The sequence below is a fragment of the Pseudomonas sp. OVF7 genome (assembly GCF_030644265.1).
GTDB lineage: Bacteria > Pseudomonadota > Gammaproteobacteria > Pseudomonadales > Pseudomonadaceae > Aquipseudomonas > Aquipseudomonas gorinensis.
This window is the reverse complement of record NZ_CP128996.1, coordinates 1550572-2459320: the sequence shown is the minus strand read 5'-3', so window position 1 is coordinate 2459320 and position 908749 is coordinate 1550572. Positions and strand designations below refer to the sequence as shown.

Here is a 908749-nt window from a genome sequence, read left to right as displayed (position 1 = left end):
TTTCCAGACGTGTGGGTTAACCAGGTCCTGCGGGCGTTGGCCCAGCAGGGCGGCGCGCAGGTTGTCCAGCGCGCGGTTGGCCATGGCTTCGCGGGTTTCGTCGGTGGCCGAGCCGATATGCGGCAGGGTCACCGCGTTGCTCAGTTGAAACAGCGGCGATTCGCTCAGCGGTTCTTTCTCGTACACATCCAGGCCGGCACCGCGAATGGTGTGGTTTTGCAGGGCCTGGATCAGTGCCGGTTCATCCACCACCGGGCCACGTGAAATGTTGATCAGGATGGCGCTGGATTTCATCAGCCCCAGTTCGCGGGTGCTGATCAGGTGACGGGTCTTGTCGCTCAACGGCACGACCAGGCAGACGAAATCCGCCTCGGCCAGCAATTGGTCCAGGCTGCGAAACTGTGCGCCCAGTTCCTGTTCCAACGCGGTCTTGCGGCTGTTGCCGCTGTACAGGATCGGCATGTTGAACCCCAGGCGCCCGCGACGGGCCACGGCCGCGCCGATATTGCCCATGCCGACGATGCCGAGGGTCTTGCCATGCACATCGCAGCCAAACAGCGGTGCGCCAACACTGGCTTTCCACTGGCCGGCCTTGGTCCACGCATCCAGTTCGGCCACGCGGCGCGCGCTGCTCATCAGCAGGGCGAAGGCCAGGTCGGCGGTGCTTTCGGTAAGTACGTCAGGGGTGTTGGTGAGCATGATCCCGCGCTCGTTGAAGTACGCCACATCATAGTTGTCGTAGCCCACCGACACGCTGGAGACCACTTCCAGCCTGCTCGCCCCTTCGAGCTGTTCGCGGCCCAGCTTGCGGCCCACGCCGATCAGGCCATGGGCATGGGGCAGGGCTTCGTTGAACTGTGCATTGATGTCACCCAGCTTGGGGTTGGGCGCGATCACCTCGAAATCCTGTTGCAGGCGTTCGATCATGGGCGGGGTGATACGGCTGAAGGCGAGGACAGTCTTTTTCATTGCAGGCGGGCTCATCGACTACGGAAGAATGCCAAGCACGCTAACATTCCTGGTTACGATTGTCAGGACATGCACCGCTGTGGGAGATCCCGCTGAATCTCCGACTCAGCGCTGCCGCACAGCAACGCCTGTGGCGAGCGGGCTGTTGTGGCAAGCCCTAATGCCGTTCAGTTAAGGCTTTTTTGTAGGAGCGAGCTTGCTCGCGAAGAACTCACAGGCGCCGCGTTGATTCAGGAAACACGCGTGATCGTTGACGTTTTTCGCGAGCAAGCTCGCTCCTACAGAAGGCGATGTACGCTTAACTGAACGGCATTATGGCAAGCCCGCTCGCCACACCAACCCGCTCACTACACAAGTGGGGTCGTTTAATATCAGTTCGCCATCCGCACGCTGCCCAGGCTGCCGCTCACCTCATACGCCACCAGCTCCGCCTGGTGCGCCGCCAGAATCTCCGGCAGCGAGCCGCGCAGGTATTCCACCCACGTCTTGATCTTCGCATCCAGGTACTGGCGCGACGGGTAGATGGCGTACAGGTTCAATTCCTGGGACCGGTAGTTGGGCATGACCCGCACCAGCGTGCCGTTGCGCAAGCCTTCGATGGCGGCGTACACCGGCAGCAGGCCGACGCCCATGCCGCTGGTGATCGCGGTTTTCATCGCGTCGGCCGAGTTCACCAGGAACGGCGAGGTGTTGATCGCTACGCTTTCCTGGCCTTCGGGGCCGTTGAAGGTCCATTTGTCCAGTTGGATCACCGGGCTGACCAGGCGCAGGCACGCGTGGTTGAGCAAGTCATGGGGGCGTTGCGCGCAGCCCTTGGCCTTGACGTAATCCGGCGAGGCACAGGCGATGCTGTAGGTAATGCCCAGGCGCTGGGACACGAAACCCGAATCCGGCAGCTCGCTGGCCAGCACGATGGACACGTCGTAGCCCTCGTCGAGCAGGTCTGGCACGCGGTTGGCCAGGGTCAGGTCGAAGGTCACGTCGGGATGAGTACGGCGGTAGCGCGCAATCGCATCGATGACGAAATGCTGGCCGATACCGGTCATGGTATGCACTTTCAACTGCCCGGCCGGGCGTGCATGGGCGTCACTGGCCTCGGCCTCGGCCTCCTCGACATAGGCCAGGATCTGTTCGCAGCGCAGCAAATAACGTTTGCCGGCTTCTGTCAGTGCGATGCGTCGGGTGGTGCGGTTGAGCAAGCGGGTTTGCAGATGGGCCTCCAGGTTGGAGACTGCGCGCGAGACGTTGGCAGTGGTGGTGTCCAGTTGGGCGGCGGCGGCGGTGAAGCTGCCGGCTTCGGCCACGCAACTGAAAGCGCGCATGTTTTGCAAAGTGTCCATGGAGTGTTCTCAGGGGAGATAACAAATTGTGACAGAAAGTTACGCCGTCCAGTGATCCCTACCAACGGATTATCGCCTGAACGGTAACAAAGATTCACAGGAATACCAGCTTATCGCCATTCCCCTGGCCGCCTAGAATTGCGCCACCTTCCCCGCAACACCCACCTCAGGAATTCGTTCGCCGTGCCGCGTCGCATCAGCAGAGAGCTGAAGACTCTCATTTACAGGGAGCTGAAGGCTCTCAGTGTTTGCGCCTTATCGTTAGCAATCAGCGGCTGCATCGGAACCGGAGGAATCGCCCCCCAAGGCCAGGCCCTCGACGCCAATCAATTGGCCACCGACGAGGCGATCCAGAGCGCCGCCCGCGACGCCCACTGGCCCACCGCCCAATGGTGGCAAGCCTACGGCGACCCGCAATTGAACCGCTGGGTCGACCTCGCTACGCGTGACAGCCCAAGCATGGCCATCGCCGCTGCTCGGGTGCGCGAAGCGCGGGCCATGGCCGGGATTGCCGAGTCGGCCGAGTCGTTGCAGATCAACAGTGACACCACCCTCAAACGCCACAACTGGCCGAACGATCAGTTCTACGGCCCGGGTGCATTGAGCGGTTCCAACACCTGGGACAACAATACGTCCCTGGGCTTCAGCTATGCACTCGACCTGTGGGGCCGTGAAAGCAATGCCACCGAACGTGCCGTCGACCTGGCGCACATGAGCGCGGCGGAAGCCCGCCAGGCTCAGCTGGAATTGCAGAACAACGTGGTACGCGCCTATATCCAGCTGTCGTTGCACTACGCCAACCGCGATATCGTCGCGGCGACGTTGGCCCAGCAACAGCAGATTCTCGACCTGGCCAATAAGCGCCTGAACGCCGGGATCGGCACCCATTTCGATGTCAGCCAGGCCGAAACCCCGCTGCCGGAAACCCACCGTCAATTGGATGCGCTGGACGAAGAAATCGCCCTGAGCCGTAACCAGTTGGCCGCGTTGGCGGGCAAGGGGCCGGGGGAGGGCGCGCAGTTGCAACGCCCCACGTTGTCCCTTGCGGCACCCCTGAAGTTGCCATCGAGCCTGCCGGTGCAACTGCTTGGCCAGCGTCCCGACGTGGTCGCCAGCCGTTGGCAGGTCGCGGCGCAAGCCCGTGGCATCGATGTGGCGCATGCCGGTTTCTATCCCAATGTCGACCTGGTCGGCAGCCTCGGCTACATGGCCACCGGCGGTGGCCTGCTGGGCTTTCTCGCCGGCAAGAAATTCAATTACAACGTCGGCCCGGCGATCACCTTGCCCATTTTCGATGGCGGCCGCCTGCGGGCAGAGTTGGGCGAGGCCAGCGCCGGCTATGACATTGCCGTGGCGCGCTACAACCAGACCCTGGTCAATGCGCTCAAGGGCATCAGCGACCAGTTGATCCGCCGCGAATCCATGGACAAGCAGGCGGGTTTTGCCGCGCAGTCGGTGGCCTCGGCGCAGAAAACCTACGACATCGCGATGATCGCCTACCAGCGTGGCCTTACCGACTACCTCAATGTGCTGAACGCCCAGACCCTGTTGTTCCGCCAGCAGCAAGTCGAGCAGCAAGTGCAGGCGGCCCGCTTGAGCGCGCATGCCGAACTGGTGACCGCCCTGGGCGGCGGCGTCAGAGCCGGCGACGACGTTCCGCAGGACACCAGGACCCTCCCGAGCAAAACCCCTGCGGCGCTTGCCGTGTTTGATCACTGAGTAGGCGTTCATGACTCCCTTGCCTGCACCGCTGCGCTGGTTGCACTCCCTTGAGTGGCGCCGTGGCTTTTTCGACTGGGCACGCAGTGATGGCGTGACTTGGGTGTACATCTTCAAGGTACTGATCGCTGCCTTCCTCACGCTGTGGCTGGCCATGCGTCTGGAACTGCCGCAACCGCGCACCGCGATGATCACCGTGTTTATCGTGATGCAACCGCAGAGCGGGCAGGTGTTCGCCAAGAGCTTCTATCGCTTCCTCGGCACCCTCGCGGGGTCGGCGGTGATGGTGTTGTTGATTGCGTTGTTTGCGCAGAACACCGAGTTGTTCCTGGGGGCGCTGGCGATCTGGGTCGGCATTTGCACCGCTGGCGCGACACGCAATCGCAACTTTCGCGCCTACGGGTTTGTGCTCGCGGGCTATACAGCGGCGATGGTCGGCCTGCCGGCCCTGGCCCATCCCGATGGCGCCTTTATGGCGGCGGTATGGCGGGTGTTGGAAATCTCCTTGGGGATTCTCTGTTCCACGCTGGTCAGCGCCGCGATCCTGCCGCAGACCTCCAGCGCCGCGATGCGCAATGCGTTGTACCAACGCTTCGGCGTGTTCGCGCTGTTCGTCACCGACGGCCTGCGCGGGCGCAGCCAGCGTGAAGGGTTCGAGGCCACCAATGTGCGCTTTATCGCCGAAGCCGTGGGCCTGGAAGGGTTGCGCAGCCTCACCGTATTCGAAGACCCGCACATGCGTCGACGCAACGGCCGGCTCAGTCGTCTCAACAGCGAGTTCATGAGCATCACCACGCGCTTCAATGCCTTGCACCAGTTGCTCGAACGCCTGCGCGCCGACGCTGCCGATCACGTTGTCGCGGCGATCAAGCCGGGGTTGCAGGACCTTGCCGAAGTGCTCGACGGTTTCTCCGGGCGTGCCCTGACCAGCCCCGACGCCGCGCGCCTGGTCAACCAGCTGAGCGCCTACAAGGATGGCCTGCCCGCCAAGGTGCGCAGCCTGCGCGCGATCTTCCAGGAGGGGCACCCGAGCGAGGCCGAGCAGCTGGATTTCCACACCGCCTACGAGCTGCTCTACCGCTTTGTCGACGACCTGCACAACTACGCGCAGACCCACGCCTCCCTGGCCGACCACAGCCATGCGCGCGAACAGTGGGACGAAACCTTCAGCCCGAAAACCAACTGGCTGGCCTGCGCCGCCTCGGGCATTCGCGCATCGTTCATCCTGATCGTGCTCGGCAGTTACTGGGTTGCCACCGCCTGGCCCAGCGGCGCCACCATGACCATGATCGCCGCCGCCACCGTCGGCCTGTCCGCCGCCACGCCCAACCCCAAGCGCATGGCGTTCCAGATGGCCTGCGGCACGTTCATCGGCGCGCTGGTCGGCTTTGTCGAAATGTTCTTCGTGTTCCCCTGGATCGATGGCTTCCCGTTGCTGTGCGTGATGCTCGCGCCGGTGATCATCCTCGGCGCCTTCCTCGCTTCACGCCCGCAATACGCCGGGGTGGGGGTGGGCCTGCTGATCTTTTTCAGCACCGGTTCGGTGCCGGATAACCTCACGGTCTACAACCCCTACAGCTTTATCAATGACTACATCGCCATGATCCTCGGCATGCTGGTGTGCGCGGCGGCGGGGGCGATCATCCTGCCGCCCAACAGCCGCTGGCTGTGGCGCCGCCTGGAGCAGGACCTGCGCGAGCAAGTGGTGTATGCGATCAGCGGCAAGCTCAAGGGCCTGGCGTCGAGTTTCGAAAGCCGTACCCGCGACCTGCTTCACCAGGCCTACGGCCTCGCCGTCGGCCAGCCGCAGGTGCAGCGCGATTTGCTGCGCTGGATGTTCGTGGTGCTGGAAGTCGGCCACGCGATCATCGAGTTGCGCAAGGAACAGGCGATCCTGCCGGTGCACCCGGCCTATGCCGAATCCCAGCCGTGGCGCCAGGCGATCCGGGTAATGGGGCGCTCGCTGGTGCGACTGTTCCTGCAACCCAGCGCGAGCAACCTGGAGCGCGGGCTGATTGCCGTCGACCACGCGATCAGCCGTGTACAGGCCACCGACGAACCCTTCGCCCCGCACTTCGACACATCCGCCCTGCGCCGGGTGAAGAGCTACCTGCACTTTATCCGCACCTCGTTGCTGGACCCGCAATCGCCGTTGGCGGCCCTCAAAGGATCCCCGCATGCCTCGTGAAATCGCCTTCCACGGCGTCTATATGCCGACCATGACCCTGATGTTCTTGATCGCGGCGGGCCTGGCCTGGGCGCTTGATCGCTTCCTGGCCGGGTTCGACCTGTACCGTTTTTTCTGGCACCCGGCGTTGCTGCGCCTGAGCCTGTTCGTTTGCCTGTTCGGCGCCCTGGCGCTGACCGTCTACCGTTGAGAATGCCCCGATGAAAAAGTTTTTCAGCCTGCTTGCGACCTTGCTGGTACTGGCTTTGGCAATCTGGATTGGCCGCACGCTGTGGGTGCATTACATGGAGACACCCTGGACCCGCGACGGCCGTGTGCGCGCCGACATCATCAACGTCGCGGCCGACGTCACCGGCGAAGTGGTCGACGTGCCGGTGCGCGACAACCAGTTGGTGAAAAAGGGCGACCTGCTGATGCAGATCGACCCCGAGCACTACCGCATCGCCGTCAAGCAGGCGCAGTCCCTGGTGGCGTCCCGCAAAGCCACCTGGGAAATGCGCAAGGTCAACGCTCACCGCCGTGCCGACCTTGACGCCCTGGTGATCTCCAAGGAAAACCGCGACGACGCCAGCAACATCGCCGACTCGGCCCTGGCCGACTACCAGCATGCGCTGGCGCAACTGGAAGCCGCCGAACTGAACTTGAAGCGCACGCAAGTGGTGGCGGCCGTCGACGGTTACGTCACCAACCTCAATGTGCATCGCGGCGACTACGCGCGCATCGGCGAAGCGAAGATGGCCGTGGTCGATATGAATTCGTTCTGGGTCTACGGCTTCTTCGAAGAAACCAAGCTGCCCCACGTGAAAGTCGGTGACAAAGCCGATATGCAACTGATGAGCGGCGAGACGTTGAAGGGCCACGTAGAAAGCATCTCGCGCGGCATCTACGACCGCGACAACCCGGAGAGTCGCGAGTTGATCGCCGATGTGAACCCGACCTTCAACTGGGTGCGCCTGGCCCAGCGCGTGCCGGTGCGGATTCATATCGATGAAGTGCCCGAAGGCGTGTTGTTGGCGGCGGGGATCACCTGCACGGTGATTGTCGACCCTCTCCAGCACTGAACGTGACCATTACCTACGGCCCAAACCTTACCAGCATGCGTTGTCCCACCCGCAGCGACTGCGGCGCCGGTTGATCGAACGCCAATATGCATTCAACCGTACGTGTATTGGCCCTGACCAAGGCGTCGTCTTCCAGCGTGCTGTTGCCCAGTACCGCGCTGATCCGCACCACATGGGCGGACAGCACAACGGAGCCTGCGGCGCTGTCATCGGTGACTTCGGCCTTCATCCCGGGGAGCACCACGCCGGTGAAGGACTCATTGAGCTCGGCCCTGACGATACGCGCCTGGTTCGGCAACAACACGAAGGCCGGCCCGGACTGTGCGGAGACCGCGGCGCCGGGTTGAATCAGGCGACGAACCACTTCGGCGTCGACCGGCGCACGCAGACTGTGTTTCGCCAGTTCGTAGCGTGCCGCAGTCAGCTTGTTCGCCGCGACTTCAGCGTCTGTCTGGGTCTTTTCAATCTCGTCGCGCAAGCGCTCGGCGGCCTCGTGGGCCTCATCGGCACTCTGGCTGTCGCCGGCGCCTGCCTTGGCGGCGGCGGTCAGGCGGCTGGCCTGCTGCTCGGCAAACTTAAGCTGCCTTGCCAACTGTTTGGCTTGAGTCTGCACCTGTCGTTGCTCGGTCAGCGCGGCGCTGACCGCCAGCTGTGCCAGTTCGCTGTCCAACGTGGCGAGCAATTGGCCTTTCTTGACCTGCTCGCCCTCCGCCACCTTGATCTCGGCGACCACGCCGTCGCGGCTCACGCCGAGCTTGAGCAAACCGCCTTCCACATCGATACGGCCGCGAGCGACGGCCAGGTAGGCGGGGGCCGATGACGTCGGCTGAGGGGGCGCATCTTCACGGGAGCAGGCGCTCAGCAATACAAGTGCGGTATTCAGAAGCAGCCAAGAGCGAAGCGAACGCGCGTTCATACAGAATGTTCCTGGGTACCGACCGTAGCGGCCGGTGGGAAGGGAAGGGATTGATCGTTCAAAATGCGGCCGTCCTCGATGGTCAACACGCGGTCGGAGTTACTGATCAGGCGCGGATCGTGGCTGACGCACAGCACCGTGGTCCCGCGTGTGCGAGCGATGCGGTGCAAAATATCGATCACGATTTGACCGTTGGCCGCATCGAGGGCGCTGGTCGGTTCGTCGGCGAACAACAACTCGGGGGCCTTCGCCACGGCGCGTGCAATGGCTACGCGCTGCTTTTCGCCGCCGGACAATTCGGCCGGGCGCAGTTTCATGCGCGGGCCCAGCCCGACATCCTCCAGCGCCTCGATGGCGCGTGCTCGGACTTCCGTGCTCGGCAGCCCCAGGTAGCTCAAGGGCAGTTCGACCTGTTGCTGCGCAGTCAAGGCTGGAAACAGGTTGAACCCCTGGAATATGAAGCCGGTGTGCCGCAGGCGAAAATACTCCAGGGCCCGCGTGTCGAGGCTTGAAAGGTCGTGCCCCAGGGCCGATGCGCTGCCACGGTCGGGCTGCTGCAAGCCGCTGAGAATCGCCAGTAGCGTGCTTTTGCCACAACCGGACGGACCTGAGATCAGGGTCAGCTCGCCGGGTCGTATCGCCAAGCTAATGTCATGCAGCACTGGGGTTACGACCCGCCCCGAGGTGAATGATTTACTGATATTGCTGGCTTGCAGGGTGAAGGGTGGGGCGGATGTCAGGAGGCTCATGGCAGTGCTATCTCAGAAGGCTGGCCGGGTCGGCATGGCGTAAGGTGCGGATGGCCGCCAGGCCCGACACAAGTGCCAGGAGCATGCTCAGGAACAGGCAGGCTACGGCCGCGACGGGCGAGAGCTGCACCGGCACGTTGTAGTGCGCCGCCAGGGCGAAGAACAGGCCGGCGAGCACCGAACTGCCCAGCAGCCCCAGTGCCCCGACCCAGAAAGCCTGCTCCATGACCACTTTGCGCAGGGCGTTCACGCCGACGCCAAGGGCGTTCAAGGTGGCGTACTCGCGGATGGAACCCACGACGGCGGCGACCAGCGTCTGGCTGGTGATGACCGCGCCCACCAGGAACACAATCGCGGCCAGAAACAGCACGCCGGCCCCGGCACCGGTGTCGAACATCCAATACATCTGCGAGCGTTGGGCGAACTGTTTTGCGGTCCATACCGCGTAGTTGCCGAACGCGCGGCCGTCGCTCAGGCGCGCGGCAACAGCGCCTGCCTGAGCGGGATCGCGCACTTTGGCCACCAGGTAGGTAATGCGGTCCGCTGCCGTGGTGGTGTCGAGCTGTCGGGCAGTGGCCAGCGACGCCAGCACGTTGACCCCGCCCAGCGCGCGCAGGCCGCTGGTGACGCCCACCACGCGCACACGTTGCCCGTTGATGGTCGCGGCGTCCCCCAGGTTCACGCCGAGGGTGCTCAGGTCGGCGCGGTCAACGATCACCGCGCCGGGCTCGGCCAGGCGGGCGCGCAGTGCCGTCGGCAGGGCGCGCGCAAACATCAGGCCGTCTGGCCCGGCGTCGATGCCGCTGACAAACACCGACACGCCACCGGTATCTCGCGCACCGCGCCAATCGGCGTCGACCCAGCGAAACGACTCGACGCGCAGTACGTCGGCATCCATGCGCAGGCGCATTTCCACGCCCGCATCGATCGGTCTCCCGAGGTTGACGCTTTGCGTGCCGGGGTAACCGACCCAGAGGTCAGCCGTAGAGCCGGTGATATAGACGCTGGCACTGCCGAAAATACCCAGCACCAGCGCGGCCTGGAGCAACTGCAGCAACCCCGCGAAGCCCACGGCAATCATCGCGGGCAGGAAGCGCCGCCATTCGTGGACCAGTGTCAGACGGGCAAGCGCCACCATCAGTCAGCATCCTTCAAGGTCGGGTTCGGTAACGGCGCGCCGCCCAGGGCTTTATAAAGCGCGATGTAGGCGATGTCCCGTTCGGTGCTTGCGCTGTCGGCCTGTTGCATGGTTTGGAGCGCCTGCACGTTGGCGGTCGTCAGCTCCAGTGGGCTCATGAGCCCCAGGCGTGCCCGGTGTTGCAAGGCCTCCAGGTGGGTCTGTGTCGCCCTCTGGGCCTGGCGCGAGGCGTGCTCGCGCAGGCGCGTTTGTTCGAGGTCACTCAGGGCGATTTCGGCTTCGGCGACGCCTTGCAACACCGCCTGGCGATAAGCCAGAACCGCGGCCTGCAACAGGTGGCCTTTGGCGCGCGCGGTGGCGACACGTTGGCCCCAGTCGAACAACGGGATACTGATCCCCGGCCCTGCGGAGAAAATGCTGTTGCCGTTGGGCGTGTGCTTGCGGTTGCTGGCAATGTTCAGCGACCACTGCAATGAGGCGCCTAGGCTGAGGTGCGGGTAGATATCGGCACGGCTCATCCCCAACTCCCCGGCGGCCACGAGCACCTCGGCCTCGGCGTTGGTAATTTCCGGGCGTGTGCGCAGCAGGTCCGCCGGCACGCTGTTGAGTTGCCATTGGCCGAGTGTGGGCTGTGGTCCGGGCTGCAGCCAGCGAGGGTCGGGCCCGGGGCGACCGGCCAACACCGCCAACTGCTGCACATGGCGTTGGATCTGTTGTTGGGGCGCGCTCAGCTGCCTCTCGGCCCGCGCCAGTTCAGCCTCGGCGTCCGCCACGTCGGCGTGCGGCGCCAGGCCAAGCTGCTCGCGCACACGCAGCAGCGCCAGTTTTTCCTGCTGCGCGTCACGAATGGCCGTCAGCGCGCGTTCGGCTTGTTGCGCCGAACGCAGCTCAACCCACTGCCGGGTGACCTCGGCGACCAGCGACACCTGGACGCTGCGCAAGTCGGCGGCCACCAGCGCCTGGTTACCCTCGGCGATGCGATCCGCGCTCTGCCTGGCCCCGAACAGTGGCAGTTCCCACTGCGCATCGAAGCCGATCAAGAAGTACGAACTGCTGGTGTCCGGGCTTATCGCGTCGTGGGTCTTGACCCCGAGCGAGGGCAGATAGGGGGCTTGCGCATGTTGGCTCAACACACGCGCAGCCCGCAGGCGCTCGACTGCGGCGGCGACGTCGAGGTTGTTTTGCAGTGCCTGATCCACCAGGGTATCGAGTTCAGGATCATTGAATGCCTGCCACCACCGATTGAGGTCGGGCCTGGCCGGCGCCAGAGGGGACGGTGCGTTGCGCCATGCCTCGGGCGCGGGCGGTTTCAACGCGGGCAGAGGCGCGACCGAACAGCCTGTCACCGCAGTTAACCCCAGTGACAGTGTGAGCAGCGTCCGACAGGCGCGCGATGTGTTTGAAGGCTTGATAGGGGTCACCCAAGAGGTACCGGAACGGCTGTGCTGAATCGATGCGGACAGCGATCAACGACAAGCGGGCATGAGGTCTGAGCGCGTTGCGTCAGAAGTCAGCGCGTGACTCTATCGAGAGTGTCCGTTCAGTTCTGTAGCGAAATTGTATTGACACCCATGAGGGGGGCTCAGGGCGATGGGCTGCGCGCGCAAGCGTGGGGAGCTTGCGCACGTATTGGCGGGGTGTTGCCTGTGGGTTCAGGCCTGGCAGTACGTCTCGTGCAAATGACGCCACAGCAGCGCGCCGCTGGCTTGTTTCTCGAATACCACCGTGGCCCGGCGATCGGTCTGGGTGCCGCTGTCGTCGATCTGATGTTCGCGGTAACTGACGACGGCGCCGCGTGCATGCCGGTCAATGCCGATCAGTTCGCTCAAGGTGATCTTCAACCCTGGCCGCTGCCCGCCCAGGCGGGTAAACAGGTACTTGACCCCTGCCGCGTTCATGCGTGTGCCGGTGGAGGGCGCAATCATGCTGAACTCCGGCGAGAAGCGCGCGAGCAGCCTCGGCAGGGTGTCTTCAGGCGCCACACCGGCAAACCATTGTTCGATCTCGACATGGGTCTGGATCACTTCCTCGAAAAAGTCGCTGTAGTCGATCATTTACAAACTCCTATTCAAACCAAAGCGTTTTTTCAACACGGTTTCCAATAATCCTTTGGGCAACAACGCCGCCATCAACGGCAACGCCCGACTGCCATTGCCCGCGCGCAACAGGCGCGGCGGCTGTGGTTGTTGCACGGCCTTGAGCACATCCGCTGCAAACACGCTGGCCGGGGTGGGCTTGTCCTGGGAGGCCTGGCTGCGTGCCCGGATACCCTCGCGCAACGGCCACCACGGCGATTGTTCGTTGATCAACAGCTCAGCCTGGGCCCCGGCGTTTTTTGCAAAGCTTGTATTAATGGCGCCGGGCTGCACTTCCATCACGCGGATGCCAAACGGCGCCAGTTCCATGCGCAATGCATCGCTCAGCGCATGCACCGCCGCCTTGGAGGCGCAGTAGGCGCCAGCGAACGGCGTGACCAATACGCCGGAAACGCTGCCGATATTCACCACCAGGCCTTTGCTGCGGCGCAGGGCCGGGAACAGCGCCTGGGTCACACCGACGAGGGCAAATACATTGGTCTCGAACTGGCGCTGCATCGCCTCGGTACCGCCGTCGAGCAGCGGGCCCATGGCGCCGTAGCCGGCGTTGTTGACCAGCACATCCAGCTCGCCCAGTTGTTCGGCCAGGCGCTGCAATGCGGCGCTGTCGTTGACGTCGAGTTCGACGGCATTGAAACCCGCGGCGGCGAGGGCGGTGACGTCTTCCGGGCGGCGGGCGCTGGCCCACACGTTGAAGCCGGCGGATTTGAAGGCATCGGCCAGGGCGCGGCCAATACCGCTGGAGCAACCGGTGATCAGTACGTTGGGCATGGATCAGTCCTTTGTCAGTCCGAGAAACTGCCTTGCAGGTGCTCGGCGCGAAATTCCAGGGTTTGCGGGCGATAGCCGGGGCGCAGGGGCGGGGTGGGCAGGCAGTCGTCCCAGGTGGCGCCGGCCTGCAACTCGCCGGGGCCACGATAGCGGGGGGCCGCGTAGACGTTATCGGCCAGGTTGACCGTGTCACCCGGCGCATAGGCGGCGACGCGCCAGCGCAGTTCGGTCAGCGGTACGTCGTTGCCGTTGTTCAGGGTCAGTTTCAGTGGGCGGTCGGCGGGGCATTCCTGCGGGGCGTAGCTGATGCGCAACTCCAGGCGCGCCAGTTGCGAGGCTTCGCGGTTGTCCAGCCAGACCACCCAGACCGCGACAAGGCCCAGGCCGGCAGCGGCGGCAAGCGATACGGGCAGCGCCTTGGCCGGGTAGCGCAGCAGGAGGATCAACCAGGTGATGATCAGGAGAACGCCGAAGAACATGGAGACCACCTCGAATAGGGAACGAGCATCCTAACTTAAGCGTAGGTGGGATTGGCTACCTTGAGTGCTGTGGTGGCCGGGTGGGCCTCATCGGGGGCAAGCCCCCTCCCACACTTGAATGTATTCACAGATCAAAGGTGGGAGGGGGCTTGCCCCCGATGAGGCCCTCACAGCCAGCACAAATCCCCAACAAAAAGCCCCCACCCAACCCACTGCGGATAGGGGACGCAATGGGTTGGGCGAGGGCTTCTTGTACGACTGTTTTACTGCGCGATAGTTTTCACCGACACGCCACGTTCAACCGGCGTCGAGCGACCGTAGATATCTTCAAACCGCTCGATATCGTCTTCGCCCAGATAGCTGCCCGATTGCACTTCGATGATCTCCAGCGGGATCTTGCCCGGGTTGCGCAAGCGGTGCACCGAGGCGATTGGGATGTAGGTGGATTGGTTCTCGGTGAGCAGGAACACGTTCTCGTCACAGGTCACTTCGGCCGTGCCGCTGACCACGATCCAGTGTTCGGCGCGGTGGTGGTGCATCTGCAGCGACAGGCATGCGCCCGGCTTGACCGAGATGTGCTTGACCTGGAAGCGCCCGCCCATGTCCACCGAGTCGTAGGAGCCCCACGGACGGTAGACTTCGCAGTGGTTCTGGGTTTCGCTGCGGCCCTGTTCGTTGAGGGTCGCGACCATCTGCTTGACGCCCTGGACCTTGTCCTTGTGGGCAATCATCATCGCGTCCTTGGTTTCCACTACCACGATGTTGTCCAGGCCGATCACCGATACCAGCTTGCCGTTGCCATGGATCATGCAGTTCTTGCTGTCCTGGATCACGACGTCGCCCTTGGTGACGTTGCCGTTGATGTCTTTATCGTTGACCGCCCACAGCGAGGCCCAGCAACCCACGTCGCTCCAGCCGGCACTCAGCGGTACCACGCAGGCGCGTTGGGTTTTTTCCATCACGGCGTAGTCGATGGAGTTGTCCGGGCAGCAGGCGAAGGTGGCTTCGTCGAAGGTCACGGTATCGGCGGTCTGCTCGCTGCGTTCCAGGGTCAGCACGCAGGTGTCGTAGATGTCCGGATCGTGTTTTTTCAGCTCTTCGAGGAAACGGCTGGCGCGGAACAGGAACATGCCGCTGTTCCAGAAGTAACCGCCGCTTTTGACGAACTCGATGGCGCGTTTTTCATCGGGTTTTTCCACGAACTGTTGCACGCGGCTCACGCCTTCGGGCAGCAGCGAATCGTTGGTGGACTTGATGTAGCCATAGCCGGTTTCCGGGCGGGTCGCCGGCACGCCGAACAGCACCATCTCGCCTCGCTCGGCAGCCACGGTGGCCAGGGCCAGGGCGCGTTGCAGGGCTTTCTGGTCGTCGATCACGTGGTCGGCGGGCAGGACCAGCATCAATTCGTCGCGGCCTTCGTTGACCAGCATCATCGCGGTCAGGGCCACGGCCGGCGCGGTGTTGCGGCCGAAGGGTTCCATCAGGATGCGCTGGCTTTCCAGCTTGCGCGCGCTCAGTTGCTCGTTGACGATGAAACGGTGGTCTTTGTTGCAGACCACGATCGGCGCGTCCATGCCTTCGAATACCAGGCGTTCCAGGGTTTGCTGGAACAGCGTGTGCTCGCCGGTCAGAGCCAGGAATTGTTTCGGGAACTGTTTACGGGAAAGCGGCCAAAGACGTGAGCCGCTACCACCGGAAAGGATTACTGGGATCATGTGTTTCTCCTTGAATCAATTTGGGTCAGAGCTACGAAGGTTTGTCGTTTCACTCTTGTTTTTGTCTCGGTCCGAACTGACGCCTCTGTCCTCTGTAGGAGCGAGCTTGCTCGCGAAGAACTCCCAGACACCGCGTACATCCAGAATTTCCGCGTCATCATTGGCGATTTTCGCGAGCAAGCTCGCTCCTACAGTGGGGGGGCGTCAGTCCGGGAAATAGTTAGCGGGTCGACACGGGGCGTTTCACCCACACTGGCGACAGGCTGCTGCCGGAGCCGGTGACGTACAGCACCGCTGCCTCACCGCGCTCCAACGCAACCGGCTTCACATCGCCGACTTTCTTGTCACCGTCATACAACGCCAGGCTCACCTTCACCGGGTTGATTTCACGCTCGCCACGGCCCTTGGCCGCCACGGACTTGACCACTTCGGTCTTGCCGTCAGCGGTTTTCAGGGTCAGGGCCTTGTCGCTGAGGTTCTGTACGCGCACCAGGGATTTCTGCTTGTTCTTGAACGGCGGTTCTTCGATCAGCTGAGGCTGGCCGCTGCTGTTGTTGACCAGGGTGTAGTAGTGATCGGCGGCGAGCTTGACCGGTACGGTCTGGCTGCCGACCTTGGCGCTGTAGTCGCCGCCGGGCATGAAGCTGAAGTCGCTGCTGGCCAGTGGGGCCACTTCGTTGAGGTTGGTGCTGCCAACTGTCGCGCTGACTTCCTGGTTGGAGGCGTTATAGACGCGCACGAAGCTGGAGCCTTTCGGTGCGACAGGGCCGTACAGGGCGGCGTCACCACCGGCGAAGGCAGACATCGATACAACGCTCATGCCGGCAACCAGTGCCAGGGTCTTGGCGAGACGACGCGGAGTAGTAGTGAAAGTCATGTGAGTTACCTCTCTTTCAGTTTTGCGCCCGGTCGGGCGTCTCGGATTTTTGGTGTTTAACTGGGGTGTTCAGTGCCATGTTTTGTTGGCGCGAACCGGCTTGTTTAAGTTGCGCAACCCACGATGGGTCGGCATCACCGATTTCGTTGTTCACGGGCAGATAACGTTCAGGAAACTCCCAGATCAGCACTTGTGGCGGGCTGTTCTTGAAGTCGTCACTTTTCAGGTAACTGAGCATCGGCAGGATCGGGCCGTGGCCGTCTTCGGCGTAGCTGACCACGTCGCTGCCCAGGGCTTGCTTGAGCGCACCGACGAAGTTCCAGTTGGGGTTGGCGCTGTAGCTGGTGCCCACCAGTGCTACCGGGGTTTCGCTGTCGGTGAACAGCGCGTCGTCGCCCTTGGTTTCGGCCAGGTGCGTCACGCGTTTTTCCAACGGCTCCTTCGGTGGCATCAGGTTTTCGAACAGTGGGTCCAGGGGCAGGAACAGACGCAGGTCGCCTTTATGCGGTTCGGTCTTTTCGGCTTCGGTGACAAAGCGCTGCGGTTCGCCGTTCAGTGGGGTTTTGTCGGCAATGGTTTTAGCCAACTGCTTGGCGGCGATTTCGGCGCCGTCCGGGGTCCAGTGGGTGTCGGTACGCAGGAACACTTGCTTGCCGCCCAGCTTGGCCTGTTGCAGCGGGCCCAGCAGGTCGGGGGCGATGATGTGGTCGGCGGCGACACGGGCGTGGAAGTCCTGGTACAGGTTGGCGTGGATACTCGCCGGTTTCACTTCGCCCAGGTGTTCCGGGTACAGGCGTACCTTGGCCGGAATGATCGCCATCACCAGCTCAATGCCTTGGGCCTTGAGTTTCTGGCGCACGCCTTCGACCAGGGCGTAGTTGCCTTCCAGGTTCTGGTCTTCGTTGACGGCGGGGTTGAACTCCTCGTCGCTGTACAGCCAGTGATCGCGACCCAGCACCACGCCAGGGCGGCCTTCATTGAACAGCTTGTAGTCCAGCGCGGCCCAGAGGTTGGTGCCGATGCGCTTGATCGGGAACTGGTCGTCGTAGTGCGTCTCGACGGCCTTGGTCCAGCGACCGTTGAGCACGGTCGCATCAGCGTTGGTGCTGAAGCCGAAGAAACTGCGCATCGACCAGGCGCCCAGGGCCAGCAGCACCAGCAGGAACAGTGCGATATAGAGGACGCGGAATGAACGGGTCATGGTCGGCTCCCTCAGAATTGGAAGTAAAGGAACGGCGAGAAGCTCTGCGCCGATAGTTTCAGGATCGATGCCACGAACAGCAGCAGCACCGCAGCGCGCATGGCATAGCGTGGCCAGTCAGCGGTCCAGTAGGCCGGTTGCACGGCGGCGTCTTTACCCACGGTGAAACCAGGCTGGTGGATGCTGCCCGGGTCATCGCCAGGCACGGCCTTGATCAGGCTTGGGTCGGCCGGCTTGGTTTTTTCGGCGGGGCGGTTGGTGTAGAAGTCGCGCAGGCCGAAGAACGCCAGGGTTGCGTACGCCACCGCCAGGGTTGCCACTTGCAGGCCCGTGAGGTTGGCGCGGTTGAGTTCCGAGAGCGACCACTCGCCAAAGCTGAACATCGCGCCGTACATACGGCCGGCCACATGCAGGTTTTCGGAACGGAAGATGACCCAGCCCATCACCACCAGCAGGAAGGTGAAGGCCCAACGGACAACGTTGAAACTGCGTGGTGCGGTGTTGAGGCCGATGGCTTTCTCAATCGCCAGCCACATGCCGTGCCAGGCACCCCACACGATGTAGGTGATGTTCGCACCGTGCCACAGGCCACCGAGCAGCATGGTCAGGAACAGGTTGCGGTAAGTGGTCAGCGTGCCTTTGCGGTTGCCGCCCAGGGTGATGTACAGGTAGTCACGCAGCCAGGTCGACAGGCTGATGTGCCAGCGCCGCCAGAACTCGGTGATCGACTGGCTGATGTACGGCTGCTTGAAGTTTTCCATGAAGCGGAAACCCATCATCAAGCCCAGGCCGATGGCCATGTCGCTGTAGCCGGAGAAGTCGAAGTACAGCTGCGCGGTATAGGCCAGCGCGCCAAGCCAGGCGTCGCCGGTGGTGGGGTTTTGCAGGGCAAAGCAATGGTCCGCCACCACCGCCAGAGTGTCGGCGATAAACACCTTCTTGATGAAACCCTGCATAAACCGCGTGCAGCCCTCGGAGAACTTGTCGAGGGTATGGGTGCGGTTATTGAACTGGTCGGCCAGGTCGCGGAAACGCAACACCGGGCCGGCGATCAGGTGCGGGAAGATCGCCACGAACGCCGCAAAGTCGATGAGGTTGCGCGTCGCCGGGGTATCGCCACGGTACACGTCGATGATGTAGCTGATGGACTCGAAGATGTAGAACGAGATCCCGATCGGCAGCAGCACGTGGGTGAGGATGAACGGCTCGAGACCCACCGACTTCATCATCACGTTGATGCTGTCGACACCGAAGTTGGCGTACTTGAAGTAGCCGAGGATGCACAGGTCGACGGCCACGCCAAGCAGCAGCCAACGTTGGGCCGGCTTGGTACGCACGCCGGCTGCACCGACCTTGAGGCCGATCCAGTAGTTCCACAGCGTGACGGCCGCGAACAGCGCCAGGAAGTCCACTCGCCACCAGGCGTAGAACACGTAGCTGGCAATCAGCAGCAGCAGATTGCGATAGCGTTGCCCGCTCAAGTAGTACAAGCCGAGAAAGATCGGCAAGAACAGAAACAGGAACACATTGGACGAGAAAACCATCCCGATCTCTCCATGTTTAACCAACAGTCAAGGGCCAGAGCCCCCCCAAACCCCCCCACGATGTCGGGGGAGGTTGTATTGCATTCGCGCCCCCCTGTAGGAGCGAGCTTGCTCGCGAAGGTCGTTAACGATGACGCGTGGCACCTGAAGAGACGCGGTGCCTGTGAGTCCTTCGCGAGCAAGCTCGCTCCTACAGGTGAGTTGTGTTTCGCTCAGGAACCTTTGTTGCCTTTTTCGTGTGCTGGGTCGTAGACCTTGGTCAGGTCGCCGCCGAGGCGGAAGGTCTTGAACGGTTGCATCCCGTGCTTGCGTTCGAGTACATCCGGCGCGCAGGTGTAGAGGGTGCAGAAGGGTTCGAGCCAGGCGAATTTCATGTCTTCCTTGAGATCCTTCATGTCCTGTTCCTTGCCGTTCTTCTGTTCGAAGATCTCTGGATCCTTGACCCCGGCCAGCACCTTGTCGCCCAGGCGCTTGAGCGCGCCGTTGTTTTCCTGGCGCAGGTCAACCCCGTTGACCAGGGCAAAACTGGCGATCATCGACAGCGGCGGCAGCGCGTAGTTGTGGTACGACAGGGCGCGTTGCTGACGCTTCAACTCGTTGGGCAAAAAGCCCTGGTCATCGACCTGGTTGACGCCGACCTTGTATTCCTTCACGGCCCAATCAAACAGGTCGCGACGGTTGGTGGCGATGGAGGTTGCCATCACCGACCAGGCGGCCCAGTAGGAGTGGTTGTTGGTTTTTTCCAGCGGCAGGTTGTCCCAGTCGCTGACCACCTGGTCCGCCAGCTTGTTGAACCAGGCTTCGATCAGTTGCGATTCCTGCTGGTGGTTGGCCAGCGGATGCGAGTCGGAGAACTTCAGGCGGACATAGGCCGAGGCCATGCTGCCCAGTGCCCATTTGCGCATGGACTTGCCGGTGTGGTTGAAGTCCTTGGACATCAACGCGTCAGCCTTGGCCCAGCTGGTCAACCAGTTGAGCGTGCATTCCAACTGCTCCGGACGACCGTCGCGCATGAACTGCATCACGCGCTTGCTGGTGTCTTTTTCCAGCTTGGTGATGTCGGCGGTGCTGTCGCGAAAGGCTTTTTCCGACTGCACATTCAGCGTGGAGCGGGCCTTGTCGGAGCCTTCGTACTTGCTGCGAAATTGCAGCGGGCCGGTGTACGGCGTGGGCATGGCATCGCAGTCATTCTTGAAATCGCCGGTCTTGAACGCTTCAATCGGTGCGAAGTAGCCCTGGGGTGGACGCAGTGGCGCGGCGGCGCTGGCCGCGCCGGCGAAGATCGCCAGGCCCAGTAACGATGGAATCAGTAACTTCTGCATAGGTAACCTCATTGCCCGAGTGAGGCAGTCTTCTGACCGCCGCTTGGGAATACGTTGCGTGTGCAAATTTTCGCTTCGACCTTCTGCGCGGCAGCGCCCGCTTCGGGGCCCTGCACTTCCACGGCCAGCAAGTTCTGCGAGGCCCAGTCTTCATCGGTGCGCAGTTCAAAGGCGAAACGCCCGTCTGTATCGGATGTTTCGGGTTTCTCGATCTTGATGTCCTCGTGGCGCCCGTTCATGTACCAGAGGGTGGCTTGCAAGGTTTTCACCGAGGGATCGGCGAAGCGGATATCGACCTGATGGTTGGCATTGCGCAGGTCTTTGTTCGAACTGTTAACCAGCAATTCGTTCTTGCCGGGTTTCAAGGTGGTGCTGGCGCTCATCTGCGCGGTCTTGCCTTCGCAGCCGTTGTCCAGCAGCGCCATCATCTGGCGGTAGATGGTTTCCTGGTCGAGGCGATACAGCGGCGAGAATTCCCAGATCAAGATTTTCGGTGGGGTTTTCTGGAATTCGTCGCTGCCCAGGTACTGGATCATCGAACCTTCCAAACCACCGCCGGGGAAGGCGACGTTGAGGATGTCGGCACCGATTTCCTCTTCGAGGAAGCCGGCGAAGTTGTAGTTCTTGCCGCTGTGGCTGGTGCCGACCAGGGTGATCTGCGGGTTGCCCGAATCGCTGAACAGGTCGCCGTCGCCCGCTTCGCCCTTGGGCTCGGTGGTGAACTGGTCCATGTACTGGATCGCGTAGCTGGTGCCGCACAGTTGCCCGGCCATGTTGTGCAGGGTACCGGTCTTGCCCATGCGTCCGGAGCGCTTGGTCTCGAACTCACGCTTGGGGATATCGGCAAACTCCGGCATCGCGCGTACCTTGGCACCGACGATTTTCGCGGTGCGCTGGGCGCCATAGGGGGTCCAGTGCTGGTCGCCACGGAAGTAGAAATCGTGGGCCGGCAATTCGTCCGGCAGTTGCTCGTTGGTCAACGGCGACAAGTCCGGCACCACGTAGCCCATCTTGGCGAAGCGGCCGAGCATGGTCTTGTAGTTGCTCAGGGCCTTGTCGAAATCGAACGAGGCTTTTTCTGCCGGGTTGAGCTTGTTGCGGTTCACCAGGCCACGGGTCGGCTGGTAGACCACCACCAGTTCCACGCCTTTGGCCTTGAACGCATCGTGCAGTTGTTGCATGCGTTTGTAGCCGGCGGGGCTGGTGTCGAATTCGGTGCGCAGGTCTTCCTGGGTACGGAACAGCCAGTCGCCCTGGGCTTGTACCAGGGTGGTGAAGTTCTGCTGGTAGCGCGTGGTGTAGTTCTTCGCGTCATGGGCGGCCGGGCACAGGCTACAGCACGGTTCGGCGGTAAAGGTCGGCGCCTTGATTTCATCGGCGCGTACGCCCTGGCTGGCCGCGAGCAGGCCGAGGGTCAGACCCGAGAGGCTCAGCAGTTTGATCATGTGTGGGTGCATAAGGGTCATCCTCAGTCCTGCATTTCGGTCTGGCGTTCGACAGGGTCGATCAGCACGGCTTTCTGCTGGCGCACCAGCAGGTCGAGAATTTCTTCCTGACGATCGCCCAGCACGCCGGAGAAGCTGATGCCGCTGGATTTGGTCGGCGCCAGCATCGACACGCGATACAGCTCGATACTCAACGGCGAGTCGATCGACAGCGGTCCGCTGCCGTTACCGGCCAGCTCACCGCCGACCACGATCAGCGAGACCTTGGCATCGAACGGGTCGAGGGCGATGTCGCGGTCGGTGTCGGTCAAATCCTTGATGTGGCCGTACACGCCGGTCAGGCCGTTGGCCATCGAGGTGTTTTCGTACAGCTTGATGTTCACGCTGTTACGGACCCGGATGCCGTGACGCCGGTTGCTGATCACCTTGTTGCCCCACAGCAGGTTGTCGCCGCTCTCATAGAGGGTGATGCCGTCGGTGTGGTTGCGGTAGATCTCGTTGTCGGCGATCAGGTTGTTTACGCTGTTACGGTCGATCACCAGCCCCGACAGCTTGTTGTCGTAGCTGCGGTTATTGAAGATGAAGCTGTCGTTCACTTCCCGGGAAATGATGATGCCGTGCTTCTTCTTGGTGCCGTAGACGGTGTTGTCCGCGATGATCAGGCCGTGGGAGCGGTCATGGGGGTCAATGCCGTAGACGATGTTGTCTTTATAGGTGTTGCCTTTGAGCACAAAGCCCGTGGTCTCGTAGCAGTAGAAGCCGTACCACATGTCCGAGAACTCGGAGTCGATGATCCAGCCGGTCGGCTCAGGACGCTTGAGTACCTTGGCCATGTTCGGCGTGTATTGGGAAATACTCACCCCGTACGACTTACTGTTGGCGTAGCCGAAGCTGGCCATCTTGGTGTTGGAGATGTAGGTCTCGGTGCCGCCCCAGGACAGCAGGAACGGGCGGAACGCCTTGGGCGACGTGAACAGCGCCGGGCCATTGGCTTTTTCGCTCCAGCCGGTGACCTTGGTATCGCGCACAAACAGTTGGCCGTCGTTGATCAGGAACGAGCCGGCTTCCTGGGACAGGCGCAGCTCCTGGGTCTTCTTGTCGATTTCCAGGATGCCCTTGCGCCCGACCACGATCGGCAACTTGGCCAGGAACACGCCCGGCGAGGTTTCGCTCAGGTACTGCTTGGGCACTTTACCCAGCAGGTCCTTGAGGTTCATGTAGCCGTCGTCGACAAAAATGGCCTGGGGAATGCCGTGCTGGCGCACCACCCATTCGGCCATCTTGTTGTCGCCGCCGATGAAGTCCTTCAGGGCGTCTTCCTGCATCATGCGGCGGATGCTGATCTTGCCCGGCTTGGTTCTGACGATTTTCTTTTCCATCGCCGCGGCGGTGTAGCCCGACAGGTCCGGCAGGGCAGGCTTGGCCATTTCCAGCGGCGCGGTCGGCGGGCTGGAAATGGTGTAGGTCTTGGCCTGTTGCAGTTCTTTGGCGATGGTCGGCGCCTTGACCGGCTGCGCGGTATCGGCGAACGCTGTGGCACTGGCCATCAGCATCGCGGTCACCAGCAGGCATCTGCCTGTGAAGGGGTGAGCAATCATTGCGCGGGCTCCCATCAGAACTTCCAAATCACGTCGACAAAGGCGCGATGCATGTACGAGTCGACTTGGCTGCCATAGGCGTCGCCCGGTTTGAACACACCTGCACGCAAGCGCACCAGGGCCGACGGTTCGTCGATCGAATGGCTGAGCCCAGCCGGCAGCAGGCCGGTCTTGAAGTACTTGGTGACCACCAGGTCCATCTCCTGGCCCAGGTCTTTCTTGCCGTCTTCCAGGGGCAGGGACGTGCTGGACAGGATCGCGCCGGTCACGTCATCGGTGTTGTTCTGCACGGCGTCGATGCCGTTGCTGCCGACCGGCTTGTTGCCGTCGACGCGCCAGAACTTGTGGTACACCAGGCTGGCGTCATAGTCCTCGCGCAGCTGCCAGGAACCGAACAGGCTCATGGACTGCATGTTGTTCATTTCGCCGCGGAATGCTTCGCCGAAACGGTGGACGCGGGACTGGGTACCGGTCCAGTTCGAACGGTTGCTTTGCAGGCCGTTCTGCTCGTATTCGGCACTGGCACGCGAATAGGCGGCGCCCACTTGCCACTGCGGGTCAAGGCGCAGGCGCACACCCAGGTCGGTGGCCCAGCCATTCAGGTCATCGCTGCGCTTGGCGTTGGTCGGGCGGGTGCCGTCGGCGTTCAAGGCATTGACCGTGTCGCGGTTGCCCTGCATGCCGGTGACGCTGGCCCAGTAGTTGACGGTGTTGGTGTTACGCCAGTTGTAGGCGTCGCTGTTGGCTTCGATGCCAAGCCAGGTCAGGTCGCCGTTTTCGCGCTTGTCCAACGAGTCGGTGGGCACGCCCGGCTCGGGATAGTCGAGCTTGCCGTCGTCATGGGTATGGTGACCGCGCAGGCCGATCCACTGCCCCGGCGTCCACTGGTAGGACGCGTCGGCGTAGAAGTGCTGGCGGTCCTTGTCCTCGGGCGACAGTTCCTTGAGGTCGGTGCGGTATTCGCTGAAGCGTTCGGCTGCGCCGACATTGGCCTTGAGCAAGGTGGTGTCGAAGGTCCAGTTCAGCGCTTCGATATTGGTGTCGCGCCATTGGCCGTCGTCATTGTGCAGGCGTTGGCGACCGAGCTTGAGGATCTCGCCAGGGTAGGGCGTGAAGCCGCTGTAGCCGACCCAGAATTCGCGCATGGCCAAGTAGTTTTTCTTGGTCTTGCGGTCGTCGTTGGTGGTTTGCTGGTTTTCATCATCCGCCGACTGTTGCAGGGTGTCGGTCTCGATAATGTCGCTCGAAGCAACCGCCTGGCCCATGGCATAGGCGCTCCAGTTGCCGCTTTCGCCGTAGATCCACGGGCGCAGGTCGAGGCCGATGCCGTTGACGTCGCCGCCTTTCTGGGTGCCCAGGTCGCGGTCGTCTTCGGACTGGCCGGTGATTTTAACGTCCATGCCGAAATTCTTGGTTTCAGTCAGTGCGGCCAGGGTCGGGCACGACCACAGCAGGGCAAAGGTCAGGCCGATGCCGGCCTGCACGAATGGATTGAGCTTCATAGGGATTCCTCGCCGTCTTCTTCTTGCAGGGCGTGCAGTTGCAGCGTGCTTTGGGCCAGGGTGCCGCGCGCGGCCAGTTCCTGTTGCACCAGGCGTTGGCCTTCGGCGCGTTGTTCCGGCGTCAGCGGGGCTTCGAGCTGCGTCGCCAACTCATTGGCCTCTGGCGTGTCCTGGGCTTTAGCCAACTGGCTGAAGACATAGGCGTTCAGTGGGTCGGGCTTGGTGCCCTTGCCTTGGGAAAACAATTGGGCGATGGCGAAGTCGGCGCTGTTCTGGCCGTTACGCGCGGCGGTGAGCAAATGGTCCAGGGCTTTTTGCGAGTACACCTTGCCCAGGTAGCCACGGCGGTAGATCTGGCCGAGGTAGTAATCGGCGGCCACTTCCTTGCCTACGGCTTTTTCGAAATGCGCTTCGGCCGCCTTGGCGTCCGCCGGCACCCACTTGCCTTCGTAGTAGAGCTTGCCCAGCAACAGCTCGGCGCGCGGCTGGTCGGCGGCGCGGCCGTTGTCCAGGTACTTCATCATCTGGTCGACGTCGCCCAGTTCCGGGAAGTCGTAGAGCAGTTGCGCCAGGCTGACCCAGGAAGCGGGGTAGCCGGGGGCGATTTTTTCCAGCAGGGCCTGGGCGGTCTTCTCGTCGGTCTTGCCCAGGGTTGCATCGCCCAGCACGCGGGCGACGCTGTCGACGCGCTGTGCGGTGACGGTGCCACGGCTGTAGCCGGCTTCCATTTGCTTGAGCAGCTCGGCTTGTTTTTCCGGCTCGGCTTTTTTCTGGTAGACCGTGGCCAGTTCGACGTAGCAGATGTCGGTGGTGTTCAGCGCGGCTTTGCAGATGCGCTCTACGTCATCCAGGTGCTGGTCGTAGGTGTCCTGGGTGCGATACAGCAGCACCTGGGCCAGACCGGCTTCCGGGTAACCGGCCGCCTGCCATTTGTTGATCTGCTGCTGGGCATTCACGTTGGGGAAACTGTGCGGGTATTGCAGGTACAGCATCGCCAGCGGGATCAGGGTGTTGCCTTCGCCATTGGCAAAGGCTTTTTTCAACAGGCCTTCGGCTTCATGGTGTTCGGCTTCGGTAGAGCCTGGCTTGGCCACCAGCAGGCGACCGAGACGGGCCTGGGCACGCGGCGAGGTATCCGCCGCTGCGCGGTAGGTGGCTTCGGCCTGTTTGATTTGCGCCGGATCGCGGGTGCCTACCTGGATGTCGGCCAGGCCCACCTGGGCCTCGCTGTAACCCAGGTCTGCCAGTTGCTGGTAATTCTGCTGCGCGGTGACGGTATCGCCACGCTTGAGCGCTTCATTGGCCAGGCGTTGGTCGGGCAGGCCGGCGCAACCGGCGAGGGCGATGGCCAGCGCCAGGGGCACCGGTAGGGTTCGAAGGGCGCTCATGATTAAAGACCTGCTGCCATGGCTTTATCGATCAGCCAGTTCAGGGAGGGGCCACGGTCGCTGGTCACTTCTACCGGGCGGCCGGCGTAGGTGCTGTCCAGGGGAGCATCCGGCTTGATCTGCACACGAATGTCGGAGGACAGGTCGGCGCTGTTCAGGCTGGTGCTGCTGACGATGGTGCCGGTGCGGACCTGCTCTTCGTCGGCGACCTGGAAGCTCACCGGGGTACCAGGGCGTACGTCGGCGAACTGGCGATAGGTGAAGCGTGCTTCCACATTGGCCAGGCTGCCGCGTGGCACCAGTTGGAAGATCACATCGCCCTTGCTGGCGTACTGACCGTCGGCCACCAGTTGCTGGGCCACGACGCAGTCGCATGGGGAGGTCAGGGTGCCGGTCATTTGCTTGCCGAACAGTTCTTCGACCTTGGCCGGTTGCAGCTGGTCTTCGTCGAGGTGGCCCTTGAGTACGTCGAGCATGCTGGTGCTGAAGGTGGCCAGTGGTGCGCCCTTGGCCGCAACCGCATCACCTTTGAGCAGGCTTTGCACGGTACCGTCGCGCGGCATGGTCACGTTCATGCCGGGTACGCTGACCAGGCCCGCCTGGGCGTGGGTAACGAAGTACATGCCGTACAGCGACTTGAAGACAAACCCGAACGCCGCCAGGCCCACGAGGAAGATCGCCAGGCTGAACGTCACGGCGCGCAGGCGGCCGAAGGCGCTCATGTTGCTGCCGCCATCCTTGACCTTGCGGGCCTTGGTGAAGTTGTCGCGTTGCAGGGTGGCGAGCACATCACCCATGGTCACGATGTCGCCGGACAAGTGCGAGGTGATCAGGTGGCGCAGGGTGGAAATATCCTGGGCGTCGAGGTTCTGGAACTGGCAACCGGTACGGCCGCTCTGGCGGTCGTAGGAGCGAATCTGCAACTCCACATCCATGGCCAGGCCGAGGTTATCGATGACGAATTGCAGGCGGCCCTTGTGCACTTCACCCACGGTCAATGGCTGGGTGGCGGTGAACGCCAGGCCGCCGGCGGACAGGTCGATCACGCGTGCTTCGGTCTGGGTGCGGTCAGTGTTGAAGAAGCGCAGCTTGGCCGGGATTTTGACCCGGGCATGTTGGCGCTGGGCTTCGGATTCGTGGACAACGTTGGCGTTTACTTGGCTGTTCATCAGGGCAATTTCCTAGAGTTAATTCAGGCTTGGCAGGGTCAGACCATCATCAGCAACACGGCGACGAAGATGCTGCCGGCGGAGAAGGTCATGGTCCGAGACGACCAGGTGTTGAACCAACGTTGAAAGCTGGCCAAATCGCGGGTCAGTTTGGTGTCCTGGCGGGTCCAGGACTGTTGATCAAGGCGGAAGAACACATAGATCTTCACCAGCGCGCCCATGATCTGGTTGTAATAGAGAATCACCGGGTAGGCCGGGCCGATCTTGTGGCCGGAGCACGACAGCAGCAGGGTGAGGATCAGGCGGGTGATGCCGATCCACAGCAGGTAGGCGAGGATGAACGCGCCGCCGTACTTGAAGGTGGCGATGATCGCCACGGTCAGGCCGAGCAGGGAGGTCCACATCGACACGCGCTGGTCGAACAGCACCACGCTGGTGAACAGGCCCAACCGACGTACGCCCAGGCCCAGGGCACGGGAGTTCTGGCGCAGGTTGTTGCCGTACCAGCGGAACATCAGCTTGCGGCTGGCCTTGATAAAGCTCTTTTCCGGCGGGTGTTCCACCGTATTGATCGCGGCGTCCGGCACGTAGAACGTGTCGTAGCCCAGGCGCATCAGGCTGAACCAGCTGGACTTGTCATCGCCGGTCAAAAACTTGAAGCGGCCCAGGCGCCAGTGTTGCAGCGAGTCGCTTTCCACATCGGCGATAAAGCCTGGGTCAGTGACGACGCTGGCACGGAACACCGACATGCGCCCGGTCATGGTCAGTACGCGCTTGGACAGGGCCATGGAGCACATGTTGATGTGACGTTGGGCGAAGCGCAGTTTGTGCCACTCGCTCATGATGTAGCCGCCACGGACTTCGCAGAACTCGTTGGTGGTCAGGCCGCCGACATTGTCGAACAGCTGGAACCACGGCACGGTCTTGCGCACGACGCCTTCGGCAAGCACGGTGTCGCCATCGATCACGGCGACCACGGCACGTTCGTCCGGCAGGTGGCGGGAGATCGCGCGAAAGCCGAAGGCCAGGCCGTCGCGCTTGCCGGTACCGGCGATGCGCACGAAGTCGAGCTTGACGTGGTCAGGCGGGTTCATGCGTTCCCACAGGCTCTTTACCAGCAGCTCATCGGACATTTCCACCAGCGAGCAGACCACGGTGGTGGGGAAGCCGCACTCGATGGCCTCGCGAATCACCGAGCTGTACACCTGGGCTGTGGTCAGCGCGTCGATACGGAAGCTGGTGACCATCAGGAACACATGGGACGGGTCTGCGGCTTTGCCCAGCTTGCGCACTTTGCGGCGCAGGTGGGGGTAGACCACGTACAGGAACAGCATGCCGCGAAAGAAATGCGTCGCACCCATCGAGTAGCGCCAGATACCGACGGCGCCAATCAGGAAAATAAAATTCTTCGACTCCGAGTCGAATGTACTCGCCGGCAGCAGCAGGGCGAGTCCCATCAGCAGGCTGAGGAACAGCAGCCAGCCGGCGGATTGCAGTAGTACATGTTTTAACTTGGACATAAGCGTCATCCGGAAGGGAAGGAGGTTCCAGGCTGCAAGCGCTGGGGATGAAGACGCTTGCAGCCCGGAACTTGCCGTCGCTGTTACCAGCAAATACCTTCGGTGCGGCCGCTCACACTGGTGGCTTTGGACATGAAGCCCACCAGGTCGACCACTTGCTTGCCATCCGGCGCGTTATGCGCCAAGGCACGGAACTTCTCGTCACGGTTGCCGAGGATGATCACGTCGGAGTTGTTGATCACGTCGTCGAAGTCCGAATTGAGCAGGGACGACACGTGCGGGATCTTGCCTTCGATGTAATCTTTGTTCGCACCGTGCACACGGGCGTATTCGACGTTGCTGTCGTAGATGCTCAGGTCGTAACCCTTGCCGATCAGCATCTCGGCCAGTTCTACCAGCGGGCTTTCGCGCAGGTCGTCGGTACCGGCCTTGAAGCTCAGGCCCAGCAGGGCGACTTTGCGTTTGTCGTGGCCGGCGACGATGTCGAAGGCGTTCTGTACCTGGGATTCGTTGCTGCGCATCAGCGAGTTGAGCAGTGGCGCGTCGACGTCCAGGGAGCTGGCGCGGTAAGTCAGGGCACGCACGTCTTTGGGCAGGCAGGAGCCGCCGAACGCGAAGCCTGGGCGCATGTAGTACTGGGACAGGTTGAGGGTCTTGTCCTGGCAGACCACTTCCATCACTTCGCGACCATCGACGCCGACGGCCTTGGCGATGTTGCCGATCTCGTTGGCGAAGGTCACCTTGGTGGCGTGCCACACGTTGCAGGTGTACTTGATCATCTCGGCGACGGCGATGTCCTTGCGGATGATCGGAGCGTCGAGTTCTTCGTACAGCGACTGCAGGACGTCGCCGGAAGCTTTGTCGAACTCGCCGATAACGGTCATCGGTGGCAGGTCGTAGTCGGCGATGGCGGTGGATTCACGCAGGAATTCCGGGTTGACCGCGACACCGAAGTCGATGCCGGCTTTCTTGCCGGAGCAGTCTTCGAGGATCGGGATCACCACGTTGGCGACGGTGCCCGGCAATACGGTGCTGCGCACCACGATGGTGTGGCGGGTGGTCTTGTCACGCAGGACAAAACCGATCTCGCGGCATACCGATTCGATGTAGTTGAGTTCCAGGTCGCCGTTTTTCTTGCTGGGCGTGCCGACGCAAATCATCGACAGGTCCGTATCGCGAATCGCTTCGGCGAAGTTGGTCGTACCGCGCAGGCGACCGTTTGCGATGCCTTGGCTCAACAGTTCGCCCAGACCCGGCTCAACGATCGGCGATTTACCGGCATTGATCAGGTCGATCTTTTCCTTGGAGATGTCTACGCCCACCACTTCGTGGCCACGGGCAGACAGGCAACCGGCACAGACTGCGCCGACGTAACCCAAACCAAATATGCTGATGCGCATCGCAATTACCTCTTTGTCATTGAAGACGGTATTTAAAACATGCCATTAGATGGCCGGAGTTCATGTTTGCAAGCGTCACAAATGCCGCGAAAGTTGGGCGAATAGACGCCGACTTGCCGCGTACAGGCATGTTGAATAACGAGTGACTAACTATTGCACTCAAGTTGTGCGCAACTTGGCCTTGTTATTGGGGCCTGCCCTCAAATGCAGCCAGCCTTCCTGGGAGAAGGGCCTGGCGTCAGTGCCGCAGGGCTTTGATAAAGGCTACAAGCCTTTAAATATCAATGCCTTGGGTTATCTCACTGACCCATTAGGGTAAGCACAGCCTTGGCCTATAGTGCGTGGCAATTCATCCTTGTCGCCGCTCTTAACTAATCGGTTGGTAAAGTGACCCCTGAGTCAAAGTTCAATGTGACAACTTCGCTACTTCCGTTGGTCGGCCATGTAAGTCATCTCTTACAGAAACAGAGAATTTCGTTACCGGTGGTATGAGCGGTGCTTTAGGACGAAGTTCCGGGCCACTCATCCTGTTTCCGGAAATTTCTTGAAATATTGGCAAAGATGGCACTGGTACTATATTGATAGCACTTGCTATTTGGGCCAGTAGTTACGGGGAGTTGGCGCGCGGGGATAGTTTTTTGCCACTAGTGATTAAAAAGTGGGGTGCCACTACGAAAAAAAATCGGAAATGTCGAGTGAAAAAAATGTTAGGGATGTATCTGTCTGTTTCTTGGCGCCAAATAAATGGCGAATCATGGTGTGCAATGCTGGCAAAAATTTGGGAGGGGGCTTGCTCCCGATGGCGGTGGATCAGTCAATACATGCATGACTGAAATACCGCCATCGGGAGCAAGCTCCCTCCCACATTTGATCTTTAGCGTCTGTGACGCTCAGGTCAGGCCTTATTCCGGTGCGTGATCGCGCAAAAACACCAGCTTGTCCGGCTTGGACTGCTCTGCATTGAAGCGGTAGCCCTGCACCTCGAACTGCTTGAGCTGGGCCGGGTCATTGATGCGCTCTTGGATCACGAAACGGCTCATCATGCCCCGGGCCTTTTTTGCGTAGAAGCTGATGATCTTGTACTGGCCGTTCTTCAGGTCCTTGAACTCGGTATTGATGATCCGCGCGTTCAGGGCCGTGCGCTTGACCGCCGAAAAATACTCGTTGGATGCCAGGTTGAGCAGCACGTCATCGCCTTGTTCGGCCAGCGCCTGGTTGAGCCACTCGCTGATGCGCGTGCCCCAGAAGGCGTACAGGTCCTTGCCACGGGCGTTGGCGAGCTTGGTGCCCATCTCCAGGCGGTACGGCATCATCAGGTCCAGGGGGCGCAGCAGGCCGTACAGGCCCGAGAGCATGCGCAGGTGGTCCTGGGCGTAGCTGAAGTCGGCATCGCTGAAGGTGTCGGCGTTGAGGCCGGTGTACACGTCGCCCTTGAACGCCAATAAGGCCTGCTTGGCATTCTCTGGGGTGAAGGCCGGGGTCCAGCTGCCGAAGCGGGCGGCGTTGAGGCCGCCGATCTTGTCGGACACGTGCATCAATTCGCTGATCTGCGCCGGGCTCAGCTGACGCAGTTGCTCGATCAGTTCCTGGGAATGGTCCAGGTATTGCGGCTGGGTGAAGCGCGCAGTGACCGGCTTTGACTCGAAGTCGAGGGTTTTGGCGGGGGAAATCACCATCAGCATGAAGTCGTCTCCTGTAATCGTGCGCGGATTCTAGGGGTTGCGGCGTTTTGACTCCACCTATGAAACCCATAGATGCCTCGATTTCTGTAGGAGCAAGCTTGCTCGCGAAAAACGAAAAGACACCGCGTTGATTCAGGATGCCCGCGTCAGCGGTAACGTATTTCGCGAGCAAGCTCGCTCCTGCAATGATCGGCTATAGTGCGCGACGACTCTGGAGAAGGAGACCCTGGTGCGAATTGCGCTTTTATTATCCGCTTGCCTGTTCTGCATGAGCGCCCAAGCGGCGCCGGTGGATGTAGCCAGCCTGGACCGTGGCACCTGGCCCGAAAAGCTCAGCAGCCCGGCGCTGTTCGATGTGGCTTCGCGTGCGGAAATCCTGATGTTTGCCCATAGCCTGATCGCCAGCGAAGCCCAGGATGACGCGGCGCTCAAGCAGCGCCTGGGGCTGAAGATCATCAACCTGCCGGCCATCGATGACCTGCGTCGCCAGCTCTGGCGGCGCTTGCTGGAGAACTACACCTTCGCCCAGCAGAGCTGTGAGGAAGATGCCTCGTTCTGCTACCTGGTGGAAAACATGGACGATCTGCGCGAGCAGGCGGGCAAGTTCGAAGTCGGCGAAAACTCCTTCTATATAGGCTGGGCCGGCCCGAGCCATGTTTTCCATGAGCGTTATCTGGACGAGCTGCTGCGCAAGGCCGCGCTGTTCCCGCAGATCAGCAGCGAAGTCGCGCGTTTCGGCGATCACGAGCGCAATGGCGATGAACTCAACGACCGCCTGTTCCTGCTGACCTTCGACGGCGGGCCGGCACCGGTCAGTGGCAATACCGACTGGCTTACCGAGTACCTGCGCAAGCAGAAGATGAATGCCACCTTCTTCGTGCTCGGCAGCAGCCTGCAAAACCGTGTGGAGCGTAGTTCGGCTGCCGATGTGCAGGCGCTGTACCAGGGCCAGTGCGTCGGCATCCAGGGGTGGCAGTACCGTTCCCACAGCCATTGGGTCGACTGGCAGAGTTCGATCACCCGCAGTGCATCGCTGGCGCAGAATCTGATGCCGGAAAACTACGTACCGCTGTTTCGCCCGCCCTACGCTCAGCGGCGTGCGGACAGCCAGGGCTTCTTCCAGGCCCAGGGCCTGCAGGTGGCGTTGTGGGACATCGACTCTCAGGACGAGCCGGGCAAACTCAAGGCCGATGAGTCGGCGCAACGGGTACTGACGCTGATGCTGTTGTGGCGCAAAGGGGTGATTGTGTTTCACGACACCCAGGACAAGGCGCGGGTGGCATTGCCGCTGTTGCTGCAGGCAACGGCGCAAAGTGGCCTGGGCTGGCAGGACTGTCACGAGGCGTTTCGTTGAAAAGATGAAGTGCCCGGCCCTGTTGGGGATGAGGCGTTTACGGGGAAATTTTGTGCGACATTTCGATGCAGGCGGACTTCCGACTTTAACGGGGTAGCTGGCACTCGGCTAGTGCTATTCGTCATCCTGAAAAATAAACTTCAAAAAACCGTCAAAGTGCTTTTTCCTGTCATGGGTTTTGCGGTATTACGAAGTCAGATCGCCGAAACCTGCAACACAGGTGGCGTCTTCCAAGACTCCTCATGTGGGCACTGCCCTTGATGTCACTCAAGGTGCGGTCGGTGGTCGAATCGAGGCGCAGCACTGTTGTGGTATTGCGTCGACTGGCTCCCACAAAGGTGACCGAGTATGGATGATCATGGACGTAACCCTTCTTCCGACCAGCCAATCCTTTATGTGCTTGATACCAATGTATTGATCCACGATCCAAACGCACTGCTCAACTTCGAAGAACACCACGTCGCCATCCCGATGATCGTGCTTGAGGAGCTCGACAAACTCAAAAGCGGGCACCACAGCGTGGCTGCCGAATGCCGCCAGGCCATCCGCCTGATCGACAAGACCCTGGGCGAAGCGTCACCCGAGGATGTTGAAGTCGGCGTGCCGATCCAGCGCGGCAAAAGCGGACCCAAGGGCTTGCTGTCGATCCTGATGAGCAAGCGCAGCGAGCCCAACAGCCTGCTGCCGGAAAACCTGAACGACAACAAGATCATCAACCAACTGATCGACCTGCACGCACGCGACAAGGACTTGCGCCTGGTGCTGGTGACCAAAGACATCAATATGCGCCTCAAGGCACGAGCGTGTGGGATCGCTGCCGAGGACTACAGTACCGACCAACTGGTCGACGACGTGTCGATGCTGTCCCGTGGTTATCACACCATGACCGGCTCGTTCTGGGACCGTGTCAGCAAGGTCGAAACCCGTCAGGACCATGGCCGTACCTGGCACCAGGTGCAACTGATCGACAACCTGCCGGCCGTGCACATCAATGAATTCATCATCGACGAACAGGGCTTTGTGGGCTGGATCAAAGAGATCCAGGTCGACAAGCTGCTGATCCTCGACCTGCATCAGGAGCCCCTGTTGCACCAGGAAGCCTGGGGCCTGAAACCGCGTGACATCTACCAGAGCCTGGCACTGTATGCGCTGCTCGATCCGGACATCCACCTGGTCAACCTGACCGGCGCCGCGGGCTCGGGCAAAACCATCCTTGCCCTGGCGGCCGCCATCGAACAGACCATGGTGACCAAGCGCTATCGGCGCATCATCGCCACCCGCAGTGTGCAGGGCCTGGACCAGGAAATCGGCTTCCTGCCGGGCACCGAAGCGGAAAAAATGGAGCCATGGCTGGGGGCGATCACCGACAACCTCGAAGCCTTGCACATGGATGACGAAAACACCCATGGCAGCGTCGACTACATCCTCAGCAAAGTGCCATTGCAGTTCAAATCCCTCAACTACATCCGAGGCCGCAGCTTCCAACAAAGCCTGATACTGATCGATGAATGCCAGAACCTTACGCCGCACCAGATGAAAACCATCATCACCCGTGCCGGCGCCGGTTCCAAAGTGGTGTGCCTGGGTAACCTGGCACAGATCGACACCCCCTACCTGTCCGCGACCAGCTCCGGGCTGACTTACCTGACGGAACGCTTCAAAGACTTCCCCAACGGCGTGCATATCGCGCTGCAAGGGGTGCCTCGCTCGATTCTGGCCGAATACGCCGAATCGCATTTGTAAACGTGGTCAGTGTGGGAGGGGGCTTGCTCCCTCCCACATTTGTTATGCATTGGGTTTACAATCGGTGCTCCTGATCAGGAGTATCCCTGTGCTGACTCATCTCGATTCCCAAGGTCGCGCCCATATGGTCGACGTCACTGACAAGTCCGTGACGTTCCGTGAAGCGGTGGCCGAAGCGCGGGTGCGCATGCTGCCCGAGACCCTGCAAATGATTGTCGACGGCGCCCATCCCAAGGGCGACGTGTTCGCCGTGGCCCGCATCGCCGGGATCCAGGCCGCGAAAAAAACCAGTGACTTGATCCCCCTGTGCCACCCGTTGATGTTGACTGGCGTCAAGGTCGAACTGAGCGCCGATGGCGCAGACTCGGTGCATATCGTGGCGCGCTGCAAACTCTCCGGGCAGACCGGCGTGGAGATGGAAGCGCTGACAGCCGCCAGTGTCGCCGCGCTGACGATCTACGACATGTGCAAGGCCGTGGACCGCGGCATGACCATCGAAAACATTCGCCTGCTGGAAAAACTTGGCGGTAAAAGCGGGCATTTCAAGGCGGATCAGGCATGAGCATCAACGTACTGTTTTTTGCGCGCTACAGCGAAGCGGTGGGCCTGGACTCGCTGGAGATGGAGGGCGACTTCGCCACCGTCGACGCTGTGCGCCAGGCGTTGGCCAGTGATCCGGGCTTTGAAGTGCTCAACGAAGCCAGCTTGATGTGTGCCCGTAACCAGGAGCTGTGCAATCTCGACGAACCGCTGCACGCCGGGGATGAAGTCGCGTTCTTCCCGCCCGTGACCGGAGGCTGAGCATGGCCATTCGTGTGCAGCCCGAGCCGTTTGATCCGGGTGCCGAAGTCAACGCGATGCATGCGGCGAATGTCGGCGTGGGCGCAGTGGTGAGTTTTGTCGGCTATGTACGCGACTTCAACGATGGGCGCGAGGTGGCGGGGATGTTCCTGGAGCATTATCCCGGCATGACCGAGAAAGCCCTGGCCAAGATCGCCGTCGAAGCCGAACAACGCTGGCCGCTGCTCAAGCTCGAAGTGCTGCACCGCATCGGCGCGCTGGAGCCGGGCGAACCGATTGTGTTTGTGGCGGCCGCCAGCGCCCACCGCCAGGCCGCGTTCGATGCCTGTGCGTTTGTGATGGATTACCTGAAGACCCGTGCGCCGTTCTGGAAGAAGGAAAGCACCCCTGAAGGCGCGCGCTGGGTGGAAGGGCGCAGCAGTGATCACGCTGCTGCCGATCGCTGGAAATAACCAGCCGAACACCTCTCTCAAAATCAGCTGAAATCAAATGTGGGAGGGGGCAAGCCCCCTCCCACATTTTTTATCGCATTTCAGCTTAAGGGCGTTTGCGCTCTACAGCCCGCAGCAAGTGCGTCGGCGGTGTCTCACAGCTGATCTTGCGACCCAGCAGCGCCTCGATCGAGGGCAACTGATACGAGTCATCTTCGCCGGCAAAGCTGATCGACACACCTGCCGCGCCTGCACGACCGGTACGGCCGATACGGTGCACGTAGTCGTCCGGCACTTCCGGCAGGGTGAAGTTGATCACGTGGCTGATGCCATCGATGTGAATCCCGCGCCCCGCCACGTCGGTGGCCACCAGCACGCGAATCTTGCCTTCGCGAAAGCCTTCCAGGGTCTTGATGCGCTTGTGCTGTGGCACATCGCCCGACAGTTGCGCGGCGTTGACACCATCGCGTACCAGGCGCTCTTCGATGCGGCGCACTTCGTCCTTGCGGTTGGCGAACACCATCACGCGCTCCCAGCCGTTGTCGTTGACCAGGTTATAGAGCAGCTTGTACTTGTCGGCACCGGCCACGGCATAGATGTGCTGTTCGACGTTTTCGCTGGCCACGTTCAGCGCTTCGATCTCGACGATGGACGGGTCGGTGGTCCACTGCTTGGCGAGGTTCATCACGTCTTCGGTGAAGGTCGCGGAGAACAGCAGGGTCTGGCGCTCGTTTTTCGGCGGGGTCTGGCGAATGATCTGGCGTACTTGCGGGATAAAACCCATGTCGAGCATGCGGTCGGCTTCGTCGAGCACCATCACTTCGACCATGTCCAGGTGCACGTCGCCGCGCTGGTTGAAGTCCAGCAGGCGGCCCGGAGTGGCGACCAGGATGTCGCAATGGCGGGCTTCGAGGTGCTTGAGCTGCTTGTCGAAGTCCATGCCACCGACGAACGTCATGACATTGAGGCCGGTGTACTTGGTCAGGTCGGCGGCGTCCTTGGCGATCTGCACCACCAGCTCCCGGGTCGGGGCGATGATCAGCGCGCGCGGTTCACCCATGTAGCGCTCTTTCGGCGGCGGGGTTTGCAGCAGCTGGGTGATGATCGAGATCAGGAACGCGGCGGTCTTGCCGGTACCGGTCTGGGCGCGACCGATGGCGTCTTTGCCCGCCAGGGTGAAGCCCAGCACCTCTGCCTGGATCGGCGTGCAGTACGGGAAACCCAGGTCCTGGATGGCGTGCATCAGTTCCGGGGCGAGTTTGAAATCGTGGAAGCGGGTCTTGCCTTCCTGGGGTTCGACGACGAAGTCTTCGAGTTTCCAAGGGGTGACAGGCGGTTTTGGCGCGCGTTCGCGGCGGGGTGCTTTTGGCTGGGGCACCGGCTCGGGGGCGGCCTCGGCAGGTTTTGCCTGTTCAGGCGGCGTCACCGCTGGCTTTTTTTGCGAGGCGACAGGTGCGGGCCGGCCTGGCTGTTGACCGTCATGGCGGCTGCCGGGCGTGGGGACAGGAGCACTGGGAACAGGCGCGAGCGGCTCAGCCTCGCTTTTGCCGAACATCTTCTTAAGTGCTTTGAGCACGGTCATCTCATTAATTGGTTAAGGAATGTACGCCGGCCAGTGTAATGCAAGAATCGGGCGCGGCGTAGTGCGTCTGTCATACGGCTACATAAACGCTGGCTTTCAGCCCAGGCGGGCGGTCAACCAGGTGCCGATGTCGTGTATCTCCTCAGGTAACACTTCGTGGCCCATTGGGTATTCCTGCCATGTCACGGTGACACCACGGCTTTTCAAATGCTCATAAGCGCTGCGGCCCATGGCGTTCTGTACAACGTCGTCGTACTGACCGTGCAGGCACAGGGTGGGAATGCGCTGCTGGCTGGCGGATAACTCCAGCTCATCCCCAAAGGTTGGAGCATAGGTGGAGAGTGCTATTACGCCGCCCAATGGCCCCTGCCATTGCTTGAACGCCGTGTGGAATACCACCGCACCGCCTTGGGAAAAACCTGCGAGGAAAACCCGCGAAGCGTCTATTCCGCTTCTCTTCTGCGTTTCGATCAAGCCCATGAGCATGTTGGCTGATTCGTCCAGCTCTTCCAGGCTGATCGAACGGGCCGGGCTCATGGCCTTGATGTCGTACCAGCTTGGCATTTCGTAACCACCGTTGATGGTCACCGGGCGAGTGGGCGCCTGGGGCAATACAAAGCGGGTCGACGACAAGGTTTCCTGGAGTGCCTCGGCCACCGGCAAAAAGTCGTAGCGATCGGCACCCAGGCCATGCAACCAGATTACGCAGGCGTCTGCGGGCTTGGCGGGCTGAATAATCAGGGGTTCGGTCATGGTTGCTCCATCTATGTGCGTGCGCTCCGATTGAGTGCATCGGAACGGTGCGCGACAGGTTGATCTGTTAAGAGAATGTCGCAAGGTTGAATGTTTTGCTATTGACCATGGGCTGAAACGACTCAGCCGGTACTCTGGTACGCGCCTTGCTATGTGTAGGTCGATGTCAGAACTTTCCTAGGGCGGTAACACTATCAGTGACTGCCGCCTGTGGGATAGCAACTGGAATTACTGCGACAACTTCATGCTGCTTGGCCCCAAAAAAAGCCAACACGGGTCAATATCGCCTCACAAGGGTGCGCTGAAGTTTTAGCTCCGACACAACAAGAGCAACTGGAGGTTTGAATGAAGGTATTGAAATCCACCCTGGCCATCGTAACCGCGGCCGCTGTACTGGGTGTCAGTGGTTTTGCCCAAGCCGGCGCCACCCTGGACGCCGTACAGAAGAAAGGCTTTGTGCAATGTGGCGTGAGTGACGGCCTGCCGGGTTTCTCGGTACCGGATGCCAGCGGCAAGATCCTCGGGATCGATGCGGACTATTGCCGCGCTGTGGCCGCTGCCGTGTTTGGCGACGCCACCAAGGTCAAATTCAGCCAGTTGAACGCCAAGGAGCGTTTCACCGCGCTTCAGTCCGGCGAAGTCGACATCCTGTCGCGTAACACCACCATGACCAGCTCCCGCGATGCGGGCATGGGCCTGAAATTCCCAGGCTTCATCACCTACTACGATGGCATCGGCTTCTTGGTGAACAACAAGCTGGGCGTTAAAAGTGCCAAGGAACTGGACGGTGCAACCATCTGCATCCAGGCCGGTACCACCACTGAGCTGAACGTTTCCGACTACTTCCGTGGTAACAACCTGAAATACACCCCCATCACCTTCGACACCTCCGACGAAAGCGCCAAGTCGCTGGAATCGGGTCGTTGCGACGTGCTGACCTCCGACAAGTCCCAACTGTTCGCCCAGCGCAGCAAGCTGGCCTCGCCGAAGGACTACGTGGTTCTGCCGGAAACCATCTCCAAGGAACCGCTGGGCCCGGTCGTGCGTAACGGCGACGACGAGTGGCTGGCTATCGTGCGCTGGGTTGGCTACGCCATGCTCAACGCTGAAGAAGCCGGTATCACCTCGAAGAACGTCGAAGCTGAAGCCAAGTCCACCAAGAACCCGGACGTCGCGCGTCTGCTCGGTGCTGACGGCGAATACGGCAAAGACTTGAAAGTGAAGAAAGACTGGGTCGTACAGATCGTCAAGCAAGTCGGTAACTACGGCGAAGTGTTCGAGCGCAACCTGGGCAAGAGCACCCCGTTGGAAATCGACCGTGGCCTGAACGCGCTGTGGAACAACGGCGGCATTCAATACGCACCACCTGTGCGCTGATCGCTGATGGTTCTATCACCCGGTGGGCCAACCGCCGGGTGATGTTCTGTTCCATTATTTCCGGGGCACTCCATGCAAAATCAAATCGGCGCACACAAGCAGAAGCTCAGCTTCAGCGATCCCAAGGTGCGTGCGTGGCTATTCCAGATCGTCACGATTGTGGCGGTGGTCTCGCTGGGCTGGTACCTGTTCAACAATACCCAGACCAACCTTCAACACCGGGGCATTACCTCGGGTTTCGACTTTCTTGAGCGCAGTGCCGGCTTCGGCATCGCTCAGCACCTGATCGACTACACCGAATCGGACAGCTATGCCCGGGTGTTCGTCATCGGCCTGCTCAACACCTTGCTGGTGACCGTGATCGGTGTGGTCCTGGCGACCCTGCTCGGCTTCATCATCGGCGTGGCGCGTTTGTCGCCCAACTGGATGATCAACAAGCTGGCGACCGTGTATGTGGAAGTGTTCCGCAACATCCCGCCGCTGCTGCAGATCCTGTTCTGGTACTTCGCGGTGTTCCTGACCATGCCGGGGCCGCGTAACAGCCACAACTTCGGCGATACCTTCTTTGTCAGCAGCCGTGGCCTGAATATGCCGGCCGCGCTGACCGCTGATGGTTTCTGGCCGTTTGTGGCCAGTGTGGTGCTTGCCATCGTGGCGATCGTGCTGATGGCGCGTTGGGCCAACAAACGCTTTGAAGCCACCGGCGTACCGTTCCACAAGTTCTGGGCGGGCCTGGCGCTGTTCATCCTGATCCCGGCGTTGTGCACCTTGGTCTTCGGCGCGCCGCTGCACTGGGAAATGCCCAAGCTGCAGGGCTTCAACTTCGTCGGCGGCTGGGTACTGATCCCTGAACTGCTGGCGCTGACCCTGGCGTTGACGGTGTACACGGCGGCGTTTATCGCCGAGATCGTGCGCTCGGGCATCAAGTCCGTCAGCCACGGCCAGACCGAAGCCGCGCGCTCCCTGGGCCTGCGCCCAGGGCCGACGCTGCGCAAGGTCATCATCCCGCAAGCCTTGCGGGTGATCATTCCGCCGCTGACCAGCCAATACCTGAACCTGGCGAAAAACTCTTCGCTGGCCGCTGGTATCGGTTATCCGGAAATGGTTTCGCTGTTTGCCGGCACGGTGCTCAACCAGACCGGCCAGGCCATCGAAGTCATTGCCATCACCATGAGCGTGTACCTGGCGATCAGCATCAGCATTTCCCTGCTGATGAACTGGTACAACAAGCGCATTGCGCTGATCGAGCGGTGAGGAAACGCACATGAGTTCGCATACGTTCAAACCTGATATGCCGCCGCCGAGCAAAGTCTTCGGGCCGATGGCATGGATGCGCGCCAACCTGTTCTCCAGCTGGCTCAATACCCTGCTGACGCTGTTGGCGTTTTACCTGATCTACCTGGTCGTCCCGCCGATCCTGCACTGGGCCATCCTTGATGCCAACTGGGTCGGCACCACGCGCGCCGATTGCACGAAAGAGGGCGCGTGCTGGGTGTTTATCCAACAGCGCTTCGGGCAGTTCATGTACGGCTACTACCCCGGCGACCTGCGCTGGCGCGTGGACCTGACCGTGTGGCTGGCCATCGTCGGCGTGGCACCGTTGTTCATCTCGCGTTTCCCGCGCAAGGCGATCTATGGCCTGGGCTTCCTGGTGCTGTACCCGATCATTGCCTACTTCCTGCTGCACGGCGGCATCTTTGGCCTGAGCAACGTGGCGACCAGCCAATGGGGCGGCCTGATGCTGACTCTGGTCATCGCCACCGTCGGTATCGCCGGCGCATTGCCGCTGGGCATTGTGCTGGCCTTGGGGCGGCGCTCGAACATGCCGGCGATCCGGGTGGTCTGCGTGACCTTTATCGAGTTCTGGCGCGGCGTGCCGTTGATCACCGTGCTGTTCATGTCTTCGGTGATGTTGCCGTTGTTCCTGCCCGAAGGCATGGGCATCGACAAGCTGCTGCGGGCGTTGATCGGCGTGATCCTGTTCCAGTCGGCCTATGTGGCTGAAGTGGTGCGCGGTGGTTTGCAGGCGATTCCCAAGGGCCAGTACGAAGCGGCCGCGGCGATGGGCCTGGGTTACTGGCGCAGCATGGGCCTGGTGATTTTGCCGCAGGCCCTGAAGATGGTGATCCCTGGCATCGTCAACACGTTTATTGCGCTGTTCAAGGACACCAGCCTGGTGATCATCATCGGCCTGTTCGACCTGCTCAACAGCGTCAAGCAAGCCGCCGCCGACCCGAAATGGCTGGGCATGGCCACCGAAGGCTACATGTTCGCCGCCCTGGTGTTCTGGATTTTCTGTTTTGGTATGTCGCGCTATTCCATTCATTTGGAACACAAGCTCGACACAGGCCACAAGCGTTAGGAGTTGTTGTTATGAGCGAAGCGATCAAACAGCCTGTGAGCCCTGAAGGCATTATCCAGATGCAGGGCGTCAACAAGTGGTACGGCCAGTTCCACGTGTTGAAAGACATCAACCTCAACGTCAAGCAGGGCGAGCGTATCGTGCTGTGCGGCCCGTCGGGTTCCGGCAAGTCCACCACCATCCGCTGCCTCAACCGCCTGGAAGAACACCAGCAGGGCCGCATCGTGGTCGACGGCGTGGAACTGACCAACGACCTCAAGCAGATCGAAGCGATCCGCCGTGAAGTCGGCATGGTGTTCCAGCATTTCAACCTGTTCCCGCACCTGACCATCCTGCAGAACTGCACGCTGGCGCCGATGTGGGTGCGCAAGATGCCCAAGCGCAAGGCTGAAGAAATTGCCATGCACTACCTGGAACGCGTGCGCATTCCAGAGCAGGCCCACAAGTTTCCGGGCCAGCTCTCGGGCGGCCAGCAACAGCGGGTGGCCATCGCCCGTGCGCTGTGCATGAAGCCGAAAATCATGCTGTTCGACGAACCGACCTCGGCCCTCGACCCGGAAATGGTCAAGGAAGTACTCGACACCATGATCGGCCTGGCCGAAGACGGCATGACCATGTTGTGCGTGACCCACGAAATGGGCTTCGCCCGTACCGTGGCCAACCGCGTGATCTTCATGGACAAGGGCGAGATCGTGGAGCAGGCGGCGCCGAATGACTTCTTCGACAACCCGCAGAATGACCGGACCAAGTTGTTCTTGAGCCAGATCCTGCATTGATCGATGTTTGAAAAAATAAACCCGGCCTGGCCGGGTTTATTTTTGTCTGTTCATGAGGCCTTGAGCGCCTCATCTTCTGTGTTCACGGTATGAGTGAACCCCCGCAGGTCAGCGCCTTCGGCCAATACCTTGGCGTCGGCGAGCAAATGAGGGTAACGGTCCAATAATCGCATCAACAGAACCAGTGGCTTCGGTGGCAGAAGCTCACCGCGTTCATAACGTGAAAAAGCGTTGTGGCCGCCACCCGACAAGAGTTGCACGGTTTCTTTTTGCGTAAGGTGCAGCTTGCGACGGATGCGTTTCATCTCGTTGCCGATCATTGTCCGTGCGGCATGGACGAGTTCATCCCCTGCTTTTGCGTGGCGTTCTGCACTATCCGGGTCATACATGCCGTCGCCGCATGCATGGCATTCCCAGCCAGAAAGGTCATCGACACGACGCTCCATCCCTTTGACGCTGATGGTCTCGCTACGGCCCTCGAACCGAGTCATGCCGTCGGGCGTACCGCATATAAAGCACTGTTGAGTCTTCATGAGTTGCACTCCTTGAAGGAGATTACCGGTGGGTTACCGCCTGAGCGGTAAGTGACCTTTATGTAAATCTCCATGCCGTGTGAACTGATGTGGTACACGTCCTGCCAGACCTTATGGTCTGCATAGGTAGTCATTGATTTGTACAACATCCCGGTTTGCAATTGAAAAACGACTTCTTGCATTTCATGGATCTCAAAGCCGAGTTTCCTTCCTGTGCTCTTCGCCGTTGAGGTAAATGCCTTTTCCTTAAGCCGCCTGACATCCGCCTTGATCACCGCCAGATCGTAATGAGGTGTGTACTTTTCCATAAGACACCTGAGCCGGATAATTACCCTCTAAGGGTAATTTTACTAATCGAAAATACTGCTCCTTTTCCTGCCTAAGAACCCTAGTGCGTTGCCTTTGTAGGTAACTCTGAATAGGCTGTAGGAAAATTCATCCTATGATTGGACGAAAGCCAACATTCCATGACAGACATCGCCCCCCTGATCAAACGCTCCCTGGTGGACCAGGCCCTGGAGCAGTTGCGCTGGCGCATTACCGAAGGCAAGTGGGCCATCGGCGAGCGTCTGCCCACCGAGCCGGAGCTGTCGGCCGAGTTGGGCATCAGCCGCAATACCGTGCGCGAAGCCATGCGCGTGCTGGCGTTCTGCGGGTTGATCGACATCCGCCAGGGCGACGGCAGTTACCTGCGTTCGATGACTGACCCGCTGGGGGCCATGCGGGCGTTATCCCATTGCACCCTGGGACAGGCGCAGGAGACGCGGCAGATTCTCGAAGTGGAGGCCGTCGGCCTCGCTGCCGTGCGCCGTACCGAGGACGATCTCAACGGTCTGCATGAGGCACTCAAGGCCAGCGCCGAGCTGTACCACGGTGACCTGGAGGCCTATATCAGTGCTGACCTGGTGTTCCACGCACGCCTGGTGGACGCCGCGCACAACCCCGCCTTGAGCGAGCTGTACCAGTATTTTTCGGCGGTCATCGGCGCCCAGTTGCGCCAGACCCTGAACATTTCGCCGCGCCGCCAGGCGGTGTTCGACCTGCATATCGCCCTGCTCGACGCCGTGGAACACCAGGACCCGGAACGCGCCAAATCCATCTGCCGGCAGTTGATTAATGAGCCTTGAAGCCAAACGCACGCCCGAACTCGAAGAACTGTTGATCGATGCCGAAGCCGACGACGAGGTGGTGCAACACCGCCACCCGGTGGTGAATCGCCCGTGGCTGTTGCTGTTGGGCCTGATCCTGGTGGCCTTGAATTTGCGCCCGGCGCTGTCGAGCATGGCGCCGTTGCTGGCCGACGTTTCCAGCAGCCTGGGGTTGTCGGCGGCCAGGGCCGGTTTGCTTACCACCTTGCCGGTGCTGTGCCTGGGCCTGTTCGCACCCATGGCGCCGATCCTGGCCCGGCGTTTTGGCGCCGAGCGCGTGGTGCTGGGGATTTTGCTGACCTTGGCCGCCGGCATCCTCCTGCGCAGTGCTTTTGGCGAAGTGGGTCTGTTCGTCGGCAGCCTGGTCGCGGGCGCGAGTATCGGCATCATCGGCGTATTGCTGCCGGGCATCGTCAAGCGTGATTTCGCCAGGCAGGCCGGCGCCATGACCGGGGTCTACACCATGGCCCTGTGCCTGGGGGCAGCGCTGGCGGCAGGTGCAACGGTGCCCCTCAGTCATTATTTCGGCGATCGCTGGACCTTCGGCCTGGGCTTCTGGATTGTGCCGGCGCTGGTGGCGGCGTTGTTCTGGTGGCCCCAGGTCGGCCAGAAGCAGAGTGCCCACCAGGTCGCCTATCAGGTCAAAGGCTTGCTGCGCGACCCGCTGGCCTGGCAGGTGACCTTGTACATGGGCCTGCAATCGTCCCTGGCGTACATCGTGTTTGGCTGGCTGCCGTCGATCCTGATCGGCCGTGGCTTGAGTGCCACCGAAGCCGGGTTGGCGCTGTCCGGCTCCATCATCGTGCAATTGTTCAGTTCACTGGCCGCGCCCTGGCTGGCCACGCGCGGTAAGGATCAGCGCCTGGCCATTGTGGTGGTGATGCTGCTGACCCTCGGCGGCCTGTTCGGCTGCCTGTATGCGCCACTCGACGGGCTGTGGGGCTGGGCCATTCTGTTGGGGCTGGGCCAGGGCGGGACGTTCAGCCTGGCGTTGACCTTGATCGTGCTGCGCTCACGGGATTCCCATGTGGCCGCGAACCTGTCGAGCATGGCCCAGGGCGTCGGCTACACCCTGGCATCCGCCGGCCCGCTCGCGGTGGGGCTGATACACGATTGGACCGGCGGCTGGGCTGCCACCGGCTGGGTGTTCGCGGTCCTCGGCCTGGGCGCCGTCGTCGCCGGTCTCGGTGCGGGGCGGGCGAAATACGTGGGTGTCAGCAGCGAAGCCGTCTAGAGATACACCACCTCCAGGGTCGCGGAACCGTCCAGGGGAATGTCGGTGCTCAGGTCCAGGTTCTGCTTGGCATTGATCACCGCCTCCAGGGTCAGCGTGCTGGTCAGGGTTTGGATGGCGGCCGGGCCGTCGGTGCTGCCCTCGATGTCGGTGAACCCCAGCAGGCTTCGGGCGCCGATATCGATCGGGTTTTGATTGGCCGTGCGCCAGGCCGCGCCGCCGGTGGTGGATTCGGTGCCGAACACCTGTGGCAACGGGCTGGCCACGGTCTGCTTCGGGTCGAACTTGAGGGAGTAGACCCCGACCTTGTTGCCACTGTTGTCGTACCCCAGCCCGTAATAGATCTCGCTGTTGACGTGGGCCGAACCTTCGCGGTTGTCGCGCATGCGCAAGGCGTAGCGGCCGGGTGCGTTGCAACTGACGGTCAGCGTCAGGGACTTGAGCGGCAGCCGGGTGCCTGTGGCCTGGTTGAGGTCTTGTTGGGATATCTTGCCGAATTCGACCAACCCACCGCCGGAAAACACCGGGGTGCAGGCCATGGGGGTGATCAGGCCTGTCACGCGCAAGTCGACGGTGGAGGCGGCCTGGGCCGTCGATACAGGGGCCAGCCACGCAACGGCGGTTAGGGCGAGCAGTAACGTTTTCATGGTTTAACTCCTATAAGTACTTCACGGTCAGGGTCACGGAGCCGTCTATAGGCGCTTCTTTTGTCAGCAACAACGTGTCGGTCGGGGCGATGATCGGCTGGATCGACAAGAGGGCGCTCAGTTGTTGTACCGGCGCCGGGACGGTCACGTTCCTGATGGGGGTGAACGCGCTCAGGGCGTGTGGTGACAGAATTGTCGACGGCGCCCATGTAGTAGGGCCGCTTGAGATGAGCGTGTACATCTCGACGCCGTCGGCCACGGCTGAATCGAGGCTCAAATTCAAGGCGCCCAGCCTTTGGTTGTCGTTGATCAAGCCCAGGCCGAACGAATGGCTTTGATCACCGGAATAACTGGAGCCCTGTCGGTTATCCCGGGGTTCCAGGGCCAGCAGGGTCGACGCCTGGCAGTCGATCGCCAATTTCAGGCTATGAGGCGGCAGCCGGGTGGGTTGATGGGCGTTCAGGTCCTTGGCGGCGATCTTGCCTACGTCATACACGCCACCATTGGACAGGCTGGGTTCACAGGCACTGGGGGTGAGCTGGCCGCTGACGCCCAGGTCAACAGTGGAGGCGGCCTGCGCCAGTGAGTTGAGCAATAGCGTCGTGAGGAGCAAATAGCGATTGAACATGAGGATTCCTGTGGCACTTAGAAGTAGATGATTTCCAGGGTGGCTGAACCGTCGAGTTCGATTTCGCCGCTGAGGTCCAGGTCTACGAGTGGCGCGATCACGGCGTTCAGGGTCAGCAGCGCGCTCAGGTTCTGCAGGGCGTTGGGCCCCTCCGTGCTGCCGGCGGTCGCGGTAAAGCCCAGCAAGCTGCGGGCACCCAAGGCGATGGGGGTGGCGCTGGCGCCGCTCCAGGCGTTGCCGCTGGTGGTGGAGTCGGTACGGTACATTTGGGGCAGGCTGTCGGCGGTGACCAGGGCCGGGTCGACGGTCAGCGCGTAACGGCCGATTTTCTGCCCGCGCGCGTCATGGCCCAGGCCGTAGGCGGTCTCGTCGACGCCGCCGGTGGCTGAGCCGCTGCGGTTGTCGTGCATCACCAAGGCAAAAGGCGTAGGCCCGTCACACGCGACGGTGAGGGTCAGCGGTCGGGAGGGCAGGGGCGTATCCCTGTCGTTGTTCAGGTCGCCGATCGATAACTTGCCAAAATCCACTGTCCCGCTGTTGGACAGGGTTGGCGTGCAGGCGGCCGGGGCGAAGCTGGCTTGCAGATGCAACGCCCGTGAACGGCCCGATGCGGGCGCGTCCACCAGCCCCTCCGTTTCCCAAGTGACGGCGTCGCGCACGTGAGTGGCTGCATCGAGGGCCCAGGCGCTGACGTCCAGTTGCACGGAAAAACTGCTGCCGGTTGCGGGCTGGCCGTTGTACATCGGCACGATGCCGTGGTCAGCCCGCCACGTCAGCGTCGAGGCGACCGCCGCTGGCGCCTGGTCTTGCCCTGGCAGCAGGCCGAGTTCCACGGCCCGGCCATCCAGCACCCCGTCCCGCACCTGCACGCGGTAGCTGCCGCCTTCGGTGAAGCGCAAGCGCTCGGTACCGGCGGCCAGGGCGCGGTAAAACAGGCGCATGTCACTGGGTTGCGGGCAGTTCAAGGTCAGCGACAGACGGCGTTCGCCGAGCAATCGCTCTGGCGCGGATGCGGGGCCGCTGGCGCGTTTCATCAAGCCGAAATCCAGGCGCGACTGGCTGAGGTCCAGGCGGCAGTCGTCCTGTGCGTGGACGGTGCCGGCCAGGAGCGCCAAGGCGGCCAGGGCGTAGTGAAGGTTCATGATGGTGTCCTCAAGGAGTCTGGCAGCGCGCCGGGGCGGTTTCGTAGTACACGTGGGGGTCGGCCTTGGCGGGCAGTTCAAAGCGCAAGTGGCAGCGTGGCTGGCCGGGGGCCTTGATCCACAGCGTGCGGGTGTCGAGCACGTTGGGGATAAATACCTGGTTGTTTTCCTGGACCAGCGTGATGAACTCGCCGTCTTCGGTGGTCACCGCTGCGCCACGGGGCACGGGTCGGTCCAGGGTCAGCAGTGCGCGACGGGTCAGCGATACGCCGAATTCAACCCGGTCTACCGCGCCGCGCCCCGCCGATACCACGGCCAGTCCATTGCTGATGTCGGCATTGCGCGGCAATGAACGGGTTTGGACTTCCACCGGGCTACGGCCATAGGGGCTGAGCTGGGACGCCACGGCGTGGCCTTGCCAGTCGGTCCATACCGGGCCACTGGGGGTACTCACCTGCACGCCGGCCATCTCGCCCACCGACACCACGGCGAAGGTGTCGCGCACCGGATAGGGCGAGAACGTCACCCCGCCGCCATGCATGACCACTGCGCCACGGGCACCGCCCTGGTAGCTTGAGCGCTCGGCATCGGAGCGGGTGTAGTTGAAATCCAGCTGGCTGTAATACGGCAAGGCAGAAAGGCCGAGGGACGACTCCACCTCACGGTCGCGGGTGTCGTGCTCCACGGCGACCCGGTAAGCCAACTGCTCATTGATCTGTTCGTTGAGGCCCAGCCCGGTGCGGTGTTCACCCCCCGAGTTGCGCACCCATGCCCGGCCACGGCGACTGTCCCCAAGCGGCACGCTGAGATTCAGGTACAGGCTGTTGTCATTGTGCTGGCGGCCACTGACTTGCCATTCGGCCGTGGCGGAAACGGACACACCGCGTACCTGGGTGCCCCACGACGCCAGGGCACGGCTGCTGCTGTCGCCCTGGAACGAAGACGACCGGGACATGCCCGCACTGAACGCACCCCACCCTGGGTGGGACCAGGAAACCGTGGCGCTTTGCTGGTCGCGGTAGCGTGAGCGTTGCTGTGGCTCGGTGTCGGTGACGTACGTCGACTCGGTCAGGTCGCGGTACCCCTCAGTGCGCCAGGAGTTGGCGGCGCTGACCGCCCAGCGCTCGTTCAACTTCTGCGACCAGGACAGGTCGGTCTGCACACCGCGCTCGCGGATTCGGCGCGTCGCCTCTGCGCCCACCACGGCCACTTGCACCTGGCTGTCCCGCCAGGGCAACAACCCCAGGCTCAGGCCCGCCGAACGATAATCTTCGGCCGCCAGTACGCCGCTGCCGAAGCTGACTTGCGGATGGAGTGATGCACTCCAGCCGGCGCTCACCACCCACGGCTCGGCGGCCTGGCCATCGCCTATGCTACGTACCCGCCCGGCGGCCACCGAGTAGCCGGGCGCAGGCAGGTCCAGGCCAAGCATGGCCGCGGGTACGGTGAAGCGGCGTTCCTCGCCGGTGGCTTCCTTGACGGTCACTTCAACGTCGGAGCGCCCGTTCAGGCGCGGCACATTGCTCAACGAAAAGGGCCCGGCGGGCACCACGGTGGAGTGGATCAAGGTACCGTTCTGGCGGACTTCGACCTGCGCCGGCCCATTGGCGATGCCGTTGATCGTCGCGCCCTGGTTCTGCTCTTGCAGGGCCTGTTCATTGAGCACTTGTACGCCGGTGATTTGCGCGCCGGCGAGTACCGGGTTGTAGAGGTTGATCTGCCCGGCCTGCAGCACCGCCTGTTGACTGGCGAAGGTGCGTTGGGCGTAGGCGTCCAGGTGGGTGGTGCGCGAGACACGGTCTTGCCAGGTTTGTACCTGGCGACTGCGTACGATCCAGTCGCCCGCATTGAAACCGACCTCGGTATTGGCCGAGGCAAAACGGCTGGTGTCGTCGCTGTATTGGCTGTATAGCCCGGTGATGTCGTAATTGATCAGCGCGGCAAAACCGCCGGTTGAATAACCGGAAATGTCCTGCGTCAGCGGACGCAGCGCCTGGGTCGGCACCACCAGGGCCAGGCTCAGGCTGGCCGGGTCGGCATCGATCACGGTTTGTGGGTAGTCCTGGAGGAAGCCGTAGCAGCTGCTTTCCTCTGCCGGGCCGGTTGACGGCATAACCAACTGGCCGGCGTCGAGCAACGGTGGGTCGAAGCACAGCGCGCCGTGCTGATCGAAGCTCACGTCCACGCGGCCACGGCGCTGGCCGTTGACGCTCAGGCTGAGCGCATGGCGCCCTGGGGCGAACCGCGGTGCCTGCATCAACAGGCTGGCAAGCTCGGGGTCGATTCCCCGCTGACGCAACGTCTGCGGGTCGAAGGCGCTGGCCGTTGATGGGGTGTCCGCCCAGGCGGCGTTCGACAGCAGTATCTGCCCCAGGAACAATGGGATAAATGCCCGGCGTGGTGAAATGCCGGGCACGGCTTTGCCGTCACGGATGTTCATGACTGTGTTCACACAAGTGCACTCATAGGATGGAAAAACCGCCACGATTTCCTATCGCTGCAGGTCGTTTCCTGGTGGCCTTAGGGGTGGCCACTTCGTTTTTATTGGCGCCGTTACGTCCCTGGGCGGCGCTGAGTTACAGGCTGATCGCGGCGTCGTGAGCCGGTACTGCAAAGCCATACACCGTGGCCGGTTGCAGGCGTACGGTGGTGGCTGCCGCGCCATTGGTCGTCACCGTCAGTGTTTCGCCTGGCAACACGTAGGTGCGCGGCAACATGGCCGAGCCGTTGCCAGGCAGCAATTGCAGCTCCTGGGCCAGGCGTACCACGTACGGCGTGGGGTTACGCACGCTCAGTTGGTCATTGTCCAAATGCCAGGTCAGGCCCAGCCAAGGCTCGCGGTTACGCGCCAGGCCTTTGGGGTGAATGATCACCGGCAGGTTCTGGCGCACGGTCACACCCACTTGGGCGCGCCCGGCCCGGTTGGGGTCCTGCTGGGCAGGCATGCCTTCGAAAATCACCCGCTTGAGGCGCTGGGTCTTCAACGGCTCCTGGCTTTGCAGGATGAAACGCACCAGCTGGCTTTTGGACGCTTCGACCCGGCTCAGGGGAGGGGTGACGAACAACAGGGTTTCGGGGTCCTCGGGGATGTTCTCAAGGGTCACGTGCATCAGGGCCACTTTGTTATCGGTGTTGCTCACTGACACAGAGGCTTCGCCATCTGCTTCATAGACGAGCACCACCGACGTGTCCGGCACCATGCCATCGGCCAGGCTGGCGGTGGCCACGCACAAGAGGCCAAGGGTAAGGCCGATCCAATGCCAGGTTGATAAAGAGCTGTACATCGTCATTACTCGCGAGGGTTAGAGGTACTTGAGGTCCAGGGTGATCGAACCGTCGAGGGGGACTTCTTCTTTCAGGGTCAGGGTGTTGGCCGGGCTGATGGACGTGTCCACCCGCAGGCTCGCCACCAGTTGGCGCAAGGGCCCGGGCAACAGCACGCCGGCCGGGGCGAATGCCATGAGTTTGCGTGGGTAGGCGTGGGGCTCGGGTGTCCAGGTGGCGCCATTGTCCGCCGAGGTCAGGGTCTGCAAGGTGGCGTTGTCCCCCACTGGGCCGCGCAGTGACAAACTGACGTGCCCCAGGCGTTCGCTCGGCGCATGGATGTTCATGCCCAAGCCGTAGAACACCTGCGGGTCCGGGGACGAATTGCCCTGGTTGTCGATGCCTGTGAGGGCAAACAGGGTTGGGCCTTCGCAACTGATGCTCAGCCCCATTTGCTGGTTGGGCAGCACGGTGAAGTCAGTCAGGTTCAGCGTGCGTGCCGGGATCTTGCCGTAATCGACCAGGCCGCTGTCAGACAGCGAAACCGAGCAGGCCTGGGGCGTGATGCGACCGGCTATATCCAAGTCCACGGCGGATCTGGCGAAGGAGGGCGTCAGGTGCAAGGCGAGCAAGGTAAGTGCCAAACAGTGGATAGGTCGATTCATCGGGCAAAATCCCTGTGGGGGTTTTAGAGGTAATGGACTTCAACGGTACCGCTGGCCCGGAAGGCGACTTCTTCTGTCAGGGTCAGGCCGTCGGCACGGGCAATCTCCGCATAGATCTTCAAGTCGGTCGCAAAGTGCGTGCTGGGGATAGGCTGTGTCGGGTCGGTCGGATTGCTGGGGGCATGCAGTGAGTCGCCGATGTAAAACCCTTGGCCATTGTTACGGCTCCAGGTTTTGCCACCGTCTTCCGACTCGCTGATGTGTACGGTTTGGTTATCGGTCGTGGAGTTTTCAAAGGTGATACGGACCAGGCCGATCTTCTCTTGGGCCGGTGTCAGGCCCAGCCCCAAATACCAATAATTACTGCTGGTATCCGGCTGATTGTCGATGAGCTTGAACGCCATGGCGGTCGGGCCCTCGCAGTCGATTTTCAGCAGTAACCGGTTCTCTGCCAGCTTTGTTGTTGAGGTCTGGTTCAGGTCTTTCGCCGCCACCTTGCCGTAATCGATCTGCCCACCCGCCGATAGGCTGGGTGTGCAGGAGCTGGGGGTGATCAACCCCTTGACGCTCAGGTCGACAGTGGAGGCGGCGAATGCAGGTGCAAGACTGCCGAGCAAGCAACAGCTGATCAGGCTTTTAAGTGTGGTCTTCATGATGAGGAATATTCTTGGTAGAAGGGATCAGGGTCAGGGAATTACAGGTACTTCACTTGAAGGGTGGCGCTGCCATCGATGGGCACTTCGTCCACCAGGGGCAGGTCCTTGGCCGGTACCAGGGTGGTGAAGGCGCTCAAGCGGGCGTTCAGCACCTTGATGGCGATGGGCGTATAGAGGTCTGCCGGGGCAGCAAAAGCTGTGATACCGGCATGGCCCAGGTATGACGAGATCCGCCAACTGCTGCCGCCGTTGCTGGACATGATGGCGTGCACCGGTTGAGTGTCGGCCACCGCGTCGAACAGGCTGAAGGCGGCGCTGCCCAGCATTTGGTCGTCGTTGATGGTGCCCAGGCCATGGCTGGCGGGGTGAATGGCCGACGTACCGGCGCGGTTGTCGACGGTGGTCAGGGTAAAGAAGGTGGCCGCCTCGCAATTGACTTCCAGTAGCAACTCGCCGGTTGGCAGGCGGGTGGGCTGCTCTGGGTTGAGGTCCTTTACCGTCAGCTTGCCGTGGTCGACGATGCCGCCGCTGGACAACGTCGGTGTGCAGGAACTGGGCGTGATGGTCCCGCCGACACTCAAACTGGTGCTGCTGGCCGCGAAAGTCGCGGGTGCGCAGGCAATCAGCAGGCTGGCCACGAGGCCTGAGGTGAATCTATCCATGGGTAATCGTCCTGATTGAAGACGGGAACCATCTGCAAGCCGGCCGCTGGCAGTGTGGCGCAACCGTCGATAGGGGGGCTCCCATGCAGGGCAGGGAGGAGGGCGGTATGCTTCATGCCTGCGTGCTACAGGTACTTGACTTCAAGCGTGGCGAGGCCGTCGATTTCAACCTCTTCCTGGCCCATGTCCCAACTGTTGGTGGCGTTGATAAAGGTAGTGACCATCAGGTCTGCAGTGACGTTTTTGAGGGGGATAGGGCCCTCTCGACCGGTTGGCCTGTCACGAAACCCCAGCAGCTCCAAAGGACTGGTGATGGCTTCTTCATTGTTCATCCAGGTCAGGCCGCCATCCCTCGAGAGAATCGGGTAGAGGGGGCCGCCGTCGCCGTTGACAGGGTTCCCATACTCCAGATCGTACTGGCCGAGTTTTTGCGTACCGTTGACGAAGCCCAGGCCGAAACTATTCGAGTAGGTGGCCGAGCCTGCCCGGTTATCGGTTGCCTGGACCGCGAACAGGGTATGGGCGTCGCAGCCGATGGTCAGTTTCAAGACGGATGTAGGGAGACGGGTCCAATTGGTCGGGCTGAGGTCCTTGGCCGAAATCTTGCCGTGATCGACGACGCCATTAGCGGACAAGGATGGCGTGCACGCCGTCGGGGTGATCAGGCCAGTGACGGTCAGGTCCACACTGCTGGCGGCAACCGCAGCACCTGAGGTGGCGAGCATGACGAGAGTGGCGAGTGCTGCTAGGGGCTTTTTCATGTTTTGAAGTTCCGGTGCAAGGCTTGCTGACGGCAGGAAAACAGGAGATGCCGTCTGGTTTTCAGCGACCGGCGTGATGGCTGGTCGTCCCTCTCCGTGGGATGCGGCGCAATTTATCGGTCATCGGTGTTGGCGCAAATACAACAATTACGAGAGTGAGTGGATCTTGCGCACGTGCAATAACTGATGTCGGAACGGGCTTGTCTATGTGTAGGTTTTATTAACTTTTCGTAGTTGTTGTATCGCCGGCACGCCTCGCTTCAACTATTTTCCCTTCTGATCAATAAAAGATTCTCAACGGGATGGCTCATGACGAGATCCGCCAACTCAGGGGGGGCATGCAGGGCAGGGAGGAGGGCGGTACGCTTCATGCCTGCGGCTACAGGTACTTGACTTCGAGCGTGGCGAGGCCGTCGATTTCAACCTCTTCCTGGCCCATGTCCCAACTGTTGGTGGGGTTGAAAAAGGTAATGACCATCAGGTCAGCAGTGACGTTTTTCAGGGGGATAGGGCCCAGTTGACCGAATCGAGTGTCACGAAACCCCGCCAGCGCCAAAGGACCGGTGCTGGCATCTTCATTGTTCATCCAGGTCAGGCCGCCATCCCTCGAGAGAATCGGGTAGAGGGGGCCGCCGTCGCCGTTGACAGGGTTCCCATACTCCAGACTGTACTGGCCGAATTTTTGCGTACCGTTGACGAAGCCCAGGCCGAAACTGGTCGGGGCGGTGGCCGAGCCTGCTCGGTTATCGGTTGCCTGGACAGCGAACAGGGTATGGGCGTCGCACGCGATGGCCAATTTCAAGACGGCTGGAGGGAGAGCGGTCCAGTTGGTCGGGCTGAGGTCCTTGGCCGAAATCTTGCCGTGATCGACGACGCCATTAGCGGACAAGGATGGCGTGCAAGCCGTCGGGGTGATCAGGCCGGTGACGGTCAGGTCCACACTGCTGGCGGCAACCGCAGCACCTGAGGTGGCGAGCATGACGAGAGTGGCGAGTGCTGCTAGGGGCTTTTTCATGTTTTGAAGTTCCGGTGCAAGGCTTGCTGACGGCAGGAAAACAGGAGATGCCGTCTGGTTTTCAGCGACCGGCGTGATGGCTGGTCGTCCCTCTCCGTGGGATGCGGCGCAATTTATCGGTCGTCGGTGTTGGCGCAAATACAACAATTACGAGAGTGAGTGGATCTTGCGCACGTGCAATAACTGATGTCGGAACGGGCTTGTCTATGTGTAGGTTTTATTAACTTTTCGTAGTTGTTGTATCGCCGGCACGCCTCGCTTCAAATATTTTCTTCCCTCTGATTAGTAAAAAAGATTCTCAACAGGATGGCTCGCCTTGCCGATATAGGCGTGCGGGCCACTGCCGCCGATCTATGCCTGTTTTGTAGGGGCGTTCCATCCAGGCCCGCGCATTGCGGTAAGTCGAGGTAGTCATGTCATCGGACATTCGCCCAGTCGACGGCGCTGGGGATGATCCGCTGCCGTCAAATGCCTCGCCTGCCCATTGGCAGGATTGCACAGTGCTGGTAGTCGACGACCATCCTGCCTATCGCATGATGATGAGCGCGATGCTGCAGCAGTTGGGGTTGGGCTGCGAGACCTGCGGTGATGGCCAGGCCGCGCTTGCCGCGCTCGATGGGCAACCGTTCGACCTGATCCTCACGGACTGCCAGATGCCGGTCATGAATGGTTATGCCTTGGCCCGTGAAGTGCGCCGTCGAGAGCGTGAGTCGATGGCCGAGCCCGTACCGATCGTTGCCTTGACCTCCAACCTTGGGCCGAATGAAGTCCACCAATGCCTGGACGCGGGCATCAATGCCTGGCTGATCAAGCCCCTGACGTTCGGTCAACTGCGCAATGTCTTGCTGTATTGGTTGGCGGACGGCACCCCACTGGTGACAGACGTGCCGCGCACCCGAGAAGAGGATTGGCCGACGCGCGCCAGGCTGGTGCAACTGTTTGGTAGTGCGCAAGTGCTGGATGGGATGCTGGCCAGCCTGGTGCAGGAGGTACGCCAGGATTTGCAAGCCTTGTCCCATGCCATGGCGCATGTGGATGCGGACCAGACAGCACAGCACTTGCACCGCCTGATCGGAAGCGTGGCGTTCCTGGGGGGCACTCCGCTGGAGGCGCGCGGCATCCAGTTGATCAGCGCCGTGACGCGTGATGGGGTGGCGTTGCATGCCAGGGCGTTGTTTGGGTTACGGCAAGACTTGGTTCGTTATGTGGAATATCTGAAAGCTCTTTAGTGTTGATGTGTAGGACTTTTATTAAGGTTTGCGTAGGTTTTTTCTGTAGCCGTGTTCTTTTTGTTTTGTAGGTGAAAATCTTGCTCTCATAGATTGCTGGGCCACCTGCTGCTGCTGCTGTTTTTGCCGGTTGTTGCGGGTTGCATCCGGCGCTATTTTTGCCCGAATCAAGTTGCCATCATGGTGGTTCTAATGCTTCGAGTAATTATTGCCGACGACCATCCGATTGTACGTATCGGCCAAAAAGTGGTGATTGAAGCCAACGGTCGCTGCAAAGTGGTGGGCGAGGCCGACGGGCCCGATCAATTGCTGGCGCTGATCGACAGCACACCCTGCGATATCGTGGTGACTGATTTCGCCATGCCGGGTAACCAGCAGGCCGATGGTTATAGCCTGCTGAGCCTGATGCATCGCAAGCACCCCGAGCTCCCGGTGATTCTGGTCACCATGTTCGCCAACGTCGCGACCTTGCGCACGTCCTTCGCCCACGGCGCCCGGGCCATCATTGCTAAAAGTGCATCGGCCAGGGAGTTGCCTCAAGCCATTCAATCGATCAGCACCGGCAAGACGTTCATCAGCGAATGCCTGCGTCAGCAACTGGTGGAGGCGGGTACCGGGGATCAGCAAGCCGTGCCGCAATTGTCCGGCAAGGAGCGCGAGGTGGTGCGCATGCTCGCCAGCGGCATGACCGTCAGCCAGATCGCCGCGCGGGTCAACCGGAGTATCTCGACGATCAGCAAGCAGAAAAGCACCGCGATGAACCGGTTGTGTATTTCCACTGACGTGGATTTGTTCGCCTACGCCCGCAGCAGTGGGATGGTGCCCTGAGGTTGGCCAGGCAAGCCCTGATGCCAGCCAGTTATGAGATAGAACGGACAAATCCCGTGGCGAGCGGGCTTGCTGTGGCGAGCGGGCTTGCCCCGCGTTGGGCTGCGCAGCAGCCCCACTAAGATCACCGCGCTGTTTCAGATGGACGGCGGCCTGAGGTTTTGGGGCTGCTGCGCAGCCCAACGCGGGGCAAGCCCGCTCGCCACAGCAAGCACGCTCGCCACGACAAGCAGGCTCGTCACAGCTAGCCCGCTTGCCACAGTTACAGTGTTCCTCCTTGACTGACTGGCATTAAGCAAGCCCACTCATTTGCACAGTGAATGACAGTAGCCTTGGCGGCGCGACCGGCTTATCGTGCGTCAACTCTTCTGACGCCAAAGGACCCCGCCCATGAGTGATGCCCATAACGCCCTGATCACCGAGTTCTACAGCGCCTTCCAGCGCCTGGATGCCGAAGCCATGGCCGCCTGCTACACCGACGATGTGATCTTCAGCGACCCGGCGTTCGGCGAGTTGCGTGGGCGTGATGCCGGGGATATGTGGCGCATGCTCACCACGCGGGCCAAGGACTTTTCCCTGACGTTCGACCATGTGCGCAGCGATGAGCGCACCGGCAGCGCGCATTGGGTGGCGACTTACCTGTTCAGCGCGACCGGCAATACCGTGGTCAACGACATCGGCGCGCGGTTTGTGTTTCGCGACGGCAAGATCTGCGAGCACCACGACCATTTCGACCTGTGGCGTTGGTCGCGCCAGGCCCTGGGCCTCAAGGGGCTGTTGCTGGGCTGGTCGCCGGCATTGAAAAACGCGGTGCGCGCCCAGGCGCTCAAAGGCTTGAAGGCATTCCAGGCCGGTCGTTGATAAGATCAGCGCTCTTCTGGTTTGCCGAAATCGATTCGTGATGACTCCCACTCAAGCCAAACCCTGGTTCGTGTACCTGGTGCGTGCCGCCAATGGCTCACTCTATTGCGGCATCAGCAACGACCCGGTGCGCCGCTTTGCTTCTCATCAAAGCGGCAAGGGCGCGCGGTTCTTTTTGTCCAGCCCCGCCGTGGCGTTGGTCTACACCGAGCAGTGCGTGAGCAAGGGCGAGGCGCTGCGCCAGGAACGGCTGATCAAGAAGCTGAAAAAAAGTGCCAAGGAGTGCCTGGCCGCGAGTGGTTCATTGATTTGAGTGATGGGTTCCCATCGTCCCCACGTACGGTTTTGCGGGCTAAGCTAGCGGTTCATTCCATTGAGCGGAGCCTGGCATGTCTGAGTTGATCCTGCACCACTACCCGCAGTCCCCCTTTGCTGAAAAAACCCGCCTGCTCCTGGGGTTCAAGGGTTTGTCGTGGCGCTCGGTGCTTATCTCGCCGGTGATGCCCAAGCCTGATTTGACCGCCTTGACCGGGGGCTATCGCAAGACGCCGGTGTTGCAGGTCGGCGCCGATATTTACTGCGACACCGCCTTGATCGCCCGCCGCCTGGAGCAGGAAAAAGCGGCACCGACGCTGTTTCCCCAGGGCCTGGAACTGGTCACCCAGGGCTTTGCGGCCTGGGCGGATTCGGTGGTATTCGCCCACGCCGTGGCGCTGGTGTTCCAGCCTGAATCCTTGGCGGTCAAGTTTGCCAAGGTGCCGCCGCACCTGCTCCAGGTGCTGGTGGACGACCGCAGCAAACTGTTCAGCGGTGGCAGTGCGGCGCGGGTGTCCTTGGAGGTGGCCTTGCATCAATGGCCGGCGCTGGCCGGTCGCATTGAACAGCAGTTGCAGCACTCGGTGGGGGATTTCCTGTTCGGTGAGCCTTCGATTGCCGACTTCGCCCTGGCCCATCCGCTGTGGTTCCTCAAAGGCTCGACGGTGACGGCGCCGCTGGTGGATGCGTACCCCGCTGTCGCGGCCTGGCTGGAGCGGGTGCTGAGCGTTGGTCATGGCACCGCCAGTGAGATGACTGCCGAGCACGCCTTGGAGGTGGCGCGAAACGCCACGCCAGCCGCGCTACCCGATGAACTGTTCGACGACCTGAATGGTTTCAAGGCCGGGCAGCCGGTGACGATCAGCGCCACGGATTATGGCGTTGACCCGGTGGCCGGCGAGCTGCGGTTTGTCGGGCGCGAAGAGCTGATCCTGCGGCGTACCGATGAACGCGCTGGCACCGTGCATGTGCATTTCCCACGCATGGGTTTCCGCATTCAGGCGCAATAAATAAAAAATATCTGCAAATAAATGTGAGGTTTTTCGACAGCCCATCCGTGTAGTGCTTGAAACTGCGATCTATTCGCATTAACAGCGTTTTCTACACGGGTTCTCACAGCATGAAGTCGACGGCGGGCGGTTGGGTAAAACAGTGGCTGGGAGCCTCGGTATTGACGGTGTCTGGGCTGGCATTGCTGCCCTTGAGCGTGGCGCAGGCGCAGGAGCAGCAAAGCGCCCAGTTCAACTTTGCCCAGGCCGCCAAGCCGCTGCCCCAGGCGCTGAGCGATTTCAGCCGGGTGACCGGCATCAGCGTGATCTACACCGATGAAGCCCCCTATGGTCTCAACGCCCCGGCGGTCAGTGGGCCGATGAGCGCCACCCAGGCCCTGCAACGCTTGCTGGGCGGCTCCGGCTTGACCTTCCGCCAGATCGACGCGCGCACCCTGGCCCTGGAACCGCTGCCCACCGACGGTGCGGTGAACCTCGGCGCGACCACCATCAGCGGTGTCGGCCAGGCCCAGGACAGCACCAGCTACCAGCCTCCACCCACCAGTTCGGTGATGCGCTCCCATGCTTTGCTGCTGGAAACCCCGCAGACCGTCAACGTCGTACCCGCCCAAGTGTTGCGCGACCAGACCCCGCGCAATCTGGATGACGCCCTGGCCAATATCAGCGGCATCACCCAGGCCAACACCCTGGCCAGCACCCAGGACGCGGTAATGCTGCGTGGCTTTGGCGACAACCGTAACGGCTCGATCATGCAAGACGGCATGCCGGTGGTGCAGGGCCGCGCGCTGAACGCCACGGCAGAACGCGTTGAAGTGCTCAAGGGGCCATCGTCGCTGCTGTACGGCATCCAAGACCCGGGCGGCGTGGTCAATATCGTCAGCAAAAAGCCCGAGCTGAGCCAATCCACGGCCCTGACCGTGCGCGGTTCCACCTTTGGCGATGGCAAGAACGGCAGCGGTGGCAACCTCGATACCACCGGCCCCATCGGTGATTCGGGCCTCGCTTATCGCTTGATCGTCGACCATGAAGACGAAGACTACTGGCGCAACTTCGGCACCCACCGCGAATCGTTGGTGGCGCCGTCCCTGGCCTGGTACGGCGACACCACCAAGCTGCTGTTCGCCTATGAGCACCGTGAATTCCTCTCGCCGTTCGACCGTGGCACCGCGATCGACAAGTCCAACCACCCACTGGACATCCCCTCCACGCGGCGCCTGGACGAACCGTTCAACAACATGGAGGGCCGTTCCGACCTGTACCGTTTCGAGGCCGACCACGACCTCAACGACGACTGGAAGGCGCACTTCGGCTACAGCTGGAACCGTGAAACCTACGACGCCAGCCAAGTGCGCGTCAGCGCGGTGAATGACAATGGCACCCTGACCCGCAGAATGGACGGCACCCGGGGCGCGATCACCACCGACCGTTTCACCACGGCCAGCCTGGAAGGCAAGGTGAACGTGCTGGGCATGCAGCATGACCTGGTGTTCGGCCTGGATGACGAATACCGCAAGATCTACCGCGCCGACCTGATCCGCCAGAACTCGCGCGGCACGTTCAACTACAACAACCCGGTGTATGGCAACGAAGTCGCGGGCACCACCGTCAGCGCCGCCGACAGTGCCCAGACCGACCTGTTGCGCAGCGACTCGCTGTTCTTCCAGGACGCCATTCACCTGACCGACCAGTGGATTCTGGTGGGCGGTGTGCGCTACCAGATGTATGACCAATACGCCGGCAAGGGCGTGCCGTTCAAGGCCAACACCGATGGCAATGGCCAGGCCTGGGTGCCGCGGGCCGGCCTGGTGTATCGCTACACTGATGAGCTGTCGTTCTACGGCAGCTACACCGAGTCGTTCAAACCCAACTCCACCATCGCCGCCTTGGCCGATGGCAGCACGTTGACCGGCGACCTCACGCCGGAGGAATCCAAGTCCTGGGAACTGGGGGCCAAACTCGACATACCTGGGCGTGTGACCGCCAGCGTGGCGTTGTTCAACATCGACAAGCGCAATGTGCTGGTGTCGGTGGGCTCCGGTGCCAACACGATCTACAGCATTGCCGGGCAAGTGCGTTCCCGTGGCCTGGAACTGGACGCCAGCGGCCAGTTGACCGACAAGTGGAGCCTGATCGGCAGCTATGCCTTCACCGACGCCGAAGACGTCAAGGACAACGACCCGACGCTGCAAGGCAACCGCCTGCAAAACGTGGCCAGGCACACCGGTTCGTTGTCGGTGGCCTATGACGTCGGCACTATTTTCGGTGGCGACCAGTTGCGGGTGGGGACCGGAGCGCGCTACGTCGGCGAGCGCGCAGGCGATGCCGCCAACGACTTCGATTTGCCGGGCTACACCGTGGCCGACGCGTTTGCCACCTATGACACCAAGATCGACGGGCAGAAGGTCAAGTTCCAGTTCAACGTGAAGAACCTGTTCGACCGCACCTACTACACCTCGGCGGCCAGCCGCTACTTCGTGTCGATAGGTGATGCGCGGCAGGTGTCGGTGTCCAGCACCCTGGAGTTCTAAAGCCTGGCGGGTTTGTTGGGGTTAGCAGGCTTGTTGTGGCGAGCGGGCTTGCCCTAATGCCGTTCAGTTAAGCGTACATCGCCTTCTGTAGGAGCGAGCTTGCTCGCGAAAAACGTCAACGATCACGCGTGTTTCCTGAATCAACGCGGCGCCTGTAAGTTCTTCGCGAGCAAGCTCGCTCCTACAAAAAAGCCTTAACTGAACGGCATTAGGGCTTGCCCCGCGTTGGGCTGCGAAGCAGCCCCAAAACTCAGCCCCGGAGCTGACTGACACACTGCAGCGCTCTTATTGGGGCGGCTTCGCCACCCAACGCGGGGCAAGCCCGCTCGCCACAACAAGCCCGCTCGCCACAACAAGCCAACTCGCCACGACAGGCCCGCTCGCCACAGGAGTACGGAGCTGTTAGCGTTGCGGCCACTAATGGCTTTGCGGAACACAGTACTGATGCACTTTGGGCGATGGCTACACCTGCTGTACGTGAGTTTTTTACTGGGGGGCTGTGCGAGTGTTTCGCCGCCTTCCACACCATCAACACTCGATCACCTGCTGGCCGATCCTGCCCTGAACGGCTCCACGGTTTCCGTCATGGTGCGCGATGCCCGCAGCGGCACCACGCTCTACCAGCACAATCCGCGCACGCGCTTGGTTCCCGCGTCCAACCTCAAGCTGCTGACCACGGCGGCGGCGATGGACGTGCTCGGGCCGGACTACCGGTTTTCCACGCAACTGTTGAGCGACGGCCGCCGCCAGGGCGAGCGCCTGATCGGCAACCTGTACCTGCGTGGCCTGGGTGACCCGACAACGCAGTTCGCCGACTACCAGGCCCTGGCCGCGCAGTTGGCCAGCCAAGGTGTGCGTCAGGTGTCGGGTGACTTGGTGTTCGATGACACCTGGTTCGATACCCAGCGCCTCGGCGTCGACTGGGCCCAGGACGACGAAAGCACCTATTACGGTGCGCAGATTTCGGCGCTGACGGTGTCACCCGATACGGATTTTGATGCCGGCACCTTGCTGGTCACCGCCAAGGCGCCGCTCAGTGCCGGCCAGCCGGTGAGTGTGTCGATCAGCCCGGCCACCGACTATGTGCAACTCAGCAATCGTGCGGTGAGCGGCGCGGGCAACAACTACGCCATCACTCGCCAGCACGGCACCAACCTGCTGCAACTCAGCGGTGCACTGGCGCCGGGAAAGCAAAGCCGGCAGTGGGTGAGTGTGTGGGAACCGACGCAACTGGTGGCCAATCTGTTTGAGCAGGCGCTGGCGCAGCAGGGTATCCAGGTGCTAGGCCGGCGTGTGTTCGGGGGCGCGAGCCCAGCGACGGCGACGCTGTTGGCGGAGCATCGATCGGCGCCGTTGCAAGATTTGATCACGCCGCTGCTCAAGCTTTCGAACAACAACATGTCCGAAGCTCTGCTCAAGGCCATGGGCCGCAAAACCTCCAATGCGGGCACGGCGGTGGCGGGCGTGGCGGCAGTCGCGGCGTTTATGCAGCGCCAGGGCATGGACCCGGCGACGCTCAGCCAGGTGGATGGCTCCGGGTTGTCGCGGCGCAACCTGGTGTCGGCGCAAAATCTCACCGACCTGTTGCTGGCCGCTTCGAAACAATCCTGGTTCGACGCCTGGTACAACGCCTTGCCGATTGCCGGCAATGCCGAGCGCATGACCGGCGGCAGCCTGCGTTATCGCCTGCGGGGCACCGCCGCCGAAAACAACCTGCACGCCAAGACCGGCTCCATGGGCGGTGTGTCATCACTGAGCGGATACATTACCGACAGTGAGGGACGGCGCCTGGTGTTTTCAATGATCAGCAATAACTACATCAGCGACGCAGCCCCCATCCGCGCCCTCGAGAACCGCCTGGCACTTGCCCTGGCCCAGTGGCACGACTAGCTCAGGGCTGGTAGCCCATCCGCCAACTCACGGCCCGGGTCGCCGCCAGCAAGCGCTGCGCCGCCGGGCCATCTTCGTCGGCGTGGAACAGTGAGGTGGGGCCGACCACGGTCATCACTGCAGCCACCTGGCCAACCGCGTTGAACACCGGCGCCGACAATGCATCCACCCCCGGCATCAGCAGGCCATGCACAAAGTGCAGGCCGCGCTGGCGGATCTGTTCGCAGGTGAGGGCATAAGCCTGGTCGTCGGCCAGGGCATGGGCGATGCCAGCCTCGATCTCGCGTTCACGCAATTCGACGGTTTCCCGCGACGGCAGGAAGGCACTGAACACCAGCCCGGTGGACGAGCTGAGCAGCGGCAGTACCGAGCCCAGTTGCGTCACCACCGTCACGGCGCGCACCGCCGGCTCGATCTGCACCACGGTCGCGCCCTGGTTGCCCCACACCGCCAGGAAGCAGGTTTCATTCAATTCGTCGCGCAGTTCGGCCAGGGGCAGGGCGCCGACTTTCAACACGTCCATACTGCCCAGGGCGGCCAGGCCCACGCGCAAGGCTTCGCGGCCCAGGCCGTAATGGTTGGTGGCGGTGTTCTGTTCGGCAAAACCGGAGGCGATCAACGCCTGGAGATAGCGGTGCACCTTGCTCGCCGGCATCTGCACATGTTCGGCCAGGCGCGACAGCGAGGTGGAGGGCGACAGTTCGGCCAGGGCCTTGAGGATATCGGTGCCCACTTCGGCCGAGCGGACTTTCTGTTTACCGGTGTCGCGGGGCTTTTCCATGGAGGGGCGGGAATCCGAGAGATGAGTGGGCGTCTTTATAGCTTGACGGTCGGCAGTGATCAAATTACGTTATGCGTAACTGGATTACGATAAAAACAACTTCCGCTAGAGGATGATCCATGAACCTCGAATACCTGTCGGGCTTCGGCAATGAATTCGCCAGCGAAGCCCTGCCCGGCGCGCTGCCCGTCGGCCAGAACTCCCCGCAAAAAGCGCCCTACGGTCTCTACACCGAACTGTTTTCCGGCACGGCCTTCACCATGGTGCGCAGCGAAGCGCGCCGTACCTGGCTGTACCGCATCCAGCCGTCGGCCAACCACCCGGCGTTCGTCAAGCTGGAGCGGCAATTGGCCGGTGGCCCGCTGGGGGCGGTCACGCCCAATCGCCTACGCTGGAACCCGCTGGAGCTGCCGAGCGAGCCGACGGACTTTATCGAGGGACTTGTCGGCATGGTCGCCAATTGCGCGTCGGAAAAACCGGCGGGCATCAGCATCTACCACTACCGCGCCAACCGATCGATGGAGCGCGTGTTCTTCAACGCCGACGGCGAGCTGTTGATCGTGCCTGAGCAGGGCCGCTTGCGTATCGCCACCGAACTGGGGGTGCTGGAGGTCGAGCCGCTGGAAATCGTCGTACTGCCGCGCGGCCTGAAGTTCCGCGTCGAATTGCTGGATGCGCAAGCGCGTGGCTACGTCGCCGAGAACCATGGCGCACCGCTGCGCCTGCCGGACCTGGGGCCGATTGGCAGCAATGGCCTGGCCAATCCCCGCGACTTCCTGAGCCCCGTCGCCCATTACGAAGACCTCAAGCAGCCCACCACCCTGGTGCAGAAATTCCTCGGTGAACTGTGGGCCTGCGAGCTGGACCACTCGCCGCTGAACGTGGTGGCCTGGCACGGTAACAATGTGCCGTACAAATACGATCTGCGTCGCTTCAACACCATCGGCACCGTGAGCTTCGATCACCCCGACCCGTCGATCTTCACCGTATTGACCTCGCCCACCAGTGTGCATGGCCTGGCCAACCTCGACTTCGTGATCTTCCCACCGCGCTGGATGGTGGCCGAGAACACCTTCCGGCCACCGTGGTTCCACCGCAACCTGATGAACGAATACATGGGCCTGATCCAGGGCGTCTACGATGCCAAGGCCGACGGTTTCCTGCCCGGCGGTGCATCGCTGCACAGCTGCATGAGCGCCCACGGCCCGGATGGCGAGACCTGCACCAAGGCCATCAATGTCGAGCTGGCGCCTCACAAGATCGATAACACCATGGCCTTTATGTTCGAGACCAGCCAAGTGCTGCGCCCGACCCAGTTCGCCCTGGAATGCCCGCAACTGCAACCCGCTTATGACGCGTGCTGGGCCTCGCTGCCCGCCACCTTCAACCCGAACCGGAGATAACCCATGACGCAACCAACGCTTGCCCGCAGCTGGGTCGCCAGTGCCAATGGTCACCGCGACTTCCCCCTGCAAAACCTGCCGCTGGGCGTGTTCAGTATCAATGGCTCGGCACCGCGCAGTGGCGTGGCGATTGGCGACTGTATTCTCGACCTGCTGGCCGTGCGCGATGCGTTTGACGGCGAAGCGCTTCGCGCCGTCGATGCCACCACCGGCGGACAGTTGAATGCCTTCTTCGAACTGGGCCGTGGCCCGCGCGTAGCCCTGCGCGAGCGCCTGTTGGAATTACTGGGGGAGGGCAGCCCGCTGCAAGCGCGTGAGGCCCAAGTGCTGCACCGCGCCGCCGATTGCCAGATGCACTTGCCGGCGAAGATCAACGACTACACCGACTTCTACGTCGGCATCGAGCATGCGCAGAATGTCGGCAAATTGTTCCGCCCCGACAACCCCTTGCTGCCCAACTACAAGTACGTGCCGATTGGTTATCACGGCCGCGCCTCGACCATTCGCCCCTCCGGCACCGACGTGCGTCGTCCCAAAGGCCAGACCTTGCCAGCCGGCCAGGCCGAGCCGACATTCGGTCCCTGCGCGCGCCTGGATTATGAGTTGGAGCTGGGTATCTGGATCGGCCAGGGCAATGCGATGGGCGATTCGATTGCCATTGGCGATGCGGCAGACCACATCGCCGGTTTCTGCCTGCTCAACGACTGGTCGGCGCGGGATATCCAGGCCTGGGAATACCAGCCGCTGGGGCCGTTCCTGTCCAAGAGCTTTATCACCAGCATCTCGCCCTGGGTGATCACGGCCGAAGCCCTGGAGCCGTTTCGCAAGGCACAACCGGCGCGGCCTGAGGGTGACCCGCAACCGTTGCCGTACCTATTGGATCAACGCGACCAGGCGGCGGGCGCCTTCGATATCGAACTGGAAGTGCTGCTGACCACGGCCGCGATGCGCGAACACAACCTGCCAGCCCATCGCCTGGCCCTGAGCAACACCCTGCATATGTACTGGACCGTCGCGCAATTGGTGGCGCACCACAGCGTCAACGGCTGCCAGTTGCAGGCCGGTGACCTGTTCGGTTCGGGCACGTTGTCCGGGCCCGAAGCCGGGCAGTTCGGCAGCCTGCTGGAGATGACCGAGGGCGGTAAGAAAGGGGTCGAACTGCCTTCCGGCGAAGTGCGCCGATTCCTCGAGGACGGCGACGAAGTCATCCTGCGCGCCCGCTGCAGCCGCGAAGGCTTTGCGTCCATCGGGTTTGGCGAATGCCGTGGCACCGTGGTTGCGGCGCGCTAGGGGGGCAGGGCAATGGAACTTTATACCTACTACCGCTCCACCGCATCGTACCGGGTGCGTATTGCCCTGGCCCTCAAGGGTCTGGATTACAGCGCTGTACCGGTCAACCTGCTGGTGCCGCCTGGCGGTGCCAATCACCAGCCCGCGTACCTGGCGATCAACCCGCAAGGCCGTGTGCCGGCCTTGCGCACGGATGACGGCGAGCTGTTGATTCAATCCCTGGCGATCATCGAGTACCTGGAGGAACGTTATCCACAGGTGCCGCTGCTGGCGCAGGACCTGGCGACCCGTGCCCATGCGCGCGCGGTGGCTTCGATCATCGGCTGCGATATCCACCCGCTGCACAACTCCAGTACCCAGAACCTGCTGCGCCAGTGGGGGCATGACGAGGCTCAAGTGCTGGAATGGATCGGTCATTGGATCAGCCAGGGCCTGGCTGCCGTCGAGCAGTTGATTGGCGATCAGGGTTTTTGCTTTGGCGAGCAGCCGGGGCTGGCGGATGTGTTCTTGATCCCGCAGTTGTACGCGGCGCAGCGCTTCAAGGTCCCGCTGGCGGCGTACTCGCGCATCGGGCGAGTGGCGGCGTTGGCGGAGCAACATCCGGCGTTTGTGCAGGCGCATCCGGCGAACCAACCTGATACTCCATGACGCTTGAGACTTGTACAGAGCACTGGTGGCCCCTAAATCACTGATAGCCAGCCCGATACTGCATTTACAGCGAGCAATATCACTGTGGCGAGCGGGCTTGTTGTGGCGAGCGGGCTTGCCCCGCGTTGGGCTGCGCAGCAGCCCCAAAACACAGTCCCGGAGCTGCCTGGCACACTGCAGCGCTCTTATTGGGGCTGCTGCGCAGCCCAACGCGGGGCAAGCCCTAATGCCGTTCAGTTAAGCGTACATCGCCTTCTGTAGGAGCGAGCTTGCTCGCGAAAAACGTCAACGATAACGCGTGTTTCCTGAGTGAACGCGGCGCCTGTGAGTTCTTCGCGAGCAAGCTCGCTCCTACAAAAAAGCCTTAACTGAACGGCATTAGGGCAAGCCCGCTCGCCACAGGACAGTGTGTTCCTGGAAAGAGGGTGTTCAATGCACCACGGAGTTGGGGGGCAGGTGCCCCAGCCGCTCGGTCAGGCGCAGGCGCTGGATCGGGTCTTCGCTGAGCAGCAGCGCATGTTCCAGGTCGAAGCGTTCGGCGCTGGGGCAGTCCAGGCGTTGGTACAGGCTGGCGCGCGCCAGGTAGTCGGCGGCGCTGGCATTGCCCAGTTCCAGCACGCGTTCGGCGTCGACCAGGGCCGCCAGCGGATCGTCATTGGAGAGGTGCAGTTGGCGCAGGTTGCGTGACAGGCGTTGCAGGATCGAACGGGGTTCGGCGGTGTGCAGGTGGTCTGATTGCAACTTGAGGTTGGGGCCGTATTGGCGTTGCAGCAGCTCGCGGCAATCATTGGGGTAGAGGCGCCGACCGCCGCACGGATCGAGCAGGTGATCGGCGCCGGGGACTCGCAGCAGGAAGTGGCCGGGGAAGTTGACGCCGACCATGGGAATATTCAGGCGCCGCGCCAGCTCCATCGCGATCAGGCCCATGGCCAACGGTTGCCCGCGCTTGCGTTGCAGCACCTTGTCCAGCAAGGCAGCAGCGGGGCGCAGCGGGGTGAATTCGTCCTGGGCGAACCCCAGGTCATTCATGCGCCGCAGCAGCGGTTGACCGAGCTCATCCGCCGGTAGCATGGGCATGCCCACATTCACCTGTTGTTCCAGCGAGATCAGGTCCTGCAGGATCACCAACGGCTGCACCGCCGGGTCATGTTCGGCAGCAATCCACAGCGCTGCTTCAAACAGCGCGGGGGGTGAACGTTCCAGGCAGGCGAAAAAAGCTTGGCGCGGCTTCATTGCGTTCTCCGACGGATGCCTCCGTTTTAGCCTTGCTGTGAATTTTCGTCCAGTGGCTTGAGAAGGATCCTATCTGCTTATGTCGCAGGGCCTGCAAAACCGGGCGGCTTATTCCAGTGCACTTCGGCAGTTTTCTACCGCAAGCCTATACTTGGCGACACCAGACGTGATTCGGGAGCTCGACGATGTTTGCTCTCATGCACAGCTACCGCCTTGAATCGCTGCACCTGAGCATTGACCCGGTGACGGGGTTGAAGGCGGTCATCGCCATCCACAACAGCCGCCTGGGACCCGCTTTGGGCGGCTGTCGCTACCTTGCCTACCCCGATGACGAAACGGCCGTCGCCGATGCCGCGCGCCTGGCCCAAGGCATGAGCTACAAGGCCGCCCTGGCCGGGTTGCCGGTGGGCGGCGGCACGGCCGTGATCCAGCGCCCCGCCCATGTGGAAAGCCGGGCGGCGCTGTTCGAAGCCTTCGGCCGGTGCATCGAGCAACTCAATGGCCGCTACATCACCGCCATCGACAGCGGCACGTCGGTGGCCGACATGGACTGCATTGCCCAACACACCCGCTTCGTCACCAGCACCACGGCGGCCGGCGACCCTGCGCCCCATGCTGCCATGGGGGTGTTCGCCGGCATTCGCACCACTGCCATGGCGCGCCTGGGCAGCGACAACCTTGAGGGCTTGCGCGTGGCGATCCAGGGCCTGGGCAATGTCGGGTTCGCCCTGGCTGAACAACTGCACGCCGCTGGCGCCGAACTGCTGGTCAGCGACATCGACCACGGCAAGGTGCAACTGGCCATGGAGCAACTCGGCGCGCACCCCATTGCCAACGACGCCTTGCTCAGCACGCCCTGCGACATCCTCGCGCCCTGCGGCCTCGGCGCTGTGTTCAACCGCACCAGCGTCGGCCAACTGCGCTGCGCCGCCGTGGCCGGCTCCGCCAGCGCACAACTGACCAACCTGCAAGTGGCCGACCAGTTGGAAGGGCGCGGCATCCTCTATGCCCCGGACTACGTGATCAACTCCGGCGGCCTGATCTACGTTGCCCTCAAGCACGGCGGCGCGGAGCTGCCGACCATCACCGCACACCTGTCGAACATCGGCACGCGCTTGACCGAAATATTCGCCCACGCCCAGGCCGAAAAACGCTCCCCGGCACGGGTGGCGGACGAATTGGCCGAGCGCCTGCTCTACCAATAACCAGGCATTAAAAAGGCCCTGAATCGATGATTCAGGGCCTGTTCAATTCGGGCTTTATTCCGCCGCGGCGTTGAGCAACTCGGACAACGCGTCCGGCTGGCTCTTGAACGCCTTGGCAAATACATCGCGGTTCTTCGCCATGTAGATCCCGGCCTCTTCAACCTGCTGCTCACTCAGGGACGGCACGGCTTTTTGCAACACTTCTGCAAGCAACTCGGCGAGTTCAAGCATCTTGTCATGACGGTCAGCTTCGGCTTTATCCATGAACAAACGCTCCAGATCTCGGCTGCTGCGGTATACCACTTCGACGGCCATTCACCACCTCACATGCCTTCACGATAGTTGTCTTTTGCTACTACTGTATCTATATACAGCGAAAAGCATATGCCAAACGCGCGGGTTTGGATAGCAGGATTTTTAATGTAGCTGCTAAGTGGGAGATTGCTACAACGGAAATTTCTGACTACCTGCCGGGATTTTGCTGGAAACATCCCAGGGTTTACCGTCCTCAGTGGCCTTGATAAATCCGTTTTCGAATGACGTGCCTCATGTCACCCCGCCATCATCTCATGCCTACCCTGGCCTTTTTTCTGCATGCAGAACAACCGTCATGTCCAACCCGCATTATCCGGTCGAACCGACCTAAGGAAGTATCATCGTGAAATTCAACTGGGCCGAAAAGCTGCGCCAGAACGTCCATGGGCTGGCCGAGTCCCTGGGTAATCTGTTTGTCGAGTCGTTCCACTACCTGGCGTTGTTCGCCATTGGTGCGGTGACCGCCTGGGCGGCGGTGATGGAGTTCCTGGGGATGCTGGAGAACGGGCACATCAAGATCGATGACATCTTGCTGCTGTTCATCTACCTGGAATTGGGGGCCATGGTCGGGATTTATTTCAAGACCAACCACATGCCGGTGCGTTTCCTGATCTACGTGGCGATCACCGCGCTGACGCGTCTGTTGATCTCCAACGTGTCCCACCACAACCCGCCGGACATCGGCATCATCTACCTGTGCGGCGGGATTCTGCTGCTGGCGTTCTCGATCCTGGTGGTGCGCTATGCCTCGTCGGCGTTCCCTTCGGTGAAGGTCGAAGGCCCGCGTCGCAAGGGCGAGGCGAACCTGGAAACCGAGAAGGGCGAGCTTTAAAGCCCGATGCTGAAAGGCAGGGCACGGGTGGGCGGTCGCTGCAATAGTTTGTGACTGTCCCCGTCCGTCATCACCGCCAGGATTTCCATGGCGCTATGGCCCTGCTCGATGGCAATGCCGAACTGGATGCTTTGCACCAGGCGTTTGAGCCGTTGCGGGTCGTTGCGTTGTTCGGCGCTGATCATGCGCTTGGCCACCACCCCCTTCTCGTTGGAGAGGGTGAGCATGATGCTGCCATCCAGCCGCTGGATGCTCAGGTTGACCCGGTATTGAGGGGTGAACGTGTCGGTGATGATCTGAAAAGGGTTGTCCATGGTGCGTTACCGCCTGATAAGAACATGCAGTCATTGACGACCGGCGTCTGGATTAGTTCGCGTTGCCTGACCACCGGCCACTCCGTCGCTGAGGTTTCACAACATCCGTTTGCCTCATCAGCCATACAGCAAGGGGCGTGCCGTACAGCGGCCTCCCAGGCGTTGAAATCAGAATGTGGGAGGGGGCTTGCTCCGGATGACGGTGGATCAGCCAATGAATACTCGGCTGAACCACCGTCAGCGCAAACAAGCCCCTCCCGCCGTTGTGCTGTGGTGTGCTGGCGTGCTGTGCGTCGTTTCAGGGCAATACCGAGAAAATGATCGCAGACAGCGCAATCAGCCCGATCACCACGACGAACACGTTCGATACTGGGGGGGATTTTTCGCGGATTGCACCCATGGGGAGAGGGGCAATGATAACGATCGCGGGGAGGTAAGAAGATGTAACTAACTCCCCACCCTACCAGTGTTTTTGCTCGTAGTCAGGGTTAATTTGTAATGTAGGATTTATCTTTGCAAAGGGCTTGAAATGTTCTTCTGAGTGCTCAATTGTGTAATCAAGAGGTCATGGTTTCACCACCCCGGTGTTGCAGTTTGTGATCTCTCGCGAGCTAGCTGAAATAAGGGAAGAACTATGCAAATCCAAGTCAATAGCGATAACCATATTGAAAGCAGCATCCGACTGGAGGAGTGGGTACGTAATACCATTGAAAGCACGCTCGAACGTTATGAAGAGGACCTGACCCGCGTTGAGGTCTACCTGCGGGATGAGAACGGCGACAAGCCCGGTCCCCACGATTTAAGTTGCCGCCTGGAAGCACGGCCAAAGGGCCATCAACCGCTTTCGGTACTGCATAAGGCCGATACCCTGGAGCAGGCGATCGACGGTGCAGCGGCCAAACTGGATCATGCGTTGGAACATTTGTTCGGCAAACTGCAAGGCAAGCCCCGCGCTGCCGCTAAAAACCAGCCAATCAACAAAGTGAATGAAGACGCGCTGGAACAGGAATTCCTGGAAAACGAAAACGCTGTCATCAACGGCTGACCGTTTTTTCATCCTCCTACAAACGGGCCTGCATCTGCAGGCCCGTTTTCGTTTAGCCGCCGCGTCGGAAAAAATACCGGCTCAGCATCGCCAACCCACCAGCCCCCAACCCGGCAAACAACATCGCCCAACCGGCGCCGTGGCGCAGGGCCGCCTGGGCATCGTTGAATGCCAGCCCCATCGACTGCAACTTTCCTGCGGCGATGTGTTGGCTGATAGCCGGCCAATCCATTGCCGTGGTTGCAGGCAACACCTCGGCCAGTCGATGGCTGATCCCCAGCAACAGCACCAGCCCCATCAGCGCGATGTTGAGGGCCAGGGTGATCAGCCGTGCACTGAGGTCGATGCCCGAGGCCATGCCCGCCCGGTCGGCCGACACCGAACCGGTGGTGGTGTTGGTGGTGGGCGAGTTGGTCAGCGCCAGGCCCACGCCGGCGATCACGCAACTGAGCAGCACCAGCCCGATACGTGGGTGCTCGGCCGCGTTGACCGCGGCCATGGCCAGGAAGCCTGCGGCCATCAGGCCCAGGCCCAGCGGAATAATGCGTTCGGCGCCATAACGCAGGGCCAGGCGCTCGGCCAACGGCGGTACCAGCAAGGTCGGCAGGGTGTAGGCGAGCAGCGCGGCGCCGGTGGTCAAGGTGTCGTAACCCAGGCCCGCCTGGAAGTACAACGGCAAGTAGATCATGAACGGCCAGAAGCTGAAGTTCATGCCGATCGAGCCCATCAACGCGCCGTTGAAACGCTGGATGCGGAACACCGAGAAGTCGAACATCGGGTGCGCACTGCGAAGCTCGACCGTGATGAACAGCAGCAAACCGAGCCCCGACAAAGCCGCCCAGCCGAGCATGGCGGGTGTGCCGAAGCCGTGCTCGCTGCCTTGGGTGATGAAGTACACCAGGGCAAACACCGACACGGTCAAGGTGAGCATGCCGGCGATGTCCAGGCGATGGGCGGCCGGGTCGCGGGACTCCTGCACGCTGATGCGCAGCAGCACCAAGGTGAACAGGGTGAGCGGCACATGCACGAGGAACACCCAACGCCAATCCGCCACAGCCAGGATCAATGCGCCGATCATCGGCCCGAAGCCCAGGCCCACGCCGGCAATCACCCCCCATATTGCAAAGGCCCGTGCCCGCGCTGCGGGTTCGCGGAACAGGTGCGAGAGGATGGCGAACTGGCAAATCATCATCGCACCGGCGCCGATGCCCTGGACAAACCGCGCGGTGATCAGCAGCGACGCATCCTCGGCCAGCCCACAGGCCAACGACGCCAGGCCAAACAACCACAGGCACAGCACCAGCATGCGTCGGCGCCCAAAGCGGTCAGCCAGGGTGCCGGCGGCCATCAGCACGCTGGTGCAGGCCAGGGTGTAGGCGTTCATGATCCATTGGGCATCCTGGAAGCCGGTGCCCAGTTGTTGTTCCAGGGTGGGCAGGATGACCGGCACGCTGGAAATTTCCAGGCCGAACATCAGCGCGACCAGGCATACGGCGGTGAGCGCCAGGCCATTCCTGGCGGTGCGCGGTGGGCTGACGGCCGCTAACGTGGCGGTGGGTGGCATGGGATTCTCCTGTGAATGACGTGTCACGTTATTTTCAGGGGAATGTGATTCTTTATTCGTGATAAGTTTTCTTTCTATAAGGGACTCAAGGGCGACAATTTCACCATGGCCACCCCGCGTTTTGATGGCGTTGAACTGTTTCTCCAGATTGTCGAAAGCGGCAACCTGACCGAGGCCGCCGAACGGCTCAACCTCACGCGCTCGGCCGTCGGCAAAGGCCTGGCGCGCCTCGAGGCCCGCCTGGGAACCTGCCTGTTGCAACGCTCTACCCGCCGCCAGCGCCTGACCGAGGATGGCCAGGCTTACTACGAACATTGCCTGCGCGCGCTGGCCGAACTGGAGGCCGCCGAATCGGTACTGGAAAGCGGCCGGCAACAGCCGCGCGGCCGTTTGAGGGCGAGCCTGCCACTGGCGTTCGGGCACCACTACGCCGCGCCGGCACTCTGGGGCCTGATGGACCGATTTGCCGAGTTGGACATCGAGATTTCTTTCTCCGACCGGCTGATCGACGTGGCCCAGGAAGGCTTCGACCTGGCTGTGCGCATCGGCGCGCTGCCCGACACCGATCGCCTCAGCGCCCGCCGCCTGGGTGAGCAGGCCATCGGCCTTGCCGCCTCGCCGGCGTATTTGCAGCGCGTGGGGGCAATAGAGCGCATCGAGGACCTGGCCGGGCATCGCGGTATCGCCTACCGCTGCAGTGCCCCGCGCCGGGAGTGGGAGTTGAATGACGCCGAGGGTCGCTCGCACCGTGTGCGCGTCGCTTCGCCCTTGATGATGGATGACCTCCAGGCCGTGGCCGATGCCGCTATCGCCGGTGTTGGCCTGGCCTGGTTGCCGAGTTGGTTGATTGCGCACTATGTCCTGCGCGGGCAACTGGAGGCGGTCCTGCCGAGCTACCGCGACCAGCCCGCGCCGATCCATGTGATTTGGCCCACGGCCACGCATATGCCGGCGAAAACACGCTGCGCCATCGACGCCCTGGTCGCAGGCACGCCCAGTTGCCTGGCGGGCAGTTAGAGCCGGCCCATCAGGCGCGCGCATTACCTGGGTGGCGAGCGGGTTTACTGTGGCGAGCGGGCTTGTTGTGGCGAGCGGGCTTGCCCCGCGTTGGGCTGCGAAGCAGCCCCAAAACACAGCCCCGAAGCTACCTGGCACACTGCAGCGTTCTTATTGGGGCTGCTGCGCAGCCCAACGCGGGGCAAGCCCGCTCGCCACAACAAAGCCCGCTTGCCACAACAAGCCTGCTGGCTACAACACACGCCGCTTGCCACAGGCTGTTTGTCGCTCGAGCAGTCAGAACGCGATAGACGTCTGTAGGTACACCGTGCGCGGCTCACCGATGTATTTGCCCTTGTTGTTATCGTCGAACGAGCGCGTGTAGTACTGCTTGTTGAAGATGTTCTTCACGCCCACCGCCACATTCAAATCCGACAGCTGCGGGCCGAAATCATAGGCCGCGCGGCTGCTGAACAGCATGTAGCCGGGGATGCGCCCATTGGCACCGTCGGCGGTTTCGGCCTCGGTGTTGGCGTTGTCGGCGAATTGGCTGCTCTGGTAGCTGCTGTCCACGTTGAGTTTCCACGGGCCTTCGGTGTAACCCACGCCCAGGGTGCCTTTGTGCTTGGACGAGAAGGGCACGCGGTTGCCTTTGTTCGGCCCGTCTTCACGGATGGTTGCATCGACGTAGGCGTAGCTGGCGTACACATCGAAGCCGGCCAGCGCCGGGCTCAAGCCGTCGAGGGCATAGTTGATGCTGGTCTCGATACCCTGGTGACGGGTTTGGCCACGGGCGATCACGGAATCGTTGGTCTGGTTGCTTTCGTACTGGTTGTCGAAGTTGATCAGGAACGCGCCGATTTCCGCGCGCAGGCTGCCATTGTCATAACGTGTGCCGAGTTCCCAGGTGCGGGCTTTTTCCGGTTTCACTTCGCCGCTGGTCACGCGGTTAGGCATCTGGCTGTACTGCACACTGCCGAACGAGCCCTCGGTGTTGGCGTAGAGGTTCCAGTCGTCCGTCAGGTGATACAGCACATTGAGCGCCGGCAGGGCGGTGTTGTAGTCGCCTTTGTATTTGACGTTGGTCAGGTTGTTGCTCTGCTGGGACTCGATCATCTCGTAGCGAATGCCCGGGGTGATGGTCCACCGGCCGATATCAATCCGATCATCGACGAAGAATGCATTGGCTTCGGTACCGCCGCGTGTGTCGCGGTCGTTGCGGCTGTCAGTGGTGGGGATTTGCTGGTTGTTGGCGGAAATCGGCGTGCGGTAGCGCAACTCATGCCCGGCTTCGTTGATGTAGCGATAGCCCACGCCCACTTCATGGCTGGTGGGGCCCAGGTCAAAGCCTTGGGCGAGACGGGTTTCCAGGCCGCGTACCCAATATTCGCGCGGCGACAGCGAAAGGAACGTGCCCTGGTCCAGGTAGCCGCTGCGCAGGGTCTTGGTGAAGAAGCTGTTGACGGTGAACTCGCGGCGGTCCTGCTCGTAGCGATAGCCGACGTTGAACATCGTACGGCGGCCCCAGAATTTGTCGTAGGGGCGGGTCGACTGATACGGGTCGGCCTTGTAGTCCGCCACGTTCAAGCCCCCAGGCATGTCGGCCTGGCCTTCGTAGTACTGCGCCATGGCATTGAAGCTGTTGGCGTCGTCGAGCTGGTATTTGCCCTTGAGGATCAGATCGTCGATGCGTGTGTTGCTGTTTTCGCGCCAGTCGCCGCCACGGGTACCGGAGTACAGCAGCGCGCCGCCCAGGCCGTTGTCGGCGGTGCCGCCGGCCAGCAGGTTGGCGGTGCTCTTGAAGCCATCGTGGCTGGAGGAGGGGCTGGTTTCGGTCTGCAAGCCGCCTTTGACGGTGGGCGCATCCGGGATCGCACGGGTCACGAAGTTGACCACGCCGCCGACGTTCTGCGGGCCGTAGCGTACCGCACCGCCGCCGCGCACGACGTCCACGGCGTCCATGTTGCCCAGGCTGATCGGCGCGAACGACAGTTGCGGCTGGCCATACGGCGCGAACGGCACGGGGATGCCGTCCATCAATACCGTAGAGCGCGACGCCAGGCGTGGGTTGAGGCCGCGGATGCCGAAGTTCAGCGCCATGTCGTGGCTACCGGTGCCGTTATTGTCCGGAGCGTTGACGCCGGGGATGCGGTTGAGCACGTCCTTGGCCTGGGTCGCGCCCTGGCGTTCGAATGCCTCACGGCGGATCACGTCACGCGCGCCGGGGTGTTCGAACACATTGGCTTGCGCCGCGTCGCCGAGCCAGTCGCCGACGACGGTGGACGTGCCGAGCTCCAACGTGGTCGGTGCATTGGCCGGTTGCAGGCTGTAGGCATTGTCGCCTTCGGCGCGGGCTTGCAGGCCGGTGCCTTCCAGCAGTGTTTGCAGCCCGTCGGCGGCACTGTAGTTGCCGGACAGCCCACGGCTCTGCAGGCCGGCTGTGACGTCTGAACCGAAGGAAATCAACACGCCGGCTTCGCGACCAAATTGATTGAGCGCCGCCTCCAGCGAGGCGGGCGCGATCTGATAGGTCTTGGTGTCGTCCGCCATTGCCGATGGCAGGGCGGTAAAACTGAGGCTGGCGCCTAGCAGCAGTTGGCGTAAGGTGCGGGTGAGAAGGGGCGGTTGCTGGGGCATGAAGAGCGGTCCTGAGAAGGAAGGATCAAGGGGGCTTTCCTTCTCTGTCACGCGAGGTGCGGAAAACGGCTCATGGTTGCGCGCAATAATTCAAGCGCGTGCCTGAACGGTCACCCAGTAGCGGGTAAAGCGCCGCACCTTGACCGGCAGGCTGACCTCCAGCAGATCGAGAATGCGTTCACTGTCGTCCAACGGATAGCTGCCGGACAGCAGCAGGTTGGCGACTTGCGGATCGCAATTGACCTGGCCTCGGCGGTAACGGCCCACTTCGGCGAGGAAATCTTCCAGGCGCATATGCGCGGCCACCAGCATGCCGTCGGCCCAGGCGCCACTGTTGGCGTCGGTGGGGCGTGGCGTATCCCAGCCCTTGCGGGTGAAATTCACCTGGCGCGCGGCCTCGACCGTCAGCGGCAGGCCACTGTAGCGGTTGGGCATCACCTCGACCCGGCCCGCGAACACCGCCACGTGGGTATGGTCGTTGTACTGGCGCACATTCAGGCGAGCAGCCTGGCTGCTGAGCAGGCCCTGGCCGGTGAGCACCTGCAACGGTGTGTTGCCGGCGACACCGTTCAGCAGGATCTCGCCTTCGAGCAGACGGATCAGCCGTTGCTGGCCATCGAAATGCACATCCACCGCGCTGCCGGTATTGAGCTGCAACTGGCTGCCGTCGGCCAATTGCACCTTGCGGCGTTGGCCGACGGGGCTACGGTAGTCGGCGCTCAGGGGGGGCAGGATATGTTGCTGGCGCAGGCTCCAGGCCGCAGCCGAGCCGGCACCCAGGATCAACAGCAGCTTCAGCGCCTGGCGTCGGCTGCTGGATTTCGGTGCGTTCAACGCCGCATGGGCCAGGGGCGAGGGCATGTCGCGCAGGCGCTGGTTGACGCGCTGGATGTGGTCCCATGCCCGTTGGTGTTCGCTGTGGGCATTCAACCATTGCTGCCAGGCCGCCTGCTGGCGCGGGCTGAGCGCGCCTTGCTGCATCTCCATCAACCAGTGCACGGCTTGCTCGGCGATGTGGGTCGAGAAATTCATAGGGCGAAATAGCAGCGCATGGCGGCTTTATTCAGGTGGCGTTTGACGGTGGCGATGGAGATGCCCAGTTCGGCGCCGATTTGCGCGTAGGTCAGGCCATCGAGCTGGGCCAGCAGGAATGCGCGTTTGACGCGGTTGGGCAGCCCGTCGAGCAGTTGGTCAAGTTCCAACAGGGTTTGCAGGATGATGGCGCGTTCTTCTTCCGACGGCGCGACCAGTTCCGGCATCTGTGCCAGCGTCTCGAGGTAGGCGCGCTCCAGGTCCTGGCGGCGGTAGAAGTTGAACAGCACGCGCTTGGCGATGGTGGTGAGGAAGGCGCGCGGTTCGACCAGCGTCGGGGTTTCCCGCGCGCTCAGCACGCGCACAAAGGTGTCCTGTGCCAGGTCGGCCGCGCTTTGCGGGCAGCCGAGCTTGCGTCGCAACCAGCCGGTGAGCCAGTGATGATGCTCGTGATACAGGACTTCGACGGTGTGGGACGGGCTCAACGTGAACACTCCGCAAGCATCGACATGCTTTAGAGAACAAGAATTGTTCGCATTGTAGGGCCCCGGAAGGGGTTCGGCAATCCGCTCGCACCGGTGTTTCATCCGTTGTGTTTTGCTTATGAGAATATTTATCATTAATATTGCGCGCTGACGAACCTGGCGCCTCCCGCATGAAAAGCAAAACCTCACTGCCCGTCTCCTATCGCCTCGCCGTGACCTCGCGGGTGCTGGCCGCCGTGGTTGGCGGTTATCTGATGGCTTCCCTGGCCAGTATCTGCCTGGCGCTGTGGCTGCCGACGTCCCGTGCCGATGCGGTGATCGTGGGGATGATGAGTTCGTTTGTGTTCTATCTGCTGGCGGTGCTGTGGTGCTTTGCCTGCCGCACGGCCGGGCGTGCCTGGCTGGGCGTGATGGCGCCCTGCGTCCTGTTTGCCACCCTGGCGGGCGTGGGTTGGTGGGTGGCACGCCCATGAAAGATGGATTTCGCCAGGCCATGGCCTGGTTGCACACCTGGGTCGGGTTGATCTTTGGCTGGCTGCTGTTCGCGATTTTCCTGACCGGCACCTTGTCCTATTTCAAAGACGAGATCACCCATTGGATGCAGCCTGAAGTGCAGGTGCATGGGGTGGATGACGCCCGCAGCCTCGCGGTGGCGCAAGCCTATCTGGAGCGACAGGCGCCTACCGCTGCGCGCTGGTTTATTACCCTGCCCGACAGCCGCGATCCCGGGTTGTCGGTGATGTGGCAGGACAAGGTCGACCCCGGCAAGCGTGGCAACTTTATCCAGAAAGTCCTCGACCCGGTCAGCGGTCAACCGGTGCAGGTCCGTGAAAGCATGGGCGGCGAATTCTTCTATCGCTTCCACTTCCAGTTGCAAATGCCTCACCCGTGGGGCCGCTGGCTGTCGACCTTTGCCGCGATGGTGATGTTTGTCGCCTTGATCACCGGCATCATCACCCACAAGAAAATCTTCAAGGACTTCTTCACCTTCCGCCCCCGCAAAGGCCAGCGTTCCTGGCTCGATGGGCATAACGCGGTGGGCGTGCTGGTGTTGCCCTTTCACCTGATGATCACCTACAGCAGCCTGGTGATTTTCATGAGCATGGTGATGCCGGCGCCGATCATGGCCTCTTATGGCGACGACACCCGGGCGTTCTTCAGCGAAGTGTTCCCGGCCACCGACAATGCGCCGGCCCTTGGCCAGCCAGGTAAGTTGCTGCCCCTGGGGCCGATGTACGCCCAGGCGCGGCAGCAATGGGCGGGTGGTCATGTCGGACGTGTGGCGGTGAATAATCCCGGCGACGTGAATGCGTCGGTGAATGTGTTCCGCGCCGGTTCCGACAGCGTGGTGCATGACTTCGGCAGCATCGTGTCGTTCAACGGCACCACGGGAGAGCAGGTGCGTGTCAGTGGCGAGCCGTCGTTGCCCGCCGTTATCGGCGGCAGTTTCTACGGCTTGCACATGGGCCATTTCGCCGGCCCGGTGCTGCGCTGGTTGTACTTTATCTGCGGCCTGGCGGGCACGGCCATGATTGGCACCGGCCTGGTGATGTGGCTGGGCAAACGCCAGCTCAAGCACGTCAAAAGCGGCGTGATGCCGTTCGAGCTGAAACTGGTGGAGGTGCTGAACATCGCCAGCATGTCCGGGCTGATGATCGCTATCGCCGCGTTCTTCTGGGCTAACCGTTTGCTGCCGGTGAGCGTCGCCGAGCGTTCCGCCTGGGAAGTGCAGGTCTTCTTTATTGCCTGGGGCCTGAGCCTGTTGCACGCCATGTTGCGTCGAGGTCGCCAGGGCTGGGTCGAGCAATTGAGTGTCGGTGCGCTGTTGTTTGTCGCCGTACCCTTGCTCAACGCAATCACCACCTCCGAACACCTGGGGGTGTCACTGGCCAGGGGCGATTGGGCCATGGCTGGCTTCGACCTGACGTGCCTGGGCAGCGGTGTGTTCCTGGCCTGGGCGGCCTGGAAGATGCAACGTCGTGCCGCGCTTCCATCCAAGGCCGAGGGTGTGCCTTCGCTCAAACTCAAGCCGGAGGCGCACTGAATGCTCGTTGCTCTGCTGATGTGTTACGCCGGGTTCACCGCGTTGTGCCTGTCCACCGATCGTCACCATGGCGAGTTGCTGCACAGCAAACCCTCCCCACGTCGGCGCTTGGGGTTACGCGCCGCCGGCTGGTTGCTGCTGACGGTGTCGATTTGGCCTGCGGTGGTGATCGCCGGGTGGGGCCAGGGCCTGGTGCAGTGGTGCGCGGTATTGATGCTCAGCGCATTACTGCTGGTGTTGCTGTTGCCGTATCGGCCACGGCTGGCCATGAACCTGGCGGGCATCGGCTTGCTGGCCTGCCCCGTTGCAGCCGTCGCCACGCTCTGAGCCCGCCATGATGATCAGCCCGCCACCCGAACCCCAGGACAGCCCGCATACCGATGCGGCGGGTGGGCGCGCACATTTTCTACAGGTGTTCCTGTCCCAGCGTTCGCAGATGGAAGCCCTGGTCAGCCGTCGCGTGGGTTGCCGCGCGACGGCGGCCGACCTGGTGCAGGACCTGTTCCTGCGCTTCTGGCGCCGGCCCCTGGTACAGGTTGAAGAGCTCAGTACCTACTTGCTGCGCTGCGCCGGCAATATCGCCATCGACCACTTGCGCAGCGAAGGCGCCCGCGTGCGCAGCAACGAAGGCTGGCTGCCGGAGCAGCAGGATAACCAGGGTTCAGAACCCCAGGCGGCATTGGAGGCGGGCAACGACCTGCGCCATGTCGAGGCCGCCTTGCGCAGTTTGCCGGAACGCACCCGGCATATTTTCCTGCTTAACCGCATCCATGGCCGCAAGTACGCGGACATCGCCAAGGCCATGGGGCTGTCCCAAAGCGCGGTGGAAAAACATATGATGCGTGCCCTCGAAGCCTGCAAAGCCAGCCTTCGTGAGCCATCGCCTCTACGCACGCCAGGGAAAGCACCGTGAACGTCACCCCCACGCCCGACCAGGAACACGCCGCACTGGCCTGGCTGAGCCTGCTGCACGACCAGCCCAGCAGCGGCGACCAGGCTACCTTCAGCCGCTGGCTGCGGGCTGACCCGGCGCATGTGGAGGCCTATGCCCAGGCCCAGGTGGTGTGGGAATTGAGCGAAGTGCCGGCGCGCCTGTTGGCCGACGAAGAGGCCCTGGCCTTGCAGGGCTATCTCAATGCCATGAGCGCCAGCAGGCGTTCGCGAGTGGTGCGCTGGTCCGGTGCGCTGGCCACGGCCGCGTGCCTGCTGGTGATGGTGTCGATGGCCGCGGGTTGGCAGCCGTCGCGCTGGATCGATGACTTTGGCGCCGATTATGTGAGCGCGCCGGGGGAAGTGAAGACCGTCACCCTGGCCGACCAGTCCCAAGTCACCCTGGATGCCGACAGCGCCATCGCCGTGGATTTCAGCCAGGGCGAGCGGCATATCCAGCTGCGGCGCGGCGCGGGCTTTTTCAGCGTGACGCACACGGGGGAGCCATTCGTGGTGGCGGCGGGCAGTGGTGAGGCGCGGGTGCTGGGCACGCAATTCGAAGTGCGCCTGCAAGCGGCAGGGGCTCAGGTCACGGTGTTGTCGGGACGGGTGGGTGTGACACCTTCCAGGCAGGCTCAGCAGCAAATTCTTACGGCTGGGCAACAAGTGGCCTACGCCGAAGGCGTCGCAGAACCCCTGCACGCGGTCGACAGCGAATCGCGCCTGGCCTGGCGCGACGGCTGGCTCAACTACTACAAGGCGCCCCTGGCGGATGTGCTCAAGGACCTGGGCCGTTACTACCCTGGCCGCATCGTGCTGCTCAACGACGAGATGGGGGCCAAGCGGGTCAGCGGCAGCTTCCCGAGCAAAGACCCGCAGGCAGTACTGAACGCGTTGCAGGCGGTATTGGGCTTCGAACAGCACAGCCTGCTGGGGCGAATGATCGTGGTGCGCTGATTACTTCAGCGCGGCCATGATCTTCTCGGGGCTGTACTCGCGGATCAGCGTGCCGTTCACCGCCACGAACGGAATCCCGCCGCCGCCCAACGCTTCATAGGCCAGGCGTGCCTGGGCGTCCTTTTCGATATCGAGCGCCTGGTACGGAATGCCTTTCTGGTCGAGGAAGCGGCGGATCTGCTTGCAGTAGCCACACCATTGGGTGGCATACAGCACAACGTGGGCCGAAGCCCGCGTCTGCTCCGAGACCACCTGGGACGGGTTGAACAGCCGTTCGACCTTGCCCCAGTTCTGGATCACGACCACCACCAGCAACACCAGCAGGACTTTTTTAAAGACCCCGCCGAGCATCAGTTACGGCGCTTGAGCTGGTCGGTCAGTTGGGTCGGCAAGCCCTTGATGATCAAGGTGCCGGCGGCTTCGTCATACTCGATCTTGTCGCCCAGCAAGTGCGCTTCAAAACTGATGGACAGGCCCTCGGCGCGGCCGGTGAAGCGGCGGAACTGGTTGAGCGTGCGCTTGTCGGCGGGAATTTCCGGCGACAGGCCGTAATCCTTGTTGCGGATATGGTCGTAGAACGCCTTGGGCCGATCCTCATCGATCAAGCTCGACAGTTCTTCCAGGCCCATGGGTTCGCCGAGCTTGGCCTGGCTGCTGGCGTAATCCACCAGGGTCTTGGTTTTTTCGCGGGCAGATTCGTCCGGCAGGTCTTCGCTTTCGACGAAGTCGCTGAAGGCCTTGAGCAGGGTGCGGGTTTCGCCCGGCCCGTCGACGCCTTCCTGGCAGCCGATAAAGTCGCGGAAGTACTCCGAGACCTTCTTGCCGTTCTTGCCTTTGATAAACGAGATGTACTGCTTGGATTGCTTGTTGTTCTGCCACTCGGAGACGTTGATGCGCGCCGCCAGGTGCAGCTGGCCCAGGTCCAGGTGGCGCGATGGGGTCACGTCCAGCTCATCGGTCACCGCCACGCCTTCGCTGTGGTGCAGCAGGGCGATGGCCAGGTAGTCGGTCATGCCTTGCTGGTAGTGGGCAAACAGCACATGACCACCGGTGGAGAGGTTGGATTCTTCCATCAGCTTCTGCAGATGCTCGACGGCGGTGCGGCTGAACGCAGTGAAATCCTGGCCACCTTCGAAATAGTCCTTCAACCAGCCACTGAACGGGTGCGCGCCGGACTCGGCATGGAAGTAACCCCAGGCCTTGCCTTGTTTGGCGTTGTAGCTCTCGTTGAGGTCGGCAAGCATGTTCTCGATAGCGGCCGACTCGGCAAGCTCGGAGTCGCGGGCGTGGAGAACTGCGGGTGTGCCGTCGGGTTTTTTGTCGATCAGGTGGACGATGCAATGACGGATCGGCATAGGCTTCTCGGCTGGTTGAGCGGGGAGCGGTTGGCCTCCCCGAAAAGTTGCCCAGTGTACCGCACCCATTGGCCAAGACACGCGTCGAAGGGGTTTTGGATGCTCTCCGACGGGGTATATGCCTTTTTTTCACGGTTTAGAGCGATAAAGCTGACCAAATGGCTAGGTAGAAGCGGATATTTCCCCGTCTCTGTGCTAGTTTTGCCCCGTCTTACGCCATGACTCGGCGTTAAGCGTGCATTCAGCATCTGTCAGGTCGAACCAATCCCCGTTTCAAGCATCTATAACCCCGATCTCCGTGGTTATAGCCGGGGGTGCCAGGCCATGACGGTCGGGCTCGACGGCTGACACTGCACTCTGCAATATCCATATGAATTTGATAGGGAAGGAACACCACAATGGCTTTGACTAAAGACCAACTGATCGCTGATATCGCTGAAGCTATCGACGCGCCAAAAACCACCGCGCGCGCAGCTCTGGACCAACTGGGCCAGATCGTTGCTGATCAGCTGGAAAACGGCGGCGAAATCACTCTGCCAGGTATCGGCAAGCTGAAAGTGACCGAGCGTCCTGCCCGTACTGGCCGTAACCCTTCGACTGGCGCTGCCATCGAAATCGCTGCCAAGAAAGTTATCAAGCTGGTTGTGGCCAAAAGCCTGACCGACGCTGTTAACAAGTAAGACGCAGCAAAAAAAAACCGTGCTCCGGAGCGATCCGGGCACGGTTTTTTGTTGCCTGCGATTTTTTACCTGTAGGAGCGAGCTTGCTCGCGAAGGCCGTTAACGATAACGCGGCCATCCCGGATGAATGCGGTGTCTTGGCGTTTTTCGCGAGCAAGCTCGCTCCTACAGGTTGGCGTCAGCGCACCCAGCGCTGGCGCCAGATCTGCTGTTCGTTCTTGGTCTGGAAGGTCCAGGCGACAAATCGGCTGGTCTTCTGGCCTTGGGACATTTCCACTACGCGGCTTTCCAGCACGCCGGCTTTTTTCAGTGCCGTTTCGATCGCGGGCAAGTTCGACGCTTTTGATACCAGGGTGCTGAACCACAACACCTTGTGGGCAAAATTCGCGCTTTCGGCGATCAGTTGCGTCACAAAGCGCGCTTCGCCGCCTTCGCACCACAGCTCGGCCGATTGGCCGCCGAAGTTCAACACCGGCAATTTGCGTTTTGGATCGGCCTTGCCCAAGGCGCGCCATTTGCGTTCACTGCCCTTGGTGGCCTCGTCCATGGACGCGTGGAACGGCGGGTTGCACATGGTCAGGTCAAAGCGCTCGCCCGGCTCCAGCAGGCCCAGCAGGATGTGCTTGGGGTTGGTCTGCTGACGCAGTTGGATCACCTTGTTCAGCCCGTTGGACTGCACGATGGCCTTGGCGGCTGCGACGGCTGTCGGATCAATCTCAGAACCGAGGAAGTGCCAGCGGTAGTCGCTGTAGCCAATCAGTGGGTAGACGCAGTTGGCGCCCATGCCAATGTCCAGCACCTTGACCGGCGCACCACGTGGGATCACACCTTCGTTGACGCTGGCCAACAGGTCGGCGAGGAAATGCACATAGTCCGCACGCCCCGGTACGGGGGGGCACAAGTAATCCGCCGGGATATCCCAGTGCTGGATACCATAGAAGGCTTTGAGCAGCGCCCGGTTGAACACCCGCACGGCGTCGGGGCTGGCGAAATCGATGCTTTCCTTGCCGTAGGGGTTGATGATCACGAATTGCGCCAGTTCCGGCGTGGTCTTGATCAGCGCCGGGAAGTCGTAACGACCCTGGTGGCGGTTGCGCGGGTGCAGGGTGGCCTCTTTACGCGGCACCACGGGCTTGGCCGTGGCGGCGGTTTTAGGCTTCTTGCGCGGAGGTTTGGGCGTGCTGGGGGCGGTCATGATGATTCTGGTGTTGGCTCAAAGTGGTGGGCATTGTCACACATCCTGAGCTCAACTCGGGCAAATGTGGGAGGGGGCTTGCCCCCGATAGCGAATCTATCAGCCAGGCTTGTGTTGACTGATCCACCGCTATCGGGGGCAAGCCCCCTCCCACATTGACTGTATTGCCAGCAAGGGATTGGGAAACGCCAGGCAAAAAAAGAGACCCGAAGGTCTCTTTCTCCACGGGAATCAAGCCTTACAGGCTGGAAATCCGCGCATGTTGCTCGGCCAATTTGCCCAGGGCCTGTTCAGCCTCGGCCAGCTTGGCGCGCTCTTTCTCGATCACTTCAGCCGGCGCCTTGTCGACGAACGCCGCGTTGGACAGCTTGCCGCCCACCCGCTGCACTTCGCCTTGCAGGCGTGCGATTTCCTTGTCGAGACGGGCCAGTTCCGCGCCCTTGTCGATCAGGCCGGCCATCGGCACCAGCACTTCCATGTCGCCGACCAGCGCGGTGGCGGACAACGGCGCTTCTGCACCTTCAGCCAAGACGGTGATCGACTCCAGCTTCGCCAGCTTCTTGAGCAGCGCATCGTTTTCGCTGAGGCGACGCTGGTCTTCGGCACTGGCGTTCTTCACGAACACCGCCAGTGGCTTGCCCGGCCCGATGTTCATCTCGGCGCGGATGTTGCGCGTGCCGAGCATCAAGGTCTTGAGCCATTCGATATCGCTTTCGGCAGCCTCATCGATGCGCGCTTCATTGGCCACTGGCCAAGGTTGCAGCATGATGGTCTTGCCTTGGATACCGGCCAGTGGCGCGAGGCGCTGCCAGATTTCTTCGGTGATGAACGGCATGAACGGATGCGCCAGGCGCAGCGCCACTTCCAGCACGCGTACCAGGGTGCGGCGGGTACCGCGCTGGCGTTCGATCGGTGCATTCTCGTCCCACAGTACCGGCTTGGACAGTTCCAGGTACCAGTCGCAATACTGGTTCCAGATGAACTCGTACAAGGCCTGGGCAGCCAGGTCGAAACGGAACTGGTCGAGCTGGCGGGTCACTTCGGCTTCGGTGCGTTGCAACTGCGAGATGATCCAGCGGTCGGCCAGGCTCAGTTCGACGGCTTCGCCGTTCTGACCGCAGTCTTCGCCTTTATCCAGCACGTAGCGCGCGGCGTTCCAGATCTTGTTGCAGAAGTTGCGATAGCCTTCGACGCGGCCCATGTCGAACTTGATGTCGCGGCCGGTGGACGCCAGTGAGCAGAAAGTGAAGCGCAGGGCGTCGGTGCCGTAGCTGGCAATGCCGTCGGCGAATTCGTCGCGGGTCTGTTTCTCGATCTTCTTCGCCAGTTTTGGCTGCATGAGGCCCGAGGTGCGTTTCTGTACCAGGGTTTCCAGGTCGATGCCGTCGATGATGTCCAGCGGGTCGAGGACGTTGCCCTTGGACTTGGACATCTTCTGGCCCTGGCCATCGCGCACCAGGCCGTGGACGTACACGGTCTTGAACGGTACCTGCGGGGTGCCGTCTTCGTTCTTGACCAGGTGCATGGTCAGCATGATCATCCGGGCAACCCAGAAGAAAATGATGTCGAAACCGGTGACCAGCACGTCGGTGGAGTGGAATTTCTTCAGGAATTCGGTCTGTTGCGGCCAGCCCAGGGTGGAGAACGTCCACAGGCCGGAGCTGAACCAGGTGTCCAGTACGTCGTTGTCCTGTTGCAGCGCAACGTCCGCGCCCAGGTTGTGCTTGGCGCGTACTTCGGCTTCGTCGCGGCCGACATAGACCTTGCCTGACTCGTCGTACCAGGCCGGAATGCGGTGGCCCCACCACAGTTGGCGGCTGATGCACCAATCCTGGATGTCACGCATCCAAGAGAAGTACATGTTTTCGTATTGCTTGGGCACGAACTGGATACGGCCGTCTTCCACGGCGGCAATCGCCGGCTCGGCCAGCGGTTTGGTGGACACGTACCACTGGTCGGTCAGCCACGGCTCGATCACGGTGCCGGAGCGGTCGCCCTTCGGCACTTTCAGGGCATGGTCGTCAACGCTGACCAGCAGGCCGGCGGCGTCGAACGCGGCGACGATCTGCTTGCGCGCTTCAAAACGGTCGAGGCCGGCGTATTCAACCGGGATCTTGCCGTCGATGCTGTCGTTCAGCGTGCCGTCCAGGTTGAACACCTGGCAGGCTGGCAATACGGCGGCGTTCTTGTCGAAGATGTTCAGCAGCGGCAGGTTGTGGCGCTTGCCGACTTCGTAGTCGTTGAAATCGTGGGCCGGGGTGATTTTCACGCAGCCGGTGCCGAACTCCGGGTCGCAGTAATCGTCGGCGATAATCGGGATGCGGCGGCCGACCAATGGCAGTTCGACGAATTTGCCGATCAGCGCCTGGTAGCGCTCGTCGTTCGGGTTCACCGCGACGGCGGCGTCGCCGAGCATGGTTTCCGGACGGGTGGTGGCGACGATCAGGTAGTCGTTGCCTTCAGCGGTCTTGGCACCGTCGGCCAGCGGGTACTTGAGGTTCCACAGGAAGCCTTTCTCGTCGTGGTTTTCCACTTCGAGGTCGGAGATCGCCGTGTGCAACTTGGTGTCCCAGTTGACCAGGCGCTTGCCACGGTAGATCAGGCCGTCTTCATGCAGGCGCACGAAGGCTTCTTTCACGGCTTCCGACAGCCCGTCGTCCATGGTGAAGCGCTCGCGGCTCCAGTCGACGGACGAACCCAGGCGACGGATCTGGCGGCTGATATTGCCACCGGACTGGTCTTTCCACTCCCAGATTTTTTCCAGGAATTTCTCGCGGCCCAGGTCGTGACGGCTCTGGCCGGTGGCTTCGAGTTGGCGTTCCACCAACATCTGGGTGGCGATACCGGCGTGGTCGGTACCCGGTTGCCACAGGGTGTTGCGGCCCTGCATGCGGCGGAAACGGATCAACGCATCCATGATCGCATTGTTGAAGCCATGGCCCATGTGCAGGCTGCCAGTGACGTTCGGTGGCGGAATCATGATGGTGTAGGACTCGCCCGCGCCTTGCGGAGCGAAATAATTCTCGGACTCCCAGGTCTGGTACCAGGAAGTTTCAATAGCGTGCGGCTGGTAGGTCTTATCCATGCGCGGCGGGACCCTAGTTGGCATTAATTCAGGAAAGCCGGCAAGTATAACGAGGGATAAGGCGCAGGGCGAGGCGAAGACAGGCTTAAGGCGCATGCGATCAAGTGTGGGAGGGGGCTTGCTCCCGATGGGGGCGTGTCAGTCGCTGCATGTATTGATTGACCCAGCGCTATCGGGAAGCAAGCCCCCTCCCACAGGGGGGATGCGTAGGGCTCAGGACTGGTATTGGCTGAGCAACCGCTCCATCCGCGCATCCAGCCGGCGCTTGATCTCGGTTTCGATGTGCGGGGCGAAGTCGTCGATCACGTCCTGCATGATCAGTTGCGCGGCGGCGCGCAGTTCGTTGTCCAGGTGCAACAGCAGGGCATCAGGCGCCTTTTCGGTCGCTGGCGCAGCGGGCGCGGTCTCTACCACGGGGGCTGCGGCGACAGGCTCCGCAGCGGCAGGATTGCCCCCGACCATGTCGAACAGCAGCGGAATCTGGGGCTCGCCGCTGACGGTCTCGGTTAACAGCGGCGGTTGGAGGTTGTCATCACCCAGCAACTGACGGATCGACTCCAGGTCGTCCAGCAGGTGGTCATCTTTTTTTAGAGGGTTGGGAGTGTCCATCATGTGCTCAAAGTCGTTGTAGCCGGTGATCTTGCAGAGGATAGCCCTGTTCGCGATAGAAACGGAAACTCTCACGCGCGGCCTGACGAATAGCCGGGTCTTCCACCACCACTTCCGCCACGCGGGCGAATGCCTTGGCAAAAACCGGTACTTTCAGGTCGAGGTTGACCAGCAGGTCATGGTGGTCGCCGCAGCTGTCCCCCAAACCCAGGACGACCTGGCCTTCGGGTTCTGATTCGGCGGGACCATGGGGCACGAAGCTCTCGCCCTTGAAGCGCCACAGGCGGGCGTCCAGTTCGTCGCGTTGGCCGGCATCGCTGCAATGCAGGTAGATGCGGTGGCCCATGCGCCAGGCTTTTTCGGTGAGCTTGCAGGCAAAGTCCAGGCGCGCGAGCGGATCGGCGCTGGGCAATATATAGAAGTCAACTTGGGTCATTGCGGTTCCTGGAGCCCGAGGCGGCTATTGCGCCGCCCCGAGGTCACGGTTTTCAGGCCTTGGCGCGATCCAGCAGGTATTGGGTCAGCAGCGGCACCGGACGGCCGGTGGCGCCCTTGTCCTTGCCGCCGCTGGTCCAGGCGGTGCCGGCGATGTCCAGGTGCGCCCAGTTGAAGTTCTTGGCGAAGCGCGACAGGAAGCAGGCCGCGGTGATGGTGCCGGCTTTCGGCCCGCCGATGTTGGCGATGTCGGCGAACGGGCTGTCCAGTTGTTCCTGGTATTCATCGAACAGCGGCAATTGCCAGGCGCGGTCGTCGGCGGCCTTGCCGGCGCTGAGCAGTTGCTCGATCAACTCGTCGTTGTTACCCAGCAGGCCCGAAGTATGGGAGCCCAGGGCAACGATGCAGGCACCGGTCAGGGTGGCGATGTCGATCACGGCCTGTGGCTTGAAGCGCTCGGCGTAGGTCAGGGCATCGCACAGCACCAGGCGGCCTTCGGCGTCGGTGTTGAGGATTTCCACGGTCTGGCCGCTGAGGGTGGTGACGATATCGCCCGGACGGCTGGCACCGCCGCTCGGCATGTTCTCGGCGCAGGCCAGGATGCACACCAGGTTGATCGGCAGCTTGAGTTCCAGTACGGCGCGCAGGGTGCCGAACACGCTGGCGGCGCCGCCCATGTCGTACTTCATCTCGTCCATGCCCAGGCCCGGCTTGAGGCTGATACCGCCGGTGTCGAAGGTGATGCCTTTACCTACCAGGGCGTAAGGCTTCTCGGACTTCTTGCCGCCGTTGTATTGCATCACGATCAGGCGGGGTGGCTGGTCGCTGCCCTGGCCCACGGCATAGAACGAGCCCATGCCCAGTTCCTTGATCTTCTTCTCATCCAGGACTTCGACTTTCAGGCCCTTGAACTCTTTGCCCAATGCCTTGGCCTGTTCGCCCAGGTAAGTCGGGTGGCAGATGTTCGGCGGCAGGTTGCCCAGGTCGCGGGTGAACGACATGCCGTTGGCGATGGCCTGGGCATGGCTCACGGCGCGTTCGACTTCAGCCTGGGCGGCCTTGATGGTCAGCAGGGTGATTTTCTTCAGGGCACGGGGTTCGGCTTTCTGGCTCTTGAACTGCTCGAAGCTGTAGCTGCCGTCCACCAGGCTTTCTGCCAGCAGGCGGGTCTTGCCGTAGCTGTCGCGGCCCTTGACGATGATTTCATCGAGTGCCAGGGTCGCATCGCTGCCGCCCAGGCCCTTGAGGGTGTTGAGGATGCCGCTGATGATCTTGCGGAACGGGCGGTCGCCGAGCTCAGCGTCCTTGCCCACGCCGACCAGTAATACGCGGTCGGCCTTGAGGTTGGGCAGGCTTTGCAGCAGCAGGCTCTGGCCGACTTTGCCGGCCAGGTCGCCGCGCTTGAGCACGGCGCTGATGGCGCCCCCGCTCAGTTCGTCGAGTTGTTTGGCGGCGACGCCGAGCTTGCGGCCTTCGCCGATGGCGACCACGAGGGTGGCGGTTTTCAACGTTTCGGGGCTAACGCTTTTTACAACCAATTCCATTTTTCGGGTCCCTTATAAAGGTCGGTGAGCCTGGCGTGTATACCCAGGCTTTAAAGCTTGGCGGCCAGTAGACCGCCAGCGACAAAGGCCGCAGTTTGAACCTCGCCGGCGGAGCCTGACAACCCTTGCAGCGCGCTTTGTGCATGCGTATGAGCAAGCTCCGTGACAGGCGTGGTCAATCACAGGATAATGCGCCATCTTTTTAGCCGGCCTGCATCAAACGGGCCGACTCAGTAAGCTTGCTTGTTTGGCCGCCTTAGCCTGACAACCCTGGAGTGTCTGGTTTGATCGTCTTCCGTTATCTGTCCCGCGAAGTCCTGTTGACCCTGAGTGCCGTGAGTGCGGTGCTGCTGGTCATCATCATGAGTGGTCGTTTCGTCAAATACCTGGCCCAGGCTGCCTCCGGCGCCCTCGACCCAGGCTCGCTGTTCCTGATCATGGGCTTTCGCCTGCCGGGCTTTTTGCAGCTGATCCTGCCCCTGGGCCTGTTTCTCGGCATCCTGCTGGCCTATGGCCGTCTGTACCTCGAAAGCGAAATGACCGTGCTCTCGGCCACCGGCATGAGCCAGCAACGCCTGCTGGGCATGACCATGATCCCCGCTGCCGGTGTCGCCCTGATCGTGGCCTGGTTGAGCCTGAGCCTGGCTCCCCAGGGCGCCATGCAATTCCAGCTGGTGCTGAACAAGCAGGACGCCATGACCGAGTTCGACACCCTCGAACCGGGCCGTTTCCAGGCGCTCAATGACGGTTCCAGGGTGACCTACACCGAGACCCTGAGCGACAACCGCGCCAACCTCGGAGGCGTGTTCATTTCAGAGAAGCGCCTGGGGCAGGACAAGAAAGACCGTGGCATTTCCGTATTGGTCGCCGATTCGGGCCGCCAGGAAGTGCGTCCCGACGGCAGCCGCTACCTGATCCTGGAAAACGGCTATCGCTATGATGGCAGCCCGGGGCAGGCTGATTACCGTGCCATCAAGTACGACACCTATGGCGTGATGCTCGCCCGTCCGGATGTCAGCGACGAGGTCACCGATCGCGATGCCATTCCTACGCAGGAATTGCTCGGCAGCAAGGAGTTGCGCTCCATCGCCGAGCTGCAATGGCGCATTTCCCTGCCGCTGCTGGTGTTTATCGTGACCCTGATGGCCGTGCCGCTGTCTCGCGTCAACCCGCGCCAGGGCCGCTTCCTCAAGCTGTTGCCGGCGATCCTGCTGTACATGGCTTACCTGACCATCCTGATTTCCGCCCGTGGCTCCCTGGAGAAAGGCAAGCTGTCGCCGATCCTGGGCCTGTGGTGGGTACATGGGATGTTCCTGATGATCGGCCTGGGGTTGCTCTATTGGGAACCTATACGCCTGAAAATGAAGAGCCGTAGTGGCCAGAAGGAGTTGGCTCGTGGCTAAGCTCGATCGCTACATTGGTAGCAGCGTACTGATCGCCATCCTGGCGGTATTGGGCATTATTCTGGGCTTGGCGTCGTTGTTCGCCTTCATCGATGAAGTGGGCAACGTCAGCGACACCTACACCGTGTGGGACGTGCTGAGCTACGTGGCCCTTACCGCGCCCCGTCGCCTCTACGACATGATGCCCATGGCCGCGCTGATCGGTTGCCTGATTGGCCTGGGCAGCCTGGCCAGCAACAGCGAGCTGACCATCATGCGCGCCGCCGGGGTTTCCATCGGCCGTATCGTCTGGGCGGTGATGAAGCCCATGCTGCTGCTGATGCTCTGCAGCGTGCTGATCGGCGAATACGTGGCGCCACCGGCCGAAACCACCGCCCAGGCCAATCGCGCCCTGGCCCAGGGGTCGGGGGATGCGCAAAGCTCCAAGCACGGCCTGTGGCACCGCCAGGGGGATGAGTTCATCCACATCAACGCCGTGCAGCCAGGTGGGCTGCTGATCGGGGTGACGCGCTACACCTTCGACAAGGAACGCCACATCCTGTCGTCCAGCTTTGCCAAGCGCGCCCAGTTCGCCAATGAACAATGGCAACTGACCGACGTCACCACTACCTATTTCCGCAATGTCGGCCAGGGCACCAAGGCCACCACGGAAGTGATCAATGTGCCGTCCGAACAGTGGGACATCGCCCTGAAGCCGGAACTGCTCAATACCGTGGTGATGATCCCGGAAAGCCTGCCGATCTCCGGGCTGTGGGGCTATATCCACTACCTCAAGGACCAGGGCCTGAACAATGGCCGTTACTGGTTGGCGTTTTGGGTCAAGGTGTTGCAGCCAGTGGTCACCGCTGCGCTGGTACTGATGGCGATTTCGTTCATCTTCGGCCCATTGCGCTCCGTAACCCTGGGCCAGCGGGTGTTTACGGGCGTGCTGGTTGGCTTCACCTTCCGCATCGCCCAGGATTTGCTCGGCCCTTCCAGCCTGGTGTTCGGTTTCTCGCCGCTGTTTGCGGTGCTGGTGCCGACCGCCATTTGCGCCCTGGCCGGGTTCTGGCTGTTGCGGCGCGCCGGTTGATGCTGCGCTTATGAACAAAAAATGCCCCGTTCGCAAGACCGGGGCATTTTTGTTCTGGTCAGCAAAGATGACGTTTGGCCTGAGCTTCAGGTACAATTCCCGGCTATTTTTCAGCGGGCAATCTGCCTGCAGCCTTTTTGAGTGTTGATCCGTGAGTGATTTGAGTCATATCCGCAATTTCTCCATCATCGCCCACATTGACCATGGTAAGTCGACGCTGGCCGATCGATTCATCCAGATGTGCGGCGGCCTTGCCGAGCGTGAAATGGAAGCCCAGGTTCTGGACTCCATGGACCTCGAACGCGAGCGCGGGATCACCATCAAGGCCCACAGCGTTACCCTGTACTACACCGCCCGAGACGGCATCAAGTACCAGCTGAACTTCATTGACACCCCAGGCCACGTTGACTTCACCTACGAAGTCAGCCGGTCCCTGGCGGCCTGCGAAGGCGCGTTGCTGGTGGTGGACGCGGGGCAGGGCGTGGAAGCCCAGTCCGTGGCCAACTGCTACACCGCCATCGAGCAGGGCCTGGAGGTCATGCCGGTGCTGAACAAGATCGACCTGCCCCAGGCCGATCCGGACCGCGTGAAGGAAGAAATCGAAAAAATCATCGGCATTGACGCCACTGACGCCGTCGAGTGCAGCGCCAAGACCGGCTTGGGCGTCGACGAAGTGCTCGAGCGCCTGGTCAAGACCATTCCCGCGCCGACCGGCAATATCGAAGATCCGCTGCAAGCGTTGATCATCGACTCCTGGTTCGACAACTACCTGGGGGTTGTCTCCCTGGTACGCGTGCGCCACGGCCGTGTGAAGAAGGGCGACAAGATCCTGGTCAAGTCCACCGGCAAGATCCACCTGGTGGACAGCGTCGGTGTATTCAACCCCAAGCACACCGCCACCGTTGATCTGAAAGCCGGCGAAGTGGGCTTCATCATCGCCGGTATCAAGGACATTCATGGTGCCCCAGTGGGTGACACCCTGACCTTGAGCTCCACCCCTGACGTCGACGTGCTGCCAGGCTTCAAGCGCATCCAGCCGCAGGTCTACGCGGGCCTGTTCCCGGTCAGCTCCGACGACTTCGAAGACTTCCGCGAAGCCCTGCAGAAGCTGACCCTCAACGATTCGTCGTTGCAGTACACCCCGGAAAGCTCCGACGCCCTGGGTTTTGGCTTCCGTTGCGGCTTCCTCGGCATGCTGCACATGGAGATCATCCAGGAGCGCCTCGAACGCGAATACGACCTGGACCTGATCACCACCGCGCCAACCGTTATTTTTGAGTTGCTGCTGAAAAACGGTGAAACGATTTACGTCGACAACCCGTCCAAGCTTCCAGACCTGTCTTCGATCGAAGACATGCGCGAACCGATCGTGCGCGCCAATATTCTTGTGCCGCAGGAACACCTGGGCAACGTCATTACCCTGTGTATTGAAAAGCGTGGCGTACAGCACGACATGCTGTTCCTCGGTACCCAGGTACAAGTGACCTACGATTTGCCGATGAACGAAGTGGTCCTGGACTTCTTCGACCGTCTCAAATCCACCAGTCGCGGCTATGCTTCGCTGGATTACCATTTCGATCGTTACCAATCGGCTAATCTGGTGAAACTGGATGTGCTGATCAACGGCGACAAGGTCGATGCCCTGGCACTGATCGTGCACAAGGACAACGCGCACTACAAAGGTCGGCAGTTGACCGAGAAGATGAAAGAACTGATTCCGCGCCAGATGTTCGACGTCGCGATCCAGGCCGCCATTGGCGGGCAGATCATTGCGCGGACTTCCGTCAAGGCACTCAGAAAGAACGTACTGGCCAAATGCTACGGTGGCGACGTCAGCCGTAAGCGCAAGCTGCTTGAGAAGCAAAAGGCCGGTAAAAAACGCATGAAGCAAGTGGGCAACGTGGAAATTCCACAAGAAGCCTTCCTTGCGGTGCTCAGGTTGGATAGTTAGGTCCTATGTCGCTAAATTTCCCGCTGTTGCTGGTCATCGCCGTTGCCGTTTGCGGTCTCCTGGCGTTGCTCGATCTGGTGTTCTTCGCCCCGCGTCGGCGGGCGGCTATCGCGTCCTATCAGGGCAGCGTCAGCCAGCCCGATGTCGTGGTGCTCGAGAAGCTGAACAAAGAACCGTTGCTGGTTGAATACGGCAAATCGTTCTTTCCGGTGCTATTCATCGTGCTGGTATTGCGCTCGTTCCTGGTGGAGCCGTTTCAGATCCCTTCGGGGTCGATGAAACCGACCCTGGACGTGGGTGACTTCATCCTGGTGAACAAGTTTTCCTACGGGATTCGCTTGCCGGTGATCGACAAGAAGGTCATCGAGATCGGTGACCCGCAGCGCGGCGACGTGATGGTGTTCCGCTACCCAAGCGATCCGAACGTCAACTACATCAAGCGTGTCGTGGGCCTGCCGGGTGACGTGATTCGCTACACCAGCGACAAGCGCCTGTTCGTCAATGGCGAGTCGGTGGCGGAGAAATTGATCGGCACCGAGCCGAACACCTTGGGCAGCGCCGAGCTGTACCGGGAAAAGCTCGGTACGGTAGAGCACGAAATCCGCAAGGAAATGAGCCGCTACCGCGCAATGCCTGATGGCGAGTGGAAAGTGCCTGCCGGGCACTACTTCATGATGGGCGACAACCGCGACAACTCCAATGACAGCCGCTACTGGGATGACCCTACTATTCCCAAGGATCTGCTGGGCATGGTTCCCGACCAGAATATCGTCGGCAAGGCCTTCGCGGTCTGGATGAGTTGGCCGGAACCTAAGCTCAGCCACCTGCCGAACTTCTCGCGGGTCGGGCTGATCAAGTAAGACAGGCGGCGCTGTGATCACAGCGCCGAATGCTTTTCTGGGGCTTGGACATTTCCGGCCTCATGCAGCATCAACCAGGATTTGAATTTGAACACTGCGTCAATCGTCGATGGCCGCCGGTGCCACCAAACAGATATGGGTAAACCGTGAGCGTTTCTTTAAGTCGTCTCGAGCGTCTGCTCGGCTACACCTTCAAGGATCAGGAATTGATGGTCCTTGCCCTCACACACCGCAGCTTTGCAGGGCGTAATAACGAACGCCTGGAATTCCTCGGTGATGCCATCCTCAATTTCGTCGCCGGTGAAGCCCTGTTCGAGCGCTTCCCCCAAGCCCGTGAAGGCCAGCTGTCGCGCCTGCGCGCGCGCCTGGTTAAAGGCGAGACCCTGGCCGTGCTGGCCCGTGGTTTCGGCCTTGGCGAGTACCTGCGCCTGGGGTCCGGTGAGTTGAAGAGCGGCGGTTTCCGTCGTGAGTCGATCCTGGCCGACGCCCTTGAGGCGTTGATCGGTGCGATCTACCTGGATGCTGGCATGGAAGCGGCCAAGGAGCGGGTGACGGCCTGGCTGACGTCGGAAATCGAAAGCCTGACCCTGGTCGACACCAACAAAGATCCCAAGACCCGCCTGCAGGAATTCCTGCAGTCCCGCGGGTGCGAACTGCCACGTTACGAAGTGGTGGATATCCAAGGTGAGCCCCATTGCCGCGTGTTCTTCGTGGAATGTGAAATCACCTTACTGAATGAAAAAAGCCGAGGTCAGGGTGTGAGCCGTCGTATTGCCGAACAGGTAGCGGCCGCCGCAGCACTGATTGCCCTGGGCGTGGAGAATGGCCATGACTGATTCAACCGCAACACGCTGTGGCTATGTTGCCATCGTCGGCCGTCCCAACGTGGGCAAGTCCACGCTGCTGAACCACATCCTCGGCCAGAAGCTCGCGATCACCTCGCGCAAGCCGCAGACCACTCGCCACAACATGCTGGGCATCAAGACCGAAGGCGCCGTGCAGGCGGTCTACGTCGACACTCCAGGTATGCACAAAGGCGGCGAGAAGGCCCTGAACCGCTACATGAACAAGACCGCCTCGGCCGCGTTGAAAGACGTCGACGTGGTGATCTTCGTGGTCGACCGCACCAAGTGGACCGACGAAGACCAGATGGTCCTCGAGCGCGTGCAGTACGTCACCGGCCCATTGATCGTCGCGCTGAACAAGACCGACCGTATCGAAGACAAATCCGAACTGATGCCGCACCTGACCTGGCTGCAGGAACAACTGCCCAATGCCCAGATCATGCCGATCTCGGCCCAGCACGGGCATAACCTCGAAGCCCTGGAACGCGTGATCGCCGGCTACCTGCCGGAGAACGAGCACTTCTTCCCGGAAGACCAGATCACCGACCGCAGCAGCCGTTTCCTCGCCGCTGAACTGGTGCGCGAGAAAATCATGCGCCAAATGGGCGCAGAGCTGCCGTACCAGATCACCGTTGAAATCGAAGAGTTCAAGCAGCAGGGCAAGACCTTGCATATCCATGCGCTGATCCTCGTCGAGCGTGACGGCCAGAAGAAAATCATCATTGGCGACAAGGGCGAGCGCATCAAGCGTATCGGTACCGAAGCGCGCAAGGACATGGAATTGCTGTTCGATTCCAAGATCATGCTCAACCTGTGGGTGAAGGTGAAGGGTGGTTGGTCCGATGATGAGCGCGCATTGCGCTCCCTGGGTTACGGCGACCTGTAAGGTCTTGAGTACACCGCAGGACTGAAAGTGTGGGAGGGGGCTTGCCCCCGATAGCGGTGGGTCAGTTGATAGATAAGTGACTGAACCACCGCCATCGGGGGCAGGCCCCCTCCCACATTAGGTTTATGTTGTTTTCAAGATTGCCGTCAGCCGTGAGAACCCCATGTCCTCAACCCCACCTCCCAGCCAACTCGCCTACGTCCTGCACAGCCGCGCCTACCGTGAGACCAGCGCCCTGGTGGACTTCCTCACGCCTCAAGGTCGCCTGCGTGCGGTATTGCGTAGCGCACGGGGCAAGGCGGGCACATTGGCACGGCCCTTCGTGGCGTTGGACGTGGAGTTTCGTGGCAAGGGCGAGTTGAAAAACGTCGGCCGCCTGGAAAGCGTCGGCACTTCAGCCTGGCTCAATGGCGATGCACTGTTCAGCGGCCTCTACCTCAATGAGCTGCTGATCCGCCTGCTGCCCGCCGAAGACCCGCACCCGGCGGTCTTCGATCACTATGCTGCCACCTTGCTGGCCCTGGCCGAGGGTCGCCCCCTGGAGCCATTGCTGCGGGCATTCGAATGGCGCCTGCTCGATGACCTGGGCTACGGTTTCGAGTTGAACAACGACCTGCATGGCGAGCCCATCGCCGCCGACGGCATGTACCGCCTGCAAGTCGATGCTGGCCTGGAGCGCGTGTATCTGTTGCAACCGGGCCTGTTCCAGGGCACCGAACTGCTGGCCATGAGCGAAGCCGACTGGAGCGCCCCCGGCGCCTTGTCCGCCGCCAAGCGCCTGATGCGCCAGGCCCTCGCGGTCCACCTGGGTGGACGGCCGTTGGTCAGTCGCGAGTTGTTTCGAAAGCCCTGACATCCCCGTGTATGCTGTGCACCGTTTCTTTCCCTTTTCAGGAGCGCTTCCGTGACCACCAGCAATCGCATTCTTCTTGGCGTCAACATCGACCACGTCGCTACCCTGCGCCAGGCCCGGGGCACCCGTTACCCTGACCCGGTCAAGGCCGCGCTGGACGCCGAAGAAGCGGGCGCCGACGGCATCACCGTGCACCTGCGCGAAGACCGCCGTCACATCCAGGAGCGCGACGTGTTGCTGCTCAAGGACGTGCTGCAAACCCGCATGAACTTCGAAATGGGCGTCACCGAGGAAATGATGGCGTTCGCCGAACGCATCCGCCCGGCGCACATCTGCCTGGTACCGGAAACCCGCCAGGAACTGACCACCGAAGGCGGCCTCGACGTGGCCGGCCAGGAAGCGCGGATCAAGGCCGCCGTGGAGCGCCTGTCGAAGATCGGCAGCGAAGTGTCATTGTTCATCGACGCCGATGAGCGCCAGATCGAAGCCTCCCGTCGGGTCGGCGCGCCGGCTATTGAACTGCACACCGGCCGTTACGCCGACGCCACCACACCGACCGACGTGGCGGATGAACTGCAGCGCATCATTGACGGTGTGAACTGCGGCCTCACCGAAGGCCTGATCGTCAACGCCGGTCATGGCCTGCACTACCACAACGTCGAAGCCGTGGCCGCGATCAAGGGCATCAACGAGCTGAACATCGGCCATGCGCTGGTGGCCCACGCGTTGTTCGTCGGTTTCAAAGGCGCCGTCGCCGAGATGAAAGCCCTGATCCTGGCGGCCGCCAAGCACTAAAAACAGCGCAAATCCAATGTGGGAGGGGGCTTGCCCCCGATGGCGGTGTATCAGTCAGCAAGTCTGTACCTGACCCACCGCTATCGGGCAAGCCCCCTCCCACATGAGAAGTCTTACTGTTTAGCCGTTGCAGGTGTATCGTATCTGCCCTTTGCAGGCCCTGCGCCTGCGGCAGATACGTGAGGTTGTTGTGTCCCGATCCTTTTCCCGTCGACAAATCCTGGGTGGTCTTGCAGGCCTGGCCGTAGTGGGCGTCGGTGCCGGTGGCGCCTACCGCTACTGGCTGGGAAAGGTCGCCGAAGCCGAAGCAGGGCACGATTACGAACTGATCGCCGCGCCGCTCGATGTGGAACTGGTGCCGGGGCACAAAACCCAAGCCTGGGCCTTCGGCCCGTCAGCACCGGGTACTGAACTGCGTGTGCGTCAGGGCGAGTGGCTGCGAGTGCGCTTTATCAACCACCTGCCGGTCGCCACCACCATCCACTGGCACGGCATTCGCCTGCCGCTGGAAATGGACGGCGTACCCTACGTCTCGCAATTGCCGGTGCTGCCCGGCGAGTACTTCGACTACAAGTTCCGTGTGCCGGACGCCGGCAGCTACTGGTACCACCCCCATGTGAACAGCAGCGAAGAGCTCGGCCGTGGCCTGGTCGGCCCGCTGATCATTGAAGAGCGCGAACCCACGGGTTTCAAGCACGAGCGCACCCTCAGCCTGAAAAGCTGGCACGTGGACGAAGAGGGCGCGTTTGTCGCCTTCAGCATTCCACGCGAGGCGGCGCGGGGCGGTACGGCGGGGCGCCTGTCGACCATCAATGGCGTGTCCCAGGCGGTGATCGACTTGCCGGCCGGGCAGATTACCCGCGTGCGTTTGCTCAACCTCGACAACACCCTGACCTACCGCATCAACATCCCCGACGTCGAAGCGCAGATCTACGCGCTGGATGGCAACCCCATCGAGCCGCGCCCATTGGGCAAGGAATACTGGCTGGGCCCGGGCATGCGCATCTGCCTGGCGATCAAGGCACCGCCGGCGGGCGAGGAGCTGTCGATCCGTAACGGACCCGTACGCCTGGGCACTTTCCGCTCAGTCGCCAACACCGACGCGCCCACCGAGTGGCCACCGGCGTTGCCGGCCAACCCGATTGCCGAGCCCGACCTGGCCAATGCGGAGAAACTCAACTTCAATTTCGAGTGGGTCGGTTCGGTGTCGGTCAACGTCGACAACGGCAAGCCGCCGAGCCTGTGGCAGATCAACGGCCAGGCCTGGGACATCACCGACAAGACCTGCGCCGACCGCCCGATTGCCAAGCTGGAAAAGGGCAAGAGCTACATTTTCGAATTGAAGAACATGACCCAGTACCAGCACCCGATCCACTTGCACGGCATGAGTTTCAAGGTCATCGCCTCGAACCGCCACAAGGTGATCCCGTATTTCACCGACACCTACCTGCTGGGCAAGAACGAACGCGCCCGCGTGGCGTTGGTGGCGGATAACCCGGGGGTGTGGATGTTCCATTGCCACGTGATCGACCACATGGAAACCGGCCTGATGGCCGCGATCGAGGTGGTGTGATGCGCCAGTTTCGCCCCACGGCGATCATCGACCGCAGCCGCGACCAGGACTTCATGCGCGAAGCCCTGGCGCTGGCCGCCCAAGGCGCGGCACTGGGCGAAGTGCCGGTGGGCGCGGTGCTGGTGCAAGACGGTGAAATCATCGGCCGCGGTTTCAACTGCCCGATCAGCGGCAACGATCCCAGCGCCCATGCGGAAATGGTCGCCATCCGCGCCGCCGCCCAGGCCGTGAGCAACTATCGCCTGCCCGGCAGCACGCTGTATGTGACCCTCGAACCGTGCAGCATGTGCGCCGGCCTGATCGTGCATTCGCGGATTGCGCGGGTGGTGTACGGCGCGCTGGAGCCCAAGGCGGGAATTGTGCAGAGCCAGGGGCAGTTTTTTACCCAAGGGTTTCTCAATCATCGGGTGTTGTTTGAAGGCGGTGTGCTGGCCGAGGAGTGCGGCACGGTGTTGAGCGAGTTCTTCAAGGCCCGCCGAGCCAAGCCCCAAATCTAACCAACACTGAAAATCCAATGTGGGAGGGGGCTTGCCCCCTCCCACATTTGGATTTCTGTTGTTCCAGGAAGATCAGCGGTTACTTCTTGGCGATGATCACCGCCCGCATCGGTGCCGGCAGCCCTTCAATGGTCTTGCTGTGGTCCTCGGGATCGAGGAAGTCACTCAACGACTGATACTTCATCCACGCCGTCCCGCGCTGTTCCTGCACCGTGGTCACGCTCACATCCACGCAGCGCACATCACTGAACCCGGCCCGGCGCAACCACAGCATCAGCGCCGGCACCGACGGCAGGAACCACACGTTACGCATCTGCGCATAACGGTCTTCCGGTACCAGCACCTGTTGTTGATCGCCTTCCACCACCAAGGTTTCCAGGACCAGTTCACCGCCCTTGATCAAGGTGTCCTTCAGCGCCAGCAGGTGTTCGATCGGCGAGCGACGGTGATAGAAAACCCCCATGGAAAACACCGTGTCGAAGCCTTCCAGGTTCGCCGGCAGGTCCTCGAACGGGAATGGCAGGTGCCAGGCCCTGGGTTCGGACAGGTAACGCTGTACGGCCTGGAACTGGCAGAAGAACAGCCAGTTCGGGTCGACGCCGATCACGCTGTCGGCCCCTGCGCCGAGCATGCGCCACATGTAGTAACCGTTGCCGCAGCCCACATCGAGGATGCGCTTGCCTTTCAGGTCCAGATGGGGCGCCACGCGCGACCACTTCCAGTCCGAGCGCCATTCGGTGTCCACATGCACGCCGAACAGATGAAACGGGCCTTTGCGCCACGGGCTCAGGCCCATCAGCGCGGTGTGCATTTGCGCGCGGGTGGCGTCGTCGCAGGCGGTGTCCAACACCAGGCCATTGAGCAGGTCGATCTCGGTGGGCTGGATCTTCGGCAGTGCATCCAGTGCACTCTGCCAGCGCTCCAGGTCGCCATGGCCCTTTTCCATCTTGCTATCGAGCTGCGCTTGCAGGCCCTGGGCCCAGACAGCCAAGGGAGTGCCGACCAGATGGCGGGCGAGGGGGGACAAATCAATCATGGCAAGGCAATCAACGAGGCAAAGTTAAGACACTGGAACCACGGCACGACTTTCGAAAACCCGGCCGCCAACAGGCGTTCGCGGTGTTCTTCAAGGCTGTCGGGCTTCATGACGTTTTCGATGGCGCTGCGCTTCTGGGCGATTTCCAGTTCGCTGTAGCCGTTGGCGCGCTTGAACGCGATATGCAGGTCGGTGAGCAGTGCGTGCTCTTCAGGATCATTGAAACGCAGCTTTTCCGAGAGGATCAACGCACCGCCCGGCAGCAGTGCCTGGCGGATGCGCCCAAGCAACGCCAGGCGCTGCTCGGGGGCGATGAATTGCAGGGTGAAGTTCAGGGCCACCACCGAGGCGGGTTGGAATTGCAACCCGAGGATATCGCCCTCGATCACCTCCACCGGCAGCAGCTCCTGGAACATCGAGTCCTGACCATTGAGGTATTGGCGGCAACGCTCGACCATCGCCGCCGAATTATCCACCGCGATCACCCGGCAGCCGTCAGTGCGCACATGGCGACGCAGGGCCTGGGTCACCGCGCCCAGCGAAGAACCCAGGTCGTAGAGCACGCTGTGGGGCTGGGCAAACTGCGCCGCGAGTACACCGAGGTTTTCGACGATGGTCGGGTAACCGGGCACCGAACGCTTGATCATGTCGGGGAATACCCGCACCACGTCCTCGTTAAAGGCGAAGTCCGGCACCTGGGGCAGGGGCTGGGCGAATAGGCGATCGGGTTCTTTGCTCACGGTTGTTCCGGCGACGAGGGGGAAAGGCCGGCATTTTAGCCAAGTTGCTCATCGGATGCGCGGGTTGTCTGATTTGTGGTAATGAGCGGGCTTGTCGAATCGTCGCACCGCCCCCATCGGGCTACGCAGCAGCCCCGGACTATCAAGGCCACCGCGGCTTCTGGGTGAATGCCGATGCGGTGATGCCCCACTGTCCCAGCCAGTAAGTCACGATCAATAAATAGGGCGCGGCCTCGAATGACACCACAAATCGATTGATACCGATCAGGGTGTCGGAAAACACAAACGACGCGGCCCCTGCCGCCGCCAATGCGGCTGAACGCTTCGGCACCTCACTGCCCAGTCGGGCCAACGCACGCCAGAGCATGGCGCTGATCACCAGCGCGTAAATCACCACGGGTATCAGCAAATCACCGAGGCCGTGGGCAATCAGAATGCTCAACAAGATCGCGCCCACAGCGAGTGCCAGTACCAGCGGCAGCAGTGCCAGGCGGCGGCAGTCGCTGAAATACGCCTTGAGGTATGCCAGGTGGGCAAACAGAAACGCGCCGAGGCCGAAGATAAAGAGATCGCCCGGCCATGCCAGCAGCACATCGCCGGCCAGGGAAAAAATCAGCCCAAGGCTGATCCAGCGTCGGTAGTCGGTCGGCGGTGCATCATGTAACCAGCCCAGCAGCGCCAGTACCGGCAATGGCTTGACCAGCAAGCAAAGCAGGGTGGCGTGGGTGCTCAGGCCATAGATAAAGGTACCGGCCCCCATCAGCGCAAGAATCAGCCATGGCATATCAGTTCACCGTGATGGCGCAGTCGAAGGTCTCGGCGGGTTCGGCTTCCGGTTCCCAGGGTTGCTGGGAGGTCAGGCGCAAACGTCCCTGGCCGGTGGCAAAGGCCTGGAAGCGCCAGGTGGACTGGCCGCCACCGCCGATCACGCCGGACTCTTTGCTGTTGTAGACCTCGGGGCTCAGGGCACGCAGCACGCCACCCGCCGAATCCTGGATTGCCCAGCGGTAGCCAGTAGTGGGGTTGCTCGGCAGGGTGAGGATCAGGTTTTGCCCAGGTTTAAGCTGGAGCGGGCAGGCGCTCTGTTCTTCCACGGTGACGTTTTGCTTGGGGGCACTGGCGCACGCGGCCAGCAGGGCAAGGCTCAAGGGGAGAAGCAGGCGGGCAGCAGTCATGGGGGCTCCGTTCATTCACGACGAAGGGCGAGCATAACCGAAGATGAGACAAGGTGTGACAAGAGGCAGCAGAGCGCCCTTTGTGGTGAGCACGCTTGTTGTGGTGTACAGACTTATTGTGGTAATGGGATGGACGCCCCCTTCCTAACGGCATCTATGTGCCAAAGTTAAAGTGTTACCCACACTTAACGGAAGGGAGCGTCCTCATGAAGCTTACGACTGTTTCGGTTGACTTGGCAAAAGCCCTGTTTCAACTTCACGCGATCGACGAACAAGGAAAAACGGCGCTAAGGAAGCAGCTTAAACGTGAACAAGTTGTACCGTTTTTTGCCACGTTAGAGCCGTGCCTGGTGGGCATGGAGGCATGTGGCGGAGCCCACTACTGGGCAAGAAAACTGCAGGCACTTGGTCATACGGTCAAGTTAATGGCACCGAAATTTGTGAAGCCCTATGTGAAGTCGAACAAAAGCGATGTAGCTGACGCAGAAGCAATCTGTGAAGCCGTTACTCGGCCCAACATGCGCTTTGTGCCGATCAAGACGGTAGAGCAACAAGCTATTCTGGCCGTGCATCGCGCACGGCAGGGATTCGTAAAGGCCAGAACGGCACAAGCTAATTCGATTCGTGGACTTCTTGGAGAGTTTGGCGTGGTCTTGCCGCAGGGCATTCGGCATATTACCGAGCGTTTGCCGGGCATTTTGGAAGATCGTGACAACGCTCTTCCTCGATCTTTGCGCCAACTGATGCAGCGTTTGAGTGAGCATTTCAAAGAGCTGGATCGACAGGTCGTCGAGTTGGAACGGGAGATTCAACAATGGCATCGCAGCAATGAAGACAGTTGCCGCCTGGCAGAAATACCAGGAGTCGGCCCGCTCACTGCAACCGCGCTAGTGGCGTCAGTGGGTGATGCGAAGAATTTCACTAATGGTCGGCAAATGGCAGCATGGCTGGGGTTGGTGCCACGACAACATTCCAGCGGAGGAAAGCCCACGTTGTTGGGGATCAGTAAACGGGGCGATGGTTATTTACGCACTTTGCTGGTTCACGGCGCTCGGTCGGTGGTTCGAGTGGTGGAGAGTAAAACAGATCCTTCGGCGGATTGGCTGAAGGGGTTATTGGCTCGTCGGCACACCAACGTTGCAGTTGTTGCTCAGGCTAATAAAACTGTCCGGATAGCCTGGGCACTATTGGCCCATGGCAGCAAGTTCCGAGCCGACTACACCCCTGATGTAACAGGGGCGTAGCCGGCTCGGTGGAATCAAAAAGTGGTGCGTTAGAGGGAGTATTTCCAAGGTTGCTCAGGCGATCATGACGTGATGGCAAGACAGGTAGGACCGGGATCGGGTAACTCTGCTCCGCTCACAGCGCTTCGAGCGCGTTGTGGTGATAAGAGCCCGATCAGCGAATTCCATCAGGGACAGAGGCATAGCCTCACTTAAAGTCCGGATGTATGGCTGCAACCTTATCCCGTCTGTGTTTTCACGAATTGAGCGCTTGGCATACTGGGGGCGTCCATGTATGAGCAGACTTATTGTGGTGAACAGACTTGTTGTGGCGAGCAGGCTTGCCCTGCGTTGGGCTGCGAAGCAGCCCCTCTTAAAAAGACCCCATTCTTCCTGAAAGAATGGGGTCGTTGGTTTTGGGGCTGCTTCGCAGCCCAACGCAGGGCAAGCCTGCTCGCCACAGAGGCCAGCTCAGGGGCTAGAGGTTTATCAGAAGAGCACCTTCGCCACATCCGCAAAACGCTTGGCAAAGTGCACGGTCATCCCTTCCTTCAGATACTCCGGCAATTCCTCGAAACTGCCACGGTTCGGCTCCGGCAGGATCAGCTCGTGGATCTTCTGGCGCCGCGCCGCGATCACCTTCTCGCGCACCCCGCCAATCGGCAGCACATGCCCGGTCAGCGTCAGTTCACCGGTCATCGCCACGCCTTTTTTCGGCGGCTGGTTGCGCGCCAGCGACAGCAGCGCACTGGCCATGGTTACCCCAGCACTTGGGCCGTCCTTCGGTGTGGCACCTTCCGGCACGTGCAGGTGTACGAAGGCTTCGTCGAAGAATTTCGGGTCGCCACCAAACGACTTCAGGTTGGAGCTGATGTAGCTGTAGGCGATTTCGGCGGACTCCTTCATCACATCACCCAACTGCCCGGTGAGCTTGAAGCCGCGGTTCAGCGTGTGGATGCGCGTTGCCTCGATGGGCAGGGTCGCGCCGCCCATGCTGGTCCAGGCCAGGCCGGTGATCACACCCGTGCCGGACAGCACTTGCTCGTTACGGAACACCGGCATGCCCAGGGAGGCCTCCAGGTCCTTGTTGCCGATCTTGATCACCGAGTTTGGCTCATCCAGCAGCTTGACCACGGCCTTGCGTACCAGTTTGCCCAGCTGTTTCTCCAACTGGCGCACGCCGGCCTCGCGGGCATAACCGTCGATCAAGGCGCGCAGGGCGCCGTCGCTGATGGATAGGCTGGTTTTCGCCACGCCGGCTTTTTCCAGCTGTTTGGGCCACAGGTGGCGCTTGGCGATGGCGACTTTTTCTTCGGTGATATAGCCCGACAGGCGAATCACTTCCATACGGTCCAGCAACGGCCCGGGGATCGAGTCCAGGGTGTTGGCGGTACACACGAACAGCACTTTGGACAGGTCCAGGCGCAGGTCGAGGTAATGGTCGAGGAATTCGACGTTCTGCTCCGGGTCGAGGGTTTCCAGCAGCGCCGAGGCCGGGTCGCCCTGGAAGCTTTGGCCCATCTTGTCGATCTCGTCGAGCATGATCACCGGGTTCATCACTTCCACGTCTTTCAACGCCTGCACCAGCTTGCCCGGCAGGGCGCCGATGTAGGTGCGGCGATGGCCCTTGATCTCGGCCTCGTCGCGCATGCCGCCGACACTGAAGCGATAGAACGGCCGGCCCAGGGACTCGGCGATGGATTTACCCACGCTGGTCTTGCCCACGCCCGGCGGGCCCACCAGCAGCACGATGGAGCCGGAGACCTCGCCTTTGTAGGCGCCCACGGCGAGGAACTCGAGGATACGGCTCTTGATGTCATCCAGCCCCGCGTGGTGCTTGTCGAGCACCTTGCGCGCGTGTTTCAGGTCCAGCTTGTCCTCGCCGTACACGCCCCACGGCACCGAGGTGGCCCAATCCAGGTAGTTGCGTGTGACCGCGTACTCCGGTGAACCGGTTTCGAGGATCGACAGTTTGTTCAGTTCTTCATCAATGCGCTTTTGCGCCTGGGCCGGCAGCACCTTGCCTTCCAGCCGTTGCTCGAATTGTTCGACGTCCGCGCTGCGGTCGTCCTTGGTCAGCCCCAGTTCCTGCTGGATGACCTTGAGTTGTTCCTTGAGGAAGAACTCGCGCTGGTGCTCGCCGATCTTGCGGTTCACCTCGGCGGAGATTTCCTTTTGCAGGCGCGCGACTTCGACTTCCTTGCGCAGCATCGGCAGCACTTTTTCCATGCGCTTGAGCATGGGCACGCAGTCCAGCACTTCCTGCAATTCGTTACCGGTGGCCGAGGTCAGCGCGGCGGCGAAGTCGGTCAGCGGCGACGGGTCGTTGGGGCTGAAGCGGTTGAGGTAGTTCTTCAACTCTTCGCTGTACAGCGGGTTGAGTGGCAACAGTTCCTTGATCGCATTGATCAGCGCCATGCCATAGGCCTTGACCTCATCGGTCGGCTCGGTGGGCTGGTGCGGGTATTCGACTTCCACCAGGTACGGCGGGCGGTGGTGCTTGAGCCAGGTGCGGATCCTCACGCGGGTCAGGCCCTGGGCGACGAATTGCAACTTGCCGTTCTCACGGCTGGCGTGGTGCACCTTCACCAGGGTGCCGTACAGCGGCAGGGCGGAGGTGTCGAAGTGCCGTGGGTCTTCCGGCGGGGTGTCCATGAAGAACAGGGCCAGGGAGTGGTGATCGGATTTGCTCACCAGTTCCAGGGTTTCGGCCCACGGCTCTTCATTGACGATCACCGGCAGCACTTGCGCGGGGAAGAACGGCCGGTTGTGGATCGGGATGATGTAGACCTTGTCCGGCAGGTTTTGCCCAGGCAGCGCCAGGCCGGTGTTGGTCGAATGGGATTCAGCGTTTTCGGGGTCGGCGTAATCTTGGAGGTCGATATCCGGCAATTCTTGCTGGTCGCTCATGGGGCACCTGCATAAGTAAGTATGCAGGTTAGATGGGGCGGGTCAGTGGTGGTTTCAATGGCGGGGGCGAGATAGCAACATATTGCATGAAATTACTGCGGCGGCTTGGTCAATGGGAAGGGGAAAGCCCCCTCCCACATTGGGTTCGTGTTGAGTCAGCTGATTTTGTGCAGGTAGACGGGGAGTGGCTGTTCGGGAAGTACCGACAGCACCTTCAAGCGCTGCAACATCCGCTGCCGCGCCCGTTGCAAATGCTCACGCAGGTTCAACGCCGCCGCATCGAATGCGCCATGCAGCAGCAGCTCCAAAATCAAGCGATGTTCGGCGAGCATTGCCGGATCTGCGCCGATCCCCAGCAACCGATAGAAAATCCGGCTGATGATCATCGGGCTCTGGCCCTGGCGAATCAGCGCGGCGATCTTGCGGTTTTGCAGGCCGGCGAGGCAGCGCTGGTGCAGGTCCTCTTCGATCTGCTCGATAGCTTCCAGGCTGCATTGCGGGCTGTCCTGAGCGTCCAGCACGCGTTGCAACATGGCTTCGAGCACCTCGCGGTCGAGGTTGGGCGCGCTCTGGCGCAGGGCTTCGGGTTCCAGGCAGGCGCGCAGTTCGTAGTCTTCGGTGACTTCGCGGGCGGTCAGCGGCCCGGCCAGCCATTGCGAGTAGGGCTCTTTTTCCACCAGGCCACGGTCGCGCAGGCGCATCAGCGCTTCACGCACCACTGCGCGGCTGACGCCGTAGTGGTCGGCGGCGGCCTGTTCGTCCAGGCGGTAATGGCCGAAGGCGATGCAGGTGGAGAGTGCCGCGCCGATTTCCTCGACGATGCGCTCGCCCAGCGGCCGCGTGTCCACCAACTCATCGTCGCCGTTCAGGCCCAGGTGCGCATGGCTCAGGGGCAGGCGCAGCGGCTCCAGGTCCAGCCCCTCGGGGTTGATCAGGTAGCCTCGGCCATTGAAGCGGCAGATCAGCCCCTCGGCATGCAGCAGGTCCAGCGCCTTGCGCACGGGCACGCGGCTGGTGCCGAACAATTCGGCCAGCGGCGCTTCCAGCAGCACCAGGCCATGACGGGCGGTGCCATTGACGATTGCATCACGCAACACCTGGTGAATCATGGCGTACCGGGAGGCCGAGGCGGACACTGCTTTCATCGATTTCTCAAGGGCGTGTAGGACGATGGCCGGGGATTCTCTCATAGATGGGTCTGTCACTCTGCGCCACATCAAGGGCACTTTTTTGGGGCCTTGCCTGTAGGAATGTTACTTTTTGCACCAAAATGTACTTATTAATAAAATATACGTTATTGGGTTAAGGGTTCGCGCCTAAAAGGTGAACCCTTTTTTTTGCCGTGTCGAAAGCATCTATACCGCAGCTCTGGACGAAAAAACCGAATCGCTCTCGCTCACGCACGGACAGACTGGCACGAAAGCTGCCTTTGTAAAATGTACATTTTATTAATATGTACGTTTTATGAGGTTCATGCTGATGTCAGACGCCACTTCACTGGCCGAGGATTTCGCCAGCGGTCGCAGCGACCCGGTGCAAGCCCTCGAACAGGCACTCGATCAAGCGAGCCAGTCGGCGGCTGTGTTTATCTGCCTGACCGCCGAACGTGCCCGTCGCGAAGCCGAAGCCGCCGCCGCGCGCTGGCGTGCCGGCCAGCCCTTGAGTGTATTCGACGGCGTGCCCCTGGCCTGGAAAGACCTGTTCGACGTGGCCGGCAGCATCACCACCGCCGGTGCTGCGTACCGGCGTCATGCGCCGGCCGCTTTGCTCGATGCGCCGAGCGTGGGCCTGCTGTGCCGCGCCGGCATGGTCAGCGTGGGCAAGACCAACCTCAGTGAGCTGGCCTATTCCGGGCTCGGCCTGAACCCGCATTTCGGCACCCCGCATAACCCCCATGGGCGGGATCAGCCGCGTATTCCCGGTGGCTCGTCTTCGGGGTCGGCGGTGGCTGTCGCCGCCGGCATCGTGCCGATCGCCATGGGCACCGACACGGCGGGTTCCATCCGCATCCCCGCGGCCCTCAACGGCCTGGTGGGGTACCGCAGCAGCAGCCGACGCTACAGCCGCGACGGGGTGTTCCCCCTGGCGCACACCCTCGACAGCCTGGGCCCGTTGACCCGCAGCGTGCGCGATGCGTTGGTCATCGACGACCTGCTCCATGGTCGCATTTCCACCCACCGCGTCCGCAGCCTCAAGGGCCAGCGCTTTGTACTGGAACAGGGCCTGCTGGCCGACGTTGAACCTGCCGTGCGCAATAACCTGCTGCGCGGGGTGGAACGCTTGAAGGCCGAGGGCGCGTTGGTCGAGATGCGCCCCTGCGCGACCTTCCAGGCCACCTTGGCACTGATCCAACAGCAAGGCTGGCTTGGCGCCTTCGAAGCCTTCGCCCTGCATGAAACCCTGCTCGACAGCGCCGACGCCGAACAGCTCGACCCGCGCGTACGCCGCCGCCTCGAAGCCGCGCGTTCGCTGCCGGCCAGCCGGTTGATCCACCTGATCGAGGCCCGTCAGCGCCTGCAACAACAACTGATCGATGACCTCGACGGCGCCCTGCTGATCACCCCCACCGTTGCCCATGTCGCCCCGGCATTGGCAGCGCTGGAAGCCGATGACGACCTGTTCGTCAGCACCAACCTCGCCACCCTGCGCCTGACCATGCCCGGCAGTTTGCTGGACATGCCCGGCGTGACCTTGCCCAGCGGCCATGATGCCCAGGGCCTGCCCACCGGGTTGCTGCTCAGCGCCCCGGCGGGGGAAGACGCACGCCTGTTGCGCGCGGCGTTGTCCGTCGAATCCCAACTGACTATCTAAGGAGACACCCCATGGCTAAAGACATCCTCTGTGCATTTGGCGTCGACGTTGACGCCGTCGCCGGCTGGCTCGGTTCCTACGGCGGCGAAGATTCGCCCGACGATATCTCCCGTGGCCTGTTCGCTGGCGAAATCGGCGCGCCACGCCTGCTCAAGCTGTTTGAACGCTACGGCCTGCGCACCACCTGGTTTATCCCAGGCCATTCGATGGAAACCTTCCCTGAGCAGATGAAAGCCGTGGCCGACGCCGGGCATGAAATCGGCGTGCACGGCTACAGCCATGAAAACCCAATCGCGATGACCGCCGAGCAGGAAGAAATCGTGCTGGACAAGTCCATCGAACTGATCACCCAGGTCACCGGCAAACGCCCTACCGGCTACGTCGCTCCGTGGTGGGAATTCAGCAAGGTCACCAACGAGCTGCTGCTGAAAAAAGGCATCAAGTACGACCACAGCCTGATGCACAACGACTTCCATCCCTACTACGTGCGCAAGGGGGATACCTGGACCAAGATCGACTACAGCCAGCACCCCGACACCTGGATGAAACCCTTGGTGCGTGGCGAAGAAACCGACCTGGTGGAGATCCCGGCCAACTGGTACCTCGATGACCTGCCGCCGATGATGTTCATCAAGAAAGCCCCCAACAGCCACGGCTTCGTCAACCCGCGTCACCTCGAAGAAATGTGGCGCGACCAGTTCGACTGGGTCTACCGCGAACACGAACACGCGGTGTTCACCATGACCATCCACCCCGATGTGTCTGGCCGCCCGCAAGTGCTGTTGATGCTGGAGCGCTTGATCGAACACATCCAGAGCCATGCCGGCGTGCGCTTCGTCACCTTCGACGAAATCGCCGACGACTTTATCCGCCGCCAACCGCGTACCTGACCCCAACCCTGTAGGAGCGAGCTTGCTCGCGAAAAGCCTGAGAGCACTGCGTGCATTCAGGATGCCCGCGTCATCGTTGACGATTTTCGCGAGCACGCTCCTACAGAAAGCCCACTCCACCTCCCGAGGCGCGATTATGTCCATCTACAACAAGCTTGACCTGACTGGCTGGAAACCCCGGCAACTGACGTCCCAGGAAGTGCGCTTCGCCACCTGGATCGCGTTTTTCGCCTGGGTGTTTGCGGTGTACGACTTCATCCTGTTCGGCACCTTGCTGCCGGAAATCGGCCGGCATTTTGGCTGGGGTGAGGTGGAACAAGCTGAAATCGCGACCTGGGTGGCGGTGGGGACCGCCGTGGTCGCCCTGGCCATCGGGCCGATCGTCGACAAGCTGGGGCGCCGCAAAGGCATCATCTTCACCGTGGCCGGCTCCGCGCTCTGCTCGGCGCTGACCGCCATCGGTGGGGCATGGGGCAAGTCGCCGCTGATCCTGATCCGTTCGCTGGGCGGCCTGGGGTATGCCGAGGAAACCGTCAACGCCACCTATTTGACCGAACTGTATGGCGCGTCAGAAGACCCGCGACTGACCAAGCGCCGCGGCTTCATCTACAGCCTGGTGCAGGGCGGCTGGCCGGTCGGTGCACTGATCGCCGCAGGTTTGACCGCGCTGTTGCTGCCGGTCATCGGTTGGCAGGGCTGCTTTATCTTCGCCGCGATCCCGGCGGTGGTGATTGCGATCATGGCGCGCAAGCTCAAGGAGAGCCCGCAGTTCCAGATCCACCAGCGCATCAGCGAGTTGCGCAGAAGTGGCGCGGTGAGCGAGGCACAGAACGTCGCCGTGACCTACGGCGTGGATTACGACGAACACAGCAAGGCCGGCCTCAAGGCCGCATTCCGTGGCCCGGCCCGTCGCGCCACCCTGGTGATCGGCGCCGCGCTGTTGCTCAACTGGGCGGCGATCCAGGTGTTCAGCGTGCTCGGCACGTCGGTGATCGTCAGCGTGCACCACATCTCGTTCGAGAACTCGCTGATCATCCTGGTGCTGTCGAACCTGGTGGGTTACTGCGGCTACCTCAGCCACGGCTGGATGGGCGACAAGATCGGCCGCCGTAACGTGATCGGCCTGGGCTGGATGCTCGGCGGCCTGTCGTTTGCCGGGATGCTGTTTGGCCCGAGCAACATGGCGATGGTGGTCGGGCTGTACAGCCTGGGCCTGTTCTTCCTGATCGGGCCGTACTCGGCGGCGTTGTTCTTTATCAGTGAAAGTTTCCCCACCAGCATCCGTGCCACCGGTGGCGCGATCATCCATGCGATGGGCCCGATTGGTGCCGTGGTCGCCGGGTTTGGCGCCACCCAGGTGTTGTCCGCCGGCAGCGATTGGCAGACCGCCGCGCTGTGGTTCGGTGCCGTGCCGTGCTTTTTGTCTGGCGTCCTGATGTTTGCCGCGCGCCATGTGCGCCCGGAAACCGTTCAGTAAGGAGTGATTGATGAGCCGTAAAGTTGCCTTGATTACCGGTGCCGCCAGCGGCATCGGCCAAGCCCTCGCGGTGGCCTATGCGCGCTGCGGCGTGGCGGTGGTGGGTGGGTATTACCCGGCCGACCCCCATGACCCGCACACCACGGTGTCCCTCGTGGAAAACGCCGCTGGTGAATGCTTGATGCTGCCGCTGGACGTGGGCGATAGCGCCTCGGTAGACGCGTTGGCCGCCCAGGCGGTGCAGCATTTTGGTCGCCTCGACTACGCGGTCGCCAACGCCGGCTTGCTGCGTCGCGCACCGCTGTTGGAGATGACGGATGCGCTGTGGGACGAGATGCTCAATGTCGACCTGACGGGGGTGATGCGCACCTTTCGCGCGGCGACGCGGCATATGAAGGAAGGCGGCGCGCTGGTGGCGATTTCGTCGATAGCCGGCGGCGTCTATGGCTGGCAGGAGCACAGCCATTACGCGGCGGCCAAGGCCGGTGTGCCGGGGTTGTGCCGGTCGCTGGCGGTGGAGCTGGCGCCGTTGGGCATTCGTTGCAATGCGGTGATTCCGGGGTTGATCGAGACGCCGCAGTCGCTGGATGCGAAGAACTCCCTGGGGCCGGAGGGCCTGGCCAAGGCGGCGCGCGCGATTCCGTTGGGTCGGGTGGGGAGGGCGGATGAAGTGGCCTCGCTGGTGCAGTTTTTGACCAGTGATGCGTCGAGCTATCTGACCGGACAGAGCATCGTCATCGACGGTGGCCTGACTGTGCGCTGGCCTGACTGATGTACTCGATCCAAAGGTGGGAGGGGGCAAGCCTCCCTCTGATCGAGCATAAATAAGGATTAAATCTTTTCATTAATCGACCGAATTTTTGTGGCGAGCAGGCTGTTGTGCAATCGGGCTGTTCTGGTGAGCGGGCTGTTGTGGCGAGCGGGCTTGTCCCGCGAAGCGGCCCCTGACAAAGACACCTGCGCTGTGTCAGGTACGCCTCAGAGCCTGGTTTTGGGGCCGCTTCGCGGCCCAACGCGGGACAAGCCCGCTCGCCACAGAGGTAGTGGGAGCTCCCACATTGAAACTGTGTTTGATTCAGGAGAATTACCTATGCCCCAACTCACCCATCGCCGCGCCGTGATCACCGGCGCCGGCAGCGGCATCGGTGCCGCCATCGCCCGCGCCTACGCGGCTGAAGGCGCACGCCTGCTGCTGGCCGACCGTAATGCCGCCAGCCTTGCCGAAACCGCCATCGCCTGCCGTAACCTCGGTGCCGAGGTCTTCGAATGCCTGGCCGATGTCGGCACTGTCGAAGGCGCCCAGGCCAGTGTCGACCGTTGTGTCGAACACTTCGGCGGCATCGATATCCTGGTCAACAACGCCGGTATGCTCACCCAGGCGCGTTGCGTCGATCTCTCGATCGAGATGTGGAACGACATGCTGCGCGTCGACCTCACCAGCGTGTTCGTCGCCAGCCAGCGTGCCTTGCCGCATATGCTGGCGCAGCGTTGGGGGCGGATCATCAACGTTGCCTCGCAACTGGGCATCAAGGGCGGCGCCGAACTGACTCACTACGCCGCCGCCAAGGCCGGGGTGATCGGCTTTACCAAATCCCTGGCCCTGGAAGTGGCCAAGGACAACGTGCTGGTCAACGCCATCGCTCCCGGCCCGATCGAGACGCCATTAGTGGGCGGTATCAGCGACGATTGGAAGCGCGCCAAGGCCAAGGAACTGCCCTTGGGACGCTTCGGCCTGGCGGATGAAGTGGCGCCCACCGCCGTGCTGCTGGCCAGTGAACCGGGTGGCAACCTGTTCGTCGGCCAGACCCTGGGCCCGAACTCCGGCGACGTGATGCCATGAGCGGGCGATAACCATGTGCGGACTCTGCGGACTGCTCGGCGAAGACCTGCACTGGAGCGACCCCCTGGGCGACGAGCTGCCCCGGCGCCGAGAACGCCTGCGCCGGATCGCCGCGATCAACCAGGTACTGGCGGCGTTCCGGCTCAAGGTCGAAGACTTTCAGGGGGCGTCCTACCTGCTGCTGGGCGCTACCGGTAAACAGGCACTGGCCAGCGGGCTGGATCAACTCTGGCAGGCGGCCGAAACCATGCTCGGTCGCCCGCTGGATCCCCTCGACCCCCAACTGCTCGATCACTTGGAAAACAGCCCCCTGTAGGAGCGAGCTTGCTCGCGAAAAACTCACAGGCGCCGCGTTCATTCAGGAAACACGCGTTATCGTTGACGTTTTTCGCGAGCAAGCTCGCTCCTACAGGGTGCGGAGATAAATATGAGCATCGCACTGAATGTCATCACCGGCTTCCTCGGCAGCGGCAAGACCACCTTGCTCAAGCGCCTGCTGCACGGCGAAAGCCTCGGCGACACCGCGTTGCTGATCAACGAATTCGGCGACGTCGGCATCGACCATCTGCTGGTCGAAGAGGTGGCCCCGGACACCGTGCTGCTGCCCAGCGGCTGCGTATGCTGTTCGATCCGTGGCGAGTTGAAAGACGCGCTGCTCGGCCTGTTGCAACGCCGCGAGCGCGGCGAAATCCCGGCCTTCAAACGGGTGATCCTGGAAACCACTGGCCTGGCCGACCCGGCGCCGATCCTGGCCACCCTGAACAACGACGTGCAACTGCGTGGGCGCTTTCACATTGGCCTGGTGATCACCCTGGTCGACGCCTGCCACGCCGCCCTGCAAGAACGCCTGCACCCGGAATGGCTGGCCCAGGTCGCGGCGGCGGATCGCTTGCTGCTGAGCAAGACCGACCTGGAAGGCGACTGCGCGCCCCTGCGCGCGCATTTACAGGCGCTCAATGCCGGTACGCCGATCCTCGATACCCATGACATCCACAGCGGCGACCAGTTGCTGCTCGGCGAAGGCTTGCGCAGCGCCGAACCCGCCGTGGAGGTCAGTCGCTGGCAACTGCACCAACCCACGGCCGCCACCCACGGCGCTGCGCAAGTGTGCTGCCTGACCTTCGACCAGCCATTGGATTGGGTCGGCTTCGGGGTCTGGTTGTCGATGCTGCTAAGATGCCACGGCGAACGAATCCTTCGCGTCAAAGGACTGCTCAACGTGAACGCAAGTTTGGCCCCCATCGTTATTCATGGTGTGCAGCACTGCCTGCATGCCCCGGTCCACCTGCCGGCCTGGCCAGGTGCCGAGCGGCAATCGCGCCTGGTGTTCATCCTGCGCGGCCTGGACCCGGCGCAGTTGCGTCGCTCGTTCGACGTGTTCTCACGGCGGTTCGCGGCATGATCACATTGCGCGTGCTCGGTACGTCGGTAACGCTGCTCGAATGCCTGCGTGTGCGGGCCGAACAGGAGTTGGGCATTCGCCTGGTGTACCAGGTGCACGATGTCGAACAGGCCCAGCGCATCGCAGTGATGCAGCCCGACAGCTACGACCTGTATGACCAGTGGTTCCACAACGTCGACTTCGTGTGGCCGGCGCGGGCAATCCAGCCCATCGACACCCGGCGCATCGCCCTGTGGCACGAGATCAACGACCTGCCCAAGCGTGGCCGCCTTTCGGCCCATGACCGCCTGGGCAGCGGCAGCGTGCCCAGCGAGCGCCTGTTCGTACAGCACGACGGCAGCCTCGGCAGCACCGTCACCGAACGCATCAGCATGTTGCCCCTGACCCACAATGCCGACAGCTTTGCCTACCGCCCCGAGCGCCTGCCCGAGGGTTTCAGCCACGGCAATGAAAGCTGGGGCTGGCTGCTCGACCCCGCCTGGAGCGCGCGCACCGCGTTGCAAAGCGACGCCGCCATCGGCGCCCTGGACGCCGCGCTGGCAGTGCAGGGCGCCGGGCTGGCGACGTTCAAGGACATCGGCAACATGAGCATCGAAGAGATCGATGTACTCGCTGACATTCTGGTGCGCAAGCAGAAGGAAGGGCACTTCGCGGCGTTCTGGTCGGACGATGAAGAAGCCGCGCAATTGATGCTCAGCCCGAGCATCGATATCCAGAGCCTGTGGTCGCCCACCTTGATGCGCTTGCACCGGGCGGGGGTGAAGTACCGTCTGGCGGTGCCCCGCGAAGGCTATCGCGCCTGGTTCGGCGGCCTGTCCCTGTCGCGGCATGCCCAGGGGGCGGTGCTGGATGCGGCGTATGCGTATCTCAATTGGTGGTTGTCCGGTTGGCCGGGCGCGGTGATGGCGCGCCAGGGTTACTACATCGGCAACCCGGCGCGCAGTCGCGACCACCTGAGCAGCGCCGAATGGGATTACTGGTATGCCGGCAAACCTGCCCGTGAGGAATTGCTCGGCAGCGATGGCTTGCCGCTGATTGATATCGGCGAAGTGCGCGACGGCGGTTCCTATGAGCAACGCATGGGGCATATCGCCGTGTGGAACTCGGTGATGGATGAGCACAACTACCTGGTGCGTCGTTGGGGGGACTTTATGCGCGCCCGTGGCTGACGGCCCGCCCAACGTTTGTCGCCAATAAAATGACAGCGAAGTCCCCGGTTTTATTGGGTGCACTTGTCCTTGCTCCCAGCTAATCTGCTAAAACTGAATATCCATCGACGATGGATATTTTTTTGACGCCAGGTCAGCAGTTCGCGAGGGACGCGCTATGACACAGGGACGCAGTGGCATAAAACGACGAACGCTGCCAGAGGGCACGGCAATGGCGTGGCGCCACACGTTTCAAACTCGTATCGCCGGAGTGCTGGTGTTGCTGCTGCTGGTGGTGGTCGGCGCCACCTACCTCGCCGTCAAGGCCGCCACCTCCCAGGCTGTGGAAAACCAGGCCCAGGTCCAGTTGAAGACCGGCAGCCAGGTCTTCGAACGCCTGCTGGAACTGCGGGGTCGCCGCCTGCAATACGGGCTGGATTGGCTGACCGCCGATGGCCCCTTCAAGCAAGCCGTGGCCGAGGGCCAGGCCACACCGATTCTGGCCGCCGTGCGCCGCCACGGCAGCGGTATCCGTTCCAGCCAGGTGTTTGTGCTGGGGCTCGACGGCAAGGTGATCGCCAGTACCTTGCCGCTGCTGAGTCGCGGTCAGCTGTTTCCCTACGATGCGGCGTTGCGCCAGGCACGGCGCAGTGGCTTGCAGATGTTGATCGTGGCCATGGACGGGCGACCCTACCTGCTGGTGCAGGATGAAGTGCTCGACCCGCTGCCCATTGCCCGAGTGGTCATGGGCTTCCCCATGGACAAAGGGTTCGCCCATGAATTGCGCTCCATGAGCAACCTTGAGGTGTCGTTTCTCAGTGTGCAGGACGGCCGTCCCGGCACGCTGTTCAGCACCCAGCCCGACGCCTACCAGGCCACTGTGTTCAACCTGTTGCGCGACACACACCTCGAACGTGACGCACAGATCACGTTGTTTTACGGGCAACGCGTGCTCAGCCAAGTGCTGCCGCTGGCCAATAACGGCGATGGCGATGACGTGCGCGTGCTGCTGCAAAGTCCGCTGGACCATGCGCTGGAGTCCTTTGCTCCGCTGGACCGGCAGTTCCTCGGGATTGCCCTGGCGGTGCTGCTGGTGTCATTGGCCGGCGCGCTGTTCCTGGCGCGCCGTGTGTCACGACCGCTCAATGCGCTGGTGGAGGCGGCTGGACGCATTGGTGCCGGTGATTACCGCACGCCGGTGCGGGTGCGCAGCCACGACGAATTCGGCCTGCTGGCCCGCGCCTTCAACGCCATGCAAAGCGGTATCGCCGTGCGCGAGCGGCAACTGGCGCATAACGCCTTGCATGACCCGCTGACCGGCCTGCCCAACCGCGCCCTGGCCATGGAGCGCCTGGGCAGTGCGATCAGTGCAAGGCGGCCGGTGGTGTTGCTGTACCTGGGCATCGAGAACTACCGGGTGATCAACGAAGGCTTCGGTCCCGAGGGCGTCGAGGAAATGCTGCGCGAAGCCAGCCGCTGTCTGTCCATGAGCCTGTTGGCCAGCGACACGGCCGCGCGCATCACCGGCAGCGAATTTCTGCTGCTGCTGGAAAACACCGAGATCGACCGCGCCGTGGCCCGCGCCGACCGGCTGTATGCACTGCTCACCGAGCCCCAACGCATCGGCAATGACGAACTGCGTCACGAAGTCAGTATCGGTATCGCCGCGTACCCCGCCGATGGCCAGCAGGTGGAAGAGTTGATCGGTCGCGCCGCCATCGCTCGTCACGATGCGGCAGCGCTGCCAGGCTACCTGCAGATCTACCAGCAGGACCGCGACCTTGCGCACCAACGTCAGATCACCTTGATCCGCGACTTGCGCCGGGCCGCCGTCGAAGGCGAACTGTTCCTCTGCTACCAGCCCAAGCTCGATCTCAAACAGGGCGATGTGCGCCAGGCCGAAGCCCTGCTGCGTTGGCAGCACCCGAGCCTGGGCCTGGTGTCTCCGGCCGAATTCATCCCCTTGGCCGAGCGCACCGGCAGCATGCGCGGCCTGACCCAGTGGGTGATCGAAGAAGCCATCCGCCAGGTGGGTGAATGGGCACAGCGCGGTATATCGATCCAGCTGTCGGTGAATATTTCGGTGGATGATCTGGGCGATGATGACCTGGCCACTCGAGTCACCACCTTGCTGCTGCAATACGGCGTATTGGCCCAGCAGTTGATTTTCGAGATCACCGAAAGCGCGATCATGCACAACCCGCAACAGGCCCTCAGTGTGCTGGACCGGTTGCGTGGTTGCGGCATCAGCCTGTCGGTGGATGACTTCGGCACCGGTTATTCGTCGTTGGCGCAATTGCAGCGCCTGCCGGTGCAGGAGTTGAAAATCGACCAGTCCTTTGTACGCAACCTCGACAGCACCAGTGGCGATGGGGTGATCGTGCGTTCCACCATCGAAATGAGCCACAACCTGGGGCTCAAGGTGGTGGCCGAAGGGGTGGAGTTCGAGCCGAGCCTCAAGCTGCTCAAACTGTGGCATTGCGACACTGCCCAGGGCTATCTGATCAGCCGGCCCCTCAGTGCCATGGCGTTCGAGATGTGGATGCGGCGCGAGCGGGTACCGCTATAACGACGGGTGCAGTCCACCGCCTCTCCCATATTTTGATTTTCTTCGCTCATGAAAAAGGCGGCTACCTGTGAGGGTAGCCGCCTTGGTTTGCCGCCGATACAGCTTAATCCGGCAGTTTGAACGCCATCACGTAGTCACCCTGCTTGGTGCCCAGGGAACCGTGACCGCCGGCCATGACCAGCACGTATTGCTTGCCGTCCTTGCCGGTGTAGGTCATCGGGGTGGTTTGCGCGCCGGCTGGCAGGCGACCTTCCCACAGTTGCTTGCCGTTTTTCACGTCATAGGCACGCAGGTACTGGTCGAGGGTACCGCTGAGGAACGCCACGCCACCGGCGGTGGTGAAGGTGCCGCCCAGGCTAGGCACGCCCATGGTCAGGGGGATTGGCACGGGCGAGCTGTCGCGCACGGTACCGTTCTTGTGCATCCAGATGGTTTTGTGGGTGGTCAGGTCGACCGCTGCCACATATCCCCACGCCGGTGCCTGGCACGGCAGGCCCATGGGCGACAGCATGGCTTCGAGGATCACGCCGTAGGGCGCGCCTTTGTTCGGCTGTACGCCTTGGGTTTCGCTGATGCGCGGGCCTTGCTTGGCGATATCGGCGGCCGGGATCAGTTTCGATTTGAACGCCATGTAGCTTGGGTTCACGAAGGCAATCTGGCGTACCGGGTCGACGGAAATGCCACCCCAGTCGAACACGCCGAAGTTACCTGGGTACACGATCGAACCTTGCAGCGATGGCGGAGTGAAAGCCCCGTCGTAGCGCAGGGACTTGAAGTCGATACGGCACAGCAGTTGGTCGAACGGTGTCACGCCCCACATGTCGCGCTCTTTGAGCGGCGGTGGCATGAAGTTCAGGTCGGACTTCGGTTGGGTCGGCGAGGTATGGTCGCCAGCGACTGCGCCTTGCGGCACTGCCACTTCGTGGATCGGCACCACCGGCTGGCCGGTTGCGCGGTCCAGGACGTAGATGCTGCCTTGCTTGGTCGACGCCATCACCGCTTGCTTCACGCCTTCAGCGGTCTTGATGTCGATCAGCGAAGGCTGGCCGCCCACGTCCATGTCCCACAGGTCATGGTGGGTGAACTGGAAGGTCCACTTCACATGGCCGCTGTCGATGTCCAGGGCTGTCAGGCCGGCGCTGTATTTTTCCGAGTCTTCGGTACGGTCGCCGCCGTATTGGTCAGGCATCTGGTTGCCCATCGGCAGGTAGAGCATGCCGAGCTTTTCATCCACGGCGAACATGGACCACATGTTCGGCGAGTTGCGGGTGTAGGTCTTGCCCTCGGCCAGCGGCGTGGTGTCGTCGGGGTTGCCGCTGTCCCAGTTCCACACCAGCTTGCCGGTGTGCACGTCGAACGCGCGGATCACGCCGCTGGGTTCGTCGGTGGAGACGTTGTCGGTGACGTGGCCGCCGATCACCACCAGGTTCTTGGTCACGGCCGGTGGCGACGTGGAGTAGTAACCGCCTGGGGCGAAGCTGCCGATATTGGCACGCAGGTCGACCTGGCCTTTGTCACCGAAGTCTTCGCACATCTTGCCGGTGTCGGCGTTCAGGGCGATCAGGCGTGTGTCGGCCGTCGGTACGAAGATGCGTTTCGGGCAGGCATTCGGCGCGACGGCGGGGCTGGCGCTGCCGGTGGGGCTCTGCTCGGACGCGTAGACGGCGTCATCGTGATACGACACGCCACGGCAGGTCATGTGCGCCCAACCCTTGAAGTTCTCGGCACCTTCGGTGCTGATCTTCGGATCGAAACGCCAGATTTCCTTGCCGGTATCCGGGTCGAGGGCGATGACTTGGCTGTGCGGGGTGCATACGTAGAGCATGCCGTTGACTTTCAGCGGGGTGTTTTCCGCCGTGGTCTCACCCGGGTCGTTCGGGCCGGGGATGTCGCCGGTGCGGTAGGTCCACGCCGGGACCAGCTTATGGGCGTTTTCCGCTGTGATCTGCGCCAGGGGCGAGTAGCGATCGCCATAGGCGGAACGACCGTAGGAGTTCCAGTCGCCATCGGCCTGGGCCGGTGCCGCACTGGCCATGCCCGGTACCGCGTCGCGGTCCAACTGGCCTTTGATCTCACCGGGGTTGGTGAACTGGCTGGCGATGGCTGCGGCGCCCGCCAGTACCACGGCCACGCTCAGCGCGCCGGTACCCAGCGGGGCCGGTTGGCCACGCAGCAACGGACGGCGAAACCATGGGAGCAACATGACGATACCCAGGGCGAACAGCAGTGCCAGGCGCGGCACCAGTTGCCACCAGTCCAGGCCGACTTCCCAAAGTGCCCACACGGTGCTGGCGAGCAGCACCAGTGCGTACAGGCCCAGCGCAGCGCGGCGGGTGGCCAGCAGCAAGAGGCCGGTCAAGGTGATGCCGATACCGGCCAGCAGGTAGTACAGCGACCCGCCGAGCATCGTCAGCTTGATACCCCCGGCCAGCAAGGCCAGGCCCATGATCAGCAGCAAGACTCCAAGCAGCCTGGGCAGCAGGCGACTTGGACTTGAGGCACCGTCAGTGCTCATAGTTGTGTTTCTCCGTTACGTTGGAATTATGTAACCCCGTGCTTCACTGTAGATGACGATTCGGCGCGGGCTTGGTTCAGCGTTCATTCGGGTTTTTCTGTGGATAACTGGGTTATCCACAGGCGGGCGATTTATACCCAGGCGCAGGTCGGTGCAAGACAGCGCTGTCTCTGTTGCGAGGGGAATTCGGCAAGATGGGGTCGACCGGAGAGTGAAACGTTTCAGTTTATTGCGGCAAGGATAATGGGAGGACGCGCCGAGAGAAAGCGCAAATCGCAAGATGCATCATTTCCGATTCGGTAACAGTGATTGTGGCAAGCCCGAATGCCGTTCAGTTAAGGCAGAACACCGTAACTGTGGCGAGCGGGCTGGCCTGTGGCGAGCGGACTTGTTGTGGCGAGCGGGCTTGCCCCGCGTTGGGGCGCGAAGCGGCCCCATTACAGGCAATGTGTTTTTAACTGACACACCGCGTTGCCTGGTTTTGGGGCTGCTGCGCAGCCCAACGCGGGGCAAGCCCGCTCGCCACAACAAGCCCGCTCGCCACAACAAGCCCGCTCGCCACAACAAATCCGCTTGCCACACCAGGCCGGCTCGCCAGCTCCCACAGGTAGGATTCGCGGGTTTTTTTAGAAGGTGGTGCGTATGCCGAATTGCACGCTACGCCCCGGTGCCGGTGCGATATCACGCAGGATCGAGCTGGCGTACCGCACGGTCTGGTTGGTCAGGTTCTCACCGTTGACGAACGCCAGCCACTGGCTGCCTCCCACATTGAAGCGATACCCCGCGCTGGCGCCCAGGGTGGTGTAGCCATCGGTGCCGCTTTCGTTATCTGGCACACGGCCTTGGCCTGCGGCATGTTCCACGTCGATGCGCGCCTGCCAGCGGTCCAGTTCCCATAGCAGGCCGCTGTTCAAGCGCAGCGGTGCAATACGCGGCAAGGCTTCGCCGGTGTCGAGGTTGGTGGCGCGGGTGTAGTCGCCCGACAGTTCCAGCGCGAACTTACCGTAGGCGCTTTCGCCGAGCTTCCAGTGATCCTGGGCTTCGAAGCCGGCGAAACGGGCGCGCACGCCGGAGTATTCATACTCAGGGATGCCGCTTGCGTCTTCTTCGCCTTCGTCGTTTAGCGTACGACCCGTTCCCAGCAGCCCGATGTAGTTGGAAAAGCGGCTGTAGAACACACCGAAGCTGCCCTTGTGGGTGCCATTGTCAAAGCGCAGCGCCAGGTCGCTGGACACCGCTTTTTCTTTCTTCAGGTTGGCATCGCCCAGTTCGTAGGTGCCGGTGGCGACGTGGGCGCCATTGGCGTACAGCTCATAGAATGTCGGTGCGCGTTCGGTGTAGCCCAGGGTCGCGGCCACGGACCAGACGGGTGTGAGGGTGTAGACCGCCCCGGACGACAGGCTGCCGGCGGTGAAGTCATTGGCCTTGTCGGCATTGGCGAAGCGCGCGTTGCCTTTGGCGTCCGGGTCCACACGGGTGTGTTCCAGGCGCCCGCCGAGGCTGAGTTTCAGGCGTTCGGTGGCCTGCATGTCCTCAAGGATAAACAGCGCGCCAGCGTTGGTGTCGGTTTGCGGCACGAAGGCTTCTTCACCCAGGGCCGAGAACTCATTGCGAGTCACTTGCGCGCCGACCACGCCGTCGAACGGGCCGATTGGCTGGTGGCGCGCTTCAACCCGCGCTTCATAGCCCTTGTTCTTGAAAATCGTGCCGGTTTCACCGCCTTCGATTTCGCGGTGTTCGTAGTCGGTGTAGCCGGCGTCGAGTTTCACCGAGGTAAACGGGCCTTGCAGGTTGCGCATCTCGGAGGCGAACGCGTAGTGATCCTGCTTCATGCGGATGCGCACGTCCTGCTCGGCGGGGGAGCCGTAGTTACTGTCATAGCTGCTGTAGGACAGCCCGGCGTAACCATCGTCCCAGGTGTAGGAGCCGCCGACTGCACCGCCGTCCTGGCGCCCGTCACTGTTGCCCAGGCGGCCATTTTTACCGGGGCCATCTTCGGCCTCAGGCGCATGGCGGCTGCGGGCAAAGCCTGGGATTTTCAGGTCGTTGAATTCCCGCGCGTTGGCGTCCAGGTGCAGGGCGAAGGTGCCATTGCCGGCTTCCAGTTTGCCGGCGCTGCTGCGCGTGGTGTCGGCGCCACCGTAGCGCAGTTCACCGGCACCGTGGATGCCTTCGATGGCTTCGGTGGGGATGCGGTTGTCAAAGGTATTGACCACGCCGCCGATGGCGCTGCCGCCATACAAGAGGGCGGCCGGGCCACGCACGATTTCAATGCGCTCGACATTGACCGGGTCCAGCGGCACCGCGTGGTCGTAGGACAGTGACGACGCGTCCAGCGCGCCGACGCCATTGCGCAGGAGGCGAATGCGGTCGCCGTCCTGGCCGCGAATGATCGGCCGGCTGGCACCGGGGCCAAAGTAGGACGACGACACACCCGGCTGCTTGTTCAGGGTTTCGCCGAGGCTGCCTTTTTGTTGCAGGGTCAGGTTATCGCCTTCGAGCACGGTGGTCGGCGACGCGAGTTGTTCGTTGCCCAGCGGGTTGCCGGTGATGACCTGGGAGGGCAGTTCCAGGGCGTGGGCTTCGGCGCTGATCAACAGGGCGGCGGCCAGGGGGGACAGGCGCCAGAGAGGGGAGCGGGACATCATACATTCCTTGGCAAAACAGCAAAAAAGAGAAGGCTGAAACGGTAGTGAAAGGCTGGATTTTGGTAATTGTTGTTACAATATAACATCTCTTTTTTGGCTGAAAAGGGGAACTTTTTCCCAGGGGCTATATTCAATGCGGTGCTTCCACCTGTACGCCCCGTCGGCTAAGGTGCGCGGCTGTGTTTCCTCTTTTTGCAAAAGGCCCGGCATGACCGCGACAAGCAACGACCCCCTCCACGGCGTGACCCTTCAGCACGTCCTCACCACCCTGGTGGAACATTACGAATGGGCGGGCCTCGCCGAGCGCATTGATATCCGCTGCTTCAAGAGCGACCCGAGCATCAAGTCCAGCCTCACCTTCCTGCGCAAGACCCCCTGGGCGCGCGAAAAAGTCGAAGGGTTGTACGTCAAGTTGATGCGCACCAAACGCCCGCTGGACTGATGACATGAAGCGGTATGTGGCGGCAGCGGCGCTGGCCGGTTGGACAGGGTTGGCGATTCAGCAGTACCTGATTTTCTATTCGCGCTGGCAAGCCGGTGCCAGCCTGTTGGGCGGGTTGATCAACTTTTTCAGTTTCTTCACTGTGCTCACCAACACCCTGGTAGTCGTGGTGCTGAGCTATGCGCTGGTCAACCGCGAGTCTGCCGCGAAGCGGTTTTTCCATTCACCCAGGATCAGCAGCGCGATTGCCGCGAGCATCATCGTGGTAAGCCTGGCGTACAACCTGCTGCTGCGGCATTTGTGGAGCCCCACGGGCTTCCAATTCATCGCCGACGAATTGCTGCATGACGTGATGCCGGTGTTGTTTTTTATTTACTGGTGGCGCTGTGTGCCCAAGGGTAGCTTGCGCGTCAGGCACATCGGCGCATGGGTGGTCTACCCGTTGGTGTACTTCGCCTATGCGCTGCTGCGCGGTGACCTGCTCGGGCAATATCAGTACCCGTTCATCGATGTGAGCACCCTCGGTTATCCACAGGTCTTTGTGAACGCGGGGGGGATCCTGGCGGGGTTCGTGGCAATCGCCCTGGGCCTGGTGGGGCTGGACAAAGTCATCAAGCCCCGGTCCTGACTCATTCTTCTTCAGTGCCTTCGGCACGCCAGTAACCGACGGCCTTGAAGAACGCTTGCATCGCCCTGGATCAAATCGCTTTCCTCCAGAAAAGTCAGCGTCGGGTAGATCACGCCTGAGCTGGGGGTGTACGCGCCATCGAACAGGCTTTCGATCTGACAAATCAGCTCATAGCCATGACACGGCTGTTCGACGATCAATGCCGGCAGCAGCAGCTTAAGGTCGCCGGGCAAGCACCTCTGTGTGTATCAATATATAACTTGAGATATATCTTGTTATCTGTCCAAGGGCTACCCGCAGGTGGTCTTGGGAGGGGTGTTAATTATTTAACGCTTAAAGGCAATTAATACCGTCAACGCCCGTGTTTTTTTTATCTTGGTGAGAACTTTCTTACATATTCGTTCTGCAAGTCATTCAGATTAATCTTCGAGTAGGCTGTTTCTTACAGTTTATTTTGATGATTTGATCGTGTTCGTTAATTTTCCTACTTCTCTTGGTGTTGCGGGGCTACGCAATGATGAGAAACGTACGGCTTACATAAATCCAATTGTAATAGAAGCTTTCCTGGCCTTGAGCGTGTCCTGATTTGCAATACAAATAATTGGAAAAGTAGTTTTGCGTGCTATTGCATGAATCGCACTTTTACCAAGAGGGAATCAGATACAGACACCTGTTCGGCGCTTGTTTGATAAGTCCTGCGCACTACTTCGGCAGGGTTTCCTTATGACGTTCATTGATGTGTGAGTATTGGCAAATGAAAACCAAAATGAAAACTGCGCTGTTGTCTATTGGCTTGTTGGTAGGGGCGACCTCCGTTGCTCACGCCGCAGATGGAACAGTGACGTTCATCGGTTCGGTCCACTCGGGCGCCTGTTCGATCAAACCTGACTCGGTGGATCAGACCGTTCAACTGGGGGCGATCGCAAAGCATCAGTTGCAGTCGGGAGGGAAATCTACTGCCCGGCCTGTGCGTATTGAACTTGAAGGCTGCGACTTGACCGGCCTTACGGATAAGACGGTGACCACCACCTTCACCGGGGCACCGTCCAGTGCCGTGCCGGGCGCAATCGGCACTGTGGGTGGCGCGGGCGGTGTGGGCGTCATGATGACCCATGGCGGCAAACTCATCGAACTGGGCGTCCCTACAACGCCGCAGGCCATTGGCGTCGGTGACAACACCCTGGAGTTCGGGGCCTACGTACAAGGCGCCGCTACGGATCCGATCATCCCGGGTAGTTTCAGTGCGGTAACCAACTTCACCTTGGCTTATCAGTAAGTTGTTCCCCCGCCACTCAGGTGGCGGGGGACACTGGCGGGAGATAACGGTGAAAACATTCATAAACCTCGCTATCACCTCTTCATTGGCGATGTTCATCAGCCCTTTGGTTTTCGCGCAGGCACCTGCACAAGGTGCTGGAGTCGTCACACTCGGTGGAGAGGTCATCGACTCAGCGTGCGGGCTGGAACTGGCCAGTGTCGATCAATCCATCGAGATGACGCCCGAGCCCATTGGCCGGCTCTTGCGGAACACGATAGGAGCCCCCCACCCCTTCCAGCTACGCCTGGTCAACTGCTCATTGACTCGACCTGACCCGTCGCGTCCGGGGGCAACGCTGCCTGATTGGCAGCACCTGCAAGTCACGTTCGACGGTCCTCGCGATAGAAACGGGCGCTCGTTTGCCGCCCTCGGTGATTCACAGGGGATTGCCATTCATATCTGGGATGCGGCTGGCCAAGAGAGTGTTCCGGGCGAGCCGATGGCTCTGCTTCCGTTGGCGGAAGGTGACATGACACTTCACTACACGCTTCGCCTGGTCGGAAACGGACTGCCGCTGATGCCTGGTGCTCACAGTGCCGCGGTGCGATTCAAGTTGGACTACTTTTGAACAGTGATGGGTTGCTTTCATGTTGAATGCGTCGAAGATCAAAAATAACCTCCGCCCGAGTCTCTTTGGCGGGTTGATGTCCCTGGCAGGCACTGTAGTAGCGGCCGGTGATATCGAGTTCAATACCGATGTTCTTGATCTCAGTGATCGCACCAATATTGACTTGTCTCAGTTTGCGCGTAGCGGGTTTATTCTGCCGGGCACCTACTCGATGGTTGTACAGGTCAATAGCCAGCCTATCGCTGAGCAGTCGGTGGCGTTTTATCCCCCTGACGATGATCCCAAGGGCAGCCAGGCGTGCTTATCGCCCGATCTGGTGGGGCAACTGGGCCTCAAAGAGTCTGGCGCCGCCCCGCTGACGTGGTGGAAAGGCGGCGAATGCCTGGATATTCAGGGGCTGCCGGGCATGGAAGTCAGTGGCGATCTGGCGAGCTCCACGCTGAATATCAACCTGCCCCAAGCTTACCTTGAGTACAGCGCCATCAACTGGGATCCGCCCTCGCGTTGGGATGACGGGGTGCCGGGGTTGCTGGTTGACTACAACGTGACCGCACAATCCAACCACGAGAAGAATGACAGGGTTCGCCATAACGTCAGCGGTAACGGAACATTGGGGGCCAATGCCGGGGCTTGGCGTCTGAGGGCGGATTGGCAGGGACGTGTCGACAAAGACCGCGAGCGCGCGTCCAGCCAACCGAAGCTGGAGTGGAGTCGTTACTACGCGTATCGCGCCATTCCCGAGTTGAAGGCACGACTGGTGGTGGGGGAGGACTACCTGTATTCGGACCTGTTCGACAGCTTCCGCTTTACCGGTGCCGCGCTCAATTCGGATGAAAGCCAGCTACCGCCGAACTTGCGAGGTTATGCGCCTGAAGTGGTCGGCGTGGCCAAAACCAATGCAAAGGTCATCATCAGCCAGCAGGGGCGTGTGCTGTATGAAACGCTGGTGGCGGCAGGACCTTTCCGTATCCAGGACCTTCACGACGCAGTCAGCGGCAGGTTGGATGTGCGCGTGGAAGAGCAGGACGGTTCGGTACATACCTTTCAACTTGATACGGCAGGCGTTCCTTACCTGACGCGTCCGGGACACATTCGTTATAAGTTGGCGAGTGGACGCCCGTCCAATCTTCAGTACGGGGCCGATGGCAATTTCTTCGGCAGCGGCGAGTTTTCCTGGGGGATCAGCAACGGCTGGTCTCTGTATGGCGGCGGTATCACCGATAACAACTACCATGCGGTATCGGGCGGGGTCGGTCGTGACCTGTTGGCGTTCGGCGCCATATCGCTGGATGCGACTCAGTCCCACGCCCGTGTGTGGAACGAGACACTCTCCGGCAAATCGTACCGGCTTCAATACTCGAAGAACTTTGAGCAATACGACAGCCAGATCACCTTTGCCGGGTACCGCTTTTCCGAGAAAAACTATTTGAGCATGAGTGAATACCTTGATGCCCGTCATTACGGCAGGAATGGCGAGCGCGCGGGGCTCAATGAGTATGGGGAGTACAACGGAAGTTGGAAACCTATTGGCGGTAGCAAGGCACTTTATACCGCGACGATCAATAAGCAGTTTCGCGACTTGGGCGCGACTGTGTATGCCAGTTACAACAAACAGACTTATTGGTCGCGCCCGGCCACTCATCGCTGGAACTTGTCGGCGTCACGTTATTTTAATGTGGGGAGCGTCAAGAACATGAACATGTCCCTGAATATGTTCCGCACCCAGGAATATAACTATAAGGATAATGGCATGGCGCTGACGGTCAGCCTGCCATTGGGTCCCTCCGGCACGCTGTCGCTGGACGCTAACAGGATTGCCGGCAAGAACAACTTTTCAACGCGCTACAGTGATCGCCTCGATGAGCGTAACAGCTACCAGCTCAGCGCAAGCGACAACGCCGCCAGTGGCTACCTGAGCCATATTGGCGACCAGGCCGACATCGATCTCAGCGTCAGTACACAAGAAGGCAATAAAAGCAGCATCGGTATGTCCGCGCGCGGCGGCGGCACGCTCACGCCTTACGGTGCGGCCCTCCATCGTACCAACAGTACGGGAGGAACACGCCTGATGGTCGATACCGCCGGGGTACCCGATGTGCCTGTGCGGGGTTACGGCACGCCGACCCGTAGCAATGCGTTTGGCAAGGCGGTCATCTCCGATATCGGCAGCTATCAGCGTACGGCGGCCAGTATCGACCTGGAGCGTTTGCCCAACACGGTCGAAGCCACTCAGTCGGTCACGCAACTGACGCTCACCGAAGGAGCTATCGGTTATCGATCCCTGGACGTGATTTCCGGTGCAAAAGCCATGGCAGTGCTTCGCCTGCCTGATGGCAGTTCACCGCCCTTCGGCGCGACCGTGAAAAACACAAAGCAGCAAGACACCGGGATTGTGAACGACGGCGGCAATGTCTACCTCAGCGGTATTCAGGCCGGCGAGCAGATGACTGTCAGTTGGGCAGGGGCCGAGCGATGCGTCCTCACGCTCCCGGTCGTTCTACCGGCTGATGGCTTGACCGATGCCCTGCAACTGGGCTGCCGCATGGTCGCCGCTGATCAATCCTTGCCCGAACCCGCGGACCTGACCGGGAAGCACATCCATACGGAGAACACATCCTCATGATGCTGAATACGCGCCTCACACGCCAGGCTTTCACGCTGCTGGCCCTGGGCTTGAGCCAGAGCGCCCATGCCGCTGTCGGCCTGGATCGTACCCGAGTGATTTTTGATGGTGGCAAAGATGCCACCAGCGTGAACATCACCAATAACAACACGCAGCTGCCGTATCTGGCCCAGGGCTGGATCGAGGATGAAGAGGGCAAGAAAATCACCACGCCCCTGATCGTCCTGCCGCCGGTTCAACGTTTGGAGCCCGGCAAACAAAGCCAGGTGAAAGTTCAGGCGTTACCCGCGGCCAAGTCGCTGCCCCAGGATCGGGAGACGGTGTTCTACTTCAACCTGAGGGAGATTCCACCGCGCAGCGATAAAGCCAATACCCTGCAAATTGCGCTGCAGACCCGGATCAAACTGTTCTATCGACCGCAATCCATTGCGCCCAGCCAGCAAGACTTGTCCAACCCCTGGCAGGAAAAGCTGATCCTGACCCGCGCAGGCGAGCGTTATCAGGTCAACAACCCTACGCCTTACTACGTGACCCTCGTGGATGCACGCAGCACCAAGGACGGCAAAACCGTGCCGGGCTTCGAACCCGTGATGGTCCCGCCCAAAGGTTCGTTGGACCTGGGGCCAACGGCCCAGGTACTCGGCACGAGCCCTTACCTGACCTACGTGAATGATTACGGTGGCCGTCCGCTACTGGCCTTCACCTGCAGTGGCGACACTTGCAAAGTGAACGCGCACGCTTCAACGCCCAATGAGTAGGGCCTGCTGCCGGAGAACGTCATGAAGTCGCACACTGTGAAGGCCTTGGGTGGCCTGTTGCTGGCCTTTGTGGGGGGCGTGCACGCCGCGGATGATGTCGAAGGCATGAATGGAATGCTGAACATCTCCGGGGCCATGCATGAAACGCCCTGCAGCCTGGAGATGACATCACTGCATCAAACGATTGATCTGGGCGCTGTGTCGACCAGCCGGTTGCAACGCCCCGGCGATCAGGCCACTCCCGTGGCATTTCAACTGCGTTTTACCGACTGCCACCGCACCGCCGGCAGCATCCGCAGTGAACGGACGGGGAACCTGACATGGAGTGCCTTTCAACCCGTACTGTCGGTGGCGTTCCTCGCGCCCGCCGATGCCGATGACCCCCGGCTGGTCAAAGTGCAAGGTATCACCGGGATGGGGCTGCGGCTGACCGATGCACTGGGGCGTGACGTGCAGCTGGGGTCAAGGGGCGAACCTTTGTTCTTGCCCCTGGGCGGTAACACCCAGACCTGGCATGTACAGCCCACCCGCACTCCCGCGCCGCTGAGCAGCGGGGCATTCAGGGCCGTGGTGGATTTCAGGCTCAATTATGAGTAGGGGGAGAACGATGGCAACCGCAACCGGCCCGTGGGCCATTCTTATCGGTGCTGGGCTGCTATGGGCGCTTAGCCAGGGTGTGCAAGCTGACACCAGTTTGACCATCCGCGCGACCATCATCGCGCCGCCACCGTGTGTGATCAACAGCGGCAGTACGCTCAATGTGCCGTTTGGCAATGACCTGCTGACGTCGAGGATCGACGGCGTGAACTATCGCCGGAATGTGCCTTACACCGTCAGGTGCGACTCGCCCTTCAGCAACGCGTTGACGCTGGAGCTCAAGGGCACCGGGGCTGCGTTCGACAATCGTGTGCTCGTGACCCGCAAGGCGGACTTGGGGGTCAAGCTGTTCGTCAACGGCGCTGACTGGCCGCTGAATACCGCCGTGAACTTTACCTACCCCAACGTTCCGGTCGTGCAGGCGGTCCCCGTCAAACGCGCGGGCAGCAAACTGACGGGAGGGGCATTCGATGCGGCTGCCACTCTTGTGGTCGATTACCAATGAAGAGAAACGATCAATGACATGTTGGCAGCAGCGAGCGTTGCTCGCCTTGTGGTCGCTCGGCCTTTGCAGTGGTGCATCGGCCAACCTGACGTTCAGCGGAACGCTGAATGAGCCCCCGCCGTGCACGATTGATGCGGGCAACACGATTGAAGTCGATTTTGGCGATGTCGGAATAAAGCGGGTCGACGGGGTGAAATACCGCAGAGGGGTGGGTTACACCATCAGCTGTGGCGCCGACACGCTTCCCTGGCAACTGAAGCTGAGTGTCAACGGTACGGCAACGGCTTATGACCGCTCAGCGGTGCAGACCAGTGTGCCGGCGTTGGGCATTCGGATTTATCAGAACAACCTGCCATTTCAACTCAATACGCCATTGGATATCAGCCTGTCGTCACCGCCGGTATTGGAAGTGGTGCCTGTCAAACAGCCCGGCGCGACCCTGCTTCCCGCAAGGTTTGCCGCGGTGGCCACGCTATTGGCTGAATACGAGTAGGAGCTGAGTCCATGGGACATGAACGCGTTCATAGGGCTTGGCCATGTGCCGGGCTGGTATTACTGCTGACCTTGGGCCTGATGCCCCAGGGGCATGCGGCGGACAACCTGAGGTTCAAGGGCAATCTGGTTGAAGAGGCCTGCACGATCCGTCCGGGTGATGAGGCCATCACGCTGGAACTCTGGGACGTTACCAGCAAGCACCTTTATATCAACACACGTACACAGGGCAGGGGGTTCAAGCTGCACCTGGAGGACTGTGACACCACGATTGGCAACACGGTCACCATCACGTTCGGCGGCAGGGAAAACGCCGAGCTCCCCGGATTGTTCGCGCTGGATGGTGGAAGTGGTGCCTCCGGTATCGGGATCGGTTTAGAGACGCCGAGCAACAAGCCTTTGCCCCTGAACACCGTCAGTGACGAACACCGGCTGAGTAATGGCAGCAACGTGATTGAACTCAAGGCCTATGTGCAGGGCGAGCCTAAGGCCATCAGGGATCAAACCATCGGGCATGGTGCGTACCGGGTGACCTCGACTTTTACCCTGGACTATCCGTAGGTGTGAAGCGTCATTCAAGAGCTGAAAACGACCTTGGGCAAACTTCAAATCTCTGCTGGACAGTTCTGATGGGCGAACTGTCAGGCGGTGTCTGGGTAGAAGCGCAACGAGATATCGAAATGAAACAGCTATATAGTGCCATTGTACTTCTCGTCCTGATGACCGGGGCTACTGCCGTGAGGGCCGCTGATTGCCGGGTGAATGGCGGACCGTGGATAGGGATAGACGGGACTCTCCCCCTGCAGGTCCCCGTCACCGTTCGATTGGGCTCGGACACTACCCGTATTATCCTTGAAGGTGTGAGGTTGGAGTGTCGATTCACGCCCGGTCAGCCTCAACCTGGGCGAACGGATTATTGGTCAACGTCGGCACAAGCAGGGCCCCCCTGGACACCCGGCCCAAAATTCATCAACCAAGGCACCGGCTTACGAATAAACGGTGCGTACTACAACACCCCTGTCCCCTATAACATTCGGGTGTCGACCTTGCCCAATAACGGGGCGGCTTATCCCATCGATGTAACGCCCTATATTTTGATACGAAACAACCCGACTAACCCTATCGACGTTCGCATAGGGGATGTCCTTGGAACGTTGCGACTTCTCCAGACAAACAATTATGACTCTGCGTGGAGGGGGCTCTCGGTCACGTACACCGCCGCCAACAACTTCTCAATCTCCCCATCCACCTGCACGATCAACAATAACAATCCAATCGACATAGACTTCGGCAACGTCCACCAGCGCGCAATCGGCACCGACCCACTGACAACCACCATTCGCAGGGACCGCCGGCTCACCTACTCATGCCCGGATGGCGGCATCAACACACCGATCACCATCAGCTACAAAGGCACCCCATCGGCGTTTGATACACGGCTCCTCAGGATGAGCAATCCGGACGTGGGCACTGCCCTGGTTCGTGGCGGTTCTGCGGTGCAGGTCGGCGGTTCGTTCCTGACCCGTATTACCAACAGCGGGGGCGGTGACGATGTGACGTTTACGCTCGTTCGGCGAGCCGGGTCGCTGCCTGCCGCTGGAGCCATAAGTGGCACCGGCGTACTCGTGATGGGGGTGCCGTGAGCCACGATGAGGTCAGGTGTTTTTACGCTTGGCTTGCGCACTTGTGAGCCTTCATTCATAGGCTGAAAACAGCCTTCGTCAAACTTCAAATCCCTTCCGGGCTGCTTAAAGCCCGGACAGATGTTCCATGGACGGCGTTTGAGTATAGAAACAACGAGAGGTCAAAATGAAACGACTCTGTGGAACTACGGTGCTCCTTATGTTTATGGCGGGGGCTACCAGCGTGAAGGCTGCTGAATGCCGTGTGAATGGCGGATCGTGGCGGGTGATAGACGGGGAACTCCCCCTGCAGGTCCCGGTTACAGTTACCCTGGCCGCAGATCGTACGAGGATCATGTTGGAAGGTGCACGGCTTGAATGCAGATTTTCCCGAGGCTCGCAAAGCCCGTCTTCACGACAGGACTACTGGTCAACGGGCAGTTCAACGGGGACGCCCTGGATACCGGGCATCAAATTCAGCGGCGAAGGGGCCGGTTTACGAATCAATGGAGCGTACCGAAATATCCCTATCCCGAATGGAATACGGGTCACTACGCTGCCTGACAACATTACGGGTTATCCGATCGATATCACGCCTTATATTCTGGTGCGCAACAGTCCGTCCAATCCGCTCGATATTCGAATAGGCGATAATCTCGGACGCCTGCATCTCACTGTCACCAATAACTACAACTCAAGCACAGGCAGGATCAACATTACGTACAACGCTGCCAACAACTTCACCGTCTCCCCATCCACGTGCACGATCAACAATAACAATCCAATCGACATAGACTTCGGCAACGTCCACCAGCGCGCAATCGGCACCGACCCACTGACAACCACCATTCGCAGAGACCGTCGGCTCACCTATTCATGCCCGGATGGCGGCATCAACACACCGATCACCATCAGCTACAAAGGCACCCCATCGGCGTTTGATACACGGCTTCTCAGGATGACCAATGCGGACGTGGGCACTGCCCTGGTTCGTGGCGGTTCTGCGGTGCAAGTCGGTGGTTCGTTCCTGACCCGTATTACCAACAGCGTGGGCGGGGACGATGTGACGTTTACGCTCGTTCGGCGGGCCGGGTCGCTGCCTGCCGCTGGAGCCATCAGTGGCAGCGGCGTACTCGTGATGGGGGTGCCGTGATCCACGGCAAGGCCAAAGCCACCGGTGACCCACGCCGGTAGCTTTGGCATTCCGTTCCGTGAATGCCGCAGGGGCACATCGACGGTGATGGGGCATGAAACGTTATCGAGCCTCACCCTTGCTTCACACTTCGTCGCTGCCGTCGGCGCGCCAATAACCGACCGCCTTGAGGTACGCCTCATCGACGTGATGCGTGTCCAGCAGCACCCGACGTACCTGGCGCGACAGCTTGGTTTCGGTCGCGACAAAACTGTACAGCGAGCCGCCCGGCAGGGTCAGGTTGCGCACCGTATCGAGCAGGTCATCCTGGCCGCGTATCACCCAAATCACCTCCACATCGGCAGCACTGTGCAACGCTTGTTGTTCTGCAGTGTTGTCGATTTCGATTACCGCCAGCACCTTGCGGCCCGCCGGCAATTCTTCCAGGCGCCTTGCGATAGCCGGGATCGCGGTTTCATCACCGATCAACAAGTAGCTGTCGAAGATATCCGGCACGATCAACGAACCCCGTGGCCCGCCGATGTACAGGTGCTGGCCGACCTGTACCTGCTCGGCCCAAGTGGACGCCGGGCCATCGCCGTGCAGCACGAAGTCGATATCCAGCTCGCCGATGCTCGAGTCAAAACGCCGGGGCGTGTAGTCGCGCATGGCCGGTTGCGGGCCATCGCCCTTGACGTTGAAAGTGGGACTTTCCAGCGCGGCTTGTTCGGCGGCGTTCTGCGGGAACAGCAGCTTGATATGGTCATCGGCGCCCAGGCTCACAAAACCTGCCAGCTCAGGCCCGCCCAGGGTGATGCGCCGCATGCGCGGGGTGATATCCACCACCCGCAACACTTGCAGGCGACGGCGTTTGATTTCGTGGCTGACGCGATGGATGGTTTGCGTATTCATTGGTTTTTTCCGTCTGCGATGGCTTGAGCGGTACCGTTGAGCAGTGCCGCGACACGTACGATTTCTTCCGGGGTCCAGCGCCCGTGGTGCAGTTGCAAGGCGTGGCGCAGGTTGTGCACCGCTTCGTGGATCTGTGCCGGTCGATCATGGCCGCGCAGCGAACGCTTGCTCACATCAATGCGCATGCGCACGCCCTCCAGCGCCACGGCCTGCTCACTTAAAGAAAGACGACCGGCGTCGGTGATGGTGTAGCGTTTTTTTCCACCTTCGGCGTCGCCGCTGACCAGCTCGCTTTCTTCAAGGAAGGTCAGGGTCGGGTAGATCACGCCTGGGCTGGGGCTGTAGGCGCCGTCGAACATGGTTTCGATCTGGCGGATCAGGTCATAGCCATGGCACGGCTGCTCGGCGATCAGGGCCAGCAGCAGCAGTTTCAAGTCGCCGGGGGCGAAGACGCGGGGGCCACGTCCGCCGCGTTCGCGGCCGGGGCGTTTCTCGAAGCCGTCACCGTGCTCATGGGGTTCGCGGTGGTGGGGGTGATGCTCTCTCATGGGGATACCCTCTGTTGTCTTAAGATACAACGTAAGATATATCTTTAGCCCGTGCAAGCCTTCGCGACCGACGGTTCACGCTTGCACGGCCAGCGTTGGCATTCTGGGCTAAAAGTTATTATTAGAGTCATTATTCAGGTCGTTGACCCGGTTGAATAAGTTAATGCTTTTTGGCTTAATATCGTAATTCTTGTATTGTAAGTTTCTCCAGTTTGCCCACATGTACTTAGCAAGTAGTCTTGTTCCTACAGTTGAGTTTTAAGTTTTGGCTAAGTGCCATGTTTTTTTCTCGAGTGGCGTCTGGCTTGGGCTACGCCTTCATGGGAAGTAGACTGCTTACTTGTGTTTCAACTCCGTGGATGATCTTCTCTCCCCAACTAATGCTCTTGGGGGAATATGCCGATTTCAAAAAAACATTTGATGTTGGTAGTCCTAATTTGAATAACAGGTAACTTGCTATGTTCAAGAAGTTTGCACTTTCCGTTCCTCTGGCTGTTATGGCGATGAGTGCTTCAGTCACCTTCGCGGCGGGCGAGGCGAGCCATACCGTCACCCTCAAGGCCAACATCCCGACGACCGTGTTCCACGTTCAGCCACGTGACCCCAACTGGGGCCGCGACGAAACCATGAACTACAACCTGGTGAGCGGTGAGCTGGCGCCGCTGAGCGCTATTTACGACATGCGTAATACCAACGGTTCCATCCATGCCTACATCGAAGGTGGCCCGGCCGTGCTGTTCAACGGTGATACCACCCAGAACATCCCGCTGACCACGACCCTGAACGGCGTCACCCTCACCGGCACCCCCCAGGAAGTGGTCAATGATGCCGACTCCACACCGGGCATCGGCGCTGAGTTGCGTATTGCAGCAGCCAAGCCTGGCGCCAGCCAGCGTGGTGCCTACACCAGCGTCATGCCATTGGTGTTTGACGCGGTACTGCCTGTAGGCCCTTGAAGGTGACGGGGCCTGCTGAGTTCCGTGCTCGCAGGTGATGGTTTACAGGTCGGCCGATATTCCCCGGTCTGGCCGGCCTGTTTTTGCCTTGCAATCTGGTAATTAGAGTATCCGTCCATGTTCCCGATGACACCCATCGCGGTTGCCCTTGCGCTATTGATTTGCACGGGCGCCTTGGCGGCGCCGGCCACGCCCGCCATGGTGCCCGGCAGTCTGGTCGCCCAGGCCCAAGGCTTGCCAGCGGGTTTTACCGAGCATTTTTTTGAGGTTCCGCTGGCGGTACGCGTGGAGCTTGATCAGCAACTGTTGGGCGAGGCGTTGATCGTTCTGTCTAAAGACGATCGCGTGACACTGCTTGAGTTTACCGACACGCAGGGCAGCCCGGTGGCCGCGGCAACTCGTGACACCTGGCAAGCGATTCTGGAACAAGGCATTGCCTTGGGCGCATGCACTCAGTCATGCCCGCAGCAACTGGTGTCGGCGTTCTACAGCCTGGAAAGCTCCCAGCTGTCGATCATTACCCAAAACGTGGAGCGCGATGGGACAGCCCCGCGCTTTTACGAACTGCCCGTGGATGGCAGTCGGGGTTTGATACTCAACAACCAGCTCAACCTCAATGGCGGGCAGAGCCAGGATCTCGGTGGGCGCTACGGCCTGCAGGCCAGTTCCAGCCTGGGCAACTGGACCCAGATGTTCAACCTGCAAGTGGCACGTCAGAGCGGCGACGAAGAGCACCTGCGCCATGCCATCCATGAGCTATATACCCAGCGTGAGCTGGAAGGGCGCTTCCTGCGCCTGGGCCACTTCACACCCAATTCCGATGGGCTTACCCGCCAGTTGCGCACCTTCGGCGCCAGTCCGGACACCGCGCTGGGCGTGATGTATGGCAGTTCCGACAGCCTGGCCATCAACAGCGCCAGGCCCAGCGTTTACCCGATCTACGTCACCGCGAACCGCCAGGCGGCCGTCGAGATTTATCGTAATGGCCTGTTGATCAATACCCAGGCGGTGGCCGCCGGTTTGCAGACGCTGGATACGCGGCCTTTACCGGGCGGGATATATGAGGTGGAGGTCCGCATGATCGAAGACGGCTTGACCGTCGGCACCACCCAAGAGCTGGTCTATAAGCCGAGTAATTGGCGCAACGTCGAAGACCGTTGGCGCTATAACGTCTTTGCCGGGCGCGAAACCAAACTGTTCAGCAATTGGGACGACCAGGCCTCGGGTGCGCTGACCACGGGCGCGTCGGTCAACTACCTGCTGCATCCACGGGTCATTCTCGGGTTGTCGGCTCGCGAGGTGCGTGAGCAATTGCAATACGGTGGTTCGATAGACTGGACCCTCTCCAACTACTCCAGCGTCTATGCGAACCTCTACAAAACCCAGGACCATGGCACGGGGCTGGACTTGCAGGGCCTGTATACCTTCGGCGCCACCAACCTGGTGTTCAGCCACAATCGCAGCTGGCTGGATACCCGCGATACCTTCGAAACCCTGCCGGACGGCACGCGTTTACGGCGCAACACCTTCGTCGGTGAGGCCAGTAATACGGCGCTGTCGGTGAACCACCGTGTCGATGAAAAAAACACGCTGAATGTGCGCATGGCCTACAGCGAAGGCAACGTCGAAGGCGCCGGCCTGGACCTGGGCTGGAGTCGCCGCGACACACTGCTGGGCAGTGATGCCAACTGGCGCTTAGCGGTATTTGATCGTCCTGGTTCCAGTGCCACGAACGAACAGCGCAACCGGGGGGTGGATATCACCCTGAGCCTGGCGCTGGGCAGCGATGGCCGGCAGATTTCCGGCAGCGTCGGTACCCGCACGGCCCGCGACGGTGGGCGGGATAACAACGCGTCGGTCACCGTCCGGCAGGACCTCACCGATCATGTGCTGCAGAGCGTGTCCGCCACCGCCATCACCGACACCTATGGTGTGGGCCTTTCAGGCATGGCCAGTTTCAGTACCGAGTCAATCGGCGGCGATGGTTTTATCCAGCGCAGCTCCTTCAATGATGAGCTCACCGGTGGCCTGAACCTGAACAGCACCCTTGTGGCCGGTGCCGGCAAAATGGTGTTGAGCAATCAATACCAGGGCAACGGTGCGGGCATGATCGTCGATGTCGAAACCGACCTGGACGATATTGCCATACGGGCCGATGACCTGAACGGTGGCGGCACGCTTCTGCGTCCAGGGCGTAACTACATGCCGGTATCCGCCTACCGAAGCAGCAGCCTGAGTTTCGATTTCGAGGGCAACCACCCACCGGCGGCCAATATCCAACCGGCGCGCTCCGCTTATCACTTGAACAAGGGCGGCGTGGATTACCGCAAAGTCACGGTGATGAAAACCGTCAGCGTGTTGGGTCGCCTGTTGGACGCCCACGGCACGCCGCTCAAGGGGCATCAGGTGATCAACCACGCCAGCCGAGGCGTCAGCGAAGTGGACGGGTTTTTCTCCATGGAAATGACCACCAGCGCGCCGACCCTGGAAGTGCGTTACCAGAGCCAGTTGTTATGCCGGTTCCGCCTGGACCCGAATAACACTCCTGCCGAAAACGATGTGTTGATGATCGGTGACCTGCGTTGCACGCCCGATTCACTTGCCGACGCCACTCTTCAGGGCGCAACCGCCGGTTGATGGCGACCCAGACACTGCCAGTGGAATTTCTATGAGCCTATTCACAACCCTGAAAAAAACCTCAGCGCCGAGTGCATTGGCGCTGGCCCTGGTGTTTTCAAGCCCATTGGCGCTCGCCTTCGTCGAAGAGGTGACGGCGGTGTTTCGTCCGGATCCCTCCAACCCGATGAGCAACAAGTTTAAAAACACCACCCCGGAAGGCGGCGTGTGCGCCTGGCATCCCCCGGCCATTCCCAAATGCAGGGCGTTAAACATTTTCGGCATCCGCAATACTGGCTTTAGCGCCAGTTCCAGTGGGCCGATTCTGGCCAATCCCACCGATCCACGTCAGGGCGCCTATTTCAAAGTGCCTTCCGAATGGCGTGATCTGCAAGTGACCCATGTGGGTACCGGCGAGGTGGAAACCGTACAGATGCGTATCGCCGGTGTCGGCGCGCGCTGGAATCTGCCACGTCCGCCGGGTGTGTCCGCGTTTATGACGGCCGAGACGCCCGGTTGGTCCACTTACTGGTATGGCGCCCCGGAGCCGTGCCAGCCGATCAACTATTTGGCAGCAGGCAACAACTTTGCGTTGTTTTTCTGGATCGTGCCGGAGGGCGCGGGGGCTTGCAGCGTAAAAAACGGCACCGAAATTCCGTGGTTCACCTATTCGCACCTGGAGTACGCCTACGAACTCAAGACCCCCAACCCGCTGACGATGAATACGGGGGAGTACCGTGGTTCACTCACCTATTCCATGGGGCCGGGTGGGGATTTTGACTTCGGCGACATCATGAAACCCGGCGACACAGTCGCCACCTTCAACTTCACCCTGAGCGTTGAGCACCAACTCAAAGTCGATATTCCGCCGGGAGGCAACCGTATCGAACTGTTGCCCCAGGGCGGCTGGCAAGCCTGGCTCAATGCTGGCCGCCGGCCGGACAGGCTGTACCGGGACCAGACGTTCCGCCTGTCGGCGTCCTCGCGTTTCAAAATGCAGATGGAGTGCTCGCTGGTAATCGGCAACACCTGCGGCCTGCGTAACGGCAATGGCGATGAAGTGCCCTTGCAGGTTGCCGTGAGCCTGCCCTATGGCCTGCAGGATGGTCACGACCAAGCGGTGAACAAACGGCCATTGCGCCTGGATGGCAGCGGCACCGAACTGTTCCAGCCGCTGCAGTACGTCAACGATCGGCCCGCCACTCTGCATTTTGAAGTGGACCGGGCGAATGTGAGCCAGATGCTTGAACATCCCGGCACCACCTATTCGGGTGTCGTCACCGTGATTTGGGATTCCCAGGTGTAGGGCCGTTATTCCTACAGTCCATTTATGAGGCGTCGTTGAAATGAAGCATGCAGTGTTGTGGATCGGTGTGTTGCTGTTGTCCGTCAAGGCCCATGCGGGGCCGATGATCAATGTCGGGGTGGTGTATGACTATCTGGAGGCGGATCGCAGTTCCTTTCTCAAGCGGGTATTCAATGGGGGAACCAGCACCGCGTTCGTGAAGGTGGATGTGCTGGAAATCCTCTACAACGCCGATGGCACTTCCCAGGAAGTCGCCCTCCCGTCCCTGGCCGATGCTCGGGGCAACACCACTGGGCGCGATGGCTTGATGGCCAGCCCTGCGCGGTTGATCGTGCCCGCCGGTGGCCGCCAGGGCACCCGGCTGTTGTATCGGGGGGAGCGGGATAAGGAGCGTTACTTTCGGGTGCGGTTCATTCCGGTGGTCCCCCAAAAGGAAGACGATTTTGCTGTGACCGAGCAGGAACGCGACGACTATAAAAACAACCTGGCGGCGGGCGTGAACGTGATGGCGGGTTATGGCACGGTGTTTTTCGTGCGCCCCAAACAGACGCGTTTCGACACGCAGGTCGACGAGACCGCCAGCGAGTACCGGTTGCACAACGCAGGCAACAGCGTGGTGGTGCTGGACGAATTTCGCGACTGCGCCATCGCTCGGGCCAGCGATTGCGCGCCCACCACCAAGCACCACATTCTGCCTGGCCGGCGCTTGACGTTCGAAAAGAAACCCGATCGCCAATACAGCTTTCAAATGATTGAAGGGCAGCAGAAACGGTCGATGACGGTCAAGGTTAATGGGTGAATACGATGCTCAAGCAACTGACAACCCTTGTCCTTCTGACCTTGCCGACAGTCCCCGTGGCGTGGGCGTCTTTTATTCAGGAACGCCATAGCTTCGACGTGTCGGTAACCATTCCGGTGCGCGACGCTTATGTGCTGCCCTCGGAGTCCAACTGGATGGGCCAGGAGCAAGAGCTGGCCTGGAACCTGGTCACCTCGCAGCTCAGCCGCTTGCGCAAGCACTTCGACGTCAAGAACCTCAGTGGCGGTGTGGCCGCACGGTTGCTGGATACGCCCTATCTGCACAGCGGGCGACACCGTATCGACCTGCAGGTGATGTTCAATCAGGTTCCGCTGACGCTGGACAGCACCGAAGTGGTCGGCGCCGAGGTGGCCAGGACAGGCACGCGCGCCGAGCTGGAGATCGCGGCGATACAGCCCGACGACGGTTACCAGGGCGGCAGCTATTACGGCACCGTACACCTGATGTTCGACTTCCTGGCGCCTTAGGGCGTGTGCCCACCCGGTTGCAAATAGGGCATCAGGATCGGCGCCATGCCCTTGAGCACCTGCACGGGCAGCGCCGAGGTAAACGTGAAGTGCTGCGCCGAAGCGCCGGGCACAAAGGCGGTGAGGGTGCCGAAGTGATGCTCACCGATGTAAAACACAAAGGTCGCGGTGCGGTTGATGGATTTTGAGCTCAGGATCCGCCCGCCGCTGCCCATGGCTTCGATACGGTTATCGCCGGTACCGGTCTTGCCGCCCATGGCCAGCGGCGTGCCGTCGGCCAGGGTGAAACTGCCGGCCACGCGCTTGGCCGTGCCGGCGTCCACCACTTGTGACAACGCGCCGCGCAAGGCGGTGGCCACTTCACTGGGCATTACGCGCTTGCCACGGTTCGGGTCGTTGACCACGTAGGTTTCATACGGCGTGCCCTCGGCAAAGCGCAGGCTGTCGATACGCAGCACCGGCAGGCGTACGCCGTCGTTGAGGATGATGCCCATCAGTTCGGCGAGGGCGGCGGGGCGGTCGCCGGAGCTGCCGATGGCGGTGGCCAGCGATGGCACCAGGTGGTCGAACGGATAACCCACGGCCCGCCAGCGCTCATGTATCTCCAGGAACGCTTCGATTTCCAGCATGGTGCGGATGCGGCTGTCCCGCGCGCTTTGGTGCCGGCTCTTGAACAGCCAGCTATAGACTTCCTGGCGCTCGAATTCGCTGGCCTTGACGATCTCGCTGAAGGTCGCGTCCGGGTGGTTGAGCAGGTAGCCCAGCAGCCACAGGTCCAGCGGGTGCACCTTGGCGATGTAGCCTTGGTCCGGCAGATCGTAGGCGCCGGGGCCGTAGCTTTGGTAGAGCGTGGCCAGGCGTTCGTCGGTGAGCTTGTCGGTGGTCTTGATGCTTTTCAGGTGTGCGCGCACGAAGCTGTTGAAGCTTTCCTGGCTGGCCTGGGGCATCAGGTAGCGGTGCACGGCGGCCAGGCGGATCGCGGTGGGGTGCAGGCTGTCCATGAAGGTGTCAAGGCGCGACTGGGTGTCTTTGTTGCGGTACTTTTTCCAGAACTTGAGCAGGAACGCCGTACCTTCGTGGTCGGCGAACCTGGCCAGGTATTCCTGGCGGCGCGGGTCGTTGTCGTCTTTGAGCAAGCGCGCGCTGTTATCTTCGCCGGAGTAGGTGGTGTAGCGCACCAGGTCGCGCATCAGGCGAATGAAGGGCAGGTTGATCGACTCGCGCAGGGCATCGCGCAGGGTCGGGGTGCGGCCGTTGTCTTCGTTGCGAAAGTTATGGAAACGGTGCAGGCCGCCACCGGTGAAGAACGCCTCGCCGGGGTTGGCCGAATAGGTACGGTCGAGGGCGGCGTCGAGCATTTTCGACAGGTCGCGGTCGGTGTTGCGGATCAGGTAGTCCAGGGCCCAGCGGGAGAGTGGGTCTTGCTCGGGGACCGTGACTTTTTTCAACTCGGCGGGTGTCTGTGCGCGGTAGCGATCATGCAGTTCGGTGATAATTTGCAGGTAAGTGGTCAGCACCCGCAGCTTGGCGGTGGAGCCCAACTCCAGCTTGCTGCCTTCGTTGATGTCGAACGGTTGATCGGTGTTGTCGGTTTGCACCCGCACGCGCGCGCCATCGGGTGTCAGTTCGAACAGGGTGAAGCTGTAGCGCACCTGGGGCGTACTTTGCGGGGTGAGCAAACGCGGGCCGAGCAGGCCCGTTTGCCCGGCGAATACCGGGTCGGCCAAGTGCTTGAGGTAGTCGGTGGCCTGGGTTTGCAGGGCGTAGTCAAGGGTGCTGGAGGCGGCCAGGTCAAGGCGGTCGAGGTCATACAGCGGGCGGTTGAGCAAGGTGGCGAGACGGCTGCGAGCGACGTTGATCGCTTTGTTGGTCTCGACCGGTTGGATCGTCGGTTGCTGCTGCCAGTCGCGATAGGTGACGTGGCTGGCGAGGGCGGCCTTGGCCAGCGCCGGATCGATCACGTTGTTCTGCGCCAGCAGGCGGATATGGCTGTCGGTCAGTTGCGCCAGCTCCTCGCGGCCCTTGGTCAAATAATGCGAGGGTCGACGCTGGGCGATCATCAGCGACAGTACCTGGCGCAGCGCCAAGCCTTTTTTGGCCAGGTCTTGCGGTGCGTTGCCGGCCAGCAGGGCATTGACCTGGTTGAAGTCGGCGCCGTACCACACCCGCAGGCCTTCGGCCATGCCATGTACTTCGCCATGGCCCGGCACGGCCGACAGCGGCACGCTGTTGAGGTAGTCGCGCACGATATTCTGCCGGCTGCCCAGGGTGTTTGGCCCTGGCTGATAGGCGCGGACACTGGCGGAAATCATCTGGCGGATTTTTTCGCCGCCCGACAACGTCAGGCCATCGGGTGAATGACGATACTTTTCCAGTTGCGTGGCCAAGGTGCTCCCCCCCGCGGTTTGCCCAGGCAAATGCAGGAGTTTGGCCACCTGCGACCAGGCGGCCTTGGCGAAACGCGGCCAGTCCACCGCCGGGTTGGCCAGGGGTTGCCGGGGATCGAGCAGGTCACGGTCCTCGATAAACAACAGCGCTTGCACCACCAGCGGCGGGACCGCGGCGAAGCTGGGGTAGAGCTGTTGCGGGTAGGTGAAGGCGTACAGCGGCGTGCCGCGACAGTCAGTGATGCTCAGGCCGGCCTGGACTTTTTCCGCGTAGGGTACGAACAGCCCGTGTCGGGCGTAGTCCATTAACGCCGGGGAAAAACGCGCCTGCGCCTGGACCAGGTAATTGTGCTTGAGCAGGCGCGGTAGGAATTCATCGAGGGCGCTGTAACCCAGGCGCCGGTCAAACGGCCCGTCCCCCGGATAAACAACCGCATCGCTGGGGCCGGGCTCCACGCGATAGGTCAGCGATGCCGCAAACGAACTCAGGTATTCGGCTTGCAGGCGCGAGGTGCGCATTTCCTGGTTGGCGGCCCAGGCCAGGGCCACCAGCGCGAGCAGCAGTACCAGCCATGCCACTCGCCACCACATGCTGTGCAAGCGGGGGCTTCGTGGCAATGGCGGTTGATCCGCGCTGTCGGCGTGTGCCACAGCGGGTTTCGAATCGGTTTGCCATAAAGCGCCCATAGTCGATTGATCCATTCACGCAGATTGATCGGACTTGGTTGAAGCTTAGTCGCTGCTGGCGCGGCGTGAAAATATTGTCCAGTCAGGTCTGTGGGCGTTTCAGGGCGGTGCGCAACAAGGTCAGCCAGCCGCGGTCGTGGGCCTGGACCCAGCGATAGGTGCCTCGGTCATTGAAAAATATGGACATGTCCTGAAGATACCAAGTGTGCATTTTGATCGTGAGCTGCGCCATGTAATCCCTGGCAGGGCTCACTATCCCCGCCCATGGATCGCAGATCCACAGGTCCGTCCAGGCGGCCTCACTGAAATCCACCGTGGGCGCCAGTGTCGGCGGCGGTGTACCCACGACCACGAACGCATGGGCGGGTGGCGTCATACCCCATACCCGCGCGGCGCCGCCGTTGAGCCGGATCAGTTCCGTCGCAACGTGGGCCATCTGGTCGCAATTGCCCGCGCCGGTCCTGAGGATCACCTCCGTAAAGTTGGGCTGGCCCACCCGGCTGTACTGCCACATCACCACGGATTCAGCGATATCCAGGCGCGCCATTTCTCCCGCGCCGACTCCGACGACATTGGACGGCCCGATACCGGTACTTTGAAGCAGGGCCACGGTGTGGGTATGGGCCTGTGTGGCGAGGTACTGGTTCAGCGTGTGCCCCGATTGAGGCGCGTAAGGTGCCCAGGTTTGCAGCCGTATCGGTTCGACCGCCACGCTCATCCCCAGGCGCCGGCCTTCGTCGCTGGCGTTCAGCAGCAGTTCGCGCTGTTTTATCACCCGTAACTGGCTGGCTTGTGCGCGAAGGAGTGCAATTTTTTCAGGCGTGAAATTGCGTTTGCTCAACTGCGAGTACAGCACTTCCAGGGTTGGCAGGTTGACCAGGGGGCGGCTTTGGATAAAACCACCGGCGCTCAGATAGTCGAGCTTACGCTTGCAGTACGCTCTGATCAGTTGCTCGTGTACGCCGCCCAGGCTGAAGTCCAGGCGATCGAGCCGCAGCGACGGGGCTGGATCGATGGCGATGACGTCGTAGAAGACGCCGGCATCGGCCTCCACCACCGTTCGCGACCTGGGCGCTGCCCCCGGAGGGTTGAGGTCGATCACCAGTGCGCGCAGGGTCCGGCGGTCATCGACAGCGTCAACCAGCCCCTCCAGTTCGACTACCCGGGTGTCGCGGGTGAGCAGATTGTCCACTTGATTGATGGGCAGGCCAAATTGCGGTTCATTTTCTATGAGTCGCCCGTTTACCTGGGCTTTATAAGCCAGCGGTGCGTTCATGGCCACCGGCGTCATTTCGAAATCGAGCACCTGGGGCGTTGCCTCATACAGCCTGCGGTTGTACACCAGTTTACGTTTGTCGGGGCCGACGGCGGGCGCGGGTATCAGGCGGATGTGCTCGATGGCCTGGGCCCTGCGCTGATGGATCGAGCTATTGAACGCCGCGAGCTTCTTGGTGAAGCAGATCAACGGGATCGGGCTGCGTTTGGTTCGAGTGGCGGCGCAGGTGCTGTCGAAACCGTCCGCGGCCTTGAAGTAGGCCGGTGATGCCAGGTCGTCCAAGTGGGTGGGGGCGCGGTGATCGAGGCGCCGCACGGTGTTGCCGTGCAACAGGTCGGTGGCGTCGGAGCGTGGGATGAGCAGGGGCTGAGTCCCGAATAGACGGTCGGTCACCAGCGCCTCATACCCGTTGCTGGTGTGCATTGGGGTCACGCCGAGGGCGCTGTCCAGCCGGAAGTTATCCACAGGAGGGCCATAGGGCTTGGCGCTGAAGGGATGGCAGGCGTGCCAGCGGTTTTTGTGCAGGATGGCGTTGAGGCGTACCAGGTCGCTGGTGTGCAACAGCGAACCGCTGCCAATGTCGGCGCGGGCCAGCAGTTTCAGGTGATCGAGCAGCGGGATGTCGGCTACCAGGCGTTGAACTTGCCCAATGGCCGTATCGAGGATGCGGCGTGCGTCGACGCTGAGCTGGATCAGGCCGTTACGGGCCAGCCGGTAGAGGCCGGGAAGGCCATCCAGGGGGTTCAAGACGCTATGGAGAAAGGCCGTGCTCAAGCGACCTAGTTGGAGCAGCTTGATCGGCAGGGGCATCGTCCTTTTCAAGACCGCCAACGAGGCCTTGAGATAGCGCTGGGTGGGGAACAGCATCGTCAGCAGGTCGATAAAGCACGCATAACTTCCATCGATCATCCGGCGGGTGTCTCTGGAGGCGATGTCTTGGCTGCAGGACCAAAAGGGTACCAGGGATTTGAGACGGTCCAGCACGCGGTCCCAGCGTTGTTGAATGTGTTCGCGCTGTGTCGATCCCCGTGCTTGCCGACGCAAGGCATCGACTTCGAGGAAGAAATGCTCTTGCACGATGGCTTGGGCAATGGCGCGATTGACCGTTGAACCGTAGGTGAGCGGTGCCAACACGAGCGGGTCGGCAGGTGTCGAACGGCGCGACCACAATGTGTGGACGATGACCTTGGAGCGCACTCCCGGCCTGGGCTGGCGTCCGGTCGCGTACGCCTCCCAGTCCAGGGGCAGCTCATTGCCCTGCATCAGCGTGGTGATCGGACGGGTCGAGTGGGCGCCGCCGGTGGTCACCGGTATCGGCGTGCCTCCCTCATTGAATACCAGGGGCGGGCCACGGCGCTTGAGTGCGCGGTTCAACAGCGGGAAAAGCTCGTATTCGCACACCGTGGTGGGCGAGGTGCCGCGCAGGATCACGCCCATGCGGCCAATGCGGGCGATTTCCTGCTCCGGGCTGACTATCACGAGATCCTTGCCAGGTTCTTTTTTCAGTATCAGCAGCTGCAAGTCAGCTTGTTGCAGATGCAAGCGGTCGGCCAGGGGCAATTGCGCCAGCAGGTCTTCAATCGTGGCGCTGTAGGCCTCCTTCATGCGCTCGATATAGGCACCGAAGGCGTCGTCGAAGCGCTGATTGATGTCGCCCAGGCGCCCAAACGATTGACGCAGTTTCGCCAGGTCCACCTCAGGGTTGATGGACTGCCAACGGGTGTCGTCCAGCAGGCCATCCATGTGCAACTCCAGCAGAGAATGCAGGCTGTAGTTGCTGCGGTCGTGATGATGCATTGGGAAGCGTAGGCTGCTGCCGGCGATCGGCGCGACGGGGCGCCACAGGCAGGCCGTGTCCAGCATCGGTTGCCCTGGAAAGACCTTTTCCAGGTCGGCCAGGGCAATGCCGCGACGAGTGGGCAGCTCGCTGGCGAAGGTGATCAGCGCATCTTTCAAGGCCTGCAGGCGCTGAGTGAGGCGTCTTTTCAGGGCCGTGATTTCGTCCGCCAGGTAGTGCCCATTCTCGCGCTCGGGCAGTTCGCCCTGGGCGATGGCCCAGTCCAGTAGCGTGCTGGTGGCGGTGTAGTCGCGCCACTGCTGTTGCTGGAGGGTCGCGGGCGGCTGGGACGCCAGGGCGATCATGTCATCGTAGGTCATGTGCTGCGTTGAACCGGGCGCCAGCGCCTGCGCCATCATCACGCCCTGCCTGAAGGTCATCCAGGTGATCGAGGTGCGATAGCGTAGGGTCATGGGCAGCGCCTGCACCAGAAACTCCGGCGCGACGCCGGCCAGCAACAGATGGGCCGCCAGTGGCGCGGCGGCGCTCGAGACTTTACAGGTGCGTACCAGGTGCAGCTCCAGGTCGCGGCGCAGATCGACAGGGGAGTGACCCCAGTGCGTGTCGGCGGCCAGGTTGAAACCGGCCAGTGTGTAACCGCCGTTACCGGCCCCAGGGTCCAGGTCGAGGATCAGCGCGCTCAGCACCAGCAGGCCAAGGCTTGTCTGGCTGGCTGATTCGTCCGGGTGCTGCCCATACCAGTGCAGCGCCTCGATCAGTTGCTGGCCCAACCGACGCGCAGGCTCGAGGCTCAACAGGTGGGTGAGCAGGGCGTCGGCCTGCCGACGCACCTCGTCAGTGCTTTTGTCGTTCAGCAGCGTGCCGCACAGCCTGTCGAGCAGGCGTGGGGCGTTCTCCGGTTGCCCGTGGTTGACGCGTTGCACAATCGTTTCTCGTGCTTCGGTATTCAGCCGTACCGGGGACGGCGCCGTGGTGCTGAGCAGTGCGTGGTAGTCGCCGTAGAGGGAGCGTCGGGGCAGGTTCATTCGCAGGCTTTGCAGGGTGTCCTGGGCATCGCCGGCAGTGTCCGGCGGGTCGAACTGGTGATGCTGCAACAGCTGTTCGAGGGTGAAGGGGCCACAGGCGGGACCGGCAGTGATGGCCGGGTGGCGCATGGCACCTGGGTGAAGCACGCTGGAGTTGCGGGCGGGGGTCAGTTCCACGCTGGCGGTATCGATAAGGGCGTCGCTGGGTTGGCCATCGATCAGGCCCGCCAACCCCACGGCCATGATGTCGCGGTCCTGGTCCAGGGCCAGCCATTGCAGGTGCTGCATCAGCGCGAGGTCGGAGTCGGCGAGGTCGTTGACCGGCAGTATCGCCAGCGGCGTCGACTGGCGTAGCGTGTTGACCAGTGTGCGGGCCTCTTCCGGGGTGTCGGGCACCGGCAAGTCGTGGCACCTCAGCAGTTGGGCAAGGCTGAACAGGCCACTCTGGTGGACGAAGGTGCCGAGTTGTTCGGCGACACTGATCAACGAACTCAGCCCGGCTTCTTCGGGCAGCTTCACCAAGAGTTCCACACCGATATCCACCAGCGTGCCCCAGGCGTTCTTGCCGCTGAGGCGCCGCGTGGCGGGATCGAATGTATACGCGCCGGGTTGCAGGCCCTGCACCAGGCCCAGGGCCAGAAATCCCGGGGTAGTGGTCAGGGTGTCGAGCAGGGTTGCACCGGTTTGCTGATGGGTGGCCCAAAACGAACCGGAGTCGAGCTTGAAGTAGGTCTTGTAGGAGGAATACAGGCTGAAATCTTCATCGTCGATCAAACCCTCCAGGCGGTCGGCGATCTGGCGCAGGTCCTGGTCCAGTCGCTTGAGCTGATCGTTCAGGCCCGACCTGGGGTGGGCGAAGGTGTCCAGTTGGTCCAGGGCCTGGGCGATGACCATCCGTTGCCCGCGATGCCGGGGATGGGGGTAACCGTAGAAATTCAGCACCTGTTGCGCTGGCAATTTCAGCTGGGTGGCGTCGCGTTCCACGCCCAGGCTGGCCAGGTCCAGTGGCAGTCGCGTGCGCACGTTCGGGCGGTCGAGCGTTTGCTGGTAGAGCCGCAGCCAGCAACCCAGTGATGAGTGGGCGGGTACCTCCACGGGGGTCGTGCGGGCATTTTTCAGGTGGTGGATCAACTCGGCCATCAGGCTACGGTCGGCTGCCTGGCGTTGTGCCTGGCCCTGCCTGAATACATCGAGGATGTCTTGCATGGTGTGCCTTCCTGGCAATTGTGAGTCGCCATCGTGAAGGGCCGGCGCCGGGCTGGATATCGCGAAGGTTCCGGTTTGCCTGTGGTCGGGTTCGGTGTTGTCAGTGTGAGGAGCCGGGTTTTATCGATGCCGGGTTTGACAGGGGCAGAGGCATGACTGTGCACCATTGCTGTGCAATACTCGCCGCCGTTTCCGGACGGCCAGGATTCGCTCCTCAAGCAAAAGCACTGGGTAAAAAGCGCTTTTGCCGCGACTTCCCGCTGAATCTTGTCGTTTATAGAGTGAAAAAAACTGGGTTGAGCTTTTTATACTGCCCCCCCACCGATCTGGCCCGACCAGACGCGTTCGCCCACGAGGCGCGCCCGGTGTGATGGCGTCATGGCAAACCCGTCGTGACGTCGTGCACTCGGTGACTCAATCCAATAACAAGACGAGGTTGTACCCCTATGCCAGTTGGCAACCACCTGCCCCATGGCGAGACCGCTCAGGGCGGTCCGCTCAAACGTGAATTGGGCGAACGGCATATCCGCCTGATGGCCCTCGGCGCCTGCATCGGTGTCGGGTTGTTTTTAGGCTCGGCCAAGGCCATTGAAATGGCCGGCCCGGCAATCATGCTTTCCTACATCATTGGTGGCCTGGCGATCCTGGTGATCATGCGCGCCCTCGGTGAAATGGCGGTGCACAACCCTGTCGCGGGTTCTTTCAGCCGTTATGCCCAGGATTATCTCGGCCCGTTGGCAGGCTTCCTTACCGGCTGGAACTACTGGTTCCTGTGGCTGGTGACCTGTGTCGCCGAGATCACCGCGGTGGCGGTGTACATGGGCGTGTGGTTTCCCGACACCCCACGCTGGATCTGGGCCCTGGCGGCCTTGATCAGCATGGGCGCCATCAACCTGATCGCGGTCAAGGCGTTCGGCGAGTTCGAGTTCTGGTTCGCCCTGATCAAGATCGTCACCATCATTGCGATGGTGATCGGCGGTGTCGGCATCATTGCGTTCGGCTTCGGCAATGACGGCGTGGCGCTGGGCATTTCCAACCTGTGGGCCCATGGCGGCTTCATGCCCAACGGTGTGCAGGGGGTGTTGATGTCCCTGCAAATGGTGATGTTCGCCTACCTGGGTGTGGAAATGATCGGCCTCACCGCCGGCGAAGCGAAGAACCCGCAGAAGACTATTCCGAATGCCATCGGTTCGGTGTTCTGGCGCATCCTGCTGTTCTACGTCGGCGCATTGTTCGTGATCCTGTCGATCTACCCCTGGAATGAAATCGGCACCCAGGGCAGCCCGTTCGTGATGACCTTCGAGCGCCTGGGCATCAAGACCGCCGCCGGCATCATCAACTTCGTGGTGATCACCGCGGCGCTGTCGTCCTGCAACGGTGGCATCTTCAGCACCGGGCGCATGCTCTACAGCCTGGCGCAGAATGGCCAGGCCCCGGCGACCTTCGCCAGCACCTCCAGCAACGGCGTACCGCGTCGTGCACTGCTGCTGTCGATCGGCGCACTGCTGCTGGGTGTGTTGCTCAATTACCTGGTGCCGGAAAAAGTCTTCGTCTGGGTGACCTCCATCGCCACGTTCGGCGCGATCTGGACGTGGGTGATGATCCTGTTGGCGCAGCTTACGTTCCGTAAACGCCTGAGCCCGTCGGAACAGGCCGGCCTGAAATACCGCATGTGGCTGTACCCGGTCAGTTCGTACCTGGCGTTGGCGTTCCTGGTGCTGGTGGTGGGCCTGATGGCGTACTTCCCGCAGACCCGTATCGCGCTGTACGTGGGGCCGGTGTTCCTGCTCGTGCTGACGGTGTTGTTCTACGTGTTCAAGTTGCAGCCGACGCAGACGGCCCAGGGTGAGGTCCGCCCGGTTTAACCGCGTGATCCGGGCGGGGTCATTGTCCAGGGGCAGCCACGGCGGCCCCTGGCGTGGTCACGGACGTCGCATGGCGTGAACCGCCGCTTCGGTCAACTGCCTGATCAGGCGCTGGCGTTCGGCGGTTTCCAGGTCGATCAGCGCTTGCAACCGGTCCAGGTATTCATCCGAATGCTTGTCGGGCACTTCCCGGTTCAACTGCTCTTTTTGGTACCGGGTCACGTTTTTGATCGTCATGAACGGTTCGGGGAACCGGCGTTCCAGGTACCTGAGCCAGAAGTCCCGAGTCTTGTACGACTCCAGCAGCAACGAGGGCGTGTCCAACGCGCGCAGCGTCTGTCGGGCGGCGGTGATATCGGCTTCGCGCACACCGTAGGTCTCCACGGTGTACAGCATCTGCTCGGTGGCAATGGGCAGGTTGAATTCCTCCCGTAGCCTGACCCGATAGAACAGTATGATTTCTGCCGGGTCCGGCGGGGTGTAGCGGGGTGTGTCGGCGTACGCTTGATTCAATCGACCGATGTGATTTTCGGCGAGTCGATCCAGGTGCTCGAGGAAATACACCTGCCTGGCCAGGCCCAGCAATTCCCGATCGATCCGATCCTTGTCGTGGCGAGCGAGGGTCTGGTGAGTACGGTACATCAGTTCCATGTTGCTGAAGGTCAGGATGGCGCCGTCGCCACAGGTACCCGCCGCATAGGTGTTGAGAAACACCGTTTCCCGCAGTTCGGTGGAGTCTCCCAGTGCATTGAGCAACCGCCAGACCCGCAGGCTCAGGTTCTTTTTGATCTGCCCGCCTTGCCTGTAATCCAGCGATTGGGTCAAGTCTGCCAGGACGCTGAATACATCATCGGATCGAGCACCTTCATGGCTGGCCAGTGCTTGCCAGAGTTCTGTCGCCGTTCCCCACTGAACCCGGTCCAGGGCATCGAGCCACGGCGTGACATCAGGCGCCACGGCCACGAGGTCCGCCGCAGCGCCCTGCATGCTGTTGCCCATCTGGGCGTTGTACCGCGCGATACGTTGCCGGGTTTGATCCGACAGCGGGTTGCCGCGCAGCTCGATATTGCGGTTTCGCAGGAACGCCCCTGGATGGGTAAAGACCGCTTCGGGGATATCGGTGATCAGATTGTCCCGCAGGTTCAGGCTGGACAACTCGTCATGTGTGGCGGCGCCCACCGGCCATTGGCTGATACCGGTTTCCCTTAGATCGAGGGTATGCAGTTGGGGCATCCGAGTGATATCGGGAGCAATGCCCAGGGGGTTGCCGCTGAGCTGGAGGGCCTTCAGGTTGACCATGCCTGCCAGGCGGGTGGCGGAGTCTGGGGTCAATACAATCGCGTTATCGCTCAGGTTCAGAATGGTGAGGCTGGTCATGTCGGTGACCGAGGTGGGCAGCTCGGTTAACAAGCAGTCGAGGTGCAGGTAGCGAAGCCCGGAAAACTTGGCGAGGAACGCATTGCCGTTGGCGGGGAAGCGGTTGCCTGAGAGCCTCAAGTGTTCGATATGACTGAAACCGGTGGTTCCCGTGAGAAAGGACGCTGGGGGCAGATCGTTCTCGTCGAGCTGCAGTTGCAGCGACGAGGTATACATCAGGTGTTCCACGTATTGCTGCGGTTCTTCGCATCGCCAGGCCCGGCGCAATTGGTTGGCGATGTAGCGACGTTGGCCGAGGTTCAAGCCCAAGGGGTCTACCTGCGGGTCATCGATGGCTTGCGGCGTGTCGCTCCAGCGGGACAGCTCGATGTCCATGGTGCGGAATTCGGCCTGCCGCCGGTCCAGCTCGATCAACAGATCGGGTTCACTCAGGCCCAGGCCGCGGATCAGGGCATTGGCGGTAGTGTTGTCGAACCGGGGATACAATTCCTGCACCCGGCTCACCAGGTCTGGCGCTCGTTGGCCACCGAATGGCCAGAGCCAGCTGAAAACGGGATACGCCAGGAATGAGCGGTCCAGGCCCATGGCCGGTTGCAGCCAGGGTTGCAGATGGGGCAGGCCCAGCAGGCTTTTCATTTCTACGCGCTGGGAGAATGCCAGGTTGGCGATCTGCGCCTGGAGCTCGGAAAGGTCGAGTTCGTCGGTGATCCCCAGTGATGTCCGTTCGCTAGCGCCCAGGGTCTGGACGATGGCCGGGAGCAGGTTGCTGCCGCTGCCGAGCGGAGCGGCAAGGGCCGTGCCTTGAGGGCTGTAGGGGTGGTACACCGCGCCTTTCTTGACCAGCACTTTGCGGTTCGTGCCGGCCGCGTCTCCCGCACCTTCGATGCTGGGGCCGTTGAAATGCCTGTCGCGTACCTCAATGCGCAGGTCCGCGGGCCAACCGGTTACAGCCTTGAGCAGGTGCAGGGTGATCTTGTCGCTGTCCGGGTTGACCAGGCTGTCCATGTACAAGCCTTCGAAGGCGCGATTCAAGCGCACTTCGTGGGCGGTCAGCCGGGCTTGTTCGGTCAGGCGCAGGCTGGTCTTGCCGTGTTCATGCAGTTGCTTGAGTTCGCGAGGGGTTGCATGGCCCAGGATGCCCTCGATAGCGCTGTTGGGGAGTTCGGCATGTTGGGTCTTGAATTGCTCTCGCAGTGCATGGGGACGGTACTGTTCACTTTCCTTGTAGAGCGAATCGAAGAGTTGGTTCGTGTGATCCTGTGCGAACGTGACGACTTTTTGCACCAGTTTGAACAGCCGCTCGTCAGCCAGGCTGGGCAACTCCCCGAGCAAGGCGTTGATCAGCGCGTCGTGGCGGGTGAGTTCGTTCAGTAACCGGCCTTCTTTGTAGTGTTGCTCGGTCACGTTGATCGTTTCAACGTTGGTCGCCTGCGTCGCGGGGTATTGGTAGCGCACCTGGTTCCGAGGGCCGAGGATCTGCAACCTGTGGCTGTCTGGCCACCCCGGCAACCCGGAGATAATCAACAGTTGCAGCTCCGGGTTGGCGTCCTTGCTGTTGGGGTCCACCCGCAACGCGTCGATGAAGTGTTGGATCTGTTGTTCGATCTTGAAGCGTTTGCTGGTGTCGGCGAGCAAGGGCGGTGCCGGGTGACCGGCGTGGTGGACCTCGCGCAGGACATGCGCCGGGGTGTCGGTCAGGGCCAGGATGCGGTTGGCCTGTTGCTGGGTGACCGCGTAGTGCGGGTGGCCCAGGCGATGGAACAACTGATGAGTGTCCCACGCCATCGGCTGCTCGCTGGCCAGCCGCCAGGCGCCCTGGCCGTTGTGCTCCAGAAGCGGGGTGTCGACCCCGAGTTTGCTGGGGTGTTTAAGCCGCCACTTGAATAGGGTTTTATCGAACGTGACCTGGTAAAGGCGACCCGAAAGTGGCAGGTAGTCCTTGCCCTCAAGGGTGAAAAGCCCGTTGGCGCTGGGCGGGAGGTGCGATGGCAGCATCAGGTCGTGTTCGTACTGCATTAACGATCCATTGAGCAGGCTGACGAAACCTTCGGGGTTGCGTCGGGCGCTCATGGTATCGCCCAGGGTTTTGCGCAGGCCCTTGGCATCGGTGGCGCTGTTCATGCCCAGTAGTTCGCGCTCGTGAGGCTGGAGCACCGAGGCAATGGCCAGGTAAAAACTGTCGTGGGCGGGCGAGACCGGGATCTCTCCACCATTGGCAATGTCGTAGGCCTGGTAGAGACCGTTGGGGTAAAAGCGCAGGTTCACCGTGCGATCGTCCGGGCCGCTGGGCACGTAGGGTTTTCCCAGGGCGACCTCGGTGATCACGAAGGGACGCTTGAGTGTGCCGCGTATCAGGGAGCCGGCGATCTCCCTGGCCCATAGGTCAGTGTCTGCATTGAATTCGCGTGGGTGGTACAGGGCGTCGATGATCGCGTCGATGCGCAATGCGGTGCGGTGATGATCGATGACGTCAACAAACGCAGTGGGCAGTGTGCCGCCCGCGAGAAAAGCCTCCTGCTGGCGCGCCGTCAACGGGTGTTGGCCCAGTATCAGATCCAGGTTGGCGGCGGTCAGGGGCGGGTTGAGGTCGCGCAGTTTTTTCAGCAAGGGCGTGAGGGGGGCCAGGGACCGTGACACCTTGATCGGCAGAAACCGTCGGGCGCCGGGGGCGACGCTCAGTTCGGCTTTTTCGTAGCCCCAGTAATTGAACAGGGCCGAGAACAGGGTGAGCCTCTCGGTGCGTGCCAATGCCGCGACCTGTTGGCGCACGGTGCTGATGCGCTGGGCTTCGGAGGCGCCGGGCTGGCCTTCCTTGCCCAGGCTCGAACCCCCTGGCTGCTGGCGAATGATCAGTTCAAGCAGGTGTTCGTTGCCTTCGGGGCCAATGCTCTGTGGGCTCAGGCCCGTGTAACTGCCATCGTCACGGCGCTTGAGGTTGATGGTGTGCGGGCGCGATGGTGGTTGTCCGGTCTTGCCATAAGTCTCGATCAGCGTGCCTTGTGGGTCGTGGATGTTGAGCAGCGTGTCGGCCGGCCAGCCGCTCAATTGCGTCAGCAGGCAAAAGACCGCGCTGTCGGCATGCGCGGGCAATTGGCCGGGCAAGGGGAACTGCTCGATGACGTGCTGGATGACCCGGTCGACTTGCAGGCGCCTGACCCCTTCGATCAGGTTCAGGGGTGCCGCCTCGGCACGCCAGACGTTATCCAGGGTGGCGCGCGTGGTGGCGGTGCTGCGCAGCATATGTTCAAGGTCTTGCGGAGTGGGGGGCGACGCGCCGTTAGGCAGCATGCGTTGCACCAACTCAAGGTTGGAGAGGGTATGGGCGTTCTGCAAATCGAAGGTCCACGCCTGGGTCGCCGGGTCGAAGACAATCGCCGGGGTATATCCGTCGGTGGCTTTGATGAGTACGTAGCGTTTGCTCAACGGGTCGAACCGGACCTCGACCAGCACGTCCATTTCGCCCTGGCACAGTTTGGCGTAGTGGCGTGCATTGAACGTATAGATGCCCAAGGCGTTGGGGGTGGTCCCGTCGACCAGGCGTTGATTGTCATGGGCATAAGGCTGGGCGTCGGGTTTCCATAGCCCATGGGTGCCGTCGGGACGTGTGATTTTTTGTGGGTGACCGAGTTTTTCCAGGTATTGGAGCATGCGCTGGCGATGGACGCGGCCCGCCGTTGAGATCAATTTGCCGCTGATCGCCAGGTCGGCGACATCGGCCAGCGCCGAGGCAAATCCACTGGCTTCGCCTTTGGCCAACTCATTCACGCCCTGGGCGACGCTGTAGGTCAGGCTGCCCATCACCGCGAGTTGCATGACCCGGTTCATGCCCGTGACGCCGCCGGGCAGGGGTGTCAGCAGCAATTGCAGCACTTCTGCGGCGATGGCTGCCACCGCGTCCTTGAGCGCTTGCCAGTCCTTCTCGGCGCGTGTTTCGGCCAGGGTATCCAGGTCTGCCTGAAAGCGCTGGACCTGCCGGTAGGTATAGGCCTGCACCAGGGAGACTTCACGACTGGGCTTGATATCAGTGCTGAAGCGGATGTTGTCGAGGGTTTTTTTCGGGAACGCGCGGTGAAATGCGTTATAGAGGCTCCCCCCCAGCCAGTTGAACCGTGTGAGCGGCTCCTGTTTGTCGATCAATGATTTGAACACCGACATGCCGACCAGGGGCAATTGCCGGGCGAACCAGCTCAGGTCTTTGTGCTCGTGACTCTGGTGCAATTGCTCCCGAAACGCGCGTTCGGCAGCCTGGGCGTCTTCGTGGTAGCGCAGCGCGCCGCCGGGGCGGAAGGGGAAATAGGACAACACGCCCAGGCTGGCCACCCGGATCAAGAACAAGGGCGTGGGTATGCTGGTTTCCCAGGGCACGAAGGGCACCGCGATGATGGGTGTGACGCCGGAACTCAGGCTCAGGGTGTCGAACGGCAACGGTGGGCCGTCGCCGCTGATGGCGGCGTCCAGTCGGTTGAAGTGCTCCAGGGTGACGCCGGTGGTGGCGCGGTTGCGGTAGGCTTCGATGGCCTCGAAGCGCAGGCTGGCTTTGGCGCAAGCGGCGAATAAGGGGCGCAGCGGGCCATCGGCGGCCATGGCGATTTTGGTTTTGTCACGCAATTGGCCGCCCAGATCCAGTTCACGAGCGACCTTGATAAAGGTTGCCGCGTTCAGGCTTCTGTCATTGTCCGGCCCGACCACATAGCTGGCTTCGACCACGCTGAAACCCGAGTCGCCGGGGATGGCGTGGGTGAAGCCAAAGTTCAGACACGCGGCCTCCCACAGCGACAGCTGCTTGAGATGATCGATGTAATGAAAGTCGTATTGGGCCCGACGCCGTCGGGTGGTTCTTCGGGTTAACTCTTCCCTGAGGCTTATCGCCTCATCGGGTGGGTCCCAGGGGAAGGGTTGCTCGCGTTTCTCCTTGTAGCGGGTGAACAGGGTGTATTGCTCGGGGTCGCGCCCACCGAGCTTTTCCCGCAATTGCGCCAGGCCCTCGGCCTTGAAGTCCTGGGTATGGGCTTGCTGGGCGTCTTCCAGGGCCTTGTGGGCGTCCAATGCCTCGCGCTGCAAGGTGAGGTATCGCGTTCGTTCCTGCGCATTCAAGCTGCTCAGGGCTTGAATCACGTTGTGCTGGATCTGCTCGAGGGCCTGTTGTCGGGACCAGGACGCGCTGGATTGCAAGTTTCCTGATAGCCCATTGAGCAGTTGATAAGTGGACATGTGCCATAACCTTTCACGAAAGTGGAAAGGTTCATGGAAGCATCGCCCGCGGCCTCGCTGGCGTTAACTATTTGTTAGGTGGGCCGCGCGGGTGCGCAATGTTTCATCCAGGCACTTGTTGTAGTCCAGCCAGGCCGCCAGCAACGCCATGATCAACACGCCCGATAGCGCACTGAACAACTGCATGGCCAGCGCGTCGCCGGCCAGGGCATTGAGCATGTCAGCCAGCGGTGCCAACAGCACCCCCAGGCAGAACACCTCCAGGGAATAACGGCCCATGCGGCAGCACTGCTGCGCCAGCCAATGGTGGGCCCAGCGGTCATGGGGCAAGAGTTTGGCCGTGACATAAGCCAGGGCCAAAAAGTGCAAGAGACGCACGGGCGACAGGTCGGTTTTGCTGATGGGGTACAGCAGGTCGCCGAGTGCCGCTGGCATCAGGGCGTCATGGAACTCGGGCCAGCGCCAGGAGAGGGTCAGGAGCCCGGCCAGCAGCAAGTAGAGGGCGGCTGCGACAAACAAGGGCTGACGAAGCCGACCCTGTGTTTGCGCCGGGTGCGGCTGGCTGGCATGGATCGCCGCAGCGCCGCCGAGCACAAACAGCAACTGCCAGGTGACGGGGTTGAAGTACCACACACCGTCGGCAATCGCCCGCAGATTCCAGCCCAAATGCGGGGCCAGCAGGTAGACCGCCAGCGACACGCTGACTACCGCCCACGTGTTGCGCAGCAACAGCGGGAGCACCAGCGGCAACCCCGCCAGCAGCACGATATACAACGGTAGCGGGTCCATCAGGTTGGGCTTGAAGCGCAGCAACAGTTCATCGGTGAGGGCTTGCTGCGGGTGGGTGACGAAGTGCGTCAGGCCCATTTCTTCGACCAGGTCGCGGGTCTCCACATGGCTGTTGGCGAAGAAGACGATGCCCATCAGCATCGCCAACAGGAAGATATGCACCACGTACAACACCCAGGCGCGGCGCAGGATTTTCAACGAAGCCAGCCAGTAGCCGTCGCGTCGCAGGATCTTGCCGTAGGCCAGCACGGCGGCGTAACCGGCGAGGAACACAAACACTTCTGCCGCGTCGCTGAATCCGAAATTGCGCAGGGTGATTTGGCCGAGAGGGTTGTGGGGGACGTGATCCCAGAAAATGAAGATCAACGCCAGGCCCCGAAAAAAATCGATGCGTGGGTCGCGTCCGTTCAGCATGGCAGCGGGCTCTTGAACAATAGGTTTAGTAATGACCGGTGCAGGTGGGAGTTGTCATACGCCGCACGTCGGGCGGGCGCAGGTTGGCGGTATTTGTAAGCAATTGCAAAGGCTGGGTATTTCTGAATGTCTCAAGTCTACGGGTGGGCTACCTGTTAAGTCTGACAGTAGACGTATCGCGTTTGCCGTGGCCTGCTGGAACGGGACGCGACAGGGCAACGGTATGACCAGACTGTGGAAGGGATTCTCCCGCTATACGGCAATTGGTATCGCCAATACGGTGATCCATTGGCAGCTGTTTTTTGTCTTCAGGGTGGCGTTTGAACTCAATCAGGCTGCGAGCAACTTTTTCGCGTTTTGCGCCGCTGCGTCCTTCTCCTTCTATTTGAATGCGATTTACACCTTTGCCATGCCGGTGTCGCTGCCGCGTTATGCACTGTTCATGCTGTGCATGGGAGGGGTGAGCCTGGCCGTGGGTTGGCTTGCCGATCGCTGGCGCCTGCCGGGGCTGGTCACGGTGGTGGCGTTCTCGCTGGTGAGCCTGGTGTGCGGTTTCCTGCTGTCGAAGTGGGTGGTGTTTCGTGAGCGTGGGCAATGAAACTCTCTCTGGTGGTGCCGCTGTTTAATGAAGAGCAGGCGGTGAAAGTGTTTTACCAGGCTGTTCGACAAGAGCCCGCATTGCGCGATTACACGGTCGAGATCGTATTTATCAACGACGGCAGCACCGATCGCACCGCCGAAAACACCCGGGCGATCGCCTTGGTCGACCACGACGTGGTGTTGATCAATTTATCGCGTAACTTCGGCAAGGAAGCAGCACTGTTCGCCGGGCTTGAACATGCCAGGGGAGACGCCGTCATCCCCATGGATGTCGACCTGCAAGACCCGGTCGAAGTGATCCCGCAACTGCTGGCCGAATGGCAGAAAGGCGCGGATGTGGTGCTGGCCAAGCGCCGGGACCGCTCCACTGACGGCTACCTCAAGCGTCACAGTGCATCGCTGTTCTATCACCTGCTCAACCATATCGCTTATCCCCACATCGAGGAAAACGTCGGCGACTTCCGGTTGATGGACCGCAAGGTCGTGGACGTGATCAAGGCCCTGCCCGAACAGCAGTTGTTCATGAAAGGCGTGTTGTCCTGGGCCGGTTTTGACGTGGCCATCGTCGAATACAACCGCGCCCCGCGTGTAATTGGCCAGAGCAAGTTCAACGCCTGGAAACTGTGGAACCTCGCGCTGGATGGCATCACCTCGTTCAGCACCTTGCCCCTGCGGTTATGGAGCTATATCGGTGGCTGTATTTCGCTGCTGGCATTGGTGTATGCCGGGTACCTGGTGCTCGACAAAGTGCTGTTCGGCAATGCGGTGCCGGGGTATCCGTCGTTGATGACGGCGATCTTGTTCTTGGGCGGCGTGCAACTGATTGGGATTGGGATATTGGGCGAGTATGTGGGGCGGATTTATATGGAGGCCAAGCATAGGCCGAGGTATGTGGTGAAGGACGTGATACGGAGCAGAGCGACCGAGGAGGGCATGCGTCATGTGGAATGAACCGGTATTGACTAAAAAACAGGTGGTGGTGTTCTTCAGTGTGGTTTCACTGATTTATGTGTACCCCGTCATTCGCGCGGACTATGCCTATATCGATGACAGTTGGCGCTCTTTATTACTGGCGGGAGACGGTTGGAAAAATCAGGGACGAATCTTGCTTGAAGTGCTGCATAAGTTTTTAACCTTCACCGGCGGCACCACCAATATATTTCCTTTGCCATTATTGATTTCTGTATTTGCCATGGTTTTGGCTATGACACGCCTGACGTGCTGGTATTTTCCGACGCCAAGTTGGGTTGCCTGTCTGGTGGTATTGCCTGTTCTATGTAATCCGTTCTTTCTGGGTAATATCGCCTATCAATACGATGGTCCTGGAATGATACTGGCGGTGGCGGCGGTTATTTATGCGATCACCTGTACAGTCGAAAACGTGTTTCTGCGCGGGTTGGTGGCGGCAGTGTCGATGGCTGTAACGCTGGCGTTATATCAGTTGACGATTACCCTGTTCATCGGCCTTTGCTGTATTGAGTGCTTGTGGGGGGTGAGAAACAGGATCGAGGTCAATAGCATCCTGTATACATTGCTCCAGCGCGGGTTGCAGTTGCTCTGCGCAGGCTTGATCTACTATCTGACGGCTTATCAGTTCATCACCAGTCATCGCGGTGACAGTATCCTGTTCGACGCGAACTGGCTCAGTGTCGTACAAAGAAAGTTCCTATTTTCCATGGGCAGTATTTATTCACTGGCGAATCCCTGGAACGCTGCTTTGTTTGTGGGTTTGCTGGTTGTCGCGAGCGTGGGGTTATTATCCTGGCTTGCAAGTATCGCTACGCTGCAAGGCCGTCCGCTGGGGAAAATAGTGGTCTTGATTGCGTGCCTGGGCGTTCTACCGGTTTTGTTGTTATGTGTGCCAGGGGCTATCTTGTTTTTGGCCGAACCTAACTTGGATGCCAGAAACTATATTGGTTTTTCTGCCGTGTTGGTTTTGTTGCTGTTACTGAGTTACGACGTATTAGGCCGGGTCTGGAAACCATTGCGCGTGCTGTTAGTGATGCCGGTGCTGTTCATGTTTTCATTCTGCTACGCCTTTGGGCAGGTATTAATAGCCAAAAAAGAGCTGGAGACGGCCGTGGCCCAATACATTGCCTATGACATTGTTGCTCACGAGTCACTGAGCGCCGCACCGATTTTTTATTATGTCGGTCCCCTAACGGCGGGTAACTGGTTGCCACGAGGTCACGCGGCAATGACGTACATGCCATCCCTGAGGTATCTATTGAGTGATGCTAATACCTTGCTGCATCCTCAATTCATGACCCGGTTAGGCATCAATAATGTGGTGGAGGGTGACCGGGAGAATTTTGAGGCTGCCATCGCTGCTGGCAATCGCTATAGCCGAGTGGTGGACAGAAAGTTCTATTCGATTTACCTGACGGAGCAGGGCGGTTTTATTGTGTTCAAGGAAATTCTCGACCCTGAAGACTACACCCTGCAACTCAATGAAAAATGAGCGCAGGCATGGGCGCCGAAAGCCGGCGTCCATGCCTCTTTAAGCGGCCGCCACCTCATGGGCCTCAAAACTATCCGCCCGCGCCATCTGCCACATGCGCGAATAAAACTCGCCGTTCACTTCCCCAGTCAGCAACTCCCCCGGCTTGAGGAACACATGCAACTGCGAGAACAGCTTGATCTCGGTGGCCGACATGCGTCGCACCAAGTGCTTGGCTGACAGCTGCGACGGATGGTCCAAACCCGCGGCAGCGAGCATTTCGGCGAGGGCCTTGAGGGTGTTGCGGTGGAAGTTGAATACGCGCTGGGCCTTGTCCGGTACCACCAGGGCGCGTTGGCGCAGTGGGTCCTGGGTGGCGACGCCGGTCGGGCATTTGTTGGTGTGGCAGCTTTGCGACTGAATGCAGCCGATGGCGAACATGAAGCCCCGCGCCGAGTTGGCCCAGTCAGCCCCGATGGCCAGCACGCTGGCGATATCGAATGCGCTGACGATCTTGCCGCTGGCGCCCAGCTTGATCTTGTCGCGCAGGTTCAGGCCCACCAGGGTGTTGTGTACGAACAGCAAGCCATCACGCAGCGGTACGCCGATATGGTCGGTGAACTCCACGGGCGCGGCGCCGGTGCCGCCTTCCTTGCCGTCGACCACGATAAAGTCCGGGAGGATGCCGGTCTCCAGCATGGCCTTGGCGATGCCCATGAATTCCCACGGGTGGCCCAGGCAGAACTTGAAGCCCACCGGTTTGCCGCCGGACAGTTCGCGTAACTGGGCGATGAACTGCATCAACTCGATCGGTGTGGAGAACGCGCTGTGGCGCGAGGGCGAGACGCAGTCTTCGCCCATCAGGATGCCGCGTGTCTCGGCGATCTCCTGGGTCACTTTGTGCTTGGGCAGGATACCGCCATGGCCGGGCTTGGCACCCTGGCTCATCTTGATTTCGATCATGCGCACTTGCGGGTTCTGCGCCTGTGCGGCGAAGCGTTCCGGGTCGAAGCGGCCGTCGCTGGTGCGGCAGCCGAAGTAGCCGCTGCCCAGCTCCCAGGTCAGGTCACCGCCGTTTTCACGGTGATAGGGGCTGATGCTGCCTTCGCCGGTGTCATGGGCGAAATTGCCCAGCTTGGCGCCCTGGTTGAGCGCGCGGATCGCGTTGGCGCTCAGGGAGCCGAAGCTCATCGCCGAGATGTTGAACACCGACGCGGAATAGGGCTGCGTGCATTGCGGGCCGCCGACCATCACGCGAAAGGTGCTGGGGTCGCTCAGTGGCGCCGGACGCATGGAGTGGCCGATAAACTCAAAGCCCGACTGGTACACATCGATCAGGGTGCCGAAGGGTTTGTCGGCGGTTTCATTTTTGGCCCGTGAGTAGACCAGCGAGCGCTGGGCGCGTGAGAAGGGCAGGGCGTCGCTGTCGGATTCCAGCAGGTACTGGCGGATTTCCGGGCGAATCGCCTCCACCAGGTATCGGATATTGCCCAGGATCGGGTAGTTGCGGCGCACCGCGTGGGGGCTTTGCAGCAGGTCGAACAGGCCGATCAGGCTGAGGATGCCGGTGACTATCGTGATGGGCCACAACCATTCATATTCGATAAAAGGCAGGCTGGCGAGGGTGAAAATGACGCATACGGCAAAGAAGGCGTAACGGCTTAGCAAGGACAGGCTCATACGGTTACCTTGGGTTCGGACTCTTCAGGTCGGTGCCGCATTCTGCTCCCGGAGGGAAAGCCTGGACAACCGCCAAGCGCATTCAGCGTCTGAGCTGCCTCGGGATGGCGGGGCCAAGCGCATGCAGGCGGCGGCTGTCGGTGACCTCAAAGGTGGCTTGATTGTCGGTCGTGGAACTGCCGCCGACGAATAGGGTGAATGTGCCGGCTTCGACCACGGGCAACAAGTCATCGTCGAGCAGGGCAAAGTCTTCCGGGCCAAGGGTGAACTCCACGATCCGGGCTTCGCCAGGGGCCAGGTGTACTTTGCGAAAGCCTCGCAGTCGGCGGACCGGGCGCGCCACGCTGGCGACATCATCGCGTAGATAGAGTTGGACGATTTCGTCTCCCGCCCGCTGGCCCGTATTGGTCACCGTGACACGGACGTTCAAGGACTGGGTCGAGGCGAGGCGTTTGGTGCTCAGTTGGGGGGCCGAGTAGGCGAAGGTGGTGTAGCTCAAACCAAAACCAAAGGCATACGCGGGCGTCGAGGGCAAATCCAGGTAGGTGGATTCGTACGGGTTTTGGCCTGTGGCCGGGCGCCCGCTGTTCCTGTAGCCATAGTAGATGGGGACTTGCCCCACACTGCGGGCAAAGGTGATGGGCAGCTTGCCGCTGGGGTTTACATCGCCAAACAGCACGTCGGCCACACCCTGCCCCATTTCACTGCCAAGGAACCAGGACTCCAGAATGGTCGTTGCCTGTTGGGCGCTGTTCGAGAGCGACAGCGGGCGACCGTTCATCAGGATGATCACCACGGGCTTGCCGGTTTCCAGCAGCGTTTGCACGAGCGCGTCCTGGGCGCCGGGCAGGCCAAGGTCGGCGCGACTGGCGGCTTCTCCACTCATGTCGGCGGTTTCGCCGAGTACGGCCACCACCACATCGGCCTTCTGGGCGGCCTGTTGTGCCGCTGCTATGCCTTGGGTGTCCAGGCTGGTAGGCGATGCTCCGGGGACGTAGGTCACTTGGGTGGCAGGGGAGACAGTGCGCTGTATGCCTTCCAGTATCGTCACGCTGTCATTGGCATTTCCAGCCAAGGCCCAAGCGCCCAACGTGGCGTGGGCATCCGTGGCCAGGCTGCCCACCACCAGCAACGAGTGCAGGTCCTTGGGCAAGGGGAGCAGCGCGCCTGAATTTTTCAGCAGGACGATGGATTTCTGCGCCGCCTCGCGGGCCAGGGCACGGGTTTGCGGGGTCAGGGTCTGGGCGCGTTCTCGAGCAGGGTCGCTGTAGCGATAGGGATTTTCGAACAGGCCCAGCCGCTGCTTGGCCCTGAGGATATGGCGTACGGCCTCATCCACGGTGGTCAGCGACACTTGGCCGTTGCGCACCAGGTCGGGCAGGTTTCGGCTATAGGACTGGCTGACCATGTCAATCTCGACACCGGCGTTCAATGCCTTGCGCGTGGCATCCGCTGGACTGGCCGCCACGCCATGGGGGATGAGTTCATGCACGCCCATCCAGTCGCTGACGATGATTCCGGTAAACCCCCATTGGCCGCGTAACAGACCTTTGAGGAGGGGCGCGTTGCTGTGCATGGGAACCCCCGCGAGTTCCTCGAACCCTGGCATCACGGCATCCGCGCCGGCCTCTACGGCCGCCTGGAACGGCGGCAGGTAGACCTCTTGCAAGGTGCGTTGTGACAGGTCGGCGCTGTTGTAGTCACGTCCGCCTTCGGCGGCGCCGTAAGCGACAAAATGTTTGGCGGTGGACAGCATGAAGGACGTGTTGGGGGGCCCATCGCCGTGAGTCCCTCGGACTCTTGCCACCGCCAGTGCCGAACCCAGGAACGGGTCTTCCCCGGCCCCCTCGACCACCCGCCCCCAGCGTGGGTCGCGGGTGATATCGAGCATGGGGGCAAAGGTCCAATGCAGGCCGCTGGCCGAAGCCTCCATGGCGGCTGCACGGGCAGTGCGTTGCGACAAGTCGGGGTCCCAGGCCGCCGCCTCGGCCAAGGGCACCGGGAATAGGGTGCGAAAACCGTGGATCACATCAAATGCAAACAACAGCGGGATATGCAGGCGCGAGCCTTCTACGACGCTCTGCTGCAATTGTCGGGTCCGTTCGGCACCGTAGATGCCGAGCACCGAGCCCACAGTCTGCATCGGCGGGTGGGTCAGGCTGCCCTGGTCAATCGCCGGGCCGGTGACGGTGTCCACTGTCGCCAACTGGGTGAGCTGGCCAGCTTTTTCCTCTAGCGTCATTTGCGCCAGCAGCAGTTCAACCGGGTCAGTCTGTGCCGAGGCCGATAGCGCAAGGCAGACGAGTAGCAATGCCACGAGACGAATAGCCATGACAGCCTTCCCTGGCGGACAGTGTTTTTTGAGTGTCCAACGGGTGGGCGAAGCCGTCTACTGTCAGAAATGACAGTGCGGGACGGTTTTTTGAGTGGCGTCTGCCGGCGTGGTGTGAGTGGGCGGGGCCGGCTCCTGCTGTTGCCGGTCATTGGTCTTGTGGCGGCTTGTGGTTGAGGGGCCGCCTCGATCGCGTGGCGATTTACCTAGGCTTGGTTTGCGCTTTGGCGTTATTGCAATCGATCTAAAAAAGCCGAGCTGTACGGGGCGACTAGGCTGTTTGCCGAATGGGCAGCACCACCCGGAAGGTGGTGCCTTTGCCCACTTCGCTGCTGACCGTAATAGTCCCGTGATGTTTCTTCACAATCCCATACGACAGCGAGAGCCCCAGCCCCGTCCCTTCACCCACCGGCTTGGTGGTGAAGAACGGGTCGAAAATCTTTTGCAGGGCCTGCGGGGCAATCCCGCAGCCGTTGTCCGCGATTTCCAGCCAGATGGTGTCGCCTTCCACGCCGGTGCTCAGGGTGATGGTGCCGCGCTCCGGCCCCATGGATTGGGCCGCATTGATCACCAGGTTCATCACCACCTGGTTGAGCTGCGAGGCCAGGCACTCGATGTCCGGCAAGGGCTGGTAGTGCTTGACCACATCGGCCTTGTACTTGAGTTCACTGGCGACGATGTTCAGCGTCGAGTCGATGCCTTGTTGCAGGTTGGCCCACTGCCAGGTCTGGTCGTTGTCCACCCGTGAAAAGTTTTTCAGGTCCCTGACGATCTGCACCACGCGGTTGATGCCTTCCTTGGATTCATGGATCAGGATCGGAATATCCTCCTTGAGAAAATCCAGCTCCAGGCTTTCGCGCAAAGCCTTGAGCTGATCACGCTGCTCGCCCGATTCGATCATCTCCTCAGCCTGCCGGTAAGCGCCCAGCATCTGTTGCAGTTGGCTGAAGTAGCTGTCGAGGGTATTGAGGTTGGACGAGATAAACCCCACCGGGTTATTGATCTCATGCGCGACCCCCGCCGCCAGTTGCCCAAGCGACGCCAGCTTTTCCGACTGCACCAGTTGGCTTTCCAGGTGTTTGCGTTCGTCGATTTCGATTTGCAGCGCCTCGCTGGCGTGGGTCAGCGCCTGGGTGCGCTGCACCACCAATTGTTCCAGGTGGCTGTTTTGCAGCGAGGCACGGCGGGCCATGTCCCATTTGTTGGTCAGGGTGTTGGCCATCTGCTGGACTTCGATGTTGTCGAAAGGTTTTTTCAGGATCAGCAGGCGGTCATGGGCTTGCAGCCGGGCGAGCAAATCTTCCCAGGAATAATCCGAATACGCCGTGCACACCACCACTTGCAGGCCGGGGGCGACTTTCCATAGCTCCTCGATCGTCTTGGCACCGTCCCAGCCCTGGGGCATGCGCATATCGACAAAGGCCAATGCATAGGGACGTTGCTTGGCCATGGCGGTGACGAGCAATGCCAGTCCCTCTTCGCCGCCATAGGCCGAGTCCAGCTCGAATGCCGGGGCGGCCGGTTGGGTACTGTCGCCGAACAGGGCTGACTCCATTTCATCGAGCACCTGGTTGGTCTCGATCGGCGGCGTCAGGATCTTGCGAAAATCGTCGTGGATCGACGGCGTGTCATCGATCAGCAAAATGCGCCGGTTAGGTGGTTGGTTCATGACTGACTTCCGGCCGGGTAAGAGGAATCTTCAAGGTGAATATAGCGCCTTGGCCCGGCCCATCGCTGTGGGCGCTGAGCTGGCCGTTCATTTCCAGGGCGGCCAGGGCACAGCTGTGCAAGCCGAAGCCGTGGCCTTCCTTGCGGGTGGTAAAGCCGTGGGTGAAGATCCGTGTCATGTTTTCTGCGGGTATACCTTCGCCGTCGTCCTTGACGCTGATCTGCAAGGTGTCGCCATCCACGGGCGTGACGGACAGGGTGATGCGGCGTGGCCGGTCGCTCAGGTTGGCCATGGCGTACTTGGCGTTGCTGATCAGGTTGACCATGATCAGCAACAGGCGATGTTTGTCCCCCAGGATCTGCGGCACGGCTGCGTATTCCTTGATCACCGTGACGTTATGACGGCTCAGGGCGCCTGCGTTCATGCGCAAGGCATCTTCCATCAAGGCACTGATATCCAGCGGTTCCAGCAGGCTGGATGCGCCCGCATAGGATTGCTGGGTGGAGACGATGTCCTTGATGTGGTCGACGCTCTTGCTCAGTTGTGCCAGCTCGTCCGTAAGCCCTTGCTGTTCAACGGCAATGGCGTTTACCAGTTGGTTCAGGTAGCCGGGCAACAGCTTGCCCTTTTCATCTTCGGTGAGGAAGGTGCCGAGGTCACCCTGGTGCTCGTTGATCAATTGCATGGCCTTGCCCAGGCCCTGTGCCTTGCTGCTGCGCAGTTTACGGGCAACCAGGTCGGCGGAGATGTTCACGCTGTTGAGCACGTTGCCGACGTTGTGCAGCACATTGGTCGCGATCTCGGCCATGCCGGCCTGGCGGGCATTGTCCATCAGCTCGCTCTGGGCATCCTTGAGCTGTTGAGTGCGCCGCTCGACGCGTTGTTCCAGGGTTTCGTTGGCGGCCTGCAAGGCGCGATTGACGCGGTTTATCTCGGCGACGCTGCGCAGCAGTCGAATCGCCAGGTACAGCAACAAGGCGACCAGCAGGGTCGAGAACACCAGCAGGTAGCGATGGTATTTCTGGTCGATGCGGTCGGCGGCCTGTTGATCCTGATTGAGGTGGGTGGTCAGTTCATCCAGGCGTTCGGCCACCGGGATGGCGGCGATCTGTTCGAGCAAGGTGTTGACCACCGGCTGCTCGCGCAAAATCAGTTCGATGTGATTGCTCAAAATGTCCACGGGGGCCTGGAACGCGCTGGGCAACAGTTCTTTGTTGACGTTCAGCTTGCCCAGGCCGACGAGGATGTCGGCGGCACGCTCGTCACTGGTGATCTGGGCGAACTCCATGCTGCTGAGCAGCAAGTCGTACGTGTCGGTGGCCACGCTTTGCAGTTGCAGTTTGGCGGGCCCGTTCACCTGGTTGAACTGCGCCTGGATATCGTCTTCGGCCGTCGGCAGGAAGGCCAGGGAGTTACGCAACACCGCATTGTGGGATTTGAACTGGTCGACCCGCCGGGCTTTTTCCTGGATCGCCTCCCGGTAGGCTTGTTGGCTGGCTTGCCAGGCGCGCAGGTCTTCAGGGTTGTGGTATGAGTCATGTGCTTCCAGCTCGGCCCACAGCTGGGTCATTTTTGTGAGGGGCGTCACCAGCGGGTCGTAATTGTGGGTGATGGCGATCCTGGCCTTGAGCACCTCGCTGTCCCACTGTGCGTTGAGTTGCTGCAACTGGCGGATCAGGTCGCGTGAGTGGGTGTAGGAGGCGGCCTGGTCGTTGGAGGACTTGATGTACAGAAAGACCAGTATCGAGGCCAGCAACATCGTCATGCACCCCAGGAACAATTGGCTGGCGCGGCGGCGGGAGAGGGTCATGATGGTCGGCTCATAGCGGTTTACCTGCCCATTCGCCGGTCAGTGTCTTGAGAAACTGGATGATCAGGTCTTTATCCTCCGCGGACGGGATACGGCCCAACTGGTACTTGAACATCACGTCGACGGCTTCCTCCAGGGTCTTGGCCGAGGCGTCGTGGAAATAGGGGGCCGTGACCGCGACATTGCGCAGGCTCGGCACCTTGAACACGTGACGGTCCTCTTCATCCTGGGTCAACAGGTAGCGCCCCAGGTCCGACTCGACAGGGTTGCCGCGCGCCTTGAAGTAGTCGCCCATCACACCGAACTTCTGGAACATATTGCCGCCGATGTTGATCCCCTGGTGGCAGGCAATGCAGCCGTAGTCCTTGAAGCGCTGGTAGCCGTACTTTTCCTGGATCGTCAGGATCTCGGTGTTGCCCAGCAGGTATTGGTCAAAGCGCGAATTCGGGGTGAGCAGGGTTCGCTCGTAGGTGGCCAGGGCGTTTTGTACATTGGCCGCAGTCACGCCATCGGGGTACGCGCCTTTGAACGCCGCCTGGTAGGCGGGCAGGGCGGAGAGGTTCTGCACCACGGTTTTCCAGTCGTTGCCCATTTCCACCGGGCTGATGACCACTTGTTCGATCTGCGCCTCCAGCGTGTCCACCCGGCCATTCCAGAACTGCTTGAAGTTCAGGCTGGCGTTGAACACCGTTGGGGTGTTGATCGCCACGGGCTTACCGTCGAAGCCCAGGGAGAACGGCTTGTTGTCGGCACCACCGGATTCCAGGCGATGACAGCTGGCACATGACAGGGTGTTATTGACCGACAGGCGCGGCTCGTTGAACAACTGGCGGCCCAGTTCGACCTTGGCCGGGTCGAGTTCCGGAACCGGCGGTAACGGTTTGAGCGCTTCGTCCAGCGGCGCCGCCACCAGCGGGGCTCCCGCGCCCATCCATAACGTGAGCAGGAGGCCAAGACGGTAAATTGGAACTTCGCTCAAGCGAGCACTCCTTGCAGGCACGGGGCTATTGACGGGGCATCAGCGAGTCGCAACCCACCCGCAGCAACTGGGCAAAGTCCTTCGCGGGCAGGGCCTGGCTGAACAGATACCCCTGGCCCTCTTCACATTGGAGCGCCTTGAGGACATTCAACTGTTCGATGGTTTCCACCCCTTCGGCGATGATGTTCAACTCCAGGCTCTTGCCCAGGGCGATGATAGCGCTGATCAGCTGTTTGTCCCGGCTGTTTACAGTCAAGCCGTGCACGAATGATTGATCGATCTTCAGCACATCGATGGGGAAACGGCGCAGGTAGCTGAGGCTGCAGTAACCGGTGCCGAAATCATCCAGCGCCAGGCGCACCCCCATGGCCTTGATTTTCTGCAGGGTTTCGACGGTGTCGTCGACATTCTGCATCAGCACGCTTTCGGTGATCTCCAGCTCCAGCTGGGCGGGCGGCAGGCCGGTCTGTTCGAGGATGGCGGCCAGGTTAGCGACAAAATCCCGCTGGCGGAAGTCGAGGGCCGAGATGTTCACAGAGATGCACAGGGGAAACTGGCCCATCGAGCGCCAGGCCTGTGCTTGCGTGCAGGCTTGGCGCAACACCCATTGGGTGAGGGGGATGATCAGGCCACTGTCTTCGGCAACGGGTATGAAATCGGCTGGGCCGATCCAACCCGATTGCGGTTGAAACCAGCGTAAGAGTGCCTCGGCCCCGACGATGCGGCCGGATGTCAAATCCAGCTTGGGTTGGTAGTGCAGCACAAACTCATCGCGTTCCAACGCCTGGTGCATCGCGCTTTCCAGGTCTTGCTGGTGCCGGGCGCGCAGGTTCATGTCCTCGGTATAAAACCTGAAGTCGTCCGGGCCATGTTCCTTGCTGGCGTGCATGGCGGTTTCCGCGTGCTTGATCAGCTCGACCGCCGTACCGCTGTCATTGGGATAAATGCTGATGCCCAGGCTCGCAGTGACGCTCAGGTCATGGCTCGCGATATGCCGGGTGATGTTGATCGCCTTGAGCAATTTTTGTGCGACGTGCTGGGTTTGCCGAGGGTGCTGAATATCGTTGAGCACGATGACGAACTCGTCGGAGCCATACCGGAACACCGAATCCGACTCACGCACCGCTGCCACCAGGCTTTGGCTGACATGCTTGAGCACCTCGTCACCCACGGGATAACCCAGGGCGTTGTTGATGCGCTTGAACCGGTCCAGGCCAATGAAGATGACGGCCAGTTGAGTGTCGTGACGCCTGCCGAGGGCAATGGCCTGGGTCAATCGGTCGCCCAGCAGTGTGCTGTTGGGCAACTCGGTCAGCGCGTCGTATTGCAGCAGGTGCGACACCTTCAGCAGTTCCTGCACCCGTTCTTCAATGGTGCGCTCCAGGCCAATGACCTTGAGTGCGACGTCCTGGGCGAGCTGCCATTTCCAGGTGAGAGCGCTGGCCATCTGGCGTATTTCCAGGTGGTCGAACGGCTTTTTCAGGATCAACAGTTGGTCGTTGTACTTCAACCGCGCTTCGATCGCTTCAAAGGAATAGTCGGAATAAGCCGTACACAGGGCAATTTGCAGGTGGGGGTCGACGTTCCACAGTTGTTCAATGGTTTGCAGGCCATCCCAGCCAGGCGGCATGCGCATGTCGATGAACACCATGGCATACGGGGCGTCGGCGCCAGGGCTTGGTTGACCAGGGCAAGCGCCTCCTGGCCCTGGTAGGCGGAGTCCAGCTCGAAGGCCTGGCGCAGCACTGGCGCGGTGCCGAACAGGGTTTCCTCGAGGCTGTCCATGGACGGCTCGCCGTTTGGATCGGCACACAGGATCTTGCGGAAGTCCTCATGGATCGAGGCCGAGTCATCGACGATCAGAATGCGACGGTTGGCCCGTCCTGAATCCGGGCTCATGGCGCACTCCCCAACTGCAAACGACTCGACGACATAACGACCCCTTCCCTGAGACTACGTTTAAGCACAGTGTTGGCCTTCGGTGACAGCATAGTCGAGCGCGCTTGAATTTGATGGCCAGTTGGCGTCAAATCACCCCGGTTCCTGCTGCACGATAGGCAACGCCAGTCGACCTGGCTTCCGGTGACGGGTCAAGGTGTGACATAAGGGTTCAAGTTCGCTCAATTTTGTTTTATTCGAAGGCAGAGTCGCCATGGACGCACAACTCGCTACGACATCGCCCTATAAACCCACCATTCTGCTGGTTGACGACGAAGAATCGATCCTCAACAGCCTGCGTCGCCTCCTGCGCGGTCAACCCTACGAGGTCATGCTGGCAACCAGCGGCGCCCAGGCCCTGGACATCATGGCGGCCCATCCCATCGACCTGGTGATGAGCGATGCACGCATGCCGGGCATGAATGGGGCCGAGCTGCTGGCCAGGGTCCATCAGTTGTACCCGTCGACCGGTCGCATCCTGCTGACGGGCTACGCTGACCTGCCGACCATCGTCAAGGCGATTAACGATGGGCAGATCGATCGCTATATCAGCAAGCCCTGGAATGACGATGAGTTGCAGTTGACCCTGCGCCAGTGCGTTGAGCACCAGCGCCTGGAGCGCCTGACCCGCGACCAGAACGAGCAATTGAAAGTGCTCAATGCCACCCTGGAAAAACGCGTGGCGGCGCGCACCGCCGAGTTGCAACAGACCGCCGACATGCTCGACCTGGCCTACGACGAGCTCAAGCGCAGCTATGTGACCGGCACCGAGGTGTTTTCGCTGTTGGCCAACCTGCGCTTACCCAAGCAGAAGCAGACCAATCGCCAGTTGATCGAATTGATCCGGGTGTATTGCAGGGCCCAGGCGATCGACGAAGCCAGTGCCCGCGACCTGGCCATGGCCGCCGCGCTCTACAACATTGGCAAGTTGAGCTGGAGCGACAGCATGATGGTCGCGCCATCGGACATGCTGCACAGTACCGATCGCGAGCGTTATCGGGCCTATCCGACCCAGAGCGAGTCGTTGCTGATGACCCTGGAGCCGATGAAGGACGCGGCACGCTTGATCCGCCATCACCAGGAGCGTTGGGACGGCACGGGTTTCCCCGACCACCTCAAGGGCGAGCAGATCCCCTCGGGGTCGCGGTTGTTGAAACTGGCCGTCGACTTTATCGAGTTACAAAAGGGCTTGATCCTCGAGCGGCAGATGAACAGCGATGAAGCGCTGCTCTTTATTCGCAAATATGCCGGCAAACTCTACGACCCGGACATGCTGGAGGACTTTATCCACGCGTGCGCTGCCTTCCTCAGCGACGTGACGTTGGGCGACCCGAGCGTGAAGGCGCTGACCACCCGCGAACTGACCGAAGGCATGGTGCTGGCGCGCAATCTCAATGCCGATAACGGCATGTTGCTGCTCAACGCCGGCAAGGTGTTGAACCTGCCGCTGGTGGACAAGCTGATTGCGTTTGAAGCGATGGAAGGGGCCAAGTACACCGTGTTTATCAAAGACCCTGAAGAAGGTGCGCTGCTTTCCGATTGAGGCGCTTTCTGTGATCCTTGCGGCCCTTTCATTCGAGGCAGCCTGTACATGACCACTACGATTCGAATCGCCGCGGCCCTGCTGATCGGCGGCGACGGCCAAACCCTGCTGGTGCGCAAGCGTGGCACCCAGGCTTTCATGCAACCCGGCGGCAAGATCGACGCCGGTGAGCAACCTGTCCAAGCCCTGGCCCGTGAGCTGTACGAAGAACTGAACCTGCAGATTGACCCCGGCGCGGCCGTGTACCTCGGCCGCTTCTCGGCCCCGGCTGCCAACGAGCCGGGTTTCACCGTGCAAGCCGAGTTGTTCCAGGTACACATTGATGTACCGGTGAGCCCCGCCGCTGAAATCGAAGAGGTGCGCTGGATTGACCCGGCCGGTGATGGTGGCCTGGCGCTGGCGCCGTTGACCCGTGACCTGATCCTGCCGTTTTATCGCGAATCCCTGGCCAGTACTGTCTGACGGGGAGAGGGGTTCAGCGCACCGCGCTGACCCCGTCCAGCGTGGAAAACGAAGTGTCCTTGGCCGTCAGCAGGAAGTCGCGCATGTACGGCGCATCCAGCATGTCCGCACGAATCCCCGCATACAACGTGGCAAACAGCCCTTTCTCGCCCAGGCGCTTGGCCTTCACGTAACCGCGCGAGCTGTATTCATGCAGCGCCCAATGGGGCATGCCGCACACGCCACGACCGCTGGCCACCAGTTGCATCATCATCACCGTCAGTTCCGAGGTCCGCACCTGGGCCGGTTCCACGTCGGCCGGCTCCAGGAAGCGGGTGAAGATGTCCAGGCGGTCACGTTCCACCGGGTAGGTGATCAGGGTTTCAGTGAGCAGGTCTTGCGGCACGATGTAGGCTTTGTTCGCCAGCGCATGCTGGTTGGCCACGGCGAGCATCGCTTCGTAAGTGAACAGCGGCACATAGGTAATGCCCGGCAGTTCCAGTGGGTCAGAGGTCACCACCAGGTCCAGGTCGCCGCGAGCCAGGGCCGGCAGGGGGGCGAAGGCAAACCCCGAGGCCAGGTCCAGTTCGACTTCGGGCCAGGCGTCACGGAACTGGTCGATGGTCGGCATCAACCATTGGAAGCAGCTGTGGCACTCGATCGCCATGTGCAGGCGCCCGGCGGTGCCGCCGACCAACCGCGCGATATCGCGCTCGGCACCCCGCAGCAAGGGCAGGGTGGCATCGGCCAGTTGCAGCAGACGCAGGCCGGCGCTGGTGAAACGCACGGGTTTGGTCTTGCGCACGAACAACGGCATGCCCAGGCGCTCTTCAAGCTCCTTGAACTGGTGGGACAGCGCCGATTGCGTCAGGTGCAGGCGCTCGGCGGCTTCCACCAGGCTGTCGGCTTCGCGCAGGGCGTGCAGGGTCTTGAGGTGACGGATCTCGAGCACGGGCTCTCCATGAGGATAGTTTGTGACAAGTTGCGATAGCGTGAGTTTGTCTCATGTTCGCGGGCCTGTCGACCACGACCACCGGGCACTCTTCATCAAACTGTCATGGAAGTGTGGCAGCGCGCTTGAACAAACTTCATCAGACTCGCGCTCTACTGGGGTTCTGCGTTTCGGTGTTTTTCATGCGCGTGTTGTTTTTACTGGCCGCTCTACTATTCGGCCTGCCGTCTTTTGCGGCTTCTCGATGTGATGTCAATGTCCCGACCCAAACGGTCGACCTGGCTCAGGTGAGCATCGCTTACCAGAGCATCGGCCGTGCGTCCGATCCTGCATTGCTGCTGGTGATGGGCCTGGGCGGGCAGTTGATCCACTGGCCGGATGAAGTGGTCGTCGCCCTGTGCCAGCAAGGTTTCCGGGTGATTCGCTACGACAACCGTGACGTTGGCCTGTCCACCTGGCGCCAGGCACCGGCCAGCGCCAACCTGACCTTCGAAGTGCTGCGCTACAAGCTCGGCCTGCCGGTGGCCGCGCCCTACACCCTGACCGACATGGCCGACGATGCCCTGGGCTTGATGGACGCGTTGCAGATCCGCCAATTCCATGTGCTGGGCGCGAGCATGGGCGGCATGATCGCCCAGCACCTGGCCGCCATGGCGCCGCAGCGCGTGGAAAGCCTGACGCTGATCATGACCAGCTCTGGCGCTGAAGGCTTGCCGGCCCCGAATGCAGCGCTGGTGCAGTTGTTGTCGCGACGCAGCGCGCCGAATCGTGAAGTGGCGCTGGAGCAGCAGGCGGATTTGCTCGCGGCGTTGGGCAGCCCGAACGTGAAGGATGATCGCCAGGCGTTGTTGCACCAGGCGGCGCTGTCCTACGACCGCGCCTTCAACCCGGAAGGCGTGAAGCGCCAGATCATGGCGATCCTCGCCGAACCGAGCCGCGTGCCGCTGCTCAACCAATTACGCGTGCCGACCCTGGTGGTCCACGGCACCGCCGACCCGTTGCTGCCGGTGATGCACGGCGTGCACCTGGCGGCGCATATCCAGGGCAGCCAATTGAAGTTGATTCCCGGCATGGCCCACCGTTTCCAGGAAGCGTTCAAGGCGCCGCTGCTGACGGCGGTTCTACCGTACCTGCAAGCCCATCGCGAAGATGCTGCACATTGGGCGCAGATTGACCTGGGCGAGCCTTCGAAGGTGTTGTGACATTGGTGTATCGTGCAACTTTTGTGGCACATGAATGCCAGCGAGGTTGCCTACCATGAGTACTCCCCTGAAAATCGATTTCGTCAGCGACGTGTCCTGCCCCTGGTGCATCATCGGCCTGCGTGGCCTGACCGAAGCCCTCGACCAACTGGGCAGCGAGGTGCAGGCCGAGATCCATTTCCAGCCGTTCGAACTGAACCCGAACATGCCCGCCGAGGGGCAGAACATCGTCGAGCACATCACCGAGAAATACGGTTCCACCGCCGAACAGTCCCAGGCCAATCGTGAGCGCATCCGTGACATGGGGGCCGCGCTGGGCTTTGCCTTTCGTACCGACGGCCAGAGCCGTATCTACAACACCTTCGACGCCCATCGCCTGCTGCATTGGGCCGGGTTGGAAGGCTTGCAGTACAACCTCAAGGAAGCGTTGTTCAAGGCCTATTTCACCGATGGCCAAGACCCGTCCGACCACGCCACCCTGGCGATCATCGCCGAGAGCGTCGGCCTGGACCTCAAGCGCGCGGCCGAGATTCTCGCCAGCGACGAATACGCCGCTGAAGTCCGCGAGCAGGAGCAGTTGTGGATCTCCCGTGGCGTGACGTCGGTGCCGACCATCGTGTTCAACGATCAATACGCTGTCAGCGGTGGCCAGCCGGCCGAAGCCTTTGTGGGGGCGATTCGCCAGATCATCAACGAAGCCAAAAACTGAAGTCGAACCCTGATCCAAATGTGGGAGGGGGCTTGCCCCCGATGGCTTAGTGTCAGCCACCAAAGATGTTGAATGTGCCACTGCTATCGGGGCATGGGTATCTACACAATTTCCAGTGGTCTGTGGCGAGGGAGCTTGGTCCCGTGGCGGCCTTCGGGCCGACCGCTTTTTTGGAGTTTTAGCGAGTACATATCCGTTGCTGCGGTAACGGCGGCTGGCGGTTCCGCCCTTACGGCGGGTCACTTTGGAAAAGAGCCCCAAAGTAACCAAAGGGCTCTTGCCCCACCACTCGGCACCTCGCCTAGGCTCGGTGTGCCCTTACTCCGGCTTGAATCCGTGGGCCGCCGTCATGGGCCATCCCTGGCCCAGGACGGCTAACCCGGCGTCCTGCCGGGTTACCCACGGATTCAAGCCTTCGTTCGGCCAGCGTGGTTTAACGGGGCGCCTAAGATCAAGATCAAAAGCCAGAGCAAAAGCAGAGCAAAAGCAGAGCAAAAGCAGAGCAAAAGCAGAATGAGGTCTACCTGACTTATGGAGATATCTGACCTGTGGAGACCCAAATGTGGGAGGGGGCTTGCCCCCGATAGCGCCGGGTCAGTTAACAAATAAGTGGCTGACACTCCCTCATCGGGGGCAAGCCCCCTCCCACATTTTTACCGAGTACACCAGCTACAAATCCGGTCGGCTCTAAGGCCGCCGCGCTTTGGCTTTTGATCTTCGGCGCCCCGTCAAACACGCTGGCCGAACGCAGGCTTTGGAGCGTGGGTAACCCGGCAGGACGCCGGGTTAGCCGCGCTGGGCCAGGGATGGCCCATCGCGGCGGCCCACGCTCCAGAGCCTGCGTTCGGGCACACCGAGCCTAAGCGAGGTGCCGAGTGTTGGGGCGAAGCGTTTTTGGTTACTTTTGGCGCTCTTCTGTATGGACCGGACACATGGTTGACGGGTGTGCGGGGACATGGTGGACACTTTTCGGCGAGCCAATTTCGCCGGAAAGCCATCATGCCCTGGGACACGAGAGATGCCATGAGCCTGAAAGAAGAGTTTGTTGCCTTAGCACGGCAACCCGGCAGCAACAAACGAGAACTATGCCGACGGTTCGGTATCAGTCCGCAGACGGCTTACAAGTGGCTTAACCGCTACGCGACGCTCGGCCATTCAGGGCTGCAAGATAAATCCCGAAAACCGGCTACCAGCCCCAAGCTGACCACGCCGGCCCTGGAAGCGCAGGTCATAGCGCTCAGACAAGACCATCCAGCATGGGGTGGGCGCACGATCAGCAGCCTCTTGAAAAAGCAGATTGCTCCCAGCACCGTTACCAATGTCCTGCACCGGCACGGGCTGATTCAGCCGACTACGAAGGAGCAAGAGGCAAAGCTGAGGTTTGAACACGAGGCGCCCAACAATCTTTGGCAGATGGATTTCAAAGGGCATTTCCCGACGCAAGAAGGCAGATGCCATCCCCTGACTTTACTGGACGACCATTCACGTTTCAGTTTGGCTATTCAAGCTTGTGATAACGAGCGTGGAGCCACGGTGAAAGAAAGGTTGACCGAGGTATTCCAGCGCTTCGGATTACCGGCTCGCATCAACGTTGATAACGGACCGCCTTGGGGCTCTCCACGTAACCCTGGTGAAATCACAGAGCTGAGTATCTGGTTGATTCGTCTGGGTATTCGGATCAGTTTCAGCCGCCCTTACCACCCACAAACCAATGGAAAGATTGAGCGTTTCCATCGCTCACTCAAGGCCGAAGTACTTGAAGGGCGTCAGTTTTCCACGCTCAAGGAAGCTCAAGCAGCATTTGATCGGTGGCGTGATGTTTATAACCTGCAACGGCCCCATCAGGCGCTGGACTACAAGGTGCCTATGGACCGGTATAGAGCCAGCCCATGGGCTTATCCGCAACAGTTACCAACCTTTGAGTACGGACCGGACGACGTATTAGCCAAGACTTATCACAGCCGTTTTCGTTTTCAGAAACGCTACTTCAGCATCGCCAAAGGTTTGGCTGGGCATCACATCGCAATACGGCCCAACACTGAAGGTGATGGACTGTTTGACGTGTTTTTCTGCCATCACTTCCTACGAACGATCGACGTGAGCAAACCTGACTATGGTCCATAATGTGTCAACCATGTCCCCGCACATGTGTCCACCATGTGTCCGGTCCATACAGCGCTCTTCCAAAAGTGACCCGCTGTAAGAGCGGAACCGCCAGCCGCCGTTACCGCAGCAACGGATATGTACTCGGTCAAATCCAACCACATGGTCGGCCCGAAGGCCGCCACGGGACCAAGCTCCCTCGCCACAGACCGCTGAAAAAAGTTGTGTAGATACTTATGCCCCGATGAGGCCGCCATCGGGGCAAGCCCCCTCCCACATCAGTTCTGCGCAGGCTTCAAGCCTTCGCTCGTTCACCCGCTGGCCCGCCCCTTGCATTGACCCCCTAAAGCCCAGCCGGTATCCGGTTGGGCGCTGCCATTAGGGGTGAAACACTACCTTGAATATTCTTGACCTCGACCACAGCCTCACCGGTCAGGCGCCGATTGCCCAACGTTTGGCCAGTGGCCGCGCCAACCGTATCGACTTGCTGGACCTGGGCCCTAAATTACGCCTGTGGTCCACCGAAAAAACCTGGAAGCGCTTCGCCGAACGCCTGGCCCACCGGCCGCGGCCCACCAATGCGCGGCCGGAAATTCTATTTGTCGGCTCCGGCGATTATCACCACCTCACGCCGGCATTCCTCGCGGATTTGAAAGAACCTGTCAGCCTGATCCACTTCGACAACCACCCCGACTGGGTGCGCCTGGCACCCAAGCGGCACTGTGGTTCGTGGGTCAACCGTGCGCTGAAAATGCCGGCGATCCAACGTATCGTGACCCTCGGCCCGTGCAGCGACGACCTGCATAACCCGCAACTGCGCGGTGGCAACCTTGGCGCCCTCAAGCGCGGGAAATTGCAGCTGTTTCCGTGGCAGCACCCGCCATCGAAGGTCTGGGGCCGGGTGGGCGATGGTGCTGGCCACCAGCAGCAGGAAAACTACCTGCACTGGCGCAACCTGGCGGAGCTCGACTGGGCGGCCTTTCTGGACCAGATGATCACCAGTCTGCCCACCGAGGCGATCTGGATCACCATCGACAAAGATGTGCTGGCCAGTGAAGACGCAGCCACCAACTGGGACCAGGGCGGCATGCGCCTGACCCACCTGCTCCAGGCGCTGCGGGCCCTGGCGGCGCGCAAGCGGATCATCGGCATCGACGTGTGCGGCGAGTTCGCCACGCCGGTGTTCAGTAACGCGTTCAAGCGTTGGGAGGCCAAGTCCGACCAGCCACCGCCGGAGCGTTGGAGCGCGGAGGATTTGCAGCGCAACGCTGCCACCAACGAAGCCCTGATCAACCTGTTTGAGGAGCTGTTCCCGTGACCCTGACCGTGGTGTTGCTGGTGGCCTTTTCCATCGTGCTCGATGTGATCGGCCAACTGTGTTTCAAGATTGGCCTGGACCGCCTGCCAGCGCTGGAGGGTGAGTTTCGCCTGAATGCCTTCTGGGGCCAGGTGTTCAATGCGCCGTTGCTGTGGGCCGGGATCGGCGCCTATGCCATCGAGTTCTTCGTCTGGCTGGAAGCCTTGTCCCGTGCGCCGTTGAGCCTGTTGTTCCCGGCGGCGGCGCTGGCTTATTGCGGGGTGGTGCTGGCAGGCAAGCTGGTGCTCAAGGAAACCGTCAGCCGGCGCCGTTGGCTGGGAACCCTGGTGATTACCCTGGGGGTGATGTTGGTGGCGATTGGGAGTCAGGCATGAATACGCAGGATGTTGTGGTAGCGCGCCCAAGTGGCTGGTTGCACGGGCGCCTCGGCACCGTGGTGCTGTGGGCCTTGCTGATTTGTACCGAAAGCGCCGGGCAGTTGTTTACCAAGGTGGCTGGCAACCAACTGGGCCAGATGGATTTCAACTGGCAGTGGTTGTCCGAGGTGGCGCGCAACCCAGGGATTCTGGCAGCGATCGCCAGTTACATCGGGGCGTTTTTCGTGTGGATGCTGATTCTGCGGCGCAGCAGCCTGTCCCTGGCGTTCCCCCTGAGTTCGTTGGTGTTTGTGGTGGTGCTGCTCGGTTCGTGGCTGGGGCTGGGGGAACACATCAGCCTGCTGCATTGGGTGGGGGTCGCGGTGATTATCGGCGGGATCGCCCTGCTGGCCGAGGGCGAAGAAAACTGAAATCGCCCTTCCCGTAGCAGCTGGGTCACACAGCTGCTACGGGAGGGAGGTCAGGGTTTGCGGTGTGCAACCAAAAAGCCCAGGCCGTGTGACACTGGAATCGACTTGACCCCCGCCGCACGCTGTTGCTCGGCAATCTCCCGATGAAACGCCTTCATCTTGGTCCAGTGCATCTTGGGCCGGTAGTGGTGTTCGGCGTGGTAGCCGTTGTTCATCCAGATCAGGTTGTACAACCGGCTATAGGAACTCACGCCCCAAGCGATCGGCAGGTCCGGGTTGCCGCCGAAGTGCTCATAGTAGCCATTGAGCGATGACAGGCACTGGCCGAGGTACCAGAACGGCAATAACCACAACACCGCCTGCCAGTTGTAGAACGCCAGGGCGATGTAGAACGCCACTGTCACGCCGATCTCGACCTTGACCCAACGCGCATCCGCCGGGCGCTTGCGCTTCATTTCGTCGTAGAACGGCTTGGGGTCGTCACGGAAGAAACTGAGGAAGGTATAGGCCCAGGGATTCTCCGGCTGCCCATCCTTGCCGCGCTGGTAGATCGACAGGGGGTCGATGGTGTGCCCATCCGGCCCCGGCAGATCGGCGTTACCGCGATGATGGCGGTTGTGGATATCGCGGTAGAGCGTCTGGGAAAAGCCGATGGTCACCGACAGCAACAGGTCGAAGGCGCGGTTCATCGCGCGATGGCTGAAGTAGGCGTTGTGGATCTGGTTGTGCGAGATGCTGTTGATGCTCCACGACAGGCTCACCGCGTAGAGCAGCGCCAGGGGCAACAGGGCCCACCCGCTCAGGCTATGAAAGGCGGTTACCAGCCAGATGACAAAAACGAAATGGGCCAGGCCCATCGTGATGGGGACCAGGTCCCAGAGCGAGTGGTGCAGCAGGCGGTAAGCGGGGCGAGCCATGAATAGCGTCCTGAAGAAATGAATTCCGGGGCGTCATTGCAAGGCTCAGACCAGTTTGTAAGAAGGTGTGTGCTTATTAGTCGAACTTGTAGCTGATGGCTGTCTGTACCTGGCCCTGGTTCACGTCCCCGGTCGCCTTGACGATAGTGCTATTGGCCGCCGAGCCCACCAGGTGCACCCAACTGGCGCTGGTCAGCAGCGACCAGTGGGACGCCAGGGGGAATTCAAAACTCTGGGTCAGCGTCATGTTCTGGAAGCCCGCGCTGGCGTTGTAGGCGCGAATGCCGGAGGCCGCGGATTCGTTGGCGTCCACGCCGAAATAGGTCTGGGTCTGGCGGGCGTCGGCAAAGTGCGCCATCAGGCCGGTGCTGCCAATAATCCCGCTGCCCAGTGGGTAACCCAACTCACCGCCGAGCTTACCCAGTACGCCACTTTGATCATGCCCGCCGCCAACGGCCTGGCCCACCTGGGCATACACACGCCAGAAATCGACCGGGGCGTATTGAACAAAGCCACCGATTTCGGCCATGTCCGAGACATTGCGCAGGCCGCGCAGTGAGCCGTTGGCCGTACGCCCCTGCAGGTAATTGATATAGGGGCCGGCGGTAAAACCGTTGGTATTGAGGGCGCTCCAGGTCAGGCCGTCGTCGGTGCCCAGGCTGACGCTGCCCCAGTCGAGGTCCACGTAGGGGATGGGCCGCGTTTCGTAGCGACTGCCGGTCGGGTCATGGGGTTGATAAGCGATACCTGCGCCGACTTCGCCGGTGATGCCTTCTGCCAGGGCTGCGCTGGAAAAGCCCCAGAGTCCCAATAAACCGGCGAATACAGCAGAAGTAACCTTGAACATGGAGCGTTTCCTTATCTGGCCATGCGCGCATGAACGCGCGAAGGGGGGGCCTGGCGCAAGCACTCATCTTGTTTGTAGCAAGCTACAAAAATTGTAGCTCCTGCGACACATATCGCCCGAATTACCCGCCAAACCCCCAGCCCTGCTGGGCCCAGGCCAGTTGGCACAGTCCCTGCTCTACCCCTTCTGCAAGCGCACACAGCGCGCTCTTCTTCAAGCCCTCCAACTCAAGGACAGGCAGATGATCCACTGGCATATCGTGTGTGACTTCGACGGGACCATTACCCCCACCGATGTCATCGACAACGTCCTCCAACGCTTCGCGGGTCCCGAATGGGAAACCATCGAGCAGGAATGGTTGGATGGGCATATCGGTTCACGCGAATGCCTGAGCCGCCAACTGGCGCTGATCAAGGCCACCCCCAGCGAACTGCTGGCGTATTTCGACAGCGTCGAGATCGACCCGGACTTCCCGGATTTCGTTGATCACGTCATCGGCCTCGGGGCCTCCGTCGAAGTGGTCAGCGACGGCATCGAGCAGGGTATCGCGCGGATTCTGTCGCGCAACTACGTGACCCTGCTGCCGATCCTCGCCAACCGCCTGCGCCAGGTCGACCAGGACAGCTGGCGCATCGACTTCCCGTATTCCAGCGATGCGTGCCGCGCCGCGTCGGGCAACTGCAAGTGCAAGTCCACGCCGCGCAACAAGCGCGTGCTGGTGATCGGCGATGGCAAGTCCGACATGTGCGTCGCGTCCACCGCCGATTTCGTCTTCGCCAAAGGCAGCCTCGCCCAGTACTGCGAAGCCAACAACATTCCCCACGCGCGCTTCGACACCTTCGCCGAAGTGACCGCATTGCTGGCCAGGCTGCCCCAGGGCATTGCCGCCAACGCCACCACCTTTGCTGCGACTGACCTCTCTATTGAAAATCAGGAACTCTTCCACCATGTCTGATATCCGTATCGCTACCGCCGAAGACCAGGTGCTTCTGGATAAAGAAGCCAAGTACTGCTCGTACGGCGACACTGTCCACTACATCGAGCCGCCGCGCATTTTCAGCCGCTGCGAAGGCTCCTACGTGTGGGACACCGAAGACCAGGCCTACCTCGACCTGCAAATGTGGTACTCGGCCGTCAACTTCGGTTATGCCAACCCGCGCCTGAACAATGCGCTGAAACAGCAGATCGACACCCTGCCGCAAATCGCCAGCCAGTACCTGCACAAAGGCAAGATCGAGCTGTCGGAAATGATCGCGGTCGATGCCAAGAAGAAATTCGGCCTCGACGGTCGCGTCCACTTCAACGTCGGCGGTTCGCAGTCGATCGAAGACTCCCTGAAGGTCGTACGTAACGCCACCAACGGCAAGAGCCTGATGTTCGCCTTCGAAGGCGGCTACCACGGGCGCACCCTCGGCGCTTCGTCGATCACTTCCAGCTACCGCTACCGTCGTCGCTACGGCCACTTCGGCGAGCGTGCGCAGTTCATCCCGTTCCCATACCACTTCCGCGGCCCTAAAGGCATGACCAAGGAAGAATACGGCAGCCACTGCGTGCAGCAATTCGCCCGCCTGTTCGAGACCGAATACAACGGCGTGTGGGACCCGAAAGTCGGCCAGAGTGAATACGCCGCGTTCTACGTCGAGCCGATCCAGGGCACCGGCGGTTATGTGATCCCGCCGATGAACTTCTACAGCGAGCTGAAGAAGGTTCTCGACCAGCACGGCATCCTGATGGTGTCCGATGAAATTCAGATGGGCTTCTATCGCACCGGCAAGCTGTGGTCGATCGAGCACTTCGACGTCAAGCCAGACATCATCGTGTTCGGCAAGGCGCTGACCAACGGCCTCAACCCGCTGGGCGGTATCTGGGCCCGTGAAGAGTTGATCAACCCGAAGGTCTTCCCGCCAGGTTCGACCCACTCCACCTTCGCCTCCAACCCATTGGGCACGGCGGTGGGCCTGGAAATGTTCAAGATGACCAACGAAGTCGACTACGGCGCGATGGTCATGGCCAAGGGCAAATACTTCCTGGAAGGCCTGCAGGACTTGCAGAAACGTTTCCCGATCATCGGCGACGTCGACGGCCTGGGCCTGGCCCTGCGCTGCGAAATCTGCGGCCCGGATGGCTTCACGCCAGACAAGGCGACCCTGGACTACATGGTCGAGGAAGGCATGAAAGGCGACATGGTGGTAGACGGCCGCAAGCTGGGCCTGATCCTCGATGTGGGCGGCTACTACAAGAACGTGATCACCCTGGCACCGTCCCTGGAAATCAGCTACCCGGAAATCGAGCTGGGCCTGAAGCTGCTCGAGCAACTGCTGGTGCGGGCGACCAAACGGTGAAACCGGCAGAGATCGACCTCGGTGAAGGTGATGCCGGCTTCGTTCTCGGTGAAGGTCCGGTCGGGATCCTGTTGATCCACGGCCTGACCGGCACTCCGACGGAACTGCGCCAGGTCGCCAAGGGCCTGGCCAAGGTGGGCAATTGCACGGTGTACGTGCCCACCCTGGCCGGGCACTGCGGTGACAACAGCGACCTGCAGGCTACCGGCTGGCTGGACTGGTACGAAGGTGTGCGCAAGACCTTCGCCCAGGTCAAGCAGCGCCATGCACAGGTGTTTGTCGGTGGCTTGTCCATGGGGGCGGTGATGTCGATGTACGTCGCCGCCGAACACTCTGGGCAAGTCGCCGGGCTGCTGATGTATTCCACGACGTTGAAGTACGACGGCTGGAGCATCAACAAGCTGGCGTTCCTCACGCCGTTGCTGATGAAGATTCCGTTCGGCGTGCATATCTGCCGCTTCGAAGAGAAGCCGCCGTATGGCATCAAGAACGAACGCCTGCGGGCGATTGTCGAGCGGCAGATGAAGGAAGGGGAGAGCAGCGAAGCCGGTTTGTTGACCATGGAAGGCATCACGGTGCGCGAGTTGCACCGTATGAACGCCGTGGTCAAGAAGCGCATGCCCGAGGTCAAGGTGCCGGCGCTGGTGTTGCATTCCATCGAGGACGACATCACCAGCCGCTGGAACGCTGACTACGTGGAACGCCACCTCGGCGGGCCGGTGACCAAGATCCTGCTGGACAACTGCTACCACATGATCACCGTCGACCTGCAATACCGCCGCGTGATCGAGTTGAGTACGGAGTTTGTCGAGCGACACTCCGCACTCTCCAGCGAGCTGGCGGGTTGTGGTGAGCTGGCTGCTTGTGGCTAACGGGGTTGTTTGCCCTCATGCCGTTCAGTTAAGCGGACATCGCCTTCTGTAGGAGCGAGGGGGACGCCTAGTTCTTGCTCGCGAAAAACGTCAACGATAACGCGTGTTTCCTGAATGAACGCGGCGTCTGTGAGTTCTTCGCGAGCAAGAACTAGGCGTCCCCCTCGCTCCTACAAAAAAACCTTAACTGAACGGCATTAGGGCAAGCCCGCTCGCCACAACAAGCCTGATCACCATAGCCACAACGCGTCCGCTTGGCACAGGCCATAACAAGGGAAATGATGTGATCACCACCCAAGCTTTCCCGACCGTCCGGGCCATCCCGCGCAGTGCCTGGAACGACTGCTTTCCCGGTGCGCTGGAGGACTGGGACTATTACGTCGCGGTGGAACACGCCGCCATCGCCGATTTTCAATGGCGCTACCTGGCGGTTTTTGAAAACGGCACGCTGGTGGCTGTGGCCGCCGCGTTCATCACCCATTATCGGCTCGACACCACGGTGTCGGGCGCCGGCAAGCGCTTGACCGAGCGTCTGGAGCGACTGTGGCCGGGTGTTTTGCAATTGGGCCTGTATGCCATTGGCTCGCCGGTGGCCGAGCGTTGCGACGCCGGGTTTGCCAGTGACGTGCCGCAGGGGCGACGCCCGCTGTTGCTCCAGCATTTGCTCCAGGCCGCCCGCCAGGATGCCGATGCGTTCGGTATCGGCCTGGTGGCGGTCAAGGATGCGCCGACCCGTGATCCGCACTGGGCCGACAGCTGCCGGGCGGCGGGTTTCCAGAGCATGCCGAGCCTGCCCACCGGGGTATTGCCGCTGCCCTATGGCTCGGTGGACGCCTACCTGGGGTCGCTGGGCAAGTCCACGCGCAAGGACCTGCGCCGCAAACTGCGCGCACCGGGCCCACGTGTCGAGTGGCGGCGCAATATCGACGACGTGCTGCCCGAGGTCATGCGCCTGTACGAGGCCACGCTGACCCGCGCCGACCTGCAGTTCGAGCGCCTGCCCGCCGGCTACTTCACCGGCGTGCTCGAACGCCTTGGAGAGCGTGCGGTCTGTGTACTTTACTGGGTGGACGCGCGGTTGGTGGCGTTCAACCTGATCCTGGTAGACCAGCATCGGTTGGTCGATAAGTTCTTCGGGCACGACGTCGAGTACACCCGTGACTACAACCTGTACTTCCGCAGTTGGCTGACCAATGTCGATTACTGTATCCAGCACAATATTGCAGTGTATGAGTGCGGCCAGGCCGGGTATGCCAGTAAGCTGCGCCTGGGGTGCGAGTTCGAAGGCAACAGCCTGTTCTTCCGCCACCGCAATCGGCTGGTGAACACCCTGCTCAAAGTAGTGAAGATTTTTATCCGACCGGATCGTTCCGACCCTGCCATGGCTGCTGCGATAAGCGAAACCTGATGATCACCAAGACCCGCCAGAAAGCCCGTCCCTTTGCCATTTCGCGCTGGAGCGTCCAGCGCAAGCTGGTGCTGGCGTTCTGGTTGGTCAGCGTCATCCCGACCATGATCGCCGCCGAGCTGGCTGCCACCACGTTGTCGCAGATTTTCGACAGCAACGTGCGCATCTGGCTGCAGGAGTCGACCAAGATCGTCAAGGACGAGATCGGTGACATCCTGCATGACAACGCGCGCATGGCTAAATTGTTCCTGCGCTACACCAGCCCGCCCTCCAGCCGGCAGGCAGCCAAGCACGACCGGCTGACCGCCGATATCGCCCAGGCGACGGATATCGACGTGGTGGCGCTGATTCGCACCAGCGACCACAAGCTGGTGTTCAGCACCGCCTCCGACGACATCGTCAAGCAGATCAGCCTGACCAGCAACGCGGTGTTGCAGACCGTGCAAGTGGCGGGGGTGAGTACCGGTATCGTGGTCTCGACCTTCGAGACCACCCGGGACGATGTCGACTATGTGTTGCTGGTGGCGACCTACCTGGACAGCAGCTTCCTGACCAGCGTGGCCGACGTGCATTCCCTCGACCTGCGTTTGTACCTGGCCAATCCGGGCGGCTTTACGGAAATCTTCTCGACCCAGCGCTTTCAGGATCACCCCTCGCGCATTCCGAAGAGTGTCGAGGCCGCATTGCGCAGCACCCGCCAGCCCAGCGAGCAGTTCACCAATAACTACAGCGGGTTGTACTGGCCGATATTCAATGACAATGGCGAGCTGCAAGGGGTGATCTTCAGTGGCCTGCTGCGGCATACCAGCCTGGTGGGGCTGGTGAACCAGAGCAATCTGTTTGTGCTGATTTTCCTGCTCAGTTCGGCGTTGTCCCTGGCGGCGGGGGTGCTGGTGTCGCGGCGCCTGACCCAGCCGTTGCGTGACCTGTCCCAGGGCGTAAGCGCAGTGATTTCGGGCAACTACACACACCGGGTGGTGGTCAGCGGTGGCGACGAGCTGGCGCAATTGAGCAGCACCTTCAACCATATGACCGAGCGCCTGGGCGAGCTGCATCACCTCGAGGCCCAGCTGCGTCGGCGTGACCGCCTGCATGCCCTGGGCGAGGTCGCCATGGGCCTGGCCCATGAAATCCGCAACCCGCTGGGCATCATCAAGACCGCCACCCAGTTGCTGCATCGTCGCTCCGACCTGCCGGAAAGCGACAGGCGCCATTTGGAATACGTGATCAGCGAGGTCAGCCGGATCAACGACCTGATCACCGAATTCCTCGACTTCGCCAAACCCAATCCGCCCTTGCGCGTGTTGCAGGCGGCGCGCCCATTGGTCGAAGAAATCCTCGGCTTCTGCGGCCCGGAGCTGGCGACCCACAACATCCAGGCGCAGATCGACGACCAGGCCCCCGGCGCGACGATCTATGCCGACGCCAAGCAGCTCAAGCAGGCGTGCCTGAACCTGATCCTCAACGCCATCGATGCAATGCCCGAAGGCGGGCGCCTGACCCTGGGCATTCGCACGGTCAACGACAACACCGTCATCAGCATCGCCGACACCGGGCAGGGCATTGCGGCGGATATGATCGAGCGCATCTTCACGCCATTCGTCACCACCAAGGCATCCGGCACCGGCCTGGGCCTGGCTAAAGTCTATTCGATCATGGAAAGTCATGACGGCAGCATCGAATGTGTCAGTGAGAACGATGCGGGCGCCACCTTCAGCCTGTACATTCCGGCTCATGGTGAAGACGACGCTGATGATGAGGAAAGTCATGACGCATAACGTATTGGTGGTCGACGACGAGCCCAAGCTCTGTGACTTGCTGTCCTCCGCCCTGGGCCAGAACGGCATCCAGGTGTTCACCGCGGGCAACGGCCTGCATGCGCTCAAAGTGCTGGAGCAGGAAGACATCGACCTGGTGATCAGTGACTGGCGCATGCCCGGCATGGACGGGCCGGCGCTGCTGGCCGAAATCAAGGTGCGATTTCCCCAGGTACCGGTGATCGTGATGACCGCCTACAGCACGGTAAAAAATGCCGTGCAGTCGATGCGCAACGGCGCCTACGACTACATCGCCAAGCCGTTCGATATCGACGAGCTGGACATCACCGTGGCCAAAGCCCTGCAATTTCGCGACATCATGCGCGACAACGCGCGCATGCGTGCCGAACTGGATGAACACGCGCAGTTCGACAGCCTGGTGGGCGATAGCCCGGCGTTTCGCAAGGTACTGCACGCCGTGGACTCGGTGCGTGACAGTACCGCAACCATCCTGCTGACCGGCGAAAGCGGCACCGGCAAGGAGATGGTCGCCCGCGCCATCCACAAGCACGGCAGCCGTGCCGACAAGCCTTTCGTGGCGGTCAATTGCGCGGCGATCCCCGAAGGGCTGCTGGAAAGCGAAATGTTCGGTCATCGCAAGGGCGCCTTTACCGGCGCCGTGTCTGATCGGGTAGGGCGCTTTATGCAGGCCGACAAGGGCACGCTGTTTCTCGACGAAGTGGGCGATATGCCCCTGGCGTTGCAAGCCAAGATCCTGCGCGCCTTGCAGGAGCGGGTGATCGAACCGGTGGGTGACCCCCGCGAGCGCAAGGTGGACGTGCGTGTGATCGCGGCCACCAACAAGAACTTGCTGGAGGCGGTGGCCAACAAAGAGTTTCGCGAAGACCTGTATTACCGTCTCAATGTGTTTCCGATCCCGCTGCCGGCCCTGCGTGAACGTGTGGAAGATATCGCACCCCTGGCCCGGCATTTCGCCCAGACCCTCAGCGCCACCGCCGGCAAACGCATCACCGGCTTCAGCGCCGAAGCGTTGCAGGCCATGGCGGCGTATCACTGGCCGGGCAATATCCGTGAGCTGCAGAACTGCGTTGAGCGGGCGACTATCGTGGCCGCAAAGCCGGTGATCGAGGATATCGACCTGCCGGGTTATCTGTTTGCGTCCAAGCCAAGCGAGGGCGGTGTGACGGCGATCCTCAGCGACGGGCCGGGCATTCCCCAGGACCTGGATGCGGCGCTGGCCGAGGTCGAGAAAGCCTACATTCTTGCGGCGTTGCACGAGTGCCATGGCGTGCAGGCTGCGGCGGCGGCGAAGATCGGGATTTCCGAGCGCAGCTTCTGGTATCGGTTGAAGAAACTCGGGATCCAGATCGACAAGATAGTCCGCTGACGCAACCGGGATAAAACGGTGGAAGGGGGCTTGCTCCCACAATTGGATTGAGTGGTGTCAGGCGTGGACGCGTACCCACACGCTGACTAACACCGTCGCGGCCATCAGCCACGCTACCGCTGCTACGGCTAAAGAGGCCTCCAGCCGCATCCTATCCACCATCACGTACAACGTCGCCAGGTACACAAAATACGGAATGATCGACCACATCCCAAACAGGATCGTGGTCTTCAAATCGTCCACCGAGCGGCCCTTGCCGACGATGTAATGAGCGATCAGCGCAAAGGTCGGAAACAGCGGCACCAGCCCGGCGATGTAGTAGTTTCTGGTCTTGGCCAGCGCCGCCAGGATCAGCACCACTGCCGCGCCCAGTGCGGCCTTCAATACAAGATCCATCAGTGGCTCAACCCGTATTTCTTGACTTTGTCGAACAGCGTGGTCTTGGCCATCCCCAGTTCCTGGCTGGCCTGGGTCAGGTTGCCGCCGCTGCGTTGCAGGGCGTCGTTGAGCAGGTTGCGCTCGAAGGCTTCCACGGCCTCGGTAAAGGCCAGGCCCTGGCCGCCGCTGCTGGCGCCGCTTTTCTTGAAGGCGGGCAGGCCCAGGGCGAAGCGTTCGGCGACGTTGCGCAGTTCGCGCACGTTACCGGGCCAGTCGTGGCTCATCAGGCTGGACAGGGTCTGGTTGTCGAGGTCCGGCACGCTGCGGTCAAAGCGCAGTGATGACTGCTGCAGGAAGTGCTCGAACAGTTGCAGGATGTCTTCGCGGCGTTCGCGCAGGGGCGGCAGTTCCAGGGTGACCACGTTGAGGCGGTAGTACAGGTCGCTGCGGAACTGGTTGGCGCGGCTCAGTTCATCGAGGTTGGACTTGGTGGCGGCGATCACCCGGCAATCCACGGCCACGCTCTGGTTCGAACCCAGGCGTTCCAGGGTGCGCTCCTGCAACACGCGCAGCAACTTGATCTGCAGGTTGATCGGCATGCTTTCCACTTCATCGAGAAACAGCGTGCCTTGGTGGGCGTGTTCGATCTTGCCGATGCGACGTTTGCCGGCGCCGGTAAAGGCGTTGGCTTCGTGGCCGAAGATTTCGCTTTCGAACAGGTTTTCCGGCAGGCCGCCACAGTTCAGCGCAACGAACGGGTGATCGTGGCGCCGGCTGAAATCATGCAGGCAGCGCGCGACCAGTTCCTTGCCGGTGCCGGTCTCGCCTTCGATCAGCACGTTGGCCGAGGTGTCGGCGACGTTGGCGATCAATTCGCGCAGGTTCTGCATGGCCGGCGAACGGCCGATGATGCGGCCTTCAAGGGAATCGCGCTCGGCCAACTGGCGGCGCAGCGACCAGACTTCCCGCGCCAGCCCACGTTGTTCCAGGGCGCGGCGGGCCACATCGACCAGGCGCTCGGGGGAGAAGGGCTTCTCCATGAAGTCGTAGGCGCCGTTGCGCATGGCGCCGACGGCCATGGAGATATCGCCATGCCCGGTGATCAGCACCACCGGCAGGCTTTTATCCAGGGCCTTGAGGCGGGTCAGCAGTTCCAGGCCGTCGATGCCCGGCAGGCGAATATCGCTGATGACGATGCCGGCAAAGTTTTCGTCGACGTGCTTCAACGCCTCTTCGGCACTGGCCACACCGACGCTGGGGATGTCCTCCAGCGCGAAGGCTTGCTGGCAGCCGAGCAGCACATGGGGGTCGTCTTCGACGATCAGGACGGTCAGGTCAGTGTTTTTTTCTACGTTCATGTCGACTCAGTTTTTTGAGCGCCCGCCAAAGGCAGGCAGAGGACAAAGGCCGTACCACCACTGGCTGGGTGTTCCACGGCGAGGTTGCCACCCGTGGCCGCCGCGAGGCTGGCGGACAGGGTCAGGCCCAGGCCGAGGCCTTGCTCGCCGGGTTTGGTGGTGAAGAACGGTTCGAACAGATGCTTGCGTGCCTCGGGGTCGATGCCGTGGCCGTTGTCGCGCACAAGCAGGCGATATTTACCGTCGGCGCTGCTGCCTTCGAGCCACAGTTCGGGGGCCGGTTGTGCCTGCATCGCATCGAGGGCATTGCCGATCAGGTTGACCAGGATCTGTTCCAGGCGTGTCTGGTCGATCTGCAAAAGGGCAGGGGAGAAGTCGCGGTGCAGGGTCAGCGGCAGGCTGTCCAGGCGTGCGCCGAGCACCTGGAACGCGGCGTCCACGGCCTTGCCCAGGTTGGCTTCGCCCTGGTCATCGCCACGCCGGGCGAAGGAGCGCAGGCTGGCGGTGATGCGGCCCATGCGGTCGATCAGTTCGTTGATGGTCTTGAGGTTGGCGCTGGCGGTATCCAGCGCCCCGCGTTCGAGGAAGCGCACCGTGTTGCCGGACAACGTGCGCAGCGCGGCCAGGGGTTGGTTCAGTTCGTGGGCGATGCTGGTGGACATCTGGCCGATGGCGGCGAGCTTGCCGGCCTGCACCAGTTCATCCTGGGCGCGGCGCAGGGTCTCTTCGGCCTGGCGCCGTTCGCGAATCTGGCCCTTGAGCCGTTCGTTGCTGGCGCGCAGGTCGGCGGTACGTTCGGCAATCCGACGTTCCAGCTGGCTGTTGGCTTCCTGCAATGCCTCCCGAGCGGCGAGGCGGGTGGCGATGACTTTGCGCCGCTCGTTCCAGGCAATCAACAGGAATGCCACCAGACCAAAGGCGACGGCCACCAGGATGCCCTGGTTGATTGCGGCGCGGCGCAGGTCGTTGAGCGGGGTGAGCAGGGTGAAATTCCAGGGTGTGTCGCTCAGCGGTCGAGTCTGGGCGAGGTAGCTGACCTCCCGCTCGTCCGCCACCACTTCGCTGTTGGCCGGGAAGGTCAGTTTTTCGGTGCCTTCGTTGAGGCGCTCGCGGGCCAGGGGTTCCAGCTCGTTGAGCGTGGCCCAGTAATATTGCAGGCTGTGGGCCAGGCGTTCCTTGGTCTCGTCACTCAGCGGTCGCACGGCCTTGAGGCGGCGGGCCGGGTCGCTGGAGAGGATGATGATTCCGTTCTCATCGCTGACAAATGCTTCGAGGCGTGCGCGCTGCCAGCGTTCTTCCAAGGCTTCGAGGCGCACCTTGACCACGGCGACGCCGATGATCTTGCCGTGCTCTTCCAGGCCGTGGGCCAGGTAGTAGCCGGGTTCGCCGTTGGTGCTGCCGATGCCGTAGAAACGCCCTGGCTGGCCGCGTACGGCGTTCTGGAAATAGGCCCGGAAGGACAGGTCTTCACCCTGGTAGCTGTCGGCGTCGCGCCAGTTGCTGGTGGCCAGCACCCTGCCGGTGGTGTCCATCACGTAGATGGCCCGGCTGCGGCTGCGTCGGTTCAGGCCTTCGAGGTAGTCGTTGACGGTTTTGCGGGTTTCCTGGTTTGGGTCGGCCAGCAGCTTGGAGACACTGGACTCCAGTTCCAGGAGGCTGGGCAGGTAGGTGTATTTGCTCAGTTCACTTTCGACCGTGCGGGCGTGCAACTCCAGTTGGCGCTCGCCGGTATCGCTGAGGGTGCGGATACCGTAGTACTCACTGATCCAGAAGCCGATGTAACCTAGGCCGACCATCAGGGCGATGATCAACGGCGGCAGGAATAGTTGGCGAATCAGGCGGGGCTTCACGGCAAGTGATGGCGGCGCGGCGCGATAGAGGTTGGGGTCGCATTTCATCACAGATGCCTTGGGTCAACCAGTTATGGTGACGATGTTTGTCCTGCTGCGAGCGGACTGATTGTGGCGAGCGGGCTTGTGGTGGGTGGGCTTGTGGTGGCGAGCGGGCTTGCCCCGCGTTGGGCCGCGAAGCGGCCCCCAAACCAGCTACTGAGGATTGCCTGACACACCGCATTCCTCGGTACTGGGGCCGCTCCGCGGCCCAACGCGGGGCAAGCCCGCTCGCCACAACAAGCCCGCTCGCCCTCGCAGAAGGGAGCGCTGCTGTTTTTAGTGCTGCAGGATTTTCTCAAGGAAGTGCTGCGCACGCTCGGAGCGGGCGCTGATGTCGCCGAAGAATTCTTCTTTCGGGCAGTCTTCGATGATCTTGCCGGCGTCCATGAAGATCACGCGGTCGGCCACTTTGCGGGCGAAGCCCATTTCGTGGGTCACACACATCATGGTCATGCCTTCCTGGGCCAGTTGCACCATCACGTCCAGCACTTCGTTGACCATTTCCGGGTCGAGGGCGGAGGTCGGTTCGTCGAACAGCATGACGATCGGGTCCATGGCCAGGGCGCGGGCAATCGCCACACGTTGCTGCTGGCCACCGGAAAGCTGGCCAGGGTGCTTGTGGGCGTGGGCCGACAGGCCAACACGATCAAGCAGTTGCAGGCCTTTCTTGGTGGCTTCTTCCTTGCTGCGGCCGAGCACCTTGATCTGCGCAATGGTCAGGTTTTCGGTGATGGTCAGGTGCGGGAACAGCTCGAAGTGCTGGAACACCATGCCCACGCGCGAACGCAACTTCGGCAGGTCGGTCTTCGGATCGGCGATGGAAGTGCCGTCGACGATCACATCGCCCTTCTGGAACGGTTCCAGCGCGTTGACGCATTTGATCAGGGTGGATTTGCCCGAACCGGACGGCCCGCACACCACGATCACTTCGCCTTTCTTGACCTCGGTGCTGCAATCGGTCAGCACCTGGAAGTCGCCATACCACTTGTTGACATTCTTGATAGAGATCATACGGCAAACCTTTTTTGCAGACGCTTGACCAGCAGCGAGGCGGAAAAGCTGATGATGAAGTAGACGACACCGGCGAAGATCAGGAACTCATTGGAGCGGCCAATGATGTCGCCGTTGGAGCGGGCGGAGTTGAGGAAGTCCACCAGGCCCACGGTGTAGACCAGCGAGGTGTCCTGGAACAGGATGATGCTCTGTTGCAGCAGCAACGGGGTCATCTTGCGGAACGCCTGGGGCAGGATGATCAGGCGCATGGTCTGGCCGTAGGTCATGCCCATCGCTTGTGCGGCGGCCATCTGGCCCTTGGGGATCGACTGCACGCCGGCCCGTACGATCTCGCAGAAGTACGCGGCCTCGAACATCATGAACGCCACGACGCAGGAGGTGAATGCCCCGATTGGCGTGTCCTGGCCGGTGATCCAGCGCAGTACGAACGGTACCGCCAGGTAGAACCAGGTGATCACCAGCAGCAGCGGGATCGAACGGAAGTAGTTCACATAGGCGCCGGCCACGCGGGACAACAGCTTGTTGGACGACAGGCGCATCAGGGCCAGGACGGTGCCGATGATGATGCCGCCGACCACGCCCATGACCATCAGCTTCAAGGTCATGACCATGCCGTTCCACAGGCCCGGGATGGCGGGGATGATGCCGCTGAAATCGAATTCCATTATTTACCCCCCACGGAGATCAGGCCGGGCACTGCGACTTTCTTCTCGACCACGCGCATCAGCAGCATCAGGCTCATGTTCAGGGTGAAGTAGATCAGCGTGGCCAGGGTGAAGGCCTCGAACAGGTTGGCCGAGAACTCGGCGGTCTGCTTGGTTTGCGCCAGCAGTTCCATCAGGCCGATCAAGGACGCCACGGAGGAGTTCTTGAACACGTTGAGGAATTCCGAGGTAAGCGGCGGAATGATGATCCGGTAGGCCTGGGGCAGCAGCACGTTCCAGTAGATCTGCGGCAGCTTGAAACCCATGGCGCGTGCGGCCGCTTCTTGGCCACGTGGCAGCGCCTGGATGCCGGTGCGCACCTGTTCACACACACGGGCGGCGGTGAACAGGCCCAGGCACACGACAACGCTCAGGTAGGCCGAGGTGGTCGGGTTGAGGTCCTGCTTGTACCAGTCCTGCAGGTTCTGCGGCAGCAGGTCGGGTATCAGGAAGTACCAGATGAACAGCTGCACCAGCAGCGGTACGTTACGAAACAGTTCCACGTAGCAGGTCGCAATGCCCGATACGAGACGGTTTGGCACGGTGCGCATGACGCCCAGAATGGACCCCAGCAGCAAGGCGATAATCCATGCCACGACAGCGATGGCGATGGTCCAGCCCAGGCCGGCGATGTACCAGTCGAGATAAGTCTCGCTGCCCACGCCGGTGGACTTGAAGAACACGCCCCAGTCCCAGTTGTAATTCATTAGGGTCTCCCCTCGAGATCGATCGATGTACAAGCACCCGCTTGGGGAAGATCCTTTCCCGCCTGACGACGAACGTCAGGCACACGCGATCGGCTCGAAAACCGCCAGGTCGAGTGTTCCAAAATACAGCCAGCAGGTAGTAACAGACGCCTGAGGGAGCGTTGGCTCCCTCAGGAGATAAGGTTAGTCAGTATTTAGATCTTTACTTCCGGCGCCGGCTTGTCGGTCGGGTTCTTGATCAGTTCCTTGACCTTTTCGCTCATCGGGAAGTTAAGGTTCAGACCTTTTGGTGGGATCGGGCTTTCGAACCACTTGGCGTAGATCTTGTTGATTTCGCCGGACTTGTACAGGCCGACGATGGCGTCATCCACGGCTTTCTTGAAGGCTGGGTCGTCTTTGCGAACCATGCAGGCATAGGCTTCAAAGGACTGCGGTGTACCGGTAATGACCCAGTCATCCGGCTTCTTGGCCTTGGCCTCTTCACCGGCCAGCAGGGCGTCGTCCATCATGAACGCTACGGCACGGCCGCTTTCCAGCATCTGGAAGGACTCGCCGTGGTCTTTGGCGGAGATAACGTTCATGCCCATCTGCTTGTCGGCGTTCATCGCCTTGATGATGCGCTCGGACGTGGTGCCGGCGGTGGTCACGACGTTCTTGCCTTTCAGGTCGGCAAAGTCGGCGTAGCTAGGCTTGCCTTCCTTGTCTTTCTTGACCAGCAGGCGAGTGCCGATTTCGAAGATGTTGGTGGTGAAGGCGACTTGCTGGGCGCGTTCGGCGTTGTTGGTGGTGGAACCGCACTCGATGTCCACGGTGCCGTTCTGCACCAGCGGGATACGGGTCTGCGAGGTGACCAGGTTGTACTTGGTCTGCAGGTCGGGTTTGTTCAGGTCTTTTTTCAGGGCTTCGACGATGGCCAGCTGGATGTCGTGGGAGTAGCCCACTGGCTTGCCTGAAGCATCCGCAATGTAGGAAAACGGAATGGAGCTGTCGCGGTGCCCGAGGGTGATGGTGCCGGAGTCGTTGATTTTCTTCAGTGTGCCGGTGAGTTCGGCGGCGAAAACTGGAGTGCTGATCAGAGCAGCAGCGATAGCTGCGCCCAAAATATGGGGAACGATGCGCATCAATACTTCCTCGACATTTGTTTTTTTTATGAAGCCGGCTAGACGGCTCTCTTGTACGGCGAATGCCCGTGACGGCTCCTGAGGCGTCCAAGGCAATCGTGAGAGAGTGTAGAGCATGAGTCGTGCCAGACCGGGAGGAAAAGGTTAACCGGTTGATTTATATCGAGATTAACTTCGCGTGACGGCAAATTTGCAACGGTTAGATCCGGCAAACCGAATCGGATGATGGATTGCGTTCGGAAAACCGAATGTGGAGGCCGGCATGAAAAAGCCCCTGGGCCACAGGGCGCAGGGGCTTTTGTACGACGGGTCCGTCAGGCTGCCTGGATGCGGCTACGGTTCTGTTCAACCTTGGACAGGTAACGTTGCACGTTGTCCTGTTCTTCCGGGGTGGTGAACAGGCCGAGCTTGGTGCGGCGCCACAGGATGTCCTGGGGTTGGGTCGCCCACTCTTCGGCACACAGGTAGTCGACTTCGCGGGTGTACAGGCCGCCACCCAGGTGGTCACCCAGGTCGGCCAGGGTGTGCACGCCTTCCAGCAGGCGCCAGGTACGGCTGCCGTAGGTGGTGGACCAGCGGCGCGCGATCTCGCTGGGTACCCAGTCGAATTTGGCGCGAATGGCCTCGGCCAGCGCTTCTGGCGTGGTCATGTCCTCGCCACCGGGCAGGCTGGCCGTGGCAGTCCAGCTTGGGCGCATCTGGGTGAAGTACGGTGCCAATTGCGCCATCGCCGATTCGGCGAGCTTGCGATAGGTGGTCAGCTTGCCGCCGAATACCGACAGGATCGGTGCTTCGCCCGTGCCGCCGGAGAGGGACAGGGTGTAGTCGCGGGTGATGGCCGAGGGGTTGTCCGACTCGTCATTGCACAGCGGACGCACCCCGGAGTAGGTGTGGACGATGTCGTCGCGGCTCAGCTGTTTCTTGAAGTGGGCGTTGACGACTTTGAGCATGTAGTCGGTTTCGCCTTCGGTAATCGCCACTTTTGCCGGGTCGCCGGTGTATTCGCGGTCGGTGGTGCCGATGATGGTCAGGTGGTTCAGGTAGGGAATGGTGAAGACGATACGCTGGTCTTCGTTCTGCAGGATGTGCGCGTGGGCGCCTTCATACAGTTTCGGCACGATCAGGTGGCTGCCTTGGATCAGGCGGATACCGTAGGGCGAATCGAGCTTCAGGTCTTCCTTGATGAACTTGGCGACCCATGGGCCGGCTGCATTCACCAGCGCCTTGGCGCGGATCGAGAACAGGCTGCCATCGGCGCGTTCCATGTTCATTTCCCACAGGCCCTTGCTGCGGTGGGCGCTGACGCAACGGGTCTGGGTGTGGATATGCGCGCCTTTTTCACGGGCGGCCATGGCATTGAGTACGACCAGGCGGGCGTCATCGACCCAGCAGTCGGAGTATTCGAAGCCTTTGGTGATTTCGCTTTTCAGCGGGCTGTCAGGGCCGAACTTGAGGCTTTTCGAACCGGCGAGCTTTTCCCGCTTGCCCAAGTGGTCATACAGGAACAGGCCGGCACGGATCATCCACGCCGGACGCAGGTGCGGGCGGTGTGGCAGCACAAAGCGCATTTGTTTGACGATGTGCGGTGCCTTGCCCAGCAGCACTTCACGTTCGGCCAGGGCTTCGCGCACCAGGCGGAATTCGTAATGTTCGAGGTAGCGCAGGCCGCCATGGATGAGCTTGCTGCTGGCGGAAGAGGTGTGGCTGGCCAGGTCGTCCTTTTCGCAAAGGAACACCGACAGACCGCGCCCGGCTGCGTCTGCTGCAATGCCGACGCCATTGATCCCGCCACCGATAACGGCAACGTCATAGACTTCGGCAAGCGGTGGAGCAGGCAAGGTAGAAGGGTTCATCGGCTGGCCTCGCGATCTTTTTCGTATTGGAATTCGAACATTAATGTTCATTTGCGAAAATGGTAGCTGATAAACGCGCCCACAGCCACCCGACTTCGATTGAAAAAACTCATCGAAGGGGCGAGAAAAGAAAATTTGTGAACATGAAACCGAGGCAGGCTTAGGCAATGGCCTGTCAGATAGATCGCCATCGGGGGCAAGTCGAATCGTCGCACCGCCCCTCCCACATTTGAGCGGGTTCACACATCAAAGGTGGGAGGGAGCTTGCCCCCGATGGCGTCAATGCAGGCGCTAGACCACTTCCAGGCGAACCTTATGCTGGTTCAACAACTGCACCAGCGCCGGTACGGGCTGCTGGTCGGTCACCAGGCAGTCCACCAGGCTGATCGGCCCCAGGCGAATCATGGCATTGCGCCCGAACTTGCTCGAGTCCGCCGCCAGGATCACCTGGCGTGCATTGGCGATGATCGCCTGTGACACCCGCACTTCCTGGTAATCGAAGTCGAGCAGGCTGCCGTCCTCGTCAATGCCGCTGATACCCACCAGGGCGAAGTCGACTTTGAACTGGTTGATAAAGTCCACGCTGGCCTGGCCCACCACGCCGCCATCACGGCGCACATTACCGCCGGTCAGCAACACATCGAAGTCGTCCTTGGCACTGAGCATGGTGGCGACGTTGAGGTTGTTGGTGATGATTTTCAGGTGATTGTGGTTTAACAGCGCACGTGCGATGGATTCGGTGGTGGTGCCGATGTTGATGAACAGCGACGCGTGATCGGGGATTTGCGCGGCGATGGCTTCGCCGATGCGCTGTTTCTCGTCGCGCATCTGGTCGGCACGCATGGCGTAGGCGGTGTTTTCGACACTGGAGTCATAGGCCGCGCCGCCGTGGTAGCGGCGCAGCAGATTGGCGTCCGCCAGCTGGTTGATATCGCGGCGGATGGTTTGCGGGGTGACAACGAATAGCTGCGCCATTTCCTCGATACTGACGTAGCCGCGTTCGCGGACCAGTTCGAGGATTTGTTGCTGGCGGGGAGGCAGATTCATGGGGCGTCCTTTGGGCTGCCATACAAAAGTGGCCCATGATGACGCAGGAATCTGCTCCCTGCCAGTTACAACCCTATATGGGTCCTGCGCTTGGCTTATTCAGCGCCTTCGTGGGGTTCCCAATCGCGGGTGCGGCTCACTGCTTTTTGCCAGCCGGCGTAGAGTTTCTCTTTGGCGGCTTCTTCAAGCTGAGGTTCGAATTCGCGCTCGATCACCGCCTTGCCACGCAGTTCGTCCAGGCTACCCCAGAACCCGCAAGCCAGGCCCGCCAGGTAGGCCGCGCCCAGTGCAGTGGTTTCGCGCATTTGCGGGCGCTCGACCTGGGTGCCGAGGATGTCGGCTTGGAATTGCATCAGGAAGTTGTTGGCCACTGCGCCGCCATCCACCCGCAGGGATTTGAGGCGTTCGCCGGAATCCTGCTGCATCGCGTCCAGTACGTCGCGTGTCTGGTAGGCAATCGACTCAAGGGCTGCACGAATAATGTGATCCACGCGTACGCCTCGGGTCAGGCCGAACAACGCGCCACGGGCGTAGGGGTCCCAGTAGGGGGCGCCCAGGCCGGTAAACGCGGGTACCAGGTAGACGCCATTGCTGTCCTTGACCTTGCCGGCGAAGTATTCGGTGTCGTGGGCGTCGTTGATGATTTTCAGCTCGTCACGCAGCCACTGCACGGTGGAACCACCGTTGAATACCGCGCCTTCCAGGGCGTAGGCCACTTCGCCACGCGGGCCGCAGGCGATGGTGGTGAGCATGCCGTGCTTGGATTTCACGGCCTTGTCGCCGGTATTCATCAGCAGGAAGCAGCCGGTGCCGTAGGTGTTCTTGGCCTGGCCCGGTTCAACGCACATCTGGCCGAACAGCGCGGCCTGCTGGTCACCGGCGATGCCGCCGATGGCAATGCCGCTCTTGGTGCGACCGTAAATTTCCGACGACGACTTGACTTCCGGCAGCATCTCGCGCGGCACATCAAGGATTTCCAGCATCTTCGCGTCCCACTCCAGGGTGTGGATGTTGAAGAGCATGGTGCGCGAGGCGTTGGTGTAGTCGGTGACGTGGGTCTTGCCGCCGGTAAATTTCCAGATCAACCAGCTGTCGACGGTGCCGAACAGCAGTTCGCCGTTGCGCGCACGTTCGCGGCTGCCTTCGACATTGTCGAGGATCCACTTGAGCTTGGTGCCGGAAAAGTACGGGTCGGTGACCAGGCCGGTGGTGTCGCTGATGTATTGCTCGTGGCCGTCACGCTTGAGCTGCTGGCAGATTTCGGTGCTGCGGCGGCACTGCCAGACGATGGCGTTGTAGATCGGGCGACCGGTGACCTTGTCCCAGACCACGGTGGTTTCACGCTGGTTGGTGATGCCGATAGCGGCAACCTGGTCATGGTGCAGGCCAGCCTGGGCCAGGGCCTCGACCATTACCGCGCTCTGGGTGGCGAAGATTTCCATCGGGTCATGTTCGACCCAGCCCGCCTGCGGGTAGTGCTGGACGAATTCACGCTGGGCGGTGCAGACCACGTTGGCGTCACGATCAAAGATGATCGCCCGCGAACTGGTGGTGCCCTGATCAAGGGCAATGATGTAGTTCTTATTCTGAATGTCGGTCATGTCGATTGCCTTGGACGAGAAATAAGGGAGTTGGAAACGGCCTGGATCACTAAAAGGGCAGTAGGGCCCAGGCGGTTGCTATCAGGAAATACGCGTTTCGCCGTTGACGGCGGCTTCTTTGGCCTCCGCTGCGGCAGGTGCGGCGCTTGGCAGATGGCGGGCAATCAGCCCGCGATAAGCCGCGGCACCGAGGCAAGCACCGACAATCGGCGCGAAAATCGGAACCAGGAAGTAGGGAATGTCGCGTCCGCCAGTAAAGGCCATTTCACCCCAGCCGGCGAAAAAGGTCATCAGCTTGGGCCCGAAATCCCGCGCAGGGTTCATCGCAAAACCGGTCAATGGGCCCATGGCGCTGCCGATGACTGCGATCAGCAAGCCAATCAGCAGCGGAGCAAGGGGGCCGCGTGGCAAGCCGTTGTTATCGTCGGTCAGGGCCATGATCACGCCCATCAGGATGGCGGTGATGACCATTTCCACCAGGAACGCCTGAGCGGTGCTCAACAGCGCATGGGGGTAGGTCGAAAACACCGAGGCTAGTTCCAGGCTGGCCTGGGTCCCACGCACCAAATGGTGGGTTTGTTCGTAATCGAAAAACAGATTGCTATAGAGCGTGTACACCAGCGCCGCGGAGCAGAAGGCACCGGCGACCTGGGCGAGGATATAGAAGGGCAGTTTACGCTTGTCGAAATCGGCGAAAAGACACAGGGCAATACTCACCGCCGGATTGAGGTGAGCCCCGGAGATACCGGCGCTCAGGTAGATCGCCATGCTGACGCCGATCCCCCAGATGATACTGATTTCCCACAAACCAAAGCTGGCACCCGCGACTTTGAGGGCAGCGACACATCCTGTACCGAAGAAGATCAGAAGCGCAGTCCCCAGGAATTCGGCCATGCATTGGCTCGAAAGTGAAGGCTGTTGAAGTGCAGTTGTCATGGAAAACCTCAATTTGTTGTTCTTGTCAGGCGTCGGGCCTCAACGGGCCTTGCGCGATTTTCACCGTGTCGAGGATCCCCATCCTCGGCGCGGCTTACTGCTCGAATACTGCGGCTGTATTCCTACAGTATTCGGAAACGAAAAAATATAGACAAGAATGACGCCTGTCAAAGGTCGAAAGTGAACTATTAGTCATTTTCCAACTATAGGTTTGATGAATGATCACGCTCGTCACCGCAAGTGTTGACGGGAGTCAGGGGCGTACTAGAGCGTTTTGTGTAGGCTTGGCCTAGAATCTGTCCTCTGTTTGCCACGCCTGGAGCATGCATGACCCCCGCACTGGATTTGTTGAAAAAAGTTCGCGCCGAACATCGCATTCACAGTTATGAACACGATCCCAAAGCGTCGTCGTATGGTCTGGAGGCCGCGGAAAAGTTGGGTCTTGACCCGGCTCAGGTGTTCAAGACCCTGTTGGCGAGCAGCGAAAAAGGCGAGTTATTGGTGGCGGTGGTGCCGGTCGTCGGAAGTCTGGATTTAAAAGCCTTGGCCCATGCGGCCGGGGTGAAAAAAGTCGAGATGGCTGACCCGGCGGCGGCGCAACGGTCGACGGGCTACCTGTTGGGCGGTATCAGCCCGCTGGGGCAGAAAAAGCGCTTGCGCACGTTTATCGATACGACGGCGCAGCCGTTCGCGACGATTTTTGTCAGTGCGGGGAGACGGGGGCTGGAAGTGGAGTTGTCCGCCGCAGTGCTGGCGGAACATACCCAGGCCAAATTCGCGCCGATTGGCAGGGCTTGATCAGTTACTTCCTGATCCTGCGTATTGCCTGTAAACCATGCCCCTGGGTTGTACCGGGGCAAGCCCTAATGCCGTTCAGTTAAGCGTACATCGCATTCTGTAGGAGCGAGGGGGACGCCTAGTTCTTGCTCGCGAAAAACGTCAACGATGACGCGTGTTTCCTGAATCAACGCGGCGCCTGTGAGTTTTTCGCGAGCAAGCTCGCTCCTACAAAAAAGCCTTGACTGAACGGCATCAGGGCAAGGGGGGCAGTTTGCTGTGCGACGGTGCTAAGTCGGGGGCCTCCCACATTTCGACCCGGTTTCTTCAAATACTGCTGGCCGGGCTGTAGCGCCGTACGCCTGACTCGGACCGTGGTACCTGCGCCGCGACGCTGCCGCAGGCCTGGAACAGCACCAGGTGTTCAGCCGCGACGCGAATCCCGACATCCGCACCGACCTGATGGTCGGCATGGCTGGGAAAGATCGATTCCAGTTGTGCGCCGGTCGGCAGTTGCAAGCGGTACAAGGTCGATGCGCCGAGGAAGGTCTTGCCGACAATTCGCGCTTTCAAAGCGCTGTCCGGCGCGTAGACGATGTCGTCCGGGCGCAGCAACACGTCCACGGCGCCGCCGGTCGGCCAGGAGTAGGCACGGTTGCCGCGCAGTTCGCCCAGCTCGGTATTGACGGATTCCGGGGTGCTTAGCTGGCCACGAATGAAATAACCCTGGCCAATGAAGCTGGCGACATAGGGCGTCAGAGGTTCGTGATAGAGGTTGTAGGGCGTATCCCACTGCTCCAGGCGGCCTTCCTTGAATACGCCGACATGGTCGCTCACGGCGAAAGCTTCTTCCTGGTCATGGGTTACCAGGATCGCACTGGTGCCGCGGGCTTTGAGGATGTCGCGCACCTCGTGGCTGAGCTTGCGCCGCAGTTCGCCATCAAGGTTGGAGAACGGCTCATCCAGCAGCAGCAGTTGGGGCTCCGGCGCCAAGGCACGGGCGAGGGCCACACGTTGCTGCTGCCCCCCGGAAAGCTCGTGGGGGAAGCGCTTGCCCAGGTTCTTCAGATTGACCAGCTCCAGCAGCTCGGCGACCACGCGGTCTTTCTGCGGGTGCTTGCGAATGCCGAAGGCGATGTTGTCGGCCACGCAGAGGTGAGGGAACAGCGCATAGTCCTGGAAGACCATGCCAATGCGACGTTTCTCTGGGGCAAGGGTGAAGCCGGCGCTGGAGATGACTTCGCCTGCCAGGCTGATTTCACCATCGTGCACCGGTTCGAACCCGGCAATCGCGCGCAGGGTGGTGGTCTTGCCGCACCCCGAGGAACCCAGCAGGCAGCCGATGTCGCCGGCATTCAGGTGCAGGTTGAGATTCTGCACCACCCGTTGGTCTTGATAGCCGCATGCCAGATTGCGCAGGTTCAGCAGTAAGGACTGGCTCATGCGTGGTGGTACGCCGGCTCGACCAGGAACTCAAGCAGGGCCTTTTGCGCGTGCAGGCGGTTTTCAGCCTGGTCCCAGGCGACCGAACGTTGATCGTCAAGCAGGTCGAGGCTGATTTCTTCGCCACGGTGGGCGGGCAGGCAGTGCATGAACAGCACATCCGGCGCGGCCAGGTCGAGCAGGGCGCGGGTTACCTGGAATGGCGCAAACAGCGCCAGGCGCTTGGCGGTTTCGTCTTCCTGGCCCATGGAGGTCCAGACGTCGGTGCTGACCAGATGCGCACCGATCACCGCCTCGCGCGGGTCGCGCACAACGGTGACGCGGTCACCCGCCTGTGCCAGGAAGCGGGCGTCAGGCTCGTAGCCTTCCGGGCAGGCGATACGCAGTTGGAAATCGAACTGGATCGCCGCTTCTATATAGCTGTTGCACATATTGTTGCCGTCGCCGATCCAGGCCACGGTCTTGCCCTGGATCGAGCCACGGTGTTCGAGAAAGGTCTGCATGTCCGCCAGTAACTGGCAAGGGTGCAGGTCATCGGACAGGCCGTTGATCACCGGGACGCGTGAGTTGGCGGCAAATTCAGTCAGGGTGCTGTGGGCAAAGGTACGGATCATCACCGCATCGAGCATGCGCGACATGACGATCGCGCAATCGCTGATCGGCTCGCCACGGCCCAGTTGGGTGTCGCGCGGCGACAGGAAGATGGCCTGGCCACCCAGCTGGATCATGCCGGCTTCGAAGGACAGGCGGGTGCGAGTCGACGACTTCTCGAAAATCATCCCGAGCACGCGGTTTTTCAAAGGCTCGAACAGTACGCCGCGGTTACGCAGGTCTTTAAGCTCAATGCCTCGACGGATCACGCTGACCAGCTCTTCGGGCGTGCAATCCATCAGGGAGAGAAAGTGCCTTGCGCTCATCATTAACTACCTTTTTGCAACAGACCGCAGATACTCAAAGCCTTGTTTATTGTGACAACGGGCGAGACCTGCGGCGAAAGCCGCACGGGGCGACGAAATAGGGGAAGGCGCGATCTTATAATTAAATGTCGCGTCTTACCAATAGGGCTACGGTTTTTAGGGGTGTTCAAGAAGGGCGCGAGAGCGCTTTTGAAGACGATTTCCTGACAGCAGCGGGTCATTTGTACACTGGCGTTACGACCTTTTGCAATCTGCGAGGCCGGGCCCAGGCCAGGCTGCGTCGCTTTCAGGGGCTGCGCAGGCGTTTTCTGAAACATTTGCTCACGCTTAGCCATGGCTTAGCCTGATGCTCGTCGATTCACAGGACGAACGTTGCTGGCGCCTCTGGCGGTCGCGGCCCATAGTTGGGCCAAAGCCCAATAAAGAGACTGGCCATGACCAAGACTCTCCATCACCGTGCCTGCCATCTGTGCGAAGCCATTTGTGGCTTGACCCTGGAAACCACCCGCGCCGACGACGGTAGCCTGGCCATTACCTCGATCAAGGGGGACCCGCAGGACACGTTCAGTCGCGGCCATATCTGCCCCAAGGCTGTGGCGTTGCAGGATATCCAGAATGACCCGGACCGCCTGCACCAGCCTATGTTGCGGGTGGGCAGCGAATGGCAGCCGATCCCCTGGGAAGACGCCTTTGCCCTGGTCGCCGAGCGACTGGCGGGGATCCAGGCGCGGCATGGGCAGAATGCCGTGGCGGTGTATCAGGGCAACCCCAGCGTGCACAACTATGGGCTGATGACCCACAGTAACTACTTTCTCGGCCTGTTGAAGACGCGCAATCGGTTTTCCGCAACCTCGGTGGACCAATTACCCCATCACCTCACCAGTCACCTGATGTACGGCCATGGCCTGTTGCTGCCGATCCCGGACATCGACCACACCGACTTCATGCTGATCCTCGGCGGCAACCCCCTGGCGTCCAACGGCAGCATCATGACCGTGCCTGATGTGGAGAAGCGTCTCAAGGCCATCCAGGCCCGGGGGGGCAAAGTGGTGGTGGTCGATCCGCGGCGCAGCGAGACGGCGGCGATGGCCGACCAGCACATTTTCGTGCGGCCTGGCGGGGATGCGGCGCTATTGTTTGGCTTGCTCAACACGCTGTTTGCCGAGGACCTGACCCGCGACAGCCATCTGCCGGTTGAGGGCCTGGAAGAAGTACGCCGCGCTATCGCCGGATTTACCCCAGAGGCCATGAGCCGTCAGTGTGCGGTGCCTGCCGGGCAGATTCGCCAGTTGGCGCGGGACTTCGCCGCGGCGGACAAGGCCGTGTGTTACGGACGGATGGGGGTTTCGACCCAGGCGTTCGGCACGCTGTGCCATTGGCTGGTGCAATTGATCAACCTGGTGACTGGCAACCTCGACCGCGAGGGTGGCGCGCTCTGCACCAGCCCTGCAGTGGATCTGGTGGCCTCCACCGGTGGTGGGCATTTCAACCGCTGGCAGAGCCGGGTTTCCGGGCGCCCGGAGTACGGCGGCGAGTTGCCCGTGTCGGCGTTGGCTGAGGAAATGCTCACCGAAGGCGAAGGACAGATCCGCGCCCTGGTGACGGTGGCCGGTAACCCGGTGCTCTCGACACCCAATGGGCGTCAGTTGGAACAGGCTCTGGACGGGCTCGAGTTCATGGTCAGTGTCGACCTCTATATCAACGAAACCACGCGATACGCCGACCTGATCCTGCCGTCCACCTCGGCGCTGGAAAACGACCATTACGACACCACGTTCAATATGTTCGCCGTACGCAATGTCACCCGTTTCAATCGCGCGATCCTGCCCAAGCCTGAGGGCGCGCTGCATGACTGGGAAATCTTTGTCGGGTTGGCCAAGGCTTTTGCGGCGCGGACCGGTGTGGCACTCAAGCCGACCCTGCCGCCGGCGCAGATGATCGATTTCGGGCTGCGCGCGGGCGCCTACGGTGATGCGTCCGCTCACAAATTGTCGGTGGCAATGCTGGCGGACCATCCCCATGGCGTGGACCTGGGGCCGCTCAAGCCCAATCTTGCCGCGCGACTGAAAACGGCCAACGGCCAGGTGCAGGCGGCCCCTGCGGTGATCCTGGCAGACCTGGCGCGTTTTGCGGCGCAGCCGGTACCCGTGGACGACGAACTGCTGCTGATCGGCCGCCGCCATGTGCGCAGCAACAATTCCTGGATGCATAACTATCATCGGCTGGTGAAGGGCAAGCCGCGCCATCAGTTGCTGATGCACCCTGATGACCTGGCCAGCCGTCGGTTGAGTGATGGGCAGCGGGTGAGGGTCAGTTCGCGTATCGGCATGATTGAGGTGGAGGTCGTGGCCAGTTTGGACATGATGCCTGGCGTCGTCAGCTTGCCCCATGGTTGGGGGCATGGGCGTCCGGGGGTGCAGATGGCTATCGCCAGCACTCAGCCTGGGGCCAGTGCCAACGACCTGACCGACGAGCGGCAGTTGGATGAGCTGTCGGGGAACGCGGCGCTCAATGGCGTGCCTGTACAGGTCGCGGCCGCATAAGGTGCCCGAGCACCGCGCTGGAATTTTGCGTTACAATGCGCCACCGTGCCGACCTGTGAGTCGCAAAGTTCCAGCCGAGGTGTTCCATGGATATCATCGAAACGATCAAAGAGCAGATTGCCAACAACACCATTCTGCTTTACATGAAGGGCGCCCCAAACGCTCCGCAGTGCGGTTTCTCCGCGAAGGCGTCCCAGGCCGTCATGCAGTGTGGCGAGAAGTTCGCCTACGTGGATATCCTGCAAAACCCGGAAATTCGCGCCAACCTGCCTAAGTACGCCAACTGGCCGACATTCCCACAGCTGTGGGTTGACGGTGAACTGGTCGGCGGCAGCGATATCATCACTGAAATGGCCGCTGACGGTTCGTTGCAGACGCTGATCAAAGACGCAGCGGCAAAAGCGGCAGCCAAGACTGAAGCTTGATGCTGGTGTAAAAGCGCGTAATAAAAAGCCCCGCTTCTCCTGAGAGAGCGGGGCTTTTTTGTACCTGTCGCTAAGGGTTATTCACCCATCTGCGATTGCAGGTAGTTCTCCAGGCTGACCTTGTCGATCAGGCCCAGTTGGGTTTCCAGCCAGTCGATATGTTCTTCCTGGTCTTCCAGGATATCTTCCAGCAGTTCACGGCTGCCGAAGTCGCCTTTGGTTTCACAGTGGGCAATGGCGGCCTTGAGGTCGCTGTGGCTCTTGCGCTCGAAGCCCAGGTCGCTGTTGATCATTTCCTGGGTGTGTTCGCCGATGTTCAGCTTGCCCAGGTCCTGCACGTTGGGCAGGCCTTCCAGGAACAGGATGCGCTTGATCAGCGCGTCGGCGTCCTTCATGGCCTTGATCGATTCTTTGTATTCGCGTTTGCCCAGCTTTTCGAGGCCCCAATCGTCATACATGCGTGCATGCAGGAAGTACTGATTGATCGCGACCAGTTCATTGCCAAGGATTTTATTGAGTTGCTGGATGACTGAGATGTCGCCTTTCATGACTGGGGTCCTGCCCTGTAATAGCTGTATATAGGGCGGAGTTTGAGTGTCGAAACCCCTACTGTCAAACCTAAGTTATTGAATAATAAATGAAAATTAATAGGAATAAGAATGTTTGTGTTCCGCGTCTTGACGCTAACTAATTGAAATACGGGCATAAAAAAACCGGACACTCTGTCCGGTTCTTTAAAACACGCTTATTTAAGCGTGTGTAAATTCTGCTGAGTAGGGGAGCGCGGCCTGGGCTGTTTGCAGCTGCGTCAGGGTTTCCCGTACCACTTGCTTGGCGAGGCAGGCGCATTTGCCGCATTGGCTGGCAACGCCGGTGGTTTCACGCACTTCTTTGTAGCTGCAGCAACCTTCATAGATTGCTTCGCGGATTTGTCCGTCGGTGACGCCAGTGCAGAGGCAGACATACATAAGGGAGAACCGTCGCGGGTTGAGGCTTAAGTGCGATGGATCTTAATGTTAACGAGAATGATTGTCAAAGTAGAATCGTAGGTCTTTAGGCTAAACGCCCGCGCGCTGACGAACGGTTTTTTCAGTGTATGATGTTCGGTCTTCACGAAGCGTGACTGCGTCACAGGTCTGTCGCTTAGGTGCGACAGACTCGAGGCCGGTCCTTTTACTTCAATCGTCACCCCTACATCAGGAGATAACCCATGAGCGTACTCGTCGGTAAACAAGCCCCGGATTTCGACGTCCCAGCCGTCCTCGGCAATGGCGAAATCGTTGACAGCTTCAAATTGTCTGAAGCCATCAAAGGCAAATACGGCCTGGTGTTTTTCTACCCGCTGGACTTCACCTTTGTCTGCCCTTCGGAACTGATCGCCCTGGATCACCGCATGGCCGATTTCAAGGCGCGCAATGTTGAAGTGGTCGCCGTTTCCATCGACTCCCATTTCACCCACAACGCCTGGCGTAATACTGCCATCAATGATGGCGGCATCGGCAAAGTCCAATACACCATGGCTGCCGACATGAAGCACGACATCGCCAAGGCCTACGACGTTGAGTCCGAAGGCGGCGTGGCTTTCCGTGGCGCGTTCCTGATCGATGACAAGGGCGTTGTGCGCTCGCAGATCATCAACGACCTGCCGCTGGGCCGTAACATGGAAGAGCTGATCCGTCTGGTCGACGCCCTGCAATTCCACGAAGAACACGGCGAAGTCTGCCCTGCCAACTGGAAAAAAGGCGATAAAGGCATGAACGCTTCGCCTGAAGGTGTTGCGGCTTACCTGACCGAGAACGCTGGCAAGCTGTAAGCCAGATTCCGGGTAAAAAAAAACCGGCCTGAGAGGGCCGGTTTTTTTATGCGCGGGCGATGAACTCAGTCGCTGAAGTCTTCCCAGCCACCCATCTGTTTCCAACGGTTGACGATACCGCAGAACAGTTCGGCGGTCTTTTCAGTGTCGTAGCGGGCCGAATGGGCTTCGCGTCCGTCAAAGTCGATACCGGCCGCCTGGCAGGCTTTGGCCAAGACGGTCTGGCCATAGGCCAAGCCTGCCAGGGTCGCCGTGTCAAAGCTGGAGAACGGGTGGAACGGGTTGCGCTTCATGTCCAGGCGCGCCACTGCGGCGTTGAGGAAGCCCAGGTCGAAGCTGCTGTTGTGACCCACCAGGATCGCGCGTTTGCAGCCATTGGCCTTCAATGCCTTGCGCACGCCACGAAAGATATCGGTCAGCGCCGCTTCTTCACTGACTGCCATGCGCAATGGGTGATCAAGCTTGATCCCGGTGAACTCCAGGGCCGCGGCTTCGATATTGGCGCCTTCGAACGGTTCAACCCGGAAGAAGTGCGTGTGTTCCGGGAACACGAAGCCCTGTTCATCCATGCCAATGGTGGTGGCCGCGATTTCCAGCAGGGCATCGGTGGCGCAGTTGAAGCCCCCGGTTTCTACGTCGATGACAACCGGCAGATAGCCGCGAAACCGCTCGGCCATCGGGTGACGGGAACCGCCACCGCTATGCTCGTGTTCGTCGTCGTAATGGTCTTCACTCACTTGCTTTCCTCCAGCAGGCGCCAGCGCAGTGTTTCACCGGCGCGCAGCGGGATAACAGTCAGCTCGCCAAACGGCAGGCTGGCAGGGGCGGTCCAGTCTTCACGGACCAGGGTAATGCGATCGGTATTCGCCGGCAGGCCATAGAAACGTGGACCGTTGAGGCTGGCGAAGCCTTCGAGCTTGTCCAGGGCATTGCGCTGTTCGAATGCTTCGGCATACAGCTCGATGGCGGCATACGCGGTGTAGCACCCGGCACAACCGCATGCGGCTTCCTTGGCGTGCTGGGCATGGGGAGCCGAGTCGGTACCGAGGAAGAACTTCGGGTTGCCGCTGGTGGCGGCGTCCAGCAAGGCCACCTGGTGGGTATTGCGCTTGAGAATCGGCAGGCAATAGAAGTGCGGCCGAATCCCGCCCACCAGCATGTGGTTGCGGTTGTAGAGCAGGTGATGCGCAGTGATGGTCGCGCCCACGTTGGCCGAGGCCTCGGTGACGAACTGCACGGCATCCGCCGTGGTGATGTGTTCGAACACCACCTTGAGCGTGGGGAACAGCTCGACCACGCGGCGCATGTGCTCGTCGATGAAGATCTTCTCGCGATCGAACACGTCGACGTCGCCACGGGTGACTTCACCGTGGATCAACAGCGGCATTCCAACTTCAGCCATGGCCTCGATGGCGGGCAGGATCTTATCGATGCTGGTCACGCCTGAGTCGGAGTTGGTGGTTGCGCCCGCCGGGTACAGCTTGGCGGCGTGCACGAAACCGCAGGCCTTGGCCTCACGAATTTCTTCGGGCTGGGTGCGGTCGGTCAGGTAGAGCACCATCAGCGGTTCGAAGCGGCTGCCGGCCGGCCGCGCAGCGAGGATACGCTGGCGATAGGCGTCGGCTTGCTCGGCATTGCGCACCGGAGGTACCAGGTTAGGCATGATGATGGCGCGGCCAAACGTACGCGCTACATCGGCCACGGTTTGGGGCAACGCAGCACCATCGCGAAGATGAATATGCCAGTCGTCGGGACGCAGCAGGGTCAGGCGGTCGGACATTGGGGATTCCAGGCGGGTCAATCTGGTGGGAATGCTACCGGAAAAGACTCTTGCAGGCACTCGCTATCAAGTTTTGCAGGATGCGACCGATATCCCTGGGTATGCCTTAACGATGTATGACGCTTTGAAGTGTTGTAGAAACCAGTGGAGCCTCCCGTGCGCCAGCATTATCTAGCCCTGCTCAGTGTGTTCGCCAGCCTGCCTGCGATGGCCCTCACGTTCCAGACACGTCTGGAAAATATTGAGTGGAAGGTGGAAGGCGACCAATTCGAGTGCCGCCTGACCCAGCCGATCACCGATTTCGGCTCGGGTGAGTTCGTGCGCCGGGCCGGCGAGCAGGCCACGTTCCGTTTGAAAGCCTACAGCGGCGCGTTGGGCGCGGGCTCGGCCACGTTGCTGGCGGCCGCTGCGCCCTGGCAACCGGGCCGGGGCGATATCAACCTCGGCGCCGTGCACGCGGGCAGTGGCGATGTTCTGTTCAACAGTTCCCAGGCCCAGGCCGGGCGCCTGTTCACCGGTTTGCTCGAGGGGCGCAGCCCGACCGTGCGGCATTACGCCCGCGAGGGCGGCTATTCGGAAATTCGCCTGTTACCGGTGAAATTCAACAAGGCCTATAACGACTATCAACTGTGCACCGCCAAGCTGTTACCGATGAATTACGATCAGGTCAAACAGACCGAAATCGGCTTCCCCGGTGGAGGCATCGAACTGGATGCTGCGGCCAAGCGCAAGCTGGCGGTGATTCTCGCGTTCATGAAAGCCGACCCGACGGTGAACCATATCGAGTTGAACGGCCACTCCGACAACAGCGGCAATCGCCTGACCAACCGCGATGTGTCGCGCCGGCGTGCCCTGGCGGTGATGGACTACTTCAAGGCCAATGGTATCCAGGAGTCGCAGATCACGATGCGCTTCCATGGCGAAAGCTACCCCCTGGCGCCTAATACCAACGCCGCCAACCGCGCCCGTAACCGCCGCGTGAACATTCAGCTCGAGCGCGTTGCCGTTCCGGACAAAACGGCGCCCCAGGCCAAGGCCCCCAGCAACCCTGCTGCCACGTCATAAGGTGCGACCATCGGTCGCTCGGTCGACATAATCTGTCGCTTTATCTTCATTTGCTGTCGCGCCCCTGTAAATTCACGGTTTTGGTCGGTAGAATCGACGCCTTTCCGTAAAACCCCGTGGAGTGATGGCATGGCCGACGTAAACAAGGTCGTTCTCGCGTATTCCGGCGGCCTGGACACTTCGGTGATCCTCAAGTGGCTGCAGGATACTTATAACTGTGAAGTGGTGACCTTCACCGCTGACCTGGGTCAGGGCGAAGAGGTCGAACCTGCACGTGCCAAGGCGCAAGCCATGGGCGTGAAAGAGATCTACATTGACGACCTGCGCGAAGAGTTCGTCCGCGATTTCGTTTTCCCGATGTTTCGCGCCAACACCGTCTACGAAGGTGAGTACCTGCTGGGTACTTCCATCGCACGCCCGCTGATCGCCAAGCGCTTGATCGAAATCGCCAACGAAACCGGCGCTGACGCCATTTCCCATGGTGCCACCGGCAAGGGCAACGACCAGGTACGCTTCGAATTGGGCGCCTACGCGCTGAAGCCTGGTGTGAAAGTGATTGCTCCTTGGCGTGAGTGGGACCTGCTGTCCCGTGAAAAGCTGATGGATTACGCTGAAAAGCACGCGATCCCGATCGAGCGTCATGGCAAGAAGAAATCCCCGTACTCGATGGATGCCAACCTGCTGCACATCTCCTATGAAGGCGGCGTGCTGGAAGACACCTGGACCGAGCACGAAGAAGACATGTGGAAATGGACCGTCTCCCCGGAGAACGCTCCCGACAAGCCGCAATACCTGGAACTGACCTACCGCAACGGCGATATCGTCGCGCTGGACGGTGTCGAAATGACCCCGGCCACCGTGCTGGCGACCTTGAACCGTATCGGTGGCGCGCACGGTATCGGCCGTCTCGACATCGTCGAGAACCGCTACGTGGGCATGAAGTCCCGTGGCTGCTATGAAACCCCGGGTGGCACCATCATGCTGCGCGCTCACCGCGCCATCGAATCCATCACCCTGGATCGCGAAGTGGCTCACCTCAAAGACGAGCTGATGCCCAAGTACGCCAGCCTGATCTACACCGGCTACTGGTGGAGCCCTGAGCGCCTGATGCTGCAACAGATGATCGATGCTTCCCAGGTCCACGTGAACGGCGTTGTACGTCTGAAGCTGTACAAGGGCAATGTGATCGTTACTGGTCGTAAGTCGGATGAATCGCTGTTCGACGCCAATATCGCCACCTTCGAAGAAGATGGCGGCGCCTACAACCAGGCGGACGCGGCAGGCTTCATCAAGTTGAACGCACTGCGCATGCGCATTGCGGCCAACAAGGGTCGCAAGTTGTTCTGAGTCTTTAAGATGGTGTGAAAGATGGCCCCTTTTTCAAGGGGCCATTTTTTTTGCCTTGAAAAAGGTGGGAACCCCATATGTTTAAGCATTGTTTAATGCGGAATTTTAAGCGCTTAAAAAGTTGAGTTTGCGGGCGTAGCTGTTTTTAAAGGTATGAATGAATTATTTACACCTGATCAGGAACTATGTCTTACAGAAAATTCACTCACAAAAGTGCGGGGCAGTTGTAAGACGCAGAAAGTTCTGTAGGAAAATTAGGGTGTAAGTAGATATGTTAAATGGAACTGAAAGAGTCAGGCTTTTTTTGCCAGCTCGTACGCGTGAAGGCGACAAACAAGGGGCGTTTCCTGAAACTCCTGTGCGCCACGTTTACCTTCACCCCCTTATGTATTGGATATTTCACTCAAAATATGTGTGCCCCCGGAAAGGTCTGAAAGGCTCCATAAAACTCGATACATCCGCGTTGGTGATTTTTTGTAGGTTAATTCCTATCTGGTTGTGGGTTGGGTCTCTGCTTGCTGTTGCTCAGGGGGGAATGCTATGCCAACTAGGAAACGACTAGGCTATTGTGCTTGCTCTGAATAATTCGAACAGCGAAATTGGACTTTCTCATGAATAAAGTGCTGATCGTGGATGATCATCCCGTCATTCGTCTTGCTGTGCGTATGCTAATGGAACGCCATGGTTATGAGGTCGTTGCCGAGACCGATAACGGTGTCGATGCGTTGCAACTTGCGCGGGAGCATATGCCGGACATTGTCATACTGGATATTGGAATTCCCAAACTGGATGGTCTGGAAGTTATCTGTCGACTGTCCTCCACCAAACAGGCCACGCCGTTCAAGGTGCTGGTGCTGACATCGCAGGCACCCGGGCATTTCTCTATGCGTTGCATGCAGGCAGGGGCGGCCGGCTACGTGTGCAAGCAGCAGGACCTGACCGAGTTGCTGAGTGCTATCAAGGCGGTGCTCTCCGGCTACAGTTACTTCCCGAATCAGGCGCTGAACTCGGTACGTTCCACCATGGGCAACGCCAGTGAGGCGGACATGGTCGAGCGTCTCTCCGGCCGGGAGATGATGGTATTGCAGCAATTGGCGCGTGGTAAAACCAACAAGGAGATTGCCGATGGCATGTTCCTCAGCAACAAGACCGTGAGTACTTACAAAACGCGCTTGCTGCTCAAGCTCAATGCACGCTCCCTGGTCGACTTGATCGAGTTGGCCCAGCGCAACGGGCTGGTATAGGGGAGGGCGTCATCAAGGTAGATCGGCAGAAAAAAGCCTCCGCAAGGGAGGCTTCCGGCCGTCATCGGCTCTATCAGAGGTCGAAATCGTAGTCGGCCAGCTGTTTTTGCAAGCGTCGCTCTTCCAGGAGATTGTCGATAGTGCGGCGTTTGCTTAGATTGGTCTTGGCCACTTCTACTACAGGTGTTTCTGCCCCGTCGTCATCCGACTCAACGAGGTCGTCATCCACTTCCAGTTGTTCTTTGCCAGTGCTCATAAGGTTAACTCCGGGCTAAGACTGCCGTTGGCGCTCCTTATAACGATAATCCATGGATGGGTAAAAAAGATTTTTTCAATCGACTGATCGTAAAAATCAATGATTCCTCAATCGTCGGAGGTTTTTTCCTTGTACTCGCACAGGTCCTCGATGCGACAGCTGCCGCAGCGTGGCTTGCGCGCCTGGCAGACATAACGCCCGTGCAGGATCAGCCAATGATGCGAATCGAGCAGATAGGGCTTGGGAACAAACTTCATCAGCTGCTTTTCCACTTCCACCACATTCTTCCCACGTGCAATGCCGGTGCGGTTGCTGACACGAAAAATATGGGTGTCCACGGCCATTGTCAGCTGGCGAAACGCCGTATTGAGCACCACATTGGCCGTCTTGCGGCCCACGCCGGGCAGCGCTTCCAAGGCTTCGCGTGTTTGCGGTACTTCACCGCCATGCCGTTCCACCAGCAGGCGGCAGGTCTCGATGACATTCTTGGCCTTGCTGTTGTACAGGCCGATGGTCTTGATGTACTCGGACAAACCCTCAACGCCCAGGGCATAAATCGCCGCGGGTGTGTTCGCCACAGGAAATAGCTTGGCCGTGGCCTTGTTGACGCCCACATCGGTCGATTGGGCCGAGAGAATCACGGCAATCAGCAACTCGAATGGCGATGAGTAGGCCAGTTCGGTCTTGGGTTCCGGATTGTCTTCGTGAAGCCTGCGAAAAATTTCCAATCGTTTTGCGGCGTTCATGGGGCGGGCGGCTCCTTGCTGGCGGTCAGCGTGATTTCGAGTAGTGGGCCCAGGCTTGGCACCCTGCGAGCAGTAACCCGAGCAGGATAAACCCGGCAGGCATGAATGTGGTGGCGGTACCGGCGCGTAGCAACCCCAGCAGTATCAGCAGGGCGGCGAAAAGGCCAAACAGCCGCAGGCGTGCCTTGTGCTGGCCGGCCGCGAAGAAGCCGCCGTGTTCCAGTACTACGCATTGCACGCTGATCATGGCGAGATAGAGGCCCAGTTGCTGATAGGTCGTGAGTGCAAATGCCTGCAACAGTAACTGCACGACACTGACCAGGGTCGCGGCCAGCATCAGGCTGGCAATCAACCGTAAGGGGGCGCTGAGACGGGATCGCACACCTGCCATGACCAGGCCATACAGCGTCACGACTAGCACGGACAGCCCCAGGAAACTCAGGGCCTTGGGCAGCGTGTCACTCACTCCGATCAACGGTGTCAGCATCAGCGTATTGGCCAGGCCAAAGGCTTTAGTCATGGGCCGCGTGCTCCAGCAATGCAGATCGATGTTCGTCGAAAAAACGCAGCGCATCGTGGGCGGCATTGGACACCGCGCGGGAAGTCAGGGTCGCGCCTGCCATCTGATCGAATGTCGGGTCTTTCAGGTCGCTGCGGGTGCGGCCTTTGAAGGCGGCCAGCCAAGGGTTGCCGGGCTCACTGATATGGCCACCAAGGCTTGGGGTTTCCGAGTGCTCCAGCGGTTTGATTGCCAGCAGCTTACCGTCGCGGTCGATGGCCACCAGCAGTTCAATCGGCCCGCCGTAGCCGTTGGCTTGTAACCGCAGGATCACGGCGCTTGCCTGGCCGGCCAGGGTTGCCAGGTAGCCACCTTGAAGCTGGCTGTTTGACAAGGGTTGGGGAGCGATCGCCAGCGCCTGGTCCAAGGGCTGGTTGTCGTAGCGGTCCGCGGGTAGCAGGTCGAGCAGGGCCTGACGCTGTTGCGTCTGGGCTTGGAGCGCGGCATGGCCGGCGGTCAGGTGCTGCAGCCCCAAGGTCAAGGCGATGCCGCCCATGCTAATCAGCAGCGCCAACAGCAGGCCTCGGGTGACTCTCATGCATTCACCTGCGGCTGTTTCGGTGCTACCAGGCGCTCCAGCGCGGGCACGGCCAGGTTCATCAGCAGTACTGCGAAGGCTACCCCGTCCGGGTAACCGCCCCACGTGCGAATCAGATAGGTCAGCGCGCCTACGCCCGCGCCAAAGAGCAGGCGTGCCCGCGGGCTCCTGGGGCCCGACACCGGCTCGGTGATGATGAAAAAGGCGCCGAGAAGGGTGGCGCCGGTCAGCAGATGAAACAGCGGCGAGCCATGGGAATCCGAACCCGACCCGTTCCAGCACAGCAGGCTTATCACAAATAGGCTGCCCAGCATGCCAACGGGTGCATGCCAGCTGAACACGCGCTGCCATAACAGCCAGAGGCCACCCATGAGATAGGCCAGGCCGACCCACTCGCTGGCCCTACCGCCGAAATGCCCAAATGCCGGGCTGCGCGCGAACAGCTCGTCGATGGTCAGGCTCTTGTTGATTCGCAGGGCATCCAAGGCGGTGGCCTGGGCCCAGGCATCCGGCGCCGCGCCGTGCAGGCCCAGAACCTGATTGACGCCGGCCAGCAGGTCCAGGCCATGGGGCGCGGGCCAGTGGCTCATGGGTTGGGGAAAGGCCACCAGCATCAGGGCGTACCCGACCATGGCCGGATTGAATGGGTTTCGATTGCCACCATACAAGTGCTTGCCCAGCAGCAACCCTCCGGTGACAGCGGCTACACACAGCCACCAGGGACAATAGGGTGGCAGGGCCAGGGCCAGCAGTGTGGCGCTGACCAGGCTGCTCAGGTCACGAACGCGCCGTCCGCGCAGGCGGTCGACACCCGCGTCCACGAGCAGCGCGCATCCCCCAGCCAAGATCAAATTGATCAACACCCCCCATCCGTACCACCAGCACAGCGCCACGACGCCCGGCAGCGTTGCGAGCAACACGCGCTGCAAGGCCTGCTGCGGATCAGGCGTTGTCATGGGCGTCCACCAGGCGCTGTGCCTCATCCAGCTTGCCTTGCGCCTCGGCCAATTGCTGCGGGTCGGCCTTCTGATCCTGGGCTCTCTTCAGCTCTGCGCGGCGCATGGCCAGTTGGATCTTGGCGCGCTTGAGTTCGGCGGTATTACTGGGGGCTGCAGTCTTGGGGGCGCTGTTCAACTCCAGCGCGGCAAGTGCCTGCTCTGCGGCCTCGAACTGCTGTTGCAGCACGATCAATTGCGACTGCTGCTCAAACGTCGGTGGATGCCCGAACGCCTTCAAGGATTTGTGCAGTTGGGCGCGACTCATGGCCACGCTGATTTTCGCTTGCTTGACCGCTGCCTCCCTCGCCGCCTGGGCTTTATCGACCTGCACTGGCTCCGGCGCAGCGGTGTGTCTGGTCCGGGCCAGGCGTTCGGCGATCTTGAGCGCTTCTTCCCGTCGCAGACGTGCATTGCGTTGCTCAAAGCGCCGTCGTGCACGATCACGCTTGAGGCCGCGCTGACGGCGTTGGTCTTCGTTGGTGGCGAGGCCTCCGACGATGGGTAGCGCCGTGAGCAACGGGTGCATTTCGATGCAATCGACCGGGCAGGGCGCGACGCACAGGTCACAACCCGTGCATTCGTCGATGATCACCGTGTGCATCAGCTTGGCGGCGCCGACGATGGCGTCCACCGGGCATGCCTGGATGCACTTGGTGCAACCGATGCACTCGGCTTCGCGGATATACGCAACCTGCGCGGGTGCCTCGCCCCGCGTGGCGTCCAGTTCCAGCACCGGCACTTTCAGCAACTGTGCCAGCCCGGCGATGGTTTCCTGCCCACCCGGCGGGCACTTGTTAATCGCCTCACCCTGGGCAATACCTTCGGCGTAAGGCTTGCAGCCTGGGTGGCCGCACTTGCCGCATTGAGTCTGCGGCAGCAGCGCGTCGATACGTTGAATCAGGTTCATGCTTTGAACATTGCGTTGAAGCCGAAGAAAGCCACTGCCATCAGCCCGACGCTGATCAGTTCGACCGGCAGGCCGCGAAAAGGCAGGGGGATGTCGTTGTCGGCGATGCGTTGGCGCAAGTCGCTGAACAGGCTCAGCACCAGCCAGAAACCGAGCCCGGCGCCCAGGCTCAATGCGGCCATGTGCACCACGCCTTTATCATTTTGTGTGCCCATCACGACCACGGCCAGTACGCCGGCGTTACCCAGCAGCAGTGGCCACAGACCGTTGGTTACCAAGGCGGGGCGCACGCGCGTCAGCAGGCTGAGCACCGGGTGGATCAACAGCGCGGTCAGCGGCAAAAACACAAATAGCCGCAGTGTCGTCAATGCGAACGGCTGCAACAGATAGTGGTCCAGCAGATAACCCAGCACGCCGCTGAGCACCATCAATAGGGTGGTGGCGATCCCGAGGGCATGCAGCCGCTGGCGTGAGGCCAGGGCCAGCACCGGGTCGACCGCCAGCGGCATCTGCAACACGAAGTTGCTGATCAGGGCGGCGCTGACAAGGGTGAGGAACATATCGGTCATGGTCATGCCGGTTAAGCAAACAGGGCCTGATTATCCGGCAAGCGAGAAGGGGGTACTAGCTGAAAAGCCCCGTCGCCGTAACGACAGGGCTGTTTCGCCGGGCTTACTTGATGCGTTGACCCGGCTTGGCGCCGCTGTCAGGGCTCAGCAGGTAGATTTCTTCGCCGCCAGGGCCAGCCGCCATCACCATGCCTTCGGAAATACCGAACTTCATTTTCCGCGGCTTGAGGTTGGCGATCATCATGGTCAGGCGACCATTGAGCTTGGAAGGGTCCGGATAGGCGCTCTTGATCCCGGAGAACACGTTGCGTTGCTCGTCACCGATATCCAAGGTCAGGCGCAGCAGCTTGTCGGCACCTTCAACGGCTTCGGCCTTGACGATCAGCGCAACGCGCAGGTCCACGGCGGCAAAGGCGTCGAACTCGATCTCCGGGGAGAGGGGGTCCTTGGCCAGTTCACCGTTGCCCGCTGGCGTCGATTCGCCGGTATCGGTCTGGCTGGCGACCAGGTCTTCTTTCGAAGCGTCGGTCATGGCCTGGACTTTTACCGGGTCGATGCGGGTCATCAGCGGCTTGAACTCGTTCAGCGGGTGGTTGCCGAGCAGGGTGGCGTGGTCATTCCATGTCAGCGGCGCGACGTTGAGGAACGCCTCGGCGTCGGCGGCCAGCAATGGCAGCACGGGCTTGAGGAAGATCACCAACTGGCGGAACAGGTTGACGCCGGTGGCGCAGATCGCCTGGACTTCAGCCTGCTTGCCTTCCTGCTTGTTCAGCGACCACGGTGCCTTGTCGGCGATCCAGGCGTTGGCACGGTCGGCCAGGCCCATGATCTCGCGCATCGCGCGGGCAAAGTCGCGGGCCTCATAGGCATCGGCAATGCTTGGCGCAGCGGCCAGGAAGGCCTCGGTCAGTTCCGGCGCGGCATTTTCCGCCACCATCACACCGGCGTTGCCCTTGTGGATGAACCCGGCGCAACGGCTGGCGATGTTGACGACTTTGCCCACCAGGTCGGAGTTGACCTTCTGCACGAAGTCTTCCAGGTTCAGGTCGAGGTCGTCGACGCCACGGCCTAGCTTGGAGGCGTAGTAGTAGCGCAGGTATTCCGGTGACAGGTGGTCCAGGTAGGTGCGCGCCTTGATAAAGGTGCCACGGGACTTGGACATCTTCTGGCCATTGACCGTCAGGTAACCGTGTACGGCGATGCCGGTTGGCTTGCGGTAGCCCGAACCTTCGAGCATGGCTGGCCAGAACAGGGCGTGGAAGTTGACGATGTCCTTGCCGATGAAGTGGTACAGCTCGGCGGTGGAGTCCTTGCCCCAGAAAGCGTCGAAGTCCAGCTCCGGCGTGCGGGCGCAGAGGTTCTTGAAGCTGGCCATGTAGCCGATCGGCGCGTCCAGCCACACGTAGAAGTACTTGCCTGGCTCGTCGGGGATTTCGAAGCCGAAGTACGGCGCATCGCGGGAGATGTCCCACTGTTGCAGGCCGGCGTCCAGCCATTCGGCGATCTTGTTCGCCACGGCGTCCTGCAGGGTGCCGCTGCGGGTCCAGGTTTGCAGCATCTGCTGGAAATCCGGGAGCTTGAAGAAGAAGTGCTGGGAATCCTTGAGCACCGGGATGGCGCCGGAGATAGCCGAACGCGGGTTCTTCAGGTCAGTCGGTGCGTAGGTGGCACCGCATTTTTCGCAGTTGTCGCCGTACTGGTCTTCGGTGCCGCATTTTGGGCAGGTGCCCTTGATGAAGCGGTCGGCCAGGAACATTTTCTTTTCCGGGTCGAAATACTGCGTGATCGAACGCGTGGCAATGTGCCCGGCGTCGCGCAAGCGCTTATAGATCTGGCTCGACAGCTCGCGGTTTTCGTCGGAGTGGGTCGAGTGGAAGTTGTCGAAGTCCACCAGGAAATCGGCAAAGTCGGCGCTGTGTTCAGCCTGCACATTGGCGATCAGTTGTTCCGGGGTGATCCCTTCCTTTTCGGCGCGCAACATGATGGCCGAGCCGTGGGCGTCGTCCGCGCAGACATAGATGCATTGATTGCCGCGATGCTTCTGGAAGCGCACCCACATATCGGTCTGGATGTACTCAAGCATATGGCCAAGATGGATGGAACCATTGGCATAGGGCAGGGCGCTGGTGACGAGGATCTTGCGTGGCTCGGACATGGGGCTCGGCTACTTGATGAAACGGAGGTCGGCCACTATAAAGCGCCGGGAAATTTATTTCACCCCGTGGCGTTGTTTCAGCATCTTCCCTGTCTTCGAAAGCATGCCGTTAAGCCGCTGGAACGGTTAGGATAGCCGCCTGTTTCAGTCAGTCTTTTTTCGGGAGTAGCCCATGAGCGCCGTCAATCGCGCAGCGGTGGAAGCCGTTCTTCGCCAATACACCGACCCCTATTTGAACCAGGACCCGGTCAGTGCCGGCTGTGTACGCGCCATCGAGGTCCAGGGCGATCAGGTGTCGGTCCAGATGGAACTGGGTTATGCCGCCGGCCTGTTCAAGAGCGGCTGGGCGCAGATGCTGCAAATGGCCATCGAAGGCCTGGACGGCGTGGGGTCGGCCAAGGTCGACATTCGGTGCGTGATCGCGCCGCACAAGGCCCAGGCGCAGATCCCAGGCCTGGCCAACGTCAAGAACGTGGTCGCAGTGGCGTCCGGCAAGGGCGGTGTGGGTAAGTCCACCACGGCGGCCAACCTGGCCCTGGCCCTGGCGCGTGAAGGTGCGCGGGTGGGCATTCTTGACGCCGATATCTACGGCCCGAGCCAAGGCGTGATGTTCGGCATTGCCGAGGGCACGCGGCCGAAGGTCAAGGACCAGAAATGGTTCTTGCCGATTGAGTCCATGGGCGTGGAAGTGATGTCCATGGCCTTCCTCACCGATGACAACACGCCGATGGTCTGGCGCGGGCCGATGGTGTCCGGCGCACTGCTGCAACTGGTCACGCAGACTGCCTGGGGCGACCTGGACTACCTGGTGATCGATATGCCGCCGGGCACGGGCGATATCCAACTGACCCTGGCGCAAAAAGTCCCGGTGGCTGGCTCGGTGATCGTGACCACGCCCCAGGACCTGGCGCTGCTCGACGCGAAGAAAGGCGTCGAGATGTTCCGCAAGGTCAATATCCCGGTGCTGGGCGTGGTGGAGAACATGGCGGTGCACATCTGCTCCAACTGCGGCCATGCCGAGCACTTGTTCGGTGAAGGGGGAGGCGAGAAGCTGGCGACCCAGTATGGCGTCGAACTGCTGGCCTCATTGCCGTTGTCGATGGGTATTCGCGAGCAGGCCGACGGCGGCAAGCCTACCGTGGCGGCCGAGCCCGATGGCCAGATCGCGATGATCTATCAGGAGCTGGCCCGCCATGTCGGCGCACGAATCGTGCTGCAAGAGGCTGCGACGCAGGCCATGCCGACTATCACTGTCAGTGAAGATTGAGGGGGGCAGGATCGAGTCGGGACTGCCAAAGCGGCGAATTGCGCTTTTACGCAATGGCGCGTGTAAGCATTCGCTTACTTTTACGTAAGTGTTTGGTTTTTTTGCCCGCCCGTAGCGCCTCTAAATACCGGAGTGTTTTTCTATCTGATTGAAATATAACAACTATTTATTGTATCTCGAGCAATGATAGCTGTCAGTCCAGCGGTTGGATCGCGTTGAACTTCGCCGGGAACTCTCTAAGATCAGCCCTGTGTCCACGGATTGGCACGGCCATCAAGGAACGATGGCTTGAAGGAACGTCGCAGGATGCGATTCATCAGGATGATGAAAAGGAATAAAGGGACTAGGGAAAAAATGTGGGCGGGTCATACCGCCCCTTTTTTTTTGCCTGGAGAAAAGTGAGCGTCTGCCCCTGAACGCAAAAAAGGCCCGGAAGGGCCTTTTTTTTGGACTGCGACGCTGTCAGCGCTCGAGTTCTTTGATCTTGCCTTTTTTGCCATCCCACTCTTCCGCGTCCGGCAGCGGTTCTTTCTTCTCGGTGATGTTCGGCCAGATTTCAGCCAGCTCGACGTTCAACTGGATAAATTCCTGCATGTCTTCCGGGACTTCGTCCTCGGAGAAAATAGCGACGGCCGGGCATTCAGGCTCACACAGGGCGCAGTCAATGCACTCGTCCGGGTGGATGACCAGGAAATTCGGGCCTTCGTAGAAGCAGTCCACCGGACACACTTCTACGCAGTCGGTGTACTTGCACTTGATGCAGTTGTCGGTGACGACGAAGGTCATTTCTAATTTTCTCCTCAGGCGGCGGCAGCGAAACCCCTTATGGTGGGGCTCGCGAGGTTCGAAAGCGATAGTCTGCGGACCAGGCTAAAAGCCCGCAGCATCCCAAACCGCGCGAGATAATATCAGCTTGCAAGCGTCTGCGTTAGACCCGTGTCTTCAGTGTATAGAGCATTTCCAGCGCTTTTCTCGGCGTCAAGTCGTCCAGGTCAAGCTTTGCCAACTCCTCCAGTACCGGATGGGGCAGGGTGGCGAACATATCACTCTGGTGTGGCGCGCTGGTTTTGCTGTTGGTTTTTTTCGGGCTCGCGACCACGGTTTCGTGGGGCAGGGCCGTGGCCTCCAGGCGGCTGAGGTGCTCGCGGGCGCGGGCGATTACGTCGTTGGGCACGCCCGCCAGTTGCGCCACGGCCAGGCCGTAACTCTGGCTGGCCGGCCCTGGCAGCACATGGTGCAGGAACACGATGCGCTCGTTGTGCTCGGTGGCATTGAGATGCACGTTGGCCACTAACGGCTCGCTTTCCGGCAACACGGTCAGTTCGAAGTAGTGGGTGGCAAACAGCGTATAGGCGCGCAGGTGCGCCAGGCGTTCGGCCGCCGCCCAAGCCAGGGACAGGCCGTCGAAGGTACTGGTGCCGCGACCGACTTCGTCCATCAGCACCAGGCTGCGGTCGGTGGCGTTGTGCAGGATATTCGCGGTTTCGCTCATTTCCACCATAAAGGTCGAACGGCCACCGGCCAGGTCATCGCTGGAGCCGATCCGCGTGAAGATGCGGTCCACCAGGGACAGTTCGCAACTGGCCGCCGGTACGAAGCTGCCAATATGCGCCAGCAGCACGATCAGGGCGGTTTGGCGCATATAGGTGGATTTACCGCCCATGTTCGGACCGGTGATGACCAGCATGCGCGTATCGTCATCCAGCGACAGGTCGTTGGCGACGAACGGCGTGGTGAGCACCTGCTCCACCACCGGGTGGCGACCTTGCACGATGCGCATGCAGGGCTCGCTGACAAACCGCGGGCAGTTCAAGTCGAGGTTCAGCGCGCGTTCGGCAAGGTTGCTCAGTACATCCAGCTCTGCCAGGGCAGCGGCGGTGTCCTGAAGCGGCGCCAGTTGGCTGATCAGGTCTTCAAGCAGGTTTTCATAGAGCATCTTTTCCCGGGCCAGGGCGCGACTCTTGGCCGACAGCGCCTTGTCTTCGAATTCTTTCAGCTCTGGCGTGATAAAGCGCTCAGCGCCTTTGAGGGTCTGGCGACGCTGGTAATCGATGGGCGCCGACTCGGCCTGCTTGCTCGGCAACTCGATAAAGTAGCCATGCACGCGGTTGTAGCCGACCTTGAGGTTGGCCAGGCCGGTGCGCGCTTTTTCGCGGGCTTCCAGGTCGATCAGGAACTGCCCGGCGTTTTCGCTCAGGGACTGCAACTCATCCAGTTCGCTGTCGTAACCGGTCTTGAGTACGCCGCCATCGCGGATAATCGCCGGCGGGTTGTCGATAATGGCCTTTTCCAGCAGCGCCGCGAGTGCCGGGTAGGTGCCGGCTGTGACGGCGAGTTGTTGCAGGTGGGGCGTGTCCAGCTCGGTCATTGCCACTTGCAACTGCGGCAGCGCGCTGAGCGCGTCGCGCAGGCGTGCCAGGTCACGGGGCCGCGCATTACGCAGGCCGATCCGCGCCAGGATGCGCTCGATATCGCCGATTTCCTTGAGCTGCGGTTGCAGCTTTTCAAAGCGATAGCCGTCCAGCAGGCAAGTAATCGACGTCTGGCGCGCTTGCAGGACGGTCAGGTCGCGTAGCGGGCGGTTCAGCCAGCGGGTCAGCAGGCGGCTGCCCATGGCGGTCTGGCAGCGGTCCACTACCGATTGCAACGTGTTGTCGCGACCACCGGCCAGGTTAGTGTCCAGCTCCAGGTTGCGACGGCTCGCGCCATCGAGCACCACAGTGTCGTCCAGTCGCTCATGACGCAGGCTGCGCAAGTGCGGCAGGGCGGTGCGCTGGGTTTCCTTGGCGTAGCTGAGCAGGCAACCGGCGGCGCCGATGGCCAGGGTCAGGGTTTCACAGCCGAAGCCCTTGAGGTCTTGCACCGAGAATTGCTGGCACAGGCTTTTCAACGCCGAATCACGCTCGAAATCCCACGGCGCGCGACGCTTGGTCCCACGACGCTTTTCTGCCGGCAAGTCTTTTGGCCAGTCATCCGGGATCAACAACTCCACCGGGTTGATGCGCTCCAGCTCCGCCAGCAGGTTCTCCCAACCTTTGATCTCCTGCACGCTGAAGTTGCCGCTGGTGATATCCAGTACGGAAAGGCCGAACAAACGCTCATCGCCCAGGACGGCGGCGATCAGGTTGTCACGTCGCTCATCCAGCAGCGCCTCATCACTCACCGTCCCCGGCGTAATAATGCGCACCACCTGACGTTCAACCGGCCCCTTGCTGGTAGCTGGGTCACCGATCTGCTCGCAGATCACCACCGACTCGCCCAGCTTCACCAGTTTGACGAGGTAGCCTTCCAGCGAGTGGTAAGGAATCCCACACATCGGAATCGACTGCCCTGCCGACTGCCCGCGCGCGGTCAGGGTGATGTCCAGCAATTTGGCCGCCTTCTTCGCGTCTTCATAGAAGATCTCGTAGAAGTCGCCCATGCGATAGAACATCAACTGATCAGGGTGCTGGTTTTTCAGGCGCCAGTACTGCTGCATCATCGGGGTGTGGGAGGACAGATCGGACGTGTTTTTACTCATTGGATAGTAGGCAAATTCGTTGAAAGTGGTGGGGCAAAGGGGGCGCTCGGCCCAGCATTTTTTGCGATGGGCGCAAGGTTAACACGCGAGGTCCGGGGTTCGCAGGTCGCAAGCGGGTAGGCGCGGCGGCATGGCATGTGCATAAAATATGCAAATTAGCATTTGCAAACCCAAAAAACTCCCGTCACTATCCGCGTTATGCAAAAACGCAACGTTTCTATCGTCTTAAGAGAGCTGCTGGACCGCGACCGGATCTCCCCCACGGAGCTTCACCGGCGTACCGGCGTGCCTCAATCCACACTGTCCCGGATCCTCAGCGGCAAGATCGTTGATCCGTCGGACAAGCATATTTCCCGCATCGCCGAGTATTTTCGCGTCAGCACCGACCAACTGCGCGGGCGCGCAGCCGTGGGTGCTTTGCGTGATGATGGACGCGACCCGATGCATTCGGAACTCAAGGACATAAGCCTGTGGGATGACGACACCCCTGTGAATGACGACGAGGTGTCGATCCCCTTTCTGCGCGAGGTTGAATTGGCTGCTGGATCAGGAAGATTCGTCATCGAAGAAAGTGAGAAGGCCAGCCTGCGTTTTGGAAAGCGCAGCCTGCGGCATAACGGTGTGCAGTTCGACCAGGCCAAATGCGTGACGGTACGCGGCAACAGTATGTTGCCGGTGTTGCGCGATGGCGCGACGGTGGGGGTGAATGCGGGCAAGAGCGCCATTGGAGACATCGTTGATGGCGACTTGTACGCCATCAATCACAACGGCCAACTGCGGGTGAAACAGCTCTACCGCCTGCCTTCCGGGATTCGCCTGCGCAGTTTCAACCGCGATGAGCACCCGGACGAGGACTACAGCTTCCAGGACATCCAGGATGAGCAAATCAGCATCCTGGGTCATGTGTTCTGGTGGGGCATGTACGCCCGTTAACCACCTTGTGTAAGACAAAGCCCGCTATCGAGCGGGCTTTTTTTCGCCTGCACAAAATCGTCAAACCCTTTGCCCATAAGGCTGAAAATGCATCTATGCATTTCTTTGCTGAAAATAAATGCATTTGTGCATTGACTGTATATGCATACATGCATATTCTTTGTTCCAAGCCAGCCAACAAGGCTTGGTGGAGGCGGCAAGGATGCTGCCAAGGAAGACAAGGAAGGCACGCAACATCGGCAAGGACGCCATCAGAGCGATGGCAAGGATGCCAGGTAACACCGGCAAGGATGCCGACGCTCTTTAGTGACACCGCTTCAACGAACAGGCAGCGATGAATCGGCCTCAACGGTTCAGAGGGTTGGCAACTGACCCGGGTGTGCAGCGTAAAGCACCAGAAGCAGTTATCCGGCAGACAGGGATCGTGGTCGGAAAAACATCGAGGAAAGGTCCGTACCGCGCCAGTAGCGCCGAAAGACCGAGGACCGCATTACTGAAAAGCCCGGGTAACCGGGCTTTTTGGAATGCCTACCTACACATGGAATTACCCAAGCGCCGGCACTCTGCCGGCATTGTTCAACCAGGAGGCGTGACATGACAAACGAGCAGCAAGCGTTAGCGGAAATGCCTATCTGGCTGGTGGTCGTACTGGCCCTGGTCGGCGGGGTCTCCGGCGAAATGTGGCGCGCCGACAAGGAGGGCGCGCGGGGCTGGTCGCTGGTGCGGCGCCTGGCCCTGCGGTCGGGAGCATGCATGGTCTGCGGGGTGTCGGCATTGATGCTGTGCTACGCCGCGGGGATGTCGATCTGGACTGCCGGCGCCATTGGTTGCCTGACCGCCATGGCGGGGGCCGACGTTGCCATCGGCCTCTATGAACGCTGGGCGGCCAAGCGCATCGGGGTCAACGAGACCCCGCCTTCCCGCCCGGATCAGCCGTAACCGTTGCAAGGACGCGACTACATGACACTTATCGAAAAACCTTCCCAGCTCCCCGTGGCGATTGGGGAAGCGCTCAAGCGCGCCTTTCCACTATTGCGCGTCGGCAATCATCAAGACTTCCAGGGCGCCAGCGACCGAACCGGTGTGCTGATTACCGTGGAGCGCAACGGCCCCGACGTTCGCTCCTTTGAAGGGCGCAAGGCCCACGCCTTGGCGGTTTCACTCCGCGTCACGGTTGCCAGCGGGGCTACTGCTTTTGACGCCTGTGACCTGGCCAGCCAATTGATGGACCTGGCGTTGGATAACCGCTGGGGCCTGCCGCCTGATCAGTGCGACCTGCCCACGGCCATCGTCGCGGCACCGACGGTACTCACCGGTAACGAAACGGACTACGACAGCTGGACCGTGTCCTTCACCCAAAACCTCTATTTCGGCCCGTCGCTGCTCGAAGATCCCACAGGTACGCCGTTGTTTGCCTGCACCTGGGAAGTCTCGGACATCGACGATCCGGATCAATATCGCCCGTTGCAGGAGTAGGCCATGTTCGACGCATTGTTACGCATGCAACTGGGGCCGATTATCGAGCGCCTGGCGGAAATGGAAGCCCAGCTCGAAGACCTGTATCGACGCGCGGATAGTTTCTGCCGCATTGGCGTGTGCCAGGAGGTCGACGCCGCCGGCAATACCTGCAAGGTCAGCCACGGTGAGTTGCTCAGCCCGGCGATCCGCTTCTTCAACCCCAGTGCCGGGGCGCAGAGCGAAACCCGCATTCCTTCCGTGGGGGAGCAATGTCTGTTGCTCAACTATGGCGGTGGAGAGGGCGGTGCGCAGTCTGTAGCCCTCTTCGGCCTCAACAGTAGCTTGTTTCCGCCGGTCTCCAGCGTTGCGTCATTGACCCGACGCCGTTATCAGGACGGTACCCAGAGCGATTACGACGACGCCAGCCACACCTTCAACTGGGCCAACGGCCCCACGACCCTCAGCGGTTCCCGCGAACAGGTCGAGGTGAAAGTCGGCCCCGCCACCCTGCAAATGACGGCCGATCACATCGCTGTGCAACTCGGTGCCGTCGGCCTGCTGCTGGACGCTGGCGGTGTGCACTTGAGCGGCCCACTGGTGGATCACCAGGGCCGTGTGATCAGCAGCGCATAAGGATTTGCCATGATCGGAATCGATAGGAACACCGGGGCAGCGGTCGATGACTGGCTGCAATTTGTACAGCGTGCCACCCGAGCGCTGACCACCCCCGTGGGCACTCGCCAGAAGCGCCCGTTGTACGGCTCGCTGATCCCGCAACTGCTCGGCCAGAACCTCGGTGACGATCTGCTGATCCTCGCCCAAAGCCACGCCGCGCAAGCGTTCTACACCACCCAGAACGGCATCGCCGATTTCCAACCCCAGGTCATTGTCGCCACGCGCCAGGGCGCAGGTTTATTGCTGCGTTTTGCCGGTACCTGGAAAAACCGCCAACAATCCTTCGAGGTCGTGACATGAGCATGCTGATCCCTGGCCAGAACCAACTGGCGGAGCCGGCGATTATCGCGGTCGATGAATTCGAACCGCTGCTGGCGGAGTTCAAGGCGTTCGTCGTCGACTACGTCGCCACCCGCGCGCCGCAAACCGCAGCCAAGCTCAAGGTCAGCCTCGATAACGAAAGCGAGCTGCTGACCCTGGCCCTGGAAGCGTTTTGCGTGCGGCTGCAAACTCATGAGCGCAAATACAACGCCCGTATCAAGCAGATGCTGGCGTGGTGGGCCACCGGCAGCAACCTGGATGCGCGCCTGGCCGACATGGGCCTGGAGCGCCAGGTGCTCGACCCCGGCGACCCGGCCGCCTTCCCGCCGGTGCCACCCACCCTGGAAAGCGACGACGATGCGCGCCTGCGCTATTACCTGGCACCCCATGCGCCAGCAGCGGGTTCGCGCATGCAGTACCGCCGCGAAGTGTTCACCCTCGGCGAGCGGCCGTCGGTCAAGGTGCAGAGCGCCACGCCGGGCGTGGTGACCGTCACCTACACCTTCGATCCGGACGGCTACGCAGCCCAGGTCAAGGATGGCAACGGGCGACGTACGGCTCCTGGCGAAGTGATGGTCACCGTACTGTCCAGGCAAGGGGATGGCACACCTTCCGCCGATTTACTTGACGGTGTGCGGCGACATTTCGCACGGCCGGATGTACGACCGGAAACCGATCTGGTCACCGTGCAGGCTGCGCAGATTCAACGTTACAAAATTCGTGTGGTGGCCAAGATCAATGCCGGACCGGATTCGGGCCTGACTCAAGTGGCTGCGCAGCAACTGCTGCAAACCTACGCCGACTCCTGTCATCGCCTGGAAGGCCGGGTCGACCCAAGCTGGATCGACTACGCCATCCACAGCGCCGGCGCGGCGCAACTGCACATCCTCGAACCGCTGGAGCCGATCATCAGCACGGCGTTCCAGGCCCCGTATTGCACGGGTGTCGAGGTGGAGGTGCGCACGCTATGAGGGATCCCAAAGCAAGCCTGTTGCCGGTCAACAGTTCGCCGCTGGAAAAGGCGTTGGACCTGGGGTTTGGCTATTTGCTGGAGCGCGTTACCCCACCGTTTCCCGAGCTGATGGACCCGGCCCGTACACCCGCGGCGTTCTTGCCTTACCTGGCGGCAGACCGCGCCGTCAACGAATGGAGCACCACGGCCCCGGAGACCGAGAAGCGCTTGACCGTCAAACTCGCCTGGCCCACTGCGCGCCAGGCGGGCACCCGCCAAGCCCTGGAAAACGCCGCCAGGGGCCTGCAACTCACGCCCGAGGTGCGCGCCTGGTACGAGCAGGAACCGCCGGGCGTGCCCTACAGCTTTGCCGTACGGGCCTGGACCGAATTGCCCTACGGCGAGGTTATCGATGCCCGACTCGACCGCCGCCTGGCCGATGCCAAAAGCGAGCGCGACATCCTGTCGATCTCCGTGGGCCTGAGCGCCTTTGGCCGTCACAGCATAGGTGCCGCCACGCTGTGCGGTGAACTGACCACGATTTATCCCAACGTGCTGGCAGGGGTCGAGGCCTCGGGGCGCGCCTTTATGGCGGCCGGTCTCTACACCGTCGAAACCACCACCCTTTATCCACAGGAGCACTAAATGGCTGACTATTACACCCTGCTTACCAACGCGGGGATCGCCTACGAAACCGCCTGCAAGGCTGCCGGCGTACCGATCAAGCTGGCGCAGATTTCCGTCGGTGACGGCAACGGCGCCGTCTATAACCCCGACGCCAGCGCCAAGGCCCTTAAACGCGAAGTCTGGCGCGGGCCGCTGAACGCGCTATTCCAGGATGAGAAAAACGCCAACTGGCTGATGGCCGAAGTCACCATCCCGTCGGATGTTGGCGGCTGGTATGTACGCGAGGCCGGGCTGTGGACGGATACCGGGATCTTGTATGCGATCGTCAAATACCCGGAGTCGTATAAGCCGGTACTGGCGACGTCGGGATCGGGGAAAGAGTTTTATATTCGCTCGATTTTTGAGACGAGTAATGCGTCGATCGTGACGTTGTTGATTGATGACACCGTGGTGAAGGCGACGCGGGCTTGGGTGATGGATTACCTGGGCGAGCAACTGGCGAAGGGGACTTATACCAAGGCTGAGATTGAGGCGATGATTGCCAAGGCTTCGGCGTTGCCGGTGGGGGTTATGGTGCCGTTTCCACTGGGGACGGTGCCCCCGGGGTATTTGGAGGTGGATAACAGTCTGTTCAAGGATGACCTTTATCCGGATCTTGCGGCGTATTTGGCGAAGAGGTTTAACGTTACTGGTGATGCGGTGGGTTACACACGGTTACCGGAGTCGCGAGGGGAGTTTTTTCGGGGATGGGATCATGGACGCGGTATGGACCCTGGTCGAGCGGTCGGCAGTTACCAGGCTGATGCGTTCAAGAGTCATACCCATACGCCTCCAAATCAAACAGGAATCAGCTCTGCATCAGTCCCGACTGGCGCCAAGTCTCTCGGAGGCAATAATTACGACACGCTCTACAACGTAGGTTTTACAGGCGATACGGAGACCCGACCGCGTAACCTGGCAGTGATGTGGTGTATTAAGGCTTGGAACGCGCCAATCAATCAGGGATATATTGATATTGCAGCTTTGGAAAGTCAGATACGAGAACTCAGCCGCACACTAACAAATCAATTCAAGACAATATCTGATGTTAAGGCATCTAGGGCGATTAACGTCACCTATACCAATGCCACAGAAAGACCCCTCTACGTCAATATTGCCTTTGTTGCTACTGCCGTAAACCAAACTGCTTCAATTGTGGTTGATAGCACTTTGTTTATAGGGTCTTCATTTCCGAGCGCCGGTTTAAGTATGGCGATTTCCGCAATTGTTCCAGCAGGCTCCACTTATAAAGTCCCGTTGGGTAGCTACACTATTAACACATGGACGGAAATGCGCTGATGAACTATTTCATTAATGAAATTGGAGAGATATTTGCTTTTGATCAGGGAGTAAGTGCGCCTGATGGCTTTCGCAATATCTCGGAAGCCGAGGCTATGGCGCTGGCTGCCGGCCCCTCTCCTGCTTTTGATCTTGTAGTTGTTGAGCGAGCATGGCGTGATGATGAGTTGTTGGCGGTGACATGGCTGCGTGACCGTCATCGTGATCAGTTAGAAATGGAGGCGTCTACAACGCTTTCTGATGAGTACTTCATGCAGTTGTTGGTCTATATCCAGGCTCTTCGCGACTGGCCTCAATCGCCCAATTTCCCTAAAGCCGAACTTCGTCCAGTTGCTCCAATCTGGCTCGCTGAGCAAACCGAATAAACCCCATTCATCTGCCCCCCCAAACCGCCCTTCGCGGTTTTTTTTCGCCTGGAGATTCTCTCTTATGCCCACCCGCCAAACCTACACCGTCCTCATCCCATTCCCCACCCACGCCGGCCACTGGTCCGTCGTCGGCGAGGAATTGGACCTGCTGGACATCGAAGCATCCGCCCTGCGCACCGCTGGCCGCCTGGAACTGACCAGCGTGCTCGCCGCGAAGGACACCACCCCGGCCAAAAAGGCCACCACCAAGAAGGCTGACTAATCATGGCTGAGGTTTTGAACTTCGAGCACAACGGCATCACCGTGAATGCCACTGAATCCCCCGAGGCCATGGGTGGCCTGGGTGACAACGTAATCGGCCTGGTCGGCACCGCGCCGAATGCCCATGCGTCGATCCCGAAAAACGCGCCGTTTCGCATCAACAGCTTCACCACCCAGGCGCTGCTGGACCCGACCGGTGCCGAGACCGGCACGCTGTTCCATGCCGTGTACCAGATCCTCAAAGTGGTGAAGGTGCCGGTCTATGTAGTGATCGTGGAGGAGGGCGCGACCCCGGCCGATACCGTCAACAATGTGATCGGCGGCAACGAGCCGGTCACCGGTCGCAAATTGGGCCTGGCGGCACTGGCCAGCGTGCCGGAAGACTTGACCATCATCGGCGCCCCAGGCTTCACCGGCACCAAGGCGGTGGCCGGTGAGTTCGCCGCGTTCGGCAAGCGCATCAAGGCCCGCGTGGTGCTGGATGGCAAGGACGCCTCGGTGGCCGACCAGGTGACCTACAGCGGCGAACTGGGCGGTGCCGACCTCGGTTTCGACCGTTGCCTGCTGGTGCACAACATGCCGTCGGTGTACTCCAAGGCGGCGAAGAAGAATGTGTTCCTATCGCCGTCGTCCCTGGCCATTGCGGCGTTGGCCAAGGTCAAGCAATGGGAAAGCCCAGGCAACCAGGTGACGTTCGCCGAGGATGTTTCCCGCGTGGTCGAGTACAACATCCTCGACACCTCCACCGAGGGCGACCTGCTCAACCGATACGGCGTGAGCTACTACGCCCGCACCATCCTGGGCGGTTTTTCGCTGCTGGGTAACCGCTCCATCACCGGCAAGTTCATCAGCTACGTCGGCCTGGAAGACGCGATCAGCCGCAAGCTGGTCAAGGCCGGCCAGAAAGCCATGGCCAAGAACCTCACCAAGTCCTTCATGGACCAGGAGGTCAAGCGCATCAACGACTGGCTGCAAACCCTGGTTGCTGACGAAACCATCCCCGGCGGCAGCGTATACCTGCACCCGGAACTGAACAGTGTCGAGAAGTACAAGAACGGCACCTGGTTCATCGTCATCGACTACGGCCGCTACGCGCCGAATGAACACATGATTTATCAACTCAATGCCCGCGATGAAATCATCGAGCAGTTCCTGGAGGACGTTCTCTAATGTTTACCAACCGAGTCAGACAGGCCATCGCGGCCACCCTTCAAGGCCTGCCGTTGTCCGCGACGGTGGAGGAGTTCACTCCGCCGAAGATCGAGTTCGACATGGAGCCCATGTCCGGCGGGCGCTTTATCGCCGAGGAAATGGCCAAGAGCGGCAAGGTGCTCGGCGCCACGCTGGTGCTGCAAGGCGCCGGCCCGGAAGTCATGCTGGCCCTGGGCGTGCGCCTGGGTGATGACATCCTGCTGAACGTGCGCGAAGCCGGCCAGGACCAGGACGGCAAGACCTACTTCACCTATCACACCGTCGGCGGCAAGCTCAAATCCCTGGCCGAGGCGAAGCTGAAGATGGGCGACAAGCCCACCACCACCCTGGAGCTGTCCTGCCGCACCTACAACCGCTTGGAAAACGGCATTCCGGTGATCGACATCGACGTGCGCACCCAGAAGTTCGTGCTCAACGGCGTCGACATTCTCGGTGATGCGCGCCGTGCTGTGCTGATGCCTTAACCCTTGGGGGCGGGAGTGCTCGCCCCCTATTTCACCAAGGAAGAGCCCCATGGCCTGGATGCCACCGCTGCACCTGCTGCTGTCCCCGATCACCACCGATACCGGCGCGGTGATCGACAAGATTCAACTCAAGCCGCTGTTCTACGCTGCGCAAAAAGAAGCGCTGGCCCGGGCCGGTGACGACGAGGACGACCAGTTTTTCGAACTGGCGAAACTCGCCACCGGCCTGTCGGAAAAAGAGCTCGACCAGCTCAAGCGCCCGGACTACGTCAGCATCGCTCAGTACGTACACGAAATGTCGACGCGCCCTGCGTCGTTCTTTCTGGATGAGCGCCAGGAAGTGAGCCACGATGAGCCTGTCCACTTGCTGCTGCCTTTCGAGGCCGCCGGTCGCACCCTGACCGAGTTGCCTCTGGAAATGCCTGCGCTGCGCGCCACCAAGGTGATGAAAAAACTCGCCACCAACAAAGAGCGCGCCGAGTTCATCACCGCTCACTGCACCGGCCTGATGATCCCTGACCTTGCCGGCCTGACCGTGCCCGATTGGACCGAATTGCAGGAGCGCATCGACGATTTTTTAAATCAACCGGCGGCCTTCTTTCGCAACGCGACATCGACGTGATCCTCGATGTGGTGCCGCTGGTGTACTCGGTCAATGAAGCGGAGATCCTGGAGTGGGACGCCGCCAAAGCATTGCGCCGCTACGACATTGCGATCACTCGCCTTGGCGTTAAACAGGAGTAGAGCGGGATGCAAGAGACTAAATATGGGATCAAGCTCGCCCAGGAAGACTACCGCTGGATGATCGGCGACGCGGATCTAGGCAATGTGCTTGCACCGTTTTCCACAAGCGCTGTGGCGCCCGTGAGCCTGGATGCCGCAGCGCAGCCGCCGTTGGAGCTGCGCTCTGCGTTGGTCACACTTAGTGTGGATATCAACGCATTGACCCAGGAGCAGGTGCGGCTGCGTGAGGCGTTGGAGGCGCTCAACAGCACATTGTTCATCAATGGAAATTCCCTGGCGCCCAAGCAGGCCGACGTCACCGCGAGCGCGCCGGAAGAGAAGGCGAAGGAGCCCGCCGATGGTCCTGTGATGAGCGCGATCAAGGAGTCTGGAGACGAATTGTGGGACGCGTTCAAAAGCAAGCTCGCCGAAAAAGCCATTGATTTTGTCGCAGGTTCCCTTGGCAAGGTGTTCAAAGGGCGCAAAAACATCAGCGGGCGTAATACAAGATTACGTCGCCTGTTCGAGCAACCCGGCCAGGCTTTGGGCGGCTCGCCAATGGGTTTTCATTCGGGAGCGCCCTCACAAAACTATCCAGCTTTTGCCATGGCTAACCCGCCAGCGTCCGCGGCCAACCTGCCCTCGGGGGCCTTGACCGATGCCCTTGGCAAATTCGAATCCCTCGGCATCCGGCGGCTTGGGCCATTTAGGGTCGCCGAAGCCTCCCTGGACGTGATCCAAGGTGTACGCAACGGCGATGCACATGCCATCGGCTCAGGCCTGAGCACCGCCGGTGGCGCCTGGGCCGGCGCCTCCGCAGGTGCGGCCATTGGCACGATGGTTTTCCCTGGCGTTGGCACCGCTGTCGGCGGCGCAATCGGCGGCCTGCTGGGCAGCGAGGCAGGCGCTTGGATCGGAGGCAAATTGTTCGGGTCAAGTGATCGTCTGCCAACACCCGGTGCGGTGAGTAAGGAACTCAGCAGTGCGCGCACGGACAACGTGCAAGTGACCCTCGCCCCGAGTATCCAGATCACCGGCGTTAACCCCGCCGATGCCCAGCAGGTCGTCAACCAGGTGATCCAGGCGCTGCAGTTTCAGTGTCTGCCGATGTTCAGCGACGCCCTCGGCATCCGACGCAATGCAGCACTGGCCGATTCTCCTGGAGGTGATTGATGCGACAACAAATGGTGCTCGGCGACTTTATTTTCGGTTTGTCTCGAGGATTTGCCTATTCCTCGTTGGTCCGTAACGGCGACGGTGGCTGGAGTGACCTGGCTATTATTGCCAGCAAGTCGCAGTCGCGACAGAGCGGTCAGAAACTGGAAAAACTCACATTCAGCGGCACGGCCATGTACGGCGTAGGCATGCAGCGCCTGGACGAATTGCGCGCGCTGCAAAATGCGCGGGCGCCGTTGCCCCTGGTTGATGGCATCGGCCGTAACTGGGGCTTGTGGCGGATCAATTCGATCGTGGAAACGCAGAGCAATGTGATCGATGACGGCACCGCCATGGTCATGGCCTGGACGCTGGAGTTGGAGGAATTCGTCAATGCGTAGAGTGCGAAGTATCGCCGGTGATTCGGTCAACCTGTTGCTTTATCGGGAATTGGGTCGTTGCGATGACGCGGCGGAAGAAACCCTTTGGCGCCTGAACCCCGAGCTTGCCGAATATGGCCCGGTGCTACCGGCCGGCGTGTGGGTGATCGTGCCTGAAATGCGCGCGCGGCCGGTGGCGGTGCGCCCCGTTTTGGCCTGGGATTAAGGAGGCTGCATGGCACAGGGATTTACGCCTATCGTGGAGTTTTATGGCGCCAATGCGGCGCTGCTCAATCAGCGCTTGATGCGTTGGAGCCACACCGACGCGGCGGGCATTGAGACTGACCGGCTGGAGCTGACCCTCAATATCGAGGGCTTGGACGGCCTGCCCACTCTGAACGGCAAGATCGGCTTGCGTGTCGGTTACCTGGAATCGGGGTTGGTGGAGAAGGGCGAGTTTGTCGTCACCCAACGCACCCCGGTGCTGTTTCCAATGCGCTTGATGATCGTGGCCACGGCAGCGCCCTTCAGCGTGGTCGATGCAACGGGTTACCGTCAGCGTCGATCCGCCAGTTACGGCCCGACAACCCTTGGCGCGCTGTTTCGCCAACTGGTCAGTCGTCACGGCTATTCACCGCGAGTTGCGCCCGCGCTGGAGGGGATTGCGATCGCGCACATCGACCAGTCCAACGAAAGTGACATGGCGTTCATTTCGCGCCTTGCCCGCCTCTATAGTGCGGTCACCAAACCGTTTAACGAGCTATATGTGTTGGCCGAAGCCGGCCGAGCCAAGTCGCTCTCCGGCCAGTTGCTGCCGGAAGTGAAGCTGTCGGTGACTGAGGATAACCGCCCCGGTGAACAGAGCTTTATCACCGCCAAACTCGACGAAAAATCCCGCTCGAAATACGAAGGTTGCCGCGCCAGTTGGTGGGATGCCGCCGCCGGCAGGCAGCGTGTGGTTCAGGTGGGGAATGCTCCGTTCAAAACCTTGCGCCAACGCTACCAGAACGAAGCCGAAGCCCGCGCCGTTGCCGAAGGCGAACTACGCCGTGTGGGGCGTGAAAATTTGAAGTTGGTGATCGATTGCCCGGGCAATCCATTGTTGGCCGCGGAAGGGCTGTTGGTGCTGGATGAGAGCTGGCCGTCTTATATGCAGGGACGATGGTCGATAAAGCAGGTGGTGCATGTCGGCGATCCGGCGACGGGATACCGCAGTTCGATCACGGCGGGTGGGTTGTCGATATAGAGACTTTTCGAGAGTAAAACCAATGGTGATAACACTCCCCCAGCTGCTTGGCGTTATGCCGGATGCCCGCCTGAGAGCGGGCGTTTTTTTAACGCCCTTGAATGCGGCTTTCGTTCGCTTCGAGATTGACCGTGCGAAGCGCATCGCCGCCTTCCTCGCTCAGATCGGCCACGAATCCGGCGAGCTGCGTTACGTCCGTGAACTGGGCAGCGATCAATACCTGAGCAAATACGATACCGGCGGCCTGGCCGTACGCCTGGGCAATAGCCTCGAAGCGGATGGCGATGGTCAGCTGTACCGGGGCAGGGGGCTGATCCAAATTACCGGCCGGCGCAATTACCTGGCCTGTAGCCAGGCCTTGTTTGGCGATGATCGTTTGTTGCGTCAACCGCAACTGCTGGAGCAACCGCAATGGGCTGCCGAGTCGGCCGCCTGGTTCTGGCAGAGCAACGGCCTGAATGAGCTGGCCGACAAGGACCAGTTCACCACTATCACCCGGCGCATAAACGGTGGGCTCAATGGGCTGGAAAACCGCTTGCAGCTATGGGCGCGGGCGAAGGCGGTCTTATGCGTTACCTGACGGTTTGCCGGCTGATCGGCGCTTGCCTGTTGATCGCGCTGACTTGGCAGGTGCAGGCCTGGCGCTATGGTGCGCAGCTTGAGCGCGAGGCGTCTGCCCAGGCGCGGGCGTTGAGCCAGCAGCATCTAGTGGCTTTGCGTCAACAACAGGCGGAGAACGACAAACGGCAGGCGTTGGAACAACAGCTCAGCGCCAGCGATCAACAACACACTCGGGAGTTAAGCGATGCCCAACGTACTCAAGCAGCTCTGCGCGACCGCCTGGCCACTGCTGATGTGCGGTTGTCAGTCCTTCTCGACGCCAGCGACCCCGCCAGAGGCAGTACAATGCCCGCCACCCCCGCCTCCGGCGGCGTGGTTCATGCAGCCCCGCGAGCCCGACTTGACCCGGCGCATGCTCAGCGAATTATCGCCATCACCGACGACGGTGATAACGCCGTGATCGCCTTGCGTGCCTGCCAGGCCTATGTGCGTGCCGTTGCGCGTTAGTCTCTGGATACATGCTGCAACTTGCATGGTCGATAGGCTCCTGTAGGGTAGGCAAACGCCCGCCCACTCCAGGAGACGACCGTGAAAGAAATCACCCAACTTGCCGCTGAACTGGGTCGCCGTTTACAGGTGCTCAATGCCCACGTCACCACGGCTGAATCCTGTACCGGTGGCGGTATTGCCGAGGCTATTACGCGGATTCCAGGGAGTTCGGCGTGGTTCGAGGCTGGCTATGTCACCTATTCCAACCGGCAAAAGACCCGCCAGTTGAACGTGCCTGAGGCGCTGTTCGCCAAAGTCGGCGCGGTCAGCCAGGAAGTGGTGGAGGCGATGGTCCGCGGCGCACAGGAAAAAAGCCTGGCGCGTTTTGCCGTGGCGGTCAGTGGCGTGGCGGGGCCCGATGGCGGTTCGCCGGAAAAACCGGTGGGCACGGTGTGGCTGGCCTTCGGCGTCGGGGACGAGGTCACCGCTGAGCTTGCGCACTTCCCGGGTAACCGCGACGAGGTCCGCCGACAAACGGTAAAGGCCGCGCTGGAGGGCTTGTTGCGACGAGCTGCAGCAGAAATAGAAAATCAGGGGTAGGCGATCTCTGATCTTTGTGGAACAATACTGTCTACTTATACAGGTGTTGGCCGCCAGGCCTTATTGATTACGTGAGGACTTTAATGGACGACAACAAGAAGAAAGCCTTGGCTGCGGCCCTGGGTCAGATCGAACGTCAATTCGGCAAGGGTGCCGTAATGCGTATGGGCGATCATGACCGTCAGGCGATCCCGGCTATCTCCACTGGCTCTCTGGGTCTGGACATCGCGCTCGGCATTGGCGGCCTGCCAAAAGGCCGTATCGTTGAAATCTACGGTCCTGAATCTTCCGGTAAAACCACCCTGACCCTGTCGGTGATTGCCCAGGCGCAAAAAATGGGCGCCACTTGCGCGTTCGTCGACGCCGAGCACGCCCTTGACCCTGAATATGCCGGCAAGCTGGGCGTCAACGTTGACGACCTGCTGGTTTCCCAACCGGACACCGGTGAGCAAGCCCTCGAAATCACCGACATGCTGGTGCGCTCCAACGCCATCGACGTGATCGTGGTCGACTCCGTGGCTGCCCTGGTACCGAAGGCTGAAATCGAAGGCGAAATGGGTGATATGCACGTGGGCCTGCAAGCCCGCCTCATGTCCCAGGCGCTGCGTAAAATCACCGGTAACATCAAGAATGCCAACTGCCTGGTGATCTTCATCAACCAGATCCGGATGAAGATCGGCGTCATGTTCGGCAGCCCGGAAACCACCACCGGTGGTAACGCGCTGAAGTTCTATGCTTCGGTTCGTCTGGACATCCGTCGTACGGGCGCGGTGAAGGAAGGTGACGAGGTCGTTGGTAGCGAAACCCGCGTCAAGGTCGTAAAAAACAAAGTCGCACCGCCATTCCGTCAGGCCGAGTTCCAGATTCTCTACGGCAAGGGTATCTACCTGAACGGCGAGATGATCGACCTGGGCGTGCTGCACGGTTTTGTCGAGAAGTCCGGTGCCTGGTATGCCTACAACGGCAGCAAAATCGGCCAGGGCAAGGCCAACTCGGCCAAGTTCCTGCAAGACAACCCGGATATCGCGGCGACCCTTGAGAAGCAGATTCGCGACAAGCTGCTGACCCCTACGCCAGACGTGAAAGCGGCCGCCAATCGCGAGCCGGTTGAAGAAGTAGAAGAAGTCGACACTGACATCTGAAGCAAACGATGACTGTTGTACTGGATACACTTGTCGCCGTTCGGCGCACCGCAATGGACCTGCTTGCTCGCCGCGAGCATGGTCGAGTCGAGCTGACGCGTAAACTGCGTCAGCGCGGCGCGGAGCCTGAGATGATCGAGACCGCCCTTGACCGTTTGACGGAAGAAGGGCTGCTGTCGGAGTCCCGCTACCTCGAAAGCTTTGTCTCCTACCGAGCCCGTTCCGGCTACGGCCCCGCGCGGATTCGCGAAGAGCTGAGCCAGCGCGGTTTGCAGCGCGCCGATATAGACATTGCCCTACGTGAGTGCGGTATCAGTTGGCAGTCGCAACTGGAGGACACCTGGCGCCGCAAGTTTGCCGGTCACCTTCCAATTGATGCCAGGGAACGCGCGAAGCAGGGGCGCTTCTTGAGTTATCGCGGTTTTTCGATGGAAATGATCAGCCGCTTACTCAGTGGTCGAGACATGGACGACTGAGCACCTTGCTGTTTGTTGAACAGGCTTGTTGTATGGCGGACGGGCTTGTTGTGGCGAGCGGGCTTGCCCCGCGTTGGGCTGCGAAGCAGCCCCAATAGCCTCACCCTCAATAGCCTCACCCTCAATCTAAACCTGAACCACCAAAAACTGCCCCAAAAAAAGGCCCGCTATGAAAATAGCCGGGCCTTTTTGCGTTTCTGGATTCTGCGTCGCGTTTCTGGATTTCACGCCGGCTGCGGCGCTACTCGCTGTTGCGTCTTCCCCTGGGACTGCGCCCAGTTCTCCGGCAAGTTGATGTAGTCCACCAACTCCCGCAGCCGGCCCTGATCGCGTCCGTTGAAGTTGAACACCAGTCGCGTCAAATGGCTGAACCTCGGTTCATCATGCTCCTCGCCGGTATAGGCAAGCTGCTGGAACTCTCCACTCAACCGTAGGCTGGCGAACTCGTTCTGCAAATGAGCCAGCGCACGCTCGCTGAGCGGGTGATTAATGCGCACCACGAATTCACGCTTCAACCAGCGTGTGGAATGGAAGTTGGCATAGAACTGATTGATCTCTTCGACGGCCTCTTCAGCGCTGTACACCAGGCGTATCAGCTTGAGGTCAGTGGGGAGGATATAGCGATTGGCTTCCAGTTGATTGCGGATAAAGTCCAGGGCGCCCTGCCAGAAACCGCCTCCAGGTGCGTCCAGCAGTACCACGGGTACCAGTGGGCTTTTGCCGGTCTGGATCAACGTCAGCACTTCCAGCGCTTCATCCAGCGTGCCGAAACCGCCCGGGCACAGCACCAACGCGTCGGCTTCCTTGACGAAGAACAGCTTACGGGTGAAGAAAAAGTGGAAGGACAGCAGGTTCTCGGTACCATCGATGGTCGGGTTGGCGTGCTGTTCAAATGGCAGGGTGATGTTGAACCCAAGGCTATGTTCCAGGCCTGCGCCTTCGTGAGCCGCCGCCATGATGCCGCCGCCACCACCGGTGATCACCATCAAGTCTGATCGGGCCAGCGCTGCACCGACTTCACGGGCCAGGGCATACAACGGGCTCTCGACAGGCGTGCGTGCCGAGCCGAACACCGTGACCTTGCGCCGGCCCTTGAACTGCTCCAGTACACGGAAAGCGTGGTCCAACTCGCGGATCGCCTGCAAGGTGATCTTGGCGTTCCAGCGGCTACTGTCGTCCTGGGCCATGCGCAGAACGGTCAGGATCATGTCGCGATAAAGGGGGATGTTAGGGCTGTCAGGCGCAATCAGCTGGAGTTGAGCGTCGACCTGCTGTGTGAGGTCAGCTCCGTTTGCTTCAAAATGCTGAAGCAGGCGGTCATTCGGTTCGTAAGGCATTCAACGTCTCCTTCTTCACAGAGGCCAGGTCAACGACGAGATATTCGTCCGTCGCCACGACACTGCATGTGTCGCTGCATGCCCAAGGCAATGAACAATGTTCGCCAAGCGGCAAAGCGGGCTCTGTATGTTCCTTGTGATGTAAAAACCTTTGCACTGCAAGTTGCAGGAGGGCAACCCTCTTTTGCCCTGAAAATGTTACAGGACGGCGTGAAGACCGCTGTAGAAGGGCTGCTGGGATGACTTGATCATGGGCCGAAAAACCCTTGGCTGGCAACCGCTTATTGGTCGCTCATCACGGTAGTTTGACTGCCGCTGGAAACGGAATCGGGGAAATCGGCGCGCCGCTGGACAGCCGCGCGCGAGGGCCAAGCCACATTACTTTTTCTTTTTCGCCGCAGCCGGTGCCGGGCAATCTGCTTCCACGAACTTCACTGATGCCACAGGACGGTTGGTCTTGTTCTCGGTGATTTCGTAGCGCATCACCGCGCCCTTGGCCATCAGCTCGCGGTAGCCCTTGTTCAGGCATACGCTCTGACCCAGCTGGAAATACACTGCCTTGGGGTTGGCGCGCATCTGTTCGGCGCGATCAGGCAGCACGCTGAGGTGGTCGATCAGTTGCATCCCCTCAACGGTGTAGGCCACTTCCAGGGTTTTTTCGTCAATCTCCCGGGGCAGCTCCTTGTTGCTTTCGGCCGCGACGCTTTGCAGCTTCTTGTTCATTTGCGCCTCCAGCAACGAGGCTGCCTGGGCGCCCACAGGCAGGACCAACGCGAGCGCGACGGATGGGGCAACAAGACGCAGCATGGAACGCAGCATGAAACTCTCCTGATTCGGTTACTGGTGCATAGACCAGCCACTGCGCTATGCGTTCAGTGGCGCGCAATTATAGTGGACCCCTTGCCATGACAGCCAGGCGTATCGATGGGAAGTACGACGGGCTCTGGTAAACTGCAGCCACTTAAGCCCTTCTCGAGTTCCCCCAGTGTCGATTTCCTCTTCCGTGCGGCGCATCCAATGAGCCATGCCGTCTCCCGCCTGCGCACCCAACGCCTGGCGCGGGCCGTCAGGCCTTTTGTCAACCGTGGCTCCCGCGCCGAGCGCTGCCCCGGCTGCCGGGTGATCCCGCAATACTGCCTGTGTGCCTGGCGGCCTCAGGTCGAGGCCCGGTCTGCGATGTGCCTGTTGATGCACGACGTCGAACCGATGAAACCGAGCAACACAGGCTGGCTGATCGCTGATGTCATCCACGACACCCGTGCATTTGCCTGGTCGCGCACCGAGGTCGATCCTGAACTGCTCATCTTGCTCGCAGATCCGCAATGGCAGCCGTATATCGTATTCCCTGGCGAATTTGTCGCACCTGAGCGAGTGGTCAGCGAAGTCGTCGTAGGGGAGGGCAAGCGCCCGCTGTTTATCCTGCTGGACGGCACTTGGAGCGAAGCGCGCAAGATGTTTCGCAAAAGCCCCTATCTGGAGCATCTGCCTGTCCTGAGCCTGGCCCCGGAGCAACTGTCGCGCTATAAACTGCGGCGTTCCAAGCGGGATGATCACTTCTGCACCGCCGAAGTGGCCGCGCTGTGCCTGGAGCTGGCCGCCGACCAGGCCGCGAGCGAAGTGCTGGATGCTTATCTCGACGTGTTCAGCACCCATTACCTGGCCGCCAAGTTCCAGTTACCGCTGGACTTGGCAGACATCGTCCATACTCGTCTTGCACCCTATATCCCAGCGGTATAACCAGACGACGTTTGCATGATGGCACTGCAGCCCCACAACTCGCTAAAATGCCACGGGCGTAGTGCTTGACCCCCCAGGCTGCGCTGGGCATGCTGGGCGCCGATCAGGGCGCAACCGTGAGTTTTCAACGTCGTTCCAGGTGTTTTTGACGTTGAGCCTGCCCTGTGGCGATGGCTGCCTGGCCGTCGCCTTGTGTACTGGCGAACCCTGAACCCATCAGGGCTGCCATAAAAAACAGGATCATTTAATCAATGGCCACATACGAAATCCTGATAGCCGATGACCACCCGCTGTTTCGCAGTGCATTGCATCAGGCGGTAACCCTGGGCCTGGGCCCCGATGTCCGCCTGGTCGAAGTGGCCAGCATTGCCGAGCTGGAAACCCGCCTCACCGAAAAATCCGACTGGGACCTGGTGCTGCTCGACCTGAACATGCCCGGCGCCTATGGTTTCTCTGGGTTGGTGCTGCTGCGCGGGCAATACCCGCAGATTCCGGTGGTGATGGTCTCGGCCCAGGAAGAGGCCGACGTGGTGGTGCGCTCCAAGGAGTTTGGCGCCAGTGGTTTCATTCCCAAGTCCAGTTCCATGGACGCGATCCAGCGTGCCGTGCGCGCGGTGTTGGAGGGCGATGTGTCCTGGCCGCCGCAAGCGTTTGAAGAAATCAACGTGTCCGACGAGGCCAAGGCCGCCCGTGATGGCTTGGCCAGCCTGACACCCCAGCAGTTCCGGGTGTTGACCATGGTCTGCGAAGGCCTCTTGAACAAGCAGATCGCCTACGAGTTGAGCGTGTCGGAAGCGACCATCAAGGCCCACGTGACAGCCATCTTTCGCAAGCTGGGCGTGCGTACGCGTACCCAGGCAGCACTGCTCTTGCAACAACTTGAGTCAATTTCGCAGCATTAAGCGGTCATTGCTTCACGCTTTTTTGACTTTGCTTGATCTAGTTTCCCCACTCCTTTGGTTCAGTTGCCTACATCTATGTCGCCTTTCAAGGGTCAAACCGGTATCAAACGTATCTTCAATGCAGGGGGCTACTCCCTGGATGGCCTGCGCGCAGCTTTCACCGGCGAGGCGGCTTTCCGTCAGTTGGTGTTGTTGAACGTCATCCTGATCCCACTGAGCTTCTTCCTGCACGTCAGCCGCGTCGAGCGTGCGTTGCTGATTGCGGTATGCCTGCTGGCCTTGATCGTTGAATTGCTCAATTCGGCGGTAGAGGCGGCGATCGACCGCATTTCCCTGGACCGTCATCCCCTGTCAAAAAACGCCAAGGACATGGGCAGCGCCGCGCAATTCGTGGCCCTGACCATGATCACCCTGGTGTGGGCCGTGATCCTGATCTAAGGCTCAGGCAATGCTCGGCAGCACGATCTCGTCGCTGCGCTGTACCCCGGCGGTAAAGGCGCGGCACAGTTCGAGAAACTCGCGCATGGCCGAGGTCTGGTACTTCTGTTTATGCCAGATGAAGTAGAACTGCCGGGCCAGGTCCAGGTCCGGGGTTTCCACGGGCACCAGGCTGCCCCGGCGGAAGGCATCACGCAGCGCCAATCGGGAAATACAGCCAATCCCCAGCCCGGACTCCACCGCACGCTTGATCGCCTCGGTGTGTTCCAGCTCCAGGCGGATATTCAGCGCGCTGCGGTGATGGCGCATGGCCTGGTCGAAGGTCAGTCGTGTCCCTGAGCCTTGCTCCCGCAGGATCCAGGCTTCATGGGTCAACGCTTCCATGGTCGCTATGCCGCGCTTGGCCAGGTGGTGCTGCGGCGCGCAAAACACCACCAGTTCATCCTCTACCCAGGTTTGCACCTCGATATCCGGGTGGCTGCAATCGCCTTCGATTAGACCCAGGTCAATTTCATAGTGGGCCACCTGGTGCACGATATTGGCTGTGTTCTGTACATGCAGCTTCACCTGGCTTTCGGGGTGCTGCTGCATAAAGCTGCCGATCAGCAGGGTGGCCAGGTAATTGCCGATGGTCAGGGTTGCGCCGACCGCCAGGGAGCCGAAACCGGACTTGCCGTTGAGCAGGTCCTCGATTTCCTTGGCCTGGTCCAACAGGGCCACCGCCTGGGGTAACAGCTGGTGCCCGAGGGCGTTGAGGCTCAGGCGTTTACCGGCGCGGTCGAACAATTGGCAGCTGGATTGACGCTCCAGCTCGGTAATCGAAGTGCTGGCGGCGGATTGAGATAAGGCCAGGAGACCAGCAGCGCGGGACACGCTTTCCTGCTGGGCGACGGCGACGAAGACTTGCAGTTGACGGAGAGTAAATCGCATATCGATATAACCGATAACCCTTATCTTAATAATCCAGTTAACAGATATTGTCGCCGCCATTAGAATGCTGTGCAATTGCGCACCTATCATTTGGCGCAGACCCATTTCCAGGAGTCCCCCGTACATGAGCAACATGAACCACGAGCGTGTCCTCAGTGTTCATCACTGGAACGACACTCTGTTCAGCTTCAAGTGCACCCGCGATCCGGGCCTGCGCTTCGAGAACGGTCAGTTCGTGATGATCGGCCTGCAACAGCCCAACGGCCGCCCGCTCATGCGCGCATATTCCATTGCCAGCCCGAATTGGGAAGAGCATCTGGAATTCTTCAGCATCAAGGTGCCGGATGGCCCGCTGACTTCCCAATTGCAGCATTTGAAGGAAGGCGACGAGATCATCATCAGCAAGAAACCGACAGGCACCCTGGTGCTTGACGATCTGAAGCCGGGCAAACACCTGTACCTGCTCAGCACCGGTACTGGCCTGGCGCCGTTTATGAGCGTGATCCAGGATCCGGAAACCTACGAGCGTTTCGAAAAAGTGATCCTGTGCCACGGCGTGCGTTACGTCAACGAAGTCGCCTACCGCGAATTCATCACCGAGCACCTGCCGCAGAACGAATTCTTCGGCGAAGCCCTGCGTGAAAAGTTGATCTACTACCCGACCGTGACCCGTGAACCGTTCGAGAACGAAGGCCGCCTGACCGACCTGATGCGCAGTGGTAAGCTGTTCCGTGACATCGGCCTGCCACCGATCAACCCCGAGGACGACCGCGCCATGCTGTGCGGCAGCCCAAGCATGTTGGACGAGACCAGCGAAGTGCTGAACAGCTTCGGCCTGAAAGTTTCGCCGCGCATGCGTGAGCCGGGTGATTACCTGATCGAGCGCGCGTTCGTCGAGAAGTAAAGCAGTCAGGCCATGTGCTGACTGGGCAACACAGAAGATCTGAATGTGGGAGGGGGCTTGCCCCCGATGACGGTGATTCAGTCAACTTACATGTCGACTGACCCACTGAAGTGCGCCCCAAAAGCTGGACAGCTGTTGGTTAGGCTACAGCGGACCGGGTCCTGTACGCTACAGGGCTCAGTCCGCCAAGCTTCACTTTGATTCGCTTATGGTTGTAGTAATGGATGTACTCATCCAGCCCCGCTTGCAACTGCTCCACGCTTTCAAAGCTTTCCCGATAGTAGAACTCTGACTTCAGCGTGCCGAAGAAACTCTCCATTGTGGCGTTGTCATGGCAGTTTCCTTTGCGTGACATGCTTTGCTCCAGCCCTGCTTTTTCTAGCCTCTCCCGGTACTTTGGATATCGATAGTGCCAGCCTTGATCTGAATGCAGCATAGGCTTGCCGCCCTCAGGTAAGCCTTCAATAGCTTTTTCCAGCATCTCGCCCACCAAGGCATATTGGGGACGTATTGCCGTCTGATAGGCCACGATTTCTCCGTTGTACAAGTCCAAAACTGGGGACAAGTACAGCTTTTTGCCGGCCACTTTGAACTCGGTGACATCCGTCACCCATTTCTGATTCGGTTGCTCAGCCTCGAACTGACGAGCCAAGGTGTTGGGCGACACTTCGCCCATCGGCCCTTTATACGACCTGTATTTCTTAGGCCGCACCGTGCATTTCAGACCCAGCTCCCCCATCAGTCGTCGTACCGTTTTACTGTTGATCAGCGATCTTTCTTTACGTAGTTCTAGCGTCATCCGACGGTAACCAAAGCGGCCCTTATGCTCGTTTTGGATGGTCTGGATAGAAGCTTTGATCGAGGAAAATCGGTCCGCAACGCCCATCGCCTTGAGTTGGTAGTAGTACGTACTTCGCGCAAGGCTCACTAGCTTGAGCAAGTCACGCAAGGGAAAGTGTTGCTTAAGCTCACTGACTAATCGGGCTTTTTCTTCTGTTCTTTCTCCCGCCTCATCACCGCCTCGCCTAACTCCCCAAGCTTTTTTAGATAAGCGTTCTCCATCCGTAGGTATTGGAGCTCATCAAGTAACGTCTTGTGCTCAGGCTCAGGGCTGGTGAGTGGGGCAGCGGTTTTGCGTGGTTTAGCAGGTGGTTTAGGCATAGCGGTGCTCAGTCCTCTTTTCCCTGACTCCAGGGCTTCAATACCGCCACTGTAATACTGCTGTTGCCATCTGCCCACCTGAGTGGAATCCCCCAAGTTGAAAAGCGCCGCTGCGCGGCGCAAGGAAAGGGAGTCATCCCACATGCGCCGTAGAACAGAGAACTTGAACAAGGCACTGTAACGCTGGCCGGTACTGCTCAAGCTGGCCTCACCGTGTAATCGATAAGCCTCGACCCAACGACGAAGCAAGGTGGGGTCCATTTGAAATTGAGCGGCGACCCGGCGAAACCCTCGGCCTCGCTCAAGGAAAGCGGTGATGGCAGATAGCTTGAACTGCGTGGTGTACTTGCTCATGAAAACGCCCCAGAAATTGGATGGGTGTCCAACTTCTGGGGCGCACTTCACACTGCCATCGGGGGCAAGCCCCCTCCCACATTGGGTTTCCGGTTTATCCAGCCGGCACCACTTCCAGCACACAAATCATCCCAGCCTCGGGATAGTGCCAGCGCACATCCACATCCCAGAACTGCGCTCCATATTCGCGCTCAGGCCCAGGTGTCTGGTACGCCGGCCGTGGATCCTGCGCCAGGCACTGATCGATCAACTCCACCAACGGCTCCCCAAGGCGCTGGGCGTGGCCTTGTGCCTGTTGCAGCGCCGTCTTCAGCCATTGCACCGGAATCAGTTGCGGCGCACCACTGGCGATGCTGTTGCTGGCCGTGTCGATGATGTCGGCGTAGGGCACATACGGCTTGATATCCAGCACCGGTGTGCCATCGAGCAAATCAATCCCGGAAATCCATAGTCGCCCCGGCTCCACCTTGTCCAGCTTCACCACCGACTGGCCAATCCCATTGGGCCGATGGGTGGCGCGGGTGGCAAATACGCCCATGGACGTGTTGCCGCCCAGGCGCGGCGGGCGCACTTTCAAGCGTGGCTTGTCTTCCAGGGCCTGGTGGAACAGAAACAACAGCCAAACATGGCTGACCTGCTCCAGGCCCTGCACCGCCTCGCCCTGGTCGAACGGCGCGACCAGCTCCAGCACGCCCCGTGCGGCAGGCGCCAGTTGCGGCTGGCGCGGAATGGCGAACTTCTCCTTGAAACAGGAGCGCACGAAGCCGACGGGCGAGACGTGGTAACTCATGGTTTACGCGCGAACCCGCAGCGTCAGGCCCTTGAGGAAGTTACGCAGCAACTGGTCGCCGCACGGACGGTAGTTGGTGTGGCCGGCCTTGCGGAACAGCGCGCTCAGCTCCGGCTTGGACACCGGGAACTCGGCGGCCTTGAGGATGGCATGCATGTCGTCTTCCTTGAGTTCGAAGGCCACGCGCAGTTTCTTGAGGATGATGTTGTTGGTCACCGGGGTTTCGATCGGCTGTGGCGGACGGCTTTCGTCCTTGCCACGCTTGAAAATCACCAGGCCATCGAGGAAATGCGCCATGACCTCATCCGGGCAGAACACGAAGCCCTCTTCCTCGTCTTTCTTGAGGTAAGTCAGCAGGTCTTCCTTGGTCACGTCCATGCCGCCGAGCTTGATGATCTCGACCATCTTGTTGTCGCTGATGTCGAGCATGTAGCGCACGCTGCGCAGTACGTCATTGTGAATCATGGTGGGCAATCCTGGTTTTCAACAGTGGGCGCCGCCGGGTGGGGCGGCGCCTGGAAAGGGGGAGTGGCTTAGAACTTCTCTTTGCCGGACAGATAACGCCATTGACCTACCGGCACCTTGCCGATGGACACGCCGCCGATGCGGATACGGCGGATGGCGATGACCTTCAAGCCAACCGCTTCGCAGAACAGGGCGATCACGCCCGGTTGCGGGTTTTTCATCGCAAAGCGCAGGCGGTTTTCGTTCTGCCAGCTGGCTTTCACCGCCGGCAGCTCTTTGCCTTTGTAGGTCAGGCCATGGTTGAGGCGGTTCAGGCCATGGGCAACCATGTCGCCCTCGACCTCGACCACGTATTCCTGCTCGATCTTGGCGGCATCGGCGGTCAACTTGCGCAGTATCTTCCAGTCCTGGGTGAACACCAGCAGGCCGCTGGCCTTGGCTTGCAGGTCGGCGCTGGCGGTCAGGCGCAGGAAATGCCCCTTGAGCGGGCGCTTGCTGAAGCGGTGCTCTTCGGACAGCGTTTCGGCGCTGATCGAGGCCATGGCCGTCTCGGCATCCACGCCAACCGGCGCGTGCAGCAGGATAGTCACCGGCTCCGGCGCGGTGGCCTTGGCGTCGGGGTCCAATTCGACCTTTTGGGTCGTGACCTTGAACTGCGGCTCGTCGATCACTTCACCGTCCACCGAGACCCAGCCGCCTTCGATAAACAGCTCAGCCTCCCGACGGGAGCAACCGACCAGTTCGATAAGGCGTTTGGAGAGGCGTATGGGGTCAGTCATGACAAGGGCCGTAGCAAAAGGGGGCGGCTATTGTACCTGCCTGGAGCCGGTTAATCCCGGCTCCATTTCATTTAACCCTGGCGCGCCTGCTGCGGCGCCTGGCGCAAACGCAAATGCAGCAACGGATAAGGCTGCCCCAGGCCATCATGCTCTGTGCGTCCGATCACCTCGAAGCCTTGTTTGAAGTAAAAGCCCAGGGCCTGGGGGTTCTGTTCGTTGACGTCCAGCTCATCGGCATTCATGCATTCGATCGCGTACCGCAGCAATTGCCGGCCCAGCCCCTGGCCACGGTATTGCGGGTCGATAAACAACATCTCGACCTTGCCTGCGGCCACCCCGGCAAACCCGGTAATGCGCTGGCGCGAGTCCTTGGTGCAGATCAGCATCACCGAGTCCAGGTAGCGGGTCAGCACCAGGTTTTTCAGCAGCTCGATATAACTGTCCGGCAGGAAATCATGGGTGGCCCGCACCGAGGCCTCCCAGATCCTTGCCAACTGCGCGTAGTCGCTGGTTCTGGGTGTATGGATAACCGAATGCTGACGCATGCCCGCTGCCCCTTGCCGAAATTGGCGTCGATGGGCAAAACGATAGACCTAAAAAAGCCCCGCATCTTGTCCAGAGGCAGGGCTTTTGCACTTTATTTACAGGCGGAAGCGATCAGTCGCGTTTTTCAGCCCACAGGTCGTATTCGTCGGCGTCGGTCACGGTGCACCAGACCTTGTCACCTGGCTTCAAGCCCGTGGCATCGTCGATAAACACGTTGCCGTCGATTTCCGGCGCATCGAAGAAGCAACGGCCAACCGCGCCTTGTTCATCGACTTCGTCGATCAGCACTTCGATTTCCTTGCCGATGCGCAGTTGCAGGCGCGCCGAGCTGATCGCTTGCTGATGCGCCATGAAGCGCTCCCAACGGTCCTGCTTGACGTCATCCGGCACCACGGCCAGGTCCAGCAGGTTGGCCGGGGCACCTTCCACCGGCGAGTACTGGAAGCAGCCGACGCGGTCCAGCTGGGCTTCGGTCAGCCAGTCGAGCAGGTATTGGAAGTCTTCTTCGGTTTCGCCGGGGAAGCCCACGATAAAGGTCGAACGGATGATCAGGTCCGGGCAGATTTCGCGCCAGTTCTTGATGCGCGCCAGGGTCTTGTCCTCGAAGGCCGGGCGTTTCATGGCCTTGAGCACTTTCGGGCTGGCGTGCTGGAACGGGATGTCCAGGTACGGCAGGATCTTGCCGGCGGCCATCAGCGGGATCAACTCGTCCACGTGCGGGTACGGGTAAACGTAGTGCAGGCGCACCCACACACCCAGGCTGCTCAAGGCTTCGCACAGTTCGGTCATGCGGGTTTTCACCGGCGCGCCGTTCCAGAAGCCGGTGCGGTACTTCACGTCGACGCCATAGGCGCTGGTGTCCTGGGAGATCACCAGCAGCTCTTTTACGCCGGATTTGACCAGGCGCTGGGCTTCGTCCAATACATCACCCACGGGGCGGCTGACCAGCTTGCCGCGCATCGACGGGATGATGCAGAAGCTGCAGCTGTGGTTGCAGCCTTCGGAAATCTTCAGGTACGCGTAGTGACGCGGGGTCAGCTTGATGCCTTGCGGCGGCACCAGGTCGATCAGCGGGTTGTGGTCCTGGCGTGGTGGCACGACGTCGTGCACAGCGTTGACCACCTGTTCGTACTGCTGCGGGCCGGTCACCGCCAACACGCTCGGGTGCACATTGCGGATATTGCCTTCTTCCACACCCATGCAGCCGGTCACGATGACCTTGCCGTTTTCCTTGATGGCTTCGCCGATCACTTCCAGCGACTCTGCCTTGGCCGAGTCGATGAAGCCGCAGGTATTGACCACCACCACGTCCGCGTCCTGGTAAGTGGACACCACGTCATAACCTTCCATGCGCAGTTGGGTCAGGATGCGTTCGGAGTCAACCAGGGCCTTCGGGCAACCCAGGGAAACAAAGCCAACCTTGGGGTTGGCCTTTGCGATGGTGGTGGACATGTCTAACCTCGGTATTGAATGACGCCGCCAGTCGGGCATGACAGGGCTGCGGACGGGCGCTTGCTGCGCCTCTGATCAAAAAGTGCGCAATTCTAGCGACGGGCAACGCACTTGACCAGCTTTATGCAGGGAAATGCGACGAGTGCTGCGCTATGCTTCGCGCCGTTGCTCGCGGGGAAAGCCCTGGGTCAATAAAACGTCTGTTACGAGAAGTAAAACAGCGCATGCTAGGGTCAGCTTAGGCGCGTTGTTTATAAAAGACCTCAGGTCAAAGGGCAGGAGTGGTTGATGGGTCAGGCAAGTAGTCAGGCAGCGGGTGCCGAGCATTCAAACGCCAAGCCGATAGGCATGCTGGTGGCGGCGGTCGGGGTGGTGTACGGCGATATTGGTACCAGCCCGCTCTATACCCTTAAAGAGGTGTTTGCCGGGGGGTATGGGGTTTCAGTCAATCATGACGGGGTCTTCGGCATTCTGGCGTTGATTTTCTGGTCGTTGGTCTGGGTGGTGTCGATCAAGTACGTGCTGTTTATCCTGCGCGCCGACAACCAGGGCGAGGGCGGCATCATGGCCCTGACGGCGCTGGCGCGGCGGGCGGCGTCGCCGTATCCCAAGTTGCGGTCGGTGCTGGTGATTCTCGGCCTGATCGGTGCCGCGCTGTTCTACGGCGATAGCATGATCACCCCGGCAATCTCGGTACTCTCGGCGGTAGAGGGCCTTGAACTGGCCTTTGATGGGCTTGAGCGCTGGGTCGTGCCGTTGTCGCTGGTGGTGCTGGTGGGCCTGTTCCTGATCCAGAAACACGGCACCGACCGTATCGGCAAGCTGTTCGGCCCGGTCATGGTGTTGTGGTTCCTGGTGCTGGCCGGCCTGGGGGTGCATGGCATCAGCCAGCATCCGGAAGTGCTCAACGCGCTGAACCCGGTCTGGGGTGTGCGCTTCTTTGTCGTCCACCCCGGCATGGGCGTGGCGATTCTTGGCGCTGTGGTGCTGGCCTTGACCGGTGCCGAGGCGCTGTACGCTGACATGGGCCACTTCGGGCGCAAGCCCATCGCCCGTGCCTGGTTCGCCCTCGTGCTGCCGGCGCTGGTGCTCAACTATTTCGGCCAGGGCGCGTTGTTGCTGGAAAACCCCGAAGCGGCGCGCAACCCGTTCTACCTGCTGGCGCCGAGCTGGGCGTTGATCCCGCTGGTGGTGCTGTCGACCCTGGCGACGGTGATTGCGTCCCAGGCCGTGATTTCCGGTGCGTTCTCCCTGACTCGCCAGGCGATCCAGTTGGGCTACATCCCCCGTATGCACATCCAGCACACCTCCAGCGCCGAGCAAGGCCAGATCTACATTGGTGCTGTGAACTGGTCGTTGATGGTGGGCGTGATCCTGCTGGTACTGGGCTTCGAGTCCTCCAATGCCCTGGCTTCCGCCTACGGTGTCGCGGTGACTGGCACCATGCTGATCACCAGTATCCTGGTGTCGGCGGTGATGCTGTTGCTGTGGAAGTGGCCACCGCTGCTGGCGATTCCGGTATTGATCGGTTTCCTGCTGGTGGACGGCCTGTTCTTCGCCGCCAACGTGCCGAAAATCGTCCAGGGCGGTGCGTTCCCGGTGTTGGCGGGGATCGTGTTGTTTATCCTGATGACGACGTGGAAACGCGGCAAGGAACTGCTGATGGATCGCCTCGACGAAGGCGGCCTGCCACTGCCGATTTTTATCGGCAGCATCCGTGTGCAACCGCCCCATCGTGTGCAGGGCACCGCGGTGTTCCTCACCGCACGGCCCGACGCCGTGCCCCACGCGCTGTTGCACAACCTGCTGCATAACCAGGTGCTGCACGAGCAGGTGGTGTTGCTGACGGTGGTCTATGAGGATATTCCGCGGGTGCCGGCCGCACGGCGCTTCGAGGTGGATGCCTACGGGGAAGGTTTCTTCCGCGTGATCCTGCACTTCGGCTTTACCGATGAGCCGGACGTGCCTGAAGCGTTGAAACTGTGCCATCTGGACGAGCTGGATTTCAGCCCGATGCGCACCACGTACTTCCTCAGCCGCGAAACGGTCATCGCCTCGCGGATCAAAGGCATGGCGCGCTGGCGCGAGGGCTTGTTCGCGTTCATGTTGAAGAACGCCAACGGCAACCTGCGTTTCTTCAAGCTCCCGGTCAACCGGGTGATCGAGCTGGGCACCCAGGTCGAAATGTAAGAGGCCGCACCACGGGAGCCGGCAATCGGCTCCCGTTTTCGTTTCTGAACCCTGTGCAATCCAGCGTTGTCGACTAGTCTCTAAGCACTGTTGTGTAGGAGCGGGCTTGCCCGCGAAAAACGTTAACGGTAACGCCTCGATCCTCGATAAACGCGGTGTCTATGAGGCTTTCGCGAGCCAGCTCGCTCCTACAGAAGTGCCCAAAAGCCAAGAAGAGGTGCGCCATGAGTCAGCTGCTCGAACCCTATACCCTGCGCCAATTGACCCTGCTCAATCGCATTGCCGTGTCGCCGATGTGCCAATACTCCTGTGTCGATGGCCTGGCTAATGACTGGCACCTCGTCCACCTTGGCTGTCGTGCCGTCGGCGGCGCCGGGCTGATTTTTACCGAAGCCACCGCGGTCACCGCCGATGGCCGTATCACCGCCCAAGATCTGGGCCTGTGGAACGATGAACAGATCGCACCCTTGCAACGCATCACCCGCTTTATCGCCGCCCAGGGCGCGGTGGCCGGCATTCAACTGGCCCACGCCGGGCGCAAGGCCAGCACCCATCGGCCGTGGATCGGCAAGCATGGCAGCGTCAAGCCGGAAGACGGCGGCTGGGTGCCGGTGGGGCCGTCGCCGATTGCCTTTGACCCGAACCACACGCAACCCCGGCAACTGGATGACGCTCAGATCCAGCAAGTGATCAGCGACTTTGTCGCCGCCGCCAAACGTGCGTTGACCGCGGGTTTCGAGGTGGTGGAAATCCACGCAGCGCATGGTTACCTGTTACATCAATTCCTGTCGCCCATCAGCAACCAGCGTCAGGACCAATACGGCGGGTCCTTTGAAAACCGTATCCGCCTGGTGCTGCAAGTGACCGAAGCGGTGCGCGAAGCCTGGCCCCAGGAGCTGCCGTTGTTTGTGCGGGTATCGGCCACCGACTGGGTGGAAGACGGCTGGAACCCGGATGAAACCGTGGAGCTGGCGCGCCGCCTCAAAGACCTGGGCGTGGACCTGATCGACGTGTCCTCCGGTGGCACCGCCGCCAATGCCGAGATCCCCACCGGGCCGGGCTACCAGACACGCTTCGCCGAGCGTGTGCGCAAAGAGTCGGGCATCGCCACCGGCACCGTCGGCATGATCACCGAACCGGCCCAGGCCGAGCACATCCTGCGCACCTGCCAGGCCGATATCATCTTCCTCGCCCGTGAACTGCTGCGTGACCCGTACTGGCCGCTGCATGCCGACGATGATCTCGGTGGGCGCAAGGCAATCTGGCCGGCCCAGTACCAACGGGCGACTCATCGCGACCAGCCGATTCATGAGTCTGATCTCAGGGATTGAGCCTTCATCCGCGCTCACAAAACCCACCCTGGCCCGGTGGGTTTTTTTTGCCCGCAACTGTGGGACAGGGCTGTAGGTATTTATTCCTGACCCAATTATTTAAGTGAATACTCTAAAAAAATCCCACACGTCACGAGATTGTTTCTACGCTTAGGGTAAGTCTGATTTCTGGCCCAGGGAGTCAGCCGGTTTGTCTGCCGAAGCATTGCGCTTCACGGGAGGCGGGTAATGGGCACACGGAGTTTTGATCGATATCAGGAGAAACAGTCCATGGCCAAGTCCTATGGTGTAGCCGGTGTGGTGGTGTCTTTTCTGACCCGCAGGGTGTACTCGCGCGCCCAAAGGTTGAGTTCCGATGAAGCTGAATTACTGGCGCAGTATCGCGCCCTGACCGAAAGCGATCAGGTGGCGATGCGGTATCTGATTGGCGCGATGAAGAGCGTGTCGCGGTTCTGATTCGCCGCTGAACATGGGGGCGGGCTTGCTGCGGTGAGCAAGCCCGCGCCCATGTTCAAGTCAACGCATCATGTGTACTTACGCTGGTCCGGTGCCGGCGGGAAGTACTGGTACAGCCAGGTTTCGCTCAAGGTGCGGTCCTGGGTGCGGATAAACAAGCGCAGTTCCACCGGCTCCACGCTGTCGCTGGTCGGGTACCAGTCGAACAGAATGCGGTAGCCCTTGATGTTGTCGAGCACCAGCACGCTGAAGTCTTTCACTTCACCATGGGAACAGGTGACCACGGGCTCGATACCGGTGCCGGGTGGCAGGCGATCCAGGCCGCCGCCCTTGAAGTCCACGGCGAAACGGCGTGCCCAAACTGGCGGGTAATGCTCGCCCGGTGCCCACCCTTCGGTGAAACCGCCCATGCCGGAACGAGTCGCATCGACTTGCGCCAGCGGCGTGCTCACCGGCGGCAGGGCGCTCCAGTACAGTTTGTAGCCATAATTGAGCGAATCGCCGGCCGCCACGGGTTTTTTCGGCGTCCAGAAGGCCACGATATTGTCGAGGGTTTCGCCGGTGGTCGGGATTTCCAGCAGGTCGATCGAGCCTTCGCCCCAGGCGGTGGTGGGTTCGACCCACAGGCTTGGGCGCTTGCTGTACCAGTCCACGGTGTCCTGGTAGCTGGCGAACTCATGGTCGGTCTGCACCAGGCCGAAACCTTTCGGGTCGGTGTCGGCGAAGGCGTTGAATTGCAGCTTGGCCGGGTTGTTCAATGGGCGGCAAATCCACTCGCCATTGCCACGCCACATCGCCAGGCGGTCCGAGTCGTGGATTTGCGGGTGGATGGTGTCGCACATGCGCCGTTCGTGGGTGCCGCAACTGAACATGCTGGTCATCGGCGCGATACCCAGTTGTTCGATGGCGGTGCGCGCATTGATATTGGCGTCGATGGCCATCACCACCTGGTTGGCCTGGCAGTCGATATCAAAGCGATAGGCGCCGGTGGCACTCGGTGAGTCGAGCAGGGCGTAGACCACGAAACGCGTGGCGTCCTTGTCCGGGGTTTCGAACCAGAACTGCGTAAAGTCGGGGAACTCCTCGCGCTTTTTCGCGTAGGTATCAATCGCCAGGCCTCGTGCGGAAAGGCCGTACTGGCCGGTGGAATCCACCGCGCGGAAGTAGCTGGCGCCGAGAAACGACAGCACGTCGTGGCGATCCAGTTCCGGTGCCTTGAACAGCTTGAAGCCAGAGAAGCCCAGGTCGCCGGTCAGTTGCTGAGTGTCGACCGTGGTTTTTTCATAGTTGAACAGCGAAGGGCGGAAATGCACTTCGCGGGCTTCCCGGGTCTTCGGGTCGACACTGTGCATGCGCACCGGCGTCTTGAAGCCCATGCCAACGTGGAAGAACTGCACGTCCAATTGGCCGTTCAACTCCTTCCACAGCGAATGCTTGCCGTCGTAGCCGATGGCATTGAAATTCTGCGGGGTCATGGTCGCCAGTGTCGGCGGCAGCACCTGTTTGGTGTCTTTATATGCGGTCCCGGCGAGCTGTTTGGCCTGGGCCTTCAGCGTTTCGAAATCGAACGCCACGGCCTTGCCGTCGGCGGCACGGTTCCCGGCCCAGGCCTGCGCGGCCAGCAGGCCACTGGCTGACAATCCGGTGTAAGCCGCAATGGCCATGGATGCTTTAAGCAAATTCCTGCGGTGCATAGACACAACCTGTCGTGAGCAAATCCAGCGCCGTTCCTGGCACGTAACGGATCAAAAATAACGGTTCGGACATGCCTTCGACCAAACGCAACGGACATTAAACAGACGCCGGATAGCTTAAGCGGTTCTATGACGTAGGAAAAATGATTGATGTCGGGGTGATGGCGCCGCATATGAAACAAGACATTTCCGGGCTGTGAGTGAACACATTACCCAACCATTATGAAGATCCAAAGGTGGGAGGGAGCAACCGGTATAAACCGGGGACATCGTTTACATCGCTAACCGGGGAAGGGAGATGGCGACGTCGTTGAGGACGTCGCGGTGGGTGATGTCCATGGGGGAAACCTGGGTTTTATCGCTGTAGGTGTTTCAACTGTAGGAGCGAGCTTGCTCGCGAAGAACGTCAACGATAACGCGGACATTCTGATTGACCGCGGTGCTCTTGCGTTCTTCGCGAGCAAGCTCGCTCCTACAATTAAAGCGTTAAAGCGTTAAAGCGTTTGGGCGTGGATCAGTGCTTGAACATCACATGGCGAACCGTGGTGTAGTCCTCCAACCCATACATGGACATGTCTTTGCCATACCCCGACAGCTTCTGGCCGCCGTGGGGCATTTCGCTGACGAGCATGAAGTGGGTGTTCACCCAGGTGCAGCCGTATTGCAAACGAGCGGCCAGGCGATGGGCGCGCCCCACATCGGCCGTCCATACGGATGACGCCAGACCGTAGTCCGAATCATTGGCCCAGCCCAGCACCTGCGCCTCATCGGTGAACTTGGTCACCGACACCACCGGCCCGAACACTTCGCGGCGCACGATCTCGTCATCCTGCTGCGCATCAGCCAACACCGTCGGCTCAAAGAAGAAACCGTTGCCTTCGACCGCCTTGCCGCCGGTGACCAGGCGAATATGCGGCTGCGCCATGGCGCGTTCGACAAACCCGGCGACACGGTCGCGGTGCTGTGCGGTGATCAGCGGGCCCAGCTCGGTGCTGGGGTCATCCTGCAAGCCATACTTGATGCTGGCGACGGCGGCGCCGAGCTTTTCGACAAAGGCGTCGTAGATATCGGCCTGCGCATAAATGCGGCAGGCGGCCGTGCAATCCTGGCCAGCGTTATAGAAACCGAAGGTGCGAATGCCCTCGACGGCGGCATCGATATCGGCGTCATTGAAGATGATCACCGGGGCCTTGCCCCCCAGTTCCATGTGCATTCGCTTCACGTTGTCAGCAGTGCTGGCGATGATATTCGCGCCGGTGGCGATGGAGCCGGTCAACGACACCATGCGCACTTTCGGGTGAGTCACCAGGGGGTTGCCCACGGTAGGCCCTCGACCGAAAACCAGGTTGAGTACGCCGGCCGGGAATATCTCCGAGGCGAGCTCGACCAGGCGCAGCGCGGTCAGCGGGGTTTGTTCCGATGGCTTGAGCACTACGGTATTACCCGCAGCGAGGGCTGGGGCGATCTTCCAGGCGACCATCATCAGCGGGTAGTTCCACGGCGCGATGGAGGCGATCACGCCCACCGGGTCGCGGCGGATCATCGAGGTGTGGCCGGGCAGGTATTCACCGCCGGCCGAACCGCTCATGCAGCGGCTGGCGCCGGCGAAGAAACGAAACACGTCGGCAATCGCCGGGATCTCGTCGTTCAGCGCCGCGCTGTAAGGCTTGCCGCAGTTGTCCGATTCCAGCTTGGCCAGCTCTTCGCCATGGGCTTCGATCACGTCCGCCAGTTTGAGCAGCAACAGCGAACGATCCTTGGGCGCGGTCTGCGACCAGCTTTCAAAGGCCGCATCGGCGGCGCGCACGGCGGCGTCGACCTGGGCTTCGCTGGCTTCCTTGATTTCCACCAGCACGCGGCCGAGTGCCGGGTTGAAGATGGCTTGGATCGGGCCTTCGCCTTCGACCAGGTGGCCGTTGATCAAGAGTTTGGTTTGCATGGTTCAATCCTCCTCAACACTATTGTTATGTCACTGAAAGAACCGGGTTCACATGTGGGAGGGGGCTTGCCCCCGATAACAGTGTGTCAGTCAACACATGGGGGGCTGATGTACCGCCATCGGGAGCAAGCCCCCTCCCACATTTGAGCGCGGTGCCTTCAATAAAAAAGTTATTTACCGCCACTACCGGCCACGCTTTCACCGCCGCGCGTCAGGTAATAGGCCCCCAGAATCGGGAACATCGTCACGATCATCACCAGCATCGCCACCACGTTGGTCACCGGTACATCCCGTGGGCGACTGAGCTGGTTGAGCAGCCACAGCGGCAAGGTGCGCTCGTGTCCGGCGGTGAAGGTGGTGACGATGATTTCGTCGAACGACAGCGCAAACGCCAGCATGCCGCCGGCCAGCAGCGCCGAACCGAGGTTGGGCATGATGATGTAGCGGAAGGTCTGCCAGCCGTCGGCGCCCAGGTCCATCGATGCTTCGATCAGGCTGTGGGAGGTGCGGCGCAGACGGGCGATGACGTTGTTGTAGACGATCACCACGCAGAAGGTCGCATGGCCGACGATGATGGTGAACATCCCCGGCTCGATGCCCAGGGTCTTGAACGTTGCCAGCAGGGCGATACCGGTAATGATCCCCGGCAGTGCAATCGGCAGGATCAGCATCAACGACACGCCTTGCTTGCCAAAGAACTCACGGCGATACAGGGCGGCCGACGCGAGCGTGCCGAGCACCATGGCGATCAGGGTGGCGATGCCTGCAATTTGCAGCGACAGCTTGATCGCGTCCAGCACGTCGGGCCGGGCGAAGGCCACGCTGAACCACTTCAGGGTAAAGCCCTGGGGCGGGAAGCTGAACGCGGCTTCTTCGGTGTTGAAGGCGTAAAGGAAGATGATCAGGATCGGAAAGTGCAGGAACACCAGGCCGCCCCAGGCTGCAATCTTCAAGCCGAGTGATGATTTCTCAGAGTGCATCGAAGGCCCCCAGGCGTTTGACGATGGACAAGTACACCGCGATCAGCACGATCGGCACCAGGGTGAACGCCGCGGCCATGGGCATATTGCCGATGGCGCCTTGCTGGGCATACACCATGCCGCCGACGAAGTAACCCGGTGGGCCGACCAGTTGCGGCACGATGAAATCGCCCAGGGTCAGCGAAAACGTGAAGATCGAACCGGCGGCAATCCCCGGCACCGACAGCGGCAAGATCACCTGCATGAACGTCTGGCGCGGCTTGGCGCCCAGATCGGCCGAGGCTTGCAGCAGCGACGGTGGCAAACGCTCCAGCGAGGCCTGGATCGGCAGGATCATGAACGGCAACCAGATATAGACGAACACCATGAACCGGCCCAGGTGTGAGGTGCTCAAGGTGCTGCCGCCCACGCCGGGAATGCCCAGCACGAACTGCAACACCGGCTCCAGGCCCAGGTGCTGCACGAACCACTGCGCCACACCGCCCTTGGCCAGCAGCAAGGTCCAGGCATAGGCCTTGACGATATAGCTGGCCCACATGGGCATCATCACCGCGATGTAGAAGAACGCCTTGATCTTGCCCGTGGTGTAGCGCGCCATGTAGTAGGCAATCGGGAAGGCCACTATCGCGCTGGCGATCGACACCACGATCGCCATGCTCAGGGTGCGCAGGATGATGTCGAAGTTCGACGGCTGGAACAGCGCGGCGAAGTTGGCCAGGGTCAGGTCCGGGGTGACCGCCATGGTGAAGTCGTCAAAGGTATAGAAGCCTTGCCACAGCAGGGTCAGCAATGAACCCAGGTAGATCGCGCCGAACCAGATCAGCGGCGGCACCAGCAGCATCGCCAGGTAAAGGTTGGGCTTGCGGTACAGCAGGTTGGAAAACCTGCGCATCGGTGGTTGGGAAAGGGCCTGGCTCATGTCAGACCTCGCCTGCGATATCGGTCAGCGGAGTCATGGCTCCCCGCGCCCAACGGGCGGTGATGGGCTGGCCGACCTGATGGCCGCTGCTGATGTCCAGCCACTGGTTGTTGGCCTGGCTGATGTTCAGCGCCTGGCCGTTTTCCAGTTTCAATTCATAGCGGGTGGCGCTGCCCTGGTACTGAATGTCATGCAACAGGCCGCTGATCTCCACGTCGCCAGCCCCCAACGGGCCTTCGGCGAACCGCACGTGTTCCGGGCGGATCGAGAACGGCTGCGCACTGCCGCTGAGGCGCTGGGCCAGTTCACCGCGAATCACGTTGGAGGTGCCGACGAACTCGGCGACGAACACGGTGGCCGGCTTCATATAGAGATTGCGCGGCGTATCCACCTGCTCGATGCGACCCTTATTGAACACGGCCACGCGGTCCGACATCGACAGGGCTTCTGTCTGGTCGTGGGTGACGAAGATAAAGGTGATGCCCAGTTGGCGTTGCAGCTTTTTCAGCTCGCTTTGCATCTGCTCGCGCAGCTTGAGGTCGAGCGCGCCCAGGGGTTCGTCCAGCAGCAATACGCGCGGGCGATTGACCAGGGCGCGGGCAAGGGCCACGCGCTGGCGTTGCCCGCCGGAGAGTTGCACCGGTTTGCGCTCGCCATAGCCACCGAGGGCGACCATGGCCAGGGCTTCTTCGGCGCGTTCGAGGCGTTCGGGCTTGCCCACGCCTTTGACTTTCAGGCCATAGGCCACGTTGTCGAGCACGTTCATATGGGGGAACAGCGCGTAATCCTGGAACACGGTATTGACGTCGCGCTGATACGGCGGCAAGCCCGCGGCTTCCTCGCCGTGAATACGGATCGAGCCTGCGCTCGGCTGCTCGAACCCGGCAATCAGGCGCAGGCAAGTGGTCTTGCCGGAGCCGGAAGGGCCGAGCATGGAAAAGAACTCGCCGTCCTGGATATCGATGGAAACCCGGTCAACGGCTTTCACTTCGCCGAACTGCCGGGAGACGTGGGTGAATTGGACTGCAAGCGTCATGGTGCGGTGCTCCCAAAAGGCGCGGGTCGTCGCAGCGGCCCGGCCTGGACTTCTGAAAAATCAAAACATCTATGAATGCGGTCAATGTGGGAGGGGGCTTGCCCCCGATAGCGGTGGTTCAGTGACAGATAGGTTGGCTGACACATCGCAATCGGGGGCAAGCCCCCTCCCACAGGAGACCTATGTTGTCTGGGACGCCTCAGCGGCCGCCCATGATCGCGATGTAGTCCTGGGTCCAGCGGCTGTACGGCACGAACTTGCCGCCTTCAGCCTGCGGGGTTTTCCAGAAGGCGATCTTGTCGAACTGATCGAAGCCGTTGGTCTTGCAACCCTCGGCACCCAGCAGTTCGCTGCCGGTGCAGGCCGCCGGCACCGCCGGCAGCGAGCCGAACCAGGCCGCGACATCGCCCTGGACCTTCGGCTGCAGCGACCAGTCCATCCACTTGTAGGCGCAGTTCGGGTGCTTGGCCTCGCTGTGCAACATGGTGGTGTCGGCCCAGCCGGTGGCGCCTTCCTTGGGAATAGTCGAGGCGATCGGCTGCTTCTCGTTGACCAGGCCGTTGACCTGATAAGGCCAGGCGCTGGAGGCCACCACGCCTTCGTTCTTGAAGTCACTCATCTGCACGGTGGTGTCGTGCCAGTAGCGGTGGATCAGCGGTTGCTGGGCGCGTAACAGCTCAAGCACCGCCTTGTACTGGGTTTCGGTCAGCTCATACGGGCTCTGGATGCCCAGTTCCGGCTTGGTCGACTTGAGGTACAGCGCCGCATCGGCGATGTAGATCGGGCCGTCATACGCCTGCACGCGACCTTTGTTCGGCTTGCCGTCCGGCAGGTTCTGCGCCTCGAAGAGCACGCTCCAACTGGTGGGTGCGGTCTTGAACACGTTGGTGTTGTACATCAACACGTTCGGGCCCCATTGGTACGGCGTGCCGTAGGTTTGCTGCCCGACCACGTACCACGGCGCATCTTTCAGGCGCGGGTCGATGCTCTTCCAGTTGGGGATCAATGCGGTGTTGATTGGCTGCACACGCTTGCCGACGATCAACCGCAGCGACGCATCGCCCGACGCGGTGACCAGGTCGTAACCGCCCTTGGCCATCAAACTGACCATTTCGTCAGAGGTGGCGGCGGTTTTCACATTGACCTTGCAGCCGGTTTCTTTCTCGAAACCTGTGACCCAATCGTAGGCTTTGTCGCTCTCGCCACGTTCGATATAGCCGGGCCAGGCGACGATATCCAACTGGCCTTCACCAGCACCCACCGCCTTGAGCGGCTCGGCGGCGTGGAGGCTGACGCTCGTCAGCAGCGCGGTGGTCAGGGCACTGAGCAGTGCGGTCTTGTGCGCGGACATGGGGGTTCCCTCTTCTTTAATTATGGTCGGGGCAGTTTTGTGCAACCGGTGACGCATGAGCTTAGTTGTTGTTTTAAAGGTGCTGGCCGTGGCGCGCCATGATGTGGCGCACCACGCTGTAGTCCTGTAGCGAATCACTGGACAGATCTTTCCCATACCCCGAGCGCTTCAAGCCGCCGTGGGGCATTTCGCTGACCAGCATGAAATGGCTGTTGATCCAGGTGCAGCCGTATTGCAGGCGCGCCGCCACTTGCATGGCCTTGTCCAGGTTCTGGGTCCACACGGAGGAGGCCAGGCCGTATTCCGAATCATTGGCCCAATCCACCGCCTGTTCCAGCTCCTCGAAGCGCGTCACCGTGACCACGGGGCCGAACACTTCGCGCTGGACGATTTCATCGTGCTGCTTACAGCCGGCGAGCAAGGTCGGCTGGTAATAAAAGCCTGCGCCGGAATGCACGGCGGCGCCGGTGATCCGCTCGATATGCGGTTGGCCGAGGGCGCGTTCGACAAAACTGGCGACGCGGTCGCGCTGGCGCGTACTGATCAGCGGGCCGAGTTCGTTGTCGGCATCGCGCTTGCCCGCAAAGCGCAGGCTGCTGACGGCGGCGCCGAGGTCGGCGACCAGTTTGTCGTGAATGCCCGCCTGGGCGTAGATGCGGCATGCCGCAGTGCAATCCTGGCCAGCGTTGTAGTAACCGTAGGCGCGCACGCCCTCGACCACGGCTTGCAAGTCGGCGTCGTTGCACACGATCACCGGCGCCTTGCCGCCCAATTCCAGGTGCGTGCGTTTCAGGGTTTTGGACGCGGCTTGGAGGATTTTCTGCCCGGTGACGATGTCGCCGGTCAGTGACACCATGCGCACCTTCGGGTGGCTGACCAGATGGCTGCCCACCCCTTCGCCGCCGCCACACAGAATATTGATCACTCCGCGTGGCAGCAGCGCTTTAAGGACCGGGGCAAGGGCGAGGATCGACAGCGGCGTGTGTTCCGAGGGCTTGAATACCAATGTATTACCCGCGGCGAGCGCAGGGGCGATCTTCCACGCGGCCATCATCAGCGGGTAATTCCATGGCGCGATGGAGGCAACGACGCCAATCGGATCACGCCGCACCATGCTGGTGTAGCCTGGCAGGTATTCGCCGCTGAGCTGGCCGGTCTGGCACCGCACGGCCCCGGCGAAGAAGCGGAACACATCGACGGTGGCGCTCAAGTCATCCTGGCGCGCCAGGTGCAACGGCTTGCCGCAGTTCAGGGATTCGAGGCGGGCCAGGTAGTCGGCCTGTTTCTCGATGGCTTCGGCAATGCCCAGCAGGATGTTCGATCGCTGCTGCGGCGTGGTCCGCGACCAGCCGGCAAACGCCCGGTGGGCGGCGAGGATGGCGCTTTCGACCTGCTCGGCGCTGGCTTCGGCGATCTGGGTGAGTACTTCGCCGGTGGCCGGGTTGAGGATCGGCTCGGCAAAACCCTGGCCCTGGACCAGTTCGCCGTCGATCAGCAACGCAGTGAGCAGCGGGGTGGGCGCGCCGGACATTTTTCGCGATCTCTTTTCTTGTGTGGCCATGGGCGTTCTCTTACGAGGGCCTGACCTTTCTCTTAGGGGATGAACAGAGACTAGAGGTCAAGCGCGAGGTCAACAAATACTAAATACTGAATGCCGCATTCGATTAAATAGATGGCTTGCGCGGGTGTGGCTGCTCACGCGCGACGGTCAGGAACGGATCGACCAGCGCCGGTCGCGCCGTGCCGCGGCGCCAGGCCAGGCCGACGTCAAGGGTCTGGCTGAGGTCGGCGATGGGTCGCGCTTCAATAATGTCGCCCTCCAGGGACCAGGGGCGGTACGTCATATCCGGCTGGATCGACACACCCAGGCCCGCCGCCACCAGGCTGCGCACCGCTTCGGTGGATGCCGTGCGCAGGGTCACGCGCGGATGCAGGCCGGCACCGGCCCATAGGCGTTGGGCGTTGTGGCCCATTTCATCGACGTTCAACTGAATCAACGGCTCGCGCGCGACATCGGCGAGGTTGATGCTGTCGTGCTCCAGCAGCGGATGTTGCGCCGGCAGCCACAGGCGGTGGGGCGAGTGGGTGAGCACTTCGGTCTGCAGGGCGTGGCGGTCTTCGAGGTTGGAGAGGATCAGCACCCCCACATCGATCTCGCCGCTGACCAGCAAATGCTCGATGTACGGGCGCTCGTCTTCCATTACGCGGATTTCCACATTGGGGTAGGCGCGTTGGAAACGGGTGAGCAGGTCGGCCAGGTAGTAGCCGGCCACCAGGCTGGTCACGCCGATGATCAATTGTCCGGCGACCTGGTCGGTGCTCTGTTGCAGGCTGCGCTTGGCGTTGTCGACGGTGGCCAGGATCAAGTGCGCCTGGCGCAGGAACTGATGACCCTGGTGGGTCAGGGTCATGCCCTTGGCGTGGCGGTTGAACAGGTTGACGCCGATTTCCTGCTCCAGTTGCTGGATCGCCAGGGTCAGTGTGGATTGGGAAATGAACGCGGTCTGCGCGGCGGCGGAGATCGAGCCGGTCTCGGCCACGGCGATGAAATGGCGGATTTGACGCAAGGTCATCATGCTGGAATTACCAGTGGGGTGTTTTTATCGATTTTCTCGAGTGTATATCGATTTAACCGAAGGATAGCCGCGTTACATCTGGAAGCACTCTAGATCGGGGGTTTTTGGCACTTAGTTTTACGCTGGGAGCCTATTGGTCCTATGAACCCTAGTGTCTGGAGGCTACGAATGAATACCCGTGGATTGCTCGATCAGTTGCTCAAGTCTGGCCAGGACATGTTGCAGAACAAGGCCAGCGGCCAGCGCAAGTCGGACGACAAAGGTGCCCTTGGCGGGTTGCTCGGCGGTGGCGGGCTCGGCAGCCTGCTCGGCGGCGCGGGCGGCGGCGCCCTGGCGGCCGGGGCCATGGGGTTGTTACTGGGTAACAAGAAAGCGCGCAAATTCGGCGGCAAGGCCCTGACCTATGGCGGGCTGGCGGCGCTGGGTGTGATTGCCTACAAAGCCTACGGCAACTGGCAAGCGCAGCAGGCCAGCGCGCCCCAAGGCGAGCCGCAGACCATCGACCGCCTGCCACCGGCCCAGGTCGAACAACACAGCCAGGGTATCCTCAAGGCATTGGTGGCGGCCGCCAAGGCCGACGGTCATGTAGATGAACGCGAGCGCGCGCTGATCGAAGGGGAATTCACCAAGCTGGACAACGACCGCGAATTGCAAAGCTGGCTGCATGCCGAGCTGAACAAACCCCTGGACCCGGCCGATGTGGCCCGTGCCGCCAGCACCCCGGAAATGGCCGCCGAGATGTACATCGCCAGTGTGATGCTGGTGGATGAGGAAAACTTTATGGAGAAGGCATATCTGGATGAGTTGGCGCGCCAATTGAAGCTTGAGCCTGGCTTGAAGGTTGAGTTGGAAAAACAGGTGAGACTCAACTCGTAGATACAAGGCGTACGTCGTTAAACCTGTAGAAGGGCCCACTCCCTCTTCTACTGGACTCCCTGTAGAGAGCAGGCCTGCTCGCCACAACCGCTCGCTCGCCACAAAAATACGGTCGTTTAAGCAAGATTTTAATTATTTAAAATCAATAACTTATTTTATGTTTGAACAGGGGTGGCTGGCTCCCGATGGCGCTGCCCCCGTTTGTAGAGACTTCAACTGAACCACCGCTATCGGGAGCAAGCCCCCTCCCACAGGTTTTTTTTTACGTTCTGCGCGCGCCACATCAAAACCCATTGATAAATGAGGGCTTCTGCTCAGCTATACTCCCCTCCATTTGAATGGCCCTTCGAGGAAATACTGTGAAGAATTGGACCTTGCGCCAGCGAATTTTGGCGAGCTTTGCGGTCATTATCGCGATAATGCTGCTGATGGTCGTGGTGTCCTACTCACGGTTGCTGAAGATCGAAGCCAGCCAGGAATCGGTCCGCGACGATGCGGTCCCCGGGGTTTACCTCAGTTCGATGATTCGCAGCGCGTGGGTCGACAGCTATTTGCTGACTGTCGACATCATTGGCTTGCGCGACGAAAAGACCCTCACCAGTTCCGACAAGACCGACTACAAGTCTTTCGAAACGCGCATTGAACTGCTGATGGCCAGCTATGAAAAAACCGTTCATGGCCAGGCTGACCGCATGGAGTTCGATAACTTCAAGGCGTCGCACATCAACTACAACAAAGCGCTGGCCGAGGTGCTGGCTCGGATTGAGGCCAACGACCTGCCGGGGGCGAACGTGTTGCTTGAAGAGCAATTGACGCCGATCTGGACCGAAGGGCGCATGAAGCTCAACGACATCATCACTGAAAACAAGGACGTATCCGACCGGGCCACGGCGGCCATCGACGACGCGGTGCTGTCCGCCAAGATCAGCATGGCGGTGTCGTTGATCGTTGCCATCCTCGCCGCCGGCCTGTGTGGCCTGTTGTTGATGCGCGCGATCATGGCGCCGATGCACCGCATCGTCGAAATCCTCGGCGTCATGCGTACCGGTGACCTCAGCAAACGCCTGAACCTGGCGCGCAAGGACGAGTTCGGCGAGGTGGAGACCGGCTTCAACGACATGATGACCGAGCTGACTGCCCTGGTTGCCCAGGCACAGCGTTCGTCGGTGCAGGTCACCACCTCGGTCACCGAGATTGCCGCTACCTCCAAGCAGCAGCAGGCCACAGCCACTGAAACCGCGGCAACCACCACCGAAATCGGCGCCACTTCGCGGGAGATCGCGGCCACCTCCAAGGACCTGGTCCGTACCATGACCGAAGTGTCCACGGCTGCCGACCAGGCTTCGGTCGCCGCCGGTTCCGGCCAGCAGGGCCTGGCGCGCATGGAAGAGACCATGCACTCGGTGATGGGCGCCGCCGACCTGGTCAACGCCAAGCTGGCGATCCTCAATGAGAAGGCCGGCAACATCAACCAGGTGGTCGTGACGATCGTCAAGGTCGCCGACCAGACCAACCTGTTGTCCCTCAACGCGGCCATCGAGGCCGAGAAAGCCGGTGAATACGGTCGGGGCTTTGCCGTGGTGGCCACCGAGGTACGGCGCCTGGCCGACCAGACCGCCGTGGCCACCTACGATATCGAACAGATGGTGCGCGAGATTCAGTCGGCGGTGTCCGCCGGGGTGATGGGCATGGACAAGTTCTCCGAAGAAGTGCGCCGGGGCATGTTCGAAGTGCAGCAAGTGGGCGAACAACTCTCGCAGATCATCCATCAGGTGCAGGCCCTGGCGCCGCGGGTGTTGATGGTCAACGAAGGCATGCAGGCCCAGGCCACGGGTGCCGAGCAGATCAACCACGCCCTGGTGCAACTGGGCGATGCCAGCAGCCAGACCGTCGAGTCCTTGCGCCAGGCCAGCTTTGCCATCGATGAGCTGAGCCAGGTGGCGGTCGGTCTGCGCAGCGGCGTGTCGCGTTTCAAAGTCTGATGAGCGACCTCGCGGCTAAACGCGGCGCCGTCCCGGCAGCGAAAAAGGCCTTGTTCCTGGTGTTCCACATCGGTGACGAGCGTTATGCCCTCAGGGCCACTGAGGTGGCCGAGGTGCTGCCGCGCCTGTTGCTCAAACCCATCGCCCATGCACCGCAGTGGGTCGCAGGCATCTTTGCCCATCGGGGCGCGATGGTGCCGGTTATCGACCTGAGCGCCCTGGCCTTCGGCAAACCGGCCCAGGTCCGCACCAGCACACGCTTGGTGCTGGTCAATTACCAGCCCGAACCCTGGCTCCAGGCGCGCTGGCTGGGGCTGATCCTGGAACAAGCCACGGACACCCTGCGTTGCGACCTGGGGGAGTTCAAGCCGTACGGCCTGGACAACCGCGCGGCGCCGTACCTGGGGCCGGTGCGTGAAGATGCCTTGGGCTTGATGCAGTGGATCGGCGTCAACGAATTGCTCACCGATGAAGTGCGCGCCTTGCTGTTTTCCGCCGAGCAGAGCCTATGAGCAACGACCCACGGTTTTTTGCGTTCCTGAAGCAACGCATCGGCCTGGACGTCGCTTCGGTCGGCGAGGCGATCATCGAGCGTGCCGTGCGCCAGCGTAGCCAGGTGAGCCAGGCGCAGACGGCGGATGAATATTGGCAGCACCTGCAACGTTCCCATGATGAACAGCAAGCGCTGATCGAAGCAGTGATCGTCCCCGAAACCTGGTTTTTCCGTTACCCCGAATCCTTCGCGACCCTGGCGCGGCTGGCGGTCGCCCGCCTGGCGGAGATCAAGCAAATGCGCGCGTTGCGCATCCTCAGCCTGCCGTGTTCCACCGGCGAAGAGCCCTATTCGATCGCCATGGCCTTGCTCGACGCCGGCCTGGCACCGCACCAATTCAAGGTGCAAGGCATCGACGTCAGTCCGCTGTCGGTGGAGCGTGCCCGGCGCGGCGTGTATGGCAAGAACTCCTTTCGGGGAGGGGACCTGGCCTTTCGTGAGCGTCACTTCGTGGAGCACGCCGACGGGTTCCATATCGCCGACCGCGTACGCGAACAGGTACGCCTGCAAGTCGGCAACCTGCTCGACCCCGGATTGCTGGCGAATGAGCCCAGCTACGACTTTGTGTTCTGTCGCAACCTGCTGATCTATTTCGACCAGCCGACGCAAAAACAAGTGTTCGACGTGCTCAAGGCCCTGACCCACGTGGACGGCGTGCTGTTTATCGGCCCGGCCGAGGGCAGCCTGCTGGGCCGCCATGGCATGCGCTCGATTGGGGTGCCGCAGTCGTTCGCCTTCAGTCGGCAGGGCGCGCCGGACCAACCGGAGCCGGCCTTTGTGCCAAGGCCCATGCCGGCGCCGCCGCGCAGTGCTGCACCGATTCCGCTCAAGCCACGCCCCTTCAGCACGGTTCGCCCCCATGGCGTGCCGATCAAGGCGCCGCCATCCGAGGCCGGTGACTTGCTCAGCCAGATCGCCACCCTGGCCAACGAGGGCAAAAGCGCCGAGGCCCGTGCGGCCTGTGAACGTTATTTGAATGCCCACCCACCGGTCGCCCAGGTGTTCTACTGGTTGGGGCTGCTCAGTGATGTGGCCGGCAGCGCCCTGGAAGCCCAGGGGTATTATCGAAAAGCCTTGTATCTGGAACCGCAGCACGCGCAGGCCTTGATGCACCTGGCTGCGTTACTCGAATCCCAGGGCGACAGCGCGGGGGCACGCCGCTTGCAGGCGCGTGCTGCCCGTAGTGAGCGAGCTGACAGTGAGTCCAAACGATGAGTAGCCCTGACGCGCTCGACACCGCCGGCCTGGACCTGACCCTGGCCGACACCCAGGCCATCGATGATTGCTGGAACCGTATCGGCATCCATGGTGACAAGTCCTGCCCACTGCTGGCCGATCATATTCACTGCCGCAACTGCGCGGTGTACTCCGCCGCCGCCACGCGCTTGCTGGACCGCTACGCCCTGCAACAGGACGACCACCGCCGGGCAGCGGTCGAACTCGATCAGGATATCGTCACCCGTTCGTTGCTGATGTTCCGCCTCGGCGAAGAATGGCTGGGTATCGCCACCCGTTGCCTGGTGGAAGTGGCGCCGTTGCAACCGATTCACTCCCTGCCGCACCAGCGCTCCCGGGCGTTGCTCGGTGTGGCCAATGTGCGCGGCGCGCTGGTGGCGTGCCTGTCGCTGGTGGAACTGCTGGGCCTGGACGCCGCCGGCACCAGCGCCAGCAATGGGCGGAGCATGCCGCGCATGTTGATCATCGCCGCGCAGGATGGTCCGGTGGTGGTGCCAGTGGATGAAGTCGACGGCATCCACGCCATCGATGAGCGTACCTTGAAGGCAGCCTCGGCCTCCGGCACCCAGGCCAGCGCTCGCTTCACCCAAGGGGTGTTGCAGTGGAAAGGCCGCAGCCTGCGTTGGCTGGATGAGGCGCAACTGTTGTCTGCCGTGACCCGGAGCCTCACATGACCCCCGACCAGATGCGTGATGCCTCGCTGCTGGAACTGTTCAGCCTGGAAGCCGATGCGCAGACCCAGGTCTTGAACGCGGGCCTGCTGGCCCTGGAGCGCAACCCGACCCAAGCCGACCAGCTCGAGGCCTGCATGCGTGCCGCGCACTCGCTCAAGGGGGCCGCGCGGATTGTCGGTGTGGACGCCGGGGTCAGCGTGGCGCATGTCATGGAGGATTGCCTGGTCAGCGCCCAGGAAAGTCGCCTGTACCTGCAACCCGAACATATCGATGCGCTGCTGCAAGGCACCGACCTGCTGATGCGTATCGCCACCCCGGGCAACACCGTGGGGCCGGCAGATATCGAGGCCTATGTGGCGTTGATGGAGCGCTTGCTCGATCCGTCGCAGCCCGTGGCGAAAGTCGCCCCGCCGCCGGAGCCGGTACCGGTTCCCGCCCCTGTGGTCGAGGCGCTGCCGCCTGAACCCGAGCCCGCGCCGCCTGTTATCGGCGAGCCACCGCGCCACAACAAACGCATGACCGAAGGGGGCGAGCGGGTATTGCGGGTCACCGCCGAGCGCCTGAACAGCCTGTTGGACCTGTCCAGCAAATCCCTGGTGGAAACCCAGCGGCTCAAGCCTTACCTGGCCAGCCTGCAACGCCTCAAGCGGATCCAGAGCAACAGTGCGCGCGCCCTGGACCATCTCGATGGCCACCTCAAGCCCCTCGGCTTGCCCCTCGAAGCCCTGGAAGCCCTGGCTGACACCCGGCGCCTGTTGAGTGAAGCCCAGGCCCTGCTCGCAGAAAAAACCGCCGAGCTGGATGAGTTCGGCTGGCAGGCCGGGCAACGCGCCCAAGTGCTCTACGACACCGCGTTGGCTTGTCGCATGCGCCCGTTTGCCGATGTGCTGGCCGGGCAGGTGCGCATGGTGCGCGACCTCGGCCGCAGCCTGGGCAAGCAGGTGCGCCTGGAAATCGAGGGCGAAAAAACCCAGGTCGACCGCGACGTGCTGGAAAAGCTCGAAGCGCCGCTGACCCATCTGCTGCGCAATGCCGTCGACCATGGCATTGAACTGCCCGAACAGCGCCTGCTCGCGGGCAAGCCGGCAGAGGGCTTGATCCGCCTGCGCGCGTCCCATCAGGCTGGGCTGTTGGTGCTGGAGTTAAGCGACGACGGCAGTGGCGTCGACCTCGAGCGTCTGCGCGCCACCATCGTCGATCGGCACCTGGCCCCGCTGGACACCGCCCTGCGCCTGAGCGAAGAAGAACTGCTGACGTTCCTGTTCCTGCCGGGCTTCAGCCTGCGGGACAAGGTCACCGAGGTGTCTGGGCGCGGGGTCGGCCTGGACGCGGTGCAGCATATGGTGCGCCAATTGCGGGGGGCGGTGGTGCTGGAGCAGACGCCGGGGCAGGGCAGTCGTTTCCACCTCGAAGTGCCGTTGACCCTGTCGGTGGTGCGCAGCCTGGTGGTGGAGGTCGGCGAAGAAGCCTATGCCTTTCCGCTGGCCCACATCGAGCGCATGTGCGACCTGGCCCCCGACGACATTGTGCAACTGGAAGGGCGCCAGCACTTCTGGCACGAAGGCCGGCATGTCGGCCTGGTCGCGGCCAGCCAGTTGCTGCAGCGCCCGCCGGGGCAAAGCAATGACGAAACCCTGAAGGTGGTGGTGATTCGCGAGCGCGATGCGGTGTACGGCATTGCCGTGGAGCGTTTTGTCGGCGAGCGCACCCTGGTGGTGTTACCGCTGGATGATCGCCTGGGCAAGGTCCAGGATATTTCTGCCGGCGCCTTGCTGGACGATGGCTCGGTCGTCTTGATCGTCGATGTCGAAGACATGCTGCGTTCGGTGGACAAACTGCTCAACACCGGGCGCCTGGAGCGGATCGCCCGGCGCAGCCAGCAGGCCACCGAAGCACCACGCAAGCGGGTGCTGGTGGTCGACGACTCGCTCACCGTGCGCGAGTTGCAACGCAAATTGCTGCTCAATCGCGGTTATGAAGTGGCCGTGGCGGTCGATGGCATGGACGGCTGGAACGCCTTGCGCTCGGAAGACTTCGACCTGCTGATCACTGACATCGATATGCCTCGCATGGACGGTATTGAATTGGTCACACTCCTGCGGCGTGACACGCGCTTGCAATCGTTGCCGGTGATGGTGGTGTCGTACAAGGATCGCGAAGAGGACCGACGTCGGGGACTGGATGCTGGCGCCGACTATTATTTAGCCAAAGCCAGCTTTCACGACGACGCCCTGTTGGACGCCGTGGTGGAACTGATTGGAGGGGCCCGGGCATGAGGATTGCGATCGTCAATGACATGCCCATGGCCGTGGAAGCCCTGCGCCGTGCCTTGAGTTTCGAGCCCGCGCACCAGGTGGTGTGGGTTGCCAGCAATGGCCTCGAAGCGGTGCAGCGCTGCGCCGAACTGACGCCGGACCTGATTCTGATGGACCTGATCATGCCAGTGATGGACGGTGTGGAGGCCACCCGGCGGATCATGGCCGAGACCCCGTGCGCGATCGTGATCGTCACGGTCGACCGCCAGGCCAATGTCAGCCGTGTGTTCGAGGCCATGGGCCATGGTGCCCTGGATGTGGTGGATACACCGGCGCTCGGCGTGGGCAACCCCAAGGACGCGGCGGCGCCGTTGTTGCGCAAAATCCTCAATATTGGCTGGCTGATTGGCCAGCGCGGCAGCCGCGTACGCGCCGAAACCGCAGCCCCGCGCAGCACCGGCAAACGCCAGAGCCTGGTGGCGATCGGTTCCTCGGCCGGTGGGCCGGCTGCCCTGGAAATCCTCCTCAAGGGCTTGCCCCGGGACTTTCCCGCCGCCATTGTGCTGGTGCAGCATGTGGACCAGGTGTTCGCCGCCGGTATGGCCGAGTGGTTGAGCAGCGCCTCCGGCCTGCCGGTGCGCCTGGCACGCGAAGGCGAGCCGCCACAAAGCGGCGTGGTGCTGCTGGCCGGCACCAACCACCATATACGCCTGTTGAAAAATGGCACGCTGGCCTATACCGCAGAGCCGGTGAACGAAATTTACCGGCCGTCCATCGACGTGTTTTTCGAAAGCGTCGCCAGCCACTGGAATGGCGATGCCGTCGGCGTATTGCTGACCGGCATGGGCCGTGACGGAGCCCAGGGCCTCAAATTGATGCGTGAACAAGGATATTTGACCATCGCCCAGGACCAGCAGAGTTCGGCGGTGTATGGCATGCCCAAAGCGGCGGCGGCGATTGATGCTGCTGTTGAAATTCGCCCATTGGATAGAATTGCGCCCCGATTGCTGGAGGTGTTTGCAAAATGATCCGTACCTCCGGCTGCTGGTTTGCAGGCAGTAATTCAGGTGACTGCACATGAATGACTTACAGATCGACGACATCAAGACCGACGAAAACGCCGCCATGGTGTTGCTGGTCGACGACCAGGCGATGATCGGTGAAGCCGTACGACGCGGCCTGGCCCACGAAGAAAACATCGACTTCCACTTCTGTGCCGATCCGCACCAGGCGATTGCCCAGGCGATCCGCATCAAGCCCACGGTGATCCTGCAGGACCTGGTGATGCCCGGCCTGGATGGCCTGACCCTGGTGCGCGAATACCGCAACCACCCGGCCACGCAAAACATTCCGATCATTGTGCTTTCCACCAAGGAAGACCCCCTGATCAAGAGCGCGGCGTTCTCGGCCGGGGCCAATGATTACCTGGTCAAGCTGCCGGACAATATCGAACTGGTGGCGCGTATTCGCTACCACTCGCGCTCGTACATGACCTTGTTGCAGCGTGATGCGGCGTACCGCGCGCTGCGGGTCAGCCAGCAACAGTTGCTGGATACCAACCTGGTGCTGCAGCGCCTGATGAACTCCGACGGCCTCACCGGCCTGTCCAACCGCCGCCACTTCGACGAATACCTGGAACTGGAGTGGCGCCGCGCCTTGCGCGACCAGACCCAGTTGTCGCTGCTGATGATCGATGTGGATTTCTTCAAGACCTACAACGACAGCTTTGGCCACGTCGAAGGCGACGAAGCCTTGCGCAAGGTCGCCGCCAGCATCCGCGAAGCCAGCAGCCGCCCCTCGGACTTGCCGGCGCGCTATGGCGGCGAAGAATTCGCCCTGGTGCTGCCCAACACCTCGCCCGGTGGTGCGCGGTTAGTCGCGGAAAAGCTACGCATGGCCGTCGCGGCCCTGAAAATCCCCCATATCGCTCCGACCGAAGGCTCCAGCCTGACCATCAGCATCGGCCTGTCGACCATGACGCCCGTGCAAGGCACCGATTGCCGACAACTGATCATGGCGGCGGACAAGGGGTTGTATACGGCCAAGCATAACGGGCGTAACCAGGTGGGCATCGAGTGACCTGAGGCCGCAACCGATCAAAATGTGTGAGAGGGCGTGCCCCCTCCCACATTTAACCCTGCGTAGTCTGCCTTTTCGCCAAGCGGACTGCCGTTTGCAGCCGTTTGCCGTTATACTCGCCGGCTTTCAAAAGTTCGCCAACGAGTGCTGCCCGCCATGGAAATCAACCCGATCCTTAACACCATCAAGGACCTGTCCGAGCGCTCCGAAACTATTCGGGGGTATCTTTGACTACGATCAAAAGCATGAGCGTCTGACCGAAGTCAATCGCGAGCTTGAAGATCCGAGTGTCTGGAACAAACCTGAATACGCCCAGGAACTGGGCCGCGAGCGTTCTGCGCTGGCGCAGATCGTCGATACCCTCGACGAGTTGAACACCGGTCTGGCCGATTGCCGCGACCTGCTGGACATGGCCGTCGAAGAGAACGACGAAGGCGCAGTGGGCGATGTCGTCGCCGAGCTGGCCCGTCTCGAGGAAAACCTCGCCAAGCTTGAATTCCGTCGCATGTTCAGCCACGAGATGGACCCGAACAACGCCTACCTGGATATCCAGGCCGGTTCCGGCGGCACCGAAGCCCAGGACTGGGCCAACATCCTGTTGCGCATGTACCTGCGCTGGGCCGACAAGCGCGGTTTCGACGCCACCATCATGGAGCTGTCGGCCGGTGAAGTCGCGGGTATCAAGGGCGCGACCGTGCACATCAAGGGTGAATACGCCTTTGGTTGGCTGCGTACCGAGATCGGCGTACACCGCCTGGTGCGCAAGAGCCCGTTCGACTCCGGCAACCGTCGCCACACCTCGTTCTGCGCAGTGTTCGTCTCGCCCGAGATCGATGACAAGGTGGAAATCGAGATCAACCCGGCCGACCTGCGGATCGACACCTACCGCTCCTCCGGTGCCGGTGGCCAGCACGTAAACACCACCGACTCGGCTGTCCGTATTACCCACGTCCCGACCAACACCGTGGTCAGTTGCCAGAACGAACGTTCCCAGCACGCGAACAAGGACACCGCCATGAAAATGCTGCGGGCCAAGTTGTACGAGCAGGAAATGCAGAAGCGCAACGCCGCTTCCCAGGCGCTGGAAGACACCAAGTCGGATATCGGCTGGGGCCACCAGATCCGTTCTTATGTGCTTGATGCGTCGCGGATCAAGGATTTGCGCACTAACATCGAACGCAGTGACTGCGACAAGGTGCTCGACGGCGATATCGACGAATACCTGGAAGCCAGCCTGAAATCGGGGCTGTAAACCGTCAGCCCGACCTCAAGTCCCCCGTCATTGGCGGGGGCAACGAACCTGTGATGGAAAATCTAAAGACATGAGCGACCAACAACTCGACCCGCAAGCCCTGCAACAGGAAGAAAACTCCCTGATCGCCCTGCGCAAGGAAAAGCTTGCTGCCGAGCGCGCCAAGGGCAACGCCTTCCCCAACGACTTCCGTCGCGATGCCTACTGCGAAGACTTGCAGAAGCAATACGCGGACAAGACCAAGGAAGAGCTGGCAGAGGCTGCGATCCCGGTCAAGGTGGCAGGTCGCATCATGCTCAACCGTGGCTCGTTCATGGTGATCCAGGACATGTCCGGGCGCATCCAGGTCTACGTCAACCGCAAGACCCTGCCGGAAGAAACCCTGGCCGCCGTGAAAACCTGGGACCTGGGCGACATCATCGCCGCCGAAGGCACCCTGGCCCGTTCCGGCAAGGGAGACCTGTACGTTGAAATGACCAGCGTGCGCCTGCTGACCAAATCCCTGCGTCCGCTGCCAGACAAGCACCACGGCCTGTCCGACACCGAGCAGCGCTACCGCCAGCGCTACGTTGACCTGATCGTCAACGAAGATGTGCGCCACACCTTCCGCGTGCGTTCGCAAGTGATTGCCCACACCCGCGCCTTCCTGATGAAGCGTGACTTCCTGGAAGTGGAAACCCCGATGCTGCAAACCATCCCCGGTGGTGCCGCAGCCAAGCCGTTCGAAACCCACCACAACGCGCTGGACATGGAAATGTTCCTGCGCATTGCGCCTGAGCTGTACCTCAAGCGGCTTGTTGTTGGCGGGTTCGAAAAGGTGTTCGAGATCAACCGCAACTTCCGTAACGAAGGCGTCTCGACGCGTCACAACCCTGAATTCACCATGTTGGAGTTCTACCAGGCCTACGCCGACTACGAAGACAACATGGACCTGACCGAAGAGCTGTTCCGCGAGCTGGCGCAACTGGTCCTGGGCAGCACCGACGTGCCATACGGCGACAAGGTGTTCCATTTCGGCGAGCCATTCGTGCGCCTGTCGGTATTCGATTCGATCCTCAAGTACAACCCTGAGCTGACCGCCGACGACCTGACCGACATTGACAAGGCCCGTGCCATCGCCAAGAAAGCCGGGGCCAAGGTGCTGGGCTTCGAAGGCCTGGGCAAGCTGCAGGTAATGATTTTCGAAGAACTGGTGGAGCACAAGCTGGAACAGCCGCACTTCATTACCCAGTACCCGTTCGAAGTGTCGCCGTTGGCCCGTCGCAACGATGACAACCCGAACGTCACGGACCGTTTCGAACTGTTCATCGGCGGTCGCGAAATCGCCAACGCCTATTCCGAGCTCAATGACGCGGAAGACCAGGCCGAGCGCTTCATGGCGCAGGTGGCCGACAAGGATGCCGGTGACGACGAAGCCATGCACTACGACGCAGACTTCGTGCGTGCCCTGGAATACGGCATGCCGCCAACGGCCGGTGAAGGCATTGGGATCGACCGCCTGGTGATGTTGTTGACCAACTCGCCGTCGATCCGCGATGTGATCCTGTTCCCGCATATGCGGCCACAAGCGTAACCGTAGCGAAATCCGAAGCCGCCTTTTATAAGGCGGCTTTTTTATGGGGCGTCTATAAGCGTCAAGCAAACAGCGCCAGGTTTTTGAACTGTTCAAGGATGTGTGTCGTGAACCGCGTAACCGCTCAAGAAGGCGCCGCCGGCATTGCCGCTGCCGTGGCTGAAAGCGTCCAGTACCAGGGCCGCAAGGCCAGCCGTCGGGGCAGCGAGCAACGCAGGCAAGACATTCTCGATGCGGCCATGCGCATCGTGGTGCGCGAGGGCGTGCGTGCCGTGCGTCACCGCGCGGTGGCGGCGGAGGCGGGCGTGCCGCTGTCGGCCACCACTTACTACTTCAAGGATATCGACGACCTGCTCACCGATACCTTCGCTCAATACGTTGAACGCAGTGCCGCCTTCATGGGCAAGCTGTGGGTACGTAACGAGGGTTTATTGCGCGAGATGGTTGCCTACGGCGATGGCAGCCCGCAGTCACGCTCGCAACTGGCGGACGACATCGCGCGGTTGACTGCCGACTACGTGCAGCGCCAACTGACCAACCGTCGTGAGTACCTGATGGCCGAGCAGGCGTTTCGCCAGGAGGCCCTGCTCAACCCGCGCCTGGCTGAGCTGGTGCGTTCCCACCAGCAGATCCTGTTGCAGGGCACCGGGCAGTTTTTTCAGGTATTGGGCTCGCGTGAGCCGCAACAGGATGCCAAAGTGTTGACGGCGATAATCGGTCGGATGGAATATCAGGGCCTGCTTGGCGGGCCAGAGCCTCTGGCCGCCGAAGAGATGCTTGAGATTCTCAAGCGTTACATGCATTTGGTGTTGGCCTCGGTCTGACACCGGGGGATGTTTGATGAATGCCTGGCGTGTCGCGGTAATCGCCTTGTCCTTCCTGCTGCTCAGCGGTTGCCTGGTGACCTTCAAGGATCCGCTGCCGACCCGCGAGGCAGCACCGCAGGCCCTGTTGGGCCAGTGGGCCAGCAAGAATGCCTGGGGCGAACCTCTCAACCTGCGCATCACCCGTGCCGGCGAACACCGTTACAAGGCCGTGAGCTACCCTACAGCCAAGCCCGGCCAGCGTGATGAATACCTGTTCAGCGTGTCGCGCCATGGCAATCGTTGGTACCTGTCGGCACCGTTACCCGCCAAGTTCGGTGGGCATTACTTCCTGGCAGGGTTCGAGTTCGACGAAAAGCACGAATTGGTGGTCTATAACCTCGACCTTGAGCAAATTCACCAAGCGATAGGCCAGCACGCCTTGCATGGCAGCACCGTGGACACCGTCGAGGGCCCCGGCGTGCAGGTGGACAGCCCCATGGACCAGGTATTTGCGTACCTGGATGACCCGGCCAATGCCGATGTGTTTGTGGAAGCCGTGCGCTACCGGCGCGTGGGCAAATAACGTTTAAAGGGGAAGCACCGGGTGGACGATTACCAGCAGACGATACGCACCTTGTCTGATCGCATTGTGCTGGCGCAAACACCGATCCGCGTCCTCGACGCCGTGAAATGGGACGAGAACATTCGCCAGGGGTTCCTCAAGGCCAAGGGCAAGGCCATGCCCGCCGTGGACCGCGACTACTACCTGAATCGCCCGCTGTCGTTCGATTCCAGCGCGGTCAAGCTGGAGTTCCAGAACATCGAGCGCGATATCACCCGCCGCCTCGGCCAGTTCAGCCCGGTGGGGCAGATCATGCGTCGCATGTGCCGCGAATACCGCATGGTGGTGCGTATGCTCGAGGCCCGTGGCACCGAGGATTTCGGCCTGATTTCCCAGGAACTGTACGGTGCCGCTTCCGATGCCTTCCATGCCGGTGACCCGACCCTGGCCGACCTGGGCCTGATGCTCTCCGACTACCTGAACAATATCGATGGCCGTGGCGACCTCAAGGACGAGGCCAAGACCCTTACCGCCAAGGATGCCGTGGCGTTGCTGCAAACGCGCTTGAACAAGGTGTTTGGCGAGGCCGAAGAAACCATCCGCGTCTTCGAGTCCGACGGGATCGTCGCCGACGCGGCGGCAGGCGCCGACTACATCAAGATCCGCGCCGATGCGATGTTCAATGAGCGTGATGTGCGTGCCCTCGAAGTGCATGAGGGCCTGGTGCACGTCGGCACCACCCTCAATGGCCAGAACCAGCCGATCTGCACCTTCCTGTCCAAGGGCCCGCCGTCTTCCACCGTGACCCAGGAAGGCCTGGCGATCCTGATGGAGATCATCACGTTTGCCTCCTACCCGAGCCGCCTGCGCAAACTGACCAACCGCACCCGCGCCATCCATATGGTGGAGGAGGGCGCCGATTTCCTGCAGGTGTTCGAGTTCTTCCGCGAGCAAGGCTTTGAAATGGCTGAGAGCTATGGCAACGCCAGCCGGGTGTTCCGTGGTTCGGTGCCTGATGGCCTGCCGTTTACCAAGGATTTGTCCTACCTCAAGGGCTTTATCATGGTCTACAACTACATCCAGCTGGCCGTGCGCAAAGGCAAGCTGGAACAAGTGCCGCTGCTGTTCTGCGGCAAGACCACCCTGGAAGACATGCGTACCTTGCGCCAACTGGTCGACGAAGGCCTGGTGGTGCCACCCAAGTACCTGCCCGAGCAGTTCCGCGACATGAACGCGCTGGCGGCGTGGATGTGCTTCTCCAACTTCCTCAACCACCTGAGCCTGGACCGGATCGAGGCGGATTACTCGAATATCCTGTAAAGGATGTACTGACGAAGCCGGCTCGAGAATCTGTGAGGGGCGGTGCGACGATTCGACTATCAGCGAGGCTTCAACGGATGAGAATCCTCGGCATTCTTTGCCTGCTACTCACATTGAGCGGTTGCAGCTCCTTGTTGTTCTATCCCGAGCCCGGCCTGCCGTTCACGCCGGAAAAAGCTCATCTGCCATATCGCGACGTCACCCTCACCACGGCCGACGGGGTCAAGCTGCACGCCTGGTGGCTGCCGGCCAAGCCCGGTGTGCCGCTCAAGGGCACCGTGCTACACCTGCACGGCAATGGCGGCAACCTGGCCTGGCACCTCGGTGGCAGTTGGTGGTTACCGGAGCAGGGCTATCAAGTGCTGCTGCTGGACTATCGCGGCTATGGGCTGTCCGAAGGCAAGCCCTCGTTGCCGGCGATCTATCAGGACCTGGATGCCGCCTTCGCTTGGATCGACAAGGCGCCCGAAACCCAGGCCCAACCCTTGATCGTCCTCGGCCAAAGCTTGGGCGGCGCACTGGCGGTGCATTACCTGGCTGTCCACCCGGAGCGTCAGGCCCGGCTCAAGGCCCTGGTACTGGATGGCGTGCCGGCCAGTTATCGTGACGTAGGACAATTCGCCCTGAGCACCTCCTGGTTAACATGGCCGTTTCAGGTGCCGTTGTCCTGGCTGGTGCCAGACGGCGATAGCGCGATCCATGCGATGCCCAAGCTGACCGGTGTACCGAAATTGCTGTTCCACAGCCTGGATGACCCGATCGTGCCGCTGTCCAATGGCATCCGCCTGTATCAGGCCGCGCCGCCGCCGAGGGTGCTGCAACTGACCCGAGGTGGGCATGTGCAGACCTTTGCCGACAAGACCTGGCAAACCGTGATGCTGCGCTACCTGGATGACCCGCAACACTTCAATGGCCTGCGTCGCCTCGGCGAAATTCCGAACTACCCCATTCCTAAAGTTGACTCATCAGAGAGCCCGCAATGAGCGAAGAACGCAACATGATCCCGCTGATTCTCACTGGCATCGGCACTATCATCGGCACCGTCGGTTGCCTGTGGTACTACGGCTACCTGCACTTCGCCAAGCCGGAAGATGCGTTGCTGCTCAGTGACTTCACCATGCTCAAGACCGTGCCGGGCGAGGACTACAAGATCTCCCTGACCCCGGCCGCCCAGGTGGCGCAGTGCGTCGATGGCGTGTTGGTACTGTTTGATACCGAACAAAAAGGCCTGACGGGCGTATTGGTGAATAGCAAGAAACAGGCGGTGCGTTGCATGGGCCAGGAAACGCCACAGTTGCAGGAGTAGGGCCGAAATCTGCTGCCACCGTGTGAGAAACCGGCTTGGAGCGCTAGGAGCAAGAGCCCAAGTAAACCGCAGGTTTATAGTTCAAGGCATGTCAGAACCGAGAGTCGCCGGAACCATTTACAGTCGATTACCACAGATTTCGGACTGATCAGCGTCGCTGAATCGGTTCGTTCTAATTCATTAATCCGGAGTCGACTATATGAGCATAGGTGGTGTTGGCGGCAATTCTCCAATGGACGGTGTCGGTTCTCAGGGCAGTGGTTCGGGCCAAAATGAACTCGGCGCGCTCAAACAGCTGGCTGAGGCGCTGAAAAAGCAGATTGAAGCGATGCAAAGCCAGGGAGGTGGGGGCGCCGAAGGCGGTGGCGAACTTGATGAACTGAAGAAACTGCTCAAGGAGCTGATGGAAAAGATCGAGAAGCTGCAAGGCGGCCAAGGCGCCGATGGAAACAAGTCTGGTGCAGAGGGTGATTCAGGCAAAGTCCAGGCGACGGTCGAGCAGAGTAAAGTGTCGATCGCTTTCTGATGAATGTATCGTCACCAAGAACCCCGCCTATTGGCGGGGTTCTTTATGCTGCGTCAGACGATCAGTAGGCGACGGACGAGCGCGGCTTGACCGGCTGGTTATCGTTGGAGATGGTCACTTCAACGCGGCGGTTCATGGCGCGGCCCGACACGCTGCCGTTATCGGCAACCGGGTATTCCTTACCGTAGCCGGTGGTCACGATGCGGCGTGGGTCAACGCCCATCTTGATCAGTGCAACCTGCACCGAAGCGGCACGGCGCTCCGACAGGCTCTGGTTGTAGGCATCACTGCCGGTGCTGTCTGTGTAACCTTCGACGATCACCTGGCGATCCGGGTTTTCCTGAAGGAACTGAGCCAGCTTGTTGATGTTGACCAGGCCGCTGGCCTTCAGGTCGGCCTTGTTGGTAGCGAACAGCACGTCACCAAAGGTCACCAGGGTGCCGCGCTCGGTTTGCTTGGCGTTCAAGCTGTCCTGAAGTTGCTTGATCTGTGCATCACGGGCTTCGAGCAGTGCACGGGCACGTTCGTCTCCAGCGTTTTTCAGCTTGGCTTCGGATTCGCGCAGCGCGATGGTGTCTTTGGCCACTTCAACGCGCTGGTTGGTCAGGTAGGCCAGTTGGTCAACTTTCTTCTGGTCTTCCTTGTCGCGGTAAGCCTTGTCGGCTTTGTCCAGCCAATCCTGGGCGTCCTTGGTTTCCAGGGCCGCTACTTTGGTGGCATTCGGGTTGGCTTGCAGGGCCGAGAAATTGGTCCGTGCGTTTTCCAGGTTCGCGTTTGGCGGGGTGGAGCAGGCCGCCAGGGCAACGCTCATCGCCAGCAGGGCAGGGATCATCAATTGTTTACGCATAGTCGTGTCGTCCTTTCAATTCGATATCGGGTGCAATGCAATCAGGTGCGGCGCTTTATTTCTGCTGGATAGCAGCCGGGCGCATGCCTTCCTGACGCAGCTCCTGAACAGCTTTCTGGGAATCCTTCACAGCCTGTTCGGCCTTGGCGGCCTGGGCTTTACGCTCGGCGACGCGAGCGTCCCACTCAGCTTGTTCGGCCAGGCGACGGGCTTCGTCGTAGTTTTTGTCGTGCATAGCGATCTCGGCTTGCTTGAGCTTGTCCTGGGCCGATTTCATTTCAACTGCTGCGTACTCGGTGCCGCCGGCGCTGACTGCGCTGTTTACCGCGGACTGAGTCACCGCGTATTGCTCGGTTGGCGGGTTGCCGGCGCAGCCAGCCAGAACGAAGCTGGTGCCGATCGCCAGCGCGGCCAATTTAAGCCCGCGCAGGTGGTTAAACGAGGATTTGGCTGTGCTGGTCTTCATCGTCTTCAACTCCATTGGATAACTCCTGAAAAACATCAAAATCCATGTCACTGGTCAGTGGTTGCGGCGGCTGGCGGTAAAGCAACCAGTGCCCTTTCAAACGACTGTTCCAAGTGATGGCTTACTGGTTGTGACCGGAGGCTTTTTTCAAAAGTTCAGACGAGATGGCTATTTGCCTAAAAATAAATCTGACCGATTGGTCAGCGAATAAAAGATGGAACTTTTGCCGCGCGCAGGGGTACGCCGAGCCTCTGAGAGGCCCGGAATACCGGGGTTAAACGGGGGAGGAAAGGAGGGGGCTCAGTGCTTCTGCTCGTCGGTACTGGCCGACAAATCGTGCAGATAGCGTCGCGATAGACTCAGGAAGCGCGGGGTCGGGCCGACGTCTTCGTACAGCGGATCGCCCTCTTCGTCGGTGGCAATCACATGCTGGCCCTTGATGTAGGGAAAGCTGGCTTCCAGCTCTTCGAGGGCGGCACCGATCAGCTCGCCGAGCAGTTCTTCGGTGTTGCGCTTGGGGTACATTTCGGCAATGGCCGCCAGCCTTGCGGCGGCCTCCACATCCAGATGGATCGCATATTCGGTCTTGGTCAAGCGACCCTTGGCGTTCTCTTCCCAATGCTGGGCCAGTTCTCGAATTTTCATGGCAACCTCAATAAAGCCTGCGGTAGCGGGCGGTGATGAGTGACCAGTCGCTCGCATGGATAACGCGACGACTCACAGTTGAGACTAGCTGTAAGTCACAAGGTTTAAAGTCTTGTCATAAAACCAGGCTGGCGGCACTCTGACAGATCTGCGCGTCCCGGATTTCTGGCTGGAGATTGGCTGATGAGTGATATCGATGCACGCTTGCGCGAGGATGTTCACCTGCTGGGTGAGCTGTTGGGCAATACCATTCGAGAGCAGTACGGCGATGATTTTCTCGCCAAGATCGAGCAGATCCGCAAAGGAGCCAAGGCTGACCGGCGCGGCGCCGTCTCGGATAAAACGGCTGGCGATGAACTGAGCAGCAGCTTGAACCAGTTGCAGGAAGACGAACTGCTGCCCGTCGCCCGGGCCTTCAACCAGTTCCTTAACCTGGCCAATATTGCCGAGCAGTACCAATTGATTCATCGGCGCGATGAGTCGCAACCGGCGCCCTTCGAAGCACGCGTATTGCCGGAGTTGCTGGCCCGCCTGCAACGCGAAGGCCACAGCAACGAGTCGCTGGCCCGCCAATTGGGGCGCCTGGAAATCGAGCTGGTGCTCACCGCCCACCCCACTGAAGTGGCGCGGCGCACCCTGATCCAGAAATACGATGCGATCGCCGCGCAACTGGCGCTGCAGGATCACCGCGACCTCACCACGGCCGAGCGCGAGCAGATTCGCGAGCGCCTGCAGCGGTTGATCGCCGAAGCCTGGCACACCGAAGAAATCCGCCGCACCCGGCCCACTCCGGTGGACGAGGCTAAATGGGGGTTTGCGGTGATCGAGCATTCGCTTTGGCATGCGATCCCCAATTACCTGCGCAAGGCCGACCATGCGCTGCATGCGGCTACCGGCCTGCACTTGCCACTGGAAGCCGCGCCGATCCGCTTTGCGTCCTGGATGGGCGGCGACCGTGACGGCAACCCGAATGTCACCGCGCCGGTCACCCGTGAAGTGCTATTGCTGGCCCGCTGGATGGCCGCCGACCTGTATCTGCGCGATATCGATCAATTGGCCTCGGAACTGTCGATGCAGCACGCCAGCCCGGCGTTGCAAGCCAAGGTCGGTGACAGCGTCGAACCCTATCGGGCGTTGCTCAAGCAACTGCGTGACCGCTTGCGCGCGACCCGCAGTTGGGCTCAGGCCTCGCTGACTGTCGCCACCCCGGCGAGCGCAGACGTGTTGCAACACAACCGTGACCTGCTCGAGCCGCTGGAGCTTTGTTACCAGTCGCTGCATGAGTGCGGCATGGGCGTGATTGCCGATGGCCCATTGCTCGATTGCCTGCGTCGTGCGGTCACCTTCGGCCTGTTCCTGGTCCGCCTGGACGTGCGCCAGGACTCCAGTCGGCATACGGCGGCCATGACCGAGATCACCGATTACCTCGGCCTGGGTCGTTACGAAGACTGGAATGAGGAGATGCGCATCAGCTTCCTCATGAAAGAGCTGGCCAACCGTCGCCCCCTGTTGCCGGGCTATTTCAAGCCGTCGGCGGACACGGCCGAAGTGTTGAATACCTGCAAGGAAGTCGCCGCCGCACCGGCCGCTTCCCTGGGTTCGTACGTCATCTCCATGGCCGGGGCCGCCTCGGATGTGCTGGCGGTGCAACTGTTGCTTAAAGAGTCGGGCGTGCAACGGCCGATGCGGGTGGTGCCGCTGTTCGAAACCCTGGCCGACCTGGATAACGCGGGCCCGGTGATCGAGCAACTGTTGCTGTTGCCGGGTTACCGCGCACGGTTGCAGGGCCCGCAGGAAGTCATGATCGGCTACTCGGACTCAGCCAAGGATGCCGGCACCACTGCCGCTGCCTGGGCGCAGTACCGTGCCCAGGAACGCTTGGTGGATATCTGCCGTGAGCAACAGGTGGAACTGCTGTTGTTCCACGGTCGCGGTGGCACCGTGGGCCGTGGCGGCGGCCCGGCCCACGCGGCGATCCTGTCGCAGCCACCGGGGTCGGTGGCGGGGCGTTTCCGTACCACCGAACAAGGGGAAATGATCCGTTTCAAATTCGGCCTCCCAGACATTGCCGAGCAGAACCTCAATCTCTATCTGGCTGCCGTGTTGGAAGCGACGCTGCTGCCACCGCCGCCACCGGAGCCTGCGTGGCGGCATTTGATGGATGAATTGGCGGCAGACGGTGTCAGCGCCTATCGCGCCGTAGTGCGGGAAAATCCGCAGTTCGTCGAGTACTTCCGCCAGTCGACGCCGGAGCAGGAACTCGGTCGCTTGCCTCTGGGCAGCCGCCCGGCCAAGCGCCGTGCCGGTGGTATTGAAAGCCTGCGGGCGATTCCGTGGATCTTTGGCTGGACCCAGACCCGCCTGATGTTGCCCGCCTGGCTGGGCTGGGAAGCGGCCCTGAGCAAGGCGCTGGAGCGTGGCGAAGGCGAACTGCTGGGGCAAATGCGCGAGCAGTGGCCGTTCTTCCGCACCCGCATCGATATGTTGGAAATGGTGCTGGCCAAGGCCGATGCCGACATCGCGCGGCTGTATGACGAGCGCCTGGTGCAGCCGGACCTGCTGCCATTGGGTGCGCATTTACGCGACCTATTGTCGCAGGCGTGCCAGGTGGTACTTGGCCTGACTGGCCAGTCGCAACTGCTGGCGCATAGCCCCGACACCCTGGAGTTCATCCGCCTGCGCAACACCTACCTGGACCCTTTGCACCTGTTGCAGGCCGAACTGCTGGCACGCTCCCGTCAACAGGAAGCGGCGCAGGACAGCCCTCTGGAACAAGCGCTGCTGGTGTCCGTGGCCGGTATCGCCGCCGGGTTGCGTAACACCGGCTGAGGTTTTTTGCGCGTTCTCGACGCCTTGCCGGTAAACCGTGACGACCGCCCTGAACGGGCGGTCGTTGTTTGAGCGGCCGGGTTGCACCCAGGCACACCCTACCTATGACGTATGCGCGGCGCGGGTTCCTCCGACTTTTGGCGGCTTGTGTGGTTAGGGCCTGCTGTGTATCTTGATCAGCCTTTGGCCGTTTGGGCGGCTTGGGCCCATATTTTTATGAGCCATATTTTTACGAGATTGGCCCCACGCGGCGAATCCGAGCGTCATCTCTATAAAAAATTGAGGAGCACATCGATGCGCGTCATTCTGCTGGGAGCTCCCGGGGCCGGTAAAGGTACTCAGGCAAAGTTCATCACTGAAAAATTTGGCATTCCACAAATCTCCACCGGTGACATGCTGCGCGCTGCGGTAAAAGCAGGCACCGAGCTGGGCGTTAAAGCCAAAAGCATCATGGATGCCGGTGGCCTGGTGTCCGATGACCTGATCATCGCATTGGTCAAGGACCGTATCGCGCAACCTGACTGCGCCAAGGGTTTCCTGTTCGACGGCTTCCCACGCACCATTCCCCAGGCTGAAGCCCTGGTGACGGCTGGTGTCGAGTTGGACGCCGTGGTCGAAATCGCGGTTGAAGATGAAGAAATCGTCCAGCGTATTGCTGGTCGTCGCGTTCACGAAGCCTCGGGGCGCGTGTACCACACCGTCTACAACCCGCCGAAAGTGGCAGGCAAGGACGATGTCACCGGTGAAGACCTGGTGCAGCGCAAGGACGACACCGAAGAAACCGTGCGTCATCGCCTGTCCGTCTACCATTCCCAGACCAAGCCGCTGGTGGATTTTTACCAGAAGCTGTCGGCTGCCCAAGGCAAGCCGAAGTACAGCCATATCCCTGGCGTTGGCTCGGTTGAAGCCATCACCGCCAAGGTGCTGCAAGCACTGAGCTGATCAAGTGATCGGCTTCATCGACAACGGCCCGCTTGCGGGCCGTTGTTGTTTATACTGGCGCACTTTTTTTCGACTTGGACACCGACACCGATGAGCACCCTGCTGGCCCTGGACACCGCGACTGAAGCTTGCTCCGTTGCCTTGCTGCACGATGGCAAAGTTACAAGCCACTACGAGGTGATCCCGCGTCTGCATGCGCAGAAGCTGTTGCCGATGATCAAGCAATTGCTTGAAGAGGCGGGCATTACCCTGTCTGCCGTGGATGCCATTGCCTTCGGCCGTGGCCCGGGGGCCTTTACCGGTGTGCGTATCGCCATCGGCGTGGTCCAGGGCCTGGCCTTTGCGCTGGAGCGCCCGGTATTGCCGGTGTCCAACCTTGCGGTGCTGGCACAGCGCGCCTTGCGTGAACACGGCGCGCAGCAGGTCGCGGCGGCCATCGATGCCCGCATGGATGAAGTGTATTGGGGCTGCTACCGCCAAATCGCTGGCGAAATGCGCCTGGTGGGGGTGGAAGCTGTACAGCCACCGGAGGCAGCGGTTTTGCCGGAGGATGCCAGCGGTGATTGGTTCGGTGCTGGCACTGGTTGGGGGTATGGCGAGCGCATGGGTGTGCCGCTGGTGGCCCAGGATGCCACCATGTTGCCCCACGCCGAAGACCTGCTGACCCTGGCGCGCTTTGCATTCGAGCGTGGCGAGGCGATTCCGGCCGATCAAGCCGCGCCTGTGTACCTGCGCGACAAGGTGGCGCAAACCAAGGCTGAGCGCGGGATAATTTGACGCCAAAAATGATGGCAATTTGGGGCAAAAGTCGCCAATCGTCAGAATTTGCCCGCGTTTTTAAACCTTTTTCAAATTATGTGTTCTAGTTATCACCAGAGCATTTGCGCGCCACGGATCGCGCCACTAAAATGCCATCACCGATACCGAGTTCGCATGTATGCGCATAGACGGCTTTTCCTCACAGTCCTACCCCCTCAAGCGTAAGCCACGTAAGGCGAACGTCACGGTAGACGATTCCGTTGAGGACTCGCCGGACTTCATCGATGTCCAGTCTGAGGCATCGTCCAGCGCCCAAGGCTCCGCCAGCGCCCGTACCAGCGGTCTTCCCGCCCGTCAGCAAGATATGGTCTTCCCTCGCTCCATGAGCAAAAGCGTTGCCACCGCACTGGCCAGCTACCTGACCACCGCCGGTTTTGTTGAATGGGATATGGAAGTGCTGGGCCTCGATATTCATATCTGATGCGCCTGCCTTACTACATTGGCTGCCCGTCCTGGAGCGAAAACGCCTGGCGCGAGTACCTGTACCCTGTCGATGCGCGTTCCAGCGATTACCTCGCCCTGTATTCCCAGGTCTTCAACGCCGTTGAAGGCAATACCACGTTTTATGCTCGCCCCTCAGCCGCCACTGTGCAGCGCTGGGCCGAAATCATGCCTGGGGATTTTCGTTTCACCGCTAAATTCCCGGGTGATATCAGCCATGGCGGCGACTTGCGTGAGCAGTTGCCGGCGGCGGAAAGTTTTGTCGGCCTGATGAGCCCGCTGGGTGAGCGCGTCGCGCCACTGTGGCTGCAACTGTCGGCGAGTTTTTCACCGCAACGCCTGGGCGAACTGGCCGGGTTTATCGATGGCTTGGAGCGGCCCATGGCGGTGGAAGTGCGGCATCCGGAGTTCTTCGCCAAGGGCGATGCCGAGCGCATGCTCAACCGCCTGCTGCGTGACCGTGGTGTCGAGCGGATCTGCCTCGACCCGCGCGCCTTGTTCAGTTGCACATCCACCTCGGCTGCGGTGCTGCACGCACAATCGAAAAAACCCAAGGTGCCACCACGCCCGGCGGCACTGACGCTGTTTCCCCAGGTACGGTTTATCGGTCATCCGGAGCTTGAGGCCAACGACCCGTTCCTGCTCCCGTGGGTGGAAAAAATCGCCGGTTGGATTGAAGAAGGGCGCACGCCCTACATGTTCCTGCACACCTCCGATAACCGCCTCGCCGCGCAGTTGGCCCTGCGTTTTCACGACCAACTGATGGCGCGCTTGCCGGGCCTGCCAGGCTTGCCGACCTTGTATCGGGAACCCGCGGCGGAGCAACTGGGGTTACTCTAGGGCTCCTTTCCCCGCCAGGAGTCAGTCATGGATGCCCAAACCCTTCGCGCCGAAACCTTCAAGGCCCTGCACGAGCGCGATCGCGCGTTCGTGATGCCCAACCCGTGGGACGCCGGCTCGGCGATCATGCTCGCCAGCCTCGGCTTTGAAGCCCTCGCCACCACCAGTGCGGGGTACGCGTTCAGCCTGGGCCGCCCGGATGCCGAGGGCGCATTGTCATTGGACGACACCCTGGTGAATGCCGGCATGATTGCCCGGGCCACAGCGTTGCCGGTGGCAGCCGACCTCGAAAACGGTTTCAGCGACACGCCCGAAGGCTGTGCCCAGACCATCCTGCGTGCGGCGGCGACCGGTATCGTCGGCGGCTCTATCGAAGATGCCACGGGCATTGCCGTCGACCCGATCTACCCTTTTGATTTGTCTGTCGAGCGTGTGGAAGCGGCTGTTGCCGCGGCCCGTAGCCTGCCGTTTCCCTTCATGCTGACGGCGCGCGCAGAAAACCTGCTGCATGGCCGCCTGGATCTGCCCGATACCCTGCGCCGCCTGCAAGCCTACGCCGAGGCCGGCGCCGACGTGTTGTACGCACCGGGCCTGCGCAGTGCCGAGGAGGTGCTGGCGGTGGTCAAGGCCGTTGCGCCCAAACCGGTGAATGTGCTGATGTCCGGCGGCCTGAAACTCAGCGTGGCGCAACTGAGCGAGATGGGCGTCAAGCGCATCAGCGTTGGCTCCGCCATGGCGTTGGCGGCCTATGGTGAGTTCTACCGGGCGGCGCAGGAGGTGTTTGAGTCGGGCACTTTTACCTTCACCGAGCGTTCGATGTCGTATAGCCAGGCCAGCCAGTTCTTCAAGAAATGATCGGGGCGTTGTTTCAAGTTCACGCGTGGGCTGCTGTTGCTGACGGCTGCCTGCGCGTTGGGCTTACGCCGCCAGGCGCAGGTTCTGGGTGACCAGTGGGCGCGCCCAGTAGTAGTCGAAGTCCAGGGCCTTTTGCTGGGCCGCGAGTTCTTCGCTCGGGTACGGCGTGGCCGGTGGTGGCAGCAGGTCCAGTTCGAACTCGGCAATCGGCAGGTGCAGTGGACGCGGTTCCGGCGCTGGGCCTGGCTCGGGTAGCGGCTGGCCTGCGGTCAGGACAAGCGGGCGTACCCAGCTGCTTTCAAAGTCTTGCTGGCGCTGCTGGGCGACGATTTCTTCCGCTGGAAACGGGCTGGCCGGCGGGGGCAGCAAGTCGGTTTCGAATTCCGCGATCGGCAGGAACAGTGGCTCAGGTGGGGCGATTTCGGTGTCTTTTACGTCGCATTCACGCTGGGTGAGGATTTGCGACAACAGGTCCGCGCCTTCGCTGGGTTCAACCGCAGGGTCCACCGGGGCCGGCGCCTTGGCGGCGAGCGCATCCGGCGTATCGCCGAGCTGCTCGGCCAACGCTCGGGCGAAGAAGTCCTGCCACACATGACTCACCCCGGCCAGCGCTTGAGTATTGCGCAGGCCGTAGTGGTTATGGGTCGGCAGTACACCGATGGTTAGGGGAAGAATGTCTGACATTTTTCTCGGTCGACGCTCAGCTCTGGCAAAATACCTGACTGTTGTTTTTATCGGCCGTTATTTGCCGATCCTTAATATTTTTGAGCGTAGCGATTGATGAGCGAACAACCAGCGGCCAGCCGCATTCGGGTCGAGGCCTTGGCCGAGGGTTTCCAGGCCCGCGCCGAGCAGTGGGCTGAGCAGCTTGGCTTGCCTCTGCAACTGGCGGAGGCGGATTTCTCCCTGCAAGTGGGTGAGCATGGCCTGCAATTGCAACAGCTCGGGCCCGAGGCGCCGGGGCCGGTGCGTGTGGATTTTGTCGAAGGGGGAGCGGCCCATCGGCGCTTATACGGCGGGGGCAGCGGGCAAATGATCGCCAAGGCCGTGGGCGTTGCCCAAGGCGTGCGCCCACGGGTGCTGGATGCTACGGCGGGGCTGGGCAAGGACGCGTTCGTACTCGCCAGCCTGGGTTGTACCATGAGCCTGATCGAGCGCCAGCCGCTGATCGGCGCCTTGCTCGAAGATGGCCTGGCGCGCGGTGCGCAGGACTTTGAAGTAGCACCGATCGTGGCACGCATGGCGTTGCTCAAGGGCAACTCCATCGATGTAATGCTCAATTGGCAGGGCGAGCCGCCTCAGGTGATCTATCTCGATCCGATGTTCCCACACCGTGAGAAAACTGCCCTGGTTAAGAAGGAAATGCGCTTGTTCCGGCCATTGGTGGGGGATGATCCGGATGCGCCGGCCTTGCTCGCGGCGGCGCTGACGCTGGCCAGCCATCGGGTGGTGGTCAAGCGCCCGCGCAAGGCTCCATGTATCGAAGGACCGAAGCCGAGCCATGCGTTGGATGGCAAGTCCAGCCGGTATGACATTTATCCCAAGAAAGCGCTCAAGCCTTAAACGTATCCAGAGTGTCTTTGTGGCGAGCGGGCTTGGTGGCGAGCGGGCTTGCCCCGCGTTGGGCTGCGCAGCAGCCCCAGTAAGAACACCACGTTTACTCAGGTAGACCTAGGCGTAGGGTTTTGGGGCTGCTGCGCAACCCAACGCGGGGCAAGCCCGCTCGCCACAACAAGCCTGCTCAAGCCCACTCAAGCCCACTCAAGCCCGCTCAAACTCTATAGGCCCGCATAAACAACCCCACTACCTCCTGCACATGGGCTTCGGCCGCTTCTTCGCTCAGCCGGTCACCACAGCCATACAGCAAACAGAAATTCGCCGCGCCCTTGAGCAGGCAGAAGAAGTGCTCGGCCGCGACCAGCGGTTTATCGATGTTCAGGGCACCGCTCTGATCAATCCGGCTGAGCAGGCGCTCCATGCCCTGCAACATGCGCATGGGCCCGGCTTCAAAGAAAATCTGTGAGAGTTTCACGTCCTGGTTGCCGGTGGTCATCATCAGGCGATGCAGGTTCACCGACTCCTCGCTGTTGATCAGTCGATGGAACCCGCGCGCGATATTCAGCAGCACCGTCTGCACAGGCACGCCCTCCGGCAGCTCGAAATACATTACCGGCAACTGTTCTTCGCACTTGGCCACCACGGCCGCGGTGAACAAGGTCTCTTTGTCGGTGAAGTGGCTGTAGACGGTCAGTTTCGACACGCCGGCCTCAAGGGCCACGGCATCCATGCTGGTGTTGGCGTAGCCATTGCTCAAAAACAGGATTTTCGCTGCTTCGAGGATTGCCTGGCGTTTTGCCATGTCCTTGGGACGCCCAGGGCTATTGGTGGATACAGGATTGTCGGACATTTTTACCTTTAATACTGGACTGGCGAGTTTGGTATTAATAACATACCGGCAAGTATAATTATTCCTAGCTCCATTTGCGAAAGGTCCTTCAGCATGCGCAGCTCTTTCCTGCCTCTTGCGTTGCCAGCCAGCCTGGTCTTCCTATTGGCCGCCTGTGGCCATGAAGAAGCGACCCCAACGTCCATTCGCCCGGCCATGGTGGTGCAACCGCAGCCATCGGCGCAGGCGATGGACAGCTATCCCGGGGAGGTGCGCGCCCGTTATGAGCCTGACCTGGCCTTTCGCATCGGCGGCAAAGTCACCAAGCGGCTGGTGGAGGAGGGCGAGCGCGTCAAGGCCAACCAGGCGCTGGCGGAACTCGATCCCCAGGATGTGCGCCTGCAATTGGAGGCCACCCGTGCCCAAGTCGCGGCCGCCGAGGCCAACCTGAGCCTGGTGCGTGCCGAGCGTGATCGCTACAAGACCCTGATGGACCGTCAGATGGTCAGTCGCTCCCAGTACGACAATTCGGAAAATCTCTACCGCTCAGGTGTTGCACGCCTCAAGCAGATCAAAGCCGAGTTCGACGTGGCCAATAACCAGGCCGGCTACGCCGTGTTGCGTGCGCCACAGGACGGTGTGGTCGCCAAGCGCGTGGTGGAAGTCGGCCAAGTGGTATCCGCCGGCCAGACCGTGTTTACCCTCGCCACCGACGGTGAGCGAGAAGTGCTGATCAGCCTGCCCGAACAAGGCTTTGGGCGGTTCAAGGTCGGCCAACCGGTAGCGGTCGAGTTGTGGAGCCAGCCAGACCAGCGGTTTGCCGGACGTATACGTGAACTGTCCCCCGCCGCCGATCCAAAATCACGCACCTTTGCCGCCCGAGTCGCGTTCACCAGCGGCAAAGTCCCGGCTGAACTGGGCCAGAGTGCTCGCGTATTCATACAGGCCGACGGCGTTGTTCCGCTGTCGGTCCCGCTGTCTGCCCTCAGCGCGGAAAACGGCGCTTCCTACGTCTGGCGCGTACTGGCGGACAACTCCCTTAAGCGCACTCCGGTTCGCATCGGCGCCTTCGGTGAAAAAACCGTGCCGGTTCTGGAAGGGCTGAGCCCCTCTGACTGGGTGATTGCCGCCGGCGTGCACGTGCTCCATGAGGGCCAGCAAGTGCGCCCGGTGGATCGCTCCAACCGTGTCGTGAACCTGGCGGCCAACAAGGAGTAGTCCCCGATGGGTTTCAATCTTTCCGAATGGGCGTTGCGTAATCGCCAGATCGTACTGTTCCTGATGATACTTCTGGCAGTGGTCGGCACCTTGTCCTACACCAAGCTGGGGCAAAGCGAAGACCCGCCGTTTACCTTCAAGGCCATGGTGATCAAAACCAATTGGCCGGGGGCCACCGCCCAGGAAGTCTCGCGCCAGGTTACCGAGCGCATCGAGAAAAAGCTGATGGAGACCGGCGAGTACGAACGCATCGTTTCGTTCTCGCGCCCCGGTGAGTCCCAGGTCACTTTTATCGCCCGTGACGCCATGCGCTCGGCGCAGATTCCCGAGCTGTGGTACCAGGTGCGCAAGAAGATCAGCGATATTCGCCAGACCTTGCCGCCGGATATCCAGGGGCCGTTTTTCAACGACGAGTTCGGTACCACGTTCGGCAATATCTATGCCCTGACTGGCGACGGCTTCGACTACGCCGTGCTCAAGGACTACGCCGACCGCATCCAGATTCAGCTGCAACGCGTACCCGATGTGGGCAAGGTGGAGCTGCTGGGCCTGCAGGACGAGAAGATCTGGATTGAACTGTCCAACCTCAAGCTTGCCACCCTCGGCTTGCCCCTGGCGGCGGTGCAACAGGCGTTGCAGGAACAGAATGCGGTCTCCACCGCCGGTTTCTTTGAAACGCCGAGTGAACGTGTGCAGCTGCGGGTCTCCGGCAACTTCAAGACGGTCGAAGAGATCCGTGATTTCCCGATTCGTGTGGGTGATCGGACCTTCCGTATCGGCGATGTTGCCGAGATCCACCGCGGCTTCAACGACCCACCGGCACCGCGCATGCGCTTTATGGGCGACGACGCCATCGGCCTGGCGGTGGCGATGCGCGACGGTGGCGACATCCTGGTGCTGGGCAAGGCGCTGGAAGGGGAATTCGCACGCTTGCAGAAGAATCTCCCGGCAGGCATGCAGTTGCGCAAGGTGTCGGACCAGCCGGCGGCGGTGAAAACCGGTGTCGGAGAATTCGTTCAGGTGCTGGCCGAAGCGTTGGCCATTGTATTGCTGGTGAGTTTCTTCTCCCTCGGCGTACGCACTGGCATGGTGGTCGCCCTGGCGATTCCGTTGGTGCTGGCGATGACCTTTGCCACCATGTATTACCTCGGCATCGGCTTGCACAAGATTTCCCTCGGCGCCTTGGTATTGGCCCTGGGCTTGCTGGTGGATGATGCAATTATCGCCGTGGAAATGATGGCGATCAAAATGGAGCAGGGCTACGACCGGCTCAAGGCCGCCAGTTTCGCCTGGACCAGCACCGCATTCCCGATGCTCACCGGTACGTTGATCACGGCGGCCGGCTTCCTGCCCATTGCTACGGCGCAATCGAGTACCGGCGAATACACCCGCTCGATCTTCCAGGTGGTGACCATTGCGCTGCTGGCGTCATGGGTGGCGGCGGTGGTGTTTGTGCCGTATCTGGGGGAAAAACTCCTACCGGACCTGGCGAAGATTCATGCGGCCAAACACGGCGTCGACGGCCCGGATCCCTACGGCACGCCGTTCTACCAGCGCGTCAGGCGTTTGGTGGAGTGGTGCGTGCAGCGGCGTAAAACCGTCATTGTGCTGACCCTGCTGCTGTTTATCGGCTCGGTGGCGCTGTTCCGTTTTGTACCGCAACAGTTCTTCCCGGCTTCTGGCCGCCTGGAACTGATGGTCGACCTGAAACTCGCCGAAGGCGCTTCCCTGAGCAGCACCGCCGACCAGGTCAAACGGCTCGAAGCCTTGCTGAAGGAACATGCCGGCATCGACAACTACGTGGCCTATGTGGGCACCGGTTCGCCGCGGTTCTACCTGCCTCTGGACCAGCAATTACCCGCCGCCAGCTTTGCCCAATTTGTGGTGCTGGCCAAAACCATCGAAGAACGCGAAAGCCTGCGCACCTGGCTGATCGAAACCCTCAACGAACAATTCCCCGCCCTGCGCTCGCGCGTTACCCGCCTGGAGAACGGCCCTCCCGTGGGCTACCCGGTGCAGTTTCGCGTGACCGGTGAACATATCGAAGAGGTCCGCGCCCTGGCACGCAAGGTGGCGGCCAAGGTGCGCGAAAATCCCCACGTGGCCAATGTGCACCTGGACTGGGAAGAACCGAGTAAAATCGTCTACCTCAATATCGACCAGGACCGCGCCCGTGCCCTTGGCGTGAGCACCGCCAACTTGTCGAAGTTCCTGCAGAGCTCCTTGACCGGCTCCAGCGTCAGCCAATTCCGGGAGGACAACGAGTTGATCGAAATCCTCCTGCGCGGCACCGTGCATGAACGTACAGAACTGTCGTTGCTGCCGAGCCTCGCCGTGCCCACCGACAACGGCAGGAGCGTGGCCCTGTCGCAGATCGCGACCCTCGAATATGGCTTCGAAGAAGGCATCATCTGGCACCGCAACCGCCTGCCGACGGTGACCGTGCGCGCGGACATCTACGGTAAGGAACAACCGGCGACCCTGGTCCAGCAGATCCTGCCGACCCTGGAAGGCGTACGTGCCGAGTTGCCGGACGGCTATCTGTTGGACGTCGGCGGTACCGTCGAAGACTCCGCCCGTGGGCAGAACTCGGTCAAGGCCGGCGTGCCGCTGTTCATCGTGGTGGTGCTGACCCTGCTGATGCTGCAATTGCGCAGTTTCTCACGCACGGCGATGGTATTTCTGACGGCGCCGTTGGGCTTGATCGGCGTGACATTGTTCCTGTTGGTATTCCGCCAACCCTTCGGTTTTGTGGCCATGCTCGGCACTATCGCGTTGTCGGGGATGATCATGCGTAACTCGGTGATCCTGGTGGATCAGATCGAACAGGACATCAAGGCTGGCCTGGCGCCGTGGCAGGCGATTATCGAAGCCACCGTCCGACGCTTCCGGCCGATCGTTCTCACAGCGCTGGCGGCGGTGCTGGCAATGATCCCGCTGTCTCGCAGTGTGTTCTTCGGGCCGATGGCGGTGGCGATCATGGGCGGGTTGATTGTGGCGACGGCGTTGACGCTATTGTTCCTGCCGGCCCTGTATGCTGCGTGGTTCCGAGTGAGGAAGGACGACGCGTAATCATGTTGGCCACCGTTTCAGCCTTGATGTTGCTACTGCTTGCCCCTGGCCCCACCAACACCCTGCTGTTCCGTGCCGGGGTGTTGTTCGGGTTCAGGGCGTCATGGCGGTTGGCGTTTATCGAATGCCTGGCTTACCTGCTGCAGGTCACGGTATGGGGCGTTGCATTGCTCTATCTGGCCGCCTATTCACCGTGGGCGCTGAAGGCGACACAACTGGCCGCGGCTTGCTACCTGCTGTATGTGTCTTGCAAGCTCTGGCAACGTAAAAGCAGTGACGTGGGTGCGGGCAAGGACCGCTTCACCGGGCTGTATTTCTTTGCCATGACGGTCATGAACCCAAAGGGTTTGCTGATGGTGTCGTTTATTGCGCCAGCCGACGCCTTTACTACTGCGCCAGGCTATGTCGCCTTCATGGGGACTTTGGCGTTGGTGGTGGTCCCGGTGGGGGCTGCGTGGGTGCTACTGGGAAGCCGATTCGAAGGGATGCCGAAGAGCTGGCTGACGCCATTGAAGATCAACCGTGCGACATCGGTTGCGATCGGTTGCTTCGCCACCCTGATGATGGGGCGACTGGCTGATTCGGTCATGCATTAGGATCGTTCCCCGTTGCAGGGAACGATCCTCTCGCAGCTTACAGCGCGCCAAACACCTTCTTCGCCAAACTGGTGGCCGCCGCCGCCGGGTTCTTGCGAATGGTTTCTTCCTGTTGCGCAATCATCTTGAACAAACCGTCCAGCGCCTGCTCGGTCACGTAGTTCTCGACATTGGCGCTCTTGGCGTCGACCGCACCGAAGGCCGCAGCCTTGCCAGCCAGGGCGTTGTACTGCTGGGCCACGCCGACCTTGTCGGTGGCGGCCTTGACGATCGGCAGGAACTTGGCGCGAATTTGTTCGCGGCTGCTTTTGTTCAAGTACTGGGTGGCCGAGTCCTGGCCGCCGGTGAGGATGCCCTTGGCGTCGGTCACGCTCATGTTTTTCACGGCGTTCACCAGGATCGGCTGGGCTTGGGTCACGGCCGTTTCAGCCGCTTTGTTCATGCTGTCTTCCAGTTGAGTGACCTGATCACCCAGCCCGAACATTTTCAGCTTGTCGGCGACTTTGCCCAGCTTGCCCGGCAAGCCGATCTTCACTTCGGGGTTGTTGCTGAAGCCACCGGGCACGCCCAGTTGTTTCACGGCAATCTGTGCGCCTTGGGTCAGTGCGTCCTTGAGGCCGCCGCTGGCGTCGCCCTGGGACAGGCTGCCAAGGTCCAAGGCCATGGCGTTGGCGCCGAGCAGCAGGCCGGCGCACAGGGCAGTGAGGCGAAGGGAGTTACGGAGCATGGGCGCTTCCTTATGTTCGATGAATTCAGTGAGCGACCGCATCAACCCGCAGGCGCAGCGGTTGTGGGTCTTGGCCGTTGAGCTGCACGGCGTGCCGTTCGGTGGTGATAAACAGTAGCTTGCCATCCAGTTCGATGCGAGCGCTGAGCGAATAACTGTGGCCGGGCTTGACCTGGGCGGGGTCGTAGCTCAGGTGAAACGGCAACGGCACCTGGCCTTTGACCGGGCCTTTTTGCTCGGCCAGGGTCACGGCGGGCGCATCCGCCAGGGACACGTCCTGCAGGCTGACACTCAAGGTCGCGGTCGGCGGCAGGGCGATGCGTTGCAGGTAGAAGACCTCGCCGTCGAGGCTGGCCTTGGGCGCAGGGTGCATGGATTGGCAGGCTCCGAGCAGGGCGGTGAGGCCCAGGAGAATGATTTTTTTCATGGTGCGGCTCCTTGTAAGCGGCACCGGAATCCTTCCGGCACCTTATTCAATCTAGCGGCTTTCTTCAGGCTTGAGCGGGGCAGGTTCGACTGGCGCCTCCCCTGCACCATCCACGCGATGCAAGGCCACCTGGCGGATCGACAAGCGAATCTCGGCCGGCAGCACGCGCTTGGCGGCGCCTTCAGCCAGTTCGCCGAGCAGGTCGTGATAGCTCAATTTGCCGGCTTCATCGCGGCGCAGCACATCCTGCTCCAGCAGCGTCTGGATAAAATGTCGGAAAAGGCTCTTGTCGAAGAACTCCGGAGCATTGAGGCCATGCAGGATCGACAAGCGCTGGGCCATGATCGTGCACAGGTCTTCCAGCTCTTCGGCGCTGATACTGTTCTGGCCACTGTTGAGCAACAGCGAGATCGCCATGTAGAAGCGTTGCAGGGTCTGGGCGATGCTCTTGGACAGCAGCGTCAGCAATACAAAGTGCCGTGAACTCGGTGCCGGGCGCAGGTATACGTCGTTTTCGAAGCGCAGCAGCCCTTGCTCGATGAACGCTTCCAGCCACTGGTCGATCACCGTATCCAACTCTTCCAGCGACCAGCGGATAAACAGCTCCGATTGCAGGTACGGATACAGCGCGTGGGTGTAGCGCAGGATCTGCTCGCGGCTCATGCGCGAACTGCTCTGGAAGAAGCTCGCCAGCAGCGCCGGCAGGGCGAAGATGTGCAGTACGTTGTTGCGGTAGTAGGTCATCAGGACAGCATTCTGCTCGTCCAGGTACAGGATTTTGCCCAGGGCATCGCTCTGTTCCGACAACAGGTCCATGTCCTTGACGTGCTTGATCAGCGCCATGCCGTCGCCTTCGGGCAGCGTGGTATGGGGCGAGTAGGGCACGCGGCGCAACAGCGCCAGGTACAGGTCCAACTGACGGGCCATGGCCTGTTCGTCCAGGGCCAGGCGCGTGGTGGACAGCAACGCCAGGGCCACCAGGTTCACCGGGTTGACTGCCGCGGCTTCGTTCAAATGCCGCGCTACCTGTTCGCCGAGGCGGTTGGTGGTTTCGTTGAGCCACGCCGGCTTGTAGTTCGGGCCCAGCTCCTGGGCGCGCCAGTCGGGTTGCTCGGCATCGAGGAATTCCGCCAGCTTGATCGGCTCGCCAAAGTTGACCGCGACTTGGCCAAAACGCTGCTTGAGCGCGCCGACCACTTTGAAAATATCGAAGATCGATTCTTTCTTTTTGCTCGCGCCACGCAGTTCGCCGAGGTAAGTGCGGCCTTCGAGTACGCGTTCATAGCCGATATACACCGGCACGAACACAATCGGCATGCGCGAGGAGCGCAGGAAGCTGCGCAGGGTGATTGCCAGCATGCCGGTTTTCGGTTGCAGCATGCGCCCGGTGCGCGAGCGCCCGCCTTCGACGAAGTACTCCACCGGGAAGCCCTTGGTGAACAGGGTGTGCAGGTATTCGTTGAACACCGAGGTGTACAGCGGGTTGCCCTTGAAGGTGCGGCGCATGAAAAACGCACCGCCACGGCGCAGCAGGCTGCCGATCACCGGCATGTTCAGGTTGATCCCGGCGGCGATGTGCGGCGGGGTCAGGCCGTTCTTGAACAGCAGGTAGGACAGCAGCAGGTAGTCGATATGGCTGCGGTGGCATGGGACATAGATAACTTCGTAGCCCTGGGCAACTTTTTGCACGCCTTCGATGTTATTGACCTTGATGCCGTCGTAGATCTTGTTCCAGAACCAACTCAGCACCACTTCCAGGAAGCGGATCGCGGTGTAGGTGTAGTCCGAGGCAATCTCGTTGCCATAGCGCAACGCCTGGGCCTTGGCCTTTTCGGGGCTGATCTTTTCGCGCTCGGCTTCGTCGGCGATGGCTTGGCGCACCAGCGGCATATTCACCAGGCCCTTCACCAGGTTGCGGCGGTGGGACAGGTCGGGGCCGATGACAGCGGTTTTCAGGTTACGAAAGTGCACACGCAGGATGCGCTGGGCCATTCGCACGGTGCGTTCGTGACCTTTATTGTGCTCGATCAATTCACGCAGGTTGATGGGCGCGGAGAATTGCACGCGGGTCTTGCGCCCGAGGATCAGGATGCTCAACAAACGACGCAGACGCCCGGTGACCGCCCAACTGTCGGCAAACAGCAGTTTCCACGGGCTGGACTCGCTCTCGGGTGACTGCCCCCAGAACACGCTGACCGGAATGATTTGTGCATTCTCTTCGGCGTGCGCGGTGAGGGTGTCGACCAGGCGGGTCAGGGTTGGCGGCGCGCCGCGCTTGTCCTGGCGGCCGAGCCAATCGGGCTCGGGCGTGAGGTAGAAGAATGCCGCGGGCTCCATCAGCGGGCCCACCGACACCGGCAACACCGGGCGCGGCAGGCCGGCCTTGGTGCACTCGGCGTCGACTACGGCCAGTTCGGTCAGAGAGGGCGATTGCAGGACATAGAACACCGGTCGGCTGCGGTCGAGGTTAAGGGTTAGGGACGACTGGTTGATCGTCTCCGAGCGAACCCAGAGGTACAGCAGTCGGCGCAAGGTGCCAAACACCAGACGGCGGAACGGGGAGCGGGTCATAGGCGAGCTGCTTCAAGTGGGAAAAACCGAGCAGGCGCTCGGGCGGGTAGTGTGCCGTATTCGCCGAAAATCGGCAAAAAAGCAGCGATGTAAACTTGAGTTGATCGTTTTTGAGCCTGTCTTATACTCGGCAGTTCAACGCGACCGACTCAACAATAACAATCAAGTGGGGGTGAACAGATGGCAACGCGTGAAACCGGTAATGTGAAGTGGTTCAACGACGCCAAGGGCTATGGCTTTATCCAGCGTGAAGATGGCAAGGATGTGTTTGTGCACTACCGCGCCATTCGTGGCGAGGGCCACCGTTCCCTGGCCGAGGGCCAGCAGGTGGAATACGCCGTGGTGAGCGGCGAGAAGGGCTTGCAGGCAGAGGATGTGGTCGGTTTGTAATGCGGATTTGTTACACCGCAGGACCCATGTGGGAGGGGGCTTGCCCCCGATAGCGGAGTGTCAGTCACTGAATACATTGGCTGATACACCGCAATCGGGGGCAAGCCCCCTCCCACATGTTGATTGTGGTTTACCGCTCAGGCTCAGGCAGTTTTCCAGGTGATCTGCTCTTCACCGTCTGTGCTGATGCGAATCCAGGTGTCGGCGCTTTCCTCACCTTCCTCCTCGACCCAGCTCCCTGGCGCGCAGCGCACTTCCACATTCAGCGCAGCAAACGCAGCGCGGGCGCAGGCAATGTCGTCTTCCCACGGCGTCTGGTCACTTTCCAGGTACAGGCTGTTCCACTTGCCTACGGCTTTCGGCAGCCAGGTCACGGGCACGTTGCCGGCCTTGCACTTGTAGGTCTGACCCTTCTGCACCCAGTCGCTGCACGGGCCGAGGGCGGCGCCCAGCCAGGCGGCAATGGCCTTGTGGTCGACGTCGGCGTCCTTCAGGTAAATCTCGATATCGGGTTGGCGCATGGATGTTCCTCGTTGCGGGATTCGAAAATCCATTCGCGGATGTTTAAAAGTCGGTTATTGAAGCACGAAATAATCGTAACGCATCGATACGGTGACCCGCAGCGGTTCGACGGCCTCAATCACCTCGCTACGGCGCTCGGCACTGGCGCGCCAGCCGTGGGGCGTCATGGCCAGCAGGTTAGCGCGGTCCTTGGGCTCAGCCAGGCTAAGGGTGAACTCCAGGGTCTCGCTGTGCGCCAGGCTCATGCCGTCCGGTACCAGGGCCAGGTGCTTGTCGTCGGTGTATTCGCGCACTTCGTCGTACAGACGCTCGCGCAGTTCCATCAGGTGGCCGCGGGTGGGGCCGACTTTCATCAAGCCGCCGCCGGGGCTGAGCAGGCGTTTGGCCTCTTGCCAGTCCAACGGGCTGAACACACTGGCGAGAAACTGGCAGCTGGCATCGGCCAAGGGTACGCGGGCCATGCTGGCGATCAACCAGGTCAGCGCCGGGTTGCGCTTGCACGCACGCTTGACCGCTTCCTTGGAGATATCCAGGGCGTAGCCGTCGGCGTGGGGCAGGGCGTCGGCGATCTGTGCGGTGTAGTAACCCTCGCCACAGCCGATATCCACCCAGCGTTGCGGCGCGCGTTCGGCGGCCAGTTCGGCCAGGCGCTTGGCCACCGGGGCGTAGTGCCCGGCGTTGAGGAAGTCGCGGCGCGCCTCGACCATCGCCAGGTTATCGCCCGGGTCGCGGCTGTTCTTGTGCTGCACCGGCAACAGGTTCAGATAACCCTGGCGCGCACGGTCAAAACGGTGCCCGGCGGGGCACGCCACGCCATTGTCCACCGCGTTGAGCGGTGCGCTGCAAATGGGGCAGGCCAGCATCAGGCGAGCAACTTGATCAGGGTCTGGTAGTAGATTTCGGTGAGCACGTCGAGGTCGCTGGCCAGGATGCGTTCGTTGACCTGGTGGATCGTCGCGTTCACCGGGCCCAGTTCGACCACCTGGGTACCCAGCGTGGCGATGAACCGTCCATCGGAGGTCCCGCCGCTGGTGGACGCCTGGGTCTCACGGCCGGTGATCGCCTTGATGCTCGCCGACACGGCGTCGAGCAGCGCGCCTGGCTCGGTGAGGAACGGCAGGCCCGACAGCGCCCATTCCACATGCCAGTCCAGGCCATGCTTGTCGAGAATCGCCGCGACCCGTTGTTGCAGGCCTTCGACGGTGGATTCGGTGGAGAAGCGGAAATTGAACACCGCCGTCAGGTCACCCGGGATCACGTTGGTGGCGCCAGTGCCGGAGTTGAGGTTGGAGATCTGGAAGCTGGTCGGCGGGAAGAAGGCGTTGCCGTTGTCCCAATGCTCGGCGGCCAGTTCAGCCAGGGCTGGCGCGGCCAGGTGAATCGGGTTCTTTGCCAGGTGCGGGTAGGCCACGTGGCCTTGTACGCCGCGCACGGTCAGGGTGGCCCCGAGGGAGCCGCGACGGCCGTTCTTGACCACGTCGCCCACCAGAGCAGTGCTCGACGGTTCGCCGACGATGCACCAGTCCAGGCGTTCCTTGCGTGCCGCCAGGCGCTCGATCACGGCCTTGGTCCCGTGGTGCGCCGGGCCTTCTTCATCGCTGGTGATCAGGAAGGCGACCGAGCCCTTGTGGTCCGGGTAGTCCTTCACAAAGCGCTCGGAGGCAACCAGCATCGCGGCCAGGCTGCCTTTCATATCCGCCGCGCCGCGCCCGCAGAGCATGCCGTTTTCGTCGATCAGTGCGTCGAACGGGTCGTTTTGCCACGCCTGTACCGGGCCGGTCGGCACCACGTCGGTGTGGCCTGCAAAGCACAATACCGGGCCGTCATGCTTGCCGTGGGTGGCCCAGAAGTTGTCCACGTCTTCGATGCGCATCGGCTCCAGCGCAAAACCGGCGTCGCCCAGGCGCTGCATCATCAGCTTCTGGCAATCGGCGTCGATCGGCGTCACCGAGGGGCGACGGATCAGGTCGATGGCAAGTTGAAGGGTCGGCGAAAGATCGGCATGGGCCGTCATGGTAAAACTCCGGAAAGCGTGTAATGGGCGCAGGACGTAGGGTGGCGCAGATTCAGTGTGGGAGGGGGCTTGCCCCCGATGGCTGAGTGTCAGTCACTGCATCTGTTGACTGGCCCACCGCCATCGGGGGCAAGCCCCCTCCCACACAAAGCATTGGCCGAGGCCAAGACTCATAAAACGGCCGTTATCTTATAGCAAAACGGCGGCCAGAGGCCGCCGTTTAGTGCATTGCGCAAGTTTTTACGCGACGGTGACAGGCTCCACCTTCGGCGCCGGTTTCGGCAGCGACGACAGGAACGCCATGATCAATGCCGCCACGTACGGCAGCGATTGCACCAGCAGCATCACCACCCAGAAACGCATGTCATTGCTCGGCAGGCCCTGCACCAGGTAGATCCCCAGCGCCGCGCCCCACAACAGCAGCATGATGAACATTTCTTCGCGCGCTTCGGAAATCGCGACCCAAAAGCCGTGGTTATCCGCGTTTTTCGGTGTGCGAAAGAACGGAATGCTGGTGGTGAAGAAGCCATACAACACCGCCTTGGCGATGGTGTGGGACAACGCCAGGCCAGCCAGCGCGGCGCAGAACGCATCCTTGAGGTTCACCCCTACCGCACGGCGATACAGGAAAATGATCTTGCCAACCTTGAACACAAACAACGCCAACGGCGGGATCGCGAAAATCAACAGCGGCGGGTCGACCCGCGTCGGCACGATGATCATCGCCGCCGACCACAACAGTGCGCCGACGGTGAAGAAGATATTCATGCCATCTGCCACCCACGGCAACCAGCCCGCGAGGAAGTGGTAGCGCTGGCCACGGGTCAGCTCAGTGTCTTTGCCGCGCAACAGGCTGGCGGTGTGACGCTTGATGATCTGGATCGCGCCATAGGCCCAGCGGAAGCGCTGTTTCTTGAAGTCGATAAAGGTATCCGGCATCAGGCCCTTGCCGTAGCTGTCGTGGTAGTACGCCGCCGACAGGCCTTTCTCGAATACCCGCAGGCCCAGTTCGGCGTCTTCGCAGATGCACCAGTCGGCCCAGCCCAGTTCTTCGAGCACCGAGCGTCGGGTCATGGTCATGGTGCCGTGCTGGATGATCGCGTCGCGGTCGTTACGGGTGACCATGCCGATATGGAAGAAGCCTTTGTACTCGGCGTAGCAGAGCTTCTTGAAGGTGCTTTCGTTCTGGTCGCGGTAATCCTGCGGCGACTGCACCACGGCGATTTTCGGGTCAGCGAAGTGCGGCACCATGTGCTTGAGCCAGTTCGGCGACACGCAGTAGTCCGAGTCGATCACGGCGATCACTTCGGCATCCTTGGCGGTGTGCGGGATCAGGTAGTTCAGCGCGCCGCCCTTGAAGCCGGCCAGTGGGGCCACGTGGAAGAACTTGAAGCGCGGGCCGAGGGTGGCGCAATAGTCGCGCACCGGTTCCCACACGGCCGGGTCCTTGGTGTTGTTGTCGATGATCAGGACTTCGTAGTCCGGGTAATCGAGGGCGGCCAGGGCGTCGAGGGTCTGTTTGACCATATCCGGCGGCTCGTTGTAGCACGGCACATGGATCGACACTTTCGGGCGGTAGTCCGAATCCCCCACTACCGGCAGGAATTCACGCCGACGCTTGTGGGTCCATACCGCTTCTGCCAACTCGTGGGCTTCGGTCAGCAACACGATGAACACGCCCAGAGCGCCCAGGGCCAACAAGATGCCGACGGTCACGCTGAACCAGGTGCTGTATTGCTGGCTGTAGTCGTAGCCGATCCACACCAATACCGAACCGCAGAGGAACGCGATAAAGGTCAGGAAGGTGCGGCCACGCTGGCGCAGGGCCGAGCCGTCGATCATCAATAGGGTCAGGGACAGCAGTGCAAGCACCACCGATCCGATCGCCAGGACGCGCCATTGCGGGATCGCAACTACCGGCCCTTCGAAGTTGAACTTCTGCTGGCGCGCGGCGTTGTACACGCCCCAGTAAGCGCCGGCCGAACCTTCGTCGCTGACTTTCCAAGGCTGGTCGAAAGCCTCGATCACGAAGTAGTTATAGCCCTGGCGGTTCAGCTTGTTCACCAGCGTACGCAGGTAAATCGCCTGGTCTGCCGGGGACGATTCATTACCTCCGCGCATACGGCCGTTACTTGGCCAGCCAACTTCCGACAATAGCAGCGGTTTTTTCGGGAACAATTTCTTCAGATCCCTGGCGCGGTCGAGTACGTACTGGCCGGCCTTGTCCATCGGGATGTATTCCCAGAACGGCAGGATGTGCGCTGCAATCAGGTCGACGTGCTTGGCCAGTTGCGGGTTCTTTTCCCAGATATGCCATTGCTCGGAAGTGGTCACCGGTACTTTTACGGCGGCGCGCACCCGATCCAGCAGCACAATCAGCGCCTCGGGGGTGATCTCTTCACGGAACAACGCTTCGTTACCCACGACAACCCGCACGACGCTGCGCGAGCTGTTGGCGATCTCGATAGCCCGCTGGATTTCACGCTCGTTGCGTTCCAGGTCCGGGCTGATCCAGATCCCCAGGGTTACCCGCAGGCCGAACTCTTCCGCCAGCTTGGGGATGTCCCCCAGGGTGCCGTCGACCGAGTAGGTACGGATGTTGTCCGTCAGCTTGCTCATGATCTCCAGATCGCGACGCATCTGGTCGTCGGTCGGGTATTGGTCTTTCTGCGGGTACTGGCCTTGTTGAAACGGCGAGTAAGAAAAACCGGAGATCTGTTCAGGCCAGTTGGGGGTAGTGACCGGGCGGTTGATCAGCGCCCAGAAGCCGGTGAATAGCGCGGCAATTGCCAGCACCACCACCAGGTTGAGTCCAAATTTACGCGATGACATGGCGATTTCGGGTTCCAAAGGGTGTGGAACGAAAAGAGGTGTCGGCCTGCGCCGAACGGCGCGCATCCTACACCGGCGTCTCACTGAGCGTATAGCGGACAGCGAAAAGCCGGACGTTAGTCCGCGAATGTTCACCTAAGTTCTTTACTTGTAGCTTGAAGCTTAGAACTTGTCGCGGTGTGGCCCTATAATGCGCGCCGGTTTTTGGGGTAATGGTCATGAGCACAGAAGATCCGCGGTTTGCAGGCGTCGCCCGTTTGTATGGCATTGAAGGCCTGGACCGCTTGAAGGCGGCCCATGTGGCGATCGTCGGCGTCGGCGGTGTCGGCTCTTGGGCGGCGGAAGCCATCGCCCGTTGCGGCGTAGGGGAGATATCGCTGTTCGACCTGGACGATGTCTGCGTCAGCAACAGCAATCGCCAGTTGCACGCTCTCGACAGTACCGTGGGCAAGCCCAAGGTCGAGGTCATGGCCGAGCGCCTGCGCGGCATCAACCCGGACTGCACCGTGCATGCGGTAGCAGACTTCGTGACCCGTGACACCATGGCCGAGTACATCACGCCGAACATTGATTGCGTGATCGACTGCATCGACGCGGTCAACGCCAAGGCCGCACTGATTGCCTGGTGCAAGCGCCGCAAGATCCAGATCATCACTACCGGTGGCGCCGGCGGGCAGATCGACCCGACGCTGATCCAGGTGTGCGACTTGAACCGTACCTTCAACGATCCCCTGGCCTCGAAAGTGCGCTCGACCCTGCGCCGTGACTATGGTTTCTCGCGTACCGTGACTCGTCATTACAGCGTGCCGTGCGTGTTTTCCACCGAGCAACTGCGCTATCCGAAGCCGGACGGCAGCATTTGTTTGCAGAAGAGCTTTGTCGGTGATGGCGTGAAACTGGACTGCGCCGGCGGGTTTGGCGCGGTGATGATGGTGACCGCGACCTTCGGCATGGTCGCGGCGACCAAGGCGGTGGACAAGATCGTGGCCGGGGTGCGTAGGCCCTCGGAGCGGGTCAAACCCAGCTGAATCTCAGAACTTTACACCGCTCAAAATGTGGGAGGGGCGGTGCGACGATTCGACTTGCCCCCGATGAGCATGGGTATCTACGCAACTTTTCAGCCCCTGACAAATCTCCCTGTGGCGAGCGGGCTTGTCCCGCGTTGGGCTGCGAAGCAGCCCCAAAACCAGCCGCTACAGAGTGTCTGATACACCGCGTTTTTCTTGACTGGGGCTGCTTCGCAGCCCAACGCGGGACAAGCCCGCTCGCCACAACAGCCCTATCTGCCGCGCGTTCAGCGTTGAGCCAAAGTTGTGTAGATACCCATGCTCATCGGGGGCAAGCCCCCTCCCACATTCAGTTGTGTGTATGGCTGAGTTCGCGCATGCGCTGCAAGACAGCATTCAGACCATTGCTGCGCGACGGCGACAACTGGCGGGAAAGCCCCAACTGATTGAACCAGTCGGGCAAGTCGACCGCCTGCAATTCAGCCGTCGATAATCCGTTGACCCGCGCCAGCAGCAACGCCACCAAGCCACGAATCATCCGCGCATCGCTGCTCGCGGCGAATTGCCAATGACCCTGCTCCAGGCGCCCCACCAACCACACCAGGCTCTCACAGCCCTGCACCAGGTTGGCATCGACCTTATCTTCATTCGCCAATGCGGGCAGACGTTCACCCCACTGCATCAACATTCGCGCGCGTTGTTCCCAACTGCCGACCGACTGAAAGGCTTCCAGCGCAGCCACCGCATCCACTGGCAGGCTCACCGCAACATATCCAGCGCCTGGTCCAGGGCTTCAAAGAAGCGTTCCAGGTCATCGGAGTCGTTATACAGCGCCAGGGATACACGGATCGCTCCCGACAAATGCATCGCCTTGAGCAGCGGCATTGCGCAATGATGGCCGGCGCGCACCGCAATGCCTTGCTCAGTCAGCAGGTGGGCAAGGTCGGCGTTGTGCACGCCTTCGACTACAAAGCTGACCAACGCCACGTGTGGCGTTCCTAGTACGCGTACGCCGTTGCGGGCTTTCAGCCCGCGCAGCAGGTAGTCATGCAGGGCCGCTTCATGGGCGACCACCGCCGGCAGATCCAGGGATTTCAGGTAGTCCAGGGTCGCGCCCAGGGCAATCACGCCGGCAATCGGCGGGGTACCGGCCTCGAAACCCAACGGGGCAGGGCGAAAGCTGGCGCTGTGGTAGTCGGCCTGTTGCACCATTTCGCCGCCGAATTGCCAGTGGCGCAGGTGATGCAGGGCTTCGTTGCGGCCATACAGCACGCCGACGCCATCCGGGCCATACAGCTTGTGGCTGGAAAATACATAGAAGTCGCAACCCAGGGCCTGCACATCATGCCGGCCATGGACGATGCCCTGTGCCCCGTCCACCACCGTCAGGGCGCCGTGGGCGCGGGCCAGCGGTAGCAGGGTTTCCAGCGGCTGCCAGGCACCGAGGACGTTGGATAACTGGCTCACCGCCAGCAGTCGCGTGCGCGGGCCGATCAATGCGGCGGCGGCTTCAAGGTCAATCACGCCGTCATCGCCCAGCGGCAATACCAACAGTGTGAGCGCGCGGCGTTTGGCCAACTGCTGCCAGGGCAGCAGGTTGGCGTGGTGTTCCAGGGCGCTGATGACAATTTCATCGCCCGCGTTGAATAAGTGCTCAAGGCCATAGGCCAGGAGGTTCAGCGCAGAGGTTGCGCCGTGGGTAAAGATAATTTGCCCGCTGTCGCCTGCATTCAGCCATTGCGCGACCTTGCTGCGGCTGTCCTCGAACGCCTGTGTTGCATGGGCCCCCGGCAAATGCTGGGCACGGTGCACGTTGGCAGCGCCATTGACGTAGTAATGGCCGATGGCATCCAGCAGGGCTTGAGGTTTTTGCGTGGTGGCGGCGTTATCCAGATAGGTCTGGTCTTGCCGTTGCAGGGTGGCGATGGCCGGAAAGTCGGCGCGCCAGGGAGAGGGCACAAGCATGGGGTCAAGACTCGTATAAGCGAACCGCGCCTCGAAGGCGCGGCCCGCTAGTGGCATCGAGTGGCTGCTTAGTTGTGAGCGTGCAGCGCTTCGTTCAGTTCGATGGCCGATTTGTGGGTTTTGCATTCCACGGCACCGGTCTCGGAGTTACGGCGGAACAGCAGGTCCGGTTGGCCGGCCAGTTCGCGCGCCTTGACCACCTTGACCAGTTGGTTCTTCTCGTCGAGCAGCGCAACCTTGGTGCCGGCGGTCACGTACAGGCCAGATTCCACGGTATTACGGTCGCCCAACGGGATACCGATACCGGCGTTGGCGCCGATCAGGCAGCCTTCGCCGACCTTGATCACGATATTGCCGCCGCCCGACAGGGTGCCCATGGTGGAGCAACCGCCGCCCAGGTCCGAACCCTTGCCGACGAACACACCCGCCGACACACGGCCTTCGATCATGCCCGGGCCTTCGGTGCCAGCATTGAAGTTGACGAAACCTTCGTGCATCACGGTGGTGCCTTCGCCCACATAGGCGCCCAGGCGGATACGCGCGGCGTCAGCGATACGCACGCCGCTCGGCACTACGTAGTCGGTCATTTTCGGGAACTTGTCCACCGAGAACACTTCCAGCACTTCGCCGCGCAGGCGCGCTTCCAACTGGCGTTCGGCCAGTTCATTGATGTCGATTGCGCCCTGGCTGGTCCAGGCCACGTTCGGCAACTGTGGGAACACACCGGCCAGGCTCAGGCCGTGAGGCTTGACCAGGCGATGGGACAGCAGGTGCAGCTTGAGGTAGGCCTCAGGCGTGGAGGTCAACGCGGCGTCTTCGGCCAGCACGGTGGCGACCAGCGGGTTGTGGCTTTCCGCCAGGCGGCTCAGCAAGGCTGCCTGGGTGGCATCGACGCCTTTGAGCGCATCCGCCAGTTGCAGGGCCTGGGCGACGGTGAAGGTGATCGCCTGGTTGCCTTCGCTGTAGCCAAGGATCGGCGCGATGGCGGCAACGATTTCAGCCGATGGGTTGAGCAAGGGTTGTGCGTAAAACACTTCCAGCCAAGCACCTTGGCGGTTCTGAGTGCCGACGCCGAAGCCCAGGCTGAACAGGGAATTGGACATGCTGTTACCTCTACAAAAATGGAAGGGCTGGCCTACTTGAGGGCCGCCGAATAACTATCTGGCTTGAAGCCAATCAGGGTTCTGTCACCGAGATCAAGCACCGGGCGCTTGATCATCGAGGGTTGTGCGAGCATCAGTTCAATGGCTTTCGACTGATCGAGATCGGCTTTGCGTTCGTCTTCGAGTTTGCGAAAGGTGGTGCCCGCACGGTTCAAAACCACCTGCCAACCGTGCTCGTTGCACCATTGGGTCAAGTGTTCGCGGTCGATGCCGGCCGTTTTGTAGTCGTGGAACTCATAGCTGACACCGTGCTCATCGAGCCAGGTGCGCGCCTTTTTCATGGTGTCGCAGGCTTTGATGCCGAAAAGGTGCAACGTTTTGCTTGAAGCGGTCAAGGAATTGCCCCCTTTTGGACAAATGAAACTGAAAGGTCACGGATTATGCCACGACCAGCGGCTTTGGGTGCCGCTCGTCAGCACCGTGCGACTATTGTGCAAAAGCCAGCACGCAGCATAGGTGGGTAACATACCCAGGTAATATGGCACTTCAACGGCCAGTTGTTGCCTGATGTGTGTCGTTGCAAGTCGATCGTCCGGGAAACCCGCGTTATGCAAACCGCCTACACCGTTCTTATCCTGCTGATGCTGGTCAGCGTTTCGCGTCTGGTGGGGCGCATCATCCCGCTGCCGTTACCCCTGGTGCAGATTGCGGCGGGTGCCTTGCTGGCCTGGCCCACGCTGGGGCTGCATGTGGCGCTGGACCCGGAGTTGTTCCTGTTTCTGTTCCTGCCACCGTTGTTGTTCTCGGATGGCTGGCGCATGCCCAAGCGTGAGTTGTGGCGCCTGCGCGGCCCGATCCTGACGTTGGCGGTGGGGCTGGTGCTGTTCACCGTGGTCGGTGCTGGCTACTTCATTCACTGGCTGTTGCCTGCGATTCCGTTGCCGGTGGCCTTCGCCCTGGCGGCGGTGTTGTCGCCGACGGACGCCGTGGCGGTGTCGGCCATTTCCCAGAACCGTTTACCTACACCCCTGATGCATATGCTCCAGGGCGAGGCGCTGATGAATGATGCCTCGGGCCTGGTGACCTTCAAGTTCGCCCTGGCGGCAGCGTTGACCGGCGTGTTTTCACTGGCGGATGCCAGCCTCACCTTTGTCCTGGTGGCCATGGGTGGGCTGGCGGTCGGGGTGGCGTTGAGCTGGCTGGTTGGCCGATTGCGCGCCTGGATGATCGCCCGCGGTTGGGATGATCCGGCCACCCACGTGGTTTTCATGCTGCTGCTACCGTTTGCCGCGTATGTGCTGGCCGAACGCTTGGGGGCTTCGGGGATTTTGTCGGCGGTGGCGGCGGGCATGATGCAAAGCTGGCTTGATCTGCTGCCGCGCCAGACCAGCACGCGCTTGCTCAACCGCAGTGTATGGTCGTTGCTGGAATTTGCCTTCAACGGCCTGATCTTCCTGCTGCTCGGCCTGCAACTGCCAGACATCATCAAGGCCGTGGTAAGCCATGAAGCCACGCTCTGGCCGACGTTGTTGTACCGCTGCCTGGACGTGATCGCGATTTTCCTGGTGCTGCTGGTGTTGCGATTTATCTGGGTACAGAGCATATGGCGGCTGTCGGGCCTGTTGCGGCGGCTACGGGGGAAAAGCGAGCTGACGTTGGTGCCTACTGCCCGTTCCTGTTGGCTGTTGACCATCGGCGGTGTGCGCGGGGCGGTGACCTTGGCCGGTGTGATGTCGGTGCCTTTGCTGTTGGCGCCGGGGCAGGACTTCCCGGAGCGTGACCTGCTGATTTTCATCGCCGCCGGGGTGATCCTGCTCTCGCTGATCGCCGCCTGCATCGCCTTGCCGCTGTTGCTGCGCGGCATCGAAAAGAGCCCGGATGAAAAGCGCCACAACGAAGTGCGTGAGGCCTGGAAAAAAACCGCCGTCGCGGCCATCCATGCCCTGGAGGCAGATGAACCCTCTGAAACCGAAACCCAGGATGCCGCCCAGGCCGCGCTCGCCACTGAACTCAAGGCGCGGTTGATGTCGGAATACCGTCATCAATTGGAGGTGTTCAACGATTCGGCCGAGGCCCAGGCGCTCGCTCAGCAAATGGATCTGCTTGAGCGCAAGCTTCGGCTCAAGGCGCTGCGTGCGCAGCGCTTGGAGTTGTACAGCTTGAGCCGTCATCACCAGATTGGTGATGACGTCTTGAGGGAGGTATTGGCGGATCTGGATATGAGTGAGGCAAACCTGGGTCAAGTGAAATGACCCGTGAGGGGCTTACCGGCGACGCTGAATGAAATCCCGAATCCGCTCGGCCGCTTCCACGCACTCGGCCAATGGCGCAACCAGCGCCAGGCGCACACGGCCGGCGCCGGGGTTGAAGCCATCCACTTCGCGTGACAGGTACGAGCCCGGCACCACGGTGACGTGTTCTTCCACGAACAGGTCGCGGCAGAATGCAGCATCGTCGCCTTCCACGTTCGGCCACAGGTAGAAACCACCGTCCGGGCTTTGCACGTCCAGTACCGGCTTGAGGATTGCCAGCACCGCGTCGAATTTCTCGCGGTACAGGTCACGGTTGGCCTTTACGTGGGCTTCGTCGTGCCAGGCGGCAATGCTGGCCAATTGGGTCTGCACCGGCATTGCACAGCCGTGGTAGGTGCGGTAAAGCAGGAATGCCTTGAGGATATCGGCGTCGCCGGCGACAAAGCCGGAGCGCAGGCCTGGCAGGTTGGAGCGTTTGGACAGGCTGTGGAACACCACGCAACGCTTGAAGTCCTCGCGGCCCAGTTCCACGCAGGCACTGAGCAGGCCTGGCGGCGGAGTTTGTTCGTCGAAGTAGAGCTCGCTGTAGCATTCGTCGGCGGCAATGACGAAGTCATACTCGTCGGCCAGCGCGATCAGTTTTTTCAGGGTTTCAACCGGGATCAGCGCGCCGGTCGGGTTGCCGGGGGAGCACAGGAACAGGATCTGGCAGCGTTTCCAGATGTCCGGCGACACGGCGTCGAAATCCGGGTTGAAACCGTTCGCATCCAGGCATGGCAGGTAGTGCGGCTTGGCCCCGGCCAGGAACGCGGCGCCTTCGTAGATCTGATAGAACGGGTTGGGGCTGACCACCAGGGCATCGTCGCCGCGGTTGACCACGGTCTGGGTGAAGGCGAACAGTGCTTCGCGGGTGCCGTTGACCGGCAGGATATTGCGCGCCGGGTCGAGCCAGCCCTTGGGTACATCGAAGCGACGTTCGCACCAGGCACCGATGGCCTCGCGCAATGCCGGGAGGCCCAGGGTGGTTGGGTAGACCGCCATCTGGTCGAGGTTGTCTGCCAGCGCCTTGGCCACGAATTCCGGGGATTTATGCTTCGGTTCGCCGATGGACAGCGCGATCGGGCGTTTGCCTGGGTTGGGCGTGACGCTGCCGAGCAGGGCGCGCAGTTTCTCGAACGGGTAGGGCTGCAGCTGGTTCAGGGCGTTGTTCATCGGTGGATCTCGTGCAAGGCGTTAAAAACTGGGGGCGGCGCTTTAAATGGTCAGTCGTGTCAGTTCGACACCGGGTTCCTGGGTCACGCTCAGCTGCTGGACGATCGCGTCCTGCAGGCGACGGCACAGCTCCGGGTCGGACAGCGGCTGGTTATCGGCGTCGGTGATGAAGAACACGTCTTCCACGCGCTCGCCCAGGGTCGCAATCTTGGCATTCTGCAACGACAGGTCGAACTCCAAAAAGATGCCGCCGATCCGTGCCAACAGGCCCGGACGGTCCGGCGCGCTGAGCTCCAGCACGGTCACCGGGCGCTGTGCATCGTTGGAGATGGTCACCTGGGGGGCGAAGGCAAAATGCTTGAGCTGGCGAGGTACCCGGCGCTGGATGATGGTCGGGTAGTCATCCGGGTTGCGCAGCGCTTCGGTGAGCCCTTCGCGAATCTTTTTGACCCGCGCCGGGTTGTCGCCAATCGACTCGCCTTCGGTGTCGAGCACGATGTAGGTGTCGAGGGTGAACTGGCTGCTGGAGGTGATCACGCGGGCGTCATGGATGTTCAGGTTGAGCTGGTCCATGGCGGCCACGGTCACGGCGAAGAAGTCGTGCTGGTCGGGCGCGTAGATGAAGATCTGTGTGCCGCCCTCGAATTCGCGCTGGGTGGTTTCCTTGATCAAGACCAGCGGGCCGCCATCGGCGGGTTGCTGGAGGATGGCGTCGCTGTGCCAGGCCACATCGCCGGCAGTGTGGCGCAGGAAATAATCATCACCCAGTTGCGACCAGAGCTGTTCGACGTCGTCCGGGTCGTTGCCGCCGCGCACCAGAATATCCAAGGCCGCGCTTTGGGTACGGCGGATCTGTTCTTCGCGGTCCACCGGGTTTTCCAGGCCGCGACGCAGGGCGCGCTTGGTCTCGGTGTAGAGTTGGCGCAACAGGCTGGCGCGCCAGGAGTTCCACAGCGTCGGGTTGGTGGCGTTGATATCGGAGACGGTCAGTACGTACAGGTAGTCGAGGCGGGTTTCATCGCCGACGATCTGTGCGAAATCGTGGATCACCTGCGGGTCGGATAAGTCCTTGCGCTGGGCGGTGGTCGACATTATCAGGTGGTTCTGCACCAGCCAGACAATCAGGCGGCTGTCCCACAACGGCAACTGATGGCGCTGGCAGAAGGCCTCGGCGTCAACCGCACCGATTTCCGAGTGATCGCCATGCCGGCCTTTGCCAATGTCGTGATACAGGCCGGCCAGGTAGATCAGCTCGGGCTTGGGCAGCTTGGCCATGAGCTTGCTGGCCAGCGGGAATTTTTCTGAGACCTGGGTGTACTGCAACTTACGCAGGTGCTTGATCAGGTTCAGGGTGTGGGCGTCCACCGTGTAGATGTGGAAGAGGTCGTGCTGCATCTGCCCGACGATAAAGCCGAACTCCGGCAGGTAACGCCCGAGGATCCCGTAGCGGTTCATCCGCCGCAGGTTGCGGTGGATGCCGATCTTGCATTTGAACAGTTCGATAAACAGGCTGGTGTTGCGGATGTCATTGCGAAAATCATCGTCGATCAGGTGACGGTTTTCCCGCAACAGGCGGATCGTATCGGCACGCACGCCTTTGATTTCCGGCTGCTGGGCCATCAGCACGAAGATTTCCAGCATGGCGAACGGGGTACGGCGGAACACGTTGTCGCTACGCGCCTCGATATAGCCGTCGTGCAGCTGGAAACGCGCGTTGATCGGCTGCGGCGGTGCTTCGTCTTCCGGGGCCAGGATCACTTCTTCGAAGTGCTGGATGATCAGGTCGCTGAGCTGGGCAATGCTCATGACCACCCGGTAGTACTGCTGCATGAAGCTTTCGATGCTGGTCTTCGCGTCTTCGCCTTCAAAACCGAGCAGGGTGGCGATGGACCGCTGGTGGTCGAACAGCAGGCGGTCTTCGGAGCGCCCGGCGAGCATGTGCAGGGCGTAGCGAACTTTCCACAGGAATTCCTGGGACGAGGCCAGCAGGGCGTTTTCGCTCTCCACCAGAAAACCCTCGCCGGCCAGGGCGCGCAGGTTCAGGGTGCCGTACTGGCGGCGGGCGACCCACAGGATGGTCTGGATGTCCCGCAGCCCGCCCGGCGAGCCTTTGACGTTGGGTTCCAGGTTGTATTCGGTGTCGTTGTACTTGTGGTGCCGGGCTTTCTGCTCGGCACGCTTGGCCAGGAAGAAATCCTTGCTGGGCCACATGTGTGCGGTGCTCGTGACTTCGAGCATGCGCTGGCGCAGGCGCTCGGGGCCGGCGATGGTGCGGCTTTCCATCAGGTTGGTGATGACGGTCAGGTCGGCACGGGCTTCTTCGGCGCATTCGTCGACCGAGCGCACGCTCTGGCCGACCTCAAGGCCGATATCCCACAACAGCGTCAGAAAACGCTCGATGGAATCGCGAAAGATCTCATGATCGGCACTGTCCAGCAGGATCAGCAAATCGATGTCGGAGTAGGGGTGCAGTTCACCACGGCCATAGCCGCCGACCGCGACCAGGGCGATATCGGCGTCTTCGCTCCAGGTGAACTGTTCCCAGGCCTTTTGCAGGATGTTATCGATGAACCAGGCGCGGTCCTCGATCAGCCGGCGAATGTCCCGGCCGCTGCGAAAGCGCTCGTCGAGCACCTCGCGGGCCTGGCGGATAGCCTTCTTGAAGGCGGCGATAGGGCTCGCCTTCAGCGCCAGTTCGGCCTGGAACTGGCCACGGTCGAAGAGTTCGGGATCCACCTGGGGCATTGATCGGCTTTCCTTTCTATCTATCAGTCAGTCAGAACACAGTGGGGGAAAACCTGGGCAGCCGTTACGCCGAAGCCGCACCCGAAATGCGTGGGATCGTGTCGTCCGCACGCAGGGTGAAGATTTCGTAGCCGGTGTCGGTGACCAGCAGGGTGTGTTCCCACTGGGCCGAGAGCTTGCGGTCCTTGGTGATGGCGGTCCAGCCGTCGCCCAGAACCTTGGTGTCGGCCTTGCCCTGGTTGATCATCGGCTCGATGGTGAAGGTCATGCCTGCCTTGAGTTCCATGCCGGTGCCGGCGCGGCCGTAGTGCAGGATCTGCGGTTCTTCGTGGAACACCTTGCCGATACCGTGGCCGCAGAATTCGCGGACGACCGAGAAACCGTTCTTTTCCGCGTGCTTCTGGATCACTTCACCGATGTCGCCCAGGCGGCAGCCAGGCTTGACGATCTCGATGGCCTTGTACATGCATTCCTGGGTGACCTGGGACAGGCGCTCAGCCCAGACCGGTACGGTGCCGACGTGGAACATGCGGCTGGTGTCGCCGTGGTAGCCATCCTTGATCACGGTGACGTCGATGTTCAGGGTGTCCCCGTCTTTCAACGGCTTATCGCCGGGAATCCCGTGGCATACCACGTGGTTGATCGAGGTGCAGATCGACTTGGGGAAGCCCTTGTAGTTCAGCGGCGCAGGGATGGCCTTTTGCACGTTGACTATATAGTCGTGGCAGATACGGTCCAGCGCTTCAGTAGTGACGCCTGGCTTGACGTGTTCGGCGATCATTTCCAGCACGTCGGCAGCCAGTTTGCCGGCAACGCGCATGCCTGCGATGTCTTCGGCGGTTTTCAAAGTGACGGTCATACAGGCTCTCTCTAGCGCGACGCGCTGAAATCAATACGGTTTGCGGGCGTGCGACAAAAGGTTACAGAATTCGCACAAGCCCAAAAAACGCGATTCTACCAGACGCGGGTGGCAAATCATGAGCGTCTGGTGATCGGTTCTCTCTATAAGGTGGGGCTATATTGGCTCTATTCAAAGGCTTGCGCAAAAGACGTCGTTGGCAAATGTGATTGCGGGTTTCGTTTTCGCCCTTGCTGTGGTATAAAATGCGCCGCTTTCCGGGGATACCCCGCAAAGCTTAAATCCACACACGTGTCGACACGATGACCTGGGTGCCGGAGGCCTTGATGCCGCTGGTTGGTCATTGGGATACGTGGAGGCCAAACCCGACTTATTAAGGAACTATCATGTCCCAAGTCAACATGCGCGATATGCTGAAGGCCGGTGTGCACTTCGGTCACCAGACCCGTTACTGGAACCCGAAAATGGGTAAGTACATTTTCGGCGCGCGTAACAAGATCCACATCATCAACCTTGAAAAAACCCTGCCAATGTTCAACGAAGCGCTGACTTTCGTAGAGCGCCTGGCCCAGGGCAAAAACAAGATTCTGTTCGTTGGCACCAAGCGTTCCGCTGGCAAGATCGTTGCTGAAGAAGCAGCACGTTGCGGTTCGCCGTACGTCGATCACCGCTGGTTGGGCGGCATGCTGACCAACTTCAAAACCATCCGTGCTTCCATCAAGCGTCTGCGTGACCTTGAAGTGCAAGCCGAAGACGGTACTTTCGCCAAGCTGACCAAGAAAGAGGCGCTGATGCGCACTCGCGACCTGGAAAAGCTCGATCGTTCCCTGGGTGGTATCAAGGACATGGGCGGTCTGCCTGACGCACTGTTCGTTATCGACGTTGATCACGAGCGCATCGCGATCACCGAAGCCAACAAGCTGGGCATCCCTGTTATCGGCGTAGTCGATACCAACAGCAGCCCGGAAGGCGTTGACTACATCATCCCAGGCAACGATGACGCCATCCGCGCTATCCAGCTGTACATGGGTTCGATGGCTGACGCTGTTATCCGTGGTCGCAACCACGTTGCTGGTGGCACCGAGCAGTTCGTTGAAGAAGCTCCGGTAGCCGCAGCTGAGTAATTGACGCCCTGGCGTTGACTCAGTAAGCAAAAAGGGGGCTTGGCCCCCTTTTTGCCACCTCGAAAACCATTTGTCGGCAGCGCAGCTACATCATCTGTAACGTGCAGCGGCCTACAAGGGAGATTCGGGAAGAATTGATCGCCCGTTTGATCGGGTGGAATGGTTGAAAACCTATCCAAGAGGATTTTGAAATGGCAGAGATTACTGCAGCGTTGGTCAAAGAACTGCGTGAGCGTACCGGCGAAGGCATGATGGATTGCAAAAAGGCCTTGACCAAGGCCGGCGGCGACATCGAAAAAGCCATTGATGACATGCGTGCTTCCGGCGCCATCAAGGCTGCCAAGAAAGCAGGCAACGTTGCTGCTGAAGGCGCTATCGCCCTGAAGGAAGACGGTAAATCCGCAGTCCTGCTGGAAGTGAACTCGCAGACTGACTTCCTGGCCCTGCAGGACGACTTCAAGGCATTTGTTGCTGCCAGCGTTGAGAAAGCGTTCGCCGACAAACTGACTGACGCCGCTCCGCTGATCGAAGCTCAAGAAGCAGACCGTCTGGTACTGGTCGGCAAGGTTGGCGAAAACGTCAACATTCGTCGCCTGGTTCGCGTTGAAGGTGATGTTGTTGGTGGTTACCTGCACGGCAACAAGATCGGTGTAGCTGTTGTTCTGAAGGGCGGCACTGTTGAGCTGGCCAAAGACATCGCTATGCACGTAGCGGCCAGCAACCCTGAGTTCCTGCTGCCATCGGAAGTGTCTGCTGACGCAATCGAGCGCGAAAAAGCTGTGTTCCTGAGCCTCAACGCTGACAAAATCGCTGGCAAGCCAGAGAACATCGTTGAAAACATGATCAAAGGCCGTATCAGCAAGTTCCTGGCTGAAGCAAGCCTGGTTGAGCAGGCGTTCGTCAAGAACCCTGAAATCAAGGTTGGCGAACTGGCCAAGAAAGCCGGTGCTGAAATCGTTTCCTTCACTTACTTCAAAGTAGGCGAAGGCATCGAAAAGCCGGTCGACAACTTCGCTGAAGAAGTTGCTGCCCAGCTGGCTGCCGCCAAGCAATAAGACAGGTTCCAACTGTCGCCCGAAAGAGGCTGCCCGCTCACGCGCGCAGCCTCTTTTCAAATGGGAAGGCTAATTTTATTTGGCTTCCCCTCGGAACTGGCTTACAAAGCCGTGATCCGATGGCGCTGTGATAGCGTCCAGCTAGAGTGAACGCAAGCCGTAAACGGCTCGCCAAGAATTTTTAAAAATACGCCGCAGGAGAGATTCGCAATGGCTCAGCAGGGCAGTGGTTATCAGGCTCGCTATAAACGCATTCTACTCAAGCTTAGCGGCGAGGCCCTGATGGGCTCGGAAGAGTTCGGGATCGATCCCAAGGTGCTCGATCGCATGGCGCTGGAAGTCGGCCAACTGGTCGGCATCGGTGTCCAGGTCGGCCTGGTGATCGGGGGTGGTAACCTGTTCCGCGGCGCGGCACTGAGTGCGGCCGGTATGGATCGGGTCACGGGTGACCACATGGGCATGCTGGCCACTGTGATGAACGCCCTGGCCATGCGCGACGCCCTGGAGCGTGCCAATATCTCGGCAATCGTGATGTCGGCTATTTCCATGGTTGGTGTGACCGATCACTATGATCGCCGCAAAGCCATGCGTCACTTGAACTCCAAGGAAGTGGTGATCTTCGCCGCCGGTACTGGCAATCCATTCTTTACCACGGATTCGGCTGCTTGCTTGCGCGCCATCGAAATCGATGCTGACGTAGTGCTCAAGGCCACCAAGGTGGATGGCGTATACACCGCAGACCCATTCAAAGACCCGCATGCCGAGAAGTTCGATCATCTGACCTACGATGAAGTGCTGGATCGCAAGCTGGGCGTGATGGACCTGACGGCTATTTGCCTGTGCCGCGACCACAAGATGCCGCTGCGCGTATTTAACATGAACAAGCCCGGCGCCCTGCTGAATATCGTACACGGCGGCGCGGAAGGGACTCTGATCGAGGAAGGCCAACAATGATCAATGAAATCAAGAAAGACGCCCAAGCGCGTATGCAGAAATCCCTGGAGTCTCTGAGCCACGCATTCGGCCAGATTCGTACCGGCAAGGCGCACCCGAGCATCCTGGGTAGCGTGATGGTGCCGTATTACGGCGCCGACACCCCCCTGAGCGGTGTGGCCAACGTAACCGTAAAAGATTCGCGCACCCTGCAAGTCGTGGCTTTCGAGCGCAACATGCTCGCTGCTGTCGACAAAGCCATCCAAAGTGCCGGCCTGAACCTCAACCCGACCAACCTGGGCGAGTTGTTGCTGATCTCCATGCCGGCATTGACCGAAGAAACCCGCAAGGGCTTCACCAAGCAGGCGCGCAGTGCTGCTGAAGACGCGCGTGTTGCCGTGCGAAACATCCGTCGTGATGCGTTGGGTGACCTGAAGAAGCTGGTCAAGGACAAGGAAATCAGCGAAGACGAAGAACGTCGCGCTATTGCCGATATCGACAAGCTGACTAAAGAAGCCGAGGCCCAGATTACCAAGGCTACTGAAGAAAAAGAAAAGGACCTGATGGCCGTATAAGGGGTCAGGACGCCTTCATGGAAAAGACCAAGCAGACTGTGCCCTCTGTGGTGCCGCGCCATGTCGCGATCATCATGGATGGGAATAATCGCTGGGCGAAGAAACGCTTTCTGCCTGGTGTCGCCGGGCATAAAGCGGGTGTCGATGCGGTGCGGGCGGTGATTGAGGTGTGTGCCGAGGCCAAGGTCGAAGTGTTGACCCTGTTCGCCTTCTCCAGTGAAAACTGGCAGCGGCCTGCCGAGGAAGTCAGTGCCCTGATGGACCTGTTCTTCAAGGCCTTGCGTCGTGAGGCCAAGCGTCTCAACGACAATAAAATCAGCCTGCGCATCATCGGTGATCGTTCGCGATTCCATCCGGATTTGCAGGCCGCCATGCGCGAAGCCGAGGCGATCACAGCTGGCAGCGACCGCTTTGTACTGCAGATCGCCGCCAACTATGGCGGCCAGTGGGATATCGCCCAGGCTGCGCAGCGGCTGGCTCGCGAAGTGCAGGCCGGCCATCTGCGCCCGGACGACATCACGCCCGAACTGTTGCAAACCTGTCTGGTGACCGGCGACCTGCCGTTGCCGGACCTGTGTATCCGCACCGGTGGTGAGCACCGCATCAGTAACTTTCTATTGTGGCAATTGGCCTACACCGAGTTGTACTTCTCCGACCTGTTCTGGCCGGACTTCAAACACGATGCCATGCGTAAAGCGCTGGCCGATTTCGCTTCCCGTCAGCGTCGCTTCGGTAAAACGAGCGAGCAGATCGAAGCTGGAGCCCGGGTTTAAATGCTTAAACAACGAATCATCACAGCACTGATCCTGCTGCCGATTGCCTTGTGTGGATTTTTCCTGCTCGACGGTTCCGGCTTTGCGCTGTTTATTGGCCTGGTTGTAATCCTCGGGGCCTGGGAATGGGCGCGCCTGGCAGGGTTCAGTACGCAGTTGCCACGCCTGGTCTATGCGGCGGTGGTAGCGCTGTTGCTGTTCCTGATGTACATCCTGCCGGACATCGCGCCCTGGGTATTGGGGGCGGCGGTGTTGTGGTGGGCGCTGGCGACGTTCCTGGTGCTGACCTATCCGCGCACCAGTGCCCAGTGGTCCAGTGTCGCCTGCAAATTGGTGATTGGCTTGCTGATCCTGCTGCCGGCCTGGCAAGGGCTGGTGGAGATCAAGCGCTACCCGATTGGTAATGAGCTGATCCTCGCGGTAATGGTGCTGGTCTGGGGGGCTGATATTGGCGCCTACTTTTCCGGCCGGGCCTTTGGCAAGCGCAAGCTGGCACCCGCCGTCAGCCCGGGCAAAAGCTGGGAAGGCGTGTATGGCGGCCTGGCGTTGACACTGGTGATCACGCTTGTTGTTGGTGTCGTGCGCGAATGGTCGATGAAGGAAGTCTTCCTGGCCCTGCTGGGTACGGCCATTGTCGTATTCATCTCGGTGGTGGGTGACCTCACTGAAAGCATGTTCAAGCGCCAGGCCGGGATCAAGGACAGCAGCAACCTGCTGCCGGGTCATGGTGGCGTGCTGGATCGCATCGACAGCCTCACGGCCGCGATCCCGATCTTTGCCGTGCTGTTGTGGATGAGCGCCTCGTGAGCCGCCTGCAACAGGTCACCGTGCTGGGCGCGACCGGTTCGGTAGGGTTGAGCGCCCTGGACGTGATTGCTCGTCACCCGGAACGCTATCAAGTCTTCGCGCTGACCGGCTTCAGCCGCTTGAGTGAGTTGCTGGCCCTGTGCGTGCGCCATGCGCCGCGCTTTGCCGTCGTACCCGAGGCTACGGCTGCGCGGGGTTTGCAGGATGATCTGCGCGCCGCGGGTTTGGCTACCCAGGTGCTGGTGGGGGAGGAAGGTTTGTGCCAGGTCTCGGCCGATGCCGAGGTGGATACCGTTGTCGCTGCTATCGTCGGTGCTGCTGGCTTGCGCCCGACCCTGGCGGCTGTCGACGCCGGCAAGAAGATCCTGCTGGCTAATAAAGAAGCGCTGGTGATGTCCGGCGCATTGTTTATGCAAGCGGTGCGTAAGAGCGGGGCGGTGCTGCTGCCCCTCGACAGTGAGCACAACGCGATCTTCCAATGCATGCCGGGCGACTTTGCTCGCGGCTTGAGCCAGGTCGGCGTGCGTCGGATCTTGCTGACGGCCTCGGGTGGTCCTTTCCGGCAGACGCCGTTGACTGAGCTGGAGCATGTCTCTCCGGACCAGGCTTGCGCCCATCCGAACTGGTCCATGGGGCGCAAAATTTCCGTCGACTCGGCGAGCATGATGAACAAAGGCCTGGAGTTGATCGAGGCATGCTGGCTGTTCGACGCGCGGCCTGAGCAGGTCGAGGTGGTGATTCACCCGCAAAGTGTGATTCATTCCCTGGTCGACTACGTGGACGGTTCGGTATTGGCGCAGTTGGGCAACCCCGATATGCGTACGCCGATCGCCAACGCCCTGGCTTGGCCGGAGCGTATCGACTCGGGTGTCGCGCCTCTGGACCTGTTCGCTATTGCCCGCCTGGACTTCGAGGCGCCGGACGAGCAGCGCTTTCCCTGCCTGCGTTTGGCGCGGCTGGCGGCCGAGGCGGGTAACAGCGCACCGGCAATGCTCAATGCGGCCAATGAAGTTGCGGTGGCGGCGTTTCTCGAACGGCGCATCCGCTTTCCGCAGATCGCGAGTATCATCGAGGATGTTCTAAGTCTTGAACCCGTGGTGGCAGTGAATGATTTGGGGGCAGTGTTCGAGGCGGATACCAAGGCCCGGACCCTGGCCGAACAATGGTTGAACCGCAACGCGCGTTAGTCTTTGGGCGCGTTTTAGCCTTCAGGCACTGGATTGGAATGCGGAGAAATTAGATGAGTGCGCTTTACATGATTGTCGGCACCCTGGTTGCTCTGGGTGTGCTGGTTACCTTCCACGAATTCGGCCACTTCTGGGTGGCGCGTCGTTGCGGCGTCAAGGTACTGCGCTTTTCCGTTGGTTTCGGCATGCCGCTGCTGCGCTGGCACGACCGCCGTGGCACCGAATTCGTGATTGCGGCGATCCCCCTGGGTGGCTACGTCAAGATGCTCGATGAGCGCGAAGGCGAAGTGCCGGCGGATCAGCTCGATCAATCCTTCAATCGCAAGACGGTTCGTCAGCGTATTGCGATTGTCGCTGCTGGCCCGATCGCCAATTTCCTGCTGGCCATGGTGTTCTTCTGGGTCCTGGCCATGCTCGGTAGCGAGCAGATTCGCCCGGTCATCGGTGCGGTTGAGTCGGACAGCATCGCCGCCAAGGCTGGATTGGTCGCCGGGCAGGAAATAGTTTCCATTGATGGCGAGCCGACCACTGGTTGGGGTGCGGTCAATTTGCAGCTGGTGCGTCGCTTGGGTGAGAGCGGCACCGTCAAGGTGGTGGTACGCGAGCAGGATTCCACTGCCGAGTCCCCGCGTGAGCTGGCCCTGGACCATTGGCTCAAGGGGGCCGACGAGCCGGATCCGATCAAGTCCCTGGGGATTCGACCCTGGCGCCCGGCCTTGCCGCCGGTCCTGGCCGAGCTGGACCCGAAAGGTCCCGCCCAGGCCGCAGGTCTGAAAACCGGTGATCGCCTGTTGGCCCTTGATGGTCAGGCGCTGGGCGAATGGCAGCAAGTGGTCGACCTGGTGCGTGTACGCCCTGATACCAAAATTGTGCTGAAAATTGAGCGCGATGGTGCTCAAATCGACGTCCCTGTCACCCTGGCGGTGCGGGGCGAAGCCAAGGCGGCCGGGGGTTACCTCGGTGCCGGCGTGAAAAGTCCGGACTGGCCGCCATCGATGGTGCGCGAGGTCAGTTTCGGGCCAGTGGCCGCGATTGGCGAGGGTGCAAAACGTACTTGGACCATGAGTGTGCTGACCCTCGAGTCCCTCAAGAAAATGTTGTTCGGCGAGCTCTCGGTAAAAAACTTGAGTGGGCCGATAACCATTGCTAAAGTGGCGGGCGCTTCTGCCCAGTCGGGTGTCGCGGATTTCCTGAATTTCCTGGCTTATCTGAGTATTAGTCTTGGGGTTCTGAATTTGCTGCCCATTCCGGTATTGGATGGGGGGCATCTGTTGTTTTATCTGGTCGAGTGGGCGCGTGGTCGCCCCTTGTCGGATCGGGTGCAGGGTTGGGGGATACAGATTGGTATCAGTTTGGTGGTCGGGGTGATGTTGTTAGCCTTGGTCAACGATCTGGGACGTCTGTAACGCTTCGCTGAATTGCGAATCTGCCGCATTTTGCGGCAGTTTGTTTATTGCCAGTTGGAATAAGAAAGGACTTCATGAAACGTCTGCTGCTAACTGCGGTTCTCACCGTATTGATGATCGCCGAAGTTCACGCCGAGTCCTTCACCATCTCCGATATTCGCGTCAACGGCCTCCAGCGGGTTTCCGCGGGTAGCGTCTTTGGTGCCTTGCCGTTGAACGTCGGGGAACAGGCTGATGACCGTCGCCTGGTGGAATCCACTCGTGCGCTGTTCAAAACCGGGTTCTTTCAAGACATCCAACTGGGTCGCGAAGGCAACGTCCTGGTCATCACCGTCGTCGAGCGACCCTCCGTCGCCAGTATCGAGATCGAAGGCAACAAGGCGATCTCCACTGAAGACCTGATGAAGGGCCTCAAGCAATCCGGCCTGGCCGAGGGCGAGATCTTCCAGCGCGCGACGCTTGAAGGTGTGCGTAACGAGCTGCAACGCCAGTACGTTGCCCAGGGTCGCTACTCCGCAACCGTTGAAACCGAAGTGATCCCGCAGCCTCGTAACCGTGTGGGCCTGAAGGTCAACATCAACGAAGGCACCGTGGCGGCCATTCAGCACATCAACGTGGTGGGTAACACCAAGTTCGCTGATGAAGACCTGATCGACCTGTTCGAACTCAAGACCACCAACTGGTTGTCGTTCTTCAAGAACGACGACAAGTACGCTCGTGAAAAACTCTCCGGTGACCTGGAACGCCTGCGCTCCTACTACCTGGACCGCGGCTATATCAACATGGATATCGCTTCGACCCAGGTGTCCATCACCCCGGACAAGAAGCACGTCTACATCACAGTCAACGTCAACGAAGGCGAGAAGTACAAGGTTCGTGACGTCAAGCTCAGCGGCGACTTGAAAGTGCCTGAAGACCAGGTCAAGGCGCTGTTGCTGGTGCAGAAGGACCAGGTGTTCTCGCGCAAGCTGATGACCACCACCTCCGAGCTGATCACCCGTCGCCTGGGTAACGAAGGCTATACCTTCGCCAACGTCAACGGTGTACCGACCCCGCACGATGATGACCACACCGTGGATATCACCTTCGTGGTCGACCCGGGCAAGCGTGCCTATGTGAACCGCATCAACTTCCGTGGCAATACCAAGTCAGCGGACGAAGTGCTGCGTCGTGAAATGCGCCAGATGGAAGGTGGCTGGGCGTCGACTTACCTGATCGACCAGTCCAAGACCCGTCTTGAGCGCCTGGGCTTCTTCAAGGAAGTGAACGTTGAAACCCCGGCCGTACCGGGTGTAGACGACCAGGTTGACGTGAACTACGCCGTAGAGGAACAAGCATCGGGCTCGATTACCGCCAGTGTCGGTTTTGCTCAGAGTGCCGGTCTGATCCTGGGCGGTTCGATCACCCAGAACAACTTCCTCGGTACCGGTAACAAGGTTTCCATTGGCCTGACCCGAAGCGAATACCAGAGCCGCTATAACTTCGGTTATGTCGACCCCTACTGGACAGCTGACGGTGTGAGCCTGGGCTACAACGCCTTCTATCGCACCACCGACTACAAAGACCTCGACGTTAACGTAGCAAGCTATGCGATCGACAGCCTGGGGGCGGGTGTCAACATCGGCTACCCGATCAGCGAGACCTCGCGCCTGACCTTCGGCCTTACCGCGCAGCAGGATGAGATCAAGACCGGTGTGTACACCGTGGATGAGATCTTTGACTTTACCCGTCGTGAAGGCGATAAGTTCCTGAACTTCAAGGCCTCTGCCGGCTGGTCCGAGTCGACCCTGAACAAAGGTGTACTGGCAACCCGAGGTCACTCCCAGAGCCTGACCCTGGAAACCACTACGCCTGGCAGCGACCTCTCGTTTTTCAAGCTCGACTACCGTGGCCAGTTGTTCCAGCCGCTGAGCGATAACTACACCATGCGCCTGCACACTGAGCTGGGTTATGGCGACGGCTATGGTTCGACCAACGGCCTGCCGTTCTATGAGAACTACTATGCCGGTGGTTTCAACTCGGTGCGTGGCTTCAAGGACAGCACACTGGGCCCGCGTGGTACCCCGAGCCGTGGCGCTGCCGTGACCGGTAACACCGGAACCGTGGCGGACACCGATACTAGTGCGCTGCCATTCGGTGGTAACGTGTTGATCCAGGGTGGTGCGGAAATTCTCTTCCCTCTGCCGTTCGTCAAAGATCAGCGGTCCCTGCGTACTTCGGTTTTCTGGGATGTGGGTAACGTGTTCGATTCCAAGTGCGAGCAGGTCACCAACCCAACGGGCGTGAAGTCCAACACCCAATGTAACGATGTGAGCCTGAGTAACATGGCGAGCTCCGTGGGTGTCGGCGTGACATGGGTGACTGCGCTTGGTCCGTTGAGCTTTGCTCTGGCCATGCCGATCAAGAAACCGGATAACGCTGAAACCCAGATTTTCCAATTCTCCCTCGGCCAGACGTTCTAAGCGTCTGACCCAAGATAACGACAACGGATTCTGTAGGAGTACATCGTGCGTAAGTTGACTCAATTGGTTCTGCTGGCAACTGTGCTGGTAGCCACCCCGGCCTTCGCCGAAATGAAAATTGCCGTCCTGAACTATCAGATGGCCCTCCTGGAATCCGATGCGGCCAAGAAGTACGCAGTGGATGCAGAGAAAAAATTCGGTCCGCAACTGACCAAGCTGAAAACGCTGGAAAGCAGCGCCAAGGGCATCCAGGATCGTCTGGTAGCCGGCGGTGACAAAATGCAGCAAGGCGAGCGCGAGCGTCTGGAGCTTGAATTCAAGCAAAAGGCTCGTGACTACCAGTTCCAGTCCAAGGAGCTGAACGAAGCCAAGGCTGTTGCCGACCGCGAAATGCTCAAGCAGCTCAAGCCCAAGCTCGACAGCGCCGTGGAAGAAGTTATCAAGAAAGGTGCCTTTGACCTGGTGTTCGAGCGTGGCGCCGTGATTGACGTCAAGCCTCAATACGACATCACCCGCCAGGTGATCGAGCGCATGAATCAGCTGAAGTAAGCCATGACCGCGACTATCAAGCTCGGCGAGTTGGCCGAGTTCCTGGGAGCTACCTTGCGTGGCTCCCCGGAGAAAGAAATCACTGGGCTAGCCACCTTGCAGGAGGCTGGCCCAGCTCAGTTGAGCTTCCTCGCAAATCCCCAATACCGTAAATACCTGGTCGACTGCCAGGCCGCAGCCGTGTTGCTGAAGGCCGCTGACGCCGAGGGTTATGCCGGGGATGCGCTGGTAGTAGCCGACCCATACCTGTCGTACGCGAAAGCATCGCATCTGTTCGATCCGAAGCCCAAGGCCGCTGGCGGTATCCATCCGTCGGCGGTGATCGCCGATGATGCCCAAGTCGACCCTGCCGCCAGTATTGGCGCGTTTGCAGTGATCGAGAGTGGTGCACGCATCGCTGCCGGTGTGACGGTCGGCGCACACTGCTTTATCGGTGCACGCTGCGAAATCGGCGCCGATGGCTGGTTGGCTCCGCGCGTTACCCTGTACCACGATGTGCGTATCGGGCGGCGCGTAGTGATCCAGTCGGGCGCCGTGATCGGTGGCGAAGGTTTTGGTTTTGCCAACGCCAAAGGTGTCTGGCACAAGATTGCCCAGGTTGGCGGTGTATTGATTGGCGATGACGTGGAAATCGGCGTCAACACGGCTGTCGATCGCGGGGCCCTGGCCGATACCGTGATCGGTAACGGCGTGAAGCTCGACAACCAGATCCAGATTGCCCACAACGTGCAGATTGGCGATCACACCGCCATGGCAGCCTGCGTGGGGATTTCCGGCAGCACCAAGATCGGCAAGCATTGCATGCTCGCTGGCGGTGTAGGGCTGGTAGGGCATATCGATATTTGCGACAACGTCTTCATCACCGGCATGACCATGGTCACCCACTCGATTACCGAGCCCGGTGCCTATTCTTCCGGAACTGCCATGCAGCCTGCGGCTGAATGGCGCAAGAGTGCAGCACGTTTGAGGCAGCTCGACGACATGGCTCGACGCCTCAAGCAGCTGGAAAAGCGTGTTGGGGACGTGACCCCTGGCGGTAATGCTTCATCAGAAGGCTGATACCATTTCCATATCAAGTGTGCACAGCCGCTAGACTGCCTCCTTGATTTGCTAGCGGGGCGTGCGTTTAGTTCGCTCGCCCCCAATCTTTATTACAGGCTTCCCCCCGAAATGATGGACATCAACGAGATTCGCGAATACCTGCCTCACCGTTACCCGTTCCTGCTGGTGGACCGTGTAGTGGACCTGAACATTGAGGAAAAGCGCATTCGTGCCTACAAGAATGTCAGCATCAACGAACCATTCTTCAATGGTCACTTTCCCGCGCATCCGATCATGCCCGGCGTGTTGATCATCGAAGCAATGGCCCAGGCTGCCGGTATCCTTGGTTTTAAAATGCTCGACCTCAAGCCTGCCGACGGCACGCTTTACTATTTCGTGGGCTCCGACAAGTTGCGTTTCCGCAACCCCGTCACCCCGGGTGACCAGCTGATCCTGGAAGCCAAGTTCATCAGCTGCAAGCGCCAGATCTGGAAGTTCGAATGCCAGGCCTCGGTGGATGGCAAGCCGGTGTGCTCCGCAGAGATCATCTGTGCGGAACGCAAACTATGAGTTTGATTGACCCTCGCGCAATCATCGATCCGTCGGCCGTTCTGGCCGCCGACGTTGAGGTCGGCCCCTGGTCGATCATCGGCGCAGGTGTGGAAATCGGCGAGGGGACTGTCATCGGGCCGCACGTGATCCTCAAAGGTCCGACCCGCATTGGCAAACACAATCGCATCTACCAGTTCTCCTCGGTAGGCGAAGACACCCCGGACATGAAGTACAAAGGTGAAGAGACGCGCCTGGTAATCGGTGATCACAACATCATCCGTGAAGGCGTGACCATTCACCGTGGCACCGTGCAGGATCGTGCCGAAACCACGCTGGGTGATCACAACCTGGTCATGGCCTATGCCCACATCGGCCATGACAGCGTTATCGGCAACCACTGCATCCTGGTCAACAACACTGCGTTGGCGGGCCATGTGCATGTTGATGACTGGGCGATCCTGTCCGGCTTCACCCTGGTGCATCAGTACTGCCATATCGGCGCCCACAGCTTTTCCGGCATGGGCACTGCCATCGGCAAGGACGTCCCGGCATTCGTCACGGTCTTCGGCAACCCGGCCGAAGCCCGCAGCATGAACTTCGAAGGCATGCGCCGTCGTGGTTTCAGCGAGGAGGCGATCCACGCCCTGCGCCGCGCCTACAAGGTGGTTTACCGCCAGGGGTTGACGGTCGAACAGGCCTTGAATGAACTGACCGAGCCGGCTGCGTTATTCCCGGAAGTCGCGGTGTTCCGGGACTCGATCCAGGCGTCGACTCGCGGCATTACCCGCTGATCATGGCCAATCTGCGTATTGCGTTGGTCGCCGGAGAAGCTTCCGGCGACATCCTGGGTGCGGGCCTTATGCGGGCGTTGAAGGCCCAGCATCCGGCGGTGGAGTTCATCGGTGTGGGAGGCCCGCTGATGCAGGCCGAAGGGCTCACGTCATACTTCCCCATGGAGCGCCTGTCGGTCATGGGGCTGGTGGAAGTGCTGGGCCGTCTGCGCGAGCTGCTGGCTCGACGCAAGCTGCTGATTCAGACGCTGATCGAAGAAAAGCCCGACGTCTTTATCGGTATCGATGCGCCGGACTTCACCCTCAATATCGAACTCAAGCTGCGTCAGGCCGGGATCAAGACCGTGCATTACGTCAGTCCGTCGGTGTGGGCGTGGCGGCAGAAACGTGTACTGAAGATCCGTGAAGGCTGCGACCTGATGTTGACCTTGCTACCGTTCGAAGCCAGGTTCTACGAAGAGAAGGGCGTGCCGGTACGGTTTGTTGGCCACACGTTGGCCGATACCATCCCCCTGCAGGCAGATCGCGCCGCAGCGCGTGCCGAACTGGGCTTGGCCGACGGTCCGCTCGTTGCCTTGATGCCCGGCAGTCGCGGTGGCGAAGTCGGTCGCCTGGCCAGTGTGTTTTTCGATGCGGCCGAGCGCCTTCAGGCACTGAAGCCTGGCATACGCTTCGTATTGCCGTGTGCCAGCCCGCAACGTCGTGCGCAGATCGAAACACTGCTGGAGGGGCGCAACCTGCCGCTGACGCTGCTTGACGGCCAGTCGCACCTGGCCCTTGCGGCGTGTGACGCGGTGCTGATTGCCTCGGGCACCGCGACCCTGGAAGCCTTGCTCTACAAGCGTCCGATGGTCGTGGCCTATCGCCTGGCGCCGCTGACCTATTGGATTCTCAAGCGCATGGTCAAGAGCCCCTATATCTCCTTGCCCAACCTCCTGGCCCAGCGCCTGTTGGTGCCGGAGTTGTTGCAGGACGATGCAACGCCCGAGGCGTTGGCACAAACGCTACTACCCTTGATCGACGGCGGCGAAGAGCAGACCCGTGGTTTCGATGACATCCACCGCACCCTGCGCCGTGATGCTTCGAACCAGGCGGCTGATGCCGTGCTGACCTTGATTGGCCAACAACAGGAAGCCTTATGAGCACGCAAATGGGCCTGGATTTCAGTCTGGTTGCCGAAGCCCATGCGCTGGTGGCTGGCGTTGATGAAGTCGGGCGTGGCCCGCTGTGTGGCGCGGTGGTCACCGCGGCGGTGATCCTAGATCCGAGTCGCCCGATCCTGGGTCTCAACGATTCGAAAAAGCTCACCGAAGCGCGCCGTGAAAAACTCTACGACGAGATCTGTGAAAAAGCCTTGAGCTGGCATATTGCCCGGGCCGAAGTCGAAGAGATCGACGAACTGAATATCCTCCACGCCACCATGCTGGCCATGCAGCGCGCTGTCGAGGGCCTGCATATCACGCCCAAACTGGCGATGATCGACGGCAACCACTGCCCGAAACTGGCGATGCCGGCCGAAGCGGTGGTCAAGGGGGATAGCAAGGTGCCGGCGATTGCCGCAGCTTCGATCCTGGCCAAGGTCAGCCGCGACCGTGAAATGGCCGCGTTCGAATTGATCTACCCCGGTTATGGCATCGGTGGTCATAAAGGCTACCCGACCCCCGTTCATCTGGAAGCCCTGGCTCGCCTCGGTCCCACCCCGATCCACCGGCGCTCGTTCGCCCCGGTGCGCCAGGCCTACGAGCTGCGCGAGAGCCCCAGCGAGGTTTAGTCGCGAGGCTGATGTTTTTGCCCAGGCCCGGTACAATCCCGGGCCTTGTTGTTTCTAAGTTTCTGGACAGGATCACTATGCCGGCTTCATTCGTTCACCTGCGCCTGCACACTGAATACTCCCTGGTCGACGGCCTGGTACGGATCAAACCCCTGGTCAAAACCCTGGTGGGCATGAATATGCCCGCGGTGGCGGTTACCGATCAGAACAACATGTGCTCCCTGGTCAAGTTCTACAAGAACGCCATGGGCGCTGGTATCAAGCCGATCTGCGGCGCCGACCTGTGGCTGTCCAACAAAGACCCGGATAACCCCCTGAGCCGCATCAGCCTGTTGGCGATGAATGGCGTGGGTTATCGCAACCTCACCGAATTGATCTCCCGCGGCTTTATCGACGGTCAGCGCAACGGCTCGATCATCATCGAGCGTGAGTGGGTAGCCGAAGCCAGCGAGGGCTTGATCATGCTCTCGGCGGCCAAAGAGGGCGAAATCGGTATTGCGCTGCTTGGCGGCAACCCGCAGGAAGCTGAAGTGCTGGCCCGCGAGTGGATGGCTGTCTTCCCCGACCGTTTCTACCTGGAAGTCCAGCGTACCAACCGCCCCAACGATGAAGAGCATCTGCACGCCGCCGTGGCGCTGGCCGACAAGCTGGGGGCACCGTTGGTGGCGACCAACGATGTGCGCTTTATCAAGAAGGAAGATTTCGAAGCCCACGAAACCCGTGTGTGCATCGGTGAAGGCCGGGCCCTGGATGACCCACGTCGCTCGAAGAACTACAGCGAAGAGCAGTACCTCAAGAGCGCCGAGGAAATGGCCGAGCTGTTCAGCGACCTGCCCGAGGCCCTGGAAAACTCCGTCGAGATTGCCAAGCGCTGCAATATCGAGGTGAAGCTGGGCAAGCACTTCCTGCCCAACTTCCCGATTCCCGATGGCATGACCATCGACGAATACTTCCGCAAAGTCTCGTTCGATGGGCTTGAGGAGCGGCTCTCGGTCCTGTTGCCCAAGGACACCACCGAAGATTACGAAGCCAAGCGCCAGGTCTACGTCGACCGCCTGAATTTCGAGCTGGATATCATCATCCAGATGGGGTTCCCCGGTTACTTCCTGATCGTGATGGACTTTATCCAGTGGGCCAAGAACAACGGCGTGCCGGTAGGTCCGGGCCGGGGGTCAGGTGCCGGCTCGCTGGTGGCTTATGTGCAGAAGATCACCGACCTCGATCCGTTGGAGTATGACCTGCTGTTCGAGCGGTTCCTCAACCCGGAACGGGTCTCCATGCCCGACTTCGACGTCGACTTCTGCATGGACGGTCGCGACCGTGTGATCGAGTACGTGGCCGAAAAATACGGCCGCAACGCGGTCAGCCAGATCATCACCTTCGGTTCGATGGCCGCCAAGGCGGTAATCCGCGACGTTGCGCGGGTACAGGGCAAGTCCTACGGCCTGGCGGATCGCCTGTCCAAGATGATCCCGTTCGAAGTCGGCATGACCCTGGAAAAAGCCTACGAACAGGAAGAAATCCTGCGCGACTTCATCAAGGTCGATGAAGAGGCTGCCGAAATCTGGGAAATGGCGCGCAAGCTCGAAGGCGTCGTCCGTAACGTCGGTAAGCACGCCGGTGGCGTGGTGATCGCACCGACCAAGCTGACCGACTTTTCGCCGATCTATTGCGATGAAGAAGGCGGCGGCCTGGTCACCCAGTTCGACAAGGACGACGTCGAGGCTGCCGGCCTGGTGAAGTTCGACTTCCTCGGCCTGCGAACCCTGACGATCATCGACTGGGCGCTCAAGACCATCAACCGTGACCGTGCCAAGGTCGGTGAAGAACCGCTGGATATCGCGTTTATCCCGCTGGACGACAAACCGACCTATTCGCTGCTGCAAAAAGCCGAAACCACGGCGGTATTCCAGCTGGAATCCCGTGGCATGAAGGAGCTGATCAAAAAGCTCAAGCCCGACTGCCTGGAAGACTTGATCGCACTGGTCGCCCTGTTCCGTCCGGGCCCGCTGCAATCGGGCATGGTGGACGACTTCATCAACCGTAAGCACGGTCGCGCCGAACTGGCCTACCCGCACTCCGACTACCAGTACGAAGGCCTCAAGCCGGTATTGGCGCCGACGTACGGCATCATCCTGTATCAGGAACAGGTGATGCAGATCGCCCAGGTGATGGCCGGCTACACCCTGGGTGGTGCGGACATGCTGCGTCGCGCCATGGGTAAGAAAAAACCCGAGGAAATGGCCAAGCAGCGCGGTGGTTTCATTGAAGGTTGCGCCACCAACAATATCGACGCGGACCTGGCCGGTAACATCTTCGACCTGGTGGAAAAATTCGCCGGTTACGGTTTTAACAAATCCCACTCCGCCGCCTACGGCCTGGTCTCATACCAGACCGCCTGGCTGAAAGCCCACTACCCGGCGCCCTTCATGGCGGCGGTACTCTCGGCGGATATGCACAACACCGACAAGGTCGTGACCTTGATCGAGGAAGTGCGCACCATGAAGCTGCGTCTCGACGCGCCGGACGTGAACGCCTCGGAGTTCAAGTTCACGGTCAACGACGAGGGCCGTATCATCTATGGCCTGGGCGCGATCAAGGGCGTCGGCGAAGGCCCGGTGGAAGCCATTACCGAAGCGCGCCAAGACGGCCCGTTCAAGGACCTGTTCGACTTCTGTGCCCGGGTCGACCTCAAGCGCATCAATAAACGTACCCTCGATGGCTTGATCCGCAGCGGCGCACTCGACCGTCTTGGGCCGTACTTCCATGATGAGCCGAAGGCCTACCAGGCCAATATCGACCGTAACCGCGCGGTGCTGTTGACCGCCATGGAAGAAGCGATCAAGGCCGCCGAGCAGACCGCCCGTACCCACGACAGCGGCCACGCCGACCTGTTTGGCGGGCTGTTCGTCGAAGAAGACGCGGATGTCTATGCCAACCATCGCAAGGCCAAGGAGCTGACCCTCAAGGAGCGCCTCAAGGGTGAAAAAGACACCCTGGGCCTGTACTTGACCGGTCACCCGATTGACGAATACGAAGGTGAAATCCGTCGTTTCGCCCGTCAGCGCATCATCGACCTGAAACCGGCGCGCGACACCCAGACCGTCGCCGGCATGATCATCGCGCTGCGCGTGATGAAAAATAAAAAGGGCGACAAGATGGGCTTTATCACCCTCGACGACCGCTCGGGCCGGATTGAAGCGTCGCTGTTTGCCGATGCCTTCCACTCCGCCCAGTCGCTGTTGCAGACCGACGCCATGGTGGTGGTGGAAGGGGAGGTCAGCAACGACGACTTCTCCGGTGGCCTGCGCCTGCGGATCAAGCGGGTGATGAGCATGGAGGATGCGCGCACCAACCTGGCCGAAAGCCTGCGCCTGAAGGTGAAAACCGAGGCTCTCAAGGGCGATCAGCTACGCTGGTTGGGTGACCTGCTAAAACGTCACCGTGGCGCGTGCCCGGTGACCATGGAGTACACCGGTAACGACGCGAAGGCGATGTTGCAGTTCGGCGAGACCTGGCGAATTGATCCCGCTGATGGCTTGATTCAAGCTTTGCGTGACCAGTTTGGGCGAGACAACGTCTTCCTCCAATACCGTTGATGGCTCGGTAGATAGCCAGTTGCTGGCAATGAGCCTGATTGACGAAACATTTAATCTCGACCTAGACGCGCCTCTCCCTTAAGGTAGGGCGCGAATAGATAACCGGCTGGCCAGGCACCCCTTGGCCGTCGACCCAAGACGGACGCTTATGAACCCGAATTTTCTTGATTTCGAACAGCCGATCGCTGACCTGCAAGCCAAGATCGAAGAACTGCGCCTGGTCGGCAATGACAATTCGCTGAATATCGGCGATGAGATCGCTCGCCTGCAAGACAAGAGCAGCACGCTCACCGAAGACATCTTCGGCAAGCTGACCAGCTGGCAGATCGCGCGCCTGGCCCGCCACCCGCGCCGTCCCTACACCCTGGACTACATTCAGCACATCTTTACCGAATTCGACGAGCTGCATGGCGACCGCCATTTCTCCGACGACGCGGCCATCGTGGGCGGTATCGCCCGCCTGGACGGCCAGCCGGTGATGGTGATCGGTCACCAGAAAGGCCGTGAAGTGCGCGAGAAAGTGCGTCGCAACTTCGGTATGCCGCGTCCGGAGGGCTACCGCAAGGCCTGCCGCCTGATGGAAATGGCTGAACGCTTCAAGATGCCGATCCTGACATTCATCGACACCCCGGGTGCCTACCCGGGTATTGACGCTGAAGAGCGCAACCAGAGTGAAGCGATCGCCTGGAACCTGCGGGTCATGGCCCGCCTGAAAACCCCGATCATTGCCACTGTGATTGGTGAAGGCGGTTCCGGCGGTGCGCTGGCCATTGGTGTCTGCGATCAGCTGAACATGCTGCAATATTCGACCTACGCGGTGATCTCGCCAGAAGGTTGCGCGTCGATCCTGTGGAAAACCGCCGAGAAAGCGCCGGACGCCGCTGAAGCGATGGGCATTACCGCTGATCGCCTCAAGGGCCTGGGGATTGTCGACAAAGTGATCGCCGAGCCATTGGGCGGTGCTCACCGTGACCCAGTTGCCGCTGCCGCGACCATCCGCGCCGAGCTGGGCTCGCAACTGGCGATGCTCAAGAAGCTGGATAACGAAGCGCTGCTGGCCCGTCGTTACGAGCGGTTGATGAGCTACGGTCTCTAAGACCGCCGCAATACCAACATGTGGGAGGGGGCTTGCCCCCGATTGCAGAGTGTCAGTCAATGTAGCCAGTGACTGACTCACCGCTATCGGGGGGCAAGCCCTCTCCCACATTTGCTTTGTGTATGCTTGGCGAACGTATTCCAGATCAGAGGCGGTAACCTGTTATGAAACCGGCTCTGCCCGCCAGACTCTTGCAAACCCTGGCGCCCTGGCGCAACGCTCCGGCCTGGCATATCGCATTCTCCGGTGGCCTTGATTCCACTGTCCTGCTGCACCTTTTGGCCACCCTGGCAAAATCCGAAACATTGCCGCCCCTCAACGCTATCCATGTCCACCATGGCCTGCAGGCTGTCGCCGACGCCTGGCCAATTCATTGCCAGTCGGTGTGCGACAGCCTGGGCGTACCCTTGCGGGTCATGCGCGTGCAGGTGCAGTCCGGCGCCAGCCTTGAGCGTGCCGCCCGTGAGGCGCGTTACCAGGCGTTTACCGAGGTGACTGGGGTGGGGGAGGTGGTACTCACCGGCCAACATCGCGATGATCAAGCCGAAACGCTGCTGTTTCGCCTACTGCGCGGCGCGGGGGTGCGAGGGCTTGCCGCAATGCCTGCGCATCGCCCGTTGGCAGGTGGTTATCTGGCGCGGCCATTGCTGGATGTCTCGCGCGCCGAGTTGGAAGCCTATGCCAGTGATCATCAGCTCAAGTGGATTGACGATCCTTCCAACGCCGACCCACGCTTCTCCCGTAATTACCTGCGTCACCGCGTGATCCCAACGCTGACCGAACGTTGGCCTCAAGCCGTCTCCAATCTGGCCCGCACGGCCGAACACCTCAGTGAAGCCCAGGCGTTGCTGGGCGAGTTGGCCTGCATGGACCTGCACGCCGCCGATCAGCCTTCAGCGTTTCCTTGGTTGGTTTTGCCGTCATTGGACCTCGGCCCACTGCGCGAACTTTCCGATGCCCGCCAGCGCAATGCCCTGCGCCACTGGCTGACACCGCTGACGCGCTTGCCAGACAGCGACCACTGGGCAAGTTGGTTCTCTCTGCGAGATGCCAAGGCCGACGCTCAGCCCCTTTGGCGCCTGGCCGACGGTGAATTACACCGTTGCGGCGAGCGCATTTGGTGGCTGCCCTCCACTTGGTCGGATTTTTCCGACGCATCGGTGAGCTGGTCGCTGCCGCAAAACCCGCTGGTGTTACCCGGCAATGGGCGGCTGGAATTTATCGGCAAGGCGCCCGACGGTCCTCTGGAGGTCCGTTATCGCCGCGGCGGTGAAATGCTTGAGGTGCCGGGGCGTGGCCGGCGTGACTTGAAGCGTCTGCTTAACGAAAGCGGGCTGCCAGGCTTTGTCCGTGGCAGATTGCCGCTGCTGTACCAGGGCGAGCAATTGCTGGGTGTGCCCAGCCTCGCGGGGCTCTGGCCAGTACCGAGTGATAGCTGGCAATTGCACTGGATGCCACAGACCTGCGATCAAGGTTTGAGCTGATAGAGCCTTTCCGGTAGACTACGCTCCCTTCTTGATACAACTTCTGTGGATTCGCCTGAATCGCAGCAGTTGCCGATTACCAAGCAGTCTTTGCTGGGCGATTCCAAAAAATGTGTAGCGATCAACGTACCGGTGTTTCATTGCTGGTCTGTCACCACGCGGCGGTTTTTTTGAAAGGTGCACTGTGATTAATGCAGGTGATCGGGGGCTTCGGCCTTCCTTCGCTTTCCCCGGCGGCTCGGACCGCTTTAACGCAGACTTCTAGGGTTTTTCATGACGCGCTACATATTCGTCACGGGCGGTGTTGTTTCTTCATTGGGGAAAGGCATTGCCTCCGCTTCATTGGCGGCCATCCTGGAGGCGCGGGGACTTAAGGTCACCATGCTCAAGCTGGACCCATACATCAACGTTGACCCGGGCACCATGAGCCCGTTCCAGCACGGTGAAGTGTTCGTCACCCACGACGGCGCCGAGACCGACCTGGACCTGGGCCACTACGAGCGGTTCATCCGCACGACCATGACCCAGAACAACAACTTCACCACCGGCCGTGTCTACGAACACGTGCTGCGCAAGGAGCGTCGTGGTGACTACCTGGGTGCAACCATCCAGGTGATCCCGCACATCACCGACGAAATCAAGCGCCGTATCATCAAGGGTGCGGGCGATGCCGACGTGGCGATGGTCGAGATCGGTGGCACCGTGGGTGACATCGAATCCCAACCGTTCCTCGAAGCCATCCGCCAGTTGCGTTTCGAAGTCGGCGCCAAGCGCGCGATGCTGATGCACCTGACCCTGGTGCCGTACATCGCCACCGCGGGCGAGACCAAAACCAAGCCAACCCAGCACTCGGTCAAGGAACTGCGTTCCATCGGCTTGCAGCCGGACGTGCTGGTGTGCCGCTCCGATCACCCGATCGATATCTCCTCGCGTCGCAAGATCGCGCAGTTCACCAACGTTGAAGAACGTGCGGTGATTGCCCTGGAAGACGCCGACACCATCTACAAGATCCCAGGCATCCTGCATTCCCAGGGCCTGGACGATTTTGTGGTCGAACGTTTCGGCCTGCAATGCAGCGGTGCTGACCTGTCCGAGTGGGAAGCCGTGGTCGACGCCAAGCTCAACCCTGAGCACGAAGTCACCATCGCCATGGTCGGCAAGTACATGGAGCTGCTGGACGCTTACAAGTCGCTGATCGAAGCGATGAGCCACGCCGGCATCAGCAACCGTACCAAGGTCAACCTGCGCTATATCGATTCCGAAGACATCGAGAACCAAGGCACCGCGCTGCTCGAAGGCGTTGATGCGATCCTCGTTCCCGGTGGTTTCGGCCTGCGTGGCGTGGAAGGCAAGATCACCGCCGTGCAGTACGCCCGTGAGAACAAGGTGCCATACCTGGGGATCTGCCTGGGCATGCAGGTGGCCGTTATCGAGTTCGCCCGTAACGTGCTGGGCTGGAAGGACGCCAACTCCACTGAGTTCGATCACTCCAGCGGCCACCCGGTCGTGGGTCTGATCACCGAGTGGGAAGACGCCACCGGCGCCGTTGAAACCCGTACCGAAACCTCCGACCTGGGCGGCACCATGCGCCTTGGCGCACAGGACTGCCTGCTGGAAGCGGGTTCGTTGGTTCACGACTGCTACGGCAAGGATGTGATCGTCGAGCGTCACCGTCATCGCTACGAAGTGAACAACAACCTGCTGCCGCAGATCAAAGCCGCCGGCCTGAAAATCTCCGGTCGCTCGGGTGATGGCAAGCTGGTTGAAGTGGTCGAGGCGCCGGATCATCCGTGGTTCGTGGCCTGCCAGTTCCACCCTGAGTTCACTTCGACACCGCGCGACGGTCACCCGTTGTTCAGCGGTTTCGTCAAAGCAGCACTGACGCAACATCAGAAGAAGGCGTAAACCTGATGGCCCAGAAGATCATTCGCGTTGGCGATATCGAGATTGCCAACGACAAGCCCATGGTGCTGTTCGGCGGCATGAACGTGCTGGAAAGCCGCGACATGGCGATGCAGGTCTGTGAAGAGTACGTAAAGGTGACCCAGAAACTGGGTATCCCTTACGTGTTCAAGGCCAGCTTCGACAAGGCCAACCGCTCGTCCGTGACCTCCTATCGGGGCCCGGGCCTTGAAGAAGGCATGCGGATCTTCCAGGACATCAAGCAAGCCTTCGGCGTGCCGATCATCACCGACGTCCACGAGCCTGAACAGGCTGCCGTGGTCGCCGAGGTGTGTGACATCATCCAGTTGCCGGCCTTCCTGTCGCGCCAGACCGACCTCGTGGTCGCCATGGCCAGGACCGGCGCGGTGATCAATATCAAGAAAGCCCAGTTCCTCGCGCCTCAGGAGATGAAACACATCCTGAACAAGTGCGTGGAAGCGGGTAACGACCAGTTGATCCTCTGTGAGCGCGGTTCGAGCTTCGGCTACAACAACCTCGTGGTGGACATGCTCGGTTTCGGCATCATGAAACAGTTTGAATACCCGGTGTTCTTCGACGTGACCCATGCGCTGCAAATGCCAGGTGGCCGCGCCGATTCCGCGGGTGGGCGTCGTGCCCAGGTATTGGACCTGGCCAAGGCGGGCATCAGCCAGTCCCTGGCCGGGCTTTTCCTGGAAGCCCACCCGGACCCGGACAACGCCAAGTGCGACGGCCCCTGCGCCCTGCGCCTGGACAAGCTGGAGCCATTCCTGGCCCAACTCAAGCAGTTGGACGAACTGGTCAAGAGTTTTCCGACGGTAGAGACCGCGTAAGCGCCATTTCTCCGTGTAGGAGCCGAGCTTGCTCGCGATGAGGCCCGATAGGGCACTATTACTGGCAAGTTTGTTCCAAGTCTTGCAATGTGCGCGACAAGTTAAATCGAGCGGTATAGAGCGTTTTCGTCAACTTTGGAGTGTTTACAACAATGGCAAAAATCGTCGACATCAAAGGTCGTGAAGTTCTCGACTCCCGTGGCAACCCCACCGTCGAAGCCGACGTGCTTCTCGATAACGGCATCATCGGCAGCGCCTGCGCGCCGTCCGGTGCTTCCACCGGTTCGCGCGAAGCGCTGGAACTACGTGATGGCGACAAGAGCCGTTACCTGGGCAAAGGTGTACTGAAAGCGGTAGCCAACATCAACGGCCCGATCCGTGACCTGTTGCTGGGCAAGGACCCGCTGGACCAGAAAGCCCTGGACCACGCGATGATCAAGCTCGACGGCACTGAAAACAAAGGCAGCCTGGGCGCCAACGCCATCCTCGCCGTGTCCCTGGCCGCTGCCAAGGCCGCCGCCCAGGACCAGGACCTGCCGTTGTACGCCCACATCGCCAACCTCAACGGTACTCCAGGCGTGTACTCCATGCCGGTGCCGATGATGAACATCATCAACGGCGGCGAGCACGCGGATAACAACGTTGATATCCAGGAATTCATGGTGCAGCCGGTTGGCGCCAAGACCTTCTCCGAAGGCCTGCGCATGGGCACCGAGATTTTCCATCACCTCAAGGCTGTACTGAAGGCCCGTGGCCTGAGCACGGCGGTGGGTGACGAAGGTGGTTTCGCACCGAACCTGGCGTCCAACGAAGATGCACTCAAAGTGATCTCCGAAGCCGTGGCCAACGCAGGCTACAAGCTGGGCACCGACGTGACCCTGGCCCTGGACTGCGCGGCCAGCGAGTTCTATGAAGATGGCAAGTACAACCTGTCCGGCGAAGGCCAGGTGTTCAACTCCGAAGGTTTCGCTGAATACCTGAAGGGCCTGACCCAGCGCTACCCGATCATCTCGATCGAAGACGGCCTGGACGAGTCCGACTGGGATGGCTGGAAAATCCTCACCGACAAGATCGGCGAGAAAATCCAGCTGGTGGGCGACGACCTGTTCGTGACCAACACCAAGATCCTGAAAGAAGGCATCGACAAGAAGATCGCCAACTCGATCCTGATCAAGTTCAACCAGATCGGCACCCTGACCGAAACCCTGGAAGCCATCCAGATGGCCAAGGCTGCGGGCTACACTGCCGTGATCTCCCACCGCTCCGGCGAAACCGAAGACTCGACCATTGCCGACCTGGCCGTGGGCACCTCGGCAGGCCAGATCAAGACCGGTTCCCTGTGCCGTTCCGACCGCGTGTCCAAGTACAACCAATTGCTGCGTATCGAAGAGCAACTGGCAGGTAAAGCCAAGTACAACGGTCGCGGTGAGTTTCGCGGCTGATCAGTAAATGGTAAAAAGTCTTCGGGTTGCGTCGGAAAGATCACGACAGTGTGAATTTCAACGCTAATCTGGTGGCTATCAAGCACAAGCCTGGTTCTTCCAGGCTTCGTGCTATCAGTTGCTGCAAAAGTTTTGCATGGCGGTCTTTTTTCACTGGATACCCGATATTCGATGCGCAGTCCCAATTGGTTGTTCCTCGTCTTGCTCTTGTTGCTGGCAGGCCTGCAGTACCGCCTATGGGTGGGTAATGGCAGCTTTGCGCAGGTAAAAGACCTGACCCAGCAAATTGCCGACCAGCACGCCGAAAATGAACGCCTGCTGGAGCGTAATCGCGTGCTCGATGCCGAAGTGCTTGAGCTGAAAAAAGGCACGGAGACCGTTGAAGAGCGGGCTCGTCATGAATTGGGCATGGTCAAGGAGGGCGAAACCCTCTACCAGTTGGCCCAATGAACAACTGCTTGCCGGCCTTCTGGGCCGTGATTCCTGCCGCGGGCGTCGGTGCCCGTATGGCCGCGGACCGTCCCAAGCAATATCTGCAACTGGGCGGGCGCACTATTCTCGAACACAGCCTTGGCTGTTTTCTCGACCACCCATCGCTCAAGAGCCTGGTGGTCAGTCTTGCGGTTGATGACCCTTATTGGCCCAACCTGGCGTGTGCCGCCGACCCGCGTATTCATCGCGCGGACGGTGGCTCTGAGCGCTCGGGTTCGGTACTCAATGCACTGCTGCACCTCAATGCCCTGGGTGCCAGCGATGACGATTGGGTACTGGTGCACGATGCCGCGCGGCCCAACCTGAGCCGTGATGATCTCGACAAGCTGCTGGGCGAGCTCGCGGACGATCCGGTGGGTGGCTTACTCGCCGTGCCAGCCCGCGACACCCTCAAGCGCGTGGATAAGCATGGCCGTGTGGTGGAAACCGTCGACCGCAGCCTGATCTGGCAAGCCTATACGCCACAGATGTTCCGTCTGGGGGCCTTGCACCGTGCGTTGGCTGACAGCCTGGTCGCCGATGCGCTGATCACCGACGAAGCCTCGGCCATGGAATGGTCCGGCCAGGCGCCGCGCCTGATCGAAGGGCGCTCGGACAATATCAAGGTGACCCGGCCGGAAGACCTGGAGTGGCTGCGGTTGCGGTGGATGAATCGCTCACTGTAGGAGCGAGCTTGCTCGCGAAAAACGCCAACGATAACGCAGGATGCCTGGATTAACGCGGCGCTCTCAGGATTTTCGCGAGCAAGCTCGCTCCTACAGGGTTTTGCTAAGCCTCTACGCTGTACTCCGGCCGCTCGGCCAGCCCCTCCTTCAAGAAATCCACCAGCTTCCTGACCTTCGGCGACAAATGCCGCTGCTGTGGATACAGCGCCCACACCGCCGTATTCGGCGGTTGATGCGCCTCCAGCAACGACACCAGCGCGCCGCTGTGCAGATGCTCCAGCACGTAATAATCCGGCAGTTGGCACAGCCCCGCCCCTTGCAGCGCCGCATCCAGCACTGCCTGGCCACTGTTGCAGCGCCAGTTGCCCTGCACGCGTTGGGAAAATTCCCGCCCATCCTGGGCCAGTTGCCAGATATCCGAGCTGCCAATCAGGCAGTTATGCCGACTCAATTCCGACAGGCTATGTGGCCGACCATACCGCGCCAGGTAAGACGGCGACGCGCACAGGTACATACGCCTCGGGGCCAGCCGGCTGGCGACCATGCGTGAGTCTTGCAGGCGTCCCAGGCGGATCGCCAGGTCAAGGCCTTCGTGCACCAGGTCCAGTTGCCGATTGCTCAATTCGATATCCACCCGCAGTTGCGGATAGAGCGCCATGAACCGTGTCACCAGCGGCACGATAAAGCGTTCGCCATAGGCCACGGCGCACGTCATGCGCAGCATGCCCTTGGGTTCGCTACCCAGGTCGCCGACCGCGCGCAGGGCTTCTTCGCGACCGTCCTGTAAGCGCTGGCAATGTTGCAGGAAGGTCTGGCCGGCTTCGGTCAGGGTGACCTTGCGCGTGCTGCGGTACAGCAACCGCGTTTGCAGGCGTTCTTCCAGGCGCGCCACTTGCCGGCTGATATGGGACGAGGACACCCCCAGTCGCTCGGCTGCCGCAGTGAATTGGCTGCATTCAGCGACGGCGACGAACTCATCGATGCCTTCCCAGCGGTTCTCCAGCATGGTGATTGTCCCTGTACAGCAATAAAGTTTTGCTTTCGCTTGGATTATTAATCAGCGGAGCATGTTTTACACTCACCGTCTAAGTTTTTAACTCCCAGGAGAAACCCGGATGATCAAGTCCCGTGCCGCCGTGGCCTTCGAAGCCAAGAAACCCCTTGAGATCGTTGAAGTGGATGTCGCCATGCCCAAGGCCGGCGAAGTGCTGTTGCGCGTGGTCGCGTCCGGCGTTTGCCATACCGATGCCTACACCCTGTCGGGGGCTGACCCTGAAGGCATTTTCCCGTCGATCCTGGGGCACGAAGGTGGCGCGGTGGTTGAAGCCATCGGCGAGGGCGTGACCTCGGTCGCGGTCGGCGATCACGTGATCCCGCTGTACACCCCGGAATGCGGCAAATGCAAATTCTGCCTCTCGGGCAAGACCAACCTGTGCCAGGCCATCCGTTCGACCCAGGGCAAGGGCCTGATGCCCGATGGCACCACGCGTTTTTCCTACAAGGGCCAGCCGATTTTCCACTACATGGGCACCTCGACCTTCTCGGAGTACACCGTGCTGCCGGAAATTTCCGTGGCCAAGATTCCTAAAGAAGCACCGCTGGAAAAAGTTTGCCTGCTCGGTTGCGGCGTCACCACCGGCATTGGCGCGGTGATCAACACCGCCAAGGTCAAGCCGGGCGACACCGTGGCCATTTTCGGCCTGGGCGGTATTGGCCTGTCAGCGGTGATTGGTGCGGTAAAGGCCAAGGCCGGTCGTATCATTGCCATCGACATCAACCCCGCCAAATTCGAAATCGCCAAGCAATTGGGCGCCACCGACTGCATCAACCCGAAAGACTACGACCGCCCGATCCAGGACGTGATTGTCGATTTGACGGACGGTGGCGTGGACTTTTCCTTTGAGTGCATCGGCAACGTACAGCTGATGCGTGCCGCCCTTGAGTGCTGCCACAAAGGCTGGGGCGAGTCGGTGATCATCGGCGTGGCCGGCGCCGGCCAGGAAATTTCCACGCGTCCATTCCAACTGGTGACCGGGCGCGTCTGGCGCGGTTCGGCCTTCGGTGGCGTGCGCGGCCGGACGGAATTGCCAAGCTACGTGGAAATGGCGCAGACCGGCGAGATCCCGCTGGACACGTTCATCACCCATACCATGGGCCTGGAAGACATCAACAAAGCGTTTGACCTGATGCATGAAGGCAAGAGTATTCGTACCGTCATCCACTTCTGAGGTCGGCCATGAGTCTGGAAAACCTGTCGTGCCAGAAAAGCTTCGGTGGCTGGCATAAACGCTATAAGCATCACTCCGACGTGCTCGGTTGCGACATGACCTTCGCCGTCTACCTGCCGCCGCAGGCGGAGCAGGGCGGCAAGCTGCCGGTGCTGTATTGGCTGTCCGGATTGACCTGCACCGATGAGAACTTCATGCAGAAAGCCGGCGCCCAGCGCATGGCGGCCGAGCTGGGGCTGATCATCGTTGCGCCCGACACCAGCCCTCGTGGCCCTGGGGTGCCGGGTGATCCGGACAACGCCTGGGATTTCGGCCTGGGCGCCGGCTTCTATCTGAATGCCACCCAGGAACCCTGGGCCAAGCACTATCGGATGCATGACTACGTGGTGCAGGAATTGCCCGCATTGGTTGAAGCGCATTTCCCGGCTTCGGGCAAGCGCGGGATCAGCGGTCACTCCATGGGTGGCCACGGTGCGCTGGTGTGCGCCTTGCGCAACCCTGGGCGGTACCTCTCGGTGTCGGCGTTTTCGCCGATCAACAACCCAATGGATTGCCCGTGGGGTCAGAAAGCCTTTTCCCGCTACCTGGGCGAAGAGCGCTCCAAGTGGCGCGAATGGGATGCCTGCGCACTGATCAGCGAAGCCTCGGAAAAGCTGCCTCTGCTGGTTGACCAGGGCGACCGCGACGACTTCCTCGAGGTGCAGCTCAAGCCTGAGGCCTTGCTGCAGGCGGCGAAAGCGGCCAGCCACCCGCTCGAACTACGCCTGCAGCCTGGCTATGACCACAGCTACTTCTTTATCGCCAGCTTCATCGAAGATCATTTGCGACATCATGGTCGTGCTTTGCTCGGTTAATGTGAGGCAAAAGTAGGTAGAATCACGCCCTGAATTAAATCGGGGCGTTTTTTTATGCGTATTGGCCACGGCTATGATGTGCACCGTTTCGCTGAAGGCGATTTCATCACCCTGGGCGGCGTGCGCATCGCACATCACCATGGGTTGCTGGCTCATTCCGACGGCGATGTCGTGCTGCATGCCTTGAGCGATGCTTTGCTCGGCGCGGCTGCACTGGGTGATATCGGCAAGCATTTTCCGGACACCGACCCGACGTTCAAGGGCGCGGACAGCCGTGTCTTGTTGCGCCATGTGGTCGGACTGATCCATGCCAAGGGCTGGAAGGTCGGCAACGTCGATAACACCATCGTCGCCCAGGCGCCAAAAATGGCCCCCCACATTGAAGCGATGCGCGCACTGATTGCTGCGGATCTGCACATTGAACTGGATCAAGTGAACGTGAAAGCCACCACCACCGAGAAGCTCGGGTTTACCGGTCGTGAAGAGGGCATTGCGGTGCACTCCGTCGCCTTGTTGCTGCGCGCATGAATGACCTGCAACTGCTGGGCCCACGGGCCTACGGCGAGGCCTTGGGCCGCGCGGTACTGAAGGCGACGGCCGAAGATTTCCAGGTCGACGAAGTGCTGGATATCCCATTGACCGGCGAGGGCGAACACCTGTGGTTGTGGGTGGAGAAACGCGGCCTCAATACTGAAGAAGCTGCACGGCGTATCGCCAAGGCCGCTGGCGTCCCGTTGCGTACCGTCAGCTACGCCGGGCTCAAGGATCGCCAGGCGCTCACCCGCCAATGGTTCAGCGTGCAGTTGCCGGGCAAGGCTGATCCGGATATGAGCGCGGCGGAAAACGACACCCTCAAGATCCTGAAAACCGCTCGCCATAAACGCAAGCTGCAACGCGGTGCGCATTCGGCCAACGGCTTTACCCTGCGCCTGACGCAGTTGGCAGGTGATCATGCGGCTATCGACGCACGCTTGCAACTGATCGCCCAGCACGGCATTCCCAACTATTTCGGTGCGCAACGGTTTGGCCACAACGGGGGCAATGTGGTGGACGCGCGTGAGTGGGCGGTCCGCAAGGCCTTGCCGGAGCAGCGCAATGTGCGTTCGCGCCTGCTGTCCACTGCGCGCAGTTTCCTGTTCAACAAAGTGTTGGCTGCCCGTGTCGCGGATGGCTCCTGGCAACGCGCCCAGGTGGGTGATTTGCTGGCCTTTACCGACAGTCGCAGTTTTTTCCCGGCGGGGGAGGCTGAATGCAGCGACCCGCGCCTGGCGATCCTCGACCTGCACCCGACAGGGCCACAGTGGGGCGAGGGTGACTCACCGACGACCGGCGCAACCCATGAACTGGAACAGGCCGTCGCCGCCAGTGAACCCGACCTGCGCGATTGGCTGGTGAATGCCGGCATGAGCCAGGAACGTCGCATTCTGCGACTGCCCATTGGCGGGTTGACGTGGCATTATCCCGGGCCTGACATTCTGCAATTGGAATTCGTCCTGCCGGCCGGATGCTTCGCCACTGTCTTGGTGCGCGAGCTTGTTGATCTGGTGCCGGTGGGGCAGACGGACAGCCCATGCGTATTCTGATATCAAACGATGACGGTGCCACCGCACCCGGTCTTGCCGCGCTTCATGCTGCGCTGGTGGATTATGCCGAGTGCGTGGTGGTCGCCCCGGACCAGGACAAGAGTGGCGCCAGCAGTTCGCTGACGCTCGATCGTCCGCTGCACCCGCAGATCCTGGCCAATGGCTTTATCAGCGTGAACGGTACCCCCACCGACTGCGTGCACCTGGCCATCAACAGCCTGTTGGAACAAGAGCCGGACCTGGTTGTGTCGGGCATCAACCTCGGTGCGAACCTGGGCGACGACGTGCTGTATTCCGGTACCGTGGCGGCGGCCCTTGAAGGCCGCTTCCTCGGGCGTACCTCGTTCGCGTTCTCGTTGGCCTCGCGTCAACTGAGCAATTTGCCGACCGCGGCCTATTTCGCGCGCAAGCTGGTGGAAGCCCACGGCTCCCTGGACTTGCCACCGCGTACGGTGCTCAACGTCAATATTCCCAACCTGCCCCTCGAGCATATTCGCGGCATCCAGCTGACGCGCCTGGGTCACCGCGCCCGCGCGGCGGCGCCGTTGAAAGTGGTCGACCCGCGTGGCAAGGAGGGGTACTGGATCGCCGCCGCAGGCGACGCCGAAGATGGCGGCCCCGGCACGGACTTTCATGCGGTGATGCAAGGCTATGTCTCGATTACCCCGTTGCAACTCGATCGCACCTTCAGTGATGCCTTCAGTAGTCTCGATGGCTGGCTGGAGGGCCTGCGCTGATGGCTCGTGAACAAGACGACCTGCTGCGTCGTGGCATCGGGATGACTTCCCAGCGTACTCGTGAGCGTTTGATCCAGCGTCTGTACGAAGAGGGCTTGTCCAACGCCCAGGTACTCGAAGTGATCCGGCGCACGCCTCGGCACCTGTTTGTCGATGAAGCCCTGGCCCATCGTGCTTATGAAGACACGGCGCTGCCGATCGGCCATAACCAGACGATCTCCCAGCCGTACATGGTCGCGCGCATGAGCGAACTGTTGCTGGCGGCGGGCCCGCTGGACAAGGTGCTGGAGATCGGCACCGGCTCCGGCTACCAGACGGCCGTGCTGTCACAGTTGGTGGAGCGCGTCTTCTCGGTGGAGCGGATCAAGGTGTTGCAGGATCGCGCCAAGGAGCGCCTGGTGGAACTGAACCTGCGCAATGTGGTGTTCCGCTGGGGCGATGGCTGGGAAGGTTGGCCGGCGCTGGCGCCTTACAACGGCATTATCGTCACGGCGGTGGCCACGGATGTGCCGCAGGCGTTGCTCGACCAGCTGGCTCCTGGCGGCCGCTTGGTGATCCCGGTGGGTTCCGGCGAAGTGCAACAATTGATGCTCATTATCCGTGAGGACGAAGGCTTCTCCCGGCATGTGCTCGGGGCGGTACGTTTTGTGCCGCTGCTCAATGGCCCGCTGGCCTGATCATTTGTGCGCGAGCAGTGAATTCTGTTGGCGGGGATGTGTCTTACGGCGGGGTCTATTGAGTCAACATCATCGGCAGCGGCCTTAAACATGATGCGTTTTTCGTTTCGGTCGTGTGCCGGTAAAAAGCCAATGCCCAGTTATACTTGCGTCATATTTCCAGCCTGATACAGGCGTTCATGTTCAGCCACCATAAAGGGAGCGGCGGGTGAGTCTCACAGGTCTTGCGCAGCGTATGAGTAAAACAAGCTTTCAGCGACTGGTGCTTGGCCTTGTCTTTAGTTCCTTATTGGCAGCCTGCTCGAGCGCGCCATCCGGTGGCGCGCGCGTGGTAGACCGTAATAACGCGGTGCCGCAAAAACCGACGGTTACCACTGGTCAGTATGTAGTACGAAAGGGGGACACGATGTTCTCGATCGCCTTTCGCTACGGCTGGGATTACAAGGCGCTTGCCGCCCGCAACAACATCCCTGTGCCCTACACGATACATCCGGGTCAGACCATTCGTTTCGATGGACGCACCGGTTCAACGCCTACGACAGTTGTGACAAGCTCCGGATCCTCGCCGTCGTCTTCGAGCAAAACCACGATCATCACTCGGCCTGCAGGCAGCGCCACGCCTACAGTTGCGAGCAAGCCGGCGCCCGCGCCGTTGCCGCCTGCGGGGCCTGCGCCGACCGGTTGGGGATGGCCCTCAAACGGAGTGTTAATTGGAAAATTCTCTTCAAACGGTAGTTTGAATAAAGGCATTGATATCGCCGGGGATTTGGGACAGCCTGTTTTAGCTGCGTCTGATGGGACAGTGGTGTACGCCGGGAGTGGTTTACGGGGCTACGGCGAGCTGGTCATCATCAAGCACAGCGATACCTACGTCAGTGCCTACGGTCACAACCGCAGGCTGTTGGTTCGGGAGGGGCAGCAGGTCAAAGTCGGACAGACAATTGCCGAAATGGGATCAACTGGTACGGACCGGGTGAAACTGCACTTTGAGATTCGCCGTCAAGGGAAGCCTGTAGATCCGCTGCAATTCCTACCCCGTCGTTGATATGTTGCACAGCCTGTTCCCTCACGTAGAAGGAACAGGCTCCAGCGTTGCCAAGGATAAAGGCGCCGCTTGAGCTTGAGGTCGAACTCACCAAAGGACTATAACAATGGCTCTCAGTAAAGAAGCGCCGGAGTTTGACATCGACGATGAGGTTCTCCTTATGGAGACCGGCATCGCTACGGAATCGATGTCGAATGAGGGACCTGCTGTACCTTCAGTTCGCACCAAATCCAAGAACTCCGCTGCGTTAAAGCAACACAAGTACATTGACTACACGCGGGCGCTAGACGCCACCCAGCTGTATCTCAATGAAATCGGCTTTTCCCCTTTGCTGACTCCCGAAGAAGAAGTCCATTTTGCGCGCTTGTCGCAAAAGGGTGATCCGGCTGGGCGCAAGCGCATGATTGAAAGCAACCTGCGTCTGGTGGTGAAAATCGCCCGACGCTACGTCAATCGTGGACTGTCCCTGTTGGACCTGATCGAGGAGGGCAACCTGGGCTTGATCCGGGCCGTGGAGAAGTTCGACCCTGAGCGGGGCTTCCGCTTTTCGACCTACGCCACCTGGTGGATTCGTCAGACCATCGAACGGGCGATCATGAATCAGACCCGAACGATCCGGTTGCCGATCCACGTGGTCAAGGAGCTCAACGTCTACCTTCGGGCGGCGCGTGAGCTCACACAAAAACTCGATCATGAACCTTCACCCGAAGAAATCGCCAACCTGCTGGAGAAGCCGGTAGGGGAGGTCAAGCGTATGCTCGGACTTAACGAGCGCGTGTCTTCGGTCGATGTCTCGCTGGGTCCGGATTCGGATAAAACCCTGCTGGATACCCTGACGGATGATCGTCCGACAGATCCTTGCGAACTGTTGCAGGACGATGATCTTTCCCAAAGCATTGACCAGTGGCTCTCTGAGCTCACGGACAAGCAGCGTGAAGTGGTGATACGTCGCTTCGGCCTGCGTGGTCATGAGAGCAGTACCCTGGAGGACGTAGGCCTGGAGATCGGCCTGACCCGTGAGCGGGTGCGGCAGATCCAGGTGGAAGGGCTCAAGCGCCTGCGTGAGATCCTGGAGAAAAATGGCTTGTCGAGTGAGTCGTTGTTTCAGTAACGACGCAGCTTGAATGCTTGAATGTGGGAGGGGGCTTGCCCCCGATGGCGATGGTTCGGTCAACTCTGGATTGACTGGCACACTGCAATCGGGGCAAGCCCCCTCCCACATTTTTTTGTGCCAGGCATCAGGTTGGCACCAGTACCAAATCCCAGGCATAAAAAAACCCCGCTTTTAAGGGCGGGGTTCTTTCGACTAAGTCAGTACAAGTTAGATAACTTGAACTTCTTCAGCTTGCATGCCTTTCTGACCGCGGGTAGCGATGAAAGAAACCTGTTGGCCTTCTTTCAGGCTTTTGAAGCCGTCGGATTGGATAGCTTTGAAGTGAACGAACAGGTCGTCACCGGATTGTGGAGTGATGAAGCCGAAGCCTTTTTCATCGTTGAACCACTTAACGGTACCAGTTTGGCGATTAGACATGGTGTATCTCCTTGGACAAAGTTAACTGCGACTCAGGAAAAGCCCTGGCCGAGACTGAGTGCAAAGAGCAGGAAAAATTCTTGGAGATGGTTGGATCGAAATTCAACATATCGTGTAGAGATTCTCAGTGACACAAGCAGCACAGTGGCGCCACCTTAACCCTTTTTCCGGAACGTGCCAATGGTATTTCCGAAGGTTTCTCTATTTTCGTGACTGGCGGTGGTATTTACAGTCGCCTGATGCGGTACGCCGGGCGCCGGCCCCGCGGGTTGCGGCTTATTGCAGGGCGCACATTCATCAACAAAAAACCTGCGCCCTTTGAACCCCAACGCCGGCCCCGGTAAGATGCCCCACAGAATTTTTCCACCTCGCTATTCAGGACACCGCCATGAGCATCAAATCGGACAAGTGGATTCGCCGCATGGCGCAAGAGCACGGCATGATCGAACCGTTCGTTGAGCGCCAGATTCGCGGTGAAGGCGATGAGCGCGTGATTTCGTACGGTGTGTCCAGCTACGGCTACGATGTGCGCTGCGCCGATGAGTTCAAGGTGTTCACCAATATCAATTCGGCGATCGTCGATCCGAAGAACTTCGACGAAAAGAGCTTTGTCGACGTCAAGAGCGACGTATGCATCATCCCGCCAAACTCCTTCGCCCTGGCGCGCACCGTGGAGTTCTTCCGTATTCCCCGCGACGTGCTGACCATTTGCCTGGGTAAAAGTACCTACGCTCGCTGCGGCATTATCGTAAACGTGACGCCACTTGAGCCAGAGTGGGAAGGCCACGTGACCCTGGAGTTCTCCAACACCACCACCCTGCCTGCGAAGATCTACGCCAACGAAGGCGTGGCGCAGATGCTGTTCCTGCAGTCTGACGAGGCCTGTGAAGTGTCCTACAAAGACCGCGCCGGCAAGTACCAGGGCCAGCGCGGCGTCACCTTGCCACGCGCTTGATCGAAAGGTCTTACACGTCTAGGGAATTAGTCTGAGGGAAGTGACTCTATTGGGTGTACTGCCTCGGTACGTGCAAAACGTACCGAGCCACGCTTGAGGAGTACCTTATGAAGATCAATCCGCGAATCAGCGCCGAACTTGCCCGGCTTGAACCCAACAAGATTGGCGTTCTGGCCTGGTCCCTGATGGCCGATCCTGCTTATGCGGGCGGCATCCCCGGTCAACCCGATCCGGATTACCCGCAGCCCAGCGAACCCGGTGAACCGACACTGCCGGACGAGCCACCACCCGCGCCAGTTGCCTGAGATCTAACCGACTGGCCAGACCTCATGATCGCCGATAACAAATGTTCGGCGGTCATTCGCCCGTTCCACTGCAAAGCCACCGGTGAACGCGCCAAATGCCGGCAGCAGGCTGACGCGTGCGCCAAGCTGGAAGCACGGCAGGCGCAGACTCTGGCGGCCCTTGCCGCGCAAGCGATACACCGGATGCACATGCCCAGCCAACACGTGGTGGCTGGGGTGGGCGTGCGGTTCGTGTTGCAGGGCGAACGGACCCATCAGCAACGGCTCGGGGACCACCTCCATTCCCAGGTCGGCTGGCGGGTCGCCGGCGCGTTTGTCGTGATTGCCACGAATCAACGTCAGGCTCATACCCGCATGGCGCACGCGCCATGCCCTCAGCGCCTCCAGCGTGCCACTGGCGTGGGATCCGAGGCCGTGCAGGAAATCGCCAAGAAAGATTACTTGCACGCACGGTAGTGTTGATAGCAATCGATCCAGGCGCCGCAGGTTCTCGGTGGTGGTTCCCTGCGGTACCGGCTGCCCCAGGCTGCGATAGGCTGAGGCTTTGCCGAAATGCGCATCGGCAATTAACAGGCACCGGTGTGCAGGCCAAAAGACAGCCCTGTCCGCCAGCAACCACAGTTCTTCTCCCTCAAGTGTCACCGAGCAAACCATCAGCGCTTCCCGTTATCCGCGACCTTTTCCAGGTCCTTGACCATCCGCGCAATGCGCTCCGAGAGTTTTTCCGAACTCAGGCTCTCGCGCATCCGTTCCACCAGCAGGGGAAAGGCCAGCGGCGTAGGCCGTTCGATCAGGTGCAGGTCCAGTTTCAGCGCCGACAGATGAAGCAACGTTTCTTCGAGTCGGCGAATATCCAACTCATCACGCAGGACTTCTTCCCCTGCCTGGGCCAGCAGCAGGTTTTGTGGGTCATATTGCTTGAACACTTCAAAAAACAAACCACTGGAAGCCTGGACCTGGCGCGTGCTTTTCGGCGCGCCGGGGTAACCTGCGAATACCAGCCCGGCGATGCGCGCGATTTCGCGAAAGCGGCGCAGAGCCAGTTCCCCGGCGTTCAGGCTGGCGATAACGTCCGTCAGTAAGTCCGCGGGGCTCAGTAATGCTTCGTTCAGCCTCAATGGCCAATCCACTTCAGTGGCGCTCAATAGCTCCAGCCCGTAATCATTGACGGCAATCGAAAACGTCACCGCCTGCTCTTGGCTGACCCGCCACGCCAGCAAGCTTGCCAATCCCAGGTGTACCTGACGCCCGGCAAACGGGTAAAGAAACAGGTGCCACCCCTCCCGCGACTTGAGGGCTTCGGCCAACAGATGCTCACGGGTCGGCAGCCCGGACCAGCGCAACTGCGTCTGCAGCAGGGGGCGCACCGCCTGCATCTCCGGGCCTTGGAAGTGGCCCTGTGCCGCCGCATCAAAACGCTCGACGACGGCCTGCGCCAGCTCATTGGAGAGCGGCATGCGCCCGCCATTCCAGCGTGGCACAGCGGCTTTTTTCGCGGTGCCGCGGCGCACATAGGCGGTCATGTTTTCCACGCGCACCAGCTCCAGCAAGCGCCCGGCAAACAGGAAGCCATCACCCGGCTTGAGCCGCGCGATAAAACCTTCCTCGACACTGCCCAAGTGCTTGCCGCCGCCGCCCTTGCTCCAGAACTTCAGCTGGATACTGGCGTCGCTGACGATGGTACCTACGCTCATGCGGTGCCGACGCGCCAGCCGGGCATCCGGGACGCGCCAGATGCCGTGCTCGTCCGGCTCGACACGGCGGTAATCCGGGTAGGCGGTCAGCGATAGGCCGCCATGGCGAACAAACCCCAGTGCCCACGCCCAATCGGCGTCCGTGAGGTCGCGATAGGCCCAGGCCCCGCGGACTTCCGCCAGCAGCGCGTCGGGCGTAAAACCACCGCCCAGGGCCATGCTCACCAGGTGCTGTACGAGGACATCCAATGGTTTGTACGGCGATTCGCGCGCTTCGAGGCGTCGCTGGGCAATCGCATCCTGGGCCGCTGCCGCTTCTACCAATTCCAGGGTATGGGTCGGTACCAGTGTCACCCGTGATGGTCGCCCTGGCGCATGCCCCGAGCGTCCGGCGCGCTGCATCAGGCGCGCGACGCCTTTGGCGGAGCCAATCTGCAACACGCGCTCCACCGGCAGGAAATCCACGCCCAGGTCCAGGCTCGACGTGCACACCACGGCCTTGAGTTGCCCATCTTTCAGCGCGCGCTCCACCCAGTCTCGGGTTTCCCGTGCTAGCGAGCCGTGGTGCAGGGCAATCAAACCGGCCCAATTCGGACGCGCATCCAGAATGGCCAGATACCAGATTTCTGACTGCGCCCGCGTATTGGTAAACACCAGGCAACTGCTGCAGGCATCTACCTCGGCCACCACCTGCGGCAGCATCTTCAAGCCAATATGCCCGGCCCAGGGGAAGCGCTCAGCGACGGGCGGCAGCAAGGTGTCGACCTGCAAGGGCTTGCTGGTTTGCCCCTGGACGTTGATGCCACCGCCTTGTGGGACCAAGACCTCCAAGGCGTGGGCCTGGTTGCCCAGGGTCGCCGAAATCCCCCATACCATCAGCTCAGGGTGCCAGCGCCGCAACCGTGCCAACGCGAGTTGCAACTGCACGCCGCGCTTGTTGCCGATCAATTCATGCCATTCGTCCACCACCACCAGGCGCAACTGCGCCAGGCTCGCCTCGCTGTCGGCGCGCGCCAGCATGAGGGTCAGGCTTTCCGGGGTGGTGACCAGGGCGGTGGGCTGACGCCGCGTTTGGCGCGCGCGCTCGTTGCTGCTGGTGTCGCCGGTGCGCAGGCCAACGCTCCAGGGAATCTGCAACGCCTCCAGCGGTGCTTCCAGGGCACGCGCCGTGTCGGCGGCCAGGGCGCGCATGGGCGTGATCCACAACACCGTCAACGGTTCAGCCGGGGCTTTGCGCTTGCCGTTGGTTGGCGGGCGGGTGATGGCGAAGCGATTGAGCGCGGCAAACCACAGGGCGTAGGTTTTACCGGCACCGGTGCTGGCATGCAGTAGCCCCGACTGCCCATGCTTGACCGCCGCCCACACGTGTTTTTGAAAGTCGAACGGCTTCCAGCCTTTGGCGGCAAACCATTTCTTGGCGAAGTCGATGGGTTTTGCCATACGGCGGCTGATATTCCGGAGGGTCTATTTCCACAGACCCTCCAGGCATCGCAAAGGTTTACTTCAAATTGCCACTCAAGAACTGCTGCAGGCGCTCACTCTTTGGATTGCCCAGCACATCCTCCGGCGCGCCTTCCTCCTCCACCAGGCCCTTGTGCAGGAACAGCACCTGGCTCGACACCTTGCGCGCAAAGCTCATCTCGTGGGTGACCATGATCATGGTGCGGCCTTCCTCGGCCAGGCCCTGGATCACCTTCAGCACTTCGCCCACCAGCTCGGGGTCGAGGGCCGAGGTGGGTTCGTCGAACAGCATCACCTCCGGCTCCATCGCCAGCGCACGGGCGATCGCTACCCGCTGTTGCTGGCCGCCGGAGAGGAACGCCGGGTATTGATCGGCCACGCGCGCCGGCAGGCCGACTTTGTCCAGGTAGCGGCGGGCGCGGTCTTCGGCGTCCTTCTTGCTGCAACCCAGCACCCGGCGCGGGGCCATGGTGATGTTCTCCAGCACGCTCATATGGCTCCACAGGTTGAAGTGCTGGAACACCATTGCCAGCCGCGTGCGCAGGCGTTGCAGCTCAGCATCGTCGGCCACGCGCATGCCGTGGCGGTCGCTGACCATGCGGATTTGCTTGCCATCGAGGGTCATGGCGCCGTCGTTGGGGGTTTCCAGAAAGTTGATGCAGCGCAGGAAGGTGCTCTTGCCCGAGCCGCTGGCGCCGATCAGGCTGATCACGTCACCGGTCTTGGCCTTGAGCGAGACACCTTTGAGCACTTCATTGTCGCCATAGCTTTTATGCAGGCCTTCAACGGTCAGTTTGTACATGGGGCATGCATCCTCAAGGCGAAAGTAGGTAGCCGCTGCGGTAGGCCTCTGAGCCTGCGACATGGCCGATGACCATCCCCGCAGTGGCCATGCGTCGCAGCGAACGGGCGTAAAGCAGGCCGGCCTGCTGGCAGTGCACCGGCGTTACGCGGTCAGTGATGGGGTCGATGATTTCGGCAATCAGTTGCCCGGCCTCCAGGTATTCGCCCGGCAAGGCACTGAACACCAGCAAGCCGCCCACCGGCGTCGCCACAGGCTCGACGCCCGCCAGCGGCGTGGCCGGGTAGGGCAGGTCGGGCAGCGGGGCGACGTCGCCGTCGATCGCACCGAAGTGAATCAGGTAGTCGATGATCGCCTGGCAATCGAGGCGGGCCAGGCCGTGGTTGACGTCACCTTGGCCGCGCAACTCGACCGTCACCGAAAAGCTGCCCATAGGAATCGGGAAGCGTTCGCCAAAGCGTTGCTGCAACTGCCACCACACCAGGGTGAAACACTCATCGAAGGACTGTCCGCCGGAGTCAGTGGCCAGCAAATTGGCTTCTGAGCCGATATAGCGCGCCAGCGGCTCCACCCGTGGCCAGGCTTCTGGCGTGGTGTACAGGTGCGCCACGGCTTCGAAGTCGCAATGCAGGTCCAGCACCACGTCCGCATCGCAGGCCAGGCGTTGCAGTGCGAGGCGCTGGGATTGCAATTGGGTCTCGGCGTTTTGCGCGGCCAACGCGGTGGACAGCGCGGTGCGGATCAGTTCGACGTTGTGCCGCGGGTCATCGCCCAGCAAGGCCTCGACCTGGTTGCCCACGTCTTCGCTGAGATCGACGAACAGGCGATTGAAGTTCTGCCCGCTTTCCAGTTCATAACGGCCCAACGGGATATCCATCAGCACTTGTTCCAGGCCCACCGGGTTGGCGATGGGCACCAGTACGACTTCGCTGCGCAAGCGGCCGGCCGCCGCCAGCTGCCCCAGGCGCACCTTGAGGTGCCAGGCCACCAGCATGCCTGGCAGCTCGTCGGCATGCAGCGATGACTGAATGTAGATCTTGCCTTCGGCCTGCTCCGGGCCGAAATGAAAGCTGTGAATCTGCCGCGCTGTGCCGGGCACTGGCGCGATCAGCTCATGAATCTGATGACGCATGAAGGCTCCTTAGTGGCTCGGCCCGAGAAACGCCAGCCAGCGGCGCTCCGCCAGACGAAACAGACCGACCAGGGCAAAGGTCACGGTCAGGTAGATCAGCGCAGCGATGCCGAAAGATTGAAAGGTCATGAAGGTGGCCGAGTTGGCGTCCCGCGCGACTTTCAGGATGTCCGGGATCGTCGCGGTAAAGGCCACTGTGGTCGAGTGCAACATCAGGATCACTTCGTTGCTGTAGTAGGGCAGCGAGCGACGCAACGCCGACGGCATGATCACATAGGCGTACAGCTTCCAGCCGCTGAGGCCATATGCCTTGGCCGCTTCGACTTCGCCGTGGGCCATGCTGCGGATCGCCCCGGCGAAGATCTCCGTGGTGTAGGCGCAGGTGTTCAGGGCAAAGGCCAGGACGGTGCAGTTCATTGCATCGCGAAAGAACGCATCGAGGACCGGTTGCGCGCGCACGGCGGCAATGCTGTAGATGCCGGTGTAGCAAATCAGCAGTTGGATATACAGCGGCGTGCCCCGAAACAGGTAGGTATAGAACTGCACCGGCCAGCGCACCAGCGGGTTGCGCGATACCCGGGCGATGGACAGCGGGATCGACACCAGGAAGCCGATGACCAGCGAGGCGCTGAGCAGCCACATGGTCATGGCCAGGCCGGTAATGTGCTGGCCGTCGCTGTAAAGGAAGGGGCGCCAGTATTGCTGCAAGAGTTCGATCATCGCACGGCCTCCCGTGAGCCTGCGGAGTAGCGACGTTCAAGACGACGCAGGACAAAGTTCGATGCGCTGGTGATCAGCAAGTAGATCAGCGCAGCGAGCACCAGGAAGTAAAACAGTTGATAGGTGCTCTTGCCGGCATCCTGGGCAGCCTTGACCAGGTCGGCCAGGCCGATGATCGACACCAGCGCGGTGGCCTTGAGCATCACCATCCAGTTATTACCGATACCCGGCAGGGCAAAGCGCATCATCTGCGGGAAGGTCACATAGCGGAAACGTTGCCCGCGCTTGAGCCCATAAGCCGTGGCGGCTTCCAATTGGCCGCGGGGGACGGCGAGGATCGCACCGCGAAACGTCTCGGTGAAGTAGGCACCGTAGATAAAGCCCAGGGTGATCACCCCGGCGCTGAAAGGGTCGATCTCGATGTATTCCCATTCCATGAAGTCGGTAAGACCGGTCAGCCAGGTTTGCAGGCTGTAGAAAATCAGCAGCATCAGGACCAGGTCGGGTACACCGCGAATCAGGGTGGTGTAGAGCTGGGCGGGGATGCGCAGGAAGGGCAGGCTGGAGAGTTTGGCACTGGCACCGAGCAAGCCCAGCAACACGCTGACGGCCAACGACAGCACCGATAGCTTCAGGGTCATCCAGGTGCCTTGCAGCAACAGCGGGCCGAAACCCTTCAAGCTGAATGCGCTCAGCCCGAGGGTTTGCAACAGATCTTCGAACATAAATCAGGACCTATGGCGATAAAAAAGCGCCCCTTCAACGAAGGGGCGCCCCAGGCATTATTTGCCGCTGTACAGGTTCAGATCGCCAAAGTGTTTCTTCTGGATGGTGGCGTAGGTGCCATCATCGTGTAACGCTTTGATACCTTTATCCAAAAGGGCCTTCAGTTCAGTGTTACCTTTTTTGATACCGACCGCGGTTTTCGACGGCAGCAACGGGTCATCGATGGCTGCGCTGACTTCGTAGCCCGCCCCGGCTGGTGACTTCAGGAAGCCCAGTTCGGCTTGCAGCATGTCCTGCACGGACGCGTCGAGGCGACCGGAGGTCAGGTCGGCGTAAACCTGGTCCTGATTGGCGTAGGCCTTGGTAGTTACACCGGCTTTATCCAGCACGGCCTTGGCGTAGGCTTCCTGGATGGTGCCTTGCTCGTAGCCCACGGATTTGCCTTTGAGCGACTCTGGTGTCGAGTAGCCGGCGCCTTTCTTGAAGACCAGCGAAGTCGGGCCGGAGAACAGCTCGTTGGAGAAGTCGATGGCCTTCATACGGGCCTCGGTGACAGTCATCGAGGAAATCACACCGTCGAACTTGTTGGCTTTGAGGCCCGGAATCATGCCGTCGAAATCACTTTCGACCCACTTGCACTTCACTTTCAGTTCGGCGCAGATCGCGTTACCCAGGTCGATATCGAAGCCCACCAGGCTGCCGTCGGCAGCTTTGGACTCGAACGGCGCGTAGGAAGGATCGACACCAAAACGCAGTTCCTTGTATTCCTTGGCCAGCGCGGTACCGGCGGCCATGCACAGAGCCAGTGCAGAAAGGGTCAGCAATGCTTTTTTCATTATGTAATCCCTGGAAACCAAGATAAGCGCTTGTGGCGCGTTTAGGACTGTTACTGAACGGTGTCAGACGGATCACAAGTAGCAATTTCTGCACCATAGTTCCGAATGATCGTTTTAAAAGGTGGGAAGAGGGAGTTGTAAGTATAGGAGATGCCCGAAAATGGGCATTGAAAACTGAGCGCACCATTTCGGAACATTTGCAGATCCCATTGTGGGTGGGCGCTAGCTCCCACAGGTGTTCTGCGTCAGGCCAGTAAGTCCTGCAGGGTGGCAAGGTTATCCGCCTCATCCACCGCCTTGTCCTGGCGCCAGCGCAACATCCGCGGGAACCGCACCGCTATCCCGCTCTTATGCCGCTTGGACAGGGCAATGCCTTCGAACCCCAACTCGAACACCATGCTTGGCGTTACGCTGCTGACCGGGCCGAACTTCTCCACAGTGGTCTTGCGCACGATGGCGTCGACCTTGCGCATTTCTTCATCGGTCAATCCTGAATACGCCTTGGCGAACGGTACCAAGGTGCGTTCGCTGCCGGCCGGGCCGTCCCATACTGCAAAGGTGTAGTCGCTGTACAGGCTGGCGCGTCGACCATGGCCGCGCTGGGCATAGATCAACACCGCATCGACGCTGAACGGGTCGACTTTCCACTTCCACCACACGCCCATGTCCTTGGTGCGGCCTACTCCGTACAGGCCTTCGCGCGCCTTGAGCATCATGCCTTCCACCCCAAGCTGGCGGGAGGCTTCGCGTTGCTGGGCGAGGTCCTGCCAGGTGGTACCCGTCAGCAAGGGCGATGCCAGCAGCACGGGTTGGTTGCACTGGGTAATCAGCCGTTCAAGTTGGGTGCGGCGTTCCGCCTGGGGTTGGTTGCGCCAGTCGTCGCCCTGATGCTCCAGCAGGTCGTAGGCCAGGACCGCGACCGGAGCATCGTCGAGCACTTTTTTGCTCAAGGTCTTGCGGCCAATGCGCTGTTGCAGCAGCGCGAACGGTTGCACCGCGTCCTTCCACACCACGATCTCACCATCGATCACCGTGCCATCGGGCAGGCCGCTGGCCAGGCTGTGCAGTTCGGGAAAACGCTCGGTCACCAGTTCTTCACCCCGGGACCAGATCCACAGGCGGCCCTCACGCTTGACCAGTTGCGCGCGAATGCCGTCCCACTTCCATTCCACCTGCCAGTCGGCGGGCGAACCGAGCAGGGTGTCGAATTGCTCGACCGGCTGCGACAGTCCGTGGGCGAGAAAAAACGGATAGGGCTGTCCGCCCCGTTGGGCATGTTCGTCGGACGATTCGGCGGCGATCAGCTTGAGGTAGCCTTCGGCCGTCGGCCGGTTGGACAGGTCGGTGTAGCCCACCAGGCGCTGGGCCACGCGCTTGCTGTCCAGATCAGCCAGGGCGGCGAGGGCGCGGGTGACCAGCAACTTGGACACCCCCACGCGAAAGCTGCCGGTGATCAACTTGACGCACACCATCAGGCTCGGTTGATCCAGTTGCGCCCACAACGCGGGTAAGCGTTCGGCCAGGTCCTGGGGCGACAGGCCACGCAGCGGCAGGAGCTTTTCTTCGATCCACACCGCCAGGCCGTCATGGGAGGTGTAGGCCGATTCTGGCAATAACAGCGAAATCGTCTCGGCCAGGTCACCCACCGATTGGTAGCTTTCCTCAAACAGCCACGGGGCGATCCCTGAGGCTTCGGTGGCCATGTCTCGCAGCAGGCGGGTGGGTACCAATTGCCGAGGACGCCCGCCGGACAGGAAATACACCGCCCACGCGGCGTCTTCGGGCGGGGCCTGCAGGAAGTAGGCTTGTAATGCGGCAAGCTTGGCGTTGCTGGAGGTGGTGGCGTCGAGGTTGGCGTACAGCTCGGCAAAGGCTTTCATGGCGTGGTCTCTTCTTCGTCATCTCCGTATTCGGTGCTGAAGCTCTGGGCGTCCAGGCCTTTTTCCCGCAGGTGGCGCACCAGAACGCCGACGGAGCCATGGGTGACCATTACCCGTTCGGCGCCGGTTTGTTCAATGGCCCACAACAGTCCGGGCCAGTCGGCGTGGTCCGACAGCACAAAACCCCGGTCCACCCCGCGCCGCCGCCGTGTACCACGCAGGCGCATCCAACCGCTGGCGAAGGCATCGCTGTATTCGCCAAAACGGCGTATCCAGCTACTGCCGCCGGCGGAGGGCGGCGCGATGATCAGGGCTTGGCGCAGCAACGGGTCGGTCTTTTTGAAGTCGCCGGCGTAAAGGGTTTCGGGAATGTAGATACCGGCTTCGCGGTACACCCGGTTCAGCGGTTCGACTGCGCCGTGGCTGAGGATCGGACCGATGCTGGCGTCGATGCCGTGCAGGATGCGTTGGGCCTTGCCGAAGGAATAACAGAACAACACGCTGGCCTTGCCGGCCGCGATATTGGCCTGCCACCAATCATTGATGCCGGCAAAGATCTGCGCCTGGGGCTGCCAGCGGTAGATCGGCAGGCCAAAAGTGGATTCGGTGATAAAGGTGTGGCAGCGCACTGGCTCGAATGGCGCGCAGGTGCCATCGGGTTCGACTTTATAGTCGCCGGACGCCACCCAGACTTCGCCCTGGTATTCCAGGCGTACCTGGGCGGACCCAAGCACATGCCCGGCCGGGTGGAAGCTCAAGGTGACGCCGTGATGCACCAGTGGCTCGCCGTAGGCCAGGGTTTGCAGGTTGATGTCCTGGCCCAGGCGCGAGCGCAGGATGCCTTCGCCGGGACCTGCGGCGAGGTAGTGCTGGTTACCGGTTCGGGCGTGGTCGCCGTGGGCGTGGGTAATGACCGAGCGTTCCACCGGGCGCCACGGGTCGATGTAGAAATCACCGGCGGGGCAGTAGAGGCCTTCGGGCCGGGCGATGACAAGGTCCATGGGGCGTGCCGGGGGCAATGGGCTTATCAGTAGGAGGCAGGGGGCAGCGCAGAAGTTCTATCTGAATGCATGGGGGGCAAATGTGGGAGGGGGCAAGTCGCATCGTCGCACCGCCCCTCCCACAATTGAAAGCGTTTACTTGCCTGGGGTCAGGGTCAACCTGGCCTTCCCGTACACCTTGTCGAAGTTCTGCGGCTGCATCGGGAAGCTCAGGTATTGCGCCTTGAGCGCGGCGTCGATGCCGTTGGCGTAGTGGGGGCTGGCGGGGTTGCCGGACTGGCCAATGCCACCCTGGCCCATCATCGGTTCCGCCTGGCCGAAATCGACGATCATGCGCAATGCCGGCACCTGGGTGGTGTTGAAATCCTGGCCCCAGCTGTACGGTGCCGGGTTCAAGGTGGTGTGGTCGCCACCGGACGCCAGTGGTCCGCGAATCACTTGGCCGCTGGTGTTTTTCCAGGTGGTGCTGTGCAGCTTGCCCCATTGCCAGGCCTTGTGATCACTACCCAACTGGCTGTCGCCGGCCGTGATCGCGGCGGCCAGGCTGCGGGCGAGGATCGCCGGTTTGTCTTCTTTTTGCGCGGTGCGCACGTCATCCCAGAACGGGCTGTCTTCGCGGCCCAGCAGGTGGTCGGCCTGGGCGGCGTAGGACAAGCTGGCGTTACTGACAAAGGCTTTCCAGCTTGCGCTGTTTTCCGGGCCGAGTTCGTCGAGGAAGATCTGTTTGCTGCTTTCCTGCAGGAACAGCTCGTAGATCGCCGCGTCGGTGGAGGTGGGGGCCAGGCGACCGTCAAAGGCCATCAGGCGATTCAGCGCTTCCCGCGCCTTGGCCTGTTCAGCGGCTGGCAATGCATCGATCGCCTGTTTCAGGGGCTGGGCCATGCCCGGTGCCTGGAACATGTTCTTGAGCTTGGCGGCGAACGTGGTGGTCTGGTCGTATTGCATGGCAATCATGCTGCGGCTGTCATGCTTGCCGGCATTGGCCAGTTGCGCCAGGCGCTCGCTGCGCTCCGGCGCATCCCACGAGTTCGACAATTGCATGCCATAGCCACGCGGCGCGGTGCGCTGGTTGGCGGTGCCGATCCAGCCCTGGGCCGGATCCTGGTCGTACGGGTGCAGCATGGCGTCGGCGTAACCGTCCCAGTCGAAGCGCGCATCCCAGCCCGGCGAGGGCAACAGGCCTTCGCCTTCGCGACGGTTGGGGAAGCGGCCAGTGACCTGCCAGCCAATGTTGCTGGCGTCGGCGAACACCATGTTCAAGGCGATGGCGCGAATCTCGCGGGTCGCGTCCGAGGCTTTGCCGGCATTTTGTGCACGGGACAGGTCGAAGAACGCGTCCAGGCTTTTGTCGTCCTTGAAGTCGGCGGTTTGCAAGGCCAGGCCAAAACCACTGGTCAGTGCCTGGCTGCTGTTAAGCAGGGCGCCGTGGCGGGTTTCGTACACCACTTCGCGAATCGAACGTTGGCCCTTGATGAAGAAGGTTTCGTTACGCACCCCAGCCGGTAGCCATTTGCCGTTGTTCTCGTAGTACAGCGCGCTGCCTTGGCGTTTGACCTTCTCCAGGAACAGGTCCTGGGTGTCGCCCTTGACGGCGCTCATGCTCCACGCGACTTTGCCGTTGAACCCCGACAACAGAGTTGGCAGACCGGCGATCGAGGCGCCGACCGCCTGGTATTTCGGGGCGCGGATCTGCACGTAGTTCCACGGCGAAGGCGCTTGCGGCTGGGCCGCGAGGTCGTTGGCCAGCAGGCTTTTACCGCTGCGGCTGCGTTGCGGGCCGATGGCCCAGTTGCTTGAAGTCGTCACCGCCAGGGAATTGAGTGTGCTCAATTGCTGGCTGACCGTGTCCAGCCCGGCCAGGCCGGTGATCTGGCTGAGGTTCACGCCCTTGAGCTTCTCCGCTTCGGCCAGGGGGATCGGTTCATCCGGTGCGCTTGGGGTGAGCCAGGCGAGCTTGTCGGCGCCGACTTTCTGGGCGAGTACCAGGGACGCCAGTTCTTCCTGCAGGTTGGTTGCCTCGCTGAAATTCAGCAGGCAGAACAACAGCGCCGAATCTTCCGGTTTCCAGTACTCGGGCTTGTAGCCGGTCTGGGCCAGGTCCGGCGGCAGCTTGTCGCGATAGCGGAACAGGTAGGCGTTGACGCCACGGGCATACACTTCAAAGAAACGCTTGAGGCGCGGCGACGAGGCGTTATACAGCTCGCCCGCACTTTTCTTGAGGTTGACCGCGCGCATGAAGCGGTCGACATCCAGCACGTCTGCACCGGACATTTCCGCCAGGCGGCCTTGGGCCAGCAGGCGCAGCGTGACCATCTGGGTGATCCGGTCGCTGGCGTGTACATAGCCGAGGCTGAACAGTGCGTCGTGGAAGGTGTTGCTTTCAATCAGCGGCATGCCCTGGGCATTGCGGCGTATCGAAACGTTCTGCGCGAGGCCCTTGAGCGGCTGCACGCCGGCAACGGGGGGCAGGGTGTCCTGGGTGCTCTGGAGCTGGCAACCGGCCAGGCCCAAGGCACTGGCCACTGCCGCGGCAACGCCGAACCGGGGAAGAAAATGTGAGAGGGCTGGCGAGGCCATGGCAAAGCTCCTGCGGGGGGTAGCGTCAGTAAAGGCGCTACGTTAGTGAGCGCGGCGATACGACGCAAGCGGGAGTTTGGGGAAAGCGTCAGATCTTGAGTCTGTTCAAATCAAATGTGGGAGGGGCGGTGTGACGATTCGACTTGCACCCGATGGCGGCCTCTGGGCCGACCAGGATGTTGGGGGAATGGGGACATATCCATTGCTGCGGTAACGGCGACTTAGGGTTCCGCTCTTACAGCGGGTCACTTTTGGAAAAGAGCCCCAAAAGTAACCAAAAGGGCTCTTGCCCCACCACTCGGCACCTCGCCTAGGCTCGGTGTGCCCGAACACAGGCTTGAATCCGTGGGCCGCCGTCATGGGCCATCCCTGGCCCAGGACGGCTAACCCGGCGTCCTGCCGGGTTACCCACGGATTCAAGCCTGCGTTCGGCCAGCGTGGTTTAACGGGGCGCCTAAGATCAAGATCAAGATCAAAAGCCAAAGCCAAAGCCAAAGCCAAAGCCAAAGCCAAAGCCAAAGCCAGAGCCAGAGCCAAAGCCAGAGCCTGAGCTATTGAGCATTTCGGCACTGTTATCGAGCGTTTCGGCACAGTAACCACGCTTTGCTCAACCTAGAATCGAGCTTCACTTTAGGACTCAGATGGAGTCGCGATGAAAATCAGATTAATCCTGCCTGCACTTTCCATGGCAGTGACATTCAGTGGATACGCTGCCGATTTCGTACTGACCAGCCGGGATATTGCTGACAATCGTCCGCTGACCAGTCGCGAAGTGTTCCAGGGCTTCGGGTGCGAAGGTGGCAACACGTCTCCTGAGCTTTCCTGGAAAGACGCCCCTGCGGGGACTAAAAGCTACGCGATCACTGTTTACGATCCCGATGCACCCACCGGTAGCGGTTGGTGGCATTGGACGGTGGTTAACCTGCCAGCTTCCACCCATAGCTTGCCAAGAGGTGTAGGGGCGAACTTGCCCGCAGGTGCCGTACAAGGGCGAACCGATTATGGCCAGCCGGGGTTCGGTGGCGCTTGCCCACCTGTCGGAGATAAACCCCATCGCTATCAATTCACCGTATGGGCATTGAAAGCCGATAAGCTACCGCTCGACAACCAGGCCAGCGGAGCCTTGGTAGGTTACATGCTCAACGCCAACGTCCTGGCCAAAGCGACCATTACTTCAACGTACGGACGTTAAGAACGATGCGCCCTTGTGACGGCATACAGCACCGGGAAAACATTATCGATGCATGTGTCATACGGGCGCGACAACCCCTCACCTTGCCAAGGGTGCCGGTGTTCGTGACCACCTTGTGTCGAGTGCGGCAGGGGGAAAAACTGTTGCAATGGGATGACCGGGAGATGCGCGCGGGGCCTCAGCATCTGATTCTGATGCCGGCCGGGCGCGAGCTTGGTATCTCCAACTTTCCTGGCCCTCACGGTCACTACATCGCCGATGCGGTGACCTTTCCCGTCTCGACATTACGTAACTTCAGCACCCGATATAGCCAGCAGATTATGAGCGGTCGCGGTGCTCTGAAGACCGATCTATGCGTTCCTCTGGACAGGCACACAACCCAGGCATGGGAGCAGTTGTTGGCTGCCATCAATGGGAACGCCCCACAGGCGTTATGCACACATTATGGGGAAGCGGTTCTTCTGAGCCTATGCCTTGGCGGCCAGGTCGGACCTCTGCTGATGGGGCGCAACGATCCACTGTGTGAACGTGTGCAGCAACTGGTAATGGCCAGGCCGGAGAGAGACTGGACGGTCGCGAGCATCGCACAACACATGAACCTGGGTATGTCGACATTGCGCCGCCAACTGGCGAAAGAGGGTAATAGCTTCAGGAATATTTTGGAGGGTGTTCGACTGTCGACAGCATTACAACGGTTGCAAACAACTTCTCGCCCGATCGGTGAAATTGCCGGCGCCTGCGGTTATGCCTCGGCCTCACGTTTTGCTGTGCGCTTTCGCTCACACTATGGCCTGTCACCGCGTGAATTGCGGGCGGCGATTTGAGCATTTTCGTGAGGTTTTTCCCTGCTTCGTACAGCCCGCCAATCGAGTGAAGCGCCTGCTCAGCTTGCCGTTCCAACTGCACCGATTCGTTGCCAGGGCAATCCAAGTACCCGTGCCTGAATTGGCAAAACTTTGTAGCAGCTTACCGTCGGCTGCTACAAAGCTTTCGTGGATACCCATGGTTATCCGGGGCAGGCCCCCACATGTGACCGGGTGGGTTTCAAGAATAATGCTCAGGACTTGGGCGGGTTGACCTTTTGCACCAGTTCGTAAGCGCGCAGGGTTGCCGGGCGTTCCTTGATACTGTTGAACCAGCGATGAACGTGTGGGAAATCTTCCAACCGCTGGCTCTGCCACTTGTGGGAAACGATCCAGGGGTAAATGGCCATGTCGGCAATGCTGTAGGCCTCACCCGCCACGAACGGACGATCCGCCAGGCGTCGATCCAGTACCCCATACAAACGCGCGGTTTCATCCACATAACGCTTGATCGCGTAGGGGAGCTTCTCCGGTGCAAATTGGCTGAAGTGATGGTTCTGGCCCGCCATCGGCCCCAACCCGCCCATTTGCCAGAACAGCCATTGCAGTACTTCCTGGCGACCGCGCAGGTCCTGGGGAATGAACTGGCCGGTTTTTTCCGCGAGGTACAGCAGGATTGCACCGGATTCAAACAGTGAAATCGGCGCGCCGCCGTCGCTCGGGTTCTGGTCGACGATGGCCGGGATGCGGTTGTTGGGAGCGATCTTCAGGAAGTCAGGCTTGAACTGGTCGCCCTGGCCGATGTTGATCGGGTGCACCTTGTAGGGCAGCCCGGCTTCTTCCAGGAACAGCGATACTTTGTGACCGTTAGGGGTGGTCCAGTAATACAGGTCGATCATGAAGCTCTCCAAATGAGCGAATGCCTGCATGTATAGGTGATGATCGACGGGTCATAATTCAATGAAACATTTACGTCTAAGGTTAGAAGCCTTTCAGGCTGCGCTGTCTGCCCACACCCGCAGTGGCGGTTGCGCGCAGCACACCATAGCCTTCAGCTGAAAGCGTGGGGGCGCCTCCATTGCCTGGGCACATGGGGGGAGCTTGATTCGTCGGGAGACGGGGGGAGGGGATTGCAGTGCCAGCGCAAGTCCTGGACTTGGAGCGCCGTCAAGCATGTGGGAGTTTTGCTGCCCCTCGCAGGGAGTGACTCTATAAAGCCACCAGGACAGTTGCTCCCACATTTGGGGCTACCGCGCGGCTTACGCCCCGTGGCACTTCTTGAATTTTTTCTCACTGCCGCATGGGCACGGATCGTTGCGACCAACGTCCTTCAACGCATTGCGCACTGGCTCCTGGTGAGCGTGGCCGCAGTTCGGGCCGTGGACATGGCCGTGGTCGTGATCATGATGATCGTGATCGTGGTTGCAGTCAGGACCATGGACATGGGGTTGCTGAGTCATCGATGTCGCTCCGGAATAAAATCGCCGGGTATTATCTCGCCATTGTGGGCCACCTGCACGTCATACTCGATGAATAATCCGGTTTTCAGCTCGCCGTCCAGGCGATAAGGCACGGGCTGGTCGGGTTTTTTCAGCATCTGCACCACATCGCGTATCTGCGGCCATAGGTTGGTGCGCACCGACACCTTGAAGAACGCGTGGCCGCGCGGCGGTACGGTGAGCCACTCATTGGACTCGCCCTCGGTCAGCACAAAGTCGCCCAGGGTGACCTTGTAGATCAGGCCGCGCACGGTCAGGTCTGCGTCGTCGCGGTTGTCCACGCGGAAATACAGCTTGAATTTCTGCTCAAGCAACTTGGCCCGTACCACCTCCACTTTCACCAGGGAGACGTGGGGCGGCGGTGAGTCGTCTTCAAACCAGGAGGCGCAGCCCGTCAGAGTGAGGGTCAACGCCAGCATTAAGCTGTACATCCGGTGCATGGCGCTGTCCTGTCATGGGGTTAGAGGTAGCTGGCGCAGCACTTCTTGAACTTCTGCCCGCTGCCGCACGGGCAGGCATCATTGCGCCCGGCCTTCACGTCCACGGTCGGGTCGATGAAGTACCAGCGCCCCTCATTCTGTACGAAAGAAGACTGCTCGCGGTGGCTATGTTCGCCGGTGCTGTCATGCCAGCGCGCGGTAAACGTCACAAAGGCGTGTTCCGGCTGGCCGCCGAATACCTCGGAGCTTTCGACCTCAAGGCCCAGCCAGGTGCTCTGCAAGCTCCAGGCACTGATGGCGTCGCGGTCCAGGCCGGCCTGTTGCGCAGGCAATGTGGTGCTCACCAGGTAGTCGACCAGGCCCAGCACGTAGGCGCTGTAGCGCGAGCGCATCAGGGCGCTCGCGCAGGGCGCCGGGTGGCCAGCGTGATAATGGCCGCAGCAGGCATCCAGCAGGTTACCGCTGCCGCAGGGACATATGGATGTACTCATCGGGTTACCACCAATACTTTCCGAAGTTTTCCGGGTTGGCCCAGAAGCGTGCGTTGAGCCAGTCCGGCACCTGTTTATAGTCAAGCAGATCATAGGTGAACAACGTCAGGACCTGATCAAGGCGCTGGAAGCGCTCGCCGGCCTGCAGGGCCAGGGAGAAGAAGTCGGTGTCCTTCCAGTCGCAGGCGGCCAGGTCTACCAGTACCGCGATGCGGCTGGCGTTGAGGTTACGAATGCCGCCAAGCAGGGTCAGTCCTTGAGGTTTTGACAGGTGCTCCAGGCAGTCGACCACCAGTGCCAGGTCAAAACGCTGCGCTGCCAGTTCCGCGGGCAATGCCCCAGGCTGTGCGATGAACACCTGGGTGTCTGGGTGCGCCGCCTCAAAGGCCTCCAGTGCCGGGAATTGGCTGGAGCCCAACAGCAGCAGGCGTTTGGGCTGGTGCAGATCGAGCAAAGCGGCCAGCGCTTGCTGGGGCGTACGGGAAGAAATACCAGCGGTCATCAGAGATCCTCACATCATGACCCTAGAGACTAGCGCGGCTGAGCGTGCGGGCCTAGAGCGGGCGGTAGCGAAAAGTCCTACAAGTACGGCGATCCTCAATGAATACGGGGGCGTGGCGTAGTGGCGCAGTTGAAAAGAGCCGTCTTTACTCCACCCATCGGCCCCCGCCGATCCCTCAGGAGAAATCAGATGAGCATCATGCGGACAGTTCTACCTTTGGTTCTGCTAACCGGAGTATTGACAGGTTGCGCAGGCTTGCAAAAAACCGATTGGCCCACCTGTGCCGCTGTCGGCGGCGTGACCGGCGCGGCGATTGGCGCGACGGAAAGCTCGGCCTACGCCGGTTATGGCGCATTGCTGGTCGGCGGCATGGCCGGCGCGTATTGCTGGGTTCATGGCGACGCGGATGAAGACGGCGATGGCGTGCCGGACAGCCGTGACAAGTGCCCGGGTACTCCGAAGGGCGTGCAGGTCGACGCCAATGGCTGCCCACCTGCGCCGCCAGCGGCGGTGGTAGAGGAAGTGGTGGTGGCCAAGGAAGAAACCATCGTGATTCGCGATGTGCACTTCCAGTTCGACTCGGCCAAATTGACGGCTGCGGACAAGACCAAGCTCGACACCATCGCCACTCGCCTGAAAAAGGAGGCCCCAAGTGCCCAACTGCGGGTCAGCGGCCATACCGACAGCGTCGGCAAAGACGCCTACAACCAGAAACTCTCGGAAAAACGCGCGCGCTCGGTCACCGACTACCTGATCAGTGCCGGCGTGCCTCGCAGCAACTTTGTGTCCGTGACCGGCGCGGGTGAAAGCCACCCGGTGGCCGACAACAAAACCGCTGAAGGCCGCGCATTGAACCGCCGCGTGGAAATCCAGATCAACCGCTGACAGCCCTTGCCCCTGTGGGATTCCACAGGGGCATTGTTGGCGATCTTCGTTGAAATCGCTCCTTTCTCAAGTTTTTTGATCCTTCACTGGCAAATCGCCTGTAGAAGTCGTTACTGTGCGCCCAAAGAAAAATTTGAAAACACTCAGGAGCCCCATGATGCGTAAGGTTTTTCTGTTGGCCCTGTTGGTCAGCCCCGTTGCCCTGGCCCAGAGCGTCAGTGTTGAAACCAATTCGTTGATGCGCCTGCCTTCCAGCACCAGCGTGTTGCAACTGGAGCGCCTGGACGTGGCGGATTACGGCACCTTGCTGATCCCGGCCACGATCAGCCAGGTCACGGTGGATCAACTGCACCTGGGCCGTGAGGCGCGCATTACCATCGCGCCGGGCAACACAGGGTTGCAGTTGCAAGTGCGCCAGGCGCAGTTGGAACACGGCAGCCAGATCACCTCGCGCGGTGCCCCTGGCACCCATGAAAAACCGGCCAAGGCCGGGCGCGACCTGACCTTGCGTATCAATGCACTGGCCGCTGAAACATTGTCGGTGGATGCCCGTGGCGGCGCGGGTGCACAAGGGTATGCCGGCCTGGATGGTGCCAACGGTGAAGACCCGGGTTGTACCTGGGGTTCGGCCGGGCGGGGGGCCAATGGAGATAATGGCGGCGACGGCCTTCCCGGCGCAGCGGGAGCGCAAGTACGCCTCGAGCTGCCGCAGGACTTTCCGAGCGAGCGGATCAAGGTCTGGGTCGATGGTGGCCCGGGCGGCTTGGCCGGTACGGCGGGTAAACCTGGCAAGGGCGGGCAATCCAAAGGCTGCCTGGTGTACCGCGCTGATGGCGGCGAAAAAGGCCGCCCAGGTTTGGAAGGCCAGCCGGGGCCAGCTGGGCCTGCGGGCTCTGTGACCATCCAACGACTTTGAGTCGTCGGGTCTGACGCCCTCGGGAGCACGTCGCACCGACCTGCTCCCGAGCCAGGTTGAAGGTCGCCTCAGAACATCGGCCGCGCCGAAGCAATCGCCACCAGCAACAACCCCACGATCAAATTGATCCCCACCAACTTGCGAATCTGCCCCAGCGCCGCCGCGCCCGCCGGCCAGTCTTCAGCCGCTACCGCCGTGCGCAGTTCCGGGAACTTCAACGCCTGGATGCGGATAAACAGCGCGGTCATCACCACATACAAGCCCATCATCACCTGCACATAGCGCGGTGCGGTCTCGAACCCGCTGAAGCGCAGGTGCAGCAGGCCAACGCCGCTGATCGGCAAAACCAGCACCGCCACCCAGACCCACACGAAAAAACGTTGAAACACATTTGCCCACAACTTGAGTCGGGCAGGGCCCTCAAGGGCCGCCACAGCGGCGGGGCGCAGGATCATCCAGGCGAAAAACATGCCGCCGACCCAGATCAGGGCGGCCAATACATGCAGGGTGTAGACGAGGCTGAAGACGGTCATGGTGGTACTCCGTTCTGCGCGGGATTAATTAGCGGGGTATGATAGCGGCCGATTCGAACCACTGAAAATTTATCCAGCGTTTTTTGCGCCCGACTATCCATGATCAGCACTGAACTCAAAACCACGATCCAGGGCGCCTATACGCGTTTTCTCGAAGCCAAGAGCTTGAAACCGCGCTATGGCCAACGCCTGATGATCGCCGAAGTGGCCAAGGTCCTCGGGGATATCGACACCGACGACGAAGGTCGCCGCGAAGGTGAGCCTGCGGTCGTGGCCGTCGAAGCCGGCACCGGTACCGGCAAGACCGTGGCCTACAGCCTGGCCGCGATCCCGACTGCCAAGGCCGCCGGCAAGCGCCTGGTGATCGCCACCGCCACCGTCGCCCTGCAGGAGCAGATTGTCTACAAAGACCTGCCCGACCTGATGCGCAACAGCGGCCTGAACTTCACCTTCGCCCTGGCCAAGGGGCGTGGCCGCTATATGTGCCTGTCCAAGCTCGACGTGCTGTTGCAGGAAGGCCATGCGCAAACCGCCACGGCGTCGCTGTTTGAAGAAGAAGGCTTCAAGATCGAGGTTGATGAAGTCAGCCAGAAGCTGTTTACCAGCATGATCGAGAAATTGGCTGGCAATAAATGGGACGGCGACCGCGACAGCTGGCCCACCGCCCTGGAAGATGCCGATTGGGCGCGCCTGACCACCGACCATAGCCAATGCACCAACCGCCATTGCCCGAACTTCGGCCAGTGCGCCTTCTATAAGGCACGGGAAGGCATGGGCAAGGTCGATGTGATCGTCACCAACCACGACATGGTCCTGGCCGACCTGGCCCTGGGCGGCGGCGCTGTACTGCCGGACCCACGCGACACGCTCTACGTCTTCGACGAAGGCCACCACCTGCCCGATAAGGCCATCGGCCACTTCGCCCACTACACGCGCCTGCGCTCCACCGCCGACTGGCTGGAGACCACCGCCAAGAACCTCACAAAGTTGCTCGCCCAGCACCCCTTGCCCGGCGACCTGGGCAAGCTGATCGAACAGGTGCCGGAGCTGGCGCGCGAGATCAAGACCCAGCAGCAGTTCATGTTCAGCGCCTGTGAACAGGTGGCCGACTTTAAACCTGGCGAAGACGTGGAGGGCCGAGAGCGCCCGCGCCATCGTTTTGTGGGTGGGCTGATCCCCGAGCACATGCGCGAAATGGGCGTTGAGCTCAAGAAAGGCTTTTCGCGCCTGACCGACCTGTTCACCCGCCTGACCGACCTGCTCAAGGAGGGCATGGACGGCGAGGTGAATATCGGCATCGCCAGCAACCAGGCCGAGGAATGGTACCCGCTGTTCGGCAGCCTGCTGTCCCGTTCCCAGGGCAACTGGGAGTTGTGGACCGCGTTTACCGCCGAAGACCCGGAAGACAACCCGCCCATGGCGCGTTGGCTGACCCTGTCGGAAAGCGGCGCGCTGTTCGATATCGAGGTCAATGCCAGCCCGATCCTGGCTGCCGAAATGCTGCGCCGCAACTTGTGGAATGTCGCGTATGGCTGCCTGGTAACCTCGGCCACGCTGACCGCCCTGGGCACCTTCGACCGCTTCCGCATGCGCGCCGGCCTGCCGAAAAAGGCGGTGACTGCTGTGGTGCCGAGCCCGTTTCATCATGCCGACGCCGGCGTGCTGCGCGTGCCCGACCTCAAGGCCGACCCTCGGGATGCTCCGGCTCACACGGCCGCCATCATCCGTGACCTGCCGTCCCTGGTGGAAGGTTCACGCGGCACCCTGGTATTGTTTTCCTCACGCAAACAGATGCAGGACGTGTTCGATGGCCTCGACCGCGACTGGCGCAAGCAAGTGTTTATCCAGGGCAACCTGTCCAAGCAGGAAACCCTGAACAAGCACAAGGCGCGGGTCGATGGCGGGGATTCCAGCGTGCTGTTCGGCCTGGCCAGTTTTGCCGAAGGCGTGGACTTGCCCGGTGCCTACTGTGAGCACGTGGTCATCGCCAAGATTCCGTTCTCGGTGCCGGATGACCCGGTCGAGGCTGCCTTGGCCGAGTGGATTGAGGCGCGGGGCGGCAACCCGTTCATGGAAATCTCGGTACCGGATGCTTCGCTGAAGCTGGTGCAGGCCTGCGGGCGCTTGCTGCGTACCGAAGAAGACCGCGGCACCATCACGTTGCTCGATCGGCGCTTGGTTACCCAGCGCTATGGCAAAGCCATCCTGAATGCGTTGCCGCCATTCAGGCGCGAAATTTCTTAAGCCACCGTGGGCGAATTCGCCCACTTCGTGGTCTATCTCACTGCTATCGCTTTATGTCATCAGGCCATTCACCGGCCGTTTGGGAGAACCTTGCTCGTATGATTCGCACGCTGCCCGCCCTTTTTGCCCTGCTGTTCGCCGCGCCCTTGATGGCCGCGCCCAGCGGGCAACAAACATTGTTCAACTTCGTCCGGCCTGCCGATGTGGTCAAGGTGGCGACCCAGGACGCCAGCCTGCCGCAATACAACGCCGAACAAACCCCGGAAGGCGAGGTGCTGCGCCGCATCACGTTCAACCCGGCCGCCGAACCGAGCCTGGTGCTGAGCCCGCAAAGCGGCGTGTGGGACTGGTCGCAGTCCGGCGCCATGAGCCTGCGTATCCAGAGTGCCATGGACTGGGCGTTGACCCTGTACGTCAAGGTGCAGAGCAACGACGGCAAGACCCTGGTCAGTCGCATCGACCTGCCTGCGGGCCCGGCCCAGACCCTGCTGGTTCCGTTGCAAGCCAACTCGCCGCTGAGCCAGGGCATGAAGGCGGGCCCGCCGATGCCGATCACCGTCGACGGCCAGCGCGTGTTGCTGGCCAGCAGCGCCGGGGAGATCGACCGCAGCCAGGTGGTCTCGGTGACCCTGTCGATGATCAAGCCCAATGTTGCGCAAAGCATCCTGCTGGAGCGCTTCGGCGTGCAGGACAGCGAGCCAGCGTTCAAGGCTGCCTACAGCAACCTGGTGGACGCCTATGGTCAATCCACGCGTGCGCGCTGGCCGGAAAAGGTCAGCAGCGACGAACAACTCAAGGCCGCCGCTGCCAAGGAGCAGCAACAGCTCAAGACGTGGCTGGCCGAGCGGGATAAGTCCGCACTGGATCAATACGGCGGTTGGAACAAAGGGCCGGCGTTCGATGCCAGCGGCTTTTTCCGCACCGAGAAACGTGACGGTCGCTGGTACCTGGTGACGCCGGAAGGCCACCCGTTCTACTCCCTGGGCGTGAACACCGTGGCGTCGGATAACAACCAGACCTACGTGGCGGGGCGTGAATGGATGTTCGGGGCGCTGCCCCAGGCTGGCGAACCCTTCGACAAGTACTATGGCAGCAGCGATCATCGCACCGGCAACGGCGCGGGCGAAGGCCGCAGCTTTGCGGCGGGGCGCTGGTACGATTTCTACCGCGCCAACCTGCAGCGTACCTACGACACTGATGGTTACGACCAGAAGCGCTGGATCAGCCACACCCTCGACCGCCTGCAGGCCTGGGGCTTCAACACCATCGGCAACTGGAGCGCGGCGGACCTGGCCACCGCCGACCGCGTACCGTACACCTTGCCGCTATCGATCGTCGGCGATTACGCCAGCATCAGCACCGGTACCGATTGGTGGGGCGGCATGCCCGACCCGTTCGACCCTCGCTTCGCCATGGCCACCGAGCGTGCCGTAGCCATCGCTGCCCGCGATCACCGCGATGACCCGTGGCTGATTGGCTTCTTTGCCGACAACGAATTGGCCTGGGCCGGCCCCGGTGATGATCCCAAGTCACGCTATGCCCTGGCCTACGGCACGTTGCGCATGACCACCGACGTCCCGGCCAAACGTGCGTTCCTCAAGCAATTGCGCGACAAGTACCGCAATGAAGAAGGCCTCTCCAGGGCCTGGGGTATCCACCTGGCGGGCTGGGAGTTGATGGAAGACCCAGGCTTCGAACCGCCGATGCCGAGTCCTGAGCACCCGGAAATCGAAGCCGACTTCAAATATTTCCAGAAAACCTTCGCCGACACCTATTTCAAGACCATTTCCGATTCGTTGAAGTGGCATGCCCCCAACCAGTTGCTGCTGGGTGGCCGTTACGCCGTGAGTACGCCGGAAGCCGTGGCCTCCTGTGCGCAGTATTGCGACGTGTTGAGCTTCAACATGTACACGCTCAAGCCTCAGGACGGTTATGACTTCGCTGCGTTGCGCGCATTGGACAAGCCCGTGTTGATCACCGAATTCAACTTCGGCTCTGCAGACCGTGGCCCGTTCTGGGGCGGTGTGACGCAGTTGGCCAGGGAAGAAGACCGGGGGGCGGCGTATGCGACCTTCCTCAAGCAGGCCATGGCCGAGCCGTCGATCGTCGGCGTGCATTGGTTCCAGTACCTGGACCAACCGGTTACCGGTCGCCTGCTGGACGGTGAAAACGGCCACTTCGGCTTGGTTGGCATTACCGATATCCCATTCCAGGGGTTTGTCGACAGCGTGCGCAAGAGCAACCTGGCGGCGGTCGACCAACTGGGCAAGGAAGCCGAAAAGGCCAAAGCGGCCAGTGCAGTGCATGAGCACGAAGGCGGCAACGCGCATGATGGCAAAGGTGCGGGGCAGGGCGCTGGGCACGCCGGCGGGCACTCTGGAAATGGTCATTGATTCAGTGGTGACGGGTTCACAAATCCTACAAGGGCTGGAACAATGTCAGCCACTTTTTATGGCGTTTTCCGAGGGGGCTTAGGTGCAGGTTCAGGGTCATTACGAACTTCAGTTCGAAGCGGTACGTGAAGCGTTCGCCGCCTTGTTCGATGACCCGCAGGAGCGTGGTGCCGGGCTTTGCATCCAGATCGGCGGGGAAACGGTAGTCGACCTGTGGGCCGGTACCGCCGACAAGGATGGTGCCGAGGCCTGGCACAGCGACACCCTCGTCAACCTGTTCTCGTGCACCAAGACGTTTACTGCGGTCACAGCCCTGCAATTGGTCGCCGAAGGCAAACTGAAGCTGGATGCGCCAGTGGCCGATTATTGGCCGGCGTTTGCGGCGGTGGGGAAGGAAACCATCACCCTGCGCCAGTTGCTCTGCCACCAGGCCGGATTGCCGGCGATCCGCGAAATGCTGCCCGCCGAAGCGCTATACGACTGGCAACGCATGGTCGACACCCTGGCGGCCGAAGCGCCGTGGTGGACACCGGGCCAAGGCCATGGCTACGAGGCAATCACCTATGGTTGGCTGGTCGGCGAATTGCTGCGCCGTGCCGACGGGCGTGGCCCGGGTGAATCCATCGTGGCGCGGGTTGCGCGGCCGTTGGGACTGGACTTCCATGTAGGGCTGGCGGATGAAGAGTTTTATCGCGTGGCTCATATAGCGCGCAGTAAAGGCAATATGGGCGATGAAGCCGCACAACGTTTACTGCAAGTAATGATGCGTGAACCGAACGCCATGACGACGCGGGCATTTGCCAACCCACCTTCTATTCTGACCAGCACCAATAAACCCGAATGGCGACGCATGCAGCAGCCGGCGGCAAATGGTCACGGTAATGCGCGCAGCCTGGCGGGTTTTTATAGCGGTTTGTTGGACGGTAGTTTGCTGGAAAGCGACATGCTCGAACAATTGACTCGTGAACACAGTATTGGGCCGGATAAAACCTTATTGACTCAGACCCGTTTTGGCCTGGGCTGCATGTTGGATCAACCGCAGTTGCCCAATGCAACCTTCGGCCTTGGCCCGCGTGCGTTTGGGCACCCTGGCGCGGGTGGTTCGGTGGGGTTTGCCGACCCTGAACATGATGTTGCGTTCGGTTTTGTGACTAATACGTTGGGGCCGTATGTACTTATGGACCCTCGTGCGCAGAAGTTGGTCGGAATATTGGCCGGTTGTCTGTAAACCCCTTGCTGTTTCACGTTTTTTTGTTACAAATGCAAGTATAAGAAGACGCTGAGCGAAATGTTGTAACTTTAATGTTCTGGAAGCGTCTGTTTAACGGGTCATCCAGACCCCCCGGTTTTTTTCTCATTTTGTGGATATCTCATGTTATCGAACAAGTCCTTGGCACTGGCGCTGTGCCTCACTATCACTGGTTGCGCACAAACTCCACAAAATGATGCCGAAGGGGGGCATTGGTGGTCATTTGGATCTGATAAGGCTGCCACCAAGGACGCAGTGAGCCAAACCGACGCCACGCCGGATGCTAAACCTGCCGCTGGCGCCAAGCCTGCTGCCCCGGTCGCTGCTGCTGCCGCCCCGGCCGCAGCCCCAGCCCCAGCCCCGGTTGCCAAGGCTGACACCGGCTCCAGCTGGTGGCCGTTCTCCTCCACGAGTGCCGACGAAAAGGCCGCCGATGCCAAGGCTGACCTGACGGCCGACCTCAAGGCCGCGACGCCGGCACCCGCCGCCGCGCCAGCTGTCGCCAAGAATGACACCGAAACCCACTGGTGGTGGCCGTTCGAAAGCAAGCCCAAGCCACTGGCCAAGGTCGACGTGACCAACGTACCGATGCCCGACCCGAAAATCACCCAGGCCTGGCTGGACGACTATGAACCGCGCCTGCGCGCCGCTATCAAGGACAGCAACCTGCAACTGGAGCGCCGCGATAACGTATTGGTGGTGATTGCCCCGGTAGACGGCTCCTACAACCCGAAACGCCCGGCGATGTTGTTGCCGGTTACCCTGGGCCCGTTCACCCGCGTTGCCAAGGCTGTTGAAGCCGATCCGAAAACCGCCGTACTGGTGCTGGGCCACGTGGATGCCACCGGTTCCGCTCCGGCCAACCAGGCGTTGACCAAGGAGCGCGCGCAGTCCATCGCTTCGATTTTCAGCCTCAGCGGCCTGAAGCAAGACCGCTTGATGCTGCGTGGCATGGGCGACCTTATGCCGCGTGCCGCCAACGACAGCAATCAGGGGCGTGCGCTGAATCGTCGCATGGAAATCATGTTCACTCAGCGTACAACGATGTTGGCCTTGCTGAGTAAGTACAACTCCGGCAAGACGCCACCTGTCGCTGAAATGGTTGCCGTGCAGGATGTTCCAGCGCCGGCACCGGTTGCCAAGACTGCGGCGAAAAAGGCGCCTGTCGCCAAGAAAGCCGCCGCCAAGCCAGCTGCCAAAAAGGCCCCAGCCAAGCCGGCTGCGAAGAAACCGGCTCCGGCCAAAGCCAAGGCTGCTACGCCGGCGGCGAACGACCAGGCGAAAAACTGATCCGTTGAACCAGAAGGATAAAGTCGCATGACCCAGGCACTGGCCGATATGCGCCGTGACTACACACGGGACGGTTTGAGCGAGGCCCAGGCCCCGGATGAGCCGTTTGCCTTGTTTCACCAGTGGTTTGCCGATGCGGTGAAAACCGAGCAGCCACCGGTGGAGGCCAATGCCATGACCCTGGCCACGGTTGACCAGGACGGTCGTCCGCACTGTCGCATCCTGTTGCTCAAGGGCCTGGATGCACAGGGCTTTACCTTCTTTACCAACTATCAGAGCGCCAAGGGCGAACAGCTCGCGGCGCGGCCGTTCGCGGCCATGACCTTTTTCTGGCCGACCCTGGAGCGCCAGGTGCGCATTGAAGGGCGGGTCGTCAAGGTGACGCCCGAAGAGTCGGACGCCTATTACCAGGTCCGCCCCCTGGGCAGTCGCCTGGGCGCGTGGGCTTCCCCGCAGAGCCAGGTCATTCGTGATCGCGAGGCGCTGCAGGAACTGCTCAAGGCTACCGAACAGCGTTTCAGCGACACCCAGCCCGACTGCCCCGAGCACTGGGGTGGCTACCGTTTGCTGCCCGAGCGTATCGAGTTCTGGCAAGGCCGCGCCAGCCGCCTGCATGACCGCCTGAACTATCGCCTGCAAGGCGCGGACTGGACCCGCGAGCGCCTGGCGCCCTGAGCGGCACCTTTCGTCATCTCTCCTGAATCAAGCCGATCACACCGAAGTCTCTGTTCAAGAGTCTTCGGGCGTGTAGTGCTGTGCGGCGTTCTTTAGCCAGAGCGGCAGGTCGTTCCGCTTGATCTTCAAGGCCCGGGCCTTCTCTAGCTGTTGCAGCATAAAGGCGCGCTTGTGCAGGTCGTTGCCCGCCAGGGACAGCGCCAGGTCGCGGTCTATCCAACGCCTGATGCGCACGTACAACCAACCATGGAAGTACAGACCAGCGGCGGTAATGACTACAATGATGAAATAATCCATGAAGTTCCTGGTTATGTTGAGCGTGCTACCGTTCGTCGGTATTTTGGGTACTGGCAGTCTGTACTCAGGCTGAATGAAAGCAATTTTCTGCCGGGCTTGCCGTGACAGGCGTCAAGCTGCAGCGTCTAATGAATACCTGTCCTTTGGAGTTGATGCTATGCGTAAGTCCGTTTTACTGGTTGCCTGCTTTACCACCCTGTCGCTGCTGCTGGGTGGCTGCGCTTCGAGTCTGACCGGCGACTCGTACTCCCGTGACGAAGCGCGTCGTGTGCAGACCGTTCGCATGGGGACCATTGAATCCCTGCGTCCGGTGAAAATCGAAGGCACCAAGACCCCAATCGGCGGCGCAGCGGGTGCAGTCATCGGCGGTGTCGGCGGCAGCGCCATCGGCGGCGGCCGTGGCAGTATCGTTACCGCAGTCATCGGCGCCGTTGCTGGCGGCCTGCTGGGTTCGGCCACTGAAGAAGGCCTGACCCGTACCCAGGGCGTGGAAATCACCGTTCGTGAAGACGACGGCAGCATGCGCGCCTACGTACAGGCCGTGCAGGAAAATGAAATCTTCCGCATCGGCGACCGCGTGCGCATCATGACCGTTGATGGCACCAGCCGCGTGACTCGCTAAACGTCAGTCGTAGAAACACAAAACCCCAACCGGGTGACTGGTTGGGGTTTTTTTATGGGGGCGGCCAGTGCGCGGCTGGCGTTGTGTCTGTCCAGGTACGCAGGACCTGTGACGAGGAAGCAAGCGCCCTCGCTACAATGATGCGCGTCGCCGAACCTCTCAGGCCTTCTTGCGACTTGCCATCGCCGTCACGCCATACCCAATACATGCCGCCAATATCGACCCGGTCAGGATCCCCATTCGATCTTCCCCAGCAAACTCGCTGGCGCCCGGCACAAAGGCCAGTGAGCCGACAAACAGGCTCATGGTGAAGCCGATACCGCACAGGATCGCCACGCCAAATACCTGGCCCCAGTTGGCACCGCTGGGCAGGGCAGCGAGGCCGGTCTTGATGGTCAGCCAGGTGAGGCCGAACACGCCGATGGTCTTGCCGATCAGCAGGCCCAGGGCGATGCCCATGGGCACATGGTGGGTAAAGCTTTCCAGGCTGACGCCGTTGAGGGACACGCCGGCGTTGGCGAAGGCGAACAGCGGCAGGATGCCGTAGGCCACCCATGGGTGAAGCGCGTGTTCCAGGGTCAGCAGCGGCGAAGGTTCGGCATTCTTGGTACGCATCGGGATGCAGAACGCCAATGTCACGCCGGCCAAGGTGGCATGCACGCCACTTTTCAGCACGCACACCCATAGGATCAACCCGATGATCAGGTAAGGCGCGAGCTTGATCACACCTAGGCGGTTCATGGCAATCAAGGCGATCAAGCACATCCCCGCGCCGGCCAGGGCGGCACCGGAGAGGTCGGCGGAATAGAACACGGCAATCACGATGATCGCGCCAAGGTCGTCAATAATTGCCAGGGTCATCAGGAACAGCTTCAGCGACACCGGCACACGCTTGCCCAGCAGGGCCAGCACGCCCAATGCGAAAGCGATGTCGGTGGCCATGGGGATGGCCCAGCCGGAGAGCGCCGCCGGGTAATCCTTGTTGATCGCCCAGTAGATCAGCGCCGGTACCACCATGCCGCCGATGGCCGCAGCGCCCGGCAGGACCACTTGCGATGGCTTGGACAAGTGGCCGTCCAGCAGCTCGCGCTTGACCTCCAGGCCGATCAGCAGGAAAAACAAGGCCATCAGGCCGTCGTTGATCCACAACAGCGCGGGCTTGGCGATGTTCAGCGCGCCAATCTGGGCCACCACCGGTACCTCGAGAAAGGCCCCGTAGAGGTGGGACAGCGGTGAGTTGTTGATGATCAGCGCCAAGGCGGCCGCCGCGATCAATAACAGACCGCTGGCGGCTTCCAGCTGGAAGAAACGGGTAAAAGTGCTACGCAGAGCCAAGGGATGCTCTCCAATCCAGATTCAATAGGTGGGTACCCTAACCCGTACTGTTAGTTGTTAAAACAAAAGTTATATTCTTATTTGTTATAAGGGATGGGGTACCCTGGCATTGCGCCAAAGCCTAGCAATTGTGTGTCCAATTGAGTCGTCACTGTATCTGTGTGCAGTGTAGGAAACATCCTAAGATTGGGGCTGAAATTCTTAGAGATCTTCCCTTATGAGTGACCATCGTCCCTGGGCCCGCGAGGCCATTCGCATCATTGAAGCGGACTTCCAGCGCAGCGCTGACACGCACTTGATACCGCTGCCGCTGCCGGGCTTTCCGGGTATCGAGTTGTACTTCAAGGACGAGTCCAGCCATCCCACCGGGAGCCTGAAGCATCGCCTGGCCCGCTCGCTGTTTCTGTATGCGCTGTGCAATGGCTGGCTGAAGCCGGGAGCACCGGTGATCGAAGCATCCAGCGGTTCGACGGCGATTTCGGAAGCCTACTTTGCGCGCCTGCTCGGCCTGCCGTTTATTGCGGTGATGCCTGCCACCACCTCCCAGGAAAAGATCGCCCAGATCGCTTTCTATGGTGGCAAGAGCCATCTGGTACAGGATCCGACGCAGATCTATGCCGAGTCCGAACGCCTGGCGAAGGAAAGTGGTGGTCACTTCATGGACCAGTTCACCTACGCCGAGCGCGCGACCGATTGGCGGGCAAACAACAACATCGCCGAGTCGATCTTCCAGCAGCTGCGCTTTGAGCGACATCCGGAACCGAGCTGGCTGATTTCCAGCCCCGGCACTGGCGGTACCACTGCGACCCTAGGGCGCTACGTGCGCTATCGCCAGCATTGCACCCGCGTATTGTGTGCCGATGCCGAGCGCTCGGTGTTTTTTGACTACTACCTCAGCGGTGACGCCAGCCTGCGCCTGGACTGCGGCTCGCGGATCGAAGGGATTGGTCGCCCACGGGTCGAGGCGTCGTTCCTGCCCAAGGTGATTGATGCGATGGTCAAGGTGCCGGACGCACTGTCGTTGGCGGCCATGCATTACCTGGCCGAGCGTTTGGGGCGGCGGGTCGGGGGTTCCAGCGGGACCAACCTGATTGGCGCATTGGTGGCGGCGCAGCAGATGAAGGCGGCAGGGGAGTCAGGTTCGATCGTGGCGATCTTGTGTGATGGGGGCGAGCGCTATGCCACCACCTATTACGACCAGGCGTGGCTGCTGGGGCAGGGATATGAATTGGATGGCTTGATTACGGCCGTTGCGGCCAGTGTGGAGCGGGGCGAGCTGTTGCCGGCCAACATCCTGCGCGCAAATATCTGATCCGACGCAAAGCCTGATGTGGGAGGGGGTAGGTCCCTCCGACATGAAATAACTTATTGATTATTAAGGATTAAATCCTTCCTTTAATGACCGATTTTTTGTGGTGATCGGGATTGTTGTGGGGCGCGGGTTTGTTGTGGGGGCTGGCTTGTTGTGGGGGGGCTGGCTTGGTGTGGGGGCTGGCTTGGTGTGGCGAGCGGGCTTGCCCCGCGTTGGGCTGCGAAGCGGCCCCAATAAGGCCGCCGCGTTTATCCAGGCATATTAAATCGCCTGGTTTCGGGGCCGCTTCGCGCCCCAACGCGGGGCAAGCCCGCTCGCCACAACAAGCCCGCTCGCCACAACAAGCCAGCCCGCCACAACAAGCCCCCTTGCCACAGGGGGCCAGTTTGCTAGAGGTCGTGGGTGCGGTGTTCTCAGGCTTCGATGCCGAGCATATCCCGCGCCAACGCCTCGGCAATCCGAATCCCATCAACCCCTGCCGACAGAATCCCGCCCGCATAGCCAGCGCCTTCACCGGCCGGGAACAGGCCTTTGACGTTCAAGCTCTGCATCGATTCGTTACGGGTAATCCGCAGCGGCGATGAGGTGCGGGTCTCGATGCCGGTCAGGACTGCGTCGTGCAGCGAATAGCCCTTGATCTGCTTTTCAAAGGCTGGCAACGCTTCGCGGATCGCTTCGATGGCGAAGTCCGGCAAGGCCAGGGCCAGGTCGCCCAGGCGCACGCCTGGCTTGTAGGAGGGTTCCACACTGCCAAGCGTGGTGGACGGCTTGCCAGCGATGAAATCACCCACCAGTTGTGCCGGTGCCTCGTAGTTGCTGCCGCCCAGGATGTAGGCGTGGGACTCCAGGCGCTCCTGCAACTCGATACCGGCCAGCGGGCCACCGGGGTAGTCCACTTCCGGCGTGATACCGACGACGATGCCGGAGTTGGCATTGCGCTCGTTACGCGAGTACTGGCTCATGCCATTGGTGACCACGCGATTCGGCTCGGAGGTGGCGGCCACCACCGTACCCCCCGGGCACATGCAGAAGCTGTAGACCGAGCGGCCGTTCCTGGCGTGGTGCACCAGCTTGTAGTCGGCGGCGCCGAGTTTCGGATGCCCCGCGTATTTGCCCAGGCGTGCGGCGTCGATCAACGATTGCGGGTGTTCGATACGGAAGCCGACCGAGAACGGCTTGGCCTCCATATACACGCCCCGGTCATGCAGCATGCGGAAGGTGTCACGGGCGCTGTGGCCAAGGGCGAGAATCACATGCTTGGACAGGATCTGTTCGCCGCCATCGATGACCACTCCGTTCAACTGGCCGTCTTCGATCAGCACGTCGGTGACCCGCTGTTCGAAGCGCACCTCACCGCCAAGGGCAATGATCTGCTCACGCATGTTTTCCACGACGCCGGTCAGGCGGAAGGTGCCGATATGCGGCTTGCTGACATAGAGGATTTCTTCCGGGGCACCGGCCTTGACGAACTCGTGCAGTACCTTGCGACCGTGGAATTTCGGGTCCTTGATCTGGCTGTAGAGCTTGCCATCGGAAAAGGTCCCGGCGCCGCCTTCGCCGAACTGCACGTTGGACTCAGGGTTGAGCACGCTTTTACGCCACAGACCCCAGGTGTCCTTGGTGCGTTGGCGCACTTCCTTGCCGCGTTCGAGGATGATCGGCTTGAAGCCCATCTGCGCCAGCAACAGCCCGGCGAAGATACCGCACGGGCCGAAGCCGACGACGATAGGACGCTCGCTCAAGCCTTCCGGCGCACGGCCCACCACCTTGTAGCTGACGTCCGGCGCCGGGTTGACGTTGCGGTCATCGGCGAACTTGAGCAGCAGGGCTGCTTCGCCCTTTACGTTCAGGTCGATGGTGTAGATGAAGCACAGCTCCGACGATTTCTTGCGGGCGTCGTAGCTGCGCTTGAACAGGGTGAAATCGAGCAGGTCATCACTGGCGATGCCCAGGCGCTGCACGATGGCGGGCCGCAGGTCTTCTTCGGGATGGTCGATGGGCAGCTTGAGTTCGGTGATTCGTAACATGACAGGATCCGGTGTGCGGCGTTTGGTGGGGCCGGCGGTTTTGCAAACCGGCGATTATAAGCCCCAACCGAGGTTTCCCGTCATGTTAAAACAGCGCAGGCGCCAATCAATCGTCGCGCGAACCGCCGAAAGCCGCGCAGCCGCGCTGCACTTGACCGTTGATCCGCAATTCGGCGGTCATGTGTTGCAGGCTGCCGCTGACGCTGTCGATACAGCGTTGCGGGGCGACCCACAGTTCGATGTGTTGGTTATTGGCTTCGGTCATCAGGTTGAAACGGCCGTCCCCCAATTGCTCTTCGACATAAGGCACCGCGAGAGGCGGCTGGCCTTCGCGCTCCAGCACCATGCCCTTGGCCGTGACGTTCATTGCCCAGGCCGGCTTATGGCCGTTTGCCCGCAGGATCATGCGCTTGAAGTCCGGGTCGTTGCAGGCCGATGTCGAGCGCTCGACGCGATACAACTGTTGCAGGTCCACCGAGCCCTGGGTGCCGCTGGCGACGCCGGAGAACTTGCCGCGCAAATCGGCAAACAGTGCGCCTTGCTGGCCGGCCAGGGAAGCGGCTTCCTGCAGGACACTGGTGCCGCCGGTGTCGTTGACGACGTAATCGCGTTGGTCGTTGCAAGGCTTGAACAGCAGTTTGCCGCCGACGGCGGTCAATTCGCCCTGCATACGGGTCAGCCCGGCGGTAGAGGGCTTGGCGGGCTCGCTTTCGAACATCTGGCAGGCGGCAAACAGGGGGAGCAAGGCAAATAAAGCAAAGGTACGGGCGGCACGCATTATCGGGTCTCCTGACAAGTGCCGCCACGTTACGCAGGCTGGCGATGCATCACAAGCCCGCGGCCCAGGTTCAGGCAATTCTTACAACGTGCCGATTCAGCCCACGATAAAGGTTTGGCCGGTCTGTAACCCTTCAACGCTTTTCGCGTAGGCCAACGCCACATCCGCGCCCGGCGCCGGTTTATAGCCACGGAAATACGGCGCGTAGCTGCCCATGGCTTCCAGCAGTACGGTCGGGCTGACGGAATTGATGCGCAGGCCCCGCGGCAACTCGATGGCTGCCGCTTTGACAAAGGCGTCGATGGCACCGTTGACCAGCGCCGCCGAGGCGCCCGTGCGGATCGGATCGCGGTTGAGAATGCCGCTGGTAAAGGTGAATGAGGCGCCATCGTTGGCGTACTCGCGGCCGATCAGCAGCAGGTTGACCTGCCCCATCAGCTTGTCGCGCAGGCCCAGTTCAAAATCGGTTTCGCTCATCTCGCCCAGCGCTGCAAAGGTGACGCTGCCTGCGGCACATACCAGGGCGTCGAACTTGCCGGTCTGTTCGAACAGCGCGCGGATCGAGGTGCTGTCGCTGATGTCCACCCGGAAGTCACCGCTGTTGCGACCGATGCTGATCACCTCGTGTCGCTGCGCCAGCTCTGCCTTGATTGCTGAGCCGACCGTGCCGCTGGCACCAATCAATAGGATTTTCATCGTGCGGTTCCTCCAGGGGGTAAGTGAAGGTTCAGTCTAGGCTGGCTTTTGAGGTGGATAAACGTGCTAATAGGCAACCTTTGGTTTTCAAATGGAAACAATCCATGAGTGAGATGGATGACCTGGCCGCCTTTGCGGTGTTGATCGAGGCCGGCAGTTTCACCGTGGCGGCGGAGCAGTTGGGTTGCAGCAAGGGGCAACTGTCCAAGCGCATCAGCCAGTTGGAAGCGCAGTTTGCGGTGATATTGCTGCACCGCACCACGCGCAAGCTGAGCCTCACTGCCGCCGGCGCAGCGTTGTTGCCCCAGGCCCAGGCATTGGTGGTACAGGTGGATCGCGCCCGCCAGGCGCTGGCCCGGCTCAAGGACGATCTGTCGGGGCCTGTGCGTATGACGGTGCCGGTGTCGTTGGGCGAAACGTTCTTCGATGGCCTGTTATTGGAGTTTTCCAAGCAGTACCCACAGGTGCAGATTGAGCTGGAACTCAACAATAGCTACCGGGATTTGGCGCGGGACGGTTTTGACCTGGGCGTGCGCTCGGGGGCGATCGAACATGAGCGCCTGGTGGCCAAGCCGCTGCTGGCCTGGCATGAGATGACCTGCGCGAGCCCGGCCTACCTGGAGCAGCACGGCGAACCCCTGACCCCGGCGGACCTGGCCGCGCACAGCTGTTTGCTCAACAGTCACTACAGTGGCCGTGAAGAGTGGTTGTACCACCAGCAGCACGAATTGCTGCGGGTCCGCGTGAGCGGCACCTTCGCCTCCAACCATTACAACCTGTTGAAAAAGGCCGCACTGGTGGGGGCCGGTATCGCCCGCCTGCCGTCCTATGTATTACCCGCGGAACTGGCTGACGGCCGATTGCGCTGGCTCCTGCGCGATTATCAGACACGCAGCCTGCCGATGTACCTGGTCCACCCCTACCAAGGTGGCCTGCCACGCCGAACCCAGGTCTTGGCCGACTACCTGGTGGACTGGTTCAAGCGCAGTGGCGAGGCCCTGGATCGCCTCTAGCGATAGCGACGGGCGACCAGGTGATCGATGGACAGTCTGCCTGGCCCTTTGGCGACCAACAGTAGCAGCAGCGCGAGCCAGGTGCCGTGGGTGGGGTAGGCGTCGGGGTAGACGAACAGTTGGATGGTCAGGGTCATGCCGATCAGGGCCAGGGCCGAGAAGCGTGTGGCGAACCCGAGCAGGATCAGCACCGGGAAGAAGTGCTCGGCAAATGCCGCCAGATGCGCCGCCACTTCCGGCGACAACAGGGGCAGTGCGTATTCAGTGCGAAACAGCGGCAATGTCGAGGCTGCCAGTTTCGGTGCACCGAATTGAAAAGTGCCGCTGACCAGGTCAATGGCAAAGCCTTCGACCTTGGTTTGCCCCGACTTCCAGAACACCGCTGCTATGGAGAAACGCGCGATAAAGGCGATCAGGCTGTAGGGGATTTGTTCGAACAGATGGACGGCCTGTTTGATCAGGCGCGCAGCGCTGGTGTTCATGGCGATACCTTGTGTTCTATGTGCAGGTGAGTGATGGCCTGGTGGCTGATCAGCAGCGACAGGCATTGGTGCAGGTCGAATTCGGCCGAGGCATCGAGGGCCTCTGCCACGGCCCTTTGCAGCCCTGTGCCGTGCTGCAGGCTGTTGATAAATGCCACCGAGCCGCTGTCGATGGCGAAGACCTTGACCTCCAGCCCTTGGCGCAGGACCAGGGCGCTTTGGGCATGCCAGGGGTTCAAGGAGGCGATGGCGCCCTCGGCCTGGTGCGCCGCCCATACCGCCACGACGGCGTAGGGGGAGGTCAACGTGGAGACGGACGGGTGCAGTTGCAGGCGTAACTGCCCCAGGTCTGTTCGTCCCTGCAGTTGCCCGATAACTGCCTGTGAGTCCAACGGTTCGGTGTCTGCCGCGTGATAAGCGCGAACCCGCAGGCGTTCCAGTCGCGCGATATCCGCCAGGTAAGGCACGCTCGCCGCAGGTTCGAAACCCTCGATAAAACCGGCCAGTGTGCCGCCATATTCGCTGATCAGCGGACTGTCGGGAGGGCATGCCTGGACGTAGAGGCCCGCCATGGCACGGAAAAAAGCATCGCCCACCAGTTGCGCCGTCACCGGATACGCGGTGGCCAATGCCTGGATCAATGAGCTGTGGACGTTGTTGCGATACACCGCAAAACGGCTGCCCGGGTCGGCGCCGTTGCTGCTGAACAGGCCGTCAGGGCAGGCAGGCTCAGGTGCCAGCAGGGCGGTGGTGAATGCATCGTGGAGGCTCATGGGGTCACCTGCGACAGATGCCATTGGGCCTGTTGCGCTTCAGCCATCAGCCTGTTGAAGGCCGGTACCTGGTGGTCCCGCTCGATCAACGTGGCGACCGGGCCGGTGCGTGCCAGTACCTGTTCGTACAACTGCCAAACGGCGTTATCGATGGGAGCGCCGTGATCATCGATCAGCAGTCGGTCACCCAGGCTGTCGGTGTCTTCGGCAAAACCGGCCAGGTGAATCTCGCCGACCGCCTGCAAGGGCAGGGCGTCGATATAGGCTTGCGGGTCCCGTTGATGGTTGATGCACGACACGTAGGCGTTGTTGACGTCGAGCAGCAGGCCGCAACCGGTGCGGCGGATGATTTCGCTGATGAAGTCCGTCTCGTCCAGGGTTGAGCGCTGGAACTGCAGGTAGGTCGACGGATTCTCCAGCAACATCGGGCGCTTGAGCGCACTTTGCACGTGGTCCACGTGTTCGCACACCCGGTTCAAGGTCGCGACGTCGTAGGCCAGGGGCAGCAGGTCATTGAGAAACACCGGGCCGTGGCTCGACCAGGCCAGGTGTTCGGAGAACGAGTGGGGTTGATAGCGTTCGATCAGTTTGGCCAACCGCGCCAGGTGTTCACGGTTGAGTGGGCTTTCGCCGCCAATGGACAGACCCACGCCATGCAGCGACAACGGGTAACGCTCGCGGATCAGGCCCAGGTAGTGATGAAAAGGACCGCCGGCCACCATGTAGTTTTCGGCGTGTACTTCAAAAAAACCGATATCGGGAGAGGTCTCGAGTACTTCGATGAAATGCTCGTTTTTCAGCCCCAGCCCGACCTGCGGCGGAAGGCCGGGCACCTGAGCCAGTGAGACCGTTTGCAAGGATGAAAGCGTCATCATCAGTACTCAGGCTGGGCGGGGATCAGGACTTGGCGGTGAAGGCGGCTTCCTGGCCGAAACCGGTCGGCGAGGTGGAGCTGGGGGTTTGGGTGCAGGTACCGGCGGGGACCAGTTTCCAGGCGTTGGCCTGGTCCTTGGTTTTTGAAGTGCCGGCGCAGGAAGTACCGGCGCCGGCGGCGCAATCGTTCTTGCCGGCTTCGGCGACGCCGAAGCATTTCTGCATGTCGTCGGCAGCGTGGGCGGTGGTGGTCAGGGCAGACAGGCTCAAGGCCGAGCCCAGGGCGAGGACGAGGGTAGCGGCGGACAGTTTGGTCGTCATGGTGGATCTCCAGCAGTAGGTTGAGGAGCGGGCTTGAATGCCTGCTTGCACCACTAGAGACGGGAGGGCGATGTTCGTTACAAGGCCAGAGGAAATAATTTCAAACACTGCAAAAAAATGTGGGAGGGGCGGTGCGACGATTCGACTTGCTCCCGATGGCGGCACATCAGTCACATTCTCTGTGCCTGACACACTGCTATCGGGAGCAAGCCCCTCCCACATTGCAACCGGGTGTTAACCGCCCAGGTACGCCTCGCGAACCTTCGGATCGGTCAGCAACTGTTCACCCGTGCCTTGCATCACCACCCGACCGTTTTCCAGCACATAGGCGCGGTCAGCGATTTTCAGCGCCTGGTTGGCGTTCTGTTCCACCAGGAACACCGTCACTCCGTCCTTGCGCAGCTGTTCGATGATGTCGAAGATCTGCTGGATGATGATCGGGGCCAGGCCGAGGGAGGGCTCGTCGAGCAGCAACAGCTTGGGTTTGCTCATCAGCGCCCGGCCGATGGCAAGCATTTGCTGCTCGCCGCCGGACATGGTGCCGCCACGCTGGCTGAAACGCTCCTTGAGCCGGGGGAACAGGTGCAGCACCTTGTCCATCTGCTCCTGGTAGTCGCCCTTGTCGGTAAAGAACCCGCCCATGGCCAGGTTTTCCTCCACGGTCAGGCGCGAAAACACCCGTCGGCCTTCCGGCACCACGGCAATGCTCTTGCGCATGATGTGTGACGACTGCTGGCCCACCAGTTCCTCACCCATGTAGCGGATGCTGCCGCTATGGGCCTGGGGCGAACCGCACAGGGTCATCAGCAAGGTCGACTTGCCAGCACCGTTGGCGCCGATCAGCGTCACGATCTCACCCTGTCGCACTTCCACGTTGACGCTGTGCAGGGCCTGGATCTTGCCGTAGAAAGTGGAAACGTTTTCGAATTGCAGCATTTTACGCTTCCCCCAGATAGGCTTTGATCACTTCAGGATTGTCGCGGATCTGCTCCGGCGTCCCGTCGGCCAGGGGCGTGCCCTGGTTGATCACCACGATATGGTCGGAAATGCTCATGACCAGTTTCATGTCGTGTTCGATCAACAGCACCGTGGCGTTGTTTTCCTCACGCAACACGCTGATCAGCGCCTTGAGGTCTTCGGTTTCCTTGGGGTTCAGGCCGGCGGCCGGTTCGTCGAGCATGAGGATCCGCGGTCGGGTCATCATGCAGCGGGCGATTTCCAGGCGACGTTGCTGACCATAGGCCAGGGTGCCGGCAGGCCGGTTGGCGAACTCGGTGAGGTTGACCTTGTCCAGCCAGTACTCGGCGTACTCCATGGCCTCGCGCTCGCTCTTGCGGAACGCCGGGGTCTTGAACAGGCCTGCGAAGAAGTTGGTGTTCAGGTGACGGTGCTGGGCGATCAACAGGTTCTCGACCGCCGTCATGTCCTTGAACAACCGCACGTTCTGGAACGTGCGCACCACGCCCTTGCGGGCAATTTCGTGACCGGCCAGGCCCTGGATCGGCTGGCCGTCCAGCAGGATGCTGCCACCACTGGGCTTGTAGAAGCCGGTGAGGCAGTTGAACACCGTGGTCTTGCCGGCACCGTTGGGGCCGATCAACGCCACGACCTGTTTCTCTTTCACGGTCAGGGCGACGCCATTGACCGCCAGCAAGCCGCCGAAGCGCATGCTCAAGTTTTCGACTTTCAGGATCTCGCGGCTCATTTGCGCAGCTCCATGTGTGGACGTTGCATGGGCAGCAGACCCTGAGGGCGCCAGATCATCATCAGCACCATCAAGGCGCCGAACATCAACATGCGGTATTCGCTGAACTCACGCATCATTTCCGGCAGCAGGATCATCACGATCGCGGCCAGGATCACGCCCAACTGCGAGCCCATGCCACCCAATACCACGATGGCGAGGATGATCGCCGACTCGATAAAGGTGAATGACTCCGGGGTCACCAGGCCTTGGCGAGCGGCGAAGAAACTGCCGGCGAAACCGGCGAATGCAGCACCCAGGGTGAACGCGGAGAGCTTGATGATGGTTGGGTTCAGGCCCAGGGCGCGGCAGGCGATTTCATCTTCGCGCAGGGCTTCCCAGGCGCGGCCGATCGGCATGCGCAGCAGGCGGTTGATCACGAACAGCGCAGCCAGGGCCAGCAACAGGGCAACCAGGTACAGGAATACCACCTTGCTCACCGGGTTGTAGTCGATCCCGAAGTACTCATGGAAGGTCTGCATGCCTTCGGCGGCGGTACGGTCGAACGACAACCCGAAGAACGTTGGCTTGGGGATGCTGCTGATACCGTTGGGGCCACCGGTGATGTCGGTGAGGTTACGCAGGAACAGACGGATGATTTCCCCGAAGCCCAGGGTCACGATCGCCAGGTAGTCACCGCGCAGGCGCAACACCGGGAAACCCAGCAGGAAGCCGAACGTCGCGGCCGCCATGCCGGCCAGGGGCAGGCAGATCCAGAAGCTCCAGCCCAGGTAGTGCGACAGCAGCGCGTAGGTATAGGCACCCACGGCATAGAAGCCCACATAACCCAGGTCGAGCAGGCCGGCGAGGCCCACCACGATATTCAGGCCCAGGCCCAGCAGCACGTAGATCAGGATCAGCGTGGCGATGTCGACCGCACCGCGTGAACCGAAGAACGGCCAGATCAACGCGGCCACGATCAGGCCGATGATGATGTAGCGCTGGGTGCGCGGCAGGGTGAGGAACTGGCTGACCTTGGGTGAAACCAACGGGCCACGGTTGCCTTTGAACAGGGCGCCGACTTGCTGGGTAAACAGCACGCGCAGGAACATCAGCACCGAGCACAGGGCGATGATGGTCAGGGTCACGGGGCCAGTGCCATGCACTTCCAGGTTGATGCCGACAATGCTCAGCTTGAGGCCGAGTACCGGAAAGGCAACCGCCCATACCAACAAGGCGCTGAAAAACGCCGATTTAAGATATCTGCTCATACTTTCTCAACCTCCGGACGGCCCAGGATGCCGGTCGGACGGAACAACAGCACCAGAACCAACAGGCCGAACGCCACGACGTCTTTGTACTGGTCGCCGAAGATATCGGCGCCAAACGCTTCGGCCACACCCAGCACCAGGCCACCGAGCATCGCGCCCGGGATACTGCCGATGCCGCCCAGGACCGCCGCGGTGAAGGCCTTGAGGCCCACCAGGAAACCGGCGTTGGGGTTGATCACGCCGTACTGCATGCTCAGCAACACGGCCGCGACAGCTGCCAGCGCGGCACCGATCACGAAGGTCAGGGCAATGATGTTGTTGGTGTTGATGCCCAGCAGGTTGGCCATCTTGATGTCTTCGGCACAGGCCCGGCAGGCGCGCCCCAGACGGGAGCGAGAGATGAACAGGGTCAGGCCCAGCATGGCCACCAGGGTGACCACGAAGACCAGGATCTGCATGTAGGAAATCAGGACTTCTTCCGCGCCACCCGGGCCGAAGGAGAAGCTCCCCGGGATCAGGTTGGGGATGGATTTATCCTTGGAGTCCTGGGACAGCAATACGGTGTTTTGCAGGAAAATCGACATGCCGATGGCGGAAATCAACGGGATCAAACGGTTGCTGCCCCGCAAGGGACGGTAGGCGACCCGCTCGATACTGTAGCCATAGGCACTGGTTACGACGATCGACGCAAGGAATGCAGCGGTCATCAACAGCGGCAGTGAGTGGATACCCATCATGGCCAGCCCGGCAAGGGCGATGAAGGCCACGTAGGAGCCAATCATGTATACCTCGCCATGGGCGAAGTTGATCATTCCAATGATGCCGTAAACCATTGTGTAGCCAATGGCTATCAAGGCATAGGTGCTGCCAATGGTCAGGCCATTAACCAGCTGTTGGAAAAAATGATAGATCTCAGGCATTACAACGCTCCTAAAAACCCGATACGCATTTCACTGGTGGAGTCATGTTCCGGCCCTGTGCTGTGTTCTGTGAGCACATTTGCACAAAGCGTTTGCCAGCGAACCGCTGGTGACGGTTTTAAGATTTTCAGGTGAGCCAGCGCCCGGATCGCGGGTGACAGGCCCATAAACCTCGTAAAACAAAGCCCACTGCTCTCACAGTGGGCTTGTTGACCAGTAACGCCTGGCTTACTGAGGGGAAACTTCGGTTTTTGGTTTACCGAAGTGCCATTCGTAGACCACGAACTTGAAGTCCTTCAGGTCGCCCTTGGCGTCGAAGCTCAGGTCGCCGGTAGGGGTCTTGAAGGTGCCCGCGTGGATGGCGGCTGCCACTTTGGCGGTGTCTTCGCTCTTCGCGGCAGCGATACCGCCAGCGATGACTTCAACAGCGGAGTAGGCCGGGAACACGAACGGACCGGTTGGGTCCTGCTTGTTCTTGGCGAACTCGTCAACGATGGCTTTGTTGGCCGGGTCGGTATCGAAGGATTTAGGCAACGTCACCAGCAGGCCTTCGGAGGCGCCTTGGGCGATTTGCGAGATGGAGTCGTTGCCGACGCCTTCTGGGCCCATGAACTTGGCGTTCAGGCCTTTTTCCTTGGACTGGCGCAGGATCAGGCCCAGCTCTGGGTGGTAGCCGCCGTAGTAGACGAAGTCGACGTTGGCTTGCTTGAGCTTCTGGATGATCGAGGAGAAGTCTTTGTCGCCGGCGTTCAGGCCTTCGAAGACGGCAACTTTTACGCCTTTCTTCTCGAGGGTCTGTTTGACGGCGGTGGCGATGCCTTCACCGTATTGCTGCTTGTCGTGCAGCACGGCAACGATTTTCGGCTTCACGTGGTCGGCGATGTAGTTGCCAGCCGCTGGGCCTTGGGCGCTGTCCAGGCCGATGGTGCGGAAGATCAGCTTGTAGCCACGGGCGGTGATTTCCGGGCTGGTGGCAGCCGGGGTAATCATGATCACGCCTTCATCTTCATAGATGTCGGACGCTGGTTGAGTGGAGCTGGAGCAAAGGTGGCCGACCACGAACTTGACGCCGTCGTTGACCACTTTGTTGGCTACGGCAACGGCTTGTTTAGGGTCGCAGGCGTCGTCGTATTCCTTGGCTTCCAGCAATTTGCCGTCTACACCGCCTTTGGCGTTGATGTCTTCGATGGCTTGTTTGGCGCCCATGAACTGCATGTCGCCGTACTGGGTCACAGGGCCGGTTTTAGGGCCGGCAATACCGATCTTGATGGTGTCAGCTGCGAACGAATGGCCGGCAACCCCAGCCAGGACCATAGCGGCAAACAGTTTGGAAATCTGCTTAGTAGCCTTATTCATAGTGCTCCACTCTTACTGTTGTATTTTTTATAGTTCTAGCGGCCTTGTGAGCTGCTGAACCGGATCAGATATCTCGGATATCCCCCCGGCAGTGCCCTGGCAACTGTACCGGTACAGTGTAGAGCGCCGGTTGATCGCTTGAAAAGCTGGCTGCTGGGGGCAAAACCCGGCCGTGTCGCTTAAATGAAAGAAAAAGACAGAATTGCGGCGGGGTGATGCCAGAGTCTCGGGCAATCCTTGGCTTTCCTGACAGTTTCAATCGTTGACTCATTTGCAACTGGGTTTTTCTACAAGAGCCGCGACGTTATGATTGCGCCGATTTTTACTCAGGTGAACTCCCATGACGCAAGAACCTAGCACCCTCTATGCCAAGCTGCTCGGTGAAACCGCCGAAATTTCCTGGAAGGAGCTTGAACCGTTCTTTGCCAAGGGTGCCCTATTGTGGGTCGACGCCAGCGTGGATTTGATCGAGGCGGCCGAAGGCATGGCCGAGGATAATCGTGACAAAGTCGCTGCCTGGCTGGCCTCGGGGAGCCTGGGCGAGGTGTCTGCGACGCGGGCACTGGACCTGGTGGAGCGTGATCCGAGCCTGTGGGCCGTGGTGGTATCGCCGTGGATTCTGATCCAGGAAAGGGCGGCGTAAGAAAAGGTTGCACTTAAAAGGTGCGTCTTTTGTGCCCGCCTAAGTGTGTAGCGGAGTAACCGCCGGGCCGGTGATGGCATCTTGCCGTAGAGAAAGGTCACAGGTGAGGGTGACGTGCGCGTCATGGGAACAGTTTTGCGGGGGCTGAAACGCCGTAGGAATTGTTTCCGGGTGTGAGTCGATCAGGGTGGCGAGGGAGCAGGCTCCCTCGCCACACCAGCCTAGCCAGTCTTGCCGGTATGGTTATTCAGCGAGATCACCTTGGTCTTGCCGATCCGGTGACGGTAGATCTCACGCAAATACTTGATCGCCTTCTTCACGCAATCCCGTGACAGGCGAATGTCATTGATCGAGACAAACTTGTCTTTGTCATTGATCAGCTCCCGGTACTTCTTCTCGTACATCGGCTTGATCGCGTACCAGTTGGTATCGAGGATCTTCGCCGGGTTTTCAAACTCGTTGAGCAGTTGATCGATCCGGTCTTCGTCGAAATCCTCGTGGATGATGAAGTCCAGGATCGAGTTGTCCAGCGTGTCATCGAAACGGTACGGGTTACGCGCAAAGCAGCGTTTGATAAACGCCACGATCAGCGTCAGGAAGTCATCCGACAGGCACGGGCTCTTGGCGATCAGGGTGGTCAGCGACAGGTTCGCCGAGGCGCCGATTACCAGTGCGTAGCGTTTCAGGGTGGTGTTGGGGAACAGGCTGTTGAGGTGGGTCTTGAGCCGGTTCAGGTCCATGTAGGACAGCTTGTAGTCCTTGGGCAGCGAGACGATGGACACCACCGACGAGCAGTTCTTGAAGAAGTGCAGGTCATGCAGCGCCGCCGCGTCGTAGCCGGAGTTCTTGTACTGCTCCAAGGAGGCCTTGTAGCGCTTGGACTCGATCGGCAGCAGGCTGATGCCTTCGATGGCCTGGGTGACCTTGTTGAAGTGCGGCAGGTCGATCGAGCGGAAGAACAGGTCGTCGATGTTCAGGCGCTGCGGCTCTTTTTCGAAGACCTTGAACTTGTCATTCGACGGCGCCGGCGTTTCCGGGACCACCGATTCGGCGTAGGCAATCGCCACCGGCCCGGCCAGGCTCATGAACAGGTCGTTGGCGTCGAGGCGTATAGTCTCGCCAATGTCGATGCCGGCACGACGGAAGTAGTTCTGGTCGTAGTCGGTGGTCACCGCCTGGGCGGTCAGGATGTTGAAGATCTGCTGGGAGATGTACTGGTTGGCGTGTTTTTCCATGGCATTGACGTCAATGTTCTGGATATTGCCGTCGTCGCTCTCTTCGGCGTAACGCATGATGTCGTTGGAGATCAGCATCATCGCGTTCCAAGGGCGAATACGCCCCTTCACACTGGCTTCGCTGCTGTCTTCATTGTCGAAGTTGTATGAGAAGTCCCATTCTTCCGACAGGTACTTGCACAGCAGTCGCCCAGCGTTGATATGCAGCGCCTCGGACATTTCGCTGCGGTGGTCGGAAATATTCGGCAGCACACAGATGCCGCTGGTGAAGATCGGCTCGAAGACAAAGGCGTGGCCGCTCTTGCTGTCGTGTTCGTCGGCAGGCTTGGTGTCGAACGTCTTGTTCATGTACGAGTGTTGCTGGGCCAGGCCGAATTCGGACGCCATGCCCGAGCCGGTACCACCGCCGGCACTGAAGATCGAGAAGTACAGGCGCGATTGGTTGGCCTTGATGCCACAGGAGTCGATGAGGTACGAGTGGATCATCTTCCAATCGGGGCTGGAAAAGCGCTGGGTGTCTTTATTAAGGATGATCTTGGCCAGGTATTGGCCAAGGATCGGCGCGTTACCGGCGCCACCGGCATGGACTTCCGAGAGGTCCATGATTTTCATCTTGCTGTAGTCGCGCAGAAAGCCGCTTTTCTCGCCCTTGCGTGAGAAACGGATGCGCCCGGCGATGTCCTTGTCCAAGTCACCCAGCATCACCAGCGGCTCCACCAGGAACACGGGTTTGCTGGCCTTGCCGCCGCCCAGGCGCAGGTTGTTGCGGATCCATTGGGCCGGGCTGTAGCCCTTGTCGAGGGTTTTATCTTCGGTACTGAATTCGTTCAGGTAGAACTTGCGCGCGTTGTACACCAGTTCCGCCACGTCCAATGCGATGTTCGAACCGCAGCGGCCCAGGCCGATCAGGCACACCGACGGGAATTCCTGGTCGCTGTGTGGCTCGCCGTCGCCTTCCAGGTGGGGTGGGCGCGGGAACACCATGTCGCGCAGGCCATCGAGGTTATCGAGGATGCGGTCGGTATTGGTTTCGGTGAAGTACAAGTATTGCTGGGCGGCCAGCGGGCGGGCGCTGCTCAATGACTTTGAGCCTGGGTTTTTTTCCGCAGGGGCTGTCGGCAACACGTCGGAGACCACGGTGGCAGGGTTATTTTTAGAAGTCATTGGGCGCCATGTACCTGGACGGACGGCTGAAAAATATCAAATAGCCATCAATGAATGAGAGTTCGCGACTTTGCAGTGCGTCCTTATCCGGTGTAGTCGGGGTTAACCCTAGTTTTTTAAGGGAAATCCTGGCCGGACTCTGATTAATCGGCCGTTTGTCGGCGTTCTTTAGGGAAGTGATGGCGAAATGCCAAAACATCGGCGTCATCGGATTGGCCTGATGACCGAGGTGGAGCCGGTACGAGCGGTGGCGGGGTCCTTCGGCGATGGCGTGTGCTTGGCGCCGGCAACACTGAAGGGGGAGAGCGGAGTGCGCCTGTGGATACCTTGGATGACCCCGATGATATCGCGGGCAGGCACCGCCGGACTCAGCAGGTAGCCTTGGATGAAGTCACAGCCATGCTTGAGCAGCAGTTCGAATTGCGCCTGGGTTTCCACCCCTTCGGTCACGACCTGCAGGTGCAGGGTGTGGGCCATGCCGATAATGGCCTGGACGATTTCGATATCGGCGTTGGACTTGGGGATGTCCTGGATGAACGAGCGGTCAATCTTCAAGGTGTTGAGCGGCAGGCGCTTGAGATAGGCGAGGGAAGAATAGCCGGTGCCGAAGTCATCGATGGCCAGGGACACACCCAGGGCGCGGATCTGTCGCAACAGTGCCAGGGTGCTGCTGATATTGCCCATCAATGCATTTTCGGTGACTTCCAGTTCCAGGCGGTTGGCGGCGATCCCGCTGAACCGCAGGGCATCTTCGATTTCATCGGCCAGCTCATCACGTGTCAGGTTCAAGGCTGAGCAGTTCACGGCCATGGTCAGCTCGGCGTAACCCTTGTCCGACAACAGGCTCAAGTCGTGGCAGGCCTGGCGCAGTACCCAGTGGTCCAGTTCGGCAATCAGCCCGTTGCTTTCGGCAATGCCGATAAAGCGCTCGGGTGTCAGCAAACCGTGTTGTGGGTGCTGCCAGCGTACCAAGGCTTCCAGGCGGGTGACCTTGCCCCGTTTCATGTCGAAAATCGGTTGGTAGAACAGCACCAGTTCGTTGCGGGCACGCAGGGCAGCGCGCAACTGTTCTTCCAGTTGCAGTTCGAGGAAGGCGCGGGTCTTCAGGTTGGAGCTGAAGAAGTTCAGGCTGTTACGGCCTGAATCCTTGGATTGGTACAGCGCCAGGTCGGCGGTTTTCAGCAGTTCTTCGCAGGTCAGTCCGTCGTCGGGAAACAGGCTGATACCGATGCTGGTGGTCATCACCATGCGCCTGCCGGCGAGTTCGACGGGCTCTTTCATTTTTTGCATGATGCGCTGGGCCAAATGCTGCGCTTCATCGCGGTGGTGGACGTTGATGAGGATGCAGAACTCATCGCCGCCAAACCGCGCGACCACATCGGCGTGGCTGCGCACCGAGCTCTTGATATGCCCGGCCAGTACGCTGAGCAACTGGTCGCCCGCGTCATGCCCGAGGCTGTCATTGATGCGCTTGAAATGGTCGATATCGAGGAAAATTACCGCCAACATGCCGTCGTGAGCGGTTTTTTCCGCGAGTTTCTCCGCGAAAATCTGATTGAAGCCGCGGCGATTGAGCAGGCTGGTCAGCGCATCGTAATGGGCCACCTGTTGCAGCGAGGCGCGGGCCTGGTCCAGTTCGTCGAGCAGGGCGTTGACCCGGCGCAGGTCACGTTCCTTGTGTTGCAACTTCTTGTCCGCCAGGGCCGCGCTGATGCTGCTACCAATCACCAGCAGCGTGATCACCGCCACTGACAAGCCCAATTGGATGGGGTTATTGTCCAGCGGCAACGAAAGGTCGGCCCCGGCGGGTACCAGCATTTGCATGGCCGCCATGCCGGTGAAATGCATGCTCAGGATACCGGTGCCCAGCATCAGGCTGGCGGCGTATTTGAGCAGTTGATGGAAGGTGCCCATGCCATTGCGCAGGCAGATCGACAGCAGCAACGCCGCGAGGCTCGCGGCAATGGCGATCCCTACCGAAGCCATGAACAGTCCCGGTTTGAAGTACAACTTGGCCTCGGAATCCATGGCCGACATGCCCACGTAGTGCATCAGCGCGATGCCCAGGCCCATCCAGACCGATGCCAGCAGGTACTGGTGAAGGCGCAGTTGCGCGTGACTGAGGGTTTGCATGGCGAACAGCGAGGCGATCAGGGCGATCACCAACGAGGCGAACGTCATGATCAGTTCGTAATGAATGGCAATGGGCGCCTGGAACGCCAGCATGCTGATGTAATGGGTAGACCAGATACCGCCCGCCAGGCAACCCGCGCCCAGCCAGCGCCAGTGGCGGCGGGCGGTGGGGTCTTCGACATGGCTGACACGTTCTGCCATGTCCAAGGTGCCGAAACCGGCCGCACAGGCGACCAGGTAGGCCAACAGCACCAGAAAGGGGTTATGGCTGCAATTGAGTAGTAGGTGCCCGTTCCCTGGAAGATCGATAAAAAAGTGCAGACCCAGCCATTCCATAGCGTGTCCTGTCATAGCGTCTCGTCACTGCCTACGGCGATGACCTATGAGGTCGAGTATAGAAGCCTCGCGGAATTTGCCATCAATAATGGCACTTTGCTTTGAATGATTTTGGCATGCCGTCCATAGCGTTTGATGCTAAGCGCTGATGGGCAACTCCAGCTCGAAGGGCGGTGCCTCCAGCGGTGCCAGACCAAACGCGGCGCGGGCGGCGTCGCAATCGAGGTTTTGCACGCCTTGGTTCCACGACGAATCGAACTCACGGCACACGCTGGAGCGCTGCTCGTAGATCGTGCAACGGGTGGCCTGGCCCACTTCGCCCTCAAGGCTGCAGCAGCGTGCGGGTTTCTGGTCGGTACCGATCATCGCCACGCGCGTGGGGTTGATCTGGACCACCAGGTCATCGGGCACGGTGCCTCCTGACGAGGCGCACTCCCCCCAGAAGAAAGACACACGAAAGTGTGAACAACAGGCACCGCAATTCAGACACGGACTGGCTTCGGACATGGGCGTCATCGATTAGAAAGGGAAGTGGGGTTGTGACAGGAAGGCTCGCCATTCTAATCGTGCCGTGGCCATTGGGAAGAGGGGAGCGCGCTTATATTTTCCGTAGGGAAAGTCCCGTAGTTCCGGGTGAAATCATGCCCTATCAGCTTTACGAATCATTACAGACAACCGCGACGTGTCTGACTATGTTGCAGGGACCTGAGCAGGATGCATCGGGCATCGCAGCTCTCATAACAATAAAAGAGACGGACCCATGCAGAACTCGACCCAAGCGGAGAATGCCTGGCGCATTCTGTTCCTGCTGTTCCTCGCCAACCTGTTCAATTTCTTCGACCGCACCATTCCTGCGATCATCATCGAGCCGATCCGCATGGAATGGCACCTGAGCGACTTTCAGCTCGGCATCATCGGCACCGCCTTCACCATCGTCTACGCCATTGCCGGCCTGCCGCTCGGGCGCCTGGCCGACACCGGTTCACGCAGCAAACTCATGGGCTGGGGCCTGTTCGCCTGGAGCGGGCTGACGGCGATCAATGGCATGGTCGGCAGTTTTTGGACCTTCCTGCTGGTGCGCATGGGCATCGGTATCGGCGAAGCCAGTTATGCGCCGGCGGCCAACTCGCTGATTGGTGACCTGTTCCCGGCCCACCGCCGCGCACGGGCCATGGGGATCTTCATGCTGGGCCTGCCCTTGGGCCTGCTGCTGGCGTTCTTTACCATTGGCGCGATGGTCAAGGCGTTCGACAGTTGGCGTGCGCCGTTCTTTATCGCGGCGGTGCCGGGGCTGATCCTGGCGGTGTTCATGTTCTATATCAAGGAGCCCAAGCGCGGCGCGGCAGAAACCGTGCAGGTCTCCCAGGAACGCGTCGACCGCCCGATCCGCCGCGTGTTGGCGGTGCCGACCTTCCTCTGGCTGGTGCTGGCCGGGCTGTGCTTCAACTTCGCCACCTATGCCTGTAACTCATTCCTGGTGCCGATGCTGCAGCGCTATTTCCTCATGCCATTGCAGGAAGCGGCCGTTGCCACAGGGGTGATTGTCGGCGTCACCGGCTTGGTGGGCCTGACCTTGGGCGGCTGGATTGCCGACAAGATCCATCAGCGCATTGCCAATGGTCGCCTGCTGTTTGCCGCGTTCAGTTTGATCATCTCCACCGTCACCACCGCCTGGGCCTTGCATGCCGGGCGTATTGAAATCGGTGTGTTCGTCGCACTGTTCAGCGTGGGCTGGCTGTTTGCCTACAACTTCTATACCTGCGTGTACACGGCGATCCAGGACGTGGTCGAACCGCGCCTGCGGGCCACGGCGATGGCGCTGTTTTTCGCTGGGTTGTACCTGCTGGGCGGCGGCATGGGGCCGATTGTGGTGGGGGGCTTGTCCGATCACTTTGCGCATTCGGCGATGTATGCGGCGGGGGCCGAGCAGATGACTGAGGCTTACAAAGCGGTGGGGTTGCATGACGCCATGTATCTGATCCCGGTGGCGCTGTTCCTGACCATGCTGTTTCTGTTCCAGGCCTCGCGCAGTTTTGTGCGCGATGCCAAGCGGATGAAGGAGGGGTTGGCGGCGGTGGAGGTGCCGGCTGCTGCTGCGACGGCATGAAACCGTGGTGACTCTATCGGGGGCAAGCCCCCTCCCACAGTTGACCGAGTTGGCTGATCAATGTGGGAGGGGGCTTGCCCCCGATGAGGCCCGCAAAGCAAAAGCTGTTCTCAAGTGAATAAAAAAGGCCCGCATTGCGCGGGCCTTCTATTTAGCAGGGCAGGGCAGCAATCAACCTGCCACCAACACCCGAATCGCTTCCAGTCGCAGCGCCGCCTTGTCGAGCATGGCCAGGCCTTGTTCGCGTTGCTGGCGCAGGGCAACCAGTTCGCTGTCACGCACGGTCGGGTTGACCGCTTGCAACGCGGTCAGGCGCGCCAGTTCTTCGTCGGTGTCCGCTGCCAGGCGGCGCTTGGCCTCGGCCACACGCTCGGCGTGGCGCGGGGTGATTTTCTCTTCACCGGCATTGATGCGTGGTGTGAGTTGGTCGCGCTGGGCCTGGACGAACTTGTTGGCGCTGGCTCGTGGCACGCTTTCGAGCTGGTCGTTCAGGGTTTCGAACGAGACGCGACCGGACAGGTCATTGCCGTTGGCGTCCAGCAGGCAGCGCAGCGCGGCCGGTGGCAGGTAGCGGCCCAGTTGCAGCGAGCGCGGGGCAACCACTTCGCTGACGTAGAGCAGCTCCAGCAGTACGGTGCCCGGCTTGAGCGCCTTGTTCTTGATCAGCGCCACGGCGGTGTTGCCCATGGAGCCGGACAGCACCAGGTCCATGCCGCCCTGCACCATCGGATGTTCCCAGGTGATGAATTGCATGTCTTCGCGTGACAGCGCCTGGTTGCGATCGTAGGTGATGGTCACGCCTTCGTCGTCGCCCAGGGGGAAGCTGGCGTCGAGCATTTTTTCGCTGGGCTTGAGGATCAGCGCGTTTTCCGAATGGTCTTCGCTGTCGATGCCGAACGCGTCGAACAGGGTTTCCATGTAGATCGGCAGGGCGAATTGGTCGTCTTGCTCAAGAATGGCCTCCACCAACGCATCGCCTTCACCCGCACCGCCGGAGTTGAGCTCCAGCAAGCGGTCGCGGCCGGTATGCAGTTCCTGCTCCAGGCGCTCGCGTTCGGCACGGGCCTCGTCGACCAGGGATTGCCATTCGCCATCGTCGGCGTTTTCCAGCAGCGGCAGCAGGCGCGGGCCGAACTGATGCTGCAAGGCGTTGCCGGTCGGGCAGGTGTTGAGGAAGGCGTTCAGTGCTTCGTGGTACCACTGGAACAGGCGCTCTTGCGGGCTGGTTTCCAGGTAGGGCACGTGCAACTCGATCACATGCTTCTGGCCGATCCGGTCCAGGCGGCCGATGCGCTGTTCGAGCAGGTCGGGGTGGGACGGCAGGTCGAACAGCACCAGGTGGTGGGAGAACTGGAAGTTGCGGCCTTCACTGCCGATCTCCGAGCAGATCAGCACCTGGGCGCCAAACTCTTCATCGGCGAAGTAGGCGGCGGCGCGGTCACGCTCGAGGATGTTCATGCCCTCGTGGAACACCGTGGCCGGGATGCCGGAGCGCACACGCAGGGCGTCTTCCAGGTCCATGGCGGTTTCGGCGTGGGCGCAGATCACCAGGACCTTGGTGCGCTTGAGCATTTTCAGTTGGTCGATCAGCCACTCGACCCGTGGGTCGAAACGCCACCAGCGGTTTTCTTCCTCGACGTCCGGCTGCGACTGGAAGCTGACTTCCGGGTACAGCTCGGCGTGTTCGCCCAGTGGCAATTCGAGGTATTCGTCCGGGTTCGGCAGCGGGTAGGCGTGCAGCTTGCGCTCCGGGAAACCTTGTACGGCGGCACGGGTGTTGCGGAACAACACGCGACCGGTGCCGTGGCGGTCGAGCAACTCGCGCACCAGGCGCGCGCTGGCTTCGGTGTCGCCATCGTTGACGGCGGTCAGCAGCGCTTCGCCTTCGTTGCCGAGGAAACCCTGGATAGTCGTGTGCGCGGCCGGGGAGAGGCGGCCCTTGTCGAGCAGCTCCTGCACGGCTTCGGCCACCGGGCGATAGTTCTCGCTCTCGGCGCGGAAGGCCTGCAGGTCGTGGAAACGGTTCGGGTCGAGCAGGCGCAGGCGCGCGAAGTGGCTGTCCTGGCCCAGTTGTTCCGGGGTGGCGGTGAGCAGCAGCACACCGGGAATCACTTCGGCCAGTTGCTCGACCAGGCTGTATTCCGGGCTGGCCTTGTCTTCATGCCACACCAGGTGGTGGGCTTCGTCGACTACCAGCAGGTCCCAGCCGGCGGCGAACAGCGCGTCCTGGGCTTTCTCGTCGTCCACCAGCCACTCAAGGGCGACCAGGGCCAGTTGGGTGTCTTCGAACGGGTTGGCGGCATCGCTTTCGATAAAGCGTTCTTCGTCGAACAGCGCAACCTGCAGGTTGAAGCGGCGGCGCATTTCCACCAGCCACTGGTGCTGCAGGTTTTCCGGGACCAGGATCAGCACACGGTTGGCGCGGCCGGACAGCAGTTGGCGATGGATCACCAGACCGGCTTCGATGGTCTTGCCCAGGCCCACTTCGTCGGCCAGCAGTACCCGCGGCGCGATACGGTCGGCGACTTCGCGGGCGATGTGCAATTGGTGGGCAATCGGCTGTGCACGTACGCCACCCAAGCCCCACAGGGAGGATTGCAGCTGGCGGCTGGTGTGTTCCAGGGTGTGGTAGCGCAGCGAGAACCAGGCCAGTGGGTCGATCTGCCCGGCGAACAGGCGATCGCTGGCCAGACGGAACTGGATGAAGTTCGACAGCTGGGTCTCCGGTAGGGTGACCTGTTCGTTCTGCCCATTGAGGCCGTGGTAGACCAGCAGGCCGTCGACGTCGTCGACTTCTTGCACGGTCATTTTCCAGCCTTCGAAATGGGTGATGCTGTCGCCCGGCGAGAACCTCACGCGGGTGAGGGGCGCATTCCGTAGCGCATACTGGCGCGTATCGCCAGTGGCCGGATAGAGCACGGTCAACAAGCGGCCGTCCTGTGCCAGAACGGTGCCTAACCCCAGCTCTGCTTCGCTGTCACTAATCCAGCGTTGCCCCGGTTGATACTGCTGCGCCATGCTGCCTGACTCCCGCCGTGAAAAAGCCGACTATCTTAACGGAACAAGGCCCTCATCCAAAGGACTCTGACAAAAACTACTGCGTTTGCACGGTGGTCCGCTGCTGAATCGACGGGTGGCGGGCACTTGCGAGTGTCGACTGGGTCACAGGTTGGCGTGCTTGAGCTCAAGTCGCCCTGCAACCCGCCGACAGCCTGTTGATCAGGAGAATAATCACTATGCTGCCACCCATGCTGCCCGTCAGTGTTGTGCCGGTCACGTCACAACTCGACCCGGTGCGCCAGAAGCCGGACATCCCGCCCGTGGTGCCCGTGCAGGCGGGCTCGAACGAAAGCACCATCGACCTGAAAAAGGGCGATGCCGAGCAGTCGACCTTTTTGCTGCGCGAAGAACAGCGCCGCCAGCAAGAGCAGCAAAAGCGCCGGCGTGAAGCCGACGCGGACGCGGAGCAGCACCTGGCCATTCCTGGTGATGTGCTCAACGCCGACAACACCGTACCGGTGGTGCCGCTGATTGAAGACGCGCCGCGCCAGGGGCTGTGGGTGGACGTCGAGGTTTAATCGCGCAACTCGCGCAAGGCTGTCAGCAGCACCTCGATATCGTGGTCGTTGTTGAAGGGGCTGACGGAGATGCGCGCGATGCTGCTCAGGCCGCGCGCCTGCATATCCAGCGGGGTGTAGGCCACACCGTTGGCGCCGATGTTGATTCGCTTCAATCCCAGCCGCCGCTTGAGTTCGAAGGCGTCCCAGCCGGCGAGGTTGAAGGCGATCAAGCCTGAGTGCGTAGCGCCCAAGTCATGCAAGGAAATGCCCGGTATCTGGCGCAGTGCTTCACGGATCCGCGCGCTGGTCTGCCTGACGCGTTCCCAGGCCCGCTCGATCCCCAGTCGATTGATCTCCTGCAGTGCGTTACCCAGCCCCGCCAACAAGGCGGCGGACACTTCGCTGGTTTCAAAGCGCCGGGCGTCGTTACGCAAGTCGTAGCCGTTGGCGTTCCAGGGGGCCGAGAACACATCGCGCTGGGCGGGGTTCAGGTGCTGGAGAAACGCCGGCCGCACATACAGCAGCGCCGTGCCGCGCGGCCCGCGCAGGTGCTTGCGGCCGGCCGATTTGAGCACATCGCAGTGCATCGCCTGCACATCCACCGGTACCTGGCCGACAGCTTGACCCGCGTCGACAAAGTAGGGAATGCCATGGCGCCTGGCGACGGCGCCGATGGCTTGGGCGGGATTGATCAGGCCGCCATTGGCCGGGAGCCAGGTCAGGTCGATCAGCTTCACGTTTGTATCGATCATCGCTTCCAGGGCCACCGGGCAGACCGCGCCGGTTTCATCGCAGGGGATGACCTCGACCCGTGCGCCGGCATGCACCGCCAGTTCCATGCTCGCCAGGTTACCGCCCCATTCGTGGCGGCCCACCAAAATGCGCTCGCCCGGCTGCCAAGGGCCGAGTGCCTGGAACGCCATGCTCCAGGCCGTCGAGCCGCTGCTGGCAAAGGCAATCGACGAGGCGGGCGCATTGAGCAATTGCCCGGCGGCGCGGCGGGCTTGCTCTATCAGGGCCGCACCGTGTTCGCCGGCTTCCATGGGGCCGTCGCGAGCTTCACGCTGTAATTGTTCGATGATGGCATCGAGGGTTGCCTGGCTGGGTAAGGACGCGCCGGCGTGATTGAAATGCACGATGCCGGATAGGCAGCCAGGGGTGTTGTCCCGCAGTTGCTGGACTTCAAGCGGGCTCACGGTTGCAACTCGAAAATGGCGTCCACTTCCACCGCCACGCCGGCGGGCAGGCTGGAAACGCCGACGGCGGTGCGTACATGCCGGCCTTTTTCGCCAAGGGCATTGACCAGCAGGTTGGATGCGCCGTTGGCGACGCCACTCTGCTGCTTGAAGTCGGCGCTGCTGGCGATAAACACACCCAGGCGCACTGTGCGCACCAGGCGCGACAGGTCGTCTTCCAGCGCCGCGCTCAATTGCCCCAGCAGGCCCAGCGCCGCAAGCTGTGCGGCCTGGGCGCCTTCTTCATCGCTGAGGGATTCGCCCAGCCGGCCCACATAGGCAGGTTTGCCCTCCACCAGAGGAATCTGTCCGGAGATGAACAGCTGGTTGTGGCTGATGACATGATTGATGTAGTTGGCCGCCGGTTGGCTGGGGGAAGGCAGCGTCAAGCCAAGGGCGTGCACACATTGGCGGATGGAAGTGCTCATGTTGAATCCTCTTGGGTCGGGAGGATTCAGCATGGTGGCCGTGGTGGTCGGCGACAAACGGATAGATCTCATGGGACGTATCGAAATAACTCACGCGTCGGTGCAGGCTTGCTGCAACCACTCGCTGAAACAGCGGGCGGCCTCATTGGCAGGGCCCTGGGGGGTAATCAGCCAGTAACCGATCGCGCTGTGATAGGGCGGCCAGTCGAACGCCTCCACCAGGCTGCCGTCCTGGAGCCTGCGCTCGATCAAACGGTGACGCCCCATGGCGATGCCCTGGCCGGACACGGCGGCTTCGACCACGATGTTGTAGTCGTGCAGCATCACGCGGGGGTGTTGATCGAGGTCGACTCGATAATGCGCGGACCAATCCGTCCATTCGAATGGCCGGTGCGAGGTGGCCATCAGCAAGGGACCGTGATGCAGTTGGCTGGCTTTGAATGCCGGGCTGCATACCGGTGAGAGTATTTCAGGCATCAGCCGTATGGCCTGCACGTCGGGCCAATCGCCCTTGCCGTAACGGATGGCCAGGTCGATCGTTGTTCCGTCGACGTTCGCCAATTGAATCGCCGGCAACAGTTCCACCTGGATATGCGGGTAACGGTTGAGAAACCCGGCCAGGCGCGGTGCCAGCCATAAGGTGGCAAAGGATGCGAGCAGGCCGATGCGCAACACTGTGGCGCCAGGGGCGACCCGTTGGGTGCGGGTGGCGGCCGCGATGGCATCGAGGGCGGGGCGGATTTCGTCGTAATAACGCTGGCCGTCGGCTGTCAGGTCGATCGCGCGGGTACGCCGGATAAACAGCGGCTTGCCCAGGTGCTGTTCGAGTTTTTGCACCTGGTGGCTCAAGGCGCTCTGGGTGACCGACAACTCATTGGCCGCCTTGATAAAACTCAAGTGCCGTGCCACCGCTTCAAAGGCGCGCAGGGCGAGCAATGGGGGAAGGTCCTTGAACAGTGCCACCTGGGGGGCCTCCGGGTGCGGGCTTAAAGTGCCGATTTTGGGCGATGCCTCGCCTTTTGTCGCTCGCTGATTTGCCGCCGGACGGGGGAGGCCGCATTATTGAGGCACTCCCGCCATAACGTAGCCAAGCCATGAGTGATGACGACAAGCTGATCGACCTGAATGCCGAACGTGCCAAACGTGTGCATGACCTCAATGACAAACGCCTGAATGAAGTGCGCCAGGCATTTGAACAGGCGATGCCCTTGGGGAAAGTTAAGAAAAAGCCGAAGAACAAACCGAAAAAGCGTTGAAAGGGCCTGCATTTATTGATGCAGGTCAGTTATTACCCTTCTTTACGCCCCGTTGAGGGCGACATTGATCCTCGTCAATTTTCCAGAGTGCCTTCTCCATTAACTTAGCCCTATCGCAACAGGGCAAGTGCAGGAGGCCGGTCATGTTTTTCGATAATGTGGTGTTCGCCGGGGTGCTGACTGTAAGCCTCATGGTGATGTTTTTTGTAGGGTTTGGATTTTTTATCTGGAAAGACGCACATAAGCGTAAAAAACCATAAGTTTTTCCGGATTACATGAGCACGCAAGGCATTTTGGGCGACTTCGGTCGCCCTTTTTTTTGCCTGCGATTTAATCAACACCCCATTTGAACTGAGTCCGGTGGCGCAGCAGTTTAAGGACGGGACACACGCATAAAAAAAGGTGCGACCCTCGCAGGTCGCACCTTTATTTTTTGCGGGTTGGCTATCAGCTACCCAGTGCCTTGGACGCCAACCAGAACAACCCGGCCGACAGGCCTACGGTGGCTGGCAGGGTCAACACCCAGGCCATCAGGATGGTCTTTACGGTACCGCCTTGCAGGCCGCTCTTGTTGGCAACCATGGTGCCGGCGACACCGGAAGACAGTACGTGCGTGGTCGAAACCGGCAGGCTGAAGATGTTGGCCAGGCCGATCATGCTGGCGGTGGTGATCTGCGCCGACATGCCCTGGGCGTAGGTCATGCCCTGCTTGCCGATCTTCTCACCGATGGTCAGTACCACACGCTTCCAACCCACCATGGTGCCGAGGCCCAATGCCAGGGCGACCGCGAGGATTACCCAGAACGGCGCGTACTCGGTCGTGGCGGTCAGGTCTTTGCGCAGCTTGTCGAGGTCGGACTTCTCACGCGCATCCAGGCCCGGCAGCTTGCCGACTTTCTTCGCGGTGTCATCCAGGCATAGCAGGTAGCGACGTACCTCTATGCGCTGGTCGGCATTCAGCGAGTGGTAATCGGAAACGCCTTTCAAGGTGTCCACGAGCGCGTTGATGGTCGGCTCGGTCTGCTGCGGGTTGCAGCGGAACTTGCCCGGCAAGTCATCCTTCACGCTTTTCCCCAAGGCCAGGAACTCGCCCAGGGTTTCGTGGTTGCGCTGGTAGAACTGATTCAAGTGCACGGTGGCGTCGCGGGTGCGCTCGATCTGGTAGGTGGTGCTGCCCAGGTCGAGGACGAACTGTGCCGGTACGATGCCGATCAGCACCAGCATGATCAAGCCGATACCTTTCTGCCCATCGTTGGAGCCGTGCACGAAACTCACGGCCATGGCGGAAATCACCAGGACCAGGCGGTTCCAGAACGGCGGGTGTTTCTTGTCGTCGAGCTTGCGGCGCTGGTCCGGGGTCTTGTGCATCTTCGACAGCGGGCGCCACCACTTCAGGCCGAGCAGCACCAGGGCGGCAACCAGGAAGCCGGCCATCGGCGAGAACACCAGGGAGGCGCCGATATCGATCGCTTTCTGCCAGTTCACCCCGTCAGCCAGGGGAATGTCATTGATCAGGGCGTTGGCCAGGCCGACACCAAGGATTGAACCGATCAGGGTGTGGGAGCTGGAGGCGGGGATACCGAAGTACCAGGTGCCCAGGTTCCAGGTGATCGCCGCCGCCAATAAAGAGAAGACCATCGCCAAACCATGGCCGGTGTTCACATTGATCAGCAACTCCACCGGCAGCAAGTGCACGATGGCGTAGGCGACACCGACACCACCGAGCAACACGCCGAGGAAGTTGAACACCCCGGAGAAGAACACGGCCAGGTGCGGCGGCATGGCTTTGGTATAGATGACTGTGGCCACCGCATTAGCGGTGTCATGAAAGCCATTGATGAACTCGAAGGCGAGGACAAAGGCCAGGGCGAGCAACAGGCTCACGAGAACCCAAGCATCCAGTCCGCTGAATAAATCGATCATGAAGGTTTTCTGACCCGGTCGTAAGGGGGCGCGATTATGCCAGAAAACCTCGGTAATCGATGCACTAGCTGCTCATTGGTAACAATCTTCATTGAAAAAACACGGGCAAAAGGTGCTCATCCCAGGCTTTTCGGGGCTTTGGCAAGTCTTTGATTTATAAAGCGCACAGCTGAAAAGGTGCGGTTTTGTCACCTTATCGTCATGTCTGAAACATTTGTACGAAATTTCCCTGGGGCGGCAGGGTGCTGAGCCGTGGAGGCTCATGCAAGGTGCCCTCCGCCGGCAATAAGCCGGCAGAGACAGCAAGACCCTGAGGACTCGAACCGAAGTGCTTATGGCTCTTCGGCCTTGAGTTCCTGTTCAATCTTTTGGATTTCCTGGGCAAAGGCCTGATCGAGCAGACTGGCTCGTTTGCGCCATGGCTTGCGTTCTGGCTCAGGCTGGGCGGCGTAGGTGGTGACTTCCCCGCCGTAAACGTCCTTGTAACGTTGCTCCTGGCGCTCAAGTTCCGCGCGCAGTTCATCTTTCGTCACAGTGCTACCTAATTGAGTTGAGTTTAATTACCGTGCAGCGGTGGAGCTGAAAATTGCCCTCGGCGTATTTCAATGTTGAACAGTCAAACTGTTCAAGTTTGAATAATTGACCAAAGGTGACTTCGTTAAACCGGTAGTGATAACCGGCGACGCGTTCCGCATGCACCGCCTGCGAGCTCCGATCCCGATAGTGATACCGGGCTGACCTCTGCACAGGTTGCATTATAGCGGCGCATTTGAATAACTCTATCACCATAAAGTTAAAAAACGTCAACTTGCTGTGAGAGTTTTGTTACATGTACGCGTCAGTATTTCGCTGGAAAACCGGCGCCATCATTTTTGCGCTCTTGTAAAAGTTGTCGCGGCCTGTCCGATATTTCTCTACGTCCAGGTTGATTGCGATAATCGAATGATCGTCCGATAATCGCCCAATGTTGTTGGCCCAAGCTTGTGCCTCGCGTCTGGCACGGCTTTCAATAGTGACCAACCCTTCCAGCGGTTGAAAATAAGAGAAAGGATCCGGAAATGAACGATCAATTGCGCAACTCCTTCGCGTCAGCGGCGCCGCCGATCGTGGCTTCGCCCGCCAAGCGCATCCAGGCGTTTACCGGTGATCCAGACTTCATGACCTCCCTGGCCCGTGGCCTGGCCGTGGTGCAAGCGTTTCAGGAGCGCAAGCGGCACCTCACCATCGCCCAGATCAGTCACCGCACCGAAATCCCCCGCGCCGCCGTGCGACGTTGCCTGCACACCCTGATCAAGCTCGGCTACGCCACCACCGATGGGCGTACTTATTCGCTGCTGCCCAAAGTCCTGACCCTGGGTCATGCCTATTTGTCCTCCACGCCCCTGGCGGTCTCTGCGCAACCTTACCTGGACCGTATGAGCGAGCAGCTTCACGAAGCCTGCAACATGGCGACCCTTGAGGGCGACGACATCCTCTATATAGCCCGTTCCGCCACGACCCAGCGCCTGATTTCCGTGGACCTGTCGGTGGGCGGGCGCTTGCCGGCATATTGCACGTCCATGGGCCGCATCCTGCTTGCCGCGTTGGATGACGCCTCGCTGCAGGACTACCTCGACCACGCCGACCTGCAAACCAAGACCAGCCGCACCCTGACCACCCCCGAAGCCTTGCTCGAATGCCTGCAACAAGTACGGCAGCAGGGCTGGTGCATCGTCGACCAGGAGCTGGAGCAGGGCCTGCGCTCCATCGCCGTACCGGTGTACGACGCCTCGGGCCAGGTATTGGCCGCGTTGAACGTCAGTACCCACGCCGGGCGGGTCAGCCGCAGCGAGTTGGAGCAGCGCTTCCTGCCGAGCATGCTCAGCGCCAGCCGCGAGTTGAGTGCGCAATTGTTTGCTTAAGCTGTTCGGTGACCGCACAGATCCCGGTTTGATGAATTGACGGTGTTTCCCCTGGCTTATTACTGTGCGGCAGCGCTCTAGCGCCACAATAATAACGACGACCCCAGGTCGTCAGCCCGCCATCGGTGTGGAATAAAAACAATGAATCAACCTTCTGTCGGCACCACACTGGACGTCCAGGCCTTTATCAATGCCCAACCCTTGTCACGTTATCAGTGGCGCGTGGTGATCCTGTGTTTCCTGATTGTCTTCCTCGATGGCCTCGACACGGCTGCCATGGGGTTTATCGCGCCTGCATTGTCCCAGGACTGGGGCATCGACCGCGCCAGTCTCGGTCCGGTGATGAGTGCCGCATTGATCGGCATGGTGTTCGGCGCCTTGGGCTCCGGGCCACTGGCTGACCGCTTCGGGCGCAAAGTGGTGCTGGTGGGGGCCGTGCTGGTGTTTGGCGCCTTCAGTCTGGCCTCGGCCTACAGCACCGATGTCGATCAATTACTGGTGCTGCGCTTCCTGACCGGGCTGGGCCTGGGGGCCGGCATGCCGAACGCCACGACCCTGCTCTCGGAATACACCCCGGAGCGCCATAAATCGCTGCTGGTCACCAGCATGTTCTGCGGCTTCAACCTGGGCATGGCCGGCGGCGGGTTTATCTCCGCCAAGCTGATTCCGGCATTCGGCTGGCATAGCCTGTTGATGATCGGCGGAATCTTGCCGTTGATCCTGGCGCTGGTGCTACTGGTGTGGCTGCCGGAATCGGCGCGTTACCTGGTGGTGCGCAATCGCGGCACCGACAAGGTGCGCAAGACCCTGTCACCCATTGAACCCAGCCTTGTCGCCCAGGCCATGGCCTTCAGTGTCCCCGAGCAAAAAACCGTCAAGGCGCGCAACGTGTTTGCGGTGATCTTCTCCGGCACCTACAGCGCTGGCACCTTGTTGCTGTGGCTCACCTATTTCATGGGCCTGGTGATCGTTTACCTGCTGACCAGTTGGCTGCCGACCCTGATGCGCGACAGCGGCGCCAGCATGGAACAGGCAGCGTTTATCGGTGCGTTGTTCCAGTTTGGTGGTGTATTGAGCGCGGTGGGCGTGGGCTGGGCGATGGACCGCTTCAATCCCCACAAGGTCATTGGCACTTTCTACTTGCTGGCCGGAGTGTTTGCCTACGCGGTAGGGCAGAGCCTGGGCAATATCACGTTGCTCGCGACCCTGGTGCTGATCGCCGGGATGTGCGTCAACGGCGCGCAGTCGGCGATGCCGTCCCTGGCTGCGCGCTTCTACCCGACCCAGGGCCGCGCCACCGGTGTGTCCTGGATGCTCGGCATCGGCCGCTTCGGCGCGATCCTCGGGGCCTGGATGGGCGCCACCTTGCTGGGCCTGGGCTGGAATTTCGAGCAGGTACTCACGGCGCTGGTGATCCCGGCGGCATTGGCCACGGCTGCGGTGGTGATCAAGGGCATGGTCAGCCACGCCGACGCAACCTGAGGCCTGGCACGCTCAAATGTGAGAGTGGGCTTGCCCCGACAGCAGTGGGGCGGCCAATACATCGGGTGGCTGATACACCGCTCTCTGGGGCAAGCCTCCTCCCACGTTGACCGCGTTTGGCTGAATGATTAGCGAGGTAACAATCTGTTCGATAATCGAACGCTGAGTCGATTATCGGATTGTTTGGCCCATTTCCCCGGCTTAATCTTCAAGCACTTCGGCGCCACCTCAGCGCCTTTTACGATCAACACCGGGAGCCCAACCCCATGGCTGAAATTCTCACCTTGCGTGATGCGGTCAAGCGCTTCGTGAATGACGGCGATACCGTCGCCCTCGAAGGCTTTACCCATCTGATCCCTACGGCGGCAGGTCATGAAATCATTCGTCAGGGCAAGAAAGACCTGACGCTGGTACGGATGACGCCTGACCTGATCTATGACCAGTTGATCGGTGCCGGCTGCGCACGCAAGTTGATTTTCTCCTGGGGTGGCAACCCCGGCGTGGGGTCCTTGCACCGCCTGCGTGACGCGGTCGAGAAGCAATGGCCGCAGCCGCTGGAAATCGAAGAACACAGCCACGCCGACCTGGCCAATGCCTACGTCGCCGGTGCCTCTGGCTTGCCGTTCGCGGTACTGCGCGCCTACGCTGGTTCCGACCTGCCCAAGGTCAACCCGCTGATCAAGACCGTCACCTGCCCCTTTACTGGCGAAGTGCTGGCGGCGGTGCCATCGGTGCGTCCGGACATCACCGTGATCCACGCGCAAAAGGCTGACCGCAAGGGCAACGTATTGCTCTGGGGCATTCTCGGCGTGCAGAAGGAAGCGGCCCTGGCCGCCAAGCGCTGCATCGTCACCGTGGAAGAGATCGTCGACGACTTGAACGCGCCGATGAACAGCTGCGTGTTGCCGACCTGGGCCCTGACCGCGGTGTGCCATGTGCCCGGTGGTGCGCATCCGTCCTACGCCCACGGCTACAACGAGCGTGACAATCGTTTCTACCAAGCGTGGGATCCAATCGCCCGCGATCGTGGGACCTTTACCGCCTGGATCGATGAATACATCCATGGCACTGCCGACTTCAGTGAATTCCAGGCCAAGCTGGCTACCGCGCAGGAGGCCAAGTAATGGCTTACTCGACCAACGAAATGATGACCGTCGCCGCCGCCCGCCGCCTCAAGAACGGCTCGGTATGCTTTGTGGGCATCGGCCTGCCATCCAAGGCGGCCAACCTGGCGCGCCTGACCTCGTCGCCGGACGTGGTGCTGATCTACGAGTCCGGTCCGATTGGCGCCAAGCCGAGCGTACTGCCCCTGTCTATCGGTGATGGCGAGCTGGCGGAAACCGCTGACACGGTCGTGCCGACCGGTGAGATTTTCCGCTACTGGCTGCAAGGTGGGCGCATTGACGTGGGCTTTCTCGGTGCAGCCCAGGTCGACCGCTTCGGCAATATCAACACCACCGTGGTCGGTGACTACCACCAGCCCAAGGTACGCCTGCCGGGTGCCGGTGGCGCGCCGGAAATCGCCGGCTCGGCCAAGAGCGTGCTGATCATCCTCAAGCAGTCGTCGCGTTCGTTTGTCGACAAGTTGGACTTCATCACCTCCGTCGGCCACGGCGAAGGCGGCGATTCGCGCAAACGCCTGGGCCTGCCGGGTGCCGGCCCCGTCGGAATTATCACCGACCTGTGCATCATGGAGCCGGAAGAGGGCACCCATGAGTTCGTGGTCACTGCACTGCACCCTGGCGTTACCCGCGAGCAAGTGGTGGCGGCCACCGGTTGGCCCATCCGCTTTGCCGACCGGGTGGATACCACCGAGGAACCCACCGAGGTCGAACTGACCGCGCTGCGTGATCTGGAAACTCGCACCGCCGCCGCCCACGGCCAAGCACCGGGAGAAGCCTGATGCGTGACGTCTTTATCTGTGATGCGATTCGTACCCCTATCGGCCGGTTTGGCGGGGGCTTGGCCACGGTGCGTGCCGATGACCTGGCGGCGCTGCCGATCAAGGCACTGATCGAACGCAACCCTTCGGTGGACTGGAGCGCGGTCGACGAAGTATTCCTCGGCTGCGCCAACCAGGCGGGTGAGGATAATCGCAACGTCGCACGTATGGCGCTATTGCTGGCGGGCCTGCCTTCAAGCATTCCCGGTGTGACCCTCAACCGGCTGTGCGCCTCGGGCATGGATGCGATCGGCACCGCGTTTCGTGCGATTGCCAGCGGTGAAATGGAGTTGGCGATTGCCGGCGGCGTCGAGTCGATGTCCCGTGCGCCCTTCGTGATGGGCAAGGCCGATGCAGCGTTCTCGCGCAGCATGAAGCTGGAAGACACCACCATTGGCTGGCGCTTTATCAACCCATTGATGAAGGCCCAGTACGGTGTCGACGCGATGCCGCAGACCGCCGATAACGTCGCCGATGATTACCACGTGTCCCGCGCCGACCAGGACGCCTTTGCCCTGCGCAGCCAGCAACGTACCGCTGCCGCCCAGGCGGCCGGGTACTTCGCTGAAGAAATCGTGCCGGTGCGGGTCGCCCATAAAAAAGGCGAAACCGTGGTCGATCAGGATGAGCACCCACGCGCAGACACCACCCTGGAAACCCTGGCGCGGCTCAAACCGGTGAACGGCCCGGACAAGACCGTCACCGCCGGTAATGCTTCTGGCGTCAACGATGGTGCCGCCGCGCTGATCCTGGCGTCCGCCGATGCGGTGAAAAAACATGGCCTCACTGCCCGCGCTCGTGTATTGGGCATGGCCAGTGCCGGTGTCGCGCCACGGGTCATGGGCATCGGTCCGGTGCCGGCGGTACGCAAGCTGGTGGAACGCCTGGGCCTGGCGGTTACCGACTTTGACGTGATCGAACTCAACGAAGCCTTCGCCAGCCAAGGCCTGGCGGTGCTGCGTGAATTGGGCATCGCTGACGACGCGCCCCAGGTCAACCCGAACGGCGGCGCTATCGCCCTCGGCCATCCCCTGGGCATGAGCGGTGCACGGTTGGTGTTGACGGCTTTGCACCAGTTGGAAAAAACCGGTGGCCACAAAGGCCTGGCGACCATGTGTGTGGGCGTCGGCCAAGGCTTGGCCCTGGCGATTGAACGCATCTAATAAGAGAGGACAGCTCCATGACTGATAAGCCCGGTTACCGGCGCCCGCAAGCGGGCACCCAACCTGAGTACCTGCACCCGCCCTACCAGTCGACGAACCTGCGTTCGCCGTCCAAGCCGTTGGTGTTCCTGCCCCATTCGCTGTCGGAAATAACCGGCCCGACCATCGGCGCCGAGCGAGTCAGCGAGAAGGATAACGACCTCACCGCCCAACACGACGGCGAGCCCCTGGGTGAACGCATCATCATTCACGGTCGCGTGCTGGATGAAAACGGCCTGCCGGTGCCGGGCATCCTCGTGGAAATCTGGCAAGCCAACGCTGCCGGTCGCTACAACCACAAGCGCGACCTGCACGACGCGCCGCTGGATCCGAACTTCACCGGCACCGGGCGCACGGTTACCGACGCCGACGGCTGGTACCAGTTCCAGACCATCAAGCCCGGCGCCTACCCGTGGGGTAACCACCACAATGCGTGGCGCCCTGCGCATATCCACTTTTCGCTGTTCGGGCCGAGCGTGCTGACGCGCCTGGTCACGCAGATGTATTTCCCCGGCGACCCGCTGCTGGAATACGACCCGATCTACAACTGCGTGCCGGACACCAGCGCCAAAGAGCGCCTGATCGCGCGTTTCGATCTGGAAAAAACCATTCCTTCCTATGCCCTCGGCTACCGCTGGGACATCGTCCTGCGTGGCCGTGATGCCACGCCGATGGAGAAATGAGATGACACTCAATGCGACCACGTCCCACACCGTCGGGCCGTATTACCACATTGGCCTGACCTGGCTGAATCGCGAAGCCCTGGCCAACGCCGACACCCTCGGCGAACGCGTGGCGATCAGCGGGCAGGTGGTGGACGGCAACGGTGATGTCGTCAACGACGCCATGCTCGAAGTCTGGCAGGCCAATGCCGCCGGCAAATACGACCACCCGGAAGACGAGCAGGACAAGGCTGTCGATCCCAACTTCGAAGGTTTTGGCCGCGTACCGGTGGACGCCGAAGGGCGGTTCCGCTTTACCACCATCAAGCCGGGCAGTGTGCCGGGGCTGAAAGGCACCACCCAGGCGCCGCACCTGGTGGTACTGGTGTTTGCCCGTGGCCTGGTGAAGCATTTGCTGACGCGGATCTATTTTGACGGCGAGGCGTTGAACGGGGATGACCCGTTGCTGGCCTGTGTGCCTGCCGAGCGGCGGGGTACCTTGATTGCCAAGACCGATGCGGACGGCGTGTATCAGTGGAATGTGATTTTGCAAGGGACAGATAAGGAAACGGTGTTTTTCGATTATTGAGTCGCTTGTCAGGCCCCATTGGGGGCAAGCCTCCTCCCACATTTTGATCGCGCTGCCTATCAAATGTGGGAGGGGGCTTGCCCCCGATAGGGCCGGTTCAGGCACTGAGTACTCAAATGTCTGCTTGCGGAACATGGTTGTTGCAAAGTATGTCTAGGCTATAACCGTTCCCACTGAGTGAAAAAACATGACAACAACGACAAGTCACTACACCGGAGAAGAACGCAGCAAACGGATCTTTGCCATCGTCGGCGCTTCCTCCGGCAACCTCGTCGAATGGTTCGACTTCTACGTCTACGCCTTCTGTGCCATTTACTTTGCCCCTGCGTTTTTCCCCTCGGACGACCCTACGGTCCAACTGCTCAACACCGCTGGCGTATTCGCCGCCGGGTTCCTGATGCGACCCATCGGCGGCTGGCTGTTTGGCCGGGTTGCCGATAAGCACGGGCGCAAGAATTCGATGATGATCTCGGTGCTGATGATGTGCGCCGGCTCCCTGGTCATCGCCTTCCTGCCCACCTACAAGGATATCGGCGCCTGGGCGCCGGCCTTGCTGCTGGTGGCGCGGCTGTTCCAAGGCTTGTCGGTGGGGGGTGAATACGGCACCACCGCAACCTACATGAGTGAAGTCGCGCTCAAGGGCCAGCGTGGGTTCTTCGCCTCCTTCCAGTACGTGACCCTGATCGGCGGGCAACTGCTGGCGGTGTCGGTGGTGGTGATCCTGCAACAGATCCTCAGCGAAGAGGAACTGCGCGCCTGGGGCTGGCGCATTCCGTTCGTGATTGGCGCCATCGCGGCGGTGATCTCCCTGCTGCTGCGTCGCAGCCTGAAAGAAACCACCAGCAAAGAAATGCGTGAAGACAAGGACGCCGGCAGCATCGCCGCGCTGTTCCGTGACCACAAGGCCGCGTTTATCACCGTGCTCGGCTACACCGCCGGCGGTTCGCTGATTTTCTACACCTTTACCACCTACATGCAGAAGTACCTGGTGAACACTGCCGGGATGCACGCCAAGACCGCCAGCTACATCATGACTGGCGCGCTGTTCCTGTACATGTGCATGCAGCCGCTGTTCGGCATGCTGGCTGACAAGATCGGCCGGCGTAACTCGATGCTGTGGTTCGGCGCCCTGGGGACCCTGTGCACGGTGCCGATCCTGCTCAGCCTGAAAACCATCAGCAGCCCGTTCCTGGCGTTTGTATTGATCACCCTGGCCTTGGCCATCGTCAGTTTCTACACCTCCATCAGCGGCCTGGTGAAAGCCGAAATGTTCCCGCCACAAGTGCGCGCCCTCGGCGTGGGCCTGGCCTATGCGGTGGCCAACGCGATCTTCGGTGGCTCGGCGGAATACGTAGCCTTGGGCCTCAAGTCCATGGGCATGGAAAACACTTTCTATTGGTACGTCACCGGCATGATGGCGGTGGCGTTCCTGTTCAGCCTGCGCTTGCCAAAACAGGCGGCGTACCTGCACCACGATCTGTAAGGGATGAGTTATGACACTGCGCACGAGCAACCAATTGTTCGACGCTTACTTCACCGCTGACAGCATGGCCGAGGTGTTCTGCGACCAGGGACGCTTGCAGGGCATGCTGGATTTCGAAGCCGGGTTGGCGCGGGCCGAGGCCCGGGTTGGGTTGATCCCGCAGGCCGCCGTGGCGCCGATTGCCCAGGCGTGCCTGGCATCGCTGTATGACGTGGATGCCCTTGGGGTGGCGATTGCCACCGCGGGTAATTCGGCGATTCCCTTGGTGAAGGCACTGGGCAAGTTGATTGCCGCTGAAGACCCGAGTGCCGAGCGTTATGTGCACCTGGGGGCGACCAGCCAGGACGTGATGGACACCGGCCTGGTTTTGCAGTTGCGGCGCGCGGTGGCACTGATCGAAGCGGACTTGGCGCGCTTGGGCGACGTTCTCGCCGCCCAGGCGCAGCGTTATGCCGCCACAACGCTGGCCGGGCGTACCTGGCTGCAGCACGCGACGCCGGTCACCCTGGGCATGAAGATCGCCGGTTGGCTGGGCGCGGTGACGCGCAGTCGCCAGCGCCTCACGCAACTCAAGCCACGCCTGCTGGTGCTGCAGTTCGGCGGCGCCTCGGGCACCTTGGCCGCGCTTGGCGTTCAGGCCATGCCGGTAGCCGAGGCCCTGGCCGCCGAATTGCAACTGAGCTTGCCGGAGCAACCCTGGCACACCCAGCGTGATCGCCTGGTGGAACTGGCCAGCGTGCTCGGTTTGATCGCTGGCAGCCTCGGCAAGTTGGGACGGGATCTCAGCCTGCTGATGCAGACCGAAGCGGCGGAAGTGTTCGAGCCATCGGCACCGGGCAAAGGTGGCTCGTCAACCATGCCCCACAAACGCAACCCGGTGGGCGCCGCTGTGCTGATCAGCGCCGCTACCCGCGTGCCCGGCCTGGTGGCGACGATGTTCAGTGCCATGCCCCAGGAGCACGAACGCAGCCTGGGCTTGTGGCACGCCGAATGGGAAACCCTGCCGGAAATATGCCGACTGGTCTCCGGCGCCTTGCAACAGGCGTTACTGGTGAGCGAAGGCTTGGAAGTCGACCCCGAACGCATGACGCACAACCTCGACCTGACCCAGGGCCTGGTGCTGGCCGAAGCCGTCAGCATCGTATTGGCCCAACGCCTGGGCCGCGATACCGCGCACCATCTGTTGGAGCAATGCTGCAAGCGCGCCGTTGCAGAAGGTCGCCACCTGCGTGCGGTACTGGCGGACGAAGCGCAGGTCACTGCCGAACTCTCGGCGGCTGAACTGGACCGCCTGCTCGACCCGGCGCATTACCTGGGCCAGGCCCATACCTGGGTCAGCCGCGCTGTCACCGAACACTTTGCATTGACTGCCTGAGGAGGCCACTGTGGCATTTGTACAACTCGCCGAAGGCGAACTGCATTACCAACTGGACGGGCCTATCGACGCACCGGTACTGGTGCTGTCCAACTCACTGGGCACCGACCTGCACATGTGGGACATCCAGATCCCGGCCTTTACCCAGCATTTTCGCGTACTGCGTTTTGACACCCGCGGGCATGGCAAATCGCTGGTCACCGAGGGGCCCTACAGCATCGAGCAGCTTGGCCACGATGTGATCGCGCTGCTGGATGCGCTGGATATTCAGCGCGCTCATTTTTGCGGGCTATCCATGGGGGGCCTGATCGGCCAATGGCTGGGGATTAACGCAGGCGAGCGTTTGCAGCGTCTGGTGGTGTGCAACACCGCTGCCAGCATCGGCACGCCGGAGATCTGGAACCCACGGATCGAGATGGTCCTGCGCGACGGCGCGGCAGCCATGGTGGCCTTGCGCGATGCATCGATTGCACGCTGGTTCACCGCCGATTTTGCGACGGCCAACCCGCACCAGGCCAAGCAGATCACCGATATGCTTGCCGCGACTTCGCCCCAAGGTTACGCGGCCAACTGTGCCGCCGTGCGTGATGCGGATTTCCGTGAGCAGTTGTCGAAGATCAAGGCGCCCACCCTGGTGATTGCCGGTACCGAAGATGCCGTCACCCCACCGGCCGGTGGTCACTTTATCCAGCACCATGTACAGGGCGCCGAGTACGCCGAGTTCTACGCCGCGCACCTGTCCAATGTGCAGGCCGGCGCTGCATTCAGTGACCGGGTGATCAAATTCCTGCTGGCCCGCTGAGGCCGCTGTTGTGGCGAGCGGCTTGTTGTGGCGAGCGCGCTTCCTGTGGCGAGCGGGCTTGCCCCGCGTTGGGCTGCGAAGCAGCCCCAATACGGACGCCGAATTATTTCAGACAGACCGTGGCACCTGATTTGGGGCCGCTTCGCGCCCCAACGCGGGGCAAGCCCGCTCGCCACAGGTGATCGAGTTGAAATCTAATTGAACCAGGAGTTTTTTGTGGACGAGAAACAACGTTATGCCGATGGCCTGCAAGTGCGCCGCGAAGTATTGGGCGATGCGCATGTCGACCGCAGCCTCAACGCCCTGACTGAGTTCAACAGCGAGTTCCAGGAAATGATCACCCGCCACGCCTGGGGTGATATCTGGACCCGCCCCGGCCTGCCACGGCATACCCGCAGCCTGATCACTATCGCCATGCTGATCGGCATGAACCGCAGTGAAGAACTCAAGCTGCACCTGCGCGCCGCCGCCAGCAACGGGGTAACCCGTGCCGAGATCAAGGAAGTGCTGATGCAGAGCGCGATCTACTGTGGGATTCCGGCAGCGAATGCCACGTTTCACCTGGCGGAGTCTGTATGGGATGAGCTGGGTGTCGAGTCGCGGGAGTGATCAGTGGGCGTCGGCATCCCATACCCAATTCCATACGCCCGGCAGATGCACCGGTTCGTTCACATCCTTGACCGTACGCGCCAGCGCCGCGCGTTCCAGCACGGCATGGTCGGTGTAGAACGGTTCGGCGGCGGTCTTGATACCGTTGATCCGCGCGCTGTCCATCAGGATCTGCAGGTACTCCTGCAGATGCCGCGCGGTGTAGCGGTTGATGTCGTGGAAGGTCACGACCACCGGTATCACGCCGTCCACCGTTGGCAGTTCGCCCAGGGCAATACGTTCGCGCACCACTGACAGTTGCCGGTACAGGTTGGCGCGGCGCCGTGGGCTGGCGTTGAAGCCCCAGATCTTGCCGTCGTTGGCGCTCAAGTCGGTCAACAGCACCTGCATGCCATGGCGCTGGTAGGCGGCATAGGTGCGTCGGTCGTAGTTCCAGAATGGTGGGCGGACCAGGGTCGGCGGCGTGCCGGTGATCGCGGCGATGTCGGCTGCGCCCTGGCTGAGGGTGCGTTCCAGCTCTGCATCGCTCAGCCAGCGATGGTTGGTGTGAAAAGCCGTGGCCGTGTGGAACGCCAGGACATGGCCACCCGCGTATTCACGCTCCATGGTCTTGCGGCCCCGCGCACTGCCACCGGAGCGGGCCGCTTCGGTCTGCAGGAAGAACACCGCCTTGATGCCCGGTAACACCGGGTTGTTTGCCAGGTCAGCCAACACTGAACGGCTCGGGTTGTTGTAGCCCGAGGCGCTGGGCCCGTCATCGAAGGTCAGCAGGAAGCGGATCGGCGCCCGGGCTTGCAGGCGCTGTTCGGTCTGCGGTGTCAGGGCGATGGGCGCACTGATGCAGCCGCCGAGGCTCAAGGCCAGGCTCAGTAGGAGGGAAGCGAGGACGAAGGATTTCATGGTGTGGGCTGGCTCGTCTGGAGGCCGCCATTGAGTGAACTCAGTGGCGGCAGGCGCGCACCATACCGTAAGTACGGCGCCGGTTTACAGCAGACTTATCGGGTAGCTGACAATCAACCGGTTTTCATCGAATTCGTTGTTGCTGTAGTCGCGGCGCATGCTGGAATTGCGCAAGCGCACATTGAAATTTTTCAACGCGCCGCTCTGCACGGTATAGCCCAGTTCGGTCTCGCGGCCCCATTCCTTGCCGTCGGTAATCGTGCCGGTGTGTACGTTGCTGCCGCTGATATAGCGGTTCATCAGGGTCAGGCCGGGCACGCCGAGGGCGGCGAAGTTGTAGTCGTGACGTACTTGCCAGGACTTCTCTTGGGCGTTGTCGTAGCTGGAGTTGTAGCTGTCGTTGGCCAGGGTGCCGCCGCTGGTGCCGTTGACGCGCATCCACGCGCTGTTGCCGGTGAGTTTTTGCAGGCCGACGTAGAAGGTGTTGCCGCCGTACTTGGCGGAGAACAGACCGGACCAGGTTTTGTTGTCCAGGTCGCCTGCGCGAGCGCTGCCGTCGTCCTTGCCATAGAAGAACCCGAGGTTGGCGCCGAGGGTCCAGTCGCCAATGGGCTGGCTGTGGATCAGGTTGACGAACTGCTGGCTGTAGATGTCCTTGAGCTGGGCGTTCCACAGGCCGATCTGGGTGCGTTTGTCATTGAACAGGTATTCGCCGCCCTGGAAGTTGAAGCGGTCCGAGGTGAACGCGGCTTTGCCGAACATCGACATGTCGCTCATGCTGCTGTCGTCACGCGGGCTGTTGGCGCGGAACTGGCCGCCGTAGAGGGTCAGGCCGTCGATCTCTTTGGAGGTGATCTGCCCGCCACGCAGGGTTTGCGGCAGCGAGCGGCCGTCGTCGGCGCGCAGGATCGGCAGCACCGGCATCCACTCGCCGACCTTCAGTTCGGTCTTGGACATACGCGCCTTGAACGCCACGCCCAGACGCCCGAATTCATCCGCAGGGCGGCCATCGTGGTCCAGCGGCAACAGCTGGGTGCCACCCGTACCGCGCCCGCCATCGAGCTTGAGCGAGTACAAGCCCAGCACATCCACGCCAAACCCTACGGTGCCCTGGGTGAACCCGGATTTGGCGTCGAGAATGAAACTCTGCGTCCACTCCTGTGCACCTCCCTGGGCCTTTGTAGGGTTGGTGTAATTGCGGTTGAAGAAGAAGTTGCGCAGGTTGAGGTTGGCATTGGCGTCTTCCAGGAAACCGTGTTCTTCGGCGGCGACGGGAAGGGCAAGGCTGGCGACAGCGGTAGCCAGCAACAGCTGGCGAGGGTGAAAAGTGCTCATGGCGTTGGACCTGTTGTTATTGGGGGTTATGCAGGTGGCGGCCATGGTGCGGGGCGTTGTGGGGGCGATGAAAGTGGGGCTGGGCGGGTTTTGGGCGATGATCGAACGCAAGTTGCCGGGCGCTGGGGCCCGGCATTTGCGGGTTATCGTTTGGGCAGGTCGAAGTGGGTCCAGGGCACCGCCGGCAGGTAGTGTTGCGCCGCGACGATCAGCGCCACCATCACCACCAGGAACACCACTTGCAGGGGGCTCCAGAAGGCCCAGTGCAAACCGTTCAGCCACGGGTAGCCTTCGCTGAATTTCTGGCTCATCTGACCGATACGCGTCTTGTGCAACAGGTTGATCAGGACCATGCCCGCGTAGGTGAGCATGCCCAGCACGCCGAGCATCAAGCCGCAGGCCACCAGCATGATCGCCTGCGGTACCCCGTGGCGAATGACCAGCCAGTAGCCATTGGGGTTGATTCGCTTGGGGATCAGGTACTGGCTCAGCCACACATCCAGAACCCGATAGGTTGAACTCATCCCGGCCCACATTTGGGTGACGCGAAAGCCAACGGCCGCCGGCACGAACGCCATCAGCATGAAAATGACCAGCGACATCCCGTCCATTCTGTCTGGCTTAGCGTGGGCGATGCTCAGGCCAAGCCCCAGGGCGAAGATGGCCCACAGCCGGATAAACACCTGGGTGTAGATCGGCCGGGGCACGAATTTGCGCCAGAAGAACAGATCGCTGTGGGGCAGTCGTTCAGCCAACTGCGGGTAACGCCAGGTCAATACTTGCGCCAGGTGCTGGCAGGCGTTCCATTCGTTTTCGCCAAAGCCGTCGATCATGCGTTTGTGTTGCGTGGCCGACATGGGCGTCAGCAGTAGACGCGCCGCCAACGCATCCGGGGATGTGCGCCGCAGATCCTGAGCCTTGTCCTGCAGGTTGGCAAAGAAACTTTCCTGCTCGCAACGCGACACCAATTCGCGCCACATCCACGCCGGTTCCGGGTACACGCCTTTCTCGTCGTCCCAACCGAATGCCTGGCACACGCGCTCGAACAGCGGCACGCTCCATTGGGTGTCATGCAGCAGGTGCAGGACGATGCGCTGCCACTGCTGTTGCAGGTCGAACACCCGCAGCCAGGGCTGGTTGGTGTATTGAGTGAGCTGGGTGATGAACTCGCGCTCGGCCTTTTGCTCCAGCAGTTCCTGCAGGGTGCGGCGGTAGTCTTGCAGCAGCTCGCCGGTCAGCGCTTCGTATTGCCACGGGGTCATGGCCACCTGCTGCCAGGGGGTCAGCCATTCCAGGTGTTGCACGGCCCAACCGACGATGGCACTGCGTTCGCCCGGTGCTTCGAAACAATGGCGCAACAGCCCGGCCTGGAATGCATCGGTGCAGCCCTGTTGCCGAGCCTGCGCCCAGCGTTCATCGAGGTTGTGCGCGTTAAGGCCGCCAAGCAATGCCTGCGCCGCGTCCGGTGTGGGGGCTTCGAGGGACGCGGGGCTGACGGGGCTGACGTCCATCAGTTCGGCCAGGTCGTTCAGGTTTCCGTAGACCGCTTCGGCTACGGGCGCCTGGACGCGTTCTTCCCCTTCGTTATCCGCCCGCCAGCGTGCTTCACTCAACGCGTGTTCATAGGCTTCGCGCAGGCGCTGGAAGCCTTGGGCATCGTCGTCCGGGCGGCAGCTTTTGAGCAGCCGCGCATAGCTGCGCTTGATGCTGCGCTCGTCGGCGTCATCCGGCAGTTGCAGTACGTTCCAGCAATCCATCGGTATTCCCTCAGCGCCAGAACCCGTTGTCGAGTTGCTCAAGTTGACGGGTCAGTTCGCTGCGGGCATCGCGGATGCGGCGTTCGTCCTGGGTGTCGAGTACCTGCTGGAACTGCGCCGCCCAATGCCCGAGCTGTTCGCGCAGTTCGCCGAGGTTTTCCTGGTAGAGCCGTTCGAGGCGGGCGACGAGCACGGTGTTGACCTGCTGGTCGCGTGGGTGAACCTTCAATTGCGCCAGGGCTTGCAGGCGTTGCTGGATCTCCTGCGGGCTGAGCACGCCGGGGTTGTTCTCGATCACCAGCGAATGCTGCTCGCCGGTCAGCGGGATATTCACCTGGGCTTCCAGCAGGCCGTTGTTGTCGTAGGTGAAGCGCACGTCCAGGGAGACCTCGCCGGCCTTGCGCTTGGGCACAGGAATATCCAGTTGGCCCAGCTCGATGTTGTCTTTGACCAGGCGGCTTTCGCCCTGGTAGATCTTCAGCAGCACGTGGGTCTGGTCATCGCGCAGGGTGACCACGTTTTTGACCCGGCTGACCGGCACGCTGCTGTTGCGTTCGATCAATGGCAGGTAATGGCCGCTTTCGATATAGCCGCCGTACTGGTTCGAGATTTCGATGCCCAGGGTGTAGGGGCACACGTCGGTCAGCACCACTTCTTCGAGGGCGGCGGAGCGCGCCTTGAGCGCGGCCTGGATCGCCGCGCCGTGGGCCACCACCTGGTCGGGATCGAGGCTGATGGAAGGGAAGCGCCCGAACAGGCCAGCGGCGAGCTTACGTACCAGGGGCATGCGCGTGGTACCGCCCACCAGCAGGATTTCATCCAGGTCGCCGACCCGGATCCGCGCGTCGCGCAGGGCGCGTTCGATCGGTGCGCGCAGGCGCTCCAGCAGTGGCGTATAGAGCTTGGCCAGTTCCTGTTGGGTGATGGTCTTCACCCATTGCTGGCCGTCGACGCGCAGGGCGAATTCGGCGCTGTCATCCTGGCCCAGGGCTTTGCGCACGCGCTCGGCTTCGCGGCGCAGGGCTTGCAGCACAGTGCTGGTGGGCGGGAAACCCGTGGCGTTACGTTGGCTGTCGACAAAGTGTTCGAGCAACAGGGTGTCGAAGTCTTCGCCACCGAGGAAGTTGTCGCCGGCGCTGGCGCGTACTTCCATCACCCCGTCGAACAGCTCGATGATCGACACGTCGAAAGTGCCGCCGCCCAGGTCGAAGACCAGGAACGAGGTTTCTTTATCACGTTGATGCAGGCCGTAGGCCAAGGCCGCGGCGGTCGGTTCGTTGATCAGTTTTTCAACGTTGAGCCCCGCCAGTTCACCGGCGATGCGCGTGGCCTTGCGTTGGCCGTCGCTGAAGTAGGCGGGCACGCTGATCACCGCGTCGGTGACGGTTTGGCCGTAGGTGCGCTCGATGTCTTCCTTGAGGCTTTTGAGCACCAGCGCCGAGAGTTCTTCGGGGCGGAACGAGCGGTCGCCCAGGCGCACTTCGGTGGCGCTGCCCATGTAGCGCTTGAACAACGAGGTCGTCAGGTGCGGGTGGGTGTGCAGGCGCTCTTTGGCGGCCTGGCCTACCAGGACACGGCCTTGGTCGTCCAGCCCGACCACGCTTGGGGTCAGCAACTGGCCCAGGGCATTGGGCACCATTTCGGCGGTATCACCGCGCCAGACTGCAGCGAGACTGTTAGTGGTCCCCAGGTCGATTCCTACGATCATTACGACAAGCTCCCTCTGTGGTCTGTAAGAATCTGTGACAGATTTTACCCTGAAAGGTTGAGCGGAAAGCAAGGCGGGAGAGCGTGGTGACGAGTGCGATTATTGTGCTGGGCGGGCTTGTTGTGGCGAGCCCGCTCGCCACAAAAACAGTCCGGTCATAGCACGCAAGCACCGATGACCAGGCATAAAAAAACCGCTTCCTGCGAGGGAAGCGGTTTTGTTTTACAGCGCTGCTATCAGAACAACTTCAGCTTCGGCGCTTCTTCTTTCAACGGCTCGTTCTTCGCCGTCTGCTCGTTCCAACCACCGCCGAGGGCCTTGTACAGGTTGACCTCGCTGGTCAGTTGCGCAAGGCGATCGGTGATCAGCGATTGTTCGGCGCTGAACAGTTGGCGCTGAGCGTCGAGGAACGTCAGGTTGCTGTCGACACCGATGCGATAGCGACGCTCGGCCAGGCGGTAGTAATCCTGGTTGGCCGCGACGAAGCCGCGTTGGGCATCCAGTTGCTGCTTGTAGGTCTCACGTGCGGCGAGGCCGTCGGAGACTTCCTGGAAGCCGGTCTGGATCGCCTTCTCGTAGTTGGCCACGTTGATCTCTTTCTGGATCTTCGAGTAGTCCAGGCTTGCGCGCAGGCTACCGGCGTTGAAGATCGGGATGTTGATCTGCGGAGCAAACGACCAGGTACCCGAACCGCCCTTGAACAGGCCGCCCAGGGTCGGGCTTGCGGTACCGGCGCTGGCGGTCAGGCTGATGCTTGGGAAGAACGCTGCACGGGCCGCGCCGATATTGGCGTTAGCCGCCTTGAGGTTGTACTCGGCCTGCACAATGTCGGGACGACGTTGCAACAGGTCCGAAGGCAAACCAGCCGGCACTTCGCTGAGCAGGTCATCCGACAGCGGCTTGCTGGCGAGATTCGCTGGCAGCCCGGTGCCCAGCAGCAGGGTCAGGCTGTTTTCGTCCTGGGCCACCTGGCGGGTGTAGCGTGCCAGTGCCACGCGGGCGTTTTCCACCGAGGTCCGCGCCTGGCTCAGGTCGAGAGCCGAGGCCACGCCAACTTCGTTGCTGCGCGAGGTGAGCTTGAAGCTCTGCTCGTATGCGCCCAGGGTGTCCTGGGTGAGCTTGAGCAGTTCCTTGTCGGCCTGCCAGGTCAGGTAGGCGTTGGCCACGCTGGCCACCAGGCTGATCTGGGTACTGCGCCGTGCCTCTTCGGTGGCGAAGTACTTTTGCAGGGCTTCTTCGCTCAGGCTGCGTACGCGACCGAACAGGTCCAGCTCATAGGAACTGATCCCGAGGCCGGCCGAGTACTGGCTGGCGATAGTCGCTTCGCCGCTCTGCGACAGCTTGGCCGGGGTGCGCGAACGGCTGCCGCTGCCTGTAGCCGACACAGCGGGGAACAGATCAGCACGCTGGATCTGGTACTGCGCGGCATAGGCGTCGATGTTCAGGGCCGCGACACGCAGGTCACGGTTGTTCACCAGCGCGGTCTGGATCAGCTGTTGCAGGGCAGGGTCATGGAAAAACTGCTTCCAGCCCTGCTCGGCAGCGGCCTGGCCCGGCGCCTGGGCCGACGAATACGCCGGCCCTTGTGGGAACTGAGCTGCCACCGGCGCTTCGGGGCGCTGGTAGTCAGGGATCAGCGAGCAGCCACTGAGCACGAATGCCGTGACCGCCAGGGAAAGTAGCGACTTGCTCATTGGCCAGCCTCTTTAGGGGTTTCAGTAGTAACAGTCTTTTTACGCTCGCCAGCAGCGGACACGGTTGCGAAGAACAGTGGCACCCAGAAGATCGCGAGCACAGTTGCGGTGATCATACCGCCAATTACGCCGGTACCGATTGCATGCTGGCTGCCCGAACCCGCGCCCGTGGACACGGCCAGCGGCAGTACGCCGAGCATGAACGCCATGGACGTCATGATAATCGGGCGCAGACGCATGCGGGACGCTTCGATGGCAGCCTCGACGATACCTTTGCCCTGCTCATGAAGTTCCTTGGCGAACTCCACGATCAGGATGGCGTTTTTCGCCGCCAGGCCCACCGTTACCAGCAAGCCCACCTGGAAGAACACGTCGTTGGACAGGCCGCGCAGGCTGGTGGCGATCAGAGCACCGATGACACCCAGCGGTACCACCAGAATCACCGCGATCGGGATCGACCAGCTTTCGTACAGTGCCGCGAGGCACAGGAACACTACCAGCAGCGACAGGGCGTACAACGCAGGTGCCTGGGAGCCGGACAAACGTTCTTCATACGACAACCCGGTCCACGAATAACCAACACCCGCTGGCAGGTCCTTGGCGATACGCTCGACTTCCGCCATCGCGTCACCGGTGCTGTAGCCCGGTGCCGGAGTACCGAGGATTTCCATCGCCGCTACACCGTTGTATCGCGAGAGCTTCGGCGAACCGAAGATCCACTTGCCCGACGAGATGGACGACAGCGGCACCATCTTCCCGGAGGTGCTGCGCACGTACCATTTGTCCAGGTCTTCCGGGGACATACGGCTGGCGGCATCGCCTTGTACATACACCTTCTTCACACGACCACGGTCGATGAAGTCGTTGATGTAGCTGCCCCCCAAGGCAATTGCCAAGGTTTGCTGGATGTCTGCCAGGCTGATGCCCTGGGCACTGGCTTTCTCGTCATCGACGCTCAGCTCGTACTGCGGCTCATCGTTCACGCCGTTGGGACGCACGCCTGCGAGGATCTTGCTTTGGGCGGCCGCACCGAGGAACTGGTTACGCGCTGCCATCAGCTTGTCGTGGCCGACGCCACCCTGGTCTTGCAGGAACACGTCGAAACCGGTGGCGTTACCCAATTCCAGAACCGAAGGCGGCACGATGGCAAATACCATGGCGTCCTTGAAGGCACCGAAGAAATAGCCCTGGGCACGCTTGGCCACTTCAAACACCGACTGGGTCGCGTCACGCTCGTCCCACGGCTTGAGCATCACGAAGGCGAGGCCCGAACTCTGGCCACGGCCGGCGAAGTTGAAGCCGTTTACGGTAAATACCGACTTCACGGCCTTGCCTTCGCCTGGCTCGCCTTCCTTGTCGTTCAGCAGGAAGGCACGCATATCGTCGATGACTTTTTGTGTGCGTTCAGCCGAAGAGCCGACGGGGGTCTGCACCTGGGCGAAGATCACACCCTGGTCTTCATCGGGCAGGAACGCACTTGGGATACGGGTGAACATCCAGATCATGCCCAGCAGGATCAGCGCATACACCAGGAACGCTGGAACCTTGTGCTTGATCATGGAACCGACGCCGCGCTCGTACTTCTGTACGCCGCTATCGAAGGTGCGGTTGAACCAGCCAAAAAAGCCGCGCTTGGGTTGGCCATGCTTTTCCGGATCGATCGGCTTGAGCATGGTGGCGCACAAGGCCGGGGTGAAGATCAGGGCAACCAGTACCGACAACGCCATGGCCGAAACGATGGTGATGGAGAACTGTTTGTAGATCACACCGGTGGAACCGCCGAAGAACGCCATCGGCAACAGGACCGCCGACAGTACCAGGGCAATACCCACCAGGGCGCCCTGGATCTGGCCCATGGATTTGACCGTCGCCTCCTTCGGCGACAGGTGCTCCTCGGCCATGACCCGCTCGACGTTTTCGACCACCACGATGGCATCGTCCACCAGCAGGCCGATGGCCAGGATCATGCCGAACATGGTCAGGGTGTTGATGGTGAAGCCGAATGCCGCGAGGATCCCGAAGGTACCCAGCAGCACCACCGGTACGGTCATGGTGGTGATGATGGTGGCGCGGAAGTTCTGCAGGAACAGGAACATCACCAGGAACACCAGCACGATCGCTTCGACCAAGGTGTCAACCACACCGGAGATCGATTCGGTTACGACCGGCGTGGTGTCATAAGGCACCACGGCCTTCATGCCAGGCGGGAAGAACGGTTCCAGCGATGCCACGGTGGCGCGGATGGCCTTGCCAGTGTCCAGGGCGTTAGCACCCGCCGCCAGCTTGATTGCCATGCCGGATGCCGGTTTGCCGTTGAACTGCGCACTGATGCTGTAGTTCTGGCCGCCCAGTTCGATACGGGCAACGTCGCCCAGGCGAACCTGCGAGCCGTCGGCGTTCACCTTCATCAGGATCTTGGCGAACTCATCTGCACTTTGCAGGCGTGTCTTGCCGATGATGGTGGCGTTCAGCTGGGTGCCGGGCAGGGCGGGCAGGCCACCCAATTGGCCAGTGGCAACCTGGACGTTCTGGGCCTGGATGGCGTTGCTGACATCCACCGGCGTGAGCTGGTAGTTGTTCAGCTTGGCCGGGTCGAGCCAGATACGCATGGCGTACTGCGAACCGAAGACCTGGAAGTCACCTACACCCGCAGTCCGGGAAATCGGGTCCTGGATGTTGGACACGATGTAGTTGGACAGGTCGTCCTTGGTCATGCTGCCGTCTTCCGACACCAGGCCGATCACCATCAGGAAGTTCTTCACTGACTTGGTTACGCGGATACCCTGCTGCTGCACTTCTTGCGGCAGCAGTGGGGTCGCCAGGTTCAGCTTGTTCTGCACCTGGACCTGGGCGATGTCCGGGTTGGTACCCTGGTTGAACGTCGCAGTGATGGTCATGCTGCCGTCGGAGTTACTGTCCGAGGCGACATAACGCAGGTTGTCGATACCGTTGAGCTGTTGTTCGATGACCTGCACCACGGTGTCCTGCACGGTTTGTGCAGACGCGCCTGGGTAGGTCACCTGGATGTCGATGGCGGTTGGCGCAATGGCCGGGTACTGGTTGATGGGCAGCTTCAGGATCGAAAGTGCCCCGACCAGCATGATCACCAGGGCAATTACCCAGGCGAAAATGGGACGGTCGATAAAAAATTTCGACATGGATTACTCCCCTTTGCCAGCAGCGGCAGAAGGAGCAGCGGTGCCAGCGGGCTGGGCGTTGCCGGCGTCCTTGACCTTGACTTCGATGCCCGGCTTGATGAATTGCAGGCCTTCGGTGATCACACGGTCACCGGCGTTTAAGCCTTTTTCCACCAGCCAGTAGGCACCCGTCGTACGGTTGGCCACCAGTTCACGTTGCTCGACCTTGTTGTCGGCATTGACGATCAGCGCTGTCGGGGTGCCCTTGAGGTCGCGGGTCACGCCTTGCTGCGGCGCCAGGATGGCCTTGCTGTTCACGCCGGCTTGCAACTGGGCATGTACGAACATGCCCGGCAGCAGGGTGTGGTCAGGGTTGGGGAACACCGCGCGCAGGGTCACCGAGCCGGTGGTCTGGTCGACCGACACTTCGGAGAACTCCAATTTACCGTCCAGGCCGTAGCTGCTGCCGTCTTCCAGGGTCAGTTTGACCTTGGCGGCGTTGGCGCCGGCTTTCTCCAACTGGCCGCTTTCCAGGTCGCGGCGCAGTTTCAGCATTTCAGCCGAGGACTGTGTGACGTCGACATAGATCGGGTCCAGTTGCTGGATCACGGCCATGGCATCGGCCTGGCCATTGCTGACCAGCGCGCCCTCGGTCACCGAGGAACGGCCAATACGCCCGGAAATCGGCGCGAACACCTTGGTGTAGCGCACGTTGATCTGGGCGGTTTGAACGTTTGCTTCGGCGGTCATGCGGTTGGCGACAGCGGTGTCGTATTCCTGACGGCTGACGGCTTGTTCGTCGACCAATTGCTTGTAGCGATCCGAGATCGACTTGGTCTGCGTCAGGCTGGCTTGTGCGCTTTTAAGGGTGGCCTCATAGACCGAGGGATCGATCTGATAAAGCTGCTGGCCTTCTTTCACATCCCCGCCTTCCTTGAACAGGCGCTTGAGGATGATGCCACTGACCTGAGGGCGAACTTCCGCGATGCGGTAGGCGGTGGTGCGGCCTGGCAGCTCGGACGTCAGGGTGAAGGCTTGCGGTTGAAGGGTGACCACGCCGACCTGAGGAATTTGAGCGGGCGGAGCCGCCTCTTCCTTTTTACATCCGCTGAGCAGCGATGCCAGGGCGACGGCAGTGACCAGAGCGGTAACAGCTGGCTTAAGTTGCATGAAGATCCTCGGGTCAGGCGCGCAGGGTGCGCACAAGAAGTGTGGAAGGGTAAAAAACAGGTTGTGAGTAGATAAGTAGCTTGCTACGCAATATACTTACGTTCATGGTTGTTTGTAAACTCTTGACAGGTTTCGCGCAATGTTGACAAAGCAACGCCCAAAGCCTCGATTCTAGTACGTTCGGCGCCCATGACGGTGTCGTCCCACAATTTATTCAGATGATCGTTACCGCCTATTAAAGCCGCGTTACCGATAGTCTCAAGTATCCCGATTGAGGTTTTACTGCCATGGTTCGTCGCACCAAAGAGGAAGCTCAGGAAACGCGCAACCAGATTCTCCAAGCCGCCGAGCATGCCTTTTACGAGCGCGGTGTTGCGCGGACCACGCTGGCGGATATCGCGGCGTTGGCCGGGGTGACGCGGGGCGCCATCTATTGGCATTTCAGCAATAAGGCCGATTTGTTGCAGGCGATGCTGGAAACCCTGCACGAGCCCCTGGATGAATTGGCGCGCGCCAGTGAAAGCGAGGATGAGGTTGACCCGTTGGGGTGCATGCGCAAGTTGCTGATTCATCTGTTTCATCAAGTGGTTCTGGACCCGAAAACCCGACGCATCAATGAGATTTTGTTTCATAAGTGCGAATTCACCGATGAAATGTGTGACATGCGCCGCCAACGCCAGACCCACACCCTCGAATGCAACCTGCGCATCGGCCTGACACTGCGTAACGCGGTGAACCGCGGGCAACTTCCGGAAAACCTCGACACTGTCCGAGGGGCAGTGTGCCTGCATGCCTACATCGACGGGCTGCTCTGGCAATGGCTGCTGGTGCCTGACAGCTACGCGTTGCATCAGGAGGCAGAGCGTTGGGCCGACATAGGGTTGGATATGCTGCGCCTGAGCCCTAACCTGCGCAATTAAGACAAAATGTGTAATTGCGTCAGATTGTGTCAACAGTAAAGCCTAAGGACAGTCAATCGTCCTTCTGCCTGATTGATGGAGTGACTTTATATACGGGCTGGCGGGCGGTTGATAGGTAGCCGCCTAAGTATTTTGTAGCGATTTTGTTTCGGTTCTGTGAAGCAATGTAGCCAGAACCTGCACGCAGCCAACAATGAGGGAGGGGGCTTGCCCCGATGGCAGTGGTTCAGTCAACACATACTGTGACTGACGCACCGCCATCGGGGGCAAGCCCCCTCCCTCATTTGGTCTTAGGTTTCGGCCGATTACAGCGGCAGGGTCGGGTAGTCGATGTAACCAACTGGCCCTTTGCCGTAGAAGGTTTCCGGGTGCGCTTCGTTCAACGGCGCATCGGCCTTCAGGCGAGCCGGCAGGTCCGGGTTGGCAATGAACGGTATGCCGAAGGCCACCGCATCCGCCTTGCCCGAGGCCAGCCAGGCATTAGCGCTGTCCTTGGTGAAACGTTCGTTGGCGATATAGGGGCCGCCGAAGGCTTTTTTCAGTTGCGGGCCGAGGCTGTCGGCACCTTCCTTTTCACGCGAGCAGATAAAGGCGATGCCTCGCTTGCCCAGTTCGCTGGCGACGTAGGTAAAGGTTTCCGCCAAGTTGTCGTCACCCATGTCATGGGCGTCGGCGCGGGGTGCCAGGTGCACGCCCACACGGCCGGGGCCCCAGACTTCGATGGCGGCATCGGTCACTTCCAGCAACAGCCGTGCGCGGTTTTCCAGGGAGCCGCCGTATTGATCGGTGCGCTTGTTGGTGCTGCTTTGCAGGAACTGGTCGAGCAGGTAGCCGTTGGCGCCATGGATTTCCACGCCGTCGAAGCCGGCGGCCTTGGCGTTCTCGGCACCGGTGCGATAGGCGTCGACGATGTCGGCGATTTCAGCGGTTTCCAGCGCGCGTGGTGTCGGGTAGTCGGCCAGTGGGCGCACCAGGCTGACGTGGCCTTTAGGCTGGATGGCGCTCGGGGCCACCGGGGTCTCACCGTTCAGGTAGGACTCATGGGAGATGCGGCCAACGTGCCACAGTTGCAGGAAGATCTTGCCGCCCGCGCCATGCACCGCCTTGGTCACATTGGCCCAGCCGCGCACCTGGTCGTTGGACCAGATGCCCGGGGTGTCCGGGTAGCCCACGCCCAGCGGCGTCACGGAGGTGGCTTCGCTGAGGATCAGCCCGGCGGAAGCCCGTTGCACGTAGTACTCGGCCATCAGCGCGTTGGGTACGCGGCCGGCATCGGCACGGCAGCGGGTCAGCGGCGCCATGATGATGCGGTTCGACAGTTCCAGGTCGCCCAGTTTGATCGGATCGAAAATAGTCGTCATGGGATAACACCCTTCTGTTTGAAGTTGATCAGTTGGTCGCAGGGGCCAGGTCGGCATCGCCGCTCTGACGGAAAGTAATCAGGGTTACCAGCAGGGCCAGGATCGCCAGGGCCGCAGCCGCCAAGGGCACGCTGGTCAGGCCGAAACCGTGGGCAATCACGCTGCCGCCGACCCAGGCGCCGAGGGCGTTGCCGATGTTGAAGGCGCCGATGTTCAGGGTGGACACCAGGTTCGGTGCGGCCTTGCCGAAGGTCACCACGTTGATCTGCAGCGCAGGTACGGCGGCAAATGAAGCGGTGGCCCACAGGAACAGGGTGATCTCGGTCGGGATCACGGCGACGCTGGTCCAGGTCAGTGCGGTGGAGACCACCGCCATGCTGATGAATACGCCAATCAGGGTGGCCGCCAGGCGTTTGTCCGCCAGCTTGCCGCCGATGATGTTGCCCACGGTGAGGCCCAGGCCGATCAGCAGCAGGGTCCAGGTCACGCCCTTGGGCGATACGCCGGTGACATCACCAAGCAGTGGTGCCACGTAAGTGAAAAGGGTGAACATCGACGCGGCGAACAGTGCCGTCATGCTCAGCGACAGCCAGATGCCAGCCCCTTTGAGGGCGGCCAGTTCGGCACGCATGTCGAGTTTTTCTTCGTCCCGCTTGGCCGGCAGGAAGCGGATCAGGCCGATCAAGGCGATCACGCCAATGACGGTCACCGCCCAGAAGGTCGAGCGCCAGCCGGCTTGCTGGCCCAGGGCGGTACCCAATGGCACACCGAGTACGTTGGCCAGGGTCAGGCCGGTGAACATCAAGGCGACGGCCGAAGCGCGTTTGTTGGCCGGCACCAGGTTGGCCGCCACCACCGAACCGATACCAAAGAACGCACCGTGGCACAGCGCGGTGACCACACGGGCAAACATCAGCACGTTGTAGTCACTGGCCAGGGCGCAAAGCAGGTTGCCGATAATGAAGATGCCCATCAACGCTACCAGGGCAGCCTTGCGTGGCAGCTTGGCGGTCGCCAGTGCCATGAACGGTGCGCCGATCGCCACGCCCAGGGCGTAGCCGGTGACCAGCCAGCCGGCACCGGGAATCGACACACCCAGGTCCGCCGCCACATCGGGCAACAGGCCCATGATGACGAACTCGGTGGTGCCGATGGCGAAGGCGCTCAGGGCCAGGATGAGGAGCGAGAGGGGCATTTGGGTTTCCTTGTTAAAGCGGTGCGCGCATTTCAGAACTGACTTCAGGGCTGAGTTCAGTAACGAGTGCCGCGAGAAAAGCCTGGATGGTTTCCTCGTTGCGTTTGAAAAAGTGCCACTGCCCGGCCTTCTGGCTGCTGATCAATCCCGCCCGTTGCAAGGTGGCCAGGTGGGCCGACACGGTGGACTGGGACAAGCCGCAACGCTGGTCGATCTGGCCGGCGCAGATACCGTATTCGTGGTTGTGCAGTTGCTCGGGGAACTGCACTTTCGGGTCTTTGAGCCAGGTGAGAATGTCTCGTCGTACTGGGTGTGCCAGAGCTTTTATTATTTCGTCGAGGTCAATGGACATGGCAGTTGCTCGGTTTCGTAAAGCGTTATATCGCGATGAAGCGAACTTTAAATCGATACATCCCGATATACCAATATGATTTCGGTCTTAGCCAAGACTGAATCGGTATATCGGGTTATAACGATACGTGGGTCGCAGTGATAGACTGCGCACCATGAATTATCTCGCACATCTGCACCTGGGCGGCCAACTTCCTGCTCAACTGCTGGGCAGTCTGTATGGCGACTTTGTCAAAGGCCGCCTGCAAGGCCAGTTCAGCCCGCCCATCGAAGCGGCGATCCAGTTGCATCGCTCGATCGACCGCTTTACCGACAGCCACCCGTTGGTCGGCGAGGCGTTGTCGCGCTTCAGCCTGACCCGCCGGCGCTACGCCGGGATCGTCCTCGATGTGTTTTTCGATCATTGCCTGGCGCGGGATTGGGCGCTGTATGCCGAGCAGCCCCTGGAGCGCTTCACCTCGCAGGTGTACCGCGTGCTCGCGGCCGAACCGCAATTGCCGGGACGGTTGGCGCAGATTGCACCCTTTATGGCGGCGGATGATTGGCTCGGTTCGTACCGGGAGTTCGCGATGATGGAGCCGGTGTTGCGCGGGATTTCGCGGCGGCTCACGCAGCCTGATGAGCTGGGGCATGCGATGCAGGAATTGCGGATTCTGTATGAGCCGCTGAGCAAAGACTTCAGTGAGTTCTACCCGGAGCTACAGGCGTTCGCACAACGCCAACTGAATACCGGGATCTAAATGTGGGAGGGGGCTTGCCCCCGATAGCGGTGGTTCAGCCAATGAATCTGTTGACTGACACACTGCCATCGGGGGCAAGCCCCCTCCCACATTGTTGCCCGTGCCCGCTTCAGGCCGCGAAGGCCGGCCGAACCGCAATCTGTTCTGTTTCCGGCAGGGCCCCAAACAACGCCTTCTGCACCGCCTGCTGCGCCTGGAACGCCAGCGCCGCGCGTTCCTGCCCGGCGCAGGCAATCGGCTTGAGCACATGGATTTCCACGTCGCCCTGGTCATTGCCGAACAGGCGCATTAGGTGCGAGAGCAAATCATCATCGCCAATAAACGGTGCCAGCGGGTCCACTTGCCCGTCGCGCAGATAACGGATCGCCACCGGTTGCAGCGATACATCGGCATCGATCGCACTGGCCAGCAAGCGCCCGTGAAAGGTACGCAGGCTGCGCCCGTCGGTGGTGGTGCCTTCGGGGAACATAAGCAGCGGGTGCTGTTGCTCCAGGTGGCGGGTCATTTGCTTGCGGATCAACTGGCTGTCGCCCGAACCGCGACGGATAAATAAGCTACCGGCCTTCGCCGCCAACCAGCCGGCCACCGGCCAGGTGCGCACTTCGGCCTTGGACAAAAACGACATCGGCGTGACCATGCCCAGCAGCGGGATATCGGTCCACGACACGTGATTGCTCACCCACAGCATCGGTGTCTGCGGCAACTCGCCGTGCACCGTCACCCGAAAGGGCAGGGCATTGGTCAATCGCGCCATAAAGAACCGCGACCAACGTTGGCGTCGCACCATCGAGTTAGCCACGCCCAGGCGCTCGAACACACCAAACACACTGGCCATGCTCAAGCCCAGCGCCACCACCAGCAGCACGCGGGCGATGCGCCCGTACACGCGCAGACGGCGCATCACATGGCCGCCTTGAAGTGGCGTGCGTAACGCGGGCACAGTTCATCGCGCTTGAGCAGGATAAACACGTCGGCCACTTGGAAATCCTCATCCCAGCACGGCTCGCCGCAGATCTTCGCACCCAGGCGCATATAGGCCTTGAGCAGCGGCGGCATTTCCGCGATCACGTTGGACGGCAGATCCAGCGCCGGCAGAGGTTTTTTCGGCTCGGCGCGCAGATGTTCGTTGCACAGGTAGCGTTCGCGCAGGCGTTGCATGATGGCGTGGGCCTGGATGCCGCCGTCGTGCATCGGGATGCTCGCACACCCCATCAGGTAGCTGTAGCCGCCCTGGTTAAGCACCTCGGCCAACTCGCCCCATAACACGGCGATGGTGCCGCCGTTGCGGTAGGCGGGGTCGACACAGGTGCGACCGATTTCCAGGATCGGGCCCTGTAAATGCAGGAGGCCATGCAGGCTGAATTCTTCTTCGCTGTAGAACCGACCCAGGCTGCTGGCGGCCTGGTGGTCGAGTAAACGGGTGGTGGCGACCAGTCGACCGCTGTTCAAATCCCGCACGCCGATGTGGCTGCAGTGAACATCATAGTCATCCATGTCCAGCCCCAATTCCGCGCCTTTCAGCTTGGCGTTGAATTCGCCGCTGAACACGTTGAACCGCAGGGCCTGGGCTTCCTGCAAAGCCTTTGCGCCAACCAGGCGTTCGGCTTGCAGACGGCGTTCATTGCCGGTGTCGCTGATGCGGGCGATCTGAGTCATGGCGAATCTCCGAGTGCCAGCCACCTTTCGGCCGGTCGACTTGTTTGTCCAAACTCAGGCTATGTAGGCTCGGTGTCATCTCCATGAAGTTCCGGTGACGCTTAGATGACAGCCCTCCGTGTCGCCAATCTGTCATCGGCCTCGGCTAGGCTCGCGGGCTTGAACGCCCCCTTGAGTTTGTGTCCATGGTCCGAGGCCTGTTGTGCGTTGCCCTGCTGTCAGTCACCGTTACTGCCCATGCTGAAACCTGGCCTGACAAGGAGTGGGCCAAGGCCCCGCCGCTCTCCGGTCCTGCTGTCGATGCCTTGAATGCCTATGCATTCCCCGCGCGTGACGACACCCATCGCCAAGGTATTCGAACCGACGCGCTGCTGGTGATTCGCGATGGCGCAGTCGTCTATGAGCGCTACGCCGAACCCACCACCGCGAGCACGCCGCACTTGACCTGGTCGGTCAGCAAAAGCCTGATGGCGACGGTGCTCGGCGTGGCCTATGGCGAAAAACGCTTCAAGTTGACTGACCCGGTGGCGCGCTTCTATCCGCCAATGAAACAGCACCCGACGGTCAGCATGGCCGACCTGCTGCACTGGGCCTCGGGCCTGGATTGGCAGGAAGACTACGAGTTCGCCCCGCTGAAATCCTCGGTCGTCGCGATGCTCTATACCCGTGGCCGCGCCGACATGGCGGAATTCACCGCCGGCATGGACGCCGCCAGTGCACCGGGCCGGGTCTTCCGTTACTCCAGCGGCGACAGCAACCTATTGTCCGCGGCCCTCAAAGGGATGCTCGGCCACAAGGCCTACATGAGTTACCCCTGGGATGCGTTGTTCAAGCCGTTGGGTATTCACAACGCCACCTGGGAAACCGATGCCGACGAAACCTTTGTCGCCTCGTCCTACGCCTACCTCACTGCGCGCGACCTGGCGCGCGTCGGCCTGCTGATGGCGCGCGACGGACGCTGGGGCGATCAACAATTGCTGCCTGAAGACTGGGTTGCTTTCAACCGTAAACCTTTCGACCCATACAAGGCCGGCCAGGACGAAGCCGTCCCCGGCGGCCATTGGTGGCTCAATCGCGAAGTGCAGGGCGCTGCCCGACCCTGGCCCGATGCCCCCGCCGATACCTTCGCCGCCCTCGGGCACTGGGGGCAGGCGCTGTATGTGATGCCGGATGAGCACCTGGTGATCGTGCGCTATGGCGATGATCGCGACGGCAGCTACCGCCATAACGAACTGCTCAAGCGCGTGCTTGCGGCGGTGCAACCATGATTCGTCGTCGGCCGTTCACCAGCCTTTTTCTCGTGCTGTTGCTTGCCCTGGTGGGCTGGGTCTGGCACGAGCGCGTCAACCTGCAAGCCTTCCCCGACATCATCGCGGCGTATACGGCCAAGGAGTACTGCTCGTGCCGGTATGTGGCGGACAATCCAGCCGAGTATTGCCGGGGGTATGTGAAGCAGTACGTGCCGATCAGTGCGTTCACCGATGACCCGAAGCGCAGTGAAGTCACCGCCAGTGGATTGGGGCGTACCCATACCGCCAGATGGTTGGGCGAACACCAGGGGTGCCGCCTCATCCCCTGAAACGTCATACCCGATGTGGGGGCGGCTGTGTCAGTTACATTGCGCCCGGCAGGCGGCACAGTTAAGGTTCGTTCAGGTTTTTCGCCCCACGAGTCCTTAATGTTCAACGCGTCTGTCATCAAACCCCTGGCCTTCGCCGTGCTGGCCGCTGCCGCAGTGCCTGCCCATGCCGACTGGTACCTGGATAACGAATCCTCACGCCTGTCGTTCGTCACCACCAAAAACACCGAGATCGCCGAGGTGCAGCGCTTCCTGGTGCTGCACGGCAAGGTCGACAGCAAGGGCGCTGCGCAATTGGAGGTGGAGCTGGAGTCGGTCAACAGTGGCATCCCGCTGCGTGATGAGCGCATGCGCAATCAACTGTTCGAGATCAAGACCTTCCCTGAAGCGCTGATCAGTGCGCAGATCAACCTGCAACCCATCAATGACCTGGCCCCTGGCGCGCAATTGGAATTGCGCCTGCCCATGAGCGTCACGTTGCATGGCAAGACCCAGACCTACAACGCCGAGCTGCTGGCCACGCGCCTGGATGACCGGCGTTTCCAGGTGGTCACCCTGGAACCGTTGGTGTTGCACGCCGAGGATTTCGACCTGGCACCCGGTGTGGCGGCATTGCGCAAGGCGGCTGGGCTCAAGTCGATCAGTTTGTCGGTGCCGGTGGGTGCGGTGCTGATCTTTACGGCGCGCTGACGTGAGCGGCGCAGTGTTCCCGTGGCGCAGCGCCAACCGGTTCGAGTTGTTGATCGACGGCCCGCAGTTTTTTCCGCAGATGCTGGTGGGCATTGCCCGGGCAGAGCGTCAGGTGGAGCTGGAGCTGTACCTGGTGGAAGCCGGGGCCTGCGCCGAAGCCATGGTGCAGGCGCTGGTGTTGGCGGCTGGGCGTGGCGTGCGGGTGCGTTGCTTGTTTGATGATTACGGCAGCCTGGCGTTTACCCTCGGGTTGCGCAAACGCTTGACGGATGCCGGGGTGGAACTGCGCTTTTACAATCGCTTGAGCTGGCGGCGCTGGATGCGCAACCTGTATCGCGACCACCGCAAGCTGTTGCTGATCGACCAGCAAATCGCCGTGGTCGGCGGCACGGGCGTGACCGATGAATTCTGGACCCCAGGGCAAGACACCGCTGACTGGCATGAAGTGATGGTGCAGATCAGCGGGCCGCTGGTGCTGGATTGGCAGGCGTTGTTCGACCGGCAATGGCACGCGAACAGCGCGCGCCGGGAGTGGAAGCCCGCCACTCATTTCGGTTTGCCGCGCCTGCCCAAGGTGCCCGCGACGGGGCCAGGCCTGGGGCGCGTGGCGTATGCCGATGCGCGCCAGCACCGCGACATCCTGCAATCGTTGATTCGCGCCTTGAACAGCGGCAAGCACCGCATCTGGTTGGCCACCCCGTACTTCCTGCCCACCTGGGGGGTACGCCGTGCCTTGCGCCGAGCGGCGGGACGCGGGGTCGATGTGCGTCTGCTGCTCACCGGGCCACGCACCGATCACCCCTCCGTACGCTATGCCGGGCACCGTTATTACCCGCGCCTGCTGCGCTCGGGTGTGCAGATATTCGAGTACCAGCCGTGCTTCCTGCACCTGAAGATGGTGTTGGTGGATGACTGGGTCAGCATCGGCTCATGCAATTTCGACCACTGGAACCTGCGCTTCAACCTGGAAGCCAACCTGGAAGCGTTGGACCCTGAGTTGACGCGGGACGTGGTGGACAGCTTCGAGCGGGATTTTACCCAGAGCCAGGCGGTGAGCCTGGAAGCGTGGAAATCGCGGCCGTTGTGGCGGCGGGTGAAGCAGCGGGTGTGGGGCTGGATTGATCGCTTGGTGGTGAACGTGCTGGATCGGCGCGGCTAGCAAGAACACTGAGATCAAATGGGGGAGGGGGCTTGCCCCCGATAGCGGTGATTCAGCGACAGATCTGCTGGCTGATACACCGAAATCGGGGGCAAGCCCCCTCCCACATTTTTTGACCGTGTCAGGTGTCAGAGCAGTTCGAAGGTCTGCTGCTGCACATCCTGGGAATCCAGCCCGATCTGGACATTGAACTCGCCCGGCTCCGCTGCGAACTTGAGCTGGGTGTTGTAGAACTTCAGGTCTTCCTCGGTGATGGTGAAGTGCAGCGTGCGCTCTTCACCGGCCTTGAGCATGATTTTCTGGAAGTTCTTCAGCTCCTTGATCGGGCGGATCATCGAGCCGGCCACGTCCTGGATATACAACTGCACCACGGTTTCGCCGTCCACCTTGCCTGTGTTGGTCACGGTGACACTGGCGTCGAGCTTGCCGGTCTTGTTCAGGGTGGTGGAAGACAGCGCCATGTCCGAGAGGCTGAACGTGGTGTAGCTCAGGCCATAACCGAACGGGAACAGGGGCCCTGTGGTGTCATCGAAGTACTGCGAGGTGTAGTTGCCCGGCTTGCCTGGGGTGAAGGGCCGGCCAATGGTCAGGTGGTTGTAGTAGGTCGGAATCTGCCCCACCGAACGTGGGAAGGTGATCGGCAGCTTGCCCGACGGGTTGTAGTCACCGAACAGCACGTCGGCGATGGCATTGCCGCCCTCGGTGCCGGCGAACCAGGTTTCCAGGATCGCGTCGGCTTGCTGGTTCTCTTCGAGAATCGACAGCGGGCGGCCGTTCATCAGTACCAGCACCAATGGCTTGCCGGTGGCCTTGAGCGCCTTGATCAGGTCGCGCTGGCTTTGCGGGATATTCAGGTCGGTGCGGCTCGACGATTCGTGGGACATGCCACGGGATTCACCCACGGCGGCGACCACCACATCGGCATCCTTGGCGGCCTTGACCGCTTCATCGATCATCACTTGGGCAGGGCGCGTGTCATCCACCACTTCCGGGGCATCGAAATTGAGGAAGTTGAGGTAGTCGACCACGGCCTTGTCATTGGTGATGTTGGCGCCACGGGCATAGATGATCTTGCCTTTTTCGCCGATCACCGCGTTGAGGCCGTCGAGCAGGGTCACCGATTGTGCCGGCTTACCGGCGGCGGCCCAGCTGCCCATCATGTCGATGGGCGCCTTGGCCAATGGACCCACCAGGGCAATGGTCGCGGATTTCTTCAGCGGCAGGGTACCGTTCTGGTTCTTCAGCAAGACCATGCTGCGGCGCGCCACGTCACGCGCTTCGGCGCGGTGCAGGCGGCTTTCGGCATAGGTGTCGGCCGGGTCGTCCTCGGCCTTGCCGATACGCAGGTACGGGTCTTTGAACAGGCCCATGTCGTACTTGGCGCCAAGCACCTCGCGCACGGCGTTGTCGATGTCGCTTTGCTCGATCTCACCGGACTTGAGCAGCCCTGGCAATTCCTTGCCGTACAGCGAGTCGTTCATGCTCATGTCGATGCCGGCCTTGATCGCCAGCTTGGCGGCTTCACGCCCGTCCTTGGCCACGCCGTGCTTGATCAGCTCGAAGATCGCACCGTGGTCGCTGACGGCCAGGCCCTTGAAGCCCCAGTCCTTGCGCAACAGGTCGTTCATCAGCCAGGTGTTGGCGGTGGCGGGTACGCCGTTGATCGAGTTGAGCGCCACCATCACGCCGCCGGAACCGGCCTTGATCGCCGCGTGGTACGGGGGCAGGTAGTCCTGGTACATCTTGACCGGGCTCATGTCGACCACGTTGTAGTCGCGCCCGCCTTCCACGGCGCCATACAGGGCGAAGTGCTTGACGCTGGCCATGATGCTGTCGGCATTCGCGGGGCTGGTGCCCTGGAATGCCTTGACCATCACTTCGGCGATGCGCGAGACCAGGTAGGTGTCTTCGCCGAAGCCTTCGGAGGTACGGCCCCAGCGCGGGTCGCGGGAGATGTCGACCATCGGTGCGAAGGTGATGTCGAGGCTGTCGGCGGCGGCTTCCTGGGCGGCAATGCGCCCGGACCGGCCGATGGCGTCCATGTCCCAGCTGGAGGCCAGGGCCAGGCTGATCGGGAAGATCGTGCGGTGGCCGTGGATCACGTCATAGGCGAAAAACATCGGGATCTTCAACCGGCTGCGCATGGCCGCGTCCTGCATCGGACGGTTTTCCGGGCGCGTGATGGAGTTGAACGTGCCACCGATGCGGCCGGCGGCAATTTCCTTGCGGATCAGCTCACGGGGCATTTCGGGGCCGATGCTGATCAGGCGCAATTGGCCGATTTTTTCATCGAGGGTCATCTGCTTGAGCAGGTCGCTGACGAAGGCGTCCTTGTCTTTAAGCGCAGCAGGCTTTGTTTCTGCCCAGACGGGGTGGGTGGCCAGAGTGGCAACAAGGCCGAGCAAACACAGCTTCTTCATGAATATCCTTTTTCGGCTCACTGCACAGCGCTAGCGCTGATCGGCCAAAATGTGGGGAGCGTCTATTGTTGTTCGGGTGTTGTTCAGATAAATGCAGCACACTCTGAACTCTTTTTCGCGCTGGGCATCTTTGTAGCTGATTGGCTCGATGCATTCCAGTGGTGGCGGATTATGCCCCAAGCGCGCGGTTTATAGGGTTAGTCGTCAAATTCCATCAAGATTGGCCAGGAGAAACACCATGCAAGCAGCACAAGGTTACCGCTGGGGCTTGAAAGCCGCGGCGTTGTTATTGATCAGCAGCGTGCTGAGCGGTTGCGGTATCAATACCATTCCGACCCTGGATGAGCAGGCCAAGGCGGCCTGGGGCCAGGTGCAGAACCAGTATCAACGGCGTGCCGACTTGATCCCCAACCTGGTGGAAGTGGTCAAGGGCTATGCCACCCATGAGCAGGACACCCTCACTGCGGTGATTGAGGCGCGGGCCAAGGCCACCTCGATCCAGGTGGATGCCAGTACCCTGGATAACCCGGAAAAACTCAAGCAATTCCAGCAAGCCCAGGACGGTTTGAGCAGTGCACTCAGCCGCTTGATGGTGGTGTCCGAGCGCTACCCAGACCTGAAGGCCAACCAGAACTTCCTGGCCCTGCAATCCCAGTTGGAAGGCACGGAAAACCGTATCGCCGTGGCGCGTCGCGACTTTATCCAGGCGGTGCAGGCCTACAACACCGAGATCCGCACCTTCCCTGGCCGCCTGTGGCACAGCGTGATGTACAGCGACCTGCCGATCCGCGCCACGTTTGAAGCCACCAGTGCCGATGCCGATAAAGCGCCGCAAGTGAAGTTCAAATAAGGCTGCATTGAGGTGTCGATGCGTTTATTACGGATAGGCCTGGCGCTGTGGTTGCTGGCATGCGTCACTTCGGCCCAGGCGGCGTTGACCTTCCCGGCACTGACCGGGCGGGTGGTGGATAACGCCCAGATGCTCGACCCGGCGACGCGCCAGCAATTGACCGAGCAGTTGCAGGCGCTGGAGCAAACCACCGGCGACCAGATCGTGGTGGTCACGGTGCCCGACCTGCAAGGCGTGCCCATTGAGGACTACGGTTACCAATTGGGCCGCCAGTGGGGTATTGGCCAGAAGGGCAAGGACAACGGCGCGTTGTTGATCGTTGCCCGCGATGAGCGCAAGTTACGCATCGAAGTCGGTTACGGCCTGGAAGGTACGCTGACCGATGCCCAGTCCTGGGTGATCATCAACCAGGTGATTGCACCCAAGTTCAAGGCCGGCAATTTCAGCCAGGGTATCAGCGACGGCGTAGCCGCCATGATCCAGGTGGTGGGCGGTCAGCCACTGGCAGTGCCGGCCCATGTGGCGGATGCCAACTTTGCCAAGGATAATCCCGGGTTTTCCATCGGCTTGTTTGTCCTGCTGATCGGCGTGTTGTGGTTGTGCAATCGCCTGGGCCTGCCGGTGGGGGCGATCCTGCTCGCGATCCTCAGCAGCAGTGGACGCGGCGGTGGGGGCGGTGGTGGTGGCGGCGGCGGTTTCCGAGGCGGCGGTGGTGGCTTCGGCGGCGGCGGCGCGTCGGGCGGCTGGTAATGACAATAACTAGAAAAGAGCATCTACAACCATGGCATTACTGACTGAACACGAGCAGCGCCAGGTCGCCGAAGCGATCGCCCGGGTCGAAAAAACCACCGACGCCGAACTGGTGACCGTGCTGGCTGCCCGTGCCGACGATTACGCCTATATCCCATTGCTGTGGGCCAGCCTGATCGCGTTGGTGGTGCCGGGTGTGGTGCATTACCTGTCGGGCTACCTGACCATGTACACCTTGCTGCTGGCGCAATGGGCGACGTTCATCGTGCTGTGCCTGGTGTTTCGCCTGCCCAAGGTCACCACGCGCCTGATCCCGCGTTCGGTGCGCCATTGGCGCGCGTCGAACCTGGCGCGCCGGCAGTTCCTGGAGCAGAACCTGCACCACACGCTGGGCAGCACCGGGGTGCTGATTTTTGTCAGCGAGGCCGAGCGTTATGTGGAAATCCTGGTGGACGATGGCATCTCCAGCCGTTTGGATGACAGCCATTGGGAGGGGATCGTCAAGGCGTTTACCCAGCAGGTCAAACAGGGGCAGACGCTGGCTGGGTTTATTGCTTGTATCGAGGCGTGTGGCGAGTTGCTCAAGGTGCATGTGCCGGTGACTCAGACACGTAATGAACTGCCCAACCGCCTGGTCGTGCTCGAGTAGAACATCCAACACTGGAGATCAAATGTGGGGGAGGGCTTGCCCCTCCCACATTGGGTCCCAAGTGGTCAGGCGCAGTACCGTTGATCAAATAACCCCGTGCCCTAAACCCCCATCCCCCCTAAAATGCCCGGCATTCCCTGCCCGAGGCGTTTTTGTTCATGTCCGTTACCGCTCAACCTGCCCGCCCTGCGCCGGATCATCATGCCCAGTTCATCGAACTGCTGAGCGCAAGCCTTCAGCACGACGCTTTTATCAAGCTGGTGCTGGCCAAGTACGTGGGTGAGGACGCCGAGCTGCAACGGCTGATCATCAAGCCGGTGACGGTCAAGGAACAGCCGTGCCTGTCCTTCGTATACCGCTACAAGACCCGCGACATCACCAAGAACTTCCCGGTGGCCGACGGCGTGGCGGCGATTGCCGAGCTGTTGCCGGCTTCGTTCAAGAACGCTCACTTGCTGGCACTGACCGACGAAGCCCAGCTCGAATACAGCAAAAAGAACAAAAGCTCGCTGTTCAAAAGCAAACCCCAGCAATTGCGCGAAGCGCCCTCGGCCGAGCATAACCGCGAGAAGCATCGTTTCCTCGAGTTGAGCCGACCGTTCCTCTTCGACCTGGGCGTGACCGACGCCAAGCACGCGCTGATCCCGTCGATGTCGCGCAAGTGGAAGCAGATCAACAAGTTCATCGAAGTGTTCAGCCATGCGCTGACCTCGTCACCGCTGCGGCTGGACGGGCCGGTGCGCGTCGCTGACTTCGGTTCGGGCAAGGGCTACCTGACGTTCGCCATCCATGACTACTTGCGCAACACGCTCAATGTCGAGGCTGAGGTCACTGGCGTTGAATTGCGCGAAGACATGGTGACCTTGTGCAACACCGCTGCTGCGCGCCTGGACCACCCAGGGCTGGTGTTCAAGTGCGGTGACGTGCGCAGCGTGGCACCGAGCGAGCTGGACGTCATGATCGCCCTGCACGCCTGCGACATCGCCACGGATTACGCCATCCACACCGGTATTCGTTCCGGTGCGTCGATCATCATGTGCTCGCCGTGCTGCCACAAACAGATTCGCCTGCAGATCCAGAGCCCGGTGCTGTTGAAGCCTATGCTGCAATACGGGTTGCACCTGGGCCAGCAGGCGGAAATGGTCACCGACAGCCTGCGCGCCTTGTTCCTTGAAGCCTGTGGTTATGAGACCAAGGTGTTCGAGTTCATCTCCCTGGAACACACCAACAAGAACAAGATGATCCTGGCGGTCAAGCGCGCCGAACCGCTGGACAATGCGCAGTTACTGGAAAAAATCCAAGAGCTAAAGGCGTTCTACCACATCACTGAGCATTGCCTGGAAACCCTGCTGCGCGCGGATGGCTACCTGATCTGACCGCCGCCCCCTGTAGGAGCGAGCTTGCTCGCGAAAAGCCTGAGAGCACCGCAGGCTTTCAGGTTTCCCGCGTTATCGTTAGCGACCTTCGCGAGCAAGCTCGCTCCTACAGGGGGCTGGCGCAGCCTGCACCGCCGTCTTGCGCCCCAGCATCACCGTCACGATCACCCCACAGGCGAACAGCCAGGTAATCGGTTCGATATGTTCCCCAAAGAACAACGCCGAAAATGCAATGGTGAAGAAGATCTGCAGCAGCTGAATCTGGCTGACCCGCGCAATGCCGCCCATGGCCAACCCGGCGTACCAGGCAAAGAATCCCAGGAACTGCGAGAATAGCGACACATAGCCGAACGCCCACCAGGTGCGCATCGAAATCGCGCCCTGGTGCTGCGCCGCCAGGTACCACACCGGGCCGATCAGCACCGGGGTCGACAGTACCAGCGCCCAGCAGATGACCTGCCACCCGCCCATCTCCTTGGCCAGCCGACCGCCTTCGGCATAACCCAGGCCGCCCACCGCAATGGCGCCGAGCATCAACAGATCGCCGGCTTGAATGCTGCCGGCACCGGTAATCAGCGCATAGCTCAATACCAACGCGCTGCCCAGTGCGGCGCAGGCCCAGAAGGCTTTCGACGGCCGCTCATGGGACAGCCACGCTGCATACAAGGCCACGCACAGTGGTTGCAGGCCGTTGACCAGCGCGCCATGGGAGGCCGGTAACGTTTGCATGGCCCAGGCTGACAGCACCGGGAAACCGAGGATCACGCCTGCGATCACCAGGCACAAACCGCGCACCTGGCGCCAGGTTGGCCAACGCTCGCGGCGCCACAGCAACAGCGCCGCCGCCGGAATCGCCGCGAACAACGCACGGCCCAGGCCGTTGAGCAACGGGTGGATTTCCTGCACCACGATGCGGGTGAAGGGCAGGGTCAGGCTGAAGATGATGACGCCCAGCAGGCCGAGGGCCATGCCGGTGTTTTCGCGCGAGCTCATGGGGAGAACCGAAATCTAGAGGGCTTCAAGGGAAGCCCATCTAGCCACAACCCCCGGCGATTGCGGGCCTACAGCTGGGTGCGGATTTATCCGTACAGTTGCTGTTGTGTGGGCGCACCGCAGACTCACTGATAAACCGCGTCGCCTGTATCGCGGGCAAGCCCTAATGCCAGTCAGTTAAGAGATAGAGCGGGCAAACAGGTCACCTGTGGCGAGCGGGCTTGCCCCGCGTTGGGCTGCGAAGCGGCCCCAAAACCAGGCACCGCGGTGTGTCAGTTAAAAACACATCGCCTGTAATGGGGCTGCTCCGCAGCCCAACGCGGGGCAAGCCCGCTCGCCACAACAAGCCCGCTCGCCACAACAGGCCCGCTCTCCACAAGAAGCCCGCTCTCCACAGTTGCAGTGCCAGTCTTCAGAAGAAACGTGTGACGCTGATCTTGGCATCGCGCCCTTTGGTGTAGGCACGATCACCGCTCAGCGCCGGACGGAAGTTGTTGTTGAACAGGTTGTCCACGGTGAAGTTCACCTCGGTGCCTTTCAGGTAAGCCTGTTGCGGTGCCCATTTCGCGAACAGGCCCTGGGTGTTGTAGCGCTTATTGCCATACTGGTCGTAGAACAAGTCGCCGACACTGCTGCCGGGGCCGCCGGAGTATTTGTCGCTGGGCAGGCGAGTGGTTGCGCCGATGAACTGCCCCGTCCACCCCACCTGGGCATCCCAGGCCGGGATGTGGGTCCCCACCACCAGCACCCACTTGGTCGGCGGAATATCGCGGGCCGCCACATCCGGGCCCCAAGGGTTGGTATAGGCACCCTCGTGTTGGCCGGTGGCATAGGCGAACGATGCCGAGCCGAACAGGTAGGTGGAGTTATAGAGCGTTTCGAACTCGAAGCCCTTGATGGTCAGCGCGTCGATATTGCGGTAGTTGGACATCGCCCCCGGTGGGCAAGCGTTGGCAATTGTGCCGCCGTTGATGGCCTGGTTCTGGCAGCCCACGCCCGTGGCCTTGAAGATTTCGTCTTCGACTTTGTTGTGGAACAGAGTGGTGCGCAGTTGCAGGTTGTCATCCTGGGCGATCAGGTTGTCGAAGCGGGTGATGTTACCCAGGGTGATCGAGGTGATGCGCTCCGGGTCGAGGTCGACGCTGGTGGCTGTGCGGTTGCCCAGGCCCTGCACTTCGTATTGCTCGTCGATCACTGGCGCCCGCCAGGTCTGGCTCCAGTTGGCGAACAGGCCGACGTTCGGGGTCACCGTCCAGAACAACGCCAGGCGCGGCGACCAGCCGGTGTAGGTGCGATCGCTGTAGTCATGGCCGACGGCGGGGTCGGGGTTGCTGTAGTACGGTGCATCGTTGGCCTCGCCGCGATTGCGTACATGGTCGTAGCGCAGCGACGGGGTGATCGTCACATCGCCCAGGGTCACGGCGTCCTGGATGAAGAAACTGTTGGTATCCACCTTGCCGTGGGGCATGAAGCCCGGTTGAAAGTGCCCATAGTTGTAGCGTGGCGTGTTGTAGGTGGTGCCTGGCATCCACATCTCGGTTTCGCGGATGTGCTTGCGCAACTGCCCACCGATAGTCACCGCATGCTGCAACGGCCCGGTGTCAAACAGGCTGACGTTACGGATGTCGAGGTTCTTGTCGGTGTAGGACGTGTCCATCTTGCGCCCACCCGTGGCCAACTGGAAAAACGCCGTGGCGTCGCGCTCGTCAGTCTGCTCGGTGTTGGACTGAGAGTACTTGACGGTCAAGTCCACCAGCGGGTTGTCCAAGGGTTGGTATTCATACTTGCCCGACCAGGTGGTGTCGACGGTGTCGCGGTGTGCCAGAAAGCGCTTCAACGCGCCTTCGTAGCCGTAGCGGTTGATGTTGGCCTGGGTCGGCGGTGTCGGGTAGCTCGCGGCGGAAAAGGGTGTCCAGCGATTGCTGTGGGAACGCGAGTACGACAGGCCGAGACTGTGTTCATCGGTGAAGTGTGCATTGACCTTGAACAGCTTGCCGTCCACGTCCTGGGCGGTGTTAGGCAGGCGTTGGGGGTTGATCGGGTACTGGTTGTTCTCATTGGGCAGCTTGGCGGCCACCTTCATGTCACCACCGTCGCGTTGGGTCAGGTAAGCCAGCGCATCGAACCGGCCATCGTCGGTGCGGCCATACACGGCGCTGCTATAGACCTGTTCATGGTCGTTGCTGGAGTAACCGTACTTGAGCATCGCACCGCTGTTGCGACCGTCCTTGAGCAAGTCCGGGGCGTCCTTGGTGGTCATGTTGACCGTGCCGCCAAAACCGCCGTTGCCGGTAAACGGCGAATTGGGGCCTTTCTCGACCTCGATGCTTTTGATCAGCTCGGGTTCGATAAATACCGTGCCTTGCTGGTAGCGCTCGAAGCCGCTCTTGGTGGCACCGTCGACGGTCATCGGTACATCCTCGGCATCGCCGAAACCACGGATGTTGATGGTCTGGCCACCGGGTTTCAGCGAGCCACCCTGGCTGACCCCAGGCAGGGTCTGCAGCAGGCTGGGGATGTTATTGGCTTGGTAGCGGTCGATGTCGGCCTGGCTCAGGGTGGAACGGTTCACGGTGCTGGAGTCGACTTCATTGCCCGTGCCGATCACGCTCAAGGTGTCCAGCTGGATCGCGCCGCTCTGGGTAGTCTTGCCCGCATCGGGGCGTACGACGTAGGTAGTGCCGACCTTGATCAGGGTGAACTCACCAGGGGCCAGCAGGGTGCGGATCGCCACTTCCGGGGTGAAGTCACCATTGAGGGCCTGTGCCTGCACGTTCTTGAGCAGTGTTTCATCGAACAGCAGCTGGATCTTCGTCTGCTGCGCCACCTCGCTCAGTGACGTGGCCAGCGACTGGGCCGGCAGGTGCAGCGTGAACGACTCGGCCTGGGCCGTGAGGCTGAACGCCAGGCAGGTGGCAAGCAGGGTCGGTTGAAGCAACAGGTGCGAAGCGTGGCAAGGCGCGCGAAACATGAAATCCCCCGGGTGGCCAAATAGCCAAAAAGGTGTGCGTATCAAACACAGTCGGGAGGAAGACGGGGCAGGCTAAAAAAACCACACGTGCAAATGCAAAATATTCTCAAGTACGGTTTTTGTATTATTTGCTCGGCTCAATGCTTATCACGCCATCGGCTGAAGCCATGACTTTTACCGGCAGCAGGGCGGGCAGGGCATTGAGTAAGGCGTCTGGATCATTCACATCGAGATTGCCCGAGACCTTCAGGTGTGCCACTGCATTGCTCACCTGCAACGGTGCCTGCGGGCGGTAAAGGCTCAGTTCATCGATCAGGCTGGCCAGCTCGCGGTTGCGGAACGACAGGTGTCCACTGCGCCAGTCGGCCACGTCTTCGGACGTGAGGGGTTGTTGCTGCACGGTGCCCTTGGCGTAGTGGTAGATGGCGCGTTGCTGGGCGCCGAGCAAGGTGACGGCGTTTTTGGCGTCCGGCTCGAAGGCGACCTGGCCATGGGCGACGCCGACCACCAGTTGCTGCGGGCTGCGGCGCACATCAAAAGCCGTGCCCACCACCCGCACATTCGCTTCGCCGGCTTGTACGAACAACGGCCGTTCCTTGTCAGCAGCGACCTCGATATACAACTGGCCCTTGTCCAAATGGATGATGCGTTGGTAGGCGGTGAAGTCGACGCGCAGGCGGGTGTTGGCATTCACATACAAGGTGCTGCCATCGGGCAGGTCCAGGGTACGCACGCCCTTGGCGTGGGCCGCGACCTGGCTGTGATACAACTCGCGCGGTGCACCCAGATGCGTGGCCAGTACGGCACAGAGCACGGCGGCGGCGGCGGCGAGGGCCGGGCGCCAGAAGGCTGGTTTGCGCGGGGGCAGCGCCACGGGTTTGCTCCGTTGCTGCAACTGGGCGAGGTCCGCCCACAGCTGCTCGAATTCGGCATAGGCGCGGGCGTGGGCCGGCACGGCTTGCCAGGCGGCAAAAGCCTTGCGGTCGGCGCGCCCCGCATCGCTACGGTTGCGTGCAAACCAACTGGCGGCTTGGGCATCGATGGCGTCGCTCGCTTCGATGTCCAGGGCGTCGATGTCGCTCAGGCGGTTCATTCGGGCTGCTCCGTGCCGAGGTCGGGTTGAAGGCGTCGCTTGCAATGCAGCAGGGCAAAGGCGATGTGCTTTTCCACCATGCTGGTCGAAATGCCCATGCGCTCGGCGATCTGTACCTGGCTCAGGCCTTCGAAGCGGTGCAGCATAAGGGCTTCTCGCCTGCGCGGCGAGAGCTCGGCGAGGACTTCTTTCAACTGTTCCAGGCGTTGCAGGCGTTGTGCGGCGACCATGGGGTCGTTCTGCTCGTCAATGACCGGCTCGGCATCCTTTTCGGCCTGATCGGCGTGGACGGTTTGTCGTACCTTCTGTTTGCGCCAATGATCGCGCAGCAGGTTGCGCGCCATCTGGAACAGAAACGCCCGTGGCTGCTCGACCTTGGCGCGGTCGCGGTAGTCCAGCCACTGAGTAAAGACATCCTGGGTCATGTCGGCCGCGTCGCTGGCGTTGTCCGTGCGTTTGCGCAGGAAATACAGAATGTCTGCATAAAACCCGCGAAAGGCATCGGCCGACAACGGGTCGGGCTTGGGACGGGACATGGATATCCTTCTTGACGAAGCACGACGTGGAAAAGTCGTGAATTCTATCGAGAATCATTATCATCTGTCTCTATTTAAAATGTGGGAGGGGGCTTGTCAGTCAGTTAAGGAGGAACACTGTAACTGTGACGAGCGAGCTTGTTGTGGTGAGCGCGCTTGTCGTGGCGAGCGGGCTTGCCCTAATGCCGTTCAGTTAAGCGGACATCGCCTTCTGTAGGAGCGAGCTTGCTCGCGAAAAACGTCAACGATAACGCGTGTTTCCTGAATGAACGCGGCGTCTGTGAGTTCTTCGCGAGCAAGCTCGCTCCTACAAAAAAACCTTAACTGAACGGCATTAGGGCTTGCCCCGCGTTGGGCTGCGAAGCAGCCCCAATAAGGCCCCCGAGTTTATCCAGGCATATTGAATCGCCAGGTTTTGGGGCCGCTTCGCAGCCCAACGCGGGGCAAGCCCGCTCGCCACAGGTTACGGTTTGCTCGTTCTATCTCTTAATTGACTGGCACTGGGTCAAGCCCCTCCCACATTGGATCGCGGCGTCAGCGCAGCAATGTTTTCAGCTGTTCGATTCCGGCCTCGCCCAACGGGAATACCGGCAAGCGGGGATCACCCACCTCCAATCCGGTCAAGCGCAACCCTGCCTTGATCGTCGCCGGCAACCCGCCCTTGAGGATGAACTCCAGCAACGGCAACTGCCGATAAAACAGTTCGCGCGCCTTGCCCAGGTCATTGGCCAACACTGCCGCATACAAATCCAGGTTCAGTTGCGGGATCAGGTTTGGCGCCGCCGTGCACCAACCCTTGGCCCCGGCCGCGAAGGCTTCCAGTGCCAACGGGTTGCAGCCGTTGTAGAACGGCACGTCGCTGCGCTGGTGCAACTGGTGCATGCGCTGAATATCCCCGGTGCTCTCCTTGACCATGGTGACGTTGGCGACCTGTTTGATAATGCGCAGGATCAAGTCCACCGACATGTCCGTGCCGCTGGTAGCCGGGTTGTTGTAGAGCATGATCGGCAAACCGATGCTGTCGCCAATCGTGGCGTAGTGGGCGAGGATTTCCGCCTCGCTGAGTTTCCAGTACGAGGCCGGCAGCACCATCACCACATCGGCGCCATGGGCCTCGGCGTAACGCGCGCGGCGTACGGCCTTGGCGGTGGTCAGGTCGGACACGCTGACAATCGTGGGCACGCGCCTGGCGACTTTTTGCAGGCTGTAGGCGCTGACTTCGTCCCACTCGGCCTCGCTCAGATAAGCGCCTTCACCGGTGCTGCCCAAAGGCGCGATGGCATGCACGCCGCTGGCGATCAAGCGGTCGATGGAGCGGCCCAGGGCGTCGAGGTCAATGCGTTGGCCGTCGGTGCTGAATGGGGTGATGGTGTAGCCGATGATGCCGTGAATGGTTGGGCTGGACATGGGAGGTCTCCGGTCGAAAAAGGGCAATCAATTCAGGCAGTCGGCGTGCTTGCGCAGGTTCTGCCGGGCGTAGTAATTGAACGCAGCGCCATGACGCTTGGGCTTTGAGATCCAGTCATGGGCCTCGCGTCCCAATGCCGGCAGGATCGGCTTGAGGGTGCCGGCGGCCATCGCCAGCAATTGCAACTTGGCCGCACGCTCGATCAACTGCGCGATCACGCAGGCTTCCTCGATATTTGCCCCGGTCGACAACTGGCCGTGGTGCGAAAGCAAAATCGCGCGCTTGTCACCCAGTGCCGTGGTGATGATTTCCCCTTCTTCATTGCCCACCGGCACCCCTGGCCAGGCTTCCAGGAACGCGCAGTCCTCGTACAGCGGGCACAGGTCCATATGGGATACCTGCAGCGGCACTTCCAGCATCGACAGGGCGGCGATGTGCGTCGGGTGGGTGTGAATGATGCAGTTCACATCCGGCCTTCCACGGTAGACCCAGGTGTGAAAACGGTTGGCCGGGTTGGGGATGCCGTGGCCTTCCAGCACCTCGAGGTCTTCGTTGACCAGCAGCAGGTTGCTCGCGGTAATTTCGTCAAAGCCCAGGCCCAGTTGCTGGGTGTAATAGGTGCCAGGCGTGGGCCCGCGCGCGGTGATCTGCCCGGCCAGGCCGGAGTCGTGGCCGTATTCGAAGAGGATGCGACATGTGAGCGCCAGCTTTTGCCGGTCGGTCCACGTATTATCCGCCAGGGTGTTTTGCATCTGGATCAGCGCTTGCTTGACCAGTTGGTCTTTGGGGAGCGCTAATGTCTTGGCCATATCGGTGTCCTTTGGGTGGTTCAATGGACGTCGGATTTGCTGGTCCCCCGCTGCTCGCAAGGTCGTTGGGTGAGGCAAATGACACTAAAGATGCTATATGACACTTTGTGTCATTGGCAAGCACAGCTCTTCGCTTTCTGCATGGATTAACCGCAGCGCATGTCTATCCGTTTGAAATTATTGAGAAAAAAACTCGGCGTGACGTTGGAAACCCTGGCCGAAAAATCCGGGATGACCAAGAGTTATCTGTCGAAAGTCGAGCGCGGGCTCAACACACCGTCGATTGCCGCTGCGTTGAAACTGGCCAAGGCGTTGAACGTGAAAGTGGAAGAACTGTTCAGCGAAGACAGCGTCAGTCTCGACAGTTACAGCCTGGTGCGCAGCCATGAGCGGCCCGACACCGCGCCGGGTTATGCGGTGCTGGCCCATCAGGTCAGTGAACGCAGCCTGTTGCCTTTCATCATTTACCCGCCGGCGGAGTTCACCGACAAGACCTTCAAGGAACACGTGGGGGAGGAATTCCTGTTCGTGCATGAAGGCCAGGTGGAAGTGGACTTCATGAATGAACGGGTGATCCTGGAGCGGGGCGATGCCCTGCATTTCAATGCACAGAAGCCCCATCGGCTTCGCTCGGTGGGGGATGTGCAGGCACAGTTGTTGGTGGTGGTGCACAGCGCTGAAGAGTGACCGCGCTGACGGCTTGAAAGGCGATCAATGTGGGCGGGGGGCCAGCTCCGTCCCATAGGTTGCTCAGCGTTCCACCGGTACCGACAGTGCTGGATGACCCAACGGATGCGTGCGCGCCGCAAAAAACTTCAGCTCCACGCCGCTGCCGTCAAACAACTGCGAATACCGCCGCTTCTGCTGGCGAATGAACCCGTCGCTGCGTCCCGACACCGAGATCGCCAGGGTGGTCGGGCTGGCCTGGCGAATCGCATCCACCAGGTGTTTATCCTGCGGCCCCAGGTCGTGGCCGAAGATGCACAGCGCGCCGGCATGGGTGAGCAACTGCTCATAGCAGAACGACAGGTAATCCGAACTGCGGATGGTCTTGAGCTTCTCCTGCACCTTGCCTTCGCTGACGAACAACGGCACATCGTCCAGGGTCTTGATCGTGTTGTTGATCGCGAAACTGCTGAGCAGGGTGCTGTCGGTGCTCGGCAATTTGCGCGCGGTGCCGTCGAGGTTGCGCACCAGGTGCAGGCCGCCGTGCAGGTAGAGAATGCGTGGTGCATCGGTGCGGGTATTGCGCAGGTCGAAGCTGGCGTCGGCGCTGCGGAACAGGTCGTCGATGCCCGGCGTGTGCAGGATCGCCCAGTAGTTGAGCAGGTCGTAGTTGCTGGTGAAGACCGTGGGGTAGGTGGCCAGCTCGGCGTTGATCGTCGCCAGCGTCGACGGCTGCACCAGGCGCCATGGGATGTGCACGGCGTGGATGGTGTTGATCAGCGCTTCCTTGATTGCGTAATAGCGATTGCGCGGCGCCGCCGAGCTGACGGCCAGGGCCTTGTTGACCCGGCTGGTGGTTTTCAAGGCGCCCAGGGCCTGTTCGAAGCTGCGGGTTTGCAGGGCGTCGAACACACTCAGCTCGGATTGGCTCAGGGGTTTTTCTTCGACGGTGCGGGCGTTTTCGAACAGCGAGTCGTAGGCAAAGTCCTCCCAAATCGCCCGGCTGGCGCCGTTGCCGATCAGAATCCCACTGAAGTCGATGGTGCTGCGCAGCGCGCTCCAGTCTTCAAGGTGGGCGTCAATATCCTGGAAATCCTTCATCGCGGTGGGTCTACTCGAAATCGGCTGGACGCAGACTTTATCATGAGCGAGGGTTGATCCTGGTCAAGGTGCACCATGCGCTCTCAGTGGATTCTGTCGGCATAACGCCTCTGAGGATTCGCCATGAGCAGTACCTTCTTCATTCCCGCCGTCAACATCATGGGCACTGATTGCCTCGACGAAGCGATGGTTGCCATCCGCAACTACGGTTTTCGCAAGGCCCTGATCGTCACCGACGCCGGCTTGGCCAAGGCCGGCGTGGCCAGCATGATCGCCGAGAAACTGGCGATGCAGGACATCGACTCGGTCATCTACGATGGCGCCAAGCCCAACCCCAATGTGGAAAACGTCGAGAAAGGCCTGGCGCTGTTGCAGCAAAGTGCCTGCGATTTTGTCGTGTCCCTGGGCGGCGGTTCGCCCCATGACTGCGCCAAGGGTATCGCCCTGTGCGCCACCAACGGCGGGCATATCGGCGACTATGAAGGGGTCGACCAATCCAGCAAGCCGCAACTGCCACTGGTGGCCATCAACACCACCGCCGGCACCGCCAGCGAGATGACCCGGTTCTGCATCATCACCGACGAAACCCGCCACGTGAAAATGGCCATCGTCGACCGCAACGTCACGCCGCTGCTGTCGGTCAACGACCCCTCGCTGATGGTCGGCATGCCCAAGGGGCTTACCGCCGCCACCGGCATGGATGCGTTGACCCACGCCATCGAAGCCTACGTATCCACGGCCGCCACGCCGATCACCGACGCCTGCGCGATCAAGGCCATCGAGCTGATCAGCGCCAACCTGCGCCTGGCCGTACGCGACGGTACTGACAAAGCCGCGCGGGAAAACATGGCGTATGCCCAGTTCCTCGCCGGCATGGCCTTCAACAATGCTTCCCTGGGGTTCGTGCATGCCATGGCTCACCAACTGGGCGGCCTGTACGACCTGCCCCACGGCGTGTGCAACGCGGTGTTGCTGCCCCATGTGCAAAGCTTCAATGCCAGCGTCAGCGCCAAGCGCCTGAGCGATGTCGGCCGTGCACTGGGCGCGGACATCAAGGGGGGCTGTGCGGAAGAGGGCGCCCAGGCTGCCATTGCCGCGATTCGTACATTGGCCCTGGACGTCGAAATCCCAGCGGGCCTGCGTGAGCTGGGGGCCAAGTTGCAGGATATCCCGCTGCTGGCGGCCAATGCATTGAAGGATGCCTGTGGGCTGACCAACCCACGACGGGCTGATCAGCGTCAGATCGAGGAGATCTTCCGCAGCGCATTCTGATCCTTGCTGTGGTAATGGGATGGACGCCCCCTTCCTAACGGCATCTATGTGCCAAAGTTAAAGTGTTACCCACACTTAACGGAAGGGAGCGTCCTCATGAAGCTTACGACTGTTTCGGTTGACTTGGCAAAAGCCCTGTTTCAACTTCACGCGATCGACGAACAAGGAAAAACGGCGCTAAGGAAGCAGCTTAAACGTGAACAAGTTGTACCGTTTTTTGCCACGTTAGAGCCGTGCCTGGTGGGCATGGAGGCATGTGGCGGAGCCCACTACTGGGCAAGAAAACTGCAGGCACTTGGTCATACGGTCAAGTTAATGGCACCGAAATTTGTGAAGCCCTATGTGAAGTCGAACAAAAGCGATGTAGCTGACGCAGAAGCAATCTGTGAAGCCGTTACTCGGCCCAACATGCGCTTTGTGCCGATCAAGACGGTAGAGCAACAAGCTATTCTGGCCGTGCATCGCGCACGGCAGGGATTCGTAAAGGCCAGAACGGCACAAGCTAATTCGATTCGTGGACTTCTTGGAGAGTTTGGCGTGGTCTTGCCGCAGGGCATTCGGCATATTACCGAGCGTTTGCCGGGCATTTTGGAAGATCGTGACAACGCTCTTCCTCGATCTTTGCGCCAACTGATGCAGCGTTTGAGTGAGCATTTCAAAGAGCTGGATCGACAGGTCGTCGAGTTGGAACGGGAGATTCAACAATGGCATCGCAGCAATGAAGACAGTTGCCGCCTGGCAGAAATACCAGGAGTCGGCCCGCTCACTGCAACCGCGCTAGTGGCGTCAGTGGGTGATGCGAAGAATTTCACTAATGGTCGGCAAATGGCAGCATGGCTGGGGTTGGTGCCACGACAACATTCCAGCGGAGGAAAGCCCACGTTGTTGGGGATCAGTAAACGGGGCGATGGTTATTTACGCACTTTGCTGGTTCACGGCGCTCGGTCGGTGGTTCGAGTGGTGGAGAGTAAAACAGATCCTTCGGCGGATTGGCTGAAGGGGTTATTGGCTCGTCGGCACACCAACGTTGCAGTTGTTGCTCAGGCTAATAAAACTGTCCGGATAGCCTGGGCACTATTGGCCCATGGCAGCAAGTTCCGAGCCGACTACACCCCTGATGTAACAGGGGCGTAGCCGGCTCGGTGGAATCAAAAAGTGGTGCGTTAGAGGGAGTATTTCCAAGGTTGCTCAGGCGATCATGACGTGATGGCAAGACAGGTAGGACCGGGATCGGGTAACTCTGCTCCGCTCACAGCGCTTCGAGCGCGTTGTGGTGATAAGAGCCCGATCAGCGAATTCCATCAGGGACAGAGGCATAGCCTCACTTAAAGTCCGGATGTATGGCTGCAACCTTATCCCGTCTGTGTTTTCACGAATTGAGCGCTTGGCATACTGGGGGCGTCCATGTATGGGCGGGCTTGCCCTAATGCCGTTCAGTTAAGCGTACATCGCCTTCTGTAGGAGCGAGCTTGCTCGCGAAAAACGTCAACGATAACGCGTGTTTCCTGAATGAACGCGGCGTCTGTGAGTTCTTCGCGAGCAAGCTCGCTCCTACACAAAAGCCTTAACTGAACGGCATTAGGGCAAGCCCGCTCGCCACAGGTCACTGTTTGCTCGTTCTATCTCTTAACTGTCACCAGCAGGCTCGCCATGCCCCCACTCATCGTCTTCAGCCGCCCCGTGGGCGCGACGAAGTGATTGAGCATCAACGTCTCTACCCGATACGCCTCTCCCCAACCCGCCATATCGTGCTGCAATCCACTCGAAACGCCCTGCAAAATCAACGGTGCGCGGGTGTTGAACACAATGATCGCCCCATCGCCTGAACCTTGCGCCAATGCCGCGTGCAAATTGCGGCTGATGCCGACTGGGGCAAGGAGGGCCGCGCTGCAAGCAAGGGCGGGGTGGTGGTGCGTTTCAAGAACGGACGATTCCTATTTGGGCGCTAAGCTACTGGCAGCACGCTACAAGCTGTTAGTGTATTCGTCTTTAGCGTGCCGTTGATGGCAGGCCATTGAAGGTAAACCTTATGAGAGTCTTGTTATTCGGTGCCACCGGCATGGTCGGCCAGGGCGTCCTCCGTGAGTGCCTGCTGGCCGCGGATGTGCAGGAAGTCGTGGCCGTCGGCCGCACGCCGCTGGCCCAGGAGCACGGCAAGCTGCATCAGGTGTTGCACAGCGACATGCTGGATTTCCAACCCCTGGAAAACCTGTTGCAAGGTTTTGATGCTTGCTTCTTCTGCCTCGGCGTTTCGTCGGCGGGCATGAATGAAACCAAGTACACCCACCTCACCTATGACCTCACCCTTGTCGCCGCCAGTACCCTGGCTCGGCTTAATCCGCAGATGACCTTTATCTACGTGTCCGGCGCGGGTACCGACAGTTCCGAGGCGGGCAAGTCGATGTGGGCGCGGGTCAAGGGCAAGACCGAGAACGCCTTGCTGCGCCTGCCGTTCAAGGCGGTGTACCTGTTCCGGCCGGGGGTGATCCAACCCTTGCATGGCGTGCGCTCGAAGACGCCGTTGTACCAGTTGTTCTACACGGTGCTCGGGCCGTTGCTGTCGGTGGTGCGTGGGATCAAGCCGGGCTGGGTGGTCAGCACCGAGACCGTGGGGCGGGCGATGCTGGCGGCGGTGCGTAACGGCGCGCCGCAAGCGGTGGTGGAACAGGCCGAGATCAATCGACTGGCTCGCGACACACCCTGAGCCCTGTGCACCCGTGCGGATCAGCCTGCCGTCGCCAGTGCGCGGGCGGGTGTGGCACTGAACTGAATCAACGCCACGCCGCCTATCAACAAGAGCGCTCCCAGCACCCGGGGCGTGGTCAGTTGCCGTTCTACCAGGCCAAACAGGCCAAAGTGATCCAGCAGCAGCGACGCTAGAATCTGCCCGGCCATGGCCAGGGCAATAAACCCCGACGCACCCAGTTTGGGCAGCAGTATCAGTGCCAGCGAGATAAAGCACACACCCAATGCGCCACCGGCCCACATCCACAGCGGTGCCTTGCTGATAAACGCCAGGTTCGGCAACGGCAGGCGCAGTGCGACGATCACCGGCAGCAGCACGATAATGCTCACCAGCAACGACGCCAGCGTCGCCCACAGTGGGTGGCCGAGACCGCGACCGAGGTTGGCATTGATCGCACTTTGAAACGGCACCACCGCCCCGGCAATCACCGCCAATAGCAACAAACCAGCCCAATGCAACGTCGTCATGTCGAATCTCCCAGAGGTTTTGCTGGACTCTAGGCTATTCGTCACGCAAATTTAAATTCCAATTCCTTATGCCAGGCATGCAGCTGATGAATGATCTACGGCGCATCGACCTCAACCTGTTGGTGATCCTCGACGCCTTGCTTGCCGAGCAGCACGTCACCCGTGCGGCGGCGCGCCTGCACCTGAGCCAGCCGGCGGTCAGCCATGCGTTGGCGCGCTTGCGTGATGTGCTCGGTGATCCCTTGCTGGTGCGCCAGGGGGGCACGTTGGTGCCGACTGCCCGCGCGCTGGAATTGGCGACTCCGTTGGCCGAGGCCCTGGCCCAGGTGCAGGCACTGCTGGCACCGAATCAGTTTGACCCGGCCTCGGCCAAGCGTCGGTTTCGCGTGGCGATGTCGGACTACAGCGCGGCGATTTTCCTACCGGGGCTGGTGCGAACCTTGCGTCACGAAGCGCCGGGTATCGACCTGCAGATTGTCCAGGCCAGCCGCGAAGGCATGGTGGAGGGCGTGCTCAATGGCGACCTCGACCTGGCCGCTGGCGTGTTCCCCGACATGCCCGCCGAACTGCGCAGCTCGCCGTTGTTCGAAGAGCATTACACCTGCCTGGTGGACCGCGACAGCCTGCCGGACAGCGGCATCCTCGACTTGCCTACCTACCTGTCGCGGCCCCATGTGTTGCTGGAAATGCGCGGCAGCGGCACGCCGGAAATCGAGCGCGCATTGACGGCGATTCGTGAGCGGCGGCATGTGGCGATCAGCCTGCCGCACTGGGGCGTGGCACCGCAGTTGATTCGCGGCACGGACCTGATCCTGACGGTGTCATCGCGGGGGTTGCTCAACATCGACCATCAGCACCTGCTGACCGTGCCGCCGCCGTTTCCTATTCCCTCGTTTGCCTTTGAGCTGGTGTGGCATGGGCGGCGGGGCGGGGATTCGGGGTTGCAGTGGTTGAAAGACCAAATGCAGGGTGTATTGTCCGAAAACCACCGCTAACAGGGACGAAACAACATGCTCACCGGCCTCAACCACCTGACCCTGGCCGTCACCGATCTGCCTCGCAGCGTCAGCTTCTACCATGGGCTGTTGCAACTGAAGCTGGAGGCCACCTGGGACAGCGGCGCCTATTTGTCATTGCCGGGCCTATGGCTCTGTTTGTCCCTCGATCCTTTACGCGACTCGAATCCGGCGGCCGACTACACCCACGCTGCGTTTACCGTCGCAGCGTCAAATTTCACCGCACTGGTCGAGCGCCTGTGCGCCGCCAACGTACAGGCGTGGCGCGACAACCGCAGCGAAGGCGCCTCGTTCTATTTTCTCGACCCCGACGGCCACAAGCTTGAAGCCCATGTGGGCGACCTGGCCTCGCGCCTGCAAGCCTGCCGCGACAAACCCTATGTCGGCATGAAGTTTTACCCTTAGTACTGGAACGTGCAGAATCCAGCCACCTTCACATCCTCTGTCAGAGTCGCGCCCATGACCCTTTCCTTGCTGTTCGCTGTGCTCGCTTCGGGTTTTATCTACGGGATTACGCCGGGGCCGGGGGTACTGGCCGTATTCGGCATCGGCGCCGCCCGTGGTCGCCGGGCCGGGGCGGGGTTCCTCTGCGGGCACCTGCTGGGCGATGTGCTGTGGTGCAGCACCGCGCTGGTGGCGATTGTCGGCGCGCGGGAAGTCGGCAGCAGCGCGTTCGATGTGCTGGGCGTGCTCAGCGGCCTGTACCTGTTCTGGCTCGGCTGGCGCGCGATTCGGACCCAGCGTCGCAACGGCGATGCCCCCCAGGGCGCGGCGCGCCATCCGTTCTGGCACGGTATTGTGTTCGGCCTGACCAACCCCAAGGCTTACCCGGTGGCCGTGGCGACGTTCACTGCGCTGCTCTCCAGCCGTGCCGAGTTGCTGACGTGGTCGATGCTGCCGTCGTTGATCTTCCTGAGCTTCGTCGGTGGCCTGCTGGCCTATGCCATTCTGATCGGTGTGGTGGGTGCCCAACGGGTGCGCACGGTGTATCAACGCCATGAAATCCTGATCACCCGACTGTGCGGCGTGATGTTCATCGGCTTTGCTATAAACGCCCTGGCCCATGCGTTACCGGGGCTGTTTGGCAGCAAACCGGCTTGAGGTGGCGACGACCGTTCGTCGCAACGGCAAGTTTTTTCTAAACCTTTACCGCCCGGAAAATTCGAATCCAGGGTGGGGTGTATTCCCCCCGCACCTATTTTTGCCCTGGAGGAACCTATCATGAGCCGCATGGCTATCCGGTTACGCACCGCCAGTTTCGCGATGCTGCTGGGCCTCGGCGCCAGCAATGCTTTCGCCCAGTCGCCTGCTGAGTTCATCGAGCAGGCTTCGGCCAAAGGTATGGCCGATATCGAGACCAGTCGCATGGCCCACGCCAAAACCTCGTCCCAGGAAATCAAGGACTACACCATCGAGGTGATCAACGAGCGCACCCTGGCCAACCAACATTTGGCGGCGATTGCCAAGAAGCTCGACTTGCCGGTGGCCCCACGGGAGAAGATCGTCGACAAAGCTGAAACCCTGATGCCCGAACTCAAGGAGGGTGACTCCTTCGACGCCGCCTACACCGCACAACAGGTCAAGGAAAACGAAGAGGCCATCGCCCTGTTCAAGCGCGAAGGCGCCGCGTCCGATGTCCCGGAAATAAAAGCGCTGGTGGATGAAACGCTGCCCAAGCTGGAAGAGCGCCTGCAAAAGGCTCGTGCCCTGGCATCCACCTACGGCAAAGGTCATCAAGGCGATGGTTGAGGCCTTTACTGCTTAGGAAAAACGGCGGTTGGAGCTGATCCAACCGCCGTTTTTCATGCCTGGTTCAAATCGGTCTTGGTGGGGGCCGCATCGTCGGCAGCGTGACCGCAGCTGCTGTTCAGGCTGACGCTGCCGGTTTTGCCAATGCTGCGGTATTCCTGGCGTAGCTTTTCCAGTTCTTTGCGGTCCAGGCCGTCCAGGCTCAACACGGCATTTTGCGCGTCCTTGGACACGCGCAGCAGTTCATCGATCTTGATGTGCAGGATGTCGTTATCGCGGTTTTGCGTGTTTTGGATCAGGAACACCATCAGGAAGGTGATGATGGTGGTCGAGGTATTGATGATCAGTTGCCAGGTGTCGTTGTAGTGGAAATACGGCCCGCTCAGGCTCCACAGGAAAATCAGCGCGACGGCCGCGTAGAACGTCCGGGCACTGCCAGCCCAGCGGGACAGGGATTGTGAGACTGCGGAGAATTTCATGACCGGTTTCCTTAAGGGGAGGTGATGAAGTGATGGACCGCAGCGCAGTGCTGAAATTTCTTTTTACAACTGGTCTCCTGAACAAAGGGGACGTTTTTGCCGCGGCGCGTTTCAGAACACCAGTTCGGCCTGGCCGCCGCCTTCCAGCGCGAGCAAGTATTGCTTGGCCTCCAGCCCGCCAGCGAATCCGGTCAGCCCGCCTGACGCGCCGATCACCCGATGGCACGGAGCAATGATCGAGATCGGGTTGCGACCATTGGCGGCTCCCACGGCACGCACGGCTTTCGGGTTGCCAATCTGCTGGGCGATCTGGCTGTAGCTGCGGGTTTCGCCAAAAGGGATCGTCAGCAATGCCTGCCACACCGATTTCTGAAAATCGGTGCCGGTGAAGTCCAGTTCCAGCTCGAACCGGTGACGGCTGCCGGCGAAGTATTCGTGCAATTGGCGCTTGGTTTCCAGCAACACCGGGTTGTGATTGGCCTCATGCAATTCACCCAGGCGTACGCGGTTGGCGCGCTCGCATTCCCACAGGATGGCGCTGAGCTTGCCATTGCGCGCCACCAGGGTGAGCTCGCCGACGGGGGAGGGCATGAGTGTGTATTCGTAGCGCATGAGTGGGCTCCTCGACAGGCGGCGTTAAAAGGTTCAGCGCTACTGTAGCGCCATCGGCTTGCCTGGAAACTGCGCTTCTTGCGGTCAAATTCGCCTTGAGACTAAAAATTCCAGTAAAGCCAGTTGGCGAAATACGGCCACCAGTAGAGTCGCGCGAGCATGTAGAGCGCCATGAGTACTGAGGCGGTGCTCAGCATGATCCATGAAACGGCATTGAGCAGAGTGACTATCAGCGCGAACATCGTCACGCGTCGACTGGCGTGGTGCCAGGCAAACCTTACGCCATAGGCCGACGCTGCAATCACTCCCAGCGCCAGGAACAGGCCAAAGGGAAATGGCAGCCTCACCCATGAGACCAGGAAGGGCAGAACCAGCACCCAACCGACCACTTGGCGCAGTACAGGTTTGGGGGTGGATTGTTCAGGCTCAAGCATTGCGGGTATCTCACTCTCACGGCTAACGGGTTGACAGTATTACGGTGCTCATTTGTGGGTGCATTCAGACTTTGCTGGCGTTGCAGCTACCTCATCGATCACCGCCATAAAGGCCTGGACCGACAGGTTCGACTCCTCCTTGCGCGTCAGCACCAATAGCTTTGCACGGGCATCCACCTCCACCAGCGGCCGATACGTCACCCCCTTGTTCATCAAACTTTGCGTACAGGCCGGCACCAGCGCCACTCCTTGCCCGGCTGCCACCAGCGCAATGATCGAGGTGATCTGCCGCCCGGTCGGCCCCGCGTACAGGGGCACGCCGTGGTGGCGGTACAACTGCTCGATGGACTGGTTCAGCCCCGAGCCGTAATCGGCCGGGAACAGAATCAACGGAAATGCGCTGAGCCGCGCCAGGCTGATTTCGGCCTGGCTGGCCAGCGGGCTGTCACTCGACACCGCTGCCACCAAGCGTTCCTCGCCCAACGACAGCGCTTGCACCGCGTCGTTTTGCGGCAACAGCCGGCTCAAGCCGATATCCAGCCGCCCGTCGGCCACTTGCGCACCAAGGCTGCCGGAGGCGCATTCCACCAGGGTCAGTTGCACATCGGGAAAGCGCTGGGCAAAGGCCTGGATCGCTTGGCTGAACAGATCCGACAGGGCGATTGAACTCACATAGCCCAACGCCAGTTGCCCGGCCGTGCCCGCAGCCAATTTAGTGGCGATCACTTGTGCCAACTCAACCTGTTCCAACACGCCACGGGCGTAGGGCAGGAACGAGCGGCCCTGGGCGGTGAGCGTCACCGTGCGGCTGGTGCGATCGAACAGCTTGAAGCCCAACTCTGCCTCCAGCGCTGAAATCTGCCGGGTCAACGGCGGCTGGGCGAGGTGCAGGCGCAGGGCGGCGCGGCCGAAGTGCAATTCTTCGGCGACCGTCAGAAAGTAACGCAGCTTGCGTAGGTCGAGCATCCTGGTCCTTGGGTATTGATCGGTCGGAAAACGGTATTGGTCACGATCATGCCGCTCATTCTATAAAAGCGTCACAAAATAAAACGAGAGCTTTCATGAAACCGCGCCTGCATTGTGCCCGCCTTGCCCTGTTCCTGTGTGGCTGCGCGGCGTTTCTCAACCTCTATGCGACCCAGAGCATTCTCCAGACGTTTGCCGAGTACTTTCATATCAGCGCCAAGGTCGCGGGCTGGAGCATTACCGTCACCACCCTGGCGGTGGCCGTCACGGCGCCGTTTGTCAGCCGTCTGACCGGGCGCTTCGAACAGCGCACGGTGATCGCCGTGGCTGCGCTGCTGTTGGCGGTGCCGGCGTTGATGACGGCCTATGCAGACAGCTTCGCCGAAGTGCTGGTGTGGCGCTTGATCGAAGGCATGTTGATTCCGGTGGTGTTCGCCACCAGCGTGGCCTACATCGGCGATCGCTGGCAGGGCGGCACGGTGACTGAAGTCACCAGCTTGTATGTTGCAGGCACCGTATTGGGTGGGTTCGCCGGGCGCTTCGTCACCGGCGTGATGACCGAATATGTAGGCTGGCGCGAAGCCTTTGAGTTGCTCGCGGTGCTGAGCTTGATGGTCGGCGGTTTTATCCAGTTTTTGTTGCCGGCCAACAACCGCCCACGCACCGAGCAGGCTAAAGGCTCTTCGTCAGGTGGGTTTCGCCGGCCGTTGCTGGCCGCTTATGCCGTAGGTTTCTGCGTGTTGTTTTCGCAAGTCGCGGCGTTTACCTACGCAGGTTTGTACTTGGGCCTGCCGCCATTCAACCTTGGGCCGGCGGCGTTGGGGACGCTTTACATGGTCTTTCTGCTGGCCCTGTTCGTGATCCCCATCGCCGGGCGCCTCAGCAAAGCTCGCCCTCACGCCGAACTGCTCAGTGTCGCTGCCATGCTGGGTGTCAGTGGCTCGGCCCTGACCCTGCTGCCGTCCCTGTGGTGCATCGTAGTGGGCCTGGCGCTCAGTTCCACCGGCGTGTTCTTGGCCCAGGCTGCCGCCAATGCGTTTATCACCGCCACCGCGCGCGATAACAAGACGGGCGCTGTCGGGGTGTATCTCACCTGTTATTACCTGGGCGGCAGTTGCGGCGCCATCGTCCCGGCGCTGATCTGGGATCGCTGGGGCTGGGGCGGCTGCGTGGTGCTGATCATCGCTTTCCAATTGCTGACCTTGTTGATCGCCTTGACCGGCTGGAAGCCCCTTAAACCTGAGCTGATTCTTACACCATGAACGACACTGTCGCTTTGCCTGCTTGCGAAACGTCCCGCCGCCGCCGTGCGTTGATCGCCGGTTGCAGCGCCCACGCCGTGCATGATGGCCTGACCGATGTCATCTACGTCCTGTTGCCGATCTGGCAGGCGCAATTTGCCTTGTCCTATGCTCAGGTCGGCCTGTTACGCGGTGCCTACTCCGGGGCGATGGCCGTGTGTCAACTCATGGCCAGCCGCGCCGCCAAACGTTGGGGGCGGTTACCGATGCTGATCGGCGGTACCGCGCTCGCGGGCGTCGCTTATTTGCTGGTGGGCCAAGCCACCGGGTTGACGCTCTTGTTGCTCGCGCTGCTCCTCGGTGGGCTCGGCGCCAGTACTCAACATCCATTGGCTTCCTCGATGATCACCGATGCCTATGAAGAGGGCGGCGGGGTCAAGCAGGCCCTGTCGCAGTACAACTTCTCTGGCGATATCGGCAAAACCCTGATCCCCGGCCTGGTCGGCTTACTGCTCACCGTGGTCAGTTGGCAGGCCAGCGCCACCGCTCTGGGGCTGCTCGGCCTGGCGGCCGCGGGACTGCTGTGGTGGCTTATCCCCACCCAGGTATCCGCGTCCACGGTCACGAAAAAAGCCAAGCCCCTCAGCGGCAACGGCTCTGCCACCGGCCTGCGCGCGCTGATCCTCATGGGCACCCTCGACAGCGCTGTGCGCATGGGTTTCCTCACCTTCCTGCCGTTTCTGCTGCAAGCCAAAGGCGCCGGTACCGCCGGCATCGGCCTGGCCCTGACCCTGCTGTTCATCGGCGGCGCCTTCGGCAAACTGCTCTGCGGCTACCTCGGCGCACGCATCGGCATGATGACGACCGTGTGGATCACCGAAGCCAGCACCGCGCTGCTGATTGTCGCGGCGGTGTATCTGCCGCTGAGCGGGTTGATGGTGATGTTGCCGCTGCTGGGGTTGGTACTGAATGGCACCTCCTCGGTGCTGTACGGCGCCGTGCCCGACCTTGCCGGCGCGGGTCAGCGCGAGCACGCGTTTGCGCTGTTCTACACCGGTACGATTGGGGGTGGCGCGCTGGCGCCGGTGGTGTTTGGCGCAGTGGGGGATGCGCTGGGCGTGCCGGTGGCGGTGATGGTGTTGGCGGGGATGTTGTGGGTGACGTTGCCGTTGGCGTGGGTGGTGCAGAGGGGCGGTGTTGAGGTTTAAAAGGCTCACTCTCCAGTACTTGGCATTTTTTGCTTAAATGCCACGGAGTCGAACGGCTGAGGTTCTCGACTGGACTCACCCATCGCCAGTTCTGCCCGAATTTTCTCACGGGCTTTGGCCGCAAAACCGGCAGCCCTTAGGCGCTCTGATTTATCACCCTCTGCAATAACCTGAGAAAGGTATTCGTGGATGGCTTCCTCGCTGTCGAGCAGGTCAACAAGATCGAAAGCGGTCAATGGCTGAGTCATGATTAAACCTGCGTATGCATTTTTGGTGGGGTGGGGCTATCGAGAATGATGTGGGTGGTAGATTGAATTCAAACGGTCTTCAACGGCTATTTGTTGCCAAAAGCTTCAATTTCTTCACGCTTTGAGCATGGGTTTTAACCTTGCGGCATTGCCTACATAACGATCAGACTCGTCCGAGTTGTGCGCCTTGGGCGACCTCTTTAAGGTTCGTCAGCCGCTGCCCATCAGCGGTCGGGTTTAGTAGCCCGATACGATCAACGGCGTACAGCTGCTCTTATGGTGGCTGCACGCAGGGCGTCTTCGGGCGCGCCGGTTTCGTTGATTCGCCGGTCTACTAACCTGCGTACAGCCGCCACCCATTGTTTAGTAGCTCTGGTATGCGGTCCCTAACGAGGATCAACAGATGTGTACTGATTCATGCAACCCTGCCGTAAAACTGTTCAGCGTCCGTCCCGAAATCGACACTCAAGCGCTGCTCGCCAACGCCTACGAAACCATCGCCGGTGCAGGTGCCATGACCCACGAGTTCGTCGAAAGCCTGCCCTCTCAACAGCGCTACCTGGCCCTGGCCATTGAGCAAATGATTGAACTGGGCCTGCTGCTGGTCGAGGCTGTTCAGGACCGCGTGGACCGAGCCGCGTAGGTCACCCGTACGGTGTAAACGGCTTGCCTTCCCAGGCCGCCCATACCACGGGGGAGGGGAGCCAGCATTTAGAGTGTCGCCGCCAGCGAAAACGGAACGCGCAACGCACCGATAGGCCCTTCACGCGTGCCGCACATTTCATCGTGAACGCAGTGTTGCACCAGTACGCAAGGAAACGGCGGAACCCGCTGCAACAGGTCGCGTAAATGCGTGGTGGACCCAATGCGCATCGGCTTGCCGTGATCGTCCAGTAACGTCGCCTCGACGTGCTCCAGCCTGATGCGAGCGATATAGAAACCGCCCTCCAGGGACAGCAACTCCAGCTCACGTATTTCGCCTTTCTCGGCCAGCTCGGTGAGCATTTGCATATTCATGATTTACCCTCGCTCGGGGTTCATTGGCGACGAAAGAACAACGTGACCTGGCCCCACTCGACACCGAACTTGGACATGCTCGAGCGGTTGATCAAGGTGTCCTCGTCCATCAGGTACATCCAATCGTCAAAGCTGACTTCATACACCGAGCCATCCACCGGCAGATTGAGCCGGTAGCGCCAACGCAGCGCATTACCCGCTACTTCGCCGATGGCCTCGCCCACCACATCCCCAGCTCGTCCGCGCCAGCGCCCTGGGCTGTCCGGCGTCAGCGTCCACACCCGTTGCTGGCGAGTGCCATCGCTGTACAGGAAGCGCTCATCCAGAATCAACGCGTTGCCCTCGTGCCGGCTGGCAATATTCACCTCAAAGCGCTTGGCCACTTCCCCGGAACGCTTCTGGAAGATGCCCCAGGCTTTCACGGGTTTACTGAAGAAACGCTCCAGATCCAGTTTCGGTTGCTGGTCGGCGTAGTGGTCGACCTCAACGTTGGTGCAACTGGCCAAGCTCACTATCAGCAACAGTGAAAACAGTAGACGTGTCATGGCCTGGCTCTTCGAAGGTGCGGGGCGAAGTGCCGCCGCTCGAAGCATGATACTTGTACAAGAAAAATAATTTGTACAGGTTTGTGCGCGCTTTATTTTTTGAATCTCAAATCCCACCCATAAAAAAACCGGCCACCAAGGACCGGTTTTTTTATGCATTCCCCGCCAAAACCCTGCTGGCGTGGAATCTATGTCTGAGTGGAGCGGGTGAAGGGAATCGAACCCTCGTTATCAGCTTGGGAAGCTGGAGTAATGCCATTATACGACACCCGCTCAGAGCGGCTGACTTTGTACCAGATGTGCGCATGGATTTGAAGTTTTTCTTCGAAAAATGTGCAAGTTGCAGGCACTTGCCCTGGCGACGAACGGAGCCGATGTAGGAGCGAGCTTGCTCGCGAAGAACTCAAGAGCGCCGCGTTCAACCAGGGAGCGCACGTCATCGTTGGCGATCTTCGCGAGCAAGAACTAGGCGTCCCCCTCGCTCCTGCACGGTATTTCAGAGAGCAAAGGCATGCTGCGTCTGGCCTTGGTGATAACGCAATCGGCCGACCTTGCGCTCAGGTTTCAGGAAGCCCACAACCGCCTCCCGAGTGTCCCGGCACGCCGCCTTGTGCTCCATGTCCAGGAAGTGCCCGGTGGCCTGGATGGTGCTGAAGCTGCTCTTGGCCACGTATTGGCCGAACTGCGTGGCATCCTCGGCGCTGGTGTATTCGTCCCATTCGCCGTTCAGGAACAACACCGGTACGTCGATTTGCCGCGCGGCCTTGAGGTAGCACAGGCGATCGCTGTGCAGCACCTGGCTGATGTGAAAGTGCATCTGCCCATATTCGTGCTCGGCCAGGCTGCTGACATGCTTGTAGTTGAAACGCTTGAACAGCGACGGCAGGTGTTTACCGATGGTGCTGTTGACCAGGTGACCCACGCGGTCGCGGTCGAGGCTGCCGAGGTAGTCGACGCCACGCTCGAGGTAGTCGCGCATCGGTGCGTTGATCACCGGCGAGAACGAGCTGATCACGGCCTTTTCCACGTGGCGCGGGCGGGCGGCGAGGGCGACCAGGGTGGCGGCTCCGCCCCAGGAAAACGACAGCACGTGTTCGGCGGCGAAGTGGTCGATGAGTTCCAGGAGGATCTGGCCTTCAACTTCCTTCGTCAGCATCTGCTCATGACGGTTATGGATTTTGGAACGGCCGGCGTAGGGCTGGTCGTACAAAACCACATTGAACTGCGGGTACAGGCTTTTCACGGTTTGGGCGAAGGATGCCGTGGTGGCCATCGAGCCGTTGACCAGGATGATGGTCTTTTCAGCAGCATCCGCGCGATAGAACTCCGTGTAAACCCGATACTGACCCTGTATATCCAACACAGCGATTTCTGGCCTCATGTCGTAAGACTCCTGGCAAGCGGGTAGGGCGCACAGATCACTCTGCACGAGCTTTGTGACAGGTAGGCATACGCCTGGAAGATGAGGGCCCATGTCGATCCGATGACGGCTGGCCGACGGGTGTTGTTATGGCGGGCTGTTTGCCTGGGAGGCCCGTAGATCAAGCGCGGGCGGGGCAAGGTGTTTCTTGGAGGTTATAGGCGACTCGTCAGTCATAATTTGGCTGACGATTTGATTCAAGCAGTAGACCGGGGATGCCGCAAGTCACACAAATGGGTTTTTGCCATCACCGGCCGAACGGTCGTCAGACCTGTCGGATTTCTTCCTCGGACAGCGTCCGATACTCGCCTGGCGCCAGGGCTGCATCCAGTACCAATGGGCCCATTCGCTCACGGTGCAGGCCGACCACTTTGTTGTTGAAGTGCCCGAACATGCGCTTCACCTGGTGGTAGCGGCCTTCGATGATGCTCAATCGTGCCAGGCGTGGCCCCAACAGCTCCAGCTCGGCCGGTTGAGTCGTCAGGTCTTCAAACGCGAAATACACGCCTGCCGCAAAGGTTGCCGCGTATTCGGGGCCGATGGCCTGCTCCGTCTCTACCCGATAGACCTTGGGCAGTTTGGTCTGCGGTTGCGTCAGGCGCCGCGACCACTGGCCGTCGTTGGTGATCAGCATCAGGCCGGTGGTGTTGAAATCCAGACGACCGGCGATATGCAGCTCGCTTTTGTCCGGTTCATCCAGCAAGTCGAGGACCGTCGGGTGTTGCGGGTCCGAGGTGGCGCTGACGCAGCCCTGGGGTTTGTGCAGCATGAAATAGCGCGCCGGTTTGCCTGCCTGCAGCACCTCATCGTCAACACACACTCGGCTGAATTCGCGCACTTCATGGTGAGGGTCACTGACTGCCACGCCATCTACCGTCACCCGCCGCTCGACCAGTAACACGCGCACTTGCTGACGATTGAAATGCGGCAGGTTGCTGAGGAAACGGTCAACGCGCATGGCGAAGCTGCTCATCCACCTGAGCGCAGCGCGGGCACAGGCAGGCCTGGTTGCGCACGTCATCGGGCAGCGCTTCAAGCACCGCCGGGTCGATGGTGACGCTGTAGCACCAGCAAGGCTGGTCGGCGGTGCGTGGGTCGGCCAGGGTGCAATCGTTGCGGGCACCACAGGCGGGGCAAAGGGTTGGCGTGGTCATGGTCGGTGGGGGCAGGGTCTCGGAAGTCCCTGCACGATACAGCGCCGGTCAGTCCCGTTCCAGCACCACGACCCGTTGCCCGGCGCCAATGCCGCTGCCCGGTTGCACCGGGATTTCCCGCACCGCTCCGGCAAAGGGCGCCAGCACCGGGATCTCCATTTTCATCGACTCCAGAATCACCAACACATCACCGGCCGCCACCCGCGCGCCCACGCTCACCTGCACCTGCCAGAGATTGCCGGCGATAGGGCTGTCGATGCTGTGTTCATTGGTCTTGAGCGGCGAGTCTTGTGCCGCTGGCGCCGCGAGCTCCTCGCTGTCGAAATGCGCCTGGCCGCTGGCAATCCAGCGTTCGCGTTCGGCATTGAAGGCGCGCTGCTGGTGCTCACGAAACGCGTCGATGCTGGCGGCTTCCCGTGCGAGAAACGCTTGGTAATCCGCCAGGTTCAGCGTGCTTTGTTCGATGCTCAGCTCGAAGCGTCCCAGGGGGAAATCCCGGCGAATCCGCACCAGCTCATCCGCGCTCACGGGATAGAACCGAATTTGATCGAAGAAGCGCAGCAGCCAGGGTTTGCCGTCAAACGCCGCCACTTCGCGATAACGGTTCCACATCTGCAACGTGCGCCCGACAAACTGATAACCGCCGGGGCCTTCCATGCCGTACACGCACAAATACGCGCCGCCGATGCCCACCGAATTTTCGGCGGTCCAGGTGCGGGCCGGGTTGTACTTGGTGGTCACCAGCCGGTGGCGCGGGTCCAGCGGCGTAGCCACCGGCGCGCCGAGGTAGACGTCGCCCAGGCCCATCACCAGGTAGCTGGCATCGAACACGGTGTGGCGCACCTCGTCGAGGTTGGCCAGGTCGTTGATGCGGCGGATGAACTCCAGGTTGCTCGGGCACCAGGGCGCGTCCTTGCGCACAGTGGTCATGTATTTGTCGATGGCCAGCTGGCACGCCGGGTCGTCCCAGGACAGCGGCAGGTGGACGATGCGCGACGGCACTTGCAGGTTTTGCCGGGTGCACACCGCGGTCCATTCGCGGCCGATCAGTGTCAGCAGGTCGGCCAGGGGCAGTTGTTCCGGCTGGTAGTGGATCTGCAACGAGCGGATGCCCGGGGTCAGGTCGATCACACCCGCCAGTGCGCGGGCTTCCAAGGCTTGCATCAGGGCATGACCGCGAAAGCGCAGCACCAGGTCCAGCTCGGGCGCGCCGATTTCCAGGAGCAGGTGGGTGTCGCCGGCGAGGCGGGCGACCAGGCGGGTGTCGGCTTGGCCGATGTCCAATACCACCGGTGATTCAATCGCACGGTGAGACTGAGTCGCCTGCATCGCGGGCAAGCCCGGCTCCCACGTTTGATCCCATTTCAGGGCAAGGTCGCGGGCGGTCTTGAGGTCCACCGGTTCAAAACGAATCTTGTCCCCAGCCTTGAGCTGGCCGAGCTGCCAGAGGTCCGCCTCGATCACCGTTACCGGGCACACAAAACCGCCCAGGCTCGGCCCATCCGGCCCCAGGATCACCGGCATGTCTCCGGTGAAGTCTACCGCGCCGATGGCATAGGGGTTGTCATGGATGTTTGAGGGATGCAGCCCCGCTTCGCCGCCATCCGTACGTGCCCAAAGAGGCTTTGGCCCGATCAGCCGAACACCGGTGCGGCTGGAGTTGAAATGCACTTCCCACTGCGTGGCGAAGAAGGTGTCGATGTACGCTGGCAGGAAGTATTCCGGCGCGCCGTGGGGGCCATAGATCACCCGCAGCGTGCGGACCTCGGGCAGCGCTTGCGCGACCTGTTGTTGCCCGGCGTTCAGGTCTTCCAACGGCAACAGATGCAACACATCGCCCGCCCGTAAAGCGCGCCCACCATGCCCGCCGAACTGGCCGAGGGTAAAGGTGCTTTTGCTGCCCAGGTAGTCTGGCACTTGCAGCCCACCACGCAGGCACAGGTAACTGCGCGCACCGGCGCCGGCGAGGGTGCCCAGGCTCAGGACCGATCCGGCCTCAATCAACAGCGCGGTGTTCATTGGCACTGCTCGATCATTCAACAACAGCGGGATTTGCGCTCCCGTCACCGCAACAACCGCCACGCAATTGAAGCGCAATATCGGCCCGCTCATGGTGATTTCCAGCGCCGCGGCCCCCTCGGCGTTGCCCAGCAGGCGATTGCCCAGGCGCAGCGCGCGGCTGTCCATCGGCCCCGACGGCGGCACGCCCACGGCCCAGTAGCCGAGGCGGCCGGGATAGTCCTGCACACTGGTTTGCGTGCCTGCACTGATGACTTCAACCGTGTTGGCCACGTAGACCAGATCCTCCAGGCAACGGGTCCACGGCTGGCCATTGGCGAAGGGCGCGGCGAGCAGGATCTGGCGCAGGTAATCGCGGTTGGTTTCCACGCCGTAGAGCTGGCTATCGCTCAGTGCCTGATGCAGATCCAGGCGCGCCTGTTCGCGGGTGGGCGCCCAGGTGATGAGCTTGGCGATCATCGGGTCGAAGTAAGGCGGGATCTCACAACCGGCCTCCACCCAGGTGTCGATCCGCAAGCCCTCGGCCACCGGGAAATCCACACAGGTCAGCAAGCCGGGGCTCGGCTGGAAATCCCGCCCTGGGTCTTCGGCATACAGGCGCGCCTGGATCGCATGGCCTTGGGGTTGCAAGACCAGCGTCTGCAACGGCGGCATTTCACCCGCCGCCAGTTGCACCATCCAGCGCACCAGGTCCACGCCCCACACCTGTTCGGTGACGCCGTGTTCCACCTGCAAGCGCGTGTTCACTTCGAGGAAGTAGAAGCGCCCGTCAGCACTGTCATAGATAAATTCCACGGTGCCGGCGCTGCGGTAATTCACGGCTTTGGCCAGGGTGATGGCGGCTGTGCACAGGGCCTCTGCCATGCCGTCGGGCAGGTTTGGCGCCGGGGTTTCTTCGAGGACCTTCTGGTTGCGCCGTTGCACCGAGCAGTCGCGCACGCCGAGGGCGATCACTTCACCCGCGCCGTCGCCGAACACCTGCACTTCCAGGTGGCGCGCGTGCTCGATGTACTTCTCGATAAACACGCCCGCGTCGCTGAAATTGTTCTGCCCCAAGCGCTTGACCGCCTCGAACGACTCGCCCAACTCCAGCGCACTGCGGCATACGCGCATGCCGATGCCGCCACCGCCGGCCGTGCTTTTGAGCATCACCGGGTAGCCCACGGTGTCAGCGGCCAGCAAGGCGGCTTCAAGGCTGTCGAGCAACTCGGTGCCTTCCAGCAAAGGGATCTGATGTTGCCTGGCCAGGGCACGAGCGGTGTGTTTGAGACCGAACACCCGCAGCTGTTCAGGCGTGGGCCCGACAAAGGCGATGCCTGCCTGTTCACAGGCCTCGGCGAAGGCTGCGTTTTCGGAAAGAAAGCCGTAGCCGGGATGAATCGCCGTGGCGCCGCAGGCCTTCGCTGTGGCGAGGATTTTTTCCACCGCCAGGTAAGTTGCGGCTGCGGCGCCTTCACCGAGGCTGTAGGCCTCGTCGGCTTGCTGGATATGCAGGCTCGCCGCATCGGCTTCGGCGTACACGGCGATGCCTTTGACTTGCAACTCGCGCAAGGTGCGCAGGATGCGGCAGGCGATGGCGCCACGGTTGGCGATCAACAGTTTTTCGAACATGGCAAAACCCTGCGGGCCGTCCCGCAAAGTGAGGGAGCACTGCGGTCGTCCGCAGTGTGTGGTTAGTGTGGGAGGGGGCCACCGCTATCGGGGGCAAGCCCAATGCCTGTAGGAGCGAGGGGGACGCCTAGTTCTTGCTCGCGAAAAACGTCAACGGTAACGCGTGCATTCTGGATAAATGCAGTGCCTGTGAGTTCTTCGCGAGCAAGAACTAGGCGTCCCCCTCGCTCCTACAGTGCATTAGGGTTCCCTCCCACATTGGATCTCTAGCGTTTTTGCAGGCATTGCCCGGCTCGGGATTGGCACAGGGCAAACAACCATTTACGCAGGCGCTTGAGTTTCAGTTCCATACCAACAGCTCCGCCGGGGTCGGGTTGTAGGCGTTGCACGGGTTGTTCAACTGCGGGCAGTTGGAAATCAGCACGATCACATCCATCTGCGCACGCAGGTCGACGTACTTGCCGGGCGCGGAAATCCCGTCTTCAAAGGTCAGCCCGCCGTCGGCCGTCACCGGCACATTCATGAAGAAATTGATGTTCGGCCCGATGTCGCGTTTGCCCAAGCGACCATCGTGGGCGCAGGCGCGCAGGTAGTTGTCGCGGCAACTGTGCATGTAGCGTTTTTCCAGGGCGTAGCGCACGGTGTTGCTCTCTTGGGCGCAGGCGCCGCCGAGGGTGTCGTGGCGCCCGCAGGTGTCCTCGACGATGGTCAGCATCGGTTGGCCGAGGTTGGAATACAGCACGCTGCCGGTGCCCAGGTACACGCTGTTCTGCCGACGCAAGGTGCGCTGTACGTCGTAGCGTTCACGCGGGTTTTTCACGCTGTAGAACAAGGTGTCGACCGCCTGGTTGCCCTCAAGATCGAGGATGCGCAGGGTCTGCCCGGCCTTGACCTCCATCAGCCACGGCTCGCCGGCGGGAATGGTTGCGCGGTACACCGCCGCATCAGGTTGTTTCATTGCGATAGACATGACAGTTCCTCAGGCGAACAGGCGGTCGGTGTTGATAAAGCCACGCTCGTTTTCCGGGCGCGAAGTGCGGCAGTGTTCGGCGACACTTTTGTCGGCGTTCATCCAGCTGAGTTTCAGCGGTTGCGGGGCGTATTGCGGGTTGGGGTCCATCGGGTGTTGCAGCGCGGTGAGCACCACCAGGGTGTCCATCGGCGCGTAGAGTTCGATGTAGTCGCCGGCCTTGGAATTGCCCGGCACAAAGTGCAGGCCACCGTCGCTGTCCACGGTGACTTTGCTGAACAGGTTGAGGGTCATCAGCAGGTCGGACAGGCCCAGCCCCCATTTGCCCAACTCCACCAACAGGTTGTCGGTGCCGTTGCGGAAGAAGCCGTTGCGCAGTTCCTGATAACGGCCCTGGCCGTACTTCTCGGCGACTTCGGCGGCGCACAGCACGCCGCCGATGCTGTCGCTCCAGCCGCAGGTGTCGGCGGTGATCGCGGCCAGCACGCGGCCCATGTCCGAGTACAGGCAGTGGCCGGTGGTGAGCTTGGCGGTGTGTTGGCATTTGAGGCTGTCGGGCAGGTTCAGGCGCTCGGTTTTTTCGTTGGCGTTGAGCAGGGTCAGGCTGACGTTGGCGCCGCCGCGCAGATCGGTAAGGCGCAGCAGTTGGCCGCGCTTGAGCACGAACGAACGGTGGCCGCCGCCAGGCAGTATTTCTTCGGCGAAGGGTGGGAACAGTAAGGTGGAATCGGTCATTTGGAAGTGGCTCCAAGTTCGGCGGCGAGCGCCTTGCGGCGTTCGCTGTTCAAAGGGATGTCGTAGGTGATGCGCGCGCCATAGGCGCCGGGGGCGTGGGGTTCGACGCGCACCTTGTCGAACACCAGCAGGCGCGTGCCGAGGCTGAAGCCTTCGCTCAGGTCATGGGTGACCATGAACACCGTCAGCCGGGTTTCGCGCCACAGTTCCAGCAGCAGCTGGTGCATGTCTTTGCGAATGCCCGGGTCGAGGGCGCCGAAGGGTTCATCCAGCAGCAATACGCGGGGCTTCATGATCAGGGCCTGGGCGATGGCCAGGCGTTGTTGCATGCCGCCGGAGAGCTGCGCCGGGTATTTGTCCAGGGCGTGGCCGAGGCCGACCTTCTGCAACAGCGCGGCAGCCTGTTCGCGGGCGTCCTTCTTGGCTTTACCGAATAACCGGCCCAGCAAGGGAGAACGCGGCAGCTCCAGGCCGAGGGCGACGTTATCCAGCACGGTCAAGTGCGGGAACACCGAGTAGCGCTGGAACACCACGCCACGGCTGGCATCCGGCTCGGCGGCGAGCGGTTGGCCATCCAGCAGGATCTGGCCCTTGCTCGCGGTTTCCTGGCCCAGCAGCAGGCGCAGGAACGTCGACTTGCCGCAGCCCGAAGTGCCGACCAGCGTGCAGAACTCGCCCTCGGCGACCTGCAGGTTCAAGCCTTCCAGCACCACTTGATCACCGTAGCGCTGCCACACATTGTTGACGCTGATAAAGCTCATGCGCGCGCTCCTTCGTACCAAGGGAACGCATGCCGGGTCAGGGCCTTGAGGCCCCAATCCATCAACCAGGCGAGCAGGGTGATCCACACCACGTAAGGCAGGATCACGTCCATCGCCAGGTAGCGACGTACCAGGAAGATCCGGTAGCCCAAGCCGTCCGTGGAGGCGATGGCTTCAGCGGCGATCAAAAACAGCCACGCCGAGCCGAGCATCAGTCGCAGTGAGATCAGCAGGCGTGGCAGCAATTGCGGCAACACCACGCGCAGCATCAGGGTCCAGGTGGAGGCGCCGAGGGTTTGTGCCTTGACCAGCAGTTCCACCGGTATTTCCCGCGCGCGCTGTTCCAGGTCACGGGCCAGGCAGGGGGTGACGCCGATGACGATCAGCATCACTTTGGACAATTCCCCCAGCCCGAACACGATGAACAGAATCGGCAGGATCGCCAGCGGCGGTACCATCGACAGCACGGTCAGCAACGGTGACAACGGCGCGCCAAACAGCGGCAACGTGCCGGCGGCAATCCCCAGGCACAGGCCGGCGAGGGCGCTGATGCCCAGGCCGATCGCCAGGCGGCGCAGGCTCGATGCGCTGTCCTGCCAGAGCACGTACTCACCGGTACGGGCGTCGGCGTTGAACGCCAGGCGCTTGACTGCGTCAATCATTTGCCCGGCACCGGGCAGCAGCTTGTCGTTGGGGTTTTCCGCCAGGCGCTCGGCCGAGCCCACGAAGTAGGCGAACAGCAGCAGGGCGAACGGCAGCGCGACCAACAGCAGGCGGCTGGAGCGCTCCGGAACACGGTTGATCAGGCGCATGGCCAGGTCCTCTTACAGCTTGCCGTCGGCGGCCATCTGCACGTAGCTGGGGTCGAATTGCAGCTTGAGGTTGGCTTTGTCACCGCTGGTCACGCCGTTGGCGAAGCGCATGCCCACGGCGCTGGCGTCCTTGGCGCCTTCACCCAGCAAGCCGTGTTTGAACGAGAACTCGGCGACTTTGCCCATGGTGGCGGGCAACTGTGGACTGGTGGCGAAGGCCAGGGCTTCCTTGGGCGTGGCGAACAACTTGGTGGTGTCCAGTTGCGACTGGAAGCCCGCAAGGTCGGTGCCGGAAGCCTTGGCCATATGTTCCAGGGCTTCGGTGCTGGCGGCGCCCTTGGCATTCATCAGGGCGACCACTTCAAACCAGGCGCCGGTCAGTGCTTTGCCCAGCTTGGGGTTGTCCTTGAGGACCTGGGTGTTGACCACCATCATGTCCATGATTTCGCCGGGCACTTTGCTGGAGTCGAACACTTGGCTCACGCCAGGCTTGGCCTTGATCTGCGAGAGCATCGGGTTCCAGGTGGTGACGGCCTGGACCTGGTCGGTGTTGAAGGCGGCGGCAATATCGGCGTCGGAGGTGTTGACCACTTTCAGGTCTTTTTCGCTGAGGTCCGCCGACTCCAGTGCGCGGGCCAGCAGGTAGTGAGATACCGAAAGTTCCACCAGGTTGACGTTCATGCCCTTGAGGTCGGCCACGGTCTTGCCGGTGCCCTTGATCACCACGCCGTCGTTACCATTGGAAAAGTCGCTGATCACCAGCGCGGTGCTGTCTACGCCACCGGCGGCGGGGATGGTCAGGGCGTCCATGTTGGTCATGGTGCAGCCGTCGAACTGGCCGGCGGTGTACTGGTTGATCGATTCGACATAGTCATTGAGTTGCACCATGTCGATGGTGATGCCGTACTTCTTGGCCCACTTGTCGAGGATGCCTTGGCTGCCGGCATACTCCCATGGCATCCAGCCGGCATAGATCGTCCAGCACACGCTGAAGTGGTCTTTGGCAGCGGCTTGGGTCTGGAAGCTCAGCACGGCGGCGAAGGCGGCGGCGAGCAGGGCGGGTAAACGGATCGAGGGCATTGGGGCTTCTCCAGTTGATCAAGGGCGAGCAGGAGCAACGCGGCACCGTGAACGGTGGCTTGTCTCCCGGGCTTTTATCCCGCCGTGTAACCTCAACTGGAGGTCGCCAACTCTCGGACCAGCCACTCGCTTTTCGCGAGCCGGAACCCTAGTCGGCCATTGCAAATTGTGGTGCCGCGAACCTGTATCAATCCTGCACGCAAGAGATAAAGCGAGAGTCGTGCCAAGTGGCTTCGATGCCCGGCTGTTCAGCCGGGCGGGCGGGAGAGGAGGGCGTAGAAGCGGGGGGTGTGCGCCACGCGGGTGCGCCGGCGCACTGCTATGAGGCGCTTACAGCTGGAATTTGCTGACCAGCATATTGAACGAGGTGGCCAGCCGCGACAGGTCCTGGCTGGAGGCGTTGGTCTGGTTGGCACCGGCGGCGGTCTGGGTCGACAGGTCCTGAATGTTGAGCAGGTTGCGATCCACTTCACGGGCCACCTGGGCCTGTTCCTCGGACGCTGAGGCGATCACCAGGTTGCGCTCGTTGATACTGGCCACGCTGGCAGTGATGCGCTCCAGCGCCTGGCCGGCATTTTGCGCCAGGGTCTGGGTGTTGTTGGCCCAGCTCAGGCTCTTGTTCATGGCGGCCACGGCGCCATCGGCGCCTGCCTGGACTTCACCGATCATTTTCTCGATGTCCACCGTGGAGGTCTGGGTGCGATGGGCCAGCGCCCGCACTTCATCGGCCACCACCGCAAAACCGCGACCTTGCTCACCGGCACGGGCGGCTTCGATGGCGGCATTGAGGGCCAGCAGGTTGGTCTGGTCGGCAATACTGCGGATCACATCAATCACCTTGCCGATTTCGCGCACCTGGCCGGCGAGGTCGGCGACCGATTGGGTCGAATCGTTGATCTCCACCACCATCGCGCTCATGCCGGACACGGCCTGCTCGACTTGCTGGCGGCCGTCCTCGGCTTCGGTGGTGGCCTGGCGCGACGCTTCCGAGGTCGATACGGCGTTGCTCGCCACTTCGTCGACCGCTGCGGTCATCTGGTTGACAGCGGTGGCAGCTTGTTGGATTTCGTCATTCTGGCGGGTCAGGCCACGGGTGCTTTCATCGGTGACCGCGCTCAGCTCTTCGGCTGCCGAAGCGAGCTGGTCGGAGGCGTTGGCGATTTCCGTCAGCGTACTTTTCAGGCCGCCTTGCATATCGGATAAAGCCATCAGCAATTGCCCCGCTTCGTCGGTGCGGTCGGTCGTGATGGCTTGGGTCAGGTCACCCTTGGCGATGCGCTGTGCGTTCTCAACCGCTTGTGCGATAGGACGGGTGATCAGGCGCGTGATCAGCACACCGGTGATGATCGCAATGATGAAGGCCAGGACAATGCCACTGATCATCCAGGTCAACGCGCTGTCGCGCAGCTCGTCGGCGGCGGCAGCGCCTTCCTTGATCTGGCGGTTATTGGAATCGACCATCACGCGGATCAAATCGCGCGCCTGGCGGAACAATTCATTGTTGGTGCTGTTGAGCTGTGCGCGGGCCTGCTCGATCTGGCCACTGTCGAGCATCGACATAATGTGTTCGGAGCTGCTGGTGTAGGTTGGCCAGATCTGGTCGAGCTTGTCGCCGGCCGCCCGTTCGTCGTCTTCCAGGGGCGTGGCGCGGTAGGTGGCGTAGGCGCTCTGGCTGCGTTTGAGTTCGTTGGTGATGTCCTGGCGCACACGGTCGCGGTCTTGTTGGGAGACGTCGCCTTGGCTCGCATCCATCAAACGGTACAAACCGCGGTTGTGGGCCACCAGGCCATTGAGGGTAGCGGAGGTGCTGCTGACGGACACCAGGTTATTGGAGAACGTCAGTTCCAATGCATTGGCGAGGCGGACCACGCTTTTGATACCCAGCAGCCCGACCCCGAGGGTGACCAGTGCACAGAGTAGAAATGACAGCAGCAGTTTGGTTGAAATTTTCATGGCTCGGATCCGGCGAAAGTGGCGAAAGATGCACGTTAGAGCCTCCCTGGCCTGTGCAATGTCATAGTGACATCATCGCAATCGGGAAAGTTTCGGGCCAGAAAAAATTACTGAATCGATAAATCTGGGTGAGCGGTAAGCGCTATGCCGCAACGTGTCTGAAGGGGTGTGGCCGCATTTGGCATTGATGTATCAACTTGTAACCAAAACGCACCAGATTCGGTTTTTGATGTCAGATGTTTCGTCATTCAGTGAAAGCTGAATGCCGCCCCCCAGCGTCGCTGGAGGTGCTCTTTCGCGGTCCAGGAGGCCGCCATGTATCGACGACTGCTGATCAGCGCTTTACTCGGTCTGACCCTTTCCGCTTGTGTGCCTTACTACGATGGAGGCCAAAGCTACTACCGTTCCGAGGTCTACACCTCGCCGGCGCCGGTTTATTACTACGGCGGCGGCCCTGTGTACCGGCGCGACTATTATCCGTCGCCTCGCTACTACGCGCCGGCACCGCGTTATTACTCGGCGCCACGTTATTACCAGCCAGCGCCTCGTTATTACCCGTCAGGACCAAGGGCGGGTTACCGGCCTTACCCGAACCAGGGCTGGGGTGATCGTTGGAACAATGGCGGGCATGGACGCGGTGGCGATCATGACCGTGGAGGTGGCCGCGGCGGTCACCGTTGACAGGCCCATACCATAACTGTGGCGAGCGGGCTTGCCCCGCGTTGGGCTGCGAAGCGGCCCCAATGAGGCCACCGCGTTTATCCCGGCCTATTAAATCGCCAGGTTTTGGGGCTGCTGCGCAGCCCAACGCGGGGCAAGCCCGCTCGCCACAACAAGCCCATTCACCACAACGAGCCCGCTCGCCACAACGAGCCCATTCACCACAACAAGCCTGCTCGCCACAGGCTTATTGTTTGCTCGTTCTATCTTGGCATTCGCGCATGAGGCGCCGTTTTTTTATGGGCGCAAAGCGTCAGTAATCGGATAAGTCCGCCAGTGGATGCCGGCCTTCCCACGCCTTGGTGAAATGCGCCTGCACCACGGCGTCCGGGATGGTATTGATATCCGGCCAATGCCAATGGGGTGTCTGGTCCTTGTGGATCAATCGCGCACGTACCCCTTCACTGAATTCCGGGTGGCGGCAGCAGTTCAGGCTCAAGGTGTATTCCATCTGGAACACCTCGGCCAAGGACAGATGACGGGCACGCTGGATCTGTTCCCACACCAGGTGTGCAGTCAGCGGGCAGCCTTCGCTCAATGTCTTGCCGGCGCGGTTGAACAGCGGGTCGGCGTGGTCGCGCAGCGGGCTCAAGGCGCGCCAGGCACTGCGTACATCGCCGACGTCCAGCCACGCGTCGATCTGCGCCCGACGCGGCAGCCATTGGGCTTCTGGTTGCTGGCCGACGGCTTCCTGGGCCAGGGCCTTGAGCAGGCTGTTGAGTTGCATCGCGGTCTGTTCCTGCCAATTCAGTTGCAGCAGGCCTTCGATCAACTCGTCCTGTTGGTCATCGCGCAGAAAGCGGTCGGCCAGGCCCAGGTCCAGCGCGTCACGGCCATTGATGTGCGCGCCGGTAAGGCCAAGGAACAACCCCAGCTTGCCCGGCAGGCGCGACAGGAACCAACTGGCGCCCACATCCGGGTACAGGCCGATGCTGATCTCGGGCATGGCCAGGCGGCTGCTCGGCGTGACAATCCGTATGGCCGCGCTTTGCAGCAGGCCCATGCCACCGCCCAGCACGTAACCGTGGCCCCAGCAGATCAGCGGTTTAGGGTAAGTGTGCAAGCGGTAGTCGAGGCGATATTCTGCGGCAAAAAACTGTGCGGCCAGGGCGGGCACTTCCCCCGGCTGCTCGCGGCAGGCCTGGGCCAGGCTGCGCACTTCGCCGCCGGCGCAAAACGCCTTGGGCCCGTTGCCACGCAGCAGCACGCAGACGATGTTCGGGTCTTTGGCCCAGGCCTCCAAGCGATCAGTCAGGGCCAGGATCATCGGCAGGGAGAGCGCGTTGAGGGACTTTTCAGCGTCAAGGCTGGCGATGCCGACGCGGGCGCCGTTGCTGCCGGTCAGTTCTTCGAAGTGCAGGTTCATCGTGACCTCAATCGAGAAGGTGAAGGATCAGTATGATCGCTTCGTGGGAAAGTGCCGGTGGTGTGTCAGATCAATTGACAAGCAGGGCCGGCTTTCCTAGGGTTCGCCTCATTCTTTTTTACAAGACAATTCGAACATGACTGAAGGCGACCGTATCAAACTCGAACCCAGCTGGAAACACGCCCTGCGTGATGAGTTCGATAAGCCCTACATGGGCCAGTTGCGCGAGTTCCTGCGCCAGGAACATGCCGCCGGCAAAGAGATCTACCCGCCCGGCCCGCTGATCTTCAACGCGCTCAACTCCACACCGCTGGACAAGGTCAAAGTGGTGATCCTCGGCCAGGACCCGTACCACGGCCCCGGCCAGGCCCACGGCCTGTGCTTCTCGGTGCAACCGGGGGTGCCGGCGCCGCCGTCGCTGGTCAATATCTATAAAGAGCTCAAGCGCGACCTGAACATCGACATCCCCAACCACGGCTACCTGCAAAGTTGGGCCGACCAGGGCGTGCTGATGCTCAACACCACCATGACCGTGGAGCGGGCCAACGCCAACGCCCATGCGGGCAAGGGCTGGCAGTTCTTTACCGATCGGATTATCGAGGTGGTCAGCGAGCACCAGCCGCACCTGGTGTTCCTGCTATGGGGCGCCCATGCACAAAGCAAGCAGAAGCTGATCGATGCGACCAAACACCTGGTGCTGACCTCGGTGCACCCGTCGCCGTTGTCGGCGTATCGCGGGTTTCTGGGTTGCGGGCATTTCAGCAGGACCAACAAGTTCCTGGAGCAGAATGGCGAGGCCCCGATCGAGTGGCGTCTACCGCCGCTCTAGGGCCAAGCACATCCAGAATGTGGGAGGGGGCAAGCCCCCCCCCACATTTGAAGGTTCAGGTTGTTTCCGGCTGACGGTCCCAATGCCTGAACAACGGCTCCGCCAAAAACAGCACAAACAACAACCGCATCACCTGCATGGCCGTCACCAACGGCACCGACAGTTGCAGGGTCTCGGCCGTAAGGCTCATTTCGGCAATCCCGCCGGGCATCATGCCCAGGGTCAGCGAGCGCAGGTCCAGCTGGGTGAGGGCGCTCAAACCCAGCGCCGCCAATGTCGCCAGCGCCATGGTCAGGGCCGTGCCGATCAAGGTGCGGCCCATGAATGAGGGAGCGCTGCGAAAGAACTGCCGGTTGAAGTGGCAGCCCAACCCGCTGCCAATCAGCCATTGGCCGATCTGGCTGCCGCCGTCGGGCAAGCCGATATGCAGGTCCCACACCACACTGGCCGTCGCACTCACCAGCAACGGGCCGAACAGCCATGGGTTGGGCTGGTGTAGACGTTGCCAGCCCCACGCCACCAGTGCGCCGATGGGGAACAACAACGCCAGCCATGCCCAGCTCACGGGCGCCGGATGAAACTGCGGTGCGCCGCCATCGAGCAGATACTTGAAGATCGCCGGCACACACAGCACCACCACCAGCACGCGCAAACTCTGCCCCGCCGCGACCCGGCTGAGCACCGCGCCATTGCGCGCGCCGAGGTTGACCATTTCACCGGAACCGCCCGGCATGCTGGAGAAAAACGCGGTGGCGCGGTCTTCACCGCTGCGGCGCATCAACCACACGCTGACCACGCTCGACAGGCTGGTGACCAACGCGCCGAAGAAGATCAGGCCGAAGTGGCTCATCACCTGTTCGATCACCAGTGGGGTGAAGTGCAGGCCGATGCCGATACCCACCACCCATTGGCCGCATTTGCGCCCGCCGGGAATCTCCGCCAACTGCCACGGCGTCAGGCAACGCACCAGGATAATCGCCAGCAGCGAGCCGACCATATACGGCAAAGGCCAGCCCACCAGGCTGGCCAGGTAACCGCCGGCCAAGCCGACCAGCGGTGTTCCCCACCATTGCTTGAAGGTGACCTCAGACATCGGCCACGGTACGACGCTGTTGCGCCCGTTTGCGCCAGATACGCAGCAGCGGCATGAACAGCATGATGGCGGTCAGTATCCACACGCCAAAGGTGATCGGGCTCGACCAGAGGATCTCCAGCGCGCCGTTGGAGATCGACAGCGCACGGCGCAGGTTCTGCTCCATCAGGCCGCCAAGGATAAAACCGAGCAGTACCGGCGACAGCGGGAAGTCCAGCTTGCGCAGGATGTAGCCGAAGATGCCGATACCGACCATCAGGAACAGGTCGAAGGTGGTGGCGTGCACCGCGTACACCCCTATCGCGGTGATGATGGCAATCACTGGCACCAGCGCCCAGTTCGGCACGGCGAGGATGCGTGTGAAGATGCGGATCATCGGGATGTTGAGGATCACCAGCATGATGTTGGCGATGAACAGCGAAGCGATCAGGCCCCAGACGATGTCTGGTTGCTGTTGGAACAACAGTGGGCCTGGGGTGATGTTGTACAGCGACAGCGCGCCGATCATCACCGCCGTGGTGCCCGAGCCGGGAACGCCGAGGGTCAGCATCGGCACCAGGGCACCGCAGGCGGACGCACCGATGGCGGTTTCCGGCGCTGCCAGGCCGCGCATGTCACCCTGGCCGAACTTGCCACTGGCACCGGCCAGGCGTTTTTCGGTCATGTAGGCCACGGCCGAGGCCAAGGTGGCACCGGCGCCCGGCAGCACACCCATGATGAAGCCCAGCAGGCCGCAACGAATGTTCACTACGAACACCGAACCCGCTTCCTTCAGGTTGAACATCATCCGTCCGGTGGCTTTGACTGCTTCCTGGCCACGGTGGGTTTTTTCCAGCAGCAACAGGATCTCGCTGATGGAGAACAAGCCGAGTACCAACACCACGAACTGGATGCCGTCGGTGAGGTGGATGTTATCCCCGGTAAATCGGTACACGCCGCTGTTGGCGTCGATGCCCACCGCTGACAGGAACAGGCCGATCAGTGCCGCCACAAACGTCTTCAGCGGCTTGTCGCCGGCCATGCCACCGAGGCAGACAATCGCGAACACCATCAGCACGAAATATTCCGCCGGGCCGAAGGCAATCGCCCACTTGGCCAGCAGCGGCGCAAACAGCACCATGCCGCAGGTGGCGATGAACGCGCCGATGAACGAACTCCACGCCGACAACGACAGGGCGACGCCGGCCAGGCCTTTGCGGGCCATCGGGTAGCCGTCGAGGGTGGTCATCACGGTGGAGGCTTCGCCTGGGATGTTGAGCAGGATCGAGCTGATACGGCCGCCGTATTCACAGCCCAGGTACACGGCTGCCAGCAGGATCAACGCCGATTCCGGCGGCAGGCCCAGGGCAAATGCGATGGGGATCAACAGCGCCACGCCGTTGATCGGGCCCAGGCCCGGCAGCAGGCCGACCACAGTGCCGATCAAGGTGCCACACAACGCGGTCACCAGGTTGTAGGGGGACAGCGCAACGCCGAAGCCCTGGCCCAAATAGCCAAAAGTATCCATATCAGTTCTCCAGAACGTCGAGCAGGCCGAGGGGCAGCGGAACATCCATGGCTTTATCGAACAGCAGATAAAGACCGATGGCCATCAGGCTGACGATCACCATGCTGGGCACCCAGCGGCCGCCATACAGGCGCGCCATCGGAATACCGATCAGCATGCTGCTGAGGATGAAACCCAGCGATTCGAAGGTGGTGGCAAACACGATCAACAGTGTCACGCACACACCGATCTTGATCAGGGTTGCGCGGTCCAGTGCCGGTTCTTCCTCGGTGTGCTTGGTTGGCTGCGGGCGAAACAGCATGTAGATCAGCGCCAGGCTCATCAGCCCGAGCATCAGCAGCGGGTAGGCCCGAGGTCCCACGGGCTCGTAGGAAAAAGACGCCTGATACGGCCAGGCCATCAAGGCCAGCGCGGCGCATGCCACGAGCAGCATGGCGGCGAAAATGCGTTGTAAGAGCATTGGAAACTCCTTGGAGACTCTTGTCGGCGCGAGCTTGCTCACGAAGAACGCAAGGAGGCCGCGTGTATCCAGGTAGCACGCGTCATCGTTGAAGTTTTTCGCGAGCAAGCCCGCTCCCACAGAGGGGCGATTACTGGATCAGGCCGAACTCTTTGGCCAGCACTTTGTAGTCAGCCACCTGTTTCTTCACGTAGGTGTCCAGTTCCGGGCCGGTCATGGCGAACGGGAACAGTTCGCGCTGGTCACGCAGCTTGGCAAAGTCGTCGGAGGCCAGCAGTTTGTCGAACGCGTCTTTCCACCAGGCATAGTCCGCATCGCTGACCTTTGGCCCGAGGTAGAAGCCACGCACCACTGGCCAGACGATGTCGTAGCCTTGCTCTTTGGCGGTCGGAATATTCTTCATTTCCGGCTCGTCCAGGCGCTCTTCGGAGAATACCGCCAGCAGGCGCATGTCACCGCTGAGGATATGCGGCATGGAGTCGGAGATGTCGGTGCTGCCCACCTGGATATGCCCACCGAGCAGGGCCGTGGCGATTTCGCCGCCGCCTTCGAGCGCCACGTAGCGCAGCTCGCGCGGGTTGATCCCGGCCGCCTTGGCGATCAGCGCGGTTTGCATCCAGTCCTGGCTGCCGACGGTGCCGCCGGAGCCGATGACCACGCTGCCTGGATCTTTCTTCAGGGCCTTTACCAGATCATCGAGGGTCTTGTAGGGCGAATCGGCTTTTACCGCGATGGCGCCGTAGCTGGTGCCGACTGCCGCCAGCCAACGTACGGCGCTCTCGTCGAAACGCCCGAACTTGCCCTGCGCCAGGTTCAACAGCGAACCGCTGGACCAGGCCACCAAGGTGCCGCCATCCGCCGGGCGCTGGGCGACCACCGCGTTGTAGGCCACCGCGCCCACGCCGCCGGGCATGTAGGTCACGCGCATCGGCTTGCTCAGCAGCTTTTCGTTGACCAGCGCGCTTTGCGCCAGTTTGCAGGTCAGGTCAAAACCGCCGCCGGGGGAAGCCGGGGCGATGCATTCCGGGCGCTTGGGTTCGTCAGCGGCCAGCAGTTGGCCAGCGAACAGCATGCAGCCGGCGGCGAGGGCGAGTTTTCGCAATGAAAGGGTCATGGTTATCTCCGTCGTTGTTGTTATGAGTGGCTACTGCCAGGCACTACTTACCAAAGCGCGACGCTGTAGCTGACCAGCAGGCGCATTTCATCCGCATCACGGGCTGAATAGTTGGAGCGATAAGTCGCGTTGCGCAGGCGCACGGCCACATCCTTGAACGTGCCGCTTTGCACCACGTACTTGATCTCGCTGTTGCGTTCCCACTCCTTGCCGGTCTCGCCGTTCTTGAGCTTGATGTTGTCACCCGAGAGGTAACGGCTCATGAAACTCAGGCCGGGAATGCCCAGCTTGGCGAAGTCATAGTCGTAGCGTGCCTGCCAGGAGCGCTCTTCAGCGCCGGCAAAGTCGTTGATCTGCACGAAGTTGACCAGGTACGGGTCGCTGCCATCCACATAGGGAAACGCGCTGTCGCCGGACATGTGCTGGTAGCCGGCGCTGAGCTTATGGCCATTGAGGGCATAGCTGAACAGGCCGTTGAGGGAGGTGTTGTCGATCTTGCCGCCACGCGCGCTGCCGGTGTCATCGCTGACGGCCAGGCGCAGGTCGGCGCCGAAGGTGCCGGGGCCCATCGGGCGCGCGGCAACCAGGCCGAGGAAGTGCTGGCGGTACACATCGTCGAGCTGGGCAAAGTGGTAGCTGCCGGTGATCTTGTCAGCGAACTTGTAGTCCACGCCGCCGAAGTTGAAGTGCTTGCCGGTGGCGCCGCTGAGGAAGCGGCTGTTCTTGTTGTTGAGGGCGATGTCCTCGTAGTTGGTATCGTCGCGGTCCTTGGCTTTGTCCAGGCGGCCGCCGGTGAAGACCAGGTTCTTGAATTCCTTGGAAGTGACCAGGCCACCGTTGAAGGTCTGCGGCAGGATGCGGCCGTCGTTGGGCTTGAGGATCGGCAGCTCGGGCATCAGTGCACCGATCTTCAGCTCGGTGGCGGAGATCTTCATTTTCCCGGTCAGGCCCAGCTTGGCGTACTCGTTGGCGGCGCGGCCGTCGTCGTGGGTGGGCAACAGGCCGGTGCCGGTGCGGTCGGGGCTGGAGTCGAGCTTGACCCCGAGCATGCCCAGCGCATCTACGCCAAAGCCCACGGTGCCGTCGGTGTAGCCCGATTGCAGGTTGAGCATGAAGCCCTGGGCCCATTCGTCGCGCTTGGATTGCTGGGCGCTGGTGCCGTCGCGAAAGTCACGGTTGAAGTACATGTTACGGGTTTCCAGGGTCGCGCTGCTGTCTTCGAAGAAGGCAGCCTGGCTAAGCGGCGAAAAGCCGGCAAAGGCAGCGGCACTGGCAAGGGCGGTGTGGGTCAGGCGGGAAAAACGCACAGGCGGGAAAGCCTGGGGCTGTGTCGACAGCATCGTTGTGCACTCCGTTATTGTTCTTATTTTGGCGAAAACGCTTCGAGGCGTTTTTCGGTCGCTACGGATCAGGTAGCGCGGCAGGCATGACCTACCGTGGCTGGATGCTAAAGGGCGAAGCTTTCACTAACCTTTCAGTTGGCTTTCAATGTTTTCGGGCTTCACAGGCCAGGCCGCGCCTGTAAACTGCCCCGCAAAGCGTGGCGCCGACCACCCCCGAACGAGGTAGAAATCCATGCGTGTCCTCCTGGTTGAAGACCATCTGCAACTGGCCGAAAGTGTCGCCCAAGCGCTCAAGAGCACGGGGTTGACTGTCGATGTGCTGCACGATGGGGTGGCTGCGGACCTGGCCTTGAGCAGTGAGGAATACGCAGTGGCCATCCTTGATGTCGGCCTTCCGCGCATGGACGGTTTTGAGGTGCTGGCGCGCTTGCGGGCGCGTGGGAAAAATCTGCCGGTGTTGATGCTGACTGCGCGCAGTGACGTGAAGGACCGCGTGCATGGCCTGAACCTGGGGGCCGATGATTATCTGGCCAAGCCATTTGAGCTGACGGAGCTGGAAGCGCGGGTCAAGGCGTTGTTGCGGCGCAGCGTCCTGGGCGGCGAGCGTCAGCAAACCTGCGGTGTGCTGGTCTATGACCTCGACACCCGCCGCTTCACGGTAGGCGGCGAGCTGATGACGTTGACCTCCCGCGAGCAAGCGGTGCTTGAAGCGCTGATCGCGCGGCCCGGCCGAGTCATGAGCAAGGAACAACTGGCCTCCCAGGTTTTTGGCCTCGACGAAGAGGCCAGCCCCGATGCCATCGAAATCTACGTACACCGCCTGCGCAAGAAACTCGATGGCCAACCCATCGCCATCGTGACCTTCCGTGGCTTGGGCTACCTGCTGGAAGCCCGCGATGCATAAGCCCAGCAGCCTGCGCTGGCGGTTGCTGTGGAACCTGGCACTGCTCATGGTGCTGTTGATGCTCGCCAGCGGCATGAGTGCCTACTGGAACGGTCGCGAAGCCGCCGACACCGCCTATGACCGCACGCTGCTGGCCTCGGCACGCACCATTGCCGCCGGCTTGACCCAGGTGGATGGCACCCTCAGCGCCAATGTGCCGTATGTGGCCCTGGACACCTTTGCCTACGACAGCGCCGGTCGCATCTATTACCAGGTCAATGACATCGACCAGAAGCTGATCTCCGGTTATGAAAACCTCCCCGGCCCGCCACCCGGCACGCCGCGTACCGACGATTACCCGGCGTTGGCGCGCTTCTATAACGCCACGTACCAGGGCCAGCCCGTGCGTGTGGTCAGCCTGCTCAAGGCTGTCTCCGAGCCGAACATGAACGGCATGGCGGAAATTCGCGTGGCCGAGACCGATGAAGCCCGGGTCAGCATGGCCCGCAGCCTGATGGCCGACACCTTGCTGCGCCTGGGCATGCTCGGCATTGGCGCGTTGCTACTGGTGTGGTTTGCCGTGAGTGCGGCGCTGCGCCCGTTGGAGCGCCTGCGTACGGCCGTGGAAGAGCGCCAGCCCGATGATTTGCGGCCGTTACCGTTGGTGGAAGTGCAGCTTGAGTTTGGCCCGCTGGTGCGCTCGCTCAACCATTTCACCGAACGCTTGCGCGGGCAGTTCGAGCGCCAGGCGCAGTTTATTGCCGACGCCGCCCATGAACTGCGGACCCCTTTGGCGGCGCTCAAGGCCCGCCTTGAACTGGGCCTGCGCAGCGACGCCCCTGCGACCTGGCGTAGCACTCTGGAAAGCGCGGCCCAAGGCACCGACCGCCTGACCCATCTGGCCAATCAATTGCTGTCGTTGGCCCGTATTGAAAACGGCGCGCGGGCGATTGCCGAAGGCGGCGCGCAGTTGCTGGACCTCAGCCAATTGGCCCGTGAACTGGGTATGGCGATGGCGCCGTTGGCCCATGCGCGTGGGGTTGCATTGGCCTTGGAGGCGGATGAGCCGGTGTGGTTGCGCGGTGAACCGACGTTGCTCAATGAGCTGCTCAGCAACCTGGTGGATAACGCCCTGGCCCATACGCCTCCCGGCGGCAATGTGATCCTGCGGGTCACGGCGCCGGCGGTACTGGAAGTGGAAGACGATGGCCCTGGCATCCCGCTGGATGAACGGGATCGGGTGTTCGAACGCTTCTATCGACGTAGCCAACAGGGCATGGGGTCCGGCCTGGGGCTGGCGATTGTCGGCGAGATCTGTCGGGCGCACCTGGCGCAGATCAGTTTGCACGACGGGGAGCAGGCAGGGTTGAAGGTGCGGGTGAGTTTTATCGCCGGTTGATCAATCAAACATCGAGCGCGCTTCATCGAGCTCGGCGCGCAAGGCATCGCTGTAAGGATCGACTTGCAGCTTTTTCATCGCCGGTACGCTGGAGATGGGAACGTCGGCCAGGGGATGATCGGTACCGCGGTAGCAGTACAGCACCGCGACTTGGACGATGTCGACGTAATCGAGGTGGGCAGAGTCGCGCTCCAGGTCCAGGTATTGGCCGGGCAGTTTTGCCAGCATCTCCGGGAAGTCCCACCGACCGAGGAGTTTGTCCCCCAGTTGCGGGTGGATGCTGTCAATCACGTGGTTAAGGCTGACCGGGTCTGAGAGCAACTCGTAGTGGTCTTCGGCGTAGGTCAGGATCGGCAGCACGCCGATCTGGTGGACCAGGCCACCCAAGGCCGCCTGGTCTGGCTTGAGCTGGCTGTGGTTGCGGCACAAGGCATAGCTGACACCGGCCACTTCCAGGCTGCGGCGCCATACGTCGCGCATTTTCTGTTCAACCACATCGGAGCGGGCGTGGAAGATCTGTTCCATCACCAGGCCGATAGCCAGGTTGCTGCTGTAGTTGGTGCCCAGCCGAGTGATGGCTGTGTGAAGGTCGGTCACTTCCTGGGTCGCGCGCAGCAGCGGGCTGTTGACCACTTTGATCAGGCGTGCCGACAGCGCGGTGTCGCGACCGATCACCTTGCTCAAGTGGCTGATGCTGATTTCCGGGTCTTCAGCGGCCTGACGAATGTTCAGGGCCACTTCCGGTAATGTCGGCAGAACCAGGTCATCGTTGTCGATGGCCTTCACCAAAGCCTGTTGGACTTTTTCCTCCAGCTTGTTCATTCATGCTCTCTAGGGTGTTGCAAAAGGGTACGGCGATCAGCGCTGGATCTCTCGATCCCGGTCGAGTAGGTAAGGCAGATCAAGCAGTTGCAAACCGGGGCCTTCCAGTGTGCCTACATGAACATCGCCACTCTCGGCTGCTTCGGCTTGCAACACGGCCAGAAGTTCAATCCCCTGGTGTGCTTTTGCTGCGATTACCACTTCGCCGATCGCACTGGTGTGGCTGGGGGCAAACAGTGGAGTGCCTGGCTCGGGCAGTTCAGCGGCATCCAGGCTCAGGCGGTACAGGCGGCGCTTGAGCTTGCCCAGGTACTGCATGCGCGCGACGATTTCCTGGCCGGTGTAGCAGCCTTTCTTGAAGCTGACGCCGCCAACGGCTTGCAGATTGAGCATCTGTGGAATGAACAGTTCGCGGGTTTGCGCCATCACCTGGCCGATACCGGCGCGGACCTGGCCCAGCAGCCATTCATTCAAGGCTGATTCTTTCAATTGAGCGCTCAATTGGCTGCGCACGGCTTCTGCCTGCTCGGCAGGTACCCAGAGCTCAGCGCGGCCGGGTGAGACGCGAATGGCGATCAGCGCTTCGGTACGCGCCACGCTATCGGTCTCGGTGGGCAGCACCAGGCCCAGGCTGGCGAGGGCCGCGTCTGCATCCGACAGGCCGAACCGTACCCAGGCGGCACTTTCGTCGGTGAGCTTGGATTTTGAGAACACCGCGTACTTTTTCAAGTCCGCCAGTTGCGGCTCCAGCAGCTCGGTCGCCATGGCCAGCAACACCCCGTCACCTTGCAACAGGATGCGGAAGCTCGACTGCATGCGCCCTTTTTGGGTGCAGCGCGCGCCGAGGCTGGCCTGGGTGTCGCTCAGGTAATTGAGGTTGCAGGTCAGTTGTCCCTGCAGGAACTTGGCAGCGTCGGAGCCGCGGACGGCGAGAACGCCTTCGTGGGACAGGGGGCAGAAAAAAGCAGAGTCAGCCATGGGTCATCGCAGGTCAAAAAGTCATGGGTGCATCATAGAGGGGCGCCCGGCAAATGGATAGTTTCTGTAAGGGCGACCAAAGCCGACTGTTCCGGTGCCGTCGGGCCTGTATACTTGCGCTCTATTTGAGGAGCGCTCCATGGTCGAAGATGTAGAACTCAATCGCCTCTACTGGCACAGCCGCCGCGGCATGCTTGAACTGGATGTGTTGCTGGTGCCATTCGTCAAAGAGGTTTACGCCACTCTCAACGAGGTGGATCGCGCCTGTTACGTGCGGCTGCTGGAATGCGAAGACCAGGACATGTTCGGCTGGTTCATGGAGCGCGCAGAGTCCGAAGACCCGGAACTGCAACGCATGGTTCGGATGATCCTGGACCGTGTCCAGCCCAAGTAATCGCTTTGAATGCCGCTGGCAGGCCTCACGGCTGATGCTGGCGGTGTATCTCCTGGCCCAGCTGTTCGCGTTGGGTGCCTTGCTCGTTATCGACCTACCGTTCTCCAGCCTGGCTGGCTTGCTGTGCCTGGCGCATGGGGCTTGGGTTGTGCCGCGCCATATCCTGCTGACACACCGTTCGTCGATTCGTGGCCTGCGCCGCGACGAAGACGGCTGGCAGTTGTGGAGCGCGGCGCGAGGCTGGCACAGCGTACAGTTGCGCCCGGACAGCCTGGCCTTACCGCTGATCGTGGTGTTGCGCTATCGCGTGCAGGGGGAGTGGCGAGTCCGTTCGACCTGCGTGCCGAGGGATTCGCAGGGCGCCGATGTGCACCGGCGCCTGCGCGTTCGCTTGAAATTCAGCCGCCGTAGGTGGTTGGCACCAGGATAGTGTCGCGGGCCTCGGGCAGCATCTGTGGGTAGTCGAGGGTGTAGTGCAGGCCCCGGCTTTCCTTGCGTTCCATGGCCGAGCGGATCATCAGTTCCGCAACCTGGGCCAGGTTGCGCAATTCGATCAGGTCACGGCTGACCTTATAGTTGCTGTAGAACTCGACCCTTTGAGGCTAAACCCAATGGATACAGGGGTTTCAGCCGATGACCGTCAACCACCGCTCCCCAAGTGGGACAAACCTGTTACAAACTGCGCTCGCCAAGCCGTACCACTATCGCCGGTCTGGTCGCTATTACCTTCGCCTTCGCCCTCAAGGAACCGTTAAGGGCTTCTTCACGCTGTCACTCAGGACTACCGACAAGGCCACCGCAATGACCATCTCCGACGACATCCTCTCGACTCTCAAGGCTTACCACTTGGACAACCCAGAAGCGCCCTGGGATGAACTTCGTGAGCGCCTTATAGACATCGCTGAGTACAACCTGACGATGGCACACGGTGACAGTTCACTGGTCGCTTACGAGATGATCAACGATGAACATCACTTGGCGCTCCGTAAGGCGTCCGCACAGTTGCCCCTAAGCATCAATCAGCAACGGGCAGTCAGTAAGGCCCTTGAGATCCTTGAGGCCTCTCAGGAGCGTATGCGGGGCCGGTCGGGGAAACTGGTCGAGATCGTTAAGGACCTCAATGGGGAACCTTGTGGCACGTCTATGGCCCTCTCCCTGCCCTTATCTGTAAGTGCTCTTTCAGGTCTGACCTTCAAGGCCCTCTCTGGGCTCTACATGGCGGAACGCAAAGACAGCATTCAGGACAGCACCATGCAGGACGTGAAGTCATCGTGTGAGGCAATCGGCACGATCCTTGGCGACTTGGACATGAAGACCCACACACGGGAGGACATGAAGAACCTTCGGGACAAGCTCCTTGAGGGCCGTAAGCCTTCGACGGTTAAGAAGCTGATGACCCGGCTATCGACTGTCATGGATTGGGCTGTGAATAACGGATACCTCGACAAGAGTTTTGATAAGGGTCTGAAGCCAACGAAAGGCGCTGACAGCTCCCGTGAGGCGCTCTCGCAGGATCAAGTAAAGGCCCTGATGGCTTACGCTAAGTCGCTTCCAGTGGACGCTTGGCAGCGCTGGGCGTTGTCCCTTGGGGTGATCACTGGGACCCGTATTGAGGAACTCAGGCAGTTGACCAAGGCTGACGTTAAACAGGTCGCTGGTATCTGGGTCATCGACATCAACAGGAACGATGGCAAGACGGCTAAGACCAAGAATGCTCTCCGTGTTGTGCCGCTGACTGATGGCGCTTACGGTTTCGATCTTCAGGCGTTCCTTGAGTTTGTCGATAAGGCAGACTCCCGGTTGTTCACACTGAGGGCCGGTCAGTTCTCGAACGTGCTCAATGGGGCTCTACGAGATGTCCTGACGTTGAACGCTGATCGGACCCAAACCTTCCACTCGTTGCGTCACTCGCTGGCCGGTGCCTTGAAGGCCGCTGAGGTGCCTGTGGGAACCGCTGAGTCCATCTTGGGGCATGCTTCGGGGTCTATCAGTTATGACCTGTATGGGGCTGGGAGCGCCGTTGAGGTGGGTCGTATGGCTGAGGCGCTCGTTAGGGCTTTCTCAGACGTCTGAACCCACGACTTCTTGGTCTATGCTTGGGATGTTCCGCCTAACTTAGGCACAGTTCAGGGCTTGTATTTGATCGTTATAGGACATTGCGGCAGCATTAGTGAAGGGTATAGCTGAAGCGTTGAGATATGTGCGGAAATGTGGTTGATTTTTAAATAAAGGGAGATCGTCTCGTGAGCGTGAAGGGTGGCTACAGTGATAAATACAAAACATATTTAGACTCTGCTATGAAGTATGATCAGTTCATAGCGGCTGCGCTTTTGGCGTCAAGTGCCTATCTTGCGCAGACTATAAAATTCGCTCCGTTGAAGTATGATTTCATCACTCTGCAATTGATAAGTCTATTGCTTTTGTCGTTTAGCACATTCTGTGCTTTTCAGCGAATGGATCGAACAGTCAAGGTTATCCGCTTTGAGATACTTCGGGATATAAATGAGGGGGCAGCACGTGCGAATGCAGAGCGTTGGGCGAAAAGTTACGTGAGTGCGACCAATTGGTATGCGAAGGGCAGAAATATTTTAATGCTTGCAGGCGGCTTATGCTTTTTAGTGTCAAAAATTTGGGGCGGCTATGTACAGGTGGGAGTCGTCGCTGGGGCCTGAACGTAACCTATCGCCTTTTGATAGTAGGTTTTCGTTTCGTCCTGAAGCCTGCGCGTTAGCGACACTTTCGCCGAAGATTTAAAAACCCCCACAATAACCAGAGCGACACCACCCGAAACGTGGCGACCTCTGTGAATGATGCCGTAAGGTCCCTTCAAGGTGGCCCTCTGCGGGCAAGGCGTATCCGGACAGTGGCTCATACCCAGACAGATACGACCACCAAGCGCAGCCCTAACGGGATCTGCGGGTCCAGCATCGAGGACCACTGTAGCGATTCTGTCTGTTCACTTCGTGTGAATAGACCCTTGATAGGTTTGGGCCTCCTATCTCTGATCGCACGGTTAGAGGGGCCTTTTATGATTCACGGACCGAGTTGGTTTGTGGACCCATATAAAAGCTCTTAAGGTTTATATAAAGAAGCTTAAAGGGACTTAGAGTGTTAATTCTTATAAGATTAATCTATTAAAGAATAATGCTTTAAGTTCTAATTGAGTAACTTTAAGTTCACCTTGTGCGCGGGTCTACTGCCCTGCAAATTTGCATAGCTCCGATGGTCTCCACAGACCGTGACCAATCCGGCCATCCAGTCACAATCGAGACGAATTTAAAAACACCCACAATAACCAGATGACCCACACCACGGCCACCTGCGACGGCGATCACACGCCACTCCCGTAAACTCCAAGTCTTTCTGAATGCTTCCTTTGCCACTTGCCGATGCCCGTTGTGGGGCCTTGGAGGTTGGCCGGTGGATGTGACTCAGGGAGCATTCAAAAGGAAAACACAACTATGAACATCGACAACCAAGCCGATTTGCTGCCCATTGTTATCGAGGGTCAAACCTTCAAGCCGAATGAAGATGGAATGTGGAATCTAAACGAGATCGCCAAGGCCTTGAATGTTCGGGAGCCGGGTCAGTGGCGTAATGCTGTACAAGCTGCCCTGATCAAAGATGCAAATTTGCATGTCTCCCACGGTAACGGGACCCTCGCTACAGAAGAGGGCGCAATTGCCTACGCCATGTGGGTTTCGACTGATTTTTATCTGATGGTCATCCGTGCGTTCATCGCCATGCGTAACAGTGCCGTCCGTGAACTGCGCCATAAAGATGCCCTCTTGGACGCCAACATGCCCAAGGCTACGACCCTCGACCTGAAGGCCCTTGGCGCTGGTCTTACATGGACCGAGGCATGCCGTGTAGCAGGCATTCAGCACCCCGCTTTGGCCCTTAAGTACCTGCATGCGTGCAAGCGTTTCGTGCGTGCCGTGGATAGCTTCGGTACGCCTGACGGCCCTGTACGACCTCCTAAGAAAGCTTTCGACCTCGGACACTTCGTGCCCGTATCGAGCGACTTCGGGAGCCGTGAAGGCTGGAGGGTCAAGCCCGGTGGCCTCGATTGGCTGGTTTGCAACACAGAGACTATCAACACCGGAGTAGCTGACGGCAACCGCCGCAAGGCTCAGGCCAAGAAGGCAGCTCAGGCCTCTCGTGTTGACCGCTGGGGTCGTGTGACCAAGGAGGCGATCTAATGTGAGCCACAACGAGCCCAACACGAACTTCGCCATGTCCTGCGCCCAGCGCACCCGACTGGTTCGCACTCTGTCCATGATGCTTGCGGGTCATCCCCTTGAGGTCCGTCAAGCTACCGCTGAGCGCCACCGTAAGGCACACCAAGCACGCAAGAACCGCCGACCTACAAGTCGGGCATGGTGGAGCGCTAAACAGACTGAGAGCGCCGCACTGGAGCAGCACGACCCCGATACCCTTGAGCTGATGAAACGCTATGAACTTCTCTGATCAGCTCAACGCTTTCTTCGCGACACCTGCAAGTCGAACCAAACTGGTCACCCTACGCACCATTTGGCGAGACCGTGACGCCCGTGAACGTATCGTCCGCAGGGGTGAACAAGGCGTTGACGTAGAGGCCCTTTGCGGGCTCCTTAAGCTGGCCCACCCCGGCCTACTGGTGCTCGTGAAGCAGTTCACCCAGACCACCACACTGCATCTCGATGCGGTCCTGATGGTGCCCATGCGAATCCCACTGACCCGATCACCGATCACCGTAGTAACCCCGCTTAACGCATAGCCGTCCGCCATCGGCACCAAGATCACACCCGCCAAGCTGTAGACCCGTGATCACGAACAACCTACCCAAAACCCAGAAGATATTGATCATGACCTTGAGAGGCCCGTGCGGCTACTCCTTGCCATCTGGTTACGTTGCCTCTATGCGGCAAGGCCATGAATCAATGTCTCTATATAGGAGACGCACAACCATGAATCTGAATATCCAAAACGTTACCCCTGAGACTGTGGAAATCCAAGGTCAATCCGTCAACCGTGCTTACGCCGAGGGCGTCATGCTGACCATGTTGGTCGCTACCGCTGGTAAGAACGAACCAACCATCGCTGCCATTGGTCGCCAGTACGCTGAAGCTGGGCTGAGCCTCGAAGGTAGCCCTGCTGCCTATGCCGCGTACATTCGTGCGGATAAAGCCGCTGCTGTGGAACGAGCCAAGCAAGAAGCAGCCGCTAAGGCCCACGCTGAGCGCTTCGCTTCGTACAACCAAACGGCCCTCGAAGTCGCCCGTAAGGCAGCCGCCCGCCGAGCCCGTGAAGACAAGTATCGGGCCATGGGTGCCGCTATCCGTTCGGCCAATGGTCGTTCGTCGTGGTCCTCTGGCGACTTCGAATAAGCCAACCTTGTGATTTCCTTGGTGACGCTGGCCCTTGCTGGCGTCTCCTTGAACCCATTCCTTTAAAGCCTCAGGAGAACCTAAATGACTACTCGCATTCCTAACTCTTTCAAGAACACCGATCATCGTGAACACACTGACCGTCCACAAGCAGTGACCTCTTACGAGCAGGCTGTATGGGGCAATGGCGGTGACCTGCGCTTCAATACACAGGCTTCCACCTCTGCAAGTGCCCCTGATGCAAGCGCCGTAGCTCAGGCCGTTGTTAAAGGTATCGACGAATTCTTTAATGGCGGCGAATGGCACCAACGCGCTATCGACGCTATCCCTTGTGAGTTCCGTCCGCGTGGCACCGAGCCGACCCCTGTGCAACTGGTCAATATGGTCAACCGCAACATCGAATTCGACCCACGCCAGTCGATTTATGATCACTCGCTGGTGACTGAAGGCGAGGCTGTAGCTGGTGACTTCATCCTCACCGAGCCGACCAATACCGCTGCATTCTTCTCGCACCGCTTTACCCTGTTGGATGCTCATGTGGTCGCTGGTTTCACCGGCAACGGCATGGAACAGATGATGGATAAGATGCTGGCCGACTTCGAGAAGGCCTGCGGTTCGACCATTGTAGATATCCTGATCAAGTCCCCAAGCACTGAGGAAAAAGAGGTCACCATTGCGGGCACTTCGCCACGCGACCGTGCTGAGGACTGGATCGACGCCTTGACCCTGACCATCAACCAATCGGTGGGTAACTCCTTGAGCGACTTCGTGTTGCTGATGCACATGACCGAACAAGCTGTTCTTGAACGTGCCGCCCAGCGTGCTGGTGTGGATGACGTTGAGGACCTGTTGGGTTGCCGTACTCAGTTCTACTCGGGCACCAACCGTGGCGTATTCATGCTGCCTAAAGGCTTCGCCTCGCTGTCGTTCCGTGAAGGCAATGACGGTGACGTGTGGTCGATCCATGCTGCCCGTAACGCTGGAATCCAAGGCTGGGACATCGAGATCACCGGCATTGCTGACGTTATGGCTCAGGCCAAGGTCAAGCTGAAGCTGGCAAACCCAGCGGACCCTACGGAGAAACTTCAGACTGCGGTCGTGAGCTTCCCTCTGATCACCCGTGTGGTCGCCAAGCCGTAACACCCGCAGTATCCATGGGGCCCTTCACGGGCCTTGTGGGCTGACCTGAGCGTCTATCCAAGCCGTTGGACCTTCAGTTGAGCCCATTCCGTATCACGTACCTACGCGCAAAGCACAGGGCAATGACCCACATTCAAACTCACATTCCACGCAGGAGCCCGCTATGGACGCCAAGAAACCATGGTTGGCCGTCCTTAAGGCCCTGTTGACCTCAAAGGCAACTTGGAAGCTGGTAGGCACCATTGCGGTTCTTTACGGTGCAGCCCATGGCGAGCTTATCGCTGAGCTGGTCGGTGAGGTCGTAGCGGATACGTTAGGGGCCCTTTGAGAATCTGACACAAATTTCCCTGAGACCACCTGTCATAGCTAACCTGCGCGCTTACCCCCGTAGGCCCTCGCACGCTCGCTCAGGCGCACGATAAGGGCCCCTTGCGGGCAGGCGATAAGGACCCCACCGTTGGGACAAATATGCGCCAAAGCTGTTACAAAACGGGGTCCTATGGTGCTACGCTAAGGTCTCCTAACGTGCCTCAAAAGGTCGGTGTAAGGATCGTATCCTTCGCCTCTGGCAGCATCTCTGGATAGTCCAGCGTGTAGTGCAGACCCCGAGATTCCTTACGTTCCATGGCTGACCTGATCATCAGTTCCGCTACTTGAGCAAGGTTCCTCAGTTCAATCAGGTCTCTGCTTACTCGGTAGTTGCTGTAGAACTCATCGATCTCATCCAGCAGCAGGCGCACCCGGTGTTGAGCCCTTTGCAGGCGCTTGTTGGTGCGCACGATCCCCACGTAGTCCCACATGAAGCGCCGCAGCTCGTCCCAGTTGTGGGCGATGATCACGTCTTCATCCGAATCGGTAACCTGGCTGGCGTCCCAGCGGGGCAGGGCGGCAGGCACAGGAATGCGCGGCAGTTGGTCCAGGATGTCCGCCGCGGCCGAGCGTGCGTAGACGAAGCATTCGAGCAGCGAGTTGCTGGCCATGCGGTTGGCGCCGTGCAGGCCGGTGAAGCTGGTTTCGCCGATCGCGTACAAGCCAGGTACGTCGGTGCGGCCATGTTGGTCGACCACCACGCCGCCGCAGGTGTAGTGCGCGGCCGGCACTACCGGGATCGGGCCCTTGGTGATGTCGATGTTGAAGGCCAGGCAGCGCTCGTAGACCGTTGGGAAGTGGGTCTTGATGAAGGCTTCGGGCTTGTGGCTGATATCGAGATAGACGCAGTCGATGCCCAGGCGCTTCATTTCATGGTCGATGGCGCGGGCGACGATATCCCGCGGCGCCAGCTCGGCGCGCGGGTCAAAGCGTTGCATGAAGCGCTCGCCATTCGGCAGTTTCAGGTGGGCGCCTTCGCCGCGCAGAGCCTCGGTGATCAGGAAACTCTTGGCCTGCGGGTGATACAGGCAGGTGGGGTGGAACTGGTTGAATTCCAGGTTGGCCACCCGGCAGCCTGAGCGCCAGGCCATGGCAATGCCATCGCCGCAGGCCCCGTCGGGGTTGCTGGTATAGAGGTATACCTTGGCCGCGCCACCCGAGGCGAGGATGGTGAAACGCGCGCCGTAGGTATCGACTTCGCCGCTGGTGCGGTTGAGTACGTAGGCCCCGAGGCAGCGTTCGCCTTCCAGGCCCAGGCGTTTTTCGGTGATCAGGTCGACGGCGACGCGTTGCTCGAGCAATTCGATGTTGGGGCGTTGGCGGGCCTGGTCGAGCAGGGTCTTGAAGATTGCAGCGCCGGTGGCATCGGCCGCATGAATGATGCGTCGATGGCTGTGGCCGCCTTCGCGGGTCAGGTGGAATTCGAAACCACCGTCGTCGCTCCCCGCGTGTTCATCGCGGGTGAACGGCACGCCCTGGTCGATCAGCCATTGGATCGCTTCGCGGCTGTGCTCGACGGTGAACCGCACCGCGTCTTCGTTGCACAAGCCGGCGCCCGCGTTGAGGGTGTCTTCGACGTGGGATTGCACTGTGTCGGTGTCGTCCAATACCGCGGCGACACCGCCCTGGGCCCAGAATGTCGAGCCGTTGGCCAGGTCGCCTTTGCTCAGTACGGCAATGCGCAGGTGGCTGGGGAGGGTCAGTGCAAGGCTCAGGCCGGCCGCGCCGCTACCGATCACCAGGACATCGTGTTGAAACTGTTGGCTCATTGGAAGGATTCCGCAAAAAGCGATCCGAAGGATTGGCGCAAACAGGACGCCTGGATCGGCGAATCAAAGGGGCACACGGGCCACTAGTATATAGAGGGGGGGAGCGGCACAATAGTCGGGCATTCGTGGCAATGTGAGATTACGGTGCACGGCCAGGGTAAAATCGGCCAGTTATTGAAACGGGAACTTTTTGCATAAGCCCCGACTCAATAGCAGGTTGCCCGGAAGCTGGGAAAACGTTGAGTTTATTGGCCCGTCGGGAGCATTGGACGCGTCAGAAAACCGACGACAAGATTATTCGCGCAGTCGGCGTTGCCCGTACTGCGTTTTTCGTGTGTGCCAAATCAGTGCATGCCGGAAACTTGCTTGGAGGGGGAGAACTTTTGCGAAAAGTCCTAGTCTATGTTTGCAAGCCTGATCGTTTAGTTATGCAAGCCTCCTTCAAGTACAACGAGGAGTGTTCATGCTAACCCAGGAAGAGGATCAGCAGCTGGTCGAGCGCGTTCAACGCGGCGACAAGCGAGCTTTTGATCTGCTAGTGCTGAAATACCAGCACAAAATTCTCGGGTTGATCGTGCGGTTTGTGCACGACACCCATGAAGCGCAGGACGTTGCACAGGAAGCCTTTATCAAGGCATACCGTGCACTGGGCAATTTTCGCGGTGATAGTGCGTTTTACACGTGGCTATATCGCATCGCCATCAACACGGCGAAGAACTATCTGGTGTCTCGCGGACGCCGCCCACCGGATAGTGATGTAAGTTCAGAAGATGCAGAATTTTACGATGGTGATCACGGCCTCAAAGATCTCGAGTCGCCGGAGCGTGCATTGCTGCGCGACGAGATCGAAGGAACCGTTCATCGCACAATTCAGCAACTGCCAGAAGATTTGCGTACGGCGTTAACTTTACGTGAATTCGATGGTCTGAGTTACGAAGACATTGCGAGCGTCATGCAGTGTCCGGTGGGGACTGTAAGGTCACGGATTTTCCGGGCCCGGGAAGCCATCGATAAAGCCTTGCAACCGTTGTTGCAGGAAAACTAAAGACAGCGGCGACAGCCAAGAGAGGAACCGCCATGAGTCGTGATGCCCTGCAGGAATCGCTGTCCGCAGTGATGGATAACGAAGCGGATGAACTGGAACTTCGTCGAGTGCTCAACGCATTTGATGATGCCGAAACCCGTGACACCTGGTCTCGTTACCAAGTTGCTCGGGCGGTGATGCACAAGGATCTCCTAATCCCTCGTCTGGATATTGCTGCGGCCGTTTCTGCTGCACTGGCTGATGAAGCCGTTCCGGCAAAAGCTGCACGTGGACCGTGGCGTAGCCTGGGTCGTCTGGCAGTGGCTGCTTCGGTGACTGTTGCCGTATTGGCCGGTGTTCGCCTGTACAACCAGGACGAGATCGCCGGTGCCGAACTGGCCCAGCAGACCCAGCAGCCGGTCATGGCCGGTCCGCAAGTCAAGGGCCCAGCTGTACTGGCCGGCTACAAGGAAAGCTCCGAAACCACTGGCCCAATGGCCAATGGCGTTCTTCAAGGGCAATCCGGCTGGCAGGACCAGCGTCTTCCAGGCTACCTGCGCCAACACGCCCAGGAATCGGCCTTGAAAGGCACTGAAAGCGCTTTGCCATACGCTCGCGCAGCAAGCCTGGAAAACCGCTGAACCGTTAAGGAGCCCTATGCGCGCCATACCGCTCCTTACGCTTTTGCTTAGTGGCTGGTTTGCACTCCCCGCCCACGCCGATGAAGCCCAAGACTGGCTGACTCGACTTGGGCGTGCAGAGCAGCAGCAAAGCTTTCAAGGGACGTTCGTCTACGAGCGTAACGGCAGTTTCTCTACCCATGACATCTGGCATCGTGTCCAGGATGGCCAAGTCCGTGAGCGGCTTTTGCAGCTTGACGGTTCGGCTCAGGAAGTCGTGCGCGTAGATGGCCGGACACAGTGCGTCAGTGGCACATTGGTCGCAGGTCTTGGTAATTCGCGTGACGCGCCTTCGCGTACGCTTGATCCGCAAAAACTCACTCAATTCTACGAACTGGCCGTTATCGGCAAATCTCGCGTGGCCGGTCGTAATGCAGTGATTGTGTCGATCACCCCGCGCGACCAATACCGTTATGGGTTCGAGTTGCATCTGGACCGTGAGACTGCCTTGCCGCTCAAGTCCCTGCTGCTCAATGACCAGGGCCAATTACTCGAGCGCTTCCAGTTCACGCGACTGAACACTGCGGTCCTGCCAGATGACCGTGACTTGCAGCCTAGCAGCGAATGCACGCCTATTGCAGTCGTCAACAGCAAGGCGCCTGAAGTCGAGGCCACGGAGGCCTGGCACCTTGAATGGCTGCCTCCCGGATTTCAGTTGACCAGTCGCAGTACCCGTAAAGACACCCAGACCAAAGCAACCGTCGATAGCCTGATGTACGAAGATGGGCTGGCGCGTTTTTCGGTGTTTCTTGAGCCGATCAGCGACGTAAGCGTGTCGGAAACTCGTACACAGCTAGGCCCTACGGTTGCTGTGTCTCGCCGCCTGAACACGGTGGAGGGAGAAATGATGGTGACGGTCGTCGGCGAAATCCCGATTGGCACTGCCGAGCGCATCGCGCTGTCGGTACGCGGTGATAAAAAGCCAGTGACCAAGCCGTGAGTCGTTAATCTTATGTTCATCCTGACCTTTCACTCTAAGTCCCTGCCAGGTTGGTTGCCGAGAGACATGAAATGTCCGGATCAGCATTTTCACTTGCAAAAATCCCTCATGTTTTTTATAGGTCAGGGCATGTCGGCTCTGGCCTTGTTTTGTTCGCGGAACAAAGATGTCGGTCGCAGTTTCCGGCGTTTTTTGAACCCTGTCGCTCAACCCTGCTCGTCGTAACGGGAGCTGTATGTCGATACCACGTTTGAAGTCTTACCTATCCATAGTCGCCACGGTATTGGTGCTGGGTCAGGCCGTGTCCGCGCAAGCGGTCGAGCTGCCTGACTTCACTCAACTGGTTGAGCAAGCCTCGCCTGCCGTGGTGAATATCAGTACCACGCAGAAATTGCCGGATCGCAAAGTCTCGAACCAGCAGATGCCCGACCTGGAGGGCTTGCCGCCGATGCTGCGCGAGTTCTTTGAGCGTGGCATGCCGCCGCAACAGCGATCCCCCCGTGGTGGCGGTCAGCGTGAAGCGCAATCCCTGGGCTCTGGCTTCATCATTTCGCCGGATGGCTACATCCTCACCAACAACCATGTGATTGCCGACGCTGACGAGATTCTGGTGCGCCTGGCCGACCGCAGTGAGTTGAAAGCCAAGCTGGTCGGCACCGATCCTCGTTCCGACGTGGCCTTGCTGAAAATCGATGGCAAGGACCTGCCGGTGCTGAAACTGGGCAAGTCCCAGGACCTGAAGGCAGGGCAATGGGTAGTGGCAATCGGTTCGCCGTTTGGCTTTGACCATACGGTGACCCAAGGTATTGTCAGCGCCATCGGTCGCAGCCTGCCGAACGAAAACTATGTACCGTTCATCCAGACCGACGTGCCGATCAACCCGGGCAACTCCGGTGGTCCACTGTTCAACCTGAACGGCGAAGTGGTGGGGATCAACTCGCAGATCTACACCCGTTCCGGTGGGTTCATGGGCGTGTCGTTCGCCATCCCGATCGACGTGGCCATGGATGTTTCCAACCAGCTGAAAAGCGGTGGCAAGGTCAGCCGTGGCTGGTTGGGCGTAGTGATTCAGGAAGTGAACAAAGACCTGGCTGAATCCTTCGGCCTCGACAAACCGGCGGGTGCCCTGGTCGCGCAGATCCAGGACGACGGCCCTGCTGCCAAAGGCGGCCTGCAAGTGGGCGACGTGATCCTGAGCATGAATGGCCAGCCGATCATCATGTCGGCAGACCTGCCGCACCTGGTGGGCGCACTCAAGGCAGGTAGCAAGGCCAAGCTGGAAGTGATCCGTGAAGGCAAGCGCCAGAACGTTGAACTGACCGTTGGCGCGATCCCTGAAGAAGGCGCGACCCTCGACGCCCTGGGTAACACCAAGCCGGGCGCCGAACGCAGCAGCAATCGCCTGGGTATTGCCGTGGCCGAGCTGACCGATGAGCAGAAAAAGACCTTCGACCTGAAAAGCGGCGTGGTGATCAAGGAAGTCCAGGACGGCCCTGCGGCGTTGATTGGCCTGCAGCCAGGTGACGTGATTACTCACCTGAACAATCAGGCGATCGACAACACCAAGCAGTTCACCGACATCGCCAAGGCGCTGCCGAAGAACCGTACGGTATCGATGCGGGTATTGCGTCAGGGCCGTGCCAGCTTCATTACCTTCAAGCTGGCTGAGTAACACAGCCCAATAAAAAAGCCCCGCCTTCGTTCAGCGAAGGCGGGGCTTTTTTGTGGGCGATGGGTTTAACTCATCATCCCTTTGACCAGGCGTTCCTGCTCGATCAGCTCGCGCTGGCGTGCATCGATGCGGGATGACAGGGGGAAGTTGTTGCCGGCGCGGCGCTTGGCAAAGTCCAGCTGCTGGATCGCCTGCTGGAAATCGCCCACCAGTGCAAAGTACTCGGCGCGAGCCTGATGCAGGCCGATGATGTTGCCGGACAAGCCGCGCGTCTCCGCGACCTGATACCACACGTCCGGATCGTCCGGGCGGGACTTGAGCAAGCCGTCCAGGGCTTTTTCTGCATCGGCGGTGCGGTTCTGCTTGAGCAGCAAGTCAACCCGCACCTGGTTCAGCGGATAGTTGCCGGGGTACTGGGTAAGCATCCGGTCGGTCCGTTGCTGGGCATCCGGCAAGTGATTGCTGGTGATGTCCAGCTCGATTTGCGCGAGGTTGTAGGTGATGTCGTTGGGGGCCTTGGCCAGCAACGGGGCCAGGTTTTCCCTGGCTTGCTTGAGCTGGGTGCCCTTGATCTGGGCAATGGCCAGGCCATAGCGCGCCACATCGTTCTTCGGGTTCTCGTCCAACTGTGCCTGAAAGCGCTTGGCGGCCAGCCCAGGCGTGTCTTCGTATTGCAACTGCACCCGTGCGCGAATCAACTGATAGCGCAGACTGTCTTCCTTGCCACCGGGCTTGGCTTGCTCCGCGCGGTTGCGGGTGTCGGCGATCCGCGATTCGGTTACCGGGTGAGTCAGCAGGAATTCAGGGGGCTTGGCGTCGAAGCGGTATTGGCGCATCAGGCGCTCGAACATGGTCGGCATGGAGCGCGGGTCATAACCAGCTTTTTCCAGGTTGAGGATGCCGATACGGTCGGCCTCTTGCTCATTCTGGCGAGAGAACCTTCGTTGTTCCTGGATCGCGGCGGCCTGGGTGCCGGCGATCGCGGCAATACCGGCATCGCCGGCACCTGCGGCGGCAGCAATGATGCCGCCAAGCAGGGCGGCCATCATCGGGATCTGCATGCGTTGCTGTGCTTCCACGCCTCGGGCGAAATGGCGTTGCGACAAGTGAGCCAATTCGTGAGCCAGCACTGAAGCGTACTCACCTTCGGTCTGCGCATTCAGGAACAGGCCGCCGTTGACCCCCACAATGCCGCCAGGTGCGGCAAAGGCGTTGAGCTGCGGGCTGTCGATCAGGATGAACTCCAGGCGCCGGTCATTGACCTGGCTGGTCTCCACCAGCTTGTACACGCTGGTTTCGACGTAATCCTTGAGCTGCGGATCGTTAAGCTGTGAGACCTGGCCGCGCAGGTAAGCCAGCCAGGCACGACCCAGTTGGTATTCCTGTTGTGGCGAGACAATGGCAGAGCTGGCGTCGCCAAGTGACGGCAGGTCGTCAGCGAAGCCTGGAGAGGCCAGCAGGCAAGCCAGCGTCAGCAGGGTGGGGCGCAAGAAAGTCATGCACAGAGCCTTTGGACAAAGAGCTTACTGTAGCCGGACACTGAGCTTCGGACCAGATATTCTAAGCACCCCGAACGCTGCCCGGAGTAAAACCATGACCGACGCTGTAGCCTTTGATGCCGAACTCGATGCCAGCGGCCTCAATTGCCCGTTGCCCTTGCTCAAGGCCAAGTTGGAACTCAATCGTTTGGCCAGTGGCGCAATACTCAAGGTGATCGCCACGGACGCAGGCTCCCAGCGTGACTTTCGCACCTTTGCCAAACTGGCAGGCCACACGTTGTTGCATGAAGAAGATGCAGCCGGCGTCTACTGTTACTGGTTGCGCAAGGCCTGAGCCGTTTGCCCCCCATTGTCTGAGGTTGATTGATGTTCAAGGTGTTACGAGACTGGATTCAGCGTTACTTTTCCGATGAAGAAGCCGTGGTGCTGGCGGTCCTGCTCTTCCTCGCGTTCACCGCCGTACTCACCTTGGGCGGCATGCTCGCGCCGGTGCTGGCGGGGATGGTGCTGGCCTACCTGATGCAAGGCCTGGTTACCACCCTGGAGCGTCTGCGCTTGCCGGGCGCGGCGGCGGTGGGCTTGGTGTTTGCCTTGTTCATGGGGTTGCTGCTGGTCTTTATCGTGATCGTGGTACCGCTGTTGTGGCACCAATTGATCACCCTGTTCAACGAGCTGCCGGGCATGCTCGCCAAATGGCAGTCACTGTTGCTGCTGTTGCCGGAGCGCTATCCGCACCTGGTATCGGACGAGCAGGTGCTACAGGCCATCGAAGTGGCCCGTGGCGAGATCGGAAAATTCGGCCAATGGGCGCTGACTTTTTCCCTGTCCAGCCTGCCGCTGCTGGTCAATATCATGATCTACCTGGTGCTGGTGCCGATCCTGGTGTTCTTCTTCCTTAAAGACCGCGCAATGATCGGTCGCTGGGTCAGTGGCTACCTGCCGCGCGAGCGGGCGCTGATTACCCGGGTGGCTGAGGAGATGAACCGGCAGATTGCCAACTACATTCGGGGCAAGGTCATTGAGATCATTATCTGTGGGGGCGTGACCTACATCGCCTTTATCGCCCTGGACTTGAACTACGCAGCGCTGTTGGCCTTGCTGGTCGGCATTTCCGTGGTGGTACCGTATGTCGGCGCCGTGGTGGTGACGGTACCGGTCACATTGATCGCCCTGTTCCAGTGGGGGTGGAGCGACCAGTTCATCTACCTGATGGCGGTGTACGGGATTATCCAGACCCTGGACGGCAACGTGCTGGTGCCGCTGCTGTTCTCCGAAGCCGTCAACCTGCACCCGGTGGCAATCATCTGCGCGGTATTGTTGTTCGGCGGGTTGTGGGGATTCTGGGGGGTGTTTTTTGCGATTCCCCTGGCAACGCTGTTCAAGGCGGTGCTGGACGCGTGGCCGCGGCAGGAGCCGGTGGTGGCGCCTTTGTTATAGCGGCAGGGCGAATTGTGACGAGGGCGCTTGCTGCCTTTTTATCGGAGCTGCTTCGCAGCCCAGCGGGAGCAAGCGCCCTCGTTACAGTGGCTCGCGCTGCTGATCAGGCCTTGTTCAAAGCCTGCGCCGCCGCCAACACGGCGTCCACATGCCCCGGCACTTTCACGCCGCGCCATTCCTGACGCAGCACTCCTTCGCTATCGATCAGGAACGTGCTGCGATCCACACCCAGGTATTCCTTGCCGTATAGCTTCTTCAGCTTGATGACATCGAACAGTTGGCAAACCGCCTCGTCCTTGTCGCTGATCAGCTCAAAGGGGAATGCCTGCTTGCCCTTGAAGTTCTCGTGGGACTTCACGCTGTCGCGCGACACGCCAAACACCTCGGTGTTGGCGGCCTTGAACGCTGCGTACTGGTCACGGAAACCCTGGCCTTCAGTGGTGCAGCCCGGGGTGCTGTCCTTCGGGTAGAAGTAGATCACCACTTGCTTGCCCTTGAGGGCTTTGATGCTGAAGGTCTGGCCACTGGTGGCCGGGGCTTCGAAATCGGCTACGGGTTTGTCGATGACTACCGCCATGGAGGGTTCCTTACATTGGGTTCTGTGGGCGCCAAGGCTCGATCAGCGCGTCAAGGTTCAAGGCATCGGCGAAGTCCAGGAACTGGTCGCGCAACCAGCTGATCTGCACGCCGGCCGGCAAGGTCACGGTGAAGGTGGCATTGAGCATGGTGCCGCCGGTTTGCGGGGCCTGGTACGTGTCGCAGGTCAGGTTCTCCAGTTCGACGTTATGGTCGATAAAGAACTGGCACAGCTCATTGACGATGTCCGAGCGATAGGCCGAGCTGACATACGCGACATAAGGCAGGGCCTGGGGACGGTTCTCCAGGGCGGCGCTGCGCACCACGTTGACGGTGAAGTCGTGCTTCTTGGCCAGGCCCGGCAGGCCAGTCTCAAGGCGCGCCAGGGCGTCCCAGGTGCCGGAGATCTGCAACACCAGCGCACTGCACTCGCCATGGCGGGTCAGGCGCGAGGTCACGACGGCGCAGCGGTTTTCATGGCTGGCGCGGCACAGGACGTTGGTCAGCTCCATGGGGTTGGCGCCGAGGGCACTGATAACAAGGAATTGTTCGCGAACTGTGGGGGTGGACATGCAGCCTTCCTAAAACGATGAGCGGTCGATACGGTGAGGGCTGTATCGATCAAAGCATGAAGGGTAGCGAAAAGCGTCGCCAAGGGATAGGAGGTGGCGTTTTCATTGCGTGATCGGCGGGTTTTTACCCCACCGAGACCCCCACTTTCGCGCAATGATGGCATTGCCCGTCGTTTAGTTGATCCAGAACGCATCCTCAGGCGGTACTTCGCTTGTACAAGCATCTTGGCGCCAGTACCATTACGGCTCTCTTTTTCCGGCAGGAGCGGTTGCATGATTGCGGGCAGTATGGTGGCACTGGTCACACCCATGGATGCACAAGGTCATCTCGACTGGGACAGCCTTGGCAAACTGGTGGACTTCCACCTGCAAGAAGGCACCAACGCCATCGTGGCGGTCGGCACCACGGGTGAATCGGCCACCCTCGATGTGGAAGAACACATCCAGGTGATCGAATTCGTGGTCAAGCGTGTCGCGGGCCGTATCGCCGTGATCGCCGGTACGGGCGCCAACTCGACGCGTGAAGCCATCGAGCTGACCAGGAACGCCAAGAAAGCCGGCGCAGATGCCTGCCTGCTGGTGACCCCGTACTACAACAGGCCGACCCAGGAAGGCCTGTACCAGCACTTCCGCACCATTGCCGAAGCCGTCGATATTCCGCAGATCCTCTACAACGTACCGGGCCGCACCGCGTGCGACATGAAGGCTGAGACCGTGATCCGCCTGTCCACCGTGCCGAACATCATCGGCATCAAGGAAGCTACCGGCGACCTGCAACGTGCCAAGGACATCCTGGCCGGCGTGCGCAGCGACTTCCTGGTGTATTCCGGTGACGACGCCACGGCAGTCGAGCTGATCCTGCTGGGCGGCAAGGGCAACATTTCCGTGACCGCCAACGTGGCCCCCCGCGCCATGAGCGACATGTGCGCAGCCGCCCTTGCTGGCGATGCCGTGACTGCCCGTGCGATCCACGAGAAGCTGATGCCACTCAACAAGACACTGTTTATCGAATCCAACCCTATTCCCGTGAAATGGGCGCTGTTCGAGATGGGCATGATGCCGGACGGTATCCGTCTGCCGCTCACCCGTCTGAGCGAAGCCTTTCACGAACCGCTGCGACAGGCCCTGCGCCAGTCCGGCGTCCTGGTTTAATTGAGGAAGCACTACGCATGAAGCGATTGGCCGGACTTTCCGCACTTGCCTTGATTATCTCCAGCACCAGTGGCTGCGGTTGGATCTGGGGCCCGGAAGGCTACTTCCGTGACCGCGGCAGCGATTACCTGGAAGCACAAGCAACCAAACCGATGCAATTGCCACCGGACGTCAATGTTGCCAAGCGCCTTGACCCGTTGCTGCCGATCCCGCGTAACGTGGCCGACGACACCACTAAGGGTGAGTACGTAGTGCCACGTCCACAGCCGATCTCGGCCGTGGCGGATGCCAGCGACTACAGCTTGCAGAAGAGCGGTGACTCGCGTTGGATCGTGGCGCAGCGCCCACCTGCCGAAGTCTGGCCGGTGGCCGTGCAGTTCTTCCAGGACAACGGTTTCCGCATCGACGAGCAGCGCCCGCAGACCGGTGAGTTCACCACCGCATGGCAGCAAGGCAGCGAGCTGTCCGCCAACATGGCCAAGCGCCTGCAGGCCGGTGGCGTCGCGGCTGACAGCGAAGCCCGTGTGCGTGTGCGCATCGAGCCTGGCGTACAGCGCAATACCAGTGAAGTCTATGTGGTCAGCGCCGAGCGTCCTGCCGGCAGCACGTCCAACGTCGAGTTCACCAACCGCTCGGTCAACACCGGCGTTGATGCCGCCTTGGTCGACGAGATGCTGGCCAGCATGAGCCGTATTTCCGAGAAGGGCGGTTCCGTTTCCCTGCTCGCGGCGCGTGATTACGACACCCCTAGCCGCGTCAGCCTCACCGAGGACGGCAGCGGCAACGTGGTGCTGAACCTGGGTGAAGACCTGGACCGTGCCTGGGCCAGTGTGGGTCGTGCTTTGGAACAAGGCCCTTGGCGCGTTGAAGACATCAACCGCAGCCTCGGCCTGTACTACATCAACGTGGCTGAAAAAGCCGAGAAGAAAGACGACGAGCCTGGTTTCTTCGGCAAGTTGTTCGGCAGCAAGCCGACCAAGGAAGAGATCGAAACCCGCGCCGAGCGTTATCAGGTTCGCCTGAGCAAGGTTGGCGAAACCGTACAAGTCACCGTCGAGAAAAACATCAACACCGTTGCGCCCGCTGAAACAGCGCGCAAAGTGTTGGGCGTGATTCAAGACAACCTGGGCTGATCCGGTGCGTTTTGCCGTTCTCGGCAGCGGTAGCCAAGGGAACGGTACGCTGGTCGCCCACGACGACACGTACGTGCTGGTTGATTGTGGTTTCTCCTTGCGGGAAACCGAGCGGCGCCTGCTGCGCCTGGGGGTTCACCCCTCGCAGCTGAGCGCGATCCTAGTGACCCACGAACATGCCGACCACGTGCATGGCGTGGGTTTGCTGTCTCGGCGCTACAATCTTCCGGTGTACCTCAGTCGCGGTACGTTGCGCGGGATGCGCAAACCCGTTGAACCCGCAGGTTTCCTGGCGGGTGGCGAGCAACTGCAGATTGGCGCGTTGAGCATCAATGTGATTGCCGTGGCGCACGACGCCCAGGAACCTACGCAGTATGTATTCAGTGATGGGGAGCGGCGCTTCGGCGTGCTCACCGACCTGGGCTCCTACTGTGCCAAGGTGCTGGACGGTTACCGGAACCTCGATGCCTTGATGATCGAGTCCAACCACTGCCGAGACCTGCTGGCTCGCGGTCACTATCCGTACTTTCTCAAGCAGCGGGTGGGTGGCGAACTGGGACATTTGAACAACCACCAGGCGGCGTACCTGGTGTACGAGTTGGGCTGGCAAGACCTGCAACACCTGGTCCTGGCCCACTTGAGCAGCAAGAACAACCTGCCGACGCTTGCCCGGCAATGTTTTGTCGAAACCCTTGGGTGCGACCCGGACTGGCTGCAACTGGCCGATCAAGATTCAGGGCTCGACTGGCGACACATCGCCTAGCCCACCTCACTCAAAGCGGAGCCCATCATGGAAAAACGTGAAGAACTCTACCGCGGCAAAGCCAAGTCGGTGTACAAGACCGACGACGCCAACCGCCTGATCCTGCTGTTTCGCAACGACACCTCGGCGTTCGACGGCAAGCGCATCGAGCAACTGGATCGCAAGGGCATGGTGAACAACAAGTTCAACGCCTTCATCATGCAGAAACTCGAAGCGGCCGGCATCCCGACCCAATTCGACAAACTGCTGAGCGACAACGAGTGCCTGGTCAAGAAGCTGGACATGATCCCGGTGGAATGCGTCGTGCGTAACTACGCCGCCGGCAGCCTGGTCAAGCGCCTGGGCGTGGAAGAGGGCCTCAAGCTCAACCCTTACACGTTCGAGCTGTTCCTGAAGGACGACGCCAAGGGCGACCCGTTCATCAACGAATCCCACGTCGTGGCGTTCGGTTGGGGCACCGCTGAGCAACTGGCGCGCATGAAGGAGTTGTCCCTCAAGGTCAACGACGTGCTGAGCAAGCTGTTCGACGACGCAGGCCTGTTGCTGGTGGACTTCAAGCTGGAATTCGGTGTGTTCCACGACGGCTCTATCGTCCTGGGCGACGAATTCAGCCCGGACGGCTGCCGCCTGTGGGACAAGGACACCAAGAAGAAGATGGACAAAGACCGCTTCCGCCAGGGCCTCGGTGATGTGATCGAAGCCTACGAAGAAGTCGCCCATCGTCTCGGCGTACCGCTGTAATCGACGCAAGCATCTGATAGCACGGAAAAAATCTCTATTCGAGCTTTGCTTCCACGAAACAGGCTGTTATGATGCGCGCCGTTGGAGAGATGCCAGAGTGGCCGAATGGGACGGATTCGAAATCCGTTGTACCTTCACCGGTACCTAGGGTTCGAATCCCTATCTCTCCGCCATTATTGAATAAGACTAAGCCCCTGTAATCATTAGAGATTACAGGGGCTTTTTCGTTTTGTTCATATCATTTAGGGCATTTTTAGGGCAAAAACCTTTCCCTGTATTCCGCTCTAATCCGCTCTAAGCCCCAACATTTTTGACACGATACCCGCCATGCTCTTGGTGTCCTTCGGTATCCATCTCCCGTAATGCTTTCGCACCATAGTTGTATCGGCGTGCCCCAGTTGCCTGGCCACCCACTCGACCGGGACGTAACTCGACAGCATCTGGCTGGCAAACGTGTGACGGCATTGGTTGGCGCCTCGGTGGCGGACCTCTGCTTTTTTCAGATGGGCAGTGAACCAGTTGCTCAATGTTTTGCCGTTCCAGAGTAAGCCGCTGGTCGAACTGCGGAAAAGGAACCTGACTTTCATCTTCTTGGACGTGATGTTGTCGCGTTGGATAACGGTGATCTCTTCGGCTACAGCTTCCTTCGCGGCGGCAACTATCTCTCGTATTAGTTCGAGGGCTGGGTCTATGAGTTCGATAGCTCGGACCCTGGAGCGCTCTTTGGGGACTTTGAATTCGCCGACGACCAATGCGCGCCGGACGTGTACCAGGCCGGCTTCAAGATCTACGTCTTCAACGGCCAGCCCGATGAGTTCGGAAAGGGACAGTCCGGCCCAGCAGTTGAACTCAATCATCCGGGTGTCAGCTCGGCGGTCAGGATCTGCTTCGCCGATCAGCTTAATCTCTGTGCGACTAAAAGGGTCGGCATGCTCCAGGTCGACGTCCGATCCGACGTTACTGATCCTGTCGAGCGGGTTAGCTTTCAGGATGCCATCGCCGAAAGCATCGGCCCAGATACCTCGGACGACGGTAAAAATGTCATTCACAGTCTTCGGGGCCAGGCCTTGCTTGAGTAACTGTGCTTGAAACAACTCGATGTCGCTCTTACTGATGTCGACGATTCGACGCTTGCCGAATTTCTTCTCGACGTGCACAGCCTTACTGACGTAGTTGATAACGGTGCTCGAAGCTTTGAGCGCGCGTTGAACCTCCAGCCAGCGGTCAATGCCTTCCTTTACGGTGCGCTTGAGCGAAGGACCGCCAGTTCCCGTGAACATGGCAGCTCTTGGTGAGTTGGGAAAGTGGGCCGCATAGTCGAAGCGGCCCTCTTTGATTTCCGCGAGAATGGTACGGCGCTTGTTGTCGGCGTAGACGATCGCGGCCTTGTTTACCTTGGAGATCCCTTCCAGGGGTTCACGGCACCGTTGACCGTTAAAGATGAACCAGATGCGGAGTTGCTTGCCGTTCATCTCCACGCCAGTTGGCATCTTGTCGATCATGGCTTCCCTTCCATCCAGCGCTCAATGGCCGCGCGGTTGTAGACGATCACGTTAGCTGGGTCGTAACGCCAGTGCTTGCCCTCCAGCCACAGACCTCGGGAACGGTATTTGCGAACCGCTTCGGTGCTTAGGCCGAAGACTGGGTACAGCAGATCCTGGCGAAACCAGGCGCCGGGGATGATGTGGAAGTCGAGTTTTTCTGCTGCGCTCATGCTGCCTCCGGCGTTTTCACGGGTTCAGGATCTGTGTCAGAGAGTCCGTATGCGCTGGAGCAGTCCAGCGCTTCTGTTGCGATGATCAGGTCGTAATGGATACGGGTCGCGTCCGCGCACAGGTGCAGCAGAAGAAAGACAGTCATATGGTCCCCCTTGGCTGGGTCGCGCACGTGCATATACCCCACGACAGGCTGCGCGTGCGGGCGTCTCGAAGCGGTAAGCGTTGCATCAGCGAGCACTGCCCCGCGCAGCTTTTCTTGGGGTATACGTGCTTCGGCGGTGGTGCTGGAAAGAGCAATAATGCCTGCTGCTGCGCAGCAGAGACTGTTTGTTTCTGACGTGTCGACACCGCTGGTGCGGCGGAGCAAAGCGGCCACGGCGCTGATGTTTTCCTGTTGGTTCTTCATGCCGCTTTCCTCCGATGTTCGACAGCGAGTTGGTCCATCAGGCTCTGGTGGTAGGTGAGTCGGGCTTCTGCGGCAGGCCATGGGCGGATGATTTCGGCCATAGGTTCGATGCCGACCAAGCAATCCCAGATAGCCGGATCGGTTGGCATGAGGTCGCGGCGTTCGGTGGCCAGCGCAATCAAGTCGGCCTGGTGAACGCACGCAGGAAGTTCTGCTGCGATGTCGAAGCGCTGGCACACACGTTGCCATATCCAGTCTTCAAAGTCCTGGTACGCATGTATCCACTGCTTAAGTGGCCTGGTCATGTCGCCCAGGTAGGCCTCTGGCGCGTCATGGAGCAAGGCAGCTAGCTTGTGTTCTTCCGGCACCAGCTCGGCGACGATGCAACTGTGTTGCGCCACGCTGTAGAACTCGCGGGTGTGCCCGTTGAAGCGGCAGAGGTGTGCCAGTGAGTGGGAGATATCCCGTGGGTCGATCATGTCGGCGTCAGGTTCGAACAGATCAAAACGCTTGCCGGTGTGGGTGAGGATCCAGTTCATGCGGCCTCCTTCACGAGATCGGCCAGCAGCAGGGCGTTGTCAGTTGCCTTATGCAATTCGCGCAGGGCGTCGTAACCGATCAACGCTTTCAACTGCCGGTCGAACTCTTTGTTATGGCGAGTCATTGCGCTCAGTTCCTTCATAGCGTTGGTGTACTGCTGTTGCAGTGTCCCGGCGGCTTGGGGTGTCAGACGTAGCATTGGGATTGGGCGGCTCATGCTGGATCCTCCTGATGAAAGGAATCCAACTCGGCGGCCATGCTCAAAGCGTGGTCGCGCAGAATGAGTGCTTGAGTTGCGTGGCTTTCGGACTTCAATGCGTGGAAAGTATCGGCGGCGAGTTTGAGCTTTCCGGCGATCTCAAGAAGGATCTGACGGTCCTGAGGTTCCCGGATCAAAATCAGCTCCAGGCGCGTGCATCGCTGTGTAACCTGTTCAAGAGCCGTCGCGCCCGACGACTCGCCCTCCTCAATGCCCTCGATATAGCCCTTACCGTGGCCGTCGTCGTAGCCTTCACTCCAGCCATCCTTTAACCCACCGCGATACCCGACCCAGTACAGAATGGCGAGTGCAATCACGAAACTGATCAATGCGAAAATTTCAAATGCTGTCATGTGGTTTGCTCCTACTGTTGTGTTCCGCTTGGCTGGTGGTGCAGCGGTTGCGGTGGTTAGCTGTTGTTGGGGGTATCGGTTAACGCGTGAGATTGAGTGTTTGCCATCTCCTCGTCTGCGGCATCCGCCTGCGTATCAATGAAGATGGCCAGATGGCGGATGTCGATGAAGCGGGAGCGCTTGGCGCTGGTATCCAGGGTGGTGATGGGCAGCGCAACACGGCCACTTGTTAGTGCGCGAGTGAAGTTGTCCTGGTTGAGATTGCTGAAGTAGCGTTCGCGTACCTGTTCGAAGGGCACGAGCAGATCCCCGAAGATTCGGTACAGCAGCTCAACGGTTTGACTTCTGGGCGCTTTCGGCAGGCGCAGTTCGCGCTGTACGGAGGCCGTCATGCTGCGTTGGCCTTATCTACTTGAGCTTGGAGACTGCCGAGCGTCAGTTTTCCGGTTTTACGTTGCGGCGATGTTTTGGCATGAGGTTGGTGGCTTGCTCGAATGTCGCGGTTGATAGCTGCCAGGGCTGTGCGTGCTGTGCTGCCAAAGGCCACGAAGCGCGGCAGTGGGGAGGTGCTGTCGAGCGGTTCGAGTACGGCACCTAGCTCAACTCCCTCAATGCCGTAGCCAAGGCGCAGCATGGCGCGAGCACGGTAGTTGGGGCCGAGATCGATGACGAGCTGGTCGAGAGCAGCCGCCAGTTGTAGGTGCTCGATTTGCAGTGGTGCGCCAGTGATGGGGAGGGAAACGCCGGCGGCGGTGGCTGCTAATGCCAGGTTGGCCAGAATTTTCTCAGCCGTACGGCGTTCTTCGGGCAGGTTCAGCAGCTCGATCAGTAGGGTGTCAATCAGTTTGCGGTCCATGTGTGTTCCCTCGGGGGTGGTTCCAGGCGATCTCGACGTGGGTGCGTACCAGCTCGCGTAGGTGCTCCGGTACTTCTGCCAGCGCTGCGATGCGTTCTTCACGGGTTCGCATCGCCGTGATCTGGCGGGCGTACTGGCGCGGCCAGTCTTCGGGCTGTCTCATTACGCGACTTCTCGCGGGTCGGGTACGGCGGGTGGGGCTGGGCGCTCAATACCGATTTGCTTGGCCAGCCAGGAGATGCCGATATCGGTCACGCGCGTGGTGCGCTGGTATTGCATGCCGTACTTCTCGTGAAACCAGCGGCCCTCACGGGTAACCAAGAAGTCTTTGGTTGCGGCTGGGTTAGCTGGCAGATTTTTTTTATCCAGCAGACCTTTGTCGCGCATGCGTTGCATCAGCTCGCGGTGACCCAGGCCTAGGCGTTCGGCTACGCGTTTGAGGGATAGGCTCATGGCGGCACCTCACGCGGCGGCTGCGAGGCTATTGCGGTAGCCCTGCAGGAACTGGTTGAGGTTTTCAGCCAAGATTGCGTAGGCGCGCTGGTTATCGGCGGGCAGGGTGAGCACGCAGCCGGCGTCGTCGATTTCGAGCTTAGCGATGTAGCCGCCGCGTGGGTTGCGCTGGATTTGTACAGAGGGATCCAGTTCGTCAGCGATCAGATGGTAAATGCCGCGCCCACGTCGGATTGCCAGACGTAGGGTGGCTTCTATATCACTGACGGCCTCATGCTCATCTACGTCAGGCACGCCGGTAGGGCTGCGACCATTGGCGATACCTTCGATAAAGCTCGCTACGCGCGTGGCGTTGTTTTTGCGATGCTTATCGAGGGTGACTGAGGTATTGCGCGTCCCGCAGATGCGCACCATTACCGTGATGCCGGCGGTGCATTGCTCGATCTCGACCTGGGCCGGTACGGAATGGCGATCATCACGCGAGTGCAGGGTGTGATTGAAGGTTCCGCTGAGGTGCACCTGAGCCTGGAGGCGGATATAGGCGGCGGCGTTGAGAGATAGTCTGCTCATGCTGCACGCCCTCCATCGTCTGGATTGAAGGGGGTAGGCGCAGGGCTGGTGGTTGATTTGCGTTTGGTGGGGGCGAAGGCGCAGCCGTGGATTATGGCTAGGCGGCGCACCTCGAAAACGCGGCTTTCTGGGCACGTCGGGAGTACGTGCAAGGTTGCGGTTTGCATGGGAATTGCCTCGCTCTGTGGTGAAGAGTCGAGGCAAGTAAACAATTTGTTTGTATTTTGGTCAACACATTTTGTTTGGTTTTAGATTAGGGGTGGGCCTTTCAGCGGTCTGATTGATGACCACCAAAATATCCTGCCCAGTATCACTACTCGCTGCTCCATTATTTGGTCAAAGTCGTAGTCCTCATCGATGTACTCGATTGAGTTGAAGCTTTTCATTTTTATTCCAGTTGGGGTGCGCTGAAGAAATTTAATCCGAAAGTGTCCATCGTGATCGAGCGCATAAATTTCACCGTCAACTACCTTTGTCATGCCGGTATCTATGCCTACGGTTGCGCCTGAAAGAATTAATGGATGGTTGCTGTTGCCGCTGTTGGTAGCGAACACCGCATTCGACGGGTCCACCCCGCAGCTCCTCATCGTAGCTCTGGAAAATCTAAGCTTTGATCCAGATATCTCTTGGACTTCAGTGCGGGCGAATTTTCCTGGGCCAGAGGAAAGTTCGACTTCCCTGTACAGCCTCAACTCGACCTCGTCGCTCTCAAGTGGGGTATCTGGATCCCATGGGATTAATGGCTCGAGCACGTAAAGGGGCGAGTCGTTGGCTGCTGGAGGCGGGCCGAATCGGTCGGTCTCCGGAGTCGACATTGGGACATCTCTCCCTTCCAGCCACTCTCGTTCTACGACCAAGGTTTTCGCAACCTGGCCCACCATATAGGCAGGCACGCCTCTAGTTTTCCAGTTTGTGATGTTCTGGTCGTTATCCAGATCTAGGATCCGTGCGAGTTGCGCGCCCGTGATTCCGGCGAACTCCAGTGCTTGACGGAAGCGTTGCCCTTTGAGGCGGTGTGGTTGTTTGCTCATAAACAGGATGTTACAACCCTTGCGTCGAAATGATAACAAACGTATTGTTTGCATCGGTTGTTCGTTTTGTTTTCTTTGGGTGACGTATGAATACGCCTGATCAGGTGTTCGATTTGATCGTACGAGTTGCGGGAGAGGCCGGAAAACGTCCGTCGCAGCTTGCGCGGGAGTGTCAGGTTAGCCCTCAGCGCTTTTTCAATTGGCGGCATCGTGGCGTACCAGTTGCCCATGTTCGTCCGCTTGCAAAAGCACTTTCGTGGGGGCTTTTGCCGCATGAATTGCGGCCAGACTTGCCGGAAGTATTTCCGGCACCTGAAAGCGTCGTTGTAAGAGCGGCTTAGAAAAAAGGCGACCTAAAGGCCGCCCAGTTCCTCCCGGCACACACCACCACAGTGCTGTCGGGGTCGCGATAAAGGTAGGCGGGCAAACCACATGCAAACCGCCTCTATTTACCGCGCTGCCAAGGCACGGATGCCTTGGGTTGCCTGCTAACCCACCACGGTCTGCAGGCTGTAACGGCAAGGTACATGCGGAGCGTGTGCCTTGCCATTGGGGTGCAGCCGGAGTTTCTACCACAGAGCGACCGGCTGCATGCGACCACCTGTGAGTGACCACGGCGCAACTGTATCAAACAGGCACGCGGCGGTCACTGGCAGAGTTTTTGGAGTTTTGCCATGAACCGTAAACAGTTCAATTCCATTGAGCGCGCACGGCGTTCGCTGTTGACTCTACCGCAAGCTTTGCTCCACGCCGCACGCGATTATCCCGGCGGTGCCACAGCCATTGCCGCAATCGACGGCGGCAACGCCACCACGCTCAATCATAAGCTGAGCCTAACCAACACCAGTCACACGCCAAACATTGTCGACCTTGAGTTGGTGCTGGATGCAACGCGCGACCCACGCATTGTGGATGCGTTGTTGCATCCCATTGGCTGGGTGGGGATCGACGTTTCCGACTTGAGCGATACCGACACTGCGCAGACGCTATTGGCCGGCATTGGCGAGTTGCTTTCTCGTGAGGGGGAGTTAGCCACCCATGTATCTACCTCATTGTCCGATGACAGATTGGACGATGACGAGCTGGCTGAGTTTGAACTGCTGGCTGAGCGCATGGTGCAGGCGGTGTTCAAATTGCGCGCGGTGCTCCGCAAGAAGCATGCGGAGGATCTGGTCTATGTCTGACAATGCAGATATTGCCGATAATGTTATCGCCCTTAATCTTGCACTGGCCCTGGCCGCGAGACCTACTGCCAACCCAGGCCAATGTGCTCATGAGTGTGTGGACTGCGGGGATGATATTCTTGAGGCACGGCGGCTGGCGATGCTTGATCGCGGCTGTACGCGCTGCATTGACTGCCAGGAACTGGCCGACCGGCGTGGGGTACGGGCATGACTAATCATGAGCTGCTCGATGATGTATTGGCCCAGTTGCAGGACTACGGGCTCAAACCAGAAACCCCACTTGTGATTGGCAAGCGGACGCGTTGCGAGTGCGACGGTGATAAGGCTCCGGAGAAAACGGGCTGGTACGTGATCTATGAACATCTAACTGGCGGCAAGACCCTCTATTGCGGCGCGTTTGGCGACTGGCGCCAGGGTGAAAAGGGAAGTTGGCAGAAGATCAAGGTCAAGGGTGGCCGGTTGAGCGCTGAGGATCGGGCAGTGATGCGGGCTCGGGCCGAGGAGGGCCAGCGTAAGGCGGCTGAGGCCGAGGCGCGCAAGCATCGAACTGCCGCGCGCCGTGCTGCGGGCATGTGGAAGCATTTGGAGGAAAAGGGTCACTGCGCTTATCTGGATGCGAAGCGTGTGGCCGGTTTCGGCCTGCGTTTTAAACGCAAGTCGGGCTGTGCCCTTGTACCGATGCGCAATGTGAAAACCAGAGAGGTGATCGGCCTGCAGGTGTTGTTCCCTGAGGTGCAGCCCAAACTGGGGCGTAATAAGACCTATTGGCCGGCGGGCTTGGAGAAAGAGGGGGCAGTGCATTTGATCGGCCCTGAGCCTGAGCCCGGTGACGTTATTCTGGTGTGCGAGGGTTACGCGACCGGGGCGAGCTTGCATATGGCGACCGCGCTGACGGTGGCGGTGTGCTTTGATGCTGGCAATCTGTTGCCGGTGGCGCAGGGGTTACGGGTGCGTTATCCCGGTCGCCCGCTGTTGTTCTGTGCGGATGATGATTGGAAAACCCAGGTGCAGGGTAAACCGTTCAACACGGGCAAGGTGAAGGCGGAGAATGCGGCGGTGGTCGTTGGTGGCCAGGTGGTGTTGCCGATCTTCGATAATGACCGTGAGGCTGGTTGGACGGATTTCAACGACCTGCACTGTGCTGAGGGTTTAGATGCGGTACGCCGTCAGGTGTTGGCGCTGGTGAGGCCGGCGACGGATGCCGGATGGCATGAAAAGCTGCTTCGTTCTGCTAAGGGCGGGATTCTGGCGCACCCTTACAACGTGGGGTTAATTCTTGGTAATGACTCACGCTGGAGCGGGGTGATTGCGTGGGATTCGTTTGCGTCAAAAATTATTAAGGCGCGCACACCGCCGTTTGGTGGCAGTGCAGGTGACTGGGAGGATATCGACGACATCAAGGTGATGATGTGGCTGGCCGAGGTTTACGGGTTGTCTGTGAAGTCGCCGAATGTGTTTGAGGCGGTGAATTCGGTTGCCCATGACAATGCCTTTCATCCGGTGCGCGATTATCTAGGAGCGTTAGTGTGGGATGGCACGCCGCGACTGGATCGGTGGCTACAGGATCGACTGGGCGTTGCGGACAGTGAGTACACGCGCAAGGTGGGTAAGCGTTGGTTGCTGTCTGCGGTGGCGCGGGTGTTCCAGCCTGGCTGTAAGGTGGATGTGATGCTCATTCTGGAGGGGTTGCAGGGCGAGGGTAAATCGACGGCGGCAGGAGTGCTTGCCGGCAAGTGGTTCATGGATACGGCATTCGATATGAGCAGCAAGGATGCGTATCAGGCGATCCGGGGTAAGTGGATCATTGAGATGGCGGAGCTGGACGCGCTAAATAAGTCCGATACGACGAAGGCCAAACAATTCGTTTCCTCGGCAACGGACCATTACCGAGAGAGCTACGGACGGCGGCATTTGAGTGTGCCGCGCCAGAGTGTATTTATCGGCACCACTAACCAGGATGAGTACCTAAAGGATGATACGGGCAACCGCCGTTATTGGCCGGTGACGTGTACGAAGGTGGATCTGGATGGCCTGCGGGCCGAGCGTGATCAACTCTGGGCCGAGGCGGTAGCCTGTTTTCGCGCGGGGGAGATTTGGTGGGCTGAGCGTGATGAGAACGAACTGTTTGCGGCTGAGCAGGATAAGCGCTTCCAGGCGGATATGTGGGAAGAACCATTGGTTCACTACCTGGCAAACAAGCATCTCGGCGAAACGGTGACGGGCGCGCACCTGTTGCAGCATGCGCTGAATATCGACCCGAGCCACTGGGGCAAGCCTGAGCAGATGCGGATCGGCAAGATTATGCATCGGTTGAAATGGCCGCGCCGACGCCGGAGTAGCGGCCCTGGTGGGGTGCGTGGTTATGAGTATATAAAACCGGCTGAGTGGAAGCGCGGGATGGTCGAGCCCAGGCAGGAGACTGCATTTTGATCCCTGAAATGGATGAGATGTTGAAGTTGTGGGCGCTCGATATGCATGGCAGTGGAGGTGCAAATGGATCTGCTAGCACCATGTTGGGCCAGTTGATGGATTGCAAGGGAGAGCTGATTCGTGGCACACGCGGTGGTTCGAGGATGCTGCTGCCATGGAGTGCGGACATTGAGGTGATAGTAAACAAGCATCTGTCTTGGCAACTGGAGCAGGTGGTGTACGAGCAATACTTGAACCGTGAGAGCGCAGAGCGTCAGAAGTGGGCGCATTGTGGATGCGGACGTACGCAGTTCTATGAGCGCTTGCATGCAGCCCATCTGGAGATCGCCAGTATGTTGCTGGAGCGCGCAGCGTGATCATGCTGTTTGGCCGGCCTGTCCTACTGGTGTTATTGCTGGTGGAGCAGGCGCAGGCAGCGTCAATCGGGGGGTTGACCTTCCGTCCCACCTTTTCCGGGATTTCCCCGCGTAGTGCGCGTACCTACGCGCACGCGCATCACGCGCAGCGTTTATTAATCTCTCTCTATACGGGGGAAAAGGTAAGAAATAGTAGGACGGTAGGTCAGCGCTTTGATTTTTGGGGGCTGCAAATGGCGCACCTGTCTTTAGGTGTGTGGGGCTGGTCGGTCACTGCCCTGCGGGGCGGTAGCCAGTTACGTTATATGTCCGTTGATTGCCGTTGATTTCCGGTACGTGTCCGTTGATGGCCGTTGATTACCGCTGATGGCCGTTGATTGCAGGTTGGCAGCGCTGAGCTCTTGCTGCCACCGGATTGGAGGGGTATAAATCAGTCATGTTCAAAGAGGTACGCAACCAGCGACCTCACCAAAACCCGGCCCTCGTGCCGGGTTTTTTCATTTCTCCTCAGGCGTACGACTCCGTACAGGCAATTTTTCCTTTGGAACTGAGAAATGGAACGAGATCAGAAGCTGTTGGTGAAAATCCTAGAGGTGTGCATTCAGGACTCAGAGGAGTGGAGGATTGATGCGTCAGCAAAGGACATTCGTGGTCGCTTCTCCCCTGAGCAGCTAGGACAGTGGTCTGCCGTTGTTGTGGATGGCCACATTGAGCTGCTTGTTGACATGGGCTGTGTCAACGCTGAAGGGGAGGCGCCGGATATACGCATTCAGCGAGTTACCAACGCCGGATACAACTATCTCGACAGAAGCAAAAGGTTGAGTTTGCACGGCAATGTGCTTCCCATCCATTAGCATGACAATGCTGTGAGCCCTGCCTAGTGCAGGGCTTTTTGTTTGCGCGTCGACACTATGATGAATTCTCAGCAAGCTCTGATATAATTTCGCCGCCATTCCTCAATCCGCCCTCCATCCCTCTCATTTGGGGGCTGGACTGAGGAGTGGTCTTAACCCGACCATTGAGTCGGTTTTTTTTTGCGCTCACATTGTCGAAGGCCGAAAAATAGGGCCTCTGACTTCACTCAGGGAGAGCGTCATGGTTTTGCGTGGCATGGCACAGATGCATGTCGACGACTTGGCTGAAAGATTCAAGGCGTTGGTGGTTGGGCATTCTGGTCAAGCGGACATCCAATTTGCATGGGTTGTTTTTTATCAAGGGCGAATGTTTGGCGCGTATTCAACTGCTGAGCAAGCTCTCCAGAAAATTACGGATATTGAGCACTGCATTAGCGTTGACGAGGTACCCGTCCCTCAAACCTAATCGGACTAACTTCTCATTCAAGCCCTGCCCAGCGCAGGGCTTTTTCGTTTAAGGGGCAAGGCAATGACGAACGAACAGCAAGCGCTGGCAGAAATGCCGATCTGGTTAGTGATCGTCCTGGCCCTGGTGGGCGGTGTGTCGGGCGAGATGTGGCGCGCGGACAAAGAAGGCGCGCGGGGTTGGGCGCTGATTCGGCGGCTAGCCCTTCGGTCCGGCGCCTGCGTGGTATGCGGGGTGTCAGCGATCATGCTGCTGTACGCGGCGGGCATGTCGATCTGGACATCTGGCGCAATTGGATGCCTGACAGCGATGGCGGGCGCAGACGTTGCCATTGGATTGTACGAGCGTTGGGCGGCCAAGCGGTTGGGTGTCAGTGAAGCGCCTGCCGATGTCCCGTCAGAGCAGTGAACGTCGCGGGAGTAGCACCGAGCGGGGTTATGGTTACAAGTGGCAAAAGTCCCGCGACGGACATCTGCGAGAGAAGCCCTACTGCACGATGTGCTCGACTGATCAGCGGCCCGTCGCGGCAACAGTTGTCGACCACAAGATCGCCCCAAGGCTGAAGGAAGCGAAGAACAGCGGCGACCCCGCTCAGCTCAAGCGCGCATGGAAGCTTTTCTGGGATCCCTCCAACTGGCAGAGCCTCTGCAAGTTTTGTCACGACTCGACCAAGCAGCGGATAGAGCGGACCGGCATGGTCCCAGGCTGCAACCCTGACGGTCGACCCGTGGATCCCGGCCATCATTGGAATCGGTGATCAGGGGCGAAAATGCACCAAAAAATGGCGCTCCCCAGGGCAGGGGGGATGAAAAACTTCTTTCGGAACTCGTTCTAGACCGCTCGCCCCCCTCCGTGCGCAACGTCGGGATAAATGAGGGAGGGGGGGTATCAACAGGTAGGGGTTATTTTTATGGCCGGAAACGGAAATTCGGGGCGCCCTGGGAAACCAGCGGCGCTCAAACTGCTGCAGGGAAATCGTGGTCGGGAAAATATCAGCGACCTGCTGGCCGAAGTCACGGCGCCGTCGGTTCCGGTCGGCGCACCGCCCATGCCCGATGTGCTGTCTGCTGAGGCCATCGCTGAGTGGGAGCAACTGGTCCCTGCGCTGATTTCGTTGGGCATCGTTTCGCAGCTGGATGCTATGGCGCTGGCCACCTACTGCCAGGCTGCCGCTGATTGGCGCCGCTATCAGCGGTTGATCGCGAAGCGCAACGAAGCCTCCGATGATGACCTGGGAGGCGAAATCCAGACTTTCAAAACCGGCGCCCAGCAAATGCACGTACTTCGCCAGCTTGCGAATGACGCGGAAAAGCGCGCCAACAGCGCTGGCGCGCAGTTCGGTCTGTCGCCCGTGTCCCGACGTAACCTGAAAACGTCGGCGGCGCCGCAAGGTGAGCTATTCCCCAATGACCAACGAGACGCCGCAGACAAGTACTTCAACTGATGATCGCATCAGCGCATTCGCCCTGGCGGTGTTGGCCGGTGAAACAGTCGCCGGCCCTGATGTCCGCAACGCCTGCAAGCGGCATCTGCTTGACCTGGAACACGGGCCGTCTCGCGGCCTGATCTGGGATCTGGCCAAGGCCAACCGAGCCATCGGTTTTTTTGAAGAGGTGCTTTGCCTCAACGGCGGCGATTACGAAGGCATGCCCTTCCTGTTGGCCCCGTGGCAAGCGTTCGTCATCGGCAGCTTGTTCGGCTGGATGACAGTAGATGGGTTCCGGCGTTTCCGTCTGGGCTACATCGAAACCGGCAAAGGCTCGGGCAAAAGCCCGCTGGTGGCCGGGATTGGCCTATACGGCCTGGTGTCTGATGGTGAGCAGCGCGCCGAGATCTATGCCGCCGCGACCAAGCGCGACCAGGCGATGATCTTGTTTCGTGACGCCGTGTCGATGGTCGACATGTCGAAAAAACTCAGCTCACGCCTGGTGCAGTCAGGCCGGGACGAAAAGGTCTGGAACCTGTTTTACCCCAACACCAATTCATTCTTTCGGCCGATCAGTGCCGACGAAGGCAAGTCAGGGCCACGGCCACACATCGGCTTGCTGGATGAGGTGCACGAACACAAAACCGCCGCCACCGTGAACATGATGCGCGCCGGTACCAAGAACCGGCGCAAGGCCATGGTGGTGATGATCACCAACAGCGGCTCCGACAAGAAAACCGTCTGCGGTCAGTATCACGACCTGGGTGTGCGGATCTGCGCCGGCATTGAGGATGACGACAGTTTCTTCGCATTCATCTGCTCGCTCGATGAGGGTGACGATCCGTTCCGGGACGAAAGTTGCTGGGCGAAGGTTAACCCATCGCTCGACCACATAGCCGAAGGGCAGGCCGACGGCATCCCTGGTCGTAAGTATTTACGCGAGCAAGTGAAGGCCGCGCGCGGGTTGCCGGCGCAAGAGTCGGTAGTGCGCCGCCTGAACTTCTGCGAATGGACCCAGGCCGATGCCCCGTGGATTTCCTGGGCAGTCTGGAAACAGGCAGAAGAGCGCGTGCCGATGCGCATGTTGCGCAACCGCCGTTGCGTCGGCGGGCTGGATTTGGCGAGCACCACGGACTTGACGGCATTCGTTTTGTTGTTCTGGCCGGCACCGCACGATCCGCACTGGCGGTTGTTGCCGTACTTCTGGATCCCAGACGATGACCTGCAAGGGCGTGAGGATCGCGACAAGGTGCCCTATGCGATGTGGGTCAAGGCCGGGCACCTTGAAACAACGCCAGGTCGGGCGATCAGCAAACTGCATGTGCTGCGCCGCCTGGTGACGATCACCGCCTACTTTGGCGTTGAGCGCATAGCGTACGACCGCTGGCGCATCGAAGACCTGCTGCAACTGATGTCCGAGTACGACATCACACTCCCTGAGATGGTGGGGTTCGGCCAGGGCTTCAAGGATATGGGGCCTGCCGTTGATGAGTTCGAGCGGCGGCTACTGGGCCTGTCTCCCGAGGAGGAAGACGATGGCGTCATTGATCTTGATCCCAGTGAGTGGGAGCTGGTCGAAAGCGAGACAGTCGAAACCCTCCGGCACGACGGCAATCCGGTTATGACCTGGAACGCCGGCAACGCGGTGATCGTTTCTGACCCGGCCAACAACCGCAAAGCCGACAAGGCCAAGGCCACCGGCCGCATCGACGGCATTGTCGCCGCCATCATGGCCACCGGCATCAGTAGCAAGTCCGGCGGTGCGAGCGGTACATCCATTTATGACGAAGGGATCAGTATATGAAATTGGTCATCCTGTCCTGGCTATCCGGCTTGCTGGGCTTCGGTCTGCTGGTCGGTGGCGTGGCGATGATGCATGTGCCCGCTGCGTGTGTCGTCGCGGGTGTTGGGCTGATGGCCTGGTCCCGGCTGGCGGATCGTGCAGCTGCTGCACTGAAACCTAAACCCAAAGGAGGTTGAGCATGTTCTTTTCAAGCGTGCTCGGCGAAGGTCGCGGCAATCTCACGGAAACAGGTAGTGGCTTCTGGCGCGGCCTTATTGGTAGCGGGCGCAACAGCACTGGCGTGAAGGTCACGCCGGAGACTGCGCTGGGTCTGCCGATCCTGCAAAACTGCGTCACGTTGCTGGCTGAGACAATGGGGCAACTGCCCTGCGAGATGTACAAACGGTTGGATAAAGGCCAGCGGGAAGCGGCGATCAACCACCCGGCGTACGACGTGCTTCGGTACCAGCCGAACGGCTTTCAGACACCGTACGAATACATGGAGTGTATGCAGGGTGCTGCGGGCTTGCGAGGCAACGGTTACAGCTTCATTGATCGTCGGGATGACGGCAACGTATTGGCGCTGTGGCCGTTGTGCAACAACAAGGTGCAGGTACTCAAGGGCGGCGACATGCTGCCGTATTACCGAATCGGCGGCGGTGAAGCACTACCGATGCGCATGATTCATCACGTGCGGTGGTTCAGCACCAATCACTACGTAGGGCTGTCGCCGATTGAAGTTCATGCGGAATCAATAGGACTGGCCCAGGCCGTAAGGCAGTACACGGGTAAGAGCTTCGCCAACGGTGTGACGGTATCTGGGGTGATCGAAAGACCGCGTGAAGCACCGCCCATCAAGGATCAGGGCAGCATCGATAAGATAGTCGATCAATGGGGGCAGAAGTTCGGCGGCATGGACAACGCCAAGAAGGTGGCCTTGCTGCAAGAGGGCATGACCTTCAAACCCGTCTCCATGAACAACGTCGACGCCGAGGTGCTGGGGATCCTCAAAACCACCGGTACCGATATCGCCAGGATCTACAAGATTCCGTTGCCTATGGTCAACGACCTGGAGAAGTCCAACTACAACACCCTTGAGCAACTGATGATTCAGTTCGTGGTGTTCGCGTTGTTGCCGTGGGTCAAGCGCCATGAACAGTCGATGATGCGCGACTTCCTGTTGCCTGCCGATCGGCGCAACTACTTCATCGAATTCAACCTGTCCGGGTTGCTGCGTGGCGACCAGAAAAGCCGCTACGAAGCCTATGCCATCGGACGGCAGTGGGGTTGGCTGAGTGCCAATGACATCCGGCGCTTGGAAAACATGCCGCCGGTACCTGGCGGTGATATCTACATGCAGCCGCTGAATATGGTTGATGCGGGAAAAAGCGGCGGCGACTTGACCAACCCTGCTGTGCGCGCGCAACTCGAAATGCAGCACGCTGAAATTGAGAGGATTCTGGCGCAATGAAAAATTACCTTCGAGCCTCCAGCCTGCTGTTCAATCAGCCGCTGTTGGTGATGCCTGACATGTTGGACCTCGGCGTGCGCTGGGCCAACCAGGTGATGAGCTTGAACATCGTCAACATCGGCGCCCAGGGTGCTCCCGGCCTGTGGTCGGATGACGGTATGGACCGCATCGCCCAGCGCGAAGAGGAACGCCGGACCGCGATCGCCCGCACTGGTATCGAGGTGATTCCGGTCAGTGGCGTGTTGGTCAGTCGTGGCAGCCATATCGGCATGTGCGAGACGATGACCAGCTATGAACAGCTGCGCAGCCAGATCCGCAATGCGGTTGCCGACCCCATGGTCGAGCGGATTGTGCTGGATATCGACAGCCCTGGCGGTTCTGCCGTCGGTGCATTTGAACTGGCGGCAGATATCCGCGCAATGTCCCAGCAGAAGCCCATCACCGGCATCGTGAACTTCATGGCCTACAGCGGCGGCTACCTGCTCGGTTCGGCCTGTAGCGAACTGGTGGTGAGCCAGACCAGCGGTGTCGGCTCGATCGGGGTTATCGCCAGTCACATGGATCGCTCCAAGATGGAGGAGGGCATGGGCGTCAAAGTGACCACCGTGTTTGCTGGGGCCCATAAAAACGACCTCACGCCTCACGAGCCGCTGAGTGATCAGTCACTCACGTATCTCAACGATGTTGTGCAAGAGAGTTACCAGCTGTTCGTCAATGCCGTGTCGGATTACCGGGGGCTGTCTGTTCAACAGGTGATTGCCACGGAGGCCGGGTTGTATCGAGGCCAGGCTGGCATCAGCGCTGGCCTGGCCGATCGCCTGCAGAACCCGCAGCAGGCCGTTGATGACCTTTCCCATTCTGTCGCGGTAAGCCGGGCGAACCGCCAGGGCGGCCGAATTGCGGTACGCGCCGCTGCACTGAATCTTCAAACACTGATCTGACCGCGTTCGCGGCAGTCGTCGAAGCCCGCCTTGTGCGGGTTTTTTAATGCCCAGGAGGCACCATGTCCCTTGTACTTCAAATGCGTAGCGAACGCGCCAAGCTGGTCGAGCAGGTCCAGGCACTGGCGAAAATCGAGGCGGACGGCGGTAGTCTTTCCGCCGAGCAACTGACTCAGTTCACCCAGTTGGAAACCCAGGTCAATGAGCTGACCGCCAAGATTTCTCGGGCTGAGGCTACAGAGCGCCTTGTTGCCGCCAGCGCTGTGCCGCTGACCGAGAGCGCCCAGGGCAATAACAGCCCGCCTACACACATTTCCGGCCCGCATGCACCACAGCTCGCACCTGGTGTGCGTATGGCTCAGATGGTTCGCCTGCTTGCTGCTGCCCAAGGCAACCAGCAACAGGCGGCTTTAATGGCGCAACAGGGCGGCTATTCGCCCGAAGTGGCTATGGCGCTGAACACGGTCACGCCTGGTGCTGGTGGCGTTTTGGTCCCAACGAACTTTTCGTCCGAGATCATCGAAGCGCTTCGCCCAATGTCGATTGTCCGCAAGATGGGGACGCGAAGCCTGCCGTTGAACAATGGCAACCTGACGCAGCCCCGTATCACCGGTAACACCGTGGTGACATACATCGGGACCGACACCGATATCCCAATAACCGGCATGACGTTCGCCGATACAAAGCTTTCTGCAAAAAAAGCCGCAGCGATCGTGCCGATCTCAAATGACTTGATTGCCAATGCGGGTGTCAACCCCCGTATTGATGGCCTTGTCGTTGAGGATCTTTCCGTTTCTATGGGGCTTTCCGAAGATCTTCACTTCATTCGGGCAGATGGTTCCGGTTCGCTGCCGAAGGGGATGCGCTATTGGGCGCTGCCATTCAATATTTTGACTGCGCCTGCAGTAGCTGACCTCACCCTTGAGAAGATCGACCTCTTCTGCGGTGGAATGATGCTTCGCATCGAAACTGCGAACGTGATGATGAAGTCCTGTGGTTGGTTGATGCATCCGCGCACGCTGCGCTGGTTGCAGACGCTGCGCGATGGCAACGGTAACAAGGCGTATCCCGAAATCGAACAGGGTTTGTTCAAGGGCTATCCCGTGGGCCTGAGCAATCAGATTCCAGTGAACCTTGGCGCGGGCGGTGATGAGTCCGAATTTTACTTCGTGAACTTCGCCGACATGATGATCGGCGAAGACATGGACCTGACGATCTCGTTCAGCAACGAAGCATCTTACAAGGATGCAGACGGCAATATGGTCAGCGCCTTCCAGCGCGATCAGACCCTGGTGAAAGTCATCGCGAAGCATGACTTCGGCCCACGACATGTGGAATGCATCGTCGTCGCTGTCGCCGTTAAGTGGGGCGCGGGCATGTAATTCCCTTTGCCCCGCCAAGGCGGGGCTTTGCATCTCAGAGGTCAATGCGATGAGCGAAAAAATTGTGGTGCGTTTCCTGAAAGCCTGGCGTGGTTATTCAGTGGATGAGCTGGCAGGGTTCGATCCTGCAGTTGTTGAAGGCCTGGAGTTGAAGGGGTTCGCTGAAGTCTATGAAGACACTGGAACCGTATCTAAGGCGAAACCGACAAAAGGATCAGCCTCGAAACCGGGCAACAAAAAAACGGCTGCCACGGGTGCTAAAAAGGATCAGGCCGCTGATGCTGGTGGTGAGGATGGCGGGAACGGCGGTGCTGATGGTAGCGCTGGCACTGATGGTGCTCCCGCTGACAGTGGTGGTGCTGCTGAAGCCAGTGGTAGTGACGATACTGGTGGTGAAGATGATGCCGATGAAGCGAAGCCATAAATCATGGCTCGCCGAATCGAATACATCGGTGGCCCAGTTCTGACCTTGGCCCAGGTTGCATTCCAGTGCCGTGTTGAGTCGGAGGACATGGCGCCGGAGTTGATCGAGCAAATCATCATCCCCGGCGTCACGGCTCAATGCGAGTCGAAAACGGGCGCCGCTATCCGGGGCGCTGTTTACGAAGAAGAGTGGCCCGCCGATCGGCAGAGCGGGCATGCGCTTGATGTCGGCCAGGCGAGCGAGATTGTTTCGGTGTTCTCCCAGCAGGCAAACGGCAGTTGGTTGGAGCAGGTTGGCCCATTTGATCTGCGGCCTGGGCAACGGGAAAGCTTCCTGCACTTCCCGGCAGATCGTCCTGCCGGTCGGCTCCGTATTCGGTACAAGGCAAAGCTTGATATTGACCTGTATCCAGGCGTGCGCAACTGGTTGTTGATGGCCGCCGCGACGATCTATCGACACCCGGAAATGTTCCTAGTCGGGCAGACGCTGGCCGAATTGCCCTCGACATTCCTCGATCACCTGGTGGCGGATATCACCGTTCCTCCGAGGTTCTGAATATGGCCATGCGTGAACCGAGTGCCGGCGAGTTAGACCGGCGCGTCCTGGTGCGATTGCGGTCTGACATGCCCGCCCTGGACCTGGGGCTTGATTCGTTGTTCACCGATCAGAAAAGAAGGTGGGCAAAGATCGAACCGGTTGGAACCGCTGTTTATGCAAACGGCGTCCAGACTGATGCGAAGATCACCCATCGGGTGACTTTTTACTTTCTGAAGGGCATGAGCGAGTCGCACGAAGTTGTGCATGGCGCGACGATTTATCGCGTGCGTCGGGTCGCGGACATGAATGGCAATCGGCGGTTTACCTTGCTTGAGGTCGAGGAATTAGGGCCGGAGCAAGCCGGGGGAGGGATCTATGGCTAACTCAGCATCCATTGACGGCTACTTGCACATTGAGGGTTATAACAACCTGCCGCGCGATATTTTCGATAAGCGAAAAATTCGTGCCGGGATGCGTAAGGCCGGGCGTTTAGTGATGCAAAGAGCACAGATGAATCTTGCTCTCGCTCGCGGAGAGGAGGGGTACCCCGTCAACCGTACCGGGGCGACCTTGGAGTCGATCACCTTCAAGGTCTCCCGCGCGGGTTTCATGGTGAAGGTGGCACCTCATAAGACAAGCCGGATGGAAGAGTTCTATCCGGCCTACCTGCACTATGGGGTAAAGAAAGGCCCACGGCTTGGCAAATTGGCGCCTGGTAAAGGCAAGGGTAAATCCAACCGACGCGCCGCCGGCGCACGTGCAGCTGCTCTTGCTGCGCGGGCTGCTGGTGAATGGCGGATTAAACCCCGCGACAACTACATGGCCGACGCACTGCAGGACTCCAAGTCCGAAGTGCAAGCCATTCTTTCTGCGGCTTTCGCTGCGGCACTGAGCTGACTCCAGCCAGTATTTGTTGGCACCTCAAAACCTGGAACACACGATGAAAATCAGTCTGATCGTCGCGCAGTTGCGTGCGTACTGTCCTGCCTTTTCCAACAGGGTATCGGCGGGTATCGATTGGGACGCAGTGGCCAGTAGCGCCAAGCTGAGTCACCCCTCGGCCTACGTGATAGCGGCAGGTGACGAAGCGTCCGCCAACGATGTGGACAACGCCATCCGCCAGGATATTACCGACCTGTTTGACGTGATCCTGGTGCTCGATAGCACCGACGAGCGCGGCCAAGAGGCCGCAGATCTGCTGCACGATTTGCGCGCGAGCCTATGGAAAGCGGTGGTGGGCTGGAAGCCCAGCGTCGAGTACGACCCCATCACGTACGGCGGCGGAAGTTTGATCTTCATCAATCGCGCCCGTGTTGTGTACCGCTTCAGCTTTGAGGCTGCGTTTCAACTGGGACGCAATCGGGCGTCCGAGCCTGCTGAAACCTGGGAGGAATGGAAACTAGACGGCCTACCGGCGTTTGAGGGCATGGACGTGAATGTCGATTTTATCGAACCCTCGGACCCCAACCTACAAACACCTGGCCCAGATGGCCGGATCGACGCTCAGTTTTCCGTAGACCTTCCCCAACCGTAAGAGGATTTCTCATGTCCCGCATCACTGTGTACCCGGCTGAGGGCCGGAAGACCCCGGACCCGGAGGCCGGTGATTATTTGCCGCCCGAAGGCCGTGCAGTTCCTCGCAACACCTATTGGTTGCGGCGCTTGAGTGACCAGGACGTCACTGAACAGGCACCGACGAAAATCAAGGCCGCCACCAAACTTGCCGCCGATGTCGCCGCGGCTGAACCTGGGAGCGCGGAGCAATGAGTGAAGTCAGCTTTAACAATATTCCCAGTGACATTCGGGTGCCGCTTTTCTACGCCGAAGTGGATAACAGCCAGGCGAATAACGCGACGTCCAGCATGGCGCGACTCATCGTCGCCCAGGTCAACGACGACTCAGTTGCCGAGGAGATCGGACACTTGACCTTGGTCTCCAGCCTTGGGCTGGCCAAGAGCATCGGTGGCGTTGGTTCGATGCTGGCACAGATGTACGAAACCTGGCGCTCGAGCGATCCCGCTGGCGAGGTTTGGTGCTTGCCGATTAAAGGCGTGGGCACCAAGGCCGCTGGCACAGTCACCATCACGGGGGCTGTTACCGCCGGCGGGGTGATCAACCTGTACATCGGCGGAACCCGTGTACGCGCCACGGTGGCGACCGGTGCCAGTCCCACGGTGGCAGCCGCTGCTTTGGTGGCGGCCATCAATGCTGCTGGCCTGGCGGTCACTGCTGCAGCGGTCGCCGGTGTCGTAACCCTGACCTGCAAGTGGTCGGGTGACAGTGGCAACGACATTGCGCTGCAGCTCAATCGGCTTGGCCGCAACAATGGCGAGACTACCCCCGCAGGCTTGACGGTGGTGCTTGCGGCCATGGCTGGCGGCGTTGGGTCGCCTGATGTGGCCGTTGCTCAAGCGAGTCTTGGTGATGAGCCCTTCGAGTTCATCTGTGCGCCCTGGTCGGATACAACCTCGCTTGATGCCTGGAAGGATTTCATGGGCGATTCCAGTGGCCGCTGGAGCTGGGCCAAGCAAATCTATGGCCATGTGTATGCCGCGAAACGCGGCACGCTGGGTTCCCTGGTGGCATTCGGATCGGCGCGTAACGATCAGCACGTCACGGTTCACGGGTTCGAGGCTTCAGTGCCTGATCCATTTTGGAAACTGGCAGCGGGCTATGCGGCGCGCCAGGCCGTGTTTATTTCCGCTGATCCGGCTCGACCCACACAAACTGGGGAGCTGACCGGCGTTAACCCGGCGCCGGCAGGTAGCCGCTTTTTGCTACTTGAGCGGCAATCGCTGCTGACGCACGGTGTCGCCACTGCTTACTACGGTGGCGGTGCGGTGCGGATCGAACGGGCAATCACCACTTACCAGCGTAATTCGTTTGATCAGAACGATGATTCGTACCTGGACAGTGAGACGTTGCACACCTCGGCCTATGTCATCAACTTCCTGAAAACGCGGGTGACCAGCAAGTATGGACGTCACAAGCTGGCCGACGACGGTACCCGTTTTGGTGCCGGCCAGGCCATAGTAACTCCGGCGGTTATCCGGGCCGAAATGATCGCGGGTTATTACGCGCTTGAGCAGTTGGGCATTGTCGAGAACGCTGACGCTTTCGCCGAAAACCTGATCGTCACGCGATCCTCCACCAATCCCAACCGGGTCAACGTCCTGTATCCGCCTGACCTGATCAATCAGTTGCGCATCTTCGCGCTGCAGTATCAGTTCCGCCTGCAGTACGCCGCCGACGCCGCGTGACAAATCGAGTAACCATGGCCCGCCAAGTGCGGGCTTTTTTGTAGGAGTAAGGCCATGGGCCAGAAAGTCGCCGGTACCGTCTACATCAAGGCGGACGGTATCCAGTTCACAACAACGGGTGGTGTGGAATGTCCGCTGAGTGACGTCAAGCGCGAATCCGTAGCGCCGGGGTTCTTCAAGGAAGAAGACCTGGTTGCCTATGTGAAAGCCACCATTGTTCATTCCCCTGACTTGCCCATCAAGCAAATCACGACCGCCACTGACCAGACCATTACCGTCGAGTTCAAGAACGGCGGCGTCTACGTGTTGTCTGGCGCATACGTCATCGGGGAACCGGTGTCGAAGGGCGATGACGGGACCATAGACATCCAATGGGATGGCACCAAGGGAGTATGGCAATGAGCGAAGTCGTGAAGCTGTCCGCGCCTATTGAGGCACACGGTGAGCAATTGAGCGAGTTGACCATTCGCCGACCTACTCCGCAGGAAGCCAGGGCCATCAAGGCGTTGCCCTACAAGATCGACAAGGATGAAGCCGTATCGATCGATCTGGACATCGCCGCCAAGTACATCGTCGTGTGTGCGGGTATCCCGTCGTCGTCGGTCAACCAGTTAGATCTGTCTGACCTCAACAGTCTCAGTTGGCAGATTGCTGGTTTTTTCATGACGCCGGCATCTGCGACCTTGACGGCCTGATAGCCGTTGCCTACGACCTGGCCTATTTCTGGAAAACGGACCCAGAGCTGGTAATGGCCAGGTCGCTGGATATCGTTCTTGAGTCTGTTGCGCACGCCCAGCGCATCAACAATGTGTTGGAGGGGGAGTGATGGCAGATAAGTTTCAGCTCAAGGCGTTGATCACCGGCGTTGATAAACTTTCGCCTATGTTGGCTGGCGCCCGTAAAAACGTCGCCGCGTTCCGTAAGGGGCTGGAGAAAACCGGCCTTGGCAAGATTGGATTCGGCGACATCGTGACCGGCGGTGTATTGGCTGCCCCCTTTGTCGCGGGTGCCAAAGCGGCTATTGATTTTGAGTCGCAGATGGCAGACGTGAGGAAGGTTGTTAACTTCGACACGCCGCAGCAGTTCAAGCAGATGGGGGATGACATTGGTCGAATGTCCGACCGCTTGCCGATGGCCGCTGGCGACATTGCCAAGATTGTAGCGGCGGGCGGACAGGCGGGTTTTGCCCGTGAAGAGCTGCTGGGGTTCGCCGAGGCTGCGGTAAAGATGGGGGTTGCATTCGATCAAACCGCTGAGCAAAGCGGCGAGATGATGTCCACGTGGCGAACCGCGTTCAGGATGACCCAGGAAGGCGCGATTCGTCTGGCCGACCAAATCAATTACCTGGGCAATACCGGGCCTGCCAGCGCGCAGAAAGTCTCGGGGATCGTTACGGAAGTAGGGGCACTAGGGGAGGTCGCGGGTCTATCAGCCGCTCAGGTCGCGGCGCTCGGGGCGACGATGGCCGGCGTTGGCGTGAAACAAGATGTGGCGGCGACAGGCATCAAAAACTTCATGCTGTCGTTGACCAAGGGTACTGCGGCGACCAAGAGTCAGTCGCTCGCTTTTAAGTCGTTGCGCCTGGACTCAAAAAACGTCGCCGAAGGTATGCAGAAGGATGCACAAAAAACCCTACTGGATGTCCTCACCCGTATCTCAATGGTCGATGCCGCAAAACGTCCAGCCCTGCTAACTGAGTTATTTGGCAGCGAGTCGGTAGCGGCCATTACGCCATTGCTTACAAACGTCGAGCTGTTGCGCACGAACCTGCTGAAGGTGGGGGATGCCACCAAGTATGCAGGCTCGATGGAAAAGGAGTACCAATCCAGGGCGGCTACAACGGCAAACAACCTGCAGTTGTTACGCAACACTGTCGATGGTGTTGCGCGAGCTTTGGGAAACGCATTGCTTCCTGGCATCAACTCGGTGTTGGATGCTATGCGGCCAATGATTACCCAGGTCGCTGAACTTGTTCAGGCCAATCCCCAACTGGTCAAAGGCCTGGCGGTGGCGGGTATCGCTTTCACGGCGCTTCGTGCAGGTGTTTTTGCTGCGACCGTGGCCGTGCGGGTGCTGGGTGTTGCCTTTGCTGCCACCCCGATCGGCATCATTGCGGTAGCGATCGCGGCGGCGGCAGGCTTGATCGTCGCCAACTGGGAGACCGTTGGGCCTTTCTTCACGGCATTGTGGGATCTGATCAAGGCCTACACCACCCCCTTCATTGACTTCATGAAATCGGTTTTTGGTTGGACGCCCATGGCGCTGATCATTAAAAACTGGACGCCGATTACGGAGTTTTTCAGGAAGTTGTGGGAGGACATCCAGCCCTATATTCAGCCGATTCTAAGGCTGTTTGGCATGGAGGACGGTGGCGTCGGGCTGACCGCCAAAGTCCAGCAGCAGGCCGAGGCGCAGCGCATACGCAATGCTGGGGAGGGAGGCGGTACGGGGGCATTTTTGTTGGCGGATGCACCCCAGACAATGCGTCGTCAGCAGGTCCAGCGTAACGCGAGCCAGGCTGGGCTGGATCCGAATCAGTTGCTGCGCGTTCCCGGCCTGCCTGCACCTGGCTCGCTGCTCCAGCAGACGGCTGCGGCGAACAAGACACAGCTCAATGGTGAGTTGGTGATGCGCTTTCAAAACGCTCCGCCGGGGCTGCGTGTTGACCCGGCTAAAACCAGTCAGCCAGGGCTTTCCATTACACCGAAAGTCGGCTATCGGTCCTTGTCGGGAGATGCACCATGAGTGAATGGCGTGACCGAAAGCAGGCCGCATCCTTTCGCGGCGTGTCGTTCTGGGTCGATACCGACAGGGTACCGGTGGGCCGGCGTACGCAGGTCCACGAGTACCCCCAGCGTGATCAGCCTTACACGGAGGACATGGGGCGCCAGACACGCAAATACCGGTTTGCCGCCTTCGTTGTGGGGGACGATTGTCTGTCGCAGCGTGATCGCCTGCTGACCGCGTTGGATAAGCCTGGTCCGGGTGAGTTGGTTCATCCGTGGTTTGGCCGGCTGACGGTCACAGCGGGGGAGTGTGAGGTCTCTCATGCACGCGCTGAGGGCGGGATGGTTGGCTTTGCGCTCGAGTTCATCGACGGCACGTTGGAGTTTCCAGTCCAGGCCCCCAATACCAAACAGCAACTGGTCAAACAGCAGGATTCGTTGTTGGTGTCCATACAGAGTCGGTTCAGCACTGCGATGGCGGCGGTCAACTTGGCAGGGCAGCGAGCGCGGACGTTGCGTACCGCGCTGTCGAGCGTCTACGCGTTCGGTATCAACTTCCTGAAACCCATGACGTCGTTGGCGTCCGATCTAGACGCTTTCGTGAATGACCTGGTGAACGCACCGGATGCGTTTGCGGCGAGCTTGTTGAGTGACCTGACTCGTTTGGAAAGGACGTTTGACGGTTATGGCGCAGGCAGCCAACTGAAGAGCAGCCAGGCCATGGCGGAGGCTATACCGGCGCTTCAGACTGCGGCGCCTCTGACGTCGACCGCCGATGAAGCTGCGATTCAGGCAGCGGTCATCGGGTTGATCCAGGACGCTGCCATTCTGGACCTGGTGCTGGACATGGCAGAGGTACCCATTGCTGATGTGTCCAGTTCTGGCCAGGCCGCCAGCGTGGCTGCCCAGTTGGGAGAGCAAGGGCTGACGACGGTCGCGGGTGAGGCCGAGCTGACCAGTGTCCCGGTCGCTGACGACATTCTTGAATTGCGTGATGCTATCAGCGAGGCCGTATGGGCTGTTGCCGCCGATAGCGCCCCTGATCACTTCGGCGCCCTCAGTGATGCGCGGTTACGCCTTGATCGCCATTTGACCGAGGTTGCTCGCAGTGGTGTGTGGTTGCGCGCCTACACCCCACGGCAAACGGTTTCGTCTCTTGTCCTCGCATACAGTCTTTACGGCGATGCGCTGCGTGGCGCTGAGATTGTTTCGCGCAACCGCATCCGTCATCCCGGTTTCGTGCCGGCCACTGAACTACAAGTCGCAAAGAGCTGATTATGGATCAATCCAATATCGTCACCCTAAGCGCTGGCGGGTACGACTACGCCGGGTGGAAATCGGTACGGATCAGTGCCGGCCTCGAGCGCCAGGCCCGCGACTTTGAGTTGGGCATTACCTGGAACTGGCCTGGCGGTGGTGATGTACCGGTGCGTATCAAACCGGGTGAAGCGGTCGAAGTACGGATCGGTAGAGAGTTGATACTGACGGGGTATGTGTCATCAGCCCCCGTTCAATACGATGGCCGAGCCGTCAATCTGTCTATCTCGGGAAAGTCCCGGACAGGCGACTTGGTCGACTGCGCTGCGATCAATACCCCCGGCCAATGGCGCGCCCAGAGCGTGCAGAGCATTGTTGCGGCGTTGGCGGGTGAGTACGGGATCACCGTTGTTGATGATTCCGGGCTGGCACAGGCGATCGATGATCATACGATCGAGCCAGGTGAAACGGCATTCGAAAGCATCGACCGATTGTTGACGCTGTCTCGCCTGTTCAGCACCGACGATGGCCGTGGGCGTTTGATCATAGCCTCACCAGGAAGTGCAGGCCGGGCGGCGGATCGGCTGGTGTTGGGGGAGAACATCCTGACCGGCGATGCGCAGATGGATTTCTCCAATGTGTTCTCCCAATACGTCAGCAAGGGTCAGCGCAGTGGTACCGATACGAGCTTCGGTGTCGCTGCAACAGAGGTCGAGGCCTCGGTTACGGATGATCGAATCGGCCGTAAGCGCGTCAAGGTCATCCAGCAGTCCGGTCAACTGACACCAGCTATTGCACGTGCGCGTGTCGTGTGGGAGCGCGCCAACGCCATCAGCAAGGCCCTGGCGGCCACCTACAAGTACCAGGGGTGGCGGCAGAGTAACGGTGAACTGTGGCGGCACAACATGGTTGTGCGCGTTGTGGATCCCATCATTGGTTTTGACCGGGACATGCTAATCACCGAGATCAATTACGAACTCGGCGAGCAAGGCACTTTTGCCACCCTCAGCGTCGCGCCACCTGATGGTTTTCTGCCTGAGCCGAACGATGCCTACGAGAAGCGCAAACTTCGCAAGGGTAAGAAAACTGACAACTTTGAATACCTCATACCTGCGGACTACAAACCCTCATGAGCGCACTGACGAATTTCCTCGCGCGTGGCGTGGTTGCCTTGGCCAACTCGGCCAGCAAGTTGCAGAGCCTGCAGCTTCGTTTGCTGGCCGGTGAGGTGAAGGACCAGGTCGAACACCTGGAACCGTATGGCTTCACGGCCTGCCCGCATGACGGTGCTGAAGCCTTGGCTGGCTTCATTGGTGGCGATCGCAGTCACGGGGTGGTGATTGTTGTGTCGGACAGGCGATACCGCCTGGTTGGAATGAAGCCCGGCGAGGTGGCCATCTATACCGATGAGGGCGACAAGGTCCACTTCAAGCGTGGCCGAATCATCGATATCGAAACTGAAACCCTCAACATCAAAGCCACGGCAGGCGTGAACTTTGATACGCCGAAAATCACCCAGACGGGAAGTATCGTCAGTGAGGGCGACCAGGTTGCCGGCGGGATCAGCCAAATCAATCATCCACATGACGGTGTGCAGAGTGGGAACGGCCAAAGCGGGCCGCCCGTTGGAGGCGCTTGATGACCGATCGTGAGCAGCTTCTTCGCCGCGCCGTAACCATCAGTTTGTTTTCCTGGCGCCGGGCCAATGATGACGATGACTTGGACGACAGTGACCGCCAGGGTTGGTGGGGAGACAGCGTGCCCACCGTGGCGGGCGACCAGATAGGTTCGCGCCTTTGGCTGCTGCGCCGACGATCACTGGTGGCGGACACCTTCAAGGATGCCAAGGATTACGCCGATGAGGCGCTGGCCTGGCTGGTCGTGGACGGCATCGCCACGTCGGTCACGGTCACGGTTGAGCGCTATGGCATCAACGGGATGCGCATGGGGGTGCTGATGACCGAGGCAAACGGCGAAACGCTAGAACTGGCCTTCGAGGATACCTGGAGTTTAATCAATGCCATATGACATCCCAACGCTGCCTGCGCTGATTACGCGCACCGAGGCAGACTTTGAGCGAAACGCCCCTGATGCGTTGCGCCGATCTGACGCAAAGGCGGCTGCCCGAGCGCACAGCGGTACCGCCTTCGAGCTGTATGGTTATCAGCAATGGATTGCCAAGCAGTCGCACCCGGCCACCTGTGATGAGGAAAACCTGTTGCGCTGGGCTGACTGGCGGCTGGAGAAAGGGCGAACAGCGGCAGTTGCTGCTACGGGGCCTATAGCCGTGACAGGGGTGTCTGGCTCCCTGGTCGATGTTGGCGTCGTCTACCAGTATGAAGACGGGCGCCTCTATACCGTTACCCAGACCACCACCCTGGTAGCAGGTGCTGCCGTTGTGCCCGTTACGGCGAATGATGTCGGGACGATTGGCAACCTTGCCGCCGGCACCTTGACGGCGGTTTCTCCAGTGATCGGCGTCAACCCCACTGCGACCATCGGTGTCGATGGCATCGTCGGTGGAACCGACCAGGAAACGGTAGACGCCTTGCGGGGCAGGGTGCGGCAAGCGTTCAAGAACCCGAGCAAGGTAGGAAACAGCGCGGACTTTATTGAATGGGCCTTGGAGGTGCCAGGGGTCACTCGCGCCTGGGCTCTGCCGCGCTGGATGGGGCCGGGTACGTTTGGTCTGACCTTTGTACGTGACGCGGATGTCAGCATCTTCCCCGCACCTGCCCAGGTAGCAGAAGTACAGGCCCATTTAGATGCCAGGCGTCCGGTTACCGCTGAAGTCTACGCCTTTGCACCGATTGATCGGGTGCTCAACTTCTCGATCAAGTTGACGCCTGATAGCACGGCGCTGCGTACGGCGGTTACGCAATCGTTGGCCGCGCTGATCAATGATGAGGCGGGAGCTGACTCGACCCTGCTGATTTCCCACATCCGTGGAGCAATCAATAATACCGCTGGCGAGACCGATCATGTGCTGACGTCTCCCAATGCTGATGTGGTCATTGCCATCAACGAAGTGGCTTCACTTGGGGTGATCACATGGCTATGAGTGAAGACGACTACAAGCAGCAACTGCAACAACTGCTGCCGCCCGGCCCAGCTTTTGACGTTGAACTACAGACCGACATTGCGGCACTGGTGGCTGCCTTTGCTCCCGAGTTCGCGCGTATTGATGCTGCCTTGGATGAGCTGCAGGCAGAGTTAAATCCCGCCAGTGTCAGTCAGCTTTTAACTGACTGGGAACAGTACCTGGGCATTCCTGATGTGTGTGTTGTGCCTGGATCGCAAACGGTGGCAGAGCGCCGTCAGGCGGTGCTTAACAAGATGAGCGCGACCGGAGCACCCCAGCGTGCGTACTACCTGCGGATGGCCATGCAGACCGGCATCGGCATCGCCATTGATGAGTTCCGCCCCGCCCGTGTCGGCTCGACCAATGTGGGTGATTTTCTATATGGCGATGCATGGCCCTGGAGCTGGCTGGCGTCGGCACCGATCGATGCATTCGGTACCACGGAAGCCGCGACGTTGAATTGTCGCCTGCAGCTTGAGGCGCCTGAGTATACCGACGTGGTGCTGGGCTTCGGGCAGGAAGTCGTCGACAACATTTTCAGCCAAGTTGACAGCCTTTTTAACGTTATCCATTACGTGACGCCTGCAGCAATCGCCGGCATTGAGGATTTCTAGCATGCAGCGAATTTCCAGTTGGACCGATCTGGTCACTGCGCTTGGCCGGTTTCGCTACGGCACCATCGTGGGAGGTGTGAGCCCCACGCCGATCAAGGCCGAGTGGTTGAACGCCGTTCAGGAGGAACTGTGCAACTTGATCCTCGGGTATCTACCTGCCCTGGATGTTGAGGACAATGCTCAGGTGTTAAAGGCGATTCAAGTCGCAGTGGCTAACTATGCGGTGAAGGCCACGTCGTTAAGTGGTTACGGCATTCTTGATGCCTATACGAGAAATCAGACTGACTTTCTACTTTCAAGCAAAGCGAACAATGCCATCACGCTGGCCGGGTATGGCATCGGCGATGCCTATACAAAGACGGCCACAGATTCGCTTCTCAATTCACTGCATCAGACTATCCAAACCGCGCTGGACGTACTTGACCTCGCGAAGCAAAACAAGAACACCGCGTTGTTGGGTGTTAACGGATGGAAGTTGGACAGCGCTACGGGGCTCTTAGAGCAGTGGGGGCAAGGCGGTGTAGGCGCCGACGGCGTGAGTGCCCCAATAGACTTTCCAACGCCATTTGCGGAGGTCTACAACTGCTTCGGCAACAAAATATCTCCTAATGCCACAGACGGTGATGGCAACTCGGCGGGTGCTTATGCGGTAAGCAATACGCAATACAGGCTGTTCAACGATACGGTGAACTATGGGGTGACGGTTCACTGGCGGGCGATAGGGAAGGCGCCTGGGTATTAACCAGCCCCTCTACGCGGCACTACTTAAGCGAACAACCGACCCGCGATGCGGGTTTTTTATTATCTGGAGCAAACTGAATGACCGATATAGCAGCGCTGGAGAGCTACGCGGGGGCGTTGTCGGAAGCGGCACAGCGCTCGCTCGGGGCTTCGGAAAAACTGCATCAATATATTCATGGCGATGCCGAGACCGATGTTGTTACTGAGTCGGGATTGGTGCCGACAATTGCAAAGCAAGCCGTCTTGTCTCTGGAGCAATCGGCGGGTCTAGAGCTGGAACTGGCCAGTGCAGACGATGCCACCAAAGGCGCGAATTTAATCGGCGATAAGGGGACTACGGTCAGCGCGGCCCTAGCGCTGAACCTGCGAAAACCGAGGAAAGTGTTCAGCAAGCTTTTTGCGGCAGCATCGTCTATTAGTCATCTGCGGGTGATCATTCTTGGTGACAGTTTGGCCGGGGCAAAAATGCTTCAGCTCAACGCCTCGCTGGATCGCAGGATGGGCGGGGTCAACATGAGTGGCGTCAACAGTGCTGGCACAGGTTCTGGGGACGGGCCGCCCACCGGCGGCTATGACCTCTCGCTTAGCACCGCCTCGCTCGTGACGGCGGAAACTTTTCAGTATCAGTATTGGCCTACTGGGCTCGTCAGTCGTCTTAATGATGGCGCGTCAGCACTTTGGGTGCGTTCGGGATCTTCGCCAACCTTTACTGATGTGAAGGTGTATTACATCAAAGAGCCCTCCGCCGGCACGCTGAACCTTTCCGTCGGCGGTACCGTTGTGGCAACCGTCTCCGCCGCCGCCGATGTCACTGGTCTTGGCGTTTTGTCCTATACGCAATCAGCCGCTACTGCTGCTGTGCTGACCACCGTATCTGGTGGCCCGGTACGTGTTGTTCTTGTGCATACCCGCAACACCACAGTGTCCGGTCTCGACCTGCATCAGACCATGAACCGTGGTGGCCTCTTGCTGGCCGATGCAACGGCCTCCGCGCAAGGGCGTTCGATTTGGCAGGCGGCCCTGACTGACATAAACGCGGACCTCATCACCTTCGAGATGGACGACGACTTCGGGGATGGGGCTGCAGCTGATGCATCGCTCAACTATCTGATAGACATTCTTGATGCGTCCAGTCCATATGCGGACAAGCTGTTCATCGGGTCGACACCGAGAACCCTAAACGACTCGCTCAAGATGAGGTCGGGGCATTACCTGAAGGGCTTCTGTGGCAACAAAGGGGCGTCGTATCTGTACTTCGACAGCTATCACCTCCTGGGCACGCATGCCGATATGAACACCATCTTCGGGACTGACGACGGCGTCCACCCAGTGGCTGCTGCGCAGGCTTATGCCGCCGAGATGCTCTGGGAGTTTCTGGGACTTAACGGATTCAACTTGGGTTTCGTTTCTCGTGCAGTCAATGACCGAGGTACCCCGTCCAGGCTTGCGCGCGGTACGACCATTGGCGATCGGCCAGGGAGGGAGATTTCGATCACGGGGGACGCCTCTTCGGGGTCGGACTTTACGCTGAACATGACTCGTTCATTTGCGTTTGCCAGCAGCGCAGGGGTAGTTCTCCGCAGGACATCGGCGCAACCCGGCGTGGTCTCCAACGTCGAGCCCATGGCCACCGACTTCGACACACCCTCGAACGTACGCAAACGCAACGTGGTTACGTCGACGGGAATCGAGGTCACTCAGCTCGTAAAAACCGACAACCCAGGCGGCATGCAGCATCTTCGCGCGGGGCTGTTCTTCAACAGCTTTACGCGTGCGCAGTTGTTGGCCCTCAGCGCGGCGAGCAATACCGGGGCCTTGGCGTTTTGCTCGGACTGCACCGGTGGCGCTCAATGGGTTTATGCGAAAGGCCCGGCCGCGCAAGATTGGGTCACAGTAGCCGGCAATACCGCGATCTAAACTTCATGAGGCGACCAGCATGGCACTTGCATTGGATTTGATTTACAAAAACGTAGAGGTCAAGGGAGCCTATGTCACTGTGGCAGTGGTTACCTTGGGTACAGATAAGGCGGAAATGAACTTCAGTGTTCAGACATGCGCCGAGCCTAACTGCGAACCTTTGACGTATGTCTACCACACGACGCGGTACGACATGGACGGCGAAAACCCATTCAAACAGGCATACGAGTACCTTAAATCACTGCCTGAGTTTGAAGGTGCGACTGATTGCTGAAAAAAACTAACGGCGGAAGCGGAATTTGGTCCAACCATCTTTCAATCTAAAAGTCCCTGTATCTCCACGTAAAATGTAGAGGGTTACCCTGTAAAAAGCAGTAAATCGAGAGAATCCAAATTGTCTGATTTTTTTGTAGACCCAAACCCATCCGTGGTTATTGGTATTTTTGGGAGGGGTCAACACCATTAACTCTTTCCTTGTATGCGTATACGGAACATGGTGCAGATGATAGCGATGTGCTCCATCTAAATGCTGACAAGTAATAACGGTTCGGGAACTCCTTATCGCAATACTTATCCTGCCCTAATTCATCTTGGTCTTGCTCCGTGTACTCAACTTGGTTTTCACTTCCAATTGCCGCCGTTGTGCGGTTTTTTTTCGTCTGGAGAAAAGTATGCCCATCACCGAGCAGCAACTGCTGCAGATTCTCCCGAACGCCGGCCGCAATGCCGGCGTTTTTGTTCCTGCCTTGAACACGGCCATGAACCGTTACGGCATCGTCGGCTCGCTTCGGGCTGCCGCCTTCATCGCCCAGGTCGGGCACGAGTCAGGTCAGTTTCGTTGGTTGCGCGAGGTCTGGGGGCCGACGACGCAGCAGGCCGGGTATGAAGGCCGTGCCGATCTGGGCAATACCGTGAAGGGGGACGGCTACAGATACCGTGGGCGTGGGCTGATTCAAATCACCGGACGTGCCAATCACGTCGCGTGCGGCGAGGCGCTGGGCCTGGACCTGATCAATAAGCCTGAACTGCTGGAGCTGCCACAACACGCGTCGATGTCGGCGGCTTGGTTTTGGTCGATGCGTGGGCTAAATACCTTGGCCGATCGCGGTGAGTTCGCGAAGATCACGCGGCGCATCAATGGTGGGCTCATTGGCCAGGATGATCGCCAGGCGCTGTACGACAGGGCGCTGGAGGTGCTGGCATGATACCGGTGCAGAGGCCGGCAGTACTGCTGGTTATCGTGGTCATTGCTTGTTTTTCCACATGGAAGGTGCAGGACTGGCGCTACGGTAAACAGCTGGCAGAAATCGGCGAGGCCCAGGCGCTTGCCATAACCGAGGCCGGCAACGTGGCCCGCCAAGAAGAGCAGCGCCGCCAAGCGGCGGTGAACAAGGAAGCAAGCGATGCGAGAGAACAGAACAAAGCTGCAGACGCTGATGCTGGTATTGCTGATGCTGCTGGCGACCGGCTGCACGTCGAAGCCGGTAAGTTTGCCGCCAGTGTCTGCGCCGGTGACCCCGGAGCTGCCCAGCGAGGCGCGTCAGCCACGCGCGCCGCAATGGTGCTCTCCGACTTGCTCCAGCGGGCTGACAAAAAATCGGGAGAGCTGGCGGTTGCTTATGATCGAGCCAGGATAGCTGGGCTAGCGTGCGAGCGAAGTTATGACGCTATCAGGTCGAAGCAACATGAAGATCGCACGAAATATCGTCAATCTGAATAATCATGATCAACTTGTATGATTTGTGTGAGTCGATAGCCGCGATTTCTTACTGAACGAAATAAAGTCTCTCCGTGGGAGATTTTCTTGAATTTGGCTTGTAACCTACTGAGGCACATGAATAAGCCCTTGTAACTGTCAGGGTCTTTGTTTAATATGTAATGAATGTGTTCGTTACTTACTACATTATTGCTCTCATTTACCAATATCTTCACTATGGCACATTCCATTTTAGTTAACTCAAATACAATTTTGTCATGAGTCAGCAATCGCTCTGTTATTTTAAAGGTCCAGATCTTTTGCTTCGGTATAATTGAAGAATGGCGGGCGTGCTCTTCAAAGTTACTCTGAATATATGGTGTGTATTGTTTTTTTTGCGCTTTTGTATCTGCTCTCATGTATTTCTCTACGTTTTTCTGCTGCTCTGTACTTTAGTGTATATTACATGCATAATATCAGATAATGTAATCGGTTTTCGATGATTGTTAATTTCCATAAGGTATGTTTCTTAATGTTATTTCCGGTTTTTCCAATGGTGGTGGTGCTATCCTAGACGACACATGGATTTTTTTACCTTTTTGTTAAAATATGTCGGGTTTAAGGCCGTGATATCTTTTTCTTAAGCTTGAAAGGCCATGATATTTATATATCCTAAAAAGATGAGATCTCGAAGTGTAAGGCGCGTTTTCCAAACTTTAGATTTCTATAAATTGCTGGGTCGAATCTTCATGGAGGGGCGTTGAGAACTACCAATCTTGTGTGTTGTGGGTTAATTAAGCCTCAGTATGGTGCTTCCCGCCGACTTATGAGTTCTGGGATTCGCTGATATTGAAAATCGAGCGGTGGCTGAGGGGGCGTCCGAGTCTCTATTCGTTACCAAACTCATAGGAACGTAACATGGATAGCCGAAAAATTATCTTTATGGTATTTCTGATGTTCTCGGTCGCCCCGACAGCTATTGCACAAAACTCTAAGGCATACGCACAGAAGGCTAAGGCCTCGTGGAACGCTTTCGAGTGTTCTTCGCTTGCCTCAAAGGCTGGAACGCCAGCGAAGCAAGAACGTCTGTTCCTATATGGATACCAACAAGGAATGACATTCATATCCGCTTTACAAGCTGGGAAGATTAAGCAGAAAGATCTTGACTCAGAGTCGCCATGGATCATGCTCCTACTGCTTGAAGGTCCAAACCCAGACTTCATGCTCGGGCGCATATATGCCTCAGCTCAAAACTCCGCACTCAAGAATGTTTTTAACACTGGAAATCATTTGAACTCGGGCGAAGAGCAAAGAGTCATTGCCGTCCAGGAATTTTTGAGGCTAGGTTGCGAGATGGTCGGCGAGTTCTCTGGCGAGTGAATTCAGTGTTCTTCTGCGTTCACCGGGTATTCGAAGCTGTGTGGGGGCGTCGCCCTGATATATTTCGGTCCTGTACTGAAACCTAATACTCTTCGGAGTGGCCTGCGGTTTAGAGTTGTCAGGCTTACTCAAAGGTATTGCCGCCAAAGGCGGAAACTCTCCGAAAGTCTGGTACCTTGATCTGAGCTATGCCGACGTGATAATAAGAGTTTCCGACACTGCAAGGAGTAGGTTATGTCTGTAATTTTTTTACTCAGAAAGTCCCAAAGATCTGCTGGCAGATTTTGACGCACGGACCGCTCAAAAAGAGGCTAAAGTGAAAATCACAACGTGGAAAAAAAACACAACTTGGCACTACATGTTGGTGCTGACCTCGGATTGACTCAGATGCCGACGCAAGATTGCCCCATTTCTAAACCAGTAAACGTCGGTCAAAGACAATGATTAACAAGATGTCAGACTGGGTCAGTGAGGTTTCGGCAACGGAGTCAATCCGGTATCGGCGCCAAAAGTTGATTGGCCTAGCCGCAAAAAAGGCTCCGAATTATGCATGGAAAATATAGCCCTGCTCTGCTTTTGCCAGCTCTGCGCTTATTCATCGAAGCGAGAAACAAGGCTATTGCTGCCGGTTTTACAGACAACGGTGGGGCCATCCACTCCGTAGAGCGAATACTGGATCTGCTCTGTCAGCGTGTTAAATATCCATCTCTCAGGCATATCAATAATCTGAAAAAAGATATAGATGCGGAATGTAGTGTGGATGCGCATCAGGCTCGACAGCGTGGTGAAAGCGTCTTGATTGAGCACGTCCTTCCACAAAGAGCATTTGCTAAAGTAGTGATTCAGATTGTTGAGAACGGCGCCACAGATGAAGAACTCCTTTCCTATATCAGGAATAATTATCGTTTAGTGCTTTTGACCCATCAGGAAACAGTGGCTCTGAACAGATTGAACAGGTCAAATATTTCACCGGACAGGTTGAGTGATGCAGGAATATTTTTGGCCACGGCGCGACGCGCAGGCCAACAATCCTAAATAGAAAGGAAAAGTAGCAGGAAAGCCCAAGCGCAGCCACGCTGGGCCGATGCTTTAAGAACAGGGGACTTTCGGCCCTCATGAACGAGTAGGAAACAATGAACAGGTTACTGGCGATAGTTTTAATGATGACGTCCCTGGCAGCCTGCAATAGCCAAAAAGTAAACAATTTCGAGCGAATAGATTCATCCGCTAAAAGCGTCACGGTGCCCACTGGGTCTAGCGGTGTACTCGGGGGGCTCAAACAATCTTTGAGGTCAAATGGTTGGAAAATGAGCGTTTACAAAGGCGCATCAATCATTGAAGGAACAATGGGTAAGGAAACCTCACTCCAGCACTACGACACATTCAATACACGATATACCCTAAAAGTAGCTTACCAACAGGTAGACACCTGCATCTGGGACCTTGGGGGATACTCGATTTTTGATATATCTCTAATAGATAACCAGTCAGGCAGTGAGGTATTCACTATCGACGGTAAGGACTGCGATTCAACCGTCGTTAAAAAATTCGACGAGCTCGTGCGCTAGGTGTGTAAGCAAGAAGGTAAAGCGGCAAGCGCGCCTATGGCTTGCTGGCAGCTGCCATCTAGGGTTACAAGTCACCTCGCTCACAGCCAGCTCCACGAACAACGGAAATGTATGGAAGCCAGTGATGAGGTTTACCAGATACTGAGTGACGCGAAAGCTCTTGCTCGGCGTTATTACCACCTGACTGGCAAGCCGTTGGGTGTCACTGGTGAGGTCGCAGAATACGAGGCGGCTCGTATCCTCAATCTCGAATTGGAGCTTGCTAGGCAAGCCGGTTATGACGCGACGGAAATAAGGGATGGGTTGACTATCAGAATCCAAATCAAGGGCCGGTATTTCTCCAATCCCCAGATGCGAGGCGGTCGGGTCGATCGACTTAAAACAGTCCTTTGATACCGTTCTTCTAGTGCTGCTCGATGGCAATTACAACGCTTTCCAAATATATGAGTCTGTTAGACCCGCAGTTGAGGCTCTTTTGACTAGAGCTGGACCAAAAGCTAGGACCGAGCGTGGATCGGTCGGTATCAGCCAATTCAAAGCAATCAGTACGCTTCGTTGGGAGCCAGTGACGTCAGGGGCTACGTCCCGCAAATCCCGATTGGCGAAGATACAAAGACTCAAAGCATAGGAGCGGCAGAGGAAAAGTTTTAGGGCAAAATTAGGGCAGATTCAGGGCCGCCATAGACCGCATGGAACCATGAACAAAGGACGAAAAACGCCGTATTTTCTGGCCTTAAGCGGTATGCAGGGGCGTCAGAAGGGGTTCGAATCCCTATCTCTCCGCCATTACATAGAAAAAGCCCCGTAGCTGAATAATCTACGGGGCTTTTTCGTTTCCGGGTATTCGCTTGGCAACGGCTGAAGCACATCTATTTTTTTTGCGCCTCACCGAATAACTTTCCCCGCTGCGGTGTTCACTACTCACACCATCAGGGAATGCCCATGAACATACCGACCGACCGCTACGACCGTTGGACCCGCATCTTCCACTGGCTCACCGCTGCCGTGGTGATCTTCATGTTTGCCAGTGCCCATCTCTGGGAAAACCTGGAGAAGGGCACGCCGCTGCGCAAGGGCCTGCAATCGCTGCATATCTCGCTCGGCATTGCGATGGCGCTGTTGATTGTCGTGCGGATCGCCTGGCGATTGATTGCGGGTCATCATCCAAAGTCCGACAGTCCCCGGGCGCTTAACCTGCTGGCGAAAATGGCGCATGGTTGCCTGTACCTGTTGCTGTTGGCGCAGATCGTCCTGGGCTTTATGTTTCGCTGGGCTCAAGGCGAGCCGTTCAATTTCTTCGGGCTGTTCCCCATTCCTGCTCCCGTTGTGATTGATCACGAATGGAGGGGCGCCCTGGGTGGTCTGCATGACAATGTGGCATGGGCGATCATCCTGCTGGCGGGCCTGCATGCCGCGGCTGCGCTCTGGCATCACGTTGTCGTCGGCGACAACACGCTGCGCCGTATGCTGCCCGGTTCAGGTAATGCGCTTCAAAAGTGATGTTCGCTGTTGCACCTCCCCATCGTTACGGAGCATGACAACCATGAAAAATCGCCACGAACACCCCGTCACTTACCGCACCGCGCTGTTTTTCAGTGCTTGCCTGGCCGCCGCTTTACTCGCAGGCCCAGCTCACGCCTCCGGTGACGAATCGGCCCCGCCCAAGCCTAACTGCCCGAAAGGCCAGGTCTGGGATACCAAGAGCGGAAAATGCGTGCTGCAAACCAGCAAAGCCACTTCGGACGCCGACCGTACCGATTACGCCTACCGCCTGGCCAAAGATGGGCGCTACGACGAAGCCCTGGCATTGCTCGATACCCTGCAAAACCCGAACACCGCCAAGGCTCTCAACTATCGCGGCTATGCCACGCGCAAACTGGGGCGCACCGATGAAGGTATCGGTTATTACCTGAAGTCCGTCGCGCTCGACCCCAAGTACGCGCAGGTTCGCGAGTACCTGGGCGAGGCCTATGTGATCAAAGGGCGCGTCGACCTAGCGCAAGAGCAACTGGTGAAAATCAAAGCCTTGTGCAGCACCACCTGCGAAGAGTACCAAGACCTCGCCGAAGCTATCGCCGCCGCGCCACAGGCTTGAAACCGATGAGTGAACCGACAGGGGGCAGCCATCACCAGAGAGGCTGAGTTTCGTCGCGAGCTGGGCCTGTTGTTGCCGCGTTTATGGCGATATGGGTTGGTGTTGTCGCGGCAAAAGCATCTGGCCGAAGACTTGGTGCAGGCGACCTGTGTGCGAGCATTGGAGCGTGCCGGGCAGTTCGCGGCCGGCACGCGCCTGGACCGCTGGCTGCTGTCGATCATGCATTCCATCTGGCTCAACGAGGTGCGTTCGCAACGGGTACGCCAGGGGCAGGGGTTTGTCGAAGGTGAACAGGCGTTGTCCTTCGATGGCGAGAGCCAGGCTCAGGATCAGGTATTGGCCGCGCAAGTGATCAAGCTCGTTAACGGGTTGCCTGAAGCACAGCGGGAAACAGTGTTTCTGGCGTACGTCGAAGGGCTTTCCTACAAGGAAATTGCCGAGGTGCTGCATATTCCCGTCGGGACTGTGATGAGCCGGTTGGCCGCCGCCCGCTTGAAACTGGTGCAGACCACACCCTCTACGGCCCAGCAGGATAAATCCAGCGGAGAACGGCGATGACTCAGACTAACGTACCGTCCGATGAGTGGTTGGTGGCTTATCTGGATGGCGAGCTGGAGGTGGAGCAGCGGGCGTTCATCGCCGATCAGGTCCGCACGGACCCGGTGCTGGCTGCACGCCTGGAGGCTTTGCAGTGCGCTGACTTACCCTTCAAGGCCGCCTTCGACTCGGTGCTGGGTCAAGCACCTACCGCGCGGATGCAGGCAATGCTCAACGCCTTGCCAGCGGCACAAGCCCCAGCGCTGAGTCGACGTCGCTTCCTGGCCGTAGCCGCCGGTTTTGCCGTGGCAGGCGCAGTTGCCGACCGCCTGTTCATCAGTTGGCCTCGCGCGCAATCCGCTCAAGGCTGGCGTGCCTCGGTTGCCGAATACATGGCCCTGTACACACCGCAGACCCTGGAAAACCTCAGCGCTGATCGCGCCTCTCACATCGCCCAACTCAATGGCGTGGGGGCACAATTGGGGCTGCCGTTATCTCCAGAGGCGGTAACTCTGCCCGGCGCCGAGTTCCGGCGTGCGCAGATCCTCGACTATGAAGGCGTAGTGATCGGCCAATTGACCTACCTGGATCCGCGCCATGGTCCATTGGCACTGTGTATCACCGCCAGCCAAAAGGGCGCGCAGCCCGTCGCTACCGAGCAGCGCCGAGGCATGAATGTGGTGTATTGGGCCAGCCTGTCCCATGGCTTCATGCTGATCGGGAGAAACACATTCGAGGATTTGCAGATCATGGCCAGCCGCGTCGAACGGACGTTAATAGCTTGAACCCGGTGAGCCGGCATCGTCTGCTGCACTCGCCAACCGCCCCAACAGCGACTCAATGAACACCGTTTCCGCTCGACTCATCTTCTGCTCCCGATGCCACAGCAAGTGGATATCCACATCGGCAATCCCCTCATCCGGCGGCAGCCGCCACAGCAGCCCGTTCTTCACATCTTCCGCCACCACGTGAACCGGCAGGCAGCCCAAACCAAACCCGGCGATCACCAGGCGGCGTACCTCTTCCAGGCTGGACGACGACGCCACGATCCGCCCGCTGAAGCCCTGCTGATCACGAAAGATCGTCAGCGGCGATAGCATCCCGCCGATTTGATCACTGGTGAAACTCACGAAGTTCTCCGACTGCAAATCCCCCTCCGCCAATCCGCTGCGTCCGAACAGGGCATGGTGCTGTCCGCAAAAGAACGCGTAGCGCTGGCGCAGGAACAGATGCTGCTCCAGCCGTGGCTGTGGTCGACGGTTGAGGCTCAGGCCCAGGGTGGCGGTTTTTTCCAGCAGGGCGGCGACGATGTCGGAGCTGCGCATCACCTCTACTTCCAGGTCGACCCGTGGATGTTCACGATGGAAGTCCGCGAGAAACTCATCGAAAAGGTCCGAGTTGATCCGACTGATCATCAGCAAACGCACCTTGCCGATCACTTCATCGCCAGGTTTCTGCAGGGCGTTGCTCATCTGCGAGACCTGGCCGTACATCTCGCCGGCAATGGCGAAGATCTGTTCACCGGCCTCGGTCAGTACGAAGCGCGGGCCACGGCGGGCGATGAGTTGGCAGTCGAGTTGTTCTTCCAGGCGCTTGAGGGCCTGGCTGATCGCCGGTTGGGTCAAATGCAGGCGGGCGGCGGCGCGGCTGATGCTCAGTTCCTGGCCGATCACGCGGAAGGTGCGCAGCAGGTTCCAGTCCAGGCGGTCGTTGAGCAGGGGGTGAATATCGCGACGGGGTTCGGACATGGCGCGGCTCAATAATAAGCAGAATTTATAATTGGAATAATAAATAGAAAATTGACTAATCATAGCCCCGCGACGATAAATCACCCCTGGCAAGCGCCATCAGAGCGCATGCGTTCGACCTTTCTCCTGCCAAAAAAATAACCAAAGGAGCCCGCCCATGAAGCCTTCCGCTTCGCCCCAGCCTCGCCGTGCTGCGGCCGCCGCTTTTATCGGCACCATGATCGAGTGGTACGACTTCTACATCTATGCCACCGCCGCGGCGTTGGTGTTCGGTCAGCTGTTTTTCCCTTCCGAAGACAAATTGTTCAGCACCATGGCGGCGTTCGGCACCTTTGCCGTAGGTTTTTTCGCGCGGCCGTTGGGCGGCATCGTGTTCGGGCATATCGGCGACCGCATTGGCCGCAAGAAATCCCTGGTGATCACCCTGGTCATGATGGGCGTGGTCACCGTGTGTATCGGGCTGCTGCCAACTTACGCGCAGATCGGCGTCGCGGCGCCGGTCATGCTGGTCCTGCTGCGCGTCGTGCAAGGTATTGCCGTCGGTGGCGAGTGGGGCGGTGCGGTGCTGATGGCCGGTGAGCATGCGCCCAAAGGGCGGCGGAACTTCTTCGCGTCCTTTGCCCAACTGGGCAGCCCGGCAGGGTTGATCCTGTCGCTGCTGGCGTTCAGCGCGGTGACGCGTTTGCCGGAAGAAGACCTGCTCAGTTGGGGCTGGCGCCTGCCGTTCCTGGCCAGTGCCTTGCTGCTGATCGTGGGCCTGGCGATTCGCCTGGGCGTAAACGAATCCCCTGAGTTCCTCGAAGACCAGGCGCTGGCGCAAAAGGCCCGGGCGATCAAGCCCGACCAGGCCCCGGTGATCGAAGTGCTGAAAACCGCGTGGCGCCCGTTGTTGCTGTGCATTGGCGCCAACACCCTGGGCATCGCCGGCGTGTATTTCACCAACACGTTCATGATTGCCTACAGCACTCAGCAACTGGGCTTACCGCGCTCGTTGATTCTGGAGTGTTTGTTCTTCGTTGCCATCATCCAGTTCTGTGTCCAGCCGCTGGCGGCCTGGGTGGCGGAGAAGGTCGGCGCCACGCGGTTTCTCTGCGCGATGACGGTACTGGCGATGGCTTCGCCGTACCCGATGTTCGTGCTGGTGAGCAGCGGCCAGGCGCCGTTGATCATCCTCGGCATCGCCCTGGCCGTGGTGTGCATGGCCTCGTTTTATGCGGTCATCGCCGGCTTTGTCAGCGGCCTGTTTGAAACCCGTGTGCGCTATACCGCGATTTCCCTGGCCTATCAGGTGTGCGGTGCGCTGGCCGGTGGTCTGACGCCATTGATCGGCACCTGGCTGGCCCATGCCTACCAGGGCCAATGGTGGCCGATGGCGGTGTTTTACAGCCTGATCGCGGCGGTCTCGCTGGTGTGCGTATTGGCGTTATCGCGCCGCCACGCCACCGCCCACCGTCTCGAAATGGCCCCAAGTGTCTGAGGGGAGATGGGTAATGTTGAAGATTAATGGCCCGCGCCTATGGGCCAGCCTGATGGCCATGGCTGAAGTGGGCGCGACCGCACGCGGTGGCAGTTGCCGCCTGGCCTTGAGCGCAGAGGACCAGGCCGGTCGCGAGCTGTTCAGCCACTGGTGCACTGCGGCGGGGCTGACCTTGAGCGTGGATGCCATCGGCAACCTGTTCGCCCGCCGCGCCGGGACGGAGGAGGACGCCGCCCCGGTGATGATGGGCAGCCACCTCGACACTCAGCCGGAGGGCGGGCGTTTCGATGGTGTCTACGGTGTGCTGGCTGGCCTGGAAGTGATCCGCAGCCTTGACGACCACGGCATTCAAACGCGTAAACCGTTGGAAATCGCCGTATGGACCAACGAGGAGGGCGCCCGGTTTACCCCGGCGATGCTTGGCTCGGCGGTCTTCACTGGCGCCCTGGCGTTGGACAAGGCCCTGGCCAGTGTCGACGTGGACGGCATCAGCGTGGCCGAGGCCTTGCGCGCCATCGGCTACCACGGTGAGCGCGCGTCAGGTGGTGCGGTGGATGCGTATTTCGAAGCGCATATCGAGCAAGGCCCGATCCTGGAAGACAACGCCAAGAGCATCGGCGTGGTCACTGGTGGCCAGGCGATTCGCTGGCTCGACGTGCGCGTCACAGGCATGGCGGCGCACGCCGGCACGACGCCGATGCCGCTGCGCAAGGACGCGCTGTATGGCGCTGCGCAAATGATCCAGGCGCTGGAAAGCCTGGCCAAGGATTTCGCTCCCGAGGGCCTGACGACCGTTGGTGAATTGAGCATCGCCAAATCCTCCCGTAACACCATCCCCGGGCTGCTGCATTTTAGCGTCGATCTGCGCCATCACCGCGACACCGACCTTGATGCCATGGAACAGCAGGTGCGCAAACAGTTGCAGGCCATCGCCGCGCAACGTGGGCTGGACGTCACCATCAGCCCCCACTGGATCAGCCCGGCGACACCGTTCGATGCGCAATGCGTGGCCTGCGTGCAAGCCGCGGTGGACGCCTTGGGCTACAGCCAGCAGCGGATCGTCAGCGGCGCCGGTCACGACGCGATTCACCTGGCACGCTATTGCCCCAGCGCAATGGTCTTCATCCCCTGCGTCGGCGGCCTCAGCCACAACGAAGCCGAAGATGTATTGCCCGAAGACGTGCGCCAGGGCACCGATGTATTGCTTAACGCCGTGTTGGCTCGCGCCGGCCAGGCCACATGACCACTCATACCTGAAGACTGGCGCCGTCCCGCTCAAACAGGGGCGCAGTGTTCATCCAGGAGCCTCTTATGCGTACGTTTTTCCACCCCGAACAGCTGCTGCACCATCCGCGCAGCTACTATTCCCGCGGCCAGATGCGCACGCCGCAGGAAGTCCCCGAGCGTGCCCGCAACCTGCTGCTGGCCGCGCAAACCCTTGGCTTCGATATTCAACAACCGCAGGATTATGGACTTGAGCCCCTGCTGGCCGTCCACGGCGCGTCTTACCTGACTTTCCTCCAGCAAGCCCACGCGCTCTGGAAAGAAATCCCCGAGGACTGGGGCGACGAAGTCATGTCCAATATCTTCGTGCGCGAGCCCAACGCCCTGCGCGGCGTCCTGGCCCAGGCTGCGCGCTACCTGGCCGACGGCAGTTGCCCGGTGGGTGAACTCACCTGGCGCTCGGCGTATTGGTCAGCCCAAAGCGCCGTCGCCGCCGCCAGGGCCATCCTCGACGGGGCGCCCGCAGCCTATGCACTGTGTCGCCCGCCAGGTCATCACGCGCGCTTCGATGCGGCAGGCGGTTTCTGCTACATCAATAACGCGGCCGTCGCGGCACAGGCGTTGCGCGAAGGCTTCCAGCGCGTCGCCATCCTCGACACCGACATGCACCACGGCCAGGGCATCCAGGAGATTTTCTACGACCGCGACGACGTGCTCTATGTGTCGATCCACGGCGATCCCACCAACTTCTACCCCGGCGTCGCCGGCTTCGCCGAAGAGCGTGGCAACGCCGCCGGTGAAGGCTTCAACCTCAACCTGCCGATGGCGCACGGTGCCAGCGAGGCGGTGTTTTTTGCACAACTGGAGCGGGCGCTCAAGACGGTCAAAGACTTCTCGGCGCAGGTGCTGGTGTTGTCCCTGGGCTTCGATATCTACGAACTCGACCCGCAAAGCAAAGTCGCGGTGACGCGCCAGGGGTTTGCGCAGTTGGGAGCCTGCATCCGTGGGCTGGGGTTGCCCTGTGTGATCGTGCAGGAAGGGGGGTATCACCTGGAGACGCTGGACAGTAATGCCCAGGCGTTTTTCGACGGCCCACAGGCTTGGAGCATGTAATCAGGCAACTTTTCAGGAGCTGAAACTGAAACGCCTGCTGGGCTCCATGCCCCGCCGGCGTTAAGGGGGTGCCAACCAACGTGGAACTCGTTGGCAACACTTTTTTTCGTGGGGCTAAAGTACTGCCCCGGCAGGCCGAAACGCTCTCATACGATGTCATATCCCTAAAAAGAGAGCCGCCAAACATGTCCCTTCGCAGCCTGTCCATCGCCCGTCGCGCGGGCTTGGGTTTTGCCCTGATTGCCTTGCTCGTCGCCCTGTTGGGTTTTTTCGCGCTCTCGAACATGGCCAGCATTCGTGCCAGTGCGGTGCAGGTGGAAAGCGGGCTGGTGCCCAAGATGCGCATGGTGGCGGACATTCGCGAAATCATGCTGCGCATTCGTACGATTTCTTTGCGCATGGCGCTGGACCCGAACCCCGCGAGCATCCCGCAATACCGCAGCCAGATGGACACTCGTAGCCAGGACCTGGCCAAGCGGCTGGCCGACCTCAACGCGGTGATCGACACCCCCGAGGTGCGCGCGTTGTATGAGCAGTTCCAGGTCTCGCTGCGCCAATACCAGCAGGGGCTGGCCCAGTCGTTTGTCCTGGCCGACCAGCAGCAGGGCGCCGAGCTCAACAAGTTGCTGCTGGTGGACATGAAAACCGTGGTGGATGGCTCCGGAGCCCAACTCAACGCCCTGGCCGACTACTACAACGCGCAGATCAACCAGCAGGGCCAGGCGGCTGAGGCGCAGTACGGCCGTTCGCGCACGATGGTCTTCGGTTTTGTGCTGCTGGCCGCGTTGAGCACCGTGGCGCTGGCGTGGTTGCTGACGCGCAGCATCGTCGGCCCCTTGAGCCATGCGGTGCGGGCCGCAGAAAACGTTGCCCGAGGCGACCTGACCCAAACGGTGGCGGTGACCGGCGACGATGAAGTGACCCGCCTGCTCGTGGCACTCCAGAGCATGCAAGCCAGCCTGCGCGGGACCTTGCAACTGATTCGCCAGTCGGCCGGTCAGTTGGCGTCTTCCGCCACCGACCTCAATGGCATCACCGACCAAAGCAGCCGCAGCCTGCAAAAACAAACCGCTGAAATCGAGCAGGCCGCCACGGCGGTCAACGAGATGACCTCGGCCGCAGATGAGGTGGCGCGCAATGCGGTGTCCACCTCCGAATCCACACGCCTGTCCAATGAAACGGCGCGCGAGGGCCAGCACCGAGTGGGCGAAACCGTCAGCGCCATTGAAGCCCTGAGCACCAACATCGGCGAAACCTCGACCCTGGTACAGAACCTCGCCGAGCAATCGCGGGATATCGGCAAGGTGCTCGACGTGATTCGCTCCATCGCCGAGCAGACCAACCTGCTGGCCCTCAATGCCGCTATCGAAGCGGCGCGGGCCGGTGAGTCCGGGCGTGGTTTTGCGGTGGTGGCGGACGAAGTGCGTGCACTGGCCCACCGTACCCAGCAATCGACCCTGGAAATCGACCAGATGGTCACCGCGATGCGCACGGGTTCCGACCAGGCACTGACATCGATGCAGTCAAGTACCCAGCGCGCCACTGACACGTTGGCCCTGGCTGAAGGAGCCGGTGGTGCATTGAGCCAGATCACCGACTCCATCGACCAGATTCACCAGCGCAACCTGGTGATCGCCAGCGCCGCCGAGGAGCAGGCCCAGGTGGCCAAGGAGGTCGATCGCAACATCGTTAATATTCGCGACCTGTCTGCCCAGTCGTCTTCCGGCGCCGGGCAGATCAATGGGTCGAGCCGTGAATTGGCGCAGTTGGCGGTCGCCCTCAACGAGGCGGTGGCACGCTTTCAGCTGTAGTGACGTGCGCCGTGAGTGGCGGCGGGCAGGAAGGCGCTAATTCAGCGTCGGTTCTTCCTCGATCTTTATATTGACCGCTTGCCACTCACCCCCCGGCCCCCGTTCCAATTCGTAGCTGACGATTTGCCCCTCGCGCAGCACTCGACCGCCCTGGGCGGTGCTGCTACGAAAGAACACGTCTTGCGTATCATGGACGGCAGTTTCGCTGCTGATGAAAATTGCAGTCTGTGGAGTTGTTCTGGACATGGCCGTTCTCCTTTTTCAGTGCAATACATGGCCCGTGGTGGGCGGGGTGAAGCGGTCATCCAACGGTTTATCAACCGACCACTTGGACTTTGTCGGCCTGCATGCCTTTTTGCCCTTGCACCGCTTCGAAGCTGACTTTCTGTCCTTCTTTCAATGACTTGAATCCAGTGCCTTCAATCGCCCTGAAGTGTACGAACAGGTCGGGCCCATCATCCGGAGTGATAAACCCATAGCCTTTTTCATCGTTGAACCACTTCACCGTGCCGTTCTGTCTGTTGCTCATTGTTCGTACCCTCTAAACCCTTGTGTCCTGATGCGCGCCGATGCAACGCGACATACTTAATAAAAGCCCCGCGCCTGCCAGTCGTCAACACGGCGCGAGACCAACGGTACTGTCATTTCTGACAGGTTTTCAGGCCGTCAAAGCGCGCCATACTGCGCAGTTTCATGCTGAAGACCCGCAGTGTTCGGGCGGCCGTCCGCTCGCGCATGGCGCCCTGTCGTCGCCCATACGATAATGCCGGCATTCCGATTCCCACTGGCCATCCTCCGTGATCATCAATTTCGACCTCAACGACCTCCAAGCCTTCCGCGCCGTGGTAGACAAGGGCAGTTTTCGCGCCGCCGCCGAGGCCATCCGGATTTCGCAGCCGGCCCTCAGCCGCCGTATCGAAAAGCTTGAATCCGCCCTCGATGTGAAGCTGTTCGAACGCACCACGCGCCGGGTCAGCCTGACCATGGTCGGGCGTGCATTCCTGCCTCAGGTCGAGCGCATGCTCGACGACCTCGACATTGCCCTGATGGGCATCAGTAACGTGGCGTCCACGCGCATGGGCGACGTCACCATCGCCTGCGTGCCGTCTACGGCGTATTACTTCATGCCCCACGTGATTTCCGAGTTCCACAAGCTGTACCCGAAGATTCGCCTGCGGGTGCTGGACGCCAGTGCCGGTGAGGTGTGCAGCGCAGTGGGGAGTGGCGAGGCGGATTTTGGCGTGAGTTTCAGCGGCAGCCTGGCCGATGAAGTGGAATTCGAGTTGCTGATGCAGGAGCGCTATGTACTGGCGTGTCGTCGGGACCACCCGTTGGCCGGACGCGACAGCGTGACCTGGGCCGAGGCCTACGAGCACGACTACATCACGGTGGACAAGACGTCGGGCAATCGCGCCCTGCTGGACCAGGCCTTGCACGGCGTGCGGGTGAAAAAACCGAGCGTCTGCGAGACACACCACGTGACCACGATGATCGGCTTGGTAGAGGCGGGGCTGGGGGTGGCGATGGTGCCGTCGATCGCCATGCCGGCGGGCGAACACCCGATTCTGGTGAGTGTGCCGCTGGTCGAGCCGCCGGTGATGCGCAACGTGGGCTTGATCAAGCGTCGCGGGCGGACATTGCCGCCCGCGGCGCTGGAGTTGGAGCGGTTGGTGCGGGAGATGCCGTTTCGGTCAGCGTGACACCGAGTCCAGGCCGGTGGATTGCACCAGCGGTTGTGCCTCGGGCGAGGCCAGGTACTGCAACAGTGCCTTGGCCTGGGCCGGGTGTTCGGCGTTAACCGGAATGCCCGCCGCAAAGCGCGTCACCGACTGCACGTCTTCCGGGATCTTGCCCACGTAAGTCACCCCCGGCACCGGCAACAGTTCCGCGACCTGTTGCAAGCCCACCTCGTATTCACCCTTGGCAACCTTCTCGGCCACCGGGATGCGTTCGATCATGCTGCCCTTGGCGGGCATGCCGAGTTTCTTGAACAGCTCCTTCTCGACATACACACCGCTGGCGCTGTCCGAATACGCTATGGACTTGGCCTTGAGCAGCACGGCCTTGAGCTCGGCGTCGGTGCCAATCGCCGGTTTCGCCGCGCCTTCTTTCACCACCAGGCCGATGCGCGAATCCGCCAATTCCACGCGGGACGCCGGGTCGACTTTGCCTTGCTTGATCAACTCATCCAGGGCGTAGCCGACCATAATCACCACGTCGGCGTGTTCGCCACGGGCCAGGCGGTTGGGAATCGCTTCCGGCGCCTTGCCCATCGAGGGGCCGAGGATCGTGTCGAGGGTATCGCCGCTCTGTTTGGCGTATTGCGGGCCCAGCAATTTATACGCCGCAGTGAAGCCACCCGAGGTCATGACCTTGAGTTCTTCGGCCTGGGCCGTCAGTGCCAGGGTGCCGAGGGCCAGGGTCGTCAGGGTCTTGAATAGCGTCTTCATCACACGGCCTCCTGCATCACTTGCCCACGGGTGTTGGCCCGGCGATACAGCGCCAGGGTCGAGCACAAGGCGCACAGCGCGGCAAACATCATCCAGTAGGCCGGGGAGGCCTTGTCTTCGGTGAGGTGGATGAACCAGGTGGAAATCGCCGGAGTGAAACCGCCAAAGAGTGCGGTCGCCAGGCTATAGGCCAGGGAGAAGCCCGCCACGCGCACTTCCACCGGCATGATTTCGGTCAGCGCCGGGATCATTGCGCCGTTGTACATGCCATAGAGGAAGGAGAACCACAGCAGGACTTCCAACATATGCGCAAAGCTCGGCGCGTTGACCACGTAGGACAACGCCGGGTAAGCAGTGAGAACCGTCAGCACGGTCATGGCGACCAGTACCGGCTTGCGGCCAAAGCGGTCGCTCAAGGTGCCGCCGATGGGCAGCCAGACAAAGTTCGACACGGCCACCAGCAAGGTCACCAGCAGGGCATCGGAGGTGCTCAGTTGCAGCACGGTCTTGCCGAAGGTCGGCGCGTACACGGTGATCAGGTAGAACGCCGTGGTGGTCATGGCGACCATCAGCATGCCGCCGATGACCACAGTCCAGTTCTTCGCCAGGGTCGCCAACACTTCGCGCATGGTGGGGCGATGTTTGCGGTTGGCGAACTCTTCGGTTTCCTCCAGGTTGCGGCGCAGCACGAAGATGAACGGGATGATCACGCAACCAAAGGCGAACGGGATACGCCAGCCCCAATCGGCCACCACGGCCGGTTCCATCCACACATTCAGGCCATAGCCCAATGCGGCGGCCACCACGATGGAGATCTGTTGGCTGCCCGATTGCCAGCTGGTGTAGAAGCCCTTGCGGCCGGGCGTGGCCATTTCGGACAGGTATACCGACACACCGCCCAGTTCTGCGCCGGCCGAGAAACCTTGCAGCAGGCGGCCGATCAGTACCAGCAGCGGGGCCCACAGGCCAATGCTGTGATAACCGGGCACCAACACGATCAGCAGCGTGCCGCTGGCCATGATCGACAGGGTCACGATCAACCCTTTGCGGCGACCGACGTCGTCAATGTAGGCGCCCAGAATGATCGCGCCCAATGGCCGCATCAGGAAGCCTGCGCCGAACACGGCGAAGGTCATCATTAATGACGCAAACTCATTAGCGGCGGGAAAGAACGCGGCAGCAATGTAGGTGGCATAGAAGCCGAACAGAAAGAAGTCGAACTGTTCGAGGAAGTTGCCCGAAGTCACGCGGAAAACCGCACCAATTTTCGAGCGAGCGGCGTCAGGCCGAGAAGGGCTATTCATGGTTTTGTGTCTCCAGCGTTCTTTTAAAGTGCTTGTTTCGCTTAAGACCGCGGATAGTGGCTGACACATTTAGAAATGATAAGTGAGTTATTTGGATGTATTGATGCGTGCAGATTATCAATCCGCGAGCCCGCCCCAAATGACTGACGTGTTCTATGCTTGCAGGTGTGTCCAATTCTTACGGATGGGAGGTGGCTATGGGTAATGAACCGAAGCGTCAAGAGCAGCCGAAGCGTGAGCAACCCCGGCGACACGAAGAGGAAAAACCCCAGACCTGGAAGCATCCGGACGACGGAACAGAGCTGTCCGAGCGGGATCAGGAACGTCCGCTCAAGCCCTGATCAATCTTCGATCGAGGGCAAAAAGCAACCTTGATGGGCCATGAACTGCCTCCACGAATAGCGCTCCGTGGGGGCAGGTGTTACCTGGGTCGGGGTCTCGAATTTAACCAGCGAGGCACCGGTATCGGCATTAATCACCTCAACCCGACACCAGCCGCTGTCGCTGTCCGCAATCCCGCCTTTGAGCAGGTAACGCCCCTGGGCGGCGAACTCAGTGTTGAACTCGATCACACAGCGCCGCCCGGCGCTCGCCAGGCCCGACACGATCAGGTGCAGCGCTTGGTTGGCGGCGATGTCCACGTAACCGTCGGGGCGCGAAGTGGTGCCGTGCACGGCAAATAATGCGGTTTCCTGACTCGGCGTTCCCATCCTGCCTTCCAGGCACTCATGATCCGTCGAAACGCTGACAGACAGCCCTTCGTTGTAGCTGTCGTGGGTGCTCAATTCACTTTTGACCTGTGCTCGGGGGCCGTCGAGCGGTGCCTTATAGGGCGCCATGGCCGTGCATCCGGCCAACAGCAGCGGGAGCACAACGCAGTGGATTTTCATCAGGGGGTCAGCGTCCATTCCAGAGGGTATTCATGATCAACAGGGGCCAACTCTGTGACAAGTGTGCTGTCGTGGGTTTGGGAAATTATTTGACATATTTGATTTGTGATCACATATTGTCGCCATAAGAACGACAACACAGGTTTGCCTCATGACAGATGGTCCGCTTCTCCTGCCCACCCTGCGCCAGGTGTCCCGCGATACCTTGCAAGACCAGGTCTATCGCCAGATCCGCGAAGCCTTGATGAGTGGCCGTTTCCAGCCTGGCCAGAAACTCACCATCCGTGGCCTGGCCGAAGCGCTCGGCTCCAGCCCCATGCCAGTGCGCGAAGCGCTGCAACGCCTCAGTGCCGAAAACGCCTTTGAAGTCACGGAAACCTCCCGTCTGCGCGTACGCATGATGACGGTCGAACGCCTGCGCGAAATTCGCGATGCGCGGGTCGCCCTCGAAGGGCTGCTGGCGGAAAAGGCCGTGTTGCTCCTGCAAAAGGTTGACCTCGACGAAATCACCGACCTGTGCGAGCAGATGCAGCACGCCGCCGATGAAGTCGACGTGTCGCGCTACCTGTGGACCAACTTCGCGTTCCACCGGCGCATCTACGCTGTGGCCCAGGCCGAATTGACCATGGCCGCCGTGGAAAACTTCTGGCTGCACATGGGCCCCTGCTTTGCCCTGGTCGCCCCCGATAAAGCTCACCTGCAACGCTCGATGGAGGCGCATACGCGCATCGTTGAAGCCCTGGCTGCCCGCGATGGTGCCGGTGCCCGCGCGGCGGTGACCGATGACATCATGCAGGCCGCCGACTCCCTGGCGCGCCTGCTCGTCAAGAACGACCGTTCGCGGTCGTCTGCTTCAGGAGGTAAACGGGCATGAGTGTCCTACAACGGTTGCAGCCCTATCCTGGGTTACGTGTGTTGATTTCCGGCGGGGCTGCCGGCATCGGTGAAGTCGTGGCGGCGGCGTACCTCGAAGCCGGCGCCCAGGTGCATGTGTGTGATGTCAGCGAACCGGCCCTGGCGGCCTTTCGCGATAAATACCCAGGCACCGTCGCCACGCGTGCCGACGTCAGCGAGGCCGCGCAGATCGAAGCCGTGTTCACGGTGCAGCGCGAGCAATTCGGCGGCCTGGATGTGCTGGTCAACAATGCCGGGATCGCCGGGCCCACCGGCGGGATCGATGCGATCAGCGACGCCGAATGGCAAGCCACCATCAACATCAACCTGACTGCGCAATATCGGTTTGCCCACCACGCGGTGCCGATGCTCAAGGAATCCTCCCACGGCCACCTGTTGCATATCGCCTCGGTGGCGGGGCGCCTGGGCTACGCGTGGCGCACGCCGTATGCGGCGACCAAATGGGCGATTGTCGGCCTGATGAAATCCCTGGCCTCGGAGTTGGGCGAGAGTGATATCCGCGTCAACGCCTTGCTGCCTGGCATTGTCGAAGGCCCGCGCATGGACGGTGTGATTCGCGCCCGTGCCGAACAGGTCGGCGTGCCGGAAGCCGAGATGCGCCAGGAGTACCTCAACAAGATTTCCCTCAAGCGCATGGTCACCGCCGAAGACGTCGCGGCCATGGCCTTGTTTCTCTGTTCGCCCGCCGCCCGCAACGTGACCGGCCAAGCGATCAGCGTCGACGGTAACGTCGAGTACCTGTAAGCCGCACGCGCTTCGCCAAGGAAGAACCCACCGCTGCACCGGGATTTTTTTTCATAAGAATAAAAGTCGGAGAATCGTCATGCCCAAAAATCGCCCTGTGATCATTACCTGCGCCGTCACCGGCGCCATTCATACGCCGTCGATGTCGCCGCATTTGCCGATCACTGCCCAGGAAATCGCCGCCGCCGCCATCGGTGCCGCCCAAGCGGGTGCGGCCATTGTCCACCTGCATGCCCGCGACCCGCTTGACGGTCGCCCCAGCCAGGACCCGGCGCTGTTCGCTGAATTCCTGCCGCACATCAAGGCCGCCAGCGACGTGGTGATCAACATCACCACGGGTGGCGCGCCCACCATGGGCGTGGAAGAACGCCTGCAACCGGTGATGCAGTTCAAGCCGGAACTGGCCTCGCTGAACATGGGCTCGATGAACTTCGGCCTGTACGAAATGCTCAACCGCTTTACCGAGTTCAAGCACGACTGGGAACGCCCGTACCTCGAAGAAAGTGACGACCGGATCTTTCGCAATACCTTCCGCGACATCGCCCATATCCTCAATTCGTGCGCCGAGAACCGCACCCGTTTCGAGATCGAGTGCTACGACATCGGCCACCTCTACACCGCCGCGCACTTCCTGGAGCGGGGCCTGCTCAAGCCGCCGTTGTTTATCCAGTCGGTGTTCGGCCTGCGGGGCGGCATCGGTGGTCACCCCGAAGACCTGGCGCACATGCGGCGCACCGCCGACCGCCTGTTTGGCGATGACTACGTGTGGTCGATCCTCGGTGCCGGGCGTGGGCAAATTCCGCTGGCGACCATGGGCCTGTCCATGGGCAGTAACGCCCGTGTCGGCCTGGAGGATTCGTTGTGGGACGGCCCAGGCAAGTTGGCGGCGTCGAATGCCGACCAGGTGCGGCGCATTCGCACGGTGATCGAAGCCCTCGGCCATCGCGTCGCCACGCCGGATGAAGCGCGGGAAATCCTCGGGCTCAAGGGGCGTGACCAGGTCAACTTCTAACCCACAACTGAGGTCGCGCCCCGGTGATATTCACCGATCCACTGTAGGAGCGAGCTTGCTCGCGAAAAACGCCAAGACACCGCGTTACACCAGGCAGCACGCGTTATCGTTGACGTTTTTCGCGAGCAAGCTCGCTCCTACAAGGGGTTACCCATCTGGGCGTGGCCTGCATCCCGCACAACAACAATAAGGGGATCACACCATGCGTATCGAAGTGCTTGTGGACGTCAAGACCACCCTGGGCGAAGGCCCGGTGTGGGACGTCGAACAACAACGGCTGTACTGGATCGACAGCGCCGACGGCCGCATCCTGCGCTGCACCGAAGACGGCCGCGAACTGCGGGCCTGGGACGTGGGCCAGAAGATCGGCTCCATGGCCCTGCGCCATACCGGCGAGGCGGCCATCGTTGCCCTGCAAAACGGCGTGCACAGCCTGGATCTGGCCAGTGGCGAACTGGCCCTGATCCAGGACCCGGAACCGCACCTGCCGAACAACCGCCTCAACGACGGCAAGGTCGACCGCCAGGGCCGCTTTGTCTTCGGCTCCATGGACACCCTGGAAGACAGCCCCAGCGCCAAGTTCTATCGCCTCGACCCCGACCTGAGCCTGCACACCCTGGACGAAGGCATCATCGTGTCCAATGGTCCGTGCTGGAGCCCGTCCGGCGAAACCTTCTACTTCTGCGACACCTGGTCCGGCGAGATCTGGGCGTATGACTACGACCTCGCCAGCGGCGCCGTGAGCAACCGACGCACCTTCGCCAAGGTCGATACCGCCGCTGGCGGCGCGGCCGACGGCTGCACCGTGGATGCCGAAGGCTGCCTGTGGCAGGCGCTGGTCTATGCCGGGCAACTGGTGCGCTACACCCCTGATGGGCAGGTCGATCGGGTGATCCCGATGCCGGTGAAAAAGGTCACCAGCCTGACCTTCGGGGGGCCGAACCTGGACACCCTGTTCGTGACCTCCATGGCCAGGCCGCCGCTGCCGCGTTTTCCGGCCGACGGTCAGCAGCGCGGTGCGTTGTTCGCGATCAGCGGGCTGGGCGTGCAAGGAATAGCCGAGCGAAGGTTCGCCAGCTAGCGCGTTTTTTCAACCAGGCACCTTCCTTCCGCAACCTTGTGTCAGTGCGCGCCCTCGCGCGCCTGGAGAGGCCCATGGCAACTTTAAAAAAAGCGTCGCTGCGCAGCATTCACCGGCATTCCTGGGTGTCGCTGCTGGTCTGCTGGATGATCTGGATCCTCAACGCCTACGACCGTGAGATCGTGTTGCGGCTGGGGCCGACCATCTCCAAGCATTTCGATTTGTCGGCTGATCAGTGGGGCACCGTGGCCACGGTGGTCATGCTCGCGCTGGCCTTGCTGGATATCCCCGGTTCGATGTGGAGCGACCGCTACGGCGGGGGGTGGAAACGTGCGCGGTTCCAGGTGCCGTTGGTGCTCGGCTACACGGCGATTTCGTTTCTGTCGGGCTTCAAAGCCTTGAGCGGCAACCTCGCGACGTTTATCGCCCTGCGTGTCGGCGTCAACCTTGGCGCCGGCTGGGGCGAGCCGGTCGGCGTGAGCAACACCGCCGAATGGTGGCCGGTGGAGCGGCGCGGGTTTGCCCTGGGCGCGCACCACACCGGTTACCCGATCGGCGCGATGCTCAGTGGCATCGTCGCCAGCTTTGTCATCACGGTGTTTGGCGAGGACAACTGGCGCTACGTGTTCTTCTTCGCTTTCGTGGTCGCGCTGCCGCTGATGATCTTTTGGGCGCGATATTCCACTGCCGAGCGCATCACCGCGCTGTACGTCGACATCGCCGCCAAAGGCATGACCCCACCGGACAACACCCCGGCCAGCCAGATCAAGGGTGATGCCTGGCGCACCTTTGTCGCCACCTTGCGCAATCGCAACATCGCCCTGACGGCGGGTAACACGATGCTCACGCAGGTGGTGTACATGGGCGTCAACATCGTGCTGCCGGCCTACCTCTACAACATCGCCGGGCTGTCGCTGGCGGAGTCGGCGGGGATGAGCGTGGTGTTCACGCTCACCGGCATTCTCGGGCAACTGGTGTGGCCGTCGCTGTCGGACATCATCGGCCGCCGTACCACCCTGATCATCTGCGGGCTGTGGATGGCGGCGAGTGTCGGCGCGTTTTACTTCGCCAACACCCTGACCCTGATCATCGTCGTGCAACTGCTGTTCGGCCTGGTGGCCAACGCGGTGTGGCCGATCTACTACGCAGTGGCCTGTGACTCGGCCGAGTCGTCGGCAACCTCCACCGCCAACGGCATCATCACCACGGCGATGTTTATCGGCGGTGGCCTGGCGCCGGTGCTGATGGGCAGCCTGATCGCCATGGGCGGCGGCTGGACCACCTTGCATGGCTACACCGTGTGTTTCTTCGTGATGGCCGGCTGCGCCCTGGGCGGTGCTGTGCTGCAACTGTTTTCCCATCGCCCGCGGGCCATGGCCGTGCAACTTCAACCCTAGAACAACATTGATGCGCCCCCCAGCCAGGCTGGCGGGGCGCCAGGAGGAACTGCCCGATGACTACCGCCACCCCGGCCCGCGAACCGCAGGCGCTGAACAAGCTGATGTTCGCCAAGCTGATGCCCTTGCTGATCATCGCCTACATCCTGAGTTTCCTCGACCGCACCAACATCGCCCTGGCCAAGCACCACCTGGACGTCGACCTGGGCATTTCCGCCGCGGCCTACGGGCTGGGGGCGGGGCTGTTTTTCCTCACGTATGCCCTGTCGGAAATCCCCAGCAACCTGATCATGCACAAGGTCGGCGCGCGGTTCTGGATCGCCCGCATCATGGTGACCTGGGGCCTGATCTCGGCGGCCATGGCGTTTGTGCAGGGCGAGACCTCGTTCTACGTGTTGCGCCTGCTGCTGGGCATCGCCGAAGCCGGTTTGTTTCCCGGCGTCATGCTCTATCTGACGTACTGGTTCAACCGTGAACAGCGGGCGCGGGCCACTGGCTATTTCCTGCTCGGCGTGTGCTTTGCCAACATCATCGGCGGCCCGGTGGGCGCGGTGTTGATGCGCATGGACGGCCTGCTCGGCTGGCACGGCTGGCAGTGGATGTTCCTGCTCGAAGGCTTACCGGCGGTGGCATTTGCCTGGGTGGTATGGCGCAAGTTGCCGGACCGTCCGAGCAAGGCCCCGTGGTTGACGGCGGACGAGGCGCGCGGGATCGAACAGCGTATTGCCCAAGAAACGGAAGAGGGCGCCGGCGAAGGCGGGCACTCGTTGAAAAACTGGCTGACCCCACAAATCCTGCTGGCGATCTTTGTGTATTTTTGCCATCAGATCACCGTCTACACCGTGATCTTTTTCCTGCCGAGCATCATCAGTAAATACGGTGAACTGAGCACCATGAGCGTCGGCCTGCTGACCTCGTTGCCGTGGATCGCGGCGGCACTCGGCGCGGTACTGATCCCGCGGTTTGCCACCACGCCGGGGCGTTGTCGTCGACTGTTGGTCACGGGGTTGCTGACCATGGCGCTGGGCCTGGGCATTGCGTCGGTGTCGGGGCCGGTCTTCAGCCTGTTGGGCTTCTGCCTGTCGGCGGTGATGTTTTTCGTGGTGCAGTCGATCGTGTTTCTCTACCCGGCGTCGCGGCTCAAGGGCGTGGCGCTGGCTGGTGGCCTCGGGTTCGTCAACGCCTGTGGCCTGTTGGGCGGGTTTGTCGGGCCTTCGGTGATGGGGGCGATCGAGATGAGTACCGGCAACGCGATGAACGGTTTGAAGGTGATCGCCGTGGTGCTGGTGGTCGCCGCGCTGGCTGCGCTGCGTTTGCGTCAGGGCCAGGAGGTGTATCAGACGAGCAATGAGGTCGGAAACCCCGAAGCGAGTACCAGGTAAGCCACCACGGCTGCCAGGCATAAACCGACGAACACGCGCAGCAATGTCCTGGCAGTGGGGTGGGCGATGAACTTGATGGCCCACAGCAAAACCCCGCTGACCAGGACGCTTAAGGCGAAAATGAACAGCACGACAGTATTCCTGTGACCCTGGACTGCTGATTTATAGTCCCAAAGCCCCAGGATGAACAGTGCGCGCATAGACGCAGCTCCTCGAGCTTTCTAAACTGCGGCTTGTCGTGGGGAAAGGGCAGGCGCCGATGAATCGCAATGAATTACGCAAGGCCGACATCAACCTGATGGTGGTCTTCGAAGCACTGATGCTCGAGCGCAATGTGACGAGGGTGGCGGAGAAGCTGTTTCTCGGCCAGCCGACCATCAGTTCGGCGCTTAACCGTCTGCGGACCTTGTTCAACGACCCCCTGTTCATTCGTGTCGGCCACCGCATGGAGCCCACGGCCCGCGCCGAGGAGATCATCCAGCATCTGTCACCGGCCCTGGATTCACTGTCTTCGGCCCTGAGCCTGACCCATGATTTCGACCCGTCCATCAGCACCATGACCTTTCGCATCGGCCTGTCCGATGATGTGGAGTTCGGCCTGTTGCCGCCGTTGCTGCGTGCCTTGCGCCAGGAAGCGCCGATGGTGGTGTTCGTGGTGCAGCACGTGGACTACTGGCGTATCCCCGACCTGCTGGCCTCCGGCGATATCACCGTCGGCATCACCCAGACCCGTGGCCTGCCGGCCAACGCCAAGCGCAAGCTGCTGCGCCATATCCGCCCACGCCTGCTGCGTGCCGACGCTTCTGACAGGCCGCTGACCCTCGATGAATATTGCGCGCGGCCCCATGTGCTGGTGTCCCACACCGCCAACGTGTCGGGGTTCGCCGATGAGTGGCTGGCGGAAATCGGCCGCAAGCGCCATGTGGTGCTGTCGGTGCCGCAATACAGCGCGCTGCCTGCACTGCTGGCCGGTACTGACCTGATCGCCAGCCTGCCGGACTACACCGCCGAAGCCATGGCCGTGTCCGGCAACCTGTTCTGTGAGCCGTTCCCGTTCGAGACGCCGACCCTGGACTTGTCCATGGTCTGGCTCAGCCATGTGGACACCGACCCGGCCGAGCGTTGGGTGCGTTCGCGGCTGGAGGCGTTCATGAGTGATCGCGGCCTGGGGAAGAAGGCCTGAGGCTTTTATCCGTGGTATATCTACGAACCTTCCTACGAATGACTCGGAGTCATCCATGCCACACCTGAACCTGGAATACACCGCCAACCTGACCAACCTGGCCGTCGAGAAGACCTTGTTGCGGCTCAACAATGTGCTGATGGCGTCCGGGCAGTTCGGTTCCGAGTTCGATATCAAAAGCCGCGCCGTGAAGGTCGAGAGTTTTCAGGTGGGTACCTCCCTCAGCCCGCGCGGTTTCGTCGCGGTGAAGCTGTCGCTGCTCAGCGGGCGGTCGCCGCAGGTCAAGCAGCAATTGTCGCAAAGCCTGCTGACCGCATTGCAGGATCTGGGCGACTGGCCGGCGGATATACAGGTTCAGCTCAGCGTGCAGCTGGTCGACATGGATCGCGATTCCTACAGCAAAGTCGCTATCGGCTAACCCCCCCACAGGGGTTAGAGTAATCCCTGGTCCGCGCACACCTTCACCACCTGTTCCCTGAACCAGGTATTGGCGCTGTCCTGCCCACTGCTTTCATTCCATTGCATATCCAGGGTGAACCCCGGCAACCCGTTGGGCGCCTCGCAATGGCCGAACACCTCCGGCTGTGCCAGCAGCTTCTGCACGCGGCGCGGCAGGGTGACGATAAAGTCGGTGCCGGTGATCATCTTCAAGGCGGCGCTGTAGCTGTTGGCCCGGGCGATCACCTGGCGCTTGTGGGCCTGGCGCGCCAGCCAGCCGTCGATCATGTTGGTGTCGGAGGTCCACGGCGTGGGGAACACATGGCGTCGTTCGACGAAGGATTGCAGGCTGAACGTGGACTCCCGGGGCGCCGCGCATTTGTCGAAAACGCACACCAGGTCGTCCTCCAGCAGCATCTGGGTCTTGAAGTCCTTGTGGGCGCGATGAAAGTGCGGGCCGAAGCAGATCACCAGGTCGAGGCGGCCTTCGCGCAGGTCATCGGCGGGGATATCGGCTTCCAGCTTCTGCACATTGACGATCACCGGCAGGTCCGCCTGGTCGAAGTTTTTCAACAGGCGCGGCAGCATCAGTTGTTCGAAATATTCCGGGGCACAGACATTGAAGGTCACCGCCTTCTGCGTCGGGTCGAAGGCCTGGCCACCGGCGTGGCACAGGTTGATGCTCTCGAGGATCTTCTGCACATGGCCGTACATGGTGGTGGCCTTGTACGTCGGACGCATGCCCGCCCGCGTGTTGATAAACAGCTCGTCTTCGAAGCTGGTGCGCAGCTTTTTCAAGCTGTAGCTCACGGTGGACTGGCTGACGAACAGCGTTTCTGACACCTCGGTAACGCTGCTCTGGTCGTAGACGGCGATAAACACCATCAAGTCCTGCATATCAAGCTTTCTGAGCAAGTTACTGTTTAGCATCCATTCCATCCGGTAAGCCTTGGCACTGTGGCAGCGCGCGACGAGGGCAAAAGCTTAACGGAACGGACGTACCAATAGAAAGCTCTGTAGGTCGTTTCTATGTTTCGTGTGGGACAAATACTGTTTGCAACACGACCTCAGCGAATATGTTGTGCGTACTGCTTGGGGTTGAAGCGCGTGACGATCAGCAGCATCACCACGATCACTGCCGTCAGCGACCACCAGGCCCATTCGAAGCTGCCCAGTTGATCGCGGATCATCCCGGCGATCAGGGGGGACAGGCCGGCGATCAGGTAGCCAATGCCTTGCACAAACGCGGTGAGGCCGCCGGCGCGGCGGGGGTTGTCGAGGTGGTCCAACGACAGGATCAGGCTCATCGGGAACAGCCCGCCAATGCCCAGGCCCAGCAGGCACGGCCACAGCAGGCTGAGGTGTTGCGGGCTGATGATCAAGCCGCAGAAACCGAGGATGATCAGCACCAGCAACACGGCCACCACCCCGCGTTTGTCCTGGCGGCGGTTGGCGATGGCCGGGGTGACCAGGCCGGACACCACCTCCATGGCGGTCAGGAACCCCAGCAGCAACCCGGCGTGCTGTTCACTCCAGCCTTGCTCCACGTAGTACGGCGCCAACCACGCCAGCACGCAGGTGTAGGACGCGGTGCCCAGGCCAAAAAAGACCGCCAGCAACCAGGCGCGACCATTGCCGAAAAATGATTCCTGCGGGCCGCCGCTGGCCTGGGGCAACGGCGCCAGGCCCGAGCGCTGCCCACACCAGAACACCACGGCCACCAGCGCGAGCAGCGCCCAGATGGCCAGGCCGATACGCCAGCTGCCGGTGTGTACCTGCACGAACGGCGAGAACGACGCCGCCAGCGCCGCGCCGCCCATGATGGCGGTGACGTACAGGCCCATGAACAGCGAAACGTTGTCACTGAACCGCGACTTGATCAGCGCCGGCATCAACGCCTGGATCATCGCGATACCCACGCCGGCAGCGATGGCGCTGACGATCAGTTCGAGCGCCGAATCCAGGAACAGCCGCGACACCGTCGCCAACCCAATCACCAGCAGCGACAGCACAATGCTGCGATGCTCGCCAAAACGCTTGGCCAGGCCCATGCCGAAAAACATCGCCAGGCCCATGGCCATGACCGGCAACATGGTCAGCAACGCCGCACTGCTGAAGCTCAACGGCACCTCGCCGCGAATCGACGACAACAACGGCCCCACGGCGGCCATCGATGGGCGCAGGTTAAGGGCGACGAGTACCACGCTGATCATCAGCCAAACGGCGGTGGTGGGTTTTGCCTGAACGTTTTCCATGGGCCTGCCTTGTGGGAACAAGGGCGAATCAGGCCACGCATGGGGGAGGGGGGCAAATGAGAAAGTCGCTGGGGCTATCTAAAAATTGCAGTTAACGGACACACCGCCAATCAAAATGTGAGAGGCCCACCACCTGTTTGACATAGCGCTGCAACCCCTGTGGCGAGCGGGCTTGCCCCGCGTTGGACTGCGCAGCAGCCCCAAAACCAGCCGCCCCTGCAACGTCTGATACACCGCATTCTGCTGTATTGGGGCTGCTGCGCAGCCCAACGCGGGGCAAGCCCGCTCGCCACAATAAGCTCGCTTGCCACAACAGCCCGCTCGCCACAGGGGCTGCCGTTTGCTCTGCGCCGTCAGTGAGACCGAATCACATGCTTGATCTCCTGAAACGTCGCCAGCCCCCACGGGCCCAGCTCACGGCCGATACTGCTCTGCTTGTAACCACCCCACGCGGTTTGCGGGAAGATCACCTGCGGGGCGTTGATCCACACCATCCCGGCCTGCAAGGCATTCGCCACGCGCTCGGTGGTCTCGACGCTACGGCTGACCACGCTGGCCACCAGGCCGAACTCGCTGTCGTTGGCCAGGGCAACAGCCTCTTGCTCAGTGGCAAAAGGTCGTACACACAGCACCGGGCCGAAGATTTCTTCGTTCCACAACGCACTGTCCAATGGCACGTCGGTAAACACCGTCGGGCGAATGAAGTAGCCCTTCGCCAGATTCGCCGGGCGTTCACCGCCACACAACAAGCGCGCGCCAGCCTCAACGCCGCGCTGGATATGCCCCAGCACCCGCTGATACTGCGCACGGTTGATCAGCGCGCCCATTTCCACGTCCTCGGCAAACGGGTCGGCCACGCGAATGCTGTCAGCCCGAGCCTGCAAACGTTGCAGGAATTCATCTGCCAGGCTGTCCGCCACCAGCACGCGACTGGTGGCCGAACACATCTGCCCTGCGTTGAAAAAACCACCGCCACAGGCCAGTTCCACCGCCAGGTCGAGGTCGGCATCCGCCAGCACCAGCAATGAGGATTTACCGCCCAACTCCAGGCTCACACCCTTGATGGTTTCGGCGGCGCGTTGCATCACCTGCACGCCCACGGCGTTGCTGCCGGTGAAGGAAATCTTGGCCACGCGACGGTCTGCTGCCAGCGGCGCGCCCACGGCCAAACCGGTGCCGCAGACCAGGTTGAACACACCCGCAGGGAAGCCGGCGGCGGCAATGATTCGCGCCAGTTGCAACTCCGCCAAGGGGGTGACTTCCGACGGCTTGAGCACCACGCAGCAGCCGGCGGCGAGGGCTGGGGCGAGTTTCCAGGCGGTGGTGACCATCGGGAAATTCCACGGCACGATCAGCCCCACCACGCCGCACGGTTCGCGGCGCAGGCGGGCGCTGAAGGCATCGCTGGGCAACGCCACCGGACAGTCCTGCGCGGCATCCATCCCTTCGGCGACAGTGGCGTAGTACTCGAAGGTGGCGATCACGTCGTCCACATCGATCCCCGCTTCAAACAGGGGCTTGCCGTTGTTGCTCGACTGCAACTGCATCAGGGGTTCACGTTGCTCGCTGACACCCTGGGCGACCTTGCGCAACAGCGCGCCGCGCTCGCGCCCGGTGGTTTTCGCCCAGTCGATAAACGCCGCGCTGGCAGCGTCGACCGCCTGGGTCACGGCACGCGCGTCACCCACGCTGACCTGCGCCAGGCAGGCCTCGGTGGCCGGGTTGATCACCTCCAGCACCTCATGGCCCGCGCGCCACGCCCCATCGATATACACACCGTTCAATACCGCACTCATACCGCCACCTCGTTCATCCACAGCCCTTGGTCGATTTCAATCAGTGTCGGCCCCTCGCGATCAGCCGCGGCGCGTAAGGCCATGCGCAGCGAAGCGGGGCCTTGGATGCGCTCGGCGGCGCAGCCCAGCCCCTTGGCCACGGCGACGAAGTCCGGGGTGTAGATGTCTACGCCGACCGGCTCGATGGCACGGTTGAGCATGTATTTCTTGATTTCTTCATAGCCCTGGTTATTCCACAGCAGCACGATAATCGGCGTGCGCGCTTCCACCGCGCTGGCCAGTTCCGGCAGGCTGAATTGCAGCCCGCCGTCGCCGATCAGGCACACCACCGGCTGCCCATCGCCACGCCCGAGCCAGGCGCCGATGGCGGCGGGGAGGGCGTAGCCCAAGGTGCCGTAGCCGGTGGACGAATTGAACCAGCGGCGTGGGTGGTCGGGGTTCAGGGTCAGGTTGCCGCTGTACACCGGTTGGGTGGAGTCACCCACGATCACCGCGCCGGGCAGCGCTTGCAGGACCGTGTTGAGAAACACGCTTTGCGCGCGGGTGGCGGCGTCCCAGGTCGGCGTCAGGTCGGCCCACAGCCGCGTCACGCGTTGAGCGCCCCAGTCGTTGCGGCGAGGCGGCAGGGGTTGGCGGTTGAGTTCGGCCAGCAAGGCGTCGGCGGCGATGTGCGCGTCGGCCACCAGGGCCACCTGGGGCGGGTAGTTGCGCACGGTCTGGTCGGGGTCGATATCGATGCGCAGCAATGCGCCGGGTATCTCGAAGCCGCCGGCGAAGGTGACGTCATAGTCGGTCTCCGCCAGCTCCGTGCCGATGGCCAGCACCACATCGGCTTCGGCAACCAGGGCGCGGGTGGCCACCAGGCTTTGCGTGGAACCGATCAACAACGGGTGCGCGCCGGGCAGCATGCCCTTGGCGTTGATCGTCAGGGCGACCGGTGCGCCGAGGGTTTCGGCCAGGCGGGTCAATGCCGGGGCGGCATCGATGGCGCCACCACCGGCCAGGATCAACGGGCGTTGGGCGGCGGCGAGCAACTGGCTCATCTGCTGGATCGCCGCCGGCGCCGCACCGGCACGCGCGATGCTGACTGGCGCGGTGCCCAGCAGCGCATCGGCGTTTTCCACCAACACGTCCAACGGAATTTCGATATGCACCGGGCGCGGCCGAGCGGCCTGGAACAGTGCAAACGCGCGCGCCAGTACCGCTGGCAATTCTGCCGCCGACATCAGGGTATGGGAGAACGCCGCCACGCCGGCCATCATCGCGCCCTGGTTCGGCAGTTCATGCAGTTTGCCGCGCCCGCCGCCCAATTGGCTGCGCGATTGCACGCTGGAAATCACCAGCATCGGGATCGAGTCGGCATAGGCCTGGCCCATGGCCGTGGTGATATTGGTCATGCCGGGGCCGGTGATGATGAAACACACTCCCGGCTTGCCGCGGGTGCGCGCATAACCGTCGGCCATAAAGCCGGCACCTTGCTCATGACGCGGGGTCACGTGGCGGATGCTGGAGCGGGCCAGGCCGCGGTACAGCTCCACGGTATGTACGCCGGGGATACCAAACACCTGTTCTACGCCGTAGCGTTCCAGGAGGTGGACCAATACTTCGCCGCAGGTCGCCATTGATGTCGCTCTTGTCGGGGATTCGAGGCGGTATTGGAACGGTTGGCCCGTAGCGGTAACAATCGATAAAAAGTCATACTAGCCATGTCCCCACGTCATGGCTCAGCCCTTATGAAACGCCTTCCGCCGCTGCCCGCGTTGCATACCTTCTGGGTCACTGCACAGTGCTGCAATTTCACCCGTGCTGCCGAGCAACTGCACATTACCCAGGGCGCGGTGAGCCGACAGGTCGCCGGGCTGGAAAGCCACCTGGGTTATGCGCTGTTCCTGCGCCAGGCACGCGGCCTGAGCCTGACCGACGAAGGTCGCGAATGGTCGCTGCGCGCGCAACAGGTGTTTGGCCTGCTGGGGGATGCGGTGGAGCAGATCGGCAGCCGCCGCGCGACCCTGCAACTCAAGGCGTCCACCTGCGTGATGCGCTGGCTGTTGCCGCGCTTGATGCAATGGCAACGGGAGCGCCCGGATGTGCCGGTGGAGCTCACCACCACCGTGGCCTACACCGTGGATTTTCGCCGGGAGCGATTCGATGCGGCGGTGATCTACGCGCCCATCGCCGAGCAATCGGCCGAAGCGCGGCATTTGTTCGATGAGCAACTCACCCCGGTCTGCGCACCGGCGCTGCTCGCCGGTTTGCACACCCCGGCGGATTTACAGCAACAGGTGTTGCTGCACCCCACGCGGGATGAGCGCGATTGGGCGAGGTGGCTCAAGGCGGCGGACACGCGGTTGAGCAATTTGAGCCAGGGGCATCATTTCGAGACGTTGGATTTGGCGATGAATGTTGCCTCGCAGGGCTCCGGGGTTGCGATGGGCGACAGTGCGTTGATGGGCGAGGATCTCAAGGCGGGGCGGTTGGTGATGCCGTTTGAACTGCGGGTGCCGACGGGGAAGGGGTATTACCTGGTGTATCCACCGGGAACGGTGCCGTCGGCCGGGCTCGAAGCGCTGATGGATTGGTTGGTGAGCCAGGCACAATTTCCAGAACACTGAAGGGCAAATGTGGGAGGGGGCTTGCCCCCTCCCACATTCCTTGACCGAGTTGCCTCAGTAACCGACGGTAAAGCGCTGGCGCGAGTGCTTCGGTGTTTCCACTTCGTCAATCATCGCGATGGCGTAGTCGGCAAAGCTGATTGAGCTTGTACCCTCACTGCTCACCAGCAAGTCGTCCTGGCCCAGGCGGAATTTACCGGTGCGTTCGGTGCCATCGAACAAGGCCGACGGCGACAGGAACGTCCAATCCAGCTCTTTTTCCTGGCGCAGCACGTCGAGGAACGCCGCACCGGCACTGGCTTCGGCTTTGTATTCGGCAGGGAAGCCCTCGCTGTCGATCACTCGACCGCCACCCGGCAACAGCAGCGAACCCGCACCGCCCACCACCAGCAAGCGTTTAACCCCGGCTTTCTTCACCGGCCCGATCACGGCGCTGGCGGGCAGGGTGGCGAAATGGGCCGCGCTGATGACCACGTCGCTGCCCGCGATGGCCTGTTGCAAGGCTTCGGCATCCAGTGCATCGACTTGTTTGACCGTGACGCCAGGGCGCACGGCCAGCTTGTCGATGTTGCGCGCCAGGGCGATGACGCTGTGCCCACGACGCAGTGCTTCTTCCAGCAGTTGGCTACCGGCGCGGCCGGTGGCCCCAATGATTGCGATCTTACTCATGACGTTCTCCAGTACGGTTAAGGTTTGAAACGCTTCACCACTTCATTTCGCCCTTGGCGACCTTGGCGCTCAGGTCCAGCGAGCTTTCGTCGGCGAGGGTCGGGTAACGCTTTTTCATCGCCGCGATCAGCGCGGCGGAATCCTTGGCCTTGGCAGTCTCGGCGTCGAAGGCCTTGATGTAGTCGGCGGTGAAGGCCACCGACTTCAGCGACGGGTTACCCAGGAAGTGCCCCGGAATCACCGTGCGCGGTTTCAGGTCTTCGATGCGTTGCAGGGTGGCCAGCCAATCCTGGTGGGATTGTGCGCTTTGGGTGTCCGCCATCCACAGGTGGATGTTGTCGGCGACGACCACACCGCCGACCACGGCCTTGATCGACGGAATCCAGACAAAGCTGCGATCCGGCTGCGGGCCGTCCAGGCCGATGACCTGCAGTGACTGCCCTTCAAGGCTCAGGCTATGGCCTTTCAACACCTGCGGCACGACGGTTTTGCCTGGCTTGTCGGCGCCCATTTTCGGGCCCCAGAATGCCAGCTTGCCGGCCACGGTGGCGTTGATATGGTCGACCACCGGTTGTGGCGCGACCACCTGGGCGTCGGGGAACGCGGCGGTCAGGGTGTCAAGGCCGAAGTAGTAGTCCGGGTCGCCATGGCTGATATAGATGGTGGTCAGGTGTTTGCCGCTGGCGCGGATTTTCTGCACCAGTTGTTCGGCCTGGCCCTTGCCGAATTGCGCGTCGACGAGGATCGCGTCTTTCGCACCGCTGACCAGCACCGAGCTGACGGGGAAGATCGCCGCCTCGCCGGGGTTGTACACGTCGAGGCTCAGGTCGGCCGCCGCAGCATGGGCGGCGAAGGCCAGGGCGGCGGTGGTCAGGGTCAAGCGCTTGAGGGTCGAGAGCATCGGGCAGTCCAGTCATCGGTAAAGGATGCACAGAGCTTAGTTGCACCAAACCCAACAAAAAATGCGATGCTGGGACATAGTTTGTTTCTAAAATCGGGCAAATCATGGATCGTCTTCAAGCAATGCGCGTGTTTGTCACGGTGGTGGATTTGGGCAGCCAGTCTGCCGCGGCCGACCATCTGGACCTGTCGCGCCCGGTGGTGTCGCGCTACCTGGCCGAACTCGAAGACTGGATCGGCGCGCGCTTGCTGCACCGCACCACACGCAAGCTCAGCCTGACGGCGGCCGGGAGTGAAACCCTGCCGCGCTGCCGACAGCTGTTGGAACTGTGCAGCGACATGCAGGCCGCCGTCAGCGAGCCGGATGACGCGCCCCGGGGCCTGCTGCGCCTGAGTGTGAGCACCTCGTTCGGCCAGGCGCAACTGGCCGAAGCGATCGCCGAGTACGTCCAGCGCTACCCGTTGGTGACCGTCGACCTGCAGATGCTCGACCGCACGGTGAACCTGGTGGACGAGCGCATCGACCTGGCCATTCGCACCAGCAATGACCTGGACCCCAACCTGATTGCACGGCGCCTGACCATCTGCCGTTCTGTGGTGTGCGCCACGCCGGCGTATCTGCGCGAACATCCGGCCCCGCAGAAAGTCGAGGACCTGGCCCGGCACAACTGCCTGACCCACTCGTACTTCGGCAAAAGCCTGTGGCATTTCGAAGAGCACGGCGAACATGTATCGGTGCCGGTGCACGGCACTATCACCGCCAACGAAGCCAGCACGTTGTTACGCGTGACGCTGGCCGGGGCGGGGGTGGCGATGTTGCCCAGCTACCTGGCTGGCGATCATATCCGCCGTGGCGAGCTGGTACGCCTGTTGCCCGAGGCCGAGCCGCGACACCTGAACATCTACGCGGTATACGCCTCGCGCAAACACATGCCCTCGGCGTTGCGCAGCCTCCTGGATTTCCTGGTGCAGAGGTTTCCGGAAGAGCCTTCGTGGGACAAGGGGCTCTGACGCAACATCAGCCGGTTGAATGGCGTCCAATAATGGCAACTTGCCCTGGCTGGCCTATGCTTTAAACAGCACCTTCCAATGTTGTTCAGAGGTGAGGGCCATGACCATAAAAACCAGAAAATACCTGATGATTTTTACCCTCAGCGCATTGGCCACGGCGCTGTACGGGACGGCCGCCTACCGCGTCGAGCAAACCCGTATGCAGCCGAGCTTTGCGATCAGTTGCCATCAGGATCAATGCGTTCCGCACACCGGTAGCTTCAGCGCCTTGCGTTGAAAAGCGCAGTCGGTGTGGCTGGCTGTTATTGGGGACGCTTCGCGCCCCCAGCGTAAGCGAGCCAGCTGGCAGCGTCAGGTGTGTGCCGTTTCGGACTTGAGCTGCTCGCGAAACGCCTTGGGCGAAAACCCGACACGCCGGCGAAACAGCCGGGAGAAGTTGGTCGGGTCGGAAAACCCCAATACCTCCGACATCTCATTGATCGTCATGCTGGTGTAGGTCAACAGGCGCTTGGCCTCCAGCAATTGGCGGTCATGCATGATCTGCAACGCGGGCTGCCCGCCCAATTCCCGACAGGTGCCGTTCAAGTGTGAGACCGATATCCCCAGCTTGTGAGCCAGGTCTTCGATCTTCGGGTGCTCGCGGTAGTGCTGCTCCACCAACTGGGTAAAGCGCCGAAAGTATTCACGCCCCCGTGGTGCCCGTGGGTGGCGGCGCTGGATGGCCTGGCGACTGATCCATACCAGCAGCACGCTGACCAGGGCGTGCATCATCATGTCCCGGGCCGGTTGTTCATCGGCATATTCGTCCTGCAGGCGGGCGAACAGGTTGTTGAGGTAGTCGCTGTCCTCGCTGGCCGGGTAATTGCCCAGGATCTGCAAGCCGTCCACCGCCGCGCCCAGTTGCGCTTGCAGATGGCTGACCAGCGGCGCCGCCAAAGTCACCACGTAACCTTTCACGTCTTCGGCAAAGCGAAACCCATGCACACACAGCGGTGGCAGCACCTGCAAGGTCGCTTCGTTGAGCGTGGTGCGCTGGCCTTCGATTTCCAGTTGCGCCTGGCCTTGGTGCACGTACAGCAACTGGCACAGATCCGCATGCCGGTGGGGCTGGATTTCCCACTGGTATTCCCGACTGCGCCGAGAAATGGTTTCGCAGTGCAACAAATCAGGCGTCGGCCATTGCTGGCTTTCCCCGTAAAGCTTGAAGACCGGAATCGCGGAACTGGCAGGTTTGGTCATGGTTTCAATCCGATACTCAGGATAGTGGTTCGGTAATCGCACCGATTGGCAAAAAGCGCAGACTTTGACGCAGTTTTCACCTTCTTATAGCGGGCACTCAAGTGAAAAATGTTCGCAGCAAGACCAATGACAACTCTTTCACCTGATCCGTTCGGGTGAAGCTGGCGGGCCATAAAAATAATGAAAACGTTGAAAACCCAAGTCGCCATTATTGGCGCCGGTCCCTCCGGACTGCTACTCGGTCAACTGCTGCATAACGCCGGTATCCAAACCCTCATCCTTGAGCGCCAGAGCGCCGATTATGTGCAGGGCCGCATCCGTGCGGGGGTGCTGGAACAAGGTATGGTCGACCTGCTGCGCGAGGCGGGTGTGAGCCAGCGCATGGACGCCGAAGGGTTGGTCCATGACGGCTTCGAACTGGCGCTTGATGGCCAGCTTACCCACATCGACCTCAAGGCGCTCACCGGCGGCCAGTCGGTGATGATCTACGGCCAGACCGAAGTCACCCGCGACCTGATGGAAGCGCGTGCCGCTGGCGGTGCCATCACCCTCTACGAAGCCCGTGACGTCCAGCCCCATGACCTCAAAAGTGATCGACCCTGGCTGACTTTCGAGCATCAGGGGGAGACGTTCCGCCTGGAGTGCGATTACATCGCCGGGTGCGATGGCTACCATGGCATCGCTCGCCAATCGATCCCGGCCGAATCGTTGAAGGTGTTCGAGCGGGTCTATCCCTTTGGCTGGCTGGGTATCCTGGCCGATACGCCGCCGGTACATGCCGAACTGGTGTACGCCAAGCATCCACGCGGCTTTGCCCTGTGCAGCATGCGCTCACCGACGCGTAGCCGGTATTACCTGCAAGTGCCCGCCGACGAGCCCCTGGGTGAATGGTCGGACGAGCGTTTCTGGGATGAACTCAAGACCCGCCTGCCCAGTCACCTGGCCGAGCAGTTGGTGACCGGGCCATCGATCGAGAAAAGTATCGCGCCGCTGCGCAGTTTCGTGGTGGAACCGATGCAATACGGACGCCTGTTCTTGCTCGGGGACGCGGCCCATATCGTGCCGCCCACCGGGGCCAAGGGCCTGAACCTGGCGGCGAGCGATGTGAGCACGCTGTATCGCATTTTGCTCAAGGTGTATGGCGAGGGGCGGGTGGAGTTGCTGGAAAACTACTCGGCAATCTGCCTGCGGCGGGTGTGGAAGGCCGAGCGGTTTTCCTGGTGGATGACCTCCATGCTGCATCAGTTTCCCGAGGCGGACGGGTTCAGCCAGCGCATTGCCGAGAGCGAGCTGGCCTACTTCAGCAGTTCACAAGCCGGTCGCAGAACCATCGCCGAAAATTACGTCGGACTTCCTTACGAAGCTATCGAATAGCCTGCTATCGTATCCAGCATTCCCGCGGGCCGCCTTTTCCCGCGGGGCTTGCTCGAAGGTTCTGCCGTGACCCAGCTCAATCAGCCCGCTCCCTCCGTTCCCGCCGTGCGCAGTGTTCTCGTCTCGTTGATGATGGCGATCTTCCTCGGTGCCCTGGACCAGACCATTGTCGCCGTGTCCATGCCGGCCATCTCCGCGCGGTTCCACGACGTTGACCTGCTGGCCTGGGTGATTTCCGGCTACATGGTGGCAATGACCGTGGCGGTGCCGATCTACGGCAAGCTCGGCGACCTGTACGGGCGCCGGCCGATGATGCTGATCGGCATGGGGTTGTTCACGCTGGCGTCGCTGTTCTGCGGCATGGCGCAAAGCATGGAGCAACTGGTGCTGGCGCGGATTCTCCAGGGCATTGGCGCCGGCGGGATGATTTCGGTGAGCCAGGCGATCATCGGCGACATCATCCCGCCACGCGAGCGCGGGCGCTACCAGGGCTATTTCAGCAGCATGTACGCGGTGGCCAGCGTGGCCGGGCCGGTGTTGGGCGGCTACATGACGGAGTACCTGTCGTGGCGTTGGGTGTTCCTGATCAACCTGCCCTTGGGCGCCGGCGCATGGTACGTGGCCCATCGCACCCTGGTGGGGCTGCCGTCGCCGCAACGCAAGCCGATCATCGATTACCTTGGCACCGTGCTGATGATCATCGGCTTGACCGCGTTGTTGCTGGGCATCACCGAAATCGGCCAAGGCCATCCGCGGCGCGATGATGATGTGCTGGGGTTGCTGGCGTGTGCACTGCTGGCGTTGAGCGTGTTTGTCTGGCATGAGCGCCGCGCGCCAGAGCCATTGCTGCCGATGCACCTGTTTGCCAACCGCAGCGCGGTACTGTGCTGGTGCACGATTTTCTTCACCAGCTTCCAGGCCATTTCCCTGACGGTGCTGATGCCGCTGCGGTTCCAGACGGTGACCGGTTCCGGTGCTGACAGCGCGGCCCTGCACTTGCTGCCGCTGGCGATCGGCTTACCGATAGGCGCCTACTGTGCCGGGCGCATGACCTCGGTGACCGGCCGCTATAAACCGATGATCGTCAGCGGCGCGTTGCTGAGCCCCTTGGCGATTCTCGGCATGGCTTTCAGCGCGCCCCAGGCGGTGGGGGTGACAGCGCTGTTCATGCTGTTGTGCGGGATTGCCGGCGGCATGCAGTTCCCCACCTCGTTGGTGGGGGCGCAGAACTCGGTGGAACAGCATGATATCGGTGTTGCCACCAGCACCACCAACCTGTTCCGTTCCCTGGGAGGCGCGGTGGGGGTGGCCTGCATGTCGGCGCTGTTGCTGGCTCTGCTGCAGGACTCGAGCTTCGCTCACCTGGCCAGTGGCGCGCTGATGGTCGAGGGCAGCTCCGGCAACGTGCTGCTCGATGGCCTGAACGCCGCTCCAGGCCCGGCGCAGGATGCCCTGCGCGGCGAGTTGGCCGTGACGTTTCGGCATTTGCTGATGGTCAGTGCGGCGGTGTCGCTGCTGGGGTTGGCGGCGGCGATTGCGATGCCGAACCGGGTGTTGCGTGGTCGTGAAGACAAGGCTAAATGACTGACGGGGCGTGGTTAAAAGGGGGGGAGCTGGTAAGTCAGTTCTTATTAAGACTTAAAAGTTTTCCCTGAACGGCCGGATTTTTGTGGTGAGTGGGTTGTTGTGGCCAGCGGGCTTGCCCCGCGTTGGGCTGCGCAGCAGCCCCAAAACCAACCACCCCGGCAATATCTGATACACCGCATTCTGCTGTATTGGGGCTGCTTCGCAGCCCAACGCGGGGCAAGCCCGCTCGCCACAGCCACAGGGGGCAAGCGGGACTTCTTACAGGGAATCGCATTCCAAGTCCCCTCAGGGGCTGTAGTAACCCACCGCCACCATGAAATGCCCGGTCTTGCGCACATACGCATGCTTGTGTTCGACCTTATTGGTCACCGGATTCTTCCAGCGGTATTTGTATTCACCCTGGTCCTGCTCCGCCATCATCTTCAGGATCGGCTCGCCCACCGGCTTGCCATCCGGGTCCTTGATCTTGCTGAAGTCGGTATTGATCAGTCGCAGGTTGGTGCCATGGGCGACATAACGCTGGGTGTTCAGGTCCACGACGAACACGTAGAGATCATCTTGCAGGAAGCCACCCTGCAACGAGTTGATCGCCTTGAGCGTGCCGGCTTCATCCTTGACCAGCGCCGTCACTGCCTTGTCCCGCAGGGCCCGGGCCTGTTCCGGCGTGGCCCGCGGCAGGTAGTAACCCACCGCCACGATGCGTTCGCCCACGCGTTGGTAAAACACGTGCTTGTGCTCGACCTTGCCGTCGTTCCAGTTCTGCCAGCGGTAGTCGGCCTGCTGGATACCCTGGCCTTCCGGCACCTTGAGCGCGTCCTTGAACGACTGGCGCAAATCCGGCCCCAGCACCTCGGACACATCGCGACCGATCAAGGCCGAGGAGGGCCCGCCGCTGGCCAGCAATACGCCTTGGGTGTCGACCACGAACACGTAGCGGTCATGGTCGACAAACTCACCCTGGCGGCTGAAGGCCGCGAAGGCCTTGTCGCCATTGCTCTGGTAGTAAGCCAAGGCTTTTTCCAGCAGGGCCTTGGCGGCATGCGCGTCTTCATCCTGAGTGGTGGTGGCGTGCACCTGGCTCATACCCAACAGCAGCAGCCAGGTGATGCGCAGCAGTCCCTTCATGACCCATCCCTCATTCTTATTGATGTGACCACAGCTTAGACGGCTGTGGTTCAGGGCGCCGCCAGCCATTGATTGACGATGCCATCGTAGACCCCGGTGGCCACGCTCAGGTGCAACCACTGGTCGACGTAACTCTTCCACGCCACATCATCGCGGGGCAGCAGGAAGGCTTTCTCGCTGTACTGCATCTGCCGCTCGGGGTTGACCGCGCACAGTCCGGGCTTGAGCTTCTGCTGGTAACGCGCTTCGCTGGCGTCGGTGATCATCACGTCAGCCTTGCCCGCGAGCAGTTCGTCGAAGATCGTCACGTTGTCATGCAGGCGTATCTGCGCCTGGCCCAGGTGGGCGCGGGCGAACACTTCGTTGGTGCCGCCTGCCGGTTCGATCACCCTGACCTGGGGTTGGTTGATCTGCTCGACGGTCTGGTAGCGCTGCACGTCCGCGCAGCGCACCAGCGGAATCTTGCCGTCTACGCCGAGCGCCTGGCTGAAGAAGGCCTTTTTCTGGCGTTCCAGCGACACCGAAATGCCACCCACGGCGATGTCGCAACGTTGGGCGAGGAAGTCCGGCATCAAGGTTTTCCAGGTGGTAGGCACCCACTTGATCTGCGCATTGAGGCTCTTGGCCAGGGATTCGGCCATGGCGATATCAATGCCTTCATACCCGCCATCGGCACGCAATGAGGTGTAGGGCTTGTAGTCGCCGGTGGTGCAGACGGTCAGCGTGCCGCGCTGGAGCACGTCGTCGAGGCGCGAGGAGGGGGGGGCGGCCAGGGCGCTGGTCGTCACGCTTGCCAGTACACACAGGGCTAGAGAAGCTTTCATGCGATCTTGTCCTCGGGGGCATTTTTTTGTAGGCGCGAGCTGGCTCGCGAAGAACTCAAGGGCGCTGAGTTTAGCCTGGCTACTGGCGTGATCGTTAACGACCTTCGCGGGCAAGCTCGCTCTTCCAGGGCGACGCGCAGCAGGGGGGCGAATGTTTAGCCAACGCGCAACCAAACTCCGTCAAGCCTGAATTTAACCGCCTGTGAAGGCATGTGACGCTGCCGGGCATCTCCCTCACTGTGATTCACCCATGGACGGTTCCCCCGACACTTACCTCGAGACCTTGCCTGGCGCGTGTGCGCCGAGCGGTCCCACCGATGTCGAGGCGTTACCCTCCGAACTGGCTTTCTGGGCCCTGTTCCACTGCCGACATGCGCGCCCACCAGATACCCCTCTCCTACGCTGACCCTCTCCATGGATGACGCACACGTGTGCGCATCTGCCCGGCGGCGCCTGTGCGCCTGCCTGACGCAACCGTATGAGAAACCCCATGAGTGTGTTTGCCTGCCTGCACGAAGCCCAGTCTTTCCTTGAACAGCACCCGCACATCGAGATGTTCGAGCTGTTTATCCTCGACAACAACGGTGTGCCGCGCGGCAAGTTATTGCATCGCGACGAACTGCTGGCGGTGTATGAAAGCGGTCGCCCGTTGCCCAGCACTATCCTGGGCCTGACCATCAACGGCGATGACGTGGAAAATTCCGGCCTGGTGTGGGACGTCGGCGATATCGACTGTCGCGCCTACCCGATCAGCGGCAGTCTGCAACCCATGCCCTGGCGTCTGATTCCCACGGCGGCGGTGCAAGTCAGCATGCACCCCACCGAAGGTTTGCCCGCGACCGTGGCCGACCCCCGGCATTTGCTGGCCAGAGTGATCGACGGGCTCAAGGCCGACGGCTACTACCCGGTGATGGCCGCAGAGCTGGAGTTCTACCTGCTCGACCAGAAACCCGACAGCCACGGCCGCCCGCAGCCTGCACGGGATGTGGATGGCGGTCGGCCGCGCTCGACCCAGGTCTACGGCCTGCGCGAGCTGGAGCAGATCGAACCGTTTCTGGCCGACCTCTACAGCGCCTGCAAGCTGCAAGGCATTCCGGCACGCACGGCGATTTCCGAATACGCCCCGGGCCAGGTGGAGATCACCCTGGAGCATCGCTACGACGCCCTGCAAGCGATGGACGAGGCGGTGCGCTACAAACGCCTGGTCAAGGGCGTGGCCCATCAGCACGGCATGACGGCCTGCTTCATGGCCAAGCCATTCGACGACCTGGCGGGCACCGGCATGCACATGCACGTCAGCCTGGCCGACGCCGACGGCAACAACCTGTTCGCCAGCGATGCCGCCGACGGTACGCCGCTGCTGCGCCACGCCGTGGGCGGCATGCTCAGCACCTTGCTCGATTCGCTGCTGATGTTTTGCCCCAACGCCAACTCCTATCGCCGCTTCCAGACCAACAGCTATGCCCCCCTGGCCGCCACCTGGGGCGTGGATAACCGCACCGTCAGCCTGCGCGTCCCCGGCGGCCCGGCTCACTCCCGGCATATCGAACACCGCATTTGCGGCGCCGACGCCAACCCCTACCTGGCCGCTGCCGCGATCCTGGCCGGCATTCACCGTGGCCTCCGCGAACAACGCGACCCCGGCGCCCCGGTGGAAGGCAACGGCTACGCCCAGGCCCAGGAATTGCTACCCACCGACTGGCTCACCACCCTGCGCGCACTCGAAGGCTCGAGCTGGGCCCAGGAGGCGTTTGGCCGTGAGTTTCTGGGGGTGTACCTGGCGGTGAAGCGCGCCGAGTACCGGCAGTTCATGGGGGAGGTGGGAGAGCAGGATTGGCGCTGGTATCTGCATCAGGCCTGACCGGATTGACGGTAGTGGCGCCTTCGACCTTTTTTTCACGTTGCGATGGGTAAGCTGCGAATCAAGGTCGTTCACTACTGTTTCACTCATATGAGCCTGTGATGTCGTCACAACCCCTTTCTTCGATCGAGATTGAATACGCCGAACGCTGCGACCGTGAGCATGCCAGGGTCTGCGGCGACACGCGCCCGCCCGGGCTGCGTCGGCGCCTGGCATCATGGCGCGACCAGTGGTTGGTGCGCCAGGCGCTGAAAGTCGCTGGCGAGCCCGGCTTGATCCTTGACCTGGCCTGTGGCTCGGGGCGGTTCTGGCCGGTGTTGGCCGAGCACGTCAACCGGGTGATCCTGGCCTCGGACAACTCCCAGGGCATGCTCGACCATGCCTGCACCCATCACCCGGCGTCGTTGCTCAAGCGGGTCAAGACCTTCCAGGGTTCGGCGTTTTCCATCGGGTTGTCGGCAAATGCGGTGGATTGCATTTTCTGCCTGGAATTGTTTCGCCATGTACCCAACAGCGAAGCGCGCCTGGCATTGCTGAGCGAGTTTCATCGGGTCAGTCGCGACACAGTGATCGTGTCGGTGGCCTCCCGTGACCGTGTGGAAGGCGAGTTCCGCGAGGCCGGCTTTAAAGTCCTGAGCTACCAGGAGTTCCTGCCGGGCTCAAGCCTGTGGCGGGTCTACGTACTGCGCAAGAAAGGATAATTCGATTCTGTCGGACTATTCTTCACGTCCTGTCGGAGTTTTCATGGTTGCGTGTGCACTGCGGGTGCTCGCAAGTCCCCTTCGCGATATATACTGCGCGCCATTCTTCAAGGGAGAGCCGTGTGGCCATCGATATTCACTGGATCTGCGACAACGATAGCCTCGGCCAGCATTGCGCCGAATGGCAGCAGTTGCCATTCGTCGCCCTCGACACCGAATTCATGCGGGTCGATACCTTTTATCCCATTGCCGGGCTGATCCAGATTGGCGATGGCCAGCGTGCTTACCTGATCGACCCCCTGACCATCGACAATTGGCAACCCCTGGCGGCCTTGCTGGAAAACCCGGCGGTGATCAAGGTGGTCCACGCGTGCAGCGAAGACCTGGAAGTGTTGCTGCGCCTGACCGGCAGCCTGCCGGTGCCGTTGTTCGACACCCAATTGGCCGCGGCGTACCTGAACCTCGGGTTCTCCATGGGCTATTCGCGTCTGGTGCAAGCCGTGCTCGACATCGACCTGCCCAAGGGCGAGACCCGCTCGGACTGGCTGCAACGCCCCCTGTCCGAAACCCAGGTGAGCTATGCCGCCGAAGACGCGGTGCACCTGGCCGAGGTCTACATCCGCCTGCGCCCGCAACTGTCGGATGACAAATACGCCTGGGTCCTGGAAGACGGCGCCGAGCTGGTGGCCAACCTGCGCCGCGAAGTCGACCCGTACGAGGTGTACCGCGAGGCCAAGCTGGCGTGGAAATTGTCCCGTGCCCAACTCGCCGTATTGCGCGAGCTGTGTGCCTGGCGCGAGCAGCAAGCGCGTGCCCGCGACCTGCCACGCAACCGCATCATCCGCGAACACTCGTTGTGGCCCCTGGCCAAATCCCAGCCGGATAACCTCGCCGCGCTGGGCAAAATCGAAGACATGCACCCGCGCACCGTGCGTCAGGACGGCCAGTTCCTGCTGGACCTGATCAAGCGTGCCGGCAGCGTGCCCATGGACCAATGGCCGCCCGCCGTGGCTGAACCGCTGCCGGTGGACGCCGCCACGCTGATCAAGCAACTGCGCGCCCTCGGCCAGGCGTTCGCCGAGCGCCTGGACATGGCGCCGGAACTGATGCTGCGCAAGAAAACCCTCGAAGCCCTGGTCAAAAGTGGCTACCCCGATGGGCCTTATAAACTGCCAGACTCGCTGCGTGGCTGGCGCCGCGAGTTGATGGGCCAGGCGCTGCTCGACAGCCTGGCCACTGCCGGAGAACAGCCTTGAAACGTATCTGCTCCATCTATCGCAGCTTGAAAAAAGACGGCATGTACCTCTACGTGCTGAAAAGCGACGCTCTGGAGCGCGTGCCGGAGCCGTTGATGGTTGCGTTCGGCAAGCCGCACCACGCCTTCGACATGGTGCTGACGCCGGAGCGCAAGCTGTCGCGCGAAGACATCATTGTCGTGCTGGAAAACCTCGACAAGCAGGGCTACCACCTGCAAATGCCGCCGGCCGAGGACGAGTACATCGAGCACTTGCCCGAAGAGCTGTTGCGACGCAACGATCCGATGTGATCGGTCAGTGCCCTGTCCAGGGCACCGTATTCAACGCAATCGTATGATGTGGGCGGTGGCCGTAGGGAAGCGGGCGGCCGTCTGCACTGTTTTTGAAAGGTTTGAACCATGCGTGTTCTGATTGCTGAACAGGATCACCCGCTCTACGCCCAGTTGCTGAGCGAAGCGGCCCCTGACCTTGAGGTGTTGACCAGCGGCGATTCGGCCGAACTGTCGCGCCTGGCCGCCGACTGCCCGGTGTGGCTGGGCCAGCCGGACCTGCTGGCGACCCTGCTGCGCCAAGGCCATCACCCGCAGTGGCTGCAGTCGACCTGGGCCGGCATTACGCCGCTGCTGGCCGACGGCTTGCCGCGCGACTATCGCCTGACCCGCGCCGTGGGCATTTTTGGCCAGGTCATGGCGGAGTTCGTCCTCACCTACATGCTTGGCCATGAACGCGAAGTGCTGGCGCGCCTGGTCAGCCAGGTCGAGCGCAAGTGGGACAACCGCATGGGCCAGAGCCTGGCGGGGCGCACGGCGCTGATCGTCGGCACCGGTGATATCGGCCAGCGCGTGGCCGAGTTCCTGGTGCCGTTTGGCGTCAAGCTGTACGGCGTCGCCAGCACCGCTCGGGAACAGGCGCCGTTTATCGAAGTGGCCGGGCCTGATCAGTTGGGCCGCCTGGTGGGGGAGGCGGATTATGTGATCAACCTGCTGCCCAACACGCCCAATACCCATGACCTCTACGACGCGGCACTGTTCAAGCAATTCAAGCCGACCGCTTTGTTTATCAACGTCGGGCGCGGTGTGGCCGTGGTCGATGCCGACCTGGTCGAGGCCTTGAAGGAAGGGCACCTGGCCGGCGCGGTCATCGACGTCTGCCGCCAGGAACCGCTGCCGCAACGCCACCCGTTCTGGACCGCCTGGGGCCTGCTGTTGACCGGGCACAGCTCGGCGCCAACCTCGCCACGGATGATGGTGGATCTGTTCGTGCAGAACGTGCGCGCGTATCAGGCCAAGCAGGCCTTGCGCGGCGAAGTGGATTTCGAGCGCGGTTACTGACCTGACGCGGGAAAGAATGTGGGAGGGGGCAAGCCCCCTCCCACAGTTTCAGAGGCTGAAGTCACCTTCCGACACCAGCTCGCTCAACGGCTTGCGCGGGCTCGGCACTTCACGGCCTTGCAGGTACTCAGGCAGGGTCGACTTGTCGCCCAGCTTGCCCACGGCTACCGCCGCATGCAGTGCGTAACCCTCAGGAATCTTCAGCTCTTTGCGGGTCAGCTCCTGATCGAAGCCGGCCATGCCGTGGGTGTACCAGCCGCTGAGGCTGGCTTGCAGCGCCAGGTGGCCCCAGGCCGAGCCGGTGTCGAAGGTGTGCCACAGCGCCGGGGTTTCTTCCGTGGCGCCGGGGGCGATGAAGTCGGTCTTCGAGGCGATGATCACCAGGGCCGACGCATGTTGTGCCCAGCCACGGTTGAATTCGTTCAGCAGGCCGAGGAAACGCTCCCAGTCCGCTGTGTCACGACGCGCATAGAGAAAGCGCCATGGCTGCGAGTTGTAGGCCGACGGCGCCCAACGGGCGGCTTCGAAGAAACTCAGCAAGGTTTCCTGCGCAATGCTTTCACCGGTAAAGGCGCGCGGCGACCAGCGTTCGGTGAACTGGGTGTGGATCGGGTAATCGGCAACGCGTGGGTTTGTGCTCATGAACAGTTCCTGACGACGATGATGGGGTACGGTTGGACAGGCAGGCGCAGATTCAAAAAAACGGCGCACCGATGCGCTCGGCGAAGGTTTTTTCAAGGCTCCATAGGGCATCGGGGCAATGCGGTCACGCATTTATGGCTCACGACACGGGGCCTTTGCGGCCCACAAAGCTACTGCGATGAATAGTCGCTGACAAGTCTTGCAACACCGCCAGTCGTAAGCGCTTGGCCGCGGGGGCCATGGGCACTAGACTGGCGGCCTTTTCACATTCCGATACTGATGTAGAGCCATGGCCGCCAAAGTCGAACCCTTCTGGATACGCAAAACCCTTGAGCAGCTCGACCAAGAGGAGTGGGAGTCGTTGTGCGACGGCTGTGGCCTGTGCTGCCTGCAAAAGCTTGAGGACGAAGACGACAACAGCGTCTATTACACGCGCATCGCCTGCAAACTGCTGGACCTGAAAACCTGCCAGTGCACCGACTATCCCAACCGCCGCGACTCGGTGCCTGACTGCATCCAGCTCACCCCGGGCCAGGCCGACCAGTTCAAATGGTTGCCGCCCACCTGCGGCTATCGCCTGGTCAGCGAGCGCAAGGACCTGCCGCTGTGGCACCACCTGGTCTGCGGCGACCGCGACGCCGTGCACCACGAACGCATTTCCCAGTCGGGGCGCATGCTCAGCGAAGGCAGCGTGCCCGAAGATGACTGGGAGGATTACCTGATCTTCCGCGCCGGCTGAAAAAGGAGTGTGTATGACCGTGGGAACCAAGCTGGCGACAAGCCTGGTGTTGCTGACGCTGAGCATGCCGGCGTGGTGCGCGAAGAAAGTCGACCTGGATTATCACGTCAAGCTGCTGCCCCTGAGCGATCAGGCCGAAGTCCGCGTGAGCCTGTCCCAGGGTTCGGCGGTGCGCAGCCTGAACTTCGACCTGGGCCATGACGGCGACTACAGCGACTTCAAGGCCGATGGGCAATGGAAAGTCAGTGGCCACCGTGGCGTGTGGCAGCCCAGCGCCGACAAGGCCAGCCTGACCTACCGCGTACGCCTCACCCACGCACGCAAGCCGGGCCTGTATGACACACGGATGACGCCGAGCTGGGCGCTGTTTCGCGGTGAAGACCTGGTGCCCACTGCACGGCTTGACCAGCAGGATGGCGTCGAGCTGGTGTCGCGCCTGGCGTTCGAGCTGCCGGCCGGCTGGAAGAGCGTCGAAACCGCCTGGCCGCGCATTGGCAAGAACAAGTTCCGCATTGACAACGTTTCACGCCTGTTCGACCGCCCCACTGGCTGGATGCTCGCCGGCAACCTGGGCAGCCGCCGTGTGCGCCTGGGCGAAACCGAAGTCACAGTGGCCTCGCCCAAGGGCCAGGCCATGCGCCGCATGGATGTGCTGACGCTGCTGACCTTCGTCTGGCCGCAAGTGGAAACCGCCTTTCCACGCCATCCCGCCAAGCTCCTGGTGGTCGGCGCCAGCGACCCGATGCGCCGGGGTGTGTTCTCTTCGCGTGACTCGATCTACCTCAACAGCCGCACGCCGTTGGTCAGCGAGAATGGCAGCAGCCCGTTGATTCGCGAAGTGGTGCAGGCAATTGGCCGTTTCAACGACCATGACACCAGTGACTGGATCAGCGAAGGCCTGGGAGAGTACTACGCCATTGAACTGGTGCGCCGTGCCGGAGGTATCACCGATGAACGGTATGCGGCGATACAGGCCAGGCTGGCCAAGGAAGGCAAGGACGTCACCAGCCTGCGCGGCGAGCACGTCAGCGGAGCGATTGTGGCGCGGGCCGTGGTGGTGATGCAGGAGCTGGACCGCGAGATCCGCGTGAAAACCCACAACAAGCGTTCCCTCGATGACCTGGCCCAGGCGGTGATGCGTGCGAACAGCATCACTACCGCGGAGTTTGTGCAGTTGGCCGAGAGCATCATCGGCGAATCGTCGGTGGTGCTCGACAGCAAGTTGTTACGCTGAAATCCGAGCCATGCACCAAGCAACATGTGGGAGGGGGCAAGTCCCTTCCCACATTTGGATCCCCACCTCACCGAAGGCTTGGATCACCCCGCCGTTTTTGTAGCCTTCTCAGCCGCCACTTCGGCCTTGGTCTTGAGGTTTTTCAGCTCTGCACCGGCGCGTTCGATCTTGGTGCGTACGCTGTTCATTTCCTGGCGACCTTGTTCCAGCTTGTCCTTGAGCGTGCTGTGTCCGGTAAAACCACGGGTCAGTGCCACACCCCCAATGGCCACCTGAATCAGCCCGAAAATCCCGCCACGACGCAGGCCTTTGCCAACCATTATCACGCCACCCGCCACCGAGCCGATGCGTTCCCAGCCATGCACGTTCTGTGTGGGGCGGGTTTCAAAAGGGGTGTGTTCGATGATGGGTCGCAGGGATTTGCTGTCGCTCATGATCTGTCTCCAACAAGGGCTAGTGATATGCAGCTGACTGTTTGCAGGCGGCGGATGTTCCCGAAAAATCAGTACTTGGGCCCCGAGCGGGTGTTATTGCCCTTGGCCAGGCGGTCGTAGAGCACCACGTTGACAGTGGCGGCAAGGTTCATGCAGCCGGTGGTCGGGATGTAGATCACGTCTTCGCACCAGTCGCGAATCTCTTTATCCAGCGAGCCGTCTTCCGGGCCGAAGATATACAGCGCGCGGTCTGGGTGGGTGTATTCGGGCAGCGGGCGGGCGCCCTCCACCAGCTCGACGGCGACGGGGATGCAACCGAGCGGCAGGATCTTCTTCAGGTCATCGATACCGATCAACGGAATGTCGTGGTGGACCTTCTTGGTGTCGGTGATGAAATCCCGGGCGCGCTCGTAACGCTTGCCGGTGTAGAACACCGAGGCCACGCCGTAGCAGCCGGCGGCACGCATCACCGAGCCGACGTTTTCGGGGGATTTTGGGTTATACAGACCGATGCAGCTGTAGCGTTTATTGCCCACGGGGAAGGGTGCCTTGGATAAAAGCGGCGATTATACGGGCAATGGCGACGACTTTGGGCCGAGCAGGCTTTCTGTGGTAATGGGATGGACGCCCCCTTCCTAACGGCATCTATGTGCCAAAGTTAAAGTGTTACCCACACTTAACGGAAGGGAGCGTCCTCATGAAGCTTACGACTGTTTCGGTTGACTTGGCAAAAGCCCTGTTTCAACTTCACGCGATCGACGAACAAGGAAAAACGGCGCTAAGGAAGCAGCTTAAACGTGAACAAGTTGTACCGTTTTTTGCCACGTTAGAGCCGTGCCTGGTGGGCATGGAGGCATGTGGCGGAGCCCACTACTGGGCAAGAAAACTGCAGGCACTTGGTCATACGGTCAAGTTAATGGCACCGAAATTTGTGAAGCCCTATGTGAAGTCGAACAAAAGCGATGTAGCTGACGCAGAAGCAATCTGTGAAGCCGTTACTCGGCCCAACATGCGCTTTGTGCCGATCAAGACGGTAGAGCAACAAGCTATTCTGGCCGTGCATCGCGCACGGCAGGGATTCGTAAAGGCCAGAACGGCACAAGCTAATTCGATTCGTGGACTTCTTGGAGAGTTTGGCGTGGTCTTGCCGCAGGGCATTCGGCATATTACCGAGCGTTTGCCGGGCATTTTGGAAGATCGTGACAACGCTCTTCCTCGATCTTTGCGCCAACTGATGCAGCGTTTGAGTGAGCATTTCAAAGAGCTGGATCGACAGGTCGTCGAGTTGGAACGGGAGATTCAACAATGGCATCGCAGCAATGAAGACAGTTGCCGCCTGGCAGAAATACCAGGAGTCGGCCCGCTCACTGCAACCGCGCTAGTGGCGTCAGTGGGTGATGCGAAGAATTTCACTAATGGTCGGCAAATGGCAGCATGGCTGGGGTTGGTGCCACGACAACATTCCAGCGGAGGAAAGCCCACGTTGTTGGGGATCAGTAAACGGGGCGATGGTTATTTACGCACTTTGCTGGTTCACGGCGCTCGGTCGGTGGTTCGAGTGGTGGAGAGTAAAACAGATCCTTCGGCGGATTGGCTGAAGGGGTTATTGGCTCGTCGGCACACCAACGTTGCAGTTGTTGCTCAGGCTAATAAAACTGTCCGGATAGCCTGGGCACTATTGGCCCATGGCAGCAAGTTCCGAGCCGACTACACCCCTGATGTAACAGGGGCGTAGCCGGCTCGGTGGAATCAAAAAGTGGTGCGTTAGAGGGAGTATTTCCAAGGTTGCTCAGGCGATCATGACGTGATGGCAAGACAGGTAGGACCGGGATCGGGTAACTCTGCTCCGCTCACAGCGCTTCGAGCGCGTTGTGGTGATAAGAGCCCGATCAGCGAATTCCATCAGGGACAGAGGCATAGCCTCACTTAAAGTCCGGATGTATGGCTGCAACCTTATCCCGTCTGTGTTTTCACGAATTGAGCGCTTGGCATACTGGGGGCGTCCATGTATGAGCAGGCCTACTGTGGCGAGCAGGTTTGTTGTGGCGAGCGGGCTTGCCCCGCGTTGGGCTGCGCAGCAGCCCCAATAAAGCAAAATGCGGTGTATCAGATATTGCAGGAGCGGCTGGTTTTGGGGCTGCTGCGCAGCCCAACGCGGGGCAAGCCCGCTCGCCACAAATAGATAGCGCTTGTGCCCGCCACAACAAGCCTGCTCACCACAAGGATTTCAATCGTCTTTCTTCATCAACCCCGCCAACGCCGCAAACGGGTTGTGCGTGGCCTTGGCAATCGTCGGGCTGCTGGTGGAGCCTTCGCCGAAGTACTGCTGGTCGGTGTAGCGCGAGTGTTCGTTGTCGTGGCAATACAGGCAGAGCAGTTCCCAGTTGGAGCCGTCCTGGGGATTGTCATCATGATTGTGGTTACGGTGGTGTACGGTCAGTTCACTCAAGCGTTTGCCGGCGAACTCACGGGCGCAACGGCCGCACACGTGGGGGTACATTTTCAGGGCTTTGTCGCGGTAGCCCATTTCCCGGTCGCGTTGGGCATCGGCAAGGATGCGGTCCAGCTTGGCGGTGTGGGAGGGCGGGTTGGTCGAGCTCATCATGGCTCCTGGCTGTTTGGTGGGTCACGGATAGCGTTGATTCTAGCCGCTTGCGGGGCAAATGACCGCTGGCTTTTTCAGCAACCGTACAGCCTGGCGCCGGCGATCGTTTGTAGTATCGGTTCACTCAATTCATAAGGATCTGAAACCTATGCGTTTACCTACATGGACAGTTGCACTTCTACTCTGCGCCCTCACGGCGCAAGCCCAGGCGTTCTCCACGCCCAAGCCCGGCCAGGTGATCGAGGTGGCCCTCGACCAGTTGCACCCCACCCAGGCCGTGGTGGGGTTCGACCAGATCTACTACAGCCTGGGGCTGTTTGCCGACAAGCCCGCCAAGGTCTTCGATGAGTACTGCGAAACCAATGGCCAGGGCGAGGCCGACAAGGTGCCCGGCAAGGCTGACCTGCACCAGCCCGACAGCTTCACCTGCAAGGACCCGGTGGGCACCCATCCCGAGGACATGAAAACCGTGGTGGTCGGCCCAGCCGGGCAGCTGTACCTGACCGACGGTCACCACAGTTTCACCACCTTGTGGGAAGTGCCCGGCGGCGGCCCGCGCTTGAAGATGTGGGTCAAGGTCACCGACGACTTCAGCAACAGCCCGAACATGGCGAGCTTCTGGCAGCGCATGGAAGCGGCCCGCAAGGTCTGGCTCAAGGACAACCAAGGCCAGACCCTGCCACCGGAGCAACTGCCGGCGCACCTGGGGTTCAAGAACCTGCAGGACGACACCTTCCGCAGCTTGGTGTATTTCACCCGCAAGGCCGCCTATGGCAAGCCGGATGCTGGGGAGATCGCGCCGGAGTTCCTGGAGTTCTATTGGGGTAACTGGCTGCGCACGCAGGTGGACCTGGGCCAGTACAACCTGAACAAGAAAGGCGGCTACAAGGATGCCATCGAAGCGGTGGCCAAGCGCATGGTCAGCCTGGCGCCGGGTTCACAGGTGGGGGATAGCGGCTTTACCGCCCATCAACTGGGCGGCATGCCCCAGTTGGACCGCGATGAGCTGGAGAAGACCTTCGACAAAAAAGTGCCGTATGTGATCGATTACCGCAAATCCCACCACTGATCGGGGATCAAAAATGTGGGAGGGGGCTTGCCCCCTCCCACATTGGATTTTCAGCGTTTGGTTAATGGTGCTCAGCCCTTGAGCTTTTCCGCAATCCAGATGGTGTGCCGGGTGCCCTTGTTGCCATGGGCGAACACCTGCACTTCCTCGGCCTTGAAACCGGCCTTGCGCAGTTTGTCGCTGAACAGCTTGTCGGCACTGGCCGACCATACGGCCAACACGCCCTTGGGCCGCAGGGCCTTGGCGCAGGCCGCCAGGCCACCGGCGGAGTAAAGCCAGCTGTTGGCTTTTTGCGTGAGGCCTTCGGGGCCGTTGTCCACATCGAGCATGATCGCGTCAAAGCCCTGGGGCTCGGCCTGCAGCACCTTGGCCACGTCTTCCAGGCGAATCAGCGTGCGCGGGTCGAGCAGCGGGCGCCCGGCTTTTTCCCCCAAGGGTCCGCGGTTCCACTCCACGACGCCCGGCACCAGTTCCGCCACCACCACCTCGGCGGTCTTGCCCAAATGCTTGAGCGCCGACGCCAGGGTGAAGCCCATGCCCAGGCCGCCAATCAATACCCGCGAACCGGGGCGGCCGGCGACTTTGCGGCAGGGAATTTCCGCCAGGGCGTCTTCGGAACCGTGCATGCGCGTGTTCATCAACTGGCCGCCGTCACCGCCCTGGATCTTGATGACAAAATCTTCACCGTACTCGAACAGGCACAAGGCACCGCCGTTATCGGGGATCGGGGTGGTGTCGAGCAGAACGAAACGTTTCATGGAAATCTCATTGGGAAGGGCATTCTTGCGCGGTTGGGAGTAGCCTTACGACATTCCGGTCAGGCCATGGAGCCATCGATGAAGTGCAGCATTCTAACGGTCATTGTGTTGAGCGCGCTCGCATTGGGTGCGGCGCAGGCTCAGGAGTTACAAACCGTACCGGTCGCGCCAGCGCCAACCCCAGGCGCACCGGGCACCCCGACGCCGACGTTGTACCCGCAAGTCACCCCGCCGGCCGTGCCCAAGACCAACGGCTCCCCCGCCTTGGCGCCGATCGTATTGCCGACGCCGCCGAAGGACCAGACGGTGCCCGGCTTGCAGCAGAACGACAGCAAGCCGAAGTCGCCCGGCGGTTAAAACTGTTGGGACAGTAATTGCCCATCGGCCATGCGCAGGCGCTTGGACAATGCGATGGCGATTGCGCGGATGATCTTAGCCGCCACACGGGGCGTTTCATTGAGCATCTTTTCCAGGGCGTCCTTGCCCAGGCTCAACAAGACGCAGTCGCTGGCGGCCACGCAGCTGGCGGAACGTCGCTCGCCGTCGAGCACTGCCATTTCACCGAAGGCCCGGCCACTGCGCAGGGTGGCGATGGTCAGGCGTTGGCCATTGTGGTTGGTTTTCTGTACCGCCACCTGGCCACTGTGGAGGATGCACATGAAGGTGCCAGCATCGCCCTCGAGGAAAATCACCTCGCCCTCGGCAATGCTGCTGATATTGAAGTAGCCGGCGGCGACGTGAAAGTCTTCCGGCAACAACGGGTCGAACAGGCCGCAGTCCATGAGCATGTCGCGGATTTCGGTGTTCATTAGCGTCGGTAGTGCCATGGCTGCAATCTTGGTCCATCAAAGGTGGCGGTCCTGTGTTCAGACAGGACCGCTCCGCGAAGTTCCTTACACCAGCCCCAGCACCTTGAATACAAATGCATATTCGAGTGCTACGTCACGAATTCCCTGGTAGCGACCGCTCATCCCGCCGTGGCCGGCGCCCAGTTCGGTCTTGAGCAGCAGCAGGTTGTCGGAGGTGGCGGTCGCCCGCAGCTTCGCCACCCACTTGGCCGCTTCCCAGTACTGCACGCGGCTGTCGTTGTAGCCAGCGATCACCAGCGTGGCCGGGTAGGCCTGGGCGCTGACGTTTTCGTACGGCGCGTAGGCCTTGATGCGTGCGTACACCTCGGGCTCCTCGGGGTTGCCCCACTCGTCGTACTCGGTGATGGTCAACGGCAGTTCCGGGTCGAGCATGGTATTGAGCACGTCGACGAACGGCACTTCGGCAATCGCCGCCTGGAACAGCTCGGGGCGTTGGTTGAGCACCGCGCCGATCAACAGGCCACCGGCACTGCCGCCGCTGATCACCAGTTGCTGTGCGGTGGTCAGGCCCTCGGCGATCAGGTGTTCGGCACAGGCAATAAAGTCGCTGAAGGTGTTCTGCTTATGTTCCTGCTTGCCGTTGCGATACCAGGCTTCACCCAGCTCGCCGCCGCCGCGCACATGGGCAATGGCGAACGCCACGCCACGGTCCAGCAGGCTCAGGCGGGCGTGGGAGAACCACGGGTCGAGGCTCTGGCCGTAGGCGCCGTAACCGTAGAGGTACAGCGGCGTCGGCTTGCCGAGTTGGTCGCGCTTGACCACCAGGCTGATCGGCACCTGGGTGCCATCGGCGGAGGTGGCCCACAGGCGCCGGCTGACGTAGTCATCGGCGTTGAACACGCCGAGTACCGGGGTTTCCTTGAGCACTTGCTGCGCGCCGCTGGCCAGTTCCAACTGGCGGACCTGGGCCGGGCGGTTCAGGGCTTCATAGCGCAGGCGGATCTTGTCGCTGACGAATTCCAGGCTGTTCTGGACGTAGAGGCTGTAGGCGGCGTCGGGTAATTCCACGCGATAGGCCGGCACGCCTTGGGGGTGCACTTCGATCACCGGCAGGCCGCCGATGCGCAGGCTCAGGGTCATGGCGTAGGCGTTCAGGCTGACGCCGTCGAGCATCACCTCGTCGCTGTGGGGGATCAGGTTCTGCCACTCATCCTCGGTTGGCACGTCGCCAATGTCGGTCGCCACAAACAGGGCGTAGTTGATGCCGTCACGGTTGCTGCGGATAAACCAGGTCCACGCGCCATTCAGTTGGCCGTGGTCGACATCGTATTCATGGTCCTCGACCCGCGGTGCCAGGCAGGTGAAGTCCAGGTGCGGCTGGTTGGCGTCCAGGGCCCAGATTTCGCTGGTGGTCTTGCTGCCCAGGGCCAGCAGCAACTGGCGCTCTGAGCTGGAGCGGTAGCAGTGCAGGAAGAAACGCCCGTCGGGCTCATGGAACACTTCCTGCGCGGCCGTACCATCCAGGCGGTAGCGATACAGCTTGTGTGGGCGGTGGGTGTCATCCAGCTCGCCGAAGAACAGGGTCAGGCTGTCATTGGCCCAGGTCATGCTGCCGTCGCAGTTGTCGAACGCCAGTTCGCTGACTTTGTCGGTGGCCAATTCCTTCACGTACAGGGTGTAGATCTCTTCGCCATTGGTGTCGAGGCTGTAGGCCAGGCGCTGGTGGTCGGGGCTGATGCTGAACGCGCCGAGGGAGAAGAAGCCACCATTGGCCAGGGCGTTGGGGTCCAGCAGCAGCTCTTCGCTGCTGGCGTCCACCTGGTTGCTGTCGTCGGCCGGGCGGCGGCAGCGGTAGTGGCGGGCATACTCGTCACCGGCGGTGGTGCGTGTGTAGTACAGGTACGGGCCCCAAGGGGAGGGCAGCGACAGGTCGGTTTCGAGGATGCGCCCCTTGATCTCCTCGAACAGGGTTTCGCGCAGGGCCTGCTGGTCGGCGAGTTGGGCTTCCAGCCAGGCGTTTTCGGCCTTGAGGTAATCGAGCACTTCAGCGCTGTCACGCTCTTGCAGCCAGGCGTACGGGTCCTGGCCTGGGGCTTTGCGGGCAATCGGGGCGGCAGTGATGTGGGTCGATGAAGGCATGGATCACTCTCTGTCTGGCGGATGGTGGCAGCCATTGCAGCCGCGACACGCAAAAGCCGTTATCATAGCCGCCTGTTTGCCTACGTTGCCATGGACACCATGACCGAGAACGACTATCTGACCGCTTGGGGCCTTTACGCCTTCGCCGCTTTGGGCTGCCTGTTGGTGTGGTGGCGCATGACCCGCTGGATCTGGCGTTGGTTGCGCGAGCCGCTGCAATTGCTGATGGCGGTGCTGCTGTTCAGCCCGACCATCGTCGATCCGGTCAAGACCCAGTTCGCCCCGGCCGTGGCCATCACCGCGATGGACCTGGTGCTCAAGGTCGGCAATAACGCCTGGCGGGCCGTCTCCGATCTGTTCATGTACACGATGATCGCCTTTGGCGTGTATATCGTCATCGTGTTGATCCGTTGGCCCATCGAGCGTGCCGCCAAGGCCCGCCGTGAGCGCAAGGCCGCGGTCGATGCCGCCTTGGCTGCCGAGCCGGAAGACGAAGACGATGAACCGTTCCGTCGCCCGGCGCCGGTGAGCGGTATGCGGGTCGAACCGCGCCTTTAACGTAGTCCGCCCTGCAGCGAGAGCCCTGGCATGTGTGAATTATTGGGCATGAGTGCCAACGTCCCCACCGATATCGTATTCAGCTTTACCGGGCTGATGCAGCGCGGCGGGCGTACCGGGCCCCATCGCGACGGTTGGGGCATTGCCTTCTACGAAGGCCGTGGCCTGCGCCTGTTCCAGGACCCGGCCGCCAGCAGCGAATCGGAAGTCGCGCTGCTGGTGCAGCGTTATCCCATCAAGAGTGAAGTGGTGATCGGCCATATCCGCCAGGCCAACGTCGGCAAGGTGAGCCTGGCCAACACCCACCCGTTCGTGCGTGAACTGTGGGGGCGTAACTGGTGTTTCGCCCATAATGGCCAGTTGGCGGACTTCAACCCGCGCGCCACGTTCTACCGCCCGGTGGGTGATACCGATAGCGAGGCGGCGTTCTGCGACCTGCTTAACCGCGTACGCGAGGCATTCCCGGAGCCAGTCGATATTGAGCAGATGCTGCCGGACCTGATCGCCGCCTGCGCCGAATACCGCAGCAAAGGCGTGTTCAACTGCCTGCTCAGCGATGGCGACTGGTTGTTCTGCTACTGCTCGACCAAACTGGCGCAGATCACCCGGCGCGCCCCGTTTGGCCCGGCACGCCTGAAAGATGTCGACGTGATTGTCGATTTTCAGGCCGAAACCACCCCCAATGATGTGGTCACGGTGATTGCCACCGAGCCGCTGACCGACAACGAAAACTGGACCCGCTACGAACCGGGCCAATGGAGCCTGTGGCGACGCGGTGAATGCGTCAGCCAGGGCATTACCGAGTAGGGACATCGATTATGTTGCTCAGCTATTTGCGACTGGTGCTGTTTGCCATTGGCTTGTTGGTCGGTGTGCAAGTGCCGGGGTTTATCAACGACTACGCCAAGCGCGTCGAAGCCCACCTGATCGAGGCCCAGACCGGCCTGCGCGGGTTTGAGTCCACTGCGCAGCAGTTCTTCAATGGCGACCTGCAGGCCCTGGTGGCCCACTACCGCGCCAGCGACGACCCGGTGTTCCAGAGCGATGCCAAGAGCCTGGGGGCGATGCTCGATCGCCAGGTGGCGTTGGACAAGCAATTCCAGGCCATGCAAGGCCCGTGGTACATCCGCGCCCTGCAAGTGGCGGTGGCCGCCGACCCGGATATCCGCCTGGAAACCTGGAACGGCTACAGCTACCAGATCCTGCTGACCCCCGAGGCCATGGGCTGGGGCCTGGGTGGGGCGATGTTGCTGTCGTTTGGCCTGGAATGCCTGTTCCGCTTGATCGACTGGGTGGTGTTGGGCGGCAAGCGCCTGCGTCAGAGCCGGCCGATTGAAGAGCGGGACCTGAAAGGTCTCTAACCAACACCTGGGTCAATTGTGGGAGGGGGCTTGCCCCCGATGGCGGTGGTTCAGTCACTGATGTATTGACTGACACACTGCTATCGGGGGCAAGCCCCCTCCCACATTGGATTGGGTTCCTTCAGTTGCTGAGCACCATCCGCTCTTCGCCAACCTCTTCGGCATACCTGGCCACCACCTTCTGGCACAACCCCACAATTTCCTCCACCAACTCCACCCCCACGCGCCACGACACCACCACCTGCAAGTTCGGCAGTTTCTGCGCCATGGGCAACATCACCAATTCACCGCGTGCCAGTTCTTCGATGACCAGCACGGGGGGCAGTGCGCCAATCCCGAAGCCATCGCGCAGCAGGCGGGTAATCGCCGACACCGAATTCACACAGTTCATCCGTGGCGCGGCGACGCCATTGGCCTGCATCAGGCTGAGCACGTCCTGATGGGGGTGGGAGTTTTTCGAGTAGGTGATGATGCGTTCCTGGGCCAGTTCGGCGAGGGAAGCATAGTCGCGGTTGTAGATCGATTGGCTGGCGACGATCCAGGCCATGGGGTGGCTGGCCAGTTCCAGGCTGCGCACGGTCTCCAGGCGGAGCAGGTCAGTTTGCAGGATCAGGTCGAGGAAGCCTTTTTGCAGCTGATCGCTGAGGTTGAGCGCGGTATCGGCGATCAATTCGATTTCCACCCGGGGGAACTGGTCCATCAATTCGGCGACCAATGGGCTCAGCCAAGTGTGGATCACCGTGTCCATCGCGCCGATACGGATGCGCCCGACCTTGCTGCTGGTGGTCTCCAGGGACTGCTTCAGGCCCTGTATGGTCACCATCATCTGCTCGGCATAATCGAGCACCTTCAAGCCTTCCGGGGTCAGGCTCACGCCCCGCGAATCACGCAGAAACAGCTTCACCCCCAGTTCGCTCTCCAGCACCGCAATGCGGCTGGAAATCGAGGCCTGGGTGGTGAACAGCTTCTCGGCGGTCAGGCGAAAACTCTTGAGCTTGGCCACCCAGACGAAGGTTTCGAGGAACTTCAAATTCATGGGATCAACTTTTTCTTATGCATGGATCGGTTTTTATTAGTTGGACGCCGCACCGGGCAAACGCCAAAAATCGAGCCATTCCACGATAAGCGTCGTTGGGGTATCAGGACAAGTTGCGAGTTCTGTGTAAAAAATCCCACACTACAAAAAAACAAAGCCTACAGGAGCAACCACCGTGAGCCGCCTGCTATTGAACTGCGACATCGGCGAAAGCTTTGGCAACTGGACCCTGGGTCTGGATGCCGAGGTCATGCCGTTCATCGATTGCGCCAACGTGGCTTGCGGTTTTCATGCCGGCGACCCGAGCATCATGCGCAAGACCGTCAGCCTGGCCCTCAAACACGGCGTACAGGTCGGCGCGCACCCGGCGTACCAGGACCTGCAAGGTTTCGGCCGCCGTTCCATGGCCTACACCCCCCAGGAAATCCAGGACCTGTTGCACTACCAGATCGGCGCGCTGGAGGGCATCTGCCGCGCCCAGGGCGGGCGTGTCAGTTACGTCAAACCCCATGGCGCGATGTACAATGACATGATGGCCAACCCGGCGCAGTTGCGTGCAGTGATCCAGGCCGTGGCCGCCTACGGCGACCTGCCGCTGATGCTGCTGGCCACCCGCGACAACAGCGCGGCCCAGGCGCTGGGTGACGAATACGGGGTGATCCTGTGGTTCGAGGCGTTCGCCGACCGTGCCTACGATCCCAACGGTCATCTGGTTTCGCGTCAATTGCCGGGTGCGGTGCACCACGATCCGGAGGTCATCGTCCAGCAATCCTTGACCCTCTCCCGTGGCGAACCCCTGACCGCCAGCGACGGCAGCCCGTTGGTCTTGCAGGCCAACACCCTATGTGTGCACGGTGACAACGCCAGTTCGATCGCCGCCGTGCAGCGCATCCGGGAGGCATTGAAGTCAGCATGAAGCCACGGATTGAAGTGGTGGCGATCGACTGCCTGATGGTGCGTCTGTTCGAGGTGATTGCCGAAGCCAACATGCCGTGGATGCTCGCCGCCACCCAGCGCTTGCGCAGCGGTTTTGGCACGGCGCTGGTGGATCTGGTGCCGTCCTACACCACCTTGATGGTGCATTACGACCTCACTGCGTTGAGCCCGGCGCAAGCACGGGGATTGATCGACCAGGCGCTGACCGGCCTGCAACCCCAGGCCCAGGGCAGTGGCCAGTGCCATGTGCTGCCGGTGTGGTATGACCTGAGCGTCGGGCCTGAGCTGAGCTTGCTCAGCTGGCGCAGCGGCCTTTCGGTGGAGGATGTCATCCGCCGCCACAGTGCCCACGAATACCAGGTATTTGCCCTCGGCTTCGCTCCCGGTTTTGCCTTTATGGGCTTGGTGGACGAAGCCCTCGCCACTGCGCGTCTCAACACCCCGCGCAAACGCGTGGCGGCCGGCAGCGTGGGCATTGCCGAACGGCAAACCGCCGCCTATCCGGTGGTCTCCCCTGGTGGTTGGAACCTGATTGGCCGCACCCCGGCCAAGTTGTTTGACCGCGAGCGCGACGGCTACAGCCTGATGCAACCGGGCGACACGGTGCGTTTTGCCGCCGTCAGCCACGCCGAGTTTATCAACCTGGGTGGCGATGACACGCCGTTGGAGGCGCAGGCATGAGCCGCTTGATCATCGAGGCCAGCACCCCGCTGTGCCTGTTGCAGGACGCCGGACGTTTTGGCGTTCGCCACCTGGGCGTGACCCAGGGCGGTGCGCTGGATTGGGTGTCGATGTCCTGGGCCAATTGGCTGCTGGGCAATGCGCTGGATGCGCCGGTGGTGGAAATTACCCTCGGCGGCTTTACCGTACAGGCCGAGGAATATTGCTTGCTGGCCTTGGCCGGCGCGGACCTGGGCGCCTACATCGATGAGCGTGCGATCAGCCCTGGGCGCAGTTTTATCCTGCAAAAGGGTCAGCGTTTGCGCTTTACCCAACCGTTCAGCGGCGCGCGGGCTTACCTGGCTGCACCGGGTGGGTTTGATGCGCCGGATGTGCTGGGCAGTTGCGCCACCGTGGTACGGGAGGAACTGGGTGGCTTGAACGGCTTTGGCGAGGCGTTGGCCGAAGGCGCGCGATTGGCCTATTCCGGTACCGGCGGAGCGATGAAAGTGCTGAGCACGCCGGCGTTGCCAGCCAAGGCGCCGCTGGATGTGATCGTCGGCGCCCAAATTGGTCAGTTCAGCGGCCAGAGCCTGTTTGATGCCTTCAATACCGACTGGACTCTGGACAGTCGCGCCGACCGCATGGGCATGCGCTTGCTGGGCACGCCGTTGCAGTACCAGGGGCCGTCACTGATTTCCGAAGGGATTCCGTTGGGCGCGATCCAGGTGCCGCCGGATGGGCAGCCGATCGTGTTGCTCAATGATCGGCAGACGATCGGCGGCTATCCGCGCCTGGGCGCGTTGACGCCACTGGCGTTGGCGCGCCTGGCGCAGTGCCTGCCGGGAGAGAAGGTGAGGCTGGCGCCGGTGGTGCAGGAAACGGCGCATCGGCAGCAGGTGGATTTTTTACGCCGGTTCATTTGAGCGCTGTTATGGCGCCCGAATGACGGTCAGGATTAGTCTCACATGCCTGATGGGCATTGCCGTCTTGGTTCGAGTGGGTGCATGTGGAAGTCTTAGTGCTTCATTCACTAGGGTTCCAACATGCGCTACTTGAAAATCTATGCACAGGATGTCCTCGATAATGATGTGCCCGATGTGGTCAGTCTGGAGTTTCATGACGATACCCACACCCCGACTCTCGTCCGGCAGGCCACGGCCTTCGATATTACCGATGACGGGCAGCTGGATTGGGTGATTGCCGATGATGTGAACCAGGATGGCGTCATCGATGCCGTCGACCGGGCACTGGCAATTGAACTGGCCCAATTGTTTGTTGAGTTCAATTGGTTCAGCCTCGACGCACCTTTCGACAAATACTTAAAGGTGTTTGCCCGCGACTTTGGCGGCAACGGCATACCCGACACCGTGCGTCTGCACTTTCACCAGGGCGAGGGCGCACCTACGGATGAAAGCATTGTCTACACCGCGGCGATTTACGGGGACGACAATGGCCTAGGCAGTGTTTCGATCAATCAGGATGTCAATAATGACGGCAAGGTCACCCACAAGGATGCTGAATTGCTCAAACAGTTTTCCGCGCTGTTTCTGAAGTTCGGTTGGATCGACGCCGAGCGCTGCTGAAAGCAAACCTGTAGCTTCGAGGGCTACAGGTTGCCGGCTACTTCGACAAAAACCGCATCCCTTCTTCCAGCCCGCGAAGCGTCAACGGATACATCTGATCCTCCACCAGCTCCCGCACAATCCCCGTCGATGCCGTATAACCCCACGTATCCTTGGGATACGGGTTAATCCAGATCAGCTTCTTGTACTTGGCCATGAAGCGCTGCATCCACACATACCCCGGCTCTTCATTCCAGTGTTCGACGCTGCCGCCGGCCTGGGTAATTTCATACGGTGCCATCGACGCATCGCCGATAAAGATCACTTTGTAGTCGGCGCCATACTTGTGCAGCAGATCCTGGGTGGAGGTGCGTTCCGACGTACGGCGCTGGTTGTTCTTCCACACCGACTCGTACACGAAGTTGTGGAAGTAGAAATACTCCAGGTGCTTGAACTCGGTCTTGCACGCCGAGAACAGCTCTTCGCAGATTTTTACGTGGGCATCCATCGAGCCGCCGATATCGAACAGCAACAATAGCTTGATGGTGTTGCGCCGTTCCGGGCGCATCTGGATATTCAGCAGCCCGGCATCGCGGGCGGTGTGGTCGATGGTGCCGTCGATATCCAGTTCTTCGGCAGCGCCCTGGCGCGCGAACTTGCGCAGGCGGCGCAGGGCGATCTTGATATTGCGCGTACCCAACTCGACCTGATCGTCGAGGTTCTTGTACTCGCGCTGATCCCAGACTTTTACCGCCTTGCCCTGGCGCTTGCCAGCTTCGCCGACGCGAATGCCTTCAGGGTTGTAGCCGCCGGAGCCGAACGGGCTGGTACCGCCGGTGCCGATCCACTTGTTACCGCCTGCGTGACGTTCCTTCTGTTCTTCCAGGCGTTTCTTGAACGCTTCGATCAGCTTGTCCAGGCCGCCCAGGGACTGGATCTGCGCGCGTTCTTCGTCGCTCAGCGAGCGCTCGAATTCCTTGCGCAGCCAGTCTTCGGGGATCAGCGCCTGCAGGTGGTCGTCGAGCTTTTCCAGGCCGTTGAAATAGGCGCTGAAGGCGCGGTCGAACTTGTCGAAGTGCCGCTCGTCCTTCACCAGGATCGCCCGGGCCAAGTAGTAAAACTCGTCCATGTCGGCGAAGGTCACGCGCTGCTTGAGCGCGTTGATCAGGTCGAGCAGCTCGCGCACCGACACCGGCACCTTGGCGGCACGCATCTCGTTGAACAGGTTGAGCAACATTAGCGATTACCGCGACGGCTCATGAACGCCAGACGTTCCAGCAATTGCACGTCTTGCTCGTTCTTGACCAAGGCACCGGCCAGGGGCGGGATGGCCTTGGTCGGGTCGCGCTCGCGCAGCACGGCTTCGCCGATATTGTCGGCCATCAACAACTTGAGCCAGTCCACCAGTTCGGAGGTGGAGGGCTTTTTCTTCAGGCCCGGTACTTTGCGCACGTCGAAGAACACGTCCAGCGCTTCGCTGACCAGGTCTTTCTTGATGTCGGGGTAGTGCACGTCGACGATCTTTTGCAGGGTGGTGCGGTCGGGGAAGGCGATGTAGTGGAAGAAGCAGCGGCGCAGGAACGCGTCCGGCAGCTCTTTTTCGTTGTTGGAGGTAATGATGATGATCGGGCGTTTCTTGGCCTTGATGGTCTCGTCGATTTCGTAGACGTAGAACTCCATCTTGTCGAGTTCTTGCAGCAGGTCGTTGGGGAACTCGATGTCGGCCTTGTCGATTTCATCGATCAGCAGGATCACCCGCTCTTCGGACTCGAAGGCTTCCCAGAGCTTGCCCTTCTTCAGGTAGTTGCGCACGTCGTGCACCTTGTCCACGCCCAATTGCGAGTCGCGCAGCCGGCTGACCGCGTCGTACTCATACAGGCCCTGGTGGGCCTTGGTGGTGGACTTGATGTGCCAGGTGATCAGCTTGGCACCGAAGGATTCGGCCAGTTGCTCGGCGAGCATGGTCTTGCCGGTGCCCGGCTCGCCCTTGACCAGCAACGGGCGCTCCAGGGTGATGGCAGCGTTGACGGCCAGTTTCAGGTCATCGGTGGCAACGTAGGCCTGGGTGCCTTCGAACTTCATCGGTCATTCCTCGAATTCATCAATGCCCGGACTATACCGCGCGGCCCCGGCGACTGTGAACGCAGACGGGTTATTCAGTCTCTGAATGGCGGGTCACACATCCATTAGGCGCGTGGTTCAGTCAGCACTGGGCTTGGGCTGTTCATAGCGCGCATTGAATGCTTGGATAAAACCGTTACGCAAAATCGCCAAAAATGCAGAGAACGCGCTGACATTTTGCTGATGCACGCTGCCACTGAGTTCCACGCGGGTGGCGAACTGGTTCTTCGCCTGGTTCTTCAGCACGGTCTCGCTGGTGCCCACCACGGCCTCCCAGATCGAGCGAAAGATGTTCTTGTCCTTGTTCTCCACATCCTGCTGCCAGTCGAAGACCTCTACATCACGCAGCAGCGGCTTTATGTACCCGGTCAATTGGCCTTTTTCCGCCTGGGCCTCGATCACCACATCCCCGGTACCGGCCTTGAAGTCGAACTTGCCATAGGCCGAGGCGAAGTCATTCATGCGCTTGAGCTGCAAGTCCCTGGCGCGAAAGCGAAACTCGAAATTCTCGAAATTGCTCAGCGGGTCGAAGGTGGCGGTGGCTTCCAGCGGGGCCTGGCCTTGCAGCAGGGCCTTGCCGTCGAACCGCGCGTCGCGCCGGCCTTTGACGTTCACCACATTGGTCAGGTTGTAGAAGCTGGCGTTGACGTCGGTCGCGTCGATCTTCACCACGGGTTTGGAACTGAAGTTGTGGAAGGCGATCTTGCCGTCCTCAATACGCACCTCATCGAGGGTGATGGGGGCCAACTTACTCAGCTGCTCGCGCCAGTCGGTGCCTTTACCGGTCTGGGAGGCTTGCTTGTTGGCGCCGCCGTCGACGAAGTTCACTTCGGGCTGGATAAACAGCACTTTGGCCACCACCGCGTGGTCGTACCAAAGAGAGTGCCAGCTTACTGCCAGGTCGATCAGCGGCGCCTTGACGAACGGGACGGGCACCTTGCCGTCGACCTTGATGATCTCAAGGCCGTTGATCCTGTACGCGCCACGCCACAGCGCGAGGTCCACGTCGGTAACCTGGCCGCGGTAATCGCCCATGTCGGCGAGCTTGTCATTCAGGTAGTTACGCACCAGATAGGGCAGCGCGATGCTCACGGCGACCAGGACCACCAGTAATCCGGCAATGGTCCAGAGTGGCCAGCTGTAGCGACGTTTCATGGGGCAGTTCTCCTTGCGGGTAGGAGATGGACTGTTGGGACACGCGCAACGTTCCTCTGACTGGACGCTTGGCGGCACGAGGCATACCCTTGGAACCTTTCTTGAAATCGCCCAATAGGACCCGCCATGAGCCGCATTTTTGCAGACAACGCGCACTCCATCGGTAACACGCCCCTGGTTCAGATCAACCGTATCGCACCGCGTGGCGTGACCATCCTGGCCAAGATCGAAGGGCGTAACCCAGGTTATTCGGTGAAGTGCCGCATTGGCGCAAACATGATCTGGGACGCCGAAAGTACCGGCAAACTCAAGCCGGGCATGACCATTGTCGAACCGACTTCCGGCAATACCGGTATTGGCCTGGCCTTCGTCGCCGCGGCCCGTGGCTACAAGTTGGTGTTGACCATGCCCGCGTCCATGAGCATCGAGCGGCGCAAAGTGCTCAAGGCCCTCGGTGCCGAACTGGTGTTGACCGAACCGGCCAAGGGCATGAAGGGCGCGATTGAGAAAGCCGGCGAAATCCTCGCCAGCGACCCGGCCAGCTACTTTATGCCGGCCCAGTTCGACAACCCGGCCAACCCGGCGATCCACGAGAAAACCACCGGCCCGGAAATCTGGAACGACACCGATGGCGCCGTGGATGTATTGGTGGCGGGGGTGGGGACGGGCGGCACCATTACCGGTGTGTCGCGTTACATCAAGAACATCGCGGGCAAGCCGATCCTGTCGGTGGCCGTCGAACCCATGGTGTCGCCGGTGATCACGCAGGCGCTGGCCGGTGAAGAGATCAAGCCCAGCCCGCACAAGATCCAGGGCATCGGCGCCGGGTTCGTGCCGAAAAACCTCGACCTGTCGATGGTTGACCGTGTGGAACTGGTGACCGATGAGGAATCGAAGGCCATGGCCCTGCGCCTGATGCAGGAAGAGGGCATCCTGTGCGGTATTTCCTGCGGCGCGGCCATGGCCGTGGCCGTGCGCCTGGCGGAAAAACCGGAAATGCAGGGCAAGACCATCGTGGTGATCCTGCCAGACTCCGGTGAGCGCTACCTGTCGAGCATGCTGTTCAGCGATTTGTTTACCGACCAGGAAAACCAGGCTTGATGTGATCGCCTGTGGCAAGTAGATGGGTTTATTGTGGGATGAGCAGGCTTGTTGCGGCGAGCGGGCTTGTTGTGGCGAGCGGGCTTGCCCTAATGCCGTTCAGTTAAGGCTTTTTTGTAGGAGCGAGCTTGCTCGCGAAGAACTCACAGGCGCCGCGTTCACTCAGGAAACACGCGTTATCGTTGACGTTTTTCGCGAGCAAGCTCGCTCCTACAGAAGGCGATGTACGCTTAACTGAACGGCATTAGGGCTTGCCCCGCGTTGGGCTGCGTAGCAGCCCCAAAACCACGCACCGCGGTGTGTCAGTTAAAAACACATCGCCTGTAATGGGGCCGCTTCGCACCCCAACGCGGGGCAAGCCCGCTCGCCACAGCAGCGTCGCTTGCAATGTTTGATTTGTGTCAGCCGGCCCGCCCGGGCCTTCTGCATAATGGCCCAAGTGTTTATCATGGCCGGCTGCTACGTCTGGTTTCCCGTTGACGGGAGGTTGCTGGCCAGGCGCTTATTTCCAGGAGTTGCTGCATGACCTTTTCTTTGGCCGCCAAACTGTCGGTGTTGCTGGTGTTTATCGGCAGCACGCTGTATGTGCATCTGCGCGGCAAGGCCCGTTTGCCGATGTTGCGTCAGTTCGTCAACCATTCGGCGCTGTTCGCCCCGTATAACGCCTTGATGTACCTGTTCTCGGCGGTGCCGTCCAAGCCGTACCTGGACCGTAGCAAGTTCCCGGAACTGGACGTGCTCAAGGACAACTGGGAAGTGATCCGCGAAGAGGCCATGCACCTGTTCGACGAGGGTTACATTCGCGCCGCTGAAAAGAACAATGACGCCGGTTTCGGTTCGTTCTTCAAGAAGGGCTGGAAGCGTTTCTACCTCAAGTGGTACGACAAACCGCTGCCATCGGCCGAGGCGCTGTGCCCGAAGACCGTGGCATTGGTCAGCAGCATTCCCAACGTCAAGGGCGCAATGTTTGCGCTGTTGCCCGGTGGCAGCCACTTGAACCCGCACCGCGATCCGTTTGCCGGGTCCCTGCGTTATCACTTGGGGCTGTCCACGCCGAACTCCGACGACTGCCGCATCTTTGTCGACGGCCAGGTCTATGCCTGGCGCGACGGTGAGGACGTGATGTTCGACGAAACCTACGTGCACTGGGTCAAGAACGAGACCGAGAAGACTCGCGTGATCCTGTTCTGCGATATCGAGCGGCCGTTGAGCAACCGCCTGATGACCCGCATCAACCGCTGGGTCAGCCAGCAACTGGGGCGCGCCACGGCACCGCAGAACCTGGATGATGAACGCGTCGGCGGCATCAACCAGGCCTACGCCTGGAGCAAGTCCTTCAGCGACAAGTTCAGCGGTGTGGTCAAGCAGTGGAAGCGCAAGCACCCGAAGGCTTACCGCATTGCGCGGCCGGTGCTGGCGGTGGTCGTCCTGGTACTGCTGTGGAAATGGCTGTTCGGCTGATCTGATGTGGGAGGGGGCTTGCCCCCGATGGCGGTGTGTCAGGCTAAATATTTTTGCCTGATCCACCGCTATCGGGGGCAAGCCCCCTCCCACATTTGATCTCCTGTGTTCTTAGTTCTTAGGACGCGATCAACTGGCGCAGCACATAGTGCAGGATGCCCCCGGCCTTGAAGTATTCCACTTCATTGAGGGTATCGATCCGGCACAACACCTCGACCTTCTCGCTGCTGCCATCCTCCCGGGTAATCACCAGCGTCAGGTTCATCCGCGGCACGATCTCCACGTTTGTGAGCCCCAGGATGTCGATCTTCTCCTTGCCGGTCAGCTTCAGCGCCTTGCGGTTCTGATCCAGCTTGAACTGCAGCGGCAGCACGCCCATGCCCACCAGGTTGGAACGGTGAATCCGTTCGAAACTCTCGGCGATCACCGCCTTGACACCCAGCAGGTTGGTGCCCTTGGCGGCCCAGTCGCGGCTCGACCCGGTGCCGTATTCCTGGCCGGCGATCACCACCAGTGGCGTGCCGCTGGCCTGGTACTGCATGGCGGCGTCGTAGATCGACATTTTCTCGCCCGTGGGGATATACAGCGTATTGCCGCCTTCTTCGCCACCGAGCATTTCATTGCGGATACGGATATTGGCGAACGTGCCGCGCATCATCACTTCGTGGTTGCCCCGGCGTGAGCCGTAGGAGTTGAAGTCGCGCGGTTCCACACCCTGTTCACGCAGGTAGCGGCCGGCAGGGCTGTCGGCCTTGATATTGCCGGCCGGGGAGATGTGGTCTGTGGTCACCGAGTCGCCCAGCAGCGCCAGCACGTTGGCGCCCTTGATGTCTTTGATCACCGGCAGTGGCCCGCCAATGTCATCGAAGAACGGTGGGTGCTGGATGTAGGTGGAGTCCTTCTGCCACACGTAGGTCGCGGCTTGCGGCACTTCGATCGCTTGCCACTGCTCATCACCGGCAAACACTTCGGCGTATTCCTTGTGGAACATGACGGTGCTGACCTGGGCCACGGCATCCGCGATTTCCTGGCTGCTCGGCCAGATGTCCTTGAGGTACACCGGATTGCCATCCTGGTCGTTACCCAAAGGCTCGCTGCTGATATCGATGCGTACCGTGCCGGCCAGGGCATAGGCCACCACCAGGGGCGGGGAGGCCAGCCAGTTGGTTTTCACCAGCGGGTGCACGCGGCCTTCGAAGTTACGGTTGCCGGACAGCACCGAAGCGACGGCGAGGTCGGCTTTCTGGATGGCTTTTTCAATCGGCTCGGGCAACGGCCCGGAGTTGCCGATACAGGTGGTGCAACCGTAGCCCACCAGGTCGAAGCCGAGCTTGTCGAGGTATTGGGTAAGACCGGCGGCCTTGTAGTAGTCGGTGACCACCTTGGAACCCGGCGCCAACGAGGTTTTTACCCAGGGCTTGCGGGTGAGACCTTTCTCCACGGCCTTTTTTGCCACCAGCCCGGCAGCCATCATCACGCTGGGGTTGGAGGTGTTGGTGCAAGAGGTGATGGCGGCGATCACCACGGCGCCGTTTTTCAGGCGATAGGTGTGGCCGTCGTCTTCATAGTCGGTTTCGCCGACCAGGTCGGCATTGCCCACGGCGACACCACCGCCGCCTTCACTTTCCAGGCGGCCTTCTTCCTTGTTGGTGGGTTTGAATTGCAGGTCGAGGAAGTCACTGAAGGCTTGGCCGACATTGGGCAGCGATACCCGGTCCTGCGGGCGTTTTGGCCCCGCCAGGCTGGCCTCGACGCTGCCCATGTCCAAGGCCAGGCTGTCGGTGAACACTGGCTCCTGGCCGGCGTTGCGCCACAGCCCCTGGGCCTTGGTGTAAGCCTCGACCAATTTGACGGTTTCAGCCGGGCGACCGGATAGACGCAGGTAGTCCAACGTCACGTCGTCCACCGGGAAAAAGCCGCAGGTGGCGCCATATTCCGGGGCCATATTGGCGATGGTCGCGCGGTCCGCCAGGGGCAGGTCGGCCAGGCCGTCGCCGTAGAATTCGACGAATTTGCCCACCACGCCTTTTTTACGCAGCATCTGGGTAACGGTCAGCACCAGGTCGGTGGCGGTAATGCCTTCTTTCAGCTTGCCAGTGAGCTTGAAGCCGATCACTTCCGGGATCAGCATCGATACCGGCTGCCCGAGCATCGCGGCTTCCGCTTCGATACCGCCCACGCCCCAGCCCAATACGCCAAGGCCGTTGATCATGGTGGTGTGGGAGTCAGTCCCGACCAGGGTGTCGGGGAACGCATAGGTACGGCCGTCTTCGTCCTTGGTCCACACGGTGCGGCCAAGGTATTCGAGGTTGACCTGATGGCAGATGCCGGTGCCCGGCGGCACCACGCTGAAGTTGTCGAAGGCGCTCTGGCCCCAGCGCAGGAAGGCATAGCGTTCGCCGTTGCGCTGCATTTCGATGTCGACGTTCTGTTCGAAGGCACGGGTGGTGCCAAACTTGTCGACCATCACCGAGTGGTCGATGACCAGGTCCACGGGGGAGAGCGGGTTGATACGTTGCGGGTCGCCACCGGCCTTGGCCACGGCAGCGCGCATGGCGGCGAGGTCGACCACGGCGGGAACGCCGGTAAAGTCTTGCATCAATACCCGGGCCGGGCGGTACTGGATCTCTCGGTCGGACTGGCGCTCTTTGAGCCAGGCAGCGATGGCCTTGAGGTCGGTGCCGGTGACGGTCTTGTCGTCTTCCCAGCGCAGCAGGTTTTCCAGCAGCACTTTGAGGGACATCGGCAGCTTATCCAGGTCGCCCAGGCTCTTGGCGGCTTCGGGCAGGCTGAAATAGTGATAAGTCTTATCGTCGATTTGCAGGGTTTTAAGGGTTCTCAGGCTATCAAGGGATGACATTACATGACTCCTTATGGTCCGCACGGCTACGGACCTGACGGGACTAACAGAGCTATCAAACTAGCCCTGTTTTCAGTAGCTGGCTAATTACTGGACTCTATGGACAGAACCAAGGTTCCGAACTCGGCTATCATGCGCGCGTTTTCATGACAGGCATTGCGATAGCGCAAGTCAGTTGATTCACCAGGAGAGTCGATGAACACCCTTTTTATGCACTGCCGTCCGGGGTTTGAGGGCGAAGTCTGTTCCGAGATCGCGGAGCACGCCGCACGCCTGAATGTTTCGGGCTACGCCAAGGCCAAGACCGGCAGCGCCTGCGCCGAATTTGTCTGCACCGAAGAAGACGGCGCCCAGCGCCTGATGCACGGCCAGCGTTTTGCCGAGCTGATCTTCCCCAGGCAGTGGGCGCGCGGAGTATTTATCGATTTGCCGGAAACCGATCGCATCAGCGTGATCCTCACGCACCTGCGCGATTTCCCGGTGTGCGGCAGTGTGTGGCTGGAGATGGTCGATACCAACGATGGCAAGGAACTCTCGAACTTCTGCAAGAAATTCGAAGTGCACCTGCGCAAAGCCCTGTTGGGGGCCGGCAAGCTGGTGGACGACCCGAGCAAGCCGCGCCTGCTGCTGACCTTCAAGAGCGGCCGCGAAGTGTTCATGGGCCTGGCCGAGTCGAACAACTCGGCAATGTGGCCGATGGGCATCCCGCGCCTGAAATTCCCGCGTGAGGCGCCCAGCCGCTCGACCCTGAAGCTGGAAGAGGCCTGGCACCACTTTATCCCCCGCGACCAGTGGGATGAGCGCCTGCATGGCGACATGACCGGTGTCGACCTCGGTGCCGCCCCCGGTGGCTGGACCTGGCAACTGGTGAACCGTGGCATGCTGGTGACCGCCATCGACAACGGCCCCATGGCCGAAAGCCTGATGGACACCGGCCTGGTGCAACACCTGATGGCTGACGGCTTCACTTTCGTGCCCAAGCAGCCCGTGGATTGGATGGTGTGCGACATCGTCGAGAAGCCGGCGCGTAACGCCGCGCTGCTGGAAACCTGGATCGGCGAAGGCTATTGCCGTGAGGCCGTGGTGAACCTGAAGTTGCCGATGAAGCAGCGTTACGCCGAGGTGAAGCGCCTGCTCGAACGCATCGAAGAGGGCTTCAAGGCGCGTGGTATTCGGGTGGAGATCGGCTGCAAGCAGCTGTACCACGACCGTGAAGAAGTGACCTGCCACCTGCGTCGGTTGGTGGATGTGAAGAAAACCAAGGCCCGCTAAACTGAGCGCCGGTTTCAGGAGTAGACAATGAGCGATATTTTCGACACCGCCGTTGATGGCACCCTCGACGCAACGGGCCTCAACTGCCCGGAGCCAGTGATGATGCTGCACCAGCACATCCGCGACCTGCCGCCTGGCGGCTTGCTCAAGGTGATCGCCACCGACCCGTCGACCCGCCGCGATATTCCCAAGTTCTGCGTATTTCTCGACCATGAACTGGTGGAGCAGCAGGAACGGGCCGGGACCTACCTGTACTGGATTCGCAAAAAGGTTGATTAAGCCCGTGCCTTGTCCAGGCGAATGCGCCGCCGCGCGCTGCGGGCCAGGCGCACCACCAGCATCCCCGCCGCGCAGCTGAGGCCGACGATCAGCCCCTGCCACAAGCCGCTGGGGCCGTTGGGCGCGCCCAGCCATTCGGTCAGCCCGAGGGCATAGCCGACCGGCAGGCCCACGCCCCAATAGGCAAACAACGTCAGTACCATGGTCACCCGCGTGTCTTGATACCCACGCAGGGCACCGGCGGCGGTGACCTGGATCGCATCGGAAAACTGGAACAGCGCGGCAAACACGATCAGCATCGATGCCACCTGTACCACCCGTGGGTCCGCTGTATAGATCGTGGCGATCTGCTCACGAAACAGCAGCATCAGGCTGCACGACAGGCAGGCATAGGCCAGCGCAGTGCCCATGCCGACCCCGGCCGCGAAGCGTGCCTCTCGCGGTTCCCCGCGCCCCAGGGCCTGGCCGACGCGCACGGTGACCGCCATGCTCAGGGAGTAGGGGATCATGAACACCAGCGAACTGAAGTTCAGCGCGATCTGGTGCCCGGCCACCACGGTGGCGCCGAGGCTACCGATCAACAGGGCGATCACCGCGAAGATGCTCGATTCGGCAAAGATCGCAATACCGATCGGCAGGCCGATGGCCAGTACGCGCTTGATCACCGCCCACTGCGGCCAGTCGAAACGCTTGAACAACTCGCTGCTCTGATAGGCCGGCGCCCAACGGGTCCAGGCCGCCATGCCGAGCATCATTACCCACATCACGATTGCCGTGGCCCAGCCACAGCCGACGCCACCCATGGCAGGCACGCCGAAATGGCCGTAGATGAACACGTAGTTCAGCGGAATATTCAGCGCCAGCCCGCACAGGCCCATGACCATGCTGGGGCGCGTTCGGCCCAGGCCATCGCTGAAGCAGCGCAGCACGTAGTACAGCGCGACCGCTGGCATGCCCGAGGCGATGCCATGCAGGTACGCCATGCACGGCTTGATCAGCGCGGGGTCGACGTTCATCGCGTGCAGGATCGGTTCGGCGCTGATCAGCATCAGCAACGCGGTCAAGCCGACGATCAGCCCCAGCCACAATGATTGGCGCACCAGCGGGCCGATTTCGCGGAACGTGCCGGCGCCGAAGCGCTGGGCGACTTTGGGCGTGGTGGCCAGCAGGGTGCCGGTCATCAGCAGGAACACCGGAATCCAGATCGAGTTACCCAGGGCCACGGCCGCCAGGTCCATTGGGCTGACACGTCCGGCCATTACCGCATCGACAAAGCCCATGGCAGTGGTTGCCAGTTGGCCGATCATGATCGGCAGGGCCAGGGTCAGCAGGCTGCGCACCTCGCGGTTGATGCGGGCGGGGCGGGTGAGGGGGGCGGTGATGGCAGCGTTCACGTACGGGGTGTCCAGGAAAGAGCACAGGACGGCGGATTCTACGCCTTGACGCGATAGTCAGGAAAAAACCTGTGTTAGGGATTTGTAAACGATCCTCCAGGCACTCTTCACTCCTGGGATCCACGGTGTGACACCGAGCGCATCCCTGTACACTGCTGATCCGCGAAAGGAGCCTGCCATGCTGATTGTTGCCGACGAAAATATCCCGCTGCTCGATGCCTTCTTCGAAGGGTTTGGCGAAATTCGCCGGGTACCCGGGCGCTCCATTGACCGTGCCACGGTCGAGCAGGCCGATGTGCTGCTGGTACGTTCGGTCACCAACGTCAACCGCGCCCTGCTCGAAGGTTCGGCGGTGCGTTTTGTCGGCACCTGCACCATCGGCACCGACCACCTGGACCTCGATTACTTCAAGCAGGCCGCGATCCAGTGGTCCAGCGCCCCCGGCTGCAATGCTCGCGGCGTGGTGGACTACGTCCTTGGCAGCCTGCAAACCCTGGCCGAGATCGAAGGTGCCGACCTCAACCAACGCACCTACGGTGTGGTGGGTGCCGGTGAAGTCGGCGGTCGCCTGGTCAAGGTGCTCAAAGGCCTGGGCTGGAACGTGCTGGTGTGCGATCCGCCGCGGCAGATCGCCGAGGACGGTGACTACGTCAGCCTGGAACAGATCATCGAACAGTGCGACGTGATCAGCTTGCACACGCCACTGACCAAGTCCGGCAACGGTTCCACCTGGCACCTGCTGGACCGCCAGCGGCTCAACCGCCTCAAGCCTGGCACCTGGCTGATCAATGCCAGCCGTGGCCCGGTGGTCGACAACGCAGCCCTGCGCGACGTGCTGCTTGAACGCGAGGACCTGCAAGCGGTGCTGGATGTATGGGAGGGCGAGCCGGAAGTGGACGTCGACCTGGCTGACCTGTGCGTGCTGGCTACGCCGCATATCGCCGGCTACAGCCTGGATGGCAAGCAGCGTGGCACGGCGCAGATCTACCAGGCGTTCTGTGCGCATCTGGGCCAGGAAGCGAGCATTCAACTCAGCGATTTGCTGCCGCCGCCCTGGCTGGCCGAGGTGCACTTGAATGCATCGACCGATCCCGCCTGGGCTTTGGCGACGTTATGCCGCAGCGTGTATGACCCGCGTCGGGACGACGCAGATTTCCGGCGTAGCCTCGTAGGAACCGTCGAGGAGCAGCGCAAGGCATTCGACCTGTTGCGCAAGCACTACCCTGAGCGTCGCGAGATTGACGGCTTGAAGGTGCGCATCAACGGGGAGTCGGCGGTGTTGGCGAATATCGTCCAGGCATTGGGCGCAAGCGCCCTGTAGGAACGCTATTACTGTGGCGAGGGCGCTTGCTCCCGTTGAACTGCGCAGCCGTCCCATTGTTTGGGGCCACTTCGCGGCTCAATGGGAGCCAGCAGCCTGGCCACAAAAAAACCGGCCACCAGGACCGGTTTTGAAAGAGTTCAGGCGCTTCAGCCTTGCTGCGCAGGCTTGACCAGGCGTTGTTCCAACTCGCGGCACGCTTGCTGGATCATCTCTTCGGTAATCTGCACTTCGTGGCCCTTGGCGTCGATGTACGAGCAAGGCAACTGCTGCGGTTGGCGGATCACTTCAATCTTGGCATCGCTGCTATTTTGCAAGGTCATAGCCTGTCTCCTCATCAGGTTGTGTACCTACTGTAAAACCCCCGCGTGACCGCGCTGTTACAACTCCTTGCACAATCATCGGTTCGAGCCCCCAGTCCAGCAGAAACCTCCGCGGATTTCCAGCGGGACGTTAGACCGATAGCCTCTAGGCATCAGTATCGGTGGGCATAATTAATCTGACTCATTGCTGTTACGAAAGTTGTTATTTGCCCAAGTTCCCCCCATGTGGTGTACACGTTCCTCAACGGTGATGCCCTCCATGTTCTCAGTCCGACAGCGCCGCGCGATTCGCCTGGCCAGCCGCTTTATCGCGCCCTACCGCTGGCAGGCCCTCGGAGCCCTGTTGGCGCTGATCGTTACCGCCGGCATCACTTTGTCCATGGGGCAGGGCATTCGCCTGCTGGTGGATCAGGGCTTCATGACCCAGTCGCCACACCTGCTCAACCAGTCCATCGGGCTGTTCATGATTCTGGTGCTGGGCCTGGCGGTGGGTACGTTTGCACGCTTCTACCTGGTGTCGTGGATCGGCGAGCGGGTGGTGGCCGATATTCGTCGCCAGGTGTTCAATCACTTGATCTACCTGCACCCCGGCTTCTATGAAAACAACCGCAGTTCGGAAATACAGTCGCGACTCACCACCGACACCACCTTACTGCAATCGGTGATCGGCTCGTCGCTGTCACTGTTCCTGCGCAATGGGTTGATGGTCATCGGCGGCATCGTGTTGCTGTTCATCACCAACCCCAAGCTCACCAGCATCGTTGTGGTCGCACTGCCGTTGGTGCTGGCGCCGATCCTGATCTTCGGCCGCCGCGTACGCAGCCTCTCGCGCCTGAGCCAGGACCGCATCGCCGATGTAGGCAGTTATGTGTCCGAGACCCTCGGCCAGATCAAGACCGTACAGGCCTATAACCACCAGGTGCAGGACGAACGACGCTTTGCCGTGACCGTCGAGGAAGCGTTCAACACCGCACGCAAACGCATCGCCCAGCGCGCCTGGTTGATCACCCTGGTGATCATGCTGGTGCTGGGGGCCGTGGGCGTGATGTTGTGGGTCGGCGGCATGGACGTGATCAGTGGGCGCATTTCCGGCGGCGAGCTGGCGGCGTTCGTGTTCTACAGCCTGATTGTGGGCAGCGCCGTCGGCACCCTCAGCGAAGTGCTCGGCGAACTGCAGCGCGCTGCCGGTGCGGCGGAGCGAATCGGCGAGTTGTTGCAGTCGAGCAACGATATCCAGGCTCCCGCCACCGGCACGGTGCACTTGCCGGCGCGGGTCAGCGGCCGCATGGAACTGCAAGACCTGCGCTTTTCCTACCCCTCGCGGCCGGACAGCTACGCCATCGACGGGTTGAGCCTGACCATCAACCCCGGTGAAACCCTGGCGCTGGTGGGGCCGTCCGGTGCCGGCAAGTCGACGATTTTCGACCTGCTGCTGCGCTTTTACGACCCCCAACAAGGCCGCATCCTGCTCGAAGGCCACCCCTTGACCGAGCTGGACCCGCTGGACCTGCGCCGCCACTTCGCCCTGGTGTCGCAAAGCCCGGCGCTGTTCTTCGGCAGCGTCGAGGAGAACATCCGCTACGGCAACCCGGCGGCGACCCGTGAACAGGTCGAAGCCGCGGCCCGTATTGCCCACGCCCATGATTTCATCCTGCAAATGCCCGACGGCTACCAGACCCACCTCGGCGACGGCGGCATGGGCCTTTCCGGCGGCCAACGACAACGCCTGGCCATCGCCCGCGCATTGCTGGTGGACGCGCCGATCCTGCTACTGGACGAAGCCACCAGCGCCCTCGATGCGCAGAGCGAACACCTGATCCAGCAGGCGTTGCCGCAATTGATGCAGGGCCGCACCACGCTGGTGATCGCGCATCGCCTGGCCACGGTGAAGAACGCCGATCGGATTGCGGTGATGGACCAGGGCAAGCTGGTGGCGGTGGGTACGCATCAGCAGTTGATTGCGAACAATCCGCTGTATGCGCGGTTGGCGGCGTTGCAGTTCAGTGACGCCGTAGAGGTCGCAAAAAACCAGGCCTAGCGTGATCTACGCAGGGGAGGCTGTTGTGGCGAGCGGGCTTGCCCCGCGTTGGGCTGCGAAGCAGCCCCAAAACCTGGCGATTTAAAATGCCTGGATAAACGCGGTGGCCTTATTGGGGCCGCTTCGCAGCCCAACGCGGGGCAAGCCCGCTCGCCACAACAAGCACGCTCGCTACAACAGGCTTTTCGTCAGCCATTGTCACTGATCATCAAAATACCGCTCATGCCAATCCACCAACGGCTGTGGTGAGTTGAGCTTCTGTCCGTAGATCACCGAATAAGACAGCACGTTCTGTACATATTGACGGGTTTCATCGAACGGAATGCTTTCCACCCACACGTCGAAACTCAGGTGGTCGGCGCCGCGCAGCCATTGACGCACGCGGCCGGGGCCGGCGTTGTAGGCGGCGGAGGCGAGCACGCGGTTGCCGTTGAACTGGCTATGTACCTGGCTGAGGTAGGCCGCGCCGAGCTGGATGTTTTTATCCGGGTCCAGTACCTGGGCGGGTGAGGCCAGGGGGATACTGAACTTGCGCGCGGTGTCCTTGGCGGTGCCGGGCATCAGTTGCATCAGGCCGCTGGCACCGACGCCGGAGCGGGCGTCGTCCATGAAGGCGCTTTCCTGGCGGGTGATAGCGAACACCCAGCTCGAATGCAGGCCGCGTACCTTGGCTTCGCGCACCAGGGTGTCGCGGTGGGCCATCGGGAAGCGGATGTCCAGGTCGTCCCAGTACTGAGCCTGGCTGATGGTGCGAATCGCCGGGAAGTACCACTTCATGTCATAGGCCAGCTTGGCCTGGGCGACCATTTCGTCACGGTCAAAGTGACGGCTGACGTGGTACCACTCGCGGCGACCGTCCACCACCTGGCCACGGGCATAGAACTCGAGGGCACGGCGCACGCCGGGGGTGTTGCGCACCTTGTTGATCAGCGCCTGGCTCATCAACAGCGGCTTGTTGATCAACTGGTACGGCGCCTTGGAGCGGTCAGCGGCGAGGAAACCGTAGAAATCCCGCTCCCTCGCCAGGTTCTTGTACAGCACCAGGGCTTGCGGGTTTTTCGGCTCGGCCAGTTCCAGGCTGCGGGCCTGCCAGTAGCGCCAGCGATTGGTGGTGGCCAGGTCTTGTGGGAGTTTTCGCGTCAACTGATAGGCATCTTCCCAGCGGGCCAGGCGCAGCAGCAGGCGCAGGCGCCATTCGGACACGGTGTTGTCGCGCAGTTCGGGGTCGTACTTGGTCATCACCTCAAGGGCGCGTGGATCGAAGCGCTTGGCCAGGGTCAGGCCGATTTCACGAGCGATCGCCACTTTTTCGTCACGGGAGAAGTGCATGCTGCTGGCATAGCCGTCGAGCAGGGCCATGGCCTTGTCCGGGTCCTGGCGAGCCAGGCGGCGCAGGCCCAGGCCCACGGCGTCAGACATGGCTTCGGTGGCCGGCAGGAAGCGCGAAGGATCACTGAGCATGTCGGGCTTTTGCGCCACGTCGACCATCAGGCGGCCTTGGGCGCCGAGGGTCGGCAGGGTTTTCACCAGGCTGTTGGCCAGCGCGTAGTTGCGCGCTTCGGCAGCGAGCTTGGCGCGGTCCCAGATTTTTTGCTCGGTGAGCTGGCCGTCGGCGGCCCATTGACTAAAGGTGGCATCGCACGCGGCGGGCTGGGATTTGCCGGTCATCCACAGTTTTTCGGTGGTCTTGTAGCCTTCGGCTTTCAAATTGTGGGTGAGCTGGAACTGGCCATGCAGGCAGTCCAATTCAACGAAATTGAGCTTGGCATCGTAGTACTTTTCAAAGGTCTGCCAATCACCACGGTCGGCCAGCCAGCGCAACCAGCGCAGTTTCATCCAGTTGGCCTGGGGCAGGTCGCCGTTTTTCGCAAGGAACTGTTCGATTTCCTCGTTGCTGGCGGTCTTCAGGCGGGCGGTCAGCTCGTCGTACGCCAGGTAGGGCGTCAGCGGGTAGTCGGCCAGGGCCTGGCTGTATTGCATGTAGGGGCCGGTATCGCCCTTGGCCAGTGCACGCTTGGCTTCATCGTAATATTGACGTTGAGTGGTGAGGTCCACGGCCTGCGCGGATTGAACGGCCGTGGCGGAAAGAAGCAGACAAGATAAAAAGTTGAAAAGGCGACTGCGCATGAGACGTCCGTGCAGAGAAATCACGACTAGCGCCGGCACCGCCGACACTGATTGCCCCTAGCTTAGCCTTTTGCCAGCGGCCGGTGAAAGCTTTGCCGGCCGGTTGGTTGAAGATCGCCGGAAATGTCCTACAGAACGTATCAGCAGAGAAAATGGCGACCGCATCCAGCCCTCAAGTCAGGTAGAATGCGCGCCCAGTTTTTGGAGAAGCGTATGACCCTGCTCAAATTCAGCGATGTGTCCCTTGCTTTCGGCGCTATGCCGTTGTTGGACAAGGTGTCCTGGCAGATCGCCCGTGGTGAGCGGGTGTGCATCATCGGCCGCAACGGCACCGGCAAGTCCAGCATGATGAAGCTGGTAAAAGGCGACCAGAAGCCCGACGACGGCTCTGTGTGGCGTGCCCCGGGCCTCAAGATCGGCGAATTGCCGCAAGAATTGCCGGTGGCCGACGGACGGACCGTGTTCGACGTGGTTGCCGAAGGCCTGGACGGCGTTGGTGAGTTGCTTGCGCAGTACCACCACCTGGCGCAGAACTGCGTCACCGAAGAAGACCTGGACAAGCTGATGCACGTCCAGCAAGACCTCGAAGCCCGCGACGGCTGGCGCCTGCAGCAACTGGTGGACAGTACCCTGAGCCGCCTGCAACTGCCGGCCGACAAGACCCTCGCCGAATTGTCCGGCGGCTGGCGTCGCCGGGTGTTGCTGGCCCAGGCGCTGGTGTCCGAGCCGGACCTGCTGCTGCTCGACGAACCGACCAACCACCTGGACATCGGCGCCATCGCCTGGCTGGAAGAAGCCCTCAAGGATTTCCAGGGTGCCGTGCTGTTCATCACGCACGACCGTTCCTTCCTGCAAAACCTCGCCACGCGCATCCTCGAACTGGACCGTGGTGGCCTGATCGACTGGAACGGCGACTACGCCAGCTTCCTGGTGCACAAGGAAGCCGCACTGTCCGCCGAAGAAACCGCCAACGCCCTGTTCGACAAGAAACTGGCCCAGGAAGAAGTCTGGATCCGCCAGGGCATCAAGGCGCGCCGTACCCGTAACGAAGGCCGCGTACGTGCCCTGAAAGCCCTGCGCGTCGAGCGCAGCGAACGCCGCGAGCGCACCGGCAAGGCCAATATCCAGCTGGATACCGCCGACAAGTCGGGCAAGCAAGTGATGGTGCTGGAAAACGTCAGCTTCCATCACCCGGACGGTCCGTTCCTGATCAAGGACTTCTCCATGGTCCTGCAACGCGGCGACCGTATCGGCCTGCTGGGCGCCAACGGTACCGGCAAGACCACCTTGCTCAAGCTGATGCTCAACGGCCTGCAACCGACCAGCGGCACCGTGGAAGAGGGCACCCGCATCGACGTGGCCTACTTCGATCAGTTGCGTCACCAACTGGACCTGGAAAAGACCGTGATCGACAACGTTGCCGAAGGTCGCGACTTTATCGACATCGACGGCCAGAGTCGCCACGTGCTGAGCTACCTGGGCGACTTCCTGTTCAGCCCGCAGCGTGCCCGCACACCCGTCAAGGCCTTGTCCGGTGGTGAGCGCGCGCGCCTGCTGCTGGCCAAGCTGTTCAGCAAGCCGGCCAACCTGCTGGTACTCGACGAACCGACCAACGACCTCGATGTGGAAACCCTCGAACTGCTGGAAGAGGTCTTGCTGACCTTCAACGGCACTGTGCTGATGGTCAGCCACGACCGGGCATTCCTCGACAACGTGGTCACCAGTACCCTGGTCTTCGAAGGGGAAGGCAAGGTGCGTGAGTACGTCGGTGGTTACCAGGACTGGCTGCGTCAGGGTGGTTCACCGCGCCTGCTGGGCGTGACCGAGAGCAAGTCCGGCAAGGCCGACCTGACCTCCGCCGTTGTCGCCCCGGTGGCCGCTGCCCCGGCCCAGGAAGCTGCCCCGGCGGCCAAGAAGAAGCTCAGCTACAAGCTTCAGCGTGAGCTGGAAGCCTTGCCGGGTGATATCGAGGCCAAGGAGCAACAGATCGCGGCTGTGGAAGCGCAAATGGCCGACGCGGGTTTCTACCTGCGCCCGGCGGCGGAAACCGCCAAGGTCATCGCTTCCCTGGAGACGTTGAACCAGGAGCTGGAAGCGCTGGTTGAGCGTTGGGCTGAGTTGGATGCCTGACTGATCCAGATGCATTAAAAAACCCGGTGTTCATTTGGATGAACACCGGGTTTTTCATATGAAATGCGATTCAAAATGTGGGAGGGGGCTTACGAGCTTTTGACCAGCCTTACCGCCAGGACGTCGCACGGCGCGCCATGCAGCACGTCATTGGCCGTGGAGCCCAGCAACAGCGCCAAACCATGACGGCCATGGCTACCGACCACGATCAGGTCACAACCCTTTTCTTTGGCCAGGTGGTGGATTTCCTGGCGAGGTTGGCCGTAGGTCAGGTGGCAGTCTTCCTTTTTCAGGTGCGGGTACTTGAGAATCAAACGGTCCAGACGCTCCTTGGCCTGGTCGAATTGTTGTTGCTGCAATTGGGAAAGGTCCATCGGCACGTCACCGCCAAAGGCCATGGCCATGGGCTCGACGATATGCACCAGCGACAGTACGGCACCATTGGCCAATGCGGATTCCTGCGCGCGCTTGATCACTGGATCGCACTCTTCGGTCAGATCGACAGCGACCAGAATATGTTGGTAGGGCATGAGGCGTTCCTCTAGGGGGACTGCAATAGATTCAGTATGGCTGCTTTCAAGCGGATAGGGTTGCGTGAGATCAAATCCGCTCATCTAGAAATTCGGGAGTACACATATGACGGTCTGGATAGTGGTGTCAATCCTTGTGGTGGTTCTGAGCCCCCTGGCATGGCTGCGCCCGTCGCGCCACCAGAGCGGGCGCATGGCCCTGCGCATGGAGGCGCGACGCATCGGCCTGGCCATGCAACTGGCACCTCAGGAGTGGCCGCACTGGCTCAAGCAGGAGCCGCCGAGCCCTTGCGCGCAGTACCACCGGCCACGACGTGGCCGTACGCCAGACACCTGGAGTTACTGGCAGCTGGAGCCGGGTGTGTGGGTCAATCAGTGGCAGGAGGTGTGCGTCGATGAGAAGCTGTTGCCGCATTTCGCAACGCTGCCGGCCAACGTCTATAAAGTCGAGGCGGATCGTCAGATGGTCACTTTGTACTGGGGTGAGAAGGGCGAGGCGAGTGACTTGCAGGCCATTGATAAAGTGCTCAAGGCCCTGGCATGAGGCCTTCGGGTAAACCATAGGCAATAAAAAGCCCGACATCATCATCGGGCTGGAGTTGGCCAGGCAGGCCGGTAAATCTGTGTTTCATGCGTCGGATGTTCATCCAGGCGCGTTACGGTTGTCGCTAGCCTAGCGGCATATCCCGATCTGTACAGCGTTTTCCCGCACTTTTTTGATTATTGATTTCGTGAATATTGAAATATTGACGAGGCGCAGGCCTGGGGCGGGGGTTCTGAAATGACTGGAAAGTCGCGTTTTTCCTAGCCTTTCGAGCGATTGACAATTGCCTGGAATTGGATGAAGGTGACGTACCCAAATCAAACGGGCGTATGAATTGAGCGTTTGTCTGTCAGACGTCTCATACAGAATCCCGACTATCGCATTGGCGGGTGTGCCTGGCGCATTGGGGTGAGCATTGACGAAATGATCAATGTCTAACCAGAGGCCAGCGTCCGGTGTGTACTGTTCAGCTTCCATATCGTGGAGATCAGTTGATGATTTACGAAGGTAAAGCCATCACGGTTAAGGCTCTTGAAAGTGGCATCGTCGAATTGAAATTCGACCTCAAGGGTGAGTCCGTCAACAAGTTCAACCGTCTAACCCTGAACGAACTGCGTCAGGCCGTAGACACCATCAAAGCAGATGCTTCGGTCAAGGGCGTGATCGTCTCCAGCGGCAAGGACGTGTTTATCGTCGGCGCTGACATCACCGAATTCGTCGACAACTTCAAGCTGCCCGATGCCGAGCTGGTGGCTGGCAACCTCGAAGCCAACAAGATTTTCAGCGATTTCGAAGACCTCAACGTGCCGACCGTTGCCGCCATCAATGGCATCGCCTTGGGCGGCGGCTTGGAAATGTGCCTGGCCGCAGACTTCCGCGTCATGTCGGCTACTGCCAAGATCGGTCTGCCTGAAGTCAAGCTGGGCATCTACCCAGGCTTCGGCGGTACCGTGCGTCTGCCGCGCCTGATCGGGGCCGACAACGCCATCGAGTGGATCGCCGCCGGTAAGGAAAATAAAGCTGAAGACGCGCTGAAAGTCGGTGCCGTCGACGCTGTGGTTGCCCCGGACAAACTGGCCGAAGCTGCACTGAACCTGATCAAAGGCGCCATCAGCGGCGAATTTGACTACAAGGCCAAGCGTCAGCCAAAGCTGGAAAAACTCAAGCTCAACGCCATCGAACAAATGATGTCGTTCGAAACCGCCAAGGGTTTCGTGGCCGGCCAGGCCGGTCCGAACTATCCGGCGCCGGTTGAAGCGATCAAGACCATCCAGAAGGCCGCGAACTTCGGTCGCGACAAAGCCCTGGAAGTGGAAGCGGCGGGTTTCGTCAAACTGGCCAAGACCTCTGCTGCCCAGAGCCTGATCGGCCTGTTCCTGAACGATCAGGAACTGAAGAAAAAGGCCAAGGCCTACGACGAAGTCGCCAAGGACGTGAAACAGGCAGCCGTACTCGGCGCCGGCATCATGGGTGGCGGTATCGCCTATCAGTCGGCGTCCAAAGGCACGCCGATCCTGATGAAAGACATCAACGAACACGGTATCGAGCAGGGCCTGGCGGAAGCCGCCAAGCTGCTGGTGGGCCGCGTTGATAAAGGTCGCATGACCGCTGCGAAAATGGCTGAAGTGCTTAACGGCATTCGTCCTACGCTGTCCTACGGCGATTTCGGCCATGTCGACCTGGTGGTCGAAGCGGTTGTCGAGAACCCGAAGGTCAAGCAAGCCGTACTGGCTGAAGTGGAAGCGCAGGTCAAAGACGACACTATCCTGGCGTCCAACACCTCGACGATCTCCATCTCGCTGCTGGCCAAGGCGCTCAAGCGTCCGGAAAACTTCGTCGGCATGCACTTCTTTAACCCGGTGCACATGATGCCGCTGGTGGAAGTGATCCGTGGCGAGAAGTCCAGCGAGTTGGCCATCGCCACCACCGTTGCCTACGCCAAGAAAATGGGCAAGAACCCGATCGTGGTCAATGATTGCCCGGGCTTCCTGGTCAACCGCGTGCTGTTCCCGTACTTCGGCGGTTTCGCCAAGCTGGTCAGCGCCGGTGTGGACTTCGTGCGCATCGACAAGGTCATGGAAAAATTCGGCTGGCCCATGGGCCCGGCCTACCTGATGGACGTCGTCGGCATCGACACCGGCCACCACGGCCGCGACGTGATGGCTGAAGGCTTCCCGGACCGTATGAAAGACGACCGGCGCTCGGCGATCGACGCGCTCTACGAGGCCAAGCGCCTGGGTCAGAAAAACGGCAAGGGCTTCTACGCCTACGAGACCGACAAGAAGGGCAAGCAGAAGAAGGTCGCTGACCCGTCGGTCCACGAGGTGCTTGCGCCGGTCATCTATGAACAGCGTGAGGTGTCCGACGAGGACATCGTCAACTGGATGATGATCGCCCTGTGCCTGGAGACCGTGCGTTGCCTGGAAGACGGCATCGTCGAGACCGCTGCCGAAGCCGATATGGGCCTGGTATACGGTATTGGTTTCCCTCCATTCCGTGGTGGTGCGCTGCGTTACATCGACTCGATCGGTGTAGCCGAATTCGTTGCCCTGGCTGATCAATACGCTGATTTGGGCCCGCTGTACCACCCGACCGCGAAGCTGCGTGAGATGGCCAGGAATGGCCAGAGCTTCTTCGGTTAAGTGCCCAGACGACTAGAGCGAGAATATTTATGAGCTTGAATCCAAGAGACGTCGTGATTGTCGACTTCGGTCGCACACCGATGGGCCGCTCCAAGGGCGGCATGCACCGCAACACCCGCGCTGAAGATATGTCGGCGCACCTGATCAGCAAATTGCTGGAGCGCAACGTCAAGGTCGACCCGAACGAAGTCGAAGACGTGATCTGGGGCTGCGTCAACCAGACCCTGGAGCAGGGCTGGAACATCGCGCGCATGGCGTCGCTGATGACCCAGATCCCGCACACGGCCGCCGGCCAGACCGTCAGCCGTTTGTGTGGCTCCTCGATGAGCGCCCTGCACACGGCCGCCCAGGCGATCATGACGGGTAACGGGGATGTGTTCGTGGTCGGTGGCGTGGAGCACATGGGCCACGTCAGCATGATGCACGGCGTCGATCCCAACCCACACATGTCGCTGTACGCGGCAAAAGCCTCGGGCATGATGGGCCTGACCGCGGAAATGCTCGGCAAGATGCACGGCATTACCCGTGAAGCCCAGGACGCGTTCGGCCTGCGCTCCCACCAGTTGGCCCACAAGGCAACGGTGGAAGGCAAGTTCAAGGATGAAATCATCCCGATGAACGGCTACGACGAGAACGGTTTCCTGAAACTGTTCGACTACGACGAAACCATTCGTCCGGACACCACCCTGGAAAGCCTGGCGGCCCTCAAGCCTGCCTTCAATCCGAAGGGCGGCACCGTGACGGCGGGTACTTCGTCGCAAATCACCGATGGTGCCTCGTGCATGATCGTGATGTCGGCGCAGCGTGCCCAGGACCTGGGTATCCAGCCGCTGGCGGTGATTCGTTCGATGGCCGTGGCGGGTGTGGACCCCGCAATCATGGGCTATGGTCCAGTACCGGCGACACAAAAAGCCTTGAAGCGTGCGGGCCTGACCATCTCCGATATCGACTTCTTCGAACTCAACGAAGCTTTCGCTGCACAGGCCCTGCCGGTGCTGAAAGATTTGAAAGTGCTCGACAAGATGAACGAGAAGGTTAACCTGCACGGCGGTGCGATTGCCCTGGGCCACCCATTCGGTTGCTCCGGTGCGCGTATTTCCGGCACTTTGCTTAACGTGATGAAGCAAAATGGCGGTAACCTCGGGGTTGCAACCATGTGCATTGGTCTTGGCCAAGGCATTTCCACCGTCTTCGAACGCGTCTAAGCGTTGAGTTGACGGAAGCCGGGGCCCAGTGCCCCGGTTTTTGTTTTTTGGAATTTTTAATATTTTTTTTCAACAAATTTTGTAAGGGGGCCAGAGCATGAAAGTCGAACCAGGGCTCTACCAACATTATAAAGGTCCGCAGTACCGCGTTTTCAGCGTGGCACGGCATTCCGAGACCGAAGAAGAAGTGGTGTTCTACCAAGCACTGTATGGCGATTACGGCTTTTGGGTGCGCCCCTTGAGCATGTTCCTCGAGACCGTCGAAGTTGACGGCGAGCAGGTCCCGCGCTTTGCTTTGGTCCAGGCCGAACCCAGTCTTTTTTCAGGGCAATAACGGCAGGCCGCGCAGAATGCTGCGCTTGACCTCACCTTGTTGCCACTATATATAGCGTTGCCGCGTCAGGCGCCAACTGCCTTTCACTTCTCGAATTCAGGAATTTTCCGATCCATGGGCAAATCGCTGGTCATTGTGGAATCCCCGGCTAAGGCCAAGACCATCAACAAGTACTTGGGCAACGAGTACGTGGTGAAGTCGAGTATCGGCCATATCCGAGACCTGCCCACCAGCGGTTCGGCTAGCGCCAGCAAGGAGCCTGCCGCCAAGCGTGGCAAGGCGGCCGCGGGCGAAGGTCCGGTGCTCAGCCCTAAAGAGAAAGCGCGCAAGCAGCTGGTCTCGCGCATGGGGGTGGATCCGGAACATGGCTGGAAGGCCAAGTACGAAATCCTTCCGGGCAAGGAAAAGGTCATCGAAGAGCTGCGTCGGCTCGCCAAGGATGCTGACACCATCTATCTCGCAACGGACTTGGACCGCGAAGGGGAAGCCATTGCCTGGCACCTGCGGGAAGCCATCGGCGGTGATGACAGCCGCTACAAGCGTGTGGTGTTCAACGAAATCACCAAGAAAGCCATCCAGGAAGCCTTCTCCAAGCCGGGCGAGCTGGACATTGACCGCGTCAACGCCCAGCAGGCCCGTCGTTTCCTCGACCGCGTCGTGGGCTACATGGTCTCGCCACTGCTGTGGGCCAAGATCGCCCGCGGCCTGTCCGCCGGCCGTGTGCAATCGGTAGCGGTCAAGCTGGTGGTGGAACGTGAGCGTGAGATCCGTGCGTTCAACCCCGAAGAATACTGGGAAGTCCACGCCGACCTGGGCACTGCCAAGGGCGCCAACGTGCGCTTCGAAGTGGCCCGTGAGAAAGGCGAGGCGTTCAAGCCGCTGAACGAAGCCCAGGCCATGGCCGCGCTGGAAAAGCTCAAGGCTTCCAGCTACAGCATCGTCAAGCGCGAAGACAAACCGACCAGCAGCAAGCCGTCGGCACCGTTCATTACCTCTACCTTGCAACAGGCCGCGAGCAACCGCCTGGGCTTCGGGGTGAAGAAGACCATGATGATGGCCCAGCGTCTGTACGAAGCTGGCTACATCACCTATATGCGTACCGACTCCACCAACCTGTCGCAAGACGCGGTGGCCATGGCGCGCACTTATATTGAAAGTGAGTTCGGCAAGAAGTACCTGCCGGAGAAGCCGAACGTCTACAGCAGCAAAGAGGGCGCCCAGGAGGCTCACGAAGCGATTCGTCCTTCCGACGCCAACACCGAGCCAAGCAAGCTGAGCGGCATGGAACGCGACGCTGAGCGCCTCTACGAGCTGATCTGGCGCCAGTTCCTGGCCTGCCAGATGCTGCCGGCGCAATACCTGTCCACCACCGTCAGTGTGGGCGCTGGCGACTTCGAGCTGCGCGCCAAGGGCCGTATCCTCAAGTTCGACGGCTATACCCGCGTGATGCCGCAGATCGCCAAGCCGGGCGACGACGATGTACTGCCGGACATGGCCCAGGGCGATACGCTGAAGCTGATCAAGCTCGACCCGTCCCAGCACTTCACCAAGCCGCCGGCGCGTTATTCGGAAGCCAGCCTGGTGAAAGAGATGGAAAAACGCGGTATCGGTCGTCCTTCGACCTACGCCGCGATCATCTCGACGATCCAGGACCGTGGCTACGTTGCCCTGCACAACCGTCGTTTCTATTCGGAAAAGATGGGCGATATCGTCACCGAGCGTCTGTCCGAGAGTTTCTCCAACCTGATGGACTACGGCTTCACCGCCGGCATGGAAGAGAACCTCGATGACGTGGCCCAGGGCGAGCGCGACTGGAAAAACGTGCTGGACGAGTTCTACGGCGACTTCAAGAAGAAACTCGAAGTGGCCGAAAGCCCCGAGAGCGGGATGCGCGCGAACCAGCCGGTGATGACCGACATCCCGTGCCTGACCTGCGGCCGTCCGATGCAGATCCGTACCGCTTCCACCGGCGTTTTCCTCGGTTGCTCGGGTTACAGCCTGCCACCGAAAGAGCGCTGCAAGGCCACCGTCAACCTGGTGCCGGGAGATGAAATCGCCGCCGACGACGAGGGGGAGTCCGAATCGCTGGTACTGCGTGGCAAGCACCGCTGCCCGATCTGCAACACGGCGATGGATGCCTATCTGCTCGATGAGAAGCACAAGCTGCATATCTGCGGTAACAACCCGGATTGTGACGGCTATGAGATCGAAGAGGGCAGCTACCGCATCAAGGGCTACGAAGGCCCGAGCCTGGAATGCGACAAGTGCGGCAGTGAGATGCAGCTCAAGACCGGCCGCTTCGGCAAGTTCTTCGGTTGCACCAACCCGACGTGCAAGAACACCCGCAAACTGCTGAAAAGCGGTGATGCGGCGCCGCCGAAGATGGACCCGGTGAAGATGCCCGAACTCAAGTGCGAGAAGGTCAACGACACCTACATCCTGCGTGATGGTGCTTCGGGCCTGTTCCTGGCCGCCAGCCAGTTCCCGAAAAACCGCGAGACCCGTGCACCATTGGTGCTGGAAATCGTGCCGCACAAGGACGAGATCGATCCTAAGTACCACTTCCTGTGTGAGGCGCCGAAGAAGGACCCGGATGGTCGCCCAGCTGTGATCCGCTACAGCCGCAAGACCAAGGAGCAGTACGTGCAATCCGAAGTGGACGGTAAGCCGACCGGTTGGAAGGCGTTCTACGACGGCGGTAAGTGGAAGGTTGAGGACAAGCGCCAGGGCGCTTGATCCTATACTCTGCTAACGCTAAAAGCCGTCTGTATAGACGGCTTTTGCTTGCTGCAGGATCGAGGAGGGTGCTTGGTCCTTACTCGCGAAGGTTGTTGATGATTACGCGAAAAACCTGATGCCGAACGGCGCTCTGAAGTTTTTCGCGAGCATGCTCGCTCCTACATAGCCAGCATCACGCTTATTCGTTGTGGAGATTGCCGTTATGGCCAACGAACTCTATACCCGTACCAACCAGAAAATTTACTTTGCGGGTTTGTCCCTGGAAGCCCTTGGCCGTGCCGAGCAAGGCAAGGAGATGAACGCGATTGCGCTGGTTCAGGCTGGGCGTGAAGCCGCGTTGTTCCACTTGTATGGTGCGTTACTGGGCTTGTGTCATGAGATCGCGGGGTTCTACCGCTTGCCCCAGGCCGGTTCGCCCCGTGCGGAAATGATCATGAATCGTGAAGTGCTGGAAAGCATGGCGATCCCTGAACTGGCCGAGTTGGTGGAAATGGCCCAGAGCCCCGACAGCTGGGTCGCGCGTCTGCTCAAGGCCCATGCGGATATGTTTCAGCCGCCCCGTGTTCCCCATGTGCCCAAGGGCGATGTGACCCAGCCCTTGATCGTGGCGGTTGCGTTGGAGGAGGAAGAGCCCAAGCCTCTGAGTCGTGAAGAGTTGGAAGGCTGGCGTCAGGAGCTGAAAAAGATGGCGTTGCGCTTTCGTGAAGGTTTGAACGAGTGCTGAACGTTGGTCGGATTCGTATGACACCGTTCATCAAGCCGTAAAGAAACCTCTTCAGAACCTCAACGAAGCCGGGCGGATGACTGATATAATCCCGGCCTTTCGTGGAGAACAGACTTTTATGCCAACGTCCTTTCTGGAAATTGTTGAATTGCCTGACGGCCGAATCGAGCTGCGCCGGGCGGAGGACGAGGGTTCTCTGGTTATTCTGGATTTTTCCGAGGATGCCAAGGTGTTCCTGCAAGGCCAGCACGTGGAAGTGGCAAAAGCCATGTTGAGCGTCGGTGTTCAGATGGCAGGCCGCTTGGCAGAAGGCGAACCTGAGAAGGAAGACGGCCCGCGGGTTCTTCACTGAGTCCTGTGAGGGTCGGGCTTGCTAGGGCAGGTGGGTTTGTCGTGGTGAGCGGACTTGCTGTGGCAGGTGGGTTTGCTGTGGCGAGCGGGCTTGCCCCGCGTTGGGCTGCGAAGCAGTCCTAAATAGATCAATGCGGTATATCAGGTATTCCACGGTGTCTGGTTTTGGGGCCGCTTCGCAGCCCAACGCGGGGCAAGCCCGCTCGCCACAGCAAGCCCGCTCGCCACAGCAAACCCACCTGCCACAGCAAACCCACCTGCCACAACGAGTCCACCTGCCACAACGAGCCCCTCCGCAGGCTCATCGCATTATCCCAATCGAATATTCAAGCTCTGAGCATCACCTGTGCGCGCAGCACTGATCAGCTGCTGCTTGGCGCTGGCATTCAATGGGTTCAGCCAGCTCACCACTGTATGGCTACGACCCAGGCGCAAGGCTTCGCAGGTCAACTGCTGGGCGCTTTGCGCGCCGCGCGGTTGCAGCAGCAGGATGCGCTCGCGGTTCAGGCCGGCGTCCCGCAGCCAGGCCTGGGTCAGGCTGGCAGGCGGGGCGATCAGTGTCAGCCAGCGCGCGTCCTGTTCCTCGCTCAGTTCGCGCAGGATTGGCGCCAGCAGGCTCAGGCAGCTCCCGGCAGCACCGCGCAACGACAATTCACTGAACGCCTCAGGCTCGGCGCTCCAGGGCGCCTCGACCGTTTCCTTGAGGAGGGGCGCAAGGGGTTGGGCCATGAAGGCCTCGAACAGCGACAGTTGTGTGTGTTGTGGGGTGTGCACGAGCTGCATGATGCCTCCTTTAGCGGCGAATGACGCCGACGCTCAGGCCTTCGATCACCAGGTCCTGGTCTTTCAGGTTCACTTCAATCGGAGCGAATTCAGGGTTCTCGGCTAACAGCCAGACCTTGCTGCCTTCGCGCTTGAAGCGTTTGACGGTGACTTCATCGCCGATGCGGGCCACCACGATCTGGCCGTTACGCGCTTCGCGGGTGGTATGGACGGCCAGCAGGTCACCGTCGAAAATGCCCACGTCCTTCATGCTCATGCCATGGACCCGCAACAGGTAGTCGGCGCGAGGATGGAAGAAGGTCGGGTTGATGTTGCAGGATTCCTCGACGTGCTGCTGCGCCAGGATCGGCGCACCGGCGGCGACGCGACCGATGATCGGCAGTGTCGATTCGTCGGCCTTGGCTTCGAAGCCAGGGATGCGAATGCCGCGCGAAGCGCCTGGGGTCATCTCGATCGCGCCCTTGCGAGCAAGGGCCTTGAGATGCTCTTCGGCGGCGTTGGGGGATTTGAATCCCAGTTCCAGCGCAATCTCCGCTCGCGTCGGCGGGTAGCCGTTGTCATCGAGGCAGCGCTTGATAAAAGCCAGAATCTCAGCTTGGCGTGGCGTCAGTTTTAGCATGTTGATCGCTCTGTCTTTTTATACAGTGACTGGGATTATATACAGTGAACTGCGCTTGGCAATCATCCTTTTCTGCCATGGCGCCGGACGGTCATTCGTCAGCCGTCCTACAAGGCATGGGTAGCGCTGCCTACAGACCTGGAAGGATGTGATTAAATAGCGCCGAAACAGATGACTGCCCGGCCGGAAAGCGAACCTGCAGGCTTGACAAGACACAACTTGAAACGTATGTTTCAAACAAGTGTTTGTCAGGCGGAGTAGCCATGGCCCAGTCGGAAACCGTTGAACGCATTCTCGATGCTGCCGAGCAGTTGTTCGCGGAAAAAGGATTTGCTGAAACTTCATTGCGGCTGATCACCAGCAAGGCCGGGGTCAACCTCGCCGCAGTGAACTACCATTTCGGCTCGAAAAAGGCCCTGATCCAGGCGGTGTTCTCGCGTTTCCTCGGGCCGTTCTGCGCCAGCCTGGACCGTGAGCTCGAACGACGCCAGGCCAAGGCCGATCCTAAGCCAAGCCTGGAAGACCTGCTGGAAATCCTCGTCGAACAAGCCTTGGTGGTTCAACCACGCAGTGGCAACGACTTGTCGATCTTCATGCGCCTGTTGGGCCTGGCGTTCAGTCAGAGCCAGGGCCACCTGCGCCGCTACCTTGAAGACATGTACGGCAAGGTGTTTCGTCGCTATATGTTGCTGGTCAACGAGGCGGCACCGCGCATCCCGCCGATCGAGCTGTTCTGGCGCGTACATTTCATGCTCGGTGCGGCGGCGTTCAGCATGTCCGGGATCAAGGCGTTGCGTGCGATTGCCGAGACCGACTTTGGCGTGAACACCTCGATCGAGCAGGTGATGCGCCTGATGGTGCCTTTTCTCGCCGCGGGCATGCGCGCCGAAAGTGGTGTCACCGATCCTGCCATGGTCGCCGCTCAATTGCGCCCGCGCAGCAAATCCATTCCCATCCCCGCCAAGGTTTGACCGCCCTGGGTGTGCGTGGCCGCTAGCATCCGCTAAGCTAGCCGCCCATGCCGAATTCAGCTATTTACACACAACCCGTTGCTCCCGCCGCGTTGATCGCGCCGCGTGAGGGTAGCGGGTTGTGTGCGTTATTTAAGGAAGGTTTATGACTGCTGCCCTGCAAGGTTCTTTGATGGTCGACGTAGCCGGCACCTGGCTGACGGCCGAGGATCGCCACCTGCTGCGCCAGCCGGAGGTGGGCGGGTTGATCATTTTCGCGCGCAATATCGAGCATCCACGCCAGGTGCGAGAGCTGAGCGCGGCGATCCGTGCCGTGCGCCCGGACCTGCTGCTGGCGGTCGACCAGGAAGGGGGGCGCGTGCAGCGCCTGCGCCAAGGCTTCGTGCGCCTGCCGGCCATGCGTGCCCTGGCGGATAACCCCAACGCCGAATACCTGGTCGAACAATGTGGCTGGATCATGGCCACTGAAGTGCTGGCTGTCGGTCTTGATCTCAGCTTCGCCCCTGTGCTGGACCTGGACTACCAGCGCAGTGCCGTGGTCGGCACGCGCGCCTTCGAGGGTGACCCAGCGCGTGCCGCGGTGCTTGCCGGTGCCTTTATCCGCGGTATGAACAGCGCCGGCATGGCCGCCACCGGCAAGCACTTCCCCGGTCACGGCTGGGCTGAAGCCGATTCCCATGTCGCCATTCCTACTGACGAGCGCAGCCTGGAGCAGATTCGCAGCCATGACCTGGTGCCCTTCGCGCACCTGAGCCAGCAATTGGCGGCCGTGATGCCCGCCCATGTTATCTACCCGCAGGTTGACGCTCAGCCCGCCGGCTTCTCGCGTCGCTGGTTGCAGGACATCCTGCGCGGTGAGTTGCAGTTTGACGGGGTGATTTTCAGCGATGACTTGTCCATGGCCGGTGCCCATGTGGTGGGAGACGCTGCCAGCCGTATCGAGGCCGCGCTGACGGCGGGCTGCGATATGGGCCTGGTGTGTAACGATCGTGCGGCGGCTGAACTGGCGCTGAGTGCGGCCCAGCGGATGAAAGTCACGCCATCGCCGCGGATTGCACGGATGCGCGGGCAGGCGATGGCTTCGACGGAGTATAAGCAGGACCCGCGTTGGCTGGTGGCGCTCGGTGCGCTGCGGGATGCGCAGTTGATCGATTAAGTGTCGCGTCCATCGCGGGCGTGCTCGCGATGGCGCTCTTGCCGTCAGCGCTTCTCTTGCTTATTAGGCAGCGGTGCAAAGAGCGCCTCGATGTCGTCATTGCCCAACTGCCAATCCCCGGTCGTCCGACCGTCCAGCACGCCCGCCGCCAGGTCGGACTTTTCCTTCTGCAGATGCTGAATTTTCTCTTCCACCGTGCCGCGGGCAATCATCTTGTACACAAACACCGGCTTTTCCTGACCGATGCGATACGCCCGGTCGGTGGCCTGGTTTTCCGTGGCGGGGTTCCACCACGGGTCGTAGTGAATCACCGTGTCCGCTTCCGTCAGGTTCAGGCCCACACCACCGGCTTTCAGGCTGATCAGGAAAATCTGCAGCTTGCCGCTCTGGAAGTCCTTCACCGGAGTGCGCCGATCACGGGTCTGGCCGGTGAGCAGTGCATAGGCGACACCGCGCTTTTTCAGTTCGGCTTCGATCAGGCCCAGCATCGAGGTGAACTGGGAAAACAGCAGGATCCGGCGCCCCTCGGCAAACAGTTCTTCGAGCATCTCCATCAAGCTATCGAGCTTGCCCGAACTGCTGCCACGGGCGGGCAGGCTGGCGTCGTTGATCAGGCGCAGGTCGCAGCACACTTGGCGTAACTTGAGCAGGGCTTCGAGAATGATGATCTGGCTGCGTGCCACACCCTTGCGGGTAATTTCGTCGCGGACCTTTTTATCCATGGCCAGGCGCATGGTTTCGTACACGTCGCGCTGGGCTTCGTTGAGGTCGACCCAGTGGATGATCTCGGTCTTGGGTGGCAACTCCGTCGCCACCTGCTCCTTGGTGCGGCGCAACAGGAAGGGTTTGATCCGGCCGTTGAGGTGTTGCAGTCGCACATCGCTGCCGCGCTTTTCGATGGGCGCGCGGTAATCGCGGTTGAAGCTTTTAACGTCACCCAGCCAGCCCGGCAGCAGGAAGTGGAACAGCGACCACAACTCACCCAGGTGGTTTTCCAACGGCGTGCCGCTCAGGCACAGGCGCTGCCGTGCATTGAGCTGACGTGCTGCCTGGGCCGCTTTGCTCGAAGGGTTCTTGATGTACTGGGCTTCATCGAGGATCAGCACATGCAGGGGCTGGGTGGCGAGGTGCTCGATGTCCTTGGGCAACAGCGCATAGGTGGTCAGCAGCAGGTCATAGTCCTGCAATGTGGCGAAGTGCTTTTTGCGCGCGGCACCGTACAGCGCCAGCACCTTGAGTTGCGGGGTGAAGTGCGCGGCTTCATCGAGCCAATTGGGTATGAGGCTGGTGGGCATCACCACCATGCAAGGCCGGTCCAGGCGCCCGGCGATTTTCTCGCTGAGAATATGCGCCAGGGTTTGCAGGGTTTTGCCCAGGCCCATGTCATCGGCAAGAATCCCGCCGACGTCCAGTTGGCGCAGTGACTGCATCCAGCTCAAGCCTTCCAGCTGATAGGGGCGCAACGTCGCGTTCAAGCCTTCGGGCGCGACACAGGTGAAGTCCTTGATATCCCGCAGACGCTGGGCGAAGTTGCGGATTTTTTCGCCGCCTTCCCATTGCAGGGGCAGGTCTTCCAGCGGGTTCAGGCGAATCGCATCGGCCTTGGCCAGGCGCAGGGTGGTGGTGCCGGGGTCCTGCAGGTAGAACTCGCCCAAGGTGGCCAGCACGGGTTTCAAGCGGCCATAGGGCAATGCCACTTGCAGCGGGCCATGGCCGCCATTGGGCAGGCCGGGGATATTCACCAGGATCAACTCTTCGTCGCGGCGCCGTGCGAGTTTCTCCGGGTTGAGAAGCTCGGTGTGCGAGCGCATCAGGTTGAGCAGGATCGGCAGCAGGCTCAGCCGCTCGCCATTGACGATGATCCCCAGTTCCAGGTCGAACCAGTCACGTTCCGGCGCTTCATCGACGGTGGCGTACCAGTCGTCCACCGGGCTGAGGTCGAAGCCGAAGTCCTCGTCGATCTGCAACTCCCAGCCTTCGGCGCGCAGCGTCGGCGACGAGTTGAGCGTGAAGTTCAGCCAAGCGCTGTCATTGACCATCTCGAACAGTTCGCCGGCGCTTTCCGGCAGGGCCTTGCTCTGGCGCGTGGCGATCTTGAAACCGAGCAGGCGCAGTTGTTCGCGATAGGGCTGTTCCAGCTCGGGATGACGCTTGATACGCAGGCTTTGGGTTTCCTGGCGCACGATGATGTCGGCGTTCTTTTGCCCGCTGACATAGTTGCCCAGATAGTTGAACGACAGTGCCGCACGGTGCTGGATATAGCGCTGCATCTTGCCGTTGCGCGGCTCGAACGCGCTGAATTCGACGCTGGCCAGCCACAGCCGTGGCACTGGCAGCACGTCCTCCATCACCACCTGCGGCAGTACCACGCGGTTATCCAGCACCGCCTGGAGTTTTCCCAGCAGTTCGGCATCCTGGGCGGCGGCGGGGTAGGCCAGGGTTTCCTGGACCTTGAGCAACACCGCCGCGATATGTTTGCAGTTGGTATGGACCGGGCAGGTGCAGCGGCTGTCCACCAGGATCAGCATGCCCTTGGCGGACTCGCGCAGTGAAATGGTCTGCCGATAGACGTTGCTGCCCGAGCCTTCGCAACTGGCGATGATCGTGCTGTCACCGGATTCGACTATACGTACGCGGTTCTCCAGGGCGTAGCGCCGCCCACGCTCCAGGCTTTGCTCTTTGAAGCGATTGGCCCACGAAGGGGCCAGGGGTTTGGTCAGCGACGACGTCAGGGGCATGGCGCTGGATCAGTCCTGAATATCGGGCGGTGGTGCGCTGGGTTGTTTGACGGTCAACGAGGTGATCTTGATCAGCAGCGCCAGGCGGCCGCCGTCCAGGTAGTTGAGCTGGTTGTTCTTGGTGCGCACGTCCTTCTGGCTCAGGTGTTCGCTGGCGATCACGCTGCCGTTGCTGTCGAACTGGTTGACCCAGAAGTCGGCATCGATATCGGTAAAGCGCCCCAGTTGCAGGCTCAATACCCCTTCGATGGGGAATTGGCCAAACTGTTCCGCCCCCTCGGCGATCGCGATTTTTACCGGCTGCTCACCCAGGTTCTGTTCCCAGGCTTTATGGGCGAGCACGGTGTAGTTGGCGTCGGCGCGCAGTTTGTCGGCGATGTTGGCCAGGCGCGGCGGGCTCATTCTGTCGCCCAGGCGCACCGCGCCGGCATCCCAATCTTCCGGTGCGGCGCGGTTGCTCATCTCTGGCTCCGCGTTCTGGCGTATCAGGATCATTTCAACTTGGTACAGGCTGTCGGCAAATGCCGAGGGTGCAAGTACCACTAACAACAGGCTCAGAATGCGGAACACGCGCATTGGGGCGTCCTTCAAACAGATTTCGGGATGAGGCGCTCGAACAGCGCCTCCAGGGTATTGAAGCGTTCTTCGGCGCGCTCCATCGGCACCATGAACTTGAACAGCGTAGCCCCTTCGAACTTGTAGCGGTTGGGCTGGCCCTGGATCAACTTGATCAGTACCAACGGGTCCACCGGCGTCTGCGCTTCGAACTCGATGCGCCCGCCTTGCGGCCCCGCGTCGACCTTCTTGATCCCCAGTTGCTCGGCCTGCAATTTGAGCAAGGTCAGGCGCACCAGGTTCTTGGTCGGCTCGGGCAACAGGCCGAAGCGGTCGATCATTTCCACCTGCAGGTCCTTGAGGCCTTCTTCGTCGGTGGCCGAGGCGATGCGCTTGTACAGGATCAACCGCGCATGCACGTCCGGCAGGTAGTCCTCGGGAATCAACGCCGGCAGGCGCAGGTTGATCTCCGGGCCACCGCCCAGGGGTTGGTCGAGGTTCGGTTGCTCGCCCTTGCGGATGGCTTTCACCGCGCGTTCGAGCATCTCCATATAGAGGGTGAAACCCACGGCCTGGATCTGCCCGCTCTGGCCATCGCCGAGCAGTTCGCCGGCGCCGCGGATTTCCAGGTCGTTGGTGGCCAGCACAAAACCGGCACCGAGGTCCTGGGTGTTGGCGATGGCTTCCAGGCGCTTTTCGGCGTCGCCGGTAATTTGTTGGCGCGGTGGTGTCAGCAGGTAGGCATACGCCTGGTGGTGACTGCGCCCGACCCGGCCGCGCAACTGATGAAGTTGTGCCAGGCCGAACTTGTCCGCGCGTTCGATGATGATGGTGTTGGCGCTCGGCACGTCGATGCCGGTCTCGATGATGGTCGAGGCGATCAGCACGTTGAAGCGCTTGTGATAAAAGTCGCTCATCACCTGTTCGAGATCGCGTTCGCGCATCTGCCCATGGCCGATGGCAATGCGTGCTTCCGGCACCAGTTCGGCGAGTTCGGCCGCGCATTTCTCGATGGTCTTCACGTCGTTGTGCAGGTAGTACACCTGGCCGCCGCGCAGCAATTCGCGCAGGAGGGCTTCCTTGACCGTGCTTTTGTTCTGCTCCATCACGAAGGTGCGCACCGACAGTCGGCGTGCCGGCGGCGTGGCGATGATCGACAGGTCGCGCATGCCCGACACCGCCATGTTCAGCGTGCGCGGAATCGGTGTGGCGGTGAGGGTGAGAATGTCCACCTCGCTGCGCAGGGCCTTGAGCTGTTCTTTCTGGCGCACCCCGAAGCGGTGTTCTTCGTCGATGATCACCAGGCCCAGGTTCTTGATCTTCACATCGTCCGACAACAGCTTGTGCGTACCGATCACGATGTCGATCTTGCCTTCCGCCAGGTCGGCGACGGCGGCATTCACTTCCTTGGCCGACTTGAAGCGGCTCATCACTTCCACGGTCACCGGCCAGTCGGCAAAGCGGTCGCGGAAGCTGTTGTAGTGCTGCTGGGCGAGCAGGGTGGTGGGTACCAGGATCGCCACTTGTTTGCCGCCGTGCACCGCGATGAAGGCTGCGCGCATGGCCACTTCGGTCTTGCCAAAGCCCACGTCGCCGCACACCAGGCGGTCCATCGGCTTGGGCGCGAGCATGTCGGCGCGCACAGCTTCGATGGTGGTTTGCTGGTCTGGGGTTTCTTCAAAAGCGAAGCCGGCGCTGAAGGTGGCGTAGTCGGCTTTCGGGTCGGCGAACGCGTAGCCTTCGCGCGCCGTACGCCGCGCATAGATGTCGAGCAACTCGGCGGCGACGTCGCGCACCTGTTCGGCGGCCTTGCGCTTGGCTTTCTGCCAGGTTTCGGAGCCCAGGCGGTGCAATGGCGCCAGAGCGTCGTCGCTGCCGGTGTAGCGCGCGATCAGGTGCAGGTTGGCCACCGGTACATAGAGCTTGGCGCCTTCGGCGTACTCCATGGTGAGGAATTCGGCGGCCTGGTTGTCGATTTCCAGGGTCTGCAGGCCCAGGTAGCGACCGACACCGTGGTCGATATGCACCACCGGCGCGCCTTCGCGCAGCTCGGTGAGGTTCTTGATTACCGCGTCGTTGTTGGCGTCGGCGCGTTTTTCGCGACGGCGACGTTGCATCACGCGCTGGCCGAACAGGGGGCTTTCCGCGATCAGCGCCAGGGCCGGATCGTCCAGCAGCAAACCTTCATCCAGTGGCGCGATAGTGATCGCCAGGCGGTCCTTGCTGGCGACGAAGTCCGGCCAGCTGTCGACGGTTTTCGGACGCAGCTTCAGGCGTTCGAGCAGTTCAAGCAGGACTTCGCGACGGCCGGCGGATTCGGCGGTAAACAGCACGCGGCCAGAGAAGTCGCCAAGGAAGTTGGACAGTGCTTCCAGGGGCTGGTTGGCCTTGGCCTGGATCGCCAGGTCCGGCAGCACGTGCGCGGGGAAGCGCTCACGGCCGACGCCGGGCTCCACGTCCTGTTGGCTGGCGACCACGCGCGGCCAGTTTTTCAGGCGGGCGAAGCAGTCTTCCACCGGCAGGAACAGCTCGGCGGGCGGTAATAAAGGACGGGATGGATCGACGCGGCGTTCTTCATAGCGGTTGCGCACATCGTTCCAGAAGTTTTCCGCCGCTTGCTCGATGCCAGGCAGCGAGAACACCTGAGTGTCCTGAGGCAGGTAATCGAAGAGGGTGGAGGTTTCGTCGAAGAACAGCGGCAGGTAGTACTCGATACCGGCCGGGGTAATCCCGCTGCTCAGGTCCTGGAAGATCGGGCAGCGACGGAAGTCGACGTCGAAGCGCTCACGAAAGCGCGCCTTGAAGCGGGTCACCGCGTCCTTTTGCAGCGGGAATTCCCGTGCCGGCAGCAGCTTGATCGACTCGACTTTATCAATGGAGCGCTGGTTCTCCGGGTCGAAGGTGCGCAGGGTCTCGATTTCGTCATCGAACAGGTCGATGCGGTACGGCAACTTGCTGCCCATCGGGAACAGGTCGATCAGCGCACCGCGTACCGCGAACTCACCGTGTTCGTACACCGTGTCGACGCAACGGTAGCCGCTGGCTTCCAGGCGCGTGCGCATCTGTTCCACATCGAGCTTCTGGCCGATATCCAGCACCAGGCTGCTGCCCAGCAGGAACTTGGTCGGCGCCAGGCGGTGCAGGGCGGTGGTGATCGGCACCACCAGCACGCCGTGGGCCAGTTCCGGCAGGCGGTACAGGCTGGCGATGCGCTGGGAGATGATGTCCTGGTGCGGCGAGAACAGATCGTAGGGCAGGGTTTCCCAGTCAGGAAAATGCAGCACCGGCAAATCGGGGGCGAAGAAGCTCAGCTCCTGCTCCAACCGTTCGGCGCTTTGGCTGTCGGCGGTGAGCAGCAGGGTAAAGCGCTTGGCTGCGCTGGCAGCCTCGGCAATGGCCAGGCTCAGGGCGGCACCGGGCAGGTTGCCCCAGTGCTGTTTACCTGCCGCGGCAGGGAGTAGCGGTAGACGCAGAACGGGCACGGAAGGTTGAGCTCCAAGCGTTGCGACAAAGTCGGTAATTGTAACGGCCCAAGGTGCCGCCTGTCAGTTGCTGACTGTGCCTATTACGGTTTGTAGGAAATGTGGTGGCTAAGACAAACAATGCCGGGTTTTGACTCAATATGTAGTGCCAAAATGTACGTGGTTTTCGGAGGGTTACGGACAAGTCGCCTGACTCGCTCCACTAGTGGCCTTCTGAAACCCGCGTATTTACTGGGCTGCAGCGGGGTGGCTTTTTCAGGGTGGGGCTTTTTGTTGTAGGAGGCGCATTGCTCCGGGGGCGGTCGGGCGGCATAATGTAGCCCCTTTTTTCAGCCCCTACATGTGGAAGGTTCCCGTGACTCAGAAGCCCGACCAGTGTCTTGGTGAATGGATCGACCGTGAAGCACTCGCAGAAGCGATGATCCCGCTTATCGGTCAGCTGTACCGCAATAACAATGTGGTGAGCTCGATCTATGGCCGCAGCCTGATCAACCAGTCAGTCATCGCGATTCTCAAGGCGCATCGCTTTGCTCGCCATCGTTCTGCCGACGACAGCGAACTCTCCGTCCACGAAACATTCCCCCTGCTCAAGGCCATGAGCGAGCTCAAGCTCGGCGCGGCTTCGGTGGACCTGGGCAAGCTGGCCTATAAATTCCGCAACGAAGGCAATGGCCGTACCGCCGAGCAGTTCGTCCGCGAAGAATTGGCCGACGTGGTTGGCCAGCAAAACGCCTCGGCCCGCAAAGGCACCGACGTGGTGCTGTACGGCTTCGGTCGTATCGGCCGCCTGCTGGCGCGCATCCTGATCGAAAAAACCGGTGGCGGCGACGGTCTGCGCCTGCGGGCCATCGTGGTGCGCAAAGGCGCCGAGAACGACCTGACCAAGCGCGCCAGCCTGCTGCGTCGCGATTCGGTACACGGCCCGTTCAACGGCACCATCGTCATCGACGAAGAAAACAACACCATCACCGCCAACGGCAACCTGATCCAGGTGATCTACGCGAAGAACCCGACTGAGGTGGACTACACCCAGTACGGCATCAAGGACGCCCTGCTGGTGGACAACACCGGTGTTTGGCGTGATGCCGAGGGCCTGGGCCAGCACCTGACCTGCCCGGGTATCGCCCGTGTCGTGTTGACCGCGCCTGGCAAAGGCAAGCTCAAGAACATCGTTCACGGCATCAACCACACTGAAATCACCGCTGACGACAAGATCGTGTCCGCCGCTTCCTGCACCACCAACGCCATCGTGCCGGTGCTGAAAGCAGTGAATGACAAGTTCGGCATCGTTAACGGCCACGTCGAAACCGTTCACTCGTACACCAACGACCAGAACCTGATCGACAACTTCCACAAGGGCGATCGCCGTGGCCGTAGCGCCGCGTTGAACATGGTGATCACCGAGACCGGTGCTGCCACCGCCGCTGCCAAGGCCCTGCCTGAGCTGGCTGGCAAGCTGACCGGTAACGCGATCCGTGTGCCGACGCCGAACGTGTCGATGGCCATTCTCAACCTGAACCTTGAGAAGGCCGCTACCCGTGAAGAAATGAACGAGTACCTGCGCTACATGGCGCTGCACTCCGATCTGCATAAGCAAATCGACTTTGTTAATTCGCAGGAAGTGGTATCGACCGACTTCGTTGGCTCGCGTCACGCGGGTGTAGTCGACGCCGAAGCGACCATCAGCCAGGACAACCGCGTTGTGCTGTACGTGTGGTACGACAACGAGTTCGGCTACAGCTGCCAGGTGGTTCGCGTGATGGAAGACATGGCTGGGGTCAACCCGCCGGCATTCCCGCGCTAAGCATCAGCAGAATATGAAAAAGCCCCGACTGGTTCGGGGCTTTTTCATGTCTGCAGGTTCTGTGGTAGCCGGTCGGGCCTCTTGATCAGGCGCCGCCAGCCACCGAAGCCTGCGCCGTGCGCAGTTCATGCCGATTGCCCTTGAACAGCACCAGGGTCGCAATCAACCCCAGCACTGCCGCGCCACTCAGCCAGATCCCCGGCGCCGCCTTGTTATCCAGCACGTGGATCAAGTAAGTGCAGGCTGCCGGCGTAAACCCACCAAAGGTGGCCGTTGCCAGGCTGTAGGCCAGGGAGAATCCGGTGGTGCGCACCTCGATCGGCATGATCTCGGTCAGCGCCACCACCATGGCGCCGTTGTACGAGCCATACAGGAACGACAACCACAGCAGCACAATCAGCAGATGGCTGAAGCTCGGGTTGGCCACCAGCCACGACAGCGCTGGATAAGCCGTGAGGATGGCCAGGATGGTCGCCGCCAGCAGCAGCGGTTTGCGCCCGATCTTGTCGGACACCGCGCCCATCACCGGCAGCCAGATAAAGTTGGAGATGCCCACGCACACCGTCACCAGCAATGCATCGAAGTCTGACAGGTGCAGTTCGGCCTTGCCGAAGGTCGGGGTGTAGGCGGTGATCAGGTAAAACGACACGGTGGTCATTACCACCAGCGCCATGCCTGCGATGACGATGCCGAAGTTCTGACCAATCGAGCGCACAATTTCCTGCAGGGTGGGGCGGTGTTTACGCGCCTGGAATTCAGGGGTTTCTTCCAGCGAGCGGCGGATCACAAAGATCACCGGCACAATCAGGCAGCCGATCAGGAACGGTACGCGCCAGCCCCAGTCACCCATTTGTTCCGGGCTGAGCCAGTGGTTCAGGCCGACGCCCAACAGGCCGGCGAAGACCACCGCCGCTTGTTGGCTCGCGGACTGCCAGCTGACGAAAAAGCCCTTGCGGCCGGGCGTGGCGATTTCCGCCAGGTACACCGACACGCCGCCGAGCTCGACACCCGCCGAGAAACCTTGCAGCAGTCGGCCCAGCAACACCACCAAGGGTGCGGCGACGCCCAGGGTGGCATACCCGGGGACGCAGGCAATCAGGATGGTACCGGCGGCCATCAGCGCCAGGGTGATCACCAGGCCTTTCTTGCGGCCGTGGCGGTCGATGTAGGCGCCGAGGAAGATGGCGCCCAACGGGCGCATCAGGAAGCCGGCGCCGAAGGTGGCCAGGGACAGCATCAGCGAGGCGAAGGCGCTGTCGGTGGGGAAGAAGGTCTTGGCGATGGCCGTGGCGTAGAAGCCGTAGACCATGAAGTCGAACATTTCAAGGAAGTTACCGCTGACAACGCGAAAGATCGCTTTGCCTTTGCCCGTGGTCGTGGCCATGGTCATTCACTCATCTGGCTTTCTTATGGGTAGTCCTGGGTCGCTACTCGTCCTGGCTGTAATATTGAGCAGTTTTGTAACAGTATGTGTATCGGCCTCTACAGGCAACAGAAACCGTTGGCAAGCGGGCTAATTGCCGCAGGCGTCGCGCTGGAAAGAGATCAGTGTGGGTTCAATTGAGAAGGGTGTTGCGCACACTGTCGGACAGGCCGTTTGGTGCGAGCCATATGCCCAGGTAAGCCTTGGCCAACTCGTCATTGCGACTGCTGAACACCACCTGGCCGTTGATCTCCAGGCTCAAGCCACGCCCTCGATGCAGCTCCAGCGCGTAACGGTCACCGTTGCGGATATCGCGGAAGGTGCCGTGCAGCTTGTCCACCTCAGGCTTCAGGCGGGCGAGGGCGTCTGGGGGCTGCTGGCGCGTCAGGGTGGTCGTGGCGGCCTTGATTACATCGTTGCGGTCGATATCGCGGAAGTAGTACAGCGCCAGGCGCAGGTCCTGTTGCTGGTCCCAGGCCTGCTTGGCGCTTGCATTGGCCGGGGCATACAGCGCGGCCGCGTAGACATCCGCCCAGAGATACGTCAGCACCGTCTGGTTTTTCAGCACCAGCGTCGGGGAGTGCGCGGGGAAGTTTGCCAGGGTGAGACGATCTGCCTCATTGGCCTGGGCCGGGACCGTGAGCATCAACAATAAACAGATCAATACATGCCGCATAATGGCCCGTCCTGAAGGGGTGACTGCCTGCAGGTTAATTCAATTTTGGACGGCGAAGCGCTTTATGGACAACCTGAGGCAACTGGCGATTTTTTGGGGGTGTGTGCTGCTGGCAGGGTGTGGCGGCGACACGCTGGAGCACTTTGGCGGCCCGACCATGGGCAGTACGTATTCAATCCAGTACGTCAGGACATCCGCTACCCCGGGGCCGGAGGCGGTCCAGCGCGAGGTGGAAAGCATCCTGCAAACGGTCGACCGGCAGATGTCGACCTACCGCAGTGACTCCGATATCGAGCGTTTCAATCAATTGCCGGCCCACAGTTGCCAGCCCATGCCCGCATCGATCCTGCAACTGGTGCGCACCGGCGAGCAATTGTCCCAGGCCAGTGACGGTGCCTTTGACCTGACCGTCGAGCCGCTGATCAACCTGTGGGGCTTCGGCCCCCAGGCTCGCCAGGTCAAAGTCCCCGACGCCGCGACCCTGGCCCAGGCCCGCGAGCAGGTCGGCTACCAACACCTGCGTATCGATGGCCAGCAGTTGTGCAAGGACGCCGCCGTCGAAATTGACTTCAACAGTATCGCCGCCGGCTACGCGGTGGACCGCATTGCCGAGCGTCTGGCTGCCCTGGGCATCCGCAGCTACCTGGCCGAGGCCACCGGCGAACTCAAGGCGGCCGGGCGAAAACCTGATGGTTCGGCGTGGCGCATTGCGCTTGAAGAGCCGCGGGATGACCTGCAGGTCGCGGAAAAAATCATCAACGTTGACGGCTTCGGTGTGTCCACATCGGGTGACTATCGTAATTATTTCCAGCAGGATGGTCGGCGTTATTCCCACACCCTCGATGCGCGCACCGGCGCACCGATCACTCATCAACTGGCGTCGGTGACCGTGTTGCACCCATCGGCGCTGATGGCCGACGGGCTGTCCACGCTGCTGCTGATCCTCGGGCCGCAGCAAGGCTGGGAATACGCCGAGCAGCACCAGGTGGCGGCATTTTTTGTGATGCGCGAGGGGGATGGTTTCGTCACACGCAGTAACAACGCATTCGAGCAGTTGACGGCGGTGAAACCGTAACGAGTGCTGTGTAGTAAAGGCAAAACTGGCCTACGACGCGACCAAGGGTTAATGTGCGCGGCGTTGAGCCTTATATAGACTGTGCCCCGGTTCACACACTTGAGCCAAATTGTCCTTCATGACCGCTGGCCGCGGCATGATTTAGCCAGGCGTCCAACCGTACGCCTGGCCTGTTCTGAGGAGTACGCATGGCTGTCTACAACTACGACGTGGTGGTACTGGGTTCCGGCCCGGCTGGAGAAGGTGCGGCGATGAACGCCGCGAAGGCAGGGCGCAAGGTGGCGATGGTCGATAGCCGTCGCCAGGTCGGCGGTAACTGCACCCACCTGGGTACCATCCCGTCCAAGGCATTGCGTCACTCCGTTCGCCAGATCATGCAGTTCAACACCAACCCGATGTTCCGGGCCATTGGCGAGCCGCGCTGGTTCTCGTTCCCGGATGTGTTGAAAAGCGCTGAAAAAGTCATCTCCAAGCAAGTCGCCTCGCGTACCGGCTACTACGCCCGTAACCGCGTCGACCTGTTCTTCGGTACCGGCAGCTTCGCCGACGAGCAAACCGTCGAAGTGGTCTGCGCCAATGGCGTGGTCGAGAAACTGGTGGCCAAGCACATCATCATTGCCACCGGCTCGCGCCCGTATCGCCCGGCGGATATCGATTTCCACCACCCACGTATCTACGATAGCGACACCATCCTCAGCCTGGGCCACACCCCACGCAAACTGATCATCTATGGCGCCGGCGTCATTGGCTGTGAATACGCCTCGATCTTCAGCGGCCTGGGTGTGCTGGTCGAGCTGGTCGACAACCGCGACCAGTTGCTGAGCTTCCTCGACTCGGAAATCTCCCAGGCGTTGAGCTACCACTTCAGCAACAACAACATCACTGTGCGCCACAACGAAGAGTACGATCGGGTCGAAGGCCTGGACAACGGGGTGATCCTGCACCTCAAGTCCGGCAAGAAGATCAAGGCCGACGCCTTGCTGTGGTGCAACGGCCGTACCGGCAACACCGACAAGCTGGGCATGGAAAACATCGGGGTCAAGGTCAACAGCCGTGGCCAGATCGAGGTGGACGAAAACTACCGCACCTGTGTGACCAACATCTATGGCGCCGGTGACGTGATCGGCTGGCCGAGCCTGGCCAGTGCCGCCCATGACCAGGGTCGTTCGGCCGCTGGCAGCATCGTCGACAACGGCAGCTGGCGCTATGTGAACGACGTACCGACCGGGATCTACACGATTCCGGAGATCAGCTCGATCGGCAAGAACGAACACGAACTGACCAAGGCCAAGGTGCCTTACGAAGTGGGCAAGGCGTTCTTCAAGAGCATGGCGCGTGCGCAGATCGCCGGTGAGCCGCAAGGCATGCTGAAGATCCTGTTTCACCGCGAGACCCTGGAAGTCCTCGGCGTGCATTGCTTCGGCTACCAGGCTTCGGAGATCGTGCACATCGGCCAGGCCATCATGAACCAGCCGGGCGAGCAAAATACCCTCAAGTATTTCGTCAACACCACCTTCAACTACCCGACCATGGCCGAAGCCTATCGGGTAGCGGCCTATGATGGCCTCAACCGGCTTTTTTGAGCGGCTCCGGCCGGTGGCCTGAGCCGGCCGGGGAGACCGATTTCAGTAATTCTCGAGGGTGGCAGTGGCCAAACCGGGAAAGTCTGTAATCAGGCTATCTACGCCGAAGTCGGCGAGCCTGCGCATCAGCGCAGGTTCGTTGACTGTCCACACGGACACGTGCAAACCCTGGCGCTGGGCTTTTTCCAGGCGTTCGGGGGTGCACAACGTCCAGTTCAATGCCAGAAACTCACAGCCGTAGTTTTGCGCGACCTTCAAAGGATCGAGCCAGGCGTACTCCGCCACCAGCCCGCGTGACAGGTCTGGGGTGAGTTCAACCGCCGCTTTTAATACTTCCCGCGAGCTTGAGGTCACGGTGACCTTGTCCATGATGCCGAAACGCACGGCCATTTCTCGAATCGCCAGCACGGTGGTCGCGGCGCGGGTGCGCGAGGCACTTTTGACTTCCAGTTGCCAGTGATCGAAGTCGCACTTTTCAAATAGCTCCTCCAGGCGCGGGATCGGGCACGGGTTGACCCAGCCGGGGCCGCCTTTGCGCGCGTCCATCTTCGTAAGGTCTGCCGCCGAATACTCGACGACTTTGCCACGCCGGTCGGTGGTGCGCTTGAGGGTTGGGTCGTGGATGACCATCAGCTCACCGTCCATGGACAGGTGCAAATCCAGTTCGCAGCGGCGTACACCGTGCTTGAGGCACTGCTGGAAGCTGGTCAGGGTATTTTCCGGTGCTTCGCCTTTGGCTCCGCGGTGGCCGTAGATCAGGGTCACAGTTGCTCCTTTACGCCAGGTTTTCTGGCAGGGTCATACGAATTCAGGTGTCTTTGGCGTCGCTTTGTTCCCGCGCCAGGCGGCGTTCCTGTGCCTGCTTCTGCAGGATATAGCGCGCCAGCAATTGGCGTTGGGCATCGGTCATGGATTCGAATTCCGTGCCCACGTCAAAACCGTCGCCCTTGGGGTCGCAATGGGTAACGCGCGCGCGCAGCAGCAGGCCGAGTGCCTGGGGCATCAGCACCAGCTTGACTGCCAGGTGAGCGCCGATGGCGAGGGGCGTGGGGTGCTGGAAGTCGATCCCGCCTTCGGAAATGATCACCGGCTGTGGGGCGCCGACTTCATCGCGCAAGCTTTGCGCCATGATTTGGCTAAGCAGGTCCAGGCGTTTGTTCTGGACTTTGAGGAAGGCCGCGAGGGTACGATCTTTATCACTGAGCTGACGTAACAGGTGCTGGGCTTCGAATTCGCTCAGGTGCAGTTCACTGAGCAGATTAAATAGTGGGGAAGCATCCAGCAACACTTCCTTGCTCGCCGCTTCCGGGGCAGACAGGCTTTTGATTTGAAGTGCGATCATGTCGTCGATACGGTAGTATTCGCGGCGCTCTTCTTCATCTAATGTCGACATGGCGAACCCCAGGTAACGGTAATGGTCTGAGTGTAAAGCTGCTTACCAGACCCCGCCACCGGGACGTCTTCTTTTCCTCCGAACAAGCCCCGACATGTTCAGACCTCTCTTCGTATTTATCGGCACGCGTTATACCCGTGCAAAGCGTCGCAATCATTTTGTGTCGTTTATTTCCTTGACCTCGATGATCGGTCTCGCCCTCGGCGTGGTCGTGATGATCGTGGTGCTGTCGGTGATGAACGGCTTCGATCATGAGATGCGTACCCGCGTGCTGGGCATGGTGCCCCACGCCACCATCGAGTCGGGTGAACCGATCAGCGACTGGCAAAGCCTGGCCGACAAGGTCAAGCAGAACCCCGAGGTGCTGGCGGTTGCGCCGTTCACCCAGATGCAGGGGCTGCTGACCAACGACGGCAAGGTGCAGAAGATCCTGCTCAATGGCATCGATCCGGTCCAGGAACGCAAGGTCTCGATCATCGACAAGTTCATGTTGCAGGGCAAACTGGACGACTTGTCGCCCGGCAGCTTTGGCATCGTGATCGGTGACAAGGCCGCGGCCAAGCTGGGCGTGGGCATTGGCGACAAGCTGACCTTCGTCGCCCCGGAAGTCACCGTGACTCCCGCCGGCATGTTCCCGCGCATGAAGCGCTTTACCGTGGTGGGCACCTTCCACGTCGGCGCCGGCGAGATTGACGGTTATCTCGGCCTGACCAACCTCACCGACCTGGCTCGCCTGCAACGTTGGCAGCCAGACCAGGTGCAGGGCCTGCGCCTGAAGTTCAATGACCTGTTCGACGCACCGCGCGGCGCCTGGGAAATCGCCCAGCACCTGGGCGAAAGCCAGTACTACGCCCGCGACTGGACCCGTACCCACGGCAACCTGTACCAGGCCATCCGCATGGAAAAAGCCATGATCGGCCTGCTGCTGCTGCTGATCGTCGCCGTTGCGGCCTTCAACATCATCTCCACCCTGGTGATGGTGGTGAACGACAAGAAGGGCGATATCGCTATCTTGCGGACGCTGGGCGCCACGCCGGGGCAGATCATGGCGATCTTCATGGTGCAGGGCACGGTGATCGGCGTGGTCGGCACCTTGATCGGTACCGTCGTCGGGATCTTGGCCGCGCTGAATGTCAGCGCCGCCATCGCCGGTCTGGAAACCCTGATCGGCCACAAGTTTCTCAACGCTGACGTCTACTTCATCGACTACTTGCCGTCCCAGGTTCAGGCCCCAGACGTGCTGATGGTCGGCGGCGCCGCGTTGGTCCTGAGTTTCCTTGCCACCCTGTATCCAGCCTGGCGCGCGGCACGTACCCAGCCAGCACAGGCCTTACGTTATGAGTGAATCGGGCATGAGTGAAAAAGCAATCCTGAGCTGCCGCAACCTGGGCAAATCCTACGAGGAAGGCCCGGAATCGGTTGTGGTGCTGTCCAACCTGCAACTTGAACTGCACCCCGGCGAGCGCGTGGCAATCGTCGGCAGTTCCGGTTCCGGCAAAAGCACCTTGCTTAACCTGTTGGGCGGCCTCGATACGCCGTCCCAGGGCAGCGTATGGCTGGCCGGCGAAGAGTTGTCTGCCTTGAATGAAAAGGCCCGTGGCCAACTGCGCAACCGCTCCCTGGGCTTTGTGTACCAGTTCCACCACCTGCTGCCGGAATTCACCGCCCTGGAAAACGTGTGCATGCCGTTGTTGATCGGCAAGACCGCGATCCCGGAAGCACGCCAGCGGGCCAAGGCCCTGTTGGAGCGTGTCGGCCTCGGCCACCGCCTGGAGCACAAACCGGCCGAATTGTCCGGTGGCGAGCGTCAGCGTGTGGCGATTGCCCGTGCCCTGGTGAACAACCCAGGCCTGGTGATGCTCGACGAGCCCACCGGCAACCTCGACTCCCACACCGCCCAGGGCATCAAGGACTTGATGCTGGAGCTGAGCACCCAGATGCGCACCGCGTTCCTGGTGGTGACCCATGACATGAGCATGGCCCGGCAGATGGACCGCGTATTGCACCTGCAGGAAGGTCATCTGGTCGCCATCTGACCTGTTTCAAGCCTGGCGCCGGGCGCCGGGCTTTTTCATTTTTTCAGGCGGTGCAAGCGAATGTTCAGACCGTTATCGATTTTCATCGGCACGCGCTATACCCGCGCCAAGCGCCGCAACCGTTTTGTTTCGTTTATCTCGATGACCTCGATGATCGGCCTCGCCTTGGGCGTGCTGGCGATGATCGTGGTGTTGTCGGTGATGAATGGCTTCCAGCGTGAAATGAGCTCGCGCATCCTCGGCATGGTGCCCCACGCGACTATCGTCGGCGTGAACCCGATCGACGACTGGCAGCCGGTGGCCGCCGCCGCGATGAAGAATCCCGAAGTGACTGCCGCCGTACCGTTCACACAGATGGATGGTATGTTTTCCTACAAGGGGGCGATGCAGCCGATCGAGATCAGTGGCGTCGACCCGGCCCAGGAAGGCAAGGTGTCGATCGTGGCCCAGCATATCGTCAAGGGCAAACTGGAAGACCTGAAGCCCGGCGAGTTTGGCGTGGTGGTGGGGGAGATCACCGCGCGGCGTTTTCGCCTGAACGTGGGTGACAAGCTGACCCTGATCGTTCCGGAAATCAGCAGCGCGCCGGGTGGCATCACGCCGCGCATGCAGCGTTTGAATGTGGTCGGCATCTTCAAGGTCGGCGCCGAGCTGGATGGCTCCATGGCCTTGATCCATATGGCCGACGCCGCGGAAATCCAGCATTGGCAGCCGAACCAGGTGCAGAGCGTGCGCCTGGCGGTGAAGGACTTGTACGCAGCGCCCAAGGTGTCGGCGGACATTGCCAGCAGCCTGGGCGCGGCCTACAAGGCTGACGACTGGACCCACACCCAGGGCAGCCTGTTCAGTGCGATGAAAATGGAAAAGACCATGATCGGCCTGCTGTTGCTGATGATCGTCGCCGTGGCCGCGTTCAATATCATCGCCACGCTGATCATGGTGGTGAACGATAAGGGCGCGGACATCGCGATCCTGCGCACCATCGGCGCCACGCCAGGGCAGATCATGGCGATCTTCATGGTGCAGGGTACCGTGATCGGGATCGTGGGTACCTTGATCGGCGGCGTGCTGGGGGTGATTGCGGCACTGAACGTCAGTGAGCTGGTGGGCTGGCTGGAGCGGGTAACCGGGCAGCATATCTTCAGTTCAGACGTGTATTTCGTCAGTAACCTGCCTTCGGAACTGCAAGGTGGGGATGTGTTGTTGATTTGCTCGGCAGGGTTTGTGTTGAGCTTTTTGGCGACGATTTACCCGGCGTATCGGGCGGCGAAGATTGAGCCGGCGCATGCCCTGAGGTATTCGTAATATTCAAGACTGCTATCGGGGGCAAGCCCCCTCCCACAGGTTGAATGTATTCACAAATCAAAATGTGGGAGGGGGCTTGCCCCCGATAGCGCCGGTACAGCGTGCATCAATCTCCGGCAGGCAACTCAATCACAAACCTTGTCCACCCCGCCTCAGACTCACAATAAATCCTCCCCCCATGCGCCCGCACAATCGACTGGGTAAGCGCCAGTCCCAGCCCCGCATGTTCGCTGCTGCCTTCATGCCGCGCCGGGTCCGCTCGGTAGAACCGGTCGAACAACCGCGGTAATACGTCCGCCGGTATGCCTTCGCCGCTGTTCTCCACTGTCAGCGTCACGCCTTGTGCACCTTCCTTCAGATGCACCCGCACCTCGCCGCCCGCCGGCGTAAAGCGCAGCGCGTTATCCAACAGATTCGACAATGCCCGGCGCAGCATGCCGCGATCGCCGGTGGTGTGGGCCGTTCCCTCGCGCACCAGGCTGACCTGCGCGTCTTCCGCCAGCAAGACGAAGAATTCCAGCAGCGCATCCACTTCGTCCGCCAACCTCAACGGCTCGCGCTTGGGCGTCAGCAACCCATGATCAGCCTTGGCCAGGTACAGCATGTCATTCACCAGCTGCGCCATCCATTGCAGCTCTTCCAGATTACTGTGCAGCGCTTCGCGGTAGTCCTCCAGCGGGCGCGGCTGGGTCAGGATGACTTGGGTCTGGGTCAACAGGTTCGACAGGGGCGTGCGCAGTTCATGGGCAATGTCGGCGGAGAAGGCCGAGAGGCGTTGGAATGCATCGTCCAGGCGGCCGAGCATGGCGTTGAAGGCTTGGGCCAGTTCCGCCAGTTCCACCGGCATCTGCTGCTGGGGCAGGCGTTGGGTCAGGGAGTGGGCCGACACGCCGGCGGCCACTTCACTCATGCGCCGCAAGGGGCGCAAGCCACTGCGCGCGGCCCAGGCGCCGAGCAGTGCGGTGGCCAGGGCCGAGAGGCTGACGGTGAGCCAGATCAAATGTTGCATGCGTTGCAGGAAGTGCTGGTGGTGGGTGATGTCGAGCATCAGGCTCAGTTGCGGTGAGTCGGGTTGGCCTGGGCTCAGTGGCGCGTTGTACACACGGTAGTCGGTTCCGGCGTTTTGCAGGCTGTACAGGCCAGGCTTCTCGGGCAGGGGGATGTTCGGCGCGCCGTCAAACCAGCGCTGGCCAGCGGCACTGATACGCAAGGCGAGGTCGGGTTGGCGGTTGAGTTCGGCGCGCAGTTGCGCTTCGCGTTGTACGAATGACTGCACGGAGTCGACGCCCTGCAAGGTGCTGCGCAGCGCGACCAACTTGCTGTCGAGCAGTTGCTGGTCCAGCTCGACGAAGTGCGCTTCGCTGGCCTGGTTGAACAGCACCCCGGCAATCAACGACACCACGGCGGTGCAGGCGGCAAACAGCAGGGCCAGCCGACTGGCCAGGGACAGGCGCTTGATCAACTGCATCGTTCTTCCAGTACATAACCCATGCCGCGCACGGTGTGGATCAGCTTGGTGGGGAAGTTGTCGTCGATTTTCAGGCGCAGGCGGCGGATCGCGACTTCGATGATGTTGGTGTCGCTGTCGAAGTTCATGTCCCACACCTGGGAAGCGATCAGCGACTTGGGCAGCACTTCGCCCTGACGGCGCAGCAGCAGTTCGAGCAGGGCGAATTCCTTGGCGGTGAGGTCGATGCGCTGGCCGCTTCGCTCAACCCGGCGGCGGATCAGGTCCAGGCGCAGGTCGGCCAGTTGCAGTGCGGTGTCCTGGGGGGCGCTGCTGCCACGGCGTAACAGGCTGCGCACCCGCGCCAGCAGTTCGGAGAAGGCGAACGGCTTGACCAGGTAGTCGTCAGCGCCCAGTTCCAGGCCGTGTACCCGGTCTTCCACCGTGTCGCGGGCGGTGAGGAACAGCACCGGGATATCCAGGCCGGCGCTGCGTACCGCCTGCAGGATCTGCCAGCCATCGCGACCGGGCAGCATCACATCGAGGATCAACAGGTCGTAGTCGCCCGTCAGTGCCAGGTGCTGGCCGCTGGTGCCGTCGGCCACCAACTCGGTGGTAAAACCGGCCTCGGCCAGGCCTTGGCGCAGGTATTGGCCGGTCTTGGGTTGGTCTTCGACGATCAGCAGTTTCATGGGCAGCTCTTGGCAGCGGGTCACGACGGGCTTTATACCGCGCTCGGCAGGGCAGGGGCGCAACCTGACAAAGTTGTAATCTAGCAGTCAGCTGGCTGGCAGCGAGGTCATCTTAGAGTGCTATCCAGGCTGATCCCACACCTTTGGAGAATTGAGATGGTATTGCGTAACCCCCTGTTGTTAGCGGGCTGCCTGTTGGCCTTGAGTTTCGGGGCGGCGGCTGAAACGGCTCACACCTATGCATTTGGCCAGCCAGCGACTGCCGACAAGGCCACGCGCACCGTGGAAGTTACATTGCAGGATATTTCCTTTTCGCCCAAGTCGTTGGACGTAAAGGCCGGTGAGACCGTGCGCTTTGTGCTGGTCAACAAGGGCCAGTTGCTCCACGAATTCAACCTGGGTGATGCCGCGATGCATGCCGAGCACCAGAAGGAAATGCTACAGATGCAGGCCAGCGGCATGCTGAATGCCACCGGTATGGGCAAGATGGATCACGGCGCCATGGGGCACGGTGATATGGGCGGCATGAGTGGTATGGGGGGCATGAAGCACGATGACCCTAACAGCGTGCTGGTCGAGCCCGGCAAAACCGCCGAGCTGACCTGGACGTTCACCAAGGCCACTGGCCTGGAGTTCGCCTGCAACATACCCGGGCATTACCAGGCGGGCATGGTCGGCAAGCTCAACGTCGAATGAGCGCTTGTTAAGGGCGGGGGCAAAGGCTGGTAGACTGGCGCGGTTTATTTAGCCAGGTTTCCGCCATGCATCCCGCTGCCGAACATTCGCCGCTGGGCAAGTCCAGTGAATACATCTCCACCTACACCCCTTCGTTGCTGTTCCCGATTCCGCGCGCCGCCAAGTGGGCCGAACTGGGCCTGAGCGCCGAGACCCTGCCGTACAAAGGCGTGGACTTCTGGAACTGCTTCGAATTGTCCTGGCTGCTGCCCTCGGGCAAGCCGGTGGTGGCCATCGGTGAATTCAGTATTCCGGCTGACTCGCCGAATATCATCGAGTCCAAGTCCTTCAAGCTGTACCTCAACTCGCTGAACCAGACCGCGTTTGCCGATACGCAGAGCCTGGAAGCCACGTTGCGCACTGATCTCAGCGCCGCAGCCGGCAAACCGGTGGGCGTGCGCATCCGCAGCCTGGGCGAGGTGGAAGCCGAAGGCGTGGTGGCCCTGCCGGGCACTTGCATCGATGATCTGGATATCAGCGTCAGCAACTACGAGCACCCGCGCCCGGAACTGCTGCGTTGCGACGATTCGCGTGTGGTGGAGGAAAGTGTGCACAGCCACTTGCTCAAATCCAACTGCCCGGTCACCAGCCAGCCCGATTGGGGCAGCGTGGCGGTGGAATATCGGGGGGCGGCGCTGGATCACGCCAGCCTGTTGGAATACCTGGTGAGCTTTCGCCAACACTCAGATTTCCATGAGCAGTGCGTGGAGCGGATCTTTCTCGACCTGCAGCGTTTGCTCAAGCCAGAGAAGCTGACGGTGTATGCGCGCTATGTGCGGCGGGGTGGGTTGGATATCAATCCGTACCGCAGTACTGAGGATGTGGCGTTCCAGAACGTGCGCCTGGCCCGTCAGTAAACACGTGGGGGAGGGGGCTTGCCCCTCCCACATTTTGGTTCTGTGTCTGGCTTGGGGTCGGGTCAGATGCCCATATTGCCCAAGGTGATCATAATATTTCGCAATGTCCCGGAAATCACCGGGTGCTCAGCGTCGAACTCTATGGCAGCTTGACTCACATCGTCGGAAATACTAGGTGGCTGGGTGGCCGGTTCCAGCTCCAGTTGTACTTCGAACTTGGCGAGCAAGGCTTCCAGCGCTTCACGTTTTTCGGCTGGCAGCGGCGGTTCCTGTTCCAGTTGCTCGCGCAGGATATTGACCTGTTCTTGCAATTTTTCGCGGGCAGGCATGGCGTTCTTCCTTTTATCGATAGGCACTGGCATAGACCACGGCACGCCGAGAAAGGTCTACGGACTGACCGGTAGATTAATCCACCGGGGCCGAATGTGCATGATCTCGATCAGGGCTTCTCGCCTTTGAGCTGGCGCAGGCTGATGTCCGCCAGGCAGGTGCCGAGCTCGCCGAGATGATCGATCACCGAATGCACCCCCAACCCATACAGTGCCACGGTAGCCTTGCCGCGCTTGTATTCGCGCTGCTGCTCGGTCAGCGCCTGCCATTGCTCGGGCGCCAGGCCGCACAGTGAACCGCAGGACGCCAGGCCGATGGTCCACAACCCGGCATTCAGGCCCGATTGCAGCAAGCGCGGCTCGCCGCTGACCAGCACGCAGCCTTCCAGGCGTGGGATATTCAATTCCATCAGCGCTTGCCAGCACGCATGGGGCGCCGGCCAGCGGATGGAGGAGGGGGATGCGGCCTTGACCCAATCGGGCAGGGCCGCAGCCAGCGGGGTGGTCACCGAGGGTGGCAATTCATCCAGCCAGGCGCAGGGCACGCCTTGCTCTTTCAGGCTACGCAGAATCTTCAGCGCGCCGGGCGTAGCTTCGGAATGCGGGGAGAACGAATCGGTGCGTGCCTGGGAACCGAAATCCACCAGGCAGCCACTCAGGCCAAATAACACGGCAGTCAAGGCGGGAGCGGTGGCGACGGCAATTTCGGCGTGAGGCATTTCTACATCCCTGAAATAGCTCCAACGCTATCGGGGTGGGATGACAAGTCGATGACACTGGCGTTAATTGTAGGAAAATTGTCCATTTCAGAGCTTGTCGTTTCTTGGCAGCTGCCTAAATCCACACTTCCGTCATATACTGACGGCCTTATTCAGGGCATAGCGCCCATGACAGACCATTCAAGGAGCAAAAGCTATGCGCTGGAGCCACTACTTCGCTCAGTTGTCGGTGTGTGCCACTGTCCTGCTGGTGCCATTCGCCGCACAGGCAGCGTCGGAAGATGACCCATGGGAAAGCGTCAACCGCCCGATCTTCACTTTCAACGACACCGTTGATACCTACGCCCTCAAGCCATTGGCCCAGGGCTATCAGTTTGTGACCCCGCAATTCATGCAAGACGGCGTGCACAATTTCTTCCGCAACATCGGCGATGTCGGCAACCTGGCCAACAACGTGTTGCAGCTCAAGCCGCACGCCGCTGGCGTGGACACCGCTCGCTTGCTGATGAACACCACCTTCGGCGTGCTGGGCTTTATCGATGTTGGCACCAAAATGGGGCTCAAGCGCAGCGATGAAGACTTCGGCCAGACCCTGGGTTACTGGGGCGTGGGCAGTGGCCCATACGTGATGCTGCCGTTGCTGGGTCCAAGCACCCTGCGCGATGCGCCGTCCAAGTATGTGGACACCTACACCCAGCCATATCGCTATATGAACGATATCGGCTGGCGCAACAGCACCATGGGCCTGAATATCGTCGATACCCGCGCCAGCCTGCTCGAGAGCGAGAAGCTGATCACCGGCGACAAGTACACCTTTATTCGTAACGCCTACCTGCAGAACCGCGAGTTCAAGGTCAAGGACGGCAAGGTCGTCGACGACTTTTAAGCTGTGATATTTTGAAATGAAAAAAAGGCGACCCTGGCGGTCGCCTTTTTCATGTGCGGTTTCAGCGCATTTTCAAGATCTTAAGCCCCAGTTGTTGCTCTTCGCCTGCCGTTTTGGTCCATACCACTTCGGTGTCAGCCTCCAGGCCCTTGAGAGCCGCGTGCTCTGAATCAATGCGCACCGTGAGCAGGTCTCCCACGTTGAACTGACGCGGTGCCTGCACCTGCATCCCGGAGCTGGAAAGGTCCACGCAAACGCCGGCAATCTCTTGGCCCGCGTGGATCAACGCCACGTCGGCATCCACTCGCATGCGGATGAAGTCGCGTTTTTCAGCGTAGTCGCGCTCGTATTCGCTCACAGCTTCCATCCTTACATTGTGTTGTGGTTTTAAGGGTTCTTATAACTCCCGGTGATTTGCGATGTAAAGACGCCCGGCGACCATCGGCATGAGCTTGAAACACCAGGCGGATGGGAGTACCGTCTGCGCCTTAGAAGGGCACCTCTGCTTTACAGTTGTGCGTGGGCAAAAAGCCTATGCTTTGTAGGACAGAGAGGCTAGAAAGCGAATCCAGTAGAGTGAGCCCGGCCTTTGCCGAGTCGCCTACGCCAACCTAATTCTGGCGCCGTTTGCCCACATGCAAAAAACCAGTGCCACGCTGCTGATAATCGATGACGACGAAGTAGTGCGCGCAAGCCTTGCGGCCTATTTGGAAGACAGTGGGTTCAGCGTCCTGCAGGCCAGCAATGGCCAACAGGGTCTCCAGGTATTCGAGAGCGACCAGCCCGACCTCGTGATCTGCGACCTGCGCATGCCCCAGATGGGCGGCCTCGAGCTGATCCGCCAGGTGACCGAGCGCGCCCCGCAGACGCCGGTGATTGTCGTGTCCGGCGCCGGGGTCATGAACGACGCTGTCGAGGCCTTGCGCCTGGGCGCCGCTGATTACCTGATCAAGCCCCTGGAAGACCTGGCGGTGTTGGAGCACTCGGTGCGCCGTGCCCTGGATCGTGCACGCCTGCTGCTGGAAAACCAGCGTTACCGCGAAAAGCTCGAAACCGCCAACCGTGAACTCGAAGCCAGCCTGAACCTGCTCCAGGAGGACCAGAACGCCGGTCGCCAGGTGCAGATGAACATGCTGCCGGTCAGCCCCTGGACCATCGACGAGTTCAAGTTTGCACACCAGATCATTCCGTCGTTGTACCTGTCGGGTGATTTTGTCGACTATTTCCGTGTCGACGAGCGCCGCGTGGCGTTCTACCTGGCCGATGTCTCCGGCCACGGTGCTTCCTCCGCTTTTGTGACCGTGTTGTTGAAATTCATGACCACACGGCTGTTGTTTGAATCCAAGCGCAATGGCACCTTGCCGGAGTTCACTCCCTCCGAGGTGCTGGGCCACATCAACCGAGGCTTGATCAGCTGCAAGCTGGGCAAGCACGTGACGATGGTGGGCGGCGTGATCGATGAAGAAACCGGTCTTTTGACCTACAGCATTGGTGGTCACCTGCCGATGCCGGTTTTGTACACACCTGACAGTGTGCGCTACCTGGAAGGACGGGGTCTGCCCGTTGGCTTGTTCAATGAAGCCACCTATGAAGACCACATCCTGGAGCTGCCACCGACCTTCAGCCTGACGCTGATGTCCGATGGCATCCTGGACCTTCTTCCAGAGCCTACACTCAAAGAGAAAGAAGCCGCCTTGCCCCAACGGGTCAAGTCGGCGGGCGGCAGCCTGGATGGCCTGCGGCAGGTTTTTGGATTGGCCACGCTAGGGGAGATGCCGGATGATATCGCCCTATTGGTGTTGAGCAGGAATCTTTGATGAGTACCGGAAGAATCCAATTCGCCGAGCAAGACGGGACCTTTGTCCTGAAGTTTGTCGGTGAAGTGCGCCTGACCTTGTGTTCGGCGCTGGATGCGACGATTGAGCGGATTTTCACAGCGCTGAACTTCTCGGCGATCGTGATCGATCTGACCGAAACCCGCAGTATCGATAGCACCACCCTTGGGCTGTTGGCCAAGTTGTCCATTCTGTCTCGGCAGAAGGTCGGCCTGTTGCCCACCGTCGTCACCACCCACGAAGACATCACCCGGCTGCTGCAGTCCATGGGCTTCGACCAGGTGTTCAACATCGTTGACCGCCCGATCCCTTGCCCGGAATGCCTCACCGACCTGCCGGTCCAGGACCAGTCCGAGGAGGTTGTGCGGGTCAAGGTACTGGAAGCGCACAAAATCCTGATGGGCCTCAACGAGTCCAACCGCGAAGCCTTCCACGACCTCGTCAACGCCCTCGAGCGTCACTGATCCCTCTGTAGGTGAGAGGGGGCTTGCCCCCGATAGCACAGTGTAAGGCCATGTATTCCTCGCTGACCCACCGCCATCGGGAGCAACCCCCCTCCCACAGTTGAACTGAGATCGGCTTGCGATCGATACAAAAAAGGGCGGTACCCTCACAGGTACCGCCCTTTTTGCCGTCTCTGTCCGTTTACAGCTTGGCGGACAACAGCGCCTCAAGCTTCTCCTGGTCCCGAGCAAACTGACGAATACCCTCTGCCAGCTTCTCAGTCGCCATCGCATCCTCGTTGGACTCCCAACGGAACTGCGCTTCAGTCAAATGTACCCGCGCCTCTCCGGCATGGCCAGGCGACAACTTGCGCTCCAGCTTGCCTTCGTCCGCCGCCAGCTTCTCCAACAGGTCCGGGCTGATCGTCAGGCGATCACACCCAGCCAACTCTTCGATCTGACTCAGGTTACGGAAGCTCGCCCCCATCACCACAGTCTTGTAGCCGTTGGCCTTGTAGTAGTTGTAGATGCGCGTCACCGACTGCACGCCAGGATCATCCGAGCCGCTGTAGTCGTTGCCATTGGCTTTCTTGTACCAATCGTAGATCCGGCCTACGAATGGCGAAATCAGGAACACACCCGCTTCCGCGCAAGCCACGGCCTGGGCAAACGAGAACAGCAGGGTCAGGTTGGTCTGGATGCCTTCTTTTTCCAGCTTCTCCGCCGCGCGGATACCTTCCCAGGTGGAGGCGATCTTGATCAATACGCGGTCGCGGCCGACGCCGGCCTTTTCATACAGGTCGATCAGACGGTGCGCGCGCTTGAGTACGGCGTCAGTGTCGAACGACAGGCGGGCATCCACTTCGGTGGAAATACGGCCTGGTACCACTTTGAGAATCTCTTGACCCACCGCTACCGCAAACCGGTCGCTGGCCAGGCCGACATCACCGTTGCAGTCCTGCACACACTCATCCAGCAGCTTGGCATAGCCCGGAATGGACGCGGCCTTGAGCAGCAGGGAAGGGTTGGTGGTGGCGTCTTGCGGCTTGAGCTTGGCGAGGGTGGAAAAATCGCCGGTATCGGCTACGACGGTGGTGAACTGCTTGAGTTGTTCCAGCTTGGAAGTCATGGGCGTGCTCTGTCCTATGGGTCTGATGACATTACCCGAGCGCCGACAGGCGCTCAAGGGCGCAAATGCGTTCGATCGTTTGCGAGGGCAACAACCTGAAAACAGCCGTTTGAATGACGGGCCTTGCTGCTGAATAGGAGGCCAGAACGGCCCACAGGTTCAACCCAATTGCCCGATGACACTTGGATAACGCCTTCATGCCAACTGACGCCTTCCCTGGACACACTGCACCCAATGTGAGAGGGGGCTTGCCCCCGATGGCAGTGTGTCAGTTCATCAATAACCAACCGACGCCCTGCAAGCTATCCAATCAACGCCCTTCCAACAACGCCCCTGCCTGATCCAACAATGCCAACGGATCCGCAGCCTTATGAATATCCACCGACAACAACTGCCTGAATCTACGCGCCCCAGGGAAACCGGTGCCCAATCCCAGCACATGCCGCGTCACATGATGCATCGCCCCACCCGCCGCCAAATGCTCAGCGATATAAGGCCGCAACTGCGCCAACGCCTCCGCCCGGCTGATCACCGGCGCTTCACTGCCAAACAACTGCTGATCCACCTCCGCCAGCAGATACGGATTGTGATAAGCCTCCCGGCCCAGCATCACCCCATCAAACGTCTGCAAATGTTCATGGCACTGCTCCAGCGTCTTGATGCCGCCGTTGAGAATAATCTCCAACTCAGCGAAGTCCTGCTTCAACTGCGCCGCCACGTCATAGCGCAAGGGTGGAATGTCGCGGTTCTCCTTTGGCGACAACCCTTCCAGAATCGCAATCCGAGCATGCACCGTAAAACTGCTGCAGCCCGCGTCCTTCACCGTCCCGACAAAGTCACACAACTCGGCATAACTGTCCCGCCCATTGATCCCGATGCGGTGCTTGACCGTCACCGGAATCGACACCGCATCGCGCATCGCCATCACACAATCGGCCACCAAGGCCGGGTGAGCCATCAGGATCGCGCCGATCATATTGTTCTGCACCCGGTCGCTCGGGCAGCCGACGTTCAGATTCACTTCGTCGTAGCCAGCGGCCTCGGCCATACGCGCACAGGCGGCCAGGTCAGCGGGGACACTGCCGCCAAGCTGGAGCGCCAGAGGGTGCTCGGCTTCGTTATGGCGCAGGAAGCGGTCATGGTCGCCATGGAGGATTGCGCCGGTGGTGACCATCTCGGTGTAGAGCAGGGCGTGCTTGGAGAGCAGGCGCAGGAAGAACCGGCAGTGGCGGTCGGTCCAGTCCATCATCGGGGCGACGGAGAAGCGGCGGGAGAGGGCATGCGGTGTAGCTATTTCTGAGGGCATTGGGATCTGGGATGGAGAATGCGAAGGGTGGGCAGTTTATCAGGAATGGGTTTGAGGGGGCGGGGTGTTGGTCGTGCGATGCGAGGCCCTTAAATAAATCCCCTTTTTTCCGGCATGTGGTAGTGGCACTGCTGAACAATGAGCCCGTCTGCAAGCGCTTGTGTAAGCGTGGCCGGGAGGTGGTCCTGCTTTCCGAAAACCCCAAGTTCCCGGCACGCTATGTTCTCTAAGGCGACGAACTGTCGATCTGGGGCGTGATCACCAGCACAGTGCGCAGCCATGTCTAAGCAGCAGCCAACTTTCGCATTGATCGACTGCAACAGCTTCTATGCCAGCTGCGAGCGGGTATTCCGGCCTGACCTAGCGAAGGTGCCCATCGTGGTGCTGAGCAACAATGATCTGAGGGGTAGAAATCGTTAGTAAATCCTGTAGAGTCCGCGCCACCTTCTGAACCCCTTTGGAACAATAGTTTCCAGACTTCATAAGGCAATCCATTGGTGGTGGTTTAGGGCAGCGGCATGAGGCTGGTATTCGCAACAAAAGACCTAGCATTGGCAGGTCGATCCTTTGAAGGCTTTCCTTTGCTGATCGGGTCAGAGGGATGGCCAGTCGAGCCAGCCCAGTCCTTCCTTTGGCACACGCTCATCGAGTCAGGTGAGGCCCTAAGCGATTTGACTTGGGAAGCCTATGGGCGGCGTCTGTACGATTATTTCGCCTTCCTGGAGGCCAATGGTTTGGCCTGGAACGAGGAAAGCCCGGCCCATGGTCTGAGCATCCTGTCGAGGTACAGGGATTGGTCTAGCGGAGAATTAGCGCTTGATCCCAAAACGGTGAACAGTCGCTTGGCCCTGATTGTGAAGTTCTACCGATGGGCCAAGCAGCGCAACCTGATAACCGTGCTGCCCTTCGGGGAGAAAAGGGTCAGGGTGGCTCCACATTCCGGTCTTCTCAGTCATGTTGCTCAACCCGGAGCCGAGAGCACGAAGGCTTCGGTGATGGTGCGTGACCGAAAGCGCCTGACCAAATTCTTGACCAAGGATCAAGTCAAGGTATGCGTTGCCTTGGATACTGATCCAAGCCACCAGATATTATTTCACCTCATGGTGCGTACAGGGCTTCGCTCCTGTGAGGCCAGGTCTTTTCCTCTCAAATATGTGTTCAACCCTAGGTTAAAAAATGGACTGCGCCCAAGGCAAATGGTCAGCGTTGCTCTTGATCCTTCAGACATGCATATCAAGTACGACAAGCCCAGGACTATCGATGTGCCATGGTCGCTGATGGAGAGCATGTGGTCTTATTCCCTTCACCAGCGAGAGGTTCGTAAGTCCAATGGTGATGGAGGTGTAACTGCGCTACTCCTAACTAATGAAGGCAGGCATTATTCAAAGGATTCCGTAGTGGACGTTATGAAGTCCTATGAGCGAAAGTGCGGCTTCTATGTTCGGGCTCATATGCTACGCCACACTTACGGGACTTATACCTTGCTTGCCCTTAGAAAAAGCAAAGAATTTGAAGGTGAGCCGCTGTTGTATGTCAGAGACAGGTTGGGGCATTCAGATGTTCAAACAACGATGATCTACTTGCACCTCATCAACCAGCTGGAGGCTCAATCCGTTCTTGCGCATGAGGACGAAATTGACATGATGTTCACGGCTGACTCCACTAAGCGCACCTGAGGTAGTTACGTTGGCCCGGCAAAAGAACTATAAGGCGGCCCTGCAATCCGTCACGAAAGGATTCGAGGCTGTCGAAGATAGCATCAAAATTGATTTGCCGAGAAACCCGAGAAATCATAGGCAGCTCGACCACTCTCAATACCTAGGTTCGGGCTTCGACGCCTGGGCAATTCAAAGCATTTACGTTATCAGGGCGTTGCTGCAAGGAGGAAACTTCTCCGTAGCCACTTTGATTGGTTACTCTGTGAACGGGTTGAGGTTCTTTCTGAGTTTCTTAGGTGGAGGCTCGGTCGAGTCGCCACCCACAACGCCGAACGGCCTGACCAAACGTCATTTGGAACGTTATATCTCTTGGCTAAAGCTAAAGTACCCCAATGGCTCGACGGCTAAGAACTACTACACCAGCTTTAAGTCATTGGTCATTGTTCTAGCTGATTATGGATTTGTAGAAACCGATACTGACGATCTCTTGCCGCCAAATCCATTCCCCAACAATGCGCGGAATACGAAAGACGCAGATCCGCTCACCATGGGGGAAATGCAAAGGCTACTCGGGGCATTAAAGTCCGACCTTGTTGCTATCCATAAGGGCACGTTCCTTGGCAATGGAGCAGAGGCCATGGCAGTGATGCTACTAATCACGGCGGCAAGATCAGGTATTAATACCACGCCACTTTTAGAAATGACGAGAGATGCCCTAAAGCCTCACCCGTTTGTGCCAAATCTCAGATTGATAACTACTATCAAGCGGCGGGGCAAAGGTGCGCAGAGTAAAACAATACGTCAAACTAATCTGCTAGACGATTACAGCGCCATTCCGCTCGATGGGGTTGCAGTCTTGAATAAGGCCCTTGAAATCAGCAAGCCACTTGTGGCGCTGGCATCCGAGGAGATTTGTTCATATGTATGGTTGTATCGCTCAGGGCAACGGGGTGGGGCGAACAATATTGTTACCCTTACGCCCGGCGCTTTATACGTGACTACCAAAAATATTTGTGAGCGTCATGCACTTCAAGACGATCTAGGTAATCGACTGCATGTCACGCTTAGTCGGCTGCGGAAGACTATGGAAAGCCGTTTGTGGAAGCTGAGCGGTGGAGACATTTTAGAAGTGTCCTCTGTCATGGGCCATACGCCAGGCGTTGCGGATAATCACTACTTAAAAATTAATGATGAAATTAAGACCGAAGGCGCAACTTTTGTCGGGGAGGCTTTTCCAGACAAGCTACGGGGCATCCACGTCACACCTACCCCGCCAGGCGGCTGCAAAGATAGCCTTTATGGTAGTCGGGCGCCCAAGGATGGCGTAAATCACTGTTCGGAGTTTATTCACTGCCTCGGTTGTCCCAGCTATGCGATTGTAGGCACACAGGAGGACTTATACCGGCTGTTCAGTTACCAACAGTTCCTTTACGCCGAAGTCGAATATTTTCTCACTGATGAGTGGGAGGCATGGCGTAGGCGGCAGTTTGACTATATTAAACTTATCAATGAGTTCACTTCACGAAAATTTGATGCCGCTTTGGTTAAGCGAGCAAAGGCAAAGGCTGAATCATCTCCGCACTTGTTCTGGGCTAAAAAGATCGAGTTCATGAAGAAAAGAAGGGGCGGCGGGATTTGAACATAAGAAGCACGAATGCGTTGTTGAAGGCATATGATGTCCTCATTGCGCAACCGGTGACAGCCAATGGTCTGAGTCCCGCAGAACGAAATGCTATTGTGATCAGTGCCATCGTTAATGACCGTGGGGAAACTCTGGTGCTTAGCAGGTTTGGCGATGCGCAGTGGGATCTTCGTCCGTTTTTTGATCAGGCCAATGTTGCCCATTCCTATAAATTTATCAATTGGGATATGAGCATGCCTCGGGCGCTCATTGATGACTGCAAAGCTGTTGCTTACGCATGGTTTAAGCGAGGTCTACCTAGCTCCAAGCCTCCTATCGCACGGGGTATCACTACTTTCGCTGTTGCAAGTGTGATGCCCTTTATTCGTTGGTTGAACAATCTGGGAGTTTCAAGGTTTGCGGATGTTCGTCCGATCCATATCAGTAATTATGTTTATCATTGCAAGAATGAATTAAAGTTAAGGCCGCTCCCGCTCTATGGACGGTTACGGGTTATTGATTTCCTTTGGGTATTTGCTGCTGATACGATTTTTCCCCTTCAGAGTGATCCTTGGGGTAACTCTAAATTATGGCGAATTTGCGGAGTTAGCAAAGTAAAAGGATCGGCTTCTGCTAATAAAAACGTTGGGCGGACGGATATTATTCCTTCTGGTGAACAATCTAAAATTTTCAACTATTGCGAAAGTATCGTTCGGGAGATGAAAGCTGAGTTAGCGGTCAGTGGTATAGGATATCATCCTAGTGATGAGCGAATGTCGATTCGATGCAGAGATGCTGTGCTGTATATAGTTTCAATCACTAGCGGCATGCGTAATGACGAGGCCATTGGGATTGAGGTTGGCGCTTGGCGTAGAGAGATCAAAAATGGAGTTAAATTTTGCTGGGTATCCACAATAGAACATAAGACGGGCAAGGGGCGCGTAGAGTATCTCGTCCCAGAATTGACTCTAGATGCACTGGAGCTTTTGGCCAAATACTCGGTTCCTATCAGGAAAGAACTGGAACTAGAGATTAGAAATCTTGCAAGAACTATCGATCCCAGTAATCCCACCGAGCACCTTCTGAGGCTGGAAAAGGCTCGCAGGGACTCGAAGAAACTATTTTTGGGGCGACACGCCCAGGGCGGTAAACTTCAGGATAAACATGTTGAGGCGCTTAGCGGGCAAGCATCCAATGCTGCGTTTGACCGTATAGCTAAAGCCGCTGGAAGTGATTGGCCATTGAGGACGCACCAATGCAGGCGAACCTATGCAAGGTGTTTTGTTGAGTCCCGTATGGGTCGCACTTCGTTAATCTACCTAAAGTGGCAGTTCAAACACAGTAGCATGAGCATGACTCAACTCTATGCATCCAATCCGCAGCAAGACCTGACGCTTTTTGATGAGATCTTTCAGCAGATGACAGAATTTAAAATCGATCTGATCGAATCATGGCTCGGTGACCAGCCCTTGGCTGGGGGCGCAGGCGAAAAGATTGTGGAATTGCGGGCGATCCCAATCAAGGATAGAGCAGCTCTACTTGCCCAGACCGCTCCACATGCCAACATTCGTGCGACTGGACACGGATGGTGCATTGCCACGGAGCGGGGCTGCGGAGGTGCTGGTCTATATGAGGCCACACGGTGCCCAGGGTGCAAAAATTCAGTCATCGATGAATTCTTCGCTGGCACCTGGCAGGACATTTATATCCAGCAGCAAGAGTTGATTAAGATCGAAGACGCGGGCCCTGCCGTTACGCAGCGAGCAGCGCGCGATTTGCAAGTCGCACTCGACGTCATCACCAGTTTGGGGCTCTCTCCCATAAACGATGAGACGGACGAGGCTGTAAATGGTGAATAAGTCTACTCAGGATCAGACACCAGCCCGTTCAAGGTCGAAGACCCTCGCCGCGCTAGATAAGGTCATTGATGGCCTCGTCGCAGGCAACGAAAAGCTCTCCATTGCTTCGGTTGCCCGAGCAGCAGGTGTTACGCCGGGTCTCATTCATAATACCTACCCAGCGGTGGCGGAAAAAATTCGCACTCTCATGGGCAAGTCGGTGCGCGCCCAGCGAGACTCGAAGCACCAAGCACTGATGAGTGAGAAGGAGAAAAACAGGGCGCTTCGTGCGGAAAACGACCAGCTTTTGGCGGAGCTTGCCCGAATCGCTTCTGTAAACCAGCGCCTCCTTTTCGAAATGGCTGAGTTAAAAGCGGTCTCCAGCGGAAAGGTTGTGGCTCTGACTCAGAAGCCCAGCAGATAAACGGCCTTTCTGCCTGTTCAGAAATACCGTGGTCAATCCAATCGAGGCTATTTGGCTATTGCGGCACCTGCGAGAACACTGCTACGGCTAAGAACTATGATGCCGCCAAACGCAGCCAGGATCGAACCGATCAAGACCCCAACTTTGACTTCATCAATCAAGTGAGCTGATCCGGCAAACGCCAGGTTGCCAATGAATAGGCTCATGGTGAAGCCAATGCCACACAACAGCGCCACGCCGTAAAGCTGAGTCCAGGTGCTTCCTTCTGGTAACTTGGCCAAGCCCAGACGAATGGCTAAGGCCGCCAATAGGAAAATGCCTATCTGTTTGCCCACCAACAAGCCGAGCGCAACACCCAGCGGAACTGGATCGACCAGGTTTTCCATGGAAATACCTGCCAGTGAAACCCCAGCATTTGCGAAGCCAAAAATCGGCACCACAGCGAACGCTACCCACATGTGCAGCTTTTCTTCTAGGAACAGCAGTGGAGACCGGGCTTCCTCTTCAGGCTTGCCCATTGGGACGCACAGCGCTACAGCGACACCAGCAAGGGTGGCATGCACCCCAGATTGCAGCACGAAGAACCACAGCACACCACCGACAAGCAAATATGGGAGCAATCGTCTGACGCCCAATCGATTCATTGCGATCAGAATGACCAGAGTTGCGAGCGATGCCAGCAACATCGGCATGGAAAGACCAGTGGTGTAGAAAAAAGCGATGATGACCACAGCCCCCAGGTCGTCAATGATCGCCAAGGCAGCGAGAAAAACCTTCAGCGAAGTCGGGACTCGCTTACCCAGCAGCGACAAGACGCCCAGGGCGAATGCGATGTCGGTAGCGGCTGGGATGGCCCAGCCCTTCAAGGTCTCAGTATTACCCCAGTTTATTGCGATGTAGATCAGCGCAGGCACAACCATGCCGCCTATAGCACCAAATCCCGGCAAGGCACGCTGGCCCCAGGTGGAAAGCCCACCTGCCAGCACTTCTCGTTTGATCTCCAGGCCGACCATTAGAAAGAAGATGGCCATCAGGCCATCGTTGACCCAATGCTCGACAGACATGCCCAACCAGACACTGTGCAAGGCTGCGAAGTAACCTTGGGATAGAGGCGAATTAGCGACAATCAGCGCAGCCAAAGCTGCCCCCATCAACACAAGACCTCCAGCGGATTCCGATGACAGGAAGCGAGCCAAGATTGCAGCCGCTCTAGGGGTTTCTGCGGAAGTTCTATTGTGGGTCATCAGTTTCCTTGCGCTTTGATCTAAAGCGATTATTTTAACATCCGAGGTTTATCAATATGGCTGAGCAAATAGCCTGTAACAGTTATTGTCCTAGGCTAAGATAAGACTCAACCTATCCCCTAGGGCTCTGGAACGCGTGGTACAGAGTTATGCTCCGAGCAGAACATTGACTTGCAGGCTAGTCAGGGCTTTTTAGCTATGACCAACAAACCTGCCACGATCAAGCCCGCACCGGCGATCATGCGCAACGTGATGATCTCTCGAAGCACCAGGCCGGCGAGCAGCATGGCAACGACCACGCTACCTTTATCGATCAGTGCCACCGTGGCGACATCCCCGACTTTCAGTGCCTTGTAGTAGAAGATCCATGACAAGGCAGTGGTGACGCCAGACAGTCCTAGCCAATACAGATTTCGGCTTGTGATGTTGGCCACTTCCTGTGTCGGAACAGCCCAGGCGGCGAATACGAGTACAAAGGCACACACGAACAGGGTTCGAACTGTTAGACCAAGCTCAGCTGAAATGCCTGCGAGTCCCATCTTGGCGATCACAGAAGTAAACCCGGCAAAAAACATTGAGATGAAGGCATAAGCCACCCATTTTTCCATGCGCGTGTTTCCATCGATATTTAATGTTCCGGGCGACTGAGAGGCCAATTACAAATCACGCGCCCCTCAGTTCGACTCCCGGCTGAATTCCAACTGGCGGAAGAGCTATTTGGGGATATATGCAGCTACCGATTTGCGAATCTCTTCCCGCGCCTCATCTGAGCTCCCCCAGCGGCCCATCTTCACCCACTTGCCTGGCTCCAATGTTTTATAGTTTTCGAAGAAGTGCTGGATCTGCGCGAGGAGTAACGCAGGGAGGTCTGAGCACTCCTTGACGTCGCTGTACATAGAGCTGAGTTTTTCATGAGGCACTGCGATCACCTTGGCATCCGCTCCGGCTTCGTCAGTCATGTACATCACACCAACCGGGCGACTGCGGATTACAACACCAGGTGAGACGGGATATGGGCAAATCACCAGAACGTCGAGAGGATCGCCATCGTCGCTCAGCGTGTTCGGGATAAACCCGTAGTTGGCCGGATAGAACATCGGTGTGCTGAGGAAGCGGTCAACAAAAATTTGTCCGCTCGGCTTGTCCACCTCGTACTTAATCGGCGAGTGGTTTGCAGGAATCTCGATAACGGTGAAGAAGTCATCGGGGATTGCGTTACCAGCTGGAATGTCCGCGTAGCTCATGCTCATATCTCCAAGCGTCTATGAAAGGCTAAGGCCGCTGACTTTTTTGCCAACGGATACACGTGATTCGATTTTTACGCTGACCAAACCAACAGATTTCCCGGCTGCAGGACGAATGACTTCCTGATCGCATCCAAGTCAGTCCATGGTCGCGGAGATTTCGAGCTTTCCTCATCACAGTCAAAGTGGTGTGCGAACGGTTGATCACTCAATGTCTCGGGCTGCTGCGCCGCGCACTTTCTACAAATGACAATGCCGCCCTGGATTCTCCATCTCCGGTTCCAGTCGACTAGCTTCTCTGACGGAGTCATTACGTCTCTCTCGTTTCAATCTGGTTGGACTCAAGCCGGTGGATATCACCGCACAAACGCATCATGTCCTGCATAAATGGCACGGCTTCCAAGATGCTCTTCTATGCGCAAAAACTGGTTATATTTTTCGACGCGTTCGCCTCGGCATGGAGCTCCAGTTTTGAGATGGCCAGTCCCCATGGCAACGGTCAGATCAGCGATGAAGCTATCTACAGTCTCGCCGCTACGATGAGAAACCATTGCGCCCCAGTTAGCACCGTAGGCCATTTCGATGGCGGCTTTGGTCTCAGTCAGGGTTCCGATTTGATTGGGTTTGATCAGTACGGCATTTGCGACATTCTCTGTGATGCCTCGCTGAACCCGTTCGACGTTGGTGACAAACAGGTCATCTCCAACCAACTCGATCCGGTCACCCAGCGCAGTATTCAATAGCTTCCAGCCCGACCAATCGTCTTCCGCGAGGCCATCTTCCAGTACCGCAATCGGGTACTTGTCGACCCAGGAGGAATAGAGGCTAATCAGCTCTTGGGCATCGACCTTACGACCTTCCGATCGCAGATGGTAAAGACCGTTTTCATAGAAACCGCTGGATGCTGGATCGATAGCGATCTCGATCTGAGATCCAGGGGCGTAACCGGCCCTTTCAATTGCCTTGATGATCAGCTCAATGGCATCTGAGTTTTTCTTGAGCGTCGGAGCAAAGCCGCCTTCATCTCCGACCGCAGTTGAATAGCCGGCGTCCTTAAGCACCGCTTTCAGCTCGTGGTACACCTCAGCGCCCCATCGCAAGGCTTCCTTGAAACTGCCAGCTCCTGTAGGTGCAATCATGAATTCCTGAAAGTCAGGGCCTTGCCAGTTGGCGTGAACACCGCCATTGAGAATATTGAACATTGGGACGGCCATTCTTGCTGCTTGCTCGCCGCCCAGATATTGGAACAAGGGCAAGTTCAGCGCAGAAGCCGCCGCTCTGGCAACGGCGAGGCTCACGCCCAAGATCGCGTTTCCTCCAAGCCTGGATTTATCAGAGGTTCCATCCAGCTTAATCATCAGATGATCAACCTGTTCCTGGTCAGCCGCATCCAGGCCTCTCAAAGACTCAAGTATTTCGGTATTTACATTGCTAACGGCCTTCAATACTCCTTTGCCGGAATACCGCTGTATATCTTGGTCACGCAACTCAACTGCTTCGTGAACGCCTGTAGAGGCACCGGACGGTACTGAAGCCCGGCCCATGGCGCCGCACTCCAAGGTGACGTCGACTTCAACGGTAGGGTTGCCGCGTGAATCGAGAATTTCACGTGCATAAATGGCCTGAATTTGCGTTTTCATAGATCTTCTCCAAGTAACGATTCGGGAACGTCATTAACCATGTGAAACCGTTGAGAGGCCTCTATGTCGGACGTCAGCTCTCCATGAGTATCCTGAACAGCTGCACTGCCGACACCGCAATTGCGGGAACCAAGAAGCCTCCAATAATTAGTTCAGGAATCTCTCCCACCAAGGGTATGAACTGCCCTCCCTTTGCCATCTGGAAAAGCTCCATCATTTGGTTTGAAGCAACCATTACAGAGCAGCAATACGCCGTTTGGGCTTGTAGCCTGGCGCGCCTTTGATTTAGCAGATAAAAGGTCAGCAAGGACACTCCAACGCTTACGATGAAAAGCGCGGCGAACTCATAGACAGATCCTGTGAAAAACCTGCCCATCACAAGCCCGAATACGATGCTCAGCGTCACTGCGCTCATGTGGTCTCCCAATTCTCTAAAATGATTTTGATGAGCCGACGTCGGTGAGCTCCATTTCGCGATCTCATCTTTGGATTGCCAACCGCCATCGCGCTCAATGTTGCTGTGCTCTCAGCTCGTAGCCCGGTACGCAGGTCTGGGCTACGTCGGCCTTGCAGGACTTCTCACTGGGCATACGCATCGTGACCAATGCGCCTTCGAGCGAGGTGACGATGTACCACCCCTCGCTCGAGACCTTTTGACTGCCTGCGATGCCGGCCAGAAAAAGTGACCAGAAAACCAGTCCTACGAGAAGCGTCTTGTTGTCACGAGCCCAGTTAGCAGGGGCTGGCTGTGGACGTAGGTTATAAACTCGGTACATGGCGTTATCCTTTTTATTGGTTGTCCAACAAGGTGCGTTTTTTAGTTTTTCGCCTGGCCCACTCGACCGTATTCGATGGGCAATTTGATATAGCTCAGTGAAAACGACTCCTTGGCCAATGCCTCCAGCAACCTGTCGCACCCAATTTCATCAGTGGATATAGTCACCGTGACGGGATGATCGGCACCGCTGAGGGAATGCGCCGTATGCAAATGCCCCAAATGATCTAGCCCCTCCGTACCGCTCACCAACGTCGCACCCAACGCGCCCTCTCGCTTGGCGAACTCGACCAACCACTCTCCCAGTGGAAGGTGCTGGTAGTTGGTACTCTGTTCGGTGAAAAACGTCAGCTGAAAGCCGTTCATAGCTACATCCTCTAATGTGGCGAGTGACCGACGCTTCGGTCGGCCTTACTTCTTCATTTCCGAGCTGTTTTCAAACTGAATTACGACGCGTTAGTGAGCGGTAACTCACATAAGAGAAGAACTGCTCGCACCTTGCGTAACTCGTCAGCGTGGTCGCGCAGGAATGCGCGCAGCTTGTCCTCTGTATCTAGCAATTCCAGACACTGGGGATGACGCATATCGCCAAGCTCCGGGTGATGATGGGAGATGCGATGGCCTGGCAAATAACCTGCAGAAATCGTCTTGAGCATGACCTGCTCAATTTTTGCTTTTTGAGCAACTTTAAGGAGGTGCTGGGCTAGTGCAGGTGCGCTTAGGTGGTGCCAGAAGCTGGTCACGCGAGCCCGGCTAGCGCCAGGAAAATAGAGTTGCAAAGCTGTCAGGCGATCTTGGTGATGTTCAATCATTTCTCTTCCCCCACAAGAGTCACTTTCCGCTCGCTGGCGGATTCACTTTGAGCATGAAATTGCTTGATATCAGAGAGCCGGATTTCCTCCGGAAGAGGACGGTGATGCTTGCTGTGGCCGACGCGCTGGGCGTGATAGATCCCGGTGTGTCCGGATACGAGGTAACTTGCGATACAGGCAATGGCTGCAAGCGGAGCAATTTCGGGCCCGAAGAGCTCCATGGCCATAACGATGGTTGCCAGTGGCGTATTAGCTGCACCGGCAAAGACGGCGACAAAGCCGATACCAGCCAGCATGCCGAAGGGAAGGTGCAAGAGGGGAGCCAGCGCATTCCCCAAGGTGGCACCGATGTAAAACAGCGGTGTCACTTCACCGCCTTTGAATCCAGTGCCCAAGGAGACAACGGTGAACACCATCTTTCCAAGCCAATCCCAAGGGGCCATTGGCATTTGAAAGGATTGGACGATGCTCGGAATGCCTAGCCCGATGTACTTATCAACGTCGATGTAATGGTTACTACCGAGCGCCCACACTGCGACTGCGATCAGCAGGCCGCCGGCAAAGGGTCTTAATGGTGAATAGGTGATAAGCCGCTTAACGAAGGCTCCGAGCTTGTGGGTCGCTGTCGCGAATAGCAGGCCGGTAAGGCCAAAGACAATCCCAGCTACCACCACAGCCATGACACTCCACAGCTGCACCGGAACCACTTCGCCAATGACGTAATGCGTGTGAACCACGCCCCAGGCTTGCCCCACCTGGTCAGCAACGATTGCCGCAACCACGCAAGGGAAAAGCGCGTCGTAACGCATACGTCCAATGGCCAATACTTCAAGTCCGAATAAAGCCCCGGCAAGAGGGGTGCCGAAGACGGACGCAAAGCCAGCACTAATACCGGCCATGAGAATCACCCGACGGTCTTCGCGGCGCAGACGGAAGACATGCGTCAGTTGATCGGCAAGGGCACCGCCCATTTGCACCGCCGTCCCCTCACGTCCCACAGATGCACCAAAAAGGTGGGAAACCACGGTTCCGATCAGCACCATCGGTACCATGCGCAAAGGCACGATCTTCTTAGGATCATGGATCTCATCGATGATCAGGTTGTTTCCGGCATCAACGGGTTTGCCTATCAAGTGATATGCAAGTCCCACAGCAAAGCCGGCCACTGGCAGGAGCCAGATCACCCAGGGATGGGTTTCTCGCCACTGGGTGGCATGATCCAAAGAAAGGAGGAATAACGCAGAAGCAGAGCCTGCCAAAAGAGCTACAAGACCAGCAAGCGCAAGCCATTTCGCTATATAGGGCAGTAAGTCGAGTTGTTCAGGTCGTCGAAATTTAGACATTTGGCCAGCCACAAAAAAGTAAGTGGGCCTGACCAAAAAGGGAATCTGAGCGCGAACGCCTACAGACCTGATTGATCAGGTTTCTGTAGGCATCATCAGCTGCTACGGGCGCAGCGGTTGGTTAATGGAGGAATGCCATCTCCAATCCGTCGATCTTAGCTAGCTCCGCTCAAAATGTAAAATCATGTTACGGAAACAACAAGCACAGGAAGATCTCCTGAAGCCTAGCTTGGTAAAAGGATGCCGGACTAGGTGGTTTTTTTGCCGACGAAGCCCATTTCAATTGGAGTCTTTATGTAAAACACCGAGATTTCCTCAAGCTCCAATCGTACGAACAACCGTTCAGATTCGTCCTCGGTGATAGCCATGCGAATCTCGGTAGGCTGATCCGCCAGTTCAAAAAAATGGGAGGAGTGCAGCCGACCGGTATGCCCAAAACCCTCGATACCCGTAGATAGGGTCGCACCACGTAGTCCCATTTCTTTCGCCAAATCAACGATCCAGTCGCCGAGCATATTGCCCTGATAACGACGGTTCTGTTGGGTAAAGAAAATCACCAGGAAACCTTTCATTTTCATCTCCTCAGCGCGTACCGATAATTTGATAGGACAGAAGCCCGGCAGCCGTCATCGTCAGCGAGCCCACGACGTGTAATGAAATTGAGCCGAACGCCCAGAGCAATCTGCCTTCCTGGATCAGGGCAACTGTTTCTGCCGAAAACGTAGAAAAGGTGGTGAGCCCTCCACAGAAACCCGTGATGATCAGCAGGCGCCACTCAGGGCTCAGAGTCGGGGATGCGGCCAAAAACGCGATTGCTAAGCCGATGATGTAGCCCCCGATCATGTTTGCAATCACAGTGCCTGGGGGAATCGTGGGGAACAATGCGTTTAGCTTCATACCCAATAGCCAGCGCAACCAGGCACCGAGTGACGCGCCAACGGCGATAACCAAAAGTGATTTCAGCATGGTGGGCTCACCTCGTCAGACCTAGGCCAAATAGGTAACAGGTAAGCACAAAAAAAGAGAGGCGACTGGGGTCGTAGGATCATAATCCTGTCCTAGCTCAGGGACAGGGAGCGGATACACCTACGCACCCTGTCCAGGGTTCACGTAGGCATCATCAGCACTAGGCGGTTAAAGGAGGAATGCCATCTCCTGAAATCATCGTATATCAGCCCCCTCAGAAGTATCAAGGCATACCAAACTTGAATTCAAGGAATACATCGGGGATATCGCGGCGGTGGCGGCTCTCGACAAGGTGGTGCTCAGACTCCGTCGTGTATGTGCGCGGTCGACATCATTGGCATGAACCAAGCGACCTCCATGCTGGTGGATCGGTTCGGCGTCCATGACAAACCTGACGTCATCGATACTCTGATGCGTGATATCGAGGCCTGACTTCGACGAATAACTCTCGATGTGCGCCTCCAGGACGGACGCCACGAGCGTCAAACTATCTATGCCGAATTGCCTTCGTCTGTGTGAATCAAAAGGCTTATTTGATCCCGCTGAATCGCCAAAACCATAAAAAATGTTAGTGGTGTATTTTCAATATAAATCAATATGTTATCTTCCGCTAACTGTTAGTGTCATTCAGATCAAACGATGGCTGTGTCATTGCCCGTAGCTACGACGCGAAGCCCTTCATCGAGATGGGCGAGCCGTATTTCCAGATCAAGCACAAGCTCAAGCAGCACGGCATTGCCCCGTTCTCTTCCAACTATGCGCTGTACGGCGACATGAGCGAGTGTGTGATGAGCCTGATTGAGGCAATGGTACCGGCCGTTGAGGTGTACAGCATCGATAAGAATAAGTTGCATACCGTGGACGTCCAAAGTTAGATGGCGTCTTCATGGACATTGACGTTTGTTCTTACAGAGATTTCCCTTGCCTACCGTCGAACACATTCACTTCAGTCCGCATGACCTTTCTGTCAAAGACCGCCTGATTAGCTACTCGCTGAATAGCTCCCGTGTAGTGATCGAAGGACTACCACAAATATTCTGGGAAGACGGTTTGCCCTGGAGAGAAGCCAATCTCTGGGCTATGGAGAGAGTCACCAATGGTGAGGCAATCCTTAAGACCGTTTCTAGCAACCTGAACGGGCTGTTGAACTACGCGAAGTTTTTGGAGAGTCGCGGACTTCAGTGGTTTGAGTTTCCGTCTCGAAAGGCTGATCGATGTCTTGTTCAGTACCGTGGGGCGCTTATCAAGGCTCGTGATGCTGGTCATATCAGTCCTGCCACGGCTTCCGAGTACATGCGTAACTGCATCAGTTTCTACAGGTGGGTCAGGAGGCGTGGCCTTCTAAACCCGCTATTGTCGCTGTGGAAAGACAAGCGCTATTTCATCAAATACTTTGACCAGGTCGGCTTTGAGCGAACGCTAGCTGGCACCACCACCGATCTGGGTATTCCAAACCGAAAACGCATTGGGGTCACTTTGGAAGGTGGGCTACTTCCAGTGTCTGCGGTTGATCGAGACGCCATTCTTGATTTCGCAAAAAAGAGCGCCTCACCCGAGCTTTACCTGATGTTGGCTCTAGGTTTCTTTACGGGTATGCGACTGGGAACGATCTGTGACCTTCGTATCGATACGTTGGAGCGTGCCCTACATGATCCGTCTGCTAAAGGTCTGCTTCTGATATCCGTAGGGCCAGGTGCGTCCCCGCCCGTGCATACCAAATTTGGAGTAACTGGCCAGGTATGGATTCCCGAAGCTTTGTGTTCAGAAGTCTTGGAGTACGCCAAGGGTCTTCGCAGGTTGACTCGCGAGGCATCTGCTGCTGGCGAGCATCGAGACTTAGTGTTCTTGACACGTTTCGGAAACCCTTTCGGACGTCGCAACAGTGATCAGTCTTCGGCCATAAACGTTGAGATGTCATCGCTTAGAAAATTAGGCATCGCGTCGGGCATCAAAGCGCTCAGGAAGTTTCGCTTCCACCAATCCCGATGCACCTTTGGAACTGAGTTAGCTAGGCTCGCTTTAGCAAATTGCACTGATGTGGCGATAGTGATTGCGACTGTCAGCAATGCATTGCTCCACGGTCGAAATTCGGAGGCTACCACCTTCAAATACATCAAATTTGTGCAAGCCGCACCCGCTAAGCAGGCCATTGCGAACAGCTTCATGACTGCGTTTACAGGGATTGCTTCGATGCAGGGAGCAAGCAATGAATAATCTGACGTTTTCAGACCTAACGTTTCCAATGCTTGAGTACGCGAAAAATGAGACGCCCTGGGATCTGGCACCACTTTTATACAGCGGTGGTGCTAAGGCAAAAGTGAAGACTGTACGCAGTGAAATCACATCAGGTGCTTTGGGTGATCCTTTGCTGGAGCGGGTAGAGCTTGTGAAGAGGCTCCATGACTGTTTGACCGACGACCTTGTCGGCGGGCGGAGCCGCTTTTCGGCAAATAACAAGATTGGTGCGTTGAGGAAGTTTTTTCAGTGGGTGGATCAGTGCGAGCGTCCGTTGAGCATTAATACGGTCGCGGAGGAATACCTGGGGTGGGCTGAACACCTTCTACAGCGTCATCGCGTGGAAGGCTATCTAACTGCCGGATCATTATACGACGCGGCAAGTTTAACCGCGACGATGCTCGACCGAGTTTTAGGCCGAAGCTCGACGCTTCTGTACAGCACCCGAATCCGCAAGCCTAGAGGCAACGGAAAGGCCAGTAATGGGGGCGCTGATAAGCAAAGTTTAGAAGAGAGCTTTTCATTCGGGCAGTTCATTGCCGACGTCTGTACGTCCCTTACCTATGAAGCTGTGACGGGGCCACTTCCCATCCACGTGGAGTTGCGGTCGGGTTCGACGCTACCTATCTGGTGCGGCCTGCGCGATACAGAGAAGGAAGCGCCACGACGGACTCGACCTCAAACCAAATTCCAGATTGCGGCCATCCTTAGAAACCGCGAACTTCGTAACGCTGACGTTTCAATCGAGACTCGATACCCGGCAGTGAATCTGCGAATCGAAGCCGAGCTGCTCATGTTCATCGCACAAACCGGCATGAATTTGTCGCAGGCGCATCAGCTTCGGATCGACCAATACCATTACACGAGTCATTTTGATGGTTACCAAGTGAGGTCTTACAAAAATCGCCGTCAGGGTGAAGTGCTGTTTGACGTTTTCTCAAGCTACAAGCAGTGGTTCGAACGCTACATTGAGTGGCGTAACACGTGGTTTCCAGACGATCTAGAGGGAATGATTTTCCCTCTCGTCCGCCCTGGGGGACGTCTCGTTTTAGAAGCTCCTCAGTTCACGGCTATTGCGCGCGTCTGCACCGATTCCAGTGTTCGATTCGTTCGACCTCGTAAGCTCCGGGGTGCGCGTATTAATTGGCTGTTACGTGAGTCGCAACGCCCCGAACTGGTGGCGGAAATCGCACAGCACACCGCTGAAACTTTGATCCGTGTGTACGCCGAGCCCAATCCGCAAATTGCGATGATAGAAATCACTCGGTTTCACCGGCAAGCAGATCCCGTCGTTTGCTCACCTGCTCCAGGTACTTGTGTGGCGCCGATACCAGAATCGGTCGTGGATGCTCCGACTAATGCTCCTGATCCAGATTGTATCAACGCTGCGGGTTGCCTTTTCTGCGTCAATCATCGGGATATTGAAAGCGAGGATCACGTCTGGTCTCTGAGTAGTTTGCGAGTGCTCAAGAGCTTGGAGCTAGTTAGATATCGCCCAGCTTGCACGGATAGATCTGACGAGGCTGACCATCCAGCGATGCTTGCGGTCGAGCGACTGAGTGCGAAGTTACGGTTCTTTCAAGAGAGTAGCGAGGTACGTCGGCTTTGGGTGGAAGAGGCATTCGCACGCATAGCTGAGGAGGACTATCACCCAGCTTGGGACGGATTTATTCGGCTTGCGGAAGTTACAGCGGGGGCTTCCCTATGAATATGCTCACGACGTTAGGGCTTTCTATCGAGTCGCCTCTCGCCGTTCCTGGGGCATCGAATTACCGTCCAGAGAGCTGGCCTCCGCCACCTGATTGGCCCGTCATAATTGATGCGCAGGGCAACGTAGTAAGCCGCTGGGGTGATCCAATTTGGAGGCTTGATCCATGGGCCAAGAAGGCACTGACCCTGAATTTTGGTGATGGGCCAGTTAAAAAATCAGCGGCGCCAATTAGCTCAAAAAACGCAAATTTACTTCGAATCATCACTGGCTGGTGGCTATACGGGCCGTACGGCGCTCGTGGCTACAGATCCCTTAAAACGCGTTTCGATCAGATGCGGCGGCTCTTTGTTCTTTGCGAAGAGGCAGGAATACTTGCCAGTGAATTAAGCCACTTTCCACGCGTATGCGAACGGATCCCTGCCTTTCTTCATACCTCAAGAAAAACCGAGTTTCTGACGTTAATGCATGAGCTTTACGCGTCCAGGGATGCTATAGGGTTTACGTTGCTGGATTCAGGCTCCCTAACCCGTCTGGCTGCGCTTTTTCCAACTCACCATACAGCTCAAACACCTTACATTCCTCCACGTATTTGGCGCTATCAAGTTACTAGGCTGCGAGAGTGCCTTGATGACTTCCTATCCCATCGAGAACAGGTTGAAGCTTGTTACCGGTTCTGCTTCGCGGCTTACGAACATAACCAGAGGGTTTCGGAGAGAACGGTGTGCGTAAACGCCCCGCCTTTTTGCGGCCATAAAATGCATTTATCAGGCTCTAAAACAGGGCTTCGTTTTCTCGGCGTGTTTGCAGATACCGCAAAACGCTTCGGCATCTTTGAGCTACTTGAACGTTGGGTGGGTAGAAGTGGCGGCTTGCAAGTAAGAGCGCTGACTAGCTATCTGAAACTGGTCAACGGCGCGGGATTAGCTTACGTCCTTAACTTCAGTCTCATGCGGGTTGAGGAGGCATGGAATCTTCGAGCCGGGTGCCTTGACATCGAGCACGACAAGAGCTTCGGCGACATTTTTTTGTTACGTGGGCAGACGACAAAAACGCTCTCTGATAGCGACGCCGTTTGGGTCACATCTCCATCTGTGGCAGTCGCCGTGAAGGCGATGGAGGTCATTTCTCTATTTCGCTCACTGTACGCACCTCACAAAGCTGCGGGAGATCTCGCCGGGCGTTACTTGACCGATTTTTCTTACGAGCCCTGGAGCTCATTGCGCAATAAAGGTAATCACTCACTTAGACCGAGCATTCAGTCATATTCCGACCTTTTGGGGCACGGGAAGCTCTTTGACTTAGGACGTTTGCGTATCACGGCTGAGGATTTGAAATTGGCCCGGCTAGCTACCCCTACACTGCCGGAGGAGTATCAAGTGGGCGCTGTATGGCCGTTGGCGTGGCATCAGTTGCGTAGAACTGGGGCAGTAAACATGCAAGCTTCCGGACTCGTAAGTGATGCTTCGCTTCAGTACCAGCTTAAGCACGTCACTCGAGCGATGAGCCTTTACTACGGACAAAATCACTCGCGGCTGCGTCTAGAGGAGAAGGCTCACACTCTCTACGTTCGCACAATGTACGAGACGCTTGGAAGAGAGTTACAGCAGCTTACGAGTGAGCGTTTTGTCAGTCCCCATGGAGACAAACGAAAGGCTGAGATCGTTCGGCTGATTTCGCCAGAAGATGCGAAGAAGATGATTGGTTTGGCAAAGAAAGGCGCGGTCGCCTGTCGCCCAATCATTCTTGGCGTTTGTTCGAGTCGCCAGCCTTGTCCGTACGGCGGAATTGACAACATTGCCCATTGCGGGGGCGGTGATTCAATGGATGCAAAACCTTGCCCTGATGTGCTGTATGACTCAGAACGATTGGGCGCGGTAGATGATCTTGAACATGTACTCAATGAGCGGCTTGCTACTGCTCAGGATGGAAGTCCGCTAATGGAATCTTTGATGGCTCAACAGCGAAGTGTAGAGAGCTTCCGTCGTGTCGTAGGGAGCGCAAATGGACGTTGAACTCCCTGCTCGCCGCAGCGCGGCTGATCAATATCGTGATGCTTTTGAGCGCCTGAAACTCAATAGGCCACAGCTTCTACCGAAGGGGACACCGGTCACTCAGAACAACGTGGCCAAAGAGGCCGGGAGCGATCCGTCGGCGCTTAAGAAGTCTCGTTTCCCGAGTCTCATCGCAGAGATAAAAACCTACGTGGAACAACATGCGGAGGAGCGACCTCCTTCGTTGAACCAGGTAAATCTTCTCGCCCGCCAGAAAAGCCGCGCCCTGCGTGATCGGATTGAGCAAGTTGCCCGGCAGCGCGACCAACTCGCAAGTTTATTGAGCGAAGCGGATGCGAAAATCATTGAGCTGTATGACCGTATCGCTGAGCTTGAGCGGCAGTTGCCTGCGTCAAATATAATTTCGTTGGATCCGCGCGGGCCGAGAAAGCTTTGAGATAACAGCGCGCATGCAGCTAAGTGGGTGAAGATGGGGCGTTGGGGAAGCGCAGATGAAGCGCGGGAAGAAATTCGCAAGTCGGTAGGGGATGTCGCCACGGTGACACTGATCGATAAAGGTAGCGTGGTTGTTGCTATGTTGCTCGCCAGTCTGGTGCTTCGGGAGGTCATTACGTTGCGCTTGATCGCCGGTGCGGGCTTGATCGTGGCAGAGCTGCTTGTAATAGCCAAGAAGCCCTAACACAGGTGCAAGTCGGTGTTCAGCTATGGCGCCAACTTGGATGCGACTTTTTTCAGCATGAAAGTTTCGCGCTGAATGGACTGTCCCATCGATGAATCCTGACGCTGCATCACGGCTTCATTGTGCGTTATGGCTTCATGCAGGTTGATCCAGACAGGCCGCATACCATTAGCGATTTCGTGGCTTTCCATTCTCACGGGCTCTAGCTGGGACGCTACTTCGCATTGATAAAAATGCGAGGTCATGTGCATCAGATCGTACTGTGGCTTCCAGTAGGGCCGGTACTCCTCAATATAGCCGTAGTGCTGGAGCACCTGAATTTCACGAGCACCAGTCTCTTCCTCAAGCTCACGCTTCAGGCCTGCGACAATGTCTTCGTCACCATCAAGGCCGCCGCCAGGAAAGCTGAAGTCGTTATAGCGCTCGGTGAACAGCAACAGGATCTGTTCATTCCGCATCACGATGCCGCGTGCTGCATGTCGACGGAATACTCTGCCCTGTTTGGATTTCAGCTCGGGGTGAACAATTTCAGTTATGAGTTGCATGTGGTCTTCAGCTCAAGCGAGTGATGGGGGCCGAATCAATTTTTCAGCATTTTTCAGCGGTTTTTAGTTGCCCTTTTCGACTTGTTGAGCGCATCCAATGCACAGCGCAGTGGCTGGATCGAAATCCAGCCTGCCTTGAGCTATTAGCTCGTCGCACTCGACGCAATAGCCATATAGGCCTTCGTCAACTCTTCGAAGCGCGGCCTCAATACGTAGTCGCTCACCCCTACCTCGGGCTCGGTTGGCGTCCAGCATGGCTTGTTGCTGCAACGCATCCATGCGCGAGAGTCTACCTACCTTGCTTTGATCTAGCTCTATGGACTCGCGTGATTGTGCTGAGGACTCAAAATTTTCCAATTCAACCAAGCGGGCAAGTAGCAAATCGCGAGCGTGTCTCAATTTAATCTCATCACTCATGGCAATGCCTACTAATGCAGTCTAGGGGCGTTAGGTGCGAGGCACCTCCGTGAACGCTGCCGGTTGGAACTCACGAAAAAGGCTGTGGATTGGCGGAAGGAAGACCGCCCATGCCAGCTATCCGACGGCCTAAAATTTGTGTGCGTTGACGCATTGCTGGCATTCCATGGATCAAACCTAACAGAGGTGTCGATAAATAGTCACGCCCTCGATCTAGACAGTGTCTGGCATAGCATCTGTGCTTGTGATCACGCAGGAGAGCTGGATATTACGTGCGGTAATGATTGCCAAACTCGAAATCCATGGTAACAAATCGATACCTCAAGACAGGTAGTTGCGGTTGCGTCTAGGGGACTGCTGGGCGATGATTTGGCCCCGTTGTTAAGCATCTAGTCATTTCGTTCTCATTTTGAGTTGAGTCAGGCCCTTGTAGAAACCACGCAAACACCACTTCGCCATGCCTCCTCCGCTGAGGTATGTGTCCGGTCGCTTCCTGCTTATTAATCAGGAGCGTCGTGTGTTTGTGTATAAATGGTTTATAAATGCGCTTGAACAATATTTTTCTCAGCTCGGCTCTTGCTCTCCCGATTTTTGCTGTATTTGCTGCTGCTTGGTGGCTCCATCCTGATCGCCCTATCTCGGGTTTTTCCGTCTCAGCAAATGTCGATCAAAACGGAGCTAGCGCTCAGGCACCTTTTTACAGCAGCAGATTTGCCTCCTCGGATCTTGAAGAATTTGTACACGCCTCGTCGGTGGCGGCACTGCCAGATGGCGGTCTAATGGCTGTATGGTTTGCTGGCTCACGAGAAGGTGCAGCCGATGTACAGGTTCGCGGCGCTCGCTACGACACAGAAACTGCTGAATGGGGTGATGAACTCGTTCTTGCGACGCGAGAGTCGACCCAGAGTGCGACTCAAAAATACATACGCAAATTGGGCAATCCGGTTATTGCCTTGGCGCCCGATAACCGTCTGTGGCTCTTCTACGTGTCAGTCTCAGTAGGTGGTTGGGCTGGAAGCGCAATCAATGCAATGTACTCGGACGATTTGGGTAAAAATTGGTCACCCCCTCAGCAACTAATTACGACTCCCTTTTTGAACATCAGCACGCTCGTACGCAATGCTCCGATATTTCATCAGGATGGCACCATCGGTTTACCTGTCTACCATGAGTTTTTGGGGAAATTTGCTGAGTATCTTTACATCAGTCCCACAGGGAGTGTGATTGATAAAAGCAGAATCAGCAGAGGTAAGCACTCATTGCAGCCTACAGTTGTGCCCATGGATGAGCGTAACGCGGTCGCCATGTTGCGTTACGCCGGCGACACCTTCCACAAAGTGCTCGCGAGCCGAACGGAGGATGCAGGGCATACTTGGAGTGAGCCTTATCCACTTGACCCTGCTAACCCAAACTCATCACTTGCTGCAGTGGCAACACCTAATAACGGCTTGTTGGTCGCTTTGAATGATCTGAAGGACGGACGATTCCGACTTCGCCTAATGGGCACTAACTCTAGGTTGGATTTCTGGAAGCCTTTGATCAATTTGGATGAGTCTCCCGACCCAGAAGGTAATCCGTTTAGCGCTGAAGCATACCGGGAAATCATCGGCGACAAGTTCCGCCTATCCAGTGGCCCTCGAAGAGAAATGCTTGTTGATAAGTTCTTGGTGAACCTTGACCAGCGTGTCTGCGAAGAAACCGGTTGCAATTTCGAATATGAATATCCCTATTTTATCAAGAGTGCCGAGGGTCTCTATCACCTCGTTTACTCATGGAATAACACGTTCATAAAACATGTCAGCTTCAATGATGCCTGGCTAGAGGAGCAGCTCTGATGCTTGATCTTTGGCAAGCGCATTTGACCCTCGCGCTACTCGCATTCGTTGTTACTCCAAGATTTGGCCTACGTCCAGGTACGCAAGTGATATGGCTGATCGTCTTGCTGGGAGTCAGCTTTATTTCAATAAATGGGCTCTCGTTAGCAGCCTACGTTCGCAGCTTCACGGACGATATTGCCATCACGTCCCTTGTGGCGCTGGGATTTGCTGCTGCGGTACGTATAGGACTAGCGACGAGGCAGGATAGAACGGCTCGCTTGCAGCTACTGATCCCTTTAGCGGCGCTGGCCCTCTTTCTCTATCCGGCCACGATGGGGATGACCTACTTTGATCCATATCGACTGGGTTACAACCCGCGACCGTTGATCATGATTATCGGCGCGACGACGTTGGGGCTGATGGTGTGGAGAAACTGGCTGGGGGCCTGCATGTTCGGCCTGGCCACTTTGGCCTTCAGCTTGGGCGTTAAACCTTCCCCGAATTACTGGGACTATTTGCTCGACCCATTCATTGCTCTCTACTGCTGGGGAGCGTTGATTGGATACGCGATTAAGATGATCTGGCGCGGCTTGTCCGCACGACGAGAGTTCACGCTGCCGATACGTGTTTGATGGCTAGGCAAAACCACATTGATAGTTCTATAGATTGAGGATTCAAACGATGGGTTGGCTTCACTCGAGGCGCTTGCACTACTGGGTTGGTGCAGTAGCCATCCTTTTCGTAACGCTGGCGGCATTGCGCGGGCTGTTCTTCATAGGTTTCTCGGGATTCGCAGCCAGCGCTGTGAGCGAAGTTAAGGCAGTACCGGAAACCCTCGGAATAGGGCTGCGGTTTGACCTTCGCTTGGCAATCCTGCTGATGTTACCCGTTGCCCTGCTGGCGTGGTTGCCGGTGTGGAATCTGACACGCTCACGTGTAGTTCGCTGGTTGGCACGGCTCTACCTTGCGCTGGGGCTCGGCGCAGTAATGTTGATCTATATCGTCGACTTCGGTCACTACGCCTATCTGGGTGTGCGCATCAATGCGACCGTATTACGGTTTCTAGAAGACGCGCAGATCTCAACAGACATGGTCTGGCAAACCTATCCTGTGGTGTGGATTAGCCTTGGCTGGGCAGCTGTTACAGCCGTGATTTTTTGGCTATTGCTGCGTCTTGAGCGAGTGACCCTGGATCGTCCGGCAAAGCCCATCAGCCGACTCTCTCTGACCTGGGGCAGCGCCCTGATGGTAGTGGCTGTCTTCCTCGGTATTCTGGGCCGCGTCGAGAACATCAATCTGGAAAACCCGGTACCGCTTCGTTGGAGCGACGCCTTCTTCTCTGGCGACAACCAAATTTCAGCTTTAGGCCTGAACCCGGTGATTTTTCTCTACGACACTTTGAGGGTACCCAGTAAGCCCTATGATCGGGAGCAGGTCGCAGCACACTACGAGGTTGTAAGCCACTATTTAGGGGTCGACCAGCCTGACATAAAAAGCCTGAATTTTAGTCGCTTGCAGCCCCCGCAGCCCTACGCTATCGCGGGCGAGCAGCAACCGAATGTGGTTTTCATCATGCTCGAATCCTTGGGCACCAGCGCGGTGGGTGCTTATGGCAATCCGCTGAATCCCACCCCGAATATTGATCGACTGGCTAAAGAGAGCTGGTTCTTCAAGAACTTCTATGTGCCAGTTACCGGAACAGCGAAAACCGTATGGGCCAGTATCTCCGGCGTACCTGACGTCTCTCGTCAGGAAACGGCAACGCGCAACCCCCTAATCACTCGTCAGCACAGCTTGATCAATGCAATGCAGGGTTACGACAAGTATTACATGATCGGCGGTAATTCAGGCTGGGCCAATATGAATGCCTTGATTCGTCAGAGCATCGACGATATCCAGCTGTTGGAAGAACGTCACTGGAAATCACCAATCGTCGACGTCTGGGGTGTTTCGGATTTGGATCTGTTCAAGGAAAGCGACAAGATCCTTCGCCGGCAGGCTGAGGGCAAACCCTTCTTTGCCTATATCCAGACTGCGGGTAACCATCGGCCTTTTACCATCCCCAATGAGAACGACGGCTTCGAGGTGCTTGATTTACCTTTGGAAACCGTGCAGAACGCGGGCTCTCGCAGCGTGGCTCAATACAACGCGGTACGCCTGTTGGACTTCAACATTGGGCGCCTGATGGAAATTGCTCAAGAAGGCGGTTGGTACGAGAACACGATTTTTGTCATGTTTGGTGACCACAATACACGTATCAGCCAGATCCCGCATATGCCACCGGCATTCGAAAAACTGGGGCTTGAGAGCAATCATGTGCCCTTGCTGATCCACGCTCCGAAACTGCTGGAACCAAGAGTGATTGAAGAAGCTGTTGGTTTGGTCGACCTGCTGCCCAGTGTCCTCGGCATGGCCGGTATTGAGTTTCGCAACGGAGCGATGGGGCGAGATATACAGCAGCCAGCTACAGAAGGAGAGCGGGTGGTTCCTCTGGTGCTTAGAGAGGGTACGTTCCCGCTGATCGGTGGCGTGACAAAGGACTTTCTTCTGCAAATGCAGCACGATGGTAGTCAACCAAGCCTGCATGATATTGCTTCGCAAGAACCACTAAAGGACGTTGCTGACCAACACCCTGAAGAATTTCGTCGTCTGCTCGCGTTGACGCGAGGTCTGCATGAGACCTCACGACTGATGCTCTATCAGAACGTCAATACGGATTGAGTATTCATCGTGGAGGCCAGTCATGCTGAGCCTCCGCTCGGATATGAAGATCAACCTCGCATGGCTGTGAACCTCCAGATCGTGCGCTCCATCGAGCGGCGATCCGGGCCAGTACGATTGCACCGGTTATATTTCGGTGCTCAGAGTCGGCCTCAAGTAGCCGCCCATGACGCCTTCTTTTGAGAGAACCCACTGCCAGAGCTGAATATCCCGCGCACGAAACGCTCCAGCACACGACAACAGGTAGTAGCGCCACATTCGGTAGAATCGGTCACCTAACTCTGCTGAAAATTGTGGCCATGCGGCTTCAAAGTTGGCGTGCCAAGCCATCAAGGTCTTGTCGTAGTCAGCGCCAAAGTTGTGTAAATCCTCGACCACAAAAAGTCCGCCGGCAGCATCCCCGATCTGGCCGATTGATGGCAGGTCACCATTCGGAAAAATGTACTTATCGATCCACGGGTCTGGCGTAGTGTTTCGCTCATTTTTACCTATGGTGTGCAAAAGGCACAATCCGTCATTTACAAGGCAACGCGATGCGACCTCCATAAACTCCCTGTGATTTTTACGTCCGACATGCTCGAACATCCCTACGCTGACGACTCGGTCAAAAGCGCCATTTACTTCTCGATAATCCTGCAACCTGAATTCCAGTGGCAATCCAGCGTAACGTTTTTTTGCCCATTCAGCCTGTTCTTTAGAGATGGTCACCCCTACGCACTCGACACCGTAGTGTTCAGCGGCGTACCCCATAAAGCTCCCCCAGCCGCAGCCGATGTCAAGGACTCGCATTCCAGGTTCCAGTTTAAGTTTTCTGCAAATCAATTCGAGCTTGGCTTCCTGAGCTTCTGCAAGATTGCTAGCGTTTTCCCAGTAGCCGCAGGTATAAGCCATTCTTGGATCAAGCATGGCAGCATAGAAATCGTTGCCTAAATCGTAATGTGCTTCGCCCACCTGCCAAGCTCGCGTTGTACTCTGGCGGTTAAGCAACCGGACGCGCAGCGCATGAAACACAAGCTTGAAAGGCTGCACATGCTGATCGAGATGCGCCCGTAGGAGGTGACAGAAAAACTCGTCTAGACTTTCTGCATCCCAGTCACCATCCATGTAAGCGTCACCCAGCCCCAAGCTTCCATGTGCAAATGCTCGTTCAGGAACGTTACTCGCTTTAAGGTGCATATCCCAAGGACGATTACCGCCAATGCGTATATCTGCTTGCTCAAGCAATTCAACAGTCATCCTATGAATGTTGGAGTTAGGAGAGATAAATGCTGTGGATGGATTTGTTAGTGATTTCTGAGTCATTGATTAAATCCCGTGTTATGCCTCTTATTAAGAAGAGCTTCAAACATGGGTGGCCTCGAAAAATATATACGAGGCAACCTTTTCCAATGTGTGGCCGTCAGCGCAGCACCTTCTCGGCGGCTAGAAGCTAGCGTAAGAACAGCATGGGAATTGTTGCTTTACGCAAGGTTTTACTTGTTGCACTACCGACAAAAAAATTTTGGATTTTGGAGTGTCCGGATGAGCTCATTACCAACAGGTCTATTCTCTCCTCCTCACAATAGCGCTCAGTAACGACTGCAACCTCTCCAGGCATTACCGCTGCCTGCACACTGAAGTTTTCATTCTGTAGTAAGTTTCTTGCTATATCGACCTCACGCCAAGCCGTTTCTGATTCCTGATCGATCATCAATATGTGGCATCGAAGCCCCCTCAAAAAAGGACTTTGCGCAATCGTCTCAACACTTTTAAGGCCCGTCTCGCCTCCATCGAAAACCAACAAAAAGCTTCTAGGTATATTGAACTGGGAGGGCGTTACGAGCACGGGCCGTTTGAGTTTTAGAATGACATTCTCTACCTGTATTCCGATGTGCTCGCTTGGCGCTTCTCTGCCGTGTCCGTTTCGCCCAATAACCAACAGCCTGATTTCGCTTTCAAGTTCTTGAATGCAGTCAACTAAACGTCCATGGCGCTGCCGGCCTTGGGGGTGCACGATACCAAGTTGGTCTACACGGTGCTTCGCTGCCTCAAGCAGATAATTTCCATGGTCTTTTGCTAGGGCAGTACGTTGTTCATCGAGTTTTGCAAGATCGTGCAGCAGTCGCTTTCGAATGCCGATGCCAAGGGTGCCGCTGAGATCTGAGGGAGGAGCAGATTCTTCTGTCAATGCGTGTAAAAAGGTCAGCGGCGCGGCCAGGCGAACACTTGCCCATGCAGCATAATCACATACTGCAGTTGATGATGCTGAACCATCAATGCAGGCCATAACGTGAGTCATCGAATGCTCCATGAATCAGTGGCCCATCAACTGATCGATAGCGTCAGGTTTATCGTGGACTCCGAAACGGTCAACGATAGTCGCACTAGCCTCATTAAGGCCCAGCACCTCAACCTCAGTGCCTTCACGCCGGAATTTGATGACGACTTTGTCCAAAGCAGCAACCGCTGTAATGTCCCAAAAGTGTGCAAGGGTGAGGTCAATGACGACCTTTTCCAACGCTTCTTTGAAGTCAAACGAATCAACAAATTTGTCCGCCGAGTTGAAAAATACCTGGCCAACCACAGAGTATCTACGTTCGTTCCCGTGTTCGTCGATTTCAGAGCTTATGTCCATGTAATGGCCGATCTTGTTGGCAAAAAACATTGCCGCAAGCAACACACCTACCAGCACGCCGTAAGCAAGGTTGTGTGTTGCGACAACCACGATAACAGTGGCTACCATGACAATATTGGTCGATAACGGATGCTTTTTCAGGTTGCGCAGTGAGTCCCAACTAAAGGTTCCAATAGCTACCATGATCATCACGGCTACCAACGCGGCCATCGGAATCTGCGCAAGCCACTCGCCTAGGAATACCACCATCAGCAACAGGAAAACACCTGCTGCCAAGGATGATAGACGTGTGCGTCCTCCAGATTTCACATTGATGATTGACTGGCCGATCATTGCGCATCCGGCCATACCACCTAAGAGGCCCGACGCGATATTTGCAATCCCTTGGCCTTTGCATTCGCGGTTTTTATTACTCGGTGTATCAGTCAAGTCGTCGATGATTGTTGCGGTCATCATCGACTCTAACAAGCCGACCACTGCAAGAGCTGCTGAGTAAGGAAAGATAATCGCCAACGTTTCGAGATTGAGCGGCACATCCGGCCAAAGGAAGAACGGCAGAGTGTCCGGTAACGAACCCATGTCTCCTACGGTGCGGATATCAAGCCCAAGGTATATGGCAATTGCGGTCAATACGATGATGCAGACCAAGGGCGACGGAAGGAGTTTTCCGATCTTGGGCACATGAGGGAACAGGTAGATGATGCCCAGCCCCGCCAGCGTCATAACATAAACGTGCCATGTAACATTGGTTAATTCTGGCAGTTGAGCCATAAAAATCAGAATGGCTAATGCGTTAACAAAACCTGTGACCACAGAGCGAGAGACAAACCGCATCAAACTTCCAAGCTTCAAGTATCCGGCTATAATTTGCAAGACACCTGTTAGCAACGTCGTAGCAAGAAGATACTGTAGCCCGTGATCTTTTACCAAGGTAACCATTAATAGCGCCATGGCACCTGTTGCTGCGGTAATCATCCCTGGTCTTCCCCCTACAAAGGCGATGACAACAGAGATACAAAATGAAGCGTAGAGCCCCACTTTCGGATCGACCCCTGCGATGATCGAGAATGCTATTGCCTCTGGAATCAGCGCAAGGGCTACGACGATACCGGCCAGCAAATCGCCTCTTATATTGGACAGCCAAGATTGCTTTATTATTTGAAGCATTCGATTCCCCGTAAATAGATGCACTAAAAATTGGATACCTATTAAAAAGTTTCCATCGAGTATTTATGGCATATTTTAGCTACATAGCATTTGTCTTTTAATTTAGTAATAGGGGGCTAACAGGCCGAGGCCAAAAGCCTGAACTGAATTCATTTAGTGGCAAAAAAGCCTTCTCCTTTAAGCTAAACGTGCACCCGTGTTTACAGGAATGCAACAGTGAGCTTAGCTTCAGAAGTGGGCCTGCCTGACTATGGTGGAATACCGAGCTTTCTTATGAATATGGCGCGCACTACCGAGTCCAGGCAATGCATTAAGAAAAGACGGTGATGCATCAGAGCAAAGCTTAAAATTGGCGGCATTAGACCCCCATTTCAAAAATCCAAATACACCAAGCGCAGGAATGCATCAAAGGTTAACTGCTGAGCAGGAATTTCCGGATATACACCAGTCTACTCAGCAGAGAACGAATAGCATTGCCTTGATGGTGATTAGATGACATGTAAAATTACCGTCGTGCGTGGCGACGGTGGAGTGCCAAAAGCCTGCATTCTAAAATGCAAACATGCGGCGCTAAAGCGAGGGGGGATGGCTGTCTAAGGTGGACTAACAACCAGAAAGGAGCAGAAATTCATCATGTTGTCTTTGGATTGCCTGACATTGAATTTGAGAGAATTGTAACAGATATCTGATCGTCTCAGGGAGAAAAATTTGCAAATGCAGCCAATTTTTTACGACTAACCTTGAACCCTAGGGTCTGAATATCCATTTCTTTCGCTATGCGCTAAAGTCATTTGTAATGATACTCAGGTATATCTCTCATACTGAGACTGATTTGACCTCGGTCGTCAACATTGATGACCCTCACAGATATTGAGTCTCCCAAGTTTAGATATTCATACAGCTGACCTAACGGTTGATCGGCAACTTCAGGTAGTTGCAGCGTTCCATAGCATCCATATGGTAAAGATATACAAGCGAAACCTGCCTTTAACCTAAAGACGTGCCCTTGATAAATTCTGCCAGGGATGATCATATCATCTGAGTTTTCTCGAGTGTGGTGTGAAGGCCTATCCTCTTGAGCTGATCCCGGTAGTGAAGTTTTTTGACTGCGTGTGTCTAGATTTTCGGTGGTGGAGGTCTGGCGGCTAAGCGCTGAACAGAGACTATTATGCTCAAGTGTCAACTGCGTGTAGCTTGCATTAGCTAGCCAGTAGTGTTCGTCAAGTTCCAGCTGATAACTGCTGTTTTCAAGTATTAAATTAAATGATCGATTGGAACGTTCAACCTCCAGCCTATTCAACAAATTGCCCAGTAGCTGCCGTCTAGCTAGGAGGTCTTGCCTAGGAGATCTAAAAGTTAGTTTGCGCATCATTTATCCTCTTACTTGGCGCTACAAAGGAAAGTTAGGCACGTGCTGGAAAAGCTCTGAATTATGGATCTACATTTAGCAAATCTCTTTATTAGATTTTCTAGAGCTCCACATGAAACAATTAAAAAAGCCTACTGAGTCCGTCGAACGCGGCGACTCGATAAGCCTCTGCCATGGTCGGATAATTGAAAGTCGTATTTACGAAGTATTTTAAAGTATTTGCGGAGTCTCTTTGATTCATTATCGCCTGTCCAATATGAACGATTTCTGCTGCTTGATAGCCAAAGCAATGTACACCTACTAACTCCAAGGTATCACGATGAAATAGAATTTTTAGCATGCCTACTGGCTCAACGGAAATTTGTGCTCGTGCCATAGACTTGAAAAAGGCTTTACCTACTTCATAAGGTATTTTGGCGTCAGTTAGCTCTCGTTCAGTTTTTCCTACAGAGCTAATCTCGGGTATGGTATAGATCCCTGTAGGCACGTCATTAACAAACCTCCAACTTCCGCTTTCAATCAGATTTTCAGCTGCTGACCGTCCTTGGTCATACGCCGCACTAGCGAGACTAGGCCAACCAATCACATCCCCGGCAGCAAAGACATTCGGGACTTCGGTACGATAGTCTTGGTCAACTCGAATTTGACCACGGCTGTTGGATTCAATCCCGATATTCTCGAGCATGAGATCTTCGGTATTTCCTGAGCGTCCGTTACACCATAGCAACGCGTCCGCTTTGATTTTTTTCCCGGATTTCAAATGCAGGATTACGGAGCCATCAAGTACCTCGATGCTCTCGTACTCCTCGTTGTGTCGAATTACAACGTTATTATTCCGAAGATGGTAGCTAAGAGCATCTGAAATTTCATCGTCTAGAAAACTGAGCAGTTGTTCGCGATTGTCAATTAAGTCAACCATAACTCCTAGCCCACTAAATATTGACGCATATTCACACCCAATCACTCCCGCGCCATAAATAATAAGCTTTCGCGGCGTGTGATTGAGACTCAGAATTGTATCGCTGTCGTATATTCGCGCGTGGGAGAAATCCACATCTGCCGGACGGTAGGGGCGAGACCCTGTGGCTATCACAATTTTCTTCGCTATAAGCGTCTCTACCTCCCCTCCAGCGCAAATTATATTTAAAGTTTGTTCGTCTGCAAAACTAGCTTTGCCAAAGAAGGTATCGACCCGATTGCGAGCGTAATTGCTCGTGCGTGATGTAACTTGTTTATTTATGACTTGTTCCGCACTTTTTAATACGTCTGGAAATGAGAACCAGCGTGGCTCCCCGATTTCTCTAAACATTGGATTGTTGTTGAACTGCATTATTTGGCGAACGGAATGTCGTAAAGCTTTTGAAGGAATAGTTCCAAGGTGGGTACAGTTTCCACCAACTTGAGGACGACTATCCACAACGGCAACCTTGCGGCCATTTTTTGCGGAATTCATGGCAGCACCTTCTCCCGCCGGGCCTGACCCGATAATGACAACATCATAACTGTAAATTGCCACCAAACCTCCTCAATAAAACATACGACTTTTAAATTATTTTTATAGTAATCATCCATGAAAATATTAGTATCTGCTATTGCCAGTGTTCTCATGATGTAACGCCTTGACAGATAGTTGTCCTTGACCATTATGATTGACTGATTCGCACACTACACGAATGCATTCGCCTATCTTGAATTGTTCTCTCACTGGGAGATGAGCATTCAATAATTGCTCACGAGGGAGGAAACCGTCGCGTCCAGGAGACAAATTGATCAATAAACCATTCTCCTGTATACCGCTCACCACGCCCTCAAAAACCTGACCCGGCTTAAGCGGCTTGAGAGTTTTTTGGATTGCGATTATTGCATTTTGCAAACTGTTATCATTACTTGCACTTACTCGAACGGTTCCGTCTGGAAAAACTTCGACATTACTATAAGTTTGCTGACAGATCGCTTTTACAACGCTGCCACCACGGCCTACTAATTGCCCAGTCTTACGTGAGGATATCTTCAGAATCTGTACTCTAGGCGCGAATTTACTCAGTTCTTTCGGAGTGCCAATAGACTCTTCCATAAGTGCAATCAACGAAAAGCGTGCCTGCTTGGCTTGACTCAATAAATCCTGCAATATTTCTCTTGTGAGAAGAGTTTCGCTTCGCAAATCAATGCCAGCAATACCAGTCATGGTTCCAGCGACGGTGGCAACGACATTACAAGAAGCTTTTTCGAGATCGTCGGGATCAATCAGCGGTATAAGTTGCGAGGGCGAACAAATCACACCTACCTCTACTGCGCCGACTACAGAAAATAGCGGAACTCCTGCATCTAACATAGATAGCATTGCCGCGCACAAAATCTCATCCGGTGAACTTGAGTGCATTCCTACTTGTTCTACATCTACTTGGATTACGTAGGGGAATATATCTAATTTTGGCACTACGGATCTCAAGGTGTCGGCTACCCAGCGACCGGTATCTAGAGCACGTGTAGGGCTTTGGCATCCAGCGCCTGTATCATCCGCAAAGCTATGAATGTGCACATTAAAGCTATTCTTTTCTTCAACGTATTGACCATTTAAGGAAGAGTGGTCTCTACCCAAGGTCGTGAGTGCAATCGCGCAGTGATCTCCAACCGTATAACTCGCAGATCCATGCGTTCTCGGAAACAGGTGCGCCTTAACCTTTCTCGTATGAAGCCTGGTAGGCTCATGAACATCACTTGATGATGCTATTTTTAAATAGTGTTCCCTGAGAGTCTCTTGTACGCATTGGCAGAAATAAACGGCTACTATATTTTTTCGGCTTTCATCGATTTCGTTAATGCAGATCGCTATCTCCACCGCCTTTTGTAAGTTGCTCAGCTGACTCGACAGATCTTTTTTTTCAACTTCCTGGAAAATCTTCTTCAGTGATGTTTTAGCGAGAGCTGCAATTTTTCTTTTCAGTGGTGTTTTGACAGTTTTCGTAAAATGCGTATTGCTGGTTGAGTGCTCTATGATCCATTCTTTTATCGAATTGCTTACTCTGCGAATTTCACTCTGCCCAAACTCAATTGCACAAATCAGCTCTGATTCGTCAAGTTCATTGGCATTTCCGCGCACTTGACTGGTTTGTGAAGAGCTTCCGTAAATCCACAGGTCGCATTGCGACTTTTCAATCGTGCTATTACTAGGATTAGTACAGAAAGCGCCATTTATTTTCGCTAAACGCGCCAGAACTATAGGGTCTGCCTGCGGCGTTAAGGTAATTCCTAGCGCGCAACTTGCTGCAATGACACCAGCGACAATCGGCTCGACTTGAGGGTCACGTGAAAAGACCAGCAGGTTTAGCTCTATTCTTAACTCGTGATTATCGGGAAGGGTGCCGTTCAGCATTGACTGGAGCTCTAGAAGTCTGCTCCGATCCGCATTGTTTAGTTCTGCTTGTTGAATTTTTGAGTCATCGGAAATTTGGCCACGCGCATAGCTTCGCTCAACAAACGAAATAACTAAGCCTGGTGGGCGAGACTGAAAAGAAGGGGGGTGCACATGACAAGTTGCCAGGACGGCGCTCTGTCCAACATGAACCAGCACTGAAGAACCAGTATATTCAGCACTAGATCCGAAATCAATAACAACCGGATGTCTGCCAAAACTAAAACGCTTGATAGAACCGCTCATAGATATCCTCTCGCAAACCAAGAATTGAAGGGCTTGGGCGAGGTGACGCTATGGCGCTTTATGCTCCGCTAGAGAGCTTTTAGTAAAGATATACATTGGTGTCTGCCATTCTTTTGCAGGTAGTTTGATTTTTCTGACAGCTGTGACTATACGCCACAAAGGTAATGGTGACAATTTAAAAGGTGGTTGCAGGGGAGCCCCCGAAATGAAATATTGATATAACCTATTGATTTAAAAGCTTTTATTATTTTCTAGTTGGCAGGATTTCTACGCATTGCCCGGAAGGCAGAGTCTCTCCTCATGGCCGATGATAGAGATCTATTATTCATTCTATGAATTGCTCTATCCCCTTCAACTCCACCTCGAAACTCATTATAATTATAGTTGTGCAGCGTACTTTGCTTTTTCTCTAACATTTCGCTCCTGTCGTGGTCTGAGTTGAGTTGGCCGCTTCCGTTTCGGTTTTCAACTGCTGCGAGGTTTTAGGTTGAATGCACTGTTTATTTTACCTTGGCGGTTTTGAAAATTCATTTACGCGATAGATGCGGTACTAGCTTTAGCCTTCGTCGCTTTGTGATAATTATTCATGGGCGGGCGGAGTGTAAAGATACTATTTGTGCTCAGGTGATTTTATGATGCAAGGCCTTGCGAGAAATAGAATGCGAGATATATGATGTATAAATATTTAAAATTTGTCAGATTAAATTGGAATGGTCTTTTATTTGGTGCCATTCTCATGGCCACCTCTAGCTTTGGGCAAACTTATTTTGTCGCGATTTATAGCGGCAGTTTTAGAGATTTTTTTTCGCTTTCCGATGGAGAGCTTGGTGCTATATACGCAGTGGCCACACTTTTAAGCGCGTTAACCCTGCCCTGGGTCGGGCGCCTAATAGACCGAACGTCACTATTTCGCTATACCCTTTTCGTCGCCATTGGCCTTGTATTGGCATCGTTAGTTACTGCTGCCAGTGTGGGGATTATAACTCTAGGAATTGGCTTTTATTTATTGCGATTGAGCGGTCAAGGGTTAATGGTTCATACCGCTATGACTGCAACAGCTAGGAAATTTCCAATTGATGCAGGAAAAGCACTTGGTCTGATTGCTTTGGGGTTAGCACTAGCTCAAGCGCTAATGCCATTGGCAGCGGTAGGAATGATTGATGCAATCGGGTGGCGCTGGGCATGGATCGTGAACGCCGTGGTCGTCGCAGCGATAATGGCTTTTGCCTTAAGACTAATTCCTACCACTATTTCCATACAAAAAAAAGAAAGCAATAGAACCACTGCCCCCCCCATCAATCTTAGGTTATGGCGAGATCCACGAATTCTACTGACATTGCCAATTATTTTGGCCTCACCTTTTATTACGACTGGGTTCTTCTTTCATCAGGCTCGGCTGTCCGAAGAGATGAACTGGAGTATCGCTTGGGTTGCAGGGTGGTTTGTTGTTTATGCACTTACTCAAGCCTTATCTTTGATAGTTTCTGGCCCAATATTGGATCGTTATGGCCCAGTGCGAATTCTGCCCTTTTTCATGGCGCCGCAAGGTATAGCGATGGTGATGTTGTACTTGTCTAGTTCTGTATGGATAGCTCCTCTATACCTAGTATTGACGGGAGTCTCTTCAGCAGTCGCGTCAACATTATCTACAGCTTTGTGGATGCAATTGTATGGTCAAGGGCAGCTAGGCCGAATCAGATCTTTGGTTGGAGCTTGGAGCGTAGTCGCTAGTGGTGCTTCACCTGTAATCATGGGTGTACTTATCGATCAGGGTATTACTCTTAGGCTTCAAGCGCTGGGTTGCCTCGCATTTATTTTGATTGCCAGTTTGCTTTCCACTAAAGCGTTATTTTTAGAGCGCGCAGATTATCAATATTAACAAAATCTAATATTTTAGATAACAGGATCTAATTCTGCGCGCTAGTGCGGGCTTCACATGCTGATCATGGAATTTCTCATTTGTAAGAAACTCCACGACCCAGGATCGATCTTAGCGAAGCAATAGCACCGGTATAGTTGCCGTTCGCAACATTGTTGTAGTTGTGCTGCCTACCAGAAACTGCCGGATGCGTGAATGCCCATACGCCCCCATGACAAGGAGGTCAATGGCGTGCTCGGCTTGATAAGCATGCAGAACTGTCTCTACCTCGCCTGGTCGAATCTCGGCTTGAACCATCAGGCCGGACGAGGCAAGTGCACTTCGTGCATTCTCAAGCTCGCTCTGGTTGTCTTGAGAGTCTGCTCCGACCATAACGATATGAATCGTCAGGCCTTCGCACAGTGGGCTTGCAGCAAGCATTTGCACGGTTTTATGGGCGGTGGGGCTGCCGTCAAATGCGAGCATAACCTTTTCGGTTTTTTTAAACTGACTGGTTGTAATTAGGATGGGCCGATGGATTGTTCGGACAACAGCTTCAATCTGGCTTCCAAGACTGTGAGCGTTGTGTTTGCTGTCTTCACCCACTCTCCCGATAACCAGCAGTCGTATATCGTCCTGAAGGTCGCTCAGGCTTTCGACAAGGTGACCGTGTCGCTGCTTCATGTCAGGCGCGATAGCGCCGGAGATGACAGTCCGCTCGCGAGCCTTTTCAAGCATATGTTGCCCTTGCTCCAAAGCGAGCTTGGCACGTTGGGCGTCCAGCGTGGCCAGTTCCTCCAGTAGATGCTCTCTACTCCCGAGACCGATATTGCCGCTGAGGTCAGCGGATGCCGGGTATTTTTCTTTATCCAATACATGGAGCAAGGTCAGAGGGGCATTGAGTTGTTGCGACGCCCATGCTGCGTAGTCGCAGACTGCTAATGAGGATTGTGAGTTATCAATGCATGCCATAACGTGGGTCATTGTCTTTCTCCTTAGTGGCTCATGAGCTTGTCGATAGCGCCAGGTTTGTCATGAACGCCAAAGCGGTCAACGATTGTCGCGCTGGCCTCATTCAGACCCAGCACTTCAACCTCGGCGCCCTCGCGACGGAACTTGATCACCACTTTATCCAGCGCTGCGACAGCGGTGATATCCCAGAAATGCGCCTGTGTAAGATCGATGGTGACCTTGTTGAGTGCTTCCTTGAAGTCAAAGACTTCAGTGAACTTGTCCGCAGAGCTAAAGAACACCTGGCCCACGACGTGGTAAGTCCGATGTGACTCCGCCTCTTTAAGCGCGCTCTTGATATCCAGGTAGTGTCCGACCTTGTTTGCAAAGAACAGTGCAGCCAGAAGCACGCCAACCAATACCCCGTAAGCTAGGTTATGCGTTGCCACGACCACCACGACGGTCGCGACCATGACGAGATTGGTCGACAGCGGGTGCTCTTTTAAGTTACGCAGCGAATCCCAGCTGAAGGTGCCGATGGAGACCATGATCATCACGGCGACGAGTGCTGCCATTGGTATCTTGGAGAGCCATTCGCCTAGGAACACCACCATCAATAGTAAAAAGATGCCGGCGCACAGTGTAGACAGCCGGGTGCGGCCACCAGATTTCACGTTGATGATCGACTGGCCGATCATCGCGCAACCCGCCATTCCGCCGAGCATGCCTGCGGCGATGTTGGCCACACCCTGACCTTTGCACTCGCGGTTTTTGTTGCTGGTGGTATCGGTTAGATCGTCGACGATGGTGGCGGTCATCATTGACTCGAGTAGACCCACTACGGCCAAGGCAGCCGAGTACGGGAATATGATGCGCAGGGTTTCAAAGTTCAGCGGGACTTCTGGCCACAAGAAGATTGGCAGCGTGTCAGGCAATTGGCCCATGTCGCCCACAGTGCGGATATCCAGGCCCAGGTAAATCGCGATAGCAGTGAGGGTCAGAATGCACACCAGTGGCGACGGAATCAGCTTGCCGATCTTAGGCACATACGGGAACAAGTAGATGATTCCTAGGCCTGCTAAGGTCATGGCATAAACATGCCAGGTGACGTTGGTGAGCTCAGGTAATTGAGCCATGAAAATCAGGATCGCCAATGCGTTTACGAAACCGGTGACTACCGACCGTGAAACGAACCGCATCAACGAGCCAAGCTTCAGGTAGCCGGCAAGGATTTGAAGTACGCCACATAGAAGGGTCGCGGCCAGCAGATACTGAAGTCCGTGATCTTTTACCAATGTGACCATCAGGAGTGCCATCGCCCCGGTAGCTGCCGAGATCATGCCAGGTCGACCGCCGACGAACGCGATGACAGCACAGATACAGAAGGAGGCGTAGAGACCGACCTTAGGGTCGACGCCTGCGATGATGGAAAAGGCGATGGCTTCCGGGATCAGCGCAAGCGCGACCACTATCCCCGCGAGCACGTCTCCACGGATGTTGGAAAACCAAGTTTCTTTGAGTGTTTGCAGCATATAAATATCCAAGGCAATGCACCACATGCGGGCCGGGCGAATGGCGAGCATGTCGATACGATTCAATTGTGAAGGTTGTTCGAGAGTGCTTTGGGTGTAAAAACCGGGCACACAGAATACGCAGCCGCGAGCGAAGCCAGCGGAGCGAGGCGTTGCGAGGGGGCGTAGCGCTAAGGCGGCGTAGGCTGCCAGTAGATCGTTTGGAGTACAGTCATGCTGGTGTTCCTGTAGCTCAAGGAGTATGCGAAACCAGAGTATACAGTGAAGCTGTCGTTGATTGCGACCCGCCGCGAGCGCTGTACGAGCGACGTCTGAAAAGTGCTTGCCGGGGGTAGGCTGTTTCATTTGTATCGGAGGCCTAGACCGATCACTCCCACTGCAGAAGGAGGAGTCCAAAACAGTTAGAGGTTTTTGACACCAAGCGAAGGCCCACTCGGATCACAACCGCAATGTCGGTCGATGGTCAGGTGTTACGCAAATAGGCGGTCAAGTCGAATGCAAATGGGTGGTCAAGTCCATGCAATCACGGAGCGGACTGCCAGCGTCCCTGTATCACCTGAATGGGGTATGAGGAGAGAGCTTAAGAGCCCCAGTTATACAACCAGGTTGGATGAGCTTCGGACTGTTGGATCGGGCTCATCTTGATCACGCTAACTTTCGTCGCCACAAAATTCGCGTATTTGCCATGGACACCACGTGATCCATTTCTGTGAAAAATGCGTGCGGTCTATGGACATCAGATACCTAATTTAAACCCTCACAAATATTCATCCAAATCGATGTCCATGGGTTGACATCTTTCCTTTACATCGACGAGGCGTTCGCTGACCTGACTGGTATCGGTGGGTTGGATGCCTTGGGCCGGCAGATTCGCTCCCAGGTGCTTCGCGGCACTGGTATCTCTGTCGGTGTTGGTATCGCGCACACCAAAACTCTGGCGAAGCTAGCAAACCACACCGCGAAGCGCCTGCAGTCCCAAACCGGTGGGGTGGTCAACATCACCGATCCGGTCAAGCGTGACTGGGTGCTACGCAATACGGACGTGGCGGAAGTGTGGGGCGTTGGCCGCAAGATGAAACTCCATCTTGATGCCATGGGTATCAAGTCGGCTATGGACCTGGCTAAGGCTGATCCGTGGACGCTCCGTAAGAAGTTCAGCATTGTGATCGAGAAGACGGCAAGAGAGCTGGGCGGCACGCCTTGTCTGGAGCTGGATGAGCCGGATCCGCCAAAGCAGGAGATCTGCTGCAGCCGCATGTTCGGCAAGAGGCTAACAGAGCTGCGGCCCATCAAGGAGGCGGTGGCCACCTACATGATGCGTGCCTCTGAGAAGCTCCGCTCTCAGAACTCGCTGTGCAAGAAGGTGCGTGTGTGTATCCGTACTGGCATGTTCAATCCGGAGGAGGCGAAGTATGCAATGGGGTGGTAGTGGATATGCCGTATCCCACTGACGATGTGCGGCTGCTTACTCAGGCGGCGGTGGGGGCGCTTGATCGGATATTTCGTCCAGGCTTTAAGTACAGTAAGGCAGAGGTGATGTTGCTCAACCTCTGCCAGCAAGGTGAGTACACCGACGATCTATTTGCTACATAACAGCCGGGGGAGGCGACCCGGGTGATGACAGTCATGGACCAGATCAATGAGCGATGGGGTAGGGGGACGTTGCGCTCAGCCTGTGTGCCGGCTGATCCTGATTGGGGCATGCGTCGCGAGATGATGAGCCAAAGTTATACCACGAAGCTGGATCAGCTATGGTCGGTAGCGTGCATCTGATGGGTATTCGGGGTCAGTGCCAGTTCTGTATGGACCCTTTCAAATCGTGAATGTGTCTATGATGGCAGTCTGATTCAAATGTGTTGTGTTCGTCTGCATACTCATGCCACATTGAACCTCTACTAAAGATACCTGTTAGTACTTTTTTCAATGGGACTGTCATAAAAGGAATGAGTATGGCTGTACATCTAGATGAAGCTGAAAAACAAATACTTGGTGCACTGTTAGTGGATTTTTCAAGTCGCGGTCTAAATGCTGAAAAATTGAGTTCCGGGTACGAGGGGCCGCAAGTTTCTGCTTTGGTAGCCGCCATCTGTGATGGAAGTGAGATTACTCAAGTTGATTTTGATATTGCATTTGCAGATCTTGAAAAAAAGAGACTGATAAGTACAGGGCCTTACGCAGTTATTGATAATCCGCCTGATAGAGGAATAATATTCATAGGTGGCTACAGTAAGCGAGAGTACGCGGGATTGACAGAGCTTGGTTATAAGACCGCTCGAAAGGCACCAAATCGACCAGGTACTGCTCAGCGCACTGTGAATAATGTCAACATTTCTGGTGGGAATTTCACTAATTTTCAGCTTGCGGCTGGCAATGGTTCAGTTCAAAAAATGGATGTAGCTGCAGGTGTGGATAGCGAGGTCTTACTGAAACTGATTGGTATTCTAGAGGGGCAGGGAATAACAGTTACTCCGGAAAAGCGTGCAGATTTAATTTCTGCTATTGAAGAGGCTAATGAAGGTAATGGTAAAGAAGCTAAGAGCTTACTTGAAAAAATATGCGGCCCCGCATGGTTAGGTATGCAACCTGTTATCTGGCCGGTTCTCGGGGAGATTGTTAAGAAAAGCTTAGGTCTTTAGATCTTTCCTGATGGAGCGCTAAATTTGCTTGATGCTAGCGAAAAGCGCTCCAAGTTATCTCGCTGATTTTTCCGGTAGCCTCGGGGGGATCTCACCAGTCAATGCTATAGTTTCAAAGCATGCAAGATATGAGAGGGTCCCTACAATTGCCGCGTAAAGAGCAGTGTTTGTATCTTCCTTTGAAGTGTTTGTTTTGTAGGGGGTTGGTGCGAAGGAAAGAAATTTTTGAATTTTTGCTTCCAGTTTTTTTGGTTCCAAGGAATGAGCAAGTTCATTTCTCAAGGAGTTTAAAGCACCAAGCATTTCCCAGACGCTTTCAGGAAGAATGAGGCCATTTTCATGGGTGTTTCCGATCAGGGCGTACGCTAGTTTTGTCTTTAAGAAAAACCCGATTTCGACACGGTCGAGCGCTTCAGGGTGTTTGCATTTGGCTCTAATCAGATTGTCAAGAATTTCCTCCGCAAGAAGATGACCTTTAAGTACTATCAGCGTCGGATCGTCTGACAACGGTAAGTGAGCATCGAATCGTTTGAAGCGTGCTTGTGCTTCCAGTGGAAGATCTTTGTTCATGTTAATTGCCATATGTTTTCATGTTGACTATTGGAGTGGTTTATACGGCCCGTCAGTCGATTTCATGTTGCCTACTACCGTGAATTACTTGAGCCGAGCTGGACGCTTCCATCAAAGCTAGCCCATCAGTTCGGTAATTGCTCCTCACCGCACGTACAGCAGCGATTGTAATCATCGCTGATGACGTTGCCCTTACACCCTGCCTCAGAGCAATGCTCCCGGCTTACTAAGTGCGTGTCATTACAGACGAAGCACCACAGGGTAGTGGATGTGGGCTTGTTAGGTTTTAGTACAGCATAGTTAGGTACGGGGCCGTCGAGCTTTGCAGACTCGTAGCTGCAAAACGGGCAGATATATTTGCGGACAGCTGCAGCAACGTTGAAGAATCGCTCGCGCTCAGACTTGGAAAGCAGGTTGTAAACTGCCAAGCACTCTCGGACTAGAGCGCCATCAATGTGATCGTTGTCGAAATAAACATGAACGTCTGGTGCTGAGAGTAGGAATTCCTTGCGAGCCATTACCCAGCTTTGATCAGGAAATAGGTGCTCGTGTGCTTCGAGAATGATCAAAATTACTTCTTTGGGCGAGATTCGAAGCTTCGCATTTACTGAATGCATGGCTGAGTTTCGAACCTTTCGAACTCGATCGAATAAATCCACGAATTTTGGGTCGAAAGGCTTAGGGCTCACCATGTTATAAGCTTTGATTAGATCCTGAGCATCGATGGTCTTAAATTCGGAGAACTCGATGCCATTACCGGTCTTGTCCTTAGGCCAATCTGAAGGAGACCCGAGCAGCAAGTATGGACTGAAGGCTACGAGCTTACCTTTGATAGCGAGTTCGACGCCCTGCTGAGCAATGATAAGTGAAGTCAGAATCCGTTGCCGGGCGGCTTCCCAAAACTGCGCCTCGTCGTCTTGGTCCACTTCGATGTACTGACCTGCTTCATCCAGTGCCGTCATAAATGAAATGACGATATCCCAAGCGAAATCGAACTGCGCGTAGGCTGCCGACGAGAACTCATCGCTTGTTGGAATTTCTGTGATCATCTGGACCTACCTCGTTTTTTAGAGCCGAGGGTATAAGAGTGCGGCGGAGTGGGCAACGCGATTGAAGGCCGGCACGATTTTAAATGTCGTCGTATCAATCCTGCATGTGTCGCAGGCTCCTTCGTGAAGGCTCCATGGCAGGATTTTTCAAAGTCGGAATATTGAAGTCGATACCGATGAATCATGAGCTTCCGCTGGGCGAATAGTGGCCTGTTAAAAATGCTGAATTGCCTTTCGTTGAGATTGCCAGGCTCGACTATGAACGCCAGTGCCTTAGCAGCGAACTGGGAAAGGTTATTGCTTAGAAATTGCTACAAGAGAAACAATCGGACCTCTTTTGATCAAGCTAATTAGAGGTTATGGGAGGTAGTACACCCAATCCATCACCGGTACGACAGATAAGCGATAAAGTTATCTCCGGGACCAAGCCAAAATCTCTAGGAAATATCCCACACTTTTCTCGGCTTGCCCCTCAGACCACCCATAGCTAACCTCCTCAAGCCGCTGACAACCCAGCGGCCGGATGTGGAAGTCCGTACCAAGCTAAGACGCAATCGCCCATAAACCGCTACCGGCGTTTTTTTACGTCTGTATTATGTGTTTCGGCGGCTGTGCGCGGGGCACTTCGGTGCGCCGGGTCCTTAGCCCTGGTCTTCCACACCTGCGTACAGCTGCCACCCTCATGTGGAAGTGAGTTTGGCAGTTCCTGAATAGTTAAGGAGCTCCGCCATGTACAAGGTCACACCTAACCCGCCACATGCTTCAAACGCTGCACCAGCCGAGCAACCCACTGGCAACGTCTTCCTCGTCAGCCCCAACATCGACTCCGAAACGCTCCTGGCCAACGCCGCCGAAAACCTTGCGTCCGCCAACCAAATGGCCGCAACCCTGGCTTTCGACCTTGATGAACCCCATCGCGCCATCGCCCTGGGCATCCAGCAGCTAATCGACCTGAGCGCTCTACTCGTCAGCCGAGCCCAGGAGCACGTCGCGCCTACCGCCAGCACGGCCACAGCCAGCCCCCCAACCCCGCCGCCTTACCCCAAGGCGGCAACCTGAACCCTCCCTGTCACCCGGTAAAGTTTCATAATTCCCTTCGCCTTTGAGGTCTACGATCGTCCCCAAGAGAGGCCCCCCGCGCCTCCAGTCCACAGGGAACTGAAAACATGATCTCGAGCCTTGTCAAAGTCGTGATGATTGCTGGCACGTTGCTGTTGGGCGCTTGCTCTTCGGGTTCGTCTGGCGTGAGCAGTGACCCTTGCTTTTCGGGCGGGTGCCAGGCGTTTGGTGACCACAGCCCCAGCAAGGCCGCGAAGATGAATTTTGGCGGCAGTGGGCTGGGGAGTAGTTATGGGGAGTATGGGTCGGGGTTGTTGCATGATGATTGATGGGGTGGTGGGTCAGGCGTTGGTGTGTTGACTGACCCACTGCTATCGGGGGCAAGCCCCCTCCCACATTCGATCTGTGGTGGGGGCAGAATTGTGGGTTTTAGTGCCCGCCCTGCATGCGCCGCGCGACCAGGTAGATACCCAGGCCGACCAGTGCCGTAGCCGCGCCGATGTAGCCAGTGCTGGTCCAGCCCAACCCTGCTGTAATCGCCATCCCGCCAAACCACGGCCCCAGTGCATTCGCCAGGTTGAACGCCGCGTGGTTCGACGCGGCAGCCAGGCTCGGTGCCTCATGGGCAATATCCATCAGGCGGATCTGCAACGGTGCGGCCAGCGACACCATGGTGCCCACCAGGCCCATGCTCAGCAGCACGCCCCATAGCGATGAGGCCGCGAAGGGGAAGAACAACAACACCGCCATCGACCACACCAGAATCCAGCCCACCGCGCGAAACTGCATGCGATCAAACAGCTTGCCGCCGGCGATGTTGCCGATAATTCCACCGACGCCAAACGCCGCCAGGCCAAATGGAATCCATTGTGGCGAGACTTTGGTCACTTCCAGCATGGTCGGCGCCAGGTAGCTGAATACGCAGAACATCCCGGCAAAACCGATGGCGCCAATCGACAGCGCCATCCACACCTGGGGTTTGGTGAAGGCGCGCAGTTCCTTGCGCGGGTCGCTGCGTTGTTCGTCGTGGCGGTGGGGGACGAATTGCCAGACCAGGGCGATGGTGAGGAGGGCTATCACGCTGACCAAGGCAAATGCAGAACGCCAGCCCAGGTGTTGGCCGAGGAAGGTCGCGATGGGGTTGCCGAGCAGCATGGCCAGGGTCAGGCCCATCATGACCCGCGCCACGGCGCCGGCGCGTTTGTCGTTGGGCACCATGCTGGAGGCGACCACGGCGGCGATGCCGAAGTAGGCGCCGTGGGGCAGGCCGCTGATGAAGCGGAAGGCGACCAGCGAGCCGAAGGTCGGGGTGAAGGCGGTGGCGAGGTTGCCCAGGGCGTACAGGCCCATCAGCAACAACAGCATATGTTTACGCAGCAGCTTGGCGCCGAGGATGGCCAGCAGCGGTGCGCCGACCATCACGCCCAGGGCGTAGGCGCTGATGGCGTGACCGACCTGGGGTTCACTCAGGTTCAAGTTGCGGGCGATGTCGGGCATCAGGCCCATGATGGCGAATTCGCCAGTACCGATCGCGAAGGCGCCCACGGCCATGGCAGCTTCCATTTTGGCGGCACTGCGCGCGGGCAGCACGTGCCCGGGTGTTTGCTGGATAGTCATGGGGTAACTCTATTGGGATGAACGGCACGAAGGACAGCCGCCGATGCTACGCAAGCAGCGATGAAGGTGTCTAGAACAGCCTTTTTTGAAAGAGTTCAGTTTGATTAAACACCCTGTGACCCCACGTCGCGCTTGCCACGCTTGACAGCGGCGCGGCAAAACCCGCGATTTAGAGCTGTCAATTGGCCAAACGACGCATAAACGCCGTTTAGCGTGATATTCTGCGCGCCATCTTGGTCTGGTCTTTCCCCGGTACGTACACCCGTATACGTCCCGGCGGTCGGCTGTCGCCCAGGTAGCTGAAGCCAATAATGATAAGAAGTCAGCGCAGAAGGGACATAAAAGTGAGGTCGATACGTCGGCCTTGTGTGCCCACCCTGCGGTCTTGAAGTGAATGCGCAAACCCCACGTTGCGTTGCCTGGCGCAGCGTGAACGAGGGTTGCCCATCATCAGGGGCAGTGGGGCGGATGGCGTTTTATCATAGGTGCTACCGATGTTTAAGAAAGTAAACACGGCCCTGCTGGGGCTGGCTTTGTCGATGGGGATCACGTCCGTTCACGCGGAAGAGGCAAAGAAAGTCGATGTGCTGCTGATCGGCGGCGGCATCATGAGTGCGACCCTGGGTGTATGGCTCAATGAGCTGGAACCAGGCTGGTCGATGGAAATGGTCGAGCGCCTCGACGGCGTCGCCGAAGAAAGCTCCAACGGCTGGAACAACGCCGGTACCGGTCACTCGGCCCTGGCTGAGCTGAACTACACCCCGGAAGACAAGAACGGCAACGTTGAGATCCCGAAAGCGGTCGAGATCAACGAAGCGTTCCAGATCTCCCGTCAGTTCTGGTCCTGGCAGGTCCAGCAGGGCGTGCTGAAGAACCCGCGTTCGTTCATCAACTCCACACCGCACATGAGCTTTGTGTGGGGCGATGACAACATCAAGTTCCTCAAGAAGCGCTACGAAGCCCTGCAGGCGAGCCCGCTGTTCGCCGGCATGCAGTACTCCGAAGACCCGGCGCAGATCGCCAAATGGGTTCCGTTGATGATGGAAGGGCGTGACCCGAACCAGAAAATCGCGGCCACCTGGACCCCGATCGGCACCGACGTGAACTTCGGCGAGATCACCCGCCAGTTCGTCGCTCACCTGCAAACCACGCCGAAGTTCGACCTGAAACTGTCGAGCGAAGTGCAGGACATCACCAAGAACGCCGACGGCTCGTGGCGTGTCAGCTACAAAAACCTGAAAGACGGCACCAAGACTGAAACCGACGCCAAGTTCGTGTTCATCGGCGCTGGCGGCGGTGCCCTGCACTTGCTGCAGAAGTCGGGCATTCCGGAAGCCAAGGAATACGCGGGCTTCCCGGTTGGCGGCTCGTTCCTGGTCACCGATAACCCGACCATTGCCGAGCAGCACCTGGCCAAGGCCTACGGTAAAGCTTCGGTTGGCGCGCCACCGATGTCGGTTCCGCACCTGGACACCCGCGTGCTGGATGGCAAGCGCGTGATCCTGTTTGGCCCATTCGCAACCTTCTCGACCAAGTTCTTGAAAGAAGGCTCGTACCTGGACCTGCTGACCAGCACCACCACCCACAACATCTGGCCAATGACCAAAGTCGGTATTCGTGAATACCCGCTGGTCGAGTACCTTGCCGGCCAACTGATGCTGTCGGATGACGACCGCTACAACGCCCTGAAAGAGTACTTCCCGAACGCCAAGAAAGAAGACTGGCGCCTGTGGCAAGCCGGTCAGCGCGTGCAGATCATCAAGCGTGACGAAGAGCAGGGCGGCGTCCTGAAACTCGGTACCGAAGTGGTCAGCTCCGCCGACAACACCATTGCCGGCCTGTTGGGTGCATCGCCAGGCGCATCGACTGCGGCGCCGATCATGCTGACCGTGCTGCAGAAAGTGTTCAAGGACAAGGTTGCGACCCCTGAGTGGCAGACAAAACTGCACCAGATCGTGCCAAGCTACGGCACCAAGCTGAACGACAGTCCTGAAGCTGTTGCCAAGGAATGGGCCTACACCGCCGGTATCCTGCAACTGACCCCACCGCCTGCGATTCCGCAACTGACTGCTCCAAAAGCCACCGAGGCTGCCAAGCCTGCGGCCGCGCCGAGCAAGCCAGCGTCTGACCTGGCGCTGTAAGCAACGCCTGATATCAGGTAACGCTTAAAAAGCCCGCTGAACCGGTAACGGTCAGCGGGCTTTTTGTGCGCGGCTGTTTAACTGTGGGTGTGCTCCCGGCTGACCGGAGGCAGTTCAACCGTGCGCTCGGCCGCGGCCAGGGCCGCCCTCAACCCGGCCTGGTCCAGCGGCACGCAATACGCCGGTTTGGCGCGCTCGAACCGCCAGCTGTCATCCAGGTTGCCGGCGTCCACGGCATCGAAGCCCAGCTCGTCGAGTAAGCCGATCACCTGGGCTTTCGCGCCAGCATCATCGGCGGCCACCGGCAATGCGCGGCGGTCAGGGGCACCGTGGGGGCGGGCATGCTCGGTCAGGTCGGTCGCGAAGATCGCATTGAACACCTTGACCACCTTCGAATGGGAAAAATGCTCGGCGAGCAGCCGGCTGGTGGTGGTTTCAAAACGGTCGAGCGCGGGGAAATGCCCGTCACGCTCGGGGTAGTAGTTATTGGGATCCAGTATTGTCTTGCCCTCCAGCCACTGCGCGGGAATGCTGCGGTAATGCTCAAACGGAATCGCCACCAGCACCACGTCCCCGAACTGCGCGGCATCTTGCGCACTGCCCACTTTGACGCCGCGAATACCGCTGAGCACGCTGCTCATGGTCTGCGGGCCACGGGAGTTGCTCAGCATCACCTCATGCCCGGCAGCTAAAGCCAGCTGGGCCAAGGCACGCCCGATAAAGCCCGCGCCAATCACGCCAATCTTCATGGTCTTGCTCCTTTTGAACAGGGGAGCCGTTATGATGATTGGCAACTGTTTGGCGATAAATAATTGTTATGGCGTGGGTGTTGTTACTGGGAGTGGGGAATGATGGACCGTCTATCCAGCATGAATGCCTTTGTGGTCGCCGCCGAGTTGGGCTCATACGCCCGCGCTGCCGAGCGCTTGAACATGTCGGCGCAGATGGTGGCCAAACACGTTGCCGCGTTGGAGCAGCGCCTGGGCGCGCGCTTGCTCAATCGCACCACGCGTCGACAAAGCCTCACCGAGTTGGGCAGCGCGTATTACGAGCGGTGCAAACATATCCTGACAGAGGCCGAGGCGGCTGATTCCCTGGCGCAGATCATGAATGACACGCCGCGTGGCAAGCTGAAAATCACCGCGCCGGTCACTTTCGGCTCCTACAGCCTGATGCCGCTGATTACCGCTTTTTTGCGCGATAACCCGCAGGTGCAAATCGACCTGCACCTCACGGATCGTTTTGTCGATTTGGTGGAGGAGGGCTATGAAGCGGCGTTTCGCATCGGCCCGCTGGCCACCACCGGTTTGACCGCCCGGCCACTGGCGCCTTACCGCCTGGTGGCCTGCGCGGCGCCGGCGTACTTGGCGGCCCGCGGCATGCCGCTGGCGCCGGCCGACCTGGAGCACCACGAATGCCTGGGCTACGCCTTCTGGTCACGCCCCGCGGATCGCGAATGGGTGTTTTACCAAGGCTCGACACCGCACACAGTGAAGGTCGCCAGCCGGTTGCAGATCAATGAAAGCCGGGCGTTGATGACAGCCGCGCTGGACGGTTTTGGCATCGTCCTGGGCCCGGAAGACTTTCTGCGCGCGGCATTGGCCAGGGGCGAGTTGGTGCAGGTGCTGCCGGACTTCGAGGCTCCCAGCCGGCCAATGCATCTGGTCTACACCGCCCACCGCCAGCGTACCGCCAAGTTGCGAGGGTTTGTCGAGGCGGTGCTGGAGCGTTTCGGCCCGGCATGAGGGCGAAGAGGTGCAAACGCCGGGGTGTTGCGGGTACGCCTGAAGCGACCGGCCGTCGCGTGCGCTTTTTGAGGCGAGTGGGTTCAGCAACCTGACAGACACCACCTGTTAAAAAAGAACCCAGGCCATGCAGGAGCGCGGCTGGAACCAGGGGGCATTTTTTACTGATACAGGTGTTGGGTGTTAGCGCCCGAGGGGTTTGTATGTTGTTACGTTATGCAGCATTGGCGGCCATGGTTGTCGCCGCATCCGGGTGTGTGCAAGAGCGTGTCGTGCATGAGCGGCGCCCGGTGCAACGTGAGTATGTCGAGGTGGTCGCGCCACAGCCGCCGCCGGTTCAAGTGATTGAAGTCGAGCCTGCGCCACGCTACGGCTATATATGGTCGCGCGGTTACTGGGGTTGGGACGGTGGGCGCTACGTCGCGGTGCATGGCCATTGGGAGCCGGTGCGCGAAGGCTATCGCTACGTGCATCCGCATTGGGTGCAACGCAATGACGGTTTCCACTGGCAGGTGGGTGGCTGGGTTCGCTGAAGCCCTGCCTAGGTCGGCTTCTTCGTACCCAGGAGCCGAACCTCCCGCAACAGTGCCGCCCCCAGTTGGTCGGTGCCCAGTTCCCGATAGCCCACGGCCTTGACCTCACCGTTTTCCTCGGCCTGGATGAGGATCACCGGGGTTTCCTTGCCGGTCGTTTCATCCACATGCATGGCGTACTGGGGAATATCCACTTTGATCGGGGTGCCCGCCGCCTGGCCTTTGACATTGATCAGGAAGGCGGCACACCCGCTGTCGACATCCGCACTCGTGGCGGAGCGGCCGCTGACAAAGCAGGTGGGCGGCAAGTCGGGCCAGGCGATGGTGTCAGCCAGGACGAGGGTCGGCGTCATGACCAGGGCTGCGAGAAGAAGCGTGCGCACGTGAGGCGTTCTCTGGATCAAGGGAAGATGCGGTTTTACCAAAGCCTGCTCGCTGCCGCAACGCTGCGATCGCGGGTGGGCAGCAGGGTCTCCAGTACCCGCCCCCACTCCACGATTGCCTGGGCCGCTTTCTGGATGTGGGTGAGTCCGAACAGATCAAACCCTGGACCGAACGTCACTCACCCCCTTCCATCGGGTTCGCAGCGATACAAACCATGACCGAGCGCAGTGCCGGTTTATTGCACCACGCGGTAGCACGGCACATAGGCCGCGCCGCCTGGCAGCTTCATGCGGTGCTGGGCGACGAAGGCCTGTAGCAGCTCGTCCAGCGGTTGCATGATGGCCGGGTCGCCGTGGATCTCGTACGGGCCGTTCTGTTCGATCAGGCGAATGCCCTTGTCCTTGACGTTACCCGCCACGATCCCCGAAAACGCACGACGCAGGTTGGCCGCCAGCTCATGGGGCGGCAGCGCGTGGCTCAGTTGCAGGCTGGCCATGTTTTCGTGGGTCGGGTCGAACGGGCGCTGGAAGCCTTCGTCGATCTTCAACAGCCAATTGAAGTGAAACGCGTCGTTGCGCTCGCGCCGGAACTGCTTCACCGCCTTGAGCCCGGCGGTCATCTGGCGAGCCACTTCGGCCGGGTCATCGATGATGATCTGGTAGTGCGCCTGCGCTGCTTCGCCCAGGGTTGCGCCGACGAAGGCGTGCAGTTGCTGCAGGTACGGCGCGGCGTGTTTCGGCCCGGTGAGGATGACCGGAAATGGCAGGCCGCGGTTGTCCGGGTGCATCAAAATACCCAGCAGGTACAGGAACTCTTCGGCCGTGCCGGCACCGCCTGGGAAGATGATGATGCCGTGGCCGACGCGCACGAAGGCTTCCAGGCGCTTCTCGATATCCGGCAGGATCACCAGCTCGTTGACGATCGGGTTCGGCGCTTCGGCGGCGATGATGCCGGGCTCGGTCAGGCCCAGGTAGCGCCCGCCGGTGATGCGTTGCTTGGCGTGGGAAATGGTCGCGCCCTTCATCGGCCCTTTCATTACGCCGGGACCGCAGCCGGTGCACACGTCGAGGCTGCGCAGGCCCAGTTCGTGGCCAACCTTCTTGGTGTATTTGTATTCTTCGGTGTTGATCGAGTGCCCGCCCCAGCACACCACGATCTTCGGCTCGACACCCGGGCGCAGCGTGCGCGCATTGCGCAGCAGGTGGAACACGTAGTCGGTGATGCCCTGTGAGTTGCTCAGGTCGATGCGCTGGCTGTCCAGTTCGTTCTCGGTGTAGACGATGTCACGCAAGGCGCTGAACAGCATCTCGCGGGTGCTGGCGATCATTTCGCCATCGACGAACGCATCGGCCGGCGCGTTCAACAGTTCCAGGCGTACGCCACGATCCTGCTGATGAATGCGCACTTCAAAGTCTTTATAGGCGTCGAGGATGGTCTTGGCGTTGTCGATATGCGCGCCCGTATTGAGGATGGCCAGGGCGCATTGACGGAACAGGGTATAGATGCTGCCGGAGCCGGCTTCGCTCAGTTGCTGGACTTCACGTTGGGAGAGTGTTTCGAGGCTGCCCTTGGGGCTGACGGAGGCGTTGATGACTTGACGTTGGGGCATTCTGGTTCCTTGAAAGCGCAGCCACCGCGCCCTTCAGCGGGGCGATGGCTTGAGAATGGTGGGCGCCGAATTCGGTCGCACGAGACGGTTATTCTGGCCGCCTCGCGGGCAGGGCGCAAACACCGTCCAGCACCATCATGCCGCAGAACTTACTGAATCAGCTTCCAGTTTTTATAGAAAACCCGACGCAGGGTGAATACCAGGCCGGCAAAACCCGCGATCACGGCGTTGAGGACCGAGGGCAGCAAGGTCGGTCGCACGATATCAATGAACAGGCAGTAACGTTTTGCGTCGTTCTTGTTGAAGGACGCATGCATCAACGTGTCATCGAAAATAAACAGCGGGTCGTCGTGCCAGTAATGCTTGTGCTTGCCGACCTGGATATACACGCCGTCATGGTGAGGCGCCGGCGCCATGTTGTAGAGCACCCGGAACATCATGCGCAGGGGCCCGAAGTGAAAGGACGTCGAGCGGTTTTCGTTGAACACCGAAACCCCGATGGTCTTCACGAACGGCAGCTTTTTACGCAGTTCCGGGATGTCCAGGGTGGTTTCGATCGGGCGGCCATACCACTGGAAAAACAGCATGCCGCGTTTCTTCTCGGCCATGCGCTCGTCCAGGTAGCCGATGATTTCATCCTTGTGGGCCATGGCATCGTTGATCACCTGTTGCAGGTCTTCACGCCAGGCGGGCGGCAGGTCGCGCATCGTGTAGACATGGCGATTGCGGCTGCTCAGCAGGTCGAACAGGGTGTTGAACGGCGCCAGTAGCCAGGTATTGCGGCCGCTGCCGATGAAGTATTTCTTGAAGGTATCGCGGTCATACAAGCCGTTACGCAGGAAGTCATAGACACCGCAGACCAGTACCAGGCCGAGGAAGACCGCCGTGGTCAGGGGGAACAGGAAAATAAACAGCAGCACGCCGAACACCCAGGCGATCGACACTGCTTTCTTGCGTAACGCGGACTTGCTCATGAAACTCAGCTCCAGCTGGACGCCATTCGACAGGTACGGTTCCGTGGCTGCGAGTGGTGGGGTTTTGAAACATATTGAAACAACCCCGCCATGATAAGGCGTTATCAGTCGGTTGGGCGCTTTAAATATTGCAAAATTGTGAAGGGATTGAACAAATTTTCACGAATAGCGTTTGCTGCAAAAACGTCGCAGGACGCGTGACGATACCCCGAACGTTAGCAGGGATGCGCAGAAAAGCGCGGCGCCGATTGGATTTTGTAAACAGAAGATTTGCGACTATCGTGACGCTTCGGTTTTTTGGACGTCATAGACCGGTACGATTGAAGTTGAATGGCCACCATTGGCCTTCGGCACCTTGGAAGAGGCAGAAATTTTATGATCATCAAACCGCGGGTTCGTGGCTTCATCTGTGTGACCGCTCACCCTGTTGGCTGTGAAGCGAACGTCAAGGAACAGATCGACTACGTGACTCAACACGGCGTCATCGAAGGCGGCCCGAAAAAGGTGCTGGTCCTCGGTGCTTCCACCGGTTATGGCCTGGCCGCGCGCATCAGTGCCGCGTTTGGCTGCGGCGCCGACACCCTGGGCGTGTTTTTTGAGAAAGAAGGCGAAGAGGGCAAGTTGAGCTCCGCCGGCTGGTACAACAGCGCCGCGTTCGAGAAGTTTGCCGTCGAAAAAGGCCTGTACGCCAAGAGCATCAACGGTGATGCGTTCTCCGACGAGATCAAGCGCCTGACCATCGACACCATCAAGAAAGACCTGGGCAAGATCGACCTGGTGGTCTACAGCCTGGCCGCGCCACGCCGTACCGACCCGCAGGGCGTGGTGCACAACTCCACCCTCAAGCCGATCGGCAAAGCCGTGACCCTGCGTGGGATCAACACCGACAAGGGCGTCGTGGTCGACACCACCCTGGAACCGGCGACCCAGGAAGAAATCGACGGCACCGTGAAAGTCATGGGTGGCGAAGACTGGCAGCTGTGGATCGACGCCCTGCGTGACGCCGATGTACTGGCCGAAGGCGCCAAGACCACCGCGTTCACCTACCTGGGTGAGAAGCTGACCCAGGACATCTACTGGAACGGTTCCATCGGCGAAGCCAAGAAGGACCTGGACAAGAAAGTCCTGACCCTGCGCGACAACCTGGCTGCGCTGAAGGGCGACGCTCGTGTGTCGGTACTCAAGGCGGTGGTGACCCAGGCCAGCTCGGCGATCCCGATCATGCCGCTGTACCTGTCGTTGCTGTTCAAGGTGATGAAAGAGCAGGGCACCCACGAAGGTTGCATCGAGCAGGTCTACGGCCTGTTCAAGGACAGCTTGTACGGCAGCCAGCCGAAGCTCGACGCCGACGGCCGCCTGCGCGCCGACCTGGCCGAACTGGAGCCGAAGGTCCAGGACGCCGTGGCCGCACTGTGGAACCAGGTGACCGACGACAACGTCAACGAGATCAGCGATTTTGCCGGCTACAAGGCTGAGTTCCTGCGCTTGTTCGGCTTTGAGATCGATGGCGTGGACTACGAGGCTGACGTGAATCCGACCGTTAAGATCAACGGCCTGGTCCAAGCCTAAACACGCTCGAAAAAAATGTGGGAGCGGGCTTGCCCGCGATCGCGGTTTGTCAGTGCTGGATGTTTCGGCTGACACCCTGCAATCGCGGGCAAGCCCGCTCCCACATTCGTTGTGTGTTAAGCCTTTGCCGCTGCCGCCATCGATCTGCCAGACTCCATCGGCTATCAACTCACGCTAACGGAGGATCTGATGACGATTCGTGCAGTCGTTTTTGATTTTGGCGGTGTCCTGTTCGATTGGAACCCGCACCACCTGTACCGCAAGCTGATTGCCGACGATCACGAACGGCAGTGGTTCCTCGACACCATCTGTACCCAGGCCTGGAACACCGAGCAGGATGCGGGTCGTACCCTGGCCGAGGCTACGCGCAGCCTGGTCGCGCAATACCCCCAGCACGAAACCTTGATCACGGCCTATTACGACCGCTGGCATGAAATGCTGCGCGGCCCGTTACCGGAGGGCGTGGCCATTCTCGAGGCGTTGCATCACGCCGACATGCCGCTGTTCGGGCTCACCAACTGGTCGGCCGAGACGTTCCCCTATGCGCGGGCCAACTACCCGTTCCTGCAGTGTTTTCGCGACATCGTGGTCTCCGGCGAGTTGAAGCTGATCAAGCCGGATGCCGCGATCTATCACGCCAGCCTCGCCCAGGTGCGTGCCCACCTGCCGGATATCCAGCCGAGCGAAGTGGTGTTCATCGACGACGTCGCCGGCAATATCGAGGCGGCTGTCACCTTGGGTTGGCAGGGCATTCATCATGTGTCCGCCGAACGCACGGCCGCGCGCTTGCGGGAATTGGGCGTGGGCTTCTAGCGCGCCCACTGTTCCATGACGAAATCCACAAAGGCGCGCAACTTGGGCAGGCGATAGCGGTCCTGGGGGTACAGCAGGTGCATGGGGCGGCTCGGCAGTTGGTAGGTGGTCAATAGGGCCACCAGCTTGCCGGTTTGCAGGTCGGGCTGCACCAGGGCATCCGGCAGCATGACGATGCCCATGCCTTGCACTGCGGCCTGGCGCAGGGCTTGCGAGCTGTTGATGGTCAACGAGCCCGATACTGGAATCTCCACCTCGCCCTCATCCCCGGTCATGCGCCACAGTTTGTCGGCGTTGCGCCAATCGTCGGTCGACGGGTAGGCGAATGCCAGGCAGTCATGCTGTTGCAGATTCTCGGGCACCTGTGGCGTGCCGTGTCGCGCCAGGTAATCCGGCGAGGCGCACAGGGTCATGGTGTAATCCTGCATGGGCCGTGCGATCAAGCTTGAGGGTTCCAGTTCACCCAGGCGGATCGCCACGTCGAAACCGCTGTCGACCAGGTCCATGCGCTGGTTGCTGAGCACCACGTACAGCTTGATCTGCGGGTAGCGCCGGGAGAACTCGCTCAAGGCCGGTGCCAGGCGTTCGGTGCCGAAGGCGGGGGGCGCCGTGATGCGCAGGGTGCCGCGGGGGACGTCGCTGTGGGCCTGTTCGGCCAATTGCTCGGAGTCGGCCACCAACCCCAGCACTTCCAGGCAACGCTGGTAATACTGCCCACCGAACTCCGTCAGGCTTTGCTTGCGCGTGGTGCGCTTGAGCAGGCTGACTCCCAGCCGTTGCTCGAGCGCGCGCAGGTGGTTGCCGACCATGGTGGTCGATATTCCGCAGGCGTGGGCGGCGGCGGTCATGCTGCCGCTCTCGACCACTTTCACATACACCGACATCGCCTGGAATAAATCCATTATCAAACCCTGGTTCAAAGTCATTGCAGGAAAGTGCAGTTTATCCAGCTCAGATGGCTAACGATACTGGGATCGTCCCCACGATGCCCTGGAGCTTGCCACCATGACCGCCGCCTGCCTGATGACCACCTACCAACCCCTGGCCCTGAGCTTTACCCGTGGCTTGGGCACGCGCCTGTGGGACCAGCAGGGGCGTGAATACCTGGACGCGGTGGCGGGCGTGGCGGTGACCAACGTTGGGCACTCCCACCCAAAACTGGTAGCAGCCATCAGCGAACAGGCCGGCTTGCTGTTGCACACCTCCAACCTCTACAGCATCGACTGGCAACAACGACTGGCCCTGCGCCTGACCCGGCTGTCCGGCCTGGACCGCGCCTTCTTCAACAATTCCGGTGCCGAAGCCAATGAGACGGCACTGAAGCTGGCGCGCCTGCATGGCTGGAAAAAGGGCATCGAGCAGCCGTTGGTGGTGGTGATGGAAAACGCCTTCCACGGCCGCACCCTCGGCACCATGGCTGCCAGTGACGGACCGTCGGTACGCCTGGGCTTCCAGCGTTTGCCGGGGGATTTTCTCAAGGTGGGTTTTGGCGACCTGGCAGCCCTGGAGGCGCTGACTCAGCAGTTCGGCCCGCGGATTGCCGCGGTCCTGTTGGAGCCTATCCAGGGCGAAAGCGGCGTGATGGTCGCGCCGCCGGGTTATCTGAAAGCCTTGCGCGATCACTGCTCGCGCCATGGCTGGCTGATGATGCTCGATGAAATCCAGACCGGCATCGGACGTACTGGCGCTTGGTTTGCCTTCCAGCATGAAGGCATTGTTCCGGACGTGATGACCTTGGCCAAAGGCCTCGGCAACGGCGTGCCCATCGGCGCGTGCCTGGCTCGGGCTCACGTGGCCGAGCTGTTCACACCGGGCAGTCACGGCAGTACCTTTGGCGGCAATCCGCTGGCGTGTCGCGTCGGCTGCACCGTGCTCGACATTATCGAAGAGCAGGGGTTGTTGCAGAACGCCGCGCAACAGGGGGAGCGCCTGCTGGCGCGGTTACGGGTGGAATTGAATGAGCACCCGCAAGTGCTGGCGATTCGCGGGCAAGGCCTGATGATCGGGATCGAGTTGGCCAGCCCTTATCGCGACCTGGCCCAGCGTGCCGCCCAGGAGCATGGGCTGCTGATCAATGTGACGCGGGGCAAGGTCATTCGGCTGCTGCCGCCGCTGACCCTGGAGGCCAAGGAGGTTGAGATGATCGTGCGCGCCATCACGCGTTTACTGGATTGAAATGGGATCTGATGCCCGTCAGTTAAGCGCACACCGCCAGCGGGCTTGCTCGCGAAAAACGTCAACGATAGCGCGTGCTTCCTGAATGGACGCGGCGCCTATGAGTTTTTCGCGAGCAAGCTCGCTCCTACAAAAAACCTTGACGGACTGGCCCCCCCACACAACGGATCCCGGTGATCTTCAACGGTCACTCCCATTCAACCACTCCTGGTTCATCGTCTCGGTGTCGCCCAAGTACTCCAGCAACCAACGCATGGCGGGGGACACCTTGTTCTGCGCCCACGCCACGCACGACGGGCTGGCGGGGAAGGGGCGGCTCAATTGCAGGGCCACCAGCTCACCGCGTTCGATCCAGGGCAGCACTTGATGCGCTGGCGCCATGCCAACGCACAGGCCATCGCGCAGGCAGTCGATCGCCGAGGCCCAGTTAGGCACCACCAGGCGGCGCTGGTTGTCCAGGGTCCAGGTGTCGCGCTTGGGCAGGTTGCGTGACGTATCGGTCATGCACAGCGAGGCGAAGGGGCGCAGTTGGTCGTCATTGAGCAAGCCTTCGATGCCGGCGAGCGGATGCTGGCTGCTGACCACGCACAGCCAGTTCAACAGCCCCATGTCGCGAAAGGTGAAGTGACTGGCCACCGGCACCGCGCTGGTGGCGCCGATCACAATGTCGGTACGTTCATCGGCCAGGGCGTCCCACACGCCGTTGTACACCTCGTATTCCAGCAGCAATTCCACCTCGGGAAACTGTCGATAGAAATCCAGCACCAATTGCCGGCAACGCTGGGGTTTGACGATGGAATCCACCGCGACCTTCAACTGGCCGCTCCAGCCGTTGGCCACCTGCTGGCACAAGCGCCGTGTGCCGAGCATTTTTTTCATCACGCCCCGCGCTTCATCTATAAATAGACGGCCAGCGGGGGTGAGTTCGACATCGCGATGGCGCCGCACAAACAACGGCACGGCCAGCCACTCTTCCAGTTGGCGCACCGTATAGCTGATGGCCGATGGCACGCGGTGCAGTTCCTGGGCCGCAGCGCTGAAGCTGCCGTGACGCGCGACCGCATCAACTACATCCAGGGAGTATTCGGACCACATACACACTGCCTTCAAAAATATTGATAGATTTGTCCAATTATTATCGCTTCACAGGGATGTTGCCAGCTTCATAATGAGCGGCAGTCAGCAAATAGTTTGATGGCAGGATCTATAAGGCTTCAATGAAAAACTCTTTTGGTTTCACCTGGTATCTGGCGGGGCTGAGCATGCTCGGTTACCTCGCCATGGACATGTACTTGCCGGCGTTTGGCGCCATGGGCGAGCAATTGCAGATCGGCGCCGGCGCGGTGGGCGCCAGCCTGAGTATTTTCCTCGCCGGCTTTGCGGTGGGGCAGTTGCTGTGGGGGCCGTTGTCTGACCGACTCGGGCGCAAACCGATCCTGGTCACCGGCCTGAGCCTGTTCGTGCTGGGCTGCGCGGGGATGTTCTGGGTCGAGACGGCGCCGCAGCTGCTGGCCTTGCGCTTTATCCAGGCGATTGGCGTGTGTTCCGCCGCGGTCAGTTGGCAGGCCTTGGTGATTGACCGTTACCCAGCTGACAAAGCCCACCGTGTATTCGCCAGTATCATGCCGCTGATGTCATTGTCGCCGGCCCTGGCCCCGCTGTTGGGCGCGATGGTGTTGAATCACTTTGGCTGGCAGGCGATTTTCGCGGTGTTATTGGGTGTCTCGCTGCTGTTGCTGCTGCCTACGTTATTCCTACGTGCCTTGCCCAAACGCCCTGCCGCAGAGGGCGAGCCTGCGCGCCTGGGCTACGGGCAGTTGCTCGGCTCTCGGGTATTCACCGGCAACGTCATGATCTTTGCGGCGTGCTCCGCCAGTTTTTTCGCCTGGCTGACCGCGTCGCCCTTCATCCTCGGTGACATGGGCTACAGCCCCAATGACATCGGCTTGAGCTATGTGCTGCCGACCCTCGCCTTTCTGGTCGGTGGCTACAGTTGCCGCAGCGCCTTGCAGCGTTTCCAGGGCAAGACACTGCTGCCGTGGTTGTTGGTGGCCTATTGCATCAGCATGGTGGCGTTGTACCTGGTCGCCACCTTGACCGTGCCGACCCTGACCACCTTGCTGATCCCGTTCTGCCTGATGGCCCTGGTCAATGGCGCCAGCTATCCGATCGTGGTGGCGAATGCGCTGATGCCCTTTGCAGAAAATTCCGGCAAGGCCGCAGCGCTGCAAAACACCCTGCAATTGGGGCTGTGCTTTCTCAGCAGCCTGGTGGTGTCGTCGATGCTCGAGCAGCCGCTGTTGATCACGGCACTGGTGATGCTGGCGACTGCGCCGTTGGCGGTGCTGGGTTACTGGCTGGCGCGGCCGAAAGCAGGCCGCTCGGAACTGGCAACGGATCTGAACCTGGAGTGACACTGCGTTTCAGTCTGTGGGAGGGAGCAAGCCCCCTCCTGCATTTGACTCCCCCTAGAAGGTCACTTCCATATTCACCGTCGGCGTCGATGTGCGGCTGCCCCGGCCGCCATCCACACCGAATTTGTTATGCCAGTACTCGTAGCCCACCCCCAGATACAGGTTCGGTTTAACACTTTTACCCGGCCGCACCGCCACCATCAGCGCGGTGCGCAGCAAGGTTTCGGCTGCGGTATCGCGGCCGTGGAAGTCCTCGCCCTTGTCTCCGACGTGGTTGATGAACCCCTGGAACCTGGCCCCATGGTTGCCGATCTCGAACGGGCGCATCCAGGTCAGGTTGAGCAGGTAAGTGTCGTCAAACGTGTGGTTCGACTCTTTCGCGCCGGGAATGCCGGTGTGGTTCCGTTCCTTGTAGTACATCAGGCTCAGGTCCAGCACGCCGACGGTGTTGAACTTCAAGGTCGGGCCGAGCACCAGTGCGCGTTTCCTGGCTGAGGCGAAGTTGTTGTTGCGGTTGGCATCGAAGCCCAGGGTGAAGGCGTAATCCTTGATCAACCCGGTACCCAGCGGCGTATCGAAGACGCGAGAGGCGTACAACTGGTGCCGATACACCGCGTACACCTCACTGCCGCCGTGGTCGGTGCCCTTGCGCGGGTCGCGGCTGTCGGACAGGAACACATCCAGGTTCAGGAAGTGACTGCCGTACTGGTAGCCGCTGGCGTGGGTAAAGCTGTAGATGCGTTTACTGAATGCATCGGGGTTGTTCGGATTGGTGAACTGCTGGCCGTAGCGAAATCCTACGCTGTTGTTCATCCATTCCATCGCGACGGCCTCCCCACCGCCGAGGAGCGTCAATGCCACGGTTGCGCCCTGTAGTGCCTTTTTCATGGTTTTAGTGTCCTTTGGCGTTCTGGCTCATGTCGGCCGGATTGTTTTTGTAACGCCGATGGAGGGTATCTTGTTCGATTGATTGTATACAACTCTATGGACATCCAGTCCTTACATTGCATACAGTGGCCGCACAACAAAAACAGAGAACCCCTCACCATGACTATCCCGAAGGCGTCACCGCAGCGGCCGGAAGATGAGAATCTTGGCGTCGCCGCCAACCTGGCTTACGGCCTGCAGCATGTGCTCACCATGTACGGCGGCATCGTTGCCGTACCGTTGATCGTCGGCCAGGCGGCTGGGTTGTCGCCGGCGGATATCGGCCTGTTGATCGCCGCGTCGTTGTTTGCCGGTGGCCTGGCCACCTTGCTGCAAACCCTTGGCCTGCCGTTTTTTGGCTGCCAGTTGCCGCTGGTACAGGGCGTGTCGTTTGCCGGTGTGGCAACCATGGTGGCGATTGTCGGCAGTGATGGCGCTGGCGGGGTGCCAGCGATTCTGGGGGCGGTGATGGCGGCGTCGTTGATCGGGCTATTGATTACCCCGGTGTTCTCGCGGATCACCCAGTTTTTCCCACCGCTGGTGACCGGTATCGTGATCACCACCATCGGCCTGACCCTGATGCCCGTCGCGGCGCGGTGGGCCATGGGCGGCAACAGCCGCGCAGCCGACTTCGGCAGCATGCCGAACATCGGCCTGGCGGCGCTGACCCTGGTGTTGGTGTTGCTGCTGAGCAAGATCGGCAGTGCGACTATCTCGCGGTTGTCGATCCTGCTGGCGATGGTGATCGGCACGCTCATTGCGGTATTGCTGGGCATGGCCGACTTCTCCGGTGTCACCCAGGGGCCGATGTTCGGTTTCCCCGCTCCATTCCATTTCGGCATGCCGACCTTTCATGTGGCGGCGATCATTTCCATGTGTATCGTGGTGATGGTGACCCTGGTGGAAACCTCGGCAGATATCCTGGCGGTGGGTGAGATCATCGACACCAAGGTCGACTCCAAACGTCTCGGTAATGGCCTGCGTGCCGATATGCTGTCGAGCATGTTCGCGCCGATCTTCGGTTCGTTCACCCAAAGTGCATTCGCCCAGAACGTCGGCCTGGTGGCGGTGACGGGGGTGAAGAGTCGGTTTGTGGTGGCGACCGGTGGGCTGTTCCTGGTGATTCTCGGCCTGCTGCCCTTCATGGGGCGTGTCATTGCGGCCGTACCGACCTCGGTACTGGGCGGTGCCGGGATCGTGCTGTTCGGCACCGTGGCGGCCAGTGGTATTCGCACGCTGTCCAAGGTGGATTACCGCAACAACATGAACCTGATCATCGTCGCCACGTCCATCGGTTTCGGCATGATCCCCATCGCTGCGCCGAGTTTCTACGATCATTTTCCCAGCTGGTTCGCGACCATTTTCCACTCGGGCATCAGCTCGTCGGCGATCATGGCGATCCTGCTGAACCTGGCGTTCAACCACATCACCGCCGGTAACTCAGACCAGCAATCAGTGTTCGTGGCAGGGACGGAGCGCAGTTTGTGCTTCCAGGATGTGGCGGCCTTGCGCGAGGGGGATTACTTCAGCGGCGGCAAGTTGTTTGATGCACAGGGTCAGGAGATTCCACTGGTGGCGCAGGTGTCGAACAAAGCCGCGAGGCCGGAGACCAGCGACGTCTAGACGGTAGGAGGGGGGCGAGCTGCAGTGGCCAGTGGGCTTGTTCAGGCAAGTTGGCTGATTGTGGCGAGCGGGCATGTTGTGGCCAGCGGACTTGCTGTGGCGAGCGGGCTTGCCCTAATGCCGTTCAGTTAAGAGTACATCGCCTTCTGTAGGAGCGAGCTTGCTCGCGAAAAACGTCAACGATAACGCGTGTTTCCTGAATCAACGCGGCGCCTGTGAGTTTTTCGCGAGCAAGCTCGCTCCTACAAAAAAGCCTTAACTGAACGGCATTAGGGCAAGCCCGCTCGCCACAGGGATATTCCAATTTACTGAGCGACAGCGCTAAGTGGCCCTGCGCATTTTTACCTCAGCCAGCCTTGAGGGCTGTGTGCGGCGTCGAGCACGCCTCATCCAGGAACTTCACCACCGTGCCCATGCACGCCTGGCGCTCTTCCACATGGGGCATGTGGCTGGAGTCTTCAAACAGTGCCCAGCGCACATCCGCGATTTCGTCCAGGAACGGCTTGACCACCAGCGGCGTCGCCTCGTCATGCCGGCCGGAAATCACCAGGGTCGGCACCTTGATCGCCGACAGGCGGCCGATCACGTTCCAGTCCTTCAGGCTGCCAATCACGTGGAACTCGGTAGGGCCGCTCATGGCGTGGTACACCGTCGGGTCGGCATCGACCGCGGCGAAGGTGCGGGCTACCTCTTCAGGCCAGGGGTTGACCCGGCACACGTGCTGGTCATAGAAAATCCGCGAGGCGGCGAGGTATTCCGGGTCTTGGTAGGTGCCGGCGGCTTCATGCTTGAGCAGGGTTTCATGCACGCCTTCGGGCAGTAGTTTGCGCAGGCGGTTGGCTTCGCTGACCCAGGTGCGCATGCAGGTGGGCGAGTTGGCCGGGATGAAGGCGCGCAGGCCCTTGGGTTGCAGGATCGCATGCTCACTGCCGAGCATGCCGCCCCAGGATTGCCCGAGGATCGCGTAGTCATCGCTGATTTGCAGGTGGTCCAGCAGGTTGTTCAGCTCATCGAGGAACAGGCTGACGGTCCAGAAGGAGGGGTCTTTGTCGGGCAAGTGGGTGGAGCGCCCATTGCCCAGTTGATCGTAGTGGATCACGGCATGACCGCTGGCGGCGACGTCCTTGAAGGCGTCGACGTAGTCATGGGTGCAGCCGGGGCCCCCATGGATGATCACCAACGGTGTGCGGCCGGTGGTCAGGTCGCCAGTGATGCGGTACCAGGTCTGGTAAGCGCCAAAGGCCGCATACCCTTCGCGGATTTTTTCGATGAATTCCATTTCGTACCCTGCTCTGAAAAAAAGGATCAGGGACACGATAATCGGCACGCGATGTTTAGGTAACTAGCAAAACAGCTAGGTTTTGCCGAAGGTTCAGTCTTCCAGCAAGCGATAGTGGGTTGCGCGAACCACTGCCTGGACCCGGTTCTTTGCCCCTAATTTGTGCATCGCCGACGCCAGGTGCAGGGTGACCACTGCCAGGGAACGGCTCAATTGGGTGGCGATTTCGGCGGCGGTCAGGCCATCGGCGGCCCATTTCAGGCACTCGCGCTCACGTTTGGTCAGGCGAATATGTGGGTAGGCACGTAGCTCCTTGCTGAATAATGGGTAGGCCGCTTCCTGCAAGGCATGGGTAATCAGGGCGAAATCCGACAGAGTCTGCTGCGCATCCCGCAGCACCACGCTCGCCTTGCCGGTGCGCAGGCCGGTCAGCGAGGCAAAGCCGCCGCGGGGCAGGTGGATCGGCACGCTGACGCCGCAGGTCAACTGGCGGTCATGCAGGTAAGAAGACACGGGTGCGTGGCAGGGGTCGATGATCTGCTGCAGGGCGGTCTGGGCTTTGGCGTCATAGGACCAGACAAACGGCGAAACCGTGCTCAAGGCCAAGTGCTGCACGGGGTCGATCTGGTAGAACCCTTCGCTGCACCACAAGGCATGCCAGTCGGGCGGGGTGTTGCGCAATTCCAGCACCGAGGGGGTGATGAGCTCGCCATTGAGGTCGATGGGCACCGGGGTGTAGTCATACACCAGCGCATCGAAGCCCAACTGCTGGGCGAGGTCGAACGTATTGTCCATCTGTTCATCCAGGCTCCTGCCCGGCATCAGACGGTTATTGAACGCAGTTAGCTTGGCCAGCATCCGTTCTGCTCCCGAATTCATTTGAATCTCGACTTGCGGCAAGTAGAATGCCACGCCCCGGCGAAGGACTGCCAGGCCAAACCTATAAGAAATACTAGGTTATGGACACACGGCATCCTCGGTAGTGTTGGCCTGATTAACGGCCGCTACCCGCCAGGCCGATACAACACAAGGAATGTATGCATGTGGCGTGAAATTGCCCCCGACCAGCAGTACAACGTGCAAGTCGACGGCCATAACCTCGTGGCCTACAGCTTTGGTGACGGCGATGAGGTGCTGCTGTGCCTCAACGGCGGTCCTGGCCTGCCGTGTGACTACTTGCGTGACGCCCATGGCTGGCTCAAAGACCATAACCTGCGAGTGGTTGCATTCGATCAGCTTGGCACTGGCGCTTCAGCCAGACCGACCGATGTTTCCCTGTGGGAAATCCGCCGTTATGTCGAAGAAGTCGAAACCGTGCGCCAGGCCCTGGGCCTGGGCCGTGTGCATTTGCTCGGCCATTCCTGGGGCGGCTGGCTGGCGATCGAATACGCTATCCATTACCCCGCCGCCCTGAAAAGCCTGATCCTGGAAAACACCGTCGGCGACATCCCGCACCTGTCCCAGGAACTGGAACGCCTGCGCGGCGCCCTGGGCAGCGAAACCGTGGCGATGATGCAGCGCCATGAAGCCATGGGCACCCTGGACCACCCGCAGTACCAGGCGGCGATCACCTTGCTCAACTACCGTCATGTGTGTCGTCTGGACGAGTGGCCGGCACCGGTCAAGCGCTCCCTGGATGACTGGAACATGGGGCCCTACGAAACCATGCAGGGGCCGAATGAATTTCTCTATATTGGCAACCTCAAGGACTGGAACCGCATCCCCGAGATGGCCGATTTCAAGATGCCGATGCTGATCACCACCGGCCAGCACGATGAACTGACCCCGGCCTGCGCCATGCGCATGAAGTTGGCGGCTCGCCACGCCGAGCTGCATGTGTTCCCCAACAGCAGCCATATGCCCTTTTATGAAGAGCCTCACGCGTACTTCCCGGTGCTGCTGGACTTTCTTGCTCGCCATCGAGGCTGACGAATGAACCTGGCGCGCTACCGTTTTGTACTGTCCCGGCCCCTGCAATTGTTGCCGGTGCTGTTTGGCATCAGCCTGATCACCTTTGTGCTGGTACGCTCGATTCCCGGCGACCCCGCCCGCGCGCTGCTGGGCTCGCGCAGCACCCCGGACGCCTTGCTGAAAATCCGCGCGCAGTTCGGCCTCGACCAGCCGTTGTGGCTGCAATATTTCTACTTTCTCAAAAACCTGCTCAAGGGCGACCTCGGCCAATCGCTGCTGTACAAGGTCGATGCCCTGAAGCTGATCGTCACCCGCATCGAGCCGACGTTGGTGCTGGTCCTTGGCAGCGTGGTGCTGGCGCTGTTGATCGCGATACCGCTGGCGACCTTGGCGGCGCGGCATAAAGGTGGCTGGGCCGACAACCTGATCCGCGTATTCACCACGGTCGGCCTGGGCATGCCGGCATTCTGGCTGGGCTTGATGCTGATCCTGTTGCTCAGCGTGCAATGGGGCTTGTTCCCGGTGTCGGGCTACGGCCGCACCTGGCTGGACAAGGCGCACCATATGGTCCTGCCATGCCTGACCATCGCCCTGGCGTTGTCCGCGGTGCTGGTGCGCAACCTGCGGGCGAGCATGTTGATGGAGTTGCAGGCCGACCATGTCACCGCCGCCCGCGCCCGTGGGTTGTCGGAGGCTGCGGTGTTTCGCCGGCATGTGTTGCCCAATTCCCTGGTGCCGGCGGTCAACCTGCTGGCGGTGAACATCGGTTGGTTGATCAGCGGCACGGTGGTGATCGAAAGCCTGTTCGCCATTCCCGGCATCGGTCAGTTGCTGGTCCGTGGCATCTTTACCCGCGACTACATGGTGGTGCAGGGGGTGGCCATGGTGCTGGCCTGTGCGACGGTGGTGGTCAACTTTGTGGCGGATGTCGTGACCGTCGCCCTCGACCCACGGGTGAAAATGCAATGAACAGCCGCTCGTTGATTGTGCCCTGGCGCTTGCGCTTGCGGTTTGGCTTTCGCAATGGCCGGCTGACCGCCGCGTGGGGCCTGGCGATTCTGTTGGCGTGGTTTGCCTTGGCGCTGTTCGCGCCGTGGATCGCGCCCTATGACCCGATTGCGCAGAACACGGATCTGAGCCTGCTGGGGCCAAGCCTTGCCCATCCGTTTGGCACGGACAATTATGGTCGTGACATCCTTTCGCGGGTGATCTGGGGCGCGCGCATTGACCTGCAATTGGCCATTGTCGGGGTGATTTTCCCGTTCATGATCGGCACCTTTGTCGGTGCGGTTTCCGGCTACATCGGCGGGCGTTTCGACAATTTCTGCATGCGCGTGATCGACGTGGTCCTGGCGTTCCCGTTCCTGGTATTGATGTTGGCGATCATGGCCATCCTCGGCCCGGGCTTGAAGAGTTTTTATATCGCCATGGCGCTGGTGGGCTGGGTGTCGTATGCGCGGCTGATCCGCTCGCAGATCCTGGTGCTCAAGGAAAGCGACTTTGCCCTGGCGGCCAAGAGCCTGGGATTTGGCCACGGGCGCATCCTGTTTCGGCATTTGCTGCCCAACGCCCTGTTTGGCTCGATTGTGTTTTCCATGTCTGACGCCGTGCTGGTGCTGCTCAATGGGGCGGCGGTGAGCTACCTCGGCCTGGGTGTACAACCGCCGACCGCCGAATGGGGCACCATGGTGGCCGAAGGGCAGGCCTTTATCACCACGGCCTGGTGGCTCTGCACCTTCCCGGGCCTGGCCATCGTGACCCTGGCCATGGGCTTCAGCCTGTTGGCCGACGGTGTGGCGCAAGTGCTGGGGGATCGAACATGAGCCTGCTTCAGGTACAGGACTTGAGTGTGATCGCCCATAACGCCGGGCGTGATGTCACCCTGGTCGATCGTGTGTCCTTTGACCTGGCCGAAGGTGAAATCCTCGGCCTGGTGGGTGAAAGCGGCTCGGGCAAGACGATGGCCTGTCGCGGGCTGATGCGCTTGTTGCCGTCGCCCAACCTGCGGGTGCAAGGCGGGGCCGTGCGCCTGGCCGGTCGCGATTTGTTGCAGCTGGATGACGCCGGCATGCGCGCAGTGCGTGGCGGGCAACTGGGCATGATCTTCCAGAACCCCAGCAGCCACCTCGACCCGCTGATGCGCATTGGCGAGCAGATCGCCGAGGGGATTCGCCTGCATCAAGGTGCGTCGAAGAAAGACGCGCGCCTGCAAGCCATCGACGTGCTGCGCCAGGTGGGGATCCCTGATCCCCAGGCGCGGGTCGACAACTATCCCCATGAGTTTTCCGGCGGCATGCGCCAGCGCGCGATGATCGCCGTGGCCCTGGGCTGCAACCCGCAGGTGTTGATCGCCGATGAGCCGACCACGGCCCTCGATGTGACCGTGCAGGCGCAAATCCTGCGCCTGTTGCTGGACCTGCGCGACCAGCGTGGCCTGTCGATCATCATGATCACCCACGACCTCGGCGTGGTGGCGCAGACCTGCGACTCCATCGCCGTGATGTACGCCGGTCGCCTGTGCGAGCATGGCAGCAAATACGACCTGCTGGCCCACCCCCGGCATCCTTACACCGCTGGGCTGATCGACTGCCAGCCTGCCCACAGCAGCGGGCATGCGTTGCTGCGCACCATCCCAGGCCAGCCGCCGCTGCTGGATGCGTTGCCCGCCGGGTGTCGCTTCAACCCACGCTGCCCGCAGGTCGGCGACCTATGCACCCAGCAGCAGCCTGAAGGCTCGCGTGTGGCCTGTCACTATCCTTTGGGAGATCGGCCATGAGCCTGTTGCAGATCAAAGACCTGGAGGTGCGCTTTGCCGCGTCTGGCACTGGCGTGTTGGGTTTGAACAAGCAGTGGGTGAGGGCGGTGAACGGGGTATCGCTGAACCTGGCGGCGGGCGAGACCCTCGGCCTGGTGGGCGAATCCGGCAGCGGCAAGAGCACTCTGGGCCGTGCGATTCTGCACCTCAACCCGATCAGCGCCGGCCAAGTGTTGTTCGACGGTATTGATATGGCCCACGGCAGCGCCATCGATATCGCCCGGCTGCGCCATGAAACCGCGATGATTTTCCAGGACCCGTATGCCGCGCTGAACCCGCGCCACACCATTGGCGAAACCATTGCCGAGGTGCTGCGGGTGCAACGCAAGGTCCCCGCGCAACAGATTCCGGCTCGCGTCAACGAACTGCTCGACCTGGTCGGCCTGCGTCCCGAACTCGCCGAGCGCAAACCCGGCGCGCTCAGCGGCGGCCAGTGCCAGCGCGTGGGCATCGCCCGGGCGCTGGCGGTGGAGCCGCGCTTGATCATCGCTGATGAGTGTGTGGCGGCGCTGGATGTGTCGATCCAGGGCCAGATCATCAACCTGTTGCTGGAGCTGCAACAGCGCATGAACCTGGCGATCCTGTTCATCGCCCATGACCTGGCCATCGTGCGCCGCCTGTGCGACCGCGTGGCGGTGATGTACCTGGGCAAGATCGTCGAGGAGGGCCCGGTGGAGGCGGTGTTCACTTCGCCGCGCCATCCGTATACGGCGGCGCTGATCCAGGCGATCCCGGAGATCGATCCGCATCGGCCATTGCCTACGGAACCCTTGCCGGGTGAGCCACCCAGCCCATTGAATGTGCCCACCGGCTGTGCGTTTCACCCGCGTTGCCGGTATGCCAAGGCCCTGTGTTCCATGGTGTTGCCGCCGACCCATTTCCTGCACGAGCATCGGTACAGTTGCGTGCTTGAAGAACCGTTGACCCTTTCTGCCGTCCATAAACAAGGAGTTATGACATGCAATCCCGCCACTTGAAGTTGCTCGCTGCTGCGACGTTAACCGCCTGGTCCCTCACTGCCGGGCTGGCCCAGGCCGCTGGCGTATTGACCATCGGTTGCCGTGAAGACAGCACCACGTTTGACCCGATCAAAAGTGCGCAAAACCGCGACACCTGGGTATTCGCCAACGTCTACGACACCCTGGTGCGCGTGGATAACCTGGGGACCAAGATGGAGCCGGGGCTGGCCGAAAGCTGGGATATCTCCAAGGACGGCCTGACCTACACCTTCAAACTGCGTGAGGCGAAGTTCTCCGACGGCTCGCCGATCACCGCTGAGGATGCGGCGTTCAGCCTGTTGCGTATCCGCGACAACAAGGCTTCGCTGTGGAGCGACCCGTTCAGCCTGATCAATACGGCCAAGGCCACCGACCCCAAAACCCTGGTCGTGACGCTGAAAACCCCTGCGGTCGCCTTCCTCTCGCAACTCGCGTCGCCGACGGTATCGATCCTGTCGGAAAAAGCCATGACCAAGATGGGCGAAGACGCCTACGCGGAAAACCCGGTGACTTCCGGTGCGTTTACCGTGGACGAATGGCGCAAGGGCGATCGGGTGATCCTGAAAAAGAACCCGAACTTCTGGCAGGCCAAGAACGTGAGCCTGGATGGCGTGGAGTGGGTGTCGGTCACTGACGACAACACGCGCATGCGCATGGTGCAGAACAACGAGCTGGACACGGCGATCTTTGTACCGTTCTCCCGGGTGGAAGAGCTGAAAAAAGACAAGAACGTGGTGATCCACTCCGACCCGTCGACCCGTGAAGACCACCTGCTGATCAACCACGAGCACGGCCTGTTGGCCAAGCCGGAAGTGCGTCAGGCACTGGACATGTCCATCGATAAACAATCGCTGGTGAAGACCGCCACTTACGGTCAAGGCACCGTGGCCTATTCCTACATTCCAAAAGGCTCGCTGTACCACTACGCCAACAACCTGCAGCGCCCGTATGACCCCGCCGCCGCCAAGAAGCTGCTGGCCGATGCCGGCGCCAAGGACTTGAAGCTCAACTATGTGGTCAACGCCGGCAACGAGGCCGACGAGCAGATTGCGGTGATCATCAAGGATCAACTGGCCAAGGTCGGCGTCACCGCCAACCTGCAGAAAGTCGACCCGACTCAAAGCTGGCAGATGCTGGTGGACGGTACTTACGATATTTCAGTGATGTACTGGACCAACGACATCCTCGACCCGGACCAGAAGACCACCTTCGTACTGGGCCACGACACCAACCAGAACTACATGACCCGCTACAAGAACGACCAGGTCAAGGCGCTGGTGGCCGCGGCCCGCATCGAGGCCGACCCGGCCAAGCGTGAGCAGATGTATATCGACCTGCAGAAACTGGCGAAACAGGATGTGAACTGGATCGACCTGTACTACAGCCCGTACATCAACATCTCGCGCAAGAATGTGAGCAACTTCCTGCAAAACCCACTGGGACGCTTCACCCTTGAGGAAGTGGTGAAAAACTAAGGCCCAGGGAACACCGCAATCGAAATGTGGGAGGGGGCTTGCCCCCGATGGCAGGGTGTCAGTCACTGTATCTGTGGCTGACCCACCGCCATCGGGGCAAGCCCCCTCCCACATTTGGTTTTACTGCGCGTCGAACGCCTGCCCATTGATCCCGGTACTGTCCGGCCCCATCAGGTACAGGTACACCGGCATGATTGCTTCCGGTGCCGGGTTATCCGCCGGGTTTTCCCCTGGGTACGCCTGCGCCCGCATGCTGGTGCGCGTGGCGCCTGGGTTGATGCTGTTGGCCCGTACGGGCGCAACTGTGTCGAGCTCGTCGGCCAGGGTTTGCATCAGGCCTTCAGTGGCGAATTTCGACACGCCGTAAGCCCCCCAATACGCACGGCCCTTACGCCCGACGCTGCTGGAGGTGAACACCACCGACGCATCCTGGGACAGCTTGAGCAGTGGCAGCAGCGTACTGGTCAACATGAACATGGCATTCACGTTGATGTGCATCACCCGCATGAAGTTCTCGCCGGACAACTGCTCGATCGGCGTGCGTGGGCCGATGATCGAGGCGTTGTGCAGCAGGCCGTCGAGGTGGCCGAATTCTTTTTCGATCATCGCGGCCAGCTCATCGTATTGATGGGGCAGGGCGGTCTCCAGGTTGAACGGGATGACCACCGGTTGTGGGTGGCCGGCGGCTTCGATCTCGTCATACACCTGGGCCAGGTTGGCTTCGGTCTTGCCCAGCAACAGCACGGTGGCGCCATGGGCCGCGTAGGTTTTCGCTGCCGCCGCGCCAATCCCGCGACCCGCACCGGTCACCAGGATGACCCGGCCTTTGAGCAGTTCTGGACGTGCAGAGTAATCAAACATAAAAAGCCTCGACAGAATTCAGTAGGTTGCAAACACCCACATTGGATCTTCCTTAGTCAGTAGAGCGCGTGAGCCATCAGCAACTGCACAGCGCGTTATCCAGCACCTTGCGCAGTTCCAGCGGGTGATCCACTACCACGTCCGCGCCCCAGTGACGTGGGTTGTCGTCCGGGTGGATATAGCCATAGGTCACCGCTGCGGTGCGGGTGCCGGCATCGCGGCCGGATTCGATGTCGCGCAGGTCATCGCCCACGAACAGCACGCTGGCCGGGTCCAGGTCGAGCATCTTGCACGCCAGGATCAGCGGCTCGGGGTGCGGCTTGCTGTTCGTCACGTGGTCCGGGCAGATCAGCAACGCCGACCGCTCGGCCAGGCCCAGTTGCTGCATGATCGGTTCGGCAAAGCGCACCGGCTTGTTGGTGACCACGCCCCAGATCAGCTTGGACTTCTCGATGTCTTCCAGCAGTTCGGCCATGCCGTCGAACAACGCGCTGTGAATCGCGCAGCCCTTGAGGTAGCGCTCCAGGAATTCCTGGCGCAGCTCTTCAAAGCCTGGGGATTCCGGGTCCATGGCGAAGGTCACGGCGACCATCGCCCGTGCACCGCCGGAAATTTCATCGCGGATGTGCTGGTCGTTGACCGGCGCGAGGCCGCGGTCAGCGCGCATGGCCTGGCAGATGGCGATAAAGTCTGGTGCGGTGTCCAGCAAGGTACCGTCCATATCGAAGAGAACCGCTCGCAACTTCACAGGCTCACTCCTCGCGCAGGGTCTGGATCATGTAGTTGACGTCGACGTCGCTGGCCAGCTTGTAGTGCTTGGTCAGCGGGTTGTAGGTCAGGCCGATGATGTCCTTGACGGTCAGCCCGGCCTGGCGGCTCCACGCGCCCAGTTCGGATGGGCGGATAAATTTCTTGAAGTCATGGGTGCCGCGCGGCAGCAGCTTCATGATGTATTCAGCGCCGATGATCGCGAACAGGTAAGCCTTGGGATTGCGGTTGATGGTGGAGAAGAACACCTGGCCGCCCGGCTTGACCATGCGGAAGCAGGCGCGGATCACCGAGGACGGGTCCGGCACGTGTTCCAGCATCTCAAGGCAAGTGACCACGTCGAACTGCTCGGGCAACTCGTCGGCCAGGGCTTCGGCAGTGATCTGGCGGTATTCCACGCTCACCCCGGACTCCAGCTGGTGCAACTGGGCCACGGCCAGCGGCGCTTCGCCCATGTCGATACCCATCACGGTCGCGCCGCGCTGGGCCATGGCTTCACTGAGGATGCCGCCACCGCAACCGACATCCAGCACCTTCTTGCCGGCCAGGTTGACGCGCTCGTCAATCCAGTTGACCCGCAGGGGGTTGATGTCGTGCAGGGGCTTGAACTCGCTTTCGCGGTCCCACCAGCGGTGCGCCAAGGCTTCGAATTTGGCGATTTCGGCGTGGTCAACGTTGCTCATGGTGCATCCTCTAAAACGGATAAATCGGTTTGCCGGTGCTGAACGCACGGGTTCAGCACCGGCGTTATGCTTAGTGCCCGCTGATGCGTCTACCCCAGGCAATGGCCGTGGCGGTCAACTGTTGTTCATCCATGCGGGTCAATTGCCGGTCGTCGAGCAACTGCTTGCCGGCGACCCAAAGGTGTTTCACGCAATCGCGTCCGGTGGCATATATAAGTTGTGAGACCGGATCGTAGATCGGTTGTTGCGCCAACCCTGAAAGATCGAAGGCCACGATATCCGCTGCCTTGCCGACTTCCAGCGAACCTATCTCGCTCTCCAGGCCCAGGGCCCGGGCGCCGTTGAGGGTCGCCATGCGCAGGGCGCGATGGGCGTCCAGCGCGGTGGCCGAGCCGGCAACGGCCTTGGCCAGCATTGCAGCCGTGCGGGTTTCGCCCAACAGGTCCAGGTCATTGTTGCTGGCGGCGCCATCGGTGCCGATGGCCACGTTGACGCCAGCCTGCCACAGACGCTCCACCGGGCAGAAGCCGCTGGCCAGTTTCAGGTTCGATTCCGGGCAATGGATCACGCTGGTGTTGCTTTCTACCAGCAAAGCCAGGTCATCCTCGCTGATTTGGGTCATGTGAACGGCCTGGAAGCGCGGGCCCAGCAGGCCGAGGCGGCCCAGGCGTGCCAGCGGGCGTTCGCCGGTCTGCTCCACCGCTTGTTGCACCTCATGCGCGGTTTCGTGCACATGCATATGGATTGCGGCGTCCAGCTCCTCGGCGATCACCCGGATCTTTTCCAGGTTGGCATCGCTCACGGTGTAGGGGGCGTGGGGGCCGAAGGTGATCCTGATGCGTGGGTGATGCTTGAGGTCGCCGAACAGCTCGATGCCCTGGCGCAGGGCTTCATCGGCGGTGCTGGCGCCGGGAATCGGGAAGTCGAGGATCGGAACCGCGATCTGTGCTCGCATGCCGCTGTTGTGCACGCACTCGCTGGCGACCTTGGGGTAGAAGTACATGTCCGAGAAACACGTAATGCCGCCCTTGAGCTGTTCGGCGATGGCCAGGTCGGTGCCGTCGCGCACGAAGGCTTCGTCGACCCACTTGGCTTCGGCGGGCCAGATGTGTTTTTCCAGCCAGGTCATCAGTGGCAAGTCGTCGGCCAGGCCGCGAAACAGGCTCATCGCCGCATGCCCGTGGGCGTTGACCAGGCCCGGGCTGAGCAGCATGCCCGGCAGCTCGCGGACTTCACGGGCCGAAAGCTTCAAGGCCGTCGCCCGTGGCCCGATAAAGGCAATGCGCCCATCGCGGATGCCCAGGGCATGCTCCTTGAGCACCACGCCGGCAGGTTCGACAGGTACCAGCCAGGTCGGCAGTAGCAATAAGTCGAGCGGGGCGGCAGTGGGGGTCATCGAAGGCTTCTTCCTGGGCAGCTATAAAAGAAGCGCGAAGTATACCCGAGCGTCCTGGCTGGCGGATCGCTATAATCGGCGGCTTTTGTTCATGAGAGCGGGGTGAGGGATGCGCGATCGACTGTTGGCCGCGGAGAAAGTGAAGGCCATCGATTGGCGTGATGGCGCACTGCACCTGCTCGATCAGCGTGTGTTGCCCTCGCGGGAAAGCTGGGTGAGCTGCTCCACGGTGGAGGAGGTGGCTGCGGCCATTCGCGCCATGGTGGTGCGCGGCGCCTCGGCCATCGGCATCAGCGCCGCCTATGGCCTGGTGCTCGCCGCCCGCGAACGCATCGCAGAAGGCGGCGACTGGCAGGCCGCGTGGGAAGAAGACTACGCACTACTGGCCGCGACTCGCCCGACCGCCTCGAACCTGTTCTGGGCCCTCAAGCGCATGCGCGACCGCCTGGACCGCGTCAAAAAGCACGCCGACCCGCTGGCGATGTTGGAAGCCGAGGCTATTGCAATCCATGAAAGCGATCGTGAAGCCAACCTTGTCATGGCCCAACTGGGCGTCGAACGGATTCGCAAGCACCAAGGCAATGCCCAGGCGATCCTGACCCACGGCAACGCGGGCGCGTTGGCGACGGGAGGCTTCGGCACGGCCCTCGGCGTGATTCGCGCGGCCTTCCTGGAGGGGTTGGTCGAACAGGTCTACGCCAACGAAACCCGGCCCTGGTTGCAAGGCTCGCGCCTGACCGCCTGGGAGTTGGCGGGCGATGGTGTTCCGGTGATGGTCAATGCGGATTCGGCGGGCGCGCATATTCTCAAGACCAAGGGCGTCACCTGGGTCGTTGTCGGCGCCGACTGTATCGCGGCCAATGGCGATGTGATCGGCAAGATCGGTACCTATCAACTGGCGGTGTGCGCCATGCACCACGGCGTACGGTTTATGGTGGTGGCGCCGAGCTCGACCCTCGACCTGATGATGGCGACCGGCGATGACGTGGCGCTGGAAGAGCGTGATGCCGATGAATTGCTGGAAGTCGCGGGCCAGCGCTTCGCTGCCGATGTGAGTGCCTATAACCCGGTGTTTGACGTGACCCCGGCCGACCTGATCGATGTGATCGTGACCGAAAAAGGCATCGTCGAGCGTCCTGACACGGTCAAGCTGGCCAAGTTGATGTGTCGTAAACGCCTGCATTGATGGCTGCGGTGTTTGTGAAATGGCTATCGGGGCAAGCCCCCTCTCACACTTGAATGGTGAACACAGTCAAAATGTGGGAGGGGGCTTGCCCCCGATTGGCCCTGAAAGTCAATAAAACCCTCCGATCCGCCCTCAAAAAAAAGCACCACCCCATCTCTGAGCCCCTCTCGTCCTCTTCAAGCCTGTCATCCGTCAAATTACTAGTCTCCATGCGCATCAGGGGGATAGGTGCGTGGCGGCGATTGTGATAACATCCGGCGGTTTCCAGGGTCGCCCCGAGGGGGGATCCTTAACGCGCAGATCCGTGTCATAACTCGTTGATTTGTCGTAAGTCGTTGTCAGGCACCATGCCGGCAGCGACGAGCTTCGTTCGTCCCATATGGATGCGACGAGGTTTCACCCGAAAAAGGAATCAGGCTTCTCATGGGCGAACTGGCCAAAGAAATCCTCCCGGTCAATATCGAAGACGAGCTGAAACAGTCCTACCTCGACTACGCGATGAGCGTAATTGTCGGTCGGGCACTGCCTGATGCGCGCGATGGCTTGAAGCCCGTGCACCGGCGTGTGCTGTTCGCGATGAGCGAGCTGGGTAACGACTGGAACAAGCCGTACAAGAAATCTGCCCGTGTTGTCGGTGACGTGATCGGTAAGTATCACCCTCACGGCGACACCGCGGTGTACGACACCATCGTTCGGATGGCCCAGCCGTTTTCCCTGCGCTACCTGCTGGTAGACGGCCAGGGCAACTTCGGTTCGGTCGACGGCGACAACGCCGCGGCCATGCGATACACCGAAGTGCGCATGACCAAGCTGGCGCACGAGCTGCTGGCCGACCTGCATAAAGAAACCGTGGACTGGGTGCCGAACTACGACGGCACCGAAATGATCCCGGCGGTCATGCCGACCCGTATTCCCAACCTGCTGGTCAACGGCTCCAGCGGTATCGCCGTGGGCATGGCCACCAACATCCCGCCGCACAACCTCGGTGAAGTCATCGACGGTTGCCTGGCCCTCATCGACAACCCTGAGCTGACCGTCGATGAGCTGATGCAATACATTCCCGGTCCGGACTTCCCGACCGCCGCGATCATCAACGGTCGCGCCGGCATCATCGAAGCCTACCGCACCGGTCGCGGCCGCATTTACATGCGTGCCCGCTCGATCATCGAAGACATCGACAAGGTCGGTGGCCGCCAGCAGATCGTTATCACTGAGCTGCCTTACCAGCTGAACAAGGCGCGCCTGATCGAGAAGATCGCCGAGCTGGTCAAAGAGAAAAAACTCGAAGGCATCACCGAGCTGCGCGACGAGTCCGACAAAGACGGTATGCGCGTGGTGATCGAGCTGCGTCGCGGCGAAGTGCCCGAGGTGATCCTCAATAACCTCTATGCCCAGACCCAGCTGCAAAGCGTGTTTGGTATCAACGTGGTTGCACTGATCGACGGCCGCCCACGCATCCTGAACCTCAAGGACCTGCTGGAAGCCTTCGTGCGTCACCGCCGCGAAGTGGTCACCCGCCGTACCGTGTTCGAACTGCGCAAGGCTCGCGAACGCGGCCACATCCTGGAAGGCCAGGCGGTTGCGCTGTCGAACATCGACCCGGTGATCGCCCTGATCAAGGCCTCGCCGACGCCGTCGGAAGCTAAAGAAGCGTTGATCAAGATGCCGTGGGAATCCAGCGCCGTAGTGGCCATGGTTGAACGCGCGGGTGCCGACTCTTGCCGTCCAGAGACCCTGGACCCGCAATACGGTCTGCGTGACGGCAAGTACTTCCTGTCGCCGGAACAGGCCCAGGCCATCCTTGAACTGCGCTTGCACCGCCTGACTGGCCTGGAGCACGAGAAGCTGCTGGCCGAGTACCAGGAGATCCTCAACCAGATCGGCGAGCTGATCCGCATCCTCAACAGCGCCGTGCGCCTGATGGAAGTGATCCGCGAAGAACTGGAAGTGATCCGTGCCGAATACGGCGATGTGCGCCGCACCGAAATCCTCGATGCGCGCCTCGACCTGACCCTGGGTGACATGATCCCGGAAGAAGAGCGCGTCGTGACCATCTCCCACGGCGGCTATGCCAAGACCCAGCCATTGGCTGCGTACCAGGCCCAGCGTCGTGGCGGTAAAGGTAAGTCGGCTACCGGCGTGAAGGATGAGGACTACATCGCTCACCTGCTGGTCGCCAACAGCCACACCACGCTGCTGCTGTTCTCCAGCAAGGGCAAGGTGTACTGGCTGAAAACCTACGAAATCCCGGAAGCCTCCCGTGCCGCCCGTGGTCGTCCGTTGGTCAACCTGCTGCCGCTGGACAGTGATGAATACATCACCACCATGTTGCCGGTCGAGGAATACACCGAAGGTCATTTCATCTTCATGGCCACCGCCAAAGGCACCGTGAAGAAGACCCCGCTTGAATCCTTCAGCCGTCAACGCAGCGTGGGCCTGATCGCCCTGGAGCTGGACGAAGGCGACGTATTGATCAGCGCGGCCATCACCGATGGCGAGCGTGAAGTCATGCTGTTCTCCGACGGTGGCAAGGTGACGCGCTTCAAGGAATCCGACGTTCGCGCCATGGGCCGTACCGCCCGCGGTGTGCGTGGTATGCGCCTGCCGGAAGGGCAGAAGCTGATTTCGATGTTGATCCCGGAAGAAGGCAGCCAGATCCTCACTGCTTCCGAGCGTGGTTATGGCAAGCGTACGGCCATCAGCGAGTTCCCGGAGTACAAGCGTGGCGGCCAAGGCGTGATCGCCATGGTCAGCAACGATCGCAACGGCCGTCTGGTCGGCGCGGTCCAGGTGCTCGATGGCGAGGAAATCATGCTGATTTCCGACCAGGGCACCCTGGTGCGTACCCGCGTAGCTGAAGTCTCGAGCCTGGGCCGTAACACCCAGGGCGTGACGCTGATCAAGCTGGCCAAGGACGAAAAACTGGTCGGCCTGGAGCGTGTCCAGGAGCCGTCGGAAGTCGAAGGTGAAGAGCTGGAAGGTGAAGAGTTCGAAGGCGAGGTGATCGCAAGCGGCGATGACAACGTCGACGAGCCAACCCTCGACGCTGCCGCAGACGAAGAAGAACCGCAGGAATAAGCGGACATACAGGGGGCGGATGAAGATTCGCCCCCTTGTTGTTTGTCCCCTTTGAAATAACAACGCCGCCCCCTGTAGGAGCGAGCCTGCTCGCGAAAATCGTCAACGATAACGCGGGCTGCCTGATACGCCCTTGCGCTCTCGGGTTTTTCGCGAGCAAGCTCACGCCTACAGTGTTTGATTTCAGTCCCACCAGATCAGAGAGATTGGATGTGAGCAAGAGAGCCTATAACTTCTGTGCCGGTCCCGCGGCGCTTCCTGAAGCAGTCCTGCAGCGTGCGCAGGGTGAACTCCTCGACTGGCATGGAAAAGGCCTCTCCGTGATGGAAATGAGCCATCGCAGTGATGAGTTCGTGTCCATTGCCACCAAGGCCGAGCAGGACCTGCGCGACTTGCTGGACATCCCTTCCGACTACAAAGTGCTGTTCCTGCAAGGCGGCGCGAGCCAGCAGTTCGCCCAGTTGCCGCTGAACCTGCTGCCGGAAGACGGCACTGCCGACTATATCGACACCGGTATCTGGTCGCAGAAAGCCATTGAAGAGGCTTCGCGCTACGGCCATGTCAACGTTGCCGGCACCGCCAAACCCTACGACTACTTCGCGATTCCAGGTCAGAACGAATGGAAGTTGTCGAAGGACGCGGCCTACGTGCACTACGTGCAAAACGAAACCATTGGTGGCCTGGAGTTTGACTGGGTGCCTGAAGTGGGGGATGTCCCGCTGGTGTGCGACATGTCTTCGGACATTCTTTCGCGCCCTATCGATGTGTCCAAGTACGGCATGATCTACGCCGGCGCGCAGAAGAACATCGGCCCGAGCGGCATCCTGGTCAACATCATCCGTGAAGACCTGCTGGGGCGTGCCCGCTCGGTGTGCCCGACCATGCTCAACTACAAGGTCGCGGCTGATAACGGCTCGATGTACAACACCCCGCCGGCGTTCGCCTGGTACCTGTCGGGCCTGGTGTTCGAGTGGCTGAAAGAGCAGGGTGGCGTGGCTGCCATGGGCAAGCTCAACGAAGAGAAGAAGCGCGTCCTGTACAACTTCATCGACGCCAGCGGCCTGTACAGCAACCCGATCAACCTGACCGACCGCTCGTGGATGAACGTGCCGTTCCGCCTGGCCGATGACCGCCTGGACAAGCCGTTCCTGGCCGGTGCCGACGCGCGTGGCCTGCTGAACCTCAAGGGCCATCGTTCAGTGGGCGGCATGCGCGCCTCCATCTACAACGCTGTCGACATCAACGCGATCAACGCGCTGGTGGCCTACATGGCAGAGTTCGAAAAGGAACACGGCTAATGTCTGAGCAAGAACTCAAGGCCCTGCGCGTGCGCATTGACAGCCTGGACGAGAAAGTCCTGGAGCTGATCAGTGAGCGCGCGCGGTGCGCCCAGGAAGTGGCACGGGTGAAGATGGCGTCCCTGGCTGAAGGCGAAGTGCCGGTGTTCTACCGGCCTGAGCGCGAGGCCCAGGTACTCAAGCGCGTGATGGAGCGTAACAAGGGGCCGCTGGGCAACGAAGAGATGGCGCGGTTGTTCCGCGAAATCATGTCGTCGTGCCTGGCCCTGGAGCAGCCGCTGAAGGTGGCGTACCTCGGTCCCGAGGGCACGTTCACCCAGGCTGCCGCCATGAAGCACTTCGGTCACGCGGTGATCAGCAAGCCGATGGCCGCCATCGACGAAGTGTTCCGCGAAGTGGCCGCCGGTGCGGTGAACTTTGGCGTGGTGCCGGTGGAAAACTCCACCGAAGGCGCGGTCAACCACACGCTGGACAGCTTCCTCGAGCACGACATGGTGATCTGCGGCGAAGTCGAGCTGCGCATCCACCACCACCTGCTGGTGGGCGAAAACACCAAGACCGACAGCATCAGCCGTATCTATTCCCACGCCCAGTCCCTGGCCCAATGCCGCAAGTGGTTGGACGCCCATTACCCGAATGTCGAGCGCGTGGCGGTGTCCAGCAACGCCGAAGCGGCCAAGCGGGTCAAGGGCGAGTGGAATTCGGCGGCGATTGCCGGTGATATGGCCGCTGGCCTGTACGGCTTGACGCGCCTGGCCGAGAAAATCGAGGACCGTCCGGACAACTCCACGCGCTTCTTGATGATCGGCAGCCAGGAAGTACCGCCGACCGGCGACGACAAGACGTCGATCATCGTCTCCATGAGCAACAAGCCTGGCGCGCTGCATGAGCTGCTGGTGCCGTTCCACGACAACGGGATTGACCTGACGCGCATCGAGACCCGTCCTTCGCGCAGCGGTAAATGGACGTATGTGTTCTTTATCGACTTCATCGGCCACCACCGCGATCCGCTGGTCAAAGGCGTGCTGGAGAAGATCAGTCAGGAAGCCGTGGCACTCAAGGTGCTGGGCTCTTACCCGAAAGCGGTTTTGTGAGGCTTTAACATGAGTGGCAACTTCCTCGCCCTGGCGCAGCCGGGCGTGCAACAACTGTCGCCTTACGTTCCGGGCAAGCCTGTGGACGAGTTGGCGCGTGAGTTGAACCTGGACCCGGCGAAGATCGTCAAGCTGGCGAGTAACGAGAACCCACTGGGTCCGAGCCCCAAGGTATTGGCGGCGATTCGTGAAGAACTGGCCGAACTGACCCGTTATCCGGATGGCAACGGGTTTGCCCTCAAGTCCTTGCTGGCGCAAAAGTGCCGGGTCGAGCTGAACCAGGTCACCCTGGGCAATGGTTCCAACGACATCCTTGAGCTGGTGGGGCGTGCCTATCTGGCACCTGGCTTGAACGCGGTGTTCAGCGAACACGCATTTGCGGTCTACCCGATCGTCACTCAGGCCGTCGGTGCCGAGGCGCGCGTGATTCCTGCCAAGGATTGGGGGCACGACCTGCCGGCGATGCTGGCGGCTATCGACGCCCAGACTCGCGTGGTTTTTATCGCCAACCCGAACAACCCGACCGGTACCTGGTTCGACGCGCAGGCGTTGAATGACTTCCTGCAAGACGTGCCTGAGCACGTGCTGGTTGTTCTGGACGAAGCCTATATCGAGTACGCCGAGGGCAGTGACCTGCCGGATGGCCTGGATTTCCTGGCGGCCTACCCGAACCTGCTGGTGTCGCGCACCTTCTCCAAGGCTTACGGCCTGGCGTCTCTTCGGGTCGGCTACGGCCTGTCGACGGCGGTCGTCGCTGATGTGCTGAACCGCGTGCGCCAACCTTTCAACGTCAACAGCCTCGCCCTGGCGGCGGCCTGTGCGGCGGTACAGGATACCGAGTACCTGGAAGAAGGGCGCCGCACCAACGAAAGCGGCATGCTGCAATTGCAGGAAGGCTTCCGTGAGTTGGGCCTGGGCTGGATTCCGTCCAAGGGCAACTTCATCTGCGTCGACCTCGGCCAAGTGGCCGCGCCAATCTTCCAGGGCCTGTTGCGCGAAGGCGTGATCGTTCGCCCGGTGGCCAACTACGGCATGCCGAATCACCTGCGTATCACCATTGGCTTGCCGGCTGAAAACAGTCGCTTCCTGGAGGCGCTGGCCAAGGTTCTGGCTCGTGGTTGATGTCACTGCATTGCAACCTGTTGTGCCTATGATCGGTCGCCTGGTGGTGGTCGGCCTGGGTTTGATCGGTGGCTCCTTCGCCAAGGGTCTGCGTGAAAGTGGGTTGTGTGGCGAAGTGGTGGGTGTGGACCTCGACCCGCAATCGCGCAAGCTGGCGGTAGAACTGGGCGTCGTGGATCGCTGCGAGGCGGACCTGGCGCTCGCGTGCCAGGGCGCGGACGTGATCCAGCTCGCCGTGCCGATCCTGGCCATGGAAAAACTGCTGGCGCTGTTGGCCGGCATGGACCTGGGCCAGGCGATCCTGACGGACGTCGGCAGTGCCAAGGGCAATGTGGTGCGTGCAGCGCAACAGGCCTTTGGCGGCATGCCGTCGCGTTTTGTACCGGGCCATCCGATTGCCGGTTCCGAGCAGAGCGGGGTGGAAGCCTCCAATGCGCAGCTGTTCCGCCGCCATAAAGTGATCCTGACGCCGCTGGAGCAAACCGACCCGGCCGCGCTGGCCGTGGTGGATCGTCTCTGGCGTGAGTTGGGGGCGGATGTGGAGCATATGCAGGTCGAGCGCCACGACGAAGTGCTGGCGGCGACCAGTCACCTGCCTCATCTGCTGGCGTTTGGCTTGGTGGATTCGCTGGCCAAGCGCAACGAGAACCTGGAAATTTTCCGCTACGCCGCGGGTGGCTTCCGCGATTTTACGCGGATTGCCGGCAGCGACCCGGTGATGTGGCACGACATCTTTCTCGCCAATCGCGAAGCGGTGTTGCGCACCTTGGACACCTTTCGCAGTGACCTCGACGCCTTGCGCGACGCGGTGGATGCCGGGGATGGCCATCAATTATTGGGCGTGTTCACCCGTGCGCGGGTGGCACGTGAACATTTCAGCAAGATCCTGGCGCGCCGGGCCTATATGGAAGCCGCAGTGAACGCCGATGACCTGACTTTCATCGCCAACCCGGGTGGCCGCTTGAGCGGGCGCATCCGGGTGCCGGGTGACAAGTCGATCTCCCATCGTTCGATCATGCTCGGTTCGTTGGCCGAGGGCGTGACGGAAGTCGAGGGGTTCCTTGAGGGCGAGGATGCCTTGGCGACTTTGCAGGCGTTTCGCGACATGGGCGTGGTGATTGAAGGGCCGCACCATGGGCGCGTGACTATCCATGGTGTGGGGCTGCATGGCTTGAAGCCGGCGCCAGGGCCGATCTACCTCGGCAATTCCGGCACTTCGATGCGACTGCTGTCCGGCTTGCTGGCGGCGCAGCGCTTCGACAGCGTCTTGACCGGCGATGCTTCGCTGTCCAAGCGCCCGATGAACCGCGTGGCCAAACCGTTGCGGGACATGGGCGCGGTGATCGAGACCGGACCGGAAGGGCGTCCGCCGTTGACCATTCGCGGCGGGCAGACGCTGAAAGGCCTGGCCTATGCGATGCCGATGGCGAGTGCGCAGGTCAAATCCTGCCTGTTGCTTGCCGGGCTGTATGCCGAAGGTAAGACGTCGGTGACCGAGCCAGCGCCGACCCGTGACCATACCGAACGGATGCTGCGCGGCTTTGGTTATCCGGTGGTGGTGGAGGGCGCGACGGCGTCGGTGGAATCAGGCCATGGACTGACCGCTGCCCACATCGAGGTGCCGGGGGATATTTCGTCTTCGGCGTTTTTCCTGGTGGCGGCGTCGATTGCCGAGGGTTCCGAGTTGTTGCTGGAGCATGTGGGCATCAATCCGACGCGTACCGGTGTGATCGATATCCTGCGGCTGATGGGCGCAGATATCAGCCTCGAAAATCAGCGGGAAGTGGGCGGTGAGCCGGTGGCTGACCTGCGGGTTCGTGCTGCTGTACTCAAGGGTATCGAGATTCCCGAGGCGCTGGTGCCCTTGGCGATCGACGAGTTTCCCGTGCTGTTTGTCGCCGCGGCTTGCGCCATTGGGCGAACCGTCTTGCGCGGTGCCGAGGAGCTGCGGGTCAAGGAGTCTGACCGTATCCAGGTCATGGCCGATGGTCTGCTGGCGCTGGGCGTGAAGTGTGAACCCACCCCTGATGGGATTATCATTGAGGGTGGCCCGATGGGGGGTGGTGAAGTCCATGCCCACGGCGATCATCGGATTGCCATGGCGTTCAGCGTGGCGTCCCTGCGGGCGACGGCGCCGATTCGTATCCGTGACTGCGCCAATGTAGCTACATCTTTTCCGAACTTTCTTACACTGTGTGCCCAAGTCGGCATCCGTGTTGCCCAAGAGGCTCAATTGTGAATATCAAAGCACCGGTGATTACCATCGACGGGCCAAGCGGCTCGGGCAAAGGCACGATCGCTGGCATCCTGGCCAAGCGCCTCGGCTGGTGCCTGCTGGACTCCGGCGCGCTGTACCGCCTGCTGGCATTTGCCGCACGCAACCATGGCGTCGACCTGACCAACGAAGAATCCCTGAAACTGCTGGCGGCGCATCTCGATGTGCAGTTCGTCGGCGCGACGGAAGGTCATCCGCAGCGCATCATCCTGGAAGGCGATGATGTGACCGACGACCTGCGTAATGAACAAGTCGGCTCCTGGGCTTCCCAGGTCGCCGCGCTGCCGGCCGTACGCGATGCACTGCTGCAGCGCCAGCGGGCATTCCAGGAGCCACCGGGCCTTGTGGCAGACGGTCGCGACATGGGGACCGTGGTGTTTCCTGAGGCACCGCTGAAGATTTTCCTGACCGCCAGTGCCGAGGAGCGTGCTCGCCGCCGCTACTTGCAGTTGAAGGGCAAAGTCGATGGTGTTAGTCTGTCGAGTCTGCTAGATGAGATCCGTGCACGCGATGAGCGTGATACCCAGCGCGCAGTAGCCCCGCTCAAACCGGCGGCTGATGCCATACAGCTGGATTCCACGGAGTTGTCCATCGAGCAGGTGCTGGAACGCATCTTGAGTGAAATCGCCATTCGCGATATCGCCGGGTGATCAAGAAGGCCGCAGGGGACCAGTCATAGTCCTGCGGTGGCTTCTTTTAACTGAAACTGACCCACACCGTCTGGGGTGTGGAGATGGGCGTATTCTTCGCCCTTATCAACAGGAATTAAAATGAGCGAAAGCTTTGCGGAACTCTTTGAAGAAAGCCTAAAAACCCTGAACCTTCAGGCAGGCTCCATCATCACCGGTGTTATCGTTGATATCGATTACCAAGCTCGCTGGGTAACCGTTCACGCTGGTCTGAAGTCTGAAGCTCTGATCCCGCTGGAACAGTTCTACAACGATGCTGGTGATCTGACAATCAATGTCGGTGACGAAGTTCACGTTGCTCTGGACTCGGTTGAAGACGGTTTCGGTGAAACCAAGCTGTCCCGTGAAAAAGCCAAGCGCGCTGAATGCTGGATTGTTCTCGAAGCAGCCTTCGCAGCTGAAGAAGTGGTCAAGGGCGTTATCAACGGTAAGGTTAAAGGCGGCTTCACAGTCGACGTTAACGGCATCCGTGCGTTCCTGCCAGGTTCTTTGGTCGACGTTCGTCCAGTGCGCGACACCACGCACCTGGAAGGCAAAGAACTCGAATTCAAAGTCATCAAGCTCGACCAGAAGCGCAACAACGTTGTCGTTTCCCGTCGCAGCGTGCTGGAAGCAGAGAACTCCGCCGAGCGTGAAGCTCTGCTGGAATCCCTGCAGGAAGGCCAACAAGTCAAAGGTATCGTCAAAAACCTCACCGACTACGGCGCATTCGTCGACCTCGGCGGCGTGGATGGCCTGCTGCACATTACCGACATGGCTTGGAAGCGTATCAAGCATCCTTCCGAAATCGTCAACGTTGGCGACGAGATCGATGTCAAGGTTCTGAAATACGATCGCGAGCGCAACCGTGTTTCCCTGGGCCTGAAGCAACTGGGTGAAGACCCATGGGTTGCTATCAAAGCCCGTTACCCAGAAAGCACTCGCGTCACCGCGCGTGTAACCAACCTGACCGACTACGGCTGCTTCGCAGAGCTGGAAGAAGGCGTGGAAGGCCTGGTACACGTTTCCGAAATGGACTGGACCAACAAGAACATCCACCCTTCGAAAGTCGTACAAGTCGGCGACGAAGTGGAAGTTATGGTTCTGGACATCGACGAAGAGCGTCGTCGTATCTCCCTGGGCATCAAGCAGTGCAAATCTAACCCATGGGAAGATTTCTCTGGCCAGTTCAACAAGGGCGATAAAATCTCCGGCACCATTAAGTCGATCACCGATTTCGGTATCTTCATTGGTCTGGACGGCGGCATCGACGGCCTGGTTCACCTATCCGACATCTCCTGGAACGAAGTGGGCGAAGAAGCTGTTCGTCGCTTCAAGAAGGGCGACGAGCTGGACACCGTTATCCTGTCGGTTGACCCAGAGCGCGAGCGCATCTCCCTGGGTATCAAGCAGCTGGAAAGCGATCCGTTCTCCGAGTACGTTCAAGAGAACGACAAAGGCGCAATCGTTAAAGGCATCGTGAAAGAAGTTGACGCTAAAGGCGCCATCATCACTCTCGCCAACGATATCGAAGCGACTCTGAAAGCCTCCGAAATCAGCCGCGACCGCGTTGAAGACGCGCGCAACGTTCTGAAAGAAGGCCAGGAAGTAGAAGCCAAGATCATCAGCGTTGATCGTAAGAGCCGCGTGATCCAGCTCTCCATCAAGTCGAAAGACGAAGTGGAAGAGAAAGAAGCTATCCAGAGCCTGAAAGCTGCTCCGGAAGCTGAAAAAGGCGAGACCACCATGGCCTCCCTGCTGCGCGAAGCAATGGCTAAGCAGAACTAAGTTCTGTAACGCTATAAAAAGGGGCGACTTCGGTCGCCCCTTTTTTTGCCTGAAATTTGTTGAATCAACCATCTAGAACCAAGACGTGTTGGCGGCGGTCTGAAGTGGCTATAGTCTTCGGAAGCGATCCCCGTGTTGCTGACTCAATAAGGATTTGGATGAACAGGCTTATCGTCATATGTGCAGTGGTAATGCTTGCAGGCTGCTCCGCCACCAGCGCCAAGACCCACGCCAAGCGCGGTGCCAGCGGTATCGAGGTCGACTGCTCGGGCCTTGGCAACAACTGGGATAAGTGCGAGAAGCGCGCCGCCCGTGAGTGCAAGATGCAGGGCTACAAGGTGATCACCCGGTCCAGTGACGCCAAGGATGAGGGGGGTGACTATCTGTTCGGCTGGAACCCGGCAGGGGCGGTGACTCGGACGATGTTGGTGATCTGCAATTGAGGGCGCAATGGGTGTCTTGCGGCTGTTTATCCATCCTGGAGATAAGTTGATACATGGGCTGTTCAAATTCATCAAGTCATGCTAAAACCTTCGAAGCGCTTTTCCTAGCTGCTTGAAAAAGAAGGGAAAAATATGACGAAGTCGGAGTTGATCGAACGAATTGTCACCCATCAAGGGCTGCTCTCATCCAAGGATGTAGAGCTGGCTATCAAGACTATGCTTGAACAGATGTCGCAGTGCCTAGCTACCGGCGATCGGATTGAGATCCGTGGGTTTGGGAGCTTTTCGCTGCATTATCGTGCGCCTCGTGTAGGTCGTAATCCTAAAACAGGTCAGTCCGTCAGCCTAGATGGGAAGTTTGTGCCTCATTTCAAGCCGGGGAAGGAATTGCGGGATCGGGTGAATGAGGATGAGGAAGAGGGCGTTTGATCGACTTTCAGGAGAACGTGATGCTAAGAGCCAGGCGCTTTTTAGTGGTTGTATCTGTTTTATTCTTCGCGCTCGGCGTTGTTTTTTTTGTGCTGGAAAATCAGCAAGGTACGACACTGTCATTTTTCGGCTGGTCTACCGTTGAGCTGCCTGTTTCGGTTTTTACGACCTTGGCGCTAGTGGTGGGGATGATCATTGGCCCGATGTTGGGGTTGGTAGTCGGTCTTAAGAAAGCTCGCCCGAAGACCTGATGCGGTTTGCAGAATACTGTCCTTATGGTCTGGGTGGCCCAGTAGAAGGTCGAGGCGCCCATCCTGTTTTTATGAGAGGGGGCTTTTACTCGTTTAATGGGGTTATTGAGCTTCTATCTGTATGAAATATTTCGCCGTTCCAGGACAGTGGCCGGTCAGCGTTACTCCCCTTCGTGGTGCGGGGATCGATCCCCATCCTCCTCATTGCCTTTAAGGTATATTGTTACGCATCCTGCATCAGTGTTCGCTTTTGACTTTAAGGATGCAGGCCTTAAAATAGCCACCAATTTCCATGCCCTTCATTTTTAACTGCACCACACAAAGCTTATTTTTCGGCTGTTTGCTAACAAGCTTCGACGTTTTCCTTGAACCTCTTCACTGTTGAGCATTCCGGGGCGGCATGTTGGCTTTGTTGGTCTGCAGGCATTGAGGTGAGTGGCCGACTAGAAGCTTGTCGTGCTGTGCGTGTTGCTTAGGACTTAATATGTTCAGCGGAAAAACGCTTCTTATCACCGGTGGCACCGGTTCATTCGGCAACGCCGTCCTAAAGCGCTTCCTCGACAGTGATATTGCAGAAATCCGCATCTTCAGTCGCGATGAGAAGAAGCAGGATGACATGCGCAAGCGCTACGCCGACACCAAGCTCAAGTTCTACATAGGTGATGTGCGCGACTATCAAAGTGTGCTCAATGCCACGCGGGGTGTGGACTACATTTTCCACGCGGCCGCACTGAAGCAGGTGCCTTCCTGTGAGTTTCATCCGATGGAAGCGGTCAAGACCAACATTATCGGCACTGAGAATGTCCTGGAGGCCGCTATCCAGAACACGGTCAAGCGAGTGGTTTGCCTGAGTACCGACAAGGCTGTCTACCCTATCAATGCCATGGGTATCTCCAAGGCGATGATGGAAAAAGTTATGGTTGCAAAGTCCCGTAATGTGAATGATGCCAAGACCGTTATCTGCGGTACCCGCTACGGTAATGTGATGGCTTCACGGGGCTCTGTCATTCCTTTGTTCATTGAGCAGATTCGTGCAGGTAACGCACTGACGTTGACTGATCCAAACATGACTCGCTTCATGATGACGCTGGCGGATGCTGTCGATCTGGTGTTGTATGCTTTCGAGCACGGTCGCAATGGCGATCTTTTTGTTCAGAAAGCACCTGCTGCGACCGTCGAGACCTTAGCCAAGGCACTGACTGCAATGGTCGGCAGACCTGAGCACCCCATCCAGATCATCGGCACTCGCCATGGCGAAAAACTCTTTGAGGCGTTGTTGAGTCGTGAAGAAATGGCCTGCGCTGATGACAAGGGAGATTACTACCGCATTCCCCCCGATCTGCGTGACTTGAACTACTCAAAATTTGTAGAGCAGGGTGAAGAAAAGATCTCCCGTACCGAAGACTACAACTCCCATAACACTGAGCGGCTGGATGTAGCTGGCATGCAACAGTTGCTGCTCAAACTTGAGTTCATGCAAGCGATCCAGCGTGGCGAACTCGCTACGCCGGAGGAATGAGTGATGAAGGTACTGATCACCGGAGCCAACGGTTTTGTCGGCAAGAACCTGATTGCGCATTTGAGCGAGCGTAGTGATATCGAAGTTGTCGCATTTACCCGTGATAACAGCATCGCACAACTGCCAGCGTTGGTTGCCGAGGTGGATTTTGTATTCCACCTGGCAGGCGTCAATCGGCCGCAATCGTCCGATGAGTTCAAAGTGGGCAACACTGACCTCACGCTGGCGCTATGTGAGGCCATCAAGGAAAGTGGCAAGCTCACTCCGGTGCTCTACACCTCGTCGACGCAGGCTGGCCGTGATAATCCCTACGGTGTCAGCAAGTTGGCTGCTGAGCACGCATTGCACGATCTACAGGCGAACTACGGGGCCAGGGTGCATGTCCTGCGCCTGCCCAATGTGTTCGGTAAGTGGGCGCGACCTGACTACAACTCGGCCGTGGCGACTTTTTGCCACAACATCACCCGAGGCCTGCCGATCCAGGTCAATGATCGACAAGCGATGGTCAGCCTGGTTTACATCGACGATGTCGTCGACTGTTTTATCCAGATAATGGACTCGAGTCTACATCACGGCTCTGAGGCTCAGGTGAGCCCGGTTTACAGCATTTCCGTCGGGGAGCTGGCGGATCAGTTGTACGCGTTTCGCGACAGCCGCGACACGTTGATCAGTGAGGCCGTTGGTACAGGCTTGGTGCGAGCGCTCTACTCAACCTACGTCAGTTACCTGCCCGTAGAGCAATTCACTTATGACGTTCCGAAGTATGGCGACCCGCGCGGTGTTTTCGTTGAAATGCTGAAGACCAGGGACAGTGGGCAGTTTTCCTACTTCACCGCGCACCCTGGCGTCACACGTGGTGGTCATTACCACCACAGCAAGACAGAAAAATTTCTGGTAATCAAAGGCAAGGCCTGCTTCCGTTTTCGCCATATCGTATCGGGTGAATTCCATGAGCTGTTCACTCAGGGTGAACAGCCTCGGGTGGTGGAGACGGTGCCTGGTTGGACTCATGACATTACCAATGTCGGCGAAGACGAAATGATCGTCATGCTCTGGGCTAACGAGATTTTTGATCGTGAGCGGCCAGACACCTTTGTGATGCCGGTGGCTACTCAAGCTTGAGCATGGGTGCATCAGGCAATGCATGGTGCGAACAGCTCCGATGCCAATGATTCTGGAAGAGTGTTGAAATGAAAAAGCTGAAAGTTGTCACGGTCGTGGGGACTCGTCCCGAAATCATTCGCTTGTCGCGGGTGATTGCCAAGCTGGATGAACACTGTGAACACATCCTGGTGCATACCGGGCAGAACTACGATTACGAATTGAACGAGATTTTTTTCCAGGATCTCGGTATTCGTAAGCCCGATCATTTTCTCAATGCAGCGGGCGCGAGTGGTGCGCAAACGATCGGCAACGTGATCATTGCGGTGGACCAGGTGCTGGAAGAGGTGAAGCCAGAAGCCCTTCTGATTCTCGGCGACACCAACAGCTGCATGGCGGTGATTCCGGCCAAACGCCGTAAAATCCCGACATTTCACATGGAAGCAGGCAATCGCTGTTTTGACATGCGTGTTCCTGAAGAGATCAATCGCCGCATCGTTGATCACACCGCAGACATCAACCTGACCTATAGCAGCATCGCGCGTGATTACCTGCTGAGCGAAGGATTGCCGCCGGATAGGGTGATCAAGACCGGTAGCCCTATGTTTGAAGTGCTTAATTATTACCGTGATGGCATCGAAACGTCGGATGTACTAGGGCGGCTCAGTCTGGAAGCCGGCAAGTTTTTCGTGGTGAGTGCCCACCGTGAAGAAAACATTGATTCCGACAAAAACTTTATCAAGTTGGTCGGCGTGTTGAACACCGTTGCTGCCCAGTATGATTTGCCGGTGATCGTGACCACGCACCCTCGTACGCAAAAGCGCGTTGACGCGATGGGCGTAACCTTTCACAAGAATGTGCAATTGCTCAAGCCGCTGGGGTTCAAGGACTACAACAAACTGCAACTGACGGCCAAGGCGGTGCTATCGGACAGTGGCACCATCAACGAAGAGTCATCGATCCTCAATTTCCCTGCACTGAATCTGCGTGAGGCCCATGAGCGGCCTGAAGGGATGGAGGAGGCGGCGGTCATGATGGTCGGACTGGAAGTTGAGCGCGCCCTGCAAGGCCTGCAGCTCCTGGAAAGCCAGGCAACTGGGGCGGAGCGGACGTTGCGGTTGGTTGCCGATTACAGCATGCCAAATGTTGCCGAAAAGGTTGTGCGGATCATCCATAGCTATCGTGACTACGTTATGCGCACTGTATGGAAGCAATATTGATTGGATAGCCTCTCCCAGGAAAAACCACTGAAGATTCTGGTGGTGACCCAGTATTTCTGGCCCGAGAACATGCGTATCAACAACATGGTCGAAGGCTTTGTCGCCAAAGGTCATGATGTGACGGTGCTCACGGGTCTACCTAATTACCCGGAAGGGCAGATTTTTGCCGATTTTCGGAGTGATCCTACGCAGTTTTCCAATTATCAGGGAGCCCATGTGATCAGGGTGCCGATGTTGGTGCGAGGTAAGGGCAATTTCACGCTGGCCATGAATTACCTCTCGTTTTTCAGCAGTGCCTCAGTCATTGGCAGTTACAAACTGCGTGGTCAGTCGTTCGACTCCATCTTTGTGTATGGCGTGTCGCCTATCATGGGGGCGATCCCTGCTCTGTTGCTTGGGCGATTGAAAAGGGCTCCGGTACTCATATGGGTGCTGGATCTTTGGCCGGAAAGCCTTAGGGCGGTTGGGGTTGTCGAAAGCCCGAAATTGCTTGGACTGGTTGGCAAGGTGGTGTCCTGGATCTACAACCGTACTGATTACCTGTTGTTGCAGTCGCGTTCGTTTGACCAGAACGTCAAGGAGTACTGCACACGTGCAATTGGCGCCGATCGGTTGGTGTATTTCCCTAGTTGGGCCGAGGATGAGTTTTCCGGAGAGGTGCAGGGACCTTCGGATCTACTGCAGCGTGACGATGCCGTATTTACGATCCTTTTCGCCGGTAACATCGGCGATGCTCAGGATTTTCCAGCCATCATGGCCGCAGTCAAGGCTGTCGAAGCCGATCTGCCTGTACGCTGGGTGATTGTGGGGGATGGTCGGGCAAGTCAATGGCTGACCAAACATGTGGCGGAAAACCGCATGGACAACGTGATGCTGCTTGGTAGGCATCCCTTGGAAAAAATGCCGGCGCTGTTCGCCGTCGCGGACGCCTTGCTGGTTTCGTTGAGGACTAATGATGTTTTCGAGAAAACCATTCCAGGCAAGGTTCAGGCTTACCTGGCTTCGGGGAAACCCGTAATTGCCATGATTGACGGCGAAGCGGCCAAAGTCGTTGTAGAGTCCGGTGCGGGAATGGTGTGTGGTTCGGGCGATGCTCAAGGATTGGCGCGTATCGTGCGCACCATGGGCGTCTTACCCAAGTCCGAGCTTGAGAACATGGGCCTGCAGGGCAGACGTTACTACCTTGAGCATTTTTCCAAGGACACTTTGTTCGACCGTCTTGAGGCGCTATTTAGAAAAGCGACCTTGAGGCGTAATGATCGATGACCAGAACCCTTTGCTCATCAATGCGGTTCATGACGGCGAAGCGTTACCTGTGTAAAGCGCCTGTCAGGTCTAACCAGCCCTTTTGCCCGTATCTGTTTCAGGAATTGTTTGCGAAATGACCATCTGGTTTGTGTTTGCCGCAGTACTCCTAGCGTCGCTTCTGTTGACCTGGGTACTGCGTCGCTATGCTTTATCGCGTAGCTTGATGGACATTCCCAATGGTCGCAGTTCGCACTCTGTTCCCACGCCGCGAGGAGGGGGGGTCGCAATCGTGCTGACTTACCTGGTGGTGTTGGTGCTCGTGGCGCTTGCCGGCTGGGTCAGTTGGAGTGCTGCATGGCCATTGCTGGGGGCGGGAGTATTGATCGCCGTGGTTGGGTTTCTCGATGATCACGGCCATATAGCTGCCCGTTGGCGTCTATTGGCCCATTTCGGCGCCGCCATTTGGGCGTTGTGTTGGATGGGAGGGCTGCCCACGATCAGCCTGAGCGGGGTTGAATTGGACCTCGGGTGGTTCGGGCATGTGCTGGCGGCTCTGTATTTGGTCTGGATGCTGAACTTGTACAACTTCATGGATGGTATTGACGGCATTGCCAGCGTCGAGGCCGTCTGCGCTTGTTCAGGGGCGTGCTTGGTGTACTGGCTGACAGGACTGGAAAGTCTCATGCTCGCACCGATGTTGTTGGCGGTCGCCGTGCTTGGATTTTTGTACTGGAACTTTCCCCCCGCGCGCATTTTCATGGGCGATGCGGGGAGTGGCTTCTTGGGGGGCGTGATCGGCGTGTTGTCACTGCAAGCGGCCTGGGTGGCCCCTCAGATGCTGTGGGTGTGGCTGATTTTGCTGGGCGTATTTGTTGTTGATGCCACCTTCACCTTGGGGCGACGCCTGTTGCGGGGGGATAAGGTATATGAAGCGCACCGCAGTCATGCCTATCAGTATGCATCGCGCCAGGCCGGGCGCCACTTGCCAGTGACGCTGACGGTGATGGCGATCAATCTATTGTGGTTGCTGCCTATCGCTCTCTTCGTTGGCTTGGGCTTTGACGGTGTTATTGGGCTACTGGTGGCGTATGTTCCGCTTATAGTGTTGGCGATCAAGTTTCATGCGGGCGAGTTGGAAAAAGTGTGATTGTTGGTTGGGGCTGGTGTTTGAAAAGGTTGCTGCACACGTACGTGACTGCCATTTTTTGCTGGCAGTACTAGGGACTGAGGTATAAAAGGGTTTATGGATAGTCTACGTGCCCGATTAGTGGGCTTGCCGCGCAGGCATAAACGTTTCTTGCAAGTAGTGACCGACATCGTCCTGGTGTGGGGGGCACTGTGGCTGGCATTTGTCGTTCGCCTGGGGTTTGATGACCTTAACAATCCCTTCGTAGTTCATTTTTGGCTGTTTCTCAGCGCGCCGGTTATTGCCATCCCGCTATTTATCCACTTTGGCATGTACCGGGCGGTCATGCGTTATTTCGGCAATGACGCACTGATTGCAATCATCAAGGCCGTGAGCCTCTCTGCATTGTTGCTGGCGCTGGTGGTGTACTTGTACAGCAATCACCAGACGGTGGTGCCGCGTTCGATCGTATTCAACTATTGGTGGTTGAGCATGGTCATCATTGGCGGCCTGCGCCTGGCCATGCGTCAGTACTTTCAGGGCGACTGGTTTACCGCGGCGCAACACGTGCCGTTCACCAGTCGTGATGATGGTTTGACTAAGGTCGCTATTTACGGTGCCGGGGCTGCGGGTAATCAATTGGTGGCCGCCTTGCGGCTAGGGCGGGTAATGCGTCCGGTGGCCTTCATCGATGATGACAACGGGATCTCGGATCGCATCATCTCGGGGTTACAGGTGTACAAGCCCAAGCGGATCCAGCAGATGATCGATGAGACGGGCGCCGAAGAGCTGTTGCTGGCCATCCCGTCATCTACACGGGCTCGCCGTCGAGAGATACTGGGTTATCTGGAGGGATACCCGCTGCATGTGCGTAGTGTTCCCGGTTTCATGGATCTGGCCAGCGGTCGCGTCAAAGTCGATGACATCCAGGAAGTCGACATTGCCGACCTGCTGGGTAGGGACCCTGTACCTGCGCAGCCCGAACTGCTGGAGCGATGCATCAAGCACCGTGTCGTGCTGGTTTCTGGCGCGGGCGGTTCGATCGGGTCGGAGCTTTGCCGGCAGATTCTCACGCTGGAACCCACCAGCTTATTGTTGTTCGACCATAGTGAGTACAACCTCTACTGCATCCTTTCCGAACTTGAGCAGCGAGTTCAATCAGAATCGTTGAATGTGACGTTGCTACCCATCCTCGGTTCGGTGCGGCATCAGGACAAACTGCTGGAGGTCATGAACACCTGGTCAGTTGATACGGTCTACCATGCGGCAGCCTATAAGCATGTGCCCATGGTTGAGCACAATATTGCCGAGGGTATCCTCAATAATGTGATTGGCACCCTGAATACTGCGCAGGCCGCGTTGCGGGCGGGTGTCGAGAACTTTGTGCTCATTTCAACCGACAAGGCTGTGCGGCCAACCAACGTCATGGGCAGCACCAAGCGGTTGGCAGAGCTTGTGTTGCAAGCCTTGAGCAAGGAGTTGGCGCCGACGTTGTTTGGTGATGCATCGAATATCGCGCGCGTCAACAAGACCCGTTTCACCATGGTTCGCTTTGGCAACGTACTGGGTTCGTCAGGTTCAGTTATCCCGTTGTTTCATAAGCAGATCCAGGCGGGAGGCCCTTTGACGGTGACTCATCCGAAGATAACCCGCTATTTCATGACTATTCCCGAGGCGGCGCAACTGGTTATCCAAGCGGGCTCGATGGGGCAGGGGGGCGACGTTTTCGTGCTGGATATGGGTGAGCCTGTAAAGATCGTAGAGCTCGCAGAAAAGATGATTCATCTCTCGGGCCTGAGTATCCGCTCCGAGAAAAACCCGCACGGAGATATCCTGATTAGTTTCAGTGGGCTGCGTCCTGGTGAAAAGCTATATGAAGAGTTGTTGATTGGCGACAACGTGGCGCCAACCCGTCATCCAATGATCATGCGAGCCAATGAAGAGCTTCTGGGGTGGGAAGTACTCAAGGGTAGGTTGCAGGGGTTATTGACGGCTGTTGAGGAGGGCGATTTTGCGCTCGTCAGGCAACTCTTGAAAGACACCGTCAGTGGCTATAGCCCGGAAGGTGAAATCGTCGACTGGATGCACATTCAGCGACACCGCGAAGTCTGATCATCTTGTCAACGCCCTGATGGGCCTATGTGGGCCCATCAGGCGTCGCGTAAGGGAAAACTTTGGTTAAAGCTTCCAAAGCTTCTTGTTCAGTCTGAAGCTCGAAAGGTAGACGAACAGTCTCGATATGTTCATGAACCTATTAGGGCCTACGATGTAAAGAACAGCCTTTAGTAACGAGTTGATGACCTGAAGTTTTCCAGAATGATTTTGTGCATCACCAAACCCCGCCGATTTGTATGGCCCGCCTGTTTCGAACAAGTAGTTCTTTTTGGCAAATTGGTAGACGGGGCCGCTGGCATCGAAAGGCTCATGGCCAGCAGGCAGCTCATCCAGTACGCTGGCGTAGGCCCTTCTCAGCGTAGGCGAAATGTATTTCCCGTTGCTCATATAATCAAAGGCGTAGACTGCGCTGGAAGGAAAGGCTGAAAAGCTGGAGAGTCGTTCCTTGTAATAGAAACTGACTTCCAATAGGTCTTCACGTTTTTGCTCCCTTCCCGCAAATGCTCGCTTGCTCAAGAGCTCCGGATGTTTCTCGTCAAATGAACTGAAGTGGAAGAAAATCAACGGGAACTCCCCGTTTACCGTATAGCCTCCCTGGCCATCAGGGGACAGGGTGCGCTCATGGCTATTCCAAAAAGCCATGTTGTAGCCAAGATTGAACGATACGTGCAGGGTCGGGAAGAAGCATGGCGCGATGCTGACCCACTTCTGATCGGTCGATAGCCCGAATTGCGTTTCGAAATAGCAATGCTCCAGGCAGCGTTCATTCCACCACTGTAGAAAGCGTATCCCTTCTGGCGTATTGGAAACTGCGTAGAAGCCCAGGTTGAAGGAGCCAAAGCGAAGCATCCCGACATCACCCTCGACATGAGGCGTGACGTAGTGGGGCGTTAGAATGATGTCACGCTTACCGAGTTCGTCCCATAGGCCATCTAGGCGGCTGAATACGCACGTGTCGGGGTCAAGGAAGATAACCTTCTCGTGCTGCTCAAGCAGCTTCAAAGTGATCCAGGGCTTGAGGCTGGTGCTGAACTCCACGATGTCGTATTTGAAGGCGTAGTGCCGGACATCTGGCAATCCGATCTCTTCAACCCAATGGAACTCTGCCAGGTGAGTTGGGAGATCCATCTCGACCTTGCGATCAAAAATATAAATCTTCAGTTTAGGTTGACCGAATTTAACCAGCGACTCGGCCAGCACCAACGCTTTGGACAAGTAAGCTAAGTTACACACAGTAAAAATGGCTGAGCGCTCGACGGTCATGCCTTTTTCATCAGTCACGTTTAAATATTCCTAATGTATTGATTACCCTGACGAGGATCTGAGAAGTGCAATAGAGGGTCAGTAATCTTGTGATTCTGAGCGCGAAGCCGAACTGGCAGCTCATGAGCGCAGAAAAAATAAGTTTTAGGTTCGAGGATACCGTGTCTTTTATTCTGGACCATGAGTACGCCCGCATTGAATACGTGCGACCCGCAATACGGTAGCGGCTGTCAGCCTGCTCGGTGATATGGTCGAAGCCAGGTGTAGCTCCGCAGACGCCAATTCGGTAACCCTTGTTCAAGGAGTCCAGGCAGAGTTTATAATCCACGCTGTCGACAAAGTAGCTGCAATCCATCCAGTCAAGGGCTTTGAGTTTATCCAGGAAATAAAGACTGCCGCTGTTGATCAGTAGGGGCACGTCCCGTACTGACGCGCTTCCATCGGCCTTGAAAGCGATCGCGCTGAACGAATTGTAAGCGTCGAGGTTGTCGGTATAGTTTTTTTCGACATAGGTCAGTGTTTCTTCGTTGAATCCCGTGTCCTGATCAAAAAACAGAAGCGCCGAGTGGCCCCGCTGATAGGCATTGGCACATACTGTTGATATACCGATTCCCAGCCCCAGATTTTTACCACAGGTAAAATAGTGGATCTGCGGAGAATGTTCGGCAAATTCTCGCACGCTGGCATTATCAGGTGAATTGTCGAATATATAGACTTCAAACCCGTTTGCCGAAGTCAATTCAAGCCTGCGCAGTAATTCAACGCCGGCGTGATAGACAACAATCCCTACTGCAATCTTACGTGTCATGCCATACCTTTGATATGTGGAGCCGCCCGAACCAGGTCACGTTTAAACACTTAACCATTTGCTCTCTTTATCGCTCCATACTTTCACGACCCTAGCGGGGCTACCCACGGCGATGACGTTGCACGGGATATCTTTGGCGACGACGCTATTGGCACCGATGATAGACCCACTGCCAATGGAGGTGTTCGGCAATATGACGACATTGTCCCCGATCCATACGTTGTCGCCAATGGTCACAGGGCCACTGCTGGACAACTTTCGTTCGAAAGGTGTTTCGTAGGGGCTGGACTGGTCCTCCCCCGAGTATGAGCCGTGGGAGTGGTCTGTAATATGGATTTTGCTGCCCATCAAAACATTACTGCCGATGGTGACCCCATTACAGCACGCAATATGCAAGTGGTCGCTGGCAGAAAAATTCTCGCCAATTTCGATACAAGGTTGATAGGTGAAGCTGATGTATTGAGAGATGGCATGTAACCACAGCCCTTCACCAACTCTGAAGTTATTGCCCAATGTGATGTGTTCGAGGCCAAAAACCTTGGGGGCGCGGCCAAGGTACGCAAGACGCCCTGCTCTGGGCAAGATGCGAAGATGAATGAATGCACGCCATACCAATAGCATTCGACCTACCAGTAGCGGAATAATGAACAGATGGTGTTGCTTTAGTTTCTCAAGGACGTATGACACCGCAGTTTACTCGTGCTGGCATGCATTGACAGATAAAAGCTGAGTGCAAGGTAACCTAATCGCGTGGCGATGGGGGGGGATTACGCGTCCGCCGCAGGTACAGCTCGGCCAAGCCTTTGAGCAATGGTTGCGGAAAAACGGATATCACCATTACTATCCAGCCAGGGTAGTTCACCGCTAACCTCAAGACCTTCCGATACTCCCTGTAGACGCGGTAGTTTAACAACCCTCGCGACCTCAACGAAACCATGCCTTTGACAGTGAAAGCGCCTGACACTTCGCCAAAGCGCGTGCATGCCTTGAGCTTACTTGCGAGTGAATAACTGACAGGCAATGAGAGGATGAAGTTTACCCAACTAGTCAGGCCGATCTTGAAAATTTTGTCGGTGTGGGCCCAGCTGGTTTTGGTCAATCGCTGGTTTTCAAGTGACTTAATGGAGACTTGGTGTAGCCAGTGGATCATGAATGGGCGTCGTGCAATAGATTCGAAGATGATTCCCGTTTGTATGAAGTTGGAGTCGGTATAACGGGGGAAGTTGGCGCTCGCTATCATCGACTTATTATAGATCAGACAGCTCATGCAGCTCATCAAGCCGCCAAGATCTTCGAGTAATGTATCGGCATCCTGATAGGTGGTGCTTGGAATATCAATTTTCCCCACCAGATTGACCAGCACGGCATCGTATGTCTTATCGGTTGATAGCAGGTTCAAGACGGTTTCAATGTCTTTGGCATGGATTTTCGAAGTGTCACCTAGCAGCCAGGTGTATTCCGTAGTTGAAAGCAATAGTGCGTTTTGGAAGTTTAGGTCGGCTCCCAGGTTTTCACTGTTTCGTGAATAGTGCAGCAGGGGGTAATCGGCTTTCCACTTTTCAACGATCGTTGCCGTGTCGTCGGTCGAGGCGTTGTCCGATATAAATATTTGAATGTTGTGTTTTCTGAATGCTGGTATGTGCTCAGCCAAAGAACAGTCAAGAAAATCTGCACGGTTATACGTGGGCAGGGCGATCGATAACAACGGGTTAGGTTGCAGACTCATGGCGACGGCCTTTTGAATGATCGGAAAATCCAGTAAACCCATGGCAGGACAAGCAGGTAGGCACTGACGAAGCCGGAAAACAGGTATTCGAATGGAAGGTATTTTGCCGCCAGCCATGTCGTGATCGCCACATACAGCCCATTGCTCACCGATACCATCACGAGCGGCTCTTTTTTATGTGCTCTCATATAGATGGCCATCGCGTTGATGGTCAATTGCAGCAACCAGCCTACGCAGACCATCAACAAAGAGGGGGTCGGCAACAGACGGTTTTCTACGAGGGGATGGTCTTTCATAAACCAAGTGAAGGTAAACAGTGCCGCCATGCCTGCGACGTAAGTCATGATGGACAGCGAAATCCCTTTTTTGAAAATTCTATCCAGTTGCAGAGTATTGCTCTGCGCCGCGAAAATATTTATTTTTGGCGTGATAATGGTTATCCAGATATTGGCGATACTGAACATGGCCATACAAACAGCAATCGACAAGCCCACCTGGCCTGCTTGTACTGCGCCGTGATAGTTGAACGTGAGCGGTGTGAAAATCGATAGAACGAAGTATCCACTTATCCAGCTCAGTGCAAACCGCCACATGAGCGGCATGATTTCCTTGAACCATGGATGGCTATTTAGCCTGGCCAGCCTATACAGTTGACTGAGCATGGCCTTGTAGCGACGAAGGATGATCACGGAACCGGCCAGCGCGCTTGCCAATAAAGAAAGGGCCAGTGCATACAGGTTGGCGCCGGTGATCAGCAGACCGACGCTGACTAGGACACTGATGATGCTGATGTGAAAACGAATTTTTTGAATATCGCCTACGCTGTCGCAGCCCTCGATAAACGACAACGCAATGCTGTTGATAAAGACCAGGACTGATGCAGCCCCATAAAGCAGCCATGGGAGCTGCCAATTGAGGGCGACGTTCTTGCCACTTAGGATATAGTAGCCTATCGCAAGCACAGCGGGGAAAACGACCAGTGCCATCACGGTCGCCCACCTCATGGCAAAGGACAGCAGTGTCGCGAGGCGGCTGATATTTTCAGGGGGGCCAGAGAGTTCTTTCTGGCTATTGAATTTAAGGTGAGCGAACTCATGTGAGGCGAATAAAAGCAATACCGCAGAAAACCCCATGTCTGCAAACACGGCGAGTGCAGCCATACTGATAAACGTATACCAGTAGCCTTGCGCTTCAGGTGATAAATAGATTGGCACCAATATCAGCAGGGCTGGGCCCGAGAGCAGTCGCCAAAGCTGATTGATTGCAGTGTTGCGGAAGTCGTGATTGAGTATTTTTTTTAAATTCATTTGAAGAGTTGAGAACGTTCGATTTCATGTGTCAACCCATCAAGGGAGTTGAAGTGGGGTCGATAGCCCAATGTCGCTGCAACTTTGTTCTCGGAGTAGTAGTGCTGCTTGGTGCCGGTGGCATTGAGCGCTGGCGATGCGCCCTCGACAGTGAACTGCAGACCAAAATTTTCGTGAAGATGATTCAGGATTGAAAATTTATCGGTGGAGCCCTTTGTATAGCAATCGACGGCCAGATTGATATCACCACTAAACCTCAGCGTGTTGACTATCAAACCGTAAAAGTCGACGGGTGTTATGTAGTCGCGATATATATTAAGCGCTGACGTAGTCAATACGGTATTTTCATGAATAGCGCGCAGAGCGTCTGTGATGAAATAACGCGCACTCAAGTCCTGCGACCGGCTGAAATAATTGAACACCCGGACGTCAACAATGTTGTGGTCTGTATAAGTCCGATGACGTGCCTCGGCATAAAATTTTGCCACCGCATACCAATCCGTTGCTTTCAGGTTGTTTAGGTCGAATAAAGCAAGGCTTTGAGCATTTACGGGGGCGTCAAAGTTGCAACCATAGGCGGCACCGCTGCTCAGGAACAGGTAGCGGCACTTGTTATTGATTTTAAGATAGTCCAGTGCCAGCTTGTCATATTCATAGGTCACCTCAAAAATGGCTGAACCCATCTTCACCGCCAGAGCAGGATCGCCGATCCCGACAAAGTTGATAATCGCATCGAAATGGGTTTTGGTATTAAATTCGGCGTACTCGAAGACGTTGATTCTTCTCTGTTCTGCCAGCGTCAATCCGGACGCATCGAGTTTGTTCTTGTCGCGCAAAAACAGGCCCAGTGTGCAGTCTGTATCCGCCACCAGAGAGCGAGTCAGGTCTTTGGCAATTTGGCTGTTTGCGCCAAATATTGCGATATGCATCAGCGTGGCGTCCGTGGTTTTTCAGGCAGTTGTTCATCGATCGACCGGCCAAACTCAAGCCGAGGCCGACATTCCCGGGCGTCAGGCATCATCAATTCGATCAGTGCGGGCCGAGGTGACTCAACAAATGACCTGACCTGCGCCGTAAACGCATCGTGTGTGGTGGCCACTGAGGACTCAATGCCATAGGCCTCGCCTATGGCTTTGAACTGAGAAGTGTAGCCATTCCAGTAGGTCGACGAGTTGCGCCCCTCGAAATACATTTCCTGAAAGCCGCGAACCATTCCCAGCGAGTGGTTGTTGAATACGACCACCAGCACGGGCAGCCGGTCGCGCGCGATGATGTCCAGCTCTTGGATATTGAGCTGGGCACCACCATCGCCGGTGATGACGATCACAGGTTTTTGACCTGCGTTGCATACGCCTATGGCGGTTGGAATCGCAAAGCCCATGGTGCCCAGTCCACCGGAGTGATGCATGGATTGGTCACGGCTCAGGCGTAGTGTGTGGGCGGCCCACATCTGGTTATTGCCCACGTCGGCAACATAATCGACGGCGAGCCCTTTGGTCTGCTCGGCCAGAGCCGAAAAAATCACAAAGGGACTGACGGACCAGTCGGTGTACTCGTCGATGAAACTGCGCTCGAAATCAGTTCGTAACTGATCCGTCCACTCAGGCCATGCTGCGTTTTTCGGCAGGTTGGATATAGTGAACCCAGCGAAAAATGTGTTCAGGTCCATCACATGGGACGAATGCGCCTGAACCCGGTTGTTCAGTTGCCCTTCCATCAGGTCGATTTGTACGATCCTGGCCTTGCGCGCGAAGTCCTCGGGTTTTGCACCCGTTTGGCGAACATCCATGCGGCTGCCCAGTACCAGCAGGAAGTCACAGTTTTGCACTGCGTAATTGGCGGCGCGCGTACCATAAGCACCCAGCATTCCTAGGTAATTGGCACTTGCCGGAATCTTTTCCGCCCCTTTCAGGCTGGCGACAAAGGGAACTCCTGATGTTTCCAGTTGTTCGAGCCATTGCGCAAAGCTACGCGTATTGACTGCGCCCCCGCCCAGCAAGATCAACGGTCTCTGTGCGGATGCCAGAGCTCTGCCGACCGCCTCTATGTCAGATGTGTGCATCTTAGTCACAGCCTGTTCGGCCTGAGGGGCCAGCAACGCTTTCACCCGAGCGTCATCAATTTCGGCCCGCTGGATATCCATCGGAATATCCAGCAACACCGGGCCTGGGCGTCCTTTCCTGGCGATATCAATGGCTTCTTGCAAGCATGGGAGCAATTCGTCGACATGTCGGATCTGGTAAGCGTACTTGGTGATGCTGCTGACCAGCGCCACGCTGTCGAGCTCTTGGAAACCCTGCTGACGGATGTTTTTCTCGCCTTTGAGTTCGTAGGTGTTGACCTGGCCTGTCAGGAATACGCAGGGATGGCTGTCTAGCCAGCAATCGGCGATGCCGGTGATCAAGTTGGTGGCCCCCGGCCCGCTTGTGCCCAAGGCGACGCCGAGTATTTCGTGGTGGGTTGCACGCGCGACTGCGGACGCAGCAAACGCTGCTGCCTGCTCATGGTGAACAGAAACCAGCTTGGTCTTGCCCAACTGGTTGATGCTGTCAACCAGGTGCGTGATCATTCCGCCGATCAGTTCGTAACCATACAGAACCTTGTTCTGTGCAAGAACCAGCGCCACTGCATCCGATGCTTTCATCGTTTAGAAACCAATCCCGAAGAATTCTTCCAGTTTCTCGCCAACAAAGTCGAAATGCTCCTGCCCCAACGACGGTTGTACGCCGAGCCAGAAGGTCTGGTTCATGGTGCGATCGGTATTGGTCAGTTCACCCACTACGCGGTACTCCAGGTTCTGGAAGTAGGGCTGTCGGGTCAGGTTGCCGGCGAATAGAAGGCGTGTGCCGATTTTGTGCTGGTCAAGGTACTTGAGCAGGTCGACACGGTTGACGCCACTGCTTTCCTTGAGTGTCACCGGGAAGCCGAACCATGAAGGGTCGCTATTGGGGGTCGCTTCGGCGATCTCGAGGAATTCGGACAGGCTGGACAGACGCTCCTTGAGCAACTTGAAGTTGCGCTTGCGCGTGTCAATGAAATCCTGGGCCCGCTCGAGTTGGGCCAGGCCGCAGGCGGCCTGCATATCAGTGATTTTCAGGTTGTAACCCAAGTGTGCATACACGTACTTGTGATCGTAACCTTGAGGCAGGCTGCCGTATTGCTGGCCGAAACGGTCGCCACAGGTGTTGTCGCAACCTGGCGCGCAGTAGCAATCACGGCCCCAGTCGCGGAACGACTCGGCAATCACTTTGAGCATCGGGTTGTTGGTGAACACCGCTCCGCCTTCGCCCATGGTGATGTGGTGGGCGGGGTAGAAGCTGAGGGTGGCGATGTCGCCGAATGTGCCGACCAGCTTGCCGTCGTAGGTTGCACCCAGGGCGTCGCAGCAGTCTTCCACCAGCCACAGGTTGTACTTGTCGCACAAAGCCTTGACTTTGCCCAGGTTGAACGGGTTGCCCAGGGTGTGGGCCAACATGATCGCTTTGGTTTTTGGGGTAATGGCGGCTTCGATCAGGTCGGCATTGATGTTGTGGGTGGCCATGTCGACGTCGACAAACACCGGGATCGCGCCAAATTGAACGATGGGGTTGACCGTGGTCGGGAAGCCCGCTGCCACGCCAATCACTTCGTCGCCCTTTTTGATCGCCCGCTCGCCAAGTTTGGGCGAGGTCAGGGTGCTGAAGGCAACCAGGTTGGCGGAAGAGCCGGAGTTGACCGACAGCAGGAATTTGACTCCGATGAATTCAGCCAGTTTTTTCTCGAATTCAGCATTGAAGCGGCCGGTGGTCAGCCAGCCGTCCAGGGAAGCCTCGACCATCAGTTGCAACTCTCGCGCACCGATCACTTTGCCGGACGGTGGGATAACGGTCTCGCCGGCCACGAACGGCTTGCTCGCCAATGCGACGTTGGCATATTGCTCGACGAGCTTGCTGATTTCCTGGCGGAGCATATCGGGTGTCATGAAAAATCCTGCTAAAAAATAGAGTTAGTTGCTGTTGGCACGCATGGCGAGCATGTAGGCGTTGATTTCATCCAGGCAATGGGCCTGCATGTCGTTGCCGCTCAACCAGGCGCGATGCCAGGTAACAATCCGGGCGAGCGCGGTTTCAAGGTTCCAGCTGGGCGTCCAGTGCAGGTGCGCGCGTGCCTTGGAAATGTCCAGCTTGAGGTAGTTTGCCTCATGCGGCTGCGGGTCCTGGTCCAATTCCCAACTGGCCCCCGTACCCCAGGCCTGTACCATGTGATCAAGGATCCACTCCACCGGGCGTGCATCTTCATCCTTGGGGCCGAAATTCCAGCCTTGGGCAAAGCGATGCCCAAGAGTCCAGAGGTGTTCAGCCAAGACAAGGTATCCACTGAGCGGTTCCAGCACGTGTTGCCATGGCCGGGTGGCCTTCGGGTTGCGTATTGTGACGGGTTGTCCCTTCTCGAAGGCACCGAGAATATCAGGTATCAGCCGGTCTTCTGCCCAATCGCCGCCGCCAATCACATTGCCCGCCCTGCCGGACGCCAACGCTGCGCCTTGCGGATGGTTGAAAAACGACTTGCGGTAGGCACTGGTGATCAGCTCTACGCAGCCTTTGCTGTTACTGTAGGGATCATGGCCGCCCATGGGTTCGTCTTCACGATAGCCCCATTCCCACTCGCGGTTCTCGTAGCATTTGTCGGTGGTGACGTTGACGATAGCCCGCAGGTTGGGGCATTGCCGCGCGGCTTCGAGCACGTGCAGGCTGCCCATCACGTTGATGGCGTAGGTCTCGACCGGCTCGCGGTAAGACAAACGGACCAGTGGCTGTGCCGCCATATGGATTAGCACGTCGGGGTTGAAGCTCGTCATGCTATGGGTGATGGCCGCAAGGTCGCGAATGTCGCCCTGCTCTGACTCCATGCCTTCGGCCACCCTGGCCTCGACGAACAGGGCAGGGTGGGTTGGCGGCGCCAGGGCAAAGCCCTTCACCTGTGCGCCCATGCTAGTCAGCCACAGTGACAGCCAGCTGCCCTTGAACCCCGTGTGGCCGGTCACGAAGACTCTTTTGCCTTGCCAAAAGGCAGGAGAAACGGTCGACTTCATATTCAGTCCCAGGATTTCCAGGGCGCTTTGCCCGACTGCCAAAGCTCCTCCAGATAGTGTTTGTCACGAAGGGTGTCCATGGGCTGCCAGAACCCCGGGTGTTCGTAAGCCATGAGCTGGCCTTCGGCAGCAAGTTTCATCAGCGGCTCCTGTTCCCAGGTAGTGCTGTCGTCCTCCAGGTACTTGAGCACTGTGGGGCTCAAGACGAAGAAACCGCCATTGATCAGGGCTCCATCACCCTTGGGTTTCTCCTTGAAGTTCAGCACTTGGCCTTTCTGGATATCCAACGCGCCGAAACGGCCGGGCGGGAATGTTGCCGTGAGCGTCGCCGCTTTGCCGTGCGACTTGTGGAAGGCCAGGGTCGCGCTGATATCAAGATCGCTGACGCCATCACCGTAGGTGAAGCAAAAGGCTTCTTCGTCTTTGACGTAGTCGGCGACGCGACGCAGGCGACCACCGGTCATGGACTCGTCGCCGGTATCGACCAGGGTGATGTTCCAGTCTTCGGCGCGTTGGTCGTGCACCTTCATGGTGTTGTCGCGCATATTGAAGGTGACATCGGACATGTGCAGGAAATAGTTGGCGAAGTACTCCTTGATCACATACCCCTTGTAGCCACAGCAGATAATGAAGTCATTGATGCCATGCGCGGAGTACATCTTCAGGATGTGCCAGAGAATAGGCTTGCCGCCAATCTCGACCATGGGTTTTGGACGTACGCTGGTTTCTTCGCTTAGCCGCGTTCCCAGGCCACCGGCCAAAATAACTGCTTTCATGCTGTCTCCGGGTCAATTCGAGCTTACAAAGGCATCAGAATGGAAATGTTTGAGGGGCAGGCCAGCCTGAGTCAGCAGCTCGCGTGCAGCGTGGATCATGGCTTCGGAGCCACAGGCATAGACCGAGGTGTCGGCCAGGTCAAGACTTTCTGCAAGGACGGCCTGTTGAACGTAGCCTGTTGCACCTGGCCATTGTGTGTCCGCGCGTGAGAGCACGGGGCGGTAAGTCAGGCCCAGCGATGGGAAATCAGGCTGCCAGTACAGGTCCTGTTCCGTACGGCCGCCCCAGTAAACGTAAATGCACTTGCCGCGGAGTGTTTCCGGTGCAGCACTCAAGGCTTCAAGCATGGCCTTGACCGGGGCGATTCCGGTTCCGGTTGCCATGAACACCAGATTCGTAGTGCTGGCACCGCGTAGGCAGAAGGTGCCCAGCGGGCCTTCCAGCCTGAGCAGGTCGTTGGCTTGAGCTTCACCAAACCAGTACTGGCTCATGACCCCATCGGGTACGTGGCGGATATGCAGTTCCAGCTTGGCATCCTCACGTACGGCATTGGCGATGGAGTAACTACGGCGCACGCCATCTTTGCCTATGACGTCGATGTACTGCCCCGGAAGGTAGAAGAGTGCGCTTTTTGGAGGGGTTCTGAGGACGACCCGTAGCACGTCGTCCGCCAGGCGTTCCAGGATATCGAGGCGGCAAGGCATGGTTTTGATCTGGATGTCGGCCAGCAAGCCCAGGTCTTCGAGATCCAGCTCGACATCGGTGACGGCAGCCCGGCAGCAAGTCAGGATGGCACCGCAGGCACGCTCTTCTTCCGTCAGCGCGAGTTCCGGTTGCACCACCTCTGTATCGCCTTGAAGCACGTTGGCCTTGCACACGCCACAACGGCCGGTACGGCAACTGTATTCCAGCACTATGCCTTGTGACTTAGCGCAATCCAGAAGGCTCTTGCCAGGGTCAGCCGTAAACGACTTGTGGTTCGACAGTGTAACAATCGACATGCGTCAGGCACCACGCTCAGGGTTGGCGTCACAAGGATTCGATTTATCCGCTGGAATGTGGGGAATGACCCACATCTGCCCAATACTTTTGATACCCATGTACGTATACATCTCCTGTCGTCATTACCCCGAAAGTCATAAAACATTCAGTGCGCAGACTACGCCCCTGGCGGGGACATTTTTCGTAGAGTTTAAAGCGGATAGAAGCTGCTGGCAGTAGGGCGCGCCAGCTGAATCGCATACACAACTCGCGGCAACATCGCGGCACTTTGCTGCTTATTGAATAGCGGACTGCCCATTGGTGGCGGCAATTCTACCTGCTTGGGACCTTAACTGGAAATGCAGGATAACCGGGGGGCTGCGCAGGCCGTTTCACTGGCATTGCGGGTTGGGGTCATACGTTGTTACCCACCTGTTTTTGACTCCTTCCAAACATCACCTAAGTTAGAAAAGCAGCTTCGGAAAGCTGCTTTTCTCTTACCAATGTCATGGAGCGTCACCAATGCAAAACACCTACCTCTCCTCCCTAATCTTCGCCTTCCTCACCACGCTCTCCGTCACCACCACCGCAGCCCCGTCGATCAAACCCGAACCCCCAACCCCCATGGCGGCGCAGATGGTGCAGGTCGAGCAAGCCGCCAAGGTCAACCTGAATGCCGCCGACGCCGAAACCCTGCGTCGTGATCTCTTCGGCATCGGTGCGGCCAAGGCCAAGGCGATCATTGCCTACCGCGAAAGCAACGGGCCGTTCGCGGCGGTGGATGAGTTACTGGAGGTAAAGGGCATCGGCAAGGCGCTGTTGGAGAAGAACCGCGAGAGGCTCTCGATCAACTAAGGGGAGGAGGCCGGTCACTGACCGGCCTTTTCGTTTTCTGGAATCTGCGCCTTCAGGCTCTCACGTGCCACTTCCATGATGCGCGCGGACAGTTCCGTATTCTCGACACTCCTGGCCAGTACCAGTGCACCCACCAGGGTCGACATCATCACCAGGCTTTGCGCATCGCCACGTCCATCACCTAACGCCGTTTCAATCTGCTTGAGCCTTGCGCCAAGCACGTCGTCGGTGGTTGTACTCGGTTGGCCCCTCAGGCCCAGTTCCGAAGACATGGTGGGCAGCGGGCATCCCTGATCCGGTGAGGTCAGGTGCCATTCCGACAGGTAACTATCAATAAATGCCTGCAGCGGCCGTTCCTGGCTGAACAGCATTTCGCAATGGGCATCCAACTCCGCCGCGGCCGCCTGCAGAGCTTTCTCCACCAGTTCATCCTTGGATTTGAAGTGCGCATAGAACCCACCGTGGGTCAGGTTCAGCGCTTTCATCAGCGGTTGCAGGCCGGTGGCGCTTATACCGTCGCGGCGAAAGCGTGCGGAGGCTTCCTTGATGATGCGTTGGTGGGTCTGGGCTTTACGGTCGGGTGAGTAACGCATGAGGTTGCCTCGTGAGACGTGGCGGCACTTTAACGAAAGTTGTTTCTTTTTACACATCTACTCGGCGCTATAGGCTTTGGCATGAAACGTGATTACGTCTTCCGCATGGATTGTTCAACAATCGTGAGGTGATGATGACGCTCAGTTTGTCTTTAGCTGACCAGATTGCCCTGGAGCTGCGGGCCGACATTATCGGTGGCCGGCTTTTGCCAGGGATGGCGTTGGTCGAGGCGGATCTGGTCAGGGCCTACAACGCGTCGCGCAATACGATTCGCGAGGCGTTGCATCGTTTGGGGCAGGAGGGCTTGACCCGCTATGTGCGTAACAAAGGGGTGATGGTCCGCCGGTTGGAGCGTGAGGAAGTGCGTGATCTGTTTGTCGTCCGCCGCACCTTGGAGTTGCAGGCTATTGCCCAGAGCGGCGCGCTGACGGGGGATCAATCCGAGCGCATGCAGAACGCGATCGAGGCCACGACCCTGGCTCGCGAGCGCGAGGATTGGCGGGCGGTGGCGACCCACAGCCTGTTGTTCCATCAACAGATTGTCGGGCTGATGCGCAGCCCTTTGTTCGATGAGTTTTTCGCCCAGGTGATCGCTCAGTTGCGCCTGGTGTTTTGCGCGGCGCCCGATGAGCAGCGCTTCCAGTCGCCCTGGCTGGAGCGCGATCGTGAGATTTACGCGTTACTGGTCCAAGGCGATAAACCCGCGGCAGGTGATGCGATGCGCGTGTATCTGGAGGATTCGGAACGCCTGTCGTTGGCCCTGTTTACCCACCCCTGATCGAGGATCTGAATCATGTACAAAGACTATCCGGCCGCTTATCAGGTCAGCAAAGGTTCGGCGTTGCAGGTCGACACGGCATTTTACGAGCGCATTCGTGAGCGAAAAGACCAGCGCACGTTGATCGAGCAGTTCGAGGTGCCGATTCGCACGGGGAGGGCGTGGAAGGTGCCGGCCGGGCATGTGTTTCGTGTCACCACGCCGGTGGGGCCGCAGGTGGGTGACTTCAACGTGTGGAACGCCAACGACCCACGCGAACGTCTGTGGGCGGCGCGCACGCGTCAATTGCAGGGCGCGCATGTCAGCACCCATGACCGGCTATGGTCGAACCTGCCATTCCTGCGACCCCTGGTGACCATCACCGATGACAGCCTGGCGAGTTATGGCATCGACGAGCATGGCGGTCGCCTGCACGATTTGCTCGGCACGCGCTGTGATCCCTATGTGAACCGCATGCTCACGGGGGAGGATTTCCATCACCATTGCCACTCGAACCTGACGCGGGCGGTTTTGCCCCACGGCCTGACGGAATTCGACGTGCATGACGTACTGAATATTTTCCAGTGCACAGGCCTCAATCACGACGATATGTACTTCATGAAAGCCTGCCCAGCGCAGAAGGGCGATTACCTGGAGTTTTTTGCCGAGATTGATTTGCTGTGTGCGCTGTCGACCTGCCCGGGTGGCGATCTGTCGTTGCCGATGTGGGGGCCGGATGCACAGGACCCGCTGACGGTGTGCCGGCCGCTGGGGGTTGAGATCTATCGGTTGGAGGATGAGTTGTTGAACGGCTGGAGCCAGCCGGAGCGTGCTGCCTATAAGGGGCAGCACGGGTTGCATATTGCCAAGGCGGCTTGGGAGTAACCCAAGGTTCAGCGATCCTGCGCATCCTTGGCATCGGCCTGGGCGTTGCGTTCGGCCACGCGTTTGCGTTGTTCGTCGGTAAGTTCCACCTTGTTGGCGCTGTCACGCAGCATCATCAACCCACCGACGATCGACCCGATCGCAACCACCAAAATCAACCATGCGTACCACGGCATAACGCTCTCCTTGAGGCAGATTGCCGTGGGAGAGTTTTCCCACGGTAATAACTGCTTTGAGTAACAGGCTTTCTGAGTAGTTCAGTGTAGGCCTGTTCCGCCTCATTAACCTTAGAGCCCGGTCAACATTGCGTCCGCTGGCGCATCCGCACGATCCTGCGCGGTCAACTGGAAGTAGATGAAACCCGCCACCATGAAACCCAGGAAGATCAAGCCGATCAGCGCGTTGAACCAGGCCATGGCCACCAGGCATACCACCGCCAGCATCAGCGCAATGCCCGGCACGATCGGGTAACCCGGTGCGCGGAAGGTGCGCTCCAGCAGCGGCTCGGTTTTGCGCAGTTTGAACAGGCTGAGCATGCTCATGATGTACATCACGATGGCGCCGAACACCGCCATGGTGATCATCGCCGCGGTCAGTGTCATGCCGCCGAGGTTGATCAGGCCGTCGCTGTAGATCGCCGCGATGCCGACCACGCCGCCGGCGATGATTGCCCGGTGCGGTGTCTGAAAGCGTGACAGTTTGGCCAGGAAAGACGGCAGGTAACCGGCACGGGCCAGGGCGAAGAACTGGCGCGAGTAGCCCAGGATGATGCCGTGGAAACTGGCCACCAGCCCGAACAGGCCGATCCATACCAGCATGTGCAGCCAGCCGGAGCTTTCACCCACCACGGTTTTCATCGCCTGTGGCAGCGGGTCGTTGATATTCGACAGGGTGCGCCAGTCACCCACGCCGCCGGCGAAGAACATCACGCCCATGGCCAGGATCACCAGGGTCAGGATGCCGCTGATGTAGGCCTTTGGAATGGTGCGCTTGGGATCTTTTGCCTCTTCAGCCGCCATGGCCGCACCTTCAATGGCGAGGAAAAACCAGATGGCGAAGGGGATCGCGGCAAACATCCCGGCAATCGCCGGGGCGCCGAAGGTGTCGGAACCGGCCCAGCCATTCAGTGCGAAGTTGCTGAAGCTGAAGGCCGGGGCGACCACGCCCATGAACACCAGAAGCTCGGCGACAGCGAGCACGCACACCACCAATTCGAAGGTGGCGGCGAGTTTCACGCCGAGGATGTTCAGGCCCATGAAGACGATATAGGCGCCGACGGCCGCGTGTTTCGGGTCCAGTGCTGGAAATTGCACATTCAGGTAGGCGCCAATGGCCAATGCGATGGCGGGCGGGGCGAAGACAAATTCGATCAGGGTCGCCAGCCCGGCGATCAAGCCACCTTTCTCACCAAAGGCGCGACGGCTGTAGGCAAACGGCCCACCCGCATGAGGAATCGCCGTCGTCAGCTCGGTGAAACTGAAGATAAAGCAGGTGTACATCGCCGCGACCATCAATGAGGTCACCAGGAAGCCCAGGGTCCCGGCAACGCCCCAGCCATAACTCCAGCCGAAGTATTCACCGGATATCACCAGCCCGACGGCGATGCCCCATAAGTGCAGGGTGCCTAGGGTGGGTTTGAGTTGTGTGTTCATCGTGATGCGCTCCGTGAACGGTTTGGAATGTGATTCAAGGTGTTGCAGCGGACATGCCATGCCTCCCAACCGTGTCGTAAAGCGGCGCAACTGTCGTCTGGGGGATGGTTTGGCGTTTGAAATTTTCCGGTATTGCACCAGATAAGTGCGGGGGTGGCTGGGAGGGCCTCATCGGGGGCAAGCCCCCCTGTAAACCCCGCATAAACCCACTCTTTACGCCGTCTTTACGCCCCGACCACCCCGTCGCTCTCGTTCCTTTACACCACTCCTGCCGACAATTGCCCCACACGCGGCACTCGCCGCTAAACGGAGAGACTTCCATGAGCGTTCTGGACGGGGTGTCACTGCTATTGGCCGTGGCGCTGTTCATTTATCTGCTGGTTGCGCTGTTACGCGCGGATCGGAACTAGGAGCGGGCTATGCACAGTTATGACTATTGGCTGATCATCGCCTTCTTCGCCGTGGTGCTGGTGCCGGCGCCGTTTCTGGGTCGGTTCTACTACAAGGTGATGGAAGGCCAGCGCACTTGGCTCACCCCCGTGTTCGGCCCGGTCGAGCGTGCGTGTTATCGCATTGCCGGGGTAGATGAGCAGCAGGAACAAAGCTGGCAGAAATACATGCTGGCCTTGCTCGCGTTCAACCTCGCGGGCTTTTTGCTGTTGTTCGCGATCCTGCTGTTCCAGGACTATCTCCCACTGAACCCGCAGAAATTGCCGGGTCAGGAATGGACCCTGGCCTTCAACACCGCGGTCAGTTTCATGACCAACACCAACTGGCAGTCCTACAGCGGTGAAGCCTCTCTGAGCTACCTCAGCCAGATGGCCGGGTTGACCGTGCAGAACTTTGTCAGTGCCGCCACCGGCCTCGCCGTCTTGGTCGCGCTGTGCCGTGGGATCGGTCGCAAATCCACCCAGACCCTGGGTAACTTCTGGGTCGATATGACCCGCGCCACTCTCTATGGTCTGTTGCCGTTGTGCCTGGTGCTGGCGCTGTTCCTGGTGTGGCAGGGCGTGCCGCAAACCTTCGCCCATTACGTGGATGCCGTGACCCTGCAAGGCGTGGATCAAGTGATCCCCCTGGGCCCGGCGGCGAGCCAGATTGCGATCAAGCAATTGGGCACCAACGGTGGCGGTTTCTTCGGCGTCAACTCGGCACACCCGTTTGAAGACCCGACCGCCTGGGCCAACCTGTTCGAGCTGGCCTCGATCATCCTGATCCCGGTGGCGCTGGTGTTCACCTTCGGCCACTACGTCAAAGACCTGCGTCAGAGCCGTGCGATCCTCGGCTGCATGCTGGCGCTGTTCCTGATCGGCGGCGCGACGTCGCTGTGGGCCGAGTACCAGCCCAACCCGGCGCTGAACAACCCGGCCGTGGAACAGACCGCACCGCTGGAAGGCAAGGAAGCGCGCTTCGGCACCACCGGTACCGTGCTGTGGTCGGTGACCACCACCGCGGCGTCCAACGGTTCGGTCAACGGCATGCAGGACAGCCTCAACCCGCTGAGCGGGATGGTGGCACTGGTCAACATGATGGTCGGCGAAGTGATCTTCGGCGGCGTCGGCGCCGGCATGTACGGGATGCTGCTCAACGTGTTGATTGCCGTATTCCTCGCCGGCCTGATGATCGGTCGTACCCCGGAATACCTGGGTAAGAAGTTGCAAGCCAAGGAAGTGCAGTTGCTGGTCGTGACCTTGATGGTGATGCCGATTGGTGTGCTGGTGCTGGGTGCTATTGCCTCCAGTTTGCCTGGCCCGGCCGGTGCCATCAGCAACCCTGGCCCTCACGGCTTCAGCCAGTTGCTTTACGCCTACACCTCAGCCAGTGCCAACAACGGTTCGGCGTTTGGCGGTTTCAGTGCCAACACCCCGTTCCATAACTTGATGTTGGGCCTGGGCATGTTGATCGGTCGTTTCGGCTACATCCTCCCGGTACTGGCCCTGGCCGGCAGCCTGGCGATGAAGAAAACCGCACCGATTGGCCAGAACAGCTTCCCCACCCACGGCCCGCTGTTCGTGACCCTGTTGACCGTGACCATTTTGCTGGTGGGCGGCCTGACCTTCCTGCCAACGCTGGCGCTGGGCCCCATTGCTGAACACTTGAGCATGGGTTTCTGAGGGATATGAAAATGAATATGCCTGCAAAAAACGCGACCCCGGTCAAACACCAGGAACCCGCCAAAACCGCTATTTCCGCCCTGTGGCGCCCGGCGCTGGTCCAGGCGTTCGTCAAGCTCGACCCACGCCAGTTGCAACGCTCGCCGGTGATGCTGGTGGTCGAGCTGACCGCGATCCTCACCACCGTGCTGTGCTTTGTGCCGGACACGGCGGTGCCGACCTTCGTCGCCGTGCAGATCGCCGTGTGGCTGTGGTTCACCGTGCTGTTCGCCAACTTCGCCGAAGCCTTGGCCGAAGGGCGTGGCAAGGCCCGCGCCGACAGCCTCAAGGCCGGCAGCGAGGGCTTGAGCGCGCGCCGCAAGGAAGCCGATGGCAGTTTCAAGGCCGTGCCCGCCACCAGCCTGCGCAAAGGTGATGTGGTGCGCGTCGCCGCCGGGGAAATGATCCCCGGCGACGGCGAGGTCATCGAAGGTATCGCGGCGGTCAACGAAGCGGCGATCACCGGTGAATCCGCCCCCGTGATCCGCGAGTCCGGCGGCGACCGTTCCGCCGTCACCGGCAACACACGCCTGGTCTCGGACTGGCTGCTGATCCGCATCACCGCCAACCCTGGCGAGTCGACCCTGGACCGCATGATTGCCCTGGTGGAAGGGGCCAAGCGCCAGAAAACCCCCAATGAAGTCGCGCTGGATATCCTGCTGATCGGCCTGACCCTGATCTTCCTGCTGGTGGTAGTGACGCTGCAACCGTTCGCTCACTTCGCCAATGGCAGCCTGCCCTTGGTGTTCCTGGTCGCCCTGCTGGTAACGTTGATTCCGACCACCATCGGGGGCTTGTTGTCGGCCATCGGTATCGCTGGCATGGACCGCCTGGTACGCCTCAATGTCATCGCCAAGTCCGGCCGCGCCGTGGAAGCGGCGGGGGACGTGCATGTGTTGCTGTTGGACAAGACCGGCACCATCACCTTTGGTAACCGTCGCTGCTCGGCCGTGGTCGCGGCACCGGGTGTGAGCGGACGGGAGTTGGCCGAAGGCGCACTGCTGGCCTCGCTGGCGGATGACACGGCGGAAGGCAAATCCATCGTCGAATACCTGCGGGCCTTGCACCCTCAGGCCGAGCCGTCCCTGGATGAATTGACCGCCGTCCCGTTCACCGCTGAAACCCGCTTGTCGGGCGTCGACTACCAGGGGCGCGTGTTCCGTAAAGGCGCCGTGGATTCGCTGCTGGCGTTTATCGGTCAACCACGCAGCGACCTGCAACCCGCGCTATCGCGGGAGATCGACAAGATCGCCCAGAGCGGTGGCACACCGTTGCTGGTGTGCGCCGATGGCAAGTTGCTGGGGGCGATCCATCTCAAAGACGTGGTCAAGCCTGGCATTCGCGAACGTTTCGCCGAACTGCGCAAGCTGGGGATTCGCACCGTGATGGTGACCGGCGACAACCCGCTGACCGCTGCTGCGATTGCGGCCGAAGCCGGCGTGGATGACGTACTCGCCGAAGCCACTCCAGAGAAAAAACTCGCACGCATTCGCCATGAGCAAAATGACGGTCGCTTGGTTGCCATGTGCGGCGACGGTGCTAACGACGCCCCGGCGCTGGCCCAGGCGGACGTCGGCATGGCCATGAACGACGGTACCCAGGCCGCTCGCGAGGCCGCGAACATGGTCGACCTCGACAGCGACCCGACCAAGCTGCTGGACGTGGTGCAGATCGGCAAGGAATTGCTGGTGACCCGTGGCGCGCTGACAACCTTTTCCATCGCCAACGACGTGGCCAAGTACTTTGCGATCCTGCCGGCGCTGTTCGCCTCGATCTACCCGCAATTGGGTGTGCTCAACGTGATGCACTTGCAGAGTCCGCAAAGCGCGATCCTCTCGGCCATCGTGTTCAACGCGCTGATCATCGTGGTGTTGATCCCCCTGGCCCTGCGCGGTGTACGGGTGCAAGCGGCGAGTGCGGCGGCATTGCTGCGGCGCAATCTGTTGATCTACGGGTTGGGCGGGATCCTGGTGCCATTCGTGGGCATCAAGGCGATCGACATGCTGCTGACAGCATTGCACCTGGTTTGACCCGATGCCCGTGGGCACCATCCCCGTGCCCACAGGTTGCAAAGACCGAATTGAGGAGTTTGAAATGTCCAACATAATCCGCCCGGCCCTGAGCCTGCTGGTGCTCATGACCCTGATCACCGGCGTCGCCTACCCACTGGTGGTAACCGGTGTCGCCCAAGTTGCCTTCCCGGACCAGGCCAACGGCAGCCTGGTGCGTGATGCCAGCGGCAAGGTGCGTGGCTCCAGCCTGATCGCCCAGGATTTTACCGGTGACAGCTGGTTCCACCCACGCCCTTCGGCGGGCGCGTTTGCTACCGTGTCCAGCAGCGCCAGCAACCTTGGCCCAAGCAATCCGGCGCTGGCCACCCGCGTGTTCGACGACGCGAACAAGCAACTGGTGCCGAGCCAGGGCCCAGTGCCTCTGGTGTCGCTGACTACCTCTGGCAGCGGTCTTGATCCACACTTGCCACCCGAGGCGATTGCCTATCAACTGGCGCGGGTAGCGGCCGCGCGGAATGTGCCGGTGTCCACGCTGCAACGCTTGCTGGATGCGCATATCGAAAGCCCGCTGGTGGGGCCGCCAGTGGTGAATGTGCTGGCGCTGAACATGGCGTTGGAAAAACTATGATCCTCTGTAGGCACGTGCTTGCTCGCGAAGGTCGTTAACGATGACGCGGGCGTCCAGCATGAACGCGGCGCTCTTGAGTTTTTCGCGAGCAAGCTCGCTCCTACCCTAAATTGTTGAAGGACCCCTGCATGAGCGACTCCGGCCGCGCCGATGCTTTCCTAGCCGATCTGCCCCGGGACGGGCGTGGTCGGCTCAAAGTCTTCCTCGGCGCCGCGCCGGGGGTAGGCAAGACCTACGCCATGCTCCAGGCGGCGCACACCCAGTTGCGCCAGGGCGTCAAGGTGATCGCCGGCGTGGTCGAAACCCACGGCCGCGCCGAGACCGAGGCCTTGCTCAGTGGCCTGCCGCAACAACCGTTGCTGCGCAGTGAATACCGTGGCGTGATGCTCGAAGAGATGGACCTCGACGGCCTGCTCGCCGCCAAGCCCCAACTGGTGCTGGTGGACGAGCTGGCCCACAGCAACGCCCCTGGCAGCCGCCATGAAAAGCGCTGGCAAGACATCCAGGAGCTGCTCGCGGCTGGCATCAACGTGTTCACCACGGTCAACGTCCAGCATCTGGAAAGCCTCAACGACCAAGTGCGCGGCATCACCGGCGTACAGGTGCGCGAAACCCTGCCGGACTGGGTGCTGCAAGAGGCCGACGAACTGCTGCTGATCGACCTGCCGTCCCGCGAGTTGCTGGAGCGCCTGCGTGACGGCAAGGTGTATGTGCCCGAGCAGGCCCGCGCGGCCATCGACGCATTTTTCACCCAGACCAACCTGATGGCCTTGCGCGAGCTGGCGATGCAAACCGCCGCCGCCCACGTCGATGATGACCTGGCCCAGGGGTATCGCCAGCTCGGCCAGGCCGCGCCAGCGGTGCGCGGTCGTTTACTCGTGGGGATTGATGGCGATGCACAAGCCGAGCGCCTGGTGCGACATGCCAGCCGCGTGGCCCAGCGTCGGCATTTGCCGTGGAGCCTGGTGCATATCGACAACGGTCGCGCACGGGACGAACAATCGCGCCTGCGCCTGCAAAATGCCCAGCAACTGGCCGAACGCCTGGGCGGTGAAGTGGTACTGCTGCGCGCGGGCGAGGTGGCCAAGACGCTGATCCAGCATGCCGCCGAACGTCGCGCCAGCCTGTTGCTGGTGGGGCAGTCACGGCCACGCTGGCGGCGCCGGCTGTTCGGTGGGGGGCTGGCGGCGCGGTTGTTGCGTAATGCGCACGGCCTGGAAATCAGCGTGCTCTACAGCGACGACATGCCGCCGCCGCCTCGCCTGCCGGAGGTGCATGGGCTGGTGTGGTTCGATTACGCTTTGGCGGTTGTCGCGACGGTCGTCGCGGCGGCCGTGGCCTGGGGCGTGTCCAGTGTGTTGCCGCTGCCGAATATCTCGCTGGTGTTTCTCGCTGCGGTGTTGCTGGTGGCGGTGCGTAGCAGCCTGGGGCCGTCACTGGTGTGTGCGGCGTTGTCGTTCCTGACGTACGACTTCCTGTTTATCCCACCCCGTTTTTCCTTCGCCATCCAGCGTGAAGAGGACGTGCTGACGTTGCTGTTCTTCCTGCTGATGGCGGCGCTCACCGGCAATCTTGCTGCGCGACAACGCCGGCAGCTGCAGGCTTTGCGCGATACCCAGGAAGAAACCAGCGAACTGCTGGACCTGTCGCGCAAGCTTACGGCGGCCACGGATCGCCAGGCGGTGATCAGCGCGGCGGCCCATCATCTGGAAGGCTGGAGCGACCTGGACTTGTGCCTGGTCAATCGCGACGGCCAAGGCGATTGGAAAGTCGAGACCGGTGGCCCGCTGGTCTTCACCGAAGCCGAGCGCGCTGCCGCTGATTGGGCCTGGCAGCACGATCAACCCGCCGGCAAAGGCACCGGCACCTTGCCACTCGGGCGTTGGTGGTGGTGGCCGCTGTCAGGTGAAGAAGGCCCGCTGGGCCTGCTCGGTGTCAGTGCAAAACCGGGTCTGGAATTGAGCGGCCAACGCCGTCGCCTGCTGACGGCCTTGAGCCAACCACTGGCGCAGGCGTTGGCGCGGGCGCAACTGGCGCAGGAACTGGAGTCGGCGCGCCTGCACGGCGAAACCGAGCAACTGCGCAGCGCCTTGCTCGCCTCGGTGTCCCATGATTTGCGTACGCCGTTGACCTCCATGCGTGGCAGCATCGACAGCCTCCTGGCGCTGGGTGAAGCTATCCCGCTGGAGGATCGCCGCGAGTTGCTCGAAGGTACCCGTGACGAAGCCGAGCGCCTCGACCGCTACATCCAGAACCTGCTGGACATGACGCGCCTGGGCCACGGCGCACTGAAGCTGGCGCGGGATTGGGTGTCGCCCGGCGATATCGTCGGCAGTGCCCTTGGCCGTCTGCGTGCGGTGCTGGCGCCTTTGCAGGTGAGCACTGATGTGCCGCCGGAACTGCCGTTGCTCTATGTGCATGCGGCCTTGATCGAGCAAGCCCTGGTCAACGTGCTGGAAAATGCCGCGCGGTTCTCGCCGCCCCAGGGACGTTTGCAACTGAGCGCCGGAGTGTCGGGCAACCAGCTGTTTTTCGCCGTGGCCGATGAGGGGCCGGGGATTCCCGAGGACGAGCGCGCGAAGATTTTCGATATGTTCTACACCGCTGCCCGGGGCGATCGGGGCGGGCAGGGCACCGGGTTGGGCCTGGCGATCTGCCAGGGCATGGTCGGCGCCCATGGCGGGCATATCAGCGTCGCCGATGGCATTGACGGGCGGGGCACCTGCATCACCTTGTTCCTGCCGTTGCCGGCACAGCCTGGCCTGGAGCGCGAGGCGTGAGCTACTCTCTTTTTTTTTATGGATTTTGATTGGACACCATGAGCCAGACCGCGACGATTTTGGTCATCGATGACGAACCGCAGATTCGCAAATTCCTGCGCATCAGCCTGGCCTCCCAGGGGTACAAAGTGATCGAGGCCGGCAGCGGCAACGAAGGCCTGGCGCAGGCGGCATTGAGCAAGCCGGACTTGCTGGTGCTCGACCTTGGCCTGCCGGATATGGACGGCCAGCAAGTGCTGCGCGAGTTTCGCGAATGGTCGACGGTGCCGGTCCTGGTGTTGTCGGTACGGGCCAGTGAGATACAGAAGGTCGAGGCCCTGGATGGAGGCGCGAACGATTACGTCACCAAACCCTTTGGCATCCAGGAGTTTCTCGCCCGGGTGCGTGCATTGCTGCGTCAGGCGCCTGCGGGAGAAGCCCAGGAAGCGGCCTTGAGTTTCGGCCCGCTGACGGTGGACCTGGCTTATCGTCGCGTGTTGCTGGATGGCGAGGAAGTGGCGCTGACCCGTAAGGAGTACGCAGTGCTGGCACAACTGGCACGCCACCCCGGGCGGGTGATTACCCAGCAGCAATTGCTCAAGGACATCTGGGGCCCCACCCACATCGAAGACAGCCATTACCTGCGCATCGTGGTGGGCCATCTGCGCCAGAAACTGGCGGACGATCCGACGCAGCCACGGTTTATCGTGACCGAGGCGGGGGTAGGGTATCGGTTGTTGGGGGCTTAGCCCTCAGCCCCAGCACACCGTTCAGCGCTGTTCACTTTCATAGCGATCCAGCGTATCGCTGGCAATCTCCCTGCCCAGGGCGATCAACTCCGGCGCCTTGTAGAACTCGAAAAACCGACACACCCGTTTCGGCACGTTGATCAGGATATCCGGCGGATAGCCGGCGATCTTGTACTGCGCCAACGACGTCTGCATCACCTCGAAGCTCTGGTTGATCAAGTCCAGCAGCGACGCCGGCCCGACGTTATCGATGATGAACGAGCCCGTGGCCGATTTCGGCGCCCCGGCCTTTTCGGGCGCGGCGGCAGGTTGCTGGGATTCGGGTTCAGCCGATTCCAGCCATGGGTTGATCTCGGCCGCCTGGGCCTGCAAGGCTTCCTGTTCCAGCTTCATCAGTTGCTCGGCCTGCTTGCGGCGAAACGGCAGGTGCGAACCCAGTGACTTCGCCAGGCTGTTGAACCGGCTCTTGAATGCCGGCGGGCGTGGGATCACGGGTAAATGGTAGTGCTTCTGGTTGGTGGCGTTGAGGTTCACCGCGATGATCAGGTCGCAATGGCTCGACACCACGGGCACGATCGGCAGCGGGTTGAGCAGGCCGCCGTCCACCAGCATGCGGTTGCCCTGCATCACGGGCGTAAACAGGCTGGGGATCGCCGCCGAGGCACGCATGGCCTGGTGCAGGCAGCCTTCCTGGAACCAGATTTCCTGCTGGTTGGTCAGGTCGGTGGCCACGGCCGTGTAGGGGATGCGCAGTTCTTCGATATTGATTTCGCCAACGATCTTGCGGATTTGCCCGAAGACTTTCTCGCCACGGATCGCACCGAGACGAAAACTGACGTCCACCAAGCGCAAGACATCCAGGTAGTCGAGGCTTTCGATCCAGTTTCGATACTCATCGAGCTTGCCGGCGGCGTAGATCCCGCCCACCACCGCGCCCATGGAACAGCCTGCGATACAGGCGATGTCGTAGCCGCGCCGTTCGATTTCCTCGATCACCCCGATATGGGCGTAGCCCCGGGCCCCGCCGGAGCCCAGCACCAAGGCAACACGCTTTTTCATGGTCGATGTCCTTCATTAAGCAGGCGCTCACAATGCACCCATTGAGGGGGCTGCTTCAATCTTCATGAACCGTGCAATAATTTTCCAGAATAGCGCCTCGGCTCGGGTATGCTCTGGCAATAGGCGCTTCTGATTTCAGGCTATGGATAAGGCACTTTTCCTTGTAGGCAACGTCTACACCGTACGACTGTTTTTCTTATTTTGAGGTGTCATCGATGAAAGCCTGGATGTGTGTGCCTGTGATCATGTTGGCCCTGGCCGGTTGCGCCGGGAAAACCGCATACCGCGACAGCTGCGGCACCCAATTGGATGCAGCGTGGAAAGAGTTGGACCTGGCCAAGGCCGAAGGCTTTGCCGGCACCGTGAGCTATTCCAAGGCCTTGTCCCTGTTGACAGGCGCGAAGACCCAGCAACAGTTTGAAGCGTTCGAAGGCTGCTCCAACAAAGCTGAAAAGGCGCGGTTCTATATTCGTGAGTCGCGCGCTGGGCGTTGATCCCAGGGAGCGAATAGGGTTTTTCATCGAGAAGTGAGGGCAGGATGTCAGCTTTGGTCGATCAGTTAGTCGCTCAGGTCATTGGCCTGGAAGTAGGGTTACTGAGCTGCCAGGCTCGCCTTGCCGCCGTTACCGATGATGAAGCCCTGCATGATTTGCGCACTACCGTGCGACGCCTGCGCAGCTTGTTGCGCCCTTTGCGTGGGCTGCCGGGCGTCGAACACCTTGAATTGGCCGCCAGCACGGTCGGCCAATTGACCACTCCGCTGCGTGACCGTGAAGTACTGGCCGCCTACCTGCACCAGCATGGTCATCACGACGCCGCCGACCGCCGCCTGCGGCTGCAGCCCGATGCCTACCGCCAGGTGGCTCAAGGTCCTGAGTTGGCTCACCTGCTGCAAATTCTCGATGCATTCCCACGGTTTATCCGAGCGTCCCAACACCAGAAATTGCTCAAGGGCTTGCGCCTGCGCATCGAGAAACGCCTGGCCAAGCAATGGCAGAAACTCGACGAAGCACTGAAGGACCCCAGCCATGATCGCCACCGCTTGCGGTTGCTGATCAAGCGCGTGCGCTACGCCGCCGAAGCCTACCCCGAACTGGACAAGCTCCCGGCCAAAGCCCTGTCGCGCCTGAAGGATGCCCAAGGCGCGCTTGGCGATTGGCATGATTGCTGGCAATGGTTGGCCCAGGCCGAACATCAAGCCGATCTGCAGCCGTGTGTCGCGGTATGGCATCGCACCATGGTCAAGGCTGAAGGGCAGGCGGACCGAGTGCTGGATAAACTCAGCGTCGATTGTTTTTAAACCGGTCCGGCTTTTGGCCGGAATAGGCGCTGTACCTGGCCGTCACGATGGTTAAGATCCAGCATCGGTTTTCTTGATGTGAGGTCGCCATGCGCTTTAGTGATTTGCTCGACGCTGCCCGTAGCCACCCGTTGGATATCACCATCCCCGCAGAATGGGCCCAGGGCCGTGCGACCTTCGGCGGCCTGGTCGTCGCTTTGCAATACGAAGCTTTGCGCGCCCACGTGCCTGCCGATCGGCCATTGCGCTCGCTGGCGGTTACCTTCGTCGGTCCGGTTGCGCCCGATGTACCCGCAAGCTATCAAGTCGAAGTGCTGCGCGAAGGCAAGGCGGTCAGCCAGTTGCTCGGTCGTGTGGTGCAAAACGGCGAAGTTGCGACGCTGGTGCAGGCCAGTTTCGGCGCGTCCCGCGAGTCGCAGATCTTGGTCGGGAGCGAACCGCCACCGACGTTCAAGCATTGGGATGAGTGCCAGGAACTGCCGTATATCAAGGGCGTCACCCCCGAATTCATGCGGCACCTGGCGATGCGTTGGAGTGTCGGCGGCCTGCCATTTACCGGCAATAAATCCCGTGACATGGGCGGCTGGGTTCGATTACGTGGGGATGTGAAAGAAGAACCACTGACCGAAGCGCACATCCTCGCACTTGTCGACGCGTGGCCACCGGCCTTGCTCCCGCACCTGAAGAAACCGGCGCCGGGCAGCACCCTGACCTGGACCATCGAATTCATCCAGCCGCTGCAAAACCTCACCACCCTCGACTGGTGCCAGTATCACGTCAACATCGAACACGCCCGCGACGGCTACGGCCACGCCGCCGCTGCGCTATGGAGCCCGACCGGCGAACTGATCGCAATCAGCCGCCAGACCGTGGTGGTCTTCGCCTAAACCGGCTATCAGTGGTAGTGGCGCTGACGCCAGGCGCGCCACCAGCCGCCGCTCAACACAAAGCGTGGGAAGGTCACGAACTGCTCGACGACCAAGCGTTGTACGGCGTCTTTACGGTCACTGAACGGCTCGCTGGCTTGAACTTCCAGGCGATGACCCTGCCGCTGCAAGCCCAGGCCGGCGAGGATACCGACAACACCCACCGCAAAACTGGCCAAGCTCAGGCTGAACACACCGGAAACGATCAACAGGAAGCCGATGATAAACAGCGGCACGGCGATCAAGTGCAGCGCCAGGTTGGTCGGGTGCTGATGGTTTTGCGGGTAGTTGCGCCATTGCCAGGCGGGGAGATTGGGATGACGTTTGCCCATGATGGTGAATCCTCTGTCCGTTGAAATAACATGGGGAGAGTTTAGGTGGGGGTGGGGCGCGTGGGCGAATTGGGGTTGGCTATGGGGTCTATAGTTAGCACGAAATAATAGGTATCGACTAGCAGTCCGGTATTCAGCTCTTCTGAGAGGGCACACACGTAAAGTAAATAAAATGAATGTCGCACTCCTAAAATCATTACCTATGGATGTATTCGTAAACACCGTTTTGCTGAATTTCTTCCAAGTTTATTTTGTGAATGGTTTCGTTTAGGGAAGGCAAGTGTTTTGAGTGGCAAATGAGCTGGGCGACACTATGTGTTTCTGCATCATAGAACCTGAAGGGAATACGGTAACGGGGACGCCCATTTATTTAATGGAGCAGTGAATCGAATGTTCAGGTTATAAATGGTTCTGCTCCTGTATTCTGTGCTTTTTTCGTTAAGTTCGACTGGGTCGAGTGCGATGCTTTTGGATATGATAAATATTTATTTGAAGAAGTAATCGTCCGGTCCGTTTATGTAAACGTTAGGGTCACTAAGTGAAATGAATTTAGCTTTGAATTCTATCAGCGCACTGTCGTTGGTTGCTTTGAATTTGAAATGGTTATTTTGTTTTTCTATTGTTACAAGAAACTCTTTATGAATAGGTATGTTTTGTATTTTTAAATCTTCGATTTCGTTGCAGGTTATACCTATTCTGCAGGTGTTGTAGCCTTTGTTTTTCCATTTTTCAGGAAGCTTGTCTGGGAATTCGGGTATGTCGAAGCCCAGTCCGACACAAGGCTGATCATTTTCTATTCTTAAAGAAAAAAGAGCAATTTTACCGATTTTTATAGGAAGACTAAATATCTTACTAAAAAATATGCTTCCGTCTAATTCGTTCCAGTATTTCATTTTTATTTCCTAAAAGGATAGTGTTTCTTTGCCTTTGGAATATATCCTTTCCGAGGCTTCTCGATGGGGCGCAAGTTGAAGTGCGATGAATGGTCTCCGACGCCATCTATCCTGCCGAATTTGTGGCCGGCAGAGTGGTCTTGAATAAGGATTTTTGAGCCGTCTGGTCGTGTAAATTTATAAACTCTTGTATTAATCGCTCTGCCGGTTTCATCTAAAACTGTTTTTTTGTTTTTGTCCGTCATTTTTTCAATCGTGTATTGTTTGGCTTTTCCAGTTTCTGGGTCTACGACGATATCAGGGCTCTGCATCATGGGTATATTGGCATCTCTTTTGGCTTCTCTGAACGCACCTTTGCGCGAAATATCGGGGGCGTCCGGTTCATCCGGTATTTTACAAGCGAGCTGTTTTTTTCCTTTGGGCGGACAGTTGGCGTTCAATCCTAGAGGATCTATCCACCCCGTAGGATTGGGCACGTACTGGTACCCATTGGCCCCACCCGCCAACTTCACCGGATCCGGCGTCAGGTAACGACCAACATCCGGATTGTAGTAGCGATGACGGTTGTAGTGCAGTCCGCTTTCCTGATCGAAGTACTGACCCTGAAAACGCAGCGGGTTGTCGACTTTTCCGATGTCTAGCCGGGTGATTTCGCCGTAGGCTCGGTAGTGCGCGGACCAGACGATTTCACCGTCGGGGGCGGTGAGTTCCTGGGGTGTGCCGAGGTGGTCGAGTTGGTAGTGATAAGGCTTCGTTTCTTTTGGACCGAAGCCTTCCAGCAGGACGAGCGGGCGGAAGCTGTCCGGTTCGTAGAGATAGCTGCGATGCTTTTCGGCGTGGTGCTCGGCGATGAGTTTGTCGCCTTGCCAGAAAAACTCCGTGGTTATGCGATCCACGGTCTTGCTGATGCGCCGCCCAAACGGGTCATAGCGATAGCTCGCGGTTTGGCCGTTGGGCTGGGTAATGCCGATCAGCCGATGCTGGCAGTCGTAGCGGTATTCGGTGACGAGTTGGTGACCCTTGTCGCGGCGTTCGCGGATCAGGTTGCCGAAGGCGTCGTAGTCGTAATGGCGGTCGCCCTGGATCATCAGGCGGTTGCCGGCGACGATGTCGGGGCCGGGGCGGTCTTGCATGAGCAGGTTGCCGGCCGGGTCGTGGGCGAAGCGTTCGTGCGGGTCTTGCGTGTGGTCGGCGCGGGTGAGGCGGGCGAGGGGGTCGTAGTGGTAGTGGTGTTCGCCTTTGCGGCTGTCGACTAAGCGGGTGAGGTTGCCGGTTTTGTCGTAGTCGTAGTGGCGCTGGTAAAGGTGGGTGTCCTGTTGCGCGACGGTGTGGGCGTGCAGGCGGTGTTGTTCGTCGTAGTGGTAGTGGCTGAGGAGCTGGCCCTGTTGGCGTTGGTGTTCTTGGCCGGCCTTGAATAGATGAGAGGTCAGCAGTGCGCCATTTAACTCGACGGTGGCGAGGTGGCCGCCTTTGCTGTGGTTGAACACCACGCGGTTGTTGTCGGGCAGGCGCAGGTTTTGAAGCTGACCGCAGGCGTCGTAGCCATAGCGCAAGGTGCCCCAGCCTTGGTGTTCGGCGGTCAGGCGGTTTTGGCTGTCGTATTCGTAGGCTAACGCCCAGTGACCGTCGTCGACGCTGAGGAGGTTGCCTTGGCGGTCGTAGGTATATTCAACAAGGTTGCCGTCGGGCAGGGTTTTTCGTACGAGGCGTCCGGCGTGGTCTCGCTCATAACGAGTAACGAGCTGACTGCCATCGTCGCCGTGTTCGGTCTTTTCCTGCAGGTTGCCGTTGAGGTCGTAGGCATAAGCCGTACGCTGCCCATCAAACCCGACTTCCTGCTGGATCAGCCCGTTGGGGTGGTAGTCGAGCCGGTAGGTCTCGCCAACCTCGTTTTCGATCTCGGTCAGCAGTAACCGGGCGTTGTCGTAGCGGTAGTGGACCTGGGTGCCATCGGCATTGATACGGCGGCTGATCAGGTGCAAGCCGTCGGCGTATTCGTAGCGGGTGACACGCCCGAGTTCATCGCGTTCGGCGGTGATTTTTCCGTAGGGGTTGTAGCTGTATTCCCGCGTGGCGCCGCCCGCTTGGGTTAGCTTGACCAGGCGCCCGGCGGCATCCCATTGGTACTGGGTCAGCGCGCCATGCTCATCCTCGCGGGCAATCTGTCGACCCAAGTCGTCATAGCGATAGCGCCGCACACCGCCATTGGGCAGCGTCTGCTCCAGCAGTTGCCCGTGCTCATTCCACACCAGCCGTTGGCAGCTGTGATCCGGGTGCCAAACCCCCACCAGTTGTCCGTATTGGTCGTAGCTGTAGTCAGTGACATGGCCGTCGGGATCGATCTTACGAATGACATCGCCCTGGTCATTGCGCTCGTACTTCCAGACCGCCAGACCCCGTCTTACAACCCGTACGAAGCCATTGTCATGCTCGTAGGACGTCGGCTCGTCATCCCCCGGAAACAGCGCGACCAAGCGCCCGGCTTCATCGTACTGATACGCCGTCACCGCCCCCAACGGGTCCTGCTCGACCGTCAGCCGACCTTTGTCATCGTAGGATTTGAAGTGCTGCGCACCGTCCGGATCAATCCGCTGCACCAGCCGCGCCCGGTCGTCATGGACATACACTTCCTGACTGCCATCGGCGTTGTGCACCGTGACGCGCCCGTCCTCACTCCACACATAGCGCGTGTCCATCTGCGAAAAGCTGGCCCAATGCCGGACACATCGCGCCGCCTTGCCAGACCGTTCCCACGCCCAAAAGAAACTCGCCCCACCGGCCAATTGCCGCTCGAGAATGACGTGCTTATCGTCGTAGCGGTAAACCTCGCTTTCGCCGACGGCATTGGTCGCGCAAACCAGTCGGCCGGCATCGTCATAGGCGTAGGCAACAACGTGCTGCTCCGTCACCCATACGTAGGGTTCATGCCCCTTGGCGCGCTGAACCTGGTAGTCCACCGCCACAATGCGGCCCCGTTCATAGCGCAAAAACAGCGACCGGCCCGCGCCGTTATCCAACCGCTCAATGCGCCCCAATACGTCGCGGAAAATTCGCAGGCGGTTGTCATACGCATCACTGATCGAGACCAATACACCGTCGCGAAAGTGATAAAACCGCGCCGCCTGGGCCAGCACCAGTTCATCCGGCGAAGCGCCTAGATAGATCGCCGCTTCAGCCAGGCTGTTGGTGATCGCGGGGCGAGCCGCGGTGGGCAGCGGGAGCTCAGTCGTGCGGTTTTCATGGTCAATCCAGACGACCGAATCGCCCACCACAGAAAGCCTGTGCGCCAGCGCGTGACTCCAGCCAAACCCCAACCCGCAATCCACTTCCACCGCACTGGTGCGGTACAACCGGGTCCACTCGAACGGCAAGATCCCGTCCAGCGTGCCATCGGTGAGGGTGAGCAGCTCCTCGCCGGTAACCATCGACACCGGGCAGCCGTTGGTTACGGTTTTATCCGAAGACGCGGCAGCATCCCCCGCAGGGTTTTTCCCCGAAACAGGCGCATCATCGACAGGCTCCTGCCTGACCAACACCGTCTTCTGTGTCTTGTTACGAACCGCCGGCACCGGGTTCGAAACCACGTGCTCCCCAGCCTTCAACGGCGCCACCGGTACAGTCTTGATCGCTGTCGCCGAGCCACCGAGCAGCAAAGGCTTCAACGCCTCGGCATGCGCGTCCAACTTCGGCCCCACCAACTGATCGGCCAGCATCTCCAGCCACTGGCGCGCTCGTCCGGATTTGATATGCCCCAGCACCTGAGCGCCCAGGCGAATCTGCACGCCCATGCCACGGGTCGCCCAGATCAGCAATAGATTGATCAACACTTCGCCGGTGATCTCGCCCAGCACTTCATACATCTCGGGCGGCGGTAGCAGGCGTATCCAACTGACCATGGCCGACGCGTAGATAAACAGCAGCGGCTCATCGCTGAGCACCAACAGCCCCTTTGCGAGGGTGTCGTCGCCCAGTCTCAGCAATTCATCAAGTTCGGCCTGGGTGATGTACTGCAGCAATTTCTCGCCGTTGGCTTTGAGGTTCGCCAGCAAGTCATACAGCTGCGTAATGTTGTCCCACAGGTTGTAGAGCGCCTTGGCTATCCCGGTGGAAAAGGCCAAGCGCTGCATCGCGCTGCGCTCGAACCGCGTAGCGTTGGCGAAGTCGTCCCACTGGGGCTGGAAGGTCTTGGTCCATTCGTCACGCAGGTGACCTTCCAAGCCCGCGATCACCGACTGATAAGACGCATACAGCGCCTTGACGTGATCCTTGGAAACGTTGGGATAGAAGGTGATTTGGTACTGCTGGTTGCGATCACACTCGGTGATTTCGAGGATGCCGCTGGGACCGATGGTTCGATGGAGTGGTGCGCCGAGCGGGCCGCCGTCCTGGGTAATGGCTTGCAGCATCACCGGCGTATTGCCGATCGGCACAAACCGAGTGCTTTCGAACATATGCACCAGAGTCAACGATCCCTGGGTATTGCACATGGCGACCGTTTTACTTGGGGCGTTGGAAGAAGCCGGCGCCACCAACGCCACCTCTTCCCCAACTTTGAACACCTGCTCCACTGCCAGTGCCGAAACGCTCCAGAAGCTCTCGGCCCACTCATCAAAGGTGTTCAGGCAACCGCGCAAGTCACGAAAGACGCGCTCAACGTCCGGCGCCTCGGCATCCATGGGGGCCAGGACAAAACTGGCAATGACAGGAATCAAGAGGCAGCCCCGACAACCGGGGCATTAACGGGTGGGTACATCGGCGGTCCCTCGCACTGAATGATCAGGCGAGAGACTTTGGAGAGGTTCGTCAGGTAAAGAAGTCGGCGCTATTCGCCAGGACGGCTAGGAGGGTTCGCCAAAACTTCGGGTAAACGGGGAGTCGATCGTAGGAGTCGGATTACAGGTGGAGAAGCCCTACAGCTTCAGTTGCCCAATCGCCTTGCTCAACTCCCCAGCCAAGGTCGCCAGCTCATTGCTGGTGGTCGCCGAATCCACCGTCTGTTGCACGGTGTTTTCGGTCACATCACGAATGCTCACTACCGCTCGGTTCATTTCTTCGGCCACATGGCTTTGCTGTTCGGCGGCAACCGCGATCTGGGTGTTGCTTTCACGCATCTGCGCCACGGCGCCGGTGATTTCGGCCAGTGCTGCGCCGGCTTCCTGGGCCTGCTGTACGCAGTCGTCGGCCTTGAACGAGCTTTCCTGCATAAAGTCTACGGCGTCGCGGGTGCCAGCCTGGAGGGCCGAGACCATGCGGGTGATTTCGTCGGTGGAACTCTGCACGCGCTTGGCCAGGTTACGCACTTCGTCGGCGACCACGGCGAAACCACGGCCCATTTCACCGGCGCGGGCGGCTTCGATGGCGGCGTTGAGGGCGAGCAGGTTGGTTTGTTCGGCAATGCTGTGGATCACGCCGACCACGCTGTTGATCTTCTGGCTGTCTTCGGCGAGTTTCTGGATCATCTCGGCGGTCTGCTGCACGCCGCTGGACAGCCCGGCAATCGAGTGTTGCACCCGGGTCACGACTTCCTGGCCGCTGCCGGCGAGGGTGTCGGCGGTCTGGGACAGGTCACGGGTCGCGCCGGCATGTTGGGCGATGTGGTAGACGGTGGCGGTCATCTCGTTGATCGCGGTGGCGGCCTGGTCGGTTTCGCTTTGCTGGCCGAGCATGCCGTGCTGCACTTCGTTCATGCTGCTGGCCAATCGCGCGGCGCCGTCGTCCAGGAGCTTGGCGGTGCGCGCCACGGTGTTGACCACCCGCTGGTAGCCGGCTTGCATGGCGTTGAAGGCGCTGGCCATCTGGCCGACTTCATCTTTGCAGGCCAGAGGCACGCGGGCTGAGAGGTCGCCGGTCTTTTCGACGTGCAGCATCACATCCTTGAGGGTGTTGAGCTGGCTGAGCAGGAAGCGAATCAGCAACTGCGAGGCGCAGAGCATCGCCAGCATCAGGATCAGCACGGCGATGGCGTAGTTGGCGAAGCGTTCACTGAACACCTGGCTCAGGCTCGGTGCGTAGGCGAGCACGGCGACCTGTTGCCCATCGGCGCGCGTGATGACTTCGGCGCCCATCAGTGGGTTTTCGCCGAACAGTGGCAGGTGATTGAGTTCGACCCAGCCGCTGGCGCTGTTCAGGGCTGACAGGTCTTGATCGGCCATTTGTGGGGCTTGGCCACGGGCAAATGTCAGCCAAGAGTCACCCTTGGGCAGCGCCTTGTCGGCTGGCCACGCACTGAGCAGGCGCGCCTCGGTTTGTGCCGCGGCTTGGGATGCATGGCTGCGCGACTGCTGTTCCAGATGCACTGCATACAGCACCAGGAGCAGGGTGGTGATAAAGGCGACCGCGTTGACGGCCCAGAATTTGTACTTCAGCGAGATATTGCTAAGCCAGGCACCCATGGAAGGTTTTCTCTGATAGCGGAAACAGCATTGGCAAGGTGCCATTATAGTGCCGCTATTGAGGAAAATCATTTTGACGTGGGTCAATGCGCCGCATCAATCCACGACAGGCAGCCCGAAAAAGGCGCGGGCGCAGGCGGTGCTGTGCCGGGCCAGGTCTTCCATGCTTTCGTTGCGGTGCAGGGCAACTTCGCGCAGCACTTCTGGCAGGTAGGCCGGTTCATTGCGACCGTTTTTTGGCTTGGGGCGCAGCGTGCGCGGCAGCAGGTAGGGCGCATCGCTCTCCAGCATCAGGCGGTTTCGGGGTATTTCCCTGACCAGTGGGTGCAGGTGTGTGCCACGGCGCTCGTCGCAGATCCAGCCGGTGATGCCAATGTGCAAATCGAGGTCGAGGTAGCTGAACAACGCTGACTGTTCGCCGGTAAAGCAATGCACCACGGCGGCAGTCAGGTGGTCGCGGTAGTCCTTGAGGATGTCCAGCAGGCGCTGGTTGGCGTCACGTTCGTGCAGGAACACTGGCAACTTCAGTTCGACGGCCAGGGCCAAGTGCGCCTCCAGGACTTTCTCCTGCTGCGGGCGCGGGGAAAAATCACGATTGAAATCCAACCCGCATTCGCCTACGGCGCGAACGCGCGTTTCGTTGAGCAAGCCGCGCAGGCGCTGGTCGCTATCACCGTTCCAATCGCTGGCGGCGTGGGGATGGATGCCGGCGGTGCTGAACAGGCGTTGCCCGCTTTCATCGAGCTTTATGCACAACTCCAGCGCTTGTTCGCTACCCTCGATGCTGGTGCCGGTGAGCACCAATTGTTGCACGCCAGCGGCATAGGCTCGGTCAAGAACGGCCTGGTGCTTCTCGTCGAAACTGGGGTTGGTCAGGTTGACGCCGATATCAATGAGTTGCATGGTGCTATCTCCGCCTGCGGCCGGAAAGCATATCAGAGCTGTAGATTTATAAGAAAAACGAAGAACTACAACGAGTTATAGCTGTCTTTGAACGTCGCAAGCGACATTGTGGTTGGCGAGTCGCCCTGCCTGATGCCGCCGTTGCGTGCCTTGCCAGCGCATAAAGCGCTCTGTTTCTGACCTCCAGTCCTGCGTTTTTCGCGAAGGTGCTGGCCAGTATTCTTTCCGGAGAGCGGATGATCCGACCCTCGGCGTTGCTTATATTGTGCCTGACGTTACTGCTGCCCATGGTGGCGGTCGCGCGTCTGGACGGGCCGCTGGAAGTGACCAAGCCCAGCAAGGTCCGCGACCTGGCGGAGATTCGCTCCAGTCGCACCCTGCGCGTGCTGGTCAACCAAAGCCGCAACAGTTCCGGTGAGATTCAGGGCCAGGCCATTGGTGTCGAATACCATCGCCTGCGCGCCTTCGAGCAATACCTCAATGGCCATGCCCGTGACGGCCAGGAAATCAACCTCAAGATCATCCCCAAGGCCAAGGATCAACTGCTCGGTGCGCTGGCGCGTGGCGAAGGCGACCTGGTGGCGCCAGGTGAGTTGCTGGATATGAAGGCGGCCCACAGGATCAGTACGAGTGACCCGATCGCCAGCGGTGTGCCGTTGTGGCTGGTCGGGGTGAAGGGCGAGCGACGCTTTACCAAGCTGGAGCAACTGTCCGGGCGCACCCTGGCGCTGACCACCGGCAGTGCAGCGGCGGATGCCATCAGCCAGGTCAATCAGAAACTGGCCCTGCACAAGCAGCCGCCGATCAAGGTGGAATGGGTCGACCCGACGCTGGCCGTGGAGGATGTGCTGGAGATGGTCCAGGCCGGGATATTCCACCTGACCATTGTCGAGAAGCCGATTGCCGAGCGCTGGTCAAAGATCCTGCCCAAATTGCGCTTCGACAAACAGGTGGTTATCAACGAGCCGGGTGATGAGTACTGGTTCGTGCGCCAGGATGCTTCGATGCTGCGGGCGAGTATCGATCGTTTCCTCAAGAGCTACCGAACCCCTTCCGATCAGGATGTGGCGTTCCAACGGATCTACCGTCGCCTTTATCAAGTACGTAACCCATTGGCCCGGATCGACCGCCAGCGCCTGGAGAAACTGCGCCCCATCCTGCAAAAACACGCGCGCGAGCAGGGCATGGATTGGCTGAACCTCGCCGCACTCGCCTTCAAGGAGTCGGCACTCGACCCGGGCGCGCGTAACAGCGGCGGGCCCACGGGGTTGATGCAGATCACGCCTTCGGCGGCGCAGCGGGTGGGGGTCAATAATATCGAAAGCCTCGACAACAACGTGCAGGCGGGGGCGCGCTACCTGGCGATGATCCGCCGCAAGTTTTTCGCCAGCCCCAAGCTTAACGAGCGCGAACGCATGGCTTTTGTCCTGGCGGCCTACAACATGGGGCCGGAGCGGGTGCAGGGCATGCGCACCGAGGCGAAACGCCGGGGGCTTAACCCCAACCAGTGGTTCTTCCAGGTTGAACGCATTGCCATGGAGCAGGTGGGGATGAGCGGCGTCAGCTATGTTAATAGCGTCAATAAGTACTATCTGGCGTTTGATCGGGAACGGGAGTCCCTGGAGCCGTCGGGGCCAAAAATCGCCTCACGAAAATAATCGAATATATCGATATTTATAAGGCATTTTTTCGGCTTTTATCATTGCCTAAACTGATTAATATAGCGGCCAACCAACCCCTACTTTAAAAAGGATTCGCACCATGAGCCCACTGATCAAAAACCTCCTGTTCACCCGTGCCGGTTATGGCCTGACCATTCTACGCATCGTCGTCGGCATCATCTTTGCCGCCCACGGATCGCAAAAGCTCTTTGGCTGGTTCGGTGGCTACGGCTTGGCGGGCACTGCCCAATGGATGGAAAGTATTGGCCTGGCGCCAGGCACCTTGATGGCGCTGTTGTCGGGAGGGACCGAGTTCTTCGCTGGCTTGGCGTTGATCATTGGCCTGTTGGCACGCCCTGCGGCATTGGGCCTGACCATCCTGTCGCTGGTGGCGATCTTCTCGGTGCATATCCACAACGGTCTGTTCATGGCCAACAACGGTTATGAGTTCGCACTGGCCCTGTTGGGCGGCTCGCTGGCGGTGCTGCTGGAAGGCGCTGGCAAACTGTCTGCCGACCGCGCCATCGCCCACTGATCCTTGCGCAAAACCCTGGAAAGGCCCGCCTGTGCGGGCCTTTTCGTTGCCTGGGATTCTTGACACCGCCCCACCGGCTTCTCTAGGATGCTGCCCATGCGCCGATTTAAACAGCTAATTGCGGGGCGCCACTGGGACTCGATGCAGCCCGACAGAAGTCAGCTCTCATTCAAGGAGCGTGCTTCGAAATACCGCTAAAGCGCTGGTTCGGTGTTGCCTCTCACCTGCCCGCAGACTTTTGAGGCAGAGACTCGACACGATGAATGCACTACGCCCCCTCATACGCCTGGCCCCGATCACCGCGGACCTCACCCAACGCAATCCAAAAATACTCCTGGGCGGTAAGCACCAGCCGACGCTATTGCGTTACCTGGACGGCTGGCCACGTCGCACCGGCCGGCCTTCGGCATTCCTGATCCAGTTTGTCGAAGATGGCGATTCCCTCGCACGCTTCGCCAGCAACAGTTTTGACCTTGCGGTGATCCAGGCCCCCACTGCTGGCGACGCTGCCGAGGTGATTCGCCAATTGACGCGCATTGCACGACAAGGCCTGATTGCGCGCCGTTGAGCCTTCAGTACAGCGCGGTGGCAGGTATCGGCCGATGGCGACGCTGCCATCGAAACAGCCCCGCGGCAAGCAGGCAGAGCAATGCAGGCATGGGTGCTATCACCAGCCATTTCACCTTGCGCTCCAGGCGATGCAGCGGCGCGTAGGCCTCCATCCTCAGCGCATGCAGTTCCATCGGTAAGCGCAAGCGCTCTTTGTTGAGTGCTTGCAACTGGGTATTGGTATCGACCACCTCGGTGCCGAGGGCCGTCGCCTCGGGGTTCAGGCGCTGCCATTCCTTTTCGGTTTGCGCCAGTCGTCGCTCAAGATCGTTCGCCCGAGTTTGATAGGCGTGTGCGGTGGTTTCGCGCAGGTTGGCCAGTGTTTGCAACGAACGCGTCATCACGCGTGGTCGAATGTCCGTAAGTACAGAAGGGGCTGCCAGGTTATCCAGTGTGTTCAGTACAAACAGGCTGTTGCCGTGTGGTGCCGAACTGCTGATTTCCTCGCTGAGTACATCCGTGTCGGCAACCACCACGACGTGGATCAGGGCGGCTTTTTGCAGTCCGGGTGGCCGCCCGTCAATGCCGTCAGGAAACGCCGAATAAGCCGCCCCCTCAATGCGAGCCGCGATGACGTGATGTTCGCCTTGTGGGACGATTTCGCTGTCCGGTGCGCCCGGTTCCAGCAAGGCTGATTGCTTGGAGCTTTGCAACAGCGGGGTGAAGGTGGTCCGGCTGTTGTCCAGGGGAAGAAGGGCACCGCTGTTTGACACCGTCACCGATTCCAGTTTCCAGGTGCTGACGTCGCTCTCGTTCATCGCTTCTCGCGGCAGCGTCAGCAGGCCGGGTTCATGCTCCGATGAGGCGTAGGTACGATCGAGCAGTATCTTGTCGCTTTGCATATGGATACCCCACGCAACAAGCAGCCCGTCAAGCCTGGAGGCAGTGGGGGGTGTCTCTGGATCCATATCGCTCTGTGGATCGATAAACATCAATAACTTGCCGCCCCCCAGTACAAACTGATCTACCGCGTAAAGGGTTTGTTCGGACAGCATGCGCGGGTGCACAAGCATCAGGGTTTTGATACGCGCAGGGATAGGGTGGGCACTCGACTCCAACTCGATAAGGTCAAAGTGGCCACGCAGTTCTTGCACGAGCGGCTCGATCAGCTCTCCTGCAGGCAGCCCTGATAGCAGTCCGATAACAGGAGGGGTGGGGTGGAGCAACTGGCTGATCAGGTGGCTGATTTCATACTCCAGTAAGTGTTCCCTGTCCGGTCTGAATGATTCGATGCGCTGTGCGGCCTGACCGTCGCGGGTGCCGATCAGGCCCAGGAAACCCTGCTGATCGTCGAGGCCATAAAGCCCCGCTTTGTAGGCGTCCTCTGAAAAAGGTGCGGGATCAATAATATGCAGGTTGATCCTGCCTCTGGCCGCTTGTTCGAAGGCCTTCAGTTTTGCTTCGACGCGTTTGCCGTACTGTTTCAACGTATTGCTCTTCAAGGCGGGCTTGCTGGCGTTGAAATAGTAAAAGTCCAGTGGGCTGTCCAATGTGGCAAGTAATTGCATTACGGCAGGCGACAACGAATTGTTTTTTTGTTGTGAAAAGTCCCAGCGTAGATCAGGAAGTTTAACAACCCACACCAGATTGAATGCCAGGAAAAGTAACAATATGACACTCAGCGTCATACCGGTGCGCAGAGCGGATCGCATCGAGAACGCTCCTTCTCAGCTGTTTTTATAGTTGAGGGTAATAGTTGTCGCGCAGAGAAAGGCAAACATCATACTGATGAAGTAAAGGCTTTCATGGAGGGTCAGCAAGCCGTGATCGATGATGCTGAAGCGCAACGATGGACTAAGGGACATCAAACTGTCGAGAACCCATATTGGCGCTTGATGTTCAAGAGCATCAAGTACGGAGGCCAAACCACTGGCCGCCGATAGCAGGCTCAGCGTCAATAGGAAAATGACCAGGCGCCGGCTGGTTAATACGCAAATAAAACAACCTACAGACAGGTAACTGCCGGCCAACAACCAACTGGCCAGGAATTGCGAGGCAATCAGCATATTATCCGCCGGTCCCAGTACATTGACTGCCATCACCATCGGAAACATCAGCACTAATGCCACGCCAATAACAACCCAGGCTGCGAGAAATTTACCCATCACCAGTGGGGTGGGTTTGATAGGCATTGTTTTTATCAGGTCGCCAAAGCCGCTCCCGTGCTCGTCCGCCCAGAGTTGCGTCGACAGGGCTGGGATCAGTAACAGGTACAGCCAGGGGTGCCATTCAAAGACGGCCTGCAAATCACTGCTGTTTCGCTCCAGCAGTTCGCTGGTGTGCAACCCCAGTGATGCCGAAAGCACCAGGAAGATGGCGATGCTCAGGTAGGTGGCCGGTGAAGAGAAATAGCTTGCAAGCTGGCGCTTGAAAACGGGGAGCAGCAGTTTCAAAGGGAAGCCTCTTGGCTCAAGTGATGAACAACATCATTCAGGCGGCCTGGCTCCAGTTTCAGTGAGTGTATTGGCCAGTGCCGGTCGGTAATCAGTGCGCTGACAGAGGGGTAAATGGTGTGGCCTGGCATTGCGAGAACGGTCACCGTGCCAGGGCTGTGGCGATCCTCTTCGATACCTGCAACGCCTGGTAATACCGCGAGGGCCAGTAAATCAGGCGCGGACTCCGAGGCCAGGGTCACGGCGCGGAAGTGCCGGGAGCTACGCTGTAACTCGGGCATCGGCGCATCCGCCAGCAGGCGTCCACCGCCGATGACCAGGGCACGGGTGCAGATGCCGGCCAGTGCTTCGCAATCGCGTGAAGCGACGATGACGGTCATTTCTTCGGTCAGGGACTGGATAAGTGTCCTGAGCTTGCCTTGCTGATGCGGCGCCAGGCCGTCAAAGGGTTCGTCCAGCAACAGGACCCCTGGGTCATGCAGGATGGCCTGGGCAATCGCGACTTTGCGCTTGAGACTCGGGGGCAGTGTGTGGATCGGATAGCTGAGTACCGATGACAATTCGAGCCGGGTGACGGCGCGTTCCACCCGACTGCGCTTTTCGGCACCCTGGAATCCGCGGAGGGAGGCGATGTAGTCGAGCAGGTCCCTGATGGACATCCTGAGGTGGTTGATGCCGGACTCGGGCTGATAACCAACGGCCATGCGGGCTTGGTGTGCATGGATTTGGGGATCGAACCCCAGAATGTTCACCTGCCCTGAAGACGGGCGGAGTGAACCCGCTATCATCTTCAGAAGTGTGGTTTTACCTGCGCCCTCCATTCCAAATAATCCAAGGCATTCTTGGCGCTGGGCAGAAAATGAAACATTACTGATGACAGTCTTTTTACCCTGGTATTTGGTCAGGCTGCTTATCTCGATCATTATGTTTTTCTGCTGATTGTTCGGGGTGTATATGAAGAGGAAAGCGCCTTGGTTGAGAGGGACAGGGGCTCGGATTTAAAAATGGTACTTTTAATGTCTGAGATTGAAAATGCTGAATTACGTTAATAAGACAAGTCCTACGTTCAGGATTAGAGTGCGCTGAAACAATCGTTCGGTGACTAATGCGTATTAATGGTCAGATGTTTATCTGATGTTTAAATAAGACTTGCTTATCGTCATGAGGCCCGACAACCATGATGCTTTTACGTACCCTTGTTCTTGAACGCTCCGGTGAGGATGCTCCGGTCAACGGTGCACTGCTCTGTGGTTTCGCTGTTCCTCAAATTGCCTCGAACTTTCTTGTCTACAGTCTCGATGAAGAAACGGAGCCTGGGAACTCGCGGGTATACGTCGCCGCATTGCGTAAGAAACTTGAGCGGTATTTTCTGGGCGGCGTCGACGCTCAGGAAGACCTGCAAGTTGCAATGCGGGTATTTAAACAAATATTGACCCTGGCAGCGTCAGGTGCCAGATCCGGCAACACTACTGAAACCCAGATTCCCTATCACTTTGTCGATTTGAAAGGCTGCAAGTTGCCCCCTGCCAGGCCAGAGGATCATCATTCCGTAATTATCAAGAAAGCGTTGGTGATGAAGGTGATCACACTGGGCACTTCTGCTCCTGCATCACCGGCCATCGAAAGTGCCACTTTGATTGTGCCGTCCATTCGTTTTTCTTCGCAGATGGTCTCGCCGCCCAAGGTGGCGAGCCAGCCTGACTCGGCCCAGCCGCCCCTGCTTGAACAACTGGCGGAGCCTCAGCCGGAACCCCAGCCGGAGCCTCCCATAGTCCCTGCATCAACTGAGCTGGCGCCTGTTCCTCCGGTGCTTGGTGCGCGACCGACGTTGGGCGCCCAGCCGGAACACAATTCGTTGTTTGAGGTGGACAGCACCCTGACGAACCTTGCACGCGTTGCCCAGGATTTGACGCAACAGAAACAGGTTGTTCTCAAGCAAGAGGAGGCACTTGAGCAATGGCGCGTCCGGTTGCAACAGGACCAGGCGGATCTGGAGCAGAAACGTCAGGAACTGGTTAACCGAACATTGGAAAAAGAAGCCACCCTGCAGTTGCAGGCCCAGGCGCTGGACAGCCGTGAAGCCCAGTTGGCGAATGATTCGAGCGCGCAGCAGCATGAGCAGCGCCAACTTGATGAGCGTGCTCATGCCCTTGAAAAGCGTGTCTCCGAGATCAAAAGCCAGGAGTCGTTGGTTCACCTGCGGGCAGAGAAGGTGTCGGTTACGATTGCGCAACTGTCTGGCCTGCGACAAAACCTGCACGCAATGCTGACCGAACTGGATCAGACCCTGGACTGTCTCGCCAAGACTGAGCTGGCTCAACCCAGCGACGATTTTTGGGCGATCTCGGTTTGACCTGATAGTGACCGTCGGCCTGGCAACTTTGTCGCGTTCATTTATCATCACTCTCTGTTCGCTGACGCCTGGCCTTGATGCTGCGGCGTATTGGAATCAATGGACATTGCCTGGGGATGCACGCGTTTGAGTACCAAGCTGATTACCAAAGAAGGTCATGAGGCGCTGAAGAAAGAGCTGGATTACCTGTGGCGAGAAAAGCGGCCGGACACCACACGCAAAGTGACCTGGGCCGCTTCCTTGGGAGACCGCAGCGAAAACGCGGACTACCAGTACAACAAGAAGCTGCTGCGTGAGATCGATCGGCGGGTGCGCTACTTGCGCAAGCGCCTGGAAGACATGCGCGTGGTCGAGTACATGCCCGAGCAGGAAGGGCGAGTCTTTTTTGGTGCCTGGGTCGATATTGAAAACGAGCAGGGTGAGACCAAGCGTTTTCGTATTGTCGGCTATGACGAGATTTATGAGCGGATGGATTACATTTCCATCGATTCGCCCATGGCTCGCGCGTTGTTGCGCAAGCAAGTCGATGATGAGGCCATCGTACAGACCCCGAGTGGCGAAGTGTGCTGGTGGATTACCGGTATCGAGTATGTGAAGTAGGCAAGGATGGCCCGTGCTCTGTGAAGAGCACGGGCCATCGGCGTTTCAGCCTTCGCGTAATACCGTCAGTGGACTGGCATTCAGCGCGCGGCGCGTTCCGAAGACCCCGGCGCCACCGATCAACACGGCACCGATCAATGGCAGGAGCAACAACCAGGGGTGCGGGTGCCAGACCAGGTCGAAGGCATAACGGTACAACACCCAGGTCACCAACTCGGTGCCCAGTGCCGCAAGCAAGCCACTGACTGCACCCAGCAAGCCGAATTCGATGCGCCGTGCCTTGACCAGCAACTTGCGTTCCGCGCCTAGCGCACGCAATAACGCGCCCTGACGGATTCGCTCATCCAAGGTCGCCTGCAAGCCGGAGAACAGCACCGCCATCCCCGCGGCCAGGACAAACAGCAGCACATATTCCACCGCCAGGGTCACTTGGGCGAGGATGCTGCGCAGTTGTTCCAGCAGGGCTTCGACCTGCAGGATCGTCACGGCCGGAAAGGCGCGTGACAGGTCGACGATCTGCTGGTCGTGGCCGGGGGCCAGGTAGAAGCTGGTCAGGTAGGTGGCTGGCAAGTCCTTCAAGGTGCCCGGCTGGAAAATCATGAAGAAATTGGGCTGGAAGTTATCCCAATTGATGGTGCGCAGGCTGGTGACCCGCGCTTCACGATTTTCACCGCCGACACTGAACACCAGGTGGTCATCAAGCTTGAGCTTCAAGCTTTGTGCGACCTTGGCTTCTACCGAGACCCCGGGGATATCATCGGGCGCTTGTTGCGCCCACCAGGCGCCGGCGGTGAGGGTGTTGCCCGGTGGCAGGTCGGCAGCCCACGTCAGGCTCAGGTCACGTTGCACGGCACGATCGCCGCTGGAGTCCTTGCTGACAATTTCCTGTACCGGTTCGCCATTGATGCTGATCAGTCGGCCTGGCACCACCGGATACAGCGGCGCCGATTGCGCCTGCAGGTCCAGCAGGCGTGCACCAAAGGCTTCCTTGTCGGCGGGCAGGATGTTCAGCGCGAAGTAGTTGGGGGCGTCCTTGGGCAACTGGTTTTGCCAGGTGTCGAGCAACTCGCCGCGCAGCAGGGCGATCAAGCCCATGGACAAGAGGATCAGGCCAAACGCCAGGGACTGGCCGGCCGCCGCCAATGGGTGTCGCAGCAACTGGCCCAGGCCCAGGCGCCAGGGCAGGGATGCGCGGGCCAACAGGCGGCGCAGGCTTTGCAACAGCAGCAGGAGCAGGCCGCCGAGGATCAGCGCGGCGACCACGCCTCCGCCCAGCAAGGCGAAGGTCAGCACCAGGTCAAGGCTCAGGCGCCACATGATCAGGCCCAGGGCGAACAGCGCCGCGCCATAGACCATCCAGGTGCTGGAAGGAATAGGCAGCAGGTCGCGCCGCAGCACGCGCAGCGGCGGTACACGGCCCAGCGCCGCCAGTGGTGGCAGGGCGAAGCCGGCGAGGGCAACCAGCCCGGTGCCGATCCCGGCAACCGCCGGTAACAGCCCGCCCGGTGGTACGTCTGCGGGGAGCAGGTCGTGGAGGAAATAGAACAGGCCGAACTGCGCCAGCCAGCCGAGCACGGCGCCGGTCAGGCTGGCCAGCAGTCCCAGTACGCTCAGTTGCAGGCTGAACAGCAGCATGGTTTCGCGGCGTGACAAACCGAGACAACGCAACAACGCGCTGGCATCGAAACGTCGGCTGGCAAAACGGTTGGCCGATAGCGCTACGGCGACCCCCGCCAGCAGCACGGCCACCAGGCTGGCCATGTTCAGGTAGCGTTCGGCCTTGCCCAGGGCGCCGCCGATCTGCTGGTTGCCGTCCCGCGAATCCTGCAGGCGCTGGTTGGCGGCGAGCCCCGGCTTGACCAGGTCACGATAGGTTTGCAACGCCGTGCTGCCTTGCGGCCCACGCCACAGTTCGCGGTAGCTGACACGGCTGCCGGGTTGCACCACGCCAGTAGCGTCCAGGTCCGCCAGGTTGATCATCACCCTCGGTGTGAGGCTGTAGAAATTGCCGGCGCGATCCGGTTCGTAGGTCAGTATGCGGGCCAGGCGTAGGGTCTTCATGCCGACATCGATGCTGTCGCCAACCTTGAGGCCCAGTGCCGTCAGCAACCGCGCTTCCACCCAGGCTTCACCAGGTTTCGGGCCGCCGCCTGGGGTTTCATCCCCAAAGGGAGCGGCTGCGCTCTTCAGCTCGCCGCGCAGCGGGTACTGCTCGTTGACCGCCTTGATGCTGGAGAGTTGGATGCCGCTGTCGGCGGCGATGACGCTGGAGAACTCCACGACGCGCGCGTGATCGAGGCCCAGTTCGGTGCCGGAGCGGATCTGCTCCGGGCGTGCGGGCGAGCTGCCTTCAAGTACCAGGTCGGCGCCAAGAAACTCGGTGGCCCGCAACATCATGGCGCCGTTGAGGCGCGCACCGAAGTAACCGATGGCGGTACTGGCCGCCACGGCCACCAGCAAGGCGAAGAACAATACGCGCAATTCGCCGGCGCGGGCATCGCGCAGTAATTGGCGCATGGCAAGACTGAACAGGCGCAACAGCGGCAAACGTGCCATCAAGGCTCCAGGGGCGCGACCATCAGGCCGGCTTCAAGGCGGATCAGGCGTCGGCAACGATGGGCCAGACGCTCATCATGGGTGACGAGCACCAGGGTCGTGCCGTTCTCTTTATTGAGCTCGAACAGCAGGTCGCTGATTCGCTCGCCGGTATGGCTGTCGAGGTTGCCGGTGGGTTCATCGGCAAACAACACGTCCGGTTCGGCGGCGAACGCGCGGGCGATGGCCACACGTTGTTGCTCGCCCCCGGACAGCTGGCGCGGCGAGTGGGTCAGGCGTTGGCCCAGGCCGACGCGTTCGAGCAAGTGCTTGGCGCGCTCGCGAGCGTCTTTGCGGCCATCGAGTTCCAAAGGCAGCATGACGTTTTCCAGGGCGTTGAGGCTGTCGAGCAACTGGAAGGATTGGAAGACGAAACCCACGTGCTCGGCGCGGATGCGCGCGCGCTGGTCTTCGTCGAGGCTGCTCAGGGCTTGGCCGGCAAGGGTGACTTCGCCGCTGCTGGGCAGGTCGAGCCCGGCCAATAGGCCGAGGAGGGTGGATTTGCCGGAACCCGAGGCGCCGACGATAGCCAGGCTATCGCCCTGGTTCAGTTCCAGGCTCAGTTCGTGCAGGATAGTCAGTTCACCTTCCGCGCTGGGAACCACTTTGCTAAGGTTTCGCGCGGTGAGAATGCTTGCGCCCATGGAGAATCCGATGCGAATGTGGTTTTTGAGTGCTGGCCTGGCCTTGATGTGCATGGCCCAGAACGCAGCGGCGGGTACAGTCCTGATCGTTGGCGATAGTATCAGTGCCGGTTTCGGACTGGATACCAGCAAAGGGTGGGTAGCCTTGCTGGAACAACGGCTCAAGCACGAAGGTTTCGACGACAAAGTGGTCAACGCCTCCATCAGTGGCGATACCAGTGCCGGAGGCCTGGCGCGGCTGCCGGCGGCGCTTGCAGCGCATCAGCCGGACGTTGTGATCATCGAACTGGGAGGCAATGACGGCTTGCGTGGGCAGCCTCCCGCACAATTGAAACAAAATCTTGCATCGATGATCGACCAGTCCAAGTCCAAGGGCGCCAAGGTGCTGCTGTTGGGCATGCAGTTGCCACCTAACTACGGCCCGAGATACACCCAGGCGTTTGCCGAGGTCTACGGTGCGCTGGCCAAGGAGAAGAGCGTCCCGTTGGTGCCGTTTTTTCTCGACGGGGTCGGTGGCCATCCCGAGTTGATGCAGGCCGATCAACTGCACCCGGCGGTCGGCGCCCAGGGCAAGTTGCTGGAAAATGTATGGCCGACGCTAAAACCGCTGCTATGACGCTTTTCTACCGGCAGGCTTTCGGCTAAGGTGGCGCCCCCCCGATTTGGAGCCCTCGATGTCGCGTCCTGCCTGGTCCTTGTTTAACTACCAACTGATCGAGCCGGACGAGCAGCTGGATCTGTTCGCCTGCCAGGAAGTCCGGGTGCATCTGGTCGCGCGTCAACTGGAGCTGGGGGGCTCGATCGACCGCACGCTCTGCGGCACGTTATTGCCTGCGCAGCCACGCTGGTCGTCGGTGGATCGCTCGATCTTCCAGGACCAGCGGCTGTGCCCTCTGTGCCGGGCGATCCTCGAATCCCAGAAGCGCGGCACGCCGCCAATCTGGCCGGAGCTGCGTTTCGAGCTGTAGGGGCCGCGACAAGCTTGCAGCTAGCCGCCCGCTTCACGTATACAATCGATTTTTACCTACCCGTCGTTCTGCGAAGGATTTACCGGATGTTGTCGCGCCTTTCCGTCGTCACCTGCTGCCTGTCTCTTGCTGCCCTGTGTGCGTCTGGCTCTGCCGCCGCCTTGCAGTTGCCCTTGCCACCACCCGGTGAAGACATTGTCGGCCAGGTCCAAGTGATCAAGGCCAAATACGAAGACACCTTTGCCGACCTGGGTACCACCTACGACCTCGGGTACTCGGAGATGGTCGCCGCCAACCCGGGCGTCGATGCCTGGTTGCCCGGCGCGGGCACCGAGATCGTGCTGCCGACGCAGTTCATCCTGCCGCCAGGCCCTCGCGAAGGTATTGTGATCAACCTCGCCGAATACCGTCTCTACTACTATCCGAAGGGCCAGAACGTCGTCTACACCTTCCCGCTGGGGATTGGTCGTGAAGGCTGGGGCTCGCCGGTCGCCCATACCAGCATTATCGCCAAGACGCCGAACCCGACCTGGACCCCGCCCGCTTCGATCAAGGCTGAGCATGCCGCCGAGGGCGACCCGCTGCCGAATGTCGTGCCCGCCGGCCCGGACAACCCCCTGGGGCCGTTCAAGTTCACGTTGGGCACGCCGGGTTACCTGATCCACGGTTCGAACAAGAAGTTCGGTATCGGTACGCGTACCAGCCATGGCTGCTTCCGCATGTTCAACAACAACGTGCTGGAGATGGCCAGCATGGTGCCGGTGGGCACGTCGGTGCGCATCATCAACGATGCCTACAAGTTCGGCAGCCGCGGTGGCAAGGTGTACCTGGAAGCGCATACGCCCCTGAACGACGACGGCACCCCTTCGGTGGTCGACAAGCATACGGCGGTGATCAACGCCCTGCTCAAGCGTGAAGACCTGGCCAATCACCTGCGGGTGAACTGGGATCAGGTGCGTGATGTGGTGGCTGCCGAAGATGGCCTGCCGACTGAGATCGGTGTGCCGAGCGCAGCGCCGATGGTGTCGAGCACGCCGATCGACCTGCAGCAGTAAGCCTGCTTGACCCAAATCCCGCTTCGGCCTTGCGCCGGGGCGGGATTTTTATTGCCGGTTCCCGTCGGGAGCGTGAAATTCAGGCAATAAAAAAGCCGATCCAAAAATGGATCGGCTTGATAACAACCCCGAAGGATTATTACTTCTTGCTTGCTTTTTCAAGCATGCGCAAAGCGCGCTCGTTAGCTTCGTCAGCAGTCTGTTGTGCTTTTTGAGCAGCAGCCAGAGCTTCATCAGCTTTACGGTAGGCTTCGTCTGCACGAGCCTGGGAGCGAGCTGCTGCGTCTTCAGTTGCAGTCAGACGAGCTTCGGTTTCTTTGGAGACGCTGCTGCAACCGGTAGCCAGAACTGCGGCCAGAGCCAGAGCAGAGAATTTCAGAACGTTGTTCATCGTGTTCCCCTTCAAGGACTTTCTATTAAATGGCTACTTTCTCAGGGTGAGCTAATAGCCGGCGTACATACTACCCATTACTTGTAGTAAGTAAACTGACGTAGCGCAAGAAGCAAAAAAAATTCTTGTGCCGAATCTATTTTGGCTAATCTTTTGGCAGTTTGTATAAAAAGTGTTCAATTTTTTGCAGTCGCAGGAGGATTGAGGCCGGGCTGAAATCGCCGCCCCGCATGCGTTAGGCCTTGTAAATAGATGAAGATTTATATAAAGAAGCTGACACTTTCGTTCCGGTCGCCGTTACCGCCCCAGGCATCTTTTGCGCATGTAGAGGTGACTTTAAGAGCGGCAGTTCGTCTCAAGGTTCAACTGCCGGCAATGTTCAGGCTATCGGTCACCGGTTGATCGAGGCTCTTTCTATATCCACCAGTGGCAGGGATGACGAGCGCGCCTTGAGCAATTGCGGGATTGGTGCCTACTATTCTCTACGTGCTGGTTGTGAGCGCTCAGGGTTTTCTCGTTGTCGAAACCGGCACGGGGTGGCGTAGATGTTCCTTCGCCGGAAAAACATCGGTAAGGTAGGGGTCAAAATTCAAGACCCGCGAGGAGTAGTGATGAGCGAGGCGTTGTCCATCCACCATGACCAGGCTGGTCATCAGTTCGAGACCAATGTGGACGGTCATCGTGCCTACCTGACCTACATGGACCTCGGGAAGCAGACCCTGGATATCTATCGGACCTTCGTACCCAACGCACTGCGAGGCCGTGGCATTGCGGCCGCGTTGACCGAGGAGGCGCTGAAGTTCGCCGAAGAAGCCGGTTATACGGTGATCCCGTCGTGCTCCTATGTCGAACGCTACATGGAGCGGCATCAGCGCCACGCCGCTAAACTGTAAGGCAGTGACAGCACCATGAAAAACGCCGGGCCATGGCCCGGCGTTTTTGTGTGCGCCCAATTCAGATACAGGTGCGGTCTCAGTTGCGTTTGCGCTTGGGCAATACGTCCTTGAGCTTGGCATGCATGCTGCGCAGGGTGTTCTCGGTGGCAGTCCAGTCGATGCAGGCATCGGTGATCGACACGCCGTACTGCAGGTCGGCGAGGTCCTTTGGAATCGCCTGGCAACCCCAATTCAGGTGGCTCTCGACCATCAGGCCAATGATCGACTGGTTGCCCTCGAGGATCTGGTTGGCAACGTTTTCCATCACCAACGGTTGCAGGGCCGGGTCCTTGTTGGAGTTGGCGTGGCTGCAATCGACCATGATGTTCGGCTTGATCTTGGCCTTGGCCAGCGCCTGTTCGCACAGCGCAACGCTGACCGAATCATAGTTGGGCTTGCCGTTGCCACCGCGCAGCACCACGTGACCGTAGGCGTTGCCCTTGGTGGTGACGATGGAGACGCCGCCTTCCTGGTTGATCCCCAGGAACCGGTGAGGGCTGGAAACCGATTGCAGCGCGTTGATCGCTACGGTCAGGCCGCCGTCGGTGCCGTTCTTGAAGCCCACGGCTGAGGACAGGCCGGACGCCATTTCGCGGTGGGTCTGGGATTCAGTGGTGCGCGCGCCGATGGCCGACCAACTGATCAGGTCCTGCAGGTACTGCGGGGAGATCGGGTCGAGGGCTTCGGTGGCAGTGGGCAGGCCCATTTCGGCCAGGTCCAGCAGCAACTTGCGACCGATATGCAGACCGTCCTGGATCTTGAACGAGTCGTCCAGGTACGGGTCGTTGATCAAGCCTTTCCAGCCGACGGTGGTACGCGGCTTCTCGAAATACACGCGCATCACCAGGTACAAGGTGTCGGACACTTCCGCCGCCAGCACCTTGAGGCGCTCGGCGTATTCGTGGGCAGCCTTGAGGTCGTGGATCGAGCAAGGCCCGATGACGACGAAGAGGCGGTGGTCAGTGCCGTCGAGAATGTCACGGATGACTTCGCGACCCTTGGTGACGGTCTGCAGGGCAGCGTCGCTCAAGGGGATTTCGCGCTTGAGCTGATCAGGTGTGATCAGCGTCTCGTTGGATTCGACGTTAAGGTCATTGATCGGTAAATCAGCCATCGTGTTACTCGTCAGGGTCACGGGTGCCGGCCGCCAGCCATCCCCGTGCGGCGGAGCACAGCATGATTTGAATGCAGGGGGGAGGAACCTTAGCGCGTAACACGGGCCCGCGACAATGGGCAAAGCCGGCTTTAATCCAGTGCTGGCTGCACGAGCGCCTCATGGGAGAACTCGCCGGCATGGCGCGAAACCCATTCGCGGGCCAGTGCCTCGACCTGCTGGGGCGTCGGCTCTGTGTCTACGTGCAGGCGGCAGTAGCGTTCGATCTGGCACACTTGCTCGCCCATTCTTGCACCGAACAAGGCATGTTCATCGGTAAAGGCAACCCCCACGCGATAGCCACTGCCAGCCTTGCGACACCACGCCACATAGCCCGGATAACGGGCGCTGGTGCCCAGTGAGGGAATGCGAAACTCGATCGCGGTACCCTGGCGCCAGGCGCGCGGGCAATTGCAGGCGATGCCACTCAGGCCGATAGTGTGCAGGCGTTGGCGGGGAAGGGGGGGAGCGGGACGTTGGATCAACAGGGCAGCGACATCATCAGGGTGAGGTAAAAAACGACCCATGTACACGGACTCCGAGCACCGTTCAGTTGACGGCGGTGGCAGCAGTATAGTGAAGGAACAGGTATTGACCGACCTGGATATTGACCAGCAATTGCTGGCTTTGCCAGGCATTTCGCTCGTCGTGTTCGTCAGCGAGGGGTGTTCCAGTTGCCGCTGGGCACGCCAGCAGGTGCCGGGCTGGCGTTTGCCCGTGGACCGGGTGTGCTGGGTCGATGCCGGGCACAACGGCGGTGCGGTGGAACGCTACGAGATCTTTCATTTGCCGGCGCTGTTCGTGGTGTGCGAGGGTCAATTCCTTGGGCAAATACACACACCGATCGTGGCTGCCGAGCTTGCCGACGCCATTAATCAAGCACTTACCCGTACTCCAGAGGATTTGCCATGACCGTACAGTCGCCCCGCATCGGTATTATCGGCACAGGTGCCATCGGTGGTTTCTATGGCCTGATGCTGGCGCGCGCCGGGTTCGACGTGCACTTCCTGCTGCGCAGCGAATATGCGGCGGTCAGCGAACGTGGCCTGCACCTCAACAGTACGGTGCATGGCCGCTTGCACCTGCACCCGGTGCAGGCCTATGCCCGCGCCGCTGACATGCCGCCGTGCGATTGGCTGCTGGTGGGCACCAAATCCACCGGTAACCCGGAGTTGGCCCCCACCCTTGCTCAGATCGCGGCGCCGGACGCCAAGGTCGTGTTGCTGCAAAACGGCCTCGACGTCGAAGACAGCCTGCGCGAGCACTTGCCGTCGTCGCTGCATCTGCTCGGCGGCCTGTGCTATATCGGCGTGCATCGCTCCGGGCCCGGCGTCGTCGAGCATCAGGCCCTGGGCCGGGTCAACCTGGGGTACCACAGCGGTACTGCGGCCAACGATGAAGCTCGTCAGAAAGCGATTGTCGAAGAGGGCGCCGCGTTGTTTCATCAGGCGGGCATTGAGTCTCAGGCCATGGCCAACGTGCACCTGGCGCGCTGGCATAAACTGGTGTGGAACGTGCCCTACAACGGTCTCTCCGTGCTGTTGGGCGCGGGAACCACGGCCATGATGGCGGACGAATCCAGCCGGGAACTGATCCAGGCGCTGATGGCCGAAGTGGTGCAGGGCGCCCATGCCTGCGGCCATCAAATTCCGGCCAGCTATGCCGAGCAGATGTTCACCATGACCGAGACCATGGACGACTACCTGCCGAGCATGTACCACGACCACGTGCACAAACGCCCGTTGGAGCTGGCCGCCATCTACGCCCGGCCACTGGCCGCCGCCAAGGCCGCCGGTTGCGAATTGCCGCGGATGCAGGCGCTGTACCAGGCCTTGAGTTTTATTGATCGGCATAACCGCTGATTCGGAGGAAAGCACATGGCGAATGGACTGGGCGACAAACTGGTGCTGGCGATTTCATCGCGGGCGCTGTTCGACCTGAGCGAGAGCCATAAGGTCTACCTGGCCGAAGGGGTCGAGACCTACCGCAAATACCAGATCGAACATGAGGAAGAAATCCTGGAGCCCGGTGACGCGTTCCCGCTGGTCAAGAAGCTGCTGAGCCTCAATGCCAGCCTGGGCCGCGCCCGGGTCGAGGTGGTGCTGGTGTCGCGCAACAGTGCCGACACTGGGTTGCGCGTGTTCAATTCGATCCAGTATTACGATCTGGATATTTCCCGCGCAGCCTTCGTAGGAGGGCGTAGTCCTTATCCTTATTTGGCGGCATTTGGTTGCCATCTGTTTCTTTCCACCCATGCTGAAGATGTGCGCAGTGCCCTTGACGCCGGGTTTGCCGCTGCGACGATTCTGTCGGGCGGTGCACGCCGGGCGTCGAGCGAGGAATTGCGGATCGCGTTTGACGGGGATGCGGTGCTGTTTTCCGATGAGTCCGAACGTGTCTACCAAAGCGGTGGCTTGGCGGCATTCCAGGCCAGCGAGCGCGAGTCGGCGCGCCAACCGTTGCACGGTGGTCCGTTCAAAGGCTTCCTCGCCGCACTCAACCTGTTACAGCGTGAGTTTCCCGACGAGGCGTGCCCGATTCGCACGGCCTTGGTCACAGCCCGTTCAGCACCGTCCCACGAGCGCGTGATTCGTACCTTGCGCGAATGGGATATCCGCCTGGACGAATCGTTGTTTCTTGGCGGGTTGGAAAAATCCGCGTTTCTGGAGGCCTTCGCCGCCGATGTGTTTTTCGATGACCAGGCCGGTCATTGTGAGAAAGCCAGAGAGGTGGTGGCCACCGGGCATGTGCCCCATGGCATCAGTAATGAGGTGAAGATTCAGGCCGAGAGCTAAGTCAGTCGAACTCGCCGAGGCGCTGCTAAGCTCATTCAATCCCCGCCATCCTGGCAGTCCAGGAGGTTCTATGATTCGTTCGATGCTGTACGCCACGGACCTTGGTCTGTATGCGCCTTATGTGATGCAACATGCACTGGCGCTGGCGCGAACGTTCAAGGCCGACCTGTATGTGATCCATGTGGTCGAGCCCATCGGCTTGTTCGCCGAATCGGTGTTGCAGAGCTACCTTGATGAGAAAGCCCTGAACGAATGGCAGAGCCAGGGGCTGACCACGGTGATGGCGACGATCGAGCAGCGTGTGCTGGAGAGCTTTCGCGAAGAGTTGGGGGAAGGTGCGCTGGACCTGAAGTTGATCCGTTCGGTACGAGTGATCCAGGGGGACCCTTGCGAAGTGATCCTTGGTCAGTCACAGAAACTCTCCGTGGATTTGCTGATCGTAGGTAGTCATACCCAAACCGTCGGGGTGGCAACACCCTTGGGGCGAACCGCTGCGCGAGTGCTCCAGTTGTCCCAGGTACCGGTCTATCTGGTACCGCTGTTGCAGCGTCGGCGCAGTGATGACATGTGATCGGTCAATGAAGGATAAAAAGTTCTAGATTTATCTGTCGAACCTTTAATATAGTTATATACCGTCGCTGATACCCGTGGCGTCTATCTGCTTTGAGGGACACATATGAAGCTTCAACAACTGCGCTACATCTGGGAAGTGGCGCACCACGACCTCAACGTTTCCGCTACCGCTCAAAGCCTTTACACCTCGCAACCCGGTATCAGCAAGCAGATCCGCCTGCTCGAAGACGAGTTGGGCGTCGAAGTGTTCGCACGCAGCGGCAAGCACCTGACCCGTGTCACTCCAGCCGGTGAGCGCATCATTACCACCGCTGGCGAGATCCTGCGCAAAGTCGAGAGCATCAAGCAGATCGCCCAGGAGTTCTCCAACGAGAAGAAGGGGACCCTGTCGATCGCCACCACCCATACCCAGGCGCGTTATGCATTGCCGCCGGTGATCCGCGATTTCATCAAGCAGTACCCGGACGTGGCCCTGCACATGCACCAGGGTTCGCCGATGCAGATCGCCGAAATGGCGGCTGACGGCACCGTCGACTTTGCCATTGCCACCGAGGCCCTGGAGTTGTTTGGCGACTTGGTGATGATGCCGTGCTACCGCTGGAACCGCTGCGTTGTCGTGCCCCAAGGTCACCCGTTGGCCAAGCTGCCGAAGCTGACCCTGGAAGCCCTGGCGGAATACCCGATCGTGACTTACGTGTTCGGTTTTACCGGCCGTTCCAAGCTCGACGAAGCCTTCAGCCATCGCGGTCTCACGCCGAAAGTGGTGTTCACCGCGGCCGATGCCGACGTGATCAAAACCTATGTTCGCCTGGGCCTGGGCGTGGGGATTGTCGCCAAGATGGCGGTCGACACGCAGCTCGATAAAGACCTGGTCGTGCTCGACGCCAGCGAGTTGTTCGAGTCCAGCGTGACCAAGATCGGTTTCCGTCGCGGTACTTTCCTGCGTGGCTTCATGTGCGACTTCATCGAGAAGTTCGCTCCGCACCTGACCCGCGAAGTCATGGCCAAGGCGATCCAGTGCCACAACAAGCAGGAACTGGAAGAGCTGTTCGACGGCGTAGAATTGCCCGTCCATTAAGTGGTTTATCTGGCCTCGGTAACCGTAAAGTGTTGCCGGGCGCCTGCCACCAGAATCTCCACCTCATCACCTTCGAACTTGCCCAGCAGGCTTTTGCCCAGCGGGGAGCGCGGGGTGATGACGGTCACCGGTTGCCCCACCACATCCACCTTCAAGCCCGCCGCATCCGGTGCCAGGAACAGCCACTGCTGGCGGCCATTCTCGTCCTCCAGGCCCAGTAGCGTGCCGACTTCTATGCCACGTTGATCATCGTACGCACGCAGTGGCAGGTTCTGGCACAGCGCCAGCGACTGCTTGATTTCCTCGACGCGCTTGGCCTGTCCGGCCGCCAGGTAAGATGCCTCCAGTCCGAGGGTGTCGTATTTGTTTTCGGCGATATTTTCTTCGTGGGTCGCGGTTTCGTAGGCGGTCTGCGCGGCGCGCTGTGCAATATCGAGGTCGACGGTGAGTTTTTCCAGAATCAACTGGAGGACGGCGTGTTTATTCATGGCTGTGCTTGATCATTCGCAAAATTGCAGGACATTGGCCTTGCTCTTTTCATTCGGCGCGTTCTGGTCCTGTTGCAACCAGAACTGGCATTTTGGGTTGGACAGGTTGCGCGCATTGTTGCGCGCCTGGTCCAGGGTCTGCTGTTGTTCCTGCTTGCGAAGGTTGTCTTGATACTGTTCGAACATGCGGTTGGGTGGTTCCGGTGCAGCAGGGGCCGGTTTGCCGAGTTGCTGAACGGCCTGGGCCACGGGGGCCAGGCTTTGCGGGAACAGGTAGCGCGACGCCAGCCAAGTGGTCAACGCAATGGCGATGAACCCCAGCCACACGCCGAGGGCGATGGCGACACACAGCTTGAGCAACGACAATGGGCGATCAGACATGGCGGCCTCCTGGCAGGCATTTGTGGCGTGGCGGCGATTGTCGCACAGCCACTGTGCAGAATAATCGCGATCAAGCCTTCTGCATCAGGGCATTTATGCGGACAATCGAGCCTTTGAGCGTTGGAGCCCGGAATGAAAGCCCGCTGGGATATTTTTTGCAGCGTCGTCGACAACTATGGCGACATCGGCGTGACCTGGCGCCTGGCCCGGCAACTGGTGGTAGAGCACGGTTGTGATGTGCGTTTGTGGGTCGATGACTTGCGGGCGTTCGAGCGCCTGTGCCCTGAGATTGACGTGCAGTCGGGGCAGCAATGGCAAGAGGGCGTTGACGTGCATCATTGGCCGGCGGATTGGGCTGCCACGCCGTCCGCCGATGTGGTGATCGCCGCTTTTGCCTGCCAATTGCCCCCTGACTACATGGAAGCCATGGCCGCGCGCGCGCGTCCGCCGTTATGGATGAACCTCGACTACCTCAGTGCCGAGGACTGGGTGGTGGGTTGCCATCGCCTGCCTTCGGTGAAGTTCAAAGGGGTACAGAAGTACTTCTTTTTCCCCGGTTTTCGGCCGGGTACCGGTGGTCTGTTGCGCGAGGCCGGTTTGCTGCAACAGCGCCAGGCGTTTCAACAGGATGCCGCTGCGCAGCAACAATTCCTGCGCTCCTTGGGCGTACTTCCTGCAACCGGTACGCGGCTGATGTCACTGTTCGCCTACGAAAATGCCGGCCTCGCCAGCTGGCTTGACGTTCTTTCGACGGATGGGCGTGCCACTCATCTGTTGGTTCCGGAAGGCCGCATCCTCGGTGATGTGCAGCGTTGGCTCGGGGTCGATGGGTTGGAGGCGGGGGACGTCCACCAGCGCCAAGCCCTGACCGTGCAGGTGCTGCCCTTCGTGCGCCAGGAGCAATATGACCGCCTGCTGTGGTGCTGCGAGTTCAATGCCGTACGTGGCGAAGACTCCTTCGTGCGCGCCCAGTGGGCCGGGCGTCCTTTGCTGTGGCACATCTATCGCCAGGACGAAGACATCCATCTGGACAAGCTCGACGCCTTCCTGCAGTTGTACACCGCTGCATTATCGCCGGCCGCCAGGGCGGCGTTGGTTGCGCTTTGGCAGGCCTGGAATACGGACGGCGATATGGCGCAGCCGTGGAAAAGACTGCTGGAACACTGGCCGGAAGTGAGCGCACACGCCGAAACGTGGTGTCTGGAACAAGGCTTGCAGGCCGATCTTGCGACGGCGCTGGTACAGTTTTATGAAAGTTGGATATGATACGCGACCTTGATTTTTGTAAACCCCATCCAAATTTCGGATATCTGCAATGAAAACTGGTAAAGAACTGAAACCCGGTATGGTGATCCGTATCGACAACGATCCTTGGTTGGTTCAGAAAGCTGAGTTCACCAAGTCGGGCCGTAACAGCGCGATCATGAAGACCAAGCTGAAGAACCTGCTGACCGGTTACAAGACCGAAACCGTTTACAGCGCCGATGACAAGCTGGACGACGTGATCCTCGACCGTAAAGAAGCGACCCTGTCGTTCATCAGCGGCGACGCCTACACGTTCATGGACACCACTGACTACACCATGTACGAGCTGAACGCTGAAGACATCGAAGCCGTTCTGCCGTTCATTGAAGAAGGCATGACCGACGTCTGCGAAGCTATTTTCTTCGAAGAGCGCCTGGTTTCCGTAGAGCTGCCGACCACCATCGTGCGTAAGGTTGCCTACACCGAAGGTTCCGCTCGCGGCGACACTTCGGGCAAGGTGATGAAGCCTGCCAAGCTGGCTAACGGTACCGAGCTGCAAGTTGCCGATTTCATCGAAATCGACGACCTGATCGAAATCGACACCCGCGAAGGTGGTTCGTACAAAGGCCGCGCCAAGAAGTAATTCTGGCCCCGCTGATACGAAAAAAAGCCCGACCTTGAGTCGGGCTTTTTCGTGGGCGCTGCTTTTTACTTCAGGTGTTGCTTCAGCTCCTGCGATGCCTGCAGCAAGGCCGAACGCACCGCTGGCACTTGGCTGACCACATTGAGCAAGCCGTAGTCGTGGATCATGCCGTTATAGCGCACGGCGGTCACCGGGACGCCGGCCTGGTCCAGCTTGCGCGCATAGGCTTCGCCCTCGTCCCGAAGCACGTCGGCACCGGCCGTCTGAATCAGCGCGGGCGGCAAGCCCTTGAGCTGATCGGTGGTGGCCCGCAACGGCGAGGCGTAGATCTCGGCCCGCTGCTTGGCGTCGGTGGTGTAGTTGTCCCAGAACCATTTCATCATGTTCCTGGTGAGGAAGTGCCCTTCGGCGTACTGGTTGTAGGACGCTGTCTCGAAGTTGGCATCGGTCACCGGCCACAGCAGCAACTGGAACTTGATCGCGGGTGTGCCCTTGTCCTTGGCCATCAGGCTGACGACGGCTGCCATATTGCCGCCGACGCTATTGCCCGCGACCGCCAGGCGTTTGCCGTCGACGTTGATGTCCTTGCCGTGCTCGGCGACCCATTTGGTTGCGCCATAGGCCTGGTTGATCGCCACCGGGTAGTGCGCTTCCGGTGAAGGCGTGTAGTTGACGAAGACCGCCACGGCCCCCGAACCCACCACCAGATCGCGCACCAGGCGCTCGTGAGTCGGGTAATCGCCCAATACCCAGCCGCCGCCGTGGAAGAACATGAACACCGGCAATGTGCCCTTGACCCCGGCTGGCCGCACGATGGTCAGGCCCAGCGGCTGGCCATCGACCTGGATGGTCTTCTGGCTGACGTCCGCCTTGGGCAAGGTCAACTTCACACCCGCCTGAGCTCCCGTCAGCACGGCACGGGCGTCCTTGGGCGTCAGTTGCTCCATCGGCTTGCCGGTGCCGGCGTTCAAGACATCGAGGAATGCCTGGGTGTTGTGCTCGACATCATCCGTCGCCGCGAACGCGTGGGTGATGGACAGGGCGAGCAGGGTGCCAGTAAGCGCTTTGCCAAATCTGTTCATGTTCTTCTCCAGGTGTCGCAGCAGGGTTAGACGGTTACGTGCAGGCGCACATCGACGTTGCCACGGGTGGCGTTGGAGTAAGGGCAAACCTGGTGAGCCGCGTCGACCAGGCTTTGCGCATCGTCCTGAGCCAGGCCGGGCAGGCTGATGTGCAGGTCGATGTCCAGGCCGAAACCGCCGGGGATCTGGCCGATACCGACATGAGCCGTGATCGAGGCGTCATCCGGGATCTTGCGTTTGGTCTGGCTGGCGACGAATTTCAGGGCGCCGATAAAGCAGGCCGAGTAGCCGGCGGCGAACAGTTGCTCAGGGTTGGTGGCCTGGCCACCGGCACCGCCCAGTTCTTTAGGTGTGGAGAGTTTGACGTCGAGGATGTTGTCGCTGGAAACAGCACGACCGTCACGGCCGCCAGTGGAAGTGGCTACTGCGGTGTAGAGAGTTTGCATGGTGTGGTCCTCTTGGTTTGTAGCGCTAAATGTTTGCGCGCTAAGTAGTTGGTGAGGCGAATGTATAGCGCTAATGTTTTGCGCGCAAGATAAATTTACAAATATTTTTGTGGGGCGCTACAAAGCAATATGGGAGGGCGCTTGCTCCCGATGGTGGTGGGTCAGTCAATAGATTGGTTGACTGACCCACCACCATCGGGAGCAAGCGCCCTCCCACATGTTGAGTGTTTTGCTGTTGTGTTTAGATCGCGTTCTGCAGGTTGCCTCGCAACGCAATCAAATCCGCCTGCAACTTGCGCAGTTGCTCCAGCTCCAAGCCGCTGGCACCGAGGATGCACTGTGGGACCCCCATGGCCTTTTCCTGCAAGGTACGCCCGGCCTCGGTCAGTTCCACCACGACCACGCGTTCATCTTCGCGGCTACGAGTGCGGCTGAGCAGGCCCTCGGCTTCCAGGCGCTTGAGCAGGGGCGTCAGCGATCCTGGATCAGTCAGCAGGCGGCTGCTGATTTCGCCGACGGTCAAGCCATCTTCTTCCCACAACACCATCATTGCCAGGTACTGCGGGTAGGTCAGGCCAAGCGCTTGCAGCAGTGGCTTGTAGACCTTGGTCATCAGCAATGACGTGGAGTGCAGGGCGAAACACAGCTGGTTGTCCAGCAGCAGGGATTCGCAAGGGGCGGGATTTTTGCTCATGGCGGGGCCTCGAAAAAGCGTCAATGGCCTGGAATCTAGCGGGCAAATCTTTAATGCGCCAGATAATTCTGGCCGAGCGGTCAGGCCAGTCCGCTTTGCAATGCCAGATCCCAGGGCGGCACGGGGCTGAAACGGGATTTCAGGTATTCCAGCAACAACCGGCTGCGTGCATTCGGCTGTTGCTCCAGGCGCAGCGCATAGATCCCGGTGGTTTCCGGGCTGGGCAGGCCGTTTTCACAAAACAGTGGCAACAATTCGCCACGCACCAGGTATTCACTGGCCAGCCAGGTCGGCAGGTGGGCGATACCCAACCCGGCGAGGGCCCCTGACAGCAGGGCTTCAGCGTTGTTGGCGCTCATGCGGATACGTTGCGGGCGATAGGTGGCGCGGCGCCCGTCCAGTTCGAAGCGCCAGGCGAACATCGGCGCCAGGCCATCCCAGTCCAGGCCGTCGTGTTCGCTCAGTTCCCGCGGATGAGTCGGCGTGCCGCGGCTTTTCAGGTAGGCCGGGCTGGCACAGGCGATGCGCACGATACTGGCGAGCGGCGTGGCAATCAGCCTGGTATCGACGATATGCCCGGCGCGCAATATCAGGTCGACCTTGCCCAAATGCGCGCCCTGCATATCGACAAAACTGTCGATCAAATGCAGGTGCACATCCAGTCCCGGATACACATTCAGGAAGTCTGCAATCACCGGTGCCAGATGCCGTCGCCCGAAAGCCGCCGGGGCGTCCACGCGAATCAATCCTTCCGGCGCGTGGCTCAGGGAGACGGCTTCGGCTCGCGCCAGTTGCAACTCGCTGACAATCCGCCGCGCCCGCTCGGCAAAGGCCAGGCCGGCCGGTGTCGGCACCACCGCATGGGTACTGCGCTGGAACAAGCGGCTGCCCACCGAATTTTCCAGGCTGTCGATGCGCCTGGCCACCGCCGAGGGCGTCAGTGGATGGCGGCGTGCGGCCGCGGAGAAGCTACCCGACTCCAATACATCGAGGAACAGGCTCAGTTGGTCGGTGAGAGTATTGGGGTTCATGGGCAAATGCTTGTGCGAGATTGGCACAGCCATTGTGCGTCGCTATGCGTATCCGCGCCAGGGCCGACTGCGTAGCATGCAAGGCCTGGGATTTGTGGAGTGGCAAGTGGTGTTGGATTTAGCGATGTACTTGGTATTGGGCGCGGCCCTGGGCACGATGGGCGGTTTGTTTGGCATCGGGGGCGGGCTGATTGCCATCCCGGTGCTCGGCGTATGGTTCGGCCTGGATCAGCAGATTGCCCAAGGCACTGCCTTGGTGATGGTGGTGCCCAACGTGATGCTCGCCCTGTGGCGCTATCACCAGCGTAACCGTATCGAGCTGCGCCACGCATTGCCGCTGGGCGTGATGGGTTTCAGCTTTGCCTGGCTGGGCTCGATCTGGGCGGTGGGCCTGGATGCCGGCGCGATGCGTATCGGTTTTATTGTCTTTCTGGTGGCATTGTCGGCCTACAACCTGGTGCGCATGTTCACGCGTAATGCACCGCCGACTGCGCAGATGCGTTATTCCTGGCCATGGCTCGGGGTGTTGGGTGCCGTCTCCGGGTCCATGGGCGGCTTGTTTGGCGTGGGCGGCGCAGTGGTTGCCACGCCGGTGCTGACCAGTGTGTTTGGCACCACTCAGGTGGTCGCCCAAGGGTTGTCCCTGGCCCTGGCGCTGCCGAGCACGAGCGTCACCCTGGTCACCTATGCCTGGCACCATGAGGTCGACTGGATGATCGGCATCCCGCTGGCGCTCGGTGGCCTGCTCAGCATCAGTTGGGGCGTGAAAGTCGCCCATGCGCTGCCGGAGCGGTTATTGCGCGGGTTGTTCTGCGGCTTCCTGGTGGTGTGCGCGGTGATGCTGACCTTTAAAGTTTGAAACCTTCGACGATGTAATCGGCCAGGCAATCGGTGATGGGCGAGGCCATCAGCGGGTTACGCAACAAGCGCAGGTTCATCGACGGCAAGGGGGGGAAGCCGTCGTCGCTGCCGAGCACACGCAGGTCGTCGGTGACCAGGCTTTCCATGCTGACCATGGCCGCGAGGCCGGCGCTGACCACGGCCTGGATCGCCGCCCCGTTGGAGCTGTGATAGGCCAGGCGATAATCCCGTCCGGTCGTCTCCAATGCTGCGCAGGCCCACTGGGTGTAAAGGCAGTCGTCGCCAGAAACGGCCAGTGGCAAGGCGTCGTGTTCGTCCGTGCAGAAGCACGGCGCTGCCGCCCACACCATGCGCTCGGTGCGCAACAACTCACCGAGGTCGTTGCCCGGTTCGCGACTGATCACCGTCAACGCCAAGTCCTGTCGCTGCATCAGCACCGTTGAGGACTCACAGTGCATCTCGATCTGGATCAGTGGGTAAGCCTTGGAAAACTGTTTGAGAATGCCAGGCAGAAAACGCATCACGTAGTCATCTGGTGTGCCGATCCGTACCAGCCCGACCATATGGGGCTCGCGCAACGTGTTGAACACTTCGCTGTGCAGTTTCAGGATGCGCCGCGCATACCCCAGCAGCACCTGGCCTTCGGGCGTCAGCCGTACCTGGCGACCGTCGCGCTCGAATAACTTGCGCTGCAACACATCCTCTTCCAGGCGCTTCATCTGCATGCTCACCGCCGACTGGGTGCGGTTGACTCGTTCACCTGCACGGGTAAAACCGCCCAGGTCGGCGATGGCGACGAAGGTGCGTAGCACTTCGGTGTCGATGCTGGGGTAGCCGGACAATTGATCAATCTCCGAGATGTATTGCATAAGAAACATTCGTTGGATTGATCATAAGGCCAGGTACACACTCGCGTCATCCCCACGGGAGGGCGAGAAGATGAAAGGTCAAAGAGGTTTTGTGTGGCTGGCGAAGCGGCCGCTCTTCGGGCTGTTGCAGACGCTCGTGCGTTGGCAGACGCTGCGTCATGAGCGTCAGCTGTTGGCGACGTTGAGCGACGCGGCGCTCAAGGATATCGGGCTTAGTCGTGCCGACGTGGTGCGGGAAAGCCACTGGCATTTCTGGGAAGACCCGCTGCGAAAATGACCTAGGATGCAGTAGGGTAGGTCGCGAGCACCCAAGGAGATGTCCATGCCCGCTGAACTGTCCTTTTCCCTCAAGCAAGCTCGACGCATGGCGCTGGCCGCCCAGGGATTTTCCGGGCGCCCGGCGCCTGCGCTGATCAGGGCCGCGCACCTCAATCGTGTGATTGAGCGCCTCGGTGTGTTGCAGATCGATTCGGTGAACGCCGTGGTGCGCTCCCACTACCTGCCGCTGTTTTCCCGCTTGGGCACTTACTCCCCTTTGCTGCTTGAACAGGCCGCCTGGAGCCAGGGGCGACGGCGCTCGCTGTTCGAGTATTGGGGGCATGAAGCTTCGTTGCTGCCGATGGCGTTGTACCCGCTGATGCGCTGGCGCATGCAACGGGCGCAGCAGGGGCAGGGGATCTATCAGCAGATGGCGCGGTTCGGGCGTGAGCAGCAGGCCACGATCCAGCGCGTTCTGAAGATCGTCGAGCAACAGGGCGCCCTGGGTGCTGGCAGCCTGTCTACCCGCGAAGAGCGTGCCGGCCCCTGGTGGGATTGGAGTGATGAAAAGCACGCGCTCGAATGGCTGTTTGCCGCAGGCTTGGTCACCGTTGCCGGCCGGCGCGGGTTTGAGCGGCTCTATGATTTGCCGGAGCGGGTGATTCCGGATGAGGTGCTTCAAGCCTCGGTGAGTGAAGCCGACGCCCAGCGTGGTTTGTTATTGCACAGCACGACCGCGTTAGGCATCGGGACTGAAAAAGACCTGCGCGATTACTTCCGTCTGGAGCCTGCCGACAGTCGCAGTCGCCTGGCTGAACTGGTGGAGGACGGGCAATTACTGAGCTGTCAGGTGCAAGGTTGGAAGCAGCCGGCGTATTGCCTGCCCGAGCCGAAGGTGCCACGCAAGGTGTCGGCCAGCGCATTGCTGTCGCCGTTCGATTCACTGATCTGGGAGCGTAGTCGCACCGAGCGGCTGTTCGATTTCCGTTATCGGTTGGAGATCTACACCCCGCAGGACAAGCGGGTGTACGGCTACTACGTGCTGCCGTTCTTGCACCACGAGCGCATTGCCGCGCGAGTCGACCTGCGTGCCGAACGCGCCAATGGGCGCCTGGCCGTGCACGCGGTGCACGAGGAAGAGCCGGGGCTGGATGAGGAGGGGATGCAGGCGTTGGCGCTGAACCTGCGGCAAATGGCCGACTGGCTGGGGCTGGAACACCTCCAGCTCAATTGCCAGCGGCCCAGTGCCGCCCGGTTGCGGATAGCCATGCTGCACTTGTAGGCGCACGGCACTTGTGTGGTGAGCAGGCTTTTTTAGTGAGCAAGTGTGTTGCGGCAAGCGGGTTTGATTGTGGCGAGCGGGCTTGCCCCGCATTGGGCTGCGAGGCCGCCCCAATAAGGCCACCGCATTTCTTCTGGTAGAACCGGGAGACTGGTTTTAGGGCCGCTACGCGCCCCAACGCGGGGCAAGCCCGCTCGCCACAGTTACAGTGTGTCTCCTTAACTGACCGGCATTGGCGCTTGCCACCGGTTCAGTTGTCCATCCTAGCGTTTGACCTGTTTCAGTGTTTCGGCAATCAGGAACGCCAGCTCCAGCGACTGATCGGCATTCATCCGTGGGTCGCAGTGGGTGTGGTAGCGATCCGACAAGCCATCCTCGGTAATCGGCCGCGCGCCGCCGATGCATTCGGTGACATTCTGTCCGGTCATCTCGATATGAATCCCGCCGGCATAGGTGCCTTCGGCTTCATGCACTTGGAAGAACTCCTTCACCTCACCCAGGATCTGCGCGAAATCGCGGGTCTTGTAGCCGCTGCTGGCCTTGATGGTGTTGCCGTGCATCGGGTCGGAGCTCCACAGCACCTGCTTGCCTTCGCGCTGCACCGCACGCAGCAGCGCAGGCAGGTGGTCACCGACCTTGTTGGCACCCATGCGCGCGATCAGGTTCAGGCGGCCGGGGTCGTTGTCTGGGTTGAGGATGTCGATCAAGCGGATCAGGTCATCCGGGTTCATGCTCGGGCCGACCTTGACCCCGATCGGGTTGTTGACCCCGCGCAGGAACTCGACATGGGCGCCATCCAACTGGCGGGTGCGATCGCCGATCCACAGCATATGGGCCGAGCAGTCGTAGTAATCGTTGGTCAGGCTGTCACGGCGCACAAAGGCTTGTTCGTAATTGAGCAGCAGGGCTTCGTGGGCGGTGAAGAAGCTGGTTTCGCGTAATTGCGGCGAACTGTCCATGCCGCAGGCGCGCATAAACGCGAGCGTTTCGTCGATACGGTCCGCCAACTGGCTGTACTTCTCGGCCAGGGCGGAGTTGGCGATAAAGTCCAGGTTCCACTTGTGCACCTGGTGCAGGTCGGCAAACCCACCCTGGGCAAATGCACGCAGCAGGTTGAGGGTGGCGGTGGACTGGTGGTAGGACTGCAGCAGGCGGTCCGGGTCCGGCACACGGCTTTTTTCGTCGAAGCCGATGCCGTTGACGATATCGCCACGGTAGGCGGGCAGGGTGATGCCGTCGATGGTTTCATCGTTGGATGAGCGCGGCTTGGCGAACTGGCCGGCCATGCGCCCGACTTTCACCACCGGGCAACCGGCGGCGAAGGTCATCACGATCGCCATCTGCAACAGCACCTTGAAGGTGTCGCGGATTTTCGCGGCGGAGAACTCGGCGAAGCTCTCGGCGCAGTCGCCGCCTTGCAGCAGGAATGCACGACCCTGGGTCACTTCGGCAAACTGACGGCGCAACTCGCGGGCTTCCCCGGCGAACACCAGCGGCGGGTAGCTGGCCAGGTTCTGCTCCACTTGCAGCAAGTGTGCAGCGTCCGGGTACTGGGGTTGTTGCTGGATCGGCAGGGCGCGCCAGCTGTCGGGGCTCCAGGGTTGGCTCATCATGAACTCGATTGGCTGATTGACGGTCGGACGCCAATGTTATCAGCAATTAGTGCGTGACCTGTTGCCGCCGGTTGGCTGACAATCGCGCCTTTGCCATGCGGTAAACCCTTTTAGGAGTAGTGATGACCGAGGAGCGTGTCGAGCGCCTGCTGGCCGAAGTCCATGATGATTTCGGCATGATCCGTGTGCTCGAAGTGGCCGATTACCGTTTTCTCGAGTTCGGCGATGCCATCGAGCAAAGCTGTGTGTTCACTGCCGACCCGAGCTGGCTGGAGTACGACTACACCCGCGCGATGCTGATTGGCGCGTTGTGCCATGAACAGCCGGAGAGCGCGTTGTTCCTCGGTTTGGGCGCCGGTACGTTGACCCAGGCCTGCCTCAGGTTCCTGCCGCTGGAGGATGTCGAAGCCATCGAGCTGCGCCCCGATGTGCCGCGCCTGGCCATCGAGTTCCTGGGGCTGGACGATGACCCGCGCTTGTACATCCGTATCGGCGATGCCCTGGAGTTGCTGGATACTGCCGAAACGGCAGACCTGATTTTCGTCGACCTGTACACCGATGTCGGTCCAGGTGTCGGGCACCTGGCCTGGACATTCCTGGAAAACTGCCAGAAGAAACTCAACCCCGGCGGCTGGCTGGTCATCAACCAGTGGGCCACCGACGATGGCAAGCCGCTGGGTGCGGCCTTGCTGCGTGGGTTGTATCACCGGCATTACTGGGAACTGCCGGTGAAGGAGGGCAATGTGATCCTGCTGGTGCCGTCGGAGCTGGATCAGGTATTGGACATCGACGCACTGACGGCCCGCGCCGAAGCCTTGGCGCCGCGCTTGGGGTATTCGTTGCAGCCATTGATCAAGGCGATTCGGCCCGCGACGTAGTTGTTTGTACCGACGCCATCGGGGGCAAGTCGAATCGTCGCCCCCCCCCCACATTTGAAATGAGTTCCCAATGTGGGAGGGGGCTTGCCCCCGATGGCGTCGCTACTGCCAACTCAAATGCCCTTGAACACCCCCGGCCGCTTCTCGACCATCGCCCGCACGCCTTCCTTGGCGTCTTCACTGTTGAGCAGCTTCTCGACCATAGGTGGTAACGCAGCCGCCGCCACGGTTTCGCCTTCCATCCGCGCCAGGCGTGCCGACATCAAGGTGGCCTGCACGCCGAGCGGTGCCTGGCGCGCAATACGGCTGGCCAGTTCAATGGCGCGGGGCAGCAGGTCTTCGCTGGCCATGACCTCTTGCACCAACCCCAGGCGCAGGGCTTCGTGGGCGTCGAACTCATCGCCGGTGAGCAGCCAGCGCATGGCGTTCCCCCAGCCGGCGATCTGATGAAAGCGCAACGTCGCACCGCCAAAGGGAAAGATCCCCCGCTGGACTTCCATCTGTGCGAAGCGGGTGTTGCTGGCGCAGAGATTGATATCCGCTGCCAGCATCAACTCGATACCGATGGTCAGGCAGTAGCCCTGCGCGGCGACGATCACCGGTTTGCTGACCCTGGGGCCGGCGAATACCCCCCACGGATCACAGCCCCCCAGCGGGGGCTGCCAACCCCCCGCCATCACGCCGCTGACATTGGCCAGGTCCAGCCCGGCGGTGAAGTGGTCGCCATGGGCAAAGACCACCGCCACCCGAGCCTCATCGTTTCGATCAAATTCGCCATAGGCCAGGCTCAGCTCATTGAGCAGATCCAGGTCAAAGGCGTTGCGCTTGGCTACCCTGTCCAGGCCTAACAGCAGGACATGGCCCCGGAGTTCACGGCTGACGCGGCTGCTGCTGGCTTGATTCATCGGGTGTGCCCTCGGGCGCAGGGAAAGGTTTCAGACCAAAGGTCTCACGGGGGAGGTGAACCGTTTAAGTGTTCTGGCCAACAGGGCCGGGCCTTTGAAAAATAGACCCTGCCGCACTTAACTGCAAAGGCTGTGACGCGGTGCGGTTTATCGGCGCTTGGCGATAAAAAAAGCTCCCTTTTTCAGCTATTTCCGGTATAGTGCGCGCCGGCCTTTAACCGGGCCGCGTTTAGGTAGCGCAATTCCCCGAAGTCAGCTTCGGCTGCACGTCCGCACAGCGGACTCTTCCTTGACGAATCTTTTTCATTCATTCGTTTTCGCAAATCCCCGCCGACAAAGCAGCCAGGGCGACTCTTGAGTCTCAACACGGCATGCGCAGCTTTGGAGCATGGGTCTTTGCGGATGCACTTAGAGGCAGACCCATGACCCAGGAAACCGGCGGCTTCGCCGCTTTTAATCTTAACCCGAACATTCTTGCTGCCGTCATTGCGACCGGCTACGAAGAACCTTCGGCGATTCAGCAGCAATCGATCCCGATCATCATGGCCGGCCAGGACATGATTGGCCAGGCGCAAACCGGTACCGGCAAAACCGCCGCGTTCGCCCTGCCTATCCTGCACTGCATCGATCCTGCCAAGCGCGAACCGCAAGCCCTGATCCTGGCGCCAACTCGTGAGTTGGCGCTGCAAGTAGCAACCGCTTTTGAAACCTACGCCAAGCAAATGCCGGGCGTTACCGTTGTGGCCGTCTATGGCGGTGCGCCAATGGGCCCACAACTGAAAGCAATCCGTAATGGCGCACAGATCGTTGTCGCCACCCCGGGTCGCCTGTGTGACCACCTGCGTCGTGACGAGAAAGTCCTGTCGACCGTGAACCACCTGGTTCTGGACGAAGCTGACGAAATGTTGAAGCTGGGCTTCATGGATGACCTGGAAGTCATCTTCAAGGCGCTGCCACCGACCCGTCAGACCGTACTGTTCTCGGCCACCCTGCCACAGTCGATCCGTGCCATTGCCGAACGCCATCTGCGCGATCCGCAACACGTGAAGATCCAGACCAAGACCCAGACCGTTACCGCGATCGAACAGGCTCACCTGTTGGTTCACGCTGACCAGAAGACCTCGGCTGTATTGAGCTTGCTGGAAGTCGAAGACTTCGACGCCCTGATCATGTTCGTGCGCACCAAGCAAGCGACCCTGGACCTGGCCAGTGCCCTCGAAGCCAAAGGCTACAAAGCCGCTGCGCTGAACGGTGACATCGCCCAGAACCAACGTGAGCGTGTGATCGACTCCCTCAAGGATGGCCGCCTGGACATCGTTGTGGCGACCGACGTTGCTGCCCGTGGCCTCGACGTTCCACGTATCACCCACGTGTTCAACGTTGACATGCCTTACGATCCAGAGTCCTACGTTCACCGTATTGGCCGTACTGGCCGTGCCGGTCGCGAAGGTCGTGCACTGCTGCTGGTGACTCCGCGTGAGCGCCGCATGCTGCAAGTGATCGAGCGTGTCACCGGCCAGAAGGTTGCCGAGGTCCGCCTGCCGGATGCCCAGGCCGTTCTCGATGCCCGCATCAAGAAACTGACCAACAGCCTGGCGCCGCTGGTGGCTGACGCTGAATCGACCCACGGCGACCTGCTGGACCGCCTGACCGCCGATATCGGTTGCACCCCGCGTGCCCTGGCCGCAGCCCTGCTGCGCAAGGCCACCAACGGTCAGGCCCTGACCCTGGCAGCCATCGAGAAAGAACGTCCACTGGTTCCGAACAGCGCGCCACGCGGTGATCGTCCAGAGCGTTCGGGCGACCGTCCAGACCGTGGTGATCGTGGTGATCGTGAGCGTCGTGCTCCGGTCCCATTGGCTGAAGGTCGTGCTCGTTGCCGTACCGCGCTGGGCGCGCGTGACGGTATCGCGGCCAAGAACCTGCTGGGCGCTATCCTCAACGAGGGTGGCCTGGCACGTGAAGCCATCGGTCGCATCCAGGTCCGTGACAGCTTCTCCTTGGTGGAACTGCCGGAAGACGGTCTGGAAAAACTGCTGACCAAGCTGAAAGACACTCGCGTTGCCGGTAAGCAGCTCAAACTGCGTCGCTACCGCGAAGATTGATCCGCCCTTGGGCTGATTGATCGCACATAAAAAATCCCCGACTGGTTCGGGGATTTTTTTTGTCATGTGGAAAAGGGGTGGGCCCCCACATTTAGATCTCCATCAGCCAAAGCGATAGATGTCCATGCCCAGGGCCCCCAGGGTGAAGCCCTGGTGCGCCACGCTGAACGGCCCCCCGGCACCCCGCGCGAAGTACAGGGGCAACAAATGCTCATCGCTGGGATGGCTGCGCACTGCATGGGGCGCCTGGCGGCGATAATCGTGCAGCGCGGCTTCGTCATTGGCAGCGAGCTTGTCCACCACCCAATCGCGGAACTCCCGCGCCCACGGTTCGATGCTCTCGGGGCCGGCGTGCCAGTTCAGTTCACCCAGGTTGTGGGTGATGCTGCCGGAGCCGATCAGCAGCACACCTTGTTCGCGCAGGCTGGCCAGAGCATGCCCGACTCGTGTCTGCAGGGCAGGGCCCATGCGACTGGGGAGGGAGACCTGTACCACTGGAATATCCGCCGCCGGGTACATCAGCGACAACGGTACCCATGTGCCATGGTCGAACGGGCGATGCTCGTCGATGCGGGCATTCAGGCCATCGGCATGCAACAGTTCGACAATTTCGGCGGCCAGTTGCGGATCGCCCGGCGCTGGGTATTGGACCGCGAACAATTCGCGCGGGAAGCCGCCGAAGTCATGCCAGGTTTCGGGGGCGGCGCCGCCGCTGACCAGTAGTTCCTGGCTCTCCCAATGCGCCGACACCACCACGATCGCCTTGGGCCGTGGCAGCTCAGCGGCCAGGCGCTGCAGGGCCGGGCCGCTGGCACCCGGTTGCAGGGCGAGCATGGGCGAACCGTGAGAGATAAATAGGCTGGGGAACATAGGAGGGATCCTGAGCGTTAATATGGCGCTATCTTCAATCAGATCATTGATCTAAATCTAATATAAGTTTTAGCGCCTTTTGATCGAATTTTCAGGGTGATTTATGGAGCCTACATTTTGGCGGGAGCGCTGGGCGCGCAATCAGATCGGCTTTCACTTGCCGCAGGTCAATCCACATCTGCAACGGCATTGGCCGCAACTGGGTTTGGCGGATGGAGCAAAAGTGTTGGTGCCGCTGTGTGGCAAAAGCCTGGACCTGGTGTGGCTGGCCAGCCATGGGCACCCCGTGCTGGGGGTGGAGTTATCGGAGCAGGCGGTGCAAGCCTTCTTCAGCGAGCAGGGGCTGACGCCACGTATCAGCCAGCACGGCGTGTTCAGCGTGTATCAGGCTGATGTGATCGAGGTGTGGTGCGGCGACTTCTTCGCCCTCGATGCTGAGGCCGTGGCCGATTGCTGCGCGCTCTATGATCGCGCGGCGTTGATTGCACTGCCGCCGCTGATGCGGGCGCAATACACCGAGCATCTCAATCGCCTGCTGGGTTCGGGCTGCAAGGGGCTGCTGATCACCCTCGATTACGATCAGACGCAAAAGGCCGGCCCGCCCTTTGCGGTCACCGATGAAGAGGTGAAAGTATTGTTGGGCGCACATTGGACCTTGGACATCCTCGAGGAGCAGGACATCCTGGGCGATAGCTGGAAGTTCGTTCAGGACGGCGTCACGCGCCTTGAAGAGCGTGTCTATCGCTTGACCAAGGGGTAAATCGCACGCACAAAAAAAGGGCGATCAGATCGCCCCTTTTTGCGTGACTGCAGGTTATCAGCCGCGACGACGCAGTGCGTCGATCCGCTCTTCCAGCGGCGGGTGGCTCATGAACATGCGTGCCAGGCCCTGCTTGATACCGCCGTTGATGCCGAATGCGGTCAGGCTGTCCGGCATATGCACCGGCAGGCCCTGTTCGGAGCGCAGGTGTTGCAGGGCTGCGATCATCGCCCCGGTACCGGCCAGGCGGGCCCCCGCTTCGTCTGCGCGGAATTCGCGTTTGCGCGAGAACCACATCACGATCGCGCTGGCCAGGAAGCCCAGCACCACTTCGGCGAAGATGGTCGCCACGAAATAGGCAATGCCACGGCCTTCTTCGTTCTTGAAGATCACCTTGTCGACAAAGTTGCCGATGATCCGCGCGAAGAACATCACGAAGGTGTTCACCACGCCCTGGACCAGCGCCAGGGTGACCATGTCACCGTTGGCCACGTGGCCGATCTCGTGGGCCAGTACCGCCTTCACTTCATCGTACGAGAAGCGTTCCAGCATGCCCTGGCTCACTGCAACGAGCGCGTCGTTCTTGTTCCAGCCGGTGGCAAAGGCGTTGGCTTCATAGGCCGGGAAGATCCCGACCTCGGGCATCTTGATGCCTGCCTCGCGGGACAACTGCTCAACGGTTTGCAGCAGCCATTGCTCGTGGCGGGTACGTGGCTGGGTGATGACCTGGGTGCTGGTGCTCATCTTCGCCATCCACTTGGAAATGAACAGCGAGAACAGCGAGCCGGCAAAACCAAAGACCGCACAGAAAATCAGCAGCTGATTGAGGTTCAGATCAACCCCGTTGGCCGCCATGAACCCGTTGAAGCCGAAAAGGCTCAGGGTGATGCTGGCAATCAGCACGACCGCCAGGTTAGTGGCCAAGAACAGCAGGATGCGCATCATGGTTGTAGAGTTCTCCTCATGCTTAATATGTCGCGTACTGCGGGGTATATAAGGTGCGGCCTGGGGTGATTCAACCGAGCGACTATTTCAAACTGTGTCCTACAGCCTGAATGTAAAGCCTTGAAAGGATTTTCCGACAAGAAATCTCGCATGTTATCGGTCTCCCATCCCCTTGCCGCCCTGTAATTACAGGGGGTAGATGCTTTGCAGGGGGCAACGGACCTGCCGGGGAGAATGAAGGCAAAGAAGTGTTGCCAGATAATCGCTGTACGACCGAATGCCGGTCGTACAGCGCCATGGCCCTTACTGGCGATAGGACTTGAGGAAGTTGCCGATACGACCAATGGCCATTTCCAGGTCATCCACACGTGGCAAGGTCACCACGCGGAAGTGATCCGGCCACGGCCAGTTGAACGCAGTGCCTTGCACCACCAGCAGCTTTTCCGACAGCAGCAGGTCGAGCACGAACTTCTCGTCGTTGAGAATCGGGCAGACCTTCGGGTCGATCCGCGGGAAGGCATATAGCGCGCCCATTGGCTTCACACAACTGACTCCCGGGATATCGTTGAGCAGTTCCCAGGTACGGTTGCGTTGTTCGAGCAGGCGGCCCTGGGGCAATATCAGGTCGTTGATGCTCTGGTAGCCACCCAGCGCCGTCTGGATCGCGTGCTGGCTCGGTACGTTGGCGCACAGGCGCATATTGGCCAGCATATCGATGCCTTCGATGTAGCTCTGGGCATTGTGCTTGGGACCGGAGATGGCGATCCAGCCGGAGCGGAAGCCCGCCACGCGATAGGACTTGGACAGGCCATTGAAGGTCAGGCACAGCAGGTCCGGCGCCAGGGACGCGGTGCAGATATGCACGGCGTCGTCGTAGAGGATCTTGTCGTAGATCTCGTCGGAGAACACTACCAGGTTGTGCTGGCGTGCGAGTTCGAGCATGCCCTGCAACACTTCCCTGGAGTACACCGCGCCAGTGGGGTTGTTCGGGTTGATGATCACCAGGGCCTTGGTGTTCGGGGTGATCTTGGCCTTGATGTCGGCCAGGTCCGGGAACCAGTCGGCGCCCTCGTCGCATAGGTAATGCACCGGATGGCCACCGGCCAGGGTCACCGCAGCGGTCCACAGCGGGTAGTCGGGCGCTGGCACCAGCACTTCGTCGCCGTTGTTGAGCAAGGCCTGCATCGACATCACGATCAGCTCGGACACGCCATTGCCCAGGTAGATGTCTTCAATGCCAACACCTTCGACCTGCTTCTGCTGGTAGTACTGCATGACCGCCTTGCGCGCACTGAACAGTCCCTTGGAGTCGCTGTAGCCTTGGGCGGTGGGCAGGTTGCGGATCACATCCTGGAGAATTTCGTCCGGTGCTTCGAAACCAAAGGGCGCCGGGTTGCCAATGTTCAGCTTGAGGATGCGATGGCCTTCCTCTTCCAGGCGCTTGGCGTGCTTGAGCACTGGGCCGCGAATGTCGTAGCAGACGTTGGCGAGCTTGTTCGATTTGCTGACCTGCATGGCGATGTGATCCTGAAAATGAACGATCCAGACGGTGCGGAGCCTACCGTGCCGGGAATCCTGCGTTGGTGCACCCATAAATACGTTTGAATGCCGCTAACGCGGGTGCCAGACTGGCGTGTTGAAGAGGCGCAATCATACGTGCCGCCTGGTTCATGGAAAAGACACAGATCAGGCTTTTTAAGTTGCCGAGGTGTATCGATGGAAAAGTTGCAAAAAACGGTTGAAGAGTGGAAGGCAATGCTCGATCCAGAGCAGTACAACGTGTGCCGGCTCAAAGGCACCGAGCGGCCTTTCAGCGGTAAGTACAACGACACCAAGACGGACGGCGTGTACCACTGCATATGCTGCAATGAGCCACTGTTCGACTCCAAGGCCAAATTCGACTCCGGGTGCGGCTGGCCGAGCTTTTATGAGCCGATCGCCGACAGCGCGATGATCGAGATCCGCGATGTCAGCCACGGCATGATCCGCACCGAAGTCACCTGCGCCAAGTGCGATGCGCACCTTGGGCATGTGTTTCCCGACGGTCCGCCGCCGACGGGCCTGCGTTATTGCATCAACTCGGTGTGCCTGGACCTGGTGCCACGTTGAGCGTGAGGCGTCCCTGCGATGTCGGCAGGGACGATCTATGGCGAGGTATCAGTCCGATCAATTAAATTGCACGCAATTGAATTGAGCGCTATGTTTTCGCTTCTCTCCCGATTCGAGGCACTGCCATGAGCGACAACCTGCTGAGTATCCCTTGCACCACCATCAAGGGTGAGCAAAAGACCTTGGCCGATTACGCCGGCAAGGCCATCCTGGTGGTCAATACCGCCAGCAAGTGCGGTTTTACCCCGCAGTACAAGGGTCTGGAGCAGCTTTGGCAGACCTATAAGGACAAGGGCCTGGTGGTGCTGGGGTTCCCCTGCAACCAGTTCGGCAAGCAGGAACCGGGCAACGAAGGCGCGATTTCCGAGTTTTGCGAGCTGAACTTCGGCGTCAGCTTTCCACTGTTCAAGAAGATCGATGTCAACGGCAGCGCGGCCCATCCCCTGTTTGTGCAGTTGAAAAAACAGGCGCCGGGCCTGCTGGGCTCCAAGGGCATCAAGTGGAACTTCACCAAATTCCTGATCGGCCGCGACGGTCAGGTCGTCAAGCGCTTTGCCCCGACGACCAAGCCGCAGGACTTGACCCAAGAGATCGAAGCCCTGCTCAAATGACTGGCGTACCTTCCGTGTCCCTGGCCCTGGACGACCAGCTGTGTTTCAAGCTCTACGCGGCGTCGCGGGCGGTGACACGCGCCTACAAGCCGATGCTGGACCAGTTGGGCCTGACGTACCCGCAATACGTTGTGATGCTGGTGCTGTGGGAATGGCATGACGCAGCGGCGACCCAGGCCACGGTCAAGGCCCTGGGTGAGCGCCTGATGCTCGATTCGGGCACCTTGACGCCGTTGCTCAAGCGCCTGGAGCAGCTTGGCGCCGTGAAGCGCCAACGCAGCCTGCGCGATGAGCGTGAAGTGCATTTGAGTCTGAGCGAAGCCGGGGTGCAATTGCGCGGCCAGGCCCATCAATTGAAAACCCGATTGCTGTGCGACAGCGGCGTCGACCTCAACCAGGCCGACGCCCTGCGCGACGGCCTGGACCAATTGCTGGCTCAGATCAGAGCGTTGTCGCCTTAGGCACCCACAGGTCCAGCAGGGCGTTGAGTTCTTCCCGGCGGAACGGCTTGGCCAGGTAATCATTCATTCCCGCGGCACGGCAACGCTCGCGCTCTTCCGACAGCGCGTTGGCCGTCAAGGCGACAATGGGCAGGTCTGGCCAGCGTCCGCTGCGGCGAATCTGCCGGCTGGCTTCGTAACCGTCCATCACCGGCATGTTGCAGTCCATCAGCACCATGTCGAAGGGGCGTTCTTCGAGGCACTTGAGCGCCTCGCCACCATGGGCGGCGACGATCACTTCGCAACCCAGCTTGCTCAGCATGCCCTTGGCCACCAGTTGATTGACCGGGTTGTCCTCCACCAGCAGGATCCGCGCGCGGTTTGCAGGCGGCGCGGCGTCGAGCGGGATGGACTCAAGGATCAGTTGTGGATCACTGCGCAGGTTGCGTTGCAGGATCTGGTACAGCGCGGTACGGCTCAACGGGCGAGCCTGTTGCTGTAATGGCGCCAGCGCCGCGACTTCTTCGCTGGGCATGAAATTGCCATAAGCGGTCACCAGCAGGATCGGCGCCGTGATCGCCGGCCGCAGGCGAAACAGGCACTCCGGGCAGTCGGTGATCAGCAGGTCCGGGGCTTGCCCGCTCAAATCATCATCCAGGGCACGACAATGGGCGGTCAGCCCCCAGTGGGGCAGCAGGGTGGTGAGCAGTTCCGTCAGGCCGCTGCCGGCGTTGGTAATGACCAGCACTTCACCTTTGAGCGGCGGTTGCCGGGTGGCGGGCAAATGGGCTGGCAGGGGCAGGTCGGCGCAGAACTGGCTGCCAAAGCCGACCTCCGAACTGATGCTCAACCGCCCCTTCATTGCCTCGCACAGGTTATGGGTCAGTGCCAGGCCCAGGCCGGTGCCGCCAAACTGCCGGGTAATCCCCGCGCCGGCCTGGGTGAACGGTTGGAAGATCTTGACCTGTGCGTCCTGGGCAATGCCGATACCGGTATCGCATACATCAATTTTGACCCGGCCATCGTGGGCGCTGAGGCGAACATCCACACGGCCAAAGCGCGTGAACTTGAGGGCGTTGGACAGCAGGTTACTGACGATCTGCCGCACGCGCGTCGGATCGCCGAGCACCTGGGCCGGAAACTGCGGGTCGATCAGGCACGTCAGTTCGACACTGGGCGCGGCGTTCTGCGACAGCAGGTTGGCGGTGTCTTCCACCAGCGAGCCCAGGTCGAAGGGGATGCGTTCCAGCTCCAACTGGCCGGCGTCGAACTTGGACAGGTCGAGAATATCGTTGAGCAATTCCACCAGTACTTTGCCGGAGTCGTGGGCGATCGACAGTTGTTGGCGCTGTTCGGCGGTCAGCGGGCTGTCCAGGGACAGAGCGATCATGCCCAGCAAGCCATTGAGCGGTGTGCGGATTTCGTGGCTCATATTCGCCAGGAACGCCGCCCGCGCCTGGGCCATGTTCAGGGCGGTCAGCTTTGCCGCCTGCAGTTCCTCGTTGGACTGGCTCAGGCGCTGGTTGCTGGCCTTGAGCTCAAGGGTGCGGGCGGAGACGATGTCCTCGAGTTGCCCCAGGTACTCGGTGAGACGGTCCTCGGCGTGGCGACGCTGCTGTATCTCGGTTTCCATGTTTTCGAATTGCTGATTGGCGACGTTGACCAGCACACCGATTTCATCGTGTTCATGCCCTGGCGGGCAGTCCAGGCGTGCCTGTTTACGGGTGCTCAGCTCACGAATGATGCGCACCAGGGGCTGGGTCAGCATGGTGTAGAACAGGCCCAGCAAGATCCCCGTCAGCAGCAGGCTGCGCGCGAAGCCGTTGAGCAAGGTGATTTCGGCGCGACGCAGGAAGCGACTGCCAAAAGCGTAGGTGTCAACGTCCAGGCGCAACACGCCCAGGGCTTCGTTGGGCATATGGCTGAGGAAAAGGCGGTCTTCAAACTGGCGGTTGGCGCCGAACAGGAAGTCGCTGACGGGCCGATACGGGCTTTCCTTGCGCGGTCGGTCGACGTCGGCCAGCACCACGCCGTTGTTGTCGATCAACTGTGCGTGGATGATAGCGGGGGAATGCAACAAACCCAGGGTCAACTCCTGGGCCAGTTCGGCGTCAATGTTGTAGGCAATACGAGACGCGGGGTTATGGCTGATTTCGATCAGGGAACGAATTTCACGGTTGATGGATGCGTCTTCGCTGGCATAATCAATGCCGATTTGGATAAGGCTGAGCAAGGTTCCCAAGACGAAACCGACCAGCACCGTCAATCTGGCTTGTTTATAAGACAAGCGGTGGGCGAACTTGATATCCATCGAGTGTTGAACCACTTCACGTGTCCCTTCGCCCGGCAAGCATAGCTGAACATCCACAGGCTCTGGCTTGCCCGGCACGAATCGTTAGGTTTTATGGGGGCAGCCCCCAGCAGTCAGCCGTAGGGTTGCCAATACGCCATCTTTTGCAAGAACTTGCCAGAGGAATAGTCGTGGATTCTCGATTGAATGCCTTTCTTGAGCGTGCCGACGCTGTGCTCGCTCGCCTGGAACCCTTGTTACCCGCTCCGCGCCAAACCATCGACTGGAACCAGTGCCTCGCCGCCCGGTGGCAGCGTGACGGTCGCAGCGGCTTTTTGCTGCCCCTGGACGTGAGCCTGGACATGCGCTTGTCTGACTTGATCGGCGTCGACAAGCAGCGTGAACAACTGGCGCGCAACACCCAGCAGTTTCTCGACGGCTTGCCGGCCAACCATGCGTTGCTGTGGGGGTCGCGCGGCACCGGTAAATCGTCCATGGTGCGGGCCTTGCTCGCCCAGCACGCCAAGGCCGGCTTGCGCCTGATCGAGATCGAACGTGATCACCTGGCTGACCTGCCGCGCGTGGTCGAGCAATTGCTCAAGTTGCCGCAGCGTTTCATCCTGTTCTGCGATGATTTGTCGTTCGAGGCTGGCGAAGGCGACTACCGCGTACTCAAGAGCGTGCTCGACGGCTCCCTGGAGCAGGCCCCGGAGAACGTGTTGCTGTACGCCACGTCCAACCGTCGTCACCTGGTGCCGGAAAACCAGAGCGACAACGACAATTGGAAGCGCGTGGATGGCGAGCTGCACCCCAGTGAAGCGGTGGAAGACAAGATCGCCTTGTCCGACCGTTTTGGCCTGTGGTTGTCGTTCTACCCGTTTTCCCAGGAACACTTCCTTAACGTGGTCGAGCACTGGATCGGTGAGCTGGCGAACAAGGCCGGCTTGCCGTGGCAGCGCGATGAAGCCCTCGACATCCTCGCCGTACGCTGGGCCACCGGGCGTGGCAATCGCAACGGCCGGTGCGCGTATCAGTTCGCCCGTTACTGGGTGGGCCTTAAATTGCTGGAGCGTCAACCATGATCGATTTGCAACAGGCCGGTACCGGTCTGGATGGCTATGCCCTGTTGTGCGCGCAGCTGGAGTCGCTGCTGGCCGATGAGCGGGATTTCATCGCCAATAGCGCGCAGTTTTCTGCGTTCTTGTTCAACCAGCTGGACGACCTGAACTGGGCCGGCTTTTACTTCAACCGCAATGATGAATTGGTGCTCGGCCCGTTCCAGGGCCAGATCGCCTGCGTGCGTATCCCCTTCGGTCGTGGCGTATGTGGGGCGGCCGCGGCAACGCGGCAAACCCAGCGAGTGGAAGACGTGCACGCGTTCCCCGGGCATATCGCCTGTGACAGTGCCTCGAACAGTGAGCTGGTGGTGCCGCTGGTCAAGAACGGCCAACTGATTGGCGTCCTCGACCTCGATAGCCCTTCGCTGGCCCGCTTTACCGTGCAGGACCAGGCCGGTATCGAACAGTTGGCGGCGATTTTCCTGCGGTTGACCGACTGCTGATAGGTGGCGGCAGGCGCGAGCGGTCAAGCTCGCGTCTGCCTATCCCGATGAATTCAGGCTGTTGAGCTGCATGTGCAGCATTCTCTCCATTTCCAGCATGCATTTCTCCAGGGCCTTGATACCGGTTTCGATCACGCGGTGGTCATCGCCTCGGGCGCATGCCTGTTCCAGCGCTTCGCACTGACCGGCCAGCCCGACGGCCTGCACGATGCGGGCGGCGCCCTTGATCTTGTGGGCTTGCTCGATGATGTCCTGGGGCGAGGCCTGTCGAACCAACATCGCGACGAGTTCCTGGCGGTCATGGGCGCTGCTGCTCAATAACTCCTCAAGTAGGCGTCGACTCAACTGTGGGTCGCCTCCCGTCAGGGCATCGAGGCTGGTGAGGTCCAGCTGCATGGCCGGCCGTTGTGGCTCGATCTGCGCCAGTTGCCGCTCCAATGCCGTGAGGCTGATGGGCTTGAACAGGCAATCATTCATGCCCGCTTCGGCGCAGCGCAGTTTCTCTTCGGGCTGGGCATTGGCGGTAAAGCCCAGCACGACACAAGCGGGCAGTTGCTCTCGCTGCTCATATTCGCGGATCGAGCGGCAGAGCTCATAGCCGTTCATGATCGGCATGTTGCAGTCGGCGATGACCAGGTCGAAGTGTTCCTGGCGCCAGGCCTGGAACCCGGCCGCGCCGTGCTGGGCGGCGGTGAACTGATGGCCGAGGTAACCGAGTTGCTGGCACATCAGCAGGCGGTTTGCGGGGTGATCGTCCACCACCAGCACATTGAGCACCGGCGCCGGTGCCGCTGCTATGGGCTTGGATTCGTCCGCGGCCTCGACCGGCAGCAGGCGGTTCATCTTCAGGCTGACATGCACTTGGGTGCCCACCATCGGCACGCTGCTCAGGCTCAGTTGCCCGCCCATCATTGAACACAGGCTACGGCAGATGACCAGCCCAAGACCCGCGCCACTCCTGGCCAAGTGGCCGGAATTGTCGGCCTGGGCGAAGGGCTCGAACAGGCGTAGCTGGTCGTCCCGGCTGATGCCGATGCCGGTGTCCTCGACCACCAGCTTGAGCTCGACCTGCTGGGGCATTTCGGTGGCTTGAACGTCCACCTTGATCTTTACCTGGCCACGTTCGGTGAATTTGATTGCATTGCTCACCAGGTTGGACAGCACCTGCTTGAAGCGCAGTGGGTCGATCAGCACATCGGTGTCTTCGAGTTCAGGCTTGAACTCCAGCAACAGACTCAAGGTTTTCTGACGCGCCAGGCCGTCGAACACGCGGACCACCGATTCGATCACTTCCTTCAGGTTGACCCGCTCGGGGGCCAGGCTCAAGCGGCCGGATTCGATGCGCGCGATGTCGAGGATGTCGCCGATCAGCTCCAGCAAGTCCTTGGCCGAGTTGTAGGCGACCTCGATGGCCGGTCGATCGAGGTGACCCTGGTCGGCGCGCTTGAGGGTCAGCTCCAGCATGCCGATCACCGCGTTCATCGGCGTGCGGATTTCATGGCTCATGGTCGCCAGAAACGTGCTTTTGGCCCGGTTGGCCTCGTCGGCCTGCTCCTTGGCGGCGCGTAGTTCATCGAACAGTTGGCGCCGTTCGCTGATGTCGATCCAGCCACCGATAATGCCTTGCACCTCACCGGTTGAGTCGCGGTAGGGCAGGATCCAGTGGTAGATCGTCAGTTTTTTTCCACGGATGTGCAGCGGGCGATCCAGGATCATTGGGTCGCCCTGTGCCACGACGCGCAAATAGTCCGCATGGTATTGCGCGGCCTCCGTTTCCAGCGCCGTACCGATCTGCACCACACTTTTGCCGATCACGTCCTCGCGCTTGGCGTCGAACACCTGCAGGTAGCTGTCGTTGCAGGTCTGCAGCAGGCCGTTGCGGTCGCGTACATAAATCGGGTGGGGCGTTTCGTTGACCAGCGCGCGCATGAACTCGAACTGATCGTTAAGGGCGCGCTCAGCCATTTGGCGGTGCTTGATCTGGCGACGCATGTAGGCGTTCCAGGTCAGGGAAATCAATAGCAGCAAGCCGGTGCCGATGATGATCTGGGCGATCAAGTGGTGGTAATTGCGCCAGTAGCTGTCGGAGGCCGCGGTGTAGCCCCGCCAGCGACTGTTGATCACGCCCAGTTCATCCGGGGCGATACTCAGCAGGGCCTTGTCGAGGATTGAACTCAGTTCGGTGGCATGGCGTGAGGTCGCCAGGGAAAAGGTGGCCGGAAGAGTGCCGATGCTGGTGCTGATTTGCAGTTTGTCCTGGAACATCGGCGATGACAGGAAATAGTTGGCGATCACCAACGAATTCACCGCACCCTCCACCTGGCCCTGGGCGAGCAGCTCCGAGGCTTTGAAGGTGTCACTGGTCTCCACCAGGCGGATCAGTGGAAAGTCCCTGCGCAGGACCGCATGCAGCGGGTTGCCCTGGGTGATCGCCAGGCGCTTGCCTGCCATCTGCTCCAGGTTCGAGGGCGCGCCGGGCTCTTTGCGTGTCAGCAGCACGTAGGAGTTTTCCAGGTAGGGCCGGCTGAAATCCAGTTGCGCTTCCCGTTCGACACTGGGCGTCATGGCCCCGATGATGTCGGCGTCGTGGTTGCTGACCTGTTCGATCATCGCGTGCACATCCCGCCCGCGCTGGATCTCGAAGCGCAGGCCGGTGCGCAGGCGGATCAGCTCCAGGAGGTCGGCGGTAATGCCGCGAAAATTGCCGTCCGCGTCGAAAAAGGTCAGGGGCGCGAAGGTTTCGTTCACCAGCACTTTCACCACGGGATGCTCTTTGAGCCAGCGCTCCTCGCGCGGGGTCAATTGCAGTTTCTTGTCGGTCAGCAAAATATCGCTGCCGGCGCTCCAGCGCTTGGCGATGCTCTCGCGTTCGTTGGTGGGCACGGCCGCCAGCACTGCGTTCACAATGCCCAGCAACACATGCTGGTCCCGGCGCAGGGCAAAACTGAAGCCATAGGCTTCATGTTTGCCGAAGTTGGCCATGTGAATGTTCTTCAGGTAGCCCTTGTTGATCATGTAGTGGGTCGAGATGGTATCGCCGAGAAACACGTCTGCCTGGTCGAACGCCACCGCATTCAGGGCATTTTGATAAGAGGGATAGGTGCTGATGATTGCATCGGGGTACAGCTTCTCCACTTCGCTCAGGGGCAGGTAATGGTAGACCAGGCTCAGGCGCAGCCCAGCCAGGGCCTCGCTGAGGCTGCGTGTCTCACCCTCCCGAGTGACCAGCACCGGTTGATCCACGGCATAGGGGGCTGACAGGACCAGGTTCGGATTCGCGGCCTCGAAGCCGTTGGAGGAGCCCAACAAGTCAATCTCGCCTGCTTCGAGGGCCTGGATGGACTTTTCCCGTGACGGGTAGCGCATCACCTTGATCGGCAAGTCCAGCGCTTTGGCCAGCAACCCGGCGTAGTCGGCAGTCAGCCCTTCGTAGTCGCGACCACTGGAGGTGAGGTCGAAGGGCGGGTAGTCAGGTGCCGCAGTGCCTAACACCAGTTCGCGTTTGTTCTGTAGCCACTGCCGCTGGGCAGTGTCCAGTTGGGAGTCCAGTTGAACGCCGACTGCGCGACTCAACAAGGTGAAGTGTTCCGGTTCTGTTTGAACGGCGAGCACGGCGGTGCTCAAGCACATGCCTGCGCTCAATATGATCAAATAGTCCTTTATACGCCTGGGCATCCGCTTTCTCACACTAGCGCGTTTCGTTTTGCCAACTCGATAAGTTCTACCAAGGACTTGGCTTTGAGTTTTTGCATAAGCCTCTTTTTATAGGTGCTGACGGTCTTGTTACTTAGAAACATGCCTTTGGCGATTTCTTTATTGGTGCGGCCTTGTGCAAAAAGTTGCAAAACCATTAATTCCCGGTCATTAACGGCCTTGAACAGTTCCAGCTCTTCGGAATTACCTTCCGAGCCGCAAGCGTTCAATGCCTGGCTCGGGAAATAGTTATAACCCGATAATACCGCGCGAATCGCACTCAGCAATTCACTCAGGTCGCCCTCCTTGCACACATAGCCGTCGGCGCCAGAGCGCATACAGCGGGTGGCAAACAGGGTTGGGCATTGTGCCGTCAGGATGAGGGTTTTCATCGGGGTGTTCATGGCGTTGAAGCGACAGAGTACTTCGAGACCATCAAGTTTCGGAATACTGATATCCAGAATGATCAAATCCGGAAGGCATTCGCGAACCATTTGTATCGCATCACAACCATTATCCGTTTCGCCGACGACCTTATAACCTTCATGTTCCAACAACATTCGAATCGCCAGCCTGATAACAGGGTGGTCATCGATGATGAAAACTGTGTTCATAATCACATTCCATGCAAGTGTAAATAAAGCGGGCACATTAGCTCAGAAGCTGAGGAAGGAGCATGAAGCTCAAGGGGAATAGGTACAAAACAGGAAAAATCCTACATTAAAAAAGGTATCGTCTTACGAGTTGCTGAGGCTTTGTGGGTGTTTGTGTCTGAGCATGGGGAGCGACGGGGCTCCTGCCGCTGCCAATGTTTTAGTAGCCGGGTTGTTGTAAGTTTTTCTTATATGAACATGTTTAAATTCCTACATTTAGAGTGGCGGGTATCAAGTCAATCAGTTCGTCGCGGTTTAACGGCTTTGCCAAGTAACCCAGCAATGGCAAGTTACGTTGCAGGGCTTGGGTATTCAGGTTTTCCAGTTCGAGTGCGGGCAAGCCGCTGAGCAAGATGGCTCCCACGATAAAACCTCCGCGACTGGCGATTTCGACCAACTCCAGCCCTGGCAGGTCGGGCAGGCATTGGTCGCACAGCATCAGGTCGAAGGGCTGTTCGCACTGCGTCATCAGCCGGATCGCCTGTTCGGCGTTTTCAGCCAGGGTCAACCGGTCGAAACCGAAGCTGTTGAGCAGGCACTGGGTCGCCAGCAGCTGAAAAGGGTGATCCTCCACCAACAGGAGGCGAAGGCGATATCTAGGCATAAGAAGGGCACACGGTGAGTCAAGCGGCGATTGGGCGGGGCGTAGGAACGTCTCGCCATGCCCCCTAAGAGGGTGCGTGATTATTCATCGGCGGTTTGTACGAGTTCGATCAGGCCGCTCTGTTCCCATCGTAGGGAGATTCTTTTCAGGGAACAGACGCGTGATCGAAAACATTATTGAGGGCTTGAGCGTCCGGTCATTTCCCGCGCCATCTCAGTGGCGTAGCTGTCGGTCATGCCGGCGATGAAGTCAATCATTCGCAGGAACGAGGCGTGCAGCGACCAGGCCGGATCCGGTGCGCTATTGCCGAGCAGATCGAGGATGCGTCGGTTCTTGAACGACGGCGTGCGCCCGCCATGTTGCTCAAGGGCTGCCCCACAGAAGGCGTTGAGGAGAATTTCCAGCGTGGTGTAGGCGCCGATTTCATGCAGGGTCTTGCGCTTGTCCTGGAAGATCTTCTTGCGCGCCATGTCTTTGGCGTCCAACACGCAACGCTTGGCGGGGCCGTGCATATGCTCGACCAGGTCACCGGGCAGCATGCCGGCCAGCAAGGCGTCCTGCTGTTCGACAAAGGCCCGCGCCGCCGCATTGGTCAGGTGTTCGATGGCCTTGCCGCGCAGGATCGCCAGTTTGCGTCGGCGCGAATCCTGGGCGCCGAGTTGCCGATAGGTCTGCGGCAGGTCGTCGCCCACCAGGTCGAGGAGCAGCGACTCGACCTCGGCGTATTGCAGCAAGTCCATTTCCAGGCCGTCTTCCAGGTCGATCAGGGCGTAGCAGATGTCGTCCGCCGCTTCCATGAGGTACACCAGCGGGTGGCGGGCCCAACGTTGTTCTTCGAGTTGCGGCAGGCCGAGCTTGTGGGCGATCTGTTCGAGGATCGGCAGTTCGCTTTGATAGCAGCCGAACTTGTGCTTTTTATAGCCCAATGAGTCCGCGTGGCGCGCGGTCCAGGGGTATTTCAGGTAGGTGCCCAACGTGGCGTAGGTCAGCCGGGTACCGCCGTCGAACTGGTGGTATTCCAGCTGCGTGAGTACCCGAAAGCCCTGGGCGTTGCCTTCGAAATTGAGGAAGTCGTTGCGCTCGGCCGTGCTCATGTCGTCCAGCCAGCCGCGCCCGGCCGCCTGCTGGAACCAATGGCGAATCGCATCTTCGCCCGAATGTCCGAACGGCGGGTTGCCGATGTCATGGGCCAGGCAGGCTGATTGCACCACCATGCCCAGGTCGCTCGGGTCGCACCAGTCGGGCAGGGCGCTGCGTAGCGTTTCGCCCACGCGCATGCCCAGTGACCGTCCGACGCAGCTGACTTCCAGTGAATGGGTCAGGCGCGTGTGGATATGGTCGTTGCTCGACACAGGGTGCACTTGGGTCTTGCGGCCCAGGCGGCGAAACGCGCCGGAGAAAATGATGCGGTCGTGGTCTTTGTGAAACGGGCTTCGGCCCAGTTCTTCCGGGCTGTGCAGCGGTTTACCAAGACGTTCGCGGGTCAGCAGGGTGGGCCAATCCAAGGCGGGTACTCTCCGTGCGGTGAATGACCCGCCCAGCTTCCCGGTTCCGCCTTGGCGGGGCAAGCAAAAATCTACAGGCCGGCCGCGTCGATATCGATCAACAGCAAGCGCTGGCCATTATCGAAGAATTGTCCGGCGGTCAGGCAATACTGGTTGGTGGTGGCATCGCGGTAGGTCGAGGACAGCGTCAGGCGCCGCTCCTCCCAGCCTTCAGCCAGCAGATGATAGAAGTATGGGCGCCACGACCAGTTGTGGCCCAGATAGCGGCTGTCGGCTTGCCAGGCGTCCTGGCGCCATTCGAAGTTGGGCGTCAGTTGGGTGCCATGGCGGTCGCATTGGTAAAAGCGCAACAACCATGGATAGTCCGGCAGTTGCGGCAGCTGGCTCAGTGGTGCCTGGCCCTGGGCCCAGGCCTGCAGGATGCTCATCAGCTCGGCCAATTGCCGGCGCAGTTGCATGACGCGCCCGCGCTCCGCCAGTTTCTGCTGGACGTACGCGGCACGCAGTTGGGCAAAACGCGGCACGAAGGCATCGGTGGCAAACCAGTCCAACTGGGCCTGGGCGAACAGATAACCTTGCACATAACGCGAGCCACACTCCAGGGCGAAGCTCAACTGCGCCTCGGTTTCTACCCCCTCGGCGATGATCCAGCAGCCGGTTTTTTCCGCCATTTGCGCCAGGGCGCGCACCACTTCGCTGCTGGGGCCTCCGCGGGCGGCTTCCTGGAACAGGCGCATGTCCAGCTTGAGAATGTCCGGCTGCAAGGCCAGTACCCGGTCGAGCTGGGAATAACCGGCGCCGAAGTCATCGATGGCAATGCGCGCGCCGGCCTCGCGATAACGCGCCACCACATCGGCCAGGCGCTGGATATCACCACCCAGTTCAGTGATCTCGAACACGATACGGGCCGGGTCGACGTCATGGGCTTTGAGCTGTTGCAGGCTGGGCAAGGCCTGGCCGACACGCAAGCGGTTGATCCAGCGCGGCGAGATGTTCAGGCTGAGGAACCAGTCCTGCGGCACCTCATGCAGGCGGCTCAAGGCGTTGTCACGAATCTGCCGGTCCAGGCGACGCAATGCTCCGCCTGGGGTGCGCGGGTCGGCAAAGAGCGGGCCGACGGAGAGCAGGCGGCCATCAGCCTGGCGCAGGCGGCCGAGGGCCTCAACGCCGGCAATGCGTCCGGTGGCGGTGTCGATAAACGGCTGGAAGCAGGCGAGCGGTTGCCCGTCAATCACGGGGCCTCCTTAAAAGCGTTGGCGAAAAAAGACCCGGCCCTCGCAGGAGGGCCGGGTCGTTTCTGTTTGCAAGAATGCAGCCAGCAGGGCTCAACCTTTGCGTGAAGCGCCTTGCATGGCCAGTTTGATCAGTGGAATCAAGCCAGCGCCCAGTCGCACCAGGCGGGTCAGGCTACTGATGCTGCCGCCCTTGGCACCCTTGCCGGTAAAGAAGCCGATCAGCGTCACCGCCGCCACGCCCCACAGCGGCGCGTGCTTGATGCCGAGGCTGTCCTGCCAGTTATGACTCATGTTGCGCACCTTGGTCAGGGGCAGCATCAGTTGCTGGGACTCGTGGCGGATTTCCTGGCGGTGCATTTCCATGCGCAGGCGGATCAACGCCTTGCGCATTTCCCGACGGGTCGTGGAGGGCGGGATTTCATTCAGGCTCATGGCAACAGGCGCTCCCGATCATTGGCCAGCTCTTCGAGCGTGGCGTGGAACGGCGTGGACTCATCGAACACCGCTGCTTTCAGGCGCACGCCGCAAAAGGCTGCCGCCAGGGTATAGAACACGCAGAGGCAGACGATCCCGGTCAGGCGGTAGCCGGTGTCCCACACCAGGATCATCACCAGGGTCGACAACCCCACCAGCAACAACAGGGCAAACACCAGCGCCAGGCCGGCAAACAGCAGCAGGCTGACCGTGCGCGCCTTCTGTTCCTGCAATTCGATACCAAACAGTTCGACATGGCTGTGCAGCAAGCCCAGCACAGCCGCACCCAGGCGCCGTGAGGTAGAACTTGGGCCCGTTGACGAGCCGGATTCGCCGATAGACATGATTTAGCGCCTTGTAGCCAACAGGCCGATCAGAAAGCCCACGCCGGCGGCAATGCCCACCGACTGCCAGGGGTTGGCCTGCACGTAATCTTCCGTTGCCGTGACGGCGGCCTTGCTGCGCTCGCGCAGGGAATCTTCGGTCAGTTGCAGGGTTTCGCGGGCCTTGAGCAGGCTGTCGTGGATCTTGGCGCGCAGCTCGTCGGCCTGGTCGCCGGCCAGGATGGCGGTGTCGTCGAGCAACTTTTCGGTATCGCTGACCAGGGTTTGAAAATCCGCCATCAGTATTTCTTGAGCCGTCTTCGTCGTTTTGCTGGCCATGGTTATCTCCGTGAGTGGCTGATCTATGCGTGTGGTTTCGAGTCACCGGTGTCGGTGAAGGTTCATTGCAATTGTGTGGTACAGCTTTTGCTTTGCCTTGGTGCGCCTGCCCCTGGGCCTGCGCTGAATCTGGGCGGTCGGGGCTCAAGCCTACAAAAACCTTACCCAAAATAACTGAAACTCGCGGAAAAACCCTGTCGGGGATGGCCCGTTGTGCTGATCGCTGCGCTAAAGCGGTTCACACCCTCGCAAGAGGGGTGGGGCCGCTGGTGCCAATTTAGTGCGCGATTCGCTGGCTTGAACCGCTTTGGTGCTTTTTGCCTTTAATGCAGGCCTGCCAACCTCCATGGAAAATTTGCAAAGCGCGGTGGACACTCTTGTCCATAGCTCCAACACTCTGTTCATCCTGATTGGTGCGGTCATGGTCCTGGCCATGCATGCCGGTTTCGCCTTCCTCGAAGTCGGCACCGTGCGCCAGAAGAACCAGGTCAACGCCCTGTCGAAGATCCTCAGCGACTTCGCCATCTCGACCCTGGCCTATTTCTTTATAGGCTATTGGATCTCCTATGGCGTGAGTTTCATGCATCCGGCAGCGGTGATCAGTGTCGATCATGGCTATGGCCTGGTGAAGTTCTTCTTCCTGCTGACCTTTGCCGCCGCGATCCCGGCGATCATTTCCGGGGGCATTGCCGAGCGTGCAAAGTTCGCTCCGCAGTTGTGCGCGACGGCGTTGATCGTAGCCTTCATCTACCCGTTTTTCGAAGGCATGGTGTGGAACGGCAATTTCGGCCTGCAAGCCTGGTTGCTCGCGACCTTTGGTGCCCGCTTCCATGATTTTGCCGGGTCGGTGGTGGTGCATGCCATGGGCGGCTGGCTGGCGCTGGCGGCGGTGCTGTTGCTGGGGCCGCGCAATGGACGTTATCGCGAAGGGCGCCTGGTGGCGTTTGCGCCGTCGAGTATTCCGTTCCTGGCGCTGGGCTCGTGGATTCTGATTGTCGGCTGGTTCGGCTTTAACGTGATGAGCGCCCAGACCCTGGACGGGGTCAGCGGCCTGGTGGCGGTCAATTCGTTGATGGCCATGGTCGGTGGCACCGTGGCGGCCCTGGTGATCGGTCGCAACGACCCCGGCTTCCTGCACAACGGCCCGCTGGCCGGGCTGGTGGCGATCTGCGCCGGTTCCGACCTGATGCACCCGGTGGGCGCTCTGGTCACGGGGGTGGTGGCCGGTGGCCTGTTTGTGTGGTGCTTTATCGCCGCCCAGGATCGTTGGAAAATCGACGATGTACTGGGCGTGTGGCCGCTGCATGGCCTGTGCGGCGTGTGGGGCGGCATTGCCTGCGGCATCTTCGGCCAGGCGGCCCTGGGCGGTTTGGGCGGCGTGAGCCTGCTCAGCCAGTTGATCGGTACGGCCCTCGGCGTGGTCGTGGCGCTGGGCGGCGGCCTGCTGGTGTATGGCGTGATCAAGCACGTACATGGGCTGCGCCTTAGCCAGGAAGAGGAGTATTACGGCGCGGACCTGTCGATCCACAAGATCGGCGCAGTCAGTCAGGATTGATCGGCGCCTCTTCGTCAGTGCCCGGGTGCGAATAAAAGCCGTGCAGCAGGCGGTAGCGGTTATGTCGCACTTCATCCACCCGCGCCTGCACCTGATGGTCCGGCAGGCCCAGCAGGATCAAGGCGTGGGAGGCGAGCATCAGGCTCGACTCCAATAGCTCCGGCACCACTTCGCTGGCGCCGGCGGCTTTCAGCTCGGCCAGTTGGCTGTCGTCGCGGGTGCGCACCAGGATCGGTACCTGCGGGTTGATCCGGCGCGCCTCCTTCAGCACCGCCAGGGCCACATCGGTATTGTCCACCGCGATCACCACCAACCGCGCCCGCTCCAGGCCGACCGCGCTGAGCAAGGCGCCACGGCGGCAGTCGCCGTAGTGCACGCTGCTGTCTTCGGTGGCGGCTTCCTGCACCCGTTCCGGGTCATCATCCAGGGCGATGTAAGCCTGTTGTTCCCGACGCAGGAAGCGCCCGATGGATTGGCCGACCCGCCCGTAGCCACAGATCACCGCATGCCCGTGCAATTGGGCATTGAGCGCGGTGATGGCTTCCAGTTGTACTTGCTGGTTGGGTTTACGGTGCAGACGCAGGGCGATGGCCGGTGCGGCGCGCAACAGCAATGGGGTCAGCAGCATCGAGCAGAAGGTCGCGGCGAGCAGCAGGCCGTTGAATTCATCGGGTATCAGCCGGCCCTGCTGCATCTGCGCCATCAATGCAAAACAAAATTCGCCGCCCTGGGCCAGGGCCAGGCCACTGCGCCAGGCGGTTTCGCTGTCGCTGCCACGCAGCTTGACCAGTGCGGCCACCACACACCCTTTGACCAGCATCAGCGTGAGGGTCAGGCCGAGGATCAGCAGGCTGTGGCTAAGGAACAGTTGCAGGTCGATCAGCATGCCGATGCTGACGAAAAACAGCCCCAGCAGGATGTCGCGAAACGGCCGGATATCCGCTTCGATCTGGTGCCGGTAGTGGCTTTCTCCCAGCAGCATGCCGGCCAGAAAGGCGCCGAGGGCAGGGGAGAGCCCAAGCAAATGGGTGAGCCAGGCCGTCAGCAGGACGATCACCAAGGCCAGCAGCACGAACAGCTCAGCCGAGTGGGAGGCGGCGACTTCATGGAACAGGCGTGGCAACAACCAACGGCTGGCGAGCAACAGGCCAATGAACAGCACCCCGGTCTTGCCCAGGGTCAGTGGCAGCGCCCAGTACCAGGCCTGTTCACTGCTGCCGGTAAACACCGGCACCAGCGTCAACAGCAGCACCGCGACCACATCCTGGAACAGCAACACGCCAATCGCATTCTGGCCATGGCTGCTGAAGATTTCTCCGAGGCTGGTCAGCTCCTTGCTGACGATGGCCGTGGAGGACAAGGCCAGCCCGGCGCCGAGCAACAGTGCGACGCCGGGCGCGAGCCCAAACCCCATCAACAGGCCTCCCAGCAGCATCCCGCAGCCCAGTACCTGCAAGCTGCCCAAGCCAAACACCACGTGGCGCAGGGCGAGCATCTTGGTCAGGGAAAACTCCAGGCCCAGGGAAAACAGCAGGAACACCACGCCGAGTTCGGCCAGGTCGGGCAATGCTTCACTGTCATTCACCCAGTCGAGGGCGGTCGGTCCCACGGCCAGGCCCACGCACAGGTAGCCCAGCACGGGGGGCAATTGCAGCCGGCGAAACAGCGCAATCACCACCAGGGATGAGGCCAGAATGATCAGCAGGTTGGCGAACACAAGCATCTCCGTTGCAGGGCGAGCGGACAAAAGGCCGTGAGAGTGGCTGAGTCAGTTATAGGCCATGGTGATCTGGGTCAGGGTTTTATTGTGGTCGGCGGGCTTATTGTGATTGATGAGCTGCCGTGGCAAGCGCGCCTATTGTGATGTTTGTGGCGAACGGGCTTGTTGTGGCGAGCGGGCTTGCCCCGCGTTGGGGCGCGAAGCGGCCCCAATAGGCCCCCCACGTTCCCTCAGGCAGAAATACGGTGTTTGGTTTTGGGGCTGCTGCGCAGCCCAACGCGGGGCAAGCCCGCTCGCCACAGGCAGTTTGCTCAACGCAGTAAGCCTGCCACAAAGGGCTGCCTCGCCACAGGTTTTCGTCAGGCTTAGAATGTTCGTCTACTTACTGATCAGGTCCATTCGTCATGCTTCCTGAATGCCAGCTGTTCGGCACCCTGGGTTGCCATCTTTGTGAAATTGCCGAGGCCGAAATCATTCCGCTCGTCGAACACGGGTTGCTGGTCGAGTTGGTTGATATCACCGACCCCGAAGACCTGACCGACGCCTACGGCCTAAGGATTCCGGTGCTTCGACGGGTAGATACCGGAGCTGAACTGGATTGGCCTTTCGACACTGAGCAGGTTGTCGCCTTCCTGCGCTGACGTTTATGCGATGGCGAGTTTCCGAATATTACGTTACTGTATGTTTGTACAGCGATTGAATAGAGGGAACGCCCGTGGTGAATGTTGAACAACTGAAAAGCAGCGTCAATCGCATGTCCGCCGATGTCGTGCGCGACGCGGTGAACGAGCTGCGCCTCGACGGCCTGGTCACGGAAGGCAAGACGCCGTTTAACAAAGTGCATTTCAATACCTGCTTTGCGGAGATCGAGGCGTTGTTCCAGCGCGCCGGTTACCACAAGCAGCTGGATGTGGTGGGTTACCAGGGCTTGCTCTACGCGTTGTACGACCCCGGCCGCTGGGAGGCGGTGGACGTGCTGCGCTGGCTCAAGGAGTTCACCGAGGCGGCCAGTGCCTCGCCGATCCTGCGCGCGGAATTGGCCAAGGCCTGAGATCCGCCCTAGGCTTGATCCCGCTCCATGCGGGATAATGCCGGCCTGTTTTTCCAGGTTTCGAGCATCGGCATGTCCACTTCCGGTTTTTCCGCGTCCCAGCACCAAGCCAGCACTTTGTATTTGCCTCCCGGCTCTTGGGCGACGGTCCTGGAGTGCCTGTGCGGGCATTTCCCGGCGATCAGTCGTGAACATTGGCTGGACCGCATTGCGCGGGGTCGGGTGCTGGATATCAACGGCCGCCCGATTCCGCTGGACCTGGCCTACAAGGAAGGCCTGTGCATCTATTACTTCCGTGAAGTGCCCAACGAAAAAGTGATCCCGGTGCAGGAAACCATCCTGTATGCCGACGAGCACTTGGTGGTGGCCGACAAGCCGCATTTCCTGCCCGTGACCCCGGCCGGTGAATATGTCGAGCAAACCCTGTTGCGTCGCCTGATTCGCCGTCTGGATAACCCGTCGTTGGTGCCCCTGCATCGCATCGACCGGCATACGGCGGGGCTGGTGCTGTTCTCGGCCAATCCCCACAGCCGTTCGGCCTACCAGCAACTGTTCCCCACGCGCCGGATCGATAAATTCTACGAAGCCATCGCCCCGGCCTTGCCGAACCTGACCTTCCCCCTCGTGCATAAAAGCCGCCTGGTCGATGGCGAACCGTTCTTCCGCATGCAGGAAGGCGAGGGTGCCAGCAACACCGAAACGGCGGTTGAAGTGCGTGAAAAACACGGCGACTTATGGCGTTACGGCCTCTTCCCTGTGACCGGTAAGAAGCATCAGCTGCGCGTGCACATGACAGCGCTGGGGGCGAGTATCTGCAACGACCCGTTCTACCCAGAGGTGATCAAGGATGCCGTGGACGACTACGCCAACCCCTTGAAACTGCTGGCCCAGGGGGTGCGTTTTATCGACCCGGTCAGCGGTGAGGCGCGCAGTTTCCGCAGCCAGATCACCCTCCACTGGTAACCCCCGGAAACGACAAGGCCCGCACGCGGCGGGCCTTGGGTGCAAGCGCTGGGCTTACAGGTCTTTAACGGTGCGAACCTGGTCTTTGTTGATGCGGGTGCGCTTGCCGTCAAGCTGCTCGAATTCGTAGAAACCCGTATCTTCATTGTATTTCGGGGTGTCGACGGCCTGGATTTCGCGACCGTCATTCAGGGTGATCACTGTTGGCGAGGCGCAACCGGCAAGGGTAGCGAGGCCCAGTGCAAGCATGAGAGCGGCGATGGTCCGTTGAGTCATGAGTGTGTCTCCGAGAGAATTCTTTTTGAGTGCTGACTCTGTGACGTGTAAGGCGTCGACAAAGTTCCTTGTGCGAGGTTCATTCTGACACGCCAGGCTGCGTGTGTAACAGCGCGGGTGTGTTCAGGTTGGCCAGGCGCGGGTCATCGGGCGGGCAGTCCAGCCCCACGCCACCCAGTTGCAGGAAGAGCTTGCGCGGACTGCGCTCACCGGCTTGCCAACCCCGTTCTACCTCGGTTTGCAGGCTGGTCGGGATGATGCAGATCAAGGGTTCCCAGAACTCACCGTGATGCACCATCACCGGCAGCTGTGGATGCTGTTGTGCAATCCTACGCAGGTCGGCGAGCAGTTGGGCATCGAGGTGCGGGACATCGCACGGCAAAACCAGCAAATGTTCATGGCGTGCGGCGGCTAATCCCGCGCGGACGCCCGCCAGCGGCCCGGGAAAGTCCGGGCTGTCGTCATTCACCAGTTGGTCGGCGTAGGGCGCATACCGGTCCTGGTTGCGATTGCACGAGATGATCAGGTCGTCGGTCAGCGGCCGGACCAGGCGCTGCAAGTGCGCGATCAACGGCGCGCCGTGCCATTGGAGCAGACCTTTGTCCTGGCCGCCCATGCGTTGGCCGCGGCCACCGGCCAGCAGCAGAATCGAACAGGGCAGGGGCGAAGAATCATCGGGCATGTGGGTTCCGCAGCGGCAGGTAAATGGGGGCCTGTGATATAACATCGGGCTGTTCCTTCGACAACCGGACCGTGCCATGAAAGCCAAGGCAGATGCGCCCTTCGTACCCCTGAATATCGCTGTACTGACCGTCAGCGACACCCGCACCCTGGACACCGACACGTCGGGCCAGGTGTTCGTCGACCGCCTGATCGCCGCCGGCCACCACCTTGCCGAACGCGTGCTGCTCAAGGACGACCTCTACAAGATCCGCGCCCAGGTCGCCCACTGGATCGCAGAAGACGTGGTGCAAGTGGTGTTGATCACCGGTGGCACTGGCTTCACCGGTCGCGACAGCACCCCGGAAGCCGTGAGCTGCCTGCTCGACAAACAGGTCGACGGCTTCGGTGAACTGTTCCGGCAGATCTCCGTGGCCGATATCGGCACCTCCACCGTGCAATCCCGCGCCCTGGCCGGCCTGGCCAATGGCACCCTGGTGTGCTGCCTGCCCGGCTCTACCAACGCCGTGCGCACCGGGTGGGACGGTATCCTCGCCGAGCAGTTGGACAACCGTCACCGCCCCTGCAACTTCGTGCCGCACCTCAAGCAGGCCGAACCCTGTGAATCCCGTGGATAAGCCGGGCAAGACCGGTGCCCTGATGCCGGTGGAAGACGCACTGCGGCAATTACTGGACATGGCTGAAGCGGCACCGATCCGCGAGCAGGAAGTATTGCCCCTGGCCGAGTGCGACGGTCGGGTATTGGCGCAAGACATGGTCTCGACCCTCGACCTGCCGCCCTGGCCCAACAGCGCCATGGACGGTTACGCCGTGCGTCTGGCGGACTGGACGGGAGAGCCGCTGGTGGTGAGCCAGCGCATTTTCGCAGGGGCCGCGCCGCAGCCCTTGGCCCTGGGGACCTGTGCGCGCATCTTCACGGGAGCGCCAGTGCCCGAAGGCGCGGACTGCGTTGAGATGCAGGAAAACGCCGAGGTCCATGCCGATGAGCGCGTCAGCTTTACTCAGCCGCTGCACGTCGGCCAGAACATTCGCCCCCAGGGCCAGGAAACCACGGTGGGCGAACGGGTACTGTCCGCTGGCACACGCCTGGGCCCGATCGAACTGGGCCTGGCGGCGTCGCTGGGCCACGACTGCTTGAGCATCGTGCGCCGTGTGCGCGTCGGGGTGCTGTCCACCGGCGACGAATTGATCGAGCCGGGTTTGCCGTTGGGCCCAGGCCAGATCTACAACAGCAACCGCCGCGTGCTATGCAGCTGGCTCGAACGCCTGGGCTGCGATGTGATCGATGCCGGTATTCTTCCCGATGACCTGGAGCAGACGCGTACCCGCCTGGCGGGCCTGGGCCATGTCGACCTGATTCTGTCGACCGGCGGAGTGTCGGTGGGCGAGGCGGACTTCCTTGGCATCGCCTTGCGTGAAGAGGGTGAACTGGCCTTGTGGAAGCTGGCGATCAAGCCGGGCAAGCCGCTGACCTTTGGTCACTTCCGCGGCGTACCGGTGATCGGCCTGCCGGGCAACCCGGCATCGACCCTGGTGACCTTTGCCCTGTTGGCACGGCCTTACCTGTTGCGCCGCCAAGGTGTGGCAGAAGTTGAGCCGCTGCGTTTCGAAGTGCCTGCGGGCTTCACCTGGCCCAAGCCGGGCAACCGCCGCGAATACCTGCGCGGGCGCATCGAGCAGGGCCGGGCGATCATCTATCGCAACCAGAGCTCCGGCGTGCTGCGCAGCGCGGCGTGGGCGCAAGGGTTGGTGGAGGTGTTGGAGGGTACGACGCTGGAGATGGGTGATCGCGTCAATTTCATCCCCCTGAGCGAAGTCCTGAATTGACCTCAAGCTGAATGTCGACTTAGCGCTGTCGCGCAGTAAACATGGGATCCCTGTGGCGAGCGGGCTTGCTGTGGTGAACGGGCTTGTTGTGGCGAGCGGGCTTGCCCCGCGTTGGGCTGCGCAGCAGCCCCAAAACCAGGCACCGCGGTGTGTCAGTTAAAAACACATCGCCTGTAATGGGGCCGCTTCGCGCCCCAACGCGGGGCAAGCCCGCTCGCCACAACAAACCCGCTCGCCACAAAGATGCGTACATTCAGTAATCGTCGCCACGCTCGGTCACATCCCGCTCCACGGGCCCGGCATCCGGGTCGTACCCCACCGGAAACTTGCCCTTCAACGTCCAGGCAAACGCAATGATCTCGGCGATCGTGCGGTACAACTCCTCCGGGATACTGTCCCCCAGTTCCATGCGCGCGAGCAGCTTTACCAGCTCGGCGTTTTCATAGATAGGCACTTCATTTTCCCGGGCCAACTTGAGTATCGCTTCGGCCAGGGCGTCGTCGCCCTTGGCGGTCAGGGTCGGCGCTTGCTGGCCGTCGTATTTGAGCGCAATTGCCTGGCGCGGCGGGTTGGAGTTTTTCATGCGGTTTCATCCACCCAGCGTTGTTCCAATCCGGTTTTGGGCCCGCGGGGTGGCGTGCCCAGGTGGCAATCCAGATCGCCGACGTTGAGCCCCGATGACACCAGGCGCTCGCGAAGGCTGCCCAGGTGGCTCTCGATCAGGCTGGCGGTGAAGGCGCGCGAGGCCCACAACTGGCTGGACAGCTTGCCTTGGGTCAGTTGCGCCTGGACCTGCAACGGCCCCAGCGGCTCCATATCGAAGGCCAATTCGACGCGCCAAAGCATCTGCTTGGGGTCCTTCTTTTCTTTACGTTCAGGCTGTTCCTTGTCCGGCGTCGGCTCTTCACGCTGGAACTTGACCTGCAACGGCACGATGTCTTGCAACGTGCGCATGGGGATTTCCAGTTGCCAGGTGGTTTGCAGCCGGCCATCGGCAGTGGTACCGGTTTGCTCCAGGCTCGACAGCTGGTGGCTCTGCAGGCGCGAGATCGCCCCGGCGGCCAGGCGCAGCAGGTTTTCCAAGTCGCCTTCACCCTCCAGCTTTGCCATGAGCCGTTCGGGCAGCGGGAAACTGGCGGGTATTTGTCGGGCGCTGACCTGGCCCAGGGTGTTCAGCGGGCTACGCACAAAGTTCGGTAAGACCTGAGCCAGGGTGTTGGCAGCGAGGATGGCACTCAAGTTGGTGTTGGCCGGCAGGGCCGGTACCAGGTCGGCGACCAGGCGCAGCAGCGCGCCCTTCATATCCAGCGGCGGTACCTGCGGGTTTTGCCCCGCGAGTAATTTGGCTTCGAGAAAGGCCCCGCTGTTCTGGATCACCTGCGCCAGCACCTTGGGGTTGCTGACCTGCGCCAGGTCGGGCAACGCGGCCAGCAAACGCTCGGCGGCCGCGCGCAGGTCGGCCGAGGTGCTGTCACTTTTCGGCAGGTTTTGCAGCGCGGTGAACACCACATCCAGCGAGCCCTGGCGACTTTGCTGGGTGGCGAGTTGCTGGGTGACCGCCAATTGATCCTTGAGCCCGCTCAACGGCACGAAGTTCAGGGTTTGCGCGTTCTGCACCACGGCGCTGAGCAAACTGCCCACGCGCAAGGGTTGCGGGCTTTCCACCGTCAGCGTCGCGCCAGCCAAGGCGTTATTGAGCACGGTCACCAGCGACCGATAGATCGCCGGCTGCGTGGTGCCCTGGGGCAGGGCCTGGGTGGTCAGCACCTTGGCCTGCAGCAGGGTGCCTTCCGGCAGCTTGGACGTATCGATACGGGTCAGTGCGGCGACATTGGCGCTCAAGGCTTGTTGCAGGCTGATGGCCAGGTTGCCGGCCGGGGTCTGGCTGACCGATACGTTAGTGCCCAGCGGCAAGGGCTGCGGGCTGCTGGCCTGCACCAGGGTCTGGCGGCCACCGTCCAGGGTCAATTTGAGCAACAGCTGAAACGCCTCGCCCCCTTGTTTCAGGGCGAGAACCTCGGCGTTCACGGTTTTACCCGGGTCGATCAGCCCGATTTGCGGCTCCAGCAGTTTGAGCAAGGCGCCTGGGGCAGGCGCGGGGCTTTGCCCGGCCACCGGGGCGGGAGGAAGCGTAGGAAGGTTGATCTCACCGGTCATCGCGCGCGTCGTCTCTGGGAAATTGCCCTCTTTAGCGTAGGGCATCGCATGTATAATGCCGCCCGTCTGCAAAGAGAGCGGTAAAAACCTCACAACTATTTGATCCAGCTCTCTAAAATCGGTCGCCAAAGCCGTTATTGTGCTTCTTTCTATAACGGCCGCTGCACCGCCGACTTGAACCGTAAAGGCCCGCGATCTCTTGACCAGCCCTCTTCTTGAAGCCGTAGCGCTTGCCTGTGAACGCGACCTGCGCCTGCTGTTCGAACACCTCGAATTGCGTCTGGCGGGCGGTGACATGGTGCAGATCAGCGGCCCCAATGGCAGCGGCAAGACCAGCCTGTTACGCCTGCTGGCCGGGCTGATGCAGCCGACGGCCGGTGAAGTCCGGCTCAATGGCAAGCCGTTGAACGAACAGCGCACCGAGCTGGCCCGCAACCTGGTCTGGATCGGCCACGCCGCCGGTATCAAGGACGTGCTCAGCGCCGAAGAAAACCTCAGCTGGCTCAGCGCCCTGCATCACCCTGCCTCCCGCGATGCCATCTGGCAGGCCCTGGCCGCAGTCGGCCTCAAGGGCTTTGAAGACGTTCCCTGTCACACCCTGTCCGCTGGCCAACAGCGTCGCGTGGCCCTGGCGCGCCTGTACCTGCCGGGCCCGCCGTTGTGGATTCTCGACGAACCGTTCACCGCCCTCGATAAACAAGGCGTCGCCCAGCTCGAAGAGCACCTGGCCCGTCACTGCGAGCAGGGTGGCATGGTGGTGCTGACCACCCACCACACGCTGGTGCGTATGCCCGCCGGCTACCGTGACCTTGACCTGGGCCGGTGGTCGCTATGAGTGTGTTCGCCCTGCTGGTCGCACGCGAAGCGCGGTTGTTGTGCCGCCGCCCGGCGGAACTGGCCAACCCGCTGGTGTTCTTCGCGATTGTGATCGCATTGTTCCCGTTGGCCGTCGGCCCCGAGACTAAACTGTTGCAAACCTTGTCGCCGGGGCTGGTGTGGGTGGCGGCGCTTTTATCCGTCCTGCTCTCGCTGGATGGGCTGTTTCGCAGTGATTTCGAAGACGGTTCCCTCGAACAGTGGGTCCTTTCGTCGCACCCCCTGCCACTTCTGGTACTGGCCAAGGTACTGGCACACTGGGCTTTTTCCGGCCTGGCGCTGGTGCTGCTCTCGCCGTTGCTGGCGATGATGCTAGGGTTGCCCACTGAGTGCCTGCCGGTGTTGCTGCTTTCCTTGTTGCTCGGCACGCCGACCCTCAGCCTGTTGGGGGCGGTAGGCGCGGCGCTGACGGTAGGTTTGAAGCGCGGAGGCCTGTTGCTGGCGCTGTTGATTCTGCCGTTGTATATCCCGGTGTTGATCCTGGGCAGCGGCGCTTTGCAAGCCGCGCTCATGGGCATGCCGGCGACCGGTTACCTGCTGTGGCTGGGTAGCCTGACCGCCCTGGCGGTAACCCTGACACCCTTTGCTATAGCGGCCGGCCTGAAGATCAGCGTCGGCGAATAATGAGGTCTGGCCAAGCGTTCTAAACCTTAGCCAGTAAAGACCCTGAGCTTCCCGTGACGACGGGCAGCAACCGTGATGGAAACAGCAATGAACTGGACCTGGTTTCACAAGCTCGGCTCGCCTAAGTGGTTTTACGGCATCAGCGGCAAGCTGCTGCCGTGGTTGAGCGTCGCCGCCATTTTGCTGATCGGCATCGGCCTGGTCTGGGGCCTGGCCTTCGCGCCGCCGGACTACCAGCAAGGCAACAGCTTTCGCATCATCTATATCCATGTGCCCACCGCGATGCTGGCCCAGTCCTGCTACGTGATGCTGGCGGTGTGCGGCATCGTCGGCCTGGTGTGGAAGATGAAGCTGGCGGACGTCGCCCTGCAATGCGCCGCGCCCATCGGCGCGTGGATGACCGCCGTGGCGCTGGTCACGGGCGCGATCTGGGGCAAACCCACCTGGGGGTCGTGGTGGGTGTGGGATGCACGACTAACGTCCATGTTGATCCTGCTGTTCCTGTACTTCGGTCTGATTGCCCTGGGCAACGCGATCAGCAATCGTGACAGCGCCGCCAAGGCCTGCGCGGTGCTGGCGATTGTCGGCGTGATCAATATCCCGATCATCAAATACTCGGTGGAGTGGTGGAACACCCTGCACCAGGGCGCCACCTTCACCCTCACCGAAAAACCGGCCATGCCCGTGGAAATGTGGGCACCGCTGCTGCTGATGGTGCTGGGGTTCTACTGCTTCTTCGGCGCCGTGCTGCTGATGCGCATGCGCCTCGAAGTGCTCAAGCGTGAAGCCCGCACCACGTGGGTCAAGGCCGAAGTGCAAGCCAGCCTGGGAGCGCGTGGATGAGTTTTGCTTCTTTCAGTGATTTTCTCGCCATGGGCCACCATGGCCTGTATGTCTGGACGGCCTATGGCATCTGCCTGGCGGTGCTGGCCCTCAACGTCGCCGCGCCGATCCTGGCTCGCAAGCGTTACCTGCAACAAGAGGCGCGTCGTCTGCGCCGGGAGACCGAAAAGTGAATCCGCTGCGTAGAAAGCGTCTGTTGATCATCCTTGCCATCCTGGCGGGCGTCGGCATTGCCGTCGGCCTGGCCTTGAGTGCCCTGCAACAGAACATCAACCTGTTCTACACCCCGACCCAGATCGCCAATGGCGAAGCCCCGCAGGACACGCGCATCCGCGCCGGCGGCATGGTGGAGAAGGGCTCGCTCAAACGCTCCGGTGATTCCCTTGACGTCACCTTCGTGGTCACCGACTTCAACAAGGCCGTGACCATCACCTATCGCGGCATCCTCCCGGACCTGTTCCGCGAAGGCCAGGGCATTGTCGCCCTGGGCAAGCTCAACGCCGACGGCGTGGTGGTGGCCGATGAAGTGCTGGCCAAGCACGACGAGAAGTACATGCCGCCCGAGGTCACCAAGGCGTTGAAAGACAGCGGCCAACCCGCTCCAGCACCCGTCAAGGAGGGCTAAGTGATGACGTCCGCACTGTTTATTCCAGAGTTGGGCCAGTTGGCGATGATTCTCGCCCTGTGCTTTGCCATCGTGCAGGCCGTGGTGCCGTTGCTCGGCGCCTGGCGCGGCGATCGCCTGTGGATGAGCCTGGCGCAGCCGGCCGCCTGGGGCCAATGTGCATTCCTGGTCTTCGCGTTCGGCTGCCTGACCTACGCCTTTATGACCGACGACTTTTCTGTCGCCTACGTGGCCAATAACTCCAACAGCGCCTTGCCCTGGTACTACAAATTCAGCGCCGTGTGGGGCGCCCACGAAGGGTCGTTGCTGCTGTGGGCCTTGATTCTCGGCGGCTGGACGTTCGCCGTGTCGATCTTCTCGCGGCAATTGCCACAAGTGATGCTGGCGCGGGTGCTGGCGGTGATGGGCATGATCAGCATCGGCTTCCTGCTGTTCCTGATCATGACCTCCAACCCGTTTACCCGCATCCTGCCGCAGATCCCGGCGGACGGGCATGACCTCAACCCGTTGTTGCAGGACATCGGCCTGATCGTGCATCCACCGATGCTCTACATGGGGTACGTGGGTTTCTCGGTGGCCTTTGCCTTCGCCATTGCCGCCTTGCTCGGCGGGCGCCTGGATGCGGCCTGGGCGCGCTGGTCGCGGCCCTGGACCATCGTGGCCTGGGCCTTCCTCGGCATTGGCATCACCCTCGGCTCCTGGTGGGCCTACTACGAGCTCGGCTGGGGCGGCTGGTGGTTCTGGGACCCGGTGGAAAACGCCTCGTTCATGCCGTGGCTGGTGGGCACCGCGCTGATTCACTCCCTGGCCGTCACTGAAAAACGCGGCGTGTTCAAGAGCTGGACCGTGTTGCTGGCCATCGCGGCATTTTCCCTCAGCCTGCTCGGCACCTTCCTTGTGCGTTCGGGCGTACTGACTTCGGTGCATGCGTTCGCGTCTGATCCTGCGCGCGGCGTGTTTATCCTGATCTTCCTGCTGTGTGTGGTGGGGGGCTCACTGACCCTGTTCGCCCTGCGCGCGCCCGTGGTCAAGAGCCAGGTGGGCTTTAACCTGTGGTCGCGGGAAACCCTGTTGCTGGGCAATAACCTGGTGCTGGTGGTGGCCGCCTCGATGATCCTGCTCGGCACCCTGTACCCGCTGGTGCTGGATGCGCTGAGCGGCGCCAAGCTGTCCGTCGGCCCGCCGTACTTCAACGCGTTGTTTATCCCGTTGATGGGCCTGTTGATGGTGGTGATGGCGGTCGGCGTGCTGGTGCGCTGGAAAGACACCCCGGTCAAATGGCTGGCGGGCATGCTGATGCCAGTGCTGCTGGGCAGCGTCGCCTTGGCGGTGATCGCCGGAATCGCCTATGGCGATTTCAACTGGGCGGTACTGGCCACCTTCCTGCTCGCCGCCTGGGTGTTGCTGGCCGGTGTGCGCGATATTGTCGACAAGACCCGGCACAAGGGCCTGATCAATGGCCTGCCGACCCTGACCCGCAGCTACTGGGGCATGCAGATCGCCCACATCGGCATCGCCGTGTGCGCCCTGGGCGTCGTGCTCTCCAGCCAGAACAGCGCCGAGCGCGACCTGCGCCTGGCACCGGGCGAGTCCATGGACCTGGCCGGTTATCACTTCATCTTCGAAGGCGCCAAGCACTTCGAAGGGCCGAACTTCACCTCCGACAAAGGCACCATCCGCGTCGTGCGCAACGGTAAGGAAGTGGCCGTGCTGCACCCGGAAAAACGCTTGTATACCGTGCAGAGCTCGATGATGACCGAAGCCGGGATCGACGCCGGTTTCACCCGTGACCTCTACGTCGCCCTGGGTGAGCCACTGGGTGATGGCGCCTGGGCGGTGCGCGTGCATGTCAAACCGTTCGTGCGCTGGATCTGGTTCGGTGGGTTGATCACGGCGGTCGGTGGTTTGCTCGCGGCGCTGGACCGGCGCTATCGGGTCAAGGTCAAGAGCCGGGTGCGTGAAGCCCTCGGTCTGCAAGGAGCGGCGGTATGAAACGTTGGTTGATGGTCGTGCCGCTGGCGGTGTTCCTGCTGATGGCGGTGTTCCTGTATCGCGGGTTGTACCTGAACCCGGCCGAGTTGCCCTCGGCCATGATCGGCAAGCCGTTCCCTACCTTCAACCTGCCGACGGTACAGGGCGATAAAACCCTGACCCAGGCCGACCTGCTGGGCAAACCGGCGCTGGTCAACGTGTGGGGCACCTGGTGCATCTCCTGCCGCGTCGAACACCCGGTGCTGAACAAGCTCGCCGAGAAGGGGGTGGTGATCTACGGCATCAACTACAAGGACGACAACGCGGCGGCCTTGAAATGGCTGGCCGAGTTCCACAACCCATACCAGTTGGATATCCGCGATGAAGACGGCAACCTCGGTTTGAACCTCGGCGTCTACGGTGCCCCGGAAACCTTCTTTATCGACGCCAAGGGTGTGATTCGCGACAAATACGTCGGCGTGATCGACGAGGTGGTGTGGCGTGAGCAACTGGCCGCCAAGTACCAGGCACTGGTCGACGAGGCCAAGCCATGAAGCGTCTGTTAGCCGCTGCCGTACTGGCGCTGGGCTTGGCCGGTGTGGCCCATGCCGCCATCGACACGTACGAATTTGCCAAGGACGCTGACCGCGAACGTTTCCGCGAATTGACCAAGGAACTGCGCTGCCCCAAGTGCCAGAACCAGGACATTGCCGATTCCAACGCGCCGATCGCCGCCGACCTGCGCAAAGAGATCTTCCGCATGCTGGGGGAGGGCAAGGACAACCAGCAGATCATCGACTTCATGGTCGACCGCTACGGTGATTTCGTGCGCTACAAACCGGCCCTCACCGGCAAGACCGCGCTGCTCTGGTTCGGCCCCGCCGGGCTGCTGCTGACCGGGGTGGTCGTCATGGCCGTGATTGTCCGCCGTCGCCGCGCCGCGCCTACCGATGGCTCCGACGCGCTATCCCCCGAAGAGCGTAAACGCCTCGACCAATTGCTGGACACCAAGACTGATGATTGATTTCTGGCTCGCAGCCGGGTTGCTGCTTCTGATTGCCCTGAGTTTCCTATTGATCCCTGTGTTGCGCGGCCGCCGTGCCCAGCGTGAAGAGGACCGCACCGCGCTGAACGTGGCGCTCTACCAAGAACGCGTGGCCGAGCTGCAAGTGCAGCAGGACGAAGGCGTACTCAACGCCGCGCAACTCGACACCGGCCGCGCCGAAGCTGCCCGCGAGCTGCTGGCCGACACCGAAGGCGTGGAAAAACCCCGCGAGTCGCGCCTGGGCAAACCCTTGCCATTGTTGGCGGCGTTCCTGGTGCCGGTGCTGGGCGTTGTGCTTTACCTGCATTATGGCGCCAGCGACAAGGTCGAACTGACTCGCGAATTCTCCCAGCCGCCGGTGTCCATGCAAGACATGACCCGCCGCCTGGAACGCGCTGCCGCCGCGCAACCGGACTCTGCCGAAGGCCTGTACTTCCTCGGGCGTGCCTACATGGCACAAGACCGTTCGGCCGATGCCGCCAAAGTCTTCGAGCGCACCGTGGCCCTGGCCGGGCGCCAGCCTGAGCTGTTGGGGCAATGGGCCCAGGCCCAGTACTTCGCCGACAACAAACAGTGGTCGCCCAAAATCCAGGCCCTGACCGACGAAGCCCTGAAGCTGGACCCCAAGGAAGTCACCAGCCTCGGCCTGCTCGGTATTGCCGCGTTTGAAGGCCAGCGCTATCAGGAAGCGATCGACTACTGGAGCCGCCTGCTGGCCCAACTGCCCCCGGAAGATAATTCCCGTGTTGCCCTGCAAGGCGGGATTGACCGCGCGGCAGAGAAGCTGAAAGAGAGCGGTGGCACCGTCGCCCAAGCGCCTAAGGCGACGCTGAAAGTTCGCGTGGATCTGTCCGCCGACGTGAAGGCCAAATCCCTGCCGGGCGACAGCGTTTTCATCTTCGCCCGCGCGGTCTCTGGCCCGCCGGCGCCTTTGGCGGCCAAGCGCGTGACCGTCGCCGACTTGCCCGTCACCGTCGAACTGGGCGATGCCGACGCGATGATGCCGCAGTTGAAACTGTCCAACTTCCCCGAAGTCCAACTGGTTGCGCGCATATCCCGGGCCGGTCAACCGACCACAGGCGAATGGATCGGCCGCAGCCAACCCCTGGCCAGCAGCACCACTGCGCTGCAGCAGCTGACCATCGACAGTCCGGACCAGTAATTCGAGGAAACGCCTATGACCGCATTTGCACGTATCACCTTGCTCAGCCTGGTACTGGGGCTGAGCGCTTGTGCGGTCCACCGACCTCCCGCGCCCACCGGCCCGACCATCCCCCCGGGCCCATCGACCCAGCCGAGCACCAGGCCCTCCGGCCCGGTGACCCCGGCACCGAAACCTGTGCCAACCTCGTCACCCACCTTCGCCCCGCCCCCCGGCGCCGCCAGCCACTGGGACGGCAAGATGCAGGTATACGTACTGGACGACCAGCCTGACACCTTCTACCGCCAGCGCACCTACTACCGCTGGAGCAACGGCTGGAGCCGTTCCATCAGCCCGAACGGGCCTTGGGAAGACACCGACGTGCACGGCGTGCCGCCGGGGTTGAGCAGGCAGTACGCCCAATGACAAAAGGCGACCTTCGGGTAATGCCAGTCATTACCCTGTAACTGTGCCGAGCGTGCTTGTCGTGGCGAGCGTGCTTGTTGTGGCGAGCGGGCTTGCCCCGCGTTGGGCTGCGAAGCAGCCCCCAAAACCTGGCGATTTAATATGCCTGGAGAAACGCGGTGGCCTTATTGGGGCCGCTTCGCAGCCCAACGCGGGGCAAGCCCGCTCGCCACAACAAGCCCGCTCGCCACAGGTTACTCTTTGTTCGTTCTATCTCTTGACTGACTGGCATCAGGGTTTAGATCTGCGCGCTATCAAGCCACGGCGCGGTGAGGTGATCGAACGCCACCCGAAATCTGTGTAGGGCCGGTCCTAACGATGAGGCGGCATAAGAAAGAACGAGCCGTACGCAGATTGGGCGCCGGGGGATGGAAACCCGGCAGGGGCATGCCCTCCTGCGTACAGCTCGCTCGACATCATGCGTGCCCGATCCAGGGTGAGCCGTAGGAAAAGTCTTGTTTTGCCTCAGCCCAGGCTATATCGGCGGATGTGCCGGCATTCCCTCGCTGCTGGGTCGGTATGGAATCGACCGTTTTCGCCCAATGATGGCCGCGTCGAACGTGATGCGCGGTGGGGCGTACTCGGGTAGTGTGGCCACCTCCGGCCTGGCGACCCAACGGTTGCTGGATAGACTTTCCAGTGATGACGACGCGAGCAACTGACGGCAAGCCCAGAGCTGTAAAGGCGTCCTGTAGTGCAACACATATGGCGACAAGCAAAGAGGGTGTTTTCATGGCAGGCAGGTTGATCTATCTCATCGGGCCATCGGGTTCGGGCAAGGACAGCCTGCTGGATGCGGCACGACCCCGCTTGGCCGAGCGCGGCTGCCGCTTGGTGCGCCGCGTGATTACCCGTTCGGCGGAAGCCGTGGGCGAGGCCGCGCAAGGGGTAAGCCCCGAACAGTTTGCCGCGATGAAGGCCGAGGGCGCGTTTGCCCTGAGCTGGCAGGCCAATGGGCTGTCCTACGGGATTCCCAGGCAAATTGACGAGTGGCTGGCGGCGGGGGAGGACGTGTTGGTCAATGGCTCCCGTGCGCACCTGGCGCAAACCCGTGAGCGCTACCCGACGTTGCTGGTGTTGTTGCTGACGGTTGACCAGGTCGTGTTGCGCCAGCGCCTGATTGCGCGTGGGCGTGAGTCTTTGCCAGATATTGAAGAACGCCTGGCGCGCAATGCGCGGTTCACCGCGCAACTGATCGCCGGCAATGAGGCAGGACTGTTTGTGCTGGATAACTCCGGCCCATTGGAGCACACCGTCGAGCGTCTGCTGTGCTGCCTCGACCAAGGGCACTCGGCGTGTGCTTGACCCTGCTGGGCCGGTAACGCGCGGCAAATCCCGGTCGAGTGCGCCGGCGCGTACCGGGGGTTTTCAGGGTGTGCCCCATGCCGACCCTTACGACTATTACGCACGTTTGCGCCGCGTCGACGAGCTGCTATTCGACACCGATCTCCGGATGTGGATCGCCAGCCGCACCAGGAGCGTCGAGGCAGTGCTGGCACATCCTGATAGTGGTTGAATGGACCTATCCCACGGTTCAAGCGTGCAGTGCTAAGCCAATAACCCTTCCACATATTCCACAAACGCCCGCGCCTTGGCGCTCGTCATCCTGCCTGTGGGGAACACCGCCCATAGATCCCGTGCGCATCCCAAGAAGGATCTGCCGCTGGGCACCGTCAGAAGCATCAGGAAACGCGCCGGGCTGTTTCAGTTTTAAGGAGAGCATTCATGCAATACCCAATCTGTATCGAATGGGGCGATGACTTCACCGCTACCGGTATCCAGATCCCCGATATTCCAGGCGCCGTCACTGCCGGGGACAGTTTTGAAGAAGCGTACAACGCTGCTGTGGAGGTCGCGCACATCCGGCTGCAGGAGATCGCCGCAGAGGGTGGGGTGATTCCGATGCCCACGTCGGTGGCCGATCATTACGCCCACGCAGACTATGCGGGGATGGGCTGGGGGATGCTGGAGTTGGACATCTCGCCCTATCTGGGCAAGACCGAGAAGGTCAATGTGACCTTGCCCGGCTATGTCATCCAGCGCATCGACCGGTATGTGCGCGAGCACAAGGTCAAAAGCCGCTCGTCATTTCTGGCGGACGCGGCTTTGGAGAAGTTGGTGCGCTCTTAGGCGGTGGCGACCGCCGCCTGCCGCGATGCACTGAGGAAGCGCAGTAACGCCAGCAACGGAAACGCGCTGCCTACCAGCATCACGCCCAGCCAGCCGCCGTGTTCGTACACGCTGCTGGCAATCGCCGAACCGAAGGCGCCGCCGATGAAAATGCTGGTCATGTACAGCGCGTTCAGGCGGCTGCGGCTGTTGGCGTCAAGGGCGTAGATGGCGCGTTGGCCGAGGACCATGTTCATCTGTACGCAGAAGTCCAGGACCACGCCGGTCACCGCCAGGCCGATCACGCTGTACAGCGGGTGGACGAAGGCCGGCAGGAAGCTCAACACCGCAAAGATCATGGCCAGCAGCGAAGCACGGTGGGTGTGGCCGGCATCGGCCAGGCGCCCGGCGATGGGGGCGGCGATGGCACCGATGGCGCCGACCAGGGCGAAGATCGCAATCTGGGTCTGGCTCAGGCCGTGGTTGCGCACCAACTCCAGCGGGGCGGCGGTCCAGAACAGGCTGAAGGTGGCGAACATGCAGCCTTGATAAAAGGCGCGTTGGCGCAGCAGCGGTTGATCACGCAGCAAGGTGCCGAGGGAGCGCAGCAGTTGGCCGTAACTGGCGGAGTGATCCGGTTGACGCTTGGGGATGGTCAGCATCAGCACCACGCTGATAAACGCCATCAACGCTGCCGCCGCCATGAACATCGCCCGCCAGCCAAAATGATCCGCCACCACGCTGGACACCGGCCGTGCCAGCAGGATGCCCAGCAGCAGGCCGCCCATGATGCTGCCCACCACCCGTCCCCGCGACTCGGCCGGCGCCAGGTGCGCGGCCAATGGGATCAGGATCTGCACCGACACCGAACTGAAGCCGATCAGCAGCGACACCAGCAGGAACAAGTTCGGCTGCTCGGTGAACGCCGCGCCCAACAGGCTGGCAATGGCTACCACGGTGGTGGCGATCATCAGCTTGCGGTTCTCCAGCAAGTCACCCAGGGGGACCAGGAAAAACAGGCCCAGGGCGTAGCCGATTTGCGTCAGCGATACGATCAGGCTGGCCATCGCCGGCGTCAGGCCGATGTCCGGTGCGATGAGTTCGATGATCGGTTGTGCATAGTAGATATTGGCGACGATGGCGCCGCAGCAAAACGCAAACAGCATCACCATCCCGCGGGTCATGGTGCTTGCAGCGTGTGAGGTAGCGTTCATGGTGTTCTCATAAAAGCGAAGGAAGATGGCGAGCGAGAATAAAGACAAGGCCCGGCGGGCAGTAGGCCGTTTGTGGTGATAACACTCATGCCGGGCATTAATGACTGAAACGTTAATTTTCGGGTCGAAGGGCAATGATACATTCAGTCATAACTGCCGAAACAGGAAATCCAGTGCCATGAAGATCACGCTGAACAAGATGCTCCTGGCGTCAAGCCTGGCCGCCGCGATGGCCGTCGGCCTCGCCCACGCCGCGGAGGCGCCGCGGGTTGGCGTGCGCGGCGCCATCACCGCGATGGACGGCGACGCCATGCACGTCAAGGTCAACAGTGGTGAAGAGGTGACTGTGCACCTGACCCAGGCCACCCAGGTCCGCGCCGTGACCCTGGCCAAGATCGATGAGATCAAACCGGGCAGCTACATCGGCTCGGCCGCCATGCCCAACGCCGACGGCACCCTGACCGCCCTGGAAGTCCACGTGTTCCCACCGGCGATGGCCGGCACGGGTGACGGGCATCGGGCGTTCGACCTGAAGGAAGGCAGCAGCATGACCAACGGCACCGTCGGCGACCTGGTCGTCAGTAACGGGCGCACGTTGACGGTGAAGTACAAGGGCGGCGAGCAGAAGATTGTGGTGCCGGAGGATGTGCCGATCGTCAACCTGGAGCCAGGAGACCGTAGCTTGCTCAAACCGGGGGTCAAGGTGGTGTTGTTCGCGGCACAGGGCAAGGATGGAACGATCACGGCCCAGGCGATTTCCGCCGGCAAGGATGGCGTGACACCACCGATGTAACACCAACCACAAAACTAAATGTGGGAGGGGGCTTGCCCCCGATGGCGGAGTGTCAGTCGACAGATGTCTCACTGATGCACTGCCATCGGGGGCAAGCCCCCTCCCACATGTTTACCGCGTTTCTTCAGTTATTGACCGGAATAGATCTGGTCGAACACCCCACCATCATTGAAGTGGGTCTTCTGCACGGTACGCCAGTCACCAAAGGTCTTCTCCACCGACAGGAAGTCGACTTTCGGGAAGCGGTCGGTGTACTTGGCCAGCACCTTCGGGTCACGTGGGCGCAGGTAGTTGTTGGCCGCGATTTCCTGGCCTTCTGGCGACCACAGGTACTTCAGGTAATCTTCAGCGGCCACGCGGGTGCCTTTTTTCTCGACCACTTTGTCGACCACGGACACCGGCGGCTCGGCCTCGGCGGAGACGCTTGGGTAGATCACTTCGAATTGATCACGGCCGAATTCACGGGCGATCATTTCCGCTTCGTTTTCAAAGGTCACCAGCACGTCGCCGATCTGGTTGGTCATGAACGTGGTGGTGGCTGCACGGCCGCCGGTATCCAGCACTGGCGCTTGCTTGAACAGCTTGCCGACAAACGCCTTGGCCTTCTCTTCATCACCGCCGTTCTTGAGCACATAACCCCAGGCCGACAGGTAGGTGTAGCGGCCGTTACCCGAGGTTTTCGGGTTGGGCACGATCACTTGCACGCCATCCTTGAGCAGGTCAGGCCAGTCTTTCAGGGCTTTGGGGTTGCCCTTGCGCACGATAAACACGGTGGCGGAGGTGAACGGCGCGCTGTTGTTCGGCAGGCGCGTTACCCAGTTGTCCGGTACCAGCTTGCCGTTGTCGACCAGGGCGTTGATGTCAGTGGCCATATTCATGGTGATCACGTCAGCCGGCAGGCCGTCGATCACCGAGCGCGCTTGTTTGCTGGAACCGCCGAAGGACATCTGCAACGTCAGCTTGTCGTTCGGGTGCTCGGCTTCCCAGTGCTTCTGGAAGGCGGCGTTGTAGTCCTTGTAGAAGTCGCGCATCACGTCATAGGAGACGTTGAGCAGGGTGACCGGTGCAGCCTGGACGGCGCCCGCCAGGGCAAGGCCGGCGGCCAGGAGAGAGGCGCTAACGAATTTTTTCACTGCTCATTCCTTGTTGTTCGAGAAGAGGGGGAGGCACATTGCCAGCGACTATAGCTGGGGCGGCATAGTCGTTTAAAGATTAAAAAGAACTTTGCTTATTCCACTTTCTTAAAAAGATTGCTGCCGCAGCGCGAGCAAAATGCTGCGTTGGGCTCGTGGCTGTCCTTCTTGCACACCGGGCAGTCGGTGTGCAGTTGCTCGCCACGCATGGCACTGGCCAGCTCCGCGGTAAAAATACCCGTGGGCACGGCAATGATTGAGTAACCGGTGATCATCACCAGCGAGGAAATCACCTGGCCCAGCGGTGTCTTTGGCACGATATCGCCGAAGCCCACGGTGGTCAGGGTCACGATCGCCCAATAGATGCCTTTGGGGATACTGGTAAAGCCGTGTTCCGGGCCTTCGATCACGTACATCAAGGTGCCGAACACCGTCACCAGGGTGCACACGCTCACCAGGAACACCACAATCTTCTGCTTGCTGCCGCGCAGCGCCGCCATCAGGTAGTTGGCCTGCTTGAGGTAGGGGCTGAGCTTGAGCACGCGGAAAATCCGCAGCATGCGGATGATGCGGATGATCAGCAGGTACTGCGCGTCGCTGTAATACAGCGCAAGGATGCCGGGCACGATGGCGAGCAAATCCACCAGCCCGTAAAAGCTGAAGGCGTAGCGCAACGGCTTGGGCGAGCAGTACAGGCGCAACCCGTACTCGATCAGGAAGATCAGCGTAAAGCCCCATTCAATGTAGGCCAGCACATCGGCGTAGTTCTGGTGGATCTGGTCGATGCTGTCGAGCATCACGATCACCAGGCTGGCGAGGATGATCAACAGCAGGATGCCGTCGAAGCGCCGTCCGGCGACGGTGTCGCTCTGAAAAACCATGACGTAGAGTCGCTGGCGCCAGTCGTTGTTGCTGTCCATAAAGCCCGCCTGAATCGAATATCGAGCAAGCCTAGGGGGATTCAAAGGGGCTGTCCATGCGCGGTTTCCGAAGCACGCGAAGGCTGGCGCGCACCAGCCAGCAGGCGAGGATGAACGGCGCGGTCAGCGCTGGCAGGTGCAAGGCGGCAAAGCCGGGCGTGAGGATGATGGCCAGCAGGATGCCAAACAGCGGCAGCCACGCTTGGCAACGTACCTGGCTGAGCGCCAACGCCGCCAGCGCGGGGTTGTAGCTGTGCAGGCCGAGCAGGGCGCTGGTGGGCTCCTTCAGCCACAGCGCAAGCAGCACGCCGGCACTGGTGCCGGTCAAGGCCCATATCGCGGAGCGTCGATTCGCCAGCCACAGGCCGAGGGCAATCAGGGCGCCGGCCTGGGGCTGATCCAACAGCATGATTTGCGCGAGCCCGGTCAACGGCGCGGCGCTGAGGGAAACGATGTCGGGTTGGGCCGTGGTAAGCGTGCTCGCGGGGACTGTTCCCAGCAGCAACCAACCCAGGCCGACAAAAGGCGCGGTATAGGCCGGCAAGTCATCGGGCTGGCTGGCGCGTTTCAACCATTGCCGCATCAGGATCGCACTCAAGCCGCCGCACGCCAGGATCAACGGTGGCAGCACGGCCGTCCAGGCGAACTGCTGACTGATCAACACGCCCACTAACACGCCGTTGTAGCTATAAAGCCCGGCCTGGCGCTCAGCCTTGGGATAACCGCGACGCTGGGCCGTGAGCAATCCCGCCACGCCACCCAGCAGCGCGCCACCGAGCAAAGCCGGGGCGCCGATCAGGATCGCCAGCAGGCACAGCAGGCCGCACAGCGGATGGCGTTGCAGGACAATCTGGCTGAAGCCGTTGAGCAGGGCTTCGGCCCAGTCGGGGCAGGTTGGGTTGGGCATGGTGGGTATTCAGTGGGACCGAGTTGCCCCCGATGGGGCCCTGACAGGCGCTAGATCAGCGTCTCGATGCGCAGCGAGTTGGTCGACCCCGGCTGCCCAAATGGCACCCCGGCGGTAATCACCAAGGTATCCCCGCGTTGCGCCATGCCCTGGGCCTGGGCGATCTCCAGCGCCGTCGAGCACACTTCATCCACCTGGCGCAGCCGGTCATTGACCACCGAGTGCACGCCCCACGCCACGCTCAAGCGTCGCGCGGTCGAGAGGTTCGGCGTGAGGTTGAGGATCGGCGCCACCGGCCGTTCCCGCGCCGCGCGCAAGCTGGAGCTGCCCGACTCGCTGTAGTTCACCAGCACCGCCACCGGCAGGATGCTGCTGATGCGCCGGATCGCGCAGCTGATGGCATCCGACACCGTGGCATCCGCCTTGGGCCGGCTGACGTCGAGTTGGGCCTGGTAGTCCGGGCCGTTTTCCACCTGGCGGATGATCTTGCTCATCATCTGCACGGCTTCCAGTGGGTACTCGCCCGACGCCGTCTCCGCCGACAGCATCACCGCATCTGCGCCTTCGGCTACCGCATTGGCAACATCGGTGACTTCGGCGCGGGTCGGCGCCGGGGAGAAGCGCATGGATTCAAGCATCTGCGTGGCCACCACCACCGGTTTGCCCAACTGGCGGCAGGTGCTGATGATGTCCTTCTGGATTTGCGGCACGCTTTCGGCCGGTACCTCCACGCCCAGGTCGCCTCTGGCCACCATGATCGCATCGCTCAGTTCGGCAATTTCGTGCAGGCGCTGCACGGCCGAAGGCTTCTCGATCTTGGCCATCAGGAAGGCTTTGTCGCCAATCAGCTCGCGGGCTTCGCGGATGTCTTCCGGGCGCTGTACGAATGACAGTGCCACCCAGTCCACGCCCAGCTCCAGGCCGAAACTCAGGTCACGACGATCCTTGGCGGTCAGCGGGCTGAGTTCCAGCAGCGCCTGTGGGACGTTCACGCCTTTGCGGTCAGACAGTTCGCCGCCATTGAGTACGGTGGTGTCGATGGCATCGGTGTGCCTGGTGATCACCCGCAGGCGCAGTTTGCCGTCGTCCAGCAGCAGGTCCATGCCCGGTTCCAGGGCCTTGATGATTTCCGGGTGGGGCAGGTTGACCCGGCACTGGTCGCCCGGCGTCGGGTCCAGGTCCAGGCGCAACGCCTGGCCACGCACCAGTTGCACTTTGCCCTCGGCAAAACGCCCGACCCGCAGCTTCGGTCCTTGCAGGTCCATGAGGATGCCCAACGGGTAATTGAGCTGGCGCTCCACCTGGCGAATCCATTGGTAGCGCTGGGCGTGATCGGCATGCTCGCCGTGGCTGAAGTTGAGGCGGAAGATATTCACCCCGGCTTCCACCAGTTCGCGGATGTGATCGATACCGTCGGTGGCCGGGCCCAGGGTGGCGAGGATTTTGACTTTCTTGTCAGGCGTCATGTTGGGCAGTCTCAAGAATCAGAATGGCGCGAAAATCGTTGACGTTGGTGCGGGTCGGTTCGGTGATGATCAAGCCGTCGAGGGCGGCGAAGTAGCCGTAGCCGTTGTTGTTATCCAACTCATCGCTGGCTGAAAGGCCCAGCGCTTCGGCACGCGCGTAACTGCACGGGGTCATGATGGCGCCGGCGTTGTCTTCCGAGCCGTCGATGCCGTCAGTGTCGCCGGCCAGGGCGTACACGCCGGGCAAGCCCTTGAGGCTATCGGTGAGGCTCAGCAGGAATTCCGCATTGCGCCCGCCACGGCCATCGCCACGTACGGTGACGGTGGTTTCGCCCCCCGAGAGGATCACGCACGGTGCCGCCAGCGGTTGGCCGTGCTGCACGATCTGCCGCGCGATACCGGCGTGCACCTTGGCCACCTCCCGCGCTTCGCCTTCGAGGTCGCCGAGGATCAGCGGGCTGAAACCGGCCTGGCGCACTTTAACCGCGACGGCTTCCAGGGATTGCTGGGGGCGGGCGATCAGTTGGAAGTGGCTGCGGGTCAGTATCGGGTCGCCGGGCTTGATGGTTTCTGACGCCGGGTTCTGCAGCCAGCTGCGCACGGATGCCGGGGTGTCGATGTCGTGGCGGTTGAGGATCGCCAGGGCCTGTTGTGACGTACTTGGGTCGCCGACGGTCGGGCCGGAAGCGATGACCGTGGCCTGGTCACCCGGCACATCGGAAATTGCATAGGTATAGACCGTCGCCGGCCAGGCCGCCTTGGCCAGCCGTCCGCCCTTGATCGCCGAGAGATGCTTGCGTACGCAGTTCATCTCGCCGATGGTCGCGCCGGACTTGAGCAGGGCCTTGTTGACGGCCTGTTTGTCGGCCAGGCTGATGCCTCCGGCGGGCAGGGCCAGCAGGGCAGAGCCGCCGCCAGAGAGCAGGAAGATCACGCGGTCGTCTTCGCCAAGGTGGCTGATCAGTTCGAGCACTCGCTTGGCCACGGCCAGTCCGGCCGCATCCGGGACCGGATGCGCGGCTTCGACCACTTCGATTTTCTGGCACGGCGCGCCGTGGCCGTAGCGGGTGACCACCAGGCCGCTGACTTCACCTTGCCAGCAATTTTCCACCACCAGCGCCATGGCGGCCGCGGCTTTGCCGGCGCCGATCACGATCACCCGACCGCTGCGGTCGGCGGGCAGGTAGGGTTCAAGGACTTGCCGGGGGTGGGCAGCGTCGATGGCTGTGGCAAACAGCTCGCGAAGCAGGTGTTGCGGATCGACCGACATAAGCGGGCTCCGGGGAATTTTTATTATTGGAAAGGTGGTGCAACCTGTAGGAGCGAGCTTGCTCGCGAAGGTCGTTAACGATAACGCGGGTAACCTGATACCCAGTGGCGCTCTTGGGTTTTTCGCGAGCGCGCTCGCTCCTACAGGGGACTGTGTAGAGGGGTTATTTATCGCGAATCGAGAAATTCGCCATATGCTCCAACCCCTTGATCAACGCCGAGTGATCCCAGTTACCGCCGCCAATCGCCGTGCAGGTGCTGAATACCTGTTGGGTGCCGGCGGTGTTCGGCAGGTTGATCCCCAGTTCCTTGGCCCCGGCCAGCGCCAGGTTCAGGTCCTTCTGATGCAGGTTGATGCGAAAGCCCGGATCGAAGGTGCCCTTGATCATGCGTTCGCCGTGCACTTCGAGGATCTTCGACGAGGCAAAGCCACCCATCAGCGCTTCACGTACCTTGGCCGGGTCGGCGCCGTTTTTGGCCGCGAACAGCAGCGCTTCGGCCACCGCCTGGATATTCAGCGCGACGATGATCTGGTTGGCCACCTTGGCGGTCTGGCCATCGCCATTGCCACCGACTAGGGTGATGTTCTTGCCCATGGCCTGGAACAGCGGCAGGGCACGCTCAAAGGTCTGCGGTTCGCCGCCGACCATGATGCTCAAGGTGCCGGCCTTGGCGCCGACTTCACCGCCGGACACCGGGGCATCCAGGTACTGTGCGCCGGTCTCGTTGATCTTGGCGGCGAACGCTTTGGTCGCAGTGGGCGAGATCGAGCTCATGTCGATCACCACCTTGTTCGACGACAACCCGGCAGCCACGCCGTCGGCGCGGAACAGCACGTCATCGACCTGCGGAGTGTCGGGCACCATGACGATGATGAACTCGGCTTCCTGGGCAACTTGCTGCGGGTTGGCCAGGGCCACGGCACCGGCTGCGATCAGTGCTTCTGGCGCCTTGCCGTGATGCTCGGACAGGAACAGTTGGTGACCGGCTTTTTGCAGGTTGGCAGCCATAGGTTGGCCCATGATGCCGGTGCCGATAAATCCGATTTTAGCCATGATGAAATCCTCTTTTTATTAGCGCGGTCCGCCAGACACCGCAGATTCAAGGTGGGAGGGGGCTTGCTCCCGATAGCGGTGTGTTAGACGAAATGGTGTTGACTGACTCGCCGCCATCGGGGGCAAGCCCCCGCCCACATTTTGGTTTTGGGTGGTGCCTGTCAGATGGCGTTATGGGTTTTGAGCCAACCCAAACCCGCTTCGGTGGTGGTCAACGGCTTGTACTCACAGCCCACCCAACCCTGGTACCCAATCCGATCCAGATGTTCGAACAGGAAGCGATAGTTGATCTCCCCAGTCCCCGGCTCATTACGCCCCGGGTTATCCGCCAGCTGGATATGGTTGATCTCACTCAGGTGCGCGGCCATGGTGCGGGCCAGATCACCTTCCATGATTTGCATGTGATAGATGTCGTA

At 60.1% G+C, this 908749-nt stretch carries 858 protein-coding genes, 2 tRNA genes, 15 pseudogenes and 3 riboswitches (2 of these 878 running past the window's edge); of the genes and pseudogenes, 484 read left to right on the top strand and 391 right to left on the bottom strand.

The genetic code is table 11. From position 1 onward, the window contains the following. Positions 1-969, bottom strand: the 5' portion of a protein-coding gene (locus tag QU606_RS11195; protein WP_304998389.1) for a D-glycerate dehydrogenase. It extends 6 nt beyond the left edge of the window; only the first 969 of its 975 coding nucleotides appear in the window; it begins with the start codon at positions 967-969; its stop codon lies beyond the left edge, outside the window. A gap of 371 nt (positions 970-1340) precedes the next feature. Then, positions 1341-2309, bottom strand: coding sequence for a LysR family transcriptional regulator (locus QU606_RS11190; protein ID WP_024073536.1), 969 nt, complete (start codon positions 2307-2309; stop codon positions 1341-1343). A 183-nt stretch (positions 2310-2492) separates the two neighbouring features. On the opposite strand from QU606_RS11190, the gene QU606_RS11185 reads away from it, so the two are divergent. Genes QU606_RS11185 through QU606_RS11170 form a run of 4 tightly spaced genes read left to right on the top strand, consistent with a single transcriptional unit; the run spans position 2493 to position 7277 of the window. Continuing rightward, positions 2493-4028 (top strand): efflux transporter outer membrane subunit, encoded by a 1536-nt coding sequence (locus QU606_RS11185; protein ID WP_024073537.1) that lies wholly within the window; start codon positions 2493-2495, stop codon positions 4026-4028. Between the two features lie 10 nt (positions 4029-4038). Continuing rightward, entirely contained in the window at positions 4039-6216 is a 2178-nt protein-coding gene (locus QU606_RS11180; protein WP_069075291.1) for an FUSC family protein, read from the top strand. Next, complete coding sequence (locus QU606_RS11175; protein ID WP_010565658.1) at positions 6206-6406, top strand: DUF1656 domain-containing protein; 201 nt, start codon at positions 6206-6208, stop codon at positions 6404-6406. The genes QU606_RS11180 and QU606_RS11175 overlap by 11 nt, the downstream gene beginning before the upstream one ends. A 10-nt stretch (positions 6407-6416) precedes the next feature. Next, positions 6417-7277: an HlyD family secretion protein gene (locus tag QU606_RS11170; RefSeq protein WP_024073539.1), complete on the top strand. Its 861-nt coding sequence runs from the start codon at positions 6417-6419 to the stop codon at positions 7275-7277. Between the two features lie 13 nt (positions 7278-7290). Here QU606_RS11170 and QU606_RS11165 read toward each other — a convergent pair whose 3' ends face one another. From QU606_RS11165 to yaaA, 20 genes are all read right to left on the bottom strand, one after another. After that, positions 7291-8193 (bottom strand): HlyD family secretion protein, encoded by a 903-nt coding sequence (locus QU606_RS11165; protein ID WP_024073540.1) that lies wholly within the window; start codon positions 8191-8193, stop codon positions 7291-7293. Beyond that, complete coding sequence (locus tag QU606_RS11160) at positions 8190-8942, bottom strand: ABC transporter ATP-binding protein (RefSeq protein ID WP_069075292.1); 753 nt, start codon at positions 8940-8942, stop codon at positions 8190-8192. The genes QU606_RS11165 and QU606_RS11160 overlap by 4 nt, the downstream gene beginning before the upstream one ends. A gap of 7 nt (positions 8943-8949) precedes the next feature. Beyond that, a complete protein-coding gene (locus tag QU606_RS11155) occupies positions 8950-10080 on the bottom strand; it encodes an ABC transporter permease (protein ID WP_024073542.1) in 1131 nt (376 codons plus the stop codon). Continuing rightward, the gene (locus tag QU606_RS11150; RefSeq protein WP_304998388.1) at positions 10080-11426 is read right to left on the bottom strand and encodes an efflux transporter outer membrane subunit; all 1347 of its coding nucleotides are present in this window, start codon (positions 11424-11426) and stop codon (positions 10080-10082) included. Before QU606_RS11150 ends, QU606_RS11155 begins: the two co-directional genes overlap by 1 nt. Before the next feature lie 306 nt (positions 11427-11732). Next, positions 11733-12134 (bottom strand): DUF4440 domain-containing protein, encoded by a 402-nt coding sequence (locus tag QU606_RS11145; protein ID WP_102625642.1) that lies wholly within the window; start codon positions 12132-12134, stop codon positions 11733-11735. Beyond that, complete coding sequence (locus QU606_RS11140; RefSeq protein ID WP_024073545.1) at positions 12135-12947, bottom strand: SDR family oxidoreductase; 813 nt, start codon at positions 12945-12947, stop codon at positions 12135-12137. It lies immediately after the preceding gene. A gap of 14 nt (positions 12948-12961) precedes the next feature. Beyond that, positions 12962-13426, bottom strand: coding sequence for a hypothetical protein (locus tag QU606_RS11135; RefSeq protein ID WP_024073546.1), 465 nt, complete (start codon positions 13424-13426; stop codon positions 12962-12964). A 263-nt stretch (positions 13427-13689) separates the two neighbouring features. Next, the gene (locus tag QU606_RS11130; protein WP_024073547.1) at positions 13690-15141 is read right to left on the bottom strand and encodes a mannose-1-phosphate guanylyltransferase/mannose-6-phosphate isomerase; all 1452 of its coding nucleotides are present in this window, start codon (positions 15139-15141) and stop codon (positions 13690-13692) included. 220 nt (positions 15142-15361) lie between these two features. Next, complete coding sequence (locus QU606_RS11125; RefSeq protein WP_024073549.1) at positions 15362-16018, bottom strand: alginate O-acetyltransferase AlgF; 657 nt, start codon at positions 16016-16018, stop codon at positions 15362-15364. A gap of 16 nt (positions 16019-16034) precedes the next feature. Continuing rightward, positions 16035-17219 (bottom strand): alginate O-acetyltransferase, encoded by a 1185-nt coding sequence (locus QU606_RS11120; RefSeq protein ID WP_024073550.1) that lies wholly within the window; start codon positions 17217-17219, stop codon positions 16035-16037. 11 nt (positions 17220-17230) lie between these two features. Continuing rightward, complete coding sequence (locus tag QU606_RS11115; protein ID WP_304998387.1) at positions 17231-18763, bottom strand: MBOAT family protein; 1533 nt, start codon at positions 18761-18763, stop codon at positions 17231-17233. A gap of 212 nt (positions 18764-18975) precedes the next feature. Further along, the gene (locus tag QU606_RS11105) at positions 18976-20085 is read right to left on the bottom strand and encodes a mannuronate-specific alginate lyase (protein ID WP_102625057.1); all 1110 of its coding nucleotides are present in this window, start codon (positions 20083-20085) and stop codon (positions 18976-18978) included. A gap of 8 nt (positions 20086-20093) precedes the next feature. After that, on the bottom strand, positions 20094-21542 hold the full coding sequence (locus tag QU606_RS11100) for an alginate O-acetyltransferase (protein WP_041161102.1): 1449 nt from the start codon (positions 21540-21542) through the stop codon (positions 20094-20096). An 11-nt stretch (positions 21543-21553) separates the two neighbouring features. Then, on the bottom strand, positions 21554-23143 hold the full coding sequence (gene algG, locus QU606_RS11095) for a mannuronan 5-epimerase AlgG (RefSeq protein ID WP_024073554.1): 1590 nt from the start codon (positions 23141-23143) through the stop codon (positions 21554-21556). Further along, on the bottom strand, positions 23143-24630 hold the full coding sequence (locus tag QU606_RS11090; RefSeq protein ID WP_024073555.1) for an alginate export family protein: 1488 nt from the start codon (positions 24628-24630) through the stop codon (positions 23143-23145). Before QU606_RS11090 ends, algG begins: the two co-directional genes overlap by 1 nt. Next, on the bottom strand, positions 24627-26018 hold the full coding sequence (gene algK / locus QU606_RS11085) for an alginate biosynthesis TPR repeat lipoprotein AlgK (RefSeq protein WP_150054421.1): 1392 nt from the start codon (positions 26016-26018) through the stop codon (positions 24627-24629). Before algK ends, QU606_RS11090 begins: the two co-directional genes overlap by 4 nt. A gap of 2 nt (positions 26019-26020) precedes the next feature. Then, entirely contained in the window at positions 26021-27187 is a 1167-nt protein-coding gene (locus QU606_RS11080; RefSeq protein WP_024073557.1) for an alginate biosynthesis protein Alg44, read from the bottom strand. A 38-nt stretch (positions 27188-27225) separates the two neighbouring features. Further along, a complete protein-coding gene (alg8, locus tag QU606_RS11075) occupies positions 27226-28707 on the bottom strand; it encodes a mannuronan synthase (protein ID WP_162163588.1) in 1482 nt (493 codons plus the stop codon). An 83-nt stretch (positions 28708-28790) separates the two neighbouring features. Continuing rightward, the gene (locus QU606_RS11070; RefSeq protein WP_024073559.1) at positions 28791-30107 is read right to left on the bottom strand and encodes a nucleotide sugar dehydrogenase; all 1317 of its coding nucleotides are present in this window, start codon (positions 30105-30107) and stop codon (positions 28791-28793) included. A gap of 902 nt (positions 30108-31009) precedes the next feature. Then, complete coding sequence (yaaA, locus tag QU606_RS11065) at positions 31010-31789, bottom strand: peroxide stress protein YaaA (protein ID WP_168232424.1); 780 nt, start codon at positions 31787-31789, stop codon at positions 31010-31012. A 229-nt stretch (positions 31790-32018) separates the two neighbouring features. On the opposite strand from yaaA, the gene QU606_RS11060 reads away from it, so the two are divergent. From QU606_RS11060 to moaE, 5 genes are all read left to right on the top strand, one after another. After that, a complete protein-coding gene (locus QU606_RS11060; RefSeq protein WP_304998386.1) occupies positions 32019-33143 on the top strand; it encodes a polysaccharide deacetylase family protein in 1125 nt (374 codons plus the stop codon). Between the two features lie 348 nt (positions 33144-33491). Further along, positions 33492-34886: a PhoH family protein gene (locus QU606_RS11055; protein WP_024073562.1), complete on the top strand. Its 1395-nt coding sequence runs from the start codon at positions 33492-33494 to the stop codon at positions 34884-34886. A gap of 88 nt (positions 34887-34974) precedes the next feature. Then, positions 34975-35448: a cyclic pyranopterin monophosphate synthase MoaC gene (gene moaC / locus QU606_RS11050; protein WP_024073563.1), complete on the top strand. Its 474-nt coding sequence runs from the start codon at positions 34975-34977 to the stop codon at positions 35446-35448. Beyond that, on the top strand, positions 35445-35687 hold the full coding sequence (moaD, locus tag QU606_RS11045; protein ID WP_024073564.1) for a molybdopterin converting factor subunit 1: 243 nt from the start codon (positions 35445-35447) through the stop codon (positions 35685-35687). Before moaC ends, moaD begins: the two co-directional genes overlap by 4 nt. A gap of 2 nt (positions 35688-35689) precedes the next feature. Next, positions 35690-36139: a molybdopterin synthase catalytic subunit MoaE gene (gene moaE, locus QU606_RS11040; protein ID WP_024073565.1), complete on the top strand. Its 450-nt coding sequence runs from the start codon at positions 35690-35692 to the stop codon at positions 36137-36139. 85 nt (positions 36140-36224) lie between these two features. Here moaE and rhlB read toward each other — a convergent pair whose 3' ends face one another. Together rhlB and QU606_RS11030 are read right to left on the bottom strand one after the other, a co-directional pair. Continuing rightward, entirely contained in the window at positions 36225-37700 is a 1476-nt protein-coding gene (rhlB, locus tag QU606_RS11035; RefSeq protein ID WP_193690195.1) for an ATP-dependent RNA helicase RhlB, read from the bottom strand. A gap of 96 nt (positions 37701-37796) precedes the next feature. Beyond that, positions 37797-38453: an alpha/beta hydrolase gene (locus QU606_RS11030; protein ID WP_069075298.1), complete on the bottom strand. Its 657-nt coding sequence runs from the start codon at positions 38451-38453 to the stop codon at positions 37797-37799. 345 nt (positions 38454-38798) lie between these two features. Here QU606_RS11030 and QU606_RS11025 point away from each other — a divergent pair, with 345 nt between their 5' ends. From QU606_RS11025 to QU606_RS11010, 4 genes are all read left to right on the top strand, one after another. Then, positions 38799-39830 carry an amino acid ABC transporter substrate-binding protein gene (locus tag QU606_RS11025; protein WP_024073568.1) on the top strand — a complete coding sequence of 344 codons (1032 nt, stop codon included), beginning with the start codon at positions 38799-38801 and terminating at the stop codon, positions 39828-39830. Positions 39831-39902: 72 nt separating this feature from the next. Beyond that, complete coding sequence (locus QU606_RS11020) at positions 39903-41084, top strand: amino acid ABC transporter permease (RefSeq protein WP_069075299.1); 1182 nt, start codon at positions 39903-39905, stop codon at positions 41082-41084. Between the two features lie 10 nt (positions 41085-41094). Next, positions 41095-42192, top strand: coding sequence for an amino acid ABC transporter permease (locus QU606_RS11015; RefSeq protein ID WP_304998385.1), 1098 nt, complete (start codon positions 41095-41097; stop codon positions 42190-42192). A gap of 11 nt (positions 42193-42203) precedes the next feature. Continuing rightward, positions 42204-42968 (top strand): amino acid ABC transporter ATP-binding protein, encoded by a 765-nt coding sequence (locus QU606_RS11010; RefSeq protein ID WP_003171943.1) that lies wholly within the window; start codon positions 42204-42206, stop codon positions 42966-42968. Between the two features lie 50 nt (positions 42969-43018). On the opposite strand, the gene QU606_RS11005 is transcribed toward QU606_RS11010, so the two are convergent. After that, positions 43019-43501 carry a type II toxin-antitoxin system MqsA family antitoxin gene (locus tag QU606_RS11005; RefSeq protein ID WP_024073571.1) on the bottom strand — a complete coding sequence of 161 codons (483 nt, stop codon included), beginning with the start codon at positions 43499-43501 and terminating at the stop codon, positions 43019-43021. Then, positions 43498-43809, bottom strand: coding sequence for a type II toxin-antitoxin system MqsR family toxin (locus QU606_RS11000; RefSeq protein WP_304998384.1), 312 nt, complete (start codon positions 43807-43809; stop codon positions 43498-43500). The genes QU606_RS11005 and QU606_RS11000 overlap by 4 nt, the downstream gene beginning before the upstream one ends. A 159-nt stretch (positions 43810-43968) precedes the next feature. Between QU606_RS11000 and QU606_RS10995 the strand changes: the two genes are divergently transcribed. Both QU606_RS10995 and QU606_RS10990 read left to right on the top strand, forming a co-directional pair. Next, positions 43969-44628, top strand: coding sequence for a FadR/GntR family transcriptional regulator (locus tag QU606_RS10995; protein WP_304998383.1), 660 nt, complete (start codon positions 43969-43971; stop codon positions 44626-44628). After that, a complete protein-coding gene (locus tag QU606_RS10990; RefSeq protein ID WP_193690197.1) occupies positions 44618-45883 on the top strand; it encodes a CynX/NimT family MFS transporter in 1266 nt (421 codons plus the stop codon). Before QU606_RS10995 ends, QU606_RS10990 begins: the two co-directional genes overlap by 11 nt. On the opposite strand, the gene QU606_RS10985 is transcribed toward QU606_RS10990, so the two are convergent. The 10 genes from QU606_RS10985 to QU606_RS10940 all read right to left on the bottom strand — a co-directional run bounded on the left by QU606_RS10985 (position 45880) and on the right by QU606_RS10940 (position 55323). Next, a complete protein-coding gene (locus tag QU606_RS10985) occupies positions 45880-46530 on the bottom strand; it encodes a DUF1120 domain-containing protein (RefSeq protein WP_069075301.1) in 651 nt (216 codons plus the stop codon). The two genes, QU606_RS10990 and QU606_RS10985, sit on opposite strands and share 4 nt — an antisense overlap. Before the next feature lie 10 nt (positions 46531-46540). Then, positions 46541-47158, bottom strand: coding sequence for a DUF1120 domain-containing protein (locus QU606_RS10980; protein ID WP_069075302.1), 618 nt, complete (start codon positions 47156-47158; stop codon positions 46541-46543). Positions 47159-47175: 17 nt separating this feature from the next. Continuing rightward, on the bottom strand, positions 47176-48300 hold the full coding sequence (locus tag QU606_RS10975; protein WP_069075303.1) for a DUF1120 domain-containing protein: 1125 nt from the start codon (positions 48298-48300) through the stop codon (positions 47176-47178). A 10-nt stretch (positions 48301-48310) separates the two neighbouring features. After that, entirely contained in the window at positions 48311-50740 is a 2430-nt protein-coding gene (locus QU606_RS10970; RefSeq protein ID WP_304998382.1) for a fimbria/pilus outer membrane usher protein, read from the bottom strand. 136 nt (positions 50741-50876) lie between these two features. Continuing rightward, on the bottom strand, positions 50877-51590 hold the full coding sequence (locus tag QU606_RS10965; RefSeq protein ID WP_081329152.1) for a fimbria/pilus chaperone family protein: 714 nt from the start codon (positions 51588-51590) through the stop codon (positions 50877-50879). A gap of 12 nt (positions 51591-51602) precedes the next feature. Continuing rightward, positions 51603-52229 (bottom strand): DUF1120 domain-containing protein, encoded by a 627-nt coding sequence (locus QU606_RS10960; protein WP_024073580.1) that lies wholly within the window; start codon positions 52227-52229, stop codon positions 51603-51605. 23 nt (positions 52230-52252) lie between these two features. Next, positions 52253-52882, bottom strand: coding sequence for a DUF1120 domain-containing protein (locus tag QU606_RS10955; RefSeq protein ID WP_024073581.1), 630 nt, complete (start codon positions 52880-52882; stop codon positions 52253-52255). Between the two features lie 41 nt (positions 52883-52923). Beyond that, entirely contained in the window at positions 52924-53547 is a 624-nt protein-coding gene (locus tag QU606_RS10950; RefSeq protein WP_304998381.1) for a DUF1120 domain-containing protein, read from the bottom strand. A gap of 125 nt (positions 53548-53672) precedes the next feature. Then, complete coding sequence (locus QU606_RS10945) at positions 53673-54308, bottom strand: DUF1120 domain-containing protein (protein WP_024073583.1); 636 nt, start codon at positions 54306-54308, stop codon at positions 53673-53675. Positions 54309-54687: 379 nt separating this feature from the next. Then, positions 54688-55323, bottom strand: coding sequence for a DUF1120 domain-containing protein (locus tag QU606_RS10940; protein WP_024073584.1), 636 nt, complete (start codon positions 55321-55323; stop codon positions 54688-54690). Between the two features lie 413 nt (positions 55324-55736). On the opposite strand from QU606_RS10940, the gene QU606_RS10935 reads away from it, so the two are divergent. From QU606_RS10935 to dacB, 7 genes are all read left to right on the top strand, one after another. After that, complete coding sequence (locus QU606_RS10935) at positions 55737-56552, top strand: response regulator (protein WP_024073585.1); 816 nt, start codon at positions 55737-55739, stop codon at positions 56550-56552. Positions 56553-56744: 192 nt separating this feature from the next. Next, on the top strand, positions 56745-57380 hold the full coding sequence (locus tag QU606_RS10930) for a response regulator transcription factor (protein WP_024073586.1): 636 nt from the start codon (positions 56745-56747) through the stop codon (positions 57378-57380). A gap of 390 nt (positions 57381-57770) precedes the next feature. Further along, positions 57771-58241 (top strand): nuclear transport factor 2 family protein, encoded by a 471-nt coding sequence (locus QU606_RS10925; RefSeq protein ID WP_024073587.1) that lies wholly within the window; start codon positions 57771-57773, stop codon positions 58239-58241. A 40-nt stretch (positions 58242-58281) separates the two neighbouring features. Beyond that, positions 58282-58554, top strand: coding sequence for a GIY-YIG nuclease family protein (locus tag QU606_RS10920; RefSeq protein WP_304998380.1), 273 nt, complete (start codon positions 58282-58284; stop codon positions 58552-58554). A gap of 76 nt (positions 58555-58630) precedes the next feature. Beyond that, positions 58631-59566 carry a glutathione S-transferase family protein gene (locus QU606_RS10915; RefSeq protein WP_168232416.1) on the top strand — a complete coding sequence of 312 codons (936 nt, stop codon included), beginning with the start codon at positions 58631-58633 and terminating at the stop codon, positions 59564-59566. 110 nt (positions 59567-59676) lie between these two features. Continuing rightward, entirely contained in the window at positions 59677-62094 is a 2418-nt protein-coding gene (locus QU606_RS10910; RefSeq protein ID WP_304998379.1) for a TonB-dependent receptor, read from the top strand. Positions 62095-62538: 444 nt separating this feature from the next. After that, the gene (gene dacB, locus QU606_RS10905) at positions 62539-63984 is read left to right on the top strand and encodes a D-alanyl-D-alanine carboxypeptidase/D-alanyl-D-alanine-endopeptidase (RefSeq protein WP_041161104.1); all 1446 of its coding nucleotides are present in this window, start codon (positions 62539-62541) and stop codon (positions 63982-63984) included. A gap of 1 nt (position 63985) precedes the next feature. Here the strand turns inward: dacB and QU606_RS10900 are convergent, their stop codons facing one another. Next, positions 63986-64765, bottom strand: coding sequence for an IclR family transcriptional regulator (locus QU606_RS10900; protein WP_024073592.1), 780 nt, complete (start codon positions 64763-64765; stop codon positions 63986-63988). Between the two features lie 119 nt (positions 64766-64884). Here QU606_RS10900 and hmgA point away from each other — a divergent pair, with 119 nt between their 5' ends. The 3 genes from hmgA to maiA are packed head-to-tail and all read left to right on the top strand — an operon-like array spanning position 64885 to position 68106. Beyond that, positions 64885-66168: a homogentisate 1,2-dioxygenase gene (gene hmgA, locus QU606_RS10895; protein WP_024073593.1), complete on the top strand. Its 1284-nt coding sequence runs from the start codon at positions 64885-64887 to the stop codon at positions 66166-66168. Between the two features lie 3 nt (positions 66169-66171). Continuing rightward, on the top strand, positions 66172-67458 hold the full coding sequence (gene fahA / locus QU606_RS10890) for a fumarylacetoacetase (RefSeq protein ID WP_304998378.1): 1287 nt from the start codon (positions 66172-66174) through the stop codon (positions 67456-67458). A gap of 12 nt (positions 67459-67470) precedes the next feature. Next, positions 67471-68106, top strand: a complete 636-nt coding sequence (maiA, locus tag QU606_RS10885) for a maleylacetoacetate isomerase (RefSeq protein ID WP_304998377.1) — start codon at positions 67471-67473, stop codon at positions 68104-68106. A gap of 429 nt (positions 68107-68535) precedes the next feature. Here maiA and QU606_RS10880 read toward each other — a convergent pair whose 3' ends face one another. After that, positions 68536-69339: a SirB1 family protein gene (locus tag QU606_RS10880; RefSeq protein WP_024073596.1), complete on the bottom strand. Its 804-nt coding sequence runs from the start codon at positions 69337-69339 to the stop codon at positions 68536-68538. Positions 69340-69524: 185 nt separating this feature from the next. Between QU606_RS10880 and QU606_RS10875 the strand changes: the two genes are divergently transcribed. Beyond that, positions 69525-70544, top strand: coding sequence for a Glu/Leu/Phe/Val dehydrogenase dimerization domain-containing protein (locus QU606_RS10875; RefSeq protein WP_024073597.1), 1020 nt, complete (start codon positions 69525-69527; stop codon positions 70542-70544). Between the two features lie 54 nt (positions 70545-70598). Here the strand turns inward: QU606_RS10875 and QU606_RS10870 are convergent, their stop codons facing one another. Further along, the gene (locus tag QU606_RS10870; RefSeq protein ID WP_003171979.1) at positions 70599-70859 is read right to left on the bottom strand and encodes a YebG family protein; all 261 of its coding nucleotides are present in this window, start codon (positions 70857-70859) and stop codon (positions 70599-70601) included. Between the two features lie 343 nt (positions 70860-71202). On the opposite strand from QU606_RS10870, the gene QU606_RS10865 reads away from it, so the two are divergent. Then, positions 71203-71691, top strand: coding sequence for a phosphate-starvation-inducible protein PsiE (locus QU606_RS10865; RefSeq protein WP_024073598.1), 489 nt, complete (start codon positions 71203-71205; stop codon positions 71689-71691). On the opposite strand, the gene QU606_RS10860 is transcribed toward QU606_RS10865, so the two are convergent. Next, positions 71688-72005, bottom strand: coding sequence for a DUF3509 domain-containing protein (locus QU606_RS10860; protein WP_024073599.1), 318 nt, complete (start codon positions 72003-72005; stop codon positions 71688-71690). The two genes, QU606_RS10865 and QU606_RS10860, sit on opposite strands and share 4 nt — an antisense overlap. 634 nt (positions 72006-72639) lie before the next feature. On the opposite strand from QU606_RS10860, the gene QU606_RS10855 reads away from it, so the two are divergent. Next, a complete protein-coding gene (locus QU606_RS10855) occupies positions 72640-73050 on the top strand; it encodes an HPF/RaiA family ribosome-associated protein (protein ID WP_304998376.1) in 411 nt (136 codons plus the stop codon). Between the two features lie 52 nt (positions 73051-73102). On the opposite strand, the gene QU606_RS10850 is transcribed toward QU606_RS10855, so the two are convergent. Next, positions 73103-74614, bottom strand: a complete 1512-nt coding sequence (locus QU606_RS10850) for an MFS transporter (protein WP_304998375.1) — start codon at positions 74612-74614, stop codon at positions 73103-73105. A 105-nt stretch (positions 74615-74719) separates the two neighbouring features. Here QU606_RS10850 and QU606_RS10845 point away from each other — a divergent pair, with 105 nt between their 5' ends. Then, the gene (locus QU606_RS10845; protein WP_024073602.1) at positions 74720-75631 is read left to right on the top strand and encodes a LysR family transcriptional regulator; all 912 of its coding nucleotides are present in this window, start codon (positions 74720-74722) and stop codon (positions 75629-75631) included. Between the two features lie 276 nt (positions 75632-75907). Here the strand turns inward: QU606_RS10845 and fecA are convergent, their stop codons facing one another. From fecA to QU606_RS10830, 3 genes are all read right to left on the bottom strand, one after another. Next, positions 75908-78247: a TonB-dependent Fe(3+) dicitrate receptor FecA gene (fecA, locus tag QU606_RS10840; RefSeq protein WP_168232411.1), complete on the bottom strand. Its 2340-nt coding sequence runs from the start codon at positions 78245-78247 to the stop codon at positions 75908-75910. Positions 78248-78337: 90 nt separating this feature from the next. Continuing rightward, entirely contained in the window at positions 78338-79279 is a 942-nt protein-coding gene (locus QU606_RS10835; RefSeq protein WP_024073604.1) for a FecR domain-containing protein, read from the bottom strand. Beyond that, complete coding sequence (locus tag QU606_RS10830; RefSeq protein WP_024073605.1) at positions 79276-79764, bottom strand: sigma-70 family RNA polymerase sigma factor; 489 nt, start codon at positions 79762-79764, stop codon at positions 79276-79278. Before QU606_RS10830 ends, QU606_RS10835 begins: the two co-directional genes overlap by 4 nt. A gap of 170 nt (positions 79765-79934) precedes the next feature. Here QU606_RS10830 and QU606_RS10825 point away from each other — a divergent pair, with 170 nt between their 5' ends. Genes QU606_RS10825 through QU606_RS10805 form a run of 5 tightly spaced genes read left to right on the top strand, consistent with a single transcriptional unit; the run spans position 79935 to position 83695 of the window. Next, complete coding sequence (locus tag QU606_RS10825) at positions 79935-80237, top strand: DUF3649 domain-containing protein (RefSeq protein ID WP_102625280.1); 303 nt, start codon at positions 79935-79937, stop codon at positions 80235-80237. Beyond that, a complete protein-coding gene (locus tag QU606_RS10820; RefSeq protein WP_304998374.1) occupies positions 80234-81808 on the top strand; it encodes a PepSY domain-containing protein in 1575 nt (524 codons plus the stop codon). Before QU606_RS10825 ends, QU606_RS10820 begins: the two co-directional genes overlap by 4 nt. Then, on the top strand, positions 81809-82135 hold the full coding sequence (locus QU606_RS10815; protein WP_024073608.1) for a DUF3325 domain-containing protein: 327 nt from the start codon (positions 81809-81811) through the stop codon (positions 82133-82135). 7 nt (positions 82136-82142) lie between these two features. Continuing rightward, the gene (locus tag QU606_RS10810) at positions 82143-82721 is read left to right on the top strand and encodes an RNA polymerase sigma factor (RefSeq protein ID WP_102625282.1); all 579 of its coding nucleotides are present in this window, start codon (positions 82143-82145) and stop codon (positions 82719-82721) included. Then, positions 82718-83695 (top strand): FecR family protein, encoded by a 978-nt coding sequence (locus QU606_RS10805; protein ID WP_024073610.1) that lies wholly within the window; start codon positions 82718-82720, stop codon positions 83693-83695. Before QU606_RS10810 ends, QU606_RS10805 begins: the two co-directional genes overlap by 4 nt. Here the strand turns inward: QU606_RS10805 and QU606_RS10800 are convergent, their stop codons facing one another. Together QU606_RS10800 and yejK are read right to left on the bottom strand one after the other, a co-directional pair. Beyond that, the gene (locus tag QU606_RS10800) at positions 83696-84046 is read right to left on the bottom strand and encodes a glutaredoxin family protein (RefSeq protein ID WP_168232406.1); all 351 of its coding nucleotides are present in this window, start codon (positions 84044-84046) and stop codon (positions 83696-83698) included. Beyond that, positions 84046-85050 (bottom strand): nucleoid-associated protein YejK, encoded by a 1005-nt coding sequence (gene yejK / locus QU606_RS10795; RefSeq protein ID WP_024073612.1) that lies wholly within the window; start codon positions 85048-85050, stop codon positions 84046-84048. The genes QU606_RS10800 and yejK overlap by 1 nt, the downstream gene beginning before the upstream one ends. Before the next feature lie 398 nt (positions 85051-85448). Here yejK and QU606_RS10790 point away from each other — a divergent pair, with 398 nt between their 5' ends. Continuing rightward, a complete protein-coding gene (locus QU606_RS10790) occupies positions 85449-85730 on the top strand; it encodes an HU family DNA-binding protein (RefSeq protein WP_024073613.1) in 282 nt (93 codons plus the stop codon). Positions 85731-85908: 178 nt separating this feature from the next. On the opposite strand, the gene rlmF is transcribed toward QU606_RS10790, so the two are convergent. The 5 genes from rlmF to QU606_RS10765 form a co-directional block, all read right to left on the bottom strand. Continuing rightward, positions 85909-86925, bottom strand: a complete 1017-nt coding sequence (rlmF, locus tag QU606_RS10785) for a 23S rRNA (adenine(1618)-N(6))-methyltransferase RlmF (protein WP_024073614.1) — start codon at positions 86923-86925, stop codon at positions 85909-85911. A gap of 238 nt (positions 86926-87163) precedes the next feature. Continuing rightward, positions 87164-90010, bottom strand: a complete 2847-nt coding sequence (locus QU606_RS10780; protein ID WP_304998373.1) for a valine--tRNA ligase — start codon at positions 90008-90010, stop codon at positions 87164-87166. A 213-nt stretch (positions 90011-90223) separates the two neighbouring features. Beyond that, complete coding sequence (locus tag QU606_RS10775) at positions 90224-90619, bottom strand: DNA polymerase III subunit chi (protein ID WP_102625196.1); 396 nt, start codon at positions 90617-90619, stop codon at positions 90224-90226. A gap of 7 nt (positions 90620-90626) precedes the next feature. After that, positions 90627-91055 carry a DNA polymerase III subunit chi gene (locus QU606_RS10770; RefSeq protein WP_024073617.1) on the bottom strand — a complete coding sequence of 143 codons (429 nt, stop codon included), beginning with the start codon at positions 91053-91055 and terminating at the stop codon, positions 90627-90629. A gap of 52 nt (positions 91056-91107) precedes the next feature. Next, a complete protein-coding gene (locus QU606_RS10765) occupies positions 91108-92598 on the bottom strand; it encodes a leucyl aminopeptidase (RefSeq protein WP_024073618.1) in 1491 nt (496 codons plus the stop codon). Between the two features lie 284 nt (positions 92599-92882). Here QU606_RS10765 and lptF point away from each other — a divergent pair, with 284 nt between their 5' ends. The 10 genes from lptF to tadA all read left to right on the top strand — a co-directional run bounded on the left by lptF (position 92883) and on the right by tadA (position 103333). Next, positions 92883-94001 carry an LPS export ABC transporter permease LptF gene (gene lptF / locus QU606_RS10760; RefSeq protein WP_024073619.1) on the top strand — a complete coding sequence of 373 codons (1119 nt, stop codon included), beginning with the start codon at positions 92883-92885 and terminating at the stop codon, positions 93999-94001. Further along, on the top strand, positions 93994-95073 hold the full coding sequence (gene lptG, locus QU606_RS10755) for an LPS export ABC transporter permease LptG (RefSeq protein WP_069075321.1): 1080 nt from the start codon (positions 93994-93996) through the stop codon (positions 95071-95073). Before lptF ends, lptG begins: the two co-directional genes overlap by 8 nt. Positions 95074-95224: 151 nt before the next feature. Then, positions 95225-97024, top strand: coding sequence for a translation elongation factor 4 (gene lepA / locus QU606_RS10750; RefSeq protein ID WP_017526267.1), 1800 nt, complete (start codon positions 95225-95227; stop codon positions 97022-97024). Positions 97025-97029: 5 nt separating this feature from the next. After that, positions 97030-97884: a signal peptidase I gene (gene lepB, locus QU606_RS10745; RefSeq protein ID WP_024073621.1), complete on the top strand. Its 855-nt coding sequence runs from the start codon at positions 97030-97032 to the stop codon at positions 97882-97884. A 146-nt stretch (positions 97885-98030) separates the two neighbouring features. Continuing rightward, entirely contained in the window at positions 98031-98720 is a 690-nt protein-coding gene (gene rnc / locus QU606_RS10740) for a ribonuclease III (RefSeq protein WP_024073622.1), read from the top strand. Beyond that, positions 98713-99615, top strand: coding sequence for a GTPase Era (gene era / locus QU606_RS10735; protein ID WP_024073623.1), 903 nt, complete (start codon positions 98713-98715; stop codon positions 99613-99615). The genes rnc and era overlap by 8 nt, the downstream gene beginning before the upstream one ends. Positions 99616-99778: 163 nt before the next feature. Next, a complete protein-coding gene (recO, locus tag QU606_RS10730; RefSeq protein WP_024073624.1) occupies positions 99779-100468 on the top strand; it encodes a DNA repair protein RecO in 690 nt (229 codons plus the stop codon). Positions 100469-100519: 51 nt separating this feature from the next. Beyond that, positions 100520-101263, top strand: coding sequence for a pyridoxine 5'-phosphate synthase (gene pdxJ / locus QU606_RS10725; RefSeq protein ID WP_024073625.1), 744 nt, complete (start codon positions 100520-100522; stop codon positions 101261-101263). A gap of 190 nt (positions 101264-101453) precedes the next feature. Further along, positions 101454-102836, top strand: a complete 1383-nt coding sequence (locus QU606_RS10720) for a multicopper oxidase family protein (RefSeq protein ID WP_041161105.1) — start codon at positions 101454-101456, stop codon at positions 102834-102836. After that, positions 102836-103333: a tRNA adenosine(34) deaminase TadA gene (gene tadA, locus QU606_RS10715; protein WP_024073627.1), complete on the top strand. Its 498-nt coding sequence runs from the start codon at positions 102836-102838 to the stop codon at positions 103331-103333. Before QU606_RS10720 ends, tadA begins: the two co-directional genes overlap by 1 nt. 79 nt (positions 103334-103412) lie before the next feature. Here the strand turns inward: tadA and cmoB are convergent, their stop codons facing one another. From cmoB to QU606_RS10695, 4 genes are all read right to left on the bottom strand, one after another. Continuing rightward, positions 103413-104369, bottom strand: coding sequence for a tRNA 5-methoxyuridine(34)/uridine 5-oxyacetic acid(34) synthase CmoB (gene cmoB / locus QU606_RS10710; RefSeq protein WP_024073628.1), 957 nt, complete (start codon positions 104367-104369; stop codon positions 103413-103415). Then, the gene (gene cmoA / locus QU606_RS10705; RefSeq protein ID WP_024073629.1) at positions 104366-105109 is read right to left on the bottom strand and encodes a carboxy-S-adenosyl-L-methionine synthase CmoA; all 744 of its coding nucleotides are present in this window, start codon (positions 105107-105109) and stop codon (positions 104366-104368) included. The genes cmoB and cmoA overlap by 4 nt, the downstream gene beginning before the upstream one ends. A 142-nt stretch (positions 105110-105251) precedes the next feature. Continuing rightward, the gene (locus QU606_RS10700) at positions 105252-105893 is read right to left on the bottom strand and encodes a lysoplasmalogenase (protein ID WP_024073630.1); all 642 of its coding nucleotides are present in this window, start codon (positions 105891-105893) and stop codon (positions 105252-105254) included. A gap of 1 nt (position 105894) precedes the next feature. After that, positions 105895-106284 (bottom strand): protease inhibitor I42 family protein, encoded by a 390-nt coding sequence (locus QU606_RS10695; RefSeq protein WP_024073631.1) that lies wholly within the window; start codon positions 106282-106284, stop codon positions 105895-105897. A 206-nt stretch (positions 106285-106490) separates the two neighbouring features. On the opposite strand from QU606_RS10695, the gene QU606_RS10690 reads away from it, so the two are divergent. Then, positions 106491-107528, top strand: coding sequence for an IS110 family transposase (locus tag QU606_RS10690; protein ID WP_168233670.1), 1038 nt, complete (start codon positions 106491-106493; stop codon positions 107526-107528). Positions 107529-107996: 468 nt separating this feature from the next. Here QU606_RS10690 and lon read toward each other — a convergent pair whose 3' ends face one another. Together lon and QU606_RS10680 are read right to left on the bottom strand one after the other, a co-directional pair. After that, complete coding sequence (lon, locus tag QU606_RS10685; RefSeq protein WP_024073632.1) at positions 107997-110417, bottom strand: endopeptidase La; 2421 nt, start codon at positions 110415-110417, stop codon at positions 107997-107999. A 155-nt stretch (positions 110418-110572) separates the two neighbouring features. Next, complete coding sequence (locus QU606_RS10680) at positions 110573-111562, bottom strand: GntR family transcriptional regulator (protein WP_024073633.1); 990 nt, start codon at positions 111560-111562, stop codon at positions 110573-110575. 334 nt (positions 111563-111896) lie between these two features. Between QU606_RS10680 and QU606_RS10675 the strand changes: the two genes are divergently transcribed. The 9 genes from QU606_RS10675 (at position 111897) to QU606_RS10635 (ending at position 122554) form a co-directional block, all read left to right on the top strand. Continuing rightward, positions 111897-113228 carry an amidase gene (locus QU606_RS10675; RefSeq protein WP_102625198.1) on the top strand — a complete coding sequence of 444 codons (1332 nt, stop codon included), beginning with the start codon at positions 111897-111899 and terminating at the stop codon, positions 113226-113228. A gap of 11 nt (positions 113229-113239) precedes the next feature. Continuing rightward, on the top strand, positions 113240-114118 hold the full coding sequence (locus QU606_RS10670; RefSeq protein ID WP_003210406.1) for a polysaccharide deacetylase: 879 nt from the start codon (positions 113240-113242) through the stop codon (positions 114116-114118). Positions 114119-114254: 136 nt separating this feature from the next. Next, positions 114255-115595: an MFS transporter gene (locus QU606_RS10665; protein WP_024073635.1), complete on the top strand. Its 1341-nt coding sequence runs from the start codon at positions 114255-114257 to the stop codon at positions 115593-115595. Positions 115596-115605: 10 nt separating this feature from the next. Then, a complete protein-coding gene (locus QU606_RS10660) occupies positions 115606-116367 on the top strand; it encodes an SDR family NAD(P)-dependent oxidoreductase (RefSeq protein ID WP_102625192.1) in 762 nt (253 codons plus the stop codon). A 318-nt stretch (positions 116368-116685) separates the two neighbouring features. Continuing rightward, positions 116686-117435, top strand: coding sequence for an SDR family NAD(P)-dependent oxidoreductase (locus QU606_RS10655; protein WP_024073637.1), 750 nt, complete (start codon positions 116686-116688; stop codon positions 117433-117435). Positions 117436-117448: 13 nt separating this feature from the next. Further along, positions 117449-117751 carry a hypothetical protein gene (locus tag QU606_RS10650; protein ID WP_024073638.1) on the top strand — a complete coding sequence of 101 codons (303 nt, stop codon included), beginning with the start codon at positions 117449-117451 and terminating at the stop codon, positions 117749-117751. A gap of 111 nt (positions 117752-117862) precedes the next feature. Beyond that, a complete protein-coding gene (locus tag QU606_RS10645; protein ID WP_069075314.1) occupies positions 117863-118837 on the top strand; it encodes a GTP-binding protein in 975 nt (324 codons plus the stop codon). Further along, positions 118834-120006 (top strand): PotD/PotF family extracellular solute-binding protein, encoded by a 1173-nt coding sequence (locus QU606_RS10640; protein WP_024073640.1) that lies wholly within the window; start codon positions 118834-118836, stop codon positions 120004-120006. Before QU606_RS10645 ends, QU606_RS10640 begins: the two co-directional genes overlap by 4 nt. Before the next feature lie 211 nt (positions 120007-120217). After that, positions 120218-122554, top strand: coding sequence for a bifunctional diguanylate cyclase/phosphodiesterase (locus tag QU606_RS10635; protein WP_304998372.1), 2337 nt, complete (start codon positions 120218-120220; stop codon positions 122552-122554). 103 nt (positions 122555-122657) lie between these two features. Here the strand turns inward: QU606_RS10635 and QU606_RS10630 are convergent, their stop codons facing one another. Then, on the bottom strand, positions 122658-125069 hold the full coding sequence (locus QU606_RS10630) for a glucose/quinate/shikimate family membrane-bound PQQ-dependent dehydrogenase (protein ID WP_304998371.1): 2412 nt from the start codon (positions 125067-125069) through the stop codon (positions 122658-122660). Between the two features lie 626 nt (positions 125070-125695). Beyond that, entirely contained in the window at positions 125696-127714 is a 2019-nt protein-coding gene (locus QU606_RS10625; protein ID WP_304998370.1) for a TonB-dependent receptor, read from the bottom strand. Between the two features lie 211 nt (positions 127715-127925). Between QU606_RS10625 and QU606_RS10620 the strand changes: the two genes are divergently transcribed. Beyond that, on the top strand, positions 127926-128159 hold the full coding sequence (locus QU606_RS10620) for a VF530 family DNA-binding protein (RefSeq protein WP_024073644.1): 234 nt from the start codon (positions 127926-127928) through the stop codon (positions 128157-128159). 4 nt (positions 128160-128163) lie between these two features. After that, complete coding sequence (locus QU606_RS10615) at positions 128164-128787, top strand: Pr6Pr family membrane protein (RefSeq protein WP_024073645.1); 624 nt, start codon at positions 128164-128166, stop codon at positions 128785-128787. A 56-nt stretch (positions 128788-128843) separates the two neighbouring features. On the opposite strand, the pseudogene QU606_RS10610 reads toward QU606_RS10615, so the two are convergent. Next, positions 128844-129020, bottom strand: a pseudogene (locus QU606_RS10610) (PadR family transcriptional regulator); the annotation flags it as partial. A 533-nt stretch (positions 129021-129553) separates the two neighbouring features. On the opposite strand from QU606_RS10610, the gene QU606_RS10605 reads away from it, so the two are divergent. The 10 genes from QU606_RS10605 (at position 129554) to QU606_RS10560 (ending at position 138423) form a co-directional block, all read left to right on the top strand. Next, positions 129554-130063, top strand: coding sequence for a fimbrial protein (locus tag QU606_RS10605; protein ID WP_041160849.1), 510 nt, complete (start codon positions 129554-129556; stop codon positions 130061-130063). A 49-nt stretch (positions 130064-130112) separates the two neighbouring features. Further along, the gene (locus QU606_RS10600) at positions 130113-130673 is read left to right on the top strand and encodes a fimbrial protein (protein ID WP_024073648.1); all 561 of its coding nucleotides are present in this window, start codon (positions 130113-130115) and stop codon (positions 130671-130673) included. 19 nt (positions 130674-130692) lie between these two features. Further along, the gene (locus tag QU606_RS10595; RefSeq protein WP_024073649.1) at positions 130693-133296 is read left to right on the top strand and encodes an outer membrane usher protein; all 2604 of its coding nucleotides are present in this window, start codon (positions 130693-130695) and stop codon (positions 133294-133296) included. Next, positions 133293-134054 (top strand): fimbria/pilus periplasmic chaperone, encoded by a 762-nt coding sequence (locus QU606_RS10590; protein WP_304998369.1) that lies wholly within the window; start codon positions 133293-133295, stop codon positions 134052-134054. The genes QU606_RS10595 and QU606_RS10590 overlap by 4 nt, the downstream gene beginning before the upstream one ends. Positions 134055-134075: 21 nt before the next feature. Beyond that, the gene (locus tag QU606_RS10585) at positions 134076-134651 is read left to right on the top strand and encodes a fimbrial protein (protein WP_069075330.1); all 576 of its coding nucleotides are present in this window, start codon (positions 134076-134078) and stop codon (positions 134649-134651) included. Between the two features lie 10 nt (positions 134652-134661). After that, positions 134662-135156 (top strand): fimbrial protein, encoded by a 495-nt coding sequence (locus QU606_RS10580; RefSeq protein WP_102624606.1) that lies wholly within the window; start codon positions 134662-134664, stop codon positions 135154-135156. Positions 135157-135169: 13 nt separating this feature from the next. Then, the gene (locus tag QU606_RS10575; protein ID WP_024073653.1) at positions 135170-135649 is read left to right on the top strand and encodes a fimbrial protein; all 480 of its coding nucleotides are present in this window, start codon (positions 135170-135172) and stop codon (positions 135647-135649) included. Positions 135650-135660: 11 nt separating this feature from the next. Further along, entirely contained in the window at positions 135661-136209 is a 549-nt protein-coding gene (locus QU606_RS10570) for a fimbrial protein (protein WP_069075331.1), read from the top strand. 119 nt (positions 136210-136328) lie between these two features. Further along, on the top strand, positions 136329-137291 hold the full coding sequence (locus QU606_RS10565; protein ID WP_304998615.1) for a fimbrial protein: 963 nt from the start codon (positions 136329-136331) through the stop codon (positions 137289-137291). Positions 137292-137457: 166 nt separating this feature from the next. Then, a complete protein-coding gene (locus tag QU606_RS10560) occupies positions 137458-138423 on the top strand; it encodes a fimbrial protein (RefSeq protein WP_304998367.1) in 966 nt (321 codons plus the stop codon). A 123-nt stretch (positions 138424-138546) separates the two neighbouring features. Here the strand turns inward: QU606_RS10560 and QU606_RS10555 are convergent, their stop codons facing one another. Next, on the bottom strand, positions 138547-139314 hold the full coding sequence (locus tag QU606_RS10555; protein WP_304998366.1) for a siderophore-interacting protein: 768 nt from the start codon (positions 139312-139314) through the stop codon (positions 138547-138549). After that, positions 139311-139862 (bottom strand): PadR family transcriptional regulator, encoded by a 552-nt coding sequence (locus QU606_RS10550; protein WP_069075334.1) that lies wholly within the window; start codon positions 139860-139862, stop codon positions 139311-139313. The genes QU606_RS10555 and QU606_RS10550 overlap by 4 nt, the downstream gene beginning before the upstream one ends. 458 nt (positions 139863-140320) lie before the next feature. Here QU606_RS10550 and QU606_RS10545 point away from each other — a divergent pair, with 458 nt between their 5' ends. From QU606_RS10545 to QU606_RS10525, 5 genes are all read left to right on the top strand, one after another. Next, positions 140321-140818 (top strand): CS1 type fimbrial major subunit, encoded by a 498-nt coding sequence (locus tag QU606_RS10545; RefSeq protein ID WP_024073659.1) that lies wholly within the window; start codon positions 140321-140323, stop codon positions 140816-140818. A 117-nt stretch (positions 140819-140935) separates the two neighbouring features. Further along, a complete protein-coding gene (locus QU606_RS10540; RefSeq protein ID WP_304998365.1) occupies positions 140936-143455 on the top strand; it encodes a CS1-pili formation C-terminal domain-containing protein in 2520 nt (839 codons plus the stop codon). Between the two features lie 31 nt (positions 143456-143486). Further along, positions 143487-144740, top strand: coding sequence for a hypothetical protein (locus tag QU606_RS10535; protein WP_069075336.1), 1254 nt, complete (start codon positions 143487-143489; stop codon positions 144738-144740). Positions 144741-144780: 40 nt separating this feature from the next. Beyond that, positions 144781-145539: a pilus assembly protein gene (locus QU606_RS10530; RefSeq protein ID WP_069075337.1), complete on the top strand. Its 759-nt coding sequence runs from the start codon at positions 144781-144783 to the stop codon at positions 145537-145539. Positions 145540-145544: 5 nt separating this feature from the next. Continuing rightward, positions 145545-146027, top strand: coding sequence for a CS1 type fimbrial major subunit (locus QU606_RS10525; protein ID WP_024073663.1), 483 nt, complete (start codon positions 145545-145547; stop codon positions 146025-146027). On the opposite strand, the gene QU606_RS10520 is transcribed toward QU606_RS10525, so the two are convergent. After that, positions 146024-149101 (bottom strand): transglycosylase domain-containing protein, encoded by a 3078-nt coding sequence (locus QU606_RS10520; RefSeq protein WP_024073664.1) that lies wholly within the window; start codon positions 149099-149101, stop codon positions 146024-146026. The genes QU606_RS10525 and QU606_RS10520 overlap by 4 nt on opposite strands. Before the next feature lie 82 nt (positions 149102-149183). Then, entirely contained in the window at positions 149184-154406 is a 5223-nt protein-coding gene (locus QU606_RS10515; protein WP_304998364.1) for a hypothetical protein, read from the bottom strand. 446 nt (positions 154407-154852) lie between these two features. Here QU606_RS10515 and QU606_RS10510 point away from each other — a divergent pair, with 446 nt between their 5' ends. After that, positions 154853-156271, top strand: a complete 1419-nt coding sequence (locus QU606_RS10510; RefSeq protein WP_102624598.1) for an amino acid permease — start codon at positions 154853-154855, stop codon at positions 156269-156271. Between the two features lie 57 nt (positions 156272-156328). Here QU606_RS10510 and QU606_RS10505 read toward each other — a convergent pair whose 3' ends face one another. Together QU606_RS10505 and QU606_RS10500 are read right to left on the bottom strand one after the other, a co-directional pair. After that, positions 156329-162859, bottom strand: a complete 6531-nt coding sequence (locus QU606_RS10505; protein ID WP_304998363.1) for an NEL-type E3 ubiquitin ligase domain-containing protein — start codon at positions 162857-162859, stop codon at positions 156329-156331. A 63-nt stretch (positions 162860-162922) separates the two neighbouring features. Beyond that, positions 162923-164062 carry an OpgC family protein gene (locus QU606_RS10500; RefSeq protein ID WP_069075341.1) on the bottom strand — a complete coding sequence of 380 codons (1140 nt, stop codon included), beginning with the start codon at positions 164060-164062 and terminating at the stop codon, positions 162923-162925. A gap of 223 nt (positions 164063-164285) precedes the next feature. Here QU606_RS10500 and QU606_RS10495 point away from each other — a divergent pair, with 223 nt between their 5' ends. Genes QU606_RS10495 through QU606_RS10485 form a run of 3 tightly spaced genes read left to right on the top strand, consistent with a single transcriptional unit; the run spans position 164286 to position 167123 of the window. Continuing rightward, positions 164286-164660, top strand: coding sequence for a GtrA family protein (locus QU606_RS10495; RefSeq protein WP_024073669.1), 375 nt, complete (start codon positions 164286-164288; stop codon positions 164658-164660). Continuing rightward, positions 164657-165613 (top strand): glycosyltransferase family 2 protein, encoded by a 957-nt coding sequence (locus QU606_RS10490; protein ID WP_024073670.1) that lies wholly within the window; start codon positions 164657-164659, stop codon positions 165611-165613. Before QU606_RS10495 ends, QU606_RS10490 begins: the two co-directional genes overlap by 4 nt. Next, entirely contained in the window at positions 165603-167123 is a 1521-nt protein-coding gene (locus tag QU606_RS10485; RefSeq protein ID WP_102624596.1) for a glucosyltransferase domain-containing protein, read from the top strand. Before QU606_RS10490 ends, QU606_RS10485 begins: the two co-directional genes overlap by 11 nt. 39 nt (positions 167124-167162) lie before the next feature. Here QU606_RS10485 and QU606_RS10480 read toward each other — a convergent pair whose 3' ends face one another. The 6 genes and pseudogenes from QU606_RS10480 to QU606_RS10455 all read right to left on the bottom strand — a co-directional run bounded on the left by QU606_RS10480 (position 167163) and on the right by QU606_RS10455 (position 177471). Then, positions 167163-168782 (bottom strand): FMN-binding glutamate synthase family protein, encoded by a 1620-nt coding sequence (locus tag QU606_RS10480; protein WP_024073672.1) that lies wholly within the window; start codon positions 168780-168782, stop codon positions 167163-167165. An 82-nt stretch (positions 168783-168864) separates the two neighbouring features. Then, positions 168865-171114, bottom strand: coding sequence for a glycoside hydrolase family 3 N-terminal domain-containing protein (locus QU606_RS10475; protein WP_193690227.1), 2250 nt, complete (start codon positions 171112-171114; stop codon positions 168865-168867). Between the two features lie 271 nt (positions 171115-171385). Continuing rightward, the gene (locus tag QU606_RS10470) at positions 171386-172783 is read right to left on the bottom strand and encodes an ATP-binding protein (RefSeq protein ID WP_193690228.1); all 1398 of its coding nucleotides are present in this window, start codon (positions 172781-172783) and stop codon (positions 171386-171388) included. Beyond that, a complete protein-coding gene (locus QU606_RS10465) occupies positions 172767-174593 on the bottom strand; it encodes a DAHL domain-containing protein (protein WP_193690229.1) in 1827 nt (608 codons plus the stop codon). The genes QU606_RS10470 and QU606_RS10465 overlap by 17 nt, the downstream gene beginning before the upstream one ends. A gap of 10 nt (positions 174594-174603) precedes the next feature. Further along, on the bottom strand, positions 174604-175524 hold the full coding sequence (locus QU606_RS10460; RefSeq protein WP_370531111.1) for a cytochrome-c peroxidase: 921 nt from the start codon (positions 175522-175524) through the stop codon (positions 174604-174606). 73 nt (positions 175525-175597) lie between these two features. Further along, positions 175598-177471 (bottom strand): annotated as a pseudogene (locus QU606_RS10455) (putative bifunctional diguanylate cyclase/phosphodiesterase). 253 nt (positions 177472-177724) lie between these two features. Here QU606_RS10455 and QU606_RS10450 point away from each other — a divergent pair. Together QU606_RS10450 and QU606_RS10445 are read left to right on the top strand one after the other, a co-directional pair. Continuing rightward, positions 177725-179053 (top strand): HD domain-containing phosphohydrolase, encoded by a 1329-nt coding sequence (locus tag QU606_RS10450; protein ID WP_069075346.1) that lies wholly within the window; start codon positions 177725-177727, stop codon positions 179051-179053. Between the two features lie 48 nt (positions 179054-179101). Next, a complete protein-coding gene (locus QU606_RS10445; protein ID WP_024073679.1) occupies positions 179102-179515 on the top strand; it encodes an NUDIX domain-containing protein in 414 nt (137 codons plus the stop codon). A gap of 13 nt (positions 179516-179528) precedes the next feature. Here the strand turns inward: QU606_RS10445 and metR are convergent, their stop codons facing one another. After that, positions 179529-180446 (bottom strand): transcriptional regulator MetR, encoded by a 918-nt coding sequence (gene metR, locus QU606_RS10440; RefSeq protein WP_024073680.1) that lies wholly within the window; start codon positions 180444-180446, stop codon positions 179529-179531. Between the two features lie 182 nt (positions 180447-180628). Between metR and QU606_RS10435 the strand changes: the two genes are divergently transcribed. The 6 genes from QU606_RS10435 (at position 180629) to QU606_RS10410 (ending at position 186565) form a co-directional block, all read left to right on the top strand. Continuing rightward, a complete protein-coding gene (locus tag QU606_RS10435; protein ID WP_041160850.1) occupies positions 180629-181648 on the top strand; it encodes an alpha/beta fold hydrolase in 1020 nt (339 codons plus the stop codon). Between the two features lie 55 nt (positions 181649-181703). Then, positions 181704-182357, top strand: a complete 654-nt coding sequence (locus tag QU606_RS10430; RefSeq protein WP_024073682.1) for a DsbA family oxidoreductase — start codon at positions 181704-181706, stop codon at positions 182355-182357. 999 nt (positions 182358-183356) lie between these two features. Continuing rightward, positions 183357-184481 (top strand): IS481 family transposase, encoded by a 1125-nt coding sequence (locus QU606_RS10425; protein ID WP_069076169.1) that lies wholly within the window; start codon positions 183357-183359, stop codon positions 184479-184481. Positions 184482-184857: 376 nt separating this feature from the next. Beyond that, positions 184858-185778, top strand: coding sequence for an arginase family protein (locus QU606_RS10420; protein WP_150292744.1), 921 nt, complete (start codon positions 184858-184860; stop codon positions 185776-185778). Beyond that, positions 185775-186152, top strand: a complete 378-nt coding sequence (locus tag QU606_RS10415) for an EamA family transporter (RefSeq protein ID WP_024073686.1) — start codon at positions 185775-185777, stop codon at positions 186150-186152. The genes QU606_RS10420 and QU606_RS10415 overlap by 4 nt, the downstream gene beginning before the upstream one ends. After that, positions 186149-186565 carry an EamA family transporter gene (locus QU606_RS10410; RefSeq protein WP_069075347.1) on the top strand — a complete coding sequence of 139 codons (417 nt, stop codon included), beginning with the start codon at positions 186149-186151 and terminating at the stop codon, positions 186563-186565. Before QU606_RS10415 ends, QU606_RS10410 begins: the two co-directional genes overlap by 4 nt. A 50-nt stretch (positions 186566-186615) precedes the next feature. Here QU606_RS10410 and QU606_RS10405 read toward each other — a convergent pair whose 3' ends face one another. Together QU606_RS10405 and QU606_RS10400 are read right to left on the bottom strand one after the other, a co-directional pair. Then, entirely contained in the window at positions 186616-187482 is an 867-nt protein-coding gene (locus QU606_RS10405) for a fatty acid desaturase (RefSeq protein WP_024073688.1), read from the bottom strand. A gap of 76 nt (positions 187483-187558) precedes the next feature. Then, positions 187559-188329: a MipA/OmpV family protein gene (locus tag QU606_RS10400; RefSeq protein ID WP_024073689.1), complete on the bottom strand. Its 771-nt coding sequence runs from the start codon at positions 188327-188329 to the stop codon at positions 187559-187561. Positions 188330-188570: 241 nt separating this feature from the next. Here QU606_RS10400 and QU606_RS10395 point away from each other — a divergent pair, with 241 nt between their 5' ends. From QU606_RS10395 to QU606_RS10370, 6 genes are all read left to right on the top strand, one after another. Continuing rightward, positions 188571-189284 (top strand): MtnX-like HAD-IB family phosphatase, encoded by a 714-nt coding sequence (locus QU606_RS10395; protein WP_024073691.1) that lies wholly within the window; start codon positions 188571-188573, stop codon positions 189282-189284. After that, positions 189277-190671: an aspartate aminotransferase family protein gene (locus tag QU606_RS10390; RefSeq protein ID WP_024073692.1), complete on the top strand. Its 1395-nt coding sequence runs from the start codon at positions 189277-189279 to the stop codon at positions 190669-190671. The genes QU606_RS10395 and QU606_RS10390 overlap by 8 nt, the downstream gene beginning before the upstream one ends. Next, positions 190668-191543, top strand: a complete 876-nt coding sequence (locus tag QU606_RS10385; protein WP_304998362.1) for a carboxylesterase — start codon at positions 190668-190670, stop codon at positions 191541-191543. Before QU606_RS10390 ends, QU606_RS10385 begins: the two co-directional genes overlap by 4 nt. Positions 191544-191826: 283 nt before the next feature. Further along, complete coding sequence (locus QU606_RS10380) at positions 191827-192951, top strand: GNAT family N-acetyltransferase (RefSeq protein WP_304998361.1); 1125 nt, start codon at positions 191827-191829, stop codon at positions 192949-192951. After that, the gene (locus tag QU606_RS10375; protein WP_069075349.1) at positions 192951-194729 is read left to right on the top strand and encodes an ATP-binding protein; all 1779 of its coding nucleotides are present in this window, start codon (positions 192951-192953) and stop codon (positions 194727-194729) included. Before QU606_RS10380 ends, QU606_RS10375 begins: the two co-directional genes overlap by 1 nt. Next, complete coding sequence (locus tag QU606_RS10370; protein WP_024073696.1) at positions 194719-196116, top strand: sigma-54 dependent transcriptional regulator; 1398 nt, start codon at positions 194719-194721, stop codon at positions 196114-196116. The genes QU606_RS10375 and QU606_RS10370 overlap by 11 nt, the downstream gene beginning before the upstream one ends. Before the next feature lie 57 nt (positions 196117-196173). Here QU606_RS10370 and QU606_RS10365 read toward each other — a convergent pair whose 3' ends face one another. From QU606_RS10365 to QU606_RS10315, 11 genes are all read right to left on the bottom strand, one after another. Next, positions 196174-196512 (bottom strand): GlpM family protein, encoded by a 339-nt coding sequence (locus tag QU606_RS10365; protein WP_024073697.1) that lies wholly within the window; start codon positions 196510-196512, stop codon positions 196174-196176. Then, positions 196512-197852, bottom strand: coding sequence for a sigma-54 dependent transcriptional regulator (locus QU606_RS10360; RefSeq protein ID WP_024073698.1), 1341 nt, complete (start codon positions 197850-197852; stop codon positions 196512-196514). Before QU606_RS10360 ends, QU606_RS10365 begins: the two co-directional genes overlap by 1 nt. Continuing rightward, on the bottom strand, positions 197849-199750 hold the full coding sequence (locus QU606_RS10355) for a sensor histidine kinase (RefSeq protein ID WP_041160851.1): 1902 nt from the start codon (positions 199748-199750) through the stop codon (positions 197849-197851). The genes QU606_RS10360 and QU606_RS10355 overlap by 4 nt, the downstream gene beginning before the upstream one ends. A gap of 270 nt (positions 199751-200020) precedes the next feature. After that, positions 200021-200755 carry an amino acid ABC transporter ATP-binding protein gene (locus QU606_RS10350; protein ID WP_024073700.1) on the bottom strand — a complete coding sequence of 245 codons (735 nt, stop codon included), beginning with the start codon at positions 200753-200755 and terminating at the stop codon, positions 200021-200023. Further along, positions 200752-201423 (bottom strand): amino acid ABC transporter permease, encoded by a 672-nt coding sequence (locus QU606_RS10345; protein ID WP_024073701.1) that lies wholly within the window; start codon positions 201421-201423, stop codon positions 200752-200754. Before QU606_RS10345 ends, QU606_RS10350 begins: the two co-directional genes overlap by 4 nt. Further along, complete coding sequence (locus tag QU606_RS10340; RefSeq protein ID WP_024073702.1) at positions 201423-202169, bottom strand: amino acid ABC transporter permease; 747 nt, start codon at positions 202167-202169, stop codon at positions 201423-201425. Before QU606_RS10340 ends, QU606_RS10345 begins: the two co-directional genes overlap by 1 nt. Positions 202170-202363: 194 nt before the next feature. Then, a complete protein-coding gene (locus tag QU606_RS10335; protein ID WP_024073703.1) occupies positions 202364-203290 on the bottom strand; it encodes a glutamate/aspartate ABC transporter substrate-binding protein in 927 nt (308 codons plus the stop codon). Between the two features lie 314 nt (positions 203291-203604). Then, complete coding sequence (gene glpD / locus QU606_RS10330; protein ID WP_102625271.1) at positions 203605-205143, bottom strand: glycerol-3-phosphate dehydrogenase; 1539 nt, start codon at positions 205141-205143, stop codon at positions 203605-203607. A 291-nt stretch (positions 205144-205434) separates the two neighbouring features. Beyond that, entirely contained in the window at positions 205435-206190 is a 756-nt protein-coding gene (locus QU606_RS10325; protein WP_010212755.1) for a DeoR/GlpR family transcriptional regulator, read from the bottom strand. Between the two features lie 95 nt (positions 206191-206285). Beyond that, complete coding sequence (gene glpK, locus QU606_RS10320; RefSeq protein WP_024073706.1) at positions 206286-207791, bottom strand: glycerol kinase GlpK; 1506 nt, start codon at positions 207789-207791, stop codon at positions 206286-206288. A gap of 81 nt (positions 207792-207872) precedes the next feature. After that, entirely contained in the window at positions 207873-208727 is an 855-nt protein-coding gene (locus tag QU606_RS10315) for an MIP/aquaporin family protein (protein WP_024073707.1), read from the bottom strand. A 327-nt stretch (positions 208728-209054) separates the two neighbouring features. On the opposite strand from QU606_RS10315, the gene ybaK reads away from it, so the two are divergent. After that, the gene (ybaK, locus tag QU606_RS10310) at positions 209055-209525 is read left to right on the top strand and encodes a Cys-tRNA(Pro) deacylase (RefSeq protein WP_024073708.1); all 471 of its coding nucleotides are present in this window, start codon (positions 209055-209057) and stop codon (positions 209523-209525) included. Between the two features lie 306 nt (positions 209526-209831). Here ybaK and QU606_RS10305 read toward each other — a convergent pair whose 3' ends face one another. Next, positions 209832-210947 carry an ABC transporter ATP-binding protein gene (locus QU606_RS10305; protein ID WP_069075352.1) on the bottom strand — a complete coding sequence of 372 codons (1116 nt, stop codon included), beginning with the start codon at positions 210945-210947 and terminating at the stop codon, positions 209832-209834. Further along, positions 210944-211864 carry an ornithine carbamoyltransferase gene (gene argF, locus QU606_RS10300; protein ID WP_024073710.1) on the bottom strand — a complete coding sequence of 307 codons (921 nt, stop codon included), beginning with the start codon at positions 211862-211864 and terminating at the stop codon, positions 210944-210946. The genes QU606_RS10305 and argF overlap by 4 nt, the downstream gene beginning before the upstream one ends. A gap of 434 nt (positions 211865-212298) precedes the next feature. On the opposite strand from argF, the gene QU606_RS10295 reads away from it, so the two are divergent. Further along, on the top strand, positions 212299-214407 hold the full coding sequence (locus tag QU606_RS10295) for a molybdopterin oxidoreductase family protein (RefSeq protein ID WP_304998360.1): 2109 nt from the start codon (positions 212299-212301) through the stop codon (positions 214405-214407). An 86-nt stretch (positions 214408-214493) separates the two neighbouring features. Further along, positions 214494-214832, top strand: a complete 339-nt coding sequence (grxD, locus tag QU606_RS10290) for a Grx4 family monothiol glutaredoxin (protein ID WP_024073712.1) — start codon at positions 214494-214496, stop codon at positions 214830-214832. A 77-nt stretch (positions 214833-214909) separates the two neighbouring features. Here grxD and bfr read toward each other — a convergent pair whose 3' ends face one another. Continuing rightward, positions 214910-215380: a bacterioferritin gene (gene bfr / locus QU606_RS10285; protein ID WP_024073713.1), complete on the bottom strand. Its 471-nt coding sequence runs from the start codon at positions 215378-215380 to the stop codon at positions 214910-214912. Between the two features lie 201 nt (positions 215381-215581). Further along, on the bottom strand, positions 215582-215800 hold the full coding sequence (locus tag QU606_RS10280) for a bacterioferritin-associated ferredoxin (protein ID WP_010564137.1): 219 nt from the start codon (positions 215798-215800) through the stop codon (positions 215582-215584). Positions 215801-216042: 242 nt separating this feature from the next. On the opposite strand from QU606_RS10280, the gene QU606_RS10275 reads away from it, so the two are divergent. After that, on the top strand, positions 216043-216645 hold the full coding sequence (locus tag QU606_RS10275) for a peroxiredoxin (protein ID WP_024073714.1): 603 nt from the start codon (positions 216043-216045) through the stop codon (positions 216643-216645). A gap of 65 nt (positions 216646-216710) precedes the next feature. Here the strand turns inward: QU606_RS10275 and rnt are convergent, their stop codons facing one another. Both rnt and pyrC read right to left on the bottom strand, forming a co-directional pair. After that, the gene (gene rnt / locus QU606_RS10270; protein WP_024073715.1) at positions 216711-217382 is read right to left on the bottom strand and encodes a ribonuclease T; all 672 of its coding nucleotides are present in this window, start codon (positions 217380-217382) and stop codon (positions 216711-216713) included. Continuing rightward, positions 217379-218425, bottom strand: a complete 1047-nt coding sequence (gene pyrC, locus QU606_RS10265; protein WP_024073716.1) for a dihydroorotase — start codon at positions 218423-218425, stop codon at positions 217379-217381. The genes rnt and pyrC overlap by 4 nt, the downstream gene beginning before the upstream one ends. Positions 218426-218581: 156 nt before the next feature. Between pyrC and QU606_RS10260 the strand changes: the two genes are divergently transcribed. From QU606_RS10260 to QU606_RS10250, 3 genes are all read left to right on the top strand, one after another. After that, complete coding sequence (locus QU606_RS10260) at positions 218582-219490, top strand: OmpA family protein (RefSeq protein ID WP_024073717.1); 909 nt, start codon at positions 218582-218584, stop codon at positions 219488-219490. A gap of 129 nt (positions 219491-219619) precedes the next feature. Then, entirely contained in the window at positions 219620-220837 is a 1218-nt protein-coding gene (locus QU606_RS10255; protein ID WP_024073718.1) for an argininosuccinate synthase, read from the top strand. 611 nt (positions 220838-221448) lie between these two features. After that, positions 221449-222081 carry a response regulator transcription factor gene (locus QU606_RS10250; protein ID WP_017844627.1) on the top strand — a complete coding sequence of 211 codons (633 nt, stop codon included), beginning with the start codon at positions 221449-221451 and terminating at the stop codon, positions 222079-222081. 73 nt (positions 222082-222154) lie between these two features. Here QU606_RS10250 and QU606_RS10245 read toward each other — a convergent pair whose 3' ends face one another. The 8 genes and pseudogenes from QU606_RS10245 to metG form a co-directional block, all read right to left on the bottom strand. Then, positions 222155-222337 (bottom strand): PA3496 family putative envelope integrity protein, encoded by a 183-nt coding sequence (locus QU606_RS10245; protein WP_024073719.1) that lies wholly within the window; start codon positions 222335-222337, stop codon positions 222155-222157. Between the two features lie 107 nt (positions 222338-222444). Beyond that, complete coding sequence (nth, locus tag QU606_RS10240) at positions 222445-223083, bottom strand: endonuclease III (RefSeq protein WP_024073720.1); 639 nt, start codon at positions 223081-223083, stop codon at positions 222445-222447. Between the two features lie 25 nt (positions 223084-223108). Continuing rightward, a complete protein-coding gene (locus QU606_RS10235) occupies positions 223109-223603 on the bottom strand; it encodes an Rnf-Nqr domain containing protein (protein ID WP_024073721.1) in 495 nt (164 codons plus the stop codon). Then, entirely contained in the window at positions 223596-224180 is a 585-nt protein-coding gene (locus QU606_RS10230; RefSeq protein ID WP_150292754.1) for an RnfABCDGE type electron transport complex subunit G, read from the bottom strand. Before QU606_RS10230 ends, QU606_RS10235 begins: the two co-directional genes overlap by 8 nt. Next, positions 224177-225136 (bottom strand): RnfABCDGE type electron transport complex subunit D, encoded by a 960-nt coding sequence (locus QU606_RS10225; RefSeq protein ID WP_081329155.1) that lies wholly within the window; start codon positions 225134-225136, stop codon positions 224177-224179. The genes QU606_RS10230 and QU606_RS10225 overlap by 4 nt, the downstream gene beginning before the upstream one ends. A gap of 556 nt (positions 225137-225692) precedes the next feature. After that, positions 225693-226064: pseudogene (rsxB, locus tag QU606_RS32880) on the bottom strand (electron transport complex subunit RsxB); the annotation flags it as partial. Positions 226065-226081: 17 nt separating this feature from the next. Continuing rightward, the gene (locus tag QU606_RS10215; protein ID WP_041161112.1) at positions 226082-226654 is read right to left on the bottom strand and encodes an Rnf-Nqr domain containing protein; all 573 of its coding nucleotides are present in this window, start codon (positions 226652-226654) and stop codon (positions 226082-226084) included. A 103-nt stretch (positions 226655-226757) separates the two neighbouring features. Continuing rightward, the gene (gene metG, locus QU606_RS10210; RefSeq protein ID WP_069075357.1) at positions 226758-228809 is read right to left on the bottom strand and encodes a methionine--tRNA ligase; all 2052 of its coding nucleotides are present in this window, start codon (positions 228807-228809) and stop codon (positions 226758-226760) included. A gap of 172 nt (positions 228810-228981) precedes the next feature. Here metG and apbC point away from each other — a divergent pair, with 172 nt between their 5' ends. Then, positions 228982-230076: an iron-sulfur cluster carrier protein ApbC gene (gene apbC / locus QU606_RS10205; protein WP_304998358.1), complete on the top strand. Its 1095-nt coding sequence runs from the start codon at positions 228982-228984 to the stop codon at positions 230074-230076. Between the two features lie 462 nt (positions 230077-230538). Here apbC and fdxA read toward each other — a convergent pair whose 3' ends face one another. Further along, the gene (fdxA, locus tag QU606_RS10200; protein ID WP_024073728.1) at positions 230539-230862 is read right to left on the bottom strand and encodes a ferredoxin FdxA; all 324 of its coding nucleotides are present in this window, start codon (positions 230860-230862) and stop codon (positions 230539-230541) included. A 142-nt stretch (positions 230863-231004) separates the two neighbouring features. Next, the gene (gene mutS / locus QU606_RS10195) at positions 231005-233596 is read right to left on the bottom strand and encodes a DNA mismatch repair protein MutS (protein WP_024073729.1); all 2592 of its coding nucleotides are present in this window, start codon (positions 233594-233596) and stop codon (positions 231005-231007) included. A 198-nt stretch (positions 233597-233794) separates the two neighbouring features. On the opposite strand from mutS, the gene QU606_RS10190 reads away from it, so the two are divergent. The 23 genes from QU606_RS10190 (at position 233795) to recX (ending at position 248977) form a co-directional block, all read left to right on the top strand. After that, the gene (locus tag QU606_RS10190; RefSeq protein ID WP_024073730.1) at positions 233795-234529 is read left to right on the top strand and encodes an XRE family transcriptional regulator; all 735 of its coding nucleotides are present in this window, start codon (positions 233795-233797) and stop codon (positions 234527-234529) included. 594 nt (positions 234530-235123) lie between these two features. Further along, positions 235124-235468 carry a phage holin family protein gene (locus QU606_RS10185; RefSeq protein ID WP_168232394.1) on the top strand — a complete coding sequence of 115 codons (345 nt, stop codon included), beginning with the start codon at positions 235124-235126 and terminating at the stop codon, positions 235466-235468. A 21-nt stretch (positions 235469-235489) separates the two neighbouring features. After that, on the top strand, positions 235490-236005 hold the full coding sequence (locus QU606_RS10180) for a hypothetical protein (RefSeq protein WP_024073733.1): 516 nt from the start codon (positions 235490-235492) through the stop codon (positions 236003-236005). Between the two features lie 3 nt (positions 236006-236008). Continuing rightward, on the top strand, positions 236009-236620 hold the full coding sequence (locus tag QU606_RS10175) for a phage baseplate assembly protein V (protein ID WP_024073734.1): 612 nt from the start codon (positions 236009-236011) through the stop codon (positions 236618-236620). A 9-nt stretch (positions 236621-236629) separates the two neighbouring features. Further along, on the top strand, positions 236630-236962 hold the full coding sequence (locus QU606_RS10170) for a phage baseplate protein (protein ID WP_024073735.1): 333 nt from the start codon (positions 236630-236632) through the stop codon (positions 236960-236962). Beyond that, a complete protein-coding gene (locus QU606_RS10165) occupies positions 236959-237954 on the top strand; it encodes a baseplate J/gp47 family protein (RefSeq protein ID WP_304998357.1) in 996 nt (331 codons plus the stop codon). The genes QU606_RS10170 and QU606_RS10165 overlap by 4 nt, the downstream gene beginning before the upstream one ends. Further along, positions 237951-238580: a phage tail protein I gene (locus QU606_RS10160; protein ID WP_304998356.1), complete on the top strand. Its 630-nt coding sequence runs from the start codon at positions 237951-237953 to the stop codon at positions 238578-238580. The genes QU606_RS10165 and QU606_RS10160 overlap by 4 nt, the downstream gene beginning before the upstream one ends. Further along, on the top strand, positions 238581-239900 hold the full coding sequence (locus QU606_RS10155; RefSeq protein WP_024073738.1) for a phage tail protein: 1320 nt from the start codon (positions 238581-238583) through the stop codon (positions 239898-239900). After that, a complete protein-coding gene (locus tag QU606_RS10150; RefSeq protein WP_024073739.1) occupies positions 239900-240265 on the top strand; it encodes a phage tail assembly chaperone in 366 nt (121 codons plus the stop codon). Before QU606_RS10155 ends, QU606_RS10150 begins: the two co-directional genes overlap by 1 nt. Before the next feature lie 64 nt (positions 240266-240329). Continuing rightward, the gene (locus QU606_RS10145) at positions 240330-240530 is read left to right on the top strand and encodes a hypothetical protein (RefSeq protein WP_024073740.1); all 201 of its coding nucleotides are present in this window, start codon (positions 240330-240332) and stop codon (positions 240528-240530) included. 2 nt (positions 240531-240532) lie between these two features. Continuing rightward, entirely contained in the window at positions 240533-241699 is a 1167-nt protein-coding gene (locus QU606_RS10140) for a tail protein (protein WP_024073741.1), read from the top strand. Next, positions 241699-242205 carry a phage major tail tube protein gene (locus QU606_RS10135; protein ID WP_024073742.1) on the top strand — a complete coding sequence of 169 codons (507 nt, stop codon included), beginning with the start codon at positions 241699-241701 and terminating at the stop codon, positions 242203-242205. Before QU606_RS10140 ends, QU606_RS10135 begins: the two co-directional genes overlap by 1 nt. A gap of 49 nt (positions 242206-242254) precedes the next feature. Then, positions 242255-242827, top strand: a complete 573-nt coding sequence (locus QU606_RS10130; RefSeq protein ID WP_304998355.1) for a phage tail assembly protein — start codon at positions 242255-242257, stop codon at positions 242825-242827. Continuing rightward, a complete protein-coding gene (locus QU606_RS10125; protein WP_024073744.1) occupies positions 242824-242949 on the top strand; it encodes a hypothetical protein in 126 nt (41 codons plus the stop codon). Before QU606_RS10130 ends, QU606_RS10125 begins: the two co-directional genes overlap by 4 nt. A 6-nt stretch (positions 242950-242955) precedes the next feature. Beyond that, positions 242956-244101 (top strand): hypothetical protein, encoded by a 1146-nt coding sequence (locus tag QU606_RS10120; protein ID WP_069075366.1) that lies wholly within the window; start codon positions 242956-242958, stop codon positions 244099-244101. Beyond that, a complete protein-coding gene (locus tag QU606_RS10115) occupies positions 244101-244484 on the top strand; it encodes a phage tail protein (protein ID WP_304998354.1) in 384 nt (127 codons plus the stop codon). The genes QU606_RS10120 and QU606_RS10115 overlap by 1 nt, the downstream gene beginning before the upstream one ends. Continuing rightward, positions 244477-244689, top strand: coding sequence for a tail protein X (locus tag QU606_RS10110; protein WP_069075367.1), 213 nt, complete (start codon positions 244477-244479; stop codon positions 244687-244689). Before QU606_RS10115 ends, QU606_RS10110 begins: the two co-directional genes overlap by 8 nt. A 9-nt stretch (positions 244690-244698) precedes the next feature. Further along, positions 244699-245709 carry a contractile injection system protein, VgrG/Pvc8 family gene (locus tag QU606_RS10105; protein ID WP_069075368.1) on the top strand — a complete coding sequence of 337 codons (1011 nt, stop codon included), beginning with the start codon at positions 244699-244701 and terminating at the stop codon, positions 245707-245709. 22 nt (positions 245710-245731) lie between these two features. Next, positions 245732-246289 carry a glycoside hydrolase family 19 protein gene (locus tag QU606_RS10100; protein WP_102624413.1) on the top strand — a complete coding sequence of 186 codons (558 nt, stop codon included), beginning with the start codon at positions 245732-245734 and terminating at the stop codon, positions 246287-246289. Further along, the gene (locus tag QU606_RS10095) at positions 246277-246777 is read left to right on the top strand and encodes a lysis system i-spanin subunit Rz (RefSeq protein WP_102624412.1); all 501 of its coding nucleotides are present in this window, start codon (positions 246277-246279) and stop codon (positions 246775-246777) included. Before QU606_RS10100 ends, QU606_RS10095 begins: the two co-directional genes overlap by 13 nt. Before the next feature lie 81 nt (positions 246778-246858). Further along, positions 246859-247359, top strand: coding sequence for a CinA family protein (locus QU606_RS10090; protein WP_024073751.1), 501 nt, complete (start codon positions 246859-246861; stop codon positions 247357-247359). A gap of 83 nt (positions 247360-247442) precedes the next feature. Beyond that, positions 247443-248501 carry a recombinase RecA gene (recA, locus tag QU606_RS10085; protein WP_024073752.1) on the top strand — a complete coding sequence of 353 codons (1059 nt, stop codon included), beginning with the start codon at positions 247443-247445 and terminating at the stop codon, positions 248499-248501. 8 nt (positions 248502-248509) lie between these two features. Then, positions 248510-248977, top strand: a complete 468-nt coding sequence (recX, locus tag QU606_RS10080) for a recombination regulator RecX (protein WP_024073753.1) — start codon at positions 248510-248512, stop codon at positions 248975-248977. A gap of 224 nt (positions 248978-249201) precedes the next feature. Here the strand turns inward: recX and QU606_RS10075 are convergent, their stop codons facing one another. Continuing rightward, positions 249202-250314: a TIGR00730 family Rossman fold protein gene (locus tag QU606_RS10075; RefSeq protein WP_304998353.1), complete on the bottom strand. Its 1113-nt coding sequence runs from the start codon at positions 250312-250314 to the stop codon at positions 249202-249204. Between the two features lie 78 nt (positions 250315-250392). On the opposite strand from QU606_RS10075, the gene QU606_RS10070 reads away from it, so the two are divergent. Further along, positions 250393-250557 (top strand): hypothetical protein, encoded by a 165-nt coding sequence (locus QU606_RS10070; protein WP_155766381.1) that lies wholly within the window; start codon positions 250393-250395, stop codon positions 250555-250557. A 135-nt stretch (positions 250558-250692) separates the two neighbouring features. On the opposite strand, the gene QU606_RS10065 is transcribed toward QU606_RS10070, so the two are convergent. Continuing rightward, positions 250693-251133, bottom strand: a complete 441-nt coding sequence (locus QU606_RS10065) for a PA3611 family quorum-sensing-regulated virulence factor (RefSeq protein WP_024073755.1) — start codon at positions 251131-251133, stop codon at positions 250693-250695. Positions 251134-251331: 198 nt separating this feature from the next. Here QU606_RS10065 and QU606_RS10060 point away from each other — a divergent pair, with 198 nt between their 5' ends. The 3 genes from QU606_RS10060 (at position 251332) to QU606_RS10050 (ending at position 253391) form a co-directional block, all read left to right on the top strand. After that, on the top strand, positions 251332-252051 hold the full coding sequence (locus tag QU606_RS10060) for a tRNA-uridine aminocarboxypropyltransferase (RefSeq protein ID WP_168232385.1): 720 nt from the start codon (positions 251332-251334) through the stop codon (positions 252049-252051). 251 nt (positions 252052-252302) lie between these two features. After that, entirely contained in the window at positions 252303-252953 is a 651-nt protein-coding gene (gene erdR / locus QU606_RS10055) for a response regulator transcription factor ErdR (protein ID WP_304998352.1), read from the top strand. Between the two features lie 75 nt (positions 252954-253028). After that, positions 253029-253391 (top strand): diacylglycerol kinase, encoded by a 363-nt coding sequence (locus QU606_RS10050; RefSeq protein ID WP_017137081.1) that lies wholly within the window; start codon positions 253029-253031, stop codon positions 253389-253391. 3 nt (positions 253392-253394) lie between these two features. Here the strand turns inward: QU606_RS10050 and QU606_RS10045 are convergent, their stop codons facing one another. After that, positions 253395-254321, bottom strand: a complete 927-nt coding sequence (locus QU606_RS10045; protein WP_024073759.1) for a LysR family transcriptional regulator — start codon at positions 254319-254321, stop codon at positions 253395-253397. A 124-nt stretch (positions 254322-254445) separates the two neighbouring features. Between QU606_RS10045 and fpr the strand changes: the two genes are divergently transcribed. Next, entirely contained in the window at positions 254446-255225 is a 780-nt protein-coding gene (fpr, locus tag QU606_RS10040; protein WP_024073760.1) for a ferredoxin-NADP reductase, read from the top strand. A 139-nt stretch (positions 255226-255364) separates the two neighbouring features. Here the strand turns inward: fpr and QU606_RS10035 are convergent. The 6 genes from QU606_RS10035 to rimO form a co-directional block, all read right to left on the bottom strand. Continuing rightward, positions 255365-256740 (bottom strand): IS3 family transposase gene (locus QU606_RS10035; RefSeq protein ID WP_370531087.1). Its coding sequence is split into 2 segments (ribosomal slippage): positions 255365-256260 and positions 256260-256740, totalling 1377 coding nucleotides; the frame shifts between segments, so codons are not numbered across the junction. Between the two features lie 94 nt (positions 256741-256834). Beyond that, positions 256835-257530 (bottom strand): tRNA (N6-threonylcarbamoyladenosine(37)-N6)-methyltransferase TrmO, encoded by a 696-nt coding sequence (gene tsaA / locus QU606_RS10030; RefSeq protein ID WP_168232384.1) that lies wholly within the window; start codon positions 257528-257530, stop codon positions 256835-256837. 3 nt (positions 257531-257533) lie between these two features. Beyond that, positions 257534-257995 carry a DUF1456 family protein gene (locus QU606_RS10025; RefSeq protein WP_024073762.1) on the bottom strand — a complete coding sequence of 154 codons (462 nt, stop codon included), beginning with the start codon at positions 257993-257995 and terminating at the stop codon, positions 257534-257536. Positions 257996-258063: 68 nt separating this feature from the next. Next, on the bottom strand, positions 258064-258774 hold the full coding sequence (locus tag QU606_RS10020) for an rRNA pseudouridine synthase (RefSeq protein WP_024073763.1): 711 nt from the start codon (positions 258772-258774) through the stop codon (positions 258064-258066). A 71-nt stretch (positions 258775-258845) separates the two neighbouring features. After that, a complete protein-coding gene (locus tag QU606_RS10015; protein WP_069075372.1) occupies positions 258846-259319 on the bottom strand; it encodes a GNAT family N-acetyltransferase in 474 nt (157 codons plus the stop codon). A gap of 112 nt (positions 259320-259431) precedes the next feature. Next, on the bottom strand, positions 259432-260772 hold the full coding sequence (rimO, locus tag QU606_RS10010) for a 30S ribosomal protein S12 methylthiotransferase RimO (protein WP_024073765.1): 1341 nt from the start codon (positions 260770-260772) through the stop codon (positions 259432-259434). Positions 260773-261060: 288 nt separating this feature from the next. On the opposite strand from rimO, the gene QU606_RS10005 reads away from it, so the two are divergent. The 3 genes from QU606_RS10005 to QU606_RS09995 all read left to right on the top strand — a co-directional run bounded on the left by QU606_RS10005 (position 261061) and on the right by QU606_RS09995 (position 264749). Beyond that, entirely contained in the window at positions 261061-262962 is a 1902-nt protein-coding gene (locus QU606_RS10005) for a potassium transporter Kup (RefSeq protein ID WP_024073766.1), read from the top strand. Positions 262963-263186: 224 nt separating this feature from the next. After that, positions 263187-264293: an NADH:flavin oxidoreductase/NADH oxidase gene (locus QU606_RS10000; RefSeq protein WP_304998350.1), complete on the top strand. Its 1107-nt coding sequence runs from the start codon at positions 263187-263189 to the stop codon at positions 264291-264293. A gap of 270 nt (positions 264294-264563) precedes the next feature. After that, positions 264564-264749 carry a hypothetical protein gene (locus QU606_RS09995; RefSeq protein WP_024073768.1) on the top strand — a complete coding sequence of 62 codons (186 nt, stop codon included), beginning with the start codon at positions 264564-264566 and terminating at the stop codon, positions 264747-264749. A gap of 68 nt (positions 264750-264817) precedes the next feature. Here the strand turns inward: QU606_RS09995 and QU606_RS09990 are convergent, their stop codons facing one another. The 8 genes from QU606_RS09990 to QU606_RS09955 all read right to left on the bottom strand — a co-directional run bounded on the left by QU606_RS09990 (position 264818) and on the right by QU606_RS09955 (position 275244). Then, positions 264818-266443 (bottom strand): glucan biosynthesis protein D, encoded by a 1626-nt coding sequence (locus QU606_RS09990; RefSeq protein WP_024073769.1) that lies wholly within the window; start codon positions 266441-266443, stop codon positions 264818-264820. A 514-nt stretch (positions 266444-266957) separates the two neighbouring features. Then, positions 266958-268382: a gamma-aminobutyraldehyde dehydrogenase gene (locus QU606_RS09985; RefSeq protein ID WP_024073771.1), complete on the bottom strand. Its 1425-nt coding sequence runs from the start codon at positions 268380-268382 to the stop codon at positions 266958-266960. Between the two features lie 170 nt (positions 268383-268552). Further along, positions 268553-269362 carry an ABC transporter permease gene (locus QU606_RS09980; RefSeq protein WP_102624406.1) on the bottom strand — a complete coding sequence of 270 codons (810 nt, stop codon included), beginning with the start codon at positions 269360-269362 and terminating at the stop codon, positions 268553-268555. Continuing rightward, on the bottom strand, positions 269352-270281 hold the full coding sequence (locus QU606_RS09975) for an ABC transporter permease (RefSeq protein WP_304998349.1): 930 nt from the start codon (positions 270279-270281) through the stop codon (positions 269352-269354). The genes QU606_RS09980 and QU606_RS09975 overlap by 11 nt, the downstream gene beginning before the upstream one ends. A gap of 1 nt (position 270282) precedes the next feature. After that, complete coding sequence (locus QU606_RS09970; RefSeq protein WP_024073774.1) at positions 270283-271317, bottom strand: ABC transporter ATP-binding protein; 1035 nt, start codon at positions 271315-271317, stop codon at positions 270283-270285. Positions 271318-271516: 199 nt separating this feature from the next. Next, positions 271517-272668, bottom strand: coding sequence for a putative ABC transporter substrate-binding protein YdcS (ydcS, locus tag QU606_RS09965; RefSeq protein WP_024073775.1), 1152 nt, complete (start codon positions 272666-272668; stop codon positions 271517-271519). Positions 272669-272741: 73 nt separating this feature from the next. Further along, positions 272742-274199 carry a gamma-aminobutyraldehyde dehydrogenase gene (locus tag QU606_RS09960; RefSeq protein WP_024073776.1) on the bottom strand — a complete coding sequence of 486 codons (1458 nt, stop codon included), beginning with the start codon at positions 274197-274199 and terminating at the stop codon, positions 272742-272744. Between the two features lie 133 nt (positions 274200-274332). After that, positions 274333-275244 (bottom strand): LysR family transcriptional regulator, encoded by a 912-nt coding sequence (locus QU606_RS09955; RefSeq protein WP_024073777.1) that lies wholly within the window; start codon positions 275242-275244, stop codon positions 274333-274335. A gap of 168 nt (positions 275245-275412) precedes the next feature. Between QU606_RS09955 and QU606_RS09950 the strand changes: the two genes are divergently transcribed. From QU606_RS09950 to QU606_RS09875, 16 genes are all read left to right on the top strand, one after another. Beyond that, positions 275413-276120, top strand: a complete 708-nt coding sequence (locus QU606_RS09950) for a tellurite resistance TerB family protein (protein ID WP_024073778.1) — start codon at positions 275413-275415, stop codon at positions 276118-276120. A 359-nt stretch (positions 276121-276479) separates the two neighbouring features. Then, complete coding sequence (locus QU606_RS09945) at positions 276480-278102, top strand: methyl-accepting chemotaxis protein (protein WP_024073779.1); 1623 nt, start codon at positions 276480-276482, stop codon at positions 278100-278102. Then, complete coding sequence (locus QU606_RS09940; protein ID WP_024073780.1) at positions 278102-278614, top strand: chemotaxis protein CheW; 513 nt, start codon at positions 278102-278104, stop codon at positions 278612-278614. The genes QU606_RS09945 and QU606_RS09940 overlap by 1 nt, the downstream gene beginning before the upstream one ends. Then, positions 278611-279870 carry a protein-glutamate O-methyltransferase CheR gene (locus tag QU606_RS09935; RefSeq protein WP_024073781.1) on the top strand — a complete coding sequence of 420 codons (1260 nt, stop codon included), beginning with the start codon at positions 278611-278613 and terminating at the stop codon, positions 279868-279870. The genes QU606_RS09940 and QU606_RS09935 overlap by 4 nt, the downstream gene beginning before the upstream one ends. Further along, the gene (locus QU606_RS09930) at positions 279867-280565 is read left to right on the top strand and encodes a chemotaxis protein CheW (RefSeq protein ID WP_024073782.1); all 699 of its coding nucleotides are present in this window, start codon (positions 279867-279869) and stop codon (positions 280563-280565) included. Before QU606_RS09935 ends, QU606_RS09930 begins: the two co-directional genes overlap by 4 nt. Next, on the top strand, positions 280562-282841 hold the full coding sequence (locus tag QU606_RS09925; RefSeq protein ID WP_150055185.1) for a hybrid sensor histidine kinase/response regulator: 2280 nt from the start codon (positions 280562-280564) through the stop codon (positions 282839-282841). The genes QU606_RS09930 and QU606_RS09925 overlap by 4 nt, the downstream gene beginning before the upstream one ends. After that, a complete protein-coding gene (locus QU606_RS09920; RefSeq protein WP_069075378.1) occupies positions 282838-283848 on the top strand; it encodes a chemotaxis response regulator protein-glutamate methylesterase in 1011 nt (336 codons plus the stop codon). The genes QU606_RS09925 and QU606_RS09920 overlap by 4 nt, the downstream gene beginning before the upstream one ends. Before the next feature lie 49 nt (positions 283849-283897). Beyond that, positions 283898-284899, top strand: a complete 1002-nt coding sequence (locus tag QU606_RS09915; protein ID WP_024073785.1) for a PleD family two-component system response regulator — start codon at positions 283898-283900, stop codon at positions 284897-284899. A gap of 156 nt (positions 284900-285055) precedes the next feature. Further along, positions 285056-286151, top strand: a protein-coding gene (gene prfB, locus QU606_RS09910; protein ID WP_102625207.1) for a peptide chain release factor 2 whose coding sequence is annotated in 2 segments (ribosomal slippage) — positions 285056-285127 and positions 285129-286151 — 1095 coding nt in all. Because the reading frame shifts where the segments join, the coding sequence is not laid out codon by codon here. Positions 286152-286221: 70 nt separating this feature from the next. Further along, entirely contained in the window at positions 286222-287724 is a 1503-nt protein-coding gene (gene lysS, locus QU606_RS09905) for a lysine--tRNA ligase (RefSeq protein ID WP_024073787.1), read from the top strand. Between the two features lie 107 nt (positions 287725-287831). Then, positions 287832-288548, top strand: a complete 717-nt coding sequence (locus QU606_RS09900; protein WP_024073788.1) for a TetR/AcrR family transcriptional regulator — start codon at positions 287832-287834, stop codon at positions 288546-288548. A gap of 16 nt (positions 288549-288564) precedes the next feature. Beyond that, entirely contained in the window at positions 288565-289113 is a 549-nt protein-coding gene (locus QU606_RS09895; protein WP_024073789.1) for a hypothetical protein, read from the top strand. A gap of 21 nt (positions 289114-289134) precedes the next feature. Then, positions 289135-290412: a flavohemoglobin expression-modulating QEGLA motif protein gene (locus tag QU606_RS09890; RefSeq protein ID WP_024073790.1), complete on the top strand. Its 1278-nt coding sequence runs from the start codon at positions 289135-289137 to the stop codon at positions 290410-290412. 77 nt (positions 290413-290489) lie between these two features. After that, positions 290490-291395, top strand: coding sequence for an alpha/beta hydrolase (locus QU606_RS09885; RefSeq protein ID WP_069075379.1), 906 nt, complete (start codon positions 290490-290492; stop codon positions 291393-291395). Then, positions 291392-291718, top strand: a complete 327-nt coding sequence (locus QU606_RS09880; protein ID WP_024073792.1) for a hypothetical protein — start codon at positions 291392-291394, stop codon at positions 291716-291718. Before QU606_RS09885 ends, QU606_RS09880 begins: the two co-directional genes overlap by 4 nt. Positions 291719-291917: 199 nt before the next feature. Next, positions 291918-292244, top strand: coding sequence for a hypothetical protein (locus QU606_RS09875; protein ID WP_024073793.1), 327 nt, complete (start codon positions 291918-291920; stop codon positions 292242-292244). Positions 292245-292305: 61 nt separating this feature from the next. Here QU606_RS09875 and QU606_RS09870 read toward each other — a convergent pair whose 3' ends face one another. The 3 genes from QU606_RS09870 to QU606_RS09860 all read right to left on the bottom strand — a co-directional run bounded on the left by QU606_RS09870 (position 292306) and on the right by QU606_RS09860 (position 294202). After that, positions 292306-293091 (bottom strand): OmpA family protein, encoded by a 786-nt coding sequence (locus tag QU606_RS09870; RefSeq protein ID WP_024073794.1) that lies wholly within the window; start codon positions 293089-293091, stop codon positions 292306-292308. 55 nt (positions 293092-293146) lie between these two features. Further along, positions 293147-293572, bottom strand: a complete 426-nt coding sequence (locus QU606_RS09865) for a DUF4398 domain-containing protein (protein ID WP_041160854.1) — start codon at positions 293570-293572, stop codon at positions 293147-293149. A gap of 285 nt (positions 293573-293857) precedes the next feature. Further along, on the bottom strand, positions 293858-294202 hold the full coding sequence (locus tag QU606_RS09860) for a hypothetical protein (protein ID WP_024073796.1): 345 nt from the start codon (positions 294200-294202) through the stop codon (positions 293858-293860). Between the two features lie 183 nt (positions 294203-294385). Here QU606_RS09860 and ppc point away from each other — a divergent pair, with 183 nt between their 5' ends. The 6 genes from ppc to QU606_RS09830 all read left to right on the top strand — a co-directional run bounded on the left by ppc (position 294386) and on the right by QU606_RS09830 (position 300928). Beyond that, the gene (gene ppc, locus QU606_RS09855; RefSeq protein WP_024073797.1) at positions 294386-297031 is read left to right on the top strand and encodes a phosphoenolpyruvate carboxylase; all 2646 of its coding nucleotides are present in this window, start codon (positions 294386-294388) and stop codon (positions 297029-297031) included. Positions 297032-297325: 294 nt separating this feature from the next. Continuing rightward, entirely contained in the window at positions 297326-297973 is a 648-nt protein-coding gene (gene adk, locus QU606_RS09850) for an adenylate kinase (RefSeq protein WP_024073798.1), read from the top strand. A 90-nt stretch (positions 297974-298063) separates the two neighbouring features. Continuing rightward, positions 298064-298750, top strand: coding sequence for a tRNA (adenosine(37)-N6)-threonylcarbamoyltransferase complex dimerization subunit type 1 TsaB (gene tsaB / locus QU606_RS09845; RefSeq protein WP_024073799.1), 687 nt, complete (start codon positions 298064-298066; stop codon positions 298748-298750). Positions 298751-298910: 160 nt separating this feature from the next. Then, positions 298911-299213 carry a hypothetical protein gene (locus tag QU606_RS09840; protein WP_024073800.1) on the top strand — a complete coding sequence of 101 codons (303 nt, stop codon included), beginning with the start codon at positions 298911-298913 and terminating at the stop codon, positions 299211-299213. Further along, positions 299213-300073, top strand: coding sequence for a DUF72 domain-containing protein (locus QU606_RS09835; protein WP_024073801.1), 861 nt, complete (start codon positions 299213-299215; stop codon positions 300071-300073). Before QU606_RS09840 ends, QU606_RS09835 begins: the two co-directional genes overlap by 1 nt. Before the next feature lie 27 nt (positions 300074-300100). Beyond that, positions 300101-300928, top strand: coding sequence for an isocitrate lyase/phosphoenolpyruvate mutase family protein (locus QU606_RS09830; protein ID WP_102625206.1), 828 nt, complete (start codon positions 300101-300103; stop codon positions 300926-300928). Between the two features lie 63 nt (positions 300929-300991). On the opposite strand, the gene QU606_RS09825 is transcribed toward QU606_RS09830, so the two are convergent. Continuing rightward, positions 300992-301612 carry a hypothetical protein gene (locus QU606_RS09825; RefSeq protein ID WP_024073803.1) on the bottom strand — a complete coding sequence of 207 codons (621 nt, stop codon included), beginning with the start codon at positions 301610-301612 and terminating at the stop codon, positions 300992-300994. Positions 301613-301708: 96 nt separating this feature from the next. Here QU606_RS09825 and QU606_RS09820 point away from each other — a divergent pair, with 96 nt between their 5' ends. Continuing rightward, a complete protein-coding gene (locus QU606_RS09820) occupies positions 301709-302491 on the top strand; it encodes a class I SAM-dependent methyltransferase (RefSeq protein ID WP_304998348.1) in 783 nt (260 codons plus the stop codon). A gap of 208 nt (positions 302492-302699) precedes the next feature. On the opposite strand, the gene QU606_RS09815 is transcribed toward QU606_RS09820, so the two are convergent. After that, the gene (locus QU606_RS09815; protein WP_024073805.1) at positions 302700-303335 is read right to left on the bottom strand and encodes a TetR/AcrR family transcriptional regulator; all 636 of its coding nucleotides are present in this window, start codon (positions 303333-303335) and stop codon (positions 302700-302702) included. Between the two features lie 93 nt (positions 303336-303428). Here QU606_RS09815 and QU606_RS09810 point away from each other — a divergent pair, with 93 nt between their 5' ends. From QU606_RS09810 to QU606_RS09800, 3 genes are read left to right on the top strand one after another with little or no spacing between them, the layout of a single operon-like run. Continuing rightward, the gene (locus QU606_RS09810; protein WP_304998347.1) at positions 303429-304532 is read left to right on the top strand and encodes an efflux RND transporter periplasmic adaptor subunit; all 1104 of its coding nucleotides are present in this window, start codon (positions 303429-303431) and stop codon (positions 304530-304532) included. Positions 304533-304538: 6 nt separating this feature from the next. Further along, complete coding sequence (locus QU606_RS09805) at positions 304539-307604, top strand: efflux RND transporter permease subunit (RefSeq protein WP_024073807.1); 3066 nt, start codon at positions 304539-304541, stop codon at positions 307602-307604. Between the two features lie 2 nt (positions 307605-307606). Next, positions 307607-308200, top strand: coding sequence for a LysE family translocator (locus QU606_RS09800; protein WP_024073808.1), 594 nt, complete (start codon positions 307607-307609; stop codon positions 308198-308200). Between the two features lie 37 nt (positions 308201-308237). Here the strand turns inward: QU606_RS09800 and QU606_RS09795 are convergent, their stop codons facing one another. The 3 genes from QU606_RS09795 to plsB are packed head-to-tail and all read right to left on the bottom strand — an operon-like array spanning position 308238 to position 311925. Continuing rightward, positions 308238-308927 (bottom strand): DUF4197 domain-containing protein, encoded by a 690-nt coding sequence (locus tag QU606_RS09795; RefSeq protein WP_024073809.1) that lies wholly within the window; start codon positions 308925-308927, stop codon positions 308238-308240. 25 nt (positions 308928-308952) lie between these two features. Continuing rightward, a complete protein-coding gene (locus tag QU606_RS09790; RefSeq protein WP_150095526.1) occupies positions 308953-309354 on the bottom strand; it encodes a YbaY family lipoprotein in 402 nt (133 codons plus the stop codon). A 51-nt stretch (positions 309355-309405) separates the two neighbouring features. Further along, positions 309406-311925: a glycerol-3-phosphate 1-O-acyltransferase PlsB gene (plsB, locus tag QU606_RS09785; protein WP_024073811.1), complete on the bottom strand. Its 2520-nt coding sequence runs from the start codon at positions 311923-311925 to the stop codon at positions 309406-309408. A gap of 180 nt (positions 311926-312105) precedes the next feature. Here plsB and QU606_RS09780 point away from each other — a divergent pair, with 180 nt between their 5' ends. Then, positions 312106-312315: a cold-shock protein gene (locus QU606_RS09780; RefSeq protein WP_024073812.1), complete on the top strand. Its 210-nt coding sequence runs from the start codon at positions 312106-312108 to the stop codon at positions 312313-312315. A 143-nt stretch (positions 312316-312458) separates the two neighbouring features. Here the strand turns inward: QU606_RS09780 and QU606_RS09775 are convergent, their stop codons facing one another. From QU606_RS09775 to QU606_RS09760, 4 genes are all read right to left on the bottom strand, one after another. Continuing rightward, positions 312459-312836 (bottom strand): hypothetical protein, encoded by a 378-nt coding sequence (locus QU606_RS09775; protein WP_024073813.1) that lies wholly within the window; start codon positions 312834-312836, stop codon positions 312459-312461. 54 nt (positions 312837-312890) lie between these two features. Beyond that, entirely contained in the window at positions 312891-313700 is an 810-nt protein-coding gene (locus tag QU606_RS09770; RefSeq protein ID WP_024073814.1) for a putative RNA methyltransferase, read from the bottom strand. After that, the gene (dapE, locus tag QU606_RS09765) at positions 313700-314851 is read right to left on the bottom strand and encodes a succinyl-diaminopimelate desuccinylase (RefSeq protein WP_024073815.1); all 1152 of its coding nucleotides are present in this window, start codon (positions 314849-314851) and stop codon (positions 313700-313702) included. The genes QU606_RS09770 and dapE overlap by 1 nt, the downstream gene beginning before the upstream one ends. Positions 314852-315091: 240 nt before the next feature. Further along, entirely contained in the window at positions 315092-317683 is a 2592-nt protein-coding gene (locus QU606_RS09760) for a glycosyltransferase (protein WP_024073816.1), read from the bottom strand. Between the two features lie 218 nt (positions 317684-317901). Here QU606_RS09760 and tcdA point away from each other — a divergent pair, with 218 nt between their 5' ends. Beyond that, on the top strand, positions 317902-318711 hold the full coding sequence (gene tcdA, locus QU606_RS09755; RefSeq protein ID WP_069081314.1) for a tRNA cyclic N6-threonylcarbamoyladenosine(37) synthase TcdA: 810 nt from the start codon (positions 317902-317904) through the stop codon (positions 318709-318711). Between the two features lie 328 nt (positions 318712-319039). Here the strand turns inward: tcdA and QU606_RS09750 are convergent, their stop codons facing one another. The 4 genes from QU606_RS09750 to QU606_RS09735 form a co-directional block, all read right to left on the bottom strand. Beyond that, complete coding sequence (locus QU606_RS09750; protein ID WP_304998346.1) at positions 319040-319453, bottom strand: SufE family protein; 414 nt, start codon at positions 319451-319453, stop codon at positions 319040-319042. Then, the gene (locus QU606_RS09745) at positions 319450-320655 is read right to left on the bottom strand and encodes an aminotransferase class V-fold PLP-dependent enzyme (RefSeq protein ID WP_304998345.1); all 1206 of its coding nucleotides are present in this window, start codon (positions 320653-320655) and stop codon (positions 319450-319452) included. The genes QU606_RS09750 and QU606_RS09745 overlap by 4 nt, the downstream gene beginning before the upstream one ends. A gap of 68 nt (positions 320656-320723) precedes the next feature. Next, positions 320724-321758, bottom strand: coding sequence for a 2,3,4,5-tetrahydropyridine-2,6-dicarboxylate N-succinyltransferase (dapD, locus tag QU606_RS09740; protein ID WP_024073820.1), 1035 nt, complete (start codon positions 321756-321758; stop codon positions 320724-320726). Positions 321759-321790: 32 nt separating this feature from the next. After that, positions 321791-322099, bottom strand: coding sequence for an arsenate reductase (locus tag QU606_RS09735; RefSeq protein WP_229999207.1), 309 nt, complete (start codon positions 322097-322099; stop codon positions 321791-321793). A 267-nt stretch (positions 322100-322366) separates the two neighbouring features. Between QU606_RS09735 and QU606_RS09730 the strand changes: the two genes are divergently transcribed. After that, positions 322367-324010 (top strand): Na+/H+ antiporter, encoded by a 1644-nt coding sequence (locus tag QU606_RS09730; protein ID WP_168232372.1) that lies wholly within the window; start codon positions 322367-322369, stop codon positions 324008-324010. Positions 324011-324022: 12 nt separating this feature from the next. Here the strand turns inward: QU606_RS09730 and dapC are convergent, their stop codons facing one another. The 3 genes from dapC to map form a co-directional block, all read right to left on the bottom strand. Then, the gene (gene dapC / locus QU606_RS09725; protein WP_193690247.1) at positions 324023-325222 is read right to left on the bottom strand and encodes a succinyldiaminopimelate transaminase; all 1200 of its coding nucleotides are present in this window, start codon (positions 325220-325222) and stop codon (positions 324023-324025) included. Positions 325223-325264: 42 nt separating this feature from the next. Continuing rightward, positions 325265-327967: a [protein-PII] uridylyltransferase gene (locus QU606_RS09720; protein WP_024073823.1), complete on the bottom strand. Its 2703-nt coding sequence runs from the start codon at positions 327965-327967 to the stop codon at positions 325265-325267. A gap of 64 nt (positions 327968-328031) precedes the next feature. Continuing rightward, positions 328032-328826: a type I methionyl aminopeptidase gene (map, locus tag QU606_RS09715; protein WP_024073824.1), complete on the bottom strand. Its 795-nt coding sequence runs from the start codon at positions 328824-328826 to the stop codon at positions 328032-328034. 386 nt (positions 328827-329212) lie between these two features. Here map and rpsB point away from each other — a divergent pair, with 386 nt between their 5' ends. The 23 genes from rpsB (at position 329213) to ispD (ending at position 355386) form a co-directional block, all read left to right on the top strand. Continuing rightward, positions 329213-329950, top strand: a complete 738-nt coding sequence (gene rpsB / locus QU606_RS09710; protein ID WP_003219330.1) for a 30S ribosomal protein S2 — start codon at positions 329213-329215, stop codon at positions 329948-329950. A gap of 191 nt (positions 329951-330141) precedes the next feature. Further along, positions 330142-331005 carry a translation elongation factor Ts gene (gene tsf / locus QU606_RS09705; RefSeq protein ID WP_024073825.1) on the top strand — a complete coding sequence of 288 codons (864 nt, stop codon included), beginning with the start codon at positions 330142-330144 and terminating at the stop codon, positions 331003-331005. Positions 331006-331215: 210 nt separating this feature from the next. Next, a complete protein-coding gene (gene pyrH, locus QU606_RS09700; RefSeq protein ID WP_003189161.1) occupies positions 331216-331959 on the top strand; it encodes a UMP kinase in 744 nt (247 codons plus the stop codon). Beyond that, positions 331956-332513 (top strand): ribosome recycling factor, encoded by a 558-nt coding sequence (gene frr / locus QU606_RS09695; protein ID WP_150055834.1) that lies wholly within the window; start codon positions 331956-331958, stop codon positions 332511-332513. The genes pyrH and frr overlap by 4 nt, the downstream gene beginning before the upstream one ends. A 17-nt stretch (positions 332514-332530) precedes the next feature. Next, entirely contained in the window at positions 332531-333286 is a 756-nt protein-coding gene (gene uppS, locus QU606_RS09690) for a polyprenyl diphosphate synthase (protein WP_024073827.1), read from the top strand. After that, entirely contained in the window at positions 333287-334093 is an 807-nt protein-coding gene (locus QU606_RS09685; protein WP_024073828.1) for a phosphatidate cytidylyltransferase, read from the top strand. After that, complete coding sequence (gene ispC / locus QU606_RS09680; RefSeq protein ID WP_024073829.1) at positions 334090-335280, top strand: 1-deoxy-D-xylulose-5-phosphate reductoisomerase; 1191 nt, start codon at positions 334090-334092, stop codon at positions 335278-335280. Before QU606_RS09685 ends, ispC begins: the two co-directional genes overlap by 4 nt. A 53-nt stretch (positions 335281-335333) precedes the next feature. After that, positions 335334-336686 carry a sigma E protease regulator RseP gene (gene rseP, locus QU606_RS09675; RefSeq protein ID WP_024073830.1) on the top strand — a complete coding sequence of 451 codons (1353 nt, stop codon included), beginning with the start codon at positions 335334-335336 and terminating at the stop codon, positions 336684-336686. Positions 336687-336760: 74 nt separating this feature from the next. After that, complete coding sequence (gene bamA, locus QU606_RS09670) at positions 336761-339148, top strand: outer membrane protein assembly factor BamA (RefSeq protein ID WP_024073831.1); 2388 nt, start codon at positions 336761-336763, stop codon at positions 339146-339148. 45 nt (positions 339149-339193) lie between these two features. Beyond that, positions 339194-339697 (top strand): OmpH family outer membrane protein, encoded by a 504-nt coding sequence (locus QU606_RS09665; RefSeq protein WP_003219314.1) that lies wholly within the window; start codon positions 339194-339196, stop codon positions 339695-339697. A gap of 3 nt (positions 339698-339700) precedes the next feature. After that, entirely contained in the window at positions 339701-340756 is a 1056-nt protein-coding gene (lpxD, locus tag QU606_RS09660; protein WP_304998344.1) for a UDP-3-O-(3-hydroxymyristoyl)glucosamine N-acyltransferase, read from the top strand. Positions 340757-340867: 111 nt separating this feature from the next. Beyond that, on the top strand, positions 340868-341308 hold the full coding sequence (gene fabZ / locus QU606_RS09655) for a 3-hydroxyacyl-ACP dehydratase FabZ (protein WP_016976866.1): 441 nt from the start codon (positions 340868-340870) through the stop codon (positions 341306-341308). Next, positions 341305-342081, top strand: a complete 777-nt coding sequence (gene lpxA, locus QU606_RS09650) for an acyl-ACP--UDP-N-acetylglucosamine O-acyltransferase (protein WP_024073833.1) — start codon at positions 341305-341307, stop codon at positions 342079-342081. The genes fabZ and lpxA overlap by 4 nt, the downstream gene beginning before the upstream one ends. A 2-nt stretch (positions 342082-342083) precedes the next feature. Then, positions 342084-343223 carry a lipid-A-disaccharide synthase gene (gene lpxB, locus QU606_RS09645; protein WP_024073834.1) on the top strand — a complete coding sequence of 380 codons (1140 nt, stop codon included), beginning with the start codon at positions 342084-342086 and terminating at the stop codon, positions 343221-343223. Further along, a complete protein-coding gene (gene rnhB, locus QU606_RS09640; protein ID WP_304998343.1) occupies positions 343220-343852 on the top strand; it encodes a ribonuclease HII in 633 nt (210 codons plus the stop codon). The genes lpxB and rnhB overlap by 4 nt, the downstream gene beginning before the upstream one ends. A gap of 77 nt (positions 343853-343929) precedes the next feature. After that, positions 343930-347451, top strand: a complete 3522-nt coding sequence (gene dnaE, locus QU606_RS09635) for a DNA polymerase III subunit alpha (RefSeq protein WP_069075391.1) — start codon at positions 343930-343932, stop codon at positions 347449-347451. Between the two features lie 148 nt (positions 347452-347599). Next, the gene (gene accA / locus QU606_RS09630; RefSeq protein ID WP_024073837.1) at positions 347600-348547 is read left to right on the top strand and encodes an acetyl-CoA carboxylase carboxyl transferase subunit alpha; all 948 of its coding nucleotides are present in this window, start codon (positions 347600-347602) and stop codon (positions 348545-348547) included. A 164-nt stretch (positions 348548-348711) separates the two neighbouring features. Beyond that, complete coding sequence (gene tilS / locus QU606_RS09625) at positions 348712-350031, top strand: tRNA lysidine(34) synthetase TilS (protein ID WP_304998342.1); 1320 nt, start codon at positions 348712-348714, stop codon at positions 350029-350031. Between the two features lie 273 nt (positions 350032-350304). Then, on the top strand, positions 350305-351936 hold the full coding sequence (locus QU606_RS09620) for a CTP synthase (RefSeq protein ID WP_024073839.1): 1632 nt from the start codon (positions 350305-350307) through the stop codon (positions 351934-351936). Between the two features lie 5 nt (positions 351937-351941). Continuing rightward, positions 351942-352787 carry a 3-deoxy-8-phosphooctulonate synthase gene (kdsA, locus tag QU606_RS09615; protein WP_024073840.1) on the top strand — a complete coding sequence of 282 codons (846 nt, stop codon included), beginning with the start codon at positions 351942-351944 and terminating at the stop codon, positions 352785-352787. 152 nt (positions 352788-352939) lie between these two features. After that, a complete protein-coding gene (gene eno, locus QU606_RS09610; RefSeq protein ID WP_024073841.1) occupies positions 352940-354229 on the top strand; it encodes a phosphopyruvate hydratase in 1290 nt (429 codons plus the stop codon). A gap of 171 nt (positions 354230-354400) precedes the next feature. After that, on the top strand, positions 354401-354679 hold the full coding sequence (gene ftsB, locus QU606_RS09605) for a cell division protein FtsB (protein WP_003172294.1): 279 nt from the start codon (positions 354401-354403) through the stop codon (positions 354677-354679). After that, positions 354676-355386: a 2-C-methyl-D-erythritol 4-phosphate cytidylyltransferase gene (gene ispD, locus QU606_RS09600; protein ID WP_304998341.1), complete on the top strand. Its 711-nt coding sequence runs from the start codon at positions 354676-354678 to the stop codon at positions 355384-355386. The genes ftsB and ispD overlap by 4 nt, the downstream gene beginning before the upstream one ends. 103 nt (positions 355387-355489) lie before the next feature. Here the strand turns inward: ispD and QU606_RS09595 are convergent, their stop codons facing one another. Beyond that, positions 355490-356392: a LysR substrate-binding domain-containing protein gene (locus QU606_RS09595; RefSeq protein ID WP_069075389.1), complete on the bottom strand. Its 903-nt coding sequence runs from the start codon at positions 356390-356392 to the stop codon at positions 355490-355492. A 109-nt stretch (positions 356393-356501) separates the two neighbouring features. Between QU606_RS09595 and QU606_RS09590 the strand changes: the two genes are divergently transcribed. The 8 genes from QU606_RS09590 (at position 356502) to rpoS (ending at position 363621) form a co-directional block, all read left to right on the top strand. Next, positions 356502-357614 (top strand): S-(hydroxymethyl)glutathione dehydrogenase/class III alcohol dehydrogenase, encoded by a 1113-nt coding sequence (locus tag QU606_RS09590; protein WP_017137160.1) that lies wholly within the window; start codon positions 356502-356504, stop codon positions 357612-357614. 8 nt (positions 357615-357622) lie between these two features. Continuing rightward, the gene (gene fghA / locus QU606_RS09585) at positions 357623-358468 is read left to right on the top strand and encodes an S-formylglutathione hydrolase (protein WP_069075388.1); all 846 of its coding nucleotides are present in this window, start codon (positions 357623-357625) and stop codon (positions 358466-358468) included. A gap of 54 nt (positions 358469-358522) precedes the next feature. Further along, entirely contained in the window at positions 358523-358996 is a 474-nt protein-coding gene (ispF, locus tag QU606_RS09580; protein WP_024073845.1) for a 2-C-methyl-D-erythritol 2,4-cyclodiphosphate synthase, read from the top strand. Continuing rightward, positions 358993-360051: a tRNA pseudouridine(13) synthase TruD gene (truD, locus tag QU606_RS09575; RefSeq protein ID WP_069075387.1), complete on the top strand. Its 1059-nt coding sequence runs from the start codon at positions 358993-358995 to the stop codon at positions 360049-360051. The genes ispF and truD overlap by 4 nt, the downstream gene beginning before the upstream one ends. Next, on the top strand, positions 360039-360788 hold the full coding sequence (gene surE, locus QU606_RS09570) for a 5'/3'-nucleotidase SurE (protein ID WP_024073847.1): 750 nt from the start codon (positions 360039-360041) through the stop codon (positions 360786-360788). The genes truD and surE overlap by 13 nt, the downstream gene beginning before the upstream one ends. Before the next feature lie 41 nt (positions 360789-360829). Beyond that, entirely contained in the window at positions 360830-361465 is a 636-nt protein-coding gene (locus tag QU606_RS09565; RefSeq protein WP_169850588.1) for a protein-L-isoaspartate(D-aspartate) O-methyltransferase, read from the top strand. Positions 361466-361673: 208 nt separating this feature from the next. Then, complete coding sequence (locus tag QU606_RS09560; RefSeq protein WP_024073848.1) at positions 361674-362510, top strand: peptidoglycan DD-metalloendopeptidase family protein; 837 nt, start codon at positions 361674-361676, stop codon at positions 362508-362510. A 106-nt stretch (positions 362511-362616) separates the two neighbouring features. Further along, entirely contained in the window at positions 362617-363621 is a 1005-nt protein-coding gene (gene rpoS, locus QU606_RS09555) for an RNA polymerase sigma factor RpoS (protein ID WP_024073849.1), read from the top strand. Between the two features lie 210 nt (positions 363622-363831). On the opposite strand, the gene QU606_RS09550 is transcribed toward rpoS, so the two are convergent. After that, on the bottom strand, positions 363832-364041 hold the full coding sequence (locus QU606_RS09550; protein ID WP_002554837.1) for a cold-shock protein: 210 nt from the start codon (positions 364039-364041) through the stop codon (positions 363832-363834). A 388-nt stretch (positions 364042-364429) separates the two neighbouring features. Here QU606_RS09550 and dcd point away from each other — a divergent pair, with 388 nt between their 5' ends. Together dcd and QU606_RS09540 are read left to right on the top strand one after the other, a co-directional pair. Next, positions 364430-364996: a dCTP deaminase gene (dcd, locus tag QU606_RS09545; RefSeq protein WP_003189215.1), complete on the top strand. Its 567-nt coding sequence runs from the start codon at positions 364430-364432 to the stop codon at positions 364994-364996. A gap of 107 nt (positions 364997-365103) precedes the next feature. Then, on the top strand, positions 365104-365301 hold the full coding sequence (locus tag QU606_RS09540; protein WP_304998340.1) for a hypothetical protein: 198 nt from the start codon (positions 365104-365106) through the stop codon (positions 365299-365301). A gap of 3 nt (positions 365302-365304) precedes the next feature. Here the strand turns inward: QU606_RS09540 and pdeM are convergent, their stop codons facing one another. The 10 genes from pdeM to QU606_RS09490 all read right to left on the bottom strand — a co-directional run bounded on the left by pdeM (position 365305) and on the right by QU606_RS09490 (position 378130). Beyond that, a complete protein-coding gene (gene pdeM, locus QU606_RS09535; RefSeq protein WP_304998339.1) occupies positions 365305-365955 on the bottom strand; it encodes a ligase-associated DNA damage response endonuclease PdeM in 651 nt (216 codons plus the stop codon). Then, positions 365955-368435, bottom strand: coding sequence for a ligase-associated DNA damage response DEXH box helicase (locus QU606_RS09530; protein ID WP_304998338.1), 2481 nt, complete (start codon positions 368433-368435; stop codon positions 365955-365957). Before QU606_RS09530 ends, pdeM begins: the two co-directional genes overlap by 1 nt. Before the next feature lie 58 nt (positions 368436-368493). After that, a complete protein-coding gene (locus QU606_RS09525; RefSeq protein ID WP_024073853.1) occupies positions 368494-369258 on the bottom strand; it encodes an ABC transporter ATP-binding protein in 765 nt (254 codons plus the stop codon). 13 nt (positions 369259-369271) lie between these two features. Next, entirely contained in the window at positions 369272-370390 is a 1119-nt protein-coding gene (locus QU606_RS09520; RefSeq protein WP_304998337.1) for a succinylglutamate desuccinylase/aspartoacylase family protein, read from the bottom strand. Between the two features lie 9 nt (positions 370391-370399). Continuing rightward, on the bottom strand, positions 370400-371110 hold the full coding sequence (locus tag QU606_RS09515) for an ABC transporter permease (RefSeq protein ID WP_024073855.1): 711 nt from the start codon (positions 371108-371110) through the stop codon (positions 370400-370402). Further along, the gene (locus QU606_RS09510; protein ID WP_024073856.1) at positions 371107-371835 is read right to left on the bottom strand and encodes an ABC transporter permease; all 729 of its coding nucleotides are present in this window, start codon (positions 371833-371835) and stop codon (positions 371107-371109) included. The genes QU606_RS09515 and QU606_RS09510 overlap by 4 nt, the downstream gene beginning before the upstream one ends. Before the next feature lie 57 nt (positions 371836-371892). Next, positions 371893-372672 carry a transporter substrate-binding domain-containing protein gene (locus QU606_RS09505; RefSeq protein WP_024073857.1) on the bottom strand — a complete coding sequence of 260 codons (780 nt, stop codon included), beginning with the start codon at positions 372670-372672 and terminating at the stop codon, positions 371893-371895. Positions 372673-372917: 245 nt separating this feature from the next. Next, a complete protein-coding gene (locus tag QU606_RS09500; RefSeq protein WP_102624154.1) occupies positions 372918-374552 on the bottom strand; it encodes an ATP-dependent DNA ligase in 1635 nt (544 codons plus the stop codon). After that, the gene (locus QU606_RS09495) at positions 374549-375553 is read right to left on the bottom strand and encodes a ligase-associated DNA damage response exonuclease (RefSeq protein ID WP_024073859.1); all 1005 of its coding nucleotides are present in this window, start codon (positions 375551-375553) and stop codon (positions 374549-374551) included. Before QU606_RS09495 ends, QU606_RS09500 begins: the two co-directional genes overlap by 4 nt. Before the next feature lie 135 nt (positions 375554-375688). Continuing rightward, positions 375689-378130, bottom strand: a complete 2442-nt coding sequence (locus tag QU606_RS09490) for a penicillin acylase family protein (protein WP_069075383.1) — start codon at positions 378128-378130, stop codon at positions 375689-375691. Positions 378131-378782: 652 nt separating this feature from the next. On the opposite strand from QU606_RS09490, the gene QU606_RS09485 reads away from it, so the two are divergent. After that, positions 378783-379322 carry a kinase inhibitor gene (locus QU606_RS09485; RefSeq protein WP_069075396.1) on the top strand — a complete coding sequence of 180 codons (540 nt, stop codon included), beginning with the start codon at positions 378783-378785 and terminating at the stop codon, positions 379320-379322. Positions 379323-379327: 5 nt separating this feature from the next. Then, positions 379328-380146 (top strand): helix-turn-helix transcriptional regulator, encoded by an 819-nt coding sequence (locus QU606_RS09480; protein ID WP_024073862.1) that lies wholly within the window; start codon positions 379328-379330, stop codon positions 380144-380146. 233 nt (positions 380147-380379) lie between these two features. Here QU606_RS09480 and QU606_RS09475 read toward each other — a convergent pair whose 3' ends face one another. The 5 genes from QU606_RS09475 to QU606_RS09455 all read right to left on the bottom strand — a co-directional run bounded on the left by QU606_RS09475 (position 380380) and on the right by QU606_RS09455 (position 383057). Next, positions 380380-381024 carry a glutathione S-transferase N-terminal domain-containing protein gene (locus QU606_RS09475; protein ID WP_304998336.1) on the bottom strand — a complete coding sequence of 215 codons (645 nt, stop codon included), beginning with the start codon at positions 381022-381024 and terminating at the stop codon, positions 380380-380382. Positions 381025-381384: 360 nt separating this feature from the next. Further along, positions 381385-381585: an SEC-C metal-binding domain-containing protein gene (locus QU606_RS09470; RefSeq protein ID WP_003189235.1), complete on the bottom strand. Its 201-nt coding sequence runs from the start codon at positions 381583-381585 to the stop codon at positions 381385-381387. Further along, positions 381582-382064, bottom strand: a complete 483-nt coding sequence (locus QU606_RS09465; RefSeq protein ID WP_024073865.1) for an LEA type 2 family protein — start codon at positions 382062-382064, stop codon at positions 381582-381584. The genes QU606_RS09470 and QU606_RS09465 overlap by 4 nt, the downstream gene beginning before the upstream one ends. 20 nt (positions 382065-382084) lie before the next feature. After that, positions 382085-382555 (bottom strand): YchJ family protein, encoded by a 471-nt coding sequence (locus tag QU606_RS09460; RefSeq protein WP_024073866.1) that lies wholly within the window; start codon positions 382553-382555, stop codon positions 382085-382087. Positions 382556-382559: 4 nt separating this feature from the next. Then, positions 382560-383057 (bottom strand): DUF6231 family protein, encoded by a 498-nt coding sequence (locus QU606_RS09455; RefSeq protein ID WP_024073867.1) that lies wholly within the window; start codon positions 383055-383057, stop codon positions 382560-382562. A gap of 189 nt (positions 383058-383246) precedes the next feature. On the opposite strand from QU606_RS09455, the gene QU606_RS09450 reads away from it, so the two are divergent. Further along, positions 383247-383942 (top strand): OmpA family protein, encoded by a 696-nt coding sequence (locus QU606_RS09450; RefSeq protein ID WP_024073868.1) that lies wholly within the window; start codon positions 383247-383249, stop codon positions 383940-383942. Positions 383943-384099: 157 nt separating this feature from the next. Then, positions 384100-384858, top strand: coding sequence for a hypothetical protein (locus QU606_RS09445; protein WP_041160858.1), 759 nt, complete (start codon positions 384100-384102; stop codon positions 384856-384858). Positions 384859-384926: 68 nt separating this feature from the next. Here QU606_RS09445 and QU606_RS09440 read toward each other — a convergent pair whose 3' ends face one another. Further along, positions 384927-385391 (bottom strand): CopD family protein, encoded by a 465-nt coding sequence (locus QU606_RS09440; protein WP_024073870.1) that lies wholly within the window; start codon positions 385389-385391, stop codon positions 384927-384929. Between the two features lie 99 nt (positions 385392-385490). On the opposite strand from QU606_RS09440, the gene dinG reads away from it, so the two are divergent. The 5 genes from dinG (at position 385491) to pdxH (ending at position 393242) form a co-directional block, all read left to right on the top strand. Next, a complete protein-coding gene (gene dinG / locus QU606_RS09435) occupies positions 385491-387635 on the top strand; it encodes an ATP-dependent DNA helicase DinG (RefSeq protein WP_024073871.1) in 2145 nt (714 codons plus the stop codon). A 98-nt stretch (positions 387636-387733) separates the two neighbouring features. Further along, complete coding sequence (locus tag QU606_RS09430) at positions 387734-390028, top strand: beta-galactosidase (RefSeq protein ID WP_024073872.1); 2295 nt, start codon at positions 387734-387736, stop codon at positions 390026-390028. An 82-nt stretch (positions 390029-390110) separates the two neighbouring features. Then, positions 390111-391256, top strand: a complete 1146-nt coding sequence (locus tag QU606_RS09425) for a serine hydrolase domain-containing protein (protein ID WP_304998335.1) — start codon at positions 390111-390113, stop codon at positions 391254-391256. 144 nt (positions 391257-391400) lie between these two features. Beyond that, entirely contained in the window at positions 391401-392567 is a 1167-nt protein-coding gene (locus QU606_RS09420; protein WP_304998334.1) for an OmpA family protein, read from the top strand. A 27-nt stretch (positions 392568-392594) separates the two neighbouring features. Then, positions 392595-393242, top strand: a complete 648-nt coding sequence (pdxH, locus tag QU606_RS09415; protein WP_024073875.1) for a pyridoxamine 5'-phosphate oxidase — start codon at positions 392595-392597, stop codon at positions 393240-393242. A gap of 54 nt (positions 393243-393296) precedes the next feature. Here pdxH and QU606_RS09410 read toward each other — a convergent pair whose 3' ends face one another. Continuing rightward, positions 393297-393539: a hypothetical protein gene (locus QU606_RS09410; protein WP_024073876.1), complete on the bottom strand. Its 243-nt coding sequence runs from the start codon at positions 393537-393539 to the stop codon at positions 393297-393299. 157 nt (positions 393540-393696) lie between these two features. Here QU606_RS09410 and QU606_RS09405 point away from each other — a divergent pair, with 157 nt between their 5' ends. After that, entirely contained in the window at positions 393697-394161 is a 465-nt protein-coding gene (locus tag QU606_RS09405) for a glycine zipper 2TM domain-containing protein (protein ID WP_003189251.1), read from the top strand. A 159-nt stretch (positions 394162-394320) separates the two neighbouring features. Here the strand turns inward: QU606_RS09405 and nhaA (QU606_RS09400) are convergent, their stop codons facing one another. Beyond that, positions 394321-395496 (bottom strand): Na+/H+ antiporter NhaA, encoded by a 1176-nt coding sequence (gene nhaA / locus QU606_RS09400; protein ID WP_304998333.1) that lies wholly within the window; start codon positions 395494-395496, stop codon positions 394321-394323. A gap of 217 nt (positions 395497-395713) precedes the next feature. On the opposite strand from nhaA (QU606_RS09400), the gene QU606_RS09395 reads away from it, so the two are divergent. Beyond that, entirely contained in the window at positions 395714-396808 is a 1095-nt protein-coding gene (locus QU606_RS09395; protein WP_150054367.1) for a PLP-dependent cysteine synthase family protein, read from the top strand. 413 nt (positions 396809-397221) lie between these two features. Here QU606_RS09395 and QU606_RS09390 read toward each other — a convergent pair whose 3' ends face one another. The 3 genes from QU606_RS09390 to QU606_RS09380 all read right to left on the bottom strand — a co-directional run bounded on the left by QU606_RS09390 (position 397222) and on the right by QU606_RS09380 (position 400309). After that, complete coding sequence (locus QU606_RS09390; protein WP_024073879.1) at positions 397222-398835, bottom strand: NAD(P)/FAD-dependent oxidoreductase; 1614 nt, start codon at positions 398833-398835, stop codon at positions 397222-397224. 106 nt (positions 398836-398941) lie between these two features. Beyond that, entirely contained in the window at positions 398942-399613 is a 672-nt protein-coding gene (locus tag QU606_RS09385) for a COG3650 family protein (RefSeq protein ID WP_024073880.1), read from the bottom strand. Between the two features lie 96 nt (positions 399614-399709). After that, on the bottom strand, positions 399710-400309 hold the full coding sequence (locus QU606_RS09380; RefSeq protein WP_024073881.1) for a short chain dehydrogenase: 600 nt from the start codon (positions 400307-400309) through the stop codon (positions 399710-399712). Positions 400310-400413: 104 nt separating this feature from the next. Here QU606_RS09380 and QU606_RS09375 point away from each other — a divergent pair, with 104 nt between their 5' ends. Next, entirely contained in the window at positions 400414-401322 is a 909-nt protein-coding gene (locus QU606_RS09375; RefSeq protein WP_193690256.1) for a LysR family transcriptional regulator, read from the top strand. Here QU606_RS09375 and QU606_RS09370 read toward each other — a convergent pair. The 9 genes from QU606_RS09370 to QU606_RS09330 form a co-directional block, all read right to left on the bottom strand. Beyond that, positions 401319-401804, bottom strand: a complete 486-nt coding sequence (locus QU606_RS09370) for a DoxX family protein (RefSeq protein ID WP_304998332.1) — start codon at positions 401802-401804, stop codon at positions 401319-401321. The two genes, QU606_RS09375 and QU606_RS09370, sit on opposite strands and share 4 nt — an antisense overlap. Then, positions 401801-402577 (bottom strand): DUF2063 domain-containing protein, encoded by a 777-nt coding sequence (locus tag QU606_RS09365; protein WP_069075406.1) that lies wholly within the window; start codon positions 402575-402577, stop codon positions 401801-401803. Before QU606_RS09365 ends, QU606_RS09370 begins: the two co-directional genes overlap by 4 nt. Continuing rightward, positions 402574-403452, bottom strand: coding sequence for a DUF692 domain-containing protein (locus tag QU606_RS09360; protein ID WP_304998331.1), 879 nt, complete (start codon positions 403450-403452; stop codon positions 402574-402576). The genes QU606_RS09365 and QU606_RS09360 overlap by 4 nt, the downstream gene beginning before the upstream one ends. 22 nt (positions 403453-403474) lie before the next feature. Further along, on the bottom strand, positions 403475-403771 hold the full coding sequence (locus QU606_RS09355) for a DUF2282 domain-containing protein (RefSeq protein ID WP_024073886.1): 297 nt from the start codon (positions 403769-403771) through the stop codon (positions 403475-403477). A gap of 234 nt (positions 403772-404005) precedes the next feature. Continuing rightward, positions 404006-404707 (bottom strand): ABC transporter ATP-binding protein, encoded by a 702-nt coding sequence (locus QU606_RS09350; RefSeq protein ID WP_017844798.1) that lies wholly within the window; start codon positions 404705-404707, stop codon positions 404006-404008. A 1-nt stretch (position 404708) separates the two neighbouring features. Continuing rightward, a complete protein-coding gene (gene livG, locus QU606_RS09345; RefSeq protein WP_016975067.1) occupies positions 404709-405476 on the bottom strand; it encodes a high-affinity branched-chain amino acid ABC transporter ATP-binding protein LivG in 768 nt (255 codons plus the stop codon). Next, the gene (locus QU606_RS09340) at positions 405473-406726 is read right to left on the bottom strand and encodes a high-affinity branched-chain amino acid ABC transporter permease LivM (protein WP_024073887.1); all 1254 of its coding nucleotides are present in this window, start codon (positions 406724-406726) and stop codon (positions 405473-405475) included. The genes livG and QU606_RS09340 overlap by 4 nt, the downstream gene beginning before the upstream one ends. Beyond that, positions 406723-407646, bottom strand: a complete 924-nt coding sequence (gene livH, locus QU606_RS09335) for a high-affinity branched-chain amino acid ABC transporter permease LivH (protein ID WP_003172375.1) — start codon at positions 407644-407646, stop codon at positions 406723-406725. Before livH ends, QU606_RS09340 begins: the two co-directional genes overlap by 4 nt. A 228-nt stretch (positions 407647-407874) precedes the next feature. After that, entirely contained in the window at positions 407875-409002 is a 1128-nt protein-coding gene (locus QU606_RS09330; protein WP_168232356.1) for a branched-chain amino acid ABC transporter substrate-binding protein, read from the bottom strand. Positions 409003-409342: 340 nt separating this feature from the next. On the opposite strand from QU606_RS09330, the gene QU606_RS09325 reads away from it, so the two are divergent. Beyond that, on the top strand, positions 409343-409645 hold the full coding sequence (locus QU606_RS09325; protein ID WP_024073889.1) for a DUF2288 domain-containing protein: 303 nt from the start codon (positions 409343-409345) through the stop codon (positions 409643-409645). A gap of 221 nt (positions 409646-409866) precedes the next feature. Here QU606_RS09325 and QU606_RS09320 read toward each other — a convergent pair whose 3' ends face one another. The 3 genes from QU606_RS09320 to QU606_RS09310 all read right to left on the bottom strand — a co-directional run bounded on the left by QU606_RS09320 (position 409867) and on the right by QU606_RS09310 (position 415020). Next, positions 409867-412044 (bottom strand): hypothetical protein, encoded by a 2178-nt coding sequence (locus QU606_RS09320; protein ID WP_150054618.1) that lies wholly within the window; start codon positions 412042-412044, stop codon positions 409867-409869. 204 nt (positions 412045-412248) lie between these two features. Continuing rightward, the gene (locus QU606_RS09315) at positions 412249-414513 is read right to left on the bottom strand and encodes a bifunctional diguanylate cyclase/phosphodiesterase (RefSeq protein WP_304998330.1); all 2265 of its coding nucleotides are present in this window, start codon (positions 414511-414513) and stop codon (positions 412249-412251) included. A gap of 138 nt (positions 414514-414651) precedes the next feature. Then, positions 414652-415020 carry a YkgJ family cysteine cluster protein gene (locus tag QU606_RS09310; protein ID WP_024073893.1) on the bottom strand — a complete coding sequence of 123 codons (369 nt, stop codon included), beginning with the start codon at positions 415018-415020 and terminating at the stop codon, positions 414652-414654. 253 nt (positions 415021-415273) lie between these two features. On the opposite strand from QU606_RS09310, the gene QU606_RS09305 reads away from it, so the two are divergent. Then, positions 415274-416620, top strand: a complete 1347-nt coding sequence (locus QU606_RS09305; RefSeq protein WP_069075410.1) for an MFS transporter — start codon at positions 415274-415276, stop codon at positions 416618-416620. Positions 416621-416791: 171 nt separating this feature from the next. Here the strand turns inward: QU606_RS09305 and rapA are convergent, their stop codons facing one another. Continuing rightward, positions 416792-419638, bottom strand: coding sequence for an RNA polymerase-associated protein RapA (gene rapA, locus QU606_RS09300; RefSeq protein ID WP_150055337.1), 2847 nt, complete (start codon positions 419636-419638; stop codon positions 416792-416794). Positions 419639-419856: 218 nt separating this feature from the next. On the opposite strand from rapA, the gene QU606_RS09295 reads away from it, so the two are divergent. Continuing rightward, positions 419857-420198, top strand: coding sequence for a hypothetical protein (locus QU606_RS09295; protein WP_024073896.1), 342 nt, complete (start codon positions 419857-419859; stop codon positions 420196-420198). Here the strand turns inward: QU606_RS09295 and QU606_RS09290 are convergent. The 3 genes from QU606_RS09290 to QU606_RS09280 all read right to left on the bottom strand — a co-directional run bounded on the left by QU606_RS09290 (position 420195) and on the right by QU606_RS09280 (position 422806). Continuing rightward, positions 420195-421376 (bottom strand): aminotransferase class V-fold PLP-dependent enzyme, encoded by a 1182-nt coding sequence (locus tag QU606_RS09290; protein ID WP_304998329.1) that lies wholly within the window; start codon positions 421374-421376, stop codon positions 420195-420197. The two genes, QU606_RS09295 and QU606_RS09290, sit on opposite strands and share 4 nt — an antisense overlap. Then, positions 421373-421843, bottom strand: a complete 471-nt coding sequence (locus QU606_RS09285; RefSeq protein ID WP_150055336.1) for a RidA family protein — start codon at positions 421841-421843, stop codon at positions 421373-421375. Before QU606_RS09285 ends, QU606_RS09290 begins: the two co-directional genes overlap by 4 nt. Before the next feature lie 90 nt (positions 421844-421933). Beyond that, positions 421934-422806, bottom strand: coding sequence for a LysR substrate-binding domain-containing protein (locus QU606_RS09280; protein WP_024073899.1), 873 nt, complete (start codon positions 422804-422806; stop codon positions 421934-421936). Between the two features lie 131 nt (positions 422807-422937). On the opposite strand from QU606_RS09280, the gene QU606_RS09275 reads away from it, so the two are divergent. Together QU606_RS09275 and ccoM are read left to right on the top strand one after the other, a co-directional pair. Further along, entirely contained in the window at positions 422938-423099 is a 162-nt protein-coding gene (locus tag QU606_RS09275) for a hypothetical protein (RefSeq protein ID WP_017844811.1), read from the top strand. 143 nt (positions 423100-423242) lie between these two features. Then, a complete protein-coding gene (ccoM, locus tag QU606_RS09270; protein WP_024073900.1) occupies positions 423243-423359 on the top strand; it encodes a cytochrome c oxidase subunit CcoM in 117 nt (38 codons plus the stop codon). A gap of 187 nt (positions 423360-423546) precedes the next feature. Here ccoM and QU606_RS09265 read toward each other — a convergent pair whose 3' ends face one another. Both QU606_RS09265 and QU606_RS09260 read right to left on the bottom strand, forming a co-directional pair. Continuing rightward, positions 423547-425022, bottom strand: a complete 1476-nt coding sequence (locus QU606_RS09265) for an inorganic phosphate transporter (protein ID WP_024073901.1) — start codon at positions 425020-425022, stop codon at positions 423547-423549. A 332-nt stretch (positions 425023-425354) separates the two neighbouring features. Next, positions 425355-425555 carry a hypothetical protein gene (locus QU606_RS09260; RefSeq protein ID WP_003172389.1) on the bottom strand — a complete coding sequence of 67 codons (201 nt, stop codon included), beginning with the start codon at positions 425553-425555 and terminating at the stop codon, positions 425355-425357. A gap of 525 nt (positions 425556-426080) precedes the next feature. Here QU606_RS09260 and pcaR point away from each other — a divergent pair. The 11 genes from pcaR (at position 426081) to pcaC (ending at position 437069) form a co-directional block, all read left to right on the top strand. Continuing rightward, a complete protein-coding gene (pcaR, locus tag QU606_RS09255; RefSeq protein ID WP_024073903.1) occupies positions 426081-426923 on the top strand; it encodes a pca regulon transcriptional regulator PcaR in 843 nt (280 codons plus the stop codon). 141 nt (positions 426924-427064) lie between these two features. Next, positions 427065-428405 (top strand): MFS transporter, encoded by a 1341-nt coding sequence (locus QU606_RS09250; protein ID WP_069075415.1) that lies wholly within the window; start codon positions 427065-427067, stop codon positions 428403-428405. 266 nt (positions 428406-428671) lie between these two features. After that, positions 428672-429529, top strand: coding sequence for a CoA transferase subunit A (locus QU606_RS09245; RefSeq protein ID WP_102624934.1), 858 nt, complete (start codon positions 428672-428674; stop codon positions 429527-429529). After that, complete coding sequence (locus QU606_RS09240; protein ID WP_024073906.1) at positions 429529-430308, top strand: CoA-transferase subunit beta; 780 nt, start codon at positions 429529-429531, stop codon at positions 430306-430308. Before QU606_RS09245 ends, QU606_RS09240 begins: the two co-directional genes overlap by 1 nt. Next, positions 430305-431510 (top strand): 3-oxoadipyl-CoA thiolase, encoded by a 1206-nt coding sequence (gene pcaF, locus QU606_RS09235; protein WP_172831375.1) that lies wholly within the window; start codon positions 430305-430307, stop codon positions 431508-431510. Before QU606_RS09240 ends, pcaF begins: the two co-directional genes overlap by 4 nt. A 17-nt stretch (positions 431511-431527) precedes the next feature. Further along, positions 431528-432232 carry a protocatechuate 3,4-dioxygenase subunit beta gene (gene pcaH / locus QU606_RS09230; RefSeq protein ID WP_069075418.1) on the top strand — a complete coding sequence of 235 codons (705 nt, stop codon included), beginning with the start codon at positions 431528-431530 and terminating at the stop codon, positions 432230-432232. Between the two features lies 1 nt (position 432233). Continuing rightward, positions 432234-432800: a protocatechuate 3,4-dioxygenase subunit alpha gene (gene pcaG, locus QU606_RS09225; protein ID WP_024073909.1), complete on the top strand. Its 567-nt coding sequence runs from the start codon at positions 432234-432236 to the stop codon at positions 432798-432800. Positions 432801-432987: 187 nt separating this feature from the next. Next, positions 432988-434283, top strand: coding sequence for an MFS family transporter (locus tag QU606_RS09220; protein ID WP_069075419.1), 1296 nt, complete (start codon positions 432988-432990; stop codon positions 434281-434283). A gap of 10 nt (positions 434284-434293) precedes the next feature. Next, positions 434294-435658 carry a 3-carboxy-cis,cis-muconate cycloisomerase gene (locus QU606_RS09215; protein ID WP_304998328.1) on the top strand — a complete coding sequence of 455 codons (1365 nt, stop codon included), beginning with the start codon at positions 434294-434296 and terminating at the stop codon, positions 435656-435658. A 10-nt stretch (positions 435659-435668) separates the two neighbouring features. Next, complete coding sequence (pcaD, locus tag QU606_RS09210; RefSeq protein WP_024073912.1) at positions 435669-436460, top strand: 3-oxoadipate enol-lactonase; 792 nt, start codon at positions 435669-435671, stop codon at positions 436458-436460. Positions 436461-436676: 216 nt separating this feature from the next. Next, complete coding sequence (gene pcaC / locus QU606_RS09205; RefSeq protein ID WP_024073913.1) at positions 436677-437069, top strand: 4-carboxymuconolactone decarboxylase; 393 nt, start codon at positions 436677-436679, stop codon at positions 437067-437069. On the opposite strand, the gene QU606_RS09200 is transcribed toward pcaC, so the two are convergent. The 7 genes from QU606_RS09200 to QU606_RS09170 all read right to left on the bottom strand — a co-directional run bounded on the left by QU606_RS09200 (position 437070) and on the right by QU606_RS09170 (position 448770). Then, complete coding sequence (locus QU606_RS09200) at positions 437070-437969, bottom strand: polysaccharide deacetylase family protein (RefSeq protein WP_304998327.1); 900 nt, start codon at positions 437967-437969, stop codon at positions 437070-437072. Between the two features lie 84 nt (positions 437970-438053). Beyond that, positions 438054-439304 (bottom strand): OprD family porin, encoded by a 1251-nt coding sequence (locus tag QU606_RS09195; RefSeq protein ID WP_304998326.1) that lies wholly within the window; start codon positions 439302-439304, stop codon positions 438054-438056. Positions 439305-439447: 143 nt separating this feature from the next. Next, positions 439448-441061 (bottom strand): J domain-containing protein, encoded by a 1614-nt coding sequence (locus tag QU606_RS09190; protein ID WP_304998325.1) that lies wholly within the window; start codon positions 441059-441061, stop codon positions 439448-439450. A 10-nt stretch (positions 441062-441071) separates the two neighbouring features. Beyond that, positions 441072-442769 (bottom strand): molecular chaperone HscC, encoded by a 1698-nt coding sequence (locus QU606_RS09185; RefSeq protein ID WP_069075422.1) that lies wholly within the window; start codon positions 442767-442769, stop codon positions 441072-441074. Positions 442770-443005: 236 nt separating this feature from the next. Continuing rightward, complete coding sequence (gene adeC, locus QU606_RS09180) at positions 443006-444463, bottom strand: AdeC/AdeK/OprM family multidrug efflux complex outer membrane factor (RefSeq protein ID WP_024073918.1); 1458 nt, start codon at positions 444461-444463, stop codon at positions 443006-443008. Further along, positions 444460-447621 carry an efflux RND transporter permease subunit gene (locus tag QU606_RS09175; protein ID WP_024073919.1) on the bottom strand — a complete coding sequence of 1054 codons (3162 nt, stop codon included), beginning with the start codon at positions 447619-447621 and terminating at the stop codon, positions 444460-444462. Before QU606_RS09175 ends, adeC begins: the two co-directional genes overlap by 4 nt. 3 nt (positions 447622-447624) lie before the next feature. After that, entirely contained in the window at positions 447625-448770 is a 1146-nt protein-coding gene (locus tag QU606_RS09170; protein WP_304998324.1) for an efflux RND transporter periplasmic adaptor subunit, read from the bottom strand. Between the two features lie 287 nt (positions 448771-449057). Here QU606_RS09170 and QU606_RS09165 point away from each other — a divergent pair, with 287 nt between their 5' ends. Then, positions 449058-449690: a TetR family transcriptional regulator gene (locus tag QU606_RS09165; protein WP_024073921.1), complete on the top strand. Its 633-nt coding sequence runs from the start codon at positions 449058-449060 to the stop codon at positions 449688-449690. A 305-nt stretch (positions 449691-449995) separates the two neighbouring features. Here the strand turns inward: QU606_RS09165 and QU606_RS09160 are convergent, their stop codons facing one another. Genes QU606_RS09160 through QU606_RS09150 form a run of 3 tightly spaced genes read right to left on the bottom strand, consistent with a single transcriptional unit; the run spans position 449996 to position 452598 of the window. Next, positions 449996-451051 carry an alkene reductase gene (locus tag QU606_RS09160; protein ID WP_024073922.1) on the bottom strand — a complete coding sequence of 352 codons (1056 nt, stop codon included), beginning with the start codon at positions 451049-451051 and terminating at the stop codon, positions 449996-449998. A gap of 28 nt (positions 451052-451079) precedes the next feature. After that, the gene (locus QU606_RS09155) at positions 451080-452246 is read right to left on the bottom strand and encodes an MFS transporter (RefSeq protein ID WP_024073923.1); all 1167 of its coding nucleotides are present in this window, start codon (positions 452244-452246) and stop codon (positions 451080-451082) included. Positions 452247-452259: 13 nt separating this feature from the next. Continuing rightward, positions 452260-452598 carry a helix-turn-helix transcriptional regulator gene (locus QU606_RS09150; protein ID WP_024073924.1) on the bottom strand — a complete coding sequence of 113 codons (339 nt, stop codon included), beginning with the start codon at positions 452596-452598 and terminating at the stop codon, positions 452260-452262. A 154-nt stretch (positions 452599-452752) separates the two neighbouring features. On the opposite strand from QU606_RS09150, the gene QU606_RS09145 reads away from it, so the two are divergent. Then, positions 452753-453337, top strand: coding sequence for an ACP phosphodiesterase (locus QU606_RS09145; protein WP_102625394.1), 585 nt, complete (start codon positions 452753-452755; stop codon positions 453335-453337). Positions 453338-453446: 109 nt separating this feature from the next. Here the strand turns inward: QU606_RS09145 and QU606_RS09140 are convergent, their stop codons facing one another. Together QU606_RS09140 and olsB are read right to left on the bottom strand one after the other, a co-directional pair. Further along, positions 453447-454238: a lysophospholipid acyltransferase family protein gene (locus QU606_RS09140; protein ID WP_041160860.1), complete on the bottom strand. Its 792-nt coding sequence runs from the start codon at positions 454236-454238 to the stop codon at positions 453447-453449. Continuing rightward, positions 454238-454993, bottom strand: coding sequence for an L-ornithine N(alpha)-acyltransferase (olsB, locus tag QU606_RS09135; RefSeq protein WP_024073928.1), 756 nt, complete (start codon positions 454991-454993; stop codon positions 454238-454240). The genes QU606_RS09140 and olsB overlap by 1 nt, the downstream gene beginning before the upstream one ends. Positions 454994-455178: 185 nt before the next feature. Here olsB and QU606_RS09130 point away from each other — a divergent pair, with 185 nt between their 5' ends. The 4 genes from QU606_RS09130 (at position 455179) to QU606_RS09115 (ending at position 458421) form a co-directional block, all read left to right on the top strand. After that, positions 455179-456261 carry a serine hydrolase gene (locus tag QU606_RS09130; protein WP_024073929.1) on the top strand — a complete coding sequence of 361 codons (1083 nt, stop codon included), beginning with the start codon at positions 455179-455181 and terminating at the stop codon, positions 456259-456261. Continuing rightward, positions 456258-456572 carry an amidase gene (locus QU606_RS09125; protein WP_102625392.1) on the top strand — a complete coding sequence of 105 codons (315 nt, stop codon included), beginning with the start codon at positions 456258-456260 and terminating at the stop codon, positions 456570-456572. Before QU606_RS09130 ends, QU606_RS09125 begins: the two co-directional genes overlap by 4 nt. A 99-nt stretch (positions 456573-456671) precedes the next feature. Then, the gene (locus tag QU606_RS09120; RefSeq protein ID WP_102625391.1) at positions 456672-457262 is read left to right on the top strand and encodes a YceI family protein; all 591 of its coding nucleotides are present in this window, start codon (positions 456672-456674) and stop codon (positions 457260-457262) included. Position 457263: 1 nt separating this feature from the next. Beyond that, positions 457264-458421, top strand: coding sequence for a phosphatidylserine/phosphatidylglycerophosphate/cardiolipin synthase family protein (locus QU606_RS09115; RefSeq protein WP_024073932.1), 1158 nt, complete (start codon positions 457264-457266; stop codon positions 458419-458421). Positions 458422-458549: 128 nt separating this feature from the next. Here the strand turns inward: QU606_RS09115 and bglX are convergent, their stop codons facing one another. Next, positions 458550-460841 (bottom strand): beta-glucosidase BglX, encoded by a 2292-nt coding sequence (gene bglX / locus QU606_RS09110; RefSeq protein WP_024073933.1) that lies wholly within the window; start codon positions 460839-460841, stop codon positions 458550-458552. A 238-nt stretch (positions 460842-461079) separates the two neighbouring features. On the opposite strand from bglX, the gene QU606_RS09105 reads away from it, so the two are divergent. The 4 genes from QU606_RS09105 (at position 461080) to QU606_RS09090 (ending at position 464466) form a co-directional block, all read left to right on the top strand. Next, entirely contained in the window at positions 461080-461691 is a 612-nt protein-coding gene (locus QU606_RS09105) for a LemA family protein (RefSeq protein ID WP_041160861.1), read from the top strand. A gap of 18 nt (positions 461692-461709) precedes the next feature. After that, positions 461710-462441, top strand: a complete 732-nt coding sequence (locus QU606_RS09100; RefSeq protein WP_102690597.1) for a YgcG family protein — start codon at positions 461710-461712, stop codon at positions 462439-462441. A gap of 31 nt (positions 462442-462472) precedes the next feature. After that, on the top strand, positions 462473-463090 hold the full coding sequence (locus tag QU606_RS09095) for a TPM domain-containing protein (protein WP_024073936.1): 618 nt from the start codon (positions 462473-462475) through the stop codon (positions 463088-463090). A 158-nt stretch (positions 463091-463248) separates the two neighbouring features. Then, entirely contained in the window at positions 463249-464466 is a 1218-nt protein-coding gene (locus QU606_RS09090; protein WP_304998323.1) for an SAM-dependent methyltransferase, read from the top strand. A gap of 78 nt (positions 464467-464544) precedes the next feature. Here the strand turns inward: QU606_RS09090 and QU606_RS09080 are convergent, their stop codons facing one another. The 6 genes from QU606_RS09080 to QU606_RS09055 all read right to left on the bottom strand — a co-directional run bounded on the left by QU606_RS09080 (position 464545) and on the right by QU606_RS09055 (position 472276). Beyond that, positions 464545-465459 (bottom strand): DMT family transporter, encoded by a 915-nt coding sequence (locus tag QU606_RS09080; RefSeq protein WP_304998322.1) that lies wholly within the window; start codon positions 465457-465459, stop codon positions 464545-464547. A 412-nt stretch (positions 465460-465871) separates the two neighbouring features. Beyond that, positions 465872-468430, bottom strand: a complete 2559-nt coding sequence (locus tag QU606_RS09075; protein ID WP_304998321.1) for a TonB-dependent receptor — start codon at positions 468428-468430, stop codon at positions 465872-465874. A 124-nt stretch (positions 468431-468554) separates the two neighbouring features. After that, positions 468555-469523: a FecR domain-containing protein gene (locus tag QU606_RS09070; RefSeq protein ID WP_304998320.1), complete on the bottom strand. Its 969-nt coding sequence runs from the start codon at positions 469521-469523 to the stop codon at positions 468555-468557. Continuing rightward, positions 469520-470059, bottom strand: coding sequence for an RNA polymerase sigma factor (locus tag QU606_RS09065; protein WP_024073941.1), 540 nt, complete (start codon positions 470057-470059; stop codon positions 469520-469522). The genes QU606_RS09070 and QU606_RS09065 overlap by 4 nt, the downstream gene beginning before the upstream one ends. 534 nt (positions 470060-470593) lie before the next feature. Next, positions 470594-471466 carry a dihydrodipicolinate synthase family protein gene (locus QU606_RS09060; RefSeq protein ID WP_150055164.1) on the bottom strand — a complete coding sequence of 291 codons (873 nt, stop codon included), beginning with the start codon at positions 471464-471466 and terminating at the stop codon, positions 470594-470596. Positions 471467-471493: 27 nt separating this feature from the next. Continuing rightward, entirely contained in the window at positions 471494-472276 is a 783-nt protein-coding gene (locus tag QU606_RS09055; RefSeq protein WP_069075433.1) for an aldolase, read from the bottom strand. 159 nt (positions 472277-472435) lie between these two features. Here QU606_RS09055 and QU606_RS09050 point away from each other — a divergent pair, with 159 nt between their 5' ends. Next, positions 472436-472963: a helix-turn-helix domain-containing protein gene (locus QU606_RS09050; RefSeq protein ID WP_150055166.1), complete on the top strand. Its 528-nt coding sequence runs from the start codon at positions 472436-472438 to the stop codon at positions 472961-472963. Positions 472964-473026: 63 nt separating this feature from the next. Here the strand turns inward: QU606_RS09050 and QU606_RS09045 are convergent, their stop codons facing one another. Then, the gene (locus tag QU606_RS09045; RefSeq protein WP_304998319.1) at positions 473027-474043 is read right to left on the bottom strand and encodes a DUF4917 family protein; all 1017 of its coding nucleotides are present in this window, start codon (positions 474041-474043) and stop codon (positions 473027-473029) included. Positions 474044-474166: 123 nt separating this feature from the next. On the opposite strand from QU606_RS09045, the gene yiaY reads away from it, so the two are divergent. The 3 genes from yiaY (at position 474167) to QU606_RS09030 (ending at position 478019) form a co-directional block, all read left to right on the top strand. Further along, on the top strand, positions 474167-475315 hold the full coding sequence (gene yiaY, locus QU606_RS09040) for an L-threonine dehydrogenase (RefSeq protein ID WP_024073946.1): 1149 nt from the start codon (positions 474167-474169) through the stop codon (positions 475313-475315). A gap of 96 nt (positions 475316-475411) precedes the next feature. Next, positions 475412-476449: an IS110 family transposase gene (locus QU606_RS09035; protein WP_168233670.1), complete on the top strand. Its 1038-nt coding sequence runs from the start codon at positions 475412-475414 to the stop codon at positions 476447-476449. A gap of 895 nt (positions 476450-477344) precedes the next feature. Further along, positions 477345-478019 carry an NAD(P)H-binding protein gene (locus QU606_RS09030; protein ID WP_024073948.1) on the top strand — a complete coding sequence of 225 codons (675 nt, stop codon included), beginning with the start codon at positions 477345-477347 and terminating at the stop codon, positions 478017-478019. Between the two features lie 20 nt (positions 478020-478039). Here the strand turns inward: QU606_RS09030 and QU606_RS09025 are convergent, their stop codons facing one another. Beyond that, on the bottom strand, positions 478040-478528 hold the full coding sequence (locus QU606_RS09025; RefSeq protein WP_304998318.1) for a DMT family transporter: 489 nt from the start codon (positions 478526-478528) through the stop codon (positions 478040-478042). A 68-nt stretch (positions 478529-478596) separates the two neighbouring features. On the opposite strand from QU606_RS09025, the gene QU606_RS09020 reads away from it, so the two are divergent. From QU606_RS09020 to QU606_RS09005, 4 genes are all read left to right on the top strand, one after another. Continuing rightward, a complete protein-coding gene (locus QU606_RS09020) occupies positions 478597-479523 on the top strand; it encodes a LysR family transcriptional regulator (RefSeq protein WP_168232400.1) in 927 nt (308 codons plus the stop codon). A gap of 15 nt (positions 479524-479538) precedes the next feature. After that, positions 479539-479949: a fosfomycin resistance glutathione transferase gene (fos, locus tag QU606_RS09015; protein ID WP_069075483.1), complete on the top strand. Its 411-nt coding sequence runs from the start codon at positions 479539-479541 to the stop codon at positions 479947-479949. A gap of 54 nt (positions 479950-480003) precedes the next feature. After that, positions 480004-480645 carry a LysE family translocator gene (locus tag QU606_RS09010; protein WP_024073952.1) on the top strand — a complete coding sequence of 214 codons (642 nt, stop codon included), beginning with the start codon at positions 480004-480006 and terminating at the stop codon, positions 480643-480645. A 120-nt stretch (positions 480646-480765) separates the two neighbouring features. Then, complete coding sequence (locus QU606_RS09005; protein ID WP_024073953.1) at positions 480766-481293, top strand: DUF4142 domain-containing protein; 528 nt, start codon at positions 480766-480768, stop codon at positions 481291-481293. Between the two features lie 53 nt (positions 481294-481346). On the opposite strand, the gene QU606_RS09000 is transcribed toward QU606_RS09005, so the two are convergent. The 4 genes from QU606_RS09000 to QU606_RS08985 form a co-directional block, all read right to left on the bottom strand. Then, the gene (locus QU606_RS09000) at positions 481347-481772 is read right to left on the bottom strand and encodes a low affinity iron permease family protein (RefSeq protein WP_024073954.1); all 426 of its coding nucleotides are present in this window, start codon (positions 481770-481772) and stop codon (positions 481347-481349) included. Between the two features lie 111 nt (positions 481773-481883). Next, positions 481884-482384, bottom strand: a complete 501-nt coding sequence (locus tag QU606_RS08995; RefSeq protein ID WP_069075482.1) for a methylated-DNA--[protein]-cysteine S-methyltransferase — start codon at positions 482382-482384, stop codon at positions 481884-481886. Positions 482385-482485: 101 nt separating this feature from the next. After that, the gene (locus tag QU606_RS08990) at positions 482486-482818 is read right to left on the bottom strand and encodes a hypothetical protein (protein WP_168232341.1); all 333 of its coding nucleotides are present in this window, start codon (positions 482816-482818) and stop codon (positions 482486-482488) included. A 48-nt stretch (positions 482819-482866) separates the two neighbouring features. Beyond that, a complete protein-coding gene (locus QU606_RS08985; RefSeq protein ID WP_304998317.1) occupies positions 482867-483784 on the bottom strand; it encodes a LysR family transcriptional regulator in 918 nt (305 codons plus the stop codon). 95 nt (positions 483785-483879) lie between these two features. On the opposite strand from QU606_RS08985, the gene QU606_RS08980 reads away from it, so the two are divergent. Both QU606_RS08980 and QU606_RS08975 read left to right on the top strand, forming a co-directional pair. Continuing rightward, positions 483880-485046, top strand: coding sequence for an MFS transporter (locus tag QU606_RS08980; RefSeq protein WP_370531093.1), 1167 nt, complete (start codon positions 483880-483882; stop codon positions 485044-485046). Continuing rightward, a complete protein-coding gene (locus tag QU606_RS08975; protein ID WP_304998316.1) occupies positions 485043-486233 on the top strand; it encodes an MFS transporter in 1191 nt (396 codons plus the stop codon). The genes QU606_RS08980 and QU606_RS08975 overlap by 4 nt, the downstream gene beginning before the upstream one ends. A gap of 5 nt (positions 486234-486238) precedes the next feature. Here the strand turns inward: QU606_RS08975 and QU606_RS08970 are convergent, their stop codons facing one another. Next, entirely contained in the window at positions 486239-486481 is a 243-nt protein-coding gene (locus QU606_RS08970) for a hypothetical protein (protein ID WP_024073960.1), read from the bottom strand. Positions 486482-486884: 403 nt separating this feature from the next. Here QU606_RS08970 and QU606_RS08965 point away from each other — a divergent pair, with 403 nt between their 5' ends. Continuing rightward, the gene (locus QU606_RS08965; protein ID WP_024073961.1) at positions 486885-487124 is read left to right on the top strand and encodes a DUF6124 family protein; all 240 of its coding nucleotides are present in this window, start codon (positions 486885-486887) and stop codon (positions 487122-487124) included. 68 nt (positions 487125-487192) lie between these two features. On the opposite strand, the gene QU606_RS08960 is transcribed toward QU606_RS08965, so the two are convergent. The 13 genes from QU606_RS08960 to QU606_RS08900 form a co-directional block, all read right to left on the bottom strand. Next, positions 487193-487498, bottom strand: coding sequence for a DUF6482 family protein (locus QU606_RS08960; protein ID WP_024073962.1), 306 nt, complete (start codon positions 487496-487498; stop codon positions 487193-487195). 20 nt (positions 487499-487518) lie between these two features. Further along, positions 487519-488043 (bottom strand): DUF3833 domain-containing protein, encoded by a 525-nt coding sequence (locus QU606_RS08955; protein WP_304998315.1) that lies wholly within the window; start codon positions 488041-488043, stop codon positions 487519-487521. 199 nt (positions 488044-488242) lie between these two features. After that, a tRNA-Gly gene (locus QU606_RS08950) sits at positions 488243-488316 on the bottom strand. 223 nt (positions 488317-488539) lie between these two features. Then, positions 488540-489424: an alpha/beta fold hydrolase gene (locus tag QU606_RS08945; RefSeq protein WP_069075476.1), complete on the bottom strand. Its 885-nt coding sequence runs from the start codon at positions 489422-489424 to the stop codon at positions 488540-488542. 304 nt (positions 489425-489728) lie between these two features. Then, a complete protein-coding gene (locus tag QU606_RS08940; protein WP_304998314.1) occupies positions 489729-490421 on the bottom strand; it encodes a pseudouridine synthase in 693 nt (230 codons plus the stop codon). Continuing rightward, entirely contained in the window at positions 490411-490617 is a 207-nt protein-coding gene (locus QU606_RS08935; protein ID WP_024073968.1) for a cysteine-rich CWC family protein, read from the bottom strand. The genes QU606_RS08940 and QU606_RS08935 overlap by 11 nt, the downstream gene beginning before the upstream one ends. Positions 490618-490665: 48 nt before the next feature. Beyond that, positions 490666-494247, bottom strand: coding sequence for an urea carboxylase (gene uca / locus QU606_RS08930; RefSeq protein ID WP_304998313.1), 3582 nt, complete (start codon positions 494245-494247; stop codon positions 490666-490668). Positions 494248-494587: 340 nt separating this feature from the next. Continuing rightward, a complete protein-coding gene (locus tag QU606_RS08925) occupies positions 494588-495217 on the bottom strand; it encodes an urea amidolyase associated protein UAAP2 (RefSeq protein ID WP_024073971.1) in 630 nt (209 codons plus the stop codon). Positions 495218-495226: 9 nt separating this feature from the next. Further along, positions 495227-495952: an urea amidolyase associated protein UAAP1 gene (locus QU606_RS08920; RefSeq protein ID WP_304998312.1), complete on the bottom strand. Its 726-nt coding sequence runs from the start codon at positions 495950-495952 to the stop codon at positions 495227-495229. Continuing rightward, complete coding sequence (locus QU606_RS08915) at positions 495949-496713, bottom strand: ABC transporter ATP-binding protein (RefSeq protein WP_304998311.1); 765 nt, start codon at positions 496711-496713, stop codon at positions 495949-495951. The genes QU606_RS08920 and QU606_RS08915 overlap by 4 nt, the downstream gene beginning before the upstream one ends. Beyond that, positions 496710-497525, bottom strand: a complete 816-nt coding sequence (locus QU606_RS08910) for an ABC transporter permease (RefSeq protein ID WP_168232334.1) — start codon at positions 497523-497525, stop codon at positions 496710-496712. The genes QU606_RS08915 and QU606_RS08910 overlap by 4 nt, the downstream gene beginning before the upstream one ends. 12 nt (positions 497526-497537) lie before the next feature. Next, on the bottom strand, positions 497538-498605 hold the full coding sequence (locus QU606_RS08905; RefSeq protein WP_069075470.1) for a putative urea ABC transporter substrate-binding protein: 1068 nt from the start codon (positions 498603-498605) through the stop codon (positions 497538-497540). Between the two features lie 61 nt (positions 498606-498666). Next, positions 498667-498768, bottom strand: a riboswitch (guanidine-I (ykkC/yxkD leader). A gap of 167 nt (positions 498769-498935) precedes the next feature. Next, on the bottom strand, positions 498936-500558 hold the full coding sequence (locus tag QU606_RS08900) for a methyl-accepting chemotaxis protein (protein ID WP_193690277.1): 1623 nt from the start codon (positions 500556-500558) through the stop codon (positions 498936-498938). Between the two features lie 315 nt (positions 500559-500873). Between QU606_RS08900 and QU606_RS08895 the strand changes: the two genes are divergently transcribed. Beyond that, positions 500874-501239, top strand: coding sequence for a hypothetical protein (locus tag QU606_RS08895; protein WP_024073977.1), 366 nt, complete (start codon positions 500874-500876; stop codon positions 501237-501239). Between the two features lie 292 nt (positions 501240-501531). Here the strand turns inward: QU606_RS08895 and QU606_RS08890 are convergent, their stop codons facing one another. Continuing rightward, positions 501532-502644, bottom strand: a complete 1113-nt coding sequence (locus QU606_RS08890) for an enoyl-CoA hydratase/isomerase family protein (RefSeq protein ID WP_304998310.1) — start codon at positions 502642-502644, stop codon at positions 501532-501534. Between the two features lie 136 nt (positions 502645-502780). On the opposite strand from QU606_RS08890, the gene ung reads away from it, so the two are divergent. Next, on the top strand, positions 502781-503473 hold the full coding sequence (gene ung, locus QU606_RS08885) for a uracil-DNA glycosylase (protein WP_024073979.1): 693 nt from the start codon (positions 502781-502783) through the stop codon (positions 503471-503473). Positions 503474-503528: 55 nt separating this feature from the next. Here ung and QU606_RS08880 read toward each other — a convergent pair whose 3' ends face one another. From QU606_RS08880 to QU606_RS08860, 5 genes are all read right to left on the bottom strand, one after another. Continuing rightward, the gene (locus QU606_RS08880; protein WP_304998309.1) at positions 503529-504566 is read right to left on the bottom strand and encodes an AbrB family transcriptional regulator; all 1038 of its coding nucleotides are present in this window, start codon (positions 504564-504566) and stop codon (positions 503529-503531) included. Further along, complete coding sequence (locus QU606_RS08875) at positions 504559-506073, bottom strand: tripartite tricarboxylate transporter permease (RefSeq protein WP_024073981.1); 1515 nt, start codon at positions 506071-506073, stop codon at positions 504559-504561. The genes QU606_RS08880 and QU606_RS08875 overlap by 8 nt, the downstream gene beginning before the upstream one ends. A 1-nt stretch (position 506074) precedes the next feature. Then, positions 506075-506533 (bottom strand): tripartite tricarboxylate transporter TctB family protein, encoded by a 459-nt coding sequence (locus QU606_RS08870; RefSeq protein ID WP_024073982.1) that lies wholly within the window; start codon positions 506531-506533, stop codon positions 506075-506077. A gap of 130 nt (positions 506534-506663) precedes the next feature. Then, positions 506664-507653: a tripartite tricarboxylate transporter substrate binding protein gene (locus tag QU606_RS08865; RefSeq protein ID WP_172831377.1), complete on the bottom strand. Its 990-nt coding sequence runs from the start codon at positions 507651-507653 to the stop codon at positions 506664-506666. 41 nt (positions 507654-507694) lie between these two features. Next, positions 507695-508987: an OprD family porin gene (locus QU606_RS08860; protein WP_069075464.1), complete on the bottom strand. Its 1293-nt coding sequence runs from the start codon at positions 508985-508987 to the stop codon at positions 507695-507697. A 235-nt stretch (positions 508988-509222) separates the two neighbouring features. On the opposite strand from QU606_RS08860, the gene QU606_RS08855 reads away from it, so the two are divergent. Together QU606_RS08855 and QU606_RS08850 are read left to right on the top strand one after the other, a co-directional pair. Continuing rightward, the gene (locus tag QU606_RS08855; protein WP_024073986.1) at positions 509223-509894 is read left to right on the top strand and encodes a response regulator; all 672 of its coding nucleotides are present in this window, start codon (positions 509223-509225) and stop codon (positions 509892-509894) included. Next, entirely contained in the window at positions 509887-511272 is a 1386-nt protein-coding gene (locus QU606_RS08850) for a sensor histidine kinase (RefSeq protein ID WP_024073987.1), read from the top strand. Before QU606_RS08855 ends, QU606_RS08850 begins: the two co-directional genes overlap by 8 nt. On the opposite strand, the gene QU606_RS08845 is transcribed toward QU606_RS08850, so the two are convergent. After that, positions 511273-512094 (bottom strand): HDOD domain-containing protein, encoded by an 822-nt coding sequence (locus tag QU606_RS08845; RefSeq protein ID WP_024073988.1) that lies wholly within the window; start codon positions 512092-512094, stop codon positions 511273-511275. Positions 512095-512130: 36 nt separating this feature from the next. Beyond that, positions 512131-513072, bottom strand: coding sequence for a folate-binding protein YgfZ (locus QU606_RS08840; protein WP_069075463.1), 942 nt, complete (start codon positions 513070-513072; stop codon positions 512131-512133). Between the two features lie 139 nt (positions 513073-513211). On the opposite strand from QU606_RS08840, the gene QU606_RS08835 reads away from it, so the two are divergent. Beyond that, complete coding sequence (locus QU606_RS08835) at positions 513212-513466, top strand: succinate dehydrogenase assembly factor 2 (protein ID WP_069075462.1); 255 nt, start codon at positions 513212-513214, stop codon at positions 513464-513466. Continuing rightward, positions 513450-513896: a protein YgfX gene (locus tag QU606_RS08830; RefSeq protein WP_024073991.1), complete on the top strand. Its 447-nt coding sequence runs from the start codon at positions 513450-513452 to the stop codon at positions 513894-513896. The genes QU606_RS08835 and QU606_RS08830 overlap by 17 nt, the downstream gene beginning before the upstream one ends. Here the strand turns inward: QU606_RS08830 and QU606_RS08825 are convergent. Continuing rightward, a pseudogene (locus tag QU606_RS08825) lies at positions 513865-514056 on the bottom strand (L-aspartate oxidase); the annotation flags it as partial. The gene QU606_RS08830 and the pseudogene QU606_RS08825 sit on opposite strands and share 32 nt — an antisense overlap. A 43-nt stretch (positions 514057-514099) precedes the next feature. On the opposite strand from QU606_RS08825, the gene QU606_RS08820 reads away from it, so the two are divergent. The 6 genes from QU606_RS08820 (at position 514100) to QU606_RS08795 (ending at position 520303) form a co-directional block, all read left to right on the top strand. Further along, the gene (locus tag QU606_RS08820; RefSeq protein WP_304998308.1) at positions 514100-515539 is read left to right on the top strand and encodes a tyrosine-type recombinase/integrase; all 1440 of its coding nucleotides are present in this window, start codon (positions 514100-514102) and stop codon (positions 515537-515539) included. 170 nt (positions 515540-515709) lie between these two features. Further along, positions 515710-516138: a hypothetical protein gene (locus QU606_RS08815; protein WP_304998307.1), complete on the top strand. Its 429-nt coding sequence runs from the start codon at positions 515710-515712 to the stop codon at positions 516136-516138. 789 nt (positions 516139-516927) lie between these two features. Beyond that, positions 516928-517668 carry a KilA-N domain-containing protein gene (locus tag QU606_RS08810; protein ID WP_304998306.1) on the top strand — a complete coding sequence of 247 codons (741 nt, stop codon included), beginning with the start codon at positions 516928-516930 and terminating at the stop codon, positions 517666-517668. Between the two features lie 747 nt (positions 517669-518415). Further along, positions 518416-518835 carry a hypothetical protein gene (locus QU606_RS08805; RefSeq protein WP_304998305.1) on the top strand — a complete coding sequence of 140 codons (420 nt, stop codon included), beginning with the start codon at positions 518416-518418 and terminating at the stop codon, positions 518833-518835. Positions 518836-518919: 84 nt separating this feature from the next. Beyond that, positions 518920-519975 (top strand): hypothetical protein, encoded by a 1056-nt coding sequence (locus QU606_RS08800; protein ID WP_304998304.1) that lies wholly within the window; start codon positions 518920-518922, stop codon positions 519973-519975. Positions 519976-520138: 163 nt separating this feature from the next. Next, a complete protein-coding gene (locus QU606_RS08795; RefSeq protein WP_304998303.1) occupies positions 520139-520303 on the top strand; it encodes a hypothetical protein in 165 nt (54 codons plus the stop codon). A 202-nt stretch (positions 520304-520505) separates the two neighbouring features. Here QU606_RS08795 and nadB read toward each other — a convergent pair whose 3' ends face one another. Beyond that, complete coding sequence (gene nadB / locus QU606_RS08790) at positions 520506-522113, bottom strand: L-aspartate oxidase (RefSeq protein WP_304998302.1); 1608 nt, start codon at positions 522111-522113, stop codon at positions 520506-520508. 463 nt (positions 522114-522576) lie between these two features. Here nadB and rpoE point away from each other — a divergent pair, with 463 nt between their 5' ends. The 4 genes from rpoE (at position 522577) to QU606_RS08770 (ending at position 526429) form a co-directional block, all read left to right on the top strand. Beyond that, on the top strand, positions 522577-523158 hold the full coding sequence (gene rpoE / locus QU606_RS08785) for an RNA polymerase sigma factor RpoE (RefSeq protein WP_003172477.1): 582 nt from the start codon (positions 522577-522579) through the stop codon (positions 523156-523158). A gap of 32 nt (positions 523159-523190) precedes the next feature. Further along, positions 523191-523778: a sigma-E factor negative regulatory protein gene (locus tag QU606_RS08780; RefSeq protein WP_024073993.1), complete on the top strand. Its 588-nt coding sequence runs from the start codon at positions 523191-523193 to the stop codon at positions 523776-523778. 16 nt (positions 523779-523794) lie between these two features. Next, on the top strand, positions 523795-524757 hold the full coding sequence (locus QU606_RS08775; RefSeq protein ID WP_024073994.1) for a MucB/RseB C-terminal domain-containing protein: 963 nt from the start codon (positions 523795-523797) through the stop codon (positions 524755-524757). Between the two features lie 235 nt (positions 524758-524992). After that, positions 524993-526429: a DegQ family serine endoprotease gene (locus tag QU606_RS08770; RefSeq protein ID WP_024073995.1), complete on the top strand. Its 1437-nt coding sequence runs from the start codon at positions 524993-524995 to the stop codon at positions 526427-526429. Between the two features lie 65 nt (positions 526430-526494). Here the strand turns inward: QU606_RS08770 and QU606_RS08765 are convergent, their stop codons facing one another. After that, positions 526495-527928, bottom strand: a complete 1434-nt coding sequence (locus QU606_RS08765) for a M48 family metalloprotease (RefSeq protein ID WP_024073996.1) — start codon at positions 527926-527928, stop codon at positions 526495-526497. Positions 527929-528022: 94 nt separating this feature from the next. Between QU606_RS08765 and QU606_RS08760 the strand changes: the two genes are divergently transcribed. Beyond that, a complete protein-coding gene (locus QU606_RS08760; RefSeq protein ID WP_024073997.1) occupies positions 528023-528262 on the top strand; it encodes a sulfurtransferase TusA family protein in 240 nt (79 codons plus the stop codon). A gap of 32 nt (positions 528263-528294) precedes the next feature. After that, the gene (locus tag QU606_RS08755) at positions 528295-529365 is read left to right on the top strand and encodes an AI-2E family transporter (RefSeq protein ID WP_024073998.1); all 1071 of its coding nucleotides are present in this window, start codon (positions 528295-528297) and stop codon (positions 529363-529365) included. Between the two features lie 103 nt (positions 529366-529468). On the opposite strand, the gene QU606_RS08750 is transcribed toward QU606_RS08755, so the two are convergent. Together QU606_RS08750 and QU606_RS08745 are read right to left on the bottom strand one after the other, a co-directional pair. Continuing rightward, positions 529469-529942 carry a peroxiredoxin gene (locus QU606_RS08750; protein WP_024073999.1) on the bottom strand — a complete coding sequence of 158 codons (474 nt, stop codon included), beginning with the start codon at positions 529940-529942 and terminating at the stop codon, positions 529469-529471. Positions 529943-529952: 10 nt separating this feature from the next. Continuing rightward, positions 529953-530513 (bottom strand): glycine cleavage system protein R, encoded by a 561-nt coding sequence (locus QU606_RS08745; RefSeq protein ID WP_003172487.1) that lies wholly within the window; start codon positions 530511-530513, stop codon positions 529953-529955. Positions 530514-530786: 273 nt separating this feature from the next. Here QU606_RS08745 and dapA point away from each other — a divergent pair, with 273 nt between their 5' ends. The 5 genes from dapA to QU606_RS08720 all read left to right on the top strand — a co-directional run bounded on the left by dapA (position 530787) and on the right by QU606_RS08720 (position 534475). After that, a complete protein-coding gene (dapA, locus tag QU606_RS08740; RefSeq protein ID WP_024074000.1) occupies positions 530787-531665 on the top strand; it encodes a 4-hydroxy-tetrahydrodipicolinate synthase in 879 nt (292 codons plus the stop codon). Between the two features lie 17 nt (positions 531666-531682). Continuing rightward, positions 531683-532798, top strand: a complete 1116-nt coding sequence (gene bamC / locus QU606_RS08735; protein WP_024074001.1) for an outer membrane protein assembly factor BamC — start codon at positions 531683-531685, stop codon at positions 532796-532798. A 4-nt stretch (positions 532799-532802) separates the two neighbouring features. After that, positions 532803-533561 carry an MBL fold metallo-hydrolase gene (locus tag QU606_RS08730; RefSeq protein ID WP_304998301.1) on the top strand — a complete coding sequence of 253 codons (759 nt, stop codon included), beginning with the start codon at positions 532803-532805 and terminating at the stop codon, positions 533559-533561. 27 nt (positions 533562-533588) lie between these two features. After that, positions 533589-534302: a phosphoribosylaminoimidazolesuccinocarboxamide synthase gene (gene purC, locus QU606_RS08725; RefSeq protein ID WP_024074003.1), complete on the top strand. Its 714-nt coding sequence runs from the start codon at positions 533589-533591 to the stop codon at positions 534300-534302. 83 nt (positions 534303-534385) lie between these two features. Beyond that, positions 534386-534475 (top strand) — tRNA-Ser (locus QU606_RS08720). Positions 534476-534586: 111 nt separating this feature from the next. Here QU606_RS08720 and QU606_RS08715 read toward each other — a convergent pair. From QU606_RS08715 to QU606_RS08660, 12 genes are all read right to left on the bottom strand, one after another. Continuing rightward, positions 534587-535804: an Arm DNA-binding domain-containing protein gene (locus QU606_RS08715; RefSeq protein ID WP_131697107.1), complete on the bottom strand. Its 1218-nt coding sequence runs from the start codon at positions 535802-535804 to the stop codon at positions 534587-534589. Beyond that, positions 535801-536016, bottom strand: coding sequence for an excisionase family protein (xisR, locus tag QU606_RS08710; protein ID WP_131697106.1), 216 nt, complete (start codon positions 536014-536016; stop codon positions 535801-535803). The genes QU606_RS08715 and xisR overlap by 4 nt, the downstream gene beginning before the upstream one ends. Beyond that, positions 536013-536426 (bottom strand): hypothetical protein, encoded by a 414-nt coding sequence (locus tag QU606_RS08705; protein ID WP_304998300.1) that lies wholly within the window; start codon positions 536424-536426, stop codon positions 536013-536015. Before QU606_RS08705 ends, xisR begins: the two co-directional genes overlap by 4 nt. Then, entirely contained in the window at positions 536423-536965 is a 543-nt protein-coding gene (locus QU606_RS08700; protein ID WP_131697105.1) for a phosphohydrolase, read from the bottom strand. The genes QU606_RS08705 and QU606_RS08700 overlap by 4 nt, the downstream gene beginning before the upstream one ends. Then, positions 536962-537183: a hypothetical protein gene (locus QU606_RS08695; protein WP_131697104.1), complete on the bottom strand. Its 222-nt coding sequence runs from the start codon at positions 537181-537183 to the stop codon at positions 536962-536964. The genes QU606_RS08700 and QU606_RS08695 overlap by 4 nt, the downstream gene beginning before the upstream one ends. Next, entirely contained in the window at positions 537180-537578 is a 399-nt protein-coding gene (locus tag QU606_RS08690; RefSeq protein ID WP_131697103.1) for a hypothetical protein, read from the bottom strand. Before QU606_RS08690 ends, QU606_RS08695 begins: the two co-directional genes overlap by 4 nt. Positions 537579-537634: 56 nt before the next feature. After that, entirely contained in the window at positions 537635-537970 is a 336-nt protein-coding gene (locus QU606_RS08685) for a pyocin activator PrtN family protein (protein ID WP_131697102.1), read from the bottom strand. Beyond that, entirely contained in the window at positions 537967-538434 is a 468-nt protein-coding gene (locus QU606_RS08680) for a hypothetical protein (protein ID WP_131697101.1), read from the bottom strand. The genes QU606_RS08685 and QU606_RS08680 overlap by 4 nt, the downstream gene beginning before the upstream one ends. Next, the gene (locus tag QU606_RS08675) at positions 538415-538597 is read right to left on the bottom strand and encodes a hypothetical protein (RefSeq protein ID WP_131697100.1); all 183 of its coding nucleotides are present in this window, start codon (positions 538595-538597) and stop codon (positions 538415-538417) included. Before QU606_RS08675 ends, QU606_RS08680 begins: the two co-directional genes overlap by 20 nt. Continuing rightward, positions 538597-538887, bottom strand: coding sequence for a phage antirepressor KilAC domain-containing protein (locus tag QU606_RS08670; protein ID WP_074847673.1), 291 nt, complete (start codon positions 538885-538887; stop codon positions 538597-538599). The genes QU606_RS08675 and QU606_RS08670 overlap by 1 nt, the downstream gene beginning before the upstream one ends. A 9-nt stretch (positions 538888-538896) precedes the next feature. Continuing rightward, positions 538897-539457 (bottom strand): hypothetical protein, encoded by a 561-nt coding sequence (locus tag QU606_RS08665; RefSeq protein WP_131697099.1) that lies wholly within the window; start codon positions 539455-539457, stop codon positions 538897-538899. Positions 539458-539705: 248 nt separating this feature from the next. Further along, a complete protein-coding gene (locus QU606_RS08660; protein ID WP_304998299.1) occupies positions 539706-540272 on the bottom strand; it encodes a S24 family peptidase in 567 nt (188 codons plus the stop codon). Between the two features lie 302 nt (positions 540273-540574). On the opposite strand from QU606_RS08660, the gene QU606_RS32875 reads away from it, so the two are divergent. The 36 genes from QU606_RS32875 to QU606_RS08485 all read left to right on the top strand — a co-directional run bounded on the left by QU606_RS32875 (position 540575) and on the right by QU606_RS08485 (position 569059). After that, on the top strand, positions 540575-540829 hold the full coding sequence (locus tag QU606_RS32875) for a YdaS family helix-turn-helix protein (RefSeq protein ID WP_131697097.1): 255 nt from the start codon (positions 540575-540577) through the stop codon (positions 540827-540829). Positions 540830-541162: 333 nt separating this feature from the next. After that, positions 541163-541672 carry a phage regulatory CII family protein gene (locus QU606_RS08655; protein WP_131697096.1) on the top strand — a complete coding sequence of 170 codons (510 nt, stop codon included), beginning with the start codon at positions 541163-541165 and terminating at the stop codon, positions 541670-541672. Continuing rightward, positions 541563-541883: a TraR/DksA C4-type zinc finger protein gene (locus QU606_RS08650; protein WP_370531092.1), complete on the top strand. Its 321-nt coding sequence runs from the start codon at positions 541563-541565 to the stop codon at positions 541881-541883. The genes QU606_RS08655 and QU606_RS08650 overlap by 110 nt, the downstream gene beginning before the upstream one ends. Positions 541884-541894: 11 nt before the next feature. After that, positions 541895-544102, top strand: a complete 2208-nt coding sequence (locus QU606_RS08645; RefSeq protein ID WP_370531110.1) for a VapE domain-containing protein — start codon at positions 541895-541897, stop codon at positions 544100-544102. After that, complete coding sequence (locus QU606_RS08640; protein ID WP_304998298.1) at positions 544099-544458, top strand: hypothetical protein; 360 nt, start codon at positions 544099-544101, stop codon at positions 544456-544458. Before QU606_RS08645 ends, QU606_RS08640 begins: the two co-directional genes overlap by 4 nt. Then, a complete protein-coding gene (locus tag QU606_RS08635; RefSeq protein ID WP_131697093.1) occupies positions 544455-544784 on the top strand; it encodes a hypothetical protein in 330 nt (109 codons plus the stop codon). Before QU606_RS08640 ends, QU606_RS08635 begins: the two co-directional genes overlap by 4 nt. Positions 544785-545012: 228 nt before the next feature. Further along, entirely contained in the window at positions 545013-545312 is a 300-nt protein-coding gene (locus QU606_RS08630) for a hypothetical protein (RefSeq protein WP_131697092.1), read from the top strand. A gap of 241 nt (positions 545313-545553) precedes the next feature. Further along, complete coding sequence (locus QU606_RS08625) at positions 545554-545778, top strand: hypothetical protein (protein ID WP_131697091.1); 225 nt, start codon at positions 545554-545556, stop codon at positions 545776-545778. A 63-nt stretch (positions 545779-545841) separates the two neighbouring features. Beyond that, positions 545842-546186: a phage holin family protein gene (locus QU606_RS08620; RefSeq protein ID WP_131697090.1), complete on the top strand. Its 345-nt coding sequence runs from the start codon at positions 545842-545844 to the stop codon at positions 546184-546186. 502 nt (positions 546187-546688) lie between these two features. Further along, entirely contained in the window at positions 546689-547222 is a 534-nt protein-coding gene (locus QU606_RS08615) for a phage terminase small subunit P27 family (RefSeq protein WP_131697088.1), read from the top strand. Continuing rightward, a complete protein-coding gene (locus tag QU606_RS08610) occupies positions 547185-549008 on the top strand; it encodes a terminase large subunit (protein ID WP_131697087.1) in 1824 nt (607 codons plus the stop codon). Before QU606_RS08615 ends, QU606_RS08610 begins: the two co-directional genes overlap by 38 nt. Continuing rightward, positions 549005-549184, top strand: coding sequence for a hypothetical protein (locus QU606_RS08605; protein WP_126588616.1), 180 nt, complete (start codon positions 549005-549007; stop codon positions 549182-549184). Before QU606_RS08610 ends, QU606_RS08605 begins: the two co-directional genes overlap by 4 nt. 2 nt (positions 549185-549186) lie before the next feature. Further along, positions 549187-550458, top strand: coding sequence for a phage portal protein (locus tag QU606_RS08600; protein ID WP_131697086.1), 1272 nt, complete (start codon positions 549187-549189; stop codon positions 550456-550458). Continuing rightward, the gene (locus QU606_RS08595; protein ID WP_131697085.1) at positions 550455-551399 is read left to right on the top strand and encodes a S49 family peptidase; all 945 of its coding nucleotides are present in this window, start codon (positions 550455-550457) and stop codon (positions 551397-551399) included. The genes QU606_RS08600 and QU606_RS08595 overlap by 4 nt, the downstream gene beginning before the upstream one ends. A gap of 62 nt (positions 551400-551461) precedes the next feature. Further along, positions 551462-552781: a phage major capsid protein gene (locus QU606_RS08590; RefSeq protein ID WP_131697084.1), complete on the top strand. Its 1320-nt coding sequence runs from the start codon at positions 551462-551464 to the stop codon at positions 552779-552781. A 49-nt stretch (positions 552782-552830) separates the two neighbouring features. Then, positions 552831-553205, top strand: coding sequence for a hypothetical protein (locus QU606_RS08585; RefSeq protein ID WP_304998297.1), 375 nt, complete (start codon positions 552831-552833; stop codon positions 553203-553205). A 3-nt stretch (positions 553206-553208) separates the two neighbouring features. Beyond that, positions 553209-553760 (top strand): hypothetical protein, encoded by a 552-nt coding sequence (locus QU606_RS08580; RefSeq protein WP_131697083.1) that lies wholly within the window; start codon positions 553209-553211, stop codon positions 553758-553760. 2 nt (positions 553761-553762) lie between these two features. Next, positions 553763-554125 carry a head-tail adaptor protein gene (locus QU606_RS08575; protein WP_131697082.1) on the top strand — a complete coding sequence of 121 codons (363 nt, stop codon included), beginning with the start codon at positions 553763-553765 and terminating at the stop codon, positions 554123-554125. Beyond that, entirely contained in the window at positions 554118-554639 is a 522-nt protein-coding gene (locus QU606_RS08570; protein WP_131697081.1) for a hypothetical protein, read from the top strand. The genes QU606_RS08575 and QU606_RS08570 overlap by 8 nt, the downstream gene beginning before the upstream one ends. A gap of 43 nt (positions 554640-554682) precedes the next feature. Continuing rightward, positions 554683-555276 carry a hypothetical protein gene (locus QU606_RS08565; protein ID WP_131697080.1) on the top strand — a complete coding sequence of 198 codons (594 nt, stop codon included), beginning with the start codon at positions 554683-554685 and terminating at the stop codon, positions 555274-555276. An 11-nt stretch (positions 555277-555287) separates the two neighbouring features. Then, the gene (locus tag QU606_RS08560) at positions 555288-555509 is read left to right on the top strand and encodes a DUF2635 domain-containing protein (protein WP_131697079.1); all 222 of its coding nucleotides are present in this window, start codon (positions 555288-555290) and stop codon (positions 555507-555509) included. Further along, positions 555506-557002 (top strand): phage tail sheath subtilisin-like domain-containing protein, encoded by a 1497-nt coding sequence (locus QU606_RS08555; RefSeq protein WP_131697078.1) that lies wholly within the window; start codon positions 555506-555508, stop codon positions 557000-557002. The genes QU606_RS08560 and QU606_RS08555 overlap by 4 nt, the downstream gene beginning before the upstream one ends. 54 nt (positions 557003-557056) lie before the next feature. Further along, complete coding sequence (locus QU606_RS08550) at positions 557057-557404, top strand: phage tail tube protein (protein WP_131697077.1); 348 nt, start codon at positions 557057-557059, stop codon at positions 557402-557404. After that, complete coding sequence (locus QU606_RS08545; protein WP_131697076.1) at positions 557401-557697, top strand: phage tail assembly protein; 297 nt, start codon at positions 557401-557403, stop codon at positions 557695-557697. Before QU606_RS08550 ends, QU606_RS08545 begins: the two co-directional genes overlap by 4 nt. 130 nt (positions 557698-557827) lie before the next feature. Beyond that, on the top strand, positions 557828-559747 hold the full coding sequence (locus QU606_RS08540; RefSeq protein WP_131697074.1) for a phage tail tape measure protein: 1920 nt from the start codon (positions 557828-557830) through the stop codon (positions 559745-559747). Then, on the top strand, positions 559744-561003 hold the full coding sequence (locus tag QU606_RS08535) for a DNA circularization protein (RefSeq protein WP_131697073.1): 1260 nt from the start codon (positions 559744-559746) through the stop codon (positions 561001-561003). The genes QU606_RS08540 and QU606_RS08535 overlap by 4 nt, the downstream gene beginning before the upstream one ends. A 2-nt stretch (positions 561004-561005) precedes the next feature. Then, positions 561006-562118 carry a phage baseplate assembly protein gene (locus QU606_RS08530; RefSeq protein ID WP_131697072.1) on the top strand — a complete coding sequence of 371 codons (1113 nt, stop codon included), beginning with the start codon at positions 561006-561008 and terminating at the stop codon, positions 562116-562118. Further along, positions 562115-562624: a phage baseplate assembly protein V gene (locus QU606_RS08525; RefSeq protein WP_131697071.1), complete on the top strand. Its 510-nt coding sequence runs from the start codon at positions 562115-562117 to the stop codon at positions 562622-562624. The genes QU606_RS08530 and QU606_RS08525 overlap by 4 nt, the downstream gene beginning before the upstream one ends. Beyond that, the gene (locus QU606_RS08520; RefSeq protein ID WP_131697070.1) at positions 562624-563013 is read left to right on the top strand and encodes a phage GP46 family protein; all 390 of its coding nucleotides are present in this window, start codon (positions 562624-562626) and stop codon (positions 563011-563013) included. The genes QU606_RS08525 and QU606_RS08520 overlap by 1 nt, the downstream gene beginning before the upstream one ends. Next, complete coding sequence (locus tag QU606_RS08515; protein ID WP_131697069.1) at positions 563003-564046, top strand: baseplate J/gp47 family protein; 1044 nt, start codon at positions 563003-563005, stop codon at positions 564044-564046. Before QU606_RS08520 ends, QU606_RS08515 begins: the two co-directional genes overlap by 11 nt. Beyond that, positions 564043-564681: a putative phage tail protein gene (locus QU606_RS08510; RefSeq protein WP_304998296.1), complete on the top strand. Its 639-nt coding sequence runs from the start codon at positions 564043-564045 to the stop codon at positions 564679-564681. The genes QU606_RS08515 and QU606_RS08510 overlap by 4 nt, the downstream gene beginning before the upstream one ends. A 1-nt stretch (position 564682) precedes the next feature. Then, the gene (locus QU606_RS08505) at positions 564683-565423 is read left to right on the top strand and encodes a phage tail protein (protein ID WP_131697067.1); all 741 of its coding nucleotides are present in this window, start codon (positions 564683-564685) and stop codon (positions 565421-565423) included. Positions 565424-565500: 77 nt separating this feature from the next. Further along, positions 565501-567339: a hypothetical protein gene (locus tag QU606_RS08500; RefSeq protein ID WP_131697066.1), complete on the top strand. Its 1839-nt coding sequence runs from the start codon at positions 565501-565503 to the stop codon at positions 567337-567339. Between the two features lie 19 nt (positions 567340-567358). After that, positions 567359-567613: a hypothetical protein gene (locus tag QU606_RS08495; protein ID WP_131697065.1), complete on the top strand. Its 255-nt coding sequence runs from the start codon at positions 567359-567361 to the stop codon at positions 567611-567613. A 397-nt stretch (positions 567614-568010) separates the two neighbouring features. Further along, positions 568011-568544 carry a glycoside hydrolase family 19 protein gene (locus QU606_RS08490; RefSeq protein ID WP_131697063.1) on the top strand — a complete coding sequence of 178 codons (534 nt, stop codon included), beginning with the start codon at positions 568011-568013 and terminating at the stop codon, positions 568542-568544. Further along, positions 568541-569059: a DUF2514 domain-containing protein gene (locus QU606_RS08485; RefSeq protein WP_131697062.1), complete on the top strand. Its 519-nt coding sequence runs from the start codon at positions 568541-568543 to the stop codon at positions 569057-569059. The genes QU606_RS08490 and QU606_RS08485 overlap by 4 nt, the downstream gene beginning before the upstream one ends. Here the strand turns inward: QU606_RS08485 and QU606_RS32870 are convergent. Next, positions 569047-569286 carry a hypothetical protein gene (locus QU606_RS32870; protein ID WP_370531109.1) on the bottom strand — a complete coding sequence of 80 codons (240 nt, stop codon included), beginning with the start codon at positions 569284-569286 and terminating at the stop codon, positions 569047-569049. The two genes, QU606_RS08485 and QU606_RS32870, sit on opposite strands and share 13 nt — an antisense overlap. Positions 569287-569953: 667 nt before the next feature. Between QU606_RS32870 and QU606_RS08480 the strand changes: the two genes are divergently transcribed. From QU606_RS08480 to QU606_RS08450, 7 genes are all read left to right on the top strand, one after another. Further along, on the top strand, positions 569954-570415 hold the full coding sequence (locus QU606_RS08480; protein ID WP_131697060.1) for a hypothetical protein: 462 nt from the start codon (positions 569954-569956) through the stop codon (positions 570413-570415). 546 nt (positions 570416-570961) lie between these two features. Further along, positions 570962-571450, top strand: a complete 489-nt coding sequence (locus QU606_RS08475; protein WP_131697059.1) for a hypothetical protein — start codon at positions 570962-570964, stop codon at positions 571448-571450. 644 nt (positions 571451-572094) lie between these two features. Further along, positions 572095-572376 (top strand): hypothetical protein, encoded by a 282-nt coding sequence (locus tag QU606_RS08470; protein WP_304998295.1) that lies wholly within the window; start codon positions 572095-572097, stop codon positions 572374-572376. 549 nt (positions 572377-572925) lie between these two features. Further along, entirely contained in the window at positions 572926-573483 is a 558-nt protein-coding gene (locus tag QU606_RS08465) for a cytochrome b (RefSeq protein ID WP_069075461.1), read from the top strand. 43 nt (positions 573484-573526) lie between these two features. After that, entirely contained in the window at positions 573527-574078 is a 552-nt protein-coding gene (locus tag QU606_RS08460) for a tetratricopeptide repeat protein (protein ID WP_193690320.1), read from the top strand. Positions 574079-574138: 60 nt separating this feature from the next. Next, on the top strand, positions 574139-574636 hold the full coding sequence (locus QU606_RS08455) for an RNA polymerase sigma factor (RefSeq protein ID WP_041161116.1): 498 nt from the start codon (positions 574139-574141) through the stop codon (positions 574634-574636). After that, complete coding sequence (locus QU606_RS08450; protein WP_024074007.1) at positions 574633-575400, top strand: anti-sigma factor; 768 nt, start codon at positions 574633-574635, stop codon at positions 575398-575400. The genes QU606_RS08455 and QU606_RS08450 overlap by 4 nt, the downstream gene beginning before the upstream one ends. Here the strand turns inward: QU606_RS08450 and QU606_RS08445 are convergent. After that, positions 575389-576363 (bottom strand): LysR family transcriptional regulator, encoded by a 975-nt coding sequence (locus tag QU606_RS08445; RefSeq protein WP_024074008.1) that lies wholly within the window; start codon positions 576361-576363, stop codon positions 575389-575391. The genes QU606_RS08450 and QU606_RS08445 overlap by 12 nt on opposite strands. Before the next feature lie 157 nt (positions 576364-576520). Here QU606_RS08445 and QU606_RS08440 point away from each other — a divergent pair, with 157 nt between their 5' ends. The 5 genes and pseudogenes from QU606_RS08440 to QU606_RS32860 all read left to right on the top strand — a co-directional run bounded on the left by QU606_RS08440 (position 576521) and on the right by QU606_RS32860 (position 581988). Further along, on the top strand, positions 576521-577840 hold the full coding sequence (locus tag QU606_RS08440; protein WP_304998294.1) for an MFS transporter: 1320 nt from the start codon (positions 576521-576523) through the stop codon (positions 577838-577840). 13 nt (positions 577841-577853) lie between these two features. Further along, the gene (locus QU606_RS08435) at positions 577854-579083 is read left to right on the top strand and encodes a Zn-dependent hydrolase (protein ID WP_304998293.1); all 1230 of its coding nucleotides are present in this window, start codon (positions 577854-577856) and stop codon (positions 579081-579083) included. A 68-nt stretch (positions 579084-579151) separates the two neighbouring features. Beyond that, positions 579152-580177: a histone deacetylase family protein gene (locus QU606_RS08430; protein ID WP_304998292.1), complete on the top strand. Its 1026-nt coding sequence runs from the start codon at positions 579152-579154 to the stop codon at positions 580175-580177. Positions 580178-580362: 185 nt separating this feature from the next. Continuing rightward, positions 580363-581130: pseudogene (locus QU606_RS32865) on the top strand (MCP four helix bundle domain-containing protein); the annotation flags it as partial. Next, positions 581125-581988: a methyl-accepting chemotaxis protein gene (locus QU606_RS32860; protein ID WP_370531108.1), complete on the top strand. Its 864-nt coding sequence runs from the start codon at positions 581125-581127 to the stop codon at positions 581986-581988. The pseudogene QU606_RS32865 and the gene QU606_RS32860, both read left to right, overlap by 6 nt. Positions 581989-582024: 36 nt before the next feature. Here the strand turns inward: QU606_RS32860 and QU606_RS08420 are convergent, their stop codons facing one another. Both QU606_RS08420 and QU606_RS08415 read right to left on the bottom strand, forming a co-directional pair. Then, positions 582025-582234, bottom strand: coding sequence for a cold-shock protein (locus QU606_RS08420; RefSeq protein WP_024074013.1), 210 nt, complete (start codon positions 582232-582234; stop codon positions 582025-582027). A 70-nt stretch (positions 582235-582304) separates the two neighbouring features. After that, positions 582305-582517: a cold-shock protein gene (locus tag QU606_RS08415; protein ID WP_024074014.1), complete on the bottom strand. Its 213-nt coding sequence runs from the start codon at positions 582515-582517 to the stop codon at positions 582305-582307. 268 nt (positions 582518-582785) lie between these two features. Here QU606_RS08415 and QU606_RS08410 point away from each other — a divergent pair, with 268 nt between their 5' ends. Continuing rightward, complete coding sequence (locus QU606_RS08410) at positions 582786-583688, top strand: LysR family transcriptional regulator (protein ID WP_024074015.1); 903 nt, start codon at positions 582786-582788, stop codon at positions 583686-583688. Here the strand turns inward: QU606_RS08410 and QU606_RS08405 are convergent. The 3 genes from QU606_RS08405 to QU606_RS08395 all read right to left on the bottom strand — a co-directional run bounded on the left by QU606_RS08405 (position 583680) and on the right by QU606_RS08395 (position 586650). Further along, entirely contained in the window at positions 583680-584438 is a 759-nt protein-coding gene (locus QU606_RS08405) for a substrate-binding domain-containing protein (RefSeq protein ID WP_069075456.1), read from the bottom strand. The two genes, QU606_RS08410 and QU606_RS08405, sit on opposite strands and share 9 nt — an antisense overlap. Then, positions 584438-585742 carry an MFS transporter gene (locus tag QU606_RS08400; RefSeq protein ID WP_102625591.1) on the bottom strand — a complete coding sequence of 435 codons (1305 nt, stop codon included), beginning with the start codon at positions 585740-585742 and terminating at the stop codon, positions 584438-584440. Before QU606_RS08400 ends, QU606_RS08405 begins: the two co-directional genes overlap by 1 nt. A gap of 341 nt (positions 585743-586083) precedes the next feature. After that, a complete protein-coding gene (locus tag QU606_RS08395) occupies positions 586084-586650 on the bottom strand; it encodes a hypothetical protein (RefSeq protein ID WP_304998291.1) in 567 nt (188 codons plus the stop codon). 133 nt (positions 586651-586783) lie between these two features. Between QU606_RS08395 and QU606_RS08390 the strand changes: the two genes are divergently transcribed. The 6 genes from QU606_RS08390 (at position 586784) to QU606_RS08365 (ending at position 593163) form a co-directional block, all read left to right on the top strand. Next, a complete protein-coding gene (locus QU606_RS08390) occupies positions 586784-587506 on the top strand; it encodes a GntR family transcriptional regulator (RefSeq protein ID WP_024074020.1) in 723 nt (240 codons plus the stop codon). After that, positions 587503-588291, top strand: a complete 789-nt coding sequence (locus QU606_RS08385; protein ID WP_069075452.1) for an SDR family oxidoreductase — start codon at positions 587503-587505, stop codon at positions 588289-588291. Before QU606_RS08390 ends, QU606_RS08385 begins: the two co-directional genes overlap by 4 nt. A gap of 79 nt (positions 588292-588370) precedes the next feature. After that, complete coding sequence (locus QU606_RS08380; RefSeq protein ID WP_024074022.1) at positions 588371-589303, top strand: 3-keto-5-aminohexanoate cleavage protein; 933 nt, start codon at positions 588371-588373, stop codon at positions 589301-589303. A 202-nt stretch (positions 589304-589505) separates the two neighbouring features. Next, the gene (locus QU606_RS08375) at positions 589506-590384 is read left to right on the top strand and encodes an SMP-30/gluconolactonase/LRE family protein (RefSeq protein ID WP_304998290.1); all 879 of its coding nucleotides are present in this window, start codon (positions 589506-589508) and stop codon (positions 590382-590384) included. 74 nt (positions 590385-590458) lie between these two features. Then, positions 590459-591781 carry an MFS transporter gene (locus QU606_RS08370; RefSeq protein ID WP_024074024.1) on the top strand — a complete coding sequence of 441 codons (1323 nt, stop codon included), beginning with the start codon at positions 590459-590461 and terminating at the stop codon, positions 591779-591781. Between the two features lie 56 nt (positions 591782-591837). Beyond that, positions 591838-593163 carry an MFS transporter gene (locus QU606_RS08365; RefSeq protein ID WP_304998289.1) on the top strand — a complete coding sequence of 442 codons (1326 nt, stop codon included), beginning with the start codon at positions 591838-591840 and terminating at the stop codon, positions 593161-593163. Here the strand turns inward: QU606_RS08365 and QU606_RS08360 are convergent. Beyond that, on the bottom strand, positions 593118-593363 hold the full coding sequence (locus tag QU606_RS08360) for a hypothetical protein (protein ID WP_069075450.1): 246 nt from the start codon (positions 593361-593363) through the stop codon (positions 593118-593120). The two genes, QU606_RS08365 and QU606_RS08360, sit on opposite strands and share 46 nt — an antisense overlap. 59 nt (positions 593364-593422) lie before the next feature. On the opposite strand from QU606_RS08360, the gene QU606_RS08355 reads away from it, so the two are divergent. Together QU606_RS08355 and QU606_RS08350 are read left to right on the top strand one after the other, a co-directional pair. Beyond that, complete coding sequence (locus QU606_RS08355) at positions 593423-594346, top strand: LysR substrate-binding domain-containing protein (RefSeq protein WP_024074026.1); 924 nt, start codon at positions 593423-593425, stop codon at positions 594344-594346. 55 nt (positions 594347-594401) lie between these two features. Further along, entirely contained in the window at positions 594402-594764 is a 363-nt protein-coding gene (locus tag QU606_RS08350) for a 5-carboxymethyl-2-hydroxymuconate Delta-isomerase (protein WP_024074027.1), read from the top strand. A 14-nt stretch (positions 594765-594778) separates the two neighbouring features. Here QU606_RS08350 and QU606_RS08345 read toward each other — a convergent pair whose 3' ends face one another. From QU606_RS08345 to QU606_RS08330, 4 genes are all read right to left on the bottom strand, one after another. Then, entirely contained in the window at positions 594779-595714 is a 936-nt protein-coding gene (locus QU606_RS08345; protein WP_304998288.1) for a LysR family transcriptional regulator, read from the bottom strand. A 137-nt stretch (positions 595715-595851) separates the two neighbouring features. Next, the gene (locus QU606_RS08340) at positions 595852-597039 is read right to left on the bottom strand and encodes a cyanate transporter (RefSeq protein ID WP_024074029.1); all 1188 of its coding nucleotides are present in this window, start codon (positions 597037-597039) and stop codon (positions 595852-595854) included. Positions 597040-597392: 353 nt separating this feature from the next. Next, entirely contained in the window at positions 597393-598835 is a 1443-nt protein-coding gene (locus QU606_RS08335; RefSeq protein ID WP_102625656.1) for an aldehyde dehydrogenase family protein, read from the bottom strand. Next, positions 598832-600457, bottom strand: a complete 1626-nt coding sequence (locus QU606_RS08330) for a 5-guanidino-2-oxopentanoate decarboxylase (RefSeq protein WP_150053760.1) — start codon at positions 600455-600457, stop codon at positions 598832-598834. The genes QU606_RS08335 and QU606_RS08330 overlap by 4 nt, the downstream gene beginning before the upstream one ends. Positions 600458-600568: 111 nt before the next feature. Between QU606_RS08330 and QU606_RS08325 the strand changes: the two genes are divergently transcribed. Continuing rightward, the gene (locus QU606_RS08325) at positions 600569-601447 is read left to right on the top strand and encodes a LysR substrate-binding domain-containing protein (protein WP_024074032.1); all 879 of its coding nucleotides are present in this window, start codon (positions 600569-600571) and stop codon (positions 601445-601447) included. A 54-nt stretch (positions 601448-601501) separates the two neighbouring features. On the opposite strand, the gene QU606_RS08320 is transcribed toward QU606_RS08325, so the two are convergent. Then, positions 601502-602116, bottom strand: a complete 615-nt coding sequence (locus QU606_RS08320) for an NAD(P)-dependent oxidoreductase (RefSeq protein WP_304998287.1) — start codon at positions 602114-602116, stop codon at positions 601502-601504. A 34-nt stretch (positions 602117-602150) separates the two neighbouring features. After that, the gene (locus QU606_RS08315) at positions 602151-603017 is read right to left on the bottom strand and encodes an MBL fold metallo-hydrolase (RefSeq protein WP_024074034.1); all 867 of its coding nucleotides are present in this window, start codon (positions 603015-603017) and stop codon (positions 602151-602153) included. Positions 603018-603121: 104 nt separating this feature from the next. Between QU606_RS08315 and QU606_RS08310 the strand changes: the two genes are divergently transcribed. Both QU606_RS08310 and QU606_RS08305 read left to right on the top strand, forming a co-directional pair. Further along, entirely contained in the window at positions 603122-604027 is a 906-nt protein-coding gene (locus QU606_RS08310; RefSeq protein WP_024074035.1) for a LysR family transcriptional regulator, read from the top strand. 100 nt (positions 604028-604127) lie between these two features. Continuing rightward, positions 604128-604304, top strand: a complete 177-nt coding sequence (locus tag QU606_RS08305; RefSeq protein WP_168232272.1) for a hypothetical protein — start codon at positions 604128-604130, stop codon at positions 604302-604304. Positions 604305-604378: 74 nt separating this feature from the next. Here the strand turns inward: QU606_RS08305 and QU606_RS08300 are convergent, their stop codons facing one another. Then, positions 604379-605266: a helix-turn-helix domain-containing protein gene (locus tag QU606_RS08300; RefSeq protein WP_024074037.1), complete on the bottom strand. Its 888-nt coding sequence runs from the start codon at positions 605264-605266 to the stop codon at positions 604379-604381. Positions 605267-605455: 189 nt separating this feature from the next. Between QU606_RS08300 and pobA the strand changes: the two genes are divergently transcribed. Together pobA and QU606_RS08290 are read left to right on the top strand one after the other, a co-directional pair. Next, the gene (gene pobA / locus QU606_RS08295; RefSeq protein WP_172831376.1) at positions 605456-606640 is read left to right on the top strand and encodes a 4-hydroxybenzoate 3-monooxygenase; all 1185 of its coding nucleotides are present in this window, start codon (positions 605456-605458) and stop codon (positions 606638-606640) included. Between the two features lie 66 nt (positions 606641-606706). Beyond that, the gene (locus QU606_RS08290) at positions 606707-608224 is read left to right on the top strand and encodes an MDR family MFS transporter (protein WP_304998286.1); all 1518 of its coding nucleotides are present in this window, start codon (positions 606707-606709) and stop codon (positions 608222-608224) included. A gap of 288 nt (positions 608225-608512) precedes the next feature. Here the strand turns inward: QU606_RS08290 and QU606_RS08285 are convergent, their stop codons facing one another. Together QU606_RS08285 and QU606_RS08280 are read right to left on the bottom strand one after the other, a co-directional pair. Then, positions 608513-609352 carry a cache domain-containing protein gene (locus QU606_RS08285; RefSeq protein ID WP_304998285.1) on the bottom strand — a complete coding sequence of 280 codons (840 nt, stop codon included), beginning with the start codon at positions 609350-609352 and terminating at the stop codon, positions 608513-608515. Between the two features lie 50 nt (positions 609353-609402). Continuing rightward, entirely contained in the window at positions 609403-610176 is a 774-nt protein-coding gene (locus QU606_RS08280; RefSeq protein ID WP_304998284.1) for a transporter substrate-binding domain-containing protein, read from the bottom strand. 490 nt (positions 610177-610666) lie between these two features. On the opposite strand from QU606_RS08280, the gene QU606_RS08275 reads away from it, so the two are divergent. From QU606_RS08275 to QU606_RS08255, 5 genes are all read left to right on the top strand, one after another. After that, positions 610667-612037, top strand: a complete 1371-nt coding sequence (locus tag QU606_RS08275; RefSeq protein ID WP_024074042.1) for a glutamine synthetase family protein — start codon at positions 610667-610669, stop codon at positions 612035-612037. A 101-nt stretch (positions 612038-612138) separates the two neighbouring features. After that, complete coding sequence (locus tag QU606_RS08270; RefSeq protein ID WP_024074043.1) at positions 612139-612738, top strand: class I SAM-dependent methyltransferase; 600 nt, start codon at positions 612139-612141, stop codon at positions 612736-612738. 122 nt (positions 612739-612860) lie between these two features. Then, the gene (gene rnd / locus QU606_RS08265; RefSeq protein ID WP_102625243.1) at positions 612861-613994 is read left to right on the top strand and encodes a ribonuclease D; all 1134 of its coding nucleotides are present in this window, start codon (positions 612861-612863) and stop codon (positions 613992-613994) included. Continuing rightward, the gene (locus tag QU606_RS08260) at positions 613991-614284 is read left to right on the top strand and encodes a YcgL domain-containing protein (RefSeq protein ID WP_024074045.1); all 294 of its coding nucleotides are present in this window, start codon (positions 613991-613993) and stop codon (positions 614282-614284) included. The genes rnd and QU606_RS08260 overlap by 4 nt, the downstream gene beginning before the upstream one ends. 108 nt (positions 614285-614392) lie before the next feature. Further along, positions 614393-615325: a D-2-hydroxyacid dehydrogenase gene (locus QU606_RS08255; RefSeq protein WP_024074046.1), complete on the top strand. Its 933-nt coding sequence runs from the start codon at positions 614393-614395 to the stop codon at positions 615323-615325. 48 nt (positions 615326-615373) lie between these two features. Here the strand turns inward: QU606_RS08255 and QU606_RS08250 are convergent, their stop codons facing one another. After that, complete coding sequence (locus QU606_RS08250; RefSeq protein WP_304998283.1) at positions 615374-615967, bottom strand: nitroreductase family protein; 594 nt, start codon at positions 615965-615967, stop codon at positions 615374-615376. A gap of 289 nt (positions 615968-616256) precedes the next feature. Between QU606_RS08250 and QU606_RS08245 the strand changes: the two genes are divergently transcribed. Together QU606_RS08245 and QU606_RS08240 are read left to right on the top strand one after the other, a co-directional pair. Then, positions 616257-616706 (top strand): YcgN family cysteine cluster protein, encoded by a 450-nt coding sequence (locus QU606_RS08245; RefSeq protein WP_024074048.1) that lies wholly within the window; start codon positions 616257-616259, stop codon positions 616704-616706. Positions 616707-616719: 13 nt separating this feature from the next. Further along, positions 616720-617940 (top strand): hypothetical protein, encoded by a 1221-nt coding sequence (locus QU606_RS08240; protein ID WP_024074049.1) that lies wholly within the window; start codon positions 616720-616722, stop codon positions 617938-617940. Between the two features lie 83 nt (positions 617941-618023). Here the strand turns inward: QU606_RS08240 and QU606_RS08235 are convergent, their stop codons facing one another. After that, positions 618024-618374 carry a DUF2892 domain-containing protein gene (locus tag QU606_RS08235; RefSeq protein ID WP_024074050.1) on the bottom strand — a complete coding sequence of 117 codons (351 nt, stop codon included), beginning with the start codon at positions 618372-618374 and terminating at the stop codon, positions 618024-618026. 68 nt (positions 618375-618442) lie between these two features. Next, positions 618443-618910 (bottom strand): RNA methyltransferase, encoded by a 468-nt coding sequence (locus tag QU606_RS08230; RefSeq protein WP_003210674.1) that lies wholly within the window; start codon positions 618908-618910, stop codon positions 618443-618445. 161 nt (positions 618911-619071) lie between these two features. Here QU606_RS08230 and QU606_RS08225 point away from each other — a divergent pair, with 161 nt between their 5' ends. Next, positions 619072-620109, top strand: a complete 1038-nt coding sequence (locus QU606_RS08225) for an IS110 family transposase (protein ID WP_168233670.1) — start codon at positions 619072-619074, stop codon at positions 620107-620109. A gap of 492 nt (positions 620110-620601) precedes the next feature. On the opposite strand, the gene QU606_RS08220 is transcribed toward QU606_RS08225, so the two are convergent. Further along, positions 620602-620976 carry a YajD family HNH nuclease gene (locus QU606_RS08220; RefSeq protein WP_003210675.1) on the bottom strand — a complete coding sequence of 125 codons (375 nt, stop codon included), beginning with the start codon at positions 620974-620976 and terminating at the stop codon, positions 620602-620604. 151 nt (positions 620977-621127) lie between these two features. Here QU606_RS08220 and QU606_RS08215 point away from each other — a divergent pair, with 151 nt between their 5' ends. Further along, the gene (locus tag QU606_RS08215; RefSeq protein ID WP_069075440.1) at positions 621128-622048 is read left to right on the top strand and encodes a ParB/Srx family N-terminal domain-containing protein; all 921 of its coding nucleotides are present in this window, start codon (positions 621128-621130) and stop codon (positions 622046-622048) included. Positions 622049-622119: 71 nt separating this feature from the next. On the opposite strand, the gene QU606_RS08210 is transcribed toward QU606_RS08215, so the two are convergent. Beyond that, a complete protein-coding gene (locus QU606_RS08210; protein WP_024074052.1) occupies positions 622120-622806 on the bottom strand; it encodes a spermidine synthase in 687 nt (228 codons plus the stop codon). A gap of 78 nt (positions 622807-622884) precedes the next feature. Between QU606_RS08210 and QU606_RS08205 the strand changes: the two genes are divergently transcribed. Then, positions 622885-623163, top strand: coding sequence for a hypothetical protein (locus tag QU606_RS08205; RefSeq protein ID WP_041160864.1), 279 nt, complete (start codon positions 622885-622887; stop codon positions 623161-623163). On the opposite strand, the gene QU606_RS08200 is transcribed toward QU606_RS08205, so the two are convergent. Together QU606_RS08200 and QU606_RS08195 are read right to left on the bottom strand one after the other, a co-directional pair. Continuing rightward, positions 623160-623633, bottom strand: coding sequence for a cyclic nucleotide-binding domain-containing protein (locus tag QU606_RS08200; protein WP_024074054.1), 474 nt, complete (start codon positions 623631-623633; stop codon positions 623160-623162). The genes QU606_RS08205 and QU606_RS08200 overlap by 4 nt on opposite strands. A 66-nt stretch (positions 623634-623699) precedes the next feature. Continuing rightward, complete coding sequence (locus QU606_RS08195; RefSeq protein ID WP_093235542.1) at positions 623700-625754, bottom strand: S9 family peptidase; 2055 nt, start codon at positions 625752-625754, stop codon at positions 623700-623702. A 21-nt stretch (positions 625755-625775) separates the two neighbouring features. Between QU606_RS08195 and QU606_RS08190 the strand changes: the two genes are divergently transcribed. The 3 genes from QU606_RS08190 to QU606_RS08180 are packed head-to-tail and all read left to right on the top strand — an operon-like array spanning position 625776 to position 627673. After that, positions 625776-626312 (top strand): hypothetical protein, encoded by a 537-nt coding sequence (locus tag QU606_RS08190; RefSeq protein ID WP_024074056.1) that lies wholly within the window; start codon positions 625776-625778, stop codon positions 626310-626312. Positions 626313-626342: 30 nt separating this feature from the next. Beyond that, entirely contained in the window at positions 626343-627119 is a 777-nt protein-coding gene (locus QU606_RS08185) for a class II glutamine amidotransferase (RefSeq protein WP_024074057.1), read from the top strand. A gap of 11 nt (positions 627120-627130) precedes the next feature. Then, positions 627131-627673 (top strand): DUF2937 family protein, encoded by a 543-nt coding sequence (locus QU606_RS08180; RefSeq protein ID WP_024074058.1) that lies wholly within the window; start codon positions 627131-627133, stop codon positions 627671-627673. A gap of 121 nt (positions 627674-627794) precedes the next feature. Here the strand turns inward: QU606_RS08180 and QU606_RS08175 are convergent, their stop codons facing one another. Then, the gene (locus QU606_RS08175; RefSeq protein ID WP_304998282.1) at positions 627795-628709 is read right to left on the bottom strand and encodes a LysR family transcriptional regulator; all 915 of its coding nucleotides are present in this window, start codon (positions 628707-628709) and stop codon (positions 627795-627797) included. Positions 628710-628884: 175 nt separating this feature from the next. Here QU606_RS08175 and QU606_RS08170 point away from each other — a divergent pair, with 175 nt between their 5' ends. The 4 genes from QU606_RS08170 (at position 628885) to QU606_RS08155 (ending at position 631891) form a co-directional block, all read left to right on the top strand. After that, entirely contained in the window at positions 628885-629625 is a 741-nt protein-coding gene (locus QU606_RS08170) for a 5-oxoprolinase subunit PxpA (RefSeq protein WP_024074060.1), read from the top strand. Then, entirely contained in the window at positions 629622-630326 is a 705-nt protein-coding gene (locus QU606_RS08165) for an allophanate hydrolase subunit 1 (RefSeq protein ID WP_304998280.1), read from the top strand. Before QU606_RS08170 ends, QU606_RS08165 begins: the two co-directional genes overlap by 4 nt. Further along, positions 630323-631231 carry a biotin-dependent carboxyltransferase family protein gene (locus QU606_RS08160; protein WP_304998279.1) on the top strand — a complete coding sequence of 303 codons (909 nt, stop codon included), beginning with the start codon at positions 630323-630325 and terminating at the stop codon, positions 631229-631231. Before QU606_RS08165 ends, QU606_RS08160 begins: the two co-directional genes overlap by 4 nt. A gap of 120 nt (positions 631232-631351) precedes the next feature. After that, positions 631352-631891 carry a hypothetical protein gene (locus QU606_RS08155; RefSeq protein ID WP_069075437.1) on the top strand — a complete coding sequence of 180 codons (540 nt, stop codon included), beginning with the start codon at positions 631352-631354 and terminating at the stop codon, positions 631889-631891. Between the two features lie 37 nt (positions 631892-631928). Here the strand turns inward: QU606_RS08155 and QU606_RS08150 are convergent, their stop codons facing one another. The 3 genes from QU606_RS08150 to QU606_RS08140 form a co-directional block, all read right to left on the bottom strand. Next, positions 631929-633107 carry a VWA domain-containing protein gene (locus QU606_RS08150; RefSeq protein WP_304998278.1) on the bottom strand — a complete coding sequence of 393 codons (1179 nt, stop codon included), beginning with the start codon at positions 633105-633107 and terminating at the stop codon, positions 631929-631931. Next, entirely contained in the window at positions 633107-633952 is an 846-nt protein-coding gene (locus QU606_RS08145) for a MoxR family ATPase (protein ID WP_003210690.1), read from the bottom strand. The genes QU606_RS08150 and QU606_RS08145 overlap by 1 nt, the downstream gene beginning before the upstream one ends. Positions 633953-634069: 117 nt before the next feature. Further along, a complete protein-coding gene (locus QU606_RS08140) occupies positions 634070-635146 on the bottom strand; it encodes a DUF748 domain-containing protein (protein ID WP_024074065.1) in 1077 nt (358 codons plus the stop codon). Positions 635147-635272: 126 nt separating this feature from the next. Between QU606_RS08140 and cysK the strand changes: the two genes are divergently transcribed. Beyond that, entirely contained in the window at positions 635273-636247 is a 975-nt protein-coding gene (gene cysK, locus QU606_RS08135) for a cysteine synthase A (RefSeq protein WP_024074066.1), read from the top strand. Between the two features lie 522 nt (positions 636248-636769). Next, entirely contained in the window at positions 636770-637708 is a 939-nt protein-coding gene (locus QU606_RS08130) for an aspartyl/asparaginyl beta-hydroxylase domain-containing protein (protein WP_024074067.1), read from the top strand. Positions 637709-637826: 118 nt separating this feature from the next. Here the strand turns inward: QU606_RS08130 and acnA are convergent, their stop codons facing one another. Beyond that, positions 637827-640568 carry an aconitate hydratase AcnA gene (gene acnA / locus QU606_RS08125; RefSeq protein WP_024074068.1) on the bottom strand — a complete coding sequence of 914 codons (2742 nt, stop codon included), beginning with the start codon at positions 640566-640568 and terminating at the stop codon, positions 637827-637829. A gap of 195 nt (positions 640569-640763) precedes the next feature. On the opposite strand from acnA, the gene rlmM reads away from it, so the two are divergent. Together rlmM and tusA are read left to right on the top strand one after the other, a co-directional pair. Continuing rightward, a complete protein-coding gene (gene rlmM / locus QU606_RS08120; protein WP_304998277.1) occupies positions 640764-641840 on the top strand; it encodes a 23S rRNA (cytidine(2498)-2'-O)-methyltransferase RlmM in 1077 nt (358 codons plus the stop codon). Between the two features lie 27 nt (positions 641841-641867). Then, positions 641868-642119 (top strand): sulfurtransferase TusA, encoded by a 252-nt coding sequence (gene tusA, locus QU606_RS08115; protein ID WP_024074070.1) that lies wholly within the window; start codon positions 641868-641870, stop codon positions 642117-642119. On the opposite strand, the gene QU606_RS08110 is transcribed toward tusA, so the two are convergent. Then, the gene (locus QU606_RS08110; protein WP_150293023.1) at positions 642116-643513 is read right to left on the bottom strand and encodes an MATE family efflux transporter; all 1398 of its coding nucleotides are present in this window, start codon (positions 643511-643513) and stop codon (positions 642116-642118) included. The genes tusA and QU606_RS08110 overlap by 4 nt on opposite strands. Positions 643514-643691: 178 nt before the next feature. Between QU606_RS08110 and pdxB the strand changes: the two genes are divergently transcribed. Then, complete coding sequence (pdxB, locus tag QU606_RS08105) at positions 643692-644834, top strand: 4-phosphoerythronate dehydrogenase PdxB (RefSeq protein ID WP_024074072.1); 1143 nt, start codon at positions 643692-643694, stop codon at positions 644832-644834. A 149-nt stretch (positions 644835-644983) separates the two neighbouring features. Here the strand turns inward: pdxB and QU606_RS08100 are convergent, their stop codons facing one another. Beyond that, positions 644984-645157, bottom strand: a complete 174-nt coding sequence (locus QU606_RS08100) for a PA1571 family protein (protein ID WP_041160865.1) — start codon at positions 645155-645157, stop codon at positions 644984-644986. A gap of 250 nt (positions 645158-645407) precedes the next feature. Between QU606_RS08100 and QU606_RS08095 the strand changes: the two genes are divergently transcribed. Continuing rightward, positions 645408-647195: an ABC transporter transmembrane domain-containing protein gene (locus QU606_RS08095; protein WP_190300974.1), complete on the top strand. Its 1788-nt coding sequence runs from the start codon at positions 645408-645410 to the stop codon at positions 647193-647195. A 198-nt stretch (positions 647196-647393) separates the two neighbouring features. Here QU606_RS08095 and QU606_RS08090 read toward each other — a convergent pair whose 3' ends face one another. Further along, entirely contained in the window at positions 647394-649322 is a 1929-nt protein-coding gene (locus QU606_RS08090) for a transglycosylase SLT domain-containing protein (RefSeq protein ID WP_069075501.1), read from the bottom strand. Positions 649323-649535: 213 nt separating this feature from the next. On the opposite strand from QU606_RS08090, the gene QU606_RS08085 reads away from it, so the two are divergent. Further along, positions 649536-651452 carry an ATP-binding cassette domain-containing protein gene (locus tag QU606_RS08085; RefSeq protein WP_024074076.1) on the top strand — a complete coding sequence of 639 codons (1917 nt, stop codon included), beginning with the start codon at positions 649536-649538 and terminating at the stop codon, positions 651450-651452. A gap of 89 nt (positions 651453-651541) precedes the next feature. Here the strand turns inward: QU606_RS08085 and QU606_RS08080 are convergent, their stop codons facing one another. After that, positions 651542-651982, bottom strand: coding sequence for a universal stress protein (locus tag QU606_RS08080; protein WP_024074077.1), 441 nt, complete (start codon positions 651980-651982; stop codon positions 651542-651544). Between the two features lie 106 nt (positions 651983-652088). Here QU606_RS08080 and QU606_RS08075 point away from each other — a divergent pair, with 106 nt between their 5' ends. The 7 genes from QU606_RS08075 (at position 652089) to QU606_RS08045 (ending at position 660522) form a co-directional block, all read left to right on the top strand. Further along, on the top strand, positions 652089-652526 hold the full coding sequence (locus QU606_RS08075; protein WP_024074078.1) for a hypothetical protein: 438 nt from the start codon (positions 652089-652091) through the stop codon (positions 652524-652526). A 494-nt stretch (positions 652527-653020) separates the two neighbouring features. After that, positions 653021-655168, top strand: a complete 2148-nt coding sequence (fadB, locus tag QU606_RS08070; RefSeq protein WP_069075500.1) for a fatty acid oxidation complex subunit alpha FadB — start codon at positions 653021-653023, stop codon at positions 655166-655168. 29 nt (positions 655169-655197) lie between these two features. Then, complete coding sequence (fadA, locus tag QU606_RS08065) at positions 655198-656373, top strand: acetyl-CoA C-acyltransferase FadA (protein WP_024074080.1); 1176 nt, start codon at positions 655198-655200, stop codon at positions 656371-656373. Between the two features lie 97 nt (positions 656374-656470). After that, a complete protein-coding gene (locus QU606_RS08060; RefSeq protein WP_010212074.1) occupies positions 656471-656707 on the top strand; it encodes a DUF1653 domain-containing protein in 237 nt (78 codons plus the stop codon). A 114-nt stretch (positions 656708-656821) separates the two neighbouring features. Next, complete coding sequence (gene topA / locus QU606_RS08055) at positions 656822-659443, top strand: type I DNA topoisomerase (RefSeq protein ID WP_024074081.1); 2622 nt, start codon at positions 656822-656824, stop codon at positions 659441-659443. 205 nt (positions 659444-659648) lie between these two features. Beyond that, entirely contained in the window at positions 659649-660170 is a 522-nt protein-coding gene (locus tag QU606_RS08050; protein WP_024074082.1) for a DUF6586 family protein, read from the top strand. Positions 660171-660288: 118 nt separating this feature from the next. Next, positions 660289-660522 carry a hypothetical protein gene (locus QU606_RS08045; protein ID WP_010212068.1) on the top strand — a complete coding sequence of 78 codons (234 nt, stop codon included), beginning with the start codon at positions 660289-660291 and terminating at the stop codon, positions 660520-660522. 308 nt (positions 660523-660830) lie between these two features. Here the strand turns inward: QU606_RS08045 and sulA are convergent, their stop codons facing one another. After that, positions 660831-661304, bottom strand: a complete 474-nt coding sequence (gene sulA, locus QU606_RS08040) for an SOS-induced cell division inhibitor SulA (RefSeq protein ID WP_024074083.1) — start codon at positions 661302-661304, stop codon at positions 660831-660833. A 10-nt stretch (positions 661305-661314) separates the two neighbouring features. Continuing rightward, a complete protein-coding gene (gene lexA, locus QU606_RS08035; protein WP_003172575.1) occupies positions 661315-661923 on the bottom strand; it encodes a transcriptional repressor LexA in 609 nt (202 codons plus the stop codon). A gap of 263 nt (positions 661924-662186) precedes the next feature. On the opposite strand from lexA, the gene QU606_RS08030 reads away from it, so the two are divergent. After that, positions 662187-662894, top strand: coding sequence for a TetR/AcrR family transcriptional regulator (locus QU606_RS08030; RefSeq protein WP_024074084.1), 708 nt, complete (start codon positions 662187-662189; stop codon positions 662892-662894). Between the two features lie 145 nt (positions 662895-663039). Beyond that, the gene (nagZ, locus tag QU606_RS08025; RefSeq protein WP_304998276.1) at positions 663040-664050 is read left to right on the top strand and encodes a beta-N-acetylhexosaminidase; all 1011 of its coding nucleotides are present in this window, start codon (positions 663040-663042) and stop codon (positions 664048-664050) included. Between the two features lie 44 nt (positions 664051-664094). Here the strand turns inward: nagZ and QU606_RS08020 are convergent, their stop codons facing one another. The 3 genes from QU606_RS08020 to mfd are packed head-to-tail and all read right to left on the bottom strand — an operon-like array spanning position 664095 to position 670825. Continuing rightward, entirely contained in the window at positions 664095-666788 is a 2694-nt protein-coding gene (locus tag QU606_RS08020; protein WP_024074086.1) for a DEAD/DEAH box helicase, read from the bottom strand. 9 nt (positions 666789-666797) lie between these two features. Beyond that, entirely contained in the window at positions 666798-667364 is a 567-nt protein-coding gene (locus QU606_RS08015) for a CsiV family protein (RefSeq protein WP_024074087.1), read from the bottom strand. An 11-nt stretch (positions 667365-667375) separates the two neighbouring features. Further along, positions 667376-670825: a transcription-repair coupling factor gene (gene mfd, locus QU606_RS08010; protein ID WP_304998275.1), complete on the bottom strand. Its 3450-nt coding sequence runs from the start codon at positions 670823-670825 to the stop codon at positions 667376-667378. 340 nt (positions 670826-671165) lie between these two features. Between mfd and QU606_RS08005 the strand changes: the two genes are divergently transcribed. Beyond that, a complete protein-coding gene (locus QU606_RS08005) occupies positions 671166-672629 on the top strand; it encodes a glyceraldehyde-3-phosphate dehydrogenase (protein WP_024074089.1) in 1464 nt (487 codons plus the stop codon). An 85-nt stretch (positions 672630-672714) separates the two neighbouring features. Here the strand turns inward: QU606_RS08005 and QU606_RS08000 are convergent, their stop codons facing one another. Then, positions 672715-674013, bottom strand: coding sequence for an MFS transporter (locus QU606_RS08000; RefSeq protein ID WP_041161119.1), 1299 nt, complete (start codon positions 674011-674013; stop codon positions 672715-672717). Between the two features lie 172 nt (positions 674014-674185). Beyond that, entirely contained in the window at positions 674186-674728 is a 543-nt protein-coding gene (locus QU606_RS07995; protein ID WP_024074091.1) for a chalcone isomerase family protein, read from the bottom strand. Between the two features lie 64 nt (positions 674729-674792). On the opposite strand from QU606_RS07995, the gene QU606_RS07990 reads away from it, so the two are divergent. After that, a complete protein-coding gene (locus QU606_RS07990; protein ID WP_024074092.1) occupies positions 674793-675803 on the top strand; it encodes an FAD:protein FMN transferase in 1011 nt (336 codons plus the stop codon). Positions 675804-675991: 188 nt separating this feature from the next. Then, on the top strand, positions 675992-677386 hold the full coding sequence (sthA, locus tag QU606_RS07985) for a Si-specific NAD(P)(+) transhydrogenase (RefSeq protein WP_024074093.1): 1395 nt from the start codon (positions 675992-675994) through the stop codon (positions 677384-677386). A gap of 42 nt (positions 677387-677428) precedes the next feature. On the opposite strand, the gene QU606_RS07980 is transcribed toward sthA (QU606_RS07985), so the two are convergent. Next, positions 677429-678151, bottom strand: a complete 723-nt coding sequence (locus QU606_RS07980) for a glycerophosphodiester phosphodiesterase family protein (protein WP_024074094.1) — start codon at positions 678149-678151, stop codon at positions 677429-677431. Positions 678152-678194: 43 nt separating this feature from the next. Next, on the bottom strand, positions 678195-678779 hold the full coding sequence (locus tag QU606_RS07975; RefSeq protein WP_024074095.1) for a PilZ domain-containing protein: 585 nt from the start codon (positions 678777-678779) through the stop codon (positions 678195-678197). A gap of 94 nt (positions 678780-678873) precedes the next feature. On the opposite strand from QU606_RS07975, the gene QU606_RS07970 reads away from it, so the two are divergent. From QU606_RS07970 to QU606_RS07960, 3 genes are read left to right on the top strand one after another with little or no spacing between them, the layout of a single operon-like run. Next, the gene (locus QU606_RS07970; protein ID WP_024074096.1) at positions 678874-680124 is read left to right on the top strand and encodes a lipoprotein-releasing ABC transporter permease subunit; all 1251 of its coding nucleotides are present in this window, start codon (positions 678874-678876) and stop codon (positions 680122-680124) included. 7 nt (positions 680125-680131) lie between these two features. Continuing rightward, positions 680132-680815, top strand: a complete 684-nt coding sequence (gene lolD, locus QU606_RS07965) for a lipoprotein-releasing ABC transporter ATP-binding protein LolD (protein WP_024074097.1) — start codon at positions 680132-680134, stop codon at positions 680813-680815. Between the two features lie 60 nt (positions 680816-680875). After that, entirely contained in the window at positions 680876-682120 is a 1245-nt protein-coding gene (locus QU606_RS07960; protein ID WP_024074098.1) for a lipoprotein-releasing ABC transporter permease subunit, read from the top strand. Between the two features lie 106 nt (positions 682121-682226). Here the strand turns inward: QU606_RS07960 and QU606_RS07955 are convergent, their stop codons facing one another. Then, on the bottom strand, positions 682227-683582 hold the full coding sequence (locus QU606_RS07955) for a heavy metal sensor histidine kinase (protein ID WP_304998613.1): 1356 nt from the start codon (positions 683580-683582) through the stop codon (positions 682227-682229). Next, positions 683579-684259, bottom strand: coding sequence for a heavy metal response regulator transcription factor (locus QU606_RS07950; protein WP_024074100.1), 681 nt, complete (start codon positions 684257-684259; stop codon positions 683579-683581). Before QU606_RS07950 ends, QU606_RS07955 begins: the two co-directional genes overlap by 4 nt. 156 nt (positions 684260-684415) lie before the next feature. On the opposite strand from QU606_RS07950, the pseudogene QU606_RS32855 reads away from it, so the two are divergent. The 4 genes and pseudogenes from QU606_RS32855 to queF all read left to right on the top strand — a co-directional run. After that, a pseudogene (locus QU606_RS32855) lies at positions 684416-684652 on the top strand (cupredoxin domain-containing protein); the annotation flags it as partial. An 81-nt stretch (positions 684653-684733) separates the two neighbouring features. After that, positions 684734-684811 (top strand): annotated as a pseudogene (locus QU606_RS32850) (copper-binding protein); the annotation flags it as partial. After that, a complete protein-coding gene (locus QU606_RS32845; protein WP_370531107.1) occupies positions 684785-684955 on the top strand; it encodes a plastocyanin/azurin family copper-binding protein in 171 nt (56 codons plus the stop codon). The pseudogene QU606_RS32850 and the gene QU606_RS32845, both read left to right, overlap by 27 nt. 65 nt (positions 684956-685020) lie before the next feature. Next, entirely contained in the window at positions 685021-685851 is an 831-nt protein-coding gene (gene queF, locus QU606_RS07940) for an NADPH-dependent 7-cyano-7-deazaguanine reductase QueF (RefSeq protein WP_024074102.1), read from the top strand. Positions 685852-685913: 62 nt separating this feature from the next. On the opposite strand, the gene QU606_RS07935 is transcribed toward queF, so the two are convergent. After that, positions 685914-686180, bottom strand: coding sequence for a DUF4404 family protein (locus tag QU606_RS07935; RefSeq protein ID WP_024074103.1), 267 nt, complete (start codon positions 686178-686180; stop codon positions 685914-685916). Positions 686181-686290: 110 nt separating this feature from the next. Further along, positions 686291-686899: a phosphatase gene (locus QU606_RS07930; protein WP_024074104.1), complete on the bottom strand. Its 609-nt coding sequence runs from the start codon at positions 686897-686899 to the stop codon at positions 686291-686293. Positions 686900-687095: 196 nt separating this feature from the next. Here QU606_RS07930 and QU606_RS07925 point away from each other — a divergent pair, with 196 nt between their 5' ends. Further along, positions 687096-687785 carry a VacJ family lipoprotein gene (locus tag QU606_RS07925; RefSeq protein WP_024074105.1) on the top strand — a complete coding sequence of 230 codons (690 nt, stop codon included), beginning with the start codon at positions 687096-687098 and terminating at the stop codon, positions 687783-687785. 61 nt (positions 687786-687846) lie between these two features. Here the strand turns inward: QU606_RS07925 and QU606_RS07920 are convergent, their stop codons facing one another. Then, the gene (locus tag QU606_RS07920) at positions 687847-688143 is read right to left on the bottom strand and encodes a PilZ domain-containing protein (protein ID WP_024074106.1); all 297 of its coding nucleotides are present in this window, start codon (positions 688141-688143) and stop codon (positions 687847-687849) included. A 277-nt stretch (positions 688144-688420) separates the two neighbouring features. Between QU606_RS07920 and rssB the strand changes: the two genes are divergently transcribed. Both rssB and rssC read left to right on the top strand, forming a co-directional pair. Next, positions 688421-689602 carry a two-component system response regulator RssB gene (gene rssB / locus QU606_RS07915; protein ID WP_024074107.1) on the top strand — a complete coding sequence of 394 codons (1182 nt, stop codon included), beginning with the start codon at positions 688421-688423 and terminating at the stop codon, positions 689600-689602. After that, complete coding sequence (gene rssC / locus QU606_RS07910) at positions 689602-690084, top strand: anti-sigma factor antagonist RssC (protein ID WP_024074108.1); 483 nt, start codon at positions 689602-689604, stop codon at positions 690082-690084. The genes rssB and rssC overlap by 1 nt, the downstream gene beginning before the upstream one ends. 181 nt (positions 690085-690265) lie before the next feature. On the opposite strand, the gene tal is transcribed toward rssC, so the two are convergent. Further along, complete coding sequence (gene tal / locus QU606_RS07905) at positions 690266-691192, bottom strand: transaldolase (protein ID WP_304998274.1); 927 nt, start codon at positions 691190-691192, stop codon at positions 690266-690268. 310 nt (positions 691193-691502) lie between these two features. Further along, positions 691503-692498, bottom strand: coding sequence for a tRNA dihydrouridine(20/20a) synthase DusA (gene dusA, locus QU606_RS07900; protein ID WP_304998273.1), 996 nt, complete (start codon positions 692496-692498; stop codon positions 691503-691505). A gap of 110 nt (positions 692499-692608) precedes the next feature. Here dusA and QU606_RS07895 point away from each other — a divergent pair. The 6 genes and pseudogenes from QU606_RS07895 to QU606_RS07870 all read left to right on the top strand — a co-directional run. Further along, positions 692609-692728 (top strand): annotated as a pseudogene (locus QU606_RS07895) (LexA family protein); the annotation flags it as partial. 49 nt (positions 692729-692777) lie between these two features. Continuing rightward, a pseudogene (locus QU606_RS07890) lies at positions 692778-692897 on the top strand (hypothetical protein); the annotation flags it as partial. Between the two features lie 119 nt (positions 692898-693016). Beyond that, entirely contained in the window at positions 693017-694174 is a 1158-nt protein-coding gene (locus QU606_RS07885; RefSeq protein WP_087715965.1) for a site-specific integrase, read from the top strand. A gap of 10 nt (positions 694175-694184) precedes the next feature. Beyond that, positions 694185-695795, top strand: a complete 1611-nt coding sequence (locus QU606_RS07880) for a hypothetical protein (RefSeq protein WP_087715966.1) — start codon at positions 694185-694187, stop codon at positions 695793-695795. A 98-nt stretch (positions 695796-695893) separates the two neighbouring features. Beyond that, on the top strand, positions 695894-697636 hold the full coding sequence (locus QU606_RS07875; RefSeq protein ID WP_240678625.1) for a tyrosine-type recombinase/integrase: 1743 nt from the start codon (positions 695894-695896) through the stop codon (positions 697634-697636). After that, positions 697626-698039 carry a TetR family transcriptional regulator gene (locus QU606_RS07870; RefSeq protein ID WP_153330866.1) on the top strand — a complete coding sequence of 138 codons (414 nt, stop codon included), beginning with the start codon at positions 697626-697628 and terminating at the stop codon, positions 698037-698039. Before QU606_RS07875 ends, QU606_RS07870 begins: the two co-directional genes overlap by 11 nt. Positions 698040-698086: 47 nt before the next feature. Here QU606_RS07870 and nhaA (QU606_RS07865) read toward each other — a convergent pair whose 3' ends face one another. The 11 genes from nhaA (QU606_RS07865) to crcB form a co-directional block, all read right to left on the bottom strand. Beyond that, positions 698087-699283, bottom strand: a complete 1197-nt coding sequence (gene nhaA, locus QU606_RS07865) for a Na+/H+ antiporter NhaA (RefSeq protein ID WP_087715968.1) — start codon at positions 699281-699283, stop codon at positions 698087-698089. 182 nt (positions 699284-699465) lie between these two features. Continuing rightward, complete coding sequence (locus QU606_RS07860; RefSeq protein ID WP_047338300.1) at positions 699466-699891, bottom strand: EamA family transporter; 426 nt, start codon at positions 699889-699891, stop codon at positions 699466-699468. 105 nt (positions 699892-699996) lie between these two features. Then, the gene (ppa, locus tag QU606_RS07855; RefSeq protein ID WP_047338301.1) at positions 699997-700527 is read right to left on the bottom strand and encodes an inorganic diphosphatase; all 531 of its coding nucleotides are present in this window, start codon (positions 700525-700527) and stop codon (positions 699997-699999) included. 356 nt (positions 700528-700883) lie between these two features. Further along, a complete protein-coding gene (eno, locus tag QU606_RS07850; RefSeq protein WP_087715969.1) occupies positions 700884-702167 on the bottom strand; it encodes a phosphopyruvate hydratase in 1284 nt (427 codons plus the stop codon). Positions 702168-702240: 73 nt separating this feature from the next. Next, a complete protein-coding gene (locus tag QU606_RS07845) occupies positions 702241-702582 on the bottom strand; it encodes a hypothetical protein (RefSeq protein ID WP_173857494.1) in 342 nt (113 codons plus the stop codon). Positions 702583-702676: 94 nt separating this feature from the next. Then, positions 702677-702943 (bottom strand): hypothetical protein, encoded by a 267-nt coding sequence (locus tag QU606_RS07840; protein ID WP_047338309.1) that lies wholly within the window; start codon positions 702941-702943, stop codon positions 702677-702679. Positions 702944-702984: 41 nt separating this feature from the next. Further along, complete coding sequence (locus QU606_RS07835) at positions 702985-703308, bottom strand: DUF190 domain-containing protein (protein WP_047338308.1); 324 nt, start codon at positions 703306-703308, stop codon at positions 702985-702987. Between the two features lie 80 nt (positions 703309-703388). Continuing rightward, entirely contained in the window at positions 703389-703754 is a 366-nt protein-coding gene (locus QU606_RS07830) for a hypothetical protein (RefSeq protein ID WP_080967020.1), read from the bottom strand. Continuing rightward, on the bottom strand, positions 703751-705097 hold the full coding sequence (locus tag QU606_RS07825; protein ID WP_047338307.1) for a voltage-gated chloride channel family protein: 1347 nt from the start codon (positions 705095-705097) through the stop codon (positions 703751-703753). Before QU606_RS07825 ends, QU606_RS07830 begins: the two co-directional genes overlap by 4 nt. A gap of 79 nt (positions 705098-705176) precedes the next feature. Then, positions 705177-705249: riboswitch (Fluoride riboswitch) on the bottom strand. 96 nt (positions 705250-705345) lie between these two features. Next, complete coding sequence (locus QU606_RS07820; RefSeq protein ID WP_304998271.1) at positions 705346-705669, bottom strand: DUF190 domain-containing protein; 324 nt, start codon at positions 705667-705669, stop codon at positions 705346-705348. A 10-nt stretch (positions 705670-705679) separates the two neighbouring features. After that, complete coding sequence (gene crcB / locus QU606_RS07815) at positions 705680-706063, bottom strand: fluoride efflux transporter CrcB (RefSeq protein WP_047338305.1); 384 nt, start codon at positions 706061-706063, stop codon at positions 705680-705682. A gap of 138 nt (positions 706064-706201) precedes the next feature. Next, positions 706202-706262, bottom strand: a riboswitch (Fluoride riboswitch). A 63-nt stretch (positions 706263-706325) separates the two neighbouring features. Between crcB and QU606_RS07810 the strand changes: the two are divergent. From QU606_RS07810 to QU606_RS07780, 7 genes and pseudogenes are all read left to right on the top strand, one after another. After that, a pseudogene (locus QU606_RS07810) lies at positions 706326-706495 on the top strand (sodium-independent anion transporter); the annotation flags it as partial. 197 nt (positions 706496-706692) lie between these two features. Next, positions 706693-706905: pseudogene (locus QU606_RS07805) on the top strand (DNA polymerase V subunit UmuC); the annotation flags it as partial. 58 nt (positions 706906-706963) lie between these two features. Continuing rightward, a complete protein-coding gene (locus QU606_RS07800; protein WP_263234102.1) occupies positions 706964-708277 on the top strand; it encodes a site-specific integrase in 1314 nt (437 codons plus the stop codon). Beyond that, positions 708270-710006, top strand: coding sequence for a site-specific integrase (locus tag QU606_RS07795; protein WP_263234100.1), 1737 nt, complete (start codon positions 708270-708272; stop codon positions 710004-710006). The genes QU606_RS07800 and QU606_RS07795 overlap by 8 nt, the downstream gene beginning before the upstream one ends. Further along, complete coding sequence (locus QU606_RS07790; RefSeq protein ID WP_263234098.1) at positions 710003-712021, top strand: hypothetical protein; 2019 nt, start codon at positions 710003-710005, stop codon at positions 712019-712021. The genes QU606_RS07795 and QU606_RS07790 overlap by 4 nt, the downstream gene beginning before the upstream one ends. Further along, positions 712011-712457 carry a hypothetical protein gene (locus QU606_RS07785; protein WP_263234096.1) on the top strand — a complete coding sequence of 149 codons (447 nt, stop codon included), beginning with the start codon at positions 712011-712013 and terminating at the stop codon, positions 712455-712457. The genes QU606_RS07790 and QU606_RS07785 overlap by 11 nt, the downstream gene beginning before the upstream one ends. Before the next feature lie 21 nt (positions 712458-712478). Beyond that, positions 712479-712544, top strand: a pseudogene (locus QU606_RS07780) (inorganic pyrophosphatase); the annotation flags it as partial. 179 nt (positions 712545-712723) lie between these two features. On the opposite strand, the gene QU606_RS07775 reads toward QU606_RS07780, so the two are convergent. Together QU606_RS07775 and QU606_RS07770 are read right to left on the bottom strand one after the other, a co-directional pair. Then, complete coding sequence (locus tag QU606_RS07775; protein WP_263234094.1) at positions 712724-713245, bottom strand: NUDIX hydrolase; 522 nt, start codon at positions 713243-713245, stop codon at positions 712724-712726. A 63-nt stretch (positions 713246-713308) separates the two neighbouring features. Then, positions 713309-713662: a TraR/DksA family transcriptional regulator gene (locus QU606_RS07770; RefSeq protein WP_008438036.1), complete on the bottom strand. Its 354-nt coding sequence runs from the start codon at positions 713660-713662 to the stop codon at positions 713309-713311. A gap of 542 nt (positions 713663-714204) precedes the next feature. On the opposite strand from QU606_RS07770, the gene QU606_RS07765 reads away from it, so the two are divergent. From QU606_RS07765 to QU606_RS07755, 3 genes are read left to right on the top strand one after another with little or no spacing between them, the layout of a single operon-like run. Then, positions 714205-715497 carry an exo-alpha-sialidase gene (locus QU606_RS07765; RefSeq protein ID WP_032899708.1) on the top strand — a complete coding sequence of 431 codons (1293 nt, stop codon included), beginning with the start codon at positions 714205-714207 and terminating at the stop codon, positions 715495-715497. Next, entirely contained in the window at positions 715497-716111 is a 615-nt protein-coding gene (locus tag QU606_RS07760; protein ID WP_168224324.1) for a hypothetical protein, read from the top strand. The genes QU606_RS07765 and QU606_RS07760 overlap by 1 nt, the downstream gene beginning before the upstream one ends. A gap of 49 nt (positions 716112-716160) precedes the next feature. Next, on the top strand, positions 716161-718200 hold the full coding sequence (locus QU606_RS07755) for an LTA synthase family protein (protein WP_008438033.1): 2040 nt from the start codon (positions 716161-716163) through the stop codon (positions 718198-718200). Positions 718201-718326: 126 nt separating this feature from the next. Here QU606_RS07755 and cfa read toward each other — a convergent pair whose 3' ends face one another. The 6 genes from cfa to QU606_RS07730 form a co-directional block, all read right to left on the bottom strand. Next, on the bottom strand, positions 718327-719502 hold the full coding sequence (gene cfa / locus QU606_RS07750) for a cyclopropane fatty acyl phospholipid synthase (protein WP_032899707.1): 1176 nt from the start codon (positions 719500-719502) through the stop codon (positions 718327-718329). Positions 719503-719629: 127 nt separating this feature from the next. Then, on the bottom strand, positions 719630-720478 hold the full coding sequence (locus QU606_RS07745; protein WP_083853246.1) for a universal stress protein: 849 nt from the start codon (positions 720476-720478) through the stop codon (positions 719630-719632). 15 nt (positions 720479-720493) lie between these two features. Further along, a complete protein-coding gene (locus QU606_RS07740; protein ID WP_008438030.1) occupies positions 720494-721981 on the bottom strand; it encodes a SulP family inorganic anion transporter in 1488 nt (495 codons plus the stop codon). Positions 721982-722768: 787 nt separating this feature from the next. After that, complete coding sequence (locus QU606_RS32840; protein ID WP_369124851.1) at positions 722769-723014, bottom strand: S1 RNA-binding domain-containing protein; 246 nt, start codon at positions 723012-723014, stop codon at positions 722769-722771. Between the two features lie 457 nt (positions 723015-723471). Continuing rightward, positions 723472-724866: a Si-specific NAD(P)(+) transhydrogenase gene (gene sthA / locus QU606_RS07735; protein ID WP_008438029.1), complete on the bottom strand. Its 1395-nt coding sequence runs from the start codon at positions 724864-724866 to the stop codon at positions 723472-723474. 63 nt (positions 724867-724929) lie between these two features. Beyond that, positions 724930-727008 (bottom strand): S1 RNA-binding domain-containing protein, encoded by a 2079-nt coding sequence (locus QU606_RS07730; RefSeq protein WP_263233635.1) that lies wholly within the window; start codon positions 727006-727008, stop codon positions 724930-724932. A gap of 673 nt (positions 727009-727681) precedes the next feature. On the opposite strand from QU606_RS07730, the gene QU606_RS07725 reads away from it, so the two are divergent. Then, a complete protein-coding gene (locus tag QU606_RS07725; protein WP_008438027.1) occupies positions 727682-728887 on the top strand; it encodes an MFS transporter in 1206 nt (401 codons plus the stop codon). Between the two features lie 111 nt (positions 728888-728998). On the opposite strand, the gene QU606_RS07720 is transcribed toward QU606_RS07725, so the two are convergent. Both QU606_RS07720 and QU606_RS07715 read right to left on the bottom strand, forming a co-directional pair. Beyond that, positions 728999-729850, bottom strand: coding sequence for a universal stress protein (locus QU606_RS07720; RefSeq protein WP_008438026.1), 852 nt, complete (start codon positions 729848-729850; stop codon positions 728999-729001). A gap of 11 nt (positions 729851-729861) precedes the next feature. Next, positions 729862-731349 (bottom strand): SulP family inorganic anion transporter, encoded by a 1488-nt coding sequence (locus tag QU606_RS07715; RefSeq protein ID WP_008438025.1) that lies wholly within the window; start codon positions 731347-731349, stop codon positions 729862-729864. Positions 731350-731874: 525 nt separating this feature from the next. Between QU606_RS07715 and QU606_RS07710 the strand changes: the two are divergent. The 3 genes and pseudogenes from QU606_RS07710 to QU606_RS07700 form a co-directional block, all read left to right on the top strand. Continuing rightward, a pseudogene (locus QU606_RS07710) lies at positions 731875-731994 on the top strand (DUF4113 domain-containing protein); the annotation flags it as partial. 163 nt (positions 731995-732157) lie between these two features. Next, positions 732158-733122 (top strand): annotated as a pseudogene (locus QU606_RS07705) (DUF4113 domain-containing protein); the annotation flags it as partial. 176 nt (positions 733123-733298) lie between these two features. Continuing rightward, entirely contained in the window at positions 733299-733985 is a 687-nt protein-coding gene (locus QU606_RS07700) for a hypothetical protein (RefSeq protein WP_304998269.1), read from the top strand. Between the two features lie 54 nt (positions 733986-734039). Here the strand turns inward: QU606_RS07700 and QU606_RS07695 are convergent, their stop codons facing one another. Both QU606_RS07695 and QU606_RS07690 read right to left on the bottom strand, forming a co-directional pair. Further along, entirely contained in the window at positions 734040-734555 is a 516-nt protein-coding gene (locus QU606_RS07695) for a hypothetical protein (RefSeq protein ID WP_304998268.1), read from the bottom strand. Between the two features lie 125 nt (positions 734556-734680). Further along, positions 734681-735604 (bottom strand): hypothetical protein, encoded by a 924-nt coding sequence (locus QU606_RS07690; protein WP_304998267.1) that lies wholly within the window; start codon positions 735602-735604, stop codon positions 734681-734683. A gap of 729 nt (positions 735605-736333) precedes the next feature. Here QU606_RS07690 and QU606_RS07685 point away from each other — a divergent pair. Together QU606_RS07685 and QU606_RS07680 are read left to right on the top strand one after the other, a co-directional pair. Continuing rightward, complete coding sequence (locus QU606_RS07685; protein WP_168233450.1) at positions 736334-736663, top strand: DUF6124 family protein; 330 nt, start codon at positions 736334-736336, stop codon at positions 736661-736663. A gap of 107 nt (positions 736664-736770) precedes the next feature. Then, positions 736771-736992 (top strand): hypothetical protein, encoded by a 222-nt coding sequence (locus QU606_RS07680; protein WP_024074119.1) that lies wholly within the window; start codon positions 736771-736773, stop codon positions 736990-736992. Between the two features lie 100 nt (positions 736993-737092). On the opposite strand, the gene QU606_RS07675 is transcribed toward QU606_RS07680, so the two are convergent. Continuing rightward, positions 737093-738280: an MFS transporter gene (locus QU606_RS07675; RefSeq protein ID WP_304998266.1), complete on the bottom strand. Its 1188-nt coding sequence runs from the start codon at positions 738278-738280 to the stop codon at positions 737093-737095. 494 nt (positions 738281-738774) lie between these two features. Between QU606_RS07675 and mqo the strand changes: the two genes are divergently transcribed. Next, positions 738775-740421: a malate dehydrogenase (quinone) gene (mqo, locus tag QU606_RS07670; protein ID WP_102624384.1), complete on the top strand. Its 1647-nt coding sequence runs from the start codon at positions 738775-738777 to the stop codon at positions 740419-740421. A gap of 77 nt (positions 740422-740498) precedes the next feature. On the opposite strand, the gene QU606_RS07665 is transcribed toward mqo, so the two are convergent. Continuing rightward, positions 740499-741170: an NADPH-dependent F420 reductase gene (locus QU606_RS07665; protein ID WP_304998265.1), complete on the bottom strand. Its 672-nt coding sequence runs from the start codon at positions 741168-741170 to the stop codon at positions 740499-740501. A 99-nt stretch (positions 741171-741269) separates the two neighbouring features. Between QU606_RS07665 and QU606_RS07660 the strand changes: the two genes are divergently transcribed. Together QU606_RS07660 and QU606_RS07655 are read left to right on the top strand one after the other, a co-directional pair. Then, positions 741270-742166: a LysR family transcriptional regulator gene (locus QU606_RS07660; protein ID WP_102624383.1), complete on the top strand. Its 897-nt coding sequence runs from the start codon at positions 741270-741272 to the stop codon at positions 742164-742166. Positions 742167-742369: 203 nt separating this feature from the next. After that, the gene (locus QU606_RS07655; RefSeq protein ID WP_304998264.1) at positions 742370-742699 is read left to right on the top strand and encodes a hypothetical protein; all 330 of its coding nucleotides are present in this window, start codon (positions 742370-742372) and stop codon (positions 742697-742699) included. An 8-nt stretch (positions 742700-742707) separates the two neighbouring features. Here QU606_RS07655 and QU606_RS07650 read toward each other — a convergent pair whose 3' ends face one another. From QU606_RS07650 to QU606_RS07640, 3 genes are all read right to left on the bottom strand, one after another. Further along, positions 742708-743082, bottom strand: a complete 375-nt coding sequence (locus QU606_RS07650; protein WP_024074126.1) for a hypothetical protein — start codon at positions 743080-743082, stop codon at positions 742708-742710. Between the two features lie 236 nt (positions 743083-743318). Next, positions 743319-744692, bottom strand: coding sequence for a nucleotide 5'-monophosphate nucleosidase PpnN (gene ppnN / locus QU606_RS07645; protein WP_024074128.1), 1374 nt, complete (start codon positions 744690-744692; stop codon positions 743319-743321). 149 nt (positions 744693-744841) lie between these two features. Then, positions 744842-745666, bottom strand: coding sequence for an aspartyl/asparaginyl beta-hydroxylase domain-containing protein (locus QU606_RS07640; protein ID WP_069075504.1), 825 nt, complete (start codon positions 745664-745666; stop codon positions 744842-744844). Between the two features lie 375 nt (positions 745667-746041). Here QU606_RS07640 and fabV point away from each other — a divergent pair, with 375 nt between their 5' ends. Next, complete coding sequence (fabV, locus tag QU606_RS07635) at positions 746042-747235, top strand: enoyl-ACP reductase FabV (protein ID WP_024074130.1); 1194 nt, start codon at positions 746042-746044, stop codon at positions 747233-747235. A 189-nt stretch (positions 747236-747424) separates the two neighbouring features. Beyond that, entirely contained in the window at positions 747425-748048 is a 624-nt protein-coding gene (locus tag QU606_RS07630) for an HAD family phosphatase (RefSeq protein WP_193690344.1), read from the top strand. On the opposite strand, the gene QU606_RS07625 is transcribed toward QU606_RS07630, so the two are convergent. Further along, complete coding sequence (locus QU606_RS07625; RefSeq protein WP_150293072.1) at positions 748045-748950, bottom strand: LysR family transcriptional regulator; 906 nt, start codon at positions 748948-748950, stop codon at positions 748045-748047. The genes QU606_RS07630 and QU606_RS07625 overlap by 4 nt on opposite strands. 103 nt (positions 748951-749053) lie before the next feature. Here QU606_RS07625 and QU606_RS07620 point away from each other — a divergent pair, with 103 nt between their 5' ends. After that, on the top strand, positions 749054-750223 hold the full coding sequence (locus tag QU606_RS07620) for an aspartate aminotransferase family protein (protein WP_024074133.1): 1170 nt from the start codon (positions 749054-749056) through the stop codon (positions 750221-750223). A gap of 180 nt (positions 750224-750403) precedes the next feature. On the opposite strand, the gene punR is transcribed toward QU606_RS07620, so the two are convergent. Continuing rightward, positions 750404-751318: a DNA-binding transcriptional activator PunR gene (punR, locus tag QU606_RS07615; RefSeq protein ID WP_024074135.1), complete on the bottom strand. Its 915-nt coding sequence runs from the start codon at positions 751316-751318 to the stop codon at positions 750404-750406. 122 nt (positions 751319-751440) lie between these two features. Between punR and punC the strand changes: the two genes are divergently transcribed. Continuing rightward, on the top strand, positions 751441-752637 hold the full coding sequence (punC, locus tag QU606_RS07610; RefSeq protein WP_024074136.1) for a purine nucleoside transporter PunC: 1197 nt from the start codon (positions 751441-751443) through the stop codon (positions 752635-752637). A 54-nt stretch (positions 752638-752691) separates the two neighbouring features. Here the strand turns inward: punC and QU606_RS07605 are convergent, their stop codons facing one another. Next, a complete protein-coding gene (locus QU606_RS07605; RefSeq protein ID WP_150293074.1) occupies positions 752692-753525 on the bottom strand; it encodes a nucleoside-binding protein in 834 nt (277 codons plus the stop codon). A gap of 159 nt (positions 753526-753684) precedes the next feature. Here QU606_RS07605 and QU606_RS07600 point away from each other — a divergent pair, with 159 nt between their 5' ends. Next, positions 753685-755187: a nucleobase:cation symporter-2 family protein gene (locus QU606_RS07600; protein WP_024074138.1), complete on the top strand. Its 1503-nt coding sequence runs from the start codon at positions 753685-753687 to the stop codon at positions 755185-755187. A gap of 346 nt (positions 755188-755533) precedes the next feature. Here QU606_RS07600 and QU606_RS07595 read toward each other — a convergent pair whose 3' ends face one another. Together QU606_RS07595 and QU606_RS07590 are read right to left on the bottom strand one after the other, a co-directional pair. Continuing rightward, entirely contained in the window at positions 755534-756466 is a 933-nt protein-coding gene (locus QU606_RS07595; RefSeq protein WP_024074139.1) for a proline iminopeptidase-family hydrolase, read from the bottom strand. 93 nt (positions 756467-756559) lie between these two features. Then, complete coding sequence (locus QU606_RS07590; protein WP_024074140.1) at positions 756560-757324, bottom strand: LuxR family transcriptional regulator; 765 nt, start codon at positions 757322-757324, stop codon at positions 756560-756562. Positions 757325-757507: 183 nt separating this feature from the next. On the opposite strand from QU606_RS07590, the gene QU606_RS07585 reads away from it, so the two are divergent. The 6 genes from QU606_RS07585 to QU606_RS07560 are packed head-to-tail and all read left to right on the top strand — an operon-like array spanning position 757508 to position 763665. Then, positions 757508-758395, top strand: a complete 888-nt coding sequence (locus QU606_RS07585; protein WP_024074141.1) for a proline iminopeptidase-family hydrolase — start codon at positions 757508-757510, stop codon at positions 758393-758395. A gap of 3 nt (positions 758396-758398) precedes the next feature. Further along, positions 758399-759346 carry an ABC transporter permease gene (locus tag QU606_RS07580; RefSeq protein ID WP_024074142.1) on the top strand — a complete coding sequence of 316 codons (948 nt, stop codon included), beginning with the start codon at positions 758399-758401 and terminating at the stop codon, positions 759344-759346. Beyond that, positions 759343-760200, top strand: a complete 858-nt coding sequence (locus QU606_RS07575) for an ABC transporter permease (RefSeq protein ID WP_024074143.1) — start codon at positions 759343-759345, stop codon at positions 760198-760200. Before QU606_RS07580 ends, QU606_RS07575 begins: the two co-directional genes overlap by 4 nt. After that, entirely contained in the window at positions 760197-761153 is a 957-nt protein-coding gene (locus QU606_RS07570; RefSeq protein ID WP_069075510.1) for an ABC transporter ATP-binding protein, read from the top strand. The genes QU606_RS07575 and QU606_RS07570 overlap by 4 nt, the downstream gene beginning before the upstream one ends. Then, entirely contained in the window at positions 761150-762169 is a 1020-nt protein-coding gene (locus QU606_RS07565; protein ID WP_102624377.1) for an ABC transporter ATP-binding protein, read from the top strand. The genes QU606_RS07570 and QU606_RS07565 overlap by 4 nt, the downstream gene beginning before the upstream one ends. Next, the gene (locus tag QU606_RS07560; protein ID WP_304998263.1) at positions 762151-763665 is read left to right on the top strand and encodes an ABC transporter substrate-binding protein; all 1515 of its coding nucleotides are present in this window, start codon (positions 762151-762153) and stop codon (positions 763663-763665) included. Before QU606_RS07565 ends, QU606_RS07560 begins: the two co-directional genes overlap by 19 nt. Before the next feature lie 120 nt (positions 763666-763785). On the opposite strand, the gene QU606_RS07555 is transcribed toward QU606_RS07560, so the two are convergent. From QU606_RS07555 to QU606_RS07540, 4 genes are all read right to left on the bottom strand, one after another. Continuing rightward, on the bottom strand, positions 763786-764526 hold the full coding sequence (locus tag QU606_RS07555; protein WP_024074147.1) for a YciK family oxidoreductase: 741 nt from the start codon (positions 764524-764526) through the stop codon (positions 763786-763788). Between the two features lie 76 nt (positions 764527-764602). Then, positions 764603-765274 (bottom strand): N-acetylmuramic acid 6-phosphate phosphatase MupP, encoded by a 672-nt coding sequence (mupP, locus tag QU606_RS07550; protein WP_150293086.1) that lies wholly within the window; start codon positions 765272-765274, stop codon positions 764603-764605. Between the two features lie 4 nt (positions 765275-765278). Then, positions 765279-765977, bottom strand: a complete 699-nt coding sequence (ubiG, locus tag QU606_RS07545; protein ID WP_024074149.1) for a bifunctional 2-polyprenyl-6-hydroxyphenol methylase/3-demethylubiquinol 3-O-methyltransferase UbiG — start codon at positions 765975-765977, stop codon at positions 765279-765281. A gap of 70 nt (positions 765978-766047) precedes the next feature. Then, the gene (locus QU606_RS07540; protein ID WP_069075513.1) at positions 766048-767373 is read right to left on the bottom strand and encodes a TRZ/ATZ family hydrolase; all 1326 of its coding nucleotides are present in this window, start codon (positions 767371-767373) and stop codon (positions 766048-766050) included. A gap of 109 nt (positions 767374-767482) precedes the next feature. Between QU606_RS07540 and mtnA the strand changes: the two genes are divergently transcribed. The 17 genes from mtnA (at position 767483) to QU606_RS07455 (ending at position 789331) form a co-directional block, all read left to right on the top strand. Further along, positions 767483-768559 (top strand): S-methyl-5-thioribose-1-phosphate isomerase, encoded by a 1077-nt coding sequence (gene mtnA / locus QU606_RS07535; protein ID WP_150056197.1) that lies wholly within the window; start codon positions 767483-767485, stop codon positions 768557-768559. Between the two features lie 423 nt (positions 768560-768982). Further along, positions 768983-771637, top strand: coding sequence for a DNA gyrase subunit A (gene gyrA, locus QU606_RS07530; protein WP_024074152.1), 2655 nt, complete (start codon positions 768983-768985; stop codon positions 771635-771637). Between the two features lie 212 nt (positions 771638-771849). Beyond that, positions 771850-772935 carry a 3-phosphoserine/phosphohydroxythreonine transaminase gene (gene serC, locus QU606_RS07525; RefSeq protein ID WP_024074153.1) on the top strand — a complete coding sequence of 362 codons (1086 nt, stop codon included), beginning with the start codon at positions 771850-771852 and terminating at the stop codon, positions 772933-772935. Then, on the top strand, positions 772935-774029 hold the full coding sequence (gene pheA / locus QU606_RS07520) for a prephenate dehydratase (protein WP_003172650.1): 1095 nt from the start codon (positions 772935-772937) through the stop codon (positions 774027-774029). The genes serC and pheA overlap by 1 nt, the downstream gene beginning before the upstream one ends. Positions 774030-774038: 9 nt before the next feature. Next, a complete protein-coding gene (gene hisC / locus QU606_RS07515; protein ID WP_024074154.1) occupies positions 774039-775151 on the top strand; it encodes a histidinol-phosphate transaminase in 1113 nt (370 codons plus the stop codon). 28 nt (positions 775152-775179) lie between these two features. Further along, entirely contained in the window at positions 775180-777390 is a 2211-nt protein-coding gene (locus tag QU606_RS07510; protein ID WP_304998612.1) for a bifunctional prephenate dehydrogenase/3-phosphoshikimate 1-carboxyvinyltransferase, read from the top strand. Beyond that, complete coding sequence (gene cmk / locus QU606_RS07505; RefSeq protein ID WP_003172653.1) at positions 777387-778076, top strand: (d)CMP kinase; 690 nt, start codon at positions 777387-777389, stop codon at positions 778074-778076. The genes QU606_RS07510 and cmk overlap by 4 nt, the downstream gene beginning before the upstream one ends. Before the next feature lie 120 nt (positions 778077-778196). Then, complete coding sequence (rpsA, locus tag QU606_RS07500; RefSeq protein WP_024074156.1) at positions 778197-779882, top strand: 30S ribosomal protein S1; 1686 nt, start codon at positions 778197-778199, stop codon at positions 779880-779882. 158 nt (positions 779883-780040) lie between these two features. Continuing rightward, entirely contained in the window at positions 780041-780325 is a 285-nt protein-coding gene (locus tag QU606_RS07495; protein WP_024074157.1) for a hypothetical protein, read from the top strand. Between the two features lie 132 nt (positions 780326-780457). Beyond that, a complete protein-coding gene (ihfB, locus tag QU606_RS07490) occupies positions 780458-780754 on the top strand; it encodes an integration host factor subunit beta (protein WP_003218804.1) in 297 nt (98 codons plus the stop codon). Next, positions 780751-781005, top strand: a complete 255-nt coding sequence (locus tag QU606_RS07485) for a hypothetical protein (RefSeq protein WP_346772497.1) — start codon at positions 780751-780753, stop codon at positions 781003-781005. Before ihfB ends, QU606_RS07485 begins: the two co-directional genes overlap by 4 nt. Before the next feature lie 484 nt (positions 781006-781489). Next, on the top strand, positions 781490-782524 hold the full coding sequence (locus QU606_RS07480; protein ID WP_277379287.1) for a polysaccharide biosynthesis protein: 1035 nt from the start codon (positions 781490-781492) through the stop codon (positions 782522-782524). A 3-nt stretch (positions 782525-782527) separates the two neighbouring features. Then, positions 782528-783646: a capsular polysaccharide biosynthesis protein CapF gene (locus QU606_RS07475; RefSeq protein ID WP_277379288.1), complete on the top strand. Its 1119-nt coding sequence runs from the start codon at positions 782528-782530 to the stop codon at positions 783644-783646. A 68-nt stretch (positions 783647-783714) separates the two neighbouring features. After that, positions 783715-784845, top strand: coding sequence for a non-hydrolyzing UDP-N-acetylglucosamine 2-epimerase (gene wecB, locus QU606_RS07470; RefSeq protein ID WP_277379289.1), 1131 nt, complete (start codon positions 783715-783717; stop codon positions 784843-784845). Further along, positions 784846-786111 (top strand): glycosyltransferase family 4 protein, encoded by a 1266-nt coding sequence (locus QU606_RS07465; RefSeq protein ID WP_277379290.1) that lies wholly within the window; start codon positions 784846-784848, stop codon positions 786109-786111. It abuts the gene before it with no gap. A 115-nt stretch (positions 786112-786226) separates the two neighbouring features. After that, a complete protein-coding gene (locus QU606_RS07460; protein ID WP_277379291.1) occupies positions 786227-787240 on the top strand; it encodes a glycosyltransferase family 4 protein in 1014 nt (337 codons plus the stop codon). A gap of 96 nt (positions 787241-787336) precedes the next feature. Further along, complete coding sequence (locus tag QU606_RS07455) at positions 787337-789331, top strand: nucleoside-diphosphate sugar epimerase/dehydratase (protein WP_277379293.1); 1995 nt, start codon at positions 787337-787339, stop codon at positions 789329-789331. Between the two features lie 66 nt (positions 789332-789397). Here the strand turns inward: QU606_RS07455 and QU606_RS07450 are convergent, their stop codons facing one another. The 11 genes from QU606_RS07450 to QU606_RS07400 are packed head-to-tail and all read right to left on the bottom strand — an operon-like array spanning position 789398 to position 801287. Beyond that, positions 789398-790615, bottom strand: a complete 1218-nt coding sequence (locus tag QU606_RS07450; protein ID WP_277379294.1) for a hypothetical protein — start codon at positions 790613-790615, stop codon at positions 789398-789400. Then, positions 790608-791405, bottom strand: a complete 798-nt coding sequence (locus tag QU606_RS07445; RefSeq protein ID WP_277379295.1) for a glycosyltransferase — start codon at positions 791403-791405, stop codon at positions 790608-790610. Before QU606_RS07445 ends, QU606_RS07450 begins: the two co-directional genes overlap by 8 nt. Positions 791406-791447: 42 nt before the next feature. Next, positions 791448-792092, bottom strand: a complete 645-nt coding sequence (locus QU606_RS07440) for an acyltransferase (protein ID WP_304998262.1) — start codon at positions 792090-792092, stop codon at positions 791448-791450. Between the two features lie 55 nt (positions 792093-792147). Beyond that, positions 792148-793131: a glycosyltransferase gene (locus tag QU606_RS07435; RefSeq protein WP_277379297.1), complete on the bottom strand. Its 984-nt coding sequence runs from the start codon at positions 793129-793131 to the stop codon at positions 792148-792150. Further along, entirely contained in the window at positions 793128-794438 is a 1311-nt protein-coding gene (locus QU606_RS07430) for a hypothetical protein (protein WP_277379298.1), read from the bottom strand. Before QU606_RS07430 ends, QU606_RS07435 begins: the two co-directional genes overlap by 4 nt. Continuing rightward, positions 794435-795367, bottom strand: a complete 933-nt coding sequence (locus tag QU606_RS07425) for an NAD-dependent epimerase/dehydratase family protein (protein ID WP_277379299.1) — start codon at positions 795365-795367, stop codon at positions 794435-794437. The genes QU606_RS07430 and QU606_RS07425 overlap by 4 nt, the downstream gene beginning before the upstream one ends. Beyond that, positions 795367-797082, bottom strand: a complete 1716-nt coding sequence (locus QU606_RS07420) for a thiamine pyrophosphate-binding protein (protein WP_277379300.1) — start codon at positions 797080-797082, stop codon at positions 795367-795369. The genes QU606_RS07425 and QU606_RS07420 overlap by 1 nt, the downstream gene beginning before the upstream one ends. Before the next feature lie 3 nt (positions 797083-797085). Further along, on the bottom strand, positions 797086-798399 hold the full coding sequence (rfbH, locus tag QU606_RS07415) for a lipopolysaccharide biosynthesis protein RfbH (protein WP_277379301.1): 1314 nt from the start codon (positions 798397-798399) through the stop codon (positions 797086-797088). 24 nt (positions 798400-798423) lie between these two features. Continuing rightward, positions 798424-799509 carry a CDP-glucose 4,6-dehydratase gene (gene rfbG, locus QU606_RS07410; RefSeq protein ID WP_277379744.1) on the bottom strand — a complete coding sequence of 362 codons (1086 nt, stop codon included), beginning with the start codon at positions 799507-799509 and terminating at the stop codon, positions 798424-798426. Between the two features lie 2 nt (positions 799510-799511). Then, the gene (rfbF, locus tag QU606_RS07405; RefSeq protein WP_277379302.1) at positions 799512-800285 is read right to left on the bottom strand and encodes a glucose-1-phosphate cytidylyltransferase; all 774 of its coding nucleotides are present in this window, start codon (positions 800283-800285) and stop codon (positions 799512-799514) included. A 12-nt stretch (positions 800286-800297) separates the two neighbouring features. Next, positions 800298-801287, bottom strand: coding sequence for an FAD-binding oxidoreductase (locus QU606_RS07400; RefSeq protein WP_277379303.1), 990 nt, complete (start codon positions 801285-801287; stop codon positions 800298-800300). Positions 801288-801789: 502 nt separating this feature from the next. Here QU606_RS07400 and QU606_RS07395 point away from each other — a divergent pair. Continuing rightward, positions 801790-802122 (top strand): helix-hairpin-helix domain-containing protein, encoded by a 333-nt coding sequence (locus tag QU606_RS07395; RefSeq protein WP_024074176.1) that lies wholly within the window; start codon positions 801790-801792, stop codon positions 802120-802122. Positions 802123-802136: 14 nt separating this feature from the next. On the opposite strand, the gene QU606_RS07390 is transcribed toward QU606_RS07395, so the two are convergent. Then, entirely contained in the window at positions 802137-802715 is a 579-nt protein-coding gene (locus tag QU606_RS07390; protein WP_024074177.1) for a TetR/AcrR family transcriptional regulator, read from the bottom strand. A gap of 134 nt (positions 802716-802849) precedes the next feature. Between QU606_RS07390 and QU606_RS07385 the strand changes: the two genes are divergently transcribed. After that, on the top strand, positions 802850-803494 hold the full coding sequence (locus QU606_RS07385) for a GntR family transcriptional regulator (protein WP_102624386.1): 645 nt from the start codon (positions 802850-802852) through the stop codon (positions 803492-803494). 15 nt (positions 803495-803509) lie between these two features. Next, positions 803510-804358, top strand: coding sequence for a DUF1989 domain-containing protein (locus QU606_RS07380; RefSeq protein ID WP_069075533.1), 849 nt, complete (start codon positions 803510-803512; stop codon positions 804356-804358). A gap of 8 nt (positions 804359-804366) precedes the next feature. Here the strand turns inward: QU606_RS07380 and QU606_RS07375 are convergent, their stop codons facing one another. After that, on the bottom strand, positions 804367-804534 hold the full coding sequence (locus QU606_RS07375; RefSeq protein WP_012722955.1) for a DUF2897 family protein: 168 nt from the start codon (positions 804532-804534) through the stop codon (positions 804367-804369). A 111-nt stretch (positions 804535-804645) separates the two neighbouring features. Next, entirely contained in the window at positions 804646-806010 is a 1365-nt protein-coding gene (gene eat, locus QU606_RS07370) for an ethanolamine permease (protein WP_024074180.1), read from the bottom strand. A gap of 320 nt (positions 806011-806330) precedes the next feature. Between eat and kdpF the strand changes: the two genes are divergently transcribed. The 6 genes from kdpF (at position 806331) to QU606_RS07340 (ending at position 814311) form a co-directional block, all read left to right on the top strand. Further along, positions 806331-806420, top strand: coding sequence for a K(+)-transporting ATPase subunit F (kdpF, locus tag QU606_RS07365; RefSeq protein WP_003218754.1), 90 nt, complete (start codon positions 806331-806333; stop codon positions 806418-806420). Positions 806421-806429: 9 nt separating this feature from the next. Beyond that, entirely contained in the window at positions 806430-808124 is a 1695-nt protein-coding gene (kdpA, locus tag QU606_RS07360; protein WP_024074181.1) for a potassium-transporting ATPase subunit KdpA, read from the top strand. 11 nt (positions 808125-808135) lie between these two features. Beyond that, positions 808136-810193, top strand: a complete 2058-nt coding sequence (gene kdpB, locus QU606_RS07355; protein ID WP_370531091.1) for a potassium-transporting ATPase subunit KdpB — start codon at positions 808136-808138, stop codon at positions 810191-810193. Positions 810194-810257: 64 nt separating this feature from the next. Continuing rightward, a complete protein-coding gene (gene kdpC, locus QU606_RS07350; RefSeq protein ID WP_024074183.1) occupies positions 810258-810803 on the top strand; it encodes a potassium-transporting ATPase subunit KdpC in 546 nt (181 codons plus the stop codon). A gap of 128 nt (positions 810804-810931) precedes the next feature. After that, positions 810932-813583, top strand: a complete 2652-nt coding sequence (locus QU606_RS07345; protein ID WP_024074184.1) for a sensor histidine kinase KdpD — start codon at positions 810932-810934, stop codon at positions 813581-813583. Between the two features lie 38 nt (positions 813584-813621). Beyond that, the gene (locus QU606_RS07340) at positions 813622-814311 is read left to right on the top strand and encodes a response regulator (RefSeq protein ID WP_041160871.1); all 690 of its coding nucleotides are present in this window, start codon (positions 813622-813624) and stop codon (positions 814309-814311) included. Positions 814312-814332: 21 nt separating this feature from the next. Here QU606_RS07340 and QU606_RS07335 read toward each other — a convergent pair whose 3' ends face one another. Next, positions 814333-815370, bottom strand: coding sequence for a patatin-like phospholipase family protein (locus tag QU606_RS07335; RefSeq protein WP_024074186.1), 1038 nt, complete (start codon positions 815368-815370; stop codon positions 814333-814335). A 215-nt stretch (positions 815371-815585) separates the two neighbouring features. Here QU606_RS07335 and QU606_RS07330 point away from each other — a divergent pair, with 215 nt between their 5' ends. The 3 genes from QU606_RS07330 (at position 815586) to QU606_RS07320 (ending at position 817557) form a co-directional block, all read left to right on the top strand. After that, positions 815586-815864 (top strand): hypothetical protein, encoded by a 279-nt coding sequence (locus QU606_RS07330; RefSeq protein WP_024074187.1) that lies wholly within the window; start codon positions 815586-815588, stop codon positions 815862-815864. A gap of 44 nt (positions 815865-815908) precedes the next feature. After that, complete coding sequence (locus tag QU606_RS07325) at positions 815909-816670, top strand: CHAD domain-containing protein (protein ID WP_304998260.1); 762 nt, start codon at positions 815909-815911, stop codon at positions 816668-816670. An 89-nt stretch (positions 816671-816759) separates the two neighbouring features. After that, the gene (locus QU606_RS07320; protein ID WP_304998259.1) at positions 816760-817557 is read left to right on the top strand and encodes an acyl-CoA thioesterase II; all 798 of its coding nucleotides are present in this window, start codon (positions 816760-816762) and stop codon (positions 817555-817557) included. 8 nt (positions 817558-817565) lie between these two features. On the opposite strand, the gene QU606_RS07315 is transcribed toward QU606_RS07320, so the two are convergent. The 5 genes from QU606_RS07315 to QU606_RS07295 all read right to left on the bottom strand — a co-directional run bounded on the left by QU606_RS07315 (position 817566) and on the right by QU606_RS07295 (position 826116). Then, positions 817566-817928 (bottom strand): Mpo1-like protein, encoded by a 363-nt coding sequence (locus tag QU606_RS07315; protein WP_304998258.1) that lies wholly within the window; start codon positions 817926-817928, stop codon positions 817566-817568. 485 nt (positions 817929-818413) lie between these two features. Then, on the bottom strand, positions 818414-818821 hold the full coding sequence (locus QU606_RS07310) for an Imm50 family immunity protein (protein WP_304998257.1): 408 nt from the start codon (positions 818819-818821) through the stop codon (positions 818414-818416). Between the two features lie 2 nt (positions 818822-818823). Then, on the bottom strand, positions 818824-823533 hold the full coding sequence (locus QU606_RS07305) for an RHS repeat-associated core domain-containing protein (RefSeq protein WP_304998256.1): 4710 nt from the start codon (positions 823531-823533) through the stop codon (positions 818824-818826). Between the two features lie 198 nt (positions 823534-823731). Further along, on the bottom strand, positions 823732-825213 hold the full coding sequence (locus QU606_RS07300) for a methyl-accepting chemotaxis protein (protein WP_304998255.1): 1482 nt from the start codon (positions 825211-825213) through the stop codon (positions 823732-823734). A gap of 96 nt (positions 825214-825309) precedes the next feature. Then, positions 825310-826116 carry a TatD family hydrolase gene (locus QU606_RS07295; RefSeq protein ID WP_024074196.1) on the bottom strand — a complete coding sequence of 269 codons (807 nt, stop codon included), beginning with the start codon at positions 826114-826116 and terminating at the stop codon, positions 825310-825312. 236 nt (positions 826117-826352) lie between these two features. Here QU606_RS07295 and QU606_RS07290 point away from each other — a divergent pair, with 236 nt between their 5' ends. The 3 genes from QU606_RS07290 (at position 826353) to QU606_RS07280 (ending at position 828880) form a co-directional block, all read left to right on the top strand. Further along, on the top strand, positions 826353-827774 hold the full coding sequence (locus QU606_RS07290; protein ID WP_304998254.1) for a transglycosylase SLT domain-containing protein: 1422 nt from the start codon (positions 826353-826355) through the stop codon (positions 827772-827774). Positions 827775-827877: 103 nt separating this feature from the next. Continuing rightward, complete coding sequence (locus tag QU606_RS07285; RefSeq protein ID WP_304998253.1) at positions 827878-828312, top strand: DoxX family protein; 435 nt, start codon at positions 827878-827880, stop codon at positions 828310-828312. Between the two features lie 259 nt (positions 828313-828571). Continuing rightward, positions 828572-828880 carry a hypothetical protein gene (locus QU606_RS07280; RefSeq protein ID WP_041160873.1) on the top strand — a complete coding sequence of 103 codons (309 nt, stop codon included), beginning with the start codon at positions 828572-828574 and terminating at the stop codon, positions 828878-828880. A gap of 4 nt (positions 828881-828884) precedes the next feature. Here QU606_RS07280 and QU606_RS07275 read toward each other — a convergent pair whose 3' ends face one another. Genes QU606_RS07275 through QU606_RS07265 form a run of 3 tightly spaced genes read right to left on the bottom strand, consistent with a single transcriptional unit; the run spans position 828885 to position 832237 of the window. Further along, a complete protein-coding gene (locus QU606_RS07275) occupies positions 828885-830573 on the bottom strand; it encodes a Gldg family protein (RefSeq protein WP_304998252.1) in 1689 nt (562 codons plus the stop codon). A 15-nt stretch (positions 830574-830588) separates the two neighbouring features. Beyond that, positions 830589-831314 carry an ABC transporter permease gene (locus QU606_RS07270; protein ID WP_304998251.1) on the bottom strand — a complete coding sequence of 242 codons (726 nt, stop codon included), beginning with the start codon at positions 831312-831314 and terminating at the stop codon, positions 830589-830591. Beyond that, positions 831311-832237, bottom strand: a complete 927-nt coding sequence (locus QU606_RS07265; protein WP_193690359.1) for an ABC transporter ATP-binding protein — start codon at positions 832235-832237, stop codon at positions 831311-831313. Before QU606_RS07265 ends, QU606_RS07270 begins: the two co-directional genes overlap by 4 nt. A gap of 254 nt (positions 832238-832491) precedes the next feature. On the opposite strand from QU606_RS07265, the gene QU606_RS07260 reads away from it, so the two are divergent. After that, positions 832492-833667 carry a hypothetical protein gene (locus QU606_RS07260; RefSeq protein ID WP_193690360.1) on the top strand — a complete coding sequence of 392 codons (1176 nt, stop codon included), beginning with the start codon at positions 832492-832494 and terminating at the stop codon, positions 833665-833667. Positions 833668-833793: 126 nt separating this feature from the next. Next, positions 833794-834267, top strand: a complete 474-nt coding sequence (gene greB, locus QU606_RS07255) for a transcription elongation factor GreB (RefSeq protein WP_041161124.1) — start codon at positions 833794-833796, stop codon at positions 834265-834267. A gap of 45 nt (positions 834268-834312) precedes the next feature. Here the strand turns inward: greB and QU606_RS07250 are convergent, their stop codons facing one another. Then, complete coding sequence (locus QU606_RS07250) at positions 834313-836823, bottom strand: ABC transporter permease (RefSeq protein ID WP_024074205.1); 2511 nt, start codon at positions 836821-836823, stop codon at positions 834313-834315. After that, the gene (locus QU606_RS07245; RefSeq protein WP_024074206.1) at positions 836823-837506 is read right to left on the bottom strand and encodes an ABC transporter ATP-binding protein; all 684 of its coding nucleotides are present in this window, start codon (positions 837504-837506) and stop codon (positions 836823-836825) included. Before QU606_RS07245 ends, QU606_RS07250 begins: the two co-directional genes overlap by 1 nt. A gap of 10 nt (positions 837507-837516) precedes the next feature. Between QU606_RS07245 and QU606_RS07240 the strand changes: the two genes are divergently transcribed. From QU606_RS07240 to QU606_RS07230, 3 genes are all read left to right on the top strand, one after another. Continuing rightward, complete coding sequence (locus QU606_RS07240) at positions 837517-838122, top strand: arylesterase (protein WP_024074207.1); 606 nt, start codon at positions 837517-837519, stop codon at positions 838120-838122. Positions 838123-838180: 58 nt separating this feature from the next. Further along, positions 838181-838474, top strand: coding sequence for a hypothetical protein (locus tag QU606_RS07235; protein WP_016972348.1), 294 nt, complete (start codon positions 838181-838183; stop codon positions 838472-838474). Positions 838475-838560: 86 nt separating this feature from the next. Continuing rightward, positions 838561-839529 carry a L,D-transpeptidase family protein gene (locus tag QU606_RS07230; RefSeq protein ID WP_024074209.1) on the top strand — a complete coding sequence of 323 codons (969 nt, stop codon included), beginning with the start codon at positions 838561-838563 and terminating at the stop codon, positions 839527-839529. 139 nt (positions 839530-839668) lie between these two features. Here QU606_RS07230 and oprI read toward each other — a convergent pair whose 3' ends face one another. Further along, the gene (gene oprI / locus QU606_RS07225; protein ID WP_024074210.1) at positions 839669-839920 is read right to left on the bottom strand and encodes an outer membrane lipoprotei OprI; all 252 of its coding nucleotides are present in this window, start codon (positions 839918-839920) and stop codon (positions 839669-839671) included. Between the two features lie 611 nt (positions 839921-840531). Between oprI and QU606_RS07220 the strand changes: the two genes are divergently transcribed. Then, the gene (locus tag QU606_RS07220; RefSeq protein WP_003189869.1) at positions 840532-840813 is read left to right on the top strand and encodes a GNAT family N-acetyltransferase; all 282 of its coding nucleotides are present in this window, start codon (positions 840532-840534) and stop codon (positions 840811-840813) included. A gap of 79 nt (positions 840814-840892) precedes the next feature. Here QU606_RS07220 and QU606_RS07215 read toward each other — a convergent pair whose 3' ends face one another. Both QU606_RS07215 and QU606_RS07210 read right to left on the bottom strand, forming a co-directional pair. Further along, complete coding sequence (locus QU606_RS07215; RefSeq protein ID WP_024074212.1) at positions 840893-841969, bottom strand: 3-deoxy-7-phosphoheptulonate synthase; 1077 nt, start codon at positions 841967-841969, stop codon at positions 840893-840895. Between the two features lie 131 nt (positions 841970-842100). Continuing rightward, positions 842101-842535 carry a PilZ domain-containing protein gene (locus tag QU606_RS07210; RefSeq protein ID WP_102625165.1) on the bottom strand — a complete coding sequence of 145 codons (435 nt, stop codon included), beginning with the start codon at positions 842533-842535 and terminating at the stop codon, positions 842101-842103. Between QU606_RS07210 and QU606_RS07205 the strand changes: the two genes are divergently transcribed. The 5 genes from QU606_RS07205 (at position 842534) to cysB (ending at position 846454) form a co-directional block, all read left to right on the top strand. After that, complete coding sequence (locus tag QU606_RS07205; protein ID WP_024074214.1) at positions 842534-842920, top strand: hypothetical protein; 387 nt, start codon at positions 842534-842536, stop codon at positions 842918-842920. The genes QU606_RS07210 and QU606_RS07205 overlap by 2 nt on opposite strands. Beyond that, complete coding sequence (locus tag QU606_RS07200) at positions 842917-843870, top strand: putative 2-dehydropantoate 2-reductase (RefSeq protein ID WP_024074215.1); 954 nt, start codon at positions 842917-842919, stop codon at positions 843868-843870. Before QU606_RS07205 ends, QU606_RS07200 begins: the two co-directional genes overlap by 4 nt. Positions 843871-843885: 15 nt before the next feature. Beyond that, a complete protein-coding gene (locus QU606_RS07195; protein WP_024074216.1) occupies positions 843886-844803 on the top strand; it encodes a 5'-nucleotidase in 918 nt (305 codons plus the stop codon). Between the two features lie 70 nt (positions 844804-844873). Next, positions 844874-845374: a universal stress protein gene (locus QU606_RS07190; protein ID WP_024074217.1), complete on the top strand. Its 501-nt coding sequence runs from the start codon at positions 844874-844876 to the stop codon at positions 845372-845374. A gap of 105 nt (positions 845375-845479) precedes the next feature. After that, the gene (gene cysB / locus QU606_RS07185) at positions 845480-846454 is read left to right on the top strand and encodes an HTH-type transcriptional regulator CysB (protein WP_017849520.1); all 975 of its coding nucleotides are present in this window, start codon (positions 845480-845482) and stop codon (positions 846452-846454) included. 5 nt (positions 846455-846459) lie between these two features. Here cysB and QU606_RS07180 read toward each other — a convergent pair whose 3' ends face one another. Together QU606_RS07180 and QU606_RS07175 are read right to left on the bottom strand one after the other, a co-directional pair. Next, the gene (locus tag QU606_RS07180; RefSeq protein ID WP_024074218.1) at positions 846460-846942 is read right to left on the bottom strand and encodes a GreA/GreB family elongation factor; all 483 of its coding nucleotides are present in this window, start codon (positions 846940-846942) and stop codon (positions 846460-846462) included. Positions 846943-846954: 12 nt separating this feature from the next. Beyond that, on the bottom strand, positions 846955-847323 hold the full coding sequence (locus QU606_RS07175; protein WP_069075549.1) for a hypothetical protein: 369 nt from the start codon (positions 847321-847323) through the stop codon (positions 846955-846957). A 132-nt stretch (positions 847324-847455) separates the two neighbouring features. On the opposite strand from QU606_RS07175, the gene earP reads away from it, so the two are divergent. Both earP and QU606_RS07165 read left to right on the top strand, forming a co-directional pair. Then, positions 847456-848589, top strand: a complete 1134-nt coding sequence (gene earP, locus QU606_RS07170) for an elongation factor P maturation arginine rhamnosyltransferase EarP (RefSeq protein WP_024074220.1) — start codon at positions 847456-847458, stop codon at positions 848587-848589. A gap of 49 nt (positions 848590-848638) precedes the next feature. Continuing rightward, the gene (locus tag QU606_RS07165) at positions 848639-849211 is read left to right on the top strand and encodes an elongation factor P (RefSeq protein ID WP_024074221.1); all 573 of its coding nucleotides are present in this window, start codon (positions 848639-848641) and stop codon (positions 849209-849211) included. A gap of 65 nt (positions 849212-849276) precedes the next feature. Here QU606_RS07165 and QU606_RS07160 read toward each other — a convergent pair whose 3' ends face one another. The 4 genes from QU606_RS07160 to QU606_RS07145 all read right to left on the bottom strand — a co-directional run bounded on the left by QU606_RS07160 (position 849277) and on the right by QU606_RS07145 (position 852464). Further along, the gene (locus tag QU606_RS07160) at positions 849277-850293 is read right to left on the bottom strand and encodes an alpha/beta hydrolase (RefSeq protein ID WP_069075547.1); all 1017 of its coding nucleotides are present in this window, start codon (positions 850291-850293) and stop codon (positions 849277-849279) included. A gap of 26 nt (positions 850294-850319) precedes the next feature. Continuing rightward, complete coding sequence (locus tag QU606_RS07155; RefSeq protein ID WP_024074223.1) at positions 850320-850739, bottom strand: organic hydroperoxide resistance protein; 420 nt, start codon at positions 850737-850739, stop codon at positions 850320-850322. 241 nt (positions 850740-850980) lie between these two features. Further along, the gene (locus QU606_RS07150; RefSeq protein ID WP_024074224.1) at positions 850981-851433 is read right to left on the bottom strand and encodes a MarR family winged helix-turn-helix transcriptional regulator; all 453 of its coding nucleotides are present in this window, start codon (positions 851431-851433) and stop codon (positions 850981-850983) included. 80 nt (positions 851434-851513) lie between these two features. Then, positions 851514-852464, bottom strand: coding sequence for a LysR family transcriptional regulator (locus QU606_RS07145; protein ID WP_024074225.1), 951 nt, complete (start codon positions 852462-852464; stop codon positions 851514-851516). A gap of 109 nt (positions 852465-852573) precedes the next feature. Here QU606_RS07145 and QU606_RS07140 point away from each other — a divergent pair, with 109 nt between their 5' ends. After that, the gene (locus QU606_RS07140) at positions 852574-853323 is read left to right on the top strand and encodes a sulfite exporter TauE/SafE family protein (protein ID WP_304998611.1); all 750 of its coding nucleotides are present in this window, start codon (positions 852574-852576) and stop codon (positions 853321-853323) included. Here QU606_RS07140 and QU606_RS07135 read toward each other — a convergent pair. Further along, positions 853313-854194, bottom strand: a complete 882-nt coding sequence (locus tag QU606_RS07135) for a LysR family transcriptional regulator (protein ID WP_024074227.1) — start codon at positions 854192-854194, stop codon at positions 853313-853315. The two genes, QU606_RS07140 and QU606_RS07135, sit on opposite strands and share 11 nt — an antisense overlap. Positions 854195-854264: 70 nt before the next feature. On the opposite strand from QU606_RS07135, the gene QU606_RS07130 reads away from it, so the two are divergent. Both QU606_RS07130 and QU606_RS07125 read left to right on the top strand, forming a co-directional pair. Continuing rightward, positions 854265-854471, top strand: a complete 207-nt coding sequence (locus tag QU606_RS07130; protein ID WP_024074228.1) for a DUF1127 domain-containing protein — start codon at positions 854265-854267, stop codon at positions 854469-854471. Between the two features lie 45 nt (positions 854472-854516). Further along, on the top strand, positions 854517-855734 hold the full coding sequence (locus tag QU606_RS07125; RefSeq protein WP_304998250.1) for a winged helix-turn-helix domain-containing protein: 1218 nt from the start codon (positions 854517-854519) through the stop codon (positions 855732-855734). A 263-nt stretch (positions 855735-855997) separates the two neighbouring features. Here the strand turns inward: QU606_RS07125 and QU606_RS07120 are convergent, their stop codons facing one another. After that, a complete protein-coding gene (locus QU606_RS07120) occupies positions 855998-857344 on the bottom strand; it encodes a class II 3-deoxy-7-phosphoheptulonate synthase (RefSeq protein WP_041160874.1) in 1347 nt (448 codons plus the stop codon). Positions 857345-857469: 125 nt separating this feature from the next. Between QU606_RS07120 and QU606_RS07115 the strand changes: the two genes are divergently transcribed. After that, entirely contained in the window at positions 857470-858225 is a 756-nt protein-coding gene (locus tag QU606_RS07115; protein WP_024074231.1) for a spermidine synthase, read from the top strand. A 113-nt stretch (positions 858226-858338) separates the two neighbouring features. On the opposite strand, the gene QU606_RS07110 is transcribed toward QU606_RS07115, so the two are convergent. Next, complete coding sequence (locus QU606_RS07110) at positions 858339-859130, bottom strand: crotonase/enoyl-CoA hydratase family protein (protein WP_069075563.1); 792 nt, start codon at positions 859128-859130, stop codon at positions 858339-858341. A 422-nt stretch (positions 859131-859552) separates the two neighbouring features. Between QU606_RS07110 and QU606_RS07105 the strand changes: the two genes are divergently transcribed. Next, entirely contained in the window at positions 859553-861235 is a 1683-nt protein-coding gene (locus QU606_RS07105) for a DEAD/DEAH box helicase (RefSeq protein ID WP_069075564.1), read from the top strand. Positions 861236-861337: 102 nt separating this feature from the next. Here QU606_RS07105 and QU606_RS07100 read toward each other — a convergent pair whose 3' ends face one another. After that, the gene (locus QU606_RS07100) at positions 861338-862105 is read right to left on the bottom strand and encodes a class III extradiol ring-cleavage dioxygenase (RefSeq protein WP_024074234.1); all 768 of its coding nucleotides are present in this window, start codon (positions 862103-862105) and stop codon (positions 861338-861340) included. Positions 862106-862208: 103 nt separating this feature from the next. On the opposite strand from QU606_RS07100, the gene QU606_RS07095 reads away from it, so the two are divergent. After that, positions 862209-862865, top strand: coding sequence for a thiopurine S-methyltransferase (locus QU606_RS07095; protein WP_024074235.1), 657 nt, complete (start codon positions 862209-862211; stop codon positions 862863-862865). A 57-nt stretch (positions 862866-862922) separates the two neighbouring features. Here the strand turns inward: QU606_RS07095 and htpX are convergent, their stop codons facing one another. Then, on the bottom strand, positions 862923-863810 hold the full coding sequence (gene htpX / locus QU606_RS07090) for a protease HtpX (protein ID WP_024074236.1): 888 nt from the start codon (positions 863808-863810) through the stop codon (positions 862923-862925). Positions 863811-864113: 303 nt separating this feature from the next. Further along, the gene (locus tag QU606_RS07085; protein WP_069075565.1) at positions 864114-865325 is read right to left on the bottom strand and encodes a pyridoxal phosphate-dependent aminotransferase; all 1212 of its coding nucleotides are present in this window, start codon (positions 865323-865325) and stop codon (positions 864114-864116) included. 201 nt (positions 865326-865526) lie between these two features. Between QU606_RS07085 and msrB the strand changes: the two genes are divergently transcribed. From msrB to QU606_RS07070, 3 genes are all read left to right on the top strand, one after another. Further along, positions 865527-865919: a peptide-methionine (R)-S-oxide reductase MsrB gene (msrB, locus tag QU606_RS07080; RefSeq protein WP_024074238.1), complete on the top strand. Its 393-nt coding sequence runs from the start codon at positions 865527-865529 to the stop codon at positions 865917-865919. A gap of 125 nt (positions 865920-866044) precedes the next feature. Further along, on the top strand, positions 866045-866530 hold the full coding sequence (locus QU606_RS07075; protein WP_024074239.1) for a glutathione peroxidase: 486 nt from the start codon (positions 866045-866047) through the stop codon (positions 866528-866530). Then, positions 866527-866991 carry a MarR family winged helix-turn-helix transcriptional regulator gene (locus QU606_RS07070; protein ID WP_024074240.1) on the top strand — a complete coding sequence of 155 codons (465 nt, stop codon included), beginning with the start codon at positions 866527-866529 and terminating at the stop codon, positions 866989-866991. The genes QU606_RS07075 and QU606_RS07070 overlap by 4 nt, the downstream gene beginning before the upstream one ends. On the opposite strand, the gene QU606_RS07065 is transcribed toward QU606_RS07070, so the two are convergent. Continuing rightward, positions 866972-869281 carry a response regulator gene (locus QU606_RS07065; protein ID WP_069075566.1) on the bottom strand — a complete coding sequence of 770 codons (2310 nt, stop codon included), beginning with the start codon at positions 869279-869281 and terminating at the stop codon, positions 866972-866974. The two genes, QU606_RS07070 and QU606_RS07065, sit on opposite strands and share 20 nt — an antisense overlap. 170 nt (positions 869282-869451) lie before the next feature. Between QU606_RS07065 and QU606_RS07060 the strand changes: the two genes are divergently transcribed. Both QU606_RS07060 and QU606_RS07055 read left to right on the top strand, forming a co-directional pair. After that, positions 869452-870342, top strand: coding sequence for an ATP-binding protein (locus tag QU606_RS07060; RefSeq protein WP_024074242.1), 891 nt, complete (start codon positions 869452-869454; stop codon positions 870340-870342). Next, entirely contained in the window at positions 870339-870821 is a 483-nt protein-coding gene (locus tag QU606_RS07055; protein ID WP_024074243.1) for a GAF domain-containing protein, read from the top strand. The genes QU606_RS07060 and QU606_RS07055 overlap by 4 nt, the downstream gene beginning before the upstream one ends. Before the next feature lie 39 nt (positions 870822-870860). Here QU606_RS07055 and QU606_RS07050 read toward each other — a convergent pair whose 3' ends face one another. The 8 genes from QU606_RS07050 to QU606_RS07015 all read right to left on the bottom strand — a co-directional run bounded on the left by QU606_RS07050 (position 870861) and on the right by QU606_RS07015 (position 879647). Next, positions 870861-874496 (bottom strand): transporter substrate-binding domain-containing protein, encoded by a 3636-nt coding sequence (locus QU606_RS07050; RefSeq protein WP_041160876.1) that lies wholly within the window; start codon positions 874494-874496, stop codon positions 870861-870863. Positions 874497-874504: 8 nt separating this feature from the next. After that, entirely contained in the window at positions 874505-875128 is a 624-nt protein-coding gene (locus QU606_RS07045; RefSeq protein WP_024074245.1) for a response regulator transcription factor, read from the bottom strand. A gap of 241 nt (positions 875129-875369) precedes the next feature. Further along, complete coding sequence (locus QU606_RS07040; protein WP_024074246.1) at positions 875370-875771, bottom strand: response regulator; 402 nt, start codon at positions 875769-875771, stop codon at positions 875370-875372. 173 nt (positions 875772-875944) lie between these two features. After that, complete coding sequence (locus QU606_RS07035; RefSeq protein WP_024074247.1) at positions 875945-877276, bottom strand: deoxyguanosinetriphosphate triphosphohydrolase; 1332 nt, start codon at positions 877274-877276, stop codon at positions 875945-875947. Between the two features lie 71 nt (positions 877277-877347). Then, on the bottom strand, positions 877348-878511 hold the full coding sequence (locus QU606_RS07030) for an EAL domain-containing protein (protein ID WP_024074248.1): 1164 nt from the start codon (positions 878509-878511) through the stop codon (positions 877348-877350). A 90-nt stretch (positions 878512-878601) separates the two neighbouring features. Next, positions 878602-878943 (bottom strand): hypothetical protein, encoded by a 342-nt coding sequence (locus QU606_RS07025; protein ID WP_024074249.1) that lies wholly within the window; start codon positions 878941-878943, stop codon positions 878602-878604. Next, positions 878940-879329: a phage holin family protein gene (locus QU606_RS07020; protein ID WP_024074250.1), complete on the bottom strand. Its 390-nt coding sequence runs from the start codon at positions 879327-879329 to the stop codon at positions 878940-878942. Before QU606_RS07020 ends, QU606_RS07025 begins: the two co-directional genes overlap by 4 nt. A 3-nt stretch (positions 879330-879332) precedes the next feature. After that, a complete protein-coding gene (locus QU606_RS07015; RefSeq protein ID WP_024074251.1) occupies positions 879333-879647 on the bottom strand; it encodes a YqjD family protein in 315 nt (104 codons plus the stop codon). A 346-nt stretch (positions 879648-879993) separates the two neighbouring features. Between QU606_RS07015 and QU606_RS07010 the strand changes: the two genes are divergently transcribed. Continuing rightward, positions 879994-881202, top strand: a complete 1209-nt coding sequence (locus QU606_RS07010; RefSeq protein ID WP_041161126.1) for an ammonium transporter — start codon at positions 879994-879996, stop codon at positions 881200-881202. On the opposite strand, the gene QU606_RS07005 is transcribed toward QU606_RS07010, so the two are convergent. Continuing rightward, positions 881189-882925 carry a monovalent cation:proton antiporter-2 (CPA2) family protein gene (locus QU606_RS07005; protein WP_146015782.1) on the bottom strand — a complete coding sequence of 579 codons (1737 nt, stop codon included), beginning with the start codon at positions 882923-882925 and terminating at the stop codon, positions 881189-881191. The two genes, QU606_RS07010 and QU606_RS07005, sit on opposite strands and share 14 nt — an antisense overlap. A 401-nt stretch (positions 882926-883326) precedes the next feature. Between QU606_RS07005 and QU606_RS07000 the strand changes: the two genes are divergently transcribed. The 3 genes from QU606_RS07000 to QU606_RS06990 all read left to right on the top strand — a co-directional run bounded on the left by QU606_RS07000 (position 883327) and on the right by QU606_RS06990 (position 884936). Then, entirely contained in the window at positions 883327-883563 is a 237-nt protein-coding gene (locus tag QU606_RS07000; RefSeq protein ID WP_024074254.1) for a glutaredoxin family protein, read from the top strand. 74 nt (positions 883564-883637) lie between these two features. Continuing rightward, entirely contained in the window at positions 883638-883973 is a 336-nt protein-coding gene (locus QU606_RS06995) for a hypothetical protein (RefSeq protein WP_010565034.1), read from the top strand. Positions 883974-884045: 72 nt separating this feature from the next. Beyond that, positions 884046-884936: a pseudouridine synthase gene (locus QU606_RS06990; RefSeq protein ID WP_069077378.1), complete on the top strand. Its 891-nt coding sequence runs from the start codon at positions 884046-884048 to the stop codon at positions 884934-884936. A 54-nt stretch (positions 884937-884990) separates the two neighbouring features. Here QU606_RS06990 and QU606_RS06985 read toward each other — a convergent pair whose 3' ends face one another. Next, positions 884991-885212: a YgdI/YgdR family lipoprotein gene (locus tag QU606_RS06985; protein WP_024074256.1), complete on the bottom strand. Its 222-nt coding sequence runs from the start codon at positions 885210-885212 to the stop codon at positions 884991-884993. A gap of 79 nt (positions 885213-885291) precedes the next feature. After that, a complete protein-coding gene (mobA, locus tag QU606_RS06980; RefSeq protein ID WP_193690365.1) occupies positions 885292-885894 on the bottom strand; it encodes a molybdenum cofactor guanylyltransferase MobA in 603 nt (200 codons plus the stop codon). A gap of 76 nt (positions 885895-885970) precedes the next feature. On the opposite strand from mobA, the gene moaB reads away from it, so the two are divergent. Further along, positions 885971-886510 carry a molybdenum cofactor biosynthesis protein B gene (moaB, locus tag QU606_RS06975; RefSeq protein ID WP_024074258.1) on the top strand — a complete coding sequence of 180 codons (540 nt, stop codon included), beginning with the start codon at positions 885971-885973 and terminating at the stop codon, positions 886508-886510. Beyond that, positions 886494-887720: a gephyrin-like molybdotransferase Glp gene (gene glp / locus QU606_RS06970; protein ID WP_069075568.1), complete on the top strand. Its 1227-nt coding sequence runs from the start codon at positions 886494-886496 to the stop codon at positions 887718-887720. Before moaB ends, glp begins: the two co-directional genes overlap by 17 nt. A 253-nt stretch (positions 887721-887973) precedes the next feature. On the opposite strand, the gene QU606_RS06965 is transcribed toward glp, so the two are convergent. After that, positions 887974-888303 (bottom strand): EscU/YscU/HrcU family type III secretion system export apparatus switch protein, encoded by a 330-nt coding sequence (locus QU606_RS06965; RefSeq protein ID WP_024074260.1) that lies wholly within the window; start codon positions 888301-888303, stop codon positions 887974-887976. Next, positions 888300-889877, bottom strand: a complete 1578-nt coding sequence (locus QU606_RS06960) for a flagellar hook-length control protein FliK (protein ID WP_069075569.1) — start codon at positions 889875-889877, stop codon at positions 888300-888302. The genes QU606_RS06965 and QU606_RS06960 overlap by 4 nt, the downstream gene beginning before the upstream one ends. 199 nt (positions 889878-890076) lie before the next feature. On the opposite strand from QU606_RS06960, the gene ccmA reads away from it, so the two are divergent. The 14 genes and pseudogenes from ccmA (at position 890077) to QU606_RS06895 (ending at position 899597) form a co-directional block, all read left to right on the top strand. After that, positions 890077-890712, top strand: coding sequence for a cytochrome c biogenesis heme-transporting ATPase CcmA (gene ccmA, locus QU606_RS06955; RefSeq protein WP_024074262.1), 636 nt, complete (start codon positions 890077-890079; stop codon positions 890710-890712). Further along, positions 890709-891377, top strand: a complete 669-nt coding sequence (gene ccmB, locus QU606_RS06950; RefSeq protein ID WP_024074263.1) for a heme exporter protein CcmB — start codon at positions 890709-890711, stop codon at positions 891375-891377. The genes ccmA and ccmB overlap by 4 nt, the downstream gene beginning before the upstream one ends. An 87-nt stretch (positions 891378-891464) precedes the next feature. Further along, positions 891465-892220: a heme ABC transporter permease gene (locus QU606_RS06945; protein ID WP_024074264.1), complete on the top strand. Its 756-nt coding sequence runs from the start codon at positions 891465-891467 to the stop codon at positions 892218-892220. Continuing rightward, on the top strand, positions 892217-892393 hold the full coding sequence (ccmD, locus tag QU606_RS06940; RefSeq protein WP_003172771.1) for a heme exporter protein CcmD: 177 nt from the start codon (positions 892217-892219) through the stop codon (positions 892391-892393). The genes QU606_RS06945 and ccmD overlap by 4 nt, the downstream gene beginning before the upstream one ends. After that, a complete protein-coding gene (gene ccmE, locus QU606_RS06935) occupies positions 892390-892845 on the top strand; it encodes a cytochrome c maturation protein CcmE (protein ID WP_069075570.1) in 456 nt (151 codons plus the stop codon). The genes ccmD and ccmE overlap by 4 nt, the downstream gene beginning before the upstream one ends. Positions 892846-892848: 3 nt before the next feature. Beyond that, the gene (locus QU606_RS06930) at positions 892849-894837 is read left to right on the top strand and encodes a heme lyase CcmF/NrfE family subunit (protein WP_024074266.1); all 1989 of its coding nucleotides are present in this window, start codon (positions 892849-892851) and stop codon (positions 894835-894837) included. Then, positions 894834-895370, top strand: a complete 537-nt coding sequence (locus tag QU606_RS06925; protein ID WP_069075572.1) for a DsbE family thiol:disulfide interchange protein — start codon at positions 894834-894836, stop codon at positions 895368-895370. Before QU606_RS06930 ends, QU606_RS06925 begins: the two co-directional genes overlap by 4 nt. Further along, positions 895367-895840 (top strand): cytochrome c-type biogenesis protein, encoded by a 474-nt coding sequence (locus QU606_RS06920; RefSeq protein ID WP_024074268.1) that lies wholly within the window; start codon positions 895367-895369, stop codon positions 895838-895840. Before QU606_RS06925 ends, QU606_RS06920 begins: the two co-directional genes overlap by 4 nt. Further along, entirely contained in the window at positions 895833-897023 is a 1191-nt protein-coding gene (gene ccmI, locus QU606_RS06915; protein WP_024074269.1) for a c-type cytochrome biogenesis protein CcmI, read from the top strand. The genes QU606_RS06920 and ccmI overlap by 8 nt, the downstream gene beginning before the upstream one ends. Positions 897024-897038: 15 nt before the next feature. Then, complete coding sequence (locus QU606_RS06910; protein WP_024074270.1) at positions 897039-897428, top strand: hypothetical protein; 390 nt, start codon at positions 897039-897041, stop codon at positions 897426-897428. 494 nt (positions 897429-897922) lie between these two features. After that, positions 897923-898129: a hypothetical protein gene (locus tag QU606_RS06905; protein WP_155766385.1), complete on the top strand. Its 207-nt coding sequence runs from the start codon at positions 897923-897925 to the stop codon at positions 898127-898129. A 70-nt stretch (positions 898130-898199) separates the two neighbouring features. Continuing rightward, positions 898200-898772, top strand: a complete 573-nt coding sequence (phnN, locus tag QU606_RS06900) for a phosphonate metabolism protein/1,5-bisphosphokinase (PRPP-forming) PhnN (protein WP_069075573.1) — start codon at positions 898200-898202, stop codon at positions 898770-898772. Between the two features lie 337 nt (positions 898773-899109). After that, a pseudogene (locus QU606_RS32835) lies at positions 899110-899181 on the top strand (addiction module toxin, HicA family); the annotation flags it as partial. Between the two features lie 11 nt (positions 899182-899192). After that, positions 899193-899597 (top strand): type II toxin-antitoxin system HicB family antitoxin, encoded by a 405-nt coding sequence (locus QU606_RS06895; protein ID WP_069075574.1) that lies wholly within the window; start codon positions 899193-899195, stop codon positions 899595-899597. On the opposite strand, the gene QU606_RS06890 is transcribed toward QU606_RS06895, so the two are convergent. Then, a complete protein-coding gene (locus QU606_RS06890) occupies positions 899594-900790 on the bottom strand; it encodes an MFS transporter (RefSeq protein ID WP_024074273.1) in 1197 nt (398 codons plus the stop codon). The genes QU606_RS06895 and QU606_RS06890 overlap by 4 nt on opposite strands. Before the next feature lie 178 nt (positions 900791-900968). Between QU606_RS06890 and QU606_RS06885 the strand changes: the two genes are divergently transcribed. After that, on the top strand, positions 900969-901583 hold the full coding sequence (locus tag QU606_RS06885; protein ID WP_024074274.1) for a DUF5666 domain-containing protein: 615 nt from the start codon (positions 900969-900971) through the stop codon (positions 901581-901583). 128 nt (positions 901584-901711) lie between these two features. Here QU606_RS06885 and QU606_RS06880 read toward each other — a convergent pair whose 3' ends face one another. From QU606_RS06880 to hyi, 7 genes are all read right to left on the bottom strand, one after another. Then, the gene (locus QU606_RS06880; protein WP_024074275.1) at positions 901712-902716 is read right to left on the bottom strand and encodes a sulfate ABC transporter substrate-binding protein; all 1005 of its coding nucleotides are present in this window, start codon (positions 902714-902716) and stop codon (positions 901712-901714) included. 95 nt (positions 902717-902811) lie between these two features. Next, positions 902812-903636, bottom strand: a complete 825-nt coding sequence (locus tag QU606_RS06875) for an ion transporter (protein WP_024074276.1) — start codon at positions 903634-903636, stop codon at positions 902812-902814. Between the two features lie 31 nt (positions 903637-903667). After that, positions 903668-904543: an urea transporter gene (locus tag QU606_RS06870; protein ID WP_304998249.1), complete on the bottom strand. Its 876-nt coding sequence runs from the start codon at positions 904541-904543 to the stop codon at positions 903668-903670. A 50-nt stretch (positions 904544-904593) separates the two neighbouring features. Further along, positions 904594-906009, bottom strand: a complete 1416-nt coding sequence (pyk, locus tag QU606_RS06865; protein WP_024074278.1) for a pyruvate kinase — start codon at positions 906007-906009, stop codon at positions 904594-904596. Next, positions 905999-907279, bottom strand: a complete 1281-nt coding sequence (locus tag QU606_RS06860; RefSeq protein WP_304998248.1) for a glycerate kinase — start codon at positions 907277-907279, stop codon at positions 905999-906001. The genes pyk and QU606_RS06860 overlap by 11 nt, the downstream gene beginning before the upstream one ends. Positions 907280-907442: 163 nt before the next feature. Continuing rightward, positions 907443-908333 (bottom strand): 2-hydroxy-3-oxopropionate reductase, encoded by an 891-nt coding sequence (locus QU606_RS06855; RefSeq protein ID WP_102624100.1) that lies wholly within the window; start codon positions 908331-908333, stop codon positions 907443-907445. A 161-nt stretch (positions 908334-908494) separates the two neighbouring features. After that, positions 908495-908749, bottom strand: partial view of a hydroxypyruvate isomerase gene (gene hyi / locus QU606_RS06850; RefSeq protein WP_069075577.1) — the end only. The gene runs 528 nt beyond the window's last position; only the last 255 of its 783 coding nucleotides appear in the window; the start codon falls outside the window, past its right edge — the gene reads right to left on this strand; the stop codon is at positions 908495-908497.

Excerpts from the sequence above, each read along its gene's own strand:
- QU606_RS08685 (WP_131697102.1), bottom strand. The coding sequence starts at position 537,970 with ATGACGGCCTCCGTACAGCGCGAACTGCGCCTGCCGAAAGCGCCCAGA.
- QU606_RS07455 (WP_277379293.1), top strand. The coding sequence starts at position 787,337 with ATGGATAGTCTACGTGCCCGATTAGTGGGCTTGCCGCGCAGGCATAAA.
- QU606_RS10450 (WP_069075346.1), top strand. The coding sequence starts at position 177,725 with ATGGACGCACAACTCGCTACGACATCGCCCTATAAACCCACCATTCTG.
- QU606_RS10950 (WP_304998381.1), bottom strand. The coding sequence starts at position 53,547 with ATGGATAGATTCACCTCAGGCCTCGTGGCCAGCCTGCTGATTGCCTGC.
- QU606_RS08190 (WP_024074056.1), top strand. The coding sequence starts at position 625,776 with ATGGTGGCAGCCATTGCAGCCGCGACACGCAAAAGCCGTTATCATAGC.
- QU606_RS08175 (WP_304998282.1), bottom strand. The coding sequence starts at position 628,709 with ATGAATTTGAAGTTCCTCGAAACCTTCGTCTGGGTGGCCAAGCTCAAG.
- QU606_RS07825 (WP_047338307.1), bottom strand. The coding sequence starts at position 705,097 with ATGTCTAAATTTCGACGACCTGAACAACTCGACTTACTGCCCTATATA.
- QU606_RS10165 (WP_304998357.1), top strand. The coding sequence starts at position 236,959 with ATGAGCATGCTGATCCCTGGCCAGAACCAACTGGCGGAGCCGGCGATT.
- QU606_RS09020 (WP_168232400.1), top strand. The coding sequence starts at position 478,597 with ATGCCAGGCATGCAGCTGATGAATGATCTACGGCGCATCGACCTCAAC.
- fabV (WP_024074130.1), top strand. The coding sequence starts at position 746,042 with ATGATCATCAAACCGCGGGTTCGTGGCTTCATCTGTGTGACCGCTCAC.
- QU606_RS10115 (WP_304998354.1), top strand. The coding sequence starts at position 244,101 with ATGCGACAACAAATGGTGCTCGGCGACTTTATTTTCGGTTTGTCTCGA.
- bamC (WP_024074001.1), top strand. The coding sequence starts at position 531,683 with ATGAAGCGATTGGCCGGACTTTCCGCACTTGCCTTGATTATCTCCAGC.
- QU606_RS09215 (WP_304998328.1), top strand. The coding sequence starts at position 434,294 with ATGACACTGCGCACGAGCAACCAATTGTTCGACGCTTACTTCACCGCT.
- kdpF (WP_003218754.1), top strand. The coding sequence starts at position 806,331 with ATGAGCGTTCTGGACGGGGTGTCACTGCTATTGGCCGTGGCGCTGTTC.
- acnA (WP_024074068.1), bottom strand. The coding sequence starts at position 640,568 with ATGTCATCCCTTGATAGCCTGAGAACCCTTAAAACCCTGCAAATCGAC.
- QU606_RS08310 (WP_024074035.1), top strand. The coding sequence starts at position 603,122 with ATGGATCGTCTTCAAGCAATGCGCGTGTTTGTCACGGTGGTGGATTTG.
- QU606_RS07070 (WP_024074240.1), top strand. The coding sequence starts at position 866,527 with ATGACTGGCGTACCTTCCGTGTCCCTGGCCCTGGACGACCAGCTGTGT.
- QU606_RS08955 (WP_304998315.1), bottom strand. The coding sequence starts at position 488,043 with ATGACACGTCTACTGTTTTCACTGTTGCTGATAGTGAGCTTGGCCAGT.
- QU606_RS09920 (WP_069075378.1), top strand. The coding sequence starts at position 282,838 with ATGAGGATTGCGATCGTCAATGACATGCCCATGGCCGTGGAAGCCCTG.
- QU606_RS08415 (WP_024074014.1), bottom strand. The coding sequence starts at position 582,517 with ATGAGCAACAGACAGAACGGCACGGTGAAGTGGTTCAACGATGAAAAA.
- QU606_RS09035 (WP_168233670.1), top strand. The coding sequence starts at position 475,412 with ATGAAGCTTACGACTGTTTCGGTTGACTTGGCAAAAGCCCTGTTTCAA.
- QU606_RS10480 (WP_024073672.1), bottom strand. The coding sequence starts at position 168,782 with ATGAGCCTGTCCTTGCTAAGCCGTTACGCCTTCTTTGCCGTATGCGTC.
- QU606_RS09185 (WP_069075422.1), bottom strand. The coding sequence starts at position 442,769 with ATGATCGTAGGAATCGACCTGGGGACCACTAACAGTCTCGCTGCAGTC.
- QU606_RS08855 (WP_024073986.1), top strand. The coding sequence starts at position 509,223 with ATGCGTGTCCTCCTGGTTGAAGACCATCTGCAACTGGCCGAAAGTGTC.
- QU606_RS10825 (WP_102625280.1), top strand. The coding sequence starts at position 79,935 with ATGAAAAGCAAAACCTCACTGCCCGTCTCCTATCGCCTCGCCGTGACC.
- QU606_RS10540 (WP_304998365.1), top strand. The coding sequence starts at position 140,936 with ATGTTCCCGATGACACCCATCGCGGTTGCCCTTGCGCTATTGATTTGC.
- QU606_RS06870 (WP_304998249.1), bottom strand. The coding sequence starts at position 904,543 with ATGCCCAACCCAACCTGCCCCGACTGGGCCGAAGCCCTGCTCAACGGC.
- lpxD (WP_304998344.1), top strand. The coding sequence starts at position 339,701 with ATGACCGCGACTATCAAGCTCGGCGAGTTGGCCGAGTTCCTGGGAGCT.
- QU606_RS08140 (WP_024074065.1), bottom strand. The coding sequence starts at position 635,146 with ATGAAACGTCGCTACAGCTGGCCACTCTGGACCATTGCCGGATTACTG.
- QU606_RS08465 (WP_069075461.1), top strand. The coding sequence starts at position 572,926 with ATGAACATACCGACCGACCGCTACGACCGTTGGACCCGCATCTTCCAC.
- QU606_RS07345 (WP_024074184.1), top strand. The coding sequence starts at position 810,932 with ATGAGCGACTCCGGCCGCGCCGATGCTTTCCTAGCCGATCTGCCCCGG.
- QU606_RS10435 (WP_041160850.1), top strand. The coding sequence starts at position 180,629 with ATGCGCGTGTTGTTTTTACTGGCCGCTCTACTATTCGGCCTGCCGTCT.
- QU606_RS08315 (WP_024074034.1), bottom strand. The coding sequence starts at position 603,017 with ATGCTCTCGACCCTCAAGCGCTTGACCCTGACCACCGCCGCCCTGGCC.
- QU606_RS10490 (WP_024073670.1), top strand. The coding sequence starts at position 164,657 with ATGAAACTCTCTCTGGTGGTGCCGCTGTTTAATGAAGAGCAGGCGGTG.
- QU606_RS09390 (WP_024073879.1), bottom strand. The coding sequence starts at position 398,835 with ATGTTACGAATCACCGAACTCAAGCTGCCCATCGACCATCCCGAAGAA.
- QU606_RS10365 (WP_024073697.1), bottom strand. The coding sequence starts at position 196,512 with ATGGATCTTGTATTGAAGGCCGCACTGGGCGCGGCAGTGGTGCTGATC.
- QU606_RS08365 (WP_304998289.1), top strand. The coding sequence starts at position 591,838 with ATGACTACCGCCACCCCGGCCCGCGAACCGCAGGCGCTGAACAAGCTG.
- nth (WP_024073720.1), bottom strand. The coding sequence starts at position 223,083 with ATGAACGCCGCAAAACGATTGGAAATTTTTCGCAGGCTTCACGAAGAC.
- QU606_RS09360 (WP_304998331.1), bottom strand. The coding sequence starts at position 403,452 with ATGATGACGCTTTCATCCTTGCAAACGGTCTCACTGGCTCAGGTGCCC.
- QU606_RS08530 (WP_131697072.1), top strand. The coding sequence starts at position 561,006 with ATGGATCAATCCAATATCGTCACCCTAAGCGCTGGCGGGTACGACTAC.
- QU606_RS09525 (WP_024073853.1), bottom strand. The coding sequence starts at position 369,258 with ATGTACAAACTGACCGTTGAAGGCCTGCATAAAAGCTATGGCGACAAT.
- pdxH (WP_024073875.1), top strand. The coding sequence starts at position 392,595 with ATGACCCAGGCACTGGCCGATATGCGCCGTGACTACACACGGGACGGT.
- QU606_RS06945 (WP_024074264.1), top strand. The coding sequence starts at position 891,465 with ATGAACTGGACCTGGTTTCACAAGCTCGGCTCGCCTAAGTGGTTTTAC.
- QU606_RS09895 (WP_024073789.1), top strand. The coding sequence starts at position 288,565 with ATGAATGCCTGGCGTGTCGCGGTAATCGCCTTGTCCTTCCTGCTGCTC.
- QU606_RS08235 (WP_024074050.1), bottom strand. The coding sequence starts at position 618,374 with ATGAGCGACAGCAAATCCCTGCGACCCATCATCGAACACACCCCTTTT.
- QU606_RS09810 (WP_304998347.1), top strand. The coding sequence starts at position 303,429 with ATGCGCAGCTCTTTCCTGCCTCTTGCGTTGCCAGCCAGCCTGGTCTTC.
- queF (WP_024074102.1), top strand. The coding sequence starts at position 685,021 with ATGCATCCCGCTGCCGAACATTCGCCGCTGGGCAAGTCCAGTGAATAC.
- QU606_RS07210 (WP_102625165.1), bottom strand. The coding sequence starts at position 842,535 with ATGGGTCGTTTTTTACCTCACCCTGATGATGTCGCTGCCCTGTTGATC.
- QU606_RS08935 (WP_024073968.1), bottom strand. The coding sequence starts at position 490,617 with ATGACCACGCCAACCCTTTGCCCCGCCTGTGGTGCCCGCAACGATTGC.
- oprI (WP_024074210.1), bottom strand. The coding sequence starts at position 839,920 with ATGAACAACGTTCTGAAATTCTCTGCTCTGGCTCTGGCCGCAGTTCTG.
- dcd (WP_003189215.1), top strand. The coding sequence starts at position 364,430 with ATGAGCATCAAATCGGACAAGTGGATTCGCCGCATGGCGCAAGAGCAC.
- QU606_RS07595 (WP_024074139.1), bottom strand. The coding sequence starts at position 756,466 with ATGGAATTCATCGAAAAAATCCGCGAAGGGTATGCGGCCTTTGGCGCT.
- tcdA (WP_069081314.1), top strand. The coding sequence starts at position 317,902 with ATGAGCACAGAAGATCCGCGGTTTGCAGGCGTCGCCCGTTTGTATGGC.
- QU606_RS10425 (WP_069076169.1), top strand. The coding sequence starts at position 183,357 with ATGCCCTGGGACACGAGAGATGCCATGAGCCTGAAAGAAGAGTTTGTT.
- QU606_RS08185 (WP_024074057.1), top strand. The coding sequence starts at position 626,343 with ATGTGTGAATTATTGGGCATGAGTGCCAACGTCCCCACCGATATCGTA.
- QU606_RS10945 (WP_024073583.1), bottom strand. The coding sequence starts at position 54,308 with ATGAAAAAGCCCCTAGCAGCACTCGCCACTCTCGTCATGCTCGCCACC.
- rssC (WP_024074108.1), top strand. The coding sequence starts at position 689,602 with ATGAGTACCGGAAGAATCCAATTCGCCGAGCAAGACGGGACCTTTGTC.
- QU606_RS08555 (WP_131697078.1), top strand. The coding sequence starts at position 555,506 with ATGAGTGAAGTCAGCTTTAACAATATTCCCAGTGACATTCGGGTGCCG.
- eno (WP_024073841.1), top strand. The coding sequence starts at position 352,940 with ATGGCAAAAATCGTCGACATCAAAGGTCGTGAAGTTCTCGACTCCCGT.
- QU606_RS09080 (WP_304998322.1), bottom strand. The coding sequence starts at position 465,459 with ATGAGCTCGCGCGAAAACACCGGCATGGCCCTCGGCCTGCTGGGCGTC.
- topA (WP_024074081.1), top strand. The coding sequence starts at position 656,822 with ATGGGCAAATCGCTGGTCATTGTGGAATCCCCGGCTAAGGCCAAGACC.
- QU606_RS07660 (WP_102624383.1), top strand. The coding sequence starts at position 741,270 with ATGATGGACCGTCTATCCAGCATGAATGCCTTTGTGGTCGCCGCCGAG.
- QU606_RS07020 (WP_024074250.1), bottom strand. The coding sequence starts at position 879,329 with ATGTCTATCGGCGAATCCGGCTCGTCAACGGGCCCAAGTTCTACCTCA.
- QU606_RS09795 (WP_024073809.1), bottom strand. The coding sequence starts at position 308,927 with ATGCTCCGTAACTCCCTTCGCCTCACTGCCCTGTGCGCCGGCCTGCTG.
- QU606_RS10565 (WP_304998615.1), top strand. The coding sequence starts at position 136,329 with ATGAAACAGCTATATAGTGCCATTGTACTTCTCGTCCTGATGACCGGG.
- QU606_RS10530 (WP_069075337.1), top strand. The coding sequence starts at position 144,781 with ATGAAGCATGCAGTGTTGTGGATCGGTGTGTTGCTGTTGTCCGTCAAG.
- QU606_RS10025 (WP_024073762.1), bottom strand. The coding sequence starts at position 257,995 with ATGATTCACAATGACGTACTGCGCAGCGTGCGCTACATGCTCGACATC.
- QU606_RS09805 (WP_024073807.1), top strand. The coding sequence starts at position 304,539 with ATGGGTTTCAATCTTTCCGAATGGGCGTTGCGTAATCGCCAGATCGTA.
- QU606_RS08580 (WP_131697083.1), top strand. The coding sequence starts at position 553,209 with ATGGCTCGCCGAATCGAATACATCGGTGGCCCAGTTCTGACCTTGGCC.
- QU606_RS07380 (WP_069075533.1), top strand. The coding sequence starts at position 803,510 with ATGTACAAAGACTATCCGGCCGCTTATCAGGTCAGCAAAGGTTCGGCG.
- QU606_RS10675 (WP_102625198.1), top strand. The coding sequence starts at position 111,897 with ATGTCAGACGCCACTTCACTGGCCGAGGATTTCGCCAGCGGTCGCAGC.
- QU606_RS09375 (WP_193690256.1), top strand. The coding sequence starts at position 400,414 with ATGAGTGAGATGGATGACCTGGCCGCCTTTGCGGTGTTGATCGAGGCC.
- QU606_RS09420 (WP_304998334.1), top strand. The coding sequence starts at position 391,401 with ATGTTATCGAACAAGTCCTTGGCACTGGCGCTGTGCCTCACTATCACT.
- QU606_RS10120 (WP_069075366.1), top strand. The coding sequence starts at position 242,956 with ATGCAAGAGACTAAATATGGGATCAAGCTCGCCCAGGAAGACTACCGC.
- plsB (WP_024073811.1), bottom strand. The coding sequence starts at position 311,925 with ATGACCCGCTCCCCGTTCCGCCGTCTGGTGTTTGGCACCTTGCGCCGA.
- sulA (WP_024074083.1), bottom strand. The coding sequence starts at position 661,304 with ATGCAGCTCGTGCACACCCCACAACACACACAACTGTCGCTGTTCGAG.
- QU606_RS07105 (WP_069075564.1), top strand. The coding sequence starts at position 859,553 with ATGACCCAGGAAACCGGCGGCTTCGCCGCTTTTAATCTTAACCCGAAC.
- QU606_RS07375 (WP_012722955.1), bottom strand. The coding sequence starts at position 804,534 with ATGCCGTGGTACGCATGGTTGATTTTGGTGGTTGCGATCGGGTCGATC.
- QU606_RS09935 (WP_024073781.1), top strand. The coding sequence starts at position 278,611 with ATGAGCAACGACCCACGGTTTTTTGCGTTCCTGAAGCAACGCATCGGC.
- QU606_RS10615 (WP_024073645.1), top strand. The coding sequence starts at position 128,164 with ATGAAGCGGTATGTGGCGGCAGCGGCGCTGGCCGGTTGGACAGGGTTG.
- QU606_RS10590 (WP_304998369.1), top strand. The coding sequence starts at position 133,293 with ATGATGCTGAATACGCGCCTCACACGCCAGGCTTTCACGCTGCTGGCC.
- QU606_RS07100 (WP_024074234.1), bottom strand. The coding sequence starts at position 862,105 with ATGTTCCCCAGCCTATTTATCTCTCACGGTTCGCCCATGCTCGCCCTG.
- QU606_RS07200 (WP_024074215.1), top strand. The coding sequence starts at position 842,917 with ATGACCGTACAGTCGCCCCGCATCGGTATTATCGGCACAGGTGCCATC.
- adk (WP_024073798.1), top strand. The coding sequence starts at position 297,326 with ATGCGCGTCATTCTGCTGGGAGCTCCCGGGGCCGGTAAAGGTACTCAG.
- QU606_RS08565 (WP_131697080.1), top strand. The coding sequence starts at position 554,683 with ATGAAAATCAGTCTGATCGTCGCGCAGTTGCGTGCGTACTGTCCTGCC.
- QU606_RS08700 (WP_131697105.1), bottom strand. The coding sequence starts at position 536,965 with ATGAACTGGATCCTCACCCACACCGGCAAGCGTTTTGATCTGTTCGAA.
- QU606_RS11020 (WP_069075299.1), top strand. The coding sequence starts at position 39,903 with ATGCAAAATCAAATCGGCGCACACAAGCAGAAGCTCAGCTTCAGCGAT.
- QU606_RS10875 (WP_024073597.1), top strand. The coding sequence starts at position 69,525 with ATGTTTGCTCTCATGCACAGCTACCGCCTTGAATCGCTGCACCTGAGC.
- QU606_RS08145 (WP_003210690.1), bottom strand. The coding sequence starts at position 633,952 with ATGAAGTTCGAAGGCACCCAGGCCTACGTTGCCACCGATGACCTGAAA.
- QU606_RS09915 (WP_024073785.1), top strand. The coding sequence starts at position 283,898 with ATGAATGACTTACAGATCGACGACATCAAGACCGACGAAAACGCCGCC.
- QU606_RS09490 (WP_069075383.1), bottom strand. The coding sequence starts at position 378,130 with ATGGCCTCGCCAGCCCTCTCACATTTTCTTCCCCGGTTCGGCGTTGCC.
- QU606_RS07665 (WP_304998265.1), bottom strand. The coding sequence starts at position 741,170 with ATGAAGATTGGCGTGATTGGCGCGGGCTTTATCGGGCGTGCCTTGGCC.
- QU606_RS07125 (WP_304998250.1), top strand. The coding sequence starts at position 854,517 with ATGCCCGCTGAACTGTCCTTTTCCCTCAAGCAAGCTCGACGCATGGCG.
- rnhB (WP_304998343.1), top strand. The coding sequence starts at position 343,220 with ATGAGCACGCAAATGGGCCTGGATTTCAGTCTGGTTGCCGAAGCCCAT.
- QU606_RS11160 (WP_069075292.1), bottom strand. The coding sequence starts at position 8,942 with ATGAGCCTCCTGACATCCGCCCCACCCTTCACCCTGCAAGCCAGCAAT.
- QU606_RS07385 (WP_102624386.1), top strand. The coding sequence starts at position 802,850 with ATGACGCTCAGTTTGTCTTTAGCTGACCAGATTGCCCTGGAGCTGCGG.
- QU606_RS08675 (WP_131697100.1), bottom strand. The coding sequence starts at position 538,597 with ATGAGACAGCCCGAAGACTGGCCGCGCCAGTACGCCCGCCAGATCACG.
- QU606_RS08840 (WP_069075463.1), bottom strand. The coding sequence starts at position 513,072 with ATGGCTGACTCTGCTTTTTTCTGCCCCCTGTCCCACGAAGGCGTTCTC.
- QU606_RS10695 (WP_024073631.1), bottom strand. The coding sequence starts at position 106,284 with ATGACTGCTGCCCGCCTGCTTCTCCCCTTGAGCCTTGCCCTGCTGGCC.
- grxD (WP_024073712.1), top strand. The coding sequence starts at position 214,494 with ATGGATATCATCGAAACGATCAAAGAGCAGATTGCCAACAACACCATT.
- lon (WP_024073632.1), bottom strand. The coding sequence starts at position 110,417 with ATGAGCGACCAGCAAGAATTGCCGGATATCGACCTCCAAGATTACGCC.
- tadA (WP_024073627.1), top strand. The coding sequence starts at position 102,836 with ATGCGCCAGTTTCGCCCCACGGCGATCATCGACCGCAGCCGCGACCAG.
- QU606_RS07340 (WP_041160871.1), top strand. The coding sequence starts at position 813,622 with ATGAGCCAGACCGCGACGATTTTGGTCATCGATGACGAACCGCAGATT.
- QU606_RS07115 (WP_024074231.1), top strand. The coding sequence starts at position 857,470 with ATGACCGAGGAGCGTGTCGAGCGCCTGCTGGCCGAAGTCCATGATGAT.
- QU606_RS07600 (WP_024074138.1), top strand. The coding sequence starts at position 753,685 with ATGACTATCCCGAAGGCGTCACCGCAGCGGCCGGAAGATGAGAATCTT.
- truD (WP_069075387.1), top strand. The coding sequence starts at position 358,993 with ATGAATGACCTGCAACTGCTGGGCCCACGGGCCTACGGCGAGGCCTTG.
- QU606_RS09250 (WP_069075415.1), top strand. The coding sequence starts at position 427,065 with ATGAATCAACCTTCTGTCGGCACCACACTGGACGTCCAGGCCTTTATC.
- lexA (WP_003172575.1), bottom strand. The coding sequence starts at position 661,923 with ATGCTAAAACTGACGCCACGCCAAGCTGAGATTCTGGCTTTTATCAAG.
- QU606_RS07165 (WP_024074221.1), top strand. The coding sequence starts at position 848,639 with ATGAAAACTGGTAAAGAACTGAAACCCGGTATGGTGATCCGTATCGAC.
- QU606_RS10975 (WP_069075303.1), bottom strand. The coding sequence starts at position 48,300 with ATGAACCTTCACTACGCCCTGGCCGCCTTGGCGCTCCTGGCCGGCACC.
- tilS (WP_304998342.1), top strand. The coding sequence starts at position 348,712 with ATGAAACCGGCTCTGCCCGCCAGACTCTTGCAAACCCTGGCGCCCTGG.
- QU606_RS09265 (WP_024073901.1), bottom strand. The coding sequence starts at position 425,022 with ATGATCGATTTATTCAGCGGACTGGATGCTTGGGTTCTCGTGAGCCTG.
- QU606_RS10325 (WP_010212755.1), bottom strand. The coding sequence starts at position 206,190 with ATGAATCTGCCTCCCCGCCAGCAACAAATCCTCGAACTGGTCCGCGAA.
- QU606_RS08550 (WP_131697077.1), top strand. The coding sequence starts at position 557,057 with ATGGGCCAGAAAGTCGCCGGTACCGTCTACATCAAGGCGGACGGTATC.
- QU606_RS09730 (WP_168232372.1), top strand. The coding sequence starts at position 322,367 with ATGCAAACCGCCTACACCGTTCTTATCCTGCTGATGCTGGTCAGCGTT.
- QU606_RS08500 (WP_131697066.1), top strand. The coding sequence starts at position 565,501 with ATGACCGATATAGCAGCGCTGGAGAGCTACGCGGGGGCGTTGTCGGAA.
- QU606_RS08575 (WP_131697082.1), top strand. The coding sequence starts at position 553,763 with ATGGCCATGCGTGAACCGAGTGCCGGCGAGTTAGACCGGCGCGTCCTG.
- QU606_RS08715 (WP_131697107.1), bottom strand. The coding sequence starts at position 535,804 with ATGATCGACAAGATGCCAACTGGCGTGGAGATGAACGGCAAGCAACTC.
- livG (WP_016975067.1), bottom strand. The coding sequence starts at position 405,476 with ATGAGCCGCGAGATCCTGAAAGTCGAAAACTTGAGCATGCGCTTCGGC.
- QU606_RS10635 (WP_304998372.1), top strand. The coding sequence starts at position 120,218 with ATGGCGTGGCGCCACACGTTTCAAACTCGTATCGCCGGAGTGCTGGTG.
- QU606_RS08240 (WP_024074049.1), top strand. The coding sequence starts at position 616,720 with ATGACCGTGGGAACCAAGCTGGCGACAAGCCTGGTGTTGCTGACGCTG.
- dapD (WP_024073820.1), bottom strand. The coding sequence starts at position 321,758 with ATGTCCAATTCCCTGTTCAGCCTGGGCTTCGGCGTCGGCACTCAGAAC.
- QU606_RS08630 (WP_131697092.1), top strand. The coding sequence starts at position 545,013 with ATGGAACGAGATCAGAAGCTGTTGGTGAAAATCCTAGAGGTGTGCATT.
- pcaR (WP_024073903.1), top strand. The coding sequence starts at position 426,081 with ATGAACGATCAATTGCGCAACTCCTTCGCGTCAGCGGCGCCGCCGATC.
- QU606_RS08545 (WP_131697076.1), top strand. The coding sequence starts at position 557,401 with ATGAGCGAAGTCGTGAAGCTGTCCGCGCCTATTGAGGCACACGGTGAG.
- QU606_RS08800 (WP_304998304.1), top strand. The coding sequence starts at position 518,920 with ATGACTACTCGCATTCCTAACTCTTTCAAGAACACCGATCATCGTGAA.
- moaB (WP_024074258.1), top strand. The coding sequence starts at position 885,971 with ATGAAAGCCAAGGCAGATGCGCCCTTCGTACCCCTGAATATCGCTGTA.
- tsf (WP_024073825.1), top strand. The coding sequence starts at position 330,142 with ATGGCAGAGATTACTGCAGCGTTGGTCAAAGAACTGCGTGAGCGTACC.
- QU606_RS07065 (WP_069075566.1), bottom strand. The coding sequence starts at position 869,281 with ATGGATATCAAGTTCGCCCACCGCTTGTCTTATAAACAAGCCAGATTG.
- alg8 (WP_162163588.1), bottom strand. The coding sequence starts at position 28,707 with ATGTCCAAGTTAAAACATGTACTACTGCAATCCGCCGGCTGGCTGCTG.
- QU606_RS09155 (WP_024073923.1), bottom strand. The coding sequence starts at position 452,246 with ATGCCCCTCTCGCTCCTCATCCTGGCCCTGAGCGCCTTCGCCATCGGC.
- QU606_RS07310 (WP_304998257.1), bottom strand. The coding sequence starts at position 818,821 with ATGAAATACTGGAACGAATTAGACGGAAGCATATTTTTTAGTAAGATA.
- erdR (WP_304998352.1), top strand. The coding sequence starts at position 252,303 with ATGGCCACATACGAAATCCTGATAGCCGATGACCACCCGCTGTTTCGC.
- QU606_RS10835 (WP_024073604.1), bottom strand. The coding sequence starts at position 79,279 with ATGAATTTCTCGACCCACATCGCCGAGCAAGCCGTGCACTGGTTGATG.
- QU606_RS06885 (WP_024074274.1), top strand. The coding sequence starts at position 900,969 with ATGAAGATCACGCTGAACAAGATGCTCCTGGCGTCAAGCCTGGCCGCC.
- QU606_RS08215 (WP_069075440.1), top strand. The coding sequence starts at position 621,128 with ATGCGTTTACCTACATGGACAGTTGCACTTCTACTCTGCGCCCTCACG.
- QU606_RS32840 (WP_369124851.1), bottom strand. The coding sequence starts at position 723,014 with ATGATCATCCCTGGCAGAATTTATCAAGGGCACGTCTTTAGGTTAAAG.
- QU606_RS08945 (WP_069075476.1), bottom strand. The coding sequence starts at position 489,424 with ATGAGGCCAGAAATCGCTGTGTTGGATATACAGGGTCAGTATCGGGTT.
- QU606_RS09745 (WP_304998345.1), bottom strand. The coding sequence starts at position 320,655 with ATGCTTGTGCCCTCTCCCTGGCGCGCCGACTTTCCGGCCATCGCCACC.
- QU606_RS07640 (WP_069075504.1), bottom strand. The coding sequence starts at position 745,666 with ATGAGCAAGTCCGCGTTACGCAAGAAAGCAGTGTCGATCGCCTGGGTG.
- QU606_RS10680 (WP_024073633.1), bottom strand. The coding sequence starts at position 111,562 with ATGAAAGCAGTGTCCGCCTCGGCCTCCCGGTACGCCATGATTCACCAG.
- QU606_RS07435 (WP_277379297.1), bottom strand. The coding sequence starts at position 793,131 with ATGAGTCTGCAACCTAACCCGTTGTTATCGATCGCCCTGCCCACGTAT.
- QU606_RS11140 (WP_024073545.1), bottom strand. The coding sequence starts at position 12,947 with ATGCCCAACGTACTGATCACCGGTTGCTCCAGCGGTATTGGCCGCGCC.
- fpr (WP_024073760.1), top strand. The coding sequence starts at position 254,446 with ATGAGCAACATGAACCACGAGCGTGTCCTCAGTGTTCATCACTGGAAC.
- QU606_RS08985 (WP_304998317.1), bottom strand. The coding sequence starts at position 483,784 with ATGCTCGACCTACGCAAGCTGCGTTACTTTCTGACGGTCGCCGAAGAA.
- QU606_RS08970 (WP_024073960.1), bottom strand. The coding sequence starts at position 486,481 with ATGACTCAGCCATTGACCGCTTTCGATCTTGTTGACCTGCTCGACAGC.
- QU606_RS09025 (WP_304998318.1), bottom strand. The coding sequence starts at position 478,528 with ATGACGACGTTGCATTGGGCTGGTTTGTTGCTATTGGCGGTGATTGCC.
- QU606_RS09145 (WP_102625394.1), top strand. The coding sequence starts at position 452,753 with ATGAATTATCTCGCACATCTGCACCTGGGCGGCCAACTTCCTGCTCAA.
- QU606_RS07085 (WP_069075565.1), bottom strand. The coding sequence starts at position 865,325 with ATGCAGGTCAGCAAATCGAACAAGCTCGCCAACGTCTGCTACGACATT.
- QU606_RS07655 (WP_304998264.1), top strand. The coding sequence starts at position 742,370 with ATGTTGTTACGTTATGCAGCATTGGCGGCCATGGTTGTCGCCGCATCC.
- QU606_RS08305 (WP_168232272.1), top strand. The coding sequence starts at position 604,128 with ATGACCATAAAAACCAGAAAATACCTGATGATTTTTACCCTCAGCGCA.
- punC (WP_024074136.1), top strand. The coding sequence starts at position 751,441 with ATGAAAAACTCTTTTGGTTTCACCTGGTATCTGGCGGGGCTGAGCATG.
- QU606_RS08285 (WP_304998285.1), bottom strand. The coding sequence starts at position 609,352 with ATGAAGGGACTGCTGCGCATCACCTGGCTGCTGCTGTTGGGTATGAGC.
- QU606_RS09595 (WP_069075389.1), bottom strand. The coding sequence starts at position 356,392 with ATGCTGGAGAACCGCTGGGAAGGCATCGATGAGTTCGTCGCCGTCGCT.
- QU606_RS08820 (WP_304998308.1), top strand. The coding sequence starts at position 514,100 with ATGACCGTCAACCACCGCTCCCCAAGTGGGACAAACCTGTTACAAACT.
- QU606_RS09090 (WP_304998323.1), top strand. The coding sequence starts at position 463,249 with ATGTCCGTTACCGCTCAACCTGCCCGCCCTGCGCCGGATCATCATGCC.
- QU606_RS08320 (WP_304998287.1), bottom strand. The coding sequence starts at position 602,116 with ATGAGTAAGATCGCAATCATTGGGGCCACCGGCCGCGCCGGTAGCCAA.
- QU606_RS08870 (WP_024073982.1), bottom strand. The coding sequence starts at position 506,533 with ATGCTCTTACAACGCATTTTCGCCGCCATGCTGCTCGTGGCATGCGCC.
- QU606_RS10295 (WP_304998360.1), top strand. The coding sequence starts at position 212,299 with ATGACCAAGACTCTCCATCACCGTGCCTGCCATCTGTGCGAAGCCATT.
- QU606_RS10690 (WP_168233670.1), top strand. The coding sequence starts at position 106,491 with ATGAAGCTTACGACTGTTTCGGTTGACTTGGCAAAAGCCCTGTTTCAA.
- QU606_RS10155 (WP_024073738.1), top strand. The coding sequence starts at position 238,581 with ATGGCTGACTATTACACCCTGCTTACCAACGCGGGGATCGCCTACGAA.
- QU606_RS09285 (WP_150055336.1), bottom strand. The coding sequence starts at position 421,843 with ATGAGCACTTCCATCCGCCAATGTGTGCACGCCCTTGGCTTGACGCTG.
- rlmM (WP_304998277.1), top strand. The coding sequence starts at position 640,764 with ATGAACACCCTTTTTATGCACTGCCGTCCGGGGTTTGAGGGCGAAGTC.
- QU606_RS08750 (WP_024073999.1), bottom strand. The coding sequence starts at position 529,942 with ATGGCGGTAGTCATCGACAAACCCGTAGCCGATTTCGAAGCCCCGGCC.
- QU606_RS08210 (WP_024074052.1), bottom strand. The coding sequence starts at position 622,806 with ATGAAACGTTTCGTTCTGCTCGACACCACCCCGATCCCCGATAACGGC.
- QU606_RS09055 (WP_069075433.1), bottom strand. The coding sequence starts at position 472,276 with ATGGCCAAGACATTAGCGCTCCCCAAAGACCAACTGGTCAAGCAAGCG.
- QU606_RS07700 (WP_304998269.1), top strand. The coding sequence starts at position 733,299 with ATGGCTGTACATCTAGATGAAGCTGAAAAACAAATACTTGGTGCACTG.
- QU606_RS07950 (WP_024074100.1), bottom strand. The coding sequence starts at position 684,259 with ATGAAACTGCTGATCGTCGAAGACCAACCCAAGACCGGCCAATACCTG.
- ppa (WP_047338301.1), bottom strand. The coding sequence starts at position 700,527 with ATGAGCTACGCGGACATTCCAGCTGGTAACGCAATCCCCGATGACTTC.
- QU606_RS08470 (WP_304998295.1), top strand. The coding sequence starts at position 572,095 with ATGGAAGCCAGTGATGAGGTTTACCAGATACTGAGTGACGCGAAAGCT.
- QU606_RS09175 (WP_024073919.1), bottom strand. The coding sequence starts at position 447,621 with ATGTCGAAATTTTTTATCGACCGTCCCATTTTCGCCTGGGTAATTGCC.
- QU606_RS08860 (WP_069075464.1), bottom strand. The coding sequence starts at position 508,987 with ATGCTGTCGACACAGCCCCAGGCTTTCCCGCCTGTGCGTTTTTCCCGC.
- QU606_RS09095 (WP_024073936.1), top strand. The coding sequence starts at position 462,473 with ATGGCATTACTGACTGAACACGAGCAGCGCCAGGTCGCCGAAGCGATC.
- rpoS (WP_024073849.1), top strand. The coding sequence starts at position 362,617 with ATGGCTCTCAGTAAAGAAGCGCCGGAGTTTGACATCGACGATGAGGTT.
- QU606_RS08165 (WP_304998280.1), top strand. The coding sequence starts at position 629,622 with ATGAAGCCACGGATTGAAGTGGTGGCGATCGACTGCCTGATGGTGCGT.
- QU606_RS07590 (WP_024074140.1), bottom strand. The coding sequence starts at position 757,324 with ATGCTGGCCAAGCTAACTGCGTTCAATAACCGTCTGATGCCGGGCAGG.
- argF (WP_024073710.1), bottom strand. The coding sequence starts at position 211,864 with ATGAGCGCAAGGCACTTTCTCTCCCTGATGGATTGCACGCCCGAAGAG.
- tal (WP_304998274.1), bottom strand. The coding sequence starts at position 691,192 with ATGACTTCCAAGCTGGAACAACTCAAGCAGTTCACCACCGTCGTAGCC.
- metG (WP_069075357.1), bottom strand. The coding sequence starts at position 228,809 with ATGTCCGAGCCACGCAAGATCCTCGTCACCAGCGCCCTGCCCTATGCC.
- rfbF (WP_277379302.1), bottom strand. The coding sequence starts at position 800,285 with ATGAAAGCAGTTATTTTGGCCGGTGGCCTGGGAACGCGGCTAAGCGAA.
- QU606_RS07830 (WP_080967020.1), bottom strand. The coding sequence starts at position 703,754 with ATGATTGAACATCACCAAGATCGCCTGACAGCTTTGCAACTCTATTTT.
- QU606_RS08690 (WP_131697103.1), bottom strand. The coding sequence starts at position 537,578 with ATGACAGCATTTGAAATTTTCGCATTGATCAGTTTCGTGATTGCACTC.
- QU606_RS07605 (WP_150293074.1), bottom strand. The coding sequence starts at position 753,525 with ATGAAAAAGGCACTACAGGGCGCAACCGTGGCATTGACGCTCCTCGGC.
- QU606_RS07760 (WP_168224324.1), top strand. The coding sequence starts at position 715,497 with ATGCTTGATCTTTGGCAAGCGCATTTGACCCTCGCGCTACTCGCATTC.
- QU606_RS07295 (WP_024074196.1), bottom strand. The coding sequence starts at position 826,116 with ATGCAACTCATTGATATCGGCGTCAACCTGACCAACCCCAGTTTCGAC.
- QU606_RS10640 (WP_024073640.1), top strand. The coding sequence starts at position 118,834 with ATGATCACATTGCGCGTGCTCGGTACGTCGGTAACGCTGCTCGAATGC.
- QU606_RS08370 (WP_024074024.1), top strand. The coding sequence starts at position 590,459 with ATGGCAACTTTAAAAAAAGCGTCGCTGCGCAGCATTCACCGGCATTCC.
- cysK (WP_024074066.1), top strand. The coding sequence starts at position 635,273 with ATGAGCCGCATTTTTGCAGACAACGCGCACTCCATCGGTAACACGCCC.
- QU606_RS10070 (WP_155766381.1), top strand. The coding sequence starts at position 250,393 with ATGCCCAAGGCAATGAACAATGTTCGCCAAGCGGCAAAGCGGGCTCTG.
- QU606_RS09130 (WP_024073929.1), top strand. The coding sequence starts at position 455,179 with ATGGTCCGAGGCCTGTTGTGCGTTGCCCTGCTGTCAGTCACCGTTACT.
- sthA (WP_024074093.1), top strand. The coding sequence starts at position 675,992 with ATGGCTGTCTACAACTACGACGTGGTGGTACTGGGTTCCGGCCCGGCT.
- htpX (WP_024074236.1), bottom strand. The coding sequence starts at position 863,810 with ATGATGCGCATCCTGCTGTTCTTGGCCACTAACCTGGCGGTCGTGCTG.
- QU606_RS07765 (WP_032899708.1), top strand. The coding sequence starts at position 714,205 with ATGCGCTTGAACAATATTTTTCTCAGCTCGGCTCTTGCTCTCCCGATT.
- QU606_RS07690 (WP_304998267.1), bottom strand. The coding sequence starts at position 735,604 with ATGATCACAGAAATTCCAACAAGCGATGAGTTCTCGTCGGCAGCCTAC.
- QU606_RS08335 (WP_102625656.1), bottom strand. The coding sequence starts at position 598,835 with ATGAGTGCGGTATTGAACGGTGTGTATATCGATGGGGCGTGGCGCGCG.
- QU606_RS08440 (WP_304998294.1), top strand. The coding sequence starts at position 576,521 with ATGAAGCCTTCCGCTTCGCCCCAGCCTCGCCGTGCTGCGGCCGCCGCT.
- rpsB (WP_003219330.1), top strand. The coding sequence starts at position 329,213 with ATGTCCCAAGTCAACATGCGCGATATGCTGAAGGCCGGTGTGCACTTC.
- QU606_RS08665 (WP_131697099.1), bottom strand. The coding sequence starts at position 539,457 with ATGAGCAGACTATCTCTCAACGCCGCCGCCTATATCCGCCTCCAGGCT.
- QU606_RS09840 (WP_024073800.1), top strand. The coding sequence starts at position 298,911 with ATGCGCATAGACGGCTTTTCCTCACAGTCCTACCCCCTCAAGCGTAAG.
- QU606_RS07745 (WP_083853246.1), bottom strand. The coding sequence starts at position 720,478 with ATGACTCACGTTATGGCCTGCATTGATGGTTCAGCATCATCAACTGCA.
- QU606_RS10280 (WP_010564137.1), bottom strand. The coding sequence starts at position 215,800 with ATGTATGTCTGCCTCTGCACTGGCGTCACCGACGGACAAATCCGCGAA.
- pyk (WP_024074278.1), bottom strand. The coding sequence starts at position 906,009 with ATGACGCCTGACAAGAAAGTCAAAATCCTCGCCACCCTGGGCCCGGCC.
- QU606_RS07620 (WP_024074133.1), top strand. The coding sequence starts at position 749,054 with ATGACCGCCGCCTGCCTGATGACCACCTACCAACCCCTGGCCCTGAGC.
- cysB (WP_017849520.1), top strand. The coding sequence starts at position 845,480 with ATGAAGCTTCAACAACTGCGCTACATCTGGGAAGTGGCGCACCACGAC.
- QU606_RS07480 (WP_277379287.1), top strand. The coding sequence starts at position 781,490 with ATGTTCAGCGGAAAAACGCTTCTTATCACCGGTGGCACCGGTTCATTC.
- QU606_RS09515 (WP_024073855.1), bottom strand. The coding sequence starts at position 371,110 with ATGATCGAACTCTTGCAGCAATACTGGCGCCCCTTCCTTTACAGCGAC.
- nhaA (WP_087715968.1), bottom strand. The coding sequence starts at position 699,283 with ATGACCCACAATAGAACTTCCGCAGAAACCCCTAGAGCGGCTGCAATC.
- QU606_RS09985 (WP_024073771.1), bottom strand. The coding sequence starts at position 268,382 with ATGCAAACCAAACTCTTGATCAACGGCCACCTGGTCGAAGGCGAAGGC.
- QU606_RS11155 (WP_024073542.1), bottom strand. The coding sequence starts at position 10,080 with ATGGTGGCGCTTGCCCGTCTGACACTGGTCCACGAATGGCGGCGCTTC.
- QU606_RS09815 (WP_024073805.1), bottom strand. The coding sequence starts at position 303,335 with ATGTCCGACAATCCTGTATCCACCAATAGCCCTGGGCGTCCCAAGGAC.
- QU606_RS09100 (WP_102690597.1), top strand. The coding sequence starts at position 461,710 with ATGCGTTTATTACGGATAGGCCTGGCGCTGTGGTTGCTGGCATGCGTC.
- QU606_RS08460 (WP_193690320.1), top strand. The coding sequence starts at position 573,527 with ATGAAAAATCGCCACGAACACCCCGTCACTTACCGCACCGCGCTGTTT.
- QU606_RS08080 (WP_024074077.1), bottom strand. The coding sequence starts at position 651,982 with ATGCCCTACCAACATATTCTGGTCGCTGTCGATCTGACCGAAGAGTGC.
- QU606_RS11130 (WP_024073547.1), bottom strand. The coding sequence starts at position 15,141 with ATGATCCCAGTAATCCTTTCCGGTGGTAGCGGCTCACGTCTTTGGCCG.
- QU606_RS10845 (WP_024073602.1), top strand. The coding sequence starts at position 74,720 with ATGGCCACCCCGCGTTTTGATGGCGTTGAACTGTTTCTCCAGATTGTC.
- QU606_RS09460 (WP_024073866.1), bottom strand. The coding sequence starts at position 382,555 with ATGAGTACATCCATATGTCCCTGCGGCAGCGGTAACCTGCTGGATGCC.
- QU606_RS09975 (WP_304998349.1), bottom strand. The coding sequence starts at position 270,281 with ATGAGCCAGGCCCTTTCCCAACCACCGATGCGCAGGTTTTCCAACCTG.
- QU606_RS07460 (WP_277379291.1), top strand. The coding sequence starts at position 786,227 with ATGACCATCTGGTTTGTGTTTGCCGCAGTACTCCTAGCGTCGCTTCTG.
- livH (WP_003172375.1), bottom strand. The coding sequence starts at position 407,646 with ATGCCTGAGATCTATCATTTTTTCCAACAGCTGGTTAATGGCCTGACC.
- QU606_RS08095 (WP_190300974.1), top strand. The coding sequence starts at position 645,408 with ATGCCCTCCATGTTCTCAGTCCGACAGCGCCGCGCGATTCGCCTGGCC.
- QU606_RS09960 (WP_024073776.1), bottom strand. The coding sequence starts at position 274,199 with ATGTCCGGCGCGCCCACCCCGCTGCTCACTGCGTTGCTGATCGACGGC.
- ccmD (WP_003172771.1), top strand. The coding sequence starts at position 892,217 with ATGAGTTTTGCTTCTTTCAGTGATTTTCTCGCCATGGGCCACCATGGC.
- QU606_RS09190 (WP_304998325.1), bottom strand. The coding sequence starts at position 441,061 with ATGGATTGCTGGAACGTACTGCAACTGCCGGATGACGCCGACGAGCGC.
- QU606_RS10670 (WP_003210406.1), top strand. The coding sequence starts at position 113,240 with ATGGCTAAAGACATCCTCTGTGCATTTGGCGTCGACGTTGACGCCGTC.
- dapA (WP_024074000.1), top strand. The coding sequence starts at position 530,787 with ATGATTGCGGGCAGTATGGTGGCACTGGTCACACCCATGGATGCACAA.
- QU606_RS07430 (WP_277379298.1), bottom strand. The coding sequence starts at position 794,438 with ATGAATTTAAAAAAAATACTCAATCACGACTTCCGCAACACTGCAATC.
- QU606_RS07330 (WP_024074187.1), top strand. The coding sequence starts at position 815,586 with ATGAAAGCCTGGATGTGTGTGCCTGTGATCATGTTGGCCCTGGCCGGT.
- QU606_RS07795 (WP_263234100.1), top strand. The coding sequence starts at position 708,270 with ATGAATAATCTGACGTTTTCAGACCTAACGTTTCCAATGCTTGAGTAC.
- QU606_RS10145 (WP_024073740.1), top strand. The coding sequence starts at position 240,330 with ATGCCCACCCGCCAAACCTACACCGTCCTCATCCCATTCCCCACCCAC.
- QU606_RS10620 (WP_024073644.1), top strand. The coding sequence starts at position 127,926 with ATGACCGCGACAAGCAACGACCCCCTCCACGGCGTGACCCTTCAGCAC.
- QU606_RS07820 (WP_304998271.1), bottom strand. The coding sequence starts at position 705,669 with ATGAAAGGTTTCCTGGTGATTTTCTTTACCCAACAGAACCGTCGTTAT.
- QU606_RS07575 (WP_024074143.1), top strand. The coding sequence starts at position 759,343 with ATGAACAGCCGCTCGTTGATTGTGCCCTGGCGCTTGCGCTTGCGGTTT.
- QU606_RS09885 (WP_069075379.1), top strand. The coding sequence starts at position 290,490 with ATGAGAATCCTCGGCATTCTTTGCCTGCTACTCACATTGAGCGGTTGC.
- QU606_RS07335 (WP_024074186.1), bottom strand. The coding sequence starts at position 815,370 with ATGAAAAAGCGTGTTGCCTTGGTGCTGGGCTCCGGCGGGGCCCGGGGC.
- QU606_RS09105 (WP_041160861.1), top strand. The coding sequence starts at position 461,080 with ATGCAAGCAGCACAAGGTTACCGCTGGGGCTTGAAAGCCGCGGCGTTG.
- QU606_RS08925 (WP_024073971.1), bottom strand. The coding sequence starts at position 495,217 with ATGTCTATCGCAATGAAACAACCTGATGCGGCGGTGTACCGCGCAACC.
- QU606_RS09195 (WP_304998326.1), bottom strand. The coding sequence starts at position 439,304 with ATGAGCACTTTTCACCCTCGCCAGCTGTTGCTGGCTACCGCTGTCGCC.
- QU606_RS08680 (WP_131697101.1), bottom strand. The coding sequence starts at position 538,434 with ATGGACCGCAAACTGATTGACACCCTACTGATCGAGCTGCTGAACCTG.
- QU606_RS07695 (WP_304998268.1), bottom strand. The coding sequence starts at position 734,555 with ATGAACAAAGATCTTCCACTGGAAGCACAAGCACGCTTCAAACGATTC.
- QU606_RS10075 (WP_304998353.1), bottom strand. The coding sequence starts at position 250,314 with ATGCCTTACGAACCGAATGACCGCCTGCTTCAGCATTTTGAAGCAAAC.
- QU606_RS10485 (WP_102624596.1), top strand. The coding sequence starts at position 165,603 with ATGTGGAATGAACCGGTATTGACTAAAAAACAGGTGGTGGTGTTCTTC.
- QU606_RS09505 (WP_024073857.1), bottom strand. The coding sequence starts at position 372,672 with ATGAAAAAAGCATTGCTGACCCTTTCTGCACTGGCTCTGTGCATGGCC.
- QU606_RS08960 (WP_024073962.1), bottom strand. The coding sequence starts at position 487,498 with ATGAATATGCAAATGCTCACCGAGCTGGCCGAGAAAGGCGAAATACGT.
- QU606_RS07495 (WP_024074157.1), top strand. The coding sequence starts at position 780,041 with ATGAACAGGCTTATCGTCATATGTGCAGTGGTAATGCTTGCAGGCTGC.
- QU606_RS09240 (WP_024073906.1), top strand. The coding sequence starts at position 429,529 with ATGGCTTACTCGACCAACGAAATGATGACCGTCGCCGCCGCCCGCCGC.
- QU606_RS09295 (WP_024073896.1), top strand. The coding sequence starts at position 419,857 with ATGCTGCCACCCATGCTGCCCGTCAGTGTTGTGCCGGTCACGTCACAA.
- QU606_RS10935 (WP_024073585.1), top strand. The coding sequence starts at position 55,737 with ATGTCATCGGACATTCGCCCAGTCGACGGCGCTGGGGATGATCCGCTG.
- ppc (WP_024073797.1), top strand. The coding sequence starts at position 294,386 with ATGAGTGATATCGATGCACGCTTGCGCGAGGATGTTCACCTGCTGGGT.
- QU606_RS06965 (WP_024074260.1), bottom strand. The coding sequence starts at position 888,303 with ATGAAAAACTCCAACCCGCCGCGCCAGGCAATTGCGCTCAAATACGAC.
- QU606_RS07155 (WP_024074223.1), bottom strand. The coding sequence starts at position 850,739 with ATGCAAACTCTCTACACCGCAGTAGCCACTTCCACTGGCGGCCGTGAC.
- QU606_RS09165 (WP_024073921.1), top strand. The coding sequence starts at position 449,058 with ATGGTTCGTCGCACCAAAGAGGAAGCTCAGGAAACGCGCAACCAGATT.
- QU606_RS10350 (WP_024073700.1), bottom strand. The coding sequence starts at position 200,755 with ATGATCTCTATCAAGAATGTCAACAAGTGGTATGGCGACTTCCAGGTG.
- algG (WP_024073554.1), bottom strand. The coding sequence starts at position 23,143 with ATGGGAGCCCGCGCAATGATTGCTCACCCCTTCACAGGCAGATGCCTG.
- QU606_RS07845 (WP_173857494.1), bottom strand. The coding sequence starts at position 702,582 with ATGAGCGCAGTGACGCTGAGCATCGTATTCGGGCTTGTGATGGGCAGG.
- bfr (WP_024073713.1), bottom strand. The coding sequence starts at position 215,380 with ATGAAAGGCGACATCTCAGTCATCCAGCAACTCAATAAAATCCTTGGC.
- QU606_RS10585 (WP_069075330.1), top strand. The coding sequence starts at position 134,076 with ATGAAGTCGCACACTGTGAAGGCCTTGGGTGGCCTGTTGCTGGCCTTT.
- QU606_RS09760 (WP_024073816.1), bottom strand. The coding sequence starts at position 317,683 with ATGTCATCGCGTAAATTTGGACTCAACCTGGTGGTGGTGCTGGCAATT.
- tsaB (WP_024073799.1), top strand. The coding sequence starts at position 298,064 with ATGAGCACCCTGCTGGCCCTGGACACCGCGACTGAAGCTTGCTCCGTT.
- QU606_RS07135 (WP_024074227.1), bottom strand. The coding sequence starts at position 854,194 with ATGCAATACATCTCGGAGATTGATCAATTGTCCGGCTACCCCAGCATC.
- QU606_RS09875 (WP_024073793.1), top strand. The coding sequence starts at position 291,918 with ATGAGCATAGGTGGTGTTGGCGGCAATTCTCCAATGGACGGTGTCGGT.
- QU606_RS11030 (WP_069075298.1), bottom strand. The coding sequence starts at position 38,453 with ATGACCGAACCCCTGATTATTCAGCCCGCCAAGCCCGCAGACGCCTGC.
- QU606_RS07935 (WP_024074103.1), bottom strand. The coding sequence starts at position 686,180 with ATGCCTGCCCGCGAAAAATTGCAAGAACAGGTCAATATCCTGCGCGAG.
- phnN (WP_069075573.1), top strand. The coding sequence starts at position 898,200 with ATGGCAGGCAGGTTGATCTATCTCATCGGGCCATCGGGTTCGGGCAAG.
- bamA (WP_024073831.1), top strand. The coding sequence starts at position 336,761 with ATGAAACGTCTGCTGCTAACTGCGGTTCTCACCGTATTGATGATCGCC.
- QU606_RS09470 (WP_003189235.1), bottom strand. The coding sequence starts at position 381,585 with ATGACTCAGCAACCCCATGTCCATGGTCCTGACTGCAACCACGATCAC.
- QU606_RS07725 (WP_008438027.1), top strand. The coding sequence starts at position 727,682 with ATGTATAAATATTTAAAATTTGTCAGATTAAATTGGAATGGTCTTTTA.
- QU606_RS08495 (WP_131697065.1), top strand. The coding sequence starts at position 567,359 with ATGGCACTTGCATTGGATTTGATTTACAAAAACGTAGAGGTCAAGGGA.
- QU606_RS10060 (WP_168232385.1), top strand. The coding sequence starts at position 251,332 with ATGAGCCATGCCGTCTCCCGCCTGCGCACCCAACGCCTGGCGCGGGCC.
- ihfB (WP_003218804.1), top strand. The coding sequence starts at position 780,458 with ATGACGAAGTCGGAGTTGATCGAACGAATTGTCACCCATCAAGGGCTG.
- QU606_RS07785 (WP_263234096.1), top strand. The coding sequence starts at position 712,011 with ATGGACGTTGAACTCCCTGCTCGCCGCAGCGCGGCTGATCAATATCGT.
- QU606_RS10170 (WP_024073735.1), top strand. The coding sequence starts at position 236,630 with ATGATCGGAATCGATAGGAACACCGGGGCAGCGGTCGATGACTGGCTG.
- pyrH (WP_003189161.1), top strand. The coding sequence starts at position 331,216 with ATGGCTCAGCAGGGCAGTGGTTATCAGGCTCGCTATAAACGCATTCTA.
- fadA (WP_024074080.1), top strand. The coding sequence starts at position 655,198 with ATGAGCTTGAATCCAAGAGACGTCGTGATTGTCGACTTCGGTCGCACA.
- rapA (WP_150055337.1), bottom strand. The coding sequence starts at position 419,638 with ATGGCGCAGCAGTATCAACCGGGGCAACGCTGGATTAGTGACAGCGAA.
- QU606_RS11090 (WP_024073555.1), bottom strand. The coding sequence starts at position 24,630 with ATGAAGCTCAATCCATTCGTGCAGGCCGGCATCGGCCTGACCTTTGCC.
- QU606_RS10185 (WP_168232394.1), top strand. The coding sequence starts at position 235,124 with ATGACAAACGAGCAGCAAGCGTTAGCGGAAATGCCTATCTGGCTGGTG.
- QU606_RS07585 (WP_024074141.1), top strand. The coding sequence starts at position 757,508 with ATGTGGCGTGAAATTGCCCCCGACCAGCAGTACAACGTGCAAGTCGAC.
- QU606_RS09140 (WP_041160860.1), bottom strand. The coding sequence starts at position 454,238 with ATGCGCCGTCTGCGCGTGTACGGGCGCATCGCCCGCGTGCTGCTGGTG.
- QU606_RS07790 (WP_263234098.1), top strand. The coding sequence starts at position 710,003 with ATGAATATGCTCACGACGTTAGGGCTTTCTATCGAGTCGCCTCTCGCC.
- QU606_RS11000 (WP_304998384.1), bottom strand. The coding sequence starts at position 43,809 with ATGGAAAAGTACACACCTCATTACGATCTGGCGGTGATCAAGGCGGAT.
- QU606_RS08155 (WP_069075437.1), top strand. The coding sequence starts at position 631,352 with ATGCGCTACTTGAAAATCTATGCACAGGATGTCCTCGATAATGATGTG.
- QU606_RS07050 (WP_041160876.1), bottom strand. The coding sequence starts at position 874,496 with ATGCCCAGGCGTATAAAGGACTATTTGATCATATTGAGCGCAGGCATG.
- QU606_RS08660 (WP_304998299.1), bottom strand. The coding sequence starts at position 540,272 with ATGTCGACTCCGGAGACCGACCGATTCGGCCCGCCTCCAGCAGCCAAC.
- QU606_RS08810 (WP_304998306.1), top strand. The coding sequence starts at position 516,928 with ATGAACATCGACAACCAAGCCGATTTGCTGCCCATTGTTATCGAGGGT.
- QU606_RS07390 (WP_024074177.1), bottom strand. The coding sequence starts at position 802,715 with ATGCGTTACTCACCCGACCGTAAAGCCCAGACCCACCAACGCATCATC.
- QU606_RS08045 (WP_010212068.1), top strand. The coding sequence starts at position 660,289 with ATGCCAACGTCCTTTCTGGAAATTGTTGAATTGCCTGACGGCCGAATC.
- QU606_RS10700 (WP_024073630.1), bottom strand. The coding sequence starts at position 105,893 with ATGCCATGGCTGATTCTTGCGCTGATGGGGGCCGGTACCTTTATCTAT.
- QU606_RS08745 (WP_003172487.1), bottom strand. The coding sequence starts at position 530,513 with ATGTCCACCCCCACAGTTCGCGAACAATTCCTTGTTATCAGTGCCCTC.
- QU606_RS08770 (WP_024073995.1), top strand. The coding sequence starts at position 524,993 with ATGTCGATACCACGTTTGAAGTCTTACCTATCCATAGTCGCCACGGTA.
- QU606_RS11165 (WP_024073540.1), bottom strand. The coding sequence starts at position 8,193 with ATGAACGCGCGTTCGCTTCGCTCTTGGCTGCTTCTGAATACCGCACTT.
- eat (WP_024074180.1), bottom strand. The coding sequence starts at position 806,010 with ATGAACACACAACTCAAACCCACCCTAGGCACCCTGCACTTATGGGGC.
- QU606_RS10405 (WP_024073688.1), bottom strand. The coding sequence starts at position 187,482 with ATGGCTCGCCCCGCTTACCGCCTGCTGCACCACTCGCTCTGGGACCTG.
- QU606_RS08510 (WP_304998296.1), top strand. The coding sequence starts at position 564,043 with ATGAGTGAAGACGACTACAAGCAGCAACTGCAACAACTGCTGCCGCCC.
- QU606_RS09010 (WP_024073952.1), top strand. The coding sequence starts at position 480,004 with ATGACCCTTTCCTTGCTGTTCGCTGTGCTCGCTTCGGGTTTTATCTAC.
- QU606_RS10375 (WP_069075349.1), top strand. The coding sequence starts at position 192,951 with ATGATCACCAAGACCCGCCAGAAAGCCCGTCCCTTTGCCATTTCGCGC.
- frr (WP_150055834.1), top strand. The coding sequence starts at position 331,956 with ATGATCAATGAAATCAAGAAAGACGCCCAAGCGCGTATGCAGAAATCC.
- QU606_RS06910 (WP_024074270.1), top strand. The coding sequence starts at position 897,039 with ATGACCGCATTTGCACGTATCACCTTGCTCAGCCTGGTACTGGGGCTG.
- QU606_RS09310 (WP_024073893.1), bottom strand. The coding sequence starts at position 415,020 with ATGTCCGAAGCCAGTCCGTGTCTGAATTGCGGTGCCTGTTGTTCACAC.
- QU606_RS10860 (WP_024073599.1), bottom strand. The coding sequence starts at position 72,005 with ATGGACAACCCTTTTCAGATCATCACCGACACGTTCACCCCTCAATAC.
- QU606_RS09075 (WP_304998321.1), bottom strand. The coding sequence starts at position 468,430 with ATGTTTCGCGCGCCTTGCCACGCTTCGCACCTGTTGCTTCAACCGACC.
- QU606_RS08880 (WP_304998309.1), bottom strand. The coding sequence starts at position 504,566 with ATGTCTGAGGTCACCTTCAAGCAATGGTGGGGAACACCGCTGGTCGGC.
- dinG (WP_024073871.1), top strand. The coding sequence starts at position 385,491 with ATGATCAGCACTGAACTCAAAACCACGATCCAGGGCGCCTATACGCGT.
- QU606_RS09350 (WP_017844798.1), bottom strand. The coding sequence starts at position 404,707 with ATGCTGCAATTCGAAAACGTTTCCACTTTCTACGGCAAGATCCAGGCC.
- QU606_RS10305 (WP_069075352.1), bottom strand. The coding sequence starts at position 210,947 with ATGAGCCAGTCCTTACTGCTGAACCTGCGCAATCTGGCATGCGGCTAT.
- QU606_RS07055 (WP_024074243.1), top strand. The coding sequence starts at position 870,339 with ATGATCGATTTGCAACAGGCCGGTACCGGTCTGGATGGCTATGCCCTG.
- QU606_RS09830 (WP_102625206.1), top strand. The coding sequence starts at position 300,101 with ATGGATGCCCAAACCCTTCGCGCCGAAACCTTCAAGGCCCTGCACGAG.
- QU606_RS07560 (WP_304998263.1), top strand. The coding sequence starts at position 762,151 with ATGCAATCCCGCCACTTGAAGTTGCTCGCTGCTGCGACGTTAACCGCC.
- ccmB (WP_024074263.1), top strand. The coding sequence starts at position 890,709 with ATGAGTGTGTTCGCCCTGCTGGTCGCACGCGAAGCGCGGTTGTTGTGC.
- ydcS (WP_024073775.1), bottom strand. The coding sequence starts at position 272,668 with ATGTCCGCGCACAAGACCGCACTGCTCAGTGCCCTGACCACCGCGCTG.
- QU606_RS09550 (WP_002554837.1), bottom strand. The coding sequence starts at position 364,041 with ATGTCTAATCGCCAAACTGGTACCGTTAAGTGGTTCAACGATGAAAAA.
- QU606_RS07015 (WP_024074251.1), bottom strand. The coding sequence starts at position 879,647 with ATGGCCAGCAAAACGACGAAGACGGCTCAAGAAATACTGATGGCGGAT.
- QU606_RS09005 (WP_024073953.1), top strand. The coding sequence starts at position 480,766 with ATGAGCCGCATGGCTATCCGGTTACGCACCGCCAGTTTCGCGATGCTG.
- QU606_RS07010 (WP_041161126.1), top strand. The coding sequence starts at position 879,994 with ATGGAAAATTTGCAAAGCGCGGTGGACACTCTTGTCCATAGCTCCAAC.
- mutS (WP_024073729.1), bottom strand. The coding sequence starts at position 233,596 with ATGAGTAAAAACACGTCCGATCTGTCCTCCCACACCCCGATGATGCAG.
- QU606_RS09925 (WP_150055185.1), top strand. The coding sequence starts at position 280,562 with ATGACCCCCGACCAGATGCGTGATGCCTCGCTGCTGGAACTGTTCAGC.
- QU606_RS08650 (WP_370531092.1), top strand. The coding sequence starts at position 541,563 with ATGACGAGCTGGCTGAGTTTGAACTGCTGGCTGAGCGCATGGTGCAGG.
- dapC (WP_193690247.1), bottom strand. The coding sequence starts at position 325,222 with ATGAACAACGCCCTGAACCAGCTGCAGCCCTACCCGTTCGAGAAACTG.
- QU606_RS10940 (WP_024073584.1), bottom strand. The coding sequence starts at position 55,323 with ATGAAAAAGCCCCTAGCAGCACTCGCCACTCTCGTCATGCTCGCCACC.
- QU606_RS10780 (WP_304998373.1), bottom strand. The coding sequence starts at position 90,010 with ATGGATAAGACCTACCAGCCGCACGCTATTGAAACTTCCTGGTACCAG.
- QU606_RS08965 (WP_024073961.1), top strand. The coding sequence starts at position 486,885 with ATGTGTACTGATTCATGCAACCCTGCCGTAAAACTGTTCAGCGTCCGT.
- QU606_RS09060 (WP_150055164.1), bottom strand. The coding sequence starts at position 471,466 with ATGTCCAGCCCAACCATTCACGGCATCATCGGCTACACCATCACCCCA.
- QU606_RS08990 (WP_168232341.1), bottom strand. The coding sequence starts at position 482,818 with ATGCTTGAGCCTGAACAATCCACCCCCAAACCTGTACTGCGCCAAGTG.
- QU606_RS08805 (WP_304998305.1), top strand. The coding sequence starts at position 518,416 with ATGAATCTGAATATCCAAAACGTTACCCCTGAGACTGTGGAAATCCAA.
- QU606_RS08705 (WP_304998300.1), bottom strand. The coding sequence starts at position 536,426 with ATGAAGAACCAACAGGAAAACATCAGCGCCGTGGCCGCTTTGCTCCGC.
- map (WP_024073824.1), bottom strand. The coding sequence starts at position 328,826 with ATGACCGTCACTTTGAAAACCGCCGAAGACATCGCAGGCATGCGCGTT.
- QU606_RS10800 (WP_168232406.1), bottom strand. The coding sequence starts at position 84,046 with ATGCTCGGCGGGGTCTTTAAAAAAGTCCTGCTGGTGTTGCTGGTGGTG.
- QU606_RS08520 (WP_131697070.1), top strand. The coding sequence starts at position 562,624 with ATGACCGATCGTGAGCAGCTTCTTCGCCGCGCCGTAACCATCAGTTTG.
- QU606_RS09355 (WP_024073886.1), bottom strand. The coding sequence starts at position 403,771 with ATGACGACCAAACTGTCCGCCGCTACCCTCGTCCTCGCCCTGGGCTCG.
- QU606_RS08595 (WP_131697085.1), top strand. The coding sequence starts at position 550,455 with ATGAAAAATTACCTTCGAGCCTCCAGCCTGCTGTTCAATCAGCCGCTG.
- rpoE (WP_003172477.1), top strand. The coding sequence starts at position 522,577 with ATGCTAACCCAGGAAGAGGATCAGCAGCTGGTCGAGCGCGTTCAACGC.
- QU606_RS09500 (WP_102624154.1), bottom strand. The coding sequence starts at position 374,552 with ATGAAAGCCTTTGCCGAGCTGTACGCCAACCTCGACGCCACCACCTCC.
- QU606_RS06875 (WP_024074276.1), bottom strand. The coding sequence starts at position 903,636 with ATGGACAGCAACAACGACTGGCGCCAGCGACTCTACGTCATGGTTTTT.
- QU606_RS07245 (WP_024074206.1), bottom strand. The coding sequence starts at position 837,506 with ATGGGCGCAAGCATTCTCACCGCGCGAAACCTTAGCAAAGTGGTTCCC.
- QU606_RS09065 (WP_024073941.1), bottom strand. The coding sequence starts at position 470,059 with ATGTCCCGTCCCAAGCCCGACCCGTTGTCGGCCGATGCCTTTCGCGGG.
- QU606_RS07840 (WP_047338309.1), bottom strand. The coding sequence starts at position 702,943 with ATGTACCGAGTTTATAACCTACGTCCACAGCCAGCCCCTGCTAACTGG.
- QU606_RS10230 (WP_150292754.1), bottom strand. The coding sequence starts at position 224,180 with ATGAGAGTCACCCGAGGCCTGCTGTTGGCGCTGCTGATTAGCATGGGC.
- QU606_RS07150 (WP_024074224.1), bottom strand. The coding sequence starts at position 851,433 with ATGAGCAAAAATCCCGCCCCTTGCGAATCCCTGCTGCTGGACAACCAG.
- QU606_RS09950 (WP_024073778.1), top strand. The coding sequence starts at position 275,413 with ATGAATACCCGTGGATTGCTCGATCAGTTGCTCAAGTCTGGCCAGGAC.
- QU606_RS07005 (WP_146015782.1), bottom strand. The coding sequence starts at position 882,925 with ATGCTTGTGTTCGCCAACCTGCTGATCATTCTGGCCTCATCCCTGGTG.
- QU606_RS09125 (WP_102625392.1), top strand. The coding sequence starts at position 456,258 with ATGATTCGTCGTCGGCCGTTCACCAGCCTTTTTCTCGTGCTGTTGCTT.
- QU606_RS08540 (WP_131697074.1), top strand. The coding sequence starts at position 557,828 with ATGGCAGATAAGTTTCAGCTCAAGGCGTTGATCACCGGCGTTGATAAA.
- QU606_RS10550 (WP_069075334.1), bottom strand. The coding sequence starts at position 139,862 with ATGAGAGAGCATCACCCCCACCACCGCGAACCCCATGAGCACGGTGAC.
- QU606_RS09275 (WP_017844811.1), top strand. The coding sequence starts at position 422,938 with ATGAGTGATGACGACAAGCTGATCGACCTGAATGCCGAACGTGCCAAA.
- QU606_RS07250 (WP_024074205.1), bottom strand. The coding sequence starts at position 836,823 with ATGGCACGTTTGCCGCTGTTGCGCCTGTTCAGTCTTGCCATGCGCCAA.
- QU606_RS10175 (WP_024073734.1), top strand. The coding sequence starts at position 236,009 with ATGTTCGACGCATTGTTACGCATGCAACTGGGGCCGATTATCGAGCGC.
- QU606_RS09970 (WP_024073774.1), bottom strand. The coding sequence starts at position 271,317 with ATGACGCTTGCAGTCCAATTCACCCACGTCTCCCGGCAGTTCGGCGAA.
- QU606_RS10545 (WP_024073659.1), top strand. The coding sequence starts at position 140,321 with ATGTTCAAGAAGTTTGCACTTTCCGTTCCTCTGGCTGTTATGGCGATG.
- QU606_RS07265 (WP_193690359.1), bottom strand. The coding sequence starts at position 832,237 with ATGATCGAGATAAGCAGCCTGACCAAATACCAGGGTAAAAAGACTGTC.
- QU606_RS09410 (WP_024073876.1), bottom strand. The coding sequence starts at position 393,539 with ATGGATTATTTCATCATTGTAGTCATTACCGCCGCTGGTCTGTACTTC.
- QU606_RS06860 (WP_304998248.1), bottom strand. The coding sequence starts at position 907,279 with ATGTCGGTCGATCCGCAACACCTGCTTCGCGAGCTGTTTGCCACAGCC.
- QU606_RS08475 (WP_131697059.1), top strand. The coding sequence starts at position 570,962 with ATGCATGGAAAATATAGCCCTGCTCTGCTTTTGCCAGCTCTGCGCTTA.
- QU606_RS08060 (WP_010212074.1), top strand. The coding sequence starts at position 656,471 with ATGAAAGTCGAACCAGGGCTCTACCAACATTATAAAGGTCCGCAGTAC.
- QU606_RS07315 (WP_304998258.1), bottom strand. The coding sequence starts at position 817,928 with ATGGGCAAACGTCATCCCAATCTCCCCGCCTGGCAATGGCGCAACTAC.
- QU606_RS07160 (WP_069075547.1), bottom strand. The coding sequence starts at position 850,293 with ATGAACAGATTTGGCAAAGCGCTTACTGGCACCCTGCTCGCCCTGTCC.
- recA (WP_024073752.1), top strand. The coding sequence starts at position 247,443 with ATGGACGACAACAAGAAGAAAGCCTTGGCTGCGGCCCTGGGTCAGATC.
- QU606_RS09430 (WP_024073872.1), top strand. The coding sequence starts at position 387,734 with ATGATTCGCACGCTGCCCGCCCTTTTTGCCCTGCTGTTCGCCGCGCCC.
- QU606_RS09955 (WP_024073777.1), bottom strand. The coding sequence starts at position 275,244 with ATGATGACCTTGCGTCAAATCCGCCATTTCATCGCCGTGGCCGAGACC.
- QU606_RS08350 (WP_024074027.1), top strand. The coding sequence starts at position 594,402 with ATGCCACACCTGAACCTGGAATACACCGCCAACCTGACCAACCTGGCC.
- QU606_RS11005 (WP_024073571.1), bottom strand. The coding sequence starts at position 43,501 with ATGAAGACTCAACAGTGCTTTATATGCGGTACGCCCGACGGCATGACT.
- QU606_RS09880 (WP_024073792.1), top strand. The coding sequence starts at position 291,392 with ATGAGCGAAGAACGCAACATGATCCCGCTGATTCTCACTGGCATCGGC.
- nagZ (WP_304998276.1), top strand. The coding sequence starts at position 663,040 with ATGACTGCTGCCCTGCAAGGTTCTTTGATGGTCGACGTAGCCGGCACC.
- dacB (WP_041161104.1), top strand. The coding sequence starts at position 62,539 with ATGCACTTTGGGCGATGGCTACACCTGCTGTACGTGAGTTTTTTACTG.
- crcB (WP_047338305.1), bottom strand. The coding sequence starts at position 706,063 with ATGCTGAAATCACTTTTGGTTATCGCCGTTGGCGCGTCACTCGGTGCC.
- pdeM (WP_304998339.1), bottom strand. The coding sequence starts at position 365,955 with ATGGTTTGCTCGGTGACACTTGAGGGAGAAGAACTGTGGTTGCTGGCG.
- QU606_RS07775 (WP_263234094.1), bottom strand. The coding sequence starts at position 713,245 with ATGCAACTCATAACTGAAATTGTTCACCCCGAGCTGAAATCCAAACAG.
- QU606_RS09870 (WP_024073794.1), bottom strand. The coding sequence starts at position 293,091 with ATGCGTAAACAATTGATGATCCCTGCCCTGCTGGCGATGAGCGTTGCC.
- QU606_RS07280 (WP_041160873.1), top strand. The coding sequence starts at position 828,572 with ATGAATGCACTACGCCCCCTCATACGCCTGGCCCCGATCACCGCGGAC.
- QU606_RS09485 (WP_069075396.1), top strand. The coding sequence starts at position 378,783 with ATGAAAATCAGATTAATCCTGCCTGCACTTTCCATGGCAGTGACATTC.
- QU606_RS08430 (WP_304998292.1), top strand. The coding sequence starts at position 579,152 with ATGCGTACGTTTTTCCACCCCGAACAGCTGCTGCACCATCCGCGCAGC.
- QU606_RS08845 (WP_024073988.1), bottom strand. The coding sequence starts at position 512,094 with ATGAACAAGCTGGAGGAAAAAGTCCAACAGGCTTTGGTGAAGGCCATC.
- QU606_RS32845 (WP_370531107.1), top strand. The coding sequence starts at position 684,785 with ATGAGTGGTATGGGGGGCATGAAGCACGATGACCCTAACAGCGTGCTG.
- QU606_RS07300 (WP_304998255.1), bottom strand. The coding sequence starts at position 825,213 with ATGGGTGCCTGGCTTAGCAATATCTCGCTGAAGTACAAATTCTGGGCC.
- QU606_RS10645 (WP_069075314.1), top strand. The coding sequence starts at position 117,863 with ATGAGCATCGCACTGAATGTCATCACCGGCTTCCTCGGCAGCGGCAAG.
- kdpB (WP_370531091.1), top strand. The coding sequence starts at position 808,136 with ATGAATATGCCTGCAAAAAACGCGACCCCGGTCAAACACCAGGAACCC.
- QU606_RS08585 (WP_304998297.1), top strand. The coding sequence starts at position 552,831 with ATGAGCGAAAAAATTGTGGTGCGTTTCCTGAAAGCCTGGCGTGGTTAT.
- QU606_RS32870 (WP_370531109.1), bottom strand. The coding sequence starts at position 569,286 with ATGGAATGTGCCATAGTGAAGATATTGGTAAATGAGAGCAATAATGTA.
- QU606_RS10340 (WP_024073702.1), bottom strand. The coding sequence starts at position 202,169 with ATGAATTACAACTGGGACTGGGGCGTGTTCTTCAAGTCCACCGGCGTG.
- QU606_RS09800 (WP_024073808.1), top strand. The coding sequence starts at position 307,607 with ATGTTGGCCACCGTTTCAGCCTTGATGTTGCTACTGCTTGCCCCTGGC.
- QU606_RS09565 (WP_169850588.1), top strand. The coding sequence starts at position 360,830 with ATGACTTCCCAGCGTACTCGTGAGCGTTTGATCCAGCGTCTGTACGAA.
- QU606_RS11010 (WP_003171943.1), top strand. The coding sequence starts at position 42,204 with ATGAGCGAAGCGATCAAACAGCCTGTGAGCCCTGAAGGCATTATCCAG.
- QU606_RS07885 (WP_087715965.1), top strand. The coding sequence starts at position 693,017 with ATGAGGCTGGTATTCGCAACAAAAGACCTAGCATTGGCAGGTCGATCC.
- QU606_RS08525 (WP_131697071.1), top strand. The coding sequence starts at position 562,115 with ATGAGCGCACTGACGAATTTCCTCGCGCGTGGCGTGGTTGCCTTGGCC.
- QU606_RS10775 (WP_102625196.1), bottom strand. The coding sequence starts at position 90,619 with ATGGACACTCCCAACCCTCTAAAAAAAGATGACCACCTGCTGGACGAC.
- QU606_RS10880 (WP_024073596.1), bottom strand. The coding sequence starts at position 69,339 with ATGAAGCCGCGCCAAGCTTTTTTCGCCTGCCTGGAACGTTCACCCCCC.
- QU606_RS09305 (WP_069075410.1), top strand. The coding sequence starts at position 415,274 with ATGCAGAACTCGACCCAAGCGGAGAATGCCTGGCGCATTCTGTTCCTG.
- QU606_RS07395 (WP_024074176.1), top strand. The coding sequence starts at position 801,790 with ATGCAAAACACCTACCTCTCCTCCCTAATCTTCGCCTTCCTCACCACG.
- QU606_RS10400 (WP_024073689.1), bottom strand. The coding sequence starts at position 188,329 with ATGTTCAAGGTTACTTCTGCTGTATTCGCCGGTTTATTGGGACTCTGG.
- QU606_RS08605 (WP_126588616.1), top strand. The coding sequence starts at position 549,005 with ATGAAATTGGTCATCCTGTCCTGGCTATCCGGCTTGCTGGGCTTCGGT.
- QU606_RS10390 (WP_024073692.1), top strand. The coding sequence starts at position 189,277 with ATGTCTGATATCCGTATCGCTACCGCCGAAGACCAGGTGCTTCTGGAT.
- surE (WP_024073847.1), top strand. The coding sequence starts at position 360,039 with ATGCGTATTCTGATATCAAACGATGACGGTGCCACCGCACCCGGTCTT.
- QU606_RS10650 (WP_024073638.1), top strand. The coding sequence starts at position 117,449 with ATGTGCGGACTCTGCGGACTGCTCGGCGAAGACCTGCACTGGAGCGAC.
- QU606_RS32875 (WP_131697097.1), top strand. The coding sequence starts at position 540,575 with ATGAATACGCCTGATCAGGTGTTCGATTTGATCGTACGAGTTGCGGGA.
- fahA (WP_304998378.1), top strand. The coding sequence starts at position 66,172 with ATGACGCAACCAACGCTTGCCCGCAGCTGGGTCGCCAGTGCCAATGGT.
- QU606_RS10235 (WP_024073721.1), bottom strand. The coding sequence starts at position 223,603 with ATGACTAAAGCCTTTGGCCTGGCCAATACGCTGATGCTGACACCGTTG.
- QU606_RS11125 (WP_024073549.1), bottom strand. The coding sequence starts at position 16,018 with ATGACTTTCACTACTACTCCGCGTCGTCTCGCCAAGACCCTGGCACTG.
- QU606_RS10445 (WP_024073679.1), top strand. The coding sequence starts at position 179,102 with ATGACCACTACGATTCGAATCGCCGCGGCCCTGCTGATCGGCGGCGAC.
- QU606_RS07180 (WP_024074218.1), bottom strand. The coding sequence starts at position 846,942 with ATGAATAAACACGCCGTCCTCCAGTTGATTCTGGAAAAACTCACCGTC.
- QU606_RS07040 (WP_024074246.1), bottom strand. The coding sequence starts at position 875,771 with ATGCCTAGATATCGCCTTCGCCTCCTGTTGGTGGAGGATCACCCTTTT.
- QU606_RS08480 (WP_131697060.1), top strand. The coding sequence starts at position 569,954 with ATGGATAGCCGAAAAATTATCTTTATGGTATTTCTGATGTTCTCGGTC.
- QU606_RS07290 (WP_304998254.1), top strand. The coding sequence starts at position 826,353 with ATGATCCGACCCTCGGCGTTGCTTATATTGTGCCTGACGTTACTGCTG.
- purC (WP_024074003.1), top strand. The coding sequence starts at position 533,589 with ATGGAAAAACGTGAAGAACTCTACCGCGGCAAAGCCAAGTCGGTGTAC.
- QU606_RS08940 (WP_304998314.1), bottom strand. The coding sequence starts at position 490,421 with ATGCGCGTTGACCGTTTCCTCAGCAACCTGCCGCATTTCAATCGTCAG.
- QU606_RS09790 (WP_150095526.1), bottom strand. The coding sequence starts at position 309,354 with ATGAAAAAAATCATTCTCCTGGGCCTCACCGCCCTGCTCGGAGCCTGC.
- QU606_RS08760 (WP_024073997.1), top strand. The coding sequence starts at position 528,023 with ATGACCGACGCTGTAGCCTTTGATGCCGAACTCGATGCCAGCGGCCTC.
- QU606_RS10360 (WP_024073698.1), bottom strand. The coding sequence starts at position 197,852 with ATGAACGTAGAAAAAAACACTGACCTGACCGTCCTGATCGTCGAAGAC.
- QU606_RS08360 (WP_069075450.1), bottom strand. The coding sequence starts at position 593,363 with ATGCGCGCACTGTTCATCCTGGGGCTTTGGGACTATAAATCAGCAGTC.
- QU606_RS09720 (WP_024073823.1), bottom strand. The coding sequence starts at position 327,967 with ATGCCCCAGGTGGATCCCGAACTCTTCGACCGTGGCCAGTTCCAGGCC.
- QU606_RS09480 (WP_024073862.1), top strand. The coding sequence starts at position 379,328 with ATGCGCCCTTGTGACGGCATACAGCACCGGGAAAACATTATCGATGCA.
- QU606_RS07445 (WP_277379295.1), bottom strand. The coding sequence starts at position 791,405 with ATGACACGTAAGATTGCAGTAGGGATTGTTGTCTATCACGCCGGCGTT.
- QU606_RS10465 (WP_193690229.1), bottom strand. The coding sequence starts at position 174,593 with ATGACCCTCTCCCGCCGCCGCGCCAGCCAATTGTTCCTGGGGTGCATG.
- QU606_RS10770 (WP_024073617.1), bottom strand. The coding sequence starts at position 91,055 with ATGACCCAAGTTGACTTCTATATATTGCCCAGCGCCGATCCGCTCGCG.
- ybaK (WP_024073708.1), top strand. The coding sequence starts at position 209,055 with ATGACCCCCGCACTGGATTTGTTGAAAAAAGTTCGCGCCGAACATCGC.
- QU606_RS09200 (WP_304998327.1), bottom strand. The coding sequence starts at position 437,969 with ATGAAATCCTTCGTCCTCGCTTCCCTCCTACTGAGCCTGGCCTTGAGC.
- dapE (WP_024073815.1), bottom strand. The coding sequence starts at position 314,851 with ATGACGGCCCATGCCGATCTTTCGCCGACCCTTCAACTTGCCATCGAC.
- QU606_RS07740 (WP_008438030.1), bottom strand. The coding sequence starts at position 721,981 with ATGCTTCAAATAATAAAGCAATCTTGGCTGTCCAATATAAGAGGCGAT.
- rfbG (WP_277379744.1), bottom strand. The coding sequence starts at position 799,509 with ATGAAGTCGACCGTTTCTCCTGCCTTTTGGCAAGGCAAAAGAGTCTTC.
- QU606_RS09685 (WP_024073828.1), top strand. The coding sequence starts at position 333,287 with ATGCTTAAACAACGAATCATCACAGCACTGATCCTGCTGCCGATTGCC.
- glpD (WP_102625271.1), bottom strand. The coding sequence starts at position 205,143 with ATGAACCCTTCTACCTTGCCTGCTCCACCGCTTGCCGAAGTCTATGAC.
- QU606_RS10510 (WP_102624598.1), top strand. The coding sequence starts at position 154,853 with ATGCCAGTTGGCAACCACCTGCCCCATGGCGAGACCGCTCAGGGCGGT.
- glpK (WP_024073706.1), bottom strand. The coding sequence starts at position 207,791 with ATGACCGACATTCAGAATAAGAACTACATCATTGCCCTTGATCAGGGC.
- QU606_RS08050 (WP_024074082.1), top strand. The coding sequence starts at position 659,649 with ATGGCCAACGAACTCTATACCCGTACCAACCAGAAAATTTACTTTGCG.
- rfbH (WP_277379301.1), bottom strand. The coding sequence starts at position 798,399 with ATGACACCCGATATGCTCCGCCAGGAAATCAGCAAGCTCGTCGAGCAA.
- QU606_RS08570 (WP_131697081.1), top strand. The coding sequence starts at position 554,118 with ATGGCTAACTCAGCATCCATTGACGGCTACTTGCACATTGAGGGTTAT.
- QU606_RS07215 (WP_024074212.1), bottom strand. The coding sequence starts at position 841,969 with ATGGCTGATTTACCGATCAATGACCTTAACGTCGAATCCAACGAGACG.
- ubiG (WP_024074149.1), bottom strand. The coding sequence starts at position 765,977 with ATGAGCAACGTTGACCACGCCGAAATCGCCAAATTCGAAGCCTTGGCG.
- QU606_RS08435 (WP_304998293.1), top strand. The coding sequence starts at position 577,854 with ATGTTGAAGATTAATGGCCCGCGCCTATGGGCCAGCCTGATGGCCATG.
- QU606_RS08920 (WP_304998312.1), bottom strand. The coding sequence starts at position 495,952 with ATGACCGATTCCACCTTACTGTTCCCACCCTTCGCCGAAGAAATACTG.
- lolD (WP_024074097.1), top strand. The coding sequence starts at position 680,132 with ATGAGTGAAAAAGCAATCCTGAGCTGCCGCAACCTGGGCAAATCCTAC.
- pcaG (WP_024073909.1), top strand. The coding sequence starts at position 432,234 with ATGACACTCAATGCGACCACGTCCCACACCGTCGGGCCGTATTACCAC.
- QU606_RS09380 (WP_024073881.1), bottom strand. The coding sequence starts at position 400,309 with ATGAAAATCCTATTGATTGGTGCCAGCGGCACGGTCGGCTCAGCAATC.
- QU606_RS09450 (WP_024073868.1), top strand. The coding sequence starts at position 383,247 with ATGAGCATCATGCGGACAGTTCTACCTTTGGTTCTGCTAACCGGAGTA.
- QU606_RS08620 (WP_131697090.1), top strand. The coding sequence starts at position 545,842 with ATGACGAACGAACAGCAAGCGCTGGCAGAAATGCCGATCTGGTTAGTG.
- punR (WP_024074135.1), bottom strand. The coding sequence starts at position 751,318 with ATGTGGTCCGAATACTCCCTGGATGTAGTTGATGCGGTCGCGCGTCAC.
- QU606_RS07320 (WP_304998259.1), top strand. The coding sequence starts at position 816,760 with ATGCGCTTTAGTGATTTGCTCGACGCTGCCCGTAGCCACCCGTTGGAT.
- QU606_RS09520 (WP_304998337.1), bottom strand. The coding sequence starts at position 370,390 with ATGCGTCATCAGATTCATGAGCTGATCGCGCCAGTGCCCGGCACAGCG.
- ispF (WP_024073845.1), top strand. The coding sequence starts at position 358,523 with ATGCGTATTGGCCACGGCTATGATGTGCACCGTTTCGCTGAAGGCGAT.
- QU606_RS08615 (WP_131697088.1), top strand. The coding sequence starts at position 546,689 with ATGGCCGGAAACGGAAATTCGGGGCGCCCTGGGAAACCAGCGGCGCTC.
- rpsA (WP_024074156.1), top strand. The coding sequence starts at position 778,197 with ATGAGCGAAAGCTTTGCGGAACTCTTTGAAGAAAGCCTAAAAACCCTG.
- QU606_RS11115 (WP_304998387.1), bottom strand. The coding sequence starts at position 18,763 with ATGGTTTTCTCGTCCAATGTGTTCCTGTTTCTGTTCTTGCCGATCTTT.
- QU606_RS08270 (WP_024074043.1), top strand. The coding sequence starts at position 612,139 with ATGTCGTCACAACCCCTTTCTTCGATCGAGATTGAATACGCCGAACGC.
- QU606_RS10250 (WP_017844627.1), top strand. The coding sequence starts at position 221,449 with ATGAATAAAGTGCTGATCGTGGATGATCATCCCGTCATTCGTCTTGCT.
- QU606_RS08755 (WP_024073998.1), top strand. The coding sequence starts at position 528,295 with ATGTTCAAGGTGTTACGAGACTGGATTCAGCGTTACTTTTCCGATGAA.
- QU606_RS07730 (WP_263233635.1), bottom strand. The coding sequence starts at position 727,008 with ATGAGCGGTTCTATCAAGCGTTTTAGTTTTGGCAGACATCCGGTTGTT.
- QU606_RS09325 (WP_024073889.1), top strand. The coding sequence starts at position 409,343 with ATGACGCAAGAACCTAGCACCCTCTATGCCAAGCTGCTCGGTGAAACC.
- QU606_RS11135 (WP_024073546.1), bottom strand. The coding sequence starts at position 13,426 with ATGTTCTTCGGCGTTCTCCTGATCATCACCTGGTTGATCCTCCTGCTG.
- rlmF (WP_024073614.1), bottom strand. The coding sequence starts at position 86,925 with ATGACCGCCCCCAGCACGCCCAAACCTCCGCGCAAGAAGCCTAAAACC.
- lysS (WP_024073787.1), top strand. The coding sequence starts at position 286,222 with ATGAGCGACCAACAACTCGACCCGCAAGCCCTGCAACAGGAAGAAAAC.
- QU606_RS08340 (WP_024074029.1), bottom strand. The coding sequence starts at position 597,039 with ATGGAAAACGTTCAGGCAAAACCCACCACCGCCGTTTGGCTGATGATC.
- QU606_RS06930 (WP_024074266.1), top strand. The coding sequence starts at position 892,849 with ATGACGTCCGCACTGTTTATTCCAGAGTTGGGCCAGTTGGCGATGATT.
- QU606_RS08355 (WP_024074026.1), top strand. The coding sequence starts at position 593,423 with ATGAATCGCAATGAATTACGCAAGGCCGACATCAACCTGATGGTGGTC.
- QU606_RS07715 (WP_008438025.1), bottom strand. The coding sequence starts at position 731,349 with ATGCTGCAAACACTCAAAGAAACTTGGTTTTCCAACATCCGTGGAGAC.
- QU606_RS10335 (WP_024073703.1), bottom strand. The coding sequence starts at position 203,290 with ATGCGCATCGTTCCCCATATTTTGGGCGCAGCTATCGCTGCTGCTCTG.
- QU606_RS08390 (WP_024074020.1), top strand. The coding sequence starts at position 586,784 with ATGACAGATGGTCCGCTTCTCCTGCCCACCCTGCGCCAGGTGTCCCGC.
- QU606_RS08610 (WP_131697087.1), top strand. The coding sequence starts at position 547,185 with ATGACCAACGAGACGCCGCAGACAAGTACTTCAACTGATGATCGCATC.
- QU606_RS10580 (WP_102624606.1), top strand. The coding sequence starts at position 134,662 with ATGGCAACCGCAACCGGCCCGTGGGCCATTCTTATCGGTGCTGGGCTG.
- QU606_RS09330 (WP_168232356.1), bottom strand. The coding sequence starts at position 409,002 with ATGAATAAGGCTACTAAGCAGATTTCCAAACTGTTTGCCGCTATGGTC.
- QU606_RS08535 (WP_131697073.1), top strand. The coding sequence starts at position 559,744 with ATGAGTGAATGGCGTGACCGAAAGCAGGCCGCATCCTTTCGCGGCGTG.
- QU606_RS09070 (WP_304998320.1), bottom strand. The coding sequence starts at position 469,523 with ATGAACCGCCTGAGCGACATCGACGCCCTGGACATCGAAGCGAGCGAC.
- QU606_RS10765 (WP_024073618.1), bottom strand. The coding sequence starts at position 92,598 with ATGGAATTGGTTGTAAAAAGCGTTAGCCCCGAAACGTTGAAAACCGCC.
- QU606_RS10110 (WP_069075367.1), top strand. The coding sequence starts at position 244,477 with ATGCGTAGAGTGCGAAGTATCGCCGGTGATTCGGTCAACCTGTTGCTT.
- kdpC (WP_024074183.1), top strand. The coding sequence starts at position 810,258 with ATGTCCAACATAATCCGCCCGGCCCTGAGCCTGCTGGTGCTCATGACC.
- hisC (WP_024074154.1), top strand. The coding sequence starts at position 774,039 with ATGAGTGGCAACTTCCTCGCCCTGGCGCAGCCGGGCGTGCAACAACTG.
- dusA (WP_304998273.1), bottom strand. The coding sequence starts at position 692,498 with ATGCCCTCAGAAATAGCTACACCGCATGCCCTCTCCCGCCGCTTCTCC.
- QU606_RS08490 (WP_131697063.1), top strand. The coding sequence starts at position 568,011 with ATGCCCATCACCGAGCAGCAACTGCTGCAGATTCTCCCGAACGCCGGC.
- QU606_RS10855 (WP_304998376.1), top strand. The coding sequence starts at position 72,640 with ATGCAAATCCAAGTCAATAGCGATAACCATATTGAAAGCAGCATCCGA.
- msrB (WP_024074238.1), top strand. The coding sequence starts at position 865,527 with ATGGAAAAGTTGCAAAAAACGGTTGAAGAGTGGAAGGCAATGCTCGAT.
- QU606_RS09030 (WP_024073948.1), top strand. The coding sequence starts at position 477,345 with ATGAGAGTCTTGTTATTCGGTGCCACCGGCATGGTCGGCCAGGGCGTC.
- uca (WP_304998313.1), bottom strand. The coding sequence starts at position 494,247 with ATGTTCGAAAAACTGTTGATCGCCAACCGTGGCGCCATCGCCTGCCGC.
- QU606_RS10630 (WP_304998371.1), bottom strand. The coding sequence starts at position 125,069 with ATGAGCACTGACGGTGCCTCAAGTCCAAGTCGCCTGCTGCCCAGGCTG.
- QU606_RS10625 (WP_304998370.1), bottom strand. The coding sequence starts at position 127,714 with ATGTCCCGCTCCCCTCTCTGGCGCCTGTCCCCCCTGGCCGCCGCCCTG.
- QU606_RS10920 (WP_304998380.1), top strand. The coding sequence starts at position 58,282 with ATGACTCCCACTCAAGCCAAACCCTGGTTCGTGTACCTGGTGCGTGCC.
- QU606_RS07425 (WP_277379299.1), bottom strand. The coding sequence starts at position 795,367 with ATGCATATCGCAATATTTGGCGCAAACAGCCAAATTGCCAAAGACCTG.
- QU606_RS07075 (WP_024074239.1), top strand. The coding sequence starts at position 866,045 with ATGAGCGACAACCTGCTGAGTATCCCTTGCACCACCATCAAGGGTGAG.
- QU606_RS08485 (WP_131697062.1), top strand. The coding sequence starts at position 568,541 with ATGATACCGGTGCAGAGGCCGGCAGTACTGCTGGTTATCGTGGTCATT.
- QU606_RS08330 (WP_150053760.1), bottom strand. The coding sequence starts at position 600,457 with ATGGCGACCTGCGGCGAAGTATTGGTCCACCTCCTGGAACGCTACGGC.
- hmgA (WP_024073593.1), top strand. The coding sequence starts at position 64,885 with ATGAACCTCGAATACCTGTCGGGCTTCGGCAATGAATTCGCCAGCGAA.
- QU606_RS08590 (WP_131697084.1), top strand. The coding sequence starts at position 551,462 with ATGTCCCTTGTACTTCAAATGCGTAGCGAACGCGCCAAGCTGGTCGAG.
- QU606_RS11105 (WP_102625057.1), bottom strand. The coding sequence starts at position 20,085 with ATGCAGAAGTTACTGATTCCATCGTTACTGGGCCTGGCGATCTTCGCC.
- QU606_RS08380 (WP_024074022.1), top strand. The coding sequence starts at position 588,371 with ATGCCCAAAAATCGCCCTGTGATCATTACCTGCGCCGTCACCGGCGCC.
- QU606_RS08850 (WP_024073987.1), top strand. The coding sequence starts at position 509,887 with ATGCATAAGCCCAGCAGCCTGCGCTGGCGGTTGCTGTGGAACCTGGCA.
- QU606_RS08975 (WP_304998316.1), top strand. The coding sequence starts at position 485,043 with ATGAACGACACTGTCGCTTTGCCTGCTTGCGAAACGTCCCGCCGCCGC.
- QU606_RS08000 (WP_041161119.1), bottom strand. The coding sequence starts at position 674,013 with ATGGCCACGACCACGGGCAAAGGCAAAGCGATCTTTCGCGTTGTCAGC.
- QU606_RS08910 (WP_168232334.1), bottom strand. The coding sequence starts at position 497,525 with ATGCGCCTGATCAACCGTGTTCCGGAGCGCTCCAGCCGCCTGCTGTTG.
- wecB (WP_277379289.1), top strand. The coding sequence starts at position 783,715 with ATGAAAAAGCTGAAAGTTGTCACGGTCGTGGGGACTCGTCCCGAAATC.
- QU606_RS11170 (WP_024073539.1), top strand. The coding sequence starts at position 6,417 with ATGAAAAAGTTTTTCAGCCTGCTTGCGACCTTGCTGGTACTGGCTTTG.
- QU606_RS09825 (WP_024073803.1), bottom strand. The coding sequence starts at position 301,612 with ATGTCAGACATTCTTCCCCTAACCATCGGTGTACTGCCGACCCATAAC.
- QU606_RS10395 (WP_024073691.1), top strand. The coding sequence starts at position 188,571 with ATGATCCACTGGCATATCGTGTGTGACTTCGACGGGACCATTACCCCC.
- QU606_RS08395 (WP_304998291.1), bottom strand. The coding sequence starts at position 586,650 with ATGGACGCTGACCCCCTGATGAAAATCCACTGCGTTGTGCTCCCGCTG.
- earP (WP_024074220.1), top strand. The coding sequence starts at position 847,456 with ATGAAAGCCCGCTGGGATATTTTTTGCAGCGTCGTCGACAACTATGGC.
- QU606_RS09620 (WP_024073839.1), top strand. The coding sequence starts at position 350,305 with ATGACGCGCTACATATTCGTCACGGGCGGTGTTGTTTCTTCATTGGGG.
- QU606_RS09510 (WP_024073856.1), bottom strand. The coding sequence starts at position 371,835 with ATGTTCGAAGATCTGTTGCAAACCCTCGGGCTGAGCGCATTCAGCTTG.
- QU606_RS11145 (WP_102625642.1), bottom strand. The coding sequence starts at position 12,134 with ATGATCGACTACAGCGACTTTTTCGAGGAAGTGATCCAGACCCATGTC.
- QU606_RS10095 (WP_102624412.1), top strand. The coding sequence starts at position 246,277 with ATGCGTTACCTGACGGTTTGCCGGCTGATCGGCGCTTGCCTGTTGATC.
- fghA (WP_069075388.1), top strand. The coding sequence starts at position 357,623 with ATGAGTCTGGAAAACCTGTCGTGCCAGAAAAGCTTCGGTGGCTGGCAT.
- QU606_RS08905 (WP_069075470.1), bottom strand. The coding sequence starts at position 498,605 with ATGCCCTCGATCCGTTTACCCGCCCTGCTCGCCGCCGCCTTCGCCGCC.
- QU606_RS10990 (WP_193690197.1), top strand. The coding sequence starts at position 44,618 with ATGAGCCTTGAAGCCAAACGCACGCCCGAACTCGAAGAACTGTTGATC.
- QU606_RS07420 (WP_277379300.1), bottom strand. The coding sequence starts at position 797,082 with ATGAAAGCATCGGATGCAGTGGCGCTGGTTCTTGCACAGAACAAGGTT.
- QU606_RS10410 (WP_069075347.1), top strand. The coding sequence starts at position 186,149 with ATGAATACGCAGGATGTTGTGGTAGCGCGCCCAAGTGGCTGGTTGCAC.
- QU606_RS10020 (WP_024073763.1), bottom strand. The coding sequence starts at position 258,774 with ATGACTGACCCCATACGCCTCTCCAAACGCCTTATCGAACTGGTCGGT.
- QU606_RS10960 (WP_024073580.1), bottom strand. The coding sequence starts at position 52,229 with ATGAATCGACCTATCCACTGTTTGGCACTTACCTTGCTCGCCTTGCAC.
- QU606_RS09220 (WP_069075419.1), top strand. The coding sequence starts at position 432,988 with ATGACAACAACGACAAGTCACTACACCGGAGAAGAACGCAGCAAACGG.
- QU606_RS08895 (WP_024073977.1), top strand. The coding sequence starts at position 500,874 with ATGTATCGACGACTGCTGATCAGCGCTTTACTCGGTCTGACCCTTTCC.
- QU606_RS09990 (WP_024073769.1), bottom strand. The coding sequence starts at position 266,443 with ATGCACCGCAGGAATTTGCTTAAAGCATCCATGGCCATTGCGGCTTAC.
- QU606_RS07540 (WP_069075513.1), bottom strand. The coding sequence starts at position 767,373 with ATGACCCCCACTGCCGCCCCGCTCGACTTATTGCTACTGCCGACCTGG.
- QU606_RS10605 (WP_041160849.1), top strand. The coding sequence starts at position 129,554 with ATGAAAACTGCGCTGTTGTCTATTGGCTTGTTGGTAGGGGCGACCTCC.
- ccoM (WP_024073900.1), top strand. The coding sequence starts at position 423,243 with ATGTTTTTCGATAATGTGGTGTTCGCCGGGGTGCTGACTGTAAGCCTC.
- QU606_RS07680 (WP_024074119.1), top strand. The coding sequence starts at position 736,771 with ATGATCTCGAGCCTTGTCAAAGTCGTGATGATTGCTGGCACGTTGCTG.
- ftsB (WP_003172294.1), top strand. The coding sequence starts at position 354,401 with ATGCGCAGTCCCAATTGGTTGTTCCTCGTCTTGCTCTTGTTGCTGGCA.
- QU606_RS08375 (WP_304998290.1), top strand. The coding sequence starts at position 589,506 with ATGCGTATCGAAGTGCTTGTGGACGTCAAGACCACCCTGGGCGAAGGC.
- QU606_RS06990 (WP_069077378.1), top strand. The coding sequence starts at position 884,046 with ATGTCCACTTCCGGTTTTTCCGCGTCCCAGCACCAAGCCAGCACTTTG.
- QU606_RS07110 (WP_069075563.1), bottom strand. The coding sequence starts at position 859,130 with ATGAATCAAGCCAGCAGCAGCCGCGTCAGCCGTGAACTCCGGGGCCAT.
- QU606_RS10560 (WP_304998367.1), top strand. The coding sequence starts at position 137,458 with ATGAAACGACTCTGTGGAACTACGGTGCTCCTTATGTTTATGGCGGGG.
- QU606_RS08250 (WP_304998283.1), bottom strand. The coding sequence starts at position 615,967 with ATGAGCACAAACCCACGCGTTGCCGATTACCCGATCCACACCCAGTTC.
- QU606_RS09440 (WP_024073870.1), bottom strand. The coding sequence starts at position 385,391 with ATGACCGTCTTCAGCCTCGTCTACACCCTGCATGTATTGGCCGCCCTG.
- QU606_RS07240 (WP_024074207.1), top strand. The coding sequence starts at position 837,517 with ATGCGAATGTGGTTTTTGAGTGCTGGCCTGGCCTTGATGTGCATGGCC.
- QU606_RS09860 (WP_024073796.1), bottom strand. The coding sequence starts at position 294,202 with ATGAAAATTCGAGAACTGGCCCAGCATTGGGAAGAGAACGCCAAGGGT.
- QU606_RS07720 (WP_008438026.1), bottom strand. The coding sequence starts at position 729,850 with ATGACCCACGTTATGGCATGCATTGATAACTCACAATCCTCATTAGCA.
- QU606_RS10980 (WP_069075302.1), bottom strand. The coding sequence starts at position 47,158 with ATGTTCAATCGCTATTTGCTCCTCACGACGCTATTGCTCAACTCACTG.
- QU606_RS10525 (WP_024073663.1), top strand. The coding sequence starts at position 145,545 with ATGCTCAAGCAACTGACAACCCTTGTCCTTCTGACCTTGCCGACAGTC.
- QU606_RS09365 (WP_069075406.1), bottom strand. The coding sequence starts at position 402,577 with ATGAGCCTCCACGATGCATTCACCACCGCCCTGCTGGCACCTGAGCCT.
- QU606_RS08875 (WP_024073981.1), bottom strand. The coding sequence starts at position 506,073 with ATGGATACTTTTGGCTATTTGGGCCAGGGCTTCGGCGTTGCGCTGTCC.
- QU606_RS07960 (WP_024074098.1), top strand. The coding sequence starts at position 680,876 with ATGTTCAGACCGTTATCGATTTTCATCGGCACGCGCTATACCCGCGCC.
- QU606_RS10850 (WP_304998375.1), bottom strand. The coding sequence starts at position 74,614 with ATGCCACCCACCGCCACGTTAGCGGCCGTCAGCCCACCGCGCACCGCC.
- QU606_RS09530 (WP_304998338.1), bottom strand. The coding sequence starts at position 368,435 with ATGGCAAAACCCATCGACTTCGCCAAGAAATGGTTTGCCGCCAAAGGC.
- QU606_RS09045 (WP_304998319.1), bottom strand. The coding sequence starts at position 474,043 with ATGAAGGATTTCCAGGATATTGACGCCCACCTTGAAGACTGGAGCGCG.
- QU606_RS07325 (WP_304998260.1), top strand. The coding sequence starts at position 815,909 with ATGTCAGCTTTGGTCGATCAGTTAGTCGCTCAGGTCATTGGCCTGGAA.
- QU606_RS10520 (WP_024073664.1), bottom strand. The coding sequence starts at position 149,101 with ATGGGCGCTTTATGGCAAACCGATTCGAAACCCGCTGTGGCACACGCC.
- pcaH (WP_069075418.1), top strand. The coding sequence starts at position 431,528 with ATGACTGATAAGCCCGGTTACCGGCGCCCGCAAGCGGGCACCCAACCT.
- QU606_RS09245 (WP_102624934.1), top strand. The coding sequence starts at position 428,672 with ATGGCTGAAATTCTCACCTTGCGTGATGCGGTCAAGCGCTTCGTGAAT.
- kdsA (WP_024073840.1), top strand. The coding sequence starts at position 351,942 with ATGGCCCAGAAGATCATTCGCGTTGGCGATATCGAGATTGCCAACGAC.
- QU606_RS08280 (WP_304998284.1), bottom strand. The coding sequence starts at position 610,176 with ATGAAAGCTTCTCTAGCCCTGTGTGTACTGGCAAGCGTGACGACCAGC.
- QU606_RS10005 (WP_024073766.1), top strand. The coding sequence starts at position 261,061 with ATGGGTCAGGCAAGTAGTCAGGCAGCGGGTGCCGAGCATTCAAACGCC.
- rhlB (WP_193690195.1), bottom strand. The coding sequence starts at position 37,700 with ATGACCGTGCTCAAAGCACTTAAGAAGATGTTCGGCAAAAGCGAGGCT.
- recX (WP_024073753.1), top strand. The coding sequence starts at position 248,510 with ATGACTGTTGTACTGGATACACTTGTCGCCGTTCGGCGCACCGCAATG.
- QU606_RS09050 (WP_150055166.1), top strand. The coding sequence starts at position 472,436 with ATGTCTATCCGTTTGAAATTATTGAGAAAAAAACTCGGCGTGACGTTG.
- QU606_RS08130 (WP_024074067.1), top strand. The coding sequence starts at position 636,770 with ATGACCTTTTCTTTGGCCGCCAAACTGTCGGTGTTGCTGGTGTTTATC.
- QU606_RS10135 (WP_024073742.1), top strand. The coding sequence starts at position 241,699 with ATGTTTACCAACCGAGTCAGACAGGCCATCGCGGCCACCCTTCAAGGC.
- QU606_RS07930 (WP_024074104.1), bottom strand. The coding sequence starts at position 686,899 with ATGCCTCACGCCGAAATTGCCGTCGCCACCGCTCCCGCCTTGACTGCC.
- QU606_RS09160 (WP_024073922.1), bottom strand. The coding sequence starts at position 451,051 with ATGACGACTATTTTCGATCCGATCAAACTGGGCGACCTGGAACTGTCG.
- QU606_RS08900 (WP_193690277.1), bottom strand. The coding sequence starts at position 500,558 with ATGAAAATTTCAACCAAACTGCTGCTGTCATTTCTACTCTGTGCACTG.
- QU606_RS08195 (WP_093235542.1), bottom strand. The coding sequence starts at position 625,754 with ATGCCTTCATCGACCCACATCACTGCCGCCCCGATTGCCCGCAAAGCC.
- QU606_RS10130 (WP_304998355.1), top strand. The coding sequence starts at position 242,255 with ATGGCCTGGATGCCACCGCTGCACCTGCTGCTGTCCCCGATCACCACC.
- QU606_RS08995 (WP_069075482.1), bottom strand. The coding sequence starts at position 482,384 with ATGCGCTACGAATACACACTCATGCCCTCCCCCGTCGGCGAGCTCACC.
- QU606_RS09370 (WP_304998332.1), bottom strand. The coding sequence starts at position 401,804 with ATGAACACCAGCGCTGCGCGCCTGATCAAACAGGCCGTCCATCTGTTC.
- QU606_RS09315 (WP_304998330.1), bottom strand. The coding sequence starts at position 414,513 with ATGGAATGGCTGGGTCTGCACTTTTTTATCGATCTTCCAGGGAACGGG.
- QU606_RS08445 (WP_024074008.1), bottom strand. The coding sequence starts at position 576,363 with ATGTCCGAACCCCGTCGCGATATTCACCCCCTGCTCAACGACCGCCTG.
- QU606_RS32860 (WP_370531108.1), top strand. The coding sequence starts at position 581,125 with ATGCAAGCCAGCCTGCGCGGGACCTTGCAACTGATTCGCCAGTCGGCC.
- apbC (WP_304998358.1), top strand. The coding sequence starts at position 228,982 with ATGAGCGCCGTCAATCGCGCAGCGGTGGAAGCCGTTCTTCGCCAATAC.
- QU606_RS07475 (WP_277379288.1), top strand. The coding sequence starts at position 782,528 with ATGAAGGTACTGATCACCGGAGCCAACGGTTTTGTCGGCAAGAACCTG.
- QU606_RS07570 (WP_069075510.1), top strand. The coding sequence starts at position 760,197 with ATGAGCCTGCTTCAGGTACAGGACTTGAGTGTGATCGCCCATAACGCC.
- QU606_RS08075 (WP_024074078.1), top strand. The coding sequence starts at position 652,089 with ATGACGGTCTGGATAGTGGTGTCAATCCTTGTGGTGGTTCTGAGCCCC.
- QU606_RS07755 (WP_008438033.1), top strand. The coding sequence starts at position 716,161 with ATGGGTTGGCTTCACTCGAGGCGCTTGCACTACTGGGTTGGTGCAGTA.
- QU606_RS07000 (WP_024074254.1), top strand. The coding sequence starts at position 883,327 with ATGCTTCCTGAATGCCAGCTGTTCGGCACCCTGGGTTGCCATCTTTGT.
- QU606_RS07130 (WP_024074228.1), top strand. The coding sequence starts at position 854,265 with ATGAAAGGTCAAAGAGGTTTTGTGTGGCTGGCGAAGCGGCCGCTCTTC.
- QU606_RS10105 (WP_069075368.1), top strand. The coding sequence starts at position 244,699 with ATGGCACAGGGATTTACGCCTATCGTGGAGTTTTATGGCGCCAATGCG.
- QU606_RS08225 (WP_168233670.1), top strand. The coding sequence starts at position 619,072 with ATGAAGCTTACGACTGTTTCGGTTGACTTGGCAAAAGCCCTGTTTCAA.
- QU606_RS08385 (WP_069075452.1), top strand. The coding sequence starts at position 587,503 with ATGAGTGTCCTACAACGGTTGCAGCCCTATCCTGGGTTACGTGTGTTG.
- QU606_RS07685 (WP_168233450.1), top strand. The coding sequence starts at position 736,334 with ATGTACAAGGTCACACCTAACCCGCCACATGCTTCAAACGCTGCACCA.
- QU606_RS09930 (WP_024073782.1), top strand. The coding sequence starts at position 279,867 with ATGAGTAGCCCTGACGCGCTCGACACCGCCGGCCTGGACCTGACCCTG.
- QU606_RS08150 (WP_304998278.1), bottom strand. The coding sequence starts at position 633,107 with ATGTTGCTCAACCTGTTCAACGAGATGCGTGCCGCCAAGGTGCCGGTG.
- yiaY (WP_024073946.1), top strand. The coding sequence starts at position 474,167 with ATGAGCAGTACCTTCTTCATTCCCGCCGTCAACATCATGGGCACTGAT.
- QU606_RS07995 (WP_024074091.1), bottom strand. The coding sequence starts at position 674,728 with ATGCGGCATGTATTGATCTGTTTATTGTTGATGCTCACGGTCCCGGCC.
- QU606_RS08180 (WP_024074058.1), top strand. The coding sequence starts at position 627,131 with ATGTTGCTCAGCTATTTGCGACTGGTGCTGTTTGCCATTGGCTTGTTG.
- QU606_RS11120 (WP_024073550.1), bottom strand. The coding sequence starts at position 17,219 with ATGACCCGTTCATTCCGCGTCCTCTATATCGCACTGTTCCTGCTGGTG.
- rseP (WP_024073830.1), top strand. The coding sequence starts at position 335,334 with ATGAGTGCGCTTTACATGATTGTCGGCACCCTGGTTGCTCTGGGTGTG.
- QU606_RS08090 (WP_069075501.1), bottom strand. The coding sequence starts at position 649,322 with ATGCGCAGTCGCCTTTTCAACTTTTTATCTTGTCTGCTTCTTTCCGCC.
- QU606_RS10275 (WP_024073714.1), top strand. The coding sequence starts at position 216,043 with ATGAGCGTACTCGTCGGTAAACAAGCCCCGGATTTCGACGTCCCAGCC.
- QU606_RS08980 (WP_370531093.1), top strand. The coding sequence starts at position 483,880 with ATGAAACCGCGCCTGCATTGTGCCCGCCTTGCCCTGTTCCTGTGTGGC.
- fdxA (WP_024073728.1), bottom strand. The coding sequence starts at position 230,862 with ATGACCTTCGTCGTCACCGACAACTGCATCAAGTGCAAGTACACCGAC.
- ispD (WP_304998341.1), top strand. The coding sequence starts at position 354,676 with ATGAACAACTGCTTGCCGGCCTTCTGGGCCGTGATTCCTGCCGCGGGC.
- QU606_RS09590 (WP_017137160.1), top strand. The coding sequence starts at position 356,502 with ATGATCAAGTCCCGTGCCGCCGTGGCCTTCGAAGCCAAGAAACCCCTT.
- QU606_RS07175 (WP_069075549.1), bottom strand. The coding sequence starts at position 847,323 with ATGTCTGATCGCCCATTGTCGTTGCTCAAGCTGTGTGTCGCCATCGCC.
- QU606_RS10150 (WP_024073739.1), top strand. The coding sequence starts at position 239,900 with ATGAACTATTTCATTAATGAAATTGGAGAGATATTTGCTTTTGATCAG.
- QU606_RS10665 (WP_024073635.1), top strand. The coding sequence starts at position 114,255 with ATGTCCATCTACAACAAGCTTGACCTGACTGGCTGGAAACCCCGGCAA.
- rimO (WP_024073765.1), bottom strand. The coding sequence starts at position 260,772 with ATGTCCACCACCATCGCAAAGGCCAACCCCAAGGTTGGCTTTGTTTCC.
- QU606_RS08300 (WP_024074037.1), bottom strand. The coding sequence starts at position 605,266 with ATGACCAAACCTGCCAGTTCCGCGATTCCGGTCTTCAAGCTTTACGGG.
- QU606_RS09320 (WP_150054618.1), bottom strand. The coding sequence starts at position 412,044 with ATGACTTCTAAAAATAACCCTGCCACCGTGGTCTCCGACGTGTTGCCG.
- tusA (WP_024074070.1), top strand. The coding sequence starts at position 641,868 with ATGAGCGATATTTTCGACACCGCCGTTGATGGCACCCTCGACGCAACG.
- dnaE (WP_069075391.1), top strand. The coding sequence starts at position 343,930 with ATGCCGGCTTCATTCGTTCACCTGCGCCTGCACACTGAATACTCCCTG.
- QU606_RS09770 (WP_024073814.1), bottom strand. The coding sequence starts at position 313,700 with ATGCTGGCCTGCCCCATTTGCAGCGCACCGCTCAACGCGGTGGACAAT.
- adeC (WP_024073918.1), bottom strand. The coding sequence starts at position 444,463 with ATGAGCAAGTCGCTACTTTCCCTGGCGGTCACGGCATTCGTGCTCAGT.
- QU606_RS08515 (WP_131697069.1), top strand. The coding sequence starts at position 563,003 with ATGCCATATGACATCCCAACGCTGCCTGCGCTGATTACGCGCACCGAG.
- QU606_RS06895 (WP_069075574.1), top strand. The coding sequence starts at position 899,193 with ATGCAATACCCAATCTGTATCGAATGGGGCGATGACTTCACCGCTACC.
- QU606_RS07770 (WP_008438036.1), bottom strand. The coding sequence starts at position 713,662 with ATGAGTGATGAGATTAAATTGAGACACGCTCGCGATTTGCTACTTGCC.
- era (WP_024073623.1), top strand. The coding sequence starts at position 98,713 with ATGACTGATTCAACCGCAACACGCTGTGGCTATGTTGCCATCGTCGGC.
- QU606_RS09820 (WP_304998348.1), top strand. The coding sequence starts at position 301,709 with ATGAGCGAACAACCAGCGGCCAGCCGCATTCGGGTCGAGGCCTTGGCC.
- QU606_RS08670 (WP_074847673.1), bottom strand. The coding sequence starts at position 538,887 with ATGAGCCTATCCCTCAAACGCGTAGCCGAACGCCTAGGCCTGGGTCAC.
- QU606_RS10475 (WP_193690227.1), bottom strand. The coding sequence starts at position 171,114 with ATGGCTATTCGTCTCGTGGCATTGCTACTCGTCTGCCTTGCGCTATCG.
- QU606_RS08655 (WP_131697096.1), top strand. The coding sequence starts at position 541,163 with ATGAACCGTAAACAGTTCAATTCCATTGAGCGCGCACGGCGTTCGCTG.
- cmoB (WP_024073628.1), bottom strand. The coding sequence starts at position 104,369 with ATGATTGATTTGTCCCCCCTCGCCCGCCATCTGGTCGGCACTCCCTTG.
- QU606_RS08400 (WP_102625591.1), bottom strand. The coding sequence starts at position 585,742 with ATGAATAGCCCTTCTCGGCCTGACGCCGCTCGCTCGAAAATTGGTGCG.
- QU606_RS10245 (WP_024073719.1), bottom strand. The coding sequence starts at position 222,337 with ATGAGCACTGGCAAAGAACAACTGGAAGTGGATGACGACCTCGTTGAG.
- QU606_RS07835 (WP_047338308.1), bottom strand. The coding sequence starts at position 703,308 with ATGAACGGCTTTCAGCTGACGTTTTTCACCGAACAGAGTACCAACTAC.
- mqo (WP_102624384.1), top strand. The coding sequence starts at position 738,775 with ATGTTTAAGAAAGTAAACACGGCCCTGCTGGGGCTGGCTTTGTCGATG.
- QU606_RS07260 (WP_193690360.1), top strand. The coding sequence starts at position 832,492 with ATGATGCTTTTACGTACCCTTGTTCTTGAACGCTCCGGTGAGGATGCT.
- QU606_RS09495 (WP_024073859.1), bottom strand. The coding sequence starts at position 375,553 with ATGGACCTTGTCATCGCCCGGCCCGAAGGCCTCTACTGCCCCGCCGGT.
- QU606_RS10065 (WP_024073755.1), bottom strand. The coding sequence starts at position 251,133 with ATGCTGCGTTCCATGCTGCGTCTTGTTGCCCCATCCGTCGCGCTCGCG.
- QU606_RS07580 (WP_024074142.1), top strand. The coding sequence starts at position 758,399 with ATGAACCTGGCGCGCTACCGTTTTGTACTGTCCCGGCCCCTGCAATTG.
- QU606_RS08255 (WP_024074046.1), top strand. The coding sequence starts at position 614,393 with ATGCGTGTTCTGATTGCTGAACAGGATCACCCGCTCTACGCCCAGTTG.
- olsB (WP_024073928.1), bottom strand. The coding sequence starts at position 454,993 with ATGACTCAGATCGCCCGCATCAGCGACACCGGCAATGAACGCCGTCTG.
- QU606_RS11070 (WP_024073559.1), bottom strand. The coding sequence starts at position 30,107 with ATGCGCATCAGCATATTTGGTTTGGGTTACGTCGGCGCAGTCTGTGCC.
- QU606_RS09170 (WP_304998324.1), bottom strand. The coding sequence starts at position 448,770 with ATGCAACTTAAGCCAGCTGTTACCGCTCTGGTCACTGCCGTCGCCCTG.
- QU606_RS08085 (WP_024074076.1), top strand. The coding sequence starts at position 649,536 with ATGACCCTGCTCAAATTCAGCGATGTGTCCCTTGCTTTCGGCGCTATG.
- QU606_RS10575 (WP_024073653.1), top strand. The coding sequence starts at position 135,170 with ATGACATGTTGGCAGCAGCGAGCGTTGCTCGCCTTGTGGTCGCTCGGC.
- QU606_RS11015 (WP_304998385.1), top strand. The coding sequence starts at position 41,095 with ATGAGTTCGCATACGTTCAAACCTGATATGCCGCCGCCGAGCAAAGTC.
- QU606_RS08420 (WP_024074013.1), bottom strand. The coding sequence starts at position 582,234 with ATGTCCAGAACAACTCCACAGACTGCAATTTTCATCAGCAGCGAAACT.
- QU606_RS10225 (WP_081329155.1), bottom strand. The coding sequence starts at position 225,136 with ATGACAACGCCTGATCCGCAGCAGGCCTTGCAGCGCGTGTTGCTCGCA.
- QU606_RS09475 (WP_304998336.1), bottom strand. The coding sequence starts at position 381,024 with ATGATCGACCTGTATTACTGGACCACCCCTAACGGTCACAAAGTATCG.
- uppS (WP_024073827.1), top strand. The coding sequence starts at position 332,531 with ATGGAAAAGACCAAGCAGACTGTGCCCTCTGTGGTGCCGCGCCATGTC.
- fabZ (WP_016976866.1), top strand. The coding sequence starts at position 340,868 with ATGATGGACATCAACGAGATTCGCGAATACCTGCCTCACCGTTACCCG.
- ccmI (WP_024074269.1), top strand. The coding sequence starts at position 895,833 with ATGATTGATTTCTGGCTCGCAGCCGGGTTGCTGCTTCTGATTGCCCTG.
- QU606_RS08005 (WP_024074089.1), top strand. The coding sequence starts at position 671,166 with ATGTGGAAGGTTCCCGTGACTCAGAAGCCCGACCAGTGTCTTGGTGAA.
- QU606_RS07025 (WP_024074249.1), bottom strand. The coding sequence starts at position 878,943 with ATGAGCCTGAATGAAATCCCGCCCTCCACGACCCGTCGGGAAATGCGC.
- rssB (WP_024074107.1), top strand. The coding sequence starts at position 688,421 with ATGCAAAAAACCAGTGCCACGCTGCTGATAATCGATGACGACGAAGTA.
- QU606_RS06920 (WP_024074268.1), top strand. The coding sequence starts at position 895,367 with ATGAAGCGTCTGTTAGCCGCTGCCGTACTGGCGCTGGGCTTGGCCGGT.
- QU606_RS09455 (WP_024073867.1), bottom strand. The coding sequence starts at position 383,057 with ATGACCGCTGGTATTTCTTCCCGTACGCCCCAGCAAGCGCTGGCCGCT.
- QU606_RS08450 (WP_024074007.1), top strand. The coding sequence starts at position 574,633 with ATGACTCAGACTAACGTACCGTCCGATGAGTGGTTGGTGGCTTATCTG.
- QU606_RS10810 (WP_102625282.1), top strand. The coding sequence starts at position 82,143 with ATGATGATCAGCCCGCCACCCGAACCCCAGGACAGCCCGCATACCGAT.
- QU606_RS10180 (WP_024073733.1), top strand. The coding sequence starts at position 235,490 with ATGACACTTATCGAAAAACCTTCCCAGCTCCCCGTGGCGATTGGGGAA.
- QU606_RS10160 (WP_304998356.1), top strand. The coding sequence starts at position 237,951 with ATGAGGGATCCCAAAGCAAGCCTGTTGCCGGTCAACAGTTCGCCGCTG.
- mtnA (WP_150056197.1), top strand. The coding sequence starts at position 767,483 with ATGCGCGATCGACTGTTGGCCGCGGAGAAAGTGAAGGCCATCGATTGG.
- QU606_RS07045 (WP_024074245.1), bottom strand. The coding sequence starts at position 875,128 with ATGAACACAGTTTTCATCATCGATGACCACCCTGTTATCAGGCTGGCG.
- QU606_RS10460 (WP_370531111.1), bottom strand. The coding sequence starts at position 175,524 with ATGGGCGCGGGAGCCCCGCTGGTGGCGGCGCCGCTGGACGAAGCGCTC.
- pdxB (WP_024074072.1), top strand. The coding sequence starts at position 643,692 with ATGCTGATTGTTGCCGACGAAAATATCCCGCTGCTCGATGCCTTCTTC.
- eno (WP_087715969.1), bottom strand. The coding sequence starts at position 702,167 with ATGAAAACGCAAATTCAGGCCATTTATGCACGTGAAATTCTCGATTCA.
- yaaA (WP_168232424.1), bottom strand. The coding sequence starts at position 31,789 with ATGCTGATGGTGATTTCCCCCGCCAAAACCCTCGACTTCGAGTCAAAG.
- nadB (WP_304998302.1), bottom strand. The coding sequence starts at position 522,113 with ATGAGCCAACAGTTTCAACACGATGTCCTGGTGATCGGTAGCGGCGCG.
- QU606_RS10000 (WP_304998350.1), top strand. The coding sequence starts at position 263,187 with ATGAGTCAGCTGCTCGAACCCTATACCCTGCGCCAATTGACCCTGCTC.
- QU606_RS10595 (WP_024073649.1), top strand. The coding sequence starts at position 130,693 with ATGTTGAATGCGTCGAAGATCAAAAATAACCTCCGCCCGAGTCTCTTT.
- cfa (WP_032899707.1), bottom strand. The coding sequence starts at position 719,502 with ATGACTCAGAAATCACTAACAAATCCATCCACAGCATTTATCTCTCCT.
- QU606_RS10140 (WP_024073741.1), top strand. The coding sequence starts at position 240,533 with ATGGCTGAGGTTTTGAACTTCGAGCACAACGGCATCACCGTGAATGCC.
- QU606_RS06890 (WP_024074273.1), bottom strand. The coding sequence starts at position 900,790 with ATGAACGCTACCTCACACGCTGCAAGCACCATGACCCGCGGGATGGTG.
- lpxA (WP_024073833.1), top strand. The coding sequence starts at position 341,305 with ATGAGTTTGATTGACCCTCGCGCAATCATCGATCCGTCGGCCGTTCTG.
- QU606_RS09980 (WP_102624406.1), bottom strand. The coding sequence starts at position 269,362 with ATGCACTCTGAGAAATCATCACTCGGCTTGAAGATTGCAGCCTGGGGC.
- QU606_RS10190 (WP_024073730.1), top strand. The coding sequence starts at position 233,795 with ATGCAAAAACGCAACGTTTCTATCGTCTTAAGAGAGCTGCTGGACCGC.
- QU606_RS11190 (WP_024073536.1), bottom strand. The coding sequence starts at position 2,309 with ATGGACACTTTGCAAAACATGCGCGCTTTCAGTTGCGTGGCCGAAGCC.
- QU606_RS10965 (WP_081329152.1), bottom strand. The coding sequence starts at position 51,590 with ATGACGATGTACAGCTCTTTATCAACCTGGCATTGGATCGGCCTTACC.
- accA (WP_024073837.1), top strand. The coding sequence starts at position 347,600 with ATGAACCCGAATTTTCTTGATTTCGAACAGCCGATCGCTGACCTGCAA.
- QU606_RS11175 (WP_010565658.1), top strand. The coding sequence starts at position 6,206 with ATGCCTCGTGAAATCGCCTTCCACGGCGTCTATATGCCGACCATGACC.
- QU606_RS11180 (WP_069075291.1), top strand. The coding sequence starts at position 4,039 with ATGACTCCCTTGCCTGCACCGCTGCGCTGGTTGCACTCCCTTGAGTGG.
- gyrA (WP_024074152.1), top strand. The coding sequence starts at position 768,983 with ATGGGCGAACTGGCCAAAGAAATCCTCCCGGTCAATATCGAAGACGAG.
- QU606_RS08625 (WP_131697091.1), top strand. The coding sequence starts at position 545,554 with ATGGTTTTGCGTGGCATGGCACAGATGCATGTCGACGACTTGGCTGAA.
- QU606_RS10515 (WP_304998364.1), bottom strand. The coding sequence starts at position 154,406 with ATGCAAGACATCCTCGATGTATTCAGGCAGGGCCAGGCACAACGCCAG.
- QU606_RS10015 (WP_069075372.1), bottom strand. The coding sequence starts at position 259,319 with ATGCGTCAGCATTCGGTTATCCATACACCCAGAACCAGCGACTACGCG.
- QU606_RS10970 (WP_304998382.1), bottom strand. The coding sequence starts at position 50,740 with ATGAACATCCGTGACGGCAAAGCCGTGCCCGGCATTTCACCACGCCGG.
- QU606_RS07870 (WP_153330866.1), top strand. The coding sequence starts at position 697,626 with ATGGTGAATAAGTCTACTCAGGATCAGACACCAGCCCGTTCAAGGTCG.
- mobA (WP_193690365.1), bottom strand. The coding sequence starts at position 885,894 with ATGCCCGATGATTCTTCGCCCCTGCCCTGTTCGATTCTGCTGCTGGCC.
- QU606_RS09340 (WP_024073887.1), bottom strand. The coding sequence starts at position 406,726 with ATGAGCAGATATCTTAAATCGGCGTTTTTCAGCGCCTTGTTGGTATGG.
- QU606_RS08100 (WP_041160865.1), bottom strand. The coding sequence starts at position 645,157 with ATGACCTTGCAAAATAGCAGCGATGCCAAGATTGAAGTGATCCGCCAA.
- QU606_RS10045 (WP_024073759.1), bottom strand. The coding sequence starts at position 254,321 with ATGCGATTTACTCTCCGTCAACTGCAAGTCTTCGTCGCCGTCGCCCAG.
- QU606_RS10915 (WP_168232416.1), top strand. The coding sequence starts at position 58,631 with ATGTCTGAGTTGATCCTGCACCACTACCCGCAGTCCCCCTTTGCTGAA.
- QU606_RS08505 (WP_131697067.1), top strand. The coding sequence starts at position 564,683 with ATGCAGCGAATTTCCAGTTGGACCGATCTGGTCACTGCGCTTGGCCGG.
- QU606_RS07400 (WP_277379303.1), bottom strand. The coding sequence starts at position 801,287 with ATGTCGATTGTTACACTGTCGAACCACAAGTCGTTTACGGCTGACCCT.
- fadB (WP_069075500.1), top strand. The coding sequence starts at position 653,021 with ATGATTTACGAAGGTAAAGCCATCACGGTTAAGGCTCTTGAAAGTGGC.
- QU606_RS08915 (WP_304998311.1), bottom strand. The coding sequence starts at position 496,713 with ATGAGCTTTATCAGCGTCAACAATGTGTGGCAGCGCTACGGTGATCAA.
- QU606_RS09835 (WP_024073801.1), top strand. The coding sequence starts at position 299,213 with ATGCGCCTGCCTTACTACATTGGCTGCCCGTCCTGGAGCGAAAACGCC.
- QU606_RS09465 (WP_024073865.1), bottom strand. The coding sequence starts at position 382,064 with ATGCACCGGATGTACAGCTTAATGCTGGCGTTGACCCTCACTCTGACG.
- QU606_RS07975 (WP_024074095.1), bottom strand. The coding sequence starts at position 678,779 with ATGTCGACATTAGATGAAGAAGAGCGCCGCGAATACTACCGTATCGAC.
- maiA (WP_304998377.1), top strand. The coding sequence starts at position 67,471 with ATGGAACTTTATACCTACTACCGCTCCACCGCATCGTACCGGGTGCGT.
- QU606_RS10470 (WP_193690228.1), bottom strand. The coding sequence starts at position 172,783 with ATGAACCAACCACCTAACCGGCGCATTTTGCTGATCGATGACACGCCG.
- QU606_RS07190 (WP_024074217.1), top strand. The coding sequence starts at position 844,874 with ATGATTCGTTCGATGCTGTACGCCACGGACCTTGGTCTGTATGCGCCT.
- QU606_RS07195 (WP_024074216.1), top strand. The coding sequence starts at position 843,886 with ATGGCGAATGGACTGGGCGACAAACTGGTGCTGGCGATTTCATCGCGG.
- QU606_RS10570 (WP_069075331.1), top strand. The coding sequence starts at position 135,661 with ATGGGACATGAACGCGTTCATAGGGCTTGGCCATGTGCCGGGCTGGTA.
- QU606_RS11055 (WP_024073562.1), top strand. The coding sequence starts at position 33,492 with ATGGATGATCATGGACGTAACCCTTCTTCCGACCAGCCAATCCTTTAT.
- QU606_RS10655 (WP_024073637.1), top strand. The coding sequence starts at position 116,686 with ATGCCCCAACTCACCCATCGCCGCGCCGTGATCACCGGCGCCGGCAGC.
- QU606_RS09775 (WP_024073813.1), bottom strand. The coding sequence starts at position 312,836 with ATGCGCCAACCCGATATCGAGATTTACCTGAAGGACGCCGACGTCGAC.
- QU606_RS08205 (WP_041160864.1), top strand. The coding sequence starts at position 622,885 with ATGAAGTGCAGCATTCTAACGGTCATTGTGTTGAGCGCGCTCGCATTG.
- QU606_RS07970 (WP_024074096.1), top strand. The coding sequence starts at position 678,874 with ATGTTCAGACCTCTCTTCGTATTTATCGGCACGCGTTATACCCGTGCA.
- QU606_RS10900 (WP_024073592.1), bottom strand. The coding sequence starts at position 64,765 with ATGGAAAAGCCCCGCGACACCGGTAAACAGAAAGTCCGCTCGGCCGAA.
- QU606_RS08020 (WP_024074086.1), bottom strand. The coding sequence starts at position 666,788 with ATGCCCCTGACGTCGTCGCTGACCAAACCCCTGGCCCCTTCGTGGGCC.
- QU606_RS10995 (WP_304998383.1), top strand. The coding sequence starts at position 43,969 with ATGACAGACATCGCCCCCCTGATCAAACGCTCCCTGGTGGACCAGGCC.
- QU606_RS07285 (WP_304998253.1), top strand. The coding sequence starts at position 827,878 with ATGAGCCCACTGATCAAAAACCTCCTGTTCACCCGTGCCGGTTATGGC.
- QU606_RS09385 (WP_024073880.1), bottom strand. The coding sequence starts at position 399,613 with ATGCGTGCCGCCCGTACCTTTGCTTTATTTGCCTTGCTCCCCCTGTTT.
- QU606_RS10985 (WP_069075301.1), bottom strand. The coding sequence starts at position 46,530 with ATGAAAACGTTACTGCTCGCCCTAACCGCCGTTGCGTGGCTGGCCCCT.
- QU606_RS09995 (WP_024073768.1), top strand. The coding sequence starts at position 264,564 with ATGGCCAAGTCCTATGGTGTAGCCGGTGTGGTGGTGTCTTTTCTGACC.
- QU606_RS07565 (WP_102624377.1), top strand. The coding sequence starts at position 761,150 with ATGAGCCTGTTGCAGATCAAAGACCTGGAGGTGCGCTTTGCCGCGTCT.
- lepB (WP_024073621.1), top strand. The coding sequence starts at position 97,030 with ATGTCGCTAAATTTCCCGCTGTTGCTGGTCATCGCCGTTGCCGTTTGC.
- QU606_RS08835 (WP_069075462.1), top strand. The coding sequence starts at position 513,212 with ATGGTCGAAGATGTAGAACTCAATCGCCTCTACTGGCACAGCCGCCGC.
- ppnN (WP_024074128.1), bottom strand. The coding sequence starts at position 744,692 with ATGCCCCAACGTCAAGTCATCAACGCCTCCGTCAGCCCCAAGGGCAGC.
- QU606_RS10925 (WP_024073587.1), top strand. The coding sequence starts at position 57,771 with ATGAGTGATGCCCATAACGCCCTGATCACCGAGTTCTACAGCGCCTTC.
- QU606_RS10555 (WP_304998366.1), bottom strand. The coding sequence starts at position 139,314 with ATGAATACGCAAACCATCCATCGCGTCAGCCACGAAATCAAACGCCGT.
- QU606_RS07235 (WP_016972348.1), top strand. The coding sequence starts at position 838,181 with ATGTCGCGTCCTGCCTGGTCCTTGTTTAACTACCAACTGATCGAGCCG.
- QU606_RS10930 (WP_024073586.1), top strand. The coding sequence starts at position 56,745 with ATGCTTCGAGTAATTATTGCCGACGACCATCCGATTGTACGTATCGGC.
- QU606_RS09150 (WP_024073924.1), bottom strand. The coding sequence starts at position 452,598 with ATGTCCATTGACCTCGACGAAATAATAAAAGCTCTGGCACACCCAGTA.
- QU606_RS08780 (WP_024073993.1), top strand. The coding sequence starts at position 523,191 with ATGAGTCGTGATGCCCTGCAGGAATCGCTGTCCGCAGTGATGGATAAC.
- QU606_RS06960 (WP_069075569.1), bottom strand. The coding sequence starts at position 889,877 with ATGACCGGTGAGATCAACCTTCCTACGCTTCCTCCCGCCCCGGTGGCC.
- QU606_RS08030 (WP_024074084.1), top strand. The coding sequence starts at position 662,187 with ATGGCCCAGTCGGAAACCGTTGAACGCATTCTCGATGCTGCCGAGCAG.
- QU606_RS10500 (WP_069075341.1), bottom strand. The coding sequence starts at position 164,062 with ATGCTGAACGGACGCGACCCACGCATCGATTTTTTTCGGGGCCTGGCG.
- QU606_RS09780 (WP_024073812.1), top strand. The coding sequence starts at position 312,106 with ATGGCAACGCGTGAAACCGGTAATGTGAAGTGGTTCAACGACGCCAAG.
- QU606_RS09405 (WP_003189251.1), top strand. The coding sequence starts at position 393,697 with ATGCGTAAGTCCGTTTTACTGGTTGCCTGCTTTACCACCCTGTCGCTG.
- QU606_RS10870 (WP_003171979.1), bottom strand. The coding sequence starts at position 70,859 with ATGGCCGTCGAAGTGGTATACCGCAGCAGCCGAGATCTGGAGCGTTTG.
- QU606_RS10820 (WP_304998374.1), top strand. The coding sequence starts at position 80,234 with ATGAAAGATGGATTTCGCCAGGCCATGGCCTGGTTGCACACCTGGGTC.
- QU606_RS10535 (WP_069075336.1), top strand. The coding sequence starts at position 143,487 with ATGAGCCTATTCACAACCCTGAAAAAAACCTCAGCGCCGAGTGCATTG.
- QU606_RS10050 (WP_017137081.1), top strand. The coding sequence starts at position 253,029 with ATGTCGCCTTTCAAGGGTCAAACCGGTATCAAACGTATCTTCAATGCA.
- bglX (WP_024073933.1), bottom strand. The coding sequence starts at position 460,841 with ATGAAGAAGCTGTGTTTGCTCGGCCTTGTTGCCACTCTGGCCACCCAC.
- QU606_RS08220 (WP_003210675.1), bottom strand. The coding sequence starts at position 620,976 with ATGAGCTCGACCAACCCGCCCTCCCACACCGCCAAGCTGGACCGCATC.
- xisR (WP_131697106.1), bottom strand. The coding sequence starts at position 536,016 with ATGAGCGCAGCAGAAAAACTCGACTTCCACATCATCCCCGGCGCCTGG.
- QU606_RS09735 (WP_229999207.1), bottom strand. The coding sequence starts at position 322,099 with ATGAAAAAGGCGCGCACCTGGCTCGATGAGCACGGTGTCAGCTATGAG.
- ung (WP_024073979.1), top strand. The coding sequence starts at position 502,781 with ATGACTGAAGGCGACCGTATCAAACTCGAACCCAGCTGGAAACACGCC.
- QU606_RS07625 (WP_150293072.1), bottom strand. The coding sequence starts at position 748,950 with ATGGATTTATTCCAGGCGATGTCGGTGTATGTGAAAGTGGTCGAGAGC.
- QU606_RS08695 (WP_131697104.1), bottom strand. The coding sequence starts at position 537,183 with ATGAGCCGCCCAATCCCAATGCTACGTCTGACACCCCAAGCCGCCGGG.
- QU606_RS08015 (WP_024074087.1), bottom strand. The coding sequence starts at position 667,364 with ATGCGCGTGTTCCGCATTCTGAGCCTGTTGTTAGTGGTACTTGCACCC.
- QU606_RS08345 (WP_304998288.1), bottom strand. The coding sequence starts at position 595,714 with ATGCTAAACAGTAACTTGCTCAGAAAGCTTGATATGCAGGACTTGATG.
- QU606_RS09395 (WP_150054367.1), top strand. The coding sequence starts at position 395,714 with ATGAGTGACCATCGTCCCTGGGCCCGCGAGGCCATTCGCATCATTGAA.
- QU606_RS10660 (WP_102625192.1), top strand. The coding sequence starts at position 115,606 with ATGAGCCGTAAAGTTGCCTTGATTACCGGTGCCGCCAGCGGCATCGGC.
- QU606_RS06855 (WP_102624100.1), bottom strand. The coding sequence starts at position 908,333 with ATGGCTAAAATCGGATTTATCGGCACCGGCATCATGGGCCAACCTATG.
- QU606_RS08600 (WP_131697086.1), top strand. The coding sequence starts at position 549,187 with ATGTTCTTTTCAAGCGTGCTCGGCGAAGGTCGCGGCAATCTCACGGAA.
- yejK (WP_024073612.1), bottom strand. The coding sequence starts at position 85,050 with ATGCCGATCCGTCATTGCATCGTCCACCTGATCGACAAAAAACCCGAC.
- QU606_RS08775 (WP_024073994.1), top strand. The coding sequence starts at position 523,795 with ATGCGCGCCATACCGCTCCTTACGCTTTTGCTTAGTGGCTGGTTTGCA.
- kdpA (WP_024074181.1), top strand. The coding sequence starts at position 806,430 with ATGCACAGTTATGACTATTGGCTGATCATCGCCTTCTTCGCCGTGGTG.
- QU606_RS08765 (WP_024073996.1), bottom strand. The coding sequence starts at position 527,928 with ATGACTTTCTTGCGCCCCACCCTGCTGACGCTGGCTTGCCTGCTGGCC.
- QU606_RS07630 (WP_193690344.1), top strand. The coding sequence starts at position 747,425 with ATGACGATTCGTGCAGTCGTTTTTGATTTTGGCGGTGTCCTGTTCGAT.
- QU606_RS08160 (WP_304998279.1), top strand. The coding sequence starts at position 630,323 with ATGAGCCGCTTGATCATCGAGGCCAGCACCCCGCTGTGCCTGTTGCAG.
- QU606_RS09865 (WP_041160854.1), bottom strand. The coding sequence starts at position 293,572 with ATGGAGTTGAAGACGATGAAGACCAGCACAGCCAAATCCTCGTTTAAC.
- QU606_RS09540 (WP_304998340.1), top strand. The coding sequence starts at position 365,104 with ATGAAGATCAATCCGCGAATCAGCGCCGAACTTGCCCGGCTTGAACCC.
- QU606_RS08405 (WP_069075456.1), bottom strand. The coding sequence starts at position 584,438 with ATGAAGACGCTATTCAAGACCCTGACGACCCTGGCCCTCGGCACCCTG.
- QU606_RS10100 (WP_102624413.1), top strand. The coding sequence starts at position 245,732 with ATGGTGATAACACTCCCCCAGCTGCTTGGCGTTATGCCGGATGCCCGC.
- QU606_RS09000 (WP_024073954.1), bottom strand. The coding sequence starts at position 481,772 with ATGAAATTCTCCGCAGTCTCACAATCCCTGTCCCGCTGGGCTGGCAGT.
- QU606_RS07230 (WP_024074209.1), top strand. The coding sequence starts at position 838,561 with ATGTTGTCGCGCCTTTCCGTCGTCACCTGCTGCCTGTCTCTTGCTGCC.
- QU606_RS08795 (WP_304998303.1), top strand. The coding sequence starts at position 520,139 with ATGGACGCCAAGAAACCATGGTTGGCCGTCCTTAAGGCCCTGTTGACC.
- QU606_RS10345 (WP_024073701.1), bottom strand. The coding sequence starts at position 201,423 with ATGGAATTCGATTTCAGCGGCATCATCCCCGCCATCCCGGGCCTGTGG.
- QU606_RS08325 (WP_024074032.1), top strand. The coding sequence starts at position 600,569 with ATGAAACGCCTTCCGCCGCTGCCCGCGTTGCATACCTTCTGGGTCACT.
- QU606_RS08890 (WP_304998310.1), bottom strand. The coding sequence starts at position 502,644 with ATGAACCTGCACTTCGAAGAACTGACCGGCAGCAACGGCGCCCGCGTC.
- QU606_RS07275 (WP_304998252.1), bottom strand. The coding sequence starts at position 830,573 with ATGCGATCCGCTCTGCGCACCGGTATGACGCTGAGTGTCATATTGTTA.
- QU606_RS10315 (WP_024073707.1), bottom strand. The coding sequence starts at position 208,727 with ATGACAACTGCACTTCAACAGCCTTCACTTTCGAGCCAATGCATGGCC.
- pheA (WP_003172650.1), top strand. The coding sequence starts at position 772,935 with ATGTCTGAGCAAGAACTCAAGGCCCTGCGCGTGCGCATTGACAGCCTG.
- QU606_RS08245 (WP_024074048.1), top strand. The coding sequence starts at position 616,257 with ATGGCCGCCAAAGTCGAACCCTTCTGGATACGCAAAACCCTTGAGCAG.
- QU606_RS07675 (WP_304998266.1), bottom strand. The coding sequence starts at position 738,280 with ATGACTATCCAGCAAACACCCGGGCACGTGCTGCCCGCGCGCAGTGCC.
- QU606_RS10910 (WP_304998379.1), top strand. The coding sequence starts at position 59,677 with ATGAAGTCGACGGCGGGCGGTTGGGTAAAACAGTGGCTGGGAGCCTCG.
- QU606_RS07555 (WP_024074147.1), bottom strand. The coding sequence starts at position 764,526 with ATGTTTGATTACTCTGCACGTCCAGAACTGCTCAAAGGCCGGGTCATC.
- QU606_RS10370 (WP_024073696.1), top strand. The coding sequence starts at position 194,719 with ATGACGCATAACGTATTGGTGGTCGACGACGAGCCCAAGCTCTGTGAC.
- QU606_RS07120 (WP_041160874.1), bottom strand. The coding sequence starts at position 857,344 with ATGAGCCAACCCTGGAGCCCCGACAGCTGGCGCGCCCTGCCGATCCAG.
- QU606_RS10815 (WP_024073608.1), top strand. The coding sequence starts at position 81,809 with ATGCTCGTTGCTCTGCTGATGTGTTACGCCGGGTTCACCGCGTTGTGC.
- moaD (WP_024073564.1), top strand. The coding sequence starts at position 35,445 with ATGAGCATCAACGTACTGTTTTTTGCGCGCTACAGCGAAGCGGTGGGC.
- QU606_RS10430 (WP_024073682.1), top strand. The coding sequence starts at position 181,704 with ATGAGTACTCCCCTGAAAATCGATTTCGTCAGCGACGTGTCCTGCCCC.
- QU606_RS07860 (WP_047338300.1), bottom strand. The coding sequence starts at position 699,891 with ATGGAAAAATGGGTGGCTTATGCCTTCATCTCAATGTTTTTTGCCGGG.
- lpxB (WP_024073834.1), top strand. The coding sequence starts at position 342,084 with ATGGCCAATCTGCGTATTGCGTTGGTCGCCGGAGAAGCTTCCGGCGAC.
- QU606_RS10355 (WP_041160851.1), bottom strand. The coding sequence starts at position 199,750 with ATGAAATGCGACCCCAACCTCTATCGCGCCGCGCCGCCATCACTTGCC.
- QU606_RS11100 (WP_041161102.1), bottom strand. The coding sequence starts at position 21,542 with ATGCACCCACACATGATCAAACTGCTGAGCCTCTCGGGTCTGACCCTC.
- QU606_RS06985 (WP_024074256.1), bottom strand. The coding sequence starts at position 885,212 with ATGACTCAACGGACCATCGCCGCTCTCATGCTTGCACTGGGCCTCGCT.
- QU606_RS07510 (WP_304998612.1), top strand. The coding sequence starts at position 775,180 with ATGATCGGTCGCCTGGTGGTGGTCGGCCTGGGTTTGATCGGTGGCTCC.
- algK (WP_150054421.1), bottom strand. The coding sequence starts at position 26,018 with ATGAGCGCCCTTCGAACCCTACCGGTGCCCCTGGCGCTGGCCATCGCC.
- pyrC (WP_024073716.1), bottom strand. The coding sequence starts at position 218,425 with ATGTCCGACCGCCTGACCCTGCTGCGTCCCGACGACTGGCATATTCAT.
- QU606_RS07220 (WP_003189869.1), top strand. The coding sequence starts at position 840,532 with ATGAGCGAGGCGTTGTCCATCCACCATGACCAGGCTGGTCATCAGTTC.
- QU606_RS06925 (WP_069075572.1), top strand. The coding sequence starts at position 894,834 with ATGAAACGTTGGTTGATGGTCGTGCCGCTGGCGGTGTTCCTGCTGATG.
- QU606_RS07145 (WP_024074225.1), bottom strand. The coding sequence starts at position 852,464 with ATGAACCCCAATACTCTCACCGACCAACTGAGCCTGTTCCTCGATGTA.
- QU606_RS10255 (WP_024073718.1), top strand. The coding sequence starts at position 219,620 with ATGGCCGACGTAAACAAGGTCGTTCTCGCGTATTCCGGCGGCCTGGAC.
- QU606_RS09120 (WP_102625391.1), top strand. The coding sequence starts at position 456,672 with ATGTTCAACGCGTCTGTCATCAAACCCCTGGCCTTCGCCGTGCTGGCC.
- QU606_RS07990 (WP_024074092.1), top strand. The coding sequence starts at position 674,793 with ATGGACAACCTGAGGCAACTGGCGATTTTTTGGGGGTGTGTGCTGCTG.
- QU606_RS08275 (WP_024074042.1), top strand. The coding sequence starts at position 610,667 with ATGAGTGTGTTTGCCTGCCTGCACGAAGCCCAGTCTTTCCTTGAACAG.
- QU606_RS07095 (WP_024074235.1), top strand. The coding sequence starts at position 862,209 with ATGGAGCCTACATTTTGGCGGGAGCGCTGGGCGCGCAATCAGATCGGC.
- QU606_RS11080 (WP_024073557.1), bottom strand. The coding sequence starts at position 27,187 with ATGAACAGCCAAGTAAACGCCAACGTTGTCCACGAATCCGAAGCCCAG.
- fecA (WP_168232411.1), bottom strand. The coding sequence starts at position 78,247 with ATGCCCCAGCAACCGCCCCTTCTCACCCGCACCTTACGCCAACTGCTG.
- QU606_RS07205 (WP_024074214.1), top strand. The coding sequence starts at position 842,534 with ATGTACACGGACTCCGAGCACCGTTCAGTTGACGGCGGTGGCAGCAGT.
- QU606_RS08560 (WP_131697079.1), top strand. The coding sequence starts at position 555,288 with ATGTCCCGCATCACTGTGTACCCGGCTGAGGGCCGGAAGACCCCGGAC.
- fos (WP_069075483.1), top strand. The coding sequence starts at position 479,539 with ATGCTCACCGGCCTCAACCACCTGACCCTGGCCGTCACCGATCTGCCT.
- QU606_RS10955 (WP_024073581.1), bottom strand. The coding sequence starts at position 52,882 with ATGAAGACCACACTTAAAAGCCTGATCAGCTGTTGCTTGCTCGGCAGT.
- tsaA (WP_168232384.1), bottom strand. The coding sequence starts at position 257,530 with ATGAGTTACCACGTCTCGCCCGTCGGCTTCGTGCGCTCCTGTTTCAAG.
- QU606_RS11025 (WP_024073568.1), top strand. The coding sequence starts at position 38,799 with ATGAAGGTATTGAAATCCACCCTGGCCATCGTAACCGCGGCCGCTGTA.
- recO (WP_024073624.1), top strand. The coding sequence starts at position 99,779 with ATGTCCTCAACCCCACCTCCCAGCCAACTCGCCTACGTCCTGCACAGC.
- QU606_RS09940 (WP_024073780.1), top strand. The coding sequence starts at position 278,102 with ATGAGCGACCTCGCGGCTAAACGCGGCGCCGTCCCGGCAGCGAAAAAG.
- QU606_RS09445 (WP_041160858.1), top strand. The coding sequence starts at position 384,100 with ATGCGTAAGGTTTTTCTGTTGGCCCTGTTGGTCAGCCCCGTTGCCCTG.
- QU606_RS08200 (WP_024074054.1), bottom strand. The coding sequence starts at position 623,633 with ATGGCACTACCGACGCTAATGAACACCGAAATCCGCGACATGCTCATG.
- moaE (WP_024073565.1), top strand. The coding sequence starts at position 35,690 with ATGGCCATTCGTGTGCAGCCCGAGCCGTTTGATCCGGGTGCCGAAGTC.
- QU606_RS07925 (WP_024074105.1), top strand. The coding sequence starts at position 687,096 with ATGCGCTGGAGCCACTACTTCGCTCAGTTGTCGGTGTGTGCCACTGTC.
- QU606_RS10790 (WP_024073613.1), top strand. The coding sequence starts at position 85,449 with ATGGCTTTGACTAAAGACCAACTGATCGCTGATATCGCTGAAGCTATC.
- QU606_RS10495 (WP_024073669.1), top strand. The coding sequence starts at position 164,286 with ATGACCAGACTGTGGAAGGGATTCTCCCGCTATACGGCAATTGGTATC.
- QU606_RS10505 (WP_304998363.1), bottom strand. The coding sequence starts at position 162,859 with ATGTCCACTTATCAACTGCTCAATGGGCTATCAGGAAACTTGCAATCC.
- QU606_RS10215 (WP_041161112.1), bottom strand. The coding sequence starts at position 226,654 with ATGACCGATATGTTCCTCACCCTTGTCAGCGCCGCCCTGATCAGCAAC.